Origin of the sequence: Streptomyces sp. NPDC051452 (assembly GCF_044454765.1) — a bacterium.
GTDB lineage: Bacteria > Actinomycetota > Actinomycetes > Streptomycetales > Streptomycetaceae > Streptomyces.
In genome coordinates this window covers 372,704-1,277,885 of record NZ_JBITEB010000001.1, presented here as the reverse complement: position 1 = coordinate 1,277,885, position 905,182 = coordinate 372,704, and the positions used below count along the sequence as shown (strand labels likewise).

Annotated in this window: 724 protein-coding genes, 1 tRNA gene, 28 pseudogenes and 2 riboswitches (1 of these 755 only partly in view); of the genes and pseudogenes, 347 read left to right on the top strand and 406 right to left on the bottom strand. The window is 71.8% G+C overall.

Annotated elements, in window-relative coordinates; all coding sequences use genetic code 11:
* Positions 1-99: 99 nt before the first annotated feature.
* Positions 100-195: pseudogene (locus ACIBA9_RS05410) on the top strand (hypothetical protein); the annotation flags it as partial.
* A 238-nt stretch (positions 196-433) separates the two neighbouring features.
* On the opposite strand, the gene ACIBA9_RS05405 reads toward ACIBA9_RS05410, so the two are convergent.
* Entirely contained in the window at positions 434-721 is a 288-nt protein-coding gene (locus ACIBA9_RS05405) for an SMI1/KNR4 family protein (RefSeq protein WP_399359971.1), read from the bottom strand.
* Positions 722-820: 99 nt separating this feature from the next.
* Complete coding sequence (locus ACIBA9_RS05400) at positions 821-1,453, bottom strand: TetR/AcrR family transcriptional regulator (RefSeq protein WP_399359970.1); 633 nt, start codon at positions 1,451-1,453, stop codon at positions 821-823.
* Between the two features lie 106 nt (positions 1,454-1,559).
* On the opposite strand from ACIBA9_RS05400, the gene ACIBA9_RS05395 reads away from it, so the two are divergent.
* Complete coding sequence (locus tag ACIBA9_RS05395) at positions 1,560-2,246, top strand: hypothetical protein (protein ID WP_399359969.1); 687 nt, start codon at positions 1,560-1,562, stop codon at positions 2,244-2,246.
* Between the two features lie 282 nt (positions 2,247-2,528).
* Positions 2,529-3,356 (top strand): class I SAM-dependent methyltransferase, encoded by an 828-nt coding sequence (locus ACIBA9_RS05390; protein ID WP_399359968.1) that lies wholly within the window; start codon positions 2,529-2,531, stop codon positions 3,354-3,356.
* A 188-nt stretch (positions 3,357-3,544) separates the two neighbouring features.
* Here the strand turns inward: ACIBA9_RS05390 and ACIBA9_RS05385 are convergent, their stop codons facing one another.
* Together ACIBA9_RS05385 and ACIBA9_RS05380 are read right to left on the bottom strand one after the other, a co-directional pair.
* Positions 3,545-8,323: a peptidoglycan-binding protein gene (locus ACIBA9_RS05385; RefSeq protein ID WP_399359967.1), complete on the bottom strand. Its 4,779-nt coding sequence runs from the start codon at positions 8,321-8,323 to the stop codon at positions 3,545-3,547.
* A gap of 21 nt (positions 8,324-8,344) precedes the next feature.
* Complete coding sequence (locus tag ACIBA9_RS05380; protein ID WP_399359966.1) at positions 8,345-11,323, bottom strand: hypothetical protein; 2,979 nt, start codon at positions 11,321-11,323, stop codon at positions 8,345-8,347.
* Between the two features lie 831 nt (positions 11,324-12,154).
* Between ACIBA9_RS05380 and ACIBA9_RS05375 the strand changes: the two genes are divergently transcribed.
* The 3 genes from ACIBA9_RS05375 to ACIBA9_RS05365 all read left to right on the top strand — a co-directional run bounded on the left by ACIBA9_RS05375 (position 12,155) and on the right by ACIBA9_RS05365 (position 14,152).
* Entirely contained in the window at positions 12,155-12,289 is a 135-nt protein-coding gene (locus ACIBA9_RS05375; protein WP_399359965.1) for a hypothetical protein, read from the top strand.
* 836 nt (positions 12,290-13,125) lie between these two features.
* Positions 13,126-13,482: an STAS domain-containing protein gene (locus ACIBA9_RS05370; RefSeq protein ID WP_362163999.1), complete on the top strand. Its 357-nt coding sequence runs from the start codon at positions 13,126-13,128 to the stop codon at positions 13,480-13,482.
* A 52-nt stretch (positions 13,483-13,534) separates the two neighbouring features.
* On the top strand, positions 13,535-14,152 hold the full coding sequence (locus ACIBA9_RS05365; protein ID WP_399359964.1) for a PAS domain S-box protein: 618 nt from the start codon (positions 13,535-13,537) through the stop codon (positions 14,150-14,152).
* On the opposite strand, the gene ACIBA9_RS05360 is transcribed toward ACIBA9_RS05365, so the two are convergent.
* A protein-coding gene (locus ACIBA9_RS05360) for an IS3 family transposase (RefSeq protein WP_399359963.1) occupies positions 14,130-15,331 on the bottom strand; the annotation gives its coding sequence in 2 pieces (ribosomal slippage) (positions 14,130-15,040 and positions 15,040-15,331; 1,203 coding nt in all). The two genes, ACIBA9_RS05365 and ACIBA9_RS05360, sit on opposite strands and share 23 nt — an antisense overlap.
* A 40-nt stretch (positions 15,332-15,371) precedes the next feature.
* Between ACIBA9_RS05360 and ACIBA9_RS05355 the strand changes: the two genes are divergently transcribed.
* On the top strand, positions 15,372-16,535 hold the full coding sequence (locus ACIBA9_RS05355; RefSeq protein WP_399359962.1) for a PP2C family protein-serine/threonine phosphatase: 1,164 nt from the start codon (positions 15,372-15,374) through the stop codon (positions 16,533-16,535).
* A 370-nt stretch (positions 16,536-16,905) separates the two neighbouring features.
* Here the strand turns inward: ACIBA9_RS05355 and ACIBA9_RS05350 are convergent, their stop codons facing one another.
* Entirely contained in the window at positions 16,906-17,361 is a 456-nt protein-coding gene (locus ACIBA9_RS05350; RefSeq protein ID WP_399359960.1) for an ATP-binding protein, read from the bottom strand.
* 168 nt (positions 17,362-17,529) lie between these two features.
* On the opposite strand from ACIBA9_RS05350, the gene ACIBA9_RS05345 reads away from it, so the two are divergent.
* Positions 17,530-17,697 carry a hypothetical protein gene (locus ACIBA9_RS05345; protein WP_399359959.1) on the top strand — a complete coding sequence of 56 codons (168 nt, stop codon included), beginning with the start codon at positions 17,530-17,532 and terminating at the stop codon, positions 17,695-17,697.
* 80 nt (positions 17,698-17,777) lie between these two features.
* Complete coding sequence (locus tag ACIBA9_RS05340) at positions 17,778-19,523, top strand: SpoIIE family protein phosphatase (protein WP_399360024.1); 1,746 nt, start codon at positions 17,778-17,780, stop codon at positions 19,521-19,523.
* Between the two features lie 252 nt (positions 19,524-19,775).
* Here the strand turns inward: ACIBA9_RS05340 and ACIBA9_RS05335 are convergent, their stop codons facing one another.
* Positions 19,776-20,255 (bottom strand): ATP-binding protein, encoded by a 480-nt coding sequence (locus tag ACIBA9_RS05335; RefSeq protein ID WP_399360023.1) that lies wholly within the window; start codon positions 20,253-20,255, stop codon positions 19,776-19,778.
* A 161-nt stretch (positions 20,256-20,416) separates the two neighbouring features.
* Between ACIBA9_RS05335 and ACIBA9_RS05330 the strand changes: the two genes are divergently transcribed.
* Positions 20,417-20,788: an STAS domain-containing protein gene (locus tag ACIBA9_RS05330; RefSeq protein WP_399359958.1), complete on the top strand. Its 372-nt coding sequence runs from the start codon at positions 20,417-20,419 to the stop codon at positions 20,786-20,788.
* Between the two features lie 1,027 nt (positions 20,789-21,815).
* Here ACIBA9_RS05330 and ACIBA9_RS05325 read toward each other — a convergent pair.
* Positions 21,816-22,136, bottom strand: a complete 321-nt coding sequence (locus ACIBA9_RS05325) for a hypothetical protein (protein ID WP_399359957.1) — start codon at positions 22,134-22,136, stop codon at positions 21,816-21,818.
* A 635-nt stretch (positions 22,137-22,771) separates the two neighbouring features.
* On the opposite strand from ACIBA9_RS05325, the gene ACIBA9_RS05320 reads away from it, so the two are divergent.
* Both ACIBA9_RS05320 and ACIBA9_RS05315 read left to right on the top strand, forming a co-directional pair.
* The gene (locus ACIBA9_RS05320) at positions 22,772-24,358 is read left to right on the top strand and encodes a restriction endonuclease fold toxin-2 domain-containing protein (RefSeq protein ID WP_399359956.1); all 1,587 of its coding nucleotides are present in this window, start codon (positions 22,772-22,774) and stop codon (positions 24,356-24,358) included.
* A gap of 30 nt (positions 24,359-24,388) precedes the next feature.
* A complete protein-coding gene (locus tag ACIBA9_RS05315; protein ID WP_399359955.1) occupies positions 24,389-24,832 on the top strand; it encodes a hypothetical protein in 444 nt (147 codons plus the stop codon).
* Between the two features lie 109 nt (positions 24,833-24,941).
* Here the strand turns inward: ACIBA9_RS05315 and ACIBA9_RS05310 are convergent, their stop codons facing one another.
* Positions 24,942-25,250, bottom strand: a complete 309-nt coding sequence (locus ACIBA9_RS05310; protein WP_399359954.1) for a hypothetical protein — start codon at positions 25,248-25,250, stop codon at positions 24,942-24,944.
* Positions 25,251-26,484: 1,234 nt separating this feature from the next.
* On the opposite strand from ACIBA9_RS05310, the gene ACIBA9_RS05305 reads away from it, so the two are divergent.
* On the top strand, positions 26,485-27,366 hold the full coding sequence (locus tag ACIBA9_RS05305; RefSeq protein WP_399359953.1) for an alpha/beta fold hydrolase: 882 nt from the start codon (positions 26,485-26,487) through the stop codon (positions 27,364-27,366).
* A 91-nt stretch (positions 27,367-27,457) separates the two neighbouring features.
* On the opposite strand, the pseudogene ACIBA9_RS05300 reads toward ACIBA9_RS05305, so the two are convergent.
* Positions 27,458-28,332, bottom strand: a pseudogene (locus ACIBA9_RS05300) (IS5 family transposase); the annotation flags it as partial.
* A 476-nt stretch (positions 28,333-28,808) separates the two neighbouring features.
* On the opposite strand from ACIBA9_RS05300, the gene ACIBA9_RS05295 reads away from it, so the two are divergent.
* The 3 genes from ACIBA9_RS05295 to ACIBA9_RS05285 all read left to right on the top strand — a co-directional run bounded on the left by ACIBA9_RS05295 (position 28,809) and on the right by ACIBA9_RS05285 (position 32,398).
* A complete protein-coding gene (locus ACIBA9_RS05295) occupies positions 28,809-29,306 on the top strand; it encodes a DUF4232 domain-containing protein (RefSeq protein ID WP_399359952.1) in 498 nt (165 codons plus the stop codon).
* 519 nt (positions 29,307-29,825) lie between these two features.
* Complete coding sequence (locus tag ACIBA9_RS05290; RefSeq protein WP_399359951.1) at positions 29,826-30,974, top strand: serine hydrolase domain-containing protein; 1,149 nt, start codon at positions 29,826-29,828, stop codon at positions 30,972-30,974.
* Between the two features lie 536 nt (positions 30,975-31,510).
* A complete protein-coding gene (locus tag ACIBA9_RS05285; RefSeq protein WP_399359950.1) occupies positions 31,511-32,398 on the top strand; it encodes a neutral zinc metallopeptidase in 888 nt (295 codons plus the stop codon).
* A gap of 364 nt (positions 32,399-32,762) precedes the next feature.
* Here ACIBA9_RS05285 and ACIBA9_RS05280 read toward each other — a convergent pair whose 3' ends face one another.
* The 3 genes from ACIBA9_RS05280 to ACIBA9_RS05270 all read right to left on the bottom strand — a co-directional run bounded on the left by ACIBA9_RS05280 (position 32,763) and on the right by ACIBA9_RS05270 (position 35,391).
* Positions 32,763-33,077 (bottom strand): DUF6980 family protein, encoded by a 315-nt coding sequence (locus ACIBA9_RS05280; RefSeq protein ID WP_399359949.1) that lies wholly within the window; start codon positions 33,075-33,077, stop codon positions 32,763-32,765.
* Between the two features lie 368 nt (positions 33,078-33,445).
* A complete protein-coding gene (locus tag ACIBA9_RS05275) occupies positions 33,446-34,729 on the bottom strand; it encodes a M20 family metallopeptidase (RefSeq protein WP_399360022.1) in 1,284 nt (427 codons plus the stop codon).
* 491 nt (positions 34,730-35,220) lie between these two features.
* Positions 35,221-35,391, bottom strand: a complete 171-nt coding sequence (locus ACIBA9_RS05270; protein WP_093682652.1) for a hydrophobic protein — start codon at positions 35,389-35,391, stop codon at positions 35,221-35,223.
* 392 nt (positions 35,392-35,783) lie between these two features.
* Between ACIBA9_RS05270 and ACIBA9_RS05265 the strand changes: the two genes are divergently transcribed.
* Both ACIBA9_RS05265 and ACIBA9_RS05260 read left to right on the top strand, forming a co-directional pair.
* A complete protein-coding gene (locus tag ACIBA9_RS05265; RefSeq protein ID WP_399360021.1) occupies positions 35,784-37,367 on the top strand; it encodes a purine-cytosine permease family protein in 1,584 nt (527 codons plus the stop codon).
* A 65-nt stretch (positions 37,368-37,432) separates the two neighbouring features.
* Positions 37,433-37,693: a cyclase family protein gene (locus ACIBA9_RS05260; RefSeq protein WP_399359948.1), complete on the top strand. Its 261-nt coding sequence runs from the start codon at positions 37,433-37,435 to the stop codon at positions 37,691-37,693.
* Positions 37,694-38,014: 321 nt separating this feature from the next.
* Here ACIBA9_RS05260 and ACIBA9_RS05255 read toward each other — a convergent pair.
* Positions 38,015-38,180: pseudogene (locus ACIBA9_RS05255) on the bottom strand (IS5/IS1182 family transposase); the annotation flags it as partial.
* A gap of 286 nt (positions 38,181-38,466) precedes the next feature.
* On the opposite strand from ACIBA9_RS05255, the gene ACIBA9_RS05250 reads away from it, so the two are divergent.
* Positions 38,467-39,900 carry a M1 family metallopeptidase gene (locus tag ACIBA9_RS05250; RefSeq protein WP_399359947.1) on the top strand — a complete coding sequence of 478 codons (1,434 nt, stop codon included), beginning with the start codon at positions 38,467-38,469 and terminating at the stop codon, positions 39,898-39,900.
* Positions 39,901-40,232: 332 nt separating this feature from the next.
* Here the strand turns inward: ACIBA9_RS05250 and ACIBA9_RS05245 are convergent, their stop codons facing one another.
* Positions 40,233-42,275: a hypothetical protein gene (locus ACIBA9_RS05245; protein WP_399359946.1), complete on the bottom strand. Its 2,043-nt coding sequence runs from the start codon at positions 42,273-42,275 to the stop codon at positions 40,233-40,235.
* Positions 42,276-42,411: 136 nt separating this feature from the next.
* Between ACIBA9_RS05245 and ACIBA9_RS05240 the strand changes: the two genes are divergently transcribed.
* A complete protein-coding gene (locus ACIBA9_RS05240; protein ID WP_399360020.1) occupies positions 42,412-43,506 on the top strand; it encodes a MerR family transcriptional regulator in 1,095 nt (364 codons plus the stop codon).
* A 32-nt stretch (positions 43,507-43,538) separates the two neighbouring features.
* On the opposite strand, the gene ACIBA9_RS05235 is transcribed toward ACIBA9_RS05240, so the two are convergent.
* Positions 43,539-44,414 carry a LysR family transcriptional regulator gene (locus ACIBA9_RS05235; protein WP_399359945.1) on the bottom strand — a complete coding sequence of 292 codons (876 nt, stop codon included), beginning with the start codon at positions 44,412-44,414 and terminating at the stop codon, positions 43,539-43,541.
* Between the two features lie 122 nt (positions 44,415-44,536).
* Here ACIBA9_RS05235 and ACIBA9_RS05230 point away from each other — a divergent pair, with 122 nt between their 5' ends.
* On the top strand, positions 44,537-45,535 hold the full coding sequence (locus tag ACIBA9_RS05230; RefSeq protein ID WP_399359944.1) for an NADP-dependent oxidoreductase: 999 nt from the start codon (positions 44,537-44,539) through the stop codon (positions 45,533-45,535).
* A gap of 180 nt (positions 45,536-45,715) precedes the next feature.
* Here ACIBA9_RS05230 and ACIBA9_RS05225 read toward each other — a convergent pair whose 3' ends face one another.
* Complete coding sequence (locus ACIBA9_RS05225; RefSeq protein WP_399359943.1) at positions 45,716-46,621, bottom strand: LysR family transcriptional regulator; 906 nt, start codon at positions 46,619-46,621, stop codon at positions 45,716-45,718.
* A gap of 138 nt (positions 46,622-46,759) precedes the next feature.
* Between ACIBA9_RS05225 and ACIBA9_RS05220 the strand changes: the two genes are divergently transcribed.
* Complete coding sequence (locus ACIBA9_RS05220; protein WP_399359942.1) at positions 46,760-47,578, top strand: 3'(2'),5'-bisphosphate nucleotidase CysQ; 819 nt, start codon at positions 46,760-46,762, stop codon at positions 47,576-47,578.
* A 41-nt stretch (positions 47,579-47,619) separates the two neighbouring features.
* Complete coding sequence (locus ACIBA9_RS05215; RefSeq protein WP_399359941.1) at positions 47,620-48,216, top strand: NADPH-dependent F420 reductase; 597 nt, start codon at positions 47,620-47,622, stop codon at positions 48,214-48,216.
* Positions 48,217-48,406: 190 nt separating this feature from the next.
* Here the strand turns inward: ACIBA9_RS05215 and ACIBA9_RS05210 are convergent, their stop codons facing one another.
* Both ACIBA9_RS05210 and ACIBA9_RS05205 read right to left on the bottom strand, forming a co-directional pair.
* Positions 48,407-49,609 (bottom strand): glycoside hydrolase family 64 protein, encoded by a 1,203-nt coding sequence (locus ACIBA9_RS05210; protein WP_399359940.1) that lies wholly within the window; start codon positions 49,607-49,609, stop codon positions 48,407-48,409.
* 89 nt (positions 49,610-49,698) lie between these two features.
* Positions 49,699-50,976 (bottom strand): ricin-type beta-trefoil lectin domain protein, encoded by a 1,278-nt coding sequence (locus ACIBA9_RS05205; RefSeq protein WP_399359939.1) that lies wholly within the window; start codon positions 50,974-50,976, stop codon positions 49,699-49,701.
* 633 nt (positions 50,977-51,609) lie between these two features.
* Here ACIBA9_RS05205 and ACIBA9_RS05200 point away from each other — a divergent pair.
* Positions 51,610-52,377 (top strand): dienelactone hydrolase family protein, encoded by a 768-nt coding sequence (locus ACIBA9_RS05200; RefSeq protein ID WP_399359938.1) that lies wholly within the window; start codon positions 51,610-51,612, stop codon positions 52,375-52,377.
* Between the two features lie 607 nt (positions 52,378-52,984).
* The gene (locus tag ACIBA9_RS05195) at positions 52,985-55,066 is read left to right on the top strand and encodes a serine/threonine-protein kinase (protein WP_399359937.1); all 2,082 of its coding nucleotides are present in this window, start codon (positions 52,985-52,987) and stop codon (positions 55,064-55,066) included.
* 184 nt (positions 55,067-55,250) lie between these two features.
* Here the strand turns inward: ACIBA9_RS05195 and ACIBA9_RS05190 are convergent, their stop codons facing one another.
* From ACIBA9_RS05190 to ACIBA9_RS05165, 6 genes are all read right to left on the bottom strand, one after another.
* On the bottom strand, positions 55,251-58,013 hold the full coding sequence (locus tag ACIBA9_RS05190; RefSeq protein ID WP_399359936.1) for an alkaline phosphatase family protein: 2,763 nt from the start codon (positions 58,011-58,013) through the stop codon (positions 55,251-55,253).
* 4 nt (positions 58,014-58,017) lie between these two features.
* Complete coding sequence (locus ACIBA9_RS05185; RefSeq protein WP_399359935.1) at positions 58,018-59,376, bottom strand: ABC transporter permease; 1,359 nt, start codon at positions 59,374-59,376, stop codon at positions 58,018-58,020.
* A complete protein-coding gene (locus tag ACIBA9_RS05180) occupies positions 59,373-60,314 on the bottom strand; it encodes an ABC transporter ATP-binding protein (RefSeq protein WP_399359934.1) in 942 nt (313 codons plus the stop codon). The genes ACIBA9_RS05185 and ACIBA9_RS05180 overlap by 4 nt, the downstream gene beginning before the upstream one ends.
* A 458-nt stretch (positions 60,315-60,772) precedes the next feature.
* Positions 60,773-61,195 carry a hypothetical protein gene (locus ACIBA9_RS05175; RefSeq protein ID WP_399359933.1) on the bottom strand — a complete coding sequence of 141 codons (423 nt, stop codon included), beginning with the start codon at positions 61,193-61,195 and terminating at the stop codon, positions 60,773-60,775.
* Positions 61,196-61,343: 148 nt separating this feature from the next.
* Positions 61,344-62,546: a GH25 family lysozyme gene (locus ACIBA9_RS05170; protein ID WP_399359932.1), complete on the bottom strand. Its 1,203-nt coding sequence runs from the start codon at positions 62,544-62,546 to the stop codon at positions 61,344-61,346.
* Positions 62,547-62,638: 92 nt separating this feature from the next.
* A complete protein-coding gene (locus tag ACIBA9_RS05165) occupies positions 62,639-63,583 on the bottom strand; it encodes a peptidoglycan-binding protein (protein WP_399359931.1) in 945 nt (314 codons plus the stop codon).
* A gap of 267 nt (positions 63,584-63,850) precedes the next feature.
* Here ACIBA9_RS05165 and ACIBA9_RS05160 point away from each other — a divergent pair, with 267 nt between their 5' ends.
* The 3 genes from ACIBA9_RS05160 (at position 63,851) to ACIBA9_RS05150 (ending at position 69,540) form a co-directional block, all read left to right on the top strand.
* Positions 63,851-67,693, top strand: coding sequence for a helix-turn-helix domain-containing protein (locus ACIBA9_RS05160; protein WP_399359930.1), 3,843 nt, complete (start codon positions 63,851-63,853; stop codon positions 67,691-67,693).
* A gap of 286 nt (positions 67,694-67,979) precedes the next feature.
* A complete protein-coding gene (locus ACIBA9_RS05155; RefSeq protein WP_399359929.1) occupies positions 67,980-68,444 on the top strand; it encodes a hypothetical protein in 465 nt (154 codons plus the stop codon).
* A 79-nt stretch (positions 68,445-68,523) separates the two neighbouring features.
* The gene (locus ACIBA9_RS05150) at positions 68,524-69,540 is read left to right on the top strand and encodes a hypothetical protein (protein WP_399359928.1); all 1,017 of its coding nucleotides are present in this window, start codon (positions 68,524-68,526) and stop codon (positions 69,538-69,540) included.
* Between the two features lie 261 nt (positions 69,541-69,801).
* Here ACIBA9_RS05150 and ACIBA9_RS05145 read toward each other — a convergent pair whose 3' ends face one another.
* From ACIBA9_RS05145 to ACIBA9_RS05120, 6 genes and pseudogenes are all read right to left on the bottom strand, one after another.
* A complete protein-coding gene (locus ACIBA9_RS05145) occupies positions 69,802-70,104 on the bottom strand; it encodes a putative quinol monooxygenase (protein WP_399360019.1) in 303 nt (100 codons plus the stop codon).
* 258 nt (positions 70,105-70,362) lie between these two features.
* Positions 70,363-70,541: pseudogene (locus tag ACIBA9_RS05140) on the bottom strand (hydrophobic protein).
* A gap of 58 nt (positions 70,542-70,599) precedes the next feature.
* Positions 70,600-71,712, bottom strand: coding sequence for an AAA family ATPase (locus tag ACIBA9_RS05135; protein WP_399359927.1), 1,113 nt, complete (start codon positions 71,710-71,712; stop codon positions 70,600-70,602).
* A complete protein-coding gene (pnuC, locus tag ACIBA9_RS05130; RefSeq protein WP_399359926.1) occupies positions 71,709-72,389 on the bottom strand; it encodes a nicotinamide riboside transporter PnuC in 681 nt (226 codons plus the stop codon). Before pnuC ends, ACIBA9_RS05135 begins: the two co-directional genes overlap by 4 nt.
* Before the next feature lie 71 nt (positions 72,390-72,460).
* A pseudogene (locus ACIBA9_RS05125) lies at positions 72,461-72,583 on the bottom strand (SAM-dependent methyltransferase); the annotation flags it as partial.
* A gap of 287 nt (positions 72,584-72,870) precedes the next feature.
* The gene (locus tag ACIBA9_RS05120; RefSeq protein ID WP_399359925.1) at positions 72,871-73,158 is read right to left on the bottom strand and encodes a hypothetical protein; all 288 of its coding nucleotides are present in this window, start codon (positions 73,156-73,158) and stop codon (positions 72,871-72,873) included.
* A gap of 284 nt (positions 73,159-73,442) precedes the next feature.
* Here ACIBA9_RS05120 and ACIBA9_RS05115 point away from each other — a divergent pair, with 284 nt between their 5' ends.
* The 7 genes from ACIBA9_RS05115 (at position 73,443) to ACIBA9_RS05085 (ending at position 88,951) form a co-directional block, all read left to right on the top strand.
* The gene (locus ACIBA9_RS05115) at positions 73,443-73,583 is read left to right on the top strand and encodes a hypothetical protein (protein WP_399359924.1); all 141 of its coding nucleotides are present in this window, start codon (positions 73,443-73,445) and stop codon (positions 73,581-73,583) included.
* A gap of 2 nt (positions 73,584-73,585) precedes the next feature.
* Positions 73,586-74,665, top strand: a complete 1,080-nt coding sequence (locus ACIBA9_RS05110) for a WD40 repeat domain-containing protein (RefSeq protein ID WP_399359923.1) — start codon at positions 73,586-73,588, stop codon at positions 74,663-74,665.
* 6 nt (positions 74,666-74,671) lie between these two features.
* Positions 74,672-77,572: a DUF6603 domain-containing protein gene (locus tag ACIBA9_RS05105; RefSeq protein WP_399359921.1), complete on the top strand. Its 2,901-nt coding sequence runs from the start codon at positions 74,672-74,674 to the stop codon at positions 77,570-77,572.
* Between the two features lie 76 nt (positions 77,573-77,648).
* Complete coding sequence (locus ACIBA9_RS05100) at positions 77,649-80,171, top strand: hypothetical protein (protein ID WP_399359920.1); 2,523 nt, start codon at positions 77,649-77,651, stop codon at positions 80,169-80,171.
* Positions 80,172-80,203: 32 nt separating this feature from the next.
* A complete protein-coding gene (locus tag ACIBA9_RS05095; RefSeq protein ID WP_399359919.1) occupies positions 80,204-86,236 on the top strand; it encodes a hypothetical protein in 6,033 nt (2,010 codons plus the stop codon).
* Between the two features lie 254 nt (positions 86,237-86,490).
* On the top strand, positions 86,491-87,114 hold the full coding sequence (locus tag ACIBA9_RS05090; protein WP_399359918.1) for a lasso peptide biosynthesis B2 protein: 624 nt from the start codon (positions 86,491-86,493) through the stop codon (positions 87,112-87,114).
* A 61-nt stretch (positions 87,115-87,175) separates the two neighbouring features.
* Positions 87,176-88,951 carry an asparagine synthase-related protein gene (locus tag ACIBA9_RS05085; RefSeq protein WP_399359917.1) on the top strand — a complete coding sequence of 592 codons (1,776 nt, stop codon included), beginning with the start codon at positions 87,176-87,178 and terminating at the stop codon, positions 88,949-88,951.
* On the opposite strand, the gene ACIBA9_RS05080 is transcribed toward ACIBA9_RS05085, so the two are convergent.
* Positions 88,935-90,161, bottom strand: coding sequence for a hypothetical protein (locus ACIBA9_RS05080; RefSeq protein WP_399359916.1), 1,227 nt, complete (start codon positions 90,159-90,161; stop codon positions 88,935-88,937). The genes ACIBA9_RS05085 and ACIBA9_RS05080 overlap by 17 nt on opposite strands.
* Before the next feature lie 388 nt (positions 90,162-90,549).
* Here ACIBA9_RS05080 and ACIBA9_RS05075 point away from each other — a divergent pair, with 388 nt between their 5' ends.
* The 4 genes and pseudogenes from ACIBA9_RS05075 (at position 90,550) to ACIBA9_RS05060 (ending at position 92,905) form a co-directional block, all read left to right on the top strand.
* Positions 90,550-91,428, top strand: coding sequence for a peptidoglycan-binding protein (locus ACIBA9_RS05075; RefSeq protein ID WP_399359915.1), 879 nt, complete (start codon positions 90,550-90,552; stop codon positions 91,426-91,428).
* A gap of 83 nt (positions 91,429-91,511) precedes the next feature.
* On the top strand, positions 91,512-92,204 hold the full coding sequence (locus ACIBA9_RS05070) for a peptidoglycan-binding protein (protein ID WP_399359914.1): 693 nt from the start codon (positions 91,512-91,514) through the stop codon (positions 92,202-92,204).
* A 29-nt stretch (positions 92,205-92,233) separates the two neighbouring features.
* Positions 92,234-92,473 (top strand): annotated as a pseudogene (locus ACIBA9_RS05065) (peptidoglycan-binding protein); the annotation flags it as partial.
* Positions 92,474-92,530: 57 nt separating this feature from the next.
* Positions 92,531-92,905, top strand: coding sequence for a M23 family metallopeptidase (locus tag ACIBA9_RS05060; protein WP_399360018.1), 375 nt, complete (start codon positions 92,531-92,533; stop codon positions 92,903-92,905).
* A 96-nt stretch (positions 92,906-93,001) separates the two neighbouring features.
* Here ACIBA9_RS05060 and ACIBA9_RS05055 read toward each other — a convergent pair whose 3' ends face one another.
* The 3 genes and pseudogenes from ACIBA9_RS05055 to ACIBA9_RS05045 all read right to left on the bottom strand — a co-directional run.
* Positions 93,002-93,865 carry a DUF6424 family protein gene (locus ACIBA9_RS05055; RefSeq protein ID WP_399359913.1) on the bottom strand — a complete coding sequence of 288 codons (864 nt, stop codon included), beginning with the start codon at positions 93,863-93,865 and terminating at the stop codon, positions 93,002-93,004.
* Positions 93,866-93,906: 41 nt separating this feature from the next.
* Entirely contained in the window at positions 93,907-94,923 is a 1,017-nt protein-coding gene (locus ACIBA9_RS05050) for a hypothetical protein (RefSeq protein ID WP_399359912.1), read from the bottom strand.
* A gap of 292 nt (positions 94,924-95,215) precedes the next feature.
* A pseudogene (locus ACIBA9_RS05045) lies at positions 95,216-95,520 on the bottom strand (IS701 family transposase); the annotation flags it as partial.
* Positions 95,521-95,672: 152 nt separating this feature from the next.
* Between ACIBA9_RS05045 and ACIBA9_RS05040 the strand changes: the two are divergent.
* The gene (locus tag ACIBA9_RS05040) at positions 95,673-96,074 is read left to right on the top strand and encodes a YciI family protein (RefSeq protein WP_399359911.1); all 402 of its coding nucleotides are present in this window, start codon (positions 95,673-95,675) and stop codon (positions 96,072-96,074) included.
* Between the two features lie 9 nt (positions 96,075-96,083).
* Positions 96,084-97,334, top strand: a complete 1,251-nt coding sequence (locus tag ACIBA9_RS05035; protein ID WP_399359910.1) for an RNA polymerase sigma factor — start codon at positions 96,084-96,086, stop codon at positions 97,332-97,334.
* 201 nt (positions 97,335-97,535) lie between these two features.
* Here the strand turns inward: ACIBA9_RS05035 and ACIBA9_RS05030 are convergent, their stop codons facing one another.
* Complete coding sequence (locus ACIBA9_RS05030; RefSeq protein WP_399359909.1) at positions 97,536-98,141, bottom strand: dihydrofolate reductase family protein; 606 nt, start codon at positions 98,139-98,141, stop codon at positions 97,536-97,538.
* A gap of 196 nt (positions 98,142-98,337) precedes the next feature.
* Here ACIBA9_RS05030 and ACIBA9_RS05025 point away from each other — a divergent pair, with 196 nt between their 5' ends.
* Together ACIBA9_RS05025 and ACIBA9_RS05020 are read left to right on the top strand one after the other, a co-directional pair.
* A complete protein-coding gene (locus ACIBA9_RS05025) occupies positions 98,338-98,790 on the top strand; it encodes a MarR family winged helix-turn-helix transcriptional regulator (RefSeq protein ID WP_399359908.1) in 453 nt (150 codons plus the stop codon).
* Positions 98,791-98,802: 12 nt separating this feature from the next.
* The gene (locus tag ACIBA9_RS05020) at positions 98,803-99,225 is read left to right on the top strand and encodes an SRPBCC family protein (protein ID WP_399359907.1); all 423 of its coding nucleotides are present in this window, start codon (positions 98,803-98,805) and stop codon (positions 99,223-99,225) included.
* 355 nt (positions 99,226-99,580) lie between these two features.
* Here ACIBA9_RS05020 and ACIBA9_RS05015 read toward each other — a convergent pair whose 3' ends face one another.
* The 4 genes from ACIBA9_RS05015 to ACIBA9_RS05000 all read right to left on the bottom strand — a co-directional run bounded on the left by ACIBA9_RS05015 (position 99,581) and on the right by ACIBA9_RS05000 (position 103,646).
* A complete protein-coding gene (locus ACIBA9_RS05015) occupies positions 99,581-100,126 on the bottom strand; it encodes a hypothetical protein (RefSeq protein WP_399359906.1) in 546 nt (181 codons plus the stop codon).
* A gap of 173 nt (positions 100,127-100,299) precedes the next feature.
* Complete coding sequence (locus ACIBA9_RS05010; RefSeq protein ID WP_399359905.1) at positions 100,300-101,859, bottom strand: N,N-dimethylformamidase beta subunit family domain-containing protein; 1,560 nt, start codon at positions 101,857-101,859, stop codon at positions 100,300-100,302.
* A 160-nt stretch (positions 101,860-102,019) separates the two neighbouring features.
* A complete protein-coding gene (locus ACIBA9_RS05005) occupies positions 102,020-102,889 on the bottom strand; it encodes an alpha/beta fold hydrolase (RefSeq protein ID WP_399359904.1) in 870 nt (289 codons plus the stop codon).
* A 193-nt stretch (positions 102,890-103,082) separates the two neighbouring features.
* Entirely contained in the window at positions 103,083-103,646 is a 564-nt protein-coding gene (locus ACIBA9_RS05000; RefSeq protein ID WP_399359903.1) for an HD domain-containing protein, read from the bottom strand.
* Positions 103,647-103,857: 211 nt separating this feature from the next.
* Between ACIBA9_RS05000 and ACIBA9_RS04995 the strand changes: the two genes are divergently transcribed.
* A complete protein-coding gene (locus ACIBA9_RS04995) occupies positions 103,858-104,838 on the top strand; it encodes a GlxA family transcriptional regulator (protein WP_399359902.1) in 981 nt (326 codons plus the stop codon).
* A gap of 103 nt (positions 104,839-104,941) precedes the next feature.
* On the opposite strand, the gene ACIBA9_RS04990 is transcribed toward ACIBA9_RS04995, so the two are convergent.
* From ACIBA9_RS04990 to ACIBA9_RS04980, 3 genes and pseudogenes are all read right to left on the bottom strand, one after another.
* Positions 104,942-105,430: a hypothetical protein gene (locus ACIBA9_RS04990; protein WP_399360017.1), complete on the bottom strand. Its 489-nt coding sequence runs from the start codon at positions 105,428-105,430 to the stop codon at positions 104,942-104,944.
* Positions 105,431-105,448: 18 nt separating this feature from the next.
* A pseudogene (locus ACIBA9_RS04985) lies at positions 105,449-105,793 on the bottom strand (chromosome condensation regulator); the annotation flags it as partial.
* Between the two features lie 59 nt (positions 105,794-105,852).
* Positions 105,853-106,644, bottom strand: a pseudogene (locus ACIBA9_RS04980) (IS5 family transposase); the annotation flags it as partial.
* Between the two features lie 227 nt (positions 106,645-106,871).
* Here ACIBA9_RS04980 and ACIBA9_RS04975 point away from each other — a divergent pair.
* Positions 106,872-107,258 (top strand): DUF4440 domain-containing protein, encoded by a 387-nt coding sequence (locus tag ACIBA9_RS04975; RefSeq protein WP_399359901.1) that lies wholly within the window; start codon positions 106,872-106,874, stop codon positions 107,256-107,258.
* 253 nt (positions 107,259-107,511) lie between these two features.
* Here ACIBA9_RS04975 and ACIBA9_RS04970 read toward each other — a convergent pair whose 3' ends face one another.
* Positions 107,512-108,465: a hypothetical protein gene (locus ACIBA9_RS04970; RefSeq protein WP_399359900.1), complete on the bottom strand. Its 954-nt coding sequence runs from the start codon at positions 108,463-108,465 to the stop codon at positions 107,512-107,514.
* 18 nt (positions 108,466-108,483) lie between these two features.
* Positions 108,484-110,235, bottom strand: coding sequence for a S8 family serine peptidase (locus ACIBA9_RS04965; protein WP_399359899.1), 1,752 nt, complete (start codon positions 110,233-110,235; stop codon positions 108,484-108,486).
* Positions 110,236-110,563: 328 nt separating this feature from the next.
* On the opposite strand from ACIBA9_RS04965, the gene ACIBA9_RS04960 reads away from it, so the two are divergent.
* Positions 110,564-111,091, top strand: a complete 528-nt coding sequence (locus ACIBA9_RS04960; protein WP_399359898.1) for an SMI1/KNR4 family protein — start codon at positions 110,564-110,566, stop codon at positions 111,089-111,091.
* A gap of 133 nt (positions 111,092-111,224) precedes the next feature.
* Here the strand turns inward: ACIBA9_RS04960 and ACIBA9_RS04955 are convergent, their stop codons facing one another.
* Positions 111,225-111,668: a hypothetical protein gene (locus ACIBA9_RS04955; RefSeq protein WP_399359897.1), complete on the bottom strand. Its 444-nt coding sequence runs from the start codon at positions 111,666-111,668 to the stop codon at positions 111,225-111,227.
* Positions 111,669-111,913: 245 nt separating this feature from the next.
* On the opposite strand from ACIBA9_RS04955, the gene ACIBA9_RS04950 reads away from it, so the two are divergent.
* On the top strand, positions 111,914-112,276 hold the full coding sequence (locus tag ACIBA9_RS04950) for a hypothetical protein (RefSeq protein WP_399359896.1): 363 nt from the start codon (positions 111,914-111,916) through the stop codon (positions 112,274-112,276).
* Positions 112,277-112,459: 183 nt separating this feature from the next.
* Here the strand turns inward: ACIBA9_RS04950 and ACIBA9_RS04945 are convergent, their stop codons facing one another.
* Positions 112,460-112,651 (bottom strand): hypothetical protein, encoded by a 192-nt coding sequence (locus ACIBA9_RS04945; protein WP_399359895.1) that lies wholly within the window; start codon positions 112,649-112,651, stop codon positions 112,460-112,462.
* Positions 112,652-113,072: 421 nt separating this feature from the next.
* The gene (locus ACIBA9_RS04940; RefSeq protein ID WP_399359894.1) at positions 113,073-113,669 is read right to left on the bottom strand and encodes a TetR/AcrR family transcriptional regulator; all 597 of its coding nucleotides are present in this window, start codon (positions 113,667-113,669) and stop codon (positions 113,073-113,075) included.
* 66 nt (positions 113,670-113,735) lie between these two features.
* Here ACIBA9_RS04940 and ACIBA9_RS04935 point away from each other — a divergent pair, with 66 nt between their 5' ends.
* The gene (locus ACIBA9_RS04935; protein WP_399359893.1) at positions 113,736-114,614 is read left to right on the top strand and encodes an SDR family oxidoreductase; all 879 of its coding nucleotides are present in this window, start codon (positions 113,736-113,738) and stop codon (positions 114,612-114,614) included.
* A gap of 63 nt (positions 114,615-114,677) precedes the next feature.
* Here the strand turns inward: ACIBA9_RS04935 and ACIBA9_RS04930 are convergent, their stop codons facing one another.
* The gene (locus tag ACIBA9_RS04930; RefSeq protein ID WP_399359892.1) at positions 114,678-114,908 is read right to left on the bottom strand and encodes a hypothetical protein; all 231 of its coding nucleotides are present in this window, start codon (positions 114,906-114,908) and stop codon (positions 114,678-114,680) included.
* Between the two features lie 177 nt (positions 114,909-115,085).
* Complete coding sequence (locus tag ACIBA9_RS04925; RefSeq protein WP_399359891.1) at positions 115,086-115,412, bottom strand: winged helix-turn-helix transcriptional regulator; 327 nt, start codon at positions 115,410-115,412, stop codon at positions 115,086-115,088.
* Between the two features lie 161 nt (positions 115,413-115,573).
* Here ACIBA9_RS04925 and ACIBA9_RS04920 point away from each other — a divergent pair, with 161 nt between their 5' ends.
* A complete protein-coding gene (locus ACIBA9_RS04920; RefSeq protein WP_399359890.1) occupies positions 115,574-116,431 on the top strand; it encodes an MBL fold metallo-hydrolase in 858 nt (285 codons plus the stop codon).
* Positions 116,432-116,449: 18 nt separating this feature from the next.
* Here ACIBA9_RS04920 and ACIBA9_RS04915 read toward each other — a convergent pair whose 3' ends face one another.
* Positions 116,450-117,013, bottom strand: a complete 564-nt coding sequence (locus ACIBA9_RS04915; protein ID WP_399359889.1) for an IS5 family transposase — start codon at positions 117,011-117,013, stop codon at positions 116,450-116,452.
* On the opposite strand from ACIBA9_RS04915, the pseudogene ACIBA9_RS04910 reads away from it, so the two are divergent.
* A pseudogene (locus tag ACIBA9_RS04910) lies at positions 116,961-117,431 on the top strand (hypothetical protein); the annotation flags it as partial. The gene ACIBA9_RS04915 and the pseudogene ACIBA9_RS04910 overlap by 53 nt on opposite strands.
* Positions 117,432-117,473: 42 nt before the next feature.
* On the opposite strand, the gene ACIBA9_RS04905 reads toward ACIBA9_RS04910, so the two are convergent.
* From ACIBA9_RS04905 to ACIBA9_RS04885, 5 genes are all read right to left on the bottom strand, one after another.
* Positions 117,474-118,574: a hypothetical protein gene (locus tag ACIBA9_RS04905; protein ID WP_399360027.1), complete on the bottom strand. Its 1,101-nt coding sequence runs from the start codon at positions 118,572-118,574 to the stop codon at positions 117,474-117,476.
* 826 nt (positions 118,575-119,400) lie between these two features.
* Positions 119,401-121,614, bottom strand: coding sequence for a transketolase (gene tkt / locus ACIBA9_RS04900; protein ID WP_399359888.1), 2,214 nt, complete (start codon positions 121,612-121,614; stop codon positions 119,401-119,403).
* 154 nt (positions 121,615-121,768) lie between these two features.
* On the bottom strand, positions 121,769-123,436 hold the full coding sequence (gene tal / locus ACIBA9_RS04895; protein WP_399359887.1) for a transaldolase: 1,668 nt from the start codon (positions 123,434-123,436) through the stop codon (positions 121,769-121,771).
* A gap of 377 nt (positions 123,437-123,813) precedes the next feature.
* Positions 123,814-125,142, bottom strand: a complete 1,329-nt coding sequence (lysA, locus tag ACIBA9_RS04890) for a diaminopimelate decarboxylase (protein ID WP_399359886.1) — start codon at positions 125,140-125,142, stop codon at positions 123,814-123,816.
* Positions 125,143-125,156: 14 nt separating this feature from the next.
* Positions 125,157-125,483: an SAV_915 family protein gene (locus ACIBA9_RS04885; RefSeq protein ID WP_399359885.1), complete on the bottom strand. Its 327-nt coding sequence runs from the start codon at positions 125,481-125,483 to the stop codon at positions 125,157-125,159.
* Positions 125,484-125,800: 317 nt separating this feature from the next.
* Here ACIBA9_RS04885 and ACIBA9_RS04880 point away from each other — a divergent pair, with 317 nt between their 5' ends.
* Positions 125,801-126,367 carry a universal stress protein gene (locus tag ACIBA9_RS04880; RefSeq protein ID WP_399359884.1) on the top strand — a complete coding sequence of 189 codons (567 nt, stop codon included), beginning with the start codon at positions 125,801-125,803 and terminating at the stop codon, positions 126,365-126,367.
* Positions 126,368-126,567: 200 nt separating this feature from the next.
* Here the strand turns inward: ACIBA9_RS04880 and ACIBA9_RS04875 are convergent, their stop codons facing one another.
* Positions 126,568-129,030, bottom strand: a complete 2,463-nt coding sequence (locus ACIBA9_RS04875; protein ID WP_399359883.1) for a SpoIIE family protein phosphatase — start codon at positions 129,028-129,030, stop codon at positions 126,568-126,570.
* 213 nt (positions 129,031-129,243) lie between these two features.
* The gene (locus tag ACIBA9_RS04870; RefSeq protein WP_399359882.1) at positions 129,244-130,347 is read right to left on the bottom strand and encodes an AI-2E family transporter; all 1,104 of its coding nucleotides are present in this window, start codon (positions 130,345-130,347) and stop codon (positions 129,244-129,246) included.
* A 199-nt stretch (positions 130,348-130,546) separates the two neighbouring features.
* On the opposite strand from ACIBA9_RS04870, the gene ACIBA9_RS04865 reads away from it, so the two are divergent.
* Positions 130,547-131,143, top strand: a complete 597-nt coding sequence (locus ACIBA9_RS04865; RefSeq protein WP_399359881.1) for a diacylglycerol kinase family protein — start codon at positions 130,547-130,549, stop codon at positions 131,141-131,143.
* Here ACIBA9_RS04865 and ACIBA9_RS04860 read toward each other — a convergent pair.
* From ACIBA9_RS04860 to ACIBA9_RS04840, 5 genes are all read right to left on the bottom strand, one after another.
* Positions 131,134-131,811, bottom strand: a complete 678-nt coding sequence (locus ACIBA9_RS04860; protein ID WP_399359880.1) for an HdeD family acid-resistance protein — start codon at positions 131,809-131,811, stop codon at positions 131,134-131,136. The two genes, ACIBA9_RS04865 and ACIBA9_RS04860, sit on opposite strands and share 10 nt — an antisense overlap.
* Before the next feature lie 100 nt (positions 131,812-131,911).
* On the bottom strand, positions 131,912-132,958 hold the full coding sequence (locus tag ACIBA9_RS04855) for an NAD(P)-dependent alcohol dehydrogenase (protein ID WP_399359879.1): 1,047 nt from the start codon (positions 132,956-132,958) through the stop codon (positions 131,912-131,914).
* 21 nt (positions 132,959-132,979) lie between these two features.
* Positions 132,980-134,263 carry a cytochrome P450 gene (locus ACIBA9_RS04850; protein ID WP_399359878.1) on the bottom strand — a complete coding sequence of 428 codons (1,284 nt, stop codon included), beginning with the start codon at positions 134,261-134,263 and terminating at the stop codon, positions 132,980-132,982.
* A gap of 59 nt (positions 134,264-134,322) precedes the next feature.
* Positions 134,323-135,726, bottom strand: coding sequence for an NAD(P)/FAD-dependent oxidoreductase (locus ACIBA9_RS04845; RefSeq protein ID WP_399359877.1), 1,404 nt, complete (start codon positions 135,724-135,726; stop codon positions 134,323-134,325).
* Complete coding sequence (locus ACIBA9_RS04840) at positions 135,723-135,941, bottom strand: ferredoxin (protein WP_031168355.1); 219 nt, start codon at positions 135,939-135,941, stop codon at positions 135,723-135,725. The genes ACIBA9_RS04845 and ACIBA9_RS04840 overlap by 4 nt, the downstream gene beginning before the upstream one ends.
* 621 nt (positions 135,942-136,562) lie before the next feature.
* Here ACIBA9_RS04840 and ACIBA9_RS04835 point away from each other — a divergent pair.
* The 3 genes from ACIBA9_RS04835 to ACIBA9_RS04825 all read left to right on the top strand — a co-directional run bounded on the left by ACIBA9_RS04835 (position 136,563) and on the right by ACIBA9_RS04825 (position 137,969).
* Positions 136,563-137,000, top strand: coding sequence for a hypothetical protein (locus ACIBA9_RS04835; RefSeq protein WP_399359876.1), 438 nt, complete (start codon positions 136,563-136,565; stop codon positions 136,998-137,000).
* 336 nt (positions 137,001-137,336) lie between these two features.
* On the top strand, positions 137,337-137,756 hold the full coding sequence (locus ACIBA9_RS04830) for an SsgA family sporulation/cell division regulator (RefSeq protein ID WP_399359875.1): 420 nt from the start codon (positions 137,337-137,339) through the stop codon (positions 137,754-137,756).
* 81 nt (positions 137,757-137,837) lie between these two features.
* On the top strand, positions 137,838-137,969 hold the full coding sequence (locus ACIBA9_RS04825) for a hypothetical protein (protein WP_399359874.1): 132 nt from the start codon (positions 137,838-137,840) through the stop codon (positions 137,967-137,969).
* Positions 137,970-138,149: 180 nt separating this feature from the next.
* On the opposite strand, the gene ACIBA9_RS04820 is transcribed toward ACIBA9_RS04825, so the two are convergent.
* Entirely contained in the window at positions 138,150-138,809 is a 660-nt protein-coding gene (locus ACIBA9_RS04820; protein ID WP_399359873.1) for a TetR/AcrR family transcriptional regulator, read from the bottom strand.
* A gap of 260 nt (positions 138,810-139,069) precedes the next feature.
* Here ACIBA9_RS04820 and ACIBA9_RS04815 point away from each other — a divergent pair, with 260 nt between their 5' ends.
* The 3 genes from ACIBA9_RS04815 to ACIBA9_RS04805 all read left to right on the top strand — a co-directional run bounded on the left by ACIBA9_RS04815 (position 139,070) and on the right by ACIBA9_RS04805 (position 144,259).
* Positions 139,070-142,294 (top strand): cytochrome P450, encoded by a 3,225-nt coding sequence (locus ACIBA9_RS04815; RefSeq protein ID WP_399359872.1) that lies wholly within the window; start codon positions 139,070-139,072, stop codon positions 142,292-142,294.
* A 160-nt stretch (positions 142,295-142,454) separates the two neighbouring features.
* Complete coding sequence (locus ACIBA9_RS04810; protein WP_399359871.1) at positions 142,455-143,501, top strand: zinc-binding dehydrogenase; 1,047 nt, start codon at positions 142,455-142,457, stop codon at positions 143,499-143,501.
* Positions 143,502-143,608: 107 nt separating this feature from the next.
* The gene (locus ACIBA9_RS04805; RefSeq protein ID WP_399359870.1) at positions 143,609-144,259 is read left to right on the top strand and encodes a TetR/AcrR family transcriptional regulator; all 651 of its coding nucleotides are present in this window, start codon (positions 143,609-143,611) and stop codon (positions 144,257-144,259) included.
* On the opposite strand, the gene ACIBA9_RS04800 is transcribed toward ACIBA9_RS04805, so the two are convergent.
* Entirely contained in the window at positions 144,225-144,863 is a 639-nt protein-coding gene (locus tag ACIBA9_RS04800) for a TetR/AcrR family transcriptional regulator (protein WP_399359869.1), read from the bottom strand. The genes ACIBA9_RS04805 and ACIBA9_RS04800 overlap by 35 nt on opposite strands.
* 137 nt (positions 144,864-145,000) lie before the next feature.
* Between ACIBA9_RS04800 and ACIBA9_RS04795 the strand changes: the two genes are divergently transcribed.
* From ACIBA9_RS04795 to ACIBA9_RS04765, 7 genes are all read left to right on the top strand, one after another.
* A complete protein-coding gene (locus ACIBA9_RS04795) occupies positions 145,001-146,146 on the top strand; it encodes a VOC family protein (RefSeq protein WP_399359868.1) in 1,146 nt (381 codons plus the stop codon).
* Complete coding sequence (locus ACIBA9_RS04790; protein ID WP_399359867.1) at positions 146,143-147,081, top strand: fumarylacetoacetate hydrolase family protein; 939 nt, start codon at positions 146,143-146,145, stop codon at positions 147,079-147,081. Before ACIBA9_RS04795 ends, ACIBA9_RS04790 begins: the two co-directional genes overlap by 4 nt.
* Positions 147,078-148,682, top strand: a complete 1,605-nt coding sequence (locus ACIBA9_RS04785) for a bifunctional 3-(3-hydroxy-phenyl)propionate/3-hydroxycinnamic acid hydroxylase (protein WP_399359866.1) — start codon at positions 147,078-147,080, stop codon at positions 148,680-148,682. The genes ACIBA9_RS04790 and ACIBA9_RS04785 overlap by 4 nt, the downstream gene beginning before the upstream one ends.
* Positions 148,683-148,698: 16 nt before the next feature.
* Positions 148,699-150,723 carry an acetoacetate--CoA ligase gene (locus ACIBA9_RS04780; protein WP_399359865.1) on the top strand — a complete coding sequence of 675 codons (2,025 nt, stop codon included), beginning with the start codon at positions 148,699-148,701 and terminating at the stop codon, positions 150,721-150,723.
* Positions 150,720-151,067: a DoxX family protein gene (locus tag ACIBA9_RS04775; RefSeq protein ID WP_399359864.1), complete on the top strand. Its 348-nt coding sequence runs from the start codon at positions 150,720-150,722 to the stop codon at positions 151,065-151,067. The genes ACIBA9_RS04780 and ACIBA9_RS04775 overlap by 4 nt, the downstream gene beginning before the upstream one ends.
* Before the next feature lie 71 nt (positions 151,068-151,138).
* On the top strand, positions 151,139-151,843 hold the full coding sequence (locus ACIBA9_RS04770; RefSeq protein WP_399359863.1) for a hypothetical protein: 705 nt from the start codon (positions 151,139-151,141) through the stop codon (positions 151,841-151,843).
* A gap of 298 nt (positions 151,844-152,141) precedes the next feature.
* Positions 152,142-152,645 (top strand): RICIN domain-containing protein, encoded by a 504-nt coding sequence (locus ACIBA9_RS04765; protein ID WP_399359862.1) that lies wholly within the window; start codon positions 152,142-152,144, stop codon positions 152,643-152,645.
* Between the two features lie 31 nt (positions 152,646-152,676).
* On the opposite strand, the gene ACIBA9_RS04760 is transcribed toward ACIBA9_RS04765, so the two are convergent.
* Positions 152,677-152,901, bottom strand: coding sequence for a hypothetical protein (locus ACIBA9_RS04760; RefSeq protein WP_399359861.1), 225 nt, complete (start codon positions 152,899-152,901; stop codon positions 152,677-152,679).
* A gap of 90 nt (positions 152,902-152,991) precedes the next feature.
* On the bottom strand, positions 152,992-153,936 hold the full coding sequence (locus ACIBA9_RS04755; protein ID WP_399359860.1) for an EamA family transporter: 945 nt from the start codon (positions 153,934-153,936) through the stop codon (positions 152,992-152,994).
* An 89-nt stretch (positions 153,937-154,025) separates the two neighbouring features.
* On the opposite strand from ACIBA9_RS04755, the gene ACIBA9_RS04750 reads away from it, so the two are divergent.
* Entirely contained in the window at positions 154,026-155,633 is a 1,608-nt protein-coding gene (locus ACIBA9_RS04750; RefSeq protein ID WP_399359859.1) for a PLP-dependent aminotransferase family protein, read from the top strand.
* An 838-nt stretch (positions 155,634-156,471) separates the two neighbouring features.
* Here ACIBA9_RS04750 and ACIBA9_RS04745 read toward each other — a convergent pair.
* Positions 156,472-159,543, bottom strand: coding sequence for an NACHT domain-containing protein (locus ACIBA9_RS04745; protein ID WP_399359858.1), 3,072 nt, complete (start codon positions 159,541-159,543; stop codon positions 156,472-156,474).
* A gap of 148 nt (positions 159,544-159,691) precedes the next feature.
* On the bottom strand, positions 159,692-160,555 hold the full coding sequence (locus ACIBA9_RS04740; RefSeq protein WP_399359857.1) for an alpha/beta fold hydrolase: 864 nt from the start codon (positions 160,553-160,555) through the stop codon (positions 159,692-159,694).
* Positions 160,556-160,989: 434 nt separating this feature from the next.
* On the opposite strand from ACIBA9_RS04740, the gene ACIBA9_RS04735 reads away from it, so the two are divergent.
* Entirely contained in the window at positions 160,990-161,826 is an 837-nt protein-coding gene (locus ACIBA9_RS04735) for an enoyl-CoA hydratase/isomerase family protein (protein WP_399359856.1), read from the top strand.
* 153 nt (positions 161,827-161,979) lie between these two features.
* Here the strand turns inward: ACIBA9_RS04735 and ACIBA9_RS04730 are convergent, their stop codons facing one another.
* Together ACIBA9_RS04730 and ACIBA9_RS04725 are read right to left on the bottom strand one after the other, a co-directional pair.
* On the bottom strand, positions 161,980-164,067 hold the full coding sequence (locus ACIBA9_RS04730) for a SpoIIE family protein phosphatase (protein WP_399359855.1): 2,088 nt from the start codon (positions 164,065-164,067) through the stop codon (positions 161,980-161,982).
* A 432-nt stretch (positions 164,068-164,499) separates the two neighbouring features.
* Complete coding sequence (locus ACIBA9_RS04725) at positions 164,500-165,006, bottom strand: winged helix-turn-helix transcriptional regulator (RefSeq protein ID WP_399359854.1); 507 nt, start codon at positions 165,004-165,006, stop codon at positions 164,500-164,502.
* Positions 165,007-165,266: 260 nt separating this feature from the next.
* On the opposite strand from ACIBA9_RS04725, the gene ACIBA9_RS04720 reads away from it, so the two are divergent.
* The 3 genes from ACIBA9_RS04720 (at position 165,267) to ACIBA9_RS04710 (ending at position 168,679) form a co-directional block, all read left to right on the top strand.
* Positions 165,267-167,042 carry an MFS transporter gene (locus ACIBA9_RS04720; protein WP_399359853.1) on the top strand — a complete coding sequence of 592 codons (1,776 nt, stop codon included), beginning with the start codon at positions 165,267-165,269 and terminating at the stop codon, positions 167,040-167,042.
* A gap of 204 nt (positions 167,043-167,246) precedes the next feature.
* Positions 167,247-167,855, top strand: a complete 609-nt coding sequence (locus ACIBA9_RS04715) for an AraC family transcriptional regulator (RefSeq protein WP_399360016.1) — start codon at positions 167,247-167,249, stop codon at positions 167,853-167,855.
* A gap of 281 nt (positions 167,856-168,136) precedes the next feature.
* Positions 168,137-168,679 carry a DUF4232 domain-containing protein gene (locus tag ACIBA9_RS04710; protein WP_399359852.1) on the top strand — a complete coding sequence of 181 codons (543 nt, stop codon included), beginning with the start codon at positions 168,137-168,139 and terminating at the stop codon, positions 168,677-168,679.
* 279 nt (positions 168,680-168,958) lie between these two features.
* Here ACIBA9_RS04710 and ACIBA9_RS04705 read toward each other — a convergent pair whose 3' ends face one another.
* Positions 168,959-169,429, bottom strand: coding sequence for a hypothetical protein (locus tag ACIBA9_RS04705; RefSeq protein ID WP_399359851.1), 471 nt, complete (start codon positions 169,427-169,429; stop codon positions 168,959-168,961).
* Between the two features lie 97 nt (positions 169,430-169,526).
* On the opposite strand from ACIBA9_RS04705, the gene ACIBA9_RS04700 reads away from it, so the two are divergent.
* On the top strand, positions 169,527-169,892 hold the full coding sequence (locus tag ACIBA9_RS04700; RefSeq protein WP_399359850.1) for a MerR family transcriptional regulator: 366 nt from the start codon (positions 169,527-169,529) through the stop codon (positions 169,890-169,892).
* 108 nt (positions 169,893-170,000) lie between these two features.
* Here the strand turns inward: ACIBA9_RS04700 and ACIBA9_RS04695 are convergent, their stop codons facing one another.
* Positions 170,001-171,299 carry a YbiU family protein gene (locus tag ACIBA9_RS04695; protein ID WP_399359849.1) on the bottom strand — a complete coding sequence of 433 codons (1,299 nt, stop codon included), beginning with the start codon at positions 171,297-171,299 and terminating at the stop codon, positions 170,001-170,003.
* An 88-nt stretch (positions 171,300-171,387) separates the two neighbouring features.
* Between ACIBA9_RS04695 and ACIBA9_RS04690 the strand changes: the two genes are divergently transcribed.
* The 5 genes from ACIBA9_RS04690 (at position 171,388) to ACIBA9_RS04670 (ending at position 175,351) form a co-directional block, all read left to right on the top strand.
* Positions 171,388-172,566, top strand: coding sequence for an ROK family protein (locus ACIBA9_RS04690; protein ID WP_399359848.1), 1,179 nt, complete (start codon positions 171,388-171,390; stop codon positions 172,564-172,566).
* Positions 172,567-172,634: 68 nt separating this feature from the next.
* Positions 172,635-173,507, top strand: coding sequence for a Cof-type HAD-IIB family hydrolase (locus ACIBA9_RS04685; protein ID WP_399359847.1), 873 nt, complete (start codon positions 172,635-172,637; stop codon positions 173,505-173,507).
* A gap of 223 nt (positions 173,508-173,730) precedes the next feature.
* Positions 173,731-173,874, top strand: a complete 144-nt coding sequence (locus tag ACIBA9_RS04680) for a hypothetical protein (RefSeq protein ID WP_399359846.1) — start codon at positions 173,731-173,733, stop codon at positions 173,872-173,874.
* A 326-nt stretch (positions 173,875-174,200) separates the two neighbouring features.
* The gene (locus ACIBA9_RS04675) at positions 174,201-174,521 is read left to right on the top strand and encodes a PadR family transcriptional regulator (RefSeq protein WP_399359845.1); all 321 of its coding nucleotides are present in this window, start codon (positions 174,201-174,203) and stop codon (positions 174,519-174,521) included.
* Entirely contained in the window at positions 174,518-175,351 is an 834-nt protein-coding gene (locus ACIBA9_RS04670; RefSeq protein WP_399360026.1) for a hypothetical protein, read from the top strand. The genes ACIBA9_RS04675 and ACIBA9_RS04670 overlap by 4 nt, the downstream gene beginning before the upstream one ends.
* 21 nt (positions 175,352-175,372) lie before the next feature.
* Here ACIBA9_RS04670 and ACIBA9_RS04665 read toward each other — a convergent pair.
* Both ACIBA9_RS04665 and ACIBA9_RS04660 read right to left on the bottom strand, forming a co-directional pair.
* Positions 175,373-175,783: pseudogene (locus tag ACIBA9_RS04665) on the bottom strand (transposase); the annotation flags it as partial.
* Positions 175,784-175,806: 23 nt separating this feature from the next.
* Positions 175,807-175,947, bottom strand: coding sequence for a winged helix-turn-helix domain-containing protein (locus ACIBA9_RS04660; protein ID WP_399359844.1), 141 nt, complete (start codon positions 175,945-175,947; stop codon positions 175,807-175,809).
* A gap of 430 nt (positions 175,948-176,377) precedes the next feature.
* Here ACIBA9_RS04660 and ACIBA9_RS04655 point away from each other — a divergent pair, with 430 nt between their 5' ends.
* The 3 genes from ACIBA9_RS04655 to ACIBA9_RS04645 all read left to right on the top strand — a co-directional run bounded on the left by ACIBA9_RS04655 (position 176,378) and on the right by ACIBA9_RS04645 (position 179,485).
* A complete protein-coding gene (locus ACIBA9_RS04655) occupies positions 176,378-176,614 on the top strand; it encodes a hypothetical protein (RefSeq protein ID WP_399359843.1) in 237 nt (78 codons plus the stop codon).
* Positions 176,615-176,940: 326 nt separating this feature from the next.
* Positions 176,941-178,296 (top strand): hypothetical protein, encoded by a 1,356-nt coding sequence (locus tag ACIBA9_RS04650; RefSeq protein WP_399359842.1) that lies wholly within the window; start codon positions 176,941-176,943, stop codon positions 178,294-178,296.
* Positions 178,297-178,570: 274 nt separating this feature from the next.
* Positions 178,571-179,485 carry an SDR family NAD(P)-dependent oxidoreductase gene (locus tag ACIBA9_RS04645; RefSeq protein ID WP_399359841.1) on the top strand — a complete coding sequence of 305 codons (915 nt, stop codon included), beginning with the start codon at positions 178,571-178,573 and terminating at the stop codon, positions 179,483-179,485.
* Between the two features lie 421 nt (positions 179,486-179,906).
* Here ACIBA9_RS04645 and ACIBA9_RS04640 read toward each other — a convergent pair whose 3' ends face one another.
* From ACIBA9_RS04640 to ACIBA9_RS04630, 3 genes and pseudogenes are all read right to left on the bottom strand, one after another.
* Positions 179,907-181,859 (bottom strand): hypothetical protein, encoded by a 1,953-nt coding sequence (locus ACIBA9_RS04640; protein WP_399359840.1) that lies wholly within the window; start codon positions 181,857-181,859, stop codon positions 179,907-179,909.
* A gap of 225 nt (positions 181,860-182,084) precedes the next feature.
* On the bottom strand, positions 182,085-182,549 hold the full coding sequence (locus tag ACIBA9_RS04635; protein WP_399359839.1) for a hypothetical protein: 465 nt from the start codon (positions 182,547-182,549) through the stop codon (positions 182,085-182,087).
* Between the two features lie 239 nt (positions 182,550-182,788).
* Positions 182,789-183,135, bottom strand: a pseudogene (locus tag ACIBA9_RS04630) (carboxymuconolactone decarboxylase family protein); the annotation flags it as partial.
* A 207-nt stretch (positions 183,136-183,342) separates the two neighbouring features.
* Here ACIBA9_RS04630 and ACIBA9_RS04625 point away from each other — a divergent pair.
* Positions 183,343-183,717 (top strand): hypothetical protein, encoded by a 375-nt coding sequence (locus tag ACIBA9_RS04625; RefSeq protein ID WP_362165650.1) that lies wholly within the window; start codon positions 183,343-183,345, stop codon positions 183,715-183,717.
* 359 nt (positions 183,718-184,076) lie between these two features.
* A pseudogene (locus ACIBA9_RS04620) lies at positions 184,077-184,181 on the top strand (hypothetical protein); the annotation flags it as partial.
* Positions 184,182-184,365: 184 nt separating this feature from the next.
* Here the strand turns inward: ACIBA9_RS04620 and ACIBA9_RS04615 are convergent.
* The 7 genes from ACIBA9_RS04615 to ACIBA9_RS04585 all read right to left on the bottom strand — a co-directional run bounded on the left by ACIBA9_RS04615 (position 184,366) and on the right by ACIBA9_RS04585 (position 188,794).
* Positions 184,366-185,064, bottom strand: a complete 699-nt coding sequence (locus ACIBA9_RS04615; protein WP_399359838.1) for a DUF998 domain-containing protein — start codon at positions 185,062-185,064, stop codon at positions 184,366-184,368.
* 614 nt (positions 185,065-185,678) lie between these two features.
* Complete coding sequence (locus tag ACIBA9_RS04610) at positions 185,679-186,506, bottom strand: class I SAM-dependent methyltransferase (protein WP_399359837.1); 828 nt, start codon at positions 186,504-186,506, stop codon at positions 185,679-185,681.
* A gap of 569 nt (positions 186,507-187,075) precedes the next feature.
* Complete coding sequence (locus tag ACIBA9_RS04605; RefSeq protein ID WP_399359836.1) at positions 187,076-187,408, bottom strand: NIPSNAP family protein; 333 nt, start codon at positions 187,406-187,408, stop codon at positions 187,076-187,078.
* A gap of 180 nt (positions 187,409-187,588) precedes the next feature.
* Positions 187,589-187,756 carry a hypothetical protein gene (locus tag ACIBA9_RS04600; protein WP_399359835.1) on the bottom strand — a complete coding sequence of 56 codons (168 nt, stop codon included), beginning with the start codon at positions 187,754-187,756 and terminating at the stop codon, positions 187,589-187,591.
* Between the two features lie 101 nt (positions 187,757-187,857).
* Complete coding sequence (locus ACIBA9_RS04595; RefSeq protein WP_393903456.1) at positions 187,858-188,148, bottom strand: hypothetical protein; 291 nt, start codon at positions 188,146-188,148, stop codon at positions 187,858-187,860.
* 62 nt (positions 188,149-188,210) lie between these two features.
* On the bottom strand, positions 188,211-188,405 hold the full coding sequence (locus tag ACIBA9_RS04590) for a zinc ribbon domain-containing protein (RefSeq protein ID WP_399359834.1): 195 nt from the start codon (positions 188,403-188,405) through the stop codon (positions 188,211-188,213).
* A 140-nt stretch (positions 188,406-188,545) separates the two neighbouring features.
* Positions 188,546-188,794: a DUF6199 family natural product biosynthesis protein gene (locus tag ACIBA9_RS04585; RefSeq protein ID WP_399359833.1), complete on the bottom strand. Its 249-nt coding sequence runs from the start codon at positions 188,792-188,794 to the stop codon at positions 188,546-188,548.
* A 502-nt stretch (positions 188,795-189,296) separates the two neighbouring features.
* On the opposite strand from ACIBA9_RS04585, the pseudogene ACIBA9_RS04580 reads away from it, so the two are divergent.
* Positions 189,297-189,883, top strand: a pseudogene (locus tag ACIBA9_RS04580) (DNA polymerase III subunit alpha); the annotation flags it as partial.
* Between the two features lie 368 nt (positions 189,884-190,251).
* Positions 190,252-191,502, top strand: a complete 1,251-nt coding sequence (locus ACIBA9_RS04575; protein ID WP_399359832.1) for a PP2C family protein-serine/threonine phosphatase — start codon at positions 190,252-190,254, stop codon at positions 191,500-191,502.
* A gap of 171 nt (positions 191,503-191,673) precedes the next feature.
* Here ACIBA9_RS04575 and ACIBA9_RS04570 read toward each other — a convergent pair whose 3' ends face one another.
* From ACIBA9_RS04570 to ACIBA9_RS04555, 4 genes are all read right to left on the bottom strand, one after another.
* Entirely contained in the window at positions 191,674-192,333 is a 660-nt protein-coding gene (locus ACIBA9_RS04570; RefSeq protein ID WP_399360015.1) for a GAF and ANTAR domain-containing protein, read from the bottom strand.
* A gap of 1,140 nt (positions 192,334-193,473) precedes the next feature.
* Positions 193,474-194,232 carry a DUF2182 domain-containing protein gene (locus ACIBA9_RS04565; protein ID WP_399359831.1) on the bottom strand — a complete coding sequence of 253 codons (759 nt, stop codon included), beginning with the start codon at positions 194,230-194,232 and terminating at the stop codon, positions 193,474-193,476.
* On the bottom strand, positions 194,229-194,843 hold the full coding sequence (locus tag ACIBA9_RS04560) for a DUF1326 domain-containing protein (protein WP_399359830.1): 615 nt from the start codon (positions 194,841-194,843) through the stop codon (positions 194,229-194,231). Before ACIBA9_RS04560 ends, ACIBA9_RS04565 begins: the two co-directional genes overlap by 4 nt.
* Before the next feature lie 925 nt (positions 194,844-195,768).
* Entirely contained in the window at positions 195,769-196,314 is a 546-nt protein-coding gene (locus ACIBA9_RS04555) for a GNAT family N-acetyltransferase (protein ID WP_399359829.1), read from the bottom strand.
* A gap of 156 nt (positions 196,315-196,470) precedes the next feature.
* On the opposite strand from ACIBA9_RS04555, the gene ACIBA9_RS04550 reads away from it, so the two are divergent.
* From ACIBA9_RS04550 to ACIBA9_RS04540, 3 genes are read left to right on the top strand one after another with little or no spacing between them, the layout of a single operon-like run.
* Positions 196,471-196,698, top strand: a complete 228-nt coding sequence (locus ACIBA9_RS04550) for a Mu transposase domain-containing protein (protein WP_399359828.1) — start codon at positions 196,471-196,473, stop codon at positions 196,696-196,698.
* Positions 196,699-196,701: 3 nt separating this feature from the next.
* The gene (locus tag ACIBA9_RS04545; RefSeq protein WP_399359827.1) at positions 196,702-196,974 is read left to right on the top strand and encodes a hypothetical protein; all 273 of its coding nucleotides are present in this window, start codon (positions 196,702-196,704) and stop codon (positions 196,972-196,974) included.
* A 2-nt stretch (positions 196,975-196,976) separates the two neighbouring features.
* Complete coding sequence (locus ACIBA9_RS04540; protein WP_399359826.1) at positions 196,977-197,132, top strand: hypothetical protein; 156 nt, start codon at positions 196,977-196,979, stop codon at positions 197,130-197,132.
* Between the two features lie 275 nt (positions 197,133-197,407).
* On the opposite strand, the gene ACIBA9_RS04535 is transcribed toward ACIBA9_RS04540, so the two are convergent.
* The gene (locus ACIBA9_RS04535; RefSeq protein ID WP_399359825.1) at positions 197,408-197,950 is read right to left on the bottom strand and encodes a DUF6882 domain-containing protein; all 543 of its coding nucleotides are present in this window, start codon (positions 197,948-197,950) and stop codon (positions 197,408-197,410) included.
* 158 nt (positions 197,951-198,108) lie between these two features.
* On the opposite strand from ACIBA9_RS04535, the pseudogene ACIBA9_RS04530 reads away from it, so the two are divergent.
* Both ACIBA9_RS04530 and ACIBA9_RS04525 read left to right on the top strand, forming a co-directional pair.
* Positions 198,109-198,266: pseudogene (locus ACIBA9_RS04530) on the top strand (XRE family transcriptional regulator); the annotation flags it as partial.
* Between the two features lie 120 nt (positions 198,267-198,386).
* Positions 198,387-199,604, top strand: coding sequence for a PP2C family protein-serine/threonine phosphatase (locus ACIBA9_RS04525; RefSeq protein WP_399359824.1), 1,218 nt, complete (start codon positions 198,387-198,389; stop codon positions 199,602-199,604).
* A 310-nt stretch (positions 199,605-199,914) separates the two neighbouring features.
* On the opposite strand, the gene ACIBA9_RS04520 is transcribed toward ACIBA9_RS04525, so the two are convergent.
* Together ACIBA9_RS04520 and ACIBA9_RS04515 are read right to left on the bottom strand one after the other, a co-directional pair.
* Entirely contained in the window at positions 199,915-200,799 is an 885-nt protein-coding gene (locus ACIBA9_RS04520; protein ID WP_399359823.1) for an aldo/keto reductase, read from the bottom strand.
* A gap of 14 nt (positions 200,800-200,813) precedes the next feature.
* Positions 200,814-201,740, bottom strand: coding sequence for an NAD-dependent epimerase/dehydratase family protein (locus ACIBA9_RS04515; protein WP_399359822.1), 927 nt, complete (start codon positions 201,738-201,740; stop codon positions 200,814-200,816).
* A 70-nt stretch (positions 201,741-201,810) separates the two neighbouring features.
* Here ACIBA9_RS04515 and ACIBA9_RS04510 point away from each other — a divergent pair, with 70 nt between their 5' ends.
* A complete protein-coding gene (locus tag ACIBA9_RS04510; protein WP_399359821.1) occupies positions 201,811-202,605 on the top strand; it encodes a LysR family transcriptional regulator in 795 nt (264 codons plus the stop codon).
* A 296-nt stretch (positions 202,606-202,901) separates the two neighbouring features.
* Here the strand turns inward: ACIBA9_RS04510 and ACIBA9_RS04505 are convergent, their stop codons facing one another.
* A complete protein-coding gene (locus tag ACIBA9_RS04505) occupies positions 202,902-203,417 on the bottom strand; it encodes a GNAT family N-acetyltransferase (RefSeq protein WP_399359820.1) in 516 nt (171 codons plus the stop codon).
* 1,436 nt (positions 203,418-204,853) lie between these two features.
* Positions 204,854-205,282 carry a hypothetical protein gene (locus ACIBA9_RS04500; protein ID WP_399359819.1) on the bottom strand — a complete coding sequence of 143 codons (429 nt, stop codon included), beginning with the start codon at positions 205,280-205,282 and terminating at the stop codon, positions 204,854-204,856.
* A gap of 393 nt (positions 205,283-205,675) precedes the next feature.
* Here ACIBA9_RS04500 and ACIBA9_RS04495 point away from each other — a divergent pair, with 393 nt between their 5' ends.
* Genes ACIBA9_RS04495 through ACIBA9_RS04480 form a run of 4 tightly spaced genes read left to right on the top strand, consistent with a single transcriptional unit; the run spans position 205,676 to position 210,090 of the window.
* On the top strand, positions 205,676-206,689 hold the full coding sequence (locus ACIBA9_RS04495) for a GlxA family transcriptional regulator (protein WP_399360014.1): 1,014 nt from the start codon (positions 205,676-205,678) through the stop codon (positions 206,687-206,689).
* Positions 206,686-208,449 (top strand): thiamine pyrophosphate-binding protein, encoded by a 1,764-nt coding sequence (locus ACIBA9_RS04490; protein WP_399359818.1) that lies wholly within the window; start codon positions 206,686-206,688, stop codon positions 208,447-208,449. The genes ACIBA9_RS04495 and ACIBA9_RS04490 overlap by 4 nt, the downstream gene beginning before the upstream one ends.
* Positions 208,421-209,074: an SRPBCC family protein gene (locus ACIBA9_RS04485; protein ID WP_399359817.1), complete on the top strand. Its 654-nt coding sequence runs from the start codon at positions 208,421-208,423 to the stop codon at positions 209,072-209,074. Before ACIBA9_RS04490 ends, ACIBA9_RS04485 begins: the two co-directional genes overlap by 29 nt.
* On the top strand, positions 209,071-210,090 hold the full coding sequence (locus tag ACIBA9_RS04480) for a 3-oxoacyl-ACP synthase III family protein (protein WP_399359816.1): 1,020 nt from the start codon (positions 209,071-209,073) through the stop codon (positions 210,088-210,090). Before ACIBA9_RS04485 ends, ACIBA9_RS04480 begins: the two co-directional genes overlap by 4 nt.
* A 71-nt stretch (positions 210,091-210,161) precedes the next feature.
* Here the strand turns inward: ACIBA9_RS04480 and ACIBA9_RS04475 are convergent, their stop codons facing one another.
* Genes ACIBA9_RS04475 through ACIBA9_RS04465 form a run of 3 tightly spaced genes read right to left on the bottom strand, consistent with a single transcriptional unit; the run spans position 210,162 to position 214,684 of the window.
* A complete protein-coding gene (locus ACIBA9_RS04475; RefSeq protein ID WP_399359815.1) occupies positions 210,162-211,136 on the bottom strand; it encodes an antibiotic biosynthesis monooxygenase in 975 nt (324 codons plus the stop codon).
* A 6-nt stretch (positions 211,137-211,142) separates the two neighbouring features.
* A complete protein-coding gene (locus ACIBA9_RS04470; protein ID WP_399359814.1) occupies positions 211,143-213,860 on the bottom strand; it encodes a molybdopterin-dependent oxidoreductase in 2,718 nt (905 codons plus the stop codon).
* Positions 213,857-214,684, bottom strand: coding sequence for an FAD binding domain-containing protein (locus ACIBA9_RS04465; RefSeq protein WP_399359813.1), 828 nt, complete (start codon positions 214,682-214,684; stop codon positions 213,857-213,859). Before ACIBA9_RS04465 ends, ACIBA9_RS04470 begins: the two co-directional genes overlap by 4 nt.
* Positions 214,685-215,293: 609 nt before the next feature.
* On the opposite strand from ACIBA9_RS04465, the gene ACIBA9_RS04460 reads away from it, so the two are divergent.
* Positions 215,294-216,100, top strand: coding sequence for a formate/nitrite transporter family protein (locus ACIBA9_RS04460; RefSeq protein ID WP_399359812.1), 807 nt, complete (start codon positions 215,294-215,296; stop codon positions 216,098-216,100).
* Positions 216,101-216,209: 109 nt separating this feature from the next.
* Here ACIBA9_RS04460 and ACIBA9_RS04455 read toward each other — a convergent pair whose 3' ends face one another.
* Both ACIBA9_RS04455 and ACIBA9_RS04450 read right to left on the bottom strand, forming a co-directional pair.
* A complete protein-coding gene (locus tag ACIBA9_RS04455) occupies positions 216,210-216,548 on the bottom strand; it encodes a thioredoxin family protein (RefSeq protein ID WP_399359811.1) in 339 nt (112 codons plus the stop codon).
* A gap of 221 nt (positions 216,549-216,769) precedes the next feature.
* On the bottom strand, positions 216,770-217,909 hold the full coding sequence (locus ACIBA9_RS04450; protein ID WP_399359810.1) for a PucR family transcriptional regulator: 1,140 nt from the start codon (positions 217,907-217,909) through the stop codon (positions 216,770-216,772).
* An 87-nt stretch (positions 217,910-217,996) separates the two neighbouring features.
* Between ACIBA9_RS04450 and ACIBA9_RS04445 the strand changes: the two genes are divergently transcribed.
* The 5 genes from ACIBA9_RS04445 to ACIBA9_RS04425 all read left to right on the top strand — a co-directional run bounded on the left by ACIBA9_RS04445 (position 217,997) and on the right by ACIBA9_RS04425 (position 221,957).
* The gene (locus ACIBA9_RS04445; protein WP_399359809.1) at positions 217,997-219,052 is read left to right on the top strand and encodes a ferredoxin reductase; all 1,056 of its coding nucleotides are present in this window, start codon (positions 217,997-217,999) and stop codon (positions 219,050-219,052) included.
* Positions 219,053-219,059: 7 nt separating this feature from the next.
* Entirely contained in the window at positions 219,060-220,184 is a 1,125-nt protein-coding gene (locus ACIBA9_RS04440) for a fatty acid desaturase family protein (protein ID WP_399359808.1), read from the top strand.
* 442 nt (positions 220,185-220,626) lie between these two features.
* Entirely contained in the window at positions 220,627-221,076 is a 450-nt protein-coding gene (locus ACIBA9_RS04435) for a DUF1931 family protein (RefSeq protein WP_399359807.1), read from the top strand.
* A 56-nt stretch (positions 221,077-221,132) separates the two neighbouring features.
* Complete coding sequence (locus ACIBA9_RS04430; RefSeq protein WP_399359806.1) at positions 221,133-221,258, top strand: hypothetical protein; 126 nt, start codon at positions 221,133-221,135, stop codon at positions 221,256-221,258.
* A gap of 135 nt (positions 221,259-221,393) precedes the next feature.
* Positions 221,394-221,957 (top strand): type 1 glutamine amidotransferase domain-containing protein, encoded by a 564-nt coding sequence (locus ACIBA9_RS04425; RefSeq protein WP_399359805.1) that lies wholly within the window; start codon positions 221,394-221,396, stop codon positions 221,955-221,957.
* A 255-nt stretch (positions 221,958-222,212) separates the two neighbouring features.
* Here the strand turns inward: ACIBA9_RS04425 and ACIBA9_RS04420 are convergent, their stop codons facing one another.
* Both ACIBA9_RS04420 and ACIBA9_RS04415 read right to left on the bottom strand, forming a co-directional pair.
* Positions 222,213-222,953 carry a hypothetical protein gene (locus ACIBA9_RS04420; protein WP_399359804.1) on the bottom strand — a complete coding sequence of 247 codons (741 nt, stop codon included), beginning with the start codon at positions 222,951-222,953 and terminating at the stop codon, positions 222,213-222,215.
* A gap of 337 nt (positions 222,954-223,290) precedes the next feature.
* Positions 223,291-223,770, bottom strand: a complete 480-nt coding sequence (locus ACIBA9_RS04415; RefSeq protein WP_399359803.1) for an ATP-binding protein — start codon at positions 223,768-223,770, stop codon at positions 223,291-223,293.
* Positions 223,771-223,929: 159 nt separating this feature from the next.
* Between ACIBA9_RS04415 and ACIBA9_RS04410 the strand changes: the two genes are divergently transcribed.
* Entirely contained in the window at positions 223,930-224,310 is a 381-nt protein-coding gene (locus ACIBA9_RS04410) for an STAS domain-containing protein (RefSeq protein WP_399359802.1), read from the top strand.
* 110 nt (positions 224,311-224,420) lie between these two features.
* Here the strand turns inward: ACIBA9_RS04410 and ACIBA9_RS04405 are convergent, their stop codons facing one another.
* Positions 224,421-224,576, bottom strand: a complete 156-nt coding sequence (locus tag ACIBA9_RS04405; protein ID WP_399359801.1) for a hypothetical protein — start codon at positions 224,574-224,576, stop codon at positions 224,421-224,423.
* A 15-nt stretch (positions 224,577-224,591) separates the two neighbouring features.
* On the opposite strand from ACIBA9_RS04405, the pseudogene ACIBA9_RS04400 reads away from it, so the two are divergent.
* Positions 224,592-224,792 (top strand): annotated as a pseudogene (locus ACIBA9_RS04400) (patatin-like phospholipase family protein); the annotation flags it as partial.
* Positions 224,793-224,996: 204 nt separating this feature from the next.
* On the opposite strand, the gene ACIBA9_RS04395 reads toward ACIBA9_RS04400, so the two are convergent.
* The 3 genes and pseudogenes from ACIBA9_RS04395 to ACIBA9_RS04385 all read right to left on the bottom strand — a co-directional run bounded on the left by ACIBA9_RS04395 (position 224,997) and on the right by ACIBA9_RS04385 (position 227,036).
* Positions 224,997-225,449: a DUF6098 family protein gene (locus ACIBA9_RS04395; RefSeq protein WP_399359800.1), complete on the bottom strand. Its 453-nt coding sequence runs from the start codon at positions 225,447-225,449 to the stop codon at positions 224,997-224,999.
* Between the two features lie 36 nt (positions 225,450-225,485).
* The gene (locus ACIBA9_RS04390) at positions 225,486-225,713 is read right to left on the bottom strand and encodes a DUF5133 domain-containing protein (RefSeq protein ID WP_399359799.1); all 228 of its coding nucleotides are present in this window, start codon (positions 225,711-225,713) and stop codon (positions 225,486-225,488) included.
* Positions 225,714-226,026: 313 nt separating this feature from the next.
* A pseudogene (locus tag ACIBA9_RS04385) lies at positions 226,027-227,036 on the bottom strand (hypothetical protein).
* A gap of 312 nt (positions 227,037-227,348) precedes the next feature.
* Between ACIBA9_RS04385 and ACIBA9_RS04380 the strand changes: the two are divergent.
* From ACIBA9_RS04380 to ACIBA9_RS04370, 3 genes are read left to right on the top strand one after another with little or no spacing between them, the layout of a single operon-like run.
* Positions 227,349-227,558: a ferredoxin gene (locus tag ACIBA9_RS04380; protein WP_362127116.1), complete on the top strand. Its 210-nt coding sequence runs from the start codon at positions 227,349-227,351 to the stop codon at positions 227,556-227,558.
* Positions 227,548-228,903, top strand: a complete 1,356-nt coding sequence (locus ACIBA9_RS04375; RefSeq protein WP_362159588.1) for an FAD-dependent oxidoreductase — start codon at positions 227,548-227,550, stop codon at positions 228,901-228,903. The genes ACIBA9_RS04380 and ACIBA9_RS04375 overlap by 11 nt, the downstream gene beginning before the upstream one ends.
* A gap of 31 nt (positions 228,904-228,934) precedes the next feature.
* Positions 228,935-230,122 (top strand): cytochrome P450, encoded by a 1,188-nt coding sequence (locus tag ACIBA9_RS04370; RefSeq protein WP_399360013.1) that lies wholly within the window; start codon positions 228,935-228,937, stop codon positions 230,120-230,122.
* A gap of 87 nt (positions 230,123-230,209) precedes the next feature.
* Here the strand turns inward: ACIBA9_RS04370 and ACIBA9_RS04365 are convergent, their stop codons facing one another.
* From ACIBA9_RS04365 to ACIBA9_RS04335, 7 genes are all read right to left on the bottom strand, one after another.
* Positions 230,210-231,022 carry a hypothetical protein gene (locus ACIBA9_RS04365; RefSeq protein ID WP_399359798.1) on the bottom strand — a complete coding sequence of 271 codons (813 nt, stop codon included), beginning with the start codon at positions 231,020-231,022 and terminating at the stop codon, positions 230,210-230,212.
* Between the two features lie 119 nt (positions 231,023-231,141).
* Entirely contained in the window at positions 231,142-231,444 is a 303-nt protein-coding gene (locus ACIBA9_RS04360) for a transposase (protein WP_399359797.1), read from the bottom strand.
* 66 nt (positions 231,445-231,510) lie between these two features.
* Positions 231,511-232,461 (bottom strand): Ku protein, encoded by a 951-nt coding sequence (locus tag ACIBA9_RS04355; protein ID WP_399359796.1) that lies wholly within the window; start codon positions 232,459-232,461, stop codon positions 231,511-231,513.
* A gap of 352 nt (positions 232,462-232,813) precedes the next feature.
* Positions 232,814-233,254 carry a VOC family protein gene (locus tag ACIBA9_RS04350; RefSeq protein ID WP_399359795.1) on the bottom strand — a complete coding sequence of 147 codons (441 nt, stop codon included), beginning with the start codon at positions 233,252-233,254 and terminating at the stop codon, positions 232,814-232,816.
* 297 nt (positions 233,255-233,551) lie between these two features.
* The gene (locus ACIBA9_RS04345; RefSeq protein WP_399359794.1) at positions 233,552-234,427 is read right to left on the bottom strand and encodes a transposase family protein; all 876 of its coding nucleotides are present in this window, start codon (positions 234,425-234,427) and stop codon (positions 233,552-233,554) included.
* A 51-nt stretch (positions 234,428-234,478) separates the two neighbouring features.
* The gene (locus ACIBA9_RS04340) at positions 234,479-235,258 is read right to left on the bottom strand and encodes an alpha/beta fold hydrolase (RefSeq protein ID WP_399359793.1); all 780 of its coding nucleotides are present in this window, start codon (positions 235,256-235,258) and stop codon (positions 234,479-234,481) included.
* A 335-nt stretch (positions 235,259-235,593) separates the two neighbouring features.
* The gene (locus ACIBA9_RS04335; protein ID WP_399359792.1) at positions 235,594-236,832 is read right to left on the bottom strand and encodes an MFS transporter; all 1,239 of its coding nucleotides are present in this window, start codon (positions 236,830-236,832) and stop codon (positions 235,594-235,596) included.
* Between the two features lie 368 nt (positions 236,833-237,200).
* Between ACIBA9_RS04335 and ACIBA9_RS04330 the strand changes: the two genes are divergently transcribed.
* Positions 237,201-238,028 carry an LLM class F420-dependent oxidoreductase gene (locus ACIBA9_RS04330; RefSeq protein WP_399359791.1) on the top strand — a complete coding sequence of 276 codons (828 nt, stop codon included), beginning with the start codon at positions 237,201-237,203 and terminating at the stop codon, positions 238,026-238,028.
* 33 nt (positions 238,029-238,061) lie between these two features.
* A complete protein-coding gene (locus ACIBA9_RS04325; RefSeq protein ID WP_399359790.1) occupies positions 238,062-238,496 on the top strand; it encodes a TIGR03668 family PPOX class F420-dependent oxidoreductase in 435 nt (144 codons plus the stop codon).
* Positions 238,497-238,948: 452 nt separating this feature from the next.
* Here ACIBA9_RS04325 and ACIBA9_RS04320 read toward each other — a convergent pair whose 3' ends face one another.
* The 3 genes from ACIBA9_RS04320 to ACIBA9_RS04310 form a co-directional block, all read right to left on the bottom strand.
* Complete coding sequence (locus ACIBA9_RS04320; protein ID WP_399359789.1) at positions 238,949-240,238, bottom strand: ATP-grasp domain-containing protein; 1,290 nt, start codon at positions 240,236-240,238, stop codon at positions 238,949-238,951.
* Between the two features lie 99 nt (positions 240,239-240,337).
* A complete protein-coding gene (locus ACIBA9_RS04315; protein ID WP_399359788.1) occupies positions 240,338-241,585 on the bottom strand; it encodes an MFS transporter in 1,248 nt (415 codons plus the stop codon).
* Positions 241,586-241,644: 59 nt separating this feature from the next.
* Positions 241,645-243,267, bottom strand: a complete 1,623-nt coding sequence (locus ACIBA9_RS04310) for an amino acid adenylation domain-containing protein (protein WP_399359787.1) — start codon at positions 243,265-243,267, stop codon at positions 241,645-241,647.
* 251 nt (positions 243,268-243,518) lie between these two features.
* Here ACIBA9_RS04310 and ACIBA9_RS04305 point away from each other — a divergent pair, with 251 nt between their 5' ends.
* The 12 genes from ACIBA9_RS04305 (at position 243,519) to ACIBA9_RS04250 (ending at position 258,468) form a co-directional block, all read left to right on the top strand.
* Positions 243,519-244,787, top strand: a complete 1,269-nt coding sequence (locus ACIBA9_RS04305) for a condensation domain-containing protein (protein ID WP_399359786.1) — start codon at positions 243,519-243,521, stop codon at positions 244,785-244,787.
* Positions 244,788-244,864: 77 nt separating this feature from the next.
* The gene (locus tag ACIBA9_RS04300) at positions 244,865-247,297 is read left to right on the top strand and encodes an ATP-grasp domain-containing protein (protein WP_399359785.1); all 2,433 of its coding nucleotides are present in this window, start codon (positions 244,865-244,867) and stop codon (positions 247,295-247,297) included.
* A 34-nt stretch (positions 247,298-247,331) separates the two neighbouring features.
* Positions 247,332-248,996: a carbamoyltransferase C-terminal domain-containing protein gene (locus ACIBA9_RS04295; RefSeq protein ID WP_399359784.1), complete on the top strand. Its 1,665-nt coding sequence runs from the start codon at positions 247,332-247,334 to the stop codon at positions 248,994-248,996.
* Positions 248,996-250,330 (top strand): KamA family radical SAM protein, encoded by a 1,335-nt coding sequence (locus tag ACIBA9_RS04290; protein WP_399359783.1) that lies wholly within the window; start codon positions 248,996-248,998, stop codon positions 250,328-250,330. Before ACIBA9_RS04295 ends, ACIBA9_RS04290 begins: the two co-directional genes overlap by 1 nt.
* Positions 250,327-251,631, top strand: coding sequence for a pyridoxal phosphate-dependent aminotransferase (locus ACIBA9_RS04285; protein ID WP_399359782.1), 1,305 nt, complete (start codon positions 250,327-250,329; stop codon positions 251,629-251,631). Before ACIBA9_RS04290 ends, ACIBA9_RS04285 begins: the two co-directional genes overlap by 4 nt.
* Entirely contained in the window at positions 251,628-252,341 is a 714-nt protein-coding gene (locus ACIBA9_RS04280; RefSeq protein ID WP_399359781.1) for a maleylpyruvate isomerase family mycothiol-dependent enzyme, read from the top strand. The genes ACIBA9_RS04285 and ACIBA9_RS04280 overlap by 4 nt, the downstream gene beginning before the upstream one ends.
* Before the next feature lie 40 nt (positions 252,342-252,381).
* Positions 252,382-253,515 carry an acyl carrier protein gene (locus ACIBA9_RS04275; RefSeq protein WP_399359780.1) on the top strand — a complete coding sequence of 378 codons (1,134 nt, stop codon included), beginning with the start codon at positions 252,382-252,384 and terminating at the stop codon, positions 253,513-253,515.
* Positions 253,516-253,538: 23 nt separating this feature from the next.
* The gene (locus ACIBA9_RS04270) at positions 253,539-253,802 is read left to right on the top strand and encodes a phosphopantetheine-binding protein (protein WP_393901351.1); all 264 of its coding nucleotides are present in this window, start codon (positions 253,539-253,541) and stop codon (positions 253,800-253,802) included.
* Positions 253,799-254,959, top strand: coding sequence for an acyl-CoA dehydrogenase family protein (locus ACIBA9_RS04265; protein ID WP_399359779.1), 1,161 nt, complete (start codon positions 253,799-253,801; stop codon positions 254,957-254,959). Before ACIBA9_RS04270 ends, ACIBA9_RS04265 begins: the two co-directional genes overlap by 4 nt.
* Positions 254,952-256,181 carry an acyl-CoA dehydrogenase gene (locus tag ACIBA9_RS04260; RefSeq protein WP_399359778.1) on the top strand — a complete coding sequence of 410 codons (1,230 nt, stop codon included), beginning with the start codon at positions 254,952-254,954 and terminating at the stop codon, positions 256,179-256,181. The genes ACIBA9_RS04265 and ACIBA9_RS04260 overlap by 8 nt, the downstream gene beginning before the upstream one ends.
* Positions 256,178-256,795 carry a 4'-phosphopantetheinyl transferase family protein gene (locus ACIBA9_RS04255; protein ID WP_399359777.1) on the top strand — a complete coding sequence of 206 codons (618 nt, stop codon included), beginning with the start codon at positions 256,178-256,180 and terminating at the stop codon, positions 256,793-256,795. The genes ACIBA9_RS04260 and ACIBA9_RS04255 overlap by 4 nt, the downstream gene beginning before the upstream one ends.
* Before the next feature lie 92 nt (positions 256,796-256,887).
* Complete coding sequence (locus tag ACIBA9_RS04250; RefSeq protein ID WP_399359776.1) at positions 256,888-258,468, top strand: AMP-binding protein; 1,581 nt, start codon at positions 256,888-256,890, stop codon at positions 258,466-258,468.
* Positions 258,469-258,830: 362 nt separating this feature from the next.
* Here the strand turns inward: ACIBA9_RS04250 and ACIBA9_RS04245 are convergent, their stop codons facing one another.
* The 12 genes from ACIBA9_RS04245 to tap form a co-directional block, all read right to left on the bottom strand.
* Positions 258,831-259,430, bottom strand: coding sequence for a YdcF family protein (locus ACIBA9_RS04245; RefSeq protein ID WP_399359775.1), 600 nt, complete (start codon positions 259,428-259,430; stop codon positions 258,831-258,833).
* A gap of 79 nt (positions 259,431-259,509) precedes the next feature.
* Positions 259,510-260,148, bottom strand: a complete 639-nt coding sequence (locus ACIBA9_RS04240; RefSeq protein ID WP_399359774.1) for a LysE family translocator — start codon at positions 260,146-260,148, stop codon at positions 259,510-259,512.
* Between the two features lie 169 nt (positions 260,149-260,317).
* The gene (locus tag ACIBA9_RS04235) at positions 260,318-260,716 is read right to left on the bottom strand and encodes a peptidase inhibitor family I36 protein (RefSeq protein ID WP_399359773.1); all 399 of its coding nucleotides are present in this window, start codon (positions 260,714-260,716) and stop codon (positions 260,318-260,320) included.
* A gap of 294 nt (positions 260,717-261,010) precedes the next feature.
* Entirely contained in the window at positions 261,011-261,904 is an 894-nt protein-coding gene (locus ACIBA9_RS04230) for an aldo/keto reductase (protein WP_399359772.1), read from the bottom strand.
* 229 nt (positions 261,905-262,133) lie between these two features.
* Positions 262,134-262,535 carry a TraR/DksA family transcriptional regulator gene (locus tag ACIBA9_RS04225; protein WP_399359771.1) on the bottom strand — a complete coding sequence of 134 codons (402 nt, stop codon included), beginning with the start codon at positions 262,533-262,535 and terminating at the stop codon, positions 262,134-262,136.
* Positions 262,536-262,614: 79 nt separating this feature from the next.
* Positions 262,615-262,992, bottom strand: coding sequence for a fic family toxin-antitoxin system, toxin component (locus ACIBA9_RS04220; RefSeq protein WP_399359770.1), 378 nt, complete (start codon positions 262,990-262,992; stop codon positions 262,615-262,617).
* Positions 262,992-263,231, bottom strand: a complete 240-nt coding sequence (locus ACIBA9_RS04215; protein ID WP_393901342.1) for a hypothetical protein — start codon at positions 263,229-263,231, stop codon at positions 262,992-262,994. Before ACIBA9_RS04215 ends, ACIBA9_RS04220 begins: the two co-directional genes overlap by 1 nt.
* A gap of 60 nt (positions 263,232-263,291) precedes the next feature.
* Complete coding sequence (locus ACIBA9_RS04210; protein ID WP_399359769.1) at positions 263,292-264,218, bottom strand: TauD/TfdA dioxygenase family protein; 927 nt, start codon at positions 264,216-264,218, stop codon at positions 263,292-263,294.
* A 207-nt stretch (positions 264,219-264,425) separates the two neighbouring features.
* Entirely contained in the window at positions 264,426-265,028 is a 603-nt protein-coding gene (locus tag ACIBA9_RS04205; protein WP_399359768.1) for a TetR/AcrR family transcriptional regulator, read from the bottom strand.
* 62 nt (positions 265,029-265,090) lie between these two features.
* On the bottom strand, positions 265,091-265,873 hold the full coding sequence (locus ACIBA9_RS04200; protein ID WP_399359767.1) for a class I SAM-dependent methyltransferase: 783 nt from the start codon (positions 265,871-265,873) through the stop codon (positions 265,091-265,093).
* Positions 265,874-266,198: 325 nt separating this feature from the next.
* Positions 266,199-266,756, bottom strand: a complete 558-nt coding sequence (gene tpg / locus ACIBA9_RS04195; protein ID WP_399360012.1) for a telomere-protecting terminal protein Tpg — start codon at positions 266,754-266,756, stop codon at positions 266,199-266,201.
* A gap of 12 nt (positions 266,757-266,768) precedes the next feature.
* Positions 266,769-269,042 (bottom strand): telomere-associated protein Tap, encoded by a 2,274-nt coding sequence (gene tap, locus ACIBA9_RS04190; protein WP_399359766.1) that lies wholly within the window; start codon positions 269,040-269,042, stop codon positions 266,769-266,771.
* 397 nt (positions 269,043-269,439) lie between these two features.
* Here tap and ACIBA9_RS04185 point away from each other — a divergent pair, with 397 nt between their 5' ends.
* Positions 269,440-269,742 carry a hypothetical protein gene (locus ACIBA9_RS04185; protein WP_399359765.1) on the top strand — a complete coding sequence of 101 codons (303 nt, stop codon included), beginning with the start codon at positions 269,440-269,442 and terminating at the stop codon, positions 269,740-269,742.
* A 522-nt stretch (positions 269,743-270,264) separates the two neighbouring features.
* A pseudogene (locus ACIBA9_RS04180) lies at positions 270,265-270,896 on the top strand (ADP-ribosylglycohydrolase family protein); the annotation flags it as partial.
* A 41-nt stretch (positions 270,897-270,937) separates the two neighbouring features.
* On the opposite strand, the gene ACIBA9_RS04175 reads toward ACIBA9_RS04180, so the two are convergent.
* Positions 270,938-271,210, bottom strand: coding sequence for a hypothetical protein (locus ACIBA9_RS04175; RefSeq protein WP_399359764.1), 273 nt, complete (start codon positions 271,208-271,210; stop codon positions 270,938-270,940).
* Between the two features lie 378 nt (positions 271,211-271,588).
* Positions 271,589-272,164 carry an EF-Tu/IF-2/RF-3 family GTPase gene (locus ACIBA9_RS04170; protein ID WP_399359763.1) on the bottom strand — a complete coding sequence of 192 codons (576 nt, stop codon included), beginning with the start codon at positions 272,162-272,164 and terminating at the stop codon, positions 271,589-271,591.
* 172 nt (positions 272,165-272,336) lie between these two features.
* Between ACIBA9_RS04170 and ACIBA9_RS04165 the strand changes: the two genes are divergently transcribed.
* The 3 genes and pseudogenes from ACIBA9_RS04165 to ACIBA9_RS04155 all read left to right on the top strand — a co-directional run.
* Positions 272,337-272,654: an ArsR/SmtB family transcription factor gene (locus ACIBA9_RS04165; RefSeq protein WP_399359762.1), complete on the top strand. Its 318-nt coding sequence runs from the start codon at positions 272,337-272,339 to the stop codon at positions 272,652-272,654.
* A 50-nt stretch (positions 272,655-272,704) separates the two neighbouring features.
* Entirely contained in the window at positions 272,705-273,190 is a 486-nt protein-coding gene (locus tag ACIBA9_RS04160; RefSeq protein WP_399360011.1) for a GNAT family N-acetyltransferase, read from the top strand.
* Positions 273,191-273,260: 70 nt separating this feature from the next.
* Positions 273,261-273,540: pseudogene (locus ACIBA9_RS04155) on the top strand (LLM class F420-dependent oxidoreductase); the annotation flags it as partial.
* A 25-nt stretch (positions 273,541-273,565) separates the two neighbouring features.
* Here ACIBA9_RS04155 and ACIBA9_RS04150 read toward each other — a convergent pair.
* The 5 genes from ACIBA9_RS04150 to ACIBA9_RS04130 form a co-directional block, all read right to left on the bottom strand.
* Complete coding sequence (locus tag ACIBA9_RS04150; RefSeq protein ID WP_399359761.1) at positions 273,566-274,024, bottom strand: hypothetical protein; 459 nt, start codon at positions 274,022-274,024, stop codon at positions 273,566-273,568.
* A gap of 274 nt (positions 274,025-274,298) precedes the next feature.
* Positions 274,299-274,781 (bottom strand): DUF3618 domain-containing protein, encoded by a 483-nt coding sequence (locus ACIBA9_RS04145; RefSeq protein WP_399359760.1) that lies wholly within the window; start codon positions 274,779-274,781, stop codon positions 274,299-274,301.
* The gene (locus ACIBA9_RS04140) at positions 274,778-275,149 is read right to left on the bottom strand and encodes a phage holin family protein (RefSeq protein ID WP_399360010.1); all 372 of its coding nucleotides are present in this window, start codon (positions 275,147-275,149) and stop codon (positions 274,778-274,780) included. Before ACIBA9_RS04140 ends, ACIBA9_RS04145 begins: the two co-directional genes overlap by 4 nt.
* A 423-nt stretch (positions 275,150-275,572) precedes the next feature.
* Positions 275,573-276,748 (bottom strand): zinc-dependent alcohol dehydrogenase, encoded by a 1,176-nt coding sequence (locus ACIBA9_RS04135; protein ID WP_362159684.1) that lies wholly within the window; start codon positions 276,746-276,748, stop codon positions 275,573-275,575.
* Positions 276,745-277,689 carry an SRPBCC family protein gene (locus tag ACIBA9_RS04130; RefSeq protein WP_399359759.1) on the bottom strand — a complete coding sequence of 315 codons (945 nt, stop codon included), beginning with the start codon at positions 277,687-277,689 and terminating at the stop codon, positions 276,745-276,747. Before ACIBA9_RS04130 ends, ACIBA9_RS04135 begins: the two co-directional genes overlap by 4 nt.
* A 1,032-nt stretch (positions 277,690-278,721) precedes the next feature.
* Between ACIBA9_RS04130 and ACIBA9_RS04125 the strand changes: the two genes are divergently transcribed.
* On the top strand, positions 278,722-279,786 hold the full coding sequence (locus ACIBA9_RS04125; RefSeq protein ID WP_399359758.1) for a sodium:calcium antiporter: 1,065 nt from the start codon (positions 278,722-278,724) through the stop codon (positions 279,784-279,786).
* Positions 279,787-279,829: 43 nt separating this feature from the next.
* On the opposite strand, the gene ACIBA9_RS04120 is transcribed toward ACIBA9_RS04125, so the two are convergent.
* Genes ACIBA9_RS04120 through ACIBA9_RS04110 form a run of 3 tightly spaced genes read right to left on the bottom strand, consistent with a single transcriptional unit; the run spans position 279,830 to position 281,807 of the window.
* Positions 279,830-280,657, bottom strand: coding sequence for a hypothetical protein (locus tag ACIBA9_RS04120; RefSeq protein WP_399359757.1), 828 nt, complete (start codon positions 280,655-280,657; stop codon positions 279,830-279,832).
* 11 nt (positions 280,658-280,668) lie between these two features.
* The gene (locus tag ACIBA9_RS04115) at positions 280,669-281,559 is read right to left on the bottom strand and encodes a sigma-70 family RNA polymerase sigma factor (protein WP_399359756.1); all 891 of its coding nucleotides are present in this window, start codon (positions 281,557-281,559) and stop codon (positions 280,669-280,671) included.
* Positions 281,556-281,807: a hypothetical protein gene (locus ACIBA9_RS04110; protein ID WP_399359755.1), complete on the bottom strand. Its 252-nt coding sequence runs from the start codon at positions 281,805-281,807 to the stop codon at positions 281,556-281,558. The genes ACIBA9_RS04115 and ACIBA9_RS04110 overlap by 4 nt, the downstream gene beginning before the upstream one ends.
* Positions 281,808-281,995: 188 nt before the next feature.
* On the opposite strand from ACIBA9_RS04110, the gene ACIBA9_RS04105 reads away from it, so the two are divergent.
* Positions 281,996-282,565: a hypothetical protein gene (locus tag ACIBA9_RS04105; RefSeq protein WP_399359754.1), complete on the top strand. Its 570-nt coding sequence runs from the start codon at positions 281,996-281,998 to the stop codon at positions 282,563-282,565.
* Between the two features lie 609 nt (positions 282,566-283,174).
* On the opposite strand, the gene ACIBA9_RS04100 is transcribed toward ACIBA9_RS04105, so the two are convergent.
* From ACIBA9_RS04100 to ACIBA9_RS04085, 4 genes are read right to left on the bottom strand one after another with little or no spacing between them, the layout of a single operon-like run.
* The gene (locus ACIBA9_RS04100) at positions 283,175-283,456 is read right to left on the bottom strand and encodes a hypothetical protein (RefSeq protein ID WP_399359753.1); all 282 of its coding nucleotides are present in this window, start codon (positions 283,454-283,456) and stop codon (positions 283,175-283,177) included.
* On the bottom strand, positions 283,456-288,168 hold the full coding sequence (locus ACIBA9_RS04095; protein ID WP_399359752.1) for a putative T7SS-secreted protein: 4,713 nt from the start codon (positions 288,166-288,168) through the stop codon (positions 283,456-283,458). Before ACIBA9_RS04095 ends, ACIBA9_RS04100 begins: the two co-directional genes overlap by 1 nt.
* On the bottom strand, positions 288,168-288,845 hold the full coding sequence (locus tag ACIBA9_RS04090) for a hypothetical protein (RefSeq protein WP_399359751.1): 678 nt from the start codon (positions 288,843-288,845) through the stop codon (positions 288,168-288,170). The genes ACIBA9_RS04095 and ACIBA9_RS04090 overlap by 1 nt, the downstream gene beginning before the upstream one ends.
* Positions 288,845-289,519, bottom strand: a complete 675-nt coding sequence (locus tag ACIBA9_RS04085; protein WP_399359750.1) for a hypothetical protein — start codon at positions 289,517-289,519, stop codon at positions 288,845-288,847. Before ACIBA9_RS04085 ends, ACIBA9_RS04090 begins: the two co-directional genes overlap by 1 nt.
* Positions 289,520-289,909: 390 nt before the next feature.
* Between ACIBA9_RS04085 and ACIBA9_RS04080 the strand changes: the two genes are divergently transcribed.
* Both ACIBA9_RS04080 and ACIBA9_RS04075 read left to right on the top strand, forming a co-directional pair.
* Positions 289,910-291,382 carry an FG-GAP and VCBS repeat-containing protein gene (locus ACIBA9_RS04080; RefSeq protein WP_399359749.1) on the top strand — a complete coding sequence of 491 codons (1,473 nt, stop codon included), beginning with the start codon at positions 289,910-289,912 and terminating at the stop codon, positions 291,380-291,382.
* A 100-nt stretch (positions 291,383-291,482) separates the two neighbouring features.
* Complete coding sequence (locus tag ACIBA9_RS04075) at positions 291,483-292,214, top strand: 3-keto-5-aminohexanoate cleavage protein (protein WP_399359748.1); 732 nt, start codon at positions 291,483-291,485, stop codon at positions 292,212-292,214.
* A 10-nt stretch (positions 292,215-292,224) separates the two neighbouring features.
* On the opposite strand, the gene ACIBA9_RS04070 is transcribed toward ACIBA9_RS04075, so the two are convergent.
* Together ACIBA9_RS04070 and ACIBA9_RS04065 are read right to left on the bottom strand one after the other, a co-directional pair.
* Complete coding sequence (locus ACIBA9_RS04070; protein ID WP_399359747.1) at positions 292,225-293,094, bottom strand: IS5 family transposase; 870 nt, start codon at positions 293,092-293,094, stop codon at positions 292,225-292,227.
* Positions 293,095-293,249: 155 nt separating this feature from the next.
* The gene (locus ACIBA9_RS04065) at positions 293,250-293,846 is read right to left on the bottom strand and encodes a TetR/AcrR family transcriptional regulator (protein ID WP_399359746.1); all 597 of its coding nucleotides are present in this window, start codon (positions 293,844-293,846) and stop codon (positions 293,250-293,252) included.
* A 168-nt stretch (positions 293,847-294,014) separates the two neighbouring features.
* On the opposite strand from ACIBA9_RS04065, the gene ACIBA9_RS04060 reads away from it, so the two are divergent.
* Positions 294,015-294,632: an ATP-binding protein gene (locus tag ACIBA9_RS04060; protein ID WP_399359745.1), complete on the top strand. Its 618-nt coding sequence runs from the start codon at positions 294,015-294,017 to the stop codon at positions 294,630-294,632.
* Positions 294,633-294,890: 258 nt separating this feature from the next.
* Here the strand turns inward: ACIBA9_RS04060 and ACIBA9_RS04055 are convergent, their stop codons facing one another.
* Positions 294,891-295,343, bottom strand: a complete 453-nt coding sequence (locus tag ACIBA9_RS04055; protein ID WP_362159714.1) for an SRPBCC family protein — start codon at positions 295,341-295,343, stop codon at positions 294,891-294,893.
* Positions 295,344-295,670: 327 nt separating this feature from the next.
* Here ACIBA9_RS04055 and ACIBA9_RS04050 point away from each other — a divergent pair, with 327 nt between their 5' ends.
* Positions 295,671-296,090 carry a CBS domain-containing protein gene (locus tag ACIBA9_RS04050; protein WP_362159716.1) on the top strand — a complete coding sequence of 140 codons (420 nt, stop codon included), beginning with the start codon at positions 295,671-295,673 and terminating at the stop codon, positions 296,088-296,090.
* Between the two features lie 136 nt (positions 296,091-296,226).
* Here ACIBA9_RS04050 and ACIBA9_RS04045 read toward each other — a convergent pair whose 3' ends face one another.
* Entirely contained in the window at positions 296,227-296,430 is a 204-nt protein-coding gene (locus ACIBA9_RS04045; RefSeq protein ID WP_362159718.1) for a cold-shock protein, read from the bottom strand.
* Positions 296,431-296,652: 222 nt separating this feature from the next.
* On the opposite strand from ACIBA9_RS04045, the gene ACIBA9_RS04040 reads away from it, so the two are divergent.
* The 3 genes from ACIBA9_RS04040 to ACIBA9_RS04030 are packed head-to-tail and all read left to right on the top strand — an operon-like array spanning position 296,653 to position 298,868.
* A complete protein-coding gene (locus ACIBA9_RS04040; protein WP_399359744.1) occupies positions 296,653-297,111 on the top strand; it encodes a MarR family winged helix-turn-helix transcriptional regulator in 459 nt (152 codons plus the stop codon).
* On the top strand, positions 297,108-298,541 hold the full coding sequence (locus ACIBA9_RS04035; RefSeq protein ID WP_399359743.1) for an MFS transporter: 1,434 nt from the start codon (positions 297,108-297,110) through the stop codon (positions 298,539-298,541). Before ACIBA9_RS04040 ends, ACIBA9_RS04035 begins: the two co-directional genes overlap by 4 nt.
* Positions 298,542-298,574: 33 nt before the next feature.
* Positions 298,575-298,868 carry a DUF1330 domain-containing protein gene (locus tag ACIBA9_RS04030; protein ID WP_399359742.1) on the top strand — a complete coding sequence of 98 codons (294 nt, stop codon included), beginning with the start codon at positions 298,575-298,577 and terminating at the stop codon, positions 298,866-298,868.
* Between the two features lie 183 nt (positions 298,869-299,051).
* On the opposite strand, the gene ACIBA9_RS04025 is transcribed toward ACIBA9_RS04030, so the two are convergent.
* Positions 299,052-299,408 carry a helix-turn-helix transcriptional regulator gene (locus tag ACIBA9_RS04025; RefSeq protein ID WP_399359741.1) on the bottom strand — a complete coding sequence of 119 codons (357 nt, stop codon included), beginning with the start codon at positions 299,406-299,408 and terminating at the stop codon, positions 299,052-299,054.
* A 130-nt stretch (positions 299,409-299,538) separates the two neighbouring features.
* Here ACIBA9_RS04025 and ACIBA9_RS04020 point away from each other — a divergent pair, with 130 nt between their 5' ends.
* From ACIBA9_RS04020 to ACIBA9_RS03990, 7 genes and pseudogenes are all read left to right on the top strand, one after another.
* Positions 299,539-300,006 (top strand): STAS domain-containing protein, encoded by a 468-nt coding sequence (locus ACIBA9_RS04020; protein ID WP_399359740.1) that lies wholly within the window; start codon positions 299,539-299,541, stop codon positions 300,004-300,006.
* 151 nt (positions 300,007-300,157) lie between these two features.
* Entirely contained in the window at positions 300,158-300,940 is a 783-nt protein-coding gene (locus ACIBA9_RS04015; protein WP_399359739.1) for an MEDS domain-containing protein, read from the top strand.
* The gene (locus ACIBA9_RS04010) at positions 300,937-301,887 is read left to right on the top strand and encodes a sensor histidine kinase (protein ID WP_362159738.1); all 951 of its coding nucleotides are present in this window, start codon (positions 300,937-300,939) and stop codon (positions 301,885-301,887) included. The genes ACIBA9_RS04015 and ACIBA9_RS04010 overlap by 4 nt, the downstream gene beginning before the upstream one ends.
* Positions 301,888-302,154: 267 nt before the next feature.
* Entirely contained in the window at positions 302,155-302,556 is a 402-nt protein-coding gene (locus ACIBA9_RS04005) for an STAS domain-containing protein (RefSeq protein WP_399359738.1), read from the top strand.
* A gap of 197 nt (positions 302,557-302,753) precedes the next feature.
* Positions 302,754-302,999 (top strand): annotated as a pseudogene (locus ACIBA9_RS04000) (histidine kinase); the annotation flags it as partial.
* A 607-nt stretch (positions 303,000-303,606) separates the two neighbouring features.
* On the top strand, positions 303,607-304,200 hold the full coding sequence (locus ACIBA9_RS03995) for a dihydrofolate reductase family protein (protein WP_399359737.1): 594 nt from the start codon (positions 303,607-303,609) through the stop codon (positions 304,198-304,200).
* A gap of 479 nt (positions 304,201-304,679) precedes the next feature.
* Positions 304,680-305,666: a CorA family divalent cation transporter gene (locus ACIBA9_RS03990; protein WP_399359736.1), complete on the top strand. Its 987-nt coding sequence runs from the start codon at positions 304,680-304,682 to the stop codon at positions 305,664-305,666.
* A gap of 91 nt (positions 305,667-305,757) precedes the next feature.
* On the opposite strand, the gene ACIBA9_RS03985 is transcribed toward ACIBA9_RS03990, so the two are convergent.
* Genes ACIBA9_RS03985 through ACIBA9_RS03975 form a run of 3 tightly spaced genes read right to left on the bottom strand, consistent with a single transcriptional unit; the run spans position 305,758 to position 308,007 of the window.
* Complete coding sequence (locus tag ACIBA9_RS03985; protein WP_399359735.1) at positions 305,758-306,450, bottom strand: B3/4 domain-containing protein; 693 nt, start codon at positions 306,448-306,450, stop codon at positions 305,758-305,760.
* Positions 306,451-306,493: 43 nt separating this feature from the next.
* Positions 306,494-307,141, bottom strand: coding sequence for an FMN-binding negative transcriptional regulator (locus ACIBA9_RS03980; RefSeq protein WP_399359734.1), 648 nt, complete (start codon positions 307,139-307,141; stop codon positions 306,494-306,496).
* A gap of 29 nt (positions 307,142-307,170) precedes the next feature.
* On the bottom strand, positions 307,171-308,007 hold the full coding sequence (locus ACIBA9_RS03975) for an EamA family transporter (protein WP_399359733.1): 837 nt from the start codon (positions 308,005-308,007) through the stop codon (positions 307,171-307,173).
* A 135-nt stretch (positions 308,008-308,142) separates the two neighbouring features.
* On the opposite strand from ACIBA9_RS03975, the gene ACIBA9_RS03970 reads away from it, so the two are divergent.
* On the top strand, positions 308,143-308,727 hold the full coding sequence (locus ACIBA9_RS03970; RefSeq protein ID WP_399359732.1) for a helix-turn-helix domain-containing protein: 585 nt from the start codon (positions 308,143-308,145) through the stop codon (positions 308,725-308,727).
* Between the two features lie 145 nt (positions 308,728-308,872).
* Here ACIBA9_RS03970 and ACIBA9_RS03965 read toward each other — a convergent pair whose 3' ends face one another.
* On the bottom strand, positions 308,873-309,250 hold the full coding sequence (locus tag ACIBA9_RS03965) for a hypothetical protein (protein ID WP_399359731.1): 378 nt from the start codon (positions 309,248-309,250) through the stop codon (positions 308,873-308,875).
* Between the two features lie 206 nt (positions 309,251-309,456).
* Here ACIBA9_RS03965 and ACIBA9_RS03960 point away from each other — a divergent pair, with 206 nt between their 5' ends.
* Positions 309,457-309,729 (top strand): hypothetical protein, encoded by a 273-nt coding sequence (locus ACIBA9_RS03960; RefSeq protein ID WP_399359730.1) that lies wholly within the window; start codon positions 309,457-309,459, stop codon positions 309,727-309,729.
* Between the two features lie 65 nt (positions 309,730-309,794).
* Here ACIBA9_RS03960 and ACIBA9_RS03955 read toward each other — a convergent pair whose 3' ends face one another.
* Together ACIBA9_RS03955 and ACIBA9_RS03950 are read right to left on the bottom strand one after the other, a co-directional pair.
* Positions 309,795-310,373, bottom strand: a complete 579-nt coding sequence (locus tag ACIBA9_RS03955; protein WP_399359729.1) for a Type-2Aa cytolytic delta-endotoxin — start codon at positions 310,371-310,373, stop codon at positions 309,795-309,797.
* Between the two features lie 58 nt (positions 310,374-310,431).
* Positions 310,432-311,130, bottom strand: a complete 699-nt coding sequence (locus tag ACIBA9_RS03950) for a hypothetical protein (RefSeq protein WP_399359728.1) — start codon at positions 311,128-311,130, stop codon at positions 310,432-310,434.
* A gap of 374 nt (positions 311,131-311,504) precedes the next feature.
* Between ACIBA9_RS03950 and ACIBA9_RS03945 the strand changes: the two genes are divergently transcribed.
* Both ACIBA9_RS03945 and ACIBA9_RS03940 read left to right on the top strand, forming a co-directional pair.
* Positions 311,505-313,400 carry an N-acetylmuramoyl-L-alanine amidase gene (locus tag ACIBA9_RS03945; protein ID WP_399359727.1) on the top strand — a complete coding sequence of 632 codons (1,896 nt, stop codon included), beginning with the start codon at positions 311,505-311,507 and terminating at the stop codon, positions 313,398-313,400.
* 515 nt (positions 313,401-313,915) lie between these two features.
* Entirely contained in the window at positions 313,916-314,161 is a 246-nt protein-coding gene (locus ACIBA9_RS03940) for a DUF5133 domain-containing protein (protein ID WP_399360009.1), read from the top strand.
* An 84-nt stretch (positions 314,162-314,245) separates the two neighbouring features.
* Here ACIBA9_RS03940 and ACIBA9_RS03935 read toward each other — a convergent pair whose 3' ends face one another.
* Positions 314,246-315,550: a cytochrome P450 gene (locus ACIBA9_RS03935; RefSeq protein WP_399359726.1), complete on the bottom strand. Its 1,305-nt coding sequence runs from the start codon at positions 315,548-315,550 to the stop codon at positions 314,246-314,248.
* A 284-nt stretch (positions 315,551-315,834) separates the two neighbouring features.
* On the opposite strand from ACIBA9_RS03935, the gene ACIBA9_RS03930 reads away from it, so the two are divergent.
* Both ACIBA9_RS03930 and ACIBA9_RS03925 read left to right on the top strand, forming a co-directional pair.
* A complete protein-coding gene (locus ACIBA9_RS03930) occupies positions 315,835-317,454 on the top strand; it encodes an FAD-dependent oxidoreductase (RefSeq protein ID WP_399360008.1) in 1,620 nt (539 codons plus the stop codon).
* A 49-nt stretch (positions 317,455-317,503) separates the two neighbouring features.
* Positions 317,504-318,532: an amidohydrolase family protein gene (locus ACIBA9_RS03925; RefSeq protein ID WP_399359725.1), complete on the top strand. Its 1,029-nt coding sequence runs from the start codon at positions 317,504-317,506 to the stop codon at positions 318,530-318,532.
* 128 nt (positions 318,533-318,660) lie between these two features.
* Here the strand turns inward: ACIBA9_RS03925 and ACIBA9_RS03920 are convergent, their stop codons facing one another.
* Entirely contained in the window at positions 318,661-319,740 is a 1,080-nt protein-coding gene (locus tag ACIBA9_RS03920; protein ID WP_399359724.1) for a nitrous oxide reductase family maturation protein NosD, read from the bottom strand.
* 181 nt (positions 319,741-319,921) lie between these two features.
* Between ACIBA9_RS03920 and ACIBA9_RS03915 the strand changes: the two genes are divergently transcribed.
* Positions 319,922-320,164 carry a hypothetical protein gene (locus tag ACIBA9_RS03915; protein WP_399359723.1) on the top strand — a complete coding sequence of 81 codons (243 nt, stop codon included), beginning with the start codon at positions 319,922-319,924 and terminating at the stop codon, positions 320,162-320,164.
* A 155-nt stretch (positions 320,165-320,319) separates the two neighbouring features.
* Here ACIBA9_RS03915 and ACIBA9_RS03910 read toward each other — a convergent pair whose 3' ends face one another.
* Positions 320,320-321,822, bottom strand: a complete 1,503-nt coding sequence (locus ACIBA9_RS03910) for an MFS transporter (RefSeq protein ID WP_399359722.1) — start codon at positions 321,820-321,822, stop codon at positions 320,320-320,322.
* A gap of 439 nt (positions 321,823-322,261) precedes the next feature.
* Between ACIBA9_RS03910 and ACIBA9_RS03905 the strand changes: the two genes are divergently transcribed.
* A complete protein-coding gene (locus ACIBA9_RS03905; RefSeq protein ID WP_399359721.1) occupies positions 322,262-323,263 on the top strand; it encodes a hypothetical protein in 1,002 nt (333 codons plus the stop codon).
* A gap of 170 nt (positions 323,264-323,433) precedes the next feature.
* Positions 323,434-323,853: a hypothetical protein gene (locus ACIBA9_RS03900; RefSeq protein ID WP_399359720.1), complete on the top strand. Its 420-nt coding sequence runs from the start codon at positions 323,434-323,436 to the stop codon at positions 323,851-323,853.
* A 98-nt stretch (positions 323,854-323,951) separates the two neighbouring features.
* Here the strand turns inward: ACIBA9_RS03900 and ACIBA9_RS03895 are convergent, their stop codons facing one another.
* The 4 genes from ACIBA9_RS03895 to ACIBA9_RS03880 form a co-directional block, all read right to left on the bottom strand.
* A complete protein-coding gene (locus tag ACIBA9_RS03895; RefSeq protein ID WP_399359719.1) occupies positions 323,952-324,434 on the bottom strand; it encodes a hypothetical protein in 483 nt (160 codons plus the stop codon).
* A 174-nt stretch (positions 324,435-324,608) separates the two neighbouring features.
* Positions 324,609-325,166: a flavin reductase family protein gene (locus tag ACIBA9_RS03890; RefSeq protein ID WP_399359718.1), complete on the bottom strand. Its 558-nt coding sequence runs from the start codon at positions 325,164-325,166 to the stop codon at positions 324,609-324,611.
* Positions 325,163-327,283, bottom strand: coding sequence for a tetratricopeptide repeat protein (locus ACIBA9_RS03885; RefSeq protein WP_399359717.1), 2,121 nt, complete (start codon positions 327,281-327,283; stop codon positions 325,163-325,165). Before ACIBA9_RS03885 ends, ACIBA9_RS03890 begins: the two co-directional genes overlap by 4 nt.
* The gene (locus ACIBA9_RS03880) at positions 327,270-328,508 is read right to left on the bottom strand and encodes a hypothetical protein (protein ID WP_399359716.1); all 1,239 of its coding nucleotides are present in this window, start codon (positions 328,506-328,508) and stop codon (positions 327,270-327,272) included. The genes ACIBA9_RS03885 and ACIBA9_RS03880 overlap by 14 nt, the downstream gene beginning before the upstream one ends.
* A 695-nt stretch (positions 328,509-329,203) precedes the next feature.
* Here ACIBA9_RS03880 and ACIBA9_RS03875 point away from each other — a divergent pair.
* On the top strand, positions 329,204-329,563 hold the full coding sequence (locus ACIBA9_RS03875) for a transposase (RefSeq protein ID WP_399359715.1): 360 nt from the start codon (positions 329,204-329,206) through the stop codon (positions 329,561-329,563).
* A gap of 407 nt (positions 329,564-329,970) precedes the next feature.
* Here ACIBA9_RS03875 and ACIBA9_RS03870 read toward each other — a convergent pair whose 3' ends face one another.
* The 10 genes from ACIBA9_RS03870 to ACIBA9_RS03825 form a co-directional block, all read right to left on the bottom strand.
* Positions 329,971-332,145 (bottom strand): FUSC family protein, encoded by a 2,175-nt coding sequence (locus ACIBA9_RS03870; RefSeq protein ID WP_399359714.1) that lies wholly within the window; start codon positions 332,143-332,145, stop codon positions 329,971-329,973.
* A 155-nt stretch (positions 332,146-332,300) separates the two neighbouring features.
* Positions 332,301-334,061, bottom strand: coding sequence for an FAD-dependent oxidoreductase (locus tag ACIBA9_RS03865; protein ID WP_399359713.1), 1,761 nt, complete (start codon positions 334,059-334,061; stop codon positions 332,301-332,303).
* On the bottom strand, positions 334,061-334,324 hold the full coding sequence (locus tag ACIBA9_RS03860) for a UBP-type zinc finger domain-containing protein (protein ID WP_393900552.1): 264 nt from the start codon (positions 334,322-334,324) through the stop codon (positions 334,061-334,063). Before ACIBA9_RS03860 ends, ACIBA9_RS03865 begins: the two co-directional genes overlap by 1 nt.
* A 75-nt stretch (positions 334,325-334,399) precedes the next feature.
* Positions 334,400-334,858: a thioredoxin gene (gene trxA, locus ACIBA9_RS03855; protein WP_399359712.1), complete on the bottom strand. Its 459-nt coding sequence runs from the start codon at positions 334,856-334,858 to the stop codon at positions 334,400-334,402.
* A complete protein-coding gene (gene clpB, locus ACIBA9_RS03850; RefSeq protein ID WP_399359711.1) occupies positions 334,855-337,494 on the bottom strand; it encodes an ATP-dependent chaperone ClpB in 2,640 nt (879 codons plus the stop codon). The genes trxA and clpB overlap by 4 nt, the downstream gene beginning before the upstream one ends.
* Positions 337,485-337,892 (bottom strand): chaperone modulator CbpM, encoded by a 408-nt coding sequence (locus ACIBA9_RS03845; RefSeq protein WP_399359710.1) that lies wholly within the window; start codon positions 337,890-337,892, stop codon positions 337,485-337,487. Before ACIBA9_RS03845 ends, clpB begins: the two co-directional genes overlap by 10 nt.
* A complete protein-coding gene (locus tag ACIBA9_RS03840) occupies positions 337,889-338,842 on the bottom strand; it encodes a DnaJ C-terminal domain-containing protein (RefSeq protein WP_399359709.1) in 954 nt (317 codons plus the stop codon). Before ACIBA9_RS03840 ends, ACIBA9_RS03845 begins: the two co-directional genes overlap by 4 nt.
* Positions 338,843-338,848: 6 nt before the next feature.
* Positions 338,849-339,460 (bottom strand): nucleotide exchange factor GrpE, encoded by a 612-nt coding sequence (locus ACIBA9_RS03835; RefSeq protein WP_399359708.1) that lies wholly within the window; start codon positions 339,458-339,460, stop codon positions 338,849-338,851.
* An 8-nt stretch (positions 339,461-339,468) separates the two neighbouring features.
* Positions 339,469-341,373, bottom strand: a complete 1,905-nt coding sequence (dnaK, locus tag ACIBA9_RS03830) for a molecular chaperone DnaK (protein ID WP_399359707.1) — start codon at positions 341,371-341,373, stop codon at positions 339,469-339,471.
* Positions 341,358-341,909, bottom strand: coding sequence for a general stress protein (locus tag ACIBA9_RS03825; protein WP_399359706.1), 552 nt, complete (start codon positions 341,907-341,909; stop codon positions 341,358-341,360). The genes dnaK and ACIBA9_RS03825 overlap by 16 nt, the downstream gene beginning before the upstream one ends.
* Positions 341,910-342,132: 223 nt before the next feature.
* On the opposite strand from ACIBA9_RS03825, the gene ACIBA9_RS03820 reads away from it, so the two are divergent.
* Positions 342,133-343,914, top strand: coding sequence for a PucR family transcriptional regulator (locus ACIBA9_RS03820; RefSeq protein WP_399359705.1), 1,782 nt, complete (start codon positions 342,133-342,135; stop codon positions 343,912-343,914).
* Positions 343,915-343,957: 43 nt separating this feature from the next.
* Positions 343,958-345,052 (top strand): AraC family transcriptional regulator, encoded by a 1,095-nt coding sequence (locus ACIBA9_RS03815; protein ID WP_399359704.1) that lies wholly within the window; start codon positions 343,958-343,960, stop codon positions 345,050-345,052.
* A gap of 176 nt (positions 345,053-345,228) precedes the next feature.
* On the opposite strand, the gene ACIBA9_RS03810 is transcribed toward ACIBA9_RS03815, so the two are convergent.
* The 3 genes from ACIBA9_RS03810 to ACIBA9_RS03800 form a co-directional block, all read right to left on the bottom strand.
* On the bottom strand, positions 345,229-346,251 hold the full coding sequence (locus ACIBA9_RS03810) for a glycoside hydrolase family 3 N-terminal domain-containing protein (protein ID WP_399359703.1): 1,023 nt from the start codon (positions 346,249-346,251) through the stop codon (positions 345,229-345,231).
* A gap of 316 nt (positions 346,252-346,567) precedes the next feature.
* Complete coding sequence (locus tag ACIBA9_RS03805) at positions 346,568-347,110, bottom strand: GNAT family N-acetyltransferase (protein WP_399359702.1); 543 nt, start codon at positions 347,108-347,110, stop codon at positions 346,568-346,570.
* 110 nt (positions 347,111-347,220) lie between these two features.
* Positions 347,221-347,859, bottom strand: coding sequence for a hypothetical protein (locus tag ACIBA9_RS03800; protein ID WP_399359701.1), 639 nt, complete (start codon positions 347,857-347,859; stop codon positions 347,221-347,223).
* Between the two features lie 431 nt (positions 347,860-348,290).
* Here ACIBA9_RS03800 and ACIBA9_RS03795 point away from each other — a divergent pair, with 431 nt between their 5' ends.
* The 4 genes from ACIBA9_RS03795 (at position 348,291) to ACIBA9_RS03780 (ending at position 352,010) form a co-directional block, all read left to right on the top strand.
* On the top strand, positions 348,291-349,130 hold the full coding sequence (locus tag ACIBA9_RS03795; protein WP_399359700.1) for a M55 family metallopeptidase: 840 nt from the start codon (positions 348,291-348,293) through the stop codon (positions 349,128-349,130).
* A 353-nt stretch (positions 349,131-349,483) separates the two neighbouring features.
* Positions 349,484-350,158, top strand: coding sequence for a DUF4097 family beta strand repeat-containing protein (locus ACIBA9_RS03790; RefSeq protein ID WP_399359699.1), 675 nt, complete (start codon positions 349,484-349,486; stop codon positions 350,156-350,158).
* Between the two features lie 101 nt (positions 350,159-350,259).
* Positions 350,260-351,222, top strand: coding sequence for an ATP-binding cassette domain-containing protein (locus ACIBA9_RS03785; protein WP_399359698.1), 963 nt, complete (start codon positions 350,260-350,262; stop codon positions 351,220-351,222).
* On the top strand, positions 351,219-352,010 hold the full coding sequence (locus ACIBA9_RS03780; protein ID WP_399359697.1) for an ABC transporter permease: 792 nt from the start codon (positions 351,219-351,221) through the stop codon (positions 352,008-352,010). The genes ACIBA9_RS03785 and ACIBA9_RS03780 overlap by 4 nt, the downstream gene beginning before the upstream one ends.
* Positions 352,011-352,216: 206 nt before the next feature.
* Here the strand turns inward: ACIBA9_RS03780 and ACIBA9_RS03775 are convergent, their stop codons facing one another.
* On the bottom strand, positions 352,217-352,516 hold the full coding sequence (locus tag ACIBA9_RS03775) for a hypothetical protein (protein WP_362159826.1): 300 nt from the start codon (positions 352,514-352,516) through the stop codon (positions 352,217-352,219).
* Positions 352,517-352,801: 285 nt separating this feature from the next.
* Entirely contained in the window at positions 352,802-353,641 is an 840-nt protein-coding gene (locus ACIBA9_RS03770) for a maleylpyruvate isomerase family mycothiol-dependent enzyme (protein WP_399359696.1), read from the bottom strand.
* 826 nt (positions 353,642-354,467) lie between these two features.
* Between ACIBA9_RS03770 and ACIBA9_RS03765 the strand changes: the two genes are divergently transcribed.
* Both ACIBA9_RS03765 and ACIBA9_RS03760 read left to right on the top strand, forming a co-directional pair.
* A complete protein-coding gene (locus tag ACIBA9_RS03765; protein WP_399359695.1) occupies positions 354,468-355,661 on the top strand; it encodes a phosphatidylserine/phosphatidylglycerophosphate/cardiolipin synthase family protein in 1,194 nt (397 codons plus the stop codon).
* Positions 355,662-355,796: 135 nt separating this feature from the next.
* A complete protein-coding gene (locus ACIBA9_RS03760; RefSeq protein ID WP_399359694.1) occupies positions 355,797-356,222 on the top strand; it encodes a DUF6003 family protein in 426 nt (141 codons plus the stop codon).
* Positions 356,223-356,409: 187 nt separating this feature from the next.
* On the opposite strand, the gene ACIBA9_RS03755 is transcribed toward ACIBA9_RS03760, so the two are convergent.
* The gene (locus tag ACIBA9_RS03755) at positions 356,410-356,814 is read right to left on the bottom strand and encodes a nuclear transport factor 2 family protein (RefSeq protein WP_399359693.1); all 405 of its coding nucleotides are present in this window, start codon (positions 356,812-356,814) and stop codon (positions 356,410-356,412) included.
* Positions 356,815-356,936: 122 nt separating this feature from the next.
* On the bottom strand, positions 356,937-357,323 hold the full coding sequence (locus ACIBA9_RS03750) for a VOC family protein (RefSeq protein ID WP_399359692.1): 387 nt from the start codon (positions 357,321-357,323) through the stop codon (positions 356,937-356,939).
* A gap of 101 nt (positions 357,324-357,424) precedes the next feature.
* On the opposite strand from ACIBA9_RS03750, the gene ACIBA9_RS03745 reads away from it, so the two are divergent.
* Positions 357,425-358,195, top strand: coding sequence for a TetR/AcrR family transcriptional regulator (locus tag ACIBA9_RS03745; protein WP_399359691.1), 771 nt, complete (start codon positions 357,425-357,427; stop codon positions 358,193-358,195).
* A gap of 165 nt (positions 358,196-358,360) precedes the next feature.
* Here ACIBA9_RS03745 and ACIBA9_RS03740 read toward each other — a convergent pair whose 3' ends face one another.
* Positions 358,361-358,702 (bottom strand): ANTAR domain-containing protein, encoded by a 342-nt coding sequence (locus ACIBA9_RS03740; RefSeq protein ID WP_399359690.1) that lies wholly within the window; start codon positions 358,700-358,702, stop codon positions 358,361-358,363.
* A gap of 136 nt (positions 358,703-358,838) precedes the next feature.
* Positions 358,839-359,198, bottom strand: a complete 360-nt coding sequence (locus tag ACIBA9_RS03735) for an STAS domain-containing protein (protein ID WP_399359689.1) — start codon at positions 359,196-359,198, stop codon at positions 358,839-358,841.
* Between the two features lie 327 nt (positions 359,199-359,525).
* Between ACIBA9_RS03735 and ACIBA9_RS03730 the strand changes: the two genes are divergently transcribed.
* The 3 genes from ACIBA9_RS03730 (at position 359,526) to ACIBA9_RS03720 (ending at position 362,265) form a co-directional block, all read left to right on the top strand.
* Complete coding sequence (locus ACIBA9_RS03730; RefSeq protein WP_399359688.1) at positions 359,526-359,948, top strand: ATP-binding protein; 423 nt, start codon at positions 359,526-359,528, stop codon at positions 359,946-359,948.
* Positions 359,949-360,325: 377 nt separating this feature from the next.
* Positions 360,326-361,624: a phosphatase PAP2 family protein gene (locus ACIBA9_RS03725; RefSeq protein WP_399359687.1), complete on the top strand. Its 1,299-nt coding sequence runs from the start codon at positions 360,326-360,328 to the stop codon at positions 361,622-361,624.
* A gap of 179 nt (positions 361,625-361,803) precedes the next feature.
* Positions 361,804-362,265, top strand: a complete 462-nt coding sequence (locus ACIBA9_RS03720) for a carboxymuconolactone decarboxylase family protein (protein WP_399359686.1) — start codon at positions 361,804-361,806, stop codon at positions 362,263-362,265.
* Here the strand turns inward: ACIBA9_RS03720 and ACIBA9_RS03715 are convergent.
* From ACIBA9_RS03715 to ACIBA9_RS03705, 3 genes are all read right to left on the bottom strand, one after another.
* Positions 362,255-363,289 carry a zinc-dependent alcohol dehydrogenase family protein gene (locus ACIBA9_RS03715; RefSeq protein WP_399359685.1) on the bottom strand — a complete coding sequence of 345 codons (1,035 nt, stop codon included), beginning with the start codon at positions 363,287-363,289 and terminating at the stop codon, positions 362,255-362,257. The two genes, ACIBA9_RS03720 and ACIBA9_RS03715, sit on opposite strands and share 11 nt — an antisense overlap.
* A gap of 211 nt (positions 363,290-363,500) precedes the next feature.
* Positions 363,501-363,785: a hypothetical protein gene (locus ACIBA9_RS03710; RefSeq protein ID WP_393900526.1), complete on the bottom strand. Its 285-nt coding sequence runs from the start codon at positions 363,783-363,785 to the stop codon at positions 363,501-363,503.
* Positions 363,786-363,873: 88 nt separating this feature from the next.
* Positions 363,874-364,722 (bottom strand): aldo/keto reductase, encoded by an 849-nt coding sequence (locus tag ACIBA9_RS03705; protein ID WP_399359684.1) that lies wholly within the window; start codon positions 364,720-364,722, stop codon positions 363,874-363,876.
* 673 nt (positions 364,723-365,395) lie between these two features.
* On the opposite strand from ACIBA9_RS03705, the gene ACIBA9_RS03700 reads away from it, so the two are divergent.
* Entirely contained in the window at positions 365,396-365,554 is a 159-nt protein-coding gene (locus ACIBA9_RS03700) for a hypothetical protein (protein WP_399359683.1), read from the top strand.
* Positions 365,555-365,795: 241 nt separating this feature from the next.
* Here the strand turns inward: ACIBA9_RS03700 and ACIBA9_RS03695 are convergent, their stop codons facing one another.
* From ACIBA9_RS03695 to ACIBA9_RS03665, 7 genes are all read right to left on the bottom strand, one after another.
* Complete coding sequence (locus ACIBA9_RS03695) at positions 365,796-366,668, bottom strand: lasso peptide biosynthesis B2 protein (protein WP_399359682.1); 873 nt, start codon at positions 366,666-366,668, stop codon at positions 365,796-365,798.
* Complete coding sequence (locus ACIBA9_RS03690) at positions 366,665-368,548, bottom strand: albusnodin/ikarugamycin family macrolactam cyclase (protein ID WP_399360007.1); 1,884 nt, start codon at positions 368,546-368,548, stop codon at positions 366,665-366,667. Before ACIBA9_RS03690 ends, ACIBA9_RS03695 begins: the two co-directional genes overlap by 4 nt.
* Positions 368,549-368,566: 18 nt before the next feature.
* A complete protein-coding gene (locus ACIBA9_RS03685) occupies positions 368,567-368,770 on the bottom strand; it encodes a lasso RiPP family leader peptide-containing protein (protein ID WP_393900522.1) in 204 nt (67 codons plus the stop codon).
* Between the two features lie 428 nt (positions 368,771-369,198).
* Positions 369,199-370,401: an ROK family transcriptional regulator gene (locus ACIBA9_RS03680; protein ID WP_399359681.1), complete on the bottom strand. Its 1,203-nt coding sequence runs from the start codon at positions 370,399-370,401 to the stop codon at positions 369,199-369,201.
* A 448-nt stretch (positions 370,402-370,849) separates the two neighbouring features.
* Complete coding sequence (locus ACIBA9_RS03675; RefSeq protein WP_399359680.1) at positions 370,850-372,484, bottom strand: M4 family metallopeptidase; 1,635 nt, start codon at positions 372,482-372,484, stop codon at positions 370,850-370,852.
* A gap of 316 nt (positions 372,485-372,800) precedes the next feature.
* Positions 372,801-373,163: a hypothetical protein gene (locus tag ACIBA9_RS03670; protein ID WP_399359679.1), complete on the bottom strand. Its 363-nt coding sequence runs from the start codon at positions 373,161-373,163 to the stop codon at positions 372,801-372,803.
* A gap of 590 nt (positions 373,164-373,753) precedes the next feature.
* Positions 373,754-374,830, bottom strand: coding sequence for an IS110 family transposase (locus ACIBA9_RS03665; RefSeq protein ID WP_399359678.1), 1,077 nt, complete (start codon positions 374,828-374,830; stop codon positions 373,754-373,756).
* Positions 374,831-375,090: 260 nt separating this feature from the next.
* Here ACIBA9_RS03665 and ACIBA9_RS03660 point away from each other — a divergent pair, with 260 nt between their 5' ends.
* Positions 375,091-375,549, top strand: coding sequence for an ATP-binding protein (locus ACIBA9_RS03660; protein WP_399359677.1), 459 nt, complete (start codon positions 375,091-375,093; stop codon positions 375,547-375,549).
* A gap of 237 nt (positions 375,550-375,786) precedes the next feature.
* Here the strand turns inward: ACIBA9_RS03660 and ACIBA9_RS03655 are convergent, their stop codons facing one another.
* Positions 375,787-377,337, bottom strand: coding sequence for an MFS transporter (locus tag ACIBA9_RS03655; RefSeq protein ID WP_399359676.1), 1,551 nt, complete (start codon positions 377,335-377,337; stop codon positions 375,787-375,789).
* Between the two features lie 495 nt (positions 377,338-377,832).
* Here ACIBA9_RS03655 and ACIBA9_RS03650 point away from each other — a divergent pair, with 495 nt between their 5' ends.
* Positions 377,833-379,053: a metallophosphoesterase gene (locus ACIBA9_RS03650; protein WP_399359675.1), complete on the top strand. Its 1,221-nt coding sequence runs from the start codon at positions 377,833-377,835 to the stop codon at positions 379,051-379,053.
* A 171-nt stretch (positions 379,054-379,224) separates the two neighbouring features.
* On the opposite strand, the gene ACIBA9_RS03645 is transcribed toward ACIBA9_RS03650, so the two are convergent.
* Entirely contained in the window at positions 379,225-379,635 is a 411-nt protein-coding gene (locus tag ACIBA9_RS03645; protein WP_399359674.1) for a winged helix-turn-helix transcriptional regulator, read from the bottom strand.
* A gap of 99 nt (positions 379,636-379,734) precedes the next feature.
* Between ACIBA9_RS03645 and ACIBA9_RS03640 the strand changes: the two genes are divergently transcribed.
* Together ACIBA9_RS03640 and ACIBA9_RS03635 are read left to right on the top strand one after the other, a co-directional pair.
* A complete protein-coding gene (locus ACIBA9_RS03640; RefSeq protein WP_399359673.1) occupies positions 379,735-380,589 on the top strand; it encodes an alpha/beta fold hydrolase in 855 nt (284 codons plus the stop codon).
* A 115-nt stretch (positions 380,590-380,704) separates the two neighbouring features.
* Positions 380,705-381,349 (top strand): TetR family transcriptional regulator, encoded by a 645-nt coding sequence (locus ACIBA9_RS03635; RefSeq protein WP_399359672.1) that lies wholly within the window; start codon positions 380,705-380,707, stop codon positions 381,347-381,349.
* A gap of 17 nt (positions 381,350-381,366) precedes the next feature.
* Here ACIBA9_RS03635 and ACIBA9_RS03630 read toward each other — a convergent pair whose 3' ends face one another.
* The 3 genes from ACIBA9_RS03630 to ACIBA9_RS03620 form a co-directional block, all read right to left on the bottom strand.
* Positions 381,367-381,768 carry a PPOX class F420-dependent oxidoreductase gene (locus ACIBA9_RS03630; RefSeq protein ID WP_399359671.1) on the bottom strand — a complete coding sequence of 134 codons (402 nt, stop codon included), beginning with the start codon at positions 381,766-381,768 and terminating at the stop codon, positions 381,367-381,369.
* A gap of 247 nt (positions 381,769-382,015) precedes the next feature.
* Positions 382,016-382,092, bottom strand: a tRNA-Met gene (locus ACIBA9_RS03625).
* Between the two features lie 48 nt (positions 382,093-382,140).
* Complete coding sequence (locus ACIBA9_RS03620) at positions 382,141-382,341, bottom strand: cold-shock protein (protein WP_362162593.1); 201 nt, start codon at positions 382,339-382,341, stop codon at positions 382,141-382,143.
* Between the two features lie 637 nt (positions 382,342-382,978).
* On the opposite strand from ACIBA9_RS03620, the gene ACIBA9_RS03615 reads away from it, so the two are divergent.
* On the top strand, positions 382,979-383,188 hold the full coding sequence (locus tag ACIBA9_RS03615; RefSeq protein ID WP_399359670.1) for a hypothetical protein: 210 nt from the start codon (positions 382,979-382,981) through the stop codon (positions 383,186-383,188).
* Positions 383,189-383,425: 237 nt separating this feature from the next.
* Here the strand turns inward: ACIBA9_RS03615 and ACIBA9_RS03610 are convergent, their stop codons facing one another.
* The gene (locus ACIBA9_RS03610) at positions 383,426-383,596 is read right to left on the bottom strand and encodes a hypothetical protein (RefSeq protein ID WP_037661814.1); all 171 of its coding nucleotides are present in this window, start codon (positions 383,594-383,596) and stop codon (positions 383,426-383,428) included.
* A gap of 219 nt (positions 383,597-383,815) precedes the next feature.
* Between ACIBA9_RS03610 and ACIBA9_RS03605 the strand changes: the two genes are divergently transcribed.
* Together ACIBA9_RS03605 and ACIBA9_RS03600 are read left to right on the top strand one after the other, a co-directional pair.
* A complete protein-coding gene (locus tag ACIBA9_RS03605; RefSeq protein ID WP_399359669.1) occupies positions 383,816-384,679 on the top strand; it encodes a GAF and ANTAR domain-containing protein in 864 nt (287 codons plus the stop codon).
* A 163-nt stretch (positions 384,680-384,842) separates the two neighbouring features.
* Positions 384,843-385,763 (top strand): DUF6891 domain-containing protein, encoded by a 921-nt coding sequence (locus tag ACIBA9_RS03600; protein WP_399359668.1) that lies wholly within the window; start codon positions 384,843-384,845, stop codon positions 385,761-385,763.
* Positions 385,764-385,858: 95 nt separating this feature from the next.
* On the opposite strand, the gene ACIBA9_RS03595 is transcribed toward ACIBA9_RS03600, so the two are convergent.
* Positions 385,859-386,692 (bottom strand): SDR family oxidoreductase, encoded by an 834-nt coding sequence (locus tag ACIBA9_RS03595; RefSeq protein WP_399359667.1) that lies wholly within the window; start codon positions 386,690-386,692, stop codon positions 385,859-385,861.
* Positions 386,693-387,236: 544 nt separating this feature from the next.
* Here ACIBA9_RS03595 and ACIBA9_RS03590 point away from each other — a divergent pair.
* Positions 387,237-388,172 carry an SDR family oxidoreductase gene (locus ACIBA9_RS03590; protein ID WP_399359666.1) on the top strand — a complete coding sequence of 312 codons (936 nt, stop codon included), beginning with the start codon at positions 387,237-387,239 and terminating at the stop codon, positions 388,170-388,172.
* Between the two features lie 102 nt (positions 388,173-388,274).
* Positions 388,275-388,868, top strand: coding sequence for a hypothetical protein (locus ACIBA9_RS03585; protein WP_399359665.1), 594 nt, complete (start codon positions 388,275-388,277; stop codon positions 388,866-388,868).
* 346 nt (positions 388,869-389,214) lie between these two features.
* Here the strand turns inward: ACIBA9_RS03585 and ACIBA9_RS03580 are convergent, their stop codons facing one another.
* A complete protein-coding gene (locus tag ACIBA9_RS03580) occupies positions 389,215-390,246 on the bottom strand; it encodes a medium chain dehydrogenase/reductase family protein (RefSeq protein ID WP_399359664.1) in 1,032 nt (343 codons plus the stop codon).
* Positions 390,247-390,390: 144 nt separating this feature from the next.
* Here ACIBA9_RS03580 and ACIBA9_RS03575 point away from each other — a divergent pair, with 144 nt between their 5' ends.
* The 3 genes and pseudogenes from ACIBA9_RS03575 (at position 390,391) to ACIBA9_RS03565 (ending at position 393,633) form a co-directional block, all read left to right on the top strand.
* Positions 390,391-391,041: a TetR/AcrR family transcriptional regulator gene (locus tag ACIBA9_RS03575; protein ID WP_399359663.1), complete on the top strand. Its 651-nt coding sequence runs from the start codon at positions 390,391-390,393 to the stop codon at positions 391,039-391,041.
* A gap of 284 nt (positions 391,042-391,325) precedes the next feature.
* A pseudogene (locus ACIBA9_RS03570) lies at positions 391,326-392,688 on the top strand (alkaline phosphatase).
* Between the two features lie 159 nt (positions 392,689-392,847).
* A complete protein-coding gene (locus ACIBA9_RS03565) occupies positions 392,848-393,633 on the top strand; it encodes a hypothetical protein (protein ID WP_399359662.1) in 786 nt (261 codons plus the stop codon).
* Between the two features lie 190 nt (positions 393,634-393,823).
* Here the strand turns inward: ACIBA9_RS03565 and ACIBA9_RS03560 are convergent, their stop codons facing one another.
* The 4 genes from ACIBA9_RS03560 to ACIBA9_RS03545 all read right to left on the bottom strand — a co-directional run bounded on the left by ACIBA9_RS03560 (position 393,824) and on the right by ACIBA9_RS03545 (position 398,508).
* Complete coding sequence (locus tag ACIBA9_RS03560; RefSeq protein ID WP_399359661.1) at positions 393,824-394,546, bottom strand: histidine phosphatase family protein; 723 nt, start codon at positions 394,544-394,546, stop codon at positions 393,824-393,826.
* Positions 394,547-394,814: 268 nt separating this feature from the next.
* Positions 394,815-395,615 carry a thioesterase family protein gene (locus tag ACIBA9_RS03555; protein WP_399359660.1) on the bottom strand — a complete coding sequence of 267 codons (801 nt, stop codon included), beginning with the start codon at positions 395,613-395,615 and terminating at the stop codon, positions 394,815-394,817.
* 101 nt (positions 395,616-395,716) lie between these two features.
* Positions 395,717-396,934 carry a PP2C family protein-serine/threonine phosphatase gene (locus ACIBA9_RS03550; RefSeq protein WP_399359659.1) on the bottom strand — a complete coding sequence of 406 codons (1,218 nt, stop codon included), beginning with the start codon at positions 396,932-396,934 and terminating at the stop codon, positions 395,717-395,719.
* Positions 396,931-398,508 (bottom strand): ATP-binding protein, encoded by a 1,578-nt coding sequence (locus ACIBA9_RS03545; protein WP_399359658.1) that lies wholly within the window; start codon positions 398,506-398,508, stop codon positions 396,931-396,933. Before ACIBA9_RS03545 ends, ACIBA9_RS03550 begins: the two co-directional genes overlap by 4 nt.
* A gap of 119 nt (positions 398,509-398,627) precedes the next feature.
* Between ACIBA9_RS03545 and ACIBA9_RS03540 the strand changes: the two genes are divergently transcribed.
* Positions 398,628-398,993, top strand: a complete 366-nt coding sequence (locus tag ACIBA9_RS03540; RefSeq protein WP_399359657.1) for a hypothetical protein — start codon at positions 398,628-398,630, stop codon at positions 398,991-398,993.
* 2 nt (positions 398,994-398,995) lie between these two features.
* Positions 398,996-399,427 (top strand): response regulator, encoded by a 432-nt coding sequence (locus ACIBA9_RS03535; RefSeq protein ID WP_362162563.1) that lies wholly within the window; start codon positions 398,996-398,998, stop codon positions 399,425-399,427.
* 245 nt (positions 399,428-399,672) lie between these two features.
* On the opposite strand, the gene ACIBA9_RS03530 is transcribed toward ACIBA9_RS03535, so the two are convergent.
* Both ACIBA9_RS03530 and ACIBA9_RS03525 read right to left on the bottom strand, forming a co-directional pair.
* Positions 399,673-400,146, bottom strand: a complete 474-nt coding sequence (locus ACIBA9_RS03530) for an ATP-binding protein (RefSeq protein ID WP_399359656.1) — start codon at positions 400,144-400,146, stop codon at positions 399,673-399,675.
* 371 nt (positions 400,147-400,517) lie between these two features.
* The gene (locus ACIBA9_RS03525) at positions 400,518-402,038 is read right to left on the bottom strand and encodes a catalase (RefSeq protein WP_399359655.1); all 1,521 of its coding nucleotides are present in this window, start codon (positions 402,036-402,038) and stop codon (positions 400,518-400,520) included.
* Between the two features lie 452 nt (positions 402,039-402,490).
* On the opposite strand from ACIBA9_RS03525, the gene ACIBA9_RS03520 reads away from it, so the two are divergent.
* Together ACIBA9_RS03520 and ACIBA9_RS03515 are read left to right on the top strand one after the other, a co-directional pair.
* Entirely contained in the window at positions 402,491-402,973 is a 483-nt protein-coding gene (locus ACIBA9_RS03520; protein WP_399359654.1) for a hypothetical protein, read from the top strand.
* Positions 402,974-403,217: 244 nt separating this feature from the next.
* Positions 403,218-403,535, top strand: coding sequence for a hypothetical protein (locus tag ACIBA9_RS03515; RefSeq protein ID WP_399359653.1), 318 nt, complete (start codon positions 403,218-403,220; stop codon positions 403,533-403,535).
* Positions 403,536-403,687: 152 nt separating this feature from the next.
* Here the strand turns inward: ACIBA9_RS03515 and ACIBA9_RS03510 are convergent, their stop codons facing one another.
* Entirely contained in the window at positions 403,688-403,882 is a 195-nt protein-coding gene (locus ACIBA9_RS03510; RefSeq protein ID WP_362162554.1) for a hypothetical protein, read from the bottom strand.
* A 309-nt stretch (positions 403,883-404,191) separates the two neighbouring features.
* Complete coding sequence (locus ACIBA9_RS03505; RefSeq protein WP_362162552.1) at positions 404,192-404,398, bottom strand: hypothetical protein; 207 nt, start codon at positions 404,396-404,398, stop codon at positions 404,192-404,194.
* 165 nt (positions 404,399-404,563) lie between these two features.
* Between ACIBA9_RS03505 and ACIBA9_RS03500 the strand changes: the two genes are divergently transcribed.
* The 5 genes from ACIBA9_RS03500 to ACIBA9_RS03480 all read left to right on the top strand — a co-directional run bounded on the left by ACIBA9_RS03500 (position 404,564) and on the right by ACIBA9_RS03480 (position 408,673).
* On the top strand, positions 404,564-404,923 hold the full coding sequence (locus ACIBA9_RS03500; RefSeq protein ID WP_399359652.1) for a DUF3140 domain-containing protein: 360 nt from the start codon (positions 404,564-404,566) through the stop codon (positions 404,921-404,923).
* 72 nt (positions 404,924-404,995) lie between these two features.
* A complete protein-coding gene (locus ACIBA9_RS03495) occupies positions 404,996-405,352 on the top strand; it encodes a PRC-barrel domain-containing protein (RefSeq protein ID WP_399360006.1) in 357 nt (118 codons plus the stop codon).
* Positions 405,353-405,385: 33 nt separating this feature from the next.
* Positions 405,386-405,559: a hypothetical protein gene (locus ACIBA9_RS03490; protein ID WP_399359651.1), complete on the top strand. Its 174-nt coding sequence runs from the start codon at positions 405,386-405,388 to the stop codon at positions 405,557-405,559.
* Positions 405,560-405,861: 302 nt separating this feature from the next.
* Complete coding sequence (locus tag ACIBA9_RS03485) at positions 405,862-407,040, top strand: alanine--tRNA ligase-related protein (RefSeq protein ID WP_399359650.1); 1,179 nt, start codon at positions 405,862-405,864, stop codon at positions 407,038-407,040.
* Between the two features lie 144 nt (positions 407,041-407,184).
* Positions 407,185-407,280: riboswitch (TPP riboswitch) on the top strand.
* Positions 407,270-408,673 carry a purine-cytosine permease family protein gene (locus tag ACIBA9_RS03480; RefSeq protein ID WP_399359649.1) on the top strand — a complete coding sequence of 468 codons (1,404 nt, stop codon included), beginning with the start codon at positions 407,270-407,272 and terminating at the stop codon, positions 408,671-408,673. It overlaps the preceding riboswitch by 11 nt.
* Positions 408,674-408,726: 53 nt before the next feature.
* Here the strand turns inward: ACIBA9_RS03480 and ACIBA9_RS03475 are convergent, their stop codons facing one another.
* On the bottom strand, positions 408,727-408,864 hold the full coding sequence (locus ACIBA9_RS03475; RefSeq protein WP_399359648.1) for a hypothetical protein: 138 nt from the start codon (positions 408,862-408,864) through the stop codon (positions 408,727-408,729).
* 584 nt (positions 408,865-409,448) lie between these two features.
* Here ACIBA9_RS03475 and ACIBA9_RS03470 point away from each other — a divergent pair.
* The 3 genes from ACIBA9_RS03470 (at position 409,449) to ACIBA9_RS03460 (ending at position 413,752) form a co-directional block, all read left to right on the top strand.
* Positions 409,449-410,114, top strand: coding sequence for a response regulator transcription factor (locus ACIBA9_RS03470; RefSeq protein ID WP_362162541.1), 666 nt, complete (start codon positions 409,449-409,451; stop codon positions 410,112-410,114).
* The gene (locus ACIBA9_RS03465; protein ID WP_399359647.1) at positions 410,111-411,226 is read left to right on the top strand and encodes a sensor histidine kinase; all 1,116 of its coding nucleotides are present in this window, start codon (positions 410,111-410,113) and stop codon (positions 411,224-411,226) included. Before ACIBA9_RS03470 ends, ACIBA9_RS03465 begins: the two co-directional genes overlap by 4 nt.
* A 90-nt stretch (positions 411,227-411,316) precedes the next feature.
* Positions 411,317-413,752 carry a SpoIIE family protein phosphatase gene (locus tag ACIBA9_RS03460; RefSeq protein ID WP_399359646.1) on the top strand — a complete coding sequence of 812 codons (2,436 nt, stop codon included), beginning with the start codon at positions 411,317-411,319 and terminating at the stop codon, positions 413,750-413,752.
* Between the two features lie 36 nt (positions 413,753-413,788).
* Here the strand turns inward: ACIBA9_RS03460 and ACIBA9_RS03455 are convergent, their stop codons facing one another.
* The 3 genes from ACIBA9_RS03455 to ACIBA9_RS03445 form a co-directional block, all read right to left on the bottom strand.
* Positions 413,789-414,361: a hypothetical protein gene (locus ACIBA9_RS03455; protein WP_399359645.1), complete on the bottom strand. Its 573-nt coding sequence runs from the start codon at positions 414,359-414,361 to the stop codon at positions 413,789-413,791.
* Between the two features lie 93 nt (positions 414,362-414,454).
* Complete coding sequence (locus tag ACIBA9_RS03450) at positions 414,455-414,679, bottom strand: hypothetical protein (protein ID WP_399359644.1); 225 nt, start codon at positions 414,677-414,679, stop codon at positions 414,455-414,457.
* On the bottom strand, positions 414,666-414,923 hold the full coding sequence (locus ACIBA9_RS03445) for a DUF6400 family protein (protein ID WP_362162531.1): 258 nt from the start codon (positions 414,921-414,923) through the stop codon (positions 414,666-414,668). The genes ACIBA9_RS03450 and ACIBA9_RS03445 overlap by 14 nt, the downstream gene beginning before the upstream one ends.
* A 241-nt stretch (positions 414,924-415,164) precedes the next feature.
* On the opposite strand from ACIBA9_RS03445, the gene ACIBA9_RS03440 reads away from it, so the two are divergent.
* Together ACIBA9_RS03440 and ACIBA9_RS03435 are read left to right on the top strand one after the other, a co-directional pair.
* Positions 415,165-415,389 carry a hypothetical protein gene (locus ACIBA9_RS03440; RefSeq protein WP_399359643.1) on the top strand — a complete coding sequence of 75 codons (225 nt, stop codon included), beginning with the start codon at positions 415,165-415,167 and terminating at the stop codon, positions 415,387-415,389.
* Between the two features lie 93 nt (positions 415,390-415,482).
* Positions 415,483-415,830, top strand: a complete 348-nt coding sequence (locus ACIBA9_RS03435) for a DUF1330 domain-containing protein (RefSeq protein WP_362162527.1) — start codon at positions 415,483-415,485, stop codon at positions 415,828-415,830.
* 75 nt (positions 415,831-415,905) lie between these two features.
* On the opposite strand, the gene ACIBA9_RS03430 is transcribed toward ACIBA9_RS03435, so the two are convergent.
* The 8 genes from ACIBA9_RS03430 to ACIBA9_RS03395 form a co-directional block, all read right to left on the bottom strand.
* Positions 415,906-416,700, bottom strand: coding sequence for an SDR family NAD(P)-dependent oxidoreductase (locus ACIBA9_RS03430; RefSeq protein WP_399359642.1), 795 nt, complete (start codon positions 416,698-416,700; stop codon positions 415,906-415,908).
* A 164-nt stretch (positions 416,701-416,864) separates the two neighbouring features.
* On the bottom strand, positions 416,865-418,403 hold the full coding sequence (locus ACIBA9_RS03425) for a CHAD domain-containing protein (RefSeq protein ID WP_399359641.1): 1,539 nt from the start codon (positions 418,401-418,403) through the stop codon (positions 416,865-416,867).
* A gap of 80 nt (positions 418,404-418,483) precedes the next feature.
* Positions 418,484-419,482, bottom strand: coding sequence for a type I glyceraldehyde-3-phosphate dehydrogenase (gene gap / locus ACIBA9_RS03420; RefSeq protein WP_399359640.1), 999 nt, complete (start codon positions 419,480-419,482; stop codon positions 418,484-418,486).
* 128 nt (positions 419,483-419,610) lie between these two features.
* Positions 419,611-420,567: a GlxA family transcriptional regulator gene (locus ACIBA9_RS03415; RefSeq protein ID WP_399359639.1), complete on the bottom strand. Its 957-nt coding sequence runs from the start codon at positions 420,565-420,567 to the stop codon at positions 419,611-419,613.
* Positions 420,568-420,621: 54 nt separating this feature from the next.
* On the bottom strand, positions 420,622-421,662 hold the full coding sequence (locus ACIBA9_RS03410) for a LacI family DNA-binding transcriptional regulator (RefSeq protein WP_399359638.1): 1,041 nt from the start codon (positions 421,660-421,662) through the stop codon (positions 420,622-420,624).
* Between the two features lie 77 nt (positions 421,663-421,739).
* Positions 421,740-424,181, bottom strand: coding sequence for a glycoside hydrolase family 3 C-terminal domain-containing protein (locus ACIBA9_RS03405; RefSeq protein WP_399359637.1), 2,442 nt, complete (start codon positions 424,179-424,181; stop codon positions 421,740-421,742).
* Between the two features lie 31 nt (positions 424,182-424,212).
* Entirely contained in the window at positions 424,213-425,967 is a 1,755-nt protein-coding gene (locus ACIBA9_RS03400; protein WP_399359636.1) for a discoidin domain-containing protein, read from the bottom strand.
* Between the two features lie 125 nt (positions 425,968-426,092).
* Positions 426,093-427,166, bottom strand: coding sequence for a DUF1996 domain-containing protein (locus tag ACIBA9_RS03395; RefSeq protein WP_399359635.1), 1,074 nt, complete (start codon positions 427,164-427,166; stop codon positions 426,093-426,095).
* Positions 427,167-427,485: 319 nt separating this feature from the next.
* Here ACIBA9_RS03395 and ACIBA9_RS03390 point away from each other — a divergent pair, with 319 nt between their 5' ends.
* Positions 427,486-429,294, top strand: a complete 1,809-nt coding sequence (locus ACIBA9_RS03390; protein ID WP_399359634.1) for a coagulation factor 5/8 type domain-containing protein — start codon at positions 427,486-427,488, stop codon at positions 429,292-429,294.
* Between the two features lie 36 nt (positions 429,295-429,330).
* On the opposite strand, the gene ACIBA9_RS03385 is transcribed toward ACIBA9_RS03390, so the two are convergent.
* The gene (locus ACIBA9_RS03385) at positions 429,331-429,639 is read right to left on the bottom strand and encodes a hypothetical protein (RefSeq protein ID WP_399359633.1); all 309 of its coding nucleotides are present in this window, start codon (positions 429,637-429,639) and stop codon (positions 429,331-429,333) included.
* A gap of 136 nt (positions 429,640-429,775) precedes the next feature.
* The gene (locus tag ACIBA9_RS03380) at positions 429,776-430,330 is read right to left on the bottom strand and encodes a DoxX family membrane protein (RefSeq protein WP_399359632.1); all 555 of its coding nucleotides are present in this window, start codon (positions 430,328-430,330) and stop codon (positions 429,776-429,778) included.
* Between the two features lie 124 nt (positions 430,331-430,454).
* Between ACIBA9_RS03380 and ACIBA9_RS03375 the strand changes: the two genes are divergently transcribed.
* Positions 430,455-433,661, top strand: coding sequence for a BTAD domain-containing putative transcriptional regulator (locus tag ACIBA9_RS03375; protein WP_399359631.1), 3,207 nt, complete (start codon positions 430,455-430,457; stop codon positions 433,659-433,661).
* Positions 433,662-433,744: 83 nt separating this feature from the next.
* Complete coding sequence (locus tag ACIBA9_RS03370) at positions 433,745-435,172, top strand: FAD-binding oxidoreductase (RefSeq protein ID WP_399359630.1); 1,428 nt, start codon at positions 433,745-433,747, stop codon at positions 435,170-435,172.
* Between the two features lie 19 nt (positions 435,173-435,191).
* Here the strand turns inward: ACIBA9_RS03370 and ACIBA9_RS03365 are convergent, their stop codons facing one another.
* Positions 435,192-437,972 carry a SpoIIE family protein phosphatase gene (locus ACIBA9_RS03365; RefSeq protein ID WP_399359629.1) on the bottom strand — a complete coding sequence of 927 codons (2,781 nt, stop codon included), beginning with the start codon at positions 437,970-437,972 and terminating at the stop codon, positions 435,192-435,194.
* Positions 437,973-438,107: 135 nt separating this feature from the next.
* Between ACIBA9_RS03365 and ACIBA9_RS03360 the strand changes: the two genes are divergently transcribed.
* A complete protein-coding gene (locus ACIBA9_RS03360; RefSeq protein WP_399359628.1) occupies positions 438,108-439,112 on the top strand; it encodes an NAD-dependent epimerase/dehydratase family protein in 1,005 nt (334 codons plus the stop codon).
* Positions 439,113-439,211: 99 nt separating this feature from the next.
* Here the strand turns inward: ACIBA9_RS03360 and ACIBA9_RS03355 are convergent, their stop codons facing one another.
* Both ACIBA9_RS03355 and ACIBA9_RS03350 read right to left on the bottom strand, forming a co-directional pair.
* Positions 439,212-440,321, bottom strand: a complete 1,110-nt coding sequence (locus ACIBA9_RS03355; RefSeq protein ID WP_399359627.1) for a sensor histidine kinase — start codon at positions 440,319-440,321, stop codon at positions 439,212-439,214.
* Positions 440,322-440,323: 2 nt separating this feature from the next.
* Positions 440,324-441,055, bottom strand: a complete 732-nt coding sequence (locus ACIBA9_RS03350; RefSeq protein WP_399359626.1) for a response regulator transcription factor — start codon at positions 441,053-441,055, stop codon at positions 440,324-440,326.
* A 112-nt stretch (positions 441,056-441,167) separates the two neighbouring features.
* On the opposite strand from ACIBA9_RS03350, the gene ACIBA9_RS03345 reads away from it, so the two are divergent.
* The 3 genes from ACIBA9_RS03345 to ACIBA9_RS03335 all read left to right on the top strand — a co-directional run bounded on the left by ACIBA9_RS03345 (position 441,168) and on the right by ACIBA9_RS03335 (position 443,394).
* Positions 441,168-441,878, top strand: a complete 711-nt coding sequence (locus ACIBA9_RS03345) for a glycosyltransferase family 2 protein (RefSeq protein WP_399359625.1) — start codon at positions 441,168-441,170, stop codon at positions 441,876-441,878.
* On the top strand, positions 441,875-442,492 hold the full coding sequence (locus tag ACIBA9_RS03340; protein ID WP_399359624.1) for a DUF2064 domain-containing protein: 618 nt from the start codon (positions 441,875-441,877) through the stop codon (positions 442,490-442,492). Before ACIBA9_RS03345 ends, ACIBA9_RS03340 begins: the two co-directional genes overlap by 4 nt.
* Before the next feature lie 83 nt (positions 442,493-442,575).
* Positions 442,576-443,394 carry a class I SAM-dependent methyltransferase gene (locus ACIBA9_RS03335; RefSeq protein WP_399360005.1) on the top strand — a complete coding sequence of 273 codons (819 nt, stop codon included), beginning with the start codon at positions 442,576-442,578 and terminating at the stop codon, positions 443,392-443,394.
* 316 nt (positions 443,395-443,710) lie between these two features.
* On the opposite strand, the gene ACIBA9_RS03330 is transcribed toward ACIBA9_RS03335, so the two are convergent.
* Positions 443,711-444,985, bottom strand: a complete 1,275-nt coding sequence (locus ACIBA9_RS03330) for a molybdopterin-dependent oxidoreductase (protein ID WP_399359623.1) — start codon at positions 444,983-444,985, stop codon at positions 443,711-443,713.
* 113 nt (positions 444,986-445,098) lie between these two features.
* On the opposite strand from ACIBA9_RS03330, the gene ACIBA9_RS03325 reads away from it, so the two are divergent.
* The 3 genes from ACIBA9_RS03325 to ACIBA9_RS03315 all read left to right on the top strand — a co-directional run bounded on the left by ACIBA9_RS03325 (position 445,099) and on the right by ACIBA9_RS03315 (position 447,854).
* The gene (locus ACIBA9_RS03325) at positions 445,099-446,529 is read left to right on the top strand and encodes a hypothetical protein (protein WP_399359622.1); all 1,431 of its coding nucleotides are present in this window, start codon (positions 445,099-445,101) and stop codon (positions 446,527-446,529) included.
* 213 nt (positions 446,530-446,742) lie between these two features.
* The gene (locus ACIBA9_RS03320) at positions 446,743-447,426 is read left to right on the top strand and encodes a PRC-barrel domain-containing protein (protein ID WP_399359621.1); all 684 of its coding nucleotides are present in this window, start codon (positions 446,743-446,745) and stop codon (positions 447,424-447,426) included.
* Positions 447,423-447,854 carry a PRC-barrel domain-containing protein gene (locus tag ACIBA9_RS03315; RefSeq protein WP_399359620.1) on the top strand — a complete coding sequence of 144 codons (432 nt, stop codon included), beginning with the start codon at positions 447,423-447,425 and terminating at the stop codon, positions 447,852-447,854. Before ACIBA9_RS03320 ends, ACIBA9_RS03315 begins: the two co-directional genes overlap by 4 nt.
* A gap of 280 nt (positions 447,855-448,134) precedes the next feature.
* On the opposite strand, the gene ACIBA9_RS03310 is transcribed toward ACIBA9_RS03315, so the two are convergent.
* Positions 448,135-449,307, bottom strand: coding sequence for a PP2C family protein-serine/threonine phosphatase (locus tag ACIBA9_RS03310; RefSeq protein WP_399359619.1), 1,173 nt, complete (start codon positions 449,305-449,307; stop codon positions 448,135-448,137).
* Positions 449,308-449,459: 152 nt separating this feature from the next.
* On the opposite strand from ACIBA9_RS03310, the gene ACIBA9_RS03305 reads away from it, so the two are divergent.
* Positions 449,460-449,945, top strand: a complete 486-nt coding sequence (locus tag ACIBA9_RS03305) for a MarR family transcriptional regulator (RefSeq protein WP_399359618.1) — start codon at positions 449,460-449,462, stop codon at positions 449,943-449,945.
* Between the two features lie 236 nt (positions 449,946-450,181).
* Here the strand turns inward: ACIBA9_RS03305 and ACIBA9_RS03300 are convergent, their stop codons facing one another.
* The 4 genes from ACIBA9_RS03300 to ACIBA9_RS03285 form a co-directional block, all read right to left on the bottom strand.
* Positions 450,182-450,574, bottom strand: coding sequence for an STAS domain-containing protein (locus tag ACIBA9_RS03300; RefSeq protein ID WP_399359617.1), 393 nt, complete (start codon positions 450,572-450,574; stop codon positions 450,182-450,184).
* Between the two features lie 132 nt (positions 450,575-450,706).
* Positions 450,707-451,201, bottom strand: coding sequence for an ATP-binding protein (locus tag ACIBA9_RS03295; RefSeq protein WP_399359616.1), 495 nt, complete (start codon positions 451,199-451,201; stop codon positions 450,707-450,709).
* Between the two features lie 115 nt (positions 451,202-451,316).
* The gene (locus ACIBA9_RS03290; protein WP_362162476.1) at positions 451,317-451,676 is read right to left on the bottom strand and encodes an STAS domain-containing protein; all 360 of its coding nucleotides are present in this window, start codon (positions 451,674-451,676) and stop codon (positions 451,317-451,319) included.
* A gap of 191 nt (positions 451,677-451,867) precedes the next feature.
* Positions 451,868-453,154, bottom strand: coding sequence for a helix-turn-helix transcriptional regulator (locus ACIBA9_RS03285; protein WP_399359615.1), 1,287 nt, complete (start codon positions 453,152-453,154; stop codon positions 451,868-451,870).
* A gap of 291 nt (positions 453,155-453,445) precedes the next feature.
* Here ACIBA9_RS03285 and ACIBA9_RS03280 point away from each other — a divergent pair, with 291 nt between their 5' ends.
* Genes ACIBA9_RS03280 through ACIBA9_RS03270 form a run of 3 tightly spaced genes read left to right on the top strand, consistent with a single transcriptional unit; the run spans position 453,446 to position 458,219 of the window.
* Positions 453,446-454,819, top strand: a complete 1,374-nt coding sequence (locus ACIBA9_RS03280; protein ID WP_399359614.1) for an acetyl-CoA carboxylase biotin carboxylase subunit family protein — start codon at positions 453,446-453,448, stop codon at positions 454,817-454,819.
* A complete protein-coding gene (locus ACIBA9_RS03275) occupies positions 454,816-456,828 on the top strand; it encodes a PEP/pyruvate-binding domain-containing protein (RefSeq protein WP_399359613.1) in 2,013 nt (670 codons plus the stop codon). The genes ACIBA9_RS03280 and ACIBA9_RS03275 overlap by 4 nt, the downstream gene beginning before the upstream one ends.
* An 8-nt stretch (positions 456,829-456,836) precedes the next feature.
* The gene (locus ACIBA9_RS03270) at positions 456,837-458,219 is read left to right on the top strand and encodes an MFS transporter (protein WP_399359612.1); all 1,383 of its coding nucleotides are present in this window, start codon (positions 456,837-456,839) and stop codon (positions 458,217-458,219) included.
* Positions 458,220-458,251: 32 nt separating this feature from the next.
* Here ACIBA9_RS03270 and msrA read toward each other — a convergent pair whose 3' ends face one another.
* From msrA to ACIBA9_RS03255, 3 genes are all read right to left on the bottom strand, one after another.
* The gene (gene msrA, locus ACIBA9_RS03265; RefSeq protein ID WP_399359611.1) at positions 458,252-458,773 is read right to left on the bottom strand and encodes a peptide-methionine (S)-S-oxide reductase MsrA; all 522 of its coding nucleotides are present in this window, start codon (positions 458,771-458,773) and stop codon (positions 458,252-458,254) included.
* A 196-nt stretch (positions 458,774-458,969) separates the two neighbouring features.
* On the bottom strand, positions 458,970-459,689 hold the full coding sequence (locus tag ACIBA9_RS03260) for an LmeA family phospholipid-binding protein (RefSeq protein WP_399359610.1): 720 nt from the start codon (positions 459,687-459,689) through the stop codon (positions 458,970-458,972).
* Positions 459,690-459,740: 51 nt separating this feature from the next.
* A complete protein-coding gene (locus ACIBA9_RS03255) occupies positions 459,741-461,924 on the bottom strand; it encodes an MMPL family transporter (RefSeq protein ID WP_399359609.1) in 2,184 nt (727 codons plus the stop codon).
* A 180-nt stretch (positions 461,925-462,104) separates the two neighbouring features.
* On the opposite strand from ACIBA9_RS03255, the gene ACIBA9_RS03250 reads away from it, so the two are divergent.
* The 3 genes from ACIBA9_RS03250 to ACIBA9_RS03240 all read left to right on the top strand — a co-directional run bounded on the left by ACIBA9_RS03250 (position 462,105) and on the right by ACIBA9_RS03240 (position 463,861).
* On the top strand, positions 462,105-462,719 hold the full coding sequence (locus ACIBA9_RS03250) for a TetR/AcrR family transcriptional regulator (RefSeq protein ID WP_399359608.1): 615 nt from the start codon (positions 462,105-462,107) through the stop codon (positions 462,717-462,719).
* 167 nt (positions 462,720-462,886) lie between these two features.
* The gene (locus ACIBA9_RS03245; RefSeq protein ID WP_399359607.1) at positions 462,887-463,303 is read left to right on the top strand and encodes a hypothetical protein; all 417 of its coding nucleotides are present in this window, start codon (positions 462,887-462,889) and stop codon (positions 463,301-463,303) included.
* 21 nt (positions 463,304-463,324) lie between these two features.
* The gene (locus tag ACIBA9_RS03240; RefSeq protein ID WP_399359606.1) at positions 463,325-463,861 is read left to right on the top strand and encodes a cysteine hydrolase family protein; all 537 of its coding nucleotides are present in this window, start codon (positions 463,325-463,327) and stop codon (positions 463,859-463,861) included.
* Positions 463,862-463,898: 37 nt separating this feature from the next.
* Here the strand turns inward: ACIBA9_RS03240 and ACIBA9_RS03235 are convergent, their stop codons facing one another.
* The 4 genes from ACIBA9_RS03235 to ACIBA9_RS03220 form a co-directional block, all read right to left on the bottom strand.
* Positions 463,899-466,127: an FUSC family protein gene (locus tag ACIBA9_RS03235; RefSeq protein WP_399359605.1), complete on the bottom strand. Its 2,229-nt coding sequence runs from the start codon at positions 466,125-466,127 to the stop codon at positions 463,899-463,901.
* Positions 466,128-466,180: 53 nt separating this feature from the next.
* Positions 466,181-467,632 (bottom strand): purine-cytosine permease family protein, encoded by a 1,452-nt coding sequence (locus ACIBA9_RS03230; RefSeq protein ID WP_399359604.1) that lies wholly within the window; start codon positions 467,630-467,632, stop codon positions 466,181-466,183.
* A gap of 382 nt (positions 467,633-468,014) precedes the next feature.
* On the bottom strand, positions 468,015-468,755 hold the full coding sequence (locus tag ACIBA9_RS03225) for a class I SAM-dependent methyltransferase (protein WP_399359603.1): 741 nt from the start codon (positions 468,753-468,755) through the stop codon (positions 468,015-468,017).
* 142 nt (positions 468,756-468,897) lie between these two features.
* Complete coding sequence (locus tag ACIBA9_RS03220; protein WP_399359602.1) at positions 468,898-471,282, bottom strand: Orn/Lys/Arg decarboxylase N-terminal domain-containing protein; 2,385 nt, start codon at positions 471,280-471,282, stop codon at positions 468,898-468,900.
* Between the two features lie 424 nt (positions 471,283-471,706).
* On the opposite strand from ACIBA9_RS03220, the gene ACIBA9_RS03215 reads away from it, so the two are divergent.
* Positions 471,707-472,333 carry a hypothetical protein gene (locus ACIBA9_RS03215; RefSeq protein WP_399359601.1) on the top strand — a complete coding sequence of 209 codons (627 nt, stop codon included), beginning with the start codon at positions 471,707-471,709 and terminating at the stop codon, positions 472,331-472,333.
* Here ACIBA9_RS03215 and ACIBA9_RS03210 read toward each other — a convergent pair.
* The 10 genes from ACIBA9_RS03210 to ACIBA9_RS03165 all read right to left on the bottom strand — a co-directional run bounded on the left by ACIBA9_RS03210 (position 472,284) and on the right by ACIBA9_RS03165 (position 482,620).
* Positions 472,284-473,249 (bottom strand): urea transporter, encoded by a 966-nt coding sequence (locus tag ACIBA9_RS03210; RefSeq protein WP_399359600.1) that lies wholly within the window; start codon positions 473,247-473,249, stop codon positions 472,284-472,286. The two genes, ACIBA9_RS03215 and ACIBA9_RS03210, sit on opposite strands and share 50 nt — an antisense overlap.
* 242 nt (positions 473,250-473,491) lie before the next feature.
* A complete protein-coding gene (locus tag ACIBA9_RS03205; RefSeq protein ID WP_399359599.1) occupies positions 473,492-474,475 on the bottom strand; it encodes an NADPH:quinone reductase in 984 nt (327 codons plus the stop codon).
* Positions 474,476-474,675: 200 nt separating this feature from the next.
* Positions 474,676-474,831 (bottom strand): DUF6131 family protein, encoded by a 156-nt coding sequence (locus ACIBA9_RS03200; RefSeq protein WP_362152812.1) that lies wholly within the window; start codon positions 474,829-474,831, stop codon positions 474,676-474,678.
* Positions 474,832-475,050: 219 nt separating this feature from the next.
* Entirely contained in the window at positions 475,051-476,454 is a 1,404-nt protein-coding gene (locus ACIBA9_RS03195) for an MFS transporter (RefSeq protein WP_399359598.1), read from the bottom strand.
* Positions 476,455-476,695: 241 nt separating this feature from the next.
* A complete protein-coding gene (locus tag ACIBA9_RS03190; protein ID WP_399359597.1) occupies positions 476,696-477,139 on the bottom strand; it encodes a DNA-binding protein in 444 nt (147 codons plus the stop codon).
* 88 nt (positions 477,140-477,227) lie between these two features.
* Complete coding sequence (locus ACIBA9_RS03185; protein WP_399360004.1) at positions 477,228-478,373, bottom strand: RNA polymerase sigma factor; 1,146 nt, start codon at positions 478,371-478,373, stop codon at positions 477,228-477,230.
* An 8-nt stretch (positions 478,374-478,381) separates the two neighbouring features.
* Positions 478,382-478,789 (bottom strand): YciI family protein, encoded by a 408-nt coding sequence (locus tag ACIBA9_RS03180; RefSeq protein WP_399359596.1) that lies wholly within the window; start codon positions 478,787-478,789, stop codon positions 478,382-478,384.
* Positions 478,790-478,968: 179 nt separating this feature from the next.
* Positions 478,969-481,164: an MMPL family transporter gene (locus ACIBA9_RS03175; RefSeq protein WP_399359595.1), complete on the bottom strand. Its 2,196-nt coding sequence runs from the start codon at positions 481,162-481,164 to the stop codon at positions 478,969-478,971.
* Between the two features lie 227 nt (positions 481,165-481,391).
* Entirely contained in the window at positions 481,392-481,757 is a 366-nt protein-coding gene (locus ACIBA9_RS03170; RefSeq protein ID WP_399359594.1) for a 5-carboxymethyl-2-hydroxymuconate Delta-isomerase, read from the bottom strand.
* Positions 481,758-481,990: 233 nt separating this feature from the next.
* Positions 481,991-482,620, bottom strand: a complete 630-nt coding sequence (locus ACIBA9_RS03165) for a histidine phosphatase family protein (protein WP_399359593.1) — start codon at positions 482,618-482,620, stop codon at positions 481,991-481,993.
* 342 nt (positions 482,621-482,962) lie between these two features.
* Here ACIBA9_RS03165 and ACIBA9_RS03160 point away from each other — a divergent pair, with 342 nt between their 5' ends.
* Positions 482,963-483,685 (top strand): BlaI/MecI/CopY family transcriptional regulator, encoded by a 723-nt coding sequence (locus ACIBA9_RS03160; RefSeq protein WP_399359592.1) that lies wholly within the window; start codon positions 482,963-482,965, stop codon positions 483,683-483,685.
* A gap of 343 nt (positions 483,686-484,028) precedes the next feature.
* Here the strand turns inward: ACIBA9_RS03160 and ACIBA9_RS03155 are convergent, their stop codons facing one another.
* Together ACIBA9_RS03155 and ACIBA9_RS03150 are read right to left on the bottom strand one after the other, a co-directional pair.
* Entirely contained in the window at positions 484,029-484,631 is a 603-nt protein-coding gene (locus ACIBA9_RS03155; RefSeq protein WP_399359591.1) for a hypothetical protein, read from the bottom strand.
* A complete protein-coding gene (locus ACIBA9_RS03150) occupies positions 484,628-484,825 on the bottom strand; it encodes a hypothetical protein (protein ID WP_399359590.1) in 198 nt (65 codons plus the stop codon). The genes ACIBA9_RS03155 and ACIBA9_RS03150 overlap by 4 nt, the downstream gene beginning before the upstream one ends.
* Positions 484,826-485,304: 479 nt before the next feature.
* On the opposite strand from ACIBA9_RS03150, the gene ACIBA9_RS03145 reads away from it, so the two are divergent.
* Complete coding sequence (locus ACIBA9_RS03145; RefSeq protein ID WP_399359589.1) at positions 485,305-485,994, top strand: Crp/Fnr family transcriptional regulator; 690 nt, start codon at positions 485,305-485,307, stop codon at positions 485,992-485,994.
* Here ACIBA9_RS03145 and ACIBA9_RS03140 read toward each other — a convergent pair.
* From ACIBA9_RS03140 to ACIBA9_RS03105, 8 genes are all read right to left on the bottom strand, one after another.
* Positions 485,958-487,334, bottom strand: coding sequence for a MalY/PatB family protein (locus ACIBA9_RS03140; RefSeq protein ID WP_399359588.1), 1,377 nt, complete (start codon positions 487,332-487,334; stop codon positions 485,958-485,960). The two genes, ACIBA9_RS03145 and ACIBA9_RS03140, sit on opposite strands and share 37 nt — an antisense overlap.
* Positions 487,335-487,391: 57 nt before the next feature.
* Positions 487,392-488,654 carry a cytochrome P450 gene (locus ACIBA9_RS03135; protein ID WP_399359587.1) on the bottom strand — a complete coding sequence of 421 codons (1,263 nt, stop codon included), beginning with the start codon at positions 488,652-488,654 and terminating at the stop codon, positions 487,392-487,394.
* A gap of 118 nt (positions 488,655-488,772) precedes the next feature.
* Complete coding sequence (locus ACIBA9_RS03130; RefSeq protein ID WP_399359586.1) at positions 488,773-490,071, bottom strand: beta-ketoacyl synthase N-terminal-like domain-containing protein; 1,299 nt, start codon at positions 490,069-490,071, stop codon at positions 488,773-488,775.
* A complete protein-coding gene (locus ACIBA9_RS03125) occupies positions 490,068-490,328 on the bottom strand; it encodes a phosphopantetheine-binding protein (RefSeq protein WP_362152782.1) in 261 nt (86 codons plus the stop codon). Before ACIBA9_RS03125 ends, ACIBA9_RS03130 begins: the two co-directional genes overlap by 4 nt.
* 34 nt (positions 490,329-490,362) lie before the next feature.
* Positions 490,363-491,649, bottom strand: coding sequence for a hydroxymethylglutaryl-CoA synthase family protein (locus tag ACIBA9_RS03120; protein ID WP_399359585.1), 1,287 nt, complete (start codon positions 491,647-491,649; stop codon positions 490,363-490,365).
* Entirely contained in the window at positions 491,646-514,412 is a 22,767-nt protein-coding gene (locus ACIBA9_RS03115; RefSeq protein WP_399359584.1) for an SDR family NAD(P)-dependent oxidoreductase, read from the bottom strand. The genes ACIBA9_RS03120 and ACIBA9_RS03115 overlap by 4 nt, the downstream gene beginning before the upstream one ends.
* Entirely contained in the window at positions 514,409-516,037 is a 1,629-nt protein-coding gene (locus tag ACIBA9_RS03110) for an AMP-binding protein (protein WP_399359583.1), read from the bottom strand. The genes ACIBA9_RS03115 and ACIBA9_RS03110 overlap by 4 nt, the downstream gene beginning before the upstream one ends.
* Entirely contained in the window at positions 516,034-516,288 is a 255-nt protein-coding gene (locus tag ACIBA9_RS03105) for an acyl carrier protein (protein ID WP_399359582.1), read from the bottom strand. The genes ACIBA9_RS03110 and ACIBA9_RS03105 overlap by 4 nt, the downstream gene beginning before the upstream one ends.
* A 350-nt stretch (positions 516,289-516,638) precedes the next feature.
* Between ACIBA9_RS03105 and ACIBA9_RS03100 the strand changes: the two genes are divergently transcribed.
* Positions 516,639-518,906, top strand: coding sequence for an alpha/beta fold hydrolase (locus ACIBA9_RS03100; RefSeq protein ID WP_399359581.1), 2,268 nt, complete (start codon positions 516,639-516,641; stop codon positions 518,904-518,906).
* Entirely contained in the window at positions 518,903-519,649 is a 747-nt protein-coding gene (locus tag ACIBA9_RS03095; protein ID WP_362152768.1) for a methyltransferase domain-containing protein, read from the top strand. The genes ACIBA9_RS03100 and ACIBA9_RS03095 overlap by 4 nt, the downstream gene beginning before the upstream one ends.
* A gap of 227 nt (positions 519,650-519,876) precedes the next feature.
* On the opposite strand, the gene ACIBA9_RS03090 is transcribed toward ACIBA9_RS03095, so the two are convergent.
* A complete protein-coding gene (locus tag ACIBA9_RS03090; RefSeq protein ID WP_362152765.1) occupies positions 519,877-520,593 on the bottom strand; it encodes a PIG-L deacetylase family protein in 717 nt (238 codons plus the stop codon).
* A 222-nt stretch (positions 520,594-520,815) separates the two neighbouring features.
* On the opposite strand from ACIBA9_RS03090, the gene ACIBA9_RS03085 reads away from it, so the two are divergent.
* Together ACIBA9_RS03085 and ACIBA9_RS03080 are read left to right on the top strand one after the other, a co-directional pair.
* On the top strand, positions 520,816-521,223 hold the full coding sequence (locus tag ACIBA9_RS03085) for a DUF3224 domain-containing protein (protein WP_399359580.1): 408 nt from the start codon (positions 520,816-520,818) through the stop codon (positions 521,221-521,223).
* Between the two features lie 114 nt (positions 521,224-521,337).
* Positions 521,338-521,703 carry a VOC family protein gene (locus ACIBA9_RS03080; RefSeq protein WP_362152759.1) on the top strand — a complete coding sequence of 122 codons (366 nt, stop codon included), beginning with the start codon at positions 521,338-521,340 and terminating at the stop codon, positions 521,701-521,703.
* 85 nt (positions 521,704-521,788) lie between these two features.
* On the opposite strand, the gene ACIBA9_RS03075 is transcribed toward ACIBA9_RS03080, so the two are convergent.
* The 8 genes from ACIBA9_RS03075 to ACIBA9_RS03040 form a co-directional block, all read right to left on the bottom strand.
* A complete protein-coding gene (locus tag ACIBA9_RS03075; RefSeq protein ID WP_362152756.1) occupies positions 521,789-522,721 on the bottom strand; it encodes a DUF6039 family protein in 933 nt (310 codons plus the stop codon).
* Between the two features lie 46 nt (positions 522,722-522,767).
* Positions 522,768-525,098: a PfaD family polyunsaturated fatty acid/polyketide biosynthesis protein gene (locus tag ACIBA9_RS03070; RefSeq protein WP_399359579.1), complete on the bottom strand. Its 2,331-nt coding sequence runs from the start codon at positions 525,096-525,098 to the stop codon at positions 522,768-522,770.
* Positions 525,099-525,139: 41 nt separating this feature from the next.
* Positions 525,140-526,039, bottom strand: a complete 900-nt coding sequence (locus tag ACIBA9_RS03065; RefSeq protein WP_399359578.1) for a DUF6039 family protein — start codon at positions 526,037-526,039, stop codon at positions 525,140-525,142.
* 144 nt (positions 526,040-526,183) lie between these two features.
* Complete coding sequence (locus tag ACIBA9_RS03060) at positions 526,184-527,743, bottom strand: MDR family MFS transporter (RefSeq protein ID WP_362152748.1); 1,560 nt, start codon at positions 527,741-527,743, stop codon at positions 526,184-526,186.
* A gap of 47 nt (positions 527,744-527,790) precedes the next feature.
* Positions 527,791-534,330, bottom strand: coding sequence for a beta-ketoacyl synthase N-terminal-like domain-containing protein (locus ACIBA9_RS03055; RefSeq protein ID WP_399359577.1), 6,540 nt, complete (start codon positions 534,328-534,330; stop codon positions 527,791-527,793).
* A gap of 137 nt (positions 534,331-534,467) precedes the next feature.
* The gene (gene fabD, locus ACIBA9_RS03050) at positions 534,468-536,903 is read right to left on the bottom strand and encodes an ACP S-malonyltransferase (protein WP_399359576.1); all 2,436 of its coding nucleotides are present in this window, start codon (positions 536,901-536,903) and stop codon (positions 534,468-534,470) included.
* A 46-nt stretch (positions 536,904-536,949) separates the two neighbouring features.
* The gene (locus ACIBA9_RS03045) at positions 536,950-537,792 is read right to left on the bottom strand and encodes an enoyl-CoA hydratase-related protein (protein ID WP_399359575.1); all 843 of its coding nucleotides are present in this window, start codon (positions 537,790-537,792) and stop codon (positions 536,950-536,952) included.
* A 7-nt stretch (positions 537,793-537,799) separates the two neighbouring features.
* On the bottom strand, positions 537,800-539,032 hold the full coding sequence (locus tag ACIBA9_RS03040) for a hydroxymethylglutaryl-CoA synthase family protein (RefSeq protein WP_399359574.1): 1,233 nt from the start codon (positions 539,030-539,032) through the stop codon (positions 537,800-537,802).
* Positions 539,033-539,207: 175 nt separating this feature from the next.
* Between ACIBA9_RS03040 and ACIBA9_RS03035 the strand changes: the two genes are divergently transcribed.
* Positions 539,208-540,032, top strand: a complete 825-nt coding sequence (locus ACIBA9_RS03035) for a 4'-phosphopantetheinyl transferase family protein (RefSeq protein WP_399359573.1) — start codon at positions 539,208-539,210, stop codon at positions 540,030-540,032.
* A gap of 81 nt (positions 540,033-540,113) precedes the next feature.
* Here the strand turns inward: ACIBA9_RS03035 and ACIBA9_RS03030 are convergent, their stop codons facing one another.
* The 3 genes from ACIBA9_RS03030 to ACIBA9_RS03020 form a co-directional block, all read right to left on the bottom strand.
* Positions 540,114-540,872, bottom strand: a complete 759-nt coding sequence (locus ACIBA9_RS03030) for a thioesterase II family protein (RefSeq protein ID WP_399359572.1) — start codon at positions 540,870-540,872, stop codon at positions 540,114-540,116.
* A 130-nt stretch (positions 540,873-541,002) separates the two neighbouring features.
* Positions 541,003-548,109: an amino acid adenylation domain-containing protein gene (locus ACIBA9_RS03025; protein ID WP_399359571.1), complete on the bottom strand. Its 7,107-nt coding sequence runs from the start codon at positions 548,107-548,109 to the stop codon at positions 541,003-541,005.
* Between the two features lie 65 nt (positions 548,110-548,174).
* Positions 548,175-548,612 (bottom strand): group II truncated hemoglobin, encoded by a 438-nt coding sequence (locus ACIBA9_RS03020; RefSeq protein ID WP_399359570.1) that lies wholly within the window; start codon positions 548,610-548,612, stop codon positions 548,175-548,177.
* A 296-nt stretch (positions 548,613-548,908) separates the two neighbouring features.
* Between ACIBA9_RS03020 and ACIBA9_RS03015 the strand changes: the two genes are divergently transcribed.
* Complete coding sequence (locus tag ACIBA9_RS03015) at positions 548,909-549,655, top strand: carbonic anhydrase (RefSeq protein ID WP_399359569.1); 747 nt, start codon at positions 548,909-548,911, stop codon at positions 549,653-549,655.
* Between the two features lie 77 nt (positions 549,656-549,732).
* On the opposite strand, the gene ACIBA9_RS03010 is transcribed toward ACIBA9_RS03015, so the two are convergent.
* Entirely contained in the window at positions 549,733-550,455 is a 723-nt protein-coding gene (locus tag ACIBA9_RS03010) for an FAD binding domain-containing protein (RefSeq protein ID WP_399359568.1), read from the bottom strand.
* Positions 550,456-550,723: 268 nt separating this feature from the next.
* Here ACIBA9_RS03010 and cpt point away from each other — a divergent pair, with 268 nt between their 5' ends.
* Entirely contained in the window at positions 550,724-551,266 is a 543-nt protein-coding gene (gene cpt / locus ACIBA9_RS03005) for a chloramphenicol phosphotransferase CPT (RefSeq protein ID WP_399360003.1), read from the top strand.
* 49 nt (positions 551,267-551,315) lie between these two features.
* Here cpt and ACIBA9_RS03000 read toward each other — a convergent pair whose 3' ends face one another.
* Positions 551,316-552,380, bottom strand: a complete 1,065-nt coding sequence (locus ACIBA9_RS03000; protein WP_399359567.1) for a YihY/virulence factor BrkB family protein — start codon at positions 552,378-552,380, stop codon at positions 551,316-551,318.
* Between the two features lie 132 nt (positions 552,381-552,512).
* Between ACIBA9_RS03000 and ACIBA9_RS02995 the strand changes: the two genes are divergently transcribed.
* A complete protein-coding gene (locus ACIBA9_RS02995) occupies positions 552,513-553,103 on the top strand; it encodes a YdeI family protein (RefSeq protein WP_399359566.1) in 591 nt (196 codons plus the stop codon).
* A 21-nt stretch (positions 553,104-553,124) separates the two neighbouring features.
* On the opposite strand, the gene ACIBA9_RS02990 is transcribed toward ACIBA9_RS02995, so the two are convergent.
* Positions 553,125-553,619, bottom strand: a complete 495-nt coding sequence (locus ACIBA9_RS02990) for a DUF3566 domain-containing protein (RefSeq protein ID WP_399359565.1) — start codon at positions 553,617-553,619, stop codon at positions 553,125-553,127.
* A 1,129-nt stretch (positions 553,620-554,748) separates the two neighbouring features.
* On the opposite strand from ACIBA9_RS02990, the gene ACIBA9_RS02985 reads away from it, so the two are divergent.
* A complete protein-coding gene (locus tag ACIBA9_RS02985; protein WP_399359564.1) occupies positions 554,749-555,222 on the top strand; it encodes a GreA/GreB family elongation factor in 474 nt (157 codons plus the stop codon).
* A 79-nt stretch (positions 555,223-555,301) separates the two neighbouring features.
* Here ACIBA9_RS02985 and ACIBA9_RS02980 read toward each other — a convergent pair whose 3' ends face one another.
* From ACIBA9_RS02980 to ACIBA9_RS02955, 6 genes are all read right to left on the bottom strand, one after another.
* Positions 555,302-555,583: a hypothetical protein gene (locus ACIBA9_RS02980; RefSeq protein ID WP_362152867.1), complete on the bottom strand. Its 282-nt coding sequence runs from the start codon at positions 555,581-555,583 to the stop codon at positions 555,302-555,304.
* A 78-nt stretch (positions 555,584-555,661) separates the two neighbouring features.
* Positions 555,662-558,193: an ATP-dependent Clp protease ATP-binding subunit gene (locus ACIBA9_RS02975; RefSeq protein ID WP_399359563.1), complete on the bottom strand. Its 2,532-nt coding sequence runs from the start codon at positions 558,191-558,193 to the stop codon at positions 555,662-555,664.
* A gap of 98 nt (positions 558,194-558,291) precedes the next feature.
* Complete coding sequence (locus ACIBA9_RS02970) at positions 558,292-559,227, bottom strand: Dyp-type peroxidase (protein ID WP_399359562.1); 936 nt, start codon at positions 559,225-559,227, stop codon at positions 558,292-558,294.
* A 306-nt stretch (positions 559,228-559,533) separates the two neighbouring features.
* A complete protein-coding gene (locus tag ACIBA9_RS02965; RefSeq protein WP_399359561.1) occupies positions 559,534-559,911 on the bottom strand; it encodes an NUDIX hydrolase in 378 nt (125 codons plus the stop codon).
* 45 nt (positions 559,912-559,956) lie between these two features.
* Positions 559,957-560,886, bottom strand: coding sequence for a YegS/Rv2252/BmrU family lipid kinase (locus ACIBA9_RS02960; protein WP_399359560.1), 930 nt, complete (start codon positions 560,884-560,886; stop codon positions 559,957-559,959).
* Between the two features lie 34 nt (positions 560,887-560,920).
* Positions 560,921-562,513 carry an FAD-binding oxidoreductase gene (locus ACIBA9_RS02955; RefSeq protein WP_399359559.1) on the bottom strand — a complete coding sequence of 531 codons (1,593 nt, stop codon included), beginning with the start codon at positions 562,511-562,513 and terminating at the stop codon, positions 560,921-560,923.
* 139 nt (positions 562,514-562,652) lie between these two features.
* Between ACIBA9_RS02955 and ACIBA9_RS02950 the strand changes: the two genes are divergently transcribed.
* Positions 562,653-563,252 (top strand): TetR/AcrR family transcriptional regulator, encoded by a 600-nt coding sequence (locus ACIBA9_RS02950; RefSeq protein WP_393900752.1) that lies wholly within the window; start codon positions 562,653-562,655, stop codon positions 563,250-563,252.
* Entirely contained in the window at positions 563,249-564,832 is a 1,584-nt protein-coding gene (locus ACIBA9_RS02945; protein ID WP_399359558.1) for a glycerol-3-phosphate dehydrogenase/oxidase, read from the top strand. The genes ACIBA9_RS02950 and ACIBA9_RS02945 overlap by 4 nt, the downstream gene beginning before the upstream one ends.
* A 130-nt stretch (positions 564,833-564,962) precedes the next feature.
* Here the strand turns inward: ACIBA9_RS02945 and ACIBA9_RS02940 are convergent, their stop codons facing one another.
* Complete coding sequence (locus tag ACIBA9_RS02940; protein ID WP_399359557.1) at positions 564,963-566,414, bottom strand: WGR domain-containing protein; 1,452 nt, start codon at positions 566,412-566,414, stop codon at positions 564,963-564,965.
* 287 nt (positions 566,415-566,701) lie between these two features.
* Here ACIBA9_RS02940 and ACIBA9_RS02935 point away from each other — a divergent pair, with 287 nt between their 5' ends.
* The 5 genes and pseudogenes from ACIBA9_RS02935 to ACIBA9_RS02915 all read left to right on the top strand — a co-directional run bounded on the left by ACIBA9_RS02935 (position 566,702) and on the right by ACIBA9_RS02915 (position 571,351).
* Complete coding sequence (locus ACIBA9_RS02935; RefSeq protein ID WP_399359556.1) at positions 566,702-567,049, top strand: hypothetical protein; 348 nt, start codon at positions 566,702-566,704, stop codon at positions 567,047-567,049.
* 245 nt (positions 567,050-567,294) lie between these two features.
* A pseudogene (locus ACIBA9_RS02930) lies at positions 567,295-567,498 on the top strand (hypothetical protein); the annotation flags it as partial.
* A gap of 242 nt (positions 567,499-567,740) precedes the next feature.
* Entirely contained in the window at positions 567,741-568,190 is a 450-nt protein-coding gene (locus ACIBA9_RS02925; RefSeq protein WP_399359555.1) for a spore-associated protein, read from the top strand.
* Positions 568,191-568,488: 298 nt separating this feature from the next.
* Positions 568,489-570,693 carry a SpoIIE family protein phosphatase gene (locus ACIBA9_RS02920; RefSeq protein WP_399359554.1) on the top strand — a complete coding sequence of 735 codons (2,205 nt, stop codon included), beginning with the start codon at positions 568,489-568,491 and terminating at the stop codon, positions 570,691-570,693.
* 151 nt (positions 570,694-570,844) lie between these two features.
* Positions 570,845-571,351 carry a carboxymuconolactone decarboxylase family protein gene (locus ACIBA9_RS02915; protein WP_399359553.1) on the top strand — a complete coding sequence of 169 codons (507 nt, stop codon included), beginning with the start codon at positions 570,845-570,847 and terminating at the stop codon, positions 571,349-571,351.
* Between the two features lie 82 nt (positions 571,352-571,433).
* On the opposite strand, the gene ACIBA9_RS02910 is transcribed toward ACIBA9_RS02915, so the two are convergent.
* Entirely contained in the window at positions 571,434-572,066 is a 633-nt protein-coding gene (locus ACIBA9_RS02910) for a TetR family transcriptional regulator (protein ID WP_399359552.1), read from the bottom strand.
* A gap of 180 nt (positions 572,067-572,246) precedes the next feature.
* Between ACIBA9_RS02910 and ACIBA9_RS02905 the strand changes: the two genes are divergently transcribed.
* Positions 572,247-573,032 carry an SDR family NAD(P)-dependent oxidoreductase gene (locus ACIBA9_RS02905; protein ID WP_399359551.1) on the top strand — a complete coding sequence of 262 codons (786 nt, stop codon included), beginning with the start codon at positions 572,247-572,249 and terminating at the stop codon, positions 573,030-573,032.
* 48 nt (positions 573,033-573,080) lie between these two features.
* On the opposite strand, the gene ACIBA9_RS02900 is transcribed toward ACIBA9_RS02905, so the two are convergent.
* The 7 genes from ACIBA9_RS02900 to ACIBA9_RS02870 form a co-directional block, all read right to left on the bottom strand.
* A complete protein-coding gene (locus ACIBA9_RS02900; protein ID WP_399359550.1) occupies positions 573,081-574,046 on the bottom strand; it encodes a pyridoxal-phosphate dependent enzyme in 966 nt (321 codons plus the stop codon).
* Between the two features lie 311 nt (positions 574,047-574,357).
* A complete protein-coding gene (locus tag ACIBA9_RS02895; protein WP_399359549.1) occupies positions 574,358-575,101 on the bottom strand; it encodes an SDR family NAD(P)-dependent oxidoreductase in 744 nt (247 codons plus the stop codon).
* 196 nt (positions 575,102-575,297) lie between these two features.
* Positions 575,298-576,464 (bottom strand): hypothetical protein, encoded by a 1,167-nt coding sequence (locus tag ACIBA9_RS02890; RefSeq protein WP_399359548.1) that lies wholly within the window; start codon positions 576,462-576,464, stop codon positions 575,298-575,300.
* A 156-nt stretch (positions 576,465-576,620) separates the two neighbouring features.
* On the bottom strand, positions 576,621-577,814 hold the full coding sequence (locus ACIBA9_RS02885) for an alcohol dehydrogenase catalytic domain-containing protein (RefSeq protein WP_399359547.1): 1,194 nt from the start codon (positions 577,812-577,814) through the stop codon (positions 576,621-576,623).
* Positions 577,815-578,083: 269 nt separating this feature from the next.
* On the bottom strand, positions 578,084-578,533 hold the full coding sequence (locus ACIBA9_RS02880) for a GNAT family N-acetyltransferase (protein ID WP_399359546.1): 450 nt from the start codon (positions 578,531-578,533) through the stop codon (positions 578,084-578,086).
* A gap of 10 nt (positions 578,534-578,543) precedes the next feature.
* Positions 578,544-578,747, bottom strand: a complete 204-nt coding sequence (locus ACIBA9_RS02875; protein WP_399359545.1) for a hypothetical protein — start codon at positions 578,745-578,747, stop codon at positions 578,544-578,546.
* A gap of 39 nt (positions 578,748-578,786) precedes the next feature.
* Positions 578,787-579,500 carry an SDR family oxidoreductase gene (locus tag ACIBA9_RS02870; protein ID WP_399359544.1) on the bottom strand — a complete coding sequence of 238 codons (714 nt, stop codon included), beginning with the start codon at positions 579,498-579,500 and terminating at the stop codon, positions 578,787-578,789.
* Positions 579,501-580,105: 605 nt separating this feature from the next.
* Here ACIBA9_RS02870 and ACIBA9_RS02865 point away from each other — a divergent pair.
* The 5 genes and pseudogenes from ACIBA9_RS02865 to ACIBA9_RS02845 form a co-directional block, all read left to right on the top strand.
* Positions 580,106-580,177 (top strand): annotated as a pseudogene (locus ACIBA9_RS02865) (hypothetical protein); the annotation flags it as partial.
* A 35-nt stretch (positions 580,178-580,212) separates the two neighbouring features.
* Positions 580,213-580,967: pseudogene (locus ACIBA9_RS02860) on the top strand (SAM-dependent methyltransferase).
* Between the two features lie 158 nt (positions 580,968-581,125).
* Positions 581,126-582,580, top strand: a complete 1,455-nt coding sequence (locus ACIBA9_RS02855; RefSeq protein WP_399359543.1) for a uracil-xanthine permease family protein — start codon at positions 581,126-581,128, stop codon at positions 582,578-582,580.
* A gap of 73 nt (positions 582,581-582,653) precedes the next feature.
* On the top strand, positions 582,654-584,189 hold the full coding sequence (locus tag ACIBA9_RS02850; RefSeq protein ID WP_399359542.1) for an amidohydrolase family protein: 1,536 nt from the start codon (positions 582,654-582,656) through the stop codon (positions 584,187-584,189).
* A complete protein-coding gene (locus ACIBA9_RS02845) occupies positions 584,186-584,896 on the top strand; it encodes a sulfite exporter TauE/SafE family protein (RefSeq protein ID WP_399359541.1) in 711 nt (236 codons plus the stop codon). The genes ACIBA9_RS02850 and ACIBA9_RS02845 overlap by 4 nt, the downstream gene beginning before the upstream one ends.
* Before the next feature lie 86 nt (positions 584,897-584,982).
* On the opposite strand, the gene ACIBA9_RS02840 is transcribed toward ACIBA9_RS02845, so the two are convergent.
* Positions 584,983-586,128 carry a LacI family DNA-binding transcriptional regulator gene (locus tag ACIBA9_RS02840; protein ID WP_399359540.1) on the bottom strand — a complete coding sequence of 382 codons (1,146 nt, stop codon included), beginning with the start codon at positions 586,126-586,128 and terminating at the stop codon, positions 584,983-584,985.
* Between the two features lie 203 nt (positions 586,129-586,331).
* Here ACIBA9_RS02840 and ACIBA9_RS02835 point away from each other — a divergent pair, with 203 nt between their 5' ends.
* A complete protein-coding gene (locus ACIBA9_RS02835; protein WP_399359539.1) occupies positions 586,332-587,810 on the top strand; it encodes a glutamate-cysteine ligase family protein in 1,479 nt (492 codons plus the stop codon).
* A gap of 205 nt (positions 587,811-588,015) precedes the next feature.
* Here ACIBA9_RS02835 and ACIBA9_RS02830 read toward each other — a convergent pair whose 3' ends face one another.
* On the bottom strand, positions 588,016-588,420 hold the full coding sequence (locus ACIBA9_RS02830; protein WP_362152651.1) for a helix-turn-helix domain-containing protein: 405 nt from the start codon (positions 588,418-588,420) through the stop codon (positions 588,016-588,018).
* Positions 588,421-588,560: 140 nt separating this feature from the next.
* Here ACIBA9_RS02830 and ACIBA9_RS02825 point away from each other — a divergent pair, with 140 nt between their 5' ends.
* From ACIBA9_RS02825 to ACIBA9_RS02790, 8 genes and pseudogenes are all read left to right on the top strand, one after another.
* Positions 588,561-589,199 carry an FMN-dependent NADH-azoreductase gene (locus ACIBA9_RS02825; RefSeq protein WP_399359538.1) on the top strand — a complete coding sequence of 213 codons (639 nt, stop codon included), beginning with the start codon at positions 588,561-588,563 and terminating at the stop codon, positions 589,197-589,199.
* 213 nt (positions 589,200-589,412) lie between these two features.
* The gene (locus ACIBA9_RS02820) at positions 589,413-590,093 is read left to right on the top strand and encodes a maleylpyruvate isomerase N-terminal domain-containing protein (protein WP_399359537.1); all 681 of its coding nucleotides are present in this window, start codon (positions 589,413-589,415) and stop codon (positions 590,091-590,093) included.
* Positions 590,094-590,196: 103 nt separating this feature from the next.
* Positions 590,197-590,478: a hypothetical protein gene (locus ACIBA9_RS02815; protein WP_399359536.1), complete on the top strand. Its 282-nt coding sequence runs from the start codon at positions 590,197-590,199 to the stop codon at positions 590,476-590,478.
* A 193-nt stretch (positions 590,479-590,671) separates the two neighbouring features.
* Positions 590,672-590,836 (top strand): hypothetical protein, encoded by a 165-nt coding sequence (locus tag ACIBA9_RS02810; RefSeq protein WP_362152641.1) that lies wholly within the window; start codon positions 590,672-590,674, stop codon positions 590,834-590,836.
* Between the two features lie 2 nt (positions 590,837-590,838).
* A complete protein-coding gene (locus tag ACIBA9_RS02805; RefSeq protein ID WP_393902082.1) occupies positions 590,839-591,114 on the top strand; it encodes a DUF4190 domain-containing protein in 276 nt (91 codons plus the stop codon).
* A gap of 115 nt (positions 591,115-591,229) precedes the next feature.
* Positions 591,230-591,844: pseudogene (locus ACIBA9_RS02800) on the top strand (hypothetical protein); the annotation flags it as partial.
* A 54-nt stretch (positions 591,845-591,898) separates the two neighbouring features.
* Positions 591,899-592,402 (top strand): hypothetical protein, encoded by a 504-nt coding sequence (locus ACIBA9_RS02795; RefSeq protein ID WP_399360002.1) that lies wholly within the window; start codon positions 591,899-591,901, stop codon positions 592,400-592,402.
* A 269-nt stretch (positions 592,403-592,671) separates the two neighbouring features.
* Positions 592,672-594,420, top strand: a complete 1,749-nt coding sequence (locus ACIBA9_RS02790; RefSeq protein WP_399359535.1) for a carbohydrate binding domain-containing protein — start codon at positions 592,672-592,674, stop codon at positions 594,418-594,420.
* A gap of 30 nt (positions 594,421-594,450) precedes the next feature.
* Here the strand turns inward: ACIBA9_RS02790 and ACIBA9_RS02785 are convergent, their stop codons facing one another.
* Positions 594,451-594,870, bottom strand: coding sequence for a CBS domain-containing protein (locus ACIBA9_RS02785; protein WP_399359534.1), 420 nt, complete (start codon positions 594,868-594,870; stop codon positions 594,451-594,453).
* A gap of 187 nt (positions 594,871-595,057) precedes the next feature.
* Here ACIBA9_RS02785 and ACIBA9_RS02780 point away from each other — a divergent pair, with 187 nt between their 5' ends.
* Positions 595,058-595,939: a DMT family transporter gene (locus ACIBA9_RS02780; RefSeq protein ID WP_399359533.1), complete on the top strand. Its 882-nt coding sequence runs from the start codon at positions 595,058-595,060 to the stop codon at positions 595,937-595,939.
* A 126-nt stretch (positions 595,940-596,065) separates the two neighbouring features.
* The gene (locus tag ACIBA9_RS02775; RefSeq protein WP_399359532.1) at positions 596,066-597,277 is read left to right on the top strand and encodes a hypothetical protein; all 1,212 of its coding nucleotides are present in this window, start codon (positions 596,066-596,068) and stop codon (positions 597,275-597,277) included.
* Between the two features lie 62 nt (positions 597,278-597,339).
* Here ACIBA9_RS02775 and ACIBA9_RS02770 read toward each other — a convergent pair whose 3' ends face one another.
* A complete protein-coding gene (locus ACIBA9_RS02770; protein WP_399359531.1) occupies positions 597,340-598,515 on the bottom strand; it encodes a glutathione-independent formaldehyde dehydrogenase in 1,176 nt (391 codons plus the stop codon).
* A 298-nt stretch (positions 598,516-598,813) separates the two neighbouring features.
* On the bottom strand, positions 598,814-599,947 hold the full coding sequence (locus ACIBA9_RS02765; protein WP_399359530.1) for a hypothetical protein: 1,134 nt from the start codon (positions 599,945-599,947) through the stop codon (positions 598,814-598,816).
* Positions 599,948-600,194: 247 nt separating this feature from the next.
* On the opposite strand from ACIBA9_RS02765, the gene ACIBA9_RS02760 reads away from it, so the two are divergent.
* On the top strand, positions 600,195-601,958 hold the full coding sequence (locus ACIBA9_RS02760) for an MOSC domain-containing protein (RefSeq protein WP_399359529.1): 1,764 nt from the start codon (positions 600,195-600,197) through the stop codon (positions 601,956-601,958).
* A 49-nt stretch (positions 601,959-602,007) separates the two neighbouring features.
* Here the strand turns inward: ACIBA9_RS02760 and ACIBA9_RS02755 are convergent, their stop codons facing one another.
* The 9 genes and pseudogenes from ACIBA9_RS02755 to paaA form a co-directional block, all read right to left on the bottom strand.
* Entirely contained in the window at positions 602,008-603,258 is a 1,251-nt protein-coding gene (locus ACIBA9_RS02755) for a kynureninase (RefSeq protein WP_399359528.1), read from the bottom strand.
* Positions 603,255-604,106 (bottom strand): alpha/beta hydrolase, encoded by an 852-nt coding sequence (locus tag ACIBA9_RS02750; protein ID WP_399359527.1) that lies wholly within the window; start codon positions 604,104-604,106, stop codon positions 603,255-603,257. Before ACIBA9_RS02750 ends, ACIBA9_RS02755 begins: the two co-directional genes overlap by 4 nt.
* Positions 604,096-604,944, bottom strand: coding sequence for a tryptophan 2,3-dioxygenase (locus ACIBA9_RS02745; protein WP_399359526.1), 849 nt, complete (start codon positions 604,942-604,944; stop codon positions 604,096-604,098). The genes ACIBA9_RS02750 and ACIBA9_RS02745 overlap by 11 nt, the downstream gene beginning before the upstream one ends.
* A 64-nt stretch (positions 604,945-605,008) precedes the next feature.
* Positions 605,009-605,785: an SDR family oxidoreductase gene (locus ACIBA9_RS02740; protein WP_399359525.1), complete on the bottom strand. Its 777-nt coding sequence runs from the start codon at positions 605,783-605,785 to the stop codon at positions 605,009-605,011.
* Between the two features lie 61 nt (positions 605,786-605,846).
* Entirely contained in the window at positions 605,847-607,130 is a 1,284-nt protein-coding gene (locus ACIBA9_RS02735) for a 2Fe-2S iron-sulfur cluster-binding protein (RefSeq protein WP_399359524.1), read from the bottom strand.
* Between the two features lie 8 nt (positions 607,131-607,138).
* Positions 607,139-607,672: a 1,2-phenylacetyl-CoA epoxidase subunit PaaD gene (paaD, locus tag ACIBA9_RS02730; RefSeq protein WP_399359523.1), complete on the bottom strand. Its 534-nt coding sequence runs from the start codon at positions 607,670-607,672 to the stop codon at positions 607,139-607,141.
* Entirely contained in the window at positions 607,669-608,469 is an 801-nt protein-coding gene (gene paaC / locus ACIBA9_RS02725) for a 1,2-phenylacetyl-CoA epoxidase subunit PaaC (RefSeq protein ID WP_399359522.1), read from the bottom strand. The genes paaD and paaC overlap by 4 nt, the downstream gene beginning before the upstream one ends.
* Positions 608,453-608,764: a 1,2-phenylacetyl-CoA epoxidase subunit B gene (locus tag ACIBA9_RS02720; RefSeq protein ID WP_399359521.1), complete on the bottom strand. Its 312-nt coding sequence runs from the start codon at positions 608,762-608,764 to the stop codon at positions 608,453-608,455. The genes paaC and ACIBA9_RS02720 overlap by 17 nt, the downstream gene beginning before the upstream one ends.
* Positions 608,765-609,033: 269 nt before the next feature.
* Positions 609,034-610,017 (bottom strand): annotated as a pseudogene (gene paaA / locus ACIBA9_RS02715) (1,2-phenylacetyl-CoA epoxidase subunit PaaA); the annotation flags it as partial.
* Positions 610,018-610,358: 341 nt separating this feature from the next.
* On the opposite strand from paaA, the gene ACIBA9_RS02710 reads away from it, so the two are divergent.
* The 3 genes from ACIBA9_RS02710 to ACIBA9_RS02700 all read left to right on the top strand — a co-directional run bounded on the left by ACIBA9_RS02710 (position 610,359) and on the right by ACIBA9_RS02700 (position 612,821).
* On the top strand, positions 610,359-610,613 hold the full coding sequence (locus ACIBA9_RS02710) for an acyl carrier protein (protein ID WP_362152601.1): 255 nt from the start codon (positions 610,359-610,361) through the stop codon (positions 610,611-610,613).
* Positions 610,613-612,091 carry a class I adenylate-forming enzyme family protein gene (locus ACIBA9_RS02705; protein ID WP_399359520.1) on the top strand — a complete coding sequence of 493 codons (1,479 nt, stop codon included), beginning with the start codon at positions 610,613-610,615 and terminating at the stop codon, positions 612,089-612,091. Before ACIBA9_RS02710 ends, ACIBA9_RS02705 begins: the two co-directional genes overlap by 1 nt.
* A 64-nt stretch (positions 612,092-612,155) precedes the next feature.
* Positions 612,156-612,821 carry a 4'-phosphopantetheinyl transferase superfamily protein gene (locus ACIBA9_RS02700; protein ID WP_399359519.1) on the top strand — a complete coding sequence of 222 codons (666 nt, stop codon included), beginning with the start codon at positions 612,156-612,158 and terminating at the stop codon, positions 612,819-612,821.
* A 65-nt stretch (positions 612,822-612,886) separates the two neighbouring features.
* Here ACIBA9_RS02700 and ccrA read toward each other — a convergent pair whose 3' ends face one another.
* The 3 genes from ccrA to ACIBA9_RS02685 are packed head-to-tail and all read right to left on the bottom strand — an operon-like array spanning position 612,887 to position 626,812.
* Positions 612,887-614,116: a crotonyl-CoA carboxylase/reductase gene (ccrA, locus tag ACIBA9_RS02695; protein ID WP_399360001.1), complete on the bottom strand. Its 1,230-nt coding sequence runs from the start codon at positions 614,114-614,116 to the stop codon at positions 612,887-612,889.
* A 2-nt stretch (positions 614,117-614,118) separates the two neighbouring features.
* On the bottom strand, positions 614,119-618,024 hold the full coding sequence (locus ACIBA9_RS02690; protein ID WP_399359518.1) for a type I polyketide synthase: 3,906 nt from the start codon (positions 618,022-618,024) through the stop codon (positions 614,119-614,121).
* Positions 618,017-626,812 carry an amino acid adenylation domain-containing protein gene (locus ACIBA9_RS02685; RefSeq protein ID WP_399359517.1) on the bottom strand — a complete coding sequence of 2,932 codons (8,796 nt, stop codon included), beginning with the start codon at positions 626,810-626,812 and terminating at the stop codon, positions 618,017-618,019. The genes ACIBA9_RS02690 and ACIBA9_RS02685 overlap by 8 nt, the downstream gene beginning before the upstream one ends.
* 426 nt (positions 626,813-627,238) lie before the next feature.
* On the opposite strand from ACIBA9_RS02685, the gene ACIBA9_RS02680 reads away from it, so the two are divergent.
* Complete coding sequence (locus tag ACIBA9_RS02680; protein WP_399359515.1) at positions 627,239-628,642, top strand: condensation domain-containing protein; 1,404 nt, start codon at positions 627,239-627,241, stop codon at positions 628,640-628,642.
* A 57-nt stretch (positions 628,643-628,699) separates the two neighbouring features.
* A complete protein-coding gene (locus ACIBA9_RS02675) occupies positions 628,700-629,218 on the top strand; it encodes an RNA polymerase sigma factor (protein WP_399359514.1) in 519 nt (172 codons plus the stop codon).
* Positions 629,219-629,447: 229 nt separating this feature from the next.
* On the opposite strand, the gene ACIBA9_RS02670 is transcribed toward ACIBA9_RS02675, so the two are convergent.
* On the bottom strand, positions 629,448-630,095 hold the full coding sequence (locus ACIBA9_RS02670; protein ID WP_399359513.1) for a PAS domain-containing protein: 648 nt from the start codon (positions 630,093-630,095) through the stop codon (positions 629,448-629,450).
* Between the two features lie 450 nt (positions 630,096-630,545).
* Here ACIBA9_RS02670 and ACIBA9_RS02665 point away from each other — a divergent pair, with 450 nt between their 5' ends.
* On the top strand, positions 630,546-631,793 hold the full coding sequence (locus ACIBA9_RS02665; RefSeq protein WP_399359512.1) for a helix-turn-helix domain-containing protein: 1,248 nt from the start codon (positions 630,546-630,548) through the stop codon (positions 631,791-631,793).
* A gap of 284 nt (positions 631,794-632,077) precedes the next feature.
* On the top strand, positions 632,078-632,851 hold the full coding sequence (locus ACIBA9_RS02660; RefSeq protein ID WP_399359511.1) for a polysaccharide deacetylase family protein: 774 nt from the start codon (positions 632,078-632,080) through the stop codon (positions 632,849-632,851).
* A 25-nt stretch (positions 632,852-632,876) separates the two neighbouring features.
* On the opposite strand, the gene ACIBA9_RS02655 is transcribed toward ACIBA9_RS02660, so the two are convergent.
* The 3 genes from ACIBA9_RS02655 to ACIBA9_RS02645 all read right to left on the bottom strand — a co-directional run bounded on the left by ACIBA9_RS02655 (position 632,877) and on the right by ACIBA9_RS02645 (position 635,463).
* The gene (locus ACIBA9_RS02655) at positions 632,877-633,767 is read right to left on the bottom strand and encodes an SDR family oxidoreductase (protein WP_362152579.1); all 891 of its coding nucleotides are present in this window, start codon (positions 633,765-633,767) and stop codon (positions 632,877-632,879) included.
* 119 nt (positions 633,768-633,886) lie between these two features.
* Positions 633,887-634,054 carry a hypothetical protein gene (locus ACIBA9_RS02650; RefSeq protein ID WP_362152577.1) on the bottom strand — a complete coding sequence of 56 codons (168 nt, stop codon included), beginning with the start codon at positions 634,052-634,054 and terminating at the stop codon, positions 633,887-633,889.
* 794 nt (positions 634,055-634,848) lie between these two features.
* Positions 634,849-635,463, bottom strand: a complete 615-nt coding sequence (locus ACIBA9_RS02645) for a TetR/AcrR family transcriptional regulator (RefSeq protein ID WP_399359510.1) — start codon at positions 635,461-635,463, stop codon at positions 634,849-634,851.
* A 220-nt stretch (positions 635,464-635,683) separates the two neighbouring features.
* On the opposite strand from ACIBA9_RS02645, the gene ACIBA9_RS02640 reads away from it, so the two are divergent.
* Both ACIBA9_RS02640 and ACIBA9_RS02635 read left to right on the top strand, forming a co-directional pair.
* Positions 635,684-637,243, top strand: coding sequence for an APC family permease (locus tag ACIBA9_RS02640; protein ID WP_399359509.1), 1,560 nt, complete (start codon positions 635,684-635,686; stop codon positions 637,241-637,243).
* 36 nt (positions 637,244-637,279) lie between these two features.
* Positions 637,280-638,851 (top strand): amidohydrolase, encoded by a 1,572-nt coding sequence (locus tag ACIBA9_RS02635; RefSeq protein WP_399359508.1) that lies wholly within the window; start codon positions 637,280-637,282, stop codon positions 638,849-638,851.
* A 140-nt stretch (positions 638,852-638,991) separates the two neighbouring features.
* Here ACIBA9_RS02635 and bla read toward each other — a convergent pair whose 3' ends face one another.
* From bla to ACIBA9_RS02615, 4 genes are all read right to left on the bottom strand, one after another.
* Complete coding sequence (bla, locus tag ACIBA9_RS02630) at positions 638,992-639,921, bottom strand: class A beta-lactamase (protein WP_399359507.1); 930 nt, start codon at positions 639,919-639,921, stop codon at positions 638,992-638,994.
* A gap of 269 nt (positions 639,922-640,190) precedes the next feature.
* Entirely contained in the window at positions 640,191-642,419 is a 2,229-nt protein-coding gene (gene katG, locus ACIBA9_RS02625) for a catalase/peroxidase HPI (RefSeq protein WP_399359506.1), read from the bottom strand.
* A 33-nt stretch (positions 642,420-642,452) separates the two neighbouring features.
* On the bottom strand, positions 642,453-642,890 hold the full coding sequence (locus ACIBA9_RS02620) for a Fur family transcriptional regulator (protein ID WP_362152562.1): 438 nt from the start codon (positions 642,888-642,890) through the stop codon (positions 642,453-642,455).
* Positions 642,891-643,138: 248 nt separating this feature from the next.
* Positions 643,139-644,380, bottom strand: coding sequence for an abortive phage infection protein (locus ACIBA9_RS02615; protein ID WP_399359505.1), 1,242 nt, complete (start codon positions 644,378-644,380; stop codon positions 643,139-643,141).
* Positions 644,381-644,630: 250 nt separating this feature from the next.
* Here ACIBA9_RS02615 and ACIBA9_RS02610 point away from each other — a divergent pair, with 250 nt between their 5' ends.
* The 7 genes from ACIBA9_RS02610 (at position 644,631) to ACIBA9_RS02580 (ending at position 653,002) form a co-directional block, all read left to right on the top strand.
* Positions 644,631-645,536, top strand: coding sequence for a hypothetical protein (locus ACIBA9_RS02610; RefSeq protein ID WP_399359504.1), 906 nt, complete (start codon positions 644,631-644,633; stop codon positions 645,534-645,536).
* A 21-nt stretch (positions 645,537-645,557) separates the two neighbouring features.
* On the top strand, positions 645,558-646,514 hold the full coding sequence (locus ACIBA9_RS02605) for a Ku protein (RefSeq protein WP_399359503.1): 957 nt from the start codon (positions 645,558-645,560) through the stop codon (positions 646,512-646,514).
* A gap of 241 nt (positions 646,515-646,755) precedes the next feature.
* On the top strand, positions 646,756-647,913 hold the full coding sequence (locus tag ACIBA9_RS02600; protein ID WP_399360000.1) for an acyltransferase family protein: 1,158 nt from the start codon (positions 646,756-646,758) through the stop codon (positions 647,911-647,913).
* 122 nt (positions 647,914-648,035) lie between these two features.
* Positions 648,036-648,539, top strand: coding sequence for an SRPBCC family protein (locus tag ACIBA9_RS02595; protein WP_399359502.1), 504 nt, complete (start codon positions 648,036-648,038; stop codon positions 648,537-648,539).
* A gap of 513 nt (positions 648,540-649,052) precedes the next feature.
* On the top strand, positions 649,053-649,946 hold the full coding sequence (locus tag ACIBA9_RS02590; RefSeq protein WP_399359501.1) for an STAS domain-containing protein: 894 nt from the start codon (positions 649,053-649,055) through the stop codon (positions 649,944-649,946).
* A gap of 328 nt (positions 649,947-650,274) precedes the next feature.
* Positions 650,275-651,336 carry an anti-sigma regulatory factor gene (locus tag ACIBA9_RS02585; protein ID WP_399359500.1) on the top strand — a complete coding sequence of 354 codons (1,062 nt, stop codon included), beginning with the start codon at positions 650,275-650,277 and terminating at the stop codon, positions 651,334-651,336.
* Entirely contained in the window at positions 651,320-653,002 is a 1,683-nt protein-coding gene (locus ACIBA9_RS02580; RefSeq protein WP_399359499.1) for a PP2C family protein-serine/threonine phosphatase, read from the top strand. Before ACIBA9_RS02585 ends, ACIBA9_RS02580 begins: the two co-directional genes overlap by 17 nt.
* Positions 653,003-653,050: 48 nt before the next feature.
* Here ACIBA9_RS02580 and ACIBA9_RS02575 read toward each other — a convergent pair whose 3' ends face one another.
* The 3 genes from ACIBA9_RS02575 to ACIBA9_RS02565 all read right to left on the bottom strand — a co-directional run bounded on the left by ACIBA9_RS02575 (position 653,051) and on the right by ACIBA9_RS02565 (position 656,409).
* The gene (locus ACIBA9_RS02575) at positions 653,051-653,293 is read right to left on the bottom strand and encodes a chaplin (RefSeq protein WP_399359498.1); all 243 of its coding nucleotides are present in this window, start codon (positions 653,291-653,293) and stop codon (positions 653,051-653,053) included.
* 106 nt (positions 653,294-653,399) lie between these two features.
* A complete protein-coding gene (locus ACIBA9_RS02570; protein WP_399359497.1) occupies positions 653,400-655,682 on the bottom strand; it encodes a catalase in 2,283 nt (760 codons plus the stop codon).
* A 328-nt stretch (positions 655,683-656,010) separates the two neighbouring features.
* Positions 656,011-656,409: an ANTAR domain-containing protein gene (locus ACIBA9_RS02565; RefSeq protein WP_399359496.1), complete on the bottom strand. Its 399-nt coding sequence runs from the start codon at positions 656,407-656,409 to the stop codon at positions 656,011-656,013.
* A gap of 132 nt (positions 656,410-656,541) precedes the next feature.
* On the opposite strand from ACIBA9_RS02565, the gene ACIBA9_RS02560 reads away from it, so the two are divergent.
* The gene (locus ACIBA9_RS02560) at positions 656,542-657,495 is read left to right on the top strand and encodes a helix-turn-helix domain-containing protein (RefSeq protein WP_399359495.1); all 954 of its coding nucleotides are present in this window, start codon (positions 656,542-656,544) and stop codon (positions 657,493-657,495) included.
* Positions 657,496-657,549: 54 nt separating this feature from the next.
* On the opposite strand, the gene ACIBA9_RS02555 is transcribed toward ACIBA9_RS02560, so the two are convergent.
* The 3 genes from ACIBA9_RS02555 to ACIBA9_RS02545 all read right to left on the bottom strand — a co-directional run bounded on the left by ACIBA9_RS02555 (position 657,550) and on the right by ACIBA9_RS02545 (position 663,457).
* Complete coding sequence (locus tag ACIBA9_RS02555) at positions 657,550-660,105, bottom strand: discoidin domain-containing protein (protein ID WP_399359494.1); 2,556 nt, start codon at positions 660,103-660,105, stop codon at positions 657,550-657,552.
* 188 nt (positions 660,106-660,293) lie between these two features.
* Positions 660,294-662,075 (bottom strand): RICIN domain-containing protein, encoded by a 1,782-nt coding sequence (locus ACIBA9_RS02550; RefSeq protein ID WP_399359493.1) that lies wholly within the window; start codon positions 662,073-662,075, stop codon positions 660,294-660,296.
* Positions 662,076-662,218: 143 nt separating this feature from the next.
* Complete coding sequence (locus ACIBA9_RS02545) at positions 662,219-663,457, bottom strand: FAD-dependent oxidoreductase (RefSeq protein WP_399359492.1); 1,239 nt, start codon at positions 663,455-663,457, stop codon at positions 662,219-662,221.
* 246 nt (positions 663,458-663,703) lie between these two features.
* Between ACIBA9_RS02545 and ACIBA9_RS02540 the strand changes: the two genes are divergently transcribed.
* The 5 genes from ACIBA9_RS02540 to ACIBA9_RS02520 all read left to right on the top strand — a co-directional run bounded on the left by ACIBA9_RS02540 (position 663,704) and on the right by ACIBA9_RS02520 (position 670,602).
* Positions 663,704-664,711 carry a Ppx/GppA family phosphatase gene (locus ACIBA9_RS02540; protein WP_399359491.1) on the top strand — a complete coding sequence of 336 codons (1,008 nt, stop codon included), beginning with the start codon at positions 663,704-663,706 and terminating at the stop codon, positions 664,709-664,711.
* A 482-nt stretch (positions 664,712-665,193) separates the two neighbouring features.
* The gene (locus ACIBA9_RS02535) at positions 665,194-667,818 is read left to right on the top strand and encodes a TIM-barrel domain-containing protein (protein ID WP_399359490.1); all 2,625 of its coding nucleotides are present in this window, start codon (positions 665,194-665,196) and stop codon (positions 667,816-667,818) included.
* Positions 667,819-667,947: 129 nt separating this feature from the next.
* Positions 667,948-669,168, top strand: a complete 1,221-nt coding sequence (locus tag ACIBA9_RS02530) for a carbohydrate-binding protein (RefSeq protein WP_399359489.1) — start codon at positions 667,948-667,950, stop codon at positions 669,166-669,168.
* Positions 669,169-669,279: 111 nt separating this feature from the next.
* Entirely contained in the window at positions 669,280-670,056 is a 777-nt protein-coding gene (locus ACIBA9_RS02525) for a polysaccharide lyase family 7 protein (RefSeq protein WP_399359488.1), read from the top strand.
* Positions 670,057-670,149: 93 nt separating this feature from the next.
* Positions 670,150-670,602: a hypothetical protein gene (locus ACIBA9_RS02520; protein WP_399359487.1), complete on the top strand. Its 453-nt coding sequence runs from the start codon at positions 670,150-670,152 to the stop codon at positions 670,600-670,602.
* An 80-nt stretch (positions 670,603-670,682) separates the two neighbouring features.
* Here ACIBA9_RS02520 and ACIBA9_RS02515 read toward each other — a convergent pair whose 3' ends face one another.
* Both ACIBA9_RS02515 and ACIBA9_RS02510 read right to left on the bottom strand, forming a co-directional pair.
* Positions 670,683-674,057: a pyruvate carboxylase gene (locus tag ACIBA9_RS02515; RefSeq protein WP_399359486.1), complete on the bottom strand. Its 3,375-nt coding sequence runs from the start codon at positions 674,055-674,057 to the stop codon at positions 670,683-670,685.
* 182 nt (positions 674,058-674,239) lie between these two features.
* A complete protein-coding gene (locus tag ACIBA9_RS02510) occupies positions 674,240-675,211 on the bottom strand; it encodes a hypothetical protein (RefSeq protein ID WP_399359485.1) in 972 nt (323 codons plus the stop codon).
* Positions 675,212-675,659: 448 nt separating this feature from the next.
* Here ACIBA9_RS02510 and ACIBA9_RS02505 point away from each other — a divergent pair, with 448 nt between their 5' ends.
* The 8 genes from ACIBA9_RS02505 (at position 675,660) to ACIBA9_RS02470 (ending at position 684,094) form a co-directional block, all read left to right on the top strand.
* Positions 675,660-677,444, top strand: a complete 1,785-nt coding sequence (locus ACIBA9_RS02505; RefSeq protein ID WP_399359484.1) for an ATP-binding protein — start codon at positions 675,660-675,662, stop codon at positions 677,442-677,444.
* Positions 677,441-677,848: a roadblock/LC7 domain-containing protein gene (locus ACIBA9_RS02500; protein ID WP_399359483.1), complete on the top strand. Its 408-nt coding sequence runs from the start codon at positions 677,441-677,443 to the stop codon at positions 677,846-677,848. The genes ACIBA9_RS02505 and ACIBA9_RS02500 overlap by 4 nt, the downstream gene beginning before the upstream one ends.
* Positions 677,845-678,192, top strand: coding sequence for a DUF742 domain-containing protein (locus ACIBA9_RS02495; RefSeq protein WP_362152512.1), 348 nt, complete (start codon positions 677,845-677,847; stop codon positions 678,190-678,192). Before ACIBA9_RS02500 ends, ACIBA9_RS02495 begins: the two co-directional genes overlap by 4 nt.
* Positions 678,173-678,799, top strand: a complete 627-nt coding sequence (locus tag ACIBA9_RS02490; protein WP_399359482.1) for a GTP-binding protein — start codon at positions 678,173-678,175, stop codon at positions 678,797-678,799. Before ACIBA9_RS02495 ends, ACIBA9_RS02490 begins: the two co-directional genes overlap by 20 nt.
* Positions 678,796-680,007 (top strand): cytochrome P450, encoded by a 1,212-nt coding sequence (locus ACIBA9_RS02485; protein WP_399359481.1) that lies wholly within the window; start codon positions 678,796-678,798, stop codon positions 680,005-680,007. Before ACIBA9_RS02490 ends, ACIBA9_RS02485 begins: the two co-directional genes overlap by 4 nt.
* Before the next feature lie 100 nt (positions 680,008-680,107).
* Positions 680,108-681,334 carry a cytochrome P450 gene (locus tag ACIBA9_RS02480; RefSeq protein ID WP_399359480.1) on the top strand — a complete coding sequence of 409 codons (1,227 nt, stop codon included), beginning with the start codon at positions 680,108-680,110 and terminating at the stop codon, positions 681,332-681,334.
* 116 nt (positions 681,335-681,450) lie between these two features.
* Complete coding sequence (locus tag ACIBA9_RS02475) at positions 681,451-682,440, top strand: aldo/keto reductase (protein ID WP_399359479.1); 990 nt, start codon at positions 681,451-681,453, stop codon at positions 682,438-682,440.
* 409 nt (positions 682,441-682,849) lie between these two features.
* Positions 682,850-684,094, top strand: coding sequence for an MFS transporter (locus ACIBA9_RS02470; protein WP_399359999.1), 1,245 nt, complete (start codon positions 682,850-682,852; stop codon positions 684,092-684,094).
* 40 nt (positions 684,095-684,134) lie between these two features.
* On the opposite strand, the gene ACIBA9_RS02465 is transcribed toward ACIBA9_RS02470, so the two are convergent.
* From ACIBA9_RS02465 to ACIBA9_RS02450, 4 genes and pseudogenes are all read right to left on the bottom strand, one after another.
* The gene (locus ACIBA9_RS02465) at positions 684,135-684,875 is read right to left on the bottom strand and encodes a metallophosphoesterase (RefSeq protein WP_362152499.1); all 741 of its coding nucleotides are present in this window, start codon (positions 684,873-684,875) and stop codon (positions 684,135-684,137) included.
* Positions 684,872-685,150: a BON domain-containing protein gene (locus tag ACIBA9_RS02460; RefSeq protein ID WP_362152497.1), complete on the bottom strand. Its 279-nt coding sequence runs from the start codon at positions 685,148-685,150 to the stop codon at positions 684,872-684,874. The genes ACIBA9_RS02465 and ACIBA9_RS02460 overlap by 4 nt, the downstream gene beginning before the upstream one ends.
* Entirely contained in the window at positions 685,147-685,833 is a 687-nt protein-coding gene (locus tag ACIBA9_RS02455) for a hypothetical protein (RefSeq protein ID WP_399359478.1), read from the bottom strand. The genes ACIBA9_RS02460 and ACIBA9_RS02455 overlap by 4 nt, the downstream gene beginning before the upstream one ends.
* Before the next feature lie 110 nt (positions 685,834-685,943).
* Positions 685,944-687,477: pseudogene (locus ACIBA9_RS02450) on the bottom strand (APC family permease).
* Here ACIBA9_RS02450 and ACIBA9_RS02445 point away from each other — a divergent pair.
* Positions 687,471-688,646, top strand: coding sequence for a PP2C family protein-serine/threonine phosphatase (locus ACIBA9_RS02445; RefSeq protein WP_399359477.1), 1,176 nt, complete (start codon positions 687,471-687,473; stop codon positions 688,644-688,646). The pseudogene ACIBA9_RS02450 and the gene ACIBA9_RS02445 overlap by 7 nt on opposite strands.
* Positions 688,647-689,105: 459 nt before the next feature.
* Here ACIBA9_RS02445 and ACIBA9_RS02440 read toward each other — a convergent pair whose 3' ends face one another.
* The 3 genes from ACIBA9_RS02440 to htpG all read right to left on the bottom strand — a co-directional run bounded on the left by ACIBA9_RS02440 (position 689,106) and on the right by htpG (position 693,863).
* Entirely contained in the window at positions 689,106-689,921 is an 816-nt protein-coding gene (locus ACIBA9_RS02440) for an SAM-dependent methyltransferase (protein ID WP_399359476.1), read from the bottom strand.
* Positions 689,922-690,000: 79 nt separating this feature from the next.
* Complete coding sequence (locus tag ACIBA9_RS02435; protein ID WP_399359475.1) at positions 690,001-690,876, bottom strand: helix-turn-helix domain-containing protein; 876 nt, start codon at positions 690,874-690,876, stop codon at positions 690,001-690,003.
* Positions 690,877-692,033: 1,157 nt separating this feature from the next.
* Positions 692,034-693,863: a molecular chaperone HtpG gene (htpG, locus tag ACIBA9_RS02430; protein ID WP_399359474.1), complete on the bottom strand. Its 1,830-nt coding sequence runs from the start codon at positions 693,861-693,863 to the stop codon at positions 692,034-692,036.
* Positions 693,864-694,066: 203 nt separating this feature from the next.
* On the opposite strand from htpG, the gene ACIBA9_RS02425 reads away from it, so the two are divergent.
* On the top strand, positions 694,067-694,612 hold the full coding sequence (locus ACIBA9_RS02425; RefSeq protein ID WP_399359473.1) for a GNAT family N-acetyltransferase: 546 nt from the start codon (positions 694,067-694,069) through the stop codon (positions 694,610-694,612).
* A gap of 87 nt (positions 694,613-694,699) precedes the next feature.
* On the opposite strand, the gene ACIBA9_RS02420 is transcribed toward ACIBA9_RS02425, so the two are convergent.
* The 3 genes from ACIBA9_RS02420 to ACIBA9_RS02410 all read right to left on the bottom strand — a co-directional run bounded on the left by ACIBA9_RS02420 (position 694,700) and on the right by ACIBA9_RS02410 (position 698,011).
* Entirely contained in the window at positions 694,700-695,032 is a 333-nt protein-coding gene (locus ACIBA9_RS02420; protein WP_399359472.1) for a hypothetical protein, read from the bottom strand.
* A 34-nt stretch (positions 695,033-695,066) separates the two neighbouring features.
* Positions 695,067-697,232, bottom strand: coding sequence for a hypothetical protein (locus ACIBA9_RS02415; RefSeq protein WP_399359471.1), 2,166 nt, complete (start codon positions 697,230-697,232; stop codon positions 695,067-695,069).
* Positions 697,233-697,552: 320 nt separating this feature from the next.
* A complete protein-coding gene (locus ACIBA9_RS02410) occupies positions 697,553-698,011 on the bottom strand; it encodes a flavodoxin family protein (RefSeq protein ID WP_399359470.1) in 459 nt (152 codons plus the stop codon).
* Positions 698,012-698,151: 140 nt separating this feature from the next.
* Between ACIBA9_RS02410 and ACIBA9_RS02405 the strand changes: the two genes are divergently transcribed.
* Positions 698,152-698,793 carry a class I SAM-dependent methyltransferase gene (locus tag ACIBA9_RS02405; protein ID WP_399359469.1) on the top strand — a complete coding sequence of 214 codons (642 nt, stop codon included), beginning with the start codon at positions 698,152-698,154 and terminating at the stop codon, positions 698,791-698,793.
* 85 nt (positions 698,794-698,878) lie between these two features.
* Here ACIBA9_RS02405 and ACIBA9_RS02400 read toward each other — a convergent pair whose 3' ends face one another.
* Complete coding sequence (locus ACIBA9_RS02400; RefSeq protein WP_399359468.1) at positions 698,879-699,673, bottom strand: SDR family NAD(P)-dependent oxidoreductase; 795 nt, start codon at positions 699,671-699,673, stop codon at positions 698,879-698,881.
* Between the two features lie 104 nt (positions 699,674-699,777).
* Between ACIBA9_RS02400 and ACIBA9_RS02395 the strand changes: the two genes are divergently transcribed.
* On the top strand, positions 699,778-700,479 hold the full coding sequence (locus ACIBA9_RS02395; protein ID WP_399359467.1) for a lipoprotein: 702 nt from the start codon (positions 699,778-699,780) through the stop codon (positions 700,477-700,479).
* Positions 700,480-700,665: 186 nt separating this feature from the next.
* Here ACIBA9_RS02395 and ACIBA9_RS02390 read toward each other — a convergent pair whose 3' ends face one another.
* Entirely contained in the window at positions 700,666-702,753 is a 2,088-nt protein-coding gene (locus tag ACIBA9_RS02390) for a DUF1996 domain-containing protein (RefSeq protein ID WP_399359998.1), read from the bottom strand.
* A 404-nt stretch (positions 702,754-703,157) separates the two neighbouring features.
* Between ACIBA9_RS02390 and ACIBA9_RS02385 the strand changes: the two genes are divergently transcribed.
* The 5 genes from ACIBA9_RS02385 to ACIBA9_RS02365 all read left to right on the top strand — a co-directional run bounded on the left by ACIBA9_RS02385 (position 703,158) and on the right by ACIBA9_RS02365 (position 709,577).
* Positions 703,158-704,768, top strand: coding sequence for an NlpC/P60 family protein (locus tag ACIBA9_RS02385; protein WP_399359466.1), 1,611 nt, complete (start codon positions 703,158-703,160; stop codon positions 704,766-704,768).
* Positions 704,769-704,942: 174 nt separating this feature from the next.
* Positions 704,943-706,307, top strand: a complete 1,365-nt coding sequence (locus ACIBA9_RS02380; protein WP_399359465.1) for an FAD-dependent oxidoreductase — start codon at positions 704,943-704,945, stop codon at positions 706,305-706,307.
* Positions 706,308-706,548: 241 nt separating this feature from the next.
* Positions 706,549-707,520 carry a DUF1152 domain-containing protein gene (locus tag ACIBA9_RS02375; RefSeq protein WP_399359464.1) on the top strand — a complete coding sequence of 324 codons (972 nt, stop codon included), beginning with the start codon at positions 706,549-706,551 and terminating at the stop codon, positions 707,518-707,520.
* A 378-nt stretch (positions 707,521-707,898) separates the two neighbouring features.
* A complete protein-coding gene (locus ACIBA9_RS02370) occupies positions 707,899-709,245 on the top strand; it encodes a hypothetical protein (protein ID WP_399359463.1) in 1,347 nt (448 codons plus the stop codon).
* A 29-nt stretch (positions 709,246-709,274) separates the two neighbouring features.
* On the top strand, positions 709,275-709,577 hold the full coding sequence (locus tag ACIBA9_RS02365; protein WP_399359462.1) for a DUF1232 domain-containing protein: 303 nt from the start codon (positions 709,275-709,277) through the stop codon (positions 709,575-709,577).
* Positions 709,578-709,651: 74 nt separating this feature from the next.
* Here ACIBA9_RS02365 and ACIBA9_RS02360 read toward each other — a convergent pair whose 3' ends face one another.
* Entirely contained in the window at positions 709,652-711,031 is a 1,380-nt protein-coding gene (locus tag ACIBA9_RS02360; protein WP_399359461.1) for a hypothetical protein, read from the bottom strand.
* A 309-nt stretch (positions 711,032-711,340) separates the two neighbouring features.
* Between ACIBA9_RS02360 and ACIBA9_RS02355 the strand changes: the two genes are divergently transcribed.
* Together ACIBA9_RS02355 and ACIBA9_RS02350 are read left to right on the top strand one after the other, a co-directional pair.
* A complete protein-coding gene (locus tag ACIBA9_RS02355) occupies positions 711,341-713,860 on the top strand; it encodes a SpoIIE family protein phosphatase (protein WP_399359460.1) in 2,520 nt (839 codons plus the stop codon).
* Between the two features lie 80 nt (positions 713,861-713,940).
* Positions 713,941-716,679 (top strand): SpoIIE family protein phosphatase, encoded by a 2,739-nt coding sequence (locus ACIBA9_RS02350; RefSeq protein ID WP_399359459.1) that lies wholly within the window; start codon positions 713,941-713,943, stop codon positions 716,677-716,679.
* Between the two features lie 32 nt (positions 716,680-716,711).
* Here ACIBA9_RS02350 and ACIBA9_RS02345 read toward each other — a convergent pair whose 3' ends face one another.
* Positions 716,712-718,550: a glycoside hydrolase family 15 protein gene (locus ACIBA9_RS02345; RefSeq protein WP_399359458.1), complete on the bottom strand. Its 1,839-nt coding sequence runs from the start codon at positions 718,548-718,550 to the stop codon at positions 716,712-716,714.
* 198 nt (positions 718,551-718,748) lie between these two features.
* Between ACIBA9_RS02345 and ACIBA9_RS02340 the strand changes: the two genes are divergently transcribed.
* Complete coding sequence (locus ACIBA9_RS02340) at positions 718,749-718,955, top strand: hypothetical protein (RefSeq protein WP_362152445.1); 207 nt, start codon at positions 718,749-718,751, stop codon at positions 718,953-718,955.
* Between the two features lie 167 nt (positions 718,956-719,122).
* Here the strand turns inward: ACIBA9_RS02340 and ACIBA9_RS02335 are convergent, their stop codons facing one another.
* The 3 genes from ACIBA9_RS02335 to ACIBA9_RS02325 all read right to left on the bottom strand — a co-directional run bounded on the left by ACIBA9_RS02335 (position 719,123) and on the right by ACIBA9_RS02325 (position 720,825).
* Positions 719,123-719,251, bottom strand: a complete 129-nt coding sequence (locus ACIBA9_RS02335) for a hypothetical protein (protein ID WP_399360025.1) — start codon at positions 719,249-719,251, stop codon at positions 719,123-719,125.
* On the bottom strand, positions 719,248-719,886 hold the full coding sequence (locus ACIBA9_RS02330) for an HAD family hydrolase (protein WP_399359457.1): 639 nt from the start codon (positions 719,884-719,886) through the stop codon (positions 719,248-719,250). The genes ACIBA9_RS02335 and ACIBA9_RS02330 overlap by 4 nt, the downstream gene beginning before the upstream one ends.
* Positions 719,887-720,336: 450 nt before the next feature.
* Positions 720,337-720,825, bottom strand: a complete 489-nt coding sequence (locus ACIBA9_RS02325; protein WP_393901232.1) for a DUF5709 domain-containing protein — start codon at positions 720,823-720,825, stop codon at positions 720,337-720,339.
* 449 nt (positions 720,826-721,274) lie between these two features.
* Here ACIBA9_RS02325 and ACIBA9_RS02320 point away from each other — a divergent pair, with 449 nt between their 5' ends.
* The gene (locus tag ACIBA9_RS02320; RefSeq protein WP_399359456.1) at positions 721,275-721,658 is read left to right on the top strand and encodes a BlaI/MecI/CopY family transcriptional regulator; all 384 of its coding nucleotides are present in this window, start codon (positions 721,275-721,277) and stop codon (positions 721,656-721,658) included.
* A gap of 115 nt (positions 721,659-721,773) precedes the next feature.
* On the opposite strand, the gene ACIBA9_RS02315 is transcribed toward ACIBA9_RS02320, so the two are convergent.
* Entirely contained in the window at positions 721,774-724,116 is a 2,343-nt protein-coding gene (locus ACIBA9_RS02315) for a glycoside hydrolase family 65 protein (protein WP_399359455.1), read from the bottom strand.
* Positions 724,113-724,853 carry an HAD family hydrolase gene (locus ACIBA9_RS02310; protein ID WP_399359454.1) on the bottom strand — a complete coding sequence of 247 codons (741 nt, stop codon included), beginning with the start codon at positions 724,851-724,853 and terminating at the stop codon, positions 724,113-724,115. The genes ACIBA9_RS02315 and ACIBA9_RS02310 overlap by 4 nt, the downstream gene beginning before the upstream one ends.
* Positions 724,854-724,981: 128 nt before the next feature.
* Here ACIBA9_RS02310 and ACIBA9_RS02305 point away from each other — a divergent pair, with 128 nt between their 5' ends.
* From ACIBA9_RS02305 to ACIBA9_RS02285, 5 genes are all read left to right on the top strand, one after another.
* The gene (locus tag ACIBA9_RS02305) at positions 724,982-725,671 is read left to right on the top strand and encodes a nucleoside/nucleotide kinase family protein (protein ID WP_399359453.1); all 690 of its coding nucleotides are present in this window, start codon (positions 724,982-724,984) and stop codon (positions 725,669-725,671) included.
* 271 nt (positions 725,672-725,942) lie between these two features.
* Positions 725,943-727,691 (top strand): ArnT family glycosyltransferase, encoded by a 1,749-nt coding sequence (locus ACIBA9_RS02300; RefSeq protein ID WP_399359452.1) that lies wholly within the window; start codon positions 725,943-725,945, stop codon positions 727,689-727,691.
* Between the two features lie 78 nt (positions 727,692-727,769).
* Positions 727,770-728,687 (top strand): MurR/RpiR family transcriptional regulator, encoded by a 918-nt coding sequence (locus tag ACIBA9_RS02295; protein ID WP_362152428.1) that lies wholly within the window; start codon positions 727,770-727,772, stop codon positions 728,685-728,687.
* Between the two features lie 462 nt (positions 728,688-729,149).
* The gene (locus ACIBA9_RS02290; protein WP_399359451.1) at positions 729,150-729,530 is read left to right on the top strand and encodes a hypothetical protein; all 381 of its coding nucleotides are present in this window, start codon (positions 729,150-729,152) and stop codon (positions 729,528-729,530) included.
* A gap of 228 nt (positions 729,531-729,758) precedes the next feature.
* A complete protein-coding gene (locus ACIBA9_RS02285) occupies positions 729,759-732,233 on the top strand; it encodes a SpoIIE family protein phosphatase (protein ID WP_399359997.1) in 2,475 nt (824 codons plus the stop codon).
* A 72-nt stretch (positions 732,234-732,305) separates the two neighbouring features.
* Here the strand turns inward: ACIBA9_RS02285 and ACIBA9_RS02280 are convergent, their stop codons facing one another.
* From ACIBA9_RS02280 to ACIBA9_RS02270, 3 genes are all read right to left on the bottom strand, one after another.
* On the bottom strand, positions 732,306-732,776 hold the full coding sequence (locus tag ACIBA9_RS02280; RefSeq protein WP_399359996.1) for a flavin reductase family protein: 471 nt from the start codon (positions 732,774-732,776) through the stop codon (positions 732,306-732,308).
* 146 nt (positions 732,777-732,922) lie between these two features.
* Positions 732,923-733,630 (bottom strand): peptidoglycan-binding protein, encoded by a 708-nt coding sequence (locus ACIBA9_RS02275; RefSeq protein WP_399359450.1) that lies wholly within the window; start codon positions 733,628-733,630, stop codon positions 732,923-732,925.
* Between the two features lie 284 nt (positions 733,631-733,914).
* A complete protein-coding gene (locus ACIBA9_RS02270; protein WP_399359449.1) occupies positions 733,915-734,763 on the bottom strand; it encodes a hypothetical protein in 849 nt (282 codons plus the stop codon).
* 390 nt (positions 734,764-735,153) lie between these two features.
* On the opposite strand from ACIBA9_RS02270, the gene ACIBA9_RS02265 reads away from it, so the two are divergent.
* The 3 genes from ACIBA9_RS02265 to ACIBA9_RS02255 all read left to right on the top strand — a co-directional run bounded on the left by ACIBA9_RS02265 (position 735,154) and on the right by ACIBA9_RS02255 (position 739,454).
* Positions 735,154-735,915, top strand: coding sequence for a TetR family transcriptional regulator (locus ACIBA9_RS02265; protein ID WP_399359448.1), 762 nt, complete (start codon positions 735,154-735,156; stop codon positions 735,913-735,915).
* 170 nt (positions 735,916-736,085) lie between these two features.
* A complete protein-coding gene (locus ACIBA9_RS02260; RefSeq protein ID WP_399359447.1) occupies positions 736,086-736,502 on the top strand; it encodes a Zn-ribbon domain-containing OB-fold protein in 417 nt (138 codons plus the stop codon).
* A 147-nt stretch (positions 736,503-736,649) separates the two neighbouring features.
* Positions 736,650-739,454 (top strand): hypothetical protein, encoded by a 2,805-nt coding sequence (locus tag ACIBA9_RS02255; protein ID WP_399359446.1) that lies wholly within the window; start codon positions 736,650-736,652, stop codon positions 739,452-739,454.
* Between the two features lie 22 nt (positions 739,455-739,476).
* Here ACIBA9_RS02255 and ACIBA9_RS02250 read toward each other — a convergent pair whose 3' ends face one another.
* Together ACIBA9_RS02250 and ACIBA9_RS02245 are read right to left on the bottom strand one after the other, a co-directional pair.
* Positions 739,477-739,863, bottom strand: a complete 387-nt coding sequence (locus tag ACIBA9_RS02250; RefSeq protein WP_362152411.1) for a PPOX class F420-dependent oxidoreductase — start codon at positions 739,861-739,863, stop codon at positions 739,477-739,479.
* 81 nt (positions 739,864-739,944) lie between these two features.
* Positions 739,945-741,123 (bottom strand): MalY/PatB family protein, encoded by a 1,179-nt coding sequence (locus tag ACIBA9_RS02245; protein ID WP_399359445.1) that lies wholly within the window; start codon positions 741,121-741,123, stop codon positions 739,945-739,947.
* Between the two features lie 208 nt (positions 741,124-741,331).
* On the opposite strand from ACIBA9_RS02245, the gene ACIBA9_RS02240 reads away from it, so the two are divergent.
* Both ACIBA9_RS02240 and ACIBA9_RS02235 read left to right on the top strand, forming a co-directional pair.
* Positions 741,332-742,162 carry an SAM-dependent methyltransferase gene (locus tag ACIBA9_RS02240; protein ID WP_399359444.1) on the top strand — a complete coding sequence of 277 codons (831 nt, stop codon included), beginning with the start codon at positions 741,332-741,334 and terminating at the stop codon, positions 742,160-742,162.
* A gap of 198 nt (positions 742,163-742,360) precedes the next feature.
* The gene (locus ACIBA9_RS02235) at positions 742,361-743,746 is read left to right on the top strand and encodes a S1 family peptidase (RefSeq protein ID WP_399359443.1); all 1,386 of its coding nucleotides are present in this window, start codon (positions 742,361-742,363) and stop codon (positions 743,744-743,746) included.
* A gap of 178 nt (positions 743,747-743,924) precedes the next feature.
* Here the strand turns inward: ACIBA9_RS02235 and ACIBA9_RS02230 are convergent, their stop codons facing one another.
* From ACIBA9_RS02230 to ACIBA9_RS02210, 5 genes are all read right to left on the bottom strand, one after another.
* A complete protein-coding gene (locus tag ACIBA9_RS02230; RefSeq protein ID WP_362152864.1) occupies positions 743,925-744,086 on the bottom strand; it encodes a hypothetical protein in 162 nt (53 codons plus the stop codon).
* A gap of 241 nt (positions 744,087-744,327) precedes the next feature.
* Positions 744,328-745,023, bottom strand: coding sequence for a L,D-transpeptidase family protein (locus ACIBA9_RS02225; RefSeq protein WP_399359442.1), 696 nt, complete (start codon positions 745,021-745,023; stop codon positions 744,328-744,330).
* A gap of 168 nt (positions 745,024-745,191) precedes the next feature.
* Positions 745,192-745,983, bottom strand: a complete 792-nt coding sequence (locus tag ACIBA9_RS02220) for an SDR family NAD(P)-dependent oxidoreductase (RefSeq protein ID WP_399359441.1) — start codon at positions 745,981-745,983, stop codon at positions 745,192-745,194.
* Between the two features lie 153 nt (positions 745,984-746,136).
* Positions 746,137-746,766, bottom strand: coding sequence for an MBL fold metallo-hydrolase (locus ACIBA9_RS02215; RefSeq protein WP_393901247.1), 630 nt, complete (start codon positions 746,764-746,766; stop codon positions 746,137-746,139).
* On the bottom strand, positions 746,766-747,854 hold the full coding sequence (locus ACIBA9_RS02210; RefSeq protein ID WP_399359440.1) for an S-(hydroxymethyl)mycothiol dehydrogenase: 1,089 nt from the start codon (positions 747,852-747,854) through the stop codon (positions 746,766-746,768). The genes ACIBA9_RS02215 and ACIBA9_RS02210 overlap by 1 nt, the downstream gene beginning before the upstream one ends.
* Before the next feature lie 234 nt (positions 747,855-748,088).
* Here ACIBA9_RS02210 and ACIBA9_RS02205 point away from each other — a divergent pair, with 234 nt between their 5' ends.
* Positions 748,089-748,850, top strand: coding sequence for an acyltransferase domain-containing protein (locus tag ACIBA9_RS02205; protein WP_399359439.1), 762 nt, complete (start codon positions 748,089-748,091; stop codon positions 748,848-748,850).
* 175 nt (positions 748,851-749,025) lie between these two features.
* Here the strand turns inward: ACIBA9_RS02205 and ACIBA9_RS02200 are convergent, their stop codons facing one another.
* Positions 749,026-749,328, bottom strand: a complete 303-nt coding sequence (locus tag ACIBA9_RS02200; RefSeq protein ID WP_362152388.1) for a hypothetical protein — start codon at positions 749,326-749,328, stop codon at positions 749,026-749,028.
* A gap of 170 nt (positions 749,329-749,498) precedes the next feature.
* Here ACIBA9_RS02200 and ACIBA9_RS02195 point away from each other — a divergent pair, with 170 nt between their 5' ends.
* Together ACIBA9_RS02195 and ACIBA9_RS02190 are read left to right on the top strand one after the other, a co-directional pair.
* Positions 749,499-749,864: a nuclear transport factor 2 family protein gene (locus ACIBA9_RS02195; protein WP_362152386.1), complete on the top strand. Its 366-nt coding sequence runs from the start codon at positions 749,499-749,501 to the stop codon at positions 749,862-749,864.
* 125 nt (positions 749,865-749,989) lie between these two features.
* Positions 749,990-750,071, top strand: a riboswitch (ZMP/ZTP riboswitch).
* 26 nt (positions 750,072-750,097) lie between these two features.
* Complete coding sequence (locus ACIBA9_RS02190; protein ID WP_399359438.1) at positions 750,098-750,946, top strand: bifunctional 5,10-methylenetetrahydrofolate dehydrogenase/5,10-methenyltetrahydrofolate cyclohydrolase; 849 nt, start codon at positions 750,098-750,100, stop codon at positions 750,944-750,946.
* 319 nt (positions 750,947-751,265) lie between these two features.
* On the opposite strand, the gene ACIBA9_RS02185 is transcribed toward ACIBA9_RS02190, so the two are convergent.
* Together ACIBA9_RS02185 and ACIBA9_RS02180 are read right to left on the bottom strand one after the other, a co-directional pair.
* On the bottom strand, positions 751,266-752,291 hold the full coding sequence (locus tag ACIBA9_RS02185) for an alcohol dehydrogenase (RefSeq protein WP_399359437.1): 1,026 nt from the start codon (positions 752,289-752,291) through the stop codon (positions 751,266-751,268).
* Positions 752,292-752,405: 114 nt separating this feature from the next.
* The gene (locus ACIBA9_RS02180) at positions 752,406-754,505 is read right to left on the bottom strand and encodes a GTP-binding protein (protein WP_399359436.1); all 2,100 of its coding nucleotides are present in this window, start codon (positions 754,503-754,505) and stop codon (positions 752,406-752,408) included.
* Positions 754,506-754,767: 262 nt separating this feature from the next.
* Between ACIBA9_RS02180 and ACIBA9_RS02175 the strand changes: the two genes are divergently transcribed.
* Positions 754,768-755,883, top strand: coding sequence for an XdhC family protein (locus ACIBA9_RS02175; RefSeq protein ID WP_399359435.1), 1,116 nt, complete (start codon positions 754,768-754,770; stop codon positions 755,881-755,883).
* 94 nt (positions 755,884-755,977) lie between these two features.
* Here ACIBA9_RS02175 and ACIBA9_RS02170 read toward each other — a convergent pair whose 3' ends face one another.
* Positions 755,978-756,574: a GNAT family N-acetyltransferase gene (locus ACIBA9_RS02170; RefSeq protein WP_399359434.1), complete on the bottom strand. Its 597-nt coding sequence runs from the start codon at positions 756,572-756,574 to the stop codon at positions 755,978-755,980.
* Positions 756,575-756,596: 22 nt separating this feature from the next.
* Entirely contained in the window at positions 756,597-757,097 is a 501-nt protein-coding gene (locus tag ACIBA9_RS02165; RefSeq protein WP_362152372.1) for a metallophosphoesterase, read from the bottom strand.
* A 202-nt stretch (positions 757,098-757,299) separates the two neighbouring features.
* On the opposite strand from ACIBA9_RS02165, the gene ACIBA9_RS02160 reads away from it, so the two are divergent.
* Positions 757,300-758,199 carry a GNAT family N-acetyltransferase gene (locus ACIBA9_RS02160; RefSeq protein WP_399359432.1) on the top strand — a complete coding sequence of 300 codons (900 nt, stop codon included), beginning with the start codon at positions 757,300-757,302 and terminating at the stop codon, positions 758,197-758,199.
* A 72-nt stretch (positions 758,200-758,271) separates the two neighbouring features.
* On the opposite strand, the gene ACIBA9_RS02155 is transcribed toward ACIBA9_RS02160, so the two are convergent.
* Positions 758,272-759,282, bottom strand: a complete 1,011-nt coding sequence (locus ACIBA9_RS02155; RefSeq protein ID WP_399359431.1) for an SDR family oxidoreductase — start codon at positions 759,280-759,282, stop codon at positions 758,272-758,274.
* Between the two features lie 282 nt (positions 759,283-759,564).
* On the opposite strand from ACIBA9_RS02155, the gene ACIBA9_RS02150 reads away from it, so the two are divergent.
* Entirely contained in the window at positions 759,565-760,002 is a 438-nt protein-coding gene (locus ACIBA9_RS02150) for a MarR family winged helix-turn-helix transcriptional regulator (RefSeq protein WP_399359430.1), read from the top strand.
* A 270-nt stretch (positions 760,003-760,272) separates the two neighbouring features.
* The gene (locus ACIBA9_RS02145; RefSeq protein ID WP_399359429.1) at positions 760,273-760,857 is read left to right on the top strand and encodes an isochorismatase family protein; all 585 of its coding nucleotides are present in this window, start codon (positions 760,273-760,275) and stop codon (positions 760,855-760,857) included.
* Positions 760,858-761,135: 278 nt separating this feature from the next.
* Here the strand turns inward: ACIBA9_RS02145 and ACIBA9_RS02140 are convergent, their stop codons facing one another.
* The 12 genes from ACIBA9_RS02140 to ACIBA9_RS02085 form a co-directional block, all read right to left on the bottom strand.
* A complete protein-coding gene (locus tag ACIBA9_RS02140) occupies positions 761,136-761,321 on the bottom strand; it encodes a hypothetical protein (protein ID WP_399359428.1) in 186 nt (61 codons plus the stop codon).
* Positions 761,322-761,395: 74 nt separating this feature from the next.
* Positions 761,396-761,758 (bottom strand): DUF6479 family protein, encoded by a 363-nt coding sequence (locus ACIBA9_RS02135; protein ID WP_399359427.1) that lies wholly within the window; start codon positions 761,756-761,758, stop codon positions 761,396-761,398.
* Between the two features lie 247 nt (positions 761,759-762,005).
* Entirely contained in the window at positions 762,006-762,530 is a 525-nt protein-coding gene (locus tag ACIBA9_RS02130) for a GNAT family N-acetyltransferase (protein ID WP_362152355.1), read from the bottom strand.
* A gap of 27 nt (positions 762,531-762,557) precedes the next feature.
* Positions 762,558-762,833 (bottom strand): hypothetical protein, encoded by a 276-nt coding sequence (locus ACIBA9_RS02125; RefSeq protein ID WP_399359426.1) that lies wholly within the window; start codon positions 762,831-762,833, stop codon positions 762,558-762,560.
* 83 nt (positions 762,834-762,916) lie between these two features.
* A complete protein-coding gene (locus tag ACIBA9_RS02120) occupies positions 762,917-765,376 on the bottom strand; it encodes a SpoIIE family protein phosphatase (RefSeq protein ID WP_399359425.1) in 2,460 nt (819 codons plus the stop codon).
* Positions 765,377-765,414: 38 nt separating this feature from the next.
* Entirely contained in the window at positions 765,415-766,665 is a 1,251-nt protein-coding gene (locus ACIBA9_RS02115) for an MFS transporter (protein WP_399359424.1), read from the bottom strand.
* Positions 766,662-767,285, bottom strand: coding sequence for a GNAT family N-acetyltransferase (locus ACIBA9_RS02110; RefSeq protein ID WP_399359423.1), 624 nt, complete (start codon positions 767,283-767,285; stop codon positions 766,662-766,664). The genes ACIBA9_RS02115 and ACIBA9_RS02110 overlap by 4 nt, the downstream gene beginning before the upstream one ends.
* A gap of 142 nt (positions 767,286-767,427) precedes the next feature.
* The gene (locus ACIBA9_RS02105; RefSeq protein ID WP_055606248.1) at positions 767,428-767,631 is read right to left on the bottom strand and encodes an MbtH family NRPS accessory protein; all 204 of its coding nucleotides are present in this window, start codon (positions 767,629-767,631) and stop codon (positions 767,428-767,430) included.
* A gap of 156 nt (positions 767,632-767,787) precedes the next feature.
* Positions 767,788-787,956: a non-ribosomal peptide synthase/polyketide synthase gene (locus ACIBA9_RS02100; RefSeq protein WP_399359422.1), complete on the bottom strand. Its 20,169-nt coding sequence runs from the start codon at positions 787,954-787,956 to the stop codon at positions 767,788-767,790.
* Between the two features lie 415 nt (positions 787,957-788,371).
* Positions 788,372-807,025 carry a non-ribosomal peptide synthase/polyketide synthase gene (locus ACIBA9_RS02095; protein WP_399359421.1) on the bottom strand — a complete coding sequence of 6,218 codons (18,654 nt, stop codon included), beginning with the start codon at positions 807,023-807,025 and terminating at the stop codon, positions 788,372-788,374.
* Positions 807,026-807,443: 418 nt separating this feature from the next.
* A complete protein-coding gene (locus ACIBA9_RS02090; RefSeq protein WP_399359420.1) occupies positions 807,444-808,799 on the bottom strand; it encodes a serine hydrolase domain-containing protein in 1,356 nt (451 codons plus the stop codon).
* A gap of 97 nt (positions 808,800-808,896) precedes the next feature.
* Complete coding sequence (locus tag ACIBA9_RS02085; protein WP_399359419.1) at positions 808,897-810,105, bottom strand: cytochrome P450; 1,209 nt, start codon at positions 810,103-810,105, stop codon at positions 808,897-808,899.
* Positions 810,106-811,300: 1,195 nt separating this feature from the next.
* Here ACIBA9_RS02085 and ACIBA9_RS02080 point away from each other — a divergent pair.
* Positions 811,301-813,442 (top strand): SpoIIE family protein phosphatase, encoded by a 2,142-nt coding sequence (locus ACIBA9_RS02080; protein WP_399359418.1) that lies wholly within the window; start codon positions 811,301-811,303, stop codon positions 813,440-813,442.
* A 108-nt stretch (positions 813,443-813,550) separates the two neighbouring features.
* On the opposite strand, the gene ACIBA9_RS02075 is transcribed toward ACIBA9_RS02080, so the two are convergent.
* Complete coding sequence (locus ACIBA9_RS02075; RefSeq protein ID WP_399359995.1) at positions 813,551-814,969, bottom strand: S1 family peptidase; 1,419 nt, start codon at positions 814,967-814,969, stop codon at positions 813,551-813,553.
* A gap of 753 nt (positions 814,970-815,722) precedes the next feature.
* On the opposite strand from ACIBA9_RS02075, the gene ACIBA9_RS02070 reads away from it, so the two are divergent.
* The 4 genes from ACIBA9_RS02070 (at position 815,723) to ACIBA9_RS02055 (ending at position 821,929) form a co-directional block, all read left to right on the top strand.
* Positions 815,723-815,938: a type A2 lantipeptide gene (locus ACIBA9_RS02070; RefSeq protein WP_362152332.1), complete on the top strand. Its 216-nt coding sequence runs from the start codon at positions 815,723-815,725 to the stop codon at positions 815,936-815,938.
* A 138-nt stretch (positions 815,939-816,076) separates the two neighbouring features.
* Positions 816,077-816,883 carry an HlyD family efflux transporter periplasmic adaptor subunit gene (locus tag ACIBA9_RS02065; RefSeq protein ID WP_399359417.1) on the top strand — a complete coding sequence of 269 codons (807 nt, stop codon included), beginning with the start codon at positions 816,077-816,079 and terminating at the stop codon, positions 816,881-816,883.
* On the top strand, positions 816,880-819,102 hold the full coding sequence (locus ACIBA9_RS02060) for an NHLP family bacteriocin export ABC transporter peptidase/permease/ATPase subunit (RefSeq protein WP_399359415.1): 2,223 nt from the start codon (positions 816,880-816,882) through the stop codon (positions 819,100-819,102). Before ACIBA9_RS02065 ends, ACIBA9_RS02060 begins: the two co-directional genes overlap by 4 nt.
* Position 819,103: 1 nt before the next feature.
* Positions 819,104-821,929, top strand: a complete 2,826-nt coding sequence (locus ACIBA9_RS02055; protein WP_399359414.1) for an NHLP bacteriocin export ABC transporter permease/ATPase subunit — start codon at positions 819,104-819,106, stop codon at positions 821,927-821,929.
* On the opposite strand, the gene ACIBA9_RS02050 is transcribed toward ACIBA9_RS02055, so the two are convergent.
* Complete coding sequence (locus tag ACIBA9_RS02050; RefSeq protein WP_399359412.1) at positions 821,926-822,759, bottom strand: ribonuclease BN; 834 nt, start codon at positions 822,757-822,759, stop codon at positions 821,926-821,928. The genes ACIBA9_RS02055 and ACIBA9_RS02050 overlap by 4 nt on opposite strands.
* A 215-nt stretch (positions 822,760-822,974) precedes the next feature.
* Between ACIBA9_RS02050 and ACIBA9_RS02045 the strand changes: the two genes are divergently transcribed.
* Complete coding sequence (locus tag ACIBA9_RS02045; RefSeq protein WP_399359994.1) at positions 822,975-824,063, top strand: galactosyldiacylglycerol synthase; 1,089 nt, start codon at positions 822,975-822,977, stop codon at positions 824,061-824,063.
* Positions 824,064-824,580: 517 nt separating this feature from the next.
* Here ACIBA9_RS02045 and ACIBA9_RS02040 read toward each other — a convergent pair.
* The 3 genes from ACIBA9_RS02040 to ACIBA9_RS02030 all read right to left on the bottom strand — a co-directional run bounded on the left by ACIBA9_RS02040 (position 824,581) and on the right by ACIBA9_RS02030 (position 827,375).
* Positions 824,581-825,366 (bottom strand): polysaccharide deacetylase family protein, encoded by a 786-nt coding sequence (locus ACIBA9_RS02040; protein ID WP_399359993.1) that lies wholly within the window; start codon positions 825,364-825,366, stop codon positions 824,581-824,583.
* A 233-nt stretch (positions 825,367-825,599) separates the two neighbouring features.
* Complete coding sequence (locus ACIBA9_RS02035) at positions 825,600-826,526, bottom strand: DMT family transporter (protein ID WP_399359411.1); 927 nt, start codon at positions 826,524-826,526, stop codon at positions 825,600-825,602.
* A 6-nt stretch (positions 826,527-826,532) separates the two neighbouring features.
* Positions 826,533-827,375, bottom strand: coding sequence for an SDR family NAD(P)-dependent oxidoreductase (locus tag ACIBA9_RS02030; protein WP_399359410.1), 843 nt, complete (start codon positions 827,373-827,375; stop codon positions 826,533-826,535).
* Positions 827,376-828,091: 716 nt separating this feature from the next.
* On the opposite strand from ACIBA9_RS02030, the gene ACIBA9_RS02025 reads away from it, so the two are divergent.
* The 4 genes from ACIBA9_RS02025 to ACIBA9_RS02010 all read left to right on the top strand — a co-directional run bounded on the left by ACIBA9_RS02025 (position 828,092) and on the right by ACIBA9_RS02010 (position 830,228).
* Positions 828,092-828,262, top strand: coding sequence for a hypothetical protein (locus ACIBA9_RS02025; protein ID WP_399359409.1), 171 nt, complete (start codon positions 828,092-828,094; stop codon positions 828,260-828,262).
* Between the two features lie 95 nt (positions 828,263-828,357).
* On the top strand, positions 828,358-829,371 hold the full coding sequence (locus ACIBA9_RS02020; RefSeq protein WP_399359408.1) for an iron-containing redox enzyme family protein: 1,014 nt from the start codon (positions 828,358-828,360) through the stop codon (positions 829,369-829,371).
* 22 nt (positions 829,372-829,393) lie between these two features.
* Positions 829,394-830,047 (top strand): HemK2/MTQ2 family protein methyltransferase, encoded by a 654-nt coding sequence (locus tag ACIBA9_RS02015; RefSeq protein WP_399359407.1) that lies wholly within the window; start codon positions 829,394-829,396, stop codon positions 830,045-830,047.
* Positions 830,028-830,228, top strand: a complete 201-nt coding sequence (locus ACIBA9_RS02010) for a CDGSH iron-sulfur domain-containing protein (RefSeq protein WP_399359406.1) — start codon at positions 830,028-830,030, stop codon at positions 830,226-830,228. The genes ACIBA9_RS02015 and ACIBA9_RS02010 overlap by 20 nt, the downstream gene beginning before the upstream one ends.
* 204 nt (positions 830,229-830,432) lie before the next feature.
* Here ACIBA9_RS02010 and ACIBA9_RS02005 read toward each other — a convergent pair whose 3' ends face one another.
* Positions 830,433-830,867: a protease inhibitor gene (locus tag ACIBA9_RS02005; RefSeq protein ID WP_399359405.1), complete on the bottom strand. Its 435-nt coding sequence runs from the start codon at positions 830,865-830,867 to the stop codon at positions 830,433-830,435.
* 529 nt (positions 830,868-831,396) lie between these two features.
* Between ACIBA9_RS02005 and ACIBA9_RS02000 the strand changes: the two genes are divergently transcribed.
* On the top strand, positions 831,397-832,566 hold the full coding sequence (locus ACIBA9_RS02000; protein ID WP_399359403.1) for a lactate 2-monooxygenase: 1,170 nt from the start codon (positions 831,397-831,399) through the stop codon (positions 832,564-832,566).
* Positions 832,567-832,649: 83 nt separating this feature from the next.
* On the opposite strand, the pseudogene ACIBA9_RS01995 reads toward ACIBA9_RS02000, so the two are convergent.
* The 3 genes and pseudogenes from ACIBA9_RS01995 to ACIBA9_RS01985 all read right to left on the bottom strand — a co-directional run.
* Positions 832,650-834,419 (bottom strand): annotated as a pseudogene (locus tag ACIBA9_RS01995) (RICIN domain-containing protein); the annotation flags it as partial.
* Between the two features lie 472 nt (positions 834,420-834,891).
* A complete protein-coding gene (locus ACIBA9_RS01990) occupies positions 834,892-835,272 on the bottom strand; it encodes a toxin Doc (RefSeq protein WP_399359402.1) in 381 nt (126 codons plus the stop codon).
* Between the two features lie 3 nt (positions 835,273-835,275).
* On the bottom strand, positions 835,276-835,515 hold the full coding sequence (locus ACIBA9_RS01985; RefSeq protein WP_362152294.1) for a hypothetical protein: 240 nt from the start codon (positions 835,513-835,515) through the stop codon (positions 835,276-835,278).
* A 209-nt stretch (positions 835,516-835,724) separates the two neighbouring features.
* Here ACIBA9_RS01985 and ACIBA9_RS01980 point away from each other — a divergent pair, with 209 nt between their 5' ends.
* From ACIBA9_RS01980 to ACIBA9_RS01970, 3 genes are all read left to right on the top strand, one after another.
* The gene (locus ACIBA9_RS01980) at positions 835,725-836,234 is read left to right on the top strand and encodes a methylated-DNA--[protein]-cysteine S-methyltransferase (protein ID WP_399359401.1); all 510 of its coding nucleotides are present in this window, start codon (positions 835,725-835,727) and stop codon (positions 836,232-836,234) included.
* A 31-nt stretch (positions 836,235-836,265) separates the two neighbouring features.
* Positions 836,266-836,988: a 2OG-Fe(II) oxygenase gene (locus ACIBA9_RS01975; protein WP_399359400.1), complete on the top strand. Its 723-nt coding sequence runs from the start codon at positions 836,266-836,268 to the stop codon at positions 836,986-836,988.
* Positions 836,989-837,258: 270 nt separating this feature from the next.
* Positions 837,259-839,640: a SpoIIE family protein phosphatase gene (locus ACIBA9_RS01970; protein WP_399359399.1), complete on the top strand. Its 2,382-nt coding sequence runs from the start codon at positions 837,259-837,261 to the stop codon at positions 839,638-839,640.
* A gap of 44 nt (positions 839,641-839,684) precedes the next feature.
* On the opposite strand, the gene ACIBA9_RS01965 is transcribed toward ACIBA9_RS01970, so the two are convergent.
* Positions 839,685-840,233, bottom strand: a complete 549-nt coding sequence (locus ACIBA9_RS01965) for an RNA polymerase sigma factor (RefSeq protein WP_393899223.1) — start codon at positions 840,231-840,233, stop codon at positions 839,685-839,687.
* Positions 840,234-840,280: 47 nt separating this feature from the next.
* Between ACIBA9_RS01965 and ACIBA9_RS01960 the strand changes: the two genes are divergently transcribed.
* From ACIBA9_RS01960 to ACIBA9_RS01945, 4 genes are all read left to right on the top strand, one after another.
* Positions 840,281-841,663 (top strand): serine/threonine-protein kinase, encoded by a 1,383-nt coding sequence (locus ACIBA9_RS01960; protein WP_399359398.1) that lies wholly within the window; start codon positions 840,281-840,283, stop codon positions 841,661-841,663.
* Positions 841,664-841,820: 157 nt separating this feature from the next.
* On the top strand, positions 841,821-842,528 hold the full coding sequence (locus ACIBA9_RS01955) for a DUF4232 domain-containing protein (protein ID WP_399359397.1): 708 nt from the start codon (positions 841,821-841,823) through the stop codon (positions 842,526-842,528).
* A 184-nt stretch (positions 842,529-842,712) separates the two neighbouring features.
* Positions 842,713-843,966, top strand: a complete 1,254-nt coding sequence (locus tag ACIBA9_RS01950) for an arsenic transporter (RefSeq protein ID WP_399359992.1) — start codon at positions 842,713-842,715, stop codon at positions 843,964-843,966.
* Between the two features lie 44 nt (positions 843,967-844,010).
* A complete protein-coding gene (locus ACIBA9_RS01945) occupies positions 844,011-844,502 on the top strand; it encodes a universal stress protein (protein WP_399359396.1) in 492 nt (163 codons plus the stop codon).
* Position 844,503: 1 nt separating this feature from the next.
* Here the strand turns inward: ACIBA9_RS01945 and ACIBA9_RS01940 are convergent, their stop codons facing one another.
* Both ACIBA9_RS01940 and ACIBA9_RS01935 read right to left on the bottom strand, forming a co-directional pair.
* Entirely contained in the window at positions 844,504-846,171 is a 1,668-nt protein-coding gene (locus tag ACIBA9_RS01940) for a ricin-type beta-trefoil lectin domain protein (protein ID WP_399359395.1), read from the bottom strand.
* A gap of 343 nt (positions 846,172-846,514) precedes the next feature.
* A complete protein-coding gene (locus tag ACIBA9_RS01935; RefSeq protein ID WP_362152273.1) occupies positions 846,515-847,483 on the bottom strand; it encodes an aldo/keto reductase in 969 nt (322 codons plus the stop codon).
* Between the two features lie 149 nt (positions 847,484-847,632).
* Here ACIBA9_RS01935 and ACIBA9_RS01930 point away from each other — a divergent pair, with 149 nt between their 5' ends.
* Positions 847,633-848,475 carry an endo alpha-1,4 polygalactosaminidase gene (locus ACIBA9_RS01930; protein WP_399359394.1) on the top strand — a complete coding sequence of 281 codons (843 nt, stop codon included), beginning with the start codon at positions 847,633-847,635 and terminating at the stop codon, positions 848,473-848,475.
* Positions 848,476-849,291: 816 nt separating this feature from the next.
* Here ACIBA9_RS01930 and ACIBA9_RS01925 read toward each other — a convergent pair.
* From ACIBA9_RS01925 to ACIBA9_RS01915, 3 genes are read right to left on the bottom strand one after another with little or no spacing between them, the layout of a single operon-like run.
* Entirely contained in the window at positions 849,292-849,825 is a 534-nt protein-coding gene (locus ACIBA9_RS01925) for a flavoprotein (RefSeq protein ID WP_399359393.1), read from the bottom strand.
* A 44-nt stretch (positions 849,826-849,869) separates the two neighbouring features.
* On the bottom strand, positions 849,870-850,070 hold the full coding sequence (locus ACIBA9_RS01920; protein ID WP_362152266.1) for a ferredoxin: 201 nt from the start codon (positions 850,068-850,070) through the stop codon (positions 849,870-849,872).
* Between the two features lie 12 nt (positions 850,071-850,082).
* A complete protein-coding gene (locus ACIBA9_RS01915) occupies positions 850,083-851,312 on the bottom strand; it encodes a cytochrome P450 (RefSeq protein ID WP_399359392.1) in 1,230 nt (409 codons plus the stop codon).
* Positions 851,313-851,657: 345 nt separating this feature from the next.
* On the opposite strand from ACIBA9_RS01915, the gene ACIBA9_RS01910 reads away from it, so the two are divergent.
* On the top strand, positions 851,658-852,107 hold the full coding sequence (locus tag ACIBA9_RS01910) for a nitroreductase family deazaflavin-dependent oxidoreductase (protein WP_399359391.1): 450 nt from the start codon (positions 851,658-851,660) through the stop codon (positions 852,105-852,107).
* 80 nt (positions 852,108-852,187) lie between these two features.
* On the opposite strand, the gene ACIBA9_RS01905 is transcribed toward ACIBA9_RS01910, so the two are convergent.
* Positions 852,188-853,105: a cation diffusion facilitator family transporter gene (locus ACIBA9_RS01905; RefSeq protein WP_399359991.1), complete on the bottom strand. Its 918-nt coding sequence runs from the start codon at positions 853,103-853,105 to the stop codon at positions 852,188-852,190.
* A gap of 362 nt (positions 853,106-853,467) precedes the next feature.
* Here ACIBA9_RS01905 and ACIBA9_RS01900 point away from each other — a divergent pair, with 362 nt between their 5' ends.
* The gene (locus ACIBA9_RS01900) at positions 853,468-854,484 is read left to right on the top strand and encodes a glutathione S-transferase family protein (protein WP_399359390.1); all 1,017 of its coding nucleotides are present in this window, start codon (positions 853,468-853,470) and stop codon (positions 854,482-854,484) included.
* Positions 854,485-854,512: 28 nt separating this feature from the next.
* Positions 854,513-854,815 carry a DUF4235 domain-containing protein gene (locus ACIBA9_RS01895; protein ID WP_399359389.1) on the top strand — a complete coding sequence of 101 codons (303 nt, stop codon included), beginning with the start codon at positions 854,513-854,515 and terminating at the stop codon, positions 854,813-854,815.
* A 451-nt stretch (positions 854,816-855,266) separates the two neighbouring features.
* On the opposite strand, the gene ACIBA9_RS01890 is transcribed toward ACIBA9_RS01895, so the two are convergent.
* Positions 855,267-855,659: a VOC family protein gene (locus tag ACIBA9_RS01890; protein WP_399359388.1), complete on the bottom strand. Its 393-nt coding sequence runs from the start codon at positions 855,657-855,659 to the stop codon at positions 855,267-855,269.
* A 66-nt stretch (positions 855,660-855,725) separates the two neighbouring features.
* Positions 855,726-856,190, bottom strand: a complete 465-nt coding sequence (locus ACIBA9_RS01885; RefSeq protein ID WP_393899215.1) for a pyridoxamine 5'-phosphate oxidase family protein — start codon at positions 856,188-856,190, stop codon at positions 855,726-855,728.
* A 99-nt stretch (positions 856,191-856,289) separates the two neighbouring features.
* On the opposite strand from ACIBA9_RS01885, the gene ACIBA9_RS01880 reads away from it, so the two are divergent.
* Positions 856,290-856,523: an amidohydrolase family protein gene (locus ACIBA9_RS01880; RefSeq protein ID WP_399359387.1), complete on the top strand. Its 234-nt coding sequence runs from the start codon at positions 856,290-856,292 to the stop codon at positions 856,521-856,523.
* Here the strand turns inward: ACIBA9_RS01880 and ACIBA9_RS01875 are convergent.
* Positions 856,457-857,314: a hypothetical protein gene (locus tag ACIBA9_RS01875; RefSeq protein ID WP_399359386.1), complete on the bottom strand. Its 858-nt coding sequence runs from the start codon at positions 857,312-857,314 to the stop codon at positions 856,457-856,459. The genes ACIBA9_RS01880 and ACIBA9_RS01875 overlap by 67 nt on opposite strands.
* Positions 857,315-857,374: 60 nt before the next feature.
* A complete protein-coding gene (locus ACIBA9_RS01870; protein ID WP_399359385.1) occupies positions 857,375-858,343 on the bottom strand; it encodes a GlxA family transcriptional regulator in 969 nt (322 codons plus the stop codon).
* 71 nt (positions 858,344-858,414) lie between these two features.
* Here ACIBA9_RS01870 and ACIBA9_RS01865 point away from each other — a divergent pair, with 71 nt between their 5' ends.
* Together ACIBA9_RS01865 and ACIBA9_RS01860 are read left to right on the top strand one after the other, a co-directional pair.
* Positions 858,415-859,365 (top strand): NADP-dependent oxidoreductase, encoded by a 951-nt coding sequence (locus tag ACIBA9_RS01865; RefSeq protein WP_362152242.1) that lies wholly within the window; start codon positions 858,415-858,417, stop codon positions 859,363-859,365.
* A gap of 162 nt (positions 859,366-859,527) precedes the next feature.
* Complete coding sequence (locus ACIBA9_RS01860) at positions 859,528-859,908, top strand: anti-sigma factor antagonist (RefSeq protein ID WP_362165437.1); 381 nt, start codon at positions 859,528-859,530, stop codon at positions 859,906-859,908.
* A gap of 4 nt (positions 859,909-859,912) precedes the next feature.
* Here ACIBA9_RS01860 and ACIBA9_RS01855 read toward each other — a convergent pair whose 3' ends face one another.
* A complete protein-coding gene (locus ACIBA9_RS01855) occupies positions 859,913-860,857 on the bottom strand; it encodes a ribose-phosphate pyrophosphokinase (protein ID WP_362165439.1) in 945 nt (314 codons plus the stop codon).
* Between the two features lie 132 nt (positions 860,858-860,989).
* On the opposite strand from ACIBA9_RS01855, the gene ACIBA9_RS01850 reads away from it, so the two are divergent.
* Positions 860,990-861,640 carry a DUF4230 domain-containing protein gene (locus ACIBA9_RS01850; protein ID WP_399359384.1) on the top strand — a complete coding sequence of 217 codons (651 nt, stop codon included), beginning with the start codon at positions 860,990-860,992 and terminating at the stop codon, positions 861,638-861,640.
* Positions 861,641-861,678: 38 nt separating this feature from the next.
* Here ACIBA9_RS01850 and ACIBA9_RS01845 read toward each other — a convergent pair whose 3' ends face one another.
* Genes ACIBA9_RS01845 through ACIBA9_RS01820 form a run of 6 tightly spaced genes read right to left on the bottom strand, consistent with a single transcriptional unit; the run spans position 861,679 to position 865,502 of the window.
* On the bottom strand, positions 861,679-863,445 hold the full coding sequence (locus ACIBA9_RS01845; protein WP_399359383.1) for a complex I subunit 5 family protein: 1,767 nt from the start codon (positions 863,443-863,445) through the stop codon (positions 861,679-861,681).
* Complete coding sequence (locus ACIBA9_RS01840; RefSeq protein WP_362165481.1) at positions 863,445-863,792, bottom strand: sodium:proton antiporter; 348 nt, start codon at positions 863,790-863,792, stop codon at positions 863,445-863,447. Before ACIBA9_RS01840 ends, ACIBA9_RS01845 begins: the two co-directional genes overlap by 1 nt.
* A gap of 8 nt (positions 863,793-863,800) precedes the next feature.
* Complete coding sequence (locus tag ACIBA9_RS01835; protein WP_399359382.1) at positions 863,801-864,538, bottom strand: MnhB domain-containing protein; 738 nt, start codon at positions 864,536-864,538, stop codon at positions 863,801-863,803.
* Complete coding sequence (locus tag ACIBA9_RS01830) at positions 864,535-864,795, bottom strand: hydrogenase subunit MbhD domain-containing protein (protein ID WP_362165449.1); 261 nt, start codon at positions 864,793-864,795, stop codon at positions 864,535-864,537. Before ACIBA9_RS01830 ends, ACIBA9_RS01835 begins: the two co-directional genes overlap by 4 nt.
* A gap of 33 nt (positions 864,796-864,828) precedes the next feature.
* Positions 864,829-865,281: an MrpF/PhaF family protein gene (locus ACIBA9_RS01825; RefSeq protein ID WP_399359381.1), complete on the bottom strand. Its 453-nt coding sequence runs from the start codon at positions 865,279-865,281 to the stop codon at positions 864,829-864,831.
* Positions 865,278-865,502, bottom strand: a complete 225-nt coding sequence (locus tag ACIBA9_RS01820; protein ID WP_399359380.1) for a hypothetical protein — start codon at positions 865,500-865,502, stop codon at positions 865,278-865,280. Before ACIBA9_RS01820 ends, ACIBA9_RS01825 begins: the two co-directional genes overlap by 4 nt.
* Before the next feature lie 212 nt (positions 865,503-865,714).
* Between ACIBA9_RS01820 and ACIBA9_RS01815 the strand changes: the two genes are divergently transcribed.
* Both ACIBA9_RS01815 and ACIBA9_RS01810 read left to right on the top strand, forming a co-directional pair.
* A complete protein-coding gene (locus ACIBA9_RS01815) occupies positions 865,715-866,284 on the top strand; it encodes a VanZ family protein (RefSeq protein WP_399359379.1) in 570 nt (189 codons plus the stop codon).
* A gap of 120 nt (positions 866,285-866,404) precedes the next feature.
* A complete protein-coding gene (locus tag ACIBA9_RS01810; RefSeq protein ID WP_399359378.1) occupies positions 866,405-867,637 on the top strand; it encodes a lectin in 1,233 nt (410 codons plus the stop codon).
* Positions 867,638-867,646: 9 nt separating this feature from the next.
* Here the strand turns inward: ACIBA9_RS01810 and ACIBA9_RS01805 are convergent, their stop codons facing one another.
* From ACIBA9_RS01805 to ACIBA9_RS01795, 3 genes are read right to left on the bottom strand one after another with little or no spacing between them, the layout of a single operon-like run.
* Complete coding sequence (locus ACIBA9_RS01805) at positions 867,647-867,892, bottom strand: hypothetical protein (RefSeq protein WP_362165461.1); 246 nt, start codon at positions 867,890-867,892, stop codon at positions 867,647-867,649.
* A gap of 38 nt (positions 867,893-867,930) precedes the next feature.
* Complete coding sequence (locus ACIBA9_RS01800) at positions 867,931-868,953, bottom strand: DNA topoisomerase IB (protein WP_399359377.1); 1,023 nt, start codon at positions 868,951-868,953, stop codon at positions 867,931-867,933.
* 7 nt (positions 868,954-868,960) lie between these two features.
* Complete coding sequence (locus ACIBA9_RS01795) at positions 868,961-869,764, bottom strand: SDR family oxidoreductase (protein WP_399359376.1); 804 nt, start codon at positions 869,762-869,764, stop codon at positions 868,961-868,963.
* 173 nt (positions 869,765-869,937) lie between these two features.
* On the opposite strand from ACIBA9_RS01795, the gene ACIBA9_RS01790 reads away from it, so the two are divergent.
* The 4 genes from ACIBA9_RS01790 to ACIBA9_RS01775 all read left to right on the top strand — a co-directional run bounded on the left by ACIBA9_RS01790 (position 869,938) and on the right by ACIBA9_RS01775 (position 873,325).
* A complete protein-coding gene (locus ACIBA9_RS01790) occupies positions 869,938-871,002 on the top strand; it encodes a PHP domain-containing protein (protein WP_399359375.1) in 1,065 nt (354 codons plus the stop codon).
* A gap of 15 nt (positions 871,003-871,017) precedes the next feature.
* Complete coding sequence (locus tag ACIBA9_RS01785) at positions 871,018-871,674, top strand: HAD family hydrolase (RefSeq protein ID WP_393899201.1); 657 nt, start codon at positions 871,018-871,020, stop codon at positions 871,672-871,674.
* A gap of 329 nt (positions 871,675-872,003) precedes the next feature.
* Positions 872,004-873,035, top strand: coding sequence for an SDR family oxidoreductase (locus ACIBA9_RS01780; RefSeq protein WP_399359374.1), 1,032 nt, complete (start codon positions 872,004-872,006; stop codon positions 873,033-873,035).
* A 44-nt stretch (positions 873,036-873,079) separates the two neighbouring features.
* Positions 873,080-873,325 carry a hypothetical protein gene (locus ACIBA9_RS01775; RefSeq protein WP_399359373.1) on the top strand — a complete coding sequence of 82 codons (246 nt, stop codon included), beginning with the start codon at positions 873,080-873,082 and terminating at the stop codon, positions 873,323-873,325.
* Positions 873,326-873,346: 21 nt separating this feature from the next.
* On the opposite strand, the gene ACIBA9_RS01770 is transcribed toward ACIBA9_RS01775, so the two are convergent.
* Both ACIBA9_RS01770 and ACIBA9_RS01765 read right to left on the bottom strand, forming a co-directional pair.
* Entirely contained in the window at positions 873,347-874,636 is a 1,290-nt protein-coding gene (locus ACIBA9_RS01770; protein ID WP_362165473.1) for an ROK family transcriptional regulator, read from the bottom strand.
* Between the two features lie 131 nt (positions 874,637-874,767).
* On the bottom strand, positions 874,768-877,974 hold the full coding sequence (locus ACIBA9_RS01765; RefSeq protein ID WP_399359372.1) for a cytochrome P450: 3,207 nt from the start codon (positions 877,972-877,974) through the stop codon (positions 874,768-874,770).
* A 230-nt stretch (positions 877,975-878,204) separates the two neighbouring features.
* Here ACIBA9_RS01765 and ACIBA9_RS01760 point away from each other — a divergent pair, with 230 nt between their 5' ends.
* Entirely contained in the window at positions 878,205-878,849 is a 645-nt protein-coding gene (locus ACIBA9_RS01760; RefSeq protein WP_399359371.1) for a PAS domain-containing protein, read from the top strand.
* A gap of 743 nt (positions 878,850-879,592) precedes the next feature.
* Here ACIBA9_RS01760 and ACIBA9_RS01755 read toward each other — a convergent pair.
* Positions 879,593-880,585, bottom strand: coding sequence for a DUF3626 domain-containing protein (locus tag ACIBA9_RS01755; protein ID WP_399359370.1), 993 nt, complete (start codon positions 880,583-880,585; stop codon positions 879,593-879,595).
* Positions 880,586-880,740: 155 nt separating this feature from the next.
* On the opposite strand from ACIBA9_RS01755, the gene ACIBA9_RS01750 reads away from it, so the two are divergent.
* From ACIBA9_RS01750 to ACIBA9_RS01735, 4 genes are all read left to right on the top strand, one after another.
* On the top strand, positions 880,741-881,235 hold the full coding sequence (locus ACIBA9_RS01750) for an FBP domain-containing protein (RefSeq protein WP_399359369.1): 495 nt from the start codon (positions 880,741-880,743) through the stop codon (positions 881,233-881,235).
* Positions 881,236-881,405: 170 nt separating this feature from the next.
* Complete coding sequence (locus ACIBA9_RS01745) at positions 881,406-882,659, top strand: aromatic acid exporter family protein (protein ID WP_399359368.1); 1,254 nt, start codon at positions 881,406-881,408, stop codon at positions 882,657-882,659.
* Positions 882,660-882,702: 43 nt separating this feature from the next.
* On the top strand, positions 882,703-883,797 hold the full coding sequence (locus ACIBA9_RS01740; RefSeq protein ID WP_399359367.1) for a hypothetical protein: 1,095 nt from the start codon (positions 882,703-882,705) through the stop codon (positions 883,795-883,797).
* A gap of 241 nt (positions 883,798-884,038) precedes the next feature.
* Positions 884,039-885,178 (top strand): lactonase family protein, encoded by a 1,140-nt coding sequence (locus ACIBA9_RS01735; protein WP_399359990.1) that lies wholly within the window; start codon positions 884,039-884,041, stop codon positions 885,176-885,178.
* Here the strand turns inward: ACIBA9_RS01735 and ACIBA9_RS01730 are convergent.
* Both ACIBA9_RS01730 and ACIBA9_RS01725 read right to left on the bottom strand, forming a co-directional pair.
* Positions 885,146-885,871 carry a DUF2470 domain-containing protein gene (locus ACIBA9_RS01730; protein WP_399359366.1) on the bottom strand — a complete coding sequence of 242 codons (726 nt, stop codon included), beginning with the start codon at positions 885,869-885,871 and terminating at the stop codon, positions 885,146-885,148. The genes ACIBA9_RS01735 and ACIBA9_RS01730 overlap by 33 nt on opposite strands.
* A gap of 103 nt (positions 885,872-885,974) precedes the next feature.
* Positions 885,975-886,580: a TetR/AcrR family transcriptional regulator gene (locus ACIBA9_RS01725; protein WP_399359365.1), complete on the bottom strand. Its 606-nt coding sequence runs from the start codon at positions 886,578-886,580 to the stop codon at positions 885,975-885,977.
* A gap of 119 nt (positions 886,581-886,699) precedes the next feature.
* Here ACIBA9_RS01725 and ACIBA9_RS01720 point away from each other — a divergent pair, with 119 nt between their 5' ends.
* Positions 886,700-888,226: a cytochrome P450 gene (locus ACIBA9_RS01720; RefSeq protein WP_399359364.1), complete on the top strand. Its 1,527-nt coding sequence runs from the start codon at positions 886,700-886,702 to the stop codon at positions 888,224-888,226.
* Positions 888,227-888,322: 96 nt separating this feature from the next.
* Here the strand turns inward: ACIBA9_RS01720 and ACIBA9_RS01715 are convergent, their stop codons facing one another.
* From ACIBA9_RS01715 to ACIBA9_RS01685, 7 genes are all read right to left on the bottom strand, one after another.
* Positions 888,323-889,189 (bottom strand): pentapeptide repeat-containing protein, encoded by an 867-nt coding sequence (locus tag ACIBA9_RS01715; protein WP_399359363.1) that lies wholly within the window; start codon positions 889,187-889,189, stop codon positions 888,323-888,325.
* Positions 889,190-889,255: 66 nt separating this feature from the next.
* On the bottom strand, positions 889,256-890,557 hold the full coding sequence (locus ACIBA9_RS01710; protein ID WP_399359362.1) for an alpha/beta fold hydrolase: 1,302 nt from the start codon (positions 890,555-890,557) through the stop codon (positions 889,256-889,258).
* Between the two features lie 98 nt (positions 890,558-890,655).
* Positions 890,656-891,681 (bottom strand): LacI family DNA-binding transcriptional regulator, encoded by a 1,026-nt coding sequence (locus ACIBA9_RS01705; protein WP_362151417.1) that lies wholly within the window; start codon positions 891,679-891,681, stop codon positions 890,656-890,658.
* Positions 891,682-891,819: 138 nt separating this feature from the next.
* Complete coding sequence (gene rhaS, locus ACIBA9_RS01700; protein ID WP_399359360.1) at positions 891,820-892,899, bottom strand: rhamnose ABC transporter substrate-binding protein; 1,080 nt, start codon at positions 892,897-892,899, stop codon at positions 891,820-891,822.
* A 154-nt stretch (positions 892,900-893,053) separates the two neighbouring features.
* Positions 893,054-894,019 carry an ABC transporter permease gene (locus ACIBA9_RS01695; RefSeq protein ID WP_399359359.1) on the bottom strand — a complete coding sequence of 322 codons (966 nt, stop codon included), beginning with the start codon at positions 894,017-894,019 and terminating at the stop codon, positions 893,054-893,056.
* Positions 894,012-895,082 carry an ABC transporter permease gene (locus ACIBA9_RS01690; protein ID WP_399359358.1) on the bottom strand — a complete coding sequence of 357 codons (1,071 nt, stop codon included), beginning with the start codon at positions 895,080-895,082 and terminating at the stop codon, positions 894,012-894,014. Before ACIBA9_RS01690 ends, ACIBA9_RS01695 begins: the two co-directional genes overlap by 8 nt.
* 304 nt (positions 895,083-895,386) lie before the next feature.
* Positions 895,387-896,904, bottom strand: a complete 1,518-nt coding sequence (locus ACIBA9_RS01685) for a sugar ABC transporter ATP-binding protein (RefSeq protein WP_399359357.1) — start codon at positions 896,902-896,904, stop codon at positions 895,387-895,389.
* A gap of 290 nt (positions 896,905-897,194) precedes the next feature.
* On the opposite strand from ACIBA9_RS01685, the gene rhaI reads away from it, so the two are divergent.
* From rhaI to ACIBA9_RS01650, 7 genes are all read left to right on the top strand, one after another.
* On the top strand, positions 897,195-898,355 hold the full coding sequence (gene rhaI / locus ACIBA9_RS01680) for an L-rhamnose isomerase (RefSeq protein WP_399359356.1): 1,161 nt from the start codon (positions 897,195-897,197) through the stop codon (positions 898,353-898,355).
* A gap of 131 nt (positions 898,356-898,486) precedes the next feature.
* Entirely contained in the window at positions 898,487-900,526 is a 2,040-nt protein-coding gene (locus ACIBA9_RS01675; RefSeq protein ID WP_399359355.1) for a bifunctional aldolase/short-chain dehydrogenase, read from the top strand.
* A gap of 56 nt (positions 900,527-900,582) precedes the next feature.
* Positions 900,583-901,971 carry a rhamnulokinase family protein gene (locus ACIBA9_RS01670; protein WP_399359989.1) on the top strand — a complete coding sequence of 463 codons (1,389 nt, stop codon included), beginning with the start codon at positions 900,583-900,585 and terminating at the stop codon, positions 901,969-901,971.
* Positions 901,972-902,043: 72 nt separating this feature from the next.
* Positions 902,044-902,799, top strand: a complete 756-nt coding sequence (locus ACIBA9_RS01665; RefSeq protein ID WP_399359354.1) for a (Fe-S)-binding protein — start codon at positions 902,044-902,046, stop codon at positions 902,797-902,799.
* Positions 902,796-904,274 (top strand): LutB/LldF family L-lactate oxidation iron-sulfur protein, encoded by a 1,479-nt coding sequence (locus tag ACIBA9_RS01660; RefSeq protein ID WP_399359353.1) that lies wholly within the window; start codon positions 902,796-902,798, stop codon positions 904,272-904,274. Before ACIBA9_RS01665 ends, ACIBA9_RS01660 begins: the two co-directional genes overlap by 4 nt.
* Positions 904,271-904,912 carry a lactate utilization protein C gene (locus tag ACIBA9_RS01655; protein ID WP_399359352.1) on the top strand — a complete coding sequence of 214 codons (642 nt, stop codon included), beginning with the start codon at positions 904,271-904,273 and terminating at the stop codon, positions 904,910-904,912. Before ACIBA9_RS01660 ends, ACIBA9_RS01655 begins: the two co-directional genes overlap by 4 nt.
* Positions 904,913-904,973: 61 nt before the next feature.
* A protein-coding gene (locus ACIBA9_RS01650) for an ABC transporter ATP-binding protein (protein ID WP_399359351.1) crosses the window boundary here: on the top strand, positions 904,974-905,182 show its beginning. It continues 946 nt past the right edge of the window; only the first 209 of its 1,155 coding nucleotides appear in the window; its start codon is at positions 904,974-904,976; its stop codon lies off the right edge, out of view.

Below are 905,182 nucleotides of genomic sequence, written 5' to 3'. Positions count from 1 at the left end.
AGAGACAGGACGCGGGATCTCTCCCGCATCCCGCCGGAACCATGCCTGACCAGCGAAAAGTCAACGATCACGTTCGGTTGAGATACGGCTTCTGAGCACTTCCTCGGCTCGTTGGACAAGGACGCTGAGGCGACGGCATATCTCTTCCGGTGCCGGGTCTGCGCAGCCCACCTCGCCTACACCGACTTCGCATAGGCCCTGCAGGCGGGTCGAACGGCGAACGGGTCGGCGGGGCGGCGTCGCCAGAGCGTCGTGGCGTCGGCTTCGTGGAGGATGCGGTTGTCTGCGAGGCGGGGCGGGCCCAAACGGGCCGAGGCACGGGTTGATCCAGCGGTGGCCGACGCGGGCGGTGGTTATAGAGGGGGCATGGGGCGCTCGAAATCCTGCCGCGGCAGGTCGTCGATTTCTGACGCATATCCCGTGAGGGCAGTGCTCAGAAAGGCGACGGATCGGTGTCGTCCCACTTCCAGCCGGTTCGAGGGAAGTGCTCCAACAGGGCGGACCCTCCGATGACAACGGCGCCGGGGAAGCGTTTCTGGAATTCACCGGCCTCGTTGATGCCGATGAGTTCGTCCAGCGCGTCGATCACGAGGAAGTCGTCCGCGGGAGCAACGAACTGGCGCAGGCTCCCTGTGCCACCCAGGAAGTCTCGGTAGTCCTGGGGGAACCGGACTCCGAAGTGACGCTCTACCTGCATGACCCGTTTGTCGTGCGCACTCATGAGGCAGTTCTATCAGGGGCAGAGCGAGTGATGTCGGCGGCCAAGAGCCGCCGATACCGCCCGTCAATCTCTCACCAACTGACGACCGCCGCCCGGCCCCTACGACTGGTTGAGCGCCGCGAAGCCCGTGCAGAGCAGGCGGATGCTCCGGATGAACTTCTCGTCGTGGCTCAGCCGGGGAATCAAGCCGCCCATGATGAGCGGGAATTGCTCGCACAGGTCGGCATGGAGGCCGGCGGTGACGCTCGGTGGCGCGGTCGGCTGGTTCTGTTCCTGGAGGACGAAGCCGGTGACGTGGCTGAGCAGTGTGTCGGCGGCGAGGCCGCAGTGCGCGGCGGGCAGTCCGCCATCCAGCAGGGTCCGCAGCAGGCGTTCCATCAGGGAGAGCGCACCGGTGCTGAGCATTCCGGGACTCTCGGCGAGGAGTTGGGCGCCCCCGGGGTGCTGTTTGATCTCCGTGCGCAGGGTGGTGACCTGGGCTTCGACGCGATCCTGCCAGGGGGCGTCGGGCGGAAGGACGGCCAGGACGTCGGTACACGCGTCGTAGGCACGGCGGCAGACCCGGTCGGCCATCAGGGCGAGCAGTTCCTCTTTGCCGCGTACGTGGTAGTAGAGGCTGCCGGCGTGGGCGTCGAGACGGTCGGCGACTTGGCGCATGGACAGGTGCTGGTAGCCGACCTCGGCGAAGACGGCCATGCCCGCGTCGACGATGCGCTCTTTGGTGAGCTTCATGTGTTCACCGTACAGCGTTTTCCAACACTGTTCGAAAGCTGTGTTAGTTTTACGCCGTCAGATTTTCGAACGGCGTTGGAAACGCTGGAACCGGGGGGTGGCGGACATGGGGGCGATCGTCTTCAACGTGACCACAGCTGCGCTGATGATCATGATGCTCAACTGCGGTCTGGGGGTGGTCGGCCAAAACACCTTGCGCGGGCGCCCGATCCCGTGGGCGGCTGTCACCCTGACCGCGATCGCCGTCGGTGGCGTCCTACTCCAGCTGGTCTGGTCCGGCGCCATGCACGCCCTGGACGCGGACCCCACCAGGTCCGGCTGGTGGCGTGAGTTCACCTCGGTGTTCATGCAGAACGGCGGCGTCTTCGGCACCCTGTGGAACCTCGTCACCCTCGCCATCGTCGCCACGCTCGCCCAGTGGTACTGGGGCGGCCCGCTGACCCTCGGCTTCTTCGTCGCCGGCATCGTGCTGCCCGGCCGGATCGACACCCTGCTCGGCTTCGCCGACGGTCCGAGCACCGACCCCCGGAACTTCGCCGGCAGCTCTGGCGCCACCTACTTCCTAGGCGCCACTCTCGCCCTGGCCTTCCTGACGCGCACCCGTCTCCCCAAAGAACTCGCCCTGGCGATCGGGGTTCCGGTGCTGGGCCTGGCGATGTGGCTCGCCCAGGACAACGGCCACGGCCTGGTCTCCGTCTACGGCTTCGCCCTCGGCGCAGCGGTCTGGGCGGCCCGCACCCGTTGGCGCGGCGGCAACACGAACTCGAACCGCTTGATCGAGCGCGCCCGGTGATCGAAGCCGGTCCGGGGTCAACACCGTAAGCTGCCGCCCCTTGGCCATGTCCCAGCTATCGGTACCCACAGGCTCGCGCCGGGGGGAACCGAGGGTTGGGACACCGCCTCCGCAACCTCGCCCCTGCCGGATGGACCGAGGAGCCGCAGACGGCCGCAGAGCCGTCTGACACAACTATTCGATCGCCCACCGGCGAAGGCAAACCGGCCGCATCGACACCCGGTACGGCACTTTTCCGGTTTTCCTCCCCCGCACGCGGCCGGGGCGCGGTTGGATGTCCTCATGACCTCCGCCGAGCACGCGCGGCTGATGCGCGCCAACCAGGCGAACTGGGACGCCCGCACTCCGGTCCACGTCACCAGCCGGTTCTACGGCCTGGACGAGGATCTGTGTCCGGAGCGCTGGTTCGCCGCGTTCGAGTGGGAGGACCTCGGCGAGTTGTCCGGCCGGGATGTACTCCACCTTCAGTGCCACCTCGGCACGGAGACGCTCGCCCTCGCCCGGCGTGGAGCCCGGGCGGTCGGCCTGGACTTCTCGGCGGCGTCCGTGACGGCCGCGCGGGACCTCGCCGCGAAGTCGGGCCTCGACGTCACCTACGTCCAGGCCAACGTGTACGACGCCGTGACGGCGCTCGAGGGCCGGCGGTTCGACGTCGTCTACACCGGCAAGGGCGCCCTGTGCTATCTGCCGGACCTCGATCGGTGGGCGGATGTCGTGGCTGAGCTTCTGCGGCCGGGCGGGCGGTTGTACGTCGTCGAGTTCCACCCGCTGCTCAACGCGCTCGGCCCGAAACCCGGTCCGGGCGAGGGACCGGAGTTGCTGCTGCGCCACGACTACCTGGGGGGCTCCGGTCCGGTGCACCGGGATGCCACCTACACCTACACCGACGGCCCGGCCGTCGAGAGCGCCACGGACAGTTACGAGTGGGCGCACGGGATAGGAGAGGTCGTGAACGCATTGACGGATGCGGGGATGCGCGTCCGGCGACTGCGGGAGAGCGACGAGCTTCCCTGGCCTCGCTGGCCGCGAATGGTCCGTACCGACTCTGGCTGGTGGCGGCTGCCTGAGCCGCGGATCCCCCTCTTGTACGGCCTGCTGGCCGTTCGTTGAGACTCCTCCCCCGGCAGCGATGCTGTGTGAACAGCACGCGTGCGCGCCCCCGTTCGGGCGCCGGTGCCGGTTCTTTCTCCGTCGGCCGAAATCGTCGCCATACTCATCGGCCTGCTCATGCTCGGCCTGATACTCCGTCAGTGGCGTTGATCCGAGGCCCTCTGCCCTCACCAGGCGACCACCGCAGGTCAGTGGTGATGGAACCCGCCGAATCCGCCATCGTGGTCCCCCGGCCCACCGTGATCGTGACCGTCGCCGCGGTCGTGACCGTCGCCGTGGTCGTGGTCGTGGTCGCCGCCTGGGCTTGGCGGGAGTTCGACGGTGTCGCAGTAGATCACCGGCCCCGGCGTCGTGAGCGAAGCGGGGACGTCGGGGCGGATGCCCTCGGTTTCGAGGACCAGCACCCGCAGCGGCCCACACCGTTCGGGCGGTAGCGGGATCTGGCCCGTGTAGAAGGGCGTGTGGGAGGACTCCGCGTCCACCGAGGTGAGTTGGGTGGTGGTGTCGTCGAGGGTCACCCAGCCGAGGTCGTCGTCGTCGACCAGACGGTTGCGGCGTTGCAGCGTGGCGGTGATGCGTGGCGGCAGGGAGCCGGTGGGGTCCCAGGACGGTCCGCTGACGCTGACAGTCAACGGGTCGCCGAGTGTGACCCGCAATTCGCGGTCGGGCAGGGTGCGCACCAGGTCGGCGAGGACGGTCTTGGAGATCTCGGCGCCGGGAACGGATTCCGGCTGGTAGCGGACGAGGGCGAGCCGCACGAAGGGAAGACACGCGTCCCCGGTGTCCAGATCCAGGTCACAGAACCAGCGGCCGGCCTTGTCCGGGTCATCGCCGGGCTTCGGAGCTGCCTTCTCGAACTGTGGGGTGAAGCCGACGACCAAGACGGGGAGGTCGATCGAGGGGGGATCGAGAGGGAGCGGCTCCGGGGTCCGGTGCACCGCGTTGGTGAACATCTCCGGGGTCGGGGACACGACCGGTGCGGAACGGTGGATGGGGTCGCGACCCATCAGGGTGACCCAGGCATCCCGTACGGACGTGGGGTCGCCTCCCGGCGGTTCGCCGAGAACCACACCGAGTAGTTCGCCGTCCCCGGAGGAATACCAGGGGCGGTCCAAGTAGACCCGGATCCCGCGACCGTGCCGACGGTGGACGATGACGCCGGGTGGTCCCTGGACCTCCTCCAGGGTGAGAGTGGGCACGCAGTACTGCAGTCGTGGCGCCGTGGGGCGTGCACTGCTCGGTACGGAGTGTTCCTGCGGCTGCCCCGCCACGGTCAGCACGTTCTTGCCCGGGCCGGCGAAGTCCGCCGGGAAGTAGTCGGCGAACTTGCTGCTGGCCAGCGGGTGGTAGCGCACTGCCCGGTGTCTGGTGTCGCCGAACTCGTGCTTACCGGGGTTGGGTGGGCTGGGGTGCTGGTGCTTGTCCGGGTGCACCACCGCATCCGCGGCGTCATCCTGCGCCTTCTTCTCCGCCGCCTCGGTGTTGAAGGTCAGGACGCCGGCCCGGAGGAGGGCGGGTTCGGCGCCCGGTTCGCCCGTCTGGCTCGCCGCCCACGCCGTCAGCAGGTCAAAGACCGGGGCGGTCATCTCGCGGGTGTCGCGGCCCTCGCGGCCGGCGTCCCGCACTTCGGTCCACTCGGCTATCAGGTCGACCCGGTCCGTACTGGCCTCGTCCAGCGCGATGGCCCCGGAGAGGTGTTCCGCGGTCGCTCCGAGGGGACGCAGGGCCGTCGGCTGTACGATGCTCAACACCGGCGTCTTCAGCGGCTGTTGGACCGCATGGACCAGTGTGAGTTCCTGCCAGGGGGTGAACATCCAGTGCTGACTGGCGGCTGCCAGTGCCAGCACGTCGTCGGTGAGTCGCGCTGCCGCCGCACGTTCCCCCTCACCCTCCCTCGCGAGCCTCGGTGCCGAGTCCGGCGGATTACGGCACCAGTCGGCCACGCCCATGATGTGCTCGTCGAAGTTGATCCTGGAACACACCCGGACGGTCGCCACGGCGCCCTTCGGCAGCGAGACGGTCACCACCCGGGCAGCCTCGTCGAAGTGCGGCGGCGCGGTGCCCTCGGCCAGCCGCAGCCTGAGGGAGCGCGGGCGGTGCCAGACGTCGCCGTCCCAGGGGACCGGGAAGGGCTGTCCCTCGGGCATACCCGGCAGGTCCAGGAAGACGGCGCCCGTGGACAACGGATCGGGGAGGTAGGGGAGTTCGATCTGCTGGCCCGTGTACAGCACACTGTTCGCCGGATTCTTGGGGTCCGCCGCCGGCGACTTGATCGTCGTCACTTCGACGTCCGGCTGGGACGGGTCGCTCAGCGAGCCGCTCTCCCGGACGGCCAGGTCGTAGACCGCGTTCTGTACGTTGGCGTCGGTGGATCCGATGGCCTCGTCCAGCAGCCCGTGCCACTCGATGCAGCGAAGCGACGCCTTCGGTGCCACCACATGGCGTTCGTCGGTTCCCCGGTAGGGGACGTGGGCTCCCGACGTGACCGGCGACGACCGGTTGAAGTCCTCGGCGTACTGTTCCGCCGTCATACCGGCTCCGGTGCCGGCCGCGGTAGCGGTTTCCGTGCCGGTGCTGGTGCCGTGGCTGCCGCAGTCGGCGACGGTGAAGCCGCTCTTGCGGCCGAGTGCGACGAGAGTCGTACAGCCGGGTTTGCCGTCGGCGCCGTCGCCCCTGAAGCCCTGGGCACGTTGCTCGTCGGCATAGGCGGCCCTGGTCTGGCCGTCGAAGACTCCGGTCGGACCGCCCGGGAGGGGATGTCCCTGGTCGATGAGGGCCTGCTGGACGATGCGTACCTCGTCATTGGTCATACCGGGTTGGACATTGGCCCGGTGGACGGTGACAACCGGCTTCGTCCCCGCAGTGGCCGGCGGCGGGCCGGATCCCGGGCTGCTGCGGATCACCAGCCGGAAGTCCGAGGCGCCTTCCCCGAACCGGAACCTGGCCACCACGGTGGGCGCCAGAACGGGCTCGAACCTCTGGAAGGTCAGCAGCCCCGCTTCGTCAGGGAGCAACAGGGCCTTCCGGTCCTCCAGCCTTTTGGCGGCCGCCCCGTCCCCGTCCGTTCCGTCGTCCGTCAGGTCGACCAGAGCGTCGGCCTCCGACTTGTCGAGCCCGTTGCCTGCCAGGTCGACGGTGCGCATGCGTACCCGGTATTCGGTGCCGAACCGCAGCCTGGGCAGCGTGCCGGCTCGCACATTCGGCGTGATTTCCAACGGCAGTTTCGTCTGCGCCTCGTTGTCGAGTGGCACCGGCTCGTTGGGGTGGCGGTCCTCGTCGAGCGAGCCCGAGCCCGCATCGGCGTCCAGCACCAGGCCCGGCCGGGGCGCGGACAGTGACCAGCCGTCCCAGGTGACCAGTTGCTCGGGCACGTAGAGGTGGTCGGGGTTCATCGTCTCAGGGGGTGGTCTCAGCAGGTGGGCCTGGAAGAAGCCCTCGTCGGAGGCCGTGAGCAGGAGAGGGCCGCCGCGCGACTGCCGGTATTCCACCTCGCGCTCGTGCAGCGAGAACCACCGACCCCGGGTCTTGTCCCAGATGTCCAGCCGGTGGCCGCGCACCAGGTTCTCGGCGAAGAGTTCGGGGGCGGGCACTTGGTCGGCCGAGGTGTGAGGGTCGGCCCCCGGATTCTGCGGGTCGGGTGTCGCACCTTGCGCCTTCTGCTGCTCGACCACCCGGGTGAACGCCGCGTCGTGCTCGGCTGCCCGGGCGAACTCCTGCTGGAGGCTCGTCACGCGATCGTCTCTGACCAACGCGATACCATGCGTCCGCACGGTGGCGAGCCCGGTGGCGTTCTCGGCGGGCCCGATCATTTTTCTTGCGGCGGCGTCGATGTCGGCCGGTTCGAGAGCGAAGTTCCCCTTCATTTTCACCAGGCCGCGGGCGGGTGGCGTCAGCGGGCCGTCGGTCGGTACCCCGGCCCGGGGGGCGAAGACGCGGTGGTCCGGAAGGAAGACATATCGCGTGCGAGGCGACACGTCGTGCGACGCCTCCTCCCCCAGTTCGGACTTCCAGTGGGGAATGACCTTCAGGAACAGCTGCCCAGACGAGACGGGGAGCAGATCGGCCGGAAGGTGGAAGTCCAGAACGAGTCCGAGGTGCCGCAGCAGGGTGGGGTGATCGCCGAGCCAGGTGAGCATCTCGTGGAAGTCGGGGTCGTACTTCGGGGGTCGTGATGGTGGCGTCGGTTCTTCGCCGGTGAGGGTAGGTGGCCGCGGCGGCATGACGAGCGTGTGGAAGTCGTACAGGCGCCGGAGCTCCGAAGGCATCGGTGGAACCTCGCCCGCCGCGATGCCGCCGACCGCCGTGTGCGCGTCCCCTGGGCCAACGTCGCCGGGACCCGCGGTGTCCCCGGACCCGTCGCTCGGGGCACCGCCATCCGTCGAACCACTCTCAGGGGAGACGCCGTTGGCTGCCCCGCTGTCCGTAGGGCCGTCGCTCGGTGGCATCACCAGGTGCCTGGTGGGGGGTGGCGCCGCCTCGGGTGACTTCATGGCCGCTTGGGCGTATGTGCTCTTGACGAAGGTGCCGACTTCCTTGGTGGAGTAGGACTGGCAGACCCGATCCGTATGCCTTTCGAAGGTGTAGGGATCGAGCGGTGTGCCGGCACCGAACAGGGCCTGCCACAAGTGCACGTCGGGCAGCGGGTCCTGCGGCTTCAGCCCGGTGACGAAGGGCGTCGAGGGAGCGGGCGTGGTGTCGGGTTCCTCGTCCACCTCGATGGATGTGGAGGGCTCGACGGTGCCCTCGCCGGCGGCGAAATCAAAAGTGGCGAGTGCGATCTTTTCGGGCCAGCGGAGGAAATCGGGGAAGTGCGGGTCCAGCGTGAGGCGTTTCCTCGGGTCGGGCGGCTCGGGCGGGGCAGGCCCCAGCAGCCGCGGCGCGATGAACACCGACACCTTGACCTGCGTACCGTCGGCCGTCAGCCCGGCGGGGAGAACGGTCCAGCTGATCTGCTGTTCGAAGTCCATGGTGGTCTCCACGCGGCTCACTCAGGCGCCGAACGCCGCGCAGTACTTCGGCCAGTCATGCTGCTTCGAGAAGCACTGCCCGAAGGTCGGGTCGATCGGCGCGCCGGCGAAGGTCCGCTCCAGTTCGAGCGAGACGGACTTGCTGAAGAAGGCGATCCGTACGCTGACCGTGAGGGTGCCCCTGCCACGGACCGTCGACTGCTTGCCCTTCTTCTCGTAGGTGAGCTCCAGATAGAATTCGACGGACACCGTGACGATGCCCAGCACCGTCAGGAAGCCGTTGCACCGCAGGTAACCGGTCAGTTTGACCTCGTCCTTGGCGACTCCCTTGACGAGCGTGAAGCCGATGCCCGCCATGATGGAGACCCCGCCGCTCGCGACCCCGAGGTCCAGCGCCGCGGCGCCGCCGAACTCGATGGAACCGTGGACCTCCTGCACGCCACTGGCGTCGACCAGCAGGGAGAAGTAGCCGCCTCCGCCGAACAGGGCAACAGTGAGGTTGAAGGGATGCTTCTGGTCGCAGACCGCGAAACGGAAGGAGACCGGATTGCCGTCGAAGGGGATCGCCAGCTCGGCCGACAGGGAGAGGTTGGCCAGGTTGAAGACGCCGAGGGCGAGGGTGGGAACGGCGAGTGTGTATCCGGCACGAATGCCGGTGGTCTGGACGTCGATGAACGCGCCGGCGCCGAAGACATCAGCGGGCAGGGCGCTGCGGAGGGTGTTGACGAACTCCATGGCACCCCGGAATTTCAGCTCCACACCGGAGGCCGTCACGTCGGGCTTTCGGCCCGGACCGGTCTTGAATTTCAGCTCCCCGAACTCCACTCGGGCCATGCCCAGGAAGTCCAGCGCGAAGTGGCTCAGGCTGCCCTGCACCGTTGACTTGTCGACGGCGTCCATCGAACGGACGGTACGGGCCTCCAGGATCAGCGACGCCTTGGACACGTCGATCAGGGGGACCGCAGGCGGGGCCAACGCCGGCTTCCACACGTACCGCAGTTCCTTGCCCTGTCCGTCGGCCAGGTCGCGCATACGCAGCACGGGCGCGGGCAGCAGACCTTTCGCATCCGCGAGTATGTTCTCGATCTGCTTGTCGGTCAGCTGCCGCAGTGCGCCGAGTTGGTCCTTGGCAAGGTCCTTCAGGTCCTTCAGGTACTGGCTGAGGTCGATGCCGAGCAGCTGTGCCCCGCCGAAAGCTTTCCTGATGGTATCGATGTCGTTCGCACCCACCGCTCCTGTGGTGGGGTCCGTCTTGAAGATGTCGGGGATAACGCCCGCCTGGCTGGTGATCGTCGCCACCGCGACATTTGGGCTGGAGAGTCCCCCCGCCTGTGCCGCGCCGAAGACGAGCTTGAGCGGGTGCGCCAGATCCAGATACGCCCCTGCCGGATGCCCGTCCATGGTCTGCCGTAGAAACGTGTCGTTGAACTTGACCTCGAGCTTGCCGGCGTTCGGGGTGAACTGCTCCACGGCGGGGACGCTGACCTCAGCGGCCGCAACACAGGGTTGGCCCACTACCGGTGCGCCGTTCGACCCGAGCCGGAAGGTCAGGGTGCCGACCGCGTGACTGGTGCTGCCGGGAGCGCCGGACGGGGGCTGCGCCATCGCCATTACCTGGCCGTGAAGCTCCCGCTTCTGGCGCTGCTCCATCTTGTCGGGCTCGGTCTGCGGATCGTAGAGGTCATGCAACTGCTTCTGCTCATCGGTCAGTCCGTCGGGAACGAACACCAACGGCATGGTGAAGCTCACCTTGCGGGCCTCGGAATCCGTGCCGATCAGGGTGAATTCATGGTCCTTTCCGGATTCTTTGAGACGCACCCAGAAGGCCGCGAGTTCCGGCTTATCCTGTTCGGGAGGCGGCGGGGGGTCGTGAGGAGGTGTAGGCGGAATGATCGGCGGAGTGACGCGGTCGGTGATGCGCAGCACCTGGAACGGCATCTCGCGTCCCGCGTGCTGGAAGCCGTTGGCCGCTCCGTACGTCATCTCCGGCTGCTTGACGACGATGCGGTCCTCCCGCTGTAGGTAGGCGACGATTCCGTCGTCCGGACGCGCGATGAAGAGTCGCTTGTACTCCTGCATGTGCAGGGCCTCATGGCCTGTGGACAAGCGGCCGTGGTGGACGATGCGGACGTACTGGTCACGCCCCAGCCCTGTGATGTGGTCGTAGGCCACCAGAGCCGGGGCACGCCGATCGACCTCCTTGTAGCGGGCGAGGGCAGGATCCGACAACGGATCCCAAGCACCGTGCAGATGGGCCGAGGTGCCCATGGGCGTGATGAGGAACTGCTCCGCGCGCAAGGGATCACTGTGGACCTCGAGCGGCCCACCTATTCCTGGCAATGGGATGCGACTGGTGAGGGTCACGAGGTCCTGCAGGACAGGCGCTATGTACGGAGCACCGGGTGGCAGCGTCCCGCCGTTCGTGACCGTCGCGAAGGCCCGCAGCCTCACGCTGCCGTCAGATGCACCGAGCCCGGCGCCGTCCGGTGCAGGGTGCAGCCGGACATGCCACAACGCGGTGCGGCCGTCTGCTTGTTGGGGTTGCGGGCCGCCCAACCAGTCCACGGGCTCGTCGTAGCTGATCAACAGCCGGGTGGGGAACTCGATGACGCTTCTGGGGATGCCCTGGAAGACCGTCGTCCCCGGCGTGTCCGGGATTTGTTGACCATCGGGCACCCTGAGCGGCACCAAGCGCTCCCAGTCGAGCAACCCGTCCAACGACAGCTCCAGTTCCTTGATGTCGTCCGGCACCGAGAAGGCCAGCCGGGTGGAGCCGGCGGTGACTGCCTGCATGGGAGCAGTGACCTTGCTCAGATCGTCGGGTACCTCTTCCACCACATGCTGTGGCGGCAGGCCGACGAGGATGAAGGCGTTCAGTGCGTCGGGGGCTCGCACGAGACGGTGGCGAGCGCCGTCGAAGTGCAGGCCCATCAGTGCGATGTCGACGACAAGCATGTCCGCCGGCCGCACCACCCGGAACGGCCCCTCGGCGACGTCCACCTCGTGCGGCGGCGGGGGTGCCGCGGGCCCACCCCCAGGCTCGGGATCAGGACGGGTGTCGGGATGCGGCTCAGGATCAGGGTGTGGATCAGGACCGTGCGGGGGGCCGGGGTGCGGGTCGCGCCGCGGACCGAACCCGCCGCGTCGGCCGCCGCCACCCCCACCGAACCCGCCGCCCCCGAACTCACCACCACCGTGATGGTTGCGCAGCTCCTCCCCCAGCCTGAGGGACACAGGACGGCGGGAACGGAATGACATGGGGAACGCCTCACCCGGCTCATGGGAAGGTGAAGAAGAAGGCGTGCGTGCGGTGAGGCGCTGCGACGGCGCCTTCACCTCTCTTCCACGCTCTCCTCCATGCTCACTCCGGTGGCGGACGCCCGCCACCGGGGAGCGACAGCCGTCGACGCGACGACACCCGGCCCTGACCGCCGTCGCCTCTCCTCGACGACCGGGCCGGACAGCTCCGTCGCCGCATCGGCGAGAGTGGCCGGGTACGCGTCCCCGGTCAGCGGCGATGTCTCGCCCGGGACCTCGTCGGCCGCCAGGACCGGGTGTGACAGGCGCCGTTGAGACGGGCAGGTGGCGGCCTCCTGACGACCGTGAAGAGCCCGAAGACGTGCCCCGCGACCGCGGTGGGACCTCTTCCGAGGCGGCATCGGCTCCCTTGATGCCCGTGGGTTCCCGGTACCGGCGCACGCCCGACGGCGTCCCGGCCCGACTGCGGCCTGTCCAACCACGGCGATGCCCCGTCGAGTTGCCGGCGAGCGCGGTGGACGGCGATCGGGTGCAGGGCCGCCCCCAGGGGTCTAGCGTGGAAAGGGAGGCGCAGTGCCGCCCCTGATTCGGACGACGGCCCGGACCACCCTGCACCCCTCCCTCAGCCGGATCGCCATGTCCTCCAGCGTCCGCATCGCCGGCGCACTGTCCACGCCGGACGCCGGACGCCGACCCGAGCCTACGTAGTCACCGCGGGTGCGCCGCCCCAACCGCTCTTCCCCGCACCGTTCGATCGTGGCTGGACGGCGCGCTGCTCGGCCAACAGGCCTTCAATGACTTCGAGTACGTCTTCCAGGGCGGCAACTACCAGCGGATCAAGCTGGTCGGACTGCAGCCGGACGGCGACCCCGCCTCGGCTGGCTATCCGAAGCCGATCGGCCCGAACTGCCACACCAGCGGCGACTTCACCCACGACCTGGGCGGCGAGATCACCGGCCTGCGGGCCTTCGGCGCCAAGGCGTACCTGTGCCGGACCGTCACCACCATGGTGAACCGGGACGGCCGACGGACCTCGAGCGGTGGCTTCGTCGTGAGTGCGCCGGTCTACCGCCGCTATGACTTCGACGGCGGGTCGTCGACACGCGTGAGAACCGGTCCGGCTGGAGGTAGCCCCAGCGGTCGCGACGGCATGGATGGTCAGGTGACGATGCAAGCACTGATCCGCAGGAACAGCACGTGCCGGCCGGCCTGCCGAAGTGGTGGGCCAGGATGGTCAACGGCAAAGGGCGCAGCGCAAGCTACGGGCTACGGGCTACGGGCTACGGCGACCACGGACAAGCATCCACCCGTGTCCTCGTCGACCTGCTCACTGGTGGTCGGCGTGGGAATGACACGGATCTTCGCCAATCATGCCCGCGACGAGCAAGCACCCCCCGTCAGCGTCGACGACCAGGTCACCGCACCTGCACCAGCGACACCCAAGCGACGACATTCAACCGACACTCCCATCCGCAGTGATCACGGTCCGGGTTCGGATCGGGAGTGGGATGATGGGGGGTATTACAGCGTGAGGAGAAGCCACTGTGTTGGCTCCGGTGTCGGGTGTGCGGCGCGGTGAGGACCGGGAGGGCTGGGCTGTGCTGGTACTGGCCGGTGAAGTGGACCTCGCGCTGTCCCCTGCCCTACGTGAAGGCGTGAACGTGTTGATCGGTGAGGGCCGGGCGCGGATCGTGGTGGATCTGGAGCACGTGACGTTCATGGACTCCACCGGGCTGGGAGTGCTGGTGTACGCGTTCCGGCGTACGAGCGCGCTGGCGGGACGTCTGCGGCTGGCCCATCCCGGCGAGCAGGTGTGCCGGCTGCTGGAGCTGACGGGGCTGGACTCCGCCCTCGAGGTGTTCGCCGACACCGCTGCGGCCTGCCATGAGCCGGTCCTCTGACATGGTCTTCCAGGATCCCGCCAGAGCGGGACAGGAAGGCAGGATGCCGGGCGTGGGCAGTCAGCCGCAGACCGATGCCGCGGTTGCCGATGCGGGGCCGGTGCTGCCGGCCATGCAACTGGAGGCGGCGGGCGCCGGGGTGTACGCGGTGGACGCCACCGGGACCGTGATCGCCTGCAACCGGTGGGCGGAGCGGATGCTGGGCTACGCGCCCGGCGCGCTGATCGGCGTCGACGCACACCGCACCCTTCATCCCCCAGCGGAAAAGGGCAGGGCCGCCCAGCAGCCGATCCTGGCCGATGTCGCGCGTGGCAGGCTGGTCAGCGGGGACCGGGCGGTACTGCTGCGAGCTGACGGCAGCACGTTGCAGGTGTGGTGGAGCGCCGCGCCGCTGCCGGCGCTCGAAGAGGACAGTGTGGGCGCGGTGGTCGTCTTCCACGACGCGACCGCCGACCGCGAGCGGGCCGGACGCCGCGCGCGCCGCTACGCGCACAGCGAGGCGCTGCGCGAGAGGGCCGAGTACGATCTGGCCGAGGTCACCTGGCTGAGCGAGCTGACGCTGGCCATGGTCAGCACCCTGGACGCGGACCGTGCGCTGGACCGCCTGGTACGGCTGCTGGGCCTTGACCCCGAGTCCTGGACACGGGTTATGCGGCTTGGGCCAGCGTAGTTGATGTTGCTGTGACTGCCGTCTCGTAGGCGATGGGGCTGCGGTGTCCGAGGCGGGAGTGTCGGCGTCGGGTGTTGTAGCGGTGGAGCCATCGGAAGGCGTCGAGGCGGGCCTCGCGCTCGCTGGACCATGCCTTCCTGTCTTGGAGCGTTTCGCGTTTGAAGGTTGCGTTGAAGGACTCCGCGAGCGCGTTGTCCGCGCTGGACCCGATCGCGCCCATGCTCTGGATCACCCCTGCTGACCTGCAGGCTTCGGCGAATTTCCGGCTCTTGTATTGCGAGCCGTGATCGGTGTGCATGATCGCGCCGGTCAGGCTGCCGCGGGTGCGCTGGGCGGCGGCGAGCGCATCGGTGACGAGTTCGGTCCGCATGTGATCGGCGATCGCCCAGCCGGCCAGGCGCCGTGAGGCGAGGTCGATGACGGTGGCCAGGTAGAGGAACTTCCCGCCGTCCAGGGGGAGATAGGTGATGTCACCGACGTACTTGCTGTTCAAGGCGTCGGCACTGAAGTTACGTCCGAGCAGGTCGGGGGCCTTCGCCGCGGCCGGGTCCGCGATCGTGGTGCGGTGCCTGCGACGGAGCCGTACTCCTGCGAGATTGATGCTCCGCATGACGCGGGCGACCCGCTTGTGGTTGACCGGCTCGCCGTCGTCGCGGAGCTCGGCGGTGATCCTGGGGACGCCGTAGGTGCCGTCCGATTCGAGGTGCACGGCCCGTATCCGGGCTGCGAGCCGGGCGTCGGCCGCCCGGCGGGCGGCTCGGTCGGGGGCTGTCCCGCGCCAGTAGTAGAAGCTGGAGCGTGCGATCTCCAACAGTCGGCACAACCGCTTGACGCCGTACCGGCGCTGGTGGTCCTCAACGAACTGGAAGCGGTTCACCAGCGCGTCTCCCCGGCGAAATACTTCGCCGCTTTCCGCAGGATCTCGCGTTCCTCCTCGAGCTCGCGGATCTTCTTGCGCAGCGCGGCGTTCTCCTCCTCCAGCGGCGCTGTCGACCCGGCCGGTGCGTCCGTTTGGTGTCCGCGGGGCCGGCTCGCGCCGGCGGCCCGGATCCAGTTGCGCAGGGTCTCGGGGTTGATCCCCAGATCGGCAGCGATCTGTTTGATCGTCGCTGCGGGCCGCGACCGGTACAGCGCGACCGCGTCCGCCTTGAAATCCGGCGGATAGTTCTTCATGACCACGAGATGTCCGTCCTCAGATCCTCAAGATCCAGTGTCTCGTGTGTCCAGGATCAGGGGGCAAGGCCCGCTGGTTCCACGCCTGGCGGACACGGCCGTGATCGACCTGGCCGACCGTGACGGCTACCGTCACAGCGCTCATGCCCACCACGCTGCCGGCGTTCTGCCGGAATCCTGGGACGCCTCCTCAGCACCCGCAGAGCATCCCCTGCACACCAAGGCCCTTGCGGGCATCTTCCAGGGAGCCGGAACCCAGCATGTGAAGGTCTCGCCGGCCACAGCCGGTGAGAGGGACCTGTTCACGCTGGTGGAAGCCGAGGAAGCACTCGTCGTCCCTATCAGGCTGCACGCCCTCACCATCGGAGCTCTCACCCTGACCCGCGCTCCGGCCAGTCCGCCCTTCACCGAGGCCGACCGGGTCCTGGCCGAGGAAGTCGCCCGCCGTACCGCGCTGGGACTGGACAACACCCGTCTGCACGCCGCCCAGGCCGACATCGCCGCCACCCTGCAACGCGCTCTACTCACCGACCTGCCCGCCGTCGAAAACCTGGAACTGGCCGCGCACTACCAGCCCGCCCAGCACGCCGCCGAGATCGGCGGGGACTGGTACGACGCCCTGCCCCTGGACCACGGCGACCTCGCCCTGGTCATCGGCGACGTCACCGGACACGACATCCAGGCCGCCTCCCGCATGAGCGAACTGCGCAACATGCTGCGCGCTCTTGCCGTCGACCGCCCCGAAGAGGACCCCGGTCAGATCCTGCGCCGCCTGGACACCGCACAGGCCCGCCTGACCCTCGCCGACTCCGCGACCGCGATCCTCGCCCGCCTGCATCCCGCCCCGGACGGAACCTGGGACATGGCCTGGTCCGTCGCCGGCCACCCCCCGCCGCTGCTGCTCACCGCCGACGGAAATGCCACCTACCTCGCCGGCGGCCACACCATCCTGCTGGGTGTACATCCCACCCGCGACCGCCCCACCGCCCGTACGACCCTGCCCCCCGGCGCCACCCTCATTCTCTACACCGACGGCCTGGTCGAATCACGCACTCAGGGCCTAGACACCGGTATGACCCGCCTACGCCGGCACGCCACCACCCACCGGCACCTTCCCCTGACCCAGCTCTGCGCCCGACTCGCTCGCGACCTCGGCGACGACCGCGACGACATCACCCTCATCGCAGCCCGCATCCCGACAGTTCGGTGAACAGCCATCCGGGTCAGTCACCTGGCGAAGTGCCTCACTCGGGGCCGGCTGGCAGACACCGAGGATCGCGGTCGTCTCGCAGCGCAGCCGGCCCCGGTCGGTGTGGCCGAGCCGGCGGCCATGGCGGTAGGCCGCGGCGAGCGGGGTGGCGGGGTGTCCGAGCGGGGTGTCGGGGTGTCGGGGTGGACCAGGGCACGGCGATCACCACGGTGCCGTGGTCGTCGCCGGGCCGGGTGCGCGCGCTCGATGAACGGGCCGACGCGCACGGCGATGTCCTGGGAGCGGCCGGGTGCCCAGGGCTTCGGGTCGCGGTTCGCCGCCGAGGTGGGCGAGCGGAACACGTAGCGTGCGGGGGTTCGCCCGCCCGCTGTCAGGAGGGGCTGAGGAGGATGCGTACGGTGATGCACTTGCCGACCGTGTCGCGCAGGACGGCGAAATCGGCGGCTACGGCCTGCACGATCTCCAGGCCGTGCCGGCCCACCCGCTCGGGGTCCGCACCGCTTGCCGCCGGCAGGACCGGGTCGCTGTCCCACACCTCCACCTCGAGCGCTTCGCGACCCAGGCGCAGGCGCAGGCGGATGGGGCCCGGCGCGTACTTGTAGGCGTTCGTGACCAGCTCGCTGACCACCAATACGGCCAGGCCCGCGACTCGGGCCGGCACCCTCGTACGGTGCCCACCCTCATGGCGGGCGAGGAAGGCGGTGGCCTGATGGCGTGCTTCGGCGATGCACGACCCGTCACCGGACAAGGCGATCGTCGTCTCCGCCGTATCGGCGTCCGGTCCGCCGCGACAATCATCCTCCGGCTCGTTGATCCGCCCTGCCACTTCGACCCCGTCCCTTCCGACGCTGTCTCCCCCCGACGGGTACCACGCCCGCCGTGCATACACGTGTGACAGGGCCATCCGGGGGCACAACCAGTACCATGCCTGAGCCGGTCCTCGCCGAGGAAGCACTGTTGGAACCCGCCGACCCGCTGGTCAGGAGGGTGCGGAGTGCGGGCGACAACCACGCGCTGCCAGCTGGCAACCATTTGTCGATCCCTCTGGCCGAGCGAAGACATCACCGTGGTGACCGTCCACGGCGAGGTTGACCGCGACGGCGTCTCCCAGCTCCTTCAGGCGCTGAACGGCGCCGGGATTTTTCCGCGCACCGCATGGTGAAGGAGGAAGGCTGGGCCCGCGTTGGACATACGGCAGTGGTGTGGAGGGTGAGCAGCGTGGATTCTGCGGATGAGGTGGGCATGGTCGGACCGCGGAGCCTGCGGACCGGGGAGGAACAGTCCGCAGCAGTGGCCTGTGCCGACCTCATACCGGCGCTGGAGGCCATCGGGGCGGGAGCCTATGTCGTGGACGACGAAGGTCGCATCATCGCCGCCAACCGCCGCGCCGAAGACATGCTGGGCCGACCTGCCGACGAGCTCGTGGGGCAGGAGGCTCACACTCTGCTGCACCGCGGAGCGCAGGGTCAACAGCTGCCGACGACGCGGTGCGGCATGCGGCAGGCGTTGCGTCCCGGAAGCACGGCCCAGGACGGCAACGAGTACTTCGAACAGGCCGACGGTTCCCTGCTCTCCGTCTCCTGGACGGTCACGCCGTACGAGCTCGGTGACCGACGCTCCGGCACACTCGTCATCTTCCACCCGGAGCAGGCCCCTGACACCGGACCGCGCCTCGAGCAGGCCGTCGCGACACTGACCGACTTCGAACGGCTCGCTCTGCTTGCTGAGACCACCACCCAGCTGACGTCCACCTTCGACACCGAGGAAGTGCTGCGCCGACTCGTGGGTCTGGTGCTGCCGGGCCTGGCGGACTGGGCAGTCATCGACCTGATCACCGAACGCGACGAGGTGTGGCGCACGGCCGTCGTCCAGGCTGACGGCACCACCCTGGTCCACCACGGGGATCTGGAAGGGCCGATGCCGCCGATCCCGGAGGCATCCCGGATGCCCCTGGCCCAGGCTCTGCGGGGAGTAACGTCTGCCCTGGCCGACCCCGCCATCTATCGGCGCGCTCCGGATTCGGGGCTCACAGCCGAGCAGCACCGTCTGTTCGACACCACCGGCATCCACTCGGCGGCCATCGCCCCCATCCGCAGCACCCGCGACGTCCTGGGGGCCCTCACCCTCGGCCGCGCCGGCCAACCCGCCGCCTTCACCCGCGCCGACCTGTCCCTGCTGGAGGACATCGCGCGCCGTGCCGGCCTGGCGCTGGACAACGCCCGTCTCTACCAGCGCCAGCGCAAGGTCGCCGAGACCATGCAGAACCACCTGCTGCCGCAGATGCCGAGCGTGCCAGGGCTGCAGATGACCGTCCGCTACCTCCCCTCCCCCGACGCCTCACAAGTCGGCGGCGACTGGTACGACGCCTTCACCCTGCCTGACGGTGCGACCGCGCTCGCCGTCGGTGACGTCGTCGGACACGATCTGGAGGCCGCCGCCGGCATGGCCCAGCTGCGCAACATGCTGCGCGCCTACGCCTGGTTCCGGGAAGAGCCTCCGAGCCGGGTGGTGAGCCGCCTGGACGAGGCGATGATGCCGATCACGGACGTCACCATGGCAACCCTCGTCTTCGCCCGGGTGACGAGAACCAGCGACGGCCAGTGGCAGCTGTCCTGGACCAACGCCGGCCACCCCCCGCCGCTGCTCATCACCCACGACGGCCTGGCGAACTACCTCACCGACGGTCATGGCCTCCTGCTGGGAACGGGCGTCCATGCGCCCCGCCCCGATGCCACCGTCCTCCTGCCACCGGGCTGCACCCTGCTCCTGTACACCGACGGACTCGTCGAAAGACCGGGCCATACCCTCGACGACGGCCTGAACCGACTGCGCCAGCATGCGGCCGCTCTCGCCCACCGCTCCCTGCCGTCCTTCACCGACCAGCTCCTGCACCGAGTCCAGCCACCGGGCCTCGACGACGTCGCGCTTCTCGTCCTGCGCACACCCACCCGAGAACGTCACCAGCCCACCCCGCTGAGCGGCGAGTAAGTCCCATGGCAGGGCGAGTAAATCCCATGGCACGACGCCCCCGCAGGGAAAGGTGATGCTGTCCGGCGCCTCCGAGGAAAGCCGACGGCCCCACCCCGCTGCCCTTCGGCCCATCGGGCGCCGGCCATGGGGAGCCAGCCATCGGGAGCCGGCCACCACGCCAAGAAGTCGCCGCACCTAGCCATGTTCTCGCGTGCCCGGGCCAACCCACAGACGATCGATCGCCTTATTCAAGATCGCCTGCGCCGGGATCTACAGGGGGTGGCGTCCCGACACGGCGCCGCCCGGATCGTCTGCGAGGGCGATGCGGGCGGTGATGCGTTTACCGACCGGCTCGCGTTGCGCCTCGAAGCCCTGCGCGACGGCCATCACGATCTCCAGACCATGCTGGCCGACCCGGCCGGCGTCCGCGGCGCGGGCGATCGGCAGCACCGGGTCGGAGTCCCACACCACGACCTCGACCGTGTCGCCGGCGATCTTGAGATCCAGCAACACCGGTCCGGGCGCATACTTACGGGCGTTGGTCACCAGCTCGCTGACGACCAACTGCGTGAGGTCCATGGCGCGCTGGGAGACGGGCAGACCGTGTTCGGCCTGGACCCGGGTGAGGAAACCGACTGCCAGATGACGAGCCTGTGCGATGTCCGTGCCGTCTCCCACGAGGGCAGCACTGGTCTTGATGACCGGCCTGTCCGACGCCGTGCCGCCTGTCGGCGCCGGGTCTGATTCCATCACGCCCGCCATTCGCTCCCCCACTCACAAGTTTCCTGACCCGTACCCGCGCGACCGCCGATCAAGCCATGATTTCCTGTCGGATCAACCACACCGGAGGTCGCTCGCACCAGGCCGGACGGCACTACGCACGAGGGCCTGGGTGTGCCAGGATCACCGGCATGTCTAAGGGAGAAACCACGGGCGCTGGGCACACCGGCCAGCTGACGGTCGAGACCACAGCCACCGACGGCATCCGCGTGCTGGCGCCGGCCGGAGAAATCGACCACCACACCGGTGACACACTCCGGCACGCCCTGGACGAGCGCGACACTCCGGGCCGGCGCATCGTCGTCGACATGCGCCAGGTGACCTTCATGGACTCCAGCGGCATCAACATCCTGCTCGCCGCCCATCTCGACATCACAGCCGCCGAGGTCGGCTGGTTGCGCCTGGCCGACGTACAGCCGTCCGTCATGCGCACCTTGAACATCGTCGGCCTCCCCCACATCCTCCCCTGCTATCCCAGCGTGCAAGAGGCCCTCAACGCCTGACCACCTGCCGCCGGGGAACAGCCCGCACGGACGCCGCGTGCACCCGTTGTACGTCAAGTACTGCGCCTGTGCTTCTAAGATCGATCTTGAGTACGCCGAGGGATGAGCAGAACAGACACGCCACCAACAGAGAGCGACCACGGTCGACCTCGCTTGAGAGCCGTGTGGCCCTCATCGAGGACTCGTGCGCCCATCTGATCTGCCGCGCCTTTCAGCTTCTGCCACTCCAGCTCGTTGGGGCCGAAAGCCCGCCGCGACCGTTCGACGGAGCCATCCAGGGCCCTGACAGCCGCCGCGACATCAGCCACTGTCTGCCCAGCACTGCCCACGCCCTCCAGCGTCCACGACATCCACAGGCCCATGCGCCTACGGTCGCACCGGTCCTGGGCTGTCACCAGCCGACCGCATGGAGAGAAATAACCCGTCTCGGTTCCCGTCTCGCGTCCGGATCCGGCAGGCGTTTCCCTTGATCTCGCAGGACATCATGCGGCACTGTCGCTTCGTAGCGGACGGCGGGTTCGTCGTACCGAGTGCCAGCGGCCCGCTGGCGCCTTGAGCCGGTCGATTCCACACTCGACAGCGTGCCGCTGCTTGTAGTCCTCCTGGTCAAACGTCGGTGACCGCCCGCTACGCGACCCACGCTTGAGGCGATTGCCACGGGAGTCGTGGGCCTTGTCGGCCTGCACCCCGGCCGGGCGCTTGGGCGGCCTGCCGAGCCCCGGCCTCGGAACCCGGATGGCTTCCATGACCGCTTCGATCTGCGGGGAGTCGCCCCACTGCTCGGGTTGTCGACACCGTACGACTATGTGGCCGGCCGCGGGTGCCCGCACCGAGACATGCTCCGCCTCACCTTCCACCACTGGCTCAGTTCGAGCACTGATGAAGATTTGCAGGCTGGTGCCTCAGCTGGAGGAGCATCTGCGCTCAGCGGCCGACGATCCCAAGAGACACAAGCACGTCGGTGGGGACGTTCGGCGAACCCTGGGGACGTTGGAACAATTGCCAAGAGCTGAGGACCAGTAGCTGTTCACGCTGTCTCGTGGTTCAGGTGGGTGAGTCCTTCGATGGAGTCCAGGCGGGTCCGGAGCGAGGTCCGGGGTCGGTGTGGTGGTGAGCAACAGCACCGGGCGGCTGGATGTTCCGGGGCGTGAAGGTCGTCGCCATCGTCATCGCCGGGGATCGGGTAGGGCTGGATCTCGATTCGCCCGTTAGGGAAGCTGGCGAGGCGGTAGGCGCCCCGGTAGTCGCTGTCGCGCTCGGTGAAGACCAGCCCGAGGCGGCCACTGACGAGCCGGACCAGCTCGCCGGCGGTGTGGGTGCTGGTGCCGTAAGTGTGGTGGTCGGTCAAGGTGCACCAGACCCTACGCCCCAGCGGTGGGGGGCGCTCGACAAGCTGGCCGGGCTTGAGGCGGGCTCCGGCACGGACGAGGGCGACGAGGTGGGTTGCGTTCACTGCCTGCCACCGGCCTGGACGGACTCGACGAGCTTGAAGACCATCGTCAGGGCGGCGGTGCGGGAGCCGGCTCCGCGGGTGACCCTGGTGCGCAGGTGGATGGTGGCGAGTGTGGACTCGATCGGGTTGGTCGTCCGTAGGTGGATCCAGTGCTCGGCGGGGAAGTCGTTTAACGCCGGCAGCTCGGCCTAAGCGTCGGTGATTTCCTTGACGGCCTTGGGTAACTTGGCCGTAGAGCTGGGCGAACGTCTTGATCGCCTTGAACGCGAAGGCGCAGTCCTCAACGTTGTAGATGTCCTGTAGCGCCTTGGGCGTACCGGGCCGGGCCGCCGTTCTGTGACACGAATGTCCCATGGTGGGCCACCCGTGGGCCGGGAAACGGTTCAGCGCTTCGGGTGCGAACAAGTGCATCCGTGCGAGCACCTCAGTGCATGAGCACGAGATGCGAATCCGCGCCCCGGCCACTGCATCCTTGTGCTCCGTAAGGTGGCTGAACGTCAATCCTTCACCAGAGCTTCTGGTTCGCAACCGTGTACGGTGTCAGCGGCGTTGGCAAGGGCTACGGGGGCACAGTGGATCTGCGGCATCAGACGGAAAATTTCGTCAACGCGTCTTGGTCTATGGTGGGGTTGCGTAATCTGGTCTACGACATGATGGGTCTGTTGTTCACGGACCTGAGTGCCAACGGGGGCATGGCCGGTGACGGCGCGGCCGGCAGGGCCTTTGCCAAGGTGTACACGGAAGCCGTGCAGACGGTCTTCGACAAGTCGTCCTTCGCCCACCAGGTGATGGCCAGCGGCGCCGGGGCGCTGCTCGATGCCTCCGAGACGCTCCTGAAGCGCGACGACAAAGTGGCAGCCAAGCTCCTGGAAGAGAGCCCCCTGACGCCAGGGATCGGTGTACAGCCATCCGGGCCGGACTGCAGCCCACTCGCCAGTCACAACGCGGAGGACCTGCCCAACGTCGTTGGGGAGACCAGCGGCCTCGATCAATACCTCTTCAACGAACGGTTCCTCGGGCAGCCGCACAAGCTGCGCACCGTCGCCAAATCCTGGCGCAGTGCTGCCAAGATTCTCGGCGACGCGTACTGGGACTCCCGCGACGCCTGGAAGACGGCCACCCTCGATCAGGCGGGCCATGCTGCTGACGCGGTCGAGGCCTTCTTCGAGAAGTTCGTCGGCAAGACACCACCACCCAGCGAGGTCGGCGATCACGACACTCTGCTGGCCAACCTGCCAACCGCCTGCACCATGCTCGCGAACGCCTGTGACGCCTACGCCGACCACGTCGAAACGGCCAAGCAACGGCTGCCCCTGGAGAACAACTCCCTCACCGGTGACTTCCAGTGGCCGTGGGAACAGCCTCGCTTCGGAGGTGACGGACACGACGGTGGCCTGCACGACCTCATATCCGACGATACGCGCATCACCTCACTCGGCAAGATCCCTCACGCTTTGGACAGTTCCAAGTCCCGTGTGAAGATGCCGCAGCCCGACCACGGTGGCTTCCTCCCCGGCCTTCCGCCGCTCCTTGGCCCGCTCATCCGCGTGCCGACCCTGGTTCCGGCCGCCTACCGCCCCCTCCCCGCCAATACCCCCCACATTCAGCCGGTCCCTCCAGGCATTCCGCCCGACCCACGTTTCCCGCAACTCACGCCCTCCGAGGGAACAAAGTTTCAGACATGGCTCGACACCCTGAACAAGGGGGACATCTCTGGCGGCCGGCCGGCCGAAGTCGCCTACCAGAAGCGAGTGGCAGGTTTCCCGGAGTACGAGGTCCCCATCCCGCCAGGTCACGGCAAGTCGAACACGCTGATGGTGGACGGCTTCCGCAACCTCGACGGAATGGCGGTAGAGGCGAAGTACGTCAACAAGCCCGACCAGCGGTGTTACCGCTCGCTGGAAGACCTCAGGATAAACCATGAAACGGGCAAAAAGGACTTCCTCTACGACAAGGACCGCGTGGAACTCCGAAAATACGCTGCCGCGCTCAACGACCCCCGCAACAAGGAGATGCGCGGTGTCGAGACGGTCACCAACCACCAGGAAGCCGTCCAGTACTGGCGCATCATGATGGCTGCATGGGGCGTCAAAAGCCACGCCCGTTACGTCCCCTGACCACCGCTCCGTCACAAAGGAAGCACCGCCATGAAACCGGAACAGATCGCGGAGCTCCGCACCATGTTCGTCTTCACTCCCCCTCACGGGCAGAGCTGGGGCCTGACCTTCGAGACCTTGGCAACGCGGCTGCGAGAGCGGAACCCGGACGAATTCATTCGCGTCGAAGACGGAGGCGGGCCTGTACGCGGGGCCTTCATGAGCTTCGGGATCACCCTCGAGGACGAAGACCTGGAAGGTATGGCCCGCCAGACTCCTGAAGGCGTGTCCGTCCTGGACTGCAACGCCCACCTGGCAGCACGGTTCGCCCTGTGGCTCAGGAACAACGTCGTGCCGGCCGACGTCCCGATCATGTTCAACACTGAATGGGGGATCGAGGAAGACGTCGAGGACACCCTGCTTCCCGACGCGACCCGCCCCAGGATCGTGGCATCCTTCGTCCAGCACCTCGAAGAGACCGGCGGCCTCGACTGACAGAGCGCCGCCTCCGTCGCGATACTCGCGGTTTCGAGGAACACGTTCTCCAACCAGCATGGGGATCCGCGCCGATCGGGTTCGTTCGACGGCTGGTGCCGGGGAGCAGTCAGCCGGTGTGTCCGGGGTACCCCTGGGTCAGCAGCGTGTTCCAGGCCAGGGCGAAGACGGGGAACCCTAGTTCGGCGAGTCTCAGACGGGCCGTCTTCACCTTCACATCCCTGACGCCGGTGGCTTCTTCGACCAGGTCGACCACGTAGTACAGGTGGGTGCCGACGAGGCCATACCAGCTGCGGTTGGGATGGGGGTCGGCTGAGTCGGCGGGCGCCAGGCGGGCGGCGGCGGCACGGACGGTGTCGGCGGTGAGCTGGTGGGTGACGTCGCCGGCGGTAAAGGCTGCCTGTGTGACAGCGGACATGTGATCGCTCCAGGGGGTGGGGTCACGGCAGCACTCGAGTAACCGCGGCACTGCGGCCGGGGAGAGGCGCCGGAGGCGAGCCGCACACAGGGCCGGCCCGCATCCCTATTCCGTCGACCGGCCAGCGGCCACTGGAGCGCCGGCTGGTCGGTTCAGGTCAGTGGCGAAGTCCGCGGTGGCGGCCCCAGGAGGCGTAGTCGACGAAGCGGCCGTGGTCGTTGCGCGGGGTCGTGGTGCCGTGATCGTTGTTCCAGACGCCGGAGAAATAGACGGCCGCCTGGTAGTGGTGCCGATCGCCGTGGTGGTGGTCGGCGGCCGCGGCAGACAGCGCGATCGCGCCCGGAGCGGCGGCTGATGCCTGCGACGACGGTCAGACGGCGGAGCGAGGTAGCGGACACGCAGGTCCCCCCTTCGTGTGCACCCACCCTCGGCGCAGGGCAGCGAAACCACGAGGCGGGCGGGTGCGTTGTGCGGGTGATGCAGCCGGTCGGCGACACGCACCACACCCTGCCGTTCAGCCCCGCGGCATGCGAGGGAAATGCGGAGGCTATGACAGTTACAGCAAGATTCTATGACGGTCACCTGCAATGCCCAACTATGCGTCTCCGCATTAAGTTGACGGACCATCAACCAGGTGAGCCGCAGGATCACAGGGCGGACAGTTGCACCCGCCAGGACACGCCACCCCGCAGCCGTGCCGGCGTTCACTCGAAAGTGAGTAACGAACCACACACAAGGCCCACGTGGACCCCTTCGAGATGCTTCAGCACGGGAGGCCGTCGGCTGCCTGGGCAGGCTGAACGACATGGGGAGCATTGAGGAGCAAGAAGTGGCCATGGCACTGGCCGCGTAGGCCAAAGACGTGGCGTGGGCGCCTGAGGGCACGCCCTGGCATCGGTTCCTCCATGCGATCAGCGGCGGAAGATGGGGCCGCCAGTCCGTCGGCTGGATCATGATCCGGTTGAACGCGCCCCGATAGGGCACGCCCCCTCGGAACGGCCCGGCTGGAGGGAGCACGCCGCGCACCTCACCGGTGACGTGGCCTTCGCCGTCGACCACACGTCTGCACCCCCTGCGGACTCGGTTGGGTCGAGCAGCGCTACACCATGGGAAGCACCAACGGCGCGACCTAGGGCCTGTCCGACGGATCATGGGCAGAAGCCAGGAAAGTATGTGCAGGTCACCGGGCGATATTCTGGGTGCGCTCCGTGGATGACTATGACAGTCTCCGTGCATGTCGATCGTTGACGTGTCCCCTGAGGTGTCTATCGCGTACGAGAGTTTCGGCGACCCTGGAGACCCGCCAGTCTTGCTGGTGATGGGTTTCGGCGCGCAGATGCTCGCCTGGCACGAGGACTTTTGCCGAGCACTGGCAGACCGCGGCCGTTACGTGATCCGGTACGACAACCGGGACTGCGGGCTGTCCACCAAGTTCGACGATCATCCTGTGGACATGGGCAAGTTCATCGCCGCCGTCAGCTCGGGAGACATTCCCGCCGCCCTCGCCATGGTTCCCTATCGGCTTCTCGACATGTCGGGTGACGGCCTCGGCCTGCTCACCGCGCTCGGTATCGAACGCGCCCACGTGGTCGGTGCCTCGATGGGAGGGATGATCGCCCAGGTGATGGCCCTCTCCTGCCCGGAGCGGGTGCTGACCTTGACGTCGATGATGTCCTCGACCGGCGAGAGCGAATACGGCCAGTCCAGCCCGGAGGCCCAGGCGGTGCTGTTCAGTCCCAAGCCCGTGGACCGCGAGGGATACGTTGCGGCGGCGGAGCGGGAACTGGTGTGGGCCTCCAAGCGATACGGCGACGCCTCGGTGCTGCGTGAGTTGGCCGCCGCGAGCTACGACCGCGCCTACTACCCCGAGGGGATCGGGCGGCAGCTCGGCGCGATGATCCTCAGCGGTTCACGTGCGGATGCACTGCGTGAGCTGCGGGTGCCGACGCTGGTGATCCACGGCCTGGACGACACGCTGATCGACCCCAGCGGCGGGAAACGCACCGCGGAGCTGGTGCCCGGCGCCGAACTCCTGCTGGTCCCCGACATGGGCCACGATCGCCCGCGTGCACTCTGGCCCGAGCTCATCGATGCCGTGGTGACCCATACCGGTTGAGCAAGCACGTCCAGAGCAGCATTGAGGGGAGATGCGGCTGCTCCGGTACTGGTGCCGGCCTCGAGTACGCAAGGTCTGTCCCAGATCTTGGGCGCAGCCAGAGTCGAATCGAGGCGATGATGATGGTGCCGTGGAAGATGTAGGCACGCTTGTCGTACCTCGTGGCCACGGCCCTGCAGGTCTTGAGCGCATTGATCGTTCGCTCGACTTCGTTCCTCCTTTCGTAGATCGTCTTGTCGAAGCCCGCAGGCCGGCCGCCCCTGCTGCCGCGGCTCTGGCGGTTGGCCCGCTGGTTCTTCGGTTCGGGGATCGTGTGCTTGATCTGGCGTCGTCGCAGGTATCGGCGATTGCGGCGCGACGAGTACGCCTTGTCACCGCCGAGATGGTCCGGTCGGGTGCGCGGACGTCCGCCGCCGAGACGGGCGACTCGGACACGTTCCATGATGGGGATGAACTGTGGGGCGTCGCCCCACTGGCCTGGCGTGATCAGCTGGGCCAGCGGGCGGCGTCCGCCTTCCCCAACGAGGTGGACCTTGCAGGTGAGGCCGCCCCGAGAGCGTCCGAGCCCCTCGTCGGAGCGGTGCTGCCGGGGCGTTGATCTTTTCCCGGCACCCGCGGGCGTCGCTTGCGGGCGCCGGCAGCGTGCTGGTGAGCCCGGCAGGAGGTGGAGTCCACGCTCACCATCGACCAGTCGATACGGCCCTCCGCGTCGGCGTCAGCCAGGACAGCGGCGAAGAGCCTGTCCCACGTGCCGTCCGCCGACCAGCGTCTATGCCTCTCATACACGGTCTTCCACTTGCCGAAACGCGCAGGCAGATCCCGCCAGGGCACCCCGGTGCGATTCCGGTACAAGATCCCGTTGATGACCCTCCGATGGCTCACCCAACGACCGCCCCGCTTAGCGGACTTCGGCAGATGCGGCTTCAGCCGGGCCCATTCCTCGTTCGACAGATCTCCCCGCCCCACGGACAGGCCAACGAGCCAGGCCCGCTACGGTCACATGATCCGTTGGACAGGCCCTAGCCACCGCGGCCCTGAGGGCCCTGCGCCGCGAGCACCCCGCCTGTCCTGGCACACCCTGGGCGGCCACTTCCAGGACTCCCGGACCTTCTGGGCTGCTGCGGGAGCCCGTGTGCCTGGGAGCTACCAGCAGCGCGGCACATGCCCACATGTCCCCCGAAGGGTGAGCCGACCAGGCTGCGCGCGGGACAGCCTGGTCACTGCCATGAGGTGTCGCCCGAATGAACTGACTGCTCTTTGTCGACGTCTCCCGCGTGGAGGTCGGGCAGCTCCTCCCGGTTGTCGGCCGACAGCTCGCTGCCATTCAGCGGGTTCCGGTGGTTGACCGTTCAGTGGTTCATCATTCAAGAGGGGTCTTCCGTCTCATCCGCGGTACCAGGTACCTGCTAGGTCCACTCCCGTCACGCTCGCCGGAGGCACTCATGCAGCGCACCCGCAAGATCGCACTGGGCGTCGCCGCCAGCGCACTGATCTCGTCCGTGCCCGCCGCCGCCCCGGCCGCGGCTGCCCCCAGCTCTCCTGCCTGCAGGAACGCCGCCCTGTCCTGGGTCGGCGGTACTGCCAAGCACGGCGGTAGCAAGCGGCAGGAAACGGTCGGCGTCCAGGTGAAGAACACCGGAGACCACACATGCGCCCTGCTCGGCGCGCCATCGGTCATGCTCACCACAAACGGCGAGCCGGAAACACTGCTGCAACAGCCGGGAGGCAACAGCGTGGCTCTCGCCCCCGGCAAGACCGCGAAGTTCAACGTCACCTTCCTCAGCGACAACGGCAAGAACGGGCACGAGATCATCCGCCCCGACCAGGCCGTCGTCACCCTGCCCGGGGGCACCGTGAAGACGCTCACATGGAAATGGGGCAGCGTCACCCGGCAGGAGGCGGCAAGCCGCCCCGGCAACTTCGTCAGCCCGATCACCTGACCCACCCCACCCCGTCCACGGTGGTGACCGGCGCCCAACAACATCCGATCGATGGACCGATGCGTCTGGCGCATTGCCGAATTCCATGTCGGGCGAACCGAACTGCCGATGCACGGTGGAGGCCTCCGCGCGGTCAGTGCAGGGGTGTCTTTTCGGAAGCGCGGCGCCGGATGCTGGAGGCACTGGGTGAGGCCGGCGGTCTGTGCACCGCGCGGACAAGAACACGGAGGGAGACGTCTGCACGCTCGATGCCGGGCACTACGACCCGGACGACAAGCTGCCCTTCAAGCCTTCAGTCCTTCCAGCACGGGAAGCCGGGCGGCCGGCACAAGGCGGATGCATTGATCCGGTACGACCTCGACGGGGCCTGCATTCCGCACGCGGCCATCTGAAAGCCGACGGAAGTTCAGGGCCAAGAGCCCCGTAACGAGGTTTCGGCCACCAGACCTGTCGACGCCGATGATTCCCGGCCCGTGCTGGAGTCTGTCTTTCGACAGCACTCTGTTGGAAGGCGGCCTTATGACGACCCTGCACGACTTGCTCGAAGCCCACGTCGGTGCCGGCACGCTGCCGGGAGCGGTTGGCCTCGTGGCCCGGGGTGACCAGGTCGAGGTGGTGGCCGTCGGCGCGCAGGACGCCGACGACGGCGCCCCGATGGCGAGGGACTCCATCTTCCGGGTCGCCTCGATCACCAAGTCCGTCACCGCCGCCGCACTGCTGATCCTCGTGGAGGAGGGCAGGGTCGCACTCGACGATCCGATCGGGATGTGGCTGCCCGAACTGGGAAAGCCGGTGGTCGTACGCACGCCGGCGAGCCCCGTGGACGACGTGGTGCCGGCCGACCGGCCCATCACCGTATTCGACGTGCTGGCCTCCCAGGCCGGGTACGGATTCCCCTCCGACTTCACACTGCCGGCGGTGCAGGAGTTGTTCACGGTCCAGAAGGACGGCCGGGTGCCGAGCAACTTCCCGCCGGCCGACGAGTGGATGGCGGCGCTCGGCCGCATCCCGCTGCTGTACCAACCGGGCGCTGCCTGGCTGTACGACACCTGCTCCGTCCTGCAGGGGGTACTGATTTCGCGGGTCACCGGACAGCCGCTGCCGGAGTTCCTGACGGAGCGGATCTTCGGGCCGCTGGGCATGCTGGACACCGGTTTCGAGGTGCCGGCCGCCAAGCGGGGCCGGTTCACCAGCTTCTACAGGCCAGGCGACAACGGCAGCCTGGGGCTCGCCGACGGCCCGGACGGCGAGTGGAGTAGCCTGCCCGCGCTACCGCTCGGCAATGGCGGGCTGGCCTCGACCGCCGACGACTGGCTGGCCTTCTGCCGGATGTTGCTGGCTGGCGGGGTGGCGGGCGACGGCCGCCGGGTGCTGTCGGCCGACTCCGTGCGCATGATGACCACCGACCACACGAATCCGGCCCAGCGCGACATCGGCCAGCTGTTCCTGGAGGGCCAGGGCTGGGGCTTCGGCGGCTCGGTTGACATCGACCGGACCAACCCGTGGAACACGCCCGGCCGTTACGGCTGGGTCGGCGGCACGGGCACAGCGGCACACGTCATCCCGGCCACGGGCGCGGTCACCATCCTGCTGACTCAGGTGGCGGCGATGGGTCCCGTGCCGGCACCGGTGATCAGGGAGTTCTGGCGGTACGCGGCGGATGCCTGACATACGCATCTCACGCCCGTAGCCTCACGGTGGGCCCAGCTGACTGGGTGGCGAAATCGGAACACACCGCATGGCTGTGTAAGCCCGCCAAGAGATCTTGCTGAGGTGTCCCGGTCGAGCGTGACTGTCGTGACGATCTGATCGCTCGGCGGGTGTGACGACTCGGCCGTGGACGGTGGACGATGACTCGTGGGCGCTGATCGAACCGCTGCTGCCGCCCTGGCCGACGCGGTCGCCGGGGCCGAGGCCAGTGGGTGATCAGCTCTGTCTGCAGCGTCGTTCCCAGCGGACCGCGAGGCGCTTGCACTGATGGAGCAGGGCGACGCGTGAAGTCCCGCATGGCTGACGACTCAGTGCCTCCCCCGTGAGCGGCGCGCGGCGGTCCGCCGTTCACCCGCAGAGCGACGTCGCGGCATCGGCCGCCGGCTCCTCCGAGAGGCGGAGCAGGAGGAGGACGGGATGGGAATGTCCTCGTACGGGGTAGGCGAGCGGACGACGCGGGGCGGTCCGGCGCGCTGCTTGAGGGAGGGTCACGTATGCAATTCGACGACGATGCTGCTCTGGACACGTCCGAGGTCGCGGATGGGCGGGGAGGTGCACTGGGCGGGATCCCGGGGGGCGGTAAGACCGTCGGCGGAGGACTGGTCGGGCTCGTGGTGCTGGTCGCGTCCGTGCTCTTGGGTGTCGACCCCGGCATGTTCGGCTCGGGCAGCAGTGACACGTCCTCGTCCGGCAAGCCGGCCGCGGACCTCTCGGCGAACTGCCGGACCGGTGCCGACGCCAACCGCAAGGAGGAGTGCCGGATCGTCGCCGTGGTCGACAGCGTGCAGGCATTCTGGAAGCAGACGGAGACAGCCGCCGGCAAGCCCTACCAGCAGGCCCCCACGTACCTGTTCACCGGCAGTGTGAACACCGGTTGCGGGAACGCGACTTCCGACGTCGGCCCCTTCTACTGCTCGGCCGATGACAAGGTCTATCTCGACCTCGGCTTCTTCAACGACCTGAGCAGCAAGTTCGGCGCCAAGGGCGGCCCGTTCGCCGAGGCCTACGTCATCGCGCACGAATACGGCCACCACTTCCAGGACCTCAGCGGATCGATCTCCCGCGGCAGCGGAAAGGGCCAGAACAGCGGCTCGGTGAAACTCGAGTTGCAGGCGGACTGCTACGCCGGAGTGTGGGCCCACCACGCCACGACCACCCCCGACCCCAAGAGTGGTAAGCCGCTGATCACCGACTTGACGAAGGACGACATCAACCGCGGGTTGGACGCGGCCGCCGCGGTCGGAGACGACCGTATCCAGCAGCGCTACCAGGGCAAGGTCACCCCCGATACCTGGACCCATGGCTCCGCGAGCCAGCGCCAGCAATGGTTCTCCAACGGTTACCGCTCCGGCCGCGTCGCCAGCTGCGACACGTTCAGCTGACCACACTGACAGCCACGGTACGACGCCCGGCCGTGGGCCGCCGCTGGTGGGCAGATCGCGTACTCTGCCGCGCCGCGGTTGGTGAGCAGCGGCCGACAAAGGCGTGCCAGTCCCCTCGCTCATACGACGGCCACCACGGTCGTGGCATCAGGGTTACCCGGACCCCACCACCAGTCGGTGGTGGGGTCGCTCACGGCGGTGGGCCACCTGCTACCCCGGCCGAGCTCGTTGAGGGCGCCGGCCTCACCGTGGTCGGCCGCGAAGATCACCCCGTTCGCACGCTGCTCGGGCGGGCCACGGGTCCATACCTGGGGCACAGGCCCACTGGGCCGTGTTTCAGAAGTGGCCCAAGGCTGCTGGTTCGTTACTCCTGGTGCAGAGAGGTGAGCCAGCGGTCGTCCTGGAACTCGGCAGGCACCTCGTTCTCCCACGGATCGATCCCGCGGCGCTCCAGCTCGGCAAACCATCGGTCCCGGTGCGACTCGGGGAGGCGTCGTCCGCACCAGGGGCAGAAGTAGAGCGTGATGCTGGACGTGCCACCGTCATGGATGATCAGCCCGTACTCCTGGAACTTGGCACTGAAGTCAATAAGGGCGTCCGGGCAGGCGAAGGGGTCGTCGTGCTGGTCGCAGCGCACGTTAACGCGGTTGGCCATCGTCTCGCAGCAGTGATTGGTCATGACCTCGGCTTCTCGTTGATCGCCACCGTGACCAGAAGTAGATCACGGTCTGTGGTGATCATCGAGTGGCACCCGGGGATCTGACAGACGCGCAATGGACGGTGCTGGCGGCGATGCTGCCGAAAGGTGAGAAGCCTGGCCGGCCACCGGTATGGAGCCGACGGCAGCTGATCAACGGCATACGCTTCCCGTTCGCCGCCACCCGTCCCGACCGCGTGCGCGCTGGTGCGGCCCGGCGCGCACGCTCCCGGGCCGCTCGTACCCTGCGCACTCAGTACACGTGCGGTGAAGCGCCCCCGGCCGGCGTTTCCGGGCGGCCCCTCGGATCGGCTCGTGGCGGCCTGAGCGGCTCTGCCGGGTGGGCTGCGCTACCTGGGGCCGCCTGACAGGCCCTGGGCTCGGTGAGTGCGCTCAGCGATCCAGCCGGCCATCGCCCATACGCCGACGCCGATGGCACGCTCATCCGGAGAGAAGTCGGGGAAATGCGGATAGCTCGTTGTGATGGAGGTGCCAGGTGCACGGACACCGAGAAAGGTGTACGTACCGGGGAGCCGGTTCAAGAAGAGGGCGTAGTCCTCGCCGCTGAAGGGCGGGAAGGCGGCGCAGAGCTCGGTGACCCTGTCCTGGCCGACTGTGCGGCGCAGGTGGTGGGCGAGCAGGCGGCCGTCGGGTTCTGGACAAACCAGGGCAGGGAAAGGCTCAGCGGGGAAGCTCACCTCGGCCCCCGCATATGGCATGGCCACCCGACGAATACTTTCGCGCACCTGCACGTACCGCTCCTGCGGCCAGCAGCGATAGGACACGCTCACTTTGGCTTCCTGGGCTGCTGCCCGGAGGGCTACGAACCGGGCCAGAGGCCCGTCAGGTGTCTGGGCGTCAGCGACGATCCGCTCCAGGTCGGCTGGCGTCTGTGGTAGAGCCACGGTTGCGAGCGCGCCGATATCGACGGCCAAGCGCCGCGCGGCATCGAGTGCGTCCGGCCCGGAGAGGGTCACCTCCGCCTTGTCCTGGCCCGGCATCCCATAGCCCGGAGTCACGGCGAACTGGCCGACCGGGAACGGTCCGCAGTGCAGCGCATGGATTTCCTCGACGTGCTCGCGCTCCAACACACCTGAGTCGATCAGTGCGCGGGCGCCGGACAGCATCTCCTCGGCAGGCTGGAAAAGGAAGACCACCGTTCCGCTCAATTGCCGCCGCAGGCGCGCCAGGACCCGCGCGACACCGATACTCACCGTGGTGTGGATGTCGTGTCCGCAGAGATGGGCCGGCGCGGGACCTCCTCCGACGATGTCTTTGGGCGGAACCGCGTCCATGTCCGCCCGGTAGGCAACGGTCCGGCCTGGACGCGAGCCCTGCAGGACGCCGACGACCCCGTGGCCCCCCACTCCGGTGGTGACGGCCAGTCCCGCCGCCCGCAGTTCCCGGGCCACGACAGCGGCCGTGCGCTCTTCCTGCCCCGGGGCCTCGGGATGCCGATGAATGTCCCGCCGCAGCTGAATCAGCACGTGCTCCAGACGCGCCGCCTCGGCGGCCACCGCCGCCTGCTTCACCGGCCCTCTTAACCCACCCGCGACGGCCGTCCCCGCGCCTCCCCACACCATTCCCACACCGGCCGCCGCTGCACCGGCCAGTAGCGCGCGGCGCGCGAGCACGTGCTCTGTTGGACGATCCACTGTTACCCCTTTGGCTCAAGTCGTCTTCTGGGGCATACGATCGCCGCGCATCGATGTCATTGCCCATCCGGTGAGCCACCTCCCGGCGGTGGGGATAGCCACACCATGGGGCATCGTCGCGTTGAGAGACACATACGAGAAAACCGCAGTGCTGTACATGATCACGGTCTGCGGCTCACGTCCGCGCGAGCAGAGGTCAGCCGCAGACAGAGGGATGGCATACCCAGTTCGGGAGTCGAAGACGATGGTGTGTCGTACAAGGGCATACAACGGCCCCGCAGACAGGAGGAGCAGGGTTCCACTGCTGGGCCTGCGGGGCCGGTGTATGTCTCACGTACCCTGCGGTGCGTCCGATAAGCCCGATCTCTCCCCTCCGTCACGCGCGTACAGCGTTTGGGGCCCCGGCCGTATATGGCCGGGGCCCCAAACGCTGTACGCGCGTTGTGCGCTGCTCGCCGGGCGTGATGCGTCTACCAGCGGTACCAGCGGCCCTTGCGGCCGCCACTGTCCGCCGTACGGACGACGAAGCCGAGCAGCCACACGATGAGCACGATCACCGCGATCCACCACAGCGCCTTCAGTGCGAAACCCGCACCGAAGAGGATCAGAGCCAGCAGAAGAACCAGAAGCAGGGGAACCATAGTTATCAACCTCCTGGCCACCGGATGCCCTTACATCACGCCTACAAGCACAGGAAATGTGTGTTTCTTCCGGGAAGTTGGGGGCACATACGCGCCGCCCTGCATGGTTCCCCCGGCTCCGCCTCTCACGCACCGCAGCACCAACTCATGCGGCATGGCAGCGGCCGGCACGGGTGTTGCCGCTGGACGAATGCTCCACTTCTGGCGCGCATGATGGATGTTTTACCCTCTGGCACAGTCACCGGCCGGGCCTTAACGTCGGCACACCTTTCCAAAACGGCTTTCCGTTGCCGCCTCACACCCCCGCGGCGGCAGCGGAGCCGTTCTCCCTTCGCGCCATCACGCGCTCCATCGCCCGCGTCCGGGCCCAGGCACTTCGTTGGAGCACCCCCTTGTCCGAGAACTCCCCCGCCACGTCGTCGCCGTCTCTCACCGAGGTGGAGGCCTACGGCGTCGAGCGCATCCCCGACGTGGACCGCTCAGCGTCGCCGGGCGACCTGTTCAGGGTCGCCTTCGGCGGTGCGAACACCTTCTCCACCTGTGTCCTGGGAGCCTTCCCCATCCTTTTCGGCCTCTCGTTCTGGCAAGGGCTGGCGGCCACCCTCCTAGGAGTCGTCGTCGGCGCGCTGATCCTGTGCCCGATGGCGATGTTCGGTCCGGTCAACGGCACCAACAACGCCGTCGCCTCCTCCGCACACCTCGGCGTGCACGGCCGGGTCGTCGGTTCGTTCCTGTCGCTGCTCACGGCCGTCGCGTTCTTCTCCATCTCGGTGTGGAGCTCCGGAGACGCCCTGGTGGGCGGCGCGCACCGGCTGTTCGGACTGGAGCAGAACAATCTGTCGTACGTGGTCGCGTACGGGCTCTTCGGCTGCCTGGTGCTCGCGGTGTGCGTGTACGGGTTCCGGTTCATGCTGTTCGTCAACAAGATCGCGGTGACCTCGGCGACCCTGCTCTTCCTGCTCGGCGCGATCGCCTTCGCCGGTGACTTCGATCCCTCATACGCCGGTGCCTTCACGGCCTCGGCCGACTCGGCGACGCGGGCGCTGTTCTGGCCCTCCTTCATCGGCGCGGCGCTGATCGTTCTGTCCAACCCGGTGTCCTTCGGCGCGTTCCTCGGCGACTGGTCGCGCTACATCCCGGCGAACACCTCGCGCCGCAAGGTTGTCGGCGCCGCGTTCCTGTCCCAGATTGCCACCCTGCTGCCGTTCGTGTTCGGGCTCGCGACAGCCAGCATCATCGCGGCCAAGGCACCGAAGTACGTCGATCCGGCGGCCCCGGACTTCGTGGGCGGCCTGCTGGCCATCTCACCGAGCTGGTTCTTCCTGCCGGTGTGTCTGCTTGCCCTGATCGGCGGCATGTCGACCGGCACGACGTCGTTGTACGGCACCGGGCTCGACTTCTCGTCGGTGTTCCCGAAGCTGTCGCGGGTACAGGCAACGATCCTGGTCGGAGTCCTGTCGATCGCGTTCATCTTCATCGGCCGCTTCGGCTTCAACCTGGTGCAGTCCATCTCGACGTTCGCGACGATGATCATCACCTGCACCACGCCCTGGATGGTCGTGATGATGCTCGGGTTCTACACCCGGCGCGGCTGGTACGACCCGGACGCCCTCCAGGTCTTCAACCGCCGTCAGCGCGGCGGCCGTTACTGGTTCACGCACGGCTGGAACTGGCGCGGAATGACGGCCTGGTGGGTGGGTGCCGTGGTCGGTGTGCTGTTCACCGACATCCCCGGCCAGTTCGTCGGACCGCTGGGCGATCTCGTGAACGGCGTCGACATCAGCCTGCCGCTGTCGCTGGCCGTCGCCGCCGTGCTGTACCTGGCGATGGTGCGGCTGTTCCCCGAGCCTCGGGCGGTGTACGGGCCCGATGGCCCGCGGCTGGCCCGTTCGATCGATGTGCCGGTGCCGCCGATCACCGGTCCTGGTACGGACAGCGAGGGCACGCCCGAGGCCCTCGCCGTCGAAGGCGGTTGATGCGCTGATAGCGAGCTGGCTCGACCTGTCCGTGCCCGTGGTCACCAGGATGCCGGTGACCCGGGATGGAGGTCTCCGGGGCGTTGCGGGTCGCCGAGCACGAGGTGAACGTCCTGCGGCTGCGCATGGGGTCGCAGTACGGGACGCATGTCGACGCGCCCTACCACCTGGATGAGGCGTGGCCCGCACTGGACGATCTGCCGCTGGAGCGGTTCGCGGGGCCGGCCGTCGTCACCGAGGTCCACGGTGTGCCCGTGCGGGCGCCGATCACTGCCGGCCTGCTAGGCAATCCGCCGCGACCACGGCCTTTGCCGCCTCGGGCGTGAGCCAGGGATGGGCGAGGTCGTCGTCGGTTCCCCAGTATCGCGACCACCCGGTGGCCGGCAGCAGGATCGAGCCGGGCCGCGGCCGCAGCAGCTCCAGGGCGGAGGTGATCGGGCCCAATTCAGTCCAATCCGGCCGTGCGGGCCACCGCGCCGCCCAGCAACGCGCATGAGAAGACCGCCGGCAGGATCGAGATAGCTCGTCGCGACCATGACTCCGGCAGGGATCAGTGAGGGCACAGACCCATTTCTGTTCGTTCGCCGGGAACGCCGGGGAGATCGGAGAGCCGAGCCAGGGCCGCGTCGTTCAGGTGATGTGTCCTGGTTGAGCACATGATGCAGCACCAGCACTGCCTGTTTGAACGGGCCCAGCGCCCGGGTGCCCTTGCGGGTGCCGAGTCGCTCGCGGTGTTTGGGCGAGCAGCTTCCCGAGGTGCTCGGCGGTGGCCCTGCTGACGTCGAGCACGGCGGTGTAGGTGACACTCGTCAACGCGTGAAGCCTCTTGCCGGGAACGTGATCTTCGCGGACCTGTTCCTACCAGGGGCTTCTCGTGTTCCTGACGTCAGGTCAGTCTCCGCAGGGGACACTGACGACTCGTCACGTAGCGCAACGGTCACGTTGCTGAGAAGACCTCACTGTGCGCCAACGTACAGTGAACATTCCCTGCGTGCCCTGGCATTTTCGCCGCCCAAGCGGAGCCGACCTCCCCTCTTCGCGCGGGCCTGTGTCGGCCGTGGGGAACCCTGTGACAAGATCCGCTGGCATGTCATCTGTCATGTCGTCTGCCGTGCCTTCGTTTCCTTCGTCGCCCACGGGCCCCTCAAGAACCGGTCGCCGTCTGCTGGTCGCCCTGCTCGCGCTGCTCGCGACAGCAGGCTCCACCGTGGCCGAGGCCGGCACGCCGTCCGGTCCGGCGCCCGGCGCCGCGGTGAGCGCGGCCGAACCCGCGACGCCCGACCGCCCCAGCTACGACGTGAAGCTGCGCGCCGACGCCGACGGCTCCCACTGGGCGGGCCGGCAGACGGTGTCCTTCCGCAACGCCTCCAGCCGGCCCCTGCGTGAGGTGTACATACGTCTGTGGGGCAATGGCGAGGACGGCTGCGGGACATCCGGAAGACCGTCCCCCGTCCGCGTCTCCCACGTGCGCGGCGGCACTCCGGGCCGCCCCGGCGTGAAGTGCACGGCGTTGCGCATCGCTCTGCCGAGGCCGCTCGCACGCGGTGAGCGGACTGCCGTCTCCTTCGACGTGGCCCTCACCGTGCCCGCACGCAACAACCGCTTCGGCCGCGAAGGCGCGTTCCGCTTCCTGGGCAACGCGTTGCCGGTCCTCGCCGTGCACGACGCGAGGGGGTGGCACCTCGATCCGTATGTGTCGTACGGCGAGAGTTTCTACACCCTGGCGAGCGACTTCCGGGTGCGCCTCGACCACCCGTCCGCCCTCAAGGTCCCGGCGACCGGCAGCACATGGACCCGCCCCGGCGGTACCGGGCGTACGGTCAGCCACAGCGTCGCCAAGCGGGTGCGGGACTTCGCATGGGCGGCGGGCCCGTTCCGCACCGCGACCCAGACCTCGCCCGACGGCGTGCGCGTGAAGTCGTACTGGTCGCCGAACACGCCCGCCGCCGGTGTCCGCCTCAACCGCAAGGACGGCGTCGCCGCCATCGACCGGTTCGGCAGGGAGTTCGGCCGCTATCCGTACGGCGAGATAGACCTCGTGATGACCCCCGGGTTCGCCGGCGGCATGGAGTACCCCGGCCTGGTCATCCTCGGCACCGAGGAGGAGGGCGGCGCCACCGTCCATGAGATCGCCCACCAGTGGTGGTACGGCGTCGTGGGCAACGACGAGTACAACTCACCCTGGCTGGACGAGAGTTTCGCTCAGTACGCCAACGCGCGCTACTACCGCTGGGACGGATTCGAGTGCTCGCCGAACAACTCCTGGCCGAGCGCCACCGCCGCGCTCACCAACTCGATGGCCTACTGGTCTACACACCGTGGCGAGTACTCCCAGGTCGTGTACGGGATCGGCCCCTGCGTCCTGGCCGACCTGGAGCACGTCCTCGGGGCCGGCACCATGGCGCGCCTCATCAAGAAGTACGCCCACGACCACTGGTACGGCGTCTCCACCACCGTCGACTTCAAGAAGGCCGCACAGTCGATGACACACAGGGACCTCGGCCCCTTCTGGCAGAAGCACCGCATCCGCTGAAGTCGCACTCCGCTCGCGGGTGACGGGCGTACCCCGTCGGCGCCACGATGACGGGGTACGCGGGCAGGGCGGCGTCGTTCCGACGGTGCATCCGGGTTGATGGGGCTTCAGGAGCTGGGGCAGAACTGCGGGGTGGTCGGCGGGGGCTGACGCGACGCCAACCGTCCACTGATCACCCTCGGCATCATGTGATCAACCAGGACACATCACCTGAACGACGCGGCCCTGGAGAGCCGAGCAGACCGGATGTCAGAGATTGGCCAGTCGCCGGCTTGGCTAACCACCACCAGCGGCTTTCTCTTCATTACCGACATTATCGACGCCACCGGACTTCAGGGGAGCGCGAGCACCGCGGCGATGGCGGAGCGGAGTTCCTGGTCGGCGAGGACGGCCCGGTAGTCCCGATGGTTGGAGAGCCGCAGATCGCGGGCCCCGACGAGGCGCAGCGCCTGCCGTGCTGCGGGCGTGACCGTGCCGATGCGCAGGAACCCACGGAGTGCCTCGGCCAGGTCGCCGTAGCGGTCGTCGTCCCCGGTGAAGCGCAGGACGACCTCCTCCAAGACCGCCAGGCTGGCACCCGGATCGCAGGTGATCGCCCACAGGGTGACCGCCGCCGTCGCCCTCCCGTACTCGGTGCTCTCCATGACCTCACGCACCCGTGCGGCGTGCGCCGCGGCGGCGGGGCCGAAGTCGGACAGGAAGCGGACCGGTCCGTACGGCGACGCCTGCTCGTCGTGCACCGCCTCACCCAGGAGCCTCAGGGCGGTGCCGTCGTCACCTCCCGCGATGCGCCACGCGGCCCACGTAATCCTGTGGTGGTTGGCCGGGTGGTCGAGGACGACCGCGTCGCGCACGGCGGACGCCGTAGAGGCGGCTGCGGGGCCCATCGCCAGCAGCACGTCGACCACCCGCAACGAGTACCGCGTGTCCTTCAGGAGTGGCAGGACGACCGGGAGCACGGGCAGCGCGTCCGGGCCCCACTCCTCGGCGACGTGCAGCAAGGTGCCCATGATCTCGCCGTGGTCGCCGTGTCGCTCGTGGTCCTTCCGCACCTCCTCCAGCAGCGCGGGCAGCAGGACGTCTGCGTGCTCGCGCAGCGGCGCGAGGACTTCGTGCATCTCCGGCCGGCGCGGATCGCCCGCTGTCCAGCTGCGCCCGAACTGCTCCCGGTAGGGCGCCCAGAGAGACTCGACCAGACCGGGGAGGCCGCGGGGGTCGCCCAGCCGGACCAGGGCCCAGCGCGCGAAGTCGCCGACGGTCCCCTCGATCCAGGAGATCTCGTCGGTTCCGGGATCGTCGAGCAGTGCCGCCAGGCGGTCGGCGTACGGGCCGGAGTCAGGGGCGAGCATCGCGAGGAGGTGCGCGGCCTTGAGCCGCACGCAGTCGTCGGCACAGTCCAGCAGCCGTGCCGCGAGGGGCAGCACCGTCGGTGCCGCGGAACGCCGCAGCACCAGGTGCCGCCACGCCTCGTCCAGGACGACCCGGCGCAGCCCGTCGTCCGCGGTGCGTTCCGCCGCCTCGGCCAGCCGGGTCACGAATGACAGGGCGGCCGGGGGAACGTGGTCGAGGAGACCGGACACCCATGCGGCGACGTCGTCACGGGTGAAGGGCATCTCGACGTCCGGCAGCCACCAGATCCGCTCGAACCGGGGCCGTACGGCAGGATCGGCGAGGACGTCCAGCAGCAGGTCGGCGTGCCGGAGTGGGGCGGCGCGGTCGAGGGAGGCCTGGGCGATCACGGCCGCGACCTTCATCACCGGCTCGTCGTCGCTCAGCACCCGGCTCAGCACCGCCTCCACCACGCGGGTGAACCGGTGCCGGCCGCCGGGAGACCCGGTCTCGGGCGCGTCGGCGGTCGTCGCGGCGCGGGTGCCCAGAGCCAGCAGGAGGGGCAGACGTACGGCCGGGGCCCTCTCGCCATGCCACCGATTCAGCAGCGCGTCGTCGTCCCCGAGGAGGAGGGCGGCCCGCCGGACGCTCGGCGCGGGGTCCGCGAGGAGCGCCGTGATCTTGTCGTCCTGACGCCGCCACTCCTCCCACCACGCTCCGTGCCTGTCCTGTTCACCGGCCTCGCACGCCGCACCTTTCAGGGCGCCGAGCAGTTCGACGAGAGTGACTCGTGCGCCGTTGGCGGGGTCGGAGGCGAGCGCCGTGAGGAACGGCAGGGCCGCGACCGCGGCCGACGGCAGCCCGCCCCCCGGGGCGAACAGGCAGGAGTACAGCGGGTGGCAGTCCTCCTCCGTCGCCGCCGGGCCTCGCCTGACCAGGTGGCGCAGCGCCTGCGGGATCTCCTTGACCGGATGGTGCTCCGGCACGCCCGTCCGGAAGCGGCTCCAGTCCACCGCGTCCACCGCCTCGACCGAAGTCCCCGCCACTACCACCCCGTAAGTCCGCCGTACGTCGACCGACTGACATCCTGCCATCCACCCACCGGGGCACCGAACAGCTGTTCAGTGTTCGAGTCGTCCGGCTGTTGACCCTCGACTTGGTGGAGGGCTCAGAGTGCTGGGTGTGGAGAGCGAGATGCGCAGTATTGGTGAGATGGCCCGGGACAGTGGACTGAGCGTGAGCGCCCTGCGGTTCTACGACGGTGCCGGCGTACTGGTCCCGGCCTGGGTGGATCCGGTGAGCGGCTACCGCTGGTACGGCCCGGAGCAGCTTGAGGAGTCCCGGTTGCTGGCCCGGCTGCGCCGGGCTGGTATGCCGTTGGCGGATATTCGGCTGGTACTGGCCGGATGGTCCGGTGCGGACACCGACCTGGTGCGCAAGCTGCTCCAGGCGCATCTGCGCCGTCTCGAACTCGGGCTGTCCGATGCCCGCAATGAGTTCTCCACGATCCGAGCACTACTCGAATGCAGGGAGAACCCCATGACTTCGCTCCGCACCACGACCGTCCGGTCGGCTGTCTTCGCACCCGACTTGGCCGCCGCGCTGGACGCGGTCCGTTTCGCCGCCAGTACCGACCCGGAGCTGCCGATGCTCGGTGGTGTCCTGTTCGACATCGAGGGCGACATGTTCCGTGTCGTGGCCACCGACCGGTACCGGATGGCTGTCGCACGGGCCGCTGCCACCGGGCATGGCGGCCCCCGTGTGCAGATCATCGTGCCGTCCCCGCTCGTCGACGCGATGCGGGCGCTGCTGAGTGACGACGCATCCGTTCAGCTCACGGTGGATGGTGACCGCGTGGCCTTGGAGACGGGGAACGGTCAGGCAGCCGGCCAATGCCTCGATCACGACTTTCCTGATTACCGTCGCCTCATCCGCCTGCCGGCAGGGCGCCGTGCCCTTGTCGATGTCCCGGCTTTCCGGGAGATGGTGGAGACCGGTCCCGTCCGTGCGAGCGAGGTGCGCGAGCAGGACGGCGTGCCCTGTGACCTCACCGTGCTCAAGGTGGCGGCCGACGGCGTGGTGACCGTCTGCGAAGACGGTGACGACGATCAGGACCGTATCGCCGTCAACCGTGAGTTCCTTCTGCAAGCCCTCGCCGCCGGAGCCCGGGACGAACTGCTGCTGGAGTTCGGCGCCCCTACAGCACCCCTGGCGATCCGCCGTACCGACACGGAGGACACCTTTTCGCTACTGATGCCTGTCCGCCTGGAGAACTAACCACGCGCGGCTGGACCCCGCCCCTCCACTGGTCAGGCTGCCGGGGCGGTCAGGGCGGCCTTGGCCGCCAGGCGGAGATTCCTGATCATCGGATTCGGGTCGCCCTTGCGGCTGACCAGGACGACCTGGCTCGGGGGAGCGCCCTCGACCGGGACGGTGACGAGGTCGTGACGCAGTGAGCTGCGCCGATCGCCGACCGGTAGCACGGCGATAGCCCTGCCGCTCGCGACGAGTTCGAGTTTGTCCTCGTAGCTCTCGATCGGCGGCACTCCGGCCCCGAGGACCCGGTAGGAGGTCCACTCCACGGTCTCGAACGCGCACGGCGCCGCCTCCTCGCCAGCCAGTTCCTCCGCGGTCACCGACGCGCGGTCGGCCAAGGGATGGCCTCGCGGGACCACGAGCATCCGGGGCTCCTCGTACAGCGGGGTGGTGATCACGTCGTCGGTGGCGAGCGGCAGCGGAACCCGCGCGATCAGGGCGTCGACGCGCTTGTCGGACAGCGCCCCGACGTCGCGACAGCTCAGGTACCGGGTGGCGATCTCGGCGTCCGGGTAGCGGCGGCGCAGTTCCCGTACGGCGGCAGTGATCACCAGGTCTTCGACGTAGCCGATGGCGATTCGTTCGGTCTCGGCTTGTTCATGCACGGCCAGTTCGGCCTGGCGGGCGGCCTTCAGCAGGGCTTGGGCACGGGGGAGGAATTTCTGCCCGGCCGGAGTGAGCCGGGTGCCCTTGGGCTCGCGGTCCAGCAGTCGTGCGCCGAGGTACTTCTCGAGCCGTTGGATCTGGCGGCTCAGCGCCGGCTGGGCCACGTGCAAGTCGGCGGCGGCCCGGCCGAAGTGCCGGTGCGCCGCCACCACGGTGAAGTAGCGCACCAGCCGCAGTTCCAGGTCTTGTCCGAGATCGTTCACCCTTCCAGCGTAGGCGTCATGCCGTTTCGGAATGATGAGGTTGCCGAACCGGTCTTGGACGGCCATGCCGTCCTGGGCCTTGACTGAAGGAGCAACGTTTCCCGAAGAAGGCGACAGGTGCGATGAAGGCTATCCAGTTCCACGAAGCGGGCGGGCCGGAAGTTCTGCGGTATGACGAGGTACCGGTTCCCGAGATCGGCCCCGGCGAGGTGCTCGTCCGGGTGCACGCGGTGGGCATCAACCCGCCGGACTGGTACCTGCGTGAGGGGCTGAAGGTCATGCCGGCCGAAATGAGGCCGGCGCTGGAGTTCCCCCTGATCCCCGGAACGGACATGTCGGGCGTAGTTCAGGCGGTCGCTCCGGACGTGCTCGGCTTCGCCGTCGGTGACGAGGTCTTCGGCATGCTGCGGTTCCCCGGATTCGACGGCCGGACGTACGCCGAGTATGTGGCCGCGCCGGCCTCGGACCTGGCTCACAAGCCGGCCGGTATCGACCACGTGCGGGCGGCTGCGGCGCCGATGGCCGTGCTCACGGCCTGGCAGTACCTGGTTGATCTCGGCCACGAGGTGCCGTCTCCTTTCACCGGTCAGGTGCACCGGCCGGTGCCGATCACGCCAGGGATGACCGTGCTGGTCAACGGGGCCGCCGGTGGAGTGGGCCACTTCGCGGTGCAGCTGGCGAAATGGAAGGGCGCACATGTAATCGCGGTGGCCTCGGGCCGGCACGAGCGGTTCCTGCGCGAGCTCGGCGCCGACGAGTTCATCGACTACACCAGGACGCGGGCCTCGGACGTGGTCAGCGGTGTCGACCTGGTGATCGACACCGTCGGCGGCCCGGACAGTTCACGTTTCCTGACCGTACTCAAGCGCGGCGGCACCATGCTTCCGGTGTTCTTCGCCCAGTACGACCCGGAAGAGACGGCGTCTCTGGGCATCACGGTCTCGAACATTCAGGTGCGTTCCAACGGCCCGCAACTCGCCGCGATCGGGCGCCTGTTCGATGAAGGCAATCTCCAGGTGGGGGTGGAAAGCACCTACCCGCTGCCCGACGCGCGCAACGCACACACGCGAGCCGCGCAGGGTCACATCCAAGGCAAGATCGTGCTGACGGTGGTCTCGTAACGGCCGAACTCCAGACAGCCGGTGCCGACCACGACGTTGCCCAGGTGGTGCCGCACTCTTTCGGGCTGGGCCGTGTTCCCGGCACGGATGAAATCGCGCGGGTCCGTCCGCACAGCGGCCCACCGTGCAGCATCGAGGCGGTCCCGTGGACGTATGGGTGAAGCGGCCGGAAGGCGCCGACTACGACACCCCGCCGATGGCCAGCGCGGTTCGCGCCAGCCCGCGCAGCCAGGCGTGGGCGTGGTCGGTGTCGTAGCGCTGATGCCACGACAGGTATATCGGTGCCGAGGGCAGTTCGAGTGGGAGTGGGAGGACGACCAGGCCGAGGTCGGCGACCGCTGACCGGGTGGTGGCTTCGGGGACACTGACCAGGAGGTCGGAGCCGCGCGCGAATTCCAGCGCGGCCGCTTCCGTGGGCGCGGTCGCCACCACGCGGCGGGTGAGGCCGAGCCGCGCGAGGGCGTCGTCGAGGGCATTGCTGAGGTTTCCACGTCGCGAGACGGTGACGTGGTCGGCGGCGGCGTACCGCTTCGCGGTGACGGTCCTGACGCGGGTGAGGGGGTGCCCCTGCCTCACGACGATGACGAGGCGGGTCTCGCCCACGTTCTCGGCACGGATGTCCGGTGCGCTCGGGCGGTTGGCGTTCGCCTCCAGGTCGACCTCGCCGCGCCGCAACTCGGGGGTGTCGACGCCCGATTCCGCGACGAAGCGCAATCGCACGCCCGGCGCCTGTCCGCGCACGGCCGTGAGCAGTGCGGGGCCGCTCAGGGCGACCAGGGAATCGTGCCAGCGGAGGGTGAAAGTGCGCTCCAACGTTGCCAGATCGAGTTCACGGCTCGGCGCCAGCACCCCCTGCACCTGGTGCAACAGCTCGTGGACCTGTTCCCGGACAGCGATCGCGTACGGCGTCGGGGTCATCGTGCGGCCGGTGCGCACCAGGATCTGATCCCCGGTCGTGCGCCGAATCCGACCCAGACTCCGGCTCATCGCGGGGGCGGTGACGTGCAGACGCGCGGCCGCCCCGGCCACACTTCCCTCCTCCAGCAGCGCGTCGAGCGCGGTGAGCAGATTCAAGTCCAATTGCATGTGAGTAATTGTATTCGTGCCTGACATGCATTTGAAGTTAATGAATGGGCTGTATAGCTTCGAGACGAGAGCGCAAGACGGAACGAACACCTTGCCCCGACCAGCCTCATCCCCCCCTTTTCACACGGGAGTACCACCATGTCCGAAACGCTTCAGACCACTGACGTCGCCGCCTCCGACGCCGACCTGCTCGGTCAGACCGCGATCGCCGTGCGCGCGGCCGGTTCGGCGCTGGGCGAGCGCTTTGGCGAGGTGGTCCGCTACCAGACCCGCGAAGAGCTGATGCGCGCGCTCGCCGCCAACGACGACACGGCCCTCGACATCCTGCGCCCCCGCCTCACGCGCCTGCGCCCGGACGCCGGCTGGGTGGAGGACGAGCTGGACGGCGGGGCGCTGCCGCCCGGCGAATGGTGGGTCGTGGATCCGGCCGAAGGTAACGTCAACCACCTGCACGCCCTGCCGGAGTGGGCGGTGACCGCCACCCTCGTGCGCGAGAACCAGCCGGTGCTCACCGCGGTCCACCTGCCGTTGACCGGCGAGACCTACACCGCGCTCACCGGCGCGGGCGCCCACCTCGACGGCCGGCCGCTGCACGTCTCCCAGACCGCGGACCTCGGCCTGAGCATCGTGGCCACCAGCCAGGCCCGGCCCGACGAGGACGAGAAGGTCGTGCGGCGCGTCGGCTCCTCGATCACCGCGATGCTCTTCGACGCGCTCGTCGTCCGCACCGCCGTGCCCGCGACCCTGCACCTGCTGAACGTGGCCGCCGGCCGGATCGACGCCTTCTGGCAGTTCGCCGGCGCCCGCGCGGACCTGCTTCCCGGAGCGCTGCTCGTCACCGAGGCCGGCGGACGGATCTCCGACGCCGAGGGCCGCCCCTGGACCCCGCAGAGCGAGAGCTTCCTGGCCGCCGCGCCCGGCGTCCATGCCGAGGCCGTCGCCACGCTCTCACGATGACCGCGCACCACAACCCGCCCCCACGAAAGGACCACATCATCATGACCACGATCGCAGTTCTCGGAAACGGCCGCGTCGGCGGCAACCTGGCCACAGCCCTCGCCCGGGCAGGACACGAGGTGACCGTGGCGGACCGCACGCCGGGCGCCGCCGCGGACGCCGCCCGGACAGCCCGGATCGTCGTCAACGCCACCCCGGGCGCCGGTTCGCTGGACCGGCTCGCAGCTCTACGCGTAGAGCTGCGGGACAAGATCCTCGTGGACGTCTCCAACGCCACCACCGACGGACCGGATGGACTGCCCGCCGACCTGATCCACCCCGGCTCTAGCCTCGCCGAACAACTCCAGGAAGCGCTCCCCGAGACGCGCGTCGTCAAGACACTCAACACCATGCTCTTCCCGGTGATGACCGCGCCGGCCACGCTCTCCCAGACGCCGACCGCGTTCCTCTCCGGCGACGACCCGCAGGCCAAGCAGACCGTCCGCGAACTGCTCACCGACCTCGGCTGGCAAGAGGACTGGATCGCCGACCTCGGCGGGATCCAGACCGCCCGCGCCACAGAGGCCGCGATCCTGTTCGTACCGCACGTGATTCGGTCCGGCGGATTCGCGCCCTTCGCGATCTCGATCGCCCGCTGATCCGCACACAGTGCATCGCCGGGGCACGGCATCACGCAGACGAAGTTCGACAAGCGGGTGGAAGAGGCCGCTGCATGCCGCTGCACACCTGCGATCACCACCGGGGACACACCGCGCTGAAAGGTCGACCACCCGCCGGCCGCGCCCCCAACGTCCCGGGGCAGCAAATCTAGAACGGTGTAAGGGTCAGCTAGAACGGTGTCAGGGTCAGCCGGATCCCGGTGGGTGCGGTGTCCTGGATGTAGGACGCGAAGTCGGCGACATCGTCGAAGGCGAAGCCGTAGGCCTTGCCGTCCTGTGTCGCCGCGTGAACGGCCTTCGCGTAGTGGTTCGTCAGGTCGGTCCGGTAGAAGGCCGATGCGTCGGTGACCGGCTGGGCGGGGTTGCCGAGCAGGGTGGAGCGGTTGAAGCCGGCGCCCAGGACCGCGGCGACAGGACCGGTGGTGCCGTCGTTCGGGGCGGCGAGGTTGCCGTCGCAGAACAGGACGTCGCGGGTGGACGGTTTGCCGAATGCGACCTGGGCCGGACCGTCGAAGGTGAACTTGTCGGCGCGTACCCGGCCGGTGAAGGTGCCCGCGTTGGTGGCGACCGTGAGGTCCTTACCGGTGTAGGTGCTCCACACCTGGTCGATGTACGGGGCGAAGTAGTCCTTGGCGAACAGGCCCGCGTCGAGCCCGTGGCCGGGAGCGATGACACGAAGGTCGTCGACGACCAGGGGGGCGAACTCCGCGACCTGCTTGACGGCGCTGAACACCGCGGCCCGGCCGCCGTCGCGCAGGGTGCCCGTGGTCTGGTCCTTGGCTCCCGTAAGACGGATGCTCATCGGCACGCTGAACATGTCGACCATGGTCGTGTTGCAGAACATGCCCGAGGCGTTGTGGGTGAACTCGGCGCAGTCGTGCAGGACGCGGTAGTTGGGGTCGGAGGTCACCCAGCCGGCGGGGTACTGCAGTGCCGCGTTGCCGTTCCCGTCCGCGACGGCCTTGAACTTCAGTTTCTCGCCCAGCGACACGTAGATGCGGCCGGACATGCGGGGCAGCGTGAGGCGGGCCTCCCCGCTCGCGGGCAGGGAGAGGGCGTAGTCGGTGAAGCCGTCCGCGCCGTTGTCGGACAACGATATCGGGGCCAGGGTGCCGTCAGGGGTGACCCGGACCTGCTTGCCGTCCTGGTTGCCGACGATGTAGACGTGCACCGAGGCGTTGTCGAACGAGCCGCTGTTGTTGACGATCGTCAGCGGGAGCGACCCTGCCGCTGCGGCCTTCGTAACGTTGTCCGTCGTACCGGCGAGGGCGTGGGGAGCCAGGGCCGCCGCGGCGGGCGCCGCTATCGCCGCTCCGCCCAGGGCGACGAGCAGCTTGCGGCGGCTGAGACTGCGCTGATGACGTGGTGCCATGTTCTTGTGCCTTTCCTTGGTGCGTGTGCCTCGTGGAGGCGAGTGGGGGGTGGGGTGGTCGTGGGGGTGGACCGTCCGCCGTGCGGGGGTCAGCCCACGGTCCACTTCTGGTTGGCGGTGCCGCCACAGGTCCAGATCTGCAGCCGGGTGCCGTCGGCCGCCGAATTGTCCTTGGCGTCGAGGCACTTGCCCGCACCGCTGTTGGTGAGGTCGTGGGCGGAGGTGTAAGTCCACTGCTGGGCCTTGCTGCCGTTGCAGCCGTAGAGCTGGACCGGGGTGCCGTCCTCGGTGGAACCGCCGCGTACGTCGAGACACTTGCCCAGCGCGCGCAGGGTGCCGTCACTGCCCAGCGTCCACTTCTGGGCGTCGACGCCGTTGCAGTCGTGTAGTTGGATCGGCGTCCCGTCCGCGGTGGAAGCTCCGGCAACGTCGACGCACATTCCGCCGATGCCCTTGATGACGCCGCCGGCGCCGGTCGAGCCGGTCGAGCCACCCACGTCGGAGGTCGAGGCGCGGACGTAGTCGACGGTCATCGTCTGCGGGAAGGAAGTGGCCGAGTCGGGGCTGCCGGGCCAGTCGCCGCCGACGGCGAGGTTCAGGATGAGGAAGAACGGATGGTCGTAGACCCACTTCTTGCCACCGAGGTCGGACGGCGTGCGGGTCTCGTAGGGGTGGCCGTCCACCGACCAGGTGATCGCCGCCGGGCTCCAGTCGACGGCGAAGACGTGGAAGTCGTCGGCGAACGCCTTGCCGTCAGGGAGGGTGTACGCGGCACCGAGCCCGCCGGAGCCGGAGTAGCCGGGGCCGTGGATGGTGCCGTGGACCATGCCGGGTTCCTTGCCGACGTTCTCCATGACGTCGATCTCCCCGCTGTCTGGCCAGCCCGCGTTGGGGAGGTTGTCACCGAGCATCCAGAAGGCCGGCCACATCCCCTGGCCACGGGGGATCTTGATACGGGACTCGAAGTGCCCGTACTTCTGGGTGAAGCCGCGTGCCGTGTTGAGGCGGGCCGATGTGTACTGGCAGGTCCCGTTCCAGCACTGCAGCCCGGAGTCGGTGTTCTTGCGTGCTGTGATCACCAGGTGGCCCTGGCCGTCGAGGGCGGCGTTCTGGTTGCCCGGTGTGTAGTACTGCAGTTCGTGGTTCCCATTGCCCGAACCGCCGGTCTCGAGCGTCCACTTGGTGGGGTCGGGAGCGCTTCCCGCACTGCCGTCGAAGTCGTCGGACCAGGTCACCCCGGTGGGTGCGGCGCTTGCCCGGTTCGCCCCGGATCCGGTCGTCGTGATGAGGAGGACGGTGACGAGTGCGGCGGCGACCAGTGAGACCAGTCCGCCGAGCGTCCACCGCCTAGCGCGATGAGCTGCCATGGCTGGGATGACACCTTGTCTGTGGGGGTGCAGGTGGTTCCACCCGTACGGCGGGCCGCGAACGACGAGGCAGATCGTTCCGCGTGAGAGCGCTCTCTCAGCTGTGGTGAGCCGCGGGGGGATCCCGATGGTACGCACGACCGTTGCCTCGTCCAACTTGTTCAGGCTGCCACCAAACCCCCCTGAACTGCGGTTACTTGGCGAACGAACCGAGACTCAAGAATGCTTAAGAAGCGTTTAAGCCTCACTTAAGAAGGGCGACTCTCCGAGACCACCCGCCGGACTGGTCAATTCCGCTGATGTGGCGGCATTCGCACACAAGGGCCGCGGCCAGCCCGCAGACGGGGCCGACAGCGCAATTGAGACAGGAGACGCTTCCTTCGGCATGGGGAAGCGACCGGCTCGGCCGACCCGCACTCCCAGCCTGGCTCGCCAAGAAGGTGTGGCAAGGTCACCCAAAGGCAGCGAAGTCCGATCGGACGTGACGCCCTTCACGGGAGAGGGCCGACATACCCCGGAATCCTGATGGGAGGGTCAGCAGCCCTCTCCGTATTTCCGAGTGGTACCCACGCTGCTCTGCCAGCGGCAGAACAGCAGCCGGGCCAAGCTCGACGATCACTACAGTCCCGTCTCATGACGACGATCACGACGCGTACAGTCGAGTATCCGGGCGACGGTTTGACGATGATCGGGCACCTCGCGCTCCCGGCCGGTGTCCACCGCCGGCCCGCGGTGCTGCTCGGACCAGAGGGCATGGGGCTCAGCGACGTCGAGCGCCGCCGGGCCGATGCTCTCGCCGAACTGGGATATGTAGCCCTGGCCTTCGACCTTCACGGCGGGCGCTATTTGGCGGACCCGGAAGAGATGCTGGCGCGTTGCCTGCCGCTGCTCGCAGATCCCGACCGGATGCGGGGCATCGGCCATGCGGCGCTCGACGTGTTGCGCACCGAACCGCGGGCCGACCCCGACCGGATCGCCGCCGTCGGCTACGGCACCGGGGGCGCCGTCGCGCTGGAACTGGGGCGCGGCGGCGCCAGCCTGCGCGCGATCGGGACAGTCAACGCGACGACCACGGGCCGACCGGGCGAGGCGGCACGCATTCGCTGCCCGGTGTGGGCCGGGGTCGGGTCGGAAGACCCGATCATGCCGCCCGCGCAACGGGACGCGTTCACCGCCGAGATGCAGGCCGCGGGCGTCGACTGGCGCCTCACGGTCTACGGCGGCGCCTTGCACGCCTTCCACCACCCGCCGGTCGACCACCCCACGGTCCCCGGCGTCGGCTACCACCCGCAGCACGCGAAGCGAGCCTGGCGCGACGTCGTCGACCTGCTCGCCGAGTGCCTGCCCCTGACGGGGGGTCTGGGGCAAGACGCAAGTAAGCATGCCGGCACCGGGCGCTGACCGTCCCCTCCTCTCAAGGCCGCACAGCAGAAGCGCATTCTGACGGATGCAAGATCACGGAAAGGCGTCGTCAACTGCCGCGACGCACACCGTATTTACGGTGCGGCAGAGGCCCCCCACGGTGATCACCGCGACCTGTGGCGGGGCAGGCAGGCCGCCGGGGCGACGTGTACACATTTGCCACGGCAGTGCCGGAAGGCAGGGCGGGCGAGACGCTCGAACCGGTGAGCGAACCCGGGCGCGGGGGCGCGCTCCGCTGGGGACGGCCACAACCCCTCCCGTTCCAGGAGATCTCCGCCGCGGCGACGGCGCCGACCACGGGTGGCTAACCACGTGTTCCTCGACTTCATGCACGAGGGAGAGGTCCGCACGGCGGCGTTAACGGTGCACGACGGCGGCGCGGCCGCGGCGCCTGGGCGGCACGGTGAGGAGACGCCCGCCGAAAGCGGAGACCGGACACGCGACCGAACCCGCGCGCCGCTGAGGCGGAGGAGCTCCCAAGTCCACGTCCGGGCTCGACCGGGGCCCGCTTCACGTAACTATGTGATCATGATATACACGTCCCCCACATCTTCTTCACTTTCAGTTTCCTAGGCTGGGACTCCTCGTGAGCGCTGCTGGTTCCGGCAGGCGGGTGCAACCTGCCCGCCCGGGTGATCCTTCTCGTATCGGCCCCTACCGGATCATCGGCCGCCTCGGCTCCGGCGGCATGGGGACCGTCCATGCCGGTCTCACCGCCGACGGCCTCAGGGCCGCCGTCAAGGTGATCCACCCTGCGCAGGCCGAAGACCCGGATTTCCGGGCCCGGTTCCGCCGCGAGGTGCAACTGTCCGCGCGCGTGCAGGGGCCCTGCCTCGTGCCGCTGCTCGCCGCCGACCCCGAAGCCGACGCGCCCTGGCTGGCGACCGCCTACGCTCCAGGCCCTACCCTCAACCAGTATCTGGCCGACCACGGCCCCCTGACCGGCGGCACCTTGTACGCCTTCGCGACGGGCACGGCCCAAGCACTGGCGGCCGTCCACGAAACCGGCGTCGTCCACCGGGACATGAAGCCCCAGAACGTCATCCTCACTCCGGGCGGCCCTCGCGTCCTCGACTTCGGCATCGCCCGCGCCGCCGACGGCACGAGCGTGACCCGCACGGGCGTCATGACCGGCACCCCCGGCTGGATCAGCCCCGAGTACTACCGCACCAGCACCGCAGGGCCGGAGGGCGACATGTTCGCCTGGGGCGCGCTCGTCGCCTACGCCGCCACCGGCCGGCTCCCCTTCGGCGCCGGTGCGCCGGACGTGGTCGCGTTCCGTGTGATGTCCGGGGAGCCCGACCTGGACGGTATTCCCGAGGAACTGCGCGAAGTCGTCGAGAGTGCCCTCGCGAAGGAACCCGCCGACCGGATATCCGCCGCCTCGGCCGCGCAGGAGTGCTCGCGTTTCCTCGCCGCCCAGGCCACCCAGGTCCTCGCGCGCGGCGACGGACCGGCACCCACCGAGGTCGGCGAACTGGTCACGGCCGTCTGGGAGATGCCCGAGGTGGACGACCCCACCTGGCACGCCCCCTCCGCATCCTCCCGCAGACGGGCCGTCACGACCGTGCTCGTGGCCGCCGCTGTGATCGGTGCTCTCGTCGGCGGCGCCTTGGCCTTTCCGGCCGCCTTCCCGAACGGCGGGGACCGTGGCGGCGCCGGCGACGCCGCCGCCGGCCGGTCGACCGCGTCCCCGGCCCGGCACGCCGGCGGCGCCACCGGGCCCACAGGGCCCACAGGGCCCACAGGGACCACTAGCCCCGCTGCGGCGACGCGGACCGCGGCCGATCCGCGCGGGATCCGCGTACCTACCGATCCGCTGGCCGGCGTGGCCCACCCCGCCTTCACACGGGCCGGTGACGAGGCCCAGCCGTCGGACGACGAGTGGAGAGCGAGCACCACCGCCGGCACCCAGGAGGAGAAGGACACCGCCCGGGCGATCGAGGACGCCGCGAGGTCCATGCTCGCCACCAAGGGCCTGGACTACCTCACTGCCACGGTCACGTTCAACCGGCGTGCGCAGACCGTGATGGTGACCGGCGGGCCGGTCTCCCAGCTGCCGGAGGACGACCAGGAGGTGTTCCGCAGGGCAGGAGAGATGGCATCCTGCACCACCCTCGCCCACCGTCTCCAGGCCGGCCCCACCACCTGGCCCTACGGCCGTTACTCCGTCTTCTGGAAGAACTCCGACGACGACACGGAAGCGGACGTCCTCGGCTTCGGCCAGGCCACCGACGGGTGTGACAACGAGGTCGCCGGGCAGTGGCACGGAGACGAGACCGGCATGGCGACCGCGCAGATACCCAGTGCCGACAAGGACGAGATCCGGGTCGCCGACGCCACGGACAAGGCCATCACCGCCGCGTGGAAGACCCGGGTCGCCGAGGGCTACGGCGTTGACCCCTCCGCCGCAGACGACGACATCAGCCTCGGATTCGACCCGGCCGAGAAGGCCGCCTACGTGTGGATCCAGGACACCTATGGAGCACTGATCGGCCGCGCCCAGAGAGACAACTTCCAGGATGTCGCCCGGAGGACCACCTGCCGGAAGCTGAGGGACGAGTACAGCAGGAACCAGTCCTGGCGGTACATCCGCTGGTCCGTGGCCGTCTACGGCGGAAACATGGGAACCCCCGAGTTCATCGGCTCGGGCGACTGCCTCTCCTGACCCGGCCGGGCGGCGTGACGACGCCCCGAGGACGAAATCCCTGGCCCTCCCCCGAGAGAAGCACCGGTGATCTCGATATCGAAGCTCGACTTCATATGCCGTCTGAAGGAGCAGACAACGAGAACAACGAAGCCCTCCGGCCGGCGATGTGCCGGCCGGAGGGCCTTGCCGGGATTCGGCTCCGTCAGCCGTCGGACTCCGCCGACGGGAGATAGGCACCGGGCACGGCGTTCGGCGCGTACACCTTCTTGTCACCCGGGTACGGCTTGGTGAAGTCGTGCGTCTGGTACCACGTGTAACGGTTCATCTGCTCGGGGTTGGCGTAGTCGGGCACGGCATTCGGTCCGGTCAGCCGCTGGTGCGACGCCCATGTCTTCCACTGCGCCGCCACCGTCCGCGCGGCCCGTGGCACCGCCGTGGACGTCGGCGCCGCCGCGGCCTTGGTGTCCTGCGGCGCCGGGGTGTCCGAACCGCAGGAGGGCTGGGGGCTCACGCCGAGGGTCAGCGAGGTCCGGTTGGGCACCACGGTGAACGGGGTGTCGTCCGCCTTCAGGGTGAACGCCCCGTACATCGGGGTGGCCGCGCTGTCGAGCTGGTTCATCGGGTGGACGCCGAGGATCTGCTCGATCGTGCGGACCATCGTGATCTGCGAATAGTAGTGGTTGTCGACGGTGCCGTGCTTGGCGTAGGGACTGATGACCTGGACCGGCGCACGGTGGCCGTCCACGTGGTCGAGACCGTTCTGGGAGTCGTCCTCGACGACGAAGATCACCGAGTCCTTCCAGTACTCGCTGTGCGAGATCTCGTCGACCATCCGGCCGACCGCGAGGTCGTTGTCCGCGACCGCGGCGGACGCGTTCGCCGGGCCACCTGTGTGGTCGTTGGAGAACCAGAACATGTTCAGGTTCGCCGGGCCGTTCTTCTCGAAGTCCTGCTTCCAGATCTGCTGCTTGTAAATGTCCGGCACGCCGAGGTCGAACATCGGGAAGCCCTGCACCGACACCTTGTTGAGCGACGGGATCGCCGAGCCCGTCTTGATGGGGTACTGGGTCTGCGCTCCGGTCGCGGCCATGTTCTTGCTGTCGCAGTACAGGTTCTGCCAGTTCGCGCCGGCCGGCTTGGACTCCATCGACTGGAACTCGCCGAAGTCCTTGACGGACTTCCCGGCCGCCTGCGCACCGGTCCAGATGAAGCCGGACTTCTGGTGGCCGAGAACGTCGTCCTCGGTGTCGTAGCTGCGCGTGTACTCGCCGGCGGAAGACTCGGTGTACTCCGGGTTGTCCGACTGCATCAGCCAGTTGTGGCCCTCGGCGGAGTTCGTGCCGACGTCGTAGAAGTTGTCGTAGAGCCCGAACTGCCGGGCCAGCGCGTGCTGGTTGGGCGTGACGTTCTCGCCGAACGTCGTCAGCGAGGAGTCGCCGTCGCCCTGCGGCATGTCGCCGAAGACCTGGTCGTAGGTCCGGTTCTCCTTGACCAGCAGGAACACGTGCTTGATCGTCGAGGGGTCGCCCAGGCGCGCCGGGACCGGAAGCGGCCTGGCGTGGCCGTTGCCCTTGCCCTTGGCGGTGAGGACCGAGCCGGCCGTCCAGCCGTTCTGCCTGAACACCTTGGCCGTCTGGGAGCGGATGACGCTGTCGTCGGGCAGGCTGAACTGGGTCAGGCTGGACGTCGTGTCGTGGGTGCCGTGGCCGGCGCTGGTGGTGGGGCGGCGGGCGTCTATGCCACGGGTGTTGGACACGACCACCTGCTCGCCGACGGTGGTGATCGCCGAGGGGTAGTAGTCCGTGGGGAGCAGGCCGACATAGCGGGCCGGCTGCTGCGCGGAGGTGTAGCGGTAGACGGCGACGGCGTTGGCGCGGCCGAGCGTCACCAGCAGGCGGTTGTCGTCGGTGAGCGTCACCGCGTTGGGCTCGTAACCGACCGAGGCCTCCGGCCACGGCTGGGTGGCGATGGTCTGGACGACCTTGTCCTTGGCCGTGTCGATGACCGAGACGCTGTTGTCGGCGGTGTTGGTGACGAACACGGTGCCCTGCTTGGCGTACACCGCGGTCGGGTGCAGACCGACGTCGATGCTGCCGACGGCGGCGGATGGGTCCGCCGTGTCGATGACACTGACCGTGCCGCTGGTGGCGGCACCGGTGTCGGGGTTGGCCGGCACCTGGGTGCCGTAGGAGTTCATGGTGGTGTCGCCGGCCTTGGCCGGACGCCCGCCCTCGTTGCTGACGTAGAGCTTGCCGCCCACCAGGGCGAGACCGCGCGGGGCGTTGCCGACGGCCCAGCTCTGCTTGACGGTTCCACTGGCCGCGTCGATGGCGACCACCTTGTTCTGGCCGTTGACCGCCGAGTACACGGTGGTGCCGTCGGCCGAGAACACCGCGGCGCCCACGAGCGCGTGCTTGGTGCCGTCGGCGGGGACGGATACGGTCACCGGGTTGGCGAGGGTGCCGTCCGCGTTGACGGTGAACTTGGTGTAGCCGTCGACCTGGCCCAGCCACAGCTGCGTGCCGTCGGGCGAGTAGGTCGGGCCCTCCTGGCCGACGGAGCCGCTCTTGATGCGCAGGTCGTCGGCCGCGTTGGTGCCGACCTTCTGCTTCACCTGCCCGGTCGCGAGGTCCAGGACGACCAGTGAGGCGTCGCCGTCGGCGACCGCGGCGGCGAGGTGGGTGCCGTCCGGGCTGACCGTGGACGACATGATCTTGCCGTCATTGATGACGGTGCGGTCGCCGTACGGCTTGATGTACTGGTCGCTGGAGATGACCTGGCCGTCGCGGGTGACCTGGGCGACCTGCTGGGTGCCGAAGTGCCACGTCGAGGCGACGGCCGTCCCCGTGACGCCGAGGGCGACGGCGATGCCGGCCGTCACGAGCGCGGTGCGCCGACCGACGCGTCTGCCGAAGAGGCTGACCTGCTCTTCCTCGTCAACCCGGCGTTGCCGTGTTACCTGCATGGGCTTATCCCTTCGAGGTGGTGTCAAGCAGTTCGACGTTGCCGTCGAACTGCCAAAGGGGGTTCGGGGCGTCCCGGGTGGGAGTACGGACGAGGAAGTAGCCGTTCACTTCCTTCGGTCCGTCGCCGTCGGCCACGAACCGCCCGTCTGAGGCGACGTCGAGTTGGTAGACGGCCGCACCGGCCACCGCGACGTCGGGGAGATGCCAGGTCACGACGCAACGCCAGTCGTTGCCCGCGCCCTCCTGGACGCCCTGGCCGTCGCTCTTGGTGCAGGCCGCCGTGGCGCGCAGCTTCGCCTCCGTGACGGCGGGGCGGTGCAACTGCCGGGTCTGCAGGCGGTAGAGGTGGGCGAAGGCCGTGGCCATCGACCGCTGGATCTTGTCCTGCTCGATGCCCGAGCCCATGGACGGGGTCGCCGTGGCGACCACCGCGACGGTGAGGGCGGTCAGGGCGGCCGGCGGCAGAACTCCGACGGTGAGGGCGCGGCGCCCGGCACCGTCGTAGGCCGGATTGGTGAAGTCCCGCCGTACGAACAGCAGATAGGCCAGCGTCGTCGCCAGTGCGGCCCACACCAGACTGACCGCGACTCCGATCAGAAGCGGCTCGAGCTGGGCCGGGCTGGTGAACAGGCCGTTCCAGGAGATGAAGGCATAGCCCGGCAGGGCGAGGCGTACGGCGACCGGCAGCGGCAGCATCTGGGCGACCTGCATGCCGAGCGCGACCAGTGGGGGCAGCAGCAGCCCCATCGGGGAGCGGCCCAGGGCGACTGATCCGAGCAGGCCGATCGCGGCGAGCGCCAGGGTCGGGGCGAGCGCGCAGAGCCACGCCAGCAGGACCCGGCCGGCCGCGTCTGCCGATGTCAGCAGGTGGCCGTCGAGGCCGACCAGCGGCTGGTCGCCGATCGACACCAGCCCGCCGAGCACGCTGGAGCAGACCAGCCCGGCCATCAGCAGCAGGATGACGGTGAGGCTGGCCACCGACTTCGCCACGAAGATGCGCCGGGGCGAGCGGACCGCCACCAGCAGATGGCGCCACGTTCCGAGCCGGTCCTCGGCGGCGAACACGTCACCGGCGACCAGCGAGGTCAGCAGCGGCAGCGCCCAGGTGCCCGCGAAGCCGAGCGTCACCAGCGGACCGGCCCACCCCGTGGCATGCATCCAGCGGCCGAAGAGCGTGTCGGACGGCAGCGTGCTCTGCCCGCTCACCCCGGCCACGAAGAGCGCCGGCGCGATCCAACAGGCCAGGACCAGCAGGCGGATCCGCCACTGCGAGACCAGCTTCACCAACTCGAAGCGGTAGCCGCGCGAAAGCGGCACGCGGCGGGCGGTGGCAACGCTGTCGTCGACGATGGCCGTGGTCATCGGCCTTTCTCCTGAGGCTCGGTGAGGGCGAGGAAGGCGGCTTCCAACGGCGAGAGAACGGGGGCCAGTTCGCGCACCGCGACGCCCGACCGCACGAGGTGCGCCACCAGTTCGTCGAGCGCGGGCACCAGCGCCCGCACGACCAGCACCTCGGCGTCCGGCCGCATCCCGGTGTCGTCGACGACCCTGATCCCGTCCGTGTCGGCGGCCAGTCGGCGCGCGGCGCGCGGGTCGGAGGTGCGCACCCGGTAGTCGAGGTCGCGGTTCTCGGCGGCCAGCTTGTTCAGCGGCCCGGAGAAGACGACCCGTCCGGTGGCGAGAAGGGTGACCTCGGAACACAGCGCCTCGAGGTCGTCCATTCGGTGGCTGGAGACCACGACGCCGGTGCCGTCCGCGGCGAGCCGGGTGAGGACCCGGTGCACATGTCTTTTGCCGGACGGATCAAGGCCGTTGGAGGGCTCGTCGAGCACCAGCAGCCGGGGCTTGGTCAGCAGGGCCGCGGCCAGACCGAGCCGCTGTCGCATGCCCAGCGAGAAACCGCGGGCCTTGTCGTCGGCGACGTCGGCGAGGCCGACCTCGTCGAGCACCTCGTCGATGCCCGCCGTACGCACGTCGTGACCGCGCAGTCGGGCCAGCGCGGCGAGGTTCTGCCGGGCGGTGAGCGAGGGGTAGAGACCGGGGCCGTCCACGAAGCCGGCGACACCGTCGGGAACCGCGAGCGTCCGCTCGACCGGCGCCCCCAGGATCTCCAGACGGCCGCCGTCGGCGACGGACAGGCCCAGCAGGAGGCCGAGCAGCGTCGTCTTGCCCGCACCGTTCGGCCCGACCAGACCGTGGATCTGACCTTGCGTCACATCGAGGTCGACGCCGTCGAGCGCCACGACATCACCGAAACACTTGGTGATCCCACGCGCCCTGACCGCGAGAAGTACGTCCATGGTCCCCTCTTCCCAAACCCTCAGGAAACCTAGGGACGGCGCACGGCGCAGGCGAGGGACCAGGGTTGAACGTCCGGGGAACGGATTGTCAATTCATTGGCAAGTACACGAGTACGAAGTGCACGCAATCGGCTCAGAGTCGGGCAACCTTTCCGGCCATCCCTTGGGTGGCGGGTGATGCCGCTGGTTCCATGCCGCCCGGCGGAGGGCGCCCGATCGACGGACATCGGGGGGTGTGACGCGCGAGCCCACGCGAACCTCGCGCGGCGCCGTACCGCTGGGGGCGGCGGGTGGTCTTCTCGGCGCGGTGGCTGCGTCAACGGCTCGTCCCACACGGCCCACTCCCCCGTCGGCCCCGTCCATGCCGGGCCCCCCACACAGGCCGTCGCCCTGCCGCGTACGACACCCTGCAGGCCGGCCTCCGCCGAGGTCGCTCCGGCGGCCAGACTCCGTGGCGTTCAGCTGGTCGAGGCGATCGGGGCGTGGCCGGAGAACAGCGGCGGCGCGGCCGCGTCCAAGACGCGGGTGGCCGCGCTGAAGCTTCCCACCGGCCTCGTCGGCCAGGCCGGGCCGCTGCTGCCGGACGCGGACGCGCCCGAGCCCTCCTGGGCAGTGGCCTGGATGACCTGGGCGGCCAGTTCCTCGTCGGCCCGCGGCCGTCCCGCGGTCGCCGGCCGACGCACCCGGTCACGGAGGATGTACAGGCCCGCGCGGTGTGCCGCGTCCGACCCCGAGCCGGTGGCCCTGTTCATCACGGCGAACAGTCCGGTGCGTGAGACGCCGAGCTCCATCACCATGTCCCGGACACGGCGCAGTTGCCGGGTGCCGCTGCCCGGCTCGATGGGCTTGTCCTCGGTCGGCCCGGCACAGTCGTTCGACACGGCCATCTCGTTCGTGAAGGCCCTGATCGGCGGGCCGGCACGCGTCCACGTACCGCTGGGCGACTACACCGCGGAGGCTCACTGGCGCACGCCCGATCCGCCGGGAGGATGCGGCGGAACGGGCGGTGGCCGGACGGCTCGCGCCGCGTCAGCTCACCAGATTCATCCAGGTGTTCGGACCGACGACGCCGTCCGGGGTCAGTCCCCTGGACCTCTGGAAGGTGAGCACGGCGTCCCGGGTGCCGGTCCCGAACCGGCCGTCCACGGCCACGGAGACGCCGTGGGCCTTCAGCTCCTCCTGGACCGCCTTCACGGCCGCACCGCTGTCGCCCTGCCGCACGGTGACGACCAGGCGCTGCCAGGTGTTCGGCCCCACGATGCCGTCGGCTGCCAGGTTCCGGCTCCTCTGGAACGAGATCACGGCGTCCCGGGTTCCCGCCCCGAACCGGCCGTCCGCCGTGAGGGAGGCCCCGTGCGCGTCGAGCAGGTACTGCACGGTGACCACCTGGCGCCCTGTGGCGCCCTGCTGCACCAGGGGCCAGCTCGGCGCGGGCGGCGGGGGCGTGTAGTCGCCCAGGGCGAAGGTCCTCAGGTCGTTCCGTGTGCCGTTGAAGACGTCCTGGTCCCCCGGGAACGGGCCGGAATCGGCCGTCTGCCAGACGGTGTACGTGTTCCAGCCGGCGGCCAGCGGGGTGGGCGTACCGGACTGGTTGACGATCCACAGCGGGGTGGTGTGGCCGAACCCCCGATAGTTGCCGGTGCAGGACGCCCACCAGCCGGCGGAAGTGTAGATCACCGGGTGGCGCCCCGTTCGTGCGTGGTACTCGTTCACGAAGGCGGCTATCCAGTTGGTCATGGCGCTGCGGCCGAGCCCCCAGCAAATGGCGCCGTGCCCGTTGGCCTCGATGTCCAGAGCACCGGGAAGGGTCTTGCCGTCGCGCTTCCACCTGCCGCCGTGGGCCAGGAAGTAGTCGGCCTGTGCGCGTCCGCCGGAGGCGTCCGGGCGGGCGAAATGGTAGGCACCGCGGATGAGCCCGGCGGCGGCCGCCCCTTGGTATTGCCGCGGGAAGTAACTGTTGGTGTAGGTGACCCCTTCGGTCGCCTTCACATAGGCGAAGGCGGCGCCCATGGTGGCCGTCTTCTTCCAGTCGATCGTCGGGTTGTAGCCGCTCACGTCGAGCCCCCGTACGAAAGCGGTGGACCGGCTCGCCCCGGCCGTCGCGGTGGTGTCCGCGTGGGCCGCGCCCGCGCCGCCGGCGCACAGGGCCGTCAGCGCGGCGACCGCCGCCGCACCGCGGGTCCGCCACCCGGCTCTCACCGGGGCGGCACCGCGCCCGTGGGGATGCGTCATCGCCGTCTCTCCATTCGTGTTCCGTGGTCGGTCGGGGCCTGCCCCCGCCGGACGCGCCGGCGGGGGCAGGCGGGGCAGCCGGGCTTGGGCCGCTACGGGCGCACCAGGCCGTAGAAGACGGAGCCGGACAGCGAGTAGCTCTTGTCGTACACGCCGTGCCGGCCCGAACCGGCGGGATCGGTCGTGTTGCCCGAGATGACGCGTACGGTCGCGCCGCTGACCTGGTCGACGACGCCGATGTGGTACCGGTTGTGCGCGCTGCCGAAGATGATCAGGTCACCGGGCTTCGCGGACTTGAGGCCGCTGGTGCCGACCCACCTGTGGTGCTGGACGGCCCAGTCGTAGACGTTGGGCACGTAGGTCATGAAGGGGATGCTGACCCCGGACTGCCGCCACACCCACGTGGCGAAGGCCGCGCACCACTCGGTGCACACGCTGTAGGGCTTGCCGGGAACGCACTGGTGGGAGTTGGCCGTGACCCCGATCTGGCTCCGGGCGGTCTTCACGATCTTGGTGCGGAGCGCCGACGTGGCGTGGCAGCTCTTGACGATCCGCTCGATGCCCATGGCCTTCATCGTCTGTTCGCCGGCGATGCCGTCGGCCGACAGGTGGTGCTTCGACTGGTACGTCCTCACCGCGCTCGTCGTGCCGCTCCCGTAGTCACCGTCGGCCTGCACCCCGGCCTTGGTCTGCACCTGCTTCACCTCGGAGGTGAGCCCGGCGAGCGTCTGCGTCCCGATGACTCCGTCGACGGCGAGGCACCGGTCGCTCTGGAAGGACTGCGTCGCCGCCTTGGTCCTGGGGCCGCCGACACCGTCCACCTGACCGGCGCCGTAGGCCAGGCCGTTCAGGTCCCGCTGGGCCAGCTTGATCTGGGTGGAGGTGGCAGCCGGCCTGGCGGCCGTCGAGACGGTCGCCGAAGCCGGGCCCGGGACGGCGGCCAGGGCGCCGGTCGCGACCGCGGCGGTCAGCAGACCGAGAACGGCCCGCCGGGCGCGCCGCACCGGGCGGGCGGCCGCAGGAGTGTTCGTCAGCATGTCCGGTACTCCTCAGGTTCAGGGAGAAGAGAAGGTCGGGTCGGGAAGAGGGCGGCCCGCGTTTCGTTGCGGCTGCACGGACATCGCTCTCGTCCCTGGACGGCGCCGGCCGCTCCCCCGCGGCAGCCGGTCGCCGATTCGGTTCTACGGCAGGACGCGTTGTCCGGTGTCGGTGAAGAGCCTTCGGACAACCGGCTCCGGACAAGTAGGCTCCCGGCGACGCTTCTCAGACCTTGGGGGTATCGAGTGCCGCGTGGAGAAAGGCCGTTGGAGGACGATGGCAGCGCACTGACCGGCTTCGCCGCGGAGCTGCGCCGGTTACGGGACACGGCGGGCAAGCCCACCTACCGTCAGCTCGCGGCGGCGGCGCACTACTCGTCGACGACGCTCGCGGACGCGGCCGGGGGGAGAAAGCTGCCCACCTTGGAGGTCACGCTCGCCTTCGTCCGGGCGTGCGGCGGTGACGAGGAGGAGTGGAAGGCGCGCTGGCACGAGGTCGCCGCGGGTCTGGCCGCCGCCTCGCCGCACGACGGGGACGACGCGGGCCGGGAGCAGGACCGGCCGTGCCCCTATGTGGGGCTGTCGGCTTTCCAGCCGGAGGACGCGGACCGGTTCTTCGGGCGTGAGAGGCTCACGGACGACCTGGTCGCCCGGGTCCGCGCAGCCCGGTTCGTCGCCGTGTTCGGGGCGTCGGGATCCGGCAAGTCCTCGCTGTTGCGCGCCGGTCTGATCCCTCGTCTGCGCGGGGGCGACGCGGTCGGCGGTCCGGGCCTGCCGGTCCTGCTGTTCACCCCTGGAGCGCATCCGCTGGAGGAGTGTGCCGCCCGTCTGTCGGCCTTCGCCGGGGGCACGGCTTCCGCCCTGCACAGAGAGCTCGGCACCGACTCCCGGTCCCTGCACCAGGCGGTCCTCCAGGCACTCGCCAAGGCGGACCGCCCCGACGGCACGGATCTGCTTCTGGTCGTCGACCAGTTCGAAGAGATCTTCACCCTCTGCCGGAGCAAGGACGAACGCGACCGTTTCGTCGGGGCGTTACTCACGGCGGCCCGAGCCGCCAACAGCCGTACCCGCGTGGTCATCGGAGTGCGGGCCGACTTCTACGCGAGTTGCTCGCAGCATCCCGAACTCGTGGCGGCTCTCCAGGACGCCCAGTTGCTGGTCGGCCCCATGTCGACGGAGGAACTGCGCCGCGCCGTCAGCCGGCCGGCGGTCCGCTCCGAGTGCGCCGTGGAGACGGGTCTGCTGGCCCGGGTCGTAGCGGAGGCCACCGGACAGCCGGGCGTCCTGCCGCTGGTCTCCCACGCCATGCGGGAGACCTGGTTGCGCCGGCGCGGCAACACGCTGACCCTGAGTGGCTACGAGGCGGCGGGCGGCATCCCGCACGCCCTGGCCAACACCGCCGAGGCCCTGTACGGGCGGATGACGGCCGAGCAGCGGCGGCTCACCCGCTCCGTGCTGCTGCGGATGGTGTCGCTCGGCGACGGAACCGACGACACCAAACGGCCCGTGGCGCGCGAGGACCTCGGCCCGGACACCGGCGCCGTGCTGGACCTCCTCGCCCAGGCGCGGCTGGTCACCTTGGACAGGGACAGCGCCGAGATCACCCACGAGGCGCTGCTGCACGCATGGCCCAGGCTGCGGCAGTGGATCGACGAGGACCGGGCAGGTCTGCTCATGTACCAGCAGATCACCGAGGCGGCCGCCGTCTGGCAACGGCAGGGCCGCGACCCCGGTGCCCTGTACCGGGGCGGCGTGCTGGCCGCGGCGCGACAGTGGGCCGCCACCCGTGGCGACGGTCCGGCCGCCGGCCCTCGGGTGGAGGAGTTCCTCGCCGCGTCCGTCCGGCACGCGGGCCGCGCGGCCAGGCTGCGTCGCGCCGGAATCACCGCCGTGTGCGTGTTGGCCCTCGTCGCGTCCGTGGCCGCCGGAGTAGCGCTCAAGAAGAGCGCGACCGCCCAGGCCGAACGGAACAACGCCATCGCCGGGGAGGTGCAGACCGAGGCCAGCCAGTTACGGCGGACCGACCCCTCGCTCGCCGCCCAACTGGACATCGCCGCCTACCGCATCCGTCCGCGGCCCGAGCTGCGCACCGACCTGATCAGCGCCGCCGGCGCCCCCGTGTCCAGGCTCCTGCCCGCCGGAAGCGGCACCGTGTTCGCGGTCGCGTTCAGCCCCGACCACCGCACCCTCGCCGCCGGGGGCTCCGACGGGCGGATCCGGCTGTGGAACGTCGCGAACCCGACCGACCCGGTACCGGTCGGCCGGCCCATCGACAGTCACAGCCAGTGGGTCTACTGGCTCGCCTTCAGCCCCGACGGCCGCACCCTGGCGTCCGCGGGACGCGACCACACGGTACGGCTGTGGAACGTCACCCACCCCGCGCACCCCGCTGCCTGGGGACAGCCGCTGACCGGTCACAGCAGCTACGTCTTCTCCGTGGCCTTCAGCGGGGACGGACACACCCTGGCCAGCGCGAGCGACGACGGTACGGTCCGGCTGTGGAACGTCGCGGACCCGGCGCACCCGCGGCGGCTCGGTCGCCCCCTCAAGGGACACGACCACGGTGCCGTCGCCTCGGCCGCGCTCAGTCCCGACGGGCACACGCTCGCCAGCGCCGGTCACGATCACACCATTCGGCTGTGGAACGTCACCGACCCGGCCAAGCCGCAGCGTCTGGGGCGGCTCACCGGCTTCCGGGACACCGTGTACTCCGTCGCCTTCAGCCCCGACGGCCGTCTCCTGGCAGGCGCGGGCAACGACCACACCGTCCACCTGTGGAACGTCGCCGACCCGGCCGCACCCGCGCCGCTCGGAAAGCCCCTGGCCGCACATGCCGACACGGTCTACGCGGTCGCCTTCAGCCCGGACGGACGGGTCATGGCCACCGCCGGAGCCGATCACACCGTCCGCCTGTGGAACGTCACGGACCCCTCCGCACCCGTCCCGCTCGGGCAACCCCTCACCGGCCATACCGAATACGTCTACTGGCTGGCGTTCAGCCCGGACGGGCACAGCCTCGCCTCGGCCGGCGCCGACCACACCGTCAGGCTCTGGAAGCTCCCGGACACCGTCATCCCCGACCCGAGTTACGTCAACACCGTGGCGTTCAGCCCGGTGCGGCACATCATGGCCAGCGGCAGCACCGACAGTACCGTCCGATTGTGGGACGTCACCGACCCGTTGCGGCCCAAGCCCCTCGGCCGGCCTCTCACCGGCCACCGCAACGCCGTGCGGAAACTGGCGTTCAGCCCCAACGGGGGAATCCTGGCCAGCGCCAGCCGGGACGGCACCATCCGGCTGTGGGACGTGCGCGATCCCGCCCGTACCAAGCTCCTGGGCAGTCCGCTCACCGGCCACCGGGGCGAGATCAGCTCGGTCGCCTTCAGCCCGGACGGCCGCACGCTGGCGAGCGCGGGCTTGACCGATCAGAAGGTCCGTTTGTGGGACGTCTCCCGGCCGGCGCACGCGAACGGCATCGGCGAGCCGCTCACCGCGCACACCGGAGCGGTCACCGCTCTGGCGTTCAGCCCGCGGGGCCACGTGCTGGCCACGGCCTCCTCGGACGACACCACCCGCTTGTGGGACGTGACCCGCCCTTACCGGCCGGCCCTGCTGGGCCGGCCGCTCGCCGCCCGGAGCGGCGGTGCGTACGGCGTGGCGTTCAGCCCCGACGGCCGGACCCTGGCCACTGCCAACGTCGACCACACGGTACGGCTGTGGGACGTCACCGCCCCCGCACGGCCGCTGGCCCTGGCCGAGCCCCTGCTCGGTCACACAAGCTTCGTGTACGGGGTCGCCTTCAGCCCGGACGGCCACACTCTGGCCAGCAGCAGCGACGACCACACCGTCGTCCTGTGGAACGTCACCGATCCCGAGCACCCGTCCCAGCTGGGCACCGCCCTCGTCGGCCACACCGGGCCGATCGACGACGTGGCGTTCAGCCCTGACGGCCACACTCTGGCGAGCGCGAGCGACGACCACACCGTGCGGCTGTGGAACCTCGACATCAACCAGGCGATCCGCCACCTGTGCGCCTCGACCGGCGCCGTCACCGCACGGCAGTGGCACCGGTACATGCCCGAACCGTCACTGGACCAGCCCTGCCCATGACGCGCCCCGCAGTGGCAGCGCACCGGGCCCACTCTCCTGACCTGCCTGTCTGCGACGTCGTTGTCCGGCCGCTGTTGTCCGGTGCCCGCTCACCGGCACCGGACAACGGTGACGTACTAGACCGGTTGCAGGTGCCGGCCGGCCTGCACGGCGGCAGCACCTGGCGGCCCCACGCCCTCCACGTCTCCTGATCGCGGCTGACGGAATCCGTCTTCCGCCTGGCCGGGGGGCTTATGGGGCCGCACCGCACCTGTCGCGGTCACACAGACACCGGGAGAGAACGAACATGACGATCATCAAGCGGACGCCGGCCCGTGCCGGAGTGCTCATGGCCACGGCGGCGCTGGCGCTGGGCGCCCTGGCCGGACACGCCGAGGCCCGCAGCGCGAACATCTCCAGCTGGAACAGCAGGTCCGACTGCAACGTCAACAGCCGCTACGACCTCTGCCTGTACTACTCGCCCAACGCCAAGAACGCCGCGTACCGGACGACGTTGCTCAAGGTCGGCGACCTGGGAACGAAGAGGTTCGGCAGCAGCGGGGCCGGCCACGGCCAGAAGGTCCGCAACAACGCCGCTTCCGCCCAGAACGGCACGGTGTGCAACGTGGGCATCTGGTACTCGACGAACTACCGCGGGGACTCCAACTGGCTGTCGCCCCACAAGGGCGGGAACCTCACGAGCTGGATGCGGAACAACGAGGCGTCCATCGCCGTCTCGGACCACACCCGCTGCCCCGGTCTCGGTCACTGAGCCCAGCAGACCCGTGAGTATGCGGTGCCCCACCGGTGGGCGGGGCACCGCGTGCCCGATTGCCGAGAAAGCGATGGCCATGGCGTACGTCTCCGCACCCGCCCCCGCACGACCAGCACAGCGTGTACGACGCACACCGCGTCGACGGCTGCCACGACGCGTCGCACTCGCCGGCGGCGCGCTGGTGCTGGCGGCCCTGAGCGCCTGCTCGGCCCGGCCGTCCCATCAGACCGCACCACCCGCGGTGGGCGCGATTCCGCGGATCGTCGGGGTGGAGCACCTTCATCTGCCCGTGGAGCGCTACATGTTGACCCCGCGGCAGGCCCTGGAATACGACGCGGTGGACGACGCGGCCGTACGGGCGTGCGTGCGGAGGTTGTCCGTGCCGTATCCCGCGGCGGCCCGCCTGCCGGCAGGTTCGGTGGCGCAGCGGGAGGCGCTGGACGCGTACACCGTGCTGTACCGGCGGTACGGGCTCACCGATGCCGCGGAAGCCCGGACCTGGGGTTACCACACCCCCGCCCCCGAGCCCTCCGGGGTCGCCGCGGCGAAGGCGGTCAAGCCTCCGTCCCTCTCGGCGGCGGCCCGAAGTGTCCTCACGGGGGTGGACAGCTCGGGCACGCCCCTCACCTCGTACCGTGGCCGGCCGGTCCCCAGGGGCGGCTGCCTGGGCGAGGCCGAGCGGCTGCTCGGCGCCGGGGCTTCGCAGGGGCCAGGCACCGATACGGACGGAATCGTCACCAGCATAAAGGCCGACGGCTTCCAACGGTCCATGTCCGATCCCCGGGTCACGAAGGTCTTCTCGGCATGGTCGGCGTGCATGAACGCCCGGGGCTTCCGAATGACCACCCCCATGGACGAGGTGCCCTCGTCGAACGGCGCGACCCCGTCCCGCGGCGAGATCGCCCAGGCGCGTGCGGACGTCGCCTGTAAGGCGCGCACCAACCTCGTAGGAGTCTGGTTCGCGGTCGAGTCGGCCTACGAACAGGCCGCGATCGCAGAGCACAGCGCGGAGCTGGACCGGGTGGCGAAAGCCCGCGACGCCACGGTTCGCGCGATCGACCGGCTGTCGCACCGCAACGAGACCCGGTCATGAGGCCGTCGCTGCGACACCAGCAGAAGACCCCGCCGACGTCTCCCCTACAACTGTGCGGACCGGCCCAGCGAGCGCCACAGGCCGTGGCGTTCACTGAACTCGCCTCGGCACTCGTCTGGTCGCCCGGAGGAGACCACCGGCCCCCGGGCGATCGGGGCGCCGGCTGTGTGGCGCAAGCGAGGGCTCCCGCGCCGTACGCGGCGACGAGTCCGGCCGTCCGTTCGCTGCGTCACCTCTCCGGTTCTGCCGATCCCTCCGGGGTCATGTCGGGAGCTTCGATGCGAGTACGTCGACTTTCTCGATCGCGGGCGACACGGTGAACAGCTCCGCTGCCCGCTCCCCCAGCGCCGTGCCCACGCCTCCGGCCAGGTGTGCCTGTCGACCCGCGTCGTCGGGGAACACGTCGAAGATCCCGAACGTGGACGCGTCGAACTGGACGGCGAACCAGGCGCGGGTGTCGGGTTCCTGGTCGACGATCGCCCGCGCGTCCGTCAGGAACTGTGCCACTTCCGCTTCCTTGCCCGGTTTCGCCTGTACCCGGACCAACAGCCCGACCCGCACCATGGCTCCTCCTTCAATCGGCGCCTTCATGTCGACTCCTCTGCGAATATCGCAGCGTGTGCGGCAGTTCGATCTTCGGGACACGCCGATCGGTGGCTCACTCTTCCTGAGTGAGTCTCCGGCCGTCGGGGCAGGGCGGCACAGCGCGTCGGCCCGTTCGGCCGAAGGTGGGTCAGCCTGTGCCGCCGCTCGCGCTGCCCCACGTTGAACGGTCGAGGGCCGCGCCGGCAAGGCGCGCTGCTCGCGCCGGGTGTGATGCGTCTACCAGCGGTACCAGCGGCCCTTGCGGCCGCCGCTGTCCGCCGTACGGACGACGAAGCCGAGCAGCCACACGATGAGCACGATCACCGCGATCCACCACAGCGCCTTAGCGCGAAACCCGCACCGAAGGGGATCAGAGCGAGCAGAAGAACCAGAAGGCTATACGCGCCGCCCTGCATCGTTCCCCCGTTGTCACCACTCCCCCGAATGAACCGGCGCGCTTCACACGGTTACTCGTCAGCCGAGGGGATCCGCCAGCTCCCAACCGTCGGCCAGGAGCTGGTCGACGGCGCCGAGCGCGCGGGCGAGGCGTGTAGGGCGGTCCCCGTGGAGTTCGAGCCACGGGACGCCCGCGTCGGTGAGGACGTCGCGGAAGCGGGCGGTCATCCAGGGACGCACATGTTCGCCGTCGCGCAGGCCGTCGTCCTCGAAGGGAACGCCCTCGTCGGAGGTGAGCAGGTACAAGGCGCGGGGTGGCATGGCCGCGGCCGCTTCCCGGACGGGGTCGGTGGCGCGGCCGCGGTAGCGCTCCTGCCAGACGGTGGTGGCCAGCGCGTCGGTGTCGCACACGAGCACCGGCCCGCCGGCGCGGGCCGCCCGCTGCTCGCTCTGGTTCTGGCGGCGGGCGACCAGCTCGAAGTCGGTGTCGTCCCACTCCAGGTCGGACACGGTCGGCTGCGGCTCGTCGGGGCGAGCGAGGGCGCGGGCAGAGGCGAGCTTGGCGACCGTCAGTTCGCGTCCGTACTCGGGTACCCAGCGGATGAGCGCGTGCGGACCGCCGCGGGCGCGCAGGGCGGTGGCGAGGTCTCGGGAGAGCGTGGTCGTGCCGGTGGACTCCGCGCCGAGGACGACGACCCGGCGGGCCAGCCAGGCGCGCACCGGCGGTTCGATCTCCTCCCAGTGGGCGACGGGGTCCGCCCTGACCTTGGTCCCGGAGACGGCGAACGTGTCGCGGCCGAGATCCAGCAGGACCGGTGCGGCGTCGAACCGGCGGGCGAGTTCGGCGCCGTAGGGCTCGGAGCTGAAGACCGCGTCCACGTCGGGGGCGGGCGGGGCGGCGGCCAGGGCCTCGCGCATCAGGGCGACATGACCGGCCCAGGCCGCTTCGCTGTCGTAGTCGACCGGCAGGTCGTCGGTGATACCGACGACGGTGACATGGGGCTCGTCGGCCCAGTGTTCGCGGATCCAGGCGACGCGTTCCCGAAGAGGTATCGACTCGTGACCGGCCGCCATCACGACGACGGTGACGCGCGCACAGGCGTCGGCGGCGGAGCGGATCAGGAAGTGGTGGCCGGAGTGCGGCGGATAGAACTTGCCGATGACCAGCCCGTGGGCGAAGGACGAGCTCATGCGGCCACCACCTGCTCCGAGGCGCTTTCCCCGGAAGAGGGCCGGGCGGCAGCTGCCAGGTCGCGTCGCCAAGAGCGCCACCCGGTCAGGCACATGGCCAGGAACAGCAGGTAGACGATGCCGGTGAGGTCCAGTGCTTTGACGAAGTAGAGCGGGATGTAGACGAGGTCGGCGACGATCCAGAACCACCAGTTCTCGATCTGTTTGCAGTTGAGCAGCCACTGTGCGGCCAGCGACAGCGCCGTGGTCAGCGCGTCCCAGAAGGGCGCGATGTCGTGCGCACGGGTCAGCAGCACCGTCAGCCCCCAAGTGGCCGGAATCACCAGCGCCGACAGGACGAGCAGCGTGGACGCGGACGCGTGACCCATGCGACGACGCGAGCGCCGCTCCCCGCCGCGCAGCCATATCAGCCAGCCGTAGGCGGCGAGGACGACGTAGACGACCTGGAGCCAGGCGTCGGCGTAGAGGCGGGCGCTCCAGAACAGCACGAGGAAGAACAGGTTGTTGGCGATGCCCACGGGGAAGTTCCACACACTCACCCGTACGCACAGCCACACGCATACGGCTCCGGTGGCGAAGCCGAGCAGTTCGGCCCAGGTGACCGCGTCCTGGCCGAGTTGGAACACCTGGTGGTTCAGTGGCGCGACCAAGCTGTCGAGCGCCTGCGAGACGGACATGCCGTCCTCACCCCTCCCATTAACGTCTAGGTGACGATAACGGGAAGTGATCGACTCCGCAATGCCCTGACTCACTGACGGTGGAAGCGGTCGACGAAGGCGAGACCGGCCGCAGCGCAGCACGTGCGGTACTCCGCCAGAGTGATACCGGGCGGTACCGGCGGATGGGCCTCGTCCAGGCCGAAGCCGGTCAGGTCACTCTGCGGGGGGCCGCTTCTATTGGGCCAGGTATGCCGACCCGTACGTCGGGACTCGCCGGGTCGCCCTTTGCGGGGCGAGCCGCCCGGGCGGCAGTTAGACGTCTACGCCCGCGATCCCCGCACCGGCCGCACGACGAAGTCGGCCCCGCCATCGTCGGGGGCAGACCGTCGATCAGCGCCGAAGGCCGGTGCGTCCCCTTCCCTGCCCGGGCACGTCCTGGCCTGTCGGTCGGCGCGATCGGATGTAGTCACGCTCAATGACTCCGCGCGGACGGTCCGCTTCAGGGCTGCGGCGGCGTTGCGGTCTCCATGGACGACTGGGCGGTATTGGTAGCCGCCCTGATGCCGAAGTACGCCGTGGTCATCGCGCTGACCGCGGTGAAGGCGCTGGTGAGAATCGCCACGGCCTGCGTCTTGTCCGCGCTGGTCACGCCCCAGATCGCAGCAACCGTGATCGTCACATCGCCGAGCAGGATGACCAGGAAGCCGGCCCAGGCCCGGGTTGTCTGAAGGCTTCGGTCAGCCACGATCGCCTTGTTCTGACCCATGTCACCTGTCGGCTCCGCCACGCTCTTCTCCTCCGCGCCGCCGGCCCCGGTGGATCCATGGAGGTCGCTGCCGATTCCATGGGACCGTCGCCCAGCCCTGGAAAGCCTTTCCATCGTATTTTCTCATCATCAGAGGCGAAAAGCCTCCGGAAGGCTGGCCAAACGGATGAATTCCACCGCCGGCCGATTCCCTCGCGATCGCCACGTCGGTACGCACCCCCGCGCGGACAGCGCCTTCCGCGACCTCACGTCGACGAGCACCGAACAGTGACGGCTCCGAGCGCGGCCGCTGTACATTGATTACAATGCGTGACAAAAAGGTCACCGAGGGAGATGCGGGCAATTTCGCCTCGACGACAGTGACAGTGACGGTGCGCGGCCAGAGCGCGGTTTTCGATGTTTCGCTGCCGGTCGGTCAGGGACGGCTCGGCACAAGGAGGAACTGAACATGAGCCAGCCGGGTACCGTGGCCCTGACCGTCGAACACGACGGCTCGGCCCAGGCGATCGCATTCAGCCCGGACAGCACCCGGTTCGCGAGCGGCGGCAGCGGCTCCGTACTACGGGTGCGCTCGGTCGGCACCGGCGTCCCACTGGACGCGCCCAGCCAGGGGGCCGTGTCCAGCATCGCGTTCAGCCCGGATGGAGCCGCGCTCGCGGTGGCCGACTTCGAATCCTTGTTCGTGCGCTCCAGTTCGACCGGGGCGGTGATCTGGCAGGGGCCGCTCGAGCCGGGCAACTCGGTGAACACCGTGCGGTTCAGTCCGGACGGCAAGGTGGTCGCGACCACCGACGCGCTGGTCGCCGTGCTCGACGGTGCGACCGGAGCGTCCGTGCGGCGGATGACCGTCGACACCCCGCTGATCTCCGGCATCGACCTGAGCCGGGACGGCGCCCGGATCGCACTGGCCATCGACGAACGCCACGGCGGCGACCACCGGTTCGCCGGGTCCGCGCGGGTGCTGGAGCTGGCCACCGGGACCGAACTCGGACGGCTGACCCCGGACAACGCGGTGCTCGCGGTCGCATTCAGCCCGGACGCCTCCCAGGTGCTCTGCTGCGCCGCCGACGACACCACCCGGATGTTCGAGGCGGTCGGCGGGGCGCAGTTGTGGCAGACCGAGGACGCGGGCGACAACCCGGACTCACCCCGGTTCACCGCCCCGTCCTGCCTGGCGTTCGACCCGAAGGGCCGGTGGACCGTGGTCGGCGGCTCGGACGGTTTCGCCCGGGTGCGGGAAGCGGAGTCCGGAGTGGAGAACGGCCGGGCGCCCACGCTGGCCGTCGATGCCCCCGCCCCGGAGATCGGCGCCGTCACGCATGTGGCGTTCGGCCCGAACGGCAAGGTGGCGGCCAGCGCCTCCACCGACAACCTGGTGCGCCTGTTCAATCCGGACGGCAAGGAGCACTACACGGTGACCACCGATGAGGTGCTGGCGATGGAGTTCAGCCCGGACGGCCGCTGGCTGGGGATCGGCTGCTTCGGGCACGCGCTCGTGATCGACAACGGCGAACTCGGACGCGGGTGAGGCGGCATGGACCCGCAGGAACTCCTGAGGCAGGTAGCCGACCAACTGCGCGCGCTGACCCAGGACGCGGTGGAGAATCTGATCCATCAGCTGCCCGAGCTCGGCGACGAGCCGTCGGCGACCGGCACCGTACTGGCCGGGCGGCTGCTCGCGGTGCACGACCGGCTGCCGGCGGGGAACTCGCTGGTGGAGCTCGTACGGGAAATGCTCGGCGACCTGGACGCCAACTCGCCGGTCCGGCTGCACGGCTGGCGGCGGGCGGCCGGGGCGCCCCTCGGGGTGGCGCTGGTGCTCACCGACCCGTCCGGCGCGGCGGCCGGGCGCGCCGTGCTCGGGGTGACCCCGGGCGGCCCGGTGTTCGACGTGGTGGTCACCTCGGGGTCGGCCCTGACCATGCCGCCTGTGGTCACTGGACCGTGGAGTGCGCAGGCGACGATCGTCGCACCGACCGGCTGGGACGCCGCGTTCGGTCCCGGCCTGCCGCCCACGCCCCCTGGCGGCACCGCGACGATCCGGCTCCAGCGCACCGGCCGGCTGGCCGCCGGCATGACCGACGGGCCCGGGATCAGTGTCAATGGCATCGGGCTCACCGTGACCGCGGACCCGGCGACGCCGCCGGCCGTCGAGATCGAGCTGCGCGAGATCACTGCGGCCATCCTGCCGACGGCGTTGGCCAAGCTGCTCGGCGTCGGCGGGGCCGACCCGATGGCCGACGGTTCCGGTCCGGTCAGCGTCACCGTCCGGGCGGACCGGGCCGGTGGGCTGCGCTTCGCCGGCAACGGCGCGCTTCGGGCCGCGCTGCCGCTGCGGCTGAACGCACCGGGGGTGCGCACCGGAGACATCGGTCTGGAACTGACCTCCGACGGTGATGGGCCGCGGCTGGCCCTGTCCATGTCGGTCACGGCCGGGCTGCCTGGGCTGCCCCTGCGCGTCTTTCTGGAGCGGGCCGGAATCGACCTGCCGGTGGTGCTGTCCCCCGCGACGCCGCCGGGCATCGATCCGCGCCGACTGCGCGAGCTGTTCCCGGACGGCATCGGCACCGAGCTCAACCTTCCGCCGGTGTCCGGCGGCGGCCTGGTCCGGCGCACCCCGGACCAGGGCTACGCCGGGCTGATCTCGATCGACCTGGGCGTGCTGCAACTGCAGGCCATCGCCCTGTTCCGGCCTCCGGCAGGGAGCACGCCGACCAGCTTCCTGGTACTGCTCGCCGCCCGGTTCCCGGATCCCGGCATCGAGCTGGGACTGGGGTTCGCACTGGACGCGGTCGGCGGGCTGGTCGGCGTCAACCGGCACGTGGACGTCACCGAGCTACAGCAGCTGGTCTGCGACGGCAATGCCGACCGAGTGCTCTTCCCCGACCACGCGGCGGAGCGCGCTGGGGAGATCATCGGGTCGATGGGCGCGGTGTTCCCGGTGGCCCCCGGACGGCTGCTGGTCGGGCCGATGGTGCGCATCACCTGGGGCGGCCGGATGGTGTCGCTGTCCGGCGCACTGATCCTGGAACTGCCCGCCCCCGTGCGCGCGGTGCTGGTGGGACGGCTACTGGTCGGCCTGCCCGACCCGGTGCTACCGCTGATCCGGCTGCAGGCCAGTGTGCTCGGCCGGATCGACCCCGCCGTCCCGGTGGTCGAGCTGCTGGTGTCGCTGGCCGGGTCGTGGATCGTCGGACTGGCCGTGCGCGGCGAGATGTACCTGCTGGTGCGCGGCGGTCGGCAACCGGAGTTCGTACTGTCCGCCGGCGGCTTCCACCCTCGTTACACCCGCCCCACCGGGGTGCCCGCGCTGCGGCGGCTACAGGTCGACCTGGCTCCGGGCGGCGGTTTCGGGCTGCGCATGGAGGCCTACTTCGCGGTCACCTCCAACGCGGTGATGTTCGGCGGTCAAGTGCAGCTGGATGCGATGATCGCCGGCTGTGGTGTACAGGGCTGGCTCGGGCTGGACGCGCTGTTCGTCCTCGACCCGTTCGCGTTCGCGGTGCAGGTGCGAGCCGGGGTGGCCGTGCGTGCGTTCGGCCGCCGGCTGGCCAGCGTCGGCCTGGACTTCACCCTCGAGGGCCCGGCGCCTTGGCATGCGTTCGGCACCGGCAGCATCTCGGTGCTGTTCTGGGATGTCGCTCTGGACTTCGACGTCCGCTGGGGCTCCCCGCCGGCGGTCGCGCAGCCGTCCGGGCGTGATCCGCTCGGACCGCTGCGCGCCGCCATCGGCCAGGCGAGGGCCTGGGCGGTCCAACGGCCGACGGCCGAACGCACGGCGCTCGTCTTCACCCCCGCGGCGATCGAAAAGCTGGCCAAGGGGGAAATCGTGCACCCGGACGCCACACTGCGGGTCAGCCAGGAGGTGGTCCCGCTGGGTGTGCCGATCTCCCGGTTCGAGCACCGGCCGGTACCGGTCCAGCATTGGACGATCAAGGAGGTCACGCTCGGCGTGCCGCGGGCCGCCACCGATCTCTCCTCGGTGCCCGAGCGGTTCGTGCCCGGCGAGTTCTTCGATCTCACCGAGGACCAGCAGCTCTCCACGCCCGCGTTCGTCAGCTACGCCGGCGGGGTGCGGGTGGGCACCGACGCCACCCGGCTCGGCGCGGGGCACCAGGTCGACGACGGCTACGAGACCGGCTACGAGCCGCCCCTGCCGACCCGGCAGTTCTCCCACTGGCCGGGGCATTTCCGCCATGAAGCGGTGTACGGGCTGAGCGCCGCCGAGCGGCTGGAGCGGTGGCGCACGCCCGAGGCGGCCGTGCGGGTGCGCCCGTCGACCCTGAGCGTGGTCGCCGCCGACAACCTGAAACCGCTCCTCGACGACGTCTCTCTGGTCAACGCCACCGCGAATGCCTGGGAGGCGGTGCGTGAACGACTCGGAGACCCGCACGCGCCCGTCGAACTCGTCGAGAGCTGGGAGCGGCGCGCATGAGCCCTCTCCGGAGCGCCCGCCCGGCGACGCACCCGGGGCGCACGTCAGGATCGCGCGACCTGAGTGGGAGTAACGCATGAGTACGCGATGGTTCTTCTCCTCGGCGCTGGTCGGTGCGGCGGCTTCGGCGACGGGTCAGGCGCTGCGGACGTCGGTCCTGTTCGCCCGCGACATGGACGGCAAGCAGGAGCAGGAGCCGGCGGCCGGACCGACGCTGTCGCTGGTCGGGCCGGGGGACGTGTACGGCTTCGACCGGACGATGGTGCTGCGCGAGGAACCGTCGCCCGGCTCGGCCCCGGCGGCGGAGAACGTACTGGCCGGTGTCGAGTTGGCGCATGCCGACCTGCCCTGGCTGCTGTCCCCGGGGCAGGCCTCGACACCGTCCGGGCCCACCCCGCAGCCGTGGATCGTGCTGATCGTGCTGGACGAGAGCGAAGCGGCGCCACCACGCGCCTCGACCCCGCTGCCGGTGCTCACCGCCCCGGTCGCGGTGCTGCCTCCGCTGGCCGAGCGGTGGGCCTGGGCGCACGTGGAGGCCCGCCTCCCCGACGACGTCACCGACCTGGGCGTCGCGCAGGGCCTCGCCGCGCAGGGGGTGCGCAACCACTCGGCCGAGGTGGTCGGGCGGCTGCTGTGCCCGCGCAGGCTGGCCCCGAACCGGGGTTGGATCGCCGCCGTGGTGCCGGCCACCGCGGCCGGCCGGGCCGCCGGCCTGAACGCGGACCTGGTCGGACCGGGCACGGCGGATGCCTGGCCCATCGACGGCAACGCCACCGTCGATCTGCCCGTCTACCACTGGTGGACCTTCCGCACCGGAGACGCGGGCACCTTCGAGCAACTGGCTCGTCAGCTGCGTTTCCGCCCGGCCACCGGAGCCGGGCTCGGCACCCGGACCGTCGACGTGAGCCGGCCCTGGCCCGCCGAGCCGCAAACCGGTCCGGCCACCGTGGCGTTGGACGGTGCGTTGCGGGCGCCCGGGGCAACGGCGCCGGAGGCGTGGTCGGACCCCACCGAGCAGGACCGATTCCGGACCTTGCTCCGAGAACGGCTGGACGAGCCGGCCAAGCGCCGCGCCGCGGCCGGGAATCCGGTGGATGACCGGGACACCGTCGCCGTCGCCCCGCCGCTCTACGGCAGCCATCACACGGGTCAGCAGACCGTGCCGACCGATCCGGGCAGCTGGATGAGCACGCTCAACCTGGAGGTCCGGCGCCGAGTGGCAGCGGCGCTCGGCGCCCGATACGTGCAGCTGGAGCAGGAGTTCCTGATGGCCCGGGCCTGGGAACAGGTCGGTGAGATCCGGCAGGCGAACCGGTTGCTGGCCGTCAGCGAGCTGGCCGCCACCACTGCCGAGCAGGCCCAACGCAAGCATCTGGCCCCGTTGGGCGTGACCGATCTGGTCACCGTGATGGCGCCGATGAGCAGCCGGATGCCGCTGTCGGCCGCCGCCGCCGGGCCGGTCGGAGCCGCGACCACGCTGACCACCATGCTGGCCAAGTCCCCGGTGCCGACCGGAGCCGCCAGCACCTCGTTCGCCCGGCTGCTCCGCCGCGGTGGCGCGCTGGCACGCCGTGCCGACCGTGTCGCGGCCGGCGCCGCCCCGAACGGTGAAACACCCAAGACGGTCATCGAGGCGGGGCTCATCGACTTTCACGTGATCGACGAACATGATCCCGGCGCCGGTCTGCCGAGCGAGCTGCGCGCCGCGGTCGCCCCGTCGCGGCTGCAGTTGATGCGGATGACCGATCGCATCCCCGCCGAGTCCTGGGCTCGGCGCAGCGAAGCCGACGCGCGCCCGCTGCAGCCGATCATGGCGCACCCGAAGTTCACCGTGCCGATCGCCGAAGAGCTGCTGGCCCGTTGGCCCGAGTGGGCGATTCCCGGGATCGGCGCGTTCCCGCCGGACTCGGTGACGCTGCTGGAGACCAATCCGGAGTTCGTCGCCGCCCTGCTGGTCGGACTCAACCACGAGTTCAACCGGGAGCTGCTGTGGCGAGAGTTCCCCACCGACCAGCGCGGTACGCCGTTCGCACGGTTCTGGCCCACCGACGGCGCGGACATCGACGAGATCGCCCGCTGGCCGATGGACGCCCCTCTGGGCAGCCGGCTGCGCAGCGACAGCGAGGGCAACCTGGCGCTGCTGGTGCGCGGTGAGCTGCTGCGCCGGTTCCCCGGCACCGCGCTGCTCGCGGTACGCGGCGAGAACGGAAAGCTGCCCGCCGAGTTCGGCGGGGTGCCGGCCACCCCGCTGGCTCTTGACGAGTCCACCGTGCTCTACCTGTTCGCCGGCATCGACGAGCAGCGGGCCCGCGCCGAGGACTGGTTCTTCGTGTTCCGCGAACCGATGCGCGGTACCCAGTTCGGTTTCGACACGGGCGACCAGCCCGACCGTATGAAGACCTGGGCCGACCTCACCTGGAGCGGCGTCACCGTGGACGCCGCCAATTGCGTCCGCCTCGCCCCGCCGCCCGACACACCGCGCGAACTGGCGCCGGCGGACCCGCCGGTGTGGGGCAGGGACGCCGCCGACATGGGTCGAATCGCCTTCCAGCAGCCGTTCCAGCTGGCCTTCCGGGCCACCACGCTGCTGGGCGGCTGACTCATCGCGCCGAGGACAGGAGCACACCGGAGATGACCGACGCGTTCGCCGCCCGCACGCAGCTGGACCGAGCACGTACCGAGGCGGACGCCGCGCAGGCCCTCGCGGACGAGCAGCAGGCGGTGGTACGGCGGCTTCAGGACGCCATCCAGGCCGGCGACCAGCGCGCCACCGCCGAGATGCTCACCGCCGCCGAGGCGGCCCAGGCAGAGCTGCAACGCGCGGCCGACCCGCTGAACAGCGCCGTCGGCAGTGCCGAGGAGGAGCTGGCTCAGGCCCTTGACGCCGGCACCGCGCTGTTCCCCGACGACAACACCGCCCCGATCGCGCTTCTGCCGGTGCGGGTGGAGACCATCTGGTGGGAGCCGAGCACGCTGCGGGTGCGGGTCTACCCGGACGACATCCTGCTGCCCCAGTTCGACCCGGAGCTCACCCCCGCCGAGGCAGCCGCCGGCACCGAGTACTGGCGCGACCCGAGCCCGGACGCCTGGCATGAGGTGCTCACGCGGCTGCGTCCGGCGCGCGCCGCCTGGGCGGTCCGCGCCTGCCGGCCCGGCGCCCCGCCGCCGGTGGTGCGCCCCGTAGGCCAGGACGAACGTCGGCAGCGGGTGGTCGCCATGCCGAAATGCTGGCGGTTCCTCGGTCTGATCGACGGCCAGGTGGTGGTGGACAAGCTGGGCCATCCGGTGCCCGACCCGTTGCCCGTCGGCCTGCTGCGCGCTGATGAAGAGGGCTGGGAGAGCGACTGGTTCCAGGCGCTCAAGGCCGGCATGGGCGTCGAGCTGACCCTCGCCGAGGGCACCGACCACCTGGACGAACTGCTGGTCGTCGGGGTACGCGACGACTCGGCGGTCGACGGCGCCGCCCGGCTGCGCGACGTACTGATCGGCCACACCTTCGCTAGCGGACTCGGCATGCTGCCGTCCGGCACCGCGACCAACAACACCCCGCGCGCCCGCTCAGGCTGGTCCTCGGCCCCGGCCTTCCCGGGGCCGGACCCGGACCCGCCGGCCGGTGAGCGGCCGGCGGCCGACGCGCTGGCCGCCGCGCTCGGCCTGCCGGACGCCGGATTCCTGCGCGGCTGCTCCGGCGCGGCCGACGCGGAACCGTCGGCCGTGGCGGCGTTGTCCCTGCTCACCTGGCCGACTCTGGGCAAAGGGTTCGCCGAGGCGGCAGCGTCCCATCTGAGCCTGGGCACCCAGCAGGTGGTGGCCACCGACCCGGCTCGGCCGTGGCGGGCGGTGCGGGACCATCTCGCCGAGCATGCCCGAAGCCGTGGGCCACTGCCGATGCTGCGGGTCGGCCGCCAGCCGTACGGGGTGCTGCCCGTCACCGCGCTGGGCGAGTGGCGCGCTCGACGCGACGGTGACGTGGACGCCCTGCTCGCGCCCTGGTTGCTGCGGTTGCGGGAACGCTGGCGCGCGGTGCTCGACAGGGACGACGCCATCCCCAGGGTGCAGGCCGACAAGCCGGTCGATCAGGTGGCGGTGGAGGCGTTGAAGCGGCTGCCGGTGGCGACCACTTTGGCCATGCGCCGGCTGGACGGTCCCGAGTTCGCCGTGCCGAAGACCGCACGCGACGAGCCTCCCGGCCAGCTGGGCCTGCCCGGCCTGCCTCCGGACGGGGTGCTGCGTTGGACCACCAGCGCCGACGGTTGGACCGATCTCGGCACGGGTCTGGACGAAGCGACCGGGATCCCCAATTTCGTGGCCCGACTCGCCCCGGACCCGGTCGGCTTCCCGGCACGGGCGTCGGCCACGGCGGACTATCTGCACGCGGTGCACGCCTTCCTCGCCGGCGAGTTGGCCGCCGCCGACTACGACCGGGCGTGGCCGGTGGAGCTGTCCTCGGGACGGGAGACGCCACCCCGACCCAGTACGTTCTTCGACTTGCCGACCGTCGGGGGCGAGGCGCCGGACGCGGACGGGCAGCCGAACTCGGACGGCGCCGCACCGCCCGAAGACGGCGCCCCGCCGCCCGGGGACGACGGGACGCCGCCGGAGTTCCCGGTGACGGATCCGCCGGACGCCCGCGGCGTGCTCGACGCGCTGCTGTTCCTGCCCAACTGGACGCTCGACGGCGACGACGGTGAGGACGACCCGCTTCGCCAGGCACTGGCCGTCACCAGTGACGTGGACCAACTCGTGGCCGACGTGCTGGAGGGACTGTCCGAGCACGATCGCGCGGCACGAGTCGCGGCCGCCACCCGTGCCGCAGGCGCGCTGCCCCGACTGGAACAGGCGCTACGGGCACTCGCCGCCGTACCGGTGACCCGGCTGCCCGAGCTGCTCCTGGAGGTCATCGACGTCTACTCCCACCGGCTGGACGCCTGGGTCACCTCGCTGGCGTCGCGGCGGCTGGCCGAGCTGCGGGCATCCGGGGTCGACGGCATCCGGTACGGCTGCTATGGCTGGGTGGAGAACCTGCGCCCACCAGTGCCGCGGGAACAGGTCGACGTCAAGGTGGACGACGTGACCACCACGGTCGAGGTGTCCACGCAGGACGGCTACATCCACGCCCCGTCGCTGCAGCACGCGGCCACCGCGGCGGTACTGCGCTCGGGTTTCCTCGGCCACCCCGGCGAACAGACCTACGCGGTCGACGTCACCTCCCGCCGGGCCCGCATCGCCCGTTGGCTGCTGGGCGCCGTACGCCAAGGGCAGAACCTGGGCGCTCTGTTGGGCTATCGGTTCGAGCGGGCGCTGCACGACGCGGAGCTGGACCATCTCGTCGAACGCTTCCGGCGTCAGTTCCCCCTCCCGGTCGTGCCCGAACCCGAAGGTCAGGGTGCGGACGCGCAGTTGTGGGCGCGCAGCACGGAGGCCGTCGCCGCCCGCAACGTCGTCGACGGGATGGCCCTGGTGCGGGCCGGTGTCGGTGCGGCCGACCTGCCCAGTGTGATCGACGGAGCACCGGTGGTGCCTCCGGCCGACCGAGCGGCGGTCGTGCCCCTGCTGGACGACCTCGCCGACGCCCTGGACGCGGTGGGCGACCTGGTGCTGGCCGAGAGTGTGCACCAGCTGGTAGGAGGCAACCCGATCCGTGCGGGGTTGACCGCCGACACCCTCGGCCGTGGTGAGGACGTGCCGGACACGTTCCACGTGCTGCGCACACCGCGCCGGGCCCGCGCGGTGACCCATCGACTGGCCGCGCTGGTTCCGGCCCAGCCGGCCGGGCCGACCGGGTGGCCCGATGATCCGGTCGCCGCGCTGCAACCGGCCTTGGAGGCCTGGGTCGCGCACCTGCTCGGCCCGGCGGCGGGCTGGACTCTGACCGGCGTACTGGGCGGGCAGGAGACGGACCGGGTCGACGGCCAGGGCGGTGGCGGGGAGCCGCAGGGCAGTGGCGGGGGTCCGCAGGGCGGCGGCCAGGCATTCGAGCTCACGGCCGACCGGCTCGGTTTGGGTGCGCTGAGCACCGTGCTGGACGCGACGGGCGCCGAACAGGCCCGGCTACGCCGCGCGGTCCTGGATGCCCGAGGCGCCGCACCGGGCACACCGGTGGTTTTCACCGGTCCCGGCTGGACCGGTCTGCGCGGCAGGGCGGCCCGGATCCGGGCGCTTCTGGCCACCGCCCAGCCGCTGTTGCCGGCGCACCTGTCCGAGCAGCCGGACAGCCGCCCGGTCGACATCACTGGTCCACAGGGCCGACTGGCGATCTTCGCGGCCGACCCGCTGGTCGCCGCGCAACCCGGCGCGTCGGAACTGCGCGTACTTGCCTCGGGTCCGCCCGGGCCGGGCGGGGCCGAGGGCTGGCTGTCCCGGGCACGGACGGCGCTGGCCGAGGTGCTCGGTGCGGACGTACCCCTGCTGCCAGAGCTCGCCGGCCCCGCACCGGTCGGCCGCGGCGACCTGTCCGGCGCCGACCTCGAGGACTGGTTGCGGCGCAACGCGGCAGTGCGGCCGGTGGTCCGTACCCTGCACGAGACGCTATGGCTGGCGGGGGCCCGGGCCGGGAGGGTGGAACGGTTGCGCGCGGCACAGGATCCGCCCGGCGCGGCCGACCCCTGGATCGGCGGCGCCTTCCCGGGCGGGAAGCGCCCACAGGCCAACGCCCACCTGGTCTGGCACGCCCCGGCCGACGCCGCACCCGGTGCGGCCGTCACCGGCCTGCTGTTCGACGAATGGATCGAACTGCTACCTGGTTCGGACCAGTTGCGCCCGGCCGCCGACCCGGCCGCCCCGGCCGACGCCACGCCGGAGACCGAACTGACCGGCGTCGCCTTCCACTACGACCGGCCGGACGCCAAGGCTCCGCACGGCATGCTCATCGCGGTTCCCCCGGACCTGGATCGCGGCTGGACGTCGGACGGCCTCGTCCAGGTGCTCCGGGAGACCATGGAACTGGCCAAGCTGCGCGCCGTCGACCTCGCGGATCTGCCGCTGCTGGACGATCTGATCCCCGCTGTCCGTCTCTCCCCGCGGGGTGCGACCGGGCAGGTGCTTTCCAGGATCGAGACCCGTCGGCCGAGGACCGATCCGAACGGCCCGTTCCGTCTGGAGCCCGGGCACCGCACCGGCGACGTGGAGGCCGGCCTGGCCGCCCGGGTGCACGACCCGTTGTGGCTGCTCACCCGGCAGTGGCAGTTCGGAGAGTTCGCCGCCCAGGACGCCGGCTCCCCCGCCGTGGTCCGGATGACAGGCAGCAGTGCGCCGATCGACGCCTGGCGCCCGGCCGGGGCGGCGGACTGGGTGCCTTACGACCCGCGCCTGGGGCCACTGGACATCCAGGTCGAGGACGAGCCGGTGCACGTCGACGAGCGGCTGCGCGCCGAGGGCGGGGCCGCGCTCCTGAGGATGGCCGACGACGCGGGACTGCTCACCGCCGCCATCGCGGCGCTGGCAGCACACCAGCTCCGGGCCGGCGAGCCCGACGCGAGTCTTGTCGGTCTGCTTGACGGCAGGGTGCCGGACGCGGCGTCGGTGGCGGCAGCGCTGGACGCGGGCACCTTCGCCACCGGACCGGACCCGAAGCTCGGCGAGGTGGCCGGCCGCTGGCGGCGCTGGTGGGCCGAGCAGCTGGCCGAACGCGGCCCGGACTGCTTCGACCCGCACCGATTCGAGTACGCCGCTGAGCTGTCCACCGGCGGCGCGGTGCTGCGCGCCGAGGAGTACCAGGGCGACGGGCTGGACTGGTACGGCCTCGACGTGCACCCCGACCCCGATGTCCAGGCGGCTCAGCCGGCGCCGCCCCACACGTTCACCGACGAGGGGCTGCCTTCGACGGTGCGCTACGGCGGGCTGCCGGCCGACCGGTTCTGGGAGATGGAGGACGCGCGCGTCGACCTGGGCTCGGCGGACGTGTCCACGCTGGACACCGGCCGGCTGCTGCTGATCTCGTTCGCCACGGTCTACGGCAACGACTGGTTCCTGGTGCCGCTGGAAGTGCCGACGGGCTCGCTGACCGTGCTGGACCAGCTGCTGGTACGCGACGTGTTCGGCCGCCACCACCTGGTCAAACGCGCCGGCCGGAACGACCCGTCCTGGTCGATGTTCACCCTGCACGGCCCGGACCCGGACCACCCGGCGGCGTCCGGGCTGCTGATGCTGCCCGCCGAGCGCGGTCAGGCGGGAGAGCCGCTGGAGCATGTGGTGCTGGCCCGCGACGAACTGGCGAACCTGGCTTGGGCCGTGCAGCGCGACTACACCGACGACCGCGGTGAGCGGATGGACCGCCGGGACCGTTGGGCACGGCTCGCGGCGGCCGAGCCGGTCGTGACCGGCGAGCTGCCGGCGTACGGGGTGCAGGGCGTGGTGCCGGACTACTGGTTCCCGTTGGTACCGGAACAAGTCCGGACCGCGGAGATCCGGTTCAGGCTGGCCGAGCTGACCGGTCCCGGCCTCGACTCACACCCGGAGGGCCGGTTGATCGCGTCCGGAATGTGGGTGCACGAGGAGGAGGTGCCGCGCGATGGGGTGAGCGTGACCCGCCGACCGGTGCTGGCCCGCTGGTTCGACGGTTCGTGGCACAGCTGGGTGCGCAGGGAGAAGGCCCCCGGTACCGGGGAGAGCTCCAGCGGGCTCGCGTTCGACACCGTTCGCCCCACCGAACCGTGGCCCGGATGAGAGGTTGCGTGACATTCAGGGCAGAGTAGCCTGAACATGACTAAAGCTTACGAATCCTGGAGGTTGGTGATGTTTCTCCGACTGCTGCGGCGTCGTATGCCGCGTGGACTTGTCCTCCTCGGCAACGGCCGCCTGATCCGGGGTGTCAGCGGCGGCTTCTACGACGGTCACGGGCACCAGTCCTGACACCGCCCACAAGTCGGCCCTGGCCTGCCCCGGAGTCCCCGCGGCAGGCCGACCCTGGAGAGTGTGCGGTGGCGAAGGACGCCGAGGCCCTGGCAGTCGTGGCGCGGATCCTGTCACCGCATTGCCGTGTCACGGGGATGTCCGGCGGAGCGCTGATCGCGGACTGGAGGCGGACGCGTTTTCTCGGCATGACGTCGGCAGACATTCAGAAGTTCGCCGACGGAAGCTCCGAGGAACGCACCGAACTCCTCACCGGCCTCATTCGTGCCGGGTGTGCGACGGCTCGCCGGAAGGAACACTCGGACATCGAGGTCGGGCTCTGGCTGCGCGGAGTGCACCTGCTCATCAGGACCTTGGGATTCGGGCGCGTCCTTCGGCTCCTGTCGTTGGCGGCCCCGGAATACGCCCGTGCGGACCAGGCCTGCGAGAAGGACGTCGCACGGCTGAAACGAGCAGTGCAAGCACACAGCCGTAGAAGTTGGCTCGTCAACGACGACTGCAAGACGGAGGCCGTGACGGCCTTCGTCCTGCTGCGGCGGCGCGGTGTGCGGGCCGTGCTGCATATCGGTGTCCGCGAGCATCCGTTCGCCTTGCACGCCTGGACCTCCTCGACCGGCCTGTGCATCCCTGACGCCGATCCGCGCGGTCACGCGTTCACTCCGGTACTCTCGATCGACGGCGGAGGGCGGTGAGGTGGAAGCGCTCCGCGTCCAATGGGCCGGTGACGTGCCGAAGCTCTGGGCAGCCGGGGCCATGGCACGGCAGGGACTGGTGACAACGGTCTCCTCACCGGCCGGAACCGCGGTGGTCGCCGGCTGGGTCGGATCGGTCCGCGACCGTACCGCGGGCGCACTCGGCCTCCTCGACGACTTCGGCGGACCGGGAGCGACACCACATCCACCGACCGGCGACTACGCGGCTGTCCTGGTGTTCCGCGACCGGATTCTGCTCATGCGGGACGAGCAGGCACGTATCCCCCTGTTCTTCAGGGAGTCCGGCGGCCGCGTGAGCGCGGTGAGTACCTCGGCGCGCCGCCTGGGTGGCGCGGAAGAGCTGGAGCGTCGCTATTTCTGCCGGTACCTGACCGGAAACCTGGCGCAGCCGCACTCGGAACTCACCCCTTTCGCCGGGGTGCACCGGGTCCTCGCCGGCGAGGTGGTGGAGCTTTCGGTCACGGGTCAGATGCGCGGTCGGGTGCCGCGACGCGGCCGTCAGGGGCACGACCCGTCGGTACCGGCGGCGGACGGACCCGGAACCCGCCTCGACGAGGCGGCGAAGGACCTGCGTCTCGCACTGGAGAACGCTGTCGGCCGCCGTATGGGCAGGATGACGGCATGCCACGTCTCCGGCGGCACCGACTCCACCAGCGTCGCGTTGCTCGCGGCACGTCATCTTGCCGAGGGACGGGGCCACCGCGGGGACCTCGTCCTGCTCGCCGGGCGCTTCGGCAGGGGTGAACTGGCCGGGGAGCAGCCGTACCTCGACGAGGCGGTGGAGGTGATCCGCCGCTTCGCACCCGCGGCCCGCCCAGTCATCGTCGACGCCGACGACGTGGCCGACTTCGACGACTTCCAGCACCATGCGGGTGACCCGGACGAGCCGCATGCGCACGCCTTCCGCGCCCCGTTCTGGAGCAGGCTTCATGCCGCCGCGGCGGAACTGGGCTGCGACACCCTGGTGACCGGCTGCGGGGCCGATCCGATCGCGGACGCCAACCCGTTCCATCTGCACAGACTGGCCCGCACAGGACAGCTCCGGCAGATGACGACGCTGGCACGTGCCTGGGCCGCGAGCAGCGAGCGAGGCCTGCGGGACGTGGTCTCGGCGCACGTCGTGCAGCCGACCCTTCCGCTGACGGTCGAGCGGGTCACCGCGCTCGTCCGCCGCCGTGGAACAGTGCTCGGCGGCCTCGGCGACTTCACCCGCCCCCGCTGGTTGCGACCCGGATTCGCGCGGGCTCACGGTTACCGTGAGGCCGGCATCGCGGAGAGCCGCTTCGTGTTCGGGCGCGAGCCGGAACAGTCGTTCTACGACGCGGCCAACTACATCGCCGCTCCCGACCCGTTGTCCTGGTACCGCGCACCGCGGGACGGGTTCTTCCTCTCGCACCCCTTCCTCGATCCGGAGGTCATCGCCACGATGCGCCGCCTCCCGGTCGAAGCCACGTTCCGTCCGGGCCGGCCGAAGGCGGTTCTGCGTGAGGCCATGTCGGATCTGCTCCCGCCCGGAGTGCGCGACCGAATGGTCAAGATCCCCTTCAACGAGCTTTACGCCCGCGGACTGCGGACACACGGCGACGAACTCATCGACCTCTGCCGCTCCGCGGTCCATCCGCTGACCGCGGAGATGTTCGACATCGAGATGCTGTGCCGGGCAGTGCGGGAAGCGCGGCTCGGCATGGGGGACTCATACGCCTGGGATCGTCTGAACGCCTCTCTCGCGCTGGTGGTCTGGCTGGAGCGTTTGGACCACCAGCAGCGCTCCCGCACACTCGACGCGGCCACGATGCCCGTCATCGCCGGCTCTTGACGTCCCACAGCGTCCATTCGATCGGGCCTGTTTGGGCCCTGACGAGACCGTACCGCCTCACCACCGCGCTCGATTCCGCGTCGCTGAGTTCGCGGTCTTCCTCGCCGTCTCGCGTGATGGCTTCCACGAGGCCCGCGCCGCTCGCGCCGAATTGCCAATAGAGAGTGAGATAGCGGGGGTCCATCGTATGTGAGGCGATCGCGTTACTCTCGTACACCCTGCCGCGGTAGATCACCTCGTCGAGACCCTTCTGGCTCGGGTTCTCCTTCATCCACCGGGGCACCTTGCCACCGGACCAGGAGTACCCGTCATCTGAGATCTGGTCCACCCTGAGGCGGTCCTTGCGCGCAAGGCTCGCGGTGGCGTAGAACGCCAACTGGTCGTACGGCGTGTCGATGGGCAGCTTCACAAGTGATTGGGTGGAGAACGCATCGCCCGGCTCCAGCCAGTCTCCGGCGGGCACCCATGGTTGCGCCGCCACCAACTCACCCGGCTGGTAAGCCTCCGTGCGGGAGAGCGGATGCTTCTCCTGCAATTTGCTCCACTGCTTGGCATCGGTACGCCACTGCTGGCGGAGCCGGTCCCTCCCGCTCAGCGGCACCCGCTCCCCCATGGCGTGGAACTCGGTACCGAGCACGTAGAAGCCGACATCGCTGTGGTTCTCGAGACGGATGTCGACCGGCACGGCGAATGCCTTGCGGTCCCGATTCAGCACCGGCTTCCCCACGGTCATCGTGACCACAGGCTTGGCCCCGCGCTGATACGGCTGGTAGAGGTACTGGTAACCGAAGGTGGCCACCGCGATGGCCGAGGAGACGATCACCGCCGCGGCCACCCGCTTCGGAGCGGGAATCACGACCGATGTCCGCCAGACCGCGAAGACAGCCCATGCGGAACCCGCTGTGAGCAGGCCCCACAGCACCAGGTAAACGGTGGAATCGCCGCCCTGGAACGTCTCGATCAGGAGCGTGGCGTTGGCCAACAGCGCAATGACCGTGGCGATGAGCGCGACCGCTCCCGAATGGGCGAAGCTCCTGCGCAACCAGTGGTCCACCACCGCGACGGCGCCCAACAACGAGGTGCCCGCCAGCAGGATGAGGACGGCACCGGTGATGCGGCCCGCATAGGTCAGGGCATCGCTGAGGTCTTCGATGCCGAACCGAGCGAGCAGCGCAGCCGTCATGATGAGGACCAGCAGGATCACTACCATGGCCACCGGTGACCGGTTGCCGCACGCCGCGTTCCTTCGCGCCCGCAGGCGTGCGCCGGCGCGGGACGCGGGGGGAGGCCTCAAGTGATCACCTCCACATGTCCCGCCGGCCCGCGCCCATATGCGCCAAGTGAACCCACGCGGTGTCTCCTTCGACCGGTGAAGCGCCGTCTGACGAGCCTCTGCCGGCTCCCTGCGGTACGTACCTCGCTGTGCCGTCGCGGACCATCCGCACTCCGGGGCGGACCAGGACACCGGTGGTGTGCCGGCCTCGAGACCATCGTCCGTGGTGATCCTCTGAATGACCATCCGGGTTCCTCCGGACGGGAGTCCACGGCGCGAACGGGCTCCGGTGGCGAGATCCGGCCGAATTCGGCATTCTGGAGATATGCCTGAGGCATGGATGGCGCAGGCCATCAAGACAGACCTCGGCGATCACGCGCCGTGTGACCCGGCGTTTCCGCCGAAGGCGATCGCGCACATCACGGCGGACAGGAAGTGCACCGCGGGAGCCCCGCTGGATCTCGTTCCCTTCGCCCGCCTCAAGGACTTCTTCACTCAGGGCGGCAAAGGCATGGCGCCGCATATCCTGTGGGATCCCTTCACCGGCGCGTTCGCCCAGTTCTTCCCTGCCACCTCCCGGAGCAAGTCGCTCGACGACCCGCCCGGTGGCACCCGGACCAACCGCGCCGGCAAGGTCGTCGTCCAGATCGAGGCGCTGTTCTTCCCGCACTGTCGTGTCGACGGCCACGTGTTCGCCAGACTGGGCGACACCCCCTGCAAGGGCTGGAGCGACCTCAACGCCTGGGTGCGGTCCTGGGGTGTGCCGGACACCTGGCCCATGGGTCCTCCGGCCGGTTTCGTCCCGGACCGCTCGCCGGGCGTCTGGAGTTCCCAGGGTGGCTGGTACGCGCACGCCCATGTCCCGGAGAACGACCACCTCGATCCCGGGTCCTGGCCCGCGTTCGTGCCCGGACAGCCGGGCCAGCCGGGCCGCGTGCACACCGCGCGGCCGGCGTTCGAGCCGTTCCCCGGCGCGTCCTTCTTCCGCGCCGGACAGAAATCGCCGGTCATCGCCGCGATGCACCGTCGGCTCGTGGCCGAAGGCTGCAACCGGTATCAGCCCGGCGGCGACATCGACGCGTGGGGCGCGGGTGACGTGAGCTCCTACGCCGCCTGGCAACAGAAGCTGGGCTTCTCCGACGGTGACGCCAACGGCATCCCCGGCAAGTCGAGCTGGGACAGGCTGCATGTCCCCAATGTCTGACAGCGGCGCAGCAGCGGTGCCCCGGGCCCGGGGGCTTCGCGGACGCTGACCGGGACGGAACCTCCGATATGAGGAGGAGCGCAATGGTCTCCCTTTCGAACGTGCAGTTCGGCATGACCAACGATGAGGTCAAGACCCTGCAGAGTGCACTGATCCATGCTGGTTTCGATATCCCCGCGGGAGCCACGGGCCAGTTCGGACCGCAGACGAAGAGCGCCTACGCCGACTGGCAGAAATCGATCGGCTTCACCGGCTCGGACGCGAACGGATTCCCCGGCTGCACATCACTGACGAAACTCGGCGCCAGAGCCGGGTTCGACGTGGATTGCCGGAATCACGGATCCATCGCCAAGAGCTTCGTCCAGTACACAACGAATTCCGGGATCGCCTCGAACGAGGAAACCGCTCGCACGTTTGCGCTGGAGGCGTGCGAAAAGACAGGCGCCCCGAAGGAATTGGTCACGGGGGTGAGCAATGGCGCGAACCTGCTCACCCTCATAAATCGCGAATCAAGTTTCATAGCCAACGCGGTGAATCAGAAGGACATGAACGCCACGGGACCGCGGCAGGTGGACGGAGCGCGACTCAACTGCTCCCGCGGGTACGCGCAGGTGATTCCCGGCACGTTCGCCGAGCATCATCAAGCAGGCACGGCGAATCGGATCTATGACCCCGTTGCGAACATCGCAGCCTCCATCAACTACATCTGGAGCCGATACGGAGACATCTCCCGGGTCCAGCAAGCGAATCCGAACCTTCCGCCCCATCCCTACTGAGGTCTATTGAGGAGGAGAGATCCATGTCCGCGCATGAGCCGTTCCCTGGAGCGGCGTTCTTCCACGAAGGCCGACGCAGTCCGATCCTCAGCGCCATGAGGAAGCGCCTCGTCGAGGAAGGGTGCGGGAAGTACAAGACGGGACCGGGCCCCGGGTGGGCCGACGCTGACCGCCAGTCCTACGCCGCCTGGCAGCACAAGCTCGGCTTCTCGGCCGATGACGCCGACGGCATACCCGGCCCGCAGTCCTGGGACAGGCTCCGCGTACCGGCGACGAGTGGTGACGTAGATGGTCACGTCGTCTCCTCTCCCGTACCGGGACACACGGTGACAACCCCGTATCACCAGCGAGGACCCCACTGGAGTCTGGGCTACCACACGGGTGCGGACTACGCCGCCTCGACGGGTACGCCCTGTGTCGCCGTCCTCAGCGGTTCGGTCCGCGCCGGGGAGGATGTCAGCTTCGGCCACTACCTCGTGCTGAGGTCAGGCGGGTTCGACTACTGGTACTGCCACCTCTCTCAGCGGAACGTCACCAGTGGTTCGGTCCGGGCCGGGCAGCAGGTGGCCAAAGTGGGCTCGACCGGAAACGCCACCGGGCCCCACCTGCACTTCGAAAAACGCCCGGCTGGGGGTCGTTTCGGGTCCGACGTGGCTCCCCACTGGAACACCGCGGGCGCAAGCCGCTCATCGACCAAGTAGGCCTTTCGTGGGTGGGCCCGTAGGCGCCGTAACGCCTACGGGCCCACCCCGATGACACGGGGCCTGGATGGACGCCACGCAACGACGACCGATGCGTCACGAAGGGTTGACCGGCGGACCGGATGCGGTACGCCGGTCAGGCTCGATCTGGTGGGCGAACGCTTGCAGCGCCACGGAACTGTTGGGCGGCAGGACAGCCATCTTCCCCTGCTCCTGCGCCTCGGCGAGCGCGCCCGCCGCCTCGCTCGTCTCCGGAACGTGGACCAGGCGCACGTGACCGTCACCCGAGCCTCGGCGATCCACCGGGGCGACGGCGCCGTGGGTTCCGTCGGGCAGCGTCACCCACAGCTCGAAGTCGTCGTACCGGACGAAGTCCGCGCCCTTCACGGGCCATGGGTAGTGGTGCTCACCGGGAACTCCCGGCAGGACTCCCTGGTGGTTGTCGTGGGTCATCGGGACGCAGGCGTTGAACAGGCTGTCAGTCCACCGCTCGACGCCGTCGGCGTCGGTGATCGGGGTACGCAGCAACTGCTCGGCCTCTTCATACCCCAGTGCCGCCAGAGCCGGCAGGGTGAGCGGAAACGCGGCGACGAGCTCAGCGGCCTCCTGGCGCAGCCGGTCGACCTTCGACGGCTGCGCGCAGAATTGCATGCTCCACTCGATGCCGACCCTCGCGCGGTACATCCGCCAGCCGTGCTGCCCCTTGACCCACAGACTGCCGCCGTGATGCATCTCCCAAGGATGGGCGCCGGGCGGCCGCACTCCGTAGGGCAGCTCGTCATCGTTCATCTCGGCGAGGATCTTCTTCGCCGTCTTCTTCGCGGCGCAGAAGTACACCGACTCGTAACGCTTTGGATGATCAACCAGGCGTATCTTCCATGGGTGATTCTCCGACTCCAGGCCACCGAGCTGGAGTCCGGCGGACGTCGTGTGGGGTGCTGCGGAACCGGAAGCGGTCATGGCTGGCCTCCTCAAGCCGAGCGCATGGATTCATCAGTCTTCTAGGGGGCCGCCCGCAGCGGGATCCGGACCAGGAGTTGATCGACACCGGCACCCAGACCCGAGACGAACTCACTGCCCGCTGCCCACTGCGCCACAGGGGCCAGGAGCACAACTGCGGCCGCGAGGACGGCCACGGCCGCCGCCAGGCTGGCCGTGTAATCCTCCTCTCCAGTGGTGATGCGCAACTGGACCTGGAGATCGCCGGACAGCTGCGCCTCGCCGTCCGTCACCGGATGTGACTGGAAGACATGCACACTGCCGGTGTAGATCACCGTTCGTTCCGCCGGCTCGAACTCGACTCGGAGGAAGGCCGTTTCATCACCGATGGTTCCGCCGATCCGGGGTGTGCCATCGGGACCGACGCTCACGCTGACGGCCGAGAACAGGGCACCGACCGCACCCCTGGCCTCCGACTTGACCCGTGAGCAGAGCTGGTCCAGAGCGGCTCCTCCGATGGCCCGCGCGCTGCCGGAGGCGACCGCGGACTCCATGGCGGCGAAGTCCGGAGAGACCTCACAGCCGAGGGCGTACGCCTCCTTGCTCCAGGCGACTTTCACTGGCCCATTCACCCAGAGCTCCATGTGGATTCCGGCCCCGTCCCACTCCGCGACCTTCCCCCGGAGCGTGTAGACGAGGGATGGCCACGGGGTGACGCTCTGCGGTAGTTCGACGACGTCGTAGTCCGAGACGGAGAGCAGAAGCGGGACCCCCTCCCCGGCCGGGGCGCGGCCGGGACCGACCAGCTCCATCAGCCGGGTCCAGGTGGCACCGTCCACGTCCACCCGCGCGTCGGCTACCAGGCCGTCCTGGACCGACTGGAAGTTGCGGATGGCCTCGCACAGTTCGTTCGAGGCGAAGCCGTCACCGATGGGAGGAAGGCTGTCCAGCGAGGTACCGCCGGCGGGCGGGCCGACAGCGTCCAGAAGTTCGGCAACCTGCTGCTGGTCCAAGGCTTGGTTGGGGCACTGAGTGCCCGCGTTCGTCAACCCGACCGCGTCGCGCAATCCCCATGCCATGGTCGTCGGCTTTCCTTGCGAGAAAGGCGTTCCTCACTGTCACCCCTGGGGAGCAACGCGTCGGCGGAGTCGCCTGCCGGTCACCAACTCGACGCTTCATCGTCAGAAAGAAAGGAAAGTCCAGCCAGGCGCGTTTACTTCGACCTGCGGATGCCCTTCGATTTCATTCCCCACACCACTTCCATCCTCGCACCAGCCGGCGCCGTCCGCACCCGCTGAACTTCCCGGTGCATCCTTGAACTCCTCGGAAGTTAAAGGTGGCGAAAGGTAGATGCGACAACCACTGCGAGCTTTCCTGCGCTGTCGGCCTTGCGGTGGCGGCGTCGCCAGCGGGACCAGCGAGGAAGGCGTGGGCGAGCATGGCAAGGGTGCTCCCAGCGGGGCCGGGACGCTTAGTGGCGGACCTGGTGCTCGTCCGGTCCGGGCAGACCCTTGCCGGACCGGAACGTCTCTTCCACTCGCTGACCCAGTCGTAGAAGCGGTGCCCCTTCGCCCCCCTCCTGCGGACAGCTTCTGCCAGGCCCGCTTGGGCAGCCTCTTGACCAGGGTGTCCGCTCGGAACCTGCGGGCTGGGGTGGTGACTTGCTGGGAGCAGGCCGCGTATCGCGGGGTGGCTGCGGGCTCGTCCCCTGAGGGCCGCTAAATTTTTTCGCGGATTCCCGTCGAGGATGTCGAAAACGCCGCGCGTGCTTCTACCTACCCGTGACGGCCCCCGCGCGGGGCGGGTACGACCAACGAGGAGCAGAACCATGAAGTACATGCTGCTGATGCAGTTCAGCGAGCAGAACGTCGACTTCCCCAAGCTCGAGGAGTGGAAGCCCGAGGAGATCCAGGCCCACATCCGGTTCATGAAGCAGACCAATGCCGGCCTGGCCGCCGCCGGGGAGCTGGTCGACGCCCAGGGCCTGGCCATGCCGGAGACCGCCCGGATCGTGCGTTCCCACAGTGGTGGCGCGCCGGTCGTCACCGAGGGCCCGTTCCCGGAGTCCAAGGAGTGGGTGGCCGGCTGGTGGATCGTGGACTGCGACACCGAGCAGCGGGCGATCGAGATCGCCGCCGCCGTCTCCGCCGCCCCCGGCCCGGGTGGACGGCCGCTCGATATGCCGATCGAAGTGCGCCAGATCATGGCGGCTCCGCCCACCGAGCTCTGAACACCCCCTGTGACTTTCGATCCAACTGTCGAGGACCTGCTGCGCACGCTCGCGCCGCAGGTCGTCGGCGTGCTCACCCGCCGCTACGGGGACTTCGCCGCCGCCGAGGACGCCGTCCAGGAGGCCCTGTTGGACGCCGCCACGCAGTGGCCGGCCGAGGGGGTGCCGCATAACCCGCGCGGCTGGCTGGTTCAGGTCGCCGGCCGCCGGATGACCGAGCAGGTCCGCAGCGAGCAGGCCCGCCGTCGCCGCGAGGAGCTGGTGGCCGGTCAGATCCCGGCCGACCGGCGGTCCGCACCCGGGGCCGACGCCGGGGACCAGGGTGCGCACGACGACACCCTCGCGCTGCTGTTCCTGTGCTGCCACCCTGTGCTGTCGCCGGCCTCGGCGATCGCGCTCACCCTTCGCTCGGTCGGCGGGCTGACCACGGGTGAGATCGCCGCGGCGTTCCTCGTCCCCGAGGCGACCATGGGCCAGCGGATCAGCCGGGCCAAGCAGCGGATCAAGAGCTCCGGAGTGCCGTTCCGGATCCCGGACAGTGCCGAGTGGCCGGCTCGCCTGGACGCGGTGCTACACGTCCTCTACCTGATCTTCAACGAGGGCTACGCCAGCAGCACCGGCGCCGAGCTGCGGCGCGTCGAACTCTCGCAGGAGGCGATCCGCCTCACCAGGGCCGTCCACACGCTGCTCCCGGACAACGCCGAGGTGGCCGGTCTGCTCGCGTTGATGCTGCTCACCGAGGCGCGCGGGGCCGCCCGTACCGGCCCGCACGGCGAACTCGTCCCGCTGGCCGAGCAGGACCGCGGCCGATGGGACACAGCCGCGATCGCCGAGGGCGTCTCGCTGATCACCGCCGCCCTGCCGCGCGGTCCGGTCGGTCCGTACCAGGTGCAGGCGGCGATCGCGGCCGTCCACGACGAGGCGCGTACCGCCGCCGACACCGACTGGCCTCAGATCCTCGCCCTGTACGAGGTACTCGGCCGTATATCCGACAATCCACTGATCATCCTGAACCGAGCGGTCGCCGTCGCCATGATGGACGGCCCCGTCGCCGGCCTCGCCCTGCTCGCCGACCCGCCGCCCGCGCTCACCGGCCACCACAGACTGTACGCGGTCCGCGCCCATCTGCACGACCTCGCCGGGGACCGGGAGGCCGCCGCCGCGAACTACCGCATCGCCGCCCGCCGCACCGCCAACCTCCCGGAGAGGCACCACCTCAGCCTGTGCGCCGCCCGACTGGCCACGGAAACGGAAAGGTAGGCGACCGCTCGTATTCGGTGCGGCGGGACCACTACGACGTTTCCCCTGCTCCGGTTCGACGACATCGGCCGCGATCATCCCGGCCCGTGACGCGGATGCCGGCGCGGTGTCCGTCGCGGTGTCCGTCGCGGACGCCTACCTCATCGCTCCCTGGCCACGCCGAACTGACCAACAGGTCGAGGGGACACGGCCCTTGGCTCGCTAGTAGCTGTCGTAGCCGGGCTCACCGTTCGGCCGGTAGACGCCGACGATGGTGCCGCCCTTCGTCGTCGAGACGCTGACCGGCTCCAGCAGAGCAGGGATCGCCCCGTCGGCGAACAGCCGCTTGCCGGTGCCGATGATCACTGGATGGATGGTCAGCCGGTATTCATCGACGAGGCCGTGCCGCATGAGGGTCTGTGCAAGGTCGCCGCTACCGACGACGTTGATGTTGCCGCCCTCGGACTCCTTCAACGTGCGTACGGCATCGACGACGTCCCCCTCCAGCAGCGTGGAGTTCTGCCACTCGACGGACGTCAAGGTCCGGGATGCCACGTACTTGTGCATGCTGTTCATCCGATCGGTGAACGGGTTGTCGGGATCGGCGGTCGGCCAGTACGACGCGAAGATCTCGTACGTCTTGCGGCCGAGCAGCATCGCGTCGGAGTGCTCGTACCAACCGGCGATGGCCGTGCCGACCTCGTCGTCAGACACCGGTTTCTGCCAACCGCCGTACTCGAAGCCGCTCTCGGAATCCTCGTCCGGACCTCCTGGCGCCTGCATGACGCCGTCCAGCGTCAGGAACGTACAAACGATGATCTCGCGCACGGTGCGCTCCCTTCGTCGACGGGTAGACCGCACACCCGCAGGAAACTCATCGGCGGAGCTTCCACGCCATCGCCTACCAAGCCGCGCTACACCTCGCCGCCAACCTCACAGGGGAGCCGGTCGGCAGGCGGCGGAAGCCGCTCCGGGCCTCATGCTTGCCTTGACAAGAATTGTCGCGACAACTGACAATGGACGGGTGAGCGACACCAGCGGACTCCACGACCACCTCGGCTACTGGCTGCGACGCCTCTCCGACGAGGTGCACAGCCGCTTCGAGAGCGAACTCTCCCGGCATGACGTCACCGTCTCCCAATGGGGGGTGATGATCAGCGTCCACCACGGCCACGACACCACCAAGGCCGTGGCCGCGCACATGGACATCGATCCTGGAGCCGTCTCGCGGCTGGTCGACCGTCTTGCGGTCAAGGGACTGATCCGCCGCGAGCCCGACCCCGCGTCCCGGCGTACGGTCCGGTTGGTGCTAACGGGTCAGGGACAGGCCCTCGTACCGGTCCTGGCCGAGCTCGCCGACCGCAACGACGCCCATTACTTCGGCTCGCTCGACGCCGGCCAGCGACGGCAGCTGGAGGAGTGGATCCGGCGTCTGGTGGGGCAAACCCATCCCGCTCCGCCACCCGACGCAGCCTGAGAGAAGAACACGATGAGCATCACGCACTCCATCACCAAGACCGTTGGCATCGACTGCCCCTGGGAGCAGGTCTTCGCCTTCCTTGCCGACCCCGCGAACTGGCCGAAGTGGGCCGTGGTCAACATTCGTTCCATCGAGCCCACCGACGACCCCGACTGGTGGCGCATGTCCACCCCGCTGGGCCCGGCGAGGCTGCGTGTGCGCGCGAACGCCGAATTCGGCGTCCTCGACCACGACTACGTCGACGACACCGCCGCCTGGTGCGTGCCGGCCCGGGTGGTTCCCAACGGCGACGGTGCCGAATTCATGATCACCTTTCATCAGCCGCCATCGCTCACCGAGGAAGTCTTCAAGCAGCAGGCCGAACTGGTCGACACCGAACTGGCCGCCCTCAAGGAGATCCTGGAGACCGCCGCGCCGGCCATCCCCGCTTGAGGTGCCCCGGTCGGGCCGGGAGCGGCAAATGACCGTCCTGGTCACCTGCCCCGGCCGGCCCGAGCATACGAACCGACAGACTCACCATCGTCTGACAAGCCGCAAGAGCGTCTATGCCTGCGTCATCCACGACCCCATCCTGGTGACCGGCCTGTTCGGCCAATGCGTGGGGCACCGGGTCCGGCGGTGCAACGCCGGGCGAGGTACGCGACCGGGTCCTCGGCGGAACGATCGCCGAGTTGACCAGGCTGGACCGAGGCAGGCGGGGACCGGCAGGAGCGGGTCGCCGCCTGCCCGGTCCGGAGGCCCGGTCGGCAGCAGGGCACGCGCCCCTCGCGGGACAGGTGCGAGCGGGTCAGCCGTCGGCCTCGTCCTCCTGCGCGGGCGCGTCACCGATGGCGACGCGCAGGTCGTGCATGCCGTGCAGGATGTCGATGAGGGCTTCCTCGGCCCCGCTCAGGGCGTGCCGGGTTCCCTCCTTGTCGCCTTGCTCGGCGTGCAGCTGGGCGCTGAGCGCGTACACCGCCGTCATGACGGCGGCGAACGCGGCCTCCCGGCCGGGCGGCAGATCTTCTTCCTCGGGTTCACAGACCTGCAGCGCGGTGCGCTGCAGCCGGTTCGTCAGGACGTTGACCGCGACGCCGGGATCCTCTCCCAGCTGTTCGCGCCAGCCGAGCGACGTCTCGAGGACGTCCTCGATCTCGTCCTCCTCGGACAGCCGGGTCGCGGCGGTGATCTCGAACTCCGTTTTGGCCAGCAGGCTGCCGAGCAGGTGCAGGCGGTCCTCTTCCCGGGGCTCCTCGCGGAGCTTCTCGGCATCCGCCACCGGCTCGCCCGCCAGGGCGGCCAGAGCCGCGGAGATCTGCCCGGCACCTACCCGGCGCTCGTCACTGCTGTTCACGCCTCCAGCTTCACCCCGCGAAGGCGTATCCGCCCGCCCGGAGGGCCGCACGTGTCACACGGAGACCGGTACATGTCCACGTTCCGGCCGGCCCGACCCTCCCGAGGGGCCGCCACCTGGACGCCACAGTCCAGCGGGGACCGGCCCGTGCCGCCTCGCAGAGGAATGGTGTCTCAGCCCGTGTCGCCGTACACGGTGGCCGTGTTGGGGCGCGGTGGTGGCGCGTGCCGGGCCGCCGGACCCCGCGCGAAGGTGCGCAGCAGGTTCTCGGTGGTACGGCTGACGAAGGAACGGGTGCGCACGTCCATGCCGTGGTCGCGGCCGATTTCACCGGTGCCCGCCATCAAAGCCTCCACCCACCGCATCGTGCCCGTGGCGAACACCCCGGCCCCGCCGGGGACCGTGTAGTACGCCGAGTCGCTGTGACTCGGCGTGCCATGGCACACCAGCGGCGAGTGCGCGGTGATCTCCAGCGGGCCCGGAAGCCGGGAGCCGTACGGCACCCGGTCGTACTCCACGCCGACGAGGTGGGGGAAGCCCTCACCGGCGCGCACCCCGGTGCCGTCGTACAGCCAGTGGTCGGCCGCGTGGACGACGTAGGGCGCGTCGACCGGAAAGCCCTCGTAGAGCACCCCGGTCAGCGCGGACTCGGGGTCGGGGGCCGGCGGCAGGCGGAAGTCGGTGGTGACCTGGGCGGGGCGGGAGCCGTAACAGGGATCGGCGCGGACGGAACTCTTGTAGCAGACCACCGTGCGGGCGTCCGCCGCCGCCCCTTGTTCCAGCCGGATGCGGCGGAAGCACGTGTTGGCGCCCAGGAAGGCGATGTTCGCGCCGGCGTCCCGGGCGGCGGTGACGTGGGCGCGCTGCTCGGGCGTCCAGTACTCGTCGTGGCCCAGGCACACCAGGGCGTGCGCCCCGTGCAGGACCGAGGGGTTCCGGTGGACGTCGGGGCCGGTGGTGTACGCCAGGGGGATGCCGAGCCGCTCGGCCAGCACCACCAGCGCCCGCTCGTACACCAGGAACTTCTCGGCACCGCTACCGTCGTAGGGACGGTCGAAGCTCACCGCGAGGGAGCGGGAGGCGTAGTCGCCGAGCGGACCCACGTAGAGACTGCTGCCACCCCAGCGGTTGTACGCCTGCCACGTGGCCGGGGCGTGCAGCAGGACCGTGCGGCCCGCGGCCTCGGTGGAGCGGACGATCAGGGGGACGTAGCGCCGGTGTCCGCTCTCCGCCCGCAGCCGCAGCAGGTACGCCCCCTCCGGCCACCCGGCGGTGTCCACGGTGAGGGTGGCGGGCCAGTCGGCGCGAACGGTACGCGTCGTGGGCAGCAGCCGCGGCCCGGGCCGAGCGCGGCCGGGTATGCGGCCCGAAGCCCAGACCAGCCGGGCCTGCCGTCCGCCGTACCAGCCGACCCGGAAGGCGTCGACCCGGAAGGAGCCGGCGGTCGTCGACACGTGCAGAGCGAACTCCTCGCCGGGTGTCACGCTCACCCGGTCGGTGTAGCCGGCCACGGCGTCCGGTGGGCCGGTCGTGCCCAGTCGCCAGTCGTCGGTGCCGGGATAGTCCCGCTCCGCCTCCGGCCGGTGCCGCTCGGCCGCCGAAGAAGTGGTGTGCGGCCGGCCCGCGCCGCCTGTGCACGCGGCGGTGGCGCCGAGGCCCGCCCCGGCGCACAGGCCGAGGAATCGCCGGCGGCCCGTCCCGCCCGCTGAACCGGTTCCGTGTGCCGTGGTCACGTCACCTCCCTCGATGTGCGCCCGCTCCAGCTTCCCGACGGTCCGCACCGCCGGCAACCGGGCTGTGCCGGCACCGGCAAGGCTCGCGCGACAGCATCACGCCACGTTCCGCGGCAAGCCGCACCAGGTCCGAGGCCTGGAAGATCTGGAGGCTCGTTCCTTACTCATGCCGCCCGGCGAAGAAGCCCGCGAGGGAGGAGGCCAGCGCTTCCGGGGCCTCTTCGGCCACGTGGTGCCCTGCGTCGATGCCATGGCCGCGTACGTCTGGGGCCCACTGCCGCCAGATCTTCAACGGGTCGCCGTACAGGTCCTCGAGGTCGTCTCGGAGCGACCAGAGGATCAGTGCCGGGCACTGGATCCGTGTCCCAGCCGCACGGTCGTCCTCCTCGTGCCGCCGGTCGATGGTGAGGCCGGCCCGGTAGTCCTCCAGCATCGCCCGCACCACGTCGGGGTTCCTCGTGGCCTCACGCCACTCCTCGTAATTCTCCTGCCCCATGCTCTGGGGATCGCCGCGGTACCAGCTGTCCGGATCGGAGTTGATGACCCGCTCGGGGATGTCCGGCTGGGCGAAGAAGAACCAGTGCCACCACTGCGTGGCGAACTCGGTCGTGATGCGGGACAGGTGCTCGGTGAGGGGCAGACAGTCGATCAGCGCCACCCGCGAGACCGCGTCGGGATGATCGAGCGCGAGACGCAGCGCCACACTGCCTCCGCGGTCGTGCCCGGCGAGCGCGAAGCTGCCATGGCCGAGGGAGCGCATCACCTCGACCACGTCACCCGCGACGGCCCGCTTGGAGTATCCCGCGTGGTCCGCGGTAGGCGCCGGACCGGTGGACCGGCCGTACCCACGTAGATCGGGACAGACCACGGTGAAACCGTGTCGGACGAGGAGCGGGGCGACGCGATGCCAGGTCGCGGATGTCCGGGGGTGTCCGTGCAGCAGCACCACCGGCGGCCCGTCTCCGCCGTAACGGACCGCAATCGATGCCTCATCGAGCTGAATCCGCCTGGTCTCAAAGCCCTCGAACAAGGCCCGAACCTCCCGCCCTCGTCGACACACCGCCCACGGCACCTATCGGCCCGGGACAACCCGGTACCCACTCACGAGGACCACAGGCCGCTTGCAGTGGCCAACGTGGCCAACACCCAGCAAGGCGAAGGCTTGACGCGCGTCGTGAGGGCGACTCGCGCGTTTCATCGCGTCGTCTTTCATGGCGCCCTCATCAGCTGGGCCAGGGAGCGCCGATGATGCGTTCGACCGTGGTCGTGCGACGGAAGCCGGGAATGAAGTGCTCCAGCACATCCGAGTTCACAGTTCCGTTCGTGGTCTCCGGACGGTACTTGAGCCCGTCGACGAAGGCCCGCAAGAACTCGTTCTTGAAGTCGCCCCGCGGGTGGACGGCGACGATCTCATCCACTTGGCTGCGATCCAGCTCGTCCAGACCCAAGCCGAGCACGTCGGTCAGTACCCCGAAGTTCGTGATGGCGATCTCCGGGCCCATCCGCCCGGGAATTCCCGGAGTCGTGTGCAGCGCGATCGCCGTCCACACCACGTCGACGGCCGCAGCCGGGAAACCGCGGTCGAGCATGAACTTACGTGCGTGGTCGGCTCCATCGACCTCGAAGCGCTGCTCCACGTCGGAAAACGGCGTCAAGAGGCCGGTGTCATGGAACATGGCGGACAGATAAAGAAGCTCCGGGTCGGGCTTCAAGCCGAGCGTGCGAGCGTGAAGGACGCCGAAGACGAAAACGCGCCGGGAGTGATGGTAGATGAGGGGGCTGGTCATTTTCCGCATGAGGCGGGTTGCTCGGCGACCGCCGCCGTTTCGGGAATCTCCACTCCCGCGATGATCTCGCTCATGACCTGTGCGCCTTCCGATATCAATGTGCTACGAATGAACGGTGCGTCCGTCTTCCACACTGCCGACATCCCGGCGTCCGGCGCCACCTCGGTACGGACATGAGTCACCCGAATCCGGACAGGCGGCCGGTGAGGGCGTGGGGTCCGCCACGCATCGGGTCGCGATCCTCGTCTATGACGGGGTCAAACTCCTGGACGTCGTCGGCCCCGCCGAGGTGTTCGGGGAAGCGAACCGCCTCGGTGCCGATTACAAGATCGTGCTGGTGTCACCCAACGGTGCCGATGTCACCTCGTCCATCGGGATTCGGATCGCGGTCGACGCGGCCGTTGCCACCGAGCCCGCTCCCGACACGTTTCTGGTGGCCGGCGCAGACCTCTACCCGCGCACACGTGTCCCACGTGATCTGATCGAGGCCGCGCGAACGCTGGCGGTCCGGGCCGGCCGGGTCGCTTCCGTCTGCACCGGAGCATTCATCCTCGGCGCCGCCGATCTCCTGGACGGCAAGCGTGCGACCACGCACTGGAAGGTCGCGCACGAGCTGGCCGCCCGCTGCCGGACCAGCCGTGTCGAACCCGACGCAATCTACGTCCGGGACGGCACCACCTACACCTCGGCAGGCGTGACCGCCGGCATCGACCTGGCACTGGCACTCGTCGAGGAGGATCACGGCCCTGATCTGACACGCGAGGTCGCCCGTGCCCTGGTGGTGTATCTGCAGCGTTCGGGCGGCCAGTCACAGTTCTCCGCCCCACTGCAAGGGCCGCCGCCCGGATCTCCGGCGCTCCGCAGAATCACCGACCTGATCACGGCGAACCCCGGCGGAGACCATTCACTCGGCGAACTCGCCAAGCACCTCGGCGTGAGCCCTCGGCATCTCACGCGGCTCTTCCGAGACGAGCTGTCCACCACGCCGGCCCGGTACGTCGAGACGATCCGGTTCGACATGGCAAAAGCTCTACTCGACCAGGGGCATACCGCAACACAGACGGCGACCCTTGCCGGATTCCCGAGTTATGAGAGCATGCGGAGAGTTTTCGCGAGGAAATTGTCGATCAGCCCCGCCGCCTACCAACGCCGCTTCAGCACAGCGCGCCGAGCCAACGCGGAGGAGAAATAAGCGAAGTTGTCACTGCACGTGACACTTAGGACTGGAATCAGAATGAGGTCTCTGGGCTAGGGGATGACGGTGTGCCAGTTCGCCTTGGCGCGGCCCGGGGGGCTTATGGAAGCCGGACTCCGGACCAGTCATCGACTTCGCACTGTCTGTCGGCATTGTTGCCTGCGGTCACGACTGTGCCGTTGGCACGCAGGCCAAGGGTGTGCGTTGAACCGGCCGCCACAGCGATAATGTCGCGCCAATCCCCGACTTCGCACTGTCCGTAGCTGTTGTCTCCCGCGGCGAGGACCCGTCCGGACGCAGTGACCCCGATGGTGTGGTAGCTGCCCGCGCTGAGCGCCACCATGTCTTCCCACTCATCGACCTCGCACGCCCCGGTTACCCGGTCTCCGGTCGCTACTGCCCGCCCGTCGGTTCTGAGGCCGACGGTATGGAGATACCCGGCCGAAATGGCAGCCAGGTCACGCCATCCTTCAACGGCGCACTGCCGTCGTCGGTTGTTCCCCGCGGCCAGTGCAGAACCGTCTGACCGGACACCGACCGAGTGCCAGTCACCACACGAGAGGACGACCATCTCGCGCCAGGACTGCACGTCGCACTGTCCTTCTGAACTGCGGCCAACTGCTAGCACCCGGCCACTGTCGAGTAGCCCGAGCGTTTGGCGCCAGCCTGCGGCCACGGCCGTGACGCCTCGCCATCCGGTGACATCACATTGCCCATCGCCATTCCACCCCGTTGCCAGGACCGTACCGTCCGACCGGAGTCCCACCGTATGAGACCTGCCCGTGTTCGTCGCGGTATGGACGTTGCCGGCTGCGACCGCGACGACGTCTTCCCATCGCTCGACACGACATTCTGCGGCTGCGGAATTGCCCGCGGCGAGAACGGTTCCGTCCCAGCGCCGTCCGACAGAATGACGCCTTCCGGCCGCCAACACCGACAGGCTAGCGAGCATTCCGCCTCCTTGTGCTCGACGCGAGTGCGCGACATGGGATGCCACCTTACGTTGGCCTGTCAGAGCGGGGTCCTCAGCCGTCGCCAGCAGATGACGGCACAACCGAGTGTGATGAAGGCACGGTGGATGTCGTCGCGGATCTCCCAGCGGATGCGTAGGCGGCGGAACCAGTGCAGTAGTGCGATGGCGCCTTCCACGACCCAGCGGTGGACGCCGAGTCCGGAGCCGTGTTCGGTGCCGCGTCGGGCGATGTGCGGGGTGATTTCGAACCGTCGGACCTGGTCGCGGTAGCTCTCATGGTCGTAGCCGCGGTCGGCGTACAGGTGCTTGGGGCGGCGCAGCGGTTGGCCGCGTTTGCCTCGGATCAGCGGGACAGCTCGGATCAGTGGGATCAGCTGGGTCACGTCGTTGCGGTTGCCGCCAGTCAGCGTGACGGCCAGCGGGATGCCGTGGGCGTCGACGATCACGTGGTGCTTGCTGCCGGTCTTGCCCCGGTCCACCGGGGACGGGCCGGTGGCCGCACCACCTTTCATCGCCCGCAGATGGCTCGAGTCGACCGACGCCCGGGACGGATCCAGTACGCCGGCCGCCCTCAGCTCGGCCAGCAGCATCTCGTGCAGGCGCTGCCAGACCCCGGCCTCGTTCCACTCCCGCAGTCGCCTCCAGCAGGTCATCCCGGAGCCGAAGCCGAGTTCCTGCGGAAGGTAGCGCCAGGGGATGCCGTTGTAGAGCACGAACAGGGTGCCACACAGAACCCGCCGGTCATCGAGCCGGCGACGCCCCGGGTACCGGAAGCGCCGCTCAATCACCGGCAACAGCGGCTCGATACGCTCCCACAGCCCATCGTCAACCTCCCACGGCTTGCGCCCGCCACGAGTCTCGGTCGCAACTACCCCCTCCGGGCCGCATCGACAAGACCTGACATGACGTCATTCCCGACTCCCACAGACCTCATTCTGATTCCAGTCCTTAGGCGCCCTCCCGATAGTGGTGTGCCCAGCCAGCCCTGAGGTTGGGTTGCACAGCCATGTGGTATCTCGGTTGCGACGGGCTTGGCCACCTGGGTGAAGATGCCTGCATGAGCCGAGAGACCGATGAGATACGCGAGGCGATCGCAGGCGAGCTGCGCCTCATGGACCCCAAGGTGCGCGCATCACGCTCGCTTGCCCAGCAACTTCTGGACCCTGACTTCGTAGAGGTCGGCGCTTCGGGGCGGCGGTGGACGTATGACGAGATGCTTGCCTTGCTGCCCGAGATGGACGGTGCGGCAGAAGGCGGTCCGCGCTACGAGCCCTCTAAGTTCACCGGTGTCCTGCTGGCCCCCGGGCTGGTGCATCTCACCTACGAGACCACGCTGGATGGAAACCGGGCACGGCGCAGTTCTCTCTGGCGCAAGCAGGGTGCGGACGCGACCTGGCAGATGTACTACCACCAGGCCACGCCCATCCCGTCCGACAGCATGTAACCGCGAGTCTCGGACAGTGATCGTTCGTTGTCACTTGCAGGTAATAGCGGAGTGCCTGGTGCCGGGTGCCTGGTGGGCTGGCTTTTGGCCGTGGGGCGCTCACCTGCGCCCCCGCCACCAGGATCTCCGCCGACGCGGTGAGCGGAGTCCGGCTGCCCGGCAACAGTCCGGGGCGCCCGTCCACGAGCGAGGGATGTACAGATCCCGGTCCGCCGCCGCGTGCCCGCGCTCGCCGACGTAACTACAGCCGTAACTACAGGCCGAGCCCGAACGCGATCGCGATCGGGGCGAAATCCGTTGCGTAGCCGCGCATCCCGTCGCCACCCCAGTGCAGGGCGACGATCTCGTTGCTCTCGTTCACCACCACCGACCCGGAGTCACCGGACCGCGACCACACCCCCTGCGGATTCAGTCCGAGGTCCGGGATCATCACGATCGACACCTGGCCGAGCAGCATCCAGAGCTCGCTGCCGTCGTGGTTGCGTGCCTTGTAGGCGCCGAGCGTGCCCTCGACCACCCCGTGCGACACCCCGGTGCTATACCCGCGTTTACGGACGACCGAACCGATCCGCGGCGAGGAGATGGCGGTCGCGACACCGATGTCGGCGATCCGTCCGACCTCCGCCGTACGCGCGCCGTCGACCGAGCACAGCGCGGCGTCGAAGGAGCCGGAGACAAGACCGCCGGGGAACAGTGATGGGGTGTCAGGCGCCAGACACTGTTGGAGCGAACCGAGCCGTTCGTTCGTCGGTGCCGGATCGGTCTGCGGCGCCGGCTGCTGGATCGCGTCACCGACCGCACCGCAGATGACGTGGGCGTTGCTGACCGCGACCGGCAACCCTGCCGGGTCGCGAAACACGCAACCGAGCGTGCCCGCGTGGACGTCTCCGCCCACAATCGCCGCGCGCCCGAGCTGGATTCCGCCCATGATCGGATCCCTGCCCGGAATGCCGTAGGTCTGCTGGTCCGGAATCCCGGTCTGCTCCAGTTGCGGTGTGCCGGCGACGAGGATGTACGCGAATCCCCCGATGGAGTCCGGCAGCCCCCCGGGTGGGTCGTCCGGATTGCTCACCAGAAGTCGCAGCGTGTATTCGTCGGCCTCATCGACCCCGACGTCGATGCCGTTCACGCCTTCGAGCTGCAGTAGGCTGAAGGCGCTTTCGTTTAGAGCGGCCGCAATCTCGGCCGGTACCTCGTCCGCGGGCATGTGGGCACTCCTGCCGGTCTAGACGAACTCGTTGGCGATCAACTTGTGCAGGTCGGGCATCACCCCGATGAAGGCGCCCGGAGCCCCCGCGCTGCTGTTGAGCGGGCGAGTGAGCACGCTGCGCATCCGTCGCGCGGAGATCCTTCCCGGCGACCCGGTCGCCGGATTGAGGATCTGGAACAGGCCCTGCACCAACAGGCAGACGCCGGCGATCACCGGTGCCGCCGCCGAGGTCCCTCCGAACGGCGGTGCGGTCCAATAACCGTCCGCCTTCGTCGGTGCCGTGGGGTCGCCACAGGTCACCACGTTTTCCACCCAGGAATAGCAGTCGATACGAGTACCGAAGCTGCTCACCACCCCACTAGTCGCCGGATTTGGGGCGGCCAGCCTCCCGTGCGGGGGCGCGGAGGAGCCGCCGCCGACCACGATCGCTCCAGAGTCCTGGAAGTCCGGGCTCTGTCGGTTGAGCATCTGATGGCCCTGCGGATCGACGAACTGGTCGAGCGGGGCGCCGCTGTTCCCGGCCGCCTCGATGACGCTCACCCCGCGTGCGGTCGCGAGCCGGATCGCGGCGAACACCGCGGGGTCGGTCTCGACCGGGACAAAGTGGTTGGTGCCGCCGATGGTCCCCGCGATCTGGGCCTCCACCAGCAGGACGTCGCCGAGTCGGAGCTGCGCCTGAGCGACCATCACCGCATTGGCGATCTCCTGGCGGCTCTGGAAGGAGTTGAACGGCGGATTCGTCTGGTTGTACGACATCACCCGAGTGGAGGCGGCCGGCGCGATGCCGCAGATTCCGACGGTGTTGTCGGTGCCGATCACCTCGCCGAGCACGGCGGCTCCGTGCGGGAAACTCTTGGCGATGTTGTGTCCGCCGAGCAGCTGGATCCCGGCCGGCAGGTCCTGGTGGCCGAGGAACCAGCCCTGTTCGACGTCGATGAACTGCACCCCGGAGCCGTCGGCACCTTTCGCCCACGCCTCCTGCACGCCGATTCCGTCGAGCGCCGGTCGCAGATATCCCTGCTGGTTGAACAGCGGGTTCGGGGTGCCGACGACAGGGTCGGACGCCGGCGGCGTGGTGTACGCGAATTCCACGGCGCCGCTCAGCTGGGCCAACACGGCGGCCAGTCCGTCGGTGTCGAATCCCGGCGGGCAGTCGATCGCGAGGAAGTTGTTGAAGTCGGGTGCCAGGTAGTCCGGGTCCGCAGTGCGGGCCTCGTCGATCATCACCTGGATCTCGTCGCCAGTGTGTGTGTCGAAGACGCGGCGCAGCCGCAGGTTCGGCAGTAGCGAGTCGATCACCGCGATCACCGCTTCGAACCCCGGCCCGACCACCGCGTTGGCGAAATCGGTGAGAGTAAGGGCACCGCCCGGACCGAGCGGTACGAAGGTGCCGTCGACCACCTTCACCGTCACCGAAGGCACAAGCTCGCGTTCGGACAGTGCCTGCGTCACGCCGACAGCGGGATCGAAGCGCAGCGATCCCTGCTCGAACACGTTCATTCGCCCGAACGGGACGGTCGCGTCGTCGATCTCGTCGGTGACCGGATAGCCGAGACCGCTGTACTCCGCGCCGAGGTCCAGGTAGGTGGCAAGGATCAAGCCGTGGAGTTCGAATGCCTCGTCGTTCCGGGGATGGAACAGGATCCGACCGAACTCGTAGGGGCGCATGGCGCCCCCGTCGTACAGGGCCTCCTCCGACCCCACGGGAGCGCCCAGGTTCAGACCGGACGCCAACAACTGGGCGTGCTTGTCATCTACCCTCGTCACCGTCTCGCGCACCCTTCGGAGGTATGCCACTACCGGCGCTCACGAACGGCGCGAACGTATCCCGTTTCGGGGGTGCGTTCGGCGATGACACGCTGGTGATGTCGGTGAACGGCTCCGCTGATAATGCGGGGACGATCGTGGAGTCGATCTGCACCGGCCAGTCGGCCCTTCTCATGGGCGTCCTCGATGACGGGTCGGCAGTAGAACGGCTCGATGCCTAACTTCCGTGGGTTCAGGAAATCTGAAGGCTCCGAATCACGAACCCTTGGACACCGTGGCGATACTGCCCCGTGAGCGAGGCGGGTTGCCGTGTCGCTAACCTGTGCGAGTGACGCCGACCGATGATCGACAGTTCCCCGCCGCGCTCGCCGCGGCGATGGCCGTACCGTTTGACTACGCGGGCGGTGACGGAGTCGACTTCGAACCCTACGAGGCATTCCTGTCCGCTGAGGAGACCACCGACTGGCTCCGGGCCTGGACGGGAAACGGCGAACTTGACGGTGACCGCTTCCGCGTCGTCGGTCAGGATGGCTCGGGCGGCTATGCGGCGTTCTGGCTGATCCGCCCGAGCCAGCAATTGGCCGATCAACCCGTTGTCTTCCTCGGGTCCGAGGGGGAGACCGGTGTCGTAGCGCGTGATCTGGGCGACTTCCTGTGGCTACTGGCCGACGGTTTCGGCCCCTGGGAAGCGGCCACCTCCTATGAGCCCGACTGGATCCCGCGCCCCAACCACGATCTGATGGCCATCGCTGAGCGGTTCGCACCGGGCCAGCGCCGGTCAGCCGCTGGCGTGATCGAGCTGGCCACCCGGGAGTTCCCGCAATTCGACGACACGATCATGGAGCTCTGCCGTTGAATCTCTGCCGGAATCCTCTCCGGCATCGGCGTAGCGGTGGCTGGCCTTCGCGCCGCGGGAAAAGAGCTGTGCGAGGTGGAGGGGGCCGGCGCCGTTGGCGAGACGTGCACGTATTCCCTGATGCCGAGCCGTCTCATGTCGGGTAGTCCGTCCCCGTGACCAGGAACAGACGACCTTCCTCGTGTGCCTGGATGAGCACTCCCAGGGCGTGACTGGGCCTCTTGAGCTGAAGCCCGGTGCGCAGCTGCGGGTCGGCCCCGACCGGGTTGAAGTAGCGCAGTGACAACACGCGCGGTCCCCGCAACGGCGATGTCCGCCCGTTGGCGCGTCCGTAGTTCGGGACCTCACCATCGGCAATGGCGTAGAGGTGCTCGACTCGGGCCTTCTTGGCGGCGTAGTCGGGGCCCTGGAGGCTTTCCAGGTATTCGCGCGTTGCACGGTGGGCGCCTTCCTCGCGGACCAGAATGCGCAGGCCATCGTGATCCAGATCGAGAACGGCAGGCTGTGCTCGACCGGCTTCGACCTGGTGGCCTTCCTGATCTCGCGGCGCTCGGGCAGTGTGAAGGTCCTGGGCCAATCGCCCCGATACCAGGGGTAGAGCGAGTTGAGACCGTCGGCGTTGAAGCTGTGGATCAGGTCGCGGACCCGGTCCGGGCTGGTGAACGTTACCGTTGCGATCTTGTCGACGGGCATACCGGAAATCATCAACGGCTGCTCTTTCGGCACCGTCCTGGTTCTCGGCGCGTGAACACACTGGCTGGCCGATCGGCGATACGCCAGCACAGTCAAAGCCGTAAGTCGTTGGTCAGATAGGGTTACGGAATGGTCGAAAGCCTGCCTGCAGACGTAGCCGAGGTGCTTGCGGCAGTCCTGAACGCCGACAATCCGGTTCATGTCGCACTCCGAAGGCAGGTTCCACACCTCAGCGTGCGAGCGCGCTGCACATGCGGATGCGGTACCACCTACTTCGAACTCGACTCTAGCGAGGTAGAGCCCGCGCCCACCGAACCCGGCACTGTCGTGGCGGCCGAAGCGCAGCTCGTCACCGAAGCCGGCGAGCGCCCCGGTGAGGTTCTGGTCTTCACGCAAGGCGGCTACCTGTCATGGCTGGAGGTCTGTTCATGGAGCGACGACATCGAAGTGACACTGGCTGCCGCGCGTCACTGGCTGCAGGCATGCTCTTGATCTCAAACGGCCAGCGTCCAGCGGTCTCCGCGACGCCACCGACATCACGAGTTCGAGTTCAGTAGCTTGTGGCTCCCGGTCCCTGCCGGTCCGCGCCCCTCACAGGTGCGGTCTGGAAGCGCCCGGCCTCGCGCTGTGGGCTCGTCACGATCGTTCAGGCTGCAGGGGTGTCGTAGAGGCGACCTAGGTGACGGTGATGTCGACGTCGCCGGTGTGGATGCCGGTGAGGATGGTGGCGATGCCGTCTTCTACCTCGACCAGGCCGTTGTGCCGGCGGGGCAGGTCGGGGCCGACGGAGCCGTCCTCATCGCTGATCCTGAACTGGTGGTAGTGCACAGGCACGAGTCGCTGCCCGTGTGTGGCCGGCTCGGTCATGGCACGTCCCGGATACTCCGCGGTGACTAGTTCCTGATCCAGATGAGGAACTTATCCGGTTGTAGAGGCAGCCGTTAGTGAGAGCCTTGCCGCCGTCTGGGGCGCCGCCGGTGGACGCGGCCTGCCAGGTGGAGGCGAAGGGGTACTCGTCGCATTCCTTGCCCGCAGGACGGTGCCGGCTGGACGGGCAGCCTTGCTACGGTTGCCCTTGATCTTCGCCGTGTCTGTCAGGCGCGTGCCGGTCGGCCGGCAGCGGCAGGCGACGGCTCGCCCCAGGCCGACGCACGTGACGGGCTTACGGCTCCGGCACCGTGGGCCGCCTTCAGCTGGGTGCCACAGGCGGCATCCGCCTGGGCGGCAGTGGTCTTCGGCGTGATGACCACCGGAGCCGGCGCGGCCGGCCGGGGCCGGCTTCGGCTTCTCACCGTAGTTGGTTGAATGCCTGGTCGGCATCGGCTACGGCCTCGGGGTGGACGTCGCGAGCGGTTCGACCATCGGCGATCTTCTGCCAGTTGGCCCGGGCGAGCACCCGTTGTATCGCGAGTACCTGGGCGGCTCGCAGGCGTGCCTGGATGCCTTCGCCGAGGGCGTCCGCCAGTGCCTCTTCGTCCTCGAGTTGGTATCGCGTGAGCCGTCCCGCCAGGCTCGGTGTGGTGAACACCAGCCGATGGAACGCCACCACCTGCGGATGGTCGTTGAGGCCGGTGACAGGGTCGAAGCGGTCGAGCGCGGCCCGGAAGTGCCGGCGCAGCGCCGTCACCGGCTTGATACCGGACGCGCGGCCATGTACGACGCGGGCCGCCTCGCCCTGGTGGTCCGCGAACCGGTGCAGTACCAGGTCCTCCTTGGTGGGGAAGTACCGGAAGAGGGTCGGCTTGGAGATCTCGGCGGCCGCGGCGATGTCGTTGACCGAGACGCGGTCGAAGCCGTGCTCCAGGAACAGCGATACGGCCGCGTCGGCGATGGCGTCGCGCGTCCGCTCCTTCTTGCGGGCCCGCAGACCCGTCGGCTCGCTCATTCGACCACCATAACATCAAGCATGACCGGGTTGCTTTTTTAACCGAGTAACGTTTTCATGGGCGGCATGAGTCAGACAGACAGTCCCCCCGTGCTCGTGACCGGGGCGACGGGCCGGATCGGCCGCGTCGTCATCGACCAACTCCTCGACGCGGGCGTGCCGGTACGCGCCCTCACCCGTCGTCCGGAGGCAGCTGCGACGCTGCCGGCGAAGGTCGAGGTCTTCACCGGCGACCTCACCGCGCCCGACTCGCTCGACCCTGCATTGAGCGGCGCCGGCGCGGTCTTCCTCGTCTGGACCGCTCCGCCTCGGACCGCCGCCGAAGTCGTGGCGCGCCTGGCATCCCATGTGCGTCGAGTCGTCTTCCTCTCCTCCCCGCACCAGACGCCGCACCCCTTCTTCCAGCAGCCCAATCCGATGGCGGACCTGCACGCCGACATCGAGCGACTCATCGCGGCAACCGGACTCGAGTCAACGATCATCCGGCCGGGGATGCTCGCATCGAACTCGCTGGCCTGGTGGGCGCCCGCGATCCGCGCGGGCGAAGTCGTCCGCTGGCCGTACGGCGCCGCCCAGACGGCACCGGTCGACGACCACGACGTCGCGGCCGTCGCGGCTCGGACGCTCTACCAGGACCGATACATCGGAGGGGACTACGTCCTGACGGGTCCCGAATCGCTCACCCAGGCCGCGCAGGTGGGCCTCATCGGCGATGCCCTGGGGCGCCGGATCGCATTCGAGGAGATGACACCAGACGAGTTCCGCAGTCTGTCAGAGGGCACGGCGCCCTGCTCTGTCGTCGACATGCTGCTCGCCGCGTGGAGCGCGACGGTCGGACAACCCGCCTACGTCACCACCGCGGTGCGCGACATCCTCGGGACGGCGCCGCGGACGTTTGGCCAGTGGGCCGCCGACCACGCCAGCGCGTTCACGAAGGATTCGTAACGACGTCAGTGGTGCGGATTCCGTGGGAGCCTGCTGGGCGAGGTACCCCTGGACGGTGGGAAATCACGGTCTGACGGCCGTGGCCGGCGGCCAGTCGTCGATGTCCCGCCAATCGTCTTCGCCGCCGACGTGCACGCACACCCTGGTGAGACGGAGGCCGCAGGGATCGGCGCGCTCGAAAGTCTGGTCGCCCAGCGCATCGTGCCATCCGGTGATCAAACTGGTCGGCACATTCAGCCACTTCGCCACCGCCGCCAACGATGCACCGTGCCCGTACGCGTCCTTGGCATCCACGTGCGACATCACGTCGTCCGGCCAGGGCACCTCGCCCCCAAGGGCGGACACATACGCCCCCGCGCGGCGGCTGCGCGGTGATGACATCACGCAGACGCCGCCGCAGACGCCGCGTCGCCCGCTGCACCACCATCGCCTTCAGTTCCGGCGGCGGGTCCACGGCGAGTGCCCACTGCACTAGAGGCTGTCTGATGGGTATGCCGATTGGCCGCGGGTGTCCTGCCGTTGCGCGGTGCCCCATTCCCACATACTGCGCACCACCGGCTCCAGTGCCCGGCCCTGCGCCGTGAGCGTGTAGCGGACTCGTGGAGGCCAACCGGGGGTGCGGTGGCGCTCGATCACGCCCGCGCCGGTCAACTGGGCCAGCCGGTCGGAGAGGACCTTGTCCGAGAGGGCGGGCAGGGCGGCGGACAGCTCCGAGTACGTGGCCTGGCCACGACGTAGGAATTCGCGGAGCAACAGGGGCGTCCATCGGCCGGCCAGCGTGGCGAGGGTGATGTCCACGGGGCAGTGCGGCTGGTGGCCTGGCGGAACAAGGTCGCTGGGGGGACAGTCCGCCAGCGGGCCCCGGTCAACCGGCCGTGTGTGTCCGACCGTTTGGTGAGTCACGGCAGCGCTTCCTAACGTCTCGTGTGAACAGTCGCCAGCTTCTCTCGGGGGTCCTCATGCGTATCCATCACCTGAACTGCGGCTCTCTCCGGACGATTCCCCTGCTCGGCGAGGAACGCCTCACAGGTGCCGCGGCCGGTCAACTGGCCACCGTGTGCCACTGCCTGCTCATCGAGACGGACTCGGACGGGCTGGTTCTGGTCGACACCGGCCTTGGTACCGCCGACCGGCACGACCCCGAAGGGGCACTGGGCGCGGAGTGGGTGGCCTATGCCCAGCCCGCACGGCGCCCCGAGGAGAGCGCGCTGCGGCAGATCATTCACCTCGGCTACGCACCGCGGGACGTGCGGCACATCGTGCTCACCCACCTGCACCGCGACCACACCGGAGGGCTCCCGGACTTCCCAGCCGCACGGGTGCACGTGCACCCTGCCGAGTACTCGGCCGTCACCGACTCCGCGGACCCGCACCACCAGCACAGCCTCGACCGCTTCATGCCGGCCCACCGGGCCCACGGCCCACTGCTGACGCCCGCCGTCGCGGAGGAGGGCGCACGGTGGTTCGGCTTCCCGGGAGTGGCACGTCCGCAGGGACTGGCCTGCGAACTGTTGCTGGTGCCGCTGCCGGGCCACTCGGCAGGCCACTCGGGCGTCGCCGTGCGCGACGAGGCCGGAAGGTGGCTCTTGCACGCGGGCGACGCGTACATGTACCACGGCGAGATCGAGCAGACCCCACCCCTGTCCCACCCCGCCTTCGCCCCGATCCAAGACGGAGCCCAGACCGACACCGAGGCCCGCGTCGCCACCCGCGACCGGCTCCACGCCCTCCGCCGTGACCACGGGGACCAGGTCACCGTCTTCAGCGCGCACGACCCCTGGGAACTCGGTCGTTTCGCCACGCCCACCGGCGCGTGATCCCATCCCGGTTGACCGTCAACGGAGCCGCAGACGGAACGCGGCGAGGGTCACCGTGCCGTGGAAGACATATGCCCGCTTCTCGTACCGGGTGGCGACGGCTCGGAAGCCCTTGAGCGCCAGGAAAGTCCGCTCGACCTCGTTCCGGCGGGCATACCGATGACGGTCAAAGCCGGTCGGCCGACCCCCACGACTTCCGCGACGTCGACGGTTGGCCTGCTGGTTCTTCGGCTCGGCGATGGTGTGCTTGATCTGGCCCCGGCGCAGATAGCGCCGGTTCCTGCGGGAGGAGTACGCCCGGTCGCCACCCAGGTGGTCAGGCCGGGTGCGTGGGTGGCCGCCGAGGCGGGGAACGCGGATGCGGTTCAGGACCGGGATCATCTGGGGCGCGTCGCCCCACTGCCCAGGTGTGATGAGCAGAGAGAGCGGACGGCGGCGGCCCTCGCCAACCAGGTGGATCTTGGTTGTCAGGCCGCCCCTGGAGCAACCCAGTGCCTCATCCCTCCGGTGCTGGACGGGTCGGGTCCGCAGCATCGACTCCACCACGGCGCTTGCCCACCACGATGCCGCGGGGATGCACATGAGTGAGGACGTGCTCACCTCCCTGGAGAAGGCCGCCGCTGAGGAGGAGAAGGCCAGGTCAAAGGGGGCGGCCACGAAGAACAAAGCGGACGGGATGTCTAAGCTGATCCCGAGCGGGAGGAGCGAAGGCGCGTCCGTCGTCGCCGGATGCTCCGGCTGAAGGCTGCCCTCCTGGGACGCTCGCGGGGGAGGCAGACCAGCAAGGTCCACCTCGCCGCCGACCGCAAGTGCCACCAGAAGGCGGATCAGGCAGCCAACCGTAAGAAGAAGGGCGCGTGAGGCGGCCGGCCCGTCGCCCACGACGCCGACCTCTACAAGGAGAGGAACACGGTCGAACGCCTGAGCAACAAGCTGCTATATCGCTGGACTCCACCTCCGAGCGTCGATGATCTGGGTCAAGGACCTCACACGAAACGCCCCCGCCCAGGGGCAGACAAGCAACCCCAGGGGGGCCGATGCCTCACCCGTCGAACTCGGACCAGCGGAACCCGTGTTCCAGCAGCGGTGTCAGGGTCCCGCGGTGAAGAGCGCTGAAGCCCACGATTGCCTCGTCTTCATCGCCGCTGACCTGGGCGAGCAGTCCCGGCGCCGCGAAGAACCTCTCGGCCGCTCCGGTTGGCATGAATGGACTCAGAGGTACGGGGCGCAGCAGGTTCCACAGCGCGTCAAGGCGCGCGGTCGGCATGCAGTACGTGCGAGCGCCGTAGGGGGCGCCACTCATGGCTCCGTTGAGGGTGAACTGCAAGAGGAAGCGACTCAGCGGTTCCTCTTCAAGGGTCGTCTCCGGGTTCGGATCGTCGGGGTCTTCGGTGAACCACACGCGGGGATCGGCCCCGTCGGGCGTATGAAGGGGCCAGGGGACGGACCAGTCCTTCCCGGCCCCGTTCCACATGGCGAAGACCAGCCGGTCGCCCAGCGGCCCGGAAGCACGCCTGGGCTCCTTCAGCACTGGGTCAATGAATCTGTGAATGGCCGGACGGAGGCGGGCCAGGCGGTGGAAGGCGGCCAATGCTTCTGGCAGGTTGTCCAGTTCGTTTGCCGTGGTCTCGTCGGCAGCCGACTGCGCTTCGGGAAACCAGCCGAGGACGAACGACTCCAAGGCCCGGATCGGATCTGATTCCACGAGGTCGATCCAGTCCACGCCTGGCAACGGCCCGGGTGAGGGGACTGGCCGGACCGCATCCAGTGTCTCGCGGGTCAGCGGCTGGATGAGCCTCAGTTCGGCGCGGTTGAAGTTGGCCGGCGCCGACGGCATCGCCCTGCACTGGGCGATGCCGAGCGGGAGGCAGCCCTCTTCCAGTCGCGCGAAGACGTGAATGGGCAAAGCACCCCGGAACTCGAACCGAGAGTGGAGCTCCGGAATCCGATCCCCGCGCAGAAGCACCCAGACGGAGTCCTGGACGCCGCTGACCTTGGGATTGTCCCCAGACTCGACGATGACGACGGTTGCGTCAGCTCCCGCCCCGATCAAGGCCGGCCCCATTGCGTACCGAAGGAGGCCAGCTCCAGCGACAGACAGGGCCGTTTCCTCGGTGATCAGGGACGGAGGCGTTCGCAACATGCCGTCAGCCTATCCATGAAGGCAGACAGGGCAGATTGATCGGGACCCGATACAGGCCCTAGCCCAGGTAACTGGGGCCGACGGTCCCCAGTGTTCCGTTGGACCAGCACGCTCACCCAGCCGTAACGGCTCGGGTGCGGCCCTCCCGGCGCCGAAGTCGGTTCTTGTCGGCCAGGTTCCACAGATGCACAGACGTCCGGTCCTCGGAGACCGCGTACCACGCACCGTCCCCCGCGGAGCGGGCGGGTCCGTCATTCCATGTGCGTCGACCAGCCCGTGGCGGGCCGTGCCATGCCGGGCGTCGCACTCGGAGGTCCCGGCGACGATGGTGTCCTGATCTACGAAGGCCGCGTCGTAGTCCCAGTGCACCCTGTCCTCTCCGGTGTTCCGCGGGTGCGACGGCCCCGTGCCCTTGGCGTCCAGTTCTCGCAGAAGCGAGCCGTCCTCCGCCCGACTGACGGCGACTGAGTCGCGTCGGCGTAGAGGTGGTCCTTGTCGGTCGCGTATTCGCCGAAGGATGTGTGCAAGAGGGTGCAGCCGCCGTACCAGCAGCCATGCCGCACCTCCCAGCGCGTCGTACCGGCCGCCTCCACCGAACGCACCGCGTGCACGCCGGCGAACACCGCGGCATCCCGCTCCGGCGACACCGTGACCGAGCCGAAGTGGCGCGGCCAGGGCGCCGGGAAGCGGACCTCGGAGCTCGACCGGCGGGGAACGCGTCCACATCCAGGGCCACCACTTCGGTGTCACCACGCTGCACGAGAAGCCTGTGGTCGGGCCAGTGCAGGACCCGCGGGGCCTCCGAGGACGCCGGGTCGTGCGGGGACTACGGGCGGTCGCCGGTGCCTCCTTCGGTGGGTGCTGATGTGTGCTGGTGGCCGCCGGGGCGGACTGTGTGCTGAGCGTCGTCGATGCTGTCACGGGCAGCGGCGGCGACCGCTTCGGGAGTGATGCCGAACTCGGTGTAGAGGCGCTGGTAGTCGGCGGAGGCGCCATAGTGTTCCAGGCTGACGACCCGCCCGGCGTCCCCGACGATCTCGCGCCATCCCTGTGCCACAGCGGCTTCGACGCTGACGCGGGCCCGGATGGAGGGTGGCAGCACGGAGTCCTGGTAGCTCTGCGGCTGGGCGGCGAACCACTCTCGGCACGGCATCGACACCACACGCACCGCGACGTTCTCCGCGGCCAGCAGTGTGCGGGCTTCCAGGGCGATCTGGACCTCGGATCCGGTGGCGACCAGGATCACCTCGGGTGCTCCGTCGACGGCGTCCGCGAGGACATAACCGCCGCGGGCCGCTTCCCGGGCCGGGGCGTATTCGCCGTTGCCGCGGTCCAGGACGGGCAGGTTCTGCCGGCTCAGGATCAGGCCCGCGGGCCGGTCGGTGTGCTCCAGGATCGTCTGCCAGCAGGCGGTGGTCTCGTTCGCGTCGGCGGGCCGTACGACATCGAGGCCGGGGATGGCGCGCAGCGCGGCGAGCTGTTCGACGGGTTGGTGGGTGGGACCGTCCTCGCCCAGACCGATGGAGTCGTGGGTCCAGACGTAGGTCGCGGGCAGCTGCATCAGGGCGGCCAGGCGTACGGCGGGGCGCATGTAGTCGGAGAAGGTCAGGAAGGTGCCGCCGTACGGGCGCGTGAGGCTCTGCAGGGCGATGCCGTTGAGGATCGCGCCCATGGCGTGCTCGCGGATACCGAAGTGCAGGGTCCGCCCGTAGGGGCCGCCCTTCCAATCCTTGGTCTGGCGGTCGGCGGGCAGGAAGGACGGCTCGCCTTCCATGGTGGTGTTGTTGCTTCCGGCCAGGTCGGCCGATCCTCCCCACAGCTCCGGCAGGACCGGAGCGAGCGCACTGAGGACCTTGCCGGAAGCGGCTCGGGTGGCCATTCCCTTGGCATCGGCAGGGAAGACGGGCAGCACGTCGGTCCAGCCGTCGGGCAGTTCCTGCTTTCGCAGCCGGTCCAGCAGCGCGGCGCGCTCGGGATTGGCCTCCTGCCAGGCCGCGAACGTCTCGTCCCATGCCGCGTGCGCTTGCCGGCCGCGCTCAGCCGCTTTCCGGGTGCGGGCCAGGACCTCGTCCTCGACGGTGAAGTGAGCGCCGGGATCGAAGCCCAGCAGCTTCTTCGTGGCCGCGACCTCGTCCTCGCCCAGTGCGGAACCGTGGGCCTTGCCGGTGTTCTGCTTGTTCGGGGCGGGCCAGCCGATCAGGGTGCGTAGCATGATCAGCGACGGGCGGTCCGTCTCCTCCCTCGCGGCCCGCGTGGCGGCCAGCAGCGCGTCGACGTCCTCGACGTAACTGCCCGTGCCGGTCCAGTCGACGGTCTGCACGTGCCAGCCGTATGCGGCGAAACGGGCCGGTACGTCCTCGCTGAAGGCGACATTGGTGTCGTCCTCGATGGAGATGTGGTTGGAGTCGTAGAAGACGGTCAGGTCACCGAGTTTCTGGTGCCCGGCCAGGGAGGCGGCCTCGCTGGTGACGCCCTCCATGAGGTCGCCGTCGGAGGCGATGACATAGACGTGGTGGTCGAAGGGGCTGGTGCCCGCCGCCGCGTCCGGGTCCAGCAGTCCGCGTTCGCGGCGGGCCGACATGGCCATGCCGACCGCACTGGCCAGCCCCTGGCCCAGCGGCCCGGTCGTGATCTCCACTCCGCGGGTGTGCCGGTGCTCGGGGTGGCCGGGAGTGGCGGAGCCCCAGGTCCGGTACGCCTCCAGGTCCGACAACTCCAGGCCGTAGCCGGCCAGGTAGAGCTGGATGTACAGGGTCAGACTGGAGTGCCCGCAGGACAGCACGAACCGGTCCCGTCCCAGCCACTGGTCGTCCTGCGGGTCGTGCCACATGACGTTCTGGAACAGCAGGTAGGCCAGGGGGGCGAGGCTCATCGCGGTGCCCGGGTGCCCGTTACCGACCTTCTGCACCGCGTCGGCCGCCAGCAGCCGTACGGTGTCCACCGCCCGCACGTCGACCTCGTCCCAGCCCGTCTGCTCCGCTACCGGGAGCGCCAAGGATTTGTCGCGTCCTGCAATGCCGTCGGGCTGTTCACTCGCCATGCCGTTGCTCCTTCGTCAAGCCGCTGAGCGGAAGTCAGCAGAGCGCCCGTACCAGGGGCCTTGTCTCTGCGGTCCGCGCGAGGTGCGTCGTTTTCGTCGGCAGCGACGGTCCCTTGCCCTGCCATGAGCGGGCGAGTGACCGTCACTGGGTCGATCAGCTGGTGGGCGTGGTTCGGGGGTCGAGCGCGCGGCTGGCTGCCGCGACCCGCAGCTCCTCCAGGGCTGAGCTCTGGCGCTCCGCGCGTTCCAGCAGGGCGTCCATCTGCGCGGCGTCCAGGCGTCGTTCGGTGCCGGCCAAGGCGCGCAGGGTGCGCCAGGCCGCTGCCTTGGCCAGGACGCCCGTAAGCATCGCCTCCGTTTCCAGGACATCGCTGAGCGGTGAGCGGGAGAAGAGGTGGCCGTTGGTCTTCAGGCGGCCGGCCTTCTCCGCGACCCAGCCCAGGGCGGCCTTGGTGCGGTCGACGGACACGTCCAGATCGGTCATGATCTGCGCCAAGGCGTCGCGGTCCTCCTCCACCTGGCGGACCAGGTCCGTCAGAACCGCTTTTTCCTCTTTGTCCTTCCTGGCGCCGGCGGCGCGCTGGAAGAGTTCCAGGCCACCAGTCGCACCGGCGTAGTGGTCGTTCAGGTAGATCGCCAGCAGGCCGACGCTGTTCGAACCACTCGAACCACTCGAACCGCCGTCCGCGGACCTGGCCGTCGGTCCGGTGGCAGAGCGCATCCCGCCTGCCACCGAGGCCCCGAGCTCAGCCCAGCTGGCCTCGAACTTCTCCAGCCCCTCACGTTCCAGGGTGTCGGTCACGTCCGCGAAGTCGACACCGGCGTCCTTCAGCGACACGAGGTGGGCCGCGGCGGCGGCGTAGTCCTCGGCAGTCGGTGCGTGGCCGGGCACGGTGCCGTGATCGGCGAACGCGGTCAGCGTAGTGCCTGGCATGGTGTTGACCGTACCCGCGATGACCAGGTCGCTGACGTACATCGTGTCCGGGTAGTCCGGGTTCTTCACACCGGTGGACGCCCACAGCGGGCGCTGGACGTTCGCCCCGGCTGCGGCCAGGCGCTGCCAGCGCGCCTCGGCCACCACCTGCTCGTACGCCCGATACGCCAGCCGCGCGTTGGCGATCGCGGCCTTGCCCTTGAGCTCTCGGGCCTGCGGGCTGTCCAGGGCGTCGAGGCGGCGGTCGACCTCGGTGTCGACGCGCGAGACGAAGAAGGAGGCGACCGAGTGGATGCCCGACAGGTCGATCCCCGCTTCCAGGGCCTGCTCCAGGCCGGTCTGGTAGGCATCCATCACCTTGCGATACCGGTCCAGGGAGAAGATCAGCGTGACGTTGACGCTGATACCACGGGCGGTGGCAGCGGTGATCGCGGCCAGTCCCTCGCCAGTCGCCGGAATCTTCACGAACAGGTTCGGTTCACCCACCGTCTCCCACAGCTTCACCGCCTGCGTGAACGTGGCCTCGGCGTCACGGGCGACCCGTGGATCGACCTCGATCGAAACCCGTCCATCCACACCGCCGCTGCTCCGGTAGACGTCTCGAAATGCCCTGCAGCCTTCGCGTACATCGTCGGTCGTCAACGCGAGGACCGCATCGTCGACGTCCGCACCTTGCGTCTCGAGCCGGCTCAGCTGATCGACGTAACGGTCACCTTTGGACAGCGCCGATGCGAAGATCGTGGGATTCGTGGTGACCCCGACGACGTGCTTGTCGGCGATCAGTTCCTTCAGCCGACCACCGGCCAGTAGTTCGCGGGAAAGATCGTCCAGCCAGACCGATACCCCGGCGGCGGACAGTTCAGCGAGAGGATCGGTCGAAGGGGACACAGGCATGCAATACCTCCAGGTGGAGCAGTGTCGCCGCCTCGAAAGGCCGTGCGAACCCGCCCGCCCGGAAGCGAGCAGGTGGCAGCGGCGCCTGCTGGGGACGGGGTATCCACACTCGGCCGCCTGAATCATCGAACCGAGGGAGCGAACCGGCACTCTGCCTGATGAGGGCACCGTCGCCGTGCTACATCGACGACGACGGCTACCGGGACGGTGTCGACACCGGCCACTGTCCCGCCCGGCGCGGCCTGGCTCTGGTGATGTGGGTGCGTTCCGGTCGCTGTGTGGCGGGAGGCAGGCGTGCGCTTCCCTGCATGGCCCGGGCGGGGCGGTCGGCATGGTGAGGGAGGACCGGCCCACCCGGGAGTCATCTGGGGCTACAGGCCCACGTCGCGGCTGCGGATGTCCTCCAGCGATTCGCGGCGTACGAGGAGGCGGGCGGAGCAGTCGCGCACGGCGACCACCGGCGGGCGGCCGACCAGGTTGTAGCCGGAGGCCATGGACAGGTGGTAGGCGCCGGCCACGGGGACGGCGAGCAGGTCTCCGGGGCGTACGTCGGCGGGGAGTTCCGCGTCGGCGGCCAGGATGTCGCCCGCCTCGCAGTGCCGGCCGACCACGGTGATCCGGGTGGGTTTCGCCGTGCTGTGCCGGCCGATCAGGCGCGGCGTGTACCGGACGCCGTACAGGGCCGGGCGCGGGTTGTCGCTCATGCCGCCGTCGACGGCCACGAACACATGCCCTGCGGCGTGCTTCACGGACAGGACGCGGTAGACGGCGATGCCGGCGGGGCCCGCGATGGCCCGGCCCGGCTCGATGATCAGCCGGGGAACGGGCAGCCCGGCCGTCGTGCAGGCGTCGGCGAGTTCCGCGCGGACCTTGCGGGCCAGTGCCGTCAGGTCCAGGGCCGGCTCACCGGGGCGGTAGGCGATGCCGTGGCCACCGCCGAGGTCGAGTTCGGGCAGGACCAGGCCGTGCTGTTCGCGCAGGCGGGCCATCAGGCCGACCATGCGGCGCACGGCTACGAGGTACGGCTTGACAGTCGTGATCTGGGAGCCCAGGTGGCAGTGCAGGCCGGTGAGTTCGAGCTGGGGCTGGTCGAGGATGCGGGTGATGGCGTGCTGGGCGTAGCCGTCCGCGATCGACAGGCCGAACTTCTGGTCGTCCGTTCCGGTACGGATCTTCTCGTGTCCGCCGGCGCTGATCCCGGGCACCACACGCACCATCACCTTCTGGTGCCCGTCCGGCCCGACGGCCGCCGCCAGCCTCGCGATCTCCGAGGGGCTGTCGATGACGATCCGGCCGACGCCCAGGCGCAGCGCGGTGTCCAGGTCGCGCGGCGACTTGGCGTTGCCGTGCAGCACGATCCGCTCGGCCGGGAAGCCGGTGGTGACGGCCAGTTCGAGTTCACCGGCGGAGCAGACGTCGAGGCCGAGGCCCTCCTCGGCCGTCCAGTGGGCCATGGCCCGGCACAGGAACGCCTTGGCCGCGTACACGATGTCGGCGTCGGGGAAGGCGCCCCGGTAGGTGCGGCAGCGGTCGCGGACCTCGGCCTCGTCCAGGACGTAGACGGGGGTGCCGAAGCGGTCGGCGACCTCGGCGAGCGGTACGCCGCCCACGGCGAGGTCGCCTGGGCGGGGCTCCGTGGTGGAAGCGGGCCATACCGCCAACTCAGCGGTTGGAGTGACGGGTTCGTGAACCGTGGTCATCGTGTCCTCCCCTTTCAGGCTGCGAACGCCGGTGTCGGTGCGGGCATCGGCCTGGGGGGCGGGGCGGTGAACTGCGGGTCCACCGTGACGGTGGTGACACCGAGCGGGGCGGCCAGCGCCCGCAATGCGGGCTCGGCGAGGCGGACCCACGCCTGGTCCGGTCCGAGCGTGGCGGTCAGGCGGAGTGCGGAGGTGAAGCCGACGGCCGTGCGGTCGCCGAGCGGGGTGCGGAAGAGCCGGGCCGCACAGCCGGAGGGGCCCGGCCGGACCGGGACGTACAGGGGTCCGGCCGGGGACGGATCGGAGGGCTCGGGGTCTTCGCCGTAGCGGAGTTCTGCCATGAGGGGTCTCCCGATAGGCAAGGAGCATGGGATCTGGGTGCCCCGGACGCGGGGAGGCGGACCGGGGCTCGCCCTCGACGGTATGCCCCGTGTTCCCGGGTTCCGGACGTGCCCTGACGGGATGCTGATGGCGATGGGGACGACCTTGACGGGACGCTGACGCCCTGGCCAGAGGGCGCGGAAAGGGACGTCAGAAGCGTGCCAAGAACTGGCGTACAGACTGTTCGAAAGCCTCGGGCAGAGGTGAGATGCAAGCGGTTCCGAGAAGGATCGCCGGCCCGGAAGCCGCCGCCGGCGCGCGCAGAACGGTGAAAGCGATGTCCGATTCCCGTCCGTCCTCAGCAGCTCGTTTCGTGGTGGGAGTGAGCGGTTCGCCGGGCAGTCTCACCGCCTTGTGCCGGGCGGCCGAGGAGGCCCGGCGCCGAGGAGCGGAGCTCTGGCCGGTGCTGGCCTGGGAGCCGCCCGGCGGGGATCCTGCCGCCCGGAGGTTCCCGGCCGCGGCCGTCATGGTCGAGGAGTGGGACCGGCTGGCGCGGGAGCGGTTGCTCAAGGCGCTGTGCGATGTGTTCGGCAGCACGGACACCGGGGTGCTCGGGCAGGCCCTCGTCGTACGAGGCGCCCCCGGGCCGGCTCTGGTACGGGCAGCCGGCCGGGAGGGCGACATCCTCGTGGTCGGCGCGGGCGGCCGTGGCCGACTGCGCCGTGCGCTGTGGCCGTCGGTCAGCCGCTACTGTCTCGCCCGCGCCACGTGCGCCGTGCTCGCGGTTCCGCCGTCGCCGCTGCGGGCAGCGCTGGCAGCCGTGCACCGGAGGAACGCCTTGCGGCTGCCGCTGGACATGGAACGTCTTCAGCGCGAGTTCGAGACCGTGCCGCCGGACGCCTGATCTCCTCAGTGGACCCCGCTCCCCCGGCGGACTGTATATGACGGCGTTCTCTACGACGTTGGCCGCGGCCCGCTCCAGTAGGCCCCGGTCGGCCTCACCATCGGCACCGTCTCGGGGATGTCCGGTTCCGCGTGTTGCCGACCCGCTGGCACGTCCGTGCCCTGCTCAGGTCGTCCGTGAGGTCCCCGCCCCCCGATGGCTCACCGTGCGCCGCTCCTGGAGGGCAGGTCCTGTTCGGCCCAGACGATCTTGCCGTCCATTGCGCAGCGGGAACCCCATCTGCGCGAGAGTTGGGCGACCAGGTGGAGGCCGCGACCGTGCTCGTCGAGCGTGCGGGGATGGCGGGGGCGTGGCTGGCCGGTGTTGCTGTCGGAGACCTCGCACGTCAGCACCCGGTGCTGGATGAGCCGCAGGCGGTTGGGGCCGTCGCCGTGGCGGATGGCGTTGGTGACCAGTTCGCTGACGATCGTCTCCACGGGCGTCACGAGCGACTCAAGACCCCATTCCCTGAGCTGACGGGCGGCCAGGCGCCGGGCTGTCGTGACGATGGCCGGTTCGTTCCGCAGATCCCAGGAAGCGACCTGGGTGGGCTCGAGCGCGCGGGTCCTGGCAAGGAGCAAGGTGACATCGTCGGCCGATGTGTGGTTCCGCGAGGTCTCCATCACTCTTGAGCACATGTCCTCCAGGGACGCACCGGGATGTGCCAGGGCGGCGCCCAGGCGGTCCAGGCCGACGTCGATGTCCTCGTCCCGGGACTCCACCAGCCCGTCGGAGTAGAGGGCGATCACACTTCCCTCGGGCAGTTCCAGTTCCACGGACTCGAAGGGAACCAGGCCGAGACCGAGGCCAAGCGGGGCTCCGGCGGGCAACTCGGGGGCGGTGACCCGGCCCTGTGCGTCGACGATCAGGGGCGGTGGATGCCCGGCGCGCGCCATGCTGCACCGCCGGGTGACCGGGTCGTAGACGGCGTACAGACAGGTGGCGCCGACCACCGCCGGGGCCTGGCCGGAGTCGTCGGCGTCCTCGTCGTTCAGCCGCCGGACCGTGTCGTCGAGGTGTGCCAGCAGTTCGTCGGGGGCCAGTTCCAGGTCCGCGAGCGTGCGCACGGCGGTGCGCAGCCTGCCCATGGTCGCCGCGGCGTTGATGCCGTGTCCGACCACGTCGCCGACGACGAGGGCCACCCGGGCCCCGGACAACTCGATCACGTCGAACCAGTCACCCCCCACGCCGTGGTCCATGTCGGCCGGCACATAGCGCGAGGCGATCTCGACGGCTGCGCCGCCCCGCACCCGGTGGGGCAGCAGATCGCGTTGCAGCGTGAGGGCGGCGGTGCGTTCACGGGCGTACTGGAGCGCGTTGTCCAGGCAGAGCGCCGCGCGGGTGACCAGCTCCTCGGCGAGGAGCAGGTCGTCCTCCTGGAACGGCGTCTGCTCCACGGAGCGGCCGAAGAGCGCCAGTCCCAGCACGCAGCGCCGCGCACGGATGGGGACGACCATCAAGGAGTGGACGCCGCTGTCGCGTACCCTCTGCGCCCGTACCGGGTCGTGGTCGACCCAGGGGCCGGAACGGGTGTCCAGCACGGGCTCCAGGTAGGACCGGCCCGTGCGTACGGCGGCGGTGAACGGCGAGTCCGGGTGGGCGTGGACCACTTCCTCGCGCACCCACGGCAACTCCAGGACACCCAGGTCGACTGAGGCCACACCGGCACGGCGCATCAACTGCGGACGGCCGCTCATCGTGCCGATCCGAGCCGACGGCTCGACGCCGGACGGAACAGACTCCACCAGATCGACCAGGGCGTGGTCGGCCAGAAGGGGTACGGCGAGTTCGGCCAGTTCCTGCCCGGTCCGCATCACGTCGAGGGTGCTGCCGATGTGCGTGCCGGCCTCACTGAGGATGGCGAGGCGCTCGCGGGCCCGCCGGTTTCCGGTGACGTCCACGGTCATGGAGCACACGCCCAGAGGCGTGCCGTCCGCGCCCTGGAGGCAGAAGAACGAGGCCGAGAACGCGTGTTCACGGCGCCGGTCCGCCGGCGGCCAGGCCCGGTACTCGTGCACCCTCGTGGCCCCGCTCTCCAGGACCTGCCGCATCACCACCTCGAGCGCTTCGGCCTCGACGGCGGGCAGCGAGTCCTTCAGACCACGCCCGAAGCGCCGGTGCCGAGGCACGCCGTCGTGACGCTCCATGGCGTCGTTCGCATAGACGCAGCGCAGCCGCGGGTCATAGACGACGATGCCGATCGGAGCGCGGGTGAGGAGCGACTCGCGCACCGGCCCTCCGGCCGTTCCCGAGGACAGGGAACCTATGTCCGTGACGGAGACCAGCCACCGGGTGTCGGCGTCGGGCCCATACAACGACGAGACTCGCAGGGTCATGCTGAGCGTGTGGCCGTCGCGGTGGCGTATCGCCGCGTTCCCTGACCAGCCACCTCGCGCCCGGCACTGCGCGGCGAAGGCCGATGCCCTCCGTACCTCCCCGGATGGCGGCAGCACGTGCGCGGCAGACCGTCCCACCACCTCGTCGGCCGCGTAGCCGACGAGCTGCTGCGCGGCCTGCGTCCACCCCACCACGATTCCCCCCGCATCGAGCATCGCGATCGCGGCGTCGGGCGTCTCTCGCGGGCTCACCGGTTCGGCGCGGGGGGTGGGCTCGGTGTAGGTCATCGCGGTTCATCCCATCGTTGCGGAGGTGAAGAGAGCGTCGGCGCGGGGCGCGGCGGCTCTGTGTGCAGCGGTGGTGAACGGCGTTGTCCGGTTGAGCGGCACACGTGGGGCATGGCGCCATATCCGGCATTCTGCCCACATATGATGAAATCATCAGATAAGCCAGCGTCATCGTCAAGTAAGTACCCAAGGCTGCCGAGCGTCACGGAACGGTCATTCACGGTCGCCGGACCCGTCGGCCTTGTCGGTGCTGTTGTCTGCGCTCATCGGCGACCGAAGCGGTCGACCCTTGCGGTGGGCCCAGAGGTCACCGAGGACGACCTGGATGACGCCGGTGACCGGAATGGCCAGCAAGGCACCGAGGATCCCGGCGACCTCGGCGGCGACCAGGATGGCCAGCAGCACGGTGAGGGGGTTGAGTTTCACGGTCCGGGACAGGATGAGCGGTTGCAGCAGGTGGTTCTCTGCCTGCTGATAGACGAGGAAGAAGACGACGGCTCCGATGCCGGCCGGCAAGGAGTGGACGAACGCCACCGCGGAGGCGACTACGGCCCCTATGGTGGCGCCCACCAGGGGAATGAGGTCGGTGACGGCGACGAAGAGCGCCAGCAGGCCGGCGAACGGCACTCCGGAAACGAGCAGCATGACGTAGGTCAGAAGCCCGCAGATCAAGCTGATCAGCAAGTTTCCGGTCAGGTAGCCGTTGACGGTACGGGCGCACGCTGCTCCGACGCGGCGTATCCGGGCCGCGGACGCCGTGTCCACCAGGGCCAACGACCGCTCTATGGCCTTGGGACCCTCCAGGACCATCAGATAGGCCAGGACGAAAATGGTGAGCGCGCCTGTCACTGTGCTCGCGGCACCACGGATGAACTTCAGGGCGGGCGTACTCAGTCCGGTGGCGAACGCGCGGATCTGTGCCTGATGCCGCTGGACGTACTGCAGAGCGTGCGTCCGCTGAAGCAAGTTACCGACGGGCCCACGACCGGCCTGGGCGTCCCTGATCATGGCGGGCAGACGACCGGCGAGCCGGCTTCCCTCCTGGGCCAGGGGGATGACGAACAGAGCGACGACCGCCCCGGCGGCAACGGCCGCGACCAGGAAGACCAGCAAGGTCGCCACCGACCGTCGGCATCGCGGCACCCGACGCTGGAGTGCCTCGACCGCCGGATGGAGGGAGACGGCCAGCAACAACGCGATGACCGCCCAGATCAACACCCGGCGCGCATGCACCACCAGTTCGAGAACGACGTAGGTGGAGAGCACCAGGCCGATGGTGGCGAGGATGGTTCGCACCGGAACCGGACGCGACGCCATGGGCACTGGGTGCCCAGCCCCAGTCGTCGAAAACGAGGTGAGCTCCTCGCCCGGTGAGCCCTGATGTCCCGCGCTCTAACCACTCCCCCCGTGCCACCGGCGGCGGCAAGCCGGCGGCCAGCGACCGGAGCCGGCGCCGCCGTAGCCCTTCACGGCCACCTTGTGGCGCGGAGACGGCACGCAGGCGCTTGTCGCCGCGGTGGCCGCGGAGAGCGGCCTGCCCTTCGTCGTCGTTCCGGCGGGTACCCGCAACCACTTCGCGATGGATCTCGGCCTGAACCGCGAGGACCCTTCGGCCGCGGTGGAGGCCCTCACGGACGGCGTCGAGCTGCGCGTGGACCTCGGCTACGCGGGCGACCGGGCGTTCGTCGACAACGACAAGATCGGCACCATGGTGAGGATCCTCCCGGAGTTCCTGGGCCGCCACGAGGGTCCTGACTGCTCACGTTGGACCGGCCGGGTCGACGACCCGGCCGGACTGGGCGGGCGGGCGCAGCTCGACTCCGGGCTCCTGGGGGCACTGGCCGCCAGGGCGGAGACGCCCGCAGAGGCGGCCGCCAGGCTGCGAAGCGGGCAGACGCATGGCCTGACCGGTCTCGCGACACCCGACGACGTCGTCATCCACGCCGACGCCCCGGCCGCCCCGTCGGGCTCGACTGCGAAGCCGTCACCCTGCCCGCTGCCGTACGGTGCCGGATCAGTCCCCGGACGCTACGGGTATGGGCCCCCCAGTCCCATGGCCGTCACACCGACTGACCCGGACGCCGCTCAGCGCTTCCAGGGCGGTCAGTGCTGAGGGTGCGGACGCGCGTGGAACAGTGGACGCCGCTGGGTGGCCGTGCCCGAAGCGAGATGACCGATCTCGACGCGCGTCCTGATGGCGCGGACCACCTCGGTCAGGCCCACGATGATGGCCATGACGCCCGCCACCAGGGTGAGTGTCGCGAGCGAGGCGAACGGCATGACGATCATCACGATGCCGGCCAGGGCTCCGACGATCCCGAAGGCGACGTGCCAGCCGCGCCCCGGCATGGCCGGGATTGAGGCCGCCGCGACCATCTCCGTGGTGCCGCGCAGCAGCCAGCTGAAACCTATCCACAGGGCGAGCAGCAGGATCGACTCAAGGGTGCCCCGGAAACAGATCAGTCCCAGCAGGATGGAGGCCGCCCCGGTGATGAAGTGCAGCACGCGAAGGTGCCGCGGGACGTGAGTGCCGAAGGCGGCGGCGAGTTGGAAGACGCCGGTGGCCAGGAGGTAGACGCCGAAGAGGATGCCGACGACGCGCAGGGTCTCTCCCGGCCAGGCCAGGGCGATGACGCCCAGGGCGATGGTGGCGAGGCCCATCGTGAGCAGGATCTGCCAGCCCATGTTCGCCAGGGCGGCCATGCCTTCTGCCGCGGGGCTCGCTTCTGGCTCGGCGCCCCGCGGGGGAACGGGGTTCGGGGAATCGGTAGGGAATGTCATGGCGTCTGCCTCCTTCTTGGAGCAGAGTTGTCGCGTCAGTGCATGTCCATCGTCACCCGACCACGCCGCATGTGCGTGTCGGTCGCGTCGACGTCGGTACTCATGCCTGGGGGGTGATGACGGCGCGTCCCTGGATCTTGCCGTCATGCAGGAGCTGGTACGCCTCGGCGGCGCGTTCCAAGGGGAAGTACTCGACCAGCATTCTGATCTTTTCCTGCTGTGCGAGGGTGATCACCTCCAACAGTTCGGGGAGGGTGCCCCAGTAGGGCGAGGCGACCGAGCACTCGTGCGGCGGGCTGGTGAAGTTGACGGGCAAAGCTCCGCCGCCGAGGCCGACGATGGTCAGGTGACCGAGCACCCTGGCCACCTGAGCAGCCATCCGCAGAGTCGGGTCTATCCCGACCATGTCCAGTACGAGCTCAGCGCCCAGCTGTCCCGTCAGGTCCTTGATGCGCGTAATCGCCTCGTCGCCCGAGAGAAGCGCCTCGTCGGCTCCCATGTGCTCGGCATTTTTCAGCTTGCCCGTGTCGGTGTCCACGGCGACCACGGTGGTCGCCGTGGTGAGCGCGCGCAGGATCTGGATGGTCATCTGCCCCAGACCGCCCGCCCCGATCACGACCGCGGTCGACCCCGGTCCCAGCAGGTGCAGCGACCGTTTGACGGCGTGATAGCTGGTCAGTCCGGCGTCGCTGAGCGGAGCGGCCTGGCTGGGGTCGAGGGTGCCGAGCGGAATCAGGTACCGCGGCGCCGGGACGAGCAGGTACTCGGCCATGCCGCCGTCGTGACCGCCTCCGAGGCCGGGGCCCTGACCGCCGAGGTTCTGGCAGTAGTTCTCCATGCCCTGGCGGCAGTTGGCACACACCCCGCAGCCCCAGCAGCCGTAGACGATCACAGGGTCCCCGGGCGTGAACCCGGTGACGCCCGCTCCCAGCCGTTCCACCCATCCCGCGTTCTCGTGGCCGAGGGTGAAGGGCAGTTCGGTGACGAGCCCGGGTGGTGGCCCGGGTGCCTCCATGATGTGCAGATCGGAGTGGCACGCACCGGCACCCGCGACCTTCACCAGCACCTGCCCCGGTCCGGGCTCGGGGACCGGAACCTCGCGCAGTTCCGGCGGATGCCGCCACCCGACCAGTTGAAAAGCCCGCATTGCGATCCCTCACACACACGCTCAGTCGCGGATGCCGTCGATGTCGACCAGGACGTGCCGCGGTCCACGGAAGATCTGGTTGTGCCGGTACGGCGGCGGGTCCTCGACGAGCCGGGGGTTCTCCACCCGGCGGACGAACTCGCCGACCGCGACCTGGACCTCGAGTCGGGCGAGCGGGGCGCCGAAGCAGAAGTGGATGCCCTGGCTGAAGCCGAGGTGCTGGTTGTCACGGCGTTCGAGGTCGAGTTCGTCGGGGTCGGCGAAGCGTTCCGGGTCGCGGTTGGCCGAGCCGTACGCCAGGAAGATCGGTGCGCCCTTGGGGATGGTGGTGCCGGCGATGTCGATGTCTTCCAGGGCGGAGCGGGTGTGCCAGAACTGCACCGACGACTCGAAGCGCAACAGTTCCTCCACCGCGGGCACGATCAACTCCGGCCGGCGGCGCAGCTGCTCCAGCGCGTCGGGGTGCCTCAGCAGGGTGAGAACGCTGTGGGCGATCAGGTTGACCGTGGTCTCGTGTCCCGCGAAGATCAGGAGCAGGGCGTTGCTCGCGAGGACGCCCTTGGACATCCGTCCTTCCGGGCCGTCCTCGTTGACCAAGGCGGAGAGCATGCCCGGGCCGGGGTGTTCGGCGTACCGGTCGAGCAACACGGCTGCGAACCGCCCGAAGTCCTGCACGGCCTGCCGGGCCCCGGCCAGTCGGCTGCGGATCTCTTCGGAGGCGGCTTCGGGGCCGAAGTCCAGGGCGTCCAGGGCCGTTTCGATCCAGTGGTGGAAGCGTGGCTCGTCCTCCAGTGGCACGCCCAGGACCTTGCAGATCACCGTCACCGGCAGGGGGTAGGCGAAGTCGTCGACGGCGTCGATCCGGGTCTTGCCCCTCATGCCGTCCAGGAGGCCGTCCACGAGGCGGCGGATGTCGGGTTCCAAGTCGGAGATCAGGTGGGGCGCCTGTGGCGGCCCGACGAAGTGCGACATCATCGTCCGGCGGTCCCGGTCGTGCTCGGGTGGATCGCAGGTGATGATGTTCGGCTCGGTCAGCGCCTGTCTGATCGGCTCAGCCGCCGGTTCCCCCAAGTCCTCCGTACCGGAGTCCTCTGTACTGGCCGCGACCGGGGCCGGACACTTCCTCGGGTCCGAACTGACCCGGGGGTCGTGGAGCAGCGTGACGATCTCCCGGTAGGTGCTGACGACATAGGTACCGTCCGGCTGCCGCGCCACCGGTGTCTTGCGCAGTTCCTCGTAGAAGGGGTACGGATTGGCGCGGTTGGCGTAGCGCAGGGCCTGCTGCCAGGGGGTTTCCTCGACCACGAGGCTCCCTCCTTCTTCCTGTCGGTGCTGTCCGCTCATCCGCCCGGTCGGCGGTCGGGTCAGCGATGTCGCGGCCGGAACTCGGCCTTCCGCTCGCTCGGGGCGTGGCCGGTCAGGACGACGTCGGGGATCGCCGTCGGGACCCTCGGGTCCGGGAACTCGGCCGGCATCGGCTTGGCGTCGGGCGGTTGGTCCCATCCCGGAGGGGGAGGCGGGAACGGACCGGATTGCTCGATCAGCTTCCCGTAGTACTCCAGCCACTTGCCGTGGTCGAAGGTGACGGCCGCGACGATGCGGCCCCGGTGACCGTAGGCGGCGGCGAAGTGGCGTTCCTCGACGGATCCCTGGGTGAAGACGATCTCGTCGCCGAAAGGCGGCACGCCGACGGACTTGATGTTCACGCCGAACTGACCGGACCAGAAGCCGGGCAGCAGCAGATGCGGGCGGTAGTGGGGTTCGAGGTTCACCATGTTGTGGGCCGCGGCCTGCGCGCCGAGCACCGCGTTGTCCCAGTGCTCCATCGCCAGGAACTGGTACTCGTAGAGCACATGCGGCGCCCGGGCCACATCCCCTGCCACGAAGATGCTGTCGGTCACCACACCGTTGATGTCGAAGGCACGACCCCCGGCGTCACATCCGACGCCCCAGAAACCGGCCGCCAGTCCGGAGCCCTCCAACCATTCCACGTTGCGGATCGAACCCAGCGAAGCCACCACCACATCGGCGTCGACGGTCGAACCGTCCGAAAGCCGAGCACGCCGCACATGCCCGCCGGAGTCGCCCTCCAGCGACGACACGCCCAGCCCGCAGCGCAGGTCCACACCGTGATCGCGCTGCATCTGCGCGGCGATCTCCCCGATCACCCCGCCGAGCGCGCCGACCAGCGGCGCCGAACCCCGCTCGACGACGGTCACCGGGATGTCCAGTTCCCGGCAGACAGAGGCCACTTCCGAGCCGATGAACCCGGCGCCGATGACCAACACCCGCGACGGCGGCTCGGCCAGCTCCTTCTGCAACTGCTCCGCATCATCGCGCGAGCGAATCGTGTGGACCCCGCGCAGGGCGCCCTCGGCCGGGTTGGGCCACTGCCGCGCGCGGGTGCCCGTGGCGATCAGCAGCCGGTCGTACGGGACCTGCTCACCGTCGGCCAGGCGCACCTGCTTGGCGGCCCGGTCCAGCCCGATGGCGGCCACCCCGAGCCGCCAGTCGGCATCCACTTCCCGCATGCGGGGCAGCTTGGTGTGGTCGGCCGGCACCCAGCCCTTGAGCACCTGCTTGGACAGCGGCGGACGGTCGTACGGCTCGTACGGCTCGTCCCCGATGATGGTCAGAGAACCGGTGAAGCCCTCCTCGCGCAGAGTCTCCGCGGCCCGCAGCCCGGCGAGGGAAGCACCCACGATGACGATCCGGCCGCTGGCCCGGAACTCGCGCACCAGCTCCGCGACCGTTGCCCGCAAGGTCATGACGTCTCGCCCCGCTCCTCGCCGTCCAAGCGGTCGATCACGATCGCCTGCACCGGGCACGCCGCAGCGGCTCGCTCGACCTGCAGGCGCCGCTGGTCATCGGGGTTCGGCTCATAGGTGAGCGCCTCCTGACCGTTCAACCTGAAGACCTCGTGCGCCAGATACACGCACTGTGCGTATCCCTGGCAGCGATTCAGGTCCACGACGATCCGCATGGGCAGACTCCTTCCGCTCGCCGACCGCCCCACGGAGGCGACCACCGTCACGGTCGTGCGGCTGTGGCGGAGTTGAGGCCGTCTGCCAGGTGAGCCGACCGCCGGTGTTCTACCCCTCAGCCCGGAACACCGGCTGAGCAGGTCCGGTCTTTTCGCTGCGCCGCTGCTTCACGGGTGACGTCTGTCGGAGTGTCGCAGCGCGAAGGGCGCGTCCCTCCTCCCATGGCGCCGGCATTCAAGGCTGGGCCCGGCCGTTGCGCCCCTGGAAAAATGCTCGCGCCGACTTCCGACGATCGCAAACCGCCGTTCGGGGCCCAGCCCGTCTCGAGGACGGGGCAGCTCTTGGTCATTTGACGGGTGCCCGCAGGTCAGGGGATGGCACGTTGCCGAAACGGGGTGCGCCCCTTCGGTCGGATTGCCAGGACGACCGATCCGGTGAGCTCGCGGCCTGTGGTGCGTGTCACCGTTCCCACTTGCAGCCTTTCCATACGCCGTATGGTACTTCTTGAGAGGTGCTTCCATACACCGTATGGAAAAGCTTGATCGAACAAGGTGTGGGCGCTACACACCGCCTGCACGAGAAGCCGTTGGCGCACATCGCGCCGACCGGAAGGAAAGATCATGAAGAAGCTCTCGAAGCGGATCGCTGTCGCTGTTTCCTCCGTGGCGATCGCGGGTGTCGCCGTCACCGGTGCCGGGGGCACCGCTTCGGCCGCGACTGCCTCCGCCGCCCACGTCCAGCGGCCGGCCGTCGGCGTCAACCCCGCCGACTACCGCTGGGACCACGGCATCGGCTACCTGATCGAGCAGGGCTACTGCTGGGACGAGAACCGTGGCTGGCACCACGACGAGCGTGTCACCGACTCGTCCCGGCACAGCCGCGACGGTCGCTGCTACTGGAGCGACGAGGGGCGCGGGTGGAAGTCCGACAGGTCGTACCGGCACACCTGGAACCGTTACGAGCACGACGGCCGGGACCGGGGCCGCCAGGGCGAAAACCACGGTAACGGGAACCACGGCGGCTGGGACCGCTTCGACCGGAACCACGGTGACCGGTGAGACAGGTTCCGTCCGTGCCCATGGGTCGAGGCTGCATCCCTCGCCCCGACGCCTGTCGGCGGCAGGGACACGACCGCTGGTCAAGGATCAACGGTCCCCTGACCGCCGCCCAGGCGGGCGATTGAGCAAGGACTCGCTCCTCTCGAACCTGCCTGCCGACATCGACCTCGTGTCGCAGGCACGCGTCGCCCATCTGCAGCGACGCCACGAATCGCGCGGTCCGCCAATGCCGTCCCGGCGCCCGGGCCCTGCCGCAACGCCTCTTCCTCCGACGCGTCTTCACCGCCGCGAGCGGCGGACGCAGCCGAGGGAGGGGCGCCCTTGGAGTGAATGCCGATGGAGTCTTCGAGGACTCTGGTCCGGGGAGTGACCGCCCGGCTCGTCGTCTCGCGGGTCCGTTCGCTGCCCCTGCGTATGCGTCTGCGGTACGAGCCCGCTGATCCCCATGTCGTCCGTGCGACCTTCTTCTCCCACGGTGACGAGCCCGTCGAATGGGTCCTGGGGCGCGACCTTCTCGCCGATGGCCTGGAGGGCTGCGCCGGTCATGGGGACGTCCGGATCTGGTCGGCCGCCGGCCGTGGCGACCAGGCGATGTACATCGCTCTCGGGTCTCGTGCGGGCGCCGCCCTGCTCGAAGTCCCCGTGCGAGACGTCAAGAGCTTCCTGGAAAGCACGGAGGCTCTGGTGCCACGGGGTACCGAGGCCGGACGCATCGACTGGGACACCGAACTGGCGTACCTGCTCTCCCAAGGTTGACCGCTGACCATCCGTGCCCGGACAGAAAGGGAAGTGGGACGCCCCAGCTGTACGCCCTCGTCTCCTAGGGACACCGACGACATGCGGGAGCGGCTGCGGGCATACCTGGCCGGCCCGGACTTTCGCGCCGACATGGAGGGCTTCGACCTCAGCCGGATTGTCGGCGTCGCCGAGACCGTGCTCACGCCCACCGCCGACTCGCCCCTGAGCTGACTCAGCGGACCCGCCTCTCGGTACGAACGAGCCTGCTGTCACTGCCGGCCGAGCTCGGAACGCAGGGAGCTCGGACAGCGCGGGAAGCGATCTCTTGCCGTCGCAGCGCCCCGAGCTCGCCTGCCCCGGACGAGCCTCAAGCCGTGGGCACCTCAAGCCGTGGCACCTCAAGCCGCGGACTCAGCGACGGCCGGCGTCCTGGCCGTCGCGACTTGCGGCGATCCGGCTTTCCAGGCCCGTGATCAGCGTGTCCATCACGAGACGGAACATGTGGTCCCGATCGGGGCCCGCAGTCCCCGCACCCGTGGAGCCAGGGGCCGCATGCGTGAGACCGTCCCCGCTGTCGGTATCAGGGCCGGGGGGCTTGAGGTTCGCCCACTGGTGGAGCGCTCCGTTGAGTTCGGCGGTGAGGACACCGATGACGACGGCGACGATCAGCGCGGCGACCTCAGGGACCTCAGACAGCGGCACGCCGGCAGCGGCCACAATCGCGGTGAGGGCCGTCCAGAACGGGTCGTCGTGCTGGATGAAGTCGGGCTGGTGGCTGAACGAGTACGCCATCAGCTCGGGATGCCGGTGTGCCAGCGCCCGGAAGTCCGTGGCGAGCAGCCGAAGGCGCTCCTGCCAGGGAGCGTCCTGAAGCGTCACGGTGCGGAACTGGGCTCCGACCATTCTCGTCACGCCGCGCAGCACGGCTTCCTTGTTCGGCACGTGGTGGTACAGCGACATCGGGTTCGCATCGAGCACGGTCGCGAGCCTGCGCATGGTGAGCGCCTCGGCCCCGTCCTCGTCGATCAGCCGCAGGGCGGCGGCGTAGATCCCGGCCTCGGTCAGAGGCACGTCTCTCTTCCTCGTTCCCCGCGGGGGACGTCTCACCTTTTTTTCCATACCTCGTACGGTAGCAGCACCCATACGCCGTACGGAAAATGACTCCGATCACGACACCCCTTCCCCCCGACCGGGGTTGCACCGAGTTTCCATACGACGTACGGTACCCATCCATACGGCGTATGTTTCCGTGGTGCGGCGCGGCACAGACCGGCGCAGCGCGCCCTTGCCCATGCCATCCCCGTCATTCACTCCACGCAGAGGAGCACGTCATGACCACGCACGCCGCGAACGACCTTCGCCCCGCCCCGTCCTCGCGGGGCATCCCGGTCCTCGCCCCCGCGCCGCCGCTTCCCGACACCAACCCGGTCGCCTTCTTCGGCGAGCTGTCCAAGCAGTTCCCGGAGGGCATCTTCAGCCTGAACATCGCCGGCCAGGAGAACGTCTTCGTCTACGACCCGGACCTGGTCACCGAGGTCAGCGACGAGTCCCGCTTCGGAAAGCCGATCTTCGCGCCGCTGAGCCATGTCCGGGACTACACGGGAGCGGGCCTGTTCACGGCCCACGAGGTCGAGGACGGTGACGCCTGGGGCATGGCCCACCGGATCCTCATGCCGGCCTTCAGCCAGCGCGCCATGAAGAACTACTACGGACAGATGCTGGAGATCGCCCAGAGCCTGGTGGGCAAGTGGACGAACAAGGAGGGGGAGCCGGTCAGGATCACTGACGACTACACCCGGCTGACGCTGGACACCATCGCCCTGTCCGGCTTCGGCTACCGGTTCGACTCCTTCGCCGAGGAGGAGCTGCACCCCTTCCTCAACGCCCTGCTGGAGGCGCTGGTGGAGTCGATGCGGCGCTCCCAGGAACTGCCGGAGATGACCGCGCTGCGCACGGACGACGACAAGCGCTACCGCACGAACATCCAGCTGATGCGGGACCTCGTCGAGAGCGTGATCAAAGAGCGTCGTCAGGGCAGGAGCAGCGGTGAGGACGACCTGCTGGGCCTGATGCTTCAGGCCACCGACCCGGAGACGGGCAGGCCGCTGGACGACGACAACGTCCGCGACCAGGTGGTGACGTTCCTGATCGCCGGCCACGAGACCACCAGCGGTCTGCTGTCGTTCGCCACGTACTCGCTGATGCGCAACCCGCACGTGCTGGCCCAGGCATACGCCGAGGTGGACCGCCTCATGCCGGGTGACACGGTCCCGGACTACGACACGATCATGAAAATGGACGTGATCCCGCGGATCCTGGAGGAGACCCTGCGTCTGTGGGCTCCCATACCGCAGATCATGAAGGCGCCACTCGAGGACACCGTCATCGGAGGCCGGTACGAACTGAAGCAGGGCACGAAGACGAACCTGCTGATGGGCCCGCTGCACACCCACCCCGAGGCATGGGAGAGGCCGCACGAGTTCGACATCGACCGGTGGCTGCCGGAGAACCGCGCCCGGCACCACCAGCACGCCTACAAGCCGTTCGGCAACGGTCGGCGCGCGTGCATCGGCCGCCAGTTCGCCCTGACCGAGGCTCGCCTGGCACTGGCGCTGGTGCTGCAGAAGTTCAAGTTCTCCGACACCACCGACTACAAGATGGACGTGCGGGAAGCCCTGACGCGCAAGCCCGGCGACTTCGAACTCGTCATCCGCCGGCGTCAGGAGCACGAGCGGGCCGTGTTCGGCGCCGTCGCCCCGCACAGCGACGACGAGCGGCAGCAGGCCGCGGTGAGTGGCGTCGGGGTGAATCTGACCGTCGCCTACGGATCGAGTCTGGGTTCGTGCGAGGACCTGGCGCGCACCATCGCCGACCGCGGTGAGCGCTCCGGGTTCGGCACCACGCTGACGAGCCTGGACGAGCTCGGTGACAACCTCCCCACCGAGGGTCTGCTCGTGGTTGTCGCCGCCAGTTACAACGGCAAGGCCCCTGACAACGCGCAGCGCTTCGACGACCTGCTGCGCGCCGGACTGCCGGAGGGCTCTCTGTCGAACGTGCGGTTCGCGCTGCTGGGCGCCGGCAACACCCAGTGGGTGGCCACCTACCAGGCGTTCCCCAAGCGGATCGAGGAAGGGCTGCTGTCCGCCGGCGCCACTCCGGTCGTCGAGCGCGGCATCGCGGACGCCGCAGGTGACTTCGACGGCATGGCCAGTCGCTGGATGGACACGCTGTGGGCCACCCTGGCCGAGGAGTACGCCGCCGACACCTCCGAGGCGAGCGGCCCGCGCTACGAGGTCCAGCTGCTCACCGAGTCCGACGTGCGTCCCGCGATCGTCTCCGAGCAGGCGTATCCGCTCAAGGTGGTGGCCAACGAGGAGCTGGTGGCCGACGCGACCGGCCTGTGGGACTTCCGGATCGAGCCGCCGCGTCCGTCCGCGAGGTCCATCACCTTCGCACTGCCCGAGGGCGTCACCTACGACACCGGCAACCACCTGGCCGTCTTCGCCAAGAACGAGCCCGCGCTGGTGAACCGCGCGCTGAAGCGGCTCGGTGTCGAGTACGACCAGGTGCTGCGCCTGGACCTGCCCGCAGGCGGCCGCACGCACCTGCCGGTCGGCGTCCCCGTCACCGCGGGCATCCTGCTCACCGAGTTCCTGGAACTGCAGGACGTGGCCACCCGCTCCCAGATCCACACCCTGGCCGAGTACACCCAGTGCCCGTGGACCCGGCCGCAGCTCCAGGCGTACACCGCCGACACCGAGGAGGCCGAGGAGCGCTATGGCAAGGAGATCCTCGGCAAGCGGGTCTCGGTGCTGGGCCTGCTGGAGCGCTTTCCGGCGGTCGAGCTGCCGCTGGCGGTCTTCCTGGAGATGACGGGCCCGATCCGTCCGCGCTTCTACTCCATCTCCTCCGCCCCGTCGGCCAACCCACGGCAGGTGCGCCTGACCGTCGGCCTGCTGGAGGGCCCGGCCCTGTCCGGCGACGGCCACTACCGCGGCACCTGCTCCTCCTACATCGCGGGCCTGGAGCCCGGGGACGTCGTCTACGGCTACGTCCGCGTGCCCTCCCCGACGTTCGCCCCGCCCGCCGACCCCGCCACGCCGCTGATCCTCATCGGCCCCGGCACCGGCATCGCGCCCCTGCGCGGCTTCCTGGAGGAGCGGGCCTGGCAGCACGAGCACGGCGTCCAGGTCGGCCTGGCGCAGGTCTTCGTCGGCTGCCGCCACCCCGAGCACGACTACTTCTACCGGCAGGAGATGCGGGACTGGGAGCAGGCCGGCATCGCGCGGATCCACACCGCCTACTCCGCGGTGACCAGCCACCCGGCCCGGTTCGTGCAGAACGCCATCGTGGGCGCCGCCGACACGGTGTGGCAGGCCATCGAGGACGGCGCGTACGTCTACGTCTGCGGTGACGGCCGCCGTATGGCGCCCGCCGTCCGCGAGGCCCTCGCCGCCATCCACCGTGAGAAGACCGGCGGCGATGACGAGACCGCCCAGCAGTGGCTCGCCCGGCTCGAAGCGGACGAGCGCTACCAGCAGGACGTCTTCGCCTGACCGTCACAACGTCGTCAAGGCGTGTGACCTACCGACGCCGGGAGGCGTGCGGCACTCCCCCGCCGCCGGCCGTACGCCTCCCCGCCACCACAAGCCAGCGCACATCTCAGGGCACCACTGGATCCCCGTGATCGGTGCCGCTCACAGAAAGCAGTTCCTCATGGACACCATGCTCGCCGGACGCTTCCACGTGGACAGCAAGAAGTTCGCCGTGGAGGAGGTCCCCATCCCCGTACCCGGACCTGGTGAGGTCCTCGTCGAGGTGAAGGCCGCAGGCGTCTGCCTTTCCGACGTCCACCTCCTCGACGGCTCCCTGCCTCCGCTCTTCCTGGACTCCGACACGGTCACCGTCGGCCACGAGGTGTCCGGTGTCGTCCACGCCCTCGGCCCCGATCTCAGGCGGGACCTGACCATCGGCACCCGCGTCACCCTGGAGGCGGGCAAGGCGTGCGGCAGGTGCGGGGGCTGTGTGCGTCATCGCGCCTGCACCCAGGTCCGCACCGCCGGCATCGACTACGACGGCGGCTGGGCCGAATACATGGTCACCCCCGAGGAGACCGTCGTCCCCATCCCCGACGGCCTTCCCTTCGACCAGGCCGCGATCATCCCCGACGCGGTCTCCACCCCCTACGCCGCCGTCGTCGCCACCGCGGGCGTCCGTCCCGCCCAGTCCGTCGGCATCTGGGGCGTGGGCGGAGTCGGCGCGCACAACGTGCGCCTCGCCCGCCTGGTCGGCGCGGCACCCATCATCGCCGTCGACCCGCTGCCCAGCGCGCGTGAGCGTGCTCTCGCCTTCGGCGCGGACTTCGCCCTGGACCCGGCCGCCCCGGACTTCACCGACCAGGTCCACGCGGCCACCGGCCGACGCGGCCTCGACTTCGCCTTCGACTGCGCCGGCGTACCCGCCGTCCGCGAGCAGGCCGCCTCCGTCCTCGGCCTGGGCGGCTCCCTGATCCTGGTCGGCATCACCCCCAGGCCGCTGACCATCACCGAGGGACTGACCTTCAACTACATGCAGAAGCAGGTTCGCGGCCACTACGGCGGCACGCCCGACGGCGTCCACGAGCTGGTGCGGCTCGCCGCAGCCGGACGCCTCGACCTCGCCCCCTCCATCACGGACCACATCCCGCTCGTCGACGCGGCCGACGCGGTCAACCGTCTGGAGAACAAGATCGGCGACCCGATCCGCCTCATCCTCGTCCCCTGACGCCCGTCGCCAGGACGACAGCCACCCCGGGCAGGGGTGAGTGGGCGCCGGCGCGTGAGGGAGCACCGGCGCCCACGGCTTTCCGGCAACCGTGGAGAGAAAGAACCATGCGGACGACCGACACCCCGGGCCGTACGGTGCAGCGCAAGGATGCCCACTCCAACCGCAGACGCATCCTCGCGACCGCCCGGCGGAAACTGCGGGAGGACCCGGACGCGAGTCTCGACAGCATCTCTCAGGCGGCCGGCGTCGCACGGCGCACCCTCTACGGACACTTCCCCAGCCGGCAGGCGCTGATCGCCGATCTGACACGGGAAGCTGGCCGTGAAGTCCGGCAGGCGTTCGCCGCAGCCCGCACCGCGGATGCCGACCCGGTCGAGGCGATGACACGGATGGTGCTGGGGGCATGGACGGTGGGCGACCACTACCGCGTGCTCACCGCCTTGGGGCGGCACCGTCCGGGAGAGGACGAGATCCGCACCGCCCTGGCACCGGCCCGCGCCGAGGCCGTCGCAAACCTGCGGCGCGGTCAGCGCGAAGGCGTCTTCGCGGACCACCTTCCCGCACCTGTCCTCGCCCAAGCGCTGGAGGCACTGATGCTGGCTCTCGCCGAGGGGAACGCCGCATGTCCGTGGACCGACCCCACGGGCGAGGCCGCGGCAACCGCGTTCCTGGTCGCCGCCGGCGTAGCACCGCCAAGGGCCGCGCTTCAGGTGCAGGAGGTCATCGGGCAGGATCGGGCAGCGGGCGCCGGGTGACCGCGTGCGCGTCGTCTTGGGAGAGGCCGAGCATGCGCAGGACCATCTCGGCCAGTTCGGAGGCGGTCTCGTCGCCGTCGAGGTCGGGGCGGGCCAGGCGTAGCGCCACCAGGGACAGCAGGGTCCCGCCCAGAGCGGACAGGGCCGTGGTCGGGTCGGTGCCGGTGAAGCGGCCGGAGGCGATGCCGCGTTCCAGATCACGAAGTGCCCGGGGGGACAGGCCACGCTCGGAGTGGATGTGGGCCAGGCCGCGGTCCCGCAGGATCCGCATGAGCTCGGGGTGGGAGTCGGCCATCCGCGCGGTGAGACGGAATCCCGCAGCGACCAGCTCGGCCGGGTCGTCGATCCCTTCCACACGCTCGTCGATGACCTGGCCGAACTCCTCCAGAGCGTCCGTCACCGCGGCGTCGAACAGCGCCGTCTTCGACTCGAAGTGGTTGTAGAAGGAGCCGAAACCGACGTCCGCGCGCTCGGCGATCGCCTGGATGCTGGCGCTGGTGTCCCCCGTCTCCGCGAGGATCTGCCGGGCCGCACGGACGAGCGCCTGGCGGGTCTCGGCGCGGCGCCGTTCGAAGCGGTTGCGGGGCGGGGCTGACGTCGGCATACGCCGAGTGTAACAAGCGGGCCGATGACACCCGCATGACTGATGATTCCCTCACTTATTTGGGTTTGCTCTATTGACGATGAGCGTCGGCAAAGTTGATGATTTCCTCATTACGGCAGTGTTGCTTGGAGGGCACCATGTCCCACACCCCCGTTGACAGGGCCGATCGTCAGACGCCCCACCAAGATCTCCACAGTGAGCTGGGCGCCCTGCGCGGTGAGCACCCCGACCGGTCCCGGAACCCCGTCATCAAGGTGGCGGACCTGGCCTGGCTGGAGTTCGAGAAGCCGGACCTGGACCGGGCCGAGGTGTTCGCCCGGGACTTCGGCTTCCAGATCGCCGCCCGCACCGAACGGGAGCTGTGGCTGCGCGGCACCTTCGCGGGCTCACCGTGCATGGTCATCCGTCGTGGGCAGGCGTCCCGCTTCGTCGGGCCGGCATTCCGCGCGGCCGAACGGGCCGATCTGGACCGGCTGGCCCGCGCGACCGGCAGTGACGTCCGCGACATCGACGTACCCGGCGGCGGACAGTCGCTCGCCCTGCTCGATCCCTCGGGTTTCCCGGTCCGGATCGTGCACTGCGGCGGACCGCTGCCCGCTCTGCCGGAACAGCAGCCGCTGATCCTCAACACCGGTACCGGGCGTCGCCGTACGAACGCCACCCAGCGACCGCCCCGCGAGCCGTCGCGCATCCAGCGGCTCGGTCACGTGGTGCTGGAGACGCGGGTGTTCCTGCGGGCCCTCAATTGGTACCTGGACACCCTCGGCATGATCGTCTCCGACTTCCTGTTCCTGGACGGGCAGCGCGACCGCGGGCCGACCATGGCGTTCATCCGCTGCGATCAGGGCAGCACGCCCGTGGACCACCACACCCTCGCCCTGCACCTCGGGCCGGGTACCGGATACGTCCACTCCGCCTACCAGGTCACCGACCTCGACTCCATCGCCGCCGGCGGGGAGTACCTCGCCGAGCGCGGCTACCGGCGCAGCTGGGGCATCGGCCGGCACGTCCAGGGCAGCCAGCTCTTCGACTACTGGCGCGACCCCGACCGCTTCATGCTGGAGCACTTCGCCGACGGCGACCTGTTCTCCCGCGACCTCGAACCCGGCTGGGCGCCGATGTCGGCGAGCGGTCTGGCTCAGTGGGGCCCGCCCGTCACCCGTGACTTCCTCGGCGCCAACCCCTCCCCCGCCAAGCTGCGCGAGGTCGTGACGGCCCTGCGTGGCGACAACGAACTCGACCCCGCACGCCTGCTGGGCCTGATGAAAGCGATGAGCTCATGAGCACCAATGTCCTGCGCACCGCCGACGGCTGGTGGGCCGTCCGGGACGAGCGCGCCGTCCGCGTCGACACCGAGGCGGTCACCACCGCCGAACTGCTCGCCGACCGCGCCGCGGTGCGGGAGGCCGCCGCCTCCGGTGAGACCGGCACGCCCGTGGCCGACCTGGTGGCGCTGCCCCCGGTCACCACGCCCTGCCGGGTGGTGGCCCAGATGGTCAACTACCGCAGTCACGCCAAGGATTCGGGTTTCACCGGCGACATCCCGCCCACCTTCTTCCGCAAGGCGTCGGGCTCGGTCAGCGGCCCGCACGACACGATCGTCCGCCCGGCGCATGTGAGGTTCCTCGACTACGAGGTGGAACTCGGCCTCGTCATGGGCGCGAGCCTGCCCGTGGGCACCGTCGTCGAAGAGCAGGACCTGCCCCGCTACGTCGCCGGGCTCGTCCTCACCAACGACGTCAGCGCCCGCGACCTGCAGCTGACCAAGACCCAGTTCTACGAGAGCAAGTCGTACCCGACCTTCACGCCGACGGGTCCGTACCTGGCGCTGCTGGAGCCCGAGGACTTCGCCCACCTTCTCAACCTGCGGCTGCGGCTGAACGTCAATGACGCCCCGCGCCAGGACCGCACGCTCGCCGACATGATCGTACGGCCCGCCCAGGCCCTCACCCTGCTCGCCCGCTTCCAGACCCTCGAGGCGGGCGACCTGCTGCTCACCGGCACACCCGGCGGCACGGCGCTCAAGGCCCCGCCCAAGCCGGTCGCGAAGATCAGTGCGCTGCTGCCGCCCGCGGTCAGATGGAAGGCGTTCTTCAAGGGGCAGGCCAAGAACCCCCTCTACCTGCGCGACGGCGACCTCGTCACCGCCACGATCGCCACCCCGGACGGGCGAATCGACCTCGGCGAGCAGCGCAACGCCGTGGCGGACGCGACGTGAGCGCCGCAGCAGCCCGCAGACCGGTGGTGATCATCGGCGCGGGACCGGTCGGGGTCACGGCCGCCCTCCTGCTCGCACGACATGGAGTGCCCAGCCTCCTCCTCGAACGCCACCGGGACATCTACCCCCTGCCACGGGCCGTCGTCGCGGACGACGAGATCTGCCGGATCCTGCAGAGCGTCGGCGTCCACGAGGAGTTCGCCGCCGTCGCCCGCCCGGCACCGGGCCTGCGGCTGCTGGATCCCCGGCGCCGCGTGATCACCGAGTTCCCGCGCTCCCCGCACGGCCACCACGGCTTCGCCCAGACCAACATGTTCGACCAGCCTGAGCTGGAACGCCTGTTGCGCGATGCCCTGAAGCGCCGCCCCGAGTGCGAGCTGTGGAGCGGCGCCGAGGCCGTGTCCGTCACGCAGTCCGCCGACGGCACGGCTCCGGTACGGGTGGCCTTCCGCCGCGACGGCAGCGAAGAGGAGGAGTACCTGTGGGCCGACGCCGTCCTCGGCTGCGACGGCGCGGGCAGCATCACCCGGGAGGCCATCGGCGCCGTCTGGGAGGACCTGCACTTCGAGGAGAGCTGGCGGGTCATCGACGTGCGCACCAGCCGCCGGGTGAGCAGCTGGGACGGCGCCGAGCAGATCTGCTGCCCCACCCGTCCGGCCACCTACATGCGGGTCGGCGAGGACCGCTACCGCTGGGAGTTCCGGCTGGACGACGACGAGCGCCTGGACGGCCCGCGGGGGCGGGCACGCCTGCGGGAGCTGGTAGCCCCCTGGGTGGATCTGCCGTCCGACGGGTCGGAGGACGACGACTTCGAGGTGATCCGGCAGGCGCAGTACACCTTCCGGGCCCGCCTCGCCGACCGGTGGCACCGAGGACGCGTCTTCCTGCTGGGCGACGCCGCCCACCTCACCCCACCCTTCATCGGGCAGGGGCTGTGCGCGGGCCTGCGCGACGCCCACAACCTCACCTGGAAACTTGCCCGCGTTCTCCGACAGGGCGCAGGCGACGGGCTGTTGGACACCTACGAACGCGAGCGCAAGCCACACGCCCGCCACCTCATCCGTGTCGCGGTCGCCGTCGGCTGGGCCATGACCGGCGGCCAGGACCGCGGCGCGGCAATCCGCCGGACCGTCGTGGGTACGGCCTGCCGCATCCCCGGCGTGACCGCGACCATCAGCCGCGACCTCAGCCCCGCCCTGACCGCCGGTCCACTCGTACGGCGCCGCCCCCGCCTGACCGGTCGCGGGCTGGCCGGCACCTTCTGCCCCCAACCCTGGGTCCTGCGGGGCGGCAGGCGAGTGCGCCTCGACGACGTCCTCGGCGACTCCTTCGCCGTCCTGACCGCCGTGCCGCCGACCGCGCGGGTGACAGCCATGGCCACCGCACTGGGCGCACCCACGGTTCACGTCGGCGACCTGGACGACGGCGGCACCCTGGCCGCCTGGCTGGCCCGCGGCCGCGCCGATGCCGTCCTGCTGCGCCCCGACCGCGTCGTACTGGACACCGTCCCCACAGGCGCCGGCGACTTCACCGACACCGCGGCCTGGGCCCCGCTGCTGCATACCGCCCGCCGCCCCGCCGAAGCCCGGCCCGCCCCCTGACGAGGAGCACCGCACCATGACCACCCCGCACCCGACCCCGCCCTTCCTGGCTCCCGACCCGAAGGCGGCCGCCGGCAGCCGCATCGCGGACTTCGCCCGCTGGGCCGCCCGGCACGCAGGCGTCCAAGGGCTCCAGGACCCCACCGACTACCAGGCCCTGCACCGCTGGTCGGTCACCGACCTGGAAGGGTTCTGGGCCGCGGTGTGGGCGTACTTCGACATCGACGCGACCACGCCGTACGAGCGGGTGCTGGACGAGGAGACCATGCCCGGCGCCCGCTGGTTCCCCGGCGCCACCCTCAACTACGTCCACCATGCGCTGCGCAACCTGCACCCGGACGCACCCGCGATCACCGCGCTGGACGAGACCGGAGCCGGCTCCGACATCACGGGCCGGGAGCTGCGCGCCCGGGTCGCCTCCGTCGCGGCCACCCTGCGCGACCTCGGCGTAGGAATGGGTGACCGGGTGGTCGGCTACCTGCCCAACACCCCCCACGCCGTCATCGCCTTCCTCGCCGCCGCCAGCCTGGGCGCGGTGTGGTCGGTGTGCGGCCAGGACTACGCACCCAAGGCCGCCGCCGACCGCTTCGCCCAGCTCGAACCGACCGTGCTCATCACCGCGGACGGCTACCTCTTCAACGGCACCACCCACGACCGCCGCGCCGCCTCACTCGACCTGGCCGCCGCCCTTCCCACCCTCAACGCCACGATCCTGGTGAACCACGCGGGCCTTGCCTGGGCCGGCCCCCAGACCTCCGGACGGACGATTCCCTGGCAGGACGCGGTTACCCGCACCGAGCACCTCTCCCTCACCCCGGTGCCTTTCGACCACCCGCTGTGGATCGTCTTCTCCTCCGGCACCACCGGCCTGCCAAAAGGCATCGTCCACGGGCACGGCGGCGTCCTGCTGGAGCACCTCAAGACCCTCGGCCTGCACTGCGACCTGGGCGTCGGGGACCGCCTGCTGTGGTACACCACCACCCACTGGATGATGTGGAACCTGGTCGTCTCCACCCTGCTGACCGGTGCCACCACCTGCACCTACGACGGCAGCCCCGCTCCGGTCGCGCGCCCGGACATCCTGTGGGAACTGGCGGCCCGCCACAAGGTCACCGTCTTCGGCACCAGCCCTCAATACCTGCTGGCCACGGCCAAACTCGGCGTCGAACCCGCCGTGCACGACCTGTCGTCGATCCGCGCCATCGGCTGCACCGGCTCAGCCCTGCCCGCCTCCGCCTACCCCTGGGTCCGCGACCACGTCGGCGCCGACGTCCAGCTGGCCTCCACCAGCGGCGGCACGGACGTCGTCTCCGGGTTCGCCGGCAGCGCCACCACCACCCCGGTGTGGGCCGGTGAACTGTCGGCACCCAACCTCGGCGTGGCGCTCGCGGCCTACGACGAGGACGGACGGCCGGTCCTCGACCGGGTCGGCGAACTGGTCGTCACCCGCCCGATGCCCTCCATGCCGCTGTACTTCTGGAACGACCCCGACGGCAGCCGCTACCGCGACACCTACTTCAGCGCCTACCCGGGCGTGTGGCGGCACGGCGACTGGATCACCCGCACCTCGCACGGCTCGGTGATCGTGCACGGCCGCTCCGACGCCACGCTCAACCGCAACGGCGTGCGCCTGGGCAGCGCCGACATCCACGACGTCGTCGAACGCCTCCCCGAGATCACCGAGGCCCTCGTCATCGGCGCGGAGGAACCCGACGGCGGCTACTGGATGCCGCTCTTCGTGGTCCTCGCCGACGGGGTCGGTCTGGACGAGTCCCTGTGCGAGAAGATCCGCGACGCGATCAGCACCGGTGCCTCACCCCGCCACGTCCCCGACGAGATCCTCGCCGTGCCAGCCATCCCGCACACGAAGACCGGCAAGAAGCTCGAGGTCCCCGTCAAGCGCCTCCTCCAGGGCATCCGCGCCGAGCAGGTCCTCGATCCCTCCACGGTCGACAACCCCGACCTGATCGCCTACTTCGCCGGCCTGGGAGCCGAACGCCGCCAGGCCCGCCGCCCGCACACCCTCGAAGGCGCCTCGTGATCCTCTCCGCCTCGCTGACCTGTCTCATCGCGTTGATCTTCGCCCTGCTGGGCGTGGCCAAGATCCTGGCCCTGGGGCCGATGCCCGGACTGGCCGCCCACGCCGGCCTGACCACCGCGGCCTACCGGGGCATCGGCACGCTGGAGCTGGCGGGTGCCCTCGGCGTGGCGCTCGGCCCGGTCGTGCCCCTGTGCGGCGGCCTGGCGGCTTCCGGGCTGCTGGTGCTGCTCGCCGGTGCCGTGACCACGCACGTACGCAAGGGCGACGGGGTGCGCAAGCTCGTCCCCGCGGTGGCGTGCGCGGCCCTGGTCGCCTGGTATCTCGTACTCCTCGCCGGGCTGTGATCCGTTCCGGGGAGGCCCGGCGGCCACTCGCCCTGTGAGCGGGCCCACCGGGAGACTGGCAGACTGAATCTGTGGTTCCGCTGACGGTCGCGGCGGATCAGACCGCGTCCTCCTCGCTTACCGGCGCCAGTGTGGTGTCAGCCTGCGCACTGGTCTTCACCGTCGCGTCGTTCTGGTGGCTCCACGCCCGACAGGGACGCCTGAGGGCGTGGGAGCCCCATGCCTTCGCGGCGATCGTCCACGATTCCACGGCACGTCTACGGCTGCCGCTCATCCTGCACAACACCGGTCCCAAACCGATCGTCGTACAGGACATCATCCTGACCTTCCCTGATGAGACCGCCTCCCATCTGCCACTGCTGTGGGTGTCCTCACCGCGCCGCCTCCAGCCGGGGCCGGACGAGGAGACGAAGCTGCCGGCCGGATTCGTCGTGCCCGGCAGAGAAGCGCAACAACTTTTCATCGAGTTCGAGGCACCGTTCTCCGGATTCATCCCAGAGGCCCGTGACTACAAGGCCCAGCTACAAGTTCGGGTCGGCCACCGCAAGGGTTGGCGCCCCCTGCTGACATTCATCCTGCGGGCCGCCAACATCATCGATCCAGACCGCTACATCGTCTACGACAACGCACCGCTCGAGCTGACGAAGGAAGACCAGAGGAGAGCGGACGCGGCGCTCCTCGACCTACTTGAAGAGCACGAGGACGGCTCCCCTCAGGGCGGCAGGAGACAGAAAGACCCTCGCAATGACGAAGGGGACGCCGACACGAGCGGCTGATACCGCGCCGTCCGTCCTCCGACGTGGACAGCGGTGGCACCGGCCCGCCGGGCCGCGGCATCGGCGTGCCGGAGGAATCCGGAGTACACGGCGACTCTCCGTCCGGCTGCCGATCCGTGCGAGTCATGCTTCGATGGGGGAGGAATGCGCCACCTCGACGATGGCCACAGGCCGTCGTCGCGGCCTCTGGACTCCCCCCACTCCCTGGCAGGATCACGAGAGGAGCACCCCTATGCGCGAAATCAACCGGCGGCGCGGCCTCTTGAGAGCATCGACCGTTCTTGTAGCCGGGGGCATCATGCTCTTGCCCGACGCTGCGGTCGCACACCCGACGATGCAAGGTGTCCCGACGCAGATCTCGGGAACCTTCCAGATCGTCAACCTGCAGACGGGCAAGTGCGCGACCGTGGCCGGTGGCGTCTCGACCGACAACAACCACCCGCTCGTCCAGTTCAACTGTGACAACGACCCCTCGCGCCGCTGGAACGTCACGAGCGGGAACGGCGTCTCCGAGCAAATCGTCAACGAGCGGACCCGCAAGTGCATGACGGTCGCCGGGGGCGTCTCGACCGACAACAACCACCCGCTCGTCCAGTTCAACTGCGACACGGACCCCTCGCGCCGCTGGAGGCTCGTCAGGGTCAACGGCGACGTGTTCCAGATCGTCAACGAGCGGACGGGCAAGTGCGCGACCGTGGCCGGTGGCGTCTCGACCGACAACAACCACCCGCTCGTCCAGTTCAACTGTGACGACCACCCCTCGCGCCGCTGGGTCCTGCGGCGGAGCGGGAACATCGACTGAAGCGACTGCCGGCGCCATCAGCCGTCAGCCGTCAGCCGTCAGCGCGGGCGACCCGCACAGCGTGCGGATACGACGGCCGGGGCGCTGCCCAGTGGCGGGTGGCGGCTCCGCCGGGGAAGGTCGCCGCGACGGCCACCGGGGCGCCCGCCGACCGGCTCTGGGTCTGGGGCGCGAGGTGGTGGGGCACGTCGTCCGACAGCCGGTGGTCCTCGAGCCGCCGCGCCAGCGTGCGGTCGGTCGGCCACAGGTGCAACACCCATGCCGACGTCGGACACGTGTTGCTCGACCGCCGGACGCCGACGCGCAATCGTGGCACGGGAGTTCCGGTCGGCCGTCGGGCCTGTGCCTACCTGGAGCGCGTCGACGTGGGCGAGGGTGCTGTCCGGGGCGTGGCGTCCACGGAGGCGGCTGCGCCGTGAGCCCGAGACGCCCGCAGCCCCCCGATCAGCCCCCCGATCACCACCGCGATCCCCAGCCACACCGAGGGTCCCGGTACCCCCGTGCCCGTCGCCGTGCCGACCGCCGCCGCCGCGAGCGGGGCGATGCCCGTGAGGAGGCCGGCGCGGCCGGTGCCGACGGTGCGTACGGTCGAGTACCAGAGCACGAAGGCGACCGCCGTGACCAGCAGCGCCAGATAGCCCACGGCCGCCCACTGCGCCCCCGTCAACTCCCCCACCGCCGTGGGGCCTTCGCGTGTCACGCCGAGGACGGCCAACAGCACCGCGCCCAGCCACGACGCGTGCACCGACACCCCCCACGGCGTGTGCCGGCCGAGCACCGGCACCGCCAGCAGCGTGAACGCCGCCTCGCAGCCCAGGGCCAGGGCTGCCCAGGCCACCCCGGCCGCATCCGTACGGCCCGTGCCCTCCACCAGGACCGCGCCCGCCACCACCACGGGCGCCGCCAGCAACACCTGCCGGCTCGGAGCGCGCCGTTCCAGCAGCGGGCCCAGGACCCCGAGGACCACCGGCACCGACGCCACCGCGACCGCGATCACCGCGGGCTCCGCGTGCGCGACCCCCCGCACCACGGCCACGTTGAACAGCACCAGCCCCGTCACCGCGAGCCCCGCCAGCCACAGCCACTCCCGGCCGCGCGGCCGGACCGGACGGGTACCGGCGAGCCGGGCGAGGAGCAGCAGGATCGCGGTCGCGGCCGCGTAGCGCACGGCCTGGGCGGTGAACAGCGGCGCGTCGACGAGGGCGTGCGACACGCTGACGCTGCTGCCGACCAGCACCATCCCGACCATGCCGGGAACCAGGGGCGCGAAAGATGCGGAAGGGGTGTCCATGGGTCCACCCTGGCCGCACAATGGACGCCATGGGCAGGTCCAGAGAGTCATCGGTCGAGGGGTCCAAAACCGCCCCCACGGACGCGCCGGTGAGATCTGCCGGTGCGACTTCCGGGACCGGCGGCGCGGCCGACGGCCGTCCGTCTCGGCCCGGCGCCTCCCTCGGCTCCGACTTCCTCCAGCTCGACATCGCGGACGCGCCCCCGGGCGGGCGGACCGCCTGGCTCGCCGACCGGCTGCGGTCGGCCATAGCCGACGGCCGGCTGCCGGTCGGGACGCGGCTCCCCGCCAGCCGCGTGCTCGCCGAGGAGCTCCGCGTCACCCGGGGCGTGGTCACCGAGGCCTACCGTCGGCTGTCCGAGTCGGGCCAGATCGCCGGCCGGGGCAGAGGCGGCACGGTGGTCGTCGCCGCCCCGGCGCCCCCGACGTCTCCCTCAGCACCGCCCGCGGCCCCCTCGGTATCCGGCCGCCCCTCGCTCTCGTCACCCCCCGCCGCGGAACATCGGGCCTCCTACCCTCGCACCCCCGCCCCCGTCTCCGACGCCTTCTTCGCCTTCCCCCACGGCGAGGGTGTCGTCGACGCCCTGCGCGGCCTGTCCTGCCGGATCGACCTCTCCCCGGGCGTGCCCGACCTCGCCGCCTTTCCCCGGACCGCCTGGCTGCGCGCCGAACGCGCCGTCCTCGCCGCCGTCACCCCGGCCGACTTCGGCTACGGCAGCCCCCAGGGCGCGCCCGCGCTGCGGCGGGCCGTCGTCGGCTGGCTGGCCCGCAACCGCGGCATCCGCGCCGACCCGGACGAGATCGTGGTGGTCGCCGGTGTGGCGCAGGCCCTGGGGCTGCTCGGGCAACTGCTGCGTGCCGACGGCGTCGACCGCGTCGCCGTCGAGGACCCCGGCTCGCTCGGCGCGCGCCAGCAGCTCGAGTACGGTGGCCACACGACCGTCCCCGTCCCCGTGGACGCCGGCGGCCTGGACGTCGACGCGCTGCGGGCCTGCGGGGCCAGGGCCGTGCTGATGACCCCGGCGCACCAGTTCCCCACCGGCGTGGTCCTCGACGGGGAGCGCCGGCGCGAGCTGCTGCGCTGGGCGGCCGAGGGTGGCGTCGTGATCGAGGACGACTACGACGCCGAGCACCGCTACGACCGGCCCCCCGTACCGGCACTGCGCTCGCTGCTGCCCGACGGGGTCTGCTACGCGGGCAGCGTCTCCAAGCTGCTCGCCCCGGCACTGCGGGTCGGCTGGCTCCTGGTCCCGCCGCACCTGCGCGACGCCCTGGTCACCGCCAAGCGGTACGCCGACCTCGGCAACGGCATCCTCACCCAACTGGTCCTGGCCCGGCTCATGGACTCGGGCGAGCTCGAACGGCACCTGCGCCACGTCCGACGCCGCCACCGCAGGCGCCGGGACGTGATGCTGCGGGCCGTCGAGGCACACCTGCCCGGCGCCCGCGTCCACGGGGCGGCCGCCGGACTGCACCTCATGGTCACCTTCGCCGACGAGCCCGGCAGCCGCGTCCGCGACACCGACCTGGCCGCGGCCGCGCTCGCCCGGGGTGTGAAGGCCCACCCCCTGTCCTGGCACCGCCTCACCCCTGGGCCGCCTGGCCTGGTCCTCGGCTACGCGGCGGGCGCCGCCCATGAGATCGAGGAAGGCATCGCCCTCATCGGGGAGGCGCTGCGGACCCTGCCCGCCGCCTGACCCCGCCGCTGCCCGGGACACCCCGGTGCCCTCGCCTGGCCCGCCCCGGTGATCGGCGTACCGCAGACGGATGAGCCGGCCGAGCACGGCGCAGTTCCGCGGCTCGTGCCGGGTGGCCACGTCGAGGATCTCGGCGCCGATCAGTTCCGTGCGCCGCGAGGCCGGCCCGGGTGACGGACGGTAGGAACACGCCGTTGGTAACGGCCGCGCGCAGCGCCGCACCGGGCGGACCGGCCGCCGCCCCGGCTGCGGCGCACTACCGCGCCGCCCAGGACGCCCTCGCCAAGACTGCGGGCATGCCGGGGCTGCGGACCTGTTCGCCCTCGCCCTCCTGGGCGTTCGTCTCCTGCACGGCCGTCCCGCGCCGGGACCGGTCTGGGACGGAGAACGAGTGGTCGAGCCCCCAACGCCCGCGGGCTGGGCGGAACTTCACGGCCAGGCCGGCCAGGAGGCGGCCCGACTGGACCGGGAAGCGCTACGGCGGCACGCGGCCCATCCAGTCTGATATGCCTGGTCCCAGATTCCCTCCTGCCGAGAAGCCTTCATACCGCCGAGTGAGGATGACGCGACGATGCTGACGATATTGATAGTGGCCGGTGTTGTAGGGGCCATAGCAGGAGTGCTCAGTGTCGTACTCATGCGGCGGGAACGCTGAGATTCAGGACGTTCACCGGCTCGCCCCCGAGTCGGCACAGACGGCGCCCCTCTTGACCGCGGTCAGGTCGGCCGACGTCCGGACCTCACGTCGGGGGCGGCCGCCTCGACTGCCCCGGCCCCGGCCGCTCACCGGCTCGAAGCACCCTGCCACCGGGGTCAGTTACTGGCGAAGGGGGGTCACTCATCCGGAGGGAAGGCCGAACAGGTCGGCGTGGTGCCTGTTCATGTGCTCCCTCAATTCGGCGGGTAAGGAGGCGGCCAAGGCCTCGACGATCGGGCGGGCGTGCGACCCCAGCCGGTCGCGGTCCCGGTCGACCAGGTCGCACAGCAACGGCAGCAGACGCCGGCCCACCGTGAGGTCCGGCCCGGCGGTGTCGACCCCGGCGGCGACGCGCGCGTACAACTGCCTGACCTCCTCGTCCGGTAGTGCCGACCCGGCGTCCAGCCACAGCCGCAGCAGGTCGTGCACGACGGAGGTCGCGGGGCGGCCCCCGCCACCGTTGAAGGTGGTCACCAGCGGGCCCAGCGACTCCAGCAGCGGCTGAGCGATTTGGAGCAGCACGCCCTCGGTCGTCCCGACGGCGAGCCGGGCCTTGTGCCACATGTCGTCCCAGTAGGCGACGTGCCAGGTCACGTGCCCTGCCTCGCGCGGCGTCACCTGGTACATCCAGTGGGCGTCGACGACTTCGGGGCGTGCGGTGTCGTCGTCCTCCTGCCGCAGGCGGATGTGCAGGTCCCGGCCCGTGGCGTTCCTGACGTGGCTGACGTTCAGGGCCAGGGCGAAGTCCGCCCACTCCGCTTCCGGGAGCGAGGCGCGCCACAGCAGTGTGTGGGCGTGCCAGGCGTGACCGGGGTCGTCCTCGGCGGGGAACAGGGTTGCCGCCGTCGTCTCGCCGGTCAGTAGGACGACCAGCATGACGAGGTTCGCGCTGTAGATGCCGTGCCGCGAGGAGACACGCATGCGACGCGGGCTGTACGTCGGGTACGACCGCTTGTCCCCCCGCTCCTCCCGGCCCCGCTCCCAGTGCACCCGCACCACCAGGTCGGCGATCCGCTCCCGCTCCTCCGCCGAGAGCCGGGCGACGCACGCGCGCGCGAACCTCAGCATCTGCCGTGAGAACAGAGGCGCGAACGACACCAGGGCGTAGAGGAGGTCGTCGTCCAGGGGCTCCGCGCTCCGCAGCAGGGCGGGCCGATGGCCGAGGAGCCGTACCAGTTGCTGGACCGCCAGGCGCACGGCGAGGTACTCGCCGAACGTGGCGTGCAGGAACTCGTAGCTGGACAGCCGCTCCCCGTCCCGGATGGACTGGGCCCGCTGGACGAAGAAGAACCGGCCGAGCGCGGCCTCGGCCTGGTCCAGCGGCTTACGGAAGCTGTCCGACCGCTCCTCGGACTGTCCGTAGATGGCTCCGAGGTCGTCCTCCAGTTCCTTGCTGGACACCCATTGGCGCCCGCGGTTGAGCATGGAGAAGGCTACGATCGACAGCCGCTGCAACTCGCTCTCGACGCGCTCGTCGACGTGGCTGTCCCACAGGGCGTCCCCGGCGCTCTTGCGCACCTCTCGCCGCGCGAACGAGATCAGCAGAGCCTCGTAGAGTTCGGCCTCGTCCAGGGGGCGGCCGTCCTCGCCCTGGAATTCGTTTCCGGCGCCGTGAAAGAGGGCGAGCATGGTGAGCAGCAGGGGCTGCTCGGCCAGTCTGCGATGCGGCGCCAGCAACTCCCAACTCAGGGTGGACAGTCCACGGGCGACGAGGTTGCGGGCATTGCGGTTGTTCCACTGCTGGATCCACACCCTGATCTGGTCCGGCTGGAAGGGTTCCAGGCGGAGGGCGACCGTGCCGGACGGATGCTGGGCCCGGTCCGCGACCGCGGTCCGACTGGTCACCAACGCCAGTACGGGCCTGCCCTGTTCGCGCTCCCTCTCCTGGAAGCGGGCGACGTGTGTGAGGAAGTCACTCTGCCGCACTCCGGTGGTCTGCAGGAGTTCGTCGAAGCCGTCCAGCAGCAGGACGGGGACCGCCGTACCGGCCGAACGGACCAGTTCCGGCCAACCGACCCGCTCCCCCGTCGCGTCGCGCACGGCCTGCTCCAGTTGGTCCTGGAGGTCGTGGTCGGCCCGCACGTCGCGGAGCGCCACCCGGACGGGCAGGAAGCCCGCGGCGGGCAGCCGGGCCGCGAGGATCATGGTGAGGACGGACTTGCCCGCGCCCGGCTGCCCGAGCACCAGCAGCGGAACGTCCCAGAGACCCGGTGAGGTGAGGGCGCCGGCCAGGTAGTCCGTCAGGTCGCTGCGCACCGGTACCCCGGCCCACCACTCCTCGTCGGCGGGGTTGTCGTGGTCGCCGACGGCGCGCACCTTGAAGTCGGGGTCCAGGTAGACCTCGTCCAGGGTAGGCATGGACATGCCCTCGGGAGGCGAGTCGGCGGCAAGGATGCGGCGGCCGAGCGCCGCCTGGTGGGCGCGTGCAAGTGCCCGCGCCGCATGCTCCGGGGGGTGGCTCAGAGCAGCGGAGGACGCCAGGACCTGTTCCAGTTGCGCGAGCGCCCGGCGCAGCTCGGCCCGCGTCGCCTGGTGCTCCAGCTGACCGGTCCAGTAGAGGAACTCCGGTGCCTCCTGGACGAGTCGGCGGTACAGGTCCGCGTACCGCTCCACCGCACGGCGCGGCAGGATCAGCTGCACGGTGTCCGTGGCCGCCTGCCTTTCCCGGCTCGGCAGCCTGGCCCACACATCGAGTCCCTCCAGGAAGCGCGTGATGCGGCCGCCCAGGGACTCGTACCACTGCCCGAGCGCGACGAGGGTGTCCTCGTACGGGAGGTGCGGGGCCGGACAGGGTGCGTCGACCTGGGCCAGGGTCCGCCCCAGCCCCTCCGGTGCGGGCGGCCGGCCGGCCACGAGCCGCATCTGTTCCCGGCGAGTGAGGCGTACGTCGTCCCAGGAGAAGGGGAGTTCCGTCTCCTGGAGCACTTCGAAGAACGCCAGTACGACGATGACCGTGTGGGCCGCCTCCAGAAGCCGGGTGCGCGCCGCGCGTCCGTCGGCGCCGCGCAGGCGGTCTCCCAGGCTCCGGGCCGCCGCACGGCCCAGCCCCAAGATGCGTCCGCGCTCGCCCAGCATGCCGAGCACCTCGCCGCTCAGGCCGCCCGTGGCCAAGTTCAGCGCGCCGCCGACCGCCCGGTCCACGGTGGCCGTCGCGGGGGGATCCTGCCCGAGGAGCACCAGCGCGTCCCCGAACGAAAGCAGCCTGCGTGACACCGCCGCACCCCCCGTGATCCCCCGCGCACCCAAGGCCAGCATCGTGTCACGGCGGCCCAGGCGGGGTCAGCGGATCACCAACTTCCTTGCCGGGAGCAAGATTTCCCCGTGGATGGCCGGCACTGCGTCCGGTGTGGCGGGACAAGCCTCAGCGACCGCTGTTCTCCGATCGCCACCGGCGACCCAGGAGGACGACGACCGAACCTGCGGCCACCGACGCGGCGGCTACGCTGCCGAGGGTGACGGCGTGCGTGGTCTGCCGTCCTGAGCCGGTGTTCGCGAGGGCCGGGCCGGAAGGATCGGCCGCGGTGGTCGTGGTGCCGGTGGCCTGGGAGGCCTGCTCGATCAGGCGGGTGACCGCGCCCGGCTGGGATACCGCTACCGCGTGGGACGCCTTGACCTCGACGGTGTGTGCATGGGCGCGCTGAGCCATGAAGCGTTGTGCGGCCGGCGGGATGTTGCGGTCCTGGGTCGTGATCAGTGTCCAGGAGGGGATGGTCTTCCAGGCGGCTTTGGTGGCCTTCTCCTGCAGGGCCGACGCGGCCACGGGACGTTGGGTCGCGGCCATCAGGTCGGTCACCGATCTGGACACGTCGGCGGCGAACTGGTCGTGGAACTTGTCGGCCTTGATGTACTGGTCGGTGCCGGTGCCCCCGCCGGGAAGGGGGAAGGGCACGTTGTTGAGGGTGGGGCCGAGAGTGCTCCCGGGGAACTTGTTGGACAGTTCCAGGGAACTCTCCCCCTCCGCGGGAGCGAAGGCGGCGACGTAGACCAACGCCTTGACCTGGGCGTCACCGACAGCGGCTTCGCTGATCACGGCGCCCCCGTAGGAGTGACCGACGAGGACGACCGGTCCGTGCACGCTCTTCAGCACGCTGTGGATGTACGCGGCGTCACTGGCCAGTCCACGCAGCGGGTTCGCCGGAGCGATGACCGGATAGCCCGCCTGCCGCAGGCGCGTGATCACCCCGTTCCAGCTGGACCCGTCGGCGAAGGCACCGTGTACCAGCACGATGGTGGGCTTGCCGCCGCCTGCCCCGCCATCCGCTGAAGCCGATGCTGATGCCGATGCCGATGCCGATGCCGCCGGGACCGCGCACAGGACGGCGACGGCGAACGCAACCGACGCACCGTGAAGACGCCGTCTGTGGCGTCGTATGCCATGGACCGAACTCATTCTGTTCTCGCCTTCCGTCAGGCTGTACCGCAATCAGCTTCACGCGTCTGCGGCACCGAGCCAGCTCACCCAGTGCAATCGGGTGAAATCTGTACGGCAGTCGGTGTAACTGCTTCTGCGAGAGGCTTGGCAGGCACTCGAATCACACAAGCACTCCTCGCTGCTGATGCTCATCGCCGAGCGTCAGGGCATCACCGGTGCGGATCCGCTGCCGAGTTCCAGGCAACAGGCGCTGCAATAACCAACGCCCCTCCCCCGAAGGGAAGATCATGAGCTTCGCCTATGCGTCGATTCGGACCCGAGAGGAGGCCGGTGTCCTGTTCGCCACCCTGGATGCCGGCCCCCTCAACCTCATCGGTGTCGACCTCGTCCGTGACCTGGTCTCGCTCGTCGGCGCGCTGGACCCCGACCCCGGGGGTGTGCGGGTTGTCGTCATCGACAGCGCTTCACCCGAATTCTTCTCGGCGCACGTGGACCTCACGGCGATCCCGCAGTACACCGCGGAGGCCGCCAAGGCCGGGGGCCCTGGTGACGCCTCGCTTGGCATGTTCCTGTACAAGCTGGCGCACGTCCCGGTGATCACCATCGCGAAGGTGCGCGGCCGGGCCCGCGGCGGCGGCAACGAACTGGCCCTGGCCTGCGACATGATTTTCGCCGCGCGGGAGAACGCGGTCTTCGGGCAGTTCGAGTCCGGCACCGGCGCCCTGCCCGGCGCCGGCGGACTTCAGCATCTGACCCGGCGGCTCGGCAGAACACGCGCCATCGAGGCCATCACCGGCGCGGACGACTTCGACGCCGACCTCGCGGAGCGCTACGGCTGGATCAACCGCGCCCTGCCCGACGCCGACCTGGACGGCTTCGTCGAACGCCTGGCCAAGCGCATCGCCGGCTTCCCACCCGCAGGGGTCAAGGCCGCGAAGCGCGCGATCAATGACCTCACGCTGCCGCAGCCGGCGAACGTCCGATCCGACTCGGCCATGTTCCTCGGGCTGGTCGCACTGCCCGAAAGCCGTGAGCGCCTTGACTACCTCACGGACCGGGGCCTCCAGACGCCCGGTGACCTCGAACGCGACCTCGGCAAGGCAGTGGCGGAGTTCCGCGACTGATGGTTGGTGCCAGCCGCTGCCCCGTTGCCGGCCCCGGGGGCTGCCCCGGCCAAGGGCGGGAGCCGGTGATACCCAACCGAGCAGCCACAGATTCTCTGACGCGCTCGTACACAGCACGGTCGGCCGGCGACGATCGGGGCGACCTCGGTGTCGCTATGGCCGCTGTGGGGGGCGGAGCAAGGGTGCGGGCGGGAGAGTCTGCTCGGCCCAGACGGTCTTGCCGTCGAGGGGGGAGTAACGGACGCCCCAGTTTTGTGTGAGCTGGGCGATGATGGACAAGCCGCGACCGCCCTCGTCGACGGTCTTCGCGTGGCGCACTCGCGGCGCGAGCGAATTGCTGTCGCGGACTTCGCAGGTCAGCGTGCGGTCCTTGATGAGCCGCAAGTGCACGGGCGGGGCGCCGTAGCGGATGGCGTTGGTGACCAGTTCGCTGACGATCAATTCGGTGGTGTAGGTGCTTTCCTCATCCACTCCCCACCGGGTGAGCTGCTGCTGGGTGTGGGCGCGCGCCGTGGCGACGGCTTCGGGGTGATGGTCGAGAGGCCACGCGGCGACCTGGTCCGCGGGGAACGGATGGGTGCGGGCGAGGAGGAGGATCACCTCGCTGTGGCGGATGTCGTTCCCCAGCCGGTAGAGCACGTCGTCGCACAGATCCTGCAGTGGCCGGTCCGTGTCGGCCAGCACCCGTGGAAGGACATCCGCGGACCGGGACAGCAGGGATGGGGTGTAGAAGGCAAGGACGCTGCCGTCGGTGAGGGGGACCGTGCCGGCCGCGAAGGGGGGTCCTTCGGTACTGCCCAGGGGAGGCCCGGTCGGCAGATGAGGGATTTCGGTGCTCCCATCGGGGTGGGCGATCACGGGTGGCGGGTGATCGGCCAGGGCGATGGTGCAGGTCTGGGCGAGTGGGTCGTAGACCGCGTACGCGCAGCTTCCCGTGAGCGGCATGGGGTCGCCGGGCGGCAGGACCGCGCGCTCCTGGGCGAGGCTGATGGCGGTGTCGTTGAGGCGGGCGAGGAGTTCGTCGGGTTCCAGGCCGAGCGCGGCCAGGGAATGCGTGGCGGTCCGTATCTGTCCCATGGTGGTGACCGCGTGGATGCCTTGACCGGCTACTTCGCCGACCACCAGTGCGGTACGGCCGCCGGAGAGGGCGAAGGTGTCGAAACTGCCGCCCCCGCCCACGTCGGAGGGCACGTGCAGGTGCGCGGTCTCGACGGTTGTCCCCGTCGCGGGCTGAGGAAGCAGTAGGTGGCGCTGGATGGTCAAGGCGATGGTGTGTTCGCGGGTGTAGCGGCGGGCGTTGTCGATGCACAGCGCGGTGTGAGCGGCCACTGCGACGGCGAGGGTGACGTCGCCCTGGTCGTACACGTCGGCCTGGTCGGTGCGGTACAGGCTCAGCAGCCCCAGCACGGTTCCCCGCAGCGTCAGGGGTGTGGTGATGAGGCTGTGGGCACCGGAGGCGCGAATCACTTCGGCGCGCGGTGGGACGGCCGCCAGCCAGGGTGTTTCGGGACCCAGGGCGACGAGTCGGGGCCTGAGGTCGGCCAGCGTCTGCGCGTAGGGCGTCGGAAAGGGCAGCGAGCGCACGTCACCCACCGGATGTGCCTGCACCTGCTCCTCGCCGCCGCTGCGGCCGACGGCCGCACGGCGCAGCGGCACATCCCGTCCAAGCGGACTCGGCGGAGGTTCCTCGCCGCGCACCACCGCGTCCACCACTTCCACCACGGCGATGTCGGCGAAATCCGGTACCACCGCCTGCACCAGTTCCTGGCAGGTGGCCACCACATCGAGGGTCCGCCCCGTGCGCTCGCGCACCGAGCCAAGCACGCGCAGACGGGTGCGTACCTCTTCACGTTCGGTGACATCGACTATCTCCGCCAGCACCCCCAGGATCTTCCCCTGCACGTCCTCGAGACGGGATACCGAAACGGAGAACTGGCACTCGGGCCCCTGCGCGCCCTTGCGACGTGCCCCTACCAGTCGCCCCCGTATGGGCGCGCCGCTCTCCAGCACGCCGTGCAGCATCGCCTCGACCTCACCGGGCCCGGAAAGGTCGTACACCTCGGTGAAGTGCCGGCCGATGATCTCTTCTGGGTGTGCTGTGCGCAGGACGGGCGTGTGGACGCTGATCCGTAGGATCCGCAGCTCCCTGTCCAGGACCACCAGGCCAGTCGGCGACTGGTGGAACAGAGCTTCCAGCACTGCCGCACCCTCGGCGACCGAAATGGCTTCGTTGTGCGCCACGGGAACACACCTCCCCTACCCAGCCTGCTCCTGGCTCCCGCGCACCGCTCTCTCGGATCACTCGACTTGCCTCGACGTGCTGCCCGGGCCCTGCTTGGGGGAGGTGGATGGACGCGCTCGTCCTCGCGCCAGATCGGTCCTGGCGGCCGGGGGAGGTAGGTCGCCGATGACGCGCCGAGCACGGTGCGGGTACGCGGTCCGTACGTGATGGGTGCGCGCCGCTTTCGCGTGCGTACGTTTCGTAGCGCCTATGGCCTTCGTAGCGCCTATCGCCGGATCGGCATGAGCCCGGAGCGACGGTGGGGCCGAGCGGTGCTGGGAGGCGACGGCGCACGGGGCTCGTGCCGCTGATCGCTCTCGGTGATGTCCCCGTCCCCACGGTGACAGCGCGCGGCGCCCGCGCTCGCTGCGCCGGGCGCTGTCGAGAAGCCTTCAGCCGTCGCTCGATTCAGTGCTGTCCGGGTCGAGGCGAATGAGGCCCGGGCCGGCGTCGACGAACGAGTCCCCGGGCTGCACGTCGTGGCCGTGGTCGCAGCGGAGCACCGCACGCACCGGCGCACCGCAATCTTCGTGGCGTACGACCACCGGGGGCCCGAGTTCGTCCGCGGCCCAGGTGTCTCCCCACTGCCGCAGCGCCATGATGACGGCCCGGAAGTCCCGCCCCTTCTGCGTCAGTTGATAGGCGTACCGGGTCCGCTTGCCGGGCTCCTGGTAAGGGACGCGCTCCAGGAGCCCGGCGGCGGTCAGTTCCTTCAGGCGCGCCGCGGCGGCGGGTTCGCCGATACCCACACGCCTGGCGAAGTCGTCGAACCGGCGAGTGCCGAGGAATGCCTCGCGCATGATCAGCATCGCCGTTCTGTTGCCGACGATCTCCAGAGCCCTGGAGATGGAGCAGTTGGCCATGGACCAGGCCTCCCGCTTCTCCAGTAGATCCTTCATCTCCTCACCTCCACCTGGCTTGCCTCATCCGAAGCCAGCCTATACCGTCAGGGCTGACTTATGGCACCGTAAGTCAGCCATGAACACGCTCCGGAGGGAGGAACCATGGACATCAGCACCGATCCCGCCTCCGTCGCCGCGGCTGCGAGGGAGGCCCGTGACATCACAGTGCCGATCGACAACGCGGGCAGTTCCACAGGCGCCGATCCACTGACCGGTCGCCCCGGGGCGTCACCGCTTCCGGACTCCACGTCGGCTCCATGGACACCGCCATGGCCCGCCACGTCACCGAGCCCAAGACCGACCCGGCGGACGTTGCCCGCGCGACCGTCGACGGCATCGCCCCCGCGGCTGCCGAGACCGTCGTCGACGACCGCGGCCGCCAGGTACAGGCCGACCTTTCCGGTGGCGTCGCCGCCCTTCACCCGCAGCTCGACTGCCGAGACGAGGACACCGTGACCTCCGCTCCGTCCCCCGCCCCGGGCCGACTCAAGCCGACCGACCCGCACACCGCTGTGCGACCCTCCTCGAACCAGCCCTCCCGGCTCGCCGCCGCCGTCACGCTCATCGCGATGTGCCTGGGCGCCATGACGACCTTTCTCCTGATCACCGCATCGGTGTCGGCGATGTCGGCCATCCAGGACGATCTGCACGTCTCCCCCACCGGGCTGGTCTGGATCCCCTCCGCGTACGCCCTGCTCGTGGCCTGCCTGGTGTTGTCCGCGGGCACCGTCGGCAACCTCTACGGCCGCAAGCGCACCTTCCTCACCGGCGCCGCGATCATGATCGTCGGGTCGCTCACCGTCTACGCCTCGCACTCAGCGGGAGGCGTCATCGCCGGCCAGTTCGTCTCCGGCCTCGGCGGCGCTCTCATCCTGCCCAACAGCCTGGCCATCCTGGGGGCGGCGTTCCCCGACCCCCACCGGCGCACCGAAGTCGTCACCGCCTGGGCGGCCTCCTCGGGCATCGGACTGGCCGTCGGGCCCCTGATCGCGGGCACCCTGCTGGACCACTTCCACTGGAACACGGTCTTCCTGTCGACCGCTGTCCTCGCCCTGGTCACCATGGCCGTCGCCGCCTTCGTCACCGAATCCCGCGGCCCCGACGGCAAACTCGACATCCCCGGCCAGATCCTGGCCGTTGTGGGCATCGCCGCTCTCGTCTACGCCCTCATCGAAGGCGGACACGACGGCTACACCAGCTCCGGCATCCTCACCGCCTGGATCATCGCGGCCGCGGCCCTGACCGGTTTCGTCCTCGTCGAGCGCGCCGGCCGCACCCCCATGCTGGACATGACCCTGTTCCGGTCGGCGTCGTTCAGCGCGGTCATGTTCGTAGGCGCCGTCTCCCTGTTCGGCTTCACCGGCATGGCCATCCTGTCGGTGCTCTTCTACGAGCGTGTCCAGCAACTGTCCGCCCTGGACGTGGGATGGCGGCTGCTGGCCTTCTTCGGCGTCTACGTCGTCGTCGCCTACGCGACCGGACGCGTGATCCGCCGTACCGGCTTCAAGCTCCCGCTGAGCCTCGGCTTCCTCCTCGGCGCCGCCGCCGCAGCCGGACTCACCACGCTGGATCCGACCACCCCCTACGCCCGGGTGTGGTGGCTGTACGCGCTCTTCGGCGCCGCGAGCGGCATGGTGGCCGCGCCGAGCACCGCCGCCGCCCTGGTCAGCGTCTCCCACGAACGCGCCGGCATGGCCTCCGGAGCCGTCAACACCTTCCGCCAGATCGGATCCGTCACCGGCACCTCACTCCTCGGCGCACTCCTCGCCAGCCGGCTTCAGTCCCAACTGCCGACCCAGCTCAGCGCCCACCACGTCCCCCGAGCAGCCTGGCCAGCCGTCGAGCACGCCGTCTCCACCGGCAGCGGCGCCCATCGAGCGGCCCCGCCCAACGTGACCGCCGCGATCGGCGACGCCTTCACCTCCGGCGTCCACGCCGGAATGACCGTCATCGCCGCCGTGTTCCTGTGCGCGGCCCTGGCCTCGGCCCTGCTGGTACACAACCGACCGCACACCACCGCCACGACGAACTGACGCACCACTTCCACGAGCGACGCCGAGAACCATGGGTTCGCCTGCGCAGCGATGTCGACGAGGGCCACGGCTGTGGCCGATGAAGCCCTGTGCGACAAGGATGCGGTGGGCGTATCCGCTGAGCCGGCCCCTGACCTGGCTCTCACCCCGAAATGGCGCGCCATGGAAGGATGCACATCCATTGCCGTACTGGAAGGAGACGTGATGCAGGTAGCCGTGGTCACCTTCGACGGGTTCAACGAACTCGACAGCTTCATCGCATCCGCGCTGATCAACCGATGCCGCAAGGACGGCTTGGAAGCCTTCATCACCACTCCGACCCCGGTGGTCAGGTCGATGAACGGTGTCGAGGTGACCGGACAGCGCCCGATGGAGTTCGTGACCGAAGCCGAGGTGGTGCTGATCGGCAGTGGCGTCAGGACACGAGACGTGGTCGCCGACGACCAGCTCATCTCCCGGCTTCCGCTCGACCCTTCGCGACAGCTCGTCGGTGCGCAATGCTCCGGCGCGCTGGTGCTCGCCCGCCTGGGGTTGCTGGACGGCATGCCGGCCTGCACCGATGTGAAGACCCGACCCTTTGTCGAAGCCTGCGACGTCACCGTGCTGGACGCGCCGTTCCACGCCGAGGGCAACATCGCCACGGCCGGAGGCTGCCTGGCGTCCCAGTACCTCGCCACCTGGGTGATCACCCGTGTGCTCGGGGAAGGCGCCGCGCGCGACGTCATCGGCTACGCGGCTCCGGTCGGCGAAAACCAGGAGACCATCGACCGTGCCATGCGTGCCATCCGCCCGGGCGCGATCGCACTGCGCTGACGTCCCGCGATCCGTCTCGGCACAGAGTGGTCATGTCCTGAAGTGAGACGGCGGTCGGTGAATGTGTGGCGCTCCGAACTGGTCCCGCATGCCCCTCGCCGCACCGGGCCTGCCGCCGAACTATGGCTCCACGAGCACAACCCCAGACGGCGCCCCACCGTACGCGACGGAAAACGTTGTCCGGCGCAACGAACCACCGCCGGACAACGAGCGTCTACAGGTGCGTGAGTGCGCACTGACCTCGCGCACCGAGTCGTATTCGAGGGGAACCGAACACGTCCATGAAGACCACAATGACCACCGTGGCCCTTGCGGCGATCGTCGCCGCCGGCACCGCCGTCGCCGCCGTCCCGGCCTCGGCCGCCACCGCCAAGGCCGCGCCGACGCGTTGTCACACCGCCGACCTGAAAGCCGGCTTCGCCACCGGGGGCGACGCGAAGCCGGACATGGGGCGGACCGGGAAGCAGACGCAGGCGTTCATCTGGTTCACCAACAAGAGCAACCGCACCTGCACCCTGTCCGGCTTCGCCGGTGTCGACATGGTCGGCGCCCAGAGGACCGACGGCACCTGGTCCCTGATGCGCTCCGCCAAGAGGCCCACGAAGATCACCCTCGAACGGGGGGCCACGACGGACTTCAGCATCAACCTGCTCCCCGTCGCCAAGTCCACGCCGCAAAAGGAGAAGTTCGTCCCCGCGACGTTCCAGGTCACCCCGCCGAACGAGACCAAGCACTTCACCCTCAAGTGGCCATTCGGCGGCCAGATCCTGAAGCAGGACGCCGCCACCCACCCGGGCACCTACCTCAACCCGGTCGGACAGTAATCCCCCGCGACCGCGCGGTCAGGACTCCAGGAGGGCCCTGACCGCGCGGCGCACGGTGTCTGGCATCGCTGCCGTCGCTGCTCAATGCTCGGGCGCTCCCGGGCCGCCGCTCCTCCCCCGGCGCCGCGCCGGCCGGTGCCTGCTCGCTCTGTCCTGTCTCGGCGACCGCGTCACCGGAGCACGGTGCAGGACCGCTCGGTGTCCTAGGACCGCTCGGTGTCGTCGATCCAGGCGTTGAGTCCTCCGGGCCTGCTGTGAACCACATGGTGACTGAGCGCTTCAGTTGGCCGCTGAGCGTTCCGGCTGCCCGACCTTGCGCTCAAGGGTGGCGTAGCCGTGTCGGTTCAGCCGCCAGGGCACAAGCTGGACAATGCCCCACGCGACCTCGACGGTGAAGAACAGCCACAGTATCCGCGAAACGCCTTGGGTCAGTGCGTACGCCATCCACGCTGAGAAGAGCATGCGCGCGATGCCGTCGAACAGGCCGTGCACCGGCAGCGGCCGGACGATGCGCAGGGTGGCCCAGACGACCACGACCGAACCCATCAGATTCGCGTACAGGGTCTGCCACGGGTCGAGTTCGGGCAGGACGCCCCACCCGAGTGCGTGGCCCACTGAAGATATGGCGTCGTGCACCAGCGCGTACGTCCACGGTGTCATGAACCCCGCGGTGATCGCGAGGTCGTACCAGGCGCTCGCGCGTACGACACGAAGATAGGCGGGCCGTGCGGGGGTGGAGAGACGGATCATGATGAGGCTCCGGCTGGTTCGGGGTAAGCGACGCCTCACGCTAAACAGTGGAGTACGGTCCAAGGTCAAGTTCATTCATCCGAAGGGGGCGCTGGGTATGCTCATCGGGGAACTGGCTGCGCAGACGGGGATGTCCAGGGACACGCTTCGGTTCTACGAGAAGGTCGGCCTCCTCGCAGGTCGGCGACTGTCCAACGGCTATCGCGACTTCCCACCCGAGGCAGTGGCCTGGCTGCAGTACGTCCGCACCGCACAGACACTCGGCTTCTCTCTGGCGGAGATCGCGCGTACCGGCGAGGAACTGCGCAGGGCGCCGGACGTCGCGGAAGCGCTGTCCTCGCTGTTCGAGGAGAAGATTCGGCTAGTCGACGCACGCATGGCTGAACTCTCCGCGCTGCGCGCTGAACTTTCCGAGCGCGTCGGCACCGGATGCCCGTTGCGGGTATCCGGCCGCCCCGGATGAGGATGGAGCGCTGACATGGCGCACAGGCCGACCAGGCCCTCCGGACGGGACGCGCGGGGCCGGAAGCTGTGTCAGAACCCGTGATCCTTGACGTCTTGTGAAAGGCGGTCAGCTGAGATCCAGGCCGCGGCGTCCGGTGTCGTTGAGGGCGTCGAGCGGGAAGCGGTCGGGCCATGTGCGCTCGTAGTCCTCGGCGGGAAAATCGCTGGGGCTGGAACCGCTCATGAACGCCTCGCGGACCTGCGCGGCGTACCGCTCGTTACGGGCGCACCAGGGAGCGGCGGGGATGTACATGACGTTGCCCCAGCCTTTCTGGTTCTCCACGGGTGCCACGCTGTGGATCATGTCGCAGTGCCACCAGACCGAGTCTCCGGCATTGACGTCGCGGATGGGACTGAGGGCCCGGTACAGCGCCGGGTGCCACCTTTTGGTGACGGGGAAGACCTGGTTGGTGCGCACGCCGCACATCGAGTCCTCGGGCACGTCCGGGAGCAGAGGGCGTAGCAGGAGGTAGGCCATGATCTCGGGGATCGGGACGGTGTGGAGCACGCCCTGGTCCGCGTTCATGTCGGACAGGGCGGTCCAGCCCTGGAAGGTGCGGAAGGCGGAGCACATGGTCGAGCCGGGGTACTGCGCGCCGGTGGTGCGGTGGGCGGCGTCCCAAGGGTCGTATGACTCCACGGTGCCGTCGAAGACGTGCCGGAAGGCCTGCTGGTACTCCTCGGTCATCCACAGGTCGAGCGTGCCGGGGTCGCAGTGGGTCCCGAGGCCCGCGGAGTCGGCGCCCGGCGGGCGGCGGCGGATCCGGTCGGGGTAGAGCGCGTCACGGTCCGGGTCGAACCACTGGGTTCCGTCCTTCGAGGTGTGGCGCCACAGCGAGTTCAGGAATGCCTGGACCGTGGACATCCGCTCCGACTGGCGGGCCTGCATCTGGGCCGTGGACCAGTAGACGGGGTAGATCTCCGGTTTTGATCCGACGCTGCCGAAGAAGTCGTCCCCGGGGCCGGTGTACTTCTCGAAGAAGTTGTTGCGCTCGACGTAGTCGACGATGTCAGCGTCCCAGGCAAGGGCCTGCTCCCGGGGGAAGTGGCCGCGTACGACCAGGCAGCCGCGTCGAGTGAGCTTGGCGAGCTCCGCGGGCGTGACCGCGCCGGCCCGGATCACGTCGTAGTCGATGACAGGCCAGACCTCCTCACCGCTGGTGCGGTCCGCCTCGATCTCCCGGATGCGCTCCTCGACGCGGCGCTCGGCGGCGGCGAAGACCTCCGCGACGGTACGGCCCGATGCCTCGATCCGGGCCCGCAGAGCGGGCTTGATCGCGCGGATGGCGGCCCCGAGATCCTCCGGGGTCTCCTCCCAGTGCGGCAGAGGCGGAAGGGTGTGCTGCGGTTCAGTGGCGAGCGCCATCACTCGGCTCCTTTAGTGAGGACTCCTTACTAGAACTACGGTAGAACCCTGCCCGCGTTTAGGCAACAGTCCTTACTAGAATGTGCGCATGGCACCGCCGAAGCCCTCACTGGAAATGCTGCGCAGTCTGACCGACGAGAACGTTCTACGCATCCTGATGACCCACCCGCGGCTGACACGGGCGGAGATCGCCGCACACACCGGGATCTCCAAACCGACGATCTCCGACAGCGTCCAGCGTCTGGTCGACGCCGGGCTCGTCGCCGACACCGGGGACCGCACCGCCGGGCGGGGCCGCGTCGGCGCGTACTACGCCCTCGCTCCGGACACCGGCGCCGCGCTGGTGGTCGACATCACCCCGCACGGCGTGACCGCCGAGGCCGTCGACGTCCACGGCACGGTTCTGCAGCAGGTGCACAGCGCGCTCGAACGCCGAGACGGACCCGACCGTGTCGCCTCAGCCGACCGTGTCGCCTCAGCTGACCGTGTCGCCTCAGCTCTCGCGGAAGCCGCCGCCGCCATCAGCAGCAGCTCTCCGGGGCCTTTGCGTACCGCGGTGGTGAGTGCCGCCGACCCCGTCGACCGTGCCACCGGCCGGCTTGTCCACTTGCCCGACGCACCTTTCCTGGTGGGTGATCTCGATCCGCCTTCCGTCCTGGCCGCCCATGTCGGAGGACCTGTGCTGGTCGACAATGACGTCAACTGGGCCGCAAGCGCCGAGCGCGACCACGGGTGCGCAGCCGGCGTCGACGATTTCGTCTACCTCCATCTCGGCCGGGGCCTGGGCTGCGCCGTCGTCAGCGACGGCCAGGTGCGCCGCGGCCACCACGGCCTGGCCGGCGAGATCGCTCACCTGTACACCGTGGGCCCCGGCGGCGCCGCCATGCGGTTCACCGAGGTCTTCGCGGCCCTTGACCTGCGTCACCCGGACTCGACCGCCATCGACACCGACGCTCTCGTCTCCCGGCTGGCCGCGGCGGACGAGCAGGCAGAGAGTCTGCGTGCCGTGCTGGCCCGGGCGATCGGCGGGGTCCTGGCCGCGACGGTCGCTCTGACCGACCCCAGCATGATCGTCATCGGTGGGGAATGGGGCACGCGAGCGGGCATCACCACCGCCGTGGCCGAGGACTTCGGCCGGAGTCCGCGCCCCGTGCCGGTCACCACCGCCGTCCTCACGTCACCCGATCTGGACGGCGCCCGCACGAAGGCGGTGGAGGAACTGCGCACTCTCATCGTCCAGTCCGCCCATCCCGCCCCGCAGCAGTGACCGCCCGGGGCGCACGCTCCGACCACCGACCACCGACCACCGACCACCGACCAGCAGAAAGCGCACCCATGCCCTCCACCGCCGACCGCCCCAACCTGCCCGACGACATCCGCAGCCTGCCCGACGACATCCGGCTGATCGTCACCGATATGGACGGAACGCTGCTGGACGACGCCGGGAACCCACCGGCACAACTGCCCCAGCTGCTCGCGCAGTTGCGTCAACGCGGGATCCTGTTCAGCCCGGCCAGCGGCCGCCAATACGCCACCCTCGCCCGTCTCTTCGAAGGCTTCGACGACGGGATGGCCTACATCGCGGAGAACGGAACGCACGTCGTCCGCGACGGTCAGGAGATCGGCTCCGACCCCCTGGACCCGGCTGTCGCGGCCCGGCTCGTAAAGACCGCACGCCGTCTCGCGGACGACGGTGTCGACATAGGCGCCGTCGTCTGCGCCAAGAACTGCGCCTACACCGAGCGCACCGATGACGCCTTCCTCGCCGAAGTCGCCAAGTACTACGTCGCCCACCAGAACGTGGAGGACGCCACCACCGTCGAGGGCGAGATCAACAAGGTTGCCCTGTTCGACTTCGGCCCCGCAGCCCGCGCCACCGCCCCGGCGCTGGCCGAGTTCGCCGACACCCACCAGGTCGTCGTCTCCAGCGAACACTGGATCGACGTGATGAGCCGCACCGCCAACAAGGGCGCCGCCCTACGGCGCCTCCAGCACGACCTGGGCATCACTCCGTCGCAGACGCTGGTGTTCGGCGACTACCTCAACGACCTGGAAATGCTCGACGCCGCCGAGTGGTCCTTCGCCATGAGCAACGCACATCCCGACGTCCTTGAACGCGCTCGCCATGTGGCGCCCTCGAACAACGACAACGGTGTCCTGCGCACGATTGAGAGGCTGCTCCGTCTGAGTGCCGGACCCGGAGCGTGACGTAGACGGACCCGGCCGGCGAACCGCTCGTGCGGCTGCATACCCTTGCCCGCAGTAGCAGGCACGTCCTGCTACTGGCCTTGGCTGCGTGGTGTAGTCCGAGTGGCTGGCGGCGGCGTAGGCCCGAGGTCGGCCCGAAGCCCTTGGACGGCGAGACACCGTTGAACTCCCTGCGGGGCTGGCCGAGAAGCGGGCGTTCACCGGTCACCCAAAGTACGCCGAAGTGATCGAAGCTCTCGGCCGCGTCGGTTGCGCCTGGCAGCCTTACACGCCCCTGACCTTCAACAGTCAGCGTGCCATCCAGGCCACCCCCTCCGGCGTCGTCTTCGTCTTCGAAGTCCAGGAAGGGGAAGACCCCATCCTCTAAAGCAGCGGGCCGCCAGGATGTCCGGGTGGTCAGTGCTGAAGAGTGGATTCGAATCCGTCGCGGCCGCCCGGCTGGCCAGCCCCGCGCCGACCTCACGGCGGTAGCAGATCCAGCCCGTATCCCGAGCGGCATCGGCGGCAGTTCGAAGGGGTGATCTGGCGGTGCCGCACCGGCAGTCCGTGGCGATCTGCCGCTGGTCAGCGTTGACCCCGGGCGGCCAGGGCGCTGCCAGAGCTCATTCGCGTGCCCTGTCGCATTGATCTATTACTACGTACTACGTAGTATCGTATAACGTAGTAGTGGGGAGGAACGAAGGAGGTGCCCCGATGCCACGTCAACGGGACCGCGTCGGATGGGCCGAACCCGCACTGCTGATCCTGGCCAGCCTGGCGGACGGCCCCAAGCACGGCTACGCGATCACCAAGGACGTCGAGGAACAGACATCCATCAGGCTGGGACCGGGCACGCTGTATGCCGCCATCGCACGGCTGGAGGAACGCGGCCTGGTCGCGCCGCTGGACGAGGACGAACGACGGCGGCCCTACCGCATCACCGCGGAAGGCCAGACCGTGCTCGACGACAGACTCCGGGCGATGGCCCGCTTCGCACGCACCGGGTTGACCCGACTGGGGGTAGCAAACGCGTGATCGACATGGCAGCCCGGCTGGCTTTGCGGGCATACCCTCCCTCGTTTCGGGAGCGCTACGGTTGCGAACTTGAAGCGCTGGTCGAGGACACCGGCGCCCGCCCAAGCGTCGTCGCAGACCTCCTTATCGGCGCGCTGCGGGCATGGCTTCACCCCGTGATGCCCGATGAGTCCGCCGAGCGGCGCCGCCGCCGCATGCAGGCAAGCGTCGCCACCACCTGGGTCACCTGGTGCGCCGCACTGTATGCCCTGCCAGTAGTGAACTTCATCCTGTCCGAGGAACCTTGGCCGACTCCGGTCCTGGTGCGCCGATTGCTCGACGTTGCGCAGTACGCCATGTACGGCGCTGGGCTCATCCTGCTGGTTGGCGCCCTCGCGCTCCTTGCGGAAACCTCCAGAACCGGCAACTGGACCGCGTGGCGCCCGCTGGTGGCCCTCGTCCCGACGCTGCCCACTTGGCTGATCGCGCCGTTGCTCCTGACGTTCGCCTCCATCGAACCGCTCTCCTATTGGGTCGGAGCCTTGGGGGTGCTTGGGCCGGCGGCGTTCCTCATTACCGTGGCGGTGACGCCTGCTGTCGTCGTCACCCGGTGCCGACCATCTGCGAAAGTCTTGCGGTTGCTTGCCCTGTCCGGTGTTGCGGTGGCATTCGCCGTGACGACGACAGGCATCGCCTGCGGTGCGGCGTTGATCATGAATACCCCTGACGCGGCCCAACTGGTCACGATGCCCACCGTCGCCGCTTCTACAGCAGCCCTGGTCACCGCCGGTCGCGGAGCCAAGGCTGCGCTCCATAGGGAGCATCCGGTGGAGTTTGATGGTGATGTGTGAGTGACGCTGCGATGCTCCCGCTAAGGTGAGGCCGGTTTCGGTGAGGCATCCGTTGATGAGGTTGCCGCGGTACTGGATCTCCCGGAGACCGCGTCGAAGCGTGCTGATGAGGTGCTCGGGTTCGGTGAATGCGGTGTTGGCCTGACTACTGCGCCGCGGCAGGGACCAGATGCCCTCGACGGGGTTGAGGTCGGGTGCGTAGACCGGCAGGAAGTAGCAGGTGATCCAGTCGTGGGTGTCGATGAACTGCCGTAATCGGCGGTCCTTGTGGACGTTGAGATTGCCCCACACGAGCACGATGGGTGCGCCGAGCTGCTGGTGGGCGTCGATGAGCAGGTCGCGGTAGTCGGTCCAGGTGAAACTGCGGCTGCCGCCGCGCATCGAGAAGCCAGCTTCGTCTTCGAAGCACAGCCAGGCGTCGAGCGCCGGCATGGACCTTCCACCTGCGGCCACGCCTACTTCACCCAGCCGTTGACGGCTTCCTCGCCGCGCTCGGTGGCTCGGCGGCCCGGGGCCTGGTGGCTGAAGCCGTGCCGGTGCAGCATCCGCGCGATCTCCGACAGCGTCATGCTCTTGTGGAACTGACGCCCGATCACCGTCTTGATCCGCGCCAGCGTCCACGTCCGGTCCGGCCAGCCGTGCGCGACCGGCCCCTTGGCAAGCGCCCTGCTCGAGCACGGTGAACAGGACCCCCTAACCGCACCTGATGCACGTCACATTCATGGACTCCTCCGCCGCGAGCGGCCGGTCCAGCCCGCGACACGGGACGGCCGGGATGGTGGAGGCGTGCGCCCACCAGCGCTTCACGCCTGGTCGTCCCGTTGGCGGCCTCCGCGACGGCAAGAATGTCGCCGGGGAGGGAAGGCGATGGTGGGTGAAGACGATGTTCTGTGTGCGCCGTAAGGCTGCCGGGCGAGGCGGCTCGCCGTGGAACGCGAGCACCGCACGGCACTGCTCCGGACACCTACGTGCCACCGGGCGCGCCGCCCCCGCAACCCGACCCCGAGCGCAGACAGGAGGCCGCACGTGACCGCCATACCCCAGGGCCGCGACTGGACCCGGATGAAGCGCGCCGACTTCGACGACGCCGCTCCGCTCAACCTGGTCGACGCGGCCGTATGCCGACCGGTGCCCGCCGTGCCCGACGAGTGCGGCACCCAACCATTGTTCGGGAAGGACCCCAAGCCCCCACATCCCCACCGACGGCGCACGCTGGCCCCGGCACCCACCGAGGACTCCGAGAACACCGACACCTTGTTCTGAAGCGGGCACGTCGCGCCCGTGGGGTGCGGCCATGACCGACCCCGCCCGCACCCCGGCCGCCAGGCCAACCGACCCATCACCGTTCTCCGACACGGCCGGGACCCGGACGCCGCGGCCGCGGAACTCGGTATCGATCTACGCGCTGTGTGGCCAGGGCCCGTACCGAAACCCGACTGGACACCGCTACGGTATGCGTACAAGTCGGCACTTTAAGTGCTGATCTGTACGAACCGATTCAGGCGAGCAGTGGCAGGGCTTGGACCGTCTGCGATGGGCCGGAGCGGGTTTGGGCCGTGACGCACTGCCACAGCAGACAGGAGCGCAGGGTGGCGACAGAAGAACAAGCAGCGCAAGAGAGCGGCGTCCTTGAGGACGGCAGCCGGGCGACACCCCCGTCACAGGAGGAAGTCGCCAAGGCAGAGGCGGCCCGCACGGAGCTCGGCGCACGAGGCTATGACGTCTCGGTCAGAACGTTCTGGTGGGGCTTTGAGATCCACCTCAACGCTGAGGCGGCCGCTTTGGCGGGCGACATCGCGGAACTGATCGGCGACGTGGCGGGAGAGACGCTGCCCTCCCCGATGAACAAGATCGTTGAGGCGTACTGCAAGATCAAGGCATTGTGGATCAAGGAAGTTGGCAGCACTTACGGCTGCAAGCTGGTCTCCCCCTGGATCGCTCCGGGCATGCTCATCCCGATCAGTCTGAAGCCCAACGAGGACACCAACCTGTGGTGGACGGTGTACGAGACCCGGGAAGAGTGGAGCAAGGACGAGAAGTTCACCGCCCACCACAGTGCCGCGAACCCAGCGCTGGCCGAACACCAGGGCAAGCTGTACTGCGCCCACCGCGGCTCCCCGTCCGACTCCAGGCTCTGGTGGACGGTCTACGACCCGGACAAGGGATGGAGCGAGGACACTTTGTTCGGGGCCCATTCGAGCGAAGGCGGACCGGCACTGGCCTCCTTCGAAGGGCGCCTCCACTGCGTGCACCGAGGCAGCAACAACGACAAGCAACTGTGGCACACCACCTTTGACCCGGCCACGGGAAGGTGGAGCCCAGACAGCCGTCTCGACGCCCACTCCAGCTCCGTGGGCCCAGCCCTGGCGGTGTTCGGCGGCAAGCTTCACTGCGTCCACCGGGGCAGCGACTCCGCGCACCTGTGGCACACCACCTGGACCTCAACCACGGGGTGGTCCCGCGACGTCAAACTGAACGTCGGTACCTCGGCGAACCCCGCCCTGGCGGTCTACGACGGCAAACTCCACTGCGTGTATCGCGGCAACAACACCACCGCCCTGCAGCACATCAGCTACAGCACCAGTGCCGGATGGGGCACTGAGCGCCAACTGGCCGCCCACCACAGCTTGGAAGGGCCAGGCCTGGCCGTGTTCGACAACAAGCTGTACTGCATCCACCGCGGCCACGGCGGCGAAGACCAGAAACTGTGGTGGGCCACCTACACCACCAACGGCGGCTGGAGCACCGACAAGCAGTTCCCCGCCCACTCCAGCGGAGCCGGCCCCGCGGTGATCGCCTATCGGGACAGGTACGGGGACAAGAACCAGCTCCTCGTCGTCCACCGCGGCTACGGCAACCGCGCTGCCGGCACCGACACCGCCGAAGACGAAGCACGCCTCGCCGCAGAACAACGCGTATGGGCCGCCGAAACGGCCACATCCTGATCTGAGCCCAGGACAGTCCGGGAACCGCTGGCAACCGATACGCAGGCCCCGCTCGGAGGGCCAGGCAGCCGGGTTGTTGTCGGTGCCGACGGACATCGAGCACCTCGCATTCGAGAGCTGCATCGTAGCGAGGGGTAGGCGTGCGGCTGCGCATGAACGCGCGGCCGGTTCCGCCCTGTCGGACGGTTGTCGGTGATATGTCGGAGACCAGTGGCAGCGTGGGCGCCGGGTTGCTCCGCCGGGAGCCGCCGTAGCACCTCACGGGAGTTCCGCCATGTCTCAGATCCCTTCCGCCGCTGACCGCGTGTATCTGGTCACCGGCGGCAACGCAGGTATCGGGTATTTCACCGCCGAGCAGCTGGCCGGTACCGGGGCCACGGTGGTGCTGGGCAGCCGGAGTGCCGAGCGGGCCGAGGCGGCCATGGACGCGATCCGTGCGCGGGTGCCCGGTGCGCGGGTGCGTTCGGTGGGCCTGGACCTCGCCGACCTCGGCTCGCTGCGGAGAACCGCGGAGTCCCTGGAGGTAAAGCGCCTCGACGCGGTGGTCCACAACGCCGGCGTCCTCCGCGAAGGGCCGGAGCGGAGGGAGACACGGGACGGCAATGAGGTGCACTTCGGTACGAACCACCTCGGGCACTTCGCGCTCACCCACTGGCTGCTACCGCTGTTGGAGGCCGCGCCGAGCGCCCGCATCGTGACCGTCGGCAGCTTCGCCGCCAAGTCCGAGCGGCTCGACCTGGACGATCTGCAGTCCCGGGCCGACTATCGGGCCAAGCGCACCTACGGCCGGTCGAAGCTGGCCCAGATGTACTTCGGCCTGGAGCTCGACCGCCGGCTGCGGGCCGCGGGCAGCACGGTGTCGAGCGTGGTGGTCCATCCAGGCGGTGCGCTGGACTCGCTCACCCCGTCACGGCCGCCGGTCCATATCCGGAAGGCCGGGACGGCGCTGCGCGGGGCGGCCGCCGCACTTGTTCTCCAGGGCAAGCACGCGGGTGCCCGGCCCGCGGTCCGGGCGGTACTCGACCCCCGGATCGCCGGGGGTGAACTGTGGGGCCCGCGCGTCTTCGGACTGCGAGGTCGGCCGCACCGCGAACGGCTGTGGGCTCAGCTCGAGGACGCCGAAACGGCGCGTCGGCTGTGGGAGGCGAGCACGGAGCTGACCGGCGTCGCGCCTGCCGCCGCCAGCTGAAGCACTCAACTCACCAACTCAAGTGCTCAGTCGCGCCCGGACCGACACGGTCCGGGCTCGCTCACGTATCCGCTCGTGGGGAGGGAGACGTCATGCACGCGCACCGCGCTCAGCGCCGCCCGGCGCTGCCGACGGTATGTTCGATGGCTTCCCGCCGGACCGAGAACGGCTGCTGTGGGTGCGGCACGTGATGTGGTTGGCACGCACCGACCGCAAAATCGCGTCGATCACGCAGCGGCAGGCCGAGCAGGAGCGCGGCCGCCGTACGAAGCCGACCGCACCGGAGTGGATCGTCGAACCCGGCATCGGCGTCGACCGACCACCCGTCCAGGGAGGGGATCCGGGCAACGATCTCCCTCGCCCAGCGGTTGGCCACCGCCGCATCCGGCGACGACGGCGGTATCGGCGACGAACTCGGCAATCAACTCCGGGAGCGGCAGGCGGTTGCGCTGGTCGTTGCCGGGCGGGAGGGTACCGGGGTCAGGGGTGTGCAGACAGGTGTGGCGACTCCGATGAGTTCGACCAGACCGTCACCGCCGGTGGGCGGAGCGAGTTTGGACCAGTTGTCGGCAAGCCAGACGTTGCCGGACTGGTCTAGTTGGATGGCGGTGAGGTGCTGGATGGAGTTGCTGCGATAGCCATGGGGCGGCGTCAGCAGCGAGCCGGTGGAGGAGCCGGGTGGACAGGCGCTGGTGTTCACGCCGCACAGGACGGAGACGGAGGGGGCGCCGAAGCCGGCGACCCATACGCGGTCGGATCCGTCGATGGCAACGGACCATGGTCCGACGGCGGTTGGCAGTTTGAACACGCCTGTGATCTTGCCGCTCGGCCCGATTTCGGTGACCGAGTTGCTGACGAAGTCGGGCACCCAGACGTTGTTCTTGGAGTCGACGGCCAGGCCGAGGGGCCAGTCGAGTGAGTTGTCCTTGATCGGGGAGAACGAGGTCGGCTTGAAGTCGGGGCCGATCACGGTGACGCTTCCGCCGACGTGGCCCTTGGATACGCGTGTGTCCAGGAGCTTTGCCCCGTTGAGGCGGGCGTTGGTGACCCAGGCCCGGCCGTAGCCGTCGATCTGGATGGAGAACGGGTGGTCGAGGCCGCCGCCCTTGATGGTGATCGCCTTTGAGGGGTCCCCGTGCGGGTAGACAATTACGCTCCCCTGGCCGCGATTGCCTTTCAGACCGTAGAAGTTGGCGATCCAGATGTTGCCCTTCTGGTCGACTGCGGTGCCCTGGGGGTGGTTCAGGTCGCCGTTCTTGAATCCTGTGTCGGGTGACAGCGGCTTTCCGGTCGACGAGTACTTCGCCATGGCATCGCCGCCGTAGCTGGGCACCCATATGGAGCCGTCGTGGTCGATGGCGATGCCCCAGGCGCCCGCCTTCATGCCGCCGCCGCTGATGGGGCTGTTCAGCGTGGGGTTGCCCACCGGGTCCTGCACGGTGACGTAGGGGCTGGGGTTTCGTGTTCCGGGCAGCCAGTTGTTGGAGGCCCAGACGTTGCCCTTGGCGTCGATGGCCATCCGGCCGGGGGCGTAGACATCGGGTGGCGTGTAGTGCAGGGCCAGGACCCAGGCTTCCGGTGCCGCCGTCAGCGCAGGGGTGTAGGTGTGCGCTCGGCCGGCCAAGGCGTACAGCTTGCCGGTGGCCAGTCGCGGGTTGTGGGCCAGGTTGAGCACGGCTTGTGTCGTGTCGGCGGGAGTGGTCCCGTGCTGCGGTGTTGCCAGACCCAGCATGTCCTGGCACCGTCCGGTGTCCGCTCCCGGCGCGCAGAGGGAGACGAGGTTGGCCAGGGTGGCTAGGGTGGCCAGGGTCTCATTCTTGGTGCCATTGTTCTTGTCGGTGACGACCTTGCCGGGCCGTCCCGAGGCCGGGTCGGCGAGGTTGTAGGAGGTGGCCGCGGCGTTCTCCAGGCCGGGGCTGGGCCCGGTGATGCCGTGCTGGTCGGTGAACTGGGCCAGTGCGTAGGTGGCGGCGACCGTGGTGAATTCATTGACCGTGACAACGGATTCCCGGCGTTGTGGCACGCCGCCGCCGGGGCCGATTCCCACGATGGAACGCAGACGCAACGACCGGTCGCCGTGGGGCGCGGCGTCGACGTACAGCACCGAGCCCGCGGGCCGGGTGGACCGGATCTGGAAGGCTCCTTTGGCGTTGGTCGTGGCGCGGCCCAGCTTCCGGACGCCTAGGCGGTCTCCGGTGAAGAGAGTGACGTCGGCGTGAGGTAGTGGTTTTCCCGCGCTGGTGACTGTGCCGTGCAGCGTCGGCGGCGTGCTGGGGGGTGCGGCGGCAGGTAGTCCCATCAGGGCCAATGCCATGGTGGCCGATGCCGCCAGGACAGTGACCGGCCGGTGCCAGGAGAGCTTGGCCGGTGCCATGACGCGTGACGTGTGGGGCGCGGCTCCGCGGGGGCACTTCATAGGGGGAGGCACGATCGGGTCCTCTGGTGATGTCGGCATGATGCTGAGCCCTCGCGCGCGGACCGACCGCCCGACGCGACGCATTGAACGGTCTCACTGCGTGTTCGCGAGAGGGACGCCCTGTCGAGGCGGGGCGCTCGGAACGGCGGCGATGAGGGCACCGGGGTTCCGGCGCGGCCGGTCCTATGCTCTGCTGTTCTCCGCGCTTTCCGCGTTCTCGGGGTCACGCAACGTGAACCATCCGATCTTCCGGCCGGCCAGCCAGATCAGGCCCAGGTACAGGCCCGGGCCGACCTGTCGGAGCTCGTCGCGCACGCCCCCGAACACCAAGGACGTGTGGGAGTAGTCGATGACGATGCACTCCTGGTCGTCCAGGCGACTCGGGCCAGGCCCGACCGTGGCAACGATGGACAGGATGTCCAGCGCGGTGAGCCGGTTACTGAGGTAACCGTCCGGGCTGAAGACCTTGCCCCGCCACGCGGTCAGGTTCACCAGACTGGCGAGCAGCCTCGCTCCGGTCCGACCCGCCACGGGGAAGACCGCCAGACCCTCCGTCGGACCCCTGGGGATCTCACCAGCCGGGCTCTTGCGAAACAGCTCCTCAAGCCTTTGATCTTCGGAATTGAGCAGTTCAGCCTCTGTAGTCATCGCAGCCTTCCTCGCTCCGACGCCCCTGCGTATGGACCGGTCTGCGAGCACGGGTACGCCAGGCGCGCTCCGCGGTGATCCGCTGGACCCGCGTGTGATCCGCCGCTGTGTCCATCCTGGACCCCCGCGGCGGGGCTCACCACCGCGGCCGAGGGTCGAGGTCCGCGCAACGGTGCATGGAGGGCGCATGGAGGGCCCATTGCCGGGACGGAGCCAGGGCAGGCCTGGCGGAGCGCCTTCGCGGGCTTCCGGACGATGACGTTCGCGCGGTTGTAGGCGTTGATCAGCTCGATGATTCCTGCTCCGTCAGCTCCAATGCGGCCCGCTCGGCGTCACTGAACACGGTGGCCTCCCGCCAGGCGGCGACCAGATTCAGCCGGGTCTGCGTCTCCCCGTGGTGCGCGCCGCCCTTGGTGTGCATGTCGGTGCAGAACCCGCGCCCTTTGATCTGGCTGGCCCGGAGCTTCACCAGCTCCTGCGTGGCCGCGGGCAACGCGGACTCCGCGAGCACCCTCCCGGCGGCGTTGAAGTGCTTGAAGAGCTTGGCGGCGACGAGATCGGTGTGGAGATCGAGCCGAGCGTTCATGGTGTGCTCGCCGGTGGTTGACTGCGTGCACCTCCTTGAGGCGGGGACGGCGAGGATGACACACGGCGGCGTGTGACCCGTAGCACTCCCGCTGCTGCATTGGCACCACGCTCGTCACCGGGACGTGGGACCGGCTCCCCGCCCGCCAGGACGGCCGCCGCAGAGCGTGTGAGGCTCACGTCAGGCCCCACCCACCAGGAGGACCCCTTGACGAACCGCACCGCATACCGCCTGCTCGGCGCTGCCGCGGCGCTGGCCACGGGCGCCACGGCCCTGCTCGGCACCGGCGCCGGCACCGCCGCCGCATCCTCACGAGCCCACTGCGACCGCGCCGAGCGCCCGATATGGAGCGAGGGCCCCAGCCGCAACGTCACCGCCCGCGCTTGCGACGTCCCGGACCAGAAGCACCGCTGGTACGTCATCGACGTCGACACCCTCGTCCAGCCGCGCCACAGGAACGACTACCTGGAGGAGTCCCTGGCCGGCACCAGCACCCTCCACGACAAGACCATGAGATGCCTCGGCTACACCAAGGACGGCCACGTGGTGAACTGGTTCGGCTGCGTACCGGACCTGTCCTGACCCCGGCCCCGTCCGCCGCGGGCAGGCGCTGCGTGACGGGGGCGGCCGCAGTCTGTTGCACACCCTGCAACCATTCCGGTGCTCAGCGAACCGGCCACTGCCCTGGCGGCAGGCTGGCGGCGTTGCGTTCGTGCGGGATGGTGCGGCTCGCTGAAGTTGGCTCTGTCCACAGTCGCGTGAATCCCCAGGTCAACAGAGTGAGCGAGGGATCGTTTCGGCAGAGTATGTGCCGGCATGTCGAGCAAGACGGGCGAGGCTGTGCTGTTTCCCGGGATCGATGTGCGGGTGGAACGCGTCAGTGACTCCACCGACGTCCTTGTGGTGGAGGCGGTGTCCACCGCTCGGCCGGCCGGTGCCCGAACTGCCGCAAGCAGGACCGCCGCGTGCACAGCACGTACCAACGCACTCTGCATGAATCGCCGTTGGCGTCTCGCAGGGTCATGGTCCGGCTGCGGGTCCGCCGGTACTTCTGTGACCGGAAGAGCTGTTCCCGCAAGACATTCGTCGAGCAGGTGCCGGGCCTGTCCGAGCGGCACCGCCCCTCCAGCACCGGCCTGACAGGCTGGCTGCGGTCGTTCGCGATCGAACTCGGCGGCCGTCCGACCGCACGAAGCAGCATCAGCCGTGAGAGGCCTGCACGCCATGTCTTTACGGCGGCGCATCCTGCATCCGCATGCGAGTCGCCTGGTGGAACAGGCCACGGACTCCGGTTACCAATGCCCATACCAAGAGGGGAAATACCGCTACCCGCTCCATGCCACCCATCCCGAGTCCGAGATAGCGGTGGGAGAGGAAGAGCCCAAAGGCTATGAGCGCCGTTACCCCTAGCAGGCTGGTCGCCCAGCGCAGCGGACCCGGGACATCGTCCGCCAGTCCAACGCCCGCTAGCACAAGACCGATGTTACCCATTGCCATGATAAGCAGCGCACCCAGGACATGCTGGTTCTCGTGGACGTCCGCAGGCGCCAACCCGGCGATCACGAATCCCATGCCGGCGCAGGCCAGCAGCCACCGGGCCACGAGCGGGCTCGCGCCTCTGCGCCACACAGCGCCGGTGAAGAAGACACCGACGGCGAGGAGCGTCCCCAAAGTGATGAACGAAACGTTCATCAGGCCGTGTTCGGGCGAGCAGATATAGCGGGGTTCGGGTTCCGGCTGCATGGCGCAGTGCGCGTTACCTAAGTCGCTGATGTTGTTCCGCGCCCAACTATATGGTCTGGCCCAAGCCGATTCGGCGATTACGTGAGCCACAAAGAACTGCGCCACACCTGCAACCCACGCGGCGTATCCGATCCGAGACTTCACATCCACCTCTCTCGCACAGTTCACGTGCGAACAGGGGATCATGCACGGCTGGCCTCAGGCACTCCTACAAGCCCCCGGGCACGAGGTAGGGCAGACCCCACATCCAGCCACGTCTCGGGGCCTCACGAAACTGCGGACAGAGCCCTGAAGTTCCCCATGCGTTCGGGGCCAGGCGGGCCTGCTTGCCAATTCCCCAGCACGAGTTTGCTGACCTGCGGGCGAGTGCTGATGATGGGCGGCTCGCTGTCCGTGGCCCTTGGCAGCACCGTTGGTGTTCTGCGGTGGCGTCGGCGGGGAGGCTGACGATCACAGTGGTGAGACGGACGATGCCCTCCAGCAGGCGCTAGAGAGAGCACCGGCGGAGTCACAGCCGGATGAGCCTGCCGGTCATCAGGGTGACGAGGGTGGGGACGGCCCAGACGTGGGTGATCTGGGGTTGCATCAGGCGCACAGACGCCAAAGGAGTTTACGGTCGGCGGTGCTGGGGGGCTGACGGTGATCATTACGGGCAGGCCGAGGGTGTCGACGGCGATGTGTCTTTCGCGAACTCTCTCAGCTCGACGACCGCCGGCATCGGGCTACGACCATCAACCTCGGGATCCCGACCTTCCGCGAGATCGCGGGCCGCATCTCGTAGTGCGGAAAAGGTCACTGCCTCACTTGGCACGCCGTCCGACACGCAGGACGCTCAGATAACGGCGTGGCACTTGGTCGCCCATTCGCGTGCGGATGCGCTCGGCGATGGCGTCGAGCAGAGGCTCACGGAGATCCGGGTCCAGCCTGCGATACAGGGACAATGAGCGAAGGTGATCGGCGAAACCGTCCCCGTTGAACCACTGAACGGTTGCATACCACCGCACGATCGTCGGACCGAACAAGCCTCCGGGATCGTCGACCAGGCCCCAACCCTCGTTGGTGGTGCGCACCTCGTCCTCCAGCGGTGGATGACCCCAGCCGGGGTTCCCGGGGCAGAACCGCTCGTGCAGATCGGCGGTCTCTGCGTACACCTCCGGTTCTCCCGGCCGGCGGACAACGACGTGACCGAGCAGCGCCATCCAACCTCCGGGAGAAAGTACGTCGTGCGCTCGCTGCCAGCCGGTCGACGGGTCGACCCAGTGCCACGATGACGCAGCCACGAGAACATCGAAGCGTCGACCGCGGTCGTCCCACTCCTCGAACGTCGACCTCTCGACATCGACGTTGCGGAAGGAGGCGAGCCGCCGGCGAGCGAGTGCGGCCATGTCCGCGCCCGGCTCGACGGCAGTCACTGAACATCCGAGCGCTACCAGCGAACGCGTCGCCTGACCGGTACCGCAGCCCACCTCCAGCACCGACGACCCTTCGTCCAAGCCGGTGATGGCAACAAGGTCCGCGAACAGGTCCTCGGGATATCCCGGCCGAACCCGGTCGTAGAGCTCCGGCACCTCGTTGAACACTCGGCCCAGGTCGTGGCGATTCGGAGGCCTCTTCTGATCATCGGTCACGAGCGCACAAGCTATTGGGCTTGTCCACGAAGACGCCAATCGTTTACCAGCAGCCGCCGAAACGCCATCGACGGTAGGACAGAGAGGGTTCAATCAGCGCCCACTCCCGGATCGTGGTGTCGGACGGGTAGCGGCGCCGGCCGGCAGTCGACGGCGACGGCATCGGTGAAGGCCTTCGGAGAGCTACTCGGCAGTGGGCGAGGGTGGCGCGGACGCCGGTGAGGTGAGCGGAGGCGAGTTGGGCCCACTCGTCGTCGGGGAAGCGCGCCGCGTGAGACGGATGGCCGCGACCAGCTGTCGGGTCTGCACCACCGCGGATCGGGCTCGACGCCGACCAGGTCGCCGTAGTACATGCTCAGCGGCTGGGCGTGGCCACGGATGCGAGGGCGGCCGGGCAGCATCTCACTCGCTCCGAAGGAGCTGGGCGAGCTGCTCCTCCAGAGTGAAGCTGCCGGTGTCGAGCGCGGCCTGCAGCCGGTCGGCGGGATCTCCGGTTTGGGCCGACGGGTCCGCTGTGCTCCCCCGCCTGACGGTCCTTCCGGCTGCGCCTGCAGAACCGTCGAGGCCCGCTAGCGTGGGCCTGGCCGGCTGGGAGGGGTGGGGAGTAGCGGGCGCATGAAGGTTCGTTCGTAGCGCAGTACGCAGCCACTCTCATCCCTGATGTGGTCTGCTTCGATGAACTCGGGGTCCTTACCGAAGAGCGCTCGATACTCCTCGTACGCGGCAAGGCTGGGGAAGCTGAACAAAGCGATTGCCTTGTCGCTGGCGCCCTCTGCGGGCAGGAAGTAACCGTGGTGCGTGCCACCGTGCAGGTCAACCAGCTCCATCCAGCGGCGCCCGAACCTCTCGAACGGCTCGATCTTCGCCGGATCGATCACGTACTCCACCACACAAGTAATCATTCTTCGAGGCTAACGCCGTTAGACGCTCCGTCCGCCGCGCTTTCCCGCCCGACAGTCCCCCTGCCAGGTCTTCAGCCCTATGGAACCTGTCGGGAAGGGCCAGTTACAAGGAGGGCTGTGCGGTTCATGGGTCTGCCTTTCTTCCGGTGACGGCCTGTCACCGGAAGAAAGGCAGGGGGGTCAGCGTCTGCGGGCCCAGCCGGCGCCCACTCCGGCCACATGCAAAGCCAGAGCCGTCAGCCCCAGCAACATGACGTTCGTCGACGAGAACGCAGCATTGGTACTGATGTCGGCCGCGTTGATCAGAAACGCAACGAAGAACAGCACCGCCGCGACTATGCCAAGCATCACGAGCTCCTCTCACAAGGGGATGAAGCCCGTATGCCCGGCCACCGCCATTGCAGACGCCGGGAAGAGCGGGGATGTTCGGGCCGTGCCCCAGCGGTAAGTCAGGCATGCGCGTGGCGTGACCCGGTCGGCCGTCGTGGTGCGGCGTGGTGCGCAGGAACGGCCGCGCGTGCTGCCAGGCGCTGGAGCCACAGGGACGCCGTGAGGAGGAGGCCGGTGAAGATGGCCAGGAGGAGGGCGGACACCCACATCTGCCGGCCACCGGGAGACTGCCAGCCCGTCCACGCTGTTGATGCCGCCCACACCAGGGCGCCCACGGCGTAGAAGGCGCGGACCCGGCGTAGCTGCCGGACGGCCCGCAGGGACATGACGCGATCAGTCTTGGATGCCATGCCGGCCCGTGTACCCCCACATACGCCGTTCGGCAGACGCAGTTCGCCTTTTGCTGTTCCGCTCAGCTTTGCTCCTTCTGCCGGGTGCGGTCCTCGAAGTCGCGTCGCACCGCCCCACCTTGGTCTTCGACCAGCCCTGCATCATCCGGAAGGTCCAGGACGGCGCCGCAATGGTTGCACAGCTTCCCGTCCTCGGCGGGCGTGCCACAGGCCTTGCAGAACCGGTTGCCGTGGTCGTTCTCGCTCTTATGCGTCATGACTCTCCTTACTTGCGGCGTGCGGACCAGTTGGCTGTCAGTAGACAAGACCACAGCAGGACCAGGACGGCCGCTATCACGATGCGACTCACGCTGTCCTTGTCCAGCGTTGGGGGCCCGCCTGTGCGCCTGGCCCTGGATCAGATCTGCTGGATCAGCATCCAAGTGGCGACTGCCAGGATTAGCACCCCAGTCACCCGCTGCATGGCATACCCCTTGCTGGTGGGCTCGGTCCCCTCAGGGTTTTTCACCCAGCCCCGCTGCATACGGCTGTTCAGCCGCCACAGCAGCTGAGGCCGGATGACCTGGACCAAGCCCATGATCAGGAACAGACACAGGAACACGATCAGCACAGGGCTGGAGTCACCGCTTTCCGAGGCGGTACGCACTATCGCACGGTGATCCATGAAAACCGGATGCCCTGACGCCCCCACTGCAAACGGCAGCACACATGCAGGACACATTCCAGCCCCGTGTGCTTGATCCCGGCCTCCCGGTGCCGGGTCTGCAGTCCGGTCGCAAAGGACCGGTGGCAGGCGGAAGCAGCCCTGTTTGTCGGCAAGTCCGGCAAGCACCACTCGTTGCCCCGCCGGGAAGGCAGATGGCGATGGAAGCGAAGAAGCTCCGCCCGAGTCATTGGGAAGCCGTGGACGCGGTAGCCCCGGTGCTCGATTTGGCTTCTGAAGGACCGACAGGTTCCAGCCCTCGTGGCAGATCAGCAGGACGGCGGCCGCGGCCTTGTCGCTCACCGACGGGAACAGCTGGGTGACGGCCGGCGGCAGGCTTCAGGGCACCCAGTCAGCGGCGGCATTCCACCTGCGCCCAGTTGCGGACGGCCCCCGCTCGGGACCCGCAGAGGTCCCCGTTCCGGGCGAGGTGTTCGAGCAGATGGGCCAGCCCTACGCCGGCCTGCAGGATCTGTGGCTGCGTGGCCGCCCGTCCCTGCCGCTCGTCCAGCGCCTGATCCGCATCGGCGCTCTCGACGCCCTCTCCCCCGGCCTGGTCCGGCGAATGCTGCTCCTGCAGGCCACCGAACTGCACTGGCAGTCCCGCAACCGCACCGCCACCGACGGGCAGCTGCCGCTGGGCGGCGAGCCGATGACCGCCGGACCGAGGGGGCTGCCGGAAATGCCCAGCCGCGACAGGCTCGGCGCTGGCGCCGATCCCGTCCGGTAGGCGGATCATCTTCTGCACGCTGGAGGACGGGCCCAGCCTGGTCGGCATCGCGTTCTTCGAGGACTTCCACGAGCATGTGGCACACGCCGCGTTCCACTCCGGGCTGCTGCTGGTACGCGGCACCGTCGAGGCGCACGGTCCGCGTCGCACCGCCGTCGGCGAGGTGACCTCGAATCTGGACGAGGCGGCCGCCGCCCGCCGCGACCACGACCCCGGACGCCCTCGACGTGCTCGGCCGCACCGGCCCAGCCGGCGTGCTGCAGCGAACGCTCGCCGAGGGCACGGCCGGTGGCCACCTGCACCGTACGCCGACCGAAGCCGGCAGGTCCCGAATTCGGATGAGACAGGAACAAGCCACGTCCCGCCCCACTTGTCACCCGGCCGAGCACAAAGGCCCGACCACACCCCCGCTATCTCTTCCCCACCGCAATCCCACGCCTCAGGAGTCCGCCTATATTCAGGCAATACAGATTAAAATGCCGCCTAAGAACCTGCCTGCGATCCGCATTGCGCCCCTTAGGGTGATTCGCTCAGAGATGTGAGGCTCTCTGGGTGCTGGACCAGGTCCCTGCGCGCCATGATCGTTGGTGCGCACGCTTCTGGGGCGAGATGTCCATGGACGCCTCACAACGGTGATCGACAAGCGGCCGGAGGCCATGAGAGGGCGGTCGTGACAGAAGGTGAGCCACGACCGGGAAGCGGCAGGGTGGACCGGTCTGAGGGGTTCGGGGAGCGGCTGCTGGGGCTGCTGCTGGACCGGGCGCACGAGATGCCGCCACAGTTGATCGCTCCGATGATCGCGGAGGAAGTGGCCAGGATCGGTGGCCGCGATGTCTCGGTCCTTTTGCAGGACTATGCGCAGGAGTTGCTGGTGCCGTTGCCGGGCCGGGGACTGGTGGTCGGTGAGCCCGCATTGATCACCGACTCCCCGGCGGGTACGGCGTTCCTGCGTGCCACTGCTGTCGAGGTCCCGCAGCCCGACGGGGTACGGATGTACCTGCCGTTGCTGGACGGCAGCGACGAGGTGGGCGTGATGGCTCTTACTCTGGCGAGCGTCGACGATGACGACCGGCGGCTGCTGCGCAGGCTTGCCGGTCTGGTCGCCGAGATCGTGGTCACCAAGCACGATTACACCGACCGGTTCTTCCAGGCCCGACGCCGTGAGCCGATGAGTGTGGCCGCGGAGATGCAGTGGTCGCTGCTGCCGCCGCTGACGATGTCGGTGCCGCAGGTCGCGGTGTCCGGGGCCGTCGAGCCCGCCTACAGCATCGCCGGCGACAGCTTCGACTATGCCCTCAACGACGACATCCTCCATGTGGCCGTGTTCGATGCGATGGGCCACGGTCTGGACGCCGCCACGATGGCGACCGTCGCGGTCGGCGCCTACCGGCATGCCAGACGCGCGGGCATCACCCTGGCCGAGAAGTACGCGTTCATGGACCGGGCCATCGCCCAGCAGTTCGGGCCCGATCACTTCGTCACCGCGCAGTTGATGGACCTGGACACCACCACCGGCCGCCTGCAGTTGGTCAACGCCGGCCATCCCGCGCCGCTATTGATCCGCAATCATGAGGTCGCCCGGCAGTTGGAGGGCCCCACCACACTCCCCATCGGGCTGGGCGGTGAACACCCCATGATCAGCGAGCACCACCTGCAGCGCGGTGACCGGGTGCTGTGCTACACCGACGGGGTGATCGAGGAGCGGGATGCCGAGGGAGAGCTGTTTGGTGAACAACGGCTCATCCGCTGTGTCAACGCAGTCGAGCGCGTACGCGCTGAAGAAGGGATCCGGGCGGGCGCACTGTGGCTTTCCCACACCTTGAAGCGGGAACGTGGCGGGCACACCAGCGATGACGCCACCGTCCTTCTGATCGAGTGGCGCGGGGCGCCGCCGACCTCACCATCCTGGAATGACAGCTGACCTGCGGTTCGATGAGTTCGATTCCACCAGGCCCGCTGCGCCAGCAGTGTCAGTGTCTGTTCGTACTGTCGGCGGTAGGACATGGCCGAGCAGCAGCGTGTGTCTCGGGGGCTGGCTCCGTGGCGTTCCCCGTGCGGCCCGCGAGCTGGAGAAGCCGTTCCTGGCCGTAGGTCAGGGTGTTCCTTGTTCGCAGATGAGGCGGGCGACCTCGCGGAGTTTGATGTTCTTCTCCTGGGAGTAGCGACGCAGGACATCGAAGGCTTGGTCTTCGGTGAGGTGGCGGGCGCCCATGAGGATGCCCATGGCTTCGCCGATGGTGTGGCGGGTGGCGACGGCCTCCTCCATCTGGGCGTGAGTGCGGGCGCTGGAGAAGGCGACCGCGGCGTGGGAGGCAAGCAGCAGGCCGGCCATCTCGCTGGTGGCGGTGAACGCGCCGGGTTCGCTGGAGTAGAGGTTCAGAGCGCCGAGGTTCTCGTCCTCGGTGAACAGCAGGAAGCCCATCATGCTGCCCACCCCGAGCTCGCGGGCCTGGCGGGCATAGGCGGGCCAGCGGTCCTGCTCGGCGGTGAGGTCGGCGATGCGCAAGACCCGGTCCCCGTGCGGGCTGTGGGCGACGTCGAAGCACGGTCCTTCCCCCAGGCGTTCCTGAAGCCGGTCGCTGTCGATGACCAGCTGATGCGTGGGGGCGAGGGTCTTCACCTTCCTCCCGTGCAGCACGAGGATTCCGCTCGCCTCACAGCCGTCGACCAGCTCGGTGGCCGAAGCGCTGATCCGCTCCAGTGTGGCGGCCACCGAATCCTGCGTCAGCAGATCCCGCGCCATCGATGCCATCTGCTGCGCGAACCGACCCCAATCCGCCACCCTGTTCTCCCTCTCTCGTCTCGCCTGGACCGGCCTCCTACCGAGCCTTCCACAAAACAGCGCCCTGACACGGAAGGAGATTCAGGCCATGACGCGCCGGTGGCTGCCAGGGGCGCGAGCGATGACGAGCAGCGCGCGGGCGTGGGTGGTGAGGAAGCCCCACTTCCCGGCCGGCTCGTCCACGATCCGCACCGTCCCTTCGAGTACGTGATCCTGGCCGCGCTGCCGGAGCGAGCCAACCCGATCGAGGAGTGGCCGGACCCCGCGCCGCAGTGCGTGTCCTATCAGGATGGTCCGTTCGTGGGCCCCAGTCGGCGGCGCCCCGTCCGGCGGGCCGTGCGTGTCAAGAGCGTGCAGCGGGTGCCGCGCCCTCTCGGCCAGACCAGGGCCAGCTGCTGCTCTCGCAACTTCGCGTGCTTGTTCGACAAGGCGATCGTGCTGCTGCTCCACGGCGGCCTATGGCCCTGCGAGGTACTCGGTCTACACCTGGACGACCTGGCCTGCGGGTGGCGGCGTGTCGTGGGTCCGGCACCGTGTCGATCATCCCAAGGGCGTCCGGTCCTAGTCCCCGAAGTCCTCGGCCAACGCAGGTCGACCCTAATCGGCTGGACGCTGGGCGGCGCCGTAGCCCAGCACATCACCCGGGCGCTGCCCGACCGGGTCCGTAGGCTGGTCGTGGCCGCCGCGAACCCCGGCGGCACGGTGCCCGGCGCCCCGGACCCGAACCCGAAGGTGCGGGCCACCATGGCCAAGCCCGAGGTCAGAGGGGACGGCCTGGTATTCATCTTCTTCCCGGGGGCGGACACCGGGCACGCCTTCCTCTTCCAGCCTCTTCCAGCCCGCCAAAGCATTCGCCGCCCAGGTCACGGCCTTCCATGGTCAACCTTCAGGTACGCGTCCCGGGACGACGTATCCGTGAGCGGTTCCGTCGGCGGCCGGCCGGCACTGTCAGACATCGCCCCCAGACCCGTGCAACCGAGGAGACTCCGTGGACTGACCAGTGATCCCGCGGACCGGCGCGGCCCGGGCGCTCGTGCTCCACCTCGCGGTCTACGCGGCATGGGCGTACCCCCCGTAGGGGGTCACCCTCGTCCAGGGCGGGGCCCGTCCTCACATCCCGCCCATGTCACCGCCGGTGAGCCCCGGAGCCAGCGCCGGGACCCAGAAGACGGCGATGGCCAGGACGATCGAGGCGATCCCCACGGCGCGGGCCACCAGGCGACCGACCGGAGCGAGTTTCTCAGCGGTGATCACGGCGGTCAGGACCACCATGGCCCACACGTTCATCACGCCGAACGACGCCAGCAGCACCATCAGCGACCAGCAGCAGCCCAGGCAGACGGCCCCGTGGTGGGCTCCGGCACGCAGATCGCGCGAAGCCCCCGGGTACGAGGCGTAGCGCAGCATCAGGCCGATCGGCGAACGGCACCTCGCCAGACAACGGTCTTTGAGAGGCGTGAGCTGGTAGACGCCGCTGACTGCGAACACGGCCGCGGCCACTGCTGTCCCCGCCGCCGGGGGGAGGCGCGCCGCCTGGCCAAGGCCGACAGCCAGCGCGTACGCCGCTAGTCCGGCTGCGGCCCAGACGAGCAGGTAGGCGACCGTGAAAACGACCATGCGCGATGCCCGGTGCACGGTGATGGTGCGTGCGTACAAGGCGGCGACGGGTGCCGTGGCGGGCAGCATCATCGCAGTCATCATCAGCGTCCACGCGGCCAGGAAAGCGGCCAGGCCCAGGCCCATGGTGCCTGGCATCGCCGGCATGACGCCCCAGCGCGTCACCATCCAGACCCAGGCGGCGGCCGCCACGACCAGCAGCAGCCCGGCGGGGGCCACCCGGATGCGGACGGCGACCGGCCCACCGGTCATCCGGACCACGTGAAGGGCGCCGAGTGTCCGTTGCCGCCAGTGAAGTCCCAGGACCGGCCGTACACGCCGTCGCCCGTCGCCCGGGTGGACCGGGCGATCGTCAGTGTGCTGTTCACCGGGTGGAACATGCCTGTCAGGCCCATCACCGGACCGTCCTCGCCGAACTGCGGGGCGACCTGGTCCTCGATCTCGATGTCGATCGCCTCACCCACCCGCGCGGCGTGGCGACGCCCGTCGTCGCGGTATTCGATGGGGACGCGCTGCACGCCCAGGACGTCGCCGATGAGCGGAGCGAGCCCCGCCATCGGCCCGCCCACCTGGCCCGAGAACACCTTGCCCAGCGCCTCCGCCTGGCTGTCGTCGGCTGAAGCGTCGACGTACAGCGCCACCTGCCAGCCGCCCTCGGCCATCACCCGTGGCCCGTCGATGAAGACGGCCACGCTGCGGCCGGAGACATCTACGTGGTCCACGGTGCCGCTGTCCACGTGGAACGCGAAAGTCACCTGGCAGCGCTCGTGGTCGGCCGGTGCGGTGAGGCCCGAGGTGGTGCAGGGGCAGACCACGTCACAGTTGCAGCTCTCCAGGTACGTGCCGTTCAGATTCCAGGGCATGACTCTTCCTCCCTGTTTTGCGCCCCCGGGGTCAAGGGGATGCATCGAGAGGGTCCGCCCGCCCCGGTGCCGCTCTTTTCCAGGCTATGCCTGACGGCCCCCATCACGCAGATCCGCTGTCAGTGCAGCTCACCGGCCTGTACCGAGTCTGCGAGTCTGTGGGGGCACCCGCGACCTCGGATGCGTCGTCGAGGACGCTATCGCCTGATCCACCTGCCGGGTGGGCAGCGGAACCGATGTGGGACGGCTACGCCGCCCAGCTCGCCGTGCATGCGGACGGGGACGGGCGGCTGCTGCTGTGATTCCGGCAGGACACGGACATGACCGGCTCGTTCCCCGAGCTCCGGGCGGCGGCCTCACGCAACCGCCAGCAGACACGGGACACAGGACACAGGACACAGGCCTGTACGGCAAGTTAGTCGTATGGGAGTCAGACCGGCTGGCGTTCGAGTGGCTACAGCAACGCCTCGCTGGCCGCGGGGTTACGGCGGCTGAAGCGGCACGGCAGTGCCCGGCGCACTACGTGGTCTTCGACCTTCTTCGCGAGGACGGCACCTACTTGACCGGCTGGGCCGAAGGACGAGGCCGACGCCATGCTGCACACGAGCAGGAGTCTACAAGCGGGCCGCGGGTGCCGGCGCGAGGCCACGGCCGCCAGCAAGGTGACTGATCGGGGAGCCACAGACGACCTGTTTCTCCGCCTCGCCCACCGGGGTGGACTGACGGTCGCCCCGCTTCTCCGGGACGAGCAGGTCGGCGGTTGTGCACTCCAGCACCTCGCAGGATGATGTCGAGGTCCTCGAGACGGACGGTCAGCGGTCGGCCGGACCACAGGTGAACCCAGGCGTCTTCGACGTGGGACTTCTTGACATGTGATGGTGTGCTCGGCATTGGAGCTCTCGGAATGCCTCCGAGGATCGAGAAGTCAGAGAGGATCGAGAAGCATCAGGACCTCGTCCCGGGTGTCGTCGGGCGCGAGGCGGAGGGCCCCCGGCCAGCGGCCGATCTCACGCCATCCGAGTCGGCTGTAGAAGTCCTCCAGCCCCTCTTCTCCCCGTGCCGCGAGATGGAGCTGTTCGAGCCCCAAGTCGTCGCGGGCGATCTTCCGCAGCTCACGCATGAGGGCGGAGCCGACGCCGCGGTCACGGAATTCGGGGTGCGTCTGCAGGTGGTTGACCGTGCCCCAGTGCCCGACGAGCCGGTGGGGATCACAGTTGAGGACGACCCATCCGGCGAGAGCGGCGTCGAACCTGGCGGTGATGAGTCGGCAGTGTTGCGGATGGAGACGGCCGAGGAGCTTGTCCGTGACGGGCGCGACATCGTCGTCTTGGACGGGTGGGAAGGGGAATCCGGCGGCGCCTCCCGAGTTGGTGACCGCGATCCAGCAGTCGATCAGCTGGCGTCGGAGTTCGGGAGTGATCTCGTGGGTGGTGGTGATCTGTGCGAGGTCGGGCGTGCTTGCCTGCGTCATGAAGAGCAGCATGTCAGCGGGGTCTGACAGCGTGATGGGTCAGGCTCTCGAGTTCCGGCGGCTGACCTGAGCGTCGTAGGCGCCCCAGTCTCCAGCGGCGGCCCATTGTGCAGGCTGAGGCCCTTTCTGGGACAGGTAGATCGCCGGCAGGCCTCAGTGCAGGCCCCTGGGCGCGGCCGCCCCGCTGGCGGTGTTCGACGCGGTCGGGGCCCCGGCCTGCTACCACTGCCGGACAAGCCCTTCGCGCCGGCCCGCTGGTCCACCGCCACGGTCCGCCCGGACATCCACGTCAAGGTCGACCGCACGCTCTACTCGGTGCCTTGGAAGCTGATCGGTCGCCGCGTCGACGTCCGCTCCACCGTGGTCCAGGTCTTCCACGAGTGACAGTTGGTCAAGACTCACGCGGCCCTGGGACAGGGAAGACGTACTGGCCGAGGCGACTACCCGCCGGAGAAGATCGCGTTCCAGACGAAGACCCCGCTCTGGTGCCGGACCCAGGCATCCGAGGTCCAGGACCGCTGCCGGGAGGTCGTCGGCCAACTGCTGGAGGCCAACGTGCTCTACCGGCTCCGCGCCACCGAGGGCATCCTCGGACTGCGGGCCCTGGGGCACCTCGCCGTTCGTCAGGGTGCCAACGTCCGCTTCGCCAAGACAGCCTGATCGTGGCCGAGCTCGCCGACGGCCACGCGGACCGCACCTGGGACACGCGTATGCGCGAGCTGATCCGCCCCGACGTTCTGATCCTCAACGACTTCGCCATGCGCCAGGTGACCGCCGCCCAGGCCGACGACCTCTACGAGCTGGTCAACGAGCGGTAGGGACGTTCCCTGGTCATCACCAGCAACCGGGCACCCAGCATTTAGTATCCGCTGTTCCCCAACCCCGTCGTCGCTGAATCGCTCCTGGACAGCTCATCAACACCAGCCACCAGGTCATGCTGAACGCGGCCCCGGCTACCGCCCCAACAAGCGCCCCAGGAACCCCACCGACAAGGCGGAACGGCGCCCGCGAAGGACAGCTGATCGCAGGACTCTTCCGCTCGGCGTATTGAGCACTGAGGCCCAGGCGCCGAGCTCGGCCCAGCTCTCCGGCGCTAGTCGATATTGATGTCGAAGCTGGAGACGCTGCCGTCGGCGGCGGTCAGAGTGACCGGACCGAACGTGATGATCACGGCGGAGTTGCGTCCCGAACCCCGGTAGTAGCCGGTCGCCTCGGTGACCCGAACAGCCAAGGCCACCAGCGTTCCAGCGGCCTTCTCATCGGCCGCGATCTGCGGTTGGGCGAGAGCGGGATGCCCGTTGTCTTCTGCCCAGTCCCGGAAGCTGCGGGCGTCACGGCTCATGTCGGGGAGGATGCTCTTGTTGGCCCAGGCCCACAGCCACGAGCCCGAGCCGGGGCTGAAACTGCCGAGGATCTGCGCGGGTGCCGTCGCCGTCTTGTCAGGGAAGGTCCAGGTGATGGTGCCGGTCGTCTGGTCCAGATCCCAGCGATCCGCTGAACCCAGCCCCCAGGACATGTGGGCACGACCCAACTCTTCGATCATGTCTTCACCCTGGAGCATCAGGACGCTCAAGTCGGCTCGCTCCCCGGCCTGACCAGCACTCTCCGCCTCATTGGCCCGCTTGAACATTCCCATGGCTCGGAGTCTGCCAGAGGCCACTGACCAGTCGACGGTGACCCCTCACACCTCGCCACAGAAAGGGTGGGGAACTACGTGACGACGCGGCCGGGTAATTACCTGATCGTCCACAACAGCAGGTCAGCAAGACGGATTTCGGCCTTAGAGGCCCCGAACAGGCCACGGCCACCACCGGCGGCATGCTGATCGACGTCCAGGGCCGATCCGGCTACACCGACGACCCCGGCAGCACCGACGATGCCCACGTACGCCACCTCACCCTCGCGCGCTGCCCCCACAACGCGCCGCCCGCCTCTTCACCGCCCAGGAAGCGGCCAGGAAGCCAGGCAGGACAGGAGCGGGGCGTGGACGGCCGGTCCCGTGCCCGGTGTCGGGCGAAGTTTCAAAGGCGCCGGTAGGACCCCTTCGCACCCTTTATCCTTATTCTGCGTCAATGGCTATCGACTACGCGGCCGTCTTCCAAGCGCTGCCCGGTGCGGTCGCTCTGCTGACCCCAGATCTGGTCTTCGCCGACGCCAACATCGCGTTTCTACGGCAGGCCGGGCGCAGCCGCGAGCAGGTGGTGGGCCGCTACCTCTTCGACGTCTTCCCCGACAACCCGCGGAACCCGTCAGCCACCGGCCCCCGCAACCTGGAGGCGTCCCTGCGCGCGGTGCTGGCGAACCGCGAGATCGACACGATGGACTTGCAGCGCTACGACGTGGAGTCGGCTCAGCGTCCGGGCCAGTGGGAGGAGCGCTACTGGAGCCCGGTCAACGCGCCTGTCTTCGCACCCGACGGCCACGTCGCCCTGCTGATCCACCGCGTCGAGGAAGTCACCGAACTCCTGCGCGCCACCAGCCGGCCGGACGGCTCCCGCCAGCTCGAGGCCGAGCTCTTCAGCCGGATGCGGCAGCTGCACGAAGTCAACGAACGCCTGCGCCGCGCCCACGCCCGTGAGCGGGAGGTCGCCCTCGCGCTGCAACGCGCCATGCTCCCCGTCCCGGCCCCGGTCGGCCATCACCGGGTGGCCGTCCGCTACCGGCCCGCGGTCGGCTCCCTCAACGTCTGCGGCGACTGGTACGACCTCGTCCAGCTCCACGACGGCGACAAGATCGCCGTCGCCGTCGGAGACGTCGTCGGCCACGGTCTGGAGGCCGCAGGCGTCATGGGCCAGCTCCGCAGCGCCCTGTCCGCCACGTCCCGCGTCGCAGCCGGTCCCGCGCAGGCCCTCGAAGTCCTCGGCCGGTACGCGCACTCGTTGACCGGCGCCGAATCCACCACCGCGGTGACCGCCTTCATCGACTTCACCCGCCACCTCATCATCTACTCCAGCGCCGGCCACCCTCCCCCGGTCCTCCTCCGCGGCGACGGCACCGTTGAGTTCCTGGACCAGGCGACCGACCCGCCGCTGGACGCCGCCTTCGAGCCAAGCCCCCGGCCCGAAGCCACCACCGCGTTCACCGACGGCGACACCCTCCTGCTCTACACCGACGGCCTCATCGAACGCCGACACCAGGACATCGACACCGGCCTCAGCCAACTCGCCGACGCCCTGACCCGCCACCGGGAACTCACCGATCCCGAAGCACTCGCCGACGCGGTGATCAACAGCCTCATCCCCGCCCAAGGCGTCACAGACGACACCGCCCTCGTCGTCGTCAGCCTGTAACTGATCGTTTCAGAATGCCATCCTGCGCAGAGGCGCCGCTGTTCCTCGGCTCGAGGGTCGCTGCGGCCATGCCGTCCTCGATCGCACGGACTCTCCCCGGCTCTTCCCCGGAGGCCAGCGCGGTCGGCCGCCCGATCCGTGCTTGGGCCAAGGGCGAACGGCATGGCAGGCAGGTCCGCCGTTCCTCGTCCGTCAGCCTCTTCGCCCACGCTGGTTCGGTAAGGGCTCCTCGGCAATGGTGCCCGGGCAGCGGCGGGCCGCTGGGCACGGTCGAACGCGGTCAAGGTCGGCAATCGACCCGCCACCCAGCTCAGCCCGGCAGAACGTCCTCGAGTTCCACCAGTTCCTGCGTGCTGAGGGTGAGTTCCACGGCCTCGGCGGAGTCGGTGATGGAGGCGGGGCGGCTGGCTCCCGGTACCGGGATCATCGCCGGGGAGCGGGCGAGCAGCCAGGCCAGGGCGATCTGCTGTGGGCTGACGCCGCGTTCGGCGGCGATGCGGTGAAAGGCGGTGCCGATGGAGGTGGGGCCTGAGGGGCCGTCGAGGGAGCTGCGGGAAATTCCGCCGAGTGGGCTCCAGGGCAGGAAGGCCAGCCCCAGCTGTTCACTCAGCCGCAGCTCGGGCTCGCTGTCGCGGATGGTGGGCGAGTACTGGTTCTGTACGGAGACGAGCCCGTCGCCGAGGATCTGATGCGCCTGGCGGATCTGGGCGGTGGTGACGTTGGAGATGCCGGCGGCGCGGATGGTGCCGGCGTCGAGCAGCTCGCGCAGCGCGCCGATGGATTCCGCCCAGGGCACGGCCGGGTCCGGCTTGTGCAGCTGGTACAGGCCGATCGCGTCGACGCCCAGACGCTTGGCGGAGGCTTCAGCGGCTTGCTTGAGGTGGGCGGCGGTGGCGTTGACGGTCCAGCTGCCGTCGCCGGGGCGACCGCGGCCTCCCTTGGTAGCCACCAGGACATGGGAGGTGTCGCCGCCGTAGCGGGCCAGGGCGCGGGCGATCAGCAGCTCGTTGTGGCCCGCTTCGCCGGCGTGCCAGTGGTAGCTGTCGGCGGTGTCGATAAGGGTGACACCGGCGTCGAGGGCCGCGTGGACGGTGGCCATGGCCCGTGTCTCGTCCGGGCGGTGCTCGATGGACAGCGGCATCGCACCCAGGCCGATGGCGCTGACGGGGGTCTGGCCGATGGTTCGGTACTGCATGGTGGTCTTGTTCCTTACGCAGTGGGAGCGAGGGCTTCGGCGACGGCGCCGGGCAGCCAGTCGGTGGTGCGGGAGAAGGCGAAGCCCAGCGCCTTCGCGCGGGCGTTGCTCATGGCGTAGTGGCGGTCGAAGGAGAAGGGCGAAGCCTCCTCGCCCGCCGGGACGGTCCGGTAGACGGCCTCCCGGCCTGCCTGCGTGGCGACGATCTCAGCGAGGCCGTGTACATCGAGCGGGCCGTCGGAGCAGGCGTTGACCGGGCCGGTGAAGTCGGCCACGGCCGCCCAGAGCAGCAGCTCCGCCAGTTCCTCGTAGTGGATGAAGACCGTGGGCAGCGCCTTCTCGTGCACAGTGATCTCCTCGCCTCGGGTGATGCGCCCGGCATAGTGCGCCAGCCTGCCGGTGAACTCCTGCGCGCCGCCGCCCAGCACATGGGCGCTGCGCACCGTGGCGAAGGCGAAGCTGCCGGAGTGGGCGAGGACGGCCTCGGCCTGCCGCTTGCCCTCTGCGTAGTGCGCCTCCAGGTAGGCGTCGTCGTGCCAGGGCAGGTCCATGGCCACCTGCCAGGTGGCCGGGTCCACGCTCTCCTCGGGCACGGGCATCCCCGCGGGCACGGTCGGCAGCGCGGCTGTCGCGGGGTCGTAGACCTCGATCGTGGAGGTCATGACGTAGCGTCGGGTGCGGCCGGCAAAGGCGCGGACGGCGATAGCGGCCTGTACCGGGGTGTAGCAGATCTGGTCCACCACGACGTCGAAGGTGCGGGCGTCGAGTGCGGCTGTCAGGGCGGCCTCGTCGTCGCGGTCGACGACGAGGTGCTCGACGCCGGCAGGCGGAGGGGTGGAGCCGCGGTTGATCACGGTGACCTGGTGGCCGGCGGCCTGCAGGCGCCCTGGCAGGAGCTTTCCGAAGTACCGGCTTCCGCCGATGACGCAGATCTTTTGCATGCCCACATCCTGGAGACCTATGGTCACCAGCAGAAGTCACGACTTACTTGGTGCGTATTAAGGAAAACTGTTGATTGACGTGCAGCGGCTCCGGATCCTGCGGACAGTGGCGGAGCACGGCAGCTTCAACCGGGCCGCCGCGGTTCTCCGTCTCACCCCCTCGGCCGTCTCCCAGCAGGTGGCTGCCCTGGAACGCAGCCTCGGTGCCCAGGTCGTCGCACGCAGCACCCGAGGCGTCACCCTCACACGGGCCGGCCAGATCATGGTGGGCGCCGCCGAATCCGTCGCCGCTGAGCTCGAACATGCGCAACAGCAGGTCGCCGAGCTCAGCACTGGCCGCACCCAGCTCACCGTCGCCACTTTCACCAGTGGCGGCAGGCTCATGCTGCCCGCCGCCCTCACCCGGCTCATGGCGGCGCATCCCCGCACCGTGGTCCACGTCAGGGAGGGCGAACCCGAGGACACCCTTCCCCTCGTCCGGCAGGGCGCCGTGGACGTCGCCCTCGCCGGCCACGACGCGCTCGACCTGGCCGAACTGGCCGCAGAACCCTGGGTCCTCGGCTGTCTGAAGACCGAGGCATACCTGCGCCGCTACGCCGAGCACGCCGGCTTCGATCCCGAAGTGCGCGGGACCACCACCGACTACTTCTTCGCCCGCTCCCTTGTCGCCGCGGGCATGGGCATCTCCCTGATCCCCTCCATTGCGCTCGCCCCGGAGATCCCTGGCCTATGCACCGTCCCGATCAAGTCGCCGGGCCCGATCCGGCACATCGGCGTCGCCACGATCAGCGGTCGCGACCGGCCCCACGTCATGACGCTCATTCGCTCCCTTCGCGAGCAGGCGATGCAGCACAACGGGCGTTGAATCGAGAACGCGCGCAGCTTTCTTCCACACCGCCGCCTTCAGACTGCCGCTTTCTTCCACACTGCCGCGTCAGCGTCGCCTCTGCCACCGACCTCGACCTTGGTGAAGCGTCGCTCGGCGGCGTGCTCGGGTGGTGGTCACTGTTCAACCTCTCCGTGGCGTCCTTCCCCAAGGTTCTCGCCCTGTTCGCGCGCACACGTGCCCGACCTGCCCGCCGAGATGACGATCGCCAAGTTTGCCGCCGGATTCGCCCCCCGCCGGCGCCTGCGCGAGGGCGACGCTCTGCACCACGACCGTCAGACCCGCTCGAACGGCTCCGCGTACGTGAAGACGCCCCGCAGCGCGGGGTCGTGGGCGGTCAGGGCGCGGACTTGGAAGTACTCGCCCCACGAGGGGTCCGGCGCGGTGATGCCGTAGTCCGTGCTGGTGCGGAAGCCGTAGCGGCCGTAGTACGCGGGGCTGCCGAGGAGGGCGACGAAAGGCTCGCCCAGGGCATCCGCCGCGCCGAGAGCGGTGTGGACGAGGGCGAGGCCGACGCCGCGGCGCTGGTGGTCGGGGTGCACGCTGAGCGGGCCTAGGCCCAGGGCCGGGGCAGTGCCGACATGGCCCCGGGTGCAGACCACATGGCCTACTACCTCACCCTTGTCGCTGAGTGCCACGAGCGACAGTTCCGGCAGCCAGCCGTCGCAGGTGCGCAGCTCGTCGAGGAGGGTCACCTCCACCGGAACCGGAGTCCCCGGCTTGGCGAAGGCCGCCGCGGTGACGGTGCTCACGGCGGGGACATCGGCAGGCGTTTCGCGTCGGATCAGCACCGGCACAGTCTGAGCCCCGAGCCGTGATGCCACAAAGGATTTTCGGCACCTTGTTCTCCGCGCGCCGAGGGCCGCTGATTTGCCTGCGGCGGCGGCCGGACGCAGGCCCCGCTGATTCTCCGCCAGCCGCCCGCGCCCTCGGTTCAACCACATCGAAACACCCAACCCGTCGTTGAGTAGTACGTGGACGCTCGCCATGGTGACGCGGAGCCCTTCAGGGGCTTGCTCCGGGCCTGCTGGCCCCCGCCCGAGTCCGATGATCACAACGGTGTCGCTGTGAGGGAACGCGGGTCGAAGCGGCCGACAGCGGAGAACGGGCGAGCGGTGATACTCGGCATCGCGGTGGCCACCGTGATCGTCGCGGTGGTGTCCGTCGTGATGCCAGGACTGCCCAGGTGAGTGTCTACGCGCTGTTCGGAGAACCGGTGGTGCGATGCTGGCGCGCCGCTGTCGGCCGGCAACTGGACGCGCAGCAGGATGAGAACGCGGACGAACGGAGCGACGGTCCCGACTCCCCGACGCCGCCTGCCCAGCCCGCGGCGCCTGCCCAGCCCGCGGATCCCGCCCAGCCGGCGGATCCCGCGCAGCCCGCGGGACCGCCCGCCCGGCTGCACCGTGCTGCCAGCGATGTAGCCACGCCATGCCCCTGCGCCGCATGCACAGACGCTCAGGCGTGACCCACAACCGTGCACCCGGACCACCGGTCGCTTCCTTGATGCACTCAGTGGGCGGGCCGCCCGGCATCCGGGTGCGGTCGGAGGTGCCGCGCCGCAGCTGTGCCTCCACGCTCGCACCACTACCTGCATGGCGCGCGCCGGTCAGTGGCGGCAGGCACCGGACGGCCCACGCAGCAGGGCAAGCACGTGCGACGTAACCTTTCTGCGCCGTCGGCGTTGGGCACGTCGACGCGTACAGGACGTCATCCCCCGTGGACGCGTACGCAGACGAGGGGCCCGAACCCGTGCCCGGCTTTCGGGCCCCTCCCCACCACGCCGCCCGGAACCGTGCACCTGGAACGGCTCGGCCGCTCGGTGCCCGGGGTGGGAGGTGTAGAAGGTGTCGGCTGCGACGATGTGGGCCGGTCAGCCAGTTCGCCGACAGGTTGACTCACGTTCCCCTTGTCGTCCGGCCGCAGGGCGCGAATCGACACCACCGCATGAGCGTGGAGCGGTGGCTTCGACTCGGCACCCGCGACTTGTAGTGCCGGAACACGACGACGATCAGCGCGTCCTTGACCCGGGCGCGGTGCTTGCCGCCACTCCCCCAGCGGATCTGCGCGACCGAGTTCTCCCGTTCCCGGGTCGCCGTGGGTCCACGGGGCGGACTTCTTCCGCCCGTCCCGCGCGGCGTTCTGCGCGCGGGACGGGCGCAGCCCCCGGGCGAGTGGCAGTCATGCGACCCGCACCGGGAACACGCTGTTCACAACAGGGAGAACATCAGAGAACGGCGACGGCGGTCCCGTCGGCGGTCTTGTCTCCATCCTTGTCGAACGTGAAGACAGCGATCTTGACCGTGTCCTTCCTGGCGAAGTGCGTGTCGTGGGCGTTGTGCAGGGTCACGACGGCCTTGTGGTTGGCATAGTCGCAGACGAGCTTGTCGCTGGTGACGATGGCCGCGGCGCTGCCCGGATTCGTGCTGTGCGAGTCGAGCGCCGTGGCGCTGGCCACCAACTGCTGGCCCAGTCCGGGGTCGCAGGAGTAGGTGAGCCGTACCTGCACGGCCTGGCCGCTCAGCGACACGGAGTCGATGGTGATCTGGTTGGCCTTGGCGGCTGCCGAAGGCGCGGTCGCCAGAATGCCGGCGCCTGCCACGAGGGCGGTGACGGCGGTTCCGGCAAGGCGTCGCCGTAGGGTTGTCGTCTTCATTCGGTTGTTCCTTTCCCCCTGTGCGGTCACCCGTGGTCTAAGGCGTGGAGATTTATCCAACTGGGTGGGTGAACGCATCAGTTGCTCATTTTGAGGCGCATGTGATCATACGTGATCGCCGCCACCAGGGTGCTCGGCCGCCGCCCCGGCATCTCAGGCGCCCGGTGGCGCACCCCCTCGGCACATGTGGCCGTGCTGCCGCAGTCGGGCCATGTGGAGGAGCCGCCTGTGAGCTGCCTCACCGCGCTCCTCGCCCCGAACTCACGTCAGGCCTGCTCAACGGCCCTTTCACCAGCCGACGCCTGCCGGCTGGCCGGATCCGTCAGTAATCTGTCATTGCAGCCAGTGCGGCGCTCGATACAGGGTGTGACGGTGTCAGAGCGACGTGTTGTGGTGGTGGTGTTCAGCGGGGCGATGGCCCTGGATGTCACCGGACCGATCGAAGTGTTCGATACCGCCAACCGGCTCCTCGATCCGCCGGGCACCCCGTACCGGGTCGATTTCGTCTCCGCCGACGGGCCGTTGGTCCGGATGAGTTCGGGCGTGCTCGTGGAGGCCTCGCCGCTGGACGCGGGGGAAGGGCCGATCGACACCCTCCTCGTGCCGGGTGGCTGGAGTCTCGCCGACGCGCTGCGGGACCGGGCCCTGGTGTCCTGGATCGGCGAGGCGGCGGCCCGCTCGCGCAGAGTGGCGTCCGTCTGCGGCGGATCCTTTCTGCTGGCCGAGGCGGGCCTGCTCGACGGCAGACGTGCCACCACGCATTGGGCGTACAGCGAGGCGATGGCCGACCGCTATCCGGACGTGACGGTCCACGCCGAGCCGATCTTCGTCTGGGACGGACCGTTCGTGACCTCCGCCGGCGTGTCGACCGGGATCGACATGGCACTGGCCCTGGTGGAGGCCGACCACGGGGCGGCGCTCGCCCTGGAGACGGCGCGGTACCTGGTGCTGTTCCTCAAGCGCCATGGCGGGCAGGCCCAGTTCAGCACCGTCCTCGACGCACAGCTGGCCGACCATCCACCGATCCGGGCGGCACAGGAGTGGATCCAGGAGAATCTGCACAACCCCTTGCCCGTCGCCGAGATCGCCCTGCGGGCCAACATGAGCCTGCGCAACTTCGCCCGGGTCTTCCGGCGCGAAGTGGGCACCACTCCAGGCCAGTACGTCGAGCGCACGCGGATCGCCCGCGCCCGCGAGCTGCTGGAGACCACCGAACTGACGATCGGCCAGATCGCGCACCGCTGCGGATTCGCCGCGCCCGAGACCTTCTTCCGCTCCTTCGGCCGGACCCTGGGCCTCACGCCCAAGGAGTACCGGCACCGCTTCCAGATCATCACGCCGTCGGGCCTCATCGACCGGCACCACACGACCGACAGGAGCCGCATGACCGACAGGAGCCCCTTATGACCACCACGACCGACACGGCCGTCACGCCCCCGGACCCCCTCGCGGCAGGAACCGTACGCCTGGTCGACCATCTGGCCGGGGAGCTGGCCAGGGCAGGCGTCACGCACCTGTTCGGCGTCGGCGGCGCGAACATCGAGGATCTGTACGACGCCGTCCACCGCGGCGGCGCGGTCCGCGGCATCGTCGCCAAGCACGAGTTCTCCGCCGTCACGATGGCCGACGGTTACGCCCGCACCACCGGACGCCTCGGCGTGGTCGCCGCCACGTCGGGCGGCGGCGCGATGAACCTCGTGCCGGGTCTGGCCGAGGCGCACGCCTCGCGGGTGCCGGTGCTGGCGCTGGTCGGCCAGCCGCCGACCGGCCAGGAAGGCCGCGGAGCGTTCCAGGACTCCAGCGGCAAGGCCGGCTCGTTCGACGCGCGGGAGGTATTCGCACCCCTCTCCCGGTTCTGCGCCCGGGTCGAGGACGCCGACTCCCTGGTGGAGCTGCTGCCCCAAGCGATGGCCGCGGCCCGCGCCGGTCCGTCCGGTCCGGCTGTACTGCTGCTGCCCAAGGACGTGCAGCAGGCGCGCATCCGGGTGCCCGGCCGCCGGACCTCGCCGACAAGGGGCGGCACATATGCGCCGGTAGCGGCGGCGCGTCCGGACGAAGGGGCCCTCACGTCCGTGTCACAGGCCCTGCGTGGTGCCGGACGGGTCCTGGTCATCGCCGGTGAGGGCGTCGCCGCCGCGGACGCGCGGGCGGAGCTGGCCGAACTGGCCGGGCGCCTGGGGGCCTGGGTGGCCGTCACCCCGGACGCCAAGGACGTCTTCGACAACCTCGATCCACGTTTCGCGGGCGTGGCCGGGGTGATGGGGCACGCCAACGTGGCGGACTGCCTGCGCCGGGCCGACGTCTGCCTGCTGGCCGGCACCCGGCTGCCCTCCCTGGCACGCGGCGGCCTGGACCGGGCCCTGGCCACCACCTCCGTCGTCAGCCTCGGTCCCGAACCGCCGTTCGTGGCGGGCGCCACGCTGGGCGGCGATCTGCGCCAGGCACTGCGCGCGGTGAGCGGCCGGCTCCCGCCGCACTCCCGGCCCTGCCCACGCCACGAGGGCCCCCTTCCCACGGTGCTGCCGGGTCCGCCACCCTCACGCGACGGGCGGACCGTCCCGTACGCCCAGGCGGTAGCCGCCGTACGGGCGGCACTCCCGCAGGACGCGCACGTCTTCGTGGACGCCGGCAACACGGGGGCCAGCGCGGTCCACCTCCTCCCGGCACCGCGTGACGGCCGCTTCGTGGTGGCGGTCGGCATGGGCGGCATGGGTTACACCTTCGGTGCCGGGATCGGCGCCGCACTCGCCACCGGCCGGCGCACCTACGTCCTCGCCGGTGACGGCGCCTTCTTCATGCACGGCATGGAGGTGCACACCGCCGTCCAGTACGCCGCGCCCGTCACCTTCGTCGTCTTCAACAACAACGCCCACGCCATGTGCGCGCTGCGGGAGGAGTTCCTGCAGGGCGGCGTCCGCAGCGACGACCTGTTCACCAGGACCGACCTCGCCGCCGGGGTGGCCGCCGCCTTTCCGTCCCTCCCGGCCACGGGGGCCGCCGACGCGGCCGGGTTGCGCGAGGCCCTGCTGCGCGCCAACGCCGGCGGCGGGCCGGCGTTCGTCGCGCTGGAGTGCGACCCGCGGGAGATACCGCCGTTCCTCCCCTTCCAGTCCTTCACCGAGAACGAGGAGAGCCCTGATGCGCGAGGAAGCGTCCACGCTGGCTGACATCCCCGGCCTGCTGCGGATCGAGAACGCCGACACGGAGCAACTGGCCGCGCACTGCATGGAACTCACCCACGCCGTCTATCCGCACGACCAGGTCTACGGGCGGTACTGCACCATCCACGAGTACGTCGACTGCCCGCCCGAGCAGGTCTACGACTATCTGCGTCAGGGCCACCACCTGGAGGAGTGGACCTGCAGCCTGCGGGACTTCGCGCCGTCCGGCACACCGGGACTGTGGGTGGGCCACGACCGGCTGGAGGACGACACCAAGATCTACTGCAGGGTGGCCGCCAACCCCGAGGCGATGACCGTGGACTACCACTGCGCCTGGGACCAGGGGGACAAGCTGTGGATGATCTACCTCATGCGGGTCGTCCCGGCCGCCGTGGTGCTCGACAAGCCGGGTTCGGTGATCACCTGGACCAACTGCCGACACCCCTACTACGACGACAACCCGCACCCCGAGAAGGCGCCCCGGGCGGACCGGCCTTGGGTGGGCGACTACTGGGGTCTGTTCTACGCCGGACACACCGTGGAGATGAACAATCTCAAGGCGATCCTGGAGCACCGCCACCGCAACGGCCTGCCGATCGGCGTCGCTCCCGCGACGGCGGTGGCGCGGTGACCACGGTCAGCCTCACGGACGTGGCGAGCTACCTGCCCGGCGAGCCGGTCCCCGCCGAGTTCTACACCGACTATCCCGGCGCCGAGGACAAGCTCCGCGGCCATCCCATGTTCAAGGTTCCGCCGGCCCGGCACCACGTGGCGGCGGACGAGACCAACGCCGACATGGTCGAGCGCGCCGTGCAGCCCCTGATCGAACGGCACGGCAGGGACGCGATCCGCGGGGTCGACGTCCTGCTGGTGCACAGCCAGCTGCCGGACCTGCCGTTCGTGGGCGCCGGCACGGAGGTGGCCCGCCGACTGGGCCTGAACCCGGAGTGGCTGGTCGACGTGGCCAACGCGGGCTGCGCGTCGTTCGTGTACATGCTGAAGCTGGCCAGGCAGCTGCTCAGCACGACCGATGCCCGCACCGCGCTGATCTGCAACGCGCAGAGTGCCGCGGGCCAGTGGTTCACCCAGTCCGAGGTGCGCAGACTCGCCCAGGCGGCGGTCCCGGGCGACGGCTGCGGGGTGGGGTTCGTGACGACGTCGGCCGGCTCGCCGATCCTCGACGTGGAGACCCGGCACCTGGGCGAGTACGCCGGGGACATGACCGTGGCGGTGGACGACGGCCGCAAGTACTGGGAGCCGGGAGAGTCCCAACTGCGCATCGGGTTCACCGACGCCGGTGTCGCCAAGGTCCTGGCCCGCGGCAACCGGCTCGTCCCGGAGGTGGTCACGGAGCTGTGTCGGCGCCTGGGCGTGCCCACGACCGACATCGACGTCCTGATCACCAACCAGCCCAACCGCACCTTCCTGCGCAACTGGCGGGAGGCGCTCCAGCTCCCGGCCGAACGGCACCCGGACACCTTCGACCGGTGCGGCAACCTGTTCGGGGCGGCGATTCCGGTCACTTTGGACGGCGCGGTGCGCGCAGGGCAGGTCGAGGACGGCGATCTGGTGATGCTGGGCGGGTTCGCCCACGCCGGCGACTTCGCCGGTGCCGTCGCCGTGCGCTGGCAGAGCGGGCCGCACTGACCGTGCGGTCCGTGGGCGCCGGAGAGCGCCGGACATCTCGCCGATCCCCGGTCGACGACCGCGGTCGTCGGTCAGGGCAGTGTCCAGAACCTGACCGTGACGAGGTAGAAGACGGCGGCCCAGAAGACCATCGCGGCAGCGACGATGCCGAGGCCGCGGAGGTTGGCCCTTCTCGCCGGTTCGTTCGGCGGTGGCCGCAGCCATCGCCCGAGCAGCGGGTTCACGTAGTGGGGCATGGTCAGGAAGCTCATGACGAAACTCGACAGCAGATTGCCCACGAGCAGGCCGATCCAGAGCGGCATGTGCAGGGGGGACAGGGCGAGCGTCAGGAGGACGACGGTCGGGTACAGGCCGACCCACACCGCGAGGGAGGTCCTGGTCTCCGAGGGCGGCGATGGTGCCTCCCTGCCGTTGCCCTCGAAGGCGAACCAGCTGCCGAACGAGTTGTCGATCGTGTGTAGTCCGAAGTCCTTGAACTTCTCGCCCTCGGCCAGGATCTCCTGCCGTTGGGGCGACGTCAGCCACGCATCCAGGTGTTCGGCGCTGTCGTAGCGGTACAGGGTGGTCCATTCCTCCTGCAGGCCCTCGATGGGACGGAAGAGTTCCGTCCCGCGGAATCCCTCGAACTTGCTCTCCTCCCGCACCATGTGGCGCTGCCAGTCGAGGAAGTCGTCGACCTGGTTGGGCTGGACGCGGTGGGTGACCACCACGGTGACCAGCGGGTCGAGTGCCTGGGTGCCGCTGCTGACGACCTGCTGGGTCGCCGGACCGTCGAAGTACTTCGCGCCGACGTCGAGATACGTCTGTCGGGTGGCACTGTTGATCCACGCCTGCAGATGGGCGACCGAGTCGAACCGGTACACAACGACCCAGTCGGGTTGCAGAGGTGTCGGACGGGAGATCTCGGAGCCGAGGAAGCCCGGGTAGTAGGCGGCCGCGGTGTTGAGGTCCTCCTGCCACGACTGGTACTCCTGTTCCATCCCGGGCAGGATCTTCTGGCCGATGATCGCCGTCGCCGCGGCTGCCACGTTCTTCTCGGTGTTCATGGTGGCTCAACCTGCCGCGACCGACTGCCCGGCGGGGAGCCGGCCGTAAACGCGCTCCGGGGTCAGCGGCAGCTCGCGATAGCGGACGCCGGTGGCGTCGTGCACGGCGTTGGCGAGCGCGGGGGCCACCGGGTTGATACAGCATTCCGCCATGCCCTTCGCCCGCATGGGCCCCACCGAGTCCGAGGAGCCCACCAGGAGGACTTCGGTACGGGGGATGTCGGCGTAGGTGGGGATACGGTAGTTCCGCAGGTTCGGGTTGACCACGGCGCCGTGCTCGTCGACGTGGTGGTTCTCGGTCAGCGCGAAGCCGATCCCCTGGGCGACACCGCCCTCCACCTGTCCCCGGACCTGCGCCGGATTGATGACGACGCCGACGTCCGCCGCCTGCACGCTGTACAGGATGCGTATCTCCCCCGTCACCCGATGCACGGCGACCCGGAAACCCTGCGTGTTGGAGGTGACGCTCCGGGGTGAGCCGTACGCCTTTCGGGCCGCGGTGAAACGGATCCCGCGCGCCCGGGCCGACGCGACGAGTTCGGCCAGCGACAGCCGCCGCTCTCCGCAGACGACACCGTCGTCGTCCATCGCGCACATCACGACATGGACGCCCGTCTGTGCCGCGGCGAAGTCCAGAATGCGGTCGCGTACGGCGCTTGCCGCCCGCAGGACGGCGTTGCCCGCCACGAAGAGGCCCGCGCTCGCGAAGGCGCCGGTGTCGAATCCGGTGCGGTCGGTGTCGGACTGCACCAGACGTATCCGTGAGGGCGTCGTGCCCAGCTGGGTGGCTGCGATCTGGACATGGGCCGTGGAGGTTCCCTCCCCGAACTCGGGAGTTCCGACGGCCAGTTCGTAGATGAGATCGTCGCCCAGGGTGACCCAGGCCTCGGAGAGGTGTTCCGTCGGGGGTGCGGTCTCGTGCAGGGAACTCGCCACGCCTGTTCCGACGAACCACTCGGGGCCGGGAGGCGGCTGGCCCGCCGAACGGGCCAGGGACTCGCCCACCAGGTCGACGCACCGGGCGAGGCCGTCCTCCGTGAAGATCACGTCGTCGGGGCCGTCGTCCATCGCGACCAGGGGCTCACCCGGCCGCACGATGTTGCGGCGGCGCAGTTCCAGCGGGTCGATGTGAAGGGCACGGGCCAGTTCGTCCATCGCCGACTCCACCGCGAACGCGGGCTGCGTCATGCCGTAACCGCGTAGCGCCCCGCTGGGCACGGTGTTGGTGTAGACGGAGTAGGCGTCGTACTTCTTGTTGGGGCAGCGGTAGATCATCACGGCGGCCCCGCCCGCGTACAGGGTTTCGCCGCCGTGGTTGCCGTAGGCGCCCGTGTTCGACACGTTGCGCACCCGGAGGGCGGTGAGCGTTCCGTCGGCCTTCGCGCCGAGCGTGACCGTGAGGGTCATCGGATGCCGCGGCGATGCCGTGGTGAACTCCTCCTCACGGGTGTACTCGAGGCAGGTGGGGCGCCCTGTGTCCAGGGTGGCGAGCGCGACCAGGTCCTCCGCGATCACCTCCTGCTTGCCGCCGAAACCGCCGCCGACGCGCTTGCAGAACACCCTCACCTGGTCGGGGCGGAGCGCGAACAGGTACTCCAGTTTGACTTTCGCGATGGACGGTGACTGGGAACTGGTGCGGACGTTCAGCCGGCCGTCCTCCATCCAGGCGATGGAGCCGTGGGTCTCCAGGTGTGCGTGCTGCACGCGCGGTGAGGAGTACGTGCCTTCGTGGATCACGTCGGCCGCGGCCAGTCCCGCCTCGACGTCACCGATGTGCGAGTGCAGTTCGAGCAGGATGTTGTGGACGGGGTCGCGGACGAACGGGTCGTCGGAGCCGTGCAGTTGGGGTGCCCCGTCGGCCATCGCCGCCTCCGGGTCGAACACCGCCGGCAGCACCTCGTACTCGACCGACAGACTCCGGCAGCCCTCTTCGGCCGCCCCGACGGTGTCGGCCAGGACGGCGGCGACCCGCTGGCCGACGAAGCGGACCGTGTCGTCGAGGATGTAGGTGTCGTCCGGGTCGACCAGGTGGTCGGTGTGGATGGCCGTGGTGAAGCTTCTTCGGGGCACGTCCTGCCAGGTGTAGACCCGGTGCACACCGGGGACCGCGAGGGCGGCGCTCTTGTCGATCGAGAGGATCCGGGCGTGCGCGTGGGGTGAGTGCAGCACCTTGAGGTGCAGCATGCCGTCGATGTGCGTGTCCATGGTGAACTCGGCGTGACCCGTCACCACGTCGTGGCCCGCGGGCGCGCCGACGCTCGTCCCGACCGCCTTGCCCGGTGCGGCCGTCTCCACCGAGCGGACGCCCCTCACGGCGTCCTCGATCGCCCGGTATCCGGTGCAGCGGCACAGGTTGCCCTTCAAGGCCCTCGGCAGGTCCGCCTTCTGCTCCTCGGTGAAGGTAGCCGACGTCATGATCATTCCTGCGGTGCAGAAACCGCACTGGAATCCCGGGGCGTCCTGGAACTGCCGTTGCATCGGATGCGGGGCGCCGGGGCGTCCGAGGCCCTCGATCGTGGTCACCTCGTGGTCGTCGGCACGGAACGCGGGGGTGATGCAGCTGTGGATCGGTGTGCCGTCCAGCCACACGGTGCAGGCGCCGCAGTCGCCCGCGTCGCACCCCTTCTTGACTCCGAAGTGGCCCAGTTCGCGCAGGAAGGTGCGCAGGCACTGGCCGGGGCCTGGTTCCCGGTCGAACTGCCTGCCGTTCACCGTGTAGTTCATGCCAGGTCCCCAGCCGTGAGTTCGCGGCGGATCTCCTCGGCGAAGTGCCGTGTCAGGTGCCGACGGTGGTCGGGGGTTCCGTTCGGATCCGCGTACCAGAGGTCGGCCGGCACGGCGTCGATGCTCTGCCGCAAGGTGCGGGCATCGGGCAGGCAGTCGAAGGCGAGGCGGACCGGCCGCGTGGTCCCGGCGGTGAGAGTGAGCAACAGGTCGCTCGCTTCCAGCCGTTGGGTGCCGGCGAGGAACACCGTCGAACGGCCGACCCGGGTCAGCGAGAAGCGGCGGTGTGCGGTGCGTTTGCGCAGCGCGTGATCCGGAATCGTGACGCGCCGGAGTATCTCCCCGGGGGCGAGGATGTTTCGGTGGTCGCCCGTGACGAAGTCGAGGGCGTCGACGAAGCGTACGGAACCGTCGGTTGCCCACAGTTCGTACCGCGCCTCCAGCGCGACCGTCAGCGTGATCATCGGTCCGGCGGGCAGGGACATGCAGATGTTGCCGCCGACGGTCGCCGTGTTCCAGACCTTGAACGAGGACAGGAACGCCTCGCAGCTCTTCCGGAAGAGGATCCCGGCGGTCCAGCCCAACGGCCACGGGAAGGCGTACAGGTCGCGGATGGTGCAGGTGGCGCCGATCTCCAGACCCTCCTCCGTCGGGACGAGAGGTTCCCAGTGCAGCGCCGTCAGGTCGATCAGCCGTCGCAGATCCGGCTGCTCCGCGGAGTAGAGCCACGTGCCGCCTGCGAGCCAGGCGTCTCCCTCGTGCCAGTTCGCGCCTGGCCGCTCGGGCGGTTGCCGGACTACTTCGGTAACGGTGTTGAGGTCCATGAGAACCCGGCCTACGAGAAAGAGGGTCCACGCCGAGACGACTGTCCTGAAGCCGCTGCTGTGGTCTCACGCCGACCGGGCAGACGGCCGCCCGCCATGCCGTGCGTACCGTCCAGGCCGACTGAACCGTGAGCGCCGGCGGCACAGGCACTGAGCGCGGACTTTTGTCCGCATTCTACTGCGGTGCGGGGATGCCTCGCATGGTCGGAGCGACCGGCCTGGACAAAGTGTTGTCGGCGTCCTTCGCCTCTGTGCCGTGGGCCCGGTGCGGCTGTGCGTGATGACGGCGATGACCTGCGGTTTTGATGGGCTTCGGGCTTCCGGACGACGTCCGGCGTGACCCGGGGTGCGACCTGGGCCGCGACCCGGGATGCGACCTTGAGGCGGGACCCGGGATGCGACTCGGACACACCAGGCTGACGGTGGGTGTCGCGGCGGCCGGCAGCCGTCGCCCAGCGAGGAAGGCAGCCAGACCGGGGCGGTGAACTGTGCGGAGCCGGACGGCGTGGACGTCGAGATCTGGGGACGCTCTCACCGAAGATCTCCCCAGGAACGTTCCCGGTGTAAGCCGACGGAACTTTCCGTGGTCACGCGAGACGGAGGACCGCCATGGAGCCGGATGACCAGATCATGCAGGGGCCCGGGGAACGGAGAATCGCCGAAGCGGCGGAACGGATCGTGGCCGAGGGCCGGCCACGGCTGCACCGTACCTGGACGTCATTGGTGGCCACCTCGCTGCTGGGCGGTATCGATGTCGGTGTCGGCGTCATGACACTGCTGTTCGTGCGGCACGCGACCGGCAGTGAGCTCTTGGCCGGACTGGCCTTCTCCGTAGGGCTCATCGCTCTGCTGCTCGGGCACAGCGAGCTCTTCACGGAAGGGTTCCTGGTGCCCGTCGCCACCGTCATCGCCGGCGCGGCCACCTGGCTGGACCTGGTGCGGATGTGGGCGACGGTCCTGGTGATGAACCTGGTCGGCGGATGGGTCTTCATGTGGCTGGTGATCCAGGCCTATCCGGACCTGCGCCCCACCGCGGCTGCTCTGGGCGCGCACTTCGTCGACGGGGGCTACACGCTGGGCACCTTCTGCCTCACCGTGCTGGGCGGCGGCGTCATCACCCTTATGACCCGTATGCATCACGGCACCGAGTCCGTGACCGGGAAGATCACCGCATCGGTCACCACCGCGTTCGTCTTGGCGGGGCTCGGGTTGTGGCACTCGGTGCTGGACTCGTTGATCGCGTTCGCCGGACTGCACACCGGCAGGACGCCATACGGATACGCCGACTGGCTGAGGTGGCTGGCCTGGGCGGTCCTCGGCAACATCGTCGGCGGCCTCCTGCTGACGACGGGACTCCGCCTCGTTCGCAGTGCACCGCTGTTGACCGACGACAACCCCTCGGTGGAAGCCGGCTGAAACCTACAAGTGGGCGCGACGCTCGCCGAAGCGACATGTACGCGAAGCCCGCCGGCCGTCTTCCGACGCCTCACGGACCAGCGGAAGGCCCGCGTCCCGCGGCGGCCGCTCAGAGGTGACCGTCCAGGAACTTCCGTACCTCGGCGATGGTCGTAGGCCCCGTGCCGTGCGCCACCGCTTCTCCCTCCTTCAGCAGGACGTAGGACGGGGCTCCGGTGATCCCGTATCGCTCGGTTGCCGCCGGACAACGCGTGATGTCGGCGCGGACGACCGTCAGACGGCCCGTGTAGTCGTCGGCGATGCCACCGACGACGAGGTCCATCACCCGGCAGGGCTCGATTGCCTTGGGCCATGTCCCGGCGAAGTATGCGAGGACCGGAACTTCGCTCATCCCGAGGATGAAATGGAACTCCGCGTCCTCTCGGGGGCGGTGAACCCTGTTCGCCATGGAAGCTCCTGACCTCACGTCCGTAGTGCCATCCCCATCATCCCTCGCGCGGTGTGCCGGGCCGGCCCGGTCGGCCGTCCGGTCGATCTGTCGGAAGGGAGCGCGGGGCCGTCGCAGAACCACGGTGGTCCCCGGGCCGCATGAGCCGGCTGACGGCACCGGGAACGAGGCACGATTCCCGGACCGCTCGCGGACGCGGTCGTGGACGGTCGAAGTACGCGTCAGCTGACCCGAAGACCGACCGCCAGCGTCAGTTCGAGGACCCGGTGCGGCGATGCGAGATCCGGAAACAGCTCCCGCAGCTGCGACATCCGGTATCGGACGGTCTGGGGATGGACGAACAACTCCGCCGCTACCTCGTCCCTCCTGCCCTGGTGCAGCAGCCACGCCCGCAACGTGTCCTCCAGCCGCTGTGCGGTCGCGACAGGCAAGGTCCGCAACGGTGCGAGGGCTCGGGCACGCAGGTCTGCGAGCGCGTCCGCGTCGGCGCTGAGCACCAGCTCGGGCAGGTGGTCCTCGGTGTCGCGAATATCGGAGGAGAGGCAGCGCGCGCGTGCGGCTCGTGCGTATGAGGCGGACGCACGAGTCCATGGCCGGGGTGGGCCCACCACGGCGGTGCGGTCGGTCAGCTGCCGCAGGAGATGTGAGCGGTCGGCGTCGGGCACGAGCAGCACACCGGTGGTGTCCGGCAGATCGTCGAGGACAAGGGTGCTCGGGTCGAGCGCGCGGTAGGCGGGCCGGGCCTGGTCCGCGGGCAGCAGGACCGCGGTCAGCGAAACCGGGGGGTGCCACCCGGCCCGTTGAGCAGAGGCCAGCAGCACGTCCGGGCTCGCGCCGGCGAGGAGGTCGCGGGCCAGGTGTTCCAGGTGGCGCTCGTGGGCCCTGCCCCGGGCGGCCAGTTCGTCGGCGTGGCCCGCGGCGCTCGCGGCGGAGAGTTCGTCGATGTAGGCGAAGGTCAGCTCGGCGAACTTGGCCACCTCGGCGGCGGGCAGACCTGCGGGTACGGCACCCGCTGCCAGGCATCGCCAGGCCACGCGGGCGCCGACGCGGTAGGCGCCGAGTAGGGCGTCCATCGAACGGCCGTCGCGCACCTCGCCGCGGCCCAGCTCGTAGGCTGCGTCACCGGCGTCGCCACCTGTGGCGTTGCCGCTCGCGAGGTCCAGGTAGTGCCCCAGGGCGGTGCGGACGGCTCGGCGGATGGTGGCACCCATATGGCCCGACAGGGCGTTGGCGTAGGGAGGGACCTCGTCGATGATCGCCTGGACGACCTCGTCGGCGGTGGTCTTCAGTGCGGCCCGAAGTGCGGTGACCGTCGTCTCATCCAGGGCCAGTTCGCTGGCCCTTTGGATTGCATGGCTCACGTTTTTGTTCCCTGCGAACAATTCTATCGACCAGATTCACATCCTGCGGTCAGGACTTTACGCCTTGAGGCACAGCAAGCTGGTGTCATGACGAGTGCAGCCCTTCGCAGCAGGGCGTGGAAACTGCTGGAGATGGTCACGACGCCGCTGCTGCCGTCGGACTACCTCGACCTGGTCAGCCCATTGCGTGCGGGCGCGGACCTGCGTGGGCGCATCGAGGCCGTGCACCCCGAGACGGGTGACGCCGCGACCATCGTGATCAGACCGGGACGCGGCTGGCGCGGCCACACAGCCGGTCAGTACGTGCGGATCGGGGTCGATGTCGACGGGGTGCGCCTGTGGCGTGCCTACTCCCTCACCTCGCCGACAAACCGCCCGGACGGCCGCGTCACGATCACCGTGAAGGCGATCCCGGACGGCAAGGTCAGCAACCACCTGGTCCGCAGGGCGAAACCGGGCACGCTGATCCAGCTCGACCAGGCGACCGGCGACTTCGTGCTGCCGCAGGCCAAACCCGCCAAGGTGCTCTACCTGACGGCCGGCAGCGGCATCACGCCCGTGATGGGCATGCTGCGCGACACCGAGTTCGACGACGTCGTCATGGTCCACTGCGCGCCACGGCCGCACGACGTGATCTTCCGCGACGAACTGCACGGCCTGGTCGCGGACGAGAAGCTGCGGCTCACCGAGGTGCACACCGACACGGACGGCATGCTCGACATCGCCCGTCTCGGCGAACTCGTGCCCGACTGGGCCGAGCGCGAGACCTGGGCTTGCGGGCCCTCGGGCCTGCTCGACGCCGCCGAAAAGCACTGGAGCGGGCACGGCGTACCCGAGCGCCTGCACACCGAACGCTTCCGTCCCCGCATCGTCGTCGCCGGCGACGGCGGCGAGGTCACGTTCAGCACCACCGGCAGGACCGTCGACGCGGACGGCGCCACGCCGCTGCTGGACGTCGGCGAGGAGGCCGGCGTGCTCATGCCCTCCGGGTGCCGCATGGGCATCTGCTTCGGCTGCGTCTCGCCGCTCAAGGCGGGTGCCGTCCGTGACCTGCGCACCGGCGAGATCACCGAGGCCGAACCGGGCGTCCTCATCCAGACCTGCGTGTCCGCCGCCGCGGGCCCCTGTGACATCGAACGGTAGGAGCACTTTGACCGCCATCGACCCCACCGCCCATCTGACCGCCGAGCAGATCGAGGAGCTCGGCCGCGAGCTGGACGCGATCCGCGACGAGGTGATCGCCGGCCGCGGAGAGAAGGACGCCGCCTACATCCGCAAGGTGATCTCGGCGCAGCGCAAGCTCGAGCTGGTCAGCAGGGGAGTGCTGCTGTTCTCGCTCTTCCCGCCCGCGTGGGTGCTCGGCACCGCCGGCCTGTCCGTGGCGAAGATCATGGACAATATGGAGATCGGCCACAACATCCTGCACGGCCAGTGGGACTGGATGCGGGACCCGAAGATCCACTCCACCACCTGGGAGTGGGATCACGTCTCGCCGGCCGCCCAGTGGAAGCACTCCCACAACGAGCTGCACCACACGTACACCAACGTGATCGGCAAGGACAACGACCTCGGCTACGGCATCATGCGCGTCGACGAGGACCAGAAGTGGCACCCGATCCACCTCGGCCAGCCGCTGTGGAACTTCCTCAACGCCTGCTTCTTCGAGTACGGCATCGCCGCCTACGACCTGGAACTCGGCCGGAACCTGTCCAAGCACCGCCGCAGGAGCCCGGAGTTCCGCGCCCGGGCCGGCGCCGTGGGGCGCAAGATCCGCAAGCAGGTGCTCAAGGACTACGTGATCCACCCGCTCCTTTCGGGCCCCTCGTTCCTCACCACCCTCGCCGCCACGTTCACCGCGAACCTGGTCCGCAACATCTGGTCCCACTCGGTGATCATGTGCGGGCACTTCCCCGAGGGCGTACAGGTCTTCGAGCGCCGGTCGATCGAGGACGAGACGCGCGGCCAGTGGTACCTGCGCCAGATGATGGGCTCGGCGAACATCAGCGGCAGCAAGGCCATGCACTTCATGACCGGCAACCTGTCGCACCAGATCGAGCACCACCTATTCCCGGACCTGCCGAGCAACCGGTACGCCGAGGTCGCGGTGAAGGTGCGCGCGCTGTTCGAGAAGTACGAGCTGGAGTACGTCACCGGGCCGCTGCCCAAGCAGGTGTTCTCCGCGTGGCGCAAGGTCTTCCGGCTCTCGCTGCCGAACAGGAAATCCGCGGTCAAGACGCCGCATCGTGATCGTGAGCAGGAGCTCGTCGCGGCCTGACGCCCGGTATTGGTTCAGATCTTTCGGCGGTCCTGGCCATCGCCGGGCTCGGTGAGATCCGTTGCGGCCGGTGGGCGACCGCGACTGTCTGCTTGCGGCAGAGATCGGCGGCGGCACCGGCGCGCGACTCGGGGGGCGCGCCCTCATCCCCGGTTTCGCGCACGCCGCGGATACCGGTTTCGCGCACGGTTCGATGCGTGCCAGCTGTGGGGCGATGTCCGTCCCATCTCGTCGGGGCGCCCTGACGCAGCGCGTCTCCCTGTGCTGGTCGTGCGATCCGTTCAGCCATCATGCTGCTCTGCCAGGGGAAGAGGGGGTGGCCTTTTTCGGCCTGGCATGCGCAGGCGCTCACCCAGGGGGTTCTGCGAATCTGACCGGGTAACAGCCGAGACCGGCGCGTGTGGGGCGACGCCGTCCGGTTGCCGGTGAGGAGGTGAGAGGCATGACCGTGACGGGTGTGTCGAAGTTCGAGAGGTTCTTCCGCGCCGCCGCAGGCCTCGACGTGGACAAGAACGACCTGAAGCGGTACGGCGACTTCGTCGACGCCAAGCTCTACGACCTCCTGGTCGTCGGCCAGGCGTCGGCCAAGGCCAACGGCCGGGACACCGTCGAACCGTGGGACCTACCGATCACCAAGGGCCTCCAGGAGAGCATCCACCGGTTCCGGCGGCTCGACGAGGAGGTCGAGCTGAAGCCGATCCTGGAACGGCTCGCCGCGCACCCTCCCCTCGACAGGGCGCCCACCCAGGAGACCGAAGAGCGCTACCCGGAGATCATCGGAGGTCTCAGCGTCGCCCTCGCCGAGACTTTCAAGATCGTTTATGCGGACGTCAAGAACCCGCAGACCACCCACTGGGAAGTGGTGACCGCGGTGTTCGACCGGCTGCTGTAGCAGTTGCGCCCCGGCGCAGTCGCATGCAAGCGATCGTCTACGAAAGTCCACAAGCCGTGAGCGTCAGGGATGTCCTCGATGCGCGTGGCGAGAGGCCCACGGACGTCCGATACCAGCTCTTCGACGCGCGCTACGACGGCTGGACCGAGGTCGTCCTCCACCTGGGCGGCAGCTCCGGCTGATCGCGCGCACATAGACGCTCGGAACACCCTCGGCCGGCCCTTGCCGCTCCCGGTCTGACAAGGATCCGGCGGGCGCCGCCGGGTGACCCCGCCGCTCTCATCGTTCAACCAACAGCTTGTGAAGGGAGCCGTACCATGACACAGGAACTCAAGGGTATGAGGGTGGGGATTCTGGCCACCGACGGCGTCGAGCGCGTGGAACTCGACCAGCCGCGCGGTGCGCTCCAGGGCGCAGGGGCGAAGACCGAGATCATCTCGCTCCACCCCGGCGAGATCCAGGCCCGCCAGTTCGACCTCAACGCGGCCGGTACCTTCCCCGTGGACCGCCTGGTCGCCGACGCCTCCGTCGACGACTACCACGCCCTGCTCCTGCCCGGCGGCACCATGAACCCTGACCAGTTGCGCATGAACCGCGACGCGGTGCGGTTCGTCAAGGACTTCATGGCCAGCGGGAAGCCGGTCGCATCGATCTGCCACGGCCCGTGGACCCTGGCGGAAGCCGACACCGTGCGCGGCCGCCGCCTGACGTCCTGGCCCAGCATCCGCACCGACCTCCGCAACGCCGGCGCGGAGGTCGTCGACGAGGAGGTGGTCGTCGACGGGCAGCTGGTCACCAGCCGCAGTCCGGCCGACCTGCCCGCCTTCTGCGCCGCCATCGTGGAGCAGTTCGCCGGCGCGCACCACCCCATGCCCCACTGAAGGAGCCTGGCAGCCGCGGAAGGAGCAGGCGGCGCACGGTGGTGGTGGGCCCGCTGAGCCCGCTCTCCACCCCACGGGTCGGTCGGAAATGGCGGTCGCCTCCGTACGGCCGCCGGTCCGTGGCGTCGGGCAGCCGCGTCGAAGGCCGCCACGAGGCGTCCTGCGCCCGGTGGTCGGCAGGACGACGCCGCCAGGCGCAGTCGGCAGCAGGGACGCATCGACGGAGCTGACGGGTGTCGTCTGCGGGGGCCACGCTCACCGGCGGGGTGGATCGTCTACGGCGGCGGGCTCGTGGAGGCCTGCCGCCCTCCGGGAGTGGCGCAGAGCCTCTTCCATCAACTCCGCGGCCTCCGTCCAATCGTCGTCGTTGCCGGTGTGCGGCACCCGCGCCGCCCGAGCCAGCGCCCGCACCCCGGCCCGGGCCTCCTGCGCCCATGGGGTGTCCGGGCCCGCCAGATGCATGTCCATCGCTTCGCACTCGCAGCCCACGAAGGAGCACCCCGGGCGGGACAGGGCGCGCCCGGGGCAGCGCACCCAGTCGGAGAGCAGGTAGGGATCCTGGCCGAGCACCACGGCGGCTGCCGCCGCGAGCCGACGGCCGTCCGGGAGGCTGCCGGCGCGAGCGAGCGCTGCCCCCGCCACCCACAGCACTTCCCGCGCCTCGTCCCACGGGTCGTCGTCGTGGACGCCCGCCAACGCCAACGCGCTGTCGGCCTGCGCTCGGAGGGCCTGCCGCTCGGCCTCGGGGAGGCGGTCGTGTTCGTTGTGGAGCAGCCCCTCCAGGCGCTCCGCCTCGGCGAGATAGGGCGCTCGCCGACGTTCGGCCCGGAAGATGTCGTCCAGACGGCTGACCGCCCATCCCATCCTCGCGGCGCGCACGGCGGCGTACAGCACTTCGGAGGGCCGCTGTGGGCGCCGTAGAGCGGCCGTGTAGTTCACGCCGGTGGCCTGCTGGACCTCGCGGGCCCGCTGGGCGGCGGTGGGACGCTTGGGCATCGTGTGCCTTCCCGGACAACCCGCGCCTGTCCGTAGGCGGTTGTGCCGGTACGGAAGAGGCACGGATCCCGGAAGACCTTGGCCGATGGGCTGACCCGGCGCGGGCGGGGTTCAGCGCGGCGAGTGGCGTGCGTGGCTGCCGCAGGCACCCTAGCAGGCCGGACAGGCCGCGCCCCCCGGGCGAGCGTCGAGGCAGACCGGATGCCAAGCCGCTCCCCGAGGCGGGCGAGCATGCCCTTCGATCCACAGTGGCGGCGCTGCGGGCGGCCCTCGCCCGTGACACCACCTCCGCCGCAGGCCGTGACGTCGCCGCCGGGGGTGGGCTGGGCGGGCTGGCCTAGAGCCTGCGCGCGGTGGACCTGCCGGCCGGGGGCTCCGCGAGGGCGAGACGGACGGTGATGCGCTTGCCGGACGGCTCCCGTCGCGCTTCGAAATCCTCCGCGACGGCCATCACGATCTCCAGGCCGTGCTGTCCCACCCGGCCGGCGTCGGCGGCCCGCGCGACCGGCAGCACCGGATCGGAGTCCCTTACCACGACCTCCACCGTCTCCCCCGCGATCGAAAGTTCCATCAGTACCGGTCCGGGAGCGTACTTGCGGGCGTTGGTGACCAGCTCGCTGACCACCAGCTGGGTCAGGTCCATGGCGCGCTGTGAGACGTACAGGCCGTGGTCGGCGTGGACACGGGTGAGGAAATCGGCGGCCAGGTGACGGGCTTGGGCGATGCACGTGCCGTCCCCGTCCAAGGCCACGCTGATGCCTATACCCCGCGCAGGCGGCACAGCGCCGTCCTTCCCCGCTATCGGGTCTGATTCCATCCGGCCGCCATTCATACCCCGTCCACACAACCACCGGCGCATACCCGGGTCGTCCCCGATCACGCCTTCCCTTTCTGTCGGATCCGCCACACCGGTCCGCCGCCCGTATCCAGCGGGCGGCACTGCGCGCAGAGGCCGGAATATGCCAGGATCACCGGCATGGCTGAGGCAGAGAGAACGGGCACCGAACACGCTGAACAGCCCGCCGGGCGGCTGTCGGTCGTGGCCACCACCACCGACGGCATCCGGGTACTGACCCTGGCCGGGGAGATCGACCACCACACCGGCGACGCTCTCCGCCGGGCACTTGACGTCGCCGACATCCCCCAGCCCCGGGTCGTGTTGGACCTGCGCCAGCTCACCTTCATGGACTCCAGCGGCATCAACATCTTCCTCGCCGCTCACCGCGCCCTCAGCGAGACCGGCGGCTGGCTACGCCTGGCCGGACCGGCCGGTCCGGTGATGCGCACCATGCGGATCGTCGGCATCGACGCCGTCATCGACTGCCACGAAACCCTCGACCAAGCACTCAGCGACTGACCCCACGCGGCCGCCACATACCGGCGGTAGGCACGGCCCGGACCGGGCACTGATCCGCGGGGCCCGGCGGGCGTCTTGACACCGCGTGGACGGCCGGATTGACGGCCGGGCTACGCGGCCTCGGGGTTGACCTGGGCGAGGCCGACCTCATCGTGGGTACGGCAGCCGAGGCGATCGTCGGCGCAGTCATCGCCACCGGACAGGACCCCGCGCGCCTCGCCACCGTCCCCGTCCGGCACTCCGCCGAAGCCTCGTCCGCGCCGCACCGTCCGGACCCGGCGGTGACCGGTGCGGTGTTCGCCGTCCTCGCCGAGAGCTGGCCGCGACGCCCTCTGCTGATCCCGGCCGTCGACGCCGAGAGTGGCGATCCGGTCGTGTGCGACGCCGCCGCGGGCGTCCCACTGGTTCGCGCGGTCGCCGCGTCCAGCGCTTTCCCCGGGCTTGAGCCGCCTGTCGCCGTCGACGGCCGCCGCTACCTGGACGGCGCCTTGCGGCCGGCACCAACACCGAGCTGGCAGGTGATGCCCGCACGGTGGCGGTGGTCCATCCGCTCGCCCACCACCACACACACCCCACGGTCGACGGTCGACGGTTTCCACATCCTGGCCCCCATTCCGGCCGCGGTGTGCCTCCTGGACGCCGAGCAGAGCAACCCCGAAGCTGGGGCGCCGGCCGGATGCGCCAGGTCACGTGGTTCCGTCGCGAGCGAGTGGGCCCCATTGGCCGGGCTGCTCGGTGATGATCCGGCACGCCCGCACGATGACGTCCTCAGCGATCCAGCCCAGAGGTTCGACGTCCGCCACCAACGGTTCGTTGTCCGGGCCGCGCCCGACCTCGACGCCCTGCAGCAGCCAGGGCCGGGTACGGGCGTCCTTGACGCGACGGAGATGACAGTAGTCGTACAGCCGGCGGGCGACCCAGATGTGTGCGGGGCGTTCACCCCACCACTCTTCGATGTCCAGCGAGTTGGCCGACAGACCCGGGAGTCTGACGCCGGTCAGGTCGTCCTTGCTGCTTGCCAGGGGCAGGTCGCGCTTGGGGCCACAGGACCAGCGCACGTAGAGGCCGTGGCGTTCCGTGACGAGCCGGGTCAGCTCATCGAGGCTGGCGAGGACCGAAAGGCCTTCTGTCGTGCTCATGGTGCTGGTAGACCCGGGCCGATGGGCGGCCGCGGTTCAGGTCGTGAGGAGGGAGTCGTCCAGGGTCCGGGCACCTGTCAGCTGCTGCCGGGCGGCGATCAGGGCTGCGTCGATGTCGCGGGTGCCGGTCGACACGCACAGTGTGTAGACGATGTCGTCCATGCGCCGGCGGACCTGCGCACCGCCGCTTTCCGCGTGCAGGCTGCGCAGCGCGTCGTACTGCTCGATCAGGTTCCGCAGGACCGCGGGATCCGCCATGAGCATCTGTCATCGCCCCTTGTTCAATTACGTGGCCAATACATCGACCCGACTACCCCGAGCCCCGGCCGCCACACCTGTGCCTTCGTCGGGCCGACCAGGTCGTGCCCATCGATCACCGGCAGACGGCGGCGCGGGTGAAGACAGAAGCCGGAACCGGAGCGCCTGGTCACGCGCTCTTCCCAGCAGTCGTATGCTCCTGGCTTCGGTGTGGGGGGCGGCGGACCGGTGCGGGAGAAGGCCCCGGAAAGCACGGCTGGTAACGGCCCCGGCGCTCCGCGCGCCCGCGGCCGCCCCTGCTCCCCGACCGAGGAGGGCTTCAGGACGCGTGACGGTGTGTGGCGGTCGCGGCGGGCCCGATGGCTCCGGGGCCGAACTTGTCCCGGATGCGGTCCATGGCCGCCTCCGCGAGCAGCCGGGACTCGCGGGCCTGGTCCAGGCTGATCTGCTGGGCGACCCGGCCGGCGTCGAGGAGGTCCTCGCCCTTGAGGGCGATCCCCGTCAGCCGCGCCCGCTGCAGGCCGGCGGCGTCCATCAGCTGGTAGGCGACGGTGCGCAGGTCTCCCTCGTGCCCTGAGGGTTCGGTCAGGCGCCGGGTCTTCTCCCAGCTGGCACCACCAGCGAACTTCAGCGTGAGGGTGAGGGCCTGGGCCGCCTGGCCACGGCGGCGCAGCAGCAGCCCGAGCCGGACGACGAGGTCCAGGAGTGTGGCCCGGACGTGGGCGCCGTCCAGGGTGTGGTCGGTGAAGTGGTGGCGGACGCAGGCGGAGGCGGGCAGCATTCGCGGCACGACGGGGCGGAGGTCGATGCCGCGGGCGCGGTCGGCGGCGAGGCGTCCGGCTTTCCTGCCGAGCAGGCGCTGCACTGTGGCCGGGGAGACTGAGGCGAGCAGGCCGACGGAGTGGATGCCGTAGTCCTGGAGCGCGGCGGCCTGGCGCGGGCCGATGCCGTGCAGTGCTCCACCGGTAGCGGCCCGAGCCAGTCGGCGACCTGCTCGGAGGCGATGACGAGGACGCCTCCGGGGTCGCGAATCTGGGCGGAGGCGGTCGCGGCGACCGTGATCGTGGGTCCGATGCCGACCCGGACGTCGATGCCGAGGCGGGAGATGGAGCGCACCCGCAGCATCTCCCCCAGCCGCTGAGCGTCCGTGGCGTGGTAGCGCAGGGCCCCCTTGAGCTCGACCAGCGCACAGGTCGGCGGCAAGGCCTGGACTACGGGGCCCAGAGCGGCCAGAAGCTCCAGCACCTGCCGGTAGGCCTCTTCCGGGAGCCGGTCCGGGCAGCGGACATGCATCACCGTCGGCTGGGCAATCCGTGCCCTGTCCTTCATCGTGACCACCTCCACCCTCACATTATCGAACATATAATCGAACATGCGAGTGCGGGAGGCGCGAACGTCAGCAGGCGTCACCATCCCTCGCGACGGCCGACCCTGGCTTGCAGCCGGATCCTGCGTGACGAAGACGAACGGGGTGACCGGCACCCGGGATGTGCGGCGAAGTTCGCTGCCCACAGGCGGGTTCGTCATCACCTTCCGGTCCGCGCGCCGGAGTTGTCCCTCCCGCGACCGCGACGTGCGGGCGCAGGGTTCCCGGCCCATGCTGGGAACGAGGGGGCTGGGACAACGGAGGATGTGGTGAGGATGCGGACCGTGGTCGACCTCACGCGCTGCCAGGGCTACGCACAGTGCGTCTTCCTGGCGCCGGATGTGTTCGAGCTGCATGGCGAGGAGGGCCTGCTGTACGCCACGGCCGTCCCCGAAGACCAGGTGGAACGCGTACGGCAGGCGGCAGCGGCCTGCCCGGTCCAGGCCATCCTCCTCGGGGAAGAGGTGAGCACTGGTGCCCGATGACCTCAAGGACGGCCGTATCGTCATCGTCGGCGCGTCTCTGGCCGGGCTCAGGGCCGCGGAGGCGCTGCGCGAGGAGGGCTTCATCGGCTCACTGACCGTCGTCGGGGACGAGCCGCACCCGCCCTACGACCGGCCGCCGCTTTCCAAGCAGGTGCTGCTAGGTCAGGCGACGGCGGACACCACCGAGCTGCCGATGCGCCGCGACCCCGAGGCCGAGTGGCGGCTGGGCGTCCGCGCCACCGGTGTGGACCTGCTGGCCAAGCGAGTGCTGCTGGCCGACGGCGAGTCAGTGCCCTACGACCGGCTGCTGATCGCCACGGGGACCCGCGCCCGGCCGTGGCCCAACCCGCAGGAAGCCGCGCTGGACGGGGTGTTCACCCTGCGCACGCGCGAGGACGGGGAAGGGCTGGCCGAGCGGCTGGCCGCCGGGCCGGAGCGGGTACTGGTGATCGGCGGCGGCTTCACCGGCTCGGAGATCGCTTCCGCCTGCCGCGAGCTGGGGCTCGAGGTCACGGTCGCCGAACGCGGCCCCGCCCCCCTGGTGGGCGCGCTCGGCGGCACCCTGTCCAAGCTCGCGGCCGTCATGCAGCGCAACCACGGTGTGGACCTGCGCACCGGGGTGACGGTCACCGCCCTGAACGGCAACGGCGCCTTCACCGGCGCAGAGTTGTCCGACGGCGGCCGCGTCGAGGCGGACGTGTGTGTGGTGGCGCTGGGGGCGGTCCGCAACGTGGAGTGGCTTGCGGAGTCCGGGCTGGCGGCGGGCCCGCGCGGGATAGCCTGCGACGCCGGGTGCCGCGCCTTCAACATGTACGGGATCGTCACCGACGACGTCTTCGTGGCGGGCGACGTCTCCCGCTTCCCCCACCCGCTGTTCGGCTACCAGATGCTCTCCCTCGAGCACTGGGGCAACGCCGTCGAGCAGGCCGCGGTGGCGGCCCACAACATGGTCAACCCCGGTCCGCTGCAGCGCCCGCACCTGGCCATCCCCACGTTCTGGTCGACCCAGTTCGGACTCAACATCAAATCGGTTGGCGTGCCCACCTACTCCGACCACGTCGTCATCGCCCAGGGCTCCCTGGAGGCTCGCCGACTGGCGATGGTCTACGGCTACCAGGGCCGGGTCACCGCCGCGGTCACCGTCGACATGGCCAAGTCGCTGGACTACTACCGGCACTTGATCGAGACGGCGGCTCCGTTCCCGCCCCCGCCGGGCGCGCAGGACCGGGCGATCGCGGCCGACATACCGATCCCGTCTCTCGTACCGGATCCGTCGGGGCTGTCACACGGCCCGTCCGTCGCACTCACCGGCCACCTTCCCGACCGGCGGCTGACGGTGGTGTAGTCCGCATCCCGCCCGACCACGAGGAGCCATGATGGACTCCGCCACCTTGTTGGCACGCATCACCGACGACGCCAGCCGCCCCAACCCCTACCCGCTGTACGCGGAACTCCGCGAGGCCGGTCCCGTGGTGCCGCAGGCAGACGGCAGCTACCTGATCGGCACCTACCACGAGATCGCCGCTCTGATCCACGACCCGCGGATGAGTGTCGACCCCCGCTGTCGCGGCGAAGTGACACACAAGCCGCCGTTCCTGCGGCTCGACGACCCCGAACACCACCGACTGCGCACCCTCGCCATGCGGCCGTTCGGCCCGCCCCACAGCCCGGGCCGAATCGACGCCATGCGTGACGAGATCGACCGGATCACCAAGGAACTGCTGGAGCCCTTCGAGGCGGGTCGGCAGATCGACGTCGTCGACGACTTCGCCTATCCGTTGCCCGTCACGGTGATCTGCCGGCTGCTCGGTGTACCGCGCGAGGACGAGCCGCTGTTCCGTGCCTGGTCCGACGCTCTGGTCGCAGCTGCCGACGTCAGGCCCGAAGCGGACACCACCGAGACGGACAAGGCGGGCGACCAGGCGCGCATCGAAATGGGCGGCTACCTGGTGAACCTCGCCGAGCAGCGCCGTGGCCGGCCGGGCGACGACATGCTTTCCGCCTTCGTCAACGAGCCGGACCCCGCCCTGCGGCTCACCCAGGAGGAACTCGCGGAAACCGCCGTGCTGCTCCTCATCGCGGGACACGAGACCACGGTCAACCTGATCGCCAACGGGGTCCTCACCCTGCTGCGTCAACCCGAGCACCTGGACCGGCTGCGCCGCGATGATGCCGACCTGATGCCCCGAGCGGTGGAGGAACTGCTGCGTTACGAGCCACCTGTCCACATGCGTGAACGCATCCCGCGCGCCGACATCGAGGTCGCCGGCACCCGGATCCCCAAGGGCACGTCCGTCCTCATGGTGCTGGCCTCGGGCAACCGCGACCCCATGCGGTTCCACGAGCCCGATCGGTTCGACCCCACCCGCCCGGACAACGAGCACCTCGGCTTCGGCAGCGGCATCCACTTCTGTTACGGCGCCCCCCTCGCCCGCCTCGAAGCCCAGGCCGCACTGCGCGCGCTGCTCCCCCACCTCGGCACGGCCCGCCTGGTCCAGGACCCGCCGCCCTACCGGCGGAACGCCATGCTGCGCGGACCCCGCCATCTGCCCCTCCAACTCTGAGGCCCGGGCGGGTGGACGGCGGTTCCGCCGCGCGGGCGCGACCAGCCACAACGGGCCCGCAGACGAAAGACCGCCGTGGTCAGCCGTTCAGCAGGAGATCGGGACCCACGTGTGTACGGGGTAGGTTCGGCCGTAGATGGACCTGACGCTCGACAGGATGTCGAGTTCGGCCCCGGTCGGCGGGGCGACCAGCCGGAACGTCACCCACGCTTCCCCGACGGAGTCCGCCGTGCCGGATACCCCCGAGGTGTAGCCCTTCTTGCCGGGAATCCAGTAGTCGGCCCAGACCTGCTGCCCCGCGTAGTCGGCCGGGTAGCGGTCGTGCGAGAGGTGCACCGTCACGTCCACCGCGCGCACGGAGTACGGCCACGTGCCGACGCTGGTGCACTGCTGGAAGACGGTGGCGCGGGATTCTTCGCCCCCATACCCGCTGTCGACCCCCGTTGTGTCGTCCCGTGTGCAGGTGAGCAGGGGGCGGGTCCGGGTGGCGCTGTAGTAGGTGCCGTCGGTCCAGGCGACCTCATAGCTGATGCTCAGTGTCGCGCCGGCGGGCGGGTTGTCCACCGTGTAGTTGAAGGTGGCGTTGCCCTTGACCGGGTCGAACTGGCCTATGAGGGTGCCGTATTTGCTGGTGCCGGGGATGGTGTAGACGGCGGTGATCTTGGAGTCGGCTGGGCTGTGCCCGACCGCCTCCAGGTTCAGAGTGACCCGGTCCACGGGTACCGCGATGGTCGTCTTGCCGCTCCCGATAGTGTCGATGCCGCAGTGCTGGTCGATGTAGTTCGCCACCGGACCGTCCAGCCCGGCGAAGGCGGGCGACGCGCCCGCGGCGGTCAGGCCGATGAGCAGGGCCAGACTCGCGATCAGTGCTCTCCAGGTTCCCCAGGCTCTCCAGGACATGGCGGACGCTCCCTCAGTTGGCCGGTGCTGACGGTCCTTGCCACTTGTGGCGGCAGAGACGCCGGCACGACGCGCCCGGTTCCTGCTCGCGTTGCTTGTCGAAGGCCGAAGGTCGTCCATCACGGATGCCACGGTTCACGGTTCAGCCGGTTGCGGACCTGATCGGCTCGCTCGGGAGCGTCCGAGTGCGGGGTCGCGGAGCCCCCTATTCGTGCTCCGGCGGCATGCTGGTGAGCGCGGACGACGGTGGAGTCGACCGACACGAGCCAGTCGATGTCCCCGGTGGCGTCCGCCCGGGCCAGGGCGGCCCGGAGCATCCGCTCGAACGTGTCGTCCAGGGCCCACCGGCGGAACCGGGTGTGCAGCGTGGCCCACGGGCCGTACCGCACGGGCACGTCACGCCGAGCGGTCCCGGTCGACATGAGGCAGTTCATGCCGACGTATCACACGACCATGATCCATCGGGCAAGATCATTTGAAGACACCGCCTAGGCGCTGCGCGGCTGCCGGCCGGTCGTCTTCTTCGCGGTCTTCTTCCCGGCTGCCGTCTTCTTCGCCGCGGCCTTCGTGGTCGGCTGCTTCTTCGCGGCGGACTTCTTCGCGGCGGACTTCTTCGGTTTGGGCAGCTCGTGCACCTCGGCCGGACCTGCCTCCTGGGAACGGGAGGCCTTCGCCTTCTGTACCGACTGGCTCAACGCGGCCATCAGGTCCAGCACCTGGGCCGGCTCCTCCGGCTCGGGCGCCTGTGGGAGCGGCTTCGACTCACGCTTCGCCTCGATGATCCGCGCGACCGCTTCGGTGTAGCGGTCCTGGAACTCCTCGCCCTCCAGGTCGTCACGGGTCATCGTGTCCATCAACGCCAGTGCGCCCTCGATCTCCTCCTCGGTCACCTCCACCGGAGGCGGCAGCAGCTCGGTGGGGTCACGGATCTCGTCCGGCCAGCGCATCGCGTGCAGCACCAGGACGTCGTCACGGACGCGAAGCAGGCCGAGGCGCTCACGGCCGGACCAGGCGTACTTCGCTACGGCCACCTTGGCCGAGCGGCCCAGTGCCTGGACGAGCAGCTTGTAGGGCTTGGCCGCGACCTGGCCGGCGGGCTGAAGGTAGTAGCCCTCGGCGATCCGGATCGGGTCGACCGACGCCAGCGGAACGAAGGCGTCGATCTCGATCGCCTTCGCCGTCGGCAGCGGCAGACTGCTCAGATCCTCGTCCGTGATCGGGATGATCTGCGTCTTGGTCAGCTCGTACCCCTTGCCGATCTCGTCCTGGGGAACCTCGCGGTCCTCCAGCTCGCACACCTTGCGGTAGCGGACCCGGCCCTGATCGGCCAGGTGGTACTGGTGGAAGCGGATGCTGTGGTCCTCAGTAGCACCGACCACCTGGATCGGCACCGTGACCAGGCCGAATGAGATGGCACCTGACCAGATGGTTCGGGGCATGGCAGACCTCCGCAGTGATCCCGAGCACCATCAGGGTACGAACGGCTCGCCTATCCGGCGCGGCGAACGTGCGGGCCGGCGGTCACGGAAGCCGGCGAGCGGGGAAGCGGGAGCCGTCGCCGGACCAGCCTCAGAAGCGCCGCTCGTCGGTCCGGCCCCGTCATGTCGTCGTGCGACGTCGCGATGGTCGGCCGCGCTCCTTTCCCCAGCGACTCCCCAGCGACATCGACCTTCCAGCCGACCAGGGCCGCCAGCCGCGTCGGACCGCTCACCCGGGTCGGGGGCTCCAGCGCGCAGCGCTCGCGTCGTCCGCGCGGGCGCAGGGTGGCCGCGAGAGTTCGGTTCCGCGTTCTCAGCGCAGCTGCTCGGCCAGTCCGACGATGATGCCCTCCGGCCCGCGGACGTAGCAGAGCAGATAGCTGTCCTCGAAACGGGCGATCTCGCCGACGAGTTCGGCGCCGTGGGGGCGCAGCCGGGCAACGGTGTCCTCGATGTCGTCGACGGCGAACATGACGCGGTGCGTGCCCGGAACGTTGTGGGGCCGGTTGCGCGGCCCGGCGTTGATCACCGCGGGGCTGAGGTACTTCGCCAGCTCGAGCCGACTGTGGCCGTCCGGCGTCCGGACCATGGCGATGTCACAGCGGACGCCGTCGAGTCGGGTGCACTGGTCGGCGAAGAGGCCCGCGACCTCCGCCCTGCCCTCCAGCTCCAGACCGAGTTCCACGAAGAAGGCGATGGCGGCGTCCATGTCCTCGACGACGATGCCGACGTTGTCCATCCGCTGAACCGCCATGCTGGTTTTCCCATCCTCCTCGAGCGGCCGGTGGTGGCCGCTGCTGTCCCTGGGACGGAGCCGGTGGCCCGTCCTCGACATCCGCGGACCGCCCCTCTCCGAGAAGTCTGCATCGCGCTCGGACTGTAACGAGGTTGTGAGCGAATGAGTCGGGGGCGTGCTGGGCTGGCGGTTCGGCTGGTGGGTGATTCAGCGGGTTGTCGGCGTGACGGGCACGAGTGCGGTGCTCGGCTCGCGGTGGGTGGCACGTTGGGCGGCGCGGTCGGAGACCAGGCCGGCGATGGCGCGGTGGGTGGCCTAGTAGTGCTCGCGACGTCCGAGGAGCCGCTGCAGGGCGCGCCACTGCTTGTGCTCGGCGTTGGCGTGCTCGACGCAGATCCGGCGTGAGGATCGGCGGCGGCGCATCTCGCGCCATCCGTACCGCTCGGTCAGCGGCAGGTCCTCCAAGTCCTTCGACTTCTTCGGCGGTGCTGAGATCTGGTCGGGGAGCTCGTTGGACAGACCCCGGTAGCCCTCGTCGACCTCGGCTCTCACGTCCGGGTGGAGGCGGAGCTGTTCGGCGATGCCCTCGGTACGCATCGCGGTCTGGTCGTGCATTCTTCCGGGCCGGTCGACCCCGGACCACATGGTGCGGCCCTGGGTTTCGCTGATGGTGGTGGTCTTCATGGTGTTCTGTTTCTTCTTGCCGGAGACGAACGCACAGCGGCCGGGCCGGTGGGCCCTGGGGCGGCGGACCTGGGTCTCGGTGCCGTCGATGCGGAGCGTGATCCCTTCGGCTGCGGCATGGGCGAAGACATCGGCCAGCGTATGCAGCCGAAGCCCCGGCCGGTCGGGGACGGCGAAACCCCGCGCGGCCGGCAGCGGACGGATCTCGCCGATCGCCCTGGTGATGGTGGACCGCTCCCCGCCGTAGAGCTCCGCGAGAGCGGCGTGCGGGAGCTGGGCACGCAGGTGGACCAGGGTGACCAGTACCCGGTCGGTGAAGGCGAGGTCGTGCTTCGGTCCGGCACCAAGTCGCTGTCTGCGGTTGCCGCCGCGTCGCTCGTGCAGTGCGGACTCACAGCGCGCGGTCCACGGCCCGGCCAGCTCGTTGATCAAACCGCCGAGATGTGCACGGGAGATGCCGGTGAAGGCAGGATGGGACAAGGCCGCACGGGCGCATTCCTTCGTCATCACACATGAGGAACCCGTGCGGCTCTCTCCGCGTTACGGGCCGCTTGGGCGTTATCGCTGGTCGTGGTCCGAGAGCGCCGCCGTGGTGGCGCGGGCGAAGCCTTCCGGGTTGTCCAGCATGATGTTGTGCCCGCAGTCCGGGACCGAGACCACGGCCACCCCGGCCTCGATGAGCGCATCGGTGCCCGGGAGCGGGCCGTCGGCCTCGGGCAGCAGGTAGGTGCGGGGGATTTTCAAGTCCAGCAGGTGTTCACGCATGGTGGGGATGGTGCCGCGGGTGAGGTGGACCGCGCTGCGATGCAGGGCTTCCCGGCCTGCCAGGCGCATCGTGGACCACCAGTGGGAACCAGCCCGGTCTCGGATCTCTTCCCAGCCGCCTGCCAAGAACTCCTCCTCGGAGTACGCGGCGATGCCGCTGCTGCCCGCGGAGCCAGGTGCGGGCGGGATCGGGTCAAGGTTGGCGTCGACCAGGACCAGGCGGGAGACCAGTTGGGGGTGCCGGGCGGCCAGGACGATAGCCACCGAGCCACCCATGCTGTGCGCGATCAGCTCGGCGCCCGTGACACCCGCGCTGGTCAGGGCTGCGGCGAGCGCATCGGCGTGGGATTCCAGGGTGTAGTCGAAGTCCGTCGGCCGGTCGCTGATGCCGTGTCCGAGCAAGTCGATCAGCAGCGATCGACGTCCGGCGAGCAGAGGATGAACCGCGACCTCCGCGAAGTAGGCCGGCGACGTGGCGCCCAGACCATGGACGTAGACGCGCGACGGCTCCTGTCCCGGCAGCTCAACCCAGCGGATCTGGGCGCCCTCAGGCGTCACGGCGGCGTTTCGCACGGTCTGCTTCCCTTCACTCCGGATCGACGGAGAGACGAGAGTAGCCACCGAGCCTCGGTGCACCACCACCGCCCCAGCACTGGACGTTGTGCGGGCACCAGAAGCCTCGGGCCTCGACCAAGACATCCCACCCGAATTCGTTCACAACGTCGTAAGCCGTGCTCCTCGAACTGCCGGCACTCCCAGGGCGCGGACTCGGCAAGGGCTTGGGGGGCTCCTGACCCCGATGCCGGGCACAGGGGTCAGGACGTGGGAATGAGGGTGGACGTCCGGGAGCCGGCCCCTACCGGCCTCCGCAAGCCGGCTTACACGGGTGCCCGCGGTGCCGTCGCGGCTCAGTCGCGTACCCGGCTCTTTTCTTCCGCCGGCCGCGACTCGATGCTCGTGATCTCCCGGGAGCCGTCCGCGCGGCCGGCCGCAGCCCAGCGGACGGCCGGTTCCATCGCGACGCCCGCGGCGAGGAACAGCGCGCCGAGAACCAACCATCCGCCGGTGCCCCAGGAGAGGACGAGAGTGGTCAGCAGCAGCGGTCCGATGAGCCGCGCCACCGCGGTTCCGGCGCCGTAGAAGCCCTGGTACTGCCCCTGCTTGTCGGCCGGAGCGAGCGCGAAGCCGATCTCCCAGGATCCCGAGCCCAGCAGCATCTCGCCGAAGACCTGCACGCACGCCGCGACCAGCAGCACCAGCAGCGGCAGCCAGGTCGACCCGCCGGCCGAGGACAGCGCGAAGCACAGGCAGGCGAGCAGCATCACGATGCCCGCGTGCCGCACGGCGCGCGATGCCGACCCGAGACCGGTCACCCGGGAGGCCATGCGGACCTGGAAGAAGACCACGGTGAGCGTGTTGAGCACGAGCAACGCCGACACGGTCCAGCCCGGTGCCTCGGTGCGCTCCACGATCCACAACGGCAGCACGACGCTCAGCAGCGGCATGTACAGCAGCATGACCATGTTGAGCAGCGAGACCAGGGCGTAGGGGCGGTCCCGCAACACGGTCAGGCCGGAGCCAGCAGGGCGGTCCTCGCTCCGGGTCTGCCCGGTGTTCGGCACCGGCAGCCGCCACAGCACGGCGGACGCCAGGACGAAGGTCAGCGCGTCCATCGCCAACGCGGTGAGGTACGAGCCTTCGCTGTCGATCTCCAGGGCTATGCCGCCGAGGGCCGCGCCGAGCGCCAGGCCGGCGTTGACCGTCGACTGGAGATAGGCCCGTGTCTCGGTGCGCCGGGCGGGCTCCACCAGCGCTGCCAGGAGGGCCTGCCGGGCTGCCGCGAGACCGCACTGGCAGCAGGTGTACAGGCACACCGCGGCCAGGAACGCCGGATAGCTGCGGACGAAGAGGAGCGAGGCGATGGCGGCTCCCGTCGCCAGCGACATGACGATGGCGATGCCGCGCGGTCCGCGCCGATCGGCGAGATGCCCGAGCGGGACGCCGGCGACCGCGCCGAGCGCCCATCCGACGGTGAGCGCCGCGCCGATCTGCGTCGGCGACAGCCCGATCACCCGACTGAAGTACAGCACGGAACAGACGTAATAGGCGCCGTCGCCCACCGAGTTGGTCAACTGTGCCAGAGCCAAGGTCCGTGGGGACCCTTGAGGGGGGATGATCCGGCCGAGGCCCATTCGCTTCCTTCCGCGTGGCCCGTGTCCGACACGGGCGCTCCCGATGGCTTGCTCACCGGAGTCTTTCCGGCGTCGGGGCGCTGCGCCACCCCGACGACGGTTCGTGCCTGAGGTCGACCTACTTGGGAAGAGTCACGTAGGTGATCAAACAGGGTCTCGCGGACAAACCGCACCGCGTCGTCCCGCTCCGCCGGGGAGCCCGCGGTGACCAGGGATGCTCGCACGGGATCCGGACGCCACGCCGCAGGACGTCGTACACGTCGAGGGGCGACCGGCCGGGTCACACTGACAGCAGGCGTGCCGACGAGACGAGGTGGTCGAGGATGAAGTTCGGAGTGTCGACGTTTGTCACCGACGAGGGCATTGGCCCCAAGGCGTTGGGGGCCGCCCTCGAGGAGCGCGGGTTCGACTCCCTGCTGCTGGCCGAGCACTCGCACATTCCGGTCAAGCGAGAGTCCCCGTACCCGGGAGGCGGTGAACTGCCGCGGATCTACTACCGGACGCTCGACCCGTTCGTGGCACTCGCCGCTGCCGCTTCGGTGACCCGCGAGCTGCTCCTGGGCACCGGCATCGCTCTGGTGGTCCAGCGCGATCCGATCCATACCGCGAAGCAGGTCGCCTCCCTCGATCTGATCTCCGGCGGCCGGGCCGTGTTCGGGGTCGGCGCGGGCTGGAACCGCGAGGAGATGCGCAACCACGGGACGGATCCGACGGTCCGCGGACGGCTCATGGACGAACGCATCCGCGCCATGATCGAGCTGTGGACCAAGGAGAAAGCCGAGTTCCACGGCGACTTCGTCGACTTCGACCCCGTGTATGCCTGGCCCAAGCCGGTCCAGAAGCCGTATCCGCCCATCTGGGTGGGGGGAGACAGTGAGCGCGCCTTCGAGCGCGTCGCCGAGTACGGTGCGGCGTGGATGCCGAGCGATCTGCCGCTCGAGAAGCTGGGTGAACGCATCGCGCGTATGCGGCGGACGGCCGGTGACCGCCCGTCCGTCGTGGTGTACGCGGGCCGGCACGACCGGGAGGCGCTGGACACCTACGTCGAACTCGGCGTCGAACGCGTGCTGTTGTACCTGCCGACCCTGCCGGAGGACGAGACTCTGCGCACCCTGGACGACCTGGCCGAGGCCACGTCCGGCCACCGGTGACGACTCGCGGCCGCCGCTGAATCGGAGCTGACCGTGCCGGACATGGACGAGGACGAGGCGCGCCGCCGGTTCACGACCGCACGTGTGGCGCGGCTCGCGACGGTGGACGCGGGTCTGCGCCCGCACCTGGTGCCGGTCGTCTTCGCGGTCTACGGCGAGGAGATCGTCACCGCCGTCGACTGGAAGCCGAAGAGGTCGCAGCGGCTGAAACGGTTGGACAACATCGCGGCCCACCCGGCTGTCTGTCTGCTCGTCGACGCGTACGACGAGGACTGGGAGCGGCTGTGGTGGGTCCGTGCGGACGGTGACGCCCGTGTGCTGCCGCCCGGCACCGGGGGCGAGTACCCGGCGGCCGTCGCCCTGTTGCGGGAGAAGTACGCGCCGTACCGGCAGCGACCGCCGACCGGTCCGGCGCTCGTGATCGCCGTTCGCCGGTGGCACGGCTGGCGTGCCGCGTCGAGTGGTTGACCGTAGCGGCAGCGGACGCGCGGCCTCCGGCATCACTGGTACCGGTACGATCACGGCTCGTCGTCGCCGTCATCCGCTCGGCCACCCGGCGCCGCCGTTGCCCCCTCGCAGCGCGGTGTCGCTCCGTCCGCCGTCCCGGCACCGCTCCTCTCCCCCGGCGCGCAGTGTGCGCCGGAGCCCAGCGGCGGCACGCTCCCGCTGGCCCGTGCGGCAACGAAGTTGAGCGAGGAACACCGCCAGCGGCTGGACGCTGTGCGAACACCCACCACCGGGGCCTGACACCGACCGCGTCCAAGCGCCCCCGGCGCTCCCCGGCGCACCGAGTGCCGATTGGACGACGTCGATCGCTGCCGGTCGCGCGAGCGGCTTCCTCAGTCAGGGCATGGGGCGCCCGACGCCCCCTCGGAGGCATTCGAGTCGTCTCTGCGGCTCGTCGCCCTCGAGGGTGACGTTCACGCCGAGTCGCTCGCCGCCATGACCACTCGTACCCGCGCCATCGCTCGGGCCGCCGCCTCGTTGACCTCTTCGGCCGTCTTTCCGCGCAGGAGGATGTGGCCCAGGCGCTGGAGGTTGTCGTGGGGGGCGGTCAGGGTGTCGCCGGGAGCCGCGGTGACGGTGACGTCCTGGACGTGGCCGCGCCGGGGTGGGACCTCGATGCTGCCCAGGGTGCCGGCATGTGGTGCGAGCAGGAAGCGGACGGCGGCGGCGCGGTCGTGGTGGCCGGTGAGGTCGGGGCGGATGCCGAGGGCTGTCTCGACGCAGGCTCGGGCCTGGTCGACGCCGGTGGCTTCGGCGACCAGGCGCATGATGCCGTCGCCGGGTGGACGGGCGCCGACCTCTATGACGTGGGGCCGGCCGTGGGGAGTCACCTTGATCTCGGTGTGGGCCAGACCGTCGCGCAGGCCGAGGGCGGTGACCGCGCGGCTCGTGGTGTCCAGGAGGGACTCGCGGACGGCCGTGGGGAGGGTGGCGGGGACGGTGTGGCCGGTCTCGGCGCGGTCGGTGCCGCCGGTGGTGAATTTCTCGGTGACGGCGAGGTGGTGGACCTCACCCCCGACGACGACGGTCTCGACGCTGAACTCGTCTCCCTCGATGTACTCCTGGGCGAGGAGCGTGGTGTCGAGGGCGATGCCGTGCGGGAGTTTATGCGTCTCGGCTCCGGCCCGGCGGACGGCGTCGGGCAGGGCGGCGGGGCCGGACACGACGCTGACGCCGATCGAGGCGGCGTTCTCGGCCGGCTTGACCACCAGCGGGTAGGTGAGCCCGGCTTCCCGGGCGAGACGGGCGAGGGTGGCGGGCTCGCGGGCGGCGACGGTCCGCGGGGCGGGGATGCCGTGGGCGGTGAAGACCTCGGACATCAGGCGCTTGTCGCGGCAGGCCGCAGCCCGTGCGGGATCGTGCCCGGGCAGGCCCAGGCCGGCCGCGAGGTGGGCGGCGAGCGGGGTGAGGAACTCCCAGCAGGCGACGACGCCGTCGATCCCGGTACGGCGGCAGAAGGCGGTGAGCTGGTCGTAGGTCGCGGTCGGGTCCGTGAAGTCGGGGCAGATGGTGCCGGCGATCAGTCGCCTGAGTTCGGGCGGGTATCCCGCGTACATGTGCGGGTGGGTGACGACGTATGTCTCGACTCCGAGCTCTGCGGCGGCCCGCAGCAGGGGCTCACCGGCGGAGACACCGGCCTCCAGCACGAGGAGCCGGGGAGCGCGCGCGTTCTCGGCGGTGGGCGGGTCGGTTCCGGGTGCCATGCTCGGTTCCTTCGGTAGCGGGTGTCGCGTCGGGGCTTTGCGTGGGTCGAGCTGAGGTGAGCGGGCGGTGGGCTCCCGGGAGCCGGGGCCCGCGGCCGCTCACCCCGCCTGCGCGGTCGCCGGTTCCTTCGAGCCGACCTCCGTGCGGGCCCGGATCGACGGTGCGAGTGCCAGTTGACCCAAGGCGGCGAGCAGACACAGGCCCGCGCAGCAGAGCCAGAGCACCGGGGCGCCGTCGGCGAGCAGCCGGGTGCCGACGAGGGGCGCGAGGAGGAAGCCGGTGCCCCAGGCCATGCCGAGCAGGCCGTTGTAACGTCCGCGCAGGGCGGGCGGGGCGAGGTCGGCGACGATCGCCGCGGTGACACCGAAGACGAGGACCTCGCCGACGCTCCACACCGCCACGGCGAGCCCGTACACCGTGAGGTCGGCGGCGGTGGCGACGAGCGTGTTGCCCGCGGCGGCGAGGACGAAGCCGGCGGCGAGCACCCGGCTCTTGTCGAGGGCGGCCAGGCGATGGCCGATGAGGGGCTGGACGAGGAGGACGACGACGCCGTTGACGCCCATGATCGCCCCGTACGCGCTGCCGCCCAGGCCGTGGCCTGCCATGGCGAGGGGGAGGGTGGCGAAGGCCTGTTGGAAGACGGTGGCGTAGATGACGACGACACCGGCGAAGGCGAGCATGACGCGGTCGGCGACGACCGTGCCGTAGCTGCCCGTGACGTGGCCGGGGGACGCGGGGCGGGTCTCGGGGACGGCGAACCACACCAGGAGGCCGAAGACGGCGCACGCGGTGGCGTCCACCCAGAACAGGAGGTGGAAACCGTGGGAGGCGAGGCGACCGCCCAGGACCATGGCGGCGGAGAAGCCGAGGTTGACCGACCACAGGAGCAGGCCGAAGGCCCGGGTGCGGTCGGCGGCGGGGACGGCGTCGGCCACCAGGGCCTGCGCGGCCGGGCGGTAGAGGTCGACGGTGACGCCGATGGCGAGGCCGGCCGCGGTGATGGCGGGCAGGGTCCGGGCCTGGCCGAGGAGCAGGAGCGCGGCGGCGTTCGCGAGCATGCCGCCGGTGAGGGCGGCGCGGCGGCCCAGGCGGTCGGTGAGGAGGCCGCCGAGGGGCTGGGAGATGACGGAGCCGACGCCGACGACGGTGAGGACGAGCCCGACGGTGGCGAGGGGGACGTCGCGCGTCTGGGTGAGGTAGAGACTCAGGAACGGGCTGACCATGGCGCCGAGTCGGTTGACCAGGGTGCCCGACCACAGGACCCAGAAGGGACCGGGCAGCCCGCCGACGCGGACGCGGACCAGGGTCCGCAGCCGGGCCCGGTGGGGGGTGGCGGTGTCGGGCATGGGTCTCCTCGGTGACGACGGGGCCCGCGCGGGGGACGGGCTCGGCGGATGCGCCGGAGTCAGTGCGTGGCGGTGAGTACGGCCCGGTCGACCTTGCCGTTGGGCGTGGTGGGCAGGGCGTCCAGGAGGCGGATCTCGACCGGCACCATGTAGGCGGGCAGGGCGCGTCCGCAGAACTCCCGCAGGACACCGGAGATGTCGTCGGGCTGGGGCGCGGCGCCGTCGGCGTCCCGGACGGGGGTGGTGGCTTCCGGGGACAGGACCACGAAGGCGGCGAGCCGGGATCCGCCGCCGGGCAGCGGCAGTGGCACGGCGGTCGCGGCGGTGGCGCCGGGGTACTGCAGGAGTCGGCGTTCGACCTCGCCGAGTTCGACGCGGTTGCCGTTGATCTGTACCTGGGAGTCGCTGCGGCCCAGGAAGTAGTACTCGCCCCGCGCCCCCCGTACCGCGAGATCGCCGGTGCGCAGCACGGTCTGTCCGGACTCGGGGCACAGCGGGTCGGGCACCAGGGCGGCGCGGGTGGCCTCGGGGTCGTCCCAGTAGCCGGTGAACAGGGCGGGACTGCGCAGGTACATCTCGCCGGGGATGCCGGGACCGTCGATGACCTGGCCTTCCTCGTCGACGAGGAGGAGTTCGGCCCCCGCGTGGGCGCGGCCGATCGACAGGCGCTCCAGGTCCGCCGGGATCGGGTCGGGGACGTCCTCGAAGGAGCAGGCCATCGACTCGGTGGCGCCATAGCAGTTGACGATCCGCAGCCCGGGGCGTAGCTCGCGCAGCCGGCGCAGTTCCGGCAGGGGGAACTCCTCGCCGCAGAAGAGGACGGAGCGCAGGGTGTCGAGGGCGGCGAGGCGGGCGGGTTCGTGGCGCAGGACCTGGCGCCAGATCGAGGGGACGCCGTTGACGTGGGTGGCGGCGGTGTCCGCGAGGGCGCGCAGGAAGTGCCGGGGCCAGCGCACGAGGCGCTGTGGTACGAGGACGACGGCGGCGCCGCTGGCCAGTGCGAGGCCGATGTTGAGGAGGGAGAAGTCGAAGTGCAGGGGGGATGTGGAGGCGACGCGGTCGCCGGGGGCGGCGATGCGGTGTGCCAGCATGCCGCGGTAGAAGGCCGTGACGGAGCGGTGGCTCATGACAACGCCCTTGGGGCGGCCGGTGGTTCCCGAGGTGAAGACGATGTAGGCGGGGTCGGTCACGCTCGGGGTGTGGCGGCGGGGGCGAGTGGGCTGCGGGGCCTGTTCCACGGTGAGCGTGCCGTTGTCGAAGCGCGCGGTCCCCAGGCCGGCCGGCAGGTCGGTGCGGGTGCCGGCGCCTGCTTGGAGGTGCAGGGCGGGGCGGGCGGCGTCGATCAGGCCGCGCAGGCGTTCCTGCGGCGTCTCCGGGCTGACCGGGACGAAGGTCAGGCCGGCGCGGGAGCAGGCCAGAAGCACGGCGACGGATTGTGCCCCGGCTTCGGCCTCCAGCAGGACGCGGGCGCCGGGCTCCAGGGCCAGGGACATGAGCCGGCGGGCGTAGGCGTCCACGGTGTCGCGGAGTTCGGCGTACGTGGTGACCGTGACGGCGCCGGAGCCGGTGGGCTCCACTACCGCGGGGTCGTGCGGGGTGTGCCGTCGAGGGTCGAGCAGGAGGTCGTGGAGGAACTCCCCGGTGGCCTCCGGGTGGGCGGCCTGCTCGTCGTACACGGTCACGAGGTCCTTCCGGCGGGGTGGCGCGGCAGCGAGCACCACCGATACGTCAATTTCCGCATCACGGAAACATGATTCCACTTCGACAGTTCAGAACACTCTCACAACCGGCCGCCACTGGCCACCTCCATCGTCGCGACGCCGTCGACGGCCCCTCGAAATTGGCCTGGACACATCTCAACTCCCTATGACAGCTTGGGCTCTGCACGGAAAACTTATTCCACATGCCGGAATCCATAGGGAACGGAGTGCGGATGACCGCGACGGAACCTCTCTCGCTGGGCCAGCTCTCCGTCTGGCACGACATCCGCGACCTCCCGTCGGGCCGCCGGCACGAGCCGAACAATGCCGCGGTGTGGGCCCTGCCGCCGGGGGCGACGGCCCCCGAGGTGGCGGCGGCACTCACCGTCCTCGCCTGTCGCCACCCTTCGCTGCGCACCCGTTACGACCTGCGTGACCCGTACAACCCGCGCCAGTGGGTCGAACCACCTGGCGCCGACCCCGCGCATCTCCCGGTGACCACCGCCGCGGACCACGGCGGCGCCGCCCTCGAACTGGCCCGCCGCCCCTTCGACCTCGGCCGCGAACAAGCCTGGCGAGCCCAACTGGCCACAGGACCGGACGGCGTGGCGCACCTGCTCTTCGTCAAGCACCACATCGTGGCCGACGCCTGGGCGCAGGAGCTCCTGCGCCGAGAACTCCTCGCCGAGCTGGCCGGGCCCGGGTCAACGCATCCGGTGGCCGAGCGGCCGGGTCCCGCACACCTCGCGCGCGAGCAGTACGCCCCGGACGGGCTGCGACGTCGGCAAGCCGCTCTCGACCACTGGGCCAAGCTCCTGGCACGGGCCCCGCATGCCCGGCTGCCGGAGACCGGTGAGAACGCCGGTGAAGTCGTCCAGGCGACCTTGCGTTCGCCCGAAGCCCTCGCCGCCGCCCGAACCGTGGCCGAGCGGGCGCGGGCATCGGTGGCGAGCGCCGTCCTGGCGGCCTGGAGCACGGTCGTCGCCCGGCGGTGCGGCGCCACCTCGGCACTGGTCCAGCTGATGAGCGCCAACCGGTTCGCCGGGCGGTGGAAGGATCTCGTCTCCTCGATGAACCAGTGGGTGCCGGCTCTCGTCGAACACACCGACACCGATCTGGTGGACCTCGCCCGACGGGTCCACTGGAGCAGTCTCGCGGCTGTCCGGCACGGCATGCACGACGTCGACGAGGTGGCCGCCCTGCGTGCCGGGATACCCGAAGCGCCCAGCCCGGTCTGCGCGTTCAACCACGTCACCCTGCCCCCGGGCGAGAACGGGGACGGGGACGCGGATGAGGCTGGTGGCGACCACGCCAAGGCCACGCTCGACCGTGAGACGCCGTTCACCACCCTCGGACCGCGCTGCTACGCACGCTCGACGGACAGCGGCAGCACCCTGTCGGTGCGCCTGACCGCCGCCGGCATCGGGCACGAGGTGTGCGCCGACCTCCTGTGGGAGCTGCACGACACGCTGCTCGCCGCGGCACGGCGGCCCGGCCGCTGACTCCCGGCCCCGCCGCGTCCAGCGGACCCGCCCGCCTCGACCGTCCAGCGAACGTACGCCCGCGCCAAGGAGATCCCGTGTCCGACCACGTCATCGTCATCCACCGCTGGACCGACCGGTACGCCGACTACGCCGCCTACCTCGACCACACCGAACACCGCGTCAGCTACATCACCACCGAACTCGCCACAGACCACCTCCCGACCGAACTGGCGGCCGCCGTGCGGCTGGTGGACAGCACGGAGGACGAAAAAGCGGTACGCGAAGCGGTGGGCTCCCTGGTCGAGCACATCGGTGTGCCGACGCGGATCGTGGCGCTCCAGGAGACCGACCTGGACTTGGCCGCCACCCTGCGCGACGAATTCGCCCTGCCCGGCCCGGGAGTCGAGGAGCTGCGGCCGGTCCGCGACAAACTCCTGATGGCGCGGCGGCTGACCCGCGCCGGGGTGGCGGCGCCGCCCACCGCCGAGGCGCCGCACCACACCGCCGTGGACGCCTTCGCCGCGGTCCACGGCTGGCCGGTCCTGGTCAAACCCCGGCGCGGCACGGCGAGTTCGCACGTCACCCGGATCGACACGGCGGACCAACTCGCCGCCTACACCTTCCCCGCCGGCATCGACATGATCGTCCAGCCCTGGCTGCCGGACGAGATCCTGCACGTGGACGGCGTCTACACCGGACGGCGGCTGGGTGTCTGGCGGGCCTCGCGCTACCTGAACACCTGCCTCGACTTCACCACCGGCGACGCCCTCGGCTCGGTCGAACTGGACGACGCCGCCCTCCTCCAGCGCGTCGGCGCCCTGACCCAGCAGGCCGTCGCCGCTCTCCTGCCGCACGCCACCGTCTTCCACCTCGAACTGTTCCTCGGCGACACCGGCGAGCTCACCGTCCTGGAACTGGGGGCCCGACCCGGCGGCGCCGAGGTGCCGTTCGTCTGGCGCGAGGTGCACGGGGTCGATCTGATGGCCGCCGCCTTCGCCCACCAGACCGGCACACCCGACCCCACCCCGGCCGCGCTGCCCACGGGCGACCGGGTGGGCGGCTGGCTGCTGGTGCCGCCGTCGGTGCCCCAGCCCTGCCGGGTCACCTCGGTCGACGTGCCGGACTCCGGTGCCTACGCCCACCGGGCACCGGAGGTGGGCCGGTCGATGGACCGGAGCGGCTACGAGCACGCCGGTGTCCGATTCCGCTTCTCCGGCGCCGATTCCGCGGAGGTCGAGGCCGCCGTGCTGCGCACCGCGCGACAGACGGTCCTCGAGTGCGAGCCGGTGGACGCCGCCGCGCCGCCCCGGCTCGTCCTGGTCGGTTGCGGCAATCCGCCGTACCGCGCGTACGCCCTCCAGGCGCTGGCCGCGGCGACGGAGACGGCACTGGTCCAACCACACGAACCCGACTGGCAACGCGCCCACGTCGGCGACCGGTTCCTCGCCGCCGACACATCGGGCGCCGACGCCACCACCGCCGCCGTCGCCGGTCTCCTGACCGGACGTCCCGGCCCGGGCGCCGTCCTCACCTGGGACGAGACCTTGCTGGAGACGACCGCCGAGGTGGCCCGGCGCCTGGACCTGCCGCACCTCACCCCCCGGGCGGTACGCGCGTGCCGTGACAAGCTCACCACCCGCCGCATCCTGACCACCACCGGTGTGCCCTCCGCTCGCTTCCGCCACACCCACGACCGCGCCGCGGCGCGCCTGGCCGCCGAGGAACTCGGCCTGCCCGTCGTCGTCAAGCCCCGGTCCCAGGCCGGATCGGTGGGCGTCACCCTGGCCGACACCCCGGGAGAGGTGGAGCGTGCCTGGGAGCGCGCCGGCACCTCGTCCTTCCCCGGCATCGACGCCCTCGCCGGGGCCATCGTGGAGGAGTACCTCACCGGCCCCGAGATCAGTGTGGACTGTGTCGTCGAACAGGGCGTCGTCCGCGTCGTCAACGTGGCCCGCAAGCGCCTCGGTTTCGCCCCTTCGTTCGAGGAGGTGGGACACCTCGTCGCTCCCTGGCGCCACGAGCCGTGGGCCCTGGACGTGGAGACGGTCGTCACCGCCGCGCACACCGCCCTGGCACTGCGCACCGGGGTCACCCACACCGAGTTGCGCCTCACCCCGGCCGGCCCCCGCGTCGTCGAGGTCAACGGCCGTCTGGGCGGCGACTTCATCCCCCTGCTCGGACAACTGGCCACCGGTGTCGACCAGGTCGCCGCGGCGGCCGCCCTGGCACTGGGCCGCGCCCCGGCCCTCACCCCGAGCCGGGACCGCTGCGCCGAGGTCCGCTTCCTCTACCCCGAATACGACGCCGTCGTCCGCTCCCTGGACGTGCGCGGCGCCGCCGCCTGCCCCGGCATCGCCGACGCCGTCGCCCTCGCCGGGCCCGGCACCGTCCTGCGGTTGCCGCCGCACGGCATAGTGCCCCGCCTCGCCGCCCTGATCGCGGTCGGCGACACCCCCGAGGACTGTGCCGCGGCACTGGAGCGAGCCCAGCACGAGGTGCGCTACGCCCTCCAGCGGCTCGACTCCTGACCCTCACCCCGCCTCCGAAGAAAGAGAACACCGTATGTGGATCCTGGGCGTCAACGCGCCGCCGGCCGGCCACCACGACACCGCCGCCTGTCTCGTCGACGGCGAGGGCCGGGTCGTCGCCTTCTGTGAGGAGGAGCGGCGCAACCGCCGCCGTCACTCCCTGTACCGCAAGCCGCGCGGCGCCGCCCGCTTCTGCCTGGAGCAGGCGGGCATCACCGCCGCCGACATCGACGTGGTCGCCGTCGGCTGGGACGACGAGCAGCTGTATCCCGGCCGGTTCGCCGACGACGCCTCGTTCCTCGCCTACGCCGTCGGCCTGGACTTCGGCGACCGGCTCCCCGAGGTGGTGCGGATCGGCCACCACCAGGCGCACGCCGCCTCCTCGTTCTACGCCTCCCCGTTCAGGAAGGCCGGGGTCCTGGTCGTCGACGGGCACGGGGAGAACGAGTCCTCCAGCATCTGGACGTACGAGGACGGCCGCGAACCGCGGCTGGAACGCAGCTGGCAGCGGACCGCCTCCCTGGGCTACGCGTACGACGCCGCCTCCACGTGGCTCGGCTTCTCCTTCCTCAACGCCGGCAAGACCATGGGCCTGGCCGCCTACGGACGCGCCGGCGGCCTCAGCCCCGAGCCCCTCGTCTCCTTCGACGGCGACGACTTCCGGCTGGTCCTGGCCCCCCTGCCCGAACGGGCGGGACGAGCCGACTCCGAGGAGATCAAGGAGCAGTACGAGAAGGTCGTCGCCCGCTGGCGGGGCCTCTACAGCCGGATCGCCGGCGCCGACGGGCCCGGCGCGCCCGAGGAGCGCCTCGCCGACGACTCCCGCGCGGTGCTGGTCGCCTACACCGCACAGCGCCTGGTGGAGGAGACCGTCACCCACCTCGCCTCCCAGGCCCGCAAGGCCGCCGGCGTCGAGGACCTGTGCCTGAGCGGCGGTGTCGCCCTCAACTGCTCCACCAACGGCACCCTGCCGGGCCCCCTCTACGTGCCCCCGGTCCCGCACGACGCCGGCGTGGCCCTGGGTGCCGCCTGGAGCGTGCGCCCGCCCGGCCCCCGCACCGAACCGCTCACTCCCTATCTGGGCGTCGACGTCCTCACCGGCGGTCTGCCCGTGGACGACACCGGTGACCTGGTGCGTAGCGCGCTCGACACCGACGAGCTGACCGGCCTGCTCCTGGCGGGGCAGATCGGCGCGGTCGCCCAAGGCCGTGCCGAGGTCGGGCCACGGGCCTTGTGCCGACGCTCCATCATCGCCGTGCCCGACACCGCGGACGTCAACACCCGGGTCAACGCGGTGAAGAACCGAGAACAGTGGCGGCCCTTCGCCGGGGTGACCCGCGCCGACTACGGGGCCCTGTTGTGGGAGCAGCAGGAACACCTCAGCCGCTACATGCTCGGCGCCGCACGCGTCACCGACCTGGGCCGTCAGGTCGCTCCCGGCGTCGTCCATGTCGACGGCACCACCCGCCCCCAGGTCCTGCTCGGCGACGAGGCCCCGGTCGTCGGCGCGGTCCTGGACGCCCTCGCCGCCCAGGGAGCGCCCCCGGTGCTGCTCAACACCTCCTTCAACGACAAGGGCGAACCGGTCGTCGACACCGCCGCCGACGCGCTGGCCGCGTTCCGCTCCATGGACCTCGACTTCCTCGTCCTCGGCGACGAGCTGTACCGCAAGAAGGCCTCGGCGGGAAGGGGTCGCTGATGGCGGCCGGCCCGACGGCCCCCGAGCGGTTCCGTGCCTACGGCCCGCGCCAGCTCGACGACATCGCCGCCCGTCACCGCCTGCCCGAGGAGATCCGCGAGACCGTACGCCGCATCTCCCTCGTCCTGCCGTTCCGGGTCAACGAATACGTCCTGAACGAACTCGTCGACTGGGACCGCGTACCCGACGACCCGATGTTCCAGCTCACCTTCCCCCAGCGCGGCATGCTCCCCCTCGCCGACGAGGAACTCCTGGGCAAACTTTCCGCCGACCCCGGTGACAAGCTCCTGCTGCGGGAGGCGATCGCGGACATCCGCGCCGGCCTCAACCCCCACCCGTCGGGCCAGCGGCGGTACAACGTGCCGCACCTGAACGGCGTCGAAGTGCCCGGTCTGCAGCACAAGTACGGCGAGACGGTCCTGTACTTCCCCGCCCAGGGGCAGACCTGCCACGCGTACTGCACCTACTGCTTCCGCTGGGCCCAGTTCATCGGCGACGCGGACCTGCGCTTCGCCGTCCCGGACCCCGGCGGCCTGCTCGCCTACCTCGGCGCACACCCCGAGGTCAGCGACGTCCTGGTCACCGGCGGCGACCCCATGGTGATGACCACCGAGCGGCTGCGCCGGCACCTGACGCCGCTCCTGGCCGTGGAGTCGGTCGACACCATCCGGATCGGCACCAAGTCGGTGGCGTACTGGCCACAGCGCTTCACCACGGACACCGACGCCGACGACGTGCTGCGCCTGTTCGAGGAGGTGGTGGCCGCCGGCAAACAGCTCGCGGTGATGGCCCACTTCAGCCATCCGCGCGAACTGGAGACCTCCCTGGCCCGGCGGGCCCTGGCCCGCATCCGTGCCACCGGTGCCGTCGTCTACTGCCAGGCCCCCTTGATCGCCCACGTCAACGACGACGCGGAGACGTGGGCCGCGCTGTGGCGGGCCGAGCTGGCGGCCGGCGCGGTGCCGTACTACCTGTTCGTGGAGCGGGACACCGGACCGCACGAGTACTTCAAGGTGCCGCTGGCCCGCGCGGCGGACATCTTCCAGGCCGCCTACCGCACCCTTCCCGGCCTGGCCCGCACCGTGCGCGGCCCGGTCATGTCGGCCACGCCCGGCAAGGTCGTCGTCGACGGCGTCGAGGACACCCCCCAGGGCTCCTTCTTCCGGCTGCGGATGCTCCAGGCCCGCGACCCCGCACTGGTCGGCCGCCCCTTCAGGGCCCTCTTCTCGTCCGAGGCCGCCTGGCTGGACGAGCTGGAACCGGATCCGGCGACCCCGGCCGACATCGCCGCCGCCGTCCGCGGCGACACGCTCGCCGAAAGGAGTCCGGCATGACCACCGCCGCGCCACCGCCCCCCTCCGCGAACCTCGCCCTGAACCAACTCGTCGCCGAGCGGCGGGCCGCGGGCGAGACGTTGGTGCACCTGGCGTTCGGGGAGGCACGGCTGCCCCTGCTGCCGCAGCTCGCCGAGCAGCTGGCGAAGGGCGCGTCCCGCGCCGCCTACGGTCCGGTCGCCGGCGGCGCGGGCGTCCGGGCGGCGGTCGCCGGGTACTTCGCCCGGCGCGGCCTGCCCACGGACCCCGGCCAGATCGTCGTAGCTCCCGGCAGCAAGCCCCTGCTGATGGCACTGCAACTCGCCGTACCCGGCGATGTGCTGCTCCCCCGGCCCGCCTGGAACACCTACGCCCCGCAGGCCGCCTACGCGGGCAAGCGGACGATCGGCGTGCCCGTGCCCGACGAGTGCGGCGGCGTGCCCGACCCCGGCGCACTGCGCACCGCGATCACCCGTGCTCGCGCCGCCGGCCGCGACCCGCAGCTGCTCGTCGTCACCTTGCCGGACAACCCCACCGGCACCCTGGCCCCGGCCTCCCTCGTCCGTGAGGTGTGCGACCTCGCACGGGCCGAGGACCTGGTGATCGTCTCCGACGAGATCTACCGGGACGTCGTCCACGACCCCTCGGCGACCGGCTTCCTCAGCCCCGCCGAGGTCGCCCCCGAGCGCACCGTCGTCACCACCGGCCTGTCCAAGAACCTCGGCCTGGGCGGCTGGCGGATCGGCGCGGCCCGCTTCCCCGCCGCAACGACGGGCGGGCGTCTGCGGGACGGGGTCCTCGCCGCCGCCAGCGAGCTGTGGTCGACGCTGGCGGGGCCCATGCAGCACGTCGCCGAATACGCCTTCGCCGAGCCCCCGGAGATCGTGGAGCGGCTGCGCGCCGCGGCCCGGCTGCACGGCGCCGTGGCCCGCGCCGTGCACCGCATCGCCGTCGACGCCGGCGCCCGCTGTCGCCCACCGACCGGCGCCTTCTACGTCTACCCCGACTTCGAGCCGGTGCGGGCCGAGTTGACGGCACGGGGCGTCACCGACTCCGCCTCGCTGGCCCGCAGACTCCTGGACGAGTCCGGCGTCGTGGTCCTGGGCGGCCATCTCCTGGGCGACGATCCCGGCGCCTTGCGCTTCAAGGCCGCCACCAGCCTCCTGTACGGCGACGAGAAGGGGCAGGAGGAGGCGCTCTGCGCGGACGACCCCGTCCGCCTGCCGCACATCTCCGGCCAACTGGCCCGGATAGGCGCCGGTTTCGCCCGTCTCACCGGCCGTCCGGCCTCCGCTCACCCCCACCTGGAGGAGGCACGATGAAGGAGATCGCGCCCGACGCCATGTCGTTCCACGAACTCGCCGCCGCGGCCGACCGGTTGCTGGCCGCGATCGACGGGCTCACCGATGCCGGCGCCGCCGCCCCCTCGCGCCTGCCCGGCTGGACGCGCGGCCACGTCCTGAGCCATCTCGCCGCCCAGGCCCCGGCCCTGGAACGTCTGCTGACCTGGGCCCGGACCGGCGTCGAGACCCCGCAGTACGCGAGCCGCGCGGCCCGGGACGCCGAGATCGAGAGCGGCAGCCGCCTTCCCGCCGCCGCCCTCGTCTCCCGGGTGAGGGACAGCGCCACCCACTGGCAGGCCACGGTCGAGTCGCTGCCCGAGAAGGCCTGGGACGCCACGATCCGCCCGTTCACGGGCGAGGTGTGCACCCCGCGCCGCATCCTCGTGATCCGACTGCGCGAACTCGCCCTCCACCTGGTCGACCTGGACCTCGGCCACGAGATCGCCGACATCCCGCCGGGCGTCCGCGACATCATCCTGGACGACGTCCTCGGCTACTACTCCCAGGCCGACGGCGTACCGGCGTTCACCTTGCGCGACGCCGACGGCGCCCCGGTCGCGCGGTTCGGGGACGGCGGACCCGACGTCTCGGGCAAACCGTCCGACCTCCTCGCCTGGTTGAGCGGCCGCTCCGACGGCACCGCCCTGACCGCCCCCGGCGAACTGCCGTCCCTGCCCCCGTGGATCTGACCGACGCCACCACCCCCGTACCCCGGAGACCGCGACCCCGATGCCCGCTATCCCCGCCCCCGGTCCGCTGCCGCTCGACGGTGTCCGCACCGGCCTGCTCGACTGCCTACAGGTCAACCTCGCCGTGCTCGCCGACCACTTCCACGGCGCCGGCACGCATCTGCGCCTGGGCGCCCGCCTCGATCTGCCCCTACGTCTCCTGCCCGACGGGCTGCCCACCGCCGACCCTGCTCTGGACGACCGGCTGAAGAGCGCCGCGCCGCAGGCCGGCCTCGACCCGGTCCGGCGCTCCCACCTCTCCGGGACCACCCTGCTGGACGAGTCGGTGCGGCACGGCGGTGTCCTGTACGTCGTCGCCGACGCCTTTCACCTACCTTGGCTGCCCTACCACGGCAACGCCCACATGGAGCACAGCTTCCTGCTCGTCACGGGGCCGGAGGGCCTGTACATCACCGACGGCTACCGCATCGAGACACGGTGGGGCGCCGCCTCCCCCGGCACCCACGTCCTCGACCCCGCCGCTCTCCGCGGCCTCGACTCCGCCGAGGCCATCACCTTCGCCCCCGTCCCGCCCGCCCCGGCCACGCCGACGGTCGCAGCCTATGAGACCGGGCCCTACCTGACGGCGTACGCGACCTGGCCGGACCGCGCCCGTGCCCTGGAACAGCTCTCCGCCGAGACCTGGCTGTTGGCCCGTGCCCGCAAACTGCACGCCGCCCGCCGCGCGCAGGTCGCCGGCCACACCGTGGAGGGCGACGCCGAGCGGGCCCACCTCGCGGCGTGGGACAAGCTCGTCGAGCAGACCTACCTGGCCGCACGCCGCGTCGGCCGGGGCCGCGCCGAACCGCCGGGCACGGTCGAGCGCCTTGGTGAACTCCTCGCAGCCGACCACGAGGTGTTCGCCGACGCGCCCGTTGCGACGGACGGCGACGCCGTCGACCCCGAGCTGCGCCGTCGCGTGGCCGCCGTCGCCGCCGGCATCCTCGGCGTCCCCTCCGAGGTTCTGCTGGCCGGCGCCACCTTCGACTCCCTGCCCTCCTTCAGCTCCTTCCGGCTCGTCGAGATAGTCGAACGGGTCGAGAGCGAACTCGGCCGCGAACTGGACGCCGACGAGCTGATCCCCGAAAACCTGCGTCGGGTCGACGACCTGTGCCGCATCGCCCGCCCGGCGTGACTTCCCGAAAGGAACCGTTCCCGATGGATCCCCGCTTCACCGAACTCCTGCGACCCTTCCTCAAGTTGGCCGGTCCCGGCGAGATCACCATCACACCCGACACCGACCTGCGCCGCCTCGGCGTCGACTCCATGCAGGCGATCGAGCTGCTCTTCTCGCTGGAGGACACCTTCGGCATCGCCCTGCCGGACGAGGAGATGAACGACGCCACCTTCGCCACCGCCGGCAGCCTCTGGCAGGCCGTCTCGCGCCAACTGCCGGACCGGGCGGCGGAGGCGTCCGCGTGACCGCCGTACCCGACCTCACCGCCCGGCTCTCGGAAGTCTCCGAGGTGACCGAGACGCACCTGGCCCGCGTGGACCGGGACGCCGCCTTCCCCGTGGAGGCCCTGGACGCCCTGCGTGGCACGGGCCTGCTCGGTCTGCTCGTCCCCGCCGACGAGGGCGGCCTCGGCGGATCGCCCCGCGACCTGGTCGCGGCGGCGCAAGTGCTGGGGCGCACCGACATGTCCGTCTCCATGATCTTCGCGATGCACTGCCAGCAGACCGCCGCCCTCACCCGGTACGCCGACGACCGTCTGCGCAAGGACCTGCTCCCCCGCGTCGCCGCCGGCGAGGTCTACCTCGCCTCGGTGACCACCGAGACCGGCAAAGGCGGTCACCTCCTGAGCGCCGACGCCAAGCTGGACCAGGACGACGACGTCCTCACCCTCGACCGGTTCGCGCCGATCGTCACCGGTGGGGCCCACGCCGACGGCTTCCTCGTCACCATGGGCGCCCCCGGCGACACCACCGCGCACGAGGTCTCCCTCGTCTACGCCGACCGCGCCCAGCTCACCATCGAGGGCTCGGGTGACTGGCAACCGATGGGCATGCGGGCCAGCCACAGCGTGCCGCTGCACCTGACGGGCAGCGTTCCCGGCCACCACGTGATCGGCGGCCACGGCCGATTCCACGACATCGCCGCCCAGGTCTTCGGCCCCCTCGCCCACCTCGGCTGGTCGGCGGCCTGGCTCGGCACCGCGGCCGGCGCGCTCTCACGCGTTCTGCGCCTGCTCCGCAGCCCCGCCGGCCGGGGACGCTTCGACCTCTCCTCCGAGCTGCTGCTGAGCCGGCTCGCCCGCGCCCGCCGCCGGCTCGACGCCGTCCACGCCCTTCTGCACCGGGCCCTGGCGGACGTCGAGAGCGGCGGGGACCTCTCCCGGCCCCCACGCCAGCTCCTCCTCAACTCCCTGAAGGTCACCGCCTCCGAGGAGTGCCTGGCCGCCGTCGACGACCTGGTGGAGGCCGTCGGACTGCGCCACGGCTACCTCAAGGACTCACCCACCCGCCTCGAACTGGCCCTGCGGGACCTCAGGTCGGCCTCGCTGAATTACCACAACGACCGGTTGAACCTGGCCGACGGCCGACTGGCGCTGCGCGACCTCGGAGTGACCTTTGCCTGACGTACGGCCATCCCATACTCCCGGATCCCCCCGCGCCCGCGCCCACCCGAGCCCGGACAGCGGCACGCGAGACGACTCGGCGCCGACGCCTCCCACCGCGTCACCCGGCCTCGACGCGCTGCCCGCTAACGCCGACGGCGCCGAGGTCTGGGCGGCCCTCGGCGCGGCCGGGCTGCTGACCAGCGCCTACCGGGGCGGCGACGTCCGTGCCGGCGTGGACCCCCATGGCCTGGCCGGCCTTCTCGCCGCCGCCGACGCCCGCTGGTCCATTCCGGCCACCCTCTCGGCCAGCGTCCAGCTCGCCACCGCGCTGCCCGTCCTGGCCACCGGCACCGGGCCGGTCGTCGAACGGGCCCTGCGCCGAACCCTGACCGGGCGGGCCACCCTTGCCCTCGCCGCCACCGACACCACCGCCGGCACCGACCTCACCGCCCTGCGCACCGAGGCCGCCCTGGACGACGACTCGGTCCACGTCTCCGGCGGCAAGGAGTGGATCGCCAACACCACCACGGCCGAGGCCTTCCTGGTCCTCGCCCGGCACCGCCCAGGCCGCCACTTCACCAGCTTCTCCTGGGTCCTCGTCCCCGCCGACGCCCCCGGCGTGACGGTCCGGCCCGCGCCCTCCGCCCTCTACGCGTCCTCCGGCGCCGGCCATGTCACCTTCGACGCCGTACGGCTGGGCCGGGACCATCTCGTCGGCCGGGTCGGCATGGGGCTGCCGCTCTTCGCCCGGCACATCGCCGTCGAACGCCTGGCGGGCGCCCTGTGGGGCGTGGCCCTGTGCCGCCGCGTCCTCGCCACGACGCGCCGGCGCCTCGCCGACCGAGCCCACGGCGACGCGACCTTGTGGGACCTCCCGCACATCCGTCAGCGCTTCGCCGCCTGTCTCGTCCGGGTCCAGGAACTCAAGGCCCTGGCCGACCGGTTCGGCCCCAGTGTCTGCCTGCATCACGATCCCCGGGCCGCGGCCACGCTCAAGGCCGCGGCCGGCACCACCGTTCCGTACGTGCTGGGCGAGTGCGCCCAGCTGTGGGGCGCCGCCGGGTTCGCCGACGGCGGCATCCAGGAGATCCGCGCCCAGGCCGCCCTCTTCGGCATCGGCGGCGGCGCCACCGAGGTCGTCCTGGACACCCTCGCCGAAGGCGCCGACCAGATCCTGGCGGAGCTGGCCCACCCCGGCCCACTCCCGGTGGAGCCGGCCGGACGCGGCACGCCCGCGTGAACGCGGCGATCCAGGTCGAAGACGGCGTGTGGGTGCTGACCAGGGCCGCCGCGGAGGCGCCGCCCAGCGCTCACCCGGACGACCTTCGCCGCGCCGCAGGTCTGCCGCGGTGGCGGGCCGGCCGCTTCCTCCGCGGCCGAGGACTGCTGCGCGAGCTCCTCGCCACCACCGTCCCGCGTCTGGCCGGAGTTGACGTCGTCCTCGACGAGCGGGGAAAACCCTGGTTGGCGGGATTCTCCCGGGCGGGCGTGAGCATCTCGCACAGCGAGGGGCGACTGGCCTGCGCCTTCGCCGCCGGCCGCGCCATCGGGGTCGACGTCCAGCGTCCTGCCGACTCCGTCGGGGCCGGTCTGGCCCACCGTCTGCTGCGCTCCCATGCCCCCCGGGTCCTGGCTCTGCCACCCGCCGAGGCCGCCGAGACGGTGGCGTGGGTGTGGACCGCGCAGGAGGCGTGCGTCAAGGCCGCGGGATCCGGTCTCGCGGGCCGGCCGTGGGCCATCGACGTGGCGCCCGGCGCCTCCCGCGGACGCTGGGGGCCGTATCGCTGGATCTCTCTGCGTGAGTACTCGCACACGCCGCTGAGCTGTGCCTTCGAGGCCTGCCGGGAGGAGTGAACGGTGTCGCGCGCACCCCGGCGGCGCACGCACCCCACCCACCCGCGAACGTGCCCCCCTTCCACACCACTTGCGAAAGGCGATAGCCGCACGTGACACACGAGCACCTTCCCACCCTGCACGACTGGTTCGCGCGCACGGCCGCCGAGCATCCCTGCGCGCCCGCCCTGGAGATCGGTGACACCCGACTGACATACGCCGGACTCGCGCGCCTTTCCGAGCACCTGGCGGCGCGACTTCTCCATCTGTGCGGCGGCGAGTCACCGCGCAGGGTGGGACTGCTCACCGGCCGTACCGCCGTCGCCTACGCCGGTTACCTCGCCGTCCAGCGTCTCGGAGCCACCGTCGTCCCCCTCGGCCCCGGCTTCCCCGTCGCCAGGAACACCACCGTCGCCACCGTCGCCGTCCTCGACGCCATCCTCACGGACGGCACCTGCGACCACGCCGAACAGCTTCCCGCCCCCCTGCTGACCGTCACCGGCGACACCCTTGCCGACCTGGCGACCACTCCGCCCCCTCCCCTGCCGGCCTGCACCGCCGACCCTGACGACGTCGCCTATCTGCTCTTCACCTCGGGCTCCACCGGTACTCCCAAGGGCGTGCCCGTCCGGCACCGCAACATCTGCGCCTATCTGGCCCACGCCGTGCCGCGTCACGACACCGGTCCCGGCGACCGTGTCTCGCAGACCTTCGACCTGACCTTCGACCCCTCCGTGCTCGACCTGTACACGGCCTGGGGAACCGGCGCCACGCTGATCGCGGCGACCCGTGGGGACCTGCTGCGCCCGGTGAGGTTCGCCACCGACCGCGCCCTGACCCACTGGAACTCCGTACCGTCGGTGATCTCGCTCGCCGAACGTCTGCGCGCGCTCAAACCGGGCTCCCTCCCCACCCTGCGCCGCTCCGTGTTCTGTGGCGAGTCCCTGACACTGCGTCAGGCCCGGGCATGGGCGGCGGCAGCCCCGCACAGCACGGTCGAGAACGCCTACGGCCCCACCGAACTGACCGTCACGTGCACCACCTACCGGCTACCGCCCGACCCCGCCGACTGGCCCTCACCCGCCAACGGCACGGTGCCCGTCGGCTCTCTGCACCCAGGCCTGGAAGGACGCCTCCTCGACGGCGAACTCTGCGTCCGGGGCCCGCAGCGCTTCCCCGGCTATCTGGACCCGGCCGACGACGCGGGCCGCTTCCTCGCCCCCGACGGCACCGCGCACGACCCGTCCACCGCGCTGACGGACGCCCACTGGTACCGCACCGGCGACCGGGTGGCCCAGCTCACCGGGCCCACCCCGCCCGATGGACCGCTCGTACCCGGCACCCCCCTGGTCCACGTCGGGCGCCTCGACCACCAGGTCCAGGTGCACGGCTACCGCGTCGAACTCGGCGAGGTCGAGGAGGCGTTGCGCTCCCTTCCCGGAGTCCGGGAGGCGGTGGTCCTCGCTCTGCCCACCCCGGACGGCAGTGTCGAACTCACGGCGGCCTGCACAGGCCGGGTCGAGGAGGAGCCCCGCGACGCGCTGCGCCGTCGGCTTCCGCCCTACATGGTCCCGGCCCGCGTGGTTCCGGTCCCCGCGCTGCCGCTCAACGGAAACGGCAAGGTGGACCGGAGTGCGGTGGCGGAGCTGGTCGGTCACGAGGATCGACGATCGGAGACGAGAGCCTCGCCCTGAGCGTCACCGTCCCGGCGTGGTCCCTGACTGATCTTCGAATGGACATGGACAGGCGTCTGATCGTTGCGGTCGGTCGGCCCCAGACCTTGTCCAGCGAGCCATGGGGGGCGGCTGGCAGACGGCCAGGTCAGGGATACCCTCGGGCGATGGCGAATCGGGCGACAGCAGCTGGAGTAGGTCTCGCGCGGGTGATGGCGCACTGCCGGGGGCAGCTCAGCGGCAGCCGTGCACTATCTGGCGGATGCCATCGCCTCCACACCTGAGAACCCCGAGCCGTATGCCCTCCTCACTCTAGGGTGCAGCATCATCTGCTGGCGCCGGCTCAAGAACCACCATGCGTGAGGCCAGAGGACAGCGGCTGTCTACAGCGAGACCTTCCGCTCGTCGGCCTTGAGGCCGCGGAGTGTCCAAAGTCCGTACAGAGCCAACAACGGTTTGACGACCATCCATTCACCAGGGCGGTAGTCGTCCGCGCGCACCAACCTCTCCGCAAGATCGGGGCGCTGCCGCCGCAAGTACGCACGGGCCTTGAGCGCGTGAGCTGGCTGGGAGGCGATCTTGATGCGATCCACGTCTTCAAGCAGTGGGATCACGTTCGTGATGTTCTCCCACGTCGTCGCGCTTTGGTCTTCCAGGAGCACCGTGCCGTCGAACTCAAGCACCGACTTCGCGTAGTCAGCCATCAGCTGGGCCTCCGTGGCGCCGCCGCTGGTCGCACCGCCGCTGAAGATCACGCAGGTCGCCTGCGCCCCGTCAGCGGCGATGGAGCGGACCCCAGCACGGACTCGCCATCGGTTGATCAAGTTCGCCGTCGCTTGAGGATTTCGGTACCCCAACACCACCACGGCCGCGGAGGCGCCCCCCCTACTCCCCACGAGGGCTCGAGACCAGCGCCAGTTCAACCACTCGCCCCAGGCCAGGGCTGCAAGCCCAGCCATCGCCAGTCCCGTCCTTCGACGCATGCGGCGACTCTAGGACACCTTGGTATCGGACCGCGATGGAACCAGCCACGCTACAGACGACGCATTCTGTTAGGAGTTCTTAGTCAGACCCGAGGGCCAGCCGAGCGGCGAGCCCGGCGAATACCGTGCCACTGAAGATATTGAGTCCGCGTGCCACTCGGCGACTACGTCGCAACAGCGACGAGAGCCGGCCGGAGAGCAGACCGATGGAGGCATCGACGGCCAAACCCACGAGAACCAACGTGAGCCCCAGGACGAGGAGTTGTCCCACCGCGTGCCCAAGGCCCGGGTTGACGAACTGAGGCAGGAAGGCCACGTTGAAAAAGATCACTTTTGGGTTGAGCATGTTGGTGACGGCCCCTTGCCGGAACGTCTGCAAACGCCCCGGGACGGGCCTCGCGGCGGCCGTGGCCTCATCGCTGCGCAGGCCGGAGCGGTCACGGAACGCCTGAACCGCGAGGTAGAGGAGATATGCCGCGCCGATCCAGCGCAGGGCGTGATACAGCGACGGCAGTGACATGAAGAGCGCCGAGAGACCCAGCGCGGCGGCACCCGCGTGCACCAGGGCACCGAACGCCACCCCAAGAGCCGCCATCAGGCCCGTAGTCGGCCCGCCGCGTCCTCCCATGGCCACGATGAACATCATGTCGGGCCCGGGAGTGATGCATAGCGCGAATGCGGCGGCCAAGAAGGCCACGTACAGCGAAGTGTCCACCATGGCCGACATGCTGATCAAAGCGCCCACGCACGGCGACCCAATTCCAAGGACTGAGATGCCGGCGGCTGCCTGCTGCCTCGCCCACACGATGAGGCGTCGGGCACAGACAAGACTGAGTGCCTGGTCCGGCTCCGGCCAGGAACTGGGGCCAGGCACTCGGAGGCGCCGATCAGGACGGACAGGGCCCGGGTCGCACGGAACTGATCTGGTCGTTCAAATTGTATTGGGTGACGTTCCCCTTGTAGGTGGCGGCGACAGGCAGGCATCGCCCTGTGAAGTTGGTTCCCGTATAGACGGACCAGATCCGGCCATTGCGATTCCGGAGAGACGATGTGATGTTGTCGAAGTCCGAGGGGAGCGTCTTGCGTTCACCTTGGAGTCCCAGAACGCGACCCTGTCCGTCGATGTTCTCGAATAAGCAGAAGTTGGGGCTTGCGCAGCGGTCATAACCGCTGGCGCTCCCAGTGGACGGTGCTGCCGACGCCATGGGCGCGGTCAGGGCCGCGAGAACAAGCCCCGCTGCCATGGCCATACCGGTGGTCGTCGTCCGGAATTTCGATGCGGGCATGGTCTCTTCCCTTCATTCGGTGTGCCGTCACGGCGGCCGGTCGCTGCGTTATCTGATGGCACAGCCCCGGCCGAAGGCCGCAAGAACATCGTGGTGGCCAGCTCGGCCCTCTCGGTGCCCTCACGGCGTTTTCGGCGACTTACCCACCCTTTGCAATGCTCATACCGCTTCTTCCTGTTCACCCCTCAGAAGGGTGACCGGCACGCGCCGGACCGAACGGGAATCGAACTCGGCGACCCGGACGCTGTGCTGCCCGTGTGGGGTGTGGTCGTGACCCGTGCCGCGTGGTTCCGGTCAGCCGATAGGAGCTTGACTGGAGCGGGACTGGACGGCATCGAGGGTGGCGAGGGTCGGTGTATCGAGGGTGATCTCGCCGACCGCGATGTTGGCCTCCAGGTGGGCGGCGTCGGCGGTGCCGGGGATGAGCAGCACGTTCGGGGCGTGGTGCAGCAGCCAGGCGAGGCCGACCTGGGAGGGGGTGACGCCCAGCGACTCGGCCACGGCGTGCACCACCGGCTCGTCGGTCACCTTGGGCAGGCCGGGGAACGTCCCGCCGAGCGGGAAGAACGGCACCCAGGCGATGCCCTCGGCCGTGCACAGCTTCAGGATGTCCTCGTCGTCGCGGGAGAAGAGACTGTAGGCGTTCTGCACGCAGACGACGCCGGCGGGCAGGGCGCGGCGCAGACCGTCGAGGGTGATGCCGCTCAGGCCGACAGCGCCGATCTTGCCCTCGTCGCGCAGGGCGGTCATCACCGCGAGCTGATCGTCGAGGTCGACGACCTGGTCGCCCTCGGGACGCAGCCCGGGGCCGGTGTCCAGGCGGCGGAGGTTGACAACAGCGAGCCGGTCGACGCCCAGGCTGCGCAGGTTGTCCTCGACGCTGGCACGCAGCTGCTCGGGCCGCTGCGCCAGACGCAGTGGCAGGCGCCCGCCCGGGTTGGGGTCGGCGCCGACCTTCGTGACGACCAGGACGTCGTCCTCGGGTCGCAGTGCCTCGCGGATCACGTCGTTGACGAACCCGAAGCCATAGAACTCGGCGGTGTCCACATGATCGGCGCCCAGCTCGATCGCACGGCGCAGCAGCGCGACGGCCTCGCCGCGGCGGTCGTGCAGGCGCTCGAGCTGCATCGCGCCGTAGCCGATCCGGAAGACGGTGCGGCCGGCGAACGAAGCGGTCGTGGTGCTCATGAGGCTCTCTCCTCGGTCGGTGTTCGCAAGGCGGTGTACGACGTCGGCGGTCGAAGTCCGTTCCAGGCCATTGCGGTTGAAGCAGCGGACGGCGGCCTCGGCGATCTGAGTAAGCCGGAGTTCCTTTGCGCGTGTCGGTGAGCCGAGGCACCCCACCTCCCCATGGGGGCACATCCTGGGGTGGACCGGCAGAAGATCCGCACCCCGGCGGCCGGATACCGCGCCGGCGTCAGGCGCGGCGCGGGTCGGATCCGGCGCAGCGGACACACGTGGTCGCCGCCGGGCGGATCTCCAGGCGTTCGGGCGGAATCGTCCCGCCGCAGCCCTCACACTGCCCGTACCGTCCCTGTTCGAGTCGTTCCAGTGCCCGGTCCAGTTCTTCCAGGTGTTCACGCGCCTGCGCCATCAGTGAAGCGACGTGGGCACGCTCGAAGGCGGTGGTGCCCCCTTCGGGGTCGTGCTCGTCGTCTACCGCGATCAAGGCGTTCGCCGCGACGATCCCGTCGAAGTCTCGGCTGAGCGCGGCCGCCCGAGCGAGGGTGTCGGTGCGGTCGGCCGCAAGGCGAGCACGGACGGTCGAGAAGGCGGACGAGCCAGTCTCCTCAGGACCGTAGCGAGGTGCATTTTCCATGCTGCGACAACGCTGATTCAGCCTTCCCCATTCCCCCACCGCAGGAGGGCGGGCTGCCCGCGGTACCGAGGCCGCCGTATCAGGTGGCGGTGGGCCAGGTCCGCAGCAAAGCGGCGATCTCCCGGGCGGTGCAGGCCGGGGCAAGGAGCAGGTCTTTGAGCGCGATCGCGTCTTCACGGGCGGGCTTGACGGGAATCCCGGCGGCTTCCAGGTACATCACACCGGTAGCGGCGGCGACAGCGAGGTTGGAGCGTTCCAGCCAGCGGCATCGGCCCAGCGTGTGCACCAGGGCGGCGGCTTTGGCATACGGGCCGTCATAGATGGGCTGCTCGAACAGCTCGGCTCGGTGTCGTGCGACCGCCGCCGCGGGAACGCCGTAATCGTCGGGGGCTGGATCGTCCGCGCCGGCGGCCTCAGCGACCTTCAGAATCCAGGGAACGTCGATGTGCAGTTCCATCAGGCCGCGCGCGCTCCCCCGGGCGTCTGCTGTTCGTGTTCAGCGTCGTCGAATACCGCCTGGTGCTCGGCCAGGAACCGGGCGGCCGCATCCACGGCACGGGCGCGCAAGCCGCTGGCATCGTCCTGCACCAGCCGGGCCAGGTAGTCGCCGACACTCAACCCCAGGTCAGCGGCCCGCTGCTTCGCGAGTTCCGCGACCTCCTCATCCACGCGCGCACCTAGTTGCATCTTCGCCATACCGCCATGGTAACACCTGTTACCAAGGGAGGAAAGGTGAAGGGCGGCCCGGCGCGGTGCTCAGGAGAGCGGGACCCCGGCGATCGCGATGCGTTCCATGACGCGGCGCTGCGGATAGTAGTCGTTGATCGCGTAATGCTGGACCGCGATGTTGTCCCAGATCGCGACGGAGTCCGGCTGCCAGCGAAAGCGCACCTGGTACTCGGGGATCCGGGCCTGCAGCACGAGTTCGTGCAGCAGTTCGCGGCCCTCCTTCTCACCGAGGCCGACGATGCGCGTGGTGAACGGCTCGTTGACGTACAGCAGTCGGCGCCCGGTCACGGGATGCCGGACCACTACGGGGTGCTCGACCACCGGCAGGGTCTGGCGCAGCGCGGCGATCTGGTCCTCGGTCATCGTCGCGCCCCAGGTGGGCACCCAGTCGTGTACGGCCGTGAGTCCCTCGATCCGCTGCTTCGTCGCCTCGGGGAGGTTGTCGTAGGCGGCGCCCATGTCGGCCCACAGAGTGTCTCCACCGGAGGCCGGGATCTCGACGGCACGCAGTACCGACCCAAGCGCCGGAGCCGCCATGAACGAGTGGTCGCTGTGCCAGATGTTCTCGTTGCCCACGGCCATGGCGTCCTTGGCCAGCCGGGAGACGCCGGCCCTGTCGCCCCTGGGGAAGAAGGGGTTGGCTTCCGGTTCACCCCAGAGCCCGGCGAGCGAGGCGTGGCCCTCCGGACCGAAGTCCCGCTGGTCACGGAAGAAGATCACCTTCCATTCCAGCAGTGTCCGGCGGAGCTCGTCGGCCAGCTCCGCGCCGATCGGCCGGGAGAGATCGACGCCTGTGATCTCGGCGCCGATGTGCGGGGTGAGCGGGTTGATGCCCAGCATCCGGTACTCGCCGGAAGCTGTGCCGGGTGCCGTGCGCTCCAGGATGCGCTTGCCGAACCGGATCAGGGGCTTGTCGAAAACAGGGTGGGACGTCGAGACGTCGGTGCCGGCCATGCAGTCCTCCACACGGGGAACGACTGATTTCGTTACCGACAGTATCGATATGGGGGCATGAGGCCGCAAGGGTGTGGGGCAACGAACCTCACGAATCCGGGCCACACGAATCCGGGCCAGACGGCGTGGCCGACAGGGCCGTGTGGGGCGGTTCGGGGTCGGGGTCGCCGTCAGGGAAGCCGCCACATGGGACGGCCGGCGTCGCCGTCAGGGACGCGCCGCCACAGCACGTGCGACCAGGTCGACCACCTCGTCGACAAAACGTCCGTCGAGCGGCTCCTGCTCACCCAGCAGGCGGAACACCAGCGGCGCCGCCACGAGCGTCGCCGCGACCGTGACATCGGCGTCGGCCCGCACGTCCCCCCGCTCGATGCCGCGCTGCAGAATGGCGCGTGTCTGCGCCGTCACGCGGGCGCTGTACGTCGCGTACGCGCTTCGGGCGGAACCGGCCTTGGCCGCCGCGCTCATGAGCTCGGCCAGCAGACGGTCCGTGCCGGGCAGGCGGTAGACCTCCAGGCGCGCCGTCAGCAGCGCGTGCAGTTCGGCCCGGAAGTCCCCGAGGTCGGCGACGGGCACCGGGCCGACGCGGCTCTCCGCAGCGGCGAGGATCAGATCGTGCTTGGTGGGCCAGCGCCGGTAGATGGCCGGCTTGCTCACTTCGGCGCGGGCCGCCACCGCGTCCATCGTGACCGCGTCCATGCCCTGCTCCGTGACAAGGGAGAGCACCGCCTCCAGCACCACCCGGGTGACCCGCTCCTCGCGTGGCCGCCCCGGCCCCCGCTTCTCCGCCTGGATCTGCCTTCCTCCCATGACCACGAGACTAGAGGGCGCCCATCGCTCGAGACACACGAGCTGGGCGAGCGATGTCCGGACTACCGCGCTGCGGGAGCGCGGCGGGCGGTGAGCACGGGCTGGTAGTACCCGCTGGAGGCCGGACTGTGCCAGGTGATGTCGGTGAAGCCGGCTTCAGCCACGAACTCTGTCAGCTGTGGGGACGTCAGCGCCCAGTAGGTGCTCCGGCGGACTCGGACATGCCAGGTGTTCTCCGCGGGGATGAGCTGGAAGTGCTCCAGGTCGTAGCGCTCGCCGTCTTCATGCCAGTGCCACAGCTGGAAAGTGATCACTTGGCCGTCGCGTGTTTCCGAGATCTGGGGAGGTGTGGCCGTGGGCCTGGTCTGGCGCGTCTCGTCATAGGCCCGGACAGTGATCACCAACAGTCCGTCGTCTCGGAGCACCCGTCTCATGCCGAGGAGCGCCGCCCGGAGATCTTGCCCGGAGAGCAGGTGCGGGAGCGAATTGTCCGCGCAGAGCACGACGTCGAATGACGTCTCCTTGAAAGGCAGTTGACGCATGTCAGCCGCAGCGGCCGGAAGCCGGCTGCCCCGGGCCGCCGCCTCAGCGGCGGCGCGCGCGGCGGCGACCGGACTCAGGTCGCTGCCGACGACCTGATGCCCGGCCAGGGCCAGCCCGATGGCCTGGGTGCCGATTCCGCACGAGCAGTCCAGGACGGTGTGCGGTCCCGCGCCGAGAGATTGACGGAGGAGCCCGCCCAGTACCTCGGCCTGGTAGGCCATGCTCGCGTCCCAGTCCCGGAACATCAGGTGGTAGTCGTGGGCCAGATCGTCGTAGAAATCCCGCACGGAGAGCTCGGACATGTTTCCCACCTTAGTGACCGGGGAGCACGGGCACTTCAGACAGTGGCTGCCTGACGTCGGCCACCCCAGCGGACGCCCTTCTCGCTGCGGACACGGGCGCGTTCACGGCGAAGCGGTGGTTGTGAGGTTGGGCGTACGGACATCCAACGCCAGCCGTAGTTGCGACAGTTCGAAGGCGGTGCGCAGCACCTCCTGGAGTGCCGAGGCTGCCTCGAACCGCGGTCCCTGCCGCGTCGCTTCCGCCGGGTCTGGTCCGCGCGCCCCTGGAGGAGGCCGTACGGCACAGGCGCTGCCGCAAGCAGCCATCCTCTTCGGGGCGAGGCTGCTACAGGTCGAACTCCAGGTGCTCCACGTCCGTGAACCGCACCTCCTCCAGGCTGCCGGCGCGGCGGCCGCCGTCCTGGAAGTACACCTCCTTGAGCGCCTCGGCCGCGATCTCCTGAAGCCGGGCGTCGCTGGCGCCGGCCTCCTGGGCCTGGAAGAGGCGGGCGGCGTAGACGGGTGGCAGGGCGACGGTCAGGTGCCGGATGCGGTCCTGGTCCGTCGACCCGATCGGCGCGGTGTAGCCCATGCGGGCCCGGGTGTCGATGACGATGCCGCCCGTGCTCGCCGCCCTTGCCTTGGCCTTCGCCCGGATCTGCGGCTGCCACCGCTTCTTCACCTCCTGCTCCAGGCGCGCGGCGAGGTCCGGGCGGGGCTTTTTGATCTGGTCCTTCACGTACCGCTCGACGGTGCGCTGGGAGATCCGCAGCATCTGGGCGACCGCCCGGGTGCCCTTCATCTGCTTGACCAGGTAGCGCATCCGCGCGCCCGCGCTCTTGGGCACCGGGCGGGTGAACGCCTTTTGCACGGCAGCTTCCAGGCCGTCCCCGAACATGCTCATCATCGCCCTCCCCTACTCGCCGTTGTCGACGTCGGTGACGGTGCCGTCCTTGATGTAGCGGGCGAGGTTGAGTTCCGGTGCGTCGAACCGCTCGCGGACCCCTTCGCCCCACAGGACGGACTGGGTCCCCTCGTGCTTGACCAGGCCGGGGTTGATGCCGAGCTTGAAGCCGCCGGGCAGGGGCTTGCCGTCCCGGTAGGGCAGGAAGTCCAGCGGCGAGGGCCCGTCGACGGCGTAGACGACGCAGTCGGACAGGATCGCGACCGGGTACTGCCCGGTGAACGCCGCGTGCTTGACGATCTTCCGGTGGAGGTTGATCCGGGTGCGGGAGATGACCGCCGCACGAATGTCCGGCCGCCACGTGGGCCGGGACAGCGCGCGCCACGGCTCGCCCGGTCGCCAGCCTTCACCGCGCGGACGCTCGCGCAGCTTGCCCAGGCCGCCCTTGACCGTCGCCTTGATCGCCGAGACGACGATCGCCAGCTGCGGGTCGCGGCTGCGGTAACCGTCCATCGCCGCAAGGAAGTCGGCCGGCGTGAGGTCGGCGTCGACGCCGAGGTCGGCCATCGTGGCGAGGTAGGCGTCGCGCAGCCGGTTGTACCAGCCGTCCAGATAGCGGCCGTTCTCGTAGCGGACGTACGCCTCGATCGGCCGTACCTCGTAGCCCAACTCCTGGGCGTACGCGACGGTCGGCGTCGCGTACCAAGCCGGCCCCTCGGGGCGGTCGCCCTTCGGCGTGAACGGGCTCGGCAACAGGCCGCCTTCCAACTCCACCCGATCCTTGCCGACCTTCACCCGGGACAGATCGACGTGCGAGAGGTCGACCAGCCACGAGCCCGGCAGCTTCGGGTCGAACGCGGGCCTCTTGACGTGCGTCGGCGCGCCGAGGCCGACGACCAGGCCGTTGGCGCCGGCGGCGAAGGCCATGTTGACGTCGATGCCGACCAGGTGCCGCAGAGTGCACTCGGCATCCGTCATCGGCCGCGCCCAGTCGTACGCCTCCTCGAACAGCTTCTCCGCCGGGCCGCGGACGTGGAAGCGCGGCAGATCCGCCAGGAGCGGATGGCCGTCGGGGGCCTCGCACGGCGCCGGGTCGACCGGCTCCTTGCCCAGGCTGCCGGGATTGTGCTCGGAGTGCCGCTTGCCCTCGGCGTCCGGCTCGGAGGCGCGGGTCGCCGGATGAAGGGCCGTCATCAGCTCGAGGCCGGTCACGGCGGTCGATCCGCGCGGGGTCATCACCCGGGTCGCGTACGCGCCGAGCACCCGGGCGAGTTCCGCCGGCGGAAGCTGCCCGGCGTGGCCCCAGTGGCGGGGGTCCAGCGCGTTCCACGACGGAACGCACAGCTGGACGCACTGACGGTCCGACCCCTTGGCGGGGCGGTAGATCCGCGCCCACGGCCCGAACCCGCGCTTCGTAAGCTGCCAGTCGGCACGGGTCAGCTGCTTGACTACCTTGTGGCCCTCCGGGATCCGCCCGGCGCGCCGCTCCTCCTCGGTGAGCGCGACCGGCAGGCCGTAACGCTCCAGCGCGGCCTCGGTGAGCACGAGCAGTGGGTCGGCGTCCTTGCCCGGGCCGGACAGCTTCGGCTGCCCCAGCTTCGCCTCGCGCAGCGTCCAGTCCACCAGGGACGGCAGGCTCTTGGCGGGCACGTCCAGGACCAGGCCGCCGATGCAGTACGCGAGGACCTTCCCGTCGGCGTCGACGTCGACGACCGCGAGCGGCCCGTTCTCGAAGCGCGCGTCGGTACCGCCCGTCCCGGTATTCGCCGGGTTCGCCGGGGCGGCCTTCCGCGCGCTCGGACGGCGCGACGTCGACGACGTCCTGGTGGTGCGCGCCCGACTCGGCGCGTCCGCCGCAGCAGCGGCGACGGGGGCAGGCGTCTGGTTGTCCTCGGTTACGGACATGGCCGCAGCCCTGGAGGCCGGCACCGCGGCCGCAGTCCGGACTTCCGGAGCGGGGGCGGGGGCGGGCTCGCTGGTGAACGTCTCGGGCACTGCCGTGTCCCGCTCGGGTGCGGCGAGGTTGGTGGGGGCGGGGTTGGTGGGAGCGGGGTAAAGCTCCCCGAGCTGCGTGAGCATCCGCGCATACGCGTCGCGCTCCGGCGGTCGGGGCTCGGTCTTACCAGCCTCCCAACCGCTGACCGTGGCGCGCCTCACCTGCAGGGCGGCGGCCACCTCGTCCAGCGTCAGACCATGTGCCTGGCGCAGCCGCTTGCGTTCCGCCGGGGGCGGCAGTGGCGAGCGGGACGCGACCAGCGCATCGACCGCGTCGAACAACTCGGACATGGAACACCTCCCGTCCCACAACCCTAGCGTGACGCGTACGTTTCGCGTACCAAATGCGTACGGGTTACGCCCATGGTGTTGATCTCGCTTAGCCGCTGGTCCAGGGCTGGAGGCGGCCCTCGCTGGTGGTCCGGGCCGCGGTCCGGACCGCGCACGCGCAGGCTCTCGGCGGTCGCGGGTCGCAGCGGTAGCCGAGTGGGGTTGCCGGTGAGTGCCGGCTGATCGCTCTCAGGACCCCTCCCCCGGAATCGTACGGGGAGCGAAGGAGGAACAGGGCCGCGCGAACCGTCGGCGCGGCGTAGATAACCTGCGCGAATGAAGCGTCGACTGGGGCTCAGTAGTCAAAGGGTCGCGAAACTGGATTGGGCTGACAGCGATCCCTTGAGAACATCCCGGCATGCCCACGCCTACCGCAGAAGAGCTCCTTGCATCCGTCGGCGGCCTGTCCCCCGATGAAGCGCAGCGGATCGCCGACCACATCGATGAATGCCGAGACCTGCTCACGGCAGGGACCGACATGGACGGCGTCCAGCAGCACCTCAAGGACCAAGGCGTCTCCATCATCCGCGCCATCCTGATCACCACCAGACTCATCGGCGATCACCCCAGTAGGCTGCGGGCCGCACGCGAGATCGTCGAATGCAGCCCCGCCCGCGCACCCGACTCCGCACTCAGCAGACCAAGGCACCCAGCCCCGTAGCCGCAGCGCCGCGCACGGCGAAGGGGTCCGGCAACACCGGCGACGAGGCATTCCGGAGGTGCGGCCCGGCCCGTGCCCGCGACCACCGGCGAGCAGATCACGGTCGAGAACGAGGCCGAGAGGTGACCGTCAAGCTCGGCTTATGGGTCTCCCACGCCAAAACCCGACGCCACAACCTCACCAATGCCCAACACGCCGCCCTCACCAAGCTCGGCATCGACTGGGCGTGAGGAGGCTGTCGCGGCGCGGCGACGTGGCTGTCCGGGCCGCGAGGGCGAAGCCCGTGGGCTACTACCTCGCACGCGAGACACCCTCGCCGACGCGGCGACTGCATCCTGATCGCGGTCGGCGCCCGGGCGACGTCCGGTACACCCGCGCCCAACCGAGGTGGGACGTGAGGAACCACTGGAGTGCGGACACGTCCTGGCATGCCAGGTGACGGTCAAAGACCTGTGCTGGACGGCGAGGGTGCCCGCCGCGCCCGATGCGGGGGCCTCGCAGTGGGAGCAGAGGATCCTGTGCATGCCTACGCCGAGATCCAGGCCTGAATCCCTCACGCAGATGGCCGTCCTGGTCGCGGAGTCCCTGCTGGAGCGGGGCGGGCTGGATCTGCCGGACATCTTCGTCCGCTTCCAGCGGTGGGCGGCGACCTGCAGACGGAAGACGTCCTGACCAACGGCATGACCTGGGACCTCGCCGCCGCGATCCATTTCCGGGTCAACCAGCGAGCGGCGGTCCACTTCGCAGCCGCCGGCAAAGAAGCCACCGTGGACGCGGCCCGCCGCATCGCCGCTCTCACCCAAGGCGACCGCGCAGCTTGGGAAAGCACCGCGGTCTTCCATGAGCTCATCCGCGTCACGTTCGAGGACACCGACCCTCTCACCGCCCTCCCGGACATCCTGGCTCTTGTCCACCCCGACCACCGGGACCGTTACGCCACTGTCCTCGCGCCCGACTGGCACCCCGATCAGGCAACCGAGTTCAACGGTGCCGTCTGGCCATGCCTGGGCTCCGCCGTCTGGTCCCTGCGCACCACCGCCAGCTTCGAAGAAGCGACACGCGCGGCGATCGACCTCGGCGGAGACACGGACACCGCCGCCGCGGTGACCGGAGGCCTGGCGGGGGCGTACTACGGGCGGGATGCGATCCCCGCCCACTGAACCCAGCCCCAGTCCGGCGGGTCGGGCCGGGGCGGTCAGGGAGCGTCGCCGGCCCAGTCGAAGTGGGTTTGGTCGCCGGGGCGGGGACCGTACATCGCCCGGCCGCCGGCGCCGAACTGCCCCAGTTCGGTGGCCAGCGCGACGCCGGCGTCGACTTCGTCCCGCGTCCAGCCGGTGATGTCGAGCAGCAGGCCGTCCAGCGGGCCGCCGACCAGTTCGGCGTAGCCCCGGTCCCGCCGCGGGCCCGGGTGGTCATGGTCGGCGCCGTAGACCCGGCGGCGCAGCAGCTGCTCGTCATCACGATCCATCCGTTCAGCCTCGCAGCCGCCACTGACAACCGGATCCGGCGCGTCAGACGCGTAGGACAGGAGAGCTAAATGCCGCCGACCTTGCGCTCCGGCACAACCTGGTCCTGCCTGGTGCCCGTGCAGGGTGTGCTCGGCTTGGCGTTCGGCGGCGCTGGCCCGCTGCTTGCAGCAGTCACACAGGTGCGGGTAGGCCTCCCCTGGCGCGTGCCGCCCGGCGGCCTCGATGGCCTTCCTGCGCGGCGCGGTATGCCGAGCGGCTGATCGGAAGCCTCAAAACCCACAGGGCTCTCGCGATGCGGTTGGACCAGCGGGTCTTCGTCCCTGAAGGCACGATCACTGTCGCGGTGATCCGGCTCTGGCTCCGCTCGTGAATGCAGCTCAACGCGAGAGTCGAGTCACGATACCGGAGCCGGCGGCGCGACCGTGGTGACGGAATGCGAAGGACTGGCCTTCCTCCAGTGCGACAGGCTCTTCGAGTGCCACTGCCACCTCGGCTCCGTGAAGCGGCCGGACCACGTCAACACCCTCGGGCAGTGTGACGGTGCCCCACACTGCGACGGTGCGGACGTAGAAACTGAGGCGATCGCCGGAGCCCACCTCCACACTGCCCTGCTCGTCGGACAGCAAGGTGATGTCGGCGGTGAAACCCATATGGGCGCTGACCGAGCCTGGCGTGGCGAGCACTTGACCCCTCTCGACGGCGTCCGCGGCAACGCCACGCAGCAGCACCCCCACGTTCATACCCGCACCCGCCTCCCCGATGGACATCTGATTCTGCTCGATGTCCGCGATGAGAGCGGTCCTACTGGGACCCAAGCCGATGATCTCCACCGCGTCGCCCTTGTGCGCCCGGCCGCGTTCGATCCAACCCGTCACCATGGCCACTCTGCGCTGTTGCAGGAAAAAGATGTCTTCGACTGGCATCAGGAACGGCTTCTCTTCTGCGCTCGCCACTTGCTGACCTGGAGATCCACACATAAGTGCCCATGCTCCCAGGGCGGGCGCCGGAGGCGTTCCAATTACACGTGACCGCCGCACGGTCTGTCGTCGAACTCGCCGCCGCCCGGCTCGCGCGGCCGTGACAGCGCCTCCCCGCCTTGGTTCGACGTGTGTCAACATGGACGGCATGTCGAATGCGAGCGTGCTGCCGCTGCTCGAGACCGACGGCCAGGGTGTGGTGCCGTGCTGCCCGCCGCTGGCCGAGCGCCCGATGACCGCCGTGGAAGCCGAGACGGCCGCTCGGATGTTCAAGGCGCTAGGCGACCTGGTGCGGCTGCGGCTGTTCTCCGCCGTCGCCTCGTACGAGGACGGCGAGGCGTGCGTGTGCGACATCTCCGACGTCGGCGTCTCCCAGCCCACCGTGTCCCACCACTTGAAGAAGCTCCAGGATGCCGGGCTGCTCGCCGCAATGGGTCAGCTGCTGACCCCGCGCCCCGTCGCGTGACCACGGTGGGCGAGGAGAACCAGGCCGTGGGCCGTGGCGGGACCGGTGTCGTGATCGTGCCGTTGACGGCCGATCACGCCACGCAGGTCCTCGCCATCTACCAGGCCGGAGTCGACGAGGGCAACGCCACCTTCGAGACCGGCGCGCCCAGTTGGGAAGCGTTCGATGCGGCGAAGCTGCCCGAGCATCGCCTTGCCGCACAGAGTGCGGACGGCACGGTACTGGGCTGGGTCGCCGTCACGAAGGTCTCCGACCGGTGCGCGTACGCCGGGGTCGTGGAGCACAGCGTCTACGTCCACCCCGAGGCACGTGGGCGGGGCGTGGCTTCCGCTTTGCTCAGGGCGCTGATCGACTCCACCGAGGCGGCCGGGATCTGGACGATCCAGTCGGGCATCTTCCCCGAGAACACCGCCAGTCTCGCCCTGCACCAGCGGGCCGGTTTCCGTGTGCTGGGCACTCGCGAGCGCATCGGCAAGCAGCACGGCCGCTGGCGGGACGTCGTCCTGGTCGAGCGCCGCAGCCCGCTCATCGACTGACTTGGCGCCCAGTACCGCGAAGCTGCTGTCGCGGCTGTAGCGGGTGAAGGCGACCAGCACGGTCGGCCTCCGTGGGATGGGGCACGCCTCCCGCAACTTCCACGCCGACCTCATGGCGCGCATGGGGTACGAGGAGGAGGCGCGGCGGATCCAGGAACTGTTCCTCGCGGGACGCGGCACGAGGCGGTGCCGGCCGTCCCGGATGCCTTCGCGGACGAGATCTCGCTGGTCGGTCCCCGGGAACGCATCGCCGGGCGGCTGGAGTTGTGGCACGAGGCCCGGTGACGGACCTGCTGGCGCTGTCGCCGGACCGCCGCACCCTCAGGGTGCTCGCGGAGCTGAACTCCTAGCGACCCGTCCGGTAAGGAGGACAGGCTAGGCCTGGCCGTAGGCGGCGCCGCACTGCTGCTTCTCGCCCTTCACGGCGCAGACCTCGACGGTGATCGGCGTTCCCTCCTTGATGTTGCCGGTCTTCCAGCCCGACGCGTAGTACGCGCTGTGGCCTCGCGAGGTTGCCATGCGGTAGCCATCCGCGCCGACCTGCGTCGCCGCCCATGCTTCGATGCCCCAGCCGTCGCCCAGGATGTCGCGCACCTGGAGGGCGTCCCCGGGGGCACCCGGCTCGAGGTCCCCGGGGTCGGCGTTCCAGTCCGCGAAGCCGGCCTTCACATGGTCGTTGAAGACCTCGACACTGAAGCTCTTGCCAACCCTCTCCACACTGAACGTGAAGGTGGGGTCGGCGGCCGATGCGCTCCCGGCCCCGGTGACGACCGCCGCTCCGGTCAAGCTGGCCACGGCGATGGTCGTACCCAGAAAACGCTTGAAGTTCTGCACTTGTGAGAGATCTCCCCGCAATGATGGGCGCCTTGGTCGAAAGCGCCCGGAAGGTTGGGGGGACACCCCGCGCGCACGCACGTTGCTCGACCGCATCCCCCGCTTTACCTTGATCATACAATCCGTGGATCTCGCTAGACTCGCACAGGAGCGCTGTTCGTCGTGGCCGGGCATCTACCCGGTCCGCTTGAACAGCGCTCCTGCGGCCTCTCCACTGACGGCACCGAGGCCCGAGGGGTCGGCTTGTAGGCGATCCTCTCCGCCTACACCGCGGTCACCCCTTCCGGCGGCCGCGGGCCAGCCACACCAAGACGGCCGCACCAGCTGCCGCCAGCAGCAGGGTGCGGTTGTCCCGCGCCAACTGCGCTCCCTGGGCCGTCCTCTGCCGTACCGGTTCGGGCGCCTTCTCCTGCCACATCTGACCGGCCTGGGCCGCCGTCGCCTTGGCCTGCTCGGCGGCCTGGGCGGCCTTGTCCTTGACCGCGTCCGGGAGCTTGTCCTGTGCCTGGTGTGCCAGGTCGGCCGCCTTCGCCTTCACTTCCACGGCCTTGACCGTGGCCTGCTCCTTCAACTCGCCGGCCTTGATGGCGGCCTGCTCCTTGACCTCAGCGGCCTTCTCCTGGGCGCGTGCCTTGACGTCGGTCTTCGCCGCGAGCGCTTCGACCGTCTCGCCGAGTTCGGCCCGGGTCTGTTCTACCTGCTCGCGCAGTTCCTCGGGGCTGGAGGCGGTGGGCTCGTCGTGGGGCGGCTGGGTCATCGGTGGGCACTCTCCTTGATCTCGGCCACGTCGGCCTTCACGTTCTCTACCGTCTGCTCGGGCGTGGGCGGCCCGGCTTGGTCGACCTGCTTCTTTCCACTCATGGCCATCAAAGCGGCGATCACACCCAGTACGGCCGTGACGATCAGAGCCGCCGCCCACACCGGCAACACCACTGCGAGCGCGGCGATCACCGTGGCGACCAGCGCCTGCAGCATCAGGAAGCCGACGACGCCGGCGCCACCGAACAGGCCACCGCCCTTGCCGTAGCGCCTGCCCTTCTCCTTCATCTCCGCCTGCGCCAGGCGTAGTTCGCCTCGCACCAGCTCGGTCAGCTGGTGCGAGGCCCGCTGCACCAGCTCGCTCACCGGCTCCTGGCCGGAGCGGTCCGTGCCCTGCCCGGATCCGGCAGACTGCGGTTGTGTACTCGACACGGCGGTCACCACCCGTCCCTCTGATTTCCCGCACGCCGGCTGAGCCGGCGCCCGACCATTCCGATGAGCGCGGGTACCCCGGACGGGTCGGTTCAAGGCAGGCAGTCGGCCCGTCTCAAGGCGGCCGGTGTGGCTCGCGGGCGGCTTGGCACGGACTCGCGGTCACCGGGTTCGACCCGCGTATGCCCGCCTCAACTGCCCGTGCCGCTCGGCAGGTTACGGCGGCGACGAGGGCAGGCTAGATGCGGGGCGGCCAACTCAACCGGGCTGTCCCGGTTCGCTCCACGTTGGTGCACGCTCACCAGCTTGCGGCCGGGCCCCCGATGAGGGGACCCGGCCGCCGAACCGGCGCGGCCCTCACGGCGTGAGGACGACCTTTTCGCAGTGGTCCTTCTTGTTCTTGAACAGGTCGTAGCCGGTCGGTGCCTCGGTCAGGGGCAGCCGGTGGGTGATCACCCGGGTAGGGTCGATCTTGCCCTGCTCGATCAGACCCAGCAGCGGCTTCATGTACTTCTGTACATGGCACTGCCCGGTGCGCAGGGTCAGGGACCTGTTCATCCAGGCGCCCGCCGGGAACTTGTCGATCAGGCCGCCGTAGACGCCGATGACCGACACCACTCCGCCGCTGCGGCAGGACAGGATGGCCTGGCGCAGTGCGTGCGGCCGGTCGGTTTCGGAGCGGACCGCCTGCTTGGCGCGGTCGTAGAGGTGTACGTGGGTGGCGCCGTGTGTGGCCTCCATTCCGACCGCGTCGATGCACTTGTCGGGACCCCGGCCGCCGGTGAGTTCCAGTAGAGCCGACCGTACGTCGACGTCCTCGAAGTTGACGGTCGCGTAGCCCTGGGCGGCGGCCATGTCGAGCCGATAGGTCTCCTTGTCGATCGCGATGACCTTCTCGGCACCCAGGACCCGGGCGCTGTCCATCGCGAACTGGCCGACCGGCCCGGCGCCCCAGACGGCGACGACGTCACCTTCCTGGATGTCGCACAGCTCGGCGCCCATGTACCCGGTCGGCAGGATGTCGGACAGGAACAGCACCTGCTCGTCGGTGAGGTTCGATTCGATCTTGAGGGCGTTGACGTCGGCGAAGACCACCCGGGCGTACTCGGCCTGGCCGCCGGCGAAGCCACCGGTGAGGTGCGAGTAGCCGTAGATGCCGGCGGTGGGGTGACCGAAGAACTTCTCCGAAAGGCCGGCGTTGGGGTTGGTGTTCTCGCAGCACGAGTACAGTTCCGCGTGGCAGGCGGCGCAGGCGCCGCAGGCGATCGGGAAGGGTACGACGACCCGGTCGCCCACGCGCAGTTTCGCGTCGCTGATTCCGGGGCCGACCTCGACGATCTCTCCCATGAACTCGTGGCCCATGATGTCGCCCTTTTCCATGGTGGGGACGTAGCCGTCGAGCAGATGGAGGTCGGAGCCGCAGATCGCCGTCGAGGTGATCTTCACGATGGCGTCGCGGCTGCTCAGAATCGACGGATCGGGGACGTCCTGCACCTCGACCGAGTTGCGTCCCGTCCAGCAGTTCGCCTTCATGCCAGGGCCTCCTTCAGTTCGCCTTCGGTCAGCGGTCGGGCCGGGTGCTGCGGGAACTCCCCGCGGGCCCGCTTGCCGCCGGGTGCGCCCTCGGAGCGGACGACCTCGCCGGTTTCCGCGATCTGCTTGAAGCGGCGCAGATCGTCGTCCAGCTGCTGGTGCGGTTCCTCGCCGAAGTAGCGCGCAGCGGCCTTGCCCAGCGGGCCGCCGGGCAGGTCGTAGCGCAGGGTCACCCGGATCTCCGTGCCCCGGTCGCCGGGAGCGGGCTCGAAGCGGACCTCGCCGGAGTTGTCGACGTCGGCACCGTCCACGGACCTCCAGGCGATCAGCTGGCCGGGGACGTCCTGAGTGATCTCGGCGTCCCACTCGACCGTCTTGCCGAACGGGGCGCTCGCCCGCCAGTGACTGGTGCGCGGGCCGGTGACGCGCACTTCGTCCAGGTGGGCCATGAAGTCCGGCAGTCGCTCCAGGTCGCTCCAGAGGCTGTGGACCTCGTCCGGGGATTCGTTGACGGTGGTGGTCGCGGTCAGTTCCACTGGGGCACTCCTATGGGTGCGGGTCACGGCCGCGTAGACGTCGGTGGCCGTGATGGCGGTGACCGCGGCGGTCGCGGCGACGGTACGGCCGACGCCGCGGCCGTCGTGGTTCTTCAGGGCCCGGGTGAGCGCCGCAAGGTCTATGAGGTCGCCGCCGACGCGGCTCCAGAGCCAGACGGGACGCGGCCGCCCCAGCAGCCCGGTTGCCGCTGCCAGCTCGCGCACTCCGACGGCGGTCGTGGCCACGCGGTGTCGGGGGCTGTCGCCCACGCCCAGTGCCCGGGCGAAGGCCGCCGGGGCGGCGACCTGGGGCACGCCCAGGAGTGCGCTGGCCCAGCCGAGGCCGCGTACGAGCGGATCGTGCCGCAGGCGAGTGGTGGAGGTGGAGTGGGTGTCTGTCGTCATGGGTGCTCCCCACGTGAGGTGAAGGGAAGGCGGGCACTTGAGTGAGAAGGTGAGGCGCGCATGTCGGACAACGCCGGGGTTTCCACGCGGCCCGTGTGCAAACAGGTCCGTTCCGCAACGCCGTCGCCAGAACCGCGGCGCTGCTTTCGGTTCGCGGCGCCGGAGGCGGGCGGTGGCCGCTCGTTCCGGTGCGACCGTGGCGTGGGCGGTCACCGCCGAGCAGCCCCGGCCCGGGGCTGGGGCGATCACCGCCTCTCCCCCGCACCGGTGTGGGGGTAACGGGCCGGATGGCGGCTCTCGGGTCCCTTACCGCCTGTGGCCGTTCCCGTGTCCGTTCGGATGCGCCGGCGATGTTGAAGGGCAGAACCACATACTTTCCAGCCGGGACCTTGCGGACGGCCGGGTCGGCCTCCACGACCCGGCCCTCGTCCTTCACCGTGACCCTGCGCGGTCCTTCCGATACCGCTGCCTTCATCGAGTACCTCCGGTGCCGCGGTACGGCCGCGGCACAGCGGTGATGGTGACGGCCCGAGAAGCCTCACTCCCGGGCCCTGGTGCGACAGGTCCGTGGCCCCGGCACGCGTCTGACCCGTCTGACCCCGGCGTGGGTCCGCGGGCCGTTCACCGGTTAAGGGGGAACGGTCGTGCCGCCGTCGGGCCACCCGGCGACCCCGGCACTCCGGCGGCGTGCCGTCCGGGTCCCCGTCGCCTCCCGACGCGAAACGACCAGGCACCGATCGGCCGTCGGAATCTTCGGACCCGGACGACCACCGACCGGAGACGAACAGCGCCGACATCACATTGATGACCGTTAAACCACGTGACGGACGAGCACCCTCATCCTCACGGTGACAACCGTCACGGAGCGTGACGCACTCGGGGACTCGGCCAGGCTTCAGACGGTGGAGTGACTTCGTACCTGCCGCAATTGCCGCCATCGGGCGGGCGTTTGACCACGCACCTGACGCATCAACCAGGCGCGATGACCTCACCTATGCCGTGCCACGGGCGGCATCGGGTACTCGCCTCGGCATGGGATCCCTGAACTCACCGGTGCTGCTATTGCTGTTCGTCGCCAGTGCGGCCGTCATCTGGTACGCGGGTATCAAGTTGTCCGACACCACCGACGTACTCACCGAACGTCTCCACCTCGGCAGCGCGCTGGGCGGGCTGATCCTCCTGGCGATCGCCACCAACCTGCCGGAGATCGTCATCACCGTCAGCGCCGCCCTGGCCGGCCAACTCGACGTGGCCGTCGGCAACATCCTCGGTGGCATCGCCATCCAGACCGTCGTTCTGGCCGTCCTCGATGCCGCCGGGGTACGGCCGCGAGCCCCGCTGACGCGCCTGGCCGCCAGTCTGCAGCTCGTCCTGGAAGGTGCGCTGGTCGTGGTCATCCTGGCCGTGGTCGTGATGGGCACCCAGCTCTCGCCCGGCCTGCACGCCGCCCGCCTGGACCCCGCCTCCCTCGCGATCGCCGCGCTCTGGGTGGTCGGGCTACTTCTGCTCAATCGAGCCGGCCGGGGATTGCCGTGGCGGGAGGGCGGCGACGCACCCGACACCCAGCCCGAGCCGCGCGGCCACTCCCGCGGCAAGAAGGAGAAGGCCGCCACCGGCCGGGGAGTGAGCACCAGCCGTGCGGTGCTCGTCTTCGCGGCGGCGTCCCTGGCCACCCTCGTCGCCGGTGTCGTCATCGAGCGCAGCGGCGAGGAGTTCTTCGCCCGTCAGGGCCTGAGCGGCGTACTGTTCGGAGCGACGGTGCTGGCGGCGGCCACCTCCCTGCCCGAGGTCAGCACCGGCTTGACCTCCACCAAACTGGGCGACTACCAGCTCGCCATCAGCGACATATTCGGTGGCAACGCCTTCCTGCCCGTGCTGTTCCTCCCGGCCGCCGTGATCTCCGGCAAGCCGGTCCTGCCCGCCGCGCACGACACGGACATCTACCTCACCGGGCTCGGCATCATCCTCACCGTGATCTACATGGTGGGTCTCATCTTTCGCCCGGAACGCCAGTACGCACGCATGGGCATCGACAGCGTCACCGTGATCGTGGTGTACCTCATCGGCATCGCCGGACTGGCCACCATCGCAACATGACCGGACGACAACCGTCGGCGCGTTGGGCGGCCCATGTCTGGTCTCAGGTGGTCGGTGTGCAGCCCCTGCCGCTTTGCGTCGTCACTTGGTCTGGGGTCGAACGCGCGGGGCGGCGGGCAGGGAGTGCCGGTTCGTGAGCGCGGGTCGGTCTCATGCGCCTGGTCCAGGGCAGCGGGGCGGTCAGCAGCCATTCGACTCGGTGGGCGAAGAGGGGCTCGGGGACGGGCAACTCGACATCGGGGTGACGGATGTAGTGGCGCGTGACGGTGTCGGCGACGTAGTTGGTCAGGGCGTCGATGCGGTGGCGGCGGCGCGGTCGGGTACCGGCAGCGGTGGAGAGCGTGCTGAGGGTGCGCAGGACGGTGGAGAGACTGGCGTCGAAGCTGAGTTCTTCGGGTGGGCAGGTGCCGGCCACGGTGAGGGTGTCGGTGAGCGGGGTGGTCTCCAGGTGGGCCTGGCGCCGGTAGAAGTCGGCGGCGTGCTGTTCCTGGCGGGCCTGGTGGTAGAGGAACAAGGAGTAACAGGCGGGGGTGTGGCCGTCGCCCGCGGCGTACTGCCACCAGAAGCGGGCGCCGTCGTCGAGGCCGGCGACGTGGAGTGTGCAGCCCAGCAGCCAGGCGGAGTGCAGGTCGGGGATCTGGTCGGTGAGGAAGTCCAACGCGTTCGGGGTGAGGGTGGCGATGGCGGTCTCGCACAGCGTGTGCAGGTGCCGTGCCGCGGCGTGGTCTCGGGGATCGGGGCTGCCGAGCCTGTGCTTGGGGTCGGCCAGTTCGGTCGGGTAGGGGGTGTCTTCGTAGGGGACGGTGTCGTCGGGGACGGCGGACTGGGGATGCAGGCGGGCGCGGGCGAGGAGCTCATCTATGGCAGTCATGGCGAGCGGGGTCACTCCGGGGTCGCGGTGTTGAGGAGGGCTTCGACGGTGACGCGGGCGTGGTGGTCGACGGCGTGGGCGAGGGCGGGGGTGATGCCGAGGAGGTGAGCGCTGCGGTCGGTGGGCATACCGCACAGGTACCGCAGGATGGCCAGGTCCATCTGGTCGTCGGGCAGGCGGTTGATGGCGTCGAACAGGTCGATGAGTTCGGTCAATGCGACAAGGTGGCCAGGGGCGTTGCTGTGGTCGCGGACCGTGTGGGTGGAGAATGCGGCGGCGCGCAGGTCGGGATGGCCGTCCGCGCGGCGGGTGGCGCGGATCATGACCCGGGAGCGGAACAGGCGCCAGGCGTAGCGGTGAATGCCCGCGCTGGCGGCGGCTTCGTCCCAGCGGATCCAGAGGATGTCGAAGGTCTCGGAGACTACCCAGCGGGCGCGCCGGTCCGTGAGGAGGAAGGCGCGGGCGTAGTCCGTGTACGCGACCTGCACAGCCTCGGTGAACGCCTGGTAGGGCAACGGCGGTTCCTCGCCCGCGTGAGCGACTTGCCGTATGGAGCGGTGGATCCAGCCGTCGTCCTTGTGGGCCTCGCGCGCGGCCGCGGTCCACAGCCGGCGCATCGGGTGGGTGGGCAGGCCCAGAGCGCGAGTGACGCTGAAGGTCATCTCCCACAGGGGGTAGTTGCCGTTGCCGCGCAGGAGTTCACTGATGCGCGTCTTGGAGTAGCCGGAGCGCTCCACGAGGTCGTCGAGGGTGAGACCACTCGCGAACAGGACGCTGCGGACGGGTTCGAGCCACGCACGGTGCGATGGACCCGCGTCCGCGGAGATGGGGGCCGGCGGGCGGCCGCGTCTGACCGGCTGGTGCAGTGGTGGGGGCTGTGCCGGGCCGGGAGAGGGCATCATCGAACCCCCTCCTGACCGTCCGGCTCGGCCTCGGCGGCCAGGCCGGCGGCGGAGTCCGGGACGGGACCGGCATCGACGGGACGAGCGGGGCCCTCGTACGACGTGAGTGCCTGGACGATCTGCTGAACGATCAGGCCGAGCGAGGGCAGCAGGAGCGCGGCCGCGGCCGCATGTCCGAGCACGATCATGACCGTGCTCCATGTGAGGACCGCCGCCAGCACGGCCACGGTCACCACCTTCTTCGACACGAGCGACTCGATTTCTCTCAGGGTTCACGACAACCGGCCCTCTCTGCATCGGTGCTGAAGCGCCGTCAGGGAGGGATCGCCAGCATGACCCCATCGCGGCCCACAACGCCACGTGATCATGACGTCACGGAACAATGGCCAAACTCGCCACCGTGCGCTACCTTCCGCCACCCCGACCTCAGGAGGCTGTGGACCAGGACGCCCCGGGCCTCCTTGCCGGTTCAGCCGGGGTTGCGGTGATGACGCTGGGCGAGAAGGCCGAACAACAGCTGCCCGGCTGGCCCGGCTCTCATGGCCCGGCAAGGACTCTGGAGCGGGTAGCGGGCATGCCGGAGCGTCCCGGACGCCAGCCGCTGCCCGTGAACCGGGCCATGCGCTACGGGCAGCGCGCCCTGCTCGGCGCACTGCGCTCGGTGATGGCGCACGCCGGGCTGCGTGGCCCGTGGCCATCAGCCCAGTTCACCGTGATCCGGTTGACCAACGACCAGATCCTGGAGAACGTCACAGGCGTCGGAGCGACTCCGCAGTCCTGGCCGCTCGCCGTGGGCCCGGGCCAGGACAACGGCACGCCGCGAGGCAACGAGGTCGTCATGCGGACGCCGGGCCGCTGCCGCGCCGGGAAGCCCACGCACAATGACAGCGAACCGGTCTGTCTGGCACCGGAGCACCGGCAGGGTTACCGTGCACGGCTCGGTCGAGGTGGACGGGCCGTAGCGTGCCGCGTAGTGCGGCTTCCCCGTTCGGCAGCATTCGCCTAGATGTGAGTCGCCGCCGTCTACCTGTGCGCGGACGTGGCCCGCGAGGGCGACACGGAGCTGGTCCGGGCCTTCGCACGGTGGGCCGTCGTCACCGGTCTGGCGAGCGGCGCCGTCGCGCTGGCCGGAACGGCCGTGCTGCACGCGGACGCCCCGGAGCTGTTCCACGGCCTCGCACACCGGGCGCTTCCCCTGGTGGTGCTCTGCGCGATCAGGGCTGCCGGCGACCCGGCACTATCTCGCGGCGCGCGCGGCGGCCGCGCTGGGGGTGGCCGCGATCCTGTGGGCCTGGGGCACCGCACAGTACTCGGCCATGCTCGTCGGGAGCCTCACGGTCACCCGAACCGCCTCCCAGCCCGCCGTGTTCTCCGCCTGCGCTGCTGCCGGTCCCCGCCCTGTGGCTGCTCTACGGAACCTTTCAACGCGCACAGAGCCCGCACCCCGACCACCGGCGGCCGCGCTGAGCGGCGCGACCGGACGCCGGTTCCCACCCGCGGGGCACCGACGCTCAAGCCGTCCGCGCGGCGGGAATGCCCGAACGGACGGTCGCCGGCCGGGATGATAGGGGCCCCGTGGACGGCCACCGCTTGGCCTCCGCGCGAGTCCGGGCTGTCACTGTTCCTTGAAAGGCTCCGCGGCCAGGACCTCGTGGATGTCGAGGAATCGGCATTCGCCGGTCTCACTGTGCACCGAGATGCAATTGGGGCCGTAGTTGCGGTACTTCTCGTCCCGGGTCTCGATGTACTTCACGGACTGGAAGCCGAAGTAGAACAGTTCACCCTTTTTGGATGCGTATTCACCGTTGCCGAACAGCGCGACCTGGTCGCTCCACTCGCCGAACTTCCGTCGCAGCGCCTCCGCCGCCAATTGCTCGGCCTGGTCGATCGTGTACATCAATTGGTCCTCAGCAGTTTGAACGTCTTGTAGAGCATAGGGTCGACGAACCCGGTCTGCACATCGCAGAAGAGCACACGGCCCTGATGGTTCACGATGTTGAACACATGTCCCGCCGGGCCTTCTTCGGGCAGCGCCGCCACCACCCCCCGGGCACCATGGCCGGCGTCGCGGACATGGTCGACCATGTCCCAGAATCCGGTGTCCTTGAAGTCCCGGCCGTACACGCCTTCCAGCCGCTCGAGGGACTGGAACGGGATGTCGCCGGGGACGGCCTTGATCCCCTCGCCGGCGAGGTACCGGTCGAACGCCTCACCCAGGTAGGTGCAGTTGCTCATCCCTCCCTCCGGGTTGAAGTACTTCACCAAGTGGGAGAGGTCGGGTGTCTCGTAGGGCTTGGGCGGGAGCAGTGTCTTCTGTGGTGCGAGGCCGAGGGGGTCACAGGTCACCGTCGGCCGGTCCACGTAGGTGGCGGGGTTGGCCGCCGGAGCCAGCCCGAGCGGGTCCAGGCTGGTGTACCGGCCGACTTCGGGGTCGTAGTACCGAAGGTAGTTGTAGTTCAGGCCCGTCTCGGGGTCGAAGTACTGCCCCGGGAAACGCAGCGGTGTGTAGGCGCGGCTGTGCACCGACCACGACCGCTTGCCCCAGTTCGTGGTCCGGGAGCGCCAGGCGATCTCTCCGGACTCGTCGATCAGTTCGCAGGGAGAGCCCGAGAGGTCGGCCACGATGGCGAAGAAGCGGGCGTCCACCTCATCCTGCGAGGCTTCGGCCACGGTCCTGCGTTCGCTCTGTGCGACCGCTTCGGCGCCGTTGAGATGCCACGTCAGGGTCACCGAGTCGGCGGAGGAACCCCAGCTCGTCGTCTGTTCGCACAGCGAGACGCCGTCCCAGCTGAAATCCACGCGTTCCACGACGTCCACACCGTTCGCGGCGATGCGCTGTTTGCTCACGCGCCGCCCGAGAGCGTCGTACTCGTAGCGCCATACCGTGCCGTCCGGGGTGACGACCCGGGTGAGCCGGTCCTCCGCGTCCCAGCTGTAGCGCCATGTGTCCGGTTTGCGGGAGAGCCGGGTCTTCTGGCGCAGTACGACACGTCCGGCGGCGTCGTGCTCGTAGCGGATCCGGCCGGCACGCAGGAGATCGGCGCCCTGGTAGACGCGGTCCCCGCAGCCGTCGTCGCCGAAGGGGCGTGCGGGCCAGTCGGCCGACACCTGGTTGCCGAGGGCGTCGTAGGAATAGGCCTCCGCCCAGCCTTCCCCGCTGACCCGTGTGGTCCTGCCCGCCTGGTCCAGTTCCAACAACTGGTCGCCGTTCAGATGGTCCTGGATCCTGGTCAGGCTTCCGTCCGCGCGGTATTCGTAGGCACGCGCCTGGATCCGCCCGAGAGGACCGTCCACCGTCTGGGACGCCAGTCGGCCGATCATGTCGAACGAGCGGGAGATGCTCAGGGACTCGGTGAACCGGCGACCGACCTCGCGACCCACCTGGTCGTACTCCAGCGTGATGACACGTCCGTCCGCCAGGAGCCCGCAGGGCTGCCCCGCGGCGTCGAACCGCCAGCCGGTCTCGGCGCCGGACGGCGCGGTGCGGCCCTCCAGCCTGCCGAACTCGTCGTACCGGTATGTCACCTGCCGATCGTTCACGCGCTCGGAGACCACACGCCCCTGCCGGTCACGAAGCAGCGTCAGGTCCGCGTGGGCGTTGGTGGCCTGGGCGATCCGGTCGGTGAAGTCGTAGGCGTACGTCGTCACCTCGCCGTCGGCCGTCTTGCGAACGATCTGGCCGAGTTCGTTGTGCTCGAAGGTGACGACCTGTCCGAGGGCGTTCACGCGGGAGACCAGCTCACCGGCGGCGTTGTAGGAGTACCGGGTGACCCGGCCGCCGAAGTCGGTCTCCCGGGCCAGCCGCCCGACCAGGTCGTACTCGTAAGTCCAGGTCGACGCCTGGGGGTTGGTCACCGCCGTCAGGCGGAGTTCGCTGTCGTACCGGAACTCGTACCGTGAACCGTCGGGCTCGACGCGAGCGGTCAGCAGGTCGAACTGGGCGTATTCGAAACGGGTGACGCCACCGATGGTGTCCGTGTGGGTGAGGCAATTCCCCTCACCGTCGTACGTCCAGGACTCCTCGGTTCCGTCCGGGTTGAGCCGGCGCTTGATTCTGCCCTCGACGGTCCATTCCATCCGGCCGGTCGCACCCAGGGGGTCGGTGATGGAGATGACCCGTCCCAGCGCGTCCCGCCGGTAGCGCATGACGCCACCCTGGTGATCACGCACCTCGACGGGCAGACCGGCGGCGTCGCAGCGTATTTCGGTCACGCGACCGTACTGATCGCGTACGGCGCACAGATGGCCGGAGGCGTCGTAGGTGAAGGAGGTGGTGCCGCCTGCCGGATCGGTCACCGAGGTCCGGTTGCCGCGGTCGTCGAACTCCTGGCGGACGGTGCTTCCGTCGGGTCGCACCACGCGGGTGAGCAGGCCGCGGTCGTCGTAGGTGAACAGGGTACGTCGGCCGTCGGGGCGGACGATCTCCGTCGGGTTGCCCATGTCGTCGTACCGGTAGGACGTCGTACGGCCCAGCGCGTCGGTCTCGGACAGCAGCCGGTTGAACCGGTCGCGGGTGAAGTGCCTGGTGTTCCCGGTGGGGTCGACGATGGCGACTATCTGGTGCAGATCGTTGACGAGGTACTGCCGTACCGCGCCCTCCGCGTTGACCGCCGTCGTGGTGTGCAGTCCGGTTTCGGGGTCCTTGTCGCCGTAGGACAGCCGGAGGCTCATGTGGCCCTCGGTGCCGCCCTGCGCGATACACCGGTTCCGGTCGTCGTACGCGTATGCGTAGGCGTGCCCGTTGGTGTCCGTCCACGACGTGATGCGCAGCGCCTCGTCGTAGGTGAACGTGAGCGACTTCCCGGACGAGTTGCCGACGTCGGTCAGGTTTCCCTGCGCATAGCCGTAACGGATCAACGCGAGGTCGCGGCCGTCGTCGCCCCCGCCGACCAGGTGCAGGCCGGTGACCAGGCCCTTTGCGGTGTCGATCCGCAGGCGGTATCCGCCACTGTGGGCGATGCCGGAGGGCACACCCGTCTCGTCGTACTCGAACGAGATCCAGTTGCCGTTGCCGTCGTCGATCTGTACCAGCTCGGCCAGGTCTTCACCACGGTCGGTGAAATGCCACACCCGCCGGGACTGCGGATCGGTGACGGTGTAGCCGTCCGCCTCCCGGCTCAGCGGCCAGCGCGGGCCGTGCTGCGGCATGACGGGCAGGCCGGGCGCAGGGTGCGGGTAGAAGAGTCGCAGTCCGTCCTCGTGGAGGAAGGCGACGCCGGCGGGGGTGACGTCCAGTCGCTGATCGAGGGTGCTCGCCCACGACGGGCCGAACCAGCGCCCGTAGGTCAGGCCGGACTCCGCCCGGCGCTTGAACGCGAACGGCAGGGCGCCGGGGAGCGTGGCGTCCGTCTGTGACAGGTACATGGTGCCGGTGGCCAGGTTGACCGGGTCCGTACCCCCGGACTCCACATCGACCGGAGCGTGGCTTTCGGCCGCACCCGGGATCTCGGCGACACCGCCCTCCGCCGCGGCCGCCTCCGCGCTGTCGGCGGCGAGCGCGCCCTCCCCGGTCACTTCCGCGGCCGCTCCGGCCCCGTCCGTCGCCACGGCCAGTGCGGCCTGGGGGACCAGTTCCCCGAAGAACTGCGACGGGTCCGACTTGAACGACTGCCAGGCCGATTGGAGGGCACGGTCGGGATGCGTCGCCATGGAGACGACGCCGCCGAGCAGTTCCACCTTGTTCTGCAGGAAGGCGGCCGGATGCGTGAGGTTGTACGGGTCCATGGGGTCGAGACCGCGAGCGAAGTCGACGATGCCCGCGGTCCCCTTGACGGCTCCGGCCAGGAAATGCGCCGCTTGGACGGAGTCGGCCGACAAGAGGTCCGCGCCGTCCAGCTTGACCTGCTGAAGGGGCGGCGGCTCCTTCGGGGCGTGCTGCAGGGCGGCCCTCAGCTTGGTCTCGGTCTCACCGGCGATCTTGTTCCGCTGGCGCCGGGCCGCGTCAAGGATGTCCTGCGCCTCCCGCATCGTGTGCTCGCCGGGATCCGTCTCGGAGGGACGCGGTCCGGGGTCGTCGGTGCCCAGGCCGACCTTGAGTTCGTACGACTCGACCGTCTTGCGGTGCGCGTCCGAGGCGGACTTGCCCTGCCTGTACAGGCGGATCGCTTCCCGTGCCTGTCCCTGGGCCCATTCCACGGTGTCGGCCAGGCCGTTCAGCGCCGCGGCCGCGTCCTGACAGGCTGCTCCCGCATGCAGCCACTTGGTGGGATGCAGCGCGAACTTCTCCCGGAAGGTGTCCGCCGCCTCACCCTTCCAGCCGTCCGAGTCGACGGCCTTCATGCCGACGCCGACCTCCGCGAAGGCCGTGGCGAACGCGGTCAGGTGTTTGGCCTTCTCCCGGATCGTCGACGGCGCGCCGTGGATCAGATCGGTCGGCTCGGCGTCCGGCCCGAGTTCCCGCTCGCCGACGTGCGCACCGAGATAGGAGGCGGCCCTATCTCCACCATGGCGCACCTTCTGGGCCACGCCGTGCGCGCCGACCTCGTCGAGTGCGTCACCGGTGAGGTCCGCTCCCTCGTCGATCAGGTGCCCGGTGCCGCGCTTGGCGTGATCGTAGAGGTTCTTGCCCCCGCTCAGCAGGTCGCCACCGAGCTTGCCCCAGTCCGACATCAGCCCCGCCCTTCCTGCTTCAGGCCGAGTGCCTTGTTCACCGCTGCGTTGTAGTCGTCCTGGTCCATGCCGAGAGCGATCGGCGCGGCCTCCACGCCGGGAAGCGTCTCCGATGTCGCCACGTCGCGGGCCATTCCCTTGACGACCTGCTCCGAGGCATGGGCACTGTTGCGGAACGACTGCTCGCTGTAGTCCGGATGCAGCCAGGCCGGAGTGGACAGTTGGTTCCAGCTCTGGTTCTCGATCTGCTGCTCGGAGGCGTACGGATTGCCTTCCAGGGAGTTGAGCCCGACCTTGAAGGAGTTCTTCACGAGCTGGTCCGTCTGGTACATCGTCCCCGCGGAGAGGCCGACCGCCGCCGCGAACGCGTTTCCCTCGTCGACCAGGGCCCGTACTCCCCATTGCCAGCGTTCGCAGAACGTGTGGAAGGCGGCCCCGACGGTGTCGTCACCGATCGTCATGCCGTCCATCTCGAGGTCGTCGAAGCCCCTTCCCACACCCGACCAGCCCACCTTGTCGGTGAAGCCCAGACTGCCCAGCTCCGCAAGGGCCTTGTTGATGCCGTCCGCGATCAGATCCAGGCCGAAGAGCCGCAGATCGGCAGCCCTGCCCGAGCCCGCGGGAGAGTGATCGTGTCCCTCGACGGCACCACCGCCCGCACCGGGAATCGCCTCCATTACTCGCCCTTCTCCGTGCCATCGAACAACGACCCGGCGGATACCGGCCCGTCCACCGCGACGCCCTCCGGCACTACTCCCACCACCGGCGGCAGCACCCGTCCGTGTTCGCCGTCCGCCACGTCCACCAACACCCCGCAGGGCATTCCCGACTCGGCCACCGTGGGTACGGCCGCGTCCAGCAGAGCGGCACCCCACACACGCCAGTAGCGCCAATTCCGTTCCGCTTCGCCCCTGGCCACCGCATACCGTGCCAGCGCTGCCTCACCGGTGAACGCGAGAATCCAGCGGATCCCGCCGACATCCACCGTCAGGGGTGCTTCCCGGTCACCGCCGCCGGTCAGCGCGTCCACCGGCACCAGGACGCTCGACCGTCGGAACTCACCGAGTTCGGCCCTGAGTTGATGCTGCCGGGCCTTCATCCGTGCGGGATCCCCGCCGGGGGGCGGTCCGGCTGCTGGTGGCTGGGCGGGTGTCCGGTCCGCCGGGACTTCCACCACCGGGGCGGCGATGTTCGATTGGCCGGTGGTCGACGGGCCGGTGGTCGATTGGCCGGTGGCGATTACCGTCTGCTCGGCGATGTCCCTCAACCGCGAACGGTGCGAGGCCTGCGCCACCGCGCCCATCGCCGCGCTGCCGGGGTTCTCCTGCCGTTCGGCTTGCCGCTCAGCCACGGTGCGGTCGTGTGCACCCGACGCCGTTGCTTGCTCGTCCACCCTCAAGTCCCTGCCGCGGGGCGGCCACTCAACCCCGCCTCATGATCAAACTCCAATATGTTCACACCTGTCATCGGCGTCACAACCACCGATCTGCCAAGTGCGGACAAAGCAATCGTCAAGCGGGGCGGCCATCGGGGCCGCCACCGATGTCGGTTGACAAGAGGACGGACACAGGGATGTGCCTGGCGTTGATCACGGTGAGGGGGTGTATCGGCCCGGCGGCGCGGAAAGAGGCGGCGACAGTCTCCGTGCAGCGCGCAACCATCAACCGATTCCGCGTGTCTGGCAGGTGAACACCATTCGTACGCACGCGTCTCGACATCGTTCGCGCTTCAAGGGGGAACTGTGGGCATCCGACGACCCGCCATATCGACCGCCGTAGCCGCCGTCCTGATCGGATCACTCGGCGTGCCGATCGCCGCGGGCACCGCATCCGCGAAGGGCGGCGCCACCACCGTACGCGAGGACTTCGACGGCGACGGCTACCAGGACGTCGCCGTCGCGGCCCCCGGCGCGAAGGTCGGTGGCCATGCCTGGGCCGGCTACATCACGATCAGCTACGGCTCGGCGCATGGCCTCGACCGCGCGCGGACCAGGGTCATCACCCAGGACACCCCAGGTGTGCCCGGAGTGTCCGGCGACAACCAGGCCTTCGGCTACGCGATGGTCTCCCGTGACCTGGATGGCGACGGCCTGACCGACCTGGCGGTGGTCGCCCGTGGTTACCGGCCGGAGAACAACGTCAGCGGATCGGTGATCGTCCTGTGGGGCCGGAAGACCGGCATCTCCGGCCAGGGCGCCGTCCGCGTCAACGCACCGGCGAACGCGCAGGTCGGCGATGACATCACCGCGGGCGACTTCAACGGCGACGGGCACATGGACCTGTTCATGCGCAACGGCGAGGATTACGATTACCACGACGTGCTCTACGGCCCCTTCCGCCGGGACGGCGTACCCGCCCGCGAGCAGCAGGTGCAGGTGTACAGCACGGACAACTTCATCGATTCGACCGCAGCGGGCGACTTCAACGGCGACGGCATCGAGGACCTCGCGAGCTTCTACGTCTACGAGAACCACGCCGAGGGCGGCAAACTGTGGCTCGGCACCAAGGGCGGCCTCTCCACCGTCCCGCGACGCCTGGCCTCCTCGTCGACAACCGCCGTCGCCGACTTCGACCAGGACGGCTACGCCGACCTCGCCACCCGGATCTTCCCCAACGGTGACACCGAGAACGAGGAGGACTCGGGCACCGTCAAGATCTACTACGGTTCGCCGTCCGGCCCCAGCCAGAGCCGTACGCAGACAGTCACGCAGAACACGGTGGGCGTGCCCGGCGTGAACGAGAAGGGCGACCACTTCGGTGGACGGCTGAGCGCGGGCGACGTGAACGGCGACGGATATCCCGACCTGGCCATCGGCGTACCCGGCGAGGCGATCGGCTCGAAGGCGAAAGCCGGCGCCGTGGTGCTGCTCAAGGGCAGCAAGGGCGGGCTCACCGGCAAGGGCGCGCAGGCGTTCAACCAGGACACCGCGGGCGTGCCGGGAGCCGCGGAGTCCGGTGACGCGTTCGGCGGGTCGGTACGTCTGCTCGACGTGACCGGTGACGGCAAGGCGGACCTCATCGCGGGTGCACCCGGCGAGAACCTGGGTTCCGTCGTGAACGGCGGCGCGGCGTGGCTGTTGCGTGGCTCCGCCTCCGGCGTCACGGCTTCGAAGTCGGTCGCGCTGAACCCGACGGACATCGGGGCACCGGCGGCGAAGGCGCTGTTCGGCGAGAACTTGAGCGGCGACAACGGTCCCACGGTGGCGATCCCCTAGGGCGCGTATCGAGTCGTGATCAATCGGCGGGAGCTGGTCCCGGGCTGAGTCCGGTCGCCTGCCAGGGAGAACCCGGGATGCGACCTGAGAAGATGGCGCCATGCTGCAGGTTTGTCTAAACGGTGCTCGAAGCCGTGCCGAGTGTTCCCATCTGCCGGTGACTGCTGACGAGCTGGCGGTGGCGGCCCGCGAGGCTGTCTCCGCCGGCGCCGAGGACGTCCATCTGCACCCCAAGGACCGCGACGGTCAGGACACGCTGGAAGCCACCGCCGTCGCCGCCGCCGTGAGCGCGGTGCGGGATGCTGTCCCAGGCATTCCGGTTGGGGTTACCACCGGCGCATGGGCCACGGCGGACCCCCATGCCCGTGCCGCACAGGTCCGGGCCTGGACCGTGCTACCCGACCACGCTTCCGTGAACTGGCACGAGGACGGCGCCACCGATGTCGCCGCGGCGTTGCTGGACCGGGGGATCGGCATCGAAGCCGGCATCTACTCCGGCACTCCCGCAGCACGACGGTTCCTGGACTGGCCCGGATCGCGCCAAGTCCTGCGCATCCTCGCCGAGATCACCGAGACCACCCCGCAGGACGCACTCGACGCCGCAGCAGGCCTGCTGGATGAACTCACCTCGGCTGCCGCACCGATTCTCTTGCATGGCGAAGACACCGCCGCGTGGCCCATCCTGCGGCTTGCCGCCTCCCGCCGCCTGGATACCCGTGTCGGCCTGGAAGACGTGCTCTACCTCCCCGACGGCGCCACCGCCCTGGGAAACGCCGCCCTCATCCGAGCAGCACGCGAGATCATCCAGCACGCACCGCAGGGCACGCATTAGCGAGTGGTGACTACGTGCTCTGCCTGAGGTCCTTGATCCAGATCATCGAGGCGCGCAGGTGGAGTCCAGCGAGGTAACTCTCGGGAGTCTTGTCATAGCGGGTGGCGAGACCGCGCCATGCTTTCAGCTTGTTGACCAGACGCTCGACAGTGTTTCTCGCCTTGTAGAGCTCGGCGTCGTGACCAATCGGACGGCCACCCCGGCTGCCCTTCTTCTTCCGGTTGGCGGCCTGGTCCTTCTTCTCCGGGATGACCGCCTGGATCTGACGTTTGCACAGGTAGGCGCGGTTGCCGCGGGAGGAGTAGGCCTTGCCCCGGGCGACCGCGTCCGGCCGGGTGCGGGGTCGGCCGACCGGGCCGCGGACCCGGATCTTCTTGGGCACGGGGATGAATTGGGGACTGTCAGCGGCCTGGCCCACGGTCAGGAGGAGCGTCAGCGGGCGGCACTTGCGGTCGGCGGCGACGTGAATCTTGCTGGTCTGTCCGCCCCGCGAGCGTCCCAGGAGAGCGGCCTTCAAACGGAGCTTCCGGCGGCGCCGGACGCGTCGTCGCTCCTCCCACTCGGGTTCCGCCTCGGCATCTCGTCCGCTTTGTTCTTCGCGGCTGCCCCCTTTGACCTGGCCTTCTCCTCCTCGGCAGCGGCCTTCTCCACAGAGGGCCTCGAACACGTCGGCGTCACGCCACTGGTGGAAGCGTTTGGAGACGTTGGACCAGGCGCCGAACTCCTGCAGCATCTCCCGCCACTGCCCGCCGGTCTTGAATCGCCAGATCACGCCCTCGAACTGCTGCCGCAGCCGCTCGGGATACGGGCCGTACTCGCCGATCGGCAGGTAGGGCCCGATGAACTCCCACTCTTCGTCCGTCAATTGCACTCGCGTCACGCAAGATGATCTACCGAATAAGAGACTCAGGGCGGGGTTGAATCCGCGGATTGATCACGACTCGATACGCGCCCTGGTTCGGACGCCACAGGACTCAGTCCGTCCGCGTCGCGCCGGCGGCACAGTGAAAACCAGTCCGCGGCTCGGGGCGTCGGCTACGTCGTCTGCCAGCCGGGTTCGAGGCGATCGAGGAGGGACTGGAAGGCCGCTTCGGCTCGGTTCCAGTCGCCGTCGGCCAGAGGTGCGAGGATCAGGCCGAAGGTGGCGTCCACCAGGAGGGTGGCCTCCGTGTGGGCTCTGGCCTCGGCCATGCCCAGGTCACGGAACACGGAGGTCAGCATGCGTGTCCACCCCGTGATCACGTCGTGCATGAGCGGCCCGTACCGGTCGGGGTGGAGCAGGCTGGCGGCCATCACCTCAAGGGAGAGAGGCAGAAGCGCACGCCGGTCGGGCGTGTTGAACAGCCGCCACACCTGCTCCATGAACCGCCGGACCCCCGCTGGATCTTCGGGACGGCCCAGGGTGTCGAGCAGGTCCGCAGCGCGCAAGAGCGGTCGGTTCTCGTCCAGGGCGAGCGCGTCGGCGACCAGGCGTTCCTTGGTGCCGAAGTAGTACAGCAGCATGCGGTCGCTGGTGCCCAGGGCTCGGGCCAGCGGCCGCAGCGACAAGTCGGCCAGGCCGTTGCGGATCATATAGTGGCGGACCTGGTCCAGCAGGTCGCGCCGTTTGGCCGGGTCAGGTGGGCGCGGCATGAAGAAGCCTCCCGGTTCCGGTCAGGCGGGGCACCGGAGAACCAGCTGTCCGATTCGTTACTTATTGGTACATCTTTACCGTATCACCCGCTACATGTACCGTAGGTGTAGTAAGTGCTTCATGAATGGAGCCCGCGGCGGGGTGCCGGGCCGAAAGGAATGATTCTCATGGCCTCGCCAGCCATTGGCCTCGCCGAGGCTCCTCGCAGGGAACGTTTCGCCTGGCTGCTCCGTCGCAGAAACGAGCAGCGGACCCGGAGCATCAGCGCAGACCGTGCCGACAGGCAGGGGCAACCCCCGAAGGCGGCTCCCCCCTCGTGGCTCGCTCGGCAGTGGGCCCTTTGGTCACGCGTGCTCGAACCCCTGCGACCGCTCGACGCGCCCCGCGGCCGCGCTACCGCCTGGGATGCCTCCTGGCCCCTGAAGCGGGAGTTGACCTCGGCCGCCCAGGCCCGAGGACTGGTGACCGGGCAACTGGACGACTGGCATCTGACGGACATCGCCGACACCGCAGCGCTGCTGGTCAGCGAGCTGGTCACCAACGCCCTGCGTCACACGCGTGGCCCGCTGCGGCTCAACCTGCAGGTGCGTGACGGCCGTCTGCGCTGCGAGGTCGAGGACACCGACTCGGACGGCCCGGTACGCCGCACCGTCGACACCGACGCGGAAGGCGGACGTGGCATGGAACTGGTCGATCTGCTCGCCGAGGCTTGGGGCGGCACCCGTACGCCCACCGGCAAGACCGTGTGGTTCGAGCTGACGGCGCAGCCGCCTGAGTCCGCCTGAGTACCGACCGTCGCGGCATCGCCGTATGGGACGAGTTCCGGCGAAAGGCGGAACAAGCAGGTGATGACGCAGGGGCTGGGCGCTCGCTCCTCCTGCGGGACGGCCGAGAACGGCGGGTCCCGGGCGGGGAGCCAGACCGCCCGGGAGGCCTGTACAGCGCTCCGCCGTGGGGGCGCTCGAAGTCGGCGCCCCCACTGTGACACGGGCCAAGGCCACAGAGCGGTAGGCGCCACTCCCGGCGCCGTGGAGGCAGGTTGGTCAGACTTCGCCGCGCCAGGCGCCGGTCTCGGTGCCGCCGCGCTGCTCGATGAACTCCTTGAACCGCTTCAGGTCGCCGGCGACCTGACGCTTGACGAAGCCGAGTTTGTCACCGACGGTCTCCGCCAGGCCTTCCGGCTCGTAGTCCAACTGCAGCATGACCTTGGTGCGGTTCTCGTCCAGCCGGTGGAAGGTGACGACCCCAGCCTGCTTCGCCTCTCCGCCGATGGACGTCCAGGCGACCCGCTCGTCGGGAATCTGCTCGGTGATCTCCGCGTCGAACTCCCGCTCCACCCCACCGATCTTCGTCTTCCAGTGGGTGAGGCGATCCGTTCGCTGCTCGATCCGCTCCACCCCGTCCATGAACTTGGGGAAGTCCTCGAACTGCGTCCACTGGTTGTAGGCGGTGCGGACGGGGACGTCGACCTCGATCGACTCCTCTACCTGCGACATGGTGGTTCTCCCTTCTCCGACGATGTGGAACAGCCCGGGCCTGACGACCGGCCCGCCGCTGCTCCGTGATCTCTTCCCTCTTGCCGCCGACGGGTACTGGTATGCGGCCGCCGTGCCCCCGAATGATCGGGACATCCGCGGCGGCCGGGCGTCTCGAGCGTCGACGTGGCGAGGAGTAGACCGGCGATTCGGTGCGATTCGCGCCTCCGTGTGCGATCGGGGTGCGATGTGGGTGCGATCTGGACGGGGCCGGCAAGGGCTTCGCCGCCACATGGGTACTCGGCTGACGACAGACACCGTCACCCCAGTGAGAAGGGGGCTGATCCCATGACCCAGCATGTGCGTGACGTCATGACCAGCGATCTGGTGACGCTGGAGCCACAAGCGTCAGCGGCGGCGGCAGCCCGGCTGATGCGCGACGAGGACGTCGGCGCCGTCCTGGTGACCGAAAACGGTCACCTGCGCTGCCTGGTAAGCGACCGCGACCTGGTGGTGCGTGTGTTCGCGGAGGGTGCGGATCCGGAGCAGACGACCGTGGTCCAGGCGGGCAGTGAGGATCTGGTGACCGTTACCCCGGACGACAGCCTTGACCGGGCCGTCGAGCTCATGCGTGAGCACGCCGTGCGGCGCCTTCCGGTGGTGGAAGGCGATGATCCTGTCGGCATCGTCTCCTTGGGCGACATGGCCATCGAGCGGGGCGAGGGTACGGCTCTGGGCGACATCAGCGTGGCCAAGCCGAACACGTGAGGGCACCCGGGCGTATGGCGATCGACGACGCCGCCTCCCGTGGTACCGGGCAGCCGGCCGGGCTCCTGCGCCGAAGGCCCAGTGAGGCGGCCGCCGGGTACGGCGGCCGCCTCACTGGGGCCTGCTCAGACGTATGTCAGCCGCGGACGATGTTCTGGGCCTGCGGCCCCTTGGGGCCCTGTCCGATGTCGAAGGTGACGTGCTCGCCTTCGGTGAGTTCGCGGTATCCGCTGCCCTGGATCTCGGAGTAGTGCGCGAAGACATCCGGGCCTCCGCCGTCCTGGGCGATGAAGCCGAAGCCCTTCTCTGCGTTGAACCACTTCACGGTGCCGCTGGCCATCAATCGATCCTTCGTTCATTCCTCGGAGCACACCCTCGCGGGCGGTCTCCGGCTCCTCGGACAACGGGAGCCGCACCTGTTCTACCCCGTGTTTGCCAGTACACGCCCCCGACACAGCACGCATCTCGCGTGCCTTTTGCAGCGCAGGTGGACGCGGGTCGATGTGGAACCCGAGTCCCTCGTTTACATAAACTATGAATATAAAACCGCTATGCTTCGAGCATGAGTCGTCAAGACACCGCTCCCGGCCCGTCCGCCGCCATCGGGGCAGCCCTCTACGGCCTGGCCACCAGGGCCGCGAGACGCCTGCCCCGGGACATGAGCCTGACCTCCGCCGCAACCCTGGCCACCCTGGACCGGACCGGCCCGCGGCGCATCACCGATCTGGCCGCGGTCGAGGGCGTCACCCAGCCCGCGATGACCGCCCTGGTCCGGGTGATGGAGGAGTCCGGCCTGGTCGAGCGGCGGGGCGACGCGTCCGACAAGCGGGTCACGCTGGTGTGCCTGACCGATGCCGGCGCCTCCTATGTCCGGACGCGGCGCCAGGCGGGCGTCCACGCGTTCGAGCAGTTGATCGGCAAGCTCAGCGGCGACGAGGTCGACGCGCTGGTGGCGGCCCTTCCGGCGCTGAAGCATCTGGCAGAGCTGGAAAGCCAGGACCGCGAAGGGCGTAAGCAGTGACCGGACAGCCGGTCGACGGGGTCGCGGTGCAGGCGTGCCCGGTGGCGCGTTCCGAGGCGCGGCTGCTGGTCCCCGCCCTGATGTTCATCGCTCTGGTCGTGGCGGCGGTGGCCAGCCTCGGGACGCCGCTCATCACCAGCGTGGCGACCTCGTTCCACGTCTCGCTCGGCAGCGCGCAGTGGACGCTGACCATCACGCTGCTCAGCGGCGCCGTCGCCACCCCGGTCCTGGGCCGGCTGGGAGCCGGCCCGCACCGGCGGGCCACGATCCTCGCCACGCTGACGGTCGTCGTCGCCGGCAGCGCGCTCACCGTGCTGCCGCTGCCGTTCGCTTGGCTGCTGGCCGGCAGGGCGGCCCAGGGCGTCGGCCTCGGGCTGACGGCGCTGATGATGGGCGTGGCCCGGGACCACCTCCCGGAGGAGCGCAGCCCGGCCGTGATCGCCCTGATCTCGGTGGTCTCGGTCATCGGGGCCGGCGTCGGCTACCCGCTGGCCGCACTGCTCGCCGAACTCGGCGGGGTACGGGCCGCCTACGGCCTCGGCCTGGTCGTCACAGCAGCCGCCCTCCTGACGGCGTGGCGCTCCATGCCCGAGGCCCCCGAAGGCCGCTCCGCCCACGTGGACGTGGCAGGGGCGGTCGTCCTGGCCGCTGCGCTGCTCCTGGTGCTGTTCCTCGCCGGCGAACGGAATCTGTGGTCCCGTCACCTCGCCGTGGCTGCGGGCCTCGCCGTCGTCGCGGTGGTGCTGCTCTGCGTCTGGGCCGTCATCGAGCTGCGCAGCACGACGCCCCTGGTCGACGTGCGGGCGATGCGGCACCCGGCGGTCGCCGGGGCGAACCTCGCCATGTTCGTCGGTGGGATCGGCATGTACCTCCTGCTCACGCTCGTCACCCGGTACGTGCAGACGCCGCACGGCGCCGGCTACGGCTTCGGGCTGACGACCTTCGTCGCCGGGCTGGTCCTCATCCCGTTCTCGGTGCTGGGGTTCGTCGCCGGCAAGCTCACGCCGCGGGTCCGGACACGGATCGCCGACCCCCTGCTCCTGGCCGGCAGCGCCGTCGTGGTCGGCGGCGGGTTCGCCCTGTTCGCGGCGGCCCGGTCGGACCTGGCCGAATTGTTCGCGGCGATGGGAGTGCTCGGCTTCGGCGTCGGCGGCTTCTCGGCCGCGATGCCCGGCGTCATCCTGGCCGTCACCCCCAGGAGCGAGACGTCGAGCGCCATGAGCTTCAACTACGTCGTCCGCAGCGTCGGATACTCCCTGGGCAGCGCCATCGGCGGCCTGATCCTCGCCGCGGGCACCGGCCCGGGCCACCTCTTCCCCCATGACAGCGCCTACACCACCGCGGCGCTGGTCGGCATCGGCGCCATGGCCATCACGACGCTGGCAAGCCTCGCTCTCGCCCGGCGGCGCTCGTCCGAGACCAACCCGTAAGCCGGATGCACGCATCCCCACACTGGAGGTGCCATGCCCAAGGGCTACTGGGTCAGCGTGTACCGCACCATCTCAGACCGCGAGAAGCCGGCTGCTTACAACAAGCTGGCCGGTCCGGCCGTCAAGGCCGGGGGCGGTCGGATCCTCGCCCGTGGCAGTCGGGTCGTGGCGCATGACGCCGGAATCGCCGAGCGCACCGTCCTGATCGAGTTCGACAGCTTCGAGCAGGCCGTCTCGGCGCACGAGAGTGCGGCCTACCAGGAGGCGCTGGTCGCCCTCTCCGACGGCGTCGAGCGCGACTTCCGCATCGCCGAAGGCCCCGACTGACCGAGGTCCAGTCGGATCTTCACTCTCAGATGAAGCCCCCCCGCCGAGGTGGACGATGGCGTGATCACCTCGAACACCTGCGACGACGGAGGTCGGGCGGTCATGTCGAGCGATGCGTCAACCGCCTCGAACGGGGGTGGTTGACGCATCGCCATCCGCTACGAGAAGACCGCCACGATCCACCTAGGAACGGTTGGCCGTGACGTGCTGCTGGCTGGGCTGGTCGGTGCGCTGAGCCTCGTCCTGCGCGAGCACGGAGAGGAGGGAAGCCACCGTCAGGCCCAGCACGGCTTCAGTGGGATGGCGCAAAGTCTTGGTCGGGTCGATTCGGTAGGTGTTGCTGCGCCCCTCACGCGTGTGGGAGAGGTAACCGTCCTGTTCGAGGTCGGCGATGATCTTCTGCACGGCGCGTTCGGTGAGCCTGCAGTGCGCCGCGATGTCGCGGATGCGGGCGTTGTGGTTGTCCGCGATGGCCGCAAGGACGCGGGCATGGTTCGTCAGAAACGTCCAACCGGTGTGTGGCTCGGGCACTCCATCCATGACCCGAGTTTACCAACCCGTTCTTCATGCATCTGGAAACACGTATAACATTTCATGTATTGGTTGACGCCTCCCGGCTTCCGGGGGCAACGTTGCTGTAGACATCGGCAAGCAGACGCAGGAGTGGATCATGCAAGCCTCTGCCCACGGCCGCCGGCTCATCGCGGCGCCATGCTCCCCCGGCCGGGGCAGCGGGGCCGACGAGAGCCGGCTGCTGCCGTCCAGCCTGGCGACCGCGACGTACGAAGCGGACGGGGGCCGAGTGCGCGTGACGATCAGAGGTGAACTCGATCTCGACTCCCACCGCTCACTGCGAGCCGGCATGCTCAAAGCTCTCTCCGACTCGTTCCACGGCCTCGACCTCGACCTGAGCGGCCTCGACTTCTGCGACTGCGCCGGCCTCAGCATCCTGATGGAGCTGCGCCGACGGGCCCTCGGCCAGAACAAGACTGTCGTCATCCGCGACTCGAGCCCCGCGGTCGACCTGCTGCTCACCATCCTGCGAGCCCGGGAGCTGTTCACACCGCCACCCCCGCACTCGGCCGCGCTGCCTCACCCGGCACCAGCCCTCAGCCCGGCTCGGGCCTTTCCCGGGTGATGGCGAAATCGCTTCGTCGATCACACGGACTACGCCCGTAGACCTGGGCATACCGAGCCTGTCGCGCAGTTCGGCGAAGGCTGACACCCCTGTGGATCACGCGGAAGGAGGTGCCAACGGCGGTAAAGTAAGGGGGGAGCGAGGGAGGAGTATGAGAGCGCCGCGCGTACTGCCAACCCTTGACGAGGTCGACACCGGCGATCATGTCTGCCAGGTGTTGGCTCCGAGCGACGATGCCATCGACCGTAGCCGGGCCTTCGTCGCGGATGGGGCATTGCACGGAGACAAGGTGCTGATCGTCGGACCCGCCCCACACGCGGCGAGTGAGTTCGCACAGCTCGTACTGGACCCTGCCCGGTTGAACGGCTCCCTCCTCTCCGCGGTTCGTCGGGAGGCGGCCACTGCCGACCGCGAGGGGTTCCGCTCGCTTCGCGTCCTGCACCACGTCATGCCCGACTACCGCGCTAAGCGCACCGGCGAGTGGTTGCGCAGCGAACTCGATCTCGAGGAGTTCGCCGCCGACACCGGTGCCATGGTGGTCTGCGCCTACAGCGACGGCGACTGGGACCTCCCGACCCTGCAACAGATCAGCTGCGTGCATCCCCACCATCTGGGCAGCCGTCCGGTGTCACCCGCGTTCCGGGTGTATCGGACCGAGCAGGAAGGCTGGACGGTGACCGGGACCGTCGACAGCGACGGCGCGGTGACCTTCGGCACCATACTGGGCACCCTCCTCGCCCATACGCCGACGGTGCGCCTGCTCTGCGACGACCTGGAGTTCTTCGACGCCTCCGGGATGAGCGCGCTGGCCGATGCCGCCAGGTGCCTTCCGGATCGCAAGGTCATCCTTCAAGGCACCAACGAGACCGTGCGGCTCGCCTGGAAGCTGTCCGGCTTCGCCGTCCCCGACATTCCGGTGGTGATGGCCCCGTGACCTCCTCATCGCCCACCCCCGACACGGGCACGGGGTACCGCCATGAGCTGTACCCGTACTCCGGCAGCGACGAGTTCGTCGCGGGCACTTTGAGTTTCATCCAAGAGGCGCTGGACGGTGACGAGGCCGTCGTCGTGGCGGTCCCGCAGGAAAAGGCGTCCCTGCTGCGCGCCGAGATCCGTGAGGACGACACGGTGCGTTACGTCGACACCGGCCGGGTGGCCCATCATCCAGGCCGGCTCATCTCCGCCTGGCAGGAATGGATCCAGAAACACGTTTCGGAAGGGCGGCCCGTCCGCGGGATCGGCGAGTCGCCCTGGGACCAGGTCCGCAGCCCCGCGGAGTCCCAGGAACTGCGCTACCACGAGTGGCTGCTCAACAGAGCCTTCGCCCACGGCCCGGCCTGGTGGCTGCTGTGCCCCTACGACGTCGCGGGCGACACAGCCGCCTTGACCGAGATGGCACGCTGCCACCCTGAGATCCGCACGGACGGCCGGACGGTGCCGTGCGAGGACTACGACGCGCGGGCACCGTACACGTTCGTTCCGCTCACCGACCCCTGTGACCCCTACGACGAGTTCCGCTACACCAGCGGTGACCTGCCCGCCCTGCGCGAGAAGATCGCCGCCTGCGCCGAACAGCACGGTCTGGCCGGCCGGCGTCTACGCGAACTGCACCTGGCGGCGACCGAGGTGGCCACCAACAGCATCCGCCACGGCGGCGGACAGGGCGTGCTGCGCACATGGGGCGAGGAGCGGCGGCTCATCTGTGAGTTCCGCGACTCCGGCTATCTCGAGGATCCGCTGACCGGACGCGCGATGCCGACCGCCACGCAGGTGGGGGGACGTGGTCTGTGGCTCGTACACCAGCTCTGTGATCTTGTCGAGGTCCGGTCCACGCCGGACGAAGGGACCACGATCCGCCTCCACACCGAGCTGCCCGAGTAGGCCCCGCGCCCACCCCTGGCGGCACACGACCGCGTCTCCCGGCGCCACGGTGCCCCCCTTGCCACGAGCGAGGGGCCCGCCGGACATGCCGACCGATCCACCGCGAGGACCGCCCGCTCGCCGGGCCTGGGTCAGAGGGCAGGTGTGTCCAAGGCCGCCACAGGGGTAGGCGCGGGGGTATCGCCGGGACGCGACGGCGACGAACAGCGTGCCGGTGCCTGCGGGACGGCATGATCGGAAATGATTGCGATGGGAGTCTGTTTCTCCATGCTCAGGGCGCGGACAGGGCAAGCGGATGCGACGGTCGCGCGGCTGCCGACGCAGGTGGACTACGAGAACGCCGTCGGCGTCGGCGCCCAGTGCGCGGACTTGATCAACCAGGGCTACAGCACCCTCGTACTGGACGCCTCGGAAGTGCAGTACCTGGACTCCTCAGGCGTCAGCATGATCATCATGGTGTCCCGTCTGCTCGAGAAGCACGCCGGCACCCTGCGCCTTGCCGGCCTCAGCGACGACTATCAGCATGTGTGGCGCCTCCTCGGCCTCGACACGGTGTTCCCCATCTTCCCCACGGTGAACGCTGCGCTCGATGAGCCCACCACGGACGAAGGCGCGGGCGCCCCGGCGTCACTCGGCCACGTCGGCAGCGAGGCCCGTGAAGCCCCGTAGCGATGAGCTGTTCAGGGGCTTCCCCGGTCTTGCCTCCACTACCGGCGACGACGGCACCGGAGCATTGTGGAGGTGGCGGGTGGGGCCTGGGGCGATTCGGTGCCGTACGGCTGCGACCAGAACAGGTAGCGGCTGACGGCCCTGCGCTGGTCGAGGACTACCGGGTCGTGCTGTTCGACTACGTGGGCGCGGGTCGCTCGGATCGGATGACCGAAGCCCGTACCGGCAAGGACCGCACCACCTTGTACGGCGACGACGGCCTCCGCACGTTCGTCACCCCCCTCGCCGGCGAACCGCCGCAGGCCGTCGTCCAGGCCCTGACCGGTCTGCTCGAGGGCTTCGGCGACGGCCTCGACGACGACACCGCCCTGCTCGCCCTCGGCGTCTCCACCTCCTCCCCCACCGCCGGTCCTCAGACCGGAAACGGATCGGGAGCCGGCTGAAGATCGACGCGCTTGCCGGGCGCCAGGTCAGTAGTTGGGGTGCGGCCAGCCAGTCGACGTACGCGCCCTCTGGTGGGGCACCCGGCGCCCCGTGACGCGGCGTTGACCGTCAAGGGGGCCTGGCGACGGTTCACTTGGCAGATGACGGCGGCGCGCACCGCCGTGCTCACCCCAGTACAGGACGCCGCCGACGGCCAGGACGAAGCCGAGCCCCGCGCCCACCAGAGCACCGAAGAGGCCCCCTGAAGCAACACCCAGACCGGCTCCGGCCAGCAACCCCGCCAGCAAGGCACGAATGAAGTACCTACGAATCCTCTCGTCCACAACATCACCGCCTTTCACCCGACGTCTGCCCCACCCCACGGCCGGTAACCAGCCCTTCGTCACATCGCGTGAACGACGGGCGAGTCAACTTGACAGACAAACAGGCGGCCAAATCCGGGACGTGCGCGACGATTTGTCCCTCAGCTCTGATACCTGCCGGCCATCCCAACCCGCGAGCGAAAAAAGCTGTGGGCCTCTGTCGATCCGGCCACGTCTCGTTCGACGTCATAACGTGAGGCACCTCGCCGCACGTCATGACGTACCGGATCTGACGAGGGAACACATGGATCAACTGCTGAGAGTCATGAACTTCAACGTCTCGAGTGACGGAATCGGTGCCGGTGAGCACCAGAGTCTCGAGCGGCCGTTCGGCCTCGACGGTCCCGAGAGACTCTTCGCCTGGGCCGGCGCCACGGCGAGCTGGCCTATGCGTACGGATGCCGGGGGTGCCGAGATCATGGGCCGCAACAAGTTCGGGCCCCAGCGCGGGCCCTGGCCGGACCACGATTGGCGCGGCTGGTGGGGGGCCGAGCCCCCGTTCCACACGCCGGTGTTCGTCATGACCCACCACGAGCGTCCGTCGTTCACGCTCGGCGACACCACGTTTCACTTCGTCGACGGTGACCCGGCCACCGTCCTCGAACGGGCGCGGGAGGCGGCGCAGGGCAAGGACGTACGGCTGGGCGGCGGGGTCACTACCATCCGGCAGTTCCTTGACGCCGACCTCGTCGACACCATGCATGTGGCGGTCTCGCCGATCGAGCTCGGGTCCGGACTGAGACTCTGGGAGTCCCCTGAAGAGCTGGGCGACCGGTTCCACCTGGAGGTCGTGCCCAGCCCGAGTGGCGTGAAGCACCACCTGTTCTGGCGAAGGTGACGAGAGGGTCCGCTCGAGTTCAGGCTGCGACTGCGAGCAGGCGCCCACCCATCGGGTGCCCTTCTCGCCCTGGAGCCGCAGCGTGCGGCCTGGGGCCGAAGTTCAGCGCGCGGACGCGGGGAAGCGGACCGACCGTGCCGGGATGAGAGCAGCGACCGTGCCCTGCTCCTCGTCCAGCCCGACCAGGACCCGTCCGGCCGCCCCGCTGAGCCTCGGCGTGTGGCAGCCGCGTCACCTCGTGGCAGCCGCGTCACCTCGGGCGACCACACGCGCTGGTGCCGAGCGGTTCCCGGAGGTCGCGGTGGGCCAGGGGGCGCGACCGTCCCGGCAGGCCGGAGCCCTCCGCCCTCCCGTACGGCGCCGCTCCCCCTGCTCACCCGTTCGGGTTGACCGGCGACGCACATGAGCGCGAGCGAGTGCGCCGGGCGCGGGGCCGAGCCCAGGCTGGGGTGTGGGCCACGAGACCGACGGTGAGGGCGATGATCGTAACGGTGGTGTCGATGCCGGAGGGGGTCGGTACGCGCACCGACGTGGAGGAGGCGCGCAGGCTACTGGCCACGGCCCGCTGTCTGTTCGTGGACGTCGAACTGCCGGTGCGGGAATCGGCCCAGGGGCCGGAGGCCACCGAGCCGGTGGCCCGGCTGCTCGGTCTCGGGGCGGAGGAGGCGGACTGGTTCGGCCAACCCGGTGAGCCGACCCGGGCCGACCTGCTGGAAGGCGTGCTCGGCCTGGTGATGCCCGTGTCCGACGGCGACCAGATCGGCTACGTCCATGTGCTGGCGAGCGAGCGGTTCCTGGTCACGGCACACCGGGGCCCGACGGCCCTGATGGCGGAGGTCACGGAGCACCTGCGACGGGAAAAGCCGCGCGACGCCGTGGCCATGCTCTTCCTGCTGCTCCAGGAGGCGCTTGCGACCTTCCGCCGGGCCACGGTGGCGGCGTTGCTGGAAGTGGAGGAGCTGGAGGACGACATGTTCCGGCAGCGGACTCCCGAGCAGGTCTACCTGCTGGCGCAGGTGCGTCGCCGTGCCGCTCTGCTGCACCGCTCGCTGCTGCCCTACCTCCAGGCGGTGGACGAGGTCGTCACCCGTCGGATGCTGAGCCCCCACTTCCCGGAGGACCGGCAGCGGCTCGCCCGGGAGTTCCAGCACGCGGCGCGCATGGCCCTCACGACCGTCGAGTCCCTCCAGGACGCGGCCCGCCGGACCTTCGCCAGCTACTCCTCCCTGGTCGCGGGCGAACAGAACGGCGTGATCAACCGGCTGGCCATCGTGTCGGTGATCTTCCTGCCGCTGTCCTTTCTCACCGGGTTCTTCGGCATGAACTTCAATTTTCTGACCGCGAAGCTGGAGAGCAGGGACGAGTTCTGGCTGCTCGCCGTGGGACTCCAGGCGGCGGTGCTGTTCGGTTCCCTCTACGTGCTGCACCGCACCCGCATCTGGCGCAGATTGCGCGACGACGACTGAGTTCTTTCCCTGTGGTCGGCGTCGGCTCCGGTAGCCGTGCGGGTTCCACGTCCGCTTCGGTGTCCGGGGTCGGGCGAAGGCCCGGGATCGGTCAGGCGTCGGGGCTGAGGTAGTGCACCGTGATCTGCCCTGCGTGCGGGGCGAGCAGTTCCTGCAGTTCGTCGGCCGCGGTCTTGAGGAGTCGCTCGTCGCGGGTGGCGTGGAGGGTTTCCAGCATGAAGGCGACGCGGGTGGAATCCTCGGTGACGCGGGTGCGGTGGGCGTCGCGGTGGTTCCAGTGCCGGGTCAGCACGCCGGTGGTGTCCAGGTAGATGATCTCGCCGTGCTGTGGGTTCTCGATGGTGTCGGGTTCACCGAGTGGGGTGAAGGTCTCGCTTCCGTCCGCGTACCGGATCTCCACGTCCCCGGTGACGTGGTCCAGGTCGAAGGCGCCGGCGGGCAGGCCGTGGCGGACGGAGACGACGTTGTAGGAGTCGACGGCCGGGTTGATGCGCGGCAGGACGCCCTTCTTCGCGAGGCGGCGGCCGAGGGCGTCGACGCTCGGTCGGATGCGGCGGGGGTTGGTGCCGAAGGAGCGGTAGGCCGTGTGCCATGACTCGATACGCGGGTCGGTGTCGTCGGCGGGCTGCCAGGTGCCGTCGGCGACCTGCTGCTCCATGCCTGCCAAGGCGGCGTCGGTGGCGGGCCAGGTCTCGTGGCCGCGCAGGCCGGTGGCGGTGACGACGGCGACGAGGGTGTCGGGGAAGGCGTCGGCGACGGCGGGGCTGATGCGGAAGGTGGTCATCAGGTGGGTCCGTTTCGGGATGGGTGCTGGGCAGGGCGGAGGGTCAGGGTTTCCACGGGCCGATGCGGTCCAGGCGGCGGATCTGCTGCTTCGCGGTGGGCGCGTCCAGGCCCTGGCCGCGCTCGGTGAGCCGGCGGGCGATGCCGGTGCGTTGTTCGACGGGTTTGTGGTCGTCGTACTTGAACTTGGCCCGTACCTCGGTGACGTCCAGGCGCAGGCCCCGGATGCCGGGCAGCATGCGCCCGTAGGGGGGCTGGTCAGGGTCGAGGGAGGCGTGATCGCCGGCGGGCTGGAAGTGGGCCATCTGGCGGCGCAGCACCTCGGCCTTGGCCTCGGGGTCGTCGACGATCGTGGCCCGGCAGATGAACTGGACGGCCGCGTAGTAGCTGGTGGGGATCCCGTCCGTGGGTGGCACGTCGGGCTTGGCGCGCCAGGGGCCGGGGATGAAGGCGTAGTCGCCGGTGACGGTGAAGGTGACGTTCGGGTCGGCCTCGATCGTCTCCCAGACCGGGTTCGGGCGGGCGAGGTGGATCAGCAGTTCGGTGCCGTCGACGGCGAAGTGGGTGGGCACCACGAGGGGTGCCTGGCCGGGCAGGCCGTTGACGCTGAGCAGGCCGAAGTCGTGGCCGTCGGCGATCCAGGTCTGCCACTCCGCGTCGTCCAGGGCGGCGTCCCAGGGCTGGATGAACAAGGCAGGGCTCCTTCCGGGTGGGGTCCGGGTCAGGCGAGGGCGAGCAGACCGACGGCGACCGCGGCGGTTCCGAGGCCGATCAGCTGCCCCCGGTGGATCCGCTCGGCGAGGACACCGCGGGCGAGGAGGACGGTACCGGCCGGGTACAGGGCGGTGATCACGGCGACGACGGCCAGGTCCCCGCCTCGGGCGGCGAGCAGGAACAGCACATTGGCCACCGAGTCCAGTACGCCGGCCGTCGCCGACATCGCGTACGCGGGCTTTTCCGCGCCCAGCCTGCGGTACATCAGCCCGGCCGCGGCCAGGGTGACCGCCGAGGACACGGCCCTGCCGACGATCAGCGGTCCGACGCCACTGTCGGCGGGTGCCTGGTGCAGGCAGACCAGTTGCAGCGCGATGGCGGCCCCCGCGCCGAGGGCCAGCAGGAGGGCCGTGCGCGAGGGACGCGCGGTACCGGAGCCGTGGCCGGCGCTGACCAGCACCACCGCCGCCAGTGCCAGCGGCAGGCCGATCAGCCCGGCCGCCCCCAGGTGCTCGCCCTGCACCAGACCGACGCCGACCGGCAGCATGGCGGAGACCAGCGCGGTGACGGGGGAAAGGACGTTCATCGGGCCGATCGCCAGGGTGCGGTAGAGCAGCGCGAACGCGGCGGCCGACGCGACACCGGACGCCGCGCCCCAGGCGAGGGTCGCCGAGGCGAAGGACGCGCCGGCGAAGGGCCACAGCAACAGCTCGACGGTGAGCGAGGCCGGGGCGGCGATCATCACGGTGCGCAGGACGTGGGCCTTGCGGGCGCCGAGACCGCCGAGGAAGTCGGCGCATCCGTAGGCCAGGGAGCTGCCCAGGGCCAGCAGCAGAGCGATCACGGGGACATCCCTTACTATCAATGGAACGACCACACCGTACAGTGCACCGACCGGCTGTCGTCAACCGAACGACCGCATGGTTCAGCGCACTGGTCCACATGCCGGACCCGGTCAACCTGCCTGGAGGGATAGCCGATGGCCGCAACCGACGCGGCGCTGCGGACGCTCGCGTACAACGTCAGGGCGGCCCGCACTCGCGCCGGGCTGTCCCTGGACGAACTCGGCCGCCGCGCCAAGGTCAGCAAGGGAGCCCTGGTCGGGCTGGAGAAGGCGCAGGGCAACCCGAACTTCGCCACTCTGGTCCGCCTCGCCGACACCCTGGGTGTCTCGGTGTCCGCGCTGCTGGAGGGGGCGGCCGAAGGGCGGGTCCGGGTGGTGTCCGCCGACGCCGTCGTGCCCCTGTGGTCCGGGGAGAAGGGCAGCGAGGCCCGGCTCATGCTGACCACCTCGGGGCCGGCACCGGTCGAGGTCTGGCGCTGGACACTGCAACCGGGCGAGGAGTACCCCAGCCATCCACACCAGGCGGGGGTCGTGGAGACCGTCAGTGTCACCGCCGGACGGATGACCCTCGTCGTCGACGACACCGAGCACACCGTCGAAGCCGGGCAGACCGCCACCTTCGACGCCGACGCCCCCCATACGTACCGCGGCTCGGGCACCGAGACCTGTCACCTCGTCATGACCGTCCACATTCCGCCTGGACCGGGCTCCACAGCCTGACAGGTACCGCGTTCGCCGGTGTGCGCGCGGGTGCGAGGGTTGCGCGTGCCGCCGCACAGGGACGACCCGAGGCCCATCGGCGGCTACAAGCCGGCCGGCCGGCTCGGAGCCGACGGCATGGGCAGGTCCTACCGGGGCAGGTCGATCAGTGCCGGTGGCCGACAGCGAGGAATCGGCCGCCGACCCAGCCCCGCCGCCCATGCGGGAATCCCGCGTGCCGACCGGACACCACCTGCCCGTAGGCCCACCAGAGGTGGTCCGACGTCATGCCCCAGCACACCGCGTCGAACTCGGTGTTCGCGGCGAGGACCGCCAGCGAGCGACTGCGCACTCCAAGGCCGGCCCGCAGATCCACCATCTCGGTCGTGTGCAACCGGGCACCGGCGCCACTGGTGTCGCAGTCCGGCATCTCCGGCCCGCGCGGCGGGGATGCCCAGGTCGGGGAGACGGAAACCGCGGCAGCGGCGGTAGCGGCCATGACGGCAGCCGCCACGGCCACCGCACACAACGGTCGTCGCTTCATGCCAGGCCAACCCGCCAGGTCGGGCGGACGTTACGGCCCTGGCTCGCAGACCACTCCGACGATAAGCCCGGCCCGGATGACCGGGCAGCCAAGGGGCCTCTTCAAGCCACTACCCGCCGGTACCGGATCACCGCGCGCCCCGCGCGGGCAGGATCGCACTCACGAGCAACACGACCACGCCCGTCCTCCTGACGTGGGAAATCCAGATGTACGAACCGTTCAGCCGGGTATGGATCTGCAAGGGCCACGGCCGCACCACCTCCGGCGCGGACCCGACGGAACTGGGACAGACACTCCTGGCCAGCTACCTCGCGGGCAACCCGGCACGGCACGGCGAAACGTTCCGCGTCGTCGTTCGCGGCACAGACTCCGCGAGCCGGTCGACGATCACGGCAGACCAACTCCCCACCGACGGACGGGCACAGGACCCGGCTATCCGGCCGGCCCTACCCGTCTACCTCCGGGAATCCCTGACCTGACTGCGTTCTACGTTCGAGTCCAACCCGGCCCGGGACGGCGGGACCGTGAGTGGTCGTGGGATGACTCAGACCGCGTTCGCGAGTTTCTGACGCACGACGATCGCGTTGAGCCGGACGGTGAACGGGGCGGTGTCGGTGAGGCCCAGCGCCGTCACCTCGGACTTGCCCAGGCCGATCGTGACGTCGGCGCAGAAGGCGACGGCGTACAGGTACTCGCCGGCTTCCTCGTCCTGAAGGGTGAAGAGGAGGTCGCGGTAGTAGCTCGTACGGTCCGGGGACTCCTCGTAGAAGACCAGCCCCGGCTCGCCCTCCTGTGCCGCGAGACCCGTGAATGCCTCTACCAGGTGACGTTCGACGGTGTCCCAGAACGCCGCCTGAGCCGCCTCGGGTGGGAGCGCCTGGCGGACCGCCTCCTTGAGGGAGAGCGCCATCACCAGGATCGGCGCCTCCTCCTGGAGCCCCCAGCCGCGGACCATTCTGACGATGTCGCTGTCGGGTAGCTTCGCGGCGGCGTCGCGGATGTGCCCGAAGTCGTAATTGACGGTGGCGGGCGCGATGGCCGCCTGGAAGGAGCGCCCAAGGGTCTCCGCCTGGGCTAGATGCGCCGCTCCGACCTCAGTGACCGTCCTGAAACTGGCTCCCAATTTCTCCTCCTTCAACATTTTGTTGCACGTTGGGGGCGCCAGTATGCCGCAGCGGTGTCTACTCGTGGGCGCTGAGCACACCGGCCGCGCTGAGCACGATGTACACCCCGTTGGCGTCGAGTCCGACGTCGTGCTGGTTCGCGTCCAACGTGGCATCCACGCCGTCGTGGCCGATGATCTGCGCGCGGTACCGGTTGTCACCGGTCCTCGTGACCTTGGCCGTCCAGCCGCCCGCCAGGTGGAACGTGCCAGGTCCCTGGTGTCCGCCGCCCATCCAGGAGTGGACCTGGCCGTCCAGCGTGAGCACGACGAACATGTCGTTGGCGTCGAGACCGGCGTCGTGCCGGCCCGTCTCCAGTGTGGCGTAGACCGCGCCTCGGTAGACGAGCCGGGCGCGGTAGTGCTGCGCACCGAGCTCGTAGATCCTGGCCGTGCTGCCGTCCGCCAGGGTCTGGGTGCGGACCGGGGTCGCGACCCCGGGCTTGACGGACGACGCGGTCGCGCTGTGCACGACGGACACCTCGGTCCGCCCGTCGGCCTCGGACACGCCCGTGCTGGTCGCGGAACCGCCGAGCGCGGCACCGTTGCCGGTGGAGACGGTGGTGGCCGAGCCCGCGACCTTCATCTCCGAGCCGATGGCGGCGCCCTTGCCCCCGCTCTGCGAGGCACCCAACGAGAACGCCGCGGCCGCGGCGACGGCCACCAGAGCGGCGGAACGGACGGCGCTGACGGTACGGACCGTACGGCGAGTGGTCATGATCGAAGTCCCCCAATGATTCCCGGGATTCGGCACCTGCGCGCGCTACCGCGGGCCGGCCGGATCAGCTGTTCGCTACGCCCCGTCAGATGACGTCTGCTCGGCCGTAGTTCATCGGGTTCTGTCCGCAATTGGTAACAGGGGCCCCGGCGCCACGCGACATACGTCCTCCAACTGCGCGGCACACGACGGTGATGCGCGCTACCGCGTACACAAGATCCATGAATCGGGGAACGCGACACGCCTGTTGGCCGTCACCTCATGTGCAGGTCACCGTTTACCCAACTGAGCGCGTAGGGACCGCGGTACGGTCTCGAAACGCCTGCCGGTGGCTCACGAAGTCCGGAATCGGTGCAGGAAGTCAGGTACCACACGTGCATGAGCGCAAGCCGCGCAGGCGGCTGTCACTGACCCTCGCGGCGGGCGTGCTGGCGGCCGCTGGGGTCGCGGCCACCACTCCGCCCGCCCAGGCGGCGGGACACCGGGCGGCGGCAGACAGCCGTCAGCACACCTTCGAGCAGGCCGCCGCGGAGTACGGCGTCCCGCTGCCCGTTCTGCTCGCCGTGGCCTATCACGAGTCCGCCTGGGACGCCCACGCCGGGGAACACAGCACCAGCGGCGGCTACGGACCCATGCACCTGACGGACGTGACGGCCCGGATGCTGGCCACGGGCGACGCGGGCGCGGTCGGCCGTGCCGACCTCGCCAAGCTGGCCTCCGCTCCCTCCCTGCACACCCTGCGGGCCGCCGCCAGGCTGACGGGACTGCCCGCGAGGCGACTGCGTGCCGACGAGGCCGCCAACATCCGCGCGGGCGCTGCCCTTCTCGCCTCCTACGCGAAGGGCACGGTCGGCGGCACCCCGAAGGATCCGGGCAAGTGGTATGCCGCCGTGGCCCGTTACAGCGGTTCCTCCGAGGAGCGCGCGGCAAGGGCCTTCGCCGACCGGGTGTTCGCCACCATCGAGAAGGGCGCGCACGAAACCACCCGGGACGGACAGCACATCAACCTGCCGCCCTCCCCCGGCGTCCGGCCGGCCACCAGCCAACTGTCCGTGCTGCGTCTGAGAAAGACGGCCACAGCGGACGGCACCGAGTGCCCCGCCACCATCGACTGCGCCTTCCTCCCGGCCGCGGTGGCGGGCGGTCAGGTCTCCAACCGCCCCGCCAACGGGATCAGGATCGACTCGATCGTCATCCACGACACCGAGTCGTCCTACGACGCCGCCATCAACACCTTCCAGAAGCCGGGCGGCGGATCGGCGCACTACGTCATCCGTTCGTCGGACGGGGCCGTGACACAGATGGTGCCCACCAAGGACATCTCCTTCCAGGCGGGCAACTACTCGACGAATCTGCACTCGATCGGCATCGAGCACGAGGGCTACGCCGCGGCGGGCGGCACCTGGTACACCGAGGCCGAGTACGAGACCAGCGCGGAACTCGTCCGCTATCTGGCCGACCGTTTCGGCATCCCGCTGGACCGGCAGCACATCCTCGGGCACGACAACGTGCCCGGACCCAACTCGGCCACGGTGTCCGGCATGCACTGGGACCCGGGTCCGTCCTGGGACTGGGAGCGCTTCATGCGGCTGCTGCACGCCCCGGTGGGCGGCCGGCACGGCGTGGGCCCCGTCGGCTCGGCGGTCACCATCACCCCCGGCTACACCCGCAACCAGCAGACGGTCCAGGTCTGCCCGTCCGACGACCCCACCGGCGCGACGCCCGAGTGCACCGAGCGGACCCAGGCCTCCAACTTCGTCTACCTGCGCACCGCTCCCAGCGCCACCGCGCCGCTCTTCGGCGACCAGGCCGTCCATCCGGACGGCATCGGCAGCGACCGCGTCAACGACTGGGGCAGCACGGCCGCGGCCGGGCAGCAGTTCGTCGTCGCCGACCGCCAGGGTGACTGGACGGCCATCTGGTACGGCGGCACGAAGGTCTGGTTCCTCAACCCGCACGGCTGCAACACCACACCCGCCCACGACGTGACGGTGGTCGGCGCCGCCGGGACCTCGCCGGTGGCGGTGTACGGATCGAGCTACCCGGACGCGAACGAATACCCCGCCGGGCTCTCCCCCTCCACCCAGACGCCGCTGAGCATGTACAGCGTCCCCGCCGGCCAGGCGTATGTCGCCACCGCCGCACCCGCCCCCACCGACGACTACTTCCCCTCCACCGGCCGGGTCGTCACCGGCGGCAAGAACATGTACACCATCCAGTACAACCACCGCACCGCCCTGGTGTACTCCTCGGACGTCACCGCGCGGTAACCACCGGTCCGCCGGGCGACGGCGGGCCGACGCGGACGAGAGGCAGGACGAGGCAGGGCACACGCCGGCCCCTCGCTTGCGGGGCCGCACGGCCCTCCGGTGCGCTGCGATGCGGCAGGCGCGTCGCAGCGCACCGGACCGGCCGGAAGACGGGTGGGTCCGCAACGGTGAGCGGCGGCCGGTCGGGCAGGGCTGCGGCGCGGACGACATCTCCTGGAGCACGAGGTCCGAGAGCCAGGCAAGCGGGTATGTCCTGATCGTCCCAGCCGGTCGGCACCATCACCGTCGACCACCCGATCGTCACCAGCCGGCACACCTCCCCGACGGACGCCGTGCCCGTCGGCTGAGCGACCCCTCGGCCGGTGAGGCATACGGTGATCAGACGGGGGCACACGACCCGACACAGGACGCACCGCTCCGCCGCCATGGTGGCGCTATCGAGGGGTGCGTGCTGCCTGGCGGAAACGCGGGCCCGGTACCTACGGCGGCCCGCCTCTGGAGAGAGGTTGTCACCTGTGCTGCTGCCCGCGGAGAAGGAACTGCGCTCGGTGTTGGCCCGTTTCGCCGATGCGCGGTTCCGCCACGACCTCGACCCCAGCGGCCAGTCCAGCCGGGAGCTGCAAGACACCTCCGACTCGCTGTGCGCCCTGACAGGCACCCGGTCGGTGGAGCAGGCCCTCGCCGCCGCCGACGCCCTCCTGGACCGGCTGCGCGCTGACCGTCGCACCGCGACCAGGGCCGGACAGACCCTGGCCGCCTGAGCCGGGAACCGAGCGCCGCGGCCCCGGCGCCGCGACCGCCGTACGACAGCACGCCGCACCGGGGTCGCGGCCGGGCCCGTCAGGTCATGCGACGTCGATCATCCCGGACGCCCAGTCGTCCAGAATGCCGGCGGGGTCCAGCGCGACGGTCAGTTCGGTCAGGCCCCGGAACGCGGGGAAGGGCACAGTGAGCCATTTGGCCTCGTCCGCGGGCCGGGCCAGGGAAAGCTTCGGGAAGCGGCGGAAGAGCGAGGCCAGGGCGATCTGCATCTCCATCCTGGCCAGTGGGGCGCCGAGGCAGTAGTGCGGCCCCGTGCCGAAGCCCAGGTGGTTGCTCTGCACGCCCGGCCGAGTGATGTCGAAGGTGTCCGGGCTCTCGAAAGCGGCGGCGTCCCGGTTGGCCGAGGTGACGGCGATCTGCACCAGCGAGCCCTTGGGAATGAGCGTCCCCGCGATGGTGATGTCCTCGAGCGCGTGGCGGAAGGTCGCGTTCTCCACCGACCCCTCGAAGCGGATGATCTCCTCGATCGCGTTCGGCAGCAGGTCGGGTGAGTCGACCACCTGCTTGAGCTGCTCCGGATGCGTGAGCAGTGTGTAGACGGCGTTGCCGATGAGGTAGGCGGTCGTCTTGTGGCCCGCGAACAGCAGCACCCACAGCGTGGACAGCAACTCACCGTCCGTCAGCGACTCCTGCTCGTCGCGCGTCTGGATGAGGACGCTGAGCAGATCGTCCTCCGGGGCCTTGCGCTTACGGGCGATCAGGACCTCGAAGTACTCCCGAAGCGTGTTCTCCGCCTCGGCGAGGCGGTCCTTGTCCTTCTTGCTGAAACCGGTCCGGGCGACGACGCTGCACCACTGCTGGACCTCCTGCCGCTCCTCCTCGGGGACGCCGATGAGTTCGCAGATCACCTGGAGGGGCAGCGGGAAGGCGAAGGCCGACAGCAGATCGACGGGCTGCAGGGTGGAGCACTTGTCGAGCAGCGTGTCGGTGATCTCCTGGATCCGTGGGCGCAGCGCGTCGATACGGCGCGGGACGAAGGCACGGTTGACGAGCCGGCGCAGCCGCGTGTGCTTCGGCGGGTCGGCGAAGAGCATGTTGTCGTCCAGGGCGATGGAGGAGTCGCCGAAGATGGACCGGTAGGCGTCGATGGCCGCGTACATGTCCTTGCTGATCCGCGGGTCGGCCAGCGCGGCCTTCGCGTCCTCGAACCGGGTGATCAGGTACGAGTCCACACCGTGCGGCGGGGTGATGCGGCAGACGGGCGCGTTCTCGCGCAGATGCCGATAGAGGGGGTGTGGGTTGGCCCGGTACACCGGGCAACCACGGGATGCCGCGTCCACTGCCCGGGCTGTCTCGTCCGCGGTCTCCTGCTCCTGCATCTGAGTCATCGAGGGCCCTTCTTCTCTTCCCACGGGTGGCACGGGTCGGCTGAACGCTGGAATGCATTGACGCCACTCGGAACGGGAAAACGCGATTCACCCTGACGCGGGCCTATGTCGTCGGCAGGGTACGGAAGCGGAATATTCGAGTGCGCCGTCCGGGGGAAGGCTCGATTGCCGACCCCCGGGGCCTGTGACAGGTTCGGTCCAGGGCCGCCACGAGTTCGAATTGCTGCCCGAACCACCGCTGGGTCACTGGAGGAGGACGGGCCGTGCAGACGCGCGACGAAGAAATGGTGCCGGTATTGATCGTGGGCGGTTCGCTTGTCGGACTTTCCGCGTCGGTGTTCCTGGGAAGACTGGGCGTCAGCCACATGGTCGCCGAACGCCGGGCCGCCACTTCCGAACACCCCCGGGGCCGGGGGAACAACATGCGGACCATGGAGTTGTTCCGCACCGCCGGAGTGGAACCGGACATCAGAAAGGCCGCGGCCATCCTGTCCGGCAATCACGGCATCATGCAGACGGACAAGCTGGCGGGCGGTGAGAGCAGATGGCTGTCGGCGCGTCTCACCGGCGGGGCCCCCGAGACGGACGTGTGCTCCACCCGGCGATGCGCGTGCAGCCAGAACGACCTGGAGCCGGTCCTGCTGGCGCACGCCCGCGCACTGGGCGGGGACGTGCGCTTCGGCACGGAGCTGATCTCCTTCGCCGAGGACCGGAACGGCGTGACGTGTGAACTGCGCGAGCGGGAGAGCGGCCGGACGTACGCGATGCGCGCCGCCTACCTCCTGGCGGCCGACGGGCCGCGCAGTCCCGTGCGCGAGCGGCTGGGCATCGGACAGAGCGGCGGGGGCGACCTGTTCCACAACGTCAGCGTCACCTTCCGCAGCAAGCTTCTGCGCCAGGTGGTTGGTGATCAGCGCTTCCTCGTGTGCTACCTGAACGGGACCGAGGGCGAAGGGGTCCTGCTGCCCGTCGACAACGACGAGAAGTGGGTCTTCCACGTCCCGTGGTTCCCCGAGCGCGGCCAGACGCTCGAGTCCTTCACCGACACGCGCATCGCCGACCACATCAGGGCCGCCGCCGGCGTGCGGGACCTGGACGTCGAGGTCACGGGACGCGCCCCGTGGCACGCGGCGGACCGGGTCGCCGACCGTTACCGGCAGGGACGCGTCTTCCTCATCGGTGACTCGGCCCACGAGATGCCTCCCACCGGCGCCTTCGGGTCCAACACGGGCATCCAGGACGCCCACAACCTCGCCTGGAAGATCATGGCCGTACTGCGCGGCTGGGCGGGAGAGAGCTTGCTGGACACCTACGAGGACGAGCGGCGCCCGGTCGCCCTGGCCACGAGTGCACGTGCCATCGAGCAGGCCGCGCGCGAGCAGCACCCCGGTTACACCGCCGCGCAGGGCCCGGGCCAGAGCACGGACCTGATGACGGTGGCCCTCGGCTACCGGTACCTCTCCACTGCCGTGTCCGGCGCCGACACCGACGCGCCGACCATCCCGGAGACGCTCACCCTGCGGGCCGACCCCGGCACCCGGGCCCCGCACATGACCGTCGTGCACAACGGGGAGACCAAGTCGACCGTCGACCTCTACGAGCGGTGTTTCGTCCTGCTCTGCGGCCTCGCGGACGGGCCGTGGCCGTCGGCCGCCCACGCCGCGGCGGCCAAGCTCGGCGTCCCCCTGGTGTCCTACCGCGTCGGCGCCGGACCCGACTTCGACCTCGACACCTCGACCGCCATCGACACCGGTGCCGAGGATTGGGCCGCCGTCCACGGCGTCACCCCCGAGGGCGCGGTGCTCGTGCGCCCCGACGGGATGGTGGCCTGGCGCTCCGGCGACCTCCCCGCGAACCCCGAGGACGAGCTGACGCACGTCCTGCAAGGCATCCTCAGCCGTTGATCCCGGCTGTCCGACGCCCCCGAACCGTTCCACCGTAGGGAGCCCCTCCATGCCTCACGCCGCCGAGACGACCGATCTGCAAGCACCAGGCGACATAGGCCTCCGCGCCGCGGCGAGCGCCGACGACGCCCGGCACGAACGAATAGACGTCCACCACCACTACACCGCACCCGAATGGGTGCGGTGGGCCGAGAAGAACGGGATCGTGGACCCGGCCAACCTGCCGCCGTGGACGCGGTGGGAGGAATCCGCCGCCCTGGACCTGATGGACCGGACCGGCACCCGCACCAGCGTCCTCACCGTCGCCATGCTGGGACGCTTCCGGGACCCGGCGGTTCGCAAGGAGAGCACGCGTGTCGCCCTGGAGGCCGCCGGCGACCTGACCGTCAGGCACCCGGGCCGTTTCGCCTTCTTCACACCCGTCTTCCTCGACGACGCGGAACTCTCGCGCTGGTCCGTCACCCACGGGATGGACCAGCTCGGCGCGGTGGGCGTCAGCGCGCGCACCAGCACGGGCGACACGTATCTGGGCGACCCCGGGCTCGACCCGATCATGGCGGAACTCGACGAGCGCGCCGCGGTGATCAGCACGCACCCCATGCAGGTGAACTCCTCCGGCGCCCCCGAGGGCGTGCCGCCGTTCGTGTGCGACTTCCTCATGGACACGACCCGCGCCGCACTGAGCCTGATCATGAACGGCACGCTTGACCGTTTCCCGCGGCTCACGTTCGTCCTCCCGCACGGCGGCGGGTACCTGCCCTACATCGCCAGCCGGATCGAGGTGTTCGGGCGCCAGCTCGTCCCCTCCGTCGACCCCGGCCGCGTCCGCGACTACCTGCACCGGTTCTACTACGACACGGCCGCGCCCATGTCGCCGTCGGCCACCCCCACCCTGCTGGCCGCCGCGGGTTCCTCCCGCATCCTCTACGGCAGCGACTGGCCGCCGACCCCCACCCGCGTGGTCGCCGACGTGACAACTCCGGCTCTGGACAGGGATCCCGCCCTCAGCGACCTCGAGCGCGGGCACATCAACCGCCGTAACGCCCTGCGTCTCCTGCCCGCGCTCGCGCCGGCCTGAGCGCGCCCGGCACCGTCCTCGTACCCCTCGCGGCTGACGGGAAGGGGCGGCGCCGCCCGGCTCGTCCGGTCAGGCGTCGGCCGTGCGGCTCGCCTCACGAAGCCGCACGGCCGACGCACGGGTTCAGCTCAGCACAGTCCCGCGGGGATGGAGACCCGGCAGAAGTTGCCGCGGAAGAGGTTGCTCCCCTTCGAGGCGTTCTGATTGACCAGGTCGGCCGGGGCGTTGGCGGTGAGCCAGTTCTCGTCGACGCGGTTCTTCTCGTTGACCGCGCCGACGAAACTCTTGAACAGTACGACTCCGCCCGACAGCGGGGACCGGCCGCTGTTGCCCGCGACCACGTTGCGCGTCAGCAGAGCGCTCTCCACACCGGCCAGCACGATCCCCGAGCCCTGCAAGAACGGCAGCCGCGCCGTCTTGGCGCAGTACTTGTTGTTCCGGATCACCCGGTTGCCGCCGATGGTGAGCGCGCCGGCACGGGGCTTGTTCTCGTCGCCGATCACCATCACCCCGGCGCAGTTGCCGGTCACGCGGTTCCGCTGGACCGTCAGGTTGCGCAGACGCAGGATCGTCAGACCGTTGCGGTTGTCCTCCAGGGCGTTGCCCTCCACGACCAGGCCCCGGCTGTCGGTGGCCCCCTTCTCCGACATCGTCGTGTTGGCGAGGTACAGGCCGGCGTCCCCGTTGCCGCGGGCGATGTTGTTCCTGAACACACCACGTGTGGAGTGCTCCTGCGAGATGCCCCACTTGCCGTTCTTCTCGGATCTGACCCGCTGCACGGTCAGGCGGTCGGTGGCCAGGGACCACAGACCGACGCTGGAGAAGCCCGTCAGTGTCAGGTCGGACACGGTCACGTTCGCGACGGGCTTGTTCCTGAGCCCGACCACGCAGATGCCCTTTCCGCCCTCCACGCAGCCGATCGCCTTCCCGGCGCTCGGGACGGCCTTCTGCCGGGGAGGCATGATCACCGTGCGGGGACCGACACCGCGCAGCGTCAGCCCGGAGGTCTTGACGGTGACGCTCTCGTGGTACGTGCCGGCCTGGACGAGGACCGTGTCACCGGCGCGAGCCGCGTTCACCGCCTTCTGGATCGACTCCCCCGGGTGCACCGTCAGGGTTCGCGGTGCCGCGGCGGCCGGGAAGGCGCCGGGGCCCACACCGAGGAGTACGGCGACGAACGCGGCGTACCGAACATGATTCCTTTTCATATCCGGAAAATAGGACCGAGTCGGTGGGTGGCCTCGCGGCAACTCGCCCGCATGCCTCCGGTCGGGCGTAAAGGTTCACGTCACCGGCCTTGTCTCGACGGTGCGGAGTAGCAGCGGTGGCAGCCCGATCCGGCCGTGCCTAGGCTCGCTAGCGGAAACGGGTCCGTCGGAAGGACAGACAATGCCGCAGGTCGGCGAAGAAGAGGTCCGGGTCGGTGCGTGCGATACGGCGGATCAGCCTCGAACGTTTTCGAGGGTTCTGCGTTCCGCCGTCAGGGAAACCATGCTGCTGCCGGTGTTCCTGGTCCTCACCGCCATGATGGTGGCGTTGTGGCTCATGGGCATGCCCTTCATGCAGGCCCTGACCATTTCGACCGCGGTGAAGATCTCGATGGCTCTGCTCGAAGCACGTCGGATGCCTTGAGCCGCGAACGAGTGACAGTTGGCTTGGGTCAGGGCGTTTGGTTTGGCCGGGCATTTGGTTTGGGCAGGGCATTCGGCTTGGGCGGGGGCTCTTGGCTTGGGCGGGGGCTCTTGGCTTGGGGCGGGGTGTTTCTCCGGTGCCGCCGGTGCCCCGCCTCAGGCCCCGCGGCCCGCCTTCTCGCCGGCCCCGCTCTCCCCGACGCCCCGCGGCGCCGCCGCCGCGAGGTCGTCACGCCCCGGATGGGCCCGGCGCTCCCGCAGGTCGGCCACCGCCAGGCGCAGGGCGACGACGATGATCGCCATGGCGGTGAGCAGCCCGAGTTGAAGGGCTGTCGTAGGGCGGCCGTGGTTGGCGAGGTGTGCGAAATAGACGGAGCCGACGACGGCGATACCTGCGGCCGAGCCGATGCGCTGGCCGGTCTGCAGCACCCCTCCGGCCGCCCCGGCACGTCGTACCGGAACGAGCGTGAGCGTGAGGGTCGTGTTGGGCGAGACCGTGAGGCCCGACCCGAGCCCCGCGATGAACAGGGGCAGCGCCATGGCCCAGCCCACGTCGTCCCCGGGCGCCAGTTGAACGGCGATGACGACACCGAGCAGGCCGAGGGCCACGCCGCTCAGACCGATGACGACCAGGCTGCGGCCGTAGCGCGTCACCAGCCGCCCCCCGATGGCCGCACCGACCGCCGAGGCGGCCGCGAACGGCAGGATGGTCGTCCCCGCGGCGAGCGCGCTGTATCCGACGCCGTTCTGCAGGAACAGTGACAGCACGAAGAAGAGGGTGGTCAGACCGGCGAAGAACGTGAGGCTGATCAGAGCGCCGAGCGTGAAGGAGCGCAGGGAGAACAGTTCGAGGTCGACCAGCGGTGCCCTCCCGAGGCGCCCCTGAAGCCTCTCCCAGACCCAGAAGGCCCCGAGCAGTAGTGCGGCCACCGGGAGGAGCAGCCACTTCGCCCGGCCCTGCCACTGCTGCTCCTGCACCAAGGGCAGCAGCATCGCGAGCACGCCCGCGCCGAGCAGCAGTACGCCGAACGGATCGAACTTCTCCCGTCTGTCGCTCGGCGCCGGGAGCCGGGGCAGCAGCCGGTTCCCGGCGAAGAGGGCTGCCAGCCCGATGGGCACGTTGACGAAGAACACCCAGCGCCACCCGTCGTCCGTGCCGAACGCCTGGATCAGCAGTCCGCCCGCGAGGGGGCCCGCCGCGGTGGACACGGCGACGACACTGCCGTGGAAGCCGAAGGCCCGGGCGCGCTCGGCACCCTGGAACATCTGCTGGATCAGCCCCGAGGTCTGCGGTGCGACCACACCGGCGGCCGCGCCCTGGATCAGCCGGCACACCACCAGCCAGGTGGGGCCGGTGGCGAAGCCGCACGCCACGGACGCGGCGGTGAACAGGGCGAGGCCGAACAGCAACGCCTGGCGGCGGCCTCGCAGGTCGCCCAGTCGTCCCGCCGGCGCCAGCGCGAGCCCGAAGGCGAGGGCGTACCCGGACACCACCCAGGACTGGGTGGCCTCCGAGGCACCGAGACCGCGCTCCATGGAAGGCAGCGCCACGTTCACGATCGAGACGTCGAGCAGCGAGATGAATCCCGCCGTCAGACAGACCCCGAGTGCTTTCCACCGCCGGTCGTCGAGAGCGGGCCGGGCCGTTTCTGTGGTCATGTGATCACGCTATGCAGCCACGGCCGGTCGCACCAGCGGGGAGGGGAGCATGGGCGCACGTCGTCGAGCCCGGTCTCCGCGCTCGGCACGGATTCATGGCGGTCTCGTCCTGAGGCTGGCGGCCGGGTGTGGCGCCGTCGGCCCCGTCGCCTCCCCCTCCATCCGCCCGCGCCTGCGCCACGGGCTCGGGCGCCCCGCTCGGCGTGGGTACGGCCATCAGCCTGACCGGCGTGGCGGTGCCGGCGCCTCGGACCCCGACCACTCCCCCGGCGCGAGGACGAGCGCGACCGCGACCGCCGTGGCCGGTGAGTGCCATGCGCCGCATCTCGTGTCATTCTCCCTCGCTGCCCGGCATTTGAGGGCCCCGGCATCGCTCCGAAGTCCATCCCGCAGGTAGCGTTCTGCGGCGTTGGATCACACCCACTGCCAAGGAGCCGCCATGAGCGCATCCGTCACGCCGTCACCCGCGTCCTCGTACCGTCCTTCCCGGCGCCGTCTGCTGGCCGGCGGAGCCGGTCTGGCCCTCGGCGCCTCCGCCGGGGCGCTCACCCCGTCGACCCCGGCCGCCGCCGCGGAGCCGGCGACCGCGGCGCTCTTCCCGCTCAAGCCGCCTCATCTGCTGGAGGCCGAGACGCTGGTGGAGTATCTGCGGCTGAGATCCGACCAGTGGAACCACAACCGGTACGACGCGGCCGGGGAGGACCTGGGCAAGACCACGGTGACGTGGGGCCGTCCGGGACATCCCGAGGAGTTCGAGAACCTCTCGCAGTGCTCCTCGTTCATGACGCTGCTGCTGCAGCGGACCTATGGCACCGACACGGCCTACGGCTGGGCCACCCGCGCCTACTTCGACCAGTACTTCCCGCGTAAGGACGGCCTCCCGCGGGCCTCGTCCTCCCAACCCACGGCCGAGGACCTCCAGGCGGGCTTCCGCAACGCCGCGAACGTGCCGCACTTCGACCCCGTGACCAAGCCGGTGAACCTGCGCCCCGGTGACATCGTCGCCTGGGACTACGACCCCAACACCCGAAGCGCCCCCTACACCGGGCACACGGTGCTGATCCGCGCCTACCTCGGCACCTACGCCTCCTCCGTGGACAGCCAGCTCGGCATACCCGGCGTCGTCCCGCATCTCTTCCAGATCGTCGACTGCACCAGCAACCCGCACGGCGGCCCCAGCCTGACCAGCCAGTCCAGCATCGATCGCTACCGCGCCTACCCCGACACCCGGGCCACGATCACCGACAGCCCCGACGTCGGCTACGACGAGAAGAACGGCGTCGGCTACGGCCACATGGTGTTCTACGCCCACCCGGACACCTCCCTCTTCGCCGGGTACCGCTGGAGCCTGAACTCCTCCTCGCCGGAGCCCGCGGTGGCGGAGGCTGTCAGCGGCAAGAAGCAGATCGCCGCGGGCCGCGTCAACGCGTTCGTGGTGTAGACGAATCGGGCCGGGGCCGGGCACTCGGGGCCACTGTTACAAGACGGGGACAAACCGCTGATGAACGCCGGGCTCCACGGTGTCGTCGTTTCCAGTGACCACGCCAATCGGCATTCAGCTGCCCTTTGACGCGAAACGTAGTTCTCGGCATGGAAAGGCACATAGTTGTGATGGTCTCGAAGCGGCTCCCCCTGCGCATCGCCGTCGTCGGTGTCCTCGGCTCGGTTTCACTCGCCCTCACCGGCACCGCCATGGCGGCCACGCCGGCGGCGCACACCACCTCTCCCGCGGTCGTCACGCACAGCACCCCCGCTCCCAAGCCCGGCATCACCGCCAAGCCGTCCGTGTCCTCGGTCGACGCCTGGCAGTTGTTCCGGGTCACGGGCAAGACGACGGGGCTCCAGGCGGGCAGCAAGGTGACACTCCAGCAGAAGCGGCACGGCGAATGGGTCACCCTGCCCGCCTCCGCGCCCATCGCGCGGAGCGGCTCCTACTCGCTGGGCGTCAAGCTGGGCATCAAGGGCAGGAACGACCTGCGCATCGTCAGTGGCAGCACGGCCTCGCCCGTCTTCGACGTGACGGTTCGCTGAACCCGGCCGCCCCTGGCCCCACTTCGAGCGGAAGGGGGCCAGGGGCGGTGCGATGCGGGCGGACCGGGAGCGCGGCGGCGCACCCGGTCCGCCGGGGATCAGTCGCCGGTGTTGGTCGCCCAGACGGGCTGGTTGGCGGCGTTGTAGACGACTACGTTGCCGTCGTCCTGCACGGCCACGTAGTGGCCCTTGTGCCAGGTCCCGGCCGCCCAGACGGGGTTGCCGTTGCGGTCGTAGACCACGAAGTTGCCGTCGTCCTGGAAGACGGCGCGGTCGGCCTTGGGGTAGACGTTCGGGGCCTGCCAGACCGGTCGATTGTCCTTGTAGAGAACGAAGTTGCCGTCGCTCTGGACGCGCAGGACCGTGCGCCCGTTGCCCGAGGTCCAGGCCTGGTTCTTGTAGAGGGTGGACGTGGCGTAGAAGCGGGAGTCCGCGCGCTGGCCGGCCGCTTGGACCTGCGTGGTCCGGGTGGCCTTGGCCGTGTCGGCGACCGCGTCCGCGGGCGGGGAGGAGGCCAGCACGGGCAGGGCTGCGAGGGCGAGCGCGGCCAGGCCGCGTCCCCAGGTGAGGTTGGTGAACATGCTCGGTTTGTAGCCCGCCGGACCGAGCCGCCGATATCGCCGCCTCGCTGGATCCACCCGTATGGCCGCACCGGTTCACCGCTGAAACGGCACTTCATGCCTCGCTCGGATGTCCGCGGTCACCGGCACGCCGGCGGCAAGGCGGCGAGCCGGTACCCGGCGTACCGCGATGGCCTACCAGGCACGCACCGGACCGTCGTGATAGGTGCCGTCGGCGAACAGGAGGGCGCGGCGCGTGCTCCTGGTGTGGTGCTCCACGGCGCCCAGTACCACCAGGTGGTCGCCGGCGGGGACGAGGCGGACGCGGCGGCAGCACAGCGTCGCCGCGGCACCGGGCAGCAGTGGCTCCCCGTGCGGCCCGGGTTTTGTGGTGAGTCCCTCGAACCGGTCTCCGGGGCCGGCGAAGCGGGACGCCAGGTCACGCTGGTCGGCCGCGAGCACGTTGACGGCGAAGTGCTCGGCGGCCGTGAACGCGGGCCGGCTGCGGGAGGACAGTGCGAGACACCACAGGACGAGAGGCGGGTCGAGCGACACCGAGGTGAAGGAGTTGACGGTCACCCCGGCCGGGTCGCCGAGCGGCCCGGCGCAGGTGATCACGGTCACTCCGGTCGCGTACCGGCCGAGGACGTCGCGCAGCGCCCGCGCGCCGGGCCCGGCCGGATCGATGGCTCGCGGTGTCGCGGAGCCCACGGGGTCGTGGGGTGTCACCGCGGTGCCCGGCACCGTGGTCACGCGGAGTCCGGCCCGCCGCGCGACGCGGCCAGCGCCGCGGCGATCTCCTCGTCCTCCGGGTCGAGCACGGCGGCGAGTTCGAGGTCGTCGAGAGCCTCCTGGCGTCGACCGTCCTCCTGGTAGAGGAAGGCACGGTTGTAGCGCAACGCGGCGTCTTTGGGGGCGAGTTCGACGGCGCGGCACAGGTCGTCGAGAGCCTCGCGCCGGTTGCCCGCCTCGTAGCGGACCGCGGCCCGCCCGGACAGGGCGCTCACCAACGTGGGGTCGGCCTCCACGGCGCGGTCGTAGGCGGCTTCGGCCTCGCCGAGTTCGCCTTCCTCGGCGAGCGCCTGGCCCACGGCCGTATGCAGATAGGCGTTGTCGTCGTCGAACCGCAGTCCGGTGCGGGCGTCGGCGAGCGCGGCGGCCGTGTTGCCGGCTTCGAGATGGATACCCGCGCGGTTGACGTAGGCGTCCACGAACTGCGGATCCTGCTCGATGACATAGCTGAAGTCGGCGAGCGCTCCCGCCACATCGCCCTCGGTCAGCCGTAGATCGCCGCGGTTGTAGTAGATCTCCGGGAACGGCGGTGACAGGCTGAGTGCGCGCGAGTAGTCGGCGAGCGCCTCCTCACCGCGGCCGAGCCGGCGCAGCAGGTTGCCGCGCTCCAGGTAGTGCTCGGCGTGGTTGGGGTCCTGCTGGATGACGACGGCGTAGTCGGCGAGTGCTTCGTCGAGTCGGCCGAGACCCGCGTACACCCGGGCTCTGTTGTTCTTGAGCACCGAGCGGTGCAGCCGGTGTTCGTCCGGGGTCAGCCGCCGGTCGAGATCGTCGATGCACTCGGTGACCAGCCGCAGGGCTTCCTGGGGGTCGCCGAGGTTGACCTCCACGAGGGCGCGGCCGTTCTTGTAGAAGGCGCTCTGGAAAGCCTGTTCCACCCTGTCGTGCAGCAACGAGGCGGTGGCGATGGCGCCGTTGAGAAGTGCCTTGGCCTTCTTCTCGTCCCGGTCGGCGGGGTCGTTGTGGCGTGTGTACAGCATGGCGGTGGAGTAGGCGCAGGCCATGTGTACGGCCGGGTCGGTCGACAGCAGGCGTGCCTCGTCGTAGACCGCCTCGGCCTCCTTGGTCCTGCCGAGCATGGACAGGGCCAGTCCGAGCTGTACTCCGAACTTCCACCATTGCGCGGTGTTCTCCCGGCCGTTCACCAGCCGCTGGCCGCGTCGGCCGTAGTCGGCGACGGCGGTGTAGAAACCGTTGACGAGGCAGTGGTCCGAGGCGGACCACAGGACGGCCACGGCTGCGGCCTCCGCGTCACTGCCCCGCTCGAGGTGGTACGGGAGAGCGCCCAGGGTGAGCGAGAACTCCCCCGACTCGCGCAGTTGGGCGGCCCGGCGGTCGTGGAGGACGGCACGCTGGACGGTGGGCAGCGCCTCGTAGGCGGTACGGGCGGCCTCGCCGTCGGGACCGTCGAGCAACCCTTCGGTGGCGACCCAGCGCCAGGCTGCCTCGTCCGGGCTGATCGGATCGGGCGCGACGCCGGCCGGACTGACGGGCACGCCGCTGGTGTGCTGGTCGAGCGCGGGGGCCAGCGGGCCGTCCGCGGCCGGGGCGTCGGCGCCGCACAGGACGACGGTGAGCACGCCGGGATCGACGCGGCGCACCAGCGCGGCGAGGAATTCCTCGTCGGTGGTCTCGGCGTGCTCGGCGTTCTCCACGACCAGGCTGCGTGCCCCCTGGTGGCCCAGTACGGGCAGCGCGTCGCGGACGAATTCCACCAGCCCGTTGGCGATGCGCCGGGTGCGCAGCCGGGCGTAGAAGCGGGTGCGCTCGGCGGGCAGCGCCATGGAGGTCAGCGTAGCGCGGGAGTTGGGCACGATGGCGGCCAACTCAGGTGCCACAGAGAGCAGTTCGATGTCATGGCGGCGCACCAGTTCGGGGGCGAGCGCGAGTACGGCGGGGACGAGCGTCCGGGCGATGGTGCCGGCCGCGGTGTACGGGCCGCGCAGCCGGCGGTGGGAGTCGACCGGGGGCATGAGCGGAGCCGGTAGCGGGAGGCCGTCCACGACTGCGGCCCGATCGCGCTTCGTTCCGCCCTGGACGCTGAGGTGGGCGGCGGGCGTGGGGTCAGCCTGCTGCATGTGCGGTCTCCTTCGCGGTGGTGGCGGGGGTGCGTGTACGGCGCCGCCATGCGCGGACCGCCAGATAGGCGGCGAAGACCGGCTCCCAGAAGTTGATCACGAGGAACGTCAGTACGTCGGCGGCGTTGGCTGGGGAGAGGTCGCTGCCGAGCTTGTGCACGGCGACCTCGGTCAGTCGGATTGCGGTGGGAACGGCGGCGGTCAGCAGGGTGACGGTGAGGAAGACGTAGCCGGCCACCATCAGCCACGAGTACCAGCGCGCGATCTGGCGGTCCCGTTCGCCCCAGCCGCTCTCGTCGACCATGCGCTCGGGCTTGCGCAGCAGCCGCATCAGGCGGTTGCGCAGCATCTGGCGGGCCGTCGTCTGCAGGTCGTTGCAGCCGAGCACGGTGATGGCCAGGTAGTACAGGTCGGTGCGCAGGAAGAAGTAGAACTGCCAGACGAGCCGCAGTACGACGGCGAAGGCCATCGACAGCAGCAGCCGATGCACGACGGCTGTGGCGCCGCCCGCATCCCGCAGGGCCGCGGCCACGAGGGTCAGACCGCAGATGACGAGGACGTCGGTGATCATTCCGGCGAGCATCGGCAGATACCGTTTGCGGCGGGGCACGGCCACCAGGCCGTCCAGTGCGGTCACGAAGACCACGTAGTAGAAACGGCGGCTGATCGACAGCGTCGAGTTGAGTCCGAGGCGGCGCCCCGCGAGGGCGTGAGCGGCCTCGTGCAGCAGGATCCACGGCACCTGGCCGAGAACGATGCCCAGGGTGAGCAGCACCAGCGACCGGCGGGTGAAGAACAGGTTCTGGTAGTGCGGCGCCAGTTCGGGACGTCTGGCCATGACGACGACGGCGGCGAGCACGATCAGGCCGTAGACGACCCAGGCGACCGGAGAGAAGACGGCGGTGCCCAGCCGCTGCCAGCGCACGGGGCCTGCCGGGGCGGCCACCTGCTCGCCGTCCTTGACGACGAGTTCCAGTTCTTCGAGGACTTCGAGGAACTCCGCCATGTCCACCTGCTCGCCGTACCGCTCGGTGTACCAGCGCGCCGCGGCGTTCGGCGGAGTGCCGGCCTCCAAGCGGCGAAGCAACTCGGCTCCGTCAGGCGGGAAGAGGCCGTAGGAGTCGATGTCGGCACGGCCGACGGTGACCTCTTCGCCCTCCTCCAGATAGGTGAGGGGGTGCAGCCGCACAGGTTCGTCGAAACTCCGGGACGGCGTTGTCGTCACTGCCTCACCTCACTGGTTCACGACCGGATGTGTGGTGCGCGCCGGGCCCGGAGGCCCGACGCGCACCTGCCTGGGATCAGGCGTTGCCGGTGCCGCAGCAGTACGCGGACGCGGCGGCGGACGTCAGACGGACGGTCCCGGCCTTGCGCACGGCGATCTTCTTCATGGGGATCTCCTTCTCTGCGTGGTGCACAGCGCCGCCGGGGCTCCGGACGGCGTACCCGAGGTATCGGGTGCTCATGGGAGAAGACGAGAAGGAACTCCATGGATAACGCGGGGAATCCGCGCCGAGAATTCGCTCACGCAATGAATGAATGACCTGGACAATGAACCGTGAACACGTCTGCGTTTCTTGCGTGGTGCTTGGCGGAACGACCTCGTTCACAACATCCGCATTCACACCCCCGATTCGATGCTCGACAGATTTACATCCTGCGGGACAGGCATGTCAACGGCCTGGACGGGGTCGTCCTGTCAGCCTCCGGAGGCCCGTCGGAGCCCGCGACGAAGGGGAATTAAACGTTCAGTTATGGATGCCGGTGGCGGTGGACAAGTACTCCCGGGAAGTCCATAGTCGGCCATCGAACGCAGATTCGGTCCGGTGCCGTGTGAATGGTCGTCTCACGTGGTTCCACCGATAACACATTAGGCCGGCGCACGGATTGGGGAATCCGCGGCGCGGATTGGGGGGCACCATGAAATACGAGCTGGCCCGACGGCTGGTACCGGACGCGATGTGGAGCTTGGTAGAGCCGCTGCTGCCTGGCTTCACCGGGCGCCGGCAAGGGGGTGGGACGGCTCCGCTGGACGAGAGACAGACCTTCACCGCGGTCGTCTACGTGCTGACCTCGGGGTGTACCTGGCGGCAGTTACCGCCGTGGTTCGGGGTCTCCCCGGCCACCGCGCACCGCCGCTTCATCACCTGGACCCGCTCGTCCCTCTGGGACCACCTGCGGGAGGCCGCCGGAGGGCAGGTCGACGAGACGTGGATCAACGACGTCGTCACCGCGGCCCACAGAAGGGCGGCCTCGAGAGCCGTAACGGAGCACTCCTGATGTCCACCACGCGAGATGCCCGGTTATGTCCGATGTTGGGGTTTCGGCGCGGTGACGGGCAGCGCAATCCCTCCCGCGCGTCCCCACTCCCGGCCGCGATAAGGGACGCTCGCGCCGTCACCGAACGTATCGGCGGTACGAGGTTGCCCGAAGACCTCGGACGCCTCGACTTCCGTGCACCGCGCGTTCAGGTAGCCGTCGGCCCACTGCGAGGCGGCCGACCTGGCGGCCACACGCACGGTGTTCGACCCGTCCCGGGGGCACTGAAGGCGGTCCTCGCCATCGTCCCGGGCATCCGACGACGGACCTGCCGCCGGGCGAGAGCAGTTGCGCCGGCAGCCCCGCGACGCCGGGCCCCCGCGACCTCGTGGACGGCTGTCCGCGCGGGCCGGCTGCCGGACACCCGACTACTTCTCCCGGTGCTCGGGTCCTCGGCCGTCGCCTTCCGCCGCCTCGGCCGCTCGCACCCGCCGCTCCTCGCGAGCGGAGCCGACGTCCCGTTCCAGGGATGTGCGGCTCACGGCCGTCGCGAGGTCCTCCAGAGCCCGCTTCTGCAGTTCCGCCTCGCGCCGCACCACCGAGCTCCGGTCCCGACCGGCGCCGTCCCACTCCCGGAGCGCCTCCTCCACGCGCCCCCAGTCCGGATTCCTGTGCTCGCGCACGTCGGCCGCGGCCTGCGCGGTGTCCGCCTCCAGTGCCTCGGCGAACCGCTCCGCCTCGGGGACGGAACGGCTGTCGGTCCACGGGAGGTGGCCCTCCATGAGCATCGCCGCCCGGCTCAAGCTGTCGAGCGCCTCCTGCGCGTCCTCCGCCTCGCGCGACGTCAGGCCTCTGGGGCGGACCGGTTCCTGCCTCGCCCGCTCGTACGTCTCCTGCCAGGCGGCACGTGCCTGCCTGCTCGCCAGCAGTGCCCTACGCAGGTCGGCGCGGTGCCGCGGGGTCGGATCGGCGTGGTTGCGGAGCACCGCGGCCGCGTAGCGGCCGTTGGCGGCGAGCCAGTCCGCGAGCCGGCCCGGCAGCCGGGGTGTCTCCCACGCGGGGTACACGGCGTACGCCAGCATGGCGAGGACCCCGCCGAGCAGGGTGAGCACCACCCGTTCCGGGACCGTCTGCTCCCACGTCTGGCCCCCCATGCCGAGCAGGAAGACGACGTACGCGGCGGTGAAGCACTGGGTGTAGGCGTAGCCGGTACGGACCAGCGTGTACGACACCCCCGCCGAAACCACCGCCAGCGCCCCGAACACCTGCGCGTCCGGCCCCAGGACTCGCACCATCCCGGTGGCGAGCGCGACCCCCGCGAGGGTCCCGGCGAGACGGGCCACCGCGCGCGCGTACGTCCGGTGGAAGTCAGGCCGCATCACCATCACCGAGGCGACGGGCGCCCAGTAGCCGTGGCCCAGGGGCAGCCGGGCGGCGATCAGATAGCCGAGCGTGGCCACCACCGCCAGACGGACGGCGTGCCGGAACACGGGCGAGTCCGGGCGGAGCTCGCAACGGACCGCCCGGACGACCACCGGGACCAGCCGGAACATGGTCGGGCGCACCATGAACCGGGCGCCCACCGGGCCGGGCGGCGTGGGCGTCTCCTCGCGCGCGCCGCCACTCCGGGCGATCTCCAACGCCTCGCCGAGCAGTTCCACGAGTCGCTCGGCGGTCTGCCTCGCGGGGCCGGTCAGCACCTCGTGCTCGTCGTCGACGCGCAGGACGTCCGCGATTTCGGCCGGCACCTCGGCGGGAGTGCCGCGGCGAATCGAACGGGCGGCCGCGTCCAGGACGTCGGCGGCCGCGGCGAGCAACTCCCGGGCGCGGTCCCGCCCGGGTCCCTCCGCCGGGGCGCCGACGTCCGGATCGGCGAGCGCGGCGACGACCGGCCGAATGCGCTCGGCCAGTCCCCGGGGGCCGTGGAGGACGGACGGCCGGGTGCGGGCCTGTGCCGGTGTCACGGCGGCCGCGTCCCGGGCCGTCATCAACGGCTCAGCGTCGAACGGGGCGGTCGGGTCATGCCGCAACCGGCGGGCGTAATCCGCCACGGCGGCCAGGGCGTCGGCGAGCGCGTCACGATGCGCCCCCCAACGGCGGATCGGGAACAGCAGGATCAGCAGGGCCTGCACCACACCTCCGAGCGCGATGACCCCGGCGTGCTCCAGGGCTCGCCCGACGCTGGTGGGCAGCGTGATGGTCACCAGCATGCTGCCGACGGTCGTCGCCGCGACGATCCCGGCGGTCGATCCGACGGCCCACGCCATTCCCGCGGCGAAGGCCCATACGGCCAGCAGGGGGAGGAACGTCACGAGTCGCCCCGCCGCCAGGTAGCCCACGAAGGTGCTGAGCGCCAGACCCGCGCCCGCGCCGAGCGCGATCACCTTGCGGGGACGCCAGGTGCGCTGGAAGGTGGCCCCACCCGCGGAGAAGGCACCGAGGGCGGCGGACGCGGCGTACGCCGGGGAGACCAGCCACAGCGTCGACCCGATGACGATCGCCACCCCGGCGGCGGTGCGCAGCGCGAGCAGGGGCTCCAGCCGCGTCTCCTCGATCGTGAGCCCGGATCGCACGACCTCCCCGAGGGCCCGCAGCCACGTCACGGTGCGAGCCTAGCCGGAACGCCCTGCCGGGTCGCGTCGGCCGCGGCTCGGCGTCGTCCTCGTGGCCGGACCCGATGGCCGACGGAGGTCGCGAGGCGTTGAAGAGAGGGCGACATGGGTGCGTCGGGTCGCCTACGCGGCCGTCAGGGGGAGGGTCAGCCCTGGAACACGGGTCGGCCCGTCACCGGCCGGGGCCCCTCGGGGCCCGCGGTGCGGACCAGGTTGCCCGCCTTTTCCCGGTGCTCGTGCACGAGGCGGATCGCCATGGCGCCCTCACCCGACGCCGAGGCCACCCGTTTGACCGAACCGCTCCTGACATCGCCGGCGGCGAAGACCCCGGGAAGGGTGGTCTCCAGCAGCAAGGGACCGCGACCGAGCGGGGACCACCGGCTCGCGTCGGCCACCGCCTGCGCGTCGGCGCCGGTGAGGACGAAGCCCTTCTCGTCCAGGGCCAGCACGCCCCTGAGCCAGTCCGTGCGCGGCCGGGCCCCGATGAACACGAACAGTGCCGCGACCGGCAGCTCCCGGCGCTCACCACTGGCGTTGTCCTCCACCGTCAGCGACTCCAGCTTCTCCTCCCCGCGGACGCCCCGCACTTCGGTGTGGAGCAGCACCTCGATCTTCGGGTGCCGTTCCACCTGGTCCACCAGGTAGCGCGACATGTCCGCGTTGAGGTCACCGCCCCGGACGAGGAGGTGGACCCTGGACGCGTGGTTCGCGAGGAACAGTGCCGCCTGCCCGGCGGAGTTCCCGCCGCCGACGACGGCGACCGGATCCGCCTGGCAGAGGCTCGCCTCGTGAACCGTGGCCGCGTAGTAGACGCTGGTGCCCTCCAGGTGGTCGATGCCGGGCACCTCGAGCTTGCGGTACCACACGCCGGAGGCGAGCACCACGGCGCCCGCCCGCGTCCGGGACCCGTCGGTGAAGGTGACCTCGTACTCGTCGTCCTGCGGGGTGAGGCCGTTGATCTGGGCCGGCACCACGAGGCGGGCACCGAACTTGTGGGCCTGGAGCACCGCTCGTTCGATGAGTTCGCCTCCGGAGATGCCCGACGGGAAGCCGAGGTAGTTCTCGATGCGGGACGAGGTACCGGCCTGGCCTCCGGTGGCCACGGCGTCGACGGTGACCGTGGTGAGGCCGTCGGAGGCGCCGTACACGGCGGCGGCGAGTCCGGCGGGGCCCGCGCCGACCACCATCACGTCGCACCGCCCGTCCTCGGGCGAGGGGGCGGGCGCGGGCAGCCCGATGAGCCGGGCGAGTTCGGCGTTGCTCGGATTGCGCAGCACCCGCTCGCCCTGCCAGATGACCACCGGAGTCTCCTCGGGACGGATGGAGAACCGGCACAGCAGCGCCTCGGCCTCCTTGTCCTTCTCCAGATCCAGCCAGCGGTGGGGCAGCCGGTTGCGGGCGGCGAACTCACGCAGCCGCAGCGTGTCGGGGGAATAGCACGACCCCAGGATCCGGAAGCCGGCGCCGAGGCCGATGAGCAGATACCGGCGGCCCAGGTAGGCGCGCAGGATCAGGTCGCCGAGGACGGGGTCGCGGTCGACCAGGGCGCGTTGCCGCTCCGCCGGTACGGCCACGATCTCGCCCGCTTCGCGCACGACGGCGGTGTCGAACGCCGCCTCGCCCTCCAGCAGTCCGAGTTCACCCAGGAACCTGCCGGGCCCGTGCACCGCCACCGTGCGCTCCTCGGGGCCGCCGTAGTCCTGGAGCATCTCGACGGTCCCGCTGACGATCGCGAGGAACTCCCGGAACGGCTCGCCCTCGCGGTACAGCACCTCGCCCGGGGTGGTCCTACGGCGCTCACCGTGCGCGCTCAGGTCCTGCAACTGCTCCGGTGAGAGGCGGGGGAAGGCCCCGTACTGGTCCGGTGTCTCGCGGACCGCGTCGTGCTCGTGCTCGGCCGTGCTCATCAGACCGGGGCCTCGTCGACATAGCACCAGCGCCAGTCCTCTCCGGGCTGGAAGGACTGGACGATGGGGTGCCCGACGGTGCCCGCGTGCCGCCTGGCGTGCTTGAGGGGCGAGGAGTCGCAGCAGCCGACGTGCCCGCAGGTGAGGCAGAGCCGCAGGTGCACCCACGGGGAATGCTCCTTGAGGCACTCCTCGCAGCCCTCGGGGGTACGTGGCGTCACCGGGCGCACCATCGTCAGGTGCGGGTCGGGAATCGTGACCATCAGGGTTCTCCTTCCATGGACGGGAGTGCTCGGCCGCGGCCCGCTACGGCGCTTCGCGGTGCCGGGCCGTCGAGTTCACCCTCCCGTGGTGGTGTGCCGGCCGGACAACGCCTGCTCGACCCACGAGCGCAGGACGTTCGCGGGTGCCGCGCCGGCCTGCCGGGCGACCGTCTCACCCCGGTCCAGGACGAGCAGGGTGGGCACCGCCTGCACCTCGAACCGCCGGCTGAGCCGCGGGTTCCGGTCGACGTCGACCTTGACCAGCTTGATCTGTCCGGCGAGCTCCCGGGCGACCTGTTCGAGGGCGGGGCTGACCATGCGGCAGGGTCCGCACCAGGTGGCCCAGAGGTCGACGACGACGGGCTGGGTGGCGTTTTCGGCGACCTCGGCGAAGTCGTCGTCGCCCGCGTCGACGATCCAGGGCAGGGGCTGCTTGCAGTGGCCGCATCTGGGGCGTCCCTCGGCGGCCACCGGAATCCGGTTGTCCCGCCCGCATTTCGGGCAGGTCACCATCGTGGTCCGGGTGGTGTTCACGCGGCCCTCTCTTCCCCGGCGCCCTCCTGCCGGTCGTAGGTCACCACCAGCTCTCCGTTCTCGGCGTCGACGCGGACCGTCGCGCCGTCCTGGACGTCGCCGCGCAGCAGGGCGCGCCCGACCAGTGTCTCGACCTCGTGGGAGATGTAGCGCCGCAGCGGCCGTGCCCCGTACACCGGGTCGTAACCCTGGTGGGCGATCAACTCGCGTGCAGCTTCCGTGAGTTCGACGGTGATGCGGCGTTCGGCGAGCCGCTTGCGCAGCTCGTCGAACTGCAGCTCCACGATCCGCTCGATCTGCCGCTCACCGAGCGGCTTGAACAGCACGATGTCGTCGACGCGGTTGAGGAACTCCGGGCGGAAGTGCCCGCGCAGCTCGCCCATCACCAGGGCGCGGGCGTCCGGCTTGATCTCGCCCTCGGCGGTGGCGCCGTCGAGGAGGTACTCGGAGCCGATGTTGGACGTCATGATGATCACGGTGTTGCGGAAGTCGACGGTGCGGCCCTGGGAGTCGGTGATGCGGCCGTCGTCGAGGACCTGCAGCAGGGTGTTGAAGACGTCGGTGTGCGCCTTCTCGATCTCGTCGAACAGCACGACCGAGTACGGCTTGCGGCGTACGGCCTCGGTGAGCTGGCCGCCCTCCTCGTAGCCGACGTATCCGGGCGGTGCGCCCATGAGCCGGCTGACGGTGTGCCGCTCCTGGTACTCGCTCATGTCGAGGCGGATCATGTTCTCCTCGGAGTCGAACAGGGCCGCCGCGAGGGTCTTGGCCAGTTCGGTCTTCCCGACGCCGGTGGGGCCGAGGAAGATGAACGAGCCGATGGGCCGGCGCGGGTCGCGGATGCCGGAGCGGGCGCGGATGATGGCGTCGGCGACGAGCTTGACGGCCTCGTCCTGGCCGATGACCCGCTCGCGCAGGATCTCGTCGAGGCGCAGCAGCTTCTCGCGTTCGCCCTCCTGGAGACGGGCGACGGGGATGCCGGTCCAGGCGGCGACGATCTCGGCGATCTCCTCCTCGGTGACGACCTCCCGCAGCAGCCGGTCCTGCCCTTGTTTGGCGGCCAGTTGCTCCTCCTCCGCGGCGAGTCGGCGTTCCAGGTCCTGGAGGCGGCCGTAGCGCAGTTCGGCGGCCCGGTTGAGGTCGTAGGCGCGTTCGGCCTCCTCCGCCTCGTGGCGGACCTGCTCCAGTTCCTGGCGCAGTTCCTGCACGCGGCGGATCGCCTGCCGTTCGGCCTCCCACTGGGCGCGTTTGGCGTCGGCCTCGCCCCGCAGGTCGGCCAACTCCTTGCGCAGCTCCTCCAGTCGGGCTTGGCTGGCGGGGTCGGTCTCCTTGGACAGGGCCGCCTCCTCGATCTCCAGGCGGGTGACGCGGCGGGTGATCTCGTCAAGTTCGGCGGGCATCGAGTCGATCTCGGTACGCAGCCGGGCGCACGCCTCGTCGACGAGGTCGATGGCCTTGTCGGGCAGGAACCGGTCGGTGATGTAGCGGTGGCTGAGGGTGGCCGCGGCGACCAGCGCGGTGTCCTGGATCTTCACGCCGTGGAAGACCTCCAGGCGTTCGCGCAGTCCGCGCAGGATGGAGATGGTGTCCTCCACGCTCGGCTCGTCGACCACGACCTGCTGGAAGCGGCGTTCGAGGGCGGCGTCCTTCTCGATGTACTGGCGGTACTCGTCGAGGGTGGTGGCGCCGATCATGTGGAGTTCGCCGCGGGCGAGCATCGGCTTGAGCATGTTGCCAGCGTCCATGGCCCCTTCCGCGGCGCCCGCGCCGACGACGGTGTGCAGTTCGTCGACGAAGAGCAGGATGCTCCCCTGGGCGGCCTTCACCTCGCTGAGTACGGCCTTGAGGCGTTCCTCGAACTCACCGCGGTACTTGGCGCCGGCGACCAGGGAGCCCATGTCGAGGGCGAACACGATCTTGTCGCGGAGTCCTTCGGGCACGTCGCCGCGGACGATGCGCTGGGCGAGGCCCTCGACGATGGCGGTCTTGCCGACGCCGGGGTCGCCGATGAGGACGGGGTTGTTCTTGGATTTGCGGCTGAGGATCTGGGTGACGCGGCGGATCTCGGCGTCCCGGCCGATGACCGGGTCCAGCCGCCCCGACCGGGCCTCGAGGACCAGGTCGCGGCCGTACTTCTCCAGCGCCTCGTACGCCACTTCGGGGTTGGCGGAGGTGACGCGCTGGTTGCCGCGGACCTGGGTGAGCGCGCCGAGGAACGAGTCCGTGGTGACGCCGGCCTGTTTCAGCAGTCGCCCGGCGGTGGTCGAGGAGCCCTCCTCGGCCAGGGCGAGCAGGAGGTGCTCCACGGACACGTACTCGTCCTTGAGGCGTTTGGCCTCCCGTTCGGCGGTGTCGAGCAGGCGGCTGAGGCGCTGGGTGACGAAGACCTGGCCGGGTGCCGCGCCGGGCCCGGTGACCTTGGGGCGGCGGGAGAGTTCCTCGCGCAGGGCCGCACGCAGTTCCTCCGGCTCGCTGCCGGCCTGCCGCAGCAGCCGCGGAATCAGACCGTCCTCCTGATCGAGGAGCGCGAGCAGCAGGTGTTCCCCGTCGACCTCGGTATGTCCCATGCGGACGGCCACGCTCTGGGCCTCCTGGAGGGCTTCCTGGGACTTCTGGGTGAGACGGTTCATGTCCATGGGGGTGTTTCCCTCCTCGTGCCGCGGCCGCGCAGGGCGGCTTCGAGCAGGCTGATGCGGTCGAGCAGGTCGAGCACCAGGCCGATGGATGCGTAGTTGAGGCAGAGTCCGTAGCGCAGCCGCTGGACGCGGGCGAGGATCGCCGGGGCCGTGGGGTCGAACACCAGGTGGCCCGCGGCGTCGCGCTCGGCGTCGACCAGGCCGAGGGCGACGAACCGGCGGACCAGATCGGGGTGGAGGCCCGAGCGACGGGCCACGGTGTCCAGGGTGAGCCTGGGGGCGGGCACGAGCGCGTACCGGACCGTCGCCGAGGCGGTGACGCCGGCGCCCGTTCGCAGCGCTTGGTCGCCCCCGCCGGTCCGGCCGACACCTGCCGTTCCCGCGGGTCGGTCGTTCATCGCGTCCTCCTGGGGTCGAACGAGGAGGTGGCCGCGAGCTCCTCGAACAGTTCACGCTCCCGGTCGCCGAGGGTGGGCGGTACCACGATGCGGAGTTCGGCGTACAGGTCGCCGTTCGCGCCGCGCGGGTTCGGCATGCCCTCGCCGCGCAGCCGCAGCCGTCGGCCGCTGGACGAGCCCGCGGGCACCGTGACCTTGGCGGTGCCGCCACCGGGGGTGGGCACCGGCACGGTCGCCCCGAGGGCCGCCTCCCAGGGGGTGACCGGGACTTGGACGTGCACGTCGCGGCCGTCCAGCCGGAACCGGGGGTGGGGCTGGATACGCACCCGCAGGTACAGGTCGCCCGCGGCGGCGTCACCGCGGCCCCGGCCGCCCTCGCCGGCCAGCCGGATGCGCTGGCCGTCGGTGACGCCCGGCGGCACGTCGACCTCGTACCGCCGCGGCTGCCCGGCGGGGCCGGCGAGCGTGACGCTGCGGCGGCCGCCTTGGTAGGCCTCCTCGACGGTGAGCGGCAGTTCGGCCTCCTGGTCCGCTCCGGGGACACCGCCCGGGGCGCCGCCGGCACCGAACATGGAGCCGAACAGGTCGTCGATGTCGATGCCCTCCGCTCCGAACCCGTCGCCGAAGCCGCTGGTGTACCGGACACGAGGGCCGCCCGCGCCCGCGGTCCTGCGAGCGCGGAAGCCGCCGCCCGCTCCGGCCGCGACCCGTTCGTCGTAGTCCTCGGGGATCTGGCGGAAGTCCTCGCCGAAGCGGTCGTAGCGGGCCCGGGTCTTCGGGTCCGACAGGACGCTGTACGCCTCGTTGAGATCCTTGAAGCGTTCCTCCGCTCCCGGGTCCTTGTTGACGTCGGGGTGGTACTTGCGGGCGAGCTTGCGGTACGCCTGCTGGATCTCGTCCTGGCTCGCGGTCCGCGACACGCCCAGCACCTCGTAGAAGTCCCGTGCCATGACCGGTCACTCCCGCTTGGCGACGGTCACCGCGGCCGGCCTGAGCTGCCGGTCGCCGTCCCCGTAGCCGGGGCGCAGCACCTCGACGACGGTGCCCGGTTCGACGGCGGGGTCCTGGACGACGCCGACCACCTCGTGCCGGGCCGGGTCGAAGGGGACTCCGGTCTCCGCGTGCCGCGGGTAGCCGAGCAGTTCGAGCACGTTCACCGCCTGGTCGCGTACGGCTCGGATGCCCTCCACGAGTGCCCCCGGATCCGCAGCGGCGTGCGTCAGGGCGAGTTCGAGGTTGTCGAGGACGGGCAGGAAGGCGGCCGCCGTGCGGGACCGCTCGACCGCCCGTTCCCGCTCCAGTTCCCTGGCGTGCCGCTTGCGTAGGTTGTCGAGGTCGGCGAGCGCGCGCCGCCAGCGGTCCTCCAGTTCCTGGATAGCGGTCGTGTACTCGTCCTCGGCAGGCGGGGGGCCGGCGGCGTCGGGTCCCGGTTGGTCGTGCGCGGCTCCCGGCCGAGGCGGCGGGCCCGGTTGGGGCAGATCCCCGTGCGGAGGGCGTACGGCGTCTTCCGGGGCCGGTTCGACCGGACCCGTCGCGGCCCGGTCGGATTCCCGGGGGTGGCTGGGCATGGCGCGCCTCAGTCCTTGTCGAACTCGGCGTCGATGACATCGTCGCCACCGTCACCGCCACTCGTGGGGCCGCCGGACGCGGCATCCTGACCGGGACCGCCGGTGTCCGCGCCCGCGCCGCCCTGGTGGGCCGCCAGCCCGGCGAGTATCTGCTGGAGTTCGGAGGTCAGGGACCGCACGCGCTCCACGCCCGCCTCCTCCTTGACCGCCGCCCGGGCGTCGGACACGAGCATCTCGGCGCGTGCCTTCTCGTGCGCGGGCGCCGCGTCGCCGAGTTCGGCGAGGCGCTTCTCGACCTGGTAGGCGACGGCGTCGAGCTCGTTGCGGGCGTCGACGGCCTCGCGGAGCGCCTGGTCCTGGCCCTGGTTGCGCTCGGCCTCCTGGACCATGCGTTCGACCTCGCTCCGGTCGAGGTTCGAGCTCTCGCTGATGGTGATGCCCTGCTCCTTGTCGGTGTCCTTGTCACGGGCCTTGACGTTGAGGATGCCGTTGGCGTCGATGTCGAAGGTGACCTCGACCTGTGGTTCGCCCCGCGGGGCCGGCCGGATGTCGGTCAGCTGGAACCGGCCGAGTGCCCGGTTGTCGGCCGCCCGCTCGCGCTCGCCCTGCAGAACCACCACATCGACGGCCGGCTGGTTGTCCTCGGCGGTGGAGAAGGTCTCGCTGCGGCGCACCGGGATGGTGGTGTTCCGCTCGATGATCTTCGTCATCACTCCGCCGCGCGTCTCCACACCCAGCGACAGGGGTGTGACGTCGAGCAGCAGGACGTCCTTGACCTCGCCCTTGAGCACCCCGGCCTGGATCGCGGCGCCCAGGGCCACGACCTCGTCGGGGTTGACGCTCATATTGGGTTCCTTGCCGCCGGTCAGCCGGCGCACGAGGGCCTGGACCGCGGGGATCCGGGTGGAACCACCGACGAGGATGACCTCGTCGATGTCGCTCTCGCCGACCTTGGCGTCGCTCATGGCCTGCTGGACCGGCCCCAGGCAGCGTTCCACCAGGTCGGCGGTGATCTGCTCGAAGGTGGACCGCATGATCGAGTCGGTGAGGTGCTTGGGACCCGAGGCGTCGGCGGTGATGAACGGCAGGCTGACCTGCGTCTGGGTCACCGAACTGAGTTCGGTCTTGGCCTTCTCCGCGGCCTCGAACAGCCGTTGCAGCGCCTGCGGATCCTTGCGCAGGTCGATGCCGTTGTCCTTCTGGAAGTCGTCCGCGAGGTAGTCCACCAGACGGCGGTCGAAGTCGTCGCCGCCCAGGTGGCTGTCGCCGGCGGTGGAGCGCACCTCCACCACCCCGTCGCCCACGTCGAGGATGCTCACGTCGAAGGTGCCGCCGCCCAGGTCGAAGACGAGGACGGTCTCGTGCTCCTTCTTGTCCATGCCGTAGGCGAGGGCGGCCGCCGTCGGCTCGTTGATGATGCGCAGCACCTCCAGGCCCGCGATGCGTCCGGCGTCCTTGGTGGCGGTGCGCTGGGCGTCGTTGAAGTAGGCGGGCACGGTGATGACCGCCTCCGTGACGCGTTCCCCCAACTGCTTGGAGGCGTCCTCGGCGAGTTTGCGCAGCACCTGGGCGCTGATCTCCTCGGGCGCGTAGAGCTTGTCGCGCACCTTGAAGCGGGCCGCCCCGTTTTCGCCCTCGACGACGTCGTACGTCACCGCCTTGGCCTCGTCGGAGACCTCGTCGAAGTGCCGGCCGATGAACCGCTTGGCCGAGTAGATGGTGCCCTTGGGGTTGAGGATCGCCTGGCGCCGGGCCAGCTGGCCCACCAGGCGTTCGCCGGTGTCGGTGAAGGCCACCACGGAGGGTGTCGTGCGGTTGCCCTCGCTGTTGGGCACGACGGACGGCTCCCCGCCCTCCCACACGGCGATCACCGAGTTGGTGGTGCCCAGGTCGATGCCTACTGCCTTGGCCATGAGGAACTCCTCCCGGCGCGGCGGGCCGCGCCGACGCTCCGGATCACATCGTTCACGTACGGGTGGGGCCTCGGTCGGTGGTCTGCCGCAGGCCGCCGAGCAGCCGTGCGGCCTCGTCGGCGACCGCTTCGTCCACGACGACCTCGTACCGGCTGAGACTGCATCGAGCGGAGGAAGGCGAAATCCCGGCGACCGAGCAGGGCGTGCAGCGGCATGCCGAACAGCGCGCCGATGATCGCTCCGACGATCAGCCCGTACAGGGCGAGGAGCAGGGCGGAGACGACGGGGTCGAGCCGGTTCAGCAGGCCGGAGAGCCGGCCGATCAGGGCACCCGGGAGCGCGCCACCGGCCGCCCCGTGAAGGGCGGCCCTGCCGTGGTCCAGCCGGCCGGTCACCTGCTCGACCAGGCGCACGTCCTGGCCGGTGATCGCCACCTTCGCGACGGGAAACCCCTGGTCGCAGGGGTAGTCAACGGCGCGTTCGGCTTCCCGGTACTCCTTGCACGAGGCGACCGGCCTGCGAGGCTGCTCCGTCATCGCCCAAGCCCTTCCTGCCGGTGGGCACGGACTGTTCCGAACACGTCCCAGGGTGGCGGGCCGAGTGTCCCCACGCCTGCCCCTGGCGAGTCAGAAATGCCCGGGTCCGGTCGCCCTACCAGCACGAGAGGAAGAATCCGAATATTTCGGATGACCTGGCCCGAGGGGGGTACGCGGTACACCGCTCACCTCCCTGAGGACTCGGGGAGAAAGGAGTGATCCTATGGCCGGCAGCCGGGCGCAGGACCCGCACCTAAGCTGCTCCGACCGGGAGGACGGCCTTCCGCGGGACAGCGCCGGGCGGTACCCCGCGGTGGTTCCGGGCGGTCCCCAACCACCCGCTCCGAGGCCGGCCGAGCATGCCCTCCACGAACTGACGGCGCTCTCCCGAGTCCTCTTCGACACCCCGGACGAAGGCGAGATCCTGCGCCTGGCCATGGAGCACATAGGCGCCGCAGGGCCGTACAGCGCCGAGGCCGGATATCTCAAGGCGGACGGCGACCTGATCCCCAGCCCGCGGAACGGGCGGGTCCATGCCCTGGCCGTGGACCGCAGGGTGCGGGAGCTGGCCGGGCAGGACGGTCCAGTGACCGTCCCCGGCCGGCCCTGGGGCCGGGCCCTGGGGCTGCGCGGACTCGAGAGACTCCACGGCTACCTCGTGGTGACGTCCCGCTCGCAGCCCACCGAGGCCGAGCGCTCCCTGCTCGCCATGATCGTCCGACATACCGCTGCCGCTCTGTCGGTCGCCTTCGCACACCGCCGCCACCGCGATGACGCGGAGGAACTGCACCGGCTCCGGGAGGAGCGCACCTGCCTCCAGCAGCAGCTGATCTCCGTAGTGGCCGAGCTGGGATACCAGCGGGCCGTTCACACGCTGATGGCCGACCTCGCCGCCTCGAGCGGCGGCGAGGAAGCCGTCACCCGCGCACTGTACGGGCTCACCGGACTCCCCGCGCTGGTCGAGGACCGCTTCGGCCGACTGAGGTCCTGGACCGGCCCCAGCCGACCCGATCCCTATCCCGAACCGGACCCCGTGCGCCAGGACGAGATGCTGAACGCCGTCGCCCGGGAGGTCGGGCCGGTGCGGATGAAGGACCGGCTGATCACACTGGTCCGTCCGCACGGCGAGATCCTGGGCGTGCTGGCCCTGGTCGATGCCCGGGGCGAGGCCGACGAGCACACCGTGTTCGCGCTGGAGCACGCCGCCACCTCGCTCGCCCTCGAACTGGCGCACCTGCGCGATCTGGCGGAAGTGGAGCTGAGGCTGCACGGCGAGCTGGTCGACGATCTCCTGGCGGGGACGGACGAGGCGAGCGCCTACGCCCGGTCCGAGGCGGTCGGACACGACCTGCACCGCAGCCACTACATCGTCGTGGTGCAGTGGTCGAACCGGACGGTGGACGATTCGTTCGCGCGGACCGTGGGCCGGGCGGCCTCCGCCGTGGGCATGCACTCGCTGCTGACCCGGCGTTCCGACCACGTGGTCCTGGTCGTCAGCGACCGGCCGCACGCCCGCGCGCTCTACGAGACGCTCGCCCGGGAGACGGGGACACGGTCCGGGACGATCGGGGTGAGCAGCTCCTGCGACTCGCTGGGCGACATCCCCCACCACTACCAGGAGGCGCGGCGTGCCCTGGAAGTGCGCCGCCACTCCCGCGAGCGCTACGGCACGACGTTCTTCGAGCAGCTCGGCCTCTACCGCATCCTGGGGCCCGGCAACAACTTCCGGGAGATCGAGACGTTCGTCCACGAATGGCTCGGGCAGCTCATCGAGTACGACTCCCGGCACCACACGTCCATGGTGGAGACCCTGTCCCGGTACTTCGACTGTGGCGGCAACTACGACGAGACCGCCGAATCCCTCGCGATCCACCGCAGCACGCTGCGCTATCGGCTCCAGCGCATCCGCGACATCAGCGGCAACGACCTCGCGGACGTCGAGGACCGGCTCAACCTCCAGGTGGCCACCCGGGTGTGGAGGATCCTGCTGGGCGGACCCGACTGACACCTCGCCGGACTGACGGCCCAGCCGTGCGGGGACGCGGCCTGTGGGGACGCCGGCTCCCCGCGAGGCGCTCGCCGTGTTGTGGTTGACTGTCGTCGTGTTGCCCGAAACCGTCTTTACCACGCACGAGTTGCAGCCTGGCGACCGTTTCGAGGCGTGGTCGGAGCAACTGGGACGCACTCACGCGCCGATGCACCTGACCAGCCAACGCAGCGCCGACTACCGGGGATTCCAGCGCGTGTTCGGGCTGGGCGAGGTGACGGTGTGGCCCGCGACCTTCGACCATCTGGTGTTCCACCGGACGCCCAGGCTCGTGCGGCAGTCCGACCCGGAGGTGTTCCACCTGTCGCTGCTGCGGCACGGCGACGGCGCGGCGAGCTGGGGCAAGGAGCAGGTGGGGTACCGGCAAGACGACTTCCACGTGAACTGCTCGTCCATGTCGTACGAGATATCCACCGGGCCCGACCCGGTCACCATCGTCGGGGTGGAGATCCCGCGTGCCGCGGTGGGACTTCCGGCCGGGCGGGCGGACCGGGTGGTCGGACGCCGGATATCGGGCCGCGAAGGCATGGGCGGGCTCCTCGCGGGGCTGCTCGTCCAGCTGACCGCGGACACCTCCAACTACCGGCCGGGGGACGCCGATCGGCTGGGCACGGTCGTCACCGATCTGGTCACCGCCGTCTTCGCGAACGCCCTGGACGCGGAGCCGCTCCTCACGCCCGAGACGCACACCCGCACCCTGCTTCTGAGCGTCAAGTCCTTCATCCGGCGGCATCTGGGCGATCCGGACCTGACCCCCGCCCGGATCGCCGCGGCCCACCACATCTCCCGCAGCCATCTCTACCGCCTGTTCAAGGACGAGGGGTTGACGGTGACGTCGTACGTCCGTGACCAGCGGCTGGCCAACGCCCGTCGCGAGCTGAGCGATCCGGACCTGCTCACCACACCGATCCACACCATCGCCGCCCGTTGGGGCTACACCCGCGCCGGTGACTTCACCCGGGCCTTCCGTACCGCCCACGGCGTCACACCCAGCGAGCTACGGAACCTGTCGCTGCGCGGGACAGCCGTGGACGGTGTGCACAGCGACGTGGACGCTGTGCGAAGGACACCCGGCGACGCACCCGCGCATCATTGATCCCGGTCGCTCGACCGGCCCGGTGCCGGACGGCGTGGCAGGGTCACGGGGGTGCCCTGTCACGCCCTCAGCACGGTGGCGGTGCCGCGTCGGCGGCGTCGGTTCCCCACAGACCGGCGCCGCCGGCGGCCGTCACGTCGACGCCCTGCGCGGTTGGGCGGAGTACAACGCCCAGGTCAGCCGCAGGAGAGCAACCCGGCCCGCTGCTTCGCGGTCAGGATGCGGTGAACGCTCTGGTCCACCTGCGTCCGGAAGGCCGCACTGTGCGCCATGCGGGCCTGCACGGCCTTGACCATGGCCGGGATGGTGTTCGGCTCGACGGTCAGGACCATGTCCCCGCCGGCCGACAGGAAGTTCACCGCGCGGTCGGCCGGGTTCACGGCCTTGACCGCCACCGCCTTCCCGAGGTCGTCCGAGATCACCACGCCCTTGAAGCCCAGGGACTTGCGGAGCAGCCCCTGGATCACCGTCGGGGAGAACACCGCCTGACGCTTCGGGTCGATCTTGGTGTACCTGGCCGAGGACATCATGACGAAGGGAGCGCCCGCCTTGATCCCCGAGGCGAACGGGCCGATGCTCGAACTCGTGCTCGTCGTGACCGAGTCCACGACGTTCGCCGTGGTGTCGGTGTTGCCGCGGACGTTGCCGAGTCCCGGGAAGTGCTTCAGGGTGACCAGTACTCCGGCCTGGCCGAAACCGGCGGCGAAGGCGTCGCTGTGGGGAGTCACCGTCGCCGCCGTATGACCGAACTCGCGGTCGTAGCGGCCGATCGGACCGTTGCTCCTGCCGAGACTGGCCGGGACCACGTCGGCGACGGGCGCGAGGTTCAGGTTCACCCCGGCGGCCTTCAGTTGCTGTGCCCAACCCGCGGCCTCGGTGCGGAGTTTCGAGGTCGGCCAGGACCCCTGGACCAGTCCGCTCGGCATGGTCGAGAACCCGGGGCCGGACAGGACCTGGACCTGACCGCCCTCCTGATCGGTGGACACCAGCAGGCCCACGCGATGCCCCGTCACGGTGTCGGCCTGCGCCTGCAGACCGTCCACCACGGTCCTGGTCGCCTTGGTGCCCGACTTGCTCCGGCCGCCCAGGAACACGGAGCCGACGTGGTACTGCCGCATCAACCGCACCCGCGCCTGATCCGGCTGCGAGGCCGTGACCCCGCCCATGAAGAGCTGACCGACCCGCTGTGACGCAGTCAAGGCTCCGTACACCTTGTCCACACACTCCGCACCGCGGGCCGCGGAAGCGGGTGTCCGTCCCATCACCGCGGAGTGCGAGACGTCGGCGGCACCCAGGCCGGCGGCCGCCAGCGACAGGGTAAGCAACGGTACGGGCCACAGGGCCCGGGCGCCCATCCTTCTCGAGCCACGACGAGATGACGCCGGCCGCACTGTCATGCGGAGCCCCTTCCGGTACATCGACCACGGACCGGGGCCCCCTGCTCGGCCGTCGACAGCGGTCACGCAGCCAGTACGACCCAAGCTACCTCCATCCGCCGCCACGCGCTCCCCAGGATCAGGGGCGATCCAGGCCCCACGTCTGCAGGGCGAAGGGGCGGCCCTTCTCCTCTCCTCTGATCAGAGGTACGTCGAGCAGGCTGAAGCCCGCCTTGGTGGCCACGGCGACGCTGGCGGCGTTCTCGGCCTCCAGCTCCAGGATCACCTGCTCCACGCCCAACTGCTCGAAGGCGTACGCGGCCATCACCCGCAACGCGCGCGTGGCCAGCCCCTGACCGCGGTGCGCCGGGCCGACCGCGTATCCGAGTTCGGTTCCCTCGGCGGCGCGCCGCAGCATCACCTCGCCGAGCGGTGCTCCCCCGTCGACGGTGATCGCCAGCAGGATGGTCGTGCCCTCGGCCCGCATCCGCCGGTCCCGCGCCAGTCGCGCGCGAGCGGCCGCTTCGTCGAAGGGGGAGACCAGTGGCGTCCAGTAGGCGATGTCGGGGTGGTCGAACAGCTCCGGCATCACGGTCACGTCGGCTTCCGACCAGTCGCGCAGGACGAGACCCTCTCCCCTGAGCTCGATCCGGTCGGGAAAGGGCGACATGGCGCTGCTCATGGTGAGCGACCTCCTGGGCCTGGTCGGAAAGGGGCAGGATATCCAGGGCCGTCACCACCTGGCCGCGGTGGCACGGGAACCGTTACGCGGACCTCCGCCTCACGCGTCCCTCAGTGGAGGATGCTCACAGCGCGCGCGATGACCAGCAGTGATGTCAGGAGGGCGGAAACGCCCTCCACGGTCATCAGTAGTTTCGCGCGAGTGGACAGTGGCATCGTGTCGGTGGGGCTGAACGCGGTGGAGTTCGTCACGGAGACGTACAAGTAGTCGCTCAGGGTCGGCACCCAGTCCGCCTTGATGCTGGAACCGGCGGCCACCTCCTCCACCGTGCCGTCGTTCTCGTCCTGGGAGAAGCGGAAGTCCGCCAGCGGCAGCTCGGCACGCGGCAGCTGGGTGCGCAGCACGGGGCCACCCCGGTCGAGCTCCCAAAAGGCCAGCCCGAAGACGATGATGTTGGTCACCCAGACCTGTAGCGCCGCTACCAGCAAAGACCGGCCGTCCTTGACGTCGGCGTAGATCAGTTCGTGGATGAGGAAGGCCAGAGCGGTCAGATTGCTCACGGCGATGAGGAACACGAGGGTCAGGGACAGGACCCGGAAGGTGCGGGTCTGCCGGGTGAGTCGCCTCGGGTTGATGGCCACCACCGGGATCAGCAGCAGTAGCTCCAGAGAGGGCAGCACGTAGCGTGGCGCGACAAGGAGCTGTTGCGGCAGGAACAGGTAGAGACAGATCGCGACGAGTGTCGCCACGACGGCAGGCAACCTCGCCTCACCGCGGCGCTCGTGGCGCGGATGCTTGAACTGCGCCTCTCTTCGGCCGGTTCGCACCAACGCTTTCCCCTCACATGTCCGATCGGCGGCGGTTCCCTGGGCCTAGCCTTCCCGTCCGTGACCCTCGAATGCGGGGTCAGCCGCTGCTCGGCGTGAGACGCCGCTGCACGTGACCCGTCGTAGGGAGCGCGCCCGGGTGGTGGGCCGCACCGGCCGCCGCTCGGTGGGGCCGGCGTGGCGCGCACCGTCGGCACGACGAACTCGCGTCATCCACACCCCGCCATCGTTGCCTGCCGCGGCATCGGGGACGGATATGACACCCGAGCGCAATAGGGTGATGACCCCAGCGAGGGAACCGCAGCCGGGACCGGGGACGTCTCTCCGATGATCAAGCTCGAGGAGATGACACGGTGCGGATCTACATCAGCGCGGACATGGAAGGCGTCACCGGACTCGTCGACGCCGAGGATGTCCAGCCCGGTGGGCGGGACTACGAGCGTGGACGGCTGATGATGGCGGAGGACGTCAACGCCGCTGTCCGGGGCGCCATCGCGGCCGGGGCCACCGACATCACCGTCAACGACGCTCATGGGCCGATGCGCAACATCCCACCGGAGGCCTTGCATCCGGCTGCCCGCCTCATCCGCGGCAAGCCCAAGCACATGGGCATGCTCGAGGGCCTCACACCCGAGCACGACGCCATGATCTGCGTCTGTTATCACTCAAGGGCCGGGGCGCCCGGGGTGCTGAGCCACAGCTTCATGGGACACGAGATCGAGGACATGTGGCTGGACGGCCGACCGGTGGGTGAGATCGGCCTGGCCCACGCCACGGCGGCGGCCGTCGGTGTTCCGGTGGTCGTCCTCACCGGTGACGACTGTGCTTGCGCGGAGATGGCGGAGTGGGATGCCTCCGTCACCACCGTGGCCGTGAAGCATGCGCGGGACCGGTTCGCGGCGGATCTGCGCCCGGTCGAGGTAGCACGCACGGCGATCGAGGAGGCGGTCCATGCCGGGCTCGCCGCGCAACGGGGGCCGACAACGGCTACAGCGGCCCCTTCGGACTCCCCCACCCTCACCGTCCGCTGGCAGTCGGCCTCGGTGGCCTCCACCCTCATGGGCATTCCGGGGGTCCGTTCGACGGACTCGCGGACCGTCCAGGCACAGGGCACTCTGCCCAGCCTCTACCGGTTGTTCGGCGTGTGGATGCGGGTGGCGGCTTCCTTGACCAACCAGCCCCCGTACTGCTGACCTCCGCGAACCAACCCTCCTACGTTCCTCACCTACGCGACGACCGGCCGTGGCAACGAACCGGCCAACGCCCGACCAGCCGCCCCGTACCGCAGTGGACCCGCCCCGGCGCGACCCCTGTGACGGCCCTCGGGGGCCCGGGCCCTGGCCCGGATGGGTCTCCCCCTTAGCGTTCACTCCACGTCCATTGCAACGAGGACGATCATTTGCGTTGCGTTACATCCAGGCCCATTGCAATGATTTACCCGCAACGACCTGCAGAAACAAGCATGTTGGTGGATTAAGTCGTTGCTCAATATAAAAACGCAACGTAGCGTTTCCTCTGTCAGAAACACGGAGCAGAGGAGCGCGCAATGCAGAAGTTCGACACCCCCACGCCGGTCACCGCCGTTCTCGGCATTCCCGCGGGACGCATCCGGTTCATCGCCGCCGACCGGACCGACAGCACGGTCGAGGTCCTGCCCGCGGACGCCTCCAAGGGCCGTGACGTGAAGGCGGCGCAGCAGGTCCAGGTCACCTATCACGATGGCGACGGCGTCCTGCGGATCGAGGTGCCGGCGGTCAGGAACCGGATCCTGGGGCCGTCCGGAACCGTCGAGGTGACCGTCCAACTGCCGGCCGGTTCCGCGATCGACGCGATGGCGGCCAGTGCCGAACTCCGGGGCGTGGGACGGCTGGGCGATGTCACCTTCGAGGCCGCGCAGGGGACGGTCAAGCTCGATGAGACCGCGAGCGCCCGTCTCACCCTCGCCGCCGGTGACGTCTCGGTCGGCCGCCTGGGCGGCCCGGCGGACATCAGCACCCAACGGGGCGACCTCCACATCACCGAAGCCGTACGCGGCACCGTCACACTGCGCACCCAGCAGGGCGACATCTCGGTCGGAGCCGCCCACGGGGTCTCCGCCTCCCTCGACGCCGGCACCGCGTACGGCCGGATCACCAACGCGCTCACGAACCCCGGAGGCGTCGCCGACCTGGACATCCACGCGACCACCGCGTACGGCGACATCACGGCCCGCAGCCTCTAACCCCTCCGAACCCCTCAAGCCGTTTGGGCCCCTCAAGCCCTTCCGCCCCCACGCCCTTCGGCTGTCTCAAGCCCTTCGAACTCCTCAAAGGAGCCAGTCCCATGACCAACCTGGCCATCGCGGCGAGCGGGCTGCGCAAGTCCTATGGCGACAAGACCGTCCTCGACGGCGTCGATCTGGCCGTCCCGGAAGGCACGGTCTTCTCCCTGCTCGGGCCGAACGGCGCGGGCAAGACCACGGTGGTCGGCATCCTGTCCACCCTGATCTCCGCCGACGCCGGCCTGGCGCGGATCGCCGGGCACGACCTCACCATCGAGGCGCGGGCCGTACGGGCCGCCATCGGTGTCACCGGCCAGTTCTCCGCCGTGGACGGCCTGATCACCGGCGAGGAGAACATGCTGCTGATGGCCGACCTGCACCACCTCTCCCGAGCCGAGGGGCGGCGGATGACGGCCGAACTGCTGGAGCGCTTCGACCTGGTGGAGGCCGCCAGGAAACCCGCCTCCACCTACTCCGGCGGAACGAGACGCCGCCTCGACATCGCCATGACCCTGGTCGGCGCCCCACGACTGATCTTCCTCGACGAGCCGACCACCGGCCTCGATCCACGCAGCCGCCACACCATGTGGCAGATCATCCGCGAGCAGGTGTCCGGTGGCACCACCGTGTTCCTGACCACCCAGTACCTGGACGAGGCCGACGAACTCGCCGACCGCATCGCGGTTCTCGACGGTGGCCGGATCGTCGCCGAGGGCAGCGCCGACGAGCTGAAGCGGCTGGTCCCCGGCGGACACGTCCGGCTCCGCTTCACCGACCCGACCGCGTACCGGTCCGCCGCCCTCGCCCTGCCGGAGGTCACCCGGGACGACGAGTCGCTGTCGCTGCAGATCCCCAGTGGTGGCAGCCAGCGTGAGCTGCGCTTCGTTCTCGACCGGCTGGACTCCGCCGGCATCGAGGCGGACGAACTGACCGTGCACACTCCCGACCTCGACGACGTGTTCTTCGCCCTGACCGGCGCCGGCGTGCCCGGCCAGGACGACCAGCCCAAGGAGACTGTCCGATGAGCGCCCTCTCCCTCGCCGTACGCGATTGCTCGACGATGTTGCGCCGCAACCTCCTGCACGCCCGGCGCTACCCCTCCCTCACCCTGAACCTGCTGCTCACGCCGGTCATGCTGTTGCTGCTCTTCGTCTATGTCTTCGGCGACACCATGAGCGCGGGAATGGCCGGCGGCGGCGCCGACCGCTCCGAGTACATCGCCTACGTCGTCCCGGGCATCCTGCTGATGACCATCGGCAGCACCGTGATCGGGGCCGCGGTGTCCGTCGCCACCGACATGTCCGAGGGCATCATGGCCCGCTTCCGCACGATGGCGATCCATCGTGGCTCCGTCCTCGTCGGTCACGTCATAGGCAGTGTCGTGCAGTCGATCGCCAGCGTGGTCCTCGTCGGCGCCGTCGCGGTGGCCATCGGCTTCCGTTCCACGCACGCCACGGCCCTGGAGTGGCTGGCGGCGTTCGGGCTGCTCGCGCTGTTCGCGCTGGCGCTCACCTGGATCGCGGTAGGGATGGGCATGGCCAGCCCGAACGCCGAGGCGGCCAGCAACAGCGCGATGCCATTGATCCTGCTGCCGCTCATCTCCAGCGCGTTCACGCCGATCGACGCGATGCCGGGCTGGTTCCAGCCGATCGCCGAGTACCAGCCGTTCACGCCGGCCATCGAGACCCTGCGCGGCCTGTTGCTCGGCACCGGGATCGGGCACAACGGGTGGCTCGCGCTCGCCTGGTCCATCGGTCTGGCCGCACTCGGCTACCGCTGGTCGACGGCGTCGTTCAGGCGCGGCCCGAAGTAACCGGCAGGAGCGCGGGTCATCCCCGCGCCTCGCCCGGCGCGAGGGCGGCCTACTCCGACACCACGTCGCCGTACGCCGCCCACATCGGCGTCCTTGACCGCCCGCGGGATGGACCTCTCGGCGGCCATCGCCGACTGTGATTCCGGCCGGGCGTCCGGCCGTTTCAGCGAACGTACAGCGCTGCTCGCGACGCCGATGAGACCGGCTTACTGGCTTCCGTCTGCCGCGGACGTATCGTCCGGGTTGACGCCGGTGAAAGCGGAGGCGTCCTTCTCGCCGCTGGGACGCCGGGACTTTCCGCGGCGGCCGGTGTCGTGCATGCCTTCGGACTTCTTGCCGCGGTCCTCCGCGCTCGTGGTCATGCTTTCCAAGGGCGTGCCTTCTGCCGACGCCTTCTTCTCCGCCTCGGTCGGAGTCTTGCGCGGCCGGTCCGGCTCGGGTGCGTAGGTGTCCGGGTGGAAGGAGCGGTGGGCGCTGGGATTCGACTGCTGCGATTCGTCGTTCACGGACGGCCCCCAGCGCATCTCGCGCTCACCCTTGGACGCACGGTCCCCCGCCCTTTCCGGGGGCTGCTTCGGTGTTTTCGCCATCGCGGGACCTCTCGTCCTCGCTCGGGTCTGCATGCGTTTTCCGTGGGCTCATGACGGCTGGTACCACGGGCGCCACAATGCCCCTTTTCCTGCACATACCGTAGCGAATAATCCTAACACGGGACATATCGGCAAAACATTCTTGCTTTATCGGCCTCCCATGCGTGGCGAGTCGCCCCGAGCCAGGGCACCGGAAACCGTTCAGGGCGCGGTGAACACGGCGGGGAAGCGCGGAGCCAGCCATGGCCTGGGGCCCCAGGCGAGGACTCGCCCCGCGGCCATGGCACGCCAGGGATTGCGCCGGCCCAGCGCGATGAGCAGGAACGTCGTCGGCTCGATGAGGATCGTGCAGTCCGCACGGTACGGCGGCGGCCCCTGAGTCACCTCCACGGCACCGTCGGCCACGAACACACCGAACACCTCGCCCCCGCGGAGCCGGATCCGGTAACGGGCGGTGAGGCCGGCCGTCGTCGCCTTGGCGGTGACACGCGGCATGACCGAGAGCATGAACGGCATGCAGAGGCTCACCAGCGCCGGGTCGATCATGTGGGGGCGCCGCAGGGCACGGGCGAGGTCGTATCCGTGGCCCAGCATGTGCGTGAGCAGGTAGGAGGCGAGCGCGGATCGCGGCATGGGACCCAGTGGCGTGGTCGGGACGCGGTCGTCGGCGGCCTCGCCGGAGAGGGGCCGGGCGACGGCGTCGAGGAAGGCCTCGGCCTGGTCCGTGATCATCCTGGCCAGTGGCTCCGCCCGGCGCTCGTCGAAGTCGGCGAGGGAACGGGCGTTGGCGGCGGCCAGGCTCTGGGGCGTGCCGTCGCCGTAGGGGCGCTCTCGCCCTGCGGCAAGATCGGCCATCAGTTCGTTGGCCAGGGCCAGGTGGGCGGCGGCCTCGCCGACGGTCCAATCCGATCCCGGCACGGGCAGCCCCGTGTCCGACGCGCTTCGCAACAGCGCGGCGATGTCCTCGGCCGTCCCTCGTATCGCCCGCCCAAGCCCTTCGGGCAGCCCCTCGGCGCCGTCCTGCTCCACCCTCGCGTGCACTGCCTGCGCTCCTTTGGTCCGCCAGGCTCCGCACGCCTGTAGCGCCGGTACCCAACCAGACGCGGAGGGCGTCCGGCAAGGCCCCGGCCGCCGCTGTCCCGGTCTCCGGGATGGCCGGCCACCCTCTCTTCCTCCGAACTCCCGGCGACATCGGCTCGCGGACGGCTTCTCGGCCCGCTGCCGGTCACGTCTACGGCGGACCGCTCGCGGCGTGCGGTCGGCGTGCCGAAGTCCGGCGAACGCGGCGGGAGTCGACCAGCCGCCCAGGACGGCGTGAAGCCGACCTTCGAGGGTCACCAGTCCGTGCAGGGCGACCCGCAGCGAAGCGGCGATCAGGGTGGTGTCGCCCGCGAGAACGGCCCCACCGCTCGGCTCGCGGGGCAGCGGGGCCGGCCTTCGGCACGCGGCATCGCACCGCCGATGACCGGCCCGCGCTCCACACATGTCCCGCGCCAAGCCGTCGCGTTCGGGCTCATGCGACTCGGGCCGCTCAGCCCGGACAACGGGCTGGCGGGGCAGGCCGAGGGCGACACCGCCTCCGGCTGCCGCGCGAAGGACGCGCACCGCATCCCCGTCGAGGACACGACCCGGAACCACATGACCGATCCGCCCGCGGCCCGGGCCGACCGTCGTCGCCGGGCCGACCGTCGTCGCCGGTCCAACCGGCATACTGGTCCGGCCAACGCGCCGCCGCCCGACGACGTCGGCCAGGCAGATCCGGGGAGTGAGGCGGTGGCCGCCGGGCACGTGCTCCTTCGGGCTCGTCCGGCAGCCCACACCGACCGCCTTCTCGACCCCACGGGAGTTCAGCTTGATCCTCGACGGCATGCCGACCGCCCCCGCGCCCGAGACCGCTCCCGACGCGGAAGCCCGTAAGCAGCGGCTGCGTCGCCGTCTGGAGCGGCTGATCGGCGTGGCCGCCACCGAGGGCAACGAACTGATACCCCTGCGCAACGGGGACGCGATCTTCCCGGCGATGCTGGGGGCGATCCGCTCGGCGCGCTACACGATCGACATGATGACGTTCGTGTACTGGCGTGGTCAGATCGCCCGCGACTTCGCCGCCGCTCTCGCCGAGCGCGCCCGCGCGGGGGTGCGGGTACGGCTGCTGCTCGACGGCTTCGGCGCCAAGGAGATCGAGCGGGAACTGCTGGACCTCATGGACTCGGCCGGAGTGAAGGTGGCCTGGTTCCGCAAGCCCGTCTGGCTGTCGCCGTTCAAGCAGAACCACCGCTGCCACCGTAAGGCCCTCATCGTCGACGAGGGCACCGCGTTCACCGGCGGTGTCGGCATAGCGGAGGAGTGGTGCGGCGACGCCCGCAATCCCGGCGAGTGGCGCGACACCCATGTCCAGGTGCGCGGTCCGGCCGTGGACGGTATCGCCGCCGCGTTCGCGCAGAACTGGGCCGAGTGCCACGACGAGCTCTTCGACGACAGCGACCGGTTCACCGAGCATGAGCAGGCCGGCTCGTCGACCGTGCAGGTGGTGCGCGGCTCCGCCAGCATCGGCTGGCAGGACATGCAGACCCTCATCCGGGTCATGCTCACCTCCGCCGAGGAGCGATTCCGCCTGGCCACCGCCTACTTCGCCCCCGACGCCTATTTCGTCGACCTGCTGTGCCGAACCGCCCGCCGCGGAGTGCGCGTGGAGATCCTGCTGCCCGGCCCCCACACCGACCAGCGTGCCTGCCAGCTCGCCGGTCAGCAGCACTACACGCGTCTGCTTCAGGCAGGCGTGCACATCCGTCAGTACCAGCCCACCATGATGCACGCCAAGATCATCACGGTGGACTCGGTCGCCGCGCTCATCGGGTCCACCAACTTCAACCGCCGGTCCATGGACCACGACGAAGAGGTCATGCTCGCGGTCCTGGACGAGGCGTTCACCGCCTCGCTGGACCGGGACTACGAAGCGGACCTGAAGCACAGCGTGGACATCGACCTCGCCCGCTGGAGAAGACGGGCGGTACTTCAGCGTGCCAAGGAAGCCGCCGTCACCCCGATACGACGCTTCCTGTGACCGCGCTCATGATCTCGCGGCCGGCCATGGGGTCCATGGGGTCCATGGGGTCCATGGGGTCCATGGGCGATACGCCGAGGTGGACGGGGTAACCGCAAGGTCGTCGACTCGTTGAACTGTCATGAGGAGCCACTGATGACCGATGACGCCTATCTGTTTCTCGTGGAGGACCCGGCCGCGCCGCTGGGCGTGCCACCGACCGCCGTCGGCGAACTGGCCTGCATGGACACCACCGCGGTGCGCGCGTGGCTGGACGCCCAAGGTACGTCGGCGACCTCCCCGCATCTGCGGGTGGTGCCGCCGGAAGCCACGCAGTCCATTCCCGAGCACGCGGAGCGCCTGCCCGTCCCGCTGAACGACGAGGAACTGAGCCGGCTGCGTCACCGTACGGCTCCGGAATCCATCGCCACGGTCGAGAACGAACTCCTCGCCTACCGGACCTGCACGGCAGGGCGTGCCGAGCTGCTCACGCGGGCGCTGGCCGCGGGCGTCGCACCGCACCGCATCGCCGAACTCACCGGCGAGGAACTGACGACGGTGACGGCCGCTGCCGGTCGATGAGCGGCGCGGCGCACAACGGGTCAGGTCGCCGAGCGGCCTCGCGGTCTCCCGAGTCGCCCGTCCGACTTCCGCTGTCGTACCTCCACGCCCTGCTCGGCCAGCAGCGCGCGTTCGCCCACCCGCGCTGGTTCCGCCGCCTGGCGGATGCGCTGGGAGAACAAGCTGGTCGCCCGAGTGAGGTCAAGCATCAGGTTCCGGCAATGGTCCGGCCCGGCATCGGCTCCGCGAGCGCGGCCCGCCAGGTCGGCGCGCCAAACGGGTCGGCGAAGTACTGCGTCTCGTGCACCACGTGCCGGTCGGCGAATTCCATGATGCTCACCGAGTACGAAGGCACACCGTCGTAGGTGATGACGCATTCGCTCACCCACAGATTCCCATGGCCGGTGATCCGCTGGATGGTGAAGTGCCGGTCGGCCGGGTGACCGCCGCGTTGCGCCGAGATCGCTGCTCGGCCCCGGAACCGCTCACCTGACTGCGGATAGTCCAGGATCGCGTCCGGGGCGTAGATGGCGTGCTCGGCTTCGGTCTTCCCGCGTTCCGAGGCCCGCCAATGCCCCTCGATCGCGGCCCTGGTCCGGGAGTCAGCGTCCATGGCACCGCCTTTCCGTAGCGGTGTCAGCGTAGGCACTCCGGGCCACAGCCGGCCCTGGGGCAGGCGGACCTGGGCTTCAAGTCCTCCTTTTGGCCGGGTCGAAAGGCGGCAGCGCGAGTCCGTCACTGGTTGTCGGGTGTGACCCAGGCGACGAGCTGGAGGATCACACCGTTCGGGTCGGTGACCTGAAAGAGGCGCTCTCCCCACGGCTCTTCGCGCAGCGGCATGGTGATGGGGACGCCTTCGCTCTGCAGTCGCTCGTACTCGGCCTCCAGGTCGGCCACGGTGAAAGCGGTGATCACACCCGCGGCGTGCTGGTCCCTGACGCCCTCGGGCAGGACCTCGATGCCGCGCTGGAGAAAGATCACGTTGACGGTGTCCTCGCGGACCAGGGAGGCGAAGCCTTCCGCCGCCATGGCTTCCTGGAAACCGAAGTGCCTGGTCAGGAATTCGGCGGAGGCGGGGACGTCGTCGACGGTCAAGGAGACGGCGGTGGAAGTGATCTTCATGGCTTCTCCGGAGCTCGAGCTGGATCTCTGTACGTTGTACTGTGTACACCGTACAGAGTAAGGGGGCGGGAGGACAGGGAATTGCGGAAAGAATGGAGCGCATGGCCAAGGAACGAAGCGGTGCGGACGACCCGGCCCGCACCCTGGAACTGCTGTGGCGCGAGCCCGGACAAGGGGGCCCCCGGCGCGGCCCCAAGCAGGGCTTGACGGTCGACGCTGTCGTCCAGGCCGCCATCGAGCTCACCGACTCCGGTGGGCTGGAGGCCCTGACCATGCGCAGCGTCGCCCAGCGCTTGGGCGTCACGCCGATGACGCTCTACACGTACGTCCCGGGCAAGGCAGAGCTGCTCGACCTCATGCTGGACGCCGCCTATCTGCAGATGCCGCGCACCGATCACACAGCCGCCCCGTGGCGTACACGGGTGGAGGCCGTCGCACGCGAGAACCGCGATCTGTACAGGCGCCACCCCTGGGTGGCGACCCTGCCCACCACACGCCCGCCACTCGGTCCCGGGCTCATGGCCAAGTACGAACACGAACTGACCGCGTTCGACGGCCTCGGGCTCGACGATCTCGAGATGGACGCGGCCCTCACCTTCCTGCTCGGCTTTGTCCAGTCCGTAGCGCGCGCCGACCTCGACACCCAGGCAGCCGTCCGCGACAGCGCCATGTCCGACGCGCAGTGGTGGGCCGCCAACGCGCCACTTCTGGCCAGGGTCTTCGATCCTGCCCGGTTCCCCCTCGCGGCACGGGTCGGCGAGGCCGCGGGTGAGGCTCACCAGGGGGTGTACAACCCCGAACACGCCTTCGACTTCGGGCTGCGGCGCGTCCTGGACGGCCTCGCCCAGCTCATCGAGGACCGTTCCGGATAGCGACCTCACATGCCGGTCCGGCGACGTCCGCGTTCACGTCCGCCGCGTCCATCGCCTGCCCTGCCGGCAAGTTCAACTGGGGTCCACCCGTGCACGTCGCGCTACGGCGCCTCGTATCAACAGCCCGCTCGCGTTCGGGTCCTGCCTGAACGCGGAGCCGGTCGGTCAGAAGTTGCCCGGGCTCTCCGTGAGTGGCCGCGAGACCAGGGAGTGGGGCGTCTCCCTGCTCTTCAGGGCGACGTCCAGGGCGGCCCTGATCTCCGGGAGCAGTTCGGTGGAGCACGGCCACTGGACCACCTGTGCGGCGACCTCCCGCAGCTTGATGTTGGCATGCTGCGAGATCTCCCTGAGGATCTCCCACGCCGTCTCGGCGTCCACGCCACCGAAAGCGATCACGACGCCGATCGCCTGATCGATGACAGCGTGCGAGGTGATCGCCTCTTTCAGCTGCTCGATCTGCTCCCGCAGTGCGGCGGTCTCGCTCTCGTGGCCGTCACGCTCCGGCATGTCGGGCCGCTCCCTTTCCAAGGCCATACCAGTTGGTTGTCTTCTGCCCCCTGGACAGGAAAATACGGCAACCAAAATATCGCCACGCGAGCCCGGCGGAGGAGAAAGGCCAGTTCAACGAGGTGCCAAGTCGTTGTCAGGCGGCCAGGGCCTCGTCCAGGGTGGAGTAGCAGCCCATGACGGTGTCAAGGCCGACGAGTTCGATCACGCGCAGCACGGACGCGGTGGGGCGGGCCAGGCTGAGGCCGCCCTCGGCGGTGCGGTGCGCGGTGATGAGGGCGTTGATACCGCTGGAGTCGATGAAGGTGACGCCGCTGAGGTCCACGACGGTGCGGGAGCCGCCGGCGTCGGCGGTGTCGGCCGTCAGCGCCTCGAGGAGCTGCCCGGCACAGTCGTGGTCGATCTCGCCACAGACGGTCACGACATCGACCTCCCCCACCATGCCGTGGGTGACGGTCAGCCGTGCCGACTCTGCTGGTTCATGGGTGTGGGTCACACGTTCCCTCAATGGTTCGAACTGCTTCGACCAGCAACTCTCACGAGCCGCTGCCCCCCGATGGTACGGGCTGGTCATCCGGATGGCCCTGCCACGGGTACCGTACCGGCGTGCGTGGTACCCGCCCCGTGAAACGCGTGGACGGAGAACGGGCGGCAAAGGCGAGGCGGGCCGATGAGTGGAGCACGCGACGGCGAGTCGAACGGCCTGCCGACTCCAGGCGAGGCTCGTGCTCCGGGTTCGCTTCCAGCGCTGGGGCGGTCACCGGAGTCGGGGCCGGGTCCCGGTTCGAGTACGACTCCGGAGCCGGGTCCCGGAGCCGGCCCGATGGAGACCTCCCTGGCGCTGGAAGGCTCCGGGAGCTGCATCGCCGACGCCCGGCACCTGGCAGCCGCCTTCCTCGCCCGCGCTCGCGCCGAGCACCTCGCGGTGTCCACGCGCGTCGTGGAACTCACCCAACTGGTCGTCAGCGAGCTGGTCACCAACGCCTGCAAGTACGCACCCGGACCCATCCTGCTGCGCCTGCGCGTTCTCGCGGCAGCCGTCGAGGTCGCCGTCTGGGACAGCCATCCCCTTCTCCCCGTCCCCAGGGCGGCGGACCCCGGGCGCCTCGGCCAGCACGGCCTGGAGATCGTGATGGCCGTCGCTCAGGCGGTCGACGTACGACGGGAACCTGTCGGCAAACGCATCACCGCGCGCATCCCTCTCGACGACGACCCCGGCCCTCGCTTGGCCACTGACGTCGCGTGAGCCCAAGGGGCACCAAAGGGCGTGTCCCCGGTGGAACTTTTGCCGCTTAGGGGGCTGAACCGGTCAATTCTCGCCGCCGTGCCGTGTGTCGGCTCTCGCGAGTGTGACCGGAGAGGCCGCGCCGACGTCTTGGTTCACGGCCCCGGCGAACGCCGGACCCCGCCACCACCCCGTCCCGCCCGACCGACAGACCCCGCCCGCACCACTCCGATAGCATGTTCGATCACACGAGGACCACCCCAGCCACCCGCCCTCCACCGGAATTGCAAGCCAATTCTTAGCGGTAAACAACTGCGTTCGACCAATATCTAGCAAATCGGCCAAAACAATTGATATCTACATCATCGCGGACATTTTCGCGGACAAACTGTAAAGCGATGTTCGCCGCGTGGCGTCAACCACGGGCGATCCTGTGGACCGCGGCGGGCATGGTGGTCCTTGGGTTTCTCATCCTGCTGGAGATCGCCGCGCGTCACTACGGGCAGCCGGGCCCGATCACCAATCAAGCGCGCGAGGTGATATTCGCCCCCAAGTCGGGGCCGCTGCTGTACGCCAGCATGGCGTTGATGATGGTGGTCCTCACCTGGCGGCAACGGTTGATCGCCGCTGGTGCCGCGGTCGGTATCGACGTCGTCTTCTTTCTGGTGCGCTGGGTGGTCGACGCCAAGATGATGTTCGGCAACGGCGCGCTGTGGGTGATCCTGGCGTATGCGGTCATCGCCCTCACGCGTCGCTCGGGCCGGGAACGGGTCCTGCTACTGAAGGGCGTCGGGCTGGCCCTGCTGCTGGTGGCCGGCCGGAAGACCGGTGACACCTGGTTGCTCATCACGTCGAAGACCCGCCCGGCGGTGCTCGACCAGTACGTGGCGACCGCGGATCACGCGCTGGGCGACCCGTCGTGGCTGGCAGGGAGGATCGTCAGGGCCACCGGCCCGGTCGGCGCCCACGTCCTCGACTACGTCTACATCCAGCTCGCCGTGGCCGCGGTGATCGTCGCGCTGTACCAGTTGCGGCACGTGGCGGTCGAGCGTCGCTTCCCCGACCACCATCTGGTGCGCACCTTCCTGGTGATCGGCCTCCTCGGGCCCGCCTTCTACATGATCTTCCCGGTGGTCGGCCCGATCTTCGCCTACGGCACCGACGGCGGCCACTGGGCGGTGGCCGACCTGTGGCCGGGCACGCCACCGACCGACGCGCCGCAGCACATGCCGTTCGACCTGATCACCCCACGCAACTGCATGCCCAGCCTCCACACGGCGTGGGCCACCACGATTTTCGTGCATTCCCGCAGGGCCCCACGGCCTCTGCGCATCGGGGGAACGTTCTGGCTGATAGCCACGCTCGGCGCGACGCTGGGCTTCGGATACCACTACGGCACGGATCTCATCGCCGGTGTGGTTTTCGCGCTCACCATCGAGGCGGCTCTGCGCTCACACGCACGCGGTTGGGATCGGTCGGGGCTCCAACTCGTCGCTCACGGCGTGGCGGTCTTCACCGCGCTCCTGGTTTCCTACCGTTATCTGGCGACGGAGATGGCCGGACACCCCTGGGTATTCGGGCCTCTTCTCATCCTGGCGATGCTCTCGGTGATCCATGGCTATGTACGGACCACGAGACTGTGGGAACCGAAGACCGTGCCGGCGTGGCGACCGGAACCACAGCCCGAACTCGTCTGAGTCGACGGCGTCCGCCGGCGCTCCCCACTGGTGCGCCGGCAAGGGCAGAACAGAGGCAGGGCAGAGGCAGAGGCAGAGGTACCGCCGAGTCCCGTGTGCGGCGCGCGATGTCACAGGAGAACGGGTCATCTCGTCTCAGGGGTACGGCTACAGCCACTGACGCCCCACGGAGGAGACCCATGGACGCGCGACTGAACTACTTCGCCGGCCCGACGGCCGGCAAGGCCATCAAGCACTTCATGGCGGTGGGCAAGGCGCTCAAGGAATCCCCACTGCCGGCCACGACTCAAGAGCTGGTGGCACTGCGCGTGAGCCAGATCAACGGCTGCGCCCTCTGCATCGACATGCACGCCAGGGAGCTCGCTGCCACCGAGAGCCCGGTGCGGCCGCATCTGGTCGCGGCGTGGCGGGAGGCCACGGTGTTCAGCGACGCCGAGCGTGCCGCGCTGGAGCTGGCGGAGGAGGGGACCCGGGTCGCGGACGCGGCCGGCGGGGTCGGCGACGAGGTGTGGGCGACCGCCGCCAAGCATTACGACGACGAACAGCTCACCGCGCTGGTGATCCTGATCTGCCTGATGAACACGGCGAACCGGCTGAACATCATCACCCGGCAGCCGGCCGGCCTCGCCGTCAGGGAGTGACGAGGACCTTGAGGGCCTCGCGCTGGTCCATGGCGCGGTAGCCCTCGGGGATCTGTTCCAGCGGGAGGGTTCGGTCGAAGACGCGGCCCGGCTGCACCGTGCCGTCCAGGACGCCCGGCAGCAGCTCCTCCATGTACGCGCGTACCGGGGCCGGGCCGCCCGTGAGGGTGACGTTCGGGCCGAAGAGGCTGCCGAAGCCCACGGGAGCTTCCTCGTACTGGGGGACGCCGACGCGGCTGATCACGCCGCCTGGCCGGACGGCGCCTACGGCCATCTCGTAGGCGGGCATGTGGCCGACGGCTTCCAGGACGGCGCGGGTGCCGTGGCCGCCGGTCAGATCGCGGACCTTCGTGATGCCTTCCTCGCCGCGTTCGGCGATGACGTCGGTGGCCCCGAAGAAGCGTCCGAGGTCGGTGCGGTCCTTGTGCCGGCCCATGAGGATGATCCGCTCGGCGCCGAGTTGTCGGGCCGACAGGACGGCGAGCAGCCCGACGGCTCCGTCGCCGATGACGGTGACCGAGTCGCCCGGCCTGACACGGGCCTGGTGGGCGGCGTGGTAGCCGGTGCCGTAGACGTCGGCCAGGGTGAGCAGGGAGGGCAACAGCCCGTCGTCGACGTCCCCCGGGAGCTTGACCAGCGTGCCCTGGGCCTGGGGGACGCGGATGGCCTCGGCCTGGGCGCCCCCGGCGTCGCTCGCGAAGAAGCCACCGTCGGGGCAGGAGGTGTGCAGGCCCTCGCGGCAGAACTCGCAGGTGTTGTCGGCGAACGCGAACGGCGCCACGACCAGGTCGCCGCGTCGCAGCCCGGAAACCTCCGAGCCGAGTTCCTCGACCGTGCCGAGGAACTCGTGGCCCATGGGCGCGGGCCCGTCGGCGGCCGCCATGGTGTGGTAGGGATGCAGATCGCTGCCGCACACGCAGGAACGCACGATGCGCACGATCGCGTCGGTGGGCTGCTCGATCGCCGGGTCCGGCGCGTCCTGGACCCGTACGTCGCCGGCTTCGTACATATAGGTGGCCCGCATCGCATGCCTCGCTCTCGTGGGGTGTGAGACCTCGGTTCTCCGGGCGGTTCGTCGCGCGGGCTCGGGTGGCGGCGGTCGCCGGGGGCCGGGGTCCGCCCGCTCGAGCCCGGCGGTCTCGGGGCCCGCTGTCCAGGTTCGCACCCAGGAGGTCTGCCGTGCAGTGGAGGGTTACCTCCGCGGCAGAAGACATTCTGGGAGTCTGCCCGGGGGCCTACTCGCCCGGCGGAACTCGAACGAAGCCCTCGGTCCAGCCGTCCACGTCGAGTTCGCAGGCGTCGAAGTAGAAGCACTCCGGTTCATCACGGAAGCCCGGCAGCAGCCGAGCCTGACGTACACGCTCTTCAACCCGTTCAAGCGTTGAGTAGATACCGAGCAGCTTTACGTCGTCGCCGTCGGACTCGTCGCAGAACACGCCGCTCTCCTCGACATGGACGGTGGAGCCGTCGTCGCCGGCCTCGTTCTGGTGGCCGACATGCCACAGCGGATAAACGATCACGGGCGCGAAGCTATCAGCACTCGAGTCCGTGGACGTTCGGCTCCCTCACCTCCTTGACCGCCGGACACCGCCGAGCGCGCGGGCTCGGTCAGTCGTCGAGGGTGGCGGTGCCGAGCCGACTGGCCATGACCGGGTCGCGGTGGTCGAAGAACAGCGACGCCCCGGTGTCCAGGGTGGCGATGGCCGCCATCTGGTCATCGGTGAGGTCGAAGTCGAAGACGTCGAGGTTCTCCGCCATGCGCTCGGCGCGTACCGACTTGGGGATCACGACGACATCGCGCTGGATGAGCCAGCGCAGGACGACCTGCGCCACGGACTTGCCGTGAGCGTTGGCGATCCGGCCGAGCACCGGGTCGGTGAAGAGGTTGTTGCGGCCCTCGGCGAAGGGGCCCCACGACTCGATCTGGACCCCGCGCTCACGCATGACTTCCTGGTCGGTGGCGCGCTGGAAGAACGGGTGGGTCTCGATCTGGTTCACCGCGGGAGTGATCTCGTTGTGGTCGATGAGGTCCACGAGTCGGTCCGGGTGGAAGTTGGAGACTCCGATGGCCCGGACGAGGCCCTCGCCGTGGAGGCCCTCCATGGCACGCCAGGAGCCGTAGACGTCGCCGTACGGCTGGTGGATCAGATACAGGTCGAGGTAATCCAGGCCTAGCTTGCGCAGGGAGGTGTCGAAGGCGCGCCGGGCCCTGTCCTCGCCGGCGTCGGAGATCCACAGCTTGGTCGTGACGAAGAGTTCCTCGCGCGCCAGCCCGCTGCTCTTGATCGCGCGGCCCACGGCCTCCTCGTTTCCGTAGGCGGCCGCGGTGTCCAGGGACCGGTATCCGGCGGCGAGGGCGTCGGCGACGGCCTGCTCGGTCTGCTCGGGCGGGATCTGGTAGACGCCGAAGCCGAGGATCGGCATCTCGACCCCGTTGTTCAGGGTGACGGTCCGCATAGGGGCTCCTTGCGCTCGGTGGGTTGCCTGGGTCGGGAGTCGTCGTTCGAGCATCTGCCCGGCTCCCTCCGGATGAGTTTCCCCGCAGGCCACGCGTAAGCGGGCCGGCATGCCGAGCCCTCGGCCACGACCGTCTCCACCCCGGAAGCAGCCTCTCCCCCCGTCCTCCGGCTCCTCCGGGTGGAGAGTGTGACCGATATCACGTGCCCCGATGTCCCGCCCCCGGGAGCGGCGGACGGGCCACGCTCGGGCGACCCCGCGGTCCATTCACGGCCCGGGGCGCACGCCAGGCGGTCCCGCTCCTTCGATTTGACTCCGGCAACGCGCCCGGGCTCCCCCGACGGCACCAGCAGCGAGCCAGGCGGCCACCGCACCGCGGCACCGACGCGACGCCGCCGCCCCATGCGTAGTGAGGGCACGCCAAAAGGTGTGTGCCGTTTACGATTTCGCGTGCCGCAGGTCCCATTCCCCTCCGGAATGGCCTTATTTGAATCCGTCGCTTCGACAAGCCCTCGGATCCAAGCCGGGGTAAGGCGCACATAAGCCCCACGAACAACGATTGATTTCATACCCGTTACGGAGAAGACTGAGATACGGACAGGAGTTGGCGCCGTCGTCAGGGAAGTCCGGTGCGAGGCGCGGAACCCTCTCCAGGAGGGAGGTAAAGAAAATCATGGCAGTCAACATGACGATGACCACCCGCTGTTCGGTTTCCCTGGGCCGGGAACACGTACGGATGGTCATCATCGTCGTCGTCCTCGTGCTCTGGACCCTGCTCTCGCAGGAGTACGGAGGCACGACGCCGATAGACGCGCTGGTCGCGCGTATGTGAGGGATGTGCTGATCCCTCAGGGAGGACGGTTGCCGGGGCCGGCGGCCGTCCTCTCGCCTTGCCAGGCTAGCGCAGTACCGGCGACGATTGAAGGCGCTTGCCCTACCCGTTCCCCATCCATTCTTAGAACCGCCCGGTAGCACTGCCCGAAGCGGCCGAGATCCTTACGAATCGAAGAAGCGGAGGGGCTGCTCCGTCACCGGTGGAAATCAGATGTCGTCAGGCGGATCAGATGAAGGCGTCAGACACACAGGATTCTGCGGAAGCCCTCGACGCCCTGTTCGTCCGGCGCCGTGATCGGAATTCCCCGCGTCTCGATCCAGGCGTGGAAACGGCACGGGTCGACGGCCGTCCCGATGCACCACACCGCCCGGCGTCCGCGCAGCGCCAGCGTCATGAGCGAGGCAAGCGAGTCTTCCAGGCAGGCGGCGCGTCCCGGGTAGAGGGCGGCGGCGCGCCGTACGGCGCCCAGGGCCGCCTCGCCGTGTTCGACGGTCGCCTCCCGCCGGCACCAACGGTGTTCGGTCCAGTCCACCACCCTCAGCAGGGTCCGGAACGGCAGGCGGATGAGCAGCAGTGCGAGCAGGAGCCCGAGTAGTCCGGCGACGAGGTCATGTCGGGTGGGTGGCCGCCCGGTTGGGGATGACCGAGGTTCAGGATCCGCCGCCATGGTGACCTCCGCCCCGACGCGCACGGGCATCGGGTCGACACCGCCGAGCCTCATGTCCACGCCGCTGAGCCTCAAGTCCACGCCGCTGCACGCCGCGTCGACGGCACGATACGACACATCCATCCGGGTGTCGTCGAGGATGCCGTATGAAGGAGCGGGCGGTTCGCCGGTCGGCGCCACTGTGGCGAGCAGCCCACGGCTGACCAGAGCTTCGGCGAGCTGCCGCGCGTCCTGACGGATCCGGTCGTCGCCGTGCTCGGGGAAGCGACGTGCCAGCACGCTCACCCCGGCCTCGAAGTCCCGGTGTTGACGCCACTCGTGCCACAGGATCCGCGCCATGGGGTTCATGGCGAAGCACCGGCCCGAGCGAGCGTCCAGCAATACGCTCCCGGTGTGTTCCGCGGCACTCTCCCGGACGTAGCCGGGCACCTCCAGCCGGTTCATCGTGCCTCTCCGCTCACGAGACATCTCTCCAACCACACATCCGTCCCCAGAAGGCGGTCGAGAGCCGGGAAGGGAGCGGCCAGGCCGTTCACGGCACCGTCCAGTGCGGCGACGATCCGCGTGGGCTCGACGACGCCGAGGTCGGCCAGCGGGGACCGGGCGAGGCGTGCGCGGAGGTCGGTCGCGGCTCGGCGGACGCCGAGGTAGCCCTCGGCGGCGTAGTCCCCCTTGGTACGTCGGTTCAGCACCGCGTCGGGAACCGCGCCGGCCAGTGCGGCTCGCAGGAGCGGCTTGACGGTGAACGGATCCGCTTTCCGCGGCACCGGCAGGCTCATGCACGCCCGTACGACGTCGCCGTCGAGGAAGGGCGCTTGTGCCCACACTCCGAATGGGCGTGCCATGTCCGCCAGTTGGCGATGCACGGCTGCGGAGTTCCGTAGTTCGCACAGCGCCGCGCGAGTGCCGGGGCCCGGCCCCGGTCCGTCACGGCGCGCGTGTGCGGCGCGTTCCGCGGCCAACTCGGCGAGGTCCCGGCGAGCCCGCGCGGTCAGCCACGTGGCCTCCACACCAGGGGGTGGCCACCAGGCGATAGCGTCCAGCCACTGAGGCGGGCGCGGTAGCGGCCGCTCGAGCTGCGCGGCCAGGTCCCGTAGCGCCCGGTCCAGTGGAGTGCGGGCCAGCCGCAACGCGAGGTGGGCGACCCGGGCGGGCGAGACACGGCGCAGTCTGCCGAAGGCCATCGCGTCCTGGGCGAGCCGACGCGGCCCCCCTGCCCCCGGCACCTCGCCGAGATGTGCGGGCGGTGCGCCGAGCAGGGCGTCGCCACCCTCCCCCGTCAGATGGACGCCGTATCCCCCGCTCGCGATGTCGGCGAGGCGCAGTCGGAGCCGGGCGACGGCCGCGGTGGCCGGGTCGGGCTGGTCTGCCGTTCCCCGTGCCTTCAGGTCGGCGTACGGCAGTGTCGCGTCGCTGCCCCGGGTGACGTGGAGGCGGATCGCGGTCGTGTCGGCGGCGTACCGCAGGGCGTGTTCCAGGTCGCCCGCAGGGGCTGTCGGATGGTGGTAGACGAAGGCGTCCAGCGGTGTGCGGGCCGCGTCCGCGGTGAGGAAGGCCAGCGAGGTGGAGTCCATGCCCCCGCTGAAGTCGCTGGTGATCCGGCTTGCGCCGCGGGTGCGCAGCGCGACGGCCTGGGTCAGGGAGGCACGCAGGAGGCCCGCGCTCTCGTCGAAGCTCGCGTCGCCGTCCATGTCACCGTCGGGTCCGGGCGAGGCGTAGGTCCACCGTGTGGGGGTGTTCGTGGCGGGGTCGATGCGCAGTGCCTCCCCGGGACCCAGTCGGCGCACCGCCGCGAACGCGGTCCGGTCCGAGGTGAGTTCGGGCACGCCGGGGCAGACGATGTGCGCGGCGAGTGCCAGGGCGTCGATGTCCTCGCGTCGTCCCGCCAGCGCCGCGACCGCCGTCGCCAGCGTGGAGACGATCGTACGGTCGCCATGGCGCGCGTAGTAGAGCGGGAACTGTCCGGCCAGGTCGGTGTAGGCGGTGAGGCGGCCGCCGTTCTCCAGCACCAGCAGCAGGTAGGCCCCCGGCCATCTGGTGGTCCTCTCCCAGTCACCGTCGCGCACCGAGCGCGCCAAGTCCGCTCGCATTCGCCCGGGGTCGGCCAGACACTGGCCCACTGCGAGGATACGAGCCTGCGGGCAAGCGACGGTGCGCAGTTCACCGTCGTACCAAGCACCCCAGGACCAGAGTCGAGGCTCGGCCGGCCACACTTCGGACGCGGGGGCCGGCAACTCGCTCTCGGGTGGCCACAGTCCGGCGATTGCCGGGCCGGGCGGCAATCGCAACGCGAGCTTGCCCGCGCTCACCGGGGCGGTGGACATGACGGTCACGAAAGGCCCCTACCAGTAGTACTGCGCGTTGGCATCGGCGTTGCCGCTAGGGGAACTGCCCAGTGTCACGTCGCGTACGTGTCCGAGATCGACGACTGTCGGGGGCACATAGGCGTTGTCTTCGCCGAGGGCGGGAGACCCGTCGAAATGCGCTCTCTGGCCGTCATCCGGCGCGAGCGCGGACGGGCGTTTGGGGAATGCGTCGTATGTCATCGGGCCACCTCTGGTCAAGGGCACAACTGCCGCGGATCGAAAAACGGGACATCGGTGGCCTCCTCGGCCTTTCCGGCCACCGGTGCACCCCCGCAGTGTAGTCAGGCGCGCCCCTCACGCAGTTGCTATCCGGAAAGGCCGCTATTCGTGGCCGGCCAGGGGTTTTACCCATTCCGCACAGGCTGTCGACCGGCGTGGCCCGGCCCGACACCGACTACGTGGCGGCACCGCATTCCCAGCTCGACGAAAGGCGTGCAATCATTCGAACCGGCGTCAGGGGAAAGCACGTCCGGTCTCTTTCATTCGAAGAAATCGGGCACGGAGAACGCGTGGCCGAGTTCAAGTGCCGCGCCGTACGGCGTCACGAGCCGCCCGGGAACCGTCGTACGGCGTCCTCGTGTACGACGTCGATGCCGGGCGCTTGGCCGTCAGCCGGCGGCGGGCGGGCTCTCCTGGCCGCGCAGGCCCAGGACGAGGGCGCCCTGTGCCTCGGCCTTCGTCTTCAGTTCGCTCAGTTCCAGGGCGAAGCCGGAGCTCTCGGCCACGGCGCCGGGGAGCGCGAAGCGAGGCAGCGTCTCCCGGCAGCCTTCGAGGAGCAGGGCACACTCCGTCAGCTGACCGCCCACGACCACGACGTCCGGGTTGAAGAGGTTGCACAACTGGGCGAGGAAGCGGCCCAGGGACCGTCCCGCGTCATGGATCACCCGCCGGCAGACCGGGTCGTTCTCCTTGGCGGCCCGGATGACGTCCTCCAGGTGCTCGAAGTCCGCCGCGCCCGACCTGGGGCGGGCCACCCGTACCTGCTGCACTAGCGCCTCTGCCCCGATCACGGTCTCCAGGCAGCCGCGCCCGCCGCACTGGCACATCGCACCGTCGGGATCCACGGTGAGGTGTCCGATCTCCCCGGCCATCCCCCGACGCCCTCGCAGCAGGAGGTTGTGGACGATGATGCCGGCTCCGACGCCGGTGGACACCTTCACGTAGATCACGGTCTCGGCGTGTTCGCGGGTGCCGTAGGTCTGCTCCGCGAGTGCGCCCAGGTTGGCGTCGTTGTCGATGTAGGCGGGGACGTTCAGCGAATTTCCCAGGTCCCGCGCCGGGTTGTCCCCGGAGCGCCAGGGGTGGAGGACGGGTTCGGTGAACTCGTTGGTGCGGGGGTCGATCATCCGGGGGACGGCGATGCCCAGTGAGAAGACCTCGCGCAGGGAGCAGCCGGTCTCCCTGACCGCGTCGCGGATCATGTCCTGGACGTCGGGCCTGGCGCGGTTCCAGCCTCTGCCGACCCCTTCCGCGTTCACGCGGGTCGCGACCGTGTCGAAGTCCTTGTCGAGGCGACGCGCGACCACCGTGACGTGGTTGAACCCGAGATGCACTCCCACCCCCACCGAATCCGTGGAGAGGAGGCAGGCCTTGCCGGCGCGCCCGCCGTCCGTCCGGGCGCTGCTCACGATGCCTTCCTTTTCGAGTTCCCGCACCGAGGTGTTCACCGTTGCCGGGGACAGCATGGTTCGGCGCGCGATGCCGACCTGGGTGTCGGCCTTGATCGCGATGGCGAGCAACACCTTCCTGCGGTTCTCGGTGCGCTTCGGTGAACCGGCTAAGCCGTTGAAGAACTCGCGAATGTCAGCCATGACGCTCCCCCCGCCGACACCTGCCCCCGCAGGTTTGCTGTTTTTCCTCACCGACCGTAGCAGGTGGATCTTCGATTTGAAGGAGGGACGGCTTCAATTGGCGCGACGATCATTACGGTGGCCCGGCGTCCGCCATACGAACATGATCAATACCGGTGATTGAAAATGACCGAAAATGTCATTCGTCGGTCTCCGTCCGAGACGCCGAACGGTACCCACGGCCCCTACTGGGGCGGTTGTCTCTTCGGGTTCCCCGTACGGAACTCCGCAACCGGCTCCGTCGGGTTGGCGGCTTCGGTGAGATCGAAGGAAATGGAGGGCGGCCGTGGTGCCCCGCGTCGGGGCCGAGAACGTGGAAGGGCCCGGACGTCGCCGGGCCCTTCGACTTCGTCAGCTAGGCGAGGCGGCGCCGGAGGTGCCCCGGTGCCACCCCTACCTCAGGCTGGTGTCACTTGACGTTGACAGCGGACCAGGCCGCCGCCACCGCCTTGTATTCGGTGCTGTCGGCGCCGTAGAGGTCACCGGCCGCGGAGAGAGTGCCCTTGCGGGCGTCCGCGTAGTCGGTCGTGGAGGTGAAGTACGTCGTCAGCGCCTTGTACCAGATCTGCAGCGCCTTGTCCCGGCCGATACCCGTGACCGTGGAGCCGTCCTGGGTCGGCGAGTCGTAGTTCACCCCGTTGATCGTCTTCGCGCCGCTGCCCTCGGACAGCAGGTAGAAGAAGTGGTTGGCGACACCGGACGAGTAGTGGACGTCCAGGTTGCCCACACCGGAGGACCAGGAGTCCGCCGAGCCGCCGTCCTTGCTGGGCTTGTCCATGTAGCGCAGCGGGCTGCCGTCGCCGTTGATGTCGATCTTCTCACCGATGAGGTAGTCACCGACGTCGGTGGAGTTGTCGGCGTAGAACTCCACGCCGGTGCCGAAGATGTCGCTGGTCGCCTCGTTCAGCCCACCGGACTCGCCCGAGTAGTTCAGGCCCGCGGTGTTGGAGGTGACGCCATGGCTCATCTCGTGACCGGCCACGTCCAGCGAGGTCAGCGGGTCGGAGTCGCCGGAGCCGTCGCCGTAGGTCATGCAGAAGCAGCTGTCGTCCCAGAACGCGTTCACGTACGCGTTGCCGTAGTGGACGCGGCTGTAGGCGCCCACCCCGTTGTTCTTGATGCCGCTGCGATTGAAGGTGTTCTTGTAGAAGTCCCAGGTCTCCTGCGCCCCGTAGGCCGCGTCGGCGGCCGCGGTCCCCGCGTTCGAGACGCTGCCGTCGCCCCAGGTGTCACTGGACTGCGAGAACAGCGTGCCGGTGCCCGAGGTCCCATGGGCCAGGTTGTAGGTCTTGTGACCGCCCCGGGTGGCGTCGGTGAGGGTGTACGACGAGCCGGACTGAGCCGTCGTCAGGTTCACCTCGCCGCTGTACTTGGTCTTGCCGACTCCCGTCTCGATGCCCTGGTACTCGAAGAGCTTCTTGCCGGTGGCGGCGTCGGTGACGACGTGCAGCTGGTTGGGGGTGCCGTCGTCCTGGAGGCCGCCGACGACCGTCTCGTAGGCGAGGACGGGCTTGCCGGAGCCGGCCCAGATCACCTTGCGGGCGCCGTCGGCGGTGGACTTCGCCGAGCCGAGGGTTCTGGCGGCGGACACCGCCTGCTTCTCGGCCTTGGCGGCGCTGATCTGCGGCTTGAGGGAGGCCACCTTGATCGCGGACTTGGCCGCCTTGGTGACGCCCTCGGTCTTCCCGGACTTCGCGGTGTGGACGACCAGGTCGCCGCCGAGCACCGGCAGCCCGGCATAGGTGCGCTCGTAGCGGGTGTGCACGGTGCCGTCGGCGTCCTTGACGACGTCCTTGACGACCAGCTTCTCCTTGGCACCGAGGCCTATGTGCCGTGCCGTCTCGGCGGCACCGGCCCGCGCCTTGTCGACCAGGGCGGTACGGGCAGCGGCGGACAGCGTGGTCGGGGCGGCCGCGAGGGGTTTCGCGGCGGCCGACTGCGCCGTGGCCGTTGCGGTGAGCGCGGTGCCCAGGAGGGCACCGGCGGCGATGGCAGTGGTGATCGCCGAAATGGTGTGCTGGTGACGCGTAAAGCGGGGGGTCACACAAGCTCCTTCAGTGGGGGGAAGACGTCCGGTCGGTGTGGGGCCGACCAGAACGGTTGTGGAGGTTGTGGTGCGTTGCGCTCGTCGTACGTGTGGTGCTTGTGGTGCTCGTACGACGGGTGAAGACAGAGTTACATCTATGTCGTGCGCATGTCAGTGCCCGAAAGTGATGTTCGCGGAAACTTCACTATCCGCCACCGGCAGTGGATGAAACGTGAACGGCGGTGCGCACAGGGGAAGTTGCCTGCGACCCCAGGCCCCTCAAGGGTTTCGGTGCCGGTCGTAGAAGAGGCTGCGGGAAAAGCGCGATCGACCGTCAATGACCGGCCGGCGGCTCGAAGCAACCCGTCTCCGGATAAGGGCCGTTGGTCGACACCTGATAGTTGGTCTTCTGCACGAACGCGGTGACGCAGGCGTCGTCGTGGACGCGCAAGCCCACCAGCGCTCCCTCGGGCCGGACCTCCCGGCCGTTCTCGAAGCGCGAATTCATCGCCTCGACCCGCAGTGTCCCGCCGAGCGAGTCGCCGCTGGAGGCCGAACCCTCCTCCCGGTAACCGAGCTTGAGCAGCGCGGCACGGACCGTCTTCGGATCCCATGTGCCCTGCCGCCACAGCCTCCTGAGTACCGGCTCGATGCGGTCGGCCTCCCGCCGTGCGTCCTTGGCGCTCGCGGTGGACATCCCGCCCGAGATCCGGAAGCCGTTGTTCTCACGGTAATGCGGGGCCCCTTCACCGGCTCCCGGCTCGACATACGGGGAACCTGCGGACGCGCTCGGGGGGGTCGTGGGCGCCGCCGCCGTGGTCGCGCCGGGCGTGCTTGCACGGGGTGTGACCGCAACGGGCGTACTCGCGTCGGTCGTTGTCTCGCCGACCGCGCCCGTCGTCGCGCGCTGCGCGCCGCAGGCGCTGAGTGCCACGGCTGCGAGGACGGCCGTAGCCACCGTCACGCCTCCCTTACAGCGCCGCCCGGATCCGATCTGTCTGGCCCGTCCGATCGCCGACCCGAACCCGTCTGTCTCCATGAACCCCTCCTACACCTCTGCATTCACCGGTCGGCCTCACGCTAGAGCCGCACGGGGCCAGGGTCCTGAGTATCCGTACTCACCAACGCTCTGGGAGGCATGTACGCCACCCGTCGCCGGGGTGCCGTAACGGGGTGCAGAGCGTCGCTGGAACGGCTCAGCCGGCGCGATCGCGGTGCGCCGGGATGGACGAAGGACCACTGTCGGCCCGGCTACGGGGTACCTGCTCAGGGATGCTCCTATAGCTGTCAAGCCGCAGGAGCAAGGCTGGTTTGAGGGGTTTGTTCGGTTGGTGTGCTGGTCAGTGCGCGGTAGATCTCGCGGGCGACGAACCGCTTGAGGCAGCGCATGATGTCCTTCTTCGACATCCCTTGCTTGGTGCGCCGTTCGACGTAGGTGCGGGTGCGTTCGTCGAAGCGCATGCGCACGAGCACGATGGTGTGCAGGGCGTTGTTCGCGGCCCGGTCGCCGCCACGGTTGAGGCGGTGGCGGTGCGTGCGGCCGGACGATGCAGGGATCGGGGCGACCCCCGCGAGGTTCGCAAACGCCGCCTCCGAGCGCATCCGCTCGGGGTTGTCACCGGCCGAGGCCAGCAGCTGGCCCGCGGTCTCGGGGCCAACGCCGAACAGTTCCAGCAACGCGGGGGCGGCCTGCTTGATCAGGGGTGCGATCTCCGCGTCCAGCTCGGCGATCTCGGTGTCCATCGCCTGGTGGCGTCGGGCCAGGCGGCGCAGGGCCGCCCGCGTGGCCGCCAGCGGGCGGGACAGATCATCACCGGGCCTGAGCCGGGCCAGAGTCCGTATCAGTGCGGCCCGGTCCAGGGCGGAGAACTGCTCGCGCAGCATCGCCGGCGCGGACACCAGCAGGCCGCGTATCTGGTTCATCGCCTGGGTACGGGCCTTGACCGCGCTGCGGCGGGCGGTTCGCAGGACGCGGACCGATTCGACCACGCCGTCCCTGCTCTTCGGGATGCCGGTGGCCCGACCGGAGAGCACGGCCGTCGCGGCCGCGTAGGCGTCGATCGGGTCGGACTTGCCCTTCATCCGCCGGGTCTTGCGGTCCGGGCGGTCCACGTCGACGACGGTGACCCCGGCGGCGGTCAGCACCCGGGCGAGTTCGGCTCCGTAGGCGCCGGTGCCCTCCACCCCCACCGCGACGAGCGTGCCGTGCGAGCGCATCCACTCCAGCAGGTCCCGGTAGCCGCGGATGGTCGCGGGGAACTCACGATCGGCCAGGTGGCGGCCGACCTGGTCGACCACAGAGGCGTGGTGGGTCAGGCCGTGGGTGTCGACTCCGCCGGTGATCTCCGGGCCGTCATGCGTCATGCTGGTGATGTCCGTCCTAGCGAGTCCGTTCCGAGGGCGGCACGCGCCGGTCGGGCGGGTGGACAAGACAGTGACGGGGCTTCTGGACCAAGCTCCTATGAAGTCACAAGCGCCCGTCCGGCCGCGTGCATGGTGACGCCGGGCAAGGCCGACAAATCCCAAACAGGACAGCCGGAGCGTCAGTCAGAGCACGAGTCAGACCCGCCGCGGCGTCACCACGAACATCATCACTGTCAGAGCAGCTCGGGAAAGGTCTCGAAGTGGACGGATCGTCGCTCCGAGCAGTGGGCTGGGCACGCTCGCTGCCATTGAACAGTGAAGTGAAATCGGCGCGTGACTGGGCGCGCGAGCACCTGGAGCTCCTGGGTTGGACCACCAGTACTCCCGAGACGGTGGATGCCGTCCTGCTGACCGTCTCGGAGTTGGTCACCAATGCTCATACTCACGCGCACAGCAACGCGCAGCTGATCCTGATGTGGGACAACCGATGTCTGCACATCGCCGTCCACGACTCCTCCAGCGAACTTCCGACGCCTCGAACGCCCAGCGCGGATCGTCTCGGCGGCCGTGGGATGCTCCTCGTCTCCGCCCTGGCGGACGAGTGGGAGGCGCGCCCGTGTCCCCGAGGCAAGACGGTCATCGCCTGCTTCCGCCCGCCCGAGGAGGCGATAAGTGGTGACGCCAAGTCGGGTGACGAACCGTCAGGCGACCCCACCTGAGCCTCGGAGTCGAGTTCCGAGTCCTCGGCGACTCCGTCGGCGAGACAGGGACCGCGCCGACGCGGGCCATCGGCCCACTTGCCTCCAGCCAGGCCCCCCGTAGGCCCACGCACTTCCCCCAAGATGCGGCGGAGAGCCGCAGCCGCCGTGGCGGCACCGACCGGGGGAAGGGGAAGCCGGCGCCGGCCGGGGCGCGCCGCCTCCCGGGTTTGACCGCCTTACGGGTTTGATGGCCCGTCAGGTGTGCAGGTGCGATACGGGCTCTTGGGCGGTGGTGGTCGCCTGGTCTGTCGGCTGAGGGTGGCCGCGGTCCGCGCGGATGAGCAGGGCGACGGCGACGGCGGCCAGGGCCGCGGCAGCCGCGCCGCCGAGGAGGGCGGTGTGCATGCCGTCGACGAAGGCACTTCGGGCCTGCCGGGCGACCGGGCCGCCGATGGCGTGGGCGGCGGCCAGGGAGGAGCGGGCCGTCTCGACGACGGGTCGCGGTGCGTGGACGAGGTGGAGGTGGCTGCGGTAGGAGGCGCTGAGCATGCTGCCGAGGACGGCGATGCCCAGGGCGCCGCCGAGTTCGCGGGACAGGTCGTTCATCGCCGATCCGACACTCTGAAGGGAGCGCGGCAGCGCATCCATGATCGCCGTGGTAGCGGGAGTCATCGCCAGGCCCATGCCCGCTCCGAGAGGGACGAGTCCGGCGGCGATCAGCCAGTACGGGCTGTCCGCCTCGACTCGGGACAGGACGCCCATCGCCCCGGCGACCGCCACCAGTCCGATGGTCCAGGGTCCGCGAAAGCCGAAGCGAGCCACCAGGTGAGGCGTGAGCCGGGAGCAGGGCACCATGGCAAGTGCCATGGGAATCATGGACGTAGCGGCCATCAGGGCGCTGTCGCCGCGTACCAGCTGCAGGTACTGCATCATCACGAAGATGAAGCCGAAGAAGACGAAGAACTGCAGCATGATCGACAGCGAGCCCGCGGCGAAGTGAGGCTCGCGGAACAGGCGTGGATCCAGTAGTGGGTGCTCGCGGCGCAGCTCGTGGAGCACGAATCCGGCGAGCACGACCAGACCGAGGCCTATGCCGCCGAGGGTGGCCGGGGCGGCCCAGCCGCGGGTGGGCGCTTCGATCACCGAGTACACCAGGGCGACCAGTCCGGTGACGGCCAGGAGCGCGCCTGTCACGTCCAGCCGTGGCTGATGTGCTTCGGCCGACTCGGGGACGTAGCGCAGGGTTCCCGCGAGCGCAACGACGGCCAGCGCCACGTTGAGCCAGAACACCGAGCGCCAGGACCACTGCTCCAGCAGGGCTCCGGTGGCGAAGACACCAAGCAGGGCGCTGCCGCCGGCCACGGCGGCCCACACACTGACCGCGCGGGCCCGCTGGGCGCGGGGGAAGGTGCTGGTGATCGTGGACAACGTGGCCGGCATCACCAGCGCGGCACCCACACCGAGAACTCCGCGCAGGACGATCAGCGTGGACGGGTCCGTGGTGAAGACGGCCGCCGCCGATCCGGCGCCGAAGACGGCGAGCCCGGCGCTCAGCGCCCTGCGGCGGCCGAACCGGTCACCGATGGCGCCTGCCGGCAGCAGCAGCGCGGCGAAGACGAGACTGTAGGCGTCGACTATCCACGACAGGTTCGTCTGCGTGGCATGGGTGTCTCTGGCGAGGTCCGGAAGGGCCACGTTGAGGGAGGCCATGGCCGCGACCACGCTGCCCAGAGCGAGGCAGGTGACGACGAGCACCAGGCTGTGACGCGCCGCCGGTCGCGATGCGGCGGCTGCGGACAAGGACATGCTGTTCCTTCTTTCACCGGCCCGAACCCGGCAGCTCGGGCGATCGGCGCCACAGTGGCCGGAGTGGAGTCGTCCACGCCACGCTGATGAAATAAGCGGGCCGGGATTCCACCACTCGTTGCGCAGGGACGCCGTCCGAGTCAGGCGGTGATAAAGCGAGGTGCACGCGCGAGTTCAGGTGTTTTACCGGCCCGGCCTCGGAGGCCTCCACTTCCCTCGCACAGGCGTAGGAGGGCTCGTCTGATGAATTAACATCCCGGCGATGTCGGGGCTCCATGTCGGGGCTCCTCGTAGGTGACGGTCGCGGCGAGGACTACGTGCGGGATGTCATCGACGCCATGCCAAGCCGAGGTTCGACGCGCTGGACCCGAGGTGGAGCAGCCGTCCCGCGGAGAACCCCTCCCCTCGGGGCCGCGCCCATGAACGCCGGTCCGGCCGGCCCGAGGGCGACCGGATACAGTGCGCGAGACGGCAGCCCGGCCAGGAAGGGGAAGCGTGACCGACACCAGCGACACCCGGCCCACCGAGGGTGAGACGCGAACACCGCGGGAGAGCCGACTGCACCGCCTGATGCGCTACATCCCCCTGATCGCGCCCGTCCTGCTGTGGGCCGTGCCCTGCTGGGTGCTCCTGTACAGCGGCCAGCACTGGCCGCTGCCCGTCACGCTGGCCGGCACGGCCCTGTTCACCCTGGGCCTCATCGGTATGCCGCTCGCGATGGCGCGAGGCCACGGCCGGCGCGGGCAGGACCGGGCGGCTATCGTCGGCGACACCATGCTGGGCGCCAGTTGGGTCCTGTTCAGCTGGTCCGTTCTGATCGGCGTCCTGTTGCGGCTCGCCCTGACCGTGGCCGGCGTCGGCGAGAGTCAGGACCGGGCCCGAATCGTCACTTGGGCCGTCCTCGGCGTAACCGCCGTACTGCTCGCCTGGGGGTATGCCGAGGTCCGCCGCGTACCGCGCGTGCGCCGACTCGACGTGCAACTGCCGCGGTTGGGCGCCGGGTTGGACGGTCTCCGTGTCGTCCTGATCACGGACACCCATTACGGCCCACTCGATCGCGCTCGCTGGTCGGCGCGGGTATGCGAGACGGTGAACACCCTGGAAGCCGACCTGGTCTGCCACACCGGCGACATCGCGGACGGCACGGCCGAACACCGCCGCGCCCAGGCCCTCCCGCTCGGTACCGTGCGGGCCACCCGGGCCCGCGTGTACGTCACCGGCAACCACGAGTACTACAGCGAGGCCCAGGGCTGGGTCGACCTGATGGACGAGCTGGGCTGGGAGCCGCTGCGCAACCGCCATCTGCTGCTCGAACGCGGAGGCGACACCCTCGTGGTCGCCGGCGTGGACGACGTCACCGCCGAGTCCTCCGGCCTGGCAGGCCACCGCGCGCACCTCGCCGGAGCCTTGCACGGCGCCGACCCCGACCTGCCCGTCCTGCTCCTGGCACACCAGCCCAAGTTCGTCGACCGGGCGGCAGCCGACGGCATCGACCTCCAACTCTCCGGCCACACCCACGGCGGCCAGATCTGGCCCTTCCACCACCTGGTCCGCCTCGACCAGCCCGCCCTCGCCGGCCTCAGCCGCCACGGCACCCGCACCCTCCTCTACACCAGCCGCGGCACCGGCTTCTGGGGGCCGCCGTTCCGCGTCTTCGCCCCCAGCGAGATCACCCTGCTCGTGCTCCGCTCACCGCACCCGCCCACCTCGCCGTAGCACTGGGCGGGCCAACACGTCCGCTTGGAGCTGTCCATGAAGCGTGGGGTACGGCGTCGGCGGACGACCGGCCTCGTCTCGCCGAGGACAGGATCCCGGACCGTTCCCGGGCCGACGGCTCCGGCTAAGTCGAGTACCGAGCCACCGATACCGAGCGCGGAACCGCCCCGCCTATCCCTCGTCGGCCGCCTGGTCGGCGGCCTCGTTGGCGCGGTCGATCTCGGTCATGTGCTCCTCCGCCCAGGTCCGCAGTCCCGCGAGCGCGGCCTCCAGAGACAGCCCGAGTCCGGTGAGCCGGTAGAAGACCCGCGGCGGCACGGTCGGTTCCACCCGGCGCGCCACCAGCCCGTCACGGGTCAGGCTGCGCAGCGTCACGGACAGCATCTTCTGCGAGACGCCGGGCATCCGGCGTCTCAGCTCCGCGAAGCGCACCTCGTCCGGTGCGGCATCGGCGAGCGTCTTGACGGCCATGGACGTCCACTTCGTACCGATGCGATCCAGCAACTGCCGCGTCGGGCACCGGGGGTCGAACAGATCGCCGCGCACCCCGCGACCGCCGGCCCGGGCTCCTCGGGTGGTCACCTGTGGCTCACCACCTTCCCTGAAAGTGCCGTCTAGGCGGCGGTCGGTCACTTACCTATCGTTTGGTGGTCACCAATGGTAACCAGCCGGAGGACCATCATGCCCACCACCGCACACCAACTGCGCCGCATCGCGACGAACGGGGTACAACTCAACGTCGCCATCGCCGGGGACGGACCTGCGGTTCTCCTGCTGCACGGCTTCCCGCACACCTGGCAACTCTGGAGCGGCGTCATGGGCCGACTGGCCGGGCAGTACCGGGTCATCGCCCCGGACCTGCGGGGCTTCGGTGCCAGTACACGAGCCGCGGAGGGGTACGACGCGGGCACCCTCGCGACCGACGCCGAAGGCCTGCTCGACGCGCTCGGCGAGCCCTCGGCAGCAGTGGTCGGCATCGACGCGGGCACCGCCCCCGCCGTCCTGCTCGCGCTGCGCCGCCCCGGTCTCGTCCGGCGCCTGGTCGTGATGGAGGCAGTACTCGGCCGTCTTCCCGGAGCAGAGCACGTCGTCGTGGGCGGGGCGCCGTGGTGGTTCGGCTTCCACGCCGTACCCGGCCTCGCCGAGACCGTCCTGACCGGCAACGAGGCCGCGTACATCGACTGGTTCCTCGACTCGGGGACGCTCGGGCGAGGAGTGCCCGACGACATCCGTGCGGCCTTCGTCCAGGCGTTCACCGGGAGCGAGGCCCTGCGCTGCGCGTTCTCCTACTACCGGGCCCTGCCCACCAGCGCACAGCAGATACAGGATGCCGTCGCGACGGCTCGGCTGACGATGCCCACCATGGCCGTCGGCTCCCACCCCGTCGGCACCGGGCTCGAACACCAACTCCGGGCAGTCGCCGACGACCTGGTCGGACATCATCTCCAGGACTGCGGCCACATCATCCCCCTCGACCGCCCCGACGCGTTGTTCGCGCTCCTTGCTCCCTTCCTCTCCGCCGATCTGCCGAAGTGACCGGCGGGAGCGGAAGGATCACGGTCGACGGTTGGGCGTTCGCCCCGCGTGGGCCGGCAGGGGTGCCGGAGACGGCCGGAGCCCAGAGGGGGCCGGAACTAGCATTTCGAGTGTGATGAGCGAAGTACCGAAGCGCGGGCGCAGGCCGGGACGGCCCGACACACGGCGCAAGATCCTGGCCGTCGCCCGGCAGCGGTTTCTGCGGGACGGCTACCGTTCGGTGACCATGCGGTCGATCGCCGCCGAGGCCGACGTCGACCTCGCCCTGCTCAGCTACTACTTCGGCTCGAAGAAGGGCCTGTTCGGGGCCGCGCTCGCCCTGTCCGCCAACCCCGCCGAACTGCTGTCCCGGCTGCTTGCGGAAGGCGACATGGACTCCTTCCCCGAACGGGCCCTGTGGCAGCTCACCGAGGCGTGGGAAGCCCCGCGGTCCAGTGCCGCCCTCATCGCCATGTTCAAGGACGCTATCGGGGACGATGCCGTGGCAGCTCTGGTCAAGGAGGCACTGGAGGGCGAGATCGTGGAACAGATCTCCGAACTCGTCGGCGGGGCGCACGCACACAGACGCGCTGTGGCCTTCTCCTGTGTGATGGCGGGGCTGATCACCACGCGCTATCTGCTGCGGCTCGAGCCTCTCGGCTCGATGAGCCGGGAAGATGTGGTCCGCCTCTTCACACCGCAACTGCGGTTGGCCATGGGCATGCCCCTGGGACGCCCCCTGTCACCTCGTACCCCTGCGCCCCCTCGTTCTGCCCGATGAGGCCGGCGGGGCAGCCGTCAGCCACGGGGGCTGCTGATCCGTTCGGGCTGGATCACGTAGATCACTCGGACCTGGTCGCGGCCGCCGAACCACGGGTAGGGCCCACCGAGGTACCTCTGCGCGAGTGCCTCGATGTGGTCGACCGCTCCTTCGGTGGTCACACGCACCACTCGGCCCCGGATCTGAACGTAGGAGAAGGGGTCCGCGGGGTCGGCGATCGCGACGGCCACCCGGGGGTCGCGCGCGATGTTCCGGGTCTTCTGGTGTGACTCCACGCTGTTGATCAGGACGTGCTCGCCGTCGGCGTCGACCCACGTCTGGGTGAGCTGGGGCGAACCGTCGGGCATCGTGGTCGCGATGTAACAGGTGCTGGGGCGGCGCAGCAGCGCCAGCACGTCCTCGCCGAGGGGGACGGACACGGGGGCTCCTCCAGGTGGGTGCGGTGAGCTGACGAGGGGCAACGGTAGCCAGCCCGGTGAGCCGGTTCTCGCTCCGCCCCCTGAGGTTCCGGATCACCGACCGGGTCGTCAGGCGTCACCCGCCGAACACCGGACCACGACTCGGTGGGCTACGTCACCCCTGTCGCCGAACGCGTCTCGTCGTGTGCCGACGTCAGTGCCGGCCGAGGAAACGCCGAAGGGCCCGGCGATTGCCGGGCCCCTCGTCTGGTAGCGGGGACAGGATTTGAACCTGCGACCTCTGGGTTATGAGCCCAGCGAGCTACCGAGCTGCTCCACCCCGCGTCGGTACCGTCACACTACACGACAGGACCGGCGCGGCCACAATCGGTCTCAGCGGCGGATGATGTTCTCGGCCTGCGGCCCCTTCTGCCCCTGTGCGACGTCGAAGGTGACCGTCTCGCCCTCGAGGAGTTCGCGGTATCCGTTACCGGTGATGTTGCTGTAATGGGCGAACACGTCGGGTCCGCCGTCCTGGGCGATGAAACCAAAGCCCTTCTCCGCGTTGAACCACTTCACGACACCGTTGGCCATCCAACGTCTCCTTCTCGCGCCGGTCGTAACCGGCAAGCCTGATTCGGCGTCACCTTGACTCTGGTGACGCCGTCCCTCGACCTCTACCCGGATGCGGCATCCACTCCAACCGAAAACGCCCCCCAAGCCCACGGATAGCCTCATATGCGCCGGAGCCGGAGCCGGTCCGGGCTGAGCCTCAGCGAGCCCCGGACGAACCCCAGCGGGCCCCGGCCGAACCCCAGGGGGTCCAGGCGGATCGCCGGGCGCGGGCCCGCACCCCTCGACCCCACTCCGCCCTCCCCTGGCCGTCACCCGAATGGCGTACTGCCACGAGCGGCCGCGTCCATGTGGGTTGCACCTGCGTCGGGGGCGAGCCGAAACCGCGGGTGTCGCCGTTGTCCAGGCATCCCTGATGACTCGAGAAAGGCCGTTCGATGTACCGAAACTCGCTCTTTTTCGCCCTTTGCGCGCTCATCACCGCCGCCGCGACCGGATTCTTCGCCACCACCGCCATCCGGGGCCGCTACGGCTCCCGCTGACCGTGCGCTCTCGGGCGGCGCGGCGGCAGATGCCGGGCGGCTATGCGAGATCACGGTCCGGTGCCGACCGAGGTCATCGCCGCAACCCGGCCCGCCCGCCGGACGTTGGCCCGCACGTGCATGACGAACCCCGCCTCTCCGGAACCGTCCGTCTCCTGGGCTCGTACTGGCTGGACTCTCCCTACTGGCGTGCTCAAGAGAGCTGCTACTGCCTCACCGCAAGTCCCCGGCAGCGGCAGAGGGGTATGCGTCTCGCGCGGGCGGCCCTGACCCTGGCCGCGTATGCCCTCGACCTCACCGCGCTCGTCATCACCTTCGCCGGCTGATCCCTAGGTGAGCCGGGCCTGGCAGGCAGGCGGGCCCCGAGGGGAGCCGGCTCCCGAGGGTACGGGGGGTGCGGGTTCCGCTCGTGGAGCTCATCACACGAGCAGGGCCCGGCCGTCTTGGCCGGGCCCTGCTCGAAGCCACCGCAGGTGACATGTGTCACGCGTGTGTCATCGCATGTGCCGTGGCATGAGCACCAGGACGCAAGCCATGTCCCATGTACCGCCGGTCGCGTGTACTTACCAGCGGTACCAGCGGCCCTTTCGGCCACCGCTGTCGGCGGACCGGACGACGAAGCCCAGCAGCCACACGATGAGCACGATCACCGCGATCCACCACAGTGCCTTCAGTGCGAAGCCCGCACCGAAGAGGATCAGGGCCAGAAGAAGTACCAGAAGCAGGGGAACCATCGTTATCAACCTCCTGACCCTCGAATGCCCTTACTCCAGCTCTACAAGCACATAAAATACGCGTTTCTTTCACATGATCAGGGGCACGCGTGCATGTTCGACGTGCCGTCCTGGGCTGGGGGTAGGCTCGGGCCGGTGCTTGGGAAGTAGGCACGTCACACGTCACGTGCGTCCTCCACGGGGGACGAACTCTGCTACCTGGCGAAAGAGGCGGTCGCAATGAGCCGGGAAGAATCCGGGAGCCATACACCTTCCCCCCGGGAGACGGCCGCCGATCCGGGCGGCGTACGCCACCTGCGGAACGACAACCTGGCCCTGCGCAACCGGCTGCACGCCCACTCCCCCGTCTCCGCCGCTCAGGGCATCCTCAAAGAGCGCTACCGGCTGACCTCCCTGGACACGGGGTTCGAGCTGCTACGGCGCAGCTCGCAACAGCACAACATCAAGCTGCACACCCTTGCCGACGCGGTCATCCGTGTCCCGGGCCCCGACCGCCATGCCACCGCCTGGTTCCCCCGGCGTGCCCGTACCAGCCCTCCCCCGCTCACCGAGATCCGCCCACCCGACCAGAGTGGATTCACCGCCACCCAGGGTTCGGTCCTGGGCGCCGGTCTCAAGCGTGTGCTGAGCATCGCCGAGACCACCATGGGCAACGCGCAGCTCGTGGAGCGCGGTCTGTTGCGGTTGGAGAAGCACACTGGGCTCGACCGCCAGTTCACCGACTTCTTCGCCTTCGTCGACGACTCCACCACCGCGTGCGCGCAAGCCGCCAAGGACCGGCAACAGATCACCGTGCGCGATGTCGCCACCGCCGCCGTCTTCGACCCCGAATCCCGGCGGGTCATCCTGCGCGCGGGCAGCCGTGCCTGCCACAGCGTTCCCGTGGTCGACGACCGGGGCGCCCTCCTCGGGGTGATCTCCACGCACCATTCCCGCCCCCTCAGCGACGACTTCACTCCCGTCCAACGTGACGCCCTGCACAGCGCCGCCACCACCGTCGGCCGTTGGCTGTCGTGGCACCGGCACACCGTCGTCCTCGACGCCCTGGAACACCTGCACAGCACGGCGCGCCAGGCCCACTGACGGTCCCCTCCCGGCCGAACGGCTCGCTTCCCGGTCGGCGTCCCGGCCGCGAAGGTCCGTCGTGCGTCGCCCGTCGTGCGTCGTGCGTCGTCTCTCTCCCCCCGTCCGACGGCCGACGTCTGCCCCGAGGTCCGTTGTCAGTGGGGTGTGTCACTGTTTTCGCATGCTCGAGATCGTGGTGAAGACGGAGAACCGGGAGCCGCGGCGGGTCCGTGTGGCCGCCGAGGAGTTGGCCGAGCTGGTCCGGCAGATCGGACGTGACGGTGACCGGTTCCTGGTGCTCCAACGCATACCGGATCTCCCGGACTCGTTCGCCCAGGTCTGGCACGAGACCGGTGGTGACTACACCCTGGAACACCGCGACGGCACCGCCGACCGGCACTTCCAGGTGCTGCTCGACACCCCCGAGGCCGTCATCGCCGCGCTGACCGGCTGGGCCCGTCAGGAGTCGGGCTGGGACGCCGGGTTGGCGTGGTCGCAGGTGGACATGGGGCCCGTCGTGGACGTGCCGCCCCTGGACCTCGACGAAGAGAACCGGAAGGAGTTGGAGCGTCGCGTCCGTGAGGTGCTGGTCGGTGGCTACGCCACCCGCGCCGAACTGGCCGAAGTGGCCGAGGAGTGCCTCGTCACCAAGGACAGTCGCCCCGTCTCGCGCGAGCAGGCGATCGCGCTCGCGGACCGGATGTGGCTGGAGCGCGTCGCGGAACAGGCCGAATGGCAGGGTGAGACGGATCCCGAGCGGCTCACGCGCGCGTTCGAGGCGCTGCGGGGTTCCGGCATCACCGCCCGCGAGAACTTCACCTGTTGTCGTAACTGCGGCCAGGCCGAGATCGGCGCCGAGAGTGATCCCGGCGCCCGCGGCTTCGTCTACTTCCACACCCAGTGCACCGACTCCGCCGCGGCCGGCCAGGGGTTGACGCTCCTCTACGGCGGCTTCGACGGCTCACCCGAGACGACTACTGCCATCGGCCACGAGATCGTGGCCGCCCTCGAATCGGCCGGTCTCCACACCGAGTGGGACCACGACCCGACCAGGGCCATCACCGTCACCCCTCTCGACTGGCGCCGCCGTTTGATCGGCTAGATACGGGGTGGTCCGTGTCGCCGTCGCGCCTGGCCGTGGTCGGTGTTCCGCATGGTGTTCGTCGTGGACGACGGCGGACAGTCGGGTGATCTCCGTCAGAGTGGGGGCGGCCCCTGTAAGAGGAGTCGGGCCGCCGCGTACTCCTCTCGGTCCGCCTGCCCGGCCAGGTCCAGATAGCCGTACGCGTCGTCGCCGACCGGAACGCGCAGGGGCGTGGGGGCGTCGGCTGCCACGATATCCAGGACCGCCGCCGCGAAGTCCTCGGGGCGACCGGTCTCCGGGTTGTCCGCGAGGCCACGGGTGCCTTCGAGCATCTCGCGGTTGGTCGCGTCGTAGGCGGGGACCCGGTGGCGCGCCTGGGTCATGGACGTGCCGTAGCGCGTGGCGTACATGCCCGGTTCGAGCACGGTGACGCGGATGTGGTGGGGGGCGGCCTCTAGGGCCAGTGCCTGGCTCATTCCTTCGAGGGCGTGCTTTCCGGCGCCGTAGGCCGCCATGCCCGGGAAGGCGATCCGGCCGACCACGGAGGAGACGTTGAGGATGTGGCCGTGTCCCTGGGCCCGCATCAACGGCAGTACGAGACGGGTGAGCCGCCAGGGGCCGACGACGAGGATCTCCAGTTGGTCGCGCAACTCGGTGTCGGAGACCTCCTCGACCGCGCCGAACAGTCCGACGGCGGCGTTGTTCACGAGGATGTCGATACCCCCGAGGCGGTCGGCCGCGGTGCGCACGGCCGCCTCGCAGGAGGTGGCGTCCCGCAGTTCGAGCGGTATCGGGATGACGCGGCCCGGCCAGGCGGCGGCCAGCTCTGCGAGGTCGGCGGTCTTGCGGGCGGTGACCGCGAGTTCGTCGCCGGCCCGTGCCGCCGCGGTGGCCAATGCGTGTCCGAGTCCGGAGGAGCATCCGGTGACCAGCCAGCGTCGTCCCATGGTTCCCCCCGTAGTGACCGTTGTCCCCGATGCCCTTGGTGCACACGGCGACTGACCCGGCATCGGCGCGCCAAGCCGGGCCGCCCGTGGCGCCGAGCCGAGCCGTGGTCGTACGTGCCGTACAGTCCCCGCTCCGGTCGGCGCCGGATCACGAATGCCCGCTGCCCGCCCTGCGGCGGCAGTTCATGGTCGAGGGAATACCGGCCCGGGGGCACCCTTCCCGCAGCAGCACACGGAGGCGCGCGGGCGCACATCCGGGCGCACAACTCCGGGGCGCTCGGTTCCGGGCGGTCGGTTCCCGGACCCTCGATCGGCCTCCCCGATCCCGCCCGCGCACCCCGGCGGCCCCACTCCCCCACCGCCTCCCGGCCCGACCGCCGCACCGGCACCGCGACGCGGCTGGTTCCGCCGTAAAAGCGTCTTGCGCGCGCCGCCACTCCTTGCGAGGCGCGGCCGGATGGTTCAGAGTTTTCGGACATAAGCCTTGTATTTGGATATAGCGGTTAGGGCAGTGCCTCCGGTGGCCGGCGAAAGCGAGGACGTCATGCGTGACCCCGAGGGTGCCGTCGGACCCCGCTCCTTCCCCGGCACGCCACTGCGCGGCCGCGTCGCGGTCGTGACCGGGGCCGCGCGCGGAGTGGGCGAGGCCCTGGCCCGACGCCTGTCCGCTGCCGGAATGTCCGTCGCGCTGCTCGGGCGCGAACGGGAGACGCTCTGCCGGGCGGCCGCCTCCCTGCCGAACCGGAGCATCTGTGTCGAGGCCGATGTCACCGACCGCGACGCCCTCTCGAACGCGGCTCACCAGGTGGTGACCGAGCTGGGCCCGGCGAGTGTGGTCGTCGCCAACGCCGGCATCGCCGCCGGTGGCCCCTTCGTCAGCACCGAGGCCGAACTCTGGCAGCGGGTCATCGACGTCAACCTGGTCGGCGCCGCCAACACCGCCAGAGCCTTCCTCCCGCAACTCGCCCGAACCCGCGGCTACTTCCTCGAGATCGCCTCCACGGCCGCCTTCGGCTCCGCACCCATGATGAGTGCTTACTGCGCCTCCAAAGCCGGTGCGGAATCCTTCGCACTGGCGTTGCGCGGCGAGGTCGAACCCGATGGCGTCGCCGTCGGTATCGCCTACCTCCACTGGACGGGCACCGACATGGTCGCCGGCATCGACGACCACCCCGTCCTGCAAGCCCTGCGCCGCAACCAGCCCTCCTTCGCCCGCCGGGTGCACACCCCCGCCCAGGTCGCCGACTGGCTCACCCGCGGCATCACCCGCCGTGCCCATCAGATCTACGCACCACCGTGGCTGCGCTGGTGCCAGCCACTCCGGCCGCTCTTCCCGACGCTCGTCGCCCGGCTCACCCGGCACGAGCTGAAGTCCCGCCCGCGCGATGAACTGGCGGCCGCCGTAGGGGTCCTGGGCGCCGGCGGACGCGCCGACTGGAGTTCCTACCTGTCCACCACCCGTCCCCACACCGGCCCGTAGGCGCGCGTCCACCCCGATTGCGCCCTTGACCATACGCAGTCGGTCGGCAACTCTGCGTACGGGCGCCGGTCGGCGCCGCGAGGGGGATGAGGGGGACCGTACATGCCGCTCACGACCGAACTGGGCGAGGCTCTGACGTTGAAGTCGGGCAGCGCCAACCAACTGGCGTATCTCGGCAGGCTGTGGCACGCCTATGTGTGGCTGGAGCCGGACACGGCCGCCGCGGCCGGCGCGCGGACGCGGATCGCCGACGCGATCAACGGACAGCTCGCCACCGCGAGAATAAAGATCACCCGTGGCTTCCAGGCGTACGACCCGGTCGTACGGCGCGGCCGGCCCAAGCGGTACGTCGCCCTGGCGGCGACACTGGCCGCCGGGACGGACGGTGGCGCGGGTCAGGCCACGGCCCTCATCGAGTGGATCAAGGGCACCCGTGAACTCTCCGCGCTGAGCGAGCCCGCCCAGGAGTTCGCCGTCATCACGCACTTCGCCGAACTGGGGCGCGGCTACAGCTCGCAGCTGGACGCGCTGTACAAGCGCCTGGTGGGGATCGCCGGGGCGGGTTCGGCGGTGGAGGCCGCCGCGTCGTGGGCCGACCTGGCCACGAAGTGGTCTCCGGTCCTGACGTACAAGGAGGACAGCGGCACCGACTACGTTCCCGAGAAGGACGACGACAGCTCGATGTCGAGCGACTGACGGCCCCGGACCGCCGAGGGCGGACGGCACGGCGGCCGACGGAGGGCGGGCGGCGGAGGGCGGCCGGCAGAGGCGGCTCGTGAGAAGCTCACCCTCACCGCTGCCGGCTCTCGGCAGGACCCTTGTCTCCGCCGAGCCGCCGAGCCGCCGAGCCGCCGGCCACGACCTGGTCCGGAACGGTCGACGGTGACGAACCGCGGGCCGCGGTCACCGACGTCCGGCGCAGCGGGCAGGTGTTGGTCGAGGCGACGCCGCACGGGGCCGACGTGCCTACCCGAGGTCAGGGCCGGGCTGGAGAGGAGGCGAGGCGAGGGTTTGCGACTGGTGGCCGCGGGCGGTCGATGCGTCACGGGGTCAGGACGACCTTTCCCGCGACGGTGCCGGACTCGGCCAGGCGCAGGGCCTCGGCGGCGCTGGTGAGCGGCAGGCTGGCGGCGATCTGGGCGACGACCTCCCCGCGCTGGAGGGCCTCGAAGACCTGGGCGAGGTCGGAGCGCAGCCGGGCACGGAAGCGGTTCCTGGACAGGGCACGCCCGGCCCAGACGTTGAAGAAGTACGCGTGGCGGCGGTTGGGCAGGCTGTTCCAGAGCCACACCCGGCCGAGCAGCTTGAGGACGGGCCACTGCTTGGAGCCCTCGTCGTCCCGGGTGGAGGCGCTGCCGTAGGCGACGAGCGTGCCGCCGGGCGCGAGGAGTCCCCAGGAGGCGACGACGCTCGCGCCGCCGATGTGGTCGAACACGGCGTCCACACCGCCGGGGGCGAGTTCGCGGACCCGTGCGGGGACGTTCTCGGTGCGGTAGTCGACGGGGACGACCCCGCGGGCCCGCAGGGCGTCGTGGTGACGACTGGACGCCGTTCCGATGACCTTCACACCCGCGGCCCGGGCCAGCTGGACGAGGACAGAGCCGACCCCGCCGTTGGCGCCGTGCACCAGGATGGTCTGGCCCGGGCGAACGCGCGCCGTGCGGTGCAGCATCTGCCAGGCGGTGATGCCGTTGACCACCAGGGTCTCCGCCTCCGCCGCGCCGACGCCGTCGGGTACCTCCACCAGGTCCGCCGCGTCGACGATCACGTGGCTGGCCCAGCCGCCGGTCTTGACGAGTGCGGCCACCCGGGTGCCGGACAGGCCCGGGGCGACACCCTCGCCGGTGGTGCGCACCGTGCCGACCAGGTCGTAGCCGGGGACGAACGGGAACGGCGGCTGGTCGTAGTAGCGGCCCCGGCGCATCTGCTGTTCGGCGAAGGAGACGCCGGTGGCCTCGACGCGGACCACCACCTGGCCTGGGCCCGGCGCGGGGATCGCTCCGTGACGGATCCGGAGCCCCTCCGGCTCCACCTTGCCGGGCAGGACGACCTCGACGAGTCCTTCGGTGTTCATGACGACCTCCACCACGTTGGTTACTGGCTCCCGCTTTCGTTATAAGTTCTAACCGACACGACTCGCAGGTGTCAATAACTTGAGTGATAGCCTCTAACTCAAGCTTCAGGACATAGTGGTTATGAGGACGAGGGGCGGCAGGACATGGCGGAGGCACGAGACAGCAAGACTCCGCGCGAGCGCTACCGCGCCCAGGTGCGCGCGGAGATCATGGAGCGGGCGTGGGAGCAGATCGCTGCGGCGGGGGCGTCGGCGCTCTCCCTCAACGCGATCGCCAAGCGCATGGGGATGAGCGGACCCGCGCTGTACCGCTACTTCGCCAGCCGGGACGAGCTGATCACCCAGCTCATCAGGGACGCCTATCGAAGTCTCGCCGACGCCGTCCACGCGGCCGCCGGATCCGGCCCCGCACTGGCCCCCCTGGCACACGCCCTGCGCCGTTGGGCGCTGGACGATCCCCACCGGTACTTCCTCGTCTACGGCACCCCCGTCCCGGGTTACCACGCGCCCGACGACATCACCGCGATCGCCTCCGAGATCATGGCGATGATCCTCGACGCCTGCGCCGCGCTGCCGGCGGACGGTCCCCCGACGCCGTTGGACGACCACCTCGCCGATCACCGGGAGTGGGCGGCGGGCCATCCCGCCTCGCCCGCGGCCCTCCATCGGGCCCTGACGTTCTGGACCCGGCTGCACGGGGTCCTGTCGCTGGAGGTCGCGGGCCATTTCGAGGGGATGGGCTTCGACCCCGCACAACTCTTCGCAGCCGAGCTGGACGCCCTGCTGGCACACTGACGGCTCAACGGCGGGGTCGGCGCACACCCGCGCCGTCACCTTGTCCGGTCCTGACACCCAGCCCAACGCAACGGTCTGCGCACCGGACCGCCAGGCGACCTGTGACCGGAGCGGCCCGGCGGCTCCAACCGTGTCGGCCGGTGATGCGTTCGGCGTCGATCTCGCGCGCGTCATGTGCCCGATACGACAACACGACCGATCATTTACGTAGCCTTTGCCGGCACCTGAGCATCTGTCACGCGTTGGTCACCGGACCAACACCGACCGATCAAGGAGTCGCATCCATGCCCGGATCCATCCGCCGTCGCCTCGCCGTCGCCGTGACCCTGGTGGCCGCCAGCGCCACCGTGGCCGCCACCACCGCTGTCGGGGCCTTCGACAACGCGCAGCAGGCGAAGGACGCGATCCGGAGTGGAAAGGCGAAGAACGTCATCCTCCTCATCAATTGACGGCATGGGCGATTCGGAGATCACCCTCGCCCGCGACTACACCGTTGGTGCGAAGGGCCGCCTGAACATGGACAGGTTCCCGCTCACCGGCGCCTACACCACCTACGCGGTGCACGCCGACGGCACCCCCGACTACGTCACCGACTCCGCAGCCAGCGGCACCGGCTGGGCGACCGGGGTGAAGACGGTGAACGGGCGCATCTCCAAGACGCCCGGCACCGACAAGCCGGTGCGCACCCTCCTGGAACTCACGCGGAAGAGCGGCTACGCCACCGGCGACGTCACCACCGCCGAACTCACCGACGCCACGCCCGCCGTCCTCGCCTCCCACGCCACCGACCGCTCCTGCCAGGGGCCGGCCGACATGGCCAAGTGCCCCGCCGACACCCTCGCCGCGGGAGGTCCGGGCTCGATCGCCGAGCAGGAGGTCGACCACAAGGTCGACGTCCTCCTCGGCGGCGGCAGGCAGCGCTTCGACCAGAAGGTCACGGCCGGAAAGTACAAGAACCTCACGGTCACCCAGCAGGCCCGCAAGGTCGGCTACCAGGTCGTCACCGACGCCGCGTCCCTGAGCAAGGCCAAGCCCGGCCGTCCGGTCCTCGGCCTCTTCGCCCCCGGCAACGTGCCCACCGAGTGGACGGGCAAGGGCGCCGCTGTGGGCGGCACGGGCCCGCAGCGGTGTGTCACCTCCAACCCGGGCCGCCCCAAGTCGACGCCGTCCCTCGCTGACTCCGCCGGCAAGGCGATCCAACTGCTGGAGGCCAAGCAGCGGCGGAACCACTCCGGGCAGGGTTTCTTCCTGCAGATCGAGGGCGCCTCGATCGACAAGCAGGACCACGCCGCAGACCCCTGCGGTCAGATCGGCGAGACCGCGGCCTTCGACCGCGCGGTGAAGGTCGCCCGGGCGTACGCCGCCAAGCACCCCGACACCCTCGTGGTCACCACGGCCGACCACGGACACACCAGCCAGATCGTGCCGCTGGAGGCCACCCCGCCCGGGCTGTCCTCCACCCTCGTCACCAACGAGGGGCAGCAGCTCAAGGTGAACTACTCGACCAACACCCCCGGCCACGCCCAGGAGCACACCGGCACCGAGGTCCGCATCGCCGCCCAGGGGCCGCAGGCCTACCGCGTCCTCGGAGTCACCGACCAGACCGACCTGTTCACCACCATCCGCGAGGCGCTGGGCCTGCGCTGACCCGGACGTCGGCCGGCACCGACCGCGCCACAGCCGCGCCGCCCAGGGGGCGGTCCCGGACGAGACCGCCCCTTCCCATGCCTCGGATCGGGTTTCCCTGTAGGCCGGATGCCCTCGTGCGGATGCACGCCGGGTCCGCCCCGCCACATGATCCTGATCATGCGGACATCTTCAGTGACCCGGTCCATCCTTCGGCCGACACGGCGCGGCGGTGCGCGCCACGCCATATCCGCGGCTCTCGTCTGTGGCGTCCTGCTCGCGGGGACCACGGCGTGCGGTGACACCAGCGAGCGGACGAGTCGCGGCGGTGCTCCCGGAAACAACAACCCGGGCGCGGCGGGCTCCCCGAGCCCCGCCCCCCGGTCGCCTCTTCCGGGCGTCGGCGAGCGGATGTGGAACCGGGTACCGGCCGGTACCCGTCAGGCGGTCGTCGTCTACGGCGAACAGCGGGACTCGCCCGAGAGTGTCGTCGTGCTCTACGAGAAGGCGGGCACGACCTGGGTGCAGACGGGCAGTTGGCCCGCGCACAACGGCAGGCTGGGCTGGACGACGGACCATTACATGGACGACGAACGCAGCCCGGTCGGGGTGTTCACCCTGACGGACGCGGGAGGGGCGCTGCGCAACCCGGGCAGCCGGCTGCCGTACTGGTACGACGACCACGCCTTCGCGTCCGTGGTCGCCGACGACGAGGCCCACGACCACGACTTCGACTACGTCATCGCCATCAACTACAACCGTCTCAAAGGCGCCCCGCCCTACGACTGGAACCGGCCCGAGGGCGTGGAACGGGGCGGCGGGATATGGCTGCACGTGGACCACGGCGACGGCACCTCGGCCTGCGTCACCGTCCCGGAGGCCGGGATGACGACGCTGCTGCGCACCCTCGACCCCGCGCGGCACCCCGTGGTGGTGATGGGCGACCGAAACCACCTCGACACCTGAGCCCGGATCCCCGCTCCACGGTCCGAAGTCGCGGTCGCGGTCGCGGGCCTCGGTCTCGTCGAGGACGTGGACGCACGGCATTGAGCACCGACGAGGGCGGGCTCGTCGGTGCTCCGATGGTGGAACAGGGGGGCGGTTGGCCGAGATGGGGATCGGGTGGCCGGTGGGAGATGACTCGGCCGGTCGGGGGTCAGGCCGCCGGTGAGGATCGTTCCGCGGGAGGGAACCGGTCGTCGGCCACGACCCCGACGGGGCGGCGCGGACCGATCACCGTCGGCGCGGTCGAGTGTCGCTGGTCCCGGAGGAACCAACGCTGGGGCTCGCGGTGTGTGGCGTAGCCGAGCCGGACGTCCCAGCGGTCACTCTGGCGGGTGAGGACGATCGCGCAGAGGGGCGGCACGGCGAGATGCCAGAAGGCGCGTGTCGGCAGGGCCAGAGCATGGACGAGCGCGGCCCGGACGACGGCCGCCTCGGTGACGGCGGGCGTGTGGTCCGCTTCGGCCCTCGCGCAGCCCAGCCAGTCCGCCGTCCGGCGGCAGAGCTGTCGTACGGACTCACCGCCGTGCGGCGCGGCGTCCGGGTCCGTGAGCCAGGCGGAGAATCCGTGGGGGTCGGTGGCGGCGACATCGGCGCGGGTACGGCCTCGCCATGCGCCGAGATCGAGATCGCGCAACGCGGGTTCGGGCACCGCCGGCAGCCCCAGGGCGTCGGCGGTCTGCGCGCAGCGGATCGAGGGGGCCCGCACGGCGGGCCCATGGGACGAAAGCGCCGCTCCGGCGGCACCCGCGCTGTGGAGGCCGCGCTCACTCAGAGGGGCGTCGCCGAGGAACGGGTCCACGGTGGCGTCGCCGCCGGGCGCGCACAGGAACGTGAGGCGGATCGTCATGAGGGCGACCTCCTTCTTGCCCGGCATGACCCTGATGGTACGAGACCATGCGCCGGTTACTCGATCAGTTGCGCCGAGGAAGCGGGGGCGCGGCCCGTACCCGTGGTGGGTGGTACCGCGGCCGCCACGTCGCGCTCGTTGCTTCAGGGTCGGTGACGGCCCCGCCGCCGCACCAGCCGCCAGATGTCCAAACCCACCCGGCCGACCGGCCGACACGGCCCCGCCACCCGGCCGGACCGAAATCCCCGGGGTACTGCGCGAGGCCGCGATCGTGTGGGTGGCACCGGAGGCCGTCTCAGTCGCGTGCGGTGACGTAGAGGGTCTGGGTACCCCGGCCGATTGGGCCCTTCTCGTCGTGCAGGGCCGACTCCGCGAGGCCGATGCCCGCGCCGTCCACCATCGTCCGCGCGTCCAGGCAGACCCACTCGCCCTCGGGGTGGCGGTGCAGGCTGACGGTGAGGTCGGCGTTGACGAAGACATAGCGGTGGAAATCCAGGGCGGAACCGACTCCGTTGCCCGAGTCGGCGGCGGTCAGTACCCGGCTGAGGGGTGTGACCGCCTCGCCGGCGACCAGGGGGACCCGCATCCGCATCCAGGCCGTGGCCGGGCCGGGCTCCAGGAACGATCCGGCGGCGAAGCGCACCTCCATCGCGGTGTGATAGCCCTGGTCCCACGGGACGGGGAAGAACGCCTTCGGGGGTACGGCCCCGGGGCCGGGCACCTGGGGGCCCGGCGACACCGTCGGTACCGAGTCCGGCACGGTCCTCATCAGCAGTACGGTCGCCCGCATCACCTCGTCACCGCCGTCGGGTGTCAGACCCACCCGCACGAGTTCCACGCTGCGCCCGGCCCGCAGCACACGGGTGGAGACGGTCAGCGGCCGTATGGGTACGGGGCGCACGATCTCGTAGGTGAGCCGGGCGACGCGCAGGTCCGGTCGCCCACCCGGGCGCTGTTCCACGGCCAGGCCGAGCAGCGCGGCCGGAGGCCCGGCGTGCTGGGAGGCGGCATCCCACGGGCCCCGTGTGTTGGCGGTGGGGAGAAAGCGGTCGTGGCTCTCGCGCTCGTAGAAGGCATCGGCTTCGGACACCCGCATGGCTGTCTCTCCTCGTCGCTGGGGACCTGCGCTTCCCGCCAGCTTACTAAGCGCTTGTTCACAGGGGGTGGCCGCTTGTCGACTCCGCGCGCTTCCGCGACTTACGGCTGCGGTGCCGTGCGCCAGGCGCTCGCCGTGTGGCCGAGGGTGCCGGTGTTCCAGTCCAGGCGCAGGACGGCCAGGTCGTCGGTGTGCCGGTCGGCGTTGAGGGTGCGGGTGCTCGCGATGAGTCGGTCGAGGTGGGTGCCGGGGTCGGGCGTGTGGATCGTGTTGATGATGCGCAGCAGCCCCTCCAGCCCGAGCCGGGTGCCCGTGGTGTCCGCGAAGCCCTCGATGAGGCCGTCGGTGTAGGCGACGAGGGCGCCCCGAGTGGGCAGGGCGAGCGTGGTGGCGGGCCATTTGCCGAGCCCGGGGGCGATACCGAGGGCGACCCCGTGGGCCGCGGCGACCTCCTGGGTGCCGTCGGGGGTGATGAGGAGGGGCTCGTGATGGCCGGCCAGGTGGAGAGTGAGGGTGGCCGCGTCCGGGTCCAGGGTGATGAGCGTGCAGGTGGTGAACAGGTCGCTGTTGGCGCGCTCGGCGATGTGTATCTGCTCCAGCAGGTGGAGCAGCTGCTGGTCGCGATGGCCGCCGAGCGTCAGCGCCCGCCAGGCGATGCGGAGGCAGACGCCGAGCGCGGCCGCGTCGGGTCCGTGTCCGCTGACGTCGCCGATGACGGCGTGGACCTGGCCGTCGTCGGTCTGGACGACGTCGAGGAAGTCACCGCCGAGCAGCGCCTGGGCCCGGCCGGGGTAGTAACGGCTGGAGGCGGTGACGGCAGCGGAGGACAGCAGCGGCTCGGGCAGCAGACCGCGCTCCAGACGGGCGTTCTCCTCGGCGCGCAACCGCCCGAGCTGGAGGGCGGCGTTGGCGCGCTCGGCCTGCTTGCGCTCGACCGCGTACCGGACGGCACGCTGCATCAGGTCCGGTTCGACCTTGCCCTTGACCAGGTAGTCCTGGGCGCCGGCGGCGAGGGCCTCGACTCCGGCACGGGGCTCGTCCAGTCCGGTCAGGACGATGATGGCGGGATGGGTGTCCGCCTGGATCGCCTGGACCGTCTCCAGCCCGGACGCGTCGGGAAGGTGCAGGTCGAGCAGGACGCAGTCGACGGGGGCCGAGGCGAGCGCCCTGCGCGCCTCGGCGGCCGTGCGGCAGCGGGCGAGGGTATGCGGCAGGTCGGTGTCGTAGAGCAGCTCTTCGACGAGGAGGGCGTCTCCGTCGTCGTCCTCCACCAGGAGGATGCGGAACTCACCGGTGCGACCCACTGCCTGATCGGTCACGGCTGGGTCTTTCTCTCCGGGTCCGCGGGCGCGGAGTCGGCCACGGGAAGGGTGAAGAGGACGCGGGTACCCAACTTGTAGTCGGGGTCGATCCTGATCCTGCCGCCGTGGAACTCCACGACCTTCTTGCACATCGCCAGGCCGATGCCGGTACCCGGATAGGCGTCCTTGGTGTGCAGCCGCTGGAAGAGGACGAAGACCTTCTCCTGGAACTCCGGGGCGATGCCGATGCCGTTGTCGCCGATCGCGAACTCCCACTCGTCGCCCTCGCGCACCACGCTGATATGGACGTGCGGCGACCGTTCGGGGTCGCGGAACTTGATTGCGTTCGACAGCAGGTTCTGCCAGAGCATGCCCAGCTGCGTCTTGTCGCCGACGACCGTGGGCAGTGTGTCGTGGGTGATCTCGGCGCCGGTCTCCTCGACGGTCACGCTGAGATTATCCAGGGTCGTGTCCAGTACCGCTTCCAGGTCGACCGTCTGGTGGTCGTTGTGCACCCGGCCGACCCGGGAGAACGCCAGCAGGTCGTTGATGAGGTTCTGCATACGGTTGGCGCCGTCGACGGCGAAGGCGATGTACTGGTCGGCGCGGTCGTCCAGCTGACCGCCGTAGCGGCGTTGCAGCAGCTGCGTGAAGCTGGACACCTTCCGCAGCGGTTCCTGCAGGTCGTGCGAGGCGACGTAGGCGAACTGCTCCAGCTCCGTGTTGGACCGCTTCAGGTCCTCCGCCTGCTCGTTCAGCAAGGTGCGGGACGCCTCGGTGAACTCCAGCTCCTCCACCAGCCGCTGCCGCATGGAGTCCACGTCCGAGGCCAGTCGCCGCAGGTCGGCGGGGCCGCTGCCGGCGAGGGAGCGGTCGAAGCGGCCCTGCGCCACCTCGCGGGCGGCCGAGCCCAGCCGGCTGAGCGGGGCGGTGATACCGCGCCGCAGGCCCTCGAAGACGAGTACCGCCACCAGCAGGATGACGACGGCGATGATCGCGAACACCCAGTTCCGCAGGGTCACCGCCCGGCGCAGTTCGCGGGTGGCCGTCGTGCGCTCGCTCTGCAGGTGGGATTGCTGGCGTGCCATCGTGCGCCGCATCGCGTCGAACGCCGACTTGCCGTCGTCCGCCCGCTGTGCCGCGATTCTCACCGCGTCCTGGGCGGAGGCGCTCGAGACGGGCCGGGCTATGAGCCGCTGCCAGGCACCGGCCAGTCTCTCGACGTCGGCCAGGTCGGCGCGGGCCCGGCTGTCACCCTCCACCAGCGTCCCCAGGCGCCCGAGCGCGACCTTCTCGTCTCGCTCCCCCTGGGTGTAGGGCTGGAGGAACTCCTTACGGCCGGACAGGCCGTAACCGCGGATTCCGGTCTCCTGGTTGACGAGGGCCTCCTCGAGCCGCATCGACTCGATCAGCGCGGGAGAGCGCTTGTCCACCAGCTCGCTCGTCAGTTGTGTCGTGCGCCACATGGCCCAGCCGCCCAGGGAACCCAGGACCGCCAGGACGACCAGGGTGGTGCTGACCCCCGCCCGCAGCCACCGTCGGGTGGTCCAGTCGGTAAACGCACCCTTGCTGGGGGGCGGCTTGGTGTTCATCGTGGTTCGGGACCCTCGCTCGGTTGTGGGCCACGTCCGGGGCGCGCGGCAACCACACTGTACCCAGGGCCCGACAACGCATGTTGTCCCAGCTCCGGCCGACCCCATAGGGTGGCCGCATGCCTGGTCCACCTTCCGTTTCCCGCTCGCCCGCGGAGACGGCCGCGCTCGTGACCCAGGCGGTCGACGAGCTCACACGGCGCCTCGCGCACAGCAGCGTGCACTCGCCTGAAGATCTGCCGGACGCGGCCGGTGACGCCCGAAGAGGGGCGCTCGTCCGTCTGCGGATCCTCAACGACGTCAAGCTGGCCGTCCGGCGTCTGGAGGACCAGGCGGCCCACACCGCCGCCGAGAGCGGTGCCGGCTATCCCGAGATCGGCCAGGCCATGAGCATCAGCCGGCAAGGAGCCCGGCGCCGCTGGCCGGGGCTGATCACCAGCAGCACATCCCACCCGTCGTCCCACCCCACCCCCCGGAGCTCGTGATCATGGCTGCCGCCGCAACCCGCCCCTACGACGTGCTGCTGGTCGAGGACGACGTCGCCGACGCGATGCTCATCCAGGACGCCCTCTCGGAGCGGGGCGCCCGTAACCTCACCCAGGTCCCCGACGGCATCGCGGCCCTGGACTACCTGCGCGACGAGAACAACGAGCGCCCCGACCTGATCGTGCTCGACCTCAACATGCCGCGCATGAACGGGCGGGAGTTCCTCGCCGTGGTCAAGGAGGACGCCGACCTGCGGACCATCCCGGTCGTCGTACTGACCACGTCCGCCGCTCCCGACGACGTCACCGGCGCGTACCACCACCACGCCAACGCCTACGTCACCAAGCCCGTCAACCTCGAGGAGTTCGAGGCGGCCGTGCGCAGCATCGACGCCTTCTACCTCGACATCGCCGTCAAGCCCCCGAAGGAGTGACCGGCCGCGGGGGGGGGGGGGGGGGGGCCCCCCCCGCCCCGGGGGGGGGGGGGGGGGGGGGGGGGGGGCGGGGGGGGGGGGGGGGGGGCGGCCGGGGCGGGGGGGGGGGGGGGGGCGCCCCCCGCCCCCCCCCCCCCCCCCGCGGGGCGGCCGCCCGCCCCCGCCCCCCCCCCCCCCCCGGCGGGGGGGGGGGCCCCCCCCCGCCCACGCGCGCGTTTGCCCGCGGTCGCGCGAGACAGCCGCGTCTACGGCCGGGCGGAGTCGCCGGAGATTCCGTTTCCGTGCAGGGGGATGACGGCGGTGACCGCCTTCCCGACCGCCTCCTGACGCACGACGAGCTTCTCCGCGACGGCCTTCACGATCTCCAGGCCGTGCTGGCCGACACGCTCCGGGTCGGCCGCTCTGGGGGCGGGCAGCGCCGGACCGCTGTCCCAGACCTCTATCTCCACGGCGCCTTCCACCAGGCGCAGCTTCATCAGGACGGGTCCCGGCGCGTACTTGTAGGCGTTGGTGACCAGCTCGCTCACGACGAGTTGGGCCAAGCCGATGACGCGTTCCGTGACGGCGAGTCCCTGTTCGGTCCGCACCCCGGCGAGAAAGCTCACGGCGAGGCGACGGGCCTCGGCTATGCAGCCCCCGTCCGCGTCGAGGGCGACGGCCATGCCGGGCGGTTCAGCGGCGGGGCCGGTGACGGACTCACCGAGCGGCTCCGGGTTCATCAGGTCGGCTTCTCCCACCCCTTTGCTCGACCTCCCTCTACCCAGCCGGGCCCCTGCGACACCGGGTACGCATCGGTGACACGACCATCCGCACACCTCAGCGCTCAGCATACGGTGCGCTTCGCGCCGCGAAAGTGCCGGTCTGCGACTCGAGCGCGAATCGGCGGCCGGGGATGCGGGCGGGGTAACGATACCCGGCGATCCGCCCCCGTCCGCCGTCCCGGCAGTCAGGGCCTGTCTCTGGACCCCGCTGTCCCGCTCAGTGACGGACGGGTCGCCGGCCGTGGCGTGCGGAAGCCCCGCCGGAGTGCTCCGGCGGGGCTTCGGATCGTACGTCCCCGGCGCGCCTCAGGCCGTCGCCCCGGGGCTTCTCACGCCTTGGCCTGCATGGTGCGGCGTGCGGGGTTGCCCTGTTCGTCGGCCTTGGGGTCCATCTCGTCGGCCTTGGCCCGCACGCCCTGGGCGATGCGTTCGCCGATCGTCTTGTCGATGTTGCTCCAGTACTCGAAGGCCCGCTCGAGGACCGGCTTGGTGACGCCGTTGAGGAGGTGACCGACGACGTTGTCGACCAGGCGGTCGCGTGCGGCGTCGTCCAGGACCTCGCGGACCATGGTGCCGGCCTGTCCCCAGTCGTCGTCCTCCGGGTGGGAGACGTAGGCCGCACGGGTGATCTCGCCGTCGGCCGCCCAGCTGGGCGGGGTTCCGTAGCGCTCGGTGTCGGCCGCGGGGCCGCCCTTGCTGTTCGGGGCGTAGACCGGGTCGGTGGTGTTCCGGTAGGCCATCGCCCCGTCCTTGGAATACGTGTGGACGTCGACGACGGGTGCGTTCACGGGCAGTTGCTGGTAGTTGGCGCCGATGCGGTAGCGGTGGGCGTCGGCGTAGGAAAACAGTCGGGCCAGCAGCATGCGGTCCGGGCTCGGTCCGATGCCGGGCACCAGGTTGTTGGGCTGGAACGCCGCCTGCTCGATCTGGGCGTGGTTGTCGGTGGGGTTGCGGTCGAGCGTCATGCGGCCGACGCGGATGAGCGGATAGTCTCCGTGCGGCCACACCTTGGTGAGGTCGAACGGGTTGAACCGGTAGCCCGCGGCTTCCTCGTACGGCATCACCTGGACGTACAGGGTCCAGCTGGGGTAGTCGCCGTCCCGGATGTGCTCGAAGAGGTCACGGGTGTGGTAGTCCGTGTCGGCCGCGGCCATCTGGTCGCCCTCGTGCTGGGTGAAGAACTCGATGCCCTGGTCGGTCTTGAAGTGGTACTTCACCCAGAACCGCTCACCTGCGGCGTTGATCCACATGTAGGTGTGCGAGGTGTAGCCGTTCATGTGGCGCCAGGACCGCGGGATGCCACGGTCGCCCATCAACCAGGTGACCTGGTGCGCGGACTCCGGGGAGAGGGTCCAGAAGTCCCACTGCATGTCGTGGTCGCGCAGGTTGTTGTCGGCGCGCCGCTTCTGGGAGCGGATGAAGTGCTGGAACTTCATCGGGTCCTTGACGAAGAACACCGGCGTGTTGTTGCCGACCATGTCGTAGTTGCCTTCGCTGGTGTAGAACTTCACCGCGAAGCCGCGCGGGTCGCGCCAGGTGTCCGGGCTGCCCCGCTCCCCGGCGACGGTCGAGAAGCGGGTGACCAGGTCGGTGCGGGTACCGGGCTGGAAGACCGCCGCCTTCGTGTACGCGCTGACGTCGTCCGTGACCTCGAAGTAGCCGAAGGCGCCGCTTCCCTTGGCGTGCGGCTGGCGCTCAGGGATCCGCTCCCGGTTGAACTGGGCCATCTGCTCGATGAGGTAGGCGTCCTGGAGCAGGATCGGTCCGCCGGGGCCTACGGTGAGCGAGTGTTCGTCACTCTCCACCGGGGCGCCGGAATCGGTGGTGGTGGCGGGTTGGATCTCCGTCATGAGTCTGCCTTTCGTCGTGCAGCGTGACGTACCCGTGCCGGTCGACCCGCGTGCGGACGCGCCGCCGGCGGGGCGAGGGGCACCCTTCCCGGGCCGCTGCCCCGCTCGTACCGCGGGCACAACGGAGCCGCTCCGGGCGGAAGCCTCTCGGTCCCGACACGTCGCGTGACCCTGTGGGGCCGTCGTAAACGCCCGGGACGCGACCGATGTCCCGGGACGGGGCGGGTTTCCGCCAGTGCGCCCGCCCGCGGCCGAGGGGCACGACCATGCCGCCGAGGCCCTCCGGGCCGCGCCGCGCCCTCCGCCTCCTGGGCCAGGCCCCGTGGTCCTCTCCCCGAGGCCACGCACCCCCGCCCAGTGTGCGCGCCACTGCCCCTGCCCGTTCACTGAGAGGGACAGGCCTCGCCGAGGAGGTCGGAGCCGGATCGTTGCCGGGTCGCCGGAGGCACGCCATGGCAGGGCACTGGACACGAGGCGCGGCGGGTGCGGTGCCGGCCCTGGTCGTCCGGGTCGCGGCGGTCGGGTGCTCCGACTCCGGGAGCCCGTCGGACACCGCCGGAAAGGCGGCGTCGGCGGCCTCCTCCCTCGCGTCCCGGGGAACCGAGGCGCTGGACTCGGCCCGGGCGGAGGCCAGGCGCAGGCTCGCCGAGGTCAAGGGCGGGGTCGACGCCAAGGACGACGTGACGCTCGGTGCCGCCACCCTCGGTGGCGACGGCAAGGCCGAGGCCGAGGTGAGCGCCAGGAACTCCGCCGGATCCGCGAAGCCCTTCGCGGTGCGGGGGGAATTCAGGGACAAGGGCGGCAATCTGCTGGACGTGGTCGTGGTGACGCACAGGGACGTGCCGGCCGGCGCTTCCCGGAACGGCACCGCGCGCGGCAACCGCATGCTGACCGGTGAGGTGCGCGCGACGGTGGGAACGGCCCTGCGCTACTGACGACGCCTCGCATGCCGGAGTCGACGCGTTGCCTCCAGGGCCGGACGCTGTACGGGTCGCCTTCAGGCGTACACCCTGGACGTCCCGGGCGCGGACGGGCCGGCGGTGGAGACCAACGTCCACGATGTCCACCTCGGCGACGCGCGCCTGGCTCCCCTCTGGGCGGAACCCGACCGGCGCGGTGCGGTCGTCTTCGTCCATCCGACCTCGCCGCCCGGATGCCAGGAGGTCGATCTCGGGTCTGGTGCCGGCCGGCGTCACGGTCCACCACCCCGGGATCCGGCGGATCTTCACGCACGGTGCCGGCGAACTGTCCCTGTTCGTCCAGCGGTTGGAGGTGTTCGGCGCGATGCCGCCGACATCGCCCGGCGCCCCCGACATCGCCGTCCGAGAGGAACCGGGCGCGTTCCGATACGACATGGCGGGCACCCCCTTGCCCGATCAACTGCCCGCTTGTGCACGGGCCTTCGGCACTCGGCGGCTGCTGCACGGAAGCGGTGTCTGCTGGACTCCCTGCGCCGCCGTCCTGGCCCAGGTCGCCTCGATCGACGAGGCCCCGTAGCCGGAAGGGACCACTTGGCGCGAGCTGATCGGCCACAATGCCCGTCGCCTGCCGGGCAGTCGGTGAGTCGCGGGCACACCGTCGACTCACCCGGCCGATCCGCTCCCGTCACACGGCCTGTCCGTTTCTCCCACGCTGCCGATCCGTTCGCCTCACGCGAGGGCGGGCGGGTAGTTCCCGCCGGGAGCGTGAGCGCGCTGCCGGGGCACCTCGGCGACGGGCCAGGGCGCGGACGGCAGGACCTGCGCCAGCTGATGACGCACGCGGTCGGCTTCACCACGGGCCTGGGCCGGGACGTCACCACGCTCCGAGACGAGGCGGTTGAAGATCGGGGTTTCGTGGAACACGCTGGGCTGCCTTCCGGGACGGGCGCGGTACGGCAACCGCCGGGCTGCCGATCATGGACGGAAACGAGTATCCGATGCCACGGGCCCGCCCGGGGACCAGTTCCGGCACGCGGGACAGCGGGGTTGGTCACAGGGCCGGGTGCGAAGCCGGTGCATCGGCGGACGAAGCAGTCATGTCCGGACCGGGCACCGCCAGTCGGGACCCGGACCGGCGCACCGCCCCCGCGGGTCCGGGCACCCCGTTCCGGCGCACCGCCCTCGCGGATCCGGTCACCCCGTGCCGGCCACCGAGCCTGCGTGCCGAGGCGCTCAGCGCCTCCAGGCCTCCGGACCGCCGCCCCGCCACTCGATCCACTCGGCGCCCGACACGTCCTCCGGTTCGACGTCCTCCAGGCCGCTCGCGCGCAGGAACTCGACGACGTCGATGACCGTGTACGCCATCCCCGCGAAGCACTGGCCGACCCGGACCCTGCGGCCACCGTCCGCCGCGGGCGGGTACACGATCACGTGGGGCATGGCGCCACCATGCGCCCCGGCCGCGCCGGGACGCATGCGGAGGGCGGCCGTACGGGTAGCCGCCGTGCTCCCCGCGTGCGGACCTCGCGGCGCTCCCGCAGGGTAGGAGAGGCGTTTCGCATCCGGGGACAAATCCAGGAGGCGGGGACAAATCTAGGAGAAGGGGTGACGGGAGTGGCCGAGGCGACGACCGACGACGAGCGACGGGAAACCTGGGACACCTTCCGGGAAGTCGTCAACATGTCACCGTCCGCCCTGGAAAACTGGCTGGAGACCGACGAGTCGCGGGCGGCGGGGCAGAAGAAGGACGGCGACGGCGAGTCGACCGGGCATGCCTCGGGGCGCACCATCGTCGCCATCCTGCGGAAGAACAAGAGCGACCTGTCCGACTCGGACTACGCCCACATGCGCAAGGTCACCGGCTATGTCCACCGCCACCTCGCGCAGCGTCCGTCGGGAGACGTGCGGGACAGCCGATGGCGGCACTCGCTGATGAACTGGGGCCACGACCCCCTCGACGACTGAAGACACCGGACGCGCGAGCGGGGCGGTGACATCGGTGGGGCCACCGGGGGTACCCCGCTGGAGGAGGTCATGATGTTCGAGGCAAGCGACATCCGCGAATGGCGGGGCCACGACGTGGTGGACCGGGAAGGTCACAAGATCGGCGTCCTGGAGGCGGTCTATGTGGACACGGCCACCGACCAGCCCTCGTTCGCGACGGTGACCATGGGCCTGCCGACCCGGCGCCGACTGGCGTTCGTCCCCCTGTTCGGCGCCACGGTCGGTCCGGGTTATCTGAAGGTCGCCCACGGCAAGGACGTGGTCAAGAAGGCCCCGGCGATCGACACCGACGGCGAGCTGGCCGCCGAGGAGGAGCCGGGCGTCTTCGCCCACTACGAACTGGACTACACGGTGGGTGCGGGCGGCGAACGGCGCCTCGCCCGCCGCTGAGACGCGGCAGCAGCCGGGAGACCGGGAGATCCGATGAGCCTGTTCCTGTTTCTGATCCTCGTGGCCGTGGTCCTGGGCATCATCGGCTTCGTCGTCCACGGCCTGTTCTATCTGCTGGTCATCGGCGCCATCGTCCTCGTCGTCGACCTGGTCTACGGCGTGACGCGCGTCCGGCGCGGAGCCAAAGGGCGTCGCCGGGGTCGCTGAGGCGGTCGGCGCGGGCACCGAGCGGCGGCGGGTTCGGCCTGCCGGAAATCCCGGTGCCGCAACGGGCGGGGTGGGTTAAGGTCGGCCCCATGAACGTCACCGGCCGAGACACCGTCACCACCGCGCGAGCGACCAGCTCGCCGGTTGCCGCCGCCTGACCTTCACTCTTCCCACCGGCGACCGGAAACGGCCGCCGGTGGTGGTGTGACGTCCCGTCGTTCCCGCTTCCTCGCCCCGGTGTGACGACCACGTGGTCTCCCGTTTCCGGTGCCTCCCCGCCACGACGCGAAGGAGTCACCCCCATGGACACGGAGCACATCCAGCGCACGTTCGTCGAGTACTTCGAGGAGCACGGCCACCGCCGGATCACCGGTTCCACGCTGCTGCCACCGCCCGGCGGCCCCGTGCTGTTCACCACCGCCGGCATGCATCCGCTCACCCCGTATCTGGAGGGCCGGCCGCACCCGCTGGGCACGCGGCTGGTCAATGTGCAGCGCTGTCTGCGCACCACGGACCTGGAGGAGGTCGGCGACGCCACCCATCTGACCGTCTTCGAGATGCTCGGCACCTGGTCATTGGGCGACTACGACGGCTCGACGAGTCTCGACTGGGGCTACGGACTGCTCACCGAGGGGCTGGGGATCGATCCCGGGCTGCTGCACGCCACCGTGCACGGCGGTGACGACCGGACCGGGCCGGACACCGACTCCCTGCGGGTGTGGCAGGAGCTCGGCGTCCCCGTGGAACCGACCGTGGACGCCAACTGGTGGTCCAACGGGCCGGTCGGCCCGTGCGGGCCCGACTCGGAGATCTTCCTGTGGAGCGGTGACACCCCGCCCCGGTCGACGCCGACCCGCGACGAGCGCTGGGTGGAGGTGTGGAACCACGTGATGATGCGCTACCGCCGGCTCGAGGACGGCTCCCTCGTGCCGCTTCCCCGGCGCAACGTCGACACCGGGCTCGGCCTGGAGCGGCTGGCCTCGCTTCTCCAGGGCAGGTCGTCGGTGTTCGAGTGCGACGTCTTCGACCCCTGGCGCCGCCTTGTGCCGGACCTGTGGCCCCTGGACGAGCCCTCGCTCCGCCTGGTCTACGACCATCTGCGCTCGGCCGTCGTGGTGATCGGCGACCGGGTGCGCCCGGCCGCCACCGGGCAGGGCTACGTACTGCGCCGCCTGGTGCGCCGGGTGCTCACCGTGCTGTGGCGGGACGACCCCTCGCGCAGCCTGGGAGACCTGCCGCTGGAGCTGGTGTCGCACACCCTGGACCACTTCCGGCAGAGCGGCGAACCCGGCGACGTACGCCGGTTGTTGCTGGAGGAGGAACGCCGGTTCGGGCGACTGCTGGAGCGGGGCCGGAAGGTCCTCGCCCGGCCCCGGTTCCGGGGTCCGCTGCGTGAGGAGGACTTCCACCACCTCCATGACACCCACGGCCTGCCCCGCGAGCTGGTGACCGGCCTGCGGCCGGACCTGGGGGGAAGCTGACAGGGGTGCCGCCGGAGGGATGCCGCGCGGCGTCCCTCCGGTGGGCCGGTCGGGCGGTGGGGGCGGGGTCGGACCGCCTCGGCCCCCGCTCGCTCCCCCGCCCGGGGGGTATCGGCCACCGGTGGGGGGCTATTCTGGCCGCCGTACCTGGACACGGGGTGCCCCCGCACGGGGGCTGAGATCACACCCGTCGAACCTGAACCAGTTAGGACTGGCGGAGGGATGTCGCATGTCGTTGCCGTATGCCCATGAGAAGGCGGCCGTCGCCGCGTCGCAGCGGGTCTTCGAGGGGCGGATGCCGACGGCTCCCGGGGATCTGCGGGTGGAGGCGCGGGGCATCACCCCGGTGCCCGAGGACGCGCGCTACGGCAGCCCCCGCCGGCTGTTCACCGTATGGTTCGCCCCCAACCTGACCATGACGGGCGTGTTCACCGGCACCGTCGGCGCGGCGCTCGGCCTGGACTTCGCCACCGCGTTCGTCGCCGTGGTGCTCGGCACGCTGCTCGGCGCGGCGCCCACCGCCTACCTGGGGACCTGGGGCAGCCAGACCGGGGCAGGTCAACTGCCGCTCGCCCGGCTGGCCTTCGGGCGGGCCGTCGCCCTGCCGGGCGCTCTGCAGTGGCTGTCCTCCATCGCCTGGGACGCGCTGATCGGCCTGTTCGGCGGGGAGGCGCTGGCCCAGTTGTGCGGCTGGCCGTTCTGGGCGGGTGTCCTGGTGATGCTGGCGGCCCAGGGGGCGCTGGGCGTGCTCGGGTACGAGGCGATCCACCGGTTGCAGACGGTGATGACGTTCGCGCTCGCCGCCTCGCTCGCCGGCCTGGCGGTGAAGCTCCTGCACGGCACCCACCCCGCGACGGCCGCGACCGTGCACGGCGCCGACCGGGCGGGCGCCTTCGTCCTGACCTGCACCATCGCGCTGAGCCTCGCCCTGTCGTGGGCCCCGTACGCCAGCGACTTCAGCCGCTATCTGCCCCGGACGGCGTCCCGTGCGCGGATGTTCTGGTACACCCTGCTGGGTGTCAGCGTGTCCTTCGTGGCGGTGCAGGCGCTCGGCCTGTGGGGAGCCGCGCAGTTCACCGACCAGACCGCCCGCGGCGTCGACACACTGCTCGGCGGTGGCGCGCTCGGCGCGTTCGGGCTCCTCACGATCGCTCTCGCGGCGCTGTGCAGCAACGCCATGAACGATTACAGCGGATCGCTGGCGCTGCAGACCATGGGGGTGCGACTGCCCCGGCCGGTCGCGGCCGCGCTCGCCGCGGCCCTCGGTTTTCCGCTCGTGCTGTGGATGCACGCGGCCGACACCACCGCCCGCTTCCAGAACGTGCTGCTGTTCGTCGGGTACTGGATTCCCGCGTTCGTCGCGATCGTGGTCGTCGACTGGGTGGTGCGCGCCCGGGCCCGCGGCGGCCGCCCCGTCGACCTGGCGGCGGAGACGGCGGGGCCGCGGCGGCCGTGGTGGCCGGCCCCCGCCGCGTTCGTCGCCGGTTTCGCCGTGTCGGTGCCGTTCATGAGCACCAGCCTGTACGTGGGCCCGGTCGCCCGGGCGCTGCACGGCGCCGACCTCGCCTACCCCGTGGCGTTCCTCACGGCCCTGCTCGTCTACGCGCCGTTGCGCGTACGCCGCAGCGCCTGACCGTCCCTCCGTCCCTCGACAGCCCGCCGAGGCCGAGGCGCGCCGCTTCGGCTTCAGCGAACGTGGCGGGCGGGCCGGGTCGCGAGGTCGAGCGCCTGTTCCAGGGGCCCGCGCCGGAAGCGGTGGCGCCAGGCGGTCGCCGACAGAGCGGTGGCCGCGATGACGGCGAAGAGCACCGGCGGCACCGACATCGAGTCACCGTCAACCACCCCGACGTGGCAGACGCCGACGAGCAGCCACAGGCCGACGATGTGGCCTCACCCCCCTGGCGGCGGGGGCGCGATGCCCCTGTCCGCCCATGTCCTGCACCGAGTCGTACGCGGCACCCGGCGGCGACGGCCAGGCACCCCGCCACCACGGCGAGGGCCACACCGGTGTTGCCGACGATGGAGAAGGTCGTCTGGCTGTGGGGCGCCGCGACCAGCAGCCAGGCGGCCGGGGTGAATCAGCCGTCCCGTCGAGGGCGCACCGGCCGGACCGCGACGGCACTGGGCCTCCGGCGACTGCCGTGGCTCCCGCGACGGAGCCATCTCCCGCGCGGGCGGTGCCTCGGTGGGGGCGGGCGGCGCCGCGTCCGGGGCATGCGCACAAGGGGCCGCCGCGCGTCCGGCGCGGCCCGCCGGGTGGCTTTCCGGGGGCGCCCGCGCCGACCGGCCGGAGCCGCACCGGCCGATCCGGACCGTGGGGCCGATCGGCGGAAACGGCCCCTGTCCGCTCGCGCCCCGGCTCCCGGCGTGGTACGCATCGAAGCGGGCATGCGAGGAGCGGAGCACACGTGATCCGGGTACTGGTGGTCGACGACGAGGCCCTGATCCGGGGTGGCTTCACGCACATCCTCAGCGCGGCGGACGACATCGAGGTCGTGGCGGCGGTTCCGGGCAGCCAGGCGGTGCGCACGGTGCACGAGGCACAGCCGGACATCGTCCTGCTGGACATCCGGATGCCGGACGTGGACGGGCTCACGGTCCTGGGCGAGCTGCGCCGCATGCCGGACCCTCCGGTGGTGGCCATGCTCACGACGTTCGACGCCGACGAGTACGTGACGGCCGCGCTGCGCTCCGGTGCCGCCGGCTTCCTGCTCAAGGACACCGACCCCGAACAACTCCCGCACCTGGTACGGGCCCTCGCCGAAGGCGGGACGGTGCTGTCGTCGAAGGTCACCCGCACGGTGGTGGACGGCTATCTCGACAAGGGCGGACGCGAACCCGCCACCCGGCTCACCGACCGGCTCACCGACCGCGAGCGGGAGGTCCTCGTCCTCATGGCCACCGGGCTGGGCAACACGGACATCGGACGACGGATGAACCTGAGTACGGGCACCGTCAAAGGCCATGTCAGCGCGGTGCTCAACAAGCTGGAGGTCGGCAGCCGGGTGCAGGCCGTCCTGATCGCCGAGCGCGCCGGACTGCTCGGGCCGCCGCACGACGAGGACACCCCATGACCTCCCGGTGGACGCCCACGCCACTGCTCGACGCCGCCCTGGTGGCCGTCGCGCTGATCGACGTGTGGATCAACGTCGGTTTCCACGAACCCCCGGTGGCCCCGGTCGTCGCCCTGGTCGCCGCCCTCGCCCTCGTCATGCGACGCCGCCGGCCGCTGCTGACCTTTCTGCTCACGATCCCGGCCGCCATGATCACGGATTCGGTCGTGGCCCCCGTGGCGGCGCTGTACACGCTCTCCTCGCTCAGCCGTCACCGTGTCCTGCTGGGCGGCTGCGCCCTGGTGTACGCGGTCACCGACTTCCTGCCCTGGCCCTGGTCCACCCTGCGCACGGACGAACTCGCCGGGACCCGCAACATCGTCCACTTCGGCTACAGCCTCGCGACGGCGGCCGCTCCCGTCTTCCTCGGCCAGCTCGTCCAGGCCCGCCGCGAGCTGTCGCTGCGGCTCACCGAGATCACCGCGGCCCGCGAGTCGGAGCGGCTGCTGACCGCGCAGAGCGTCCTGGCGAAGGAGCGCGCGCAGCTGGCCCGGGAGATGCACGACGTGGTGTCCCACCAGGTCAGCCTGATCGCCGTACAGGCCGGTGTGCTCCAGGTCGGCAGCCGGGACGAGGACACCAGACAGGCCGCGGCCTCGATCCGGCGTCTGAGCGTGCAGACGCTGGACGAGCTGCGACACATGGTCAGTGTGCTGCGGGCGTCCGGCAGCCGTCCCACGGAATTGACTCCCCAGCCCTCCCTCGCCGATCTGCAACGCCTGGTCGCGGGCAGCGGCATCGAGGCCGAGCTGAAGACGGACCTGCCCGAGGACCTGCCGCCCACGGTCCAGCGGGCGGTGTACCGCACCGTCCAGGAGGCCCTGACCAACGTCCGCAAACACGCCCCGGGCGCCACGGCCACCGTCCGTCTGGTCAGCAAGGACGGCGTCGTGCACGCCACGATCACCAACACCGCCCCCACCCGGCCCCCGCTCCCGCTGCCCAGCGCCCACCACGGCCTCGCCGGTCTGGGCCAGCGCGCCGAACTCCTCGGCGGCACCGTCACGTCCGGGCCGACGGCCGACGGCGGCTGGGAGCTTCGCCTCCAGGTGCCCGTCGAACGGAACCGCTGACCGGTGCGGGCGGCCGGCGGCGCGAGGACACGCCGGGGGCCATGTGAGACCGTGGTGCAAGGAAACCCGCCCGCGGATGGGGCCGAGACCATGGCGCTCAGACACACGGCGAACGACCGCCGGGGCGATCCGTTCGACATCACGTCGGCCGCCGTCGCCCTGGTGGACGGGCATGGCACGATCCGGTTCTGGAGCGCCAAGGCACAGGCCCTGCTCGGTTATCCGGCGGCCGAGGTGCTGGGACGACCGGCGACGGCCGTCCTGGCGGCCGAGGACTCCCCCGCGTCCGCGCTGGCCGGGGCCCGGCGCGTCAGGGACGGCTGGGAGGGCCTGATCACCCTGCGACACCGGACGGGCCGGCGCGTCCGGCTGGCCGCTCGGGGCTGCCCCCTGCGCGCGGAGCAGGGCTCGGGCTGGCTCGTCGTCGCCTGTGACGTCGTCTCCTCGCGGGAGTGGGAGCTGGACCAGGCGGTGATGCGCGGTCTGCTGGAGGAGTCCCCGATCGGGATCGGGGTCCTCGACACCGAGTTGCGGTTCCGGTGGGTGAACCGGGTGCTGGCGGCGATGGAGGGACTGCCGCACGGCAACGGCGTCGACGGCACCGCCGCTTCGCTCCGGCCGGGAGAGGTGCCGCCCGCCGTGGACTGGCAGGCGCGCCAGGTGCTGATGTGGGGGCAGGTCACACCGGCCCTGGAGCATGTGACGCCTCCGCCGGGGCTGTCCCGTCGCAACGCGCAGGGCCATCTCCGGCTGCGCTCGTCGTTTCCGCTGCGCGACCTCGGGGGCAGGACGCTCGGGGTGTGCCACACGGCGGTCGAGGTGACCGCCCAGGACCGGGCACGTGAGCGGCTCGCCCTGGTCAACGAGGCGGCACAGCGCATCGGCACCACCCTGGACCTCGATCGCACCGTGCAGGAACTGGCCGAGGTGCTGGTGCCGCGGCTCGCCGACTTCGTCGCGATCGACCTCTTCCAGGGTGTCCTCGGGGCCAAGGACCTCGCGCCCGGGCCGGTCGCCCACGGCACGCTGCGGCGGGCGGCGCACCTGTCCGTCCGCAAGGATCTGCCGGAGGCACTCGTCCCGGTCGGGGAGGCCCCCGGGTACTCGGCCAAGTCCCCGCAACGGCGCTGTCTGACGACGGGCCGGCCGATCCGCGATCCGGTGCTGGACACCACGACCTGGTGGCTCACCGGGGACGAGCGGCGCCTGGACAAACTGGTGCAGCTCGGCGTGCACACGCATCTGGTGGTACCCCTGAGGGCGCGGGGCGCGACCATGGGGGTGGTCACACTGCTGCGCTGGGAGAACCCGGATGCGTTCGACGAGGACGACCTGCTGCTCGTGGAGGAGCTGGTGGCCCGCGCGGCGGTCTGCGTGGACAACGCCCGCCGTTTCGTCCGCGAGCACAACGCCGCCCTCGCCCTGCAGACCAGTCTGCTCCCGCCGGACCTGCCCGATCACTGTGCCGTCGACGTGGCCTACCGCTATCTGCCGACCGACGCCGAGGCCGGTGTCGGCGGCGACTGGTTCGACGTCATCCCGCTGTCGGGGGCCCGGGTCGCCCTGGTGGTGGGGGACGTCGTCGGACACGGCATCCACGCCGCCGCCAGCATGGGCCGGCTGCGCGCGGCCGTGCAGACCCTCGCCGACCTGGACCTTCCCCCCGACGAGCTGCTCGCCCACGTCGACGATCTCGTCCTGCGGCAGGCGGACGAGGCGGAGGCCGCCTCGGACAATCCGATGGTGATCGGCGCGACCTGCGTCTACGCCGTCTACGACCCGATCTCGCGGAAACTGAACGTGGCCCGCGCCGGGCACCCCACCCCCGCCATCGCCCATCTCAGCGAGCCCGTCGAACTGCCCGACATCCCGGCCGGCCCACCGCTCGGACTGGGCGGACTGCCCTTCGAGTCCGCCGAGATCGAACTGGAGGAGGGCAGTGTCGTCGCCCTGTACACCGACGGTCTGATCGAGGCCTCGGACCGCGATGTCGACGTCGGTTTCGAGCGGCTCTGCTTCGCCCTGGCCCACCCCGACCGGCCGCTGGAGGAGATCTGCGACACGATGGTCCGCATCCTGCTGCCGGACCATCCGCGTGACGACGTCGCCTTCCTCATCGCCCGGACCCGTGCCCTGACCCCCGACCGGGTGGCCTCGTGGGAGGTGCCCGCCGATCCCCGAGCGGTGCACGAGGCCCGGGAGAAGACGGCGTGCCAGCTGGCCGAGTGGGGGCTGCAGGACCTGGGCTTCACCACCGAGCTGATCGTGAGCGAGCTGGTCACCAACGCCATCACGCACGCCGCCGGCCCGCTGGGCCTGCGCCTGGTCCATGAGCGGTCCCTGATCTGCGAGGTGTCGGACACCAGCAACACCTCCCCGCACCTGCGCCGCGCCCAGAGCACCGACGAGGGCGGACGGGGCCTGTTCCTGGTCGCGCAGGTCTCCCAGCGCTGGGGCACCCGGTACACAGCCACGGGCAAGACGATCTGGGCGGAGCAGCCGCTTCCCGGCTGCGGCCCGCGCTGAGCGTCGTACGGCCGTGTGCCGGGCGGCCGTACCGGGTCAGGGTGTGCTGTCCGGGGCGCGGCCCGGGTCCGTACGGCGGGTGGACGCCTCGGCCCGGTCGGTCCGGGCCAGCAGCCGGGCTCGGGCGCGGGGCCACCACAGCAGCTCGCCCAGGAAGAGCGCGACCACCAGCCAGGAGACCAGCATTTCGCCGAACGAGCCGGCCAGGGTGTCGTACACGGCGAGAGCGACCGCCGCCACGGTGACGAGCGGGATGATCCAGCGGTGTGACCGGTCCTCCTCGGCCCCGCGGCGCAGGGCGGCGGCGTACTCGGCGACCGCGGGCGCCAGCCGGGGCTCCTCGGGGGCCTCACCCCGCCGGGTGGCCCGTACCACCGTCGCGCGATCGTCGGGGGCCAGCCGCAGGCCCGCGGGCCAGAGCCGGCCCATCCGGCGCGGCACCCGGGCGCCGAAGAGCAGGCCGAGGACCACCAGCACCACGGTCGCGGCCGCCCAGGAGCCCGACTCGAGGAGGACGAGGGCGCCGGAGAAGACGCCGGCGGCGAGACCGGCGCCCAGGGCGCGGTTCACCGGTCCGCACCGCCACAGCAGTCCCGGAACGAGAGTCACCGGTCCACCGTGACCACCGGCCGTCGCGGGCGCAACCACCGCACCGGCACGTCGGCCCGGGCATACGCGCACGGCCGGACCGGCGCGGTGTGGTCAGCCGGTGCGGTGGGCGCCGAAGCCGCTCTCGTGGTCCCAGACGTGCGCGCACGAGGGGCACTGCAGGTGGAGGCGGCCGCCGGTGGTGGCGAGGAGGTAGCGCCAGTGGTCGCCGCATACGCGGTGCCGGGCGCAGGTGGGGCAGTCCCGGCCGTCCGCGCAGTTCGGGCAGTTCACCCAGGCGCGGCGGCCGATGTCCGCCTGGGGGTCAAGCGGCAGCACGGCCGTCCCCGCGGCGCGGCAGGACACCGGCCGCGACGAGGTCGTCGTAGAGCCGCCGCTGCTCCGCGTCGAGGCCGGAGTAGAGCAGGTCGTACGCCGCCTCCTCGGCACGCAGCGCCTCGACGGGGTCCCAGTGCGGGCCGAGTGCGTCGAGGACGTGGGCCCGGCGGTCCATCTCGTGTCGGGTGAGGTCGACGGAGAAGTCGACCAGCTCGGGGGAAGGGGTTCGGTCGTGGGGGGACATACGACCGAACGTAGGGAGGCGTTCCCGGCCGCGACAAGAGGAGGTGGGGCACATCACAGCAGGTCGGAGGCGTGACGACCGGCCGCGGCGGGGCATGGAACGGCGCGCGGGAACCCGGCCGCGCTGATGGGGGCGGGCGTGCGACGGGTGTGGGTGGCCGGTTCCGGGCGGCGGGTCTCGGTACCCCCGGTCGGCCCAGCGGTGGGCGTTGCCCTTTCGGGCATCGGTCGTTAGGCCGGACATGATCAAGAAACTCGCGTTTGCCATCGTCCTGGCCGCCGCCCTCCTGGCCGCCGCGCCCGCCGCCGAAGCCGCCCAGGGCCCCGGCCCGTCCACCGGTGTCCCCGGTCCGTCCGCCGGCGTCCCCGGGGCGCCTCTCCTGGAGGGGCTCCTCGGTTCGCTGGAGGTGGGACATCCGGCCACCTCGCTCCAGTCGATCGTTCCCGGGGGCGTGCTGGGGGGCTGAGGCTCCGGTCCATTACCTCGAAGGTCATCGCTCGCGGGGTGCCGCGATGGCAGGATCGTGGGCGTCAGGAACCGACCGGCCGGAAGGGACGCCATGTCCGCCTATGCGATAGCCCACCTCCAGGAAGCCGCCCCGCACCCGGAGATCGCCGAGTACATCGCGCGCATCACCGGCACGTTCGCACCGTACGGCGGTCGCTTCCTGGTGCACGGCAATCCGCACGAGGTCAAGGAGGGCAGCTGGCCCGGGCACGTCGTCGTGATCGTCTTCCCGTCGATCGAGCGGGCACGGGCCTGGTGGGACTCGGACGCCTACCAGGAGATCGCCCCGCTGCGCTCCCGTCACATCGCCGGCGACATCATCCTGGTGCCCGGGGTGGGCGAGGACTATGACGCGGCGGCGACCGCCGAGGCCATGCTGGAGGCCATGACCGCCGGCTGAGGCCCGGCGGCCCGTCGACTCCGTTGTGCGCGTCGGCCACCAGAAGGGGACAGGGCGTGGCGACCGGTGGGGAGGTCAGGGCAGGATCGCGTCGACGTATCCGCCGTCGACGCGCAGGGCTCCCCCCGTCGTCGCCGAGGCCTGTTCGGAACTGAGGTAGACGACCATGTGGGCGATCTCCTCCGGCTCGATCAGCCGCTGCAGCAGGGACTGCGGGCGGTGTTCGCGCATGAACGCCCGTTGCGCCTCGTCCCAGGGCAGGTCCCGGTCGACGAGTTCGTACACGAAGTCCTCCACGCCGCCGGTGTGCGTCGGGCCCGCGATCACGGAATTGACCGTCACCCCGGTGCCCGCCGCCTTCTTGGCGAAGCCGCGGCTCACCGCCAGCAGCGCCGTCTTGGACATGCCGTACTGGATCATCTCGGCGGGAATGACGACGGCCGAGTCGCTGGCGATGTACTGGACGCGGCCCCAGCCGCGTTCGATCATGCCCGGCAGGTACAGCCGGGTCAGCCGGACCCCGGCGAGGACGTTCACCTCGAAGTAGCGCCGCCACTCGTCGTCGCTGAGCTCCAGCGGATCGGCGGCGCCGAAGATGCCAAGGTTGTTGACGAGGATGTCCACCCCCGGCAGCGCCTCCACCACCCGGTGCGCGCCCTCGTCGGTGGAGACGTCGGCCGCCACCGGCACCAGGTCGGCGCCGGGCGCCTGCTCGGCCAGTGACTCGACGGCTTCGGCCAGCCGTTTCTCGTCGCGGCCGTTGACGCCCACCCGGGCGCCGGCCCGGGCCAGGCCGACGGCGATGGCGGCACCGATGCCCTGGGTGGAGCCGGTGACGAGGGCGGTGCGTCCTGTCAGATCGATATGCATGGTCGGACGGGTTCCCTTCACGGGCGACTGGATGCGGGCGTCCGTCAAGTGTGGCGGTCCGTCCCGGCGAACCGGCGAAGGGCGCGAGCTCGATGGGCCTTTCGGGGGAGAATCGGAGCGTGGCCCTCGCAACTCGCGTCAGGAAGACGTGGGCTGATGTCTCGTCAGCGGTTAAGAGCCTTGTGCCGGGACGCCGCACGGGCCAGGGACCACGCCTTGGGCAGCCGGTGCTCCCGGAAGTCGGCGGTGGCCGTCTCCCGACCGTGCAGCAGTCCCCAGGTGAAGCCGGGCTCGCCCGCCGCGTGCGCCGCGACGGCCAGTCGGCGCAGGGCGGCCCGGGCCACGACCGTGTCGTGCTGGTCACCGCTCTCGCGCTGTACGGCCCTGACCCGCTTGCCCAGCCGCCGCGCGGGCTTGCCGAGGGCCGGACGGGCCACCTCCGCGGCGTACCGGACCCGCTTGGCCGCCTTGCGGGCGTGGTGGATCGCGGCGTCACGCTCGGACCCGGAGGGCATGCCGAGCGCCCGGTCCATGCGCCGGGCGAGCCGGTCGTACTCCTTCGTCAACGCCTTCGCCAGGACCTTCTCCGGCCGGCCGGTGGCCTTGGCGCGCAGCGGTGGCTCGTCGGTCAGGAGCCTGAGCCTGTCCAGCAGCTCCAGATAGCGGGGTGAGGCGAGGGCGTCGAGGGTGCGTCGGCGGCCTTCGGCACCGCGCGCCGCGTCCCAGGCCTGCAGCCGCGCGGCGACCGGGCCGAGGACCAGCTCGCCGGGAAGTGCGCGCACCCCCGAGGTGAGCCGCTCCCGGAGCACCTCGTGGTCTCGCTCCGCGCCGAGTTCACCGGCGAGCCACCTCAGCTCCCGCCGGACGGGGTAGGTGACCTCGCGGTCCAGGACGGAGCGGTAGGAGCGCAGGCAGCCGCGCAGGCGGCGGACCGTGGTACGCATCCGGTGCACGGCGTCGGGTGTGCCGCGGCGGACGGCCGGATCGAGGTCCGTGAGGGCGCCGGTCAGCCGGTCCACGTAGGCCAGCACGTGGTCGCCGGCCGATCCCGGGGCGGCCGCGGCGCGCGCGTCCGGCCGGTCCGTCGGCGCGGACGTGGTCTCCGTCAGCGCGCGGGCCACCTTCGACGGACCGGACGCCCGGCCCACGCCGTTCGCGCGCAGCACCTTCTCGACGTCGTCCAGGAGCGCGGGGTCCGCGCCGGCGGCCACTTCGACCTCCATCTCCGTCCACACCGCATGCCCGTCGCCGTGGAGCAGCGCGTCGGCACGCACCGCGTCCAGGCTCACCTCCGCCAGCAACGTGCCCCGGGCGTCGAGCAGATGGCGCAGCGAGCGGGTGGAGCGGATGCGCACCACCGGCCGCAGCGCCGCCCCGCGGGTGCGCGAGAGGGCGAGTGTCCGCAACTCCTCGGGGACCTCGGGTGACGCCAGTGGAGCCCGGATCTCGTCCCGGCTGTCGCCTCCGAGAGGAAGCTTCAGATGCCAGCCGGCGTCCGTGCCGCCCGTCCTACGCCGCAGGGACGCGCCGGTGCGGGTCAGTCGCAGGTCTTCGGTGTCGTAGTAGACGGCGTCGAGTTCCTGCACGCCGCCCTCCGCGATCTCCGCGACCTGGTCCACCTCGGTCAGTTCGGGCAGCCATGAGATGTCGTCGGCCGCGGGGGCCGCGTACTTGCGTTCTGTCTCTCGTATCGACCGGTCCATACAGTGCCGGTTGACGCGATATCCGTGACCAAACCCGCAGTTAACCCTGCTTTTCCGGCCGCGCCGGCGCTTCCCGGGTCTCAGCTGGAGGCCAGCAGTCCGAGTGTGTCCACCACGCGGTTGGAGAAGCCCCACTCGTTGTCGTACCAGGCGACGACCTTGATGTGCCGGCCGTCGACGCGGGTGAGTTCCGAGTCGAAGATCGACGAGGCCGGGTTGCCGGTGATGTCGGAGGAGACGAGCGCGTCGTCCGCGTATTCGAGGATGCCGGCGAGCGGCCCGTGTGCGGCGTCGCGGTAGGCCGCGAGCACCTGATCGCGGGTCACGTCGCGCGAGACCGTCGTGTTGAGTTCGACGATCGAGCCCACCGGGACCGGTACCCGGATGGAGTCGCCGGACAGTCGGCCGTCGAGCTGCGGCAGCACGAGGCCGATGGCCTTCGCCGCGCCCGTCGTGGTCGGCACGATGTTGACGGCGGCGGCACGGGCCCGGCGCGCGTCGCGGTGGGGGCCGTCCTGCAGGTTCTGCTCCTGGGTGTAGGCGTGCACGGTCGTCATGAAGCCGTGCTCGATCCCGGCGAGGTCGTCGAGGACCGACGCCAGCGGGGCGAGCGCGTTGGTCGTGCAGGAGGCGTTCGAGACGATCGTGTGCGCGGCCGGGTCGTAGGCGGAGGTGTTGACCCCGAAGGCGAGGGTCACGTCGGCGCCGTCGGAGGGCGCGCTCACGAGCACCTTCCGCGCGCCCGCGTCGAGGTGTGCCCGGGCGGCCTTGGCCGAGGTGAAGCGGCCGGTCGCCTCCAGCACGACGTCGACGCCGAGTTCGGCCCACGGCAGCCGCGCCGGTTCGCGCTCGGCGAGCACCCGGATGCGGTGGCCGTCGACGACGAGGAAGTCGCCGTCGGCGGTCACCGGGCGGCCGAGCCGCCCGGCCGTGCTGTCGTAGGCGAGCAGGCGGGCCAGCGTGGCGGGTTCGGTGAGGTCGTTGACGGCGACGATCTCCAGATCGCTGGAGCGTTCGAGCAGGGCGCGCAGCACGTTGCGGCCGATGCGGCCGAATCCGTTGACGGCGATGCGGGTCATGAGTGGTCTCCCTTTCGTCCGTGACCAGCGTGGCGCGCGGGATCGGCGCGTGGCCGTGGCGGGAGCGCCATGGTTCGCAAGGATCACGCCAGCAGGGCCGTGCGCGTGCCCGTGCGCCGGATCGGGGGTTACTCGCCGCCGGCGAAGGTGCGCCGGTACTCGCTGGGGGTGGTGCCGAGGATGCGCTGGAAGTGCGAGCGCAGATTGGCGCCGGTGCCGAGGCCGACGTCGTTGGCGATCCGCTCGACACTGCGCTCGGAGCGTTCCAGCAGCTCACGGGCCATGTCGATGCGGGCGCGCATCACCCACTGCATCGGGGTGTAGCCGGTGTCCTCGGCGAAGCGCCGGGAGAAGGTGCGGGGCGAGACCGCCGCGTGCCGGGCGAGGGTGTCGAGGCTGAGCGGCTCGTCGAGCCGGCGCAGGGCCCACTCGCGAGTGGCGGCGAACCGTTCACCGAGCGGTTCGGGCACGCTGCGCGGTACGTACTGCGCCTGTCCGCCGCTGCGGTAGGGGGCGGCGACGAGTCGGCGGGCCGCGTGGTGGGAGGCGGCGACGCCGAGATCGCGGCGCAGGATGTGCAGACACAGGTCGATGCCGGAGGCCGCGCCGGCGGACGTCAGTACGCTGCCCTGGTCGACGAAGAGCACGTTCTCGTCGACCTTGACGCGCGGGTGCCGAGCCGCGAAGACGCGGGTGTAGTGCCAGTGGGTGGTGGCGCGTCTGCCGTCCAGCAGGCCGGTCGCGGCGAGCGCGAAGGCACCGGTGGAGATGGCGGCGAGCCGCGCTCCCCGGGTGTGGGCGGCGACCAGCGCGTCGACGACGCTGCGCGGCGGGTCGTCGCGGTCGGGGAAGCGGTAGCCGGGGACGAAGACGATGTCGGCCCAGTCGAGTGCCTCCAGGCCGTGCGCCACGTGGTACGACAGCCCGTCACCGCCGGTCACGAGCCCCGGTGCCGCACCGCACACACGCACCTCGTAGGGCATGCTCGCGCGTGTGGTGAACACCTGCGCCGGGATGCCGACGTCGAGCGGCTTCGCACCTTCGAGGACGATGACGGCGACTTGACGGGGGCGGGAGGGCGGCACGAGCCCAGGTTACGGGAGGGGGCCGGCGCGCCAGGCGTGCGTGGGCGCGGGCCGTCAGGCCGACTCCCGCACCACCAGCTCCGGGCCGAACATGCTCAGCGTGGGTTCGGTGCGCGCGCCGTGGATGTGTGCGTCGAGGAGGCGGGCCATCTCGGCCGCCATGTCCTCCACGGGCTGGCGGACGGTGGTGAGCTGGGGGCGGCAGGTGAGGGCGGCGGAGGAGTCGTCGAAGCCGACGACCGCCACGTCCTCGGGGATGCGCCGGCCGTGTTCCCGCAGAACCTGGCAGGCGCCCTGGGCCATCAGGTCGTTGGCCGCGAACACGGCGTCCAGGAGCGGGCGTTCGGCCAGCAGGTCGGTCATGGCGGCGACCCCGCTGTCCAGGGTGAAGCCGCCCTCGGCGACGGGGACGTGGGGGTGGCCGTGCCGGGCGAGGGTGTCGCGGAAACCGGCCAGCCGGTCCTGGCTCGCGGCGACCGCCAGTGGTCCGGTGATGGTGGCCGGCCGGTGGCAGCCCCGGGCGAGCAGGTGCTCGGCGGCGAGCCGGCCGCCGCGCCGGTGGTCCAGGTCCACGTAGCTGAGCGGGACCGGGCGGGAGGGGCGGGCGAAGAGCACCGCGGGAAGCCGGGCCTCGGCGAGGAGCGCGGGCAGCGGGTCGTCGGCGTGGCTGGAGACCACCAGCGCGCCGTCGGCTCGCCCCTGGCGCAGATACGTCAGTACCTCCCGGCGGGACTCGGGCGACTCGGCGAACATCAGCACCGGATGCACCGAGCGCGGCCGCAGGAATCCGACGATGCCTGCGACCACCCGTCCGAAGAAGGGGTCGGCGAACACCCGGGCGGCGAAGGCGGCCTGGGCGCCGTCCGAGGTGTCCCCGGCGCCGGACACCACGAGCGCCACGGTCTCGGCCCGCCGGGTGACCAGGGAGCGGGCGGCCCGGTTGGGTGCGTAACCGGTTCGCTCGATGGCCCGGCGGACCGATTCCTGGATCGCCGGGTCCACGTTGCGGACGCCGTTGACGACCCGGGACACGGTGGCCCGGGAGACCCCGGCCTCCCGGGCGACGTCCTCCAGCGTGGGGGCCTGTCTGCTCATGCCCCGCACCCTAACGGCCGGGCGGCGCGCGAGGATAGAGCGCTCTCCGCGAGGTTGCGGCCCCGCGGGGGCGGCCCTCAGGTCCGGTCGCGCACACGGACCTCCAGGGTCAGGGGCAGCTCGCCCGCCGAGCGGCCGGCCAGGACCTGGCACGGCCCCGGTTCGGTACGCCAGCCGCCCGCGTGGACGTCCCAGTGGCACAGGCTCCGGGCCGGGACACATACCCGTGCGACGACCGTCCCACCGGGCTCCGCGTGCACCGCCGTCCAGCCGGCGAGCCAGCGCTCGGGGTAGTCGACGGAGGTGGGTCCGGGGCGGTGGAGATAGACCTGGACGACTTCCCGGCCGGCGCGGTTTCCGGTGTTGCGCAGGCGCACGCCTACGGTGAGGTCCTCGCCGGCCGGTGTCTCGGGTGGCCCGGTCAGCTCCTCGTAGTCCCAGGTCGTGTAGCCCAGTCCGTGCCCGAACCAGTAGGCGGGGGCGCGTCGCGCGCGCAGCCAGCCACGGTGGCCGATGTGCACGCCCTCGTCGTAGGTCAGGCGGCCGGCCTCCGGCCGGGTGCGGGTGACGGGGGCGTCGGTGAGCCGGGCGGGCCAGGTGGTGGGCAGCCGTCCGCCCGGCTCGGTCCGGCCGAGGAGTACGTCGGCCAGGCCGCCGCCCGCCTCCTGGCCGGGGAACCAGGCCAGCAGCAGTGCGCCGACCTCGTCCCGCCAGGGCAGTTCCACGGGGCCGCCGCTGTTGACGACGGCCACGGTGTGCGGATTGGCCCGGGCGACGGCCCGGACCAGGGCGTCCTGGTCCGGGCCGAGCGCGAGGTGCGGACGGTCGCGGCCCTCGGCCTCGTCCTGTTCGCCGGTGCCGACGACCACTACGGCCGCGTCGGCCTCGCGGGCCGCCCGGGACGCGGCGGCCAGGGATTCGGTGCGGCCAGGGCCGTCGGGTGCGGCCCCGACGACGGTGGCCCGGCCGGTGCCGGGGGCGAGTTCGCGACGGGCGACGAGCAGCGCAGTGGTACCGGCGGTCAGCCGGGTGGTGACGGTCTGGGTGGGCGGGCTCACATGGATGACGGCGGGATCGTCCGTCGGGGTGGTGAACTCGCCGTCCAGGAGGGGGCGTCCATCGAGGTCGATGCCGAGGCGGCCGAACCCGGCGAGGCCGATGCGCCAGGTGCCGGAGGTCCGTGGGTGCAGGTGTGCGCTGATCTCCACCGTGTGCGCTCCGGGCGGCAAGGGTGGCTCCAACTGGCGTCCGCCACGGCGGTGTTCGGCGTGCAGTTCGGCTCCGGAGGCGTCGAGTATCCGCAAGCGCACGCCGGGGGCGGTGGTGATCGGGTCGGAGCAGAGGACCATGTCCAGGGGTGGCGGCGGCCCCTCCGGGGCGGGCCCGGGGACGTGGACGATCCGGGCCCGGCCGCGCAGGCCCGCCCGGATTCCGTCCAGGAGCGACACCTCGTCCTGGGGGAAGACCCCGGCACTGCCGCCGCCCTGGGTGCGGGTGCGGGCGGCGGGCGCGCCGATGACGGCGACCGTGCGCAGGCGCCCCGGGTCCAGGGGCAGGACGCCCCGGTTGGCCAGCAGGACGGTGCCGGCCGCGGCGGCCCGCCGGGCCAGGGCCCGTGCCCGCCGGGACCGCAGCGGGGGTCGGGTGGCGGGGTGCGGTCTGCCGAGCACGCCGCTCCAGGTGGCCAGCCGCAGCAGCCGGCGCACCTTGTCGTCCACCGCCGACTCCTCGACCTCACCCGCCTCCACGGCCCGCACCAGGGAATCGCCCCATTCCTCGGCGGGTCCCGGCATCTGCAGGTCGAGTCCGGCGCGTGCGGTGTCGCGGGTGCCGCGTACGGCGCCCCAGTCGGAGACGACGACGCCGTCGAAACCCCATTCGTCCTTCAGAGGTGTGGTCAACAGGGAGTGGGCGGTCATGGTGGTGCCGTTCACCTGGTTGTACCCGGCCATCACCAGCCGGACGCCGGCGGCCACCGCCGCCTCGAACGGCGCGAGATGGACCTCGCGCAGCGTCCGCTCGTCGATCCGCACGTCGACGGTCAGCCGGTCGGTCTCGGCGTCGTTCGCCACGAAGTGCTTGGCGGTCGCGGCGACGCCATGTGTCTGGATGCCCCGGACCAGGGCGGCCCCCATCCGGCCGGTCAGCAACGGGTCCTCCGAGAAGCACTCGAAGTGCCGGCCGGCCAGGGGGGTGCGGTGCAGATTGAGGTGGGGGGCGAGGACGACGTGCACACCCTTGCGCCGGGCCTCCGAGGCGAGGAGGCCGCCGACTTCCTCGACCAGGCGTTCGTCCCAGCTCGCGGCGAGCGCGGAGGCCGAGGGCAGCAGGACGGAGGTGTCCCGCTCGTCCCAGCCCTCCCCGCGCACCCCGGCCGGTCCGTCGGACAGCACCAACTGCCTCAGTCCGAGGTCTGGTTCCGCTGTCGTGCGCCAGGTCGTGGCGCCGGTGACCAGCCGTACCCTGGCCCGTAGGGTCAGTTTGTCGAGCAGCCGGTCGAGTTCGTCCTCGTCGGCCATCCCCACCTCCTGTTGTCGCCGGTCGCTCGGGTCAGTTGTAGACGCCGAACTCGTACAGCGAGTAGCCGTAGCCCGTGCCGCGGGCCGTACCCTCGATCCGGACGTAGCGGCCGCTACCGGTGACGTCGAGGTCGTCGACGCCGCCGTTGCCGTCCGTCACGGTGCGCACGGTCCGCCAGTTCTGCCCGTCGTCGGAGGTGCGCACCGTGTAGGCCTTCGCGTAGGAGGCCTCCCACAGCAGTTGGACGTGGCGGAAGGCGGTGCGGGTGCCGAGGTCGACCTGGATCCACTGGGGGTCGCTCCAGTCGCTGGCCCAGCGGGTGTTCTGGTCGCCGTCGACCGCGTTGGCCGCGGTGCACGGGCAGTCGCCGTAACTCGCCTGGAACGACGAGGCGGTGGCCGGTTTGCCGCGGGCGATGTTCGTGCCGCTCGGGGTGGGCGGCACCACCCGGACGGACCGGGTCTCGACGCCGACGTTGCCGTGCCCGTCGGTCAACTTCACATAGACCTTCCAGACCCCCGGCCGGTCGGGCGCGGTGACCTTGAGGCGGCCGCCGCCGAGGTTGGTGAAGGGCAGTGAGGCGAGGTTCTTGCTCTGGTCGATGTACATGCTGTTGTCGAGGACCTCGTAGGACAGCGCGTCCCCGTCCGGGTCGGTGGCCTTGACCGCGAGCGTCAGGTCCCGGCCGGCCGGCACCTTGCCCGGGTCGCCCTCGACGCTCAGGTCGGAGATGACGGGCGGGGTGTCGTCGTGCGAGGTGTCCCCGCCGTAGGCCCTCTTCACCGCGTAGTACGACAGCCGTTTCTGGCCCGCGGGCAGCAGGTTGAACCAGATGCCGCCGAAGTCGTACTCGGTGCCGTAGTGGAACATGGTGGCGCCGAGGGCGACGCCCTTGTGTCCGGTGACGCAGCCCCAGGCCCGGGTGTACCCGTCGGCCTTCGCCCGGTCGCTCGGCTCCAGCGGGACGCCGTTGGCGTCGTCGGGCACCTCCCACTCGCCGGCCGGTCCCGTCTCGGTGACGATGTAGGGCTTGGTGTAACCGCCCTGCTCCCAGGCCGACTTCACATCGCAGACGGCGTTGTAGGAGTTGACGGCGTACAGGTCGAGGTCGGGTGCGTTCTTCTTGAAGTACGGCCAGGCGCCGACCCAGGCGTCCGTGGAGGTGACCGGGTGGTTGGGGTCGACGGAGTGGATCTTCCTGGTGACGTCGTTGACGAAGGTGGTGTAGGCGTCGCGCTGCCGCTCCAGCTCGGCTCCGCTGTAGCAGTTCTGGAGCCCGAGCACCGACTCGTTGCCGACGTCCCACATGAGGACACCGGGGTTGTCCTTGTAGGTCTGCACCCACTTGGGGAACTCGTCCAGCATCTGGGTCTTGTAGGCGGTGTCGGTCACGTAGTCGACGCAGCCGCCGCTGCCGGGGCCGCCGCCGGGCTGCAGCCAGAAACCGGCGATGACCTTGATGCCGTGCGCGGCGGCGGAGTCGAACAACGGCTTGCTGGAGGCGTCGGTGCCCCAGGTGCGGATGGTGTTGACGCCCATGGAGTGCAGGTCGGGCAGATACCTCTCGGCATCGGCTATGGAGGGGCCCCAGGTCAGGCCCTTGATCTGGTACGGCTGTCCGTCCACGGTGAGCTGCCAGTTGCCCTGGCTTCCGGCGACCTTGACGACGCTGCCGGCCGCGTGGGCCTGTATGGGCGGCAGGACGGTGAGGGCGCCGACGGCCAGTGCTCCGGCGGTGAGGGGAGCGGCGAGGCGGCGCACGCGGGTGCGTGGTGGTGGGGTCATGGTGATGGGTTCTCCGTGTGGGGTGCGGGCGACGATGCGTGTGGGTGCGGAGGGGTGCCAGGGACTGTCGTCACCTTCATGTCGTCGCCCGAAGGGCGGGACAGACGGGAATGTGACGACGAGCCCTAGGGCAGGCGGTAGTCGGCGTCGAGTGCGGCGCCCGCCTCGGGGTGGGTCTCGTCGTAGCCGCGCGCGTCGCACTGGAGTCCGCCGACGATGCAGTGGTCGACCAGCGCCTTGAGGGTGGGGGCGTCCCAGGCGTTGAAGAAGTCGTAGTGGAAGCTGTGTCCCGAGCCGCTGGCCAGCCGCACCTGCGACATGTCCCCGTTGACCGGGAACGCCATCTTGAACTCGATCATGGGCAGCGCCACCGGGTGGTCGGCGGGGCACATGTTGTCGTTGGTGCCGGGCTTGACCACGGGGTAGGCCATGTGGCTCTTGTGGTCGGGGGTGTCCAGGTACTTGCCGTCCCAGCAACTGGGGGCCTGGAAGCGGATGTTGAGCTGGACGTCGGCCCGGTTTGGGCAGGTCGCCGGGAACTCGGTGTTGAAGTAGCTGTCGCCGCACTCCCAGCCCTCGACGAAGCCGGGGTGGTGACGGAAGTCGTCGGCGCTCTGCATGGGGTTGCCGACGACGAACCTCAGGCCCTTGGGGAAGGGCCGGACGCTGGTGTAGTCGGTGACGCCGGCCTTGTAGTAGATGACCTGCGGGCCGACGGGCAGGATCCGCCGGTCGCCGTTGTAGAGGGTGGGCATCCAGTAGCCCGACAGGTCTCCCGGCGCCTTGCATGTGGTGCCGCCCGCGCTCAGTGAGGCGGTCGTGCTGCCGGCGTTGGTGGTGGTGTTGCCCATGAACGTGTGGTCGTGGGACTTGCCCGGCTGCTGCGGGTAGACGATCGGGTCGTCGGGCTTGGTGTGGCTGACCGCGCAGTTGGCCTGGAACTCGTGGAAGTAGCGGTGCGGCGGGTTCTGCGTGGACGGGGTGACGCCGGTGACGGGTGGGACGGCGGGGATGTATCCGTCACCGTCGGGGTCCTCGGGCGAGGCGGCGGTCGACAGCGCCATGGTGTGGCCGGCGTGCACGGCTTCATCGGCGGACCGGGGCGTGGACGACGCCGACACGGTCGTGACGCCGAACGAGGCCAGCACGACGGCGGAGGTGACCAGCGCGCCCGAGAGGAGTTTCGATCTCCGTGACATGGGGGCTCCTCGGAGGGAGGGGTGGGGGTCGTACGGAGTTGGGCCTTGCGGGGGTGGGTCTCAGTGTGGGAGAGCGCTCTCCCATCGCTGGAGTGTTGGGGCGGCGACGGGAGGGTGTCAAGGGAGACGACCAAAGGATCAGCGGAGCCTGTCGCTCACTTCTCGAAGACAGGGCAGGCAATATGCCCGTAACTCAGGCGCGGGGCAGGGAAATTCGGCCGTAACACTTGACGCGTCGTTCAGGCCGATGAAGCATCCGACGTCGAGAGAGCGCTCCCCCGCCCCACTTCGTTCATTTCCTGAACAAGGAGAGCCGCGCATGCCCCCCTCCTCCCCCACCTCCCCCGCCTCCCCTTCCTCCGCCCCCGTCGGCCGCCGAACCGTGCTCGGCGCGGCGGCGGCCGCGGCCGCGGCGCCCGTGCTCGCCGGTGTGGCCACGCCCGCCCGGGCGGCCACCTCGGCGCGGAAGGCAGCCGCCGCCCTGCCCGGCGGAGGCGACCTCGGCCCGAACGTGCTCGTGTTCGACCCCAACACGCCCGGCATCCAGGCCAAGCTGGACCAGGTCTTCCACCAGCAGGAGTCGGCGCAGTTCGGCACCGGCCGGTACGCCCTGCTGTTCAAGCCCGGTACCTACAGCGGCCTGAACGCCCAGATCGGCTTCTACACCTCCATCGCGGGCCTCGGCCTGTCCCCCGACGACACGACGATCAACGGTGACGTCACGGTCGACGCGGGCTGGTTCAACGGCAACGCCACGCAGAACTTCTGGCGTTCGGCGGAGAACCTGGCCCTGGTGCCCGCCAACGGCACCAACCGGTGGGCGGTGGCCCAGGCGGCGCCCTTCCGTCGTATGCATGTGCGCGGTGGCCTCAACCTCGCCCCGAACGGCTACGGTTGGGCGAGTGGCGGCTACATCGCGGACAGCCGTATCGACGGTCAGGTCGGGCCGTACTCGCAACAGCAGTGGTACACCCGCGACAGTGTCGTCGGCGGCTGGGTCAACGGCGTGTGGAACATGGTGTTCTCCGGCGTCCAGGGCGCCCCGGCACAGAGCTTCCCCAACCCGCCGTACACCACGCTCGACACCACTCCGGTCTCGCGCGAGAAGCCGTTCCTGTACGTCAGCGGCAGCGAGTTCCGGGTCTTCCTGCCGGAGAAGCGGACGAACGCGCGCGGTGTCAGCTGGGGATCCGGCACGCCGCGGGGGACCTCCCTGCCGCTGTCGCAGTTCTACGTCGCCAAGCCGGGGGTCAGCGCGGCGACCCTCAACCAGGCGCTGGCCCAGGGGCTGCACCTGCTGCTGACGCCGGGCATCTACCACGTGGACCGGCCGCTCCAGGTCGACCGGGCCAACACCGTGGTCCTCGGGCTCGGTTACGCGACCCTCGTACCGGACAACGGGTCCACAGTGCTGAAGGTCGCCGACGTGGACGGGGTGCGGCTGGCCGGTTTCCTCATCGACGCGGGTCCGGTCAACTCCCCGACACTGCTGGAGGTCGGCCCGGCCGGCTCCACGACGGACCACTCCGCCAACCCCACCACCGTGCAGGACGTCTTCGTGCGCATCGGTGGCGCGGGCGCGGGCAAGGCGACCACCAGCATGGTCATCAACAGCCGGCACACCATCGTCGACCACACCTGGGTCTGGCGCGCCGATCACGGCACCGGGGTCGGCTGGGACACCAACCGCGCCGACTACGGCGTCGTGGTCAACGGCGACGACGTGCTGTGCACCGGCCTGTTCGTGGAGCACTTCAACAAGTACGACGTGCAGTGGAACGGCCAGCGCGGCCGCACGATCTTCTTCCAGAACGAGAAGGCGTACGACGCCCCGAACCAGGCCGCCATCCAGAACGGCTCGGTCAAGGGGTACGCGGCCTACAAGGTGGGCGACGGAGTCACCGTGCACGAGGGCTGGGGTCTTGGCAGTTACTGCTACTACAACGTCGCCCCTTCGATCGTGCAGCACCACGGCTTCGCCGCCCCGAACCGGCCGGGCGTGAAGTTCCACGACCTGCTGGTGGTCTCGCTCGGTGGCAACGGCCAGTACGAGCACGTGATCAACGACACGGGGGCACCGACCTCGGGCACGTCCACGACGCCCTCCACGGTGGTGTCGTACCCCTGACCCCGGTGCCGGCGCGTGGCCCGGGGCCGTACCGCTTCACACGCGGTGGCCCTGGGCCGCCAACCACCGGTGCACGCATTCCTTGTCCGCCGGGGTGATCCGGGCGGGGCCGTGGATCCACGGTCCCTCGTCGTCGTTGAAGCCGGTGTCCGTGACCCGTGCCGTCACCCAGGTGGCCAGGTCCTGCGCGGCGTCATCGGACAGCGAGCCGTCGCGCCAACCCTGCCGGGCCCGGCGGGCGGCGTCGGGATCGTGGCGCTCCGTCTCCGCGAGCCAGACGGGCACCAGCCGGTCGACGACCTGCCGGTCGGTCCGGGACGTGTCCTGCCGGTCGGGTGCTGTCATACCGGGCCGGGTTTCCAGCCCACCGGCGACGACACATGGGCGCGGCGCCGGCGTGGCGACCGCCCGCGCCGCGCCCGGAGGGCCGCGAGGGGGCAGCCCTGGACCGGGTTCCCCGCGGTGTCTGCCGTGGAGGTGTTCACAGCGCCAGCGTGATCGCGGCGCCGATGCCGCCCAGTCCGAGGGCGACCGCCGCCTCGGCCCAACCGCCCCTGCCCCAGGGGAAGAACCGGTCGACCGCGAGGCGGCCAGGGCCGATGGCGGCGACGGCCAGCGCGACCACGGCGATGCAGACGTTGTACTCCACACCGCCGTGCTCGTCCCACAGTCCGTGGCCGGCGGTGACGGTCACCATGGCGTTGATCATCACGCCGATCAGGGCGGCGGCCGCCAGCGGAGTCAGCAGTCCGAGGGCCAGACCGAGGCCGCCGAGGAATTCGGACAGGCCGCCTATCAGGGCGAAGACCTTTCCCGGGTGGAAGCCGAGCCCGCCGAAGGCGCGGCCGGTCGCGGTCAGACCGGAGCCGCCGAAGATGCCGAAGAGTTTCTGGGCCCCGTGCGCCGCCATGAACAGTCCGAAGGTCAGTCGCAGGAGCAACAGGCCCCAGTCGGCGGCCGCCCGGGGCGTGGTGGTGCTACTCGCCCTTGAGTCCACAGAGCTCTGCGAGCGGTACGGAAAGCGTGGTGATTCCATGGCAATGCTCCGTCGCACGAACCGGAACAGGCGCTACCCCGCTCCCGATCCTTCCGCAGCGACCATGATCATGCATCTGGGGCGGTGCCGTGTCCCCGGCGGTAGCCTGCTCCTGAGGGCAGCCATGGCCGAGCAGGTACGCATCCGGCTTCTCGGCGGCTTCGCCGTGGCGGTCGACGACCGCCCGGTGGCCGCCGGGGTGTGGCGCCTGCGCAAGGCCCGGAGCCTGCTGAAGCTGCTCTCCCTTGCGCCCGGCCACCGTATGCACCGCGAGCGGGTCTACGACGTTCTGTGGCCGGACCTCGACCGGACGGCCGCGGCCAACAACCTGCACCAGGTGCTGCACGCGGCGCGGCGCGCGCTGGCCACCGCCGGAGCCGTGGGCGAGTTCGTCGTCCTCCGCGACGACATGGTGCTGCTCGGCCCCGACGGTGGTGTCCTGATCGACCTGGACGTGTTCGACGACACGGCCCGGCGGGCCTGCGCGGGCGGGGCGAGCGTCGACTACCGGGCGGCGCTCGCCCTGGCCGGGCCGGGACTCCTGCCGGAGGACCGCTACGAGCCCTGGGTGAGCGAGGCGGCCGGGGAACTGCGGACGCGGTGCGCGACGCTGCGGCTGGGACTGGGCGAGGCGCTGGAGCGAGACGACCACGCGGACGAGGCCGTCGAGGTGCTGCGGGCACTGGTCGCCGAGGACCCGCTGCACGAGCCCGGGCACCGGGCCCTGATGCGGGTGCTGGCCGGCGCCGGCAGAGCCCGGGAGGCGCTGGCCGACTACGAGCGTCTGCGGGACGCGGTGCGCGAGGACACCGGCGCCGACCCGGACCCGCACACCCGTGGCCTCTACCGTGCGCTGCTGGCCGAGTCGGTCGAGGCCCCGGAGCCGCGGGCGAGAACCCCACTGCGCCGGTTGCCCGTTCCGGCGACGGAGCTGATCGGCCGGGAGCGCGAGACGGCCGAGGTGGAGGAGTTGCTCGCGCGGGGCGGGCTGGTCACGCTCACCGGCGCCGGCGGCTGTGGCAAGACCCGGCTCGCACTGGGCGTGGCGGCCCGTCGGGGCGGCGACTTCCGGGACGGGGCCTGCTTCGTGGACCTCGCCGGGCTGGCGGAACCCGACCTGCTGACCGAGGCGGTCGCGGCGGCCCTGGAACTGCGTCTTCCGGCGTTCGGTGGCGGCCGGGAGGCCCTGCTCGCTCGGCTCGGCGACCGGGAGGCCCTGCTGGTACTGGACAATTGCGAGCATCTGATCGACGCGTGCGCCGCGCTGGCGTCGCAGGTAGTCGCCCGCTGTCCGGGCGTCCTCGTCCTCGCGACCAGCCGGGAGGCGCTGCGCTCGTACGGGGAACGGACGTTCCGGGTGCCCTCGCTGAGCCTGCCGGACCCGCGCCGGCTGCCGTCCGTGCCGGAACTGGGCCGCTTCGCCTCGGTCCGGCTGTTCGTGGAGCGGGCCGCCGACGTGGCCCCGGGGTTCCGGCTCACCAGCGAGAACGCGGCCGCCGTCGCGCAGATCTGCTTCCGGCTCGACGGCATGCCGCTGGCCCTGGAGCTCGCGGCGGCCCGGGTGAGCGTGCTGGCCCCGCGGCAGATCGCCGACCGTCTCGACGACACCCTGTCGCTGCTCGGGCGGGGCAGCCGACGCGGTGCGACCCGGCAGGAGACCCTCCTGGCCACGCTGGAGTGGAGCCATCGGCTGCTCGACGAGGAGGAACGGCGGCTGTTTCGCCGGCTCGCGGTCTTCGCGGGCGGTTTCTCCCTCGCCGCGGCCGAGGAGGTGGGCGGGGACGGCCCGCGCGGCACACCGGTGCTGGACCTGCTCGGCCGGCTGGCCGACAAGTCCCTGGTGGGAGTGGAGCCCCGGCGGGACGAGGTCCGCTACCGGCTGCTGGAGACGGTCCGGCAGTACGCGGCGGAGCGTCTGCGGGCCGCCGGGGAACTGGCGGCCGCCGAGGCGGGGCACCGGCGTTTCTACCTGGCGCTCGCCGAGGCCCGGGACCGCGAACAGCCCACCGGGGTGTCGGGGGCGGCGTCCCTGGAATTGGAGGCCGACTACGGCAACCTCCGCGCCGCACTGCGCTCCCTGCTGCGCCACGAACCGGAGAGCGCCTTGCGGCTGGCCGTCGCCCTGCGGTCGTACTGGCCCGAGCGCGGCCGCCTGGCCGAGGGCCGGCGATGGCTGGACGACACCCTGGCCGCCGCGCCGGAGTCCTCCCCCGAACGGGCCAGGGCCCTGATGGGACGGGCCGTGCTGGCGATCCGGCTCGGGGACGGGTCCGAGCTGGAGGAGATCGCCGAGCAGATCGTCGGCATCCACCGGCGCCGGCCGGATCCGGCGGCGCTGGCGTACGTCCACTGCCAGCAGGCGGTCCTGCTCTGGATGCGCGGCTCCTGGGACGGCGCGCGTGCCGCCCTGGACCGGGCCCGCGTCCTGGCCCGAGAGGCGGGCGAACCGTCGGTGCTCGCCGTCGCGGCGCATCTGGACGGCGTGTGGGCGGTCTGCCGCGGCGAGGGCGCGATGGCCCGGAAGGCCTGTGCGGAGGGCCTGCGGCTGCTGGAAGCGGTCGGCGTGGAGCGAGGTCCGTTCTTCCCGGTGATGACGCCGGGTTACTCGGTGGAGGACGGCGGGGACCCGGTGTCGCTGTTCTTCGAGGAGACGGTGCTCGCCGGCCGTACGGTCGGGACGTCCCGGGCCCGTGGCTATCTGCTGGCGAATCTCGCGTGGGCGAGCCGACTCGACGGCGACACCGCCGCCGCCACCGCGGCGGCCGAAGACGCCGTGGACCGGTTCCGCGCGCTCGACGACCCGCACGGCGAGTCGCTGGCCCTCAATGTCCTGGGCAACATCCGTCGCGGGCACGGCGACCTCGACGGGGCGCGCACATGCCTGGACGCGGCTCTGGCGCTCAGGCGACGGCTCGGGGACCGCCGCGAGGAGGGCATCACCCGCGGTTGCCTGGGCCTGCTCCGGCTGGCCGGCGGGGACACCGCCGGCGCGGAGGCGGCCCTCGCGGGCGTCCTCGCGGATTTCGAGGAGGCCGACGACATCCCCGGCGTCACCAACAGCCTGCTCCACCTCGGGCTGGTCGCCCGGGCCGCCGGTGACACGGAACGGGCGCGCACCCTCCTGGCCCGGGCCCGGCGCCTGGAACACGTCGCGGGATCGACCTCGGCCGCCGGCTGGGTCGCCCTGCTGCTGGCGTGGCAGCAGCGGCAGGCGGGCGCGCGCGAGCAGGCGAGGGCCGCGGCGGCGTGTGCTGGTGACCTCTTCGCCCGGCTGGGCGACGTCCGGGGCCCGGCCGTCCTGCGGCGCACGATGGGCGGCGGACCCGCCTGATACGCGGCTGCTGAGTGAGTGCTAAGCGGCCGCGCCTACCGTCACGGATGTCGGTGCACGCCACTCACACCAAGGAGCCGATCATGTCGATCGACACGGCGAAGGGCATCCTCGGGGACGCGACCGTCGCCGAGCTGGAGGCGGGCCTGCGCGGCACCGTCGTCCGTCCCGACGACCCGGGCTACGACCAGGCCCGTGCCGTCTGGAACGCCGCCCACGACAAACACCCGGCGCTGGTCGTGCGGTGCGCCGGGACCGCGGACGTCATCCGCGCCGTCGAGTTCGCGCGCAGCCAGGACCTGCTCGTCGCCGTGCGCGGCGGGGCCCACAGCATCGCCGGGTTCTCGACCTGCGACGACGGCATCGTCATCGACCTGTCGGCCATGAAGGGCGCCGTCGTCGATCCCGTGCGGCGCCGGGTGGTCGCGCAGGCCGGTCTGACCTGGGGAGAACTCGATCATGAGACCCAGGCGTTCGGCCTCGCCGTGACCGGTGGGCTGATCTCCACGACCGGGATCGCCGGATTCACGCTCGGCGGCGGAGTGGGCTGGCTGCTCCGCCGCCACGGTCTGGCCTCGGACAACGTGACGGCCGTCGAGGTCGTCACCGCGGACGGCCGGGTGGTGCGCGCGGATCCGCACGAACACGCCGAACTGTTCTGGGCGCTGCGAGGTGGCGGCGGCAACTTCGGGATCGTGACCTCGTTCGAGTACCGGCTGCACCCGGTGGGACCGCAGGTCCTGGCCGGCCTGATCGTCTACCCCCTGGAACAGGCCCGGCAGGTGATCACGGGGTGGCGTGAGCGGATCGGGGACATGCCCGACGAGCTGACGACACTCGTCAACCTGACCACGGCGCCTCCCGTGCCCTTCCTGCCCCCGGAGGTCCACGGCACCCGCGTCGCGGTGCTGGCCGGGATGTACGCGGGTGACCCGGCCACCGGCGAGGCCGCCGTCGGCCCGCTGCGGACCCTGGGCACACCGATCGCCGACGTCATGGGCCCCGTTCCGTACACGGGGATGCAGTCCATGCTCGACCCGCTGTGGGCGGCCGGTGCCCACAACTACTTCACGTCGGCCTTCATCGAGCCGTCCGACGAGGCGCTCGACGCCGTGCTGCGCCGCCATCTGACGACGCCCACGCCCTTCAGCGAGCTGCATCTGCACCAGTTGGGTGGTGCGTTCGCCCGCGTGCCGGCCGCGGCCTCCGCCTTCAGTCAGCGGGATGCGAGCGTGCTGTGCAACGTGGTCGCGCGATCGGCCGACGCGGCGGGTTTCGAGACACATGTGGCCTGGGCCCGCGAGACCCGCGCGGAGATCGCGCGGCACGGCGGCGGAACCGTGTACGTCAACTTCACCGGTGAAGCCGCCGAGGACAAGGTGCGGGCCGCCTACCCCGACGAGGTGCGCGAACGGCTCGTGCGGGTCAAGGACAGGTACGACCCCACCAACATGTTCCGGCTCAACCAGAACATCCGGCCCTCGAACGCGGCGGGAGACCGGCTCCCCTGAGTCCCGGGCCGCGACCGGGTCAGAGAGCCGCCTCGTCGAACAGGGCGAGCACGTCGGGTTCCGCGGTGGCGTCCAGGGTCTGTTCGGCCCAGATCACCTTGCCCTGCGCTGCGTAGCGGGTGCCCCAGCTGGTCGCGAACTGGGAGACGAGGAACAGGCCCCGGCCGCCTTCGTCCGTGCCGGCCGCGCGCCGCAGGCGCGGTGAGGTGTTGCTGCCGTCCGACACCTCACACACGAGGGTGGCGCCCAGCAGCAGCCTGACGCGCACGGGCGGGGCGCCGTAGCGGATGGCGTTGGTGAGCAGTTCGCTGAGGATCAGTTCCGTGGCGAACGTCTTGTCCTCCAGCCCCCATTCGACGAGCCGCCGGCTCACCTCCTGGCGCGTGCGGGACACGGCCGTCGGCTCGGACGGGACGTCCCAGGTCGCGACCCTGGACGGATCGAGCAGCCGGGTCCGGGCGACCAGCAGTGCCACGTCGTCGCCGGGGTGTTCGGGCAGCATCGTCTCCACGACGGCCCGGCAGGTCTCCTCCGGTGTCGCGCCGGAGTGGGCGACGGTGGACCGCAGCAGCTCCAGGCCCTCGTCGATGTCCCGTCCGCTGTTCTCGATCAGGCCGTCGGTGAACAGGACGAGCCAGCTGCCCTGCGCCAGCTCCAGTTCACCGGTGGCGAAGGGGTGGCCGCCCACTCCGAGGGGCGGGGCCAGTGGGAGGTCGGGAAAGGTCACGTTCCCCTCGGGATCGACCACGGCGGGCGCGAGGTGCCCGGCGCGGGCGAGGGCGCAATGTCCGTTCACCGGGTCGTAGATGGCGTAGAGGCAGGTCGCCCCGGTCAGCGGCGCGCGGTCCTCGTCTGTGGGGGCCGTCTGGTTGTCGAGCCGCGTCACCATCTCGTCGAGGTGCCCGAGCAGTTCGTCCGGGGGCAGGTCCAGGGAGGAGAAGTTCAGCACGGCCGTCCGCAGCCGTCCCATGGTCACCGCCGCCTGCAGGCCGTGACCGACGATGTCGCCGACGACGAGGGCGATCCGGAAACCGGGCAACGGGATGACGTCGAACCAGTCGCCGCCCACCCCGGACTGCGCCGACAGATAGCGTGAGGCGATCTCCAGGGCGTCCTGTTCCGGGAGGTTGCGGGGCAGCAGGTTGCGCTGCAGGCTCACGGCCATCGCGTGCTCGCGGGAGTAGCGGCGCGCGTTGTCGATCGCGACGGCCGCCCGGGCCACGAGTTCCTCGGCCACGGCGACGTCTTCCGCCTCGAACCGGGGAGAGTCCGCGCCGCGCCAGAAGTTGACCATGCCGAGGACCACCCCGCGGGCGCGCAGCGGCACGGTGATCAAGGAGTGGATGCCGTAGTCCAGGGCCTCCAAGGCCCCCTCGGGGTCCTGGGCGCGCCAGTCCTGGGCGGTGTGCAGGTCCGGCACCAGGACAGCCGTGCCGCGGCGCAGCGCCGCCGTCATGGGTGTGTCCGACATGACGAACCGGATCAGGTCTCCGACCGGTTGCAGGGGGTGCCCAGGGCGGGCGGCGACCAGCGCGGTGCGCCGCATCTGGCGTACCGCGCCGGTGGGCTCCTCGCCGCGCAGCACCAGGTCGAGGAGTTCCACGGTGACGATGTCGGCCATGCGCGGGACCGCGACCTCGGCGAGTTCCTCGGCCGTGCGCCGCATGTCGAGTGTGGTGCCGATCCGCATTCCGGCCTCGTACAGGAAGGACAACCGGCCCCGTGCCAGCTCGGCCTGTCCGGTCAGGGCCCTGAGCTCGGTCGTGTCGCGGAAGGTGGCGACCAGTCCGCCGGCGGAGGACGCGATGATCCGGGTGTTCACCGCCAGCAGTCGGCCCCCCGCGTGCACCACCTCGTCGGTGGCGGCTTCGTCCGACAACAGCAGGTGGGTCGGACCGGGGCCCAGCCCCAGGTCCGTCACGCGCCGCCGGTCGGCGTCCGGGGGGAGGTCCAGCAGCCGCCGTGCCTCGTCGTTGGCGAGCAGTACGCATCCGTCACCGTCGATGATCAGGACGCCCTCGCGCACCGCGTGCAGCACGGCGTCCTGGTGTTCGTACATCCGGGTCATCTCGGCCGGGCCGAGCCCGTGGGTCTGCCGCAGCAGCCGCCGGCTGACGAGGGCCGTGCCGCCGGTGGCCACCAGGAGCGCGCCCGCGGCCGCTCCGAACAGCATCGGCAGTTGCTGGTCGAGTACGCCGGCCACGTTGGCGTACCGGATCCCGGCGCTGACCATGCCGGTCACGCGCCTGCTGGCGTCCAGCACGGGTACGACCGAGCGCACGGCTCCGGACGGCTTGCCGCGGAACGACTCCGTGAACGTCTCCCCCGCGGCGGCCCGGCCGACGCCTTGGGCCTTCTTGCCGATCAGAGCGGGGTCGGAGTCGGCGAGCCGGACGCCGTGGCGGTCGAGCACGCTGATGAAATCGACGCCCGCGGCCTTCCCCGCCTGCTCCACCGACGCCTGCAGCGCCGCGGTCGGTTTCTGCGGGCTCACGGCGAGTTCCGTGCCGGGCGCGTGGGCGAACGCCTCCGCCGCGGCCAGCGAGCGCTCCCTGGCGTCGCGCTCGGCGTCGTAGCGGCCCTGGACGACCAGGGCGGCGGCCGCCACCGCGACCAGGACCAGCACGATGAGGGCCTGGAGGAGGAAGACCTGCGCGGCCAGAGTGCGGACGCTCAGGGACGGCGAAAAGCGGCGTCCGAGTGCCGACCGGGGCCCTTGCCGACGGGACGGACCGGGTGGCCGCCGGGTGCCGGGAGGCGGCGCCGCTCTCGCCCTTGTCCGGCGGGAACGTCCGCTCATGTCCCTTTTCTAGCACTGGGGCTCCCTGCTCGGCGACCGCTGTGCCCCCGTCGGGCCCGGAGCAGGTCTTACGGTCCGGTGACGCGGCGGCCGGATGGCGGTGGACGGGCCCCGTGCCGCTCTAGCGTGAGGCGCATGCGCGTACTGGTCACCGGCGGTGCCGGGTTCATCGGGTCCCATGTCGTCGAGGCACTGCGGGAGGGCGGTCACGAGCCGCTCGTCTTCGACGTCGGGGAGGACCCCGCAGCGGACGTGCGGGACACCGACGCGGTCGCCGCGGCGCTGGCCGGGGTGGACGCCGTCTGCCATCAGGCGGCGATGGTCGGGCTCGGCAACGGTGTCGCCGACGCGGCGGAGTACGTCTCGCGCAACGATCTGGGCACGGCCGTGCTGCTCGCCGCCATGGCGGACGCGGGGGTGCGGCGCCTCGTGCTGGCCGGGTCGATGGTCGTCTACGGGGAGGGGCGGTACGAGTGCCGGGCGCACGGTGTCGTACGGCCCGGGCCGCGGGCCGTGACCGACCTCGAAGCGGGCGCGTTCGAGCCGCGGTGCCCCCGGTGCGGGCTGGACCTGGCGCCCGGTCTGGTCGGTGAGGACGCCCCCGCCGATCCCCGCAACGTGTACGCGACCACCAAGCTGGCGCAGGAGCACCTGTCCGCCGTGTGGGCGCGCTGCACGGGCGGGTCGGCGGTGGCCTTGCGCTACCACAACGTGTACGGACCCCGGATGCCCCGCGACACCCCCTACGCCGGGGTCGCCTCCCTCTTCCGCTCCGCGCTTGCCCGGGGCGAGGCGCCCCGGGTGTTCGAGGACGGGTTGCAGAGGCGGGATTTCGTACATGTGCGGGACGTGGCCGCGGCGAACGTGGCGGCGCTGGAGGCACCGGCCGCGCCGGGCGCCCTCACGGCGTACAACACGGGCAGCGGTGAGCCCCGCACGGTCGGCGAGATGGCGGCGGAGCTGGCCGTCGCGTGCGGCGGCCCGCGCCCCGTCGTCACCGGTGAGTACCGGCTCGGCGACGTACGCCACATCACCGCCGACTCGACCCGCCTGAGAGCCGCCCTCGGCTGGCGCCCACGCGTCACCTTCACAGCAGGCATGCGTGAGTTCGCCCAGGAAGAGGGACCGCGGGGGGCGTGATGCCGCGCGGACCGGGGCGGCGGCGCACCCGGGTCCGCGGCGGGGGCCCGCCGCGGACCGGGACGGGACATGTGCGGTGGGCGGCGGCCGCCCTGGGGCTCAGGGGGCCGCCGGGAGGGTCACCTCGAAGCGGCAGCCGCCGGGGATGTTACGGACGGTGGCCCGGCCCCGGTGGGCCTCCACGATGCCCCGCACGATGGCGAGGCCCAGGCCGGCGCCGGCCGGGGGTGTCCGGGCGTCGGTGCCGCGCCAGCCGGTGTCGAAGACGCGCGAGAGGTCCTCCTCGGGAATGCCCCCGCAACCGTCGGTGACGGACAGCGTCACGCCCTCGTCGGTGCGTTCCGCCGCGACCGCCACCGTGCCGTCGGGCGGGGTCCGGCGGATGGCGTTGACCAGCAGGTTGCCGAGCACCCGGCTCATCTCCTTGCCGTCCACCTCCACGGGCAGCGGCTCGACCCGGTCGCCCACGAGCCGTACCCCTTGTTGCCGGGCGAGCGGGTCGGCGCCCGCGAGCGCGTCGCCGACCAGGTCGTACAGCGAGATCCGGGAGGGGCTCAGCGGAAGGGTGCCGGCGTGGATGCGGGAGAGTTCGAACAGATCGCCGACCATGTCGTTGAGCCGCTCGACCTCGGTGCGCATCTGCCGGAGATAGCGGGCGGGATCGGCGGCCACGCCGTCCTCCAGCGCCTCGGACATGGCCCGCAGGCCGGCCAGCGGGGTGCGCAGGTCGTGCGAGATCCACGCGACCAGCTCACGCCTGGACGTCTCCAACGCCCTCTCCCGCTCCCGCGACGCGGCGAGTCTGGCGCTGGTAGCGGCCAACTGGCGGCTGAGCGCGGCCAGTTCGGCGGTGGCCGGCGCCGCCGGGGCGGCGAACTCCCCGCCGTCACCGAAGTGGCGTGCGGCCTCGGCGAGTTCATGGCTGCGGGCGACGACCCAGCGGCCGAGCAGCAGCGCGGTGGCCAGCGAGACGACGGTCGCCATCGCGACGACGGTCGTGACGACGGACAGGTCGTGCGGGGACAGGAACATCGCCCAGGCGACGGCGAGGGTGCCGGCGAGCATCGCCACGACCCCGACGGCCGCGACCACGGTGAGCGAGGCGGTGAGCGAGCGGCGCCGGATCAGCCGCAGCACACCCGCTCCGGCGAGGCCGCTGGCGGCGGCGCCGGCGAAGGCGTACAGGGCGATGAGGAGGGTGTCGCGCATGTTCAGTCCACCGCCCCGGTGGGTTCGAAGCGGTAGCCGACGCCCCACACCGTCTGGATCAGACGGGGGCGGGCCGGGTCGTCCTCGACCTTGCCGCGCAGCCGGCGGACATGGACGGTGACGGTCGACAGGTCGCCGAAGTCCCACCCCCAGACCTCGCGCATCAGGTCCTCGCGGGCGAACGCCCGGCCCGGATGCCGCATGAAGAAGGCGAGCAGGTCGAACTCCCGCAGGGTGAGCGCCAGTTCAACGCCCTCCTTGGTGGCCCGGCGACCCTCGACGTCGACGCGCAGACCCGCCGCCGCCAGCCGGGGGCCCGGGGCGGCGGGACGGCTGCGGCGCAGCACCGACTCCACCCGCAGGACGAGTTCGCGGGGACTGAAGGGCTTGGTGACATAGTCGTCGGCACCCACCTCCAGGCCCAGGATGCGGTCGTCCTCGTCGCCGCGGGCGGTGAGCATGATGACCGGTACGGGTCCGCGGTCGCGCATCCGCCGGCAGACCTCCAGACCGTCCATGCCGGGCAGCATCAGGTCCAGCACCACGAGGTCGGGCCGGTGCGCCGCGGCGCGGGTGAGGGCCGTCGGGCCGTCGTCGGCACGGTCGACGACATAGCCGGCGCGGTGCAGGTATCCGGTGACGACCTCGGCGACGGTGGGATCGTCGTCGACGACCAGCACCCGGGCCGCCCCGTCGGCGGCTTCGGCCCGGTGGGAGTCGTAGGGCTCTTGCATGCCCCCAGCCTCGCACCGCCCACTGCCCGGTGCCGGACCGGTGGGTACGGCGTCCGCGTTTCGTAAGAAGCTCCCACCCTTTATGTCCGATTCCGGTTCGTAGGGTGAGACCGTGACGACCACTTCATCACGGATCGACGTGGTGCTCCCCTGCCTGAACGAGGCCGAGGCCCTGCCCTGGGTGCTCGCCCGGATCCCGGCCGGCTGGCGCGCCATCGTCGTCGACAACGGTTCCACCGACGGCTCCGCCGGGATCGCCCGCGCACTCGGCGCCACGGTGGTGCGCGAGCCGCGGCGCGGCTTCGGCGCCGCCTGCCATGCCGGGCTGACCGCGGCCACCGCGGACATCGTGTGCTTCTGCGACTGCGACGCCTCCCTCGACCCAGGACTGCTCGTGCCCTTCGTCGGCGAGGTCCGCCGGGGCGTGGCGGATCTGGTCCTCGGCCGCCGTCGCCCGCGCGGCCGGGGTGCCTGGCCGGCACACGCCCGGGCCGGAAACCTCGTACTGGCCCGGATGCTGAGCCGTCGCACCGGCCTGCGCCTGCACGACCTCGGACCGCTGCGGGCCGCGCGCCGCGAGGCACTCCTCGCGCTGGGCCTGACCGACCGGCGCAGCGGCTATCCGCTGCAGATGGTCGTGCGCGCGGCCGACGCCGGGTGGCGCGTCACCGAACACGACGTGCCCTATCTGCCGCGCACCGGCGCCTCGAAGGTGACGGGCACCTGGCGGGGCACCTGGCAGGCGGTCCGGGACATGAGCCGCGTCCTGGCCGAGGCACCGGCTTCGCACGCCGCCCCGGCCGAGCGGAGGGCGCTACGGTGACCACACTTCTCGTCATCGCCAAGGAGCCTCGCCCCGGACGGGTCAAGACACGGCTCACCCCGCCCTTCAGCCCGCGGGAGGCGGCGGATCTGGCGCGGGCGGCTCTCGCCGACACTCTGTACGCCGTGGCGGCTGCGCCGGCGTCCCGCCGCGTCCTCGTCCTGGACGGGGCCCCGGGGCCGTGGCTGCCGCCCGGCTTCGAGGTCGTGCCGCAGTGCCCGGGCAGCCTGGACGAGCGGTTGGCGGACGCCTTCGCGCACTGTCGCGGACCGGCCCTGCTGATCGGCATGGACACCCCGCAGGTGACCCCCGAGCTGCTCACGGTCGACCTGGCGGCCGGTGAGGCGTGTCTCGGCCCGGCGGAGGACGGCGGGTTCTGGGCGCTGGGTCTGGCCGAACCCGATCCGGAACTGCTGCGCGGTGTGCCCATGTCGACGCCCCTGACCGGGGCCGCGCAGCGGGCGCGTCTGGTCGCCGCCGGGCTGCGGGTGCGTGAACTGCCCCGGCTGCGGGACGTCGACGTCGCCGCCGACGCCCGTGCCGTGGCCGCTCTCGCCCCGCACGGCCGATTCGCCGCGTGCCTGGCACGCCACACCTCGGCCACGAGCCGATGAGCGGCGCGTCGCGCGTCGGCCGCCCCTCGACGAGCAGCGGCACGTCGTCCCTCGGCCCCCAGGCGACGGGCGGCCGGCCGCACATGGACCGGCAGGTGATGAGTGGCCCGCCCACCACCCGGCTCGCCTGGGCGGCCGCGGACCCGTACACCAGCGCGCTGCGCAGCGGCCGGGGCCCGTTGTTCCTGCGCCGGGCCGACGGCTGGTTGCTGCCGCTGGAGGTGGAGCGCTGGTGCGCGCGGGCCGATCCGGTCGACCGGGAAGTGCTGGACCGCTGTGAGGGCGCCGTCCTCGACGTCGGCTGCGGGCCGGGCCGGCTGGTGGCGGAACTCGCCGCCCGGGGCCGGACCGTGCTCGGCATCGACGTCAGCGACGCCGCCGTCGAGCACACCGCCGACCGTCTGGGCTCGGCCCGGTGCGAGCGGGGCCGGGAGCGCGGAGACGGGCGGGCACTGCACCGTTCGGTCTTCGAGCCGCTGCCCGGCGAGGGCCGCTGGGACACCGTGCTGCTCATGGACGGCAACATCGGCATCGGCGGCGACCCGGCCGCCCTGCTGGAGCGGGTGGCCCACCTGTTGCGGCCCGGTGGGCTGCTGATCGCCGAGACCCTGCCCGTGGACGTCGACGAACGCGCGCACGTCCAGGTCGTCGACGTCGTCGACGGCGCCCGTGGCACCGGCCGGCCCTTCGCCTGGGCCCGTCTGGGCACGCCGGCCCTGCTGCGGTACGCGAGCGGGGCCGGCCTGCGGGCCGTGACTCAGTGGGAGACCGGCGGCCGGTGTTTCGCCGCCTTGCGTGCCCGGAGCGCGAGCAGCAGTGCCGAGCCGCCGAAGAGTACGGCGGTGATCAGCAGCCAGCGGGCGAGGAAGCCGTCCGGGGACAGCCCGGTCGCCGCCCGGTAGCGCTCGCTCACCATGCCGCTGATCAGCGGGAACCACACCAGCAGGAGCAGCAGGGACAGCGCGGCCGGTACCCGGACGTACGGGGTCAGGTCGCGCCGCCCGGCCGTGTCGAGACCGTGGGTGACCGCCCGGTCGGCCACGCTGTACAGCGGCAGCAGCACCAGGTCGTGCAGCAGCGCGGCGCCCACGATCCACAGGGCGACGCCGAACCAGTCCCCGGCGAGCAGCCTTACGGCCGCGTAGCCGGCGAGGGCGAAGGAGCAGGCGAGCAGCAGCAGTTGGAGCGGGCTGCCGAGGGGCGGAAGTCGACGGGGCATCACAGGTCTCCGAAGGTCAGTCGCGCCACCCACTTGGTGTTCAGCACACCGGGGGCGGCGGGCACGATGATCCGCGCCGGGTAGCCGTGGTCGGGCGACAGGTCCTCGCCGTTGACCTGGAGGGCGAGCAGGGAGCGCGGGTCGGCCACCTGGTTGGCGCGCAGCGCGGCGCGACGGAAGGCACCGTGGCGTTGCAGGGACTCCACCAAGACGTCCGGCGGGTCACCGTCATGGCCGACGAGCGCCGCGAGGTCGCGCAGTCGTACCCCGCGCCACCACTGGTCGGCGGTCGACCAGCCCTCCACGCAGGCGATGGGCAGCGACGAGCTGTGGAGCGGAAGCCCCAGCAGGTCGGCGCGGGTGAGGCGGACGGTTCCGGTGCGGCCGCCGACGACGAGCCGCCAGGCGTCCGCGTGGGTGTCGGCCGGGGTGATCCCGGCGTAACCGGCCGTCTTGTTGATCTGGAAGCCGTTGGGGCCGCCGCCAGGGTCGGCCGTGCCGTGCGGCGCGAGCAGGGCCGTACGGCGGAAGGGGCCGCCCAGACTCTGTCCGACGGTGGTCAGGAACAGCAGCAGCGAAGCGCCGCCGACCATCCCGAGCGCGCCGCGCCGCGAGACGGTGGGCGGCGCGGGGCGGGGGGAGACCAGGTCGTCCTCGACCAGCTCGGCCGCCTCGGCCGGCCGAGTCGTCTCGGTCGCCTCGGCCGAATGGCGCCGGACCGTGCGTACCGCGGCCGGTGCCTTGAGCGCCGCGTGGGCCACGAAGGCGGCGAAGAACACCCAGGCGCCGTAGAAGTGCAGCGGATAGAAGGAGCCGGGGAAGACGTAGTCCAGCTGGACGTTGAGCACCCCGGTGGTGAACTCGAACAGGCCGCCGCCGACGAGCAGCAGCAGCGAGACCCGTTCCAGCGCGTGCGCGACCGAGCGGGCCGGCGGCAGCGTGAACAGCCTGGGCACCACCGACCACAGCTTGGCGAGCAGGACGGGGATCAGGGTGACGCCGAGGGTGACGTGCACGCCCTGGGTGAGTCGGTAGAGCCACACGGGGTCGGTCGGCCAGGCGAAGAGGTAGAAACCGAGGACGCCCTTGTCGGGCGTGGTGTCGTTCACCGGGGACAGTCCCGGGTTGTAGGCGGCGTACGACACCAGGCCGGTCACGAACAGGACGGTGACACCGACGAGGAGGACGAGGCCGAGCACGGAGGTGAGCCACGGGCCGCGCAGCGGGCTGCGCCAGAAGCCGGGAGAGGTGGGGAGCCGGAGATGGTCGCGCATGTCCCGACCGTAGGCGGGGAGAACCCCGTGAACGGGTATGTGACCCATGACGAAACGCTGACGTCCGGCCCGGACGGCGGTCCGTCGCCGCTCCTGCGGCCTAGCGTTTGCGCGTGACCCGCACCCTCCGCCGCGATCTCCACGCCGTCGGCGCCGCAGCCCTGCTCGTGTCGCTGGCGGTGCTGATCGGCCGCCACATCGAGGACACCCGCCACACCCTCTTCGTGCACTGGCCGCCGGTCCTGGCCGAGTGGGATCCGCACGTCGGCCCCGGCACTCCGGCCGCCCTGGCCGTGGCCGTGGCCGCGGTCGGGTACGGGCCGGCCCTCGCCGCCCGGCTGTCCTGGCGCACACTGCTGCCGACCGCGTGGGCGGCCGCGCTGGCGTGGATCCTCTCCCTCGCGCTGGTCGACGGCTGGCAGCAGGGTGTGGCCGAGAAACTCACCAGTCACAACGAGTATCTGCGCGTGATCGGCCGCTTCCACGACATCCCGGCCGCCCTGCGCGACTTCGACCAGCACATCGTCAGTGGCCCTCCCGGGTACTGGCCCGCGCACGTCGCCGGCCATCCGCCGCTGGCCACCGTGACGTTCGTCCTGCTCGACCGGGTGGGGCTGCACGGTGGCGGCTGGGCCGGGATGTGGTGCATCACCGTCGGCGCGACCGGGTGCGTGGCCGTGCTGATCGCGGTCCGGGCCCTTGCCGGAGAGGAGCTGGCGCGGCGGGCCGCGCCCTTCCTGGTGCTGGCGCCCGCCGCCGTGTGGCAGGGCACGTCCGCCGACGGCTACTTCGCGGCCGTCGCCGCGTGGGCGGTGGCCCTGCTCGCCCTCGCCGTCACCGGCCGGTCCCTGTGGTGGGCGGCCGGTTCCGGCCTGCTGTTCGGACTGACCTGCTACCTCTCCTACGGCCTCACGCTCTTCGCGCTGATCGCGGTCGCGGTACTCGGGCTCGGCCGGTACGGACCCCGGCGCCGGCCCCTCCTGCTGCTGCCGCTGCTCGCCGGACTGGCCGTGTGGCCGCTCGTGCTGGCCCTCGTGGGCTTCAACTGGTGGGAGGCGTACCGCCTGTTGGTGATCCGCTACTACCAGGGGGTGGGCGGCATCCGTCCCTACGGCTACTGGGTGTGGGCCAACCTCGCCTGCACCGTGCTCATCACCGGCCCGGCGACGGCGGCGGGGCTGCGGCGGACGGCGGGGGAACTGCTGCGCCGGCGTGGGAGGAAGGCGGAGGATGCGGCGGACGCGGAGAATGCGGCGGACGCTCAGGAGGAGGCGGCGACCGCGACCACTCCGGCTCCGGCTCCGGCTCCGGCTCCGGCTCCGGCGGCACGGTTCCGTCTGGCCGTCCTCGTGTCGGCCGCCCTGCTGGCGCTGATCGCCGCCGATCTGTCCGGGATGAGCAAGGCGGAGACGGAACGCATCTGGCTGCCGTTCGCCCTGTGGCTGCTGCCGGCGTGCGCGTTCCTGTCCGGCGCCCGCGCCTGGCTCGCGGCGCAGGCGGTCCTCGCGCTGCTCCTCAATCACCTGCTGCTGACCGGCTGGTAGCGGCAGGCTTGTCGTGGCCGCCCCGGGGGCAACCGGAAGGGACGGAGGCAGGGCCAAGAGGAGGTCGGCAAACATGTGGTGGATCTGGGTGATCTTCCTTGTCGCGGTGGTCGGACTGGTCGTCGCGGCGACGCTGGTCGTTCAGGCCAGGCGCCGCGCCGGAACGGTGATCGCGGTACGCGCAGGACGTCGGTCCGGGCGGGGAGGGTCGCGTTGATCACCCTGATGCTCGCCTCGGAGCTGACCAAGCGGGTGGTGGTGACCCTCGCCGGCGACGCCGTGGCCCAGATCAAGGACACGGTGTTCGACGCGCGGGCCGGCCGGATCACCGGCTTCACCCTCAGCGGACGGGGTCTGCTGGCCGGGCCGTTGAAGCAGAGTCTGCCGTTCTCCGGGGTGCACGCCGTGGGGCCCTCGGCGGTGATGATCCCGAGCGAGGCGGTGTTCGAGGACCGGGGCGCGATCGTGGAATCGGGCGGGACCGCTCATGGCCGGGTGATCGACGCGCCGGTGATCACCGAAGAGGGAACCGAGGTGGGCACGGTACGCGACGTGGTCGTCGAGGCGGGCACGAGCGGACGCGTCGTCGGCTTCGAGATCGCCGCCAACGAGAACCTCGACCCCCGGCGGCGCAAGGTGTTCATCCCGCGCGGGCAGACACTGGCCGTCTCCGGCGAGGCCATGGTGGTGCCGGCGGGGGCGAGGCATTTCGTCGCCGAGGACCTGCCCACCTTCGGCGCCCAGGTGGAGGCGTTCCAGGCGCACACCCATCGGCAGACGGAATCCCCGAATCCCTCGGATCTCTCGGACCCCTCGGGCAATCCAGGCGCAGCGGGCACTCGGGGCACTCCGGGTCCTGCGGATTCCCCCTCGTACGGCAAGGGAGGCCTCGCATGATGCTGTTCACGCAGGCGAAGGGCCTTCGGGTGATCACCGCCGACGAGGCGGCGACCCTGGGCACCGTGAAAGACCTGACCATCGACACGCACACGCGCGGCATCGCCTGTCTGCGTCTGGCCGGTGCGCCGAAGGACGCCACTGCCATCGCCTGGGGCTCGGTTCAGGCGCTGGGCCGGGACGCGGTGATCGTGCGCTCCCAAGGTGTCGCGGAGTCGGGCGCCGCTCACCTTCCCGAGCATCGGGAGGCCATCGGCAGCCGGGTCCTGACCGAGCACGGCATGGAGCACGGCACCGTGAAGGACGTCGCCTTCGACCCCGTGTCGGGACGGATCCTCACCGTGTACACGGCCCTCGGGGACATCGCGGGAGACCGCCTGGTCGGGCTGGGCTCGTACGCCATGGTCGTCCGGGCCGAGCGCACCTGACGACCGCCCGGGCGGTAGGGGTGGTGGGGGGGGGGGGGGGGGGGGGGGGGGGGGGGGGCCCCCCCCCGGGGGGGGGGGGGGGGGCCCGGGGGGGGGGGGGGCCCGGCCCCCCCCCCCCCCCGGGGGGGGGTGGGGGGGGGGGGGGGCGCGCCCGCGGGCGCGCCCCCCCCCCCCCCACGTCGTCTGGGACAGGGCGGTCTCCGGAGCAGCGTCTGCGGAGCGTCGCCCACGGATCGCCGCCGCCGGCGCTCGGGGCGATCCGTTGCGCGGAGCGGACCGCTTAGCTACCGGCCGGCCGGCCACGCCAGTCGAGGCAGACCACGAGAGCGTCGTCGTCGGGCATGGCATCGCCCCGGTGGCCGGTCAGCTCGCGCAGGATGGAGCGCGGCACCTCGGCCGCGGGCAGCAGACGGGTGGACTGGATGGCCCGGGCCAGGGCCATGTCACCGTAGGCCTCCCCGAGGGGTGAGGCCACCGCGTGCACACCGTCGCTGACGAAGACGAGCCGGTCGCCGGGCTCGACCTGGAATTCCTGCGTGACGTAGTCGGTCTCCTCGAACATGCCCAGGGGCAGCTGTGCGTCGAGGACGATGTGCTCCAGGGCGCCGCCCCGCAGCCGCAGCACCCGGGGGGAGCCGGCGTCCACGACGCTCACCCGGCCGGTACTCAGGTCGAAGTCGAACATCAGCACGGACAGATGGCAGCGGCCCCGGTAGTGGGCGTAGACGGCCTGGTCGGCCAGGGCGGCCTGGTCGGCGATCGGCAGGCCGGCCCGCCGCGCGTTGCGCAGGGCGTTGATGGCGAGGTTCGTCAGCAGGGAGGCCTCTATGCCCTCGCCCATGCCGTTGGTGACGTAGAGCATCAGGTTGTCGGAGGTCACCGACCAGTCGAAGTTGTCCCCGTGCACGGCGTACGCCGGCTCCAGCTGGGCGCCCAGGTCGTACTCGGGACGGGTGCAGGAGCGGCCGGGCAGGAGCTGCCACTGCATCTCGGCGGCCAGGGTGAGCCGGGACTTGCGCCGCGCCTGGAGATAGAGGTCGGTGTCGCGCTCGGCCACCAGCACCTCGTGGCCCAGTACCTCGGCGATCTCGCACAGTTCAGCCTCGTGCAGGCGGGCCTCGTCGCTTCCGGGGAGACCCACGGACAGCACACCGAGCCGGTCGCCCCGCACGCTGACCGGCAGGTGCAGACACGCCCGGCCGTCCCGGCCGGTCTCCAGATGGCACTCCTGCGAGCCGAACGCACGTCCTTGGGGGCTGTTGTGCACGGACACGGGTTCCAGCGTGTGCGGCAGCGCGGACACCGGCTGCAGCACGGTCAGGCCGTAGTCGGCCATGAAAAGCTCGACCGTGTCCGCAGCGTACTGTTCGACCAGTACTCTGCGGACGGTGTCGAGCAACTCGTGGGGGGCCGCTGTACGCAGGGCGCGCACAGCGGCGACGAATCTCTTCACGACGGGAATTGAACCAATCTTTCGCCGGACAATGTGTCGGCCCCGGTACTCCTGAGACCGATTCTCCTCGTTGATCGGGCCGGTCGCGACTCTCGCCCCTGACCGGCGCGCGCAGCTAGTACGCTGGCAGGCACCCCAGTGCCTGCGAGAGTGTGACTGTGACTGCCTTCCACCGCCGTCCGGAGCCCGTCGAGATCGCACGCGTGACCTCGACGGCCGCTGAGCTGCTGGAAGTCCTGTGGGGCCGGGCTTCCACCGCTCCGGCCTCCGCGTCCCAGCTACGCCTGCTGCACATCCTGGAGCACCAGGACGGCATCAATCTGCGGACCCTCGCCGCGTCCCTGGCCTCGACCCCGCCGGCGACCAGCCGGCTGTTCGACAGGCTGCAGGCCGCCGGTTTCGTGGAGCGGGAGAACAGCCCGGACGACCGGCGTGAGGTGCGCCTGCGCCTGAGCGGCCGCGGGCGCGCGTACCTCGCCGATCTGCGGGCTCGCCGGGAGGCGGAACTGCAGGCCGTCCTCGATCTGATGCCCGCGGCGAAGCGGGGGGCGCTCGCGGAGGGACTGGAGTCGTTCTGCGCCATGGCGGCCTCGCGGATACACGACGACACACAGGGTTCGGGCAGGCGGACCGCCTGACCCCTCCCATGCGGCACCGCCGCTTCCGCCGGACGGCGACCGGCGTGCGCAACGGCCTGCGTCGACCGGTCCATCCCAGTTCCTTTCGCCGGCCGGCGGCGATGTGCGCGACCGGCTGCTGGCTCCGGACTCCGGATACCCCGAACACGGGCCCATCCGCGGTGCCTGTGGCGCACCTCGCACCCGCCCGACGGACCGGGCCTCGGCCCGTGATCAGGGGTGACGCTCGACCTGGATCAGGTGACGCCTGCCCGGGCGTCACCGTCCGCCTCGGGCCCGAGGACACCGTCGCCGGCCGCGGGCGCGGTGAGGTGGGCGAGGAGGTTGGTGAGGCGGAGCCGGTGGTCGAGCAGCTCGGGGCGGTGGTCCAGGTACAGGTCGGCGCCGATGGCACTGGTATGCCGGTGAATCATGATCAGCGCCGAGAGACCCGAGGAGTCGACCCAGGTCAGGTCGCGGAAGTCCAGCCTTACGACGCCGGGCTCCGGATGCCGTTCGAGGTGTGCGGCCACGGCGTCCACCAGTGCGTCGCTGGTGTCGTAGTCGAGTTCACCGACGATGTGCACGGTCCACGAGGCCGGTTCTCCGGTGATGCGGAGTCTGAGTTCGTTCGAGGAATGGTCCGTCATGCGCGGGTGTCCGGTCCGGGGGCGAGGTGGGCGGGAGGGCACCGCGCCGCGAGTACCGGGTGCGGGCGCCCGTGTATGTGGGGCTCGCACCGGTTGCCGAGGCCGGCCTGGTCCAGAACGCGGACGTCCGCTTCACCCGCTCCGGTGTCCGGGGCGGCCGTCCGGTTCGTCACCCGTGAGGGCGATGCGGGCGGTGATCCTCTTGCCCACCGGCTCACGCCGCGCCTCGAACGACTCGACCACGGCCATGACGATCTCCAGGCCGTGCTGGCCCACACGGCCGGGTTCGGCGGCCCGGGCCATCGGCAGCACGGGGTCGGAGTCCCACACCGTCACCTCCACCAGGTCGCCGGTGATCCGCAGATCCATCAGGATCGGTCCGGGGGCGTACTTGAGGGCGTTGGTGACCAGTTCGCTCACCACCAGCTGGGTGAGGTCGGACGCCCGGGCCGACACCGGCAGGCCGTGTTCCGCCCGCGCGTGGGCGAGGAACCGCGTGGCCTGTCGACGTGCCTCACCGATGCGGCACGTACCGCCGTCGAACGCCGCGGTGACCCACAGCGGGTCGGGGTCCGTCGCCCATCCGGCGTCGGAGCGGGCGTCGGACGCCGTGAAAGCCGTCTTCACTAGGTTCACTCGACCGCGTATACCCCCTGCCCCCTCCTCCATGCGCGAGAATTTCCGGCGCGGTGAGCGGGGCCGGTCGCCGGCGGACGGTGGGTGCTCCTCCCGCTCGCCGGCCTCAGATGCCCACGGAGCGCAGTGCCGCGTCGCGGGACTCGGTGATGGTGAAGTGGCTCAGGGTGCCGCTGACGGCGAACAGCCGGGTGACGCTGTCGTGGAGCGGGCCGAAGATGACGAACGCGCGGCCGCTCGCGGCGTGGCGCCGCCGCGCGTCGAGGAGTGCGCGGAGCAGTTGGCTGTCGCCGAAGGTCAGACCGGAGAGATCCACCACCGTGGCCGGCAGTGCGGCCTCGTCCGCTTCGGCCCAGGCCGCTTCCAGCAGGTCCGACTCGTCGTAATCGATCTCACCGCGCACCGCGACCTCGAAGACGCGACTGTGCCGCTGTACGTGCACGACCGTCCTGGACTCCCACTCCATGCCGTCATCCTGACACTCCCGGGTCGCAGGAGGCGAGCCCGTCTTGCGGACGGTTCCCCACCTCACGACGAGGACTTTGTCCGTTCATGGCCGTCGTGAAGTTCGGTCGAAGGGGCTCATGGGCGGTTTGCCGCCGCGTGCTGGTCCGCCGAGCGCCCCCTCTCCCGCCCCGCTCGCGCGGGCGTGAGTCGTCAGACCGGGCTGAGCGGATGCGCCGCCGTGTCGGAGCGCGGGGGCCAGGTCTGCGGGGAGAGGATGCCCAGTACGTAGGCCCGCGCGACCAGGGCCGGGCGCGTGGCGGCGCCGAGGAGGTCGCGCAGACGGCTGAGGTGGTAGTCCACCGCCTGCCGCGACAGGTGCAGCGTGCCGGCGATGTCCGCGTTGCTGCAGCCCGCCGCCAGCAGGGCGAGTATGCGCACCTGGGCGGCGGTCAGGGGCGGCTGTGCCGCATGCCGCAGGCCCAGGTGGGTGATGACCGCCCACACGCTGGACACCCCGTCCGCGGTGCCGCACACGGTGCTCAGATGCACCCGCGCCCGGCGCTGCCAGTGGTCGCCGTCGACGAGGACGACGGAGGCGCGGGCGCTTCTGCGCCGGCCGCCGACGAGATCGGCCCAGATCCGGTGCAGCGCCCTCCGCTCGGGTGTGCGCGCCAGCAGGCTGTCGGCCGGCAGCCCGATGAGGTCGGAGAGGCGGACGCGCAGGAGTTCGGCGACGGCGGTGCCCACCTCGCCCACCCTGCCGTCCGGGCGGAGCCGGGCGCAGGGCAGGCCGCTGTGGTCCCGCAGGGCCCGCAGGTCCTCCTCGGCACGCCGCCGTTGGTCCAGTACCCGGGTGTAGTCCGTGACGTCGACGTAGATGCCGGCCACACAGCGCCCGGTGCCCCAGCGGACGGGGAAGCGGTAGCCGGCGGCCTGCCCGGGGGATCCGTCGGAGCGCCGGTAGGCCAGGGTGTGCCGGACGGATCTGCCACGGGTGAGGACCTCCTGGTCCAGGGCGAGGAACCGGGTGACGTCGTCCGGGCCGTCGAGGTCGGCGAGGTGGCGGCCGATCACCGCCTCGCGGGTGGTGCCGTACAGGTGGGCGTAGGCGTGGTTGGCCCACAGATAGCGGCCGCCCGCGTCCCGTACGAAGGCGGCGGCCGGGGTGAGGTCGGCGAACGAGGCGTAGGGACTGTCGTCCGGACGGCCCGTCACCTCGATCGCCACTCCCCTGCTGCCGTGCCCGTCCGGGTCTTCGTGGGGGTCCGGCCAGTGCACGTCGAAGGTCCGGCCCTCGAAGGACGCCTGGTAGGGGCCGGCGTCCCAGGGCGCCGACGGGCCGCCGTGCTCGGCCCGGAGTGCCTCCAGGAAGCGGCGGGCGGTGCGCTCGTCCTCGAACGCGCCGCCCCCGCTGTCGACCACTCCCAGTCCGCCGTCGGCCTCCCACCAGGTCACCGGCAGGGGCGCGAGCAAAGCCTTGAAATCGGACTCGTTCATGGCCCAACTCCTTTAATTCCGCACCACATTACTTTAAGTAACACATCATGCGTTTCCCGTAGCGCGGCGGCCATGCGGGTCGGTCCGGCCCCGCGTCCTCCGCACCCGACGGGCACTAGCGCATCACCGGACCTTCACATGACGGCGACGGCAGGCACCACTTGGGCATTTGCCTGAGCCGTCGACGCATGCGATGCCCCCGGACGGGAGACGCGGCTGGTTCGCTTGAAGGGCACGGCGGAGCGTGTCTCCGCGGCCGATCGATCCGAGAATCAGAGGAGTTGGGTATTCGTGAGCAAGGTGCTGTACGTGCATGCCAAGGGCGGTCCCCCCGCGGGGTACGCCCTGACGCGGGTGGCCGCGCGGGCCGCGGTGCACCTGCTGGCACTCAGCGAACTGCCCGCCGGTGTGGCGGCGGTCGCCGGACGGCGATGTGCCTCGGTCGTCACGGTCCCGGACACCGGGGCCGGCGACCTCGTCGATCTCATCACCGGCCGGGCCCGGGAAGTGGGCGCGGACGCGGTCGTCACCTTCTCGGAGTACGCGGTGGTCGCGGTCGCCGAGGCGTCCCGGCGGCTCGGGCTGCGGGGAGCCGGGCCCGCCGCCGCGCTCGCCCGTGACAAGCGGCTGATGCGCGCGGCCTGGGAGCGCCGGGGCATATCGCAGCCCCGGTTCCGGTCCGTCACGAGCCTCGCCGAACTGGAGCGTGCGGCACAGCAGTTGTCGTTCCCGTTATTGCTGAAGGCCGCCTGGAGCGCCGGTTCGACCGCGCACCAGGTCATCGAGGCACCCGATGAGGTGCGGGGCGCCTGGGAGCGGTCGCGCGCGGTGATGGCGGAGTCGGCCCTGCTCGGGTTCGCCGAGCTGCACGTGGCCGGTGCGGGCGAGGACTTCATCGTCGAGGAGATCGTCAGCGGATGCGCCGAGGAGTGGTTCGAGGGATCCGGCTGGGGTGACTACGTCAGCGTCGAGGGTGTGGTCACCGGCGGCGTCTTCCGTCCGGTCTGTCTGAGCGGACGGATGCCGACGGTCGCCCCGTTCACCGAGCGGGCCGGCATCACCCCGGCCGCGGTCGGGGCCCGGGCCCAGGCGGAGATCGTGGAGCTGGCCCGGCGTTCCGTGGACGCCCTGGGGCTGGAGGACTGCGGCACGCACACGGAGATCAAGCTGGGCGCGGACGGCCGTATGTGGGTGATCGAGACGGCGGCCCGGTTCGGCGGCGCGATGACGGTGCCGCAGATCGAGGAGGTGTTCGGGCTCGACCTGATCGGCATGTTCACCGACCAGCTGCTGGGCGGTCTTCCCGACTGGCCCGCCCGGGCGTTGACGCCCTCGGACGCCGAGGGCGCGGCCGGATCGCTGGTGGTCCTCGCCGTGCACGGGGACGGTACCCCCTGGCGGCGGCGCCACCGGTGGGACTCCGCGGCCGTCGTCCGGTCCGCGCCGGTCGGCGCGGGCAGCACCCTGTCCGTCGTCCGGGAGAGCTCGCTGCCGGACGGCGCCCCCGTGCCGGTGTACGACCCGGCGGCCGGCGCCAACACCATGGCGGGGCTGTGCCTGTTGTCCGCCGACCGGCCCGAGGCCGTGATCCACGACTTCACCGCCCTGGTGGACGCCCTGCCGCGCATCCTGCCCACGGACGTCACCGAGGAGGTCCGGGCATGACACTCACACTGGACGAGACGGGCGTGCCGGACGCCTCGGGTGACCGGACCGTCGTCGGTGCCAATCTGTCGCTGCCGCTGTTCCGCGCCCTGTCGGGGGTGCTGGCCGGGCACCCCTACCTCAAGGTCGTGGTGGACCGCGCCGAGGGGACCTGGCATCTGCTCGACACCCGGGTGCATCCCTTCCACGTCAACTACATCGCGACCCGGATCCTCGGTCTCGGCCTGGACGAACTCGACGCGCGCCTGGACGCGTTCAACGCGTCCGTGTACATGGATCCCGAACGCCGCTTCCTGCTGGGCGTGTTGTCCCTGCACACCGACGAGGATCCGGACGGCACCGAACGGCCCTTCCTGGTGCTGGAGACGACCGAGGCGGACACCATGCACGGTGCGCTGCTGGAGGAGTTCTACCTCTATGTGCGCGGACGCGTGGACGGGCGCCTGCCGTTGCTGCTGAAGCCCGCCAACCACGGCCAGGAGCACGAGCTGGCCTCGGTCAGCGCGGTGCGTGTGCCGCGCATCCTCAGCCACGAGCTGTTCGGCAACCGGACGCGGACCTGCCTCAACCCGGGTGAGGCGGAGGGTCGGCTGCGCTGGTTCCGCAGCACGGCGGAGTACGAGCGCGCCGCCGCGGAGCTCGGTTGGTCGGACATCGTCGCGATGCCCTGTCTGCCCGACGACGTGCCGCGTATCGCCGGGTTCATCAACACGGTCCCCACCACACCGCTGTCCCACACCAACGTCCTGGCCTCGGGCTGGGGCATCCCGAACGCCATCGTCCGCGACCTCGACGCCCTGGTGGAGCGGGACGGCCTGGACGGCGCGTGGGTGCGCTACCGGGTGCGGGAGGACGCCATCACCCTGGAGCGGCTGTCGCGCGCACCGGCTCTGCGCAGGCCCGCCTGGCATCAGCAGCGCATCCGCATCGAGACCCCGCTGCTGGAGGACGCCCCGGTCCTCGCGCTGCACCGGCTGCGGCGCGCCGACCGCGACGGCTACGGCACCAAGGCGGCCCATCTCGGAGAACTGCACCATGTCCTGGACAGCCGCACGGCCGACCTGACGACGTTCTACACCCGTCCCCGGCCACCGCGGCCCGATCTGCTCGGTCACCTGGCCGCGCGGCTGGAGGAGACGGACGCGTCACCGTCGCGACTGCGGACGGTGGCGGCCGAACGCGTGGCGGAGACGGTCCGGGCGCCCGAGGGCGTGGCCCTGCCCTTCCGGCTGCACCATCTCTTCCTGACCTCGTCACCCGCGCTGCAACAGGGCATAGGCAAGCTGAAGATGGCCCTCGAACTCGAGGCCTTCGACGTGATCGACTCCCTGTCCCTGAGCCTGCAGAACCTGATGCGCGCCACACCGATGCCCGAGGAAGTGGCGCGGGCCGTCACCGGGTCGGTCGCGGGGCTGCTGGCCGACGGGCGCCGCCTGGTCGTGCGCTCCTCCTCCAACGCCGAGGACCTGCCGGGCTTCTCCGCCGCCGGGATCTACGACTCGGTCACCACGGTGCGCGGCGCCGAGCAGCTCATGGACGCCGTACGGCAGGTGTGGGCGTCGCTGCTGTCGCCGCGCAGCGTACGTCTGCGGCACCAGGTGGGCATCTCCCTGGACGACACCTACATGGGCGTGATCATCCAGGAGTACGTGCCGGCGGACCTCGGGGGGGTCCTGGTGACCTGCAATCCGACCCGGCGCGAGGACTTCCGCAACGTGTACCTCAACTGCTCGCCCGGCTCGCCCGAGCGGGTGGTCGACGGCACCGTCCTGCCGCACCAGTACCTCTACAACACCGTCGAGGGCGGCGGGCGCACGGTCGACGTCGGCTCCTCGGGCGAGGACCTCCCGGCCGCCACCCGCGCGTCGCTGGCCCGACTGGCCCTGGTGGGGCGGCTGTTGCAGTCGCACTTCAGCGCGCAGGACCCGGACGAGGCCCTGGACATCGAGTGGCTCATGACCGCGGAGGGGGCCTTCCACCTCGTCCAGGTCCGGCCCTACGCCCGGTGAGGCGCCCCATGTCCGTCCTGCGCTCCCCGTCCCCCGGGCCGGTGCCGTCCGCGGCGGCGCGGCGCCTGATCCGCCTCAACAACGGGTTCCAGCTGCTGTTCAACCTGCTGTGGTGGATGCCCGTCTTCTACGCCTACCAGCGGGACGCGGGCCTGTCCGACGGCCAGATCTTCGGCATCCAGAGCATCTACTACATCGCCTTCTGCCTGTTCGAGATACCGACGGGCGTGATCGCCGACCGGATCGGTGCCCGCAACTGTCTGCGCGCGGGCGCGGTGGTCATGACGGCGGCCAACATGGCGCCGGTGCTGGCGCCGTCGTACACGGGCTTCCTCGTGCACTTCCTCGCCATCGCCGCCGGGCGGTCCCTGACGTCCGGTGCGGCGAGCGCCTATCTCTACGACGGGCTGCGTGCCGAGGGGGCGGACGCCCACTATCTGCGGGCCGAGGGTACGGCGCGTGCCCTCGGGCTCGCCGCGAAGGTGGTGTGCTGGCCGCTCGTCGGCCCGCTGATGGTGCTGGCCCCGCAGACGCCGTACGTGCTCAGTGCGGCGAGTGCGGCCGGTTCGCTCGGCTGCGCCCTGGCCCTGCCACGGATCGCCGGCGCCGACGCGGACTCCCGGCGGGGCGCCCGCGCGCGGCGCAGCGGGACGCTGCTGCGTGACACGAGCGCCGCCTGGCGTGCCCTGCGCTCCTCGCCATGGCTGGTGCTGCTGATGGTGCAGGGGGTGGCGGTGTTCACGCTGTCCCGGATCTGCCAGGTCAATCTGTTCCAGCCGGTGCTCCTGGAGCACGGGATCAAGGAGAGCACGCACGGCAGTGTGCTGGCCGCGATGACGGTCGCCGAGGCGGTGGCCTCGGCCCGCCCGCAGTGGCTGGGGCGCCGGCTGCCGCCCGCGGTGTGGGTGTCCTTGTTGAGCGTGGCGCTCGCCGCCACGCTGGCGGGCACCGCCGTCGGCGGGCCCTGGGCCGTCGTCGGGCTGTTGTGCGCGTTCGCCGGGATCACCGGGTTCGTGTACCCGGTGCAGCGCAAGCTCGTCAACGACGCGATACCGGCCGACGCCCCGCGGGCCACGCTGCTGTCGGTGGAGAGCATCGTGGACCGCGGTGTGTGCGCGTTGGCCGCGGTAGCGGCCGGCGCCTATCTCGCGGCGGGCCGGCTGGACACACTGCTGTGGCACAGCGCGGCGGTCACCTTCGTGCTCATACCGGTGCTGCACCTGGCGCTGCACCGAACGCGTCCGGGACGGCTACCGGCCAAGGCCCGCGACACCGGCGCCGGTTCGACTCTCGGCGACGGTACCGGCTCCGGGCGCCGCGGCGCCGGGACGCGCTCGCCGGACGAGCACGTCGCGCTGCCCGTGGACGAGGGAGCGGCGCCACGGCCCTGAGCCGGGCCGGGCGGACGTCTGCCGTGCCGGGCTCAGTTCGTCGTGGACGAGGCCCGGCGCGGCAGCTTCCAGCCGGGGCGCGGGAAGTGGCAGGTGTAGCCGCTGGGGTAGCGCTCCAGATAGTCCTGGTGCTCCGGTTCGGCCACCCAGAACTCACCGACGGGCTCGACCTCCGTGACCACCTTCCCCGGCCACAGTCCGCTCGCCTCGACATCCGCGATGGTGTCCACGGCGACGCGGTGCTGCTCCTCGTCGGTGTAGTAGATCGCGGACCGGTAGCTGCGCCCGACGTCGTTGCCCTGGCGGTCGCGCGTGGTCGGGTCGTGGATCTGGAAGAAGAACTCAAGGATGGCGCGGTAGCTCGTGGCCGTGGGATCGAACCGGATCTCGATGGCCTCGGCGTGGTCGCCGTGGTTGCGGTACGTGGCGTTCGGGGTGTCGCCGCCGCTGTAGCCGACGCGCGTGGCCACGACGCCGGGCTGCTTGCGGATCAGGTCCTGCATGCCCCAGAAGCAACCGCCCGCCAGTACGGCTCGCTCTGTTCCCACTGTCATCGGTCGCTCCCTCGTGTTCGGGCCCGGCGCCTTCCTCAACGCGCCGGTTCCACGGTCATCCAGCCTATTACCGGCTCCCGGGCGGCCTGCCGGCGACCGCTCGGGATGCTGCTGGTGAAACCGGGGAACGGCCCCGTTGATTCCCTTCTCGATCGGCGCCCGGTGCCCGCCCGGTCGCCGCCCTCCGTACGGCGGGTCAGACGGCTCCCCTTCCCGCGCCCGGAGTCGGCCCGGCGGCGATCGAGAAGGCCAGGACGAGGCCGTCGGCCGCGGCGTGTGCCGAGGTCAGGCGGACGCCGCGGGGCAGACCGGTGACCGGTACGGTCCGGGGCTCGAGTCGCTGCCGCAGCGCGGAGGCGGATGGCAGTGCGGCGAGGTCGTCGACCGCCACCTGTCGGCCGAGGACGTTCACGGTGGTGGGCGTGACGGTGAAGGAGTCCGCCGTCGTCGACACCTCGCACCGCACGGTGACCGGCAGCCCCAGGCGGCCGACGCTCCCGCCGAGGACGAGGTCGCCGTCCTGGCCCCTGGCGGTGAGACCGTCGCCCGTCGAGCCGAGCCGCCGGGTCACCTGGTCGTACCCGATGGTGGCGGTCCCGCTGCCGCCGGCGCTGTCGCCGTCCGTCGTGACCCCCCTGAGGTGGACGCTCACGTCCATCACGGCATGCTGACGGCGTACGCCCCGGGCCGTCACCTCCACGTCGCCGACGTCGCCGCCGAGGGTGCGCAGTCCCGCGAGCGGGGTGGTGAGGTCGGCGTGGACCGGCCCGCGCGGGTCGAGCCGCTGTGCCGCTCGGGCGGCGATCCGCCCCTCGGTCCGGTGCTCCACCAGGAGGTCGGTCGAGCACACCAGTGCGGCCAGGGCCGCGGCGAGCGAGACGAGGAGGCGTGTCTTGTTGCGGCGGTTGGATGTCACGTGGTCTTCGGCTCCGGATCGTCGGTACACGGGCGTCGGCGGGTGGGGCGGTCAGGCGTGCACGTGGGGCAGGAGGCGGTCCAGCCGTCGGGGCAGCCACCAGTTGCTCCGGCCCAGCAGGAACATGGCGGACGGCACCAGGACCAGACGGACCACCGTGGCGTCCAGGATCACGCTGACGGCCAGGCCCAGGGCGAGCATCTTCACCACCACGGTCGGTGAGGCGGTGAAGGACAGGAACACCGCGGTCATGATGAAGGCCGCGGCGGAGATCACGCGAGCGGTCCTGGACAGTCCCTCGCCGACGGCGAGCCGGTTGTCGGCGGTGCGGTGCCAGGCTTCGGCGATCCGGGACAGCAGGAAGATCTCGTAGTCCATGGACAGCCCGAAGACGATGGCGAACATCATCATCGGGACGTACGACTCGATGGGCACCGGCTCCGACAGCCCCAGCAGTGTGCCGCCCCAGCCCCACTGGAACACGGCGACCAGGACGCCGTAGGAGGCGGCCGTGGTGAGGAGGTTGAGGACGACGGCCTTGAGGGGGATCAGCACGCTGCGGAAGACCGTCATGAGCAGCAGGAAGGCGAGGACCAGGACGATGCCGATGACGATCGGCAGCCGGTCGCCGACCGTGGCCCGGAAGTCCGCCTGGCCCGCCACGCTGCCGGTGAGCCAGGCCCGGGCGCCCGTGCCGTCGAGGGCCTCGGGCAGGGTGCGGCCGGAGAGGGTGTCGAGCAGTGTGCCGGTCGCGGCGTCCTGCGGGCCGGTGGCCGGGGTGATCGTGGTGACCAGGACCCTGCCGTCCTCGCTCGCCCGGACCGGGGTGAAGGAAGCGATGCCGTGGGTGCCCTGGAGGGCCGCGGTCACGTCGTGCGCCACCCGGTCCGGGGAGGGGTGCGCCCCGCTGACGTCGACCACGGCGATGACCGGGCCGTTGGCGCCCGCTCCGAAGCCCTCCCCCTCGGCGTGCGCGATCCAGTCGTAGGCGGTGCGGGTGCTGCTGCCCGGCCGGTCGGCTCCGGCGTCGACGTGGCCGAGGCGCATCGACAGCAGGGGCGCGGAGCACACGGCGAGGACGGCGAGACCGACGGCCAGGAAGGTCCACGGCCGCCCGGCGACACGTTGTGCGTACCGTTGCCAGCCGTCCCGCGCTCCGGCGCTCTCGGCGACCGGGCGGCGCACCCGCACGCTGTCCATGCGCCGGCCGACGAGGCCCAGGGCGGCGGGGACGAGGGTGAGGGCGGCACCGGCGGTCACGACGACGGCGAACGTCGCGGCGAGGCCGATCTTGCCGATGAACGTCAGTCCGCAGGCGTACAGGCTCAGCATGGCCACCGCCACGGTCAGCGCGGCGATGAGGACCGCGCGTCCGCTGGTGTGGGCCGTGCGGGCGGCGGCCTCGACGGGGTCACGGCCCTCGATCAGGTCCTGGCGGAAGCGTGTGGTCAGGAACAGGGCGTAGTCGATGCCGACACCCAGGCCGATCATGCCGGCCAGGGTCGTGGCGGAGGTCGCGAAGGAGAGGGTGGCGGCGACGACGCCCACGATGCCGAGGCCCACTCCGACGCTGATCAGCGCGGTGGCCAGGGGCAGCAGCGCGGCAAGCACGCTGCCGAAGGCGAGCAGCAGGATGACGAGGGCGGTGACGACGCCCACGCCCTCGCTCAGTGTGTCGTCGGCCGGTTCCCGGACCACCTGGTCGAGATCGCCGCCGTAGGCGACGCCCAGTCCCGCCGCCCGGGCGGGCTGCGTCGCCGTGTCGAGCCGCCCGGTGTAGTCGTGGCCGAGGCTCTTCGGCTGCCGGTCGAAGGAGACGGTGGTGTAGGCGGTGCGTCCGTCGTCGCTGGTCACGAGCTGCGAGGCGGCGGTGGCGTGCGGCAGGTCGCGCAGCTTCGACAGGGTCCGGTCGAGTGCCGACCGCTGGTCGGCCACGGTGCCGGTGGTGCTGTGGAAGACGACCTTGCCGTTGGGCCGTCCCGCCGCGGGCATGGATCGCGCGAGGAGGTCGGCGCCGGTGTGCGAGGCGGTGCCGGGCAGGCTGACCTCGTCGCTGAAGGTGGGTGCCACGAGGTGCCGCCCGGTGAGCGCCGCCGCGAGGATCAGCAGCCAGGCGCCGATGACCACGACCGGGCGCCGGGCGCAGCGGGCGCCCAGACGGCCGAGCGCACCGCGCGCTTGGGCGGGGCTCTCCGAGGGGGTAGGGCCGGACGGCGCGAGCGGGGTGGGGAGCACCGGGACCTCCAGAGGAAACTGTCACGAGTGACACGAACTGTAGAGACAAACTGGCATGCATGACAATTGGCAGTCATGATGCTTTGCTGGGGCGACGATGTCGGGGCGCCCTCCGGCGTGCCCGGGAACCTGGCAGGGGTGTCGATTGACAGTCACGACACGATGCCGGAGGCTTCCGCCATGCCGAGTGAGAGCGCCCCCGCCGGACTGCGCGAACGCAAGAAGGAGGAGACGCGCCGCCTGCTGCTGGAAGGGGCCGCCCGCCTGTTCGAGGAGCGCGGCTTCGAGAGCACGACGGTCGCGGACATCGCCGCGTACGCGAACGTCTCGGCGCGCACGTTCTTCCGCTACTTCGAGAGCAAGGAAGCGCTGCTGCTGCCGGACGGCGTCGAGATCTTCGCCTACGTCGAGAGCGCCCTGGCCGCCCGTCCGGCGGACGAGGAGCCCCTGGACGCCGTGTGCAACGCCCTGTCGCAGGCGGCGCAGCCGTTCGCCGCCTCCACCCTGACGGCTCTCGGCCACCCCTTGGACGACATCGAGAACGTCGTCACGGCGCGTCTCGTCCAGGCCTTCTCCGACTTCGAGGAGCGGCTGACGCTCCTGGTGCGCGACAGGCTGGACCCCGACACGCCGGACGCCGATCTCCAGGCGGCCGTCATCGCGTGCGCCGCGCTCTCGGCGGTGCGTGCCGTCCTGCGCACCCGCCGGGCCCGCCGCGCGTCCGGCCTCCCGGACAAGGGCCCGGCGCCCCTGCAGCGGGCCTTCGGCTTCCTGCGGGAGATCGGCTCGGCCTGACCGGCCGTGGCGAACAGGGGACCGCTCCCCTGCCGACGCCGGTGCTTGCCGGTGCTTGCCGGTGCTTGCCGGTGCTTGCCGGTGCTCCCGAGGCGACACGCCCGGCGGCGAGGGTGCGCAACCTCGTCCGTCGTGTTCCCCTCTCACCCTCCGAAAGGGGCCCACCTATGAAGATCACCACTCGGTTCGTACCCGTCGCCGCGGCACTCGTCTGCCTCGGCCTCACCCTCGTCTCCTGCGGCACGGACCACGCGGGGAAGAAGACGTCCACCCCGCCCGCGCCGGGGTCGTCCGGTCCGCACCGCGGGGACTCCCCGCTGCACGCGTTCCGCACCTATCTCACCACCAAGGCCCCCAAGGCGGACGCCGCCATCGCCCCGCACGTGACCAGCGTCACCACCCGCACGACCACCGCCGACGCCCGCAGCGCAGCGGTCGTCCACGTCGACTACGGAGTGTGGGAGGACGCCGAACTGGGGCGCACCGCAAAGGCGTTCGCCCAGTGGCGCCGCACCGCCTACGGCGACCACGGCCACGTGGACGTCCTGGCCCCGGCCAAGATGACCGCCGAGCAGGACTGGTAGATCGGTGGAACCCTGGACGGTATGAGCAAGACCGCGCTGATCGTCATCGACATGATCAACTCATACGACCACGAGGACGCCGACCTGCTGATCCCCACGGTGCGCAAGACGGTGCCGGTGGTGACCCGGCTGCTGCGGCGCGCACGGGAGCACGGGATACCGGTGATCTATGTCAACGACAACTTCGGCGAGTGGCGTTCACACCACGGGGAGCTGCTGGAGCACGCGCTGGCCGGACCCCATGCCGACCTGGTGGAGCCCCTGCGGCCCGACGAGGACTCCCTGTTCGTGCTGAAAGCCCGCCACTCGATCTTCTTCGAGACACCTCTCGAGTATCTGCTCCACCAGCAAGGGATCCAGGAGGTGGTGCTGTGCGGCCAGGTGACCGAGCAGTGCGTGCTCTACTCGGCACTCGACGCCCACATCCGCCACCTCGACGTGACCGTCCCCAGGGACGCTGTGGCACACATCCACGATGATCTCGCGGACGCGGCACTGCGGATGATGGAACGGAACATGAGTGCGCGGGTGTGCGAGAGTCAGGACCTGTGGACGTGACGGCACGCCGGGGAGCCGGAGACCGGAGGGCTAGCGGTCAGTCGGGGGCGGGTGTCGGCTCCGGGCGGGCCCGAGGTGCCGGGTCGCTCTGTGCGATGCGGGCCAGATCGGTCAGCAGTGAGTCCAGCCAGGACACGGTGGCGTAGTACAGCCGGGGCGCGCCGGGCGGTTCCACCGCGAACTCCGCGAGCGCCGGATCGAGCATCGGCGGCGGGGCCGTCGGGGTGTCGTCGCCGGGGTCGAGGGCCGCCGAGAGCAGCAGCATCCGCCCGGCCACCCGCTCCCCCAGTGCCCCGACGGACGTGGCCGCCGCGGGGCCGAGCCGGCTCCGGGGCGGCTCCAGCAGGCGTTCGGAACCCCACAGGGTGTGGTGCCCGGCGATGAGGGTCGCCTGCCAGTCCATCCGGGGCGGCGTCCTACGGCGTGCCGCGCCGCCGAACGGCGTCGACTCGCTCTGGTACTGCGCGTAGGCGGACTCCGCGAGGACGACCGCGTTCTGCAGCGACCGGTGGCCCGGGACGGCCGGGGGGCCCGGCGTCGCGCCACCGCCCGCCGTCGGCCCGCCGGCGACGGTGGCGCCGGTGGCCACCACGATCTCGGCCGCCCTGCGCAGTAGTTCGGCGGCCGTGCGGCGCAGCTCGTCGTGGGCGCCGCGCGGCCAGGCCAGCAGTCCGAAGACGGCGCCGATGGCGCTGCCGACCAGGACGTCCAGCATCCTGACCTCCGCCAGGTGCCAGGTCGGCGGGGCGAGCTGGGCGAAGACCAGCGCCACGAGCACGGTGAACAGCCCCTGCGCCCAGCCGACGCCCTTGACCGGCCCGACCGTGAAGGCGAACAGCATCCACACCGGCAGCACGGCGGCGTACACCGTGGTGTCCGTTCCGCCCAGGGTCAGCACCCCGGCGGTCAGCAGGGCCCCGGCGAGCGTTCCGGTGAGCGCGACGCGGATGGTGCTCCAGGTCTCGTCCATGGTGGTGCGGGTGAGGGTGAGTGTCGCGAGCGTGGCCCAGAAGCCGTGGGGCAGGGTGTCCACCCCGGCCACGAGCCGGGCCGCCGTCAGCGCCAGGGCCAGGCGCACCGCGTTCTGGAAGAAGACCGAGCGTCGCCCGGCGTGGCCGCGCAGCCGGTGCCACCACAGGACCGGTGGGCCGGCCGTGGCGTACCAGAAGCGCCCCGGCGCCACCTCCACCGAGGCGTGCCGGCCGTGCACCGCCAGATCGGCCGCCGCGCCCATGGCCAGCGCGGCATCGGCGATCTCCAGCACGGCGGCGTGCCGGCGGAGCACGGCGGCGGGGAACCCGGCGGCCGATGCGGCGCCGGGGGCGGGGTGCGCGCCGTCGGCGTGGGCGGACACGCCCGAGGACAGGGCGGACAGGCGCGCGCGGGCGGCCGCGAGGTTCTCGTGGGGCGTCACGGGGGACGGCCCGCCTCGCAGGCAGGCGCCGGTGGCGGTGGCGAGGCCCGTCACCGCCGTCAGTACGGCGCTGACCTCGGGACCCGGCGGGGTGCCCGGCGCGGCGGGCAGCAGCGCCAGCCGGCTGAGCAGCGTGCGGGTGGCCAGCCCGGTGTGGGTGAGGGCGCGGTCGCGCACCTCGGGCCCCGCCGGCCGCTCCGCCTCCGGCACGGTGAGCGGTCGCAGCCCTTGGCCGGTCTGTTGCGCCGTCCGGAAGTCGTCGTCGCCCAGGGCGTACGGGGGTGTGGTGAGGAGCGTCGCGCAGTGGGCGGCGGTCCGGGCGGCGTCGGCGGCCCGCTCCCGGTACGACGGCGGGCGCGGCTCGGGAAAGATCAGCGCTTCGGCGAGGACGAGGAGCACCAGGCCGGTCGTCGTCCCGACCAGCCGCTCGGCGAGCGAGCCGGGATCGTACGGGGGGAAGGACGGCAACATGTAGAGCAGTTGCAGACCCGGCGCCGCTCCCGCCGGACGCGGACCGCCGACAGCGGCGAAGGCCAGGGTGAAGCCGACCAGCAGCATGCCGACGACCGCGCTCCAGGTCCGTACCGAGAGGTAGGTGCCGACGATCACCAGCAGCCAGCACACCGGCAGCGCGCGGACCATCGTCGCCGCGCGCTGCCGTCCGGTGCCGGGGATCCGTGAGAGTCCGCCCAGGGCCACGGCGGCGAACAGCGCGTAGGTGGCCGCGACGGGGCGTCCGAGACCGTAACGGAAGAGGTAGAACCCGGCCGCGGCGACCAGCGTGACGCGTACGGCCCTGCGGCCCGCGACCGCGTAGGCCGCCGGAATCCGACGGGCTGTGACACCCCACACCCCTACAGAATCCCCCACCCTCGGGCACCCGGCACCTTCCCGGGCGGGTCAGCTCACGGCTCGCGGTGCTCGTGCGCGGCGGTCTCCAGTTCCTGGGCCTCCGCCTCGGCGAGGCGTGTCTCGGCCGCCACGTCGATCGAGCGCGTCAGCCACCAGTACAGCAGCGCGGACACCGGCAGCCCGATGAACAGGGAGATGTCCGCTCCGCCGAGCGCGTGGGCCGCGGGGCCGACGTACAGGGTGCCGACGGAGAAGAAGGGAATCATGACGGCGAAGCCGACCAGGTACGCGATGATGCCGTGCCAGCCCCAACGGCCGTAGATGCCGTGCGGCTTGAAGATCTCGGCGATGGCGTAGTGCCCGCGCCGGACCACGTAGTAGTCCATGAGGTTCACCGCGGTCCACGGGATGAACAGGTAGAGCACCAGCAGCAGGAAGTTGTTGAAGTTCGCAAGGAAGTTCGAGGTCGCCGACAGGGCGCCGATCAGGGAGAGCGCCGCGGTCAGGCCGATGGTCAGCAGTCGTACGGCCAGTGTGGGACGCACCCGCCGGAACGAGTCGATGGCGCTGATGAGGGTCAGCGAACCGCCGTACATGTTCAGGGCCATGACGGACACCAGGCCGAGCGCGGCGAAGAGCAGGACGATCGCGCCGAATCCGCTGAACACCTTGTCGCCTGCGGCGTTGATCGACGCGATGGTCTCGAAGTCCTTGCCGGCCCAGGCGGCGAGCAGCGTGCCGAGCACCATCAGCCAGATGCCGCCGAGCGCGGAGCCGAAGTAGGTCCAGTAGAAGGTCTTGCGGACGGTCACGTCCGGCGGGAGATAGCGCGAGTAGTCCGAGACGTAGATGGCCCAGCTGATCTGGTAGCCGGCGACCACGCCGAACTGAGCGAGGAACGGCGTCCACTTGAAGGCGCCGAGATCGAAGGATCCGGCCGGATAGTGCAGGGTGACCAGGACACCGACGGTGAAGATCCCGAAGATGATCAGGAAGGTGTAGGTCAGGACCCGCTCGGCCTTGTGGATGACGTCGTAGCCGACCAAGGCGATGACGAGCGCGACGACCGTGACGACGACCACCCACAGTTTGACGCCGCCGTGCAGCGTGTGGTGGAGGGAGTCGGCGGCGAGGACACTGTTGAAGACGTTGAAGCCGGCGTACTGCACATAGGCGAACAGCCACACCAGCAGGGCGCCGACGTAGCCGAACTGGGGCCGCGACTGGATCATCTGCGGCAGGCCCAGCTGGGGGCCCTGCGCCGAGTGGAAGGCCATGAAGAAGGTGCCGACGACGGTGCCGGCGACGATGGCCAGCAGCGACCAGAGGAGGTTGCCGCCCTCGGTGATGCTGATGAGTCCCACCGCCAGGGTGGCGATCTGGGCGTTGGACATGAACCACAGCGGACCCAGGTGCCAGAGCTTGCCGTGCCGCTCGTCCAGCGGGACGTAGTCGATGGACCGGACCTCCAGGCCGGACACCCTGGATTCAGTCGAAGTGCTCATGCCACCTCCCGGGAGCCGTGTGCGCCGCCTCCGGAAGACATTCTTCCTCCACGGGGGCGCGGTGACGACCGGGCGGCCCCGCCGCCCGCCGCCCACGGTCCTCCCGGACGGTGTGCGATCCGGCCTGTCCGCTCCGCGCGTACGCCGCCACCGTGCCGCGGTGGATCTCTTCTCACGCGTTCCGATCGCCCTGGTCACTCCCTGCCGGGCCGAGCCGACCGTGGACGCGCCGGGCTGCTGGAAGCTCGTCCCGATCGCGCGACGGCCGTCGGCCGTCGGCCAAGCATGGTGTTGCGCGGGCCGGGGGCGCCTTCGGATCCGGGCCGCCGCCCCGCGGCGTTCCTCCGGCTTGGGACTTGAGGTCGTCTCGGCGCGGCGGAACTTACGGTTTGTGGGTGGTCCAGAGCAGTTCCGCCGGCCAGCGGTGTGCCCAGTCGGGTGGGTCGGTTTCGTTGTAGCCGTTGGGCGTTCCGGGTCCGGGCCGCGGCTCGATGAGGTCGTCGATGACGAGACCCGCGCCGCGCAGGACTCTTACCCAGTCGCCGTAGGTGAGCTGATAGCTGGTCGCGCCGTCGTCTTCGGCGATGGTGTTCAGCCCGAAGTAGTCCCGCTGCAGCGTCGTGGTCACGCGGCCGGCGGCTTCGTCGTAGCAGGCTTCGAACCAGGGGCTGGCGACGTTGAACACCAGGCGCCCGCCTCGGCGCAATACGCGTGCGGCCTGCGGGACGGCCAGGTGCGGGGGCGCCCAGCTGAGCCCGCCGAAGTCGCAGAACACCAGGTCGAAGCTGTCGGCGGCGAAGGGGAGTTGTTCGGCGGCGCCTTGCACGAGCGGGTAGCGGGCCGCTCCCATCGCGCGGGCCGCCGCGCCGAGTTGGGCTTCGGACAGGTCGAGCCCGACCACCGTGGCACCCTCGGCGGCGAGCGCCCTGGACCACTGGCCGGCGCCGCAGCCGAGTTCGAGGACTCGCTTGCCGGTGACGTCGCCCAGGGCGTCCAGGTGCGCGTCGGGGATGGAGTACATCCCCCACAGCCGGGGTGTGGCGCCGATTCGCGGGTCGTGCTTGTGCTGGTAGGCGCTGCTGATCCGGTTCCAGAGCCGCCGGTTGGCGGGGATGCTGTCCACGTGCCGACTCCAGCACCGCCTGCCCCGTGCGGTCAACATGATTAGGGCACTGGCCGGCCCTCGCCTCGGTCCGGTCCCGACTCGGTCCTGGCCGGTCTCGCAGTCGACCGGACCGGGTGCGGGCTGACGACCCAACAGGCCCTCAACCGGCAGGCGAGTGCCCCGGCAGCTGCCCCGCGCCCTGGATCAGGCACTCGATCAGGTAGTCGCCCGTGTCCTCGTCGAGGGTCACGCCGTGGGTCTCGCTGCGGAAGCCGGGGAAGCGGCGGTCGAAGGACTCCAGGGCGGTGAGATAGCGCAGCAGCGGGCCGTCGGGTGCACCGATGGACTCGCCCGGCATCAGGACCGGGATGCCGGGCGGGGTGACCGTCACCATGGCGGCCGCCACCCGGCCCGCCGCCTGCGAGATCCGGACCCGCTCGGTGTCACCCCGCACCAGCCGCTGGTAGCAGTGCTGGGGTGGCGCCACGGGCTGCGGGAGCTGCTGGAAGGCCGTGTCCAAAAGCTCCACCAGACGCACCGAGCGCAGTTGCTCGTGCATCTCGTGGCACAGCCCGCGCAGGGTCAGGCCCGCGTACCGGCGGGGGTGCCCGGCGACGGCCTCCGGCAGGACCCGCTCCAGTGGGGCGTCGGCGTCGTAGAGGGCCTTGAAATCCGTCAGGGCGTCCAGCAGGGTGCCCCACTTGCCCTTGGTGATGCCCATGGAGAACAGGATCAGCGTGGTGTAGCTGTCGGTCTTCTCCACCACGACCTTCCGGGTGGCCAGATAGGCGGTGAGCACCCGGGCCGGGATGCCCTCCTCGGCCATCTCGCCGGTGGCGGTGATCCCAGGGCAGGTCAGCGTGACCTTGACGGGGTCCAACATGCAGTGGCCCTCGGTCAGCCCGGGGAAGCCGTGCCATTCGGCGCCGGGCTCCAGCAGCCAGCAGGACTGCTCCGTGCGCAGCAGCTCCGGCGTGGCTTCCTCGAACGGCAGCCGGTCGCCGGTCGCCGGGTCGGTGACCGTGTCCGGCTGCCACACCCCGAAGAACCACGGCGGCCGGTCCCCGGCGCTCTCGATCCGGCGTCGCAGGCGCACCATCTCCTGACGGAAGCGGATCGCCTCGGTCACCGCCTCGTCGATCAGCCACTCGCCCTGCGGGCCGTCCATCATCGCCGTCGCCACGTCGAGCGAGGCGATCATCGGGTAGAGGGGCGAGGTGGTGCCGTGCATCATCAGCGCCTCGTTGAACCGGTCATGCTGCACCGGTGCCCGCGGTGCGGATCGCATGTGCACCATCGCGCTCTGCGACAGCGCCGCCAGCAGCTTGTGCGTGGACTGGGTGGCGAACACGGTCGGGCGGTCCGGGCCGGGGAAGGCATCCTCGTCCACCGACATGCCGTAACGGCCGGCGTAGAGTGGGTGGAAACGGGCGTACGCGAACCACGCCTCGTCGAAGTGCACCCGGGGCGTACTGGCGGCGAACGCGCGAGCGGTGGCTACGGCGTCGTAACTCAGGCCGTCGTAAGTGGAGTTGGTGAACACCGCGTACTGCGGGTGCGGGGACACCGCGCCCTCGGTGAGCGGATGCGCGGCGATCCGGGCCGCCACCGCGTCCGCGGCGATCTCGGCCGGGGGCAGCGGTCCCGCCAGGCCGTAGCCGTTACGGGTGGGGACCAGATAGACCGGCCGGGCACCCGAGACGACCAGGCCGTGCAGCACGGACTTGTGGCAGTTGCGGTCCACCAGCGCGATCTCGTCGCGGGTGACGCTGAAATGGCCCACCAGGCGATTGCACGTCGAGTCGCCGTGCAGCACGAAGTAGGTGCGTTCGGAGCCGAACACACGGGCCGCGTTGCGCTCCGCCTCGCCGATCGGGCCGGTGTGCTCGAACAGCGAGCCCAGTTCCTCGACCGAGATCGACAGGTCGCTGCGCAGCAGCCGCTCTCCGAAGTAGTCGTGGAAGGCGCGTCCCGCCGGCGACTTGAGGAAGGCGACACCGCCGGAGTGGGCCGGGGTGTGCCAGGAGTATTGGTGGGCGTCGTCGAAGCGGCGCAGTGCCCGGAAGAACGGCGGCAGCACGGATTCCCGGTAGGCGTGGGCGGCGGTGGTGATACGGCCCGCGATGAAACCCGGGGTGTCCTCCAGCGGCCAGACGTAGCCCACGACCGATTCGGACACCCACAGCGGCAGGTCCCCAAGGCCCTCGTCGGCCATCACCAAGAAGACCGGCAGGTTCCGGAATCGGCGGCCGATCCGGCGCAGCACGGCGCCGCCGCCCGGGGTCTCCTCGAGTGTGCCTCCCGGCGCGGCGAGCGCGGCGCCGGGCCCGTCACCGGCGGCCCCGGGAAGGTCCCAGGCCACCAACGCCGCCGCCAGACCAGCCTCGGTGCGCAGTACCGCGTCCGCGTCCTTTGCCGTCACCGCCCAACGGACTTCGAAACCGCCCGCCTCGATCGCGTCCCGGATCTTCCGTAACTGCTGGGGCTCGGCGCCCTCGCCCCGAGGGTGTTCCGGTACCGCGACCATGATCCTGCTGTCGGCCATGCGCCCTCCCGCCCTCCGCGGCGGCGCCCCGGCCGCCCCGGCCAGTGTCCTGGCGGCGCACCAGGCAGAACGGCGGCCGGGACGGCAAACCACCGCTATGGCGGAAACCGCCGTCCCGACGTTGACTTTCGCAACACGCCCCTGGCCCGCGGCCCGCGGATACGCGTCACGGGCGCCCACCGGGTGGTCGGCCGCCGTGCTCCGCCCGGCCTGGGCGCACACTGGCCGTGCCGCCATTCCGAGCCCAGCGGTGGGTCATGGCCACTCCCGGGCAGGCTGCACCGGCACCCTCGTACTCGTGAACCTCGCGCTGCGGCGTCGCCCGATTCACCGTAGGGGCCCGGCGCCCGGCGCGCGTGGTGCGGCATGCGACCGGCGGTGGCCGACCGCATGATGGGGACAAGGAGGCGGAGGGAGAGTAGCCATGTCGGACGGGCGGACTCCGATGGCCCCGCAGTCGGCGACGCGGGCCCCGGCCGAACAGCGCGTCGGCGCGGGCAGCGTTCTCCTCGCGTTCGCGCCCTGGATCATCTTCGGAGTCGTCGCGAGCCCCAGCACCTGGGAGTACGCGGCGCTCGCGGCACTGATCGCCGCGATCGTCCTGTCGGGACAGGACCTGCTGCACGGGAAGCTGCGCGTCCTGGACCTGACCGGCATCGTGTTCTTCGCGGTGCTCTCGGTCCTCGCGCTGGCCCTGGACCGCGGAGAACTCGCCTGGCTCGAGAAGTACGCCCAGGTCGTCTCCAGCGGGCTGGTGGCGGTGGTGGCCTTCGGATCGCTGCTGTTCGACCCGTTCACCGCCCAGTACGCCCGGGAGTCGGCGCCCGAAAGCGTCTGGAACTCCCCCGTCTTCCAGCACATCAACAGGGTGCTCACGACGGTCTGGGGCGTGGCCTTCGCCCTGATGACGCTCTCCACGTGGCTGGGGGTGCGCCATCCCGGCCAGAGCGACTGGTTCGACTGGGTCGTTCCCGTCGCGCTGCTGGTGGGCGCGATCAAGTTCACCCGGCGCTATCCGGAGCGGTACAAGGCCCGTATGACGCCGGTATGAGCCTGTCGTGGTCGGGGCCGCGGCGGGTCAGGCGCGGAAAGGACCGGGCGGCCAGCAGAAAGGCGAGCGTCGTCAGCACGAACGGCCAGGTGAGCGCGTGACCGCCGGACGGGGCGAGCAGGGCGGACACGGCCGGGGTGAGGACGGTCGCCGTCGCGGCGCCGAGCAGCGCGTACACCAGCGTCGCCGGGCAGGCCACCAGGAAGACACCGCACAGGCCCAGCGCGACGAGCACCGCGTTGCACCCCATCGTCCCGTCGGCGATCCGCTCGGCCGGCGCCCCGAACGCCCAGGCCGTGACGATGGCCGTCGCGCTGCCGGAGCAGACCACCAGTCCCGCGACCCGGCTCGCCACGAAGACGCCCGCCAGCAACAGGGCTCCGGCGTACCACTCGTCCAGGAAGAAGACCTGGGACACGTTGCGGAAGAAGGCCCGCCACACGTCGTGCGGGCCCAGACCGGTGGGGGCGGTGGCGGCCCGGGGCAGCGCGGCGAGGCCGTCACCGTGCGACCAGATCCGCCGGAAGGCGGGCGCGGCGATGGTGACCGCGCTCGCCACCAGGCAGTACGGCATGGTCAGGGTGGGCAGCTCCCACTCGCCCAGCAACCGGACCACTGCCGCCGTGACGACGGTGACCAGGACGCACACCAGAGCGGCGAGCAGTGCCGTGGTGTGTCCGGCCGCGTCCAGGTACACGGCGCAACTGAGCGCCGCCAGACAGGAGTTGAATCCCTCCAGGCCTGTCCGTACCCGATCGCGGGACACGCCCAGCAGCCCTGCGGTACCGGTGCCGAGGGCGGCGCCGCCCAGACCGTAGACGCCGTACCGCCAGTCAGCGGCCAGCAGCGCCAGACCGAAGAGGACGCCCGTCCAGGCGTTGCCCAGGAACATGACCTGGCCGAGGCCGCGCAGCACATACGCCCCGCGTGCAACGCCCAGTCCCGGACGCCTGGAGTCGCGCCCCGGGCGCCCGGGATGTCCTCGGCGCCTCGGACGGGCGCGGTGCGACGCCGCTCTCTCCTGCCGCTCCCCCGGCGCGCCTTCGCCACCAAGCACGCCCACCCTCATCCGGCGCCTCATCCCCAGCCCCCCAGCCTGCGCCCACCACCACCGCCGGATATCGTATAGCGGAAAATGGTTGCCGCGAAGCGGAAGGTTCAGCCGAGGTCCGGGCACAGCACCGCTCGCACTCCCCGCAGCTCGCCCTTCTCCATCCGCGCGTGCACCTCGCGCGCCGCGCTCAGCGGCCGGACCTCGATCCGTCGCGGGCGCAGGGCGTGTCGACCGAGCAGGTCGACGAGGCACGCGGCGGCCTCGGCGAGTTCGCCGGACGTCGCGTGCGAGATGACGAAGCCGATGACGGAGCGGTCGTTCATGTACAGCGCGCCCGCGGGCAGCACGGGGCGGGTTCCGGCACCGGCCAGCAGCACCACACGGCCGCGACGGGCCAACAGGCCGACCGTGGTGTCCAGGTCGTTGACGCCCGCGGTGTCCAGGTACAGGTCGACGCCAAGTGGCGCCGCCTGACGGAGCTTTGGCACCAGATCGGGGTCCCGGTAGTCGAGCACCTGGTCCGCGCCCAGGTCGGCGCAGTACCGTGCGTCCGCGGCGGCGGCGGTGGCGAGGACCCGGGCGCCGGCCCGTGCGGCGAGCGTCACCAGGGCGCTGCCGACGTGGCCCGCCGCGCCCGCGACCAGTACCGTCTCGCCCACCCGTAGGTGGCCATGGGTGAACAACGCGAGATAGGCGGTCGCCGCCGGGTGCAGGACGGCCACCGCCTCGCACGGGTCGACGCCGCCCGGCAGGGGGTACAACCGGTCGGCCGCCACCACGGCCTGTTGTGCCGCGGCGCCCTGACGCCCCTCGTGCCCGAGGCTGTTGCACCACACCCGATCCCCCGCGCGAAAGCCCGTCGCTCCGGGCCCCGCCGCCGCGACCGTGCCCACCAGGTCACGGCCGATGACAAAGGGGAAGTCCAGGTGGGTGCGGAAGGCGCCCGACCGGACGAAGGTGTCCACCGGGTTGACCGTGGTGGCCTCGACGTCGACGAGGACATCGGTGGGACCGGGCCGGGGCGCGGCGATCTCTCCGTATCGGATGACGTCCGGAGCACCCAGTTCCTCGATGAACGCTGCACGCATGAGTCGCACCCTCGGTCGGCGGGGGCCGGGCGCGCGCCGCCGACTGCCGGCCGCCGCGCCTCCTCGGTTCCGACGAGCCCGGCCGGGGGGGGGGGGGGGGGGGGGGGGGGGCCGGGCGGGGGGGGGGCCCCCCCCCCCCCCGGCCGGAGCACGGCAGTCGGATCAGGATCGATGCCGGATTCCCACCGGGGGGCTTCCGGTCACCAATAGTGCCGACGGCCGGCGACCGCGTGCCCCATCGAACCCAGGATCCACAGAATGGCCCCGATGACCAACAGGATGATGCCTATGGTCCACAGGATCGATATGCCTGTGAGGAAGCCGATGATGAGCAGGATGATGCCCAAGGCGATCATGACGTGCCTCCTGCCGGATAGCATTATTCCTGTTCCCCGTGTGCCCCCAACCGACGGTTCAGTGCACCCGAAGAGGCAAAAGCTTTCCCTAGCTTTTCCGAGGAAGCGTGAGGGGCGGTAGACAGGTCATTCCGGCGGGAAAAACCAGGGAAAGCAAGGTCATACAGGAGATATCCATAGCCTTCATGGGCTCCTCGGGCTAATTGCCTTCCTTTGCACTTACTCAAGCCTTTGGGCTCCTCCGGGTCGCGACCACAGGGCGACGGCTACCAGCAGGAGCCCGCAGGCGGCGACCATGAGCCAGCCCGGGCGGGAGGCGTGGGCGAGCTGTGTCGGGCCGGTGCCCGCCAGCAGGCCGCCGGCGAGGGCGATACCGAGCGCGGCGCCGAACTGCCGTGCCGTGGAGGTGATCGCTCCGGCCACTCCGGCCTGAGCCGGGGGCAGCCCGCCGACCGCGGTGTTGGTGATCGGGGCGTTGGCGAAGCCGAACCCGATGCCGATCAGGAGGTAGGCGGCGAGGAGGAGGAACAGGCTTGTGTGCTGGTGGAGTCGGGTCAGGCACAGCCCGCCGGCCGTGACGAAGCCGCCGGCGAGGAGCAGTGGCCGGCACGGTCCGAGGCGGCCGACCAGCCGGCCGGACCAGGGCGCGCAGACGCTCGCGCCGACGGCCATGGGCAGGGTCGCGGTGCCGGCGGCCAGCGGGGTGAAGCCTCGACCGTGCTGGAGGTAAAGGGTGTTGAGCAGCATCGTGGCGTTCAGCGCGACGAAGACCGCCACGGCGCCGACGACAGCCCCGCTGAACGCGGGGCTGCGGAAGAGGCGCGGGTCCATCAGCGGCTCGTGCCGTCGGGTCTCCACCCGGACGAATCCGGCCGTCGCCGCGGCGGCTATGGCGTAGGCGGCCAGCGCCGCGGGGCCCGTCCAGCCGATCCGGGGGCCTTCGATCAGGATGCCGACCCAGGCCCCGATGACCACGGTCAGCAGCACCTGGCCGGGGAGGTCGGGCCGGCGTGCCCGGGGCGCCCGTGACTCGGGCACGAAGACCGCGCTCAGCACCAGGGCGGCGACGATGACGGGCGCGTTGATCCAGAACAGCGCCCGCCAGCCGAGTGCCGCCACGAGGGCGCCACCCGTGACCGGGCCTACGGCCATGCTGAGTCCGAAGACGGAGGCCCAGACGCCGATCGCCTGTGCCCGCTCCCTGGGGTCGGGCATCGCGTTCACCACGATCGCCAGAGCGACCGGGCTGAGCATCGACGCACCGACACCCTGGACCACCCGGGCCGCGACGAGCGCGCCGACCGATGGAGCCCACGCGCAGACCAGCGAGGCCACGCCGAACACGGCCAGCCCGGCCTGGAACACCCGCCGGCGCCCGAACCGGTCGGCCAGCGCGCCGGAGGAGATCAGCAGGGCCGCCAGGACGATGGTGTACGCGTCCACGGTCCATTCCAGACCGCGGGTTCCGACGTCGAGGCCGCGCCCGATGGCCGGCAGTCCCACGTTGACGATGGTGGTGTCCAGACCCACCAGGAACATGCTGAGACAGCAGACGGCCAGTACCGTCCAGCGTCTGCGTCTGCCGAGAACCGGCTTGGCAGGGTGGGTCGTCGTCGCGGTCACGGTCCGCCTCTCACCTGTGAAGGTCGTTGCCCGGTCAGGCTCGGCCACCGGTACCACCGCCGCCCAGCGCTTTTGCCGGGACCGCAAAAACGTGGTGCCGGAGGATGGTGGGGAGAGGCGGCGGACGGTGGGTGACGCGCCGTGCGCGCAAGGCCGTGGGTGGAGGGGCGTGCGTGGAGTGTCGTGTGGCGCGGGCCGACCGCTACGAGCGAGCTGCCGCCCGGCGGTCGGACGGCGGCCCCTACTCCGCCGCTTCGCGGTCTGCCGCGCGGCCTGCCAGGCGCTCGTACCGCTGTCTGGCGGCCTGGGGCGTGCCGAGTCCGAGTCCGAAGGCTATCTCGGGCCAGGTCATTCCTCGTCCGCGCGCCATCTCGAGGAGCCCCGCCTCGAGTTCGTCCATCTCTCCTCGGACCAGGGGCACGAGGGTCAGCGCGGCGGTGATGTCCGCGTGATCCACCTCCGGCTCGCCCTCATCGAGTCGCGCGGCCCCGCTGAGCAGGAATGACACCAGGCGGACCGCCTCGTGCGGACCGAGGACCGAGGGGTGGGTCTGGCGCCGGCGTTGGTCGTCCGTGGCCGCGTGCCGCTCGGCGACGCGGAACAAGGAGGCGTAGACCCGTTGGGCTCGCGCCTCTTCGGGGTTCGGGGGCGTGAAGGGGTCGGAGTGCGCGGGTGTCGATGGCATGGGTCGAGAATGGGCGAGCACACGAAAAGGTGTCAACTGTTTATTGTGAACGAGATGTTCATAGGAGTATGTGTCGTCACGTCTCGCTTCAGCGGTGTCGTAGGGCGTTGAGTCGGGCCGCCTGACGTGTCAGGTAGTCGCGCTCGGCGAGGTTGGGGGCCTTTCGGGCCGCCTCGGCGTACAACCGTGCCGCCGTCGACGCATCGCCGTCGCGCTCGTGGAGGTAGGCCGCCACCGCCGTGTGGCGGGGCAGCGTGTCCTCCAGCGAGGCGAGCGCCGCGAGTCCGGCGCGCGGGCCGTCGGCCTCGCCGACCGCCACGGCGCGGTTGAGGCGGACGACGGGGCTGTCGGTAAGCCGCGCGAGTTCGTCGTACCACTCGACGATCTGCACCCAGTCGGTTTCCTCGGCGGTGGGCGCGTCGGCGTGGAGTGCGGCGATGGCGGCCTGCGCCTGGAACTCGCCCAGCCGGTCGCGGGCGAGGGCCGCCTGCAGGATTCCGACGCCCTCGGCGATCGAGACGGTGTCCCACCGGGCGCGGTCCTGCTCGGCGAGCGGCACCAGGCTGCCGTCGGGGGCCGTCCGGCCGGCGCGCCGGGCGTGGTGGAGCAGCATGAGGGCGAGCAGCCCCGCCACCTCGGGGTGGTCGATGGCGGCCGCGAGCTGCCGGGTGAGCCGGATGGCCTCGGCGGCGAGGTCGATGTCGCCGGAGTAGCCCTCGTTGAAGACCAGATACAGGACGCGCAGCACGGTGGCGACGTCGCCGGGCCGGTCGAACCGTACGCCGGACACGGTGCGCTTGGCGCGGCTGATGCGCTGCGCCATGGTCGCCTCGGGCACCAGATAGGCCTGGGCGATCTGACGGGTGGTCAGTCCGCCGACGGCACGCAGGGTGAGCGCGACCGCCGACGACGGCGTCAGCGACGGGTGGGCGCACAGGAAGTAGAGCTGGAGGGTGTCGTCCGCCGAGTTCGCGGGCCCGGGCGCCGGCTCCTCGTCGACGCGGTCCTCGCGCCGGCGGCGGGCGGTGTCGGCCCGGGTCGCGTCGAGGAACCGGCGCCAGGCCACGGTGATCAGCCAGCCCTTGGCGTCCTTCGGCGGGTCGGCCGGCCAGACGCGGACCGCCTCGACCAGCGCGTCCTGCACGGCGTCCTCGGCCGCCGCGAAGTCGGCTCCGCGGCGGACGAGAACGGCGAGGACGCTCGGCGTGAGGCTGCGCAGCAGCACCTCGTCCATGGGGGTGGTCACTCCGTGATGGTGGGCGGGGCGCTGAGGAAGGGGCGCAGTTCGAGCCACTCGTGGATCGGCTTGCTGCCCGCCCCGGGGGCGGCCGACAGCTCTCCGGCCAGCTCGACGGCGCGTTCGTAGCTGTCGACGTCGATCACCATCCAGCCGGCGATGAGGTCCTTGGTCTCGGCGAACGGCCCGTCGGTGACCGGCGGGCGCCCCTCTCCGTCGTACCGGACGAAGGTGCCCTCGGGAGCGAGCGCCTGGCCGTCGACGAACTCGCCGGTTTTCTCCAGCCGGGCCGCGAAGTCGTGCATGTACTGCATGTGCGCCGAGATCTCCTGCGGTGTCCACTGGTCCATGGGCACGTCGTTGACCGCGGCCGGGGCGCCTCGGTAGTGCTTGAGCAGCAGGTACTTGGCCATGGTGTCTCTCCTCGGTGCCGGTGCGCGACCCATTGTGGTCGCGTTCGTCCCGGGGACGGAGCAGGCCGCGGATTCTCGACATCGCCGCCCGGGATTTTTTTCCGGCTCTCGCGAACGGGCGGTTCCACCGGGCCCTACGACCCGGTGGAACCGCCCGTCGGACAGCGACCGTCACACCGCTAGCCGCGGCGACCCGCCGGATCGTGGGCGACCGTGCCCCGGCCGTCGTCACCGGGGGCCGCGGCGGAGCCGTCGGCCTCGGTACCCGTGCCCGGCGCCTGCGTGGCCGCCCGGTCGCCGTGCCCCGGCCACCATGCCGCGTGGCCGATGAGCGCGGTGAGGCTCGGGGTGAAGAACATCGCCATGACGAACGCGGCCACGGCGATGCCGAAGGAGACCGCGAAGCCCATCTCCGTCAGCAGCGAGTTGCCCGCGAGCATCATCGTGGCGAAGGTCGCCGCCAGGATGAAGCCGGCGGCCGCCACGGTGGGCCCGGCGTGCCGCAGTGCCATCCCGGCCGCCTCGCGCGGGTCGCGGCCCTCGCGGGCCTCCTCGCGAAGCCGGGCGATCATGAGGATGTTGTAGTCGGTGCCGATGGCGACCACGAACAAGTACATGATCACCGGGAGCATGAACATCAGTCCCGAGTGGCCCTGCGCCACCTGGAAGAGCCACACCGTGGCGCCCAGGGTGGCGCCGAACCCGAGGCCCACCGAGGCGATCAGGTACCAGGGGGCGACCACGCTGCGCAGCAGCAGCCCCAGGATGACCATGATCAGGATCGCCGCGACGGGGAACACCGTCCGGTAGTCGTGGTTGACCGCGCTGTCGATGTCCTTGAAGATCGAGGACATCCCGCCGACGAGGGCCTCGGTGCCCTCGGGGGCGTTGGCGTGGGCGACGTCACGGACCCGCTCCACCGCGTCGATCGCCCGGTCCGTCGACGCCTCGTACTTGAGCGTGACGGTGATGTCCGCTGTGGTGCCCTCCTTGTTCACCTGGCTGAGACGGGCGCTCGCCACGCCGTCCACCGCACCGAGCTTCTTCGCGTAGGCGTCGAAGCCGGCCTTGTCCAGCGGCTTGCCGTCGGTGCTGGAGAGGTAGACGTCGGTGGGTGCGGCGGCGCCGGCCGAGTACGCCTTCTGCATCCGGTCCTGGACGACCATGGATTCCTTGGTCTTGGGCATGGAGCCCGACGCCAGGTCGAACGTGGCGTTGAATCCGAGTGTGCCCAGCGACAGCACGATCAGGACCAGCCCGGAGGCCACGGCGGTCAGTGCCGGGCGGCGCTGCACACCGCGGCCGAGGGCGGCGAACCTGGCGTTGCGCGGCTCCTGCTGCCAGGACTTGGACGGCCAGAACACCTTCGGCCCGATCAGGGAGACCACGGCCGGGATCAGGGTCAGGCCCGCGATCAGCGTCGCGGCCACGGCGATGGCGAGCGCCGGGCCCATCTGCTTGAGGAAGCCCAGCGTGGACAGCGCCAGCGCGAGGAAGGCGATGATCACGGCACCGGCGGCGGAGGCGATGGCCTCGCCGACCCGGTCGACCGCGTTCACCATGGCCTGCTTGGGCTCGTCACCGGCGCGCAGGCGTTCTCGGTAGCGGAACATCAGGAACAGGAAGTAGTCCGTGCCCACACCGAACAGCACGACGATCAGGATCGACGAGATCGAACTGTTGGCCTGTAGGTCGAACAGCTTGGTGGCGTAGGCGATCAAGCCGTTGGCGACGGCGGACACCAGACCGATCAGCACCAGGGGAAGCACGGCGAGGAGCGGCGCCCGGAAGATGATCAGCAGGGTCACCAGGATGATGACGAAGGTGCCGATGCCGATCAGTGCCTGGCCGCGCTTGGAGGAGTCCTCCTGGTCGGCGGCCTGGGCGGCGGATCCGCCGAGCCTGACGTCCAGATGCGTGCCCTTGGCCAGGCTCTTGACCTCCTTGCGCAGCGTCTTGGCCGCTTCGGTCTGTTTGGGCTGGCCGGCGTTCTTGCTGTCCATCTGCACCAGCGTCAGGGCGTACCTGCCGTCCTTCGACGGCTGGCCGGGGACGACCTTCTGCACCTGGTCGATGTGCTTCTCGCCCAGCTCGGCGGTGATCCGGGAGACATCCCGTTTGTCGGCGGCGGTCAGTGCGGCGCCGTCGGTGCGCTGGTAGAGGGCGATCGCGGACGGGGTGAAGGCGCTGGGGAACGCCCTCTCCTGGAGATCCGCCGCTTTGATGGACTCGTAACTCTTCGGCAGGAAACTGCTCTCGTCGCTGTTCGAGGGCAGGCTCGGAGCGGTGGCCACGATGGCCACCGCGGCTATGAGCCATGCCACGATCGTCCAGACGGGATGTCGGACGACAGCGTGTCCTATTCTGCGGAACATGCGGAAGGTCCTCCTGGACAGGAAGATCACCGCAGCCCGGGGAGCGGTCCCTGGCATCGGCGACCCCGACCGGCCCGCCCACGACGGGCCAGTCGACTGGTTGTCTTGTGTCTTGGACCCACATGGTAGTGACCAAGCGCCAACGACGTCTGGTCAGGCCGCTGTTGTGTCGCGCGGGATGGTCGGGAACGGGGAGACGGCGCCGGCCGACGGGAGGGGTGCCGTCGTCAGCGGTGAGCGCGCGGAGGGGAGAGCCGGTAGGAAACAGGCAGGTCCCGCACCTCCACCGAGAGCACCGCCTCCACCGTGTCGCCCGTGGGCAGATGCTTGGCGAGCAGGTCCAGGATGCTCTCGGACAGCCGTGTCTTGCGCGCCTCGGGGCGGCCCGGCATGAGGCCCACCTCCACGTGGACGAACGGGGTCTCGTCACACGCGCCGTCGCCGACGTACGTCCGCACCGGGCGCAGCAGTGTCTTGCACACACCCGTCGAGCCGGACTCCTCCACCACCAGCGGGTGCAGCTCCCGCACCAGGGCGCCCGGGTCGAAGCCCTCGGACAGCCGGGCGGAGTAGTCGATGGCGAGGTGCGGCATGCGGGGACCTTTCACACACTTGGTTTCTCAGGGCAACTATTTTCCCTCACTCGGCCGTGGAGTCGCACCCCGGCCCCCGGTTCCCCGCGGAGGCGGCCGCACCTGACCCCGCCCGAGGGCGGGGTTCAGCGGACGGGCGCGGTGAACGACGTCAGGATCAGTGACGGAGTAGGCCCCGGACTCGAGGCTCGAGCGCGGGGTCGGCCGTCCCGTCGTCCCGGTCGTCCCTGGCCCTATGCCGTCAGTTCCGGCGGGAAGCCGGTCCAGCGCAGTTCGGGGGGAAGGTGCCCCATGTCGTTGAGGAACAGGACGGAGGCCGCGCGGTCGGGGGCGTAGCGGATGACCGTCAGTGCGGCGTTGCCGAGGTTCAGGCCCATCCAACGCCAGGCCGGTGCGTCCAGGGCGTCCCGGACCAGCCAGCCGACCAGGAAGTTGTGTGTCACGACCAGTTCGTGCCGGGGTGCGTCACCGCTCACCGGCCCGGTGAAGCGGGCGAGCGCCTCTCGGGCCAGTTCCGGCCCCCTCGCACGCTCCTCCTCGGGGAACTGGGCGAGCCGCTCCAGCATGGCGTCGGCGAACCGCGGGGGCAGTTCCTCTCTGGTCGGCAGATAGGGGAGGTAGTCTCCTGCGGCTTCCGAGCTCCGTACGGGTACGTCGTCCCGGTCCAGCCGGTCCGCGATCAGTCGCGCGGTCTGTTCTGCACGGGGCAGCGGGCCGTGGTGGATGACCGAGAGAGGGCTGCCGCGCAGTCGCTCGCCGAGGAGTTCCGCCTGGCGGCGGCCGGTGTCCGTGAGTGTGCTCTCGTCCGCCGAGGCCTCGGCGTGCCGTGCCAGGTACAGGTAGCGAGTGGCCGTACCGGCCATAGGTGTTGCTCCTTGGGTAGGCGCGATCTCGTGGATGCCCGGAGGGACGACCGCCGCACCGGACGTGGTTCCCCCGTGCTCGCGCGCCGCGACGTGGTTGCTCACCGCATCGGGTGAACTTCCGTCGCTGGGCTACCCGTATGGTCGGGACACACATACAAGTGACCGGGTAACACCTCGGCAAACCGAGCCAAGACAGCACCTCTGTGGGCTGAACCAAATGGAAACGGGTCTACCGACCCGTATGATCCAGGTATTCGGGCACCCCGCAGTACCCGCTTCTGCCCCCTGCATGTCACGACCGACCGCCGGGGGCGCACCATGGTTACGAATGGAGGACAGATGCCTGAGAACACCGCACCCGTCACCGAGTTGGCCTCGCACTATGTCAATCAGGTGGCCGCTGACCTCGACCAGAACGTCAAGGAGCAGGAACGCATCGCGGCCGACATCACGGCCCTGCAGGGCCAGTTGGCCACACTGCAGCGGGATCACTCCGTGTTGGTGAGCATGCAGCAGGCACTTGGTGTCGCCGCGCCGGTCGGCACATCCGCCGAGCCCCAGAGCCCGGTCGTGCCCTCCCCGCGGAAGAAGTCCGCCGCCGAGTCCGGCAAGCGTCGGGCGACCAAGGCGGCGCCGGCGGCCCGCTCCCAGCAGCCGAAGAAGCCGTCCGCCAAGAAGACCGTGGCCAAGGCCGCGACACAGTCGGCGGCCAAGACCGTGGAAAAGGCGACGACTCAGCCCGTCGACAAGGCCGCGGCGAAGGCCGCAGCCAAGACCGCGGCCGCCAAGACGGCTCAGCCCACGCTCGTCGAACTCGTCCGCGCTCACCTGGCGGAGCAGAGCGAACCCCGCTCCGCGGCCGAAGTCGCCGAGGCCCTCGGCCAGGCCCACTCCGACCGGGAGATCCAGACCAAGGTCGTGCGCACCACGCTGGAGAACCTGGTGGCGAGGAACGCCGCGCAGCGCAGCAAGCAGGGCTCGTCCGTCTTCTACACGGTGACCGGCTCCGCGGAGTCGACGGCCGCCGTCCAGGAGAAGGCGGAGCCGGTGGCGGCCTCCTAGGGCCTGTCTGACAATTCGCGTCGTCGCCCGAAGGGCGGCCGCGCGGCGTCAGGTGCGTGCTCTCGGAGTGCCGGCCCCAGGCCCTCGTACTGGATGTACTCGGGTCTGGGGCCGGTGCGGCGAGTGGGGGTCCCCCCGGCCGAAGGCTGGGGGAGCGTGCATGGCGTCGCGCGGCAGACGCGAATTGTCAGACAGGACCTAGCGGGAGACCTGTGGCGCGGCTGTCCGAGGCCGAGCCACATCGGACCGTGGCCTCGGCGGCTCGCGGCGCGGCGGGCCCGTCCGATGAGGCCCGTGCCGCGCCGGTGGCGGCATACGTGGTCGCTCCGGGGCGGGGTCGCGGTCAGGCCGCGCGCTGGGCGACGGTGGACACCGCTCGTGTGGTGCCGTCGCCGCCGGCCGGCTCCCGGGCACACATCTGGAGCTGGTGGCGCTGGATGAGCCGGTCGACGGTGAGGTGCTCGTCCTCGAAGAGCCGGTGCAGATAGCCCACGGAGATGTGGTGTGCCGACGCCAGGGTCTCCGTGGTGAGTTCCGGGCCTTCGAGGTGACGCTCGATGTGGCCGCGGACACGCAGGACGGGTTGCTTGCGCGCGGTGGACGCGACGCCGGTCCGGGTCCGCTCGGCCACCAGCGTGCCGAACAGGTCCAGCACGCTCGCCGCGAGCCGCCCGGCGACGTCCGGTGGGGATGTGTGTGCCGAGGCGGTCAGCCCCGTGAGGAACGGCGCGCGGACGGCGCCGAGTCCGTCGTCGTGGCGATGGGTGTCGCCGCGATCCCACGGATGTGTTCGTCCGCCCCTCCCGTTCGGTGTCGTAGACGACCATCCCCCCAGCCTCGAGTGAGACTTGGCGGCCCTCTTGTACTGCAGGGGCTCGGCCACCTCGACCACGGTGGTGTGTGCGCCGTCGCCCGCGGCGGTATCCAGGGCCGCCAGCTGGTTCACGCCCTCCGCCGGAACCACTCGCGGGCCTTCGCCGCGCTGGACAGGTCCACCGTGCCCCGCCGGGAGGACGACGGCGCCCCGTGGTCGGGTTCGTACCACCGACCGGTGACCACGGTCGTGTCCAGCAGCCGGCGGAACATGGAGCCGGTGACCGACCGACCGCGCCGTGGTTCCCCACAGTTGGCTAATTTCATGGGATCTTCACAGGAGTAGGTGGCGATGCCCCGATCCATGGAGTGGCGGAATCTCGCTTACGGTCTATGCGGGTCATCCGGTACAAACAGGACCAACATGGTCGGCCGACCTCCGCGCGGAAGACCTCCATCCGGCCTTTACCAGCGTTTTTACCTTCCGGCCGAGCGCTCGAGGCGTGCCGCACCACAAGTGGAATATCGGCTTCTGCTGAACGGGGGGCAACGCGCGGCAAATCGGTCGACCAGGTTACGGTCAATTGTCGCCAACCTGGCGCGTACCACTACCCCCACCTGGGCCCGATGTCTTAGATTCGGCTTGGGGTTAGGGCCCGACCAAACACGCTTAACACTACCAGCTTTGCCGGTCAACAGCCGACATGCGAAGTCCGGCGGCACGACTGCCGTGAGACGCCGCATTTCGAGTACTCGGGGGACGACAGGCTCGCCTCCCCGCCACCGAACTGATCACCGGGAGCGGAATGGAACCCTTCTGTAACACCGACCGAAGCCTGGCCTACGCACTTCAGGACGCGGCCAGGAGAGGCACCATCCGGGGGACGCGGGTCCATATCGGCCGGCGGGAGCACGTCTACAATCTGGGTCAGCCCGACGCGAACATCTATCTCGTCGAAAGTGGACAGGTAAAGACGCTCACCCACACGCGTGACGGAAAGCAGTGCCTGCTGTCCATACACGGCCCCGGCGACGTCTTCGGGGAGTCCAGCGTGCTGGCCGCCAACCGGACCGAGACCGCCCAGGCCATGCAGGTCACGACGTTGGTCCAGGTGCGGGTGGCACAGATCATGACCGACCGCGATCCGCCGCTGCGCGAGGCGTTGATCGGGCACATGGCGAACCGGCTGCTGGAGCAGCAGCAAGTGATAGCCAATTTGGTGACCATGGACAGTGAACATCGGCTCGCGGCACTTCTGGTGAACCTTGGCAAGAAGGTCGGAAAGCACAAGGACCAGACCGCGCTGATCCGCGACCGGATAACTCAGGAAGAGCTTGCGGAAATGGTCGGGACAACGCGTTCCCGGATCGGCTACTTCCTGAAGAGATTCTCCGTCGCCGGAGTGGTGCACCGCACCGAGGATGCGCACCTCTGCATCCACATCGCGGAACTGACGGATTATCTGGAGAGTTCCTCGCTGTCCGCGGGCCTATAGGAACCGCTGACCGGGGCAGGATATCCCGGAATACGTCTCGGCGGCGCCTTGCCGGCGCCGTCCGAATCCGGGACCTCTTCCCGCACCGCTTTCTCCATACGCCTCACCATTTCCTCCAGCAGCCGCTGAGAGGTACCGAAGTTGAGTCTGATGAAGCCTTCGCTTCCGTACTCCCGCCCGTCACTGACGGCGACCCTGCCGCGGCTCAGGAAGAACTCCGCGAGGTCGTCACTGCCCAGCCGGTCGGCCAGCCGCCGGCAGTCGAGCCAGGCCAGATAGCTGGCCTCGGGTGGCGTCAGCACCAGGTCGGAGCCGAAGGACTCGAAGAGTTCGCCCAGCATCCGCCGGCTGCCGTGCAGGTAGTGCCGCACGGTCCGCAGCCAGGGATCGCCCCGGTCGAAAGCGGCCTCGCTTGCGCTGACGCCCAGGATGCCCACGCCGTCCCGTTCCCTCGGCCGCATCTCCATCAGCCGGTCATGGTCCTGAGGCCGGCCTGCCACGGCCACGGCGCACTTCAGACCGGACAGGTTCCAGCCCTTGCTCGCCGAGGCGGCCGTCACCGTCGGCACCCGCGCGGCCTCCGGCAGCGAACCGAGCGGCACATGCCGGTGCCCCGGATGGGTCAGCGGGGCGTGCACCTCGTCGGAGATCACCGCCACCTGGAACTCGGCGGCCAGCCGCAGTACTTCACGCAGCTCCTCGGCGGTGAGGACGCGCCCGGTGGGGTTGTGCGGATTGCACAGGAAGTAGGCCGCCGCACCTGCCCGGAAGGTGCGGGCGAGCCCCTCCAGATCCAGCCGCCAGCGGCCCCCGCGCAGTCGCATCGGCTGGGCGACCACCTGGCGCCCCGCTGCCGCGATGGCCTCGAAATAGGGCGGGTAGGCCGGTACGTCGACCACGACGGCGTCACCCGGCCCGGTGAACCGCTCCAGGGCGACCTCCATCACCCGCATGGTGTCCGGGAACAGCACCACCTTCTCCGGCTCCACCCGCCAGTGGTAGGTCCGCCGCGCCCAGGCGGCGAAGGCCCGCTGTACGGGGGCGTCGGTGGCGTAGACGTAGGCGTACCCGAGGTCCCCGCCCACCGTGAGGTGCGACCGGACGGCGTCGATCACGGGCTCCGCCACGGGGAAGTCCATCTCGGCGATGAACGCAGGGATGATGTCGGGCGGGTAGCGGCACCACTTCTCGCTGCGCCGCGCGGACAGCGACACCGCACGCAACCCGTCGAACAGGCGGACGAGCTCCGGTTGTACCTCGTCCGGCTCCACGGGTTCCCGCCGTACCGGATCCTGCTCTGTCTGTCGTGGCTCCGCCTGTTCCTGCTCTACCTCCGACAACGACTCCTCCTCCGTGCGGTGGGAGCTGCTGGGGCTGCGGGTGTGCCGGTCCCCCGGCTACCAGGTGACGGGCAGTTCCTTGACGCCGTGGATGCCGAACAGGTGGTGCCAGAACGGCACGTCGGCCGCCGGAACGGCGAGCCGCAGCCCCGGCAGCCGGTTGATCAGCCGCGCCAGCGTGACCTGTAGTTCGACCCGGGCCAGGGACTGCCCGGGGCACTGGTGGGGGCCGTGGCCGAAGGCCAGGTGTCCACGGGCGGCGCGGGTCACGTCGAAGCGGTCGGGATCGGGGAAGACCTCGGCGTCCCGGTTGGCGGTCGCGAGCTGGCACACCACGCCCTCCCCCGCCGCGATGGTCTCCGCACCGAGGGAGACGTCGGCGGTGGCGATACGGTTCATGCCGATCTGCATCGCCGTCTGGTGCCGCAGCAGTTCGTCCACCGCGCCCGGGATCAGTTTCGGGTCGGCGCGCAGGGCCGCCAGTTGCCCGGGGTTCTCCAGCAGCAGCATGGTGCCCGTGCCGATCATGGTCGCCGTGGTGTGGTGGCCGGCCGCGAGCAGCAGCCAGGCGATGATCGCGACCTCGGCGCGGTCCAGCAGCCCGGTCGCCACCTGCTCGACCAGCAGCCGGCTGATCAGATCGTCGCCCGGCTGCTTCTCCTTGGCCGCCACCACCCCTTCCAGATGGGCGAGGATGTCGTCCTTGGCCCGCATCGTCTCCTCGGGAGTGCTGCGCCCGTTGATGAGCACCCGGGTGCGCGACTCGAACAGCGGGCTGTCCTCGGCGGGCACGCCGAGCAGTTCGCACACCACGGTGGACGGCACCGGGTAGGCGAGCGCCTCCATCAGGTCCACCGGGCCGCCCGACGCCTCCATGAGGTCGAGGCGGGCGTCGACGATCTGCTCGATCCGCGGGCGCAGTTCCTCGGCCCGGCGGCCGGTGAAGTCCTTGGCGAGCATGCGCCGGTAGCGCAGGTGCTCGGCGCCGTCGAGCCGGGGGAAGGTGCCCTTGAGCACCTGCGGCACGGGCCGGGGGAACATCCGGGGGAAGTCCGGGTGGGAGCTGTCGGCGCTGAAGCGCGGATCGTCCAGCACGGCCCGTACGTCACGGTGCCGGGTGATCAACCGCGCCTCCTGCCCGCTGGGCAGGGTGACCTTGGCGAACGGGTCGTCCGCCTGGAGCCGGCGGTATCCCGGGGGCGGGTCGAACGGGCAGCCCGGCGCCTTCTGCTGCGGGAAGGACGGCGGCTGCGCGCCGGGGGCGGATTCGGGATCCGGCCGCGGTCCGCTCGCGTCCGTGGCGTCCGTCGTGTCCGTCATAGGAGACCCTTCCCTCGCTGCCATCGCGGTCGGCACCCGGCACGGATTTCGACGCTACCTCCCGGCCGTGCGCCGGTTCTGTTCACTTCTGAGCATCACCCGGCTCGAATTGCCGGTTTCAGACATCCGGATGAGCCAGGACGACCGCGGAGTTGATGCCGCCGAACCCGAACCCGTTGGACAGCGCGAAGCCGCCGCGCGCCTGCCGTGCCTCGCCGGCCACGAACCGCAGGCCGGGGTCGACGGGGTCGCGCAGCCCGGGGTCGGGGTGCACGAAGCCGCCGCGCAGTTGCAGGACCACCGCCACCGCCTCCAGGACCCCGGCCGCGGTGAGGCAGTGCCCGGACAGCGCCTTGGTGGCGTTGATCCACGGTCCCTCGTCGCCCGTTCCGAACACCTTGCGCAAGGCCTCGGCCTCGGTCCGGTCGCCGAGCGGCGAACCCGTGCCATGGGCGCTGACCCAGCCGATGTCGCCCGGGCCCAGGCCGGCCTGAGCCAGGGCGCCCAGCATGGCGCGGACCTCGCCGTCGGCCGAGGGATCGGCGAGATGGTTGCCGTCGAGGACGACGGCGCTGCCCGCGAACCCGGCCAGTACCGGGGCGCCGCGCCGGTGCGCGGAACTCGCGGTCTCCAGCACCACGCACGCCGACGCCTGCCCGGGGTGGAAGCCGCGGTGGCCGGTGTCGAAGGGCGCGGGCGGGTGGTCGGGCGCACCCTCGGCCGTGGCCATCGCGCCGAGGGTGAGGTATCCGCGCGTCTGGAGCGCGGACAGCCGGGTCATGGCGCCCACGACCACGCAGACGTCGGCCGCCCCCGACGCGAGCATCCGGGCGCCGTGGGCGAGGGCCAGGTTGCCGCTGGCCGACGCCCCGCCGACCGTGCAGCCCTCGCCGCGGATGCCGAGGATCCGGCTGAGCGTGGCGACGTGGTCGGTGTCCTGGTGGTGCAGGGCGTAACGGGCGGGCAGATAGGCGGGGTTGCGCTCGGCGCGGGCCCGGCTGTCCTCGGTGACCCACTCGGTGACGTTGTTGCCGGCCACCGCGATGCCGATGCGTTCGGCCGGCGGTGCCGTGCGGTCCAGCCCGGCGTACAGCCACGCCTGCAGCGCGGCGACGACGGCGGCGCGGACGGAGACCGGGGAGCGCAGCGCGGTGCGCCGCGCCAGCGCCCCCAGTTCCGGTGGCAGGCCCGAAATCGCGTCCAGGGCTCGGTTCGGGACGTCCTCGTCGGCCAGCTCGGCCGTGAACGCGGGCCGGGGCGCGCCGGGTTCGCCGCCGTCGGGGGGAGCCGGGGCGGTGAGCGCGCCGCGGCCGGTGCGCAGGGCGACGGTGAAGTCGTCGGGGTCGGCCGCGACCGCGCCGAGGACACCGAGACCGGTCACCACCACCGCGGCACCGCCGGCGGCGGCCGTGCTCACAACTGCTTCCGCATGATGGCGGCCAGCGTGCCGATGTCCAGTCCCTGGTGGAACTCGTGCACGGGCACCACGATGTCGAGCTCCTCCATGGTGAGGGTGACGATGTCGGCGCGGTCGATGCTGTTGCAGCCCAGGTCGGACAGGGTGCGGTCCGGGGTGAACCGGTCGGGGTCGATCTCCGGCACGATCTCCAGGGTGGTGCGGCGCAGCACCTCGAGGACGCGCTCCTCGGCGCTGTCCCGGCCTGGGACGCTCATCGCTGATTCGTTCACAGGTGGTACCTCCGGTTCGTCAGATCCACGCGTAGCGGCGGTGGTAGTCGCGTACGCCGGTCAGGGCGAGCAGTTTGGGGCGGTCCACGGCCCGCCCCAGCAGGGCGTCGTAGCGGCCGGGGTCGACGTCCCGGTGGGCCTCGGGGCGCAGACAGGCGGTGTTCTCGGCGAGCAGCGCCGTGTACTCCTCGAAGTCGAGGTCGGCGCGGGCGCGCAGCCGGGGTCCGATCCGTGCCTCGGCGACGGCGGCGGCCGACTCGGGGCCGACGACGCCGCTGAAGAACTCCGAGGAGCAGCCGGAGCCGTAGGAGAAGAGCCCGACCCGGGCGGGGCGGTCCAGCGGGGCGTGGTCCAGCAGGCTGGCCAGCGCCAGATAGAGGGAGCCGGAGAAGAGGTTGCCGGTCTGACCGGGGTGGATCAGGGACGGCGCGACCCGGCGGTCGAAGTCGTCGGCCACCGCCTCGGCGGGGCTGCGGTACAGCTCGCGCATCAGTCGCCGGTGTGCCGCTCTGACCATGCCGGAGAACGGGGTGTGCAGGGCCAGCAGGTCGAAGGTGGTGGCGAAGTCGGCGTCCTGCACCCGGGAGCGGTAGTCGGCGAAGCTGCGTGAGAAGCACTCCAGGTAGGCCATCAGCGACCGGTCCGCGTCGGCGATGTCGAGGTCGGGGCGGGGCCGCGCGGAGTCCAGGGTCTCGAAGCTGTGCACGCCGAACGCGCCGAGGTCGGTGGCGAGGACGCGGGGGCGGTCCCCGACGAGCAGGGCCACGGCGCCCGTCCCGGTGACCGGTTCGGCGTACTGCGCGCGGGCGTCGGCCAGGGACATGTCGGTGGAGACGATCAGCACCTTGGCACCGGGCGACAGTCCCCCGGCGAGGTAGCCGACGGCGAGTTGCAGCGCGGCCGTCGCCGCGTAGCAGGCCTGTTTCATCTCCAGCAGCCGGCAGCTGGGCGGCAGGCCCAGGTGCTCGTGCACATAGGAGGCGATCGACTTGCTGTAGTCGATCCCGGACTCGCTGGTGGTGACGAGGAGTTCGATCCGGTCACGCTCGCCCGGCGCGAGCCGTTCGAGCAGCGGCCGGGCCGCGTTCACCGCGTGGGTGACGGGGTCCTCGAAGGGCAGCGCCACCGAACGGCGGTCGGAGGCGACGTTGTCGAAGCGGCGCGCGTCGAGGCCGCGGCCGTCGAACACCGCACGCGCGTCGATGGCCGCGCTGCCGGCGTACACGTCCAGAGCCTCGATGCCGAAGCGGGCCGGCGTGGGCGGCGTCGCCGCCGTGGTGTTCGTCGCTGTCGCCGTGTCGGTCATCGCTGCTCCTCCGCCGTGGCGCAGTCCGCCAGGAAGGCGGTCAGGGCGGCGGTCACCCCGTCGGGGTCGGTGACCGTCGGGAAGTGCCCGCCGAGGGGCAGTTCGTGGTATCGGGCGTCGGGGATCGCGCCGTGCATCAGGTGCGAGGTCTTGCGCGGGACGACCGCGTCGACCGCGCCGGCCACCACCAGCGTGGGAACGGCGATGTCACCGAGGCGGCCGAGCAGGTCGGGCTGCTGGGCGAACACGTCCAGGTAGCGCAGGCCGATGTGCGGAGCCATGCTCTCGCAGCGCAGCAGCCGTGCCGCGTACTCGGCGCGCCGCGTGGCGACGTCCACCGCGCCGGCGGCGATGACACGGTCGAGGTCCTCGGCCACGAGGTCCTCCAGCCGGTTCACCTCGCCGGCCCGGTTGGCGTACTTGTAGGAGCTGCACACGAGCGCCAGCGACGCGGCGCGCTCGGGGTGGGCGAGGACGAAGCTCTGGGCCAGCAGTCCGCCGAAGGAGGTGCCCACCACGTGCACCGGCCCCGTCACGCCCAGGCGGTCCAGCGTCTGACGGTACAGGTCGGCGATGCCCGGCAGCGATATGTCCTCGGCGCTGGTGGTGGCGCCGACCCCCGGGTGATGGACCACCAGGACGCGGTAGCGGTCGCTCAGGCCCGCGACCTGGTCGGCGAAGACACCGGCGCCCATGTTGAACGGCGGCAGCATGAGTACGGCCGGTCCGGTACCGCGGTCGAAGACCTCTACCGCGCCGCCCGTCATGGGCAGCAGGTGCCGTCGCGTCCCGGGGGCGCGCTCACGCAGCACCGCGTGGTTCTCCGACGCCGGTGCCGGGGCGGCGGGTTGGTCCTGTAGTGCCTGGCGGATGTCGGCGGGCAGTGCGTCGGTGGGGTGGTAGGCCCGCAGCGCGGCGGGACCGGGGGCGCCGGGTACCTCCGTGAGGTCCCGCACCGACGCGGGGTCGGCGACGAGCTCCGCGAGCCGGTCGGCGGCCCGCTCCAGTGTCGCCCGGTCCAGTCCCACCGGTACGGCGAGCCGGATCAGGTGCCGTTCCCGGGGCGTGGAGCCGTCGGGGTACCGGCCGCCGGTGCCGAGGTGCGGTCCGCCACGGACGCCGCAGGCCTCGTAGATTCCGGCGAGATAGGAGGCGACGGGGTGCCGCAGCGCGGTTCCGGGCGCCAGCTTGTCGACGTCCAGCAGCACGCAGTGGGCGGTGGGACCGGGCACCAGCGGTACGCCGCCCAGCTCCAGCCGCTGGCGGAACGCGGCCACGTTGGCGACCCGTTCGGTCACCAGCCGCTCGGTGGACGCGGCGTCCGCGAGGGCGGCCGAGAGCAGCCTGCGCGCCGGGAGTCCGGGTTCGCGGCCGCGCTCCAGCATCCGCTCCCGAAGCCGCTCGGCGAGCCGCTCGTCGACGGTGGCGACGAGGCCGCCTCCGTCGACGCCGAAGTCCTTGGACAGGCTGAACGTCACGGCCTGGGCCGCGCCCAGCATCTCCGCCACGATCTGCCACAGGTCCCGGTGCTGCGTCACGGAGGCCGCCGCCACCAGCAGCGCGTTGTCGAGCAGCCGGGTGGCGTCCAGGACCAGCGGCACGCCCCGGGCCCGGGCCCGCTCCGCGACCCCGCGCAGGTTCTCCGGCGACAGCGGGGCGCCGCCGTGGGCGTTCGTCGCGGTCTCCACGAGGACGAAGGAGATCTCCCCGGCATGCCGGTCCAGCGCCTCCTCCAGCGCGGCCAGGTCGAGGTCCGCCGCGAACGGACCCTCGCCGACGACGGGCAGGGTGACCGACGGATCGAAGCCCTGCTCCACCAGGGTGGCCAGCCAGGTGGGGAAGGCCGAGTTGTGCAGGACCCGGCCGCGTGGTCCGGGCCAGGCCCGGCACAGGCGTTCCTCGGCGGCGCGCCCCGACGCGGCGAAGAAGCGATGGGCGAACGGCAGCCAGGGCAGGGCGGGCGGCTCCTCGCCGGTGACCCCGGTCGCGTCCGCCAGCTCGGCGAGCTCCCGCGTCCGCTCCCGTTGCCAGGGGTCGGCGCGGTCCGCCCAGGAGTCGGTGATCAGGTCGAGCCCGACGCCGACGTGCGGGAGGCGTACGGGGTTGTGGCCATGGGCGGCGAGCCGGGCCAGCCGGGCGGTCCGCTCGGCGCCGGTGTGCTCGGCGCCGGCCGGCGGGGTGTCGGGCGGCTCGGCGCCGTTCGTCGCGGCGCGCGGGCTCTCGGTGCCCGGGTTCTCGGTGCCGGCGGGCTGGACGCCGGGGTTCTCGGTGCCGGGGTTCTGCGCACCGGCGGGCTGGTCGCCGGGGGCCGCCGTGCCGGTGACGGGGGCCGCCGGGTCGGCGATCATCAGGATGACGTCGCTCACCGCGGTGGCGTCCTCGCCCTCGGGCTGCACGAGGTACAGCGTCCGGTTCTCCGGGCGGAACTTGTTCTTGAACTGGTAGTTGCCGCCGCCGAAGATGCCGGCGTCACGGAGTTCGGCCAACGCGCGTACGGCGGTCTCGGAGGCGTTGGGCGAGGCGCCCATCTCCCCGCCGAAGCTCGCTCCGAAGCTGAACACCTCGCAGCCCTCGGCACGAAGTCGCTCCAGGATCCGGACGAGCGCGAACTCCAGTCCGCCGAGCGGCATATGGTCCGGGTAGAACTCGACGTCGAGCAGATGGCCGTTCTCGGACGGGATCCGGGTGATCACCACGGCGTTCACCAGGGCGTCGTCCAGGTAGGTCAGGAAGAGGCGATGGCGTTCGTCGAGCCTGCCGCCCGCCAGTTCGTCGCGCACCCGTCGCACGTAGGGGTTCACCATCTGCTTGGTGGCGGACCATCCGTCCACGAGCCGGGCCAACTCGGCGTCCACGGCTGGGTCCTCGCCGCTGCGGTACTCGGTCGTACGGCCGGTGCCGGCCTTCTCGAACCGCTTGACCATGTAGCGCAGCCGGCTCATCCGGCCGCCGGAGAGCTTGAAGGAGCCCACGTCCTCGATGCGCTGGAGGGCGCCGAACGGGGTCGCGGTCACCGGCGATCCGCCCACGTTCTCCAGCCGGACCAGTGACAGCAGGTTGGGTTCGAGGCCGTTCAGCCGGGCGTGGTCGAAGTACTCGGCGGCCAGTTCGGCGAAGTGGTCCTCGGGGCCGGTGTAGTTCCACACCAGCATGGCCGGGCCTCGTCGCGACAGCGCGAAGAAGCCTCGCCGTTCGGCACCGACGAAGAGGTGGGGCGCGATGTCACGGCCGCCGAGCCCGCTCTCCTTGCCGTACTCACGCTCCAGCTCCCTCAGCACGGGGCCGAGTTCGGGGTCGGCCGCCGCCTCGACCCGGGTCACCAGCCCGGCCTGGCGGGCGGCGTCCGGCGCGGCGGGGGCAGAAGGGGCGGCCGGGGGGTCGTTGCGCGGGGCGGGCGGACGGACGCGGGCTACGGCCTTCTCGCCGTGCATCTCGCACAGCGCGTCCGCCAGTTGGTCCAGGGTGGGCCGTTCGAAGAGCAGGGCCTTGGGCAGGGCGCCCAGGCCGGACTCCAGGGCGCTGACGCTGCGCAGCATGTCGAAGGAGGTGAACCCGTTGGCCTCGAAGCTGACCGCCGGGTCGAAGGAGCGCCCGAGAACCCGCTCCAACAGGTGGGCCAGGGCCCGTACGGCGTCCTCGCGCTGCCCGGGGTTCTCGGGGGTTGGCGCCGAGGTCCCCGCGTCGTCGCGGATCGGTTCCGTTGACGGCTCGACGGGCGTTGCCGGTGCCTGGTCGCCGGTCGGTGCCGGTGGCCGCGCGCTCGTGGCGGGCGCGTCGGCCGGTGTGCGGGTGGGCGGGATCGCGCGCGGTGCCGGACGGGGCGCGGTGGCGGTGGCCGACGTCAGGACGTGGGCCGCGAGCGCGGCGATGCTGTCGTGTTCGTAGAGGTCGGCTCCCTGGAGGTCCAGGCCGTGCAGGTCGTTCAGGGCGCGTGCCACGTCCATGCGGAAGATGGAGTCGAGGCCGAGGTCGGCGAACGGCGTGTCGTAGGCGATGTCGTCGGCGTCCAGACCGAGGACGTCGGCGACGAGGCCTCGTACGGTGGCGCGGACCTCCGCTTCGGACAGGGCCGTCTTCGGTGCCGGGGCCCCGGTGTGTGGGGCGGCCGGCGGCTGTCCGGGCTGGGTGCCGGGGGCCGCCGGGCGCGCGGCGCTGGTGTCGTGGCGGGGGGCGGCGGGCGCCGGGGGCGTGTCCGGGACGGCGGGCCCGGGGAGGGGCGCGAGCCTGACCCTCGGGCGGTCGGCGACAGGTGGGCCCGGCAGCGGGGCGGGCGCCGGAAGCGGAGCCCTGGCCGCGGTGGGCGCGACGGCCGCGGTGAGTGCCGTACCGGGAGCCGTGGCAGCCGTGGCAGCCGTATGGGATGCCTGGGGAACGTGCGACACGGGGTTCTCCGTCCTCGTTTTCCGGGTGCCGTCCGGGTCCCCGAACCAGTGCCGGCGCGGCCGGAACTCGGTCAGCGGCAGGGCGCGTACGCGCTCGGGCGGCCGGTGTGCGTCGTCGGGCGGTGTCCAGGCCTCCAGTACGACGTGGGCGTTGGTGCCGCCGAACCCGAACGAGCTCACCCCGGCGCGCCACGTGAGGCGTCCGTGCTCGTCCTTCGCGCCTTCCCAGGGGGTGGTCGTGGTGCCGATGCGCAACGGTGTGCCGTCCAGCCTCAGGTAGGGGCTCGGTTCCCGCAGGTGCAGATGGGCGGGCAGCGTGCGGTGTGCCATGCACAGCAACACCTTGAGCAGGCCGGCGATCCCCGCCGCCGCCTCCAGGTGGCCGATGTTCGTCTTCACCGACCCGAGCGTGATGTGGGGTTCCGTCGGCACGGGTTCGCCCGCGTCGGCGTAGAGGCGGGTGAAGGCGTCCTTGAGCCCCTCGGCCTCGATGGGGTCGCCGAGGCGGGTGCCGGTGCCGTGTGTCTCGATGTAGGTGACGGTGCCGGGGGCGATGCCGGCGACCCGGTGGGCGCGGACCACGACGTCGGCCTGGGCGCGTGGGTTGGGCGCGGTCAGCGAGGGCGACTTGCCGCAGTGGTTGACGGCGCTGCCGCGGATCACGGCGATGACGCGGTCGCCGTCGGCCAGGGCCCGGTCGAGCGGCTTCAGCAGAACCGCGCCCACCCCTTCGCCGCGGACGTAGCCGTCGGCGTCCTTGTCGAAGGTGCGGCAGCGCCCGCCGGGGCTGAGCATTCCGGACTGGTCGAAGACCCGGAACAGACCGGGGCTGAGGGCCAGGCTGACACCGCCCGCGATCGCCTCGTCGCACTCGCCGTCGGACACGGCGCCGACCGCGCGGTGCAGGGCCACGAGGGAGCTGGAGCAGGCCGTGTCGACGGTCTCGCTGGGGCCGCGCAGATCGAGCAGATGGGAGAGCCGGCCCGCGACCAGCGACCGCGCCACTCCGGTGGCCATGTGCGCTTCGGTGGACATGCCGGACTTGGCGATCAACTCGCCGTAGTCCGAGGTGGCCATGCCCACGAACACCCCGACGGAGCGGCCCGCCAGGTCCTCCGGGCGGTATCCGGCGTCCTCGACGGTATGCCAGACCGTCTCCAGGAAGAGGCGGTGCTGCGGGTCCATGAGGCGGGCCTCGGCCGGGGAGATGCGGAAGAAGGCCGCGTCGAAGTCGGCGACGTCCGAGAGGAATCCGCCGCGCAGTCCCACCGTGGCCGGATCGTTCAGCAGGTCGGCACGGTCCGGCGGCACGGGGCCGACGAGTTCGTCCCCGGCGGCCAGGTGCCGCCAGAACGCGTCGAGGTCCGGGGACCCCGGGAGCCGTCCCGCCATGCCGATGACGGCGACGTCACGGCGCCGCGCCGGCCCCGCCGCCGGTGTCGGCGCTCCGTTCGGCCGGGCGGGCTCCGATGCCCCGGAGGGGTCGCCCGGATCCGGCACGGGACCATCGACGTCCTCCCCCGGGTACGACACCGCGGCGGCCGAACTGGTGCTTGGGGACACGGACATGGTCGGGTCGTCGGGCGTGTCAGGCGTCGCGGGTGCCGATGCCGTCGGCCGTGGCGGATGTGCGGCGCGTACCTCTGCCGGGTGCGCGTGGCTCAGGTGGGCGGCCACGTCGTCCAGCGTGGGGTGCTCGAACAGCACGGTCGGCAGCAGTTCGAGGCCGTAGTGGTCGTTGACGCGCACGACGAGTTCGCTCAGGGAGATCGAGTCGAAGCCGAGGTCCATCAACTCGGCTGTGGTGTCCACCTCGACCGGTTCGACCATCAGGAACTCGGACGTGAACAACCGGAGTTGATCTCGTACCGCGTCCAGGTCCCCGGTCGCCGGTCGCGTCGTGTCGGGGGTGCCGGTCGCCATGTCCGTACGGGCCTCCTGGTGCGTCCCGGCCTGTGCGGCCGGGTCCGTCGTCGTGCCGGTCGCGGTGCCGGGCGGAACGTGTGCGCTCTGCGGCGCCACGGGCGTGGTGTCCTCGGGTGCGGGTACGGCGGCCCGTTCGACGGGCAGCCATCTGGCCTGCGTTCCGGCCAGGGCGGAGCGGAAGACGGCGAGTCCGGTGTCGGTGCGCAGGGGCGCCATCGACCACAGCTGTGCGAACAGCCGGCGGGTCGCGTCGTCGACGTCCATGCCGCCGTCCTCCCACAGCGGCCAGCCGATCGCCACCGTGCGTCCGGTGCGTTCGCCCAGTTCCCGCAGGTGCTCCCGGGACTCGGCGAAGTCGAGCTGGAAGGCGTTGGCGTAGGCGTAGTCGCTCTGGCCCAGGTTGCCCGTCTCCCCCACCAGCGAGGCGCACAGGACGTAGAAGTCCAGGTCGTCGTCGCGGGTCGCCTGGTCGAGCAGGACCGTGCCGGTCACCTTCGGTCCCAGCACTTGGGCCGCCTCGTCGGCGCTCTTGCGTACGGCGCGCGCGTCCCGGTGTACGCCGGCCGTGTGCACGACGCCGTTCAACCCGCCGTAGCGGGCCCGGATGTCGGCCATCAGGCCGGAGACGTCGGCGGCGCTGGCCAGGTCGGTCTGCCGGTACCAGACGGTGCTGCCGCCACGCCACAGCTCCGCCGTGCGCCGCTCGATGTCCTCGCCGAGTGGCGTACGCCCGGCGAGGACCAGGTTGACGGGGTTCGTGTCCGCCAGGAAGCCGCCGAGGATCCGGCCGAGGGCGCCTGCTCCCCCGGTGACGAGGTACGTGCCGCCGGCTCGGACCGGCAGGGGCGCGTCCGGTGCCTGTGGCGGTGCCGGCCGCTCCGTCAGCCGCCGGAGGTGTCGCACCCCGTCGCGGTCGTAGACCAGCTCGGTGGTCCCGGTGCGGGCCTGGCCGAGTTCGTCGGCGACGACCGTCGCGAACCGGTTCGCGGCGGCCTCGCCGCCGGCGCCCGCCGCCTCGTCGTACGCGTCGAAGGCGATGCGTACCGCCATGAGGCCGCTGTGTTCCAGGGCCAGGGATTTCAACAGGCCGCCGGTCGCCGAGAACTGCGGCTGCCGCCAGGCGGGCCCGTGTGTCACGACCGTGCGCAGGCTCACCCACCGGTCGCGGGCGAGCAGGGCCGCCGCGGCCCACAGCAGCGCGTACGGTCCGGCGTCGAGATCGCCGGCCAGGGTGTCCGGTCTGGGCGGTCCGGCCGTCGGCGGGCAGACCAGGACGATCGCGTCGGGCAGCCGGTCGCGCTCGGCCAGGTCTTCCACGAGCAGGCGCAGATCGTCGGGGGTGGCCCGCGCCGGGAGGAGCACACCGTCATCGCTCCACGCGCAGCGCTCACCCGGCCGCACCGGGAGGCAGTCGACACCCCGGCGGGTCAACTCCTCGGCCACGGCTCGGCGCGGCGCGGAATCGGGTCCGAGCAGCAGGACCCGGCGCGGGGGCGTCGCGTCCGTCGCCCGGCCGTCCGAGGGCCGCGCTTCCAGCACCGGCGTCAGCCGGTACAGGGTGGTGGGACCGGTCTCCGCCGCCCTGGCCGCCGGCTCGACGACGGACGCGGTGTCCGGGGCGGATCCGGTGGTCTCCGGGGCAGGGTGGGCCGACGAGCCGTCCGGGACCGGCACCGTCGTCGGCGCCGGGCCGGTGGACGCGTGCCCGGTGGCCGGACCGCCGAGGGTGGGGTCGACCACACCCGTGTCCAGCCAGTGGCGGCTGCGGTCGAAGGGGTAGGTCGGGTACGGCACCCGGGGTGCCGTACTGCCGGCCCACAGCACGGACCAGTCGACGTCGTCGCCGCTGGCCCACCGGCCGCCGAGCCGCCCCAGGGCCGCCGCCACGTCCGTGGCCTCCGCGCCGTGCGCGTCGCGTACGTCGCGCAGCAGGGCGGAATCGGGGCCGAGGCGCCTGCCGCCCTGACCGGTGGCGGCCCGCCCGACCGTGATGCCGGGGATCTCCGCGCGGCCGGTCTCGGCGTACGAGCGCAGCAGGACGGCGAGCCGGTCGGTGTCGGCGCAGACCACCGCGAGTCGCTCGGAGAAGTGGCGGCGGCCTGTCTGGCTGGTCCGGGCGAGCGAGTCGAGGGCGGTCGCGGCGCCGTCGGGCGTGGTGAGGTGGTCCGCCACCCGGCCCGCGTAGACGCGCAGCCGTTCGGCGGACCGCGCCGAGAGCAGGAACAGGTGCGGACCCGGCGTCTTTGCCGGGCCGGTGCCGTCCGCCCTGCGGCGCTCCGCGCGGTACTGCCCGGTGTACTCCTCGACGACGAGGTGGGTGTTGGCGCCGCCCGCGCCGAAGGAGCTGACACCGGCCCGTCGGGGGCCGCCGTCGGGCGGGGCGGGCCAGTCGGTGAGCGCGCGGACCGGTTCCAGCGCCGCCGCACCGAAGTCGATCTTCGGGTTGAGCCGGTCCAGGTTGACGCAGGGCGCGAGTTGCCGGTGCCGCAGCTGGAGCAGCAGCTTGGTCAGCCCGGCGATACCCGCGGCGCCCTCCAGATGCCCGACGTTGGACTTGACGGAGCCCACCGCACAGCGGTGCGGGCGCCGCGGTCCGTCGAGTGCCTTGCCGAGCGCCGCGATCTCGATCGGGTCGCCGAGCGCGGTACCCGTACCGTGGCATTCGACGTACGACACCGTCTCGGGCGCCACCGAACAGTTCTCCAGGACCCGGCGGACCAGGGCGGCCTGCGCGTTGGGGTTGGGCACGGTGTAACCACCGGTCTTGCCGCCGGCGTTCATCGCGCCGCCCTTGATCACCGCCCAGATCCGGTCCCCGTCGGCGATGGCGCGGTCGAGCGGTTTGAGCAGGACCGCGCCCACGCCCTCGCCGGGCACGAATCCGTCGGCCCCGGCGTCGAACACCTTGCACCTGCCGTCCGCGGACAGCATGTTGAGCGCGCTCAGGGACACATGGTGCGCCGGATGCAGGATCAGGTTCACCCCACCGGCCACGGCGGTACGGCACTCGCCACGCCGCAGACTCTCACAGGCCAGGTGGACGGCGGTGAGCGAGGACGAGCAGGCGCTGTCCACCGCGATGCTCGGGCCGTTGAAGTCGAAGAAGTACGACACCCGGTTGGCCAACGACCAGTGGGCCGAGTGGGCACCGGACAGCCTGCCCTGCGGCCAGCCGGTGGCCGCCAGCTGCCCGTAGGTGCCGTACATGCTCCCGACGAAGACGCCCGTGTTCGGCTCGTGGGTGTCCGTGCCGAGTCGGCCGTTCTCCTCCAGCAGGTTCCACGCGGTCTCCAGGAACAGCCGCTCCTGGGGGTCGATGTGCGCGGCGTCCCGGCCCAGGATGCCGAAGAACGCCGGGTCGAACTGGTCGATGCCGTCCAGGAAGGCGCCCCAACGGCTGTACGAGCGCTGCGGGGTGCCGCGTCGGGCATCGAACGTCGGCCGCCAGTCCCAGCGTTCGGCCGGTACCTCGGTGAACGAGGCCGTGCCGGTCGCGAGGTTGTGCCAGAACTCGTTCACGTCGTTCGCGCCCGGGTAGCGGCCGCTGACACCGATCACGGCGATGTCGGACGGGCTGGGCGAGGTGGAAGGGGCCGACGGGGCGAAGGTCCGCTCGCGCGTCGGCGCGGACGTCGTCGGCTGCGGCTGCGGCTGCGGCTGCGGCTGCGGCTGCGGCTGCGGTGATGTGTCCGCGTCCGCCTCGGCGAGTGCCCCCGCCTTTGCATCCGCGCTCGCATCCGCATCCGCTTCCGGCGCGGTGGTGTTCTCCGCACCGGCGGGGTGCAGCAGCGCGGTGAGCGCCGGGCCGTGTTCGGCCGCGAAGTACTCGGCCAGCTGCGCGATCGTCAGCTTCTCGAACAGCAGCGTCGCGGGCAGTTCACCGAAGTCCTCCTCGAAGCGGCCGATGATCCTGAGGCTGACCAGCGAGTCGACGCCGTAGTTCTCGAAGGTGACCTCGTCCGCGAGCGCGCCCGGGTCGAACTTCAGTACCTCGGCGAAGACATCACGCACATAGCCACACACCCGTGCGTCGTCCGGGGCCGGCACCGATGCGGGGTCGGAAGCCACCCCGGACGCCTCGGCGACGATCACACACTGCTCCAGATCCTCGACGGGGGTTCCCGGTACGCCTGTCATCCGGACCGGCCCGAAGCCGCTCGCGGCCAGCTCACCGCGCCACTGGTCCGGTCCCAGCAGGGGGGCGTGCGGGAGCCGGCGTTCGCTGTCCTCGAACGCCCACCAGCCCGGCGTCAGTCCGAAGGTGAGGGTGAGGAAGTCGGAGGCCCGGGTGACCTCGTTGATCAGCACGCTGCCACCCGGGGCCAGGAGTTGACGCACGTGCCGCAGGGTCCGTCCCATGTCCCGGGTGGCGTGCAGCACGTTGGTGGCCAGGACCAGGTCGTAGCCGTCGGAGGTGAACCCCTGCTCGGCGGGCGGGCGTTCGATGTCGAGCAGTCGGCAGGACAGATAGGGGCGGCCCGCGCCGAACTCCCGCTCGCCGTGCGCGAGGAAGGCGGAGGAGACGTCCGTATAGGTGTAGGAGACGGGCAGGGGGGCGTGGGTGTCGCCGGTCCGGCCCCCTACGCGGTCGAGCGCGTCGAGGACGAAGGCCGTACCGGCGCCCGTGCCCGCGCCGATCTCCAGGATGCGGAAGGGACGTTCGGTGTCGCCGACCCGGTCGCCGCCGGAGCGGTGGCGACCGAGCGCGGCCACGGTCTCCGCCGCCATGAGCCGGTGGTAGTGATCGGACAGCGGCTGCCCTCGGTAGACCGCCTCGACGAGGTCCATGGAGCCGCCCGGGAAGAGGACACCCGTGGGCGGCAGCGTGCCGTCGAGTACCTCGGGCAGGGCCGCCACGCAGCGCCGCAGCAGCGTCACGTGCGGGTCCATCGCCGGGTGGCGCTCGACCAGCGCGGCGGCGGGATCAGGGGCCGTCGTGTTCGCCGGGTGTGCGGGGTGGCCGTCCGAGGCGCCGGTGGTGAGGGGTTGTCCGGTGCGCCGGAGCATGTCCCCGAGCGCGGCCAGGAGACGTTGGCCGGCGCTCCCCTCGGGGTGCCTGCCGGTCCACCGTTCGAGGGTGGACGACGCGGCGGTGTCCGGGTCGTGCCCCGAGCCGTGCTCCCCTCGCGGGAACCGCTGCCCCACCAGAGACCTGGCGACCTGCTCCAGCTCCGCGAACGCGGCACGGGCGTCCGCCAGGGTCCGCGGGACGGCATCGTCCTGGTCCGGCGCTGCGCCAAGCGCTCGCGCGGGGACGATCTGTTCCTCCGCGATCGTCGTCTCGTCGGCCGGTACGGTGTCGAGGAGGGCCAGGCCCTGCGGGGTTCCCTTCACCACGACGGCCTGCGCGAGGCCGGCCGCGAGGACGTCCGTCAGTGCCGCCATGCCCTCGGCCGGTTCCAGGGAGCCGATGCCCACGGTGGCGAACCGCTCGACGTGATGCGCCCGCGCGACCGCGCCGACGCTGCCCCAGAATCCCCAGTTGACCAGGGAGACGGGGAAGGACCGGTCCCGCAGGTGACCGGCGAGTGCGTCCTCGAAGGTGCTGGCCGCCGCGTAGTTGGCCTGGCCCGGCGCGTCGGCGAAGGAGATCGCGGAGGAGAAGCAGACCAGGAAGCCCGGCGGCTCCTCGCTGAGCGCGTCGGCCAGTGCCGTCAGGCCGAACGTCTTGGCCGCCAGGACCTCCAGGAACGTGTCCTCGTCCATGCCGGCGAGCGTGCGGTCGCGCAGGACGAGCGCGCTGTGGAAGACGCCGTCGACACGGCCGGCCCAGGCGCGTGCCTCGGCCATGACGCGGCGCGCGGCGTCCGGTTCGGCGATGTCGCCGCGCAGGTAGACGGCCTGGCCGCCCAGTGCGGACAGCTCGGCCAACCGCGCTTCGATGGTGTCGTCGAAGGGCCGTCGGCCGACCAGTGCGAGCCGGGCGTGGTGGGTACGGGCCAGATGGCGGGCGAGCACCGTGCCGATGCCGCCGGTCCCTCCGATCAGGACGTAGGCGCCACCCTCGTGGAACGGGCCGTCCGCGCCGAGGTGGCGACGCGGGCGTGCGGGGACCAGCTTGCGCACCAGCCTGCGACCGCCGCGCAGGACGACGAGGGGCTCGGCGCAGGGCTCGGCGAGCAGCAGTCCGGCGAGTTCCGCCGGCGAGGACGCCTCCGGCGGCAGGTCGACGCAGCCCGCCCGCCACTTCGGGTACTCGGCCGCGGCCGATCGCGTCAGCCCGAGCAGCCCGGCGCTGTGCGGCTGGGCGGGCCCGCGCTCGGCGTCCGCGACCGCGCCGCGCAGGGCCACCTTGAGGGTGAGGTCCCTGCTGTACGCGCCGCGGGCGAGCAACGTCTTCAGCAGCCGGAACAGGCCGAACGTGGCCGGGTCCGGGCCCTGTCGGGGCATCGGTTCCGCGGGGTCGTGCAGGGCGAGCCAGTAGACCGTGTCGGGAGGTCCGCCGAGCGAGTCGAACACACCGGGGTCGTCGACGTCCGGTACGGCGAGTGTCGTCACCACCGCCGGACGGGGGGCGTCGGCGCGGGACCGGCCGAGCGCGGTGGCGAGAGCGCCTGCCAGGGGCTGCGCGGCGGCGGTGTGGAACACCCACACCGTCTCCGGCGTCGCACGCCGCTCCGAGGGCCGTGTGGCCGGCGGGCCGGCGTGGTCCGGGATCGGACCGGCGTCCCTCAGGGTCGGGACGAGGACCACGGTCTTCGGGCCTGCGCCCTCGGGGCCGGCCGGCCGGGGTGCCGCCTTTGCGGCCGACGGCCGTGCCGCCGGGCCCGAGTCGGCGGGCAGCGGTCGCAGGGCCACCCCCACGAAACGCACACACTCCCGGCCGTCGCGGTCCGCCACCCGCACGGTGAACCCGGCGGCGTCGCGCGTGGCGTGGGCGTATCCCTCGCTCGGGAGTGGCGCCAGTACCTCCAACGCCCGTAGCGCGAACGGGACGAGGGGGTTCGCGCCGTCGTCCGCGGCCAGGGCGGTCAGGGTCTGGAGGGCGGCGTCCAGGACGGCCGGGTCGAGCGGCCACGACGTGGTGTCGCCGACGGCCGCGGCCGGGGCGCGCAGTACCCCCAGCGCCTCGTCGGTGCCGGACCACACTCCCTCCAGGGCCTGGTAGGCGGGGCCGTATTCGAGGCCTCCGGCGGCGAAGTCCGGGTACAGATCCGTACCGGGGCGCCAGGACGGGCAGCGCTGCCGCACCGCCTCGACGGAGACCCGGCCGGCTGCCGCGTCCTCGCCCATCGGCGCTATCCGGCCCCGGACACAGGGCACTTGACCGCCGTCGTCCGTCGTCACCTCGAAGTTCAGCGCGCCCGCCGGGCGGTCGTCCGTCGTGACGCGTACCTCGCGGCGTGCGCTCACCTCCACCGGGCGCAACCACTGCACCTGGGAGACGCGGACCGCACCGGTGATCCCGTGGCGGGCGGCGGCCCGTACGGCGAGCGACAGGCTCGCGACGCCGGGCAGCACGGGCCGGCCGGCCAGCCGGTGGTCGGCGACGACCGGGTCGACGGGATCGACCGGCTGGCACAGGGCCCCGGGGCCGTCGGCCTCGGCACTCGGGACGTGCGACGACCGCTCGGGGCCCGGCCGGGCGGGGGACGCCCAGTGCCGGTCCCGGGCGAAGGGATAGGTGGGCAGCGGGACCCGGCGCGCGCTCCCGCGCGGGTACAGGGCCGCCCAGTCGACGGTTCCGCCGCGCACGTACGTCTCGGCGAGGTGCCGCAGATGTCGGAGGTGCTCCGGGAACAGGGCTTTCTCCGGCGTCCCGGGGTGCTGTCCGCCGTCGGTCGTGTGCGGGGCGTCCGCCGCGCCGCCCGGGCCGGTCGGCGGGTGGACGTACGGTGCCTCGTGGCGGCGGGCAGCGGCGCGCAGTGCGCGGACGAGTTCGCCGCGGTCGCGCACGACGAAGGCGGCCCGCACCGGGAAGTGTGTCCGGCCGGTGCCCAGGGTGAAGGCGACGTCGGCGAGGCCGGGGACCGGTCCGGCCGCTGTGTCGAGGGCGTCGGCCAGCCGGTTCAGCGACCGCTCCAGTGCGTGCTGGTCGCGTGCCGAGACCGGGATCAGCCAGGGCCGCTCGGCGGCTTCCGACGCGCGGCCGGGCCGCTCCGGCGCCGGGGTCGGTGCCTCGGCTATCACGGCGTGGGCGTTGGTGCCGCTGAATCCGAAGCTGCTGAGTGCCGCGATCCGGGTGCCCGCGCGGCCGGGCCGCCACTCGTCGGCGCGGGTGGGCACACGGAAGGGGCCCCGGGTCAGGTCGATCTCGGGGTTGGCCGTGCCGAAGTGCGGGTTCGGCGGCACCTGTCGGTGCCGCAAAGCCAGCAGGACCTTCAGCAGTCCGGCGACACCGGCGGCCATGGTGGTGTGACCGATGTTGGCCTTCACCGAGCCGAGCGCCGTCGGCGTCGCGGGGCCGTCGTCGACGCCGTCACCGTCGGTGCGGAAGGCGTCGTGCAGGGCTTTGACCTCGATCGGGTCGCCGAGCGGGGTTCCCGTGCCGTGGGCCTCGACGTAGCCGATGTCCCCGGGGGTGACGCCGGCCGCGCGGTGCACCCGGCGGATCAGTTCGGTCTGGGCGGCCGCGCTGGGCGCGGTCATGCCGTTCGTCCTGCCGTCGCCGTTGACCCCGGTGGCCTTGATGACGCCGTGGATGTGATCGCCGTCCGCCAGCGCCCTGGCCAGCGGCTTGAGGACGACCACGCCCACACCCTCGCCGAGCACGATGCCGTCGGCTCGCGCGTCGAAGGGCGCACTCGTGCCCGTCGGGGAGAGCATGCCGGCGTTGCTGCACCGGATGTGCACCCGGGGAGTCAGCATCAGCGCCACACCACCCGCGAGGGCTGTCTCGCACTCGCCGCGACGCAGGCTCTCACAGGCCAGGTGCACGGCGGTGAGCGAGGAGGAGCAGGCGGTGTCGACGGCCAGCGTGGGACCGGTGAGGTCGAGGAAGTAGGAGATGCGCGCGGCGAGGACGGAGGGAGCGGAGCCGAGGAAGGCGTGGCTGGTGTCGGACTGCCCGGCCGCCGTGAGGAGTTCGTCGTAGTCCCCGGTGCCGCAGCCCACGAACACACCGCAGTTGCGGCTTCCGCGCTCGGTGGGCCGGTCGGTGGCGCCGGAACCGTACCCGGCGTCCTCCAGCGCCTTCCACGCCTCCTGGAGGAAGAGCCGCTGCTGTGGCTCCATGGCCTCCGCCTCCAGCGGCGAGAGCCGGAAGAACGCCGGGTCGAACTCGTCCACCCCCCGTATCAGAGCGGCCCACTTGCTGTCGGTGCGGTCCGTGACGGACCGGTCGGGGTGGTACCAGCGGTCGGGGTCCCAGCGTTCGGCGGGCACCTCGGTGATCTCGCTGCGGCCCGACTTCAGGTTCTCCCAGAAGGCGTCCAGGTCCTCGGCTCCGGGAAAGCGGCCGGACATGCCGATCACCGCGATGTCGTACCCCGTCGGCCCGTCGGGGACCTGCGGAGGTGCGGGGGTGCGGCGCGGCGCGACGGCGGGGCGGGGCGGCGCGGGGTCGGACTCGCCGTCCGGTTCCTCATCGGTCTGTACGGTCCTCGCGGCCGCCGGCGCGCGTCGGGGTACCTGACGTAGCGTCACCATCCCGGCCAGCACCGGCGTCGAGGCGGCGGACACGGGACTCTTCCGCGGGGCGGACGCATGCGGCGTCGGCGTGACCACGGGTGCGGGCGACGCGGTGCGCTCCGGGACAGGGGCGGGGGTGGTGCCACCCCGCGAACGGTCGGTGCGTGGTGCGTCGGACGACGGTGCCACGGCCTCCCGCGGCAGGTCGCTCCCCTTGCCGCCCGGTGCGGCCGCACCGACATCGGCGAGGGACACGGGGGTGGCGAGGGCCGCGCGGTGCAGGGCCGCCGACCGGTCCCGGGCCGCCAGCAGGGCGGCCGTCATCGCGGGCACGGTCGGGTGGTCGTACACCGCGACGGCCTCCAGACCCGCCCCGTGCCGCTCGTTGAGGTCGCGGACCACCTCGACGGCGCCGATCGAGTCGAGCCCCATCTCGGCGAAGGTGCGCTCGTCGTCGATCTCCTCCGGCCGCAGATAGAGCACCTGGGACAGTGAGGCGACGACGTCGGCCCGCACCTCCTCCGGGGACGGCCCGGCAGCGGACGGCGCGGGGATCACCGGCGCGACTTCCGGCTCCGCCGTCGGCTCGGACGAGACCATGGACACAGACGCGGCCACGGGTTCGGGTACGACCACCGGTTCCCTCTCGGCCACGGGCTGAGGCTGGCTCTCCGTCGGGGACTCGGACGAGACCGGCCGGGGCCGCGGTGACCGGTCATGAGCTCCGGTCTGCAAGTCCTCGGCCCCCGGCTCCCGGCCGGAAGCCGGTCGCGGCCCGTCGCCACGGAACGCCTCCACTCGGGCGAAGTGGTTCTTGACCCGGTCGCGGGCCTCGGCGCCGAGCACCTCCTCGTGCATCAGGACCTCACGCCCGACCACTTCGTCGAGGCGGGCGAGGACCCGCCCAGCCAGCTCCTGCTTGAGCCGGCGCACGGCCTCGCGCGGCTGGGCGGCGAGGGCGCGGGCGCGCTCCAGCGCCGCCGGCAGGACCTCGCGGCGCGGCAGAACCGTCACCATGGCGCCGTACCGGCGCAATTCCGCACCGGTCAGGGACCTGCCGGTGAGCATCATCTCGTCCGCGAGCGCGGAGCCGAAGCGGCGTTCCAGGACGTAGGTGGCGCCCATGCCGGGAGTGAAGCCGTAGGTGACGAAGTTGGCGCTGTACACGCTCTCCTCGGCGAGCAGGACGACGTCGGCGTACAGCCCGAAGGCCAGGCCGCCGCCGGAGGCGTGTCCTTCGATCGCGGCGACCACGGGGCGGTCGCAGCGCAACAGCCCCTCGTACACGAAGGGTTGGTCGGTGAAGCGTCCGGCCCCGCCGGCCAGCGTGTCCAGGGCCTCGGAGGTGCCACCCATGCTGAACACGCCGTCGGCACCGGTGATGACGACGGCCTTGACGTCCTCGCGCGCGGACACCGTGTCGAAGGCGTCGCGCAGGTCACGCAGCAACCGTTCGGTGAACATGGGCGAGCCCATGCGGATCAGGCCGATACCGCCGTCCAGGACGACGAGTTCGGCGCCGCTGTCCCGGGCGGACGCTGTCCGGGGCGTCGCCACGGCGGCCACGGGATCGGACGGGAGGAGGGCACCACCGACCGTCGGCTCGACGGCCGAGGCAGCGGTGTCCACTACCGGCACGGCGGTGGCCGCTGAAGGCACGGCGGTGTCGTCAGCTGTCGTCGGCGTGGCCGGCGGGGCCGGCGGGGCCGGACGGCGGTCGGGCTCGGTCGCCGCGCCGGTCCATCCGCCGGGCCAGCACCGCTCCTCGCGGAACGGATAGCCGGGCAGCGGTATCCGGCGGGGACGCGCGCCGCCGCCCGTCCCCGGCTCCGGCCAGCGCGCCTCGGTCTCTCCCGCGACCCATCGGCGCGCCCACTCCTCGAGCGTGGCCCCGCCGGGCGTGACGGCAGAGTCGGGCGTGCCATCCGCCGGTTCGGTGGCGTGTGTCGCGGTTCCCCGGTACTCCCGGGGCCCGGGGTCGGCGCCCTTCACCAGGCGTTCCAGCGCCGCGCGCAGGCCGGGCAGGTCGTCGGCGACCACCGCGAACCGGACCGGCATCGCGGTGCGGCCCACGCGCAGGGTGTAGGCGAGATCGTCGGGGCGAGGCAGTCCGTGGTCGTCGATGCCGGCCGTCGCCTCCAGGCCGGCCCAGATGTCCGCGGCCTCGTCGAGCGTGGTGCCGGGGTGAACGGCCTCGGTGAAGTCCCCGGCCGGGGGCGCGCCGGGCCCGTGGTGCTCGGCCAGATCGTGTGCCAGGGCGAGCAGCGCGGCGGGGTCGAACCCGAGGTCCTCGAAGGTCTCGCCGCCCCCGAGGGACGACTCGGGCACCACGAGGCGCCGGGCGGCCAGTGAGCGTACGAGGGTGTAGGGGGAGGAGATACCCGTGCCGTGCGGCGGGCGGAGGTTCGTGCCGGGCGCGGGCGTGCCACCGGACCGTTCCTCGTGCGGGGTGAGGAGTCCCAGCAGGGCGGAGGCCCGCTCGCGCAGTGCCTCGTCGTCCTTCGCGGAGAGCACGAACAGCCACGGACCGCGTGGAGCGGGCCGGGGCGGGGCCTCGGGGGCCTCCTCCAGTACCAGATGGGCGTTGGAGCCGCCCGCGCCGAAGGCGCTCAGCCCGGCCAGTCGCCGCCCGCCGGCCGGGCGGGGCCAGGGTGCCGCGGTGCGCTGCACGGTCAGCCGGCCGTCGCCGAAGTCGAGGTGGGGATTGAGGGTCTCCGCGTGCAGGGAGGGCGCGAGGGCCCCATGCCGGAACTGCAGCAGCACCTTGGTCAGGCCGGCGATGCCCGCCGCGCTCTCCAGATGGCCGATGTTGCTCTTCACCGACCCGATGGCGACCTGGTGGGGCCCGGGTTCGAAGGCGGCCAGGGCCGTGCGCAGCCCTTCGAGCTCGATGGGGTCTCCGAGGGCGGTGCCGGTGCCGTGCGCCTCCACATAGCCGAGGGCGCGCACATCGGCACCGGAGTCCCGGACCGCGTCCGCGACGAGGGAGGCCTGTGCGGCGGGGCTGGGCACGGTGAACCCGCTGGTTCGGCCGCTGTGGTTGAGGCGCGCGGACCGGATGACGGCGTGGATGTGATCGCCGTCGGCGAGCGCCTGGTCCAGGGGCTTGAGCAGTACCGCTCCGACACCCTCCCCGGGGACGTACCCGGTGCCGCCCGCGCCGAAGGCACGGCACCTGCCGTCGCGGGACAGCCAGCGGCCGCGGGCGAGTTGGAGGTACTTCTGGGGGTGGGTCATGAGGTTGACCCCGCCGGCCAGGGCGAGCCGGCTCTCGCCGCGGCGCACGCTCTCCACCGCGAGCTGCACGGCGGTCAGTGACGAGGAGCACGCGGTGTCGACGGCGAGGCTGGGGCCGCGGAAGTCGAAGGCGTAGGAGACACGGTTGGCGACGGAGGAGTGCAGTGCCACCGGGGCCGTCTCGTCGTCGGGGTCGGCGACGAACTGGAAGTCGTTCCACATCACTCCGGCGAAGACGCCGACCGGCTCGCCGGCGAGGGCCTGCGGCGGGTATCCGGCGTCCTCCAGCGTCTGCCAGGCGATGGTCAGGAAAAGGCGTTCCTGGGGGTCCATGCGCTCGGCCTCGCGGCGCGAGATACCGAAGAACAGCGGGTCGAAGCGGTCCATGCCGGCCAGGAAGCCACCCCAGCGACCGTAGGTCCGTCCGGGCCGGCCGACCTCGGGGTCGAAGAAGGCTTCGTGGTCCCAGCGGTCGGGCGGGACCTCGGTGACACAGTCACGGCCCGCCGCCAGGTTGGCCCAGAAGGTATCCAGGTCGGGGGCCTGCGGATAGCGTCCCGCGACCCCGATGACGGCCACCGGCTCGGAGGCGGACCGGGTCCGGCCTATCCCGGGGGCGGGCTCCTGCTCCCGGGTGTCGCGTTCCGCGGCCTCCACCTCCGCGATCTCGCGGACCTCGCCGACCTCGCCGACCTCGCCGACCTCTCCGACGGGCGCGAACAGTCCCGAGCGGAGCGGTCCGGGTGTACCCGTGTCATCGACCGAGGTGCCGGGGCGGAGGTCGGTGTGCACGGCCACCAGCCGGGCGGGGCCCTCGCGTTGGGCCAGACACCGGTCCAGCAGGCGCAGCGCGAGTGCGGTGGGCAGGGGCCGCATTCCCAGCGCCGCCGAGCGGGCGAGTGAGGCGGCGTCCGCCCGCATTCCTCCGTCGGCCCAGTAGGGCCAGGCGAGGGCCAGGGTACGGCCGGTGCGGCCGGGGTCTGCCGTACGCCGCTCGGCGAAGGCGTCCAGGAAGGCGTTGGCGTAACCGTAGGCGCACTGGCCGGTGTTGGGCAGGACCGCGGACAGCGAGGAGAACAGCACGAACAGGCTCGGGTCGCAGTCGGCGGTGGCCCGGTCGAGGTGCAGGGTGCCGTCGAGCTTCGGGGCGAGTACGGCGCGGGTCTCGGCCGGTCGCCTACGGAAGTGCAGTGCGTCGTCCGTGCGGCCGGCGCAGTGGAAGACCGCGTCGATACGGCCGAACAGCTCGCGGCACCGGGCCGCGGCGGCCTCGGCACCCTCGCGGTGGGTGATATCGGCGCGCACGTAGTGCGCTTCGCCGCCCTGTGCCGCGCAGCGGTCGAGCAGGCCCGAGACCGTGTCGTCGAGCGGACGCCGCCCGCACAGCACCAGCCGGGCACCGTAGGTGGTGGCCAGGTGCTCGGCGAGGAGGGACCCGATGCCTCCCGCTCCCCCGGTGATCAGGCAGACGGCTCCCCGGGGCAGCGCGGCGACGTCGGTCCGGTCGGCGAGCGCGTGGGCCGTCAGCCGACGGACGGAGCGCTCGCCGCCTGCGCCGTGCCGGTACCTGCTCTCGCTGTCCTCGCTCTCGTCGGCCGCCTCCGCCAGGAGGACGTCGGCGAGTTCGGCGGCGTCCGGCGCGCCGACGACGAGCGTGCTACGGCAGCGCAGCGCCGGGTTCTCCGCGGTGATGCCGCGGGCCAGCGCCCCGACGGCGGTGTGCTGCGGTACGAGGTCCTCGCGGTCGGCGCTGTACAGGAAGCGCAGTTGGCGGGTGTCGTCGGCGGACCTGGTGGCCAGGGCCCCGGCGAGCGCCCAGACGACGTCGTAGCCGTCACCGGTGTCGCACGAGGGGCCGGGCGCGGCGTCGGGGCAGACGGCCAGCACGGTCGGCGCGGTGCCCTCGGCCGCGAGTTCGTCCAGCAGTCGGGTGAAGTCGGCGGGGCTTGCGGTGGGCAGTCGCCAGGTGTCGGGACCGGTCCGTTCGAAGGTGTCCGCCCGCAGGACGTGGACCGTGCGGCGCCCCGGTGCGGAGCGGCGGCGCAGGGCTGCCGGCAGTGCGGGATCGGTGGTGACGACGAGCAGATCACCGAGCGCTTGCGGGTCGCGGGCCGGGCGGGCGGGGCGGGCTGTCCAGCAGGGGCGGTGGACGGTCGGTTCGGTGGCGGGCGGGTGTTCGGGCACGGAGGGGGTGGTGGCTTCCGTCGGCGGCACGGACCGTCGTACGGGCGCCGGGCCTGGGGCCTCGGTCGGCGGAGCGGGTCGTTCGCCGGGTGCCGCGTCGGCCGTTGCCGTCGGCGGCGCGGACCGCTCCCCGTGGGGCGGGGTGGTGGCTCCCGTCGGCGGTGTGGGGCCGGGTGCCGGTTCGACGGCGGGGAGCGTGATCGTGTGCTTCCGGGCCAGATGACGGGCGACGGAGGCGACGTCCGTGTGCTCGAAGAGCAGGGTCGGGTACAGCCGGCCGTCGACCACCTTCTCCAGCTCGGCGCTCACGGCGAGCAACGCCACGGAGTCGAGGCCGAGTTCGTAGAAGCCCCGGTGGGGGTCGACGGCCTCCGCCTCGCGTCCCAGGAGGCCGCCGATCAGTGCGCGGACGTGCGTGACGAGCCGCCGCTCGGTGTCTTCCGTCGCCGAGGCGGCCGCGTCGCCGGCCGCGGTGGCCGTCGTCGGCCGCTGCTCGAACCGCGGCTCGACGGCCGCCGGTTGGTGACCGGACCGCGCCTCGGAGGGGGCCGGTTCCCGCGCGGACCGCGGCTCGGTGGCGATGGCCGGGGCGTCGAGCAGTCGCGTGATGAGACCGGCGTGCCGGACCCGCTTACAGCTCAGCTTGGTGAACTTGGCGACGAAGCGGCCCTGTTCGTCGTAGATCAGGCAGTCGTTGTGCATCACGTCGCCGGACGGGGCGAGCGTCTCCGGCGTGGGCACGTACACCCAGCACGGTCCCGTCGCACCGCGCGGCGCCCGGAACTCCTCGATGTAGACGGGGATGAACGGGTCGGGGCCGGGCGGGGGCCGGTGGCCGAAGGTGACGAGGGTCGCGGCGTCGAGTTTCGCCGGGTGGAGATGGAAGGCGCCCTCGTGTTCCCGGGAGCCGGGGTCCAGTTCGAGTCGGGCCAGCAGTCCGCCGGTGTCGAGGACGTGCAGGGCGCCGAATCCCATCATGGGTGGCCCGTGCCGGATGTCCTCGGCGCGGGCCTGGTGGTACAGCTCGGCCATGTCCCGGGTTCGCTCCGCGCGGGTCAGGAGGGCGCGCGGGTCGATCGGCGGGGGCGGCGGCTCGTGTGTGAACTCCAGGCGGGCGGAGAAGTGCGGTCGCCAGCGGACGTCCCCGGACGCGGCCCGCGCCGGGTCCGCGCCCGGTGCCATGACCGCTCCGGACGCGTCGACGTGGCGCGCGCCGGTGGCGTCCGGTGCGCCGAGGGTGACGCGGACGGCGAGGTCGCGGCCCGGAGCGGTGGCGATCGGTTCGGCGAACAGCACGTCCCGCAGTACGGCGTGCTCGGTGTCCACGCTCTGGGCGCCCAGGATGCGGTAGACGATGTCGAGGAAGGTCGCGCCCGGCATCACCGACACCTCGTGGATGCGGTGGTTCTGCATGATGAAGTCGTCGTGCGGCAGCGAGAGGTGACACTCGATCGGGTCGTTCACGGCTTCGCTTCCCCCTCGTGTCCGAGCCGGCGGACGGCGTCCTCGCGCAGCCGGGACCGGTCCGTCTTTCCGTGGGCGTTCAGTGGTGCGTCGGGCAGCCACCACAGGTGGCGGGGCAGCATGTAGGGCGGCAGGCGGTCGGCGAGCCGCTCGGCGAGACCGGCCATGTTCGGTTCGGTGTCGCCGAGCAGATAGGCGACCAGCCGGGTGCCGCCCGGCGCGTCGAGGGCGAACACGACGGCGTCACCGCCCGAGGTGTCGCGCAGGGCGGCTTCCACCTCGCCCACTTCCACGCGATAGCCGTTGATCTTGACCTGTGCGTCCTTGCGCCCGAGATGGACCCAGCCGTGCGGGGTGGCGCGCACCTGGTCCCCGGTGCGGTACCAGCGGCGGCCGTCGTGCTCCAGGAAGCGCCCTTCGTCCTCGCGGGGATCGAGGTAGCCGCCGAACATCTGCGGGCCGGTCATGACCAGTTCGCCGGTGTCCTCGGCGGGTGAGCCGTCCGGGGCCAGGAGCATCGCCTCCATGCCGTCGTTCGGGCGGCCGATGGGCACGGTGGCTCCGTACTGCGGGCTCGACAGGTCCAGGCCGGGGTCCCAGCGGAACTCCGTGCAGGCGATGGTCAGTTCGGTGGGGCCGTAGATGTTGTCGAGGACTCCGTCGGGCGCGGCGCGCTGCCAGTAGCGCGCGGTGTCCACGAGCAGCGGCTCGCCGGCGAACACCGACTGGCGCAGCCCGGTGAGGCTGCCGGGGGCGAGCCGGTCGGCGCGCTGCAGGCCGCGTGCCAGGCTGGGGGTGCTGTGCCAGACGGTCAGCCCGTACCGCCGCACCCAGCGCGCCGGATCGAGCGCCTGCAACCGGGACAGCACGCACACGCAGGCGCCGCCGGCCCAGGCCGGGAAGATGTCGCACATGGCCAGGTCGAAGGTGGTCTCGTGCACCTGGCTGAAGCGGTCGTCGGGGCGTACGGCGTAGCGGGGCAGCGAGGCGGCCAGGAACGCCGAGGCGTTCCCATGGCTGACGGGCACACCCTTGGGCATGCCCGTCGAGCCCGAGGTGAACAGGATGTAGGCGATGTCCTCGGGTGTGCCGGTGGGTGGCTGCCAGTCGGGGGTGGCCGCAGAGTCGGGCAGTTCGTCCGCCGTCAGGACCCGGGCGCCGCCCACGGCGGTGGGCAGCTTGGCGGGAAGGGCGGCACGTTCGGTGCGCGGGGCCAGTACGACGTGCACCGGCGCGGACTCCAGCAGCGGGGCCAGCCGGCCGGTGGCGTCCGGGGCGGCGATCACGGATCCGCAGCCGGCGGCCCGCAGGACGGAGGCGTTGCGGGCGACCGGGTTCTCCGGGTTCAGCGGAACGGCCGGGGCGCCGGCGTACAGGGCGGCGAGCAGGCCGAGGTAGGCCTCGGGTGTCTTGGAGGCGAGCACCGCGACCGGTGCGCCCGGTTCGCCGAGCCCGTGGATCGCGGCCGCCCACGCCCGTGCCGTGCCGTCCACCTCGGTGTAGGTCCAGGAGCGGTCGAGGATGCGCAGCGCCGGGCCGTCCGGGTTGCGGGCCAGGCCGTCGGCGAACCAGTCGTGCAGCATCCTGGCGCCGTGCGGTGGTATGCCCGCCGGGTCGGCCCTCATCGGTTCGCCAGACAGCCGCTGACCACGTCCCACAGGTCGCCGGGGGTGGCGAAGCTGGCGGGCACGAGGGCGCCGTCGGGGAACTCGATGCCGTAGGCGTCCTCCAGCCGGGAGGAGAGGCCGACCATGCCGAGGGAGTCCAGGCCGTGCGCGGGCAACGGGAGGTCGGCGCGCAGCGGAGCGGTCGGGGGGTAGTCGGTGAGTGCGGCCCTGACCAGCTTCTCGTAGGTCTCGTCCCAGTTCGTCGCCACGGTGCGCCTCGTCCTTCTCGTCGTCGCCGGGGGTGGTGCCGGGTGGTGCGGTCGTGCCGGGTGAGCCGTTTCGGTGAACACGCGTCGGGACGCTTCCGGGTGAACGTCGCGGAAATGGCGTGCGGGGCCCGAATCATAAATCCGGCGCGGGGATGCTAACGACGGAATTCAAGCTGCCGCAAGGGCACTCGGGGACTTTTTCGGCGTGCTCAGTATTGAGCAGAATTCCGGCGCGTAAATGGTGGATCGTCTGGGGTCTTCACTTTTCCCATGGCCGCGGGAATCACGCGCTCGGTGTCCCCGCCGGCCCCGCGTCACGGTTCGCGAGCCGGCACAGGAGGACGTTACCCATGCCGCAGCGTGTGCTGATCGCAAGTACCTCGGCGCTGCTCGCGGGTCGCCTGGCGGCCCGGTGTCTGGCGTCCGCCGACGGGGCCGAGGTGGTGCTGCTGTGCGCCGCCGGGTCCCGGCCGGGCGCGATCGCCCCGGAGCGGGAGGAACTGGCCGCGTTCGTGGCACGGTCGGCCCGCGCGTCGGCCCCTTCGGGTGCGGCGGACGGCGCCGACCGGCTGACGGTCGTGTGCGCGGAGCCGGACGCGGTCGCCGTGGAACTCAAGGCGTGGACGGCGGATGAGGTGTGGTGCCTGGTCCCCGGCTGGGACCGCGCGCCCGTGCGCGGGGCACGCGTGGAGGCGGCGCTGACCGGCACGGTCCTGGCCGCGCTGCCCGGGCTCGGCGCACGCGGGTACGTGCACGTCGGGCCGGACCCGGCGGCGGACGGTGAACCGGACGGGCCGGTGCGGCGCACCTATCGCGACCTCGAACGGCTCGCCGTGGAGGCGTGCCTGGACGGCGGCGTCGGCTGGCGGGTGTTGCGTACGCCGCCGGTGGTGGACGCGTCGGCACCGGTGCTGGGTGAGTGCCCGCCGGGCGCGCACCGGTTGCTCTGGGCACTGCACTCGGTGCGGTGCGAGGTGGAGGACCGGGAGCCCGACTGGTTCGAACGGCATCCGCTGCGGGTGGCCGACGCGGACGGGCGGGGCCTGGTGCTGTTGCCGGCGGAGCGGGCCGCCGGGGAACTGTGGCGGGCCGGTGCGCCCGGTGAACTGCCGGACGGGTTCGCGACGGTGGCCTCACCGGCGCCGGTGGCGCTGAGCGACGTACTGGCGCGAGCCGGCGCGGTGCACGGGATCGACGTGCGCGCGGTCCCGGACCGTGAGGGGTTCTCCGCCGCCGACCGGTTGCTCGACCTGCGGCTGGAGGACGTACGGCGGCACGCGGTGCCGCTGGTGGATCCGGCGGCCTCGGCACCCGGCCGCGTTCCCGCGACCCGCTCGGCAGAGTCCCGCGCGGCGACCCCCACCGCGTCCACCGGGGCCATCCCCCCGGCGACCGCGACCCCGGCCCGCCCGGCCTCCGCTCCGGCGCGATCCGCCTCGGCGGCCCCCGCACCGGCCATCACCGTCACGACGCCGGAGCCTGACGTCGCGCCACCGACGCAACCGGCACGGCCCACGCCGGATGCCGAGGCGCCGCCACCCGACCGCGCCACTCCCCCGCCTGTCGGCGGGGCGTCCCCGTCGCCCACCCCCCACCCGGCGCTGTCCGCCGCCGCCCAGTGGGACCTGTTCGGCAGCGTCCGGGCGTACCAGGCGGTGGCGGGCCGGACGACCGGCACGTCGGACCGTCGGGAGGCGGCCCTGCGCCGCCGTAGCGTCGAGGTGGCCGGGCGCCCGCTCGTGCTGTACGAGGCCGGAGCCGGTGACGGGCCCCCTCTGGTGGTGCTGAACGCCCTCGGCCAGGGGCCGGGGTTCCTCAGCCGGCTGTGCGCCCGGCTGGCCCCGCACCATCGCGTCGTCACCTGGCAGGTACGCGGAACCGAGCGGGACGAGCCGCCGTGGCGGACCGAGGACCAGCTCGACGACGTGGAAGCGGTCCTCGACGCCGCCGGGGCCGGGCGCGCCCATCTGATCGGCTGGTGCACCGGCGCCAAGGTCGCGACGGCCTTCCAGCGGCGCCGGCCCGACGCCGTGGCCTCGCTGGTGTTCCTCAACGCCACGTTCCGGCAGAACGGCCGGTGGGACGGCATGGACACCAAGTACGAGGCCGATCTGGCGGCGGTGTGCCGCGCGCTGGACCGCGGTCCGCACAAGGCCGCCCGGATGCTGGGCCTGCTGGCCCCGGGCGCGGCGGGTGGCAAGGGCAACCCGGGTTCCCTGGACGCCGGGGTGCTGGGGGTGCTGAGCCGGGCGCTCACCGACGAGGTACGGCGGCCCTTCCGCGACGCCGAGGTGCTGGTCCGGTACGCCCGTCAGCTGGTGGACCTGTGGCGGCTGGACTCGGCGGCCCAGGCGCCCCGGGTCACGGTGCCGGCCCTGTTCGTCTGCTCGGAGTTCGACGGCATCTCGTCACCGGCGCGGGCGCGCGAGGCGGCGCGCTGCTTCCCGAACGCGCGGTACGCGGAGCTGGCGGTCGCCGGTCACTACGCGCCGCACGACCGGCCGGCCCTGGTGGCCGAGCTCATCACGGAGTTCGTCCGCGCGCCCGACGAGGTCGCCGACCTCCTGCGCTACGCGGAGCTCACCTGGCACATCGACACGGAAGGAACTGCACGGTGACCGAGGCCAAGGCCTTCGACCGGGTCGCGGACGACTACGACCGGATGCGGGGCGGAATGGAACGCGGCCGACAGGCCGCCGCACAACTGGCCGGGGACCTGACCCCGGGGCCGGTGCTGGAGGTGGGCGTGGGCACCGGCATCGTGGCGGCGGGGCTGGCCGAACTCGGCTACCGCGTCTACGGGGTCGACCTGTCGCTGCCGATGCTGTCCCGCGCGGCGCAGCGGCTGGAGGGGCGGGTGACGGCCGGCGACGCGCGCGCCCTGCCGTACGCCGACGGCGCCTTCGCCGACCTGGTCTTCACCCACGTCCTGCACCTGGTCGGCGACATGCCGGCCGCGCTGCGCGAGGCGGCGCGCGTGCTGCGCCCGGGTGGCCGGCTGCTCGCGGTGCACGGGGACCCGGCGGCCGATCCGGACGATCTGGTCGCCGTGCTGGACCGGCTCGCCGTGCTGCAACCGCCGCGCCCCGACACCCCCGAGCGGCTGGACGCGGCGGCGGCCGCGGTGGGGCTGGAACGCCTGCGGCACGAGTTCGCCCCGGACTACGAACGGGCCACCACGCCACGCCAGCTGCTGGAGAGCCTGGAGCGCCGGCTGCCGCCCTACCTGTGGGAGGTCGACGACGAGACGTGGGGCCGCGTGGTGGAACCCGCCCTGGCCGCGCTGCGCGCCCTGCCCGACCCGGACCGGCCGCGGGTCCAGCAGTGGCGGGTCCACCGCAGCGTGTACGTCAAACGGTGAACCTCTGGCCTGACGGGGTGGGTCCGTGACGGCGCCCGTGCTTCCGGAGCACGGGCGCCGTCATGTTCGGGCACGGGACGGTGGTCCGGGAGTCGGCGGCACCTCGGCCTCGGCCTCGATCGGGGAACGAGCGCGCGGCGGTCGACGCCGAGGGACCCGCACGCGCCCCCGCCACAACGGCCGGCAACCGACCGGCGACCTCACCGACCCCCACGCCCCGCTCGAACTCAGCGGGGTATCAGCTCGAACGCGATCGCCGGGCGGCCGCCGAAGCGGGCGCCCATCGCCTGGGCCAGGCCGAGCAGTGGGCCTCGGACGTCCGTGACGGGGGGCTGCATGGCCGCCAGATAGCTGGCGTGCGCCTCCAGGGAGGCCACGGCCCGGTCGATGTGGTCGGAGACGTCCACGGCGTGGGTGGGCCGGGGCGAGTTGGAGATGGCCACGTACCGGACCCCCTGCCAGGGCCCGGGGCCGTCCTCGGGGAAGATCCACCGGTTGGCGGCGTCGCCGACGGCGTCGAGCAGGGCCCGGCCGGTGTTGCGGTGGTCCGGCGAGTTCCAGCGCCCCGTCGAGGTGTGGTCGTGATGGCAGAAGCCCAGGACCAGTTCGGGGCGGTGACGGCGGATCGCGGTGGCGAACTGACGGCGCAGTTCGGCGGAGTACTCGATGCGGCCGTCGGGATGGTCGAGGAACTCCACCCCCGCGGCGCCCACGACGGCGGCGCTGGCCCGCTGCTCGGCCTCGCGGACCTCGGCGGCCTTCTCCGGCGCCATCGTGTCGATACCGGCCTCGCCCCGGCTGGCGATCAGATACGTGACCGTCTTTCCGGCCGCGGTCCAGCGCGCGACGGCGCCCGCGGCACCGAATTCCATGTCGTCGGGGTGCGCCACCACGGCGAGGGCGCGGGTCCAGTCCTCGGGCATTTCCTGGAATTCATCGCTCATGGCCCGAAGATAACAGCGCCTATTCCCCCGCCGATACCCTGGCAATAGATTTGACGGAACTCGGCTCCCGGCGGTGGTCCCGATAGGGAAAATACCTCGTGATGCCGGGGAGGAACGCTCAAAAGTGAGCAGAGGCGCGGGTCGCCAGAGGCGAGGATCCCGCTGATCCCCGTCGGCAGCCCGGCCACCGGAGCCGCGGCCCCGCGAACGAGAGGACAACGCATGGCAACGCAGTCGACCAGCAGTATGACCTGGGACCCCTGGCAGCCGGCCCCCTACGAGCAGACAGCCGGTGCTCCCCTGCTGATGCACGGTGAGGTCAGCAACCACTACCGGGGCCAGATCGAGGCCGAGGGCGTGCAGCAGGTCCTCATCGCCCTCTCCCCCGACGGCGTCAGTGTGTTCGCGGCCCTCGAACGGGTGACGGGCCGTATCGGCGACCGCAGCGGCAGCTTCGTCCTCCAGGTCAGCGGCACCACCGGCGGGGGCACCGCCAAGGCCACCCTCGAGGTCCTGGAGGGCTCCGGCACCGGTGAACTGGCCGGTCTGCGGGGTAGCGGCACCTACTTCTGCGACAACCCCGGCCCTGACGGAAACGCGACGGTCACGCTGGACCACTCCTTCGAGTAGTCCCGGCGATCCGCGTGCACACGGACCGGCGAGGGCCTAGGCTCGCCAACGCCGGAGGTGCACACCGAAGTTGCACGCCGAAGACGACCATCGTCTTGAGGAAGGAACTTTTTCATGTCCCCCATTGGGCAGCTGGCAGCGGTCACCCTCGACGCGCAGGACCCGAAGGCTCTCGCGGAGTTCTACTGCGCCGTGACCGGCTGGCAGACCCTGTTCGCGAGCGAGGACTTCGCCTACATCGGCACCCCCGACGGGTCCAGCCGCATCGGCTTCCAGCGCGTCGAGAGCCTGAAGACGCCCTCCTGGCCCGGTGACGACAAGCAGATGCACCTCGACTTCAGCGTGGACGACCTGGGCGAGGCCGTGGAGCGGCTGACCGCCCTCGGGGCGACCAAGCCGGAACACCAGCCGGGCGGCGAGAAGTGGGTCGTGCTGATCGACCCCGCCGGTCACCCGTTCTGCGTGACCAAGATGGCCTGACGCCGACAAGGGCGCATCCGTCACGACGAGGCCGCGGCACTCACCGGAGTGCCGCGGCCTCGTCGTGTCGCGGGGAGCGGATCCGTCAGTCGCCCCAGTACTGCGGTGTCAGGCAGCCGTCATGCCCGCTGCCCTCCAGCATCAGGCTGTCCCAGCGCCCGCCGCCCTCCTCCCCCTTCACCCAGTCCTGCATGTAGGTGGCGCGCGGGGCCTTGGGATCGGTGCGGGCGTCGATGCCCATCAGCTTGTACATCGTGCCCAGCGACTTCATGTGGATGAGGAAGTGCATCCGCTCCATGGTGCCGAACAGTTCCTCGAAGACCAGGGCGGTGGCGTCGCCGCCGGCGTTGAGGTTGGTGTTCTCGGCGACGGTCCGGGCGAACAGCCTGGCCTCGGCCCGGTACTTGTAGCTGAAGTCCACCACCCGGTGCATCACCACGCCGGCGGTCGCGGTGTTGAGCAGCTGGTCGGCGGGGACGGCCGTCTGGTGGTGGGCGGGCAGCACCTCGAACCAGGGCTCGTCCCGGTCCGCGGCCAGGGGGCTCATCGTGGGGTCCTTGGCCATCGTCTGGGTGGCGGTGCCGAACATGCCCCAGCGGTGCGGGAACATCATGGTCTCCCGCACACTGCCGGGCACGAAGGCGGCCTGCCACTGCTCCGCCTGGTGGTGGGCCACGTAGCCGCCGAGGACACCGTCGCGGAAGTCGCGGGCGCCACCCATGTGCACCAGCCGCTCGTAGTCCTCCAGGGACCGCAGGTGGATCAGCCAGTGCAGGCGGTCCTTGACGCCGAAGGTCTCCTCGTAGACCAGGACGGTCGCCAGGCCCGGGTGCTTGGCGTTGACGAACTCGGCCGCCTCGCGTGCCAGCCGGCGTGCGCTGTCGCCGTGCCCGGCGGCGATCTGCGCGATCCGCTCGACGACGACGCCGGCGTTCGCCGAGTGCAGGATCTTGTCGGCGGGCTGCGTGGTCTGGTGCCGGGCGGGCGGGACACTGGGCATGCCGCTGTCCACGGTCATGTGGCTCTCCTCGGATGTGTGGTGATGGATGGGCGGGTGCGCCGGATCAGGCGTAGGCGGCCAGGCGGTCCTTCAGGACCCGTGCCGCCCCGGTCATCAGCAGGTCCGCGATGCGTTCGACGTGCCGCTCCCGCCAGGGCTCCAGAGCGGTGCCGCGCACATGGCGGTTGAAGGCGCCGGCGGCGGGCCCGCAGTGCACCTGGTAGTTGGCCCGCTCCGTCGGATCGCCCTCCTGGGCGGCCCGGTTGGTGCGGGCGAAGTACGACTTGAAGACGAGGGCCATCCGGTGTCTCGGATCCCGCTCGGCGCGTTCGAGTTCACAGGCGCGTCCCGTGTCCCGGTAGTACGCGCACGTCTGCTTCCACACCTGGTCCAGCGGGGCGCGCAGACAGTCACGTTCCAGCCAGGTCAGGGTGGTCTCGTCGAGGTCGTCGAGGCTCTCGTGGGTGCGGTAGAGGTGGTGGAGCTTGTTGGCGCGGGCCGCGAAGAGCGTGCCCTTGCGTGCCACCTGGACGCGGGAGCCGAGTTCGAACAGGTCGCCCGCGGGGGCGTACGCGGTGTCCTGCACGTCCAGGGCGGCCAGCAGGTCCTTGACGGCGTCCGAGGTGCCGGCCTGCGGCGAGCACTGGTTGACGGAGCCGGTGACCACGAAGTCGGCGCCGAGGACGAAGGCCGCGGCGACCGCCTCGGGTGTGCCGAGGCCACCGCAGGCGCCGACCCTGAGGCGGCGCGCGTAGCCGTAGCGGGCCGTGAGCCGCTCGGCCAGCGCGGCCGTGGTCGGGACGAGGGCGAGGCTGACGCCGCCGTCGGTGTGGCCGGCGGAGTCGCCCTCCACACAGATGTCCTGGGCGACCGGCAGTCCGGCCGCCGCGTCCGCCTCCGCGGGCGTGAGCGCCCCCTCGGCGACCAGTCGGTGCAGCAGTCGCGGAGCGGGCGGGGCCATGAAATGGGCGGCCACCTCGGGCCGTGAGCACTTGGCGACCAGGGTGCGTACGGCGACCGGGGTGCCGTCCGCGGTGCGATGGGCGCCGCTGAACCTGAAGCGTACGACGGCCGGGGTGACGGTGGTGAAGGCGGCGGCCTCCACATGGCGTACGTCGTGCCGCAGCAACAGGTCGACCAGGGCGTCCTCGGCCCCGGGGTGGGTGAGGTCGTGCAGCAGGTTGACGCCGTAGCGGCCGTCGAGCCCCGGAGTGCGGGCCAGCTCGGTCACCGCCTTCTCGACGGTGTCCAGGTCCAGTCCGCCGGCGCCGAAGTAGCCCCGCAAGCCGGCGCGGCCGAGCCGGGCGACCAGGGCCACCGAGGACACACCGCGGAACATGCTGCCGGCGAGGTAGGCGTAGCACAGCCCGTGATCGTGCCGGAACTCGGCGCTCCCCAGCCGGGCGGCGGCCGGGTCCCGCACGGTCTCCGGTTCGGGCGCGTCCGACGGCACCGGTACGGCCGCCCCGACGGCCGACGGCCCCGGCACCACGGCAGGCACACTCACCGCGGCCGGCGACGGCCCCGGTGTGGCCGCGGGCGCCCCGGGCGCGACGGGCACGGGGTGCCCGGTGGCGGGCGTCTCGGTGTCCGCTGCCGACTCGGCGACGACGGAGTCCCACATCGGCCGCAGCATGGGGCGCGGACCGAACTCGCGGGCTTCCGTCACGCCCCGCCGGATCAGTTCCCGCAAGCTCTCGTGCCAGCGCACGGGAGCGGCGATCTGCCGTGCCAGCAGGCCGGCGACGTCGTCGGGCGGGTAGGGCCGGCCGGTGACGTTGGCGATCACCGGGATCCGGGGCGGATGGAACTCGACGGTGTCCAGGAAGGCGGCGAACCGCTGCTGGGCGGCCCGCATGTGCCGGGAGTGGAAGGCGCCGCTGGTGGCCAGCGGCACACAGCGCGCGCCCGGTGTCGCCCGTACGGCGGTGCGCACCACGTCCATGGACCGTGCCGGCCCCGCCACGACGACCTGGGTCGCGGTGTTGAGGTTGGCGAGGTCCACGTCCTCGGCGCCGCAGCGGTCCAGCAGGGCGCGGACCGCGTCGGGCGCGAGGCCGACGACGGCCAGCATGGCGCCCCCGTCGGCCTCCCCCATCAGCTCTCCGCGCCGTCGGACGATCCGCAGGCCCGTCTCGAAGTCGAAACAGCCGGCGGCCAGAAGCGCGTTGTACTCGCCGAGGCTGTGTCCGGCCAGGAGGTCGGGCCCGGGCTCTTCCGCCAGTGCCGCCGCGCAGGCGAGCGCGTTGACGACGTACAGCGCGGGCTGGGTCCACCGGGTACGGTTCAGCCGGCCGTCGGGGTCGTCCAGGCACAGCGCGCGCACGGACTCGCCGAGGACACGGTCGGCGACCGCCTCGTACTCGGGGAAGCGGTCGAAGAGCCGCTTGCCCATGCCCACGCGTTGTGCCCCCTGACCGGCGAAGAGCCAGGCTTTCACTCGCCCGGGTCGAGCTGGTGCGGGATCAGCAGGGTGTCCTCGATGCTGCCCGGGACATAGCTGCGGCCCCAGTTGCCGCCGCCCTTGCTGTCGCCGATGAACTGCCGTTCGCCCAGGGCCCGGAAGTCCTTGTCGGTGCGCTCCAGTTCGAGCAGTTCCTGATAGGCGTCGAAGTCCTTCAGGTGCACGAGCCAGTGCAGCCGGTCCATCACGCCGAAGGTCTCCTCGTAGAGGAAGGACGTGGCGCGTCCGGGCAGTTTGCGGTTGACCTCGTTCTGCCAGGCGAAGGCGTACAGCCGGGCTTCCTTGCGGAACTCGTGGGTCGCCTGGCCGACGCGGTGCAGGGTGAGCAGCGAGTTGGCGGAGTGCAGCAGTTCGGAGTCGGGACGGCCGGTCTGCAGCTTGGCCGGTTCGACCCAGAGGTCCCCGGCGTCGTGGTCGTCCTCCTCGTGCACGAGGCCGTGCTGCGGGACCAGGATGCGTTCCTGGACGGAGCCCTCGACGACGGCCCGGCCCCAGACCCCCGCGCTGGCGTCGGTGACGACCCGGTCGCTCTCCAGCAGGTCGATCATCTTCTCGTCGTGATCGACCATGTGCAGGCTGATGGCGTAGTCGTTGGGCGTCTTCCAGTGGATCAGCCAGTGCACCCGGTCCTTCTTGCCGAACGCCTCCTCGTAGAAGTAGAAGGAGGCGCCGTTGAGGTCGGACTGGTTCATGTAGGCGATCACGTCGGCGAAGAGCTTGCGGCCCTCGTCCCGGTGCTCGTACTTCAGCTGGGCGCTGCGGGCGATGGTGAAACCCGAGTTGCCGGAGTGCAGCAGCTTGTCGGCGGGCACGGGGCTCTGTGCCGACGCGGGGCTGAGTCCGGCCGCCCTCCGGGCTGTCCGCTGATCCATGGAATGGCCGTCCTTCCGGTGCGGAGATGCGTGGCTCGCGCCGGGCCTCGGGGGCCGGCGCGAGCCACGCTAGGCGGGCCGCGGCTCGGGTGCTGCACAACTTTGAGCAGGCGGGGGGCGGTCAGCGGGCCCCGCCGTGCCCGGTCAGCCCGTGGCGGGTGCCTCCTGCGCGGGCTGCTCCGCTGCGGGGTCGCTCCGGCGCGGCATCTCCTTGAGGAACAGGGACACCACGAGGGCCACGGCGACCAGCAGGACGCACACCAGGAACATGTCGCCCATGGCGTGCGCGTAGCCGTCCAGTGCCCGTCCGCGCACCGGCTCGGGCAGCCGGTGCAGCGCCGTGACGCCCTGGTCGGCGGCCCGGGCCGCGTCCTTGCCGACATCGGCGAGCCGGTCGGTGACCCGGCTGGTGAGAACGGTGCCGAGCACCGCGACGCCGACCGCCGAACCCATCCGCTGGAAGAAGTTGGCGGCGCTGGTGGCGGCGCCGATGTCCTGCGGCGGTACGGAGTTCTGTACGGCGGTGATCACGGGCTGCATGACCAGGCCGACGCCGGCCCCGAACAGGAAGGCGTACAGGCCGATCTGCCAGTAGGGCGTGTCGGCCGTGAGCCGGGACAGCAGCAGCATGGTGACGACGAGCAGCGCGGACCCGGAGACGGGGAACACCTTGTACCTGCCGCTCTTGCTGATCAGCTGGCCGGAGGCGATGGACGTCACGGTCAGCCCGAACATGGCGGGCAGCATGGCGAGTCCGGAGCGCGTGGAGGACATCCCCATGACCGCCTGGAAGTACAGCGGCAGGAACACGATGCCGGCGAACATGGCGGCACCGGCGAGCAGACCGAACAGCGCTCCGATGCCGAACACCGGGTTGCGGAACAGGCCCATCGGGATGACCGGTTCGGCCGCCCGGGTCTCCGCCCAGACGAACAGGGCGGCCAGTGCGACGGCCCCGACGGCCAGCAGCAGCGATCCCGGAGCGGCCCAACCGTAGGCGTCTCCGGCCCAGTTCAGGTAGAGCAGGGCGCAGACGACCGAGCCGGCCACCAGCGCCGCCCCGGCGAAGTCGACGGTGTGCGGTCGTTGCGGGGTGCGGATGCGCAGTCCCACCGCGGTCGCCACCAGGGCCAGCACGCCCACCGGTACGTTGATCAGGAAGATCCAACGCCAGCCCGGGCCGTCGGTGAACCAGCCGCCGACCAGTGGTCCGACCACGCTGGACAGGCCGAACACCGCGCCGAACATGCCCTGGTAGCGGCCCCGGCGCTCCGGCGGCACCACGTCGGCGATCACCGCGAGCGCCAGCACGAACAGCCCGCCGGCGCCGAGTCCTTGCAGCCCCCGGAAGACGATGAGCTGCCAGATGCTCTGCGCGCTGCCGCACAGCACGGATCCCACGACGAAGACGCCGATGGCGCACTGCACCACGGTCCGGCGGCCGTAGAGGTCGGAGACCTTCCCCCACAGCGGTGTGACCGCCATGGAGGCGACCAGGTAGACCGTCACCACCCAGGGGAGGCGTTCGAGTCCCCCCAGTTCGCCGACGATGCTCGGCAGCGCGACGCTGACGACGGTCTGGTCCAGCGCCGACAACAGCATGCCCGCCATCACACCGGCGATGGCCAGGGCGGCCTGACGGGGGCTGGGCAGGGCCGGTGCCGCGTCCGCGGCCGCCGGGGCCGCCTCTGCGGAGTTTTCCATGGCAGGTCCGTTCCTTCCGTGGGGGGTGGTTGGCCGGCGGTCCGGTGCTACGGCATCCGGGCCGCCGGGGTGGGTTCGGGAACCTCGCCCGCCACCTGGCGGGTGACGAAGCGCAGATCGAGGATGGCGGCGCGCGCGGGAGCCGGTACCGGCTCCGGCGGCCGCGGTGCCGGAGCCTGGGCGGCAGCCCGGTCCGGCTGGGTGTGCGTGGCCACGGCGTGTGCCGGTGCGGGCACCGGGGCGCCGGTCCCTCGCTCCAGCCACAGGCGCCTGCGGCTGTACGTGGGCGCGGGCAGCGGCCGGCGTACCGGGACACCCGGGGGGCGGTCGCGCGGGTCGAGCGCGGAGGCGACCAGGTGGGCGTTGGTCCCGCCGAGTCCGAAGGAGCTGAGCCCCGCCACCCGCCGGTCGGGCGACTCGGTCCACTCCCGCACCGCGGTGACGGGCCGGAACGGCGAGTGCGCGAAGTCGAAGCGCGGATTGGGCGTGTCGCAGAAGAGGGTGGGCGGGACGAGCCCGTGTTCCAGGCTCAGGGCGATCTTGATCAGGCCCGCGACGCCGGCGGCGCTCAGCAGATGGCCGACGTTGGCCTTGAGGCTGCCGATCGCGCAACGGCCGTAGGGCTCCTCGGCGCCGGCGAACGCGTCGGTGAGGGCCTTGAGTTCCATCGGATCGCCGATCCTGGTGGCGGTGCCGTGCGCCTCCACCAGCCCGATCTCGCCCGGGCGGCGGCCGGCCGCGGCCAGGGCCTTGCGCACGACGGCGGCCTGGGCGGCCGGGTTCGGCGTCGTCGTGCCCATGGTGTGGCCGTCGTTGTTGACGGCCACCGCCTCGATCACGGCGTGCACGACATCGCCGTCGCGCAGGGCGGCCTCCAGAGGCTTGAGCAGGACGGCACCGCAGGCCTCCCCCGGTACGATCCCGTCCGCCCGCTCGTCGAACGGCCGGCAGCGTCCGGTGGGCGACAGTACCCGCGCGGCGCTGAACTCCTGGTACGGCCGCTCGTCCAGGAGGATCTCGACCCCGCCGGCCAGCGCGAGTTCGGATTCCCCGGCCAGCACGCTGCGGCAGGCGAGCTGCACGCTCACCAGGGAGGAGGAACAGGCGCTGTCCACCACGAGGTTGGGCCCCCGGAAGTCGAACCGGTGCGCGATCTGGGCGGCCAGGAAGTTCTGGTCGGACTGGAGCACGTCGGGACGCAGCGGCGCGCGCCGGGGGTACGAGGAGATGCGGCCGCCGACGAAGACGCCCACGTCCCGGCCCCGCAACTCCTCCGCGCGGTAGCCCGCGTCGGCCAGACAGTCCCGGGTGGCTTCGAGGAACAGTCTGATCCCCGGATCCAGGACGGTGGCCTCCTCGTCCGTGAGCTGGAACGGCTCGGGGTCGAAGAGTTCGAGGCCCTCGAGGAAGCCGCCCCATTTCCCGGTACTGCGGCCCGGTTCGTAGTCCGGGCTGTACAGGGTCTCCGTGTCCCATCGCGCCGAGGGCACCTCGGTGATCGAACATCGGCCGTCGAGCAGATTGCGCCAGTAGGTGGCGACGTCGGGGGCGCCGGGGAAGCGGCCCGCCATGCCGATGACGGCGACCTTGCCCTCGGTTCCCCGGTCGGTGGCCCGCGGAGCAGCGGTGACCGGGGCCATCGGCGCGGGTGAAGGAAGCACCGTCGGCGCGGGGGCGAGCGGGGCGGTGGGCTCGACGGCGACCGGCCCGGTTTGGGGGGCCGCCGAGTCGGCCGAGTCGGAGTGAGCGGCCGGCGGGGCCGGTTCGGGGGCCGGGCCGAGCCCGAGGGACGTCAGATGACTGTGCAGCTGCTCGACGCTTGGGTGTTCCAGCAGCAGTGAGGGCGGCAGCCGCTGCCCGACGGTCTCCTCGACGTGGTCCAGCAGTTCGCCGAGCATCACGGACTCGACACCGAGGTCGGCGAAGTCCGCCGTGATGTCGAGGTCCGCCTCGGGGGTGCCGAGCACCCCGCACACCAGCCGCACCAGCCACGCGGGCCCACCGTCCACGTGGGGTGCGTGGGATGGCCGGGGCGCCTCGGGCGGTACCGGGGCGTCGGCCCCGCCGGCGGCGGGTGTGGCGGCCGCCGGGCCGGTGCTCGCCGGCTCCTCCACCGCGCCGGTCGCGTCGTGGGTCCGGCTGTCGAGCAGGGTCTCCACGTCGAAGGAGGAGCCCAGGGGCAGGGCGGGCAGGACCGTGCCGCCCCAGGGCATGGCCAGCACCTGGTCGAGCACGCGCAGCCCCTCGGCGTCGCCGAGGGTGTCCAGACCGACGGGCGCGCACACGTTCGCCTTGCCGCGCGCCGCGCCGCTCTCGGTCCACATCGGCCAGGCGACGGAACGGAAGTGCGCGCCGCCCCGTCGCACCCGGTGGCCGAGAAGGAGGTCCATGGCCGCGTTGGCGGCGGCATAGTCGGTGACTCCCACGGCCAGCCGGGGGATGAGGGCGCACGCCGAGGAGAAGGCCACGAAGAAGTCGAGCCGGTCCCCCTCGCACAGCGTGGCGAGCGTCTCGAAGCCGTCGGCCTTGGGCGCGAAGGTGGCGCGTACGGAGGCGATGTCCTTGCCGACGAAGGCGGGCCGGCCGGTGCCCGTCCCCCCGGCGCAGTGCACCACACCGCCGAGGGGCGCGAGTTGTGTCCGCACCCGCTCCAGGAAGGCTCCGACAGCGGCCGTGTCGGTCAGGGGGCCGGTGTGGACCAGGACGCGGGCGCCCAGCTGCTCCAGCCGGCGTATGTTGGCGACCGCCTCCGCCTCGGCCTCGCCGAGCGCCTCGGGCGTGTCCCACAGGTGCGGGGACGGCAGCGGTCGTCCGCCGAGAACCGCGATCGCCGTCGCCCCCCGCTCCACGAGGTGGGCGGCGACCCGGGCGCCGATGCCCCGGGTGCCGCCGGTGACGACGTAGGCGCGGCCGGGCTCGGGGGCGAACGGGACGGGCCGGCCGAGGGTGGGGCGCAGTACGGGCTCGTAGCGCAGTCCGTGCCGGTGGCAGATCTCGGCCCGGACGCCCGGCCGGTGCCACTCGCCCCACAGCGAGGCCGCCAGTCGTTCGGCGTCGGTGGTGGGCAGGTCGGTGTCGACGACGGTGGTGTCCAGTCGGCTGTACTCGGCGCCGAGACAGCGGAGGAATCCGGCCATCCGGGCACCGGACGGGTCGGGTTCCGGGCCGTCCAGGTCCTGCAGCCCGCGTACGGCCTGCAGTCCGCGCAGCCTCGCCCCCGGCCGGGCCCCGAGGATCCGACGGATCAGCAGCAGACGGGCGCTCCAGGGGCCGGGCTCGTGGGGGTCCGGCCGGTCGAGGTCGGCGAGGTCGATCCAGCCCGCGATCACCGGGTACCGAGCGAGCAGGTCACCGGTGACGGCGTCGGCCCGCTCCTCGTCGGCGAACTCCGGTGCATCCGGGAGTGCTTGGCCGCCGGGGCGACCGTACGTCCCGGACGCCGCGGCGTGGTCTGCGACGAGGACCGGGACGAGGACACCGGGCGGTGCGGTGCGCGCGAGTTCGTCGGCCAGGCCTCGCGTGGCGGCCCCGTACAGGCACACCACGACGCCCTCGGCCGGGCCGGTGCCGGCGGCCACCTCACCCGTGGGCAGCCATTCCCTGCGCAGCAACACCGCGTCCTCGGAAATCCGTTGACCGTTGCCGGGTACGGCCTCGGCGGCGAGCGCGGCCTCCGGGGCAAGCGGGTTCGCGGGGTGCCGTGCCGTGACCGGCGGGCGTTCACCGGTGTGGCCGACCGGCCCGGCCGGCTCATGGCGTTCGGGGAGCGGTGGCGGCTCGGCGGCGCCGGGCCGTCCGGCCCCGCCCTCCTCGATCCAGCACCTCATACGGGCGAAGGGGTACGTCGGCAGCGTGGTGACGCGAGGACCGGCGCCCGGCTCGTCCGGGTAGAGACGTGTCCAGTCGACCGGTCCGCCGGCCACCCAGTGCCGGGCGAGCGCGTCGAGGTCGGGGCCGGGGCCGTCGGGCAGCAGTCGGCCTTGCGGCCGCCCGCCATGCGGTGCCCGGCCGCGTACGACGCCGTCGGCGCCGGAGTCCTGACCGGCCGCGAACCGCGCCAACCGGGCGGCCGCCCGGGCCCGGTCGGTGACGACGAGCGCGAGCCGCTCGCGCAGCGGCTCCCGGCCCGTCTGCAAGGTCCAGGCGACGTCGGTGAGGGGGGCGGCCGTTCCGGGGCGGCTCAGCCACGTCGCGAGGCGGGACGCGGCATCCTTCAGACGCCGTTCGTCGTGCGCGGACAGGACGAGCAGCCGCGGATCACCGGAAGCGTCGGCCACGGCGGCGTCCGTCACGCGGTGGGCCGCGTACTCCTCCAGCACCACATGCGCGATGGTGCCGCCCGCGCCGAAGGAGCTGATGCCCGCGCGTCGCGGGCGGGGTGTACCGTCCCGCTCGGTCGGCTGCGCCCACGGGGCGGCGGTGCGCTGGGGGAGGAAGGGGACGCTGCCCCAGTCGATCTGCTCGTTGAGCTCCTGCGCGTGCAGCGTCGGGGCGAGGGTGCGGTGCTCCAGTTGCAGCAGGGTCTTGGTGAGGGCCGCGATGCCGGCCGCGGCCTCGGCGTGACCGATGGTGGACTTAACGGAGCCGATCGGAAGGGAGCCGGGCGCACGGTCGTCGCCGCCGAAGACCCGGGTGAGACCCTCGATCTCGACCGGATCGCCGAGCGCGGTCCCCGCCCCGTGCGCCTCGACGTAGTCGATGTCGCCGGGCCGCAGTCCCGCGTCGTCGAGCGCTTGGCGGACCACCTCGCCCTGTGCGACGGGGGACGGCACGATGTAGCCGTTGGTCCGTCCGGCGTGCACCACGGCGGTGCCCCGGATCACCGCCCGCACCCGGTCGCCGTCGGCGAGGGCGCGCTCCAGCGGCTTCAGGACGAGCACGCCCACCGCCTCGGCCGGCACGAACCCGTCACCACCGGCGCCGAAGCTGCGGCAGCGCCGGGAGGAGGAGGTCAGTGACATCAACCGCTGCTGCACGAACTTGTTGGGGTGCAGCGAGAGGTTGACGGCACCGGCGAGGGCAACTTCGCAGTCTCCGGCACGCAGTGCGCGTACGGCGAGGTGCAGGGCGGCCAGCGACGAGGAGCACATGGTGTCGACGGCGAGGCTGGGGCCGTTCAGGTCGAGGACGTAGGAGACCCGGTTGGCGATGTTGCCGATCGCGCCGCCCGAGTAGCCGGGGCGGCCGCGCAGTGTCTCCTCCACACCGAAGAAGGCGTAGTCGGCGTACATGGAGCCCGCGTAGACGCCGACGCGCGACCGGTGCTGTTCGCGCAGCCGCTGCCTGGGGTAGGCGGCGTTCTCCAGGGCGGCCCAGGCGGCCTCCAGGAAGAGGCGTTCCTGAGGGTCCATGAGGGCGGCGTCGCGGGGTGTGATGCCGAACAGCAGCGGGTCGAAGCGGTCCACGTCTTCGAGGAAGCCGCCGATCATGTCGTCGACGGGCCAGCCCGGCCGGTGGCGTTCGGCGGGCAGGCCGGTGACGCAGTCGCGTCCGGTGACCAGGTTGGTCCAGAAGCTGTCCAGGTCGGGGGCCTGCGGGAAGCGGCCCGCGACGCCGATGACGGCGATCGCGCCGGCGTCGCCCGGGCCGGGCCGGGGCCGCGGGGCCGTGGCCCGATGTGCCGTGGTGTCCGGGGCGGCGCCGGTCCGGTGCGCCGGCGCGTCCGGGGCGGCCGTCGGCACGGACCGTCGCGGCCGTTCCGCCTCGGGTGTGGCGCGCCGGGCGCCGCATCGGTGGACGGCGTCCTCGGCGACCGCGGCCATGTCCGCGTGCTGGAAGAACAATGTCCGGTTGTCGACCCCCCAGTCCTCGGCGAGCAGCCGGTTGAGCTCACCGATCTGCAGGGACGTCAGGCCGTACTCGACGAAGGGGACGCGGGCGTCCAACTCCTCGCGCGGTATGCCGGACACCTCGGCGTACCGGTCCAGAAGGGCGCCCTCCAGCGCGAGTTGAAGCACATCCGCCGCGCCCGGGAGTGCGGTAGCGGTGCCGGTGTCCGCGTCGGCGCCGGTATCGGCGTACGCGTCCGCGCCGGAATCGGCATCGGCATCGGCATCGGCATCGGCATCGGCATCGGCGAAGGGGTACACCGGCAGGGCCACACGGGCGCGCTGTGTGCGCCAGTAGCTCTGCCAGGGCAGGTCGGCGCCCTCGGCCCACTCGCGGGCCGCGTCGGCCGCGGTGGCGGGTGCGGCGAGCGGCGTCCCGGGCCCGGTCGCGGCCTGCCCGGTGTGCACGGCGGGGTCGGGGCGCCCGGCGAGGAAGGCGCCGAGCGCGGCGACGACGCCGGCGAGTTCGGCGTGCACGACGGCCAGCCGGTGCCGCATCGGCACCCTGCCGGTCTGGGTCGTCCAGGCGACGTCGGCGACCGCCGGCGCGCGTTCCTGGCTCAGCAGACGGGCCAGCCGGTCGTGCAGTGCCCGTGCGGAACGGGCCAACCGCTCCGGGTCGGCCGCAGACACCAGGACGACACACGGGTCGGTCGGCACCGCCTGTGCCCCGCCTGGCCGTGCGTACGAGGATGCCGGCGGGCCGGCGGTACCACTGTCGAGGTGGGTGTCGATGTCGGTGCGCTCCAAAGGATTCATGCCGTCTCACTCCACGGGGGTCGACCTCTGCTCGGTCCGTGTCGGTCCGGGCACGCCGCATGCCCGTGAGGTCCCCTGTGCGGGACGCCACTGTCCGTCGCAGACCGTATCGGCGATTGCTTGATGTGTCCGCTGATTCATGGGCGCGTTTCGGCCCGGCTCGGAACCCTCGCGGCCAGCAGTTCCGCGGCGTTTGTCAGTAGTTGTTCCGCGATCGTGCCGGAGTCGCGGGCCGTCCGGTCGGCCAGTCCGGTTTCGGCCGCGGCACGGTTGAAGTGCGTCAGCTCCGGATCGCACGGCAGTTGGTGGTCCAGCGGGCGGACGGGATCGCCGGCCGCCGTACGACGGGCGGTCTCGCGCAGGTACCGGCGGAAGACATCCGCCATGCGGACCTTGCCGTCACGGCTGCTCCAACTTGAGTCGGAGGAACGGCCGTTCATGGCTTCGCGCGCATAGGCGCCGTCGTACGGCCCCGGTTCGGTGACCGGGGCGCCCAGTATCTCCTCCTCGATATGCCGTCTCCGGTGCTCGGGGACGTCGGCGAAGTACCGGTGTTCCCGCAGGAGCCGGTGCAACAGGCCGGCCCGGGCCGGGAACAGGGTGCCGCGGCGGACGACACGGGTGGGGACGCCCAGCGCGCGGTGGCGTTCGGCGGGCGCCCAGGTGACGTCGTCGTCGGTGGCCCGCGCGAGGGTCCGCTTGAGCCCCTCGGCCAGCCGGGCGGCAGGCGCGCAGGCGGTGAGCGAGGTGGCGACGAGGAAGGACGCGCCCAGCGCGAACGCGGTCGCGGCCTGTTCCGGTGTGCCGACGACACCGCGCAGCCCCACGTGCACGGGTTCCGGCCCCGGGCAGCGGGCGGCGAGCGCGGCCACGGACGGCAGCAGCTGGTAGGCGTCGGCGCCGTCCGAGCGCCAGCCCGCCGGGGACTCCACGGCGAGGTCGGAGGCGACGGGCAACTCACGGGCGACGTCGGCCTCCGCCGCGGACAGGGCCCCGGTGAGGACCAGTTGGTCGAGCAGGGCCGGCGAGGGCGGGCGGAGGAAGGCGGCGGCCTGTTCGAGCCCGGTGACCCGGGCGATGACATGCCGTACCGCGACAGGGGTGCCGCCCGGGCCGCGCCGGGCCCCGGAGAACCGGTAGCAGACGAGTGCCGCGTCGGGTCCGTGCGGGTGGTCGGCCTCGACGTGCCGGACGTCGTGGGCGAGCAGCAGATCGACCCGTTCGTCCGCGTCCGGACCCGCGCGCAGGCCCACTCCCCAGCCCTGGTGGGCCGCCTCCTGAAGGTCCGCGCCGGAGACGGCCGGTATCGGTGTCCCGTCCCGGGCGGTCGAGGAGCGAGGGCCGAGTCCCACCCAGTCGGCGAAGGCCAGCAGTCCGGACTCGCGCGCCGCGCGGCACGCCCCCGCCCCGACGGCCCCGTCACCGGTCCCCGACGCCACCCAGGCCAGGGTCAGCCCGTACCGCTCCCGGAACCGCCCCGCCCCCAAGCGTTGCGCGGACAGCCGTCCGGCACGTCCGGAACGCTCAGGCGAAGGCGTCACCGGCACGCCGGAGTCGACGCCGGCGGGTGGGGCCTCCCCGGCCGCCATCGGGGCCGTCCCCCGCCCGGCGGCCGTCACCGTGCCGCCCGGCTCCGGCTGCGAGGCGGCCGCCGGCGCGGCGCCGTACTCCACGGGGCCCGACCCCTCACCCGGCTCCGCGCGCTCCGGCGCGTCGGCTTTTGTCGGCGCGGACAGTTCCGTCCGGGCGACCGCCCACAGCTTCGTCAGCACCTGCCCCGGGCCGACCTCGACGAGGTCGGTGACCCGGTGGTCGATCAGATAGGCCAGACTCTCCCACCAGCGCACCCCTCGGCACATGTGCTCCCGCAGGCCGGCGGCGATCGCGTCGGCACGGTGGGGGCGGGCGGTGACGTTGGAGACGACCGGGACCCGGGGTTCGCGGAAGGTGACGGTGTCGAGAACCGCGCCGAGCTGCTCCGCCGCGCCCGCCATGTACCGGGAATGGGCGGCCACGCTGATGTGGAGCAGCACGCACTTGCCCGCGCCCTCGCGGCGCAGCACCGGTGCCAGGGCACGGATCGACTCCTCGGGCCCGGAGAGCACCGTCTGGACCGGCGAGTTGTGGTTGGCGACGTCGATGTCGTCCGCGCCCTCGCGGCGCATGATCTCCCGCAGCCGGTCGACGTCGAGTCCGACGACGGCGAGCATTCCGCCCCCGCTGGTGCGGCCCATGATCTCGGCGCGGGCGACGACGAGACGCAGACCCGTCTCGAAGTCGAGCGCTCCGGAGGCGTAGAGCGCGCTGTACTCGCCGAGGCTGTGCCCGATCATGAAGTCGGGCTGCGGCTGCCGGGCGGCGAGGTCGAGATAGGTCAGGGCGCTGATCGTGTAGAGCACGGGCTGCAGGACGCGTGTGTCGCGCAGCGCCGCCTGGTCCGCGCTGAGTTCGCGCACCGAGCGGCCGAGCACGGCGTCGGCCCGCGCCAGGATCCCCGGGTACCGGTCGAAGAGGTCGGCGCCCATGTTCTTGCGCTGTGAACCCTGGCCGGGAAACGCCCATACGACGCTCATCCGCCGTCCTCTCCGCGGTGCGGTCGGTGGCAGCCGGGCAGCGGGCTCACCGCTCCCACGGGTAGCGCCCTTCGGCGGCGAACCGTGCGATGCCCTCGCGGACGCCCGGTACGGCGGCGAGCCGGGCGAACTCGGTGACCGCCCGGTGCTCGGTCTCGGCGGTGAGGGGGTGCAGCGCGCGGAGATAGCCCTTGGCCTCCCCGATGAGCCTGCCGTCCACCTTGGTCAGCCGGGACAGCAGTCGGCGCACCAACGGCGCGGGGTCCGGGGAGAGTTCGTCGGCGAGCCCTCGCTCCAGGGCCTCCCGGGCGGTCAGCGGCAGGGTGGTGAGCGTCATCGTGCCTGCCGTGCGGAAACCGGTGCGCCGGATCAGGAAGGGCAGCACGCTGCAGGGCAGCAGGCCCCAGAGCGCCTCGGGCAGGTTGAACACCCCGCGCTCGGTGGTGTGGACGAGGTCGCAGGCCGCGGCGAGCCCGACCCCGCCGCCGGCCACCCGGCCGTCCACGCAGGCGAGTGTCAGCCTGGGCAGTTCGGTGATTCGGCGCAGCAGCCGGAAGAACTCCGAGCCGTGCGGCGCGTCCGGGGCGTAGGCGTTCGGGGCGTATGTGTCAGGACCGTGGACCGGGTCGGAGGAGGCCGGAGCGGAGGAGCCGGGGTCGAAGGTCTCGTCGCCGGCGGCCTCCGCCATGTCCATGCCGTTGCAGAACACCTGCCCGGGCGACTCGATCAGGACCAGTCGGCAGCTGTCGGACTTCTCGGCGGCGTTGAACGCCTCGTGCAGATCCGCGATCAGCTCGGAGTCGACGGTGTTGCCGCGCTCGGGGCGGGTGAGGGTGATCCTCAGGACGGCGGGATCCTGGTGCTGGACGCGGACGGTGCCGTGGCTCATCGATCGGTCAGCTCCAGGTGTAGAGGCGGTGGAAGTTCTCGATGCGGTCGAGGATCAGCAACCCCGCTCCCTCGAAGCGGTCGGCGTAGAGGTCCGCGTAGGGCTTGGGGTCGACGTCCAGGTCCTGCACGCCGAACGCGCGGTCACCGCCGAGTTCGGTGACGGCGTCGTACTCGTCCATGGTCAGCGGTCGCCGGGCATCGAGCGCGGCGCCGATCCCCAGGTCGCCGACGGTGGCCACGGCGTCCTCGCCGAGCACCCCGCTGAAGAACTCAGAGGCGCACCCGGAGCCGTAGGAGAACAGACCGATCCGGCAGGGCGCGTCGGGGCGTCCGTGGTCGAGGAGGGAGCACAGCGCGAGGTAGAGGGAGGCCGAGAAGAGGTTGCCCACCCGGGAGCCGTATTCGAGGGTGGGGGCGACCCGGCGCGCGAAGTCCGTCGCGGCCTCGCGCGGCCCCAGTCCCTTGTGGGTGCGCAGCAGCATGCGGTGGGCGCCCTTGACCATGCCCGCGAAGGGGGTGTGCAGCACCAGGTGGTCGAAGCTGTCGACGACGTCGGCGCCGGCCACGCGCGCGCGGTAGGCGGTGAAACTGCGCTCCAGGCAGGTCATGTACGACAGCAGCGACACGTCGGAGTCGACGACGTCGAGGTCCGGGCGGGGCCGGAGGGTGTCCATCACCTCGAAGGTGTGCAGCCCGCTGGCTCCGGGATCGAGTTCGAGGACGTGTGGTTCCCGGCCGACGAGGAGGGCGACGGCCCCCGCGCCCTCCGAGGGCTCCCAGTACGTGCCCCGGGCCGCAGCGCTGGGAGCGTCGGCGGCGATCACCAGGGCCTTGGCGGTGTCGATCGGGGACGCGCCGATGATGCCGGCCGCGGTCTGCAGTGCCGCCGTACCGCCATAGCAGGCGTGTTTGACCTCGAAGGAGCGGCAGCGCGAGCTGAGCCCGAGGTGGTGGTGGATGTACGTGGAGATGGGTTTGCCGAGGTCCAGGCCCGACTCGGTGCCGACCACCAGGAGTTCGATGGCGTCGCGTTCCTCGGGGGTGAGCCGGTCGACGAGTGGCTTCGCCGCGTTGACGGCGTTGGTGACGGCGTCCTCGCAGGGGAGGTTGACCGACTTCTGACGCATCATCAGGTTATCGAACCGGTGCATGTCCAGGCCTCGGCCGCGGAACAGCTCCGCCACGTCGAAACAGGCGCGTGCCACATAGGCGTTGATCGCCTCGATGCCGACGGCCATGATCGCTCCCGCGGTCGGGGGCCGCCCACAGGGCCCCGGCTCACCCGGTTGTAACCGTCGCGGCCGTGATGGATCTGCTCACTATTGAACGGCGGGGACGTTTCGTCCCCCGCAGGCTCGGCACGAGGGCCCGACGGCCGGGGCCCGAGCGATGAGGCCGGACCGGGAGGCATGGGTGCCGAGCAGCACGCACGACGGTCGCCCGCTCACGGCACGAGACCCGTTCGCCCCTTCCCGGCCGCCGTCTGCCGCGCCCCGGGAGTCGCGCCGCCCGCTGCGGGAGCCCCTGCCACTGCACCACCCGGACACCGGCGTCCCCCTGGCCCATGTGTGGGCCGCCGCCCCGGGCACATACGGGGACTACATCCCCTCGGCGGCCGGGGAACGGCGGCGCCTCGCCACCTTCCGCCGGGGACAGGACCGCCGGCTGTACGTCACCGCCCGCGCCCTGCTGCGCACCGCGCTGAGCCGGTGTGTGCCCGAAGTCGCCCCCGGGGAATGGTGTTTCACCGTCGGCCCGCACGGCCGGCCCGAACCGGCGGGGCCACCCACCGTGCCCCGGCTCCGCTTCAGCATCGCCCACGTCCCGGACCTGGCGGTCTGCCTCGTCTGTCCCGAACTGGACTGCGGCATCGACGTCGAGACCCTCGACCGCTCGGTCGACCCGGCCCGGGTGGCCCGCGCGATGTTCCATCCCCGGGAGTCCGCACAGGTGTCGACCGCGCCCCCTGCCGAGCGCGGCACGCTGTTCCTGCGCCACTGGACGCTGAAGGAGGCGTACGGCAAGGCACGGGGCCTGGGCTTCCTGCTGCCTTCCGATTCCTATGCCTTCGACCTAAGCCCCTCGGGTCCGCCCCGGCTCGCCGCCACCGCCGACGACGACGGCACGCGGTGGCAGTTCGAGCAGTGGAGCCAGGGCGCGCGGCACGTCGTGGCGGTCGCCGTGCGCCGGGGCGACGGGCCGGACGTCCAGGTGGTGCGGCACGCCGGTCCGCCCTGACACCGGCACGCCGGTCCGCCCTGACACCGATGGGCCGGTGTCACGCCGGTGCCCGGGGACCACGGGAGCGCGCGGTGCCCGTCAGGACACCGCCTCCCGGATGTCGCAGCGCAGGTCCTCCAGCAGGTCCGTGCGCAGCGGCTCGGGCAGTCCGGCCAGGTAGAAGTGGTCCCCGTCGTACACCCGCATCCGGAAGGGGCCGTCGGAGGTGGTTTCCCACAGCCGCAGTTCGAGCGGGGTGACCTCGGGATCCCGGTCCCCGGTGAACCCCGACACGGGGCAGCGCAGCCGGGGGCCCGGCAGCGGGCGGTAGCTCTCGTTCAGGGAGAAGTCGGCGCGCAGCGGCGGCAGGAACATCCGCATCAGCTCCCGCTGGCGCATGACCTCCTGCGGGGTACCGCCCAACTCGGCGACGACCCGCAGGAAATCGTCGTCCGGCAGGCCCGCGAACGGGGGCCGCCGGGCCGCCAGATGGGGCGCCCGCCGCCCGGAGACGAGCAGCCGGCGCGGACGGCGCGCCGGGTCCTCCTGGAAGCGGCGCGCGACCTCGTAGGCCACGGCCGCCCCGGTGCTGTGGCCGAAGAGCGCGTACGGCCGGTCCAGGTAGGGGGCCAGTCCCTCGCACAGCGGGCCGATCAGGTCCTCCATGCGCCTGAAGGCGGGTTCGGCGACCCGGGTCTCCCGGCCGGGCAGGATCACCGGGCACACCTCGACCTCCGGCAGCAGCAGCTCCCGCCATGGCCGGAAGAAGCCCCCACCGCCACCCGCGTGGGCGAAGCAGAACATGCGCAGCGGTGCCTTGGAGGTGGCGTCGCCGCTCTTCAGCCAGGTGCCGGTCACCGCTGTCCCTTCGCTCGGTTCTCCTGGGGCCGCCGGCGAGGACACACCGGCGACGCCGCTTCCGCCCGCCCTGCCGGCCCTGCCGGTGCCGCGGGTCCCGCCGGCCCTTCCCGGCCCGCGGGTCGCGCGGTCACCGGTCGCCGTCCGCGGAGCGGAGCACCGCGTGGCCGTACGAACCCGTCGCCGAGACCGCGTTGACCAGGGCGCGCAGCGGGGCTCCCGGCACCTCGGGGTTCCAGGGGCGGGCAGTGTCGGCGACCGTGAGCCGGGTCCAGTCCGCCAGTTCGGTGCGCCGGGGTGCCAGGGCGGTCGGTGCCAGCGTCCGCTCCCGCAGTTGCAGCAGCACCTTGGTGAGCTGGGAGAGACCGGAGGCGGCCTCCAGGTGGCCGATGTGCGGTTTGACCGTGCCGACGAGCAGTGGCCCGGTGGTGTCGGCGGGGCGCAGGGCGGCGAGCAGGGCGTCCAGTTCGGCGGCGTCGGCCAGCAGGGCGCCGGAGGCCGCGCACTCGACGTACCCGATGTCGGCTCCGGTGAGCCCGTGCCCGTCCAGCATGCGGGTCAGGGAGCGGGCGAGCGGGTCGGCGGCGGGCATGCCGAACGGTCCCGGCCGGCCGGCGGCGCCGACACCCGTGGCCTCCACCACCCCGTGCAGCACGTCACGGTGGCGTACGGCGTCCCCGAGCGGGCGGAGCAGCAGGGCGCCCGCGCCCTCACCCGGAGACCAGCCCCCGTCGTCCGCGGCGAAGGCACCGGCAGGCGGCCGGCGCACCGCCAGCCCCAGATCGCGCAGCAGGGCCAGGTGGTAGGGATGGGCGACCATGTTGACGCCGCTCACCACCGCCGCGTCGCACTCCCCCTGGCGCAGGCTGGTCACGGCGAGGTGCAGGGCGGTCAGCGAGGAGGAGCAGGCGGTGTCCACGGCGACGGCCGGGCCCTCGAAACCGAAGCAGTGCGCGATGCGGGCCGGGAGGTCCGAGGCGGCGCCCGCCTGGCGGGCGGCCGCGCCCTCGCGCCACCGGGCCTCGCCCGCCTGACGGTGGTCGTGCCACATCGCGGCGGTGAAGACGCCGACGCGCCCGCCGCCCCGGGTGAGGCTGTCCGATGTGTGCCCGGCGTCCTCCAGGCACTGCCACACCACCGGCAGCAGCAGCCGCAGTTGCGGGTCCAGGCCCTCGGCCTCCTGGGGCGAGATACGGAACATGCGTGCGTCGAAGCCGTCGGCGCCGCGCAGATAGCCGCCGTACGGCAGTGTGTCCGCGTCCAGACCGGGGGCGCCGTCGGCACCGGAGGCGGCGGCGAGCGCGGCCAGCCGTTCGGCGGCCAGCGGACCGACCGACCGGCGGCCCGACCGCAGGCCCGCCCAGAACTCGTCGAGACCGCCCGCGCCGGGATAGCGGCCCGCGGCACCGATCACCGCGACCTCCGCCGGCGCCGGCCGGCCCTCCGGTGCGCGCCCGGACCGGGTCCGGGCGACGGCGGCGGCTCCCATCTCCGGGGCCCGGCCGGTCCGGGCGGCACCGGCGGTGGCCGGCGGTGCGTCGGAGGTGAGCGGGCCGGCGAGGAAGGCGTGCAGCATCCGCTGGTCCGGGTGGAGCCGGAAGGCGTCACGGACGCGGCCGAAAGCGAGGCTCCCCACGGCGCACAGCCCGACGCCGGTCTCCTCCTGGGCGCTCATGAGCAGTTGGCCCATGTAACCGGCCTCGATCGCCAGATACAGCTCCGACTCCCGGCCGTACAGCGGCTCGATGCCCCGCGGCTCGGAGATCAGATAGACCTCGAACGCCGCGCGGTCGAAGACGGGCCGGTTGTAGGAGAAGTGGACGGTGCGGTCGATCCCGGGGCGGTCGGTGACGCGCTGCAGCGCGTGGTCGTCGGGCCGGTGGTAGTAGAGGCCGCCGGGGATGCCCTCGACCGCGCCCGGCTTGATGTGCAGATAGGTCTGCACGGCGTAGGTGTCGCCCGCCGACGCGTAGAGCCGTCGCGGGCCGTCGCCGGCCGGTCGCGAGCCGAGGGTGGCCAGGAACCGGAGGAAGGCGTCGTGCGCGAGCGGGCCGTCGGCGAAGTCCCGCCGGGTGGCTCGCTCCTTGTACCGCTCGGCGGGCGGGAGTGGGCCGTCCAGGGGGATGAGCGGCTCGTCGGCGTGCCGCCGACGCAGGTGCCACGCGGCCGACTTGAACCGGTCCCGGTCCTCGGGCGAGAAGAACTCCACCGGCCCGGGGTCGGTGTGCGGACCGGCCGGTGTCCGCGCCTGGTCCTGGGCTGTGGTGGGGGCCGGTTCGGCGGCGGCTTGTTCGTCGGCCCGGGCCGTCGCCGGTTCGGCCGCACCCGGCTCGCCGGTCCGGGGCGTCGGCGGCGCACTCGTGCATGTCTCGCCGGTGTGGGCCGCGGGCGGTTCGCTCGTACGCGGTCGGCCCTCGGCGCCGCGCGTGAGGTGACGGGCCATCCCCGCGACGGTCGGCTCGGCCACCAGTGCCGACACGGGAATACGCCGGCCGTAGCGGGCCCGCAGCGCCGAGGACAACTGGGCCAGGGTGAAGGAGGTGGCTCCCTGGTCCCACAGATCGAGGGTGGGATCCAGCTCCGGGACGCCGATGAGACCGGCGAGCAACGAGGCTATCTCCTCGGCGAGTTGACCGGCCGGTGGGAACGCCGGGGGCCTCCCGTCGGTGGCATCGCCGGGACGCGGCCCGTCGGCGGGCCGACCTGGCTGCGGGTGCGGGGACTCCCCGTCGGACTCGGTGTGGTCCGCCCCCTGGGAGTCGTCGGCCGCCGGCAGCGGCCAGGGCAGCGCGTCCCGGTCCAGCTTGCCGTTGCCCGTGGCGGGGAACGACGGCAGGAAACCGACGAAGTTCGGGACCATGTAGTCCGGCAGGGTCTGGGCCGCGTAGGCACGCAGTTCGGACACGGACGGCCGCGAGGCGCCCGGCTCGGCGAGGAGGTACGCGACCAGTCGCCGGTCACCCGAACCGTCCGGCCGGGCCACCACCACCGCGTCGTGCACGGCGGGATGACTGCGCAACCGGTGCTCGATCTCGCCGAGTTCGACCCGGAAGCCCCTGACCTTCACCTGGTGGTCGCGCCGCCCCAGGAAGACGATCACGCCGTCGCTCCGGAAGGCCGCCCGGTCCCCGGTGGCGTACATGCGTGCCTGCGGGGCGCCGGTGAACGGCTCCGGTACGAACCGCTCCTCGGTCAGCTCGGGTTGCCCGTGGTAGCCCAGGCTGAGGCAGTCGCCGGCGATGTAGAGGTCGCCCTCCTCGCCGACCGGGCAGGGCTCGCGCCGCTCGTCGAGGATGTAGTAGCGGGAGTTGTCGATGGGACGGCCGTACGGGATGCTGCGCCACTCGGGATCGATGTCGCCGACGGGGTACCAGTTGGACCACACGGTGGCCTCGGTGGCGCCGCCGAGGCTGATCACCCGCGCCCCGCCGAACACCTGGCGGACGTCGTCCGGCAGGGACAGCGGGATCCAGTCGCCGCTGAGGAACACCAGGCGCAGATCGCCGGTTCCGGGGTTCCCGCGCTGTTCCCGGAGCAGTGGCGCGAGCCGGGCGAGGGTGGTGGGCGCGGAGTTCCAGAAGGTGACCGGTTCGCGCAGCATGGCCTCGACGAGCAGCTCGGGGTCGCGCTGTTCGGCCTCGTCGGCGATGTAGAGGCCGGCGCCGAACCCGAGGAGCCCGAGGATGTCGAAGACGGACAGGTCGAAGCCGAGCGAGGTGACGCAGAGCCCGGTGTCGTGCGGGCCGAAGTCGAAGGTGCGCCGGCACCACTCGAAGAGGTTGTGCAGCGAACGGTGGGCGACCACCACGCACTTGGGCCGCCCGGTGCTGCCGGAGGTGAACAGCCGGTAGGCGACGGAGTCCGGCCCCGTGACGGGTTCGAGGTCCCCGGGGTCCGGCAGGTGTGCGCCGGTGACCTCGGGAGCGTCCAGGTCGATGACGCTCACCCCGTCGGGCACCGGCCAGTCGGGGCCGCCCGTCGTGACGAGCAGCTGGGCGGTCCGGGTGTCCTGGAGCATGCCGTGGGCGCGGTCGCGGGGCAGCGCGGGGTCCACCGGGACGTAGGCGCCGCCGGCCTTGAGGACCGCGAAGGCGCACACGGCCATGGCCGGGCCGCGGCGCACGGAGAGCCCGACGGAGGTGCCGTCGCCGACGCCGGCCCGCCGCAGCCGGTGCGCGACCAGGTTGGCCCGGCGGTTCAGCTCGCCGTAGGACATGGTGCCGCCACGCCAGCGCAGCGCGACCGCGTCGTGCCGCAGCCGGGCCTGCCGTTCGAAGAGCAGGTGGACTGGGCCGTCGGCCGGGTAGGGGCGGGCGGTGTCGTTCCAGGCGTACAGGACACGGTGGCGTTCGGTGTCCTCGCCCTGTGCGTCGGTGTCCTCGCCCCGTGTGCCGGTGGCGTCGCCCGCGGCGGACACGCGGTCGGCCGGGTCGGCGGCCTCCTCGGCGAGCTGGGTGAGCGTGTCGGCGTACCGGGCGAACGCCGTGTCCACAAGCCCCTCGGTGAAGCGGTCGTCGAGGGCGTCCCAGGCCAGGTGCAGCGTGGTGCCGTCGTCGACCGTCACGCAGTCGAGGGCCACGTCGGTGGTCGCGGTGCCGGCGGGGCCGGGCCGCACGCCGGTGGGCAGCGGGTGGCCGGAGACGTCGAGCACGGTGGTGTATACGACCGGATGCTCGAAGCTCTCGTCCCTGCGGCGCCGCATGACGAGGGAGCGCATCTCGGCCAGTCCGGCGCCCGCGCCCTCCTCCAGGTCGGCGGTGAGCAGGCGGTGGTAGGCGCGGGCGAGGGTCGCGAGATCGGTGCCGGGTGCGGGTGAGCGGACCCAGGTCAGCTCGGTGAACTCGGCGGGCCGGGCCGTGTCCGTGCCGGTGAAGCACACCACCGGGAGGGCGAACGGCTCGTCGAAGGCCGCGCCCAGAGCGGTGCAGTAGGCGGCCAGGAGGGTCGCGTCGAGGGTGACGTCGTGCCGGGCGGCCCAGGCCGCCAGAGCGGCGCGCGCGGTGAACGACCGCTCCCGGCGGCGGGGACACGGTGCTTCCGGCTCGCCCCGCAGCGGTGGGCCCGCCGGCAGGTCGGCCAGCCGCTCCCGCCAGTGCGCGCGGGCCTGTTCGGGCACGTCGCGGGCCGCGCGGGGCAGCCGGGTGGGAGCGGGAGGTGCGGCGTGGGGGTCGGCGTAGCGGCGCAGCAGTTCACGGGCGAGCAGGACGACGCTGCGGGCGTCGCCGACGAGCAGGTCCACGGCGAGGTGCACGGTGGCCGGCCGGCCCGGGGCCCGGACCACCCTCAGGTCGGTGTGCGGCCCCCGGCCGAGGCCGAAGGGCCGGTGGGTCAGGTCGGCGCGTATGGCCCGGTCGACGGCGTCGGCGTCCGTGCCCTCGGGGACGTCGGGGCCCTCGGGGACGTCGGCGACGGGGATCCAGGCGTCCTCGGGGGCCGTGTCCAGTGCCCTGAGCGCGCCGTCGGCGCCGGCCCGCAGCCTGAGTGCCTCGTGGGCGTCGACGAGGTCGCGCCAGGCGGTGCGCAGCCGTTCGAGGTCGAGGTCGTCGATGTGGAAGCTCTGGTGGAACTGGCAGCCGCGGTCGGTGCGTCCGTCGAGCCGGGCGACGAGGTAGGACTGCTGCAGTTCTCTGGCGGGTACGGCGGTGCCGTGCTCGTCGGCCGCCGGTTCGCACAGGCCCTGCAACAGCCGGCAGAAGCGGCCGAAGAGGGCGTCGGGGGTGCCCGGCGGGAACAGCGCGTCGGCGGTGTCCCACCGGAAGTCCAGGCCGCCGCCGCGTTCGCGCATCTGGTGGTCGAGCGCGATGCCCGAGGTCTGGCCGACGACATGACGCTCGTGGTCGGCCATGCTGCCCTGCCCGGCGCCCTCGAAGTCCAGGTCGAGAAGGCTGGTGAAGACCACGGGCAGCGTGGGTGCCTGCGTGCCGTGCGCGCGCAGTTCGCGCAGCACCTCGACACTGCCGACCGCCGCGTGCGACAGCGCCTCCCACACCCGCTGGTGCGTGGCGCGTGCCGCGTCGTCGAGGGACGGCGCCTGGGTGTGCCCCTCCATGACGAGCAGACAGCCGGAGGTGTAGGGGCCGACGAGCCCCTGGGCGGCCGCGGGCAGCCGCGGCCGGTCCGTGGTGGTCAGGACGAGCGTGAAGGCGTCGCTCGAACCGGCCGGTGCGATCGCCTCGGTGAAGGCGGTCAGGACGAGCGAGGTCGGTGAGACGCGCAGCGCCGCGGCCCGGGCGCGCAGGCCCGCCCACTGCGCCGGGGTGAGCCGGCCGCGGCGCGGGACGCGCAGATGTCCGTCGAGGCCCGGCGGGGGTTCGGGCGGCGTGGCCCGCAGGAGGGCCGGACCGCCGGGCAGTCCCTTGAGCCGCTCGGCGGCGCGGGCCAGCGCGGCCCGGTGCGCGTCGGAGTCACGGTGGCGGGCGAGGGCGTCCAGGGTGTCGCGCAGGCTGAACGGCACCTCGGGCAGCCGGTGGGCGTCGTCCGCGTAACTCTGCCACCAGTGGTGCAGCAGCAGGTCGGTCCCGTGGGCGTCGGTGACCGTGCCGTCGAGGCTGAGATGGACGACGGCGCGTCCGGCGGGCTCGCGGCAGATCTCGACCTGGAACGGCGGCCAGTGCCCCGGCGGGTACCGGTGGTGCGACAGCCGTCGCCGTACGGCGGCCGCCTCGGTCTCCAGCGCGTCCGCGTCCGGGGTCTCGTGGACGACCGGTCGTGGCACCCGCACATTCTCCTGGACCCGCTGGTTGCGGCCGACACCGGTCAGGCGCAAGGCGTCGAAGTGCAAGACGAGGCGTTCCCAGGCCCGGGCCAGACGGGGGACGTCCAGTTCCTCGAAGGCGAACTCGTGGTAGTGGTGGCAGCCGAGGGCGTCCGGGTCCAGCTCCGGGTACTTGCCGACGACGTACGCCTCCTGCATGGGCGTCGCCGGGGCCGGGGCGTACCGCGACTCCGGGACGGCGACCACCTCGACGGGGCCGGCTCCGGCGCCGTCGTCCTCGCCCTGGTCGATCCAGTCGGCGAGGTCGCGCGGGGTGCGGCAGTCCAGGAGCCGGGCGAGGGGTACCTCCGTCCCGAACTCCGTCTCGATCTCCAGCATCAGGCGGACGGCGGCGAGCGAGGAAAGTCCGGCGTCGGCCAGTTCGGTGTCCTGGTCCAGTGGACGGTCCCGGGCGACCAGGCGCTCCAGGATGCCGAGCAGCCGCTCACAGGTCGTGCCGGTGGTCACCTCGGTGGATGACACGGGGACGGGCTCCGCGGGCTTCAACGCTCCCCCTTGGTTCGGTGGTCGGTCTCAGCGGTGCCGGTTCACCACTGCCAGGCGCCCAGCACCGGGTACGGCGGCTGGAGCATGGGGTGGTTCTCGTCCTGGGAGGCCTTGGTGGTGAACCCGGCCGCCTTCTCGACGTTGGCGGTGAACGCCTTGCGGAACCGGTCGTCGTCGGGCAGCCCCACCTCGTCGGCGGCCCCCAGCATCAGCGTCACGAAACGCTCGCTCTGCTCCGGGGTGATCCGCATGCCGACGTGGGCCCGCAACAGCGCGATGAATCCGCCGAGTTCCCCGGTGTAGCGGGCCGGTCCGCCGAACATCTCGACGAAGAACGCGGCCAGGTGATCGGCGTGGTCCGGTGAACCGGCACGGAACAGGTCGGCCAACAGCGGATCCTCCAGCACCTTGTGGTGGAAGTGCTCGGCGAACCTCCGCAACGGCTCCTCACCGCCGACGTGTTCGTACATCGTCGTCATGCGTCCACCCTTCCGTGTGCCGCTCGACCAGCGGGGACGGTACGCCGCGGCACCCACCCCCGGCTGCTCAACTTTGTGCACGGCGGGAAGCGGCGGGAAGGGGAGCCCGTCGGCACCGTCGTACCCCCGCTCGCGCGATGCCGTGCCGAGGCCGGTTAGCCCATGGGTAGGTATCCGGCCGCGTCCCCCTCGCGCCTGCCGCCCGACCGCCCCGCCGAGCCGGACAATCGCCCACGGCAGGCGAGCCGAAAGGGATCGATCGACGTCGATTCGCTCCGTATCGAGGGGAACGGCCGATGAGCACAGTGGGACGTCCGGATCGCAGGGCCCTGCTCGGCGGTGTGGTCGCGAGCGCCACGGTCGCGCTCGCGGGATGCTCTTCCACCAGCGCCGCCACACCGACGGCCCGGACGAGTCCGGCTCCGACGGCGACAACCCGGCCGGCCACACCGGCGGCGGCGTTCGCGCGACTGGTGGAGGGCAACAAGCGCTGGGTGAGCGGCGAGCTGCGGCACCCGGACCGGGATCCGGATCGGCGTCAGCTCCTGGCCCAGAAGCAGGAGCCCTTCGGGTCGGTCCTCGCGTGCATCGACTCCCGGGTGCCGCCCGAGCTCCTCTTCGACACCGGGCTCGGGGACCTCTACGTGATGCGCACGGGCGGCGAGGCGATCGGCCCGGTGGTCACCGGATCCGTCGAGTACGGGCCCATGACCAGCGGCACCCCGCTCATCGTGGTCCTCGGCCATCAGCGCTGTGGTGCGGTCGAGGCGGCGTACAAGTCCCTCCGGGACGGCAAGCCGCTGCCCGGCAATCTACGGTCGATCGTCGAGGCGCTGGAGCCGGCCTACCGACAGGCCGTCCGCCAGGGCGGCGACGACCCGGTCGAGACCATGGCCCGGGCCCAGGTCGAACTCACGGCACACGATCTGCGCTCCAACCATGACCTCGCCCCCCTCGTGAAAAAGGGCGGCCTCGCCGTCGTCGGCGCCTACTACTCCCTCGACACCGGCAAGGTCGAGGTCCTGTCGGGCAGGCCCGCCTGACCGCGGTCTCGTCGTCCGCGGCACGCCACCCCGGCAAGCGCCTTCGGCCGCGGCTCCCACCTGGCGCCGACGGCCGTTCAGTTGCCCGCGGGCTCCTCCAGCAGAGCGGTGACCTGCGGGCCCACCACCTCCCATGCGGCGGCCGGCAGATCGCCGAGTGCCGTCCGGCGCAGGGCCTGAAGCGCCTGCCCGGAGCCGTCGTCGACGGTAGCGGTGCCGCTGAGGACGTCGTATCCGTCGCGCACGGCGACCCGCAGCCCGCTCCCGCCGCCGTCGTCGGCGTGCAGCGCGGAGGCGACGACGAGCGGCGGCGGGCCGCCCGCGTCGGCCGGGAGTTTGCGGTACGCGGAGGCGACCGGCGTGCGCCAGTGGAGGCTGAGCAGCACGGGACGCTTGGCCACCACCTCGGCGAGGTCCGTCTCGTGGACGCCGTGGGAGTCCAGCACCTTGGCCCGGGCGTCCAGGACCAGGGCCGCGGGCAGCAGACAGCGCAGCGTGCTGCCGACGAGGTTGCCGCCGACCGTCGCGGTACGCCGCACGGCGCCGGTGCCGACCGTGGCGGCCGCCAGGCGCAGTACGTCGGGTACCCGCTCGTCGATCCGGCTCAGCAGGACGGCGGCGCCCACGGCCTCCCGTTCGACGAGGTTGGCCTCGGGCACCTCACGCAGGGAGACGGCGAGTTCGGGGAAGCCGTCGCGCTGCCAGGTGGCCCACACGAGGGTCGCCCCGCCGATCGGCACGGCCCCCTCCGCCAGACATTGCCGCGCTTCGGACACTGACGTGGGCAGACGCAACAGCACGGTGGCCGACCTGCCTTCCTGAGGAGTGGGGCGACGGACGGATCGCCGCTCGGGCCACGGCCCCGCCGACGGTCGCAGTCTTCTCCCCGACCCGGGGGCGCGTCCAGGGCTCACGCGAACACGGCATGCGCCCCGCCGACAGACCTGACGGCCCTGGGCGCCCTGTGCGGAAGCATGTGAAGTCGCGGCAGGCGGGCAGCCGTTGACCGCCTCGGGACCGACGACGGGTTGGCGCCAAGACGCCTACACTGACGGCGTGACGCCTCGGATGATCCTTCTCAACGGTGGTTCCAGCTCCGGGAAATCGGGGCTGGTGCGCTGCTTGCAGGCCGTGCTGACCGATCCCTGGGCGGCGTTCGGGATCGACTCGCTGGTCGATGCGGTGCCGGTGCGGATGCGCACGGCGGACGAGGGCATCAGGTTCGCGGACGACGGCGCGGTGAGCGTCGGAGCGGAGTTCCGCGCGCTGGAGGCCGCCTGGATGGAGGGCATCGCGGCCATGGCCCGCGCGGGCGCCCGGATCATCGTCGACGACGTGTTCCTCGGCGGCGCGGCCTCCCAGGCACGCTGGCGGAAGGCCCTGGAGGGACTGCCCGTGCTGTGGGTCGGCGTCCGGTGCGACGGCGCCGTGGCGGCGGGCCGTGAAATCGCCCGGGGAGACCGGGCCCAGGGCATGGCCGCGTCGCAGGCGGAGCTGGTGCACCGCGGCGTCGTCTACGACCTGGAGGTGGACACGACGCGTACCGAGTCCCTGGAATGCGCGCACGCCATCGCCGCGCACATCGAACGAGCCGGGACCGGAGCGTCCTGACCACCCCGCCGCACCACGGTCTTTCCTACCGGTGGCGTCCTGGCCGGCGTCACTTCCCGTCCAGGCGCCGTACGTCCTCCTCGTCCCACTTGCTGGTGTCGCGCGGCTGGGTGTAGGGCTCGGCCTCGGGCGGATGGCCGCCCGCGATGGCGCGCTGGCGGACGGTCTCCGCGTCGAACTCCAGACCCAGCAGGATCGCCAGGTTGCTGATCCACAGCCACACCAGGAAGACGATGACGCCGGCCATGGTGCCGTAGGTCTTGTTGTACGAGGCGAAGTTCGCGACGTAGAACGCGAACCCGGCGGAGGCGATCATCCAGATCAGCAGGGCGAGGAGACTGCCCGGGGTGATCCACTTGAAGCCCTTGACCTTGGCGTTGGGGGTGGCCCAGTACAGGATCGCGATCATCACCGTGACGAGGAGCACCAAGACCGGCCACTTCGCGATCGACCACACGGTCAGTGCCATGTCGCCGACACCCAAGGCCTGTCCGGCGCGGTGGGCCAGACCGCCGGTGAAGACGACGATGAGCGCGCTGGCCACGGCGAGCACCATCAGCACCACCGTGACGCCGACCCGCACGGGCAGGATCTTCCACACCGGGCGGCCCTCGGGCATGTCGTAGACGGCGTTGGCGGCGCGGATGAAGCCGGCCACGTACCCGGATGCCGACCACACCGCCAGCACGATGCCGAGCAGGGCCATGAGGGAGCCGACGCCCGCGCTGTGCTGCAGTTGCTGCACCGCGCGGGTGATGATGTCCCGCGCCGATCCGGGCGCCAGTTGCCGGACGTTGGCCAGGAGCCTGTCGGTGGTGGACCGGCCGGCCATCCCCAGCAGGGAGACCAGCACCAGCAGCGCCGGGAACAGGGCCAGCACCCCGTAGTAGGTGAGTGCCGCCGCCCGGTCGGTCAGCTCGTCGTCCTGGAATTCGCGCAGCGAGCCCTTGAGCACCGCGACCCAGGCCCGCTTCGGCAGCTTGGCGGGGGTGTCGGGCGCCGCCTGCTCGACCTCCGCGTCGGGTCCTGCCTCGTCCGGGCTCGGCACGCGCGGCTCTGGGCCCTCGTCACCGGCTCGGTCCTCTTTACGCCCTGGAAGATGCAGCTTCGCCATACTCGTCCGAGTATCCGGGCTGCCCCGTCTCAAGCCCTCCCCGGAAGAATTCCGCCGATGCCCGTCACGGCGGCGCGAGCCCCGGCGGCCCGGTTGTTGACCCGCTCTCGGGGGTGGGCTTGGATGAAGGCCATGTCTGAGGGATCGCGGAAAGCAGCGGATCCGGTCGTCTTCTTCGCGACGCAGGACGCGTGGGAGAAGTGGCTGGAGGAGAACCACGCGGACGTGCCGGGGGTCTGGTTCAAGATCCCCCGGAAGGACGCCGGAGTCGACGGCATCGACTACGCGACGGCTCTGGAGTCGGCGCTGTGCTACGGCTGGATCGACGGGCAGAAGAAGAAGCTGGACGAGCAGTACTGGCTGCAGCGCTTCACCCCGCGCCGGCCGGGCGGCAAGTGGTCGAAGGTGAACACGGAGAAGGCCACCGATCTGATCGATCGGGGCCGGATGCGGCCCGCCGGGCTCCGCGAGGTGGAGAAGGCCAAGGCGGACGGCCGCTGGGAGGCGGCGTACTCGTCCCAGAGCAAGGCGACGGTACCGGACGATCTCCAGTCCGCCCTGGACGCGGCCCCGGCGGCCAGGGACTTCTTCGCCACCCTGGACAGCCGCAACCGGTTCGCGATCCTCCACCGGGTCGAGGACGCCAAGAAGCCGGAGACCCGGGCGTCCCGCATCGAGAAGTTCGTCGCCATGCTCGCCGAGGAGAAGAAGCTGTATCCCTGAGCCTGGTCCGGGCCGAGGGGGTCAGGCGGTGTCGGAGACTTCCCGTGGCGGGTCGAGGCTGTCGGGGGTCCGGGTCGGCTTGTCCGGCGTCCGCCCGCGCGGTGCGGGACGGGTGGCGCGGGTGCGGGTGCCCGGGAGGGCGGGCAGTCGGCGCAGGCTGTCGCCGACCCAGGGCGGGGTGTGCGCACGCAGGTAGCGCCGGGCGCGGACACGGGTCCGGGCGATCCGCAGCGAGGCCTGGGCGGCGGCCGGGGTCGGATCGGTGAGGTCGTCGGTCAGGGACACCTCGACGCCGCCGCTGTACTGCGCGGACACGTTGTAGAGGAAGGTGACCAGCGTCGCCATGAACGTGCCCAGGACGACTTCCAGGGCGACCACTGCGGCCGCGATGGCCAGCACGGTGGTCAGCGGCGGCAGGGAGTCCGGGGCCATGATCTCCAGCATGATCCAGACGACGGCCGTGCTGACGGCGCCGAGCACTCCGATCCCGGTCAGGAGCAGGAAGCTCGCCACCATCACCGACCAGGGTCTTCCCTCGGATATCCGCAGTCGTATCGTGCGCGGGCGGGGCCCGGAAGGTCTTGCGGTCGAGGTCCGACGAGTTCGGCGACCGGGGTGCGTGGGCCCGAGGGGGACTGCCGTTTCGGGCGGGGGATCGAGCGGGGGCTGGTGGGCCGGGCCGGGGCTCCGGGTCGTCGCCGGTCCGTGGGAGGCGGGCCCCGTCTCGACCGGGGCCGCCGCCGCGGGGGGGCCGGCTTCACCGTCGTACGAGGGCAGCTCCGGTGGCTTCGGCGGTATCGACGGCTCCGGTGGTGCCGGCGGCTTCTCGGGGCGGGGCTCGGGCTTCGTGGGTGCGCCGGCCGCTTCGGGGGCCGGCCCCACTCCCCGGAGTTCGGCGGACCCGTCCGTCCTGGAGGGGGCGGGGCCGCCGCCCTCCTTGGGTATCGCCCGTCCGGCGGCGGTGCCGCGGGTCCTGCGCTTGGCTCGGCTCATGCCTGTCTCCCTGACTGGTCGGCCTGGCAGCGCGGCAGGCGACCTCGGAGGCCTGCTGGTCGGTGTGTCTACGACGGTATGAACCCTTCCGCGACCACGCACCCGCAGGAGGCGGCTTCGAGGGAGGAGAGGCGGGCGTGCGACGGCGTCAGGAGGCCGCCCCACCCGGGCGGGAGCGGGCCCGCGCGGGGCACGGGGCTCCCTCGGTGCGCGAGCACCGAATGGGCGTACGAGTGACGTCACCGGTGTCACGACGCCGCCTTCGCTCCCGCGCGGATCGAGGGCGGCGGGCCCCGGTCGGGTGGGCTCACGCCCGCCGCCGGCTCCGATCGTCGATCGGAGCCGGCGGCGGGCGACGGGTTGCTCCTGGACGCTCAGGACTGCGGACGGCGCCCGTGGTTCGCGGCGTGCTTGCGCCGGGACTTCTTCTTGCGGCGTCGCTTCGAGGACATGGTCACCTCCGAGGGGATCAAAGGGATGAACTCGGAGGAACACCGTATCCTCGGATGTTTCTCTCCTCGACCGGAGGGGCGCGGGGCGCGGTGCGGGGCCCGACGGTCCGGGTCGCGGGAGCACACTCGATTGATATGATCAGGATTGCCGGACTTGAGGATCTTCGTCCGGCTGTTCCGTCTCCGTCCGAGGGGCAGACATGACCGACGATCCCGAGCCGATCGGCGCCGAGGCCCGTCGCGCGCTGGAACAGGAACTGGCCGATCTGCGTGACGAGCGCCGGCTGGTCGCCGGAACCCTGCGGGACACCACCGAGGTCGGCGACGAGGCCGACCAGGCCGACGAGTTGCGGCGCGCCGATCAACTGGACCGCCTGGACCGCCGGATCGGCGACATCACCGATCGACTGCGGCAGGCGGAGCGAGCCGGTCCCGCCCGGACCGACCTGGTCGCGGTCGGCAGCACGGTCACCGTCCGCTTCCCCGACGGTTCACAGGAGACGCTGGAGGTCGGTGAGGGCGCCGAGGCTCTCGACCAGAGGCTGGTCACCGCCGACAGCCCGCTCGGCCACGCGCTCCTCGGGCACCGCCCCGGCGACTTTGTGCGCTACGACACTCCGGACGGGCCCGCCACGGCCGTCGTGGTGTCGATCGGCGCCCCCGGGCAGGAGTGAACCGGCGGCCGGTCCGGGACACAACCGGCCGTCGGGGCGGGCGGGTTGGTACAGCGAGCGGCGGTTGGTCCTCCTGGGGTCAGCCTTCGTAGCGGGTGGGCGGGAACGGGTCTCGGTCCGCCCGCTGGCCGGCGCTTGATCGCAGGTCACCCTGGGCGACCTCGCTGTCGATCTCGGCGAGCACTTCCTGGTACTGCGTCTCCGGGGTCTCCAGCGTCCCGGCGGCCAGCCCGGCCGCCGACCGGTCCGCGCGGGTGCGCTCGTCGAGTGCCGCCTGGTTCGGCCGGCGCGGCAGACCGCGCCCGTGTCCGGTGTCCGGATTGCCTTCGACTTGTTCGTTGGACTTGTGATGGTGCCCCATGGGGTCCTCCCTGGATGAACACCCGGGCGTGGACCACGCCCGCATATGCCTTCCGGACAGCCCTCCGTTCGCTCGGGCTCACTTCTCCGTCTGCGGCGCGTCGGCGTCGTCGGCCGGTGCGCCGGTGCCGCTGTTCTTCTCCACGATGCAGTGCAGCGAGTCGTTGACGACGTCGGCGACGATCGTGTCTCCGGGGTCGGCCTCGCCGCTGAGGAGCAGCATGGCGATGCGGTTGTCGAGTTCCGCCTGGATCGTGCGTCGCAGCGGCCGGGCACCGAACTCGGGCTGGTGGCCGTGCGCGATGAGCAGCTTCTTGGCGGCCGGCGTGACCTCCAGGCGCAGCCCCTGGGCGCGCACCTTGCGCTTGCTCTCGTCCAGCAGGTGGTCGACGATCAGGTCGAGGTCGTCCTGCGTCAGGCCGTGGAAGATGATGATGTCGTCGATGCGGTTGAGGAACTCCGGCAGGAACCGGGACCGCAGCTCGTCCATCAACGCCTCCTTCAGGTCGGAGACATCGCCCTTGCGGTCGAGGATGCGGTGGGCGCCGATGTTGGACGTCATGATGATGACGGAGTGCCGGAAGTCGACCGTGCGGCCCTGGGCGTCGGTCAGGCGGCCGTCGTCGAGGATCTGCAACAGCGTGTTGAAGATGTCCGGGTGGGCCTTCTCCACCTCGTCGAACAGCACCACGCTGTAGGGCTGACGGCGCACCTTCTCGGTGAGCTGGCCCGCTTCCTCGTAGCCGACGTATCCGGGAGGGGCGCCGACGAGCCGGGCGACGGTGTGCTTCTCCTGGAACTCGCTCATGTCGAACCGGATCATGCGGTCCTCGTCCCCGAACAGCAGGGCGGCGAGGGTCTTGGCCAGCTCGGTCTTGCCGACGCCGGTGGGCCCGAGGAAGAGGAACGAGCCCACGGGGCGGTTGGGGTCGCCCATGCCCGCCCGGTTGCGGCGCACGGCCTGGGAGACGGCGGTGACCGCCTCGTCCTGGCCGACGATCCTGGCGTGCATCTCCTCCTCCAGCCTGAGGAGCTTCTCCTTCTCGCTGGCGGTGAGTTGGGAGACGGGGATGCCGGTACGACGGGAGACGACGTCGGCGATGTCGGCGGCCGTGACGGAGACGACGCCCTCCCGGCGTTCCTCGATGCCGGCCAGCTCGCCCTCCACCTCGGCGATCTCCCGCTTCAGCCCCGAGGCCCTCTCGAAGTCCTCGGCGGAGACGGCCTGTTCGAGTTCGCGGCGGAGCTTGGCGATACGGTCCTCGCGGCTGACGATCTCCGTGGAGCGGCCCGCGCCGCGCAGCCGCACCCGGGCACCGGCCTGGTCCATCACGTCGATCGCCTTGTCCGGCAGGAACCGGTCGGTGATGTACCGGTCGGAGAGTTCCGCGGCGGCCACCAACGCGCTGTCGTCGAAGCGGACCTGGTGGTGGGCCTCGTAGGAGTCGCGCAGGCCTTCCAGGATCTGGATCGTCTCCTCGACGGTGGGCTCCGGGACCATCACGGGCTGGAACCTGCGCTCCAGGGCGGCGTCCTTCTCGACGTACCTGCGGTATTCGTCGATGGTGGTGGCGCCCACCACGTGGAGTTCACCGCGGGCCAGTGCGGGCTTGAGCATGTTGCCCGCGTCCATGGCCCCCTCGCCCGTCGCCCCGGCGCCTACGACGGTGTGCAGTTCGTCGATGAACAGGATGATCTCGCCGCCGGCCCCCTGGACGTCCTCGATGACCTTCTTCAGCCGCTCCTCGAACTGTCCGCGGTACTGCGCCCCGGCCACCATGCCCGACAGGTCGAGGGCGACGACCCGCTTGTTCTTCAGGCTCTCGGGGACCTCGCCGGCCACGATGCGCTGGGCCAGTCCCTCGACGATGGCGGTCTTGCCCACACCTGGTTCGCCGATGAGCACCGGGTTGTTCTTGGAACGCCGGGAGAGGATCTCGACGGTCTGCTCGATCTCCTCGGCCCGCCCGACCACCGGGTCGAGCTTGCCGGCCCTCGCCTCCTCGGTCAGGTCCCGGCCGAACTCGTCCAGGGTGGTGGCCGGCTTGCCGGGCTGCGCGGCGGGTGTGTCACCGCGTGCCGTCTGCTCGGCGAGTCCCGCCATGCGCTTGGTGTCCACCCCCTCGGCCTGGAGCAACCGGGCGGCACCGGTGTCGCTGTCGCCGAGCAGCGCGGCCAGGATGTGCTCGGGGCCGATGTAGGACACGCCGGACGCCTGCGACCTGGCGTAGGCGGCGCCCAGGGTGCGTTTGGCCGCCGGTGTCAGACCGGGCCGCGCGGAGGGTTCGGCGGCGTCACGGGGCAGGAACTTGGCGATCTCCGCGGCGAGCACATCGGGGTCCGCGCCCACCTGGGTGAGCAGTCTGCGGGACGGATCGACCTGGGTGGCCGCCCAGAGCAGATGTTCGGTGTCGAGGTCGGTCGTTCCGTTCTCCACGGCCCGCTGCGCGGCGAGGTTGAGCAGTTCCTGCGAGGACTCCGTCAGCAGCCGTCCGATGGGGACACGCTGCACCGCGGGGGGTGAGGACGCCGGCGACATACCGAAGAAGTGATTGAACATCTCACTGAACGGGTCCGAGGAGCCGAAGGGTGCACCGAACGACATCGACATGACAGCTCCAGGTGCGCGAGGGGGTCCGTGAATCACTGAACCCCTGTGCGGAGTGCCTCGCAAGCGGAAGGCCGTCTCTCGGCAGGGCCCGGTGTGGCTCAGGGCCGAGGGGGGTCGGGGAGGTCGTCGAGGAAGGTGACGGTCGGCACGTGGAAGAGACAGCCCGTGACCGGCACCGAGAAGTCGAGGATCCGGTCGTGCCGGCCCGGGTCCCGGCCGAGGAACATGTTCCTCAACATCTCCTCGGTGACGTCGGGGGTACGGGCGTAGCCGATGAAGTAGGTCCCGTACTCACCCTGCGCGATGCTCCCGAACGGCATGTTCTCCCGCACGATCTTGCGTTCGCGGCCCTCCTCGTCGGTGATGGTGTTGAGCGCGACGTGGGAGTCGTCGGGTTTGACGTCGTCGGGCAGTTCGATGTTGGCCTGCTTGGTGCGCCCGATGACCTTCTCCTGCGCGTCGGCCGGCAGGGCGTTCCAGGCCGCCATGTCGTGCAGGTACTTCTGGACGATCACATAGCTGCCGCCCCGGAACGCGGCGTCCTCGGCTCCGATGAACACCGCGTCGTCCGCGAGCCGTCCCTCCGGGTTCTCGCTGCCGTCCACGAAGCCGAGCAGGTCACGCTCGTCGAAGAACTTGAAGCCATGCACTTCGTCGACCATGGTGGCCGCTTTGTGGAGTCGTTCGGCCAGCAGCCAGGCCAGTTCGAAACAGAGGTCCATCCGCTGGGAGCGGACGTGGAAGAGAAGGTCGCCCGGTGTGCCCGGCGCTCGGTGGCGGGGTCCCGCCAGTTCCCGGAAGGGGTGCAGGTCCCGGGGACGCGGGCCGCCGAAGAGCCGGTCCCAGGCCGCCGAGCCGATGCCGACGACACAGCTCAGCTCCTGGGCGGGGGCGCGGAAGGCGACCGAGCGGCGCAGACCCGAGACGTCCTCGAGCAGGTCTCTGACCGTGTCCTCACCGCCGGGTGCGATGGTGGCGACGAGGAACAGGGCCGCTCTGGCCGGTGGGACGACTACGGGCTGCGGCTCGGCCACGGAGGGTGCCTCCTCATCGAAACCGGAAGGCCTGCTGCGGGCGGCTTCGAAAGTCACGGCGTACGTCGCCGCTCCACGAGGCACGCCGCTCGGATGCGTTCCCCACCAGCATGGCCCGCCGCGGCCGGGACAGCAGGTCGGACGCCATGACGCGCGGATCGAACAGCCCGCGACCGGTCCCGCGAGCTGTACGAGAGGTCTTCGACTGGCTGGGGGAATCCCTCCGACACCCGTCGGGCGGGTTCCGGTCGGTCGGGGCGAGGTGTCGTCCCGGCCGCGGGCGGTCGCCGGTCGCCCGAGGTGCCGTCACACCGGTGTGTGTCCCTGGAGGTACGTGCGCACGGCCGTCGGCAGGGCGGCGTCGCCGGTGTCCGCGATCGGGGTCCAGCGCACTCGCTCCGGGACGAGGCGTGCCCCGTCCGACGGCGCCTCGCTCAGCAGTTGGCACACCACCGCCGGCTCGCCGTCGGCCGGCTCGCCGTGCGGGTCCAGCACCTCCGTGCCGTCCACGAGATAGCCGGTGAGTTCGTAGACGACGCGCGCCGCGGTCGCCTCCGCCGACTCGGCCGGTTGCGTTCCGCCCGACGGCAGACGCCAGCCGCCGCCGTCGTCGCGCACCAGCAGCACGCGCCCGTCGTACAGGACGACCGCCTGCACCGCGCCCTGTACGTGTTCCCGCGTCATGATCCCCCGCCCCTCCCCCGGTCGTCCGCCAGGTGTGGTCTTCCCCTACCCAGGCAGGGGTGAGGACGCACCTCGCGGCGCCGTCGGCCGGTGTCGGTACAGGACCGGCAGATCCGCGGGGCGCACCCGCAGCGTCACGGGCAAGGTGGCCTCCACCTCGCCGTCGGCGCCGTAGGGGACGGGCCGGGAGGCCTCGATGCGCAGTTCCTTGCCGCGCAGGACGAGTACTTCGGGACGGCGGACGTGGGCGCCCGTCCGGAGTTCGTTCATCAGGGTGAAGAAGAGCCGACGGGGCGCCTCGCGGATCATCACGACGTCGAGCAGACCGTCGTCGACCCGTGCGTCGGGGGCGATGAGCCGACCGGAGCCGTAGTAAGGGGAGTTGGCGGCGACGACGGTGTAGCCGCGGTGGTGGTGCTCCTCGCCGTCCACGGTGACGCGGAAGTCGGCCGGCCGCCACGTGGTCACCGCGCGCAGGCCTCCCGCGTAGTAGGAGGCGGCGCCTCGCAGCAGCCGGGCGTTGTTCGCGTGCCGGTTGGCCAGCGCGTCGACTCCGGCGTACACGCTGCCCAGCACCACGGTGCGGGGGTGGACGGCCGACTCCACCTCGATGGCGTCGACCGCCCGGGGCTCGGCGCTCAGCAGGACGCGGGCGAGGGCGTCGGGGTCGGCGGGCAGGTTCAGCGCGCGGGCGAAGTCGTTGCCGCGGCCGGCGGGGACGAGGCCCAGGACGGTGCCGGTGCCGCTGAGCGCGCCGCCGATGCCCCCGGCGATGCCGTCGCCGCCGACGGCGAGGACGATCCGGCCGCGCTCACCGGCCCTGAGCGCTATGTCCTGGGCGTGGGCGAGGCTGTTGCTGTACTCCGTCTCCAGCTCGGCTCCGGCTTCGCGGAGCGGGCGGGCGAGCTGGAGCAGCGTCGCCGCGCCGGTGGAGCCGCCCGCGGTGGGGTTGACGACGGCGGTGAACTGTCGCATCGGTGTGCCTCCGAGGCAGGCGGATCGGTCGGGTTCAGTCGGTGGGCAGCAGGACGCCGGGGTTGAGCAGACCGTCGGGGTCGAGCCGGCGCTTCACGGCGCGCAGAGCGGAGATACCGAGCGGTCCGGCCTCGCGGACGTACCAGTCGCGGTGGTCGGTGCCGACCCCGTGGTGGTGGGAGATCGTACCGCCGGCCGCCAGCACCGCCTCGTTGGCGGCGTGCTTGGCGGGCGTCCAGTGCGCCACCGGATCCTCGCCCTGGGCGCTGACGACGGTGAAGTAGAGCGAGGCGCCGTTCTCGTACACGTGGGAGATGTGGCACATCACCAGGGGCGGGGTGCCGGCCGCGGTGAGGGTGTCGGTGAGCGCGGTGCGGACGGCCGTGTACAGCTCGGGGATGCGGGACCAGAAGGCCGCGGTCTCCAGGGTCTCGGCGAAGGCGCCCACGTCGAGCAGGGCGTCGCGCAGGTAGGGAGCGGAGTACCGGCCGTGGGCCCAGCGGTCGCCGGGTTCGGTGCCGACGAGGGTGCCGCCGCACGCGGTCAGGACGGCCGCGGCCTGCTCGCGGCGCTGCGCGGTGTCCTCGGCGGTGCCCTCGTAACCGGTGATCGCCAGGCAGCCGGCGCCCCCCTGCGTCAGACCGGCCCCGATCGCCTCGGGTTGGGCGAGGCCGATGAGGGTCTCCGTCTCGTCGGACAGCCGCAGCACGGTCGGCCGGGGCCCGTCCTGGGCGAGCCGGCGCAGGGCGGCCGCTCCCTCGTCGAACGAGTCGAATCGCCAGCCCTCGTACACGCGGACCCCCGGCACCGGACGGATCCGGACGGTCACGGAGGTGATGACGCCGAAGGCGCCCTCCGAGCCGAGGATCAGCTGGCGCAGGTCGGGTCCGGCGGCGGAGCGGGGGGCGCGGCCGGTCTCCAGGGTGCCCTCGGGGGTGGCGACGGTGAGGCCGAGCACCATCTCGTCGAAGCGGCCGTATCCGGCCGAGGCCTGTCCGCTGGAGCGGGCCGCGGCGAAGCCGCCGATGGTGGCCCACTCGAAGGACTGCGGGAAGTGGCCGAGGGTGAAGCCGTGTTCGGCGAGCAGGGCCTCGGCCTCGGGGGCGCGCAGGCCGGGCTGCAGCACGGCGGTGCGCGAGACGGGGTCCAGGTCGAGCAGGCCGCTCATGCGGCGCAGGTCCAGGGCGATGAAGTCACGGTGCTCGGGGGCGAGTCCGCCGACGACCGAGGTGCCGCCACCGAAGGGGACCACGGCCAGGCCGTGCGCGGCGCAGACGCGCAGCACGGCGAGGACCTCGTCGTGGGTTTCGGGCAGCACCACGGCCTGGGGGACGTCCGAGAAGTCACCGGCCCGGATGCGCAGCAGGTCGGGGGTGGACTTGCCGCGGGTGTGCCGGATGCGGCTCTCGTCGTCCGTGCGCAGGTGCCCTTCGCCGCCGACGGCGTCGGCGAGGGCCTTCAGCACGGCGGGGCCGACGGTGCGGGCGGGTGGGCGGAGGTCTTCGAGCGCGGGCGTGGGTGCGGTGCGCGGCTTGACGCCGAGCAGGTCGCGCAGCAGTGCCGCCACCGTCTCGGGAAGGGGTGCCGCCTTGGCCGGGTCGCCCCAGCCGTTCCACAGCATGTCCATTGAGCTGTCGTCCTCACAGGTCGGTGTGGTCGGTGCGCGCGGCGGCCCCGCGGCCGTGCCCCGGGCGGCGGAGGCGGTCTGCGGTTTCCCTGCCGCTTCCGTCCGGCGTCCGGCGTCCCGGCGCGTTACACTGTGACACATGGCGCCTATTCGTCACAACGGTTCGGACATCGATCATGTGCTCGACGCGGTACGCGACTGCGTGCTGGCCGTCGGCGTACGCCGTACCACCCTCGCCGACGTGGCCCGCCGCGCCGGCGTCTCCCGGATGACGCTGTACCGGCGCTGGCCGGACCTGCGGACCCTGGTCGGCGACCTGATGACCCGCGAGTGGATCGGCGTGGCCTCCCGTGCGATCCCCGAGGCCACCCCCGGCAGCGGCACGCGCGCCCGGATCGTGGACGGACTGGTCGCCGGAGTCGAGGCGTTCCGGGCGCACCCGCTCTTCCGGAAGATCGTCGACGTCGACCCGGAACTGCTGCTTCCGTACATCCTCGACCGGCGCGGCGCGAGCCAGGAAGCGCTGCTGGAACTGCTCGCCGATGCCGTGGGCGAGGGGCACGCGGACGGCTCCGTACGCCCCGGCCACGCCGGACGGCAGGCCCGCGCCCTGCTGCTGACCGTGCAGTCCTTCACCCTGTCCCTGCGCACGATGACCGACGAGGACGATCCGGAGTACGACTCCGCCGCCCTCCTCGGCGAGCTGCGCACCCTTCTGGAGAGGACCCTGACGCCATGAGCCACATCGAGGCCGCACCCGGCTCGTCCCTCGGCGCGGCCCGGCGCACCCGGGAGCTGGCCGAGGCCACGGACGGCAGGGTCGCCGACGTCCTGGTCGTGGGGCTCGGCGCCACGGGGGCCGGCACCGCCCTGGACGCCGCCGCCCGCGGCCTGGACGTCGTCGCCGTGGACGCGCACGACCTGGCCTTCGGCACCTCCCGCTGGAGCTCCAAGCTGATCCACGGCGGGCTGCGGTATCTGGCCTCCGCACAGTTCGACGTGGCACACGAAAGCGCGGTCGAGCGCGGTGTGCTGATGACCCGTACGGCACCGCACCTGGTGACGGCGCGGCCGTTCGTGCTGCCGCTGACGCCGCTGGTGTCCCGGGCGCAGGCCTCACTGGCGTGGGCCGGGTTCCGGGCCGGGGACATGCTGCGCCTGGCGGCCCGGACACCGCGGCAGGTCCTGCCCGCCCCGCGCCGCCTCTCGGCGACCGAGGCGCGGCACCTGGCGCCCGCGGTCCGCGCGGCCGGGCTGCGGGGCGGACTGCTCTCCTGGGACGGCAAGGTCACCGACGACGCCGGCCTGGTGACCGCCCTGGCCCGCACGGCCGCCGGGCACGGCGCCCGGGTACTGACCCGGACCAGGGTGCTGCGGCTGACCGGGACCGGCGCCGTGATACGCGACGAACTCACCGGCGAGGAGGGCGAGATCAGGGCCCGGGCCGTGATCAACGCCGCCGGCGTGTGGGCGGGCGGTCTCGTCGACGGCATCCGGATACGCCCCTCCCGGGGCACCCATCTCGTACTGCGCTCGGAGCGGCTCGGCGCCCTGCCCGCCGGTCTGCACATACCGATCCCCGGGGAGACCAACCGTTTCGTCCTGGTCCTGCCGCAGGGCGACGGGCGGGTCTACGTCGGCCTCACCGACGAGCCGGTGGACGGCGGGATACCCGACGTGCCGGAGGTCCCCGAGACCGACATCGGCTTCCTGCTGGACGTGCTCGGCTCGGCCCTGGACGTCCCCGTGGCCCGGGACGAGGTCGTCGGCGCCTTCGCCGGACTGCGCCCGCTGCTGGACACCTCCGGGCACGACGGCACCGGGGGAACACCGGCCCGCACCTCCGACATCTCCCGCCGGCACGCGGTACTGACCTCGCCCGACGGTGTCACGACGGTGGTCGGCGGCAAGCTCACCACCTACCGGCGGATGGCCCAGGACGCCGTGGACGCCGCGGCCGAGGCCCGGGGGCTGCGCACCGGCCCCTCCCCCACCGCCACGCTGCCACTGGTCGGCGCGGCCGCCCCGGAGCGGCTGCGCACACTGCCCGCCCCCGGCAGGCTGATCCGCCGCTACGGCACCGAGGCCCTGGCGATCCACGCGCTCGCGGAACACGACCCCGCGCTCGCCGAACCGGTGCTGCCGGGCCACCCGGTCACCCGTGCCGAACTCCTCTGGGCGGTCCGTCACGAGGGCGCCCTGGACGAGTCCGACCTCCTGGACCGCCGCACCCGCATCGGCGTCGTCCCCCACGACCGCGACCAGGCCCTCGCCACCGCCCGGGAGGTACTGGAGGAAGCGACGGCCGTACGTCCCTGAGCGGAGACGGGACAGAGCGGGGCGCCCGTCCCGACGCCGATAACCGGCCGCGGTGAGCCCCCGACGGGAACGGTACGGGCAGCAGGCACGGCCCCTCTACCGGGGGAAGGGGGCGCCGGTTGACGTCCCGTCACAGCAGGCGTCGGATGTCGCCGCGGACTCGGTAGAAGCCGCTTGCCGCGGGGTGCAGGGCGTCGACGACGTAGCGTGCGCCAGGCTCGCGTATCGCGCGGGGGAACTGCACCTTCCAGGAGGACTCGTAGCCCTCGGAGACGACGTGCACCCGCAGCCGGCCGGCGTCCTGGACGCACTCGACGACGACCGCTCCGGCCGGCGCCCGGGTCACGGTGGCCAGCGCGGCCACGGCCGTGGCGGGGGCGTAGGTCGGCAGGGCGGCGGCGAGCTTGACGTCCCGGGCGACCGGAACCGTGCCCTGCTGGGCGGCCGAGATGGCCGTCTCACTCGCGTCCACGCACACCAGTGAACCGTCCGTGGTCACCAGGTACAGACGCTCGTCGCGGTACTGCATCGACAGCGCCGAACCCCCGCCCGTGCCGAGCTTCCACAGCCGTGTGCCGTCCTGGGCGAAGCAGTACACGGAGGAGGCCGCGTCACCGGCGAACACGAACCGGCCGCCGGGCGAGGTGGCACACGAGTACACCGCGCCGTCGCAGGCGTACGTCGCCTCGATCGCACCCGTCGCCTTCGACAGCCGCTGGACCACTCGGTGCGCGGTGCCGGCGTACACGGAGTCGTCCTCCTGCCAGCCGAAGAGCACACCGCCCCGGGTCCCGGTGTGCCACAACTCGCCTCCGCCGTCTGGGGCGTAGGCGGTGACGCCCTGGTGGTGGCCGTGGTAGACGGCGCGGTCGTCGGCACGGACCATCCAGGCGTGCTCGCCCCGGCCGCGACGGGCCCACTGGTGTTCGTCCTCGTGGTCGATGACGGTGAGCCCGCCCTCGCGGTCCGAGACGTTGAGGATGCCCTCGTGGATGTCGAGCCAGAAGATGTCGACGTCCGCGGCTATGTCGTACGCGGCGAAGGGCAACTTTGCGGAGAGGTCGTAGACCTTGCCGTCGTCACAGCCCGCGTAGATCCAGAAGTCGTCGGCGACCAGGCACTTCACGCCGTCCGGCAGACTGAACCGGGCCAGGACGGCACCCTCGTGGTCCAGGGTGTAGACGTCACCGGCCTGGTTGCCCACCCAGCAGCGGTCGTCGTCCACATGGATGCCGAACGCCGCCGAACCGGTGCGGAAGCGCCACAGCACCGGCGCCACGGCCCGGGCGGTGGACGGCGCGGAACCGACCTGACGGCGGGTCACCGACCGCGGGGCGCGCTGCCCCTGGACGGCCGGGGCATATCCCTTGCGGACCTTCTCCCCCAGCTTCTTCGCGGCGGCGGCCTGTGCCTTGGCCACGGTAGGGAACGATGTCGTCTGGGTCTGTCCGTCCGCGCCGATCCGTCCATACCGCACCGTCACCGTCAGGCCGTCGACGGTGACCTCGTAGAACTTGTGGGCGCCGGCGCCCTCCTGCGACAGCTCCAGATACGTCGTCGAGACCGCGGACGCCGTGGCCATGGCAGACCCCTCCCCAGGACGGACCCGCGGCCGCTCCGGCAGGTCCTCTCACTGCTCGAACCGTAAGGGGAGCCACTGACAACGGCCCCTGCCCCGGGACGGGGATGCGGGCAGCGGACGCCGACGCGTGTGCCCGTGGGCCGATCGGGTGAGGGTGGATCGATTCGCCAGGCGACCGGCGTCCCGCAAGGCACGGTCCTGGGAAGGGTGACTTCCGCACACCGGCGCCGACCTTGCCGGACAAGGCGGCCGCGTGCCCCCGCTTCTCGTGAAGGGACACCCTTTCCATGCGTCTGCGCAACACCGCGTTCGCCGCCCTCGGCGCCCTCGCCCTGGTCCTGGCCGTTCCCGCCTCCGCGTCCGCCGCGCAGGGACGGTTCGAGTACACCTACGCCGGCCTGGACGGCAGTCCCCGCATCGCAGTGCTGGACGACCCGGTGAGCGGGGAATGCCTCACCGTCCCCGAGGCCGCGGACCCCGGATCCAGCTCTCCGGCCCACTCGCCGCGCAACCGGACCGACGCGTTCGCGACGGTCTACACCGAGCCTGACTGCACGGGAGACTCGTTCACGCTGCGCCCGTTCACCGGACGCGGCAGCGAGCGTCTGAAGCTGCGCTCGGTCCGCTTCAGCTGAGTGCCGAGGTCACCGTCCGGCCGGACGGGCTCCGCCGGCGCTCGGCAACGGGGGCCCACGCCGTGTCCCGGGCCGTCCGGCCGGACCCGACTGCCGCCCCGAGGGTGGGTTGCGGGTCCCGTCGTCCGATGTGGGTGAGCGGCGGGGCCATCAGTGTGTTCCCAGGCGGTGTCGGGCGGCCGACCCAGGCCGGGTTGGCCATGCTGGCCGGGAGCGGCACCCTTTCAGGCGACAAGGAGCGCGGTATGTCGACGGATGCGGTCGGACGATTCCTGGCGGCCCTGGACCCCGATCACCGGGAGGCGATCGGCGCCAGACCGCGCCAGGAGCAGGAACGGCTCGCGGCGGCCTGGGAGCGCGAGTTGGAAGCGGACGACGAACTCGACACCCTCGACGAGCTGTCCCCACCGGCGGCGGAGGCCGAGGCCGCCCGCCGCGTCCTCGACCGCGGCCCCTGGGGCGCGGAAACGCCCGCGGAACCATCGGGACGACGACGCGGAGAAGCGCACGGAGAAGAGTGAGGGGGGTGGACTCCTCTGGGGGAGGCGCTCCCAGGCGACGGCCTGGCCGCGGTGCGCGACGGCGGCAGACCGGGACGAGGGGCCGTCCAAGGGACCGGTACAACCCTTCGGGCGGGTCGCGTGTCACACAAGACAGGAGCAAACGTCTCCAAGAGTTACAAGGGGGAAATATGATGATCGCTCGTTCCGCCCTGGCCGTAGTGGCGTCCGCGGCCGTGTCACTGGGCGCCGCGACCGCGCTGGCGGCACCCGCCTCCGCCGCACCCAACACCACCGCGCAGAAGGTCTGCGGAAGCGGCTACAAGACCGTGAACTCGGCGGCCGTCGGTTCACTGGGCACCGTCTACCTGACCTACAACGCGGCGACCGGCAAGAACTGTGTCGCGACCATCCGCAGCACTCCCGGCGCCGCCGTGGCCATGTCCGCGTGGATCTACGTCTCCGACACCGACCAGGGGGACCAGGACTACGGGCAGTACACGTCGTACGCCGGCCCGGCCCGCGTCAGCGGAAAGGGCCACTGCGTCGACTGGGGCGGCGCCATCAAGAACGTGAACGTGCAGGTGTCGGGGTCCAACTGCGGCACCCTGAAGGAACACAGGGTCACCTTCACCCACTGACCCAGGACTGCCGCGTACGGGGCGCGGCACCGCCCCGAATTCTCCGGGCAGTGTTGTCACGCCCAAGTGGGCGTATTGTCCGATATGAGTGACGCGCGGTGCGTCCGGTGCGTCGCGGCCTCTGGTGCTCCCTGGGGCCGCGGCGGGCTGCCGCGCCGGAGCGGCGGGCCAGGGCGCTGTCGGCGGACCGGGCGGCCCTCACCGCCGTCCCGGGCGTCGGTACGGCCGCGGCCGCCGCCCCCGGTCGCGTCGGGCGGGTCGGAGATCTCCGTCCGGCGCCCGCACCCGGAGGTGAAACGTGTCCCAGTCGGCCACGGGTTCGCCCTCACCGGACATCGGTCCGGACACGCTGGGTGCTGCCCTGACCAGGTTCACACGCACGACCGGCGCCTACGCCGGCGCGGTGTATCTCCTGTGCCCTGACGACCCCGACGAACACGACGACGACCCCGAAGGCCCCGGCGTCCACGGCGTCCCCGACGTCCCCGACGTCCCCGACGGGCAGATGTTGCGGCTCGCGGTGCTGAGCGGAGTCTCGGCGGGGATCGCGGCACCCTGGGCGCGGGTGTCGCTGGCGGCCACGACCCCGGTCAGCGACGCGGTACGGGAACGGCGCCTGGTGTGGATCGGCGGTCAGGAGGAGCTGGCGCGCCGCTACCCACGGCTGGCGCTCGTCCTGCCGCATCCGTTCGTCATGGCCGCCGCCGCGATCACCACGGGACCGAAGGTGTGGGGCGGACTGGTGCTGCACTGGTCCAGTGCCCACCCCTCGACACTGAGCGCGGCGGAGCGAGAGGCGATCGCGGACGCCTGTCATCACCTGGCCCTGCTCCTGCGGCAGGCGGCGCACTGCGGGCACCCGGTGGTGGCAGGCCCCGAGCCACGCATCCTGCCCCCGTCGCGGAACCGCACCGCCGGGGCGGCCGAGGCGCAGGCCGCGGTCGACTTCGCCGAGCGACTGCCCAGCGGCTGCTGCGCCCTCGACCCGGACGGCCGGATCACCTTCGTCACCACCGCCGGCGCCGACCTCCTCGGCGCCGGTATCCCCGATCTGCTGGGCGCCCGACCGTGGGAGGCGCTTCCGTGGCTGGACGACCCCGTCGCCGAAGACCGCTACCGGGCCGCGGCGCTCAGCCGCCGGCCGACGTCCTTCACCGTCCTCCGCCCGCCGGACCAGTGGCTGTCCTTCCACCTGTATCCGGACGCGTCCGGCATCAGCGTGCGGATCGTCCCCACCCCCTCGGCCGACGCCGAAGACCCTCCCCGGCTGCTGCACCCCGCGCCCGCAGCGGAACCCGGCCGGGCCGCGGCCCTCCACCACCTGATGCACCTCGCGGCCACCCTCACCGAGGCGGTCGGTGTGCGGGACGTGGTCGAGAGGGTCGCCGACCAGATCCTGCCCGCCTTCGGCGCCCAAGCCCTCGCCATGATGGCCGCCGAGGACGGCTGGCTGCGGATCATCGGCCACCGGGGCTACCCCGCCGGCCACGTGGACCGTTTCGACGCCACCCCGCTGACCTCCGGCACCCCCACCGTGCGCGTCCTGACGACGGGCATCGCCGAATTCTTCACCGGCCTCGCCGACCTGCGGCAGGCCTACCCCGACATCGACCCGCGGGACGGCATGGCGGCGTGGGCCTGCCTCCCGCTGATCACCTCAGGCCACCCCGTCGGCTCCCTGATCCTCGCCTACGACCGGCCGCACCCCTTCCCTTCCGAGGAACGCTCCGTCCTCACCTCGACCGCCGGCCTGATCGCCCAGGCGCTGGACCGCGCCCGTCTCTACGACGCCACGCACCAGCTCGCGCACGATCTCCAGGCCGGTCTGCTGCCCCACGCCCTGCCGCGCGTCCCCGGCCTGGACGTCGCCGCCCGCTATCTCCCGGCCAGCCGGGGCATGGACGTCGGAGGCGACTTCTACGACCTCATCCGCCTGGACGGGACGACGGTGGCCGCGGCGATCGGTGACGTCCAGGGCCACAACGTGCAGGCGGCCACCCTCATGGGGCAGGTCCGCACCGCCGTCCACGCCACCGCCGGCGCACCCCCGGGCGAAGTCCTCGCCCGCACCAACCGGCTGCTGACCGATCTCAATCCCGGTCTGTTCACCAGTTGCCTCTACGTCCATCTCGACCTCACCGGGCACCGGGCCCGCCTGGCCACCGCCGGCCATCCACCGCCGATCCTGCGCCACCCGGACGGACACACCGAGATCCTCCGCCCGACGCCGGGACTCCTGCTCGGCATCGAAGCCACCGCCGACTACCCCACCACCGACATCGTCCTGCCCCCCGGCTGCGTACTCGCCCTGTACACCGACGGGCTCGTCGAAGCGGCCGGAGTCGACATCGACGAGGCGATCGCCTCCCTCGCCGGACAGCTCGCCCGTGACCGGAGCCGGAGCATGGACGACCTCGCCGACGCCCTCGTCGGCGACGTCCGACGGTCCGCACCCCGCATCGACGACATCGCCCTGCTTCTGATCAGCCCGACGGCCTCCTGACCGGGCCGGCGGACGCCTGACCGGGCCGGCGGGCGGCGTTCGCGCGAGCGACGGACAACGGACGCGCCTTGATCACCGGTCCCTGTCACATCTCCTCGACGGGATCCGTCAGAGCAGTGACCGCAACGGGGAGACGAAGGGAAACACGACGATGACCGCACGTTCGATCACTGCCGAGGTGCCGAAGGGTCCGCGGATGCCCCGGGACCCCTCAGCGCTCGTCCCCGAGCTGGCCGAGGTGTCGGCGGCGCTGTTCAAGGCGACCGGCAACCGCTCGGTGCCCCGGAGCACCATCAGCCTGGTGCAGCTGCGCGCCGGCCAGATAGTCGGCAGCACCTATCTGACCGTCCTGCACACGGGTTTCCTGCGCAAGGCCGGGGAGTCGGAGGAGCGGATCACCGCGGTGTCGTCCTGGTGGGACGCCCCCTGCTTCACCGGTGCCGAGCGTGCCGCGCTGGCTCTGGTGGAAGCCGTCCTCCAACCTGCCGCACAGGGTGAGCGGGTGTCCGACGAGCTGTACGCCGAGGTGTCCGGGTACTACGACGACACGGCGCTCACCACCCTGACCCTCGCCATAGGCCAGGTCGGCTTCTTCATTCCCATCGCCCTGATCGCCAAGCCGGTCCCCGGGCGTGCGTTCACCGACCCCTGGGCGTGACAGCGGCGGCGTAGAGCCCGTCCCGATCCCGGTCCGCGGGACGGGCCGGGTCGTGGGTGGCCTGGTGCCGGGCCCGGCCGGTTCAGCTCCCGGACAGCAGGTCGCCCCCCACGAGTCGGCGCAGGCAACGGATCGCGAGCGCGGCCGGGGACCCCTCGCCCGTGGCACCGGCTTCCGTGGCGGCCCAGGTCTCCAGCGCGATCCGGATCGCGTCCGTGGCCGCCGCCGCGATCAGGCGTACCCGCAGCGCGTCGAGGCGTTCGTCCGCGAGCCGTGCGATGACGGGGACCAGCCGCTCCTCGGACTCCTGGTTCACGCGGTACCAGACGGCGCGCAGTGCCGGATCGTCGGCCGCCGCCCGCAGCAGGCCCCGGGTTCGCAGCAGGGCCCGGGCCGCCGCCTCGTCCGGCGCCGTGAGCGACTGCTCGACGGCCGTCTCCAGCGTCCGGGAGAGTTCGGCTCCGGGCTCCGCCGCCTCCAGCAGGGCACGCCACCGGTCGGCCCCGTCGGCGAGCAGCGGGCTGACCGCGTCCTGCTTCGAGCGGAAGTAGCGGTAGAAGGTGCGCAGAGCGACCCCAGCATGCCGGGCGATGTCCTCGGCGGTGGTCGCGTGGGGGCCCTGTGCCGCGAAGAGCTCGGCCGCCGCATGAGCGATCTCGAGCTGGGTGGCGGCCTTGCGGCGCTCGGTCAGAGAGGAGGGCGGCCTGGTGCTCACCCGAGAAGGGTACGACCCTCCGACACCGTTCGGCATGACTTGCCGCAATGACAAAACGTGCCACTTAGGCGTAGCGTGAAGCTAAAGGAGGGCCGCCGGCGGTATGACCGGCGCCTTACAGGCGACCAGCCCGCCGGGCCGGACCGAGGAACGACAGAGGAAGAGATGACCCTCGAAACGATGAACCGCTACGAAGGCCGCCGCGTCCTGATCACCGGAGGCGGCTCGGGCATCGGGCAGGCCACCGTGTTGCGCGTGCTCTCCGAGGGCGGCACCGTCGTGGCCGCGGACGTGAGCGAGCCGGGCCTGAAGGACACCGTGCGGAAGGCCGGCGCGGACGGTGACCGCCTCTCCACGCTCGTCGTCGACATCGCCGACGAGACCTCCGTACGGACGGGGGTGGCCGCGGCGATCGCCTCACTCGGCGGGTTGGACGTGCTGGTCAACGCGGCCGGGATCCTGCGGTCCTCGCACACCCGTGAGACCAGCCTCCAGGACTTCACCCACATCCTGCGGGTCAACCTGGTCGGTACCTTCCTCGTCATCCGGGAGTCCCTCCCCGCGCTGCTGGAAGGTCGTGACGCGGCGGTCGTCAACTTCAGCTCCACCTCGGCGGTGTTCGCGCACCCCTACATGGCGGCGTACGCGGCGAGCAAGGGCGGCGTCCAGGCCATGACCCACGCCCTCGCCGCCGAGTACGCCCGGCAGGGCATCCGGTTCACCGCCGTGCAGCCGGGCTCGATCTCGTCCGGCATGACCGACGGCAGCGGTGCCAGCGGCCAGAGCGCGGGCCCGGGGCTGCCCGCGGACGCCGACATGGGCCTGTTCGCCAAGCTGTCACCGGCGCTCGGCCAGGGATTCGCCGGCCCCGAGACCGTGGCGTCCGTGGTGGCCATGCTCGGCTCGCGGGACGGGAGGTTCATCACCGGAACCGAGATCCGCGTCGACGGCGGCACCCACTTCTGACCGCCGTACGGCACACTCGCCACGCCCCGGGAATCGCTGCGCGGCCCGTCAGCCGCCCACGAGTCGAGCGAATCGCGCGGTGTCGATGTTGCCGCCGGAGGCGATGACGCCGATACGGGGCGCGGGGTCGAGGCGCCCCGCCAGGAGTGCGGCCAGACCCGTGGCACCGCTCGGTTCGAGGACGATCTTCAGGCGTTCGAAGGCGAAGCGCATGGCGTCGACGATCTCCGCGTCGCTGACGAGGGTGACGGCGTCCACCAGGCGCTGGTTGATGGCGAAGGTGATCTTGCCGGGGGTGGGCAGGGCCTGCCCGTCGGCGATCGTGTGCGGAACCGGCACGGTGACGCGCGTACCGCTTTCCAGGGAGCGCTTGGTGTCGTCGCTCTCTTCCGGCTCGACACCGATGATCCGCGTCCCCGGGTGCAGCGCCTTGGCCGTGATGGCGCTGCCCGCGACGAGTCCACCTCCGCCCACGGGTACGACGAGGGCGTCGAGCGGCCCGGTCTCCTCGAGGAGTTCGAGGGCGGCGGTGCCCTGGCCGGCGATGACGTGCGGATGGTCGTAGGGCGGGAGGAGGGCCAGGCCGCGCTCCCGCGCCAGCGCCTCGCCGAGCGCGGTACGGTCCTGGGTGTAGCGGTCGTAGGTGACGACCTCGGCGCCGTACCCGGCCGTGGCCTGCCGCTTGGAGCCGGGGGCGTCCTCGGGCATCAGGATGACGGCCCGGGTGCCCAGTTCCCGTGCGGCCAGGGCGGTGGCCTGGGCGTGGTTGCCGGAGGAGTAGGCGGCGATGCCCTTGGCCAGCAGCTCGGGCGCGAGCCGGGCCGCCGCGTTGTAGGCGCCGCGGATCTTGAAGGCGCCGGCGCGCTGGAAGTTCTCGCACTTGACGAACACCTCGGCGCCGACGCGGGCGTTCAGGGTGCGGGAGGTGAGGACGGGGGTCCGGTGGGCGACGCCTTCGAGGCGCGCGGCCGCCTCACGGACGTCGTCGAACGTTACGGGCGGCACGGCGGCCATGGCGTGGTCCTCTTTCGGTGTCTGGGCGTGCGAAATCCTGCTCCGGTGCGTCCTGTTCGGGTCCGTCCGGCCGGGCCCCTCGGTATGGCCGGAACATGCCAGAACAGCTTCGCATCAGGACACTAGGCCAGGCAGAACCGGGCCAGGAACACGTGAGACTCAAAATCGGCCGGTCAGGGCCCCGATGAGCCGGGAATCTCTTGGCCGAGTCCCCGCTTGACCATCTCCGCGAGGGGCTGCTGATGTCCCCACCGGCGCAGCGTTCGTGTGGCACGTCCACGGCCTCCAGGCCCGGACGCACGCTCACGCCCTCACTGCCGGCTCTCCCGGTCCCGCAGCCACTGTCCGAACTCGGCGGCGACGATGCGCTCGTCATGTACGCCGGCTGCGTCGTCGGAGGCCAGCCAGACGATGGGCGGGCCCATCACCGCGGGCCTCAGGAACCCATGACCCTCGGGGACGGCGTCCTGGGGCAGCATCCCGGTGACCGTCGCGCCTCCGGGCAGCAGCAGGTTGACGGTGACGCCCGTGCCCCGCAGGTCGGCCGCCATGATGCGGGACAGCGCCTCGCTGCCGGCACGCGACGGCCCGTAGGGAACGAAGCCGGCGCGTCGCATGGTCGAGTGGTTCATCGAGATGTTGACGATGCGGCCACCGCCGGATGCCAGCATCCGTGGCGTGATCTCGCGGGCGACCAGGAAGTAGCCGGTCAGGTTGGTGTCGATCACCGCGCGGAAGGCGTCCGACGGTACCTCCCAGAAGCCCTGCGGCTGTGTCATGAAGCGCGGGTTGACCGTGCGCATGCCGATGCCGGCGTTGTTCACCAGCATGTCGACGCCGCCGAGCCGCGACCACGCTCGGTCGACGGCCCCGGCCACCGACGATTCGTCGCGCACGTCCATTTCGAGGCCGGTCGCCCCCGGCAGCCCCGCGGCGACGGACTCCGCACGCTCGCCGGACCGCCCGGTCAGCGCGACGGAGGCTCCTGTCGCGGCCAGGGCGGAGGCCATGGCGAGTCCGAGTCCGCTCGTCCCGCCGGTCACCAGCACCTTCATCGGATCACCTCGGTACCCGCGGCACGGCGATGATGAGACGGCGCAAGGAACCCGACTATCGGATTGCCAGACGATGTCCGTGGCTCCGGCACGCCGCAACGGGACGGGCCCGCCAGGCGGAGTGCGCTCCGGCGGCGTACCGTCCGGGTCCCCGTCGGCTTCCGACGCGAAACAACCCGGCACCGATCGATCGGAGTCACTTCGAGGGCTGGTCACCGTGGTCGTCGTGGAGCGTGTCGCGACGTTCCTGTTCGCGCTTGGAGAAGGCGGCTGCCCGAACCGCCTCCCCGCTCTCCAAGCCCGACCCCAGCGCGCCGCCCACCGTGGCGACCGAGGCGACGAACCATGACAACGTCCAGTAGTCCACGGGCTGCAGCGGACTTCGTGTCATGGAGGCGAACACTCGGCCGTTGAGGATGAACAGCGCCCACACCAGGTTGACGACGATCAAGCCTCCGTAGCAGACGATCACCCCGATACCCACGGTCAGGACCGTCGAGGCGTTGTAGAGACTCGTCCTCTTCCTGTCCTCCGGCGAGGCGTCTTTCGATCGATGCCACAGGTGCGCGTCCACGATCAGCCAGCCGATCATGAGCGCGATGGACCCGACCATGGCGATCACGAGGCGCACAGTACTCAGGGCCTCGGACAGGCTCCAGATGGTGGAGTTCACGGTGGCGATGGCGCCCGTGGCGAGTGCGGCCGCCAGGCCTTTCGACAGACCCGGCACCAACCGCCACGGCCGGTTGGCGCGGACCATACCGCCGAGCACCCTCAGGTATCCGCGCGGCCCGCTGACGACGTACCGCAGATCCGTGATCTCCCCCTCCCCGATCGGGTCCGCATGGACAGGCGCGAAACGACTGACGAAGCGTCCCAGCGGCTGACGCCGGGGAGGCTCCCCAGCCCCGGTGGATCGCGGACTCGCCAAGCTGAGCACGGTTTCCTCCACCGCCCGCATGGCCCTTGTCTGAAGACGCAGGCCCCCCAGCGGAGGAAGTGACAGCAGCGCCAAGCCGTGTTCATGACTCAGATCCACCACGACCTTGTGCCCGTGCGAGTGCAGCGGAAGGTCGGTGAGGGCCACGACGATGTCCCAGTTCTCCGTACGCCTGCGGTCCATGATCCGGCGCATCAGCGTGGACAGGTCCTCGGTCCCTGCGGTGAAGGGCTCACTGACCACCTCCACGTGGAACCGTCGTCCCCGGCCCGACTTTCTGGCGAGCCGATCGGGAAGTATTCGGGCTATGTGCTGCGCGATCTCCGTCGGCGCGTCCGGATCCGCCAGGAGAGCCACGACAGTGACGTTCTGCGACGACTCCCGCATGACCGGACCCTCCTCGTCGGCTGCCCCGGCGCTCACCAGTGCCCAAAATGTCCCGGATGTAACGTTGCCGCCCCTACCGCTGCCCCCTACCCCGCTGCTCCTCCCCCCGCCACGAGCCGAGACCCGCGCCCGTGGGCATGGGTCCGGCCCGCAGCCACCCCGAAGGGGACTGCGGGCCGGGGAGGGCGGGCCTCAGGCGGGAATCAGGCCGTGGGGGTTGATGATGAACTTCTCGGCCACTCCCCTGTCGAAGGTCGCGTAGGCGTCGGGGGCGTCGTCGAGGCTGATCACCTTCGTGTTGAGCATGTCGCTCAAGTAGGGCATGCGGTCCCACAGGATCGCCATCATCAGCTCGCGGTTGTAGTGCATGATCGGCGCCTGCCCGGCGGCGATCCGCGGCGACTTGATCCAAGCCTTGCCGAAGTCGATCGGGAACGTTCCCTCTTGCTCGGCCTTGGACTTCGCTAGCGGGTCGGGGCCGTAGACGCCGATGACTCCGGTGGCTCCGCCCGCGCGAGTGGCGTCGATGACCTGGTTGATGGCGTAGGCCGGGTCCATGTCCTCGGTCGCGGGGCCGATGCCGTGTGCCTCGGTGCCGACGTAGTCGACCGCGCAGTCGACCATGGGTTCGCCCAGGATGGCTTCGATCTGGTCGGTGAGCGCTGCGTCCTGGCTCAGGTCGATCGTCTCGCAGCCGTTCCTCTTCACCAGCTCCAGGCGGTCCTTGTTGTGGTCGCCGACGATGATGCAGGACGCCCCGAGGAGGCGTGCCGATGCCGCGGCGCAGCGGCCGACCGGGCCGGCGCCGGCGATGTACACGGTCGAGCCCGGCTTGGCACCGGCCTCCATGAGACCGTGGAACGCGGTGGGCAGGATGTCCGAGAGCAGCGCCAGGTCACGGATCTTCGCCATGGCCTGGTCCCTGTCCGGGAAGCGCAGAAGCTGGAAGTCGGCGTACGGGACGAACAGGTACTCGGCCTGGCCACCGGTCCAGTCGCCCAGGTTGAAGCCGTACGCTCCGCAGGCCACCTTGGGGTTCGTGGTCTCGCAGACGTCGGTCCGGCGCGCCCTGCAGTTGCGACATCGGCCGCAGGCGACGTTGAACGGGACGGAGACGAGATCGCCCTCACTGAGGAACTCGACGTCGGGGCCGAGTTCGATGACCTCCCCGGTCATCTCGTGCCCCATCACCATGCCCTGGGGCACCGGGAAGGACCCGCGGTAGATGTGCAGGTCGCTGCCGCAGATGTTGGTGGCGACGATCCTGAGGATGACCCCATGGGGGGCCTTCTTCCCGTTCGGCATCTGAAGCTTCGGGAAGTCCAGCGACTCCACGCGCATGTCTTTCGGGTTCTGGAAGACGACGGCGCGATTGCTGCTTGCCATGACGATCTCCTCTGCTGATCCGGGGGACCCGCCCGCCGGAGTGCCGAGGTCATATGGGTAGCCTGTGACCTCGGTCACACTCAACGTAGGGCTACATCCAACGTAAGCCCGCCAGCGCCACACCCTCTGTGCCCCGCGTGCCGACGGAAGTCTCGGTCCGTCGCCGGCCGAGACGTCGTAAGGGCGGCGGGTGCCATCGGTCGACAGGACCGCCACCTCCTACGAAGCAGCGGTCGGACTCGCGCCGTTCCCGCTCTGGGCAAGATCCGTTACCGGATGAGCGGCGCGTCCCGGGAGACTTCCCGGAACCCGACGCCGTAGAACAGCCCGCGCGCCTCGGGGTGCCCCACCGCACCCAGGCAGGCGACCGTCGCACGAGTGGCCCCGGCCGCCCGCGCCCGGTGCATCCCGTGCGGCAGCATCGCGCTTCCCAGCCCGAGACGCCGGTAGTCCGGATGCGTTCCGACCGGCTCGAACTCGACGCTTCCGTTCGCCTCGTCGAGCCACATGATCGTCGAGGCGGCCATCGTGCCGTCCGGTGCCTCCACCAGGAGGTGCAGCTCGCCGCGGTAGGTCGCCGTCGCCCGGACGCCCGCGCAGCCCCGCGCCGAGTACGTCGAGGGAGCCCAGGTGTCGACGTGGTCCCGCACCGCCGCCTCCGGTCCGGCCTCGTCGGCGGTGCGGAAGCCGAATCCGTCCGGCAGCACCGGCTGCGCCACGTCGGTCAGCTCACGCTCGTTGAGCCCAGGCCACCAGTTCCCCGCCGCGGAACCACAGTTGGCGCGGCCAGGTCGCCGCGTGGGCGGCATGCCCGGCACCCCGGTTCCAGGCCAGCTCACCGAAGGTCGCCTCGCCGTTCACCAGGTCGAACCCTTTTCCGCAACCGCCGATCGAGGCGTGATGGACTCCAACCCCGGCGACGCGTCCTCTCACGAGCAGGCGGTATGGAACACCGTGTCCCTACGGACAGACCTAGCCCGCGGTGTCCTCCAGTTGCGGGTACAGCGCCGTGAGGTCTCCCGAGAGCCCGCTCCTCACGCTGCGGGAGATGTCGTCCGCCAGCACCTCGTGGGCGTCGGCTTCGATGCCGTCCAGGGCGAGGGCGGCCACGTCGCGCGGTGCGGACTTGGGTGCGTCGACGCGCGACGCCATGTCGGTGTCGATGTAGCCGACGTGCAGTCCCGTGACCCCGATGCCGCGCGGTCGCAGCTCCAGGCGCAGGGTGTTGGTCTGCGACCACAGAGCCGCCTTGGTGGCGCTGTAGGAGCCGGCGACGGCGAGCCAGGACAGCACGGAGTGGACGTTGAGGAGATGTCCGCCTCCGTTGCGCTCGATGTGCGGCACGAAGGCACGGGTGACCAGCAGCGGCCCGAAGAAATTGGTCTCGAACTCCCGGCGCACGTCTTCGACCGGGGCGTCGAGGAAGGAGGACGCCCCGAGCGAGATGCCGGCGTTGTTGACGAGGACGGTGACGTCCCGCGCCTGTGCCGCTGCGGCCTCGACGGATGCGGGGTCGGTGACCTCCAGGGCGAGCGGGACAGCGTCCGGGTGGGTCACGGTGCGCGGATCGCGGGCCGACGCGTACACCTTGGCGGCGCCGCGCTCGTACAGCTCCTCCACCAGCGCCTTGCCCAGGCCGCGACTGCCGCCGGTGACCAGAACGACGGAGTTTTTGATCGAAGTCATGCCATCTCCAGAGGGAAACCGATCGGTTTCCTCTCACCGTAAACCGATCGGTTTCCAGGGGCAAGCCTTCGTGTGGGCGGGGGCGGGGCGGCAGGAGGGCGGGGCGGGGAATCGTCCGAGCGCACTGGATGACGTTCCCCGCCCCGGCGGGTCGGCCCGCCGCCGGATCGTCGGCGACCAGACGGCGGGCCGGTCTGGGGCGACGACTTCGAGCCCCGTCGGGGGACGGTCGAGGTCGTCGCGGAGTTCGGCTGATCAGGCGATCAGGTCAGCGGGTGTGAGGGGGGCGCATGCGTCGAGACCGGCGAACGGGCGGCGCGCACCGGTCTCGTCTCCGACCTTCCGCCGCCGGCGGCCACCGGTCCACCCGGGGCGGGCCGTCCGGGTGACGGGGAGCGGACAGGGAGGCCGAGGAGGGTGGCGAGCGGCGAGGACGCGGAAGCGAGGGTGCCTTACGGACTTGGCGGCTCACCCGCCCGGCGTCCCGGCCGTCGGCCGCGGCCACTCCACCTCAACTACCGTGACAGCCGACCCCGTTGGCATGGCCAGCTTTGGCCGGTCGTGCACCGGACCGCGGCCGTGACGGCTGCCGAGAGCAGCGCGGCGTGACACAGGACGGCGTCCAGGCCCTGGGCATCGACACCACCAGGCCGCACCCGGCGCGGATCCACGACTATCTCCTGGGCGGCAAGGACAACTACGAGACTACGAGGTGGACCAGCGCGCGGCCGAGCCGGCCGCCGCGGCGCCGGAGGTGCGGCTCGGGCGGCCGGGCTGCCCCGGCCGCCGGCGCTGCCGAGCGTCTGCGTCACCACGCCCGGCAGGAGTGCGCGCCAACCGGGCCTTCGTGCACCGGGCCTTCCGCCATGTCGTCGGCCACGGCGTCCGGCAGATCCTGGACACCGGCACCGGGCTGCCCACCTCGCCGCACGTACACGAGGTCGCCCAGGAGGCGGCGCCCGACATACGCGTCGCCTGCGTCGACAACGATCCGATCGTGGCCGCGCACGGTATCGCGCTGCTCAGCCACTTGGTACGACCAGCATCACCCTCGGCGACCTGCGAGATCCGCGCTCCGTCCTGAGCCACCCCGACGTCCGCCGGATCATCGACTCCGACCGGCCGGTCGCGCTGCTCCTCGTGGCCGTCCTCCACTTCCTCCCGGACGCCTAGCGGCCCGCCGAGGTGGTCGCCACTTTGCGGGCCGCGCTGCACGCCGGCAGCTTCCTGGTGCTGTCGCATGCCACGGGCGGCTTCGCCGACCGCAGTGCCGCGCAGGCCGTTTACGACAAGGCCACGCCCTCCCTGAACCTCCGCTCCCGCACCGAGGGTCGAGAGCTTCTTCGACGGCCTCTTCCTGGTCGAACCGGGCCTGGCCCAGGTCCCGTTGTGCATCCGGACACCACACCGCCGCCCCGGTCGGCGCGGATCGGCTTCTACGGAGGAGTGGTCCGCAAGACGGCCTGACCGCACTCGGCCGGTCGAACCGAAGACACCGAACCCTTGACCCGCCCCCCTTTCCTCCCCTCATACTGACGGCCAAATCGATTTGGCCACATCGATTTGGCCGCCGTCCCGGCCGGATCGTCGAGGCCTGAGCCGAGCGAGCCGAACGGAGCCCGCGCGTGTCCAGTCCCGAAAGTCCCGCCGTCGGTCCCACTCCCCCACCCCCTGCCTCTGCCCCCGCGCCCGCCCCCACCGCTCACGGCCACCTGCCTCCCGGCACCGCCCTCCCTCCCGTCCATCCGGTCGACGAGTCGCGTCCCCTCGCACGCATCGTTCTCTTCGGCGTCCAGCACGTCCTCGTCATGGCGGCCACGCCGATATCGGCGATCTTCCTGATGAGCGCCACCCTGCGGCTGAGCCCGGGGATCACCGTCGACCTGTTGTCGGCGGCCCTGCTGATGTCCGGGATCGGGTCCCTCATACAGTCCCTGGGACCCTGGAAGTTCGGGCCGCGCCTGCCGTTCGTGATGCTGCCCGGCGGCGCACCCCTGGTCCTGTTCATGTCCATCGCCCAGCAGCACGGACTGCGCACGGCGACCGGGGCGGTGCTCCTCACCGCCGCCTTCACCTTCCTGGTGCTGCCGCTGTTCGGGCGGCTGCTCAGGTTCTTCCCTCCCCTCGTCATCGGCACGATGATCGTGATCGTCGGGGTCAACCTCGTGAAGGTGGGCGCACTGCTGGTCACCGGGCAGCCCGGGGCGCCCGGATTCGCGGAACCGGGCCGGCTGGGGCTGGCCTTCGCCACGATCGGACTGATCGTCCTCTTCACCAGGCTGTTGCGCGGGGTACTACGCCAACTCGCCGTGCTGCTCGGCCTGGTCGCCGGCACGCTCCTCGCCCTCGCTCTCGGGCAGGTCCACCCGGACGCGGCGCTTGCCGGTCAACTACTTGGTATGCCGCAGCCGTTGCCGTTCGGCGCACCCGTCTTCGACCTGCTCGCGGCGCTGCCGTTGATGCTGTACAGCGTGGCGTCGATGGCGGAGGCGACCGGGCAGACCGTCATCAACGCGGAGGCGGTCGGCAAGGACATCGACGTCCGGTCGGCCGTGCCCCGTACCGTGCGCGGCGACGCCCTGACCTCACTGATCGGCGGCTGCTTCGGCCTGCCGCTGATGGTCACCAGCGGGGAGAACATCGGCATCGTCCGGGTCACCGGCGTGCGCAGCCGGTATGTCACGGCCGCCGCGGGCGTCGTCCTCGTCGCCCTGGGCTTCCTCACACCCGTCGCACGGGCGCTGAGCGTGATGCCTCCGGCCGTGGTCGGGGGTGCCGCGATGGTCGTCTTCGCGGTGATCACCGTATTGGGTGTGCAGATGCTGAGCCGGGCGCGACTGGAGGACCACACCACCCTGCTGACCTGCGCGGTCGCGCTCGCCCTGGGGCTGCTGCCGATCATGGTCCCCGGCGTGTACGCCCGCTTCCCGTCCGGTGTCCGCATCCTGCTGGAAAGCGGGGTCGCCGTGGGCGCGTTCGTCGCCGCCGTCCTCAACATCCTCTTCCACCACCTGGGCCACCGGCAGGCGGGCCCCGGGCGACGCACGGCGAAGGCACCGAACCCGACCGCCCACGCGTGACCGAGCCGTCCGCCGTTCCCGCCACCACGCCCCGCCACCACGCCCACCGCTCTTGCGCGATCAAGGGAGAACCATGACCGATCCGACCCCCGACCGGCTCCGCGACGACGTGCTGTTGCTGGTTCCCGAAGTGACGCTGACCCCCGACGGCCCTCTGGAGCGGCAGGCGGTGGTGGTGCGCGACGGCGTCTTCCTCGACGTCGGCCCGGTCGAGCGGATCGTCCGCGCCCATCCCTCGCCGGCACCCGTGCGGCTGCCGGGACATGTGCTCATGCCGGGGTTCGTGGACACCCACCACCATCTGACGCAGAGTTTCGGTGGCTCCCTCGCGTTCGGGGAGCCCTCGGAGATCTTCCGCCGGGTGTGGGTGCCGCTGGAGCGGGCGCTGGACGAGGAGTCGGCGTACGTCGCCGCGAAACTGGCCGCGCTGGAGTCCCTGCGGGGCGGTTTCACGGCCGTCGCCGAGTCCGGTACCCGGGCCGCCGTGGACATGGACGTGCTGGCCTCGGCCACGCGCGACGCCGGCATTCGCTGCGTCCTGGGACTCGTCTGCAACGACGCCTCGGACGGGACGGGAGCGGACGCCGACCCGGACACCGTGCTCGCCGCCGCCGAGAGGCATCTGGCACGCTACGACGGCGACGTCCTGGTGCATCCGTCGCTGGCCGTGTCCGTCCCGGAGGCGGCCACCGCGCGGACCCTTGCCGCCACGGCACGACTGGCCGCCGAGGCGGGAGCCGTCGTACAGATCCATGTGAACGAACACCTCGTCGCGGTCGAACGGTCCCTCGTCCGGCACGGACTGCGCCCCCTGGAATACCTCCACCAAGTGGGCGCGCTGGGACCACAGTTGCTGGCTGCGCATGCGACGCTGCTCACTCCTGCCGAGGTCACGCTCCTCGCCGAGAGCGGTACGGCGGTGAGCTACAACCCGGTCGCCAGCGCGTGGAAGGGCAACGCGGTCGCCCCGGCGACCACCTTCGCCGAGCGCGGCATCCGGTTCGGGCTGGGCACGGACGGCACGCGCGGGGACGGCTTCCGGCTCGCGGACGCGGCGGAGTTCGCGCAGCGACTCGCCTACGGTCTGGGCAGCGGCGACTCGTCGTGCGGAGCCGGCTGGACCTGGCTGGAGCGTGCCACCGCCGGCGGCGCCGACGCGGCGGGGCTCGGCCGGCTCGCGGGCCGCGTGACGGCGGGTGCCGCGGCGGACTTCCTGCTCGTGGACATCAGCGGCCCGGAGATGCAGCCTTCCTGGGACCTGCCCTGGGAGCTGGTCCGGCGCGGCAACCGGGACCAGCTCGCCGCCGTGTTCGTCGCGGGCCGGCTGCGGCTGTGGCAGGGGTGGCCGCCCGACTGGGACGGACCGGCCCTCGTGCGCCGAGCCGCCGAGTTGGGCCCGCTGGTGGTCCGGCGGGCCGAGGTGACCCGCGCCCATCCGACGTCGGTGTCGGCGAGGGACCGGGCCACAGGCCGACGGCACACGGCCGCGCGTCACTCGGCGGCGGCCACGGCCACGGCCACCCCGGTGCAACAGGACGGCACGCCCCGTCCGTTCCCCGCGCCCGCCACGCCCTTGGTGCCGGCCGACCGGGAAGGCTGTCGGCGATGAGCGGCGGCACGCTCGCGGTACTGGCGGTGACGGTGGCGGCGGCCGCGTTCGTGCAGGGCGTCAGCGGCCTCGGGTTCGCACTGATCGTGGCCCCGGTCGCGGGCCTGCTGGACCCGGGGCTGCTGCCGGTGTTCGTGCTGACCGCGATGATCCCGCTGAACCTGTACGTCGCCTGGCGCGAACGGCACAGCCTGGACCTGCGCGGCGCGCGGTGGATCACCGCCGCGCGGCTGGCCGCGACGCCCGCGGGGCTGGTCCTGCTGTGGGCGATCCCCGAGGGCGACCTCGGGGCCGTGGTCGGCGCGGCGACGGTACTTGCGGCCATCGTCAGTCTCGTCATGCCCTCCTTCACGCCCGGCCCCGGCGCCTACGTCGGCGCGGGGGTCGTCACCGGGCTGACCGAGACGGCGACCGGCGTGGGCGGGCCACCCCTCGCGCTCGTCTACCAGCACCGGCCCGCCGGCGAGTTGCGGGCCACGGTCGCCGTGTGCTTCCTCGTGGGCGAAGTCGCCTCCCTGTGCCTGCTGTTCGGTGCCGGGCGGGGGCGGCCGGCGGACATGGGCTGGGCCGTGTTGCTGCTGCCGGCGCTCGCCGGCGGCGCCTGGCTGAGTCGTCTGGTGCACCAGCGCGTCGAGGCGGGGAGGATGCGCGCCTTCGTCCTCGTCTTCGCCCTGGTCTCGGGGGTGGTGCTGATGGCGGGGAGCTGAGGCTCAAGCGCCACCGGAGGTCCCGCGCGGCGCACCGGCGGGCCCCCACGCGGCGGGCACCACTCGACGGACACCCTCGCCCGCCCCTACCGGTGACCGTGAGCGCCGTCAGCCGGTCGGTGACTGCTGCCCGGCGCGTCCGAACCAGGGGCCTCGTGGTGGACGGTCGGCCTCTCCGGCGGCAGCCGCAGGGACGAGGCGCGGGGCACCAACCGGGGCGCGGACGGCGGAACTTCACCCGTCAGGCCCGACAACAGCCCTGCGTCGGCGTCCGGTCGCCTGCCGAGACGGGCGAGCAGCAGCTCCACCGCGTCCGCCGCGGCCCGCTCCAGGCGCAGGTCGACCGCGGTGAGCGGCGGTTCGCAGGTCCGGGCGCGCAGGCCGTCGTACCGGGTGACGACCATGACGTCGTCGGGGATGCGGCGTCCCGCCTGCCGCAGCGCCCGTACGGCCCCGACGGCGAAGGCGTCGACGAGTACGCACAGCGCGTCGATGTCGGGGTGCTCGGCGAGCAGCGCGGCGCAGCAGTCGTGGCCCGCCTGCTCGCCGCCGTCCTCCGGGGCGCCGGCGACGATCGGCGGCCAGCCGTGGGCGGCGGCCGCCCGCTCGTAGGCCGCGCGGGCGTCGAGAGTCGAGTGGCGGGTGCCGGCGCCGACGACGAGCGCGGGCCGCCGGGCGCCCTGGGCGCGCAGATGATCGAGCAGCAGCTCGACGACCGTGCCGCCGTGCAGGTCGACGTAGGGGGCGTCGTCGTCGGGGGCGGTGGGCCGGCCGAGGGTGACGTATGGCAGCCCGCGCTCGCGCAGTTGGGCCACCGCCGCGTCGTCCGCCGACGGTTCGACGACGATCGCGCCGTCGATGTCGACGGAGTACAGGGCGGAGCCGGACTGCACGGGCGGGATCAGCACCAGGGCGTAGTCGTGGACGAGGGCGCGCTCGGCGGCCGCGGCGGCCACCTCCATGTAGAAGCCGAGCCGTGAGGGGCCGCCGGCCACGGCGAACGGCATCGAGGAGGCGAGCGCGATGGCCCTGGCCTGGCCGCGGCGCAGACGTTGGGCGCGCAGGTTGGGGCGGTACCCCAGCTCGGCGGCGATCCGCTTGACGCGCTCGCGGGTGCGGGGGTCGACCTTGCCGATGCCGTTGAGGGCGTGGGACACCGTGGTGCGCGACACCGACGCCGCCTCGGCGACGTCGGCGATCGTGGGCCGGCGGGCGCCCTGGGACATGGTCATGCGCCCATCCTGCCCCATACCCCCGGACGATCGTTCCGTATCCCGCCGGGCGCCCCAAGCGATGCCCCCGGCCGGCGACGTCCGGCGGCGTCATGGGGCGGCGCGGGGGCCGTCGCGCGGGTGTGGTCTCCGCTTGGTGCCGTCCGGGCGATGGTGCGACGCTGGGTGGAAAGGTGTCCGACGAGGCGATTCCTGGAGGGCCGATGGGGCGTGATGTCCCGGCGCTCGTCTTCACCCGCGAGGACCGCCGCCGCTACCGGATCAAGATGCAGGAGTGCCTGGACGCGTTGGCGCAGATGCTGCGCGAGGCACGGTTCGAGTCCGAGCGTCCGCAGGTCGGCCTGGAGATCGAGCTGAATCTGGTCGACGAGGACGCCGAGCCTGCGATGCGCAACAACGAGGTCCTGGAGGCGATCTCCGACCCCGCCTGGTCCACCGAGCTGGGCCGGTTCAACCTGGAGATCAACGTCCCGCCCCGGCGGCTGACGGCCGGCGGCCCGGACGCCTGGGAGGGGGAGATCCGGGCCGCGCTCAACCACGCCGACGAGCGGGCCCGGTCGGTCGGCGCCCGGTTGATCACGATCGGCATCCTGCCCACGCTGCGACAGGACGACATCGGCGAGGGAGCGCTGTCGGAGAACCCCCGCTACCGGCTGCTCAACGACCAGGTCTTCGCGGCCCGGGGCGAGGACCTGCGCCTCGAGGTGGACGGCGTCGACCGGCTGCGCACCTACGCCGACACGATCACACCGGAGGCCGCGTGCACCAGCACGCAGTTCCATCTACAAGTGTCGCCGGAGGAGTTCCCGGCGTACTGGAACGCGGCGCAGGCGATCGCCGGGGTGCAGGTGGCGCTGGCGGCGAACTCACCGTTCCTGTTCGGCAAGGAGCTGTGGCACGAGACCCGCATCCCGCTGTTCGAGCAGGCGACCGACACGCGTCCGGAGGAGATCAAGGTGCAGGGGGTGCGGCCCCGGGTGTGGTTCGGGGAGCGCTGGATCAACAGTGTCTTCGACCTGTTCGAGGAGAATCTGCGCTACTTCCCGGCCCTCCTCCCGCTGTGCGACGAGCAGGACCCGGGGCAGACACTGGACCGCGGTGACGTCCCCGAGCTGGGTGAACTCACCCTGCACAACGGGACCATCTACCGCTGGAACCGGCCGGTCTACGCCGTCTCCCACGACCTGCCGCACATCCGGGTGGAGAACCGGGTGCTGCCCGCGGGGCCGACCGTCGCCGACACCCTCGCCAACGGCGCCTTCTACTACGGGCTCACGCGCGCCCTGGTGGAGGAGGACCGGCCGGTGTGGTCGCGGATGTCCTTCGCCGCCGCCGAGGACAATCTGCACACCGCCGCCCGCAACGGCATCGAGGCGTTGCTGTACTGGCCCGGGATGGGCGAGGTACCGGTGCCGGAGCTGGTGCTGCGGCGGCTGCTGCCACTCGCGCACCGCGGTCTGGAGCACTCCGGCATGGACGACGCGTGGCGGGAGCCGCTGCTCGGGATCATCGAGCAGCGGTGTGTGACGGCACGCAACGGGGCGGTGTGGCAAAAGGAGATGTTCCACCACATCGACGCCCGCACGCGCGCCGGCCGGCACGAGGCGCTGCGGCGGATGACGCAGCTGTACATCGACTACATGCACCTCAACGCCCCGGTACACACCTGGCCGGTCGACTGAGACGGCGCGGTCGTCCCCCACCGCCCGGCCGGCCCGGTCCGGTAGTCCTGCTTTTCGCTGACTCGGCCTCGGTGGAGCCGGGTTCGGCCGGCTTGGGCGGGATGCCGGTGGCGTCGAAGGTGTGGCCCGGACACTCCTCGTTCGTGGGCCGGACGGCCGCGGGGGGCGGTGGGGACGGCCGTGGTGAGGAGGGGGCCGTGCGCCGCTAGGCCTTCGCGTCGGCGGGTCGTTCCCGGTCCGTCCAGGGCGGGGCACCGGTGCAGGGGCCGGCGTCGGGCAGGTGGAGCTTCGCCCACTCGGCCAGTTCCTTGAGCGCGGGCTCCAACGCGGCACCGGCCGCGGTGAGCCGGTAGGCGACCCGCAGCGGAGGGCCCTCGTCGACCTCGCGCAGGACGAGCCCGGCGGCGCCGAGCTCCGCGAGCCGGTCGGACAGCATGCGCTCACTGATTCCGGGGACGGCCCGTCGCAGGTCGGCGAAGTGCGCCGGCTGCTCCACCAGGACGGCCACGATCGGGCCGCTCCAGCGCTTTCCGAGCAGCTGGAAGACGCGGGTGATGCCGTCGTCCACCCGTTTGCACGCCGCACTGTCGTGATTCCGCTCCGCCGCCATGTGATCAGGGTACTACCTTGAGGTAGGGGGGTGAAAAAAAGTAAGTCCCTATGCTAGACATAGTCGAGTACGAAACTTCAGCACCCCAAGCCGTCCGTATCGGCGTGGGGCTGCCCTCTTCCGTTCTCCTGGAGACACCCATGGCCACCTTGCTGCACATCGATTCCTCCGTGTTCCCGGCCGAGGCGTCCGCCTCGCGCGCCGTGGCAGCGGCCTTCCGTTCGCACTGGCAGGAGCAGCACCCGCACGGGACGGTCGTCCACCACGACCTCGCGGAACGGCCCGTCCCGCACATCACCGCGGCCGCGCACACCGCGGGCTTCGCCGACCCCGCCTCCCACACGCCCGAGCAGGCGGCCGCCTTCGCCGAGCGCATCCGGCTGATCGAGGAGCTGGAGCAGGCCGACGCGGTGCTGATCGGCGCCCCCATGCACAACTTCTCGATCCCCTCGACCCTCAAGGCCTGGATGGACAACGTGATCCTCATGGGCCGTACCGCCGGCGACGCCCCGTCCGCCAAGGGCACCCCGCTGACCGTCGTCGCCAGCCGGGGCGGTTCCTACGGGCCGGGCACCCCGCGAGAGCCGTACGAGTACGTGCAGAACTACCTCTCGGCCGTCTTCGGCGACATGCTCGGCATGAAGGTGGACTTCATCGTCCCGGAGTTGACCATGGCCCCGCACAACCCGGCGATGACCGAACTGGTCCCGCTGTACGAGGCCTCCCGCGACCGCGCCTTCGAGGAGGCCGCCGCACAGGCCAAGCGACTCGCCGCCTGAGGCCATGCCGGTCCCGGTTTCCGCAGCACGGGCGGAAACCGGGCCGCGGTGCGGTGTCGTCCGACGTCGGTGACTGTCTACGATGCCCGGCAAGGACACGAGGACCAGCGGGCGGGACGGCGGGACAGCCGGAGACAGAAGGGCGGGGGACGCATGACCACGCGGCGCGTGACCTCAGGAGATGCGACCTCGGGACACCCGACCTCGGAGCGCGTGACCGCGACCGACGCGGCGCGTCCGGCGAGCACGCTGCGCGCCGCCTACGAGGCCGCCTCGGCGGTCGTCCGCGACCTGGGCGACGAGGAGTCGTGGCTGCCGACGGGATGCACCGGCTGGGCGATCCGCGATCTCGTCTTCCACTGCCTCATGGACGCCCAGCGCGGCCTGGTGGCCCTGCACACGCCCGCCGACCGGCCCGTGGACCGGGACGCGGTGACGTACTGGCGAGACTGGCGGCCCGACACCAGCGGCGCGGCGAACGGCCGGCGCTGGGCGCGGGTCAGCGCCAGCATGTTCCTCGACTTCGGCCAGCTGCGGGAGCTGTATCTGGAGACGACGGCGGCGGCCGTGCGCGCGGCGCACGCGGCCGACCCCGCGCGCCGGGTGGCCACGCAGGGGCATGTGCTGACCGCCGGTGACCTGATCACCACCCTCGCGGTGGAGGCCACCGTCCACCATCTCGATCTGACCGTCGCGCTGCCGCTCGCCCCCGGGCCCTCGCCCGAGGGACTGACGGCGCTGCGCGCGACCCTGGACGGGCTGCTCGGCACGCCCGCCCCACCGCAGTGGAGCGACACGCACTACGCGCGCGTGGGCACCGGGCGGGCCGCGCTCACCGAGGCCGAGCGCGCTGCCCTCGGCGCGGCGGCGGAGCGTTTCCCGCTGTTCGGGTGAGGGGCCGCCGACGTCCCGGCCGCACACCCGATACGGCGACACACACGCACGTCACCTGCGCGGTGCGGGGCGTGCCGGACGGGTTGATGGAAACCTGCGCCCCATGAACAACCCACCCAGCATCAACAATTACGTCGACCGTGTCACGGCGGGTCCCGGTGGCGCGCTGACCGACGAGGTCGGCGTCATCACCGGCGATCTGATCGTCGCCACCATCCTCCAGTCCGACGGCCACAGTGTGCGGGTCGCCATCCAGCGGTCCGGCGACGACACCTGGTACACCCTGTCCGGCGGCCCCGCCCCGGTACCGGAGGGCCAACTCGCGGCCTACCACCGGGATCTGCTGGGCCGTATCCGACGGGGTGGCGGAACGCGCGCCACCTGAGGGACCGCCGGACGGAGCGAAGGCGGCCGGTGGAGCCCCCGGGCGCGTGAGAAGCGCGCCCGCGGGTAACCGGCGATGTCATGAACGCGTTGAGGAAGCGGTCGCCTGAACCGCCGCACGGACAGGACGGCGGGCCGCCGTCCATCGCCGTCACCATCGCCACAGCCGTCGCCGTCGGACCGAGGAGGTAGGCGTGCTCTTCCTGGTCGTCGCTCTGCTCCTGCTGGGCATCATCCTGGGCTCGGCAGCCTATCTTCCCTGGCCCGTCACGCTGGTGGTCGGTGCTGTCATCGTCGCCTGGCTCGTCGTCTTCGCCGGACGCGAGCGGCGCCGCCGCGACCGGACGAGGAGGGCCTGACGATGCGGCTGACCGCGCCACCCTCCGCCCGGACGGGCCGACGGGACACCGAAGGCATGGCGGTGGCCTCCTTCGTCCTCGGACTCGTCGGACTGCTCGTCCTGAACCTGGTCCTCGGCCCCATGGCCATCGTGCTGGCCGTCATCGCCCTGCGCCGCGACACACCACGTCGGTTCCGCGCGCTGCTCGGATTGGGGCTGGGCATCGCCGACCTGGTCGTGTTCGCCGTCCTGGCGTCCGCCCACGGGGTGACTTCCTGGTCGGTCTGGGGCGGCTGAGCCGCCCGGGCCGCTACGCCATGCGGGGCGTGCCGCGTTTCGGTGCGCCCCCGCTGGGGAGTCGGTGCGCGTGGTCCCGTACCGAACGGAACAGCGCGTAGCGCCGCCGTCACGCCTGGGCGGACCGGACCCCGCCCGGGCGCGCTTCGACGGCTGGATCGCCGGGTTCGGTACCACGTCCGGTACCCGGGTGGTCCTCGGCCACTGGCCGCGCTCGCCCTTCGGCCCGTTCAGCGACGTGATGCTGGAGCGGGAGGACGGCCACCGTCTGCTGCTGGCTCCCACCCGGCAGACAGCGGACTTCATCGCCGGCACCTACGCCTTCGACGAGGTACGGGTGGTGCCGGTAGGGGTCCGCGTCACCGGTGACCGCTGGACGGTCACCGCCGGTTCGCTGCTCGACCTGCGCTTCACGGTCGGCCGCCGGAGCGTGCCGGGTCTCCTGCTCGGCGCGGTACCCGGGGCACTGGCCGCGCGGCCCGGCTGGACGGTGGTGACCGACCCCGTCGCCCGTCTGCTGCTCGGCGTGCGCACCCGGGGCAGCGCCGGCGGCGGTCGACGCGAGTGGTACGGCGCGCGCGACGTGCACCGGGTCATCGCGGCGGGCGCCGTCCACGAGGGCCGCGACCTCGGCTCCCTCACCCCGGTCGAGCCCGCCGTACGTTTCGGTTTCGGCTCGACCCCCCGCACACCCGGTCTGGTACGCGTCACGACGACGGTGGGTCCGCCCCGCGTGGCGCGAGGCCGCCGGGCGCCCGCGGCACATTTTCACGGGAGGCCCGTCATGACGGACACGAGGCTGCTCGGCATCTACCTCAACGACCACCTCGCCGGCGCCACCGCGGGCACGCGGAGGGCCTGCCGTCTGGCGCGTGCCACCCGCGATCCGGCGCTGCGCCGGGCCCTCGGTCCCGTCGCCGCCGAGATCCGCGAGGACCGCGGCGCGCTGCTGGGCATCATGCGGGACCTGGACGTTCCGGTGCGCCGCTCCAAGGTGTGGGCCGGCTGGACGGTCGAGAAGGTGGCCCGGCTCAAGAGCAACGGCCGTATCGTGCGGCGCTCCCCGCTCAGCACCGTGCTGGAACTGGAGGCGCTCCGGCTGGGGGTGGCGGGCAAGGCGGCCGGATGGACCGTCCTGCGCCGGCTCGCCTCGACCGACGCCCGCCTCGACGCCGCGCGGCTCGACTCGCTTCTCGACCGGGCCGGCCGCCAGCAGGACGTCCTGGAGGAGTGGCGCGTGCGCACGGCGGACACCACCCTGCGCACGACCGGACGCGCCACCACGTGACCCCCTGACCAACGGTCGACGCCGGCCGCCGGCCCCCTGACCGGGCCGGGGCGCCGCGACGTCGACCATGTCGTGACGCGCCGTCAACCACACGCTCTGCGCGAGCGGTTGACGCGCCTACTTTCCCATGAACATGCAAAGGGCGGCCTCCGCCCCTTGACCCGGATATGGTCCAGACCAATCATGGCCTAGACCAATAGCCCCGGCCGGGCTGCACAGCGCGACAACCCCCGCTCTCTCGCCTGTCGTTCGCTATCCGGGAGTACCCGATGACACGTCCGAGATCCGTACGCGCCCTGCTCACCGGCGTGGCCACCCTGGCCGCGTCCGCGGAGCTCGCCCTGGGGTTCGGAGGCACCGCACACGCCGCGACCCCGCTCCCCGCGCACGTCTTCGCGCCCTACTTCGAGGCCTACAACGGCGACAGTCCCGCCACGCTCGCCCAGGCCTCCGGCGCCAAGTACCTGACGATGGCCTTCCTGCAGGCCGAGAAGAAGGGCTCGTGCACCCCGTACTGGAACGGCGACACGAGCACCCCGGTGGACAGCTCGGTCTTCGGCGCCGACTTCACCACCATCCGCTCCCGCGGCGGTGACGTGATCCCCTCCCTCGGCGGGTACGCCGCCGACAACGGCGGCACCGAGATCGCCGACAGCTGCACGAACGTGGACTCCATCGCCGCCGCCTACGAGAAGATCATCACCACCTACGACGTCTCACGGCTCGACATGGACGTGGAGGACAACTCCCTCACCGACACCGCGGGCGTCAACCGCCGCAACCAGGCCATCAAGAAGGTGCAGGACTGGGCCGCCGCCAACGGGCGCTCGGTACAGTTCTCGTACACCCTGCCGACCACGACGACGGGGCTCGCCGACAGCGGACTCGCGGTGCTGCGCAGCGCCAAGAGCGCGGGCGCCAAGGTCGACGTCGTCAACCTCATGACGTTCGACTACTACGACGGCGCCACCCACCACATGGCCACCGACACCCAGACGGCCGCGAGCGGACTGCACGACCAACTGGCCCAGCTGTACCCGAACCTGTCGGACACTCAGCTGTGGAGCATGGTCGGCGTCACCGAGATGCCCGGCGTGGACGACTACGGTCCGGCGGAGACCTTCACCACCGCCGACGCCACGGCCGTGTACGACTGGGCGGTCGCCAAGGGCATCAACACGCTGTCCTTCTGGGCGCTCCAGCGCGACAACGGCGGCTGCCCCGGCTCCGGAGCCTCCGACACCTGCTCCGGCATCGCCCAGGACACCTGGTACTTCACACACACCTTCGCGCCCTTCACCGGGGGTACGACGACACCCCCGGCCAACGACTTCTCCGTCTCCCTCTCCCCCGCCACCGCCTCGGTCGATCCCGGTGGCTCGGCCACGGCGACCGTGAAGACGTCGGTGACCTCGGGCAGTGCCCAGACCGTCGCCCTCGCGGTGAGCGGCGCGCCGAGCGGGGTGTCCGCCGCCCTGAACCCGGGCTCGGTCACGGCGGGCGGCACCGCCACCCTGACGGTGAAGACCGCGGCCTCCACGGCACCGGGCACCTACCCCCTGACCGTCACCGGCACGGCGGGTTCGACCAGGCACAGCTCCACGTTCAACCTCACCGTGGGCGGCTCGGGCGGAACCGCCACGCTGGCCAACGGTGACTTCGAGACCGGCTCGCTCACCCCGTGGACCTGCGACAACGGCGCGGCGGTCGTCGCCTCGCCGGTGCATGGCGGCAGCCACGCGCTGAAGACCACCCCGTCGGCCTCGGGGACCGGCCAGTGCGCCCAGACCCTCACCCTGAAGCCCAACACCGCGTACACCCTGAGCGGCTGGGTGCAGGGCCCGTACGCCTACCTCGGCGTCAGCGGCGGCGCGACCGCGAGCGCCTGGACCCCGAACGCCTCGTGGTCGAAGCTGACGGTGCCGTTCACCACGGGCGCCTCCGGCACGGTCTCCGTGTACGTCCACGGCTGGTACGGGCAGGGGGCCGTGTACGCGGACGACCTGGCCGTCTCCTGATCCACCCCGGCCGCCGGACCCGCCCGGGTCTCACCGGGTGGGGCCGGCCGCGCTGATCCGCCCGAGCGTGGATTCGGGGTCGTACTCCTGGGCCACGTCGCCCAGGGCGACGATCCCGACCACGCGTCCGTCCTCGACGACCGGCAGCCGGCGCAGCGCCTTGCCCCGCATCAGCTGCAGGGCGCGGTCGACGTCGTCGTCCGGGGCCACGGTGACCAGCTGGCCGCTGCACGCCTCGGCCACCGTCCGCCCGGTGACATCCCCGCCCTGGGCGAGGATGCGCACGGTCAGGTCCCGATCGGTGACCAGCCCGCGCAGCCGGTCCCCGGCGCACACCAGCACCGCCCCGATGTCCTCGTCGCGCATCCGCGCCGCGACCTCGCAGACCGGGGTCTGCGGCGCCACCGCGACCGGGTTGCACGTCATGATCTCTCGGACCGCCTGCGCCATGCATTCCTCCAGGTCCCTCACCCGAACGGCCTCGTCGGGCGGATACCCCGGATCCGGCCCCACAGCACGTCCGGGCGCCGATGATCCCCGCACTCCCCACCACACCCGGCGCGCGGGCGCCGCCTTTCGTAGGCTGAAGGGGCCCGGACCTCCCGCCGGGAGGTCTGCCCGCAGGCAGGAGACGGTCGTGATCGAACTGGCCGCGGTGTTCGCCGTCGCGGGAGCCGCGAGCAATGCCGTGGGCACCGCGTTCCAGCGCAAGGCGGCCTCCGCCAGCAGCCGCGGTGGGATCCGGTTGATCGCGGAGCTGGTGCACCGGCCCTACTGGGTCATCGGCATGGCCGGCGTGATCTGCGCCGCGCTGTTCCAGAGCCTGGCCCTGGTCAACGGTCCGCTCGCACTGGTCCAGCCGCTGTTCATCCTGGAGCTGCCCTTCGCGCTGCTCGTCGCCGCCCCGCTGATGCACCGGCGGCTGCCCCGCTCCGGCTGGTGGGGGGTCGGGGGCTGTGTGGCGGGGCTCGCCGTGCTGCTCATCGCGGCCGCCCCGCACGGCGCGTCCGACCAGGCCCCCCTCGCCAGGTGGATCCCGGCCCTGTGCCTGAGTGTCGGCGCCATGGCCGTGGCGGTGCTGCTGGCCCGGCGGGGGCAGGCACCGGCCCGGCGTGCCGCGTTGCTGGCGGCCGCCTCCGCGACGGGCAACGCGCTGACCGCCGCGCTGCTGAAGTCGGCCAGCGGCACCTTCGCCGACCACGGCTTCACCGCGTTCCTGCGGTCCTGGCAGACGTACGGCTTCGCGCTCGCCGGAGTCGTCTCGGTGCTCCTGCTGGAGAACGCGCTGCAGGCGGGCCCCCTGGCCGCGGCGCAGCCCGCACTGACCATCGGTGACGCCGTCGTGAGCCTGACCCTGGGCATCACCCTGTTCGGCGAACGCGTCCGCACCGGGTGGTGGCTGGTGCCGGAGATATGCGGGGCGCTGCTGATCACCGTGGGCGTACTGGTCCTCAGCCGCGCGGTGCAACGCATCGTCGTCCTGCCGGTCCCGGCCGAGGAGCAACGACAGGCGACATGACCTTTCCGCCCGCCACGCCGTGGCAAATAGGTCGGTTTGTACGCTTATCCGCTCTATGGTTCGCGGCAGGGAGGCCGCCGCTCGGGGTGCACAGCGTGTCCCGGCAGGGCGCGGGTCGGGATGGCGATGCAGGAGATCAGCCGGCGTGGCATGGGACGTCTGGGCCTCGGCGTCGGGCTCGGCGCGGCCGCCCTCGCGTTCAACAGATGCGGGGGACAGGACGGCTCCCCGGGCGGCGCCGGCGGCCCCGGCGGGGTGGCGCGGCCGATCGGTGACGGCTCGACGGCGTACACCGGACGGCAGCCGCGCCAGCCGGAGCCGCCCACGGCCCTGGAACCCGGCGAGACACCGCCGCAGTTCGTGGTGTTCTCCTGGGACGGTGCCGGCGAGGTCGGCACCGGCCTGTTCGCGCGTTTCCTGGAACTGGCCCGCGCGCACGACGCGCACATGACGTTCTTCCTGTCCGGGCTCTATCTGCTGCCGGAGGCGAAGAAGCGGCTGTACCGGCCCCCGAACAACCCCGTCGGCGCGTCCGAGATCGGCTATCTGACCGACGCGCACCTCAAGGACACGCTCACGTACGTGCGCCAGGCCTGGCTCGACGGCCACGAGATCGGCACACACTTCAACGGCCACTTCTGCGACGGCCCGGGATCGGTGGCCGACTGGACCCCGGCCCAGTGGCGCTCGGAGATCGAACAGGCCCGTACCTTCGTCAAGTCCTGGCGCACGAACACCGGTTGGCACCACGAGCCGCCGCTGCCCTTCGACTACGACAGAGAGCTGGTCGGCGGCCGTACCCCCTGTCTGCTCGGCCAGGAGAACCTGCTCCCGGCCGCCCGCGAACTGGGCTGGCGCTACGACGCCTCGTCCCCCGGCGGGGTGCAGCGCTGGCCGAGGAGACTGCGGGGCGTATGGGACCTGCCCCTGCAGAGTATCCCCTTCCCCGGGCACGACTTCGAGGTGCTCTCCATGGACTACAACATCCTGGCGAACCAGTCGAGGAACTCCACCAGGGCGCCCTCGTACAACTACGGCTACTGGCGTGCCCAGGCGACACAGGCGTACCTCGCCGGGTTCGACCGGGCCTACGAGTCCAACCGCGCACCGCTGTTCATCGGCAACCACTTCGAGGAGTGGAACGGCGGCATCTACATGGACGCGACCGAGGAGGCCCTCCGGCAGTTCGCGGGCCGGCGGGACGTACGCCTGGTGTCCTTCCGGCAGTTCGTCGACTGGCTCGACGCGCAGGACCCGGACGTCCTCGCGAGGCTGCGCTCCTTGCGGGTCGGTGAGAGGCCGGAGGGCGGCTGGGACACCTTTCTGCGCGCCTCCTGAAGGGCCATGGTGGCCACTCGTCCCCCGGGGCGGCCCCGGGAGACGGGTGGTCGTCGGATCGCTTACCGCTTGTGGCCGTTTCCATGACCGTTCGGATGCAGGACCACCTTGGTCCAGCCGTCGTCGCGGGCGTCGAAATGCTCGTAGGCGGTGGGGGCCTCGTCCAGGCCGAGTTCGTGGGAGACGATGTAGCTCGGCTTCGCCTTCCCCCCGGCGATCAGGTCGCGCAGCGCCCGGTTGTACCTCTTGACCGGCGCCTGCCCGGTGCCCATGTGCTGGCCCTTGAACCACATCATGCCGAAGTCGATCGGGACCTTGCCGTGCGCCTCCAGATCCCCCTGGGCCTCGGCGCCGCCGGGGTCCTCGGGGAGGAACACGCCCACCACGCCGATGTCGCCCGTGAACCTGACCGTGTCGATCAGTCCGTTGAGCGTGAGGCTGGCGTCCTCGTGTCCCTGGGGGTCGTGTGCCTGGTAGCCGACGCACTCACAGCCGTTGTCGGCGCCCAGGCCGAGGGTGGCCTCCTTGACGACCTCCGCCGGCTTCTGGTCGGCGGTGTTGATCGGGATGGCCCCGATCTCCTCCGCCTTGCGCAGCCGGTCGGGGTGGTGGTCGGCCACCCAGACGCGCCCGGCACCCTTGAGGAGGGCGGAGTAGGCCGCCATCTGTCCGACGGGACCGGCCCCGAAGACGATCGTCTGGTCGCCCGGCTTGACGTGGGCCATCTCGGTGGCGTGATAGCCGGTGGGGAAGATGTCGGCGAGCATCACATAGTCGGTCTGCCGCTCGGCGGCGTCCTCACCCAGACGCAGCGCGTTGAAGTCGCCGTAGGGCACACGCAGCAGTTCCGCCTGGCCGCCCTGGTAGGGGCCCATGTCGGCGAATCCGTAGGCGGCTCCGGCGAGGGCCGGCTCCGGCTGCATGGTCAGACAGTAGTTGGTCAGACCCCGCTCGCACTGCTTGCAGAAGCCGCAGGCGATGTTGAAGGGCAGGACCACGTACTCGCCGACCTGGACCTTGCGCACGGCCGAACCGACCTCGACCACCTGGCCCATGTTCTCGTGTCCCAGGGTGCGGCCGGACTCGAACGAGGTGCGGCCCTCGTACATGTGCAGGTCCGAACCGCAGATGTTGGTGGTCGTGATCTTGACGATGATGTCGCAGGGGTGTTCGATCTTCGCGTCCGGTACGTCCTTCACCTCGACCGTTCGCGGACCTTCGTATACCGCTGCCTTCATGATGTCTTCCTTTGATGCCCCGGCATGACCGCGAGCCGGCGGTGCTGGAGACGGCGCGAAGAAGGCCTGACTCCCGGGGTTGGTACGGGGTCCCTGGCTCCGGCATGCCTGAGTGGGCCGCTCTCCCGGTTTGGGCGGAACGGTGGTGCCGCCGCCGGGCCGCCCGGCGGAGATTCCCGGCGCTCCGGTGACGTGCCGACCGGGTCCCCGTCGGCTCCCGGCGCGAAACGACCGGGCACGGATCGGCCGTCGGAATTTTCGGACCCGGACGACCACCGGCCGGCGACGAGTCCGGGACTCAGGTCCCCGGCCCTTCACCGTCGTCATCCTGGAGCATGCGGCGACGTTCCTGTTCGCGCTTGGCATAGGCGGCCGCCCGGATCGCCTCGTCACTCTCCAGGCCCGATCCCAGCGCGCCACCCACCGTGGCGACCGAGGCGACGAACCATGACAACGTCCAGTATTCCGAGGGTTGCAGCGGACTTCGTGTCATGGCGGCGAACACTCGGTCGTTGAGGATGAACAGCGCCCACACCAGGTTGATGACCAGCAGACCGACGTAGCAGACGAGCACCCCGATACCCACGGTCACGACCGTCGAGGCGTTGTAGAGCCGCGTCGTCAGCCGCGCCTCCCGCGAGGCCTCCGCCGATCGATGCCAGAGCTGCGCGTCCACGATCAGCCAGCCGATCATGAGCCCGACCGATCCGACCGTGGCGATCACGAGGCGTGGCACGCTCAGGGACTCGGCCAGGGTCCAGATGGTGGAGTTGACGGTGGCGACCGCCCCCGTGGCGAGTGCCGCCGCCAGGGCTTTCGACAGACCCGGCACCAGGCGCCACGGCCGGTTGGCGCGGACCATGCCGGCGAGCACCCTCAGGTAGCCGCGCGGCCCGCTGACGACGTACCGGAGGTCTACGAACTCCTCCTCACCGACCGGGCTCGGGTGGATAGGCGCGAAACGGCTGACGAAGGGCCCCAGGAGCGGCTGGTTCTCCGCGGAGCCCTCGGCCCCGGAGTCCCGCGGACCCGCCAGGCCGAGCACGGCCTCCTCCACCGCCCGCCGGGCCCTCGTCTGCAGACGCAAGCCCCCCAGCGAAGGAAGAGCCAGCAGCGCCAGGCCGTGTTCGCGGCTCAGATCCACGACGAGCTTGTGCCCGTGCGAATGCAGGGGAAGGTCGGTGAGGGCCACCACGATGTCCCAGTCCTCTGCTCTGGCGCGGTCCTTGATCCGGCGCATCAGGGTGGCGGGGTCCTCGGTCCTCGCGGTGAAGGGCTCGCTGAACACCTGTACGTCGAATCGTCGCCCCTGGCCCCACTTGTCGGCGAGGCGGTCGGGAAGTATCCGGGCCATGCGCTTGGCGATCTCCGTGGGCGCGTCCGGATCCGCCAGGAGAGCTACGACCGTAACGCCCTCAGGCGACACCCGCATGACTGGACCCTTCTCCGGCTGCCCCACGATCGCAAGTCCCCACAGGATGCCCCCCGAGGCGGCGTCGACGCCGTGTGACACGCTGGCCCCGCCGGCGGGTACGGGCGGTACGAAACGGCCTGCGCTCACGCGTCCGGTCTCACGCGATCGCGACGGCCCCGGGACAGGAACTAGCATCGGGACAGGTGCGGGACACAGGGCGCCACGGGGGGCTGTCCCCCGGTCGGCCACCGGTAGGAGGACCGCGATGGCGACGCTGCTCTCCGTCAACGTCGGACCGCCCAAGGACGTCTCCTGGCAGGGGCGGACCGTCCACACCGGAGCCTGGAAGTCCCCGGTGGACGGCCCCCGGCTGGTGCGACGGCTGAACGTCGAGGGAGACGGGCAGGGAGACCTCGCCGGGCACGGCGGCGAGATACGCGCCGTCCTCGTCTACCAGGCGCAGTCCTACCTGTACTGGCGAGAGCACCTCGGTCGCGACGACCTGAGCTTCGGGATGTTCGGGGAGAACTTCACCGTCGACGGGCTGCCGGACGACGAGGTGTGCATCGGGGACCGCTACCGCATCGGCGAGGCAGAGTTCGAGGTCACGCAGCCACGGGTCACCTGTTACCGCGTCGGCATGCGGCTCGGGGAACCCGCGATGGCCTCCCTGCTGGTCGCCCACCACCGTACGGGCTTCTACCTACGGGTGATCACCGAGGGGCGGGTCCGGGCCGGCGACGAGATCACCCTCACCCGAAGAGGCCCCGAGGCGCTCAGCGTCGCCGACACCGACGCCCTGCTCTACCTCCCCGACCGCGACCCGGCCAAGCTGCGCAAGGCCCTCGCCGTGCCGGCCCTCAGCCCCGGATGGCAGCAGTCCTTCCGCGAACTCGCCGCCGAGCGGCCGGACCGTCGGGACGTGGGGTCGCCAGGGGAACGCGCCGGCCCGACAGGCTCCGCGACGGCGGCGGGATGGCCGGGCTTCAAGCGGATGCGCCTGTCCCGCATCGTGCGGGAGACCCCCACCGTCTCCTCCCTCTACTTCGACAGCACCGACGGCACGCCCCTGCCCGTGGCCCGGGCCGGCCAGTACCTCACCCTGCGCCTCGCCGTCGGCGACAGCGCCCCCGCGGTGCGCAGCTACTCACTGTCGTCGGCGCCCGGATCCGGCTACCGGATCAGCGTCAAGCACGAGGCCCACGGGAGGGTCAGCGGCTTCATCCACGGCAGGCTCCATCCCGGGGATCTCGTGGAGGTCGCCAGTCCCCGCGGCACGTTCGTGCTGGAGGAGAGCACGCGTCCGGTGGTCCTCGTCTCGGCGGGGATCGGCGCCACACCCGTACTCGCCATGCTGCACCAGCTCGCCGCCGCCCGGGACCCGCGCCCCGTCTGGTGGATCCACGTCGCCCGCGACCGCGCCCGGCACATCTTCGCGGACGAGGCCCACGCGCTCCTGGACCGGCTCCCCGACGCCCACGAGCACATCTACTACACGGCCGCCGACGCCGGCCCGGCATCCGGCGAGCGCCGGCCCACCCGGGGCCGGCCGACCGCCGCGTCTCTCGCCGCGCTGGGCCTTCCCACCGACGCCGACGCCTACCTCTGCGGACCGACCGCCTTCATGGACGACATCGCCGGCCACCTGCGCGAACACGGCCTGCCCGCCGAGCGGATCCACACGGAACAGTTCAGCTCCCTGTCCGCCGTCAACCCCGGCGTGACAGCCACCGCCGCCGTCCGGCCGCACCCGCCCCCCGGCCCGCCGGACACCGGTCCCCTGGTCACCTTCGTCCGCAGCGGCGTCACCACCCCCTGGTCGACCGCGCGGGGCTCGCTCCTCGAACTCGCCGAGGCCTGCGACATCCCCACCCGGTGGTCGTGCCGCACCGGGGTCTGTCACACCTGCGTCACCGCCCTGCTCTCCGGCGACGTCACCTACACCACCCCACCCCTCGAACTCCCCGAGCCCGGGACCGCCCTCGTCTGCTGCAGCGAGCCCGCCGGGGAAGTGATCCTCGACCTGTGACCTCACCGTCGTCGGCGCCGAGACGGACCCGGTGGACCGGCCCGCGGAGTCAGGTGACCGGGCCCGTAGGGGGTGGTGTGGGGTCGTAGGCGGTGGCCCGCAGGATGTCCCGTAGGCGGTGGGCGGCGGTGAGCAGATCCCGGTGGGTGGTGTAGAGGGCGTTCACGCCGAAGCGGAGCAGGTCCGGAGCGCGCATGTCGATGATGACGCCGCGCTGGGCCAGTGCCCGGGTCAGGCCGTGTGCGTGCGGGTGGCGCAGGGCGACATGGCTGCCACGGCGTGCCGGGTCGAAGGGGGTGACCGCCTCGACGCCGAGAGGGGCGAGGAGTTCGCTCGCGCAGTCGAGGAAGAAGGCCGTCAGCGAGAGGCTCTTGGCGCGGACGCGGGCGAGGTCGACGCCGTCGAACGCGGTGAGTGCCGCTTCCAGGGCGAGCAGCGACAGGATGGGCGGAGTGCCGATGCGGGCGCGGGCGATGCCGGGCGCCGGCGTGTATTCCCGGTCCATGCCGAAGGGGTTCGCGTGACCGTTCCAGCCGGTCAACGGGGTTTCCAGACGAGCGTGGTGGCGGTCGGCGGCGTAGAGGTAGGCGGGGGCGCCGGGTCCTCCGTTGAGGAACTTGTAGCCGCAGCCGACGGCGAAGTCCACGTCGAGGGCGTCGAGGTGCAGGGGCATGGCGCCGGCCGCGTGGCAGAGGTCCCACACGGCGAGCGCGCCGGCGCGGTGCGTGGCCTCGGTCAGCGCGGCCATGTCGTACAGCTCGCCGGTGCGGAAGTCGACCGGCGAGTAGCTGACGGCGACGACCCATTCACCCTCCGTGGCGAGGAACTCCTCCAGACCGGGCGGGGGGATCCGCCGCACCTCGAGGTCCTGGCGACGGGCGACGGCCTCGGCCAGGTACCGGTCGGTGGGGAAGTGGCCGGGGTCGGTGACCAGCAGCCGCCGGCCGGGGCGCAGCGCGGTGGCGGCGCTGAGCGCGGTGAACAGCTGCACGCTGGTGGAGTCCCCGGCCACCGTACGGCCCGGCGCCGCCCCGATGAGGCGGCCGATACCGTCGCCCACCCGAAGCGGCGCCTCCCACCAGCCGTTGGCGTTCCAGGATCCGATCAGATCGGTGCCCCACTGCCGCGTCACGACGTCGGCCAGGGCCGCCGGCACGGCGGCGGGCAGCGGGCCCAGTGAGTTGCCGTCGAGGTAGACGACGTCGGCGGGGAGCAGGAACCTCTCGGCGAGGGGCGCCAGTTCGTCGTCCGCGTCGGAGCGTGCGGCCCGCTCGTCGAGCGCGGTGGATGCGGTCGTCACGGCCGGCCGCCCTTCGCGGTGGTGGAGTCGGGCCTGCGGGCGCCGAAGGCGGCAGACATCTCCCACAGGGTGTCGGCGACCGCGCGGGCTCCGGGCGCCTCCGGCTCGATGAGCGTGTAGTGACCGGTCCCGGGCAGCACGACGGTCCTGAGGTCCTCGTGCACGGCGGCATAGTCGGCGAACTGGGTGAGGGGGACCTCCTCGTCGACGGCACCGTGCAGCAACACGGTCGGCACGCCCGTCGTACCCGCCCCGCGCAGCAGGGTGAGCGGGTCGACCGCTCGCATCCGCTCCTCGAACAGGTCCTCGTCACCGCCGAGGAGTTGCAGGGCGGCACCGTCGCTGAGGTCGTCGCGGCGGGTGGCGTCGAGGTCCGTGATCGGCGCCAGCGCCAGCACGCCGGTCGGCAGCGCGCGGGTGTGCCAGCGCGACCCCGGCGGCAGCAGACCGCGGGCCGCGCACCACAGGGCCAGATGGCCGCCGGAGCAGTGTCCCGCCAGGATGTACGGCCGGCCGCCGGTCAGGGTGTCGACGATCCGCGCGACGTCGTCGAACGTCTGCGGGTAGCCCCCGGCCCCGCCGGACCGCCGGAAGCCGGGCAGCAGCACATCGAGGCCCTGCCGGGCGAGGTAGGCGGCGAAGGGGGTCAGATGCATCCGGTCGTAGCGCCAGTATCCGCCGTGCAGCAGGATCACCAGCGGGGCGCCGGGGTCCGCGGCCGGCCAGGCGTCGTAGACCTGGTGGGGGTGGTCACCGTAGCGGCCGTGCACGGGGGCCAGCACCGGCTTCAGACTCAGCACGCGTCGTTCTTCCTCCGCCGCGAAGGCGGAGATGACCCTAGACACCACCGCGCGCCTCCCAGAGTTCGGGGAAGACGGGGCGGGTCGCGCGCTGTTCGAGCCAGGCCAGGCCGGTGGAGCCGGCGCTGCCGCTCTTCGCGCCCATGGCCCGGCGTACGACCATGACGTGGTCGTAGCGCCAGCGCAGGACGAGTTCGGCTACGTCGGTGAGCAGTTCACCGAGGGCGAGCAGCGGGTGGTGCTGCGGTCCGGAGTAGATCCGCCGCCACACCTCGACGACACCGGGGTCCGAGCGGTAGGGGTCGGTCACGTCCCGCTCCCGGACCTCGTCGGGCACCGGCAGACCCTGGCGGTGCAGGAATCCCAACACCTCGTCGTACAGGGACGGTTCACGGTATGTCTCGCTGAGCGCCTCGTGTACGGCGGTGTCGCCGCCGTGCATTCGCAGCATCGAGGCGGACTTGTCGCCGAGCAGGAACTCCATGTGCCGGTACATCGCGGACTGGAACCCTGACGCCTGGCCGAAAGCGGCCCGGAAGCCGTTGAACTGGGCGGGTGTCAGCGAAGCAAGCGGTGCCCAGGCGGCATTGAGGGCGCTCAGGGCGCGTCGGCTGCGCGTCAGGGCGTCCATGGCGGCGTCGAGGTCGTCCTTGGCGAAGGCCGTACTCGCCGTGCGCCACTCGTGGACGATCAGGGTCAGCCACAGCTCCATCACCTGTGTGGTGACGACGAACCCCATCTCGTCGGGGGCCTCGGTGAGGGGATGCTGCAACGTGTTGAGGACGGAGGCGCGCACGTAGGTGTCGTAGGGGCTGGCGCCCGCGAAGGGCCGGGTCAGGGAGTCGTCCGCGGCCGGCCGGCCGGGTGCGGACGTGCTGTCGTTCATGGTCTCTCCTAGGCTTGCCGTCGGCCCGGGCGGTGCCGGGCGGGCGCGGCGTGGAAGGCGTGCCTCACACACCGAGGTGGACGCCGCCGGAGGCGTCGATCCACTGGCCGGTCACCCAGCGGGCCTCCTCGCTCGCCACGAAGGACACGACGTCGGCGATGTCCGCCGGAGCGCCGAGCCGGCCGAACACGGAGGCGTCGGCGTACCTCTGGCGGATCTCCGGCACGGCGAGGGTGGGGTTGATCTCCGTCTCGGTGTACCCGGGGGCGACGCTGTTCACCGTGATGCCCCGGGGCCCCAGCTCCTGCGCGAGGGTCAGGGTCAGGTAGTCCAGGGCGGCCTTGGTCATGGTGTAGGCGATGATCGGGGGGAAGGCGACGCGGGTGGCCACCGAGGAGACGTTCACGATGCGGCCGCCGTCGCGCAACCGGTCCAGGGCGCGTTGGACGATGAAGAAGGGCGCCTTGGTGTTGACGGCGAACGCCCGGTCGTAGTCGGCCTCGGTCACGTCGGCGATCCGGCGCGGGAGGGTGATGCCCGCGTTGTTGACGAGGATGTCCAGGCCGGGTTCGGCGTCCTGGCCGGCCAGGGCCGCGTCGAAGGCCGCCCACAGGGTGTCGGCGTCGTCGGGGACGCCGAGTTCGGCGTGGACGGCGAACGCACGTCCACCGTCGGCCTCGATCTCCTTGACGGTCCGTTCGGCCGCCTCCTGGTCGTGTCCGTAGTGGACGGCCACCAGGGCGCCCTCGCGGGCCAGTCGCCGGCTGATGGCGCGGCCTATGCCCCGGCTGCCGCCGGTGACCAGGGCGGTCCTGCCCTCGTGCCGCAGGGGGGTGGTCATCTCTTCTCCTTCACCTGGAAAGGGGGTTCCGGCCGTGGCCGTGACGGGGATGTGTGCCGTGTCATGCGTCGAAGTCGAGGGTGACCTCGGCGCCGAGCGGAAGGGCACGGCATGTGAGGGTGTAGCCGGCGGCCAGTTCCCCGGCGTCGAGGGCGTATTGGGGACCGGTCGTCACCCGCCCCTCCAGCACCTTGGCCCGGCAGCTGCCGCAGATGCCCTCACGGCAGGCGTAGGGCACGTCGGGGTGGCCGCGCAGCAGCGCGTCGAGGAGCGCGGCGTCCTGGGGCTCGACGGTGGCGACGCGACGCCGGCCGCCGAGCAGCGCGGTGACACGGGTGTGTGCCTGGACGGGTGCGGGGGGCTGTGCCCGCGTGGGCGGCTGTGGGGTGTCGTCGGGGGTGAACAGTTCCGAGCGGACGAGGGCCGGGTCGGCTCCCCATTCCGTCAGCGCCTGCCGGACCGTGGCGACCAGACCGGCCGGGCCGCACAGGGCGAAGGTGGTGCCGGAGCCGGTGCCGGCGTCGAGCGCGGTGAGGAGGCGGGGCAACTTCGCCGCGTCGATCCGCCCGGTCATCGGGCCGTCGTCCCGCTCCTCCCGGGTGAGGACGTACAGGGCGGTGAAGCGGTCGACGAACTCGTCCTTCAGCAGGGCGAGTTCGTCGGAGAGCAGGGCGTCCGCCGAGGTGGGTACCGAGTGGACCAGGGAGACGCGGCAGTCCGGATCCTCGCGCAGCGCGGCCGCGGCCATGGCGGCGAGAGGGGTGATACCGGTGCCGCCCGCGACCAGCACATGGTGCGCTCCCGGGCGCTGCGGCAGGGCGAACGCGCCTGTGGGCGGGGAGAGTTCGAGAACGTCGCCGGTCCTGAGGCTGGTCCTGGCGTAGGCGCCGAAGCCGTCGGGGGCGCCGCGCCCGATGACCAGGCGCAGCGCGGCCGGGTCGTCGGGCGGGGGGCATACCGAGTAGCTGCGGCGCAGTTCGGCGCCCGCGGCGCGGTGCCGGACCACGACGTGCTCGCCGGGCCGGTGGGCGAAGGTGTCCCGCAGGGTGCCGGGCACGTCCAGGGTGACCGCGACGGCGGTCCCGGGCAGGTGGCGGACCTGGGTGACCACGAGCCGGTGCCAGCCGGTGCGCCGACCGACGGCTCGGTCCCGGTTCCGGCTCGTGTCGCGGTCGCGGTCCTGAACCTGGTCGCGGTCGTGATTCTGGTCGCGGTCGTGATTCTGGTCGCGGTCGCGGTCGCGGGAGTCGTCACCGTCTCGGTGGGCGGGAGCGAACGCGTGCCCGGCGTCGGTGGCTACGGTCGCGTCAGGGGCGGTGTCGGCGGGGTTGACGGGGGGATTCACGGGGGGCCTCACAGCGAGGTCAGGTGCGGAAACAGCTCCTGGCAGGCCGTGCACCGCCGCATCGACTGGCAGCGGGAGGGCCCGAAGGCGCTGTGCGGGCGAGTGGCCCGGGAGCCGCAGTGCGGGCAGGGCACCTCGGCCACCTGGAGGAGGACCGGACCGTCCCCCCGCGCCGGGGCGGGCGGGGCGATGCCGTGGGCGGCGAGCTTGTCCCGTCCGGCAGCCGTGATGCGGTCCGTCGTCCACGGCGGCGCGAGCACGTGGCGGACCCTTCCGTCCGGATGGCCGGCGGCCACGAGCACCTCCTCGATCGCCCGGACGATGGCGGGCAGCGCCGGGCAGCCCAGGAAGGTGGGCATGACCTCCACTTCGAGCACGCCGTCGACGCCGGGGGCGACCGAGTGGACGACGCCGAGGTCGCCGAGCCCGATCATCGGCAGCTCCGGATCGGGCAGGGCCTCCACCAGTGCCCGGACCTCCTGGGCCGTGAGTCCGGGACGGTCGGGCGCCGACAGTGCCACGGCGGGCGTGGGGCCGTTCACCAGGTGCCTCCGGGGAACTGTCGGTGCACCGACTGCATTTCGGCGACCAGCGACGCGAACTCCTCGGTGTGCAGGCCCGCCCGGCCGCCCCGGGCCTGCCAGCGCGGCGCGGGCACGGTGAGTCCGGCGCGCGTGACGATCTCACTCGTCCGCCGTTCCCACAGCGGGCGCAGCGGGGCCGGCGAGGGCACGATGCCCGCCGCGCACAGGTGGCGCGACATGTCGTCCTCGTCGAACAGTTCCGCGATGTACGGCCACACCTCGTCCAGGCCGCGCTGCATCCGGCGGCCGCTCTCGGGGGTGCCGAGGCCCAGCCGCTCGGTCCAGGTGTCGGCGTGCAGCCGGTGGAACGCGACCTCGCCGGCCGCCCGTTGACCGAACGCGGCCAGTTCGGGGTCCGCACAGCCACCCAGTGCCTCGTAGTACAGGACGGCGTAGTGGGTGTAGGCGAGCTGCCGTGCGATGGTCGTCGCGAAGTCGCCGTTGGGCAGCTCGGTGAGCAGGGTGTTGGTGAACTCGCGGTCGGTCCGGGCGAAGGCGAAGTCGTCCTCGCCGCGGCCCGTTCCGTCGACTCGCCCGGCGAAGGTGAACAGCGTCCGCGCCTGCCCGACGAGGTCGAGGGCGATGTTGGACAGCGCCAGGTCCTCCTCGATGGTCGGCGCCCGCGTGATCCACTGGCACAGCCGCTGGCCGAGGACCAGGGCGTCGTCGCCGAGACGCACCAGGTGCACGGCGAGGTGGGCGTCGACGCGGGCGTCCGCCGTGCGGGCGGGTGCCGGGTCAGTGGTCGAGGTCACCGTCGGGGCCTTTCTCGGTGAGCGGCGCGAAGTGCTGCGGGTACCGGTAGGGCTTGTGCCGGGCGTTGGCGAAGTACGGGTCGTGTTCGTCCGGGGACGCGGTGTGCACGGCGTCGGAGCGGACCACCCACAGCGACAGCGGGTCGCCGCGGCGCGTGTACAGATCGCGCGCCGTGAGCAGGGCCGTGTCCGGGTCGGAGGCGCGCACCGAGCCGACGTGCTGGTGGGCGAGGCCGCGGCGGGGCCTGAGGAACACCTCCCAGGACGCCGGGGCGCCCTCCCGCTCCTGGTTCATGCGCGCTCCCCCGTCCGGTCGTGCGTGTTCTCCCCCGCGCCCGAGGCGGGCTGGGGAACGCTTCCGCCCCCGGCGACCGCGGGAACGCCTTCGTCCCCGGCGGGCGCGGGAACCCTTCCGTCCCCGGCGGGCGCGGGAACCGAAGTCCTTCCGTCTCCGTCCGGCACGGGAACCCGTCCGTCCCCGTCCGGTGCGGGAACCCCTCCCGGTCCGGTGGCCGACGTCGTATCGGTGTCCCCGGCGGCCAGATGGTCCCCGGACGGCTCCGTGCGGGCGGCGTACGCGGCCGCCGCCTCCCGTACCCAGGCGCCGTCCTCGTGCGCGGCGCTGCGGTGTGCGACGCGCTGCCTGGACCAGTGGGTGTCGTCACCGAGCGCCCGCCGGTAGACGTCCCAGTCGACAGGCGTGAAGTCGTAGTGGCCGCGCTCCTCGTTCCACCGGATCGCGGGGTCCGGCAGGGTCAGGCCGAGGCGTTCGGCCTGCGGGACGCAGCTGTCGACGAAGCGCTGACGCAGTTCGTCGTTGGTGTGCCGCTTGATGCCCCAGGCCATGGCACGCCGGGAGACCGAGGCACCGAGGGCCGCCGTACGCGCGTCGGCGCCGCCCGTCTGCGTGTCGGGCGGCCCGAACATCAGCGCCACGGCCGGCAGCCACCAGCGGTCCACCGCGTCCTGGGCCATCGCCTTCTGCTCCGGCGTCCCTTCGCACAGGGCGCGCATCAGGTCGTAGCCCTGCCGCACATGGAAGGCCTCCTCCTGGCAGACCCGGCGCATCGCCCGGGCGTAGGGACCGTAGGACGTACGGCACAGCGGCGCCTGGTTGATCACGGCGGCGCCGTCGGTCAGCCAGGCGATGGTGCCGGTGTCCGCCCAGGTCAGCGCGGGGTGGTTGAACGTCGCCGAGGCCCGCTGCTGCCCCCGGTGCAGGGCGTCGAGGAGTTCGGCGCGGTCCACCCCCAGCGTCTCCGCGGCGGAGTAGAGGTACAGCCCGTGTCCCGCCTCGTCCTGGACCTTGGCGATGAGCACCGACTTGCGGTGCAGGGAGGGGGCCCGGGTCAGCCAGGCGCCCTCCGGCTGCATACCGATGATCTCGGAGTGGGCGTGCTGCGCGATCTGACGCACCATCATGCGCCGGTAGCCGTCGGGCATCCAGTCTCGCGGTTCGACGGCCTCCCCCGCGGCGATGAGCGCCTCGAACCGGTCGAGCGACTCACCCTGGTCGGCGGCCTCGGTGCCCGCGGACCGCGCGCTCATGCTCCGCCTCCCCGGCCGGTCTCCGCCGCCACAGGGGCGTCCACGTCCCCGACCGGGACCACTCGCCTGGGCACTGACCATCACTCCTTCGGCACTCCTCGGGCTTCGGCGGCCCACGCCGCCCGGTGGGTCGGGCGCGGCCTCCGTCTCGGAAAGAGGCGGTGCGAACGGCCCGCAATCCCCCGGCGGTCGGTCCGGCCGCGTGACAAACGTCACCCGGTGGCGGGGGGATTGCGGCGCGGGAGGAGTTCCTCTTGTTCGGGTGACAGGCGACAGACGCGACCCGCTCGGCAGACGGCCGGCCTCCACTCCGGCCGCCTGCCGCGGTGGAAGGGGAAACCATGAGCACCATCAGGGAGTTGCTGGTCGAACTCACCGGTACGGAGGAGTTCGCCGACAGCGAGCGGGTCGGTGACGACGTCGACCTCGCCGCGAGTGGCATCGACTCCGGAGACCTGGTGCGTCTCGTCCTGCTCGTCGAGCAGCGCGCCGGTGTGGAGATCACCGCCGACGACATGGAGAAGCTGCACTCGATCGCCGACTACGAGCGTTTCGTGGCCGAGCGCTCCGCGGCCGGTGTCGACGGCGGTGCGTGATGTGGCTGACACAGCTGCTGGAACGCAACCGCCAGTGCCGGCCGGACCGCACGGCGCTGGTCGACGAGCAGCGGCGGGTCACCTGGGCGGAGTTCCACGACCGAACGCTCGAACTCGCCCGCGGCCTGGCCGAGCTGGGCATCGAGCGCGGTGACCGCGTCGCCGTCCTGTCCAAGGACCGCATCGAGGTGCTGGAGAGCTACTTCGCGCTCGCCCGGCTCGGTGCGCTGTTCGTCCCGCTGAACCACAGCCTGACGGTGCCCGAGGTGGCCGGCATCGTCGAGCGCGTCGGCGCGGTGGCCGTCTTCGGCGAGTCGGAACTGCTGGACCGGCATCCCGAGTTGCCGGCCTCCGTGCGGATCCGGATGGCGCTCGACAAGCCGGCGTTCGAGGCGCTCGGCACCCTGGCCGCCGACCGGGACCTGCCCACCGTGGCCGACACCGATCCCGTCGCGATCCTGCACACCTCGGCGACCACCGGGCAGGCCAAGGGCGTCACGGTGGACAGCGGTTCCTTCCGTGCCATCGCCCTGGGCTGGCTGGTCATGGCCCGGCCCACCGACGACATCCTCATGGTCAACTGCTGTCCGCTGTACCACGGCAGCATGGTGGTGTCCCTCACCTACATGGCCGCCGGTGCCACCATCGTGCTCATGCCCGGCTTCACCCCGCAGCGGGCGCTCGCCGCGGTGGAGAAGGAGCGCGCGACCCACATGTGGATGGTCCCGCAGATGCTGCGCTTCATGCTGCAGGCCAAGGGCGCCGACCGGACCGACCTGTCGACGCTCCGGGAGATCCTCTACGGCGCGGCCCCCATGCCCCTCGACGTGTACGCCGACGCCGTACGGCGACTGGGCTGCGGCTTCCGGCAGGTCTACGGCATGACGGAGGTCGGCGGCCCGTTCGTCACCCTCGGCCCCGACGAGCATCCCGCCCCCGGGGACGTCACCGCGCGCATCCCCTGCGGACGCGTCGTCCCGGGCATGTCCGCCCGCGCGGCCGACGACAGTGGCACGGAACTGCCGTGCGGCGAGATCGGCGAGATCGTCGTACGGGGGCCGGGCGTCATGCAGGGGTACTGGAACGATCCCGAGGCCACCCGCGAGATCGACCTCGACGGCTGGATCAGGACCGGGGACCTGGGGTTCGTCGACGAGGAGGGCCGCATCCACCTCGTGGACCGCACCAAGGACCTCATCATCCGGGCCGGTCAGAACGTGTACCCCTCGGAGATCGAACGGGCGCTGATGACCCACCCCGCCGTCCGGGACGCGGCGGTCGTCGGCACGCCGGACGAGGACTACGGCGAGGTGCCGCTGGCGTACGTCGTGGCCGAGCCGGACACCCGTGCCGCCGACCTCCTCGGGCATGTCGCGCAGCGGCTCGCACCCTACAAGCGGCCACGGCGGGTGGAGTTCATCGAGCAGGTGCCCCGCAACCCGGCCGGCAAGATCATCAAGAAGTCGCTGCGGGCCTGACGGCGTGCCCCGGACGCCGGAGGCCCCGGCTTCACCCGCCACGGCGGCCGAGCGAGGTCTTCTGGTGGCCTGCCGACTGCGGCTGCTGGGGCCGGAGTTGGCGGCGGCGGGGCTCGGTCCGGGGCTCGCCGTCAGCACCGAGCCGCACCTCGTGCCCGCCGGACCGGCCGAGGCGGCCGCGGCCGCCTCGATGCCGGAGCGCCGTCGGCTGGAGTTCCTCGCCGGCCGGCTCGCCGCGCGCCGTGCGCTGCGCTCGGTGGGGCTGGAGTGCGGGGAGATCCCGCGGGCCGGCCGGCTGCCGTGCTTCCCGCCCGGACGAGCGGCGTCGATCTCGCACAGCGCGGGTGTCGCCGTCGCCGTGGCTCGCGCGCCGGGCCGTGACACCCCGCTCGGCTGCGATCTGGAGCTGCGCCCGCTGCCGGCCGGAGCGGCCCGGCTGGTGCTGCGCGCGGACGAGGAGGAACTCCTGCGCACGGCCGGTTCAGAGGCCGGCCCATGGTCGGTGACGGCCCTGTTCTCCGCGAAGGAGGCCGCGTGGAAGGCACTGCGCGCCAGTCGGCGGCTGCCGGCGGGTTGTGTGCCGCGGAACCTGCGTGACCTGCGGGCGCGGCCGTACGGCGGCGGATTGCGGATCGAGAACCGGGCCGCCGCGGCGCTCGCCGTACACGTCCATGTGACCACGGCGGGTCCCGGCGTCCTCAGCACGGTCCTGGGCTGGTCCACCCCCTGACGGCTCCGTGACGCAAGGGGATCGGTACCCGGGGCCGGCGCATCGGCGTCGGCCCCGAAGCGGCGTCAGGCCGGCGCGTTGACCAGGACCGCCATGTTGCCCGCCGGGTGGCGGTTCTCATGGATGAGCTGGTGCGCCAGACCGATCTCCTCGAAGCCGAACGTCCGCGACAGACAAGGGTCGACCACACCCTGGTCGATCAGCCGGGTCACCTCACGTGCCTCACGGGCGCTCGCCACGTGGGAGCCCTGCAGACGCTTCTGCCGCATCCACAGGAAGCGCAGGTCGACGTCACCGTTGTAGCCGGTGGTGCCGCCGCAGATGACGACCATGCCCCCGTTGTCGCACAGGTACATGGAGGTGGGGATGGTGTCGGCGCCCGAGTGCTCCAGCACGACGCGCGGGCTGCGGCGCTCGCCGAGCACCTCCCAGAAGCGCCGTCCGAAGGCGCGGGCCCCGGCGAGCCAACGGCCCATCGCCTCCTCGTCCGTCGTGTCCGGCATGCGGCCCCAGTGGTCGAACTCCCGTCGGTCGATCCACCCCTTGGCGCCGAGCCGGACGCAGAACTCGCCGCGCTCCTCGTTGGAGACGACCGCGACCGGGATGCCGCCCACGTGCCGGACGAGCTGGATGGCGATGCTGCCGAGGCCACCGGCGCCGCCCCAGATGAGCACGGGGTCGCCCGGCCGGACCGTGTGCGGCTGCCACCCGAACAGCTGGCGGTAGGCGGTGGCCGCCGTCGCCATGTAGCAGGCGGCCTCGGCCCAGGACAGCCGGGCGGGCTTGGGGTGGCACATGTAGTCGTCGACGACCGCGAACTGGGCGAAGGAACCGTAGTTCTCCTCGTATCCCCACACCCGCTGGGTGGCGGAGACGGCCGGGTCGCCGCCGAGGCGGATGTCCTCGGCCGCTTCGTCCCAGCGGCTGGCGAGCACCACGACCTCGTCGCCGAGCCGTACGCCGCGCACGTCCTCGCCGACCGCCCAGACGACGCCGGAGAGGTCCGAGCCGCCGATGTGGAAGTCCTCGGTGGCGCCGCCCTTCTGCCGGGCGGCGATCACGTCGAGCGGCTGCCCCAGCGCCGCCCAGACGTTGTTGTAGTTGACCCCGGCCGCCATGACCTTGACCAGCACCTGGCCGCGCCGGACCGGGGGCACGTCGACGATCTCGGTGCGGAAGGCGTCCACGGGCTGTCCGTAGCGCTCTCGGCGGATGAGCGAGGCGTACATCTTCGCCGGGGCGGTGCCGAGTTCGGGCGCGTCACCGAGTTCGTAGAGGTCCTGGCTCGCGGTCACGGTCACGTGGGATCTCCTGGACGGTCGAGGCGCCGCGGGGGCGCGGGGGCGGGTGTGGTGCCGTCGTCGGCGTCGGCGGCCTGGCGCAGCGCCTTGGCGACCGCGGCGCCGATCAGCGCGATGGGCTCGGGTTCGGTCATCTCGTAGTGCCCGCACGGCACGCTGTGGGTGTGCAGGGTCCCGTCGACGTGGGGCCGCCAGGCGTCCGCCTTGCCGGGCAGGACGGCGAGGTCCCCGGGGAAGTCGGTGTCCTGTTCCCGGGCGGCGCTGAAGAAGATCGCGTCGCCGTGGAAGACGCCGGGCGCGAACTGGGGGGCGAGGCGGAGGTTGTTGCGCATCACCGCCGCGATGGCCGCCGCCTGGGCACGGGTCACCGGCGAACTCGTGGGATCCGCGTCGACGCCTGCCTCGATGCGGTCGAGTACGGCCGCCACGTCCGCCGGTGCCGCCGCTCCCCCCGGTCGGTCCGCGCCCGGTTCCGTCGGCAGGCCGGCCACCCGGGACAGCAGTGCCGCGACCTGGCGTTCGGCCGCCTCCTCGTCGTAACCGGTGCCGTGTGGCTGTGGGGCGTCGAGCATCGCGAGCAGTTCCACCCGCTCGCCCCGCTCCTGCAGGGCGCAGGCCATCGCATGGGCGACGAAACCGCCGTAGGACCAGCCCAGGAGCCGGTAGGGGCCGTGCGGTTGCACCTCGCGGACGAGGTCGACATAGGAGGCGACCATGGCGGCGGCGTCCGGCGCGGGGGGCCGGGAGCCGTCGAGGCCGGCGGCCTGGATGCCGTAGACGGGCTGGTCGCCGCCGAGGTGGGGCAGCAGACCGGTGTAGCGCCAGGACACACCGGCGCCGGGGTGGACGCAGAACAGGGGCGTGGCGCCGCCCTCGGCGCGCAGCGGCAGCAGCGGTCCGAGCGCGTTCGCGGGGGCGTTCGCCGACTGTCCGCCGGTGTCGTCGGTGGCGGCGAGGACGCCGGCGACGGTGGGTGCGGCGAGCAGCGTGGCGGCGGGGACATCGAGCACCCGGGCCTGCCGCAACCGGCCCGCCAGCAGGACGGCGCGCATCGAGTCGCCGCCCAGGTCGAAGAAGTTGTCGTGCACGCCGATGCCGCCGATGCCGAGGGTCTCCTCCCACAGCCGGGTGACGGCCTGTTCGCGTTCGGTGCGCGGGGGCACGTGCTCGGTGGTGAGCCGGGGCCGCGGGCCGAGGCCCGTACCGGCGGCCTTGGTGTCGGCGGTGTCCGGGGCGTCCCGGTCGGTGCGGGCGCCGGGGGCGTCGATCCAGTGGCGGTGCCGTTCGAACGCGTAGGGGGGCAGGGGCGCTCGCCGGGGGGTGCCCGGCACCGGGGGAAGCGCCCTGTCCACGCCCGCGCTCCACAGCCGGCCCAGGGCCTCGGCGAGGACGAACTCGTCGGAGGCGTCGGCCTTGGCGTGCCGCATGGTGGTCACCGTCACCGGTGTGTCCGGCGCCAGTTGGGCCGTGGCCAGCTTGGTGAGGGTGTCCGCCGGACCGATCTCCACCAGGACCGGGCGCCCGCGCCGCCACAGCGCCGTGATGCCGTCGGCGAAGCGCACCGTCTCGCGGGTGTGGTCGATCCAGTGCCGCACGGAGGTCGCCTGTTCGTCGGTGATCCAGGTGCCGGTGACGTTGGTGACGAACGGGATCCTGGGCGGGCGCAGGGTGACGCCGCGCAGATGCTTCTCGTATGTCTCCAGCACCGGGTCCAGGACGTGCGAGTGGGCGGCGGCCGGTATGCGCAGCCGGCGGAACGGCATTTCCCGGCGGGCCAGTTCGCCCTCCAGGCGGGTCACGGCGGCGTCGTGTCCGGCGACGGTGCAGGCGGCGGGGCCGTTCACGGCGGCCAGGGACAGTTCGTCGTCGAGGAGCGGCAGCAGCTCCTCGACCGGTGCCGCCACCCCGACGGTCGCCCCGCCCGCGGAGCTGATCAGCCGGATCCGTTCGGTGACCAGGGGCAGCATGTCCTCGAGGTCGATGACCCCGGCCAGACAGGCGGCCGTGTACTCGCCGAGCGAGTGGCCGATGAGCGCGTCGGGGCGTACGCCGAGGTCCATCAGGGTGCGGGCGAGGGCGTATTCGGTGACGACCAGGGCGAGGAACGCGCTGGTGCTGTCGGACCGTCCCCGCTCGAACAGGGCGGTGCGCGGGTCGGCGCCGAGGACGGGGCGCAGGATGCGCGCGCACTCGTCGACGGTGTCGCGGTAGACGCCGTGCCCGCGGTACAGCTCCGCGCCCATGCCCGGGTACTGGGTGCCGCCGCCCGGCAGCAGGAACGCCACCTGGGCGGGCTCGTCCGAGGCGGGCGGCCCGGCGGCGGGTACGGCCTCGCGCAGCGCGGTCAGGGCCTCGTCCCGGGAGGCGGCGGTCACCGTCAGGCGGTGGCGCAGTGCGGGCCGGTCGGTGCGCAGGGAGTGCGCGACGTCGTCCAGGCGCAGCGCGGGCCGCCGCTCCAGATGGCGGGCGAGCCTGGTGGCCTGGCCGCGCAGGGCGCCGGGAGTGCGCGCGGACAGCGGCAGCACCAGGCGGCGGCCGTCCTCGGGCGGCCGGGGCGGTTCGGGTGCGACCGGCGGTGCCTCCTCCAGGACGACGTGCGCATTGGTGCCGCCGATACCGAAGGCGCTGACCGCGGCCCGCCGGGGATGGTCGGCTGCGGCCCAGTCCTCCAGTGCGGTGGGCACCCGGAAGGGCCCGGTGGCGAAGTCGATGAGCGGGTTGGGCCGGGTGAAGTGCAGGCTGGGTGGGATCTGCCGGTGTTCCAGGGCGAGGACCGCCTTGATGAGCCCGGCGATGCCGGCGGCCGCCCCGAGATGGCCGATGTTGGTCTTCACCGAGCCGAGGGCGCAGTAGCCGCTGCGCCGGGTGGACTGCCGGAAGGCCTCGGTGAGTGCGGACACCTCGATGGGGTCGCCGAGCCGGGTGGCGGTGCCGTGCGCCTCGACCAGGCCGATGGTGTCGGCGTCGACCATCGCCTGTGCCTGCGCGGCGAGGACGACCTCGGTCTGCCCCGCGGCGCTGGGCGCGCTGAAGCCGACCTTGCGGCGCCCGTCGTTGTTGACGGCGCTGCCCCGGATGACGGCGCGGACGCGGTCGCCGTCGGCCAGGGCGTCCTCCAGTCGTTTGAGGACGACGGCGCCGACGCCGTCGCCGGAGGAGGTGCCGGCGGCGTCCGCGGCGAACGCGCGGCAGTGGCCGTCGGGTGAGAAGGGGCCGTCGGGCACGTACCGGTAGCCGAGGAGCGCGGAGGGGTTGAGGGAGACGGCGGCGGCGAGCGCGGTGTCGCACCGGTAGTCGAGCAGGTCCTGGCAGGCGTTGTGCACCGCGACGAGCGCGGTGGAGCAGGCCGTCTGCAGGGACACGCTCGGGCCGGTCAGTCCCAGTTCGTAGGAGACGCGGGTGGCGAGCGTACCGAGGGAGTTGGCGGTGGCCGCGTGCACCAGTTCCACGGAACCCGACTGGCCGGCGTAGCGCGGGTACACGTGGGCGGGGTAGTAGCGGCTGTCGCCACTGCCCGCGTACACGCCGAAGGTGCCGGTGTCGGCGGCGCCGCCGAGGCAGCCGGCGTCCTCCAGGGCGTGGTAGGCCGTCTCCAGCAGCAGGCGCTGCTGCGGGTCGACGACGGCGGCCTCGGCGGGGCTGTAGCCGAAGAACCCGGAGTCGAAGCGGTCCATCCCCTCCACGACCGAGGCCATGCGGATGAGCGTCGGGTCGTCGAGGTCGCGCGGGTCGCCGCCGGCGGCCAGGAACTCCTCGTCGGTGATGGGGCGTACCGCCTCGCGTCCGGCGGCCAGGTTGTCCCAGAAGGCGTCCAGGTCGTCCGCGCCGGGGAACCGGCCGGCCATGCCGATCACGGCGACGGCCGGTGCCTGCTCGTCCTGGGGTTCGGTGGTCTCATGCATGGCCTCGGTCCTTCCCGTGCCGTCCGGTGCGGCGGGCTCGGGCCGCGCGCTGCCGCTGTGCTTGTTCCTTGGCGCGGTCCAGCCCGCTGGGCGGGGTCTCGGTGCGCTCGGCCGCCGCCTCCGGGTCCGCCGGCCGGGGATCCGGCCCCGGCCGCGGGTCCGCTCCCGGTCGCGGGCCGGTCAGGGCGGCCAGATGGCGGGCCAGGTCGCGCACGGTGGGGTGCGCGAACAGGTCGACGACCGTCAGATCGCAGCCGAAGGCCTGGTTGACGGCGCTCTGGGCGGTGACCAGGAGCAGCGAATTGCCGCCCAGGTCGAAGAAGTTGTCCTCCCGGCCCACCCGGTCGCGGCCCAGGACGCCGCACCACAGTTCGGCGAGCCGGCTCTCCAGGTCCGCGAGCCGCTCTCCGGCGTCGGAGGCCGTATCCGACCGCTGGGTGCCGCCCGCGGCGCGCAGCACCCAGTGCTCGCCGTCCGCGGCGGCGGCCGCGGCCCGGTAGAGGGCGCCGAGGTCGGCGCCGTCCTCCAGGGCGACGCGTGCGGCCAACCGCCGTACCTGCCGCACTGGTTCGAGCACATGGCTGCGGACCCAGGGGGCGGTGCGGTCGGCGCCGATCAGCAGATGGGGCTCGTCCAGGGTGCGGGCGAGGTCGAAGGAGCGCAGCGCCGCGGCGGTGTCCAGCACCCGGTAGCCGCGGGCCTCGGTGAGCGGGGCGAGCCGGTAGCCGCTGCTCATGCCGCGGTCGTGCCACATGCTCCACGCCATGCTCTGCGCGGGCAGCCCGAGGGCGCGGCGGTGCACGGCGAGCGCGTCGAGATAGGCGTTGGCCGCGGCGTAGGCGGTGTTCATGGCGCCGCCGAAGTAGCCGTTCACCGAGGAGAAGGTGACGAAGGAGGCGACCGGGTGGTCCGCGGTGATCCGGTGCAGGGTCCAGGCGCCGCGCGCCTTCGCGTCCAGGGCCTCCTGCCAGGCGGCGGCGTCCAGTTCGCCGACGGGCCGTTCGACGAGGGCGCCGGCGAGGTGCAGTACCGACGCCAGGGGTGTGCCCCAGGCCTTCGTGGCCTCGTCGATCGCCGCTCTGACCTGTCGTTCGTCGGTGACGTCGGCGCACGCGTACCGGACGTCGCCGAGGGCCCGCAGCCGCCGGTAGGCCTCGGCGCGGGCGGCCGTGGCCGTTGTGTCGGCCGGGTGCCGTGCGGTGTCCGGGTCGGGCAGCGGGGTGCGCCCGAGGACGAGGACGCGGGTGCCGGGTGTCCGCAGGAGGTGGGCGGCGACTTCGGTGCCGACGCCGCCCAGTCCGCCGGTGACCAGGTGGAAGCCCTCGACGGCGGGCGGTTCCGTACGGGTCGCCGGGTCGGGTGGCGGGGCGAGCCGGCGGACGTGCCGGCGTCCGGCGCGGTAGGCGACCTCGGTGTCGGCGGGTGTGCTCGCCGCTTCGGCGGACAGCAGCGCCACGAGGTCGTCGGCGTCCGTGTCCGGTCCGAGGTCGAGGTGGACGCAGCGCAGCCCGCCGGACTCCTCCGGCAGCGACTTCAGTACGGCCCCGGCCATGGCCTGCGCCGGGGACGGCCGCTCCCCGGGTGTGACCGCCTGGGCGCCGGAGGTGACGTACAGCAGGTCCACCGGTGCCGGTCGGCCGGGCCGGGAGGCGAGGGCCCGGGCGAGCACCAGCAGGGACTTGGCGCCCGCCTGATCGGGTGCCGTCTCGTCGGCATGACCGGGCGCCGTCTCGCCGGCGGTCTCCTGGTGGTGCAGGGCGCCGAGGTGGACGAGGGCGTCGACGGGTCGCCGGTCGGCGTCCAGGGCGTGCAGCAGGGCCGTGTGGTCGGCTTCCTCGGTGGGCCGGATCCGGTAGCGGGCGGCGTCCAGGCGGGTGTACGCGGTGCCGTCGGTGACCACGGTGCACAGGCCGCCGGCGGCGCGCAGCGAGCGGGCCAGGCGCTCGGCCAGATCCTCGGTGCGGGGGTCGTCGCCCGCGAGGACGAGGGTGTGCCGGCCGGGTGCCGCGGCGTCCGGGTGGTGCCGGTCGGCCCGCTGCCACACGGGCCGCAGGAACCAGTCGGGCAGGGTCGCCGCGGTGCCCAGGAGCAGTTGGGCCTCGCGGACCTCGTCGTCGAAGGCGCCCGCCTCGAAGCTCTTGCGCAGTTTGGTCCGCTGGATCTTGCCGATCTCGGTCTTCGGGATGGCGTCGGTGCCGACCGGGACGAGGAAGGCGGGGCTGACACCGATCTCCCGGGTGACCTTGCCGGCGATCTCCCGCATCGCGGCGGCGGGGTCGGCTCCGGGGGCGAGGTGGAAGAAGAGGGCGAGTTCGTCGGTGGCGGAGGACGGGTCGGTGCGGACCGCGCAGGCGGCGGTGAAACTGCGGACGACGCAGGGCAGTTCCTCGACGCACGCCTCGATCTCGTGGCTGTAGTGGTTGACGCCGTTGACGATGATGACGTCCTTGGCGCGACCCGTGATGTACAGCTCGCCGTCGCGCAGGAACGCCAGGTCGCCGGTGTCGAACCAGCCGTCGCCGGTGAACGCCTCGGCGTTGGCGGCCGCGTTGTCGTGGTAGCCGCCGGTCACGGAGGTGCCGCGGACCTGGAGCCGGCCGACGTCGCCCTCGGCGAGCACCTCGGACTGTTCGCCGACGATCCGCATGGCGAAGCCGGGGTAGGGCAGGCCGCAGCTGACGAACGTCTCGTCGCTGCCCGGCGCCTGCGCGGGCAGGACGGTGTCGGTGACCACGGAGCAGGTCTCGGACATGCCCCAGCCGGGGTGCATGACGTCCTGCGGCAGCCCGAACGGCCGCAGCGCGTGCAGGAATCCGCGGGCGGCGGAGGCCACGACGACCTCGCCGGCGTTCATCACCAGCCGCATCGGCGTCAGGTCCCAGCGGCGGTCCTGGAAGCGGTGGGACTGTTCGGCCAGCAGTCCGAAGGCGAAGTTGGGGGCCCAGGTCACGGTGACCCGGTGCCGGTCGGCGAGGTCCATCCAGCGCAGCGGGTCCTGCAGGATCCAGGAGGTGGGCGCGTGGATCTGGCGGCAGCCCAGGTACACGTCCCGCAGGTGGAACATCACCACGCCGGTGACGTGGTCGAGCGGGATCCAGTTCAGCGACACGTCCCGCTCGCCGAGTCCGTTCATGGCCTCGGCGGCGGCGGACCTGGTCAGTACGTTGCGGTGGGTCAGCCGTACCGCCTTGGGCAGGCCGGTGCTGCCGGAGGTCATCAGCATCAGGATGAGGTCGTCCGGTGCGGCGGCGTACCAGTCGCGGTCCTCGGGCGCGTCCCTGAGCGCGTCGGCCGTGGTCAGGCGCAGGCCGGGCCAGTTCTGCCGGTCGGCCAGGGCGCGCAGGCCGTCTTCCAGTGCCGGGGAGCACACGATCCAGGGCCGGCCCAGCATCCGCCAGATGCCCTCCAGTTTGGTGAGCGCGGCCGAGGCGGTGGTGTAGGAGGCGGGAACGGTCAGCGGGACGGCGACGAACCCGCCGAGGATGCAGCCCCACAGTACGGCGAGGAAGTCCTCGCCGGCGTCGCACTGCACGATCACCTGGTCGCCGGGACGCAGCCCGGCCCGCCGCAGTCCGGCGAGGACCCGGGAGGCCTCGGGGACGAGGGAGGCGTAGTCGCGCCGTGTCTCGGTGCCGTCGGCGTGGACGTGCACGATGTCGCCCTGGCCCCGCTCGGCTGCGCGCAGCAGGGCCTGGGCCCAGCCGGCCACGGACGGTTCGGGCAGCTCCGGCCCTTCGCTGAGGGCCGGTCGCGTGCCGGCCGCCGTGCGGGGGGCGCCGGCCGCCGCCGGCTGCGGGGTGCGGTGCGTGGGGCCGGCGTACCGGCGGCCCAGTTCCTCCGGCGCGTTCTCGACGACGGCCTCCGCCGTGCGCACGCCGAGGACGCGGGTGAGTTGCCGCTGCCAGGACGCGGCGGCGGTGCGGTCGACGACGGGCAGGGCGTCCAGGGCGGCGGTGTCCAGGGCGCCTTCGGTGGTGCGGGGCAGCACGCTGACGGCGGTGACGCGGACGGCGCCGGCACCCATCCGCTCCAGGGTCCGTTCGACGCCTTCGGCGGCGTCCGCGCGGCCCGGCACCACGAACAGCCGGGGTGCGCCGCCGTCGGACCCGGGCAGGGCGACCGCGTCGCGGATGCCGGGCACGGACAGCGCCGTGTCCGCCAGGCCGGCGGTATCCGCCTCGCGGGATGCGGCGAGGGTACGCGGCCCCGGTGCCGGGAGGGCGCCGACCCGGACGCCGGGGTCGGCGCACACGGTCTCCAGGCAGCGGTGCAGTGCGTGGGCGAACTCCTCGGCGGTGGTGGTGTCGTAGAGGTCGGTGGCGTACTCGACGTGCAGTTCGAGACCGTCGGGGGTGCCGTCGGGGGTGTGCCGTTCGAGGACGTCGACGAAGAGGTCGAACTTGGCGGTGCCGGTGGCGGTGGGCCGCAGCGGTACCACCCGGTCGTCCAGGCGCAGCACGGCCGGGTCGTTGTTCTGCAGGGCCAGCATGACCTGGAACAGCGGGTGGCGGCCGGGCAGTCGGGGCGGGTTGAGCTCGTCCACCAGACGGTCGAAGGGCAGCTCCTGGTGGTCCAGGGCGGCCAGGTCGGCGGGCCGCAGCCGGGCCAGCAGGTCCCGGAAGGCCGGGTCGCCGGAGGTGTCGGCGCGCAGCACGAGGGTGTTGGTGATCAGGCCGATCAGGTCGTCGAGGCCGGGTTCCGAGCGGCCGGCGACCGGGGCGCCGACCACGATGTCCTCGCCGGCGCCGCAGCGGGTGAGCAGGGCGCTCAGCGCGGCGTGCAGCACGATGAAGAGGCTGGCGCCCTCCCGTTCGGCGAGGCCGACGAGTGCCCGGTGGTGGCTCGCGTCGAGGTGCCGGGTGACATGGGCGCCGCCGCGCGGGGTCGCCGGGCGGGGCCGGTCGGCGGGCAGGGTGCATTCCTCGGGCAGGCCGGCGAGGGCGGTCCGCCAGTGCGCGGTCAGCCGCTCCGCGCGTCCCGTGCCTTCCGATCCGGTTGTGAGCAGGGCGCGTTGCCAGAGCGTGTAGTCCGCGACCTGCCCCGGCGGGGAGTCCCAGGCCGGGGCGGTGCCGGCGAGGCGGGCGGCGTACGCCGTGCTCAGATCGTCGGCGAGGGGACGCAGCGACCAGCCGTCGGCGGCGCTGTGGTGCAGTACGAGGAGCAGGGTCCGCTGCTCTCCGGTCCCGAACAGCCAGGCCCGCAGGGGGCTTTCGGCGGTGAGGTCGAAGCGGTGCCGGGAGGCGGCGGCGACATGGGCGGCGATCTCGTCGGCCGGGCAGTCCACCCGACGCAGCTCGGGGCGCAGTTCCGCCGCCGGCAGGATCCGCTGGTACGGCACGCCGTCGTGCTCGGCGAACACGGTCCGCAGGCTCTCGTGCCGCTCGGCGAGGTCACCGAGCGCCGCGGTCAGCGCCTCGGCGTCGACGGCGGAGCCGAGCGGCACGCTCAGCGGGATGTTGTAGGTCGCCGTGGAGTCGTCGAGCCGGTTGAGGAACCACATGCGTTCCTGGGCGAACGACAGCGGAACGCGCTCCGGGCGGTCCGCCGCGCCGAACACGGGACGCCCGGGCGTGGTGTCGGACCGGTCGCCGAGCCGCCGCGCGAGGGCGGCGGGCGTGGGCCCCTCGAACAGGGCGGTGATGGGCACCTCGGCTCCGGTACGGTGTCGCAGCCGGGCCAGCAGCCGGGTGGCGAGCAGCGAGTCGCCGCCCAGGTCGAAGAAGTTGGCATCCGCTCCGACCGTGTCCTCGGACATCCGCAGCACCTCCTCGAACAGGGCGCACACGAGAGCCTGTTCGGCGGTGGCGGGCCGGGCGCCGGCCGCCGCTGCGGTGAAGTCGGGTGCGGGCAGCGCGTCGACGTCGAGTTTGCCGTTGGCGGTCAGCGGGAGCGCGTCGAGGGGCACGCAGGCGGCGGGGACCATGTGCTCGGGCAGCCGGGCGGCGGCGTGGGCGCGCAGCTCGGCGGGGTCCGGCCGCGGCCCGTCGGCGGCCACGGTGTAGGCGACGAGTTGCCGCACGCCGTTGTCGGCTCGGCGTACGACGACGGCGGCCCGGGAGACCCCGGGGTGCTGGGCGAGGACGGCCTCGATCTCGCCGGGCTCGACGCGGAAGCCGCGCAGCTGCACCTGCTGGTCGGCCCGGCCCAGGTAGTCGAGGGTGCCGTCGGTGCGACGCCGGGCCAGGTCGCCTGAGCGGTACATCCGGCTGCCCGGCGGCCCGAAGGGATCGTCGAGGAAGCGCTCGGCGGTCAGCTCGGGCCGGTGCAGGTAGCCGGCGGCCAGGCCCGCGCCGGCGACGTACAGCTCGCCGACGGCACCGGGCGGGACCGGCCGGCCCGCGGGATCCAGCAGGTACACCCGCAGGTCGGCCAGGGGGGTGCCGATGACGCTGCCGCGGCGGGGGTCGGTCAGATCGGCCGGGGTGATGCGGTGGTGGGTGACGTGCACGGTCGTCTCGGTGATGCCGTACATGTTCACCAGGGCCGGGCGGTCCAGGCCGTACCGGTCGGCCCAGGGGCGCAGCCGCTCGGGGCGCAGGGCCTCGCCGCCGAAGACGACGTACCGCAGAGCGCCCGGGTCGGCCGGAGCCACGTCTGCGGGCCGGGTCGCGTCGGCGTCCATGAGCTGCTCGAAGGCGGACGGGGTCTGGTTGAGGACGGTGACGCCCTCGTCGCGCAGCAGCTCCAGGAAGTCCCGGGGGGACCGGCTGACGGCGTACGGGACGACGACGAGCCGGCCGCCGTGCAGGAGGGCACCCCACATCTCCCACACCGAGAAGTCGAAGGCATAGGAGTGGAACAGGGTCCAGACGTCGTCGGCGCCGAAGTCGAAGTGTTCGGCCGCCGCGGTGAAGAGACGGACGACGTTCGCGTGCGCGACGGGCACGCCCTTGGGGCGCCCGGTGGAGCCGGACGTGTGGATGATGTACGCGATGTCCGCCGGACCGGTCGGGCCCGTGCGGTCGGCGTCGGTGAGATCGGTGTCCGGCCGTGCGGCGAGGTCCGCGGTGACGGCGGGGTCGTCCAGCAGGATCGCCGGGACGCCGTCGAGGTGTTCTGCGAGGCCGGCCTCGGTGACCAGCAGGACGGGTGCCGCGTCCGCCATGACCAGTCGCAGGCGTTCCGCCGGGTGGCCGGGGTCCATCGGCAGATAGGCGGCGCCGGTCTTGAGGACGGCCAGCAGCGCGGGCAGCAGTCGCAGGCCGCGGTGCAGTGCCAGCGCCACGACCCGGCCCGGTCCCGCGCCCCGTTCGGCGAGGAGGCGGGCCAAACGGTTGGCCTCGGCGTTGAGTTCGGCGTAGGTGAGCCGTTCCCCCTCGTGGGTCACCGCGATCCGGTCCGGCGCGGCGTGGGCCTGGCGCTCGAACAGGCCGGTGAGCGTCGCGGTGCCGGTGTGGCCGTGGCTGTCGGTGCCGCTGTGGTCTCGTACGGCCTGGTCGCGCGGGTGCTCGCCCGGCAGCAGCAGGTCCAGGTCCCCGAGCCTCGTCGTCGGCGCCGTGTGCGTCAGCTGCCGCAGCAGGGCGAGGAAACGGTCGCGGTGCAGGGCGAGTTCGGCGTCGTCGTACAGGGCCGGGTTGGCGTCGAAGGCCAGCCAGAGTTCGTCCGGGCGGCTCCCGGGCCGCACGCTGATCTGGAAGTCGTCCACGGCGCCGCCGGAGAGGTGGTGCCAGGTCGCCGGGTGGCCGGCGAAGTCCAGGGACTCGGTGAACGGGACGATGTTCAGCACCGGTCCGTACAGCCGGCGCCCGGTGCCGAGCAGCCCCAGGTCGCGGCGGATGAACTCGCCCCGGTAGCGCTGGTGCCGGCGCAGCGCGGCCAGTTCTGCGGCCACCGCGCGCGCGAGGTCGGCCACGGGTGTCTCCGGGGCGGCGGTCACGCGCAGCGGCAGGACGTCGGAGGCGGTGCCGGGGGTGCGCAGGGCGGCGCTGCCCAGCCGGCTCATCGTGGCCATGCCCAGCACGAGGTCGTCGGCGCCGGTCATACGGTGCAGATAGGCGGCGACGGCGGTGGTCAGCAGGTCGGTGCGGGTGACGTCGAGGCGGCCCGCGGCTGCGGACAGGGCCTCCGTCTCGGCGCCGTCCAGTTCGGCGGTGTGGCGCAGGAACGGGGCGTGGGGCGCGGCCGTGCGGCGGGTGAGCCGTGCGGGCTCCGGCAGTCCGGCCAGCCGGCGCGTCCAGTGCTCGTGGTCGCGGGCGCGGTGCTCGGAGGCGAGGTAGGCCTCCTCCTCGGTGCGCAGCCGGTCCACGGGCGGGAAGCCGGAGGGGCCGGGTTCGCGTCCTTCGGCCAGCGCGTTGTAGGTGTCGGCGAGACGGCGGCCCAGCAGCTTGTAGCTGTAGCCGTCGAGCAGGAGGTGATGGGCCCTCAGCAGCCACAGGTACCGGTCGGCGGCGAGGGTGAGCAGGGTGTGGGAGAACAGCGGACCCTTGTCCGTGTCCACGGGGCTCGCCAGTTCCGCGCGGACGTGCTCCCAGGCGGCGCCCTCGGGGTCGTCGGCGTCGCTGACGTCGACCCGGTGCAGCGGCCAGTCGTCGGCGTCGGGGGCCCGGTCGCAGCGGGGGCCGTCGTCCGTGTCGAGGAAACGCAGCGCGAAGGTGCCGGCCTCGCCGACGGTGCGGCGCAGCGCCGTCTCGAACAGCGCGGTGTCGAGGGCGCCGTGGAACTCCACCGCCTCCGCGGTGTTGTACGCGGCGCTGTCGGGAGCCAGTCGCTGCGCGTACCAGAGGCCCTCCTGGGCTCCGGACAGCGGTCGACGTTCGTCCTCGGGGAGTGACTCCTCGTGGAGTGACATAGCACAACCCTCACGTGGCAAGCCTAATGACCCGGCCGGGAAGAGCCCGGTCGGCCGGACAGGGAGTGCGACCTCGGCCCACGGGGCGGGGAAAGGACGGCCGCACGCCGAGGGCGTGGCCTTGCGCGGCCCCACCGCCGGTCTACGAGGTCCTCACGCTGCGGCAGCGGTACGGACCCGGTCAAGCCCGGCCCGGGGCGCGAACCGGAATTCAGGTGTTTCCCTGAAGAACGCGGGAGCGGGGATAGCGGCAAGGCCGCCAAGCTTTAGGGAAATTACGCGACTTTCGCCGGGCGTCGGCCCGCGAGTGGAATCCCACGGGCCCAACCAGGCACTCTCGAGTCGACGTTGGGCCGACCTCCGCTGATGACATGGCGTCAGCTGTACGGGATTTCGGCAATGGGCGGACGAAAGAGGGCCGAGGACATGCTCCGTGCGTTGTGTCCGGTGGAGACGCTGTACGTGGGACAGAGAAGCAGGGCCGTGCTCTCGACCGCGTTGCGCGGTCGGGTCGACGCCGGGGCGCTGTCGGCGGCTTTCGACGCGGTCACGCGGGCGCACCCGTCGCTGCGGACCCGCATCGTGCCGGACGGCGACGGTTTCGCGCTGCGCCTGCTGGACGAGGCCGAGCGGCCGCGGCTGGCCACCCGGACCGGCACCGAAGAGGACGCCTGGGCCACGGAGTTGAACACCCCGCTGCCGGTCGGCGGGCCGCTGAGCCGCGCGGTCCTGGTGAGCGCGCCGGAGGGCGAGGAGCATCTGTTCGTCCTCTCGGTGGACCACACCATCACCGACGGGCACAGCAGCATCGCGCTGAACAACGAGATCTGGGACCGCTACCGGGCCCTGGTCGAGGGTGAGGCGGGCCCCGGCGCCGGGGCCGCCGATGCTCGGGGTGATTCCGGCTACTCCCGTCATGCCACGGCTTCCTCGGCTTCCGGTGCTCCGGACGCTTCCGGTGCTCTGAAGGCTTCCGGTGCTCTGGAGGCCGCCGTCGAGGAGCCCGGGTGGCCGGTGCCCGTCAGCCGGCTGCTGCCGGACGCCGACGAGACGGCGACGGCCGCCTACCTCGCGCGGCGCGTCGAGGAGACCCGGGCGCACCCGGTGGAGCTACTCCCCTACGACGTACCGCCGGGGTCCGGTGACGGTCGTATCGAGGTGTGCCGGCTGACTTTCGACGAGGAGCGCACCACCCGGCTGCGGCACAGCGCGCGTCAGGCGGGCGTGTCCGTGCACGCCTTGATCTGCGCGGTGCTGCTCATCACCGCGCGCCGCCGTCTCGCGGGCGACGAGCCGCGCACCCTGGGCTGCCTCTCCCCCGTCGACCTGCGCTCCCGGCTGTCGCCGCCGTTGTCCGCGGCGGTCATGGTGCCCGCGGTCACCACGCATCGGCAGGCCGTGGAGGTCGGCGGGCAGGCGGATCCCGTCGCGCTGGCCCGCACCGTCCACGCCCGGCTGAGCGACTTCGTCGCCGGTGACGGCCCCCACCACGAAATGCGGATCACGCCCGAGATCCCCCGCAATCCGGCGTTGCAGCTGGCGACGGTGATCGCGACGAACATGGGCGTGGTGGCCGGTCCCCGGCTGCCGGACGGGCTCCAGGCCACCGATGTCCGGCTGGCGCCCGCCCGTGAGCAGTACTTCCCCCAGGCGGGCCGCAGTCCCGTCATGGCGTGCGTCGTCTCCTTCGAGGGACGGCTCGCCATCGAGTTCCCGTATTTCACGGCCTGTTTCAGCCCGTCGTTCGTCGGGGCCCTGCGCGACGAGGTCCAGGACGGGCTCGCCGCCTTCGCCGACGCCGCCGAGCCCGCCGCCGCCCCGGCGAGCTGAGGGCCGGCCGCCCGGCTCACCGCACCAGACCGGCCACCGTAAGGAGCCTCCCCCGAGATGAGCACCGTCAGCGACATCCCCACGCCCCTGGCGCTGCTGCCCCGAGCCCAGGCGGGCGACGAGCAGGCCATGAACCAGCTGCTGACCGGGATCACCCCGTACGTCGCCCGGTTGTGCCGGTCCATCACCCGTGACGACGGTGCCGACGCCACGCAGGAGGCCCTGCTCGCCGTGTACCGGGGCCTGCGCACCCTGCGTGAGCCGGACGCGTTCTACGGCTGGGTGCGGTCGGTGACGGTCCGTGAGGCGATCCGCACCGCCAAACGCGCCGGCGAGGAGGGGCCGTATCCGAGGGTCGAGTCGGGGCAGCAGGCGAATCCGCTGGACGCCGTGCACATCAGCGACGTACTGGACCGGCTCTCCACATCGCACCGCCAGGTCCTCACCCTGCGCGCCTACGGGCTCAACGAGGAGGAGATGGCCGAGGTCCTCTCCCTGCCGGTGGGCACGGTGCGGTCCCGGCTGCACCGCGCGCGGCGGCGTTTCCGGGAGGCCTGGCAGCCCGCGGCCGCCTGATCGGCCCCGCGGCCCGGGGCACCACCCGGCACCACCTCCCGCTCACGTCCGGCCACCCCGGGCCTACGGGTCCGCGAGGATGGCGGGAATGGCGGGAATGGCGGGAAGCAGGATGGCCGGGATGGTCGGGATGGCGGGAATGGTGGCCGAGCCGGGATCCGCGGACTCCGCCCACCGTGACGGCCGTCGACGCGGTCTGCCGCCGACGGCCGTCACGGAGCGGGGGCCCTCACTCGATGAACTCCGGCAGTACCTTCGGCGGCCACTGCCCCAGGGCGAACAGGCCCGACGCGTGGGCGCGCGCGACGAGGGCCGGACGGTTGGGCGCGTCGAAGCGGCGCAGCAACAGACCGACGCGGTATTCGACCCCCTGGCGGCTCAGGTAGAGGCGGCCCGCCAACTGCACGGTGGACGCTCCGCTCGCCACCCCTTCGAGGACGCGCGCGTCGAGTGCGCTCAGTGTCTGTTCGCGGTCGCGCGCGGGCTCCGCGTCCTCCATGGGACGCAGCAGGATGACCAGCCCGGCCGGGCCCGCGGGGCCGGTGACCGCTATGGCCGTCAGGTCGGCGCGGAAGGTGCGGCCGGCGTCGTCGCGGCCTGTCACCCGTTCCGTGAACCAGCCCGAGCGCCCCTTGGAAAGGTCGGTGAACCGTTGCCGCAGACGTGCCGGCGAACGCCCGTGGAGCAGCTCGCAGAGCTCCCGTCCGCATATGTCGCCGGGGGTGCAACCGAATTGGCTGGCGAAATCCGCCTCCGCGGCGGTGATGGTCAGGTCCTCCGGGGAGGCGTGGGCCGTGTAGGTGCGGCGCCGGCGGCTGCCGGCGGCGGTGGCGTCGGCGGTGGACGAGGCGGTGATGCTTGTGGCCACCAAGGACATACCGTCTTTCCCTTTGCGCGAGGGGTTTGTGATATGACAGTCGACTTTTGGACAACGTTGTCAGGCACGAGTGGATCCGTGGTCTCCGCCGGACATGAAGACAGGAGAGGACACGGAGGCCTTCGGTGAGCGAGGGTGAAATCGCATCAGGTCGGCACCTTGGAGACTAAGGTCGGACAACCCGCCTGGCAAGAGTTTGCCTACCGGGACAAGTGCATTGCCAATAGTTTTGGCCAACGCTCTTTTTCGGCCACCTGTGGATCGAGTCCGAGCGGGTTCCGAGAGAAACACCCCTGGATGTCACGGCAAATGACAGGGGGAATCCTCTGTACACAACGGTGTTGCCCCCAATGCCAAGGCTCCCTAAAGTATGGGCAACTTCCGGACTGTGCCCCGTGAACACGTGGCACGGAGAAGACTCAAAAGGACCTCAGGGGATCAGAGGGCGAAATGCTTGAGCAGCCGCACTTCGGCCGGCAGCTGAGGAAGCTCAGGCTGGAGCGAGGCCTGAGCCAGGCGGCACTCGTCGGCGAGGGCATGTCCACGGGATACCTCTCCCGCCTGGAGTCGGGGGAACGCCGCCCCAACGGGCGGGTCGTCACCTACCTCGCGCAGCAACTCGGCGTGGACGTGGCCACGCTGACGGAACCGCGGGCCGGCGGCTGTCTGAGCCATGCGCTCGCCGCCGTGGCGTCGGCGCCGCCGGGCACGGACTGTGTGCAGGCCCTGCTGCGGGCGGTGCGGGAGGACGAACGGGACGACCCGGCCGGGCGCTGGCAGGCGCTGTGGCTGCTCGGCCGGATCAGCAACCGCGACGGCGACTACGAGCAGGAGCGCGCTCACCTGCTGGAGCTGATCGAGCTGAGTGACCTGATCGCGGCGCCGGACCTCCGAGTGCGGTCGAACGCGCAGTACGCGCGCTGTCTGTGCGCCCTGGGCGACATGCGGGCGGCCCGGCCGGTGGCCGTCACGGCGCTGGCCGTCGCGCGCGGCGCGCAACTGCCGGCGGCGGACACCATGGCCGCGCTGCTGGTGCTGATCTGCGTCGAGACCGAGCTGGGCCGGCTGGACTCCGCCGACCGGCATGTCCGGGAGATGGAGCGGGACTTGTTACCCGGCGCGGCTCCCGCCCAGGCGGCCGAAGCGCTGTGGACGGCGTCGGTGGTCAGCGACCGGCAGGGGGACCAAGTCACCGCCGGAGCCCGGCTGGAGGCGGCTCTCGGTCTGCTCCAGGGCCGGGACGGCCTGGCCCTGTGGACCAGGCTGCGTACGGCGGCGACCGCCGTCGCGCTCCAGATGACACCGCCCCGCGTCGAGGCGGCCGACCGGTGGCTCGGCGAGGCCGGGACCGTCCTGGAACTCATCGGCACACCCGTGCAGTTGCAGGAGCTGTACGCGCTGCGCGCTCATCTCGCCTTCCAGCAGGGCAGGTTGGACGAGGCCCGGTCGCTGTGCCATGACCTGCTGTCGGGCGGGGAACTGCGGCTGCCCTACGGGGACCGGGTCCGGCTGGCAGCACTGGAGGGACGGCTGCTGATCCTGGCGGGCCGCGTTGACCAGGGCGTCGCCGCGCTGCGCCGACTCGGTCAGCAGGCGACGGAGGCACGAAACCTCGATCTTGCCACCCATGTCTGGCAGTGCCTGGCCACGACACTGGCCGACGTGCACGCCCGGGAGGTCGGCGGCGCCGTGCGCTAGCGGCGTTCTCCGGTGCTCAGCGCATCTCCTCACGGCGGCCCGATGTCGCGGTGTCCCGCTGCGCGGATCGCCACACCGCGGACGCCGGTGGGGCCGGTCGGCCGGATCACACGGACGACCTCCGCAACCCCCCGATTACGAGGGGCTTGTTGCCTACGGCGGTGCGGGTCTGTCGCGGAAGCGCCCCGGAATTGTCCGTGATCGGTAACAGCCGGATCCCGTGCCGGTCCCCCACCGTCCTGTCAGGTGCACTAGATGATGGACACGACAAGGGCGGGGCGGACATGGCGCGGCATGGCGGGCGGGGATGGTACGGCCGGGTGATCGCTGCGGCGGTCGGGGTCACCGCGGTGGCTGCCGCCACCTCGGTGTGGACCGCGCAGGCCAATCAGCCCGGTGGCGGGAAGGCCGTACCGGGCGTCTCGGCCCGGTCTTCGGCGCCCGGGCGGGCGCCGGTGTCCGCCACCATCGCCCACTCCTCCGACGGTGGCCCGCACGCGGTGAACATCACCATCGACGACGGCCCGGACCCGGTGTGGACCCCGAGAGTGCTCCAACTGCTGCGGGACAACGGCGTGAAGGCCACGTTCTGCATGATCGGCCCGCAGGCGCAGGCGCATCCGGATCTGGTCCGGCAGGTGGTGGCGGGCGGACATCGGCTGTGCGATCACACCGTCTCGCACGACACCGCCATGGACAAGAAGTCCGAGGCGTACCAGTCGCAGCAGGTCCTGGACGCCGAGCGGCAGATCACCAAGGCGTCCGGCGGTGTGCGTCCGATGTACTACCGGGCCCCGGGCGGCGCCTTCACGCCGTACAGCCGGCATCTGGCGGCCTCGCACGGGATGCGCCCGCTGGGCTGGAACGTCGACTCCAAGGACTTCGAGCTGCCGGGCACCGACACCATCGTCACCACCGTCAAGCAGGAACTGGGCAACGGGCCCACGATCCTCTTCCACGACGCGGGCGGCGACCGCTCCCAGACCGTGGCCGCGCTGAGCACCCTGCTGCCCTGGCTGAAGCAGCAGGGATACTCCTTCGGCTTCCCGGTCCGCTGACCCGGTACGGCGGGACGGCGGGCGCTCAGGGCAGCGGGATGCCGCCGGTCGCGTTCAGGATCTCCCCGGTGATGTAACTCGCCTGCGGCGAGGCCAGGTAGACGTAGCCCGGGGCCAGTTCCGCGGGCTGGGCCGGCCGGCCGAGCGGCGACTGCTTGCCGAACTCCTTCGTGTCCGGCAGGGTCGCGGGGATCAGCGGGGTCCACACCGGCCCGGGTGCCACCGCGTTGACCCGGATGCCGCGCTCGGCGACCATCTGCGCGAGGCCGTGTGTGAAGGTGACGATGGCCCCCTTCGACATCGCGTAGTCCAGCAGGTGCGGGCTGGGCTTGTACGCCTGCACCGACGCGGAGTTGATGACACTGCCACCGGGCGGCATGTGCGGAAGGGCGAACTTGGTCAGCCAGAACATGCCGTAGAGGTTCGTGCGGAGCACCCGGTCGAACTGCTCTGTGCTGATCGCCTCGATGCCGTCCGGCTGGGACATCTGGTACGCCGCGTTGTTGACGAGGACGTCGATGCGGCCGAACTCGGACACAGCCCGATCGACGAGCGAACGGCACTGACCCTCGTCGCGGATGTCGCAGGCCACGGCGACCGCCTTGCGGCCGGCTTCCTCCACCAGACGGGACGTCTCGCGGGCGTCGTCCACCTCCTCGGGGAGATGTGTGAAGAGCACGTCGGCACCCTCGCGGGCGAAGGCCAGCGCCACCGCCCGTCCGATGCCGGAGTCCCCTCCCGTGATCACGGTCTTACGGCCCTCCAGCCGGTCGGCGCCGCGGTAGGACTCCTCGCCGTGGTCGGGCGGCGGGTCCATTGGGCCAGTCCAGCCGGGGTGCTCCTGGTCCTGGGCGGGGAAGTCGGGGCGCGGGTGCTGGGTGACCGGGTTCGGCCGGTCACCATGCCGGTCCGTCACGGTGGCCTCCTGTGTATCGGCGGACGGGACATGCGACCGGGTTCCCGGATCACGGCCGTCGAAAGCCGCCGATCTCGGCACGAGCCCTTCGCACCGGTGCCCGTCGGACGGGCCGCGCCCTACTGGCCCGGCGCGCGCATCCGCTCCCTGCGAGCGTTGTTGTAGATGCGCAGGAGGTGCTTCGCCACGGCGCAGGGCGCGGCGTCGGCGTGGCACTGGCGGCACGTCCGCGTGTGCTGCTCGTAGGTGAGGCGCGCGTTCTCGAAGGCGTCGTTGACTGAAGACATGGCCATCTCCGGGCAGGGCGCGCCCGGGGACGACGCCGAGTTGACTGACTGGTACAACGAAACCAAGGTGATCATGTTACTGGCGGTACTGGGAAACTCGTACTGTCCTCGGCCAGCCGTTTCGTCGTCCCGGGTGATCCGACCCAGCCGGCCGCCCCATGCGGGAGGCTCCTACGGCGCGCGGGTGGCGTCGGACGCGGTGGCGCGCGCTGCCCGTGGAACCAGGAGCGGCGGGCTCGCTACCGCGTCCGGAGCGGTACGGCTCCTCGCCCATGACGTACTCGGTCCGCCGCCGACAGTTGCGCGCCGCGCGCGACCGCCAGCGCCGTGACGGCCGCCGGCCGAGCCGCCCGCATCGCGGCCGGGCGCGCTACGACCGTCCGCGCGAGCAGGCGCCGACGTCGTCACCAGCGCGGCCACCGCGACCGTCCCGGCACCCTCCCACCGCCGACCCGCGAGCCGGGACCGCCTCCCCCAGCCGGGACCGCTGCCCCCAGTCGGGACCGCTGCCCCGGCCGATCACCTGCCCGGGCGTCGGCCGCGCTGCCCGCACACCCCCTCGCCACCGCCGCGGACCCCGCCGACCGGACGTCGGCCGCCGAGGCCTCGGCCTGACCCGGCCTCGACACGCGGGCCGGCACCCTGGACTGGACGTCCGGCGTCGCGTTGGCGCCGCCGGGGGGCGGGGGGAGAGCCCGGTGCGGACGGCGCGCGCCTCGCCGCCGTCGCCGGCGGCCGACCGGAGGTACCGGTGACCGCCGGGGCGGCACCGGCCCCACGAGGCCGGACACCGGTCAGCGGGCGCCGTCCGCCCTCAGGGTGCGCGCGTGGTTCATGAAGGCTGTCAGGCCCACCTCGAAGGCGCGGTCGGCCCGGCCGTCGCCGACCGCCGCGAGCGCCTCTGCGAGAAGCGGGGTCGGGACGCTGTCGGTCAGCTCCCACATCGCCTCCGGCGCGGCGAGGTCGAGGGCGGAGCCGAGCACCAGGTTCTCCAGCGCGATGATCAGCGGCATGATCCCGGCGCGGTCGAAGCCGGCCGCGAGCAGCAGACCGACCGCGCGTTCGTACTGTTCCAGGACGCTGGGGGCGCGGACGGGCGAGGTCATCAGCAGCGGGATCACGCGAGGGTGGGCGGCGAACGCGGCGCGGTAGGAGCGGGCCCAGGCCTCCATGGCCGTGTCCCAGGGCGTCAGGTCGAGGGTGGCCGGATCGATCGCGGCGCAGACCCGCTCGCGCAGCAGTTCCACTATGCCGTCCCGGCCGTCCACGTGGTGGTAGACGGATCCGGTCTGGGCGCCGAGCCCGCGGGCGATCCGCGGGACGCTGAAGTCCCCCGTCTCGTCGATCAGTCGTAGCGCGGTCGTGATGATGCGCTCACGGTCGAGGAGCGGTGTGCGCGGCCGTCCCATGGTCAGCGTTCTCCCTGAGGTCTTCCCGGATGCCCAACCGCAGGCTACATTGCCGAAACCGAAAGCCTTTAGGTTTACGGCTCCGGGCGCCCGCCATCCCCTCGCGCGCCCTAAGACGCCGGTCCGGTCGGCCCACCCCGGCCCCGTCCGCCGACGCCCGCGAACCCGGCTGCCCCACCACCGGGACCCCCTCCCCTCCGCCGCCAGAAGGGCTTCCCGTATGTCCGTGTCCACCTCCGAACCCCCCGCGGAGCGGGCGCCGTCCGGCGCGGCCGGCCTGCGCTCCGGCTCGCTCGGCACCGCCGACATCGCCTTCTTCGTCGTCTCCGCCGCCGCGCCCCTGACCGTCATGGCCGGTGTCGCCCCGCTCGCGATCCTGCTGGGCGGCATCGGCGCCCCCGTCGGCTATCTCCTGGCGGGCCTGACCCTCGCGGTCTTCGCGGTCGGATTCACCACCATGAGCCGGCACATCACCAGCGGGGGCGCGTTCTACGCCTTCATCACCCGGGGCCTCGGCCGCCCGGTCGGTGTCGGCGCCGCCCTGCTGGCGCTGATCGGCTACAACGGCATGGAGATCGGCGTCTACGGCCTCCTCGCCAGCACCACCCGCGACACGCTGCACTCCCTGTTCGGAACCGACGTGCCGTGGCTACCCGTGTCCCTGGCCGGCCTGTTGCTCATCGGCTACGGCGGATACCGCTCGATCGACTTCGGTGCCAAGGTCCTCGGTGTGCTGCTGGTCGCCGAGACCGGCATACTCGTCCTGCTCGCGGGCGGGGTACTGGCCAAGGGCGGCGCGCACGGCCTGTCGCTCGCCTCGCTGGCCCCGGCGCATGTGTTCGTGCCCGGCACGGCCGCCGTACTCGCCTTCGCCTTCGCCGCGTTCACCGGCTTCGAGTCCACCGTCATCTACCGCCGCGAGGCCCGCGACCCGGAGCGCACGGTGCCGCGCGCCACCTACGCGGCCGTCGCCTTCCTCGGCCTGTTCTACGCGTTCATCGTCTGGATCGCCGTCCAGGCGTTCGGGGACGACCGGGTCGTCCGGGCCGCGGGGGACGATCCGGCCGGACTGTTCTTCACCGCGATCACCACCTATGTGGGCGGCTGGGCCGCCGACCTCATGCACGTCTTCATCGTCACCAGCGTGCTCGCCTCCCTCCTCGCGTTCCACAACGCCATCAACCGCTACGCACTGGCGCTCGCCGAGGAGGGGGTGTTGCCCCGCCGGCTCGGCCGGATCCACCCGCGCCACCGCTCTCCCTACCTCGCCGGCATCGCCCAGACCGTCCTCGGCGCGCTGGTCATCCTCGCCTTCCGGGCCGCGCACGCCGACCCCTATCAGCAGTTGCTGCTGTGGGTGAACACCCCGGGGATGATCGGGCTGTTGCTGCTCCAGCTGCTCGCAGCCATCGCCGTACCCTGCTATTTCCGGCGGGTCAGCCACACCGAGGGCACTCTGCGCACGGTCGTGGCGCCGGTCGTCGCCGCCGCCTTGCTGGCGACGGCGATCGTCCTGGTGGCCGGGCACATCGACCTCTTCACCGGGGCGTCCCCGACGGTGAACACCGTGCTGCTCGTCGTGGCCCCGGCGGTGTTCTTCCTCGGACTCCCGCTCGCGTGGTGGCTACGGCGGGCCCGCCCGGAGGTCTACGCCCGATTCGCCGAGGAACCCGGTGGCGCGGCGGCCACGACCGAGCGGCTCACCGAGGCGGCCGAGGCGGCCGAAGTGCGTGCATCCACGGCGCCGCAGGCCCCGGCATCCGTCGACCGATCCGCCTGACCCATCTCCCAGCCGTCCCGTACAGGAGTTGCCGCCATGCCCGCTGCCGACCTCGTCCTCACCGGCGCCCGGATCCGCACCCTCGACCCCGACCGTCCCACCGCCCGCGCCGTCGCCCTGCGCGACGGGACCATCGCCGCGGTCGGCGAGGCGGACGACGTCCGCGACTGGCGCGGCTCCGGCACCGAGGTCATCGACCTGCACGGCGCCCACCTCGTGCCCGGACTGGTCGACTCCCACAGCCACCCGGTGTGGGGACTGGACATGGCCACGGGCGCGGACCTGTCCGCGGTGACCGACCTGGCCGGGCTGCGCGCGGCACTCGCCCGGGCCGAGCGCGTCGAGGGCTGGGTGATCGGCTACGGCCTTGACCACAACGCGTTCGAGGGCCGCCCCGTCCACCACGACCTGGTGGCGGACGTACTCGACGGCACACCGGCCTTCCTGCGCCTGTACGACGGACACTCCGCCCTCGCCACCCCCGCCGCGCTCGCCGCGGCGGGGGTGACCGGGCCGCGCACGTTCGCCCAGCGCGCCGAGGTGGTGTGCGACGCCTCGGGCCGGCCCACCGGCCATCTGGTCGAGCACGCCGCGATGGACCTGGTCGCGGCCGTGGCCCCCCGGCCCGCGCCCGCGGAACGGCGCGCCCGGCTGCTGGAGTTGCTGTCCGCGATGGCCGCGACGGGACTGACCGGAGCCCATGTGATGGACGGCGGGGACCTGGACCTCGTGGAGTCGGTGGCGCGGGAGACCGTCCTGCCGGTACGGCTGCGGTTCGCGCCCTGGTGCATGCCGGGCGCCGACGCCGACGTCCTGGGCGAGCTGATCGAGCTGCAGGGCAGGGGCGGGCGGCACTGGCTGGTCGGCGGCGTCAAGTTCTTCATGGACGGCACCGTCGAGGGCGGCACGGCCTGGCTGGAGCACGCCGACTGCCACGGCCAGGGCACGGCCGCCTTCTGGCCCGACCCGCGCGCCTACGCCGAGGCCGTCCGGACGCTGCACGCGGCCGGTGTCCGCACCGCGACGCACGCCATCGGGGACGCCGCCGTACGCCATGTGCTGGACACCGTGGCATCCCTCGGGCCAGGTGGCCGCGGGGCGCACCGGATCGAGCACATCGAGACGGTGCCGGACGAACTGCTGCCACGCTTCGCCGAGTTGGGAGTGGTCGCGTCCCTGCAGCCGCCGCACACCGGGTACACGCGCGACGACGGCAGCGACGAATGGTCCCGCCGGCTGGGCGGCGAGCGGGCCGCCCGTGCCTGGCGGTTGCGGGACCTGCGGGACGCCGGGGCGACGGTCGCCCTGGGCTCGGACTGGCCCATCGCGCACTACGACGTGCGGGCCGTGCTGGCGACAGCCCGCCGCCCCAAGGGCGCGGCGGCGCACCGGCCCGGTCTGACGGGGCTGCAGGCGCTGGAGGGGTGCACCAGGCACGCGGCCCTGGCCGCCGGCGAGTCGGCCGTCGCCGGCCGTGTCGCGCCCGGCTGCCGGGCGGACCTCACCGCGCTGACCGTGGACCCGGTGACCGCTCCCGCCGACGAACTGGCTTCCGCGCCGGTCGCGTTGACGGTGACCGGAGGACACGTGGTGCACCGGTCCGGCTGAACCGCGGTCGCGAGGTGGGGCCGGGCGGCGGTGAGGAGCGGCCGGCCGGGCTCGGAGCGGATGTGACACCGTCCGCCTGGCCGCGCGTGCGCCGATCCCGAACCCGGCGTCCTCACCCGGCACACGCGTACCGAGGGGCGTTACTCGCCCGGTGCGAGGGTGCGGGCCACGATGCGCGCCGCCTCGGCCACGAGCGCGTCGTCCACCGGTGCGTCCTGGGCGCTCTTGGTCGACAGCACGGCCAGGACGACGGGCGTCCCGCGGGTCGTCCAGGCCACGCCGACGTCGTTGGCGGTGGCATAGGAGCCGGTACCGGTCTTGTCCGCCAGGATCCAGCCCCGGGGCAGACCGGCGCCGAACCTGGCGGCGCTGGTGGTGTTGCCCTTCAGCCAGGCGACGAGCTGTTCCCGGTCGGCGTCGCTCAGGGCCCCGCCCAGGGTCAGTCGCTCCAGGCTCCCGGCGATGGCCCGCGGCCGCGTGGTGTCGCGCGTGTCGCCCGGGATCGCGGTGTTCAACTCGGGCTCCCAGCGGTCCAGTCGGCTCACATCGTCGCCGAGCGAGCGGAAGAAACGGGTCAGGCCCTCCGGACCGCCGATCTCGCGCAGCAGCAGGTTTCCGGCCGCGTTGTCGCTGTACTGGATGGCGGCGGCGCACACGTCCGCGACGGTCATACCGGTCCGCTGGTTCTCCTCGGTCCGGGGCGAGTTGGGCAGAAGGTCGTGCGGCGGATAGTGGATCACCCGGCCCAGCGGAGCACAGCCGCCCTGGTCGCGCAGGACCGCCGCCGCGGCGAACGCCTTGAACGTCGAGCACATCGGGAACCGCTCGTCCGCCCGGTGGGACACGGTCCGCCCGGTGCGGACGTTGCGCGCGTACACACCGAGCCGGGCGCCGTAGCGCCGCTCCAGGTCGCCCAGCTCGGCATCGGCGGCGCTCTGCCCGGTGGCCGGGGCCGCGGAGGCGGCGGGAGCGGCGGCGGCCGCACCGGTCACCGCCACGGCGGTGACCGCGAGCCCCGCCTTGAACAGGCCTCGCCGGGGCAGCGAATCGAATCGGTCGCCAGCGGTCATGAGCGCGGTCCTCCCAGGAAGCCCGCCGCCTGGCTCGCGGAGCCACGGGCGGTCGTCGGATCTTCGACGAGCACAGCGAACCAGCGGGAGACCAGTCATGTCCAAGAGGAAACTACACATCTCACCCACCCGCGTCCCCGCGGCACGACGTCCGGGCCCGCCCCGCGAAGGGCGGACCCGGACGTCGCGTTCGGCCGGATCAGACAAGCCGGATCAGGCGACCTGGATCAGACAAGCTGGATCAGACGAGCTGGATCAGACAGGCCGGGTCAGACGAGGTCGAACCGGTCCAGGTTCATGACCTTGTCCCAGGCGGCGACGAAGTCCTTGACGAACTTCTCCTTGGCGTCGTCGCTGGCGTAGACCTCGGCGAGCGCGCGCAGTTCGGAGTTGGAGCCGAAGACGAGGTCGGCACGGCTGCCGGCCCACTTCAGCTCGCCCGTGGCTGCGTCGCGGCCCTCGAACGCGGTCTGGTCCTCGGAGGTCGCCTTCCACGTCGTGCCCAGGTCGAGCAGGTTGACGAAGAAGTCGTTGGTGAGGACACCGGGCGTCTTGGTGAGGACACCGAGCTGCGAACCCTGGTGGGTGGCGCCCAGGACGCGCAGGCCACCGACCAGGACGGTCGTCTCGGGAGCGCTCAGGGTGAGCAGGTTCGCCCGGTCGAGCAGCAGGAACTCGGCCGGCAGCCGGTTGCCCTTGCCGAGGTAGTTGCGGAAGCCGTCGGCCGTCGGCTCCAGCGCCTCGAAGGACTCGGCGTCGGTGTGCTCCTCGCTCGCGTCGACCCGGCCCGCGGTGAACGGCACCCGCACCTCGAAACCGCCCTCCTTGGCGGCCTTCTCCACGGCCGCGACGCCACCGAGGACGATGAGGTCGGCCAGCGAGACCTTCTTGGCGCCGGAAGTGGCGTTGAAGTCCCGCTGGACGCCCTCGAGGACACGCAGTACCTGCGCCAGCCCGTCGGGGTCGTTGGCCTCCCAGCCGCGCTGCGGCTCCAGGCGGATACGGGCGCCGTTGGCACCGCCGCGCTTGTCGCTGCCGCGGAACGTCGAGGCGGACGCCCAGGCGGTGGTGACCAGCTGGGTCACGGACAGGCCCGAGTCGAGCAGCTTGCTCTTGAGAGCCTCGATGTCGGCGTCGTCGATCAGCTCGCCCTCGCGCTCGGGCAGCGGGTCCTGCCACAGCAGGGTCTCCTCCGGGACCTCCGGGCCGAGGTACAGCGACTTCGGGCCCATGTCACGGTGGGTCAGCTTGTACCAGGCGCGGGCGAAGGCGTCCGCGAACTCCTCGGGGTGCTCGTGGAAGCGGCGGGAGATCGGCTCGTAGATCGGGTCGAAGCGCAGCGCCAGGTCCGTGGTGAGCATGTTCGGGGCGATCTTCTTCGACGCGTCGTGGGCGTGCGGGACCGTGCCCTCGCCCGCGCCGTCCTTCGGCTTCCACTGGTGGGCGCCGGCCGGACTCTTCGTCAGCTCCCACTCGTAGCCGAAGAGGTTGTCGAAGAAGCCGTTGCTCCAGCGGGTCGGCGTGGCCGTCCAGGTGACCTCCAGGCCGGAGGTGATGGCGTCGGCGCCCTTGCCGGTGCCGTAGGTGTTCCGCCAGCCCAGGCCCTGCTCCTCGAAGCCGGCCGCCTCGGGGTCGTCGCCAACGTGGTCCGCCGGACCGGCGCCGTGGGTCTTGCCGAAGGTGTGGCCGCCGGCGATCAGCGCGACGGTCTCCTCGTCGTTCATCGCCATGCGGCGGAACGTCTCACGGATGTCGCGGGCCGCGGCCAGCGGGTCCGGGTTGCCGTTCGGACCCTCCGGGTTGACGTAGATGAGGCCCATCTGGACCGCGCCGAGCGGGTTCTCCAGCTCGCGGTCGCCCGTGTAGCGCTTGTCGTCCAGCCAGGCCGTCTCGGGGCCCCAGTAGACGTCCTCCTCCGGCTCCCAGACGTCCTCGCGGCCGCCGCCGAAGCCGAAGGTCGGCAAGCCCATCTGCTCCAGCGCGACGTTGCCGGTGAGGATCATCAGGTCGGCCCAGGAGATGCTCTGGCCGTACTTCTTCTTGACCGGCCACAGCAGACGGCGGGCCTTGTCGAGGTTGACGTTGTCCGGCCAGCTGTTGAGCGGGGCGAAGCGCTGCTGCCCGGCGCCGGCGCCGCCGCGGCCGTCGCTGATGCGGTAGGTGCCCGCGCTGTGCCAGGCCATACGGATCATCAACGGGCCGTAGTTGCCGAAGTCGGCCGGCCACCAGTCCTGCGAGGTGGTCAGTACTTCGGCGATGTCCCGTTTCACCGCCGCCAGGTCGAGGGCGTTGAACGCCTCGGCGTAGTCGAAGTCCTCACCGAGCGGGTTGGCCACGTCCGGGTTCTTGGCAAGGATCTTCAGGTTGAGTCGCTCAGGCCACCACTGGCGGTTGCCACCGCCCTGTGTCGGGTGCAGGGCACGGTCGTGGGCGACGGGGCAGCCACCGCTCCCCTCCGCCTTCGCGTCTGTGACGATCGCGTCGTGGTTCTCAGTCATGGCAATCCTTCCGAACTGTGCGGAACTCGGTGCTCAGGAACTGCGGCCGGTGGAACAGTCGGGGCAGGTGCCCCAGTAGACGACCTCGGCCTCTTCGATGGCGAAGCCGTGGTCGTCGGCGGCGGTCAGACAGGGCGCGTCGCCGACCGCGCAGTCGACGTCGGCGACGGCGCCGCACGACCGGCACACGATGTGGTGGTGGTTGTCGCCCACACGCCCCTCGAACCGCGCCGGATGGCCGGCCGGTTCGATGCGGCGCACGAGCCCCGCCGCGGTGAGGGCGTGCAGGGCCTCGTAGACGGCTTGCACGGAGATGTGACCTACGCGGTCGCGGACTCCGGAGGCGATCGCCTCGACGCCGAGGTGGTCGCCGGCCCGGACGGTCTCCAGCAGCGCGACGCGTGCTGCCGTCACGCGCAGGCCGACACCGCGCAGTTCCTCGGCGGTGGTCGGGGTCGGGGAGGCGGTCATGAGGGCGAACCTACCGTCATAAACACGAAGAGTTCAAGAAAACTAACGATGCAATTCTGGTGGCGGTCCGGGGTTCGGCCACGGGCCGGGCACGGGACGGACGGGCACCGGCCGGACGGCACCGGTCGGGGGCATGCACGCATGATGTGTCCGCGCTCGGTGCACGCCCGTACGGCGGGCCGCGACGTCCCACGAACGGGGGAACGCCGGTCGAGGCGGCAACCTCGGTTGACACGAGGGAACACCGGTCAGGGGCGGCTGCCGGACCCGACTCCGAGACCGGCACCAGCACCCGCACCCACACCCGCACCCACACCGGTCGTGCGGCCTCGTTCGCACGCATAACGGCGGGCCAGCGCATGGAACGCTTCCTTCCGCTCCCAGTGCCAGCCGGAGGCGGGGTCGTAGGGCCGGTCCTCGATGGTCTTGGTGAGGGCGTAGCTCGCCATGTCGAGGTCGTGACGCGGGTCGCCGGGGCGGTGCGGGGCGTCGGGGGTGACGAACTCGAAGGCCATCGCCGCGTACAGCCCCAGCGAGGAGAACACGTCGAGGAGCCGTACGAGGTACTCGGCCTGCGTGCGCTCGCTGCGGACCAGATGCCCCTTGATCTCCTCGGGCCGCTTGTCGTGGTCGACGACGTCCCAGCCCATGCCGGCGGTCTCGGGCGCGCCGACGTAGGCGCAGGTACCGAACTCGGTGATGGCCAGCGGTTTGCCCCACCGCAGATGGCGCCTCAACTCCCGCGCGTAGTGCGCGTTGCCGACTTTGCCGGATCTGTCGCCTTCGTCGGCGAAGTACGAGTAGTAGTCGATGCCGATGACGTCGAAGAGGCGCCAGTCGACCACGTCGTCCTGGGCCGCGGCGTAGCTCAGCTTGCCGCGGAAGACGGAACGGCCCACCGCGGCCGCCTTGGCCGTGAAACGGCCCAGGCGGCGCTGCATGGCGACGGGGTCCACCTGTCCGTCGAGCAGGTTCCGGATGCGTTCGAGGGCGGTGTCACCCGGGACGATGCCGGGGACGAAGAGCCAGAACTCGCAGCCGACGCTGAGCTCGACCGCGGCGCCCTGCCGGCGCAGCCGTTCCGCGAAACGGCCGGTCTCGGCGAGATGGTCGAGGACGTCCCGTGCGGGGACGTCGCCGAGGGTCGGCTGGAGCCAGACGCGCAAACCCCGCTCGGCGGCCTCGGCGGCGGTGGCCGTGAGGCGTTCCACCCCGTCCCCGGTGACGTCCACGGTGTCGGCGTGCAGCTCGTCCCGGATGGCACGGAGGTCCCGCCGCATCCGAGCGGCGCTGAAGGCGGTGCCGGGTTTCTCGCCCTCTCCGACGGTGTAGACGACCCCGCGATGCCGGAGTCCCGGCCGCCCCCCGGACGCGTTCGCCACCCCGGCCGGCAGCACCGCGGCCGCGACCCCGGCGGAGGCCAGGCCCCCCAGGAAGCGTGCCCGACTGATGCCCGTAGCCCTGGGCAGCCCGGCACCGGCCTGCCCCATACGCTCATTCGATTTCCGCATACGGCCACCGTGCCGGGATCCGCGCCACCGGCACCGTCCGCCGATGGTCTGCGGCACGGGTCCGAGGGTCTACGGCGCCGATCCGAAGGGTGGTGGTACGGCTCCTGAAGACGCACGCCGTCGGGGAGCGTCGACCGACCGTACGCCGAAAGGCATGGAAACCTCGGATCAAAAGCTCAATACATCACATATCGACCATATTGTGTGAAACTCGGCTTGAGTCACCGGGGTGCAGTCGGGAGGGACGCTGGTGGACCTGGACGCCGTCGCCGAGGAGCTGTACGGGCTGCGGCCGGAGGAGTTCGTCGCCGCCCGCGACCGGCACGCCCTGGATGCCCGGCGCTCCGGCGATGCGGCCCTCGCCAGGGAGATCGGCGCCCTGCGGCGACCGAGCCTGGCCGCCTGGGTGAGCAACCTCCTGGTGCGACGGCGGTCGGAGGAGGTCCGGCCACTGCTCGGCCTCGGCGAGGAGCTGCGGCGCGCCCACCGCGAACTGGACGGTCCCCAGCTGCGGCAACTCGCCCGTCGGCAGAACGAGGTGTTCGGCACCCTCGGCCGCCAGGCCCGGCAGCTGGCCGCACAGGCCGGGCACCCGGTGGGCGAGGGCGTACAGCGCGAGGTCGAGGACACCTTGCACGCCGTACTCGCCGATCCCGAGGCGGCGCGGGAATGGGCGGCGGGCCGGCTGGTGAAGCCTCTCGACTCCGCGATCGGCTTCCCGACGGCCGACGAGGCCGTCCTGGCCGGCCGGCCCTCCGCCGCGCCGAGGAAGCCCGGCCGCATGGGGAGGTCCAAGGGGCGCGCGGATCGCGCCGAGGACGAGGAGCGGCGCCGTCTGCTGGCCGAGGCCCGGCGGGAGGCCCGCGACGCCGAACGCGAGCTGCGCGCCCGGGAGGAGGAGGCGTCGGCCGCCGAGAGTGAGGCGGAGCAGGCGGCCACCACGGCGGGTGAGGCGACGGAGCGGGTTCGGGAACTGCGGGCGCTGCTGCGGGATGCCGAGGACGAACAGCGGCGGGCCCGTGAGGACGAGCAGGGGGCGCGGGACCGGGCCCGGCGCGCCGACCGGGCCGTAAGCGAGGCCCGGAACAGGGCGCAGGCGGCCGCGGCGGGGGCGGAACGGCAGGCCGGCGGATAGCACCACGGAAAGCGAGGAACCATGGCGAGACCCATCTGGACCGGCGTCCTGACCTTCGGGCTGGTCACGCTGCCCGTGGGGCTGTACACCGCGACCGAGGACCACACCGTGCACTTCCACCAGCTGCAGCGCGGCACCTCCGACCGGGTCCGCAGCAAGCGGGTCAACGAACGCACGGGCAAGGAGGTCGGCACCGAGCTGATCGTCAAGGGCTACGCGCTGGGTGACGGCGAGTACGTGGTCGTGGAGCCGGAGGAGCTGGAGGAGATCTCGCCGGGACGGTCGAAGGTGATCGACATGGCCGGGTTCGTCGACCTCCGTCGGATCGAGCCCGTCTACTTCGACCGCACCTACTACGTCGGCCCGCGCCGCGAGGAGTACGTGAAGGTGTACGAGCTGATGCGGGCGGCGCTCGAACGGTCGGACAAGGCCGGGATCGCCACGCTCACCATGCGCGGCAAGGAGTATCTGACCGCGCTGCGCGCCCAGCCGGAGGTCCTCGTGCTGCACACCCTGCACTGGGCGGACGAGGTACGCGACCCCGCCGACGTGGTGGACCTCCTGCCGGACCGGCGCGGCAAGGTCACCGCCAAGGAGCTGCGGACGGCCGAGCAGCTGATCGACGCCCTCACCTTGGACTGGGATCCGGGCGATTACCACGACACCTACGCGGAACGCGTGGAACGGCTCGTCGCCGCGAAACGGAAGGGCGAGGAGGTCGTCGGCGAGGCGGAGCCGCCGCAGGCCACGAACGTCGTCGACCTCATGGACGCGCTCAGCCGCAGCGTCGAGGAGAGCCGGTCCCGTGGCCGCGGGAAGGACGGCGCCCGGCCCGGCCGGAAGAAGCGCGAGGACCTGACGTCACTGTCGAAGGCGGAGCTGTACGAACGGGCGAGCGCCGCAGGCGTGCCGGGCCGGTCGAAGATGACCCGACAGCAACTGATCGAAGCGCTGTCCCAACAGACCGCCGCGGCCTGACGCACCGAGGAGGCCCCCCCCCCCGACCCACAAGCGACCCAGCGACCCTTCAAGAGCGGGCGCCCCCACGAGAGGCGATCCCTGCCCCCGTCCGGGTGCGTCCCCTCCCTCCATCCGGGGTATAGAGGGGGCCTGTCGTCCGGCAGCCGTGTGATGTTTGGCGGGGGGCGTGACGGAGGCGGGGCAACCGGCAAGGTTCCCCTCCATGCCCCACGCGAACCTCCTGCGGCAGGTGAACTCGATGACCGCGGCGACCACCCGGGCGCTCGGGACGCCGCCCGCGAGGACCGACGACAGGACCGCCGGGCTCTCCCCGTCCGCCGCCCCGCCCGCTCCGCCCTCGCTGCCGTCCCTGACCGGGCTGCGGTGGATGGCCGCGCTGCTGGTGTTCGGCCTGCACGTGCACAACTTCGGCTACTTCGGAGGCACCGGCGGACACGTGGTGTCCTGGGGGTTCGGTGCCGGCGCGACCGGGGTCTCGTTCTTCTTCGTGCTGTCCGGTTTCGTACTGACCTGGTCGGCACGGCCGGGCGACCGTGCGCTCGCCTTCTGGCGCCGGCGCGTCGCGCGCGTCTACCCGGTGCACCTGGTCACCCTCGGCATCGCCCTGCTGATGGCGTACACGCTGGCGCACCAGCCGCGGCCGACGGTCAAGCAGACGCTGGCCAACGCGCTGCTGCTGCACTCCTGGTGGCGCCCGTGGTGGCAGACCCTGGACCCGGTCAGCTGGTCGCTGGCCTGCGAGGCCTTCTTCTACGCCGCCTTCCCGCTGCTGTTCCTGCTGCTGCGCCGGCTCGGCGCTCGCGGGTCGGCCGTGCTCGGCGTGCTGTCCCTGCTGGCGGTGCTGGTGCTGGCCCGGACGGAGGTCCACCACTGGTGGACGTACTCGCTCTACTCGTTCCCCGCCGCCCGGCTGCCCGAGTTCGTGCTCGGCGCGGTCACGGCGCGCCTGGTGCTGCTCGGCCGGTGGCGCGGGCCGGGCCTGGAGGCCTCGCTGGCCCTGGCACTCATCGGCTACTTCTTCGTGCCGCAGGTCACACCCGGGTACTCCGCCACGCTGTGCACCCTCGTCGGGTTCGCGCTGCTCATCCCGGCCGCCGCCGTCGCGGATCTGCGCGGGCTGCCGTCGCTGTGGCGGCGCCCGCGGCTCGTGCGGCTCGGGGAACTGTCGTTCGCCTTCTACATGGTGCATCTGCTGGTGCTGCGCACCGCGACCCCACTCCTGGGCAAGAAGCCGCACTTCGGTGCCCTGACCGCACTGGCCGTCACCTCGGCCCTGTTCGCCGTGTCGCTCGCCCTGTCCTGGGTGCTGTACGAGGCGGTGGAGCGCCCGGCGCGACGGCTGCTGCTGCGGCGCGGGTGCCGTTCGTCCTCCCCGGCGCGCCCGAGGACGAGTTGACAGGCATAGCCCGCGCCAGGCTTGGAACCCGGTCCTCTCACCCGGTCGAGACGACGAGTCGGCCCACGACGGGTCGGCGCGACGGATCGACACAACGAGTCGGCGCAACGAGAGGATCACTCATGTCCCAGGTCGAGGAGTCCGTGCGGGTCGACGTGCCGGTGCGCACCGCCTACAACCAGTGGACCCAGTTCGAGACCTTCCCGGCTTTCATGGAAGGCGTCGAGCGCATCGAGCAGCGCAGCGACACCCTCACGCACTGGGTGACCAGCATCGGGGGCGTCCGTCGGGAGTTCGACGCCACGATCACCGAGCAGCGGCCCGACGAGCGGGTGGCGTGGACCACGGTGGACGGCACGGCGCGGCAGGCGGGCGTGGTCACCTTCCATCGCATCGACGACTCCGCCACCAAGGTGATGCTCCAGCTCGACTTCGAGCCCGAGGGCGTGACCGAGACGGTCGGCGACAAGCTCGGTCTGGTCAAGCGGCGCGTCTCGGGTGATCTGCGGCGGTTCAAGGAGTTCATCGAGGACCGCGGCGGTCGGGAGACCGGGGCATGGCGCGGCGAGGTCGGCGGCTCCACGGGAGGCGAGGTCGGCGGCTCCACGGGAGGCGGCGCGTTCTGACAGGTCGCACTCCCGGGTGACGTCGGCAACAGTCGGGAGACTCCGGCGTCATTCGGGGTAGACGGCTCAGCGGTACCGGCCCGGCGGCGTGAGCCGCCGGGCCGAGGCCGCTTGAGACGAGGAAGCCGAAGCGACGAAGGAGCCGTGTCGACGTGCGCGGGAAAGAGACCGGGGTGGGGCGGCGGGTGGACGCCGACCCGTCCGCCGCCCCTGCCCAGCGCCGCCCCTGTGCCCAGCCCCGGTACCGGGCGACACCGGTGCCTGGACGGTCGTCGACCGGCTGATGGGCGGCCGGCGAGGCGGGACCGGTGAGCGCGTCGGCCCCTGCGGCCACGCCGAGCCGGTCACCCGCGCCGGGTGGCGGCCGGCCGGAGGCGCCCTGCTCCCGGGCGCGGCACCGACCGTCGCGGGGAGTTTGGCGCGGCCCGAACACGGCGGCTACTGTTGTCGTACGGCAATGATCGATTCGGGGCCGGCCGACCAGCGGCGGCGCGTGGCCGCGTGAGGGGAGAGATGAGAGTGCCGGAGCACGACGCGGCCGGAGCGGCGCCGCAGGCGGTGGGCGCCTTCCTGGACAAGCGCCGCGAGCAGATCGCCCAGCGCTGGGCGGACGCGCCGCTGTTCGGCTCGGTCTTCACCGTCTCCCGCGACGAGGCGGTCGAGGCGTGCAAGGCCGTCGTGGACGCGCTGTGCGAGGTGGCCTTCGCCGGGCGGCTGGAGGACATCGCGGCGCCCGGGTTCGCACCGGTGCGCGACCAGCTGGGGCGGATGACCCAGACCCGGGCCAGGAGCGGGTCCACACCGGCGGCGATCGCCGACGAGGTGGCGGCCCTGCGCGCCCCGGTGGTCCAACTGCTGCGCGAGGAGTCCGCCGACCCCTCCTCCCCCGAAACCCACGAGAGCGTGCTGGCGCTCACCCTGCTGATGGGCACACTGCGGCTGGTCGTGATGGAGACCGCACTTGACGCGAACGCGGAGCTGATCGAGCGCCAGCGCCAGCAGCTGCTCGAAGCGGCCACGCCCGTCATCAAGTTGTGGGAGGGCACCGTCGCCGTCCCCCTGATCGGTACGCTCGACAGCGCGCGCAGCCAGGTCGTGATGGAGTCGCTGCTGAAGGCCATCGTCGACCAGCGGGCCCGGTACGCCATCCTGGACATCACCGGTGTGCCCACGGTCGACACGCTCGTCGCTCAGCACCTGATGAAGACCGTGGCGGCCGCGCGCGTGATGGGCGCCGAGTGCATCGTCTCCGGCATCCGCCCGGCCATCGCCCAGACGATCGTGCAACTCGGCATCGATCTGGGCTCGGTGGACACGCGCGCCTCACTGGCCGACGCGCTCGCCTACGCGATGGGCGAGCAGGGCATGGAGATCTCCCGGCCGGACGCGGGTGCGAGTGTCCGGTGAACCAGTCCGCTCCCGGTCGATCGGTGCGGACCCCGGTGCTCGCTCTGGGCGACGTCCCGTGCGGCTCGCTCCAGCGCGAGCCGCACGACGGCATGGCCGAGACCAGCCTGCCATCGGCTCGGACGCGGATCCGGCCTCGGTCCGGCAGGAGGTGCGCCAGTGCACGGCCGGGCTCGGCTTCGGGCTGGTCCGGCAGACGAGGCTGGTCAGCACGGCGAGCGAGCCGGCCCGCGACACCCCTCAGCGTGGAATCCGAGCCCGGGCGCGGTACGACGGTCGCCGCCGTGGCCCGGGTCGCGCAGCTCCCCGCGTCGCGGCCGGGGGCCCGATGAGCAGGGTGTGGGAGGTCCCGGTTGACGACGCCACGCGGGTCCGGGACGCCCGGACGGCCGCTCGTGAGGCGTGCCTGCGGGCGGGTCTGGCGGCTCCACGCACGGCCGTCGCCGAGCTGGTCGCCACCGAGTTGGCGACCAACCTGCTCAAGCACGCGGGCGGGGGGCGCATGGTGGTGAACCTCGTGGCGCGACCGGCCGACGGCGCGGGCACCTCGGTGCAGCTCGTCTCCCTCGACAACGGGCCCGGCATCGCCGACGTGCCCGCCGCGCTGCGGGACGGCTACACCACCGCGGACGTCTCCCTCGGTGCGGGTCTGGGCAGTTGCGGGCGCCGCGCGAACTCCTTCCATCTGTACAGCGTGCCGGACTGCGGGACGGTGGCGGTGGCCCGGATCGACCCGGAGCCGGCCGGGCGCGGGACAGCGCGGGACGACATGCCCGCGGGCGGGATCACCGTCGCCCTGGCGCGGGCCGAGAGGTCCGGTGACGCGTGGGGCTGGGCCCGTTCCGACGGGCTGCTGACGCTGCTCCTGGCCGACGGCCTCGGACCCGGCCCCCACGCAGCGGACGCGGCCGGGGTCGCGGTGGCGGAGCTGCGCCGCGGCGCCGGACTGCCGCCCGTGGACATCCTGCGCCGGCTGCACACGGCCCTGCGCCCCACCCGGGGCGCCGCGGTCGCCGTGGCCCAGGTGGACGCGGAGCGGGCGGAGCTGAGCTACGCCGGGATTGGCGACGTCCGCGCCCGACTGCGCACCGGGGACACCTGGACCTCCCTCGAGTCCCACCCGGGGATCGTCGGGGCGCACATCCCGGCACACGTATCCCTGCGCAGGGTGCCGTGGCGCCGGGACAGTCTGCTCGTCGTGCACAGCGACGGACTGCCCGGCCGCTGGGTCCCGCCGGAGGACCCCCACCTGCTCGGCCACGACCCCTCGGTGGTGGCCGCGACGATCCTGCGCGACGCCGGCAGCCCCGCCCGCCCCGTACGCGACGACACCAGCGTGGCCGTCCTGGCCCCCGACCGCCGGACGAGCACCCATGACAGCCACCTCTGACACCTGGACCATCGCCATCGTCACCGCCGCCGACGCGGTCCGCGCCCGCGCCCTGCTGGCGCGGCTCGCGGCGGACGCCGGTGTGCCCCCGCTCGACCGCGCCCGCCTCCTGGCCGGGTTCGGCGCCCGGCTGCGCCGCGCCCTGGCCGACGGCCGCGCGGAACTGACCGTGACCGCGCGCGCCGGCGGGGAACTCGACCTCGTCCTGGACGGACCGCGGCCGTGGCGGCACACACTCGTCCGCCCAACCGCGGCGGCGGGCCCGCTGCCCGGGCCGGCCGACCTGGACGAGACCCGGCTCGCCGAGGCACTGCTGGCCGCCGACGAGGACACGACGGCCGTACTGGCGACGCTGGACGAGACCGAGGAGCTGGTCGGCTTCCACCGGGAGGAGCTGCACCAGACCAACCAGGGCGTGCTGGCGCTGCACGCCGAGCTGGAGGCCGCCGCGGTGGCGCAGCGCGATCTCCTCGACGCCGAGCGGGCCGCGCGCGCGGAGGCCGAGAACGCCCGCCGTCTGCTGACCTTCCTGGCCAACGCCAGCGCGGCCCTGAACGCCTCCCTGGACCACGAGGACATCCTGCGCCGGCTGCCCCAGCTGCTGGTCCCGGAGTACGCCCGGCACGTGGACGTCTGGCTCATGGACGACACCCCGGTGCCGCCGGACGACCGGGCGGCGGCCACGGTGACGGCGGCCCGGACCGGCCGCCCCCAGCACGCCGGCGCCCATCCGGGCGGCCTCGCGGGGGTGGACGATCTGCCGGCCTCCGCGCTGTCCCCGGACCGGCCGCTGCTGTGCCTGCCGCTGGGCGCCCGGACCGTGCAGGGCGTGCTGACGCTGACCGCGCCCGGTGACCGCTTCGATCCGGACACCTGTGTGATGCTGCTGGAGGTGGCCCGGCGGGCCGGTATCGCGCTCGACAACGCCCGCCGCTACGAGCAGCACCGGGACGTCGCCGAGGCCCTGCAGCGGGCCCAGCTCACCGATCTGCCCAGTACGGAGGGCCTGGCGCTGGCCGCCCGCTATCTGCCGGCCACGCACGGCCTGAACATCGGCGGCGACTGGTACGACGCCTTCCCGCAGCCGGACGGCAGTGTGCTGGCCGTGATAGGGGACGTCACCGGCCACGGACTGCGCGCGGCGGTGATCATGGGCCAGTTGCGTACGGCGTTGCGCGCGTACGCCGTCGAGGGCAACGGGCCCGCCCGGATCCTGACCCTGCTGCACCGGATGCTGCGCCACCAGCAGCCGGAGTTGTACGCGACCTGTGCCATCGCCCGGTTCACGCCCGGTGCGCCCGACGTGGTGTGGGCCGCCGCCGGGCATCCGCCGGCGCTCGTCCGGGACCCGGGGGGCGAGGTGCGCGTGCTGGATGCCAAGCCGGGCATCATGCTGGGGGTTCCCGTGCCCTACGAGTACGAGGAGCACTCCCTGGAGCTGCCGGCGGGCTCCACGCTCGCGCTGTACACCGACGGTCTGGTGGAGCGGCGGTCGGCCGGGATCGACGCGGGCATCGACCGGCTGGCGCGGACCTTGGAGACGCTCGGCGCCACCGACCTGGAGGACCTGGACAGCGCGGCCGACTCCGTGCTGAAGCCGATGCTGCACGACTCCGAACACGACGACGACATCTGCCTGTTGCTGTGTCGCACCACGACCTCGTGAACGGCCGTGCGCCGGCCCCCCGCTGGAGGGGCCGGCGCACGGGTGCCGTCACTGGTTGACGCAGGTGTTCCCGGTCGCCGGGTCCAGCAGGCCGATCAGGTCGATGGTGTCGCCGCAGACGTTGACCTGGACCTCGACCGGGACCTGGACGACGTTTCCGGACAGCAGGCCGGGGCTGTCGGAGGCGCTGCCGGTCGTGGGGTCCGGGTCGGACGCGTGGGCGGCCGTGGCGCCGCCCAGGCCAAGCGCTGCCGCCAGGAGGGCTGTTGTGGCGATGCTACGCATACGCATGATCTGCCTCACTGATTGTCGTAGGGACGGGTCCATCACACCTGTCCGGCGCCTGGTCCGCCTCTTCGGTTACGCCGTTCGGGTCCCCTTCGCTTCCGCCGTGCGATCAGGCGACGGCGGTCGGGAAGCGTTCCCAGACACGGTGGGAGCCGAGCAGTTCGGTGAGTTGCCGCAGGACGTCGGTGGCGTCGTCGGCGACGGCCACGCCGGCGGCGTCGAGCGGGATGCCCGCCGCTTCCAGCGCGGTCCGGCCGCCTCCGGCCGCGCCGATGGCCTTGCCGTGCCGGAACGCCTCCGCCAGCAGCAGCCCGACCCGGGGGTCGGGGGTGCCCGGACTCGACGCGGGCAGGCCCGCCTTGGCGTCGCGCGCGCCGTAGGCGTCGACGCCGACCCCGGGGGTGCCCGCCACCAGTACGGCGTCGAACTCGACGGAGCGCGCGGTGGCGTAGGTCCGCTGGACGGTCAGGGCGTCCGCGCCCTCGCCCAGGGTGCCGCCCGCCGGTGCGACGACGAGGGGGACCATGCCGCCGTCCAGCACCTGCCGGCGTACGGCGCGTACCCCGTCCAGGTCGCCGTCGGGGCCGGTGATGATGCCGATGATCCGGCCGTCGGCGGGCCAGGTGTGGCCGAGCTGGGAGAGTGCGGGACTCGGTGCGACGTCGGCGAGGGCCACGGTGGGCTCGGGCGCGGGCAGACCCAGGCCGGCCGCGACCGCGGTGCACAGCTGCGGGTCGATGTTCGCCAGGACCTGCAACGCCCTTACCCGGATGGGCTCTTCGTAGCACTTGGCGAGCTCGAAGGTGTAGGCGCCGATGATGTGCTCGCGCTCCACCGGGGTCATGCTCAGCCAGAACCGCCGCGGCTGGCTGAAGTGGTCGTTGAACGACTCCGGTGCCTCACGGACCTTCGTCGCCTCCGGCACCCGCACCGGGGTCTCGACGTACGCCCCCAGGTCCGCGCCGGCCGTGAACGGGCAGCCGCCGTCCAGGGAGTTGGGCCGGTAGGGGGCCACGCCCCGGTGCACGGCCGTCTGGTGGAAGCCGTCGCGGAGCATGTCGTTGACCGGCGAGTGCGGCCGGTTGATGGGAATCTGCGCGAAGTTGGGGCCGGCGAGCCGGGTGATCTGGGTGTCCAGGTAGGAGAACAGCCGCCCGGCGAGCAGCGGGTCGTCGGTGATGTCGATGCCGGGGACGAGATGGCCGACGTGGAAGGCGACCTGTTCGGTCTCGGCGAAGAAATTCGTCGGGTTGCGGTTCAGGGTGAGCAGCCCGATCGGCTGCACCGGGGCGAGTTCCTCGGGGACGATGTTGGTCGGGTCCAGCAGGTCGATGCCCTCGAAGGTCTGGTCGGGGGTGTCGGGGAAGGTCTGGATGCCGAACTCCCACTCGGGGTAGGCACCCGACTCGATGGCGTCGGCGAGGTCACGGCGGTGGAAGTCCGGGTCGACGCCGTTGATGATCTGCGCCTCCTCCCACACCAGGGAGTGCACGCCGAGCTTCGGCTTCCAGTGGAACTTCACCAGCGTGGTGGCGCCCTCGGCGTCGACCAGTCGGAAGGTGTGGACGCCGAAGCCCTCCATCGTGCGGAACGAGCGGGGGATGCCCCGGTCGGACATGTTCCACAGCGTGTGATGGGTGGCCTCGGTGTGCAGGGTGACGAAGTCCCAGAAGGTGTCGTGGGCGCTCTGCGCCTGCGGGATCTCCCGGTCCGGGTGTGGTTTGCCGGCGTGGATGACGTCCGGGAACTTGATCGCGTCCTGGATGAAGAACACCGGGATGTTGTTGCCGACGAGGTCGAAGACGCCCTCGCTGGTGTAGAACTTGGTCGCGAAACCCCGGGTGTCGCGGACCGTGTCCGCCGAGCCCCGCGACCCCAGCACGGTGGAGAAGCGCACGAAGACGGGTGTCTCGACGTCCTCGGCGAGGAAGGCCGCCTTGGTCACGTTCGCCGCGGTGCCGTAGCTGCGGAACACCCCGTGCGCCCCGGCGCCGCGGGCGTGGACCACCCGCTCCGGGATGCGCTCGTGGTCGAAGTGCATCACCTTCTCCCGCAGATGGTGGTCCTGCAGGAGTACGGGGCCGCGCGGGCCCGCCTTGAGCGAGTGGTCGGTGTCGTACAGCCGGGTGCCCTGGGCGTTGGTCAGATAGCTGCCGCTCTGCGCCATCCGGGCCTGGTCCGCGCCGGTGGGCTGACCGGTCGGCGAGACGGTGTCCGGGCCGGTCTGGTCCGGCTTCGGGGGCAGCGGTTCGCGGTACTCGGTCGGCTCCTCGACCGACGGCGACTGTGAGCCCGGCTTGCCGGGGATGCCGTCCTCGGGCCCCGAGGGCCCACCCTGGAGGGCGTCCGCCACCTTGTCCGCCGCTCGTTTGAGAGGGTTGGTCTCGCTCATCGATGCATCCTTCTGGTCACGGAGGGAGGCGAGAGTCGCCGGGGTGCCGGAACCGAGGTCCCCGGGCCGGGGCGTCCGAAACCGGGGAATCCCAGGGGACTTCCCGGTCGGGGTGAAGTCGGGCCGTCTCCTGGTGAGTTGCCGGGACGGCAGGCCCGCCGGACGCACTGATCCGGACCCGGAGACCGCCGGGCAGGGCCGGCAGTCCCCTGCCGAGGGTGTCGTCAGGGGGCCGGCTTCTTGACCCGGGGAAGCGGACGGCCACCGGGCCGCCCGCACCGGTCACACTATGCGCTGGTCCGCACCCGCGCAGTTCGGGTTAGGCCGGTCAAGGACGTGCCCTGACCCGCAGGCCCGGCGCCGGCGGCTGCGCCCCGGGCCGGCCCGGACCGTGGCGGCGTGCCTCCGGCTCGTTCTCCGGGACGTCGCAGACGTCTCCGCGGACGTGCCGCACGGCGACGGGCAACGCCCGCCGGATCGCCTCGGGCAGCGGGTCGCCGGCCGGCCAGCGCACCAGGAGGTCCGCCACCTCGCGCAACTTGACGTTGGTGTGCTGCGAGACGTGGCGCAGCGCCTCCCAGCCCTGCTCGGGGCTGAGGCCGCCGACGGCGACGACGACGCCGATCGCCCGGTCGACGAGGGAGTGCGAGGCCACGGCCCGCCGCAGCTGGGCCATCTCTTCCCGCAGCGCCCGCAGCGGATCCGCCTGCTCCTCACTTTCGATCATGTGTTTCACCTTGCGCAGCGGTGCAGCGACGAAACAGTCCGTAGGCGAACACCATCGCGAGCGGCAGTCCGGAAAACGAAAAATCACTCGTCGGCAGCACATGCCGGAGGGGCCGGAGGGCAGCCGCAGACAGTGGAGACGCTCACATTCGACAGTGACGACCTGGACGCGACGGAGGACTTCCTCAGCCAGGCCTACGCCAGGATGCGTATCGGCAGTGGCACGCCGGGGGCGAACCGGGCGCTGATCCGGCGTGCCGGCATCGCCCCGGTGAGTGTCGACCAGCTGTCGCTGGACTTCGAGATGAGCTACTCGGTGACACCGCTGGGCAAGGTCTGCCTGTGCGTCCTGCACGAGGGGACCGTGCGGGACCACCGTGTCGGCGGTGTCGAGGACACCTTCGGTCCCGGTGACGTGGTGCTGCTCGCCCCGCCGGACCTGCCGTACTCGGGACGGATCGACAACGCCCGCTACACCATCACCCTGCTGGATCCGACGCTGCTCACCCAGGTGGCCGTCGGCGCGGACGGCGTACGGCCGGTGCGGCTGACCGGTCACCGGCCGATTTCGAGGGCCGCGGCCCGCCACATCGGCCGGACGATCGCCCATCTGCGTGACACGGTGCTGTCCGATCCGGCGATCGCGGACCAGCCGCTCATCGCCACCACGGCGGCCCAGTATCTGGCGGCGAGCGTGCTGACCGCCTTCCCGAACACCGCGTCGGCCGAACCGACGGCGGCCGACCGGGGCGACGCGCATCCGGCGATGCTGCGGCGCGCGCTGGCCTATCTGGACGACCACGCGGACCAGCCGGTCACGGTCGCCGACGTGGCCGCGGCGGCCCATGTGACGGTACGCGCCCTGCAGTACGCCTTCCGCCGGCACCTGGACACCACCCCGCTCGCCCATCTGCGCCGGATCCGGCTGGCCCACGCCCACCAGGAGCTGGCGAGCGCCGATCCGGGTAGCGGGGTCACGGTCACGGCGGTCGCGGCACGCTGGGGCTTCCACCATCCGGGCCGATTCGCCGCCCACTACCGGGACACCTACCGGCGGGCCCCGCACGAGACGTTGTCCGACGGCTGAGGAACGGGGCGCGTCCCGGACCGAAGGAGGCTCCGGCCCGGGACGCGGCACCCCTTACGGGAAGGACGTCACCTTGGAGGGGACGGTGCTCGTCCCCGAGGTGGGCGCGCCGGTGCTGTTGACGACGTGGGCGTACTGGCCCATGCCGCCGAGGGAGATCACCAGCAGGTCGTGCATCTTGATGCCGGACCCGGTGGGCACCTGGAAGCCGTGGGCCTGCACGATCGACGGATCGGCCGTGTAGTTGCAGTAGCTGCCCAGACCCCATGCCTCGTGGGTGGTCACGGAGTCGGCGACCTTGTAGGCCGCGTATCCGGTGATGCCGTCGTGGGTGACGGCGGCCGCGTTGGGCGCGTCGTACGCCTTCTCGTTCTGGAAGAAGATCGTCCGGCCGCGTTCGCCGTTCCAGTAGACGTCGTACTTGTTGAAGTGTTCGACGAACAGACCGGTGGCCAGGACGTCGTTGCCGTTGACGCGCAGGCCGTAGTCGGCGCGGTTGATCTCCCAGCCGACGCCGCTGCCGTGGTCGGCGCGCCAGATCCAGGTGTGGTCGATGATGACGTTGTTGCTGTTGACGACCACGGAGTTGGTGGCGAGGCCGGGGCCCGCGCCGCCGATGCGGACGAAGACGTCCTGCATGGTGGTGGGGTTGCCGGAGTGGTCGGCGGTCGCGCCGGGGGTGCCGATGCGCAGCAGCGTGTCGGAGTTGACGGGGCCCGCGTCGATGAGGAATCCGGCGAGCCGGACGCCGTCGACGTCGGCCACGTGCATGGCGTCGACTCCACCCTCCGGAACCAGGGTGGCGAGACCGAGACCGAGGACGACGGTGCCCGCGCGGGTGACGTCGATGGTCTGGTCGAGGTGGTAGACGCCGGGGGTGAACAGGAGGTTGAGGCCCTGGGCGAGGGCGGCGTTGATGGTGGCCGCGGTCGCGCCGGGTTTGACGACGTAGAACTGGTCGAGCGACAGGGACGTCCCCGCGTTCGCCGGCCAGGAGACTCCGCGCGCGTTGGTGCGCTTGGACGGGACGAACACCTTGTACGTCGAGCCGTCCAGGTAGAGGAAGGGCTTCTCCCGGGAGACGGGGGTGGTGTCCAGCGTGGTGTACGGCCCGCTGTCGAAGTTGGTGGCGGGGGCGCCCTGGACGCCCGAGAAGGTCATGTTCCACACGCCGTTGCTCCAGCCGCCCACCGAGCTGTCGCGGGTGTACCACTGCTGCTGGGAGTACGGGCCGACGGTGCCGTCGATCTTCGAGTCCGCGATGTAGCCGCCGGAGGCCCAGCCGTAGCCGTTCGGGGCGAGGTTGAGACCGCCCTGGACGTGGATGCGGCGGAAGGGTGCCGCCTGCGCCACGGCCCAGCGGTCGGTGCCGTTGGACGGCTTGATGGCGAGGTTCTCCGCCGAACGCCAGAAGTTCTGTGTGGCGTTGCCGTTGAACCAGCCCGCGTCGACGGTGACGTCACCGTTGATCTGGGTGTCGTCGGGGTTCGGGCCGAGTCCGGAGATGGAGGTGTAGAAGCCGATCTGGGCGTTGATGCCGTTGTAGGTGCCCGGCTTGAGCAGGAACTGGTAGCGGCCGGTGCCGAACTGGGCCGACTCCTGCTGGGCGAAGACGTCGTCGAACTTCTGCTGGAGGTTCGGGGTGGAGGGGTCGACGACGATGACGTTCGGGCCCAGGTCGCCGCCGCCCTGGATCGGCGGGACACCCGTGGACCCGGTGTGCACGGCGACCTCCCACAGGGAGTAGCCGTAGCCGGTGCCGCGTGCGGTGCCGTAGATCCGGACGTACCGGCCGGAGCCGCTGACGTCGTAGGACGCCGTGCCGCCGGTCGCGCCGGTGACGCTCTTCAGGGTGCTCCAGGTCTGCCCGTCCGAGGAGGTCTGGATCTGGAAGTCCTTGCCGTAGGCGGCTTCCCAGTTCAGGTCCACCGCGCACAGGTCCTGGACGGAGCCGAGGTCGACGCGCAGCCACTGCGGGTCGGCGGCCTGGCTGGACCAGCGGGTCGAGGTGCTGCCGTCGAAGGCGGCGGAGGCGGGGGTGCCGGCGTTCTCGGTGGAGGAGGCCGAGGCGGGTTTGCCCCGGGCGGCGTTGGCGGTGCCGCAGGTGGGCCGGCTGCCGCTCGTGCCGCCGAACACCTGGAACTCCCAGAGGGAGTAACCGTACTGGGTCGCGCGGTGCACGCCGAGCATGCGCACGTAGCGGCCCTGTCCGGACACGTCCAGGGTGTCGATGCCGCCGTCGCCGCCGGTGACGGACTTCAGGTCGGTCCAGCCGGTGCCGTCCTCGGAGATCTGGACCTTGTAGTCCTTGCCGTACGCGGCCTCCCAGTTCAGCACCACCCGGGTGACCGAGGCGGTGGCCCCGAGGTCGACCTGGAGCCACTGGTCGTCGGCTGCGGCGGAGGACCAGCGGGTGCCGGTGTCGCCGTCGACGGCGCCGGCGGCGGTGGTGCCGTAGTTCTCCTCGGAGGAGGCGGTGGCCGTCTTCCCCTGGGACAGCGGGGTTTCGGCGGCGTTGGCCGGGGTGTGGGTGAGCGGCAGGGTGATCAGCGCGGCCATGGCGGCCAGCGCGACCCCCAGGGGTCTCAGTCTCGAACTCCGTGTTCTCATGCGGCGGCTCCAGGCGGCTACAGGGGGTCGAACGACGCCCCCTCGGCTTAGTTCAAGTTTTGATTTAAGTGGTGAGTCAAGCGGGCCGCAAGCCTTCGGAAGCCAAATACTTCAACGCCGCCACCGCCGCGGCCCGCACGGGCGGGGAGCCGGTACGGGCCGCGGTGCCGGGAGCGGGGGGGTGGTCGCTACGACCCGGCCGGGATGAGGGACAGGGTCTGTTCGGCGGCGGTGCGGCCGCCGCCGACGGAACTCCCGCTGCGGTCCGTCCAGTTCCGGACGGGCGTGGTCTCGGCGAGCCGGCCCGCGCACCCGGACAGGCCGAGCACGAGGCCGCTGTAGCGGTTGACCAGCCGATAGGTGCCGACGGAGCCCGGGATCACGAACCACTGCTGGCCCACGGTCGGGCCGCCCGCCGGTGCCGCGGTGACGGTGGGCCTGGCCCCCCAGGCGCGGCCGGCACGGCCGTCGGAGCCGACGCCCAGCAGTCGGCCGCCGGCGGCGTCGGCGATGGTGAAGGCGCCGTCGCCGGTCGGTTCGAAGACCCAGGACGCCCGGCCGGATCCGGCGGACCCCGCCGCCGACGTGGTGGCGGAACCGCCGGACGCCTGGGCGAGGTAGCGGCCCGCGGCGCTGGCGATCCGGTAGCGGCGGCCGGTGTCCACGGGCGGGGCCACGGGTGTGGCGGAGCCGATGGTGATGTCGACGTACTCCCCGGAGGCGTCGTGGGAGCAGCCGAAGGAACAGTAGGAGCGGAAGGACCTGCCGACGATCGTGGAGCTGGTGCGGTTGGCGCTGTCCAGGAACCAGCGGTACCAGGACGCGTTGGTGTAGTCACCGGTGTCGCCGATGAGGTGCCACTTCTGGGTGGTCAGGTCGTCGGTGGCGTAGAGGTACTGCGGTGAGTCGCCGCTCTGGTCGACGGCCTGCGGTTCACCGATGTACAGGCCGAGATAGGCGTCGTAGGCGATGTTCATCACGAACAGCGGCGAGGTCGGGGGCGTCTTCCCGGCCGCGATCTGCTCGGCCGTGGTGCCCTTGTTGGCCGGGTCGTACTCGGCCGCGGCCGGGGTGTAGCCGGTGGGGTGGCCGGCGTCGACCGGGACGATGTCGCTCTCCCGGCCGCCCTTGCCGGGCTGGCTCCAGGCGCCGTCGTACCACTTGCGCCAGGAGCCGGGCGCCATCTTCGCGGAGATCGGGGCGCGGGCCACGTGCTCGTAGAACGCCTTCCAGCCGCCGTTCTTGTCGATGATCCGGGAGCCGTAGTAGACGTAGAAGTATCCGGAGGCGGTGTCGACGAACAGGCGCTGGTCGCCGTCGCCGTAGGAGTACGTCTGGTTCGGGAAGGCCGCCGTGTCACCGCGTCCGGTGCTGTACGGCGAGGTGATCACATGGTCCTCGATGGTCCAGGTGCGGCCCCGGTCGGTGGAGACGGCGTAGTCGACGGCGTCGTAGTGCAGTCCGTCGCCGAAGGGCCGCGGGGTGAACTCGTTGTGCACCAGCCCGTACCAGTGGCCGGTGTCGGGGTCGACCCACACCCCGGACAGGTCGCAGTAGTTCTTCCGCGCGTAGCCGGAGCCGGCCGGGGCGTACGTGGCCTCCCTGCCGGTGGGGCTGTTCTCGCAGCGCCAGGTGGTGTCGTCGTTGCGGTCGGCGGGGTTGGCGGGGTCGGCCGACTCGCTGAGCGTCCTGTCGTAGGCGGCGGAGTCGAAGTCCTTGCCGGTGTAGAAGTCCCACACGCGCGGGTCGTCGGCGCCGTAGAGGGCGGCCGACTGCTGGTAGTGGAAGGTGCCGTCCCTGTCGAGGTACGGGGCGGCGGGCGTGTCCGTGGGGTGATCGAACGGTACCGGGGTCCCCACGGTCACGGTGTAGTCGGCGGGGGCCGGGGTCCCTGCCGACGCCGGGGACGCCGGACCACCGCCCAGGACCAGGGCGGCGGTCGCGGCCATGGCGCCGCCTGCTCTGCTCAAGAGTCGCACGGGTGCTCCTTGTTGCCGAAGGGCCGGTTGCACGGAACGATCCGGCCCCGGCGGTTTCCCCGGCAATGGACTCCAGTGCTCCGCCTCTTGCACTTTCGCGAGCGGGGGCGTGCGGTCGTGCCGCCGCGAGCCGCTCAGGGAAGCCGGGGCGGGTCGAGCGGGTCGAGCGCGTCGACGAAGAGCGGTGTATCCCAGTCCAGTTGGCGCACGAGGGCCTCGTCGGGTTCCACCGGGCGGGCCGTCTTCGACGTCGGCCGGGACGGGGTGTGGGTGCCGCGGGAGATGCCGCCGCTGACGGTGATGTTGTGCTCCACCCGGGGGCGGCGGTATCGCTCGTAGGCGGTGAACGCGCTGTCGGCGTCGGGCAGGTCCCGCAGTGCCTTGGCGAGGACGACGGCGTCCTCCAGGGCCATCGAAGCGCCCTGGCCGGTGGCCGGGGAGGCGGCATGGGCCGCGTCGCCGATGAGCAGGACGCGTCCGGAGCGCCAGGTGGTGCCGAGGGGCAGCTCGGTGGCGTTGGTGACCATGATCGCCTCGTCGGCGGCGGCGACGAGACCGGCGGCGGGCGTGGCGTCCTCGCGCAGCAGCGGCAGCAGCTGGTCCCGCAGCGTGACGGCCGGCTCGCAGGGGACGCCGACGGGCAGCGGGCCCCCGCCGACCCGGGCGAACCAGTACGTCTCCCCCATCGGCGACACCGCGTAGCCGAAGGCCGCCCGACTGCCCCGCACCATCGTGATGGCACCGGCCGGATCGGCCGCGGTGGCCGGTGGGAGGGCGGTGTCGATGGCGGTGGCAGTGTCGGTGGCGGTGTAGCCGTAGTAGACGCGCTGGCCCGCGTAGCCGGGCCGGGCGCCGGGAGTGATGAGCCGGCGGACGGTCGAGTTCAGCCCGTCGGCGCCGACCAGGAGGTCCGCGGTGGCGGTGGTGCCGTCGGCGAAGCGGGCGGTGACGCCGTCGGCGCCGTCCGTAAGGGACTCCAGCCGGGCGCCGTGCCGCAGCGGGATGCCGCGCCGGACGGCCTCGCCCTGCAGGGCCGCGTTCAGGTCGCCACGGCGCAGACAGCGGTAGCGCAGGGCGGGGTCGTCGGCGTCACCCAGAGGGGCGTGCGCCTGCTCGGTGCCCGCACTGTCGAGCAGACGCAGCGAAGTCAGCGGAAAACCGATGGCGGTGACGGCGTCCGTGGCGTCCAGCTGCGCCAGCGCGCGCATGCCGTTGCTCGCCAGGGTCAGGAACGCGCCGATGTCCTCGGCCGTGTCGGGGTGCGCCTCGCACACGGTGACGTCGTGGCCGGCCTTGTGCAGGCCCAGCGCGGTCGCGGTGCCCGCTATGCCGCCGCCGATCACCAGTACCCGCGTCGCGTCCGCTTGCGTCACGTGCCGCTCCTGTTCCCCGCGGTGGCCATGCCCCATCGCAGTGGCCCTGCCTCATCTAAGGGGAGCACGCGGCGTACGGGGGCTGTGGGGGCCGAGATCCGGACAGGCGCGGGTGCGATGGCGGGTCGTGCGAGGTGCTGCCCGGGGTGCTTCGGATGGTCGGGATCGGCGGTCAGCGCACATCGTGTGCACCGGAGCGCCCCCCGTGTGACGGGTCGTCTGCGACGGAGTGGGTACCTCCCGGCCATGCGGGTGAGTGTGGTGGACGCGGGATCGAACACGGTCCGACTGATGATCGCGGATGTGGAGGGTGGTGTTCCGCTGCCGGTGCACACCGTCAAGTGGAAGCTGCGCCTGTCCGAACATGTGGGGCCGGACGGCACCATCGCCGACGAGGCGGTGGAACGGTTGGTGAAGGCGGTGGCGGCGGCGGACGCCACGGCCCGCCGGTGGCATGCCGCGGGGCCGCTGGCCTTCGCGACCACGGTGGTCCGCGGGGCGCCCAACCGCGACGAGGTGCTGCGGCGGGTGGCGTCCGGGACCGGGATCCGCATGTGCACGCTGCCCGGTGAGACCGAGGCCGAGCTGACCTTCCTGGCCGCCCGCCGCTGGCTGGGGTGGAACGCGGGGCCGCTCGCCCTCCTGGACATCGGGGGCGGCTCGCTGGACGTGGCCTTCGGCCGGGGCCGGCTGCCCGACTTCGCCGCGTCGCTGCCACTCGGCGCGAGCCGGCTGACCGCGGAGTACCTGGGCGCGCAGGATCCGCCCGGGCCGGGCGAACTGAAGGAGCTGCGCCGCCGGATCCGCCATGAACTGCGGGACGTGGCCTCGCGAATCCGCTGGGAACGACCGCGTACGGCCGCCGTCAGCTCCCGTACCTTCCAGCAGCTGGCGCGCCTGTGCGGGGCGGCGCCCGGGCGGTACGGCCCCTTCATGGAACGCGAGTTGGCCTGCCAGGACCTGCGTGAGGCGGTACGGACCCTCGCCGCGCTGCCCGCCGCCGAACGCGCCCAACTCCCGGGGATCTCCGCGCCGCGAGCGGCCCAGAGCCTGGCCGGCGCCGTCGTCGGACACACGGCGCTCAAGCTGATGGGCCTGCGCCGGGCCGTGGTCTGCCCCTGGGCGATCCGCGAGGGGGTCCTGCTGCGCTACATCGAGGACGGCGCCGACTGGTGGACGGACGCCACAAAGACCACGACCCCCACGACACCGTCCCCGCCGGCGACCCTGCGCATAGCGAGCCCACCCGTCTGACGGCACCGTCGCGGGTCGCACCCAGGCCTTGGGCCAGGGCTGTGGCTGCCCCGGTACGCCGTTGCCCCGACTCACCCCGCCACCTGGCCATGGGGCTCCGGCCACCCTATTCGGCTGCCGGGAGGGGGCGGCCGGCTGCCGGGAGGGGGCGGCCCGCGCCCCTCGAGCGCTTCGGCAACTCGGCCGACTGCAACCGCAGTTCGGGTTCGTGCGCGTGAGCCGGGGCCGGCGCCGTGGCCGACCGGGGACCCGGCCGCGGCCGGCCTGGCACCCGTGTGCGGGACGAACGGCACGCCGACGAGACGCTCTCCGGCCCCCCACCGCCGCGGTATTGACATGAACCTGCACCAACCCCGAGGCTCATGCGTGAAGTTGCTCGATTGACGCCTATTCCGAGCGTCTTTGAGCATTTCCCGAGAGTACCGTCAATCCGCAAGGGTGCGAGGGTTAGCTGTTCCGCCGTGCGAAGACTCCGACATCGTGTGCCGTGGCCGGCCTGGATTCCGCTGGGGCTGGCGATCGCCCTGGCCGGGACCGTGCTGGCCGGCCCGATGCCCGCAGAAGCCGCCGCCACCGCCGCCACAGGCGCCGTACTGGACCCCGCTCACGCCGACGTCAGCTGGCGGAGCCCGGTCTACGCCAAGGGGACCGGCGGTGGCACCGAGAGCTGCCCCACGGCCGCCGCCGACCCCGACGACAAGGTCTGCGACCGCTTCGACCTGACCGTTTCGGTCCCGGACGGCTACTGGGACGACAACCCCGAGGGCGGCGTCCCGCTGTCGATCACGTGGGACCACCCCTCGGACGACTTCGACCTGTACGTCTACGACGACCACGGCAAGCAGGTGGCCTCCAGCGCGGGCACCGCCGACCCCGAGGCCACGGTCATCCCGCGGGCATCGGGGACGTACCACGTGCTCGTCGTGCCGTACGACGTGCACGACGACTCCTTCACCGGCACCGCCTATCTGCCCGCGACCGCGGACGCCGGTGACCTCACGTCCTTCTCCGGCGGCGACGGCAGCTACAGCATCCGGGCCGGGAAACTCACGGCCCGCGCCGACTTCCTGACGGGAGGACGACTGCGGCTCCAGGCCGACCCGTCGGGGTCGTTGAGCGATCCGGCCGGCACCGCCATCGTGCGGGACCGGCCCGCCGCCCAGCGGCACACCTCGTCCTTCGACGCGGGCGACTACTACGGCGTCCGCTCCCCCGAAGGCGTCCTGCGCGTGTACAAGCGGCCGCTGCGGTTCGGCTTCTACCAGCCCGACAACCGCACCCGCGTCTGGCAGGAGGACAAGCCGCTGCGCTGGTCGACCGGCGGCATGCGGCAGAGCCTCACCCGGGGCACCGACGAGCAGTTCTTCGGCGGCGGCGAGCAGAACGGCAGCTTCTCGCACCGCGGGCGGACGATGTACGTCGCCAACAGCTTCGACTGGAACGAGGGCGGCTACAACAACTCGCAGCCGTTCTACCTCTCCAGCGCGGGCTACGGCGTCTTCCGCAACACCTTCGCGCCGGGCGTCTACACCTTCGGCTCGCCGGTCACCACCGGGCAGCAGGAACGGCGCCTGGACGCCTACTACTTCCTCGGCGACGCCAAGCAGGTGATCGGCCAGTACACCGCGTTGACCGGCAGGCCGTTCATGCCCCCGGTCTACGGTCTGGAACCCGGCGACTCCGACTGCTATCTGCACAACGCCAACCGCGGCGAGCGGCACACCCTGGACGCGCTGAAGGTCGCCGACGGCTACACCGATCACCAGATGCCGCTCGGCTGGATGCTGGTCAACGACGGCTACGGCTGCGGGTACGAGAACCTGGAGCAGACCGCCAAGGGTCTCGCGGACCACAACGCCCAACTCGGCCTGTGGACCCAGGACGGCATCGACAAGCTGGCCGACCAGGTCAAGGCGGGCCAGCGGGTGGCGAAACTGGACGTGGCCTGGGTCGGCAACGGCTACAAGTTCGCGCTGGACGCCTGCGACGCCGCGAAGAAGGGCATCGAGGACAACAGCGACGCGCGCGGTTTCGTCTGGCTGCCGGTGTCCTGGGCGGGCGCCCAGCGCTGCGGGGTGCTGTGGAGCGGCGACCAGCAGCTGTCCTGGGACTACATCCGCTGGCAGATCCCGACGTACGCCGGGGCGACCATGTCGGGCATCGCCTACAACACCGGCGACGTGGGCAGCATCTACCGCCACGACGCCAAGATGTACGCCCGTGACCTGCAGTGGAAGGCGTTCCTGCCGGCCATCATGACGATGGACGGCTGGGCCACCGACCTCACCTCGAAGAAGCCCGCCGACCAGCAGCCCTGGCTGGACGGGGAACCGTACACCTCCGTCAACCGCAAGTACCTCCAGCTGAAGGAGCGGCTGCTGCCCTACATGTACACCCTGTCCGCCGAGGCGGCGAAGACGGGCGTGGGCGCGGTGCGGCCGCTGTGGCTGGAGTACCCGGACGATCGCGGCACCCTCGGGGAGCAGGCCAAGTACGAGTTCCTGTCGGGCTCCGACTTCCTCGTCGCGCCGGTCTACGAGGACTCCGACACCCGCGACGGCATCTATCTGCCGAAGGGCACCTGGACCGACTACTGGACCGGCCGCACCTATCGGGGTCCGACCACGCTGAACGGCTACCACGCCCCGTTGGACACGCTCCCGCTGTTCGTCCGCGAGGGCGCGATCGTACCCATGTGGCCCAAGGGGACGACGAGTTGGCAGACCCGCGACCGGCACGAGCTGGACTGGGACCTCTACCCGGCGGCCCGGGGCACCAGCCGCTACACGCTGTACGAGGACGACGGCGTGACCCGTGACTTCGCCAAGGGTTCCGCCGCCACACAGCGGGTGTCCCTGCGCGCCGACAGTTCGGGCACGACCGTCTCCGTGGGGGCGAGCAGGGGCGAGTACACGGGCAAGGTGGACGCGCGGTCGTACCGGTTCACCGTGCACGACGGCTCCGTGCCCGCGCGTGTGCTGCTCGACGGGCACCGGCTGCCGCGCTCCGCCTGGTCCTACGACGCGGACACGCGGATTACGACCGTCACGACGCCGAGCCGGTCCCTGGACCGGGGCTTCACCCTGCGTCTGGTCGACGGGAGGTAAAGAGATCGTATGGTCTAGTCCAAAGAGCGGGTTGGTCTAGTCCAACTCATTGACGTGACCGCAACACCTCCCAGAGGGTGGGGCTCCCCGCTCCGGGGCTCTCCCCACCCCACCCTCTGGAGGCACGCAGTGAGACGTCTTCGGGCATGTCTGGGCGCGGCGGCGGCGGTCACGCTCGCCGCCGCGGGCACGACCGCGCTGGTCGCGAGCAACGCCTCGGGCGCGACCAGCGCGCTCGGCAACCGCTGGTACGCCGCCGCCCCCTATCTCATGCCGCTGGACAACGACCCGCCGGACCCGGCCGCCATCATGGACGCCACCGGTCTCAAGGCCTTCCAGCTGGCCTTCGTCCTGGCTCCCAACGGCGGCGGCTGCTCCCCCACCTGGGGCGGCACGGCGCCGGTCGCCTCGGACACCGCCGTACAGTCGGTGATCAACACCATCCGCGCCAAGGGCGGTGACGTCTCCGTCTCCATCGGCGGCTACGGCGGCACCAAGCTCGGCCAGGCCTGCGCGGACGCGGCGTCCACGGCGGCGGCCTACCAGCAGGTGATCACCAAGTACGGGCTGCACGCGATCGACTTCGACCTGGAGGAGCCGGAGTACGAGAACACGGCCGCCATCAAGAACGAGATCGGCGCCGCGAAGATCCTCCAGCAGAACAACCCGGGCCTGTACGTGTCGGTGACGACGGCGGGCACGGCGGACGGCACCGGCTGGTTCGGCAAGCAGATGCTGCTGGAGGCCAAGTCGCAGGGGTTCACCCCGAACAACTTCTCCATCATGCCGTTCGACGGCGGTTTCAACGGGGCGGCGAGCCAGACCAGCGCGCTGACGAACTTCAACACGATCCTCCAGTCCACCTTCGGCTGGGACCAGGCGACCGCGTACGCCCATGAGGGATTTTCCGGGATGAACGGCCGCAGCGACACGGGCGAGAACTTCACCCAGGCCGACTTCCAGACCGTCCTCGACTACGCCACGAGCCACAACATGGACCGGTTCACATTCTGGTCCCTGAACCGGGACCGACAGTGCACCCCGGTGGACAACGGGGGCCGCACCTCCGGTACCTGCTCCAGCGTGGCCCAGAACTCCTGGGACTTCGCGAAGTACTCGGTGAGGTTCGCCGGCGTCACCCCGCCCACCGGCACTCCCACCCCCACCCCCACGCCCACCCCGACACCCACGCCGACCTCCTGCAAGGCGGCCTGGAGCGGGTCGGCGGTGTACACGGCGGGCAACGAGGTCTCGTACAACAAGCACAACTGGAAGGCCAAGTGGTGGACCCAGAACGAGACGCCGGGCGCGTCGGAATGGGGACCGTGGCAGGACGAGGGCGCCTGCTGACCCCTTGACGTGTCAGGTTCAGGCCTCTAGCTTCACGGGTCATCAGTGAACAAGGATGCGTTCAGTGTTCACAACACTGAACGCATCCTTTCTCGCGAAAGGACCCCCCACATGAACCGCTCACGTCTGCTCGCGGCACCGGCCGCCGCGGGCCTCGCCCTGGCCCTCATCGTGCTCGGCGCCAACAGCGCGGGCGCGGCCGACCCCGGCAAGGCCCCCGGCGGCAACTTCGACCTCGCGGTCTGGCAGCTCCAGGAACCCGTCGGCTCCCCCGGCTCCCCCACCACCATTCCGTCGTCCCGGCTGCAAGGTGCGAACGGCTACCAGGACACGTACTTCTATACCGACACCCGCGACGGCGCGATGACCTTCTGGGCGCCCGAGAAGGGCGTGACCACCCCGAACTCCAACTACGCGCGCTCGGAACTGCGGGAGATGAACCGCGACGGCAGTGCGGCCGACTGGTCGCTCGGCGGCTCCCACCGGCTCAGCGCGACCCTGCGCGTCGTCTCGGTGACCAAGAACGTGTGCGTCGGCCAGATCCACCTCGGCTCCGGCGGCTCCTCGACCAAGCCGCTGGTGGAGCTGTACTACCACGCCGACGGCGACATCGTCCTGGGCACCGAGGACTCCCCGTCCGGCGGGCAGACCCAGCACACCGTCGGGCATGTGTCCCTCGGCAAGACATGGACCTACACCATCGCCGTCTCCGGCGGTAACACCGTCGATCTGACGGTCAACGGCACGACCACGCACTATCCGATCCCGTCGTCCTTCAAGCCGTACAAGCAGTACTTCAAGGCCGGCTCGTACAACCAGTCCTCCTCGGACAGCACCACCAAGGGTGCCCGCGTGGCGTTCTACGGGCTGACCGTCTCACACGGCTGACATGTGCTCCGAACTGCGCGACTGGTGCATTCGGGCGAGCGGTCGTAGCGTCGATGTGCAGCCCTCGGGGTCATTCGACGGGTGGGAGCGACCATGCGCGGATCAATGACGGGAACGGCGGTCACGCTGGCGGCGGGAGCTCTGCTGATGGCGTCCATGACCACGGCGTCGGCGGGTCCGGCGACCACGGCGGCGAAGGCCGCTCCCCCGCTCCCCGTGCTCGTCGACTGCCAGTGGCAGCGCGACATCCGCCCGACCGACTTCATCCTCGCCTGCGGTGACGGCAACAGCCGGCTGTCCGGGCTCCAGTGGCAGCACTGGGGCTCGCACACGGCGACGGCCAGGGGCGTGAACCTGGTGAACGACTGCAAGCCGTACTGCGCCGCGGGCCGCTTCCGCTACTACCAGGTCACCGTGCGCCTGGACCGCCCGCAGGTGTGGAAGAAGGACGCGAACGTCCAGCACTTCACCCGGATGAGTCTCACCTACGCGGGCGCCCGGCCGAAGGGCTTCCAGCAGGTCGTGACCTACAAGCTCTGGAACTGACCACCGGCCCGGACCCCCGCACGGGCCCCCTCCCACCCCGCGGCGGCCGGCTTCCTCCGGCCACCGCGGGGTGCTGCAGCTCAGCCGATCTCGGCCAGCAGATCGCCGCCCTCGACCTGCTGGATCCGGTTGATGGCCAGCCGGGACACCCGGCCCGCCCGCGGCGCGGTGATCGTCGCCTCCATCTTCATCGCCTCGATGGTGGCGACCGTGGCGCCGGCCTCGACCTCGTCGCCCTCGGCGACGGCGAGCGTCACCACACCGGCGAACGGCGCCGCGACATGTCCCGGATCCGACCGGTCGGCCTTCTCCGTCACCGGGATGTCGGAAGCCGCCGCCCGGTCACGTACCTGAATCGGGCGCAGCTGGCCGTTGAGCGACGACATCACGGTCCGCATGCCGCGTTCGTCGGCCTCGCCGATCGCCTGCAGCTCGATCAGCAGCCGGACCCCGGGCTCCAGATCCACGGCGTACTCCTTGCCCGGGCGCAGCCCGTAGAAGAACGCCTTGCTGTCCAGCACGCTGGTGTCGCCGAAGGACTGGCGCCGGCTCTCGAACTCCCGGGTCGGCGCGGGGAACAGCAGCCGGTTCAGGGTGCTCCGCCGCTCCTTCGCCAGCCCGTCGCGGTCCTCGGCGGACAGCTCCGGCACGGGCTTGGCGGCGGCGCGTCCCCGCAGCGCCTTGGTGCGGAAGGGCTCGGGCCAGCCGCCGGGCGGGGTGCCCAGTTCACCGCGCAGGAAGCCGATGACCGAGTCGGGGATGTCGAACCTGTCGGGGGTCGCCTCGAAGTCGGCCGGGTCCACTCCGGCGCCGACGAGGTGCAGGGCGAGGTCGCCGACCACCTTGGACGACGGGGTGACCTTGACCAGCCGGCCGAGGATGCGGTCGGCGGCGGCGTACATCGCCTCGATGTCCTCGAAGCGGTCGCCGAGCCCGAGGGCGACGGCCTGGGTGCGCAGGTTGGACAGCTGGCCGCCGGGGATCTCGTGGTGGTAGACGCGCCCGGTCGGGGAGGCGAGGCCCGCCTCGAACGGGGCGTAGATCTTCCGGACGCTCTCCCAGTACGGTTCCAGGTCGCCGACGGCCTGGAGGTCGAGGCCGGTGGGGCGCTCGGAGTGGTCGGTGGCGGCGACGATCGCCGACAGCGACGGCTGGGAGGTCGTACCGGCCATGGAGGCCACCGCTCCGTCGACCGCGTCCGCGCCCGCCTGGATCGCGGCGAGGTAGGTCGCGAGCTGGCCGCCGGCGGTGTCATGCGTGTGCAGGTGAACCGGCAGGTCGAACTCGCGGCGCAGCGCCTGGACCAGCTTTGCGGCGGCGGGGGCACGCAGCAGTCCGGCCATGTCCTTGATCGCGAGGACGTGCGCCCCGGCCCCGACGATCTGCTCGGCGAGCCGCAGATAGTAGTCGAGGGTGTAGAGCCGCTCGTCGGGGTCGTTGAGGTCGGCGGTGTAGCAGAGGGCGACCTCGGCGATCGCGGTGCCGGTCTCCCGCACGGCCTCGATGGCGGGCCGCATCTGGTCGACGTCGTTGAGGGCGTCGAAGATGCGGAAGATGTCGATGCCGGTGGCGGCGGCCTCCTGCACGAAGGCGTCGGTCACCTCGGTCGGGTACGGGGTGTAGCCGACGGTGTTGCGGCCGCGCAGCAGCATCTGCAGGCAGATGTTGGGTACGGCCTCGCGCAGCGCGGCCAGCCGCTCCCAGGGGTCCTCGGCGAGGAAGCGCAGCGCGACGTCGTAGGTGGCGCCACCCCAGCACTCCAGGGAGAGCAGCTGCGGCAGGGTGCGGGCGACGACCGGGGCGACGGCGAGGAGGTCCTTGGTGCGCACCCGGGTGGCGAGCAGGGACTGGTGGGCGTCGCGGAAGGTGGTGTCGGTGACGCCGATCGTCGGGGACCGGCGCAGATGGCGGGCGAAGCCCTCCGGGCCCAGCTCCACCAGGAGTTGACGGGACCCGGCGGGCGGCTCGCCCTCGGGCAGCGGGGGCAGCTTGGTCAACGGGTCGAGCAGGCCCGGCCGTTCGCCGTGCGGCTTGTTCACCGTCACGTCGGCGAGATAGGTGAGCAGCTTGGTGCCGCGGTCGGCCGAGGAGCGGGCGGTGAGCAGCTGGGGGCGCTGCTCGATGAAGGAGGTGGTGACCCGGCCGGCCCGGAAGTCGGGATCGTCCAGGACCGCCTGCAGGAAGGGGATGTTGGTGGCGACACCGCGAATGCGGAACTCGGCGACCGCGCGCCGGGCCCGGCCGATCGCGGCCTGGAAGTCGCGCCCCCGGCAGGTGAGCTTGACCAGCATGGAGTCGAAGTGGGCGCTGATCTCCGTGCCGGCGTGGGTGGTGCCGCCGTCGAGGCGGATCCCGGAGCCGCCCGGTGAGCGGTAGGCGCTGATCCGCCCGGTGTCCGGGCGGAAGCCGTTGGCCGGGTCCTCGGTGGTGATACGACACTGCAGGGCCGCGCCGCGCAGGGTGACGGTGTCCTGGGACAGACCGAGGTCGGCCAGGGTCTCACCGGCGGCGATCCGGAGCTGGGCCTGGACCAGGTCGACGTCCGTGACCTCCTCGGTCACGGTGTGCTCGACCTGGATGCGCGGGTTCATCTCGATGAAGACGTGGTTGCCGTCGCGGTCGAGCAGGAACTCCACGGTGCCCGCGTTGCGGTAGCCGATCTCGCGGGCGAAGCGCACGGCATCCGCGCAGATCCGGTCGCGCAGCCCGGGGTCCAGGTTGGGGGCGGGGGCCAGCTCGATGACCTTCTGGTGGCGGCGCTGGACCGAGCAGTCCCGTTCGAAGAGGTGGATCACATTGCCCTCGCCGTCGGCGAGGATCTGCACCTCGATGTGGCGCGGGTCCACGACGGCCTTCTCCAGGAAGACCGTCGGGTCGCCGAACGCGGACGCGGCCTCGCGGGAGGCGGCCTCGATGGACTCGCGCAGCTGCGTGGGCTCCTCCACGCGGCGCATACCGCGCCCGCCGCCGCCGGCGACCGCCTTGACGAAGACGGGGAAGCCGATCTCATCGGCGGCGCGCACCAGTTCGTCCACGTCGTTGGAGGGCTCGGACGAGCCGAGCACGGGCACGCCCGCCGCGCGGGCGGCGGCGACCGCGCGGGCCTTGTTGCCGGTCAGCTCCAGCGTCGGGGCGTCGGGGCCGACGAAGGTGATGCCCGCCTCGGCGCAGGCGCGTGCCAGTTCGGGGTTCTCCGACAGGAAGCCGTAGCCGGGGTAGACGGCGTCCGCTCCCGCCCGGCGGGCGGCGCCCACGATCTCCTCGACGGAGAGGTAGGCCCGCACCGGGTGCCCCGGCTCCCCGATCTCGTACGCCTCGTCGGCCTTGAGCCGGTGCAGCGAGTTGCGGTCCTCGTGCGGGAACACGGCGACCGTCCGGGCGCCTAGTTCGAATCCCGCCCGGAACGCGCGGATCGCGATCTCTCCACGGTTGGCGACCAGCACCTTGCGGAACATCCTGGATTCCCTTCAGCTGCCTGCCGGCGACGAACACCCTGGTGTCAGCCACGCCCTGCCCTGCCTCGCGGCCACCCTAGGGGGTGACCGCACGGGTCGACGTGCGAAAACCATCACACCGACGGGGTGGGCGGCGCCACAGAGGCGCGCCGTGCGGGACGTTCCGGGTCGGCGGAGCCCGGCTACCGGTCGGGGGACGTCGTAGCGACCCTGGGCCGGGCCTCGGCGGGACGGCCGGCGGGGGCATCCGAGGGCGTGGGGGCCGGCGGGGCTTTCGGGGTCCGCGGGACGGTCGAGGTCTCCGGGACGGCGGGGGCTGCCGGGACCGCCGGGGCCGCCACGGTGCGAGCGGGCGCCGGAGTGGCGGGTTCGGCGGGTGCGGGGGCCGTCGGCTGGGCGGGGGCCGGGCGCTCGGTGCCTCGGGGCGGCAGCAGGGATCGTACGGCGGCGCGCAGCCGTTCGCGGCGGCCGTGCAGGAGCCCGAGGGCGATCGCGGCGCCGACCGCGATCAGATGCTCCCGACCGGCCAGGTTCGGCACGGCGATGGACTCCCACACCATCGAGCCGCCGGTCAGGGTGAACACCACGGGGGCGCGCCTGACGACCGCGAGATAGGTGAACAGGCCCACGACGGCGGCCGAGGGCCCGGTGTCCAGCACCCGTCCGCACTCGGGCGGTAATCCGAACCCCCACCAGCCGGGCCCCATCGCGATCATCAGACGGGCGGTGAGGGTGCCGGCCAGTGTGGTCGCGTAGGCGACCGCCAGGGTGCGGGCGCGGCCGAGGGCCAGTTCGGCGAGCGCGAAGGCGATGAAGAGCTGGGTGATGCCCGCCCACACCGGCAGGTCGAGCGCGGGGACGTACAGCGACACGGGAGTGCGCAGCAGGGACAGCCACAGCGGCAGGTCGGCCGTCACGCCGCCGAGCCGCCGTACCCATACCGCGCCGGCCGGGTGCTGGGCGATGTCGTGGAAGAAGACGACGCCGAACGCGGCCACGAACGCCAGCAGCAGTCCGGACAGCCCGCGCCCGACCAGCCGCCGTACGGGGTCGACGACGATGGCGTGCCACTCGGCGCGCAGCGTGCGCCCGGCGAAGCGGGCGAGGCGCGCGAGCGGCCGGCACAGGCGCTCGACGCGTCCTTCAGCGGTCATGAGGCCGGTGGTCATGAGGCACGGCATCCCGTCGCCGTCGATTCCCCCGCCACCCGCATCTCCCCCTTCGCCCCCATCTCTGTCGGCAAGTGACAGTTCAGCGACCACGGGGACGGGCGTCAAGATCCCTTATGGGTGGGAAGGCCCACAGGCGTACGGGAGGGGATTTCGTTCCTTGGAGGCAACCTTCGCCCCCTACGAGCCGTCCCGGGCACAGAATCCGGAACCTCTCATTCCAGGGGTTCGGGGCGGATGCGTCCGGCTCATCCGGTTCATCGTCAACGCATCGGTATGACCACCCACTCCATGGAACGTACCCGGTTCCTTTCTTTTTTGATCACGAACTCTCGTATAGTGACCGCCAGTTCACGACCGAGTCTGACAACTCGTTATCCCACCCCTTCTTGCCAGCCCCGCCCGTCTCTGCCGCGAGGACCAGACCGGACCGATGACCGCGCCCACCCACCCCGGCGACCGACCGTCCCCGCGTACGTTCGTCTCCGCCTTCGCCGTGACCGGTGCCCTGTCCGCGCTCGCGGTCTGCGTGGCCGTGCTCCTGGCACCGCACTCCGCGCGCACCGCGCTCGTCTACGGCGGGGCCGCGGCGGCGCTAGCCCTCAGCACGGCGGTGGCCACGGCCGCGCACGCACTGCGGACCGCGCGCGACACCCGGAACCGGCTGGAGAGCGCCACCGAGGACATCGGACGGCTGCTGCGGCAGCGGGCCGGTGCGGCCGAGGAGGCCCGCCGGGAGCGGCAGCGGCTGGTCGACGAACTCGCACAGCAGCGAACCGAGTTGACGGAGTCGTTCGCCGCCGAGCGCGCCCGGATCGAGGAGGCGGCCGCCCGGGAGGCCGAGCGGCTCGGCCGGGAGAACGCCGGTCTGGCGAAGGAGTCCCAGCGGGCCCGCCGGGAGCGGGACGCGGCGGTCTCCGCGACCTCCAACGCCGCCGCGCGCATGCAGGCCCTGGCCACGGCCATGCTCGCCGACCTGCGCACGATGGAGGACACGCACACCGACGAGGACGTGCTCGCCGACCTGCTCCACCTCGACCACCGCACCGCCCAGGCCGGCCGGCTCGCCGACTCCATAGCCGTGCTGACCGGCGCCCGTTCCGGCCGCAGGTGGGCCCGGCCGATCGGGATGGAGTCGATCCTGCGCGGCGCGATGGGCCGGATCGCCGGCTACCGCCGGGTGCGGGTGCACTCGGTCAGCGAGACCGCCGTCGCCGGGCACGCCGCCGAGGGCGTGATGCACGCGCTCGCCGAGATCCTGGACAACGCCGCGAACTTCTCTCCGCCGACCGCCGAGGTCCACGTCTACGTGGAGGAGGTGCCGGCCGGGGTCATCGTGTCCGTGGAGGACAGCGGTCTGGTGATGGGCGAGGTGCAGCTGCGGCGCGCCGAACGCGCGGTCTCCGGGGACGTCTCGGGTCTCGGCGGTCTGACCGGTACCCGGCTCGGCCTCGCGGTGGTCGGCCGGCTGGCCCGCAAGCACAACCTGACGGTGTCGTTCCGGCCGTCGGCGCGCGGCGGCACCGGCGTGCTGATGCTCATCCCGCAGGACCTTCTCACCAGCGCCGCGCCCGCCGAGCCGACGGCCGAGGCCCCGGCACCGGATCCGGTTCCGGTTCCGGTTCCGGGTGCGAGCGCCGTCGCCGGCACCGGCGCCGGCGACGACAAGGCCGCACCGGACGGGGCTCAGCACGCCGTGGCGGGGCCCCGGGTCACCGAGTCCGCCGCTGCGGAGCCCGGCCCGGCCGGACTGCCCAGACGGCGCCGGGGCCGCACGCTCGCCGAGGCCGAACAGCACGCGCGTGCGCCCCGCGCCGACGCCACCCACCCGGGCCCGGGCGCCGAGGGGGTCAAGGCCCGGGCGGCCCGCTTCAGCAGCTTCCGCCAGGCCGTCCGCCCGAGCACCCGGCAGACCGCTCCCGCCCCGTCCGACGCCGAGCGGGACCCGGCCACGGACGGCACGCCCACGCACGGCACGCCCACGCACGGCACGGCCACGGACTCCTCGTGGCCCACACCACCGCACGCCCGCACCGACACCCCGCAGGCCGGCACCCCGCAGGCCCCCGCACCGCACGGACACACCGCCGGCACCCCGCAGGGCGCCGCGCCGCACGAGCGTGACACCGACCCGTGGGGCGTCGCCGCCGACTCCGGCGGGCACTCCCCGGCTTCCCCCCACCCGCACGCGCACCCGGAAGGCGACACCACCTCATGACCGGCCCGACCACCGCCGACGACAAGCTCACCTGGCTCCTGGAAGGCCTGCTGGAGAGGACCCCCGGGACCCGGCACGCCCTCGTGCTCTCGCGCGACGGCCTGAAGCTGTGCCGTACCCCGGAGTTGAGCGTCGACCAGGCCGACCAGTTGGCGGCGATCGCGGCCGGTATCCAGTCGCTGTCGCACGGGGCGTCCGCCGAGTTCGGGGACGGCAGCGGCGGCGTGCGCTCGGCCATGACCGAGTTCTACGGCGGGGTGCTGTTCATCGTGGAGGCGGGCGCGGGCGCCCATCTGGCCGTCGTCACCACCGAGGACGCGGACGCCGGTGTCGTCGGGCACAACATGAGCGAACTGGTGGAGCAGCTCGGTGAGCACCTGACCGCTCCGCCCCGCACCTCATGAGCCGTCCGGGCCGGGACGACGCTCCCGACCGTCTCTACACCATCACCCAGGGACGCAGCCGGAGCGCCCCGGACAACCCCTTCGACCTGGTGACCCTGGTGGTCGCCGAGTCGGAGCCGGTGGCCGGCATGCAGTCCGAACACACGGCGATCCTGGAGCTGGCCCGGTTTCCCACCTCGGTGGTGGAGATCGCCGCCGAACTGCGGCTGCCGGTGAGCATCACCAAAGTACTGCTGTGCGACCTGCTGGCGGCGGGCCGCGTCAGCGCCCGTCATCCGCGCAGGCCGGCCCTGTCCGACCCCGACATCCTGGAGCAGGTGCTCGTTGGACTCCGCAACCTCTGACGTGCGCACCCCGTTGGGTGCCTCCGCGGACAACGGTCTCAAGATCGTGGTCGTGGGCGGCTTCGGCGTCGGCAAGACCACCCTGGTCCGCTCCGTCAGCGAGATCCGTCCCCTCAACACCGAGGAGACGATGACCCAGGCCGGCCGGACGGTCGACGACATCCGCCAGGTCCGCGGCAAGTCCGCGACCACCGTCGCCTTCGACTTCGGCCGGATCACCCTGGACGCGCACAACGTGCTGTACCTGTTCGGCGCGCCGGGCCAGGAGCGGTTCTGGTTCCTGTGGGACCGCCTGTTCGCCGGCACGCTCGGCGCCGTCGTCCTGGTCGACACCCGCCGGATCGACGACTCCTGGTACGCGATCGACCGCCTGGAGCACCACGGCACGCCGTTCATCGTGGCCTGCAACGACTTCGGCGGCCCCGTACGCGCCGGCCGGGACGTGCGCGAAGCCCTCGACCTCGATCCGGACGTGCCGCTGGTCGACTGCGACGCCCGCTCCCGCGCCTCCGGCAAGCAGGTGCTGATCACGCTGGTCCAGCATGTGAAGGACCGGTACGCCGACCCGTCCGCGCGGGCGGGCCAGCCCCGACAGGAGTTCGTGTGACCGCCCCCGACGCCGTCCCGCTCAGCGGACCCCGGTTCCAGACCGAACCCGCCCGTCTGTACCGGGAGATGCGGCGCGACCACGGCGCCGTGGTGCCGGTGCTGCTCGACGGTGACATCCCGGCCTGGCTGGTGCTCGGCTACCGGGAACTGCATCAAGTCACCGGTGATCCCGTGCTGTTCAGCCGGGACTCGGACCTGTGGAACCAGTGGGAGAGCATTCCCGCCGACTGGCCGCTGCTGCCGATGATCGGCCGCAGGCAGCCGTCGATCCTCTACACCGTCGGCGAACGGCATCGCCGGCGCGCCTCGATGGTCAGCGGCGCGCTGGAGTCGGTGGACCCCTTCGAACTGCGGCGGCACGCCGAGCGGTTCGCGGACGAGCTGATCGACGCGCTGTGCGCGGCGGGCGAGGCCGATCTGGTCGCCCAGTACGCGATGCTGCTGCCGGTGCGGGTCCTGGCCCGGCTCTACGGCTTCCCGGACGAGGACGGCCCGGGCCTGGTCACCGCCCTCAACGACATGATCGACGGGCGGGAGCGCGCCCTGGCCGGACAGGCCCATCTGGCCGCGTCCATGGGCGGGTTGCTCGCGGACCGGAAGAAGGAGCCCGCCGACGACGTGGTCTCCCGGATGCTCGCCGACGACGGCGGTTTCAGCGACGAGGAGATCGCGCAGGACCTGATGGTGATGATGGCGGCCGGGCATCAGCCGACCGCCGACTGGATCGGCAACTCGCTGCGGCTGATGCTCACCGACGGCCGGTTCGCCGCCTCGCTGTTCGGCGGCCGCCACAGTGTCGCCGAGGCCATGAACGAGGTGCTGTGGGAGGACACTCCCACGCAGAACGTGGCGGGCCGCTGGGCTTCCCGTGACACCCACCTCGCCGGTCGCCGCATCCGCTCCGGCGATCTGCTGCTGCTCGGGCTGCAGGGCGCCAACTCCGATCCGCAGGTGCGCACCGACGCCACCGCGCTGACCGGTGGCAACAACGCGCACTTCTCCTTCGGTCACGGCGAGCACCGCTGCCCGTTCCCCGCGCAGGAGATCGCCGAGGTGATCGCGCGGACCGGTATCGAGGTCGTCCTGGACCGGTTGCCGGACCTCGACCTGGCGGTGCCCGCCGAGTCCCTCGGCCGGCGGCCCTCGCCCTGGCTGAGGGGGCTGTCCGAGCTGCCCGTCCGGTTCACGCCCGTACCCGCCCTGTGATCCCGCGTCGCCCCGGGCGACCCGCTGTTGTGCCGGGGGGCCGGGGATCGTGCCCCGGACCGGCGCAGTACCCCGACCCCTGCCCAGGAGGCACGTCACGATGACGACCGGTACCGAAGCACCACGGATCACCCTGGACCCCTTCGTCACCGACCTGGACGGCGAGAGCGCGGCGCTGCGCGCGGCCGGCCCGCTCGCCGCCGTCGAACTGCCGGGCGGCGTCCCGGTGTGGGCCGTCACCCGGCACGCCGAGGCCAAGGCGCTGCTCACCGACCCGCGCCTGGTGAAGGACATCGACGTGTGGGGCGCCTGGCAGCGCGGCGAGATACCCGCGGACTGGCCGCTGATCGGCCTCGTCAATCCCGGCCGCTCCATGCTCACCGTCGACGGCGCCGACCACCGTCGGCTGCGCACGCTGGTCGCGCAGGCCCTCACCCCGCGCCGCGTGGAGGGGATGCGCGAGCGGATCGAGAAGTTCACCCAGGTCCTGCTGGACGCCCTGCCCGCCGACGCGGAGACCGTCGACCTCAAGGCGGCCTTCGCCTATCCGCTGCCCATGTACGTGATCGCCGACCTCATGGGCATCGAGCAGGCGCGGCTGCCCCGGCTGAAGGTGCTGTTCGAGAAGTTCTTCTCCACCCAGACCCCGCCCCACGAGGTCGTCGCGACCCTCACCGAGCTGGCGTGGATCATGGGCGAGACGGTGGCGGCCAAGCGTGCCGAGCCCGGCGACGACCTCACCAGCGCGCTCGTCCTCGCCTCGCAGGACGGCGACCACCTCACCGACGCGGAGATCGTCTCCACGCTCCAGCTGATGGTGGCGGCGGGCCACGAGACGACGATCTCACTGATCGTCAACGCTGTCGTCAACCTCTCCACCCACCCCCGTCAGCGCGCGCTGGTGCTGTCGGGCGAGGCCGAGTGGTCGGCGGTCGTCGAGGAGACCCTGCGCTTCTCCACACCCACCTCCCACGTCCTGATCCGGTTCGCGACCGAGGACGTGCCGGTCGGCGACAAGGTGATCCCGGCCGGGGACGCGCTCATCGTGTCGTACGGCGCGATCGGCCGCGACGAGAGCGCGCACGGGCCCGGTGCCGGCGACTTCGACATCACCCGCGAGACGAGGAACCGTCACATCTCCTTCGGTCACGGTCCGCACGTCTGTCCGGGCGCCGCCCTGTCCCGTCTGGAGGCGGCCGTGGCACTCCCCGCCCTGTACGCCCGCTTCCCCGGCCTGGATCTCGCGGTGCCGGCGAGCGAGCTGCGCAACAAGCCGGTGGTCACCCAGAACGACCTGTTCGAGTTGCCGGTACGGCTGAATCCATAGGCCCGCGCACCGCGCGCCTTGACTTGGAGCGCGCTCCAGCCCGTAGCGTCGCGGACATCACGCGAACGACGAACGACGAATGACGAACGAGTGTGCACGAAAGGCTGGGACACCACATGCGCAAGCGCAGTCTGCGGGACCTTCAGGTATCGGCCATCGGCCTCGGATGCATGGGCATGTCCGCCTTCTACGGCTCCAGCGACCGGGAGGAGGGCATCGCGACCATCCGGCGCGCCCTGGAACTCGGGATCGACTTCCTGGACACCGCGCAGATGTACGGCCCCCTGACCAACGAGTCGCTGGTGGGCGAGGCGGTGCGCGGACATCGCGACGAGTACGTGATCGCGACCAAGTTCAACTACCGGATGGACGACGCCGTGCCCGGCGACATGAGCACGGTGGGCCGGCAGGACGGCTCGGCCGAGCACGTGCGCAGCTCCGTCCACGGCTCGCTGGAGCGCCTGGGCACCGACCACATCGACCTGTACTACCAGCACCGGGTCGACCCCGCCGTGCCCATCGAGGAGACCGTCGGCGCGCTGGGCGAGCTGGTCGCCGAGGGCAAGGTGCGCCACATCGGGCTGAGCGAGGCGAGCGCGGAGACCATCCGGCGGGCGAACGCCGTCCACCCGGTCACCGCCGTGCAGAGCGAGTACTCGCTGTGGACGCGGGACGTGGAGGCCGAGGTGCTGCCCACCTGCCGGGAGCTGGGCATCGGTTTCGTGCCGTACTCGCCGCTCGGCCGCGGCTTCCTGGCGGGCCGCTTCAGCTCCCCGGACGAGCTGGACGAGAACGACTTCCGGCGCAGCAACCCCCGCTTCACCGACTCCAACCTGGAGGCGAACCTGCGGCTGGCGGCGAAGGTCAAGGAGATCGCCGCCGAGAAGGACGTCACCCCGGCCCAGCTGGCCATCGCCTGGGTGCTGGCGCAAGGCGAGGACCTGGTGCCGATCCCGGGTACCAAGCGCCGCACCTACCTGGAGCAGAACGCCGCCGCCACCGGCATCGAGCTGACCGCGCAGGACCTGGCCCGCATCGACGCCGAACTGCCCGAGGCGGCGGGCGAGCGGTACGACGAGGCGGGCATGCGCACGGTCAACCGCTGACGCACCACCCGCGCGGTGGCCGCTCCGGCCACCGCGCGGCGGGCGGTGACCGAACGCCTCGTAGCGTGACGGGACAACGGGTCCGGACCCGGGCGGGCCGGGCCTGTGAGGAACCCCACCCAGGGGTTCAAATGGCCTGCGCGCAGGGCGTTTTGGTGTTCTCGTGCCACAGCGGTCCGGGGCATTGGAGGACGTCCTCCCCGTCCGGTCTGCCACCATGGTCGACGCCCTGACCGGGCGACCCGGCCGTGCAACGCCGCCGGCCCGACGGGTTCGCCGGTCCTCAAGCTCCCCCCTGGTTGTCGAGTACTCCTTCGTGTCTGCTGTCTCCTCCCCGACCATGCCCATGCCCGTGTCCCCCGCCGTCCCCGCCTCGCGTTCGCCCTGGCGGTCCCTGCGCCATCGCGGTATGCGGTGGTGGTCGGCGGCGAACCTCGTGTCCAACGCCGGTACCTGGATGCAGCTCACGGTGCAGAACCTGCTGGTGCTGCACATCACGGGCTCGGCGGCGGCCACCGGTCTGTCGATGTCCGTGCAGGCGGCCCCCGCGCTGTTCGTGAGCCTCCTGGGCGGCGCGGCCGTGGACCGCTGGCCCCGGCGGCTGACGGTCGCCGTCAGCCAGGCCCTGCTGGGGGCCGTGGCCTGCACCACGGCGGTGCTCGTGGCGCTGGACCGGATCGACATGACGACACTGCTGGTGCTGGCCGCCGTGACCGGCGTCATCGCCACCGTCGACGGACCGGCGTGCGCGCTGCTCGGCAACGATCTCGTGCCGGTCGAGGACGTGCCGTCCGCGATCGGTGTCGGTGCGCTGGTGCACAGCGCGGGCCGGCTGGCCGGTACCGCCCTGGCGGGTGTGGCCGTCGGCTTCCTCGGCACGTCCGCCGCTTACGCCGCCAACGCGCTGTCCTTCCTGTTCGTCGCCTCGGTGGTGCCGTTCCTGCGACCCGTGGCCGGTGCCGCCCGGGAACCGGCGCCCGAGGTGCGGGCCGTTCCGGCGCCGGCGGCGATGACCGTGCGGGAGGGGCTGGCCTTCTTCACGCGCCGCCCCCGGCTGGTCGCGCTCGCGGGCATCACGGGGATCAGTTCCGTCTTCGGCCGCAACTACGGCCTCACGCTCGCCGTGCTCGTCACCGGCCCGCTCGCGGGCAGCGCGGGGGCGTTCGGCACGGTCTCCACGGTGCTGGCGGTCGGCGGCATCCTCGGCGCGGTCCTGGGCGCGCGGCTGCGCAAGCCGTCCGTGCGGACCGTGGGGCTGCTCGCGGCGGCCGGGGCGCTGCTCCAGGTCGTGGCGGGGTTGTCGCCGTCGCTGGCCGTCCTGCTGGTGCTGGTGCTGCCCATGGCCGTGGTGGAGTCGGTCTCCGACACCGCCGGTACGGCCGTGCTCCAGACCGATCCGCCGGCTCATCTGCGGGGCCGGGTGCTGGGTGTGTGGGGCAGCATCGGCACCGTGTGGAGCCTGGGCGGCCCGCCGCTGCTGGGGCTGCTCATGGAGTGGGCGGGCGCCCGCGGCGCGCTGGTGGCCGGTGGGCTGCTGATCGCCGGGTCGATCGGCGCGGGCCTGCTGGTCCACCGGCGGGGGCTCCCGGTGCCGGTCACGCTGTCCGCGAGGAACGGCGCCGCAGCCCGGCCGGCCCTGGGCACGGCCGCCTGACCGGCCCGACCCTTTCAACGCCCCCGCCGCGGCGGGGGGGTCAGTCGGCCTGCTGGTCCCGGCCCGGCAGGTGGTACACGTGGAACGCCTGCCCGATCACCGGCTGGGCGACATTGCGTACGCGGACGCCACCGCTGGTCATGCCGTGTTCGGTGCCGGCGTGGGCGTGGCCGTGCACGGCGAGGTCGGCGCCGCCGGTGTCGATGGCCTCGGCGAGCAGATAGCTGCCGAGGAACGGATAGATCTCGGGCGGCTCCCCGGCCAGGGTGTCCGGCACGGGCGAGAAGTGGGTCAGCGCGATCCGTACGTCGCAGTCCTGGTCCGCCAGGTCCTTCAGCGCGGTGTGCAGTCCGTCGGCGCAACGCCGGGTGTAGCGGACGAACTCCTTCATGATCGGCTCGCCGAACTCCCCGGCGCAGCGGCCGACGAACCCACCGCCGAAGCCCTTGGTCCCGGCCACGCCGATCCGTGCCCCGTCGCGAGTGACGACGGTGGCCTGTCCCTCCAGGACATGCGCGCCGGCGTCGCGGAGGATCGCGGTGACGTCCTCGGGCCGTTCATCGTGGTGGTCGTGGTTGCCGAGGACGGCGACGACCGGCACCCCGAGGTCCTTGATCTCCCGGGCGACGACCGCGGCCTCCTCCGGTGTGCCGTGGCGGGTGAGGTCGCCGGCGAGCAACAGCACGTCGGCGCAGTCCGGCAGCGTCTCGAAGGAGGGGCGCAGCGTGCCCTGGCTCTCGGGGCCCATGTGGATGTCCCCGACGGCGGCGACGCGGATCATGTCAGGTCCTCCCCGTGGTCGGGCGAGGAGGTCCCGGCGACGAGGAGGTCGCAGTGGACCGGGTGGCCCGCCAGTTCCTCGCGGACCGTGCGCAGGATCTCGTCCCGGCACTGGGCGGACGGGACGGTCCCGGTCAGCAGGACGGCGTCGCCGTGCGTCTCCAGTCGTACGCCGAGCTCGCCGAGGGGTCCGGAGGCCAGATGCTCGCAGAGGTGGGCGACGCGGTAGTCCAGGTTGGCCGGCTGGGTCGGGGTCGGCGGGCTCGCGTCGGTCATGGCTGCCCCTCCTGGGGGTCGATCACGTTCAGCCGTTCGAGGAGGAAGAGGAAGGCGGCCGGCATGGGCTGCTCGCCGCAGGCGGCCCGCACCGCGTCCCAGTCGACCTTCTCCCGCACGGCGCGGGCCACCGGCAGCACCGACCCGAAGTCGCAGTAGTGCTCCGAGAAGGCGCTGATCAGGCTGCGGATGAGATCGGTCGGGGACAGTACGGGCATGAGCACCGAGTCGACCGGGAGGAACTCGGCCCGGTCGAGCATGTCCTTGGTGACGGGCTCGTGCGCCAAGGCGAAGATGATGTCGATGTTCTGCCCGTGGCAGGTGGTCTTGAGGAGCCAGTCCTCCGGCGGCGTCAGTACGGCGAGCCCGGCCTCGCGCAGGGTGTCGGCCACCGCGTCGGCGTCGTCCGGCAGGACGCAGAAGTCGGCGTCGTGCTGGAGATAGCGGCTGCCGCCGTGCGCGTAGACGGCCACGCTCCCGGCGAGGGCGAAGGGGTGGCCCGCGCGTTTGAGGAGTGCGCCGATCTGTTTGGTGGCCTCCAGGATGGCCTGGCTGCGGTCCTGGGGCAGGTCCAGGGTCCCGGGCCCCCTCGCGGCCTGCTCGTCCAGTCCGTCCGCGGCCAGGCGCACTCCGCTGGCCTCCGGTCGCCGGGCGGGCACGGTGTCCTCCCCGTCGTGCGTCATGACCTCTCCATTCACGGCGCCCTCCACTCCCCGGACGCGGTTCCGGGGGAGCTACGGGTACCCGGCGCGCTCGCGCCGACACGGAGCAGCACGGAACGGTTCGGTGCGCGTCAGTCCTCCACGACGATCGCCGGGGTGCCGGCGGTGAGGGTCCGGCCGCGGAAGAACTCCGGGCTGCGACGCCGCATGACGAGCATGATCAGTACGCCGACGAGCAGCAGTCCGACGCCGATGACGAAGGCGGAGCCGACGCCGAGGACGGCGGAGCCGCTGCCGTAGGCCGGGTCCCACATGTCGTACAGCGTCTTGCCGAAGACGGCGGTGAGCAGGAGGCCGCCGAGGACCGGGAAGAGGCCCTTGAAGAGGGCGTCGCGGGCGGAGCGGGTGAGGTCGCGGCGGAAGTACCAGGCGCAGGCGAAGGCCGTGACCGCGTAGTAGAAGCAGATCATCAGGCCGAGGGCGTAGACGGTGTCCACCAGGACGTGCTCGCTCAGCAGCGACATGACGGCGTAGAAGACGCCGGTGGCGGCGCCCGCGGTGACGGTGGCCCGGCAGGGGGTGCGGAAGCGCTCGTGGACACGGGCGTACGAGGAGGGCAGGGCCTCATAGGTCGACATGGCGAGGACCGTGCGGGCAACCGGGATGAACGTGGTCTGCAGGCTGGCGACGGCCGAGGCGAGGACGGCGACGAAGAGCAGGATGCCCAGGGCGTGGCCCATCACCGGGCCGGCCAGAGCGGCGAAGACGTTGTCGGAGGTGGCCGGGTTGGCCAGGCCCAGGCCGGCGGTGCCGGAGCCCACGGCCGTCTGGGCGACGACGGCGGTGGTGAGGTACGAGCCGACCAGCACGACCATGGCGATCAGGGCGGCCCGGCCGGGATTCTTCTCGCTGCCGACGGTCTCCTCGTTGGCGGTCAGGCAGGTGTCCCAGCCCCGGTACATGAAGATCGACAGGGACAGTCCGGCACTGAAGGAGGCGAACGACTTCACCGCGAAGGGGTTCAGCCAGGACCAGGAGAAGTCCACGTGACCGGGGAAGGCGCCGGTGTGCGCCTTGTGCAGGGCCAGCACGACGAAGAGGGCGAGCACCACGAGCTGGAGTCCCACCAGCGCGTACGGCCGCGATCAGGGCCAGACAGGTGAGGATGTGCACGGCCTTGTCGCCGTCGAGGTCCGCGACCGCTCCGCTGCCGGTGATCTCGCCGGCCAGCAGCCAGAAGTAGGACGTGGCGACGCCGGCCAGGTTGGACAGCACGATCACGGTCGCGATGACCAGACCCCAGCCGCACATCCAGCCCACGTGCGGGCCGAACGCCTTGATGGTCCAGGTGAAGGAGGTGCCGCAGTCGGGGACGGCCTTGTTCAGCTCCCGGTAGGCGAAGGCGACCAGGAGCATCGGCAGGAACCCGGCGAGGAAGACGGCGGGCATGTGCAGGCCCACCTCGCCGGCGGTGGAGCCGAGCGTGGAGGTCAGGCAGTAGACCGGGGCCACGGTGGAGACACCGATGACCGCGCTGCCCAGCAGACCGATGGAGTTCCCGCCGAGGCCCTTGCCGCGTACTCCGCCGCCGAATCGCGTGTCGTCGGCCTGGGTCTCGTAAGTGGCCGCCCGACCGGCCCGGGAGCACGCTGGTAGCCATGAGATCCCGGCCGAGGGTCACGTCCGCGCGGCTGCCCTGGCAGTCGGCGCACGCCCTGCTGCTGCTCCCGATCGCGCTCGTCGTGGTCATCACGGTGGTCGACGTGCAGGCACCCACCGACGTGCACCTGGGCCCCACCCTGGTGATCGCGCCCGCGATCACCCCCTCCTTCGCCGGGCCCCGGACCACGGCGGCCATCGGAGGGCTCGCGACCGGCGCCCAGATCCTGATCGGCGTCGTCCACGGCGGGGTCGCCACCACGAACCACATCGTGCAGATCATCACGCTCGCCGTGCTGTCGGTGCTCTGCGTCGTCTACAGCATGCTGCGCGAGCGCCGGCAGGCTCAGCTGGCCCAGGTCCGCTCGGTCGCCGAGGCCGCGCAGCATGTGCTGATGTGGCCGCTGCCGGAGTACATCGGCCCGTTGCGGATCGCCTCCCTCTACCTGGCGGCCGAGGACGAGGCGCAGATCGGCGGCGACCTGTACGCCGTGACCCGGGGCAACGGCGCCGTGCGCGTGCTGATCGGGGACGTGCGCGGCAAGGGGCTGCCTGCCATCGGCGAGGCAGCCCTGTTGCTGAGCGCCTTCCGGGAGAGCGCGCACCGGAACATCCCCCTGGCGGATCTGGCCGCCTCTCTGGACGAGAGCGTCAGCCGTTACGCCGCCGACCTGGAGCCGGCGGAGGAGGCGGCCGAGCGGTTCGCCACCGCCCTGGTGGTGGAGATCCCGGACCGCGATCCCGTCACCCTGATGACCAGCTGCGGCCATCCGCCGCCCCTGCTGCTCAGCCCCGGCCATGTCGTCACGGTGCCGAGCCTGCACCCCTCACCGCCGCTCGGTGTGCACGCCGGCGCCGAGCACACTCTGGACGTGTTCTCCTTCGAGCCCGGCGACACCCTGCTGCTCTACACCGACGGGGTCGTGGAGGCCCGCGACGCGCACGGCCGGTTCTATCCGCTCGCCGAGCGGGTGGCGCGCTGGACCGAGGACAGTCCCGAGGCGCTGATGCACCACCTGCGGAGGGACCTGCTCGCGCACGCCGGTGGGCGGCTGGACGACGACGCGGCACTCATCGCCCTGCACCGCACGCCCACGGACCGGCGCCGCCACCACGGACGGGCGGCCGACGGCGACACCTCACGGCACGGCTCCGGCGCGGACTCACCCCCCTGACTGCCTGCCCCGGGCCGCGTCGGGTCGCGCGGCCGGTACTGCGGGCGTGAGCCCCGCCCCGAGTGGGGCGGGGCGGGGCCGCACGCCCCGTCCTGCGGGCCGGCCGACCGGCTCGGGACCGGCGGTCCTGAGGGTGCTCGGAGCGGACTGGACGTACGAGGGGGTCTTGCGGCTTCCCGCGGACACATGTCCCGGTCCCCCGGCTCCCTCGCGGCCGATCCGCTGTCCGGCCCTCGACGGATGCTAAGACCCCGGTTCCCGCGCTCAGGTTCCGTTTCTTCCCACCAATCATCCGGGAAATGCCGAAAACTTGAGCCGGTGGACGAGTTGTGTCGGATTTCGGACACGGGCTCGGGCGTCGGCGGCCCGTCGCGTTCGGGCGCGCCGGCCGTACCCGGCGTACGAAAAGGGGCGGGGCCAGGGTCCGGGAGGTGGGTACGGACCCCGGCCCCGCGTCTGTCACGGCTTGCGGGCGACCGCGCCGTACATCGCGATGTCCTCGTCGCGGACGTCCTGCTCGCCGCTGCCGTCGGGATGCCACTTGTGCACCTGGACGATGCCGGGTTCGACCAGCTGCAGGCCGGCGAAGAACTCGTGGGCCTCGTCCACGGTGCGCAGCCGCATCGGCATGTCGCGGGCCGCGTACTCCCGGGCGACGCGGCCCACCTCCTCCGGGGCGAACTCGGCGGTGCCGATCGACATGGCCAGGTAGCTGCCCGAGGGCAGCGGTTCCAGCAGGCGGCGTACGACGCCGACCGCGTCGTCCTCGTCGAGCATGAAGTGGACGATGGCGATGACCGTGAGCGCGACCGGCCGGCTCAGGTCCAGGGTCTCGCGCAGCTCCGGGGCGGCCAGGATGGCGGCGGGATCCCGGAAGTCGGCCTCGACGTAGGCCGTACGGCCCTCGGGCGCGCTGGCCAGCAGGCCCTGGGAGAGGGTGAGCACGATCGGGTCGTTGTCGACGTAGACGACCCGGGACTCGGGCGCGACGGCCTGGGCTATCTCGTGCAGGTTGGGCGAGGTGGGCACGCCCGTGCCGACGTCCAGGAACTGGCGCACTCCCGCCTCCTCGGCGAGCCAGCGCACCGCGCGGTTCATGAAGTCCCGGTTGGCGCGCATGTGCACGGGCAGGGCGGGCCACTCCCGGCACATGGCGTCGCCCGCCTCCCGGTCGGCGGGGTAGTAGTCCTTGCCGCCGAGGATGTAGTCGTAGATGCGGGCGGAGTGGGCGTTCTCGGTGTCGATCCGGTCGGCCGGCCATCCGTTGTCAGGCAACGCCGTGTCTCCCATTCGAGTCGGGGTGGACTTGCGCAACGAGGCAGTGCTCACGGGGAGTTCGCTCTCCACGGCGGGATCACCACTCCTCGCGGATCGCGGCGAGCAGGGCCTCGGTCCTGCGGGCGGGCGCCGCCTGGGCACCCACCCGGTCCAGTGCCTCCCGGTACACCACGACGTCGTCGGCCTTGTCGAGGTAGACGGCCCCCACGAGCCCGTTGAGGTAGACCATGTCGGCCAGTTGGGGAACCCGGAACCGGAAGAGGTGGAACGCGCCCGCCCGCATCGCGGGGTGCGGTCCGCCCGCGAACGGCATGAGCTGCACGGTCACCTGCGGCAGCCGGTTGACCTCGATGAGGTGGTCGATCTGGGCGCGCATCACGGCGGGGCCGCCGACCGGCCAGCGCAGCACGGTCTCGTCCATCACCACCCACACCCGCGGCGGCGCCTGGCCGGCCAGCAGCTCCTGGCGGCGCATGCGTATCGCCACCCGGCGTTCGGTGGCCTCGGCGGGCGCGTGCGGATGGGCCGCGCCGAGCACGGCGCGGGCGTACTCCTCGGTCTGCAACAGCCCGTGCACGAACTGGTTCTCGTAGGCGCGTATCTGCGACGCCGCCTGCTCCAGGCTGAGATAGGCGGCGAACCAGTCGGGCATCACATCACGGTAGGTGTGCCACCAGCCACGCTTGTTGGCCTCGCGTACGGACTGCAGAAAGGCGTCGATCTCCTGCCGGTCGGTGACGCCGTAGACCTGGAGCAGCTTCTCCGCGTCCGCGAGGCGCAGCCGGGCCACCTTCGCGGCCTCCATGCGGCGGATGGTGGAGTGGCTGACGCCGATGGCCGCGCCCGCCTCCGCGAAGCCGATGCCGGCGCGGGTGCGCAGCTCCTCCAGCTGCCTGCCGAGGATCATGCGCAGGACGGCGGGCGCACCACCCCAGTCGGTCTCCCCGGACACACCCCACCCCCCTCGCCAGGCCTCGGGCCGACTCCGCGAACGCTCGCGAGTGATCACCCGTGCCGATTCATTCGATCACGTTCCGGCCGAAGCAGCATGCACTTGGCCACTTGCAAATTTCAACTTGCCGGTTGCGGGGCCTCATCGCCGGGTGCCAGAGTGGAGGCACTGTTCCGGCCGGTCCAAGGAGCAGGCGGCGCGACCGGGTTGGGGAGACCGGGCCGCACGTCGGCCTCGCGTGGAGGCGGTGTGCCGTCTGCCGCGCGAGCGGCCGGCCGGCCGGCCGACTCCACGCCCCCCCCCACACCCGAGGCCGGACGAAAGGCGCACGGCGATGGCTCCGCCCTCCCTCCCCCGACCGCTCGACCGGCTTCCCGGCGACCGGCGACCCGACCGGTCGCCACGGGAACGGGCCCGGTCACGACCGCCCGCGGCACCCCACCCGCGACAGGCCCCCGGACCACGGACCACGGACCACCCACGCCGGGCGGTGAAGCCCCCGAGGGCGACGCACCGGCCGCCGGTCACGGCCGGCGTTTCCAGACCACGACCACACGGAGGTTTTCGAAGACACGCCTTAGGGGCGCCGCTCCCCCAAGGCAGCGCCGCCTTCGCCACCGGGCGGCCGGCAGCTCGAATGCCATGACGCGGGCGGCCCGACGTGACCGCGACGGCCTCGGAGCCGGTCGTCGAGCTCCAGGATCACGCCGGGCGGCCCACACTCCCGGCAGCTCCAGCCGGCCACCGATGGCGGCCTGGACGCGGACCTCTCCCGGTACGGACACCGGGTCGCGGCGGCCGGGCTGTGGTATCGGGCCGGCGCCACCGGGCCGTGGACTCGATCGCCGCGCGTCCGTGCCGACCGGCGCCCCCACGCCGACCGGTTGACCCAGGCCCGGGCCGGGCCGAGTCGCGCTCCGTTCCGGCCGCTCCCGACACCGCCGTCCCACGGACCATCCCCCACTCGTCCGAAGGATTCCCATGCACAGCACCACCCGCACGACCCACACCACCCCCCGCCCCGCCCCGGCCGCCGACCCGTCCTGGACCCGCACCCGTCCCAGGCCCGGGTCACAGGAACAGTCGGGCTGAGCCACGGCCGCCGCCGCGCCCGGAGGCACCCCCCGGGCGTCACCGTCCGGGGGCGTGCCCCTCGCTCACATCGTCCGGGCGAGGCGGTCCGCGAGCAGCTTGGCGAAGCGGGCCGGGTCGCCCAGGTCGCCGCCCTCCGCGAGCAGGGCGGTTCCGTACAGCAGCTCGGCCGTCTCGGCCAGCTCCGGATCCGTCGCCCGCTGCTCGTGCGCGGACCGGAGCCCGCTGACCAGCGCGTGGTCCGGATTCAGCTCGAGGATGCGCTTGACCGCCGGAACCTCCTGCCCCATCGCCCGGTACATCCGCTCCAGGGCCGGCGTGAGGCCCTCGCCGTCACTGACCAGGCAGGCGGGAGAAGAGGTCAGACGAGTCGTCAGCCGTACGTCCTTGACGTCGCCGAGTGTCTCCTTGAGCCAGGTCAGCAGCGGCGCGTACGCACCCGCCCGCTCCTGCGACACCTCTTCCTCGGCCGGCAGGTCGACCGCACCCCGGGCGACGGACTGGAACTCCCGGCCGTCGTACTCGCGCACGGCCTCCACCCAGATCTCGTCCACCGGGTCGGTCAGCAGCAGGACCTCGTACTCCTTGGCCTTGAACGCCTCCAGATGCGGGGAGTTCTCGACCTGCGCGCGGCTTTCGCCGGTCATGAAGTAGATCTTGTCCTGGCCGTCCTTCATCCGGGCCACGTAGTCGGCCAGAGAAGTGGGCTCGTCGCCGGCGGTGGAGGCGAACGACGCGATGTCCAGGATCGCCTTGTGGTCCTCGTTCCCGTCGAGCAGGCCTTCCTTGACCGCGGGGCCGAACTCGCGCCAGAAGGTTCGGTACTTCTCGACGTCGTCGCGCATCAGGTCCTTGATGGTGGACAGGACCTTCTTCGCCAGCCGGCGGCGGATCAGCTGGATGTGCCGGTCCTGCTGGAGGATCTCGCGCGAGATGTTCAGCGACAGGTCGGCGGCGTCCACGACGCCCTTGACGAAGCGCAGGTGGGAGGGCAGCAGTTCGCGGCTGTCGTCCATGATGAACACGCGCTTGACGTACAGCTGGATGCCGTGCCGGGCATCGCGCTGGAACAGGTCGTGCGGGGCACGCGCCGGGATGAAGAGCAGCGCCTCGTACTCGAAGGTGCCCTCCGCCCGCATCTGGATGATCTCGAGCGGCTCGGTCCAGTCGTGGCTGATGTGCCGGTAGAACTCCCGGTACTCCTCGTCCTCGACCTCGGAGCGCGGCCGGGCCCAGAGCGCCTTCATGGAGTTGAGGGTGTCCTCGCCCATCCGGATGGGGAACGAGATGAAGTCGGAGTACCGCTTGACGATCTCGCGGACCTTCCAGGCCTCGGCGTAGTCGTAGAGCGCGTCCTCCTCGTCCGCCGGACGCAGGTGGACGGTCACGGACGTGCCCTCCGGCGCGTCCGTCACGGTCTCGATGGTGTACGTGCCGCCGCCGTCGGACTCCCAGCGCACGCCGGTCTCCTCACCTGCCTTGCGCGTGAGCAGGACGACCTTGTCGGCGACCATGAAGACGGAGTAGAAACCGACGCCGAACTGACCGATCAGTTCCGCCGATTCCTTGTTCTCCTTGAGCCGGCGCAGCATCTCGGCGGTGCCGGACCTCGCGATGGTGCCGATGAGCCCCACCACGTCGTCGCGCGTCATGCCGATGCCGTTGTCCCGCACGGTCAGCGTACGGGTCTCCTTGTCGACCTCGATGTCGATGTGCGGGTCCTCGGCCCTGAGACGCTCGTCCGTCAGTCCGGCGAGGCGCCGTTTGTCCAGGGCGTCGGAGGCGTTGGAGATCAGTTCACGCAGGAAGATGTCCTTGTTCGAGTAGATCGAGTGGACCATCAGCTGCAGGAGTTGCCGTGCCTCAGCCTGAAACTCCAGCGTCTCGGTGCTCATTGCTCCCCTTCTGGTCTGTGCGAGCGCATGTCACCGCAATTTGACACACCGACAACTCCTCGGACAAGCCGTCCCGGTGCGCGGCCACACCGCCCTGGGCCACCTCGCCGGGCCTGTGGTCGATCACCCGGGCGAGCGGTCTCCCGCGCGCATACGCTCCTTCGCGGACATATGCTGCGAAATGCCTCACGAAGGGAGCACCCATGGCCGACGCCCCGCCGACCTCCGCAGGGGACCTGCGAGAACTCGGCTTCGAGCATCTCGCCGCCGTCCTCGACCTCGGTCACCGGGTCTACGACACCGACGCCATGCCCTACACCGGCTGGTCGCTGTCGGCCGTCGCCGGCCATCTGGACGCACCGGACTCCGCGTGCCTGGTGATGCTGGACGGCGACCGGGTCGCGGGCTTCGTCCTCGGCTCCCTGTCCTTCGAGCAGCGCTCCGACTGGGGGTATCTGGAGTGGATCGCCGTCGACCCCGACTTCCAGGGGCGCGGAGTGGCGTCACGACTGGTGAAGGAGTGCTGCGCGCGGCTCGCGGCGGCCGGGGCGGTGTGCGTGGTCACGGACGTGGAGCGGCGCAACTCGGCCTCGGCCGAACTGATGCGCCGCAACGGCTTCACCGAACAGGCCACCGTCAGTCTCTTCGTACGGCCTCTGGGCGAGGGGCACGACACGGGCGACGGCGACGCACACGCCTCCGCGGCGTCCCGCCGGCACTTCACCCGGGCGGCGGAACGGATCCGCTGAAGCCGTCGGTCCACCGGGGGGCGCCGGTTCCGCCCGCCGCCGGGCTCGGCGCCGCGACGCCGCACCGGGGCAGCCGCTCGGCCGATGTCACCGCTTCGCGCGGCGCCCGCCGGTGACGCGGTGAGCGGCCGGGCCCTGGCGGGCGCCGGTCACCGGGGGATGCCCGACCCCGGCATGTGCCGTCAACGCGTCCGCCGCGCCCCGCAGTTGCTCCGCCGCCGAAGTGCAGGCGGCGGCCTGCCGTTCCAGGGCGGGACGCCCCCACTCCGGTGTCACGGAGCAGCCGTCGAGCGTGGCCGCGGTGGCCAGGAGCCGCCGGGCATAGCCGTCCATGCGCTCGGCGTCGGCCCGCAGGGTGTCGATGTGCGTGGCCAGTTCGTCGACCGTGGCCGCGGTCGCTCGGGGGGACTCGGTCACCATGGCGGCTCCCATTCGGCTGGGCGGATGCGGGGCGTCAGCGCGGCAGGACGGCGCCGGCGCTGCGGTGGAACATGAACTGGGGGCAGCTCAGCGCGAACAGGGGCCGGCCGGTGGCGACGCCGAGCCGGCGCAGGTGCCCCGCGAGGGGTTCCGCGGCCCCCGTGTCCAGCCGCAGCCGGAGCCCGGAGCCGCGGTGCAGCCGCATGCGCCCGTGGGCCCGGACCAGGGTGCGTACCGTGCTCTCGCCGCGGCGGCCGTAGAGGATCCAGTCGGCCTGGGGGCAGCGGACGCCCGGTCCGAGGCGCCCCTGGACGCCGAGCCCGAGGTCCCGGGAGCCGACGAGGATGTCCGGGCCCATCAGGTCGGCCTCGGCCCTCATCCGCATCGCGGGCTGGCCCCAGATCTCCTGGGCGACCACCCGGGCCTCCTCGCCGGTGACGGCGAGGGAGACCACGTACCGGCCGGTGTGCCGCAGGTCGACGCGGCGCAGCAGGTCGGCGGCGACATCGTAGGGGCGTGGCCGCCACAGGTCGTCCACCAGCACGGACAGGGCGATCTCGGTGTACGGGCCGATGGTGGTGCAGCGGTGCTCGTACAGCGACAGCACCGCGAGTGCCCGCCGGCCCACGCGGCTCGGTGTCAGCCAGGTGACATCGGGCAGCAGACCTCCGGCCGCGTCGGAGTCGACGGAGAAGCCCAGATGGACGGCGGAGGAGTCGTAGTAGCGCACCGGCACGTCGACCGGCCCGGTGGTGGTGGGCACGGAACTGGTCGGCAGGGTGAGGAAGGGATAGCCCTCGGGCGGGTTGGCGCGGTCCTTGAGCCGGTAGGCCTGGGTGCGGACGATGGGGCCCCGGTAGGGGGTGAGCGCCTCGTCCACGTCCTGGCGGACCCCCGGGACGACGGTGCGCAGGTGCTCGATGTACTCGCGGAGCATGTGGCACAGCGGGAACTCCTGGGCGGGGCCGGTGTAGTCGGCCTCGTACCGGTTGGGGTGCGGATCGAACAGCGAGTCGGCGCGGCGGGCGTCGAGGACCGGCACGATGTCGTGCTGGTTGGTGACGGTGGCGACCCAGGTGCGCGGGTCGGCGGGCCTGCTGTTGCCGATCGGGGAGCCGACGGCGATGACGTGCGTCACCCGGTAGGCGCGGTTGAGCTCCTCGTCCTGGGCGAGGTTCATGACCGCGATGCCGCCCTCGCCGTGCCCGATCAGCGCGAGCTCGGCGCCGCGCGGGATGCCGTAGTCCGCGAGGGCGAGCAGGATCGAGCGAGTGTGGGGCGAGTCGGTCGTGAACAGGGTGTGCCAGGCGCCGACGAAGTCCAGCGGGGAGTCGTTGCGGGGCCGGCCCGGCGCCATGCCCGGCACCTGGACGACGTAGCGGACCGTGCCGTCGGGGCCGCGCACGTTCTGTACGAGGACGCGCCCGTCGGTGGAGAGCACCTCGATGTTGCGCAGATATCCGAGGAAGGAACCCTCGGTGGCGATGATCTGCTTCTCCTGGTCGGTGAGGTCGACGGCCTCGGCGGCGCCCTCGCCCCGTTCCGGGCCCGCGGGACGGCCGGCGCCGGCGCCCCGTGGCGGGCCTGCGGACGGATCGCGGCCCGCGGCGAGCGCCCAGCCGGTGTCGATGTGACGCGGGTTCTCGTCCAACAGGGCCCGGACGGCGAGGAGTTCGGACAGCAGCGGTGCCAGCCCGGACAGTGCGCGCTGGGCTCCCCGGTCCCGGAACAGGGCACGCAGGGCCCGGACGGCCTCCGTGTCCCTGGCGCCGACGGCCTCCGTCAGCCGACGCATGCCCGGGTCCCGCACGAACTCGGGGTGGTCGACCACAACGGCGGCGATCCTCAGGCGCAGCGAGGTGACGGCCACCAGCGCGGCCAGGCTCTCCCGGCCCAGCACCCCGCCGGCGGCGCCGAGGAACCGGCCCATGCCTCCCGGCGCCGTGACCGCCGGACAGCCGAGCCCCCGTCTGCCGGTCAGGGCCCGCAGCAGCGCCCACTGGGCGGCGAGACCGCTGCGGGGCCTGCGCCGGGCGGTGGCGGTCAGCGGCGGGGCTAGGAGTGCCGTGCCCGTGCGCTCGGACACCGCGCGGATGCCCTCGGCAACCTCCATCACGTCCCGCGCGCACCGGCGCAGCGCGTCCCTGGCGTCCTGGCCGACCGGCGTGGGCCGCCCGGGCACATGGCCGTCCGCTCGCATCCGACGCTCCCTCGGCTCGACGACGTACGACACGGCTCGTCGTACCGCCGCGCCGGGGGGACGCGGCTCCACTCCCATGGTCGGCCAGGGCAACCGGGCTCGCACCTTCATCCGTCCGGGCAGCGGACACCCACCGGCCCCGGCCGCCCCGTCGAGCCGGGGGCGCCGCTGTCATATGACCCACGCATAGCCCAAGCGTCCGACTCTCGTGGACCACGCGGCCGACTCCCGGGGGTATCCCTGCCCCGGGTCGCCGTCCGGCCTGGTGGGCGGTGTCCGGCGGCGCGGGCCGGCACGGGTCGCGGTCGCGTCCGTCCCGCTCAGTCGCCGGTCGTCAACCCCGCCGCGACCGTGGCTCCGAGTTCCCAGCAGGCCTCGGTGCCGGGCTTCGAGGGCTCGCCGGTGACGGTCACCGGTTCGGCCGCGCGGCGCCAGCCGAGCCCGGTGGTGACGGCCTCCACGGCACGGACGGCGCCGGTGACGTCGTTGCCGCCGTGGACGTAGTAGCCGAAGGGGCGGCCCCGGGTCTCGTCCAGGCAGGGATAGTAGATCTGGTCGAAGAAGTGCTTCAGCGCTCCGGACATGTAACCGAGGTTGGCCGGTGTGCCGAGCAGATAGCCGTCGGCCTCCAGGACGTCGGAGACGGTCGCGGACAGCGCCGCCCGCCGTACGACTCGCACGCCCTGGATCTCCGGTGTGGTGGCGCCGGCCACCACGGCCTCGAACAGGGCCTGGCAGTGGGGCGACGGCGTGTGATGCACGATCAGCAAGGTAGGCACCTCCGCAGCCTGCCGTGCGCCGGCCGCCGCTCGCAAACGGCGGGCGCGGCGGGGCGTCGGGGACACCGGAGCGGGGTAGGACGAAGCCCGGCGGAGCGCAAGCAGTGCAAGCAGTGCACGGAGTGACTGGAGGAGACGTGGTGGCCGAGGACGATCGCCGGGCACCGGCCGCTGTGGTGTTCGACGCGCTGGGCCTCTCCTACGAGCAGGCGTTCGCCGCGTCCGAACCGCACCGGGCCTCGCTGCGGTGGCTGTTGGCGGAGTTGGCGCCGGGCAGCCGGGTGCTGGACGTCGGCAGCGGAACGGGGCGGCCGACCGCGCGGACCCTCGCCGAGGCGGGGCACCGGGTGCTGGGGGTGGACGTCTCGCCCGTGATGGTGGAGCTGGCCGCCCGACAGGTGCCCGACGCCGAGTTCCGGCACGCCGACATCCGCGAACTGCCGCTGGAGGAGGCGTCGTTCGACGCGGTGTGCGCCTACTTCTCACTGCTGCAGATGTCCCGCGCCGAACAGAGCGCCGTGGTGGCCGGGCTGGCGCGGGCGGTCCGGCCGGGAGGGCTGGTGGCGCTGGCCACCGTGCCCCTCGACGTGGAGGACGCGCAGGGCATGTTCATGGGGCAGCCGGTGCGGGTGACGAGCTTCGCCGCCGAGGCATTCACGGAACTGGTGCGGGCCGCGGGACTGTCGGTACTGGCCGAGGAGCAGACCCTGTTCACCCCGGACCACCCCGACGCCGTGGCCGAACCACACCTGTTCCTGCACTGTCGACGCGAGGCGGGGTGAGATGCGGTGCTGTCAGGTGCGGTGCGGTCCGGTGGCTGGGTGAAGTGCGGCGAGAGGGGGGCAGGTCGGGCGCGATGGCACGGTGTCAGAGCGTCTTGATCTGACCGCCGTCGATGGTGAACTCGGCTCCGGTGATGTTGCCGGCGAGCGGTGAGGCGAGGAAGAGGGTCAGATAGGCGACTTCGGACGCCTCGGTGACGCGTCCGGTGGAGATGCCCATGCCGCGCGGCACGACGACGTCCATGGCTTCCTGGGCGGTGGTCCCGGCCTCGGCCGCCGTGGCGTCGGCGAAGCCGCCCGGCGCGGTCCAGAAGGGGGTGCGGACCGGCCCGGGGGCGATCGCGTTGACCCGGACGCCGCGCGGCGCGAATTCCTCGGACAGTGACTTGGTCAGGCTGGCAAGGGCGGCCTTGGCCGCCGAGTAGTCCACGACCATCGGCATGGGCAGACGGGCGTTGACGGAGCTGATGTTGACGATGGATCCCCCGCCCGACTCCAGCAGGTGAGGCAGCGCGGCGCGGCTGGCCCGGACGGCGCTGAAGAGGGTCAGATCGAAGATCCGCCGCCACTCGCCGTCGTCGATGTCCAGGAAACTCGGACGGGGCGTCGCCGCGCCCAGGCCGTTGACGAGGATGTCGACCCGACCGTGTTCGTCCACCGCGCTCCGGACCAGGGTCTGCGGTCCGTCCGCGCTGGACAGGTCCCCCGGGACCGCGCTGACCGGGTACTTCTCCTGGAGCGCCGCGAGCTCGGGCGTGACGCTCCGGCTGCCGGCGACCACGCGAGCGCCCTCGCGGGCGAACGCCTCGGTGATGGCGAGGCCGATGCCCTTGCTCGCTCCGGTGACGACGGCGACCCGGTCCGTGAGCTGGAGGTCCATAATGTTCCTTTTCTCGACTGATCACCGCTTATGTCGAGGGTACGCGGAACCGACCCGACCGGCTCGGTTACAGTGACGGCCTCGCAACGGGAGGGGAGACAGCGGTGCAGGTCAGGGTGGGGGCCGCAGGAGGCCGGGCGATCGTGGCGCTGGCGCTGGCGGCCGTGCTGGGAGGCTGTGCGAAGTCGGCGAACGAGCACGGGGCCGGGAACGGGAACGGGAAGAGCTCCGACGCGTCTGCGGCGGTGAAGGAGAGTCCGGCCGCCGCGCGTGGCGGCACGATCGGTGCCGCCGGCTCCGCCTGCGAAATGCCCGTCCGCTTCGACATCGCCAAGGACTGGAAGGCCAAGGCGATCGAGGGGCAGGACGAGCGGTCCGCGGCGTCGAAGGGCGACGACGGGGACCTGAGCGGAGCGCTGGCCGACGCCGTCCTGCGCCAGGGGCCGGTCACCGCCGTCTGCGAGATCGACGCCAAGCCGGCCGGCAACATCGGCTTCCTGCGCGTGTGGACCGGCAGGCCGGGCGACGCCGACACGGGTAGCGTGCTACGGCGGTTCGTCGCCGCCGAGGACAACGTCAGCCAGCCGAAGTACCGTTCGTTCAAGACCGGTGACGGCCTGTCCGGCGTCGAGGTCGAGTACCTCTACACGAGCAAGCTGCTGGAGGAGACCAAGAAGGAGAGCGCCTTCGCGGTCAGCACCCCCGACGGTCCCGTCGTCCTGCATCTCGGCGGCCTGGACACCGAGGAGCACGAGGCGATGCGGCCGGCGTACGACCTTGCCAAGCACTCCCTGAAACTCGCCTGAGAACAACCCTGTTGCGGCCAGTTCACGGTGGTGGACCGGCCAAGACAGACGCCCTGACGGCACAGGGTGTCGGCCTGTGGACGGCCGTGCGGCGACCGCGCCTCGGGGAGGGGGCCGCCGCACGGGTTGCGGGGTGCGGGTGCGTCGCGCGTGGGGGTGCGTCGGTGGCGCGGCGCGTGCAGGGGGTCAGTAGCGCAGGCGCCGGGCCCGGAGCAGCATGAGCAGGCCGGACATGGCCAGCAGGGTGCCGATGGCGGCGGGCCACAGATGGGCACCCGTCTCGGCGAGTCCGCCTCGCACCGCCTGAGGCTGTGTCCGGGGCTGTGTGGAGGCGGGCGGGACGTATCCGGCCGGGGCGGATGCCGAGGTGGTGGGCGCGGGCGGGGTGGCCGCCGACTGGTCCGGTGCCGCCGAACCGGCCGGCGTGGAACCGGAGTCGGAGCCCGAGCCCGAGCCGGAACCGGAACCGTGATCCGACGCGGAACCGGTCTCGGCACCGGCGGACTTGACCGGAACGGCCTGGCCGCCTTCGTCACGCTTGGTGGTGTGGGCCGGTCGGGTCGTCGGGTCGGCCGGTGGTTCGGTGGTCGAGTCGGTCCTCGGGATGGTCTGCGGTTGGGTCGCCGGGGCCGTCGTCGGGTCGGTCCTCGGCGGCTCGGCGGTACCGGAACCGGCCGTGGGCTCGGCGCTCGCACCGGGGTCCGAACTCCGCGTCGGGGCAGCGGTCGTAGTGCTTCCGTCGCCTCCCCCGTTCCCCGTGCCGCCGCCGCTTCCTTCACCCTTGCCGTCGCCGTTCGCGCCGTCCGGCCCGCACGTGCGGCCGGAGTTGATGCAGTCGACCATCTCGCGCATCAGGCCCTCGTCGAAGACGTTGATGAAGTCGCCGTGGTCGGTCACGGGCTTGTGCAGCTGCTCGGGGAAGGAGTCCACCGCGAACAGCGGGACGGTACGGCCCCCGTCCTGCACGCTGGGCGCCTTGACGTCGTAGACGATGCGCTGCACGAGCTGCGGAATGGGACGGAAGCCCGCCGCACAGGAGCCGTCGGCACCGGCGAAGGCCACGTGGGTACGGTGGTTGGCGCTGTCGATGTTGCGGCCGTCCCAGCAACTCTGGAAACGGAAGGTGCGTACGACGTCGCTGCCCTGCGGACACAGCGGGTACTTGTCCTTCAGCTGCCGGTCCTCGAAGCCGGTGCAGCTCCAGGACGCGTTGGCGTTTCCGGGGCCGTTGACGAAGGCCTTGGCATCGCCGGTGATGATGCGCAGCAGGCGCGGCATGGCGGTGACCTTCTCGCGCGGGTTGCCCACGAACGTCAGCGTCACCTGCTTGGGTGTGACGATCTGGCCCGCGTTGCCCTCCGTTCCTCCGCCCGGGGCTCCGGCGTCCCTCTCCCGCGTCCCGTTCTGGAGGCGCAACACCGGCCAGTAGTAGGTGGACTTGTCACCCTGGTCCACACAGCTCGTGTCGGCCTTCGCCAGGTCGTCGTCGCTCGCGAAGGCGTTGTTGCTCTGGTTGCCGACGTAGTCGTGGAAGTGGTGGGCGCCGTTGGTGACTCCGGGAGCGACGATGACGTTGTCCGAGTTGAACAGGCCCTTGGCGTTGACCCCGCAGTCCGAGGTGAAGGTGCCGCGCGAGGCGTCGGCCTGCTGGGGCGGGTTCGTCGCCTCGGGCTGTACGGAGGTGATGTCGGCGTAGTCGGAGACGACGGGGCCGTTGCCGCCCTGGCCGGCACCTCCCGGTGCCTGACCGGCGCCGCCCTGTTGTGCTCCGTCGCCGGGGGTGGCCGTGGGCCCACCCGAGGACTGACCTCCGTCGCCGGTGCCCGGACGCAGACCGCACTTGGCCAGGTCCTCCAGGCCCTGGGGGCGCTTGCCCACCCGGGCGATGGCGTCGGCGATACGGTCGACGGTCGCCGCCCGCTTCTCGTTCAGCGGGCTCAGGATCTCGTCACCGACGGCTGCGGCGTTCCACCCCCCGGCCTGACCCGCCTGCGCGGAGGCCTGAGCGGAGGCCTGAGCGGAGGTTTGCCCGTACGTCTGGAGTTGCTTGTAGGCCGCCGCCGTCTGCTGGTCGAGAGCCGCGAGTTCACGGTCGACGTCGGGGCGGACCTGGTCCGGAACGGCCGTCAGCCGGCTGCCGACGTCGGGGCAGTAGATCGTCGCCATACCGGTGGACAGCACCTGCCCTTGGGCACCCGAGGCGGAGTCGTCACCCCAGCCCTCGGAGGCCGAGGCATAGACGTTCGCCGCGACGAGCCCGCCTCCGCCCAGCATCAGGGCGACCGCTGCGTAGGTCGCGCGTCGTGCGCCGGTCGGGCGTCTGCGCCTGTTGCGTACCAAGGTCGTCCCCTGTGTGTCATCGCCGGTCGGGCCTGGAGTTCCCCGGCCTCATACGGAGGACGGTGCCATCGTGTTCAACCGGGTCGCGAATTCACCGGGATCTCACAGGGAACCGCGGGGGCACCAGTCTTCCCTGTCGAACGCCATCGCGAACATCACAAATACGTATCGGACATTTCACGCCTCAATCTTCACACGGGGCACACACGTTGGCTAGGTTGACGCGAGTTCGCCCGGCCGAGCCGGGCGAGCCGCCGTGTGGTTCGGCGCCCGGTGTTCGACCGGGCCGGACGAAACGGCCCAACTGCCCCGCGGGGTAAGGAAGGAGCACGTCTTCCATGGCGCCGGAGAACCGCGACGAGGTTCGGCAGCGGATCGACTACCTCTACGATCAGGCCGAGAACGCGACCGGGAACTTCAACGCGACCCGGGCCTTGGCGGCCCAGACGCGTTCCCGGGGAGTTCCGCTGGCCAAACGCCGTGGCGGGCGTTCGGATCCCGCGCTCGACGAGGTCGCGCGGCAGTGGTTCGACCTGGCACGCACCAGATTCGGGCCGACCGTCCCCGCGGTCCTGCCCGCCGACCGGCTGCCCGACGGCCCCTCGGCACCGGCGCGGCCGGGACGCCGGGCGGAGGGCGGCCTCCCGGGCGACGCGCGTCTGCCGCTCGGCCTGCCGCGAGGCGGACGGGACGACGACACGGTCCTTCCCGGCGGCTTCACAGAAGGCGGGTTGCCGGCCCTGGAACCGGGGCCGGTGCGACAACCGGCCGAACTGGAGCGGGGATCCGGTCAGGCGGTGGCCGAGCTGACGGCCGGCTCCGCGACGGCTCCGGCAGCCCGGCCCTTGCCGACCCTGGAGAGTGGCCGCCCCGCACCGGCCGACACATGGGGATCCGAAGTCCGGCCTCCAGTGGGTGAGTTGACGGGATCGGTGGTAGGTGAGCCGGTCGGCCTCGGCGTGTTCCCGTCGATGCCCGAACTGCCCAGCCTCTCCATGACGGAGGCGGCCGCGACGGGGTTCGGCGAGACGGCCGTACTGCCGGTCGCCGCGCCGCCTGTCGCACGCGCGAGGTCGGCTCGGATGCCCAGGGGACTGCCCGGCTCGGCAGCGCACGGCGCGCCCTTGCCCGCCACCGCCAAATCCGGCACCCGGTACCGACTCGACGCGGCACGCGCCCTGTTGTCGCGATACGCCGCCCGACTCGCCCTCACCAGCACCGGAGGCCAGTACACGCTCGACCGGACCGCCTGGGAGAGCGGCGCCCGGCAGGTGGTCGCACAGCCGCCCGCGCAACCGGCCACGGCACCGGCGCAGCAGTGGACTCAGCCGGTCCAGCAGTGGCAGGCGCCCGAGCAGCGGCAACCCGCCGAGCCGGTCCGGCAGTGGCAGCCGGCCGAGCAGTGGCAGCGAACACAGTGGACCGCACTCGACGAGTCGCCGATGACGCCGATGACGTCGGCACCGGTGATCCCGCACATCGGGACACCCATCGCCACCGCCCCGACCGACACCGGCTCCTTCGTCTCGCCCGCCACCACTGCGGGCCCCTCCCCCTTCCTCCCCGCACCCGCCGCCGAGTCGCCCCGTGTGCTGCGGGCCGCCAAGGCGATCGCGTTCGCGCGGGCGCAGATCGGCAAGCCGTGCGTGTGGGGCGCGACGGGGCCGGACTCCTACGACTGCTCCAGCCTCACCCAGGCCGCGTGGAAGGCGGCCGGGGTCACGCTGCCGCGAGCCGCGCACCAGCAGGCGCTCGCCGGCGCCCCGGTGTCGCTCGCCGGCATCGAGCCCGGCGACCTTCTGCTCTTCTTCGACGACGACCGGCACGTGGGTCTGTACGTGGGAGACGGCATGATGGTCCACGCACCGGGGCCGGGCTCGTCCATCCGCGAGGAGTCGGTCTACGGCGCCGGGGAGGCGGCCATCCACCGGCTCGTCAGGCCCGCCTGACCCCAGGGTGGGGCGGCCTCCACGTCACCGGGACGCGCGGACATAAGCGCGTCCTGGGCATGTCATAAGATCACCTTATGAGGTCATAGACCGGACCCCGCTACTAACTTAGGCCTGCCTTAGCTTAGGCTTCCCAGTCGAGTCGCCTGTCCACGCTCGAAGGGAACACTGATCATGTCGCGCCCCCTGCGGGTAGCCATCGTCGGAGCCGGCCCCGCCGGGATCTACGCCGCCGACGCCCTGCTCAAGTCCGAGGTGGCCACCGACCCCGGTGTGTCCATCGACCTCTTCGAGCGGATGCCCGCCCCGTTCGGCCTGATCCGCTACGGCGTCGCGCCCGACCACCCTCGCATCAAGGGCATCATCACCGCCCTGCACCAGGTGCTGGACAAGCCCCAGCTGCGCCTGTTCGGCAACGTCGACTACCCGTCGGACATCAACCTGGACGACCTGCGTGACTTCTACGACGCGGTGATCTTCTCCACGGGCGCGATGGCCGACCGCGACCTGTCCATACCGGGCGTCGAGCTGGACGGTTCCTACGGCGCCGCCGACTTCGTCTCCTGGTACGACGGCCACCCGGACGTCCCGCGCACCTGGCCGCTGGAGGCCGAGAAGGTCGCCGTGCTCGGTGTCGGCAACGTCGCGCTCGACGTGGCCCGGATCCTCGCCAAGACGGCCGACGAGCTGCTGCCGACCGAGATACCGGCGAACGTGTACGACGGGCTGAAGGCCAACAAGGCCGTCGAGATCCACGTCTTCGGCCGCCGTGGTCCGGCCCAGGCGAAGTTCAGCCCGATGGAACTGCGCGAGCTGGACCACTCCCCGAACATCGAGGTCATCGTCGACCCCGAGGACATCGACTACGACGCCGGCTCGATCGAGACCCGGCGCGGCAACAAGCAGGCCGACATGGTCGCGAAGACCCTGGAGAACTGGGCGATCCGGGACGTCGGCGACCGCCCGCACAAGTTGTTCCTGCACTTCTTCGAGTCCCCCGTCGAGATCCTCGGCGAGGACGGCAAGGTCGTCGGACTGCGCACCGAGCGCACCGCCCTCGACGGCACCGGGAGCGTCAAGGCCACCGGCGAGTTCAAGGACTGGGACGTCACCGCCGTCTACCGTGCCGTCGGCTATCTGTCCGAGAAGCTGCCCAAGCTGCCCTGGGACATCTACTCGGGCACGGTGCCCGACGAGGGCGGCCGGGTGATCGAGGAGGGCGGCGCCCATCTGCAGTCCACCTACGTCACCGGCTGGATCCGGCGCGGCCCAATCGGTCTGATCGGCCACACCAAGGGCGACGCCAACGAGACCGTGGCGAACCTGCTGGACGACCACGCGCACGGCCGTCTGCACACCCCCGCTTCGCCGGAGCCGGAGGCCGTGGACGCCTACCTCGCCGAGCGCGACGTCCGGTACACCACCTGGGACGGCTGGTACCGGCTGGACGCGGCCGAGCGTGCCCTGGGCGAGCCGCAGGGCCGCGAGCGCGTGAAGATCGTCGAGCGTGAGGACATGCTGCGGGAGAGTGGCGCGTAGGCTCCGCGACCTTCCCGGGACCCGAGGACGCGGAACGCGGGACGCGAGCAGCCCCGGATTCCCCGGATTTCCCCGGGCTCGGAGGGGGCCGGTGCCCAGGCACCGGCCCCCTCGGGCACTGGACCCTCCCCCGCCGGCCTCCTCGGCCCGCTGAGTCCCGCGCGCGCCGGGCCCTGGCGCGTTCGCGCGCGCTCGTGGAAATCCGAAGGGGGCCTCGGAGCAGGCCTGTTAGGGTCCTGCGGTGTTCTCCCTCCGTGAGCCCGCCTTCTTCACCCGTCTGCGCCGGGCACGCCGGATACTCGTCGCCGGGGCGGGTGGCGGCTTCGACGTCTACGCCGGGCTGCCGCTGGCCCTCGCCCTGCGCTCGGCGGGTGCCGAGGTCCACCTGGCCAACCTGTCCTTCGCCGACCTGTACGGCCTGGGCCAGGACACCTGGGTCGCGGAGGACGTGGCCGCCGTACGTCCCGAAACCCCGCTGCGGGGCGACTACTTCCCCGAGCGGGCGCTCGCGAGCTGGCTGCGCTCCCAGGGACTGCCCGACACCGTGTACGCCTTCCCGCTCACGGGCGTGCAGCCGCTGCGCGCGGCCTACCGGGCTCTGCTGAAGCACCTGGGCGGGGTGGACGCGGTCGTGCTGGTCGACGGCGGGACCGACATCCTGATGCGCGGGGACGAGCACGGGCTCGGCACTCCGGAGGAGGACATGGCCAGCCTGGCGGCCGTCGCCGGACTGGACGAGGACGAGGCCCCGCACCGGCTGGTGGCCTGCCTGGGCTTCGGTGTGGACGCCCATCACGGCGTCAACCACTCCCTCGTACTGGAGAACCTGGCCGCTCTGGACCGCTCCGGCGGCTACCTGGGGGCGTTCTCGCTCCCCCGGGACAGCCCCGAGGGCGCCGCCTATCTCGATGCGGTGGCCCACGCCCAGGGCCTGCACGCCGGCCATCCGAGCATCGTGCACGGATCCGTCGCGGCATCGGTGCGCGGGGAGTTCGGCGACGTACGGTTCACCGAACGCACCCGGGGCAGCGAGTTGTTCGTCAACCCCCTGATGGCGCTCTACTTCTGCGTCGATCTGCCCGCGCTGGCGCGCTCGAACCTCTACCTCGACCGGCTGGACGGGACCGTGCTGATGCGCCAGATCGGTTCGGTCGTCTCGGACTACCGCGAGGAACTGCCCCGGCAGCGGCCACCCCGGGCGTTCCCGCACTGAGCACGACGAGCGCCTGCCGCCCCGGGTCCACTGCCCGCGGTCGTGTCCTTCCCCCCTCCCGCCGGTTCCCGTGCGGGCGCGGGCGAACGGGGCCCGCCCCTGGGCGGATGGGCGGGCGGGTCCCGTTCGCCGGACCATTGTGGGCGTCGTGGAGCGGGCACGGCCATGGGTGAACAGCGCTCCCGCCAGGTGTTCCGTGCGCGCCCCGGGTGTGCCGCGCGCGCCCCGGGTCTTCCGCGTGCCCCGGGTTTCGCGCGCGTCCCGCGCGCGGGGGCGTGCACCCCACGCCACGCGCCCGCGTCGCGGCCCCCGCCGACATGTCGCGCCACCGAGCGGTGATACTGGGGGGCACACCCGCCCCCATCAGCAGATTGGCTCATGTCGAACTCCGCCAGCGACCGCGCCACCGTCCCTCCGACCCTTTGGGCGGCCCGAGGCCGCCACACCGGTCCCGCTCCCGAGGAGGTCCTCCGCCGCACCCTGCGTCGGCACAAGGAGAGCGGCGACATCGACGACTTCGCCGAACCGTCCGGGCCCGAGGACGCCGGCCGCCGGGTCTTCGAGGCACGCTGGCGGGCCGGGGGCACGGTGACCGTGCGGGCCCGGCTGACCCTCGTACCCCTCGTGGGGCGGCTGGCCGGCCATGAGTGGCGGATCGTTGCGGAGGCGGAGCACCCGTGGGACGAGGCCTGGCCGTCGCCGGCGTCCCTGTTCTGGCCCGCCGACGCGCCGAGCGAGGGGGACGACGGCTCCTGGGACCACCACGCCACGGTCGCCGGAGTGCGCTTCCGGCAGCTGAACGCGCTTCCCGGGGACGACAAGGAGATGCGGCGCCGGCTGCGGGAGGCGGCTCGCGAGTCCTGGTGCGTCAACGTCGTCGTGCACGAGGCGATGACCCCGGACGAGCGGGGCCGGCTGCCGCTGGCGAGGCTGCTGCCGCCCGGCCTGAGGCACCGCGTGGTGGAGCACCGGGCCGCCCCGCAGCAGCTGCGCGCCGTGAACTGGGCGCTGAAGGACCTCGGCGTCGAGGTGCCGCGCGGCGGTGCCGTACTGCTCCCGCCGGACCCGGCGCCGGTGGGCTACGACGGCCGGGAACACAGCGTGCGCAGTGTCTTCCTGGACGGCTCCGCACCGGCCGAACTCATCACGGCGCTGCGGCACTTCGTCGCCCTGCCCCGGCCCCTGCCGAGGGACGCCGAGGAAGCGCTGAAGGACCTGCGCGACCACTGGACCCTGTTGACGCTCCAGGAGCAGCTGGAGCGCGAACGGCGGCTGGTCGCCATGTACGCCGAGGCGCTGGAGTCGATGACCAACTCGCGCGACCTGTACAAGCAGGCCGCCGAGCAGGCCCTGGAGGCGCTGTCCGCCTACCGTGACGTCCCCGCGCCGGCCCTGCCGCAGCAGCAGCGGTCCGTCTCCCGGACGCCCGGCGCGTTGCAGCAGCTGACACGGACGTTCGAACGCCTGAAGTTCACCGCCAAGGGGCAACGGCCCGCGGTGCCTGTACCGGGCGGCTCGCCGGGCACCCTGGAGCAGCCGGGGCCGGCGGACGACGACGTCACGTCCGGTGGCAAGGGTCACACGGACGGCACGGACGGCATCAACGGCGCGGACGGGGTAGACGGAACCAGCACGGCAGACGGGACAGACAGCACTGGCGGCACCGACGGTGCGGCCGAGCCGGACCACGTGGACCACGCGGGCGGCGCGGCGCGGTCGTCGTAGTAGCCCGCCCGCTCTGGTTGGGAGGCCGGATGGATTCCACCACGACCCTGCTGGTGATCGCCGCGGTCGTCGCGGCGGTGCTGCTCGCCGTGGCCGTCGGCCTGCTGGTCCGGCTGGTGCGTACCCGGCGCACCCTGCGCCGGGCCGGGCTGCCGACAGGCCCGCGCTGGGTGTTCTGGGGCGCTGTCGCCTACCTGCTGCTACCCACCGACCTGCTGCCCGACCCCGTCTATCTGGACGACATCGGTGTGCTGCTCCTCGCGCTGCGCAGCATGCGCCCGGCCCGGGAACCCGACGGCCGCCCGCTGCCCCCGGGGACGTTCGAGTCCTGAACCGCCGCCGCGTGCGGGATCATCGGGCCCGACTCGACGACCCTGCGTCGGCCCGACGGCCTGCGTCCGTCGGCTCAACGTCCCGCGTCGTGGCAGAGGCTGCCGGCGGTCAGGGTGACCGTCAGCGCCACGAGAGCCGCGAGGGCGGCCACCACCGCGGCCGTACCGGCGAGCCAGGACGGGGCCAGGGTCGCGGTCCACATCCGGGACAGTCCGGGCGGAGTGAAACGGCCGGAGATCTGAACGGCGGCGATCACCACCGTGACCCCGACGGCCGCCGTCGCCGCCACGATCCGGGCCTGTGCCGTCCGGGCGGGCAGGGCGAGCGCGAGCAGCAGGCACAGTCCCGAGACCACGATCGTCGCCCCGAGCACGCCCTGGGACAAGGCGGTCCAGTAACGCGGGGTGTGGGCCAACCCGCACAGGAACATCAGCAGCGAGGCGACGCGGGCGACCCACAGCGAGGACGAGGAACTCCGGGCCTCGAACGGTCCGTTCGGCCCCGACCGACCGTTGGCGGCGTCGTCCTTCGACGAAGCGCCCGCCGACGCCGACTCCTTTGCCACCCGGTCCTGCGACGACCGGTCCTGGGTGGACCGGATCTGCGATGACCGGTCCACCGATGACGGGTTCGGCCCCGACCGGTCCTGCGCCTGTCGGTCCTGCGCCTGTCGGTCCTTCAGCCCGGGTACGGTCGCGATGGCCGCCGCGGTGGCGGCTTCCGCGGTGTCGGACTCGAAGAGCGACCCGGCGGACCCGGACCGGGAGTCACCGGTCTCCGCCCGGGATTCGGACCCCGGGAGGCGGTCACCGGCCTCGGACCCGGACCTGGAACCGGCGGCTCCCGCCCTCGGCCCGGCGGACGCGGGGAGCCCCGGCTCCGTCCGCGAGCCCGGATGCACGGCGCCGTCGGCGGCCAGTCGGCCGATCAGCTCGGCCAGCTCCTCCACGGGCCGGCTGGCGGCCGCCGCCCGCACCGCCGCCTGCCCGCACTGGGATCCCGCCGGGGCGCGGTGCAGCAGCTGCATCAGCCGGGTGACGTCCTCCAGGGAGCGGCGCTCGGTGGCGGCCCGGATCGCTTCCTGGGCGCTGTCGGGCTCCCGGGGCGGCTCACTGAGCAGCGCCACCAGGCGCGTGACGTCCTCCACGGACCGGTCGACGGCGGCCGCGCGCAGCGCGTCCGCGGTGGTCCGGGCGTGCTCGGGCGAGCGCTCCAGCAGTGTGATGAGCCGGACGACGTCCTCCACGGGGCGGTCGGCGACGGCCGCGTGGACCAGGCCGCGCAGTGGATCGCCGTAGGTGGGTTCGTCCTGGTGCGGGGCGGCGGGCAGGTGTTCGGGGAGCGGGGCGGGCCGCACCACGACATGCGGGCCGGGGGTGGCGACGCCGGAGGCGGCCGGTTCCGGCGTTATGAGGGAGTCGTCGGGACGGGGTGACGAAGAGCGGATGGTCATATCGGCTCCAGGAGAGGGGTGCGGCCGCGCCCGCGAGCCCGCCTGCGGCGCGCGGCGTTACGGAGTCCATTACTAGGAGCGGGGACGAGCCCCCGCCACCGGGGTGAGGCACTGGTGTGAGCCCGCGCACCGGGACGGAGCAGAATCACGAAGCGGGATCGCGACCGGGGAGGGACGCGCGGCGGGGAGACTCAGGGCGGTGACCGGAGCTTCCTCGGGCCGGACCACCGCCCGGGTGCACCGCACGCTCTTTCTGGCGCATTCTTGCTGTGTCATCCAGGCGGAGGCGCACGGGACGAGGTAGGGCCGATGGCTGGGAGCGGCGAGCAGACGGTTCGCACACGGGCCCGGCTGGCCATGCTCCTGACCGAGGCCTCGACCAGCGCGCTCGGTGTGGCCGACGGCCGGGTGGCGGGCGTCTATCTGCGCTCCGGCGCACCGCGGCTGCTGCGTCTCGCGGTGCTCGTGGGGTTGCCGGGGCCGCTGTTCAGTCCCTGGTGGCGGCTGCACGTGGACCGCCCCTTCCCGGTGGCCGACGCCTACCGGCTGGGGACGCGGGTGACGCTGCCGAACGCCACGGAGACCATGCGCAGGTACCCCCAGTTCGCGGCCGGGCTGCCCTTCGCGTTCGGCTCGGTGCACGAGCCGGTGCCCGGCGGGGCGGACCCGCTGGGCGTGCTGACGGTACTGCGGCCCGCGGTCGCCGAGTCCGTGGACGGACCGGTGGACCCGGAGTCGCTCGGCCGGCTGGCCGAGGGACTCGGGGCCGAACTGCTGGCACTCGCCGACGGGGACCCGGCCGCGGTCCTCTGGGACGGGGAGCCGCTGTGCGTGCGGCCGCCGCCGCGGCTGCCGGCGCGAACCGCCGCGGGGCGGTTCAGCTGGGACCCGGCGACCTCCCTCGTGCACGCGGACGACCGGCTGCACGCCCTCCTGGGAATGCGCCCCGGCGAATTCGCGGGGACGGAGGCGGCGCTCGCGGACGCCGTGGCCCCGGCCGAGGCGCGGCGGGTCCTGTCCGCGCTGCGCCACGCGGCCGCGGGCAGACCGCCGGGCGCCCCGCTCGGTCTGCGCTCGCCGGACGGCACGCCACGGCTGCTGGTCCTCTCGCCGGCCGACCCGGCGCCGGCCGAGGACGGGGGTGGCACGAGGATCGGCGGAGTGGTCCTGGATCCCGGGGGCACCACGTTGGCCGACGGCGCGGCCGATCTGCTGCCCCAGGGTGTGCTCTGCCTGGACCGGGTGGGGCTGATCGTGTACGTCAACGCGGCCGCGGCCAGGCTGACGGGCCGGGACCGGGAGTGGCTCCTCGGACGGGAGCTGAGCGAGGGCCTGCCCTGGCTCACCGACCCGCCGTGCGACGACCATCTGCGGAGCGCGCTGCTGTCCTTCGCCCCCGTGCACTTCCATGTCCGACGTCCCTCTCCCGTCCGGCCGGGAGAAGGCGGCCGTCCAAAGGACGAGGAGGGTGACTGGCTCGCGGTGTCGGCGCACCCCGGCCCCGAGCTGCTGACCTGCACGCTGGTGCCGGCGAGCCGTATGGACGCGCCGGCCGGTCCGTCCCCGAAGGCGCGCCCGCCACAGGAATCGGTGGCGAGCGGGCACTCGCTGGAGCCGCTGTACCGGCCCATCGCCCTGGCCATCGCGCTGACGGACGCGGTCACCGCCCGGCAGGTCTCCGCGGTGGTCATGCAGGAGCTGCTGCCCGCGTTCGGCGGCCGCTGCCTCGCCATCTACCTGCTCCAGGAGCGCCACCTGTACCTGGCCTGGGAGACGGGCTTCCCACAGGGCTTCCTGGCCCGGTTCGAGGGAGTGGGCCTGGACGCGCGGCTGCCGGGGGTGGACACCCTCACCACCGGCCGGCCACTGTTCTTCGAGTCGATGCAGCAGCTGGCGTCCAGCTATCCGGGTATCCCGCTGGACGCCGACGTGGGCGCCCGCGCCTTCCTGCCGCTGATCGCCTCCGGCCGGCCGGTCGGCTCCTGCATCCTCGGCTTCGACCGCCCGCGCCGCTTCGGCGCGCAGGAGAGCACGGTCCTGACCGCGCTGGCCGGGCTGATCGCCCACGCCATGGAGCGGGCCCAGCGCTACGACAGCGAGGCGGCCCTCGCCCGTGGCCTGCAGCAGGCCCTGCTGCCGCGCCGGCTCTCGACGCATCCGCGGGTGGAGACCGCGGGCCGCTATCTGCCGGGTACCCAGGGCATGGACGTGGGCGGCGACTGGTACGACGTGGTGGGGTCCGGGGACGGCCTGGCGCTGGTCATCGGCGATGTGCAGGGGCACGGGGTACAGGCGGCGGCGACCATGGGGCAGCTGCGCAGTGCGGTGCGGGCGTTCGCGCTGGGCGACCGGCCGCCGGACGAGGTGCTCAGCGGGACGAACCTTCTGCTGATCGACCTCGATCCGGGGCAATTCGCCAGCTGCTGCTACGTGTGGCTGGACCCGGCGACCGGCCGGGCCCGGGTCGCCCGGGCGGGCCATCCACCGCCATTGCTGCGCCGCCCCGACGGGCGGACCCGGCTCCTGGACATTCCCGGCGGTGTGGTGCTGGGCGTCGATCCGCACGCCCGGTACCCGGTGACCGAGCTGCTGCTGGAGCCGGACGCGATCCTGGCCCTGTACACGGACGGCCTGGTGGAGCGGCCGGGCGCCGACATCGACGAGGGCATCACGGCGCTGCGGCTGGCGCTCGCCCGGGCCGGTGGCGTCGGGGGGTCGCTGGCCGGGGTCGCCGACCGGCTGACCTCGACCGCGCGGCAGGCCGCCGACCGCCCGGACGACGTCGCGTTGCTGCTCACCGCCCTGCGTTCGCGGCCCGCCGGCCCCTGAGGGGCGGCGCCGGACCGCTCGGCGGCCGTCACCTCGGCGACGGTCTCGCCTGCGGGCGCCCGGCAGTGTAGACATGGCTCATGGTGCGACTGCCCGGCCGGCCCGCGACCCGGCTGCCCCGTCCCTTCGGGCCGTCGCGCGCATCGCGGGGACAGCGGCCGGACGGCCCGGGCGGGGCCGGCGACCGGCCGGGAATGCTGCGGGCGACGGTGTCGGGTCGCAGTGTGGCCGGGCAGGTGTTCCTCCTCCAGGTGGTCATCGTGCTGCTGCTGGTCGTCGCGGCCGTGGTGGCGCAGGTGCTCCAGGTGCGGCGCGACAGTGACACCGAGGCAGGCAACCGCTCCCTGGCGGTCGCCGAGACCTTCGCCAACGCGCCCGGTACGGCAGCCGCGTTGCGCTCCCCCGATCCGACCGCCCTGCTACAGCCAAAGGCGGAGGCCACCCGGAAGGCGACCGGGGTGGACTTCGTCGTCGTGATGAACACCGACGGCATCCGCTACACGCACCCCAGGACCGACCGCATCGGCAAGAAGTTCGTCGGCACCATCGCCCCCGCGCTGGCCGGGCACACGGTCACCGAGCACGTGAACGGCACGATAGGCCCGCTGGTGCAGGTCGTGGTACCGGTGCGGGACGCCGGCGGCAAGGTGGTGGGGCTGGTGTCGGCCGGGATCACCACCGCCCATGTGGGCGGCGCCGCCGATCAGCAGCTGCCGTTGCTGCTCGCCGCGGCGGCGGCTGCGCTGGCGCTGGCCACGGCGGGCACCGCCCTGGTCAGCAGACGCCTGCTGCGCCAGACGCGCGGCCTCGGTCCGTACGAGATGACCAGGATGTACGAGCACCACGACGCCGTGCTGCACGCGGTGCGCGAGGGTGTGCTGATCGTCGGCGGTGAGGGGCGGCTGCTGCTCGCCAACGACGAGGCGCACCGCCTGCTGGGGCTGCCGAAGGACGCCGAGCGGCGCAGCGTGCTGGAGCTGGGCCTGGACGCGGACACGGCGGCGCTGCTGGCCTCGGGCCGCATCGCCACGGACGAGGTGCACCTGGTCAAGGACCGGCTGCTGGCGATCAACCAGCGGCCCACCGATCTGCGCGGTGGCCCGGCCGGCAGCGTGACGACGCTGCGCGACTCCACCGAGCTGCGGGCCCTGTCGGGTCGCGCCGAGGTGGCGCGGGAGCGGCTGAACATGCTGTACGACGCCGGGGTGGGCATCGGGACCAGCCTGGATGTGACCCGCACCGCCGAGGAACTGGCCGAGCTGGCGGTCCCCCGGTTCGCGGACTTCGCGACGGTGGACCTGTTCGACGCGGTGCTCGGCGGTGACGAGCCGCGGCCCGGCACCGCGCTGCGCCGTGTCGCCTGCGCGGGGGTCCGCAAGGACGCGCCGCTGTATCCGGCCGGCGAGCGCATCCGGTTCGTGGCCACCTCGCCGCAGGCCCGCAGTCTGACCACCGGGCAGTCGGTGGTGGTGCCCCGGCTGCGCGAGGCGGGGGGCTGGCGTGCGCAGAACCCGGAGCGCACCGACCGGATCCTCGCCTACGGCATCCACTCGCTGATCACGGTGCCGCTCCGGGCGGGCAGCCTGGTGCTGGGCGTGGCGAACTTCTGGCGGTCGGAGAAGCCGCAGCCGTTCGACGCCGAGGAGCTGGCCCTCGCCGAGGAACTGGTGGCACGGGCGGCGGTGTCCATCGACAACGCCCGTCGGTACACGCGCGAGCACAGTCTGGCGGTCACCCTCCAGCGCAGTCTGCTGCCCCGGTCACTGCCCGAGCAGGGCGCGCTGGAGATCGCCTACCGCTATCTTCCGGCGCAGTCCGGGGTGGGCGGTGACTGGTTCGACGTGCTGCCGCTGTCCGGCGCCCGGGTGGCGCTCGTGGTCGGCGACGTCGTGGGCCACGGGCTGCACGCGGCGGCGACCATGGGCCGGCTGCGCACGGCCGTGCACAACTTCTCCTCGCTGGACCTGCCGCCCGATGAACTCCTCGGGCTGCTGGACGAGTTGGTGGTGCGGATCGACCAGGACGAGACCCCTGCGGAGGGCGCCGCCGTGGTCACGGGCGCGACCTGTCTGTACGCGGTGTACGACCCGGTCTCCCGGGTGTGCACCATGGCCCGGGCCGGGCATCCGCCGCCCGCGCTGGTGCGGCCCGACGGCGCGGTGGAGTTCGTCGACGTGCCCGCGGGTCCGCCGCTGGGCCTGGGCGGGCTGCCGTTCGAGACGGCCGAGGTGGAACTGCCTGAGGGCAGCCGGCTGGTGCTGTACACCGACGGTCTGGTGGAGGACCAGGAGCGGGACATCGACGAGGGCCTGGAGATGCTGCGCGACGCGCTGCGCCGGGCGCCGGGGGCCTCCCCGGAGGAGACCTGCCGTGCGGTGCTGGACCGGTTGCCGAACCGGCCGAGCGACGACGTGGCGTTGATCGTGGCCCGCACCCGGGTGCTGGGGGCGGACCGGGTGGCGGAGTGGGAGGTGCCGTCCGAGCCGGCGGCCGTGTCGGAGGTACGGGCGTCGGTGACACGGCGGCTGGCCGACTGGGGGCTTCAGGAGGCGGCCTTCACCACGGAACTGATCCTGAGCGAGCTGGTGACCAACGCCATCCGCTACGGGCGCGGCCCGATCGGTGTGCGGCTGCTGCGTGAGCGCACGCTCATCTGCGAGGTCTCCGACCGCAGCACCACCTCGCCGCATCTGCGGTACGCCGCGACCACCGACGAGGGCGGGCGCGGACTGTTCCTGGTGGCGCAGCTGTCCGAACGGTGGGGCACCCGGTACACCAGACGGGGCAAGATCATTTGGGCGGAGCAGCCCCTTCCCTGACCGCCCGCCGGCCCGGCGTGCCGCGGCAGGGGTCAGCCGAGGGCGCGGTCGAGGTTGAAGGCGGCGCTGATGAGGGACAGATGGGTGAACGCCTGGGGGAAGTTGCCCTGTTGCTCGCCGGTGCGGCCGATCTCCTCGGCGTACAGGCCGAGATGGTTGGCGTAGGTGAGCATCTTCTCGAACGCCAGCCGGGCCTCGTCGACCCGACCGGCCCGCACCAGCGCCTCGACGAACCAGAACGAGCAGATGGAGAAGGTGCCTTCGTCGCCGCGCAGTCCGTCGGGGCTGGCCTGAGGGTCGTAGCGGTAGACGAGGGAGTCGGAGACCAGGTCCTCGGTGAGGGCGTCCAGGGTGGACAGCCACTTGGGGTCCGTGGGGGCGATGAACTTGGCGAGCGGCATCATCAGCAGTGACGCGTCGAGGACGTCGCCGCCCTCGTACTGCACGAAGGCCTGGCGGCGCTCGGACCAGCCGCGGTCCATGATCCTTCGGTAGATGGTGTCGCGGGCCTGCCGCCAGCGCGGCAGGTCGGCGGGCAGGCCGCGCCGGTTGGCGAGCCGGATGGCCCGCTCGACGGCCACCCAGCACATCAGGCGGGAGTACAGAAAGTTCTTACGGCCGCCGCGGGTCTCCCACACGCCCTCGTCCGGCTGGTCCCAGTGGTCGCACACCCAGTCGACCAGCCGGCACACGTCGTCCCACTGACCGCTGGAGATGGGCTGGGCCCACTTGTCGTAGAGGTAGATGGAGTCGATCAGGGCGCCGTAGATGTCCAGCTGGAGCTGGTCGACGGCGGCGTTGCCGACCCGGACCGGGCTGGAGCCTCGGTGGCCCTCCAGATGGGGCAGCTCACGCTCGGGCAGCTCGGCGCGGCCGTCGATGCCGTACATGATCTGCAGGGGGCCGGAGCCGTCCTGGCTGCCGGGGCTGATGTGGGTGGTCAGGAACCGCATGAACGCCTCGGCCTCGCCGCTGAAGCCGAGCCGCAGCAGCGCGTAGACGGCGAAGGCGGCGTCGCGCACCCACACGTACCGGTAGTCCCAGTTGCGCTCGCCGCCGAGCTGCTCGGGCAGGCTGGTGGTGGGGGCGGCGAGGATGGCGCCGGTGGGGGCGTAGGTGAGGAGCTTGAGGGTGAGTGCGGAGCGGTGCACCATCTCGCGCCAGCGGCCCCGGTAGCGGGACTGGTGCAGCCAGCGACGCCAGTAGGCGACCGTGGCGTTGAACTCGTGCTCGGCCTCGGCGTGGGCGCAGTAGGCCGGGGTCACGGTGCCGTCGACCTGGTCGAGGGCGAACACCGCGGACTCGCCCTCGCCGAGCTTGAAGTCGGCGCGCGCGTCGCGGCCGTCGCACTCCAGCGCCACGGTCGAGGTCAGTGCCAGCGACCGGTGGGGCGAGTCGAACCGGACCACGCCGTCCAGGGCGGTCAGGGTGTGCGGGGCGGCGCCGTAGTCGAAGCGCGGGGCGACCAGTACCCGGAAGGGGACGGTGCCGCGTACGCACACCACGCGCCGGATCAGCCGGTGCCGGCCCGTCGCGCCGGGCGCCTCGCCGGTGATCGGCATGAAGTCCTGCACCTCGCCGACGCCGTCCTCGGTGAAGAACCGGGTGATCAGGACGTTGGTGTCGGGGAAGTAGAACTGCTTGGTGCGGGCCTGGACGGCGGCGGCCAGCTCGAAGCGGCCGCCGCGCTCGGCGTCCAGGATGGCGGCGAAGACGCTGGGGGCGTCGAAGGCCGGGCAGCAATACCAGTCGATCGTGCCGTTGCTGCCGACCAGCGCGACACTGCGCAGGTCGCCGATGAGCCCGTGCTCGGCGATGGGCAGGTAGCGGGAGCTGCGGGGCGGGTCCTCGGGGAACGGCGTGTCGGCCATCGGTGGCCTCCCGGTACGTGGTGCGCGTGATGTCCAGCTTAGGAGTGTGTACGTCCGCTTGGCGTGGGCAGGCGCTCCGTACCCGCTGCCGAGGCGCCTTCCGGATGCAGGGTGCGCCCAGGCGGGCAATGGTGAGAGGGTGCCCCGTTCGAAGGGCACCGGCACGGATGCGGTCATCCGGACCGAGGAGGAGGCATCATGTCGACATCCACACCCGAAGAGTCCCGGTCGTCCGAAGACCACCGCACCCCGGACGCCCTGCTGCACTCGGCTCCCCCGAGGGACGTCACCCCCGAGGACCTGGTGATGGCGGCGGGCAGGGACGTCACCCCGAAGACCCTCGAATGGGCACGCCGCAAGCTGGAGACGGAGGGTCCGGCGGCGATCGAGAAGCTGCTGCCGTAGGGCGTTCCGGGACGACGGGGCCAACGGGGGACCCACCGAGGGCCGGGCACAACTCGGTTGCCGCTGACGGGATTTGTACGGGAATCCCTTTCCCGCGCAGGCCCGGAGGCCGACACCCGCCCGAGGGTGTCCGACTTCGACATGCTCGTCTTCGGATCCGGTCCCGGTTAGCGGGCCGTGCCGGTGTGCAGGCAGACACCACCGAGCGTGTCGGCGCGGTCGACGACGGCGACCCGGCGGCCGGCCGCGGCTATGGCGGCCTTCTGACCATGGCGGAGCCGCTCCGCTGTTGTCATCCGGTGATGCTCAGCAGGTCCATGAGCCCATTGATCCGCCAGTCCGCCGCCGCAATGGTGTCGGGCGCGTCGGCCCACAGGTTGCCCCATGGGCCACGCCGCAGGTGCGCCGTGCGCAGGCCGACCGCCTTCGCGGGGTGCACGTCGTTGGCGGGGTGGTCGCCAACGTAAAGCGTCCGGCTCGCCGGCGCCTCGGCGGCCTCCAGGAGCCGCTGGAAGAACTCCGGTTGCGGCTTGGCCACTCCCCACTCCTCCGACGTGACGATCAAATCCGCGGGCAGGTCGAGCGCTCGCAGCAGGTCACCGGCGCGAGCGGTCTGATTGCCCGCAACGATGACGCGGACGCCTGAGTCTTGAAGCGCGGCAAGGGCCGGACGCACGTCGTCGTACAGGTCGGTCTCGTCCAGGTACTCGCCACGGCCGGCCGCTCCTCGGGCCCGGTACTCGGCCGCAACGTCAATCCCGGGGCGCAGGAGCCGCAAGGCCTCGGCGTTGTCGAGGCCCTGCGCTACGACGGCTCCGACGAGAGCGGACACGGTATGGCGGGGCACGCCGAGCCAGTCCGCCCACGACGCCCAGTACCGGTCGTCTCGGGTGATGGTCTCGCCGACGTCGAGCACTACGGTGTCAATCACGGCCTGGAGCCTACGGGGCCTGGCGAGGACAACTGCGAGGAGCACCCGTGGTGTCCGGTACTCGACGGGAGCCAACCTCGGGCAGGACTCGGGAGCGGATGCCCGACTCGCAGAGGATGACGTCCGCAGGACGTGGATGACGTCCTCCGTGGTGGAGACACCCAAGCACGTAGGTGGTGCATTGCAGCAGTCTCACCACCAGCCGTTGCGGCTGCGCCAGACCGGCGTGTGCTGTCCTGTGACTTTGCGGTGGGCCAGCACGCCGAGGATGTAGAACGGCTTGAACATCCACCAGGCTGCCCACGCCTCGAAGAGCAGGCACCACCACAACGTCCCAGCCGCTATGGAGGGCGGGATCAAGGGTGGCGGCGTCGAGAATGAGCGGGTCCCGGGCGAACCCGGCCGGAGTGGCCCGGGCCGGGCGCTGCCGGAGCGGCCCGGGCCGCCGGGTCACTCCGGCAGGGCCGTCTCGTCCGGCACCACGTGCATCGCCGCCTCCTCGGCTCCAGCCGCTCCCCCGTCGATGCCCACGTCCTGTGCGACCTCCTCCTTGGTGGCGACGGTGTGGGCGCCCTCGTCCGGGGCGACCAGCCGGCCCGCGCGCGATTCACCCGCCTCCGGGTCGACCGGCTCGCCCTCGCCGCCGGGCAGGTCGCCGACTCCGTCCCCGGCCGGTGCCTCCACGTCCGGCACCTCCTGGCTCAGCCGCTCGTCCAGCGTCTCCCCGTCGTGCTGCTCGCCGGCGGTGGTGCCGTGCCGGGTGACGCCGAGCGGCCGTTCGGGCGGGGAGTAGCCCTCGTCGAGGATGTCGTCGTAGTCGCGCTCGTCGACCGCGTCCTGCAGGTCCAGGGGCGCGGCGTCCTCCTGTTCCTCGTTGGTACCGGTGGGCTGATAGGCGTCGTCCGCCATCGGGGTCTGCTCGGACTGCCGGTCGGTCATCGTCGCCTCCTCGTTCGGCTCGCATGGGGTCCCGGTCCGCGTTTCCCGTAGGCGGATCATTAACCCCGTCGAATGGCCGCGGCGCCGCCACGGCGTGCCGGGCGGGGGCGGGCGGGCCGCCGACCCCTGCTCCGCTCCTGCCGCGTCACCGAGCCGGGAACGCGGTGCCAGGCTCGGGTGTGATTCCGGGCCTGAGCGGGGAGGGACGGAGCGGAACAGGGGCGGCCGTCATCGGGAGGCGCGTGCCCGCGTGCTTCCCTCCGGTGGTGCGGACGCGACCACGCCACAGCTTCATGCCGTGAGCCGGTACCTGCAACCCATGTGCGGTAAAGCCCGCGGCAGGCGTTCCCCATGAACAGGGAATTCCGGTCACGCGGGCGATCAGGGCGCCATGGCCGGGCCCGGCCCCGGAACGGAGGGCGGACCCTACACGCTTGTAAGGTTGAGGCATGGCTGGCACAGGATCCCGGGGCAGAGCTGAGCGGCGCAGCGCCGGGAAGCTGGAAAGTGAGGTGCTGGCTGCTCTCTGGGCCACCGATCGGCCCCTGACGCCGGTCGAGATCCAGCGCGAGATCTCCGGCGCACTGGCGTACAACACGGTCCACACGATCCTCAAGCGCCTGTACGACAAGGGGCTGGTGCTGCGGGACGCCGACGGGCGGCGCGGCGCCTACCGGCCGGCCAGGAACGCGGCGGAGCTGACCGCCGAGGCGATGCACGAGACCCTGTACCGGGGACCCGACCCGATCGCCACACTCCAGCAGTTCGTGACCCGCCTGACCGCCGAGGAGGAACAGGCGCTGCGCCGGCTGCTCACCGGTGACGGCGTCTGACGTTCGCCGGACAGCCCCGCGCCGGACGCTCCCCCGCCGGCCGGAGCACCCACGCGCCGCCCCGCATGCCCGCGCGCCCGGCGCGCGCCCCGCATGCCCCGCGCGCCCCGTGTCGTCAGGTGCCGTTCGGGGCTCGGTGCAGGGGCTGTTCGGGGGTGGGACGGCGGATGGTCGGTGGCACCGCGCGGACGGCCGGCTCGGTGGCGCTCACCGTGAGCCGCTCGCCGTGGTGGTGCACGGTCAGCGGCGGGCCGTCCAGCAGGGCGTACGTGGCCTTGTCGGCGCCGATCTCCACGCGCAGCCGGCGTCCGCGGAACTGGAGGTGGAAGGCGAGCCGGGTCAGCCGCTCGGGCAGGCGTGGTGCGAACCGCAGGCCGTCGCCGTTGTGGCGCAGGCCGCCGAAGCCCGCCACCAGGGCCATCCAGGTGCCGGCCAGCGAGGCGATGTGCAGTCCGTCCCGGGTGTTGTGCTCCAGGTCGTGCAGGTCCATCAGCGCGGCCTCGGTCGTATAGGCGTGGGCCAGTTCGAGGTGGCCGGTCTGCGCGGCGATGACGGCCTGGCAGCAGGCGGAGAGGGAGGAGTCGCGGACGGTCAGCGGCTCGTAGTAGGCGAAGTTCCGGGCGGTCTGCCCCTCGTCGAAGTGCTCGCCGCACGTGTACATGGCCAGCACCAGGTCGGCCTGCTTGACGACCTGCTTGCGGTACAGGTCGAAGTAGGGGAAGTGCAGCAGCAGCGGGTACTGGTCGGCGCGGGTGCCGGCGAAGTCCCAGCGCTGGTAGCGGGTGAAGCCGGCGTGCTGTTCGTGGACGCCGAGTTCCTCGTTGTAGGGCACGTGCATGGCCTCGGCGGCGTCCCGCCAGGCCGCGCTCTCCTCGGCGTCCACACCGAGCCGCTCCGCCACCTGGGGGTGGCGTTCGGCGGCGTCCGCCGCCGAGAGGAGGTTCTGCCGGGCCATGAGGTTGGTGTAGGTGTTGTCGTCGGCGACCGCGCTGTACTCGTCGGGTCCGGTGACGCCGTCGAGGTGGAACACGCCGTGACTGTCGTGGTGCCCCAGCGAGCGCCACAGCCGGGCCGTCTCCACCAGCAGTTCCACACCGGCCTCCCGCTCGAAGGCGGTGTCGTCGGTGGCCTGCACGTAACGGACGACGGCGTCGGCGATGTCGGCGTTCACATGGAAGGCGGCGGTACCGGCCGGCCAGTACGCCGAACCCTCCGAACCGGCGATGGTCCGCCAGGGGAAGGCGGCCCCGCCGAGCCCGAGCTGGGCCGCGCGTTCACGGGCCTCGTCCAGGGTGCTGTACCGCCAGCGCAGCGCCTCGGCGACGGCGGCGGGGGCGGTGTGGGTGAGCACGGGCAGCACGAACATCTCGGTGTCCCAGAAGGCGTGCCCGTCGTAGCCGGAGCCGGTGAGCCCCTTGGCGGGGATCGCGCGCTGCTCGGCGCGGGCTCCCGCCTGCAGGACGTGGAAGAGGGCGAACCGGACCGCCTGCTGGATCTCCTCGTCGCCCTCCACCTCGACGTCGGCGCGGGCCCAGAAGTCGTCCAGGCAGCCTCGCTGATCGGCCAGCAGCCCCTGCCAGCCGTCGTGTCCGGCGGCCGCGAGCGCGGCGTCGACCTGGTCGGCCATCGCGGGCAGCGAGCGGGTGCCGGACCAGCCGTGGGCGACGGTCTTCTCCACCCTCAGGGTCTGGCCGGGCTCCAGCACGGAGGTGACGGTCAGCCGGGCCACGTCGATCCCGCTCTCACTGCGGGTGGTGGTGCGTTCGGGACCGCTGACGACGTGGTCGGCGCCGACGGCGACCCGCAGGCCGCTGCGCCGGGTGCGGTGCACCAGTCGCAGCCGGTTGCCGGCCGCGAAGTGGTCCTCCTGCTCCAGCGGCGACTTCAGCGCCATCGCGGCCCGCGGGTCGCCGTTCGGCTCCGGGACGCTCTCGTTGGCGACCAGCTCCGACTGGATCACGACCCGGCTGCGGCTGCCGACGGCCTCCACCTCGTAGGCCACCGCCGCCACCGCCCGCTGGGTCAGCGACACCAGCCGGGTCGAGCGCACCCGGACCGTGGAGCCGGCCGGTGAGGTCCATTCGCAGGTCCGCTCCAGCACCCCGCGCCGCAGGTCGAGCACCCGCTCGTGGGAGACGAGCCGGCCGTAGCGCAGGTCGAAGGGCTCGTCGTCCACCAGCAGCCGCAGGACCTTGCCGTTGGTGACGTTGATGACGGTCTGACCGGACTCCGGGTAGCCGTATCCGGCCTCCGCGTACGGCAGCGCGTGCACCTCGTGGACGCCGTTGAGATAGCTGCCGGGCAGGCCGTGCGGCTCGCCCTCGTCGAGGTTGCCGCGCCAGCCGACGTGCCCGTTGGACAGGGCGAACACCGACTCGCTCTGGGCGAGGACGTCCAGGTCGAGGGCCGTCTCCCGTACGGTCCACGGTTCCACGGCGTACGACCGCTCGGTGATCACAGCTTGCCTCCCAGCTCGGCGAGGTCCGGCACGACGATGTTCGCACCGTGGGCGTACAGCGCGTCGCTCTGGCCCACCCGGTCCACGCCGACGACGTACCCGAAGCCGCCCTCGCGGCCCGCGTCCATGCCGGCCAGCGCGTCCTCGAAGACGGCCGCCCTGGACGCCTCGACACCGAGATCGCGAGCGGCGGCGAGGAAGGTGTCGGGGTGTGGTTTGCCCGGCAGTTTCCGCTCTGCGGCTACGACACCGTCGATCCGGACGTCGAAGAAGTGCTCGGCGCCGACGGAGCGCAGCACGTCCTGGCAGTTGGCGCTGGAGGAGACGATCGCCGTGCGCAGTCCCGCGGCGCGGACGGCCTCCAGATAGCGCAGGGTGCCTTCGTAGGCCTCGACGCCGCCGGTGCGGATCTTCTCCAGGAGCAGGACGTTCTTGCGGTTGCCGAGACCGTGCACGGTGGCGGCCTCGGGCGGATCGTCGGGGCTGCCCTCGGGCAGGTGGATGCCGCGCGAGTCCAGGAAGGCGCGGACCCCGTCGGCGCGGGGGCGTCCGTCGACGTACTCGTCGTAGTCGGCGACCGGGTCGAACGGCCGTCCCTGCTCGCCCTCGTAGTCGCGCAGGAACGCGTCGAAGGTCTCCTTCCAGGCGGCCGCGTGCACCACGGCCGTCTTGGTGACGACCCCGTCGAGATCGAAGAGGCAGGCCTGGATCTGGTCGGGCAGACCGAGCTGAGTCATACCCAGCACTGTTCCCCGAGGGACGCGGTCCAGTAGGTGGCGCACGCCACATCGTGTGTGATTTTCGGGGAAACCTCCGGGACGGTCCCCGAGGCGCCTCGGAAGCCGTCGGTGTCACACTGGCGCCTGTGCCGCTGACCTTCGACGATCTCCTCATCCGGGCCCGCTCTCTGCCCCGGGACGGCCGGCGGGCCGTCCTCGGCGTGGCGGGCGGCCCCGGCGCGGGCAAGACGACGCTCGCCGAACACCTGGTTCGTGCCCTCAACGCCGGCGAGGACCCGCCCTGGGCCGCGCTCGTGCCCATGGACGGTTTCCATCTGGCCGACGCCGAGCTGGACCGGCTGGGCCGCCGCGACCGCAAGGGCGCGCCGGACACCTTCGACCCGGCCGGGTACGCCGCGCTGCTGCGGCGGCTGCGCGAGGACACCGGCGAGGTGGTGTACGCGCCCGGGTTCGAGCGGGTGCTGGAACAGCCGATCGCGGGTGCGATCCCGGTGGCGCCGAGCGCACGTCTGGTGGTGACGGAGGGCAACTACCTTCTGCTGCCGGAGGGTTCGTGGGGGCGGGTGCGGCCGTGCCTGGACGAGGTGTGGTTCTGCGAGGTCGCCGAGGACGAGCGGATCCGCCGTCTGGTGGCCCGGCACGAGGAGTTCGGCAAGGACCGTGAGGCGGCCGTGGCCTGGGTCATGGGCACCGACCAGCGCAACGCCGACCTGGTCGCGACCACCCGGGAACGGGCGGACCTGGTGGTACCGCCCGGCGCGCTGCCGGCGCCGAGCGCCCCGCCCGCTTCCCCGTCCGGGCAGGACCGGCCGTAGCGGGGCGCCGTCGCGGGGGGGGCGCCGTAGCGGGGGGCGCCGTAGCGGGGCGGCGCCGTAGCCGGTCCCGGGGCGCCGGGGGCCGAAGTGCGCTCGGTGGTGAACCGCGGCCGGGCGCGGGCCGTACCGAAGGGCACGGCAGAGGGTCTGCCGGTACGACTCGTGCAGCGGTGACGGGCGGCGGAAGCGGTGGGACGGTCGGGGCCACGACGCGGTGGCCTCCGAGCGCTTCCCGCCCCATGCCGCCGCCGGCGAGACCGCAGGGCGGACGATGGCACGCGAACAACGCTCGGTCCTCACCCCCGAGGCATCCCCCGGGGAGCCCGCGAGGCCGTCCCCGAAGCGCCCGGCCGACGGGCCGCCCCGTCCCCGGCGCCGGCCCGCGTGGCCGCCGACGCCCCTGCTGGCGCCTGTGCTGGCACTGCTGTTGCTGGGCCAGATGGCGGTGGCGATGGTCACCACGGCCGTCCAGCAGACGCCGACCATCGACGAGCCGGTGTACGTGGCGACGGCCACCGACTATCTGCGCGAGCACCGGCTGCGCTACAACCCCGAGCACCCGCCGCTGGGCAAGCTGCTGATCGCGGCCGGTGTGGCGGTGGCCGACCCGCACTACGACCCGTCGTACACCGGCACCCAGGGGGAGGTGGGCCGGCATCTGCTCTACGAGTCGGGCAACGACCCCTGGCGGCTGATGCTGTGGGCGCGGCTGCCGGTGATCGTGCTGACCCTGCTCTTCGGTCTGGTCGTCCTCGCCTTCGCCCGGGCGTTGACGGGTACCGCGGGCGGCCTGGTCGCGCTCGCACTGTACGCCTTCTCGCCCGATGTGATCGCGCACGGTTCGCTGGCCACGCTGGACCTGCCGGCGGCCGGGTTCGTGCTGACGTCGGCCTGGCTGGTGTGGCGGGCCCGGCAGCGGCCGGGGCCGTATCTGGTGGCGGCCGGGGCGGCGCTGGGGGCGGCGGTGGCGACCAAGATGAGCGCGCTGCCAGCCGTACCGGCGCTGATGGCGCTGGCCGTTTTGTCCGTGCGGGCGGCGGGGCACCGCGGGAGGACGCTGCCGGGGCTCGCGGGCGTGGTGACGGACCGGCGGCGGACCGTGCTGTCGGGGTTGGCGGCGGCGGCGGTCGTGGCGGTGACGGCGCTGGCGGTGGTCTGGGCCGCGTATCTCGCGGTCGATCCCCGCCTCCGCTTCGCCCCCGCCGAACCCGTCCCGGCCCTGCACGGGATGCGCGGGCGGCTGGTGGGGCTGATGCCGGTGCCGCCCGCGTTCCGGGCCGGGATGCGGGTGCAGTTCGGCCTGGAGGACTATCCGTGGCAGGGCTATCTGTTCGGGCACCTCTACACCGGATCGCGCTGGTACTACCTGCCCGCCGCGCTGCTGGTGAAGACGCCGCTCGGGCTGCTGGTGGTCGGCGCGGCCGGTGCGGCGGCGGTCGTGGCGGTACGGCGGCTGCGGGCCGCGGCGCCGTATCTGCTGCTGCCGCCACTGGTGTTGCTGGCGGGGGCGATGACGGGGTCGCGGGACTTCGGCACGCGGTACGCGCTGTTCGTGCCGGTGTTCCTCGCGGTGGCGGGATCCTGCGCGCTCGCGTGGCGCCGGCGCTGGACCGGGCCGCTGACCGGGGCGCTGGTGCTGTTCGCGGCGGTCAGTTCGCTGCGGACGTTCCCCTACTACCTGCCCTACGCCAACGAGGCGTTCGGCGGCCCGGAGCACACCCACCGGCTGCTGCACGACTCCAACGTCGACTGGGGGCAGGATCTCGGCCGGCTGGCGGACCGGCTGCGGCAGCGGTATCCGGGCGAGCCGGTCTGGCTGGTCTACAAGGGCGCCGGGGTGCCGTCGTACTACGGCATCCACGCCGCCGATCCGCGCCGGGTGCCCGCGGACCGGGTGCGCGGGCTGCTGGTGGTGTCGGACTCGGCGGTCGCCAAGGCGCGCGGGAGGCTCGCCGCGCTGATCGACAGCAGTCGGCCGGTGGACGAGGTGGGCCGTTCGATCACCCTCTTCCGGCGCTGAGCCCGGTGCCTCAACCCCCTGGTCACGGCGGCCGGTGAGCTATGTTGAGTGCTCGTGGGAGACAAAGGAGGCGGACCGGTGCCCTCGCCGCAGCAGGCCCGCGCACAGGCGTCAGCGATCAAGTCGGGCAAGACCGTGCCCGAAACCGAGGCCGCTCCGACCTCCCGGCTCCGAGAGCTCTTCGACGGCCCGCGTCTGTCGCCCGGTCAGCGGCGCATCGCCCAGTACCTGATCGAGCACATCACCGAGGCCGCCTTCCTGTCGATCACCGAGCTGGCGGACCGGGTCGGCGTGAGCCAGCCCTCCGTCACCCGTTTCGCGGCCGCCGTGGGTTTCAGCGGCTACCCCGCGCTGCGGGAGAGGCTGCAGTCGATCGCGCTGAGCACGCTCGCCGGCGGGCCCGGCGAGGAGAACCGCGCCAACGAACTCCAGGCGGCGGTCGACGCGGAGATCGAGCACCTGGAGAACCTGCGGCGCGACTTCGCCGACCCCGACCGGGTCATCCACGTCGGCCGCGAGCTGTCCCACTCCACCCCGCTGACCGTGCTGGGGCTGCGCATCTCGGTGTCGCTGGCCGAGTACTTCGGCTATGCCGCCCGCCGGATCCACCCGGACGTGCGGCTGGTGACCCGGGGCGGCAGCGTGGCCTACGACGCGCTGCTGCAGGCCCGCGAGGCCGGCGGCAGCTGGGTGCTGGCGTTCGCCATGCCCCGGCACTCCCAGGAGACGCTGCAGGCGGTCCGGGTGGCGCGCGGCGCCGGTCTGAAGGTCGCCCTGGTGACCGACCTGGCGCTCGGGCCGCTTGCCGACGAGGCCGACATCGCTTTCGCCACCGGCACCGGCTCGCGGCTGGTGTTCGACTCCTACGCGGCGCCGGGCGTGCTGGCCGCCGCGCTGCTGCAGGCCATGACCGACGCCGATCCCGAGCGCACCCAGGCCCGGCTGGAGAAGTACGAGCAGCTCTCCGAGCAGCACCAGTTCTTCCTCAGGGACTGACCCGGGCGGGCCGGGGCAGGACCCGGCCGATCCTTCCGCGCCCGCGCGGCAAACGTGAAGATCTTGCGGTCCCCCACCCCCTGGACGGGGATCATTCACCGCATTTCGCGCATGAATGTTTTCATACCTCTTGCCAAGAGGTCCGCATATATAAATACTGCTCACGGATCGCGCCCGCCCCGCTCCGGGCACGTTCCGCAAGCGCGGGCTCACCGCTCGCACCGCCTCCGGAAAGCCGACGGACCGCCCATGCGTACACACCACCGCACGCGGCACCGGTTCCCGGCTCCCGGGGCGCCCGCACGGACACCCCCTGCCGCCGGCATCCACCCGCGTCGGCGCCCGGGGTGTTCCGGGGCGCATCGTCTGCGCGACGCGCCCGTGGCGGCCCCGGCCATCCCCTAGGCCGGGGCCGCCCCTGCCCCGTCGGACCACCCTCACGACGCCGCACACCCAAAGGCGATGATCATGACCCTGACCAGTACGCGCACCAGCCCAGACTGGCCCTGCCAGGTCAAGACGCCGGGCAGCTACGACTGGGAGCGCTCGGCGGCCAAGTGGCTGCGCGAACTGATCCCCGCTCGCTACGCCAGCTATCCGGCGCTCATCCGGCACCCCGTCCTGCTCGCCCGGCACGCACAGATCCAGGTCCAGCAGGAGATCCGGGTGGCACGGACCGCCCTGCAGACCGCGCGCGCCGAACTGCCGGTGCTCGGGATGCCCGAGTCGGTCATCGAGCACACCATCAAGCTGTACGCCGCCGAGGTCCTGCAGTTGCAGCACATCGCGCGCAGCGTCCGCGCGGTCACCGAGGCGCTCGTGGGTCGCCACGCGGGCCGCTGAGCCACCCTCCCGCCGCCCTCGCCGCGGTATCCCCACGCACCAGGTCGGGCCGGCCCCCGGCCCAGGCGCCCTGATCCCGGGCGCCTGCTGCCGCGCGCGGGCCGAGCTCCTCGCACGGGCCGTGCTCCCCGGCCGTCGCCCGCCGGTGGGGCCCGTCCCGGCAGACGAGTGATCGAACGGGCCGGGATGTGCCATGCTCGACGCGTGACGAGCAAGCCCGTGTCCCCGATGGGCCCTGGCACAGGCGCCGAGCTGGCGGCGCTGGCCAAGGTCGTGGCACGTCAGCGCGCGGAGATGGACCGGCTGCGGGACCTGGCCGCGACCACGGCGGTGGTGGAGCGGGCCAAGGGCGTGGTGATGGCGGTCACGGGATGCACCCCGGACGCGGCCCAGGAGGAGCTGTGCCGGCGCGCCAAGGACGGCGACCGCACGCTGCTCGAACAGTGCTGGCTCACGCTGGCTTCCCCGCTGCCGGCCACCGAGCGGCCGGCCTCGCCGCCGGCGGGCCCACCGCCGCCGCCCCCGCCGGCCACCGACCGCCCGGACTCGCCGGCGCCGTCCGCCGACCAGCTGCCGGCCCCGGCACCGCTGCCGGCCACGGGACCGCCCGGCGCGGCCGGTCTCTGGGCGGCCACGCCCGCCGCGAGCACCGACGCGGCTCGGGTGCTGGGTCACATCGGCCGCGCCCTGGTCCGGGTCGACTCACCGCGTGAACTGGCCGAATGCCTGCTGCACCAGCTGCGTCCCGAGGTCCGCGCCGACGCCGTGATGCTGTACCAGGGCCTACCCGAAGGCGGCCTCGAACTGATCGGGCACGCGGGCCTGGACGCCACCCTGGCCGCTCAGTGGCGGCACGTGCCGCCGCTGAGCGGGGTGCCCGCCTTCGACGCCCTGCGGACGGGCGAACCACGCTGGCTGGAGGACTTCGCCACGGACCGCACCCGGGATCTGCTGATCGGCCAGCCGCCCGAGCGGTGGCTGTCCCGGGCGTGGCTGCCCATGCCGGTCGGAGGCACCGACGGCGTCGTCCTCGGTGTGCTGCGCCGACCGGGCGACCCCTTCGCGACCCACGAGCGCAAGCTGCTGAGCGCCGTGGCCCGGTTGTGCGCGGGCCGACTGCGGGCCTTCGACGCCCCGCGCGACGGCTCCGGCGAGGAAGGCGCCGCCCACGGCGTGCAAGCGGTGCTGGACGCCCTGCCGGGTGCCGCGATCCTGCTCACCCCGCTGCGCACCGCCTCCGGCGAGGTGGAGGACTACCGCATCGACGCCGCCACGGCCGAGGCGGTCGACGTGTTCGGCCACACCGGCCGGGACATGGTCGGCATGCGCATCCTGGAGAGCTATCCGTCCGTCGCGGGCGAACCACTGTGGCACGGCTATCTGCGGGCCCTGGAGACCGGTGTGCCCTTCGAGGGGGAGCCGTTCGCCTATCAGGACACCGTCGACGACGTTCCCGTGACCGCCACCTACTCGGTTCGGGCGGCCCCGGTGGCCGGCGGCCTGCTGGTGACCTGGCTGCGGCACGACCCGGCCGAGCGGCAGGAGCAGCGCCTGGCGGACGTGCAGCGGCTGGGCAATCTCGGCTGGGCGACGTGGAACCTGATCACTCAGGAGACCTCCTGGTCGGCGCAGGCGTATGCGGTGCTCGGCCGGGGCCCCGCGCAAGGGCCGCTGCCGCTGGAGCGGTTGCCCGACCTCGTCCTGCCGGAGGACGCGGGGGCTCTCGGCCGAGTGATCGGCGAACTCGTCCACGAGGGGCGCCCGTTCGACGTGCCGTTCCGCATGGAGACGGCGCAGGGGGTCCGGCATCTGCGGATGGTCGCGGAGGCCGTCACGGAGCCGGACGGCACCCCGGTCGAGGTGCACGGCTTCGTCCAGGACCTCACCGCGCAGCGCAGCGCGGAACTCGCCCTGGTGGAGAGCGAGCGGGCGATGCTGCTTCAGCGCGGGATCCTGCAGGCCGAGCGTGCGCTGGCGGCCCGGTTGCAGCATGCCCTGCTGCCGCTGCCCAGCAAGCCGGTCCGGCTGGCGGGACTGCGTGTGGAGGTGGCCTACCTGCCCGCGCAGTCCGGCATCCATGTCGGCGGCGACTGGTTCAGCGCCATCGAACTGCCCGACTGCGACGCGTTGTTCGTGGTCGGTGACGTGGCCGGGCACGGCATCGGCGCCGTGGCCACGATGGCCCAGCTGCGGTTCACGGCGAAGGGCATGGTCAGCACCGGTTCCTCGCTGACCGGGGCCCTGGCACGGCTCAACCAGTTGCTGCTGCACTCCCGGGACGGCCAGACCACGGCCACCATGGTCCTGGCCCGCTACGACCCCGAGGAGCAGGTCCTGACCTGGGCCCAGGCGGGGCACCCGCCGCCCCTGCTGGTGCGCGACGGCGAGGTCCGCTACCTCGACCGCCCCGGCGGCATGCTGCTGGGCGCGAGCGGCGCCCCGGTCTACGGGTCGGCGGAACTGCGCCTGGAACCAGGCGACCGGCTGCTGCTGTACACCGACGGCCTGGTCGAACGCCCCGACCGGGGTCTGGACGCGGGCTTCGCCCGGCTGGCCGCGGCCGTGCGCGCCCATGGATCCGGCGAGTCCGGCTCCCTGGACGCCCTGCTCGCCACGATGCTGGAGGAGGAGCGGCGGGACGACGTGTGCGTGCTGGACATCCGGATGCCGCTGGACGACGACGTCCCGGACGACGTCGGCTGACCGGCGGCCCCGGCGCCCGTGCCGGTGTTCCGGGCGGGCGCGCGGCCGGGGCGAAGACGGCACGACGGCGGCTCAGGCCGGGTGACCGGCGTCGATGCCGACCGCGTCGGACAGGCGCAGCAGCGGTCCGGGCCGACCCGTGCCCCACCCGACCGGATCGAGGACGAAGCACACATGGTCGCCGCCGTCGGTGCGGTGTAGGACCGTGCCGACGCACCAGGCCGCCGCGTCCGCCAGGACGACCGCTCCGCCGGGTCCCTCCCGCCAGTCCAGGCCGGCGAACTTGTCGACCTCGTCGCCCGTCTCGCCCCCGAACAGCTCGGCCAGGTCGCGCTGGTCCCGGGTCAGCAGGTGGACGGCGAGGTACCGTGCGGACCGGGCGATGCGGTAGGTGCGGTTGGCCTTCGACAGCCATACGGCGTACCGGGGCGGGTCGATGGAGCACTGCGAGGCGAAGCCGACCAGGCACCCGGCACGCTCACCGTCGGCCACGGCCGTGACCACGCACATGTCGGAGTCCAGCCGGTGGAAGAAACCGTCCATGTCCTGCGGGCCCGAGACCTCCGCCGCGCCGGCATCGTCGTCGTCGGGTGTGCCATCCGTGTCCGTCATGCCGTGCGTGCTCCCACGTCTCGTCGCTGGTCGGTCCCGCTTCACTCCCACTCCCCCGGGTGTTCCCGGTGTACCGCTCACGAATCGTCGTCGTCGGGGCGGCTCCGTGATTCCAGGGCGCGGCGTGTGTCGTCGCCGTAGACACCCCTCTCGTCGCCGCTGACGCCGTACCAGAGCTGAAATCGGGCGACGGCTTCGGTGAGGGTGGCGTCGTAGGTGCCGCTGGCGGAGCCGCCGCGGTAGACGTCCGGGACGCCCAGGAGGCGTTCCTGCAGGTCGTGCACCGCGGGGCCGGTGTCGCCCTGGCGCAGGGTGCCGCGGCCGTCGGGATCCACGGTGGCGGACGAGGCGGACGGCGTCGTCGGCGCGGGCGTGGAGGGCGGCGGGGTGCGCGTCGGCGCGGCGGACGGTGGGGCCGCTGCGGCTTCCTGACGGGTGGGCAGCAGCAGGGCGCCGCCGAAACCGGTGAGAGCGGCCGCCACCATGGCCAGGGCGACGACGGCCCGGCGCGATCCGGTGCCGCGGGCGGGCGTCGTGGGCGCGGTCCGGGCGCGGGCGGCGGGCACGGCCGGAAGCTCCTGGGTCTCCTCCTCGGCCGTCAACCGGTCCCCCGTCGGGGCGCGGTGCGGCCCCGGCGCCGTGCCGAGGGGCTCGTAGGTGACCGGTTCGGGGCGCATCTCCCGCATCAGGTCCGCGAGCGCGTCGAAGCGGCGCAGACGCAGGACCCGGACGGGTTCCGGGTCGGGTCCGGGCCGCGGTGGTTCGGGGTCGGGCGCTGTCGGCATCAGGCTCTCCTTCCGTCCTGTGCGTAGGCGAGCGAGCGGGTACGGGATCCCGTGCTGGGATACGGAGGCCACGGCGGCGGCGTTCAGGCACGCTTCGCCGCCCCGCTCCCCCACACGATCGAAACCGCGCGTACCCGACGCTGTACGGCGACCACGGCACCGATCCGGTGAACGCGGCGTACGCCGACCGGTTGCTGCCGGGCGCGAGCGCCGCGCGGACACCGGCTCCGCCCTGACGCCGGCCTACGGGGACCTGACGGACACAGTGGTCGCCACCCGGCGGATCACCGTCCGGCAGGGCTGAGCGCCCCCGCCACGAACCGGCTCAGGGACGCCGTGAACGCCGTGGCGAAGGCGTCCGCGGCCTCCTCGGGGAGGGCGTCCAGGGACAGGTAGGGGTTGAGGTCCTCCAGTTCGACCAGGAGCAGGCGGTCGTCGGGGGCCCGGCAGGCGTCGACGCGCTGGATGCCGTACCCGAGCTCGTTCCAGTCGATGAAGCGCCGGGCGAACTCCAGGTCGGCGGCGGTGGCCGGGTAGGGCTTCAGCTCCCAGCGGCGCCGCGGGTCGGGGGCGTGGAGGGCGTACTGGAAGTCGTCGTCGACGAAGTAGAAGGACACCTCGTAGGCGAAGTCGACGTGGGGCTGGACCAGCACGTCACCGGTCGCCGCGGCGGCGACCCGGCCGGCGGGGACGATGCGCATGCCGAGCGAGTCGGCGCCGAGCCTGGGCTTCACCACGTACCGCTCGGCGGTGGGCAGCAGGTGCAGGTCATCGGCGCGGCCGACGGTCGGTATGACGGGATAGCCGGCGGCGCTCAGGTCGAGCAGATAGCCCTTGCCGGCCATGTCCGCCTTGCCGGTGAGCGGGTTGTAGACCGGAGTGCCGGTGGCGAGTGCCTTCGCGCGGAAGTCCGCGTACTCCTTCGGGTAGCCGAGGACGGGACCGCTGTTGCGGACGACCACGGCGTCGAAGGCGTCCATCAGTGCCGCCGCGTCGCGCGGATGGCACAGGGCCAGGTCGAAGTGGGCGCGCAGCCGGGAGGCGAGGTGGATGTCCTCGTCGCAGTAGCGGCGCCCGCGGGCCGGGTACGCCAGGTCCGTGACATAGAGGAGACGGGGGCGGGCGGCAGGCATGCGGGATCTCCTTGGGCGGACCTGATCGGCGCGGGTGGAGAAAGGTTACGTCGCAGGGTGGGGGCCGCCGTGGCCGCCCCACTGGCCGGCCGCGGGCCCCCCGGGCGGGGCGCTCCCGACGGACTGGAGGCCTGCCGCCCACAGGTCAGGGGCGGTCGGGCCGGTCAGCCCGCTGCGGACCGTGTGGCGGAGCTCCGGGTCGATCGGGGGGTACGACGGTGCGGCGAGGAGGCGGCAGCCCGCCGCCCCGGCCGCGGCCGGCCCCGGGGGCGAGTCCTGCCCGGCGCGGCAGGCTGCGAGCGAGTGCGCGAACAGCACTCAGTTCCCTCATGGGGCCACCCGAGGTGCACTGAGTGCCAGGTGGGGCCTCCGGGTGCTACGTTCCGGTCCATGAGCTCCAGCAGCGCGGCGCGGACCGCGAAGCCGCCGATGCGGGACGCCCTGGTGGCGGCGGCCTTCCGGCTCTTCCTGGAACGGGGGTACGAGCAGACCACCGTAGACGACATCGTGGCGCTGGCCGGGGTCGGCCGGCGTTCGTTCTTCCGCTACTTCCCCTCCAAGGAGGACGTGGTCTTCCCCGACCACGAGCGCTGCCTGGCCGACATGACCGCCTTCCTCGCGGCGAGCGGTCCGGAGCACGAACCGGTGCGGCGCGTGTGTGACGCGGCCCGGATGGTGCTCGGGATGTACGCGGAGAACCCGACCTTCTCGGTGCAGCGCTACCGCCTCACCAAGGAGGTGCCGGGGCTGCGCGCCTATGAGCTGTCGGTGGTCTGGCGCTACGAGCGGGCCCTCGCCGAGTATCTGCGCGGACGGTTCGCCGGGCGGCCCGAGGGCACGCTGCGGGCCGACATGGTCGCGGCCGCGGTCGTCGCCGCGCACAACAACGCGCTGCGCTCCTGGCTGCGGTCGGACGGCCGGGGGGACGCGGGCGCGGCGGTGGACCATGCGCTCGGGTATGTGCGGCGGACGTTCGGGCGCCGGACGGACACCGAGGGGCGAGCGGCGCCGGACAGCGAGGTGCCCGCCGGTCCGGTCCTCGGCGGCGAGCGGGCCGGGCTCGGGGACGACGTGGTGGTGCTGGTCGCGCGCCGCGACGCCCCGGTGTGGCGCGTGGTGCGGGAGTGGGAGGCGGCACTGGGGCGCGCCTGATCCCGTGGCGTGGACGAGGATCACCGAATTCAGGGTACGGAGTGCCTTTACGAGTGACACTGAGTGCCATACGCTGTCGGGCGTGCACGGTGGCACGGTCGCCGGGCACACGCGTGTGCGGTTCCCGCCGTACACGCGGATTTCCGGCCGAGCGCAGGGAGTTGACCAGCGTGTACCACCACTCAGCAAGCGTCTCGCATTCGGCGGCCGGTTCCGCGGCGGGTGTCCTCGAACCCGCCCCCACGGATTCCAAGGACGCCCTCCTCTTCCAGCGCTGCGCCTGGTGCTGCACCGCGACGTACCACCGGCTGCTGTGTCCGGTGTGCCAGGGCAGCGAGTTGCGCACGGAGCGCAGCGAGGGCAGCGGTACGGTCCGGCACGCGACCGTGGTGCACAGGAACACGCCGGCCGCCCGCAATGTGTCCCTCGTCGAGATGGCCGAGGGGTTCGTCGTCCGGGGCCGGGTCATGGGTCCCCTGATCGGCATTCACAGCGGCGACCGGGTCCGTCTGTCCACCGCGAAGGATCCGGTGCGCGGCGAGCCGGTCTTCCAGTTGCTGGACGAGCCGTACCGCGCCTGGAACTGACGACTCGTCACTTCGGCGGGGTTCCGGCGGTGATGTGATCCATCAGCCGCCTCGCACAGGCAACCCACAGACTCCTCGGCCCATCCTCCCCGAACGAGGGGCTCCCGGTACGGACGGGACGCCCGCGCTCGGGTTCGAGGAGGATCAGTGGTCCGTGCCCGGTTCACAGGGGTGACCGCCGCCGCGTTGCTCGCGGTGGCGGCGGCGTCGCCGGGGGTCGCAGTCGCGCAGACTCGACCGCCCTTACAGGCAGGGATATCGGCGGACCCGGAGGAGGGGACGCTGCCGCCCGGGTGGCGGATCACCGACAGGCATGCCGCACCGCAGCTGGAGTGGCGATCGCAGCGGCGGGTGCCGATGGGGGACGCCAGGGTCGAATTCCGTTCGGGCGGACATCTGTTGGGGGTGCCGAAGCCGGGGGCGGACGGACACACCTTCCGCCTGTCGCTCGACACCCGGCGCACCGGGAAACCGAGCGGACTCCAAGGACTGCGAGGTCTCCCGGATTCCCGAGGCCTCCAGAGTCTCCAGGTCTGGTCCGGGGGCCACCGCCTGGACACGACCCCGGCCGCGGGGACCGTATCGGCGGCAGCACGGCCGCCGGCCCCGCTGCCCGCGAACGCGGTGGACCCGGGCAGGCCCGGTTCGTACCGTACCCACACGGGCGAGTACGCCCTGAAGTCGGTGCGCCTGCCCGGTCTTTCGGCACCGGTGGAGATGCGCGCGGTGGTCGTCGCCCCGGTCGGCGCCTCCGGCAGGCGACCGCTGGCGCTCTTCCTGCACGGCCGCCACTCCACCTGTTACAAGGGGGACGAGTCCACCGGCGAATGGCCGTGCGCGGCCGGTACGAAGCCGGTTCCCAGCCACCGCGGCTATCTGCCGGACCAGAGGCTGCTGGCCTCCCAGGGCTATGTGACCGTGTCGATCTCGGCGAACGGGATCAACGGGCAGGACTGGGCGGCCGAGGACGGCGGCGCGCAGGCCCGTTCCTCGCTGGTGCGGCTGCACCTGGCCCGCTGGGCCGAGTGGGCCGACCACACGGGGACGGCGCCGGCGGTGGTGCGCGCGGCACCCCGCGCCGATCTGTCCCGGGTGCTGCTGGTGGGGCACTCGCGCGGCGGCGAGGGCGTGAACCGGGCGGCGCTGGACAGCCAGTACCCGGCGCCCGCCGCCCAGGACGGCTACCACGGCCCGGTCCGCTGGCACATTCGCGGCACGGTCCTCATCGGCCCTACCGTGTTCGGCCAGAACCCGGTGCCCGACGTGCCGTCCGTGACGATCCTGCCGGGTTGCGACGGTGACGTCTCCGACCTGCAGGGCCAGGTGTACGTCGACGGCACGCGTGCGGTCAGCGGCGGCAGCGCGCTGCACAGCGCCGTGTACGTGATCGGCGCGAACCACAACTTCTTCAACTCCGAGTGGACGCCGGGACGGTCCGCGGCGCCCGCCGAGGACGACTTCTTCGACGACCCGGGCCGGCCGGACCCGGTGTGCGGCAAGCGGGCCGCGACCCGGCTGACCGCCGACCGGCAGCACCGGGCCGGTTCGACCTACATCGCCGCGGCCGCGCGGCTGTTCCTGTCCGGCGACGACCGGGTGCGCCCGCTGCTGGACGGCTCCGGGAAGCGGGCGCCGTCGGCGGATCCGGCCCGGATCCTCACCCACGCGGTGGGTGCGCGCCGTGGTGCGGGGTTCCTGCCGGACGACGGGGTGTCGGTGACCGGCGGCAGGCTGTGCGACGCGGTGGACCCGAGCCCGGCCAAGGCCTGCCTGGGGCGGGGTGCGAAGGGTGTCTCGCCGCACTTCGCGCAGTGGGAGACCGACCGGGAGTCCGGCCGGCACGCGATCGCGCTGCGCTGGACGCACGCGGGCGCACCGGTGCGGGTGAGCGCCCGGCGGCCGCTGTCGCTGTCCGGCTCGACCTCGCTGGCGCTACGGCTGTTCGTGCCGCCGAACTCGCGGGGCACCCGGCTGGACGTGTCGGTGACCGACTCCGCCGGCCGGAAGGCGACACTCGGCCGCGTCCGTGCCGACGGGTTGCCGGGCAGTGAGCGCACCGCCTCCTACTGGGCACGCGAGTTCCGGGTGCCGCTGACGGCGGCCACCCGGGCCGGGCTCGATCTGACCTCGGTCAAGTCCCTGACTCTGACCCCTCGTTCGGGTTCCGGGCAGGCCTGGCTGATGGACGCCTGGGGCTGGCGCGCGGGTACGCCCGCGGTGCGTACCGCCGCGCTGACACGGGTGGACGTCGGCCGCACCACCGTGGACGAGGGCGACTCGGGCGTGCGCACCTACCGTGTTCCGGTCCGGGTGTCGGGCCGGGGCAGCGGTCGGGTCCGGGTGTACGTCCTCGACCCGGCCACCGGACGGGCCAAGGACCGGCTGGTCACGGTGCGTCCGGGCGGCCATGACATCGATGTGCCGGTGGCGGTGCGGGGCAACACCCGCTATGGCGCCGACGTGTCGTACGACGTGCTGGTCAAGGCGGTCCACGGCGCGGTCGTGGGCTCCCACCGGGGCGGTGTCACCGTTCACGACGACGATCCGGCGCCGACGATGACCGTCACGCCCGTGGCCGGCCGGGTCGCCGAGGGACGTGCGCTGAAGTGGCGGGTGTCGCTGTCCGAGGCGGTCGACGTCGAGATGAGCGCAATGTTCGCGGTCGTGCCCGTCGAGGGGAAGGAGCTGTCCACCAAGGACGTCCCGGCGAGCTGGCTGCGGGACACCGCCGGGGCGAAGCCGGACCCCGAGCGCCGGCTGTCCCAGGTGGGCGGTCTCGTGCTGTGGACGTCCATTCCGGCGGGGCGGACCAGTGCCGACCTCACCGTGCCCACGGTGCGGGACCAGGTGACGGAACCCGTGGAGTCCGTGCGGTTCCGGGAGATCGATCCGGCCACCGGTGAGCCGCGCCCCCATGGTCTGGTGCTCGACGGGTCCGTGGACGCGTCGTAGGGCGCCCCGTGCCGGGTGGCCCTCAGTCCGCGAGGGTCACCCGGATGCCCACCGTGCCGTCCAGTCCGCGCCGCAGCCGGCTGCCGAGCAGGGTGAGGCGGCCGACGAGGCCGTACTTGCGGGCGATCAGGTCGCGGTAGCGGGCCGTGGTGGCCGCGTCGGCGATCTCGGCGGTGGCCGGAAGCTGGTCTCCGGTGGGGTTGCCGCGCAGGTCGCAGGGGCCGGCGAGGACGTCGGGGCGGCGCCGGACGCGCTTGACCTTGAAGCTGTCGGCGGCCGTCCAGACGCCGAGGGTGTCACCGTCGCGGACCACCCACACCGGGGTGGCGACGGGGGTGCCGTTCTTGCGGTAACTGGTCATCAGCAGGTACTTGCCGGAGCCGAGCCGGTCCAGCCGTGTGTGGTCCATGTCCGGCAGTCTAGGAGGCCGCCGGCACCGCGAGCAGGCGTCGGACGGTGGCCGGGGTGCCGGCGGCCCGGCGGGCAGGGTTCAGGACAGTGCGGCCGCCATACGGCGTACGCCCTCGGTGAGGATCTCGGGGGTCGTCGCGAGGTTCAGACGGGCGTGCCCCGCGCCGCCGGTACCGAAGGGCGGCCCCGCGCTGAGGGCGACCCGACCGCGGTCGAGGAAGACCTGGGCGGGGTCGTCGCCGAGGCCGAGCGCGCGGCAGTCGAGCCAGGCCAGGAAGGTCGCCTCGGCGGGGTGTGGACGCACGGCCGGCAGCTGCTCGGCGAGAAGGTCGGCCAGCAGCCGCCGATTGGCCTGGAGTCCGGCCAGCAGGGCGTCGAGCCAGCCGGTGGCGTGGCGCAGGGCGGCGGTGTGCGCGATGACGCCGAGGTGGCTGGGGCCGTGGCCGACCTCCTCGGGCAGTCGCCGCAGGTCGGCGGCCGCGCCGGACCCGGCGAGGGCGAGGGCGGCCTTGAGCCCGGCCAGGTTCCATCCCTTGCTGGCCGACATCAGGGACAGGCCGCGTTCGGCGCCGGGCACGCTCAGATACGGCACGAAGGTGGCGCCGGGGGCGACGAGCGGGGCGTGGATCTCGTCCGCGACGACCCTGACCCCGTACCGTTCGGCGAGGTCGGCGACGGCCGCCAGTTCGGTGGCGCTGTGTACGGTGCCGGTGGGGTTGTGCGGGCTGCACAGCAGATAGGCGGCGCGCCCACCGCCCGCCGTCGCCGCCTGGAAGGTCGCTTCCAGGGTGGTCGGGTCGATGCGCAGACCGGTGCCGAGCGGGTCCTCGACGACCCGTCGGCCCATATGGCTGATGAACTGGTAGAACGGCGGATACACCGGCGAGTTGACGATGACCGGGTCACCGGGGTCGGTCACCAGTTTGAGCAGCTCGACCGCGCCGAGCATCACGTCCGGAACGATCGCGGTGCGCTGGACCGCGAGCCCGTCCCAGTGCCAGCGTTCGGCGGCGAAGGCGGCGAGCGCCTCGGCGTAGGCGGTGCCGGCGGGGTACCCGGTGTCACCGAGGCTCAGCGCGTCGGTGAGTGCGCGGACGATGGGTTCGGCGAGCGGGACGTCCATCTCGGCGACCCACAGCGGCAGCACGTCCTCGGGGTAGGTGCGCCACTTCATGCTCGTACGACGTCGCAGCCGGGCCAGGTCGAGGGCGCGCAGCGGGTCGGGTTCGCCCGGGGTGTGGTGCGGGATGCCGGTCATGGGGCTCAAGATAGGCGCCCGTGGTGCGAGCGGGAACAGGGACACGGCCGGGGGCGCGCGGCGTGTGCGGGACGGTCCCGGGGCCGTCCCCCGGAAATCCGCGGACGGGCGGCGGAGATCAACTCGGGCGTCTAGATTGCGTCTTGAACCTCGCGTCGCCGCACCGACCCGACCCGACCCGACCCCAGGCCTGTAGGAGCTGACCCACGTGACCGACAATCCGGCAGCCACCAACGACGTGGCCGCGTCGTTGCGCGCCCGCATCAACACCGGCCAGCCGCATACCGCGCGGATCTGGAACTACTGGCTCGGCGGCAAGGACAACTACGAGGTCGACCGCGCGGCCGGCGACCGGATCCGCGAGCTGCACCCGGGCATCGGCGAGTACGCGCGCGCCGACCGGCTCTTCCTCGGCCGTGCCGTGCGGCATCTGGTCGGCGAGGTGGGCATCCGGCAGTTCCTGGACGTCGGCACCGGTCTGCCGACGGCGGACAACACGCACGAGGTCGCCCAGCGGGTGGCCCCGGAGTCGCGGATCGTGTACGTCGACAACGACCCGCTCGTCCTCGCGCACGCGCGGGCCCTGCTGACGAGCACGCCCGAGGGCCGTACCGACTATCTGGACGAGGACCTGCGCAACGTCGACGCGATCTACGAACACGCGGCGAAGACGCTGGACCTCACCAAGCCGGTGGCGCTGATCCTGCTCGGCGTGGTCATCTTCATCGGGGACGAGGAGGACCCGTACGGTCTGGTGCGGCGGTTGGTGGACCGGTTGCCCTCGGGCAGCCATCTGGTGCTGTCGCACACCGTCACCAGTCCGTCCATGCCGGACGTGGACGAGGCGGTGAAATTCTGGAACGAGCACGGAACGCCGAAGCTGACCCAGCGCACCCCCGAGGACGTCGCCCGGTTCTTCGACGGCCTGGAGCTGCTGGAGCCGGGCGTGGTGTCCTGCTCCCGCTGGCGCCCGGACCATGCCCACGGCGGTGAGCCGGAGGAGGTCGCCATGTTCGCCGGGGTGGCCCGCAAGAACTGAGCACCACGCGGCTCCCTGGGCCGGACGGGTGCGGCGCCCGCCGCGTTCGGCCCTGGGGGCGCCGCCGAGGAGATCGGCGCGCCGGGTGAACGCCGCCCGGGTCGCGGCCGTATGGAGAGGCGGGCCCTCGACCACCCGGGGGCCCGGCGATACCGATCCTCGGCATCGCGCATCCGGGTTCGGCTTCGGGAGCCATGCATGCGGCACGTACGACGACGGGTCGTCCGGCGAGTGACACGGCTGGCGGCGGTCGGCGGACTCCTGCTGGGAGGCGCCATGGTCACCCAGGCGGCCATGGCGAGCGAGACACCTCCGGCCGCCGCCACGACGCTGCGCTCGGCCGGTGGCGGCGTGGACGCCGGGGGTGCGCTGGTGGCGCGGCTCGGCACCGCGCGGACGGCGGGCAGCTGGATCGGCGCCGACGGGCGGCCGGTCGTGGCGGTGACCGACGCGGCGGCGGCCGGGGCGGTGCGGCGGGCGGGGGCCGAGGCGAAGCTCGTCTCCCACAGCATGAACGAGCTGAAGTCGGCCACGGGCACGCTGCGTTCGGCGCCCCGGGTGGCCGGCACGGCGTGGGCGGTGGACTACCGCACCAACCGTGTCGTGGTCCGGGCGGACAGCACGGTCACGGCGGCCGACTGGTCCCGGTTGAGCCAAGTGGCCTCGAGGATCGGTTCTTTCGTGCACATGGAGCGCACGAAGGGCAGCTTCACGGCACGGCTGAACGGTGCCCAGCCGATCCTGTCGACCGGTGGCCGCTGTTCGGCGGGGTTCAACGTCACCGACGGACGCAGCGACTTCATCCTCACCGCCGGTCACTGCGGTCCCGCCGGATCCACCTGGTTCGACGGCGACCAGGGCGACCAGCAGCTCGGCAAGACCGTCAACAGCACTTTTCCCGGCAACGACTTCTCCCTCGTCCGGTACGCCTCCGGCAAGGCCGGTGCGGGTGCCGACGTCGTCGCGATCGGCGGCGGCAAGGGTGTGCGCATCACCGGGGCCGCCGATCCCGTGGTGGGCCAGCGGGTGTTCCGCAGCGGCAGCACCAGCGGTCTGCACGACGGGCAGGTCACCGCGCTGAACGCGACCGTCAACTATCCGGAGGGGTCGGTCAGCGGGCTCATCGAGACCACGGTGTGCGCCGAGCCGGGCGACAGCGGCGGCCCGCTGTTCTCCGAGAGCATCGCCCTGGGCGTCACCTCGGGCGGCAACGGGGACTGCACGACGGGCGGGACGACGTTCTTCCAGCCGGTGACCAAGGCGATGTCGGCCCTCGGGGTCCGGTTGATCGGATCGGCGCAGAACGCGGGCGGATCCCAGGGCGCGCCGTCCTCCCCCGCTTCCTCGGGATCCGGGGCGAAGGGCGCGGCGGCTCCCAGCGTGGCCTCGCCGGGCTCCCCGGCGCCGGTCGGCGGTACGGAGGGGGCCGGCACCCTGCTGGCGCGGCTGACGGACACCCGGAACGTCGGTCCGGGTCTGCTGGTCGTCGCGGGCAGTCTGATCGCCCTGGTGGCGACCCGCTACATCCGGTCGGAGCAGGACCGCAAGGCGTATCAGCGGCACTACTCGGCGATGTGGGGCTGACAGCCGGGTCGATCGGCGATGTGGGGCGGGCGCGGCCGGGTACGGCCGGGTTCGCCCGGTGATTTTTCGGCGGCGTGTGGTCGGCTGCCGAGGTCCTACGAGAAAGGCACCCGTCCGCTGACGGGTGCCCGGGACGGTAGGTGCGGTGTGCACCGGTGGGTCGGGCCGCTCGGTGCGGCTACGACTGCGGGGCCGCTGCGGCCCACTCCAGCACGAGGCGCTGGTACTCCTCGCGCTGCTCGGTCGTCAGTGTCCCGCCCGACCGGCGCCACAGGGCCCGGATCTCCTCGTTGACCTCCGCGGCCGATCGCTCGGAGACGGCTTCAACAGTGGTGGACATGCTGTGAAGCATATGCCGATCGACGTGAAGGCGCCGTGAGTAAGCACGTGCGATACGGACATTTCGGACCGTGTTACTCATCACGTCAATGAGCCGGTCCCTACGCGGAGTTCGGTCCCGGACGTCCGCGCGGGCGTGGTGAGCAAGGACACAGCAGCGCGCCCCGCCGGGCGTCCTCACGGGGAGTCGGCTCGGCGGGGCGCGGCGGCGGCGTGCGGGCCCAGGCGCCCGGTGTACGGGATCAGGTGCCCGGCTTACGGCCGTAGACGAAGACGTCGTCGCCGTTCTTCAGCAGCGACCAGTACTTCTTGGCGACCGTGGTCGTCATGTTGACGCAGCCGTGCGAGCCCGGCGGATTCCACATGCTCAGGCCCACCGAGTGGAAGGCCTGCCCGCCGTTGAAGAACTGGCTGTAGGGCATCGGCACGTGGTAGAGGTTCGAGACGTGGTCGATGTCCCGCCAGTAGATCTTCTTCAGGCCGGTGCGGGTCTCGAACCCGTCGCGGCCGGTACGCACCGGCACCGGGCCGTAGACGAGCTTGCCGCCGTCCTGGATCCAGCTGAGCTGGAGCGTGAGGTTGACGCAGGCGATGCGGCCCTTGTTCACCGGGCACTTGCCGTCCTTGTTCGGCTTGTTCCCGACGGCCTTCTGCTTGGTCATGAGGTCCATCACACCCCAGGTGACGGACCCGGCGTAGCCGATGTTCGGTGTGATGCCGTGCTTGGTCTGGAAGGCCTGGATGGCCTTGCAGTCGGCGGCGGACTGCTTGCCGTCGACGGGCCGGCCCAGGAACTTCTCCACCTGCTTCTGGTACGGCCCTGCCTGCGTGGTGCAGCTCGCGGCCTGGGCCGGTGCCGCGGTGAGGGCGAGCGCGAGCGGCGCGACCAACCCCGTGACGCCCAACGCCACTACACCTCGTCTACGTATGTCCCCCATCGTGGACTCGTCCCCTTCATCCCTTTTACCCAGGACCTCTCCCGGGTGTTTTCCTGGGCGGTTCCCGCGGTTCCGGACTACTAGACCCATCCCTGGGCGTCATGGTTGCCTTTTCGGTCACCCTGTGACGAAACGGTGAACTTCATCACCCGCGCCGGGGGCCGGCGGTCAGCCGGGGTGGCGCAGGGCTTCGCGGAACCCGGTGTGCACCGCGGTGAGGCCGCCGTCGACCACGAGCGTGGTACCGGTGATCCAGGCGGCGTCACGGGAGGCGAGGAAGGCCACGGCGGCGGCGATGTCCTCGGGCTCGCCGACCCGGCCGAGGGGATACAGCTCGCGCACGGCACCGAGGTCGTCCTCGCGCCCCTCCCACGCCGAGGTGCGGACCGTGCCCGGTGCCACGAGGTTCACCCGGACGCCCCGGGCCGCGGCATGTCCGGCGAGGGTGCGGGTGAGGGAGCCGAGGCCGGCCTTGGCCGCGCTGTAGGCGTGGTTGCCGAAGTCCTGCCGGCCGTTGACCGAGCCGATGCTCACGACGGCACCGCGCCCGGAGGCGGCCAGGTGCGGGAGTGCGGCGCGGCAGCAGCGGTAGGCGCCGGTGAGGGTGACGTCGAGGTCGAGTGCCCACGCCTCGTCGGGGTCGTCCTCGAAGAGCGGGGTGTCCGGGGTGCAGTGGGCGGCGCTGTTGACCAGCACGTCGAGCGAGCCGAAGGCGGTCACCGCGCGGGCGACGGCCGCCTCGACACCGGCCCGGTCGGTCACGTCGCACGCGAACGCCTCGGCGTCCAGGCCGCGGCGGCGCAGTGCGGCGGCGGTTCGCTCGGCCTCCGGCAGGTCCCGGTCGGTGACCAGGACCCGGCCGCCCTCCTCGGCGAGCCGCCCGGCGACGGCGGCGCCGATGCCGCGGGCGGCGCCGGTGACGAGAACTCCGTGTCCCGCGAAGCGGGTGTGATCGGTCATGGCCCGACGGTACGGCCGTGCGGGCCGCCCTTTCCCCGGAACCGGGACACCGGGCGGCCCACCGGTGTCCCGTGCCGTCCGCCGGCCGGAGTGGGCGGCGGACCCGTACGGCTGGCGGGCGCGGCCTCGGCGGACCCGCCCCGGGCGTGTGTGTCAGTGGCCCCGCCGGATCCATTCCTCCAGGTGGGGTGCTTCGGCGCCGATGGTGGTGGGGTCCCCGTGGCCGGTGAGGACCTTGGTGTGCGGCGGGAGGGTGAGCAGACGGTCGCGGATGGAGTCGATGATCGTCGGGAAGTGCGAGTAGGACCGCCCGGTCGCGCCGGGGCCGCCCTGGAAGAGGGTGTCGCCGGTGAAGACGGTGCCGAGACCAGGGTCGTGGAGGCAGACGGCGCCGGGGGCGTGTCCCGGGGTGTGCAGGACGGTCAGGTCGGCGCCGGCGGCCTCGATGACCTGCCCGTCGAGGAGGTACCGGTCGGGGTCGCGGTCCGGGTGGGTCTGCTTCCACAGGGGCAGGTCGTCGGGGTGCAGCCAGATGAGGGCGCCGGTGCGGTCGGCGAGGGCGGGGGCGGCGTCGATGTGGTCGTTGTGGGCGTGGGTGCACACGATGGCGATGAGCCGGCGGCCGGCCACGGCCTCGGCGATGGCGTCGGCGTCGTGCGCGGCGTCGATGACGATCACCTCGCGTTCGTCGCCGACGATCCACACGTTGTTGTCGACGTCCCAGGTGCCGCCGTCGAGGGTGAACTGGCCGGAGGTGACGAGTCGTTCGATGCGCGTGGTCATCACAGCACCACCACCGAACGCAGCACGTCGCCCTGGTGCATCCGCTCGAACGCCTGCTCCACCTGGTCGAGCTGGATGGTCTCGGTGACGAACGCGTCGAGCGGCAGCCTGCCCTGCAGATGCAGGTCGATCAGCACGGGGAAGTCACGGCTGGGCAGGCAGTCGCCGTACCAGGAGGACTTCAGGGCGCCACCGCGGCCGAAGACGTCCAGCAGCGGCAGTTCGATCTTCATCTCGGGGGTGGGCACCCCTACCAGGACGACCGTGCCGGCGAGGTCGCGGGCGTAGAAGGCCTGCCGGTAGGTCTCGGGCCGGCCGACGGCCTCGATGACGACGTCGGCGCCGAAGCCGCCCGTCAGCTCGCGGATCGCCTCGACCGGGTCGCTCTGGCGGGAGTTGACGGTGTGGGTGGCGCCCAGCGTGCGGGCCTTGTCCAGCTTGCGGTCGTCGATGTCCACGGCGATGATCCTGACGGCGCCCGCCAGGTTCGCCCCGGCGACGGCCGCGTCACCGACACCGCCGCATCCGATGACGGCGACGGTGTCGCCCCGGCCGACGCCCCCGGTGTTGAGCGCGGCCCCGAGACCGGCCATCACCCCGCAGCCCAGCAGTCCGGCGACCGCCGGGGAGACGGCCGGGTCGACCTTGGTGCACTGGCCCGCGGCCACCAGCGTCTTCTCGGCGAACGCGCCGATGCCGAGCGCCGGGGAGAGTTCCTGCCCGGTGGCGGCGAGGGTCATCTTCTGCCGGGCGTTGTGGGTGTCGAAGCAGTACCAGGGGCGGCCGCGCCGACAGGCCCGGCACTTCCCGCACACGGCACGCCAGTTGAGCACGACGAAGTCGCCGGGTGCCACGTCGGTGACGCCCTCGCCGACCGACTCCACGACACCGGCGGCCTCGTGACCGAGGAGGAAGGGGAAGTCGTCGGAGATCCCGCCCTGCTTGTAGTGCAGGTCGGTGTGACAGACACCGCAGGCCTGGACTTGCACGACGGCTTCGCCGGGCCCGGGGTCGGGCACCACGATCGTCTCGACCCGTACGGGTTCGTCCTTCCCCGGTGCGATCACGCCGCGTACTTCCTGCGCCATGGCCTGGCCCCTTTCATCGATTGCTACCCGCTCGACCCTACGCGCGAGGGATCGGTGACGGGGACGGACCACGAGGGTGATGGGGATCTTTCCGCGTCGGCGGGCGTCCGCGCGCGAGCGCGGCGATCGGGTGAGAATTTGACCGAATAATGCCATTCGATGATGGCAATGTTTTTGCGGGGTGCGGGAGTTCGCCTGGTGTGTGCCTCGCGTCGGGGCAGGCCTAATGGAGACATGCCTTCTGACGGCCGCAAGGGACGTACCGCATGCCTGTTCTCGGCAGGCGTCTCGCCATGGCCCGGATCGGCGGGCGAACTCTGCAACGCCTTCCCGGTGTTCGCCGACCATGTGGACGAGATCTGCGCCCGCCTCGATCCGTATCTGGAACTACCGCTGTCACGCGTGCTGTTCGCGGCGGTCGGCACCCCCACGTCGGCACTGCTGGAGCGGGCCTCGTTCGCCGGCCCGGCGCTCTTCGCGCTCCAGGTGGCGCAGTACCGGCTGCTGGACGGCTGGGGCATCCGGCCGGACGTGGTGTTCGGCCAGGGGGCCGGGCGGATGGCGGCCGCGTACGCCGCGGGCGTCTTCCGGCTGGCGGACGCCTGCCACGCGGTCGGCACCCTGGCCCGGCTGCTGGCCGGCCGTCCCGGAGCGGCGGCGCACTCCCCCGGGCCGGCCGGGATCCTCGACGCCTACGGCCGTACGCTGGCCACCCTCCACCCGCGGGCCCCGCGCCTGCCGCTGCTGTCCGACCTCACGGCGCGCCCGGTGGGCGCCGAGACCGCCGAGCCGGCGTTCTGGGTGTCCTCCGCGCCGGTTCGTTTCGCCGAGGCGGCCGGCCGGCTGCACCGGGACGGTGTGCGCACCTGGCTGGAACTGGGACCGGGGGATCCGCTCACACGCATGCTTCCCGGCTGCCTGCCCGAGGCACCGGGCGCGGCCTTCGCCCTGGTCCGGGACTGGCGGGCGCTGCGGGAGCGGACGGGCGGGGGGTGAGGGGGGTGATGTCACGGCGGCGGGGCCGCCCACGCCGGACCGGCCACGACGGCCGGGGTCACCGGTAGGGCGGTTGCCCCGGCCGCGGTCGCGCTCGCGCGTGCCGCAGCCGTGCGGCGTGGCGGGAACGCGAAGGGCCGTCCCGGTCGGGACGGCCCGCGTGCCCGGGGCGGGATCAGTGGATGGCGGACGCCAGGCCGAGCAGGGGCGCGGCGGGGGCGAGGACCTGCTCCACCTGGTTCAGCTGGTTCAGCTCCTGGAGGTGGTCCAGGGACTTCAGCTGTTCGGAGACCCGGGGCACCCGGTCCCGGTCCGGCGCCGGAAGGTCACTGGCGGCGAGCGAGTCCAGCGTGGCCATCGCGCCGAGCTTCCCGACGAGCGGGGTGCCGCCCGCGGCCGCGTGCGCCGACGGTACGGCGAGACCGGCGAGACCCGCGGCCAGACCGACGGCGGCGGCGATGCGTCGTGTTGAGATCATGCCTTCAGCAACGGCGGCGGGCCCCCGCCGGACACGGGCGGCGCGGCGCGCTCACCCGTGAGGCGGAGTACGGCGGCTGCGCTTGCCGGGGCCGCGGAGCCGGAGGACGCTCGAAGGTGGGCCGAGCGGCCCGTTCCTCCTCGGGCCGCAGGCGCCTGAAGGAGGTCACCATGGGCACCGCTACAGGCTCCGTCTTCGACGCGGAGACACTGCGCCGGGGCATAGAGGGGAACACCGGAAACACTCTTCTGTCGCTCTACGCCGACGACGCGGAGATCCGTATCGTCGACCGCGACCACGAGCCCAGCCACCCCACCGTCCTGCACGGCCGGGGCAAGATCGCCGAGTTGCTGGACGACATCTACAGCCGCGACATGACGCACAAGCTGGAGCAGTGCGTGATGCAGGGCGACCGCGCCGCCTTCAGCGAGACCTGCGAGTACGCGGACGGCACCCGCGTACTCGCCGAGTCGATGGTCGTCCTGCGGGACGGCAAGATCACCGAGCAGCTGATGGTGCAGGCCTGGGACACCTAGCAACTCCCGGGCAGGACAGCCGGTTCGAGGAAGATCGCGAGGGTCCCGGTCGGCGCCTGGGCCGACCGGGACCTGCTCGGCCCGGGCGGCACCGGGACCCGCCGGGCACACCCTCGGTTACGCTGTACGCGGGTCGTGACTGGCGCTGAGGTGGAGAAACCACCGGGGAGCGGTCCGTGGTGGTTGCCGCGCGCCTGGGCGAGGAGAGTCGATCCAGCCCAGGAGTGTGCAGCATGACCCAGGCCCGTCTCATGGACGGCACCGCCCTCGCCCGCCGTATCGTCGAGGACACCGCGAAGAAGGCCGCCGACCTCACCGCTCGTACCGGCACCGCGCCCTGTCTGGCGACCGTGCTGGTCGGCGAGGACCCCGCTTCCGTCACCTACGTCCGCATGAAGCGGAACCGCTGCCGCCAGGCGGGCATAAAGTCGCGTCACGTGGCGCTGCCCGCGACCACGACCACCGCCGAACTCGTCCGCACGCTGCGGGAGTTGTCGGACGACCCGGGGGTGCACGGCATTCTGCTCCAGCACCCGGTGGGCGACCACGTCGACGAGCGGGCCGCGTTCGAGGCGATCGCGCCGGAGAAGGACGTCGACGGCGTCACCTTCGCCTCGTTCGCCACGATGAGCTTCGGTCTGCCGGGCTTCGTCTCGTGCACGCCCGGCGGCATCCTGCGGCTGCTCGACGAGTACGGCGTCGACCCGGCCGGGAAGCGGGCCGTGGTGGTGGGCCGCAGCGCGATCCTCGGCAAGCCGGTGGGCATGCTGCTCCTGGCCCGGGACGCGACCGTGACGTACTGCCACTCGCGCACCCGGGATCTGTCGGCGGCGGTCCGCGAGGCCGACATCCTGGTCGCCGCGGTCGGCCGGCCGCGGTTGATCCGCGGACAGGACGTCAAGCCCGGCGCGGTCGTGATCGACGCGGGCTACAGCCCGGGCAACGTCGGCGACGTCGACTTCGACTCGGCCGTGGAGCGCGCCTCACTGATCACCCCGGTGCCCGGCGGCGTGGGCCCGATGACGATCGCCACACTGCTGGACCAGACGGCCGACGCCGCCGCCCGGCAGCTCGGAGCCTAGGGCCTTCCTTTCGGACCAGGCCGACCGGAGCGGAGGCGCCGCATGGCCTACCCCCTCCTGCGGAGCGGTCCGGCTCCGGCGGAGGGGCCCCGGACAGGGCCCCGGGGGAACGGCTCCGGTGGCTCAGCGTCCAGGCGACCTACGACATCACGGCACCGGCCTTCCGGTCGGTACTCGGGGCCGACTTTGCTGACGGCCCCGGGGGGTCGTGGCGGCGAGCCGCCGAACGCGCGGCGGAACCGCGGCAGTCGTACGGGGGGCCGGTCGGGGACGGCGCCACGGCGGGGGTTTCCGCCGCCCGGGCGGGCGGCGGGCGGGCTCAGGGGGTGAGCACCATCCGGAAGCGGGCGCGGCCGTCGAGCATCTTCTGGTACGCCTCGCCCGCGTCCTCCAACGGCACGTTCTCGGTCATCGGACGGATGTTGTGCAGGGCGCTGAACGCCATGGTGTCCTCCACGTCCTGCGAGGTGCCGGACGGGTGGCCGCGGACGGCCCGGCCGGCCAGCAGCAGCTGGGCCGGGTTGATGCCGAGCGGTGCCGTGTCCGCGCCGATGACCACCAGTTCCCCGCGGGGCGCCAGGCCGTCGACGGTGGCCGTGATCGCCTCGGAGTTTCCCGCGGTGGCGAGGATGACATCGGCACCGCCCAGGGACTGGAGCGCCTCGGCGACGGAGGTGGACGCCGAGGTGCTGTCGACGTAGTGGTGGGCGCCGAGTTGCTTGGCGAAGTCGGCCTTCTCCTGGCCCCTGGCGATCGCGACGGTCTCGAAGCCCATCGCGACCGCGTACCGCACACCGAGGTGGCCGAGGCCGCCGAGGCCCAGTACCGCGACCAGGTCTCCCGGCCGGCCGGAGCTGCGCCGCAGCCCGTTGAAGGTGGTCACGCCCGCGCAGGCGATGGGTCCCGCATCGCTCGCCGACAGGGCGTCGGGAATCCGGGCGAGGGCGTCGACGGGGGCGATCACCTTGCCGGCGAAGCCACCGTCGTAGGTCCAGCCGGGGACCTGGAGGTTGACGCACACGATGAAGTCGCCTTGGCGGCACGGGGTGCAGTGGCCGCAGCTGCCGCCGAACCAGCCGACCGCGACCCGGTCGCCGACCTGGTACCCCCAGTCCCGCGTGTCCTCGCCCAGCTCCTCGACGCGGCCGGCGATCTCGTGTCCGGGGACCACCGGGAACGTGACGCCCGGGAGCATGTCGTTCACGAAGAGGGAGTCGCTGTGGCAGATGCCGCACGCCTCCACGGCGACCCGGACATGGCGGGGTCCCGGTCGCGGCACCTCCCGCTCGGTCAGCTCGAAGGCGCCGCCCGCGCTCGTCACCTGCGCGACTCGATAACTGGTCATCTGTCTCTCCGGAGAACGGGTAGGACGGTCCCCCGCACCAGCAGACCAGCTCCCGGTCGATCGCGCGCGCTGAACGTCGTCCCGCGGCGGTGACCTGGCTTTTCGGCTTGGAGGTCAGTCACCTGCCCTGCGCGTGACGTTCAGCAGGTACTCCTTGCGGTTCAGCGGGTTGTGGTCGGTGCGCGCCCGTCGTGGAGGCGTGCCGCGGGTGATCGGCGCGTAGTGGTCGAAGGCCGTCTCCAGCTCGCCCTCGCCCCGGGTCAGCCCCGGCAGCCGTTGCCCCAACTCGTGTACACGGGCGGCCGGCACGATGCCCTCCAGCACACCGTGGGCGGCGTGCGTCGCGGTGGTCTCGGGTACGGCGCCCAGCCGGGCCAGCACCGGCAGCAGCGCGCCGAGCGTGTCCGCCGGCGCCTGAAGCCGGAACCGGTGCAGCGGCTCGTGCACCAGGCTGCCGGCCCGGCGCAGTGCCTCGACCAGGACCAGCGGGGTCAGGCCCCGGAAGTCGTGGCCGGTGCTCGACATGCTCTTGTCGAACCTCTGATGGGCGTGACTCTGCCGCGGGGAGTAGCCGGCGTGGGTCATGGTCACCGTGCAGTCGGTGACCCGCCAGCCGTACAGCCCCTGGCCGAGCGTCTCGCGCACGGTGTCCTCGACCGCCTTGAAGAAGGCGTACGGCATGGAGCCCAGCTCCACCTCCAGCCGGAAGCCCACGCCCGAGCCGGCCGGTGCCGGGTCGACGCGCAGGCCGACGGTGGCGAGGAAGGGGTTGGCGTCCTTCTTGTTGAACTCGACGGCGTGTCCGGTGCCGGCCGGCCGCTCGACGCACAGGGTCGTCGTCTCGCGGAAGGTGACGTCCAGGCCGTACTCGTCGGCGAGGGTCGCCTGGATGACCTCCTTCTGCACCTCGCCGTAGAGCGAGACGGAGGTCTCCCGGCGCCGTTCGTCGTGGCGGACGTCGATGAGCGGGTCCTGTTCGGCGAGCCGGCCGAGCGCGAGGTGCAGCGAGCGCCCGTCGGTGCCGGGGCCGGGGACGACGACGGTCTCCAGGGTGGGCGGCGCGAAGTGGTGTCCGCGCGGGGTCGCCGGGAGCCCCAGGGCGTCCCCGACCCGGATGCCGCCGAGTCCCCACACCTTCACGATCCGCCCCGGCCCGGCGCTCTCCCGCCGCTCGTCCAGGACCCGGTCGAAGACCGTGAGCGCGGTGACCCGGCCTTCCTCTCGGTGGCCGCCCACCGGTCGATGCCCGCCCACCGGCTCCGGTGCGCGGCCGTCGGTGGTCCGGCGCTCCTCGGGCCCGTCCTCGGGTGCGCGGCGCGCGGTGCGGCCGTCGCCCGTCGGGTGCTCCGCGGGGCCGGTCCCGAAGGGGACGCGGTCGCGGATGCGCAGGGTGCCGGAGAAGAGGCGCGCGTAGGCCACCTTCTCCCCCGCGGGGCCGCGCTCGATCTTGAAGACGGTGGCCGACAGCGGGCCGTCCGGGTCGCCGTCGGCGGTGGGCAGCAGCCGCTCGATGCCTTCGGTCAGCTCGGGCAGGCCCGCGCCGGTGACGGCGGAGCCGAAGTACACCGGGTGCACGGACCCCTGCCGGGTCCGGGCGGCGAGGGCGGTGTGCAGCCGGTCGTGCGGGACACCGCCGTCGAGGTAGGCGGCGAGCAGCTCGTCGTCCTGGTCGGCGAGGGTGTCCAGGGCCTGTGGGCCGAGGCCGGGCAGAAAGCGGGCGGCGCGGGTGCCGAGCGCGGCGGGCCGCCCCATCGGGACGAGCGGCACGGCCAGTGCGCGCGCCATCCGGCGCAGCAGGGCGTCACCGAGGGCGCCGCGCCGGTCGATCTTGTTGACGAAGACCAGGGTGGGGATGCGCAGCCGGCGCAGGGTCCGCATCAGGACCCGTGTCTGCGCCTGGACGCCTTCCACGGCCGAGACGACCAGAATCGCGCCGTCGAGGACGCCGAGCACCCGCTCGACCTCGGCGATGAAGTCCGGGTGGCCGGGGGTGTCGATCAGGTTGACGGTGACGCCGTCGAGGGGGAACGACACGACGGCGGACTTGATGGTGATGCCGCGGCGCCGTTCCAGCGCCAGCGTGTCCGTGGTGGTGCTGCCGGCGTCGACGCTGCCGAGCTCTTCGATCACTCCGGCCGTGTGCAGCAGCCGTTCGGTCAGGCTGGTCTTACCGGCGTCGACATGGGCGAGGATTCCGAGGTTGAGCAGATGCACTGAGCGTGATGTCCTTCGGCACGGGGTGGGTTCCTTCCTGGGCGGACATGCACGCGGTTCGCATCCGACGTTCTCCTTCTGGTGGCATCCGGTCCTGAGCAGTGCAGCAGGACGGCTCCCCCGACGGCAACGGATTAACGCTCAACCATCCGGGTCCGCAGCGTTCGCCGGGGCGCGGGGGCGGACCTAGAGTGACGTCATCCCCGCCGACACGGCCGCCTGCCGGCTTCGGGCCCCGCGGGCGTCGTGAGAGGAGCGCAGCGTGCGTGAGATCCTTCCGGCGCTGGAGCGCTGGTACGCCGCCCGCGTCCCGTTCGGACTCGCGACGGTCGTCGCGGTCGGCGGCAGCGCGCCGCGCGGGCCCGGCGCCGCCATGGCCGTCGGCCCGGACGGCGAGGTCGTGGGCAGCGTGTCCGGGGGCTGTGTGGAAGGCGCGGTGTTCGAACTCGCGCGGGAGGTGGCGGCGAGCGGCGAGGCCCGGCTGGAGAGCTTCGGGTACAGCGACGAGGACGCGTTCACGGTCGGGCTCACCTGCGGCGGCGAGATCACCCTGCTGGTACGGCCGGTGACGCCCGCGACGGACCCGGCGTTCGGGGCGGTGGCCGGGTCGGTGGGGGCGGGCGAGCCGGTGACCGTGGCCACGGTGGTCGCCGGCCCGGCTCCGCGCGGGGCGACCCTCGCCGTCTGGCCGGACACCGCGGCCGACGCACCCGGCACGCTCGGCACGGACGGGCTCGATGTCGCCGTCGCGGCCGACGCGCGCGGTGAACTCGCCCTCGGTGCCACGGTGCTCAGGCACTACGGGCCGCACGGGGAGCGCCGCGAGGACGACGTCACCGTGTTCCTCCAGTCCTTCGCGCCGCCGCCGCGCATGCTGGTGTTCGGCGCGATCGACTACGCGGCCGCGGTGGCCCGCATCGGGGACTTCCTCGGCTATCGCGTCACCGTGTGCGACGCCCGGCCGGTCTTCGCCACGCCCCGGCGTTTCCCGGCGGCCGTGGAGGTCGTCGTGGACTGGCCCCACCGCTATCTGCGCGGTGTCGGCACGGACGAGCGCACCGTGATCTGCGTGCTCACCCACGACCCGAGGTTCGACGTACCGCTGCTGGAGGAGGCGCTGCGCCGGCCGGCCGCCTACATCGGGGCGATGGGCAGCCGTCGTACGCACGACGAGCGGCGCGACCGGCTCGCCGAGGCCGGTCTGACCGAGGCCGAGCTGTCCCGGTTGCGCTCACCGCTCGGCCTCGACCTCGGGGCCCGTACGCCCGAGGAGGTCGCCGTGTCCGTCGCCGCGGAGATCGTCGCCCTGCGCTGGCACGGCAGCGGGGTGCCGCTCACCGCGACCACGGGGGCCATCCACGCCCCCGCCGCCCGCTGAGTGTCGCGGGACCACTCGCCCTCGAGGGCGTCGGCGCCGCCCGGCCAGGCCGGCCGGTGTGGCGCCCGGTCGCCGGGTACGGGTCACACGCCGGCTAGACGGGGTCGCCCGCCACGCGTGCGTGCAGGTGCTGGTCGTGCCAGCCGTCGGCGTGCAGCAGGGCGCTGCGCTGGGTGCCCTCGAAGGTGAACCCGGCCTTCTCGGCCACCCGGCAGGACGCCGGATTGGCGGTCGAGTGGCACAGGGTCAGGCGGTGCAGGCCGAGGTCGTCCAGGGCCCAGCCGCTCAGGCGCCGGGCCGCCCGGACGGCGACGCCGCCCCCGCGTGCCTCGGGCAGCACCCAGTAGACGACTTCGGCGGTGCCGGCGACGAGGTCGACGTCGTTGAGCCCGGCGAGGCCGACGGGCGCACCGCCTACGGGGGCTATGGCCCAGACCGCACCGGTCTCGGTCCGTCGGCGTGCGCGCAGGCGCTCGATCCGGGCGCGGGCCTCGGCCCGGCCGCCGACGGAGAACAGGTTCCAGTGACTGATCGCGGGGTCCTGCCCGGCCCTGAGCAGGGCGTCCGCGTCGGCGTCGGTCGGCAGCCAGGGACGCAGTTCGAGACCGGCGGCGAGCGGCAGCACGGGCTGGTCGCCGGCGGCGAGGCGACCCTCGGGGACGACGGCCGGTATCCCGGTACTGAAGATCATCGACGCATCCTGCCACACGCGGCTATCGCCGGGGCAGGCGGTGCAGCCGCACGTCGGTGAGTGCTCCGCCGCGGACCGTGGCGGTGAGGTAGGTGCAGTGCGGCTGGCGCCGGCGGTCGGTCGGGGAGCCGGGGTTGAGCAGGCGCAGGCCGCCGGGGGCCGTGGTGTCCCAGGGGATGTGGCTGTGACCGAAGACCAGGACGTCGAGGTCGGGGAACCGGGCGGCGCAGCGGGCCTCGCGGCCCTGGGCTGGCCCGGTCTCGTGCACGACGCCGAAGCGCAGGCCGTCCAGCTCGGCGTAGGCCACCTCGGGGAGTCGCGCGCGCAGTTCGGGACCGTCGTTGTTGCCGTGCACCCCGATCAGCCGGCGGCTGCGGCGCTCCAGCAGGTCGAGGGTGGCGGTGTCGACCCAGTCTCCGGCGTGGAACACGACGTCGGCGTCCGGCAGTTCGGCCAGCAGTGGCTCCGGGAGCAGCTTGGCGCGCTTCGGGAGGTGCGTGTCGGACATAAGGAGCAGGCGCACACCGTCAGCCTAACTCCGGTGCGCGCGGCCACGACGGCAGGCCGCCTCCCGCGCGGCGGACGGTCGCCTCTCACCAGGAGCGGGAGGAGTGACCGGGAAGCGACGGGAGCGACCGGCGAGGCGGGAGGAGCGAGCGCCCGGCGCACCGCCCCGTCCACGCACGCGCCTTCCCCAGGGCCGGGTCCATCGGCGACCATGCGGCATGCGTCCGGACGACTGGCACCTCACCGAAGACCTCGACGACTTCCTCGCCCGAGCCGGGGACTTCCTGCGCTCGCGCCCCGCCTCGCACATCATGCCGCTGACGGCGGCCCGGCGCCTGCGCACGCGCGGGGCGGCCGCGTACGGTGTCCAGGCCCCCCTGTTCGGGCGGCTGGAGCGAGGGGGCGAGGTCCACGCCGCGTTCTACCGGCTCCCGTCCCGCGGCCTGGGCCCCACTCCCCTCACGCCCGGGCAGGCCGACGCCCTCGCCGCCCGCCTGGCCGCCCTCGGGCAGTCCCTTCCCTACGTCAGCGCCGATGACGCCACCGCCACCGCCTTCGCCGAGGCTTGGCGGCGGCACACGGGCGCGACGGCGACACCGCGGGTCCGGCTCCGGCTGTACCGCCTCGGCACGCTCATCCCACCGGAACCGTTCCCGGCGGGCCGGGGCCGGCTCGCGGGCGAGCAGGACCGGGAGCGACTCCTCTCCTGGTGCGCCGGGTTCGCGTCGGACGTCGGGGAGGCCGTCTCCATCGACGCCGACACCTGGGCCGGCACCCGCTTCGCCGACAAGCGGTACACGTTCTGGGAGACGCCGGACGGCACGCCCGTCTCCATGGCGGGCCTGAACCCGAGCGTCGCCGGCGTGGTCCAGGTGGACCCCGTCTACACCCCGGCCCCCGTGCGCGGGCGCGGCTACGCGGCCGCCGTGACCGTCGAGGTGAGCCGGGCCGCGCGGGCCGCGGGTGCCAGGGAGGTCGTCCTGTTCACCAACGCGCTCAACGCCACCAGCAACGCCCTCTACCAGCGCATCGGTTACGTCCTGGTCACCGAGTGGACCGTGTACGACTTCGCGTACGCCGAGACGCGGACCGAGACGGCGGTCGAGGCGGGGATCTGAGCGAGGGCGAGCGAGGGCCGGTGCGCAGGCCCGAGCGGAGGCCCGAGCGGAGCCCCCAGCGGAGACCGCCGATCAGGCGGACGGGGTGCGCAGGCCGTGCAGGGCGCCCAGCGCGCCCAGGGCGACGGCACCCGCGCCCAGCGCGGTGGCGGTGGGATGGCGGACCAGGGTCTCCAGCCAGGAGCGGGGGTGGGAGATGTCGTCGAAGACGCCGTGGGCACCCTGGTCGTCGGCGGGGGTACGGTCGACCGGTTCGAAGAGGTTGTCCAGGCCGGCCGGCGGGACGCGGTCGGTCTGCTGGGAGTCGAAGCCGGTGCGGGCCAGGTAGCGGTCGAGCGGGGCCGGCGCGAGCCGGTTGGCCCAGAGGGTGGCGACGGTGGACGCGCCGACGTAGTACTGCTTGCGGCGCGGATGGTCGGCCGCGTACACCACTCCTCGCGCGGCGACTTCGGGCTGGTAGATCGGCGGCACCGGCATCGGGTGCCTGGCCAGCCGGGAGCGCACCCAGTCGAACTGGGGTGTGTTGACGGCGGGCATCTGGACGACCGTGACGTGCACGTTGCTGCCGCGGTGCAGCAGTTCCGTGCGCAGGGACGAGGTGAATCCGTTGATGGCGTGCTTGGCGCCGCAGTACGCCGACTGCAGCGGGATCGACCGTTCGCCCAGCGCCGAGCCCACCTGCACGATGGTGCCCCGGTCGCGGGGCAGCATGCGCTTGAGGGCGGCCCGGGTGCCGTTGACGAAGCCCAGGTAGGTCACCTCCGTGATCCGCCGGTACTCCTCGGCGGTGATCTCCTCGAAGGGCGCGAACACGCTGGAGAAGGCGCAGTTGATCCAGACGTCGATCGGGCCGAACTCCTTCTCGGCGGCCTCGGCGGCCGCCTCCACCTGGGCCGGGTCGGCCACGTCGGCGGGCTGGACGAGGGGGCGTCCGCCGAGTGCGGCGACCTCGTCGGCCGCCGCCGCGAGGCCTCCCGCTCCGCGCGCGACCAGCACGACGTGCGCGCCGCGTCGGGCGAAGCGGCGGGCGGTGGCGCGGCCGATGCCGGCACTGGCACCGGTGATGACGACCGTGGGGGGCATGGGCGACTCCTCGTCCGACGCGATGACGTTCATTCCATTTGGCGATGACGTTCATTCCACTCGGCAGGGTTCGGCCCGCGTCGAAGCGGACTTCGCCGTCCACATCGGCACGGAGAGCCGCCTCCAGCGCGGACGTGTCCGGAGGTGTCATGTGCGCTCCTCGCTCCTCGCCCGGCGGACGGGCTGTCCGGGAGGGGAGCCCGCGAGTACCCCGCAACTTTTCAGGCAAAACTAAACAGTCCGGGCTGGACAGTTTACCCTGACGGACCTACGCTGAGCGTCATGGTCCACATCTCCGACTCGGCCGTCCAGGCCGCACGCGATCTGCGCGTGGTGTTCAGCCGGCTGCGGCGCCGCATCCGCGAGATCGCCCAGGACGCCGACCTGACCCCGTCGCAGGAGTCGGCGCTCAGCCTGGTCGGCAAGCACGGGGCGGCCACCGCCAGCGCGCTGGCCGCCGCCGAGGGCGTGCGGCCGCAGTCCATGGCCACCACTCTGGCCGCCCTGGAACAGCAGGGGCTGATCCGCCGCGCCCCCGACCCCGACGACGGCCGCCGCCAGCTGGTCACCCTGACCGACGCCGGCCGGGCCCGCGTCGAGGGCAACAAGCAGGTCCGCGAGGAGTGGCTGGCCCGCGCGTTCCAGGACCGGTTCACCGACGAGGAACGGCAGACGGTCCTGCGAGCCCTGGAGCTGATGGAACGGCTGTCCCAGCCGTGACGGCGGGGCTAGCCCCGCGCACCGGGCCGACCCGCGCGGCTCCCTGGCCGGGCCTGCCGTGGCGCGCCTTCGGTTACCGCGTCGCGCCGGGCGCGTCCGCCGCGACGGCGACCCACCCCGTCCCGTGCCGTGCCGACCTGTCCGGGCCGCACGGTCCACCGCCCCGTCCTCACCGCCCCGGCGCCACCGCCCCGGCGCCACCGTGATGCCGGTGCCCCCGTCCGGCCGTCCCTTCGGCCGGTCCATCCCCTCGAAAGGCCTGACCGACCCATGTCGCTCACCACGCTCGACCCTCGTACCGCCCTCGTCGCGATCGATCTGCAGAACGGCATCGTCGCCATGCCGACCCAGCCGTACCCGGGCACGGAGGTCGTGTCCCGCACGGCCGAGCTCGCCGAAGCCTTCCGCGCCCACGGGCTGCCCGTGGTCCTCGTCCGCGTGTCGTTCGCGGCCGACGGCGGGGACGCCGTCCCCGGCCGCACCGAGCGCCAGCCGCGCGGGCTCGCCTTCCCCGAGGGCTGGGACGTCATCGTCGACGAGCTGTCCGGGCACCCCGGCGACATCCATGTCACCAAGCACAACTGGAGCGCCTTTCACGGCACCGACCTGGACGTCCAGCTGCGGCGCCGGGGCATCACCCAGATCGTGCTGACCGGCGTCGCCACCAGCATCGGCGTCGAGTCCACCGCGCGCGACGCCTACGCGCACGGCTACCACGTCACCCTCGCCACGGACGCCATGGCCGACAGCGACCCCGCGGCGCACACGGGCAGCGTCGAGCGCGTCTTCCCGCGCCTCGGCGAGAGCGGTACGACCGCCGAGGTCCTGGAGCTGCTGGCCAAGACCCGGGTCTGACCGACCGGAAGCCGGCCGCGGGTGGCGGGACGGAAACGGCCGGGGGGCGGGGGGGGGGGGCCCCGCCCCCCGCCCGGGGTTGAAAAATCCAACGCCGCCCCGCGGGTTGTCGCGGCCCGGGGGGCCCGGCCCGGGGGGGGCCCGCGGGGCCCCACCGCCGGGGGCGGGGCGGGGCGGCCCAACCCCGGGGCCTGCCCGCCCGCCCGCGGGCGGGGGGGGGGGGGCGGCCCCGGGCGGGGGGGGGGGGGGGGGGCCCCCGCCCCCCGGCCGGTGTTCGATCAGTCCTCGCCGCGCACGATGTTGTCCTCGGCCGGGGCGCCCGGCCGCGGGGCGGACGCGCGGTCCACGACGGCGGGGACGCAGGTGCGCGGCCCCCGGCTCCGCCCTCGGCGGGCCTCGGCCCAGCCGGTCTCGGGGTGGGGTATCGCGGGTTTCTCACTGGCGGGCGCGGTCACGTCGTTCATCTTCCTTCTGCGCTGTACGTGACCGGCCGGGTCCCCCCGCGAGAGCGGGGCAAACCCGGCCTGGCGGCAGCGGGTCAGGTCTGGCCGCCACCGCCGCCGAACGAGCCGCTGGAGCCGGACGACCAGCGCGCGCGTTCCTGGTCGTCGGCGCGCTTGGTACCGACGTTGCCGAGCTGGTGGGGCGTGAGCCGCTCACCGTCGGTCGAGCGGGGCACCTCGTTGGGCTCGCGCACCTCGCGCGTCTCGTGGACCGGCCCGGACGGCGGCATCTTGGGCTGCTCCTCGGGCCGGGGCGGCCCCGGCTCGCGCCGACGCACCTTCATGCCGAGCCGGAAGGCCCAGATCAGTCCGGCGACGCAGGCCACGCCCACGACGAGGATGGCGGCGTACCCGAAGGCCTGTACGCCCGACGCTGCTTCATACCTGGCTGTGTCCATGACTGGCGGGTACCCGGCGGCCGGTCGGGGATGCCCGGCCCCCCGACCGTCAGCCGTTCGGCGCAACCGGCCCCACGGCGTCGCGATCGCCGGCGCCGGCTCCGGCGGCCTGACCCGCGCCCGCGTCCTTCGGCTGCACGGCGTCCCCGCGACCGTCCACGACGCCGACACCTACCCGTCTGGGCGGCCGCGACGGACGGATCCCGTTCGACGCCGCCCCTCGCGATGCGCGACGGCGCCCCCGACCTCAGTACAGATGGCCGAGCAGGTCGAGCGTGCCTTCCCGCCAGGGCTCCGCGGAGAGCGTCTTGACCATCGTCTCGGCCACGTGCTTCTCGGCGACGCCCAGCGACTCGTGTTCGTGGATCATGAGCCACCTCGCGTCGCCCGGGACCCGCTGGTAGCCGTTGGCGAGATACAGGCGCGGATCGTCCGCGAAGAGCAGGATCGCGTCGACCCCGGCGGCCCGCGCGGTGGCCTCGATCTCCGCCAGCAGACGGCTTGCGCACCCCCGGGACCGCGCCCTGGCGGCGACACAGAGATCGACGATCCCGAAGATCCGCAGCGGTACACCGGCGTTGCGGATCATCCGGTGTTCGACGCCCGCGTGCGCGACGAGGGTGTCGCCGTCCCGGACCAGGTACCGGAAGTGGGGAAGCTGCTTGAAGTGGTCGCGCGCCGGATAACCCGGGAAACACTCGCCGAGCAGCGCCTCGATCGCCGCCCGGGACTCCGCGTCGATCTCGTGTTCCGTCGTCTTGTGCGTGCGCATGGGCGGGCCCCCCGTGGTCGGTCGTTGTCAGCGCGTGTCCTCCGTCGCCGCCGTCCGTTCTACCTCGGCCTCCACCTCGGCCCGCGGCCGCCCCGTCTCCTTGGCGTACTCGCTGACCGCCATCTGCACGTCCCGGGCCAGATCCCGCCAGGCGCGCAGCGCGGTCTCGTAGGTGCCCGACTGGGCCCCCGTCATCCGTTGCTCGGCCGGCGGGCCGTAGGTCTCCCGCAGGTCCTCGACCATGGCGCGAGCCGCGTCGGCCGCGCGCTGCTTCTGTACCAGTTCCTCGAAGATGTGTGCCACACCAACCGACCCTAGGCAAGGGTCGGGCGACGCGCCTCCCCAGCCGGGCCTGAACGGGCCGTCCGCCGCACCCGGGTGGCGGGTCAGCCGCCCGGCACCAGGTCGGCCCAGACCTGTTTGCCGCCGCTGACCGGGATCGTGCCCCAGGCCTGCGACACGGCCTCCACCAGCAGGATGCCCCGGCCGCCGGTCGCCTCCCAGCCCATGCCGGTGGGCTTGACGGGGCTGCGCGGCGAGGAGTCGGCCACGGCGAGCCGCAGCCGGTGGCCCACCAGGCTCAGATCGAGCCGTACCTGGCCGCCGGTGTGCACGAGCGCGTTGGTGACCAGCTCGGACACCACGAGCAGCGCCGGGTCGAGGGTGTCCGGGTGGACGCCCCAGGTGCGCAGGGTACGCCGGGTGAAGCGGCGTGCGTGGCGGACCGCCTCCGGGACCCGCCACACCGTCCAGCTCTCGCGCAACGGCCGTACGGCCATGCCGTCGTAGCGTGTCAGCAGCAGGGCGACGTCGTCGCCGCGGTGGGCGCCGGTGAGCAGGGCGTCGGCCATCAGGTCCAGGTGGGCGGGGTCCGCGGCGGACAGTGCACGGGCGAGCCGGTCCATGCCGGTGTCGAGGTCGGTGTCGGCGGACTCCACCAGGCCGTCGGTGGTCAGCGCGATCACGGTGCCGTGCCGCAGTCCGAGCGGGGTCATCGGGAACTCGGCCCCGGGCAGAACGCCCAGCGGCGGGCCGCCCTCCGCCTGGACGATCTCGGCGGTGCCGTCCGGGTGGCGCAGCACGGGCTGGACGTGGCCCGCCCGCACGCACAGGGCGGTGCCCCGCTCCATGTCGATGTCGACGTAGGCGCAGGTGGCGAAGAGGTCGGTCTCCATGTCCAGCAGCAGCCGGTTGGCGAGCGCCACGACGACGTCGGGGGTGTGGCCCTCGGCGGCGTAGGCGCGCAGCGCGGTGCGCATCTGGCCCATCAGGGTGGCGGCGCCCGCGTTGTGGCCCTGGACGTCGCCGATGACGAGGGCGACGTGGTTGTCGGCGAGCGGTATCACGTCGTACCAGTCGCCGCCGACCTCCAGACCGGCGGTCGTGGGGAGATAGCGGGCGACGGCGACCGCGCCGGGCAACCGGGGCAGCCGGCGGGGCAACAGGGTGCGCTGGAGCATGCCGACGAGTTCGTGCTCGGCGTCGAAGGCGTGGGCGCGCAGCAGGGCCTGGCCGGTCAGGGCGGCGCAGGCGGTGAGCAGGGCGCGTTCGTCGGGGCCGAAGTCGTGCGGGCGGTCCCAGCCGATCAGACAGGCTCCGGCCATGCGCCCGCCGGCGGGCAGCGGCAGCACGGCGAGGCCGCCGGGGCCGACGTCGGCCAGGGCCGGCTCCAGGACGCTGCCGGCGGGCCAGATCCGGGCGCGTCCGCCGCGCAGCGCGGCGGCCAGCGTCGGCATGGCACGCACCGGCGCGTCGGGCCACTCGCTGCGCCACTCGCTGCGCCACACCTCGGGCCAGGCCTCAGGTTCGGGTGGGTCGAGAACGGTCACCACGAGCCGGTCGTTCTCCAGTTCGGCGAGGGCGATCCGGTCGGCCTTGAGCGGCCCGCGCAGCGCCGCGACGACGGCCCCGCCGACGTCCTTGACCGTGCCGGCCGTGGCCAGGGCGGCGGCCAGGCGCTGCACCCGGGCCACGTCGGTGACGTCGGAGCGCAGGGTGGAGGTGTCGGCCACGGTGCCGACGAGCCGTGCCGCGCCGCCGTCCCCGCCCGCCACCAGCCGGCCGCGCAGCCGAAGCCATCTGGGTGGACCGGAGGGCTGCCGGACGCGGAACTCCAGTTCGCGGTCGCCGATCGACATGTGGTCGGCCTCGACCACGGACATCAGCGCGGGCAGGTCCTCGGGCACGGTGCGTTCGAGCAGGGTCTCCACCCGGCCGTCGAACGCCTGCCGGCCGATCCCGAACAGCCGCAGGATCTCGTCGCCGACCTCGGCCCTGCCGGTGTCCATGGCGAGGCTGAAGGCGTCCGGCGACAGCTCGCCGGTGTCACCGGCGGCGAACGGGGCGGGTACGGCGACGGCGCGGGCGATCAGCTCCAGGCAGGCGCGGTCCTCGGTGCCGAAGCCGCCCGGCTGTTCGCTGACGGCCAGCAGACAGCCGCCGCCCACCGGGCCGAGCGGCAGCAGTCCGAGGGAGAAGTCGCCGGCGGGGGTGCGCCGCGCCTCGGGACAGCCGGTCAGCTCCGCGGGGCCGAGCCACCGCGGGCGTCCGGTGCGGTGGGCCTCGGCGACCGGGGAGGTGCCCGTGGCCGGATAGCCGTCGCGCAGTCCGTACAGCGTGCGCGGCAGCCCCGCCGACTCGGCGAGACACAGATGGGAGGGGTCGCCGCCGGGCGCGTAGACCCCGGCGAAGGCGGCCCCGGCGAACACGAGCGCCTGTTCGAGGACGCGGCGGAGCCGGTCTGGTGTGGCGGGTGACGCGGTGAGCGTGTCAAGGGCGGCTTCCGCACGCTCCGGCGCCGTACGCGTTCTGCTGACCGCAGTGCCCTCACTCACCACGTTCGCCATTACAGCGCGTAAACGGCGTCGGCGCAGCCCCTGTGCCGTTATGCGGGCCCGCTCCACAGCCCCCGGCTGACACTGGCGGTGACCGCGGCGACGACGACCAGCAGGGCGAAGACGAGCATGGCCGTCTCGTCGTTCCAGCGGCCCAGCAGCGCGCCGGCCAGGGCGGGGGCCAGGGCCGCCGCGGAGCCGGCGGCCAGGAGGACCAGCCCGACCACGCGCCCTTGCAGATGGTCGGGGGTGACGGCGGCCTGGTGTCCGAAGAGGGCGGCGTTGGCGGTGGGCCCGAGGAAGACCGCGGCGGCCAGCGGCACGGCGGCCAGGATCGAGGGGGACAGCAGCGCGCTGAGAGCCATCAGCGCCGCGGTGGTCCAGCAGAGCAGGGTGAGCAGGACGGGCAGGCGCAGCACCCGTTGCAGGGTGGGGGCGGCGAACGCGCCGAGGAAGCCGCCGACGGCGAAGATCGTGCCGGCGAGACCGACCAGGAAGGGGGAGAGGCCGGCGCGTCTGAGCGAGAGGGTGAGCGTGAAGACCACGCCGGTGAAGGCCATGTTGAGGGGGGCGGCGGTCAGCAGCAGGGCGCGCAGGAAGGGGTGGCCCAGCGCGAAGCGCAGGCCTTGCACCGCGGACGCGCCGGCGGACGGTGGTGGCTCCCGCCGGGGCTGCTGGAGCGGCTCGCGGACGCAGAGGACGGCCACCAGCGACAGCAGGTGGCTGAGCGCGTTGCCGGCGAACGGCAGGGCCCGTCCGATCCCGAACAGCAGGCCGCCCAGCGGCGGGCCGGCCAGCGACGTGCCGTAGGCGCGTGCCTCGTTGCGGGCCACGGCGGCGGCGATCTGGTCGGGGCGCACCAGGTTGCGGATGGCGGCGTGCTCGGCGGTGCTGAAGACGGCCGTGGCGGCGGCGCTGCATGCCACCACGCCGACGATGACCGCGATGGGGGCGGTGCCCGTGAGGAGCAGGGCGGCGAGCAGGGCGAACAGCGCCAGCCGGAAGACGTCGGAGACGATCATCAGCCGGCGCCGGTCGAAGCGGTCGGCGAGGACGCCCGCCGGCAGCCGGCACACCATGGCGGCGGCGAGTGCGGTGGTGCCGACGAGTCCGGCGCGGGCCGGTGACCCGGTCTGCTGCAGGACCAGCAGCGGCAGGGCCAGGTCCGCCATGGCGCCGCCGAGGTCGGACAGGCACTGGCCGGCCCACAGCAGGTTGAAGTCGCGGTTGCGCCACAGGCCGGGCGGCCGGCCGGTGCCCGGCGCCCCGGTGGCGTCCTCGGTGAGCGGCGGCCGGGTCACACCGGGTCCGCCGTACGCGTGGCGTCCGCCGGCTCCGCCGCGCCGGCCGTGCCCACCAGGTCGGCCACCGGGTCCGCGGGGTCCGCGGTGGTGCCCGCGGCCGGGGCCGCGTTCGGGGGCCGCGTCGAGACGACCAGCAGCTTCGTCACGGAACCGTCGTCGCCGACGACATCGCGCACGTGGCGGAAGCCCAGGCGCTCGCACATGGTGAGGCTCGCGGTGTTCCCGGCGCCCACCATGCCGTAGGCCTCGTCGAGCCCGAGATTGTCGGCCGCGTGCCGCAGGAGACCGCGCACCACCTCGCCGCCCAGTCCCCGGCCCCAGTGCTCCGGGACGAGCGCGGTGACGAGTTCGTGGCCGTCGACGTTCCCGGTCCGCTTCACCTCGGCGTGACCGACGTACGTGCCCTTCAGCCACAGTCCCCACACGTCGAAGCGGCGCTGCGGGTAGACGTCGGTGAGGATGGCCCGGAACAGATCGCGGATGTCGGGTTCGGGCACGAGGTCCTGCCCCATCCAGCGGCACACCCGCTCGTCGCGCAGCAACGCGACGAAGGCGTCCTCGTGTTCGGGGCGGTAGGGCAGGAACTCCAGGCGCTCGGTGCGCAGTACGGGGGTCATGGCGGGCTCCTCGGATGTGGTGCGTCGTGGTGGGGCCGAGGGCGGTGGGGCGCCGGTACGGCGAAGCGGCGGGCGGTGTGGGGCGGGCGTCGCCGGCGGGGAGGGTGGCCGGCCCGGCAAGTGCTGCCGGGCCGGCCGGCGCTCAGGCTTCCGCGTTCTCCATGCGCTCGCGCAGGCTGCGCGGACGCATGTCGGTCCAGACCTCGTCGACGTAGGCGGAGCACTCGGCCTCGGTGCCCTCCTTGCCGACGGGCTGCCAGCCCGCGGGCACCTCGACGTCGACGGGCCACAGGGAGTACTGGTCCTCGTCGTTGCGCAGCACCTGGTAGCGGGTGTTCTCGTCCATGTCACGTTCCTTCGCGTCGGATCGGGTGGGGCGGTCGGTTGGGCGGGTGATGACCCGCGGGGCGGGCCGGGGGTGTTCCCGGGGTCGGGGCGCGGGGTGAGCGCGGGTCGTGGCGGGCCGGCCGTGGGGGCGGCACGGCCCGGAGGCGGGGTGTGGTCATCGGCCTCCCCGCGCGTGCCGGGCGATGTGCCGCAGCGCCTGGGCGAACTCCTCGGCGACGCGCCGGACGGTCGCCGTGTCGTGGATGCCGGGCCGGTGATGCCAGGTGAAGGCGAGGCGGCCGTGCTGGACCGCGCCCACCACCTCCACCAGGTGCGAGCCGGGGTCGCGGGGGTCGTGGTCCTGTCCGAAGGAGCCGTGCTCGGCGCGCACCAGGCCGCCGCCCCGGGTCCCGGGCCCGGAGTCCCACTGGCCCAGGTAGTTGAACACCACCTGCCCGTGGGTCCCGGAGCCGAGGCGCTCGCGGACCTCGGGCGGGCCGAAGGTGCGCAGGGCGCCGAAGCCGAGACCGCCGCCGGGGACGGCGCGCAGCTGGCGGCGCACCGACTTCACCAGGTCCCGCCAGTCCCGCTCGGGGCCGAGGTCGCCGGGGTCCGACACCCTCAGGGCGACCGGGTGGACGGTGGTGAACCAGCCGACGGTGCGGGAGAGGTCGACGCCGTCGAGTAGTTCCTCGCGGCCGTGTCCCTCGAGATCCAGGCGGACCCGCTCGTGTCCCGTCCAGCGGGCCAGAGCCAGGGCCAGGGCGGCGAGCAGCACGTCGTTGACGCGGGTGCGGTAGGCGGTGGGGGCCGAGCGCAGCAGGGCCGCGGTGTCCTCCTCGTCGAGTTCGACGCCGACCACGGCCGTCCGCGCGTCCTCGGCTCCGGGCGGCGCGTCCACGGGGGCGGGTTCGGCGCGTACGGCCTCCTCCCAGTAGGGCAGTTCGTCGTCGAGGCCGCCCTCGGCGACGTACGCCGAGAGTTTCGTCGACCACGCCCGGAAGCTGGTTCCGCGCTCTCCCAGGGTGACCGGGTCGCCCGCGGCCGCCTGCCGGTAGGCGGTCTCCAGGTCGTCGCCCAGGATGCGCCAGGAGACGGCGTCGATCACCAGGTGGTGGGCGACGAGCAGGAGGAACACCGGCCGGTCCGGGTCACCGGTGAACAGGGCCGCCCGCAGTTGCGGGCCACGGGCCAGGTCGAAGCTCGCGTGCAGGTCGTCCGCGACCTTGCGCATGGCCGCGTCGGCCTCCTCGGCGGGCAGGCCCGTCAGGTCGTGGCACACGAGGACGTCGTCGCTCCCGGCGGGCGGCGGGTTGAACTGGTGCCAGCCCTCCTCGTCGCGGGTGAACCGCATGCGCAGCGCGTCATGGTGCTCCAGCAGGGCGGCCAGGCTCAGGCGCAGGGCCCCTTGGTCGGGGGTGCCGTCGAGTTCGAGCAGCGCCGACTGGTTGAAGTGGTGGTGGGCGGCGCGCGGAGTGGTCAGGAACCACTCCTGGATGGGGGTCAGCGGCACCTCGCCGGTGACCGGTCCGTCGTCGGCGCCCTGGGGCGCGCCGCGTACGACGGTGGCCAGTTCGGCGACGGTCTGGTGGGTGAAGAGGTCCCGGGTGGCCAGGTGCAGGCCGTCCCGGCGCAGCCGGGAGACGACCTGCATGCTGAGGATGGAGTCGCCGCCGAGCGCGAAGAAGTTGTCGTCGGCGCCCACCTCCTCGATGCCGAGCACCTCGGCCCAGATCCGGGCGATCCGGCGCTCGGTGTCCGTGCGCGGCGCGGTGCGCGGCTCGTCGGCCGTCCGCGTGGGCCCGGGGGCCGGCAGGGCGGCGCGGTCGAGTTTGCCGTTGGGGGTGAGCGGCAGCGACGGCAGGGGAACGAAGAGCGCCGGCACCATGTGCGGGGGCAGCAGGTGTGCCAGGTGCTCCCGCAGGTCCCCGACGGGCGGTGCGGCGCCGGACGGGTCCGCCGGGACGACGTAGGCCACGAGCCGGGCGGGCGCTGCTCCGGCCGCGGTGTCCCGCTCCGGTCCGTCCGCCGCGTCCGTGCGCACGGCGGGTGGGTCGGCGCGTACGACGACGACCGCGTCCCGTACGAGGGGACTGCGCCGCAGCGCGCTTTCTATCTCGCCCGGTTCGATGCGGAAACCGCGCAGCTTGACCTGGTCGTCCACGCGGCCGGCGAACCGGAGTTGGCCGTCGGCGGTCCAGCGCACCAGGTCGCCGGTACGGTACATCCGCTCCCCCGGCGCGCCGAACGGGTCGGCGACGAACCGCTGGGCGGTGAGCCCGGGCCGGCCGAGGTAGCCGCGGGCGAGGCCGGGGCCCGCCACGTACAGCTCTCCGGTGACACCGGGCGGGACCGGGCGCAGCGCGGCGTCCAGCACGTGGACGCGGGTGGCGCCGGAGGGGCGGCCGATGGGCGGGGCGCCGGTCTCCGCTGCCAGCGGGCCGGTCCAGGTGGCGACGACGGTGGCCTCGGTCGGGCCGTAGGAGTTGATGAGCCGGCGGCCGGGTGCCCAGGTGTCGACGAGGTCGGCCGGGCAGGCCTCGGCGCCGACGATGAGGGTGCGCAGATCGGTCAGGGTGGCCGCCGTCGGCGGCGGGACGGTGGCGAGGGCCGCGGGCGGGATCAGGGTGTGGCTGACGCGGCGGGTGGCGAGCACCTCGGCCAGCCGGTCGCCGACCAGCGGGCCTTCCTCCCCGGTGACCAGTGCGGCGCCGCCGAGCAGGGACGTGCACAGTTCCAGTACGGAGGCGTCGAAGCTGGGCGAGGCGAACTGCAGGACCCGGTCGCCGGGGCCCGCCGCGTATCGCTCTGCGGCGGCCGCTGCGAAGGAGGCCAGGCCGCGGTGGGTGACCACCACGCCCTTGGGGGTGCCGGTCGAGCCGGAGGTGTAGATGACGTAGGCGGGGTGGGCGGGCGTGAGGGGGGCGGTGCGGTCGGCGTCGGTGGGCGCCGTGTCCGGTCCCTCGGCGGCCCACACCTCGGCCGGGTCGTCGAGCACCAGGTGGGCGCCCGCGTCCCGGATCATGAACTGGCGACGCTGTGCCGGGTAGTCGGGGTCGACGGGCAGGAAGGCGCCGCCGGCCTTGGTGACGGCGAGCTGGGCGAGCACGGTCTCGGCGGAGCGGGCCAGGGCCAGCGCCACCACCCGCTCCGGTCCGACGCCGTCCCGGATGAGCCGGTGGGCGAGCCGGTTGGCCGCCCGGTCCACGTCCGCGTAGGTCAGCTCACGGTCACCGGCCACCAGCGCCACCGCGTCCGGGGTACGGGCCGCCTGCCGCTGGAACAGCTCCGGCAGCGTCGCCTCGGGGACCGGGCGGAAGGTGCCCCGCCCCTGCTCCAGCAGGGACTTCAGCTCGTCGTCGGAGGTCAGCGGCAGCGCGCCGACGGGGCGGTCGGGGTTCTCCGCGACGGCGGCCAGCAGGGTGCCGAGCTGGGCGGCCATCCGCTCGGCCGTCGCCGCGTCGAACAGGTCGGTGTTGTAGGTGAGCAGGCCGTGCAGCGCTCCGGAGCCGGTCTCGGCGAACTCCAGGGTGAGGTCGAACGCGGCCTGTTCGGAGTCGGGTTCGACGTCGGTGACGTCCAGGCCCGGCAGTTCAAGGTCGGCGGCCGGGGTGTTCTGCAGGACGACCATGACCTGGAAGAGCGGGGTGCGGCTGGTGTCGCGGACCGGCTGGACCTCGTCCACCACCCGCTCGAACGGCACGTCCTGGTGGGCGAAGGCGTCCAGGACCGTCTCCCGTACCCCGGTGAGGAACTCGCCGAAGGGACGTTCGGTGCGTACCCGCGAGCGCAGGACCAGGGTGTTGACGAAGAACCCGACGAGGTGCTGTGTCTCGGTCCGGTCGCGGCCGGAGGTGACCGTGCCGACGGTGATGTCCGTGCCGCCGGAGATCCGGGCGAGGTAGGCCTGGGCGGCGGCGACGAGCGCGGTGAACAGGGTGGTTCCCCGCTCCCGGGCGAGGCGGGTCAGGCGCCGGGCGGTCCGGGCCGGCACCACCAGACGGGTCGTCGCCCCGTGGCTGGTGCGGACCGGCGGCCGGGGCCGGTCGGTGGGCAGCTCCAGCGGCTGGGCGTCGGCGAGCCGGTCCTTCCAGTAGGCCAGTTGGTCCTCCGCGCCCGTGGCACCGGCCGTGCGCTGCCAGTGGGCGTAGTCGGCGTACCGCACCGGCAGTGGCGGCAACTCCCCTGCCTCCGCTCCGAGTTCGGCGCGGTAGAAGTGAGCGAGGTCGCCGAGGAGTACCGACGTGGACCAGCCGTCGGTGACGATGTGGTGCAGGGTCAGGGCGAGGACGTGGTCGTCGTCGGCCAGACGGACCAGGCCGGCGCGCAGCAGCGGGCCCCGGCGCAGGTCGAAGGGGCAGGCGCGCTCCTTGGCGAGCAGGTGGCGCAGGGCCGGCTCCCGCCGCTGTCCGGGCAGCGCGGACAGGTCGTGCGTCGCCAGGGGCACGTCCTGCGGCGGGTGGACGACCTGGATGCCGTGGCCGTCGACGCTGTCGAAGGTGGTGCGCAGCGACTCGTGCCGGGCCGCCAGGGCGCCGAGCGCGGCGGTGAGGGCGCCGGTGTCCAGGGTGCCGCGCAGCCGCAGCGCGAGCGCGGTGACGTACTCGGCGCCGCCGGGGGCGAACTCCTCCAGGAACCACAGGCGTTGCTGGGCGTACGACATCGGCGCGACCGCGTCGCGGGCCAGCGGGACGATCGGCGTGAGGGCCCCGGGCCGCGCGTCGGCGAGCAGGCGGGCGAGGGCGGCGGGCGTCGGGTGTGTGAAGACGGCTCGGGGGGTGAGGTCGGTGCCGAAGGCCTCGCCGAGGCGGGAGGCGAGCCGGATGCTGAGGATGGAATCGCCGCCGAGGGTGAAGAAGTCGTCCTCCACACCGGGCGGTTCGATGCCCAGCACCTCGGCGAAAACCTCCGCCGTGCGCCGCTCGGCGTCGTCGCGGGGCTCGACCCGCTCGTGGCCCGGCAGGTCCCCCGGCGCCGGGAGAGCGGCACGGTCGACCTTGCCGTTGCCGCTCAGCGGCAGGGCGTCGAGCGCGACGAAGGCGCTGGGCACGAGGTAGTCGGGCAGGGTGCGCGCGGCGAACGCCGCCAACTCGGCCGGATCCTCTCCGGCGGGTCCGACCACGTAGGCCACGAGCCGCTTGGCGCCCGGCCGGTCCTCCCGCGCCAGCACGGCCACGTCCACGACGTCGGGGTGGGCCGCGAGCACGGCCTCGACCTCGCCGGGCTCCACCCGGAAGCCGCGGATCTTGACCTGGCCGTCGGCCCGGCCGAGGAACTCGACGGTGCCGTCCGGGCGCCGCCGGGCGAGGTCGCCGGTGCGGTACATACGGGCGCCGGGCGGCCCGTAGGGGTCGGCGAGGAAGCGGGCCGCGGTGTCGCCGGGGCGGCCCAGATAGCCTCGCGCCACCCCCTCGCCGGCCAGGTACAGCTCGCCCGCGCAGCCCGGCGGGACGGGCCGCAGCCGGCCGTCGAGGACGTGGACGCGCATGTCGTCCAGGGGGTGGCCGATGGGCACGGTGTCCGGGACCGCCGTCGCGTCGGTGAGGGCGAAGGAGGTGGCGAACGTCGTCGTCTCGGTGGGTCCGTAGCCGTCGACCACGCTCAGGCCGGGGCAGGCGGCCAGTACCCGGCGCACGGCGGCGGCCGGGACGACGTCACCGCCGGTCCACACCTGGGCCAGACCGCGGAAGCAGTCCGGTGCGTCCTGGGCGAGGAGCCGGAAGAGGCCCGCGGTGAGCCACAGTGCCGTCAGCCCGCCCTCGGCGGCCAGGCGCCGTACGAGGGTCGCGTCGACGGGCCCGTCCGGAGCCACGACCACCGTCCCGCCGGTGAGCAGCGGTGCCCACACCTCGAAGGTGGCGGCGTCGAAGGCCACCGGCGAGTGCAGCAGCACCCGGGCGCACACGCCACCGGCGAAACGGCTGTCGGTGGCGAGCGCCGCGACGTCCCGGTGCCGCACCGCCACGGCCTTGGGCCGGCCGGTGGATCCGGAGGTGAACATCACGTACGCCAGCCGGTCGGGGTCGACAGCCGGCGCACCGTCCGGTGCCGCGCCGGTGTGGGCGGCCGGGCCGGCCGGGATCGCCGCGGTGACCTCGGTGGCCGTGAGGTGGACGGTGGCTCCGGCCTGGGCCAGGAGGGTGCGGCGGCGTTCCTCGGGCGCCCGGGTGTCGACGGGGACGTAGGCGCCGCCCGCCATGAGGACCGCGAGCTGGGCCACGACGAGTTCGGCCGAGCGGTCCATCGCGAGCGCCACCCGGCCCTCTGGCGTCAGGCCGTCGGCCCGTAGCCGGTCGGCGAGCCGGGCCGCCCACCGGTCCAGTTGACGGTAGGTCACCTCCCGGTCGCCGTCGCGGACCGCGACCGCGTCGGGGGCGCGCTTGACCTGGGCGGCGAACAGCTCCACCGGGCCGGCCGGCGCCACCTGGCGGGCGGGGGCGTTCCACTGCGCCAGGAGTCGCCGGTCGGCCTCGGTGAGCAGGTCCAGGTCGTCGAGGTCGCCGTCGACGCCGTCGGCGAGGGTGGTGAGCAGCGCGGCCAGCCGGCCGGCGGCCCGCTCGACGGTGACGCGGTCGAACAGCGCGGGGTCGTAGGCCAGGTCGAAGCCGAGCCGGTCGGCCAGATGGGCGCGCAGGCACCACGGGAAGGTGGTGGCGTCGTCGGCGCGCACCTCCACCACGCCGACGCCGGTGCGGGCCGTGGCGGCCTCGTCCACGGGATAGTTCTCGAACACCACCATGCTGTCGAACAGGGCTTCGCCGGACGGGACTTCGGTGGCGGCCTGGATGCGGGGCAGGGCGAGGAAGTCGAAGCGGCGGGCCTCGCTCTGCCGCTCCTGGAGGTCGCGCAGCCAGGGCAGCACCCGTCCGCCGGGGACGCGTACCCGGGTCGGCACGGTGTTGATGAACATGCCGATCATGGTCTCGACGCCGGGCAGTTCGGCCGGGCGGCCGGAGACGGTCGTGCCGAACACCACGTCGTCGCGTCCGCCGGAGCGGGCCAGCAGCAATCCCCAGGCACCCTCGACGACGGTGTTGACGGTGAGTCCGGCGTGCGCGGCGGTCTCCCGCAGCCGCCGGGAGACCTTCTCGTCCAGCTCGTGGTGGACGGCAGCGGCGGACCGGGCGCGGTGCGCCTCGGCGGGTGTGCGGTCGTAGGGCAGCGGGGTGCGGGCGGTGAACCCGGCCAGCGCGTCGGACCAGTGCCGTTCGGCCGCCGTCTCGTCCTGGGCGCCCAGCCAGTGCAGGAAGTCCGCGAACGGCCGCCGTACCGGGGCCTGCGCGTCCGGACCGCCGGTGAGCGCGGCATAGCGTTCGCACACCTCGGTGAGCAGCTGTCCGGTGCTCCAGCCGTCCAGCGCGATGTGGTGCGTGGACCACACCAGCAGCACCTCGTCGCCGGGCAGCGCGGCCAGGGTGAGCCGGGTGAGCGGGGCGGTCTCCAGATCCATTCCGGCGGCTCGGTCCTCGGCGAGCAGCCGTTCCGTCTCGACCGCGCGCGCCTCGGGCGTCAGGCCGCGCCAGTCGAGGTGCGTGACCGGCAGCTCGGCGTGGTGCCGGACCACCTGTACGGGCCGGGGCAGGCCGCGCCAGTGCACGCTGGTGCGCAGGGCCGGGGTGCGGTCGGCGACCCGCTGCCAGGCCTCGGCGAAGGCGCGCGGGTCGGCGACGCCCGAGAGCCGTACCGCGGTGCGGTCGAAGTACGCCGCCTCGGTGTCGACGAGCCCGTGGAAGAGCATGCCGGACTGCAGCGGGGTGAGCGGCAGGACGTCCTCGACGTGCCGGCCGTCGCCGATCAGCGCGTCGAGCTGCTCCTGGGCGAGGCCGGCCAGGGGGAAGTCGGAGGGGGTGCGGCCGCCCGCCTCGGGACGCGCGCAGTGGGCGGCGATGTCGCGCAGGGCGGTGAGCGTCTCCTCGGCCAGCCGGCGGACGGTCTCCTCGTCGTAGACGGCGGCCGGGTAGGTCCAGCCCAGTTCGAGGCGTCCGCGCTGGACGACGCCGGTGATGTCCAGCAGGTAGGGGCGGGGCTCGTCCGGGTCGGTGTCGCGGCCGGCCGGGGGCAGCGCCCCGGTGATCAGGGCGTGGGCGCCGGGGCCGCCGGCGTCCCACTGCCCGTGGTAGTTGAAGCCGACCCGCGGGGCCGGGGCGCCGGTGAGCGGGCCGCCGGGCAGCAGATGGCGCAGGGCGCCGTGGCTCAGACCGCGCAGCGGCACGGCGCGCAGCTGCTCCTTGACCGAGCGGAGGGTGTCGTGCCAGCCGGCGTCCGCCGCCACGCGCAGGGCGAGCGGGAACTCCGCGGTGAACCATCCCACCGTGCGGGACAGGTCGACGTCGTCGAAGAGGTCCTCGCGGCCGTGTCCCTCCACGCCGATCAGTACGGTGTCGCGGCCGCACCAGCGGGCCAGGGTGCGGCCGAGGGCGCTGAGGAGGACGTCGTTGACCTGGGTGCGGTACACCTCCGGGACCTGGCGCAGCAGGGCGTCGGTGGTGTCGGGGTCCAGGGTGACGGTGACGGTGGCGGCGCCGCCGTGGGTGTTGGGGCCGGGGCGGCCCTCGGGCAGCTCGGCCGGGGCGGTGCCGGTTTCGGTCCAGTACGGCAGGTCGGCGTCCAGGGCGCCGGAGCGGGTGTGCTCGTCCAGCCGGACGGCCCAGTGCCCGTAGGAGGTACCGGCGGCGGGCAGTGTCACCGGCTGTCCTGCGGCGGCCGCCCGGTAGCCGGTCTCCAGGTCCGCGAGCAGGATGCGCCAGGACACCCCGTCCACCACCAAGTGGTGTGCGATGAGCACGAGTTGGCCCTCACGGTCCGGGCCGGGGTCGAAGAACAGGACGCGCAGGACGCGCCCCGTGGCCGGATCGAGGCCGGCCTGTGCCTCCTCGGCGCGTCGCTGTACCTCCGCCTCCAGTGCCGGGCCGTCCAGCCGGGCGGTGTCGTGCCGGGTGAGGACGGGGTCCGGTGCCTCGTCAAGGACCTCCTGGTACCAGCCGGTTCCGGTGTGCCGGAAGCGGGTGCGCAGGGCGGCGTGCCGGGCGACGAGGGCCTCGGTGGCCCGGCGCAGGGCGGCCGGGTCGGTGCCGGGGGCCGTGCGCAGCCGCTGGGTCATGGTGAAGCGCAGACGGCGGGCGGGGTCACGGCCGTCGAGGTACCAGTGCTGGATGGGGGTGAGCGGTGCTCGGGCGGGCGGGACGTCGCCGGTGGCGGCCGCACGGGCGGTGGCCTCGCCGACGCGCAGGGCGAGTTCGGCGACGGTCTGGTGCCGGAAGACGTCCTTGGTGGTGAGGGCGAGTCCGGCCTGCCGGGCGCGGGAGACGATCTGGATGCTGAGGATGGAGTCGCCGCCGAGGGTGAAGAAGTTGTCCCGGGCGCCGACGCGTTCGGCTCCGAGCACCTCCGCCCAGATCGCGGCGAGCCGCTCCTCGGTGCCGGGCCTGGGCGCCACGTACGGGGTGGCGGAGTCGGCCTGCGCGGGCGGTGCGGGCAGCGCCCGGCGGTCCGTCTTGCCGCTGGTGGTGCGCGGGATGCGGGCCAGCGGGACGAACGCGGTGGGCACCATGTGGTCGGGCAGCGTACGCCGCAGCCGCAGGCGCAGTTCGTCGGTCGGCGGGACACGCTCGCCGGCGGGCACGAGGTAGGCGGCCAGGACGAGGCGGCCGGCGTGTTCGCGGGCGGCCACCGCCGCGTCGGCGACGCCGGGGTGGTCCAGGAGGGCGGCCTCCACCTCGCCGGGCTCGATGCGGAACCCGCGGATCTTGACCTGTTCGTCGACCCGGCCGAGGAACTCCAGCAGCCCCTCCTCCACCCAGCGGGCCCGGTCGCCCGTGCGGTACATCCGCTCCCCCGGCGCCCCGAACGGGTCGGCGAGGAAGCGGGCCGCGGTCAGTCCGGGCCGGTTCAGATAGCCGCGGGCCACCTGTGCTCCGGCCAGGTACAGCTCGCCGGGAACGCCGGGCGGCACCGGGCGCAGGGCGCCGTCGAGGACGTAGGCGCGCAGATTGCCGCCGGGGCGGCCGATGACCGGGCGGCCGGGACTGTCGGCGCAGCGGCCGTAGACGGCGTCGACGGTGCACTCGGTGGGCCCGTACATGTTGTGGACGCTGATGCCCAGGTCCCGTTCGGCCGCGGCCAGTTCGCGCCAGTCGGCGGTGGTGACCGCCTCGCCGCCGACCAGCAGCAGGCGCGGGTGGTGGCGGCCGGGGGCCAGCAGTCCGGCGGAGGTGAGTTCGCGCAGGAAGGACGGGGTGACGTTCACCAGGTCCAGCCGGTCCTCGGCGACCTGGGCGCAGAAGGCCTGCGGGTCCAGGCGTACGTCCTCGTCGACGAGGTGGACCTCGTGGCCGAGGGCGAGCAGCAGCGGTCCTTCCCAGGAGGTGTCGAAGGAGAAGGAGGCGCTGAGCGCGGCCCGCAGCCGCCGGCCGTCGGTGGTGTGCGGGGCGAGCAGCCGCGCCCGGTGGTCGTGGCAGAGGTTGACCAGTTGCCGGTGTTCGACGGCGACGCCCTTGGGGCGGCCGGTGGAGCCGGAGGTGTAGACGAGGTAGGCGGTGTGTCCGGGCAGCAGCGGGCCGGTGCGGTCGGCGTCGGTGGGGTCGTGGGCGGGCAGCCGGTCCCAGGGCACCCCGCCCAGGCCGGTCAGGAGGGTGTGCGGCCGGGCGTCGTCGAGGAGGAACCGGGCGCGTTCCTCGGGCAGTTCGGGGTCGAGGCAGAGCACGGCGGCGCCCGATTTCAGCACCGCGAGCAGGGCCACGACCAGTTCGGAGGTGCGCGGAAGCCGGAGGGCGACCACCCGTTCGGGTCCGGCTCCGAGGGTGATGAGGTGGTGGGCGAGGCGGTTGGCCCGCTCGTTCAGCGTGGCGAGGTCGAGGGTGGCGTCCCGGGCCACCAGCGCGGTGGGGTGCGGGGTGCGGGCGGCCTGTGCCTGGAACAGGGCGGGGAAGGTGGTCTCCGGTTCGGGCAGATGGGCGCCCCGGCCGAAGCCGAGAACCCGCCTGCGTTCGTCGTCGGTCATCAACGGCAGTGCGCTGACTGCGCGTTCGGGGTCCTCGGCCGCGGCCTCCAGCAGGATCCGCAGCCGGTCGGCCAGTCCTTCGACGGTGGCGGCGTCGAACAGGCCGGTGTTGTACTCCAGGTAGCCGGTGAGCCCGCCGTCGCGTTCGACGAAGTCGAAGGCGAGGTCGAAGGTGGCGTTGCGGACCGGCGGGGTCACCGGTTCGGTGCGCAGGCCCGGCAGCCGGAGTTCTTCGGCCCCCAGGTTGTGCAGGGCCACCATGACCTGGAACAGCGGGGTGCGGCTGGTGTCCCGTTCCGGCTGGAGGGCGTCCACCACCCGCTCGAAGGGCACGTCCTGGTGGGCGAACGCGTCCAGGACGGTGCCCCGCACCTCGGTCAGCAGGTCGCGGAACGGCAGGTCGGGCCGGACCCGGGCGCGCAGGACGAGCGTGTTGACGAACATGCCGACGACGTCGTGCAGTTCGGGCCGGTCGCGACCCGCGGTGACGGTTCCCACCGTGACGTCCTGCTGTCCGGCCCAACGGGCGAGCAGAACCTGGCAGGCGGTCACGAGGGTCATGTAGAGGGTGGCGTCGGCCTCCCGGCCGCGCTCACGCAGCCGCTCGGTCAGGGCCGGGGGCAGGGAGAAGGTCAGCAGGGCGCCGTCGCGGGTGCGGACGGCGGGGCGCGGCCGGTCGGTGGGCAGCTCCAGGGGGGTGACCCCGTCCAGGGCGCGGCGCCAGTGGGCGAGACCGGTCTCGCAGAGGTCGGAGCGGCCGCGCTGCCAGGCGGCGTAGTCGGCGTAGCGCACGGGCAGGGCGGGCAGTGCGGGGCTGCGACCCTCGTGGGCCGCCGTGTACAACTCGCCCAGGTCGCGGCCGAGGACGCCGAGGGACCAGCCGTCGGTGACGATGTGGTGGACGGCGAGGACCAGGACGTGGTGGTCGGCGGCGAGGCGGCCAAGCCGGGCGCGCAGCGGCGGTCCGGCGGCCAGGTCGAAGGGGGTGGCGGCCTCGCCTGCGAGGAGGGCGTCCAGGGCGGCGGCGTCCGCGAGGTCGGCCACCGGCACCTCGACCGGGTACGGCGGGTGGACGATCTGCCGGGCCTGTCCGTCGTGTTCCTCGAAGGTGGTGCGCAGCGCCTCGTGCCGGGCGACCAGGCCGTCCAGCGCGGCGCGCAGAGCGGCCTGGTCGAGCGGGCCGCGCAGCCGCAGCACGGACAGCGTCGTGTACTCGGTGCTGTCCGGCTCGAACCGATCGAGGAACCACAGCCGTTGCTGGGCGTACGACAGCGGCGCCGGGGTGTCCGGGTCGGCGGCCGGGATGCTGCCGGACGGGGCGGAGCCGGCGGGGGTGGTGTCGTCGGAGGGCGGCTCGCCGAGGGCGGCCGCGAGGTCGGACAGGGTGGGGTGGGTGAACAGCAGGCGGGGCGAGACATCGGTGCCGAAGGCGGCGCGCAGCCGGGAGACGACGCGGACGGCGAGGATGGAGTCGCCGCCGAGGGCGAAGAAGTCGTCGTCGGCGCCGACCTCGTCGGTGTCCAGGACGTCCGCCCAGGCGGCGGCGACCAGCCGTTCGGCGGGGGTGCGCGGCGGGGTGCGGTGGCCGCCGGCGGCGAACCCGTCGGGGCCGGGCGCGGGCAGGGCCCGGCGGTCGAGCTTGCCGTTGACGGTGAGCGGCAGGGCCGTCATCGGCACATAGGCGGCGGGCACCATGTGCGCGGGCAGTGACCGCTCCAGGTGGGAGCGGAGTTCGGCGGCGGTGGGCGGCGCGGTGGCGCGGTCGCCGCTGCCGGTGCCGACGACATGCGCCACCAGCCGGCGCGTCCCCGCGGTGTCCTCGTAGACGCCCACGGTGGCGGCGCCGACGCCCGGGTGGGTGTGCAGGGCGGCCTCGATCTCGCCGGGTTCGATGCGGTAGCCGCGGATCTTCACCTGCTGGTCGGCGCGGCCCAGGTACTCCAGGGTGCCGTCGGGCCGGCGGCGGGCCCGGTCGCCGGTGCGGTACATGCGCGTGCCGGGCCGCCCGAACGGGTCGGCGAGGAAACGGGTCGCGGTCAGTCCGGGGCGGCCCAGATAGCCCCGGGCCACTCCCTCGCCGGCCACGTACAGCTCGCCGACGGCTCCCGGCGGAACGGGGTGCAGCGACTCGTCGAGGACGTGGACGCGCAGGTCGGGGATGCCGGTGCCGATGGGGCTCGCGGTGTCGGTGCGGGCGGTCGCGCGGTCCAGCGGGGCGTAGGTGACGTGCACGGTGGTCTCGGTGATGCCGTACATGTTCACCAGGCGCGGCGCGGTGTCGGGGTGGCGGCCGTACCAGTCGGCGAGCCGGGACACGTCCAGCGCCTCACCGCCGAAGATCACCGTACGCAGCGCCAACCGGGCGCTCACGTCGGCGAGTTCGGCGTCGGCGCGGGCCAGCGGGTAGAAGGCGGAGGGGGTCTGGTTGAGGACGGTGACCTGTTCGTCGGCGAGCAGGCGCAGGAAGTCCTCCGGGGAGCGGGCGATGTCGTCGGGGACGACGACGAGCCGGCCGCCGTGCAGCAGCGCGCCCCACAGCTCCCACACCGAGAAGTCGAAGGCGTAGGAGTGGAACAGCGTCCACACGTCGCCGGCGCCGAATCCGAACCACTGCCGGGTGCGGGTGAACAGGCGCACCACACCCGCGTGCGGGACGACGACTCCCTTGGGGCGGCCGGTGGATCCGGAGGTGTAGATGGCGTAGGCGGGGCTCTCGGGCAGCGGGCGCCGGGCCGGGTCCTCGGGGTCGGTGTCCGGGCGGCGCTCCAGGTCGGCCCGCACCCCGGCGTCGTCCAGCGCCAGCAGCGGTACGGCGGTGCCGGTGACCCGCGCGGCGGTCGGTGCCGTCGTCACCAGGGCCACCGGGGCGGCGTCCGCCAGCAGGGCTGTTATGCGTTCGGCGGGCAGTGCGGGGTCGATGGGCAGATAGGCGGCGCCGGTCTTCAGGACGGCGAGGACGGCCACGACCTGGTCGCAGGAGCGGGGCAGGGCGAGGGCCACGAACCGCTCGCGTCCGGCGCCGAGTTCGGCGAGCCGGTGGGCGAGCCGGTTGGCCCGCGCGTTCAGCGTGGCGTAGTCGAGGCGCTCGTCGCCGCAGCAGACCGCCTCGGCGGCGGGGGTCCGGGCGGCCTGGGCGGTGAAGAGGTCGACGAGGGTCTCGGTGGGCCGGCCCTCCTCGGTGCCGTTCCACTCGACCAGCATGCGCCGCCGCTCCTCGGCGGTGGTCCAGGCCAGGGCGCGCAGCGGGCGTTCGGGGTCGTCGGCCAGCTCGGTGAGCAGCAGGCACAGCCGGTCGGCGAGGGAGCGTACGGTCGTGCCGTCGAACAGTGCGGGGTCGTAGGCGAGGTCGAAGCCGAAGCGCTCGCCCTGGTAGGCGCGCAGCACGAGGGCGTAGTTGGTGGCGTCCCGGGAGGAGACCTCGGCCAGGCGAATGCCGGAACCGGCCGAACGGGCCTCGTCGAAGGGGTAGTTCTCGAAGGCGACCATGCTGTCGAACAGCGCGCTGCCGGGCGGTACGGCGCTGAGGCCGGTCAGTTCGGCGAGGGAGACCGCGGCGAACCGGCGGGCCTCGGCCTGCGCCTCCTGCATCTCCCTCAGCCAGGCGGTGGCGCTACGGCCGCCGTCCACGCTCACGCGGGTGGGCAGGGTGTTGATGAACATGCCGACCATCGACTCCACGCCCGGCAGGTCGTCGGGGCGGCCGGAGACGGTGGTGCCGAACAGCACGTCCCGCTCGGCGCTGTAGCGGGACAGCAGCAGCGCCCAGGCGCCCTGCACCACGGTGCCGAGGGTCAGTCCCGCCGCGCGGGCGGTGCGGGCGAGCCGCGCCGAGGTCTCCTCGGACAGGCCCGCCGTGAGCATCTGTGTCGAGCGGGTCTCGTGGCCCGTCCGCCGGGGCCGTTCGAAGGGCAGGGGGGTCGGTGTGGCGAACCCGTCCAGGACGGACCGCCAGTGGGCGCGGGCGGCGTCGGTGTCCTGGCCGGCCAACCAGTGCACGTAGTCCCCGAAGGGCCGCCGTACGGTGGGCCGCGGCTCGGTGCCGCTGACGAGGGCCGCGTACTCCTCGAACACGTCGGTGAGCACCTGGGCCAGGCTCCAGCCGTCCAGGATCAGGTGGTGGGAGGTCCACAGCAGCTGCAGCCGGGCGTCGGGCAGCCGGACGAGGGTGAGCCGCGTCAACGGCGCCGCGGTGAGGTCCAGGCCGCGCGCGAGATCGTCGGCGCGCAGCCTTGCCAGCCGCTCGGCCCGCTCCCCCGCGTCCACCCGACGCCAGTCCAACTGTTCGATCGGCAGCGGGGCTTCGCGGTGCACGACCTGGAGCGGGAGGGGAACGCCCTCCCAGACCACCGAGGTGCGCAGGGCCGGGGTGTGGTCGGCGACCCGCTGCCAGGCGAGCGCCAGGGCGTCCGGGTCGCTCACGCCTTCCAGGAGCAGCGCGGCCTGGTCGACGTACACGTCGTCCGGCCCGCCGACCAGGCGGTGGAAGAGCATGCCCTCCTGGAGCGGGGTGAGCGGCAGCAGGTCCGTCACGTCGCGGCCGTCGCCGACGAGGCGGTCCACCGCGGTCTGGTCAAGGCGCGCCAGCGGGAAGTCGGAGGGGGTGCGGCCGCCCGCGCCGGGGCGGGCGCAGTGCTCGGCGATGGCGGCGAGGGCGGCGGTCATGGCCTGCGCCAACTCCCGGACGGTGTCCGCCCGGTGTACCTGGTCGCTGTAGTGCCAGGTGATCTCCAGTTCGCCGTCGGCCACCACGGCCGAGACGTCGAGGAGGTGGTCCAGGGGCGCTTGCGGGTCCATGTCCCGGCCGGGCACGTCCGCGGCGGGGGTGAAGTCCCCTCCCTCGGAGGCCCCCCACTGGCCGTGATAGGTGAAGCACACCTGGGGCAGCGGCAGTTCGGCGAGCGTGCGGGCCGCCGGGTCGGGTGAGCCGAGGTAGGCCAGCGCCTGGTAGCTGAGGCCGCGCCGGGGCACGGCCCGCAGCCGTTCCTTGACGCTCTTGAGCGTGGCGCCCCAGTCGGGGGCGCCGGCCGGGCCGGCCGGGGTGAGGGTGACGGGGTACTGGCTGGTGAACCAGCCGACCGTGCGGGACAGGTCGACGCCCTCGGCCAGGTCCTCCTCGCGGCCGTGGCCCTCCAGGGCGACGGTGATCCGCTCGGCGCCCGCCCAGTCGGCGAGCACCCGGCCGAGCGCGCTGAGCAGTACGTCGTTGACCTGGGTGCGGTACACGCCCGGCACCCGGCGCAGCAGGGCCTCGGTGGTGGCGCGGTCCACCCGGGTGCGGGTGGTGCGCACGGATCCGGCGAGTGGGGTGCCGGGCAGGTCCACGGGCAGAGGGGTACGCGGCGCGGCCGTCTCGGCCGTCCAGTACGGCAGGTCGTCGTCGAGGTCGCCGGCCCGTACCCGCTCGGCCAGCCGCCGCGACCAGTCGGTGAAGGGGCTCCGCTCGGGCTCCGGGTGGGGGTCCTCGCCCGCCACGGCGCGCCGGTAGGCGAGGGCCAGGTCGGCGAGGAGCACCCGCCAGGAGACGCTGTCCACGGCGAGGTGATGGGCGGTCAGGAACAGCCGCGGCCGTTGCGGGTCCGGCAACAGGGCCGCGCGCAGCAGGGCTCCGGCGGCCGGGTCCAGGGCCGCCCGGGCGGCGTCGGCGGCCTCGGCGGGATCGGTCCCGGCCGGGTGCCGGGTCAGCAGTGCGGTGGCCGGGCCGGCGTCCGGGTGCTGCCGCCAGGTGTCCGCCGTGCGGGTGAAGCGGGTGCGCAGCGCGGGGTGCCGGGCGACGACGGCCTCCAGGGCCCGCTCCAGCGCCTCCTCGTGGAGGTCGTGCGGCAGGTCGAGCAGCAGGGACATGCTGAAATGGCGCAGTGGTCCGTGGGTGGCGAGGAACCACTCCTGCACCGGGGTCAGCGGGGCCGGGCCGTCGTCCAGCGGGCGGCGCGGCGCGGGCACGGTGGCCGTCCGGCGGACCGCCACCGCGGCGAGGTCGGCGACCGTCTGGTGGCGGAAGACGTCCTGGGAACCGATGTCGAGGCCCGCGGCGCGGGCCCGGGAGACGGCCTGGATGCTCAGGATCGAGTCGCCGCCGAGTTCGAAGAAGTTGTCCGTGACCCCGACCCGGGCCACCCCGAGCACCTCGGCCCAGATGCCGGCCAGGGTCTCCTCGTCGGGCGTGCGCGGCGCGGTGAACTCCCTTTCGGCTTCGGCTCCTTCGGGCTCGGGGGCGGGCAGGGCGCGGCGGTCCAGCTTGCCGCTGGTGGTCAGCGGCAGCGCGGTGAGCGGGGTGAAGGAGGACGGCACCATGTGGTCGGGCAGCACCCGGCGCAGTGCCGCGCGCAGCTCCGCCGGGGCGGGCCGGGGCGCGCCGGGCGCGGGGACGACGTAGGCGGCCAGCCGGGTGTGGCCGCGCGGGTCGGTGACGGCGGTGACGGCGGCCGCGGCGACCTCGGGCAGGTCGAGCAAGGCCGCCTCGATCTCGCCGGGTTCGATGCGGTGACCGCGCACCTTGACCTGGTCGTCGGCGCGCCCGAGGTAGTCGAGGCGCCCGTCGGCGGTCCAGCGGGCCAGGTCGCCCGTGCGGTACATACGGCTGCCGGGCGGCCCGAACGGATCGGCGGTGAACCGGGCCGCGGTCAGACCGGGCCGGTCCGCGTAGCCGCGGGCCAGCTGCTCGCCCGCGAGGTACAGCTCGCCGCCGACGCCGGGGGGCACCGGCCGCAGCCGGTCGTCGAGGACGTAGGCCCGTACGTTCGGCAGCGGGCGGCCCACCAGCGGGCGGTCGGCTGCCTCGATCCGGCAGGCCAGTGCGTCGACCGTGCACTCCGTGGGCCCGTAATAGTTGTAGGCGGCCACCTCGGGGTGGGCGGCCAGTTCGCGCCAGAGGGCGACTCCGAGCGCCTCGCCGCCGAGCATCAGCACGCGGGGGCGGTGCCGGGGGTCGGTGAGCAGTCCGGCGGGCAGCAGCTGCCGAAGGTAGGAGGGGGTCAGGTCGAGGAAGTCCACGCGGTGCGCGACGACGTACTCGACCAGGGCGGCCGGGTCCATCCGGGTCACCTCGTCGACCAGGTGCAGCGGGTGGCCGTCGGCCATCAGCAGCACGCCTTCGAGGGAGGTGTCGAAGGAGAAGGACGCGGTGAGCGCCACCCGCAGCCGGCCGCCGCCCGCGTCGGCGACGAAGCCGGCGCGGTGCGCGGCCAGCAGGTTGACCGCCGCCCGGTGGGCCACGGCGACGCCCTTGGGGCGGCCGGTGGAACCGGAGGTGTAGACGACGTACGCGGTGTGCCACGGGTCCAGCGGTGCGCGGCGGTCGGCGTCGGTGGGGTCGGTGTCCGGGAGGCCGCCCGGCACCGAGCGCAGCGCGGCCTCGTCGAGGACCAGCACCGGGTGGGCGTCCTCCAGCAGGTGCCGGACGCGTTCCTCGGGGAGCGCGGGGTCCAGGGGCAGGTAGCCGGCGCCGGACTTCCAGACGGCGAGGATCGCCGTGATCATGTCGGCGGTGCGTGGCAGCCGCAGCGCGACCAGCCGTTCGGGACCGGCGCCGAGGGCTATGAGGTGGTGGGCGAGCCGGTTGGCGCGGGCGTTGAGCGTGCCGTAGTCCAGCCGCTCGTCGCCGGCGACCAGGGCGAGCGCGGTGGGGGTGCCGGCCGCCCGGCGCTCGAAGATCTCCGGGTAGGTGGTGTCGTCGACGGGGTGGGAGCCGGCGTTCCAGTCGTGGACTATCCTGCGCTGCTCCGGTTCGGACAGCAGGGGCAGGGCGCCGAGGGGCCGGTCCGGGGCGGTGGTGGCGGCCTGGAGCAGCCGCAGCAGCTGCCCGGCCATGCGTTCGGCGGTCGCCGCGTCGAACAGGTCGGTGCGGTATTCCAGCAGGCCGGTCAGGCCGTCCCCGTCGGGCACGAACTCCACGCTCAGGTCGAAGGTGGCCGCCTGGCGGGGCACGGTGACCGCGGTGGTGGCGAGCCCGTGCGGGGCGGTCGCCGCGGGCGGGTCGGGGTGCAGCAGCACCATCACGTCGAACAGCGGGTTGCGGCCCGCCTCGCGGGGCGCGCCCACCGCCTCCACGATCCGCTCGAAGGGGGTGTCGCCGTACGCGAAGGCGTCGTTGACGGTGTCGGCGGTGTCCGCGAGCAGGTCGCGGAAGGAGCCGGCCGACCGTACCGGTGTGCGCAGCGCCACCGTGTTCACGAAGAAGCCGACGGTGCGTTCGAGGTCGGTGCGGGAGCGGCCGGGGGTGAGCGAGCCGACGGTGATGTCGTCTTGGCCGGACCAGCGGGCCAGCAGGGCCTGGGTGGCGGCGACCAGGGCGGTGTGGAGGGTGGTGTGCCGTTCTCGCGCGAGGTCGCGCAGCCGTGCCGTGAGGGGGGCGGGGACGGTGAAGGTGTGGACGGCGCCCGCGCCCGCCTCCTCGCCGCGCCGCGGCCGGTCCAGGGGCAGTTCGGGGGCGACCGCGCCGGTCAGTCTCTCCCGCCAGTGGGCGAGCTGTCGCTCCAGCCGGGCGCCCGAGAGCTGCTCGCGCTGCCACACCGCGAAGTCCGGGTACTGCGTCGCCACCGGGGGCAGCTGCGGCGCGGCCCCGCGGGCGAGGGCGTCGTAGGCGGTGCGCAGTTCGTCCAGGACGATGCCCATCGACCAGCCGTCGGTGACGATGTGATGGGCGGTCAGCAGCAGCACGTGCGACGTTGCCGACTCGCGCAGCAGCAGGGCGCGCAGCAGGGGGCCCCGGTGCAGGTCGAAGGGGCGGGAGTACTCCTGGAGCAGTTCGGCTTCGGTGTCCGTGGTGTCGCGGACCGGCAGCGGCACCGGGCCCGCGGGGTGGACGGTCTGCGCCGGGCGGCCGTCGCTCTCCTCGAACGTGGTGCGCAGCGCCTCGTGCCGGGCCACGACGGAGCTCAGCGCGGCCGCCAGCGTGTCCTGGTCCGGGGCACCGGTCAGCCGGACCGCGACGGCGCTGTTGTAGCGGGGATCGCCGGGGCGCAGCCGGTCCAGGAACCACAGGCGCTGCTGGGCGAAGGACAGGGGCAGCGGCCGGTCGCGTCCGGCCCGCGATATGCCGCGCGCGGCGGCTCCCGGCGCACCGCCGGCCCGCCCGGCCAGCCGCCGCCGCAGCGCCTCCCGGAGATCCTCGGGCAACGCTTCGGCACGATCCCGCATGGAGGCACCGGCGGGGCGGTTCGCGGAGCGGCTCCCGGCGAAGTGGGACGGTGCCGCTTCGGACACGTCCGGGGAGGCCGGACCGGGCACCTTCGCGGACGTCGGCCCCTGGATGTCCGCGGAGACCCGGCCGGCGGTGTCCGGCTTCCCCCCGGCGAGGTCCGGTGAGGCGGGGGTGGCGGTGTCCGCTGTCGCACCGGAGACGTCCACCGGGGCCGCCCCGGAAGGGTTCACCAGGTTGGGCCCGGAGGACTTGGCGGGGTTCGGGCCGGGAGGGTTCGCCGGGGTCGGCCCGGACCGGCTCACCGAGTCGGGCCCGGAGGAGGCCGCGGAGTCCGTCCCGGACGGGATCGCCGAACTCGGCCCCGAAGAGTTCGCGGGGTTCGGCCCCGAAGGGGTGGCCGCGCTCGGCCCCGACGGGGTGGCCGCGCTCGGCCCCGACGGGTTCGCCGGGCTTGGCCCCGAAGAGTTCGCGGGGTTCGGCCCCGAAGGGTTCGCCGGACTCGGCCCAGAGGGGTTCTGGGGGCTCGGTCCCGCAGGGTTCGCGGGGTTGGGACCGGAGGCGTTCGCCGGGTTGGGCCCGGAGGGGTTTGTGGGGTTCGAAGACGTCATGGCTGTGGGGTCCTCACCGTTCGTCGTGGTCGGGGCCGCCGTACGCGGCGTCTTCGAGTTCGCGCATCACCTGTTCCTCCACCAGTTCCGCCAGGGCGGCGACGGTGCGGGAGACCAGGACGTCGCGAGGGGTGAGCGTGACGCCGAACGCGTCGTTGGCGCGGGAGGCGATGAGCAGGGCGCGCATGGAGTCGCCGCCCAGCATCAGATAGTCGTCCTCGGCTCCCACGGTCGTCTGGAGCGTCTCCTCCCAGATGGCCGCGAGGGCCTCCTCGGTGGGGGTGCGCGGCGCCACGTACTCGGCCCGTGCCTGCTCGACGGCCGGTTCTGGTGCGGGCAGGGCGGCCCGGTCGGTCTTGCCGCTCTCGGTGAGCGGGAACCGGTCGAGCGCCACGAACGCCGAGGGGACCATGTGGGCCGGCAGGGAGCGGGCGGCCAGCGCGCGCAGCTCCGCGCCGGCCGGCGGCTCGGCGCCGGGAGCCGTGAGCAGATGGGCGACCAGGCGCGGCAGCCCCGGTTCGTCCTCGCGTACGGACACCACGGCGTCGAGCACGGCGGGGTGACGCACGAGGGTGGCCTCGATCTCGCCCGCCTCGATGCGGTGGCCGCGCAGTTTGAGCTGGTGGTCGGTGCGGCCCAGGTAGTGCAGTTCGCCGTGGCCGTCGCGGCGCACCAGGTCGCCGGTGCGGTACATGCGGGTGCCGGGCGGCCCGAACGGGTCGGCGGTGAACCGGGCCGCGGTCAGGCCGGGGCGGCCCAGGTAGCCGCGGGCCAGGGCGGGCCCGCTCAGCCACAGTTCGCCGGCGACACCGTCGGGCACCGGCCGCAGCCGGGCGTCGAGGACGTAGGCGCCGGTGGCGGGCAGCGGGCGGCCGATGGGCGGCGCGGTGCCGTCCGGTTCCAGGGGCGCGGACCAGGTGGCGACGACGGTCGCCTCCGTCGGCCCGTAGGAGTTGACCATGCGGTGGTGCGGGGCCCACCGGGCGACGAGGTCGGCTCCGCACGCGTCGGCGCCGACGATGAGGGTCTTCAGGTCGGGCAGTGTGCCGGGCGTGTCCGGCGGCAGGGTGGCGAGCGCGGCCGGCGGCAGCAGGGTGTGGGTGATGCGTCCGCTCCGCAGCACACCGGCGAGTTCGGCGCCGAGCAGCGGGCCGGGCACCGGCACCACCAGCCGGGCGCCGTGCGGCAGGGACGCGCACAGCTCCAGCACGGAGGCGTCGAAGCTGGGCGTGGCGAAGGCCAGCACCCGGTCGCCGGGGGCCACCTGGTAGTGGGCGGCCTCGGCGGCGCTGAAGGCGGCGAGGCCGCGGTGGGTGACGACGACGCCCTTGGGGGTGCCGGTGGAGCCGGAGGTGTAGATGACGTAGGCCGGGTCGTCGGGGTCGAGCGCGCGGGACCGGTCGGCGTCGGTGGGCCGGTGCCCGGGTGTGTCGTCCGGGGGTGCGGTGAGCAGGTCCGCGATCTCCTTGGCGTCGAGGGTGAGGGTGGGGGCGGCGTCGCGCAGCATCAGCGCGATCCGCTCCTCCGGGTAGGCGGGGTCGACCGGCAGGAACGCGGCGCCCGACTTCGCCACCGCCAACTGCGCCAGCACCATGTCGGCGGAGCGGGGCAGCAGGAGCGCGACGAGGGCGCCGGGTCCCGCGCCGCGCGCGATGAGCCGGTGCGCCAGGCGGTTGGCCGCCGTCTCGGCCTGAGCGAAGGACAGCAGCCGGTCCGGGGACTGCAGGGCCGGGCGGGTGGGCCAGCGGTCCACGGCCGCCTCGACGAGGGCGGGCAGGGTGGTGGCCGGCAGGGGGCCGAGGTCCGGGCGGACGGGGCCGCGGATCAGCCGGGCCCGGTCGGCGGACGGCAGGACGTCGAGGTCGTCCAGACGTGCCGTACCGTCCGACTCGGCCAGCGTGTGCAGGGTGTGCAGCAGGTGCCGGGCCAGCGAGGCGGCGGTGGCCGGGTCGAAGTACCGGGGGTCGTAGCCGAGTTCGACGGCGAGCCGGTCCCCGGGCGAGACGACCACGGCCAGCGGGTAGTTGGTGGCCTCCCGGGCGTCCAGGTCGCGCACGGTGAGCCCGTGAGCGCCGGCCGTGGCGTCGCCGACGGGGTAGTTCTCGAACACCACCAGGCTGTCGAACAGGGCGGTGCCGGGCGGGAGTTCGCTCAGGCCGTGCAGTTCGCCCAGCGGCAGGTGGTCGAAGCGCCGGTCCTCGGCCCGGGCGTCCTGGAGGTCGCGCAGCCAGGTGCCGCAGTGCGCGGTGCCGTCGACGGTGACCCGGGCGGGCAGGGTGGTGATGAACAGGCCGGTGATCGTGTCGGCGCCGGGCAGGTCCGCGGGGCGGCCGGAGACGGTGGTGCCGAAGCACACCTCGCGCGCTCCGCCGAAGCGCGCCAGCAGCAGCGCCCAGGCACCCTGCACCACGGTGTTCAGGGTGAGCCGGTGCCGTCGGGCGAACTCCTGCAGCCGGCGCGTCGCGTCGGTGTCGAGGCACTGGGAGAGCCAGGTGCCGGAGCGGGCCGTGTCGCCGGGGGCGGGCCTGCGGTCGTAGGGCAGCGGGGTCGGGGTGGTCAGGCCCGCCAGGGCGGTGCGCCAGTGCCGCTCCGCCCGGCCGGTGTCACGGGCGGCGAGCCAGGCCGCGTAGTCCGCGAACGGCCTGCGCTCGGGAAGCCGCGGCCGCTCGCCGCGGGCCGTCGCGGCGTGTGCGGCCAGCACGTCGGACAGGACGTGGAAGACGCTCCAGCCGTCGAGCAGGACGTGGTGGAAGGTCCACACCACGCGCACGGTGCCGGATCCGAGGCGGACCAGGGCGAGTCGCATCAGCGGGGCGCGTTCGAGGTCGATGCCGCGCGCCCGCTCCTCGGCGAGCAGCCGCTCCAGCCGGGCCGCCCGGTCGTCGGCCGGCAGGGCGCTCCAGTCGTGCTCGGTGACCGGCAGCGGTGCGTCGCGGTGGACGATCTGCAGCGGCACGGGTACGTCGCGCAGGGCGACGGAGGTGCGCAGGACGGGGGTGTGATCGACGACGTACTGCCAGGCCGCGGCCTGCTGCCGGGTGTCGCCCGCGCCGTCCACCTCGAAGGTGATCTGCTCGATGTACAGACCGTGCGCGGCGTCGTCCAGGGCGTGCACGACCATGCCGGTCTGGGTCGGCGTGAGCGGATACACGTCCAGTACGTCGCCGCCGTCACCGGCGAGCCGGTCGACGGCCGCCTGGTCGAGCGGGGCGAGGGGGAAGTCGGACGGGGTCCGGCCGCCGGCGCCGGGTTCGGCGCAGTGCCGGACGATCGCGCGCAGTTCGGAGGCGAGTTCGGCCGCGAGCCGGGCCACGGTCTCCCGGCGGTGCACCTCGCGGGAGTAGGACCAGGTGAACCGCAACCGCCCGTCGGTCACCTGCCCGAGGACGTCGAGCAGGTAGGGCCGGTCCGCCGAGCGGTCCATGCCGCCGGTGAGGCCGCCGTGGGGCGCGTGCAGCAGACCGCCGGTCGTGGTGTTCGCGTCCTGCCGGCCCAGGTAGTTGAAGCAGATCCGCGGCAGGTCCGGCAGGTCCGTGAGGCCCGTGGGGTGCAGGTGGCGCAGGGCGCCGTAGCCGATGCCGCCGCACGGTACGGCGCGCAGGTTCTCCTTGACGGTCTTCAGGACCGTGCCGGTGTCCGCGTCGCGGGGCACGTCCAGAGCGACCGGGTACAGCGTGGTGAACCAGCCTACGGTCCGGGTGAGGTCGACGTCGTCGAAGAGTTCCTCGCGGCCGTGTCCCTCCAGGGTCACCGCCACCCGGTCGCGTCCCGTCCAGCGGGCCAGGACCCGGCCGAGCGCGCACAGCAGCACGTCGTTGACGCGGGTGCGGTACGCCTCCGGGACGTCCTTGAGCAGCCGTTGGGTGTCCTCGGCGTCGAGGCCGTCCGTGACGCTCTCCTCGACGGCGCCGGTGTTGGCGCCGCCGCTGTGGTCGGCCGGCAGCCGGACGTCGGCGTCGAGGCCCTGCCAGTGGGCGCGTTCGGCGTCGAAGCCGCCGGCTTCGGTGTGGGCGGTGAGCCGCTCCGCCCAGGTGCGCAGCGAGGTGGTCTTGGGGCCGAGGTCCGGGCGGCCGCCGTCCCGCAGGGCCTGGTAGGCGCTGTCCAGGTCCTCCAGGATCAGCCGCCAGGACACCGCGTCCACGACCAGGTGGTGTGCGGCGAGCACCAGGACGGGCCGGCCGCCGTCGGCGGGGCGGCACAGCGCGGCGCGCAGCAGCGGTCCGGCGGCCAGGTCGAAGGCGGTGGCGAGGGTTTCGGCCACCTCGCGCGGCCCGGTGGCGCGGTCGACTCCGGGGTGCACTTCGAGGTGTGGGGCGGCGCCGGACGAGGTGCCGTGTTGCCGCCAGCGTCCGTCCTCGGTCCGCTCGAAGCGCAGCCGTAGCGCGTCGTGCCGCTCCAGTACGGAGGCCAGGGCGGCCCGCAGCGGCGCCTCGTCGGTGTCCGCCGCCACTTCGTAGGAGACGGCCTGGCTGAAGTGGGCCGGGTCGCCGGTGAGGGTGTCGAACAGCCAGTGCTGTACGGGGGTGAGGGGGACGTCTCCGGTCACCGGGCCCTGTTCGGCCGCGACGCATGCGTCCGGTGCCCGCAGGTCCTCGGCGGCGCGGGCGAGTTCGGCGAGGCTCTGGTGGGTGAACAGGTGCCGGGGGGTCAGGGTGAGTCCGGCCCGGCGGGCGGCGGAGACGATCTGGATGCCCAGCACGGAGTCGCCGCCGAGGTTGAAGTAGTTGTCGTCGGCGCCGACTTCGAGCACACCGAGCACCTCGGACCAGATCGCCGCGAGGGTCCGTTCCGTCTCGGTGCGCGGCGGGCGGCCGCCGTCGGATCCCTGGGCCGCCCACTCGGGTGCGGGCAGCGCGCGCCGGTCCAGCTTGCCGGTGGCGCCGAGCGGCAGCCGCTCCAACGGCACGACCAGCGCCGGGATCAGATGGTCGGGGAGGCTGCGGGCGAGGAAGGCGCGCAGGTCGGCCGGGTCGGGCAGAGTGGCGGCGCGGGGTACCGCGTAGCCGACCAGGCGGCGGTGGCCGTCCTGTTCGACCACCCGGGCCGCCGCCGCGGTCACGGCGGGGTGCCGGGCCAACGCGGCCTCGACCTCGCCGAGTTCGATACGGAAGCCGCGGACCTTGACCTGGTCGTCGCCGCGGCCGAGGTAGACCAGGTCGCCGTCGCCGGTCCAGCGCACCAGGTCGCCGGTGCGGTACATGCGTCCGCCGGGCGGTCCGAAGGGGTCGGGCAGGAAGCGGGACGCGGTCAGGCCGGACCGGCGCAGATAGCCGCGTGCCACGCCGGTGCCGGCGAGGTACAGCTCGCCGGGCGCGCCGACGGGCACCGGGCGCATCCGGTCGTCCAGGACGTAGGCCCGGGCGCCGCCGAGGGGCCGGCCGATCGGCGGGTCGCGGTCGGGGTCGGCGGCATCGCAGGTGAAGGCGGTGGCGTAGACGGTGGCCTCGGTCGGGCCGTAGATGTTGTGCACCCGGCAGCCGGGGATCGCGGCGCGTACCCGGCCGACGGTCCGGGCGGGCAGCCCCTCGCCGGCCAGCACCACCGTGTCCGCGGTGACGCGCACGGTGCCCTCCGCCAGCAGCCGGTCCAGCGCGGAGGGCACCGCGCTGAGCAGACCGGCACGCCAGGGTTCGGGGCGCTCGGCGAGGTCGAGCAGGTCGCGGACCAGCTCCACGCGGCCGCCGGACAGCAGCGGCGAGAAGATCTCGAAGACGGACACGTCGAAGTTGAGCGAGGTGGAGGCCACCACGTGCTCCAGTCCCCGGCCGGCGAACTCGGCCGCGGCCCAGTCGGTCAGGGCCAGCACCGAGGCGTGGCTGACGACGACGCCCTTGGGGCGGCCGGTGGAGCCGGAGGTGTGGATGACGTAGGCGGGGTGGTCGGGCAGCAGGGTGGCGGGCCGCTCCTCGGCGCCGATGGGGGCGTCCGAGGGGGTGGCCGGGGCTGGTTCGTCCAGCAGGATGCGGGCGAAGGCGCCTTCGGGGAGCCGGTCCGCGGTGCCGGCGGTGGTGATCACGGCGTCGGGCCGTACGTCCTCGAAGAGGAAGGCGACGCGCTCGGCCGGGTAGCGGGGGTCCACCGGGAGGTAGCCGGCGCCGCTCTTGAGGATGGCCAGGAGTGCCACGATCAGGTCGGCGGTGCGGGGCAGGGCGAGCGCGACGAAGCGCTCGGGGCCCGCGCCGGCGGCGAGCAGCCGACGGGCCAGCCGGTTGGAGCGCTCGTCGAGTTCGCGGTAGGTGAGGCGGTCCTCCCCGGCCAGCACGGCGGGGGCGTCGGGGGTGCGTGCGGCCTGCCGGCCGAAGGCCTCGGGCAGGGTGTCGCGCGGCGCCCGGACGCGGGGCCCGGCGAACCGGTCGAGGAGGGCGCGTCCCTGGCCGGGGCTTTGGAGCGGGAGGTCGGCCAGGGGGCGGTCCGGGTCGTGGGCCATCTCCGTCAGCAGGGTGCGCAGGCCCTCCCCCAGTCCCCGTACCGTCGCCGCGTCGAAGACGGCCGGGTCGTGGTCGAGGTTGACGGTCAGGGCGGTTCCGGGGGCGACGACCACGCTGAGCGGGTAGTTGGTGGGTTCCAGGTCCCGTTCCGTCTCCATGGCCAGGCCGTGCCGGGCCAGCGCGCCCTCGTCGAAGGGATAGTTCTCGAAGACCACGATGGAGTCGAACAGGTTGGTGCCCCCGGGCACCTCGCTCCAGGTCTGCACCTGGGCCAGGGAGACGAAGTCGTGGCGGCGGGCCTCCGACTGGGCGGTCTGCAGCTCGCGCAGCCACTCCAGCAGCGGGCGCCGTCCGTCGACGCGGGCCCGGGTGGGCAGGGTGTTGATGAACAGGCCCACCATGGCGGTCACGCCGGGCAGTTCGGCGGGCCGGCCGGAGACGGTCGTGCCGAAGGCGACGTCGTCGCCGCCGCCGTAGCGGGACAGCAGCAGCGCCCACGCGCCCTGCAGGACGGTGTTGAGGGTCAGGCCCGCGCGCTGGGCCGTGTCCCGGAGCCGGCCGGAGACGGCGGCGTCGAGGGTCACCCGTACCGTGCCCGACGAGGAGCCGTGGTGGGCCTCGGCCGGCCGGCGGTCCCTGGGGAGTTCGGTCGGGGCCGGGAACCCGGCGAGGGTGTCGCGCCAGTACTGTTCGGCGCGGGCCGTGTCCTGCCCGGCGAGCCAGCGCAGATAGTCGCCGAAGGGCCGGCGTTCGGGCACCAACGGGGGGCGTCCGGCGGTCAGCGCCGCGTACCGCTCGCACACCTCGTCGAAGAGCTGGGCGGCGCTCCAGCCGTCGAGCAGGACGTGGTGGAAGGTCCATACGAGGCGTACGCGGTCCGGGGCGAGCCGGATCAGGGTCAGCCGCGTCAGGGGCGCCGACCCGAGGTCGATGCCGGCCTCCCGGTCCTCGGCGATCAGCCGGTCCAGTTCGGCCTCGCACCGGTCGGCGGGCCACCCGGTCCAGTCGTGGTGGGTGACGGGGACGGTGGCGTGGCGCCGTACGACCTGGACCGGTTCGGGGGTCTCCTGCCATACGAGGTGGGTGCGCAGGACCGGGTTGGTGTCGGTGGCCTGCTGCCACGCCTCGGCGAGGGCGTGCGGGTCGGTGACGCCGGAGAGCACCAGTTGGACCTGGTTGACGTAGGTGCGGCCCCCGGGGTCGAGCAGGCTGTGGAAGAGCATGCCCGACTGCATCGGGGTCAGCGGCAGGATGTCGTCGGTCTCCCGGCCGTCGCCGGCGATGCGGTCCACCGCGGTCTGGTCCAGGCGGGCGAGGGGGAAGTCCGACGGGGTACGGCCGCCCGCGTCCGGGCCCGCGCAGTGGGCGACGATGTCCCGGAGGGCGCGCAGCATGCCCTCGGCGAGCGCGGTGACGGTCTCCGCGTGGTGCCGTCCGCGGCTGTGGTACCAGGTGATCTCCAGCCGGTCGTCCTCGACCCGGGCCACGACGTCCAGCAGGTGGGCCCGTTCGGTGCCGGGCGCCTCCGCGCCGCCGAGGCCGCCGGGCACCGAGCCGACCAGGGTGCCGCCACCCGCGGACCAGTCGAACCGGCCGAGGTAGTTGAAGCTGATGCCGGGCGTGGGTGCCGCCGCGATCCGTTCGTCGCGGGCGAGGTGGCGCAGGGCGCCGTGGCCGAGGCCCCGGTCGGGTACGGCCCGCAGCTGTTCCTTCACCGCCTTCAGCGCGCTCCCCCAGTCCCCCGCCGGGACGTGCAGGGCGAGGGGGAAGAGCGAGGTGAACCAGCCGATGGTGCGGGACAGGTCGATGTCCTCGAACAACTGGTCCTCGCGGCCGTGCCCTTCCAGGCCGACGGCGACGGTGTCGCGTCCGGTCCAGTCGGTGAGCGCCCGGCCCAGCGCGGTGAGCAGCACGTCGTCGACGCGGGTGCGGTAGACGCCGGGGACGGTGCGCAGGAGGCGGTCGGTGTGCTCCCGGTCGAGGCGGACGGTGACCTCGGCGACGTCGGCGGTGGTGTTGCCGCCGTCGCCGTCGACCGGCAGCGGCGTGGCGCAGTGCCGGGCGGCCGTCTCCCAGTAGGCGCGCTGTGCGGCGAAGCCGCCGGCGTCGGTGTGGGCACGCAGCCGGCGTGCCCATTCACGGACGGAGGTGGTGCGCTCGGGCAGGTGTACGGGTTCTCCCGCCGCGGCCTGCCGGTAGGCGGTCTCCAGGTCCTCCAGCAGGATGCGCCAGGAGACGCCGTCGACCACCAGGTGGTGCGCGGCCAGCAGCAGCCGGTCGGGCCGGGTGCCGTCGGTGGTGAACAGCCGGGCGGTGAGCAGCGGGCCGGTGTCGAGGCGGAACGCGGCGTGGGCGTCCGCCGTGTGGCGGGCCTCGGTCTCCTCGGCGGTCGCCGGGTCGAGGGGGCAGACCTCGAGCAGCTCGGGCGCGGGGGCGTCCGCGTCGGTGACGTACTGGTGCCAGGTGCCGTCGTCGGTGGTGACGAACCTCGAGCGCAGGGCGTCGTGCCGGGCCCACACGGCGGCGAGGGCCTGTCGCAGGGCGTCCGGGTCGACGGTGCCGGGTGCCTCGACGACGACCGACTGGTTGAAGAAGTCGGCGTGCGCCGGCCGCGGCTCGAGGAACCAGTGCTGGATCGGGGTGAGCGGGGCCTCGCCGCTGACCGCTTCGGTGCCGGCGACCGGGGCGCCGGTGTCGCCGGCGGCGGCCAGTTCGGCGATCGTGGGGCGGCGGAAGAGGTCGCGGGGCGTGAGGGTGAGGCCTGCCGCCCGGGCGCGGGAGACGACCTGGATGCTGAGGATGGAGTCGCCGCCCAGCATGAAGAAGTTGTCGTCGACGCCGACGCGTTCCAGGCCGAGCAGGTCGGCCCAGATCCCGGCGAGGACGCGTTCGGCCTCGGTGCGCGGGGCGCGGTGGGCGCGCTCGCCGCCCGCCGACCAGTCGGGGGCGGGCAGCCGCCGCCGGTCGACCTTGCCGTTGGCCGTCAGCGGCAGCCGGGGCACGGTCACGAACGCGGCGGGCAGCATGTAGTCGGGCAGGCCGTCGGCCAGGTGGGCGCGCAGTGCTGTGCCGGGGGGCACGGTGGCGCCGTCGGCCGGTACGAGGTGGGCGGCCAGGCGTTTGCGTCCGGCGTCCTCGTACAGGGACACGACCGCCTCGGCGACGGCGGGGTGGGCGGTCAGCCGGGCCTCGATCTCGGCGGGTTCGATACGGAAGCCGCGGATCTTGATCTGGTCGTCGGCCCGGCCGACGAAGTGCAGTTCGCCCTCCGCGCTCCAGCGCACGATGTCGCCGGTGCGGTACATGCGGCCGCCGGGCGGCCCGAACGGGTCGGCGACATAGCGTGCCGCGCTCGCGCCCGGCCGTCCCGCGTACCCCCGGGCCACCCCGGCCCCGGCGATGTACAACTCACCTGGCACACCAGGCGGTTGAGGCTGGAGGGTGTCGTCCAGGACGTATACGCGGGTGTTGTCCAGGGGCCGTCCGATGGGCAGGACGGCGGGCAGCGGGTCACCGGAGCGGAAGGCGCGCCGGGTGGCGAAGGTGGTGGTCTCGGTGGGGCCGTAGCCGTCGACGACGGTGAGATCGGGGCAGGCGTCCAGGACACGGCGTACGACCGCGCCGGGCACGGCCTCGCCGCCCGTCCACACCTCGCGGGCGCCGCGCAGGCAGGTGGGGTCCTCCTGGGCCAGCAGGCGGAACAGGCCGGCGGTCAGCCACAGGCAGCTCACGCCCCGCTCGGTGACGGCGCGGCGGACGGCCGCGGCGTCCAGGTCGGCGGGCTCGGCCAGTACCGCCGTGCCGCCGCGCAGCAGCGGCACCCACACCTCGTAGGTGGCGGCGTCGAAGGCGTGCGGGGAGTGCACGAGGACTCGGTCGTGTCCGGCGAAGGCACGGTCCAGGGCGAGTGCGACGACGTCGCGCTGGCGTACCGCCACTCCCTTGGGGATGCCGGTGGAGCCCGAAGTGAACATCAGGTACTGCGTGTTGTCAGGGTGGACCGCGCCCGTGGTCGGGGAGCCGGCGGCCACCGGATGCGAGCCGGGTGGTGAGAGGCCGTCGCCGGGGAGCGGGGCGTCGCCGTCGGCCGGGGAGGCGCTCTCGTCCAGGCGCAGGACGCCGTCGCCGGGGAGTACCGCGTGCGCGGTCTCCTCCCACGTGGCGTCCGTGAGCAGCAGGTCGGCGCCCGCCTCGGCCAGCATCCGGCGCAGTCGCTCGTGCGGCGCCCGGCCGTCCAGCGGGACGTACACCCCGCCGGTGCGCACGAGCGCCAGCTGGACGACGATCAGCGGTACGGAGCGGTCCATCAGCACACCGACCGGGCGTTCGGGGCGTACGCCGAGAGCGGTGAGGCGGTCCGCCAACCCGGCTGCCATGCGGTCCAGTTCGCGGTAGGTGAGCCGGTCGTCACCGGCCTCCAGGGCTACGGCGTCGGGGATGCGCCCGACCTGTTCGGCGAAGAGCTGCGCGGTAGTGGTCTCGGGGAGGGCGGTGGCCGTGTCGTTCCAGTCGCGCAGCACCTGTTCGCGGCGGTCCCGGACGAGCAACGGCAGTCGGGCGGGCGGCCGTTCGGGCAGGGTGGCCATGCCCTCCAGCACGACGGTGAGGTACTCGGCCAGCCGCTCGACGGTGGCGGTGTCGAACAGTTCCGGGTCGTAGCCGAGGCGCAGGGCCAGTTCGTCCCCCGGGTAGGCGACCAGGCTCAGCGGGTAGTTGGTGGTCTCGATGCCGTCGAGGTCGCTCAGGCGCAGTCCGTGCGCGGCGGCCAGACCGTCGTCCACCGGGTAGTTCTCGAAGACGACGATGCTGTCGAACAGGTTTGCGCGTTCCGGGAGTTCGGTGAACGAACGGATCCGGGTGAGTCCCACGTGGTCGAAGCGGCGGTCCTCGCTCTGCTCGTGCTGCAGACCGCGCAGCCAGTCGCGCAGGGTGCCGGTGGCGGGGACCGTGACCCGGGTCGGCAGGGTGGTGATGAACAGACCCGTCATGGACTCGGCGCCGGGCAGCTCGGGCGGCCTGCCCGACACGGTGGTGCCGAAGACGGCCTCGTCCCGGCCCGTCAGCCGGGCCAGCAGCAAAGCCCAGCCGCCCTGGACGAGGGTGTTCAGGGTGACCCCCAAGGCCCGGGCGGAGTCCTCCAGGGCGCGGGTGCCGGCCGCCGGCAGGGCGACCCGGACCGCCCGGGTGGACTCGGCGCGGTGGGACTCTCGCGGCTCGCGGTCGTAGGGCAGGGCGGTGGTCTCGGTCAGTCCGGTGAGCCGTCCGCGCCAGTGCGCTTCGGCCTCGGCACGGTCGCGGGTGCGCAGCCAGGCCACGTAGTCCCGGTAGGGGCGCCGGTCCGGCAGGGCGTCCCCGCCGTCCTCGCCGTGGGCGGTGAAGACGTCGGAGAGCACCTGGAAGAGGCTCCAGCCGTCGAGCACCAGGTGGTGGAAGGACCACACCACGCGCACGGCGGTGTCGGACACCCGGGCGAGCGTCAGCCGCTGGAGCGGGGCCCGGGCCAGGTCGATGCCCGCCGCGCGGTCCCGGTCCAGCAACTCGTCCAGCCGCAGCCGCCGTTCGTCGTCCGTCAGACCGCGCCAGTCCAGATGGGTGACGGGTACGGTGGCGTGGCGCTGGACCACGAACAGCGGCTCGGGCACGTCCTGCCAGACGACCCGGCCGCGCAGGACGGCGGTGCGGTCGGTCACCCGCTGCCAGGCGGCGGCGAGGGCACGGGGCTCGGGGGTGCCGTCCAGGACGAAGGTCAGCTGCTGGAAGTAGACGCCGCGGTCGTCCTGGGAGAGGCCGTGGAAGAGCATGCCGGCCTGGGTCGGGGTCAGCGGCAGGACGTCTTCCACGGCCGCGGGGTCCTCCCCCGCGATGCGGTCCACGGTGGCCTGGTCGAGCGGGGCCAGGGGGAAGTCGGACGGGGTGCGTCCGGCGGCGTCCGGCCGGGCCGCGTGCCGGGCGAGGTCCGCCAGCGCCTCGGCGAACCGTCCGGCCAGGTCCGCGACCGTGTCGTGCCGGTACCGCTGCTCTGAGTAGAACCAGCTGAACTCCAGTGCGTCACCGTCCAGTCGGCCCACGACCTCCAGCGGGTGCGGGCGCGGTCCCCGGGGGTCGGCGTCCAGCTCCAGCGGCCGCACGGTGCCGCGGTACAGGCCGTCCGGCTCGTCGGACAGCCCCATCCGCCCCAGGTAGTTGAAGCTGACCTGCGCCTCCGGGGTGGGCGGTGCCGGCTGCGGCGTGGCCAGGTGGCGCAGCGCGTCGTAGCCGAGCCCGTGCCGGGGTACGGCCCGCAGCTGCTCCTTGACCTGCTTCAGCACCGCGTCCCAGCCGGCCTCCTGGGCGACGGCGAGGGCGACGGGGTGGCGGGTGGTGAACCAGCCGACGGTGCGGCTGAGGTCCACGTCGGCGAAGAGCTCCTCGCGGCCGTGTCCCTCGACGTCCACCACCACCCGGTCGCGACCGCTCCACCCGCACAGCGCCCGTCCGAGGGCGCTGAGCAGCACGTCGTTGACCTGGGTGCGGTAGGTGTCGGGCAGGGTGCGCAGCAGGAGGGCGGTGTCCTCGCGGGTCAGCCGTACGGTCACCGAGCGTTGTGAGGCGTAGGTGTCGGCGCCGGTCGAGTCGGCCGGGAGGGCCGGCTCGGACTCGGGGAGCGCCTCGTTCCAGTACGCGCTCTCGTCGGCGAAGCCGCCGGCGGCGGCGTGGGCGGTCAGCCGGCGCGCCCAGTGCCGTAGCGCCGAGGACCTGGCGGGCAGCGCGGCCGCGCCGTCGTCGCCGGCCCGCCGGGCGCGGTAGGCGCGGTCGAGGTCCTCCAGCAGCACCCGCCAGGAGACGCCGTCGACGACCAGGTGGTGCACGGCCAGGTGCAGGACGCGCGGCCGGCCGGGGCCGCGGTCGTGCAGCACGGCCCGCAGCAGTGGTCCCCGGGCCAGGTCGAACGGGCCGAAGTGCGGGGTGTCGGTGTCCGGCCCGGTGTGGTGGGCGAGCGTGATCCGGGGCGCCCGCTCGTCGATGTGCCAGCGCATCGCGCCGGAGCCGTCGTCGGCGGGCACGAAGCGGGAGCGCAGGGCGTCGTGGTGGTCGACCAGGTCGCCGAGGGCGTCCTGGAGCGCGGCCGGGTCCAGGTCCTCGGGCAGTGCGACCGACAGGGCCTGGGCGAAGTGGGCGGCCCCTTCGGCGGCGGTGTCGAACAGCCAGTGCTGGATGGGGGTCAGGGGGGCCGGGCCGGAGGCCTCGTCCGGGGTGGGGCCGGTGGCGGGCGCGGGCGCGGCGGCGGCCGTCGCGCAGCGGGCGAGGGCGGCGACGGTCTGGTGCTGGTAGACGTCGCGGGAGGTCAGCATCAGGCCTTCCTGCCGAGCCCGGGCCACCACCTGGATGCTGAGGATGGAGTCGCCGCCCAGCTCGAAGAAGTTGTCGTCGACGCCGACCCGCTCCACGTGCAGGACGTCGGCCAGGATCGCGGCGAGGGTGCGCTCGGCGGGTGTGCGGGGCGGCACGTGGTGGACGGCGCGCACGGCCGGCCCCGGGTCGGGCAGCCGGCCGCGGTCGAGCTTGCCGTTGGGGTTCAGCGGCAGCGCCGCCAGCGGTACGACGGTCGAGGGGACCATGTAGTCCGGCAGGGTGCGGCCGAGCGCCCGGCGTACCGCTTCCGGGGTGACGTGTGCGCCGGGGGCGGGGACGACGTAGCCGACCAGGCGCCGGTGTCCGTCGCTCTCGGCGGTGGCGGCCGCCGCCTCCGCCACGCCCGGGCAGCCGCGCAGTGCCTCCTCGACCTCGCCCAGTTCGATGCGGAAGCCGCGCACCTTCACCTGCTGGTCGATCCGGCCGACGTACTCCAGCTGTCCGTCCGCGCGCCGGCGCGCCAGGTCCCCGGTGCGGTACATGCGCTCGCCCGGGGCGCCGAAGGGGTCGGCGAGGAAGCGGGTCGCGGTCAGTCCGGGGCGGCGCAGGTAGCCGCGGGCCAGGCCGGCGCCGCCGAGGTACAACTCGCCGGTGACGCCCGGGGGTTGCGGGCGCAAGGTGTGGTCGAGGACGTAGGCCCTGGTGAGGGCGATCGGGCTACCGATGGGCGGGGCCTGGTCGGGCAGCCGGTCGCCGGCGAACCAGGCGGTGGCGTACACGGTGGCCTCGGTGGGGCCGTAGATGTTGGCTATCTCGCAGCCCGGCATGGCGGCGCGCAGGTCGCGCACGGTCTGCAGGGGCAGCGCCTCTCCGGCCAGGACGACGGTGTCCGCCGCCACGGCGGCCGTTCCGCCGGTGACGATCCGGGAGATCACGGAGGGGACCCCGCTGACGAGTCCGGCCCGCCGCGCACCGGTCGGCCCGTCGGCGAGGGCCGGCAGGTCCTCGACGACCTCGACGGTGCCGCCGACCAGCAGGGGGCACAGCAGCTCGAAGACGGACACGTCGAAGTTGAGGGAGGTGGAGGCGACCACATGCGTCAGCCGGTCGCGGCCGAACCGGCCTTCCACCCAGGCGGCCAGTGCGGCGACGCCGCGATGGGTGACCACGACACCCTTCGGGCGGCCGGTCGATCCCGAGGTGTAGATGACGTACGCGGGGTGGTCGGGGGTGAGCGGCCGGATCCGGTCGCCGTCGGTGAGGTCGTGGTCCGGCGTCGTGGGGTCCGTGCGGTTCCCGGGGGCCAGCGGCTCGCCGTCCCGCAGGATCAGGGGGTCGCGGTCGGCGGGCAGGGCGGCCGCGGTCTCCGGGGTCGCGAGGACGAGGGCGGGCGCGGCGTCGTCGAGCATGAAGCGCACGCGGTCGGCCGGATAGGCGGGGTCGACGGGGAGGTAGCCCGCGCCCGTCTTGAGCACCGCCCACAGCACGGGTACCAGGTCGGCGGAGCGCGGCAGGCACAGGGCGACCAGCGTCTCCGGGCCGGCGCCGCGGGCGATCAGCAGCCGGGCCAGGCGGTTGGCCCGCCGGTCGACCTCGGCGTAGTCCAGCCGGTGCGGGCCGCAGACCACCGCCGTCCGGTCGGGGGTTCGGGCCACCTGTGCCCGGAACAGCTCGGGCAGGGTGGCGCCCCCGGTGTCGCGGGCGTGCCGCGCCGGCGGGTTCCAGCTGTCCACCAGGGTGCGCTGTTCGTCGCCGGTGAGCATGGGCAGTTCGGCCAGCGTCCGGTTCGGGCCGTCGGCCATGCCCTCCAGCAGGCGGTGCAGATGGCGGCAGAGCCGGGCCGCGGTCGACGCCTCGAACAGGTCGGTGTTGAACTCGGCGGTCAGCGCGCAGCCGCCGTCCGCGTCCGGGGCGAACTCCAGCACCAGGTCGAAGCGGGCGGCCGGGCGGGGCAGCGGATGGTCGTCGAAGCGCAGGCCGCCGGCGTGCGCCGGCAGGTCGGCGGGGGTCTGCTGGACGACGAGCGCCTGTACCAGCGGGGTGCGGCTGGGGTCGCGGGGCGGCGCGAGTTCCTCCACCACCCGGTCGAAGGGCACCGCATCGTGGGCGAAGGCGTCCAGCAGCATCGCCCGCACGCTCTCCACGAACCGGTCCACGGTGGACCGCTCGTCCACCTCGCCGCGCAGGACCACGGTGTTGGCGAAGAAGCCCGCCACGTCCTCCAGGTCACGGCGGCCCCGCCCGTTGGTGACGGTGCCGAAGGCCACGTCCCGCTGCCCGGAGTAGCGGGAGAACAGCAGTGCGCAGGCGCCCGCGAACAGGGTGAACACGGTCGTACCGCGTCCCTGGGCGAGGTGCCGCAGCCGGCCCACCAGATCCGCCGGGAGATGGTGCCGGTGCGCCGCGCCGGCGGTGGTGCGGACGGCGGGCCGGGGCCGGTCCGTGGGCAGTTCCAGATGCTGAATGTCCGTCAGCTGCCGTCTCCAGTAGGCGAGGTCGTCCACGTCCGTGCCGTCGGCCCGCTGCCGCTGCTCCCACACGGCGAAGTCGGGGTACTGCACGCCGGGGGCGGGCAGGGCGTCCGGCCCGCCGGTGACCTCGGCGTCGTAGAGGGCGGCGAGTTCGCGGGTGAGGACACCCACGGACCAGCCGTCGGTGACGATGTGGTGCTGCGCCAGGAGCAGCAGGTGGTCGTCGTCGGCGAGCCGCACGAGCAGGGCGCGGGTGAGCGGGCCGGCCGCCAGGTCGAAGGGCCGGCCCAGCTCGTCGGCGAGCAGCCCTTCGGCGGCCTCGGCGCGGCGGTCCGCGGGTACGTCGCCGAGGTCGGCCGTCCGCAGCGGCAGCCGGGGTTCGGACGCGACACGCTGGACGCCCTGACCGTCGACCGTGGTGAACGTGGTGCGCAGCGAGTCGTGGCGGGCGGCCAGCCGGTGCAGGGCGCGGCGCAGGGCGTCCGGATCCGGCGTGCCGCGCAGACGCAGCGACACGCCGGTGTTGTACTCGGTGCCCCCGGCGGTGAGGTCGTCCAGGAACCACAGCCGGCGCTGCGCGCTGGACAGCGGCAGGGTGCCCTCGCGCGGGGCGGGCGGGATCGGTTCGGTGGGCGCGGCGGTGGCCGGATCGCCGAGCAGCGGGGCCAGGGCGGCGATGGTGCGCGCGGTGAAGACGTCCCGGACCGTCAGCCGGACGCCCAGGTCGTCCCGGATCCGGGCCAGGGTGCGGGCGGCGAGGATCGAGTCACCGCCCAGGTCGAAGAAGTCGTCGGCCGTGCCGACGGCGTCGACGCCCAGGGTGTCCGCCCAGATCGCGGCGAGGGCGCGCTCGTGCGGGGTGCTCGGCGGCACGTGGCCGGCCGTCTCGGTGCGGCCGGGGGCGGGCAGGGCCTGCCGGTCGATCTTGTGCTGCGCGGTGAGCGGCAGCCGGTCGAGGACCACCACGGCGGACGGCACCATGTGCGCGGGCAGGGTGCCGGCGATCGCCGCGCGCAGGGCCGCCGGGTCGGGGGCGTGGCAGGCATCGGCAGGGGTGACATAGCCGACAAGGCGCTGCCGTCCCGGTTCGTCCTCCCGGACGACGACCACGGCCTCGCCGACCGAGTCGGCCCGGCGCAGGGCCGCCTCGATCTCGCCCGGTTCGATCCGGAAACCGCGGACCTTCACCTGCCGGTCGAGCCGGCCGAGGTACTCCAGTTCCCCGTCGGCGGTCCAGCGGGCCCGGTCCCCGGTGCGGTAGAGGCGGCCGCCCGCCGTGAAGGGGTCGGCCACGAAGCGGGCGGCCGTCAGGCCCGGCCGGCCCAGATAGCCGCGGGCCAGCGCGTCGCCGCCCACGAACAACTCGCCGTCGGCGCCGGGCGGTACGGGGCGCAGCCCGGCGTCGAGGACGTACACCCGGGTGTGCGGCAGGGCGTCGCCGATCGTGGGTGTGCCCCGGCCGGCGGTGAGCGGGCCGGTCCAGGTGGCGACGATGGTCGTCTCGGTGGGGCCGTAGGAGTTGATCATGCGGCGGCCGGGGGCCCAGCGGTCGACGAGCGCGGCGGGGCAGGCCTCGGCCCCCACGATCAGGGTGCGCAGATGGGCGGCGGTGCCCTCGGCCGGGTCCGGGAGGGTGGCGAGGGCGGCCGGTGGGATGAGGGCGTGGGTGATGCGGTGGCGGTCGAGGACGGCGGCGAGTTCGTCGCCCAGCCACGGGCCGTCCGGCGGCACCACGAGGGTCGCGCCGGACAGGACGGATATGAAGAGTTCCAGGACGGAGGCGTCGAAGCTGGGCGAGGAGAACTGCAGCACGCGGTCGCCGGGGCCCACGGCGTACCGTTCGGCGGCGGCCGCCGCGAAGGGGCCGATGCCGCGGTGGGTCACGGTCACGCCCTTCGGGGTGCCGGTGGAGCCGGAGGTGTAGATCACGTAGGCCGCGTGGTCGAGGCCGGCCGTGACGGCGGTGCAGGGGGTGTTCGCGGTGTCCCCGGCCTCCAGCAGGCCGCGGACCTCGCCGAGGTCGTCGAGGGTGACCGCGGGCCCGGCGTCGTCGAGCATCAGCGCCCGGCGCTCGGCGGGGTAGGCGGGGTCCACGGGCAGGAAGGCCGCGCCCGCCCGGGCCACGGCCAGCTCCGCCGCTATCAGCTCCATCGAGCGCGGCAGGGCCAGGGCGACCACGCGGTCGGGCCCCGCTCCCCCGCGCACGAGCCGACCCGCCAACCGGTCCGCGCGGGCGGCCAGTTCCCGGTAGCTCCAGGTGCGGCTGCCGTCGGTGAGGGCCGGCGCGTCCGGGGTCCGGGCCACCCACGCCATGAACAACTCGCCGAGCGTCGGCTGCGGCCGCGCCGGGGCCACGGCGCTCTCCGGCGTCCCGGCGGTGCGGCCGGCCGGTGCCGGGGAGGACGCCGGTGCGGGCTTGTCGTGCAGGTCCGTCATGGGTGAAGTCCTTCTGCAGAGCGGGACGATGCGGCGCGGGGTACGGGGTCGGACGCGCGTGACGCTCGGACCCACGTGATGCGAGGAGGCCGGCGGGCACGCCGTACCCGTGCGGCGGGGCGGGCGGCGCGGTCGGGCACACCGGGGGCGGGGCGCGGGGTGAACCGGCGGGCGGACGACGGGTGGTGTCCGGCCGCGACGGCGCCCCGGGTGGGTGCGGGCCGGAGGCCGGGACGTGCGGACCGAGGTTCAGGGGTCGGCGATCACGGCCCGGTCGTCGCGGACCGTTTCCCGCTGACCGGTTTCCGGCGGTCCGGTTTCCGGCCATCCGGGGTTCGCCGTGCGTCGCGGCCCCAAGGCGACACGGTCCCCTGGCGGAGCGGCGCGGGCGGCGGGCCGGTGTCCGGGCCGGAGCGGCTCAGTCGTCGTCGGTACGGCGTGCCGTGCGTCCGGATATCTGTATGCGGTCGATCTCGCCGGTGCGCGGATCGCGGTGGAAGTGCCCGCCCGGTTCGAGGCGGCCGGTGGCCGGGTCGACCAGGTCGCACGAGAGGTCGGCGTAGCAGACCAGGGGCAGGGCGAGGTCGCCGTTCACGGAGAGGGCCGGCGAGCCGTCCGACCGAGGAGCCACCCGGTAGACGATGTCCCCGTTGCGGTAGGTGCCCACGCAGTCCGGCAGGGCGACGCGCCGGCCCCGGTCCCCCGCAAGCCGGGCGGCGGGGACCCGGATGCCGGTGAGCCGGGCCAGGTCTTCGACGAGGTCGCGCCAGAGCGCGGTGGCACCGCCGGCGTTGCCGGTGAAGGCGACCACCACACCGTCGGCCGGATCGGCGCGCAGATGGCAGGAGGTGCCCTGGGCGTTGCCGTCGTGGCCGCACCACACCCGGTCGTCCTGCCGGTACAGCGCCAGCCCCGGTCCCCAGCCGTCGGCCAGGGCGCCGGGCCGGGCGGCACTGTCGGCGCGGCGCATCTCCTTGGCGACGGCGGGCGGCAGGACGTCCGAGCGGTCGACCAGGACACGGCCGAACGCGTACAGGTCGTGGGCGCTCGCCAGCAGGGCGCCGGCCGGTGCCTCCAGCGGCGCGAGGTTCTGCCGGGTCGGACGGGCCAGTCCGGTGGCGGTGTTGACGGCGTGGCCGACGGCGAGGGGGCGGGCGGCGCCGCTGTCGCCGAGGAACGCGCCCACCGTACCGAGGGGTTCGAGGAGCAGCGCACGGACCGCCTCGTGCCACGGCATGCCGGTGACCGCCTCCACCAGCCGACCGGCGGCGACATAGCCGGCGTTGGAGTAGGAGAAGCCGGTCCCCGGCGTGAAGAGCAGGTCGCGGGGGGTGCAGACGGCCGCGAGGTAGCGGGCGCCGGTCGTCGCGGCGGCGGTGTCGGAATCCGGCCCCGTCGGCAACCCGGCGGTGTGGCTCAGCAATTGACGGATCGTCACCTGGGGCAGCGCGCGCAGTTCGGGGAGGTGTTCCGCGGCGGGTTCGTCCAGGTCGAGGTCGCCGTCGTCGGCCAGGAGCAGCACGAGGGCCGCCGTGTAGGGCTTGGTGAGCGAGCCGAGGGGTACGGCCGTGTCGACCGTGACCGGCGCGCCGGTCCTCACGTCGGCCGTCCCGGTGTGCAGGGCGAGGACGTCCGTGCCGGAATGCAGGACCAGTTGGGCGCCCGGTACGCGGTGCCGCCGGGCGAGGGTGTCGAGGCGGTCCTGCAGCTCCTGGCGTAACAGCGGGGAGGACGCTTCGGAGCGGACCGGAGCGGTGGGGACGGTGTACGGCATGAGCGGAAAACTCCCGTTGTGTGGGTCTTGTGGTGCGGAGGGACCGGCCCCAGCCCGTGAGCGGGCGGTGCGGGGGCCGGGGCGCGTGGGCGCCGGGCTAGGCTCTGGCGACCTCGACCGGCAGATGGCGTACGCCGATGAGGACGGCCGGGTTCTGCAGGACGACGTCCTCGTAGGAGGGGACGGCCAGTATGCGGAATCGTTCATGCAACATACGCAGCGCGATCCGTGCCTCCAGTCGGGCCAGGGGGGCGCCGAAACAGAAGTGGATGCCGTGACCGAAGGTCAGATGGGGATTGGGCTGCCGGGTCACGTCGAACACATCGGGCCGGTCGAAGCGGTCCGGGTCCCGGTTGGCCGCCCCCAGGTGCGCCATGACCAGGGCGTCGGCGGGCAGTTCGTGTCCCCCGAGGACCACGGGCCGGGCGACGCGGCGACCCAGCTCGGGGAAGGGGGGCAGCCAGCGCAGCACCTCCTCGATGGCCTGGGGCAGCAGTTCGGGATCGGCACGCAGCGCGGCGTCCGTACCGGGGTGCCGGTCGAAGGCGACGACGGCGTTGCCGAGCAGCGCGGTGGTGGTGATGTGGCCCGCGACCAGCAGCAGGGCCACGAAGCCGACCATCTCCTGGTCCTCCAGCCGCACCCCGTCCACCTCTGCGGCGATGAGTCTGCTGGTGAGGTCGTCGCCGAGGTGGGCGCGCCGGTGGCGGATGTGGGCGAGCATGTAGCCGTTCATCTCGCGCACCGTCGGGGCGATGGCCTCCAGTGCCCGTCCCAGGTCGGCCATGTCGGGGGCCTCGCCGAGCTGGTCGCCGCCGAACAGGACGCTCGCCCACTCCTGGAAGAGCCGGTGCTCCTCGGCCGGGATGCCGAGCAGTTCGGCGATCACGATGATGGGGAGCGGATAGGCCAGCGCGTCGACCAGGTCGAACCGGTCTCGGTCGGCGACGGCGTCCAGCAGCCTCGCGCTCACGGCCTCGATGCGGGGGCCGAGGTCCCGCACGACCCGGGGGGTGAAGGCCCGACTGACCAGGGTGCGCAGTTTGCGGTGTTCCGGCGGGTCCATGCCGACGAAGTTGCCCTGCCGGAAGGTCTCGAAGTCCTCCTGGGTGGGCGTCAGCGCGGACAGGTCGGACGAGTAGGTCGCCGGATCGGCGAGCACGGTGGAGACCGTGGCGTGGTCCAGTACCTGCCACACGCCCTGGTTCTCGTCGAAACGCACGGGTCCGGCCGCGCGTAGGCCCTGCCAGCGCTCGGGTAACACGTCGAGGAGGAAGGACTCCTGCGTCAGCTGGTCACTGGTCACGTCTTCTCCTTGGTTACGGCGCGCGGGGCAGGGAGGAATCGCGGACAGACCTGGGAATCTCGGCTGAACACGCCGGTGGACCGGACGGGCTTGGACGGGCCCGGACACGGCTCTGCCACGGCGCACGGGAGGTGCGGGCGGACAGCGCCGACTCGGTGGCTTCTTCGCGCGGCCCGGCGGTCAGGTGCCGTCAGCGCGTCGCCTCGGCGGACCGGAGCGGCTCAGCACGTCCGGTGACGGGTGCTGCCGCTACCCGGCCGGCCACGGGCTCGTCCCGCACCCGGCCCTACGGCGGACCAAACCGGCATAACACTTCCCCCTTGGTGACACTTCCCGCCCGGTGACCGTGCGGGACCCTCCCGGCTCGTGAACGGACAACAGGGCCCGAGGACCCGGCCGCTCGAAACGAGGTGAGAGAATACGTAGTCCCGAGTCGCGCTGACACAGGAATGGCACGATCCGCACCTCGGAACACCTTCGTTTCGATGGAACCCGGCCACAGTCTTCATGCCGGGTCATCTGATAGCAACCCCGTGAGGTTGAACGGAGAGTATTTCTGCTGTGCTTTTGCGTCACCACCCGGCCACTTCGTCCGCCCTCGCGGACGAGTGACGCCCCGGCCGGATCGTCGCCCCCGCGTGTGCCCGGGAGACCCGCGGCCAAACCCAGTGCCTACGAAAGAATGTGAACCAGGGGGCGTGTGCGCACCCCCGGGCAAGCCGGTTCGCCCGAACCGCCTGGTCTCGGCCCCCCGCCGAATCGTTGGCCGAAGCCACTCCTGATCTGGGCTGATGATCGCACTGCCGTCGTCGGCCCGGACGGGTGTCCGGTTCCGGAGCGCTTCGCGCCGGTGGCGGCACCGGGCGGCCGGTTCCGGCGATCACCCGGGGGACGACCACGGCACCGACGCACCGGCGAAAAACAGCCGAACCTCCGGCCGGCCGTGGTCACCCGTCGGATTTCAGCCATCCGGGCGCGCGGGGGCGCACAGATCCATCGACACGCTGCGGCATGCTTCGACTGCGCGGGCATATGCCGGGACATGCGGGGTATGACCGCCCTCCCGTTGCGCGCGCCCGGGCGTGAACGGCGCGCTCGCCGTGCGCGGACCGCCCCCACGGGGGAGTCTTGTCCCTCATAGGGGAGTCCTGTCTCCGCAAGACGCGACGCGCGGCCGTGCGAGGAGGTGGTCGGCGTGTCCGACGGGCCAGCGCCGGCGCGGGTCCCGGCACCCGGCGGGGTGCCGGCCGAGCAACCGATACTGTCGCTCGCGCTGGTGGCGATGATGGAGGAGGTGCGCGCGCACTCGGGCGCGGTGTACCTGCTCAGCCGCGACGAGCCGGTCCTGGAGATGGCCGTGACGGCGGGCATGCCCCGGGCCTTCGCGGCGCCGTGGGAGCGGGTGGGACTGAGCGCGCCCATCCCGGTCGCCGACGCGGTCCGCGACCGGCGGCTGGTGTGGGTGGGCGGCGAAGAGGAGATGGCCCTCCGCTACCCGCGGATCTCGGTGGTGCTCCCCTATCCGTTCGCCCTGGCGGCGGCGCCCGTGGCGACGGAGAAGGAGGTCTACGGCGCGGTGTTCGTGACCTGGCCCGGCGCGCATCCGCCACAGCTGTCGGAACAGGAGCGGGAGCATCTGACGGGGGCCTGCGACCGGCTGGCGCTGCGGCTGGAGCGGGCCGCCGAGGAGGAAAGCCCGGCCGCCCCCGAGGCCGACGTGGTGGCGGCGCCGGTGGCGGGCGTGGCGGACACGCTGGGCTCGGTGGAGGCGGCGCGGATGGTGTCCCGGCTGCCGTACGGGCTGGTGTCGCTGGATCTGCACGGCCGGATCGGCTTCGTCAACGCGGCGGCGGCCGAGCTGCTCGGCGCACCGGTCCCCGAACTGCTCGGCACCGTGCCCTGGGCGTCGGTGCCCTGGCTGAACGACCCCGTCTACGAGGACCGTTACCGGGCGGCGCTGATCAGCCAGGAGGTGACGTCGTTCGTGGCGCTGCGCCCGCCGGGCGACTGGCTGTCGTTCCGGCTGTATCCGAGCACGACCGGGCTGAGCGTGCGGATCAGCCGGGCCCGGGCCGCGGCGGATCTGGCCCGGCCGGCCGCGGAGCCGGAGCCGCATCCCTCACGGCTGGTGACCATCTCCCAGATTCTGAGCCTGGCCGGCGCGCTGACCGAGGCGGTGGGCGTCCAGGACGTCGTGCAGCTGGTCTGGGACGAGGTGGCCCCGGCGGTCGGCAGCCGGGCGCTGGTACTCCTGCGGTCGCAGGGCGGCCGACTGCACGTGCTGGGCCACCGGGGCTACCCGCACGCGCACGTCGTGGAGCGGTTCGACGGCCTGCCACTGAGCGAACGCACGCCGGGCACCCACGCCCTGAACAGCGGAGTGCCCGCGTTCTTCGGCTCCCAGGCGGATCTGGAGCGGCTGTACCCGAACCGGTACGAGACCCCGGACGGCTTCGCGGCCTGGGCCTATCTGCCGCTGATCGCGTCCGGGCGGCCGGTGGGCACCTGTGTGCTGGCCTACCCCGAGCCGCGCGCCTTCTCCGCCGACGAGCGGGCCGTGCTGACGTCCCTCGGCGGGCTGATCGCGCAGGCTCTGGAACGGGCCCTGCTCTACGACGCCAAGCACCGGCTGGCGCACGGTCTGCAGCAGGCGCTGCTGCCGCGCTCGCTGGTGCCGCCGCCCGGTCTGGAGGCGGCGGCCCGCTATCTGCCGGCCACCCACGGCATGGAGATCGGCGGCGACTTCTACGACCTCGTGCCGACCGTGCCGCTGGCGGCGGCGGTGATCGGGGACGTCCAGGGACACAATGTGACGGCGGCCGGGCTGATGGGGCAGATCCGCACCGGTGTTCGGGCCTACAGCACGGTCGGGCAGGCGCCACACGAGGTCATGAGCAGCACCAACCGGCTGCTGATCGATCTCGGGGCCGATCTGTTCGCCAGTTGTCTGTATCTGCGGCTGGACCCGGGGCGCCGGAAGGCCGTGATGGCGCGGGCGGGGCACCCGCCGCCGCTGCTGCGCCGGCCGGACGGGCGGGTACGGGTGCTGGACCTGGCCGGGGGGCCGCTGCTGGGGATCGACTCGTCGGCGGTCTATCCGACGACCGAGGTCTCCCTCGTGCCCGGCTCGGTCCTCGTCCTCTATACCGACGGTCTGGTGGAGACACCCGACATCGACATCGAGGACGCCCTGGTGGATCTCGGCGCGCTGTTGTCGGAGATCGGCGACCGGCCGCTGGAGGATCTCGCGGACGAGGTGCTCCGGCACAGCGCGGCGGCCCGGGAGCGGCTGGACGACGTGGCGGTGCTGCTGCTGCGTGCGCTCCCCGACACCTGACACCTCGCGTCCGCGGCCGACGGCCGTGGTCCGGCCCTCCCGCCGGAGGGCCGGACCGTGTCCCGCCGGCGGGAGCGTGGGGGCGCCGGCGGAGTCGGTGAGTGCGGCTCAGTGGCCGCCGGAAGCGGACGATCCGTCGCCCGCCTGGCCGGTCCCGGACGGGGCGTCCGTCGAGCCGTTGCCGGACGGGGCGCCGGCCGACGGGTCCTGCCCGCCGCCGATCTGGTCGCCCCCGGCCCCGGCACCCGACTGGTCACCGGCACCCGCACCGGACTGGTCACCCGCACCCGACTGGTCACCGGCACCCGCGCCCGACTGGTCACCCGCACCGGACTGGTCACCGGCACCCGCACCCGACTGGTCGCCCGCGCCGTTGCCGCCGGCGGCGGCGCCGGAGCCGAGGGTCGCGCCGGTGGCCTGGAGGGCGGCGGTGACGGGCTGGAAGAAGGTCTCGCCGCCGCTGGTGCAGTCGCCACTGCCGCCCGAGGTGAGGCCGACGGCGCTGCCGTCCTGGGTGAACAGCGAGCCGCCGCTGTCACCGGGTTCGGCGCAGACGTCGGTCTGGATCAGACCGTTGACGGTGTCGACGCCGTTCGGGTCGGTCTCGCTCTGGAAGTTGACGGTGGCGTCCAGTCCGGTGACCTTGCCGTTGTGCAGTCCGGTGGTGGACCCCATCCGGAACACCGTCTGGCCGACCGTGGCATCGGCGGCCTGGTTGATCTGTACGGTCTGGCCGTTGCCGGTGTTGACCTCGCTGGGCGCCTGCGTTGTGGCGTCGTCGTACTTGACCAGCGAGAAGTCGTTGCCCGGGAAGGTGGCCTGATCGACGGTGGCGATGGGCTGGCCGGTCTGGGAGTCGGACCACTGCTTCGCGGCGACCCCGCAGTGACCGGCCGTCAGGAAGGCGGGACTGCCGTCGGAGGCGGTGACGTTGAAGCCGAGGGAGCAGCGCACGTTGCCGCCCTGCACCTGGGAGAAGATGGCGTCGCCGCCGGAGACGAAGGTCTTGAAGGTACCGCCGGACTTCTTCAGGGTCGCCATGCCTGAGCCGAGGCCGCGCACGGTCGACTGGAGCTTGTCCCACCGGGAGCCGGTGACCGTGGAGTCGGCGGTGACCAGGACCTTGTCGGTGCGCGGGTCGACGGCCCACGAGGTGCCGGGGATGGTCGCCTTGGCCTTCAACGTCTTCGCGGCCGACCTGAGTTCGGCGATGCTGTTGTCGACCCGTCGGACGGCCGCGCCGGCCTTCTCCGCCTGGGCGACCACGTTGCCGTCGCCGTCGGCCACGTTGACGACGAGCTGCTGCTTGCCGCTGTCGTAGTACGACCCGGCGAAGGCGTCGCCGAGGGTCTTGCGCAGCCGGCCGGCGAGGTCCGAGGCGTCCGCGGCCTTCAGGGTCTTCGCGGTGCCGGTGGCGCCCGAGGCCTGGTCCTTGTCCTGGGACGCGTTGGCGTTGGGCAGCAGCAGGGCCGCCGCTCCGAGGGCCGCCACACCGCCCACGGCTATCGCGGCCTTGCGCTTCGGCATTCGCTTGTGACTCAAACTTCTCGACCTCCTGGGACGGGGGGTCTGCCCCTGTCGGGCAGTTCGTATCGGGGCGCCTGGATGGCCGTAGGTACGCACCGGCCGAGCGGTGTGTTCAATTCCGTTTCCCGCCGGGCCTGTTACGAGGGCGAATCGGCCACGTTGCACGCGTGCCGCCGGACGGCCGCGCGGGGCGGGTTCGCGCCGATGACGACGGTCCGGCGGTCCGCGTCGTACCGGCGGACGGTGACCGGTTCGGATGTCCTGATCCAGGCGGCCCTCGCCAAGGCGGAGCCGCCAGTCGGCACGCTGGGCGACGGCCTGGTGACGCTGCGTCCGAAAAGCAGACCGGAATCCCTGCTTCAGGGAATCTCCACATCCCATGCCCGAGCAGGGCACCATCGTCGGCGGATCTGCACATACGCACGCCCCCCGGCACGCCTTTGGCGTGGAGTGCCGGATTCGGGGCGCTCGGGGCAAGGGGCCGGCCGCGACGATGCCGTGCCACATGTGAAGGAGTCGCCGACGTGCCGTGCGCACACCTGCACGGATGCACCCGTGTGGGAGCCAAGTGCGCAGGTGGGAGCCCTGGTTGATTGGAAGCGCGCGCCGCGTGCGTGCTTTGATCCATCGCACCGCAGGGGTTGCCCGGGTTCCCGTCGAACGGGTGCCCGGCGCCCTCGGTCGCGGCCACGTCTGTACCCAGAGGGGGCCGCTCTCCCCCTTGTGAATATCCATATGAAGGGAAGTTCCATCATGAACTCCACCCCCCAGGTCGAGACCGTCGAGATCTCGGACGCCGAGCTGGACAACGTCTCCGGCGGTCTGTCCGTGAACGCCCTGAACACCGTGACCGGCACCGTCAACGGCATCGCCCCGGTCTCCGGCCTGGTCGACACCGTCGTCGGCACCGTCGAGGGCGTCACCGGCCTGCACACCCAGCCGGTCACCAACCTGGTCGCCGGTCTCTGACCGCACCCCGGTGTCACCTCGGGTCCCGGAGCCATCCCCCCGGCTCCGGGGCTCTCGGGTGCCCGGAGGGACCCACCGGTCCCGACGGCGCCCCCCGCTTCGCCGTAACGCCGTCTCTCCTCGGGTGAGGGAAGTTCCGTGCAGTTCCGCCAACAGGCCCTCGCCAAGCTCCAGTCGCCGGAGGAGCTGGACCTTCCGGTGCGGCTGGCCCGTCCCCAGGGCTGGCTCGTACTGGGCGTCACCGTCGTCGTCATGGCCGCGGCCTCCGTCTGGGCGGTGACCGGATCGGTCGCCTCGACCGTCGGCGCCCCGGCCGTCCTCACGCACGGCCAGGGCAGCTATCTGCTCCAGAGCCCGGTGGCCGGTCAGGTCACGGGCATCCTCGCCCGGCAGGGCGAACGGCTCCCGGCGAACGCACCCGTCGTCAAGGTCCGTACGCCGCAGGGCACTTCGGTGATCCGCACGGTGGCCGCTGGCCGGCTGACCACACTCGCCGCCGGCATCGGACAGATCGTGCGGACCGGCACCGACATCGCCGCGGTCGAGAAGGTCGCCCACCCGGGCGACCCGCTGTACGCGACCGTGTACGTCCCCGCCGAGGACGCCGCCGCCATCCCCGCCCACGCCCCCGTGGACCTCACCGTGTCCTCGGTGCCGGCCCAGGAGTACGGGGTGCTGCGTGGCCGGGTGAGAGCGGTGGACCGGACCGCGCAGTCCGCGCAGTCCATCGCCGCGTTCCTCGGCGACAGCCAGCTCGGCGAGCAGTTCACCCGCAAGGGCCGCCCGGTGGCCGTCCTCGTGGAGCTGACGCGAACGAAGGCGACGAAGAGCGGCTACCGCTGGTCCACCGCCGACGGGCCGCCGTACGCGCCCGACTCGATGACCCTCGCCTCCGCCTCGGTCGAGCTGGCCGACCAGCGCCCCCTCGATTGGCTGCTCCCGTGACCACCCCGCAGGAAACCCGCGGCCGCAGACGCGCCGCCCCCGCCAAGCGGCCGGTCCCCAAGTCCCGTACCGGCACCGTCCGTACCCCCACCGTGCTCCAGATGGAGGCCGTCGAGTGCGGCGCCGCCTCCCTCGCGATGGTCCTCGGCCACTACGGCCGGCACGTCCCGCTGGAGGAGCTGCGCATCGCCTGCGGCGTCTCCCGGGACGGCTCGCGCGCCAGCAACCTGCTGAAGGCGGCGAGGAGTTACGGCCTGACGGCCAAGGGCATGCAGATGGACCTGGCCGCGCTCGCGGAGGTGCGCTCACCGGCCATCCTCTTCTGGGAGTTCAACCACTACGTCGTCTACGACGGTCTTGGCCGACGCTTCGGCCGGCGGGGCGTGTTCGTCAACGACCCCGCCAAGGGCCGCCGTTTCGTGCCGCTGGAGGAGTTCGACGGCAGCTTCACCGGTGTGGTGCTGGTGCTGGAGCCGGGCGACGGCTTCACCCGGGGCGGGCGCAAGCCGGGCGTGCTCGGCGCGATGCCGGCGAGGTTGCGCGGCACCGCCGGTACGCTGCCCGCCGCCGTGCTGGCCAGCCTGCTGCTGGTCGCGGTCGGCGCGGCCCTGCCCGCGCTGAGCCGCACCTACATCGACATGTTCCTCATCGGCGGCCAGACCTCGCTGCTGGGCGTGCTGTTCGCCGCCATGGCCGTCTGCGTGCTGCTCACCCTGGTGCTGACCTGGCTGCAGCAGGCGAACCTGCTGCACGGCCGGATCATCTCCTCCACCCTCTCCAGCGCCCGCTTCCTGCGCCATCTGCTGCGGCTGCCGGTGACGTTCTTCGCCCAGCGCTCCCCCGCCGACCTGGTGCAGCGACTGCAGTCCAACGACCAGGTGGCGGAGACCCTGGCCCGGGACCTCGCGGCGGCCGGCGTGGACGCGGTCGTCGTGGTCCTGTACGCCGTGCTGCTCTACACCTACGACCCCCAGCTGACGTTCGTCGGGATCGGCGTGGCCCTGCTGAACCTCGTGGCGATGCGGCTGGTGATCCGGCTGCGGGCGACCCGGACGGCGAAGCTGCGCGCGGACACCGCGCGGCTCACCACCACCTCGTACACCGGGCTCCAGCTGATCGAGACGATGAAGGCGACCGGCGGCGAGGACGGCTACTTCCGCAAGTGGGCCGGGCAGCACGCCACCACGCTGGAGGAACAGCAGCGCCTCGGTGTGCCGAGCGCCTGGCTCGGGGTGGTCGCCCCGGCGCTGGCCACCGTCAACAGCGCGCTGATCCTGTGGATCGGCGGCATGCGCGCGGTCGAGGGACACCTCTCGGTCGGTCTGCTGGTCGCCTTCCAGGCGCTGGTCACCCGGTTCACCGCCCCCCTCACCCGGCTCAACGGCGTGGCGGGCCGCATCCAGGACTTCACGGCCGACGTGGCCCGCCTGAAGGACGTGGAGAACTTCCAGGCCGACCCGCTCTACGCCCGACCCGGCACAGGAGACGCGACCCGCCGGCTGCACGGGCACGTCGAGCTGGAGAACGTCACCTTCGGCTACAGCCCGCTGGACCAGCCGCTGCTGAGCGGGTTCGACCTGAGCGTCGGACCCGGCCGGCAGGTGGCGCTGGTCGGCGGCTCGGGCAGCGGCAAGTCGACGGTCTCCCGGCTGATCTCGGGGCTGTACACGCCCTGGGACGGCGTGATCCGCATCGACGGCCGCCGACTCGAGGACATCCCGCGCGGCGCGCTCGCCGCCTCCGTGTCCTTCGTCGACCAGGACGTCTTCCTCTTCGAGGGCTCGGTCCGCGACAACGTGGCCCTGTGGGACCCGTCGATCCCCGACGAGGCGGTGGTGGAGGCACTGCGGGACGCGGCCCTGTACGACGTGGTGGCGCGTCGGCCCGGCGGCATCCACGGCAGGGTCGAGCAGGACGGCCGGAACTTCTCCGGCGGCCAGCGCCAACGGCTGGAGATCGCGCGGGCGTTGGTGCGGCGGCCCAGCATCCTCGTGCTGGACGAGGTGACCAGCGCGCTGGACGCCGAGACCGAGCTGCTGGTGATGGACAACCTGCGCCGGCGCGGTTGCGCCTGTGTGGTGATCGCCCACCGGCTGAGCACGGTCCGCGACAGCGACGAGATCGTCGTGCTGCGGCACGGCACGGTCGTCGAGCGCGGGCGGCACGAGGAGCTGGTGGCGCGCGGCGGCACTTACGCCGCGCTGGTCAGGGAGCGGTGAGATGACGAGCGTTCAGGAGGAGTACGAAGGCGACCTGGTCCTCGGGGCGCTCGGGGCGCTCGGCACCCGGTTCGACTGCGCCGGGCTGAACCGGCTGGACCTGGCGGGCCCGCAGGTGCTGTGGCTGGTGGCGGCCGGCGCCCTGGACCTGTTCGCGGTGGACGCCGCCGAGCAGGGCCACTGGCACCATCTCGGCCGGCTGGAGGCGGGCGCCCTGCTGCTCGGCCCGGTCGCCGGCCCCGCGCACACCCTGGTGGCCCGCCCGGCCCGCGACTGCGTGGTGCACCGCGTCGGTCTGCGCGAGCTGTACCAGCCCACGCACACCCAGACCTGGTCCTACGACGAGTACGGCAACCCGCAGTACGTGCCCCCGGCCTCGAGCCCGCTGGAGTACGCGGTGGCACTCGGGGTGGGCCGTGGGCTGTCCGTCCTCTTCCAGGCCCCGATGGCCGAGGAGCGGACCGCCGCGCCGTCCGACGACGACGTGTTCTGGATGCAGGTGCCGCCGGGCAGCGTGCGCTACGGGTCGGAGTACGGCGCGGAGGCCGCCGCCGACCTGCTGATGGACCCGGCGCTGTGGCAGAGCCTGGTGGACCAGCAGTACCGGCTGCTGACCGCGCTGGACCGGTGGATCGAGCAGCAGGAGCGCACCCACGAGACCCGCACGGCCGCCGGGATCAAGGCCGGTGAGGCGGTCCGCGCCCAGGCCGACCAGACCCTGCTGGCCTCCATCGGCGGGCGTTCCGGGCGGCGTGCGACGGCAGCCGACGCGGACGCCACGTTCGCGGTGTGCGAGCTGGTCGCCCGGGCGGCCGGCATCGTCCTCGCCGCACCCGTGGGGGGCGGCGCCGAGAGCGAACGTCTCGACCCGGTCGAGCGGGTGGCCCTGGCCTCCCGGGTCCGCACCCGGGCCGTGCGCCTGGACGGGCGCTGGTGGCGGGAGAACGTGGGCCCGCTGGTCGGGCACCGGGCGCTGTCCGGGGCACCGGTCGCCCTGCTGTGGCGGCGCGGCGGCTATGTGGCCGTACAGCCCGCGACCGGCCGGGAGACGCCGGTCGAGAAGGCGAACGCGCAGGAGTTCGAGGCGCGCGCGGTGATGTTCTACCGGCCCCTGCCCGACAAGCGGCTCGGACCGCTCGGGCTGCTGCGGTTCAGTCTGCGCGGCACCCGCGGCGACCTGCTGAACCTGATGCTGGCGGGGCTGGTGACGGTGGTGATCGGCGCGCTGGTGCCGGTCGCGACAGGCCGGGTGCTCGGCCGTTACGTGCCGAGGGCCCAGGTGGACCTGATCGTCCAGGTGTGCCTGGCGGTGATGGTCAGCGCGGTGGTGGCGGCGGCGTTCACGCTGCTGGAGAACCTGTCCATCCTGCGGCTCGAGGGCCGGATCGAGGCGGCGCTGCAACCGGCCGTGTGGGACCGGCTGCTCCGGCTGCCCACCCGGTTCTTCACCCAGCGCTCGACCGGTGAGCTGGCCAGTGCCGCCATGGGCATCAGCGCGATCCGCCGACTGCTGGCCGGGATCGGCCCGGTGGTCGCGCAGTCCGTGACGGTCGGCGCGATGAACCTGGGCCTGCTGTTCTGGTACAGCGTGCCGATGGCGATGGCGGCCGTCGGCATGCTCGTCGTCATCGGGGCCGTGTTCACCGGGCTCGGGCTGTGGCAGGTGCGCTGGCAGCGGCGCCTGGTGGTGCTCGGCAACCAGCTCAACAACCAGGCGTTCCAGACCCTGCGCGGGCTGCCCAAGCTGCGGGTGGCGGCGGCCGAGAACTACGCGTACGCGGCCTGGGCGCGCCAGTTCGCGCGCAGCCGGGAGCTGCAGCAGCGGGTCGGCCGGATCAAGAACCTCAGCACGGTGCTGGGCGCGGTCTACCTGCCGGTGTGCACCCTGCTGATGTTCATGCTGCTGGCGGGTCCGGCCAGGGGCGCGATGTCGGCCGCGGACTTCCTGACCTTCAGCACGTCGGTGACGATGGTGCTGACGTCGGTCACCCAGCTGACGGGTTCCTTCGTGTCGGCGGTGGCGGCGCTGCCCCTGTTCGAGGAGATCAAGCCGGTCCTGCACGCCACGCCCGAGGTGCGCGCGGCGAGCACCCGGCCCGGCCCGCTGTCGGGGGCGATCGAGGCCCGGCGGCTGTCCTTCCGGTACGCCGACGACGGACCGCTGGTCCTCGACGACGTGTCCTTCGCCATCCGGCCGGGCGAGTTCGTGGCGGTCGTCGGCCCGAGCGGCTGCGGCAAGTCCACGCTGCTGCGGCTGCTGATCGGTTTCGACAAGCCGGTCTCCGGCAGCGTCCTGTACGACGGCCAGGACCTCGCCGCGCTCGACCAGTCGGCGGTGCGCCGCCAGTGCGGGGTGGTCCTGCAGCACGCCCAGCCCTTCACCGGTTCCGTGCTGGACGTCATCTGCGGCACCGAGCCGTACACGCCCGAGGAGGCGATGGCGGCGGCGGAGATGGCGGGGCTGGCGGCGGACATCGAGCGGATGCCGATGGGCCTGCACACGATCGTCGGGGGCAGCGGCGCGATATCCGGCGGCCAGCGGCAGCGCCTGATGATCGCCCAGGCCCTGATCCGCAGGCCGCGCATCCTCTTCTTCGACGAGGCCACCAGCGCGCTGGACAACGACACCCAGCGCATCGTCATCGACAGCACCCGCAAGCTGAACGCGACCCGTGTCGTGATCGCCCACCGGCTGTCCACGGTGCTGGACGCCGACCGGGTGATCGTCATGGAGGAGGGCAGGGTCGTCCAGCAGGGCACCCCGGCCGAGCTCCTCGCCGACACCGGGGGCCGGCTGCACGAACTGGTGCGACGACAGATGGCCTAGGGCTCCTCCTCCGGGGCGGTCTCGGTGGTGTGCCGCTCCTCGTGCTCGTGGCCCGGGGTCCAGTGGTGTTCGCAGAACCAGCGGCCGAAAAGGGCGCCGCCGTAGATGACGAAACCGACGCCGATCAGCCAGGACTCGACCACCAGGACCGTGCCGACGGCGCCGTAGCTGAGCGCGTTGGTGACGATCAGCGGGGTGAAGACGAGGGAGGAGAAGGCCCGCAGCCCGGCCAGGCCGACGACCGTGGCGACCGCGCCCGGCAGCAGAGTGCGCCAGTGGACCTGGCCGCCGAGCAGGAAACGCTGTCCCCACCAGAAGAACGCCAGGCCGCTGAGCGCGGACAGCGCGATCCGGTGGAGGCCGTGCAGCGCCGTCTTCGTCGCCACCTCCTGGTAGAGGTAGCCCGTCAGGACCACCAGCCACGTCGCCTGCCGCCAGACCCGGTGCCAGGGGCCGGCGGCCAGGCCCCAGATCCGCTCGTAGGCGTTCTGCACGCTGCCGCCGAAGGCCACTCCGAAGACGGCGAGCAGGACCGCGCTCCAGATGCTGGTGGTGCCGATGACGTTGCGCGGGGGGCTGATGACGTCGGTGATCACACGCGCGGATCTGCCCGAGAGCCCCATGCCGTCGGTGAGCCACGAGGCGAACCCGCCGCGCACCAGGGGGTCGGCGGCGGCGACCACGATCAGCAGCGGCGCCAGCGTCACCAGGGCCAGGGTGGCGAAGCCCATGGCGCGGTGCATCAGTTCCAGCTCACTGCCGTGCGCGAACAGGGCCCGGACAGCGAGCCACTCCCAAGCGCGGTGCAGGCCGCGCCGTAACACGTTCACGGCTCCTCCCGTGCTCGCCGCCCACACGCTCTCCTGTGCCGATTCATCCACTCCGGCGCGCTTCGGGCAACTCGCCGGACACGGTGGCGACGGCGCGCGGGGCGGGCCGGCCGGATCCGGCGACACGGCCGGCGACTGCGTCGTTTCCCCCTCGCGCCCCCGGAGAATCGGACGCCGTGCGTACTCCTGCCGAAGTGCCCCGACCGCGCCCCACCATGCCCGGCGACCGGCGGCGGCTGCTGATCGTGAGCGCGGGCATGGGGGCCGGTCACGACACGGTGGCCGGCGAACTCGCGCGCCGCGCGTCGGCGTACGGTCACGAGCCGCACGTGGTCGATGTGCTGCGGCTGCTGCCGTACGGTCTGGGCGCCGGGCTGCGCCGCGGGTACCAGGCCTCGGTACGGCACGCGCCCTGGGTGTACGGCGGGATCTACGGCGCGTTCCTGCGGGGCGGCGCCGGTCCGCGGCCGAGCGGGGTGCCGCTGGCCCGGCTCGCCGCCGGTCGGCTGACGGAGCTGGCGGACCGGCTGGAGATCGACGCGGTGGTGTCCGTGTTCCATCTGGCCGCGCAGCTGACCGGGTATCTCCGGTCGCGTGGCGTGCTGCGGGTGCCGAGCACCGTGTTCGTGCTCGACTTCGCCGTGCACCGGCAGTGGCTGCATCCGGGCACCGACCGGTATCTGTGTCTGACGGACGCGGCGGCGGCCGAGGTGCGTCGGGCGCTGGGCGTACCCGCCGTGCCGACCGGCCCGGTGGTGGCGCCGGCCTTCCTGGCCCCGGCCGCCGGGGCGGCGCGCTGGCGCCGGCGGTTCGCCGGGCGGGCGCCGGGCCGGCCACCGGTGCTGCTGTCGGCGGGTGCCTGGGGAGCGGCGGCCGATCTCGCCGGGACCGCCCGGCTGCTGGCGGCGGGCGGCTATCTGCCGGTCGTGCTGTGCGGCCGCAACGAGCGGCTGCGTGCCCGGGTGTCCCGGGTGCCGTCGGCGCTCGCCCTGGACTGGGTGGACGACATGCCCGGCCTGCTGGCCGCCGCGTACGCCCTGGTGGACAACGCCGCGGGCCAGACCGCCGTACAGGCTCTCGCCGTGGGGCTGCCCGTGGTGGGACACCGGCCGCTGCCCGGGCACGGGGCCGAGGGGGTACGGCGGATGGCCGAGCTCGGGGTGTCGGAGCCGGCCGGGGACGGCGCCGCGCTGCTGGCGGCGCTCGGCAGGCTCACGGAGACGGGCCCCGAGCGCGCGGCGCGGGTGGCCCGGGGCCGCGCACTCTTCCGCCAGGACCCGCTCACCCGGATCGCGGGCCTGTAAGCCCCACCCGCCCCCAACGACCGACGCCATCCGTCACCCCCACCCCCCCACGACGACCGACGCCATCCGTCACCCCCGGTGCGGCCCGGTCGGCACGAGGGCGGGACGAGTCCGGGACGAGACCGGGCCGGGGACGGCGCCGCGCTGCTGGCGGCGCTCGGCAGGCTCACGGAGACGGGCCCGGAGCGCGCGGCGCGGGTGGCCCGGGGCCGCGCACTCTTCCGTCAGGACCCGCTCACCCGGGTCGCGGGCCTGTAAGCCCCACCCCCACCCACGACGACCCACGCCATCCGTCACCCCCGGTGCGGCCCCGTCGGCACGAGGACGGGACGAGACCGGGACGAGACCGGGCCGGGGACGGCGCCGCGCTGCTGGCGGCGCTCGGCAGGCTCACGGAGACGGGCCCGGAGCGCGCGGCACGGGTGGCCCGGGGCCGCGCACTCTTCCGCCAGGACCCGCTCACCCGGGTCGCGGGCCTGTGAACCCCACCCCCACCCACGACGACCCACGCCATCCGTCACCCCCGGTGCGGCCCGGTCGGCACGAGGACGGGACGAGACCGGGAGTCCGGGGACGGACCGTGCTCGCGCAGGGGGCCCACCGCCAGGCCGGCCGACCGGCAGTCCTCGACGATGCCGGGCAGCGCGCCCAGGGCGGACTGCCAGCAGCCGGGGGCGGAGTGCCGGTCCGAGTCGTGCAGCAGGACGGTGCCGCCGCCACGCAGGTCCGCCACGACCCGGGCCCGCACGGAGTCCGGGGTGGCGTCGGCCGTCCAGTCCCTGCCCCACGCCGACCACAGCACCGTCCGCAGGCCGGCCCGCCGGGCGGCCGCCCAGCGTCCCGTGGTGAGGATGCCGTAGGGGGGCCGGTACCACCGCGGCCGGTGACCGGTGAGGTCGTGCACCACGTGGACGGCGCGGGCGACCGCCTCGGCGTCCCGGGTGAACGCCGGGCGCCAGGGCCGGTCGTGGGTCCAGCCGTGCACCCCGACCTCGTGCCCGCGCTCCACCGTCTCCCGGAGCAGGGCCGGGTGGCGCACCACGTGTGCGCCGAGCACGAAGAAGGTCGCCCGCACCCCGAGCCCGTCCAACGCGTCGAGGAAGCGCGGCGTCGACTCCGGGTCGGGGCCGTCGTCGAAGGTGAGCGCGACGTGCCGGCGGCGACCGGTGCCCGAGAGCCCCGGGAACAGCGGCAGCCGTACGGCCGGGAGCCAGGTCGCCGCGGGGGCGATGTGCGCCGCGGCCACGGCGGCCGGCAGGGCGACGGCCGCGGTGCGCAGACGGCGGCCGTGGACGGGGGGCATCGGTGACATCGGTGACATCGGTGACATCGGTGACATCGGTGAGGCACCTCCTCGGTGGGCGACGGCGGGCACCCGCCCGGCGCGTCCGGTCGGTGACGGCATGGCATCCGCCCGGCGCGTCCGGTCGGTGACGGCGTCGCATCCGCCCGGCGCGTCCGGTCGGTGACGGCGTGGCACCTGCCCGGCGCGTCCGGTCCATGACGGCGTGGCGTCCGCGGCCGCTCGCCGGCCGGTCAGTGCTCGCGCGGCGTCCGCGGCCGCTCGCCGCCCCCGCCCGGCGGGTGGTCCGGCGTGGCGGTGTCCCACTCCCCCGCCACGGACTGGGCGTGGGCCAGGCCGATGCTGCCCCCGCCGATGAGCACCGCACCGATCACCTCCGGGATCAGGCGCAGCCCGAGGTGGATGGTCTCGGCGAACAGCACCCAGCCGAGGACGACGCTGGTGAGCGCGTCGCCGAGGGTGAGGGCGGGCTGCGAGGCCGTCAGCGATCCGGCCGCGAGCGCGCTCTGCAGCAGCAGGAAGGCGACGAGTCCCGCGCCGCCGGTGGCGTACAGCGACCAGTGCGAGAACATCGCCCCGGGGCCCTGCGCGAGCCGCCCCACGGCCTCCTTGAGCAGCGCCGCCGTGGTGGCGAAGGAGATGGCGGACGCGAGACCGAGCAGCGCGGCCCGGGGCGCGCCGCGCGTCGGGCGGGAGATCACCACGCACAGGACGACGGCGCCGAGTGTCCCGCCGCCGCCCAGGAGCCAGCTGCGGGGCGGTGCGGACGGGCGTCCGGCGGACGGCGCTGCCGCCAGGAGGAACACCGCCAGCCCGACGGCGAGGGCGACGAACGCCAGCCAGGTCCGGCGGTCCGGACGGCGCCGGAAGACGACACTGCCCACGGCCAGCGTGAACAGCAGTTCGGCGGCGAGCAGGGGCTGGACGAGCGACAGGCTGCCCACGGCCAGCGCCGCGCCCTGCAACACGCTGGACAGGGCCAGCAGCCCGGTACCGGCCAGCCAGTACGGCCGCCGCAGCAGATGCCCGAGCCGTCGTACGGCGGACGCCGCGCCGGTGCCCTTCTCCGGCTCCTGCACCGCGGCCCGGCGTTGCAGCACCGAGGCGGACGCGTTGGACAGGGCCGCGAGCAGCGCGAGCAGCACCGTGACGGCGATCATGGGCGGTCATCCGTAACGGGCGGCGAGCCGCCGGTAGAGTCCGGGCGCGGCGCCGCGCACCCGGGCGGGCACACGCAGCCACCCGGGGACGTACACCTCGTCCCGGTCGCGCAGGACGGCGGACCGGACCGCGTCCGCGACGCGTTCGGGCGACACCGGGCGCGGCCAGGTCCGGGTGTAGGGGATGCCCCGCCGGGCGAAGAAGGGCGTGTCGACCACGCCGGGGATCACATGGCTGACACGGACGCCGGTGTGGCGCAGTTCGTAGCGCAGGGCGTCGGCGAACACGGCCAGGGCCGCCTTGGCCGCCGAGTAGACGGCCTCGCCGCGCACGCCCACGCTGCCGGCGAAGGATCCGATGAGCACGACGCGCCCGGATCCGGCCGCGACCATGTGGGGCAGCACGGCGCGGACCAGGTGCGCGGTGGCCAGCAGGTCGACGCCGACGACCTCGTCGATGCGGGCGGGGGGCATGCGGGTGAAATCTCCCGCCCAGCCGACCCCGGCGTCGGCGACCAGCAGGTCCAGCCGGCCCAGGTGGTCCAGGGCGAGGTCGGCGAGCCGGTGCCCGGCGCCCGGCCGGGTCAGGTCGGCGGGCAGGGCGAGCGCGCCGGCCTCGGCGGCCACCTGCTCCAAACGGGTGACGTCACGTCCGTTGAGCACCATCCGCCAGCCCCCCTCGGCGGCCAGTCGGCGGGCCACGGCCGCGCCGATGCCGGAGGAGGCACCGGTCACCAGGGCGGTACCGCCCCGATCCGCGCGGCGCGGGCCGACGCCCGCCCCGGGGGCGGAAGTCGCCCTGGGCCCGGTGCGGTTCGACGGTCCTGCGGGCGACGGGGCGTGGGACATGGTGGCGACCTCACTGCGACGGTGTGCACGGTCTCGGATCCGGGGCCGAATTCTCGCGGTGTATCCAGGGCGCCACAGACCGGGACACCGCGCACGGCGGAGCATTCGACGCGGCGGCCACCCCCGGAGGGAGGGCCGCGGGCCGCCAGGGCCTCGGTGCGCCCGGACGACGTGCTCCGCGAGCGCGACCACGCCTCGCCGCCGCACGCGGACTCCACCGCGGGAACACGGGCCTTCGCGGCGCTCGCGGCCGGGGCGGGCCCGGCGACGGCCGACCGGCCGCACGCTTCGGCGCCAACGAAACGTTGCCGTTTCGCTGGCAGTCGTCTAGGCTCGACGTGTACGAAACCGTTTCGTTTACGCACTCCCCGCGCGGCACACCTCTCGCGCACATCCCACGCACGTGAACGACTTCCCTGGAGTGGTCTGCCCATGTCCCAGAAGACCTTATCGAGAGCTACACCACCGCCTTCTGGTGGTCCGCGGTGTTCTTCGGCGCGGGCACGGTGATCGCCTTCCTGCTCTACCGGCGCGGGGTGCCGGCGCAGGACTCGGACGCGGCACCCGTCGTCCACATGTGACGACCGCCGCCGTCCCGGCCCGGGGGCCGCCGTCCGCAGGGAGACGGCGGCCCCCGCTGTCGTCCGGGACGCTTGAGACGGCGTCCGCGGGTAACTCGCGGTGGATCACGAGCGCACAGCGACGAAGGAGACACCATGCCCGGCGGGAACGACCACGACGAGCAGCCCGAGACGGCCCTGGAGGAGGTGCTCCGGGAGGTCGAGCAGGCCGAGAAGCGCGGCGACGAGGACACCGGCGGCTCCGGTGAGGCCGGCGACGCCATCACCCCGAACACCGGGGCACAGGAGCAGGCCGACGGGGAGTGACACCGCCGGGGCCGCCCGTGGGTGGGGGGCCGCCGTCCGGGCGCGGGGTGTGCTGGATCACCCGTGCTTCGGCCCGGCGCGGGTACCCGGTGTCCATGAACCACCACCCGCGAGAACCCCGGCTGCCCGAGCACCGGGGGCCGCTGTCCGCCGCGGTCATCGCCTACCTGCGCGGCACCGGCCCCCTCCCGACCACCCTGGACCCCGATGACGCCGACCCGTACGGCGACGATCTGCACCTCGCCCTGTACCTGTGCTACGAGCTGCACTACCGCGGCTTCGCGGGCGTCGGCCCACGGTTCGAGTGGGACCCGGACCTGCTCCGGGTGCGCGGCGCCATGGAGCGGCGGTTCCTCACGGCCCTGCGCACCGACACGCCGGTGCACGAGAGCCTCGACGACGCGCTCGGCGCCCTCCTGGTCGAGCCCGTCGACGGCACCGGGGTCAGTCACTTCCTGCGGGACGAGGGCGAGCTGTGGCACCTGCGCGAGTACGCCGCCCAGCGCTCCCTGTACCACCTGAAGGAGGCCGATCCGCACGCCTGGGTGCTGCCGCGCCTGTGGGGCCGGGCGAAGGCGGCGATGGCGGCCGTGGAGTTCGACGAGTTCGGCGGCGGCCGGGCCGAGCGCGTGCACGCGCGCCTGTTCGCCGACCTGATGGCGGACCTGGGCCTGGACACCACCTACGGGCACTACCTGGAGGCCGCGTCGGCCGAGATGCTGGCCGTGGTCAACCTGATGTCCCTGTTCGGGCTGCACCGCGAGCTGCGCGGCGCGCTGGTGGGTCATTTCGCCGAGGTGGAGATCACCTCCTCGCCGGGCTCGCGCCGGCTCGCGGAGGCGATGCGCCGCACCGGCGCCGGTCCGGCCGCGGAGTTCTTCTACGACGAGCACGTGGAGGCGGACGCGGTGCACGAGCAGGTCGTCCGCCACGACGTGATCGGCGGGCTGCTCGCGGAGGAGCCGGAGTTGTCGGCGGACGTGGCCTTCGGGATCGACGCGACCGAGTACCTGGAGGACCGGCTGGCCCGGCGGCTGCTCGCCGACTGGCGGGCCGGGCGTTCGTCCCTGCGGTCACCGCTGACCCCGGAGGTGTCCCATACATCGTGAACAACGGGGTACTCGCGCCCCCGTGATCGCATGGGTGCTTCCGGGCGTGTACGCCCCGCAAGAAGATACGGAGTTGCTCGCCGAGGTACTTCGGGAGGAGCCGCTGCGTCCCGGTATGCGCGTGCTGGACGTCGGTACCGGAAGCGGGGCGTTGGCGCTGGCGGCGGCCCGTCGCGGCGCCGAGGTGACCGCGGTGGACGTCTCCCGCCGGGCGGTGTGGACGGCGCGGCTGAACGCGTGGCTGACCCGGCAGCCGGTGCGCATCCGGCGCGGCAACCTCTTCGGCCCGGTCCGGGACCGCACCTACGACGTGGTGCTGGCGAACCCGCCCTACGTGCCGGCGCCCGAAGCCGGGCGCGCTCCGCGCGGCCGGGCCCGGGCCTGGGACGCCGGCCGGGACGGGCGGCTGCTGCTGGACCGGATCTGCCGGGACGCGCACACGCTGCTGCGGCCGGGGGGCGTGCTGCTGCTCGTGCACTCCGCGCTGAGCGACCCCGAGCGCACCCTGGAACTGTTGCGCGCGACGGATCTGAAGGCCTCGGTGGTCCGGCGCCGCCGGATCGCCTTCGGTCCGGTGCTGCGCTCCCGGCAGGACTGGCTGCGCCGCAACGGGCTGCTGGAGGCGTCCGACGACAAGGAAGAGCTGGTGGTCATCCGTGCCGAACGAGTCCTTTGACGACCGGCCCCGCCGGATCACCATGCGGCGGGACGGCCCGCTGCTGGTGGAGGGGCCGGTGGAGATCGAGCTGGAGGACGGCACCACGGTCTCCTCGGACCGGTTCCGTGTCGCTCTGTGCACATGCCGACGCAGTCGCCGCTATCCCTGGTGTGACACGAGTCATCGGCGCAGGGCCTGAACATCGGTTGAAACCGCTGGTTTTTCGCCGCTCCCCGGACGGCCCCCCACGGGCCGGTCCGGGGAGCGGCTGTTGTGCCCGGTGCCGGCGGGCGGCCCCACTCCGCCCGTCGGCCCCGGCGCGAGATCGCAGGTTCCCCGCTCCAGGGGCCGCACTCCCCAGTTACGGACCTGATCCGGCGTGCGAGGACCGCGCGATCCCGGTCTAGAAGGCGAAGACGCTGCCGGTGGCGGCGTCCTTCGCGCAGGCGTTGCCGAAGGTGCGCTCGTAGGAGACGCGCTTGCCCTGCCAGACGCCCTGGACGGTGACGACCACGGGGTCGTAGAGCTTGGTGCACCACACGTCGCCCGAGGGCTTCAGGGCGTCGAAGTCACCGCCGACTCCGCGCAGTTCGGCGCAGGCCTGAACCGCGGCGGGGTGGGTGCCGGAGGCCGTGGGCGCGCAGGTGAGAGTGACGGCGCGCTCAGGGGTGACCGTGGCCGCGTCGCTGCCGTGGCCGGTGGTGAGCACCAGCGCCGAGGGGGCGTAGAGCGACGACGGGGCGGCGCCCGGTGCAGCGACGGCGGCCCCGGTCAGGGGTCCACAGACGGCGGCGGCCGTGAGGCCGAGGGCCGCTGCCCAGCGCGCGGTGTTCCGCATTGTGTGCATCCTTCCGCTCGAACATCGGGAGTGCCGCCTCGGACCCGGTCGGGCACCGGAGCGGCGAGCGCCACTCTGCCGAGTCCGCGAGCGAAATTCACATCGACCCCCCAGGTTTAAGTAACCTTTCGTGTTGAAGCAGTGGCGTGAAGTTACGGAATTCGAACAGGTCGACCGCGGAACTGAGCGGTTCTTGATCGAGCGAGGTGGCCGGATGGCCGAAAAGCAGCGCTTCGTTAATCGGCCTGAAACATTCCGACACCGGCCGCCGTAAACACCATCGTGACGCCTCGTGTTCATCAACCGGTTGAGGGGAAGCGCTGCTTCCACGGGTTCGGTCGCGGCCACCGCTGGCACCCGGCCCCGGTCACCCTTGTGGCCGCCGTTCACCGTCTCGACCCGGATCGACGACAGGCCGAGGGGTACGACCTCGCCGTACGGCACTGCGAGGGGGCCTGCCGGCCCACGTCTACCCGCCAGTATCGTCGGGCCGCAGCGCGTACCCAGCGACGAGAGGCGGGACGGCCGGATGGCGAAGCACTGGGCCGACTTCCAGTACGAGATCTATCTCAACGGCATGACGGGCGCCGTACCCCGGCTCCCCACCGACCTGACCCGGCTTGAGGAGCTGGCCGAACACCGGCTGGGTCCCGGCCCGGTGGGCTATGTGGCGGGCAGCGCCGGCGACGGCAGCACCGCGCGCGCGAACCGGGCGGCCCTGGCCCGGCGCCGCATCGTGCCGCGCATGCTCAGGGACGTGGGGATGCGCGACCTGTCGGTCGAGGTGCTCGGCCGGACCCTGCCCGCGCCGCTGGCCCTGGCGCCCGTGGGCGTGCTGTCCATCATGCATCCGGAGGCGGAGTCCGCCGCCGCCCGGGCCGCCGCCGCGCAGGGCGTGCCGTACATCCTGTCGTCGGCGTCCAGCACACCGCTGGAGCAGGTGGCGGAGGCCATGGGGGACGCCGAGCGCTGGTTCCAGCTGTACTGGGGCAAGGACCGCGAGGTGACCCGCAGTTTCCTCGGCCGGGCGCGGTCGGCGGGGTTCACGGTGCTCGTCGTCACCCTGGACACCCCGCTGCTGGCGTGGCGGCCGCGCGATCTGGACCAGGCGTATCTGCCGTTCCTGCACGGGGTGGGCACCGCGAACTACTTCACCGATCCGGCGTTCCGGGCGGGTCTGGCCAAGCCTGTGCACGAGGATCCCAACGCGGCGGTGCTGCACTTCCTCGGGCTGTTCGGGGACCCCGGCCACACCTGGCCGGACCTGGCCTTCCTGCGTGAGCACTGGGACGGCCCGATCGTCCTCAAGGGCGTGCTGCACCCGGACGACGCCCGGCTCGCCGCGGACGCCGGGATGGACGGCGTCGTGGTCTCCAACCACGGCGGCCGGCAGGTGGCCGGCTCGGTCGCGGCGGCCGACGCGCTGCCCGCCGTCGCGGACGCGGTCGGCGACCGGCTGGCGGTGCTGTTCGACAGCGGAGTACGCACCGGCGACGACGTGTTCAAGGCCCTCGCCCTCGGTGCCCGCGCGGTGCTGCTGGGCCGTCCGTACGTCTACGGGCTCGGCCTGGACGGGCAGGCGGGCGTCGAACACGTCGTGCGGTGTGTGCTCGCGGAACTGGACCTGACGCTCGCGCTGTCGGGACACACCGGCCCCGGCACGGTCACGGCGGCCGACCTCGCCGAGAGCCCCGCCTGAACCCACCGCGCGTGGGTGCGGAGGCCGGCCCGCTCGTCCGTACCCGACACCGACGGTGAATTGCCGCTCGCCGTGGGCGGGTCGGCCAGCCAGCGGTGCGGAGCGGAGCGGTCCCGGACCCTGGCCACCAGGTCGCCGCCGGGCTCGTCCCCGGCGGCGACGAGGGCGAGCGTCGGATCCCAGCGGGGCAGCAACTCGCCGCGCGCCGTGAGGTCGTAGCGCACGTCGTCGCCCCGCCTCGACCCGGCGGCGGCGCAGCTGCCGAGGATCACCACTCCGGCGTCGGCGTGCGAGTCCAGACACAGCCCCGGGTCGGCCGCGCTGCGCAGCACACCGTCCTCGCTGTAGGTCCAGCGCTGGCCGGCCGCCCGGGAACAGGCGGTCAGGATCGCGCCCGCGCCCGCCCTGGGCCGGCCGTCGACGTCCAGGCACAGCCCGACGGCGGTGTCACGCAGCCGGGTGGGCCGGCCGGTGGCGGGCACGCTCGCGGTGCCCGGCGCGGTGGAGTCGGGCGGGGACTGGGCGGGGGCGCGGGCCGCGGTCACCGGGCCGGTGCCGGAGCGGCCGTCCGGCCACAGGGCGACCGCGACCGCGACCACCACCGCCAGCAGCCCGGCCGAGGCCGCGCCGACTCCGGCGAGCAGGCCCCGGGAGGACCGGACGGCACCGGACGCACGGCCCACCGGGAGCGGCACGCGGGCGAACGGTCCGGGCTCCGCGCCGTCGCGCCGCCGGGCCCCCTTGGCGGTGAGGGCGGCGGTCACGGCCGTGGTGGCGCGGGCGAGCGGGCCGGGCTTCGTCCCGCCGTGCCGCCGGGCCCCCTTGGCAGTGAGGGAGGCGGTCACGGCCGTGGTGGCGCGGGCGAACGGTCCGGGCTCCGCGCCGTCGCGCCGCCGGGCCCCCTTGGCAGTGAGGGCGGCGGTCACGGCCGTGGTGGCGCGGGCGAGCGGGCCGGGCTTCGTCCCGCCGTGCCGGCGGCCGCCGGAACCGCGCGAGCCGCCCCGCGCCGGAGCGGACGGACGGCGGCCGGGGCGCGATTCCAGGTAGCGGCGGGCGCCCCAGCCGAGGACGGCCTCGGCGAGCAGCACCCCCAACGCCGCGTCGACCTGGCCGAGTTGCTCGGCGGCGTGCCGGCAGTAGGCGCAGCCGGCCAGGTGCTCCTGGACATCGGGCAGCAGGGCGCCTCCGCGCCGGACCGGGACGTCGAGCAGACGGTTGTAGTAGCGGCAGTCCTTGCCCGGCGCCAGTTCCCGGTGGGCGCGCACCAGACCGTCCCGGAACTTCTCCCGAGCCTGGTCCCGTGCGGTCGCGGCGGTCTCGGTGTCGATGCCCAGCAGCGCGGCGGGAACGGTCAGCGGCTCGGCCTCGACCTCGCTGTGCCACAACAGCGCCCGCTCGCGCCGGGTAAGGCCGTGGAAGGAGTGGTCGGACAGGGCGCGGTTCTCCGGTGTCAGGGACTTCGCGGCGTGGACGGCGCGGCCCCCGGCGGGTCTCGCGAGTCCGGGCAGTACGGCGGTGATCCGGTCGGTGCCGGACCAGTCGGCGACCGTGTCCCGGACGGCGGTGAGCAGGCGGGGCCGCAGCGCCTCGGCGGATTCACCGAGGGCGAGCCGGCCGAGCGTCCGATGGAAGGCCGCGGCGGTGACCATGTGGGCGAGCGGCCCGGAGGAGGTCAGGCAGATGACCGCGTAGTCCTGCGCCGGCCGCCAGTGCCGGGCCATCAGGAGGGCGGCGGACCGCGAGGCCTCCACGTCGGAGCCGGCGCGCAGCGGGGCGGCGAGGGACTCGTCGGATTCCCCGGGGGCGGCGCCGAGGGGCGGACCAAGGGGGCGAGGGGGGTGGGGGGTGGGCACGGAAGGCATTCCTCTGGTGCGTGGCGCGTGATGCAGGATGCGTGGTGCTTGACTCTTGGCGAATCCCGGCCTTTTGTCCCCCGATCGGGAGTCGCAACCCTTGCACACCTTCCACAGGGGCAACAAGGCGCCCGTACGACATCAGCCGTTTTGAAGGAAAGTCAAGTAACCACGTGGGAAAGGGAGTTGGCGGCCACCGGCCTTCCGTTCGCCCCCGCGCCCCGTGTGAAACGCGCACCCGCGCCGACGGGCGCCGCACGCTCCCGGAGCGGGCGGCCCGGTGGTGCACTGGGTGACGGCCCTCTCGAAAAGGCCCCGCACGGGACGGCGGCTCCCCCGTGCGCGAACGGCCGCCGGCCCCGTTCCTCCCGCCCTCGGCCGGCGGCCCCGGCGGCTTCCCCCGCCGGTCCAGGGCCGGTTCCCGGACGGAACGGGACCGGCCGGCCGGGGCGGAGTCGGATCTGCCGGGAACTCAGATCTGCCAGGAACGCAGCCGGTCGGCCGCGCCGTAGACGTCGGTCTTGCCGGAGATGAGGTCACGGGCCAGGTCGACGAGGGCGCCGTGGGGCGGATCGATGCCGACGCCGCTGACGAACATGTAGGCCACGGCCGTCGCGCAGGCGAAGCGGGCGTTGGCCGCCGGCAGCGGCTTGAGCAGGGCGAGCGTGTGCAGCAGGGCGGCGGCGCGCCAGGCGGGGTCGGAGTCCACGCCGAGCCGGGGCGGGTCCACCCGGTGCCGGGCGACGGCGGCGACCAGCGCGGAGAAGTCGTCCACGGCCGGCTGGCCGGGCAGGACCTCCTCGTGCCGCTGGAGCAGCCACGGGACGTCGATGTGGATGACGGTGGGGGGCATCGCTCAGGCGGCCTCGCCCCGGGCGGGGGGCTCGTCGTCGGGGAAGGCCGCCGCGAACTCCTCCGCGTGGGCGGCGAAGAAGCTCCGGAACGCCTCCGCGCCCTCCTGCAGGGCCCGGTGCCGCGCGATGTCGGCGGCGGCCGCCTCGCGCACGAGGGCCTTCATCGACGTACCGCGCTCCTTGGCGATCTGCCGCAAGTCCTCTAGTTCCCGGTCGCTGAACTCCACGTTGAGAGCTGGCATGCCCTTACGGTACCGCCCGGTTACCCACGCGTAAATATCCCCAGGTCACATGGCCTGCCCCCGGCATGTCTCCCGGTACCCGCGGCGGCGGAGAACCGCGTCCGATTTCCGCCGGTCGCACGGTGCCCGGCGCGCCAGACTCGACGGCACGAGGACACACCCCAGGACACACCACCGGCAGACGAAAACTGTCGCCCAAGGGAGCACCGATGAACACGCGCACCGTCCACACCGTCCACCCGAGCCCGCTGGGCGACCTGCTGCTGACCGGGTCCGTCTCGCCCGCCGGCCACACCCTGACGTCGCTGTCCCTGCCCGGGCGGCGCGGCGCGCCCGCGCCGCGCCCGGAGGACCGCGACGACCGGCCGTTCGCCGAGGCGCACCGGCAGCTCGACGCCTACTTCACGGGCCGCCCGACCCGCTTCGACCTGCCGCTCGCCACCACGGGAAGCCCGTTCCAGCGGGCGGTGTGGCAGGCCCTGGAGGAGATCCCCTACGGCACCACGACCACATACGGCGAGCTGGCGGCCCGGCTGGGCGTGCCCCGCTCCGAGATCCGCGCGGTGGGCGGGGCCCTCGGCGCCAACCCGCTGCTCCTCGTCCGCCCGTGCCACCGGGTCATCGGCTCGGACGGCTCGATGCGCGGATACGCGGGCGGCGTCGAGCACAAGGTGTGGCTCCTCACGCACGAGGGCGCGTTGCAGCCGACCCTGATCTGAACCCCCACCGACCCCCGCACCAGGAGCGACCATGTCCCTCACCCCGGCCGAGGCCCGCCACCGGGCCGCCCGCACCGACTGGGCGGCGCTCGCCGCCGAGCTGGACGAGCAGGGCAGCGCACCCACCGAGGCACTGCTGACGCCCGCCGAGTGCGCCGCCCTGGCGGCCCTGTACGACCGGCCGGAGCCGTTCCGCACGACGGTCGACCTGGCCCGGCACCGGTTCGGCTCCGGCGAGTACCGCTACTTCACCCATGACCTGCCCGCCCCGGTGGCCGCGCTGCGGGCCGCGCTCTACCCCCGCCTGCTGCCCGTGGCCCGGGACTGGGCGGCGCGGCTGGACCGCCCGGCGCCCTGGCCCGACTCCCTCGACGAGTGGCTGGAGCGCTGCCACGCGGCCGGCCAGGACCGGTCCGCGCAGATCCTGCTGAGCTACGGTCCGGGTGACTGGAACGCCCTGCACCGGGACGTGTTCGGCGAGCTGGTCTTCCCGCTCCAGGTGGTGATCGCCCTGGACGTGTACGGCCGCGATCACACCGGCGGTGAGTTCCTGATGGTGGAACAGCGGCCGCGCGCCCAGTCCCGGGGCACGGCGACCGCCCTGCGGCAGGGCCACGGCCTGGTGTTCACCACGCGGGACCGGCCCGTACGCGGCCGTCGAGGCTGGTCGGCGGGGGCGATGCGGCACGGGGTGAGCACCGTACGGTCCGGGCGCCGCCGCACGCTGGGTCTGGTGTTCCACGACGCCGCCTGACCGGACCCCGCCGGGCGACGCGCCCGGTGCACGCGTCCACAACTGATCGCGGATGAACGGTTTCTGACGGCCCACCATGCGAAATCGGCAGAGGTCCGGCAGTCCCGTGGCCGTCACGTCGGCGTATCGGCCCGATTTCCCCCCTCGACCGGGTGCGCCCGGTCGGCCGGTCGGGCGGGACTCGCGGTCCACACGGGGGCGGGAAGCACTACGCTGGAACGGAAGTGGTGCCACCTGTTCACTGTGAGTGTGCGCTTGGGAGCGGCGACGATGAGCCGGGTCTATCCGTTCGACGACGCGGCGACGGCCCGGGCTGTCATCGATGACGACGGGACGCTGGCGGAGTGGAACGAGGGCGCCCGGCGCCTGCTCGGCCACTCGGCCGACACCGTCGTGGGCCGCCCCGCCGCCCGGTTGCTGGCCGGGGACCGTATCCCCGTCGCGCCCGCGGGGGACCGCTGGCAGGGAACGGTCGCTCTGCGCCACCGGGACGGCCGTACCGTGCCGGTACGGCTGCTCGCCCACCGCCGCCCGGCAGGCGACGGACGGCCCGGCGGCTGGCTGGTGGTCAGCCCGCTCACCGGGGCCGAGCCGCCGCCCGCCGAGGATCCGCTGGCCGGTGCGGGCCTGACCCAGTCGCCGTGCGCGGTCGCCGTGTACGACGAGCAGTTGCGGCTGCGCCGGATGAACGACGAGATGGCCGCCGTCATCGGCCTCCCCGAGCCGCTGGTGCGGGGGCTGCGGGTGTCGGAGATCGGCGGCCGGCCGCAGAGCGAGGAGCTGGAGCGGGTCATGCTCCAGGTGCTGACCTCGGGCCGGCCGCTGGACATGCAGACGTTCACGGGCAGCGGCGTCGACGACCGGGCGCGCGCCTGGCTGGCCCGGCTGGCGCCGGTCAGGGATGCCGACGGCCGGATCGTGGGGGTCAGCCTCGCCGCGCACGACGTCACCGACAACTACCGGGCCCGCCAGCGGCTGCAACTGGTGAACGAGGCGAGCGTGCGCATCGGCAGCACGCTCGACGTCACCCGGACGGCGCAGGAACTGGCGCACATGTGCGTGCCCGCGCTGGCCGACTTCGTCACCGTCGACCTGCTGGATCCCGAGGACTACGGCGGCGAACCCCCGGCACGCATCGCGGCACCCCTCACCCTGCGGCGGGCGGCCCACTGGTCGGTCCTCGACGGGGTGCCGGAGGCGGTGAGCGAGCCCGGGCAGACCGAGGTGTACCCGGCCGGCTCCCCGCAGGCCGACTCGCTCACGGCCGGCCACACGATCATCACCTCGATGGCCACGGGCGACATGGCCCGATGGCTGGCCTGGAACACCGCGCGCGGCGAACGGGTGCGCACCTTCGGCGGGCACTCCACGATGTCGGTGCCCATCCGGGCCCGCGGCCTGACCCTCGGCGTGGCGGTGTTCATCCGGCACCGGCGCCCTGACGGGTTCACCGAGGACGACGGCCTGCTGGCGGAGGAGATCACCACCCGCGCCGCCGTGTGCATCGACAACGCGCGCCGCTACTCGCGCGAGCGGGAGACAGCGCTCGCGCTCCAGCGCAGCCTGCTCCCCCGCAACCTGCCGCGCACGGCCGCGCTGGAGGCGTCCTCCAGGTATCTGCCCGCCGCGCGCGCCGGGGTGGGCGGGGACTGGTTCGACGTGATCCCGCTGTCCGGGATGCGGGTCGCGATGGTCGTCGGGGACGTCGTCGGGCACGGCGTCCAGGCCTCGGCCACCATGGGACGGCTGCGCACCGCCGTACGCACCCTCGCCGACATCGACCTGGCCCCGGACGAGCTGCTCACCCATCTGGACGACCTGGTGCTCCGGCTGTCGGACGAGTCCGGGGGCGAGGGCAACCCCGGCGAGGTCGGCGCGACCTGTCTGTACGCCGTGTACGACCCGGTCTCCCGGCACTGCACCCTGGCCCGCGCCGGGCACCCGCCGCCCGTGCTGATGCCGCCGGGTGGCGACCCGCGTCTGCTGGACCTGCCGGCCGGGCCACCGCTGGGCCTGGGCGGCCTGCCGTTCGAGTCGGCCGAGGTGGAACTGGCCGAGGGCAGCGTCCTCGCCCTGTACACCGACGGCCTGGTGCTCTCCCGGAACCGGGACGCGGACACCGGCCGCGATCTGCTGTTCCGGGCGCTGGCGGCGCACTCGGGGTCCCTGGACGAGACCTGTGACGCGATCCTGCACGCCCTGCTGCCCCGGGCCGGTGCCGCCGACGACGTGGCGCTGCTGCTCGCCTGCACCCAGGGGCTGGCCGCGTCCCAGGTCGCGACCTGGGACATCCCGGCCGACCCGGCGCAGGTGGCGTCGGTCCGTAAGCAGGTCGTCGAGCGCCTGGACTCCTGGGGGCTGAGCGAGGTCGCGTTCACGGCCGAACTCGTGGTCAGCGAGCTGGTCACCAACGCCATCCGCTACGGTTCGCGGCCGATCCGGCTGCGGCTGATCCATGACGCCGCCACGCTGATCTGCGAGGTCTCCGACACCAGTCACACCGCGCCGCATCTGCGCCGGGCGAAGATCTTCGACGAGGGCGGCCGCGGCCTGCTGCTCGTCGCCCAGCTCACCCAGCGGTGGGGAAGCCGGCACACCCCGGAGGGCAAGACCATCTGGGCGGAGCTGCCGCTGTACGAGCGGGACGGGTAGCCGCCACCGCGGGGCCGCACGGCGTGCGGGCCGGCCGGACGGCCTCAGGGGGCGCTCAGCCAGGGCCGTACCTGTTTACGGGCCTCGTGCAGACGGGATTTCAGGGTGCCGAGCGGGATGCCGACCCGCTCGGCGACCTCGGCGTACTCCAGCTGGCAGATGTCCCGGTAGACCAGTGGGGCGACGAGCTGCGGATACTCCCGCTCCAGGCGCTCCAGCGCCTCCAGGAGATCCACCCGGGAGCCGGCGATGACGCTGGTGGTGCGGGGGTCGACGGCGTGCGCCGGGTCGATGGGGGCGGGCTGCTCGGCGGCCCGCCGCTTCAGCTCCCGGTACTTCTGCCGGCAGCAGTTGGCGACCACCGTGTAGAGCCAGGTGCCGAAGCGGCTGCGGCCCTCGAAGCCGGAGATGTGCCGGGCCACTTGGAGCAGCACGTCCTGGGCGGCCTCCTCGGCGTCCTCCCGGCAGGGCAGGAAGCGCGCGCAGCGGCGTACGGTCTCGGGCCGGATCTCGCTCAGCAGCCGGTCCAGGGCCGCGCTGTCACCGGCGGCGGCCCGCCGGGCGAGGTCTTCCACCGGCGCCTGGTCCTGCACGGGAGGATCCCCCTTCGAGACGATCTCAGGGCAGGCATGATAGTCGTATGCAGTCCCCGGAGCGGATCGGCCGCCACCGCCTCGAACGGCCGCTGGGCACCGGTGCCTTCGCCACGGTGTGGCTCGCCCACGACCCCGAGTTGCAGGCGCCGGTGGCCGTGAAGGTACTCGCGGAGAACTGGGCGCACCGGCTCGACGTCAGGGAACGCTTCCTGTCCGAGGCGCGGCTGCTGCGCCGGGCCGGTTCGGGCCGGGTGGTGCAGATCTACGACATCGGCGAACTCCCCGACGGCAGGCCGTATTTCGTGATGGAGTACGCCGACGGCGGCACCCTCGCCGAGTTGTCGGCCGGCGGGCCGATGCCGGTGCGCGAGGCACTGGCGCTGACGGCGGAGGCCGCGCGCGGCGCCGCCGCGCTGCACGAGGCGGGCATCGTGCACCGCGACATCAAGCCGACCAATGTGCTGCTGCACACCGCCCCGGACGGCAGCCGGCGGGTCCTGCTGGCCGACCTGGGGCTGGCGAAGAGCCTCGCCCAGGCCTCCGTGCTGACGCTGGCGGCGGGCTCCGCGGGCTACCAGCCGCCGGAGCAGGCCGAGCCCGGGGAGGGCATCGACGAGCGGGCCGACGTCTACAGCCTGGGCGCGGTCGGCTACGCGCTGGTCACCGGGTCCGTGCCGGGTCCACCGGGCCGGGTCGTGCGGCCCAGGCGGCTGCGGCCGGACCTCGGCGAGGACGTGGAGCGGGCGCTGCTGCGCGCGCTCGAACCGGACCGGACGCGGCGCTGGCCCGACGCGCGGGCGTTCGCGCAGGAACTGGACCGGCTGGCAGCCGGTGCGGCGGCGCAGCGGCCGGGCGGTGTGCGCGGCCGGCTCGGCACCGCCACTCTGGCGCTCGCGGGGGTCCTCGCGGCCACGGCCGCCGCGGTGGCGGTGACCGTCGTGGTCCAGCGCGGTGACGGCGCCCCGGACGAGGTGCGGGTCGCCGACACCACCGGCCGCGTCGTCCTCCGGGTGCCCGCCGACTGGGCCCGTCAGATGCGCGGCTCCGGCTGGGACCCGCACGCTCTCGGGCTGGCGCCGGGGCACCAGCCGGGGCTGGTGGTCGCCGACGACCTGGCGCACTGGGCCGATACGACGGCGGCCGTGGACGGTGTGTTCGTGGGCCTCGGCGCGCACGGCGACGTCACCGCCAGGGTGAAGTCCCTCGCGCACTCCGGCTGCCGGTACTCCGGCGGCCGTACGTTCACCGGCGCCGGCTGGCACGGGCTGGTGCGGACCTTCAGCGGCTGTCCGGACGGCGGCTCGATCACCGAGAGCGCACTGTCCCCGACGGGCGGCGAAGCGAGGCCACGGGTATATGTGCAGGTACGCCAGCGCGGCACCGGTGACGCCACCGACCGGATACTCCGTTCGCTGCAGGTGTCCTGAACCACGCGCATCGAGGGTCAAGGCGGGGAAAAGAAACCCGGTACGACCCGAACTTTTCCGGCGTCGGGCGCATCGGACTGTCATGACGGCGCACCCGGCGCCGTAGGCACGCGGCGATGCGTCGCGTGCCCCCGAAGACCCAGGAGTGTTGAGCGACATGGTGTACACACCCCGGTCCGCACGGCACGGGACCCTGCTCGTCGGCGCGGTCGCCGTGCTGGGCCTCCTGACCGGTTGCGGCAACGGCAAGGACGCCCAGGGCGGCGCGCCGATCACGGCCTCGGGCCCGGCCGCGCCCGCGTCGGACACCTCGAAGAGCCCGGTGTCGGCCACCTCCGCCGAGGGCGCGGCCTCCGGCGAGGTCTCCTTGGGCGCGCCCGCCTCGGCCTCCGCGCCCAAGGCGCCGGCGGCCACGGGCGGGCGGACGACCACTCCGGCCGCCGCGAGTTCGAGGTGCCACACCTCCGAGCTGCGGGCCTCCGTGGGCCGCAACGATCCCGGCGCCGGCCAGGAGAACTTCCCCGTCGTCATCACCAACACGTCCGGCCGTACCTGCACCCTGCGCGGCTATCCGGGCGCGGCCTTCGTCAACGGTTCCGGCAGCCAGCTGGGCCCGGACCCCAAGCGGCAGTCGGGCTCGCCGGTCACGGTCACCCTCAAGCCCGGGAAGAGCGCCTGGTCCGGGCTGACCTTCTCCAATCCCGAGGTCAGCGGCGCCAGGTCGGCCACACCGGCCGCGCTGCTGGTCACCCCGCCGGACGAGCGCGATCACCTGAAGGTGACCTGGCCGGGCGGTCCGGTCCCGGTCTCCGGCAACTCCTCGTCGGTCTTCCTGACGGTGCTCGGCGCGGGCACCGCCCCCTGATCCACCGCTCGCACCGGCCCGCGACCCCCGCCGTCCCGCTTCCCGGGGCGGCGGGGGTCGCGGCGCCGCGCGGGCGGCCGGCCGGCTTTCCCGGGCGCGGCGGGGGGCAGGTCGTGGAGGCGGACCCGGCAGCGTCTGTTTTCATGGTCGGCACCACCGTGACCGTTCCCTGGAAGGACCCGCCCTGAACACCCCGCTCGCCGAGGCCCTGTCCGTCGTGCTGCTCGCCGCCGTGCTCGTCTGGGCCGTGGTGCGGCCGTTCGGATGGCCGGAGGCGGTCATGGCCGTGCCCGCAGCCGGCATCGCCGTCGCCTCCGGCGCGATCTCGCTCGACCACGCGCGCGCCGAGGCACAGCAGCTCGGACCGGTCATCGGCTTCCTCGCGGCGGTGCTGGTGATCGCCCACTTCTGTGACGTCGAGGGCGTGTTCCGGGCCTGCGGGGCGTGGATGGCCCGCCGGTCGGCAGGTCGTCCGGTGCGGCTGCTGACGGCGGTCTTCGCGCTGGCTTCGGCCATCACCGCCGTGCTCAGTCTGGACGCGACGATCGTGCTGCTGACACCGGTGGTGTTCGCCACGGCCGCGCGGACCGGCGTACGGCCCAAGCCGCACGTGTACGCCTGCACCCATCTGTCGAACACGGCCTCGCTGCTGCTGCCGGTGTCGAACCTGACGAATCTGCTCGCGTTCGCGGCGAGCGGGCTGAGCTTCACCCGGTTCGCGGCGCTGATGGCACTGCCGTGGCTCATGGCGATCGGCACCGAGTACGTGGTGTTCCGCCGGTTCTTCGCCCGGGACCTCGCGGCGGCGGCCCCGGGGGGCGGGGAGGACGGCGAGGCGCCGCGGCTTCCGCTGTTCGCGCTGGTGACGGTCGCCTGCACGCTGGCCGGGTTCGTGCCGGCGTCGGCGTTCGGGGTGGAGCCCGCCTGGGTGGCCGCGGCGGGTGCGCTGGTGCTGGCGGGGCGGGCGCTGGTGCGACGGCAGGCGACCCCGCTGACGGTCGTGCGGGCGGCGGCCCCGGCCTTCCTGGCGTTCGTGCTCGCGCTCGGCATCGTGGTGCGGGCTGTCGTCGACAACGGCCTCGCCGACGTTCTCACCCACGTCCTGCCCAGTGGCACGGGACTGCTCGCGCTGCTCGGGATCGCCGCGCTCGCCGCCGTCCTCGCCAACCTCATCAACAACCTGCCCGCGGTCCTGGTGCTGCTCCCGCCGGCCACGTCCGTCGGCTCGGGCGCGGTCCTCGCGGTGCTGCTCGGCGTGAACATCGGGCCGAACCTGACCTACGCCGGGTCGCTGGCCACCCTGCTGTGGCGGCGGATCGTGCACCAGCACGAGCACGGTGTGGACCTCGGGGAGTTCACCCGGCTGGGTCTGATCGCCGTGCCCACCTCCCTCGCCGCCGCGGTGGTGGCACTGTGGGGGTCGCTGCAGATTCTCTGAGGGTCCCGCGAGGGCTCTCGCACAGGCCGGAGGAGGCCGTCGGGATGCGTGTGATCGCCTGGCTCGTCGAGGGCACCTGGCCGGCGTGTGTGGACGCCGTGCGCGCCCATGTGCCGGACTCGGCCGAGGTGGTGCTGCTCCACGTCAGCGGGCCCGACGTGCCGGGGCTCGCGCACGGGGCGTTCGCGGGGCTGCTCGGCCGCGGGCACCCGGAGCGCGATCCCGGCGCGATGCTGGAGACGCTCGGGCAGGGTACGGCGGCGGGGCTGCTGGACGCGGCCGCCGAACGCCTCGGTCGGCCCTGCGCGCGCGAGGAGCGGTCGGGCCGGGTCGAGCGCGAGGTGGTGGCCGCCGCCGAGGGCGCCGATCTGCTGGTGCTGGCCCGGGACGGGGAGCGGTCCCGGCTGGGGCCGAAGAGCCTCGGGCCGGCCGCCCGGTTCGCCGTCGACCACGCGCCCTGCCCGGTGCTGCTGGTGTGGCCGGAGCCGGCTCCGGGGCTGGAGACGATCCCTCCGGCTCCGCCGCGCCACCGCTGAGTCAGCGGGGTGCCGGCGGCAGCGCGCTCTCGCGGCCCCAGTCGACGTTCCGCATCTGAAGGTCCGGCTGTGAGGTGTCGAACGACCAGCGCTGGGCGGCGCCCGCCGCGCGGAGCTTGAGGACGAGGGCGCCGGAGCCGTCGGTGGCGGCCGGGGTGAGGGCCAGCCCCCGGTTCCAGCGGGGCACCAGGGCGCCCTGGCGGGTGAAGTCGTAGCGGACGTTCCGGGCGGCGCCGCCGGTGGCCGCGCAGGGGGCGAGGCGGACCGAGTAGCCGAGGTGGGAGTCCAGGCACAGGTCGGGGGCCGCGTCGTTGCGCAGCGCGCCGTCGGTCTTGTACGTCCAGCGCTGGCTCGGGGTAGCGGAGCAGGCGGTCAGCTCGGTCTCGGCGCCCGCGACCGCCTTCTCGCCGACGACACCGACGCACAGGTTCGCGGCGAAGTTGTGCAGCCGGCCGTGCGGGGCGCCCCGGCCGGGGGTGTTCGCACCGGCCCAGGTCGCGCCCGGGGAAGGTGAGTTCGTGCCGGGCGCCGGGGTGGGGCTGGTGCCGGATCCCGCGGCCGGCGTCTCGCCGGGACCGAGGGCCGACCACAGCACCAGGGGCAGCGCGACCAGGCCGGTGACGGTCACGACGGCCAGGGCGAGATGGCGGCCCCGGGTACGGCGGGCCGCTCGCCGCGCCGAACGGCCGGAGACGGCGGACGCGGTACGGCGCGCCGAACGGCGGGCGGCGGGGGGCCGCGCGGCGCTGCCGGCCGGGCCGGTGGAAGCGTCCGGGCGGCCGTAAGCGCGGGCCGGGATGGGGGCGAAGGCCTCGCCGGCCGGGAACACCACGGCGGCGGGGTCCGGGGCGGGTTCGGCCGGCGTCTCGGCGCGGTTGGCCCGGGACCGCGTGTAGGCGTCGGCGCCCCAGCCGAGCACCGCCTCGGCCAACGCGCCGCCAAGTCCCCTGCTGAAACAGGCGAGTTGACCGGCAGTCCGGTCGCAGTGGGGGCAGCGGCCCAGGTGGGCGCGCAGGTCCGGGTCGATGTCGACACCGCCGCGCCGGAAGGTGACGTCGAGCATGCGCAGATAGCGGTGGCACTCGGTCTCGGGGGCGAGTTCGCGGTGCGCCTGGAGGCACTCCTCGCGCAGTCGTTCGCGGGCCCGGTGGAGTTCGACGCGGACGTCCTCCTCGTCCAGCCCGAGCAGGACGGCGGCGACCGCGGGGGATTCGGCCTCCACCTCGCTGTGCCACAGGACCGCGCGGGAGGCGGCGGGCGTCCGCTGGAAGGCGCGGGACAGCAACTGGCGGTCGGGGGACGGCAGCAGACGGGCGGCGGCGGGCCGGCCGGTGCCGTCGTCCGACCGCAGTGCCGGGTGGAGGAGTTCGCGGCGGTCGTCGGCGTCCCACTCGGCCGCGATCCGGCGGACGGCGACCAGTACCTGTGGGCGCCAGGCGGCGGTCGGACCGTCGTGGCGGAGCGCTTCGCCGAAGAGCCGGGTGAAGGCGGCCGTGGTGAGCATGCCGGCGGCGCGCGGGCCGTCGGTGCAGAGCCGGGCGTAGGCGAAGGCCGCCTCCCAATGCCGGTCGAGAAGTTCGCCGACGGGGTGGAGTGCGGGTGACGTACCCGTCCACTTCCTGAGTTCGGCGCTCAGCTCCTCGTCCGACGGCGGGCCTGCCTCATTCACGGCCGCATTCCTCCAGACGTGATACGGATCCAGTCCGTACCAAGGGGTACGGGGAGGGCGAGGGCAGCTCGAACGTCCACCTCAGGCGGCTCTTTTGAAGCGTGGGGGGTGTGCGGCGAACGGCCTGGCGCATACACCTGGATTTTATGGGTGAGCGTGCGCCGACAGCGCACACTTTTACACAGGGCGGCACGCCGTAACAAGAGATCTATCGCTCATCCGCGGCATTCCGAGCGGATTTCTTTATTGACGCATTGTCGAAGGGAACCTTTTCTCGCAATTGCGGTCGGCCGGTGGTCCGTGCGGCACGGTGTCCGCACCGCACGGACCTCACCGAGAGGGGTCAGTGGCCGCTGATCGCGCGCGGGGTGTAGGCCTCCTCCAGTTCTTCGGCCTCCTTGTCGCCGAGCCGGAGTTCCACGGCGGCCACCGCGTCCTCGATGTGCCGGGGCTTGGCGGCACCGACGATCGGCGCGGCCACCGTGTCCTGCCGCAGCAGCCAGGCGAGGGCCACCTGGGCGCGCGGCACGCCACGTTCGCCGGCGATCCGGGTGACGGCCTCGACGATCGCGCGGTCGCCCTCCTGGTACAGCCGGCCGCCGAAGTCGTCCGTGGCGCTGCGCCCGGTGACGGTGCCCCAGTCCCGGGTCAGCCGGCCCCGGGCGAGCGGGCTCCAGGGCAGCACGCCGACACCTTGGTCCGCGCAGAGCGGCAGCATCTCCCGCTCCTCCTCGCGGTAGAGCAGGTTGTAGTGGTTCTGCATGGACACGAATTTCGTCCAGCCGTGCCGTTCGGCGGTGTACTGGGCCTTGGAGAACTCCCACGCGTACATCGAACTCGCCCCGATGTAGCGGACCTTGCCCGCCTTCACCAGGTCGTGCAGCGCCTCCATCGTCTCCTCGACGGGAGTCGTGTGGTCGTAGCGGTGGATCTGGTAGAGGTCGACGTAGTCGGTGCCGAGCCGGCGCAGGCTGTGGTCGATCTCGCCCATGATGGCCTTGCGGGACAGACCGCCGCCGTTGGGGCCCGGCCGCACCCGGCCGTGCACCTTGGTGGCCAACACGATCTCGTCGCGGTCGGCGTAGTCGCGCAGGGCCTTGCCGACGATCTCCTCACTGGTGCCGTCGGAGTAGACGTTGGCGGTGTCGAAGAAGTTGATGCCCGCCTCGAGCGCCTGCCGGATCAGCGGGCGGGAGGCCTCCTCGTCGAGGGTCCATTCGTGCTTGCCGCGGTCCGGCAGTCCGTAGGTCATGCAGCCCAGACAGATCCGCGAGACGTCCAGGCCCGTCGAACCGAGCTTCACGTACTGCATCGTTGCTGCTCCTGCCTTCGGGTCGATGGTCCGCGACGAGCCTACGGCGTGGCCCGGGGGCCGACTTGACGCGGCGAGCGCGCGGGCGATTTGATCCTGACACGTGCCGCGCCGCCCGGCGTGGGCAGGATGGAGCGGACTTGCCCCTGATGGGTGTCTTTCGCGCCGTGGCTTCCCGGACAGCCCCAGGCGCCTTGTCAGCAGCCCTGATCGTCGCCGTGTCGGCACTGGCCGGCTGTGGTCCGGCGGACTCCGGGAAGGACGGGTCGGGCGGGCCCGCCGCGGTGCGGCTGCCGCCGCGTCACGCCGGGTTCGACTACCAGATCGGCGGCTCCTATCCCCCGCCCGAGGGCGTGCGGATCGTCAGCCGCGACCGGTCCGGCTCCCCCGCGCCCGGGCTCTACAACATCTGTTACGTCAACGCCTTCCAGGCCCAGCCCGCCGAGCGTTCCTCCTGGCCGCCCGATCTGCTGCTGCGCGACGCGCACGGTGCGGTGGTCATCGACGAGGACTGGAACGAGGCGCTGCTCGACCTGCGCACCCCGGCCAAGCGGCAGCGGGTGGCGCGGCGGGTGAACCGGTGGGTCGACGGCTGCGCCGGGAAGGGCTTCGACGCCGTCGAGCCGGACAACTACGACAGCTACACCCGCTCCCACGGGCTGCTCACGGCCGGGGACGCGACGGCGTTCATGAGCCTGCTGTCCCGGCACGCGCACGCCCGCCACCTGGCCATCGCGCAGAAGAACACCGCCGAACTGGCCGGGCGGCGCGAGCGGGCCGGGCTGGACTTCGCCGTCGCGGAGGAGTGCGGCCAGTACGACGAGTGCGGGGTGTACGCGAAGGCGTTCGACGACCGGGTCGTCGACATCGAGTACACCGACCGGGGGCTGCGCGCGGCCCTCGCCCGCTGGGGCGACCGGCTGAGCATCGTCCGCCGCGACCGGAACGTCTCCACCCCGGGCAGCGCCGAGTACGTCCGAAAGACGCGCTAGGTGTATTGACCCGCAGGGTTGTCCACGGCCCAGAGCGGCGCCGGTCGCGTCGTCCGCTCATCCTCGGCGCAGCCGACCGGCGTCCGGCCGGTCGAGACCGCCCGGGAGGGAACGCGGTGCCGACACGTCCCACCACTCCCGAGAGCCCTGGCCCTCGTCACCCCCGGCTGGGGGCGGTCCGGCGCGCAGCCCGAGGCCCCGGCGACGACGGGCGGGGCCGCCGGCACCCTGCGCGGTGAGCACGGCCGGCAGGCCGGGTCAGCCCGTGCGCGGGCAACGGCGGTCCACAGTCGGCCGTCTCCGCCCTGGCGACCTGCCGGCGGGCGGGCACTTGGGCCCCGTACACCTGTCGCACCAACGGCACCTGGACCGCCCGACGCGCCGGCCGACGCCGGCCACCGGCGCTCCGGCCGTGTCGCGCGCGTACCCGGGCCCCGGGACGTACGACACCACCGCCACCGTCCGGGTACGGTCGGCGCCCGCCGGGGTCGACCTGTCGGGCACTGTACAGGCCACACGCTGTCGCCGACCGCTCCCCCGGTGAGGGCCGCGCGCGCCGTCACCGTCGACCGCACGACGCTGCGCCGGGGCGCCACCACCACGCTGACCCACACGCTCCGCCGCGACAGCGACGCGGGCGACGGCAGCGCGCGGCTGGGACTCATCGGCGAGCCGGCGAGCCGGGCACCGGTGTCCGGATCGCCACGGCCGACACCCGCTGCGTCAACCCGCTCGCTGGCCTCATCTCCCGGCTCGGCTGCTGGATGCCGGCCGGCCAGGAGGTGGCGGGCGGCATGCCGGCGGGGCCGACACCCGTCAGGGCCGCTCCAGCAGGTCCAGTGCCCGCTGCCAGGCGAACTCGGGGCGCCGTCCGTCCGCCCCGGGGTCGCCGGTGTGAGGGGCGCCGAAGCGGACGCCCATCCCGCGCAGCCGTACCAGGCTGTCCCGGTAGGCGGGATGGGCGGCCAGGGCGTCGCCCACACAGGGCAGCACGGCGATCGGCACGCCCAGCCCGGCGGCCTCGCACAGCGTGCCGACGGCGAGGGTGTCGGCGAGGCCCGCCGCCCATTTGTTGAGGGTGTTGAAGGTGGCGGGCGCCACCACGACGGCGTCCGGGGGCGGGAACGGGCGCGGGTCGGCCGGGGAGCGCCAGGCCGACCGGACGGGCCGGCCCGTCCGCGCCCGGACGGCCTCGCTGTCGAAGAACCCGCCCATCGCCACCGGCGTGGCGATGACACCGACCTCCCAGCCCCGTTCCTGGGCGGCGGCGATCAGTTCGGGTACCCCGGCGGCGACACCGGCGGCGCAGACGACGACGTACAGGAACGGCTTCTCGGCGTGTTCGGTCATCCGGGGACCCTACTGGGGCGGCCGGGACCGGTCCGCCGGCCGGATCAGCCGCCGCTCTCCTTCACCGTGATGGCGCTCACCGGGCAGGCGCGGGCCGCCTCACGGACCATGGAGTCGCCCGCGCCGTCCTCCCGGCCGGGGAGCAGGGTGCTGTAGCCGTCGTCGTCCTGGGTGAAGACGCCGGGCGCGGCCAGGGCACACTGCCCGGCGCCGATACAGACGTCCTTGTCGATGTCGATGTGCATGAGCAGAGCCTCTTACCAGGTCACGGGGAGTTCCAGCATCCCCTGGATCGTGTCGCCGGGTTTGAAGGGAATTTCCTCCACCGGTACGGCCGGCCGCAGACCCGGCAGACGCGAGAACAGGGTGCCGAGGGCGATCTCCAGCTCCGCGCGGGCCAGGTTCTGGCCCAGGCACTGGTGGATGCCGAAGCCGAACGCCACGTGATGGCGGGCGGGTCGGCGCAGATCGAGGGCGTCGGGGTCCTCGTACACGGAGGCGTCCCGGTTGATCACGGAGGTCGCGAAGAGCACGCCCTCCCCGGCCCGGATGGAGGTGCCGTCGACCTCGATGTCCTCCAGTGCCACCCGGAGCAGCCCGTCCGCGATGGACAGCAGGCGCATCAGCTCCTCCACGGCGCCGGGCAGCAGTGTCGGGTCGGCGCGCAGTTCGGCCAGCCGGTCGGGGTGCCGCAGCAGCGTGAAGGTGCCCAGGGAGATCATGTTGGCGGTCGTCTCGTGCCCGGCGACCAGCAGGATGAGGGCCAGCGAGACGACGTCGGCGCGGTCCAGGGTGCCGGCGCGGAGCCGCTCGTGGACGAGGTCGTCGAGGATGCCGTCGCCCGGCTCGGTCTGTGCCGCCTTCGCGTCGATCAGGGCGCCCAGGTACCGCTCCAGCTCCACGCGGGCGGCCTCGGTGTCCTCGCCCGTCGGGCCGCGCAGCAGCCTGCGGGACTGCTCCTCGAAGAAGTCGTGGTCGGCGTAGGGCACGCCGAGCAGGCCGCAGATCACCGTCGACGGTACGGGCAGCGCGAAGGCGGAGACCAGGTCGGCCGGTGGCCCCTGCTCGATCATGGCGTCCAGCAGTTCGTCCACGGTGCGTTGGATCAGGGGCCGCAGCCCGGCCGCGCGTTTGACGGTGAACGACGGGATCAGCATGCGCCGCTGCCGGTTGTGCTCGGGGTCGTCCAGCCCCAGCAGGGCCACCCGGCGCCGGGTCACGGCCGCGAAGCGGGGCGTGATCGCCGGGAACTCGGGGCGGCTGCGGTCGCTGGACAGCCGGGGGTCGGCGAGCAGGCTGCGGGCGGTCGTGTGCGCGGTGACCGCCCACACCTCGCTGCCGTCGAACAGGGTGACGCGGGACAGGCCCCCGCTCCCGCGCAACGGGTCGTAGCCGGTGGGCGGGTGGTAGGGGCAGGTGCGGTCCTGCGGGAAGGCGACGGGTTCGGCCGGGGTGGACGGGCCGGTGGTGTCCGTCAGTTCCGTCATGGGAAGACCTCGCAGACGAAAGAGTGCGTCGTGCCACTCCCCATTAGATGCCCGAGGCATCTATACGGCCACTGGGAAACTCGGCCACTTCGGTGACGCGCGGGATCTGGCCGAAGACGAGTGCTGCCGCGGCCGGACGGGGCCGTGCCGACGCCCGTCCGTGGCCGTCCGGACGGATACGACGCGAAATCGGAGCGTCGTGTTCCGGCCCGCCATCAGGGTACGCCGGACCCGGCGTGTCCAGCCCGTCGGGAGAAGATCGGCGCGGTACGGATGATTCGCGCGCGCACCGGTGTTGAAGGCCGGTGACAGACAGCCGTTGGACCGACGAAGGAGACGGATTCCATGCCTCTTGAGGGCGAGTACGAGCCCAGCCCGGAGCAGTGGGTGCGGGACCAGGTCGAGCTGTACGAGAGTTCCGGTGGGACGAAGGGCACGACGCTGCTCGACACCGGCCTGCCGGTGATCGTGCTGACCACCCGGGGCGCGAAGAGCGGGAAGATCCGCAAGACGCCGCTGATGCGGGTGGAGCACGACGGGCGGTACGCGGTCGTCGCCTCGCAGGGCGGGGCTCCCCGGCACCCGACCTGGTACTTCAACATCCAGGCCGATCCGCATGTCGAGCTGCAGGACGGCCCGGCCAAGCAGGACATGCGGGCCCGCGAGATCACCGGCCAGGAGAAGGCCGAGTGGTGGGAGCGGGCCGTGGCCGCGTTTCCCCCGTACGCCGACTACCAGCGCAAGACGTCCCGGGAGATCCCCGTGTTCGTGCTGGAGCCCCTCGACGCACGCTGATTTCCGGCCCCGCACGGATCCGTTTCGGATAATTCCGTTCCGCGCGAGTGTGAGCCGGATTCCGGCCGGGCACCCGTGCGTCAGGCCCCGCCGCGCTCCCCCGTCGCGGCGGGGCTTCGCGCTGCCTCGCCGTCCGGGCGGTCGGTCACGTCCAGGAACACCTGGTCCGCGTCCGGGAACGTGCTCGCCAGGGAGCGCTTGATGCGCATGGAGACCTCCTCGACCCGCTCGCTGTCCAGGCCCGGCACCAGGTCGATGCGGGCGGCCACCAGGGTGGAGTCGAGGCCCATCTTCATCGTGAGCAGCGCCTCCACGCTGTCGATCTCGGGCTGCGCCTCCAGCAGCGACCGGATCCTGCCGCTCAGTTCCGGGTCGGCCGCCTCGCCGATGAGCTGGTCACGGGCGTCCCGGCCGAGCCGGTAGGCGACGTAGACCAGCAGCACGCCGATCGCCATCGAGGCGGACGCCTCCCACACCACGTTGCCGGTGACCATGTGCAGGGCCATGCCGATGAGGGCGAGGGTGACACCCAGCACGGCCGTGCCGTCCTCGGCGACCACGGTCCGCAGCGCGGGGTCGCGCAGCGCCGCGAGGCCGCCGCCCTGCCGGCGCACCTGGTGCAGCGCCCGCAGCAGCGAGGCGGCCTCGGCCAGCAGGGCCACGCCGAGCACGATCAGACCCGCCACATAGCCGCTGAACTTCTCCTCGGTGCCCGAGCCGAGCGCCTCGAAGCCCTGGAAGAAGGAGAAGCAGCCGCCCATGACGAAGATGCCGACGGCCGCGAGCAGCGACCAGAAGAAGCGCTCCTTGCCGTAGCCGAAGGGGTGCCGGCTGTCGGCGGGGCGGCGGCTGCGGCGCAGGGCGGCCAGCAGGAACACCTCGTTGAGGCTGTCGGCGACGGAGTGCGCGGCCTCCGACAGCAGCGCGGGCGAACCCACCAGCACTCCGCCTACGCCCTTGGCGACGGCGATCACCAGGTTGGCGGCCAGGGCCACCAGGACGGTGACCCGGGTGTGCCGATCGGTCTTCGAGTCACCCGACCTGCTTCCCGCCCCGCCGGGCGCGCCCTCGCTCCCGTCCGTCGACGCCTGCTGCGCCGCGTCGTCCCTCGCCTGTCGCCCCGCGGTGTTCGTCGCCGCCGGTGGCGCGGATCCCCTCACCTCCGCCGGCCCGGTGTCCGTAGTGTCGGCGCCAGGGGGTGTCGCGCCGCTGTCCTCGGCCGTCCGTGCGGCCGTCTCCCGTTCCGAGGATGTCCCACTCACCTGTCGTCGACTGCCCCCGACGGCACCGGTCACACCGTGCGGACGGCGGAAAACGGGGAACGCGTGGTCCGGTGACCCCCGGAGGACGAGGAGGAGTGATGGACGGCGACGGCAACAGCGCCTACGGCCACAAGACGTTCACCCGGTCCCGGAGCCACTTCGCGGACCGCGTCACCGTGGACGGCCGGGACGGCTGGCCGGTGGCGGCGGGGCGCTACCGGCTGGTGGTCTCCCGCGCCTGCCCGTGGGCGAGCCGGGCGGTGATCTCGCGCCGGCTGCTGGGCCTGGAGGACGCCCTGCCGATGGCGATCGTCGACCCGATCCAGGACGACCGCAGCTGGCGGTTCACCCTGGATCCCGGTGGCCGGGACCCGGTGCTCGGCATCCGGTACTTGAGCGAGGCCTACGACCGCAGGGAGAAGGACTACCCGGGCGGGGTGAGCGTGCCCGCGGTCGTGGACGTCCCCTCGGGGCGGCTGGTCACCAACGACTACCAGCGGCTCACCCTGGACCTGGCCACCGAGTGGAAGGCCCTGCACCGCCCGGGCGCGCCGGACCTCTACCCGGCCGCCCGGCGCGAGGAGATCGACCAGGTGATGGACGAGGTCTACCGGGACGTGAACAACGGCGTGTACCAGGCCGGGTTCGCCTCGCGGCAGGAGGACTACGAGGAGGCGTACACCGCGCTCTTCCGGCGCCTGGAACTGCTCGCCGAGCGGCTGGCCGGGCAGCGCTATCTGGTCGGCGACACGCTCACCGAGGCGGATATCCGGCTGTTCACCACCCTGGTCCGGTTCGACGCCGTCTACCACGGCCACTTCAAGTGCAACCGCTGGAAGCTCTCCGAGAACCCGGTGCTGTGGGCGTACGCCAGGGACCTGTTCCAGACACCCGGGTTCGGCGACACCGTCGACTTCGACCACATCAAGCGGCACTACTACCAGGTGCACAGCGGCATCAACCCCACCGGCATCGTGCCGCTCGGCCCCGATCCGGGCGGCTGGCTGAGCCCGCATCACCGGGAGGAACTGGGTGGCCGGCCCTTCGGGGACGGCACACCGCCGGGGCCGGTGCCGCCCGGCGAACGGGTGGCCGCTCGGGGACGGCCCGCATGAGGACCGTCTGACGAGGAAGGAGTCAGGAATGGCGAAGAACAAGAAGAAGAAACTCCCGCTCGCTTACCAGCCGGTCGGATTCGTGCTCAGCTGGGCGGGTGGCGCGCTCGCCGGCATGGCTTTCCGCAAGGCCTGGAAGGCGATCCGGCACGAGGAGGACGCGCCCGACGCCCTGGACCCGGACCGCGGCTGGGGCGAGATCCTGCTGGCGGCGGCCGTCCAGGGCGCCATCTTCGCGGTGGTGCGCAGTGCCGTGGACCGCACCGGCGCCAAGGCCATCGCCCGGTCGACGGGCGTGTGGCCGTCGAGCGACAAGGGTGGCCGGGACTGATTCCCCCGGGCCACCCGTTGTGCCCGTCTTGAGAAGACCCGGATGACAACTGTGGCGAGGGGACGCGAAGGGAACGGGCCCGCCGTCCGCGGCACTCGCGGAGGTCGGCGGCCGAGTTCCCCTCGCGTCCCCTCGCCGGGCATCGCGGCCGCACCGGCCGGTCAGCTTCTTACGAGACTCTGACGCACCCGTCCTTCCCCTTCGGGATCCGCTGCCCCTCGGCGACTCTGGTCGGGCGAGCCCCCGATGACGAGGGCCGCTGGACCGCCCGCCTTCGCCGAGTCCGGCGGGGAGGGCATCGCCGCGGTGCAAGGAAGCGGCCTCCGCGGCGACCGTCCCCGGACGCGCACCCCTCGAGGTGGGCGTCCGGGGACAGCGGTTCACACCGGCGCGGCCTGACATCCACGGGACATCGCCGCACGGGCCGTGGGACTCGGGCCGCCGGGCACCGCTACCCCTGCTTCGGAGCCCTCGTGGGGTTCAGGCGCAGGGTGAAGGAGTGTCCGGCGGGGTCGGCGTAGCCACGTTCCTCGTACGGTCCCGCCGCGTCCCTCGTCTCGATCGGCCGGCCGCCGAGCCCCACCACCCGGCGTTCGGCCTCGTCCAGGTCCTCGACCAGGAACTCCAGATGCGCCTGGAGGGAGTTCTCCGGGCGCGGCCAGCTGGGCGGGGTGGCGTTGACGTCCCGGCGGAAGGCCAGCCGGACGCCGTCGGCACCCTGGATCTGCACCAGGTTGGCGGAGGCGTCCGTCAGCTCGCCCTCCAGCAACTCCTTGTAGAACTCGGCCAGTTTCTCGGGTTCGGCGCAGTCGAGCACCAACACGCCCGCTGTTACCAGTGCCATGCTTCCTCCCGGGTTCGCCTGTCCCCTGCGGATATCCCCGGCCACCCGATTCAGTCGGTCAGTCGGTCAGTCGGCGGGCAGCCACCGCCCGTCGCGCATCAGGTCCCTCCCCGGCAGCTCGTTCGCCTCCCGCCAGGCCTGCACCCGACGCGGGGTGACGCTGAAGTACAGGTAGCGATCCGCCAGTTGACGGGGGTCGAAGCCGGTCTTCCCGGCGAAGACCTCGGCGTCCTCCTCGGGCAGGTCCTCGGGCGTCACCGCCCGGACGGTGCCTTCGACGATGACGACGTCCCGGGTCGGGCCGATGCCGAGACGGGCGGTACCGGTGGCCACGAGGTTGCGGCCGGTGGGGCTCTCGGCGGGGGTGGCGAACAGCAGGGTGGAGCCGTCCCACACGAACGACAGCGGGACGAGGTAGGGGGCGGCACCGTCGGTTCCCGCGGTCGCGACCCAGGCGTCGACGTCGTGCTCCAGCCGGTGCAGGGTGTCCTTCTTGCGCTGCTCGGCACTGCGGGCGGGCGCTTCGGTCATGTCGTACGGCCTCCTGGTCTTCGGTGCCACGGGTGTGACGCGCGGACGTCGTCCAGTGTGACGGTCGCCGGTCGGCGTGGCCCCGGATCCTGGGAAGGCGTGTCCGGGTACGTGCACCACCTCAACAGCAGTGGCCGGGTGGCCGTCGGAGCCCTCGCCGACCTGGTGGTCCTGGACCACGACCCGTTCACCGGTCCGCCGGAGGCATTCGCGGAGACGAGGGTGGCGCTCACCCACGTCCGGGGTGCGCGGGTGTACGCGGCCGGTCAGGCGCAGCCGACGCCCCGCTCGACCGCCGGCCAGGCCTCCACGCCGTGCGGCGTGCGGACATAGGCGGTCGCCTTGTCGGCGGTCAGCCACAACCGTCGACCGCCCTGGTGGTAGCCGGTGTCGCGGGCGCCGGCCGGCATGCGGGTCCTGGCGCGGTACGGTTCCCGCACCAGGCCGTCGCGGCCCAGCACACCCTCGGGATCGCGGGCGTAGGTCCGGCCGTCCACGGTGAGGAAGTGGGCGGACTCCCAGCCGCAGTGCTCCGCTCCGGCGGAGCCGTCGAGTCTGCTCACCGGCACCCTGCGGCCCTCGCGGTCCGTCCAGACCTCCCAGCCGAGGGCGGCCGCGACGCGGGCGGGGAGTTCGGCGGGGTCACAGGCGGCGCTGGTCTCCGGGCCCCAACCGGGCCGGTCGCGCTGGTCCTTGGCCACCACGACGGCCACCTTGGTGCGGCCGCCGACGTCGAAGGAGTACAGCACCCGGTCCGCCCGCGCGCGTTCGGCCCGGTAGCCGTGGTCGGGCTGCCGCGGCTCGAACATGTCGAAATAGAGGGCCAGGCCCTCCTCCGGTGTGTCACCGCCGTCGGACTCGCTCCAGCCGTCGGGGCCGGAGCCCTCGAAGATCTCGCCGTCGCACTCCAGCGCCCGGCCCGCGGCCCCGGAGGCCGACCGCAGGGCGCGCGGGCCGCTCCCGTCCGCGTGCCCGACGTGCAGGCGCAGCGGGCCGTCGTAGGGCCTCGTCGGCGGTGTTCCGCGCACCACCAGGTCCGGTCCGGGACCAGCGTCGCCGCACCCGGCGAGCGTCAGGGCCGCCAGCGCCGTCAGTGCCGCCGTCCCCATGAGTCCTGTGCGCATGCCCCATCCCGCTCCGCCGCGGACCGTACGGTCCCTCGACGCCGGAGCGGCCGGAAGCGTTCAGCGGGCCTGCTGGAACGTCCTGCGGTACGCCTGCGGGGAGACGCCGATCGCCGCGTGCAGGTGCTGCCGCAGCGAGGCGCCGGTGGCGAAGCCGACCTCGGCGGCGATGCGGTCCACGGCCAGGTCGCTGGACTCCAGCAGATGCCGGGCGCGGGCCACGCGCTGCTGGATCAGCCAGCGGCCGGGGCTGAGGCCGACCTCCTCATGGAAGCGGCGGGCGAAGGTGCGCAGGCTCATCCGGGCGTGTCCGGCCAGGTCGGCCAGGGCGAGGGGCTCGTCGAGGCGTCCGAGGGCCCAGGCCCGGGTGGCGGCCGTGGACGCGGCTCCGCTCTCCGGGACCGGCTGCTCGATGTACTGGGCCTGGCCGCCGTCGCGGAACGGGGGGACGACGCAGGCGCGGGCGACGGCGTTGGCCAGGTCGCTGCCGTGGTCGGTGCGGACGATGTGCAGGCAGATGTCGACGCCGGAGGCGGCGCCGGCGGAGGTGAGGATCCGGCCGTCGTCCACGAACAGCACGTCGGGGTCGAGGTCCACCTGCGGGTAGCGGCGGCGGAAGAGATCGGCCACGTGCCAGTGGGTGGTGGCCCGGCGGCCGTCGAGGAGTCCGGCCTCGGCGAGGACGAAGGCGGCGGTGCAGATGGAGACGATCCGCGCGTCCGGACGGATCCGGTCGAGGGCGGCGGCGACCTCCTCGGGCAGGCCGACGGGCAGGTGCGCCGGTGGCACGCTGGCCACGATCACCGTGTCGGCCGTCTCCAGGATCTCCGGGCCGTATTCGACGGCGACGGCGAAGTCGGCGTTGGTGCGCACCGGTCGGCCGTCGACGGTGCAGGTCAGGACCTCGTAGTGGCCGCCGGCCGCGCCGAAGATGCGGCTGGGGATGCCCAACTCGAAGGGGTAGACGCCGTCGAGGGCGAGGACGACCACCCGTTCGGGGCGCCGGGCGCGCAGCTGCATATCAGGCATGGCACGATCCTATCGGATGTTGGCAATCATGCCATTTCCTGAACGCGCGAAGCCGGGCAGGCTGGGTGACCATGAGCGATGTGAACACGATGCGAGCGATCAGCCAGGACGTCCTCGGCGGTCCCGAGGTCCTGAAGGAAGTACAGGTGGAGCGGCCGAAGCCGCGTCCGAACGAGGTGCTGGTCCGGGTGCGGGCCGCCGGGTTGAACCCGACCGACTGGAAGCACCGCGCCAATGGCGGGTTCCTGGGCCGGCCGCCGTTCGTGCTCGGCTGGGACGTGTCGGGCGAGGTGGCGGAGACCGGGATCGGTGTGGCCGCCTTCCGGCCCGGCGACGAGGTGTTCGGCATGCTGCCCTACCCGTTCGGCCACGGCTCGCACGCCGAGTACGTGATCGCCCCGGTCCGCGCGCTGACGCACAAGCCGGCCTCGATCGACCACGTTCAGGCGGGTGCGCTGCCGCTGGTCTCCCTGACCGCCTGGCAGGCCCTGACCGAGCACGCGGACGTGCGGCCCGGGCAGCGGGTGCTGATCCACGCGGCGGCCGGCGGGGTCGGGCACGTGGCCGTGCAGATCGCCAAGGCGCGGGGCGCCTATGTGATCGGCACGGCGAGCGCGGGCAAGCACGACTTCCTGCGCGAGATCGGCGTCGACGAGCCGATCGACTACCGGTCGGTCGACGTGACGGAGACGGTCCGGGACGTCGACGTCGTCCTCGACACGCTCGGCGAGGAGACGTCCGTGCGGTCCCTGCGCATGCTGCGGCCGGGCGGTGTCGTGGTGTCGATCCTGCCGGTGGGCTCGCAGGAGTTCTTCGAGGAGGCGGAGCGGCTCGGGGTGCGGGCGGTGCGCATGCTGGTGGACGCCGACCGCGGCGGGATGCGGGCGGTCTCGGAGCTGGCGGAGTCCGGGAAGCTGAAGGCGGCGATCGCGGGCACGTTCCCGCTGGCCGACGCGGCGAAGGCGCACGAGCTGGGCGACACCGGGCGGACGACGGGCAAGCTGGTGCTGGTGGTCGACTGACCGGGGCCGGGCCGTGGCGCGGGCCGCTCCCGCGAACCGCGCCACGGCGTACCCGCCGCAAACTCAAAGACATATGTCAATCGAACATGCTCAAATTCCTCCCATCGTGGGTAACTTGACGGTCGGGAACCGACGTCCGGGCCGGTGGGAGGAGATGCCGTCGTGCGAGACGAGCCCGCACCGCCCACCCGGCACCTGCGGGTGCGCCGGCACCACGGCTACACGGTGCTGGAGTTCCGGGGCGAGATCGACATCGCCGCGGCGGCGGAGATCGGGCCGGTCCTGGACCGGGTGACCCGGCACACCGGCGCCCGGGTCGTGATCGATCTGCGGCCGGTGGAGTTCTTCGACTGCTCGGGACTGCGGCTGCTCTACCGGGGCCGGGCCCGGGTGCTGGAACGCGGCGGCCGGCTGGGGCTGGTGTGCACCCACCCGCTGACCCTGCGCGTTCTGCGGGTGACCGGCCTCGACCGGCTGCTGCCGCCCCATCCGACCCCGGACGCGGCCCTGGCCCAGTCCGAGGCCGCGTCCGGCGCCCCCTGACGGGCTACGACTCCTCGAACAGGGCGCTGACGGACTCGCCGTTGTGGATCCGCCGCATCGCCTCGGCCAGGGCCGGGGCGATGGACAGCACACGCAGCTTGTCGGGGTGCTCGCCCGCGGGGATCGGCACGGTGTTGGTGCAGACGATCTCCAGCACGTCCGGCTGCTCGCTCAGCCGGGTGAGGGCGCCGGCCGCGAACAGTCCGTGCGTACACGCCACCCGGATCGAGCGCGGCCTCGACTCCCGGAGCCGGTCGAGCAGTTCCAGCACGGTGCTGCCCTTGGCGATCTCGTCGTCCAGCACGATGACGTCCCGGTCGGTGACGTCGCCGATGACGGAGCTGATGGTCACCCGGTCGTCGGGGTAGCGCTGCTTGGCACCGGCCGCCACCTGGGCCCCGATCCGCCGGGCGAAGGCGGCGGCCTCCTTGGCGTTGCCGAGGTCCGGGGAGACGACCGTCGTGCGCGTCAGGTCGTAGCGCCGGAAGTACCCGGCCAGTTCGCGCAGCGCGTGCAGATGGTCCACCGGCACCGAGAAGAAGCCGTGCACCTGCGGGGAGTGCAGTGTCATCGCGAGGACCCGGCTCGCGCCCGCGGCCACCAGCAGATCGGCGACCAGCCGCCCGCCGAGCGAGATGCGCGGCGCGTCCTTCTTGTCGGAGCGGGCGTAGGAGTAGTGCGGCACGACGACGGTGATCCGGGCCGCCGAGGCGCCGCGCGCCGCGTCGCACATCAGCAGCAGCTCCACCAGGTGCTCCTGCACCGGCCTGACCAGCGGCTGGACCAGGAACACGTCCCGCTCCCGGCAGTTGGCCTGAAGCTGCACCTCCAGGCAGTCGTTGGCAAACCTGCTCACCCGGGTCGGCCTGAGCGGCACCCCGAGGTGGGCGCAGACCTCACGGGCCAGGGCGGGATGGGCACTGCCGCTGAAGACGGCGATGTCTCGCACGATCCGCTCCTTGGACGACCGGCACCGGCTGGCTCGTCATGCTACCGGCGGCCGTGCCTCTCATCCGGCCAACACGTCGGCCTGTTCGGGCCGTTGGCGGGCATCCGGTCAGCAGGAAGGAGGACCGTCACGATGACGACTTCCGTCAGACGGCTGCCCGGCTGGGCCAAGGCCGTGGCCGCGATCGTCCTGGTGCTCGCCGTGCTGTTCGCCGGAATCCGGCTGGCCGTGCTGCCGGGCATCAAGGACCTGTTCGGCACCCGGACCGAGGACCGTTCCGGACCCACGCTCCTGAAGTCCATCCAGGACATGAGCCGCTACGACGCCGCCTCGGGCAACTTCCAGGTCGTCGTGGACCTGGAGAAGGACGCGAAGTTCCTGCCCGACGCCATCCGCGGCACCCGCACCCTGTACGTCGGCGCGGGCACCGTGGACGCCTATGTCGACCTGGGCCGGCTCGGCGGGCGCGATGTACGGGTGAACGACGACCGTACGTCGGCCACCCTGCGGCTGCCGCACGCGCGGCTCGGCCGGCCGGCCCTCGACCCCGACCACTCCTACGCCGTGTCCAAGCAGCGCGGGCTGCTGGACCGGCTCGGCGACCTCTTCTCGGACAATCCCAACAGCGAGCAGGCCGTGCAGAAGCTCGCCGTGCGGCACATCGGCGACGCGGCACGCACCAGCGGGCTGACCGCCCGCGCCGAGAAGAACACCACCGGCATGCTGCAGGGCCTGCTGCGCTCCCTCGGCTTCACGGAGGTGCATATCACCTACGGATCCTGACCGGACGTCTCCCGCACCCTCACCCGGGGTGCGCGGGGTCAGCCGCCCAGCACTCCCGGCAGCGCCAGCGCCCCCAGCACGGTGGCGCCGACGAGCAGCCAGGCCACGTAGTCGCCCACGTGGCCGGACTGCAGCCGGCGCAGCGGCTCGGCCCAGCCGGGGGCGGCCAGCCAGCCCGGTCGGGTCACGGCGAGGGCGGCGAGGGCCGCGGCCAGCGCCGTGGAGGCGACGCCCAGCAAGGCGCCGTGCGCCGTCCATTGCGCCGAGGCATGGGCGCCGCCCGAGCCGGCCTCGTTGACGGAGCGGGCCACCAGATCACCGAAGCCGGGAGCCACGCCCACGGCGAGCGCGGCGGCGAGCAACAGGGCGGGCACCACCGTCATCGTGTCCGGGACCCGGCTGAGCAGGGTCCCGGTCTCGGGCTGCTCGTCGGAGCCGCTGGTCTCGTACTCGGCGTCCCGCGGGCGCGGCCCCAGCCCGAGGAAGACGCGTGCGGTGACCCGCAGGACGGCACCGGCGGTGATCGCGGAGGCGAGGACGTACACCACGGTGAGCGGGCCGCCGACCGCCTCCTCGGCGACCGACTTGCCGAGCGCGGTACCGAAGGGCGGCAGACCGGCCAGGGCCACGCCGCCGACGGCGAACATCACCGCGGTCGCGCGCAGCGGACGGCCCCGCCCGTGCAGGGCGTGCTCGTCCACGCTGCCGAACCGGTCGAGCAGGACGCCCGTGCAGGCGAACAACGCGGCCTTCACCCCGGCATGCCCGAGGAGGTACAGGGCGACGCCGTCGTCGCCCTCGGGGGTGAGGACGCCGAGGCCGACGAGGAAGAGGCCGGTGTGGGCGACGGTGGAGTAGGCGAGCAGCCGTTTGATGTGCCGCTGATACCAGCACATGACGGCGCCGATCGCGGCCGTCAGGGTGCCGAGCGTCACCAGGGCCCGGGTCAGGTCGGCGGCGGGGATGCCGCCGGGGCCGGCGAAGACGGTGCCGTACACGCGCCACACGCCGTAGGCACCCAGTTCGACCATCACTCCGGACAGCAGCATGCAGACCGGGGTGGGGGCGACGGCGTGCGCGTCCGGGAGCCAGAAGTGGAAGGGCACGGCGGCGGCCTTCACCAGCAGACCGGTCATCACCAGCACGAAGGAGGCGAGGACCAGCGCGTCCGGCCCGCCGTGCCCGGCGGCGGTGTCGAGACCGCGCCCGATCTTCGTCATGGCCAGTTCGCCGGTGCGGGCGTAGAGCAGACCGATCCCCATCAGCATGGCGTAGGCGCCCAGGGAGTTGACGACGCCGAAGGTCAGGGCGCCCTGGACGGCCTTGGCCTCGTCGATGCGGTAGCCGGTGAGGGCGTAGGCCGTGACGCTCATCAGCTCGAAGAAGACGAACGCGTTGAACAGGTCGCCGGCGATGGCGAATCCGCACATCGCGCCCTGGAAGACCAGCAGCAGCGCGGTGAACGCCCCGCGGTGTCCGTGCGGCGGCTCGTCGAAGTAGCGCCAGGAGTAGGCGAGCGCGGCGAGGGTCAGCAGCGAGACTGCGGTGGCCATGCCGAGCGCCGGGCCGTCGCCGACCACGACGATGCCGACGCTCTCGCCGGCCACCGGCAGCCAGCCGCCGACCCATTCCACCATCGGCGGCGAGGAGCCCAGCAGCAGGACGACGGCGAGCGCGGCCGTGCCGCCGGAGACCACGAAGCCGGTGATCTCGGCGGCGACCCTGGGCAGCCGGCGGCCGACGGCCACGAGCAGGGCGGCCCCGAGCAGCGGGAGCGCGGGGAGCAGCGGGAGCAGATGGCGCATCAGCCGCGCAGCTCCCGCAACTCGTCGGGGTCGATGGTGCCGTGCCGTTTGGCGATCTGCAGGACCAGGGCGAGCAGCAGCGCGGTGACGGTGGCGCCGACGACGATGTCGGTGAGGGTCAGTGCCTGTACGACCGGGTCGACCACCGGCCGGGAGCCGGGCCGGATGTCGGAGAAGACGGGCGCGGTCGCGCCGTCGCGGTAGCCGACCGCGAGCAGCAGGACGTAGGTGGCGGACTGGCAGACCGCGAGGCAGCCGACGGCGTGGATGAGGTTTCGGCTGGTGGCGAGGCCGTAGCAGCCGGTCAGGAAGACATGGACGGCGACCAGGTACGGCAGGACGTGCATCACGGTGTTCAACTGCCCTCCTCCTCCTCGATCTCGACGGCCTGGTCGAGGAAGCCGGCGAGCAGGACCACGACCGCGCTCGCCACCTCCATGCCGACGGCGGCGTTCAGCAGGGGCACCGAGCCGCCGGAGGACAGCGTGTTGAAGGTGCCGTAGGGCAGCAGGGTGTTGGCGAGGAACGCGGTGCCGGCGAGGACGGAGGCCACGCCCAGCACGACGTAGGAGCAGACGGCGAGCGCGTCGGTGGTCTCGAACACACCGAGCGGGCGGACCCGTTCCAGCGCACGGTAGTCGGCGCCGAGGTAGAGCAGGTGCAGGGCGGTCGCGGCGACGACCCCGCCCTGGAAGCCGCCGCCGGGGCTGAGCTGGCCGTGAGCGATGACATACAGACCGGTGACCAGCGCGACGGGCAGCACGAGCAGGGCGTAGCGGCGCACCGGCCGGGCCACGTCGGCGGGTTCGGGCCGGGCGCGGTGTTCGCCGCGGGCCTGGCGCAGCAGCACCACACAGCCGAGGACGGCCGAGAACAGGATGCTCATCTCGCCGAGGGTGTCGTAGGCGCGCTGGTCGAAGTTGACGGAGGCGATGGTGTTGGCGGTGTGCCGGTCGAGGGAGGCGTGGACGGCCCGTTCGCCGTAGGGGTGCCACCGGCCGCCGAAATGAGGCAGGTCGAGGCAGCCGGCGACGAGCAGGGCCGCCAGGCCCGCGCCGCCGAAGGCCAGCAGCCACAGCCGCAACCGGGTCACCCCGGGTCCTCCTTCGAGCGGCCGCGGCGTCTGATCTTGCGCACCGAGAGCATGATCAGCAGCGGGGTCAGCGCGGAACCGACGGCCAGTTGGGACAGTCCGACGTCAGGTGCCTGGAGCACGGTGAACAACGCGGCCAGGACGATGCCGAGCACGGACAGCACGAGTGCCTGGCGGGCGGGGTCGCGCTGGGCGACGGCAGCCGTGGCCGTGGCGGCGACCAGCAGCAGCGTGACGACGGTCAGGGCGTCGTTCATGCCGTGCCTCCCGCGCGTTCGTCCGGCACCGGGTCAGCCACCGGACACCCCCTTGAAGCCGCCCGACAGCGCCCGCCCGGCGATCACGTTGCCGCCGATCAGCAGGGCACCGATCACCAGCAGCTTCACCATCGCCCGGCCCGGCCCCGTGGCCACGCACAGCGCGACCACGACCCCCAGGCCCAGTGCGGCGGCCGCCCAGGTCAGTTTCCAGGCGCCGGGCCTCCCCCCGTCCAGGTCGCCGGTAAGGAGGCGGGCGAAGACGAGGGTGCCGACCGGGCCGAGGAGGGCGAGCAGCAGGGCGAGGTCGACGTAGGCCGGGCGGCCGTAGCCCTGGGCGAGGAGCAGCAGGGCGGGGCAGACGGCCGAGGTGGTCAGGTTCTGGGCGATCACCCGGCGAGCCGGGGGGCCGGTGGCGACGCCCCACAGGGCGGCCGCCCCTCCCCCGCCCAAGACGACGGTCGCCGCGAGCATCCAGCCGTTCACCGCCAGTTCACCGCCCTTCGGCCGACCCGGGCCAGAGCCGCGCCCACGGCGGCGCAGCACGCGCCGACGATCCGTTCCAGGGTGTCGACCGAGGTGATGAGCACCAGCCACAGCAGCGCCAGCGCCGTCCACCAGAGGAGGAGTTCACCGACGGTGAGGAGGACCGCGCGCGGTGCCGTACGCCGGGCCATCCGCGCCTCCTCCGTCCGCTGTGCACACATGTGCGGCGTTGTGTCCATGCGCCGCTGGGGGCATCCAAGCACCGCCGGGTCCATGGCGGGGCGGCGGCACGCGGGTCGCCACCCGGAGTGCCCCGGGAGCGTGAACGGAAACCGGCGGTGTGCGCCCGGTGGTCCGCGGCGCGGCGGCATCCCGGGGCGGTTGCCGGGTAACCGCGCTGAGAAGCCGGGAAGTTGAGCACAGGAGGACCGACATGACCCGTACCGTCCCGCGTCTACCCGCGGTCTTGCGTGCCCCGGGGAGGAAGAAGCCGGGCGAACGGGCCCCCGAGCCGGCCCCCGAGCCGGTCGCGCGGCACACGCTGCCCCTGCCGGTGCGGATACTGGCGATGCTGGTCGCCTTCACGATGATGGTCGCCTTCGCCGTCGTGCTGGCGCGTCTGACGCTGCAGCCGTCCCCGGCGTCGGTGTCGCTGACACACAGCAACCTGCACCCGGGGCGCTCGCTGCACGCCTATCTGACGCAGGCGCAGTGGCGGGACGCGGTCAAGCAGCTCGGCGGGAACGTGCTCCTCGGTGTGCCGTTCGGCGTGCTGGTGCCGGTTCTCGCCCCGCGGGCCCGGGGCATGTTCCATGTGCTGGCGCTCACGGCGCTCGTGATGCTCATGGTGGAGCTGGCGCAGGGCGCGCTGGTCACCGGCCGGGCCTTCGACATCGACGACGTCATCCTCAACACCACCGGGGCGCTGCTCGGTTGGCTGGTGCTGGGCCGGCGGCTGGGCCGGGCGGTGCACGCGCGCGTCGTCGAGCCCCGGACCGACTGACGCTCGCGCGCTCCGGAGTGAACGATCACCGACAACAGGTCCGGACCAGAGTATTGACGGCGGCTTACCTCACTCCTTAAATCAAGAGGCATCCCACCCCCCACACCCAATGGGAGAGCCATGGCCGGCCCGCGCCTGCTCCGTAGATGTCTCCTCGCCGCCCTGTCCGCCGCGCTGATCGGCGCGGCGGCCGTCGGCCCCGCCCGGGCCGAGGGCGCCGCCCCGGCGGCGGCCGCCGCCACCACCTTCTCCGACACCTTCGACGGGCCCGCCGGCGCGGCGGTCGACGGCTCGAAGTGGAACCTGGAGACGGGTGACAACGTCAACAACCACGAGCGGCAGTACTACACCTCGGGCACGAGGAACGCGGCCCTGGACGGCCAGGGCCACCTGGTCATCACGGCCCGGAAGGAGAACCCGGCCGGCTACCAGTGCTGGTACGGCAGCTGCCAGTACACCTCGGCCCGGCTGAACACCTCGGGGAAGTTCAACGCGCAGTACGGCCATGTCGAGGCCCGGATGAAGATCCCACGCGGTCAGGGCATGTGGCCCGCCTTCTGGATGCTGGGCACACCGGTCAACTGGCCGGACTCCGGGGAGATCGACGTGATGGAGAACGTCGGCTTCGAGCCCTCGACCGTGCACGGCACCATCCACGGCCCCGGCTACTCCGGCTCCGGCGGCATAGGCGCGGGTTACTCGCTGCCGAACGGGCAGGCCTTCGCCGACGCCTTCCACACCTTCGCCGTCGACTGGGCGCCCGACTCCATCACCTGGTCGGTGGACGGCACCGTCTACCAGCGGCGCACGCCCGCCGACCTGGGCGGTAGGACGTGGGTGTTCAACAAGCCGTTCTTCCTCATCCTGAACCTCGCGGTCGGCGGCTACTGGCCCGGCGACCCGGACGACTCCACCCGGTTCCCCCAGCAACTGGTCGTCGACTCGGTGTCGGTGACGACGAGCGGCAGCGCGGCCGGAGTACCGGTGCGGGGCCTGGACGGCAAGTGCGTGGACGTGGCGGGCGCCAACCCCGCCAACGGCACCCCGGTCCAGCTCTACGACTGCAACGGCAGCGCGGCCCAGGCGTGGACGACCGGTTCGGACGGCACGCTGCGGGCGCTCGGCAAGTGCCTGGACGTGGCCGGCAACGGCACCGCGGACGGCTCGGTGGTCCAGTTGTGGGACTGCACGGGCGGCCCGAACCAGAAGTGGACCGTCTCCGGCGCCCACGACATCGTCAATCCACAGGCGAACAAGTGCCTCGACGTCACCGGGAACACCTCGGCCAACGGGACCCGGCTACAGATCTGGACCTGTACGGGCGGCGCCAACCAGAAATGGACGGTCGGCTGAGCGGTCGGCTCAGTGCAGCGTCCAGGTGTACTTGTCGCCTCCCACGAAGCGGACCACGTCCGGGTCGTCCAGATCATGGATGGGCAGGCCGTGGGAGGCGGCCGTCACCAGGACGTCCGTGACGGTCCTGGCCTCCCCGACCACCTCACCGTCGATCTCCATGATCCGGAAGGGCGGCTCGCCGTGCCTGCCCGGGCACACGCCGAGCACCAGGATCCGCGGTCGGGACAGGTGGGGAACTGCTTGTTCGGTCATGCGATTCAGCGTAGAACGCAATGCGCGCCGACGACTCGTCAGCGCCGACCGTCCAGGAGGTCGAGGACGGCCGCCTCGACCGCCCCCTGGGTGGCCGGGCGCCCGAAGTCCCCGTGTTCGCCCAGCCGGGTGAGCGCGGGGGCGATCGTCACACCCTGGTCGAACCGCTCGAAGACAGCGGGATCGATGTAGGACGCCCGGCACACCGCCGGGGTGTTGCCCAGATAATGGCTGACCTCGCGCACGGCCCGGGTGATCTGCCGGCGCCGGGCGGTCCGGGTGGCGCGGGCGGGGCCGGCGGTCACCGAGACCGCCACGGCCGCGAGGACCGTGGCGTGCCAGGTGCGGAAGTCCTTGGCGGTGACGTCGGTGCCGGACAGACGGCGCAGGGCCTCGTTGAGGTCGTCGCCGTGCAGGTCGTGCCAGGCCCCGTGTTCATGGAAGGCGAGGAAGCGGTCGCCGTCGCCCGGCCGGCGCAGCAGCGCCTGGGTGACGGTGCGCACCTGGTCGTCGACGAGGGCGCGCACCGTCCGGACACCGCCCTTGGCCGGGAAGCTGAACGTGATCTCGCCGCGACCGCAGGTGACGTGCTCGCGGAGCATGGTGGTCAGGCCGTAGGTCTCGCTGGTGCGGGTGTGCCGGTCGCTGCCGATGCGGAAGAAGCCGAGGTCCAGCAGTCTCACCGCGCAGGCGGTGACCCGGGGCCGGCTCAGCCCGCGCCCCGCCAGGTCGGTGGCGACCTTGGCGCGCAGCTCGGGCAGGGTCCGCGCGACCTGCCGTACGTGCTCGTGTTTGGCCTTGTCCCGCTCGGCCCGGAACTGCTCGTGGTACAGGTACTGGCGGCGCCCGGCCGCGTCGGTGCCGACGGCCTGGAGGTGGCCGTTGGCCGAGGGGCAGATCCACACGTCGCGCCAGGCGGGCGGGATGGTCAGGGCGCGGATACGGGCGGTCTGCCGGGGGTCGGTGAGCGGCGTGCCGTCGGTGCCGACGTAGCGGAAGCCCCGGCCGCAGCGGACGCGTCCGTAGCCGGGGTCGTCGCAGGAGACGGTGCGCAGTCGCATGGCCGGCTCAGGGACGGCGCCAGTCGTCGCTGGTCAGGTGGGAGCCGGCCTGGGGGCCCATGCGCAGCATGCCGCCGTCGACGCTCCAGGAGGCTCCGGTGACGTAGGAGGCGTCCGGGCCGGCCAGGAAGGCGATCACGGCGGCCACCTCGCGGGCGTCCCCGGGGCGTCCGAGGGGGATGCCGGGCCGGTGTTCGGTGTGCACGTCGGTGTCCTCCTGACCGGTCATCGGGGTGGCGATCTCGCCTGGGGCGACGGCGTTCACGGTGATGCCGTACTCGGCCAGTTCCAGGGCCATCACCTGGGTGAGCAGGCCCAGTCCGCCCTTGGCGGCGCAGTAGGGGGCGGCGCCGACCCGGGGCTGGTGCTCGTGGACGGAGGTGACGTTGACGATGCGGCCGCCGTCGCCCTGCCGGATCATGTGCCGGGCCGCCCGCTGCCCGCACAGGAACGGACCGACGAGGTCGACGTCCAGGACCCGGCGCACGTCGTCCAGGGTCAGGTCGAGGTAGGGGGTCATGGTGCCGGTGCCGGCGTTGTTCACCAGGACGTCGAGGCGGCCCAGTTCCCCGCACAGCTCGTCGACGGTGTCCGCGGCCTCGGGCAGCCGGGTGAGGTCGAGCCGGGCGACGGCGGCGCGGCGGCCCTTGTCGCGGACCTCCCGGGCCGCCTCCTCGGCGCCCTTCTCGTCGGAGTGCCAGGTGATGCCGACGTCCAGGCCCGCTTCGGCCAGGCGTACGGCGGTCGCGCGGCCGATGCCGGAGTCCGCTCCGGTGATCAGCGCCGTGCGCCGCGTGGCTGGTGCGGACATGGCGGCCCTCCTCGCGGTCGTGACGTCACGGTGGTCACGTGGACGAGTCACCGCAGTACCCAGGGTGGTGCCGGGCAAACGGAGGGGTGGGCGCGCCGGGTGCCGGGTGCGGCGCTCCGTGCCGGCCAGGTCTCCCCGCGCCCGGTCGCGGTGCCTGGCGGACCCTGGTGTGCATGGACCCCCTCGACGCCCTCGACCGGATCGCCTTCCTGCTGGAGCGGGCGATGGCCCCCACCTACCGCGTGCGGGCCTTTCGCACCGCTTCCCGGGTGCTGGCGACCCTGCCCGGGACCGAGGTGGCCGAGCGCGCGGCGGCGGGCACGCTGGAGTCGCTGAAGGGGGTGGGCCCGAAGACCGCCCAGGTGGTGCGCGAGGCACTGGCCGGCGGGGTGCCCGGGTATCTGGCCAAGCTGGAGGAGGAGGCCGGCGCCGCGTCCGCCTCCGGTCCCGGTGCCGGGCTGCGGGCGCTGTTGCGCGGGGACTGCCACACCCACTCGGACTGGTCCGACGGGGGCAGCCCGATCGAGGAGATGGGGCGGACCGCGGCCGCACTGGGCCATGAGTGGACGGTCCTCACCGACCATTCCCCGCGGCTGACCGTGGCTCGCGGGCTGTCGCCGGAGCGGTTGCGCGAGCAGCTGGCCGTGGTGGCGGAACTGAACACGCGGTGGGCCCCGTTCCGGCTGCTCACGGGCATCGAGTGCGACATCCTGGAGGACGGCTCGCTGGACCAGGAGCCGGAGCTGCTGGAGCGGCTGGACGTGGTCGTGGTGTCCGTGCACTCCAAGCTGCGCATGGACGCCCGCTCCATGACCCGGCGGATGGTGGCCGCGGTCCGCGATCCGCACGCCGACATCCTCGGTCACTGCACCGGGCGCCTGGTGACCGGCCGGGGGCGTCCGGAGTCGGAGTTCGACGCGGACGAGGTGTTCGCCGCGTGCGCCGAGTCCGGGACGGCCGTGGAGATCAACAGCCGGCCGGAGCGGCTGGACCCGCCCCGGCGGCTGCTGCGCAAGGCGGTGGAGGCGGGCACGCTGTTCGCCGTCGACACCGACGCGCACGCGCCCGGGCAGCTGGACTGGCAGATCCTGGGCTGTGCCCGGGCCGAGGAGTGCGGGGTGCCGGCCGAGCGGGTGGTGACGACGTGGTCGGCGCCGGAGCTGCTGGACTGGACGGGTACGGGCCGGGTGCCGGCACGCGTGGCGGGGGCCGGGCGTGGTACCCGGTCCGGGGAGTGAGAGAAAGGATCCCGCATGGACCGCGCCGCCCTCTTCGACGTCGACGGAACCCTCGTCGACACCAACCATCTGCATGTCGTCACCTGGTGGGAGGCTTTCCGGCAGGCGGGTCACGAGGTGCCCATGCACGCCATCCACCGGGCGATCGGCCTGGGCTCCGACGACCTCGTCGCACATCTGCTCGGCGAGGACCGGGACAAGGACCAGGACGCCGAGCTGAGCGCCGCGCACAAGGCCCTCTACGGGCAGTACTTCGACCGGCTCCCGGCCCTGCCGAAGGCCGGGGAACTGCTGCGGCACCTGCATCGGGACGGCTGGACGATCGTCCTCGCCACCTCGGCCGGCGGCGCCGAGCTGGGCGCGCTGCGCCGGGCGATCGACGCGGACGACGCCATCGCGGACACGGCGAGCGCCGATGACGTGGCGCGGGGCAAACCGGCCCCCGACCCCGTGGAACACGCCCTGCAGCTGGCCGGGGTGCCGGCCTCGCGGGCGGTGTTCGTCGGCGACACCGTGTGGGACATGCGGGCCGGCAACAAGGCCGGGGTGCGCTGCATCGGTGTGCTCTGCGGCGGGATCCCCCGGGCCGACCTGGAGGAGGCCGGCGCGGAGACGGTCTTCGCCGACCCCGCCGACCTGCTCGCCCGCCTCGCGGAGACCCCGTTGGGCTGAGCCTCACCGAGCGTGACTCAGGTCACGTGCGGGGGTGGAACACCACGATGTCATTGCCCGTTAAACCAATGGTGGGTACGGATGGGACAGTGTCCCCGGGCCTCACCTTTTGCCCACAGGGACGATCGTTCGGCTGAAGCCCTGTGGAGCCTTTCGCCGAGAGGCGACCGCCATCCGTACCCGCCCACAGACCGCCCCGGCCGTGATTCCCCCGTCACGGCCGGGGCTTCCTACGTTCCGGCCCGCGGCCCGGCCCGTGTGCGGGCGCGGCGCCCGGGTACCCGGCCGGTCGTCGCGGCCACGGCCGCGGGGAACGGAAGGAGCCGAAGGTGAGCAGCTCAAACGGCAGCAGGGTGGTCGTGACCGGCGCCACGGGCAATGTCGGGACGAGCGTGGTGCGTCTGCTCTCGGAGGACCCGAGGATCAAGTCGGTACGGGGGCTGGCCCGGCGGACGCCCGCGTGGTCGCCGCCGAAGACGGAGTGGTCCGCGGTCGACGTGTCCTCGGACCTGGCGAACCTCGCGGAGCGGTTCGAGGGCGCGGACGCCGTCATCCATCTGGCCTGGGCCTTCCAGCCGACCCACGACCCGGCCACCACCTGGCGCACCAACGTGCTCGGCTCCCTCAAGGTGTTCGAGGCGGTCGCCGCTGCCCGGGTGCCGGTGCTGGTGCACGCGTCCTCGGTGGGCGCCTACTCGCCGGGGCCGAAGGATCGCGCGGTGGACGAGTCCTGGCCGACCCATGGCTGGCCGGACGCCGCGTACTGCCGGGAGAAGGCGTATCTGGAGCGCACGCTGGACGTGTTCGAGCGTGACCACCCCGAGGTCCGGGTGGTCCGGATGCGCCCGGCCTTCCTGTTCAAGTGGCAGTCGGCGAGCGAGCAGCGCCGGATCTTCGGCGGCCGTTATCTGCCCGGTCCGCTGGCCCGGCCCGAACTGCTGCCGTTCCTGCCGGACATCCCGGGCCTGCGGGTGCAGGCGCTACACACGGACGACGCCGCCGAGGCCTACCGGCTCGCGGTGCACGCGAACAACGCCCGCGGCCCCTTCAACCTGGCGGCGGATCCCCCGCTGGACGCCGGGGTGCTCGCCGAGCTGCTCGGCACGCGCCCGGTGCGGCTGCCGCGCGCCGCGGCCCGCTCCGCCATCGCCGCGGCCTGGGGGCTGCGTCTGCTCCCCGCCTCGCCGCACTTGTTCGACGCGGTGCTGCGCCTGCCGCTGATGGACTGCGGGCGGGCGCGCACCGAGCTGGGCTGGCAGCCGAAACGGTCGGCGACCGAGGTGATCCAGGAGTTCCTGAACGGCCTGCGCAAGGGCGGCGGGATGGAGACGGAGCCGATGCGCGGACGCAAGGTCGGCTGAACGACGTACCAGGTAGCACCAACCGAGGAGGCGAGGGAGACATCATGGCCGCACAGCGGGCACAGGAGTCCGACAACGACAACGGGGCGCGTCCGGTGCCGAGGGACCTGCCCGATCAGCAGGCCCGGCCGGGCGAGGACCCGTGGGAGGTCGTCCCCGGGCATCCCCTCGACGAGCAGCGGGACCCGAACATACCGGACACCGACGAGGCCGGCAGCGGACCCAAGGGGGCACCGCGTCCGGGCACGGTGAACCCCGAGCAGCCGACGCCGCAGGAGCCGCCCGCCTGAGGGCCGCCGCCCGGAGCCGGCTCAGCGCGGGGCGCGCTCCTCCAGCGCGGCCCGCCAGGCCGGCAGCCGGTCCTCGCCGACCGGTTCCGGGCGTCGTCCGCCACTGCCGAAGAAGTCGGCCAGCGGCAGGATCGCGGCGCCGACGGTGACCGCGTCGGGGCCCAGGTGCCCCAGTTCGATGGCCACCTTGTCGGCCGGATGGCGCAGGGCGTACGTCGTCGCGTGACGGCGTACGGCGGGCAGGAAGCGGGTGCCGAGCTGGAGTCCGGCCCAGCCGCCGATGAGGATCCGCTCCGGCTGGAAGAGGTTGATGAGGTCGGAGAGTCCGGCGCCGAGGTACTCGGCCGTCTCCTCCAGCACCCCCAGCGCGACCGGGTCGGCGGCGGTGCCCTCGGGCGGGTAGGCGGCGGCGAGCATCGCGGTGAGCGCGGTCTCCTCGTCGGCGCCTTCCGGTGGCCGCCCGCCCGCCTCGCACCAGCGGGCCAGCAGCGATTCGGCGCCCGCGTACGCCTCAAGGCAGCCGGGCGCGCCGCAGCGGCAGCGCCGGCCGCGAACCCGGACCGTCAGGTGGCCCCACTCCACCGCCCTGCCGTGCTCCACCTCGGGGGTGACGAGGCAGGCGCCCACGCCGGAGCCGAAGAGCACGACGACGGCGTTGCGTGCGCCACGCCCGGCGCCGAACCACATCTCCGCCTGGCCCAGGGTCTTGGCGCCGTTGTCGATGAAGTACGGCACCTTCTCGGGGAGCCGGGAGGTCGAGCGGAGCAGCCGCTCCAGCGGTACGGCGTCCCAGCCGATGGTCTGGCCGTGGACCACCGCGCCCCGGTCCTGGGTGTGTTCGACGATGCCGGGGACGCCGACACCGACTCCCAGCAGCCGTTCGGGTACGGCGTGCCCGGCGGTGAGGACCTCGGCGATGCCGTCACGGATGTGGCCGACGATGACGTCCACGTCGTAGCCCTGTGGGGTCAACGGGCGTTCGGCGCGGGCGAGTTCCGTGAGGGCCAGGTCGAACAACTCCACCCGCACCCGGGTCTCGCCGACGTCGACGCCGATCATCTGGCCGCTGTGCGGGGAGACGCGCAGCAGGGTGCGGGGCCGGCCGCCGTCGGAGTCGACGCTGCCGGCCTCCTCGACCAGGCCGTCGGCGACCAGGTCCGCGACCACGTTGCTGACCGAGCCGGAGCTGAGCCCGGTCGCCGGGCCCAGCTCGAAGCGGCTGAGGGGGCCGTCGAAGTAGAGCCGTTGCAGCACCGCCGTGCGGTTGCCTCGCCTCAGGTCGCGTACCGTACGTCCGCTGCGCCCCGCCATGTGGCTCCCTTCACGAACCCTGCCCGACCTGCAACATACCCCTTCGGACAGGGGGGACGCGATATTCTCCCAACCCTTAGTTCACGCTGTGAGCTAAGACGGGGCCGCCGCGGGGGCCGCCGCGCCGCGGCTCAGCCCGCCGCGTACACGTCCTCGACGTACCGTCCGTCGGCCACCAGCGCGTCCAGCCACCGCCCGGCCGCAGCCTCGTCGGTGCCGCCGACACGCTCCCGGTACAGGGTCCGGAACGCCTCGCGGACCCCGGGCGCCATGCGGGCCCCGTCGCCGCAGACGTACACCCGGGCGCCGGCGTCCAGCAGTTGCCAGACCTCGTCGGCCTCGGCCGCGATGCGGTGCTGCACGAAGGCGTGCCCGTTCTCGGGGGCGGCGCTGAACACCGGCCGCAGCGCGACCGCGCCGGCCACCTCGGCGGCGCGCAGCTCGCCCGCGTGCAGGAAGTCCGCGTCGGGGGCGTCGCAGCCGAAGTACAGCAGCGCGGGCGGCAGTTCGGCTCCGCGCGCCCGGGCGGCGGCGCGGTCGGCCACGGTCCCGCGGAACGGCGCGAGTCCGGTACCGGCCGCCACCATCACGACCGGCGCCGAACCGTCGACGCGGAAGGCCTCGCGGCAGGGCTGGACGCGGGCGTACACGGTGTCACCGGGGGCGAGACGGGCGAGGTGGCCGGAGCCGGTGCCCCGGTAGCGGCCCTTGCCGGAGCGGGCCGGGGCGTCGAGCACCGAGACCATGAGGTCGGCGTGGCGGGGATCGACGGCGGGCGAGGAGGAGAGCGAGTAGTGGCGCGGCCGCAGGGGGGTCAACAGGTCGAGCAGCAGCGGCCAGTCGAGGACGCCGCGCAGCGCGGGGTGGTCCTCGGCGAGCTCCACCAGGGTGCGCGGATCGTCTCCGGTCACGGCGGCGAGGGCGGCGCGCTCGGGCGGGCACGGGTTGGCCCCGGCGAGCAGCTCCAGCTGCCGGGCCGTGGGCCGCTCCTGCAACTCGACATGATGGGTGAGCAGTTGGCGTACGGTCAGAGGCCGGTCCACGGCAAGGCCGTCCCGCCGTGGCCGGGTGGCCCGGATGTCCAGGAGGCTGTCGGGGTCGAGGCCGAACGCGGCGGCGGCGCGCTCCACCAGGTCCGGGGCGTTGGCGGGCAGCACGCTCAGGTGGTCGGCGGTGCGGTAGGTGACGCCCTCGGGCAGGGCGACGCGCACGAACCGCTTGGTGCGGGCGTGCTCCGGCGCGGTGAGGTCGTAGGCCTCGGTGACCGTCATGGCGACCAGCCCATGGCGTTCGGCGAGCCCGTCCAGCGGGCCTCCGGTCAGCACGCGGACCTCGTAGGCGTGGCCGGGGTCGTCCGGGGTGCCGTGCGCGGAGGTCGTGGCGCTCGTGGCGCTCGTGGCGTCCGGGTCGCCGTACCCCCGTAGCAGGGTGGTGCGCAGCCGGTCGGTGAACTCCCTTACGGTGGCGCCGAGATCGCCGGAGGCGTCGGCGGCGGCCCGGTCGGTCAGGCGGGTGGCCCCGAGTTCGGCGAGGCGGGCGTCGACGCGCGTGGGGACCTGCTGGTAGGTGGCGGCCCAGTTGCGGTCGCCGACGCCGAGGACGGCATAGGTCACGCCGGTCAGGTCGTCGGTGCCGTCGAGCCATGCGGCGAAGGCGGCGGCGTCGTCGGTGGGCCGGCCGTTGTAGGACGCGGCGGTGATGACGACGGGCCGGTCGGTGGGCAGCGCGCCGGCATAGGCGTCCAGCGCGGCGACCTCGGTGTCGCAGCCGACGGCGGCGGCCTCGTCGGCGAGTTGGGCGGCGAGGGCCCGGCAGGTGCCGTAGTTGCTGCCGTGCAGGAAGAGGGCGCGGGTGCCGGGGCGGACCCGGGCGGGCAGGGGGTCCCGGGCGGGGCCCTGGGCGGCCGGGGCGGGACCGGCGCCGGGCAGCGGGGCGTGCCGGCGGTCGGCCGGGGTGCGCGGGGTGAGCGTGAGGGTGAGGCCCTCGGGTTTGAGGGTGAGGGTCTCCTTCACGGTGAGCCGGTAGTCGGCGTGGTCGTGCAAGCGGTAGCGGTGGACCAGCATGGCGAGCAGCATGGTCGCCTCGTGCAGCGCGAACTGGCGTCCGACGCAGGCGCGTTCGCCGGTGCCGAAGGGTTTGAAGGCGTGCACCGGGCGGGCCGCCTCCGCCTCGGGGGTGAACCGCTCGGGGTCGAACAGCTCCGGGTTGTCACCCCATACGGGCTGCCGGTGCAGCATCGGGGTCAGCACGGTGACCGCCTGGCCCGCGCGCAGCGGGATCCGGCCGCCGAGCACGGTGTCCTCGCGGGCGTGCCGGCTGAACGCGGCGGCCGTCGGCCACAGCCGCAGCGCCTCGTTGAGGACCTGGCGGGTGTAGGCGAGCCGGCCGATGTCCTCGTACGTCGGCTCGGGGTCGGGGGTGTCGCCCCACAGCGCGTCCGTCTCGCGCCGCACCAGCCGCAGCGCGGCCGGGTCCTTGGCCAGGTGGTAGAGGGCGAAGGACATCGCGCCGGAGGTCGTCTCATGGCCGGCGATCAGGAAGGTGATGACCTGGTTGCGGATGTTGGCCACGTCCAGGGTGGTGCCGTCGGCGGGGTGCCGCGCGCTGAGCATCAGAGCGAGCAAGTCCTCGCCGCCGCTCTGGTCGGCGCCGCTGCGCGAGGCGATGACGTCGTCCACGACCTGGGCGAGGTAGTCGGCGTCCGCCCGGAAGGCCGCGTCGGCCGCCGTGTGGTCGGTGCCCGGGGTGCGGGCCGGCCGGGTCATGCTCCACTCCAGGCAGCGCACCATCGCCTCGACGAAGGGGTGCGGCTCGGCCCGCTCGAAGGAGCCGAAGTCGTAGCCGAAGCCGGCCAGCCCGATGGTGTCGAGGGTCATGCGGGTCATGTCGTCGGGCACGTCCACGGGGCGGTCGGCACGGGCCGCGCGGTCCCAGGAGTCGATCAGCCGGCGCGCCACCTTCAGCATCACGGGGTGGTAGGCGCGCATCGAGCCGAGCGCGAAGGCGGGCATCAGGATGTCGTGCGCACGGGCCCAGTTGGGTTCGTCGTTGTAGGCCGTGAACAGGCCGTCGGCGGTGAAGGCGCGCACGTTCTCCAGCGCGGGCCCGATGTGCTTGGCGAACCGTTCCTCGTCGGCGAGGTCGGCGACCAGGTCCGCGTCGGCGACGAACAGCACGTCCCGCCCGTGCAGCCGGCGCACCAGCACCGGCCCATGGGCGCGCATCAGCTCCATGACCTGCTGGATGGGGGTGCGGCCGGGGCCGGTGGCGGTGATGTCGACGACGGGGACGGCGGGCAGGGTTCCGGCCGGATCGGGGTGCGGTGCGGTGGGGGGCATGGCGCGACAACTGCCTTTCGCGGTAACGGAGTACTCCGTTCCAGGGTGGGCCGGTGCCGATGGCCCGGGAGCATCCCCCACTACACGATTCTGCAGTCGAAAGGGGCGCGTGGGCCTTGCGCACCGGCGTCCGCGCGGTTCCGGCCGATGTGCCCGGTGGCCGCCGAGTTGTCGCTGACCTGGGTCTTCGTCTTGGATGGTGGAACGGCTCGGCGCCTGGGGAGGTACGCATGGATGTGGGGCCGGGGGACGCCGTGGTCTGGCGCAACCGCGCCATGACGCTGTTCGACCGCGTGTCGGTGCCGGTCGCGGTGTGCGACGTGTACGGGCTGGTGGTGCTGGCCAATCCCGCGATGGCGGCGGAGGCCGGTACGACACCGGGACGGCTGCGGGGCCGGGAGGTACTGGAGCTGTTCCGCCCGCAGGAGGCCACCCAGGTGGACCGGATCGCGGAGGCGCTACGGCTGCGACGCCGCTCCCGCTACCAGGTGTCGGTCCGCTGGCGGGCGCCCGGTGGGGCCGAGCGGTTCGGCGAGCTGACGGCGGATCCGGTGAGCGACAGCGTGGAGACGACGCCCGCGCTGCTCGTGATGCTGCGGGTGCTCGGCGAGCAGACCGAGCCGCCGGAACCGGGGCCGGAGCCGGTCACACCGGTGGAGGGGCAGGTGCTCGCCCTGCTGGCCGGGGGCGCCACCACGGCCAGGGCCGCCCGGGAGATGGGACTCACCGTGGACGGCGTGAACTACCACCTGCGCCGCCTTTCGGCACGCTGGAGCGCGGCCAACCGCACGGAACTCGTCGCGCGCGCCTACGCGTCGGGTGTGCTCGCCGCCGGGGTGTGGCCACCGCAGACGAGAGCGGGGCGGACGGTCTGACACCGGTGCCGGGTAGACGCCCAAGGGAAGACGCCCGGGCGTCTGCGGCGGGGCCCGGTCGCCGCCTACTGCTGCGACACGGGCTCGTGCGCCCTGCCGCCGGGCCGGTTCGGGCCGTCGGCGCGACCGCGGACGCGATCGTCGCCGTCGGCCTCGCCCCCGGCCCCGAGGTCCTCGGAAGGCCGCCGGGGCGGGCACCCCCGCCGGACGCGGCGACGCCCCACCCCCGGTCCGGCCGGGAAACGGTCCGCGCCCACGTCGGGGCACACCGTGCCCGCTCCCCGCAGGGGGTCCGTCCGGGATGGCGCGGCGAGGTCGCCGGAACCCCGAAGGGGCCCTAGCGGCCCGGAGAGGAAGCGGGGGCCCCGAGGCCGCTGGGCGGCGTACCGAGGGCGCCGGGGCGGGCGCACCCGCCGGACGCGGCGGCCGAGCGACGCCCCATCCCCGGTCCGGCCGGAAACGGTCCGCGCCCACGTCGGCGCACGCCCTGCCCGCTCTGACGCTGCGAGGTCGCCGGAACCCTGAACGGGCTCTCAGCCGCCCGGCGAGAAGGCCGGGGCCCCGAGGCCGCCGGGGCGGGCACCCCCGCCGGACGCGCGACCGAGCGACGCCCCACCCCCGGTCCGGCCGGGAAACGGTCCGCGCCCGCATCGGCGCACGCCGTGCCCGCTCCCCGCGGGGCGCCGAAGCAGGCCGGCCGTCCGGGATGGCGCGGCGAGGTCACCGGAACCCCGAAGGGTCCCTCAGCCGCCCGGCGAGAAGGCCGGGACCCCGAGGCCGCCGGGGCGGGCGCACCCGCCGGACGCGGCGGCCGAGCGACGCCCCACACCCCGTCCCGACGGGAAACGGTCCGCGTCGGCGTCGGCGCATGCCGTGCCCGCTCCCCGCGGGGCGCCGAAGCGGGCCAGCGTGTGCCAGACCATCTTCAGGTCCTGCGCGGCGTGGCGGCCGGTGCGGACGGCGTCGCCGAGGACGCGCGGGGTCAGCAGACCCCGCTCGGCGACGAGGGCGCCAAGGTCGGCGTACCGGGAGCCCCGGTAGTGGGCGTGGCGGCGCAACTCGGTGACGGTGAGCCGGTAGCCGGGGTGCCATTCGACCGGAAAGGGCAGGCGCCGGGCCGCCTCCTCGACGGCGGTGTTCCGGTAGCTCGCGTCCAGCACGAGCGCCTCCACGTCCCGGTCGAGCCGCACACCGGCGTGCACATGGCTCTCGATGTAGTCGTCCAGGGCGTCCCGCCGGTCCGCCTCGGCGAGCGCGATCAGGGGCATGGCGGCGGCCACGCCGAAGTCGGTGGGCTCGGCGGCGCTGTCCGGGTAGCAGAAGGTGGCCCGGCCCAGGACCGCCCCGGTCAGCCGCAGATGGGAGGATCCGAAGCGCGGGGCCGCGCCGACCACCTGGTGCCGGAAGTTCAGGGCGCCGTACAGCGGGCGCTCCTCGGGCTCCGCGTCGTCGTACGACCCGCCGAAGATGCGGCTCTCCCAGCGGGTCCGGTCTCCGCCCGGGTGCGCGGTGAGGCCGCCGTTGCCGGTGCCCGTGACGAACTGTGAGTGGTACGCGCCGTCCCGGGCCAGGGACTCAAGGACGGTCAGGGCGCCGGACACCCGGTCGGGGTGGAAGCTGAGCGTGATGCGCAGGTCCGGATCGAGCGGCGGACCGGTCACGCCGATCGCAACATGCTCCAGCGCCGCGCGAGCAAGCGAGGACGACGACTGGGACGACCCGTTACCGAAATCCATTGGCCACTCTCCCCCTGGCTATCTACGCTAGCCACGAACCTAGAGCCTCTAGGTTCCGCTCGTACACCGAATTACCCGCAGCGCCGCCCCCGGCCGACCGGTACCCGCGGCGCGTCCGCACCCGGTGCGGCCGGCGCATCCGAAAGGACTCCCCCATGAGATCCCTCACCGAGCAGGACATCCGCAACTCGTTTGTGAACTGCTCCAAGGGAGAGGCCAAACGGCTGATGGTCCCGCACGATCTCACGGAGCGCCCGTGGGACGACCTGGACTTCCTGGGCTGGCGAGATCCCGGTGCGCCCGACCGCAGTTATCTGGTCACCGAGCGGGAGGGCGGTCTCGTCGGCGTCACTCTGCGCTTCCCGGCCTCCCGGCGCGGCTTTCTGCACCGCAGCATGTGTTCGGTGTGCCTGACCACCCATCCCGGCGGCGGGGTCTCCCTGATGACCGCGCGCAAGTCCGGGACGGCGGGCCGTGAGGGCAATTCGGTCGGCCTCTACATGTGCACCGACCTGGCGTGTTCCCTGTACGTGCGCGGCCGGAAGGCGCTGGAGTCCGGCACCCGGTTCGAGGAGAGCCTGACCCTTGAGGAGCAGATCGCGCGCACCAGGGCCAACCTGTCCGCGTTCGTCGACAAGCTCTACGTCTGAGGCGGCGGCCGCCGCCGAGCCAGCGCGCCTCGCGGGACGAGTACTGCCACGGCGAGGCGGCCGTCCGCGCGAGCTGTCCAGTTCCCGACCCCCATTCGGTCACTTGCGAACGAAAACAGCCCCCGAACGACCACGTTCGACGCCTGCCGTGAGCGGGAACAGGCCAAAGGATGCACGACGTACGAAAGTGGAGCTCGGGACTGCGGCGCCTGGTGGCACGCCGGCGGGAGCCGGTGGTCGTCCAGACGCTGCGATCCGCCACGGCGGCGACCATCGCCTATGTCATCGCCCTGCGCCTCAGTCCCGAACCGGCTCCCCTCACCGCGCCCCTGACCGCTCTCCTGGTCGTCCAGGTGACCTTCTTCGCCACGCTCACCAACGGCATCCGCCGGGTGAACTCGGTGGTGGCGGGCGTACTGGTCGCCATCGCCTTCAGCGTGCTGGTGGGGCTGACCTGGTGGAGTCTCGCCCTGCTCATCGTGGCCGCGCTGGCCGTGGGCCATCTGGTGCGGGTCGACGAGTACGTGGCCGAGGTGGCGATCAGCGCCATGCTGGTGCTCGGGGTGACCACCGTCGGGTTCACGGCATGGGCACGGATCGTGGAGACACTGATCGGCGCGGTCGTCGGTACCGCCTGCAATCTGCTGCTCCCGCCGCCGGTGTGGGTGGACCAGGCGGGCCGGTCGATCGAGGACCTGGCGCGCCGGGTACGGCAGCTGATGCTGCGGATGGGCGAGGAGGCCGCCGGCCGAATCCCCTGGCAGCAGGCGGCCGAGCGGCTGCACGAGGCGCGCCGCCTGGACCACGACATCATCCAGGTGGACGCGGCGCTACGGCAGGCGGAGGACAGCCTGCGGCTCAACCCGCGGGTCAAGGAGGGCCTGCTGCACCGGGTCGTGCTGCGCACGGGGCTGGACACACTGGAGATCTGCACGGTGGTCCTGCGCGTGCTGGCCCGCTCGTTCACGGACCTGGCGAAGGCCCGCGGCTCGGAGGAACTGTTCCCGGGAAAGGCGGGCGCGGCCGTGGAGCAACTGCTGTCGGAGATCGCCGACGCGGTGGTCAGCTTCGCCGTCCTCGTGACCACCGATCTGAGCGAGAACGCCGAGTCGGCCGAGGCCCGGCTCACGGCCGAGCTGCACACGGCGGCCGGCACCCGGGACCGGCTGGCCGAGCTGCTCCAGGAGGAGATCGCCAAGGACTGGGCGAACTGGCAGCTGATGGGCGCGGTGCTGACCGAGACCACCCGGATCATCGACGAGCTCAACACCGAGCACCGCACCCGCCGCCTGCTGGAGGAGCTGGACCGGGTGTCCAGGGAGCAGCGGGCGAAGCTGCCGCGGATGACCCGGGTGCGCGAGCGCCTCGGCATCCAGGAGGAGCTGTGGCGGAACCGGACGGGGCTCGGCGAACGTTCTGGGTGAGAGGGTGCCGCGACGGTCGGCACGCGAGGCGAGGGGGCGGTCGATGGCCGGCGCGGGAGTACGGATCGACGGGAACACCCTGCGGCTGCCGGGCGGAGCGGCGGTGCGTTTCGTGCGCACGCTGCGACTGCCCGAGGAGGGCACGCATCCGCTGCCGCCGGGGCTGGGCGAGTTCCCGGTCCGCCGGGTCGCCGATCACGCCGACACGGTCCCCGCACAGTGGCGGGCCCGCGGTGGCGTGATGCTGCCGGTGTATCTCCGCGAGGCGATGTGGCTGAGCTTCGCCGGCACGACGGAGCCCGCCGCGTTGCAGGTGGGGGTGGGCAAGGTGTGCGCGGTGTCCGGTGAGCCGTGGCGCGATCACCTCGCGCGGGGGCCGCAGAACTACGTGGTGCTGCCCCGCCAGCCGTGGCTGGACGGCATCAACTCCGGCCGGGGCACGGTCCGCCAGTTCGTCGCCGTACCGCTGGGTCTCGGCGCGACCGTGGAGGGACAGGTCACGGGCGAGGAGGTGTGGGGCGGGGTGCAGCTTCGCTCGTTCCCGCTGCGGGATCCCGTCCTCGCCGAGTGGCGGCGCCGCGAGCGGGAGCGGGAACGGGTGCGGCGCAGGACCCTGTCGGCCGGGGCGGTCGGCGGGTTCGGCGCGGCGCAGCCGATGGCGGCGCCCGCCCCGGGCGGCGGCCCGCCGGTGATGCCGGCCGCTGCCGGCGCGGCGCCCCCTCCCGCGGCCCCGGGGGCGGCCCCCCGCCGGCGCGCCGCGGCCATGGGTCTGGGCGTCGGCGGCTCGATGCGGCAGGAGGTCTACGCGGACGACCGGCCGCTCACCGACTGGTCCGAGGAGCCCGCCGGCCGGGTCTTCGTCCACCTGGTGACACCCCCCGAGTGGCGGCGCATCACCGGCGAGGAGCCCCCGCCGTCCCCGGTGGACCGGGCGGCGTACACCCGGGCGGGACTCCCCTGGTACGACTACTACGACGCGGACGCCGAGGACCTCGCCCCCACGGACACCCTGCGGACGGTCAAGCCCGTCGGCGACTGGCTCGGGGCCGACCTGGACCCCTGGCAGGCGCCGTCGGCCGGGCAGGTGCACTCGTTGAAGGACACGCCGGGCAAGCCTGTGGAGGACGGGGAGTGGTAGGACCGTCACCGGTCGCGCCGCAGGCGGGGCGTGCTGCCGGGCTTGCCCTCGGCGGTGTTCACGGAACAAGGTGAGAATCACGAGCGGGACGGTCACGGACGGGACGGCCACGAGCGGGCGAGCAACGACCCTGGGATGCGGCATGGACACGCGAGCACGGACGGCGCGCCGGCGCTTCCCCCCGACGGGGCGGAGCGAGGGGCCCGGGGCAGGCTGGAGCAGGCGCCGGTTCGTCGGCGCCGTGGCGGGTACGGCGGCCGTCGTGGCAGTGCCCTCCCCCGCGGCCCCGCCGGCCGGCACCCCTGCCGTGCGGGGCGAGCCGCGAGCCGCCGCACCGCCCCGGAAGCCGTCCGGACCACGCCCGCTGTACGTGGGCACCTACACCTCCGCCGACGGCGGCGGGTCCGGCATCGGGCTGGCCGGATACGACCCGGCGACGGGCCGGATCACCGGGTCGGGCACGCTCACCGGCGTCCCCGACCCGTCCTACCTCGCCGTGCACCCGGACGGCCGGACGCTGTACGCGGTCGACGAGCGGCAGGACGGCGGGGTGACGGCGGTACGCCTGGCGGACCGGCGGATCCTCGGCACCCGGAGCACGGGCGGCGCCGGCCCCTGCCATCTCTCGGTGCACCCCGGCGGGCGCTGGCTGCTCAGCGCCAACTACGGATCGGGCAGTGTCGCCGTGCACCCGATCGACGCCTCGGGCGCCCTGGGCGAGCGCACCGCCCTGGTCACGCATTCCTCGCCGGCGCCCGGTCCGGGGCAGGACGGTCCGCACGCCCACCAGTTCCTCACCGGCCCCGGCGGCGATCACGTCCTCGCCGTCGACCTCGGCACCGACACCGTCTACACCTACCGCCTCGACCAGAGCGAGGGCACGCTCACGGAGGTGGCGCGGGCGGCCGCCCGGCCCGGCGCGGGACCGCGCCATCTGACCTTCCATCCGGGCGGCCGGTACGCGTACCTGGCCAACGAGGTGGACGACACCGTCACCGTCTGCGGCTACGACCCCGGGACGGGCCGTCTGAAGATCGGGGAGCCGCAACCGACGGGCTCACAGGGCGGCACCAACTACCCGGCGCAGTTCCTGGTGACGGCGAACGGCGCGTACGCGTTCCTGGCCAACCGGGGCCACAACAGCCTGGCGCGGTACGCCGTCGAGGACGACGGCGCCCGGCTGCGGCTGCTCGGCACGGTGCCGGTGGGCGGGGACTTCCCCCGGCAGATCGCGTTCTCGCCCGACGGACGGCTGCTGTTCGCGGCGAACCAGCGCTCCGGGACCGTCAGCGTCTTCCACGTCGACGCCGGCGACGGAGGGCTCCGCCCGGCCGGCGAGCCGTTCGCCTCACCCGTCGCCGTCTGCGCGCTGCCGCTGTAGCGCGCGCGGGCAGGAGGCGGCGCCGGCCTGCGCCAGCAGGACGCGCATGCGCTCGGTGAGCTGGGTGACGTCGTCGGCCGGCGCGTGGAACGGCAGCCGTACGTCGCCGTGGGCGCGGCCGCGTTCGATACGCAGGGTCAGTCCGTGCCGGTCGACCGCGAGCGGGGTCACCCGGGTGGCGGCGTGCAGTCTCTCCGGGCGCACCAGCCGGGTGAGCCGCTCGACGGCGTCCGGGTGGGCGGCGGCGAGGTGGGTGAGCAGCCGCGCCTCGGCTCCGGCGAGCGGATCCGGGCGGGCGGCGGCGAACTCGTCGAGCCCGACGACCACGGCCCCGCCGGCCTGCCGCAGTACGACCCGGGTGGGCCGCAAGAGCAGGGTGCCGTGGGTCGGGGCGAACCAGCCGGCGAGCCAGAGCCGGGCCCGGACGCGGCCTGGCACCGGGACGGGTGCCACGTCGGCGAACTCCAGGACGGCGGAGGGCTCCTGGCGCGGTGCGCAGATGGCCGCGGCGATCAGGGCACTGTCGTCGGGCACCGTCAGCCGCACCTCGCCGTCGTCGGTGACGGTGTGCGCGCCGACGTACTCCTCGCGTACGCCGTCCGCCGTCACCGCGCACGACCACGCGGTGTCCAGCACCGAGCGCGCCCGTTCCGCCGCGCCGGGTGCGGCCGTCCAGTCCTGTGTGTCACCCATCCCCAGACCTCCTTAGGTAAGCCTTGCCTAACTTATCGGAGTCCGGGGCGCACGCCAACCAGGCCCGCGTCACACGACCGGGCGGTTTCGGCGGGTGGGGACGTCAGCCGATGACGCCCAGCAGGGCACGCGCACACAGATCGCGCACCTCTTCGCGGGTCGACTCGCCCTCGCGCAGCCACTCCAGGCACACGGCGGTGGTGAAGGCGAGCCAGCCGCGCACGGCCAGGCGCACCCGCGGGGCACCCACGACGTCCGGCCCGAACTCCGGGTCGGCCGCGAGCGCCGCCAGGATCTGCCGCTCCTGGGAGTCCAGCGCACGCTGGTAGACGCGGCGCACGGCCTGGTCGCCGGCCGCGTCGGCACGATGGAAGGCACGGAAGCCATGAGCATGGGCCCGCACATAACCGAGGTAGGTGTCGAGGCCGGCGGTGAGCTGCTCGCGCACCGGCGCCCCGGGCACGGCCGCGGTCATGCGCAGCATCCGGTCGCTCTCACGCTCCACGACCGCAGCGAAGAAGTCCCGCTTGGTCGGGAAGTAGTGGTACAGCAGGCCGCGGGAGACCCCGGCGATCTCGGCGACCCGCTCGATCCACACGTCGTCGTACGGGCTCTCCGAGAACAGCCTCGCGCCGACCGACAGCAGCTGCTCACGGCGCTCCCCGGTACTGAGTCTGCGCCGGGCGGGCTCCCCCTGGTTCGCGGGCATGACGACACTTTACTTGACGTCGGTTCAACAGCCGGATCACACTGGAAGCCGCTATTGAACTCGCATACAACACGTGGGCGTCACACGTGCAAGGGTCCGCTGGATCAAGGGAGATCGTCATGGCGGAGACGACGCGGACCGGGCTGCCGAGGGGCTTCAGGAGCGCCGAGCAGGGCTGGCCCGAGCTGCACCGCATCCCCCATCCGCCGCGCCGGGTGCCCCTGCTGGGCGATGTGCTCGGGGTCGACCGGCGCCGGCCGGTGCAGGACTCCGTGCGCCTCGGGCGCGAGTTGGGCCCGGTCTTCCGGCGCCGGGCGTTCGGCAAGGAGTTCGTGTTCGTGTGGGGGGCACCGCTGGTCGCGGACCTCGCGGACGAGTCCCGGTTCGCCAAGCACGTCGGGCTGGGGGTGGCGAACCTGCGGCCCGTCGCCGGGGACGGCCTGTTCACCGCCTACAACGACGAACCGAACTGGCAGCTGGCGCACGACGTCCTGGCGCCCGGGTTCAGCCGGGACGCCATGGAGGGCTACCACGCGATGATGCTGGCGGTCGCCGATCGGCTGACGGGCCACTGGGACCGGCAGGCCGCGGCCGGACGCGCGGTGGACGTACCGGGCGACATGACCAAGCTGACCCTGGAGACGATCGCGCGCACCGGCTTCGGACACGACTTCGGCTCCTTCGAGCGGGAACGGCCGCACCCCTTCGTCACGGCGATGGTCGGCACCCTCACCTACGCCCAGCGGCTCAACAGCGTGCCCGGGCCGCTCGCCCCGCTGCTGCTGCGCTCCGCCGCCCGGCGCAACGCGGCCGACATGGCCTGTCTCAACCACACGGTCGACGACCTGGTGGCCGCCCGGCGCCGGTCCGGCGGCAGCGGCGGCGGGGACCTGCTGGACCGCATGCTGGAGACGGCCCATCCGCGCACCGGTGAGCGGCTGTCGGCGGAGAACGTCCGCAAGCAGGTGATCACGTTCCTGGTGGCGGGCCACGAGACCACGTCCGGCGCGCTCTCCTTCGCCCTGTACTACCTCGCCCGGCATCCGGAGATCGCCGCCCGGGCGCGTGCCGAGGTGGACCGCGTCTGGGGCACCACCCCGCGGCCCGGCTACGACCAGGTCGCCAAGCTGCGCCATGTCCGCCGGGTGCTCGACGAGTCGCTGCGCCTGTGGCCGACCGCGCCGGCCTTCGCCCGGGAGGCCCGGCAGGACACCGTGCTGGCCGGTGAGCATCCGATGCGGCGCGGCGCGTGGGCGCTGGTGCTGACGCCGATGCTGCACCGGGACCCCGACGTGTGGGGCGAGGACGCCGAGCGGTTCGACCCGGACCGGTTCGACCCCGCGGCGATACGGTCCCGGCCGCCGCACACCTTCAAACCGTTCGGCACGGGGGTACGGGCCTGCATCGGCCGCCAGTTCGCGCTGCACGAGGCGACCCTGGTCCTCGGCCTGCTGCTGCGCCGCTACGACCTGCGCCCCGACCCCGGCTACCGGCTGACCGTCACCGAGCGCCTGACCCTGATGCCCGACGGCCTACGCCTCCATCTGAACCCCCGCCCCGCCCACGGCGAGCCCACGGCCCTCGACGCGACCCGCAACGCACCCGGATCGACGGCCCGCTGCCCGGCGCACCCCACGGCCGACTGACCCGGGCCGCCGACCACCGGCGGCCACTCCCCCACACCACACCGGGCCACCCACGGCTAGGCCACGGGCATCGACGCGACCCGCGGCGCGCCCGGGTCAGCGGCCGGCCGTCCAGTGCGCCGGACGGCCGACCGACTCGGGCAGTCTGGTGCCGACGCTGCCGCGGGCCGCGTCGAGTTGGGGCTGGGTGAGGAAGAACGCGCCGGTGAGATCGGCGTCGGTCAGGTCCGTGTCCCTCAGGTCGGCGCCGATCAGGTCGGCCTCGCGCAGGTCGGCGCCGGTGAGGTCGGCGGCGATGAGACAGGCGCCGCGCAGACTCGCACCCCGCAGGTCGGCGCCCCTGAGCCGGGCACCGATGAGATCCGCGCCCCGGCGGTCCTTCCCGCCGCTTCTGTTGCCCCTCCTGCCCCTCTTCCCGGCACCGGCACCGGCACCGGCGCGTGCCAGTTCGCTGGTTCGCAGCAGGAGAACGTTGACCTCCTGCCGGTGAGCGGCCACGTCCAGCGCGGCCAGTTCCTCGGGGGTCTGCCGGGTGAGCCGCTCGGTGTGCTCCAGCGCCCGCCGCAGATCGGCGTGGACGGGCCGGGCGGCGGGCAGGCCGAGCGCCTCGGTCAGGTACCAGAGCAGTTCGTGCAGCTGTCGTACGACCGGGAACACGTCGAACATCCGCCGCGCCCGCTCCTCGGGCCCGGTGCGCCAGTCCTGGCCGCCGAACGTGATCTGCGAGACCTTCTGGCCGGCGCCGAAGCAGTCGTAGACCGTGCAGCCGGTGAAACCCTTCTCGCGCAGCCGGGTGTGGATGCCGCAGCGGTGGTCGTCCCGGAGGTTGGCGCACGGCTTGCCCGCGGGCTTGTCCATCGCGAAGTCGGTGGAGCGGGCGAAGGGCAGGGCCACACAGCACAGCCCGAAGCACTGGGCGCAGTCGCCCCGCAGGTCGGAGGGGTCGGCAATCTGATCCGGCATGGCGTTCAGCCTACCGACCCGCGCGGGCCGCTCCGTTCGACGCCTTTGGCCGGGCGTACCGTCGGATCAGGCCTCGTCCCGGGTGAGGGCCAGCAGCCGGTCCAGCACCCGGGGCGCGCCCGCGCGCAGGCCGTCGTGCTCGAACTCGTCGGTGACCCAGGTGCGCAGGCCGTGGATCGCGCGGGCGGTCTCCAGCGAGTGGGTGGCGTCGACGTACATGTCGTCGTGGTAGACGGCCGCGGCGACCGGGACCTCGTTGGCGGCGAGGCGGGCGGGGTCGTACAGCGGGCGCCAGTCGGTGCGCTCGGCGAGCAGTCCGGCCGTCTCGCGCAGCGGACGCAGGGCCGGATCGGTGTCGAACATCCAGGGGTGGACCGTCTCACCGGTGAAGAGCACGGGGGCGTCGCCGGCGAGCGCCTTCGCCGCGTCGAACTGCGGGAACTCCGCGCGCACGCGTTCGGCCGCCCACGCGGTGGGGCGGGCGTCCTGGCCGTAGATCGCCTCGTGGACGACCGCGTAGAGGGGGTGGGCGGCGTACGACAGCAGGGCCTGGGCCTGCTCCTGGAAGGCGTCGGAGAGGTCGAGGCCGCCCGGAGTGCGCACGAAGGCGTCCTCCAGGAGGTGGTGCAGGCGGTGGCTGCCGTCGCTCGCGCCGAGCATCAGGCCGAGGGACTGGAACGCCTCCACCGTGAAGCGGTATCCGCCGGGCAGGACCACGTCGTGGGTGAGGAGGTGATCGGCGATCCGGCGGGCCCGCTCCACGTCCTGCGGGTAACGGGCGTAGTGCGCGGCGACCTTGCGCTCGATACGCGGGTAGGCGGCGCGGTAGACGTCGTCGGCGTGGGCGTGCAGGGACGGCAGCCCGCCGGTGATCAGGGCGGTGGCCAGGCCCTCGGGGGCGAGCGAGAGGTAGGACACCGTACAGAAGCCGCCGAAACTCTGCCCGAGCACCGTCCAGGGGGCGCCGCCGGTGACCTGCGGGCGGATGGCCTCGCAGTCGCGGACGATGGAGTCGGCCCGGAAGTGGGCGAGGTAGTCGGCCTGCTCGGCGTGCCCGCCGCGCAGCGGGAGCGTCTGGCGGGTGGCGGGCGTGGAGCTGCCGGTGCCGCGCTGGTCCAGCAGAAGCACGCGATAGTCCCGCAGAGCCCGGTCCAGCCAGGCCTGACGTCCGATGAAACGATTCGCCCCGAAGCCCGGTCCGCCCTGCAGATACAGCAGCCAGGGCAGGTCCTGGCCCGCCTTGTCGCTCGCGACCGCCTCACGGGCGTACAGCTCGATGGTCTCGCCGCCGGGGGCGGTGTGGTCGAGGGGCACGGTGAAGCGGTGGTCGGTGAGGACGACGCCGGGCTGGCGGTAGCTGAGGCTCAACGGGGCTCCCGGGACGGATGGGTGGGACGCGTCCCAGTTCAGCACATCGCCGGGCGCGGACCGACCCCCGGGATCATGGATTGTTACTGAACTTCCGGTCAGCGGGCGGCGAGGCTGGAGCGGCGCACGACCAGTTCCGGCTGGAGCACCACACGGCGGTGCTCGTGCGTCCGCGCGCCGTCGCCCTGCTCGGTCTCCTCCAGCAGCAGTCCGGCGGCCAGCGCGCCCAGGGCGACGGCGGGCTGCCGTACGGACGTCAGCGGTACGGCGGCCGCGGCGGCGAACTCGATGTCGTCGTAGCCCACGATCGCGAGGTCGTCCGGCACGGTGACGCCGGCCGCGTACATGGCCTGGAGGACGCCGAGGGCGAGCAGGTCGTTGGCGCAGAAGACGGCGGTGGGCCGGTCGGCGAGGCCCAGCAGCCGGGCGCCCGCGTCCCGCCCCGCGGCCACGTCGAGGCGTTCGGTGGGCAGTTCGCGTAGCGCGTCCTGACCGAGGCCGGCCTCGGCGAGGGCGTTCAGCGCGCCGGTGCGGCGGTCACGGACCTGGTTGAGTCCGGGCGGGCCGCTGACATAGGCGAGCGAGCGGTGCCCGGCGTCCACCAGGTGGCGCACGGCGAGCGCCCCGCCCGTCACGTCGTCCACGGAGACCGAGCACTCGGTGGTGCCCTCGGCGACCCGGTCGACGAGCACGAACGGGATGCCGTGCCGGCGGAACGCCTCGATGTTGCGGCCGGTGGCGTCGGCCGGGGTGAGCAGCACGCCGCGCACGCGCTGCTCGGCGAAGAGGGACAGGTACTCGGCCTCCTCGGCCGCGTTCTGCGCGCTGTTGCAGACCATCACACCGAGCCCCGCCTCCCGGGCCGCCCGCTCGGCGCCGCGCGCCACGTCCACGAAGAAGGGGTTGCCCATGTCCAGCACGAGCAGGCCCATGATCCTGCTGCGCCCCGCGCGCAGCTGACGCGCGGACTCGCTGCGGACGTAGCCGAGCCGGTCGATCGCGGAGAGCACCCGGGCGCGGGTCTCGCTCGCGACGGTGTCCGGGCGGTTGATGACGTTGGACACCGTTCCCACCGACACTCCGGCGACGCGGGCGACGTCCTTGATACCCACCGACTGGGCCATCGGGCTTCGGACCTCCAGGGGGGGACGGGGGACGGCGGGCGGGCCTTCACATTACCGGCACCGCCGCCCGGAACGGGCCGGCCGGGTGGGGAACGTACGTGGTCAGGCGGGGTGGACGCGTCCGGTGGCCGGGTGCGCTCAGAAGTGGAACCGGTCGATGTTCCCGGCGTCGAACACGGTCGGGGCGCCCAGGACGATCACGCCGTTCGCGCCGAGGGTGTACGTCTTCGCGCCGGCCTTGAACCTCTCGCCCCGCCGGCCGGTGATCTGGCCGGAGGAGAGGGCCACGGCGGTGCGCGCGGCGAGGTCGCCGAGCCTTGCCGGGTCCCACAGCTCGAAGGCGTCCACGGTGCCGTTCTTGACGTACTTGCGCATGTCGTCGGGGGTGCCGAGGCCGGTCAGCTTGACCTTGCCCTTGTACTTGGAGCCCGAGAGGTACTGGGCGGCCGCCTTGACCCCGACGGTGGTCGGGGAGACGATCCCCTTCAGGTTCGGGTACTCCTGCAACAGGCCCTGGGTCTGCTGGAAGGACTGCTGGGCGTCGTCGTTGCCGTAGGCGATCTTGACGAGCCTGACGTTCTTGTACCTGGGGTCCTTCAGCTCGTCCTTCATGTAGCCGATCCAGGTGTTCTGGTTCGTCGCGGTCTGCGCGGCGGAGAGGATCGCGATCTCGCCCTTGTAGCCGATCTGCCGTGCCAGCAGCCGCACTTCGGTACGGCCCAGGTCCTCGGCGCCCGCCTGCGAGACGAAGGCGTTGCGGCAGCCGGGGTCGGTGTCGGAGTCGTAGGTGACGACCTTGATGCCGTTGCGCATGGCCTGCTTCAGCGCGGTGCACAGGGCGCCCGGGTCCTGCGCGGACACGGCGATGGCGTCCACCTGCTGCTGGGTGAGCGTGTTGACGTAACTCACCTGCCCGGCGGTGTCGGTGGCGCTGCTCGGGCCCGCTTCCTCGTAGTGCGAGCCGAGTCGGGCCAAGGCCTTGCGGCCGCCCTGGTCGGCGCTGGTGAAGTACGGGTTGTTGACCTGCTTGGGCAGGAAGCCGACGGTCAGCCCCTTCTTGGTGGCGGCGCCCGGATCGGCCTTGCCTGCGGTGGCGGCCGATCCGCCGTCGTGCTCGACGTCGTTCTTGGTGGTGCCGCCGCAGCCGGTCGCGGTGAGGGCGAGGGAGGTGACGGCGAGGAGGGCGGCGCAGGCATGGCGGAGCGGGCGCTTGGGCATGGCGGGCTTCCTTCGCGAGGAGGGAGGTTGGCGGCGAGGCGGGAAGGGCGACGGTGAGAGTGGGGGCGTGCCCCCCTTGGACGCGCGGGGAGCCGCGCGGGCGGCCACGGACGGCGACGGTGAACGGCGGTTCACCGCCGCCTGCCCACGGCGTTCAGGTGAAGCGCCGCGCCATCCGGATCTGCCGGGCGGCCCGGGGGCCGAGCACGGAGACGACGAGCAGCACGCCCGTGACGACGATCTGCGACTGCGCCGAGACGTTCAGCAGGCTCATCACGTTCTGCAGCGCTCCCAGCAGGAACACCCCGGCGATCGCGCCGCCCAGCGTCCCCCTGCCCCCGTCGAAGTCGACCCCGCCCAGCAACACGGCCGCCACGACGGACAGTTCGAGGCCGGTGGCGTTGTCGTAGCGGGCGCTGGCGTAGTGCAGCGCCCAGAACAGACCGGTCAGCGCGGACATGAAGCCGGTGGCGACGAAGAGGACCAGCCTGGTCCGCTTCACCCGGATACCGGCGAACCGTGCCGCCTCCTCGCTCGCCCCGATCGCGAACAGGGACCGGCCGAACGGGGTCGCGTGCAGGACCACCACCGCGACGGCGAGCAGGGCCAGGAAGAGCGGGAAGGCCCGGGGCAGGAAGGAACCGCCGAGACGGCCGGCCGCGAAGTCCAGGTAGCGGGCGGGGAAGTCGGTCACCGTGTCCGCGCCGAGCACGATCTGCGCGATGCCCCGGTAGGCGGCGAGGGTACCGATGGTGACGGCGAGCGACGGCAGCCCGAGCCTGGTGACGAGCAGCCCGTTGACCAGCCCGCAGACGGCGCCCAGCAGCAGGCACAGCGGGATGATCGTCTCGATGGCCATGCCCGCGTTCCACAGGCGGCCCAGTACCGCCCCGGACAGCCCGGCCGTGGACGCCACCGACAGGTCGATCTCGCCGGAGACGACCAGCAGGGTCATCGGCAGGGCGATCAGCGCGATGGGAAGCGTGTTGCCCAGCAGGAACGACAGGTTGAGCGCGTTGCCGAAGCCGTCCACGCCGCCGGACGACACGAGCAGCAAGGCGATCAGGAGCGCGCCGACCACGGTGTCCCAGCGGATCGCGCGGGTGAGCGGTTCAGGCACCGGCCTTCTCCTTCGCCATGGTGGTCCTCCTCAGGGCGGCCTTCTTCCTCAGGGCGGCGGACACGCGCAGCGCCACGATCCGGTCGACCGCGATGGCGAGCAGCAGCAGGACTCCGTCGATGGCGAGCACCCATACCGAGCTGACGCCGAGGGCGGGCAGCACGCTGTTGACGGAGGTGAGCAGCAGGGCGCCCAGGGCGGCACCGTAGACGCTGCCGGAGCCGCCGGTGAAGGCGACGCCGCCGACCACCACCGCGCTGACGACGGTGAGTTCGTAACCGGTGCCGGTGCCGGAGTCGACGTTCCCGAACCGGGCCAGGTAGAGGGCGCCGGCGAGTCCGGCGAGGCCGCCGCAGCAGGTGTAGGCGGCCAGCAGCCGTCTGCGGACGGGGATGCCGGCGAGCCGTGCCGCCTCCGGGTCGGAGCCGAGGGCGTACAACTCCCGTCCGCCGCCGTAGTGTTTGAGGTAGTAGGCGGTGGCGGCAGGCACGGCGAGGGCGATCAGGGCGAGCCAGGGGACGGCGGACAGGCCGCCGGAGCCGAAGTCGACGAAGCCGCCCGGGAGGTCGGCCGCCGTGATCTGCCGCGAGCCGACCCACACGGAGTCGGCGCCCCGGATGATGTACAGGGTGCCGAGCGTGACGACCAGCGCGGGCACCTGGCCGAGGCTGACCAGCAGGCCGTTGAGCAGGCCGGTGCCGACACCGAGCAGGACCGCGAGGAGGACCGCGACGACCGGGTCACCACCGCCGTGCAGCCAGGTCCCGGCCGCGAAGGCGCTGATGCCGAGCGTGGAGCCGACCGACAGGTCGACGTTCCTCGTGATCACCACCAGGGACTGGCCGGTGGCGACGAGCACCAGGATCGTGGCGTTGAGCAGCAGGTCCTTGACGCCCTGCACGGACAGGAACCGGCTGTTGGCCGCCTGTGTGACGGCGATCATCACCAGGAAGACGACCAGGATGGCGAGTTCACGCATCGCGAGGACACGGTCCACCAGCCGGGTCCCACCGGACCCCGGTGCCTCGACGGCGGACGTCTCGTCAGGAACGGCCGTGCTCATCCGAGGGACCCCCCGGTGACGGCGACGACACCGACGGCGACGCGCCTGACCCCGGCCCTCGCCGCGGCTGCACCCCGGCGGCCATCCCGCCATCCGGCACCCTCGGGCGGCCGACGCCCGGTACGGCCCACGCCGGGCGGCCCTCCCGACGACTCCGCACCGCGGTGTCCACCCCCCACACCCGCCGCCGTATGCCACCCTTCGCGCCACCGGACCGCCTCGCGCCACCCTCGTTCGGCGCCACCGCCGCCGAGCGCCCCCGCCGTCGCTCCCGGACCGGCACATCCAGCCCGACTCGCGGTAGTCATACGGCGGCCCTCCCGGTGGCTGCGGCCATCACGGTCTCCTCGGTGGCTTCGGAGCGGGGGATCTCGGCGGTGATCCGGCCCTCGTGCATGACGAGGACACGGTCGGCCATGCCGAGGACCTCGGGCAGGTCGGACGAGATCATCAGCACCGCCACGCCGTCGGCGGCGAGCCGGGACAGCAGCCGGTGCACCTCGGCCTTGGTACCGACGTCGATGCCGCGTGTCGGCTCGTCCACGATCAGCACCTTCGGGTCGGTGGCCAGCCACTTGGCGAGGACGACCTTCTGCTGGTTGCCGCCGGACAGCGTGGCCACGGCGTCCGCGATCCGGGCGTACTTCACCTGGAGCCTGACGGCCCAGTCCAGGGAGCGGCTGCGTTCGGCGCCCCGGTCCATCAGACCGGCACGCGCGGTCGTACGCAGTCCGGTCAGGCCGATGTTCCGTTCGATGGACATGCCCATCACCAGGCCCTGGGCGCGCCGGTCCTCGGGGACGAGGGCCAGCCCGGCGGCCATCGCGGCGGACGGCGCCCCGGCCACCAGCGGGCGCCCGTCGACCTCGACCTCGCCCGCGTCCCGGCGGTCGACGCCGAACACCGTGCGGGCCACCTCGGTCCGGCCGGCGCCGACCAGGCCCGCGAGGGCGACGATCTCGCCGCGCCGTACCTCGAAGGAGACGTCCGTGAAGACGCCCTCGCGGGTCAACCGCCTTACCGCAAGCATGGTTTGACCGGGCGTCACCTCGTACTTTGGGTACATGAGGCCCAGCTCGCGGCCGACCATCCGGCGCACCAGGTCGTCCTCGCTCATGCCGTCCAGCGACTCGGCGGCGATCCGGACGCCGTCCCGCAGGGTGGTGACCTTCTGACAGATCCGGAACATCTCCTCCAGCCGGTGCGAGACGAACAGGACGGCGGCGCCCTGTTCGCGCAGGGTGCGCACGACGCCGAAGAGCCGGGCGACCTCACCGCCGGTCAGGGCGGCCGTCGGCTCGTCCATGACCAGGACGCGGGCGTCGAACGAGAGGGCCTTGGCGATCTCGACGATCTGCTGGTCGGCGATGGACAGTCCCCGGGCGGGCCGGTCCGGGTCGAGGCCGACCCCGAGCCGGGTGAGCAGGGCTGCCGTGGCCGCGCGCACCGCCCTGTGGTCGATCCGGCCGAGGGATCGCCTGGGCCGGCGGCCCATGAAGACGTTCTCGGCGATCGACAGGTCCGGGAAGAGCGTGGGTTCCTGGTGGATGACGGCGATCCCGGCGTCGCGGGCGTCGCCGGGACCGTGGAAGACGACGGGCTCCCCGTCCAGCAGGACCTCGCCGGTGTCCGGCCGGTGCACCCCCGCGAGGATCTTGATCAGCGTCGACTTGCCCGCGCCGTTCTCACCGGCAAGGGCGTGCGCCTCGCCGGGCAGCAACTCCAGGGAGACGTCCCGCAGGGCGCGTACGGCGCCGAAGGACTTGGAGACACCCTCGAGCGCCAGCACCGGAGCCGGTCCCGTGTCAGGCGGGTGGGTCATTTCGGACTCCTCGACGACACCGACGTAACGGCGATCGGACCGTCACGGCGTCGTGAAAGGTTTCAAGTGGATTGCCGGGACCGTAGACACCGGCGCCACCTCGCGTCAATGAGTCCGGGGCGAAAAGGTTCCGGTGACTCTCGGGGGCGTATGACAGCCCAAGGAAACTGGGGAGTTGCGGTGCAGCGGTCCGGTCGGAGCGCTTGACACCCTCTGCGGCGACTCCTAGCTTGCGTTCTTGAATCGTTTCATGCGCTTCCCGTTCCGGTCGACACCACAGGAGCCCTGACGTGACCGACCCCGCCGCGGTGAAGGCCGCGCTCAAGACCCAGGCCGTCGAGACGCCGTCGTGGGCGTACGGCAACTCGGGGACCCGTTTCAAGGTCTTCGCGCAGGCCGGTGTGCCACGCTCCCCGTGGGAGAAGCTGCAGGACGCCGCCAAGGTGCACGAGTTCACCGGTGCCGCCCCGAGTGTCGCCCTGCACATCCCCTGGGACCGGGTCGACGACTACGCGGCGCTCGCCGCGTACGCCCGAGAGCGCGGCCTGTCACTGGGCACGATCAACTCCAACACCTTCCAGGACGACGACTACCGGCTCGGCAGCATCTGCCATCCGGACGCGGCGGTCCGGCGCAAGGCCCTCGATCATCTGCTGGAGTGCGTCGACATCATGGACGCGACGGGCTCCTCGGATCTGAAGCTGTGGTTCGCCGACGGCACCAACTACCCCGGCCAGGACGATGTACGGGCACGGCAGGACCGGCTGGCGGAGGGCCTCGCCGAGGTGTACGCACGGCTCGGGGACGGCCAGCGGATGCTGCTGGAGTACAAGCTCTTCGAACCGGCGTTCTACACGACGGACGTGCCGGACTGGGGCACCGCCTACGCGCACTGCCTCAAACTGGGGCCGAGGGCACAGGTCGTGGTCGACACCGGGCACCACGCACCGGGAACCAACATCGAGTTCATCGTGGCGACGCTGCTGCGCGAGCGACGGCTCGGCGGCTTCGACCTCAACTCGCGGTTCTACGCGGACGACGACCTGATGGCGGGGGCGGCCGACCCCTTCCAGCTCTTCCGGATCCTGTACGAGGTGGTGCGCGGCGGGGGGTTCGCCTCCGGCGTCGCCTTCATGCTCGACCAGTGCCACAACATCGAGGCCAGGATCCCGGCGATCATCCGCTCCGTGATGAACGTCCAGGAGGCGACGGCGAAGGCGCTGTCGGTGGACGTGGCGGCACTGTCCTCGGCCCAGCTGCGCGGTGACGTGCTGGGCGCCAACGCCGTGTTGATGGACGCGTACAACACCGATGTGCGCGGGCTCCTGGCACAGGTGCGCGAGGAGTCGGGGCTCGATCCCGACCCGATGGCCGCGTACGCCCGGTCCGGGTGGGCCGAGCGGATCGCCGCCGAGCGGATCGGCGGGGAGCAGGCGGGGTGGGGGGCGTGAGCGGCCGCGGACCCGTCCCGTCGTCGGGTGGCGGCCCGCCCGTGGCCCGCCGCGCCCACCAGGCGGATCCACCCGGCGCCTCGCCCGCACGCCCCCTTCCGCCCCCGTCCCCTCCCCGAGGAGCCGTCCGCGTGACCACCCACCCCGAGGCCGCCGCCCTGCTCGCCCGCTCCCGACGGCTCGGCTCCGATCCGCGCAACACCAACTACGCCGGCGGGAACGCCTCCGCCAAGGGCCTCGCCACCGATCCCGTCACCGGCGCGGACGTCGAACTGCTGTGGGTCAAGGGATCCGGTGGCGATCTCGGCACGCTGACCGAGGACGGCCTGGCCGTGCTGCGGCTGGACCGGCTGCGCGCCCTGGCCGACGGTTACCCGGGCGTCGACCGCGAGGACGAGATGGTGGCCGCGTTCGACTACTGCCTGCACGGCGCGGGCGGGGCCGCGCCCTCCATCGACACCGCGATGCACGGGCTGGTGGACGCCCCGCACGTGGACCATCTGCACCCCGACTCCGGCATCGCCCTCGCGTGTGCCGCCGACGGGGAGAGGCTGACGGCCGAGTGCTTCGGGGACACGGTGGTGTGGGTGCCGTGGCGGCGGCCCGGTTTCCAGCTGGGACTGGACATCGCCGCGATCAAGGAGTCCAGTCCGCTGGCCGTCGGATGTGTCCTCGGCGGCCACGGGATCACCGCCTGGGGCGCCACCTCCGAGGAGTGCGAGCGCAACTCGCTTCACATCATCCGCACCGCCGAGGCGTTCCTCGCGGACCGGGGCGGGCCGGAACCCTTCGGACCCGTGGTCCCGGGCTACGAGGCGCTGCCCGAGGCCGACCGCCGGGAGCGGGCCGCCGCCCTCGCGCCGCACGTGCGCGCCCTGGCCTCCCGGGACAGGGCGCAGGTCGGGCACTTCGACGACCGCGACGTCGTCCTGGACTTCCTGGCCCGGGCCGGACATCCTCGGCTCGCCGCCCTCGGCACCTCCTGCCCCGACCACTTCCTGCGCACGAAGATACGGCCCCTGGTGCTCGACCTGCCGCCGACCGCCCCCCTGGAGGACGCGGTCGCCCGGCTCACGGAACTGCACACCCTCTACCGCGAGGAGTACGCCGCCTACTACCGTCGGCACGCCCGGCCCGACTCCCCCGCCATGCGCGGCGCCGATCCGGCGATCGTACTGGTCCCGGGCGTGGGCATGTTCTCCTTCGGCAAGGACAAGCGGACCGCCCGGGTGGCCGGCGAGTTCTACGTCAACGCCGTCCATGTCATGCGGGGCGCCGAGTCCGTCTCCCGGTACGAGCCGATCGAGGAGGCGGAGAAGTTCCGCATCGAGTACTGGGCACTGGAGGAGGCCAAGCTCCGGCGCCTGCCGAGGCCCAGGCCGCTTGCCGCGCGGGTCGCGCTCGTCACCGGGGCCGGCAGCGGGATCGGGAAGGCGATCGCGCACCGGCTGGCGGCCGAGGGCGCCTGTGTCGTCGTAGCGGATGTGGACAGCGACAGCGCCGCCGCCGTCGCCGAGGAACTGGGCGGGGCCGACACGGCCGTCGCCGTCACGGTGGACGTCACGCGCGAGGCGCAGGTCGCCGCCGCGTTCCGGGCGGCGGTGCTGGCCTTCGGCGGCGTCGACCTGGTCGTGAACAACGCCGGCATCTCCGTCTCCAAGCCGCTGCTGGAGACGTCCGCGCACGACTGGGACCTCCAGCACGCGGTCATGGCCCGCGGGTCGTTCCTCGTCTCGCGGGAGGCGGCCCGGGTGATGATCCCGCAACGGCTGGGCGGCGACATCGTCTACATCGCCTCCAAGAACGCCGTCTTCGCCGGTCCGAACAACATCGCCTACTCCGCCACCAAGGCCGATCAGGCCCACCAAGTACGCCTCCTCGCCGCCGAGTTGGGTGAGCACGGCATCCGGGTCAACGGTGTCAACCCGGACGGTGTGGTGCGGGGCTCGGGGATCTTCGCGGGCGGCTGGGGTGCGCGGCGGGCCGCGGTGTACGGGGTGCCGGAGGAGAGACTGGGCGAGTTCTACGCGCAGCGCACGCTCCTCAAGCGGGAGGTGCTGCCGGAGCACGTGGCGAACGCGGTGTTCGCGCTCACCGGCGGGGACCTCACCCACACCACCGGGCTGCACATCCCGGTCGACGCGGGTGTGGCGGCCGCGTTCCTGCGGTGAGCGCGGGCGCGCGGTCGTACGCCGCGGTCGATCTGGGGGCGTCCAGCGGGCGCGTGATGGTCGGGCGGGTGAGCGCGGACTCGGTGGTGCTGCGCGAGGTCCACCGGTTCCCCAACCGTCCGGTGCGGGTGCCGGAGGGGCTGCGCTGGGACGTCCTCGGGCTCTACGGCGCGGTGCTGGACGGCTTGCGGGCGGCCGGCCCGGTGGACTCCGTCGGCATCGACGGCTGGGCCGTCGACCATGGTCTGCTGGACGCCGACGGCGCCCTGCTCGGCAACCCCGTGCACTACCGTGACGCCCGCACCGACGGCGTCGCCGAGCGAGTGTGGGCGAACGTGCCGGCCGCGGAGCTGTACGCGGCCACCGGAGTGCAGTACGCCCCGTTCAACACCCTGTACCAGCTGGCGGCCGCCCGTTCGACCGCCCAGTTCGGCCAGGCGATACGGCTGTTGCTCATTCCGGACCTGCTGTCCTACTGGCTGACCGGCGAGCAGGGCACCGAGCTGACCAACGCCTCCACCACCCAGCTGATCGACCCCCGGACCCGGACCTGGTCCCGCGAGGTCGCCGAGCGGCTGGGCATCGACCTCGGCCTGTTCGCGCCACTGCGCCGGCCGGGCGATCCGGCGGGGCTGCTGCGTGCGGAGGTGCTGGCCGAGACGGGCCTCGGCGGACCCGTCTGCGTGACCGCCGTCGGCTCGCACGACACGGCCTCCGCGGTGGCCGCCGTCCCCGCGACCGGCGAGCGCTTCGCCTACATCTGCACCGGCACCTGGTCGCTGGCGGGCGTGGAGCTGACCGCGCCGGTGCTCACCGAGGAGAGCCGCGCCGCCAACTTCACCAACGAACTGGGCCTCGACGGCACCGTCCGCTATCTGCGCAACATCATGGGCCTGTGGCTGCTCCAGGAATGCCTACGCGACTGGGGCGGACCGGAACTGGGGCCACTGCTGCGCGAGGCCGCCGCCGTGCCGGCGCTGCGCTCGGTGGTGGACGCCGGTGACGGGGCCTTCCTGGCACCGGGGCGGATGCCCGAGCGGATCGCCGGGGCGTGCCGGGCGTCGGGACAGCCGGTGCCGACCACCCGGGCCGAGACCACCCGGTGCGTCCTGGACTCGCTGGCGCTCGCGCACCGGCGGGCGGTGGCGGACGCCCGGCGGCTGGCCGACCATCCGGTGGACGTGGTGCACGTGGTCGGCGGCGGCGCCCGCAACGCGCTGCTGTGCCAGCTGACGGCCGACGCCTGCGGACTGCCGGTGATGGCGGGGCCGGCGGAGGCGGCGGCCATGGGCAACGTCCTCGTCCAGGCCCGCGCGCACGGCCTGGCCGGCGACCTCGCCGCGTCGCGGCGGCTGATCGCCCGCGGCCGGCCGGCGGTCCGGTACACGCCGCGCGGGGACGGCGCCCGATGGCGGGCGGCCGAGGAGCGGCTCGCCGGACGCTGAGCCGCGCCCTGCCTGCCGTGGCCCCGGCCCATTACCCTGCACTCGTCCGACGACCGACAGCGAGGAGCCGCGATGCGTGTCGCCCTGTTCCTGACCTGTGTCAACGACACGCTGTATCCGCAGACGGGCCGTGCCGTGGTGAGCCTGCTGACCAGACTGGGCGTCGAGGTCGACTTCCCGCCGGGCCAGGGCTGCTGCGGTCAGGCCCACTACAACACCGGCTACCGGCACGAGGCGGAACCGCTCGCCCGGCGCTTCGCCGAGGTCTTCCGCGGCTACGAGGCGATCGTGACCCCGTCCGCGTCCTGCGGTGCGATGGTCCGGGAGCTGTATCCGCGGCTGGGCGAGCGGGCCCGGGCCGAGGGGCGCGGCGGCTCGCTCGCCGCCACGCTGGCGCCGGTGGTCCCGAGGACGTACGAACTCACCGAGTTCCTGGTGGACGTGCTGGGCGTGACGGACGTCGGCGCCTGGTACCCGCACACGGTCACCTACCACCCCACCTGCCACGGGCTGCGCTCACTGGGGCTCGGGGACCGGCCGCGGCGGCTGCTGGAGGCGGTGAAGGGGATGGAGCTGGTCGAGCTGCCCGGCGCCGAGGAGTGCTGCGGGTTCGGCGGCACGTTCGCCCTGAAGAACGCCGAGGTGTCGGCGGCGATGGGCGCGGACAAGGTACGCAACGCCGAGTCGACCGGCGCGCAGGTGCTGTGCGCGGCCGACAACTCCTGTCTGATGCACATCGGCGGCACGATGAGCCGGCTGCGCACGGGGATGCGGCCGGTCCACATCGCGGAGATCCTGGCGAGCACGGAGGAGGAACCCGCGGTATGAGCGGAACGTTCGTCGGTATGCCGTCCTTTCCCCAGGCGGCCCACGAGGCGGTGCACGACCCGGTCCTGCGCGGCAATCTGCGGCACGCCACGCACACCATCCGGGCCAAACGCGCGAAGGCGGTGGGCGAGTTGTCCGACTGGGCGCAGCTGCGGGAGGCGGGGCGCCGGATCAAGGACCACACGCTGCGCCATCTCGACCGTTACCTGGTGCGGTTGGAGGAGTCCGTCACCGCCGCGGGCGGCACGGTCCACTGGGCCGTGGACGCCGACGAGGCCAACCGGATCGTGGCCCGGCTGGTCAAGGAGACCGGTGAGCGCGAGGTCGTCAAGGTCAAGTCGATGGCCACGCAGGAGATCGGGCTGAACGAGGCACTGGAGGCGGAGGGCATCCGCGCCTACGAGACCGATCTGGCCGAACTGATCGTGCAGTTGGGGCGGGACCGGCCCTCGCACATCCTCGTCCCCGCCATCCACCGCAACCGCGGCGAGATCCGGGAGATCTTCGCGCGCGAGATGGGCGCGTGGGGGCGTCCGGCCCCCGAGGGGCTCACCGACACCCCCGCCGAGCTCGCCGAGGCCGCCCGGCTGCACCTGCGGGAGAAGTTCCTGCGCGCCAGGGTCGGCGTCTCGGGTGCCAACTTCATGGTCGCCGAGACCGGCACGCTCGTCGTCGTGGAGTCCGAGGGCAACGGCCGGATGTGTCTGACCCTGCCGGAGACGCTGATCTCGGTGGTCGGCATCGAGAAGATCGTGCCCACCTGGCGGGACCTGGAGGTCTTCCTGCAGACCCTGCCCCGCTCCTCCACCGCCGAGCGGATGAACCCGTACACGAGCATGTGGACCGGCACCACGGACGGGGACGGCCCGAGCACCTTCCACCTGGTGCTCCTGGACAACGGCCGCACCGACGCCCTCGCCGACCAGGTCGGCCGCCAGGCCCTGCGCTGTATCCGCTGCTCGGCCTGTCTGAACGTCTGCCCGGTCTACGAACGGGCCGGCGGACACGCCTACGGCTCGGTCTATCCCGGCCCGATCGGCGCCATCCTCAGCCCCCAGCTGCGGGGCACCGCGAGCGAGATCGACGCCTCCCTGCCGTACGCCTCGTCCCTGTGCGGGGCCTGCTACGAGGTGTGTCCCGTCGCCATCGACATCCCCGAGGTGCTGGTGCACCTGCGGGAGCGGGTGGTGCAGGGCGGGCCCGCGGTGCGGGACGGCAACCGGGTCGTCCTGCGCCCCGCCAAGGGGCACGCGGCCGAGCGGGCGGCCATGCGGGCGGCACGCTGGGCCCTCGCCCGGCCCGGCGCCCTGCGCACCGGCCAGCGCCTCGCCTCCCGCACCCGCCGGCTGCACCCCCGTACCCTGCCGGGGCCTGGCCGGGCGTGGTCCCGCACCCGGGATCTGCCGGCCGTACCCGCGGAGCCCTTCCGGGACTGGTGGCAGCGCACGCGCGGCGGAGAGGAAGGCCTCAAGTGAGCGGCAGGGAACGGATTCTGGGCCGGGTGCGACGGGCACTGGCCGACGTGCCGCCGGACGACCCGCCCTACGAGACGGCCGTGGCGCGGGACTATCTGCGCACGCACGGGGAGCGGACGACCGAGCGGACGGTGGAGCTCCTGGCGGAGAACCTGACGGACTACCGGGCGATCGTGCACCGCTGCGCCGCGCCGGAGGTGCCCGGGCTCGTCACGCGGCTGCTGGCCGAGCACGGCTCCCGGGAGGTGCTGGTGCCACCCGGACTGCCGGCCAAGTGGACGGCCGCGACCGACGCTGTACGCGTCGCGGACCGGGCGGAGCACACACCGCACCGGCTGGACCGGGTGGACAGCGTGGTCACCGGGTGTGCCGTGGCGATCGCCGAGACCGGCACCCTGGTCCTGGACGGCTCCCCCGACCAGGGCCGGCGCCGCGTCTCGCTCGTCCCGGACCATCACATCTGTGTCGTCCGGGTGCCCGACCAGGTGGTCTCCTCCGTCCCCCAGGCCCTCGAACGCCTCGACCCCACAAGACCGTTGACCTGGATCTCCGGCCCCTCGGCCACCAGCGACATCGAGCTGGACCGGGTGGAGGGCGTGCACGGCCCACGACTGCTGGAAGTGATCCTGCTCGGCTGACGGGTCCGCCAGTCGGGCCCGGCCGGATGACGCTCGCGGCACCGCGCCGTAGCGTGAGGGAATGATCCGGTTCGAGCAGGTCACCAAGCGGTATCCGGGCGGTACGACGGCCGTGGACGACCTCTCCTTCGACGTGGGCGAAGGGGAGCTGGTCACCCTGGTCGGGCCCTCGGGCTGCGGCAAGACGACGACCATGATGATGGTGAACCGGCTGATCGAGCCGACCTCGGGCCGAATCTTCGTCGACGGCGAGGACATCGCGGCCGTCGA

Bases quoted from the DNA above. Each gene is read 5' to 3' on its own strand.
- ACIBA9_RS02185 (WP_399359437.1), bottom strand. From the start codon at position 752,291: ATGACCAGTTATCGAGTCGCGCAGGTGACGAGCGCGGGCGGCGCCTTC.
- ACIBA9_RS02195 (WP_362152386.1), top strand. From the start codon at position 749,499: ATGGGCACCGCTACAGGCTCCGTCTTCGACGCGGAGACACTGCGCCGG.
- ACIBA9_RS03640 (WP_399359673.1), top strand. From the start codon at position 379,735: ATGCCCACCACCGCACACCAACTGCGCCGCATCGCGACGAACGGGGTA.
- ACIBA9_RS03555 (WP_399359660.1), bottom strand. From the start codon at position 395,615: ATGCGGGTGTCCGAAGCCGATGCCTTCTACGAGCGCGAGAGCCACGAC.
- ACIBA9_RS03185 (WP_399360004.1), bottom strand. From the start codon at position 478,373: ATGGACGAGGTGCTGCTGCGCAGCCTCACGCCGAGCGTCCTCGCCGTT.
- ACIBA9_RS03060 (WP_362152748.1), bottom strand. From the start codon at position 527,743: ATGGAAAACTCCGCAGAGGCGGCCCCGGCGGCCGCGGACGCGGCACCG.
- ACIBA9_RS02660 (WP_399359511.1), top strand. From the start codon at position 632,078: ATGGCGCGGCATGGCGGGCGGGGATGGTACGGCCGGGTGATCGCTGCG.
- ACIBA9_RS03785 (WP_399359698.1), top strand. From the start codon at position 350,260: ATGACCAACCTGGCCATCGCGGCGAGCGGGCTGCGCAAGTCCTATGGC.
- ACIBA9_RS02570 (WP_399359497.1), bottom strand. From the start codon at position 655,682: ATGAGCGAGACCAACCCTCTCAAACGAGCGGCGGACAAGGTGGCGGAC.
- ACIBA9_RS03835 (WP_399359708.1), bottom strand. From the start codon at position 339,460: ATGCCCAGCCACCCCCGGGAATCCGACCGGGCCGCGACGGGTCCGGTC.
- ACIBA9_RS03930 (WP_399360008.1), top strand. From the start codon at position 315,835: ATGGTGCCGGTATTGATCGTGGGCGGTTCGCTTGTCGGACTTTCCGCG.
- ACIBA9_RS05295 (WP_399359952.1), top strand. From the start codon at position 28,809: ATGCAGCGCACCCGCAAGATCGCACTGGGCGTCGCCGCCAGCGCACTG.
- ACIBA9_RS01865 (WP_362152242.1), top strand. From the start codon at position 858,415: ATGAGCGATGTGAACACGATGCGAGCGATCAGCCAGGACGTCCTCGGC.
- ACIBA9_RS03740 (WP_399359690.1), bottom strand. From the start codon at position 358,702: ATGCCGGAGCGTGACGGCCACGAGAGCGAGACCGCCGCACTGCGGGAG.
- ACIBA9_RS03825 (WP_399359706.1), bottom strand. From the start codon at position 341,909: ATGACGGAGCAGCCTCGCAGGCCGGTCGCCTCGTGCAAGGAGTACCGG.
- ACIBA9_RS04595 (WP_393903456.1), bottom strand. From the start codon at position 188,148: ATGGCATCCAAGACTGATCGCGTCATGTCCCTGCGGGCCGTCCGGCAG.
- ACIBA9_RS04065 (WP_399359746.1), bottom strand. From the start codon at position 293,846: ATGCCGCGCCCACCTGACCCGGCCAAACGGCGCGACCTGCTGGACCAG.
- ACIBA9_RS02615 (WP_399359505.1), bottom strand. From the start codon at position 644,380: ATGGGGCAGGCCGGTGCCGGGCTGCCCAGGGCTACGGGCATCAGTCGG.
- ACIBA9_RS04870 (WP_399359882.1), bottom strand. From the start codon at position 130,347: ATGGCGTCGCGTCCGGTTCCGGTGCGAACCATCCTCGCCACCATCGGC.
- ACIBA9_RS04810 (WP_399359871.1), top strand. From the start codon at position 142,455: ATGGACACCATGCTCGCCGGACGCTTCCACGTGGACAGCAAGAAGTTC.
- ACIBA9_RS03475 (WP_399359648.1), bottom strand. From the start codon at position 408,864: ATGTCGGTGCCGCCGGTGCTCTTCGCCGTCATCGCGGCCACCGCTCTG.
- ACIBA9_RS04275 (WP_399359780.1), top strand. From the start codon at position 252,382: ATGCCCGCTATCCCCGCCCCCGGTCCGCTGCCGCTCGACGGTGTCCGC.
- ACIBA9_RS03745 (WP_399359691.1), top strand. From the start codon at position 357,425: ATGGCCAAGGAACGAAGCGGTGCGGACGACCCGGCCCGCACCCTGGAA.
- ACIBA9_RS05105 (WP_399359921.1), top strand. From the start codon at position 74,672: ATGGACCCGCAGGAACTCCTGAGGCAGGTAGCCGACCAACTGCGCGCG.
- ACIBA9_RS03330 (WP_399359623.1), bottom strand. From the start codon at position 444,985: ATGCGCGACCATCTCCGGCTCCCCACCTCTCCCGGCTTCTGGCGCAGC.
- ACIBA9_RS03100 (WP_399359581.1), top strand. From the start codon at position 516,639: ATGCCGCAGCGTGTGCTGATCGCAAGTACCTCGGCGCTGCTCGCGGGT.
- ACIBA9_RS05020 (WP_399359907.1), top strand. From the start codon at position 98,803: ATGAGCATCACGCACTCCATCACCAAGACCGTTGGCATCGACTGCCCC.
- ACIBA9_RS05150 (WP_399359928.1), top strand. From the start codon at position 68,524: ATGGCGTACGTCTCCGCACCCGCCCCCGCACGACCAGCACAGCGTGTA.
- ACIBA9_RS04285 (WP_399359782.1), top strand. From the start codon at position 250,327: ATGACCACCGCCGCGCCACCGCCCCCCTCCGCGAACCTCGCCCTGAAC.
- ACIBA9_RS03090 (WP_362152765.1), bottom strand. From the start codon at position 520,593: ATGAGCGATGAATTCCAGGAAATGCCCGAGGACTGGACCCGCGCCCTC.
- ACIBA9_RS02600 (WP_399360000.1), top strand. From the start codon at position 646,756: ATGACCGCGGCGACCACCCGGGCGCTCGGGACGCCGCCCGCGAGGACC.
- ACIBA9_RS02445 (WP_399359477.1), top strand. From the start codon at position 687,471: ATGAGATCCCGGCCGAGGGTCACGTCCGCGCGGCTGCCCTGGCAGTCG.
- ACIBA9_RS04605 (WP_399359836.1), bottom strand. From the start codon at position 187,408: ATGATTACTTGTGTGGTGGAGTACGTGATCGATCCGGCGAAGATCGAG.
- ACIBA9_RS01910 (WP_399359391.1), top strand. From the start codon at position 851,658: ATGCCTCTTGAGGGCGAGTACGAGCCCAGCCCGGAGCAGTGGGTGCGG.
- ACIBA9_RS02285 (WP_399359997.1), top strand. From the start codon at position 729,759: ATGGGCCCTGGCACAGGCGCCGAGCTGGCGGCGCTGGCCAAGGTCGTG.
- ACIBA9_RS04855 (WP_399359879.1), bottom strand. From the start codon at position 132,958: ATGCGGGCTTTTCAACTGGTCGGGTGGCGGCATCCGCCGGAACTGCGC.
- ACIBA9_RS03425 (WP_399359641.1), bottom strand. From the start codon at position 418,403: ATGGACCGGTCGATACGAGAGACAGAACGCAAGTACGCGGCCCCCGCG.
- ACIBA9_RS01815 (WP_399359379.1), top strand. From the start codon at position 865,715: ATGACCCGTACCGTCCCGCGTCTACCCGCGGTCTTGCGTGCCCCGGGG.
- ACIBA9_RS01840 (WP_362165481.1), bottom strand. From the start codon at position 863,792: ATGCACGTCCTGCCGTACCTGGTCGCCGTCCATGTCTTCCTGACCGGC.
- ACIBA9_RS04725 (WP_399359854.1), bottom strand. From the start codon at position 165,006: ATGAAGGATCTACTGGAGAAGCGGGAGGCCTGGTCCATGGCCAACTGC.
- ACIBA9_RS05070 (WP_399359914.1), top strand. From the start codon at position 91,512: ATGGTCTCCCTTTCGAACGTGCAGTTCGGCATGACCAACGATGAGGTC.
- ACIBA9_RS04830 (WP_399359875.1), top strand. From the start codon at position 137,337: ATGGAGTCTTCGAGGACTCTGGTCCGGGGAGTGACCGCCCGGCTCGTC.
- ACIBA9_RS03315 (WP_399359620.1), top strand. From the start codon at position 447,423: ATGATGCTGTTCACGCAGGCGAAGGGCCTTCGGGTGATCACCGCCGAC.
- ACIBA9_RS04695 (WP_399359849.1), bottom strand. From the start codon at position 171,299: ATGGCGCTCGCCACTGAACCGCAGCACACCCTTCCGCCTCTGCCGCAC.
- ACIBA9_RS04100 (WP_399359753.1), bottom strand. From the start codon at position 283,456: ATGTACACGATCGACCAGGCCGAGCAATTGGCGGCGGAGGCGCTGCGA.
- ACIBA9_RS02290 (WP_399359451.1), top strand. From the start codon at position 729,150: ATGATCATGACCCTGACCAGTACGCGCACCAGCCCAGACTGGCCCTGC.
- ACIBA9_RS04615 (WP_399359838.1), bottom strand. From the start codon at position 185,064: ATGATCCCCTGTTCGCACGTGAACTGTGCGAGAGAGGTGGATGTGAAG.
- dnaK (WP_399359707.1), bottom strand. From the start codon at position 341,373: ATGGCCAAGGCAGTAGGCATCGACCTGGGCACCACCAACTCGGTGATC.
- ACIBA9_RS02605 (WP_399359503.1), top strand. From the start codon at position 645,558: ATGGCGAGACCCATCTGGACCGGCGTCCTGACCTTCGGGCTGGTCACG.
- ACIBA9_RS05145 (WP_399360019.1), bottom strand. From the start codon at position 70,104: ATGGTGCGGGTCGGGCTGTTGGTCCGGGTACAGGCGAAACCGGGCAAG.
- ACIBA9_RS05335 (WP_399360023.1), bottom strand. From the start codon at position 20,255: ATGGAATCAGACCCGGCGCCGACAGGCGGCACGGCGTCGGACAGGCCG.
- ACIBA9_RS02460 (WP_362152497.1), bottom strand. From the start codon at position 685,150: ATGACCGACGCGAGCCCGCCGACCCCGACCCAGCCGGCCAACCTGGAC.
- ACIBA9_RS02415 (WP_399359471.1), bottom strand. From the start codon at position 697,232: ATGCGAGCGGACGGCCATGTGCCCGGGCGGCCCACGCCGGTCGGCCAG.
- ACIBA9_RS01745 (WP_399359368.1), top strand. From the start codon at position 881,406: ATGCACGACGTACGAAAGTGGAGCTCGGGACTGCGGCGCCTGGTGGCA.
- rhaS (WP_399359360.1), bottom strand. From the start codon at position 892,899: ATGCCCAAGCGCCCGCTCCGCCATGCCTGCGCCGCCCTCCTCGCCGTC.
- ACIBA9_RS02935 (WP_399359556.1), top strand. From the start codon at position 566,702: ATGCGTCTGCGCAACACCGCGTTCGCCGCCCTCGGCGCCCTCGCCCTG.
- ACIBA9_RS02380 (WP_399359465.1), top strand. From the start codon at position 704,943: ATGTCGCGCCCCCTGCGGGTAGCCATCGTCGGAGCCGGCCCCGCCGGG.
- ACIBA9_RS03995 (WP_399359737.1), top strand. From the start codon at position 303,607: ATGGATCAACTGCTGAGAGTCATGAACTTCAACGTCTCGAGTGACGGA.
- ACIBA9_RS03365 (WP_399359629.1), bottom strand. From the start codon at position 437,972: ATGAGCGGACGTTCCCGCCGGACAAGGGCGAGAGCGGCGCCGCCTCCC.
- ACIBA9_RS02025 (WP_399359409.1), top strand. From the start codon at position 828,092: ATGCCCGGCGGGAACGACCACGACGAGCAGCCCGAGACGGCCCTGGAG.
- ACIBA9_RS04435 (WP_399359807.1), top strand. From the start codon at position 220,627: ATGACCGTGACGGGTGTGTCGAAGTTCGAGAGGTTCTTCCGCGCCGCC.
- katG (WP_399359506.1), bottom strand. From the start codon at position 642,419: ATGACTGAGAACCACGACGCGATCGTCACAGACGCGAAGGCGGAGGGG.
- ACIBA9_RS04560 (WP_399359830.1), bottom strand. From the start codon at position 194,843: ATGCCCTGGAATCTGAACGGCACGTACCTGGAGAGCTGCAACTGTGAC.
- ACIBA9_RS02310 (WP_399359454.1), bottom strand. From the start codon at position 724,853: ATGACTCAGCTCGGTCTGCCCGACCAGATCCAGGCCTGCCTCTTCGAT.
- ACIBA9_RS04395 (WP_399359800.1), bottom strand. From the start codon at position 225,449: ATGAGCACGACAGAAGGCCTTTCGGTCCTCGCCAGCCTCGATGAGCTG.
- ACIBA9_RS02020 (WP_399359408.1), top strand. From the start codon at position 828,358: ATGAACCACCACCCGCGAGAACCCCGGCTGCCCGAGCACCGGGGGCCG.
- ACIBA9_RS03445 (WP_362162531.1), bottom strand. From the start codon at position 414,923: ATGTCCCCCCACGACCGAACCCCTTCCCCCGAGCTGGTCGACTTCTCC.
- ACIBA9_RS03180 (WP_399359596.1), bottom strand. From the start codon at position 478,789: ATGGCCAAGTACCTGCTGCTCAAGCACTACCGAGGCGCCCCGGCCGCG.
- ACIBA9_RS03240 (WP_399359606.1), top strand. From the start codon at position 463,325: ATGAGCAAGACCGCGCTGATCGTCATCGACATGATCAACTCATACGAC.
- ACIBA9_RS03040 (WP_399359574.1), bottom strand. From the start codon at position 539,032: ATGGCCGTCGGCATCGAGGCGATCAACGCCTATGTGGCACGCGCCTGT.
- ACIBA9_RS05055 (WP_399359913.1), bottom strand. From the start codon at position 93,865: ATGACCGCTTCCGGTTCCGCAGCACCCCACACGACGTCCGCCGGACTC.
- ACIBA9_RS03290 (WP_362162476.1), bottom strand. From the start codon at position 451,676: ATGGAGTGGGAGTCCAGGACGGTCGTGCACGTACAGCGGCACAGTCGC.
- ACIBA9_RS03360 (WP_399359628.1), top strand. From the start codon at position 438,108: ATGCGCGTACTGGTCACCGGCGGTGCCGGGTTCATCGGGTCCCATGTC.
- ACIBA9_RS04840 (WP_031168355.1), bottom strand. From the start codon at position 135,941: ATGCGGATCGTCGTGGACCTGAATCGCTGCCAGGGATACGCACAGTGC.
- ACIBA9_RS02360 (WP_399359461.1), bottom strand. From the start codon at position 711,031: ATGACCATCCGCTCTTCGTCACCCCGTCCCGACGACTCCCTCATAACG.
- ACIBA9_RS02355 (WP_399359460.1), top strand. From the start codon at position 711,341: ATGGCTGGGAGCGGCGAGCAGACGGTTCGCACACGGGCCCGGCTGGCC.
- ACIBA9_RS05330 (WP_399359958.1), top strand. From the start codon at position 20,417: ATGTCTAAGGGAGAAACCACGGGCGCTGGGCACACCGGCCAGCTGACG.
- ACIBA9_RS05215 (WP_399359941.1), top strand. From the start codon at position 47,620: ATGACCACGATCGCAGTTCTCGGAAACGGCCGCGTCGGCGGCAACCTG.
- ACIBA9_RS02580 (WP_399359499.1), top strand. From the start codon at position 651,320: ATGACAGCCACCTCTGACACCTGGACCATCGCCATCGTCACCGCCGCC.
- ACIBA9_RS04975 (WP_399359901.1), top strand. From the start codon at position 106,872: ATGAGCCGAGAGACCGATGAGATACGCGAGGCGATCGCAGGCGAGCTG.
- ACIBA9_RS02220 (WP_399359441.1), bottom strand. From the start codon at position 745,983: ATGACCGATCACACCCGCTTCGCGGGACACGGAGTTCTCGTCACCGGC.
- ACIBA9_RS02985 (WP_399359564.1), top strand. From the start codon at position 554,749: ATGACCGACGATCCCGAGCCGATCGGCGCCGAGGCCCGTCGCGCGCTG.
- ACIBA9_RS04270 (WP_393901351.1), top strand. From the start codon at position 253,539: ATGGATCCCCGCTTCACCGAACTCCTGCGACCCTTCCTCAAGTTGGCC.
- ACIBA9_RS04555 (WP_399359829.1), bottom strand. From the start codon at position 196,314: ATGACGCAGGCAAGCACGCCCGACCTCGCACAGATCACCACCACCCAC.
- ACIBA9_RS05115 (WP_399359924.1), top strand. From the start codon at position 73,443: ATGCGTGACAAAAAGGTCACCGAGGGAGATGCGGGCAATTTCGCCTCG.
- ACIBA9_RS03655 (WP_399359676.1), bottom strand. From the start codon at position 377,337: ATGTCCTTGTCCGCAGCCGCCGCATCGCGACCGGCGGCGCGTCACAGC.
- ACIBA9_RS03150 (WP_399359590.1), bottom strand. From the start codon at position 484,825: ATGAAATTAGCCAACTGTGGGGAACCACGGCGCGGTCGGTCGGTCACC.
- ACIBA9_RS03780 (WP_399359697.1), top strand. From the start codon at position 351,219: ATGAGCGCCCTCTCCCTCGCCGTACGCGATTGCTCGACGATGTTGCGC.
- ACIBA9_RS04710 (WP_399359852.1), top strand. From the start codon at position 168,137: ATGAAGACCACAATGACCACCGTGGCCCTTGCGGCGATCGTCGCCGCC.
- ACIBA9_RS03665 (WP_399359678.1), bottom strand. From the start codon at position 374,830: ATGACGCATGACGGCCCGGAGATCACCGGCGGAGTCGACACCCACGGC.
- ACIBA9_RS05250 (WP_399359947.1), top strand. From the start codon at position 38,467: ATGTCGTCTGCCGTGCCTTCGTTTCCTTCGTCGCCCACGGGCCCCTCA.
- ACIBA9_RS02090 (WP_399359420.1), bottom strand. From the start codon at position 808,799: ATGCCGTACACCGTCCCCACCGCTCCGGTCCGCTCCGAAGCGTCCTCC.
- ACIBA9_RS02070 (WP_362152332.1), top strand. From the start codon at position 815,723: ATGAACTCCACCCCCCAGGTCGAGACCGTCGAGATCTCGGACGCCGAG.
- ACIBA9_RS05205 (WP_399359939.1), bottom strand. From the start codon at position 50,976: ATGGCAGCTCATCGCGCTAGGCGGTGGACGCTCGGCGGACTGGTCTCA.
- ACIBA9_RS01805 (WP_362165461.1), bottom strand. From the start codon at position 867,892: ATGACCGAACAAGCAGTTCCCCACCTGTCCCGACCGCGGATCCTGGTG.
- ACIBA9_RS03410 (WP_399359638.1), bottom strand. From the start codon at position 421,662: ATGAGCAGACAGGCCCCCACGCTGGAGGACGTCGCCCGGGAGGCCGGG.
- ACIBA9_RS03965 (WP_399359731.1), bottom strand. From the start codon at position 309,250: ATGAAGCGACGACCGTTGTGTGCGGTGGCCGTGGCGGCTGCCGTCATG.
- ACIBA9_RS01685 (WP_399359357.1), bottom strand. From the start codon at position 896,904: ATGACCCACCCGCCTGACACGGGACCGGCTCCGGTGCTGGCGCTCGAG.
- ACIBA9_RS04795 (WP_399359868.1), top strand. From the start codon at position 145,001: ATGTCCCACACCCCCGTTGACAGGGCCGATCGTCAGACGCCCCACCAA.
- ACIBA9_RS05185 (WP_399359935.1), bottom strand. From the start codon at position 59,376: ATGACCACGGCCATCGTCGACGACAGCGTTGCCACCGCCCGCCGCGTG.
- ACIBA9_RS04290 (WP_399359783.1), top strand. From the start codon at position 248,996: ATGGCGGCCGGCCCGACGGCCCCCGAGCGGTTCCGTGCCTACGGCCCG.
- ACIBA9_RS04060 (WP_399359745.1), top strand. From the start codon at position 294,015: ATGGCCTCGCCAGCCATTGGCCTCGCCGAGGCTCCTCGCAGGGAACGT.
- ACIBA9_RS03075 (WP_362152756.1), bottom strand. From the start codon at position 522,721: ATGACCGTGGACAGCGGCATGCCCAGTGTCCCGCCCGCCCGGCACCAG.
- ACIBA9_RS03370 (WP_399359630.1), top strand. From the start codon at position 433,745: ATGTCGATCGACACGGCGAAGGGCATCCTCGGGGACGCGACCGTCGCC.
- ACIBA9_RS03720 (WP_399359686.1), top strand. From the start codon at position 361,804: ATGGACGCGCGACTGAACTACTTCGCCGGCCCGACGGCCGGCAAGGCC.
- ACIBA9_RS02775 (WP_399359532.1), top strand. From the start codon at position 596,066: ATGCAGGAGATCAGCCGGCGTGGCATGGGACGTCTGGGCCTCGGCGTC.
- pnuC (WP_399359926.1), bottom strand. From the start codon at position 72,389: ATGTCCGTCTCGCAGGCGCTCGACAGCTTGGTCGCGCCACTGAACCAC.
- bla (WP_399359507.1), bottom strand. From the start codon at position 639,921: ATGACCGCTGGCGACCGATTCGATTCGCTGCCCCGGCGAGGCCTGTTC.
- ACIBA9_RS02300 (WP_399359452.1), top strand. From the start codon at position 725,943: ATGGCACGCGAACAACGCTCGGTCCTCACCCCCGAGGCATCCCCCGGG.
- ACIBA9_RS03700 (WP_399359683.1), top strand. From the start codon at position 365,396: ATGGCAGTCAACATGACGATGACCACCCGCTGTTCGGTTTCCCTGGGC.
- ACIBA9_RS04600 (WP_399359835.1), bottom strand. From the start codon at position 187,756: ATGCTTGGCATAGTCGCGGCGGTGCTGTTCTTCGTTGCGTTTCTGATC.
- ACIBA9_RS02245 (WP_399359445.1), bottom strand. From the start codon at position 741,123: ATGACCGGCATCCCGCACCACACCCCGGGCGAACCCGACCCGCTGCGC.
- ACIBA9_RS04590 (WP_399359834.1), bottom strand. From the start codon at position 188,405: ATGACGCATAAGAGCGAGAACGACCACGGCAACCGGTTCTGCAAGGCC.
- ACIBA9_RS02925 (WP_399359555.1), top strand. From the start codon at position 567,741: ATGATGATCGCTCGTTCCGCCCTGGCCGTAGTGGCGTCCGCGGCCGTG.
- ACIBA9_RS03585 (WP_399359665.1), top strand. From the start codon at position 388,275: ATGCCGCTCACGACCGAACTGGGCGAGGCTCTGACGTTGAAGTCGGGC.
- ACIBA9_RS05225 (WP_399359943.1), bottom strand. From the start codon at position 46,621: ATGCAATTGGACTTGAATCTGCTCACCGCGCTCGACGCGCTGCTGGAG.
- ACIBA9_RS03160 (WP_399359592.1), top strand. From the start codon at position 482,963: ATGCCTGAGAACACCGCACCCGTCACCGAGTTGGCCTCGCACTATGTC.
- ACIBA9_RS03355 (WP_399359627.1), bottom strand. From the start codon at position 440,321: ATGCGCGACACCCTCCTCATCGCCCTGTACGCCTTCGCCGGCGCCGCC.
- ACIBA9_RS02215 (WP_393901247.1), bottom strand. From the start codon at position 746,766: ATGACCACGCGCATCGAACGACTCGTCACCTCCGGCCAGTTCACCCTC.
- ACIBA9_RS03885 (WP_399359717.1), bottom strand. From the start codon at position 327,283: ATGCAGCAGGCTGACCCCACGCCCGCCGCCCACCTCAGCGTCCAGGGC.
- ACIBA9_RS03725 (WP_399359687.1), top strand. From the start codon at position 360,326: ATGTTCGCCGCGTGGCGTCAACCACGGGCGATCCTGTGGACCGCGGCG.
- ACIBA9_RS03270 (WP_399359612.1), top strand. From the start codon at position 456,837: ATGTCCGTCCTGCGCTCCCCGTCCCCCGGGCCGGTGCCGTCCGCGGCG.
- ACIBA9_RS03490 (WP_399359651.1), top strand. From the start codon at position 405,386: ATGAGCCTGTTCCTGTTTCTGATCCTCGTGGCCGTGGTCCTGGGCATC.
- ACIBA9_RS04935 (WP_399359893.1), top strand. From the start codon at position 113,736: ATGAGTCAGACAGACAGTCCCCCCGTGCTCGTGACCGGGGCGACGGGC.
- ACIBA9_RS03920 (WP_399359724.1), bottom strand. From the start codon at position 319,740: ATGAAAAGGAATCATGTTCGGTACGCCGCGTTCGTCGCCGTACTCCTC.
- ACIBA9_RS01785 (WP_393899201.1), top strand. From the start codon at position 871,018: ATGGACCGCGCCGCCCTCTTCGACGTCGACGGAACCCTCGTCGACACC.
- ACIBA9_RS03480 (WP_399359649.1), top strand. From the start codon at position 407,270: ATGTCGTTGCCGTATGCCCATGAGAAGGCGGCCGTCGCCGCGTCGCAG.
- ACIBA9_RS03560 (WP_399359661.1), bottom strand. From the start codon at position 394,546: ATGCCGGGCAAGAAGGAGGTCGCCCTCATGACGATCCGCCTCACGTTC.
- ACIBA9_RS04115 (WP_399359756.1), bottom strand. From the start codon at position 281,559: ATGATGCCCTCTCCCGGCCCGGCACAGCCCCCACCACTGCACCAGCCG.
- ACIBA9_RS02000 (WP_399359403.1), top strand. From the start codon at position 831,397: ATGGCGAAGCACTGGGCCGACTTCCAGTACGAGATCTATCTCAACGGC.
- ACIBA9_RS02055 (WP_399359414.1), top strand. From the start codon at position 819,104: ATGACGAGCGTTCAGGAGGAGTACGAAGGCGACCTGGTCCTCGGGGCG.
- ACIBA9_RS01960 (WP_399359398.1), top strand. From the start codon at position 840,281: ATGCAGTCCCCGGAGCGGATCGGCCGCCACCGCCTCGAACGGCCGCTG.
- ACIBA9_RS01945 (WP_399359396.1), top strand. From the start codon at position 844,011: ATGCGTGTGATCGCCTGGCTCGTCGAGGGCACCTGGCCGGCGTGTGTG.
- ACIBA9_RS03540 (WP_399359657.1), top strand. From the start codon at position 398,628: ATGCCTGGTCCACCTTCCGTTTCCCGCTCGCCCGCGGAGACGGCCGCG.
- ACIBA9_RS05100 (WP_399359920.1), top strand. From the start codon at position 77,649: ATGAGTACGCGATGGTTCTTCTCCTCGGCGCTGGTCGGTGCGGCGGCT.
- ACIBA9_RS02850 (WP_399359542.1), top strand. From the start codon at position 582,654: ATGACCGATCCGACCCCCGACCGGCTCCGCGACGACGTGCTGTTGCTG.
- ACIBA9_RS02685 (WP_399359517.1), bottom strand. From the start codon at position 626,812: ATGTCACTCCACGAGGAGTCACTCCCCGAGGACGAACGTCGACCGCTG.
- ACIBA9_RS01720 (WP_399359364.1), top strand. From the start codon at position 886,700: ATGGCGGAGACGACGCGGACCGGGCTGCCGAGGGGCTTCAGGAGCGCC.
- ACIBA9_RS04130 (WP_399359759.1), bottom strand. From the start codon at position 277,689: ATGACGACAGACACCCACTCCACCTCCACCACTCGCCTGCGGCACGAT.
- ACIBA9_RS02955 (WP_399359559.1), bottom strand. From the start codon at position 562,513: ATGGACATGCTGTGGAACGGCTGGGGCGACCCGGCCAAGGCGGCACCC.
- ACIBA9_RS05155 (WP_399359929.1), top strand. From the start codon at position 67,980: ATGACGATCATCAAGCGGACGCCGGCCCGTGCCGGAGTGCTCATGGCC.
- htpG (WP_399359474.1), bottom strand. From the start codon at position 693,863: ATGAGCACCGAGACGCTGGAGTTTCAGGCTGAGGCACGGCAACTCCTG.
- ACIBA9_RS04205 (WP_399359768.1), bottom strand. From the start codon at position 265,028: ATGGGAGGAAGGCAGATCCAGGCGGAGAAGCGGGGGCCGGGGCGGCCA.
- ACIBA9_RS04790 (WP_399359867.1), top strand. From the start codon at position 146,143: ATGAGCACCAATGTCCTGCGCACCGCCGACGGCTGGTGGGCCGTCCGG.
- ACIBA9_RS04500 (WP_399359819.1), bottom strand. From the start codon at position 205,282: ATGAAGACGACAACCCTACGGCGACGCCTTGCCGGAACCGCCGTCACC.
- ACIBA9_RS02370 (WP_399359463.1), top strand. From the start codon at position 707,899: ATGTCGAACTCCGCCAGCGACCGCGCCACCGTCCCTCCGACCCTTTGG.
- ACIBA9_RS02785 (WP_399359534.1), bottom strand. From the start codon at position 594,870: ATGGCGCAGGCGGTCCGAGAGATCATGACGTGCAACCCGGTCGCGGTG.
- ACIBA9_RS04050 (WP_362159716.1), top strand. From the start codon at position 295,671: ATGACCCAGCATGTGCGTGACGTCATGACCAGCGATCTGGTGACGCTG.
- ACIBA9_RS01750 (WP_399359369.1), top strand. From the start codon at position 880,741: ATGAGATCCCTCACCGAGCAGGACATCCGCAACTCGTTTGTGAACTGC.
- ACIBA9_RS05315 (WP_399359955.1), top strand. From the start codon at position 24,389: ATGAAACCGGAACAGATCGCGGAGCTCCGCACCATGTTCGTCTTCACT.
- ACIBA9_RS03070 (WP_399359579.1), bottom strand. From the start codon at position 525,098: ATGGGCAAGCGGCTCTTCGACCGCTTCCCCGAGTACGAGGCGGTCGCC.
- ACIBA9_RS03565 (WP_399359662.1), top strand. From the start codon at position 392,848: ATGCGGACATCTTCAGTGACCCGGTCCATCCTTCGGCCGACACGGCGC.
- ACIBA9_RS03690 (WP_399360007.1), bottom strand. From the start codon at position 368,548: ATGTCCACCGCCCCGGTGAGCGCGGGCAAGCTCGCGTTGCGATTGCCG.
- ACIBA9_RS04305 (WP_399359786.1), top strand. From the start codon at position 243,519: ATGACCGCGACGGAACCTCTCTCGCTGGGCCAGCTCTCCGTCTGGCAC.
- ACIBA9_RS04800 (WP_399359869.1), bottom strand. From the start codon at position 144,863: ATGCCGACGTCAGCCCCGCCCCGCAACCGCTTCGAACGGCGCCGCGCC.
- ACIBA9_RS03125 (WP_362152782.1), bottom strand. From the start codon at position 490,328: ATGAGCGTCCCAGGCCGGGACAGCGCCGAGGAGCGCGTCCTCGAGGTG.
- ACIBA9_RS04685 (WP_399359847.1), top strand. From the start codon at position 172,635: ATGCCCTCCACCGCCGACCGCCCCAACCTGCCCGACGACATCCGCAGC.
- ACIBA9_RS02620 (WP_362152562.1), bottom strand. From the start codon at position 642,890: ATGACCGCCTCCCCGACCCCGACCACCGCCGAGGAACTGCGCGGTGTC.
- ACIBA9_RS03520 (WP_399359654.1), top strand. From the start codon at position 402,491: ATGGCAGGGCACTGGACACGAGGCGCGGCGGGTGCGGTGCCGGCCCTG.
- ACIBA9_RS03390 (WP_399359634.1), top strand. From the start codon at position 427,486: ATGCCCCCCTCCTCCCCCACCTCCCCCGCCTCCCCTTCCTCCGCCCCC.
- ACIBA9_RS05190 (WP_399359936.1), bottom strand. From the start codon at position 58,013: ATGCAGGTAACACGGCAACGCCGGGTTGACGAGGAAGAGCAGGTCAGC.
- ACIBA9_RS04950 (WP_399359896.1), top strand. From the start codon at position 111,914: ATGGTCGAAAGCCTGCCTGCAGACGTAGCCGAGGTGCTTGCGGCAGTC.
- ACIBA9_RS05400 (WP_399359970.1), bottom strand. From the start codon at position 1,453: ATGAAGCTCACCAAAGAGCGCATCGTCGACGCGGGCATGGCCGTCTTC.
- ACIBA9_RS02120 (WP_399359425.1), bottom strand. From the start codon at position 765,376: ATGGCGAACGTGGTGAGTGAGGGCACTGCGGTCAGCAGAACGCGTACG.
- ACIBA9_RS04390 (WP_399359799.1), bottom strand. From the start codon at position 225,713: ATGCTCATGGCGGATCCCGCGGTCCTGCGGAACCTGATCGAGCAGTAC.
- ACIBA9_RS03840 (WP_399359709.1), bottom strand. From the start codon at position 338,842: ATGGCACGGGACTTCTACGAGGTGCTGGGCGTGTCGCGGACCGCGAGC.
- ACIBA9_RS02895 (WP_399359549.1), bottom strand. From the start codon at position 575,101: ATGAAGGTGCTGGTGACCGGCGGGACGAGCGGACTCGGACTCGCCATG.
- ACIBA9_RS04345 (WP_399359794.1), bottom strand. From the start codon at position 234,427: ATGACGAAGGAATGCGCCCGTGCGGCCTTGTCCCATCCTGCCTTCACC.
- ACIBA9_RS04240 (WP_399359774.1), bottom strand. From the start codon at position 260,148: ATGGTGGACACTTCGCTGTACGTGGCCTTCTTGGCCGCCGCATTCGCG.
- ACIBA9_RS04025 (WP_399359741.1), bottom strand. From the start codon at position 299,408: ATGGATGGAGTGCCCGAGCCACACACCGGTTGGACGTTTCTGACGAAC.
- ACIBA9_RS02345 (WP_399359458.1), bottom strand. From the start codon at position 718,550: ATGGCCGACACGCCGTTCCCCGAGGACCCGCCCCGCAGCTCCCGCTAC.
- ACIBA9_RS04200 (WP_399359767.1), bottom strand. From the start codon at position 265,873: ATGTCCGAGCTCTCCGTGCGGGATTTCTACGACGATCTGGCCCACGAC.
- ACIBA9_RS03875 (WP_399359715.1), top strand. From the start codon at position 329,204: ATGAAATACGAGCTGGCCCGACGGCTGGTACCGGACGCGATGTGGAGC.
- ACIBA9_RS02815 (WP_399359536.1), top strand. From the start codon at position 590,197: ATGAACAACCCACCCAGCATCAACAATTACGTCGACCGTGTCACGGCG.
- ACIBA9_RS02965 (WP_399359561.1), bottom strand. From the start codon at position 559,911: ATGACGCGGGAACACGTACAGGGCGCGGTGCAGGCGGTCGTCCTGTAC.
- ACIBA9_RS02575 (WP_399359498.1), bottom strand. From the start codon at position 653,293: ATGCGTATGCGTAGCATCGCCACAACAGCCCTCCTGGCGGCAGCGCTT.
- ACIBA9_RS03670 (WP_399359679.1), bottom strand. From the start codon at position 373,163: ATGTCCACCGCGAGCGCCAAGGACGCACGGCGGGAGGCCGACCGCATC.
- ACIBA9_RS04355 (WP_399359796.1), bottom strand. From the start codon at position 232,461: ATGCCCCGAACCATCTGGTCAGGTGCCATCTCATTCGGCCTGGTCACG.
- ACIBA9_RS04410 (WP_399359802.1), top strand. From the start codon at position 223,930: ATGGCTGAGGCAGAGAGAACGGGCACCGAACACGCTGAACAGCCCGCC.
- ACIBA9_RS03935 (WP_399359726.1), bottom strand. From the start codon at position 315,550: ATGACTCAGATGCAGGAGCAGGAGACCGCGGACGAGACAGCCCGGGCA.
- ACIBA9_RS03590 (WP_399359666.1), top strand. From the start codon at position 387,237: ATGCGTGACCCCGAGGGTGCCGTCGGACCCCGCTCCTTCCCCGGCACG.
- ACIBA9_RS01715 (WP_399359363.1), bottom strand. From the start codon at position 889,189: ATGCCGGATCAGATTGCCGACCCCTCCGACCTGCGGGGCGACTGCGCC.
- ACIBA9_RS02225 (WP_399359442.1), bottom strand. From the start codon at position 745,023: ATGGGGGACATACGTAGACGAGGTGTAGTGGCGTTGGGCGTCACGGGG.
- ACIBA9_RS04940 (WP_399359894.1), bottom strand. From the start codon at position 113,669: ATGAGCGAGCCGACGGGTCTGCGGGCCCGCAAGAAGGAGCGGACGCGC.
- ACIBA9_RS02790 (WP_399359535.1), top strand. From the start codon at position 592,672: ATGACACGTCCGAGATCCGTACGCGCCCTGCTCACCGGCGTGGCCACC.
- ACIBA9_RS03575 (WP_399359663.1), top strand. From the start codon at position 390,391: ATGGCGGAGGCACGAGACAGCAAGACTCCGCGCGAGCGCTACCGCGCC.
- ACIBA9_RS02515 (WP_399359486.1), bottom strand. From the start codon at position 674,057: ATGTTCCGCAAGGTGCTGGTCGCCAACCGTGGAGAGATCGCGATCCGC.
- ACIBA9_RS02870 (WP_399359544.1), bottom strand. From the start codon at position 579,500: ATGACTTCGATCAAAAACTCCGTCGTTCTGGTCACCGGCGGCAGTCGC.
- ACIBA9_RS02595 (WP_399359502.1), top strand. From the start codon at position 648,036: ATGTCCCAGGTCGAGGAGTCCGTGCGGGTCGACGTGCCGGTGCGCACC.
- ACIBA9_RS04045 (WP_362159718.1), bottom strand. From the start codon at position 296,430: ATGGCCAGCGGCACCGTGAAGTGGTTCAACGCAGAGAAGGGCTTCGGC.
- ACIBA9_RS04905 (WP_399360027.1), bottom strand. From the start codon at position 118,574: ATGTTGCGAACGCCTCCGTCCCTGATCACCGAGGAAACGGCCCTGTCT.
- ACIBA9_RS02455 (WP_399359478.1), bottom strand. From the start codon at position 685,833: ATGACGCACGACGGGGAGGACACCGTGCCCGCCCGGCGACCGGAGGCC.
- ACIBA9_RS05080 (WP_399359916.1), bottom strand. From the start codon at position 90,161: ATGGTAGTGATCCTGCTGGTCCTCATCATGACGGCTGCGCTGCTCGCT.
- ACIBA9_RS01935 (WP_362152273.1), bottom strand. From the start codon at position 847,483: ATGCAGTACGTGAAGCTCGGTTCGACGGGCCTGGACGTCTCGCGGATC.
- tkt (WP_399359888.1), bottom strand. From the start codon at position 121,614: ATGGCGAGTGAACAGCCCGACGGCATTGCAGGACGCGACAAATCCTTG.
- ACIBA9_RS02825 (WP_399359538.1), top strand. From the start codon at position 588,561: ATGGCCACCTTGCTGCACATCGATTCCTCCGTGTTCCCGGCCGAGGCG.
- ACIBA9_RS02095 (WP_399359421.1), bottom strand. From the start codon at position 807,025: ATGACGGACCTGCACGACAAGCCCGCACCGGCGTCCTCCCCGGCACCG.
- ACIBA9_RS05260 (WP_399359948.1), top strand. From the start codon at position 37,433: ATGGAGGTCTCCGGGGCGTTGCGGGTCGCCGAGCACGAGGTGAACGTC.
- ACIBA9_RS04860 (WP_399359880.1), bottom strand. From the start codon at position 131,811: ATGACATTCCCTACCGATTCCCCGAACCCCGTTCCCCCGCGGGGCGCC.
- ACIBA9_RS02155 (WP_399359431.1), bottom strand. From the start codon at position 759,282: ATGCCCCCCACGGTCGTCATCACCGGTGCCAGTGCCGGCATCGGCCGC.
- ACIBA9_RS02270 (WP_399359449.1), bottom strand. From the start codon at position 734,763: ATGCCTGCCGCCCGCCCCCGTCTCCTCTATGTCACGGACCTGGCGTAC.
- ACIBA9_RS03135 (WP_399359587.1), bottom strand. From the start codon at position 488,654: ATGACGGACACGACGGACGCCACGGACGCGAGCGGACCGCGGCCGGAT.
- ACIBA9_RS02945 (WP_399359558.1), top strand. From the start codon at position 563,249: ATGAGCCACATCGAGGCCGCACCCGGCTCGTCCCTCGGCGCGGCCCGG.
- ACIBA9_RS04690 (WP_399359848.1), top strand. From the start codon at position 171,388: ATGGCACCGCCGAAGCCCTCACTGGAAATGCTGCGCAGTCTGACCGAC.
- ACIBA9_RS04700 (WP_399359850.1), top strand. From the start codon at position 169,527: ATGCTCATCGGGGAACTGGCTGCGCAGACGGGGATGTCCAGGGACACG.
- ACIBA9_RS02005 (WP_399359405.1), bottom strand. From the start codon at position 830,867: ATGCGGAACACCGCGCGCTGGGCAGCGGCCCTCGGCCTCACGGCCGCC.
- ACIBA9_RS03215 (WP_399359601.1), top strand. From the start codon at position 471,707: ATGTCGGACGGGCGGACTCCGATGGCCCCGCAGTCGGCGACGCGGGCC.
- ACIBA9_RS05075 (WP_399359915.1), top strand. From the start codon at position 90,550: ATGCCTGAGGCATGGATGGCGCAGGCCATCAAGACAGACCTCGGCGAT.
- ACIBA9_RS02650 (WP_362152577.1), bottom strand. From the start codon at position 634,054: ATGTCTTCAGTCAACGACGCCTTCGAGAACGCGCGCCTCACCTACGAG.
- ACIBA9_RS03165 (WP_399359593.1), bottom strand. From the start codon at position 482,620: ATGGCCGGTACGGCCACTCGCTACCTGTACCTGGCACGGCACGCCGAG.
- ACIBA9_RS01725 (WP_399359365.1), bottom strand. From the start codon at position 886,580: ATGCCCGCGAACCAGGGGGAGCCCGCCCGGCGCAGACTCAGTACCGGG.
- ACIBA9_RS03200 (WP_362152812.1), bottom strand. From the start codon at position 474,831: ATGATCGCCTTGGGCATCATCCTGCTCATCATCGGCTTCCTCACAGGC.
- ACIBA9_RS02470 (WP_399359999.1), top strand. From the start codon at position 682,850: ATGCGGTGGTGGTCGGCGGCGAACCTCGTGTCCAACGCCGGTACCTGG.
- ACIBA9_RS04675 (WP_399359845.1), top strand. From the start codon at position 174,201: ATGCCACGTCAACGGGACCGCGTCGGATGGGCCGAACCCGCACTGCTG.
- ACIBA9_RS03970 (WP_399359732.1), top strand. From the start codon at position 308,143: ATGGCCGCAACCGACGCGGCGCTGCGGACGCTCGCGTACAACGTCAGG.
- ACIBA9_RS03620 (WP_362162593.1), bottom strand. From the start codon at position 382,341: ATGGCCAACGGTGTCGTGAAGTGGTTCAACGCGGAGAAGGGCTTTGGT.
- ACIBA9_RS02950 (WP_393900752.1), top strand. From the start codon at position 562,653: ATGGCGCCTATTCGTCACAACGGTTCGGACATCGATCATGTGCTCGAC.
- ACIBA9_RS03400 (WP_399359636.1), bottom strand. From the start codon at position 425,967: ATGACCCCACCACCACGCACCCGCGTGCGCCGCCTCGCCGCTCCCCTC.
- ACIBA9_RS02995 (WP_399359566.1), top strand. From the start codon at position 552,513: ATGTCTGAGGGATCGCGGAAAGCAGCGGATCCGGTCGTCTTCTTCGCG.
- ACIBA9_RS02915 (WP_399359553.1), top strand. From the start codon at position 570,845: ATGACCGCACGTTCGATCACTGCCGAGGTGCCGAAGGGTCCGCGGATG.
- ACIBA9_RS04225 (WP_399359771.1), bottom strand. From the start codon at position 262,535: ATGGAAAATGCACCTCGCTACGGTCCTGAGGAGACTGGCTCGTCCGCC.
- ACIBA9_RS01955 (WP_399359397.1), top strand. From the start codon at position 841,821: ATGGTGTACACACCCCGGTCCGCACGGCACGGGACCCTGCTCGTCGGC.
- ACIBA9_RS03635 (WP_399359672.1), top strand. From the start codon at position 380,705: ATGAGCGAAGTACCGAAGCGCGGGCGCAGGCCGGGACGGCCCGACACA.
- ACIBA9_RS05000 (WP_399359903.1), bottom strand. From the start codon at position 103,646: ATGACCAGCCCCCTCATCTACCATCACTCCCGGCGCGTTTTCGTCTTC.
- ACIBA9_RS01885 (WP_393899215.1), bottom strand. From the start codon at position 856,190: ATGACCGAAGCGCCCGCCCGCAGTGCCGAGCAGCGCAAGAAGGACACC.
- ACIBA9_RS03015 (WP_399359569.1), top strand. From the start codon at position 548,909: ATGAGCACAGTGGGACGTCCGGATCGCAGGGCCCTGCTCGGCGGTGTG.
- ACIBA9_RS05200 (WP_399359938.1), top strand. From the start codon at position 51,610: ATGACGACGATCACGACGCGTACAGTCGAGTATCCGGGCGACGGTTTG.
- ACIBA9_RS03045 (WP_399359575.1), bottom strand. From the start codon at position 537,792: ATGAGCCACGGCACCGTCCGCGTCCAGCACCAGGATCCCGCCGTCCTG.
- ACIBA9_RS02645 (WP_399359510.1), bottom strand. From the start codon at position 635,463: ATGGGACGGCCGCGCACACCGCTCCTCGACCGTGAGCGCATCATCACG.
- ACIBA9_RS03220 (WP_399359602.1), bottom strand. From the start codon at position 471,282: ATGGCCGACAGCAGGATCATGGTCGCGGTACCGGAACACCCTCGGGGC.
- ACIBA9_RS02210 (WP_399359440.1), bottom strand. From the start codon at position 747,854: ATGGCGCAGGAAGTACGCGGCGTGATCGCACCGGGGAAGGACGAACCC.
- ACIBA9_RS02400 (WP_399359468.1), bottom strand. From the start codon at position 699,673: ATGGACCTCCAGCTCACGGACCGGGTCGCCGTCGTCACCGGAGCGAGC.
- ACIBA9_RS03765 (WP_399359695.1), top strand. From the start codon at position 354,468: ATGCCGACCGCCCCCGCGCCCGAGACCGCTCCCGACGCGGAAGCCCGT.
- ACIBA9_RS04720 (WP_399359853.1), top strand. From the start codon at position 165,267: ATGGACACCGCCATGGCCCGCCACGTCACCGAGCCCAAGACCGACCCG.
- ACIBA9_RS02505 (WP_399359484.1), top strand. From the start codon at position 675,660: ATGACCGCGCCCACCCACCCCGGCGACCGACCGTCCCCGCGTACGTTC.
- ACIBA9_RS01980 (WP_399359401.1), top strand. From the start codon at position 835,725: ATGAACACGCGCACCGTCCACACCGTCCACCCGAGCCCGCTGGGCGAC.
- ACIBA9_RS04520 (WP_399359823.1), bottom strand. From the start codon at position 200,799: ATGCAGTACCGAACCATCGGCCAGACCCCCGTCAGCGCCATCGGCCTG.
- ACIBA9_RS02525 (WP_399359488.1), top strand. From the start codon at position 669,280: ATGAACCGCTCACGTCTGCTCGCGGCACCGGCCGCCGCGGGCCTCGCC.
- ACIBA9_RS02365 (WP_399359462.1), top strand. From the start codon at position 709,275: ATGGATTCCACCACGACCCTGCTGGTGATCGCCGCGGTCGTCGCGGCG.
- ACIBA9_RS02385 (WP_399359466.1), top strand. From the start codon at position 703,158: ATGGCGCCGGAGAACCGCGACGAGGTTCGGCAGCGGATCGACTACCTC.
- ACIBA9_RS03755 (WP_399359693.1), bottom strand. From the start codon at position 356,814: ATGGACGCTGACTCCCGGACCAGGGCCGCGATCGAGGGGCATTGGCGG.
- ACIBA9_RS03600 (WP_399359668.1), top strand. From the start codon at position 384,843: ATGCTCGAGATCGTGGTGAAGACGGAGAACCGGGAGCCGCGGCGGGTC.
- ACIBA9_RS02105 (WP_055606248.1), bottom strand. From the start codon at position 767,631: ATGGACGAGAACACCCGCTACCAGGTGCTGCGCAACGACGAGGACCAG.
- ACIBA9_RS01850 (WP_399359384.1), top strand. From the start codon at position 860,990: ATGACGACTTCCGTCAGACGGCTGCCCGGCTGGGCCAAGGCCGTGGCC.
- ACIBA9_RS05285 (WP_399359950.1), top strand. From the start codon at position 31,511: ATGCAATTCGACGACGATGCTGCTCTGGACACGTCCGAGGTCGCGGAT.
- ACIBA9_RS04825 (WP_399359874.1), top strand. From the start codon at position 137,838: ATGCGGGAGCGGCTGCGGGCATACCTGGCCGGCCCGGACTTTCGCGCC.
- ACIBA9_RS04030 (WP_399359742.1), top strand. From the start codon at position 298,575: ATGCCCAAGGGCTACTGGGTCAGCGTGTACCGCACCATCTCAGACCGC.
- ACIBA9_RS02510 (WP_399359485.1), bottom strand. From the start codon at position 675,211: ATGACCGCTGAAGGACGCGTCGAGCGCCTGTGCCGGCCGCTCGCGCGC.
- ACIBA9_RS02975 (WP_399359563.1), bottom strand. From the start codon at position 558,193: ATGTCGATGTCGTTCGGTGCACCCTTCGGCTCCTCGGACCCGTTCAGT.
- lysA (WP_399359886.1), bottom strand. From the start codon at position 125,142: ATGACCACGGTTCACGAACCCGTCACTCCAACCGCTGAGTTGGCGGTA.
- ACIBA9_RS02585 (WP_399359500.1), top strand. From the start codon at position 650,275: ATGAGCAGGGTGTGGGAGGTCCCGGTTGACGACGCCACGCGGGTCCGG.
- ACIBA9_RS03805 (WP_399359702.1), bottom strand. From the start codon at position 347,110: ATGAGCAGCGCCATGTCGCCCTTTCCCGACCGGATCGAGCTCAGGGGA.
- ACIBA9_RS02670 (WP_399359513.1), bottom strand. From the start codon at position 630,095: ATGTCCTTGGTGGCCACAAGCATCACCGCCTCGTCCACCGCCGACGCC.
- ACIBA9_RS01705 (WP_362151417.1), bottom strand. From the start codon at position 891,681: ATGGCCCAGTCGGTGGGTATCAAGGACGTCGCCCGCGTCGCCGGAGTG.
- ACIBA9_RS03175 (WP_399359595.1), bottom strand. From the start codon at position 481,164: ATGTTCCGCAGAATAGGACACGCTGTCGTCCGACATCCCGTCTGGACG.
- ACIBA9_RS02190 (WP_399359438.1), top strand. From the start codon at position 750,098: ATGACCCAGGCCCGTCTCATGGACGGCACCGCCCTCGCCCGCCGTATC.
- ACIBA9_RS03925 (WP_399359725.1), top strand. From the start codon at position 317,504: ATGCCTCACGCCGCCGAGACGACCGATCTGCAAGCACCAGGCGACATA.
- ACIBA9_RS03250 (WP_399359608.1), top strand. From the start codon at position 462,105: ATGCCGAGTGAGAGCGCCCCCGCCGGACTGCGCGAACGCAAGAAGGAG.
- ACIBA9_RS03595 (WP_399359667.1), bottom strand. From the start codon at position 386,692: ATGGGACGACGCTGGCTGGTCACCGGATGCTCCTCCGGACTCGGACAC.
- ACIBA9_RS05040 (WP_399359911.1), top strand. From the start codon at position 95,673: ATGAAGTACATGCTGCTGATGCAGTTCAGCGAGCAGAACGTCGACTTC.
- ACIBA9_RS04120 (WP_399359757.1), bottom strand. From the start codon at position 280,657: ATGACTGCCATAGATGAGCTCCTCGCCCGCGCCCGCCTGCATCCCCAG.
- ACIBA9_RS03205 (WP_399359599.1), bottom strand. From the start codon at position 474,475: ATGCGTGCAGCGTTCATCGAGGAACTGGGTGCTCCGGACGTCATCCGA.
- ACIBA9_RS03580 (WP_399359664.1), bottom strand. From the start codon at position 390,246: ATGAACACCGAAGGACTCGTCGAGGTCGTCCTGCCCGGCAAGGTGGAG.
- ACIBA9_RS04755 (WP_399359860.1), bottom strand. From the start codon at position 153,936: ATGGACACCCCTTCCGCATCTTTCGCGCCCCTGGTTCCCGGCATGGTC.
- ACIBA9_RS03605 (WP_399359669.1), top strand. From the start codon at position 383,816: ATGAGCCGGGAAGAATCCGGGAGCCATACACCTTCCCCCCGGGAGACG.
- ACIBA9_RS01810 (WP_399359378.1), top strand. From the start codon at position 866,405: ATGGCCGGCCCGCGCCTGCTCCGTAGATGTCTCCTCGCCGCCCTGTCC.
- ACIBA9_RS05050 (WP_399359912.1), bottom strand. From the start codon at position 94,923: ATGGCATGGGGATTGCGCGACGCGGTCGGGTTGACGAACGCGGGCACT.
- ACIBA9_RS02035 (WP_399359411.1), bottom strand. From the start codon at position 826,526: ATGATCGCCGTCACGGTGCTGCTCGCGCTGCTCGCGGCCCTGTCCAAC.
- ACIBA9_RS03760 (WP_399359694.1), top strand. From the start codon at position 355,797: ATGACCGATGACGCCTATCTGTTTCTCGTGGAGGACCCGGCCGCGCCG.
- ACIBA9_RS02960 (WP_399359560.1), bottom strand. From the start codon at position 560,886: ATGCGACAGTTCACCGCCGTCGTCAACCCCACCGCGGGCGGCTCCACC.
- tap (WP_399359766.1), bottom strand. From the start codon at position 269,042: ATGTCCGAGTTGTTCGACGCGGTCGATGCGCTGGTCGCGTCCCGCTCG.
- ACIBA9_RS04565 (WP_399359831.1), bottom strand. From the start codon at position 194,232: ATGACCGGTGGGCCGGTCGCCGTCCGCATCCGGGTGGCCCCCGCCGGG.
- ACIBA9_RS01660 (WP_399359353.1), top strand. From the start codon at position 902,796: ATGAGCGGAACGTTCGTCGGTATGCCGTCCTTTCCCCAGGCGGCCCAC.
- ACIBA9_RS04780 (WP_399359865.1), top strand. From the start codon at position 148,699: ATGACCACCCCGCACCCGACCCCGCCCTTCCTGGCTCCCGACCCGAAG.
- ACIBA9_RS02745 (WP_399359526.1), bottom strand. From the start codon at position 604,944: ATGAACGACAGCACGTCCGCACCCGGCCGGCCGGCCGCGGACGACTCC.
- ACIBA9_RS04330 (WP_399359791.1), top strand. From the start codon at position 237,201: ATGAAGTTCGGAGTGTCGACGTTTGTCACCGACGAGGGCATTGGCCCC.
- ACIBA9_RS04885 (WP_399359885.1), bottom strand. From the start codon at position 125,483: ATGGCAGAACTCCGCTACGGCGAAGACCCCGAGCCCTCCGATCCGTCC.
- ACIBA9_RS04125 (WP_399359758.1), top strand. From the start codon at position 278,722: ATGGGATCCCTGAACTCACCGGTGCTGCTATTGCTGTTCGTCGCCAGT.
- ACIBA9_RS04055 (WP_362159714.1), bottom strand. From the start codon at position 295,343: ATGTCGCAGGTAGAGGAGTCGATCGAGGTCGACGTCCCCGTCCGCACC.
- ACIBA9_RS03950 (WP_399359728.1), bottom strand. From the start codon at position 311,130: ATGACCACTCGCCGTACGGTCCGTACCGTCAGCGCCGTCCGTTCCGCC.
- ACIBA9_RS03000 (WP_399359567.1), bottom strand. From the start codon at position 552,380: ATGGCGAAGCTGCATCTTCCAGGGCGTAAAGAGGACCGAGCCGGTGAC.
- ACIBA9_RS04570 (WP_399360015.1), bottom strand. From the start codon at position 192,333: ATGGCATCGATGGCGCGGGATCTGCTGACGCAGGATTCGGTGGCCGCC.
- ACIBA9_RS02900 (WP_399359550.1), bottom strand. From the start codon at position 574,046: ATGGCCGCCGTGCCGCCCGTAACGTTCGACGACGTCCGTGAGGCGGCC.
- ACIBA9_RS03505 (WP_362162552.1), bottom strand. From the start codon at position 404,398: ATGCCCCACGTGATCGTGTACCCGCCCGCGGCGGACGGTGGCCGCAGG.
- ACIBA9_RS01800 (WP_399359377.1), bottom strand. From the start codon at position 868,953: ATGCGACTGCGCACCGTCTCCTGCGACGACCCCGGCTACGGACGCGTC.
- ACIBA9_RS03985 (WP_399359735.1), bottom strand. From the start codon at position 306,450: ATGACCACCTTCCGCATCAGCCCCGCCGTCGCCGACGCCTTCCCCGAC.
- ACIBA9_RS02540 (WP_399359491.1), top strand. From the start codon at position 663,704: ATGCGGGTGAGTGTGGTGGACGCGGGATCGAACACGGTCCGACTGATG.
- ACIBA9_RS03730 (WP_399359688.1), top strand. From the start codon at position 359,526: ATGGAGACCTCCCTGGCGCTGGAAGGCTCCGGGAGCTGCATCGCCGAC.
- ACIBA9_RS04135 (WP_362159684.1), bottom strand. From the start codon at position 276,748: ATGAAGGCGAACTGCTGGACGGGACGCAACTCGGTCGAGGTGCAGGAC.
- ACIBA9_RS02555 (WP_399359494.1), bottom strand. From the start codon at position 660,105: ATGAGAACACGGAGTTCGAGACTGAGACCCCTGGGGGTCGCGCTGGCC.
- ACIBA9_RS03385 (WP_399359633.1), bottom strand. From the start codon at position 429,639: ATGACAGCACCCGACCGGCAGGACACGTCCCGGACCGACCGGCAGGTC.
- ACIBA9_RS02325 (WP_393901232.1), bottom strand. From the start codon at position 720,825: ATGACCGACCGGCAGTCCGAGCAGACCCCGATGGCGGACGACGCCTAT.
- ACIBA9_RS02495 (WP_362152512.1), top strand. From the start codon at position 677,845: ATGAGCCGTCCGGGCCGGGACGACGCTCCCGACCGTCTCTACACCATC.
- ACIBA9_RS04475 (WP_399359815.1), bottom strand. From the start codon at position 211,136: ATGAACACCGAGAAGAACGTGGCAGCCGCGGCGACGGCGATCATCGGC.
- ACIBA9_RS04175 (WP_399359764.1), bottom strand. From the start codon at position 271,210: ATGGATCGTGATGACGAGCAGCTGCTGCGCCGCCGGGTCTACGGCGCC.
- ACIBA9_RS02140 (WP_399359428.1), bottom strand. From the start codon at position 761,321: ATGAACGACGTGACCGCGCCCGCCAGTGAGAAACCCGCGATACCCCAC.
- ACIBA9_RS01755 (WP_399359370.1), bottom strand. From the start codon at position 880,585: ATGGATTTCGGTAACGGGTCGTCCCAGTCGTCGTCCTCGCTTGCTCGC.
- ACIBA9_RS04420 (WP_399359804.1), bottom strand. From the start codon at position 222,953: ATGCCCAAGCGTCCCACCGCCGCCCAGCGGGCCCGCGAGGTCCAGCAG.
- ACIBA9_RS03695 (WP_399359682.1), bottom strand. From the start codon at position 366,668: ATGAACCGGCTGGAGGTGCCCGGCTACGTCCGGGAGAGTGCCGCGGAA.
- cpt (WP_399360003.1), top strand. From the start codon at position 550,724: ATGATCCTTCTCAACGGTGGTTCCAGCTCCGGGAAATCGGGGCTGGTG.
- ACIBA9_RS02835 (WP_399359539.1), top strand. From the start codon at position 586,332: ATGGGGCGTGATGTCCCGGCGCTCGTCTTCACCCGCGAGGACCGCCGC.
- ACIBA9_RS02665 (WP_399359512.1), top strand. From the start codon at position 630,546: ATGCTTGAGCAGCCGCACTTCGGCCGGCAGCTGAGGAAGCTCAGGCTG.
- ACIBA9_RS01925 (WP_399359393.1), bottom strand. From the start codon at position 849,825: ATGACCGAACACGCCGAGAAGCCGTTCCTGTACGTCGTCGTCTGCGCC.
- ACIBA9_RS02905 (WP_399359551.1), top strand. From the start codon at position 572,247: ATGAACCGCTACGAAGGCCGCCGCGTCCTGATCACCGGAGGCGGCTCG.
- ACIBA9_RS04295 (WP_399359784.1), top strand. From the start codon at position 247,332: ATGTGGATCCTGGGCGTCAACGCGCCGCCGGCCGGCCACCACGACACC.
- ACIBA9_RS02110 (WP_399359423.1), bottom strand. From the start codon at position 767,285: ATGACCCCCGTACTGCGCACCGAGCGCCTGGAGTTCCTGCCCTACCGC.
- ACIBA9_RS02805 (WP_393902082.1), top strand. From the start codon at position 590,839: ATGCGGCTGACCGCGCCACCCTCCGCCCGGACGGGCCGACGGGACACC.
- ACIBA9_RS04970 (WP_399359900.1), bottom strand. From the start codon at position 108,465: ATGCCCGCGGACGAGGTACCGGCCGAGATTGCGGCCGCTCTAAACGAA.
- ACIBA9_RS02275 (WP_399359450.1), bottom strand. From the start codon at position 733,630: ATGCCGACAGCGCCCGACCCCGAACCACCGCGGCCCGGACCCGACCCG.
- ACIBA9_RS01670 (WP_399359989.1), top strand. From the start codon at position 900,583: ATGGTCGGGCGGGTGAGCGCGGACTCGGTGGTGCTGCGCGAGGTCCAC.
- ACIBA9_RS04490 (WP_399359818.1), top strand. From the start codon at position 206,686: ATGACCACCACGACCGACACGGCCGTCACGCCCCCGGACCCCCTCGCG.
- ACIBA9_RS04460 (WP_399359812.1), top strand. From the start codon at position 215,294: ATGGAGCCGGATGACCAGATCATGCAGGGGCCCGGGGAACGGAGAATC.
- ACIBA9_RS04245 (WP_399359775.1), bottom strand. From the start codon at position 259,430: ATGCGTCGAAGGACGGGACTGGCGATGGCTGGGCTTGCAGCCCTGGCC.
- ACIBA9_RS04370 (WP_399360013.1), top strand. From the start codon at position 228,935: ATGGACTCCGCCACCTTGTTGGCACGCATCACCGACGACGCCAGCCGC.
- ACIBA9_RS03485 (WP_399359650.1), top strand. From the start codon at position 405,862: ATGGACACGGAGCACATCCAGCGCACGTTCGTCGAGTACTTCGAGGAG.
- ACIBA9_RS02170 (WP_399359434.1), bottom strand. From the start codon at position 756,574: ATGATCTTCAGTACCGGGATACCGGCCGTCGTCCCCGAGGGTCGCCTC.
- ACIBA9_RS03065 (WP_399359578.1), bottom strand. From the start codon at position 526,039: ATGGATCAGCGGACAGCCCGGAGGGCGGCCGGACTCAGCCCCGCGTCG.
- ACIBA9_RS02770 (WP_399359531.1), bottom strand. From the start codon at position 598,515: ATGAAGGCAGCGGTATACGAAGGTCCGCGAACGGTCGAGGTGAAGGAC.
- ACIBA9_RS02765 (WP_399359530.1), bottom strand. From the start codon at position 599,947: ATGCGGGTGTCGCCTGAGGGCGTTACGGTCGTAGCTCTCCTGGCGGAT.
- ACIBA9_RS04020 (WP_399359740.1), top strand. From the start codon at position 299,539: ATGCAAGCCTCTGCCCACGGCCGCCGGCTCATCGCGGCGCCATGCTCC.
- ACIBA9_RS02795 (WP_399360002.1), top strand. From the start codon at position 591,899: ATGACGGACACGAGGCTGCTCGGCATCTACCTCAACGACCACCTCGCC.
- ACIBA9_RS04485 (WP_399359817.1), top strand. From the start codon at position 208,421: ATGCGCGAGGAAGCGTCCACGCTGGCTGACATCCCCGGCCTGCTGCGG.
- ACIBA9_RS03405 (WP_399359637.1), bottom strand. From the start codon at position 424,181: ATGGCCGACGAGGACGAACTCGACCGGCTGCTCGACAAACTGACCCTA.
- ACIBA9_RS03960 (WP_399359730.1), top strand. From the start codon at position 309,457: ATGTACGAACCGTTCAGCCGGGTATGGATCTGCAAGGGCCACGGCCGC.
- ACIBA9_RS02520 (WP_399359487.1), top strand. From the start codon at position 670,150: ATGCGCGGATCAATGACGGGAACGGCGGTCACGCTGGCGGCGGGAGCT.
- ACIBA9_RS01985 (WP_362152294.1), bottom strand. From the start codon at position 835,515: ATGCCAGCTCTCAACGTGGAGTTCAGCGACCGGGAACTAGAGGACTTG.
- ACIBA9_RS05270 (WP_093682652.1), bottom strand. From the start codon at position 35,391: ATGGTTCCCCTGCTTCTGGTTCTTCTGCTGGCTCTGATCCTCTTCGGT.
- ACIBA9_RS05170 (WP_399359932.1), bottom strand. From the start codon at position 62,546: ATGACGCATCCCCACGGGCGCGGTGCCGCCCCGGTGAGAGCCGGGTGG.
- ACIBA9_RS02280 (WP_399359996.1), bottom strand. From the start codon at position 732,776: ATGGACGGTTTCTTCCACCGGCTGGACTCCGACATGTGCGTGGTCACG.
- ACIBA9_RS03910 (WP_399359722.1), bottom strand. From the start codon at position 321,822: ATGACCACAGAAACGGCCCGGCCCGCTCTCGACGACCGGCGGTGGAAA.
- ACIBA9_RS02980 (WP_362152867.1), bottom strand. From the start codon at position 555,583: ATGGGGCACCATCACAAGTCCAACGAACAAGTCGAAGGCAATCCGGAC.
- ACIBA9_RS04215 (WP_393901342.1), bottom strand. From the start codon at position 263,231: ATGGCGAAGATGCAACTAGGTGCGCGCGTGGATGAGGAGGTCGCGGAA.
- ACIBA9_RS03245 (WP_399359607.1), top strand. From the start codon at position 462,887: ATGAAGATCACCACTCGGTTCGTACCCGTCGCCGCGGCACTCGTCTGC.
- ACIBA9_RS03860 (WP_393900552.1), bottom strand. From the start codon at position 334,324: ATGGTCACGATTCCCGACCCGCACCTGACGATGGTGCGCCCGGTGACG.
- ACIBA9_RS03085 (WP_399359580.1), top strand. From the start codon at position 520,816: ATGGCAACGCAGTCGACCAGCAGTATGACCTGGGACCCCTGGCAGCCG.
- ACIBA9_RS02565 (WP_399359496.1), bottom strand. From the start codon at position 656,409: ATGATCGAAAGTGAGGAGCAGGCGGATCCGCTGCGGGCGCTGCGGGAA.
- ACIBA9_RS02740 (WP_399359525.1), bottom strand. From the start codon at position 605,785: ATGACCACCCCCCTGCGGCACGAGGGCAGGACCGCCCTGGTCACCGGC.
- ACIBA9_RS04315 (WP_399359788.1), bottom strand. From the start codon at position 241,585: ATGCCCGACACCGCCACCCCCCACCGGGCCCGGCTGCGGACCCTGGTC.
- ACIBA9_RS04165 (WP_399359762.1), top strand. From the start codon at position 272,337: ATGTCGAATGCGAGCGTGCTGCCGCTGCTCGAGACCGACGGCCAGGGT.
- ACIBA9_RS05280 (WP_399359949.1), bottom strand. From the start codon at position 33,077: ATGACCAATCACTGCTGCGAGACGATGGCCAACCGCGTTAACGTGCGC.
- ACIBA9_RS02760 (WP_399359529.1), top strand. From the start codon at position 600,195: ATGGCGACGCTGCTCTCCGTCAACGTCGGACCGCCCAAGGACGTCTCC.
- ACIBA9_RS04350 (WP_399359795.1), bottom strand. From the start codon at position 233,254: ATGGCGGTTCAGCGGATGGACAACGTCGGCATCGTCGTCGAGGACATG.
- ACIBA9_RS01845 (WP_399359383.1), bottom strand. From the start codon at position 863,445: ATGCGCCATCTGCTCCCGCTGCTCCCCGCGCTCCCGCTGCTCGGGGCC.
- ACIBA9_RS04320 (WP_399359789.1), bottom strand. From the start codon at position 240,238: ATGGCACCCGGAACCGACCCGCCCACCGCCGAGAACGCGCGCGCTCCC.
- ACIBA9_RS05165 (WP_399359931.1), bottom strand. From the start codon at position 63,583: ATGCTGACGAACACTCCTGCGGCCGCCCGCCCGGTGCGGCGCGCCCGG.
- ACIBA9_RS01830 (WP_362165449.1), bottom strand. From the start codon at position 864,795: ATGAACGACGCCCTGACCGTCGTCACGCTGCTGCTGGTCGCCGCCACG.
- ACIBA9_RS01975 (WP_399359400.1), top strand. From the start codon at position 836,266: ATGTCCCTCACCCCGGCCGAGGCCCGCCACCGGGCCGCCCGCACCGAC.
- ACIBA9_RS03440 (WP_399359643.1), top strand. From the start codon at position 415,165: ATGATCAAGAAACTCGCGTTTGCCATCGTCCTGGCCGCCGCCCTCCTG.
- ACIBA9_RS02340 (WP_362152445.1), top strand. From the start codon at position 718,749: ATGTCGACATCCACACCCGAAGAGTCCCGGTCGTCCGAAGACCACCGC.
- ACIBA9_RS03120 (WP_399359585.1), bottom strand. From the start codon at position 491,649: ATGACCGACACGGCGACAGCGACGAACACCACGGCGGCGACGCCGCCC.
- ACIBA9_RS05305 (WP_399359953.1), top strand. From the start codon at position 26,485: ATGTCGATCGTTGACGTGTCCCCTGAGGTGTCTATCGCGTACGAGAGT.
- ACIBA9_RS02480 (WP_399359480.1), top strand. From the start codon at position 680,108: ATGACGACCGGTACCGAAGCACCACGGATCACCCTGGACCCCTTCGTC.
- ACIBA9_RS03610 (WP_037661814.1), bottom strand. From the start codon at position 383,596: ATGGTTCCCCTGCTTCTGGTACTTCTTCTGGCCCTGATCCTCTTCGGT.
- ACIBA9_RS02990 (WP_399359565.1), bottom strand. From the start codon at position 553,619: ATGGTGGCGAGCTTCCTGCTCCTGACCGGGATCGGAGTGCTCGGCGCC.
- ACIBA9_RS03915 (WP_399359723.1), top strand. From the start codon at position 319,922: ATGCCGCAGGTCGGCGAAGAAGAGGTCCGGGTCGGTGCGTGCGATACG.
- ACIBA9_RS02390 (WP_399359998.1), bottom strand. From the start codon at position 702,753: ATGCTGGGCGGAGGCGGGCTCGTCGCGGCGAACGTCTATGCCTCGGCC.
- ACIBA9_RS01890 (WP_399359388.1), bottom strand. From the start codon at position 855,659: ATGGCACTGGTAACAGCGGGCGTGTTGGTGCTCGACTGCGCCGAACCC.
- ACIBA9_RS04015 (WP_399359739.1), top strand. From the start codon at position 300,158: ATGAGAGCGCCGCGCGTACTGCCAACCCTTGACGAGGTCGACACCGGC.
- ACIBA9_RS02500 (WP_399359483.1), top strand. From the start codon at position 677,441: ATGACCGGCCCGACCACCGCCGACGACAAGCTCACCTGGCTCCTGGAA.
- ACIBA9_RS04040 (WP_399359744.1), top strand. From the start codon at position 296,653: ATGAGTCGTCAAGACACCGCTCCCGGCCCGTCCGCCGCCATCGGGGCA.
- ACIBA9_RS03375 (WP_399359631.1), top strand. From the start codon at position 430,455: ATGGCCGAGCAGGTACGCATCCGGCTTCTCGGCGGCTTCGCCGTGGCG.
- ACIBA9_RS01665 (WP_399359354.1), top strand. From the start codon at position 902,044: ATGCGTGTCGCCCTGTTCCTGACCTGTGTCAACGACACGCTGTATCCG.
- ACIBA9_RS04095 (WP_399359752.1), bottom strand. From the start codon at position 288,168: ATGTCGGACTGGGGCAAGCTCGGTGGCGACCTGCTGAGCGGGGGCAAG.
- ACIBA9_RS05340 (WP_399360024.1), top strand. From the start codon at position 17,778: ATGGTCGGACCGCGGAGCCTGCGGACCGGGGAGGAACAGTCCGCAGCA.
- ACIBA9_RS03900 (WP_399359720.1), top strand. From the start codon at position 323,434: ATGGTCTCGAAGCGGCTCCCCCTGCGCATCGCCGTCGTCGGTGTCCTC.
- ACIBA9_RS02465 (WP_362152499.1), bottom strand. From the start codon at position 684,875: ATGATCCGCGTCGCCGCCGTCGGGGACATCCACATGGGCCCCGAGAGC.
- ACIBA9_RS03335 (WP_399360005.1), top strand. From the start codon at position 442,576: ATGGACCGGCAGGTGATGAGTGGCCCGCCCACCACCCGGCTCGCCTGG.
- ACIBA9_RS04640 (WP_399359840.1), bottom strand. From the start codon at position 181,859: ATGGCACCGGCCAAGCTCTCCTGGCACCGGCCGGTCACTGTCCTGGCG.
- ACIBA9_RS03285 (WP_399359615.1), bottom strand. From the start codon at position 453,154: ATGAACGAGTCCGATTTCAAGGCTTTGCTCGCGCCCCTGCCGGTGACC.
- ACIBA9_RS02040 (WP_399359993.1), bottom strand. From the start codon at position 825,366: ATGCCCCCCGTCCACGGCCGCCGTCTGCGCACCGCGGCCGTCGCCCTG.
- ACIBA9_RS04805 (WP_399359870.1), top strand. From the start codon at position 143,609: ATGCGGACGACCGACACCCCGGGCCGTACGGTGCAGCGCAAGGATGCC.
- ACIBA9_RS03845 (WP_399359710.1), bottom strand. From the start codon at position 337,892: ATGAACGACCGACCCGCGGGAACGGCAGGTGTCGGCCGGACCGGCGGG.
- ACIBA9_RS05385 (WP_399359967.1), bottom strand. From the start codon at position 8,323: ATGGACTTCGAACAGCAGATCAGCTGGACCGTTCTCCCCGCCGGGCTG.
- ACIBA9_RS03080 (WP_362152759.1), top strand. From the start codon at position 521,338: ATGTCCCCCATTGGGCAGCTGGCAGCGGTCACCCTCGACGCGCAGGAC.
- ACIBA9_RS03350 (WP_399359626.1), bottom strand. From the start codon at position 441,055: ATGCAAGAGCCCTACGACTCCCACCGGGCCGAAGCCGCCGACGGGGCG.
- ACIBA9_RS05390 (WP_399359968.1), top strand. From the start codon at position 2,529: ATGACCTCCGCCGAGCACGCGCGGCTGATGCGCGCCAACCAGGCGAAC.
- ACIBA9_RS02705 (WP_399359520.1), top strand. From the start codon at position 610,613: ATGTGGCTGACACAGCTGCTGGAACGCAACCGCCAGTGCCGGCCGGAC.
- ACIBA9_RS04835 (WP_399359876.1), top strand. From the start codon at position 136,563: ATGAAGAAGCTCTCGAAGCGGATCGCTGTCGCTGTTTCCTCCGTGGCG.
- tpg (WP_399360012.1), bottom strand. From the start codon at position 266,756: ATGAGCATGTTCGGGGACGGCCTGGAAGCTGCCGTGCAAAAGGCGTTC.
- ACIBA9_RS04875 (WP_399359883.1), bottom strand. From the start codon at position 129,030: ATGACCTACACCGAGCCCACCCCCCGCGCCGAACCGGTGAGCCCGCGA.
- ACIBA9_RS03535 (WP_362162563.1), top strand. From the start codon at position 398,996: ATGGCTGCCGCCGCAACCCGCCCCTACGACGTGCTGCTGGTCGAGGAC.
- ACIBA9_RS02235 (WP_399359443.1), top strand. From the start codon at position 742,361: ATGCGGCACGTACGACGACGGGTCGTCCGGCGAGTGACACGGCTGGCG.
- msrA (WP_399359611.1), bottom strand. From the start codon at position 458,773: ATGACAGTGGGAACAGAGCGAGCCGTACTGGCGGGCGGTTGCTTCTGG.
- ACIBA9_RS02845 (WP_399359541.1), top strand. From the start codon at position 584,186: ATGAGCGGCGGCACGCTCGCGGTACTGGCGGTGACGGTGGCGGCGGCC.
- ACIBA9_RS01690 (WP_399359358.1), bottom strand. From the start codon at position 895,082: ATGAGCACGGCCGTTCCTGACGAGACGTCCGCCGTCGAGGCACCGGGG.
- ACIBA9_RS03435 (WP_362162527.1), top strand. From the start codon at position 415,483: ATGTCCGCCTATGCGATAGCCCACCTCCAGGAAGCCGCCCCGCACCCG.
- ACIBA9_RS02160 (WP_399359432.1), top strand. From the start codon at position 757,300: ATGCGTCCGGACGACTGGCACCTCACCGAAGACCTCGACGACTTCCTC.
- ACIBA9_RS04415 (WP_399359803.1), bottom strand. From the start codon at position 223,770: ATGGAATCAGACCCGATAGCGGGGAAGGACGGCGCTGTGCCGCCTGCG.
- ACIBA9_RS01795 (WP_399359376.1), bottom strand. From the start codon at position 869,764: ATGTCCGCACCAGCCACGCGGCGCACGGCGCTGATCACCGGAGCGGAC.
- ACIBA9_RS04715 (WP_399360016.1), top strand. From the start codon at position 167,247: ATGCAGGTAGCCGTGGTCACCTTCGACGGGTTCAACGAACTCGACAGC.
- ACIBA9_RS04380 (WP_362127116.1), top strand. From the start codon at position 227,349: ATGCGGACCGTGGTCGACCTCACGCGCTGCCAGGGCTACGCACAGTGC.
- ACIBA9_RS03905 (WP_399359721.1), top strand. From the start codon at position 322,262: ATGAGCGCATCCGTCACGCCGTCACCCGCGTCCTCGTACCGTCCTTCC.
- ACIBA9_RS01895 (WP_399359389.1), top strand. From the start codon at position 854,513: ATGGCGAAGAACAAGAAGAAGAAACTCCCGCTCGCTTACCAGCCGGTC.
- ACIBA9_RS04005 (WP_399359738.1), top strand. From the start codon at position 302,155: ATGCTCAGGGCGCGGACAGGGCAAGCGGATGCGACGGTCGCGCGGCTG.
- ACIBA9_RS03300 (WP_399359617.1), bottom strand. From the start codon at position 450,574: ATGACGGACCATTCCTCGAACGAACTCAGACTCCGCATCACCGGAGAA.
- ACIBA9_RS04360 (WP_399359797.1), bottom strand. From the start codon at position 231,444: ATGTCGACCGGGACCGCTCGGCGTGACGTGCCCGTGCGGTACGGCCCG.
- ACIBA9_RS03020 (WP_399359570.1), bottom strand. From the start codon at position 548,612: ATGACGACGATGTACGAACACGTCGGCGGTGAGGAGCCGTTGCGGAGG.
- ACIBA9_RS03275 (WP_399359613.1), top strand. From the start codon at position 454,816: ATGACACTCACACTGGACGAGACGGGCGTGCCGGACGCCTCGGGTGAC.
- ACIBA9_RS03190 (WP_399359597.1), bottom strand. From the start codon at position 477,139: ATGCCATCGACACCCGCGCACTCCGACCCCTTCACGCCCCCGAACCCC.
- ACIBA9_RS03820 (WP_399359705.1), top strand. From the start codon at position 342,133: ATGGCCGGCAGCCGGGCGCAGGACCCGCACCTAAGCTGCTCCGACCGG.
- ACIBA9_RS01970 (WP_399359399.1), top strand. From the start codon at position 837,259: ATGAGCCGGGTCTATCCGTTCGACGACGCGGCGACGGCCCGGGCTGTC.
- ACIBA9_RS04915 (WP_399359889.1), bottom strand. From the start codon at position 117,013: ATGTGCATCCCCGCGGCATCGTGGTGGGCAAGCGCCGTGGTGGAGTCG.
- ACIBA9_RS04230 (WP_399359772.1), bottom strand. From the start codon at position 261,904: ATGAGCACCACGACCGCTTCGTTCGCCGGCCGCACCGTCTTCCGGATC.
- ACIBA9_RS03545 (WP_399359658.1), bottom strand. From the start codon at position 398,508: ATGAACACCAAGCCGCCCCCCAGCAAGGGTGCGTTTACCGACTGGACC.
- ACIBA9_RS03380 (WP_399359632.1), bottom strand. From the start codon at position 430,330: ATGGAATCACCACGCTTTCCGTACCGCTCGCAGAGCTCTGTGGACTCA.
- ACIBA9_RS04880 (WP_399359884.1), top strand. From the start codon at position 125,801: ATGTCCGATTCCCGTCCGTCCTCAGCAGCTCGTTTCGTGGTGGGAGTG.
- ACIBA9_RS02420 (WP_399359472.1), bottom strand. From the start codon at position 695,032: ATGGTGACCGAGTCCCCCCGAGCGACCGCGGCCACGGTCGACGAACTG.
- ACIBA9_RS02130 (WP_362152355.1), bottom strand. From the start codon at position 762,530: ATGCGCACGCACAAGACGACGGAACACGAGATCGACGCGGAGTCCCGG.
- ACIBA9_RS04635 (WP_399359839.1), bottom strand. From the start codon at position 182,549: ATGACTACAGAGGCTGAACTGCTCAATTCCGAAGATCAAAGGCTTGAG.
- ACIBA9_RS01770 (WP_362165473.1), bottom strand. From the start codon at position 874,636: ATGGCGGGGCGCAGCGGACGTACGGTACGCGACCTGAGGCGAGGCAAC.
- ACIBA9_RS03685 (WP_393900522.1), bottom strand. From the start codon at position 368,770: ATGACATACGACGCATTCCCCAAACGCCCGTCCGCGCTCGCGCCGGAT.
- ACIBA9_RS05210 (WP_399359940.1), bottom strand. From the start codon at position 49,609: ATGGCACCACGTCATCAGCGCAGTCTCAGCCGCCGCAAGCTGCTCGTC.
- clpB (WP_399359711.1), bottom strand. From the start codon at position 337,494: ATGGACATGAACCGTCTCACCCAGAAGTCCCAGGAAGCCCTCCAGGAG.
- ACIBA9_RS04365 (WP_399359798.1), bottom strand. From the start codon at position 231,022: ATGTCCTGGAGAGCCTGGGGAACCTGGAGAGCACTGATCGCGAGTCTG.
- ACIBA9_RS04210 (WP_399359769.1), bottom strand. From the start codon at position 264,218: ATGGCCGGCACCGACGTCTCGACGTCCCACCCTGTTTTCGACAAGCCC.
- ACIBA9_RS02320 (WP_399359456.1), top strand. From the start codon at position 721,275: ATGGCTGGCACAGGATCCCGGGGCAGAGCTGAGCGGCGCAGCGCCGGG.
- ACIBA9_RS04525 (WP_399359824.1), top strand. From the start codon at position 198,387: ATGGCTATCGACTACGCGGCCGTCTTCCAAGCGCTGCCCGGTGCGGTC.
- ACIBA9_RS04815 (WP_399359872.1), top strand. From the start codon at position 139,070: ATGACCACGCACGCCGCGAACGACCTTCGCCCCGCCCCGTCCTCGCGG.
- ACIBA9_RS02135 (WP_399359427.1), bottom strand. From the start codon at position 761,758: ATGGACACAGCCAGGTATGAAGCAGCGTCGGGCGTACAGGCCTTCGGG.
- ACIBA9_RS05405 (WP_399359971.1), bottom strand. From the start codon at position 721: ATGAGTGCGCACGACAAACGGGTCATGCAGGTAGAGCGTCACTTCGGA.
- ACIBA9_RS01760 (WP_399359371.1), top strand. From the start codon at position 878,205: ATGGATGTGGGGCCGGGGGACGCCGTGGTCTGGCGCAACCGCGCCATG.
- ACIBA9_RS02710 (WP_362152601.1), top strand. From the start codon at position 610,359: ATGAGCACCATCAGGGAGTTGCTGGTCGAACTCACCGGTACGGAGGAG.
- ACIBA9_RS03170 (WP_399359594.1), bottom strand. From the start codon at position 481,757: ATGCCGCACCTCGCCATCGACTACTCCGCCCGGCTGTCCGAGGGCTTC.
- ACIBA9_RS02830 (WP_362152651.1), bottom strand. From the start codon at position 588,420: ATGGCGGCGGAGCGGAATCACGACAGTGCGGCGTGCAAACGGGTGGAC.
- ACIBA9_RS02940 (WP_399359557.1), bottom strand. From the start codon at position 566,414: ATGGCCACGGCGTCCGCGGTCTCGACGACGTATCTGGAGCTGTCGCAG.
- ACIBA9_RS05395 (WP_399359969.1), top strand. From the start codon at position 1,560: ATGGGGGCGATCGTCTTCAACGTGACCACAGCTGCGCTGATGATCATG.
- ACIBA9_RS05310 (WP_399359954.1), bottom strand. From the start codon at position 25,250: ATGTCCGCTGTCACACAGGCAGCCTTTACCGCCGGCGACGTCACCCAC.
- ACIBA9_RS03530 (WP_399359656.1), bottom strand. From the start codon at position 400,146: ATGAACCCGGAGCCGCTCGGTGAGTCCGTCACCGGCCCCGCCGCTGAA.
- ACIBA9_RS04445 (WP_399359809.1), top strand. From the start codon at position 217,997: ATGACGAGTGCAGCCCTTCGCAGCAGGGCGTGGAAACTGCTGGAGATG.
- ACIBA9_RS02230 (WP_362152864.1), bottom strand. From the start codon at position 744,086: ATGTCCACCACTGTTGAAGCCGTCTCCGAGCGATCGGCCGCGGAGGTC.
- ACIBA9_RS04455 (WP_399359811.1), bottom strand. From the start codon at position 216,548: ATGGCGAACAGGGTTCACCGCCCCCGAGAGGACGCGGAGTTCCATTTC.
- ACIBA9_RS03055 (WP_399359577.1), bottom strand. From the start codon at position 534,330: ATGAATCCTTTGGAGCGCACCGACATCGACACCCACCTCGACAGTGGT.
- ACIBA9_RS01920 (WP_362152266.1), bottom strand. From the start codon at position 850,070: ATGCACATCGACATCGACAAGGACGTCTGTATCGGCGCCGGGCAGTGT.
- ACIBA9_RS01990 (WP_399359402.1), bottom strand. From the start codon at position 835,272: ATGCCCCCCACCGTCATCCACATCGACGTCCCGTGGCTGCTCCAGCGG.
- ACIBA9_RS02150 (WP_399359430.1), top strand. From the start codon at position 759,565: ATGGTCCACATCTCCGACTCGGCCGTCCAGGCCGCACGCGATCTGCGC.
- ACIBA9_RS02690 (WP_399359518.1), bottom strand. From the start codon at position 618,024: ATGCATGAGACCACCGAACCCCAGGACGAGCAGGCACCGGCCGTCGCC.
- ACIBA9_RS01870 (WP_399359385.1), bottom strand. From the start codon at position 858,343: ATGCCTGATATGCAGCTGCGCGCCCGGCGCCCCGAACGGGTGGTCGTC.
- ACIBA9_RS04645 (WP_399359841.1), top strand. From the start codon at position 178,571: ATGTCTCAGATCCCTTCCGCCGCTGACCGCGTGTATCTGGTCACCGGC.
- ACIBA9_RS04535 (WP_399359825.1), bottom strand. From the start codon at position 197,950: ATGGGAATGTTCAAGCGGGCCAATGAGGCGGAGAGTGCTGGTCAGGCC.
- ACIBA9_RS02145 (WP_399359429.1), top strand. From the start codon at position 760,273: ATGTCGCTCACCACGCTCGACCCTCGTACCGCCCTCGTCGCGATCGAT.
- ACIBA9_RS02425 (WP_399359473.1), top strand. From the start codon at position 694,067: ATGGCCGACGCCCCGCCGACCTCCGCAGGGGACCTGCGAGAACTCGGC.
- ACIBA9_RS03460 (WP_399359646.1), top strand. From the start codon at position 411,317: ATGGCGCTCAGACACACGGCGAACGACCGCCGGGGCGATCCGTTCGAC.
- ACIBA9_RS03495 (WP_399360006.1), top strand. From the start codon at position 404,996: ATGTTCGAGGCAAGCGACATCCGCGAATGGCGGGGCCACGACGTGGTG.
- ACIBA9_RS01930 (WP_399359394.1), top strand. From the start codon at position 847,633: ATGGGTGTCTTTCGCGCCGTGGCTTCCCGGACAGCCCCAGGCGCCTTG.
- ACIBA9_RS03145 (WP_399359589.1), top strand. From the start codon at position 485,305: ATGGAACCCTTCTGTAACACCGACCGAAGCCTGGCCTACGCACTTCAG.
- ACIBA9_RS02030 (WP_399359410.1), bottom strand. From the start codon at position 827,375: ATGTCCCACGCCCCGTCGCCCGCAGGACCGTCGAACCGCACCGGGCCC.
- ACIBA9_RS02720 (WP_399359521.1), bottom strand. From the start codon at position 608,764: ATGAACCAGGAGCGGGAGGGCGCCCCGGCGTCCTGGGAGGTGTTCCTC.
- ACIBA9_RS04185 (WP_399359765.1), top strand. From the start codon at position 269,440: ATGCCCACGCCTACCGCAGAAGAGCTCCTTGCATCCGTCGGCGGCCTG.
- ACIBA9_RS02200 (WP_362152388.1), bottom strand. From the start codon at position 749,328: ATGATCTCAACACGACGCATCGCCGCCGCCGTCGGTCTGGCCGCGGGT.
- ACIBA9_RS03990 (WP_399359736.1), top strand. From the start codon at position 304,680: ATGATCGTAACGGTGGTGTCGATGCCGGAGGGGGTCGGTACGCGCACC.
- ACIBA9_RS03110 (WP_399359583.1), bottom strand. From the start codon at position 516,037: ATGAGGGCCGACCCGGCGGGCATACCACCGCACGGCGCCAGGATGCTG.
- ACIBA9_RS04220 (WP_399359770.1), bottom strand. From the start codon at position 262,992: ATGGAACTGCACATCGACGTTCCCTGGATTCTGAAGGTCGCTGAGGCC.
- ACIBA9_RS01765 (WP_399359372.1), bottom strand. From the start codon at position 877,974: ATGCCCCCCACCGCACCGCACCCCGATCCGGCCGGAACCCTGCCCGCC.
- ACIBA9_RS02635 (WP_399359508.1), top strand. From the start codon at position 637,280: ATGCCCGCTGCCGACCTCGTCCTCACCGGCGCCCGGATCCGCACCCTC.
- ACIBA9_RS03525 (WP_399359655.1), bottom strand. From the start codon at position 402,038: ATGACGGAGATCCAACCCGCCACCACCACCGATTCCGGCGCCCCGGTG.
- ACIBA9_RS04735 (WP_399359856.1), top strand. From the start codon at position 160,990: ATGAGCTTCGCCTATGCGTCGATTCGGACCCGAGAGGAGGCCGGTGTC.
- ACIBA9_RS05085 (WP_399359917.1), top strand. From the start codon at position 87,176: ATGGCACGGCAGGGACTGGTGACAACGGTCTCCTCACCGGCCGGAACC.
- ACIBA9_RS04280 (WP_399359781.1), top strand. From the start codon at position 251,628: ATGAAGGAGATCGCGCCCGACGCCATGTCGTTCCACGAACTCGCCGCC.
- ACIBA9_RS03230 (WP_399359604.1), bottom strand. From the start codon at position 467,632: ATGAGCACTTCGACTGAATCCAGGGTGTCCGGCCTGGAGGTCCGGTCC.
- ACIBA9_RS05095 (WP_399359919.1), top strand. From the start codon at position 80,204: ATGACCGACGCGTTCGCCGCCCGCACGCAGCTGGACCGAGCACGTACC.
- ACIBA9_RS02335 (WP_399360025.1), bottom strand. From the start codon at position 719,251: ATGACAACAGCGGAGCGGCTCCGCCATGGTCAGAAGGCCGCCATAGCC.
- ACIBA9_RS01740 (WP_399359367.1), top strand. From the start codon at position 882,703: ATGGCCGGCGCGGGAGTACGGATCGACGGGAACACCCTGCGGCTGCCG.
- ACIBA9_RS03680 (WP_399359681.1), bottom strand. From the start codon at position 370,401: ATGGCTGACATTCGCGAGTTCTTCAACGGCTTAGCCGGTTCACCGAAG.
- ACIBA9_RS03750 (WP_399359692.1), bottom strand. From the start codon at position 357,323: ATGAAGATCACTTCCACCGCCGTCTCCTTGACCGTCGACGACGTCCCC.
- ACIBA9_RS03395 (WP_399359635.1), bottom strand. From the start codon at position 427,166: ATGTCACGGAGATCGAAACTCCTCTCGGGCGCGCTGGTCACCTCCGCC.
- ACIBA9_RS04075 (WP_399359748.1), top strand. From the start codon at position 291,483: ATGCTGCAGGTTTGTCTAAACGGTGCTCGAAGCCGTGCCGAGTGTTCC.
- ACIBA9_RS01775 (WP_399359373.1), top strand. From the start codon at position 873,080: ATGGCCGCACAGCGGGCACAGGAGTCCGACAACGACAACGGGGCGCGT.
- ACIBA9_RS01915 (WP_399359392.1), bottom strand. From the start codon at position 851,312: ATGACGGAACTGACGGACACCACCGGCCCGTCCACCCCGGCCGAACCC.
- ACIBA9_RS02075 (WP_399359995.1), bottom strand. From the start codon at position 814,969: ATGCCGAAGCGCAAGGCCGCGATAGCCGTGGGCGGTGTGGCGGCCCTC.
- ACIBA9_RS04705 (WP_399359851.1), bottom strand. From the start codon at position 169,429: ATGATCCGTCTCTCCACCCCCGCACGGCCCGCCTATCTTCGTGTCGTA.
- ACIBA9_RS04425 (WP_399359805.1), top strand. From the start codon at position 221,394: ATGACACAGGAACTCAAGGGTATGAGGGTGGGGATTCTGGCCACCGAC.
- ACIBA9_RS04470 (WP_399359814.1), bottom strand. From the start codon at position 213,860: ATGAACTACACGGTGAACGGCAGGCAGTTCGACCGGGAACCAGGCCCC.
- ACIBA9_RS03865 (WP_399359713.1), bottom strand. From the start codon at position 334,061: ATGAGCACGGCCGAGCACGAGCACGACGCGGTCCGCGAGACACCGGAC.
- gap (WP_399359640.1), bottom strand. From the start codon at position 419,482: ATGACCCGCATCGCCGTCAACGGATTCGGCCGCATCGGCCGCAACGTG.
- ACIBA9_RS01730 (WP_399359366.1), bottom strand. From the start codon at position 885,871: ATGGGTGACACACAGGACTGGACGGCCGCACCCGGCGCGGCGGAACGG.
- ACIBA9_RS04465 (WP_399359813.1), bottom strand. From the start codon at position 214,684: ATGGACCTCAACACCGTTACCGAAGTAGTCCGGCAACCGCCCGAGCGG.
- ACIBA9_RS04945 (WP_399359895.1), bottom strand. From the start codon at position 112,651: ATGACCGAGCCGGCCACACACGGGCAGCGACTCGTGCCTGTGCACTAC.
- ACIBA9_RS01790 (WP_399359375.1), top strand. From the start codon at position 869,938: ATGGACCCCCTCGACGCCCTCGACCGGATCGCCTTCCTGCTGGAGCGG.
- ACIBA9_RS05220 (WP_399359942.1), top strand. From the start codon at position 46,760: ATGTCCGAAACGCTTCAGACCACTGACGTCGCCGCCTCCGACGCCGAC.
- ACIBA9_RS04145 (WP_399359760.1), bottom strand. From the start codon at position 274,781: ATGACCCAGCCGCCCCACGACGAGCCCACCGCCTCCAGCCCCGAGGAA.
- ACIBA9_RS02205 (WP_399359439.1), top strand. From the start codon at position 748,089: ATGCCTTCTGACGGCCGCAAGGGACGTACCGCATGCCTGTTCTCGGCA.
- ACIBA9_RS02250 (WP_362152411.1), bottom strand. From the start codon at position 739,863: ATGGACCACACACGGCTGGACCGGCTCGGCTCCGGCAAGTACCTGCTG.
- ACIBA9_RS02265 (WP_399359448.1), top strand. From the start codon at position 735,154: ATGAGCTCCAGCAGCGCGGCGCGGACCGCGAAGCCGCCGATGCGGGAC.
- ACIBA9_RS03790 (WP_399359699.1), top strand. From the start codon at position 349,484: ATGCAGAAGTTCGACACCCCCACGCCGGTCACCGCCGTTCTCGGCATT.
- ACIBA9_RS01875 (WP_399359386.1), bottom strand. From the start codon at position 857,314: ATGCGCACAGGACTCATGGGGACGGCGGCACTGACGGCGCTGGCGGCC.
- ACIBA9_RS05180 (WP_399359934.1), bottom strand. From the start codon at position 60,314: ATGGACGTACTTCTCGCGGTCAGGGCGCGTGGGATCACCAAGTGTTTC.
- ACIBA9_RS04090 (WP_399359751.1), bottom strand. From the start codon at position 288,845: ATGGAGGCGATTCCCGGTGCGGGCGGTGGTGCCGTCGAGGGACACGAT.
- ACIBA9_RS02840 (WP_399359540.1), bottom strand. From the start codon at position 586,128: ATGACCATGTCCCAGGGCGCCCGCCGGCCCACGATCGCCGACGTCGCC.
- ACIBA9_RS01900 (WP_399359390.1), top strand. From the start codon at position 853,468: ATGGACGGCGACGGCAACAGCGCCTACGGCCACAAGACGTTCACCCGG.
- ACIBA9_RS02675 (WP_399359514.1), top strand. From the start codon at position 628,700: ATGAGCACCGTCAGCGACATCCCCACGCCCCTGGCGCTGCTGCCCCGA.
- ACIBA9_RS02475 (WP_399359479.1), top strand. From the start codon at position 681,451: ATGCGCAAGCGCAGTCTGCGGGACCTTCAGGTATCGGCCATCGGCCTC.
- ACIBA9_RS04235 (WP_399359773.1), bottom strand. From the start codon at position 260,716: ATGCCCGCATCGAAATTCCGGACGACGACCACCGGTATGGCCATGGCA.
- ACIBA9_RS03430 (WP_399359642.1), bottom strand. From the start codon at position 416,700: ATGCATATCGATCTGACAGGACGCACCGCCCTCGTCACCGGCTCCACC.
- ACIBA9_RS04765 (WP_399359862.1), top strand. From the start codon at position 152,142: ATGCTCTTGCCCGACGCTGCGGTCGCACACCCGACGATGCAAGGTGTC.
- ACIBA9_RS02590 (WP_399359501.1), top strand. From the start codon at position 649,053: ATGAGAGTGCCGGAGCACGACGCGGCCGGAGCGGCGCCGCAGGCGGTG.
- ACIBA9_RS04845 (WP_399359877.1), bottom strand. From the start codon at position 135,726: ATGACCTTGCGGGCAACGGTCGCGGAGCTGGTGCGCGAGTTCCGGGCC.
- ACIBA9_RS04920 (WP_399359890.1), top strand. From the start codon at position 115,574: ATGCGTATCCATCACCTGAACTGCGGCTCTCTCCGGACGATTCCCCTG.
- ACIBA9_RS05290 (WP_399359951.1), top strand. From the start codon at position 29,826: ATGACGACCCTGCACGACTTGCTCGAAGCCCACGTCGGTGCCGGCACG.
- ACIBA9_RS02640 (WP_399359509.1), top strand. From the start codon at position 635,684: ATGTCCGTGTCCACCTCCGAACCCCCCGCGGAGCGGGCGCCGTCCGGC.
- fabD (WP_399359576.1), bottom strand. From the start codon at position 536,903: ATGAGCGTCGTATGGGCGTTTCCCGGCCAGGGTTCACAGCGCAAGAAC.
- ACIBA9_RS03895 (WP_399359719.1), bottom strand. From the start codon at position 324,434: ATGTTCACCAACCTCACCTGGGGACGCGGCCTGGCCGCGCTCGCCCTC.
- ACIBA9_RS05110 (WP_399359923.1), top strand. From the start codon at position 73,586: ATGAGCCAGCCGGGTACCGTGGCCCTGACCGTCGAACACGACGGCTCG.
- ACIBA9_RS05135 (WP_399359927.1), bottom strand. From the start codon at position 71,712: ATGAGCTCGTCCTTCGCCCACGGGCTGGTCATCGGCAAGTTCTATCCG.
- ACIBA9_RS02885 (WP_399359547.1), bottom strand. From the start codon at position 577,814: ATGGCAAGCAGCAATCGCGCCGTCGTCTTCCAGAACCCGAAAGACATG.
- ACIBA9_RS03465 (WP_399359647.1), top strand. From the start codon at position 410,111: ATGACCTCCCGGTGGACGCCCACGCCACTGCTCGACGCCGCCCTGGTG.
- ACIBA9_RS03715 (WP_399359685.1), bottom strand. From the start codon at position 363,289: ATGCGGGCCACCTATATGTACGAAGCCGGCGACGTACGGGTCCAGGAC.
- ACIBA9_RS02680 (WP_399359515.1), top strand. From the start codon at position 627,239: ATGCTCCGTGCGTTGTGTCCGGTGGAGACGCTGTACGTGGGACAGAGA.
- ACIBA9_RS02045 (WP_399359994.1), top strand. From the start codon at position 822,975: ATGCCCGGCGACCGGCGGCGGCTGCTGATCGTGAGCGCGGGCATGGGG.
- ACIBA9_RS05230 (WP_399359944.1), top strand. From the start codon at position 44,537: ATGAAGGCTATCCAGTTCCACGAAGCGGGCGGGCCGGAAGTTCTGCGG.
- ACIBA9_RS02350 (WP_399359459.1), top strand. From the start codon at position 713,941: ATGGTGCGACTGCCCGGCCGGCCCGCGACCCGGCTGCCCCGTCCCTTC.
- ACIBA9_RS03705 (WP_399359684.1), bottom strand. From the start codon at position 364,722: ATGCGGACCGTCACCCTGAACAACGGGGTCGAGATGCCGATCCTCGGC.
- ACIBA9_RS01820 (WP_399359380.1), bottom strand. From the start codon at position 865,502: ATGTGTGCACAGCGGACGGAGGAGGCGCGGATGGCCCGGCGTACGGCA.
- ACIBA9_RS04515 (WP_399359822.1), bottom strand. From the start codon at position 201,740: ATGCAAAAGATCTGCGTCATCGGCGGAAGCCGGTACTTCGGAAAGCTC.